Source organism: Roseibium album (assembly GCF_965233825.1).
Classification (GTDB): Bacteria; Pseudomonadota; Alphaproteobacteria; order Rhizobiales; family Stappiaceae; genus Roseibium; species Roseibium album.
In genome coordinates this window covers 4,285,225-5,207,970 of sequence record NZ_OZ247583.1, presented here as the reverse complement: position 1 = coordinate 5,207,970, position 922,746 = coordinate 4,285,225, and the positions used below count along the sequence as shown (strand labels likewise).

Sequence of the window (922,746 nt, the reverse complement as noted above, 5' to 3'; positions counted from 1 at the left end):
CCGCTTCGGCTGTGCGCGCAGTAATGTCTGCCGGTCGGCGCGCTGTTTCCTTCAGCATTCCGGCTACCCTGGACAGGCAATCTTCCACCGCGCCGGGCCCATGGTTTTCGGCAAAGGCTTCAAAGCGGTCGAGCGTGACCTTGATCAGGCTGGTGTGCGACTTTTCGCGCAGCGAGATTGCCCATTCCCGTTTCAAGTTGTCTTCAAAGGCACGACGATTGTACAGACCGGTAAGCGGATCGCTCTGCGAAGCAGCCTCGAGCAGGTTCTCCAACTCGCGCAGTCTTGCAATGCTGCGGAAATAGACAACATAGGCATAGGGTTCGCCGTGTCCGTCTTCCAAAAGGTGCACGGTGACCTCCGCCCAGACCAGTGAACCATAGGCTGACCTCAGTTGAAGATCCGCTTTCGGCAGCGAGACCGGACGGGCAGCGCTTCCGGACAAGATCAGATGCAGAGCCTCCGCGTCAGCGTTTTCCTCATCGATATAAACCAGATCGCTCATGTGATCGGCGAGGTTTGCCGAAGACCAGCCAAACAGCTTTTCGGCAGCCGGGGAAACAAAGGTTGGTTTTCCGTCCGGGGACAACACGATGACGGCGTCCGGACTCAGTTTGACAATTGCTTCGAAATCAATGCCAGGCGCGTGCAGCTGATCTGCCGCGGAAGATCTGTTCTTGTTGTGGTCCAACGCCATTACTGTCTCGCTCAGCATTCCTTGGCAACGCTACGTCCATGGCTTCGCTGTACCAAAACTGAACGGTATTTGGATTGCGAAATCAAGTGGCATCGAACGGGCCTATTTGCTCGGGAGGCGAAAAAGGCTCTTTGCTTTGGTTAATTTGCACAGAATGACAATAGCCGACGCGTCGAATTTATCGGGCTCGCTTCAAGACCATCCGCTCTCTTTGGCAGCTTTCACGTGACGAAACACCAGGGTAACCTCCGAACGAAGCAGTTCCGATGTCGAATTATTCGAAAAATCGTTCCTGAATCGCTTGAAGACGCGCAATCGTGTGCCTTAGACATGTCATAAATATTCCAGCCCGCTATTATTCAGCAAAAAGGTGTTGATTCGAGCGGGTTGACACCAGTCGGTCTATTTAAAACGTGACGAAAGATCAGTATGACGCCAGCAGTGATCGACGACACTACTTTATACGCCGTTCTGGCACCGTTCGCCGCAGCCGTGGTCGCTCCGTTTTTGACGCGCTTGCTCAAACACAATGCGGCCTGGCCACTTGCGCTGGTGCCGGCACTGATCTTCCTGCATTTCGTTGGTTTCATCGAGCCGGTGTCCCGGGGAGAGACGTTCGTGGCGGCCAAGGCGTGGGCGCCCAGCTACGGTATCAATTTTTCGGTTTACGTCGATGGCCTGTCAACACTCTTCGGCCTGCTGATCTCAGGTATCGGCACGTTCATCATTCTCTACGCGGGCGGTTATCTGAAAGGGCATCCTCAGCAGGGACGGTTCTTTTCATTCCTGTTCATGTTCATGGGAGCGATGCTCGGGCTCGTGCTCGGCAACAACCTGATCTCTCTGTTTATTTTCTGGGAGTTGACGTCGATCACGTCGTTCCTGCTGATCGGCTTCGATCACCTACGTGCTGCCTCCAGAAGAGCTGCAATCCAGGCGCTTGTTGTGACCGGCGGCGGCGGGCTTGCCCTGCTGGCAGGCTTCATTCTGATCATCTCCGCGACCGGCGAGATCGAGATGTCCGTGCTGCTGGGCTCACCGGACATCATCAAGGATTCCGGGCTCTATCTGCCGATTTTCCTGCTGGTTCTTGGTGGTGCTTTCACGAAGTCGGCTCAGTTTCCGTTCCATTTCTGGTTGCCGAACGCGATGGAAGCGCCGACCCCGGTTTCCGCCTATCTCCACTCCGCGACCATGGTCAAGGCGGGCGTCTACATGCTGATGCGCATGCATCCGCTTCTCGGAGACACGGTACTCTGGACTACCGTGCTGCCCTTGTTCGGTGGTGTGACGCTTCTGGTCGGAACGATCCTTGCGGTCCGCCAGACGGACCTGAAGCTGATGCTGGCCTATACAACCGTGGCCTCGCTCGGGCTCCTCGTGATGCTCACCGGCACCAGTCATGAAAAAGCTCTCGAAGGCGCGGTTCTTTATCTGCTGGCCCATTCGCTCTTCAAGGGGGCGCTCTTCATGGTCGCCGGCACGATCGATCATGAAGCAGGGACGCGGGATGTTACCAAGCTCGGTGGTCTCAGAAAGGCAATGCCTGTCACCTTCGTGGCAGCCTGTCTGGCGGCACTTTCCATGGCCGGACTGCCACCCTTTATCGGTTTCATAGCCAAGGAAGTGCTCTACTACGGGACCTGGGGTTGGCTGGAACTCGGATTGCCAATCACGATCACGGCCGTCGTCGGGAACTCGCTTATGCTGGTGATAGCGGCAGCGGTGGCGATCAAGCCGTTCTTCGGGCCCAAGGTCGAGACGCCCAAACATGCGCATGAGGGACCGGTGCTTCTGTTTGCCGGGCCTGTTGTGCTGGCACTTACCGGCCTTTTCCTGGCATTCATCGCCCATACGACCGGTATCCTGTTCGTCGGTCCGACCCTGTCGTCGCTGTTGGGTACCTTCACCGAGGTGGATTTGCATCTGTGGCCTACCAAGATCAACGCGCCCTTGATCCTGTCGGTCATCACTATCGGTCTCGGTATCTTTCTGTTCACTCAACTGGACAGGCTGCGCGAGATCATCGCGTCCATCCTCAAGGCGATCGGCTGGGGACCGGACCAGGGGTTCGACCAGTTCGTGAGCGGGATCGTCCGGTTCGCCACATGGCTGACCAGGCTGCTTCAGACGGGCAAGATGCAGACCTACATGCTTCTGACTTTCTTTTTCACGGCACTGGCGGTGCTGCTGCCCGGCTACCTGACGAACAGTTTCCCGGCAATGCCGAAACTTCCAGAATACCGCTTCTACGAGTGGGGTATTCTCCTGATCGCGGTGCTCGGTCTTTTCGCAATCCTGGTTGCCAGAACCCGGCTGACAGCCATCGTGTCGCTTGGTGTCCAGGGCTTCGCCGTGGCTCTGATCTTCATGATGTTCGGTGCTCCGGACCTTTCCTTCACGCAGTTCATGGTGGAAACGCTCTCGGTCGTCATTCTGGCGCTGGTTATGACACGCCTCAATCTATCGCCACGTGACCATCGCACCGTTCCGGCGAGACTGCTGGCCGGTGTTGTTGCAGTTGCCGTCGGGCTTGGCCTTGGGTTGACGCTGCTTTCCATCACGCAACAGCCGTTCGACAGTACCTTGTCCGTGTTCTTCACGGAATTCAGCCGGTCGATTGCTCACGGACGCAACATCGTCAACGTGATCCTCGTCGATTTCCGCGGATTCGATACGCTCGGTGAAATCGCGGTCGTCGTCCTGGCCGGTCTGTGTGTCCTGGCTCTCATCAGGGTGCGGACCAAACCGGATACCGTGCTGGACCCGCCGCCTGAACGCACCGGTCAATCTCAAAATGCGGAGGCTCGCTGATGCGCACGGTCATTTTCCGCACCATTGCACCCTATCTTGCTGCGCTGATGGTTCTGTTTTCCATCTTCGTGCTCCTTCGCGGGCACAATGAGCCGGGAGGCGGATTCATCGGCGGGCTGATCGCGGCCTCGGCGCTGGCGATTTTCGGGATCGCCTGCGGTGTCGCTTCGGTGAGGCGGGCCATCGTGTTTCACCCGATGGGTATTTCCGGGTTCGGGCTGTTCATCGGAGCGCTTGCCGGCGTCGTGTCCTTCTTCAGGGGACAGGCCTTCATGACAAGCCAGTGGCTGATATTCGATTTCTTTGATGTCGAGGTTGCCCTGTCGACGCCGCTTGTCTTCGATATCGGCGTCTACCTCGTGGTCGTCGGGGCAATCGGCTCCATCGCCCTTGCGCTGGAAGAAAGGGAGTCGGACTGATGGAAACCGGCGTCACAGTCCTGATCAGCCTGTTCTTTATGGTTGCTGTCTATCTCATGCTGTCCAAGCAGCTCGTGCGGATCTTGCTCGGCATTGCCATCCTCGGAAATGCGGTGAACATGCTCATATTCACCAATGGCCGGCTCACGCGGGAAATACCACCACTGATCCCGGCGCATCTCTACACGCCGGAAACGGCAACGGCCAATCCACTGCCGCAGGCTCTGGTTCTGACCGCGATCGTGATCTCGTTTTCGTTTTTTGCATTTCTCCTGGTTCTGGCGTTTCGCGCGTATCAGGAACTTGGAACCGACGAGGTCAACAAGATGCGTGTGGCCGAACCTGAAAACGACCAAACTCCGCCTCAAGGGTACTAAGCTTTATGGCAGGCTCTTCTGTTTCCGTTGACTATGCCGACGCAATGATCACGACGCCCATCGCGGCGGGGGACTGGCTCATTGTCGCGCCGTCCCTGATCACGATGCTCGGCGGGGCGCTTTGCCTGATGTTGCGCAAGCACACCGATCTTCAGCCGAAGCTTGGCATAACGCTGCTCGGCGCGCTCGTTCTGGCCAGCTTTGCATTGCTGGTCCGGGTTCTGGACCACGGCGTCATCACGATGGTGATGGGCAACTGGTTGCCGCCTTTCGGGATCGCGGTGACCGCCGACACCCTTGGAGCCACCCTGACATTCATCGGCTCGGTTGTTGCCTTTTGTGCCGGTGTGTTCGGCATGAAGACGGTCAGCAATTCCGGACGCAGATACGGGTTCTATCCGTTCCTGCTGTTGCTCATGACAGGGGTGTGCGGGTCCTTCCTGACAGCCGATATCTTCAACCTTTATGTCTGGTTCGAGGTTCTGCTGATTTCGTCCTACGGCCTGCTCATTCTCGGCAATGACCGGATCCAGCTGGATGGAGCCGTGAAATACGGGGTGCTCAACCTGGTCGGGACCAACCTGTTTCTGATCGCAACGGGCCTGCTTTACGGTATTTTCGGTACACTCAACATGGCCGATATCGCCATCAAGGTTGCCGAACTGGAAAACCCGGCCTCGGGAACACTTGCAACCGTTGCAGCGCTTTATTTTCTTGCCTTTGCCATGAAGGCGGCCGCCTTTCCCGTCAATTTCTGGCTGCCGGCCTCCTATCATACGCCGAACATCGTTGTGTCCGCCGTGTTTGCAGGACTGCTGACAAAGGTCGGTGTCTATGCCCTGATCAGGATCTTTGTACTCATCCTGCCTGCTTCACTCGGCTACATGGCCGATATATTCGGCCTGGTTGCCATCGTTACGCTGATGACCGGTGCGCTGGGCGCTCTGGCACAGACCGAGATCAGGAGGTTGCTGGGGTATCTGGTCATCGCCGGGATCGGATCGATGCTGGCGGGCGTTGCTGTTGCATCCAACAGCGAGGTCGCCACCCTGGCCATATCGGGCGCAATTTTCTATGCGGTGCATTCCATCATTGTGATGACAGCGCTCTACATGTCCGCCGGGATCATGAACATGATGGGTGGCTCCTACAATCTCAGGAAGCTGGGAGGGCTCTATCAGAAGAGCATTGCGTTTGCGGGCGTGTTTCTGATTTTGGCATTTGCCGTGTCGGGCCTGCCGCCCTTTTCCGGCTTCTGGCCGAAGATCATGCTGGTCGACGCCGCTTTCAAAGATGACCGGTTCTGGCTGGGAGCAGCCATTCTTGTCAGCGGTTTCCTGACGACACTTGCCATGGGGCGCATCTGGATTTTCGCTTTCTGGCGGGGCGGGCCGGAAGGCACGCCCGATGGAAAAAGCGTCGAGGTGTCCGGGTCATCGCAATCGGATCTTGCAAGCGGTGCGATCTGGCTGCCTCTAGGCATTCTCACCGCACTTGTCGTCTATTTCGGCATCCAACCGGAATGGATGATAGAGTTATCGACGCAGGGTGCGAGCAGTGTCGTTGATCCGCTCGGCTACATTCGCTCAGTCTTTGGAGAGCAGGGATGACGAGCCTCTTTCTCATCAACATTCTCATGGCGCTGGCCTGGGGAGCTGTTACAGGCAGTTTTTCGGAGGTCAATCTCGCTTTCGGATTTGTGCTTGGGTCAGGGGCGCTCTATCTGATCCGGGAGCAAGTGGGCACGTCGGCGTATTTTCGGCGGTTCGGAAAATCGGTCGGGCTGGCCGTAACCTTCGTACGGGAACTGGTCCTGTCGGCCTGGAGGGTCGCGTTGATCGTGCTCAGGCCAAAAATCGAGCTTGAACCGGGCATCATTGCTCTCCCGTTGACTGTCGACACGGATTTCGAAATCACAATGCTTGCAAATCTCATTACCTTGACGCCCGGCACATTGTCGGTGGATGTATCGGAGGATCGCAAGACGCTCTTCATCCACTGCATTGACGTTCCGGATCCGCAGGCAACGATCGATGACATCAAGAACGGATTTGAGCGCAAGATCATGGAGGCATTCAGATGACCCCATTTGAGTTGTTTGCGTCTCAGTTCCTGGGCATTGCAGTCAAGATTTCGCTTGGAATTCTGACTGTCGCCTTCATGGTGATCGTTTACAGGACAGTCAAAGGACCCGGGTTGCCTGACAGGGTCGTTGCGCTGGACATGCTTGTTGCCGTCGGTATCGGCTTCATTGCCGCAATCGGCGTTTCCACGGGAATCTATCTCTATATCGATATTGCCATCACGCTGGGCCTCGTCGGCTTCCTGGCAACGGTGGCGTTTGCACGTTTCATCCTCAACCGGGGAATGGCGGGTGACGAAACCATCATGGAAGAGGTCGAGGAAAGCATCAAACGCAGGGAGGCAGGCCAATGAGTGCGATCGTTGATATCGTAACCGGTCTGATGCTGATCACAGGTGCATGTTTTGCCTTTGTCGCCTCGCTCGGCCTCGTCCGGCTGAAGGACGTTTACATGCGAACACATGCCGCATCAAAGGCCGGCACACTCGGCTCGGGCCTCATGCTGCTTGCGCTGGCTGTGGAGGCCGGCGACCTTTCCGTTGTGACACGCGCTATTGCCGGTGTCGTCTTCTTCCTGCTGACAGCCCCAATTTCGGCCCATTTATTGGCAAAAGCTGCATATGCGGCAGGATATCGCCCCTGCGCTGATACCAAAATCGACGCATTGGCCGAGACCGTTCGGCCAAACGAGTGAGCTTGGGCGCACAACAGCCTTGCGAAACCGGAAGACTGGCGTAAGGGAATACTATTAGTCCATTGTCGATTTCGATATATACGAAATAGTCGGTATTTATAGAATTTGATTATTATTGCCGAGAAATGTTTTTTATTTGATTTTCGGGGTTGTATAAGAAGGAAAGCAGCGATATAAGGCTGTGACAATCACCTGCAAAGTAGAATCGCTATTGATTTCTAATTCCGCAAGTAACGTAATTTTTCAAGCGTTTTCGGAACAAATTACTTGCAGGTTTACACCGAAGCTTAATTCAAATTTGGAAGAGAACGGGTGAAATATGACTGACAATCCGGTGGATGCTAATCTGATTGATCTTACGGCGGACATCGTCTCTGCATATGTGAGCAACAATACGGTTGCTTCAACTGATCTGCCGAGCCTGATCAATGAAGTGCATGGCGCGCTGCAGAAAACGGCATCCGCTTCCAACGAGCCGGAGCCGGAGCCGCTCAAGCCCGCTGTCCCGGTCAAGAAATCGGTCATGCCCGACTACATCATCTGCCTGGAAGACGGCAAGAAGTTCAAGTCTCTCAAGCGTCACCTGCGTACTCATTACAACATGACGCCGGAAGAATACCGGGACAAGTGGGACCTTGGTGCCGACTATCCGATGGTTGCACCGAATTACGCAGCTGCCCGTTCGGAACTTGCCAAGAAAATGGGTCTCGGACAGCAGCGCAAACGCGCTAAGTAAGATCCGGTCAGGCCAAAATACTGATGAAGAGAGCTGCCCACCGGCAGCTCTTTTTTTGCGCGGATATTTCTAGCGTTTCAGCAATGCCTCAAGGCCAGCAAGCTGGTAGCGCCAGAAAAGCGCAAATGCATGCCTTATGTCGGCAGGATCCTCATATTCGGCGAGGATATCTGCAATGGTCTCGACTGTTCTGTTGAAGAGTTTGTGCGTGAGAAACTGCAACTGGGCATCCGGATAAGGTGTGTCCGATTGGTGACGAAGGAAGTCGTCCGTCAACCGTTCCATTTCGTTGACTACGAGGTTGCGGACATGTGCAAATCTGGTTGCCTTTGAACCGCGCAGGAGAATGAGCACAACGGCGCGGTTGTCGGCGCAGAAGTTCAGAAACGCGTTTGCACTTTCGGATCCCTTCGCATCGGCACCGGGCCAATGATCGATCCTGCCGAGTTCACGGATACGCGTGCGCAGAAGTTTCAGGAATGTTGCAGCCAGACGAGGACTGACAACCGCCTCAAACAGCACTTCCTTGTTTTCGAAATACTTGTAGATGTTGCTGGTAGCGGTGCCCGATCTGCCCGCGACTTCCGCCAGTTTCGCATCCTTGTAACCATGCTCGGCAAAAACATCGGCCGCGGCAAGGAGGATCCGTTCCCGAACCTCCGACTTCAGGCGTTGTGGCATAAGAGATCTTTCGTCAGTTCATCAAGACGGTGCTTCCAGGGCCGAGCCTGTTCGAGCTGATAGGCCAGAGAAAAAAGGAGCGGATCCTTACCGGATGGCGCTGTGAAATGACTGCCGACAGGCAGCCCTTTGTCAGTCCAGTGAAGGGGAACGGTCATCGCCGGCCAGCCAGTCAGGGAAGAGACAAATGTGTATCCAGCAAGTCTTGCGGTGAAAGCCTGCAGGACTTTGACATCAGTTTCCGGACCATATCGGCCAAGCGGAAAGGCTTCGAAGGGTACCGTGGGGCTCAGAACAACGTCGCATTGTTGCATCGAGCGTTCTGCGTTTGTAGCGTTTTTTGCCAACACTGTTTGTGCCATTTCGATATCTGCAGGCGCCAGATCACTAGCGCGCCGGGCAATTTCCAATGTATAGGGCTCCAGCCCATCCTCGTCATAGGCGTTGCCCATCATGTTGCGAATTTGAGCGAACACACCTGATAGCATCAATCCCATCAGGTCAAAGAATGCGTCAACAGTCGTCTCGGGATCGAAACACGGCGCCTTGATCTCGAAAACATCGCAGCCGATTGTTTCGCAAAGCAGGGCGGTTTCATGTAGTGCTGCTTCCACCTCCGGCGTGGGGGACAGACCCAGGCTGTCATTGTGATAAAATCCGATGCGGACATTTTTCGGAAAGGACGATCGCAGGTGTTCCAGTGACGGTAGTCTGGTCGAAAGATCCCGGTTTTCAGTCATTTGCAGCCATCGGGCGCTGTCTCGAACGGAGCGGCTTACGCAGTGTTCGGCCAGGAGCGCGGCTGTTGGCATCTCGGCAGGAACACCGTTTGAGACCGTTCTGTTGCGACCTGGTTTGAAGCCGAAGAGGCCGCAGAAAGAAGAGGGGCCCCGGATCGAGCCTCCGCCATCGGATGCATGTGCTATCGGAACCATGCCTGCGGCGACCGCCGCAACCGCACCGCCCGACGACCCTCCCGGAGACAACGTGATGTCCCAAGGGTTCCGTGTCGCGCCTTTGGCGAGTGTTTCGGTTGTTCCAAGAAGTCCGAATTCCGAGACGGTGCTTTTTCCCAATGCAATCAGGCCGCTTGCCTGAAGGGTGTCCGCATAGTCGGAGCTGGTGAGTGCCGGTGCTCCGTCCAGTAGGCGAGATCCGAAACCAGCCGTGTGCCCGGGATAAGGAAGCAGATCCTTGATAAGGGTGGGAACACCGGAAAAGGGCTCTTTTCCGGTAACGGATTTCGCCTGCTGCCGCGCCAGATCGAAATTCGAGCACGCGATTGCATTGACTTTCGGATTCAACACGGCGATCCGCCCGATCGCCGCCTCAACAAGTTCCAGACTGGTTGCCTCGCCACTTTGGACCAGGTTCGCCTGTTCTGTTGCATCCATGAGTGCAAAACGGTCGGCGATGGGACCGGCGCCGGACCTGTCGGAATAATCCATGAAGGGCCTCTGTCACGAAAAGAGAATTAATGATTCTCTTTTAACATGTGCCCGGTGTTTGCGAAAGAGGGGATGGTGACAGCAATGGAAATTTCAAAATTGACCGAATTGAGTTGGGTCGAAGGGCAGTTGATTTTCAACACCGGGAAGGTGACTTGAAGCGGAATGCAGGCGAAGGCCGTGCGTACACGCGCTGTCCGTCCATTGAATGCGACGACGGACATTGAACACCCGAACGCCTGAACGCGTGAATTCGCAGGAACGCTGTATGGCAGTTTGAGGCCAACCGCACAGTGAGGGAGTGTTGGAAGACCCTCGGCCCTGGACACCGCTGATCATCGGCGGAGCGAAATGGCTGCCACAAACGCTCGATTGCCAGGGATACAACTCAGCGATGGTTGCTTCGTCAGCACTTGAGCGCGCAGTTCGATCAGACCAATTCAGGCAACGGCAAGAGCGTTTTGCGCATCAGTGCGAATACGTCCGACCATGGACCTGAGCCCATTCGACCTTTGCGGGGTCAAATGATCCTGCAATCCAAGCTTGGCGAAAAGGCTTTCAACATCGGTATCGAGAATTTCCTGAGCGGTTTTACCGTTGAACAGGGTTGTGACAATCGCAACAAGACCCTGAACGATCAGCGCATCGCTGTCACCTTTGAATGTCAGGACCGATTTTCCGTCTGCTCCTGCTTTCACATTCGTGATCAGCCAGACCTGGGACACGCACCCGCGCACCTTGTTCGCATCGATCCGTTCGTCTGAGGACAGTTCGGGCAATTCCCTGCCCAGGTCGATCAGATATTTGTAACGGTCTTCCCAATCGTCCAGAAAATCGAATGTCTCAAGAATTTCGCTGATATCGGTGGTCATGACACTCATCTTTGAAGGGCTGTTCAGCCTTCATATAGCCTGCATGTCACAAAGTGCAAATCCCGGCAGCGGCAACAGGATTTGCCGGGCGAAAAAGATTGAAGGACTTTGGCAAAAGAAAAAATCGCCGCAGATGAAATGGGCAGCTTTCCATCTGCGGCGCAGCGGTACGAGCCGCTGAAGTTAAGCCGTCGTTGCTGCATATGTGCAACATCGCTCTAGCGGGGCGCAAAGAGCCGTTGTTCCAGAGGCAACGATCTGCGAACAACGACTTGTCGGCTCAGGTGTCCTGACCTGAGCGTGGTTTGGGCCGGGGAACCGGCCCGCCGGCAGTCTCCACCTGGGAGCCCGGATCTTGAATCTGATTGAAAGTCCCCTGGCCGTTTGAACCTCGGCCGGAAGCTAGGGGGCGGACCGGAGTGGTGGAGCCGGTTGTCAGCGTTTCATTCGCTGATCGATCCGCAATTTTCGTGTCGAGGAACTCATAGACGATGCGAGCGCCGTCTTGTGCCCGACTGCCAATGACGCTCAGGGCATTGCCGCCAGTTTCGCAGGCCTGCGGGTTTCGGCTGCAGAAGCCGCCGATATCTGACATGGTCGCCTGCGCGGCCAGGAAGGCCGACACCGGATCAACGTCCGCGGCCCTTTCGTTTGTGCTCTCGTCATCCGAGCCAAGCGGAATCAGAACCAGCACCAAGGTGAGCCAGAAGGCCGTCCTCAGAAGAAACAACATTTTTGCTACCCATAGTCTGTTCTATGCCGCGTGCCATTTTTGTCCCGGCACGCTTGTTATGGTTGAACCGTAGCAGACACATGAGAATGTCGAGTTGAGTGCTTGAAGCGAATTTTCATAAAATAAATCAGGTATTTAAATCGAATTTTTTGAAATATTGATTCAAATTTTATCTATATTGCGGCAAGTGCCTGAAAACAGGCCGGTTTCGCATTTTTTTCCCGGTTTGGTTTTAACCTTTATCGTTCGTTAAGCGCTGGAGCCGACAATGATCAAACAGGAGTTGTGAGCGGAAGTATCCGCGATATTCGTTTGGTAGTGTAGAGTGCGTAACCTTCTGAAAAAAATACATAATTTTTGGGAGTTCTGTGCGGCTCGTGTCGACGGAATGATTCACCCCTCGGCTGCGGTCGAGAATTTTTCGGCACCGTTGCATCGTTCGTTTCTGACAAGCTGTTTCTTGAGCGGGTCTGCGGCCCTGTTCATTCTGCCGTTGCACCTTGCCCTTGCCGGCGCACCTCATGTCGCAACGATCCTGGTTCTGGCATGGATGCTGAGCCAATGGCCCATTGCGCACTACCTGTCGCGCTCCGGTGATCTGGACAAGGCGATCGCCGCGTCGTCGGGTCTGTTTGCCTTCTTTGTCGCCACCATCTGCATGATGACCGGCGGGGACAGTTCGTTTGCGATGCTTTGGCTTCTTGTTCCTCCGATTGAGGCGGCATTCGCGTCAAGCAGAAGGGTCACAATCGGTATTGCTGCATTGTGCTGCGGCCTGTTCGGGATCGTTTCGATTTTCAGCAGCCATGTGCCGCAACTCATGGTCCTTTCTCCGGAAACACGCCTGATCGCGACCGCTGCGGCCCTGGTCTATACAGGTATGCTGGCGGTCAGAATATCGCTCGACCGCAAGCGTGCGCGCGCAGCAGTTGCGGCTTCAGAGACGCTACGACGACGTGTTTGCGACAACATTTCCGAAATTTTCTGTGAAATCGCTCAGGATGGCCGTGTGTCGGTCATCGGAGGCCCGGTTCGGAAAGTGCTGGGTTTTGTGCCGTCGAAAACCGAAGCTGATTGGCTGTTCCATCGGCTTCACGTTGCTGATCGGCCCAGCTTTCTGAGCAGGCTTGCCGACGCCAAGGAAGGTCATGAAGCTTCCCTGTTCCAGGTTCGGTTCCGTATCGGAGACAACCGGCCGGGTGACAACGGTCAAGCGGTCTATCGTGGCTTCGAACTGATGATGAAGCCTGCTGGTGAACAGGACAGCTGTGATGGTAGCGGAATGGTTGTCTTCACCCTTCGCGACGTGGAAGCGGACAAAACGCTGCCAGCCGATCCGGAGATCGGGACCGAAAAGGGGCGACGTGGCAACGTTCGCTGGAACATCATCGAGGAAGCCGGTGCATCGGTACAGGCACAAATGTCCGAAATAGTTGATCTTGCCACGATGGTGGAAACCAGGGGCAAGTCCTTGTCAGAGGGCAGTCTGCATCAGACTGCGCAGCGTATCAGGTCTGCCGGAAACCGCAGTTCGGAGTCCTTGAGTGCAATTCTTGACCTTGTACCGGGAGAGACGGCACGAGCGGCAACGGATCTCTGTAATGTCGATGTCGCCGACTGTCTCAGACACAGCAGCCACCTCATCTATCCGATTGCCGAACGGCTGAGGGTCGGGATTGAGATAAATGCAGATCCGGACCTTCCCAACGCGCTTGTCGACCGGAAGAGATTTCGCCAGGCTCTTCACCTGATACTCTCTGAAATGGTGGAGACAACGGGCGCTGGTGGAAGTGTCAAGGTTACAGTCAATCCGGTCGAGAGCGGACTGGAATTGATATTGACAGCGGTCAACCGTCAATCGAGCACCAACTGGAGTTCGGAAGGATCGCAAGGCGTGCTCGAGCAGGCGTCGGATCTGCTTGCGCAATCAGGTTCTGTTCTCGATTTCCGGTCGGCGCTTGGCCAAGGCGAGAGCGTCGTTGTGGCAATACCCGTGCGCTTCGAAAGAAACGTGCGTGGTACTACGGTCGGCGCCACAGCGACGGCTCGACAGCTGGCGCGAACGGCATAGGCGGCATGATGGCAAAATCAAAAACAAAAGCGGCTCCGCCCAAAACACAAGAAACGCTTATGGCGAAGGCCGGGCACCTGGCGTTGGACAATCCTGTTGCTGCAGGAGGCACCGTTGTCATGGGGCTGACGGCCTGTCTGATCATTGCCAATGCAATAGGCCTGCAGCCCGGCCGCCACCCGGCACCGATCTTTGCGACACGTGATCGTCCGAATGCTCTGCGGGTCCCCGAACCTGATGACCGGCGCAGCGGCTTGCAGGTTCAGGAGATCTCGACCCTTGTGCTCGACCTGCAGATTTCGCTTCGAAGGATAGGTCTTTACGAAGGACCTCTCGACGGGCTCAGCGGGCCTGCAACCGAGCGCGCCATACGTGCCTTTGAGCGGCGTGCGGGGCAAGCGGAAACAGGCAAGGCTCACGAAGGCCTGCTCGCCCTGATCCTGATGCACGGCGACGAACCAGCCGAATCGTTTGTCCCGGTCCCGCGCGCCAAGCCGGGTTTTTCCGGCACATCTGTGCAAGACATACCGGTCGCTTCGGATGTCGATGTCGACGCCGACCCGCAACTCATGAGGATCCAGAAAGCCTTGGCAGACCTTGGCTATGGGCCGCTGAAAGCTGATGGTGTCATGGGTTCCAATACGACAGCTGCCATCAAGCGTTTCGAGCTGGACCGTGGCCTGCCGTTAACCGGAGAGCCCGGTTCGAAAACAATCGAAAATCTGGAAATGATCAGTGGCCGGAGCCTGTCAGGCTAATTGCCAAGACCTCCGAAACGGCTTAAGTCCGACTGCAGTCAGGCCTGCGGTCGTGGCTAAACCTGACCAGAAACGGATACGCGATGCGGGTCACTTCGGAATTCTTTGTCAGCGCACTTGTTCGCCGAATTTTCGGGGAGGGGGGCTTTGCGGCAATTTCCAGGCGTGGTGCGGAGGAGGCCGGTGCGGTCTTTGTCTGCGTTGACCGGCTTGACGGAACCTACGACCTCTACGGGCCGGCGCCTCAGGCAATGTTCCACGAACAGCCCCTGGGACGTCTCTTCGAAAGCGTTCTCGCGCGATGCGAAAAATCTGCAATCGATATTCGATTGCAGAATGAAGCCCGCATGGATCCTGATTATTGGCTGGTCGAAATCGAAGCCCGAAACGGTGACATTGACCTTCCAATCGCGCGCGAAGAAGACGAGAAGAAAAACGTCCCCGGTTCGGATGTCTTCCGGATCTAGGACGTTTTAAAATCTGTTCAGCCTTCGCTGGATTTTGCGAAACGTACCTTTTTCCTGGTATTCGCTCCACGGTCGGCCAGAGGCGTCTTGACCGGCAGCTTGCGGCCCGAAGCATCCTGATATTGAGAAGAATGGCGGGCTGCGGTTCTCTGATTGCCCTGATCGTGCAAAAGCCATTGTCCGACCAGCGCTTCCGCAGCTCCGTTGCTAAGGGTTCGGTGCATTCTCAAGAGACCGCGCAGATCGATGAGTTGCGTGTTTTCGCCCAGCATCCTGATGAGGATTGTTGTCGTCTCGAACTCTGGCATACCAAGCGCCTTGAGGGCGATTGTGAGACCTTCTCCCTGGTCCTCGTGCATCAGAAGGTTGCAAGTTTGTCTCGACAAACCAAGGGATTGGCTCAGCAACGTGGCAAAACTGGTTCTGTTTTGATCAAGCGCGGCTTTCACCAGGGCTTCCTGGATCTGAAGACGGTTCATATCGGGTCGCTGGGACATTGTTCCACCTGGTGTCTGCGCCTGTTTGACGAGGCTGGTCATTTCGGCTGTGGCGATCGCCTGCTTTTTCAAGGGTGCCGGCAGATGCAGGAACTGACCCATCAGGCCGTCGGGATGAAGGGCATCCCTGCCGGCAAGTTCCAGACCGAGGGTCGCGACGATTTCGCTTCTTCGGCTGAGTTTTGCCTGATGGGTCTTGCTGAGCGTGATGTCATCGCGCCCAAGCAGAATTTTGATGACGCTGGCCTCGGCGTGGTCACACAGGGCATCGATCACCGATTCGCGTAGTGACGGGCGTTCGGCAATTGCCTGTCTCGATAACTCCGGGCCATTGTTGGCAAGTGCCTTGAGGAGATCCACAGAAAGCCGGGGACTGTTGCGAAGCGCGGGAGCGGCGGTCTGCGCATCGTCATCGCGCGCGAGAACCTCCTGCAGATCGTCCGGTATTTCGGCGTGACCAGACAGAAGTTTTGAAATTTCGCGACGATCTTCAATGGGAGTGTCCGGCAGGAGGTTTCGCGCCAATTCCAGAAAAATCCCTGTTTCTTCAATGGTATGCTTCCTAAGGCCGACAAAGATCTCCGTGGCAGAAAGCAAAATGTGCCGGGCAGAACGAGACGCGGACCTTCTGCGGGACGCCTTTGTTGCTGGCGGCTCTTTTGGATTGAATCGTTGGCTTTGGCGCATGACACCCGTCTACAAAATACGAAAGACCGATCGACCGTCGAAAGTTGTTTCCTTCAAATTGCAGCAAAAGCGTTAGCATGCTGTTAACCCTGACAGCTTCTTAATGAGCTTGCAGGAAGTAATGCGTCGCCCGTTTGACCGTTTCCTCCCGGTAATACGCCGGAGAGGCGACTGGAACCGAAGGAGGAGACGATGGGCACCTTGTTGGATTTTTCGTCCGCTCAACGGCCCACTGCGCGTGTGGGTCAACAATCAAAACGGCAACGATCAGAGAGCCGGGAGAGCTTTGGAGAGGTTATCCTCTTTCCAGGTGTCCGTTACGAGCATCACGACCTTGATCTTGCCGCACGAATCGCGACCATCGGTAAGGCAGCTGGACCTGCTGGTTCCGACAAGGACTGACGGTCCAAGCCTTTCCAGCCGCTTCGGGACGTAATGCCCGAACAACGAATGCGTTTGCGGTCTGGAGACACGCCCGATGGGCTATGGCAATGCGGTTCAGAAAAGCCATGCCTTTGATGAAAGGCAGAGGTTCGGAGTCGATCGGGGGTGGTTTCGAGCCATCCTGTTGACGTCCGTTCTGGCACTGGCTGCGTGCACACGCCCAACAGGCGATTTCGACAGGGCAAGACCGTCGGTCATTCACGATGATCTTATGCCGGCTGTCGGAGAAAATGCGGCACGGTTGCGGGGCGATCCCGTTTCGAAATTCAATTACACGAATGATGAAAAACTGCTCCGCGACCGGGGGTGGACGCTGATCCGTCCACCATGGACCAAGGACTGGATCGGCGGGACAATGGTAGAATTGTCACGTACGCGGGTCCTGCCGGAAACAGAAGGTCGGGTGCCGCCTGACCTCTATCTAATCTATCTGCGTTCCGACAAGTTTCGGTCATCCGATGCGCGCTACGACAAGATCGCTGCCGACGCGACCGGAGACGCATCACTGGTCATGCCTTTTTGTGAAGTTGCGCTACGCGTGCAAAAAGCCGACGACGAGCGGTTGAGAGTTCTGAGAAACCAGAAAGTCACCACCGAGGAAACCTATGACGGTGCCAAGGCACGGGTTTGGGAAAACCGGGTCATGATAAAATGGGTCGGTCAGGCACTGCGTTACAGGATCATCGCCTACAAGAAAGCCCTCAAGGGACTGGAAATCGAAACTCCGAGTCAGGACAGGGTCTGGAAGGTCAACAACGCCATCCGGGAACTGGAGGGCCAGGTTCGCCTTGCAGAAGCCAGCTGTGAGGCGAACAATCGCTATGGTCAGGACAAGCCGGCCAAGAAGTCCCGGATCTACACGGGTTGGGGTAACGAGCGGCCGCCCGTTCAGAAGTGATTTCACGCAATTCGACATTGATCCGACGGTAAAATAGACCGGGCTGTGATTGCACTTTTGCGAGCGCGGCAGTATTGCAGGGTGAGGCGACCGCGTGGAGGCAGATAGACCCTTTGCCCGCGACGTCCGTCCCTTGTTTTTTGCAGACCCAGAACGTTTCAGGAGCTTTCATGAACCCGGGTGTAACGCAGCTTGTACAGGAAGCACTTAGCCACCAGCACGCTGGACGTATTCCCATAGCCCTGAACATGTTCGAGGAGGTCCTGCGCCTCGACCCCCGTAATCCGCAGGCAAATTTTTCGCTCGGTATTGCAGCTTACCAGGAAGGCAAGATCGGCCTTGCCATCGAGCGGCTGCAGATTGCCGCGCGCAAAGCAGCGAAGCATCCGCAGGTGCATCAGCTCCTCGGTCTGGCTCTGATGAATGCGGGAGATCTTGAGGGTGCACAATCATCGCTCAAGAAGGCTGTGTCGCTAGCGCCCAAGGAAGCTGATTTTCACGCACAACTCGGCGACCTCTACAGGGCCAGGAGGCAAGCCGTTCTGTCGCGTCAAAGCTACCTGCGCGCCCTGAAGCTGGACCCGGAGAACGGGTACGGCCTGGTGGGAATGGGCCAACTGGAGGTGACGATCGGGAATATCGATGCGGCAATCGAGTGGTTTGAAAAGGCGATCGCCTGCAAGAAGGAACTGCCGACTGCGTTTCAATGCCTCAGCCTTGCAAAGACCTTCAAGGAAAAGCCCGCAGAGCTTGACCAGATCGAGGCGCTCACGAATGACGGTGTCCCCCGTCCGGGGCCCGAACAGGCCAATCTGCACTGGGCAGCAGGGAAAATCTATCACGACATCGGTGACACTTCCCGTGGCCTGGAGCATTATCAAAAGGCACGGACGCTGCACTATCCGCCATTTGATCCCGCTGCCTATGAAGATCGAATTGCGTTCATGAAGGACGTCTTCAACGAAGAGTTTTTCTCGAGCCGGGCGGATTTGGCAAATACCTCCGACAAGCCCGTCTTCATCTTTGGACTGCCGAGGTCCGGCACCACGCTGGTGGAGCAGATTGTTAGTTGCCATTCCCGCGCTTCAAGCGGTGGTGAAATCCAGTTTTTCAGGCATTTGCAGGAGGATATCGGTTTGAAAGGAAAGCCGAGCGCAGCCCTGGAAAACCGTCTGAAGAGCATGGAGCCAAAGGAATTCAAGCGCATTGCCCGCAAATATCTGGAGGTGCTGGACAGTGTCGACAGGCGAGCAGACCGAGTTACCGACAAGATGCCTCACAATTATGAAATGCTCTGGCTGATGAGTGTGCTGTTTCCCAAGGCAGCGTTCGTCCATTGCTACAGGTCTCCGGCCGATACCTGCATTTCATTGCTGTCGCATCCGCTTTCGCCGGCTCACAACTATGCCCTGACCCAGGATACGGTCGGGCGCTACTACCGCACCTATGCCTCCTTGATGGAGCATTGGGAGAACGTGGTTCCGGTCAATCTTCACACGCTGACCTACGAAACGCTTGTCGACAACCAACGCAGTGAGAGCGAAGTTCTGCTATCGCATGCCGGACTTGACTGGGAAGACGGTTGTCTTGAGTTCTACAAAAGTGAAAGCCCGGTAACGACATTTTCCAACACGCAGGTGCGCCGGCCGATCTTCAGGTCATCGCTGGGAAGATGGCAAGGCAAGGAAGCGCATTACAGGGACCTGCTTGACGCGCTTGGTCCGCTGGCACCGCAAGTTTGATCGTTCCGGATTTGCAGACGCCCCGCCCGGGTTATCCGATCGTTCCGCAGGTGGCGGACAGCAGTGCCTGATCGAGAGCGTTTGCCCTGGATGGATGAGGCACATGTGCCCGCAGGAGCGCAAAACCGCTGATATCAGCCGTTTCGATAACGATAAGATCTTCCAGGTTTTCCGGCGGATTTTCCCGCAGGATCGACAACTGAGCGGGTGTCAGGACCAGCATGGACAGTCGTTCGGCACCTGCTGTGCGGTTGTTCAGGCTGTAGACGGCTTCTCCGGCCGAATTGAACAATCCTATCGACCAGAAGGATGTTGGAATACTGGCATCGAAGAGGACTGGCCCGTCGGCGAGCTGAAACCGGCAGGTGGCATGTTTCATGGCCGGATCAAGATCGGGGAGAGCTTCCTGCTGTGGACGGACGTCGGGAAGCAGGTTGAATTCCCGGTCTGGTCCATAGGTCGCGATGTTGTCATAGGCGCTGTGCTGCACATTCAGCGGAATTCCCATCACAACCAGTATGTGGACGATCGTTGCGAGAAAGAGAACGGAAAACACAGCAAGCGTGATTGAAAAACGCGGGGACAGCGTCATGGGCACCCCAATCTTTCAATCACCGGCAGTGTAATGCCGTCCAGTGCAGCACCGGTCGTGACCGGAGCATCATACAGCCGTAACACGAAGCGCATGCCATCACTGGCATTTGCGCTGGCGGCTAGCGGCAACCAGTTTCCCGAATGCGGTTCGCTGGCCGCGTTGATTTCAAAGGACCCGTCCGGATTGCGTAACAGGTTCTGGCTGTCGAGATGGACCCTGCCGGGACGGGTCTCCACCAGGTGTCCGTCACCGTCCGTTGCCGTCATCGTCCAAAGTCTTGCCGTGGGCGTTTGGCCGGAAATCCGGTAGATACAGGTTGGATCGAGCAAATGCCCCGACCTGTCTTCGCGGGCGACCAGTGCCAGTCCTTCACCTGAAGCCAGCGGAACGACAGCGCCCCTCGTATAGATTGCAACCGAATACGGGTCGGCTTCCGCCGTTCCGGCTTTCGGATAGGCCCGCCAGGATCCGATTGTAACGGCGTTCAATGGCTGTTCGCGCTCGATCATGATGTAGGCCGAGCCGATGCCCAGAAGCGACGCAAGTACCACGATCAAAGTCAGGAATGACAGCGTCCTCAATGGATGGCTCCGATGAGGTCGAATGGCTCGGGGCAAATCCTGTTTTTGCCAGTCCGCTTCGCCGAAATGTGTTTCCTGAGAGGGCAAAGTGGTGCCGTTCATCGGGCGGCCGCGAAATCGGTTGGGGCCGGTTCGCCGCTATCAGCCCTGGCGTTTTCCTTTTCGATCAATTGCCTCAGCTCCCGACCGATGCGAAGAAGCAGTCCCTGCGTGCGCCGCTTCAAGACACGTGGTTGCGAGAAAACAGTTGTCGATTCCGCCTGTTTTGCCGCAGATGGCCGGGACAGGCGAGGGAGAGTTTCTGGATCGACGCCCGGCATCTTGGCAAGCTCGATCCCGTTGTGAGCGTAGTTCATGTAGAGCTGCCAGGTCATTGCCGGAAGGCTTCCACCTGTCACCCGTCTGGTGGAGGTAAAGTCATCGTTTCCGACCCACACGGCTGTCGAGAAATTTCCGGTGTAGCCAACAAACCATGCGTCCCGATAGGCGTTGGTCGTTCCTGTCTTTCCAGCCGCGACCACGCCGTCAATCCGTGCACGCCTGGCCGTTCCTGCCTCGACGACATTTACGAGGATGCTGTTCATCATGTGAACCTGTTCTTCCGGCAACACTCTCTTGGGCTCGAAAGCTTCATCCCGTTCCCGCCGGTAGAGCAGTTTTCCGTCGCTGTTGCGCACTTCCAGAATGGCGTAGGCCGGCGCGGCGTAACCACCGTTTGCGAATGTCGAATAGGCGGAGGCCATGTCGATCGCCGTGACTTCCGATGAACCGATCGGCAGGGAAATGGAGTTTTCCAGCTCATGGGTCAAGCCCATCGCATAGGCGGTTTCGATGATCTTGTCGCGGCCGAAATCGAGCGATAGCCGCACGGGTATCGTATTTATGGATTTTGTCAGCGCCGTCCGCAGGCTTACGGGGCCGCGATAGCTGCGCGTGTAGTTCTTCGGAGACCAGTTGCCGATCCAGACGGGACGGTCGGGGACGATGCTTTCTGGCGTGTAGCCATTGAGAAAAGCAGTCATATAGACAAACGGCTTGAAAGAGGAGCCGGGCTGGCGAAGCGCGTTGACGGCCCGGTTGAACTGGCTTTGTCCGTAAGAGCGGCCTCCGACCATGGCCACGACCGCACCGTCCGGTATCATCGAGACCAGGGCCGCTTCGCCCGCATCTCGCAACTTGCCGTTTTCGCGCAAGATTGTTTCAACCGCGAGATCTGCCTGCCGCTGAAGGGCCGGATCGAGTGTCGTGCGCACGGTCACGATCCTGTCGCGCGCCAGAGCCGGATGCCTCCTGGCGAGTTTCTTGACTTCTTCCAGTCCCCAGTCGAGGAAGTATTCAGGCAGTTGATCCTGGGAGCGGTCAACCGCGAGCGCCGGATTGCGACGTGCACCGATGACCTGACCTTCAGTCAGCAATTCCGCCTGCACCATGTTCGTGAGCACTTCGTTGGCCCGTGCGCGCGCTGCCGGCAGATTGATATGCGGTGCAAATTTTGTAGGCGCCTTGTAAAGCCCGGCCAGCATGGCGCTTTCTGCCAGTGTCAGTTCACGGACATTCTTGTTGAAATAGAATTCGGACGCCGCAGTTACACCGAAGACGCCGCCGCCCATGTAGGCCCTGTCGAGATAAAGCTTCAGGATTTCCTGTTTGGTGAGATTGGCCTCCAGCCATAGGGCAAGGTAAGCCTCCTTGATTTTGCGGCTCAGACTGCGCTCGTTGGTCAGAAAAAGGTTTTTCGCGAGCTGCTGTGTCAGGGTTGAACCGCCCTGGACGACACCGCCGGCCCTGGCGTTTTCGACCATGGCCCGGAATGTGCCGACGCCGTCGATGCCGAAATGGTTGAAGAAACGCCGATCTTCAGTTGCGAGCGTCGCCTTGATGAGTGAATCGGGAATTTCCTCAAGCGGAACGCTGTCGTTCAGCACGATGCCTCTTCGCCCGATTTCCTTGCCGAACCGGTCCTGGAACGTGACTGCAAAGTCGTCTGTCGTCTTCCAGTCGGCATAGCGGGTCGCTTCAAAGGCCGGTTGGGCAAAAGCGAGGACAATGATGAAACCACCAAGGCCGAAAGTCAGACCGTCAGATGAAAGCTCGGCGAGCCCGCGCCATATTCCTTTTGCGCGAAACCGGCGCAAAAAGGCATCGTAGCCTTCAAACAACCGGCGAAGGGCAGACCCGCTTTTCCACAGCGCGGTATCCACAAAGGCGTCCATCGACAGAAAAAAACGCCGGATCCTGTGCGTCTTGTGCGGCGCGCCATTGTTGGCGGTTTTATTTGAATGCTGTTCTTGTGCCACGCGAACAGGATCTCCGGATCAGGTGCAATACAATCAAACTAGCTCTTTTTGAACGGCGTGAAAACCGGTCTCCAGGGGCATCAACAACTGCTCCCAGATTATTGATCCCGTTGGCAGAAGCGAGGGGGCGCATCGTGGTCACATGGATCCGTGTTGCCGTGCCGGTCTTTGCGTGATAGGCGCAACAGGCCAACCCCACTCATCCAGGCAGGCCCATGACCATTGTGTCCAACAATAATGAAGAAACTGCACCGTTCTGGAAAACGAAATCGCTGGACGACATGTCGACCAGGGAGTGGGAATCTCTTTGCGACGGATGCGCACGCTGTTGCCTGAACAAGCTGGAAGACTGGGACACCGGCGAGATCGTCTGGACCAATGTCGCCTGCACCCTTCTGGACGGTGACAGCTGCCGCTGCGTCGACTACGAAAACAGGGCAGCTACCGTGCCGGATTGCATTCAGCTGACACCGGGAGAAGTGAGAACGCTGACCTGGCTGCCGCCAACCTGTGCCTATCGACTGGTCCGTGAAGGACTGGATCTATACTGGTGGCACCCCCTGGTTTCCGGTGAAAGCGACACTGTGCATCAGGCCGGCATTTCCGTGCGAGGGAAAACCGTTCCTGAGGACGGTATGGAACTTGACCAATATGAATATCATGTCGTGACGTGGCCCGGTGAACTTCCCGGTGGGGATTGATAACCCGTCCTTCAGCCTGTCAGCAGAAAAGCCTCAACATGCCGGCGCAGTCTGGCTTCAAGTTCCGAACGATCCGTCATCTGATGACTTTTCAGCAGGATTGCACCATGGATCATGAAGGCAATTAAGCCGTCCACCATTTCTTCCGGGGTCCTGTCCTTGCGCAGTGCCGGTGAAAGGGCTTTCGAGCCTTGCCATATTTCGAGGAAAGTAGCCAGTTCGGCATCGAGGGCATCCAGCGTCTCAACGAATTCAACCGCGCAATTCGGCTTGGTCACTCCGATATTGTCCAGGAACAGACGCAGGATCGTGGGACTGTCTGTGATCACCGAAATCAACGCCATCATTCGCAGGAGGAGCAAACCGACCGGATCCGATAGGTCGAGTTGCTGACTGGCCTCTGTTTCCGGCCCCGTCCGCAGGGCCTCGAGCCTGTCCCGCAGCACATATGACAACAAACCGTCCATATCGCCGAAATGGGAAAAAACGGTTCCTTTGGCGACACCTGCTTGTGTGGCAACAGCCTCGGCGGTCACCAGTTCCAGGCCATGCCTATCGCTCAATTCCCTTGCAGCCTGAAGTACTCGGGCACGGGTGGCGATGCTGCGTTGCTGGGGTTTGCGTGTCATGTGACCTCATAAAAATGACCGCGGTCAAATAATTCTTGACCTTGGAGCATAATAGTGTCAAAAAATGACCGTGGTCAATTTTTATGTCGGCAAAAGCCATTCAACAAGAGAGTGAGAAGATGACACGCATACTGGTTCTCGACGGACATCCTGCGAACGGATCCTTCTGCAGTGCTCTGGCGGAAGAATATTCGCGGGAAGCCGGAACAAAAGGACATGAGGTTCGTGTCCGGCACCTGTCAAAGCTGGACTTCAATCCCGACTATGGCACATCGGATTTCGACCAAGGCCCGCAACTGGAGCCTGACCTGCAGGCATTTTGGGAAGACATCACATGGTGCGAGCACATCGTGATCGTTCACCCCCTCTGGTGGGGCGGGCATCCCGCCAAGCTGAAGGGACTGTTTGACCGGGTGCTGCTTTCTGGAAAGGCGTTCAAGTATGTGAAAGGCAAAACCATTCCGGAAAAGCTCCTCAAGGGGCGCTCGGCCGAGGTGCTTGTCACGGCTGATACCCCCGGATGGATCTTCAAGTGGATATACGGCGCCGGTATCAGGAAACAGACCGAAAAGCAGATCCTGGCTTTTTGCGGTTTCAAGCCAAAGGGTTATCACGTGTTCTCGCCGATCCATGGATCGGACGATGCAGAGCGGACAAAAATGCTGTCCCGCGCTGGCCATCTCGGCCGCAGGGCCGCCTGACCGGCTGGACTATTTCGTTGCCGTCGCTTTCTCCGCGGCGGCACCGGCCTCCTGGTGCTTCCTTATGTTGTGGAACACGACATAATACTGATAGATATTGCCAACATACTCAATCGGCTGCCGGCCAATTTTGGCGGCAACAATCCACTCCACATTGCCAAACCATTTATCAGGGTCATAACCCTGTTTTTCTGCCTGTTTGCGCAACTTTTCAAAGCGACTGGGTCCTGCGTTGTAAGCTGCAAGCGCAAAAAAGGTCTGGTCGGCCTGGTCGCCGGCAAGGTCAGCAAAATACTGGTCTGCAATGTGACGCAGGTATTTCACGCCTGCATGGACGTTCTTGTCGGTATCTGCCGCAATCCCCCTGATGTTGATGGGATCTCCTTCTGCGGTTGAAGGCTTGATCTGCATGAGACCGACCGCACCGGCCCGGCTGTGGGCCTTGGGATCGAATCTGGATTCCTGGAAACTCTGCGCCGCGATCAACAGCCAGTCGAATTTGTATTCTTCTCCGTATCTCTCGAACAATTCGGTGAATTTCTCCAGATCGGCTTGGTAGCTCTCGTCACGCATGTTCCTGAGGTAGTCGGCTTCCTGGAGATACTTCTTGAAAATCAGATTGCCGAGCAGGGTCCCTTTCTTCACCGTCGCAGCAAATCCGTTGATTTCTGCAAGAAGCGTGGGAGCATCGCTTCGAACTGCAATTGCAATTTCACCATCCGTGCGTATCGCAGCCTTGGGGTGCAGCTTGAGACCCTCCAGAACTTCCAGCCACAGCTCCGCCTTGTGTTGGTCGACGATCGTCATCGGAACCGTTCCTGCGGCGACCATTTCCAGAATATCTTCATCTTCAAAACGGTCGTCCGCGAGCGCGATTTGCATGGTCTTTGTACCATCGCGGGCCCATTTCCGGTTCAGGGCTTCCAGACTTTGATAGTAGGAAGCCGACTTTCGGACATATATCTTGCGCCCGGAAAGATCTTTAGGTGCGGTTAGTTCCGGCTCGCTGTCGAGTGTTACCGGAACTTCATGGACGTCTTTCAGAAGCGGTGTTGAAAAACTGACCAGTTTCCGGCGCTCCTCGGTAATCGTCAGGTTGCCGACTGCCATGTCGCCTCGGCCATCGGCAAGATTTGAGAAGAGTTTTTCGCGTGGCGTCGGGATCAACACGATTTCGAAGTCTGCAACTTTCTTGCCGTGCAATTCATCTAGGTGCTTCCCGAGTTCCGTCATCAGGTCAACGGAACTGCCCCTTTGAACACCCTTGTCGATGAAAAAACCCGTTTTCGAAAACGGAATGAGGACCCGAAGGTAGCCGCGTTCGAGAATTGCTTCGAAGTCGCCGTTGAACCGTTCGGTCAATGTTGCCTCGAGCGATTCAGCCAGTTGTGTGTCGTCAGCGAAAGCGCTTGCATTCACAAGGATGGCCGGCAATATGAACAGAAGTGCAAGTATATTCTGTGCGCGTGCCGCGATAGTTCTTGTAAAAATCATTGCCTGAAAACCCCGAAAACAAAAAATGCTTTGGGATGTTATGCGGGCTACCCGCTTTCTTTCAAGTGTGAATGTAGAGGGCTTTGTTTCCGTAGAGTTATTTTTTGAAAGTCAGGTCGACAGTGCCGATCGTAAACCCTGCCTTCATGACCCTGGCGGTGTTCCGCACCGTTCTCCGGTCAATTTGTGTCAGTGTGTCGTCGAATTTCAGAAGAAGCGGACCATTTTCCGTTTCCAGTTCCGCGACATAGGAAAATCTTAGCGCGCCGTTCCCGTCGGTTCTCACATTTGACGGGGCAATCACGTCGGCGCGTTGACCGATGTAGCGTCCGTTGGCTACCTTTTGAAAGAACCAGGTCTTGGTATCTCTTTCGCCATCCTCGTAAACAAAGTCCTCGCGAAGACGAAGTGTGAAGGTGCGCGCATTCCATGTGCCCTTGAGGTAAACAGTGAAGGGACGATAGACACCAGCGATCTTGCTTTCAAAAACGCCTTTTCCAACCGTCTTGCCGCGAAAGAATTCCTCGAGCACAAGCTGCCCCGCCAGAGCGGGCGATGCTGTCGATGCAAGCACGAGAAGGGAACAAACGAGAGCATTTCGCAACGATGTCATCTAAGCAGGACCTTTGATCATTCGACCTGCGCAGAATACGTTGCTTTCCTTCGATCGGATTTATTCAGGTGTCGAATTTCTGATGCCAGGTGGGCACGGGATCGCCTTCAGCGGGGGAGGCGTTGTAGATCCCCCTGGCGATTGCACGCGCCAGACAGGATGCGGCAGCGGCACCCAGCCGGACCATGTCTTCCAATCCGCTCTCCAGCCCGCGTTGACCTGTGGAAAGCGCAAACACCAGATCACCATCCAAAGGAGTATGAGCAGGCCACAAAGCCCGGGCCAGTCCGTCATGAGCCATGACGGCAAGCCGTTTCGCTTCGCCCTTGGTCAGAACGGCATCGGTTGCGACTGCCGCTATCGTCGTGTTTGCACCCGCTTTCAGCGCATCCAGCTTGGTGCGCACCTCAACTGCGTCCTGCGGGAACGGGTTTGCAAGTCCGCGGCCGCCGAATTCTCCGCCGACTTCAAAGGGAGCGGCCCAGAAATGAGCACTGTCGCCTATTGTGGCGCGGCCGAGCGCGTTGACCGCCACGATCGCTCCGACAGTGACACCGTTGTCGAGAACCTGTGAGGCGGATCCCAAGCCGCCCTTGAGATTGGCAGTGGTTGCGCCAGTTCCCGCACCGATTGATCCGAGAGCGAAATCATATGACATCGCGTCGAGCGCGGAGCGACCCAGGTCGCGATAGGGCGCTGCCTGGCCCCAGCTCTTGTCGCCGCCATTCAGCAGGTCGAACAGGATGGCTGTCGGCACGATGGGCACACGGACCGGTCCAACGGCAAAACCGTATCCCAACTCCGCCAGTCGTCCCTGGACGCCGGCGCCTGCGTCAAGACCGAAGGCGGATCCGCCTGCCAATACGATGGCATCGATTTTCTCGACCGTCTGCTCGGGTTCGAGCAACGCGATTTCTCGCGTTCCAGGGGCTCCGCCATGAATGGCAACGGAGGCTACGGCTGGTTCCTCTGGTACGAGAACGGTCGCCCCGGACTTAAGCTCCGTGTCGGTCGCGTTGCCGACCTTCAGGCCTGGGACGTCAGTGATGAGATTGCGGGCACCTGGCATGAAGAATTGTTCCGGGAGTGAGAGGCAAGCGCAGTTTGGGCCGTCGCCGGTCAGGTGTCGAGGCTTTTGTAGCCGCGGCGAACATAAAGCAGCGATTTGCCCGGATCGGTCATGCGCAGGTCGACTACCGTACCGACAATGATCGAATGCGTTCCCATTTCGGAAACCGAGTAGATATCGCAATCGACACTGAGCCTTGCACTGTCCAGCGCCGGACAGCCGGTCGCCAGATTGGTCCATTCGCCCTTTACAAAGCGATCCGGTATCTCCAGATCGAACCGGCCGGCAAAGGTATCCGAGATTTCCTGATGATCGTGGGTCAGGGTGTTCAGGCAGAAACAGCGGTTCTTCAGAACGGCACTGTGCATCCGGGTCTGCCTGTTGAGGCAGATCAGAATGCTTGCCGGATCGTCACTTACCGAGCAGGCTGCGGAAACAGTCGCACCTTGCCGTCCGCCGGGGCCGTCCGTCGTTACCACGTGGACCGCGGCCGCGATGCGGCTCATGGCTTCCCGAAAGCTCGTTGTGTCGAGTGGCAGCCGGCTTGGTTCCGGGTCTTGCGTTGGCATAGGTTCTGCTCCCAAGGCAGGCTGCGGCTGAATCAGCTGGTTCTGAGTGTGTTGCCGGAGTTTAATCAGCCGGTCCTGCCGTGCCTAGGAAAAACCGGCGGATAGTTTTGTGTGACACGTTTCTTCCTTCACCTGACTTGTCTACCGTGGATTGAGATTTCCGACGTCCGGCGGTAGGGATGGTCATGTGGTATTCAACGTCCTGGAGATCCGGATGACATTTCGTCAATTTGCGACCGGTGCACTTTTTCTTGCCGGTAGTGTTTATTCGGGCTCGGCATACCCTGATATCCCGATTGCAATTGCCGGTCCGATGGATGGACAATTCCGCGATCTTGGTGCGCAGATGCGGGCCGGCGCCGAACAGGCGGTGGCGGACATCAATGCGGCCGGCGGTGTCAATGGAGAACAGCTCGTCCTTGAAATAGCGGATGACGGCTGCGATGCCGACAAGGCTGTCGCAGTTGCCAATCAGCTCATCGGCAGGGGTGTCGTCTTCGTTGCCGGGCATTTCTGCTTCAACGCGTCCATCCCTGCCAGCGAAGTCTATGCGGATGCGGGGATCGTCCAGATTTCGCCAGCAACCACGTTGCCGAAGTTTACAGACGAACGTCCCGGACCAGGTGTTTTCCGACTGGCGCCGAGGGACGATCAGCAAGCAGACGTTGCCGGGCGTTTTCTTGTCGACAATTTTGGTGATGCCCGGATTGCTATCCTTCATGACAAGACCGCCTATGGCAAGGGACTGAGCGATGCGGTGAAAGCCACGATCAACTATCTCGGCAAATCCGAGAGCATTTCGCTCGGTTTCGATGCCGGGGAAGATGACTACCGTTATCTCGTTTCGCAACTTGGTCTGGAAAATGTCGGTGTGGTTTATCTCGGCGGCTACCACCCGGAAGCCGGGCTGATCAAGCTGGAGATGGTTCGGCAGGCACTGGATGCTGTGCTGGTGTCCGGAGATGCGCTAATGGCGGACGAATTTATCGCGGTTGCCGGTGCCGCTGGAAACGGTACCCTGCTGACCTATCCGGTTGACCCGCGCGATTTTCCCGGGACGACTGCCGTCGTTGCAACTCTTGAAGAGGCCGGCAAACCGGCGGACCGCTATGCGCTGACGACCTATGCCGCTGTCCAGGCTTGGGCCCAGGCGGCAAACAGGGCAGGGGAAACGGGCATGGATGCGATCGCGGAAACACTTTCCAACGACGTTTTCGACACGATCCTCGGAGAGGTGCGATTTGACGAGAGAGGCGACAGCAACACACCTGGTTTCGTGATTTATGAATGGCGAGACGGCGCGCCCAGGGTACGGTGACACAAATCGGTCCTGCATTGAACACGTCGAACAAAGAGCGCGCAGCCCCGGGCTTGCGCGCTCTTTGTTCGGGAAGCGTGTGAAACTCGTCAGCCGCGGCGTCCCGTGCCTTTGATCTTCAGGTTCACCTTGTCGGCATAAATCGGCAAACCGGCTTCCATACCGTAAAAGCTGCGGAAAAAACCGCCGGAGACCTCGAAACCGACGCGGCCGTTGCCTTTGGTTCCGGTGATCGTGACCTCAAGTTTGGTGCGTTTCGTCTTGCCGCGCAGGGACAGGACACCTTCCACTTCCGCCGAGTTTTTCCCGGTAATACGGATCCGGGTGCTCTGGAAACTGGCGACCGGATACTTTGCAACATTGAACATGGCCGAACTTTTCAGGAAGCCCGTCACCTTGTCGTTGTTGGTCTGAACGCTTGACAGATCGATGGTGACATTGACACGGCTTTTTTCCGGCCTGTTCTGATCAAGGATCATCTTGCCGGACACTTTCTTGAAGGCGCCTTTCACTGAACGTCCACCAAGAACACGCACGGTAAACCCTGTGTCGATATTGGCCGGTGAGAGCGTGTAGGTTCCCGAAATCGGGCCCGCGCCGGCCGGTTGCATCGGAGCAACGAGCGCAACAACGAATGCAAGAACAGTCAAAATTCCGGGAAGACGGCCCGCAAGAATGGTGTTTGAGGAGCGAATGGACGACATTTCTTGGTTCCTTTCAAGGATCACAGGGCAATCTGGCGTTTGGAAGCTCCGACGTCGGGCTCTTCAAGTCCTTGCTTCCTCGGCCATTGACCTTGCGAATTTTGGCATTCCAGGCGCTGATGCCCAGTGACGTCCGTCACAAGCAATGCCCTGACCACCTTTCGTCTACGTTGCGTTCGAACACCTGGTTTGCGGATGTCGGGTGATTGAACGGCACGTGAACACGGAGTTCCGCGTTAACCCTTCGGTAAGAAAATAGCGGCTCCGCAGTTCTTTCAAGGGACCGAACGCGATAAATTCCCGGAAAACCTGGGAAGTGTCATGCGTCTATTCTCTTGTTGCCGGCTTGCAGTGTTGCTTGTGCTGTTGGTTTCGTTGAACGGCTTTCATCCGTCCGCGGCCGCCGCCGAACTTGTCGGATTTTCCGACAACAGGTTCAGGCCAGGTACGATCGTCATCAGAAATTCCGAAAAACGCCTCTACCTCGTGTTGCGTGGCAAGCGTGCTATTCGGTATCGGGTCGCTGTTGGCAAACCCCGCAAGGCATGGACAGGACAGGCGCTCATCACCGCGAAATACATCGAGCCGGACTGGTCGCCGTCCCCTGAAGTGCGCCGTGACTTTCCGCATCTGCCCGACGTGATCCGGGGCGGCGCACACAACAATCCGATGGGTGCTGCTGCGATGACCCTGTCAAACGGGAACTACGCCATTCATGGAACCAACAGACCCGGGTCGATAGGCCGGGCGGTTTCCTATGGCTGCATCCGCATGGCAAACAATGATATTGAGGACTTGTTTCAAAGAGTGGGCGTCAGAACACCGGTGGTCGCGCTGCCTTGAGCTTGGCCAGGCTGTCGCAGGGACAGCTTGCCGCATTTAGTTTCGAAAGTTTGAAACTATCTTGAAGCCGGGCCCTTTCCGGCCCACAGAATGACCTTGCCGGTTTCAGTGCCCCAACGCGAAACCGGTGGGGTCTTTTGCCTTGAAAACCCCTCCGTTACATCTTGCGACAAACTCACCATCGATCCGGCACATCTCTGCGACAGTTGTGCGGTAAAGTTTCGCTAAATCCCAGTTTGGGTTTTTGAACTTGCGGAGCAGGGCAGTGATTTTCAAAACCGTACTGAATTCAAGGATTTTCCTTTGGACGCTGCTGGCGATCCCGTCCATTCCGATGATCCTGGCGCTTGCCAACGGCGCAGTTTCCGAGGACGGGCGCCCGGCGACCGAATTTCTATTGCATCCAACCGGCGAGTTCGCGGCGCGATTCATGATCATTTCGATGATCATTTCTCCGTTCCGTCTGATGTTTCCAAAAAACGGTTTCTGGTTCTGGATGGTTCGCCGCAGACGCTATTTCGGCGTCGCGGCTTTTGCCTATGCGGCCTTTCATACCGTTTTATATCTCATCGACATGGGATCATTGCAGGCCGTCCTTGGCGAATTCCTCGCGTTCGGCATCTGGACCGGCTGGCTGGCCTTTTTCATTTTTGTCCCAATGGCAGTGACATCAAACGACGCTTCCGTGCGCAGGCTTGGCCGGTTCTGGAAACCGTTGCAGCGCTTTGGTTACCTGGCTGCCGTGGCGACGCTTCTTCACTGGATGTTCGTGCACAATGAATTCGGCCCGGCCCTTGTGCACTTCGTGCCGCTGGCGCTGCTGGAAACCTACCGGATCAGCCGGGTTTTCGGTTCCGGTTCAACTGCAGCCCCTGCCTGAGATGCATTTCCAATTTGAAAGGACGAAGTCATGAACCTCACGTTTCACACGGCCACTTCACTGCTGACCTGCATCTTCACATTTCCTGCGTGCGCAACCGGGATGTTCGAGTGCGAGGCGACGGAAAAGTCGGCCTGGCTCACGGAGACACAAGTCACCGAGAAACTGACGTCCGACGGCTGGCAGGTTCGCAGGATGAAAGAGGACGGCGGCTGCTGGGAGGTCTATGGAACCACTCCGGAAGGACAGCGGGTCGAGGTCTATGTGCATCCCGTGTCGGGTGAAGTCCTGCTGATCAACCAGCGCGGCACAATTCTCTATCGAAAAGAGAGCTGAAACCGGGTTAAAGCCACTTCTTCGGCTCCAATCTTGTTGAGATGTTCCGGTTGCCGGCGAGAGCCTCGGCGAGATCGGCAACCGCATCGAGGGAATGAGCTGCACGAAACTCGTCGACATGCGGCAGCATTGCCCGGATACCCTTGGCCTTGGCTTCAAAGCCCTCGAAACGAAGCAGGGGATTGAGCCAGACAAGGTGCCGGCATGACCTGTGCAGGCGGTCCATTTCCCGTTCCAGATCCTCATCCGTGTCCCGCTCGAGACCGTCGGTGATCAGCAGAACAGTAGGCTTGCCGGACAGAACCCTGCGCGACCAGTGTTTGTTGAAATCATGCAGCGCCGAAGCTATTCGGGTGCCGCCCGACCAGTCTTCCACGCCTTCAGAACATGCCTCCAGCGCTTCATCCGGGTCTTTCATGCGCAACTGCCGGGTGACATTGGTCAATCGCGTGCCAAACAGGAATGTATGTACATCGCGCCGTTCCGCCGTCATGCCATGCAAAAAGTGCAGAAGCAGGCGGGAATACTGGCTCATGGATCCGGAAATGTCGCAAAGCGCAACAAGCGGCGGGCGTTTTTCAGCCGGCTTGCGATGTTTGAGATCGATGATGGCACCACCCGCGCGCATGGAGGCTCGCAATGTTCGCCGGGGATCGATCCGTCCTTTCGGCGCAGAAGCAAGGCGCCGCAAGCGGATCTTGTCCATAGGCAAGGCCATTGAGCGCAGGGCGCGTTTTGCCGCTGCGACTTCCTCCGCCGTCATCTGGGCAAAGTCCTTGTTCTGCAACAATTCCTTGCCGGACACCGTGAATTTGGCATCGACCTCGACCTCGGGGACTGTTTCTTGCGCCACGCGATCCTTGGCAGCCTGAAAGGCCTGGGACACGCGGGTCTGGCCTGCTTTCGGTTTTTCCGGTGCGCCGCGTGGTGGTGCAACCGGAGAGAGGATGGCGAGCATCTTTTCGATCAGCCCGCGGCTTTGCCAATAAATCCGGAAAGCTTCGTCGAACAGGACGCGGTGCTCACGTTTGCGGACAAATACGGAATGCAGTGTCCAGTAAAGATCGTCACGGTTTTCAATGCCGGAGACCTCAACAGCACTGACCGCGTCCACGACCGACGCCGGACCAACCGGGACGCCGGCCTTGCGCAAGGTACGGGCGAAATAGACGATGTTGTCGGTTATGCGCGAACGCAGTTCAGCGGGAGCCTGCAAGTGAGCCTCCCCGTTGCCCCGGCCCATTGCAAGGAGCCCAAACACCCGAGCCTCTCTGATATGGAACAGGAGGGCCTGACGGATGTCTGTTAGGAATTGCCGCCCCGTTGAGAGGGAACTCGGGGGAGGAGAGGATATGGTTCACAAAGGTCACAATCTCAGATCGCCGGCATTGATTGCACTTGAGGCACATCCTTGCGGATTTCATCGATCATGAGGCGGACCTTTGAACCTCGAACCCGCTCGATGTCATCCTGATACTTCAAAAGCACGCCGAGCGTATCGGATGCCATGTCCGGATCGAGCGCGATTTCATTGAGTTCGGAAAGGGCCGTCGCCCAGTCGAGCGTTTCGGCGACCCCCGGCTGCTTGAAGAGGTCTTCGTCCGCGCGCAGTTTCTGGACGAAAGCGACAACTTCATGCGCAAGTCGCTCTGCCGCGCCCGGCACTTTTCTGCGGACGATCTCCAGTTCGCGTTCGGCGTCAGGATAATCGACCCAGTGGTAAAGGCAGCGGCGTTTGAGGGCATCATGAATTTCGCGCGTGCGGTTTGTCGTGATGATGACGATGGGCGGTTCATCGGCTTTTACCGTGCCGAGTTCGGGGATCGAGACCTGACTGTCTGCAAGAACCTCCAGCAGGAAGGCTTCAAAGGCCTCGTCTGCGCGGTCGAGTTCATCAATCAGGAACACGGGTGCTCCGTTCAAGGAGGGCTCAAGTGCCTGGAGAACGGGCCGCTTGATGAGAAAGCGTTCGTCGAAGATTGATTTGGACAATTCCTGATGCTCGGTATCGCCAGCGGCTTCCGCGACCCGGATTTCAACCATCTGTGCCGGGTAATTCCACTCGTAGACCGCAGACGCGATATCAAGGCCCTCGTAACACTGAAGGCGGATAAGGTCACGGCCGAGCGTGGTCGACAAAACCTTGGCGATTTCAGTCTTGCCGACACCGGCTTCGCCTTCGAGAAAAAGGGGGCGCTTCATCTTGAGGGCCAGGTGGAGGACAGTTGCAAGCGACCTGTCCGCGACATACCCCGCCTGATCCATGAGATGAAGCGTATCGTCGATGGATGCGGGAAGGGGAGTCTGGCTCATGGATCCTCCGGGGTGTTCTGATTTGTGGTCATTATATAGGAGCGACAACGAGAAGGTCAGCCCGGACCAAAGTAGACCAGACCCGGCACACCCGTGTTCCTCCTAATGGGCACACGCGTGCGAACCATCTATAAGGATTGAACGCGATTCAGGGGAGAGAAATCCGTGTCATACCGCAAGCTGTTTCTGGCAACCGCACTCGTCGTCGTGGTGAGCGGCGCTGCTCACGGCTCGGACGGGGCCTATCCTTCCGATCCTGTCAGCCTGGCAACGGGACTGGAACTTGCGGAAATTCACTGCGCGTCTTGTCACGCTGTCGCAATTGACGATACGAGTGCGCAAAATGGTGCCCCGGCTTTTCGTGACCTGTCAAAACGCTATCCGCTGGAAAGCCTCGAAGAACCCCTGGCGGAGGGTATCGTGACAGCTCACGACAACATGCCGGAATTCGCTTTCGCACCGGATGATATCGACGCATTCCTGGGGTACCTGACGTCAATCCAGGCCAGATAGATCCGAACAAAACGGTGGTGTAGACTTGTTAGCAGTATTGCGCGAATGCTGCTAAAATGCTGTTTGTAAACAACTATTCGCAAAAAGTTGGTTTTGGTTAACTGAGTATCCGTGACACTCTTTCTTTGCAGCAAAGAAAGGATTGGCATGAAAACCAGCTCAGACTTTGAAAAACGCATTTTGGGATACGGGCTTCTTACAGCCGAGATTCTCTACAGAATGCCGGATCATCCGAAGTTCCTGCAAAGCTTTCTCTGGCAAACAGAGGACCTGGCGCCGCAGTTTCCCGAACTGACCAGGTTTCTGGATTTCTGGGAGAGGGAGATTGATGGGCGGATACATTCTGTTCGCGTCGCGCATCAGAATTTGATTGATCCCGTCGACTTCCGGTACGCAGAAGGTGAAATTCTGGTCCACTAGAAGGCGATGGATTTAGCGCGGTGTCAGGCCGAGGCCCTGGCCGCCGCGCATGATGTTTTTCGATTGAGAAGTGAAATCCGAACCTTCACTCTCATGCAGTACAAACCCGGGCATGAGTTTCAGGGGAGCCTTGCTGGCGCGGATCGCACGGAGCACGATGCGTGTCGCCGGAGCGTCCGGACGCGGACGCAGCGGAATGACATCGATTGCGCCGAACCGGCCTTGAAGAACACTCAGAAGTTCATGAAGACCGTCCGCTCGAAAAATGACCGTGAGGCTTCCGCCTTCCCGGACGATGTCCGCGGCAGTCTTCACCCAGGGCTCAAGCCCGCGCTCGTCCAGCATGTGTGCGCCTGCGCGGCCCGATTTCGGTGACGCCCGGAACCTGTCGGCTTCGTAATAGGGAGGATTCATGATGGCGTGATCAGCCATCGATGGCAAAAGGCCGTTGGCGTGGCGAAGACTTCCCTTTGCAGTGATATCAGCATGCAGCAAATCGATGCGATCCGCGAAATGGGTGTTTTCAGGGTCCTGAAGCGCTTTTTGAGCGAGAGATAAAACGGCCTCGTCGATCTCGACAAGAGTGACACTTATGTCCGGCAGGCGCGCAGCAGCACAAAATCCGGCAGTTCCGACACCAGAACCAAGATCGACAATTCGGCCCGTGGTTTCCACGGGCAGGGCAGCGGCCAGAAAGACAGCGTCCAATCCGGCGCGATGCCGGTCTTTTCTCGGCTGATAAACATAAACTCGTCCTCCAAGAAACGCATCATGCGTGACATCCCCGGAGGCGGGGTCCTGCACCTCCGTCATGTCAGGTATCGTCTCTTGCAGGTCGCAATTCGTGTTCCAGGCCAGCGTCCCGAACAAGGTTGCGTGCCTTGTGGATCTGGTCCGCATCGACAAGAATCCGCCTTGGGATCATCGCCAGCGATCCTTCCATGATGCTCATATTGCCATCTGCGACAAAATGCTTGATGCCTGCCTCTTCGAGAATCGATTCCAGGAAGGAAATGAGGACCGGATCGTTTGTTCTGACAAGTTCTTCCATATGTTTTCCGGGCTTAGCGGCTAGAAGTGGGGCGCTTGCCATAAACGCCCTGCGGAACTGGTGTACAGCAAAAGCAGCTGTTTGTGGCATTTCAACAGTTTGTCATCGGACTGGCGTCTTGCCCCGGAAGCGTTCGCACCATATTGTCCGCACAAATATTCAGGGGAGTGCCATAAGTGGCCGTTGTCGCAACCTATTCTGACAGCCAGTCGCGCCGTCCAAACATACAATCGCTTGTGGACCTCGTGGCTCCGGGCATGGCCGATGTGAACGAGTTGATCCTCTCCAAGGCGGGCTCCAATGTTGAATTGATCCCGGAGATCGCCAAGCACCTGATCGCTTCTGGTGGCAAGCGGCTCCGCCCGATGCTGACGCTGGCCCTGGCCGATATCTTTGACTATCAGGGCAACGGCGATGTCACGCTGGCGGCGAGTGTCGAATTCATGCACACAGCGACATTGCTTCATGACGATGTCGTTGACGAGAGCGATATGCGCAGAGGCAAACTGGCGGCCCGCAAACTCTGGGGCAATCAGGCCAGCGTGCTGGTCGGCGACTATCTTCTCGGCCAGGCCTTCAAGATGATGGTCGATGTCGGCTCGCTTGAAGCGCTTCGGATCCTTTCAACTGCATCGGCGATCATTGCCGAAGGGGAAGTGCTCCAGCTCGGTGCGGCCAAGAACATTGCGACGACGGAAGCTGATTATCTGCGCGTCATTGAGGCCAAAACCGCCGCACTTTTCGCGGCGGCGGCAGAAGTCGGTCCGGTGATTGCGGGTCAGGATGACAGCATGAAACTGGCTGCACGTACCTATGGCATGGAGCTTGGATATGCTTTCCAGCTGGTGGACGACGCTCTTGATTATGGCGGATCCACGGCGGACCTTGGCAAGGATGTCGGCGATGATTTCCGTGAAGGCAAGATTACGCTTCCTGTCGTTCTGGCAGTCGCGCGCGGAACGGATGAAGACAGAGCTTTCTGGAAGCGCTGCCTGGAAGGCGACGACGTTGAAGACGGCGACCTGGAACAGGCAATCGATTTGCTGAAAAAACATGATGCCTTGAGTGACACGGTCGTCAGGGCACGCGACTATGGTGACAAGGCCTTGAAGGCACTCGAAGCATTGCCGCAGGGGCGTCACAACGAGGCACTGGCGGACGCCGTGGCGTTTTGTATCGCCCGCGTGAGCTAGAACACATCCTTATGAGTGTCGGATCGATTGACCGCGAAGATTTCGCCGACTGAAACAGCGAATGGTGATCCGCATTTCGGCTCACCGAGGGCGCCGGTCAACACAGGTAGCTGGTGAATTTTACCGGCGCCTTGGGAGCCTTGTAGCAGTTTCAGGCGACGTTCCATCCTATCTGGTGCATTGCATCGCGCTTGCGACGCGCCGAGCCGGGTCACAGCTTCCGACAACACATGGCCCCGATATTGCCGGGACGTGCACAAGATCCCAGTAAGAAATTCGGCTAGCAAAGAGGCGGCACAATAGTGCGCCCTGGCTTCTTGCTTGGCCGGGCATGCGTGACCTCACGTCAAAGCGCCGGCTGCAATCCACCAATTCCCAAACGAGGCTCGAAGTGCGCGCTCAACCTCCAGTGCTTCTTCTTGTTCACAAAGGCCGAAACAGGTTGCGCCGGAACCTGACATGCGCGCCAGTTTGATGTGATCACTGCCTTCGAGGGCTGACAAGGTGCTGTCAATCTCGGGACAGAGGCTGATTGCCGGTTCCTGCAGGTCGTTGCGGCAGGTCGCCAGATAGCTGGCCAGATGATCCGGGCTTTCAAACACTTCAGGCATCAATGGCATTGCCGGATTGTCGCGCCTTGCCAATGATCTGAAAACGTCGGGTGTTGAGACTTCAACCTTTGGATTGACCAGTACAATGCCGCATTTGGGAAGTTGAGGCCCCTGCCGAATGACATCACCGATGCCAGCCATGATTTGCGGTTCCTGGTTCAAGCAGACTGGCACATCGGCCCCAAGCGAAAGGGCAAGTTCGTGCAAAGTGTCTTCGGCGAGATATTGACCGGTAATGTCCTCCAGCAGCCGCAGCATCGTTGCGGCATTGCTTGATCCGCCCCCGATCCCCGAAGCAACAGGCAGTCGCTTGGTGAGATCAATGCGAAGTTTGGGCGCTGGAATCCCGCTGGAATTCGCAAACGCCGCGACGGCCTTCACGATCAGGTTTTCCTCCGCAGGACCGTCGAGATTTCTGGCAAACGGGCCGTTGATGATGAGCTCAAGTCTGTCGGCAGGTTCTGCGCACAGACGGTCGCCGATCTGCGGAAACGCGACTAGAGAATCGAGTAGATGATAGCCATCCGGACGTTGCCCGGTAACATGCAGCGTCAAGTTGACTTTCGCCCGCGCGAGTTCAACCCGGCGCTCCACCGATGTGTGTGTCACCTGCGTATTCCGTTCAGCCGCCGTTCTGGTCACTTTCGGCTTTTGCCGCATCCGTTCCGGGAACGTCGGTCATGCCATTGGCAATCTTGTCGAGGATCTTGGGTAGGTCCTTTTCCGCAGGACCGAGATCGCGGGCATGGTTCCATTGGAACCGGGCCTCGTTTCGACGGCCGACCATCCAGTACGCATCACCAAGATGGTCGTTGATGACAGGATCTGCCGGGCGGAGCTCGATGGCGCGCTCGAGTTCCTTGACAGCTTCCTCAAATCGGCCGAGCCGGTAGTAGACCCAACCCAGGCTATCGACGATATAGCCGTCGGTCGGGCGCATCTCCACGGCGGTCCGGATCATATCCAGCGCTTCATCCAGCTTCAGGCCCTGGTCGACAAGGGAATATCCGAGATAGTTCAGGACGAGTGGCTGGTTTTCGTTGAGTTCAAGAGCCTTGCGAAAATCTGCTTCTGCCTTGTCCCAGTCGCCGAGACGTTCGCGGCTGATGCCGCGGAAGTAGAGCAGAAGCCAATGCTGGGCTTCAAACTCCGATATCGTATCGATGCCCTGGGAGTAGATGACTTCGGCTTCGTCATAGATTTCGTGCGAACGCAGAATATTGCCAAGCGCAACGACAGCCTCCAGATCTGACGGATCAATCTCGATCAGGGCCTCCAGGTGCTTCCTGGCTTCGTCGACTTGCTCCAGTGCGTTGTAGTTCAGACCGACCTGGATTTCCGCTTCGCGTTTCAGGACGCTATCGTCTGGGACCCGCATGAAGGCATCGATCGCGCGGGCAGGCTGGTCCATACGTTCAAAAACGCTTCCCAGTGCTATTGCGGCAAACTCTGCATTCGGGTCCAGATGCAACGCGAGTTGAAGATAGGACGTCGACAGCTCTTCTCCGCCATCACGCCCGATGACCGCGCCCAACCCGTAAAGGATTTCGGCCATGCCCTGGGCCGGGTCCGATACCATGGGCGGAATAATTTCACCGCTTTCCAGCACTTTTCTGGTCTGGGCGATTTTCGGATGACCCCTGAATTGCTGGTCGTATAGATCGAGTGCGGCGATGGCCTCTTTCTGTCGGCCGTTGGCGGCCAAGATGCGCGCGTAGGCGTCCACGACGCGGATCGCTGCCTGATCAAGTGCATAGGCACCCTCGATGGTTGCCAGCGCCTCCTGATTTCTGCCGGCTGCGAACTGCAGATGGGCCTTGTGGGTCGCCTTGAAAACGCCAAACCAGTCCGGGCCTTTCAGATCATCGATGATGGCCAGGGCTTCGTCGACTTTTCCGCTGCCATATAAAGACCAGGCCCGGGAGATCCCGATGGAAAGCTGCGCGAGCGGACCATTCCTGCCTCTTTCGAGCGCCTGATCCGCTTCGATGTAACTGCCGTCTGCAACGCGCTGACCACCGAGAGCAAGCTGTGCGAGAAAGTTTTCAAGACCCGCCTTTTCAAGCTCGGCGGCATAGTGAACGGCCTCTTCGACGTCACCATTGGCCAGCTTCAGCAGAAAGGTTCGCTCCAGAAGCATCGTGTTGGTCGGGTCGGCTGCGAGCGTTTCCTCGTAGAAAGCAGCGGCATGTCCATAGTCTTTCTGGAAACCTGCGAGCCGGCCTGAAAGATAACTGCCTGAAAGCGTATACGGCAAATTGGAGGGGGTTCCGAATGACTGCGTCTTCGAGTCGGTTTCAGCACCGGCTGCGAGAGGCGTCAGGGCGATGGCGCTTGCCAGCGCGAGGACCTTAAACCTGAAAATCTTGCGGTCCTTCAGGGAAGCGGCGCCAGCCAAATTTGTCATCATTCCTCGCACTTTTCGATCGATGGGCAGATTGGATCGTTGCTTATTACTCTTGAGAATGGCGTCTTTAAGGCTCTGCGGCAAGGCGACCCCGGAAACTTTCTGAGGGTTTAAATCCATTTGATTTTGCCCATCGTGGAAATTCTTGCGAGTTAAATCGAAACAAATCGGCAATCCGCCAAAAAGGGCTTGAAGACATTTCTTTGCCGTAGCAGTTATGTGCGGTGCAAAAATTGGCGGAACCGGAGCGTCTCCGGTGCCTTGCGAGGAGAATTTCAAATGGCCAAATGGGTCTACAGTTTCGGCAATGGTGTGGCAGAGGGTGCAGCGGAGATGCGCAACCTTCTCGGTGGGAAGGGCGCCAACCTTGCTGAAATGAGCAGCCTGGGCCTGCCGGTGCCTCCCGGTTTCACAATTACGACAGAAGTCTGCACCTGGTATTACGAACACGGGAAGACCTATCCGGAAGCTCTCCGCGCGCAGGTCGTCGAAGCGCTTGAAAAGATCGGTTCGAACACAGGACGCAAATTTGGTGATCCCGAGCGCCCGCTTCTTGTTTCCGTGCGGTCGGGAGCAAGGGTCTCGATGCCGGGCATGATGGACACGGTCCTTAATCTCGGGCTGAACGACCGGACTGTCGAGGCGATAGCCAGAGAAGCCGGCGATCGCAGGTTTGCCTATGACAGCTACCGCCGTTTCATTCAGATGTATTCGGATGTGGTTCTGGGGCTCGACCATCACGAGTTTGAGGAGATCCTTGAGGATTACAAGGAACGCAACGAACTTGCGCTTGACACCGAGATCGATGCCGACGCCTGGCTTGGGATCATTGAAAAGTTCAAGGCACTGGTTGAAGAAGAACTGGAAAAGCCGTTTCCGCAGGATCCGCAGGAGCAGCTTTGGGGCGCAATCGGCGCTGTCTTCAGCTCATGGATGGTGCCGCGAGCTGTAACCTACAGGCGCCTTCACGATATTCCGGGCAACTGGGGCACTGCGGTCAACGTTCAGGCCATGGTGTTTGGCAACATGGGTGAAAGTTCGGCGACGGGCGTCGCATTCACGCGCAACCCGTCAACCGGTGAAAACGCTCTTTACGGCGAATTCCTGGTCAATGCGCAAGGGGAAGATGTGGTTGCCGGTATCCGCACACCGCAGGACATCACCGAAAAGGCGCGCATCGAGGCGGGGTCCTCCAGTCCTTCGCTCGAAGCGCTGATGCCGGCGGCCTTCGGGGAATTCAAAACCTACTGCTCAAAGCTCGAAGCACACTACAAGGACATGCAGGATCTGGAATTCACCATCGAAAAGGGAAAGCTCTGGATGCTGCAGACACGTGCGGGAAAGCGCACGGCCAAGGCAGCACTCAGGATTGCCGTGGATCTGGTGGAAGAAGGTGTTCTGGGTGAAGAAGAGGCAATAGGCCGGGTTGAACCTGGTGCACTTGACCAGCTTTTGCACCCGACGATCGATCCCGATGCCGAGCGTGACGTGATCACGACCGGACTGCCGGCGTCTCCCGGTGCGGCTTCCGGTGCGATCGTGTTTACGTCCGATGAAGCGGAAAAAGCAAAGGCGGAAGGGCGCAAGACGATCCTGGTCAGGGTCGAAACCAGTCCGGAAGACATTCACGGCATGCATGCTGCCGAAGGCATCCTGACAAGCCGCGGCGGCATGACCAGTCATGCGGCGGTGGTTGCGCGTGGAATGGGGAAACCCTGCGTGGCAGGCGCGGGGATGTTGCGGGTCGACTACCGCAATGGTGTGATTAACGCTGCCGGAAGGCAGTTGAAGGAAGGCGACGTGATTACCGTGGACGGGGCGACCGGTCAGGTCCTGTCCGGTGAAGTGAGCATGCTGCAACCGACGCTTTCTGGCGATTTCGGCACGCTGATGGGATGGGCGGACAATGTCCGGCGGATGAAAGTCAGGACCAACGCCGAGACCCCGCAGGACGCCAAGGTTGCGCGTGAATTCGGCGCCGAGGGGATCGGGCTCTGCCGCACGGAACACATGTTTTTTGAAGGCGAGCGGATAATTGCAGTCCGTGAGATGATCCTTGCCGATTCAGAGGAGGGCCGCAGGGCAGCGCTTGCGAAACTGCTGCCGATGCAGCGCCAGGATTTCACGGACCTCTTTGAAATCATGCATGGTCTGCCGGTCACCATCCGCTTGCTGGATCCACCTTTGCACGAGTTCCTGCCGAAGTCGGAAGAAGAACTCGGTGACGTCGCCAACGCGATGGGCGCCGATCCGGAACGGCTGCGTGACAGGGCGCTAGCGCTTGAGGAATTCAATCCGATGCTTGGACATCGCGGCTGCCGTCTGCTGGTTTCCTATCCGGAAATTGCGGAAATGCAGGCCCGGGCCATCTTCGAAGCCGCGGTCGAGGCCGCCAAGACAACCGGAGCGCCTGTCGTTCCGGAAATCATGGTGCCGCTGGTCGGTCTCAAGGGAGAGCTTGATCACGTCCGCAAAAGCATCGAGGCGATGGCTGAGGCGGTCGCCGAGGAAACCGGCAGGGAGCTCACCTATCAGATCGGCACAATGGTCGAATTGCCGCGTGCCGCGCTCAAAGCCGCTGAGATTGCGGAATCGGCGGAATTCTTCTCCTTTGGCACGAACGACCTGACCCAAACCACATTTGGTATCTCGCGCGATGATGCCGCCTCGTTTCTGGGTACCTATCAAACCCGGGGCATACTGGAGCAGGACCCGTTCGTGTCCCTGGACCCGGACGGGGTCGGTGAGTTGATCAAGATCGGTGTGGAACGTGGGCGCTCGACGCGCGCGGATATCAAACTCGGCATTTGCGGAGAACACGGCGGGGATCCGGCGTCGATTTCATTCTGCGAGAGTGTCGGACTGGATTACGTGTCCTGTTCACCTTTCCGGGTTCCGATCGCACGTCTCGCAGCGGCCCAGTCAGCCTTGAAACACAGGCGGGACGGCTGATCACCTTGCGCAGCACCGAAATCTCGACCAGGGGAACATGGTGAGTGAGTTTCCGACGCTGGAGGAATTGGGCACGGGAGGGAAACGCCTGTTGTCCCGGGTTCTCACACGGCTGGAAACACATGCCCAGGATGCTGAAACTGCCGAATTTCTTGACCGGGTCTGCACTGCGAAGGGCGGTTGCGTTCTCGGACTGACGGGCCCCCCTGGTGTTGGCAAATCGAGCCTGACCGATGCACTTATCAGGACCTGTCGGGCCGAGGAAAAACGGGTGGCGGTTCTTGCCGTCGATCCATCCTCGTCGGTTACCGGAGGGGCGCTCCTGGGGGATCGTACGCGTCTCAAGACAGATCCCACCGACGAGGCGGTTTTTGTCCGTTCCATGGCCGCGCGAAACCGCCTCGGGGGGCTTTCCGATCACTCCGTGGCCGCTATTGCCGTTCTCAGGGCAGTCTGTGATCAGGTGATTGTCGAAACGGTCGGCATCGGCCAATCGGAGGGCGACTTGAGGCAAGTGGCGGACACGGTTGTGTTGTGCATCCAGCCAGGATCGGGGGACAGCCTGCAATTCATGAAGGCCGGAATAATGGAACTGCCCGATGTGGTGGCCGTTACAAAGGCAGACATGGGTGCGCTTGCGCGGCGGGCAGCCTCTGACGTTTCCGGCGCCCTGTCTCTAGGGGCCGTACCCCGGTCATCCTGGAATGTTCCCGTTGTGGAGGTTTCATCGCAGACGGGCCGCGGCGTGGCGGACCTTGTGGCAAGCGTGGACGCGCATTTCAACACTCTCGTCGAAAAGGGTCTCGATGAGACCCGTCAAAAGCAGCATGTGTCCTGGTTCAAGGACATGGTGCGCACCGAATTCGGGATGGCAGGATTGGATATGGCAGAACGCAAGGGCGGAGAGGATTGGTTGTTGCTCGCCCGGCGCCGGCCGTTTTCGAGCTTCCATTCCTTTGCTTCCCTGATCCGGCAACGCCTTTTCTGAGATGCACTCAAATCAACCTTTGGCGCTTTGAGCCTGGAGTTCGAACCCGTCGGGCAACTCACCTGCGGCAATGGCTTGAAAGTTCTCCAGGAACTGGCTCAGTGCCGTGCTGGTGAGCGGCCTTGAGATGAAATAGCCCTGCATGCGATGACAGTCATGCGCTTGAAGGAAGCGGATTTGGTCGATGGTTTCGATGCCTTCCGCGACAATCGTCATGCCGAGCGCCTTGCCGAGCTGGATAATGGAAACCAGGATGGCTTCCGCTTCCGGGTTGCCGTTCATGTCAGAGACAAAGTCCCGGTCGATCTTCAGCGTATCGAACGGAAAGCGGCGCAGATAGCTCAGGCTGGAGTAACCCGAACCGAAGTCGTCCAGCGCGACTTTGACACCCAGGCCTTTCAGCCTCCTCAGGGCATTCAAAACCGTGTCATCCCGTCCGGCAAAGACGCTTTCGGTAACTTCGATTTCCAGCCTTTCGGGCGGCAGGTTGTTTGCTGCCAGAATAGCCATGACCTTTTCGACAAACCGAGGATGCTTGAACTGGTTGGGCGACACGTTGACAGAGACGACGACGCCCGGCCAGTCGTGCGCGCGTGCGCAGGCCTTGTTCAGAACCCAGATGCCGAGATCGTTTATCAGTCCGGTTTCCTCGGCCACCGGAATGAACTGGGACGGGGGCACCACCGTGCCGTCGTCCTTGGTCCATCTGGCAAGAGCTTCGACAGAGACGATTTTCTTTGCGTCGGTGTCCGACAGGGGTTGATAGGCCAGATCCAGTTCATCGTTTCGCAGAGCCAACCTGAGTTCCCGGGACATCTTGTCCTTCGACTGAACATGCTGCTCCATCGTCGGTTCGAAGAACGAACGCCTGTTACGACCGTTGGCCTTGGCGTCATAGAGCGCGATATCGGCCTTGCGCAGCAATTCGTCCGGGTTCTTGCCGTCCTTGGGGCCAATAGCTGCACCCATCGACAGGCTTGCAAACAGTTCGCGCCGGCCGATCATGACAGGGCGCGATATCTCGTCCTGTACCTGATCGAGGATGTATTCCAGCCATTCGTCATTGTCGCAGTCGCTGATCACCATCGCGAATTCGTCACCGCTGATACGGGCAACGATACCGTTGTCCGGAAGCACGTGTTTCAGACGATTGGCGACGGCAACAATGACCTTGTCCCCGGCAGAATGTCCAAGCGTGTCATTGATGTCCTTGAAGTGATCCAGATCCATGTAAACGACAGCAGTGCTGGTGCCCTTTTGCGCACTTTCTTCCAGGACCCTGGTGAGCATTGCCTGAAAACTTGATCTGTTCGGAAGGCCGGAAAGGGCATCATGCTGTGCAGAGTGAACCGCCTTGGCTTCGCTTCTTGCAAGTCGTCTGGTCATTTGCCGCGTAAAGACCGTCACGGCGATGACGACGGCCGCGATAATCATTGCGGCGACCGCCAGAAAGGGATTGATCCGCTGAAGCATCTGTGTACCCGGCTGGCTGGCCTGCCAGGCAATGACGCCAATGTTGTTCCCCCTTGGGGATTTGAGCTGATAGGCTCCAACCCCATCCCGTTCAACCTGATCCGGCGCCAGAACAAATCCCGCAAGACGCGACATGCTGGAGATATTGTTCAGTTTCTGGCCGCGCAAGGGTATCAGGCTGACGAGCACTGCCGGAGGTTTGCGTGAGGCGAAAACCGACTGGATTTGCGGGACGACAGCTGCTGCAGTAAAAAGGTGAGGCTCGCCGTAGAGCGAAACCTTGCCTGTCTCCGCTATGGACAGATGCGTTTCACCCCCCTTTGGCATGAAGCTGAACAGACCGGATGGTGTCTTCTGGAATGAGTTTATGTATTGGGCGCGAACTTTCGCGATCGCAGGCTGCAACTCGTCAACAAGTGCCGGGTTCAACCACTCGGTGTTATCATCATGTGCAAAGACGGAAGCGACTTCAAAGTCGGAACCGAAGAGAACAGATCGGTTGAAACCATGGTTCCGGGACAGCCAGTTCATCATGTTGTTGCGGATCCAGACCCGGTTGGCTTCCGGATCGTCCACAGCGCGATAAGCTTCATCCCAGATAACAACGCCGGTTTGCTGCTTTGCAATGTAGTTTCTGGTGAGTTGCAGCGCGCCAGCGACGAGCTTGTGCTGGGAGTCTTCAGCAGTTTCATCGGACAAATGCGCAGACCAGTTCAATAGTGCGAAAATACCGAGGACAGATGTCAACACGACAATCAGCATCGGAAAAATGATCGCACTGGCGATTTGACCGCCTGAGTTTTTGATCGATCTGTTCATGTAAAGGCCCAGTTCATGCGGGCGAGTATTGTCGATGCGAGTTAATGAATGCTTCCAGTATCTTAGTAAAATAATGGGAAAATTGAATCTATCTGGTTCTCCCTGGCCGTGAGCAAGGAAACGGGCCGGATTTTGTATAGGGTTTTCTGGAAAAAAATTGAGTTTTTGGTTTCAAATCAGTTGAAGACCGCGCAGACTGACGTTGCTTCTAAGGCCGATAATCACATGATCATGAACTTCTATTCCCAGCGGGGCCGCGACGTCGATGATTTTTTTGGTCATCTGAATATCCGCTCGCGAGGGTGTCGGATCGCCCGAAGGATGGTTGTGCACGAGGATCAGAGCCGTTGCTGAATGTTCAAGCGCCCTTCGTATCACTTCGCGCGGATAGACGGGTGTGTGATCCACAGTGCCGGTTTGCTGAATCTCGTCCGCGATAAGACCGTTTTTCCGGTCCAGAAACAGAATGCGAAACTGCTCCACAGTGCACAGTTCCATCGATGCCTGCAGATAATTGATGACCTTTGACCAGGAATCGAGCAGCTGCCGCTCATTCAACTCGGCACGATGGTAGCGCGCGATGGCAGCATGAACGGCCTTCAAGGCGTCGACACTGACATCCGACAGGCCGTCAATTTCCTTCAAGCGCGCGCGAGGGGCTGCCAATGCGGCCGAAAAGGAACCGAAGCGGTGGAGCAGGGCTTTTGCAATCGGTTTCGTGTCGCGGCGGGGAAGGGCGGAAAACAACAGAAATTCCAACAGTTCGTAGTCGGCCAGACCCTCCTCACCAGACTTGCGAAACCTTTCCCTAAGCCGTTGGCGATGCCCCTTGTTGTCCGCGGCGGCAGACATTTTTTCCGCAGGGGGCGAGTCCGGGTCCTTCATCTGTTAGATCGGGCTCTCGTCGCCCGATCGTCCGGGTTTGTGAAGACCGTTCGGAGAGGTGGTGAATATCTGGCACCCATCCGGCGTAATCCCGATGGAATGCTCGAACTGCGCGGAAAGAGACCTGTCTCTCGTCACCGCCGTCCACCCGTCGCCGAGTACTTTCACGTGCGGACGGCCCAGGTTCACCATCGGTTCGATCGTGAAAATCATGCCCGGTTTCAACTCCACACCTTCGCCGGGGCGTCCGTAATGGAGAATGTTCGGTGTGTCGTGGAACAGAAGGCCAAGACCATGTCCGCAAAAGTCGCGCACAACCGAGCAGCGCTGAGCTTCGACATATGTCTGGATAGCCGCGCCAATGTCACCGGTGGTGTTGCCCGGTTTCGCAGCCTCGATTCCGCGCATCAACGACTCGTAGGTGACATCAATCAGGCGTTCCGAGGCCCGCTTCAGCTGGCCGACCGGGTACATGCGGCTGGAATCGCCGTGCCAACCATCGAGAATGAAAGTCACATCGATATTGACGATGTCGCCTTCACGCAGTGCCTTGTTGTTCGGAATGCCGTGGCAAACGACGTGATTGATCGATGTGCAGCAGGACTTGGTATAGCCGCGATAATTCAGGGTCGCCGGCAGGGCGTCATGATCCAGGCCGTACTGATACACGAAATCGTCGATTTCCTGCGTTGTCGTTCCCGGCCTGACGATGCCTGCCAGTTCGTCAAGACAGGTCGCCGTCAATTGTCCTGCGCGCATCATGCCTTCAAAATCTTCCGGTCCGTACAACCGGACCTGACCGGTGTTTTTCAGCGGGGCTTCTGCGGCGTCGATATAGCTGACCATGGAAAATGTATCTCGTTGCGTGGGCGGTACCGCACATAATACGGGTTTCAAACGGGACGGAACACCCTGTTAATCTGTCTCATTGAATTGTTCACATACCTTCCGGCAGCGTCAATTTCCAGCTTCGGTTTCAGCAAAAACAAGGCCGCCGTGAAAACTTGTTGCAAGATTATCTAAAAGCGCATGGTTCGGCTTGCGAAAGTTTTTCAGGCCGGATAGGTGAAAAGAACAAGCGGGCGTGGTGGAACTGGTAGACACAAGGGACTTAAAATCCCTCGGCCCTAGGCTGTACGGGTTCGAGTCCCGTCGCCCGCACCAAAGTCTCTTCACTTAGCCGAAAAGAACCAGGTTTGCCGAGCCTCTCAAATGGTTCAGATGACTTCTGGATTTCAATGTGCAATTGGAATATTTGCAGACTTGGCAATTAATCGATAGTGCTGCGCAAATGAACATTCGTCCCGCAAATACTGATGTAATCGTGTCTCTTGAGGACGTTTCAAAAACGTTTGCGAACGGGACCGTTGCCTTGAACGGGTTGGATCTCGATGTCCAGGCCGGAGAATTTCTGTCCGTGCTGGGGGCGTCCGGATGCGGGAAATCGACCGCGCTGCGCATCATCGCCGGGCTGGCCGAACCGTCGTCGGGGTCGGTGAGATGGCCGCAGGAGCAGACGAACCAGCGGGAACACGAATTGAGCTTCGTTTTTCAGGAACCGACGCTCATGCCCTGGGCGACGGTTTTCGAGAATGTCTGGCTTCCGTTGCGCCTCGCTCGTGTTTCAAGGGCATCCGCACGCGACCGCGTCCTGGAAGCGCTGGAGATGGTCGGTCTCGGCCAGTCTGCCGACGGTTATCCGCGCGAGTTGTCCGGTGGCATGAAAATGCGGGTGTCGATAGCACGGGCACTGGTCACCAGACCAAACGTTCTCCTGATGGACGAGCCTTTTGCGGCTCTCGACGAGATAACACGTTTCAAACTGAACAATGACTTGTTGAGGATCTGGAAGGCTTTTGGTCTGACAGTCGTGTTTGTCACGCACTCCGTGTTTGAATCGGTGTTTCTTTCCGAGCGGGTTGCCGTGATGCAGTCCCGGCCCGGATGCGTTACCGACCAGATCGAAATAGACCCTTCCATTGTACGCGATGAAGTCTTCCGGACGTCTGCCCATTATGCAGGACTATGCAGGCGGGTGTCGGCGGCACTTCATGTAGCGATGGAAACGGAAACGGCAGCAGCCGATCTTGTTTGAGAGCGCCAGCGGGGCTGGTGATGCAAGACCGGTGCACCGGCAATCCGACTTCGTTTGTCAGCTGATCCAGGCGAAAATTCAGTGAGCTGGCTATGTGAAATTGCCTCTTTTCGGCCATAAACCGACTTTGCGATCTTCATTCGACACGATTGATTTCCACAAGTCTCGCCTTAACGAATGCATTGTTGTGCCGTTGCATTGGGATACGGATCGCGAGAATTTTGTTAAAATCAACGTGTTTTCCCGAAGAGTTTCAGTAATAATCTTAAGAAAATGCCACTTTGCAAATTGATTTTCGCCTGACCTAAATTTTCGGGTCCAAGTTTCCAGAACATGAAAAGGAAAATGCAGCTAATGGGCCGGATTCCCGTTTTGTGGCAAATCGAACCTCGCTGTTTTGAATTCAACCGCTTCATTTGTTCTGTCTGTTTGATAATTCAGCGGGTTTGCCATGAATTTTCGAGAAAACCATTGCGGACAGTAGCCTAATGATTGCGATTGAATACTGCCCCGCTTTCCTGCAGTTGTGCTGAAGCGGCAATCAATCAGACGGTTTCATGTAAATCGTAAAACTCCTTGAATAAAAATCGAAAATTTGAAATTCGATTCAATAATAATTCTGATGAAAATCTCCAAAATTTGAAAAATTAACAATTTTCACTGAAGAAATATCGCCTAAGAAGTGCTTTTTACAAATTTATTTCTGTTCGAGTGCGATCGCCTCTGATTGCAAACCTGCGATTTCGTTCAATTTCAAACGTACACGTTTACCTTTTCTAAAGTTAATGTACTCGTGACTTTCATGGTTGGTGAAAAAATTGTAAATGTTGTAGCGCCGATTTTATAAAAACTGACCATAAAAGTGCAGAGTGTTTGGCCATGAACGAATTTGTCCGGATAGCGCAAGCGAACATTTCCACCGGGACAGGGAACAGTGCAGCAGCGGATGGTGCATCAGAACCACTTGTCGTGGATCGTCCGGCGGCACAAAGCAGCGTGGTCGTGCTGAGAAACTCAGGTCGGCTTGTCGACTTTCGGCAGATCCTTGACGAGGACATTTCCTTTTTCCGCATCGACGGTGACCTGCAGATGATCTTTGCCGACGGCGGTATGGTCATCATCCAGGATTTCTTCGAAGGGGACAGTGGTGCCGAGGCGGTCATCGTTGGCGACAACGAATTGCTGTCAATCGACGGTTTCGTGTCACTCGCCAATCTGCAACTCGCCGAAGAGATACAGACCGCGGCCGGTGAAACCAGCAATCTTGCGACAGCACTTGGAAGTTCGCAGAGCTCGGGTCAGAATTTCGAACCAACGGAAATCGGCGATCTTGGAAACGGACTCGGATTTGGCGATCTGCTACGTGGCGAATTGCCGGGTGAAAGAGCATTTCTTGTCGACGATTTCTCGGAGTCCGCTGACAATACGGGACCGGATATCGGTACACCGGTCGACAGCACGCTTGATGAGGAAAACCTGGAAGAGGGTACTGGCCCCGACGGTCCGGTTTCGGTCACTGCAACCCTGGATGTCGACTTCGGCGAAAACCCCGGCGGTACTCCGCGACTTGAGTTCGACGGTCTGCCTGGCGGGTTGACCTCCGACGGTGTGCCTCTGGTATTGAGCGTTGTCACCAACCCCGGCGGCGGCCAGACCCTGACTGCCGTCAAGGCCGGCACGGGTGAGGCCGTATTTACTGTCACGCTTGACGTGGTGAGTTCCGGCGGAGCACCCGGCGGTCAGTATACATTCGACCTGTTCGGAAACCTGGATCACATTGGTGACGGTCAGGATACCAGCATTCCTTTGGTCTTCGGCTTCAGCGCATACGATTCAGACGGTGATGCGGACAGTGACACTTTCACGGTCAACATCATCGACGACGAGCCCGAAACCGGAGAATCGGAGCAACTTACGCTTGGGGAAGAAAACCTGGACGACGGAACCGATCCCGACGCATCTTCTTTGACTAAGGCCGGTGAACTGAACATTGCCTGGGGTGCCGACAACGCCGATGATGCCGTTGACGCCGCATTTCAGGACGCACCAGGTGGCACTGCCAACCGCTCAGTCGTATTTGCTGCCATCTCGGATCAGCCGACGATAGCAACCAGTTCTGACGGTGTTGCGCTTCAATATGAACTTTCGGAAAATGACACGGTCCTGACAGCCTACAAGGGAGACGACCGTGGAGACGCGGACAAGGTCTTCATCGTCACGCTTTTTGATGATGGAACGGGCTCCTACACGTTTGAACTCCTCGACAACATCGATCATGTCGATTCAGAGAGCGGTCTAGCGACCGAGAGCCGGAACCTCGACTTTGCCTTTGTTGCAAATGACGGTGACGGCGACGCGGTTACGGGCGGTCTTCGGGTAACAATCGAGGATGACGAACCGCAGGCCGGCGAGCCTGTGCAGCGTACATTGCAGGAACACGACCTTGCAACCGGAACTGACCCGGATTCGTCTGCGCTGGTCAAGACTGGTGATCTGGACATCACCTGGGGTGCGGACGACGCCGACGCAGCAGATGACGGAGCGGTGCAGGACACTCCGGGCGGAGCGGGCGACCGTTCCATCGTCTTTGCAGCTATCGCCGATCAGCCGACCCAGGCAACGATGTCGGATGGCCTTGCGCTGGAATATGTTCTTTCTGAAAACGGTACGGTTCTGACCGCTTACAAGGGTGATGATCGCGGAGACGAGAGCAAGGTTTTTGTCGTGTCCCTTTCCGACGACGGCTCGGGCTCCTACACGTTCGAATTGCTCGGCAACATTGATCACAATCCCCCGGGGTCGACCGGCAAGATGGTGTCATGGAACCTGGATTTCGGATTTGTTGCGCGTGACGGAGATGGTGACGCGGTGGCGAGTGAATTCCGCGTCACGATTGTCGATGACGAACCGGAAGCAGGTATTGCCGAGAACGTGACGCTGCAGGAACACGATCTGGCAAGCGGCACTGATCCGGACGCGACAGCGTTGACGCAAACCGGCAACCTGAATTTCACCTTTGGTGCCGATGACGGCGACACGGCGGATACAGGCGGACTTCAGGACACACCGGGTGGCACCGGCAACCGTTCGGTCGTGTTCGCCGCCATCGCAGACCAGCCAACCCAACTCACGACGTCGGATGGCATCGAGCTTGACTATGTCCTGAATTCAGATGGCACGGTTCTGACTGCCTACAAGGGTGATGGTCGAACCGACGCTGACAAGGTTTTCGTCGTATCCCTTTCCGACGACGGGTCGGGATCCTATACATTCGAACTGCTCGGCAATATCGATCACGATCTTCCCGGCTCAGGCGCAATGTCGGAGTCCTGGGATCTCGACTTTGCTGTCATAGCAAGTGACAGCGACGGCGACACGGTTGAAGGTGATTTCCGCGTTTCGGTCGTTGACGATGCACCGCTTTCCAGTGAGCCGGTTGCAAGCGCCGTCGAGGAAGAAGATCTTCCCGGGGGTAATGACGACCGAGATCCCTTTGATATTGACGGCTTGCCGGCTGATCTCGGTACTCCGTTGACTGAACAGGCCACTGCGTCGTTGAACATTACCTGGGGCGCGGACGATACCGACAGCGCTGACACTGAAGTCGATGGCCTGCCGGTGCAGGACACGGCCACTGCCGGTGGCCAGAGATCTGTCGTTTTTTCAGATGCTGCCGACGGCGAGATCGTTGACATTGCCAGTGTAATTGCGGTTGAAGACGGCGAGGGGGCTGCAATAGATCCTGCGACGCTCACGTCGCGCGGTGATGCGTTGAGCTATGTCCTGTCCAACGACGGTACGCTTCTGACCGCTTACGCCAACTATGGCGACACCGAAGAGCGAAGCGTTTTCCGTGTGGCGCTTTCCGACGATGCAGAAGGCTCTTACCAGTTCATTCTGGACGACACTCTTGATCATCCATTGAAGGGTACGTCTTCGGTTGAGGAAGATGTCCTGTCGTTGTCCTTTGATTTCATTGCGCGTGACAGCGACGGTGACACATCGACCGACGCGTTCACCGTCCAGGTTATTGACGACAGCCCGTCAATTGCCTCGGCCAACATCCACGACATTGGCGTCGTTGGACCGGTGACATACGATTCAGGTGTAATCAATCTCGCGATTCCCGATGACGGTAATCTCGGTGAAGTTCTTTCGTCGACAATTGAAGTTCCCGAAGGCGGAACGATCCGGGACCTGAATCTCTCCCTGGTGCTGGATCATGACTGGATGCGGGATCTCAAGATCACGCTGATCGCTCCCAATGGCACTCTGGTCCGCCTCGTGGAAGTCAGCGGTGCCGACGGAGCGGTCGACGGTACGGTCACGCTGGATGACGAAGCTGCCAACAGTCTGGCAGTTGCAACACCGCCGTTTGCCGGAAGCTGGCGCCCCACGGTTTCAGATCTGGATTTGCTGGACGGACTGAACCAGGAGGGAACTTGGACGCTTCAAATTGATGATGTCTTCGTAAAAGACACAGGTTCACTTGTGTCCTGGAGCCTCACCATCGAGACAGGCGGTGTCGCAGCCCTCGTGGACGAGGACGACTTGCCGGCCGGCAACATGGACAGCCAGCCCGGCGATGCAGCCACTGTGACGAACGACAGTCTCGATACGGATGGTGACGCGACGACCGTTTACGGCGAACTGGCGATATTCTGGGGGGCCGACAATGAGAACTCCGTTCCTGATGGTGGAACTTCAGCCGGAAACGGCGATCGTGCAGTAACCTTTGTCGAAGGCGACGGTGGCTCAGTCGACGAGCTTGTTGCGCTCGGCCTGACATCCAACGGCGAGGCACTCAGCTACACGCTGAACGCCTCTCTCGACATCTTGACGGCGACCGCCGGCGGGCGCGTCATTTTCACGGTCGAATTGTTCGACACCGAAAGTGGCTCATTCAAGTTCGATCTAGAGGGTTCTCTCGACCACCTTGAAGGTGCCGACGAAAACGACCTGATTCTCGATTTTCTCTACGTTGCAACGGACAGCGACGGCGATACGTCGACTTCGACATTTTCTGTCGGTGTTGACGACGACACGCCGGTTGTCGGCGATGGGGTTGAAAGAGCCACGCTAGACGAAGACGACATTGTCAGCTTCTTTTCGATTGGTTCGGAGCCCAGCGACGGAAACGCCGACGGATCTACAACGGGCTTTGCCGATATTGTTGGTCCGGCATTTGCCGAGGGGTCCCTTGCGGCCCTGGTCGACTTCGGTGCAGACGGTCGTGGAGATACTGGCGGATTTTCTTTCTCCCCAAACGCTGCAGCGGACATGGAAGCGCTGGGCCTTCAGTCTCGCGGAGAAGCGCTTTCCTTCGCTGTCACTGAAATCGCGGGATCCTCGTTTCTCTTCGGTTATGTGGATGAGGGCGACGGAAGTTTCGATCTGTTTGTCGACCGTCCGGTCATCAGTCTTCAGCTGGAGACGGATGGCGACTACGCAGTCCGGCTTCACGATCAGCTTGATCATGTCTCCGGGAACGGACAAAACTCGGTACTTGATACCGTTTCGGGATCGCTGAGCGAGATAGATTTCGGTGCGGTTATCGAAGTCACGGATGCTGATGGCGATGGTAGTGGCCTTACCGGCAAACTCCTTGTCGATGTAACGGACGACGTGCCGGTTCCGGAAATTGCCGTCGTCGACTACGTACGGATTGACGAAACATACGGACTTCACAGCGACAATGTCTTCGATCCATCGACAGGAGAGTTCGATCCGGAGATCGTTGATCTGTTTTCCGACGTAACGTCGACAGGTAGCGACGCAGACCTGCCGGGCCCGATCTATGCCAGCTTTGGTGTCGTCGGCTTCGACGCTGAGGGCGGCGCGGATGATGATCCGAGCGTCGAGCTTTCCCTGCGCATCGACGATCCGGCATCCGGGATCACGACGACGGACGGCAAGGCGATCACGCTTTCCATGGAAGGCGACCTCGTTGTCGGACGAATTGACGGGGATGGTGATGCAGCGTTTGCGATTCATCTCGATGAAGACGGAAACGTCAGCATCGCGCAATATCTGTCACTCAAACATCCTGACCCGACAAGTTCTGACGAGCATATCTCGCTGGCAGGAAAGATTTCCGCGGTTCTGACCGTTACCGATGCGGATGGCGATACCGTTTCGAATGACGTATCGATTGGCGCAGACGTCACGTTTGACGATGACGGTCCAACTGCTTTCAGGCGCGGATCAGGCGTTGCGAAAAATGAAGCAGACACCGAAACTTCGATTGTTTCCGGTCAACTTCAGTTCGATGGCGGTGCGGACGGAGCAACAGTAACCGGGATCACGTTCATTTCCGATGGGGATTACATCCGTACGTTTGATCCGGATGCCAGCGGTGCTGACCGGCGTGGAACGCTTTCAGCAGACGGCGTACCCGTCATCTGGTCCAGCTCGACGGATGCAGGCGGTGTGATAACCGTGACTGCTGTTCTGGAAGGAACCGCAACCAAGGCCTTTGAACTCGTCGTAAACCCGGATGGAAACTACACCTACGAGCAGTTTGTCGGTCTCGATCATCCTGATGCAGGAGAGACAGGACGTGCGGACCAGCTGATATTCCGCATTCGCTTCACCGTAACGGATGGAGACGGGGACACCGATGCTGCAAATGCAACAATCAGGATTCGCGATGGCGGTCCGGAAATCGGTACTGTTGACGATACTGTTGTAGAAGAAGACGGCACTCGTACGCTGGAGTCCGTCGATCTTGGCATCGAGTGGGGCATCGATGATGCCAATGACGATGATGGCGCACCTGGCGATCGTTCGATCGGCTTTTCCGAGGCGACTGCTGTCGACAACGTGTCCTTTGCCGATGCGGATGGGGCCTTGACCGAGATTTATTCCAACGGTGAGCTTGTCAATTTCGCGATCATCGATGGCATTCTTGTCGGATACGTTGGAGCCGCCGTGCCGGTTGAAGCGACGGAAAGCAGTGTTGTTTTGACGGTGTCGCTCTCCGACGAGGGAACAGGTAGCTACGATTTCGAACTTCTGCAGCCACTTGATCATACCACTTCGGTGGGAACGGACCGTTACCTGGACCTGACATTTTCCTTCAAAGCGACCGACGCTGATGGCGATGACAGTGAAGACGGCGCATTTACCGTGCGCGTCGACGCGGCAGGAACGCTCACTGGCACTTCTGTCGACTATTCCGGCCTGACATCCGGTGTGTTCGTTAATCTGAGCGACGCTGAAAAGACAATTCTCGGGCAAACGGTAGCAGGGGAAACTGCAACCGACAGAGATGATGCCGATCCTGCCGTTGTCGGCGCCGACAGTATGGAAGGGATCGACGAGGCAATTGGTGGCGGTGGCGATGATGTTCTGGTCGGCAATGACAACAACAACACACTGACGGGTAATGGTGGAAACGACGCGCTCAACGGAGGCGGCGGGATTAATCTGCTTGACGGAGGCGAAGGCACGGATACAGCGGACTATTCCAATAATTCGGAAGCTGTTCTGGTCAGGATGGACCTGAACTGGTCTACGGATCTGGCTAACCAGAGCCTGGGCTTTACGGTTCTGGCGGACGCAATCGCAGCCGACACGATTGATCACGACAATCTCGTCAGCATCGAGAATGTTACCGGCTCTGACTTCAACGACACCATCTTCGGCGACGGTCAGGCAAACACGATTTCAGGCGGCGAGGGCAATGACTTCATCGCGGGCTTTGGTGGCAATGACACGCTCATTGGCGGTGCCGGTAATGATGATATCTTCGGAGTGCTCGGTAACAACAAGCTCGCGGGCGGCACTGGTCAGGACAGGTTGTTCGGTGGGACTGGAGCCGACGAATTCGTTTTCGCTGCCGGCGAAGGCAGTGCCTCGATTTCCGATGCCGACCAAGTTTTCTTCTTTCAGGACGGGTCAGACAAGATCACGATCACTGGCGGATTGACATTTGCCGACCTGACGATCGGCAGCGACGCCTTCGGAAGGGCCACAATATTCGATAACGTCAACGGCCAATATGTTGCTGTTATCACAGGAGTGTCGCCGGCAGCACTTAGTGCTTCGGACTTCAATTTCTCCTCCGATCCGATCATTCTCGACCTGGATGGTGACGGTGTTGAACTGATTTCAGCTGAAAACGGTGTCGAATTCGACGTCAACGCGGACGGAATTGTCGAACAGACCGGGTGGGTTGGTTCCGATGATGGTCTGCTCGTCATGGATGTCGACGGATCAGGAGCAATCGAGAACGGTTCGGAAATCTTCTCGGAAAGCTTCAATGGAGGATCGTATGCCGATTCCCTTGAAGCCCTCGCGTCACTCGATGACAACGGTGATGGGGTCATCGACGCTGGCGACGCCGCTTTCAACGACATCAAGGTCTGGCAGGACGCCAACTCCGACGGTGTTGTACAGGAAGGCGAGTTGAAATCGCTTGTCGAACATGGTGTAGCGTCAATCGATCTGGGCGCCCGGTCGGTCTATCAGGATGTTGATGGCAATACGGTATTTGCCGAAGGCACTTTCACGAAGACCGACGGAAGCACGGGTGAATATGCCGGTGCGGCTTTTGCGGTTGCCAACGTGGACGGCCCGGATGCTGAAGAAACGACGCGGCAATCGACGGCTATTGCCGCCGGAGTTGCTCTGGTGATCTATGCAGCGTCCAGTGATGAGGTTGCAGCGGGACTGACAAGTGTATCGGTGACCCGGGCATCCGAACATGGAGAGTTAACAGTTTCGGACGACTTCACGGTCACCTTCACTTCCAGCGAAGGATATGTTGGAGATGCCTCGGTCGAAATCGCGTTGAATTTCGCTGACGGCAACGTGGTAACGCGCGCGGTTGAACTGGAAGTCCTGGCAGCTGACACGGCAGCGACCGGTTCGTCTCCGACATCCGTTAGCGGCACTGTCGTGGCAGATATCCAGGATCAACCCGAGAACGACAGTGATATCAACCCGGTTGAAAACATCGAACTGGGTGCAATCATCACCGGATCGACCATCAGAGGTGACGACGGCGACAATGTTCTCGTCGGGACCGACGGCGATGACATTCTCATCGGCGGGCTGGGTTCCGATACGCTGACCGGCGGCGCGGGCGCCGATACATTTGTCCTCAATTCCCTCGCAGAGGCCGATATCATCACCGATTACGCATTCGCGGATGGCGACCGGATCGATCTTGGCGAGTTGCTCGACGGGGCATTTGGACCGGGTGCGGATGTCGAGGAATTCGTGCAGGCGCAAAAAGAGGCCGAAGGTGCGATAACGCTCAAGATCGACCGCGACGGCGATGGAACGGCACACGACTGGCAGGACGCGGCGACGCTTCAAGATCATGCCTCGATGGGCGAGACGATCCGGGTCGTTCTGGACAGCGATGGCAGCGAGGCGCAGATCCCGGTAAACATTGGCTGAAGCTCTTAGCGTTTGAATGTCTTGAAGGCGGGCGCAAGCCCGCCTTTTTTATTTGACGATTGTCAACGCAAATGATGCCCACGCACGTTTGTGGAGAACCAGATGACGATGGTTTTTCAGGATTTTCGGAGAATTTGCCTTCGCAACAGGACCGCGCCTGAGAGTCCGAAGAACGCAATCGCAATGCCGGCTACCAGCGATAGCAAGCGGGTCGTGCCAGGAATATCAAGTACAGCCCGGGTGCCCGAATTCGCCGAGGTTGAAGACAAGATGCCTGCTGTACTTGTTGGTGAATTCGTGTCCGACGGCAGCAGCATTGACATTGCAGTTTTCGGAACGTAACCCGCGATTTTTCCGGCTGCTTTCGCCGGGTCGTTGATGTCGTACACAATTGCCGCAAGCCTGTGGCTTTCTTCGGTAGTCTCATTCGAGATCAGGCTATCCGCGCTGAGAAGTTGTCGTCCTTCTGCATCGACGATCGCAATACGGGCCAAACCTGTTTCGCTGGATGCAGCCTCAAGTACGGTCCGGAGATAGGCTCTAAGTTCTTGCGCTTCCAAACCGTCCGGCTGGCGCCTTGAAAGGTCAACAAATTCGGGAATGAGCGGCAGAGCGGCCAGTTCCTCAAGTCGCAATTTCGGACCGGCAAGTCTCGCATCCTTGAGTTCACTGATCAGGAGCGCGCGTTCTGCGTCGGATTTCCTTTGGTCCGTGCTCAGGATTGCTCTCTGGTGTTCGGCCAACAGAAATCCGGCCACGACAACACCTAAAGCGAACAGGCAACTGACCACTCCAAGAATGACGGCAGGGGATGACAGGGCGCGCATCCGTGTTCCGGCGTTTTGACCTCGTGCTTGCATGACGCGCGTATATCACGCGTTGGACCGGCTTGGGAGACACAATCGGCGTGTCGTAATGGCTCTCGTGACTGCGGAAGCTCCGGTCTGCAAGAGACCTTTTTTACCGGGTTGCGGATTTCAGTCTTGCCGCGAGACGAACCGGTGAGCCGGCCCTGGGTGCATGCGCCCACTCTCCGGCTGCGTTGACCGAGTATAGAGCCTGATAGTGCGGAAGATCGCGTTCAAACCGGACGCGTGAGAACCGATTGTCCAATATGAGCCACTGTCCCTTGTGGCGTACCGAAAGGACCGCATGATATTGGCGAGCGGCCGTATCGCGCAGAACGACAATCCGCATGTCATCGTCTTTGACACCAAGGTCACGCAGTAGGGTATATTTCAGGATGGCATAGTCCTCGCAGTCGCCGGCACGTCTGGACAATGTTTCGACAGGACTGGCCCAATATTCTCCAGACTTGTAGAGGACGCTGTCCTCGCGGTAGGCAAGGAGGCGATTGACCATGTAATTGATCTTCGGGATCTGCAGTCCGCGTCGATGGGGTCGAACCTGGTTCACGATGGCCGAATAGGCGCGAAAACTGTTCCGGTCTTTCCCCGAAACATCCGCGTCCAGTTCCAGGTTTTCCAGCGCTCTCTGCCAACGTTTGGTGACCGGAGACAGGGAGATCGGTTCTCCTGGCGTTCCGAACAGTTTGCTCGGTGCTATCGTCCCGTTGCTGCCTGCAGAAACGGTTGCAGCGAGAGCCTGACGAGATAGAGCCTTGTGGCCGGTTGTCGGCTTGGTTCTTGGTGTCCCGACCAGGTTCGCCTGAATTACCGCCTTTGCAACGCTGACAGCCGCATCTTCGTGTTTTTGCGTGAAATTCAGACTGTCAGGGTCCGGTTCCAGTCTCGCCGTATGCAATGGGGAGATGGCCAACGCGTCCGCTGAATTTGAAATCTGGGCCGGATCGCTTTCGGCAAGAACGGGGGTCACGGCCCAGTGGAGAGCGATGACGCACAATCCCGTCCGCCAGGACGCGCGCACAACTTTCCTGTTCGCCACCGGCATTGCCGGTGCGGTCGCTCCATGATCCATCTGCCGATCGCCTCGTTATTGTCGAGACGTCAGCGCTCCCGGAGTGCTTCGTCCCGAACTTTCTTGATCGGTTTCAAGATGTAGTCCAGAACGGTTTTCTCACCGGTTAAGATATCTATCGAAGCAACCATTCCTGGTATTATTGGTAAAGGTTCAGTATCAGAACCAAGATGATTTTTATCTGTTCTGATCATTACGCGGAAAAAACGATTACCTTCTTCGTCCTCGGTCGTATCCGCGCTTATTCGTTCCAGGTTTCCCTCAAGACCGCCGTAAACTGAAAAATCATAAGCGGTTATCTTGACCTGTGCCTTCTGCCCGGGATGCAGGAACGCGACGTCCTTCGGACGGATGCGGGCCTCAATGAGAAGGGTATCTTCAAGGGGCACGATTTCAACCAGATCCGCTGCCGGCTGAACCACGGCACCGATCGTCGTGATGTTCAATTTGTTGACGATCCCCTTGACGGGGGAAACCAATTCTGTGCGCCGCACCTTGTCCGCCGCGCCTTTCAGGGTTTCATTGATCACCGCCAATTCACCGCGTGTCTCGGCCAACTGCTGACTGGCCTCGGAGACGAAGGTCGCAACCGCGTTGCTGGAGCGTTCGCGTGCTTCTTCCCTTGCAGCCGCCGCACGCCGAACAGACGCCTGGGTGATGGCAAGCTCTCCTTCGCTTTCTTTTAGTTGCCGCTGCAACTGCAAAAATTCGATTTCCGGAAGAACCCTTCGTTCATAGAGACTTTGCTTGATCTCCACCTCGCGTTCCAGGATCTCAATGACGGATTCGAGTTTGGTCTGCTTTGCCAGAAGTTCCTGATATTCCTGTTCGCGTTGGGACGCCTGGTTCTGAAGAACACGTAGTTCGTTCTCGAGGCTGGCTTTCTTGTCTCGGAAGACGTTTTCCTCTTCCGCGATCAGGCCGGGCGCCTCGTTGAGCAGCGTTTCAGGAAATTCCAGTGATTTCCGGTCAGCTTCTGAATCGAGCCTCGCGAGCCTGGCCATCAGCGCCCATCGGCGCTGCCTGATCTCGCCCAGTTGCGAAGAGAAGGTCGTATCGTCGATTTCGATAAGGGGTTGGCCTTCGTCGACAATGTCGCCCTCCCGAACGAATATCTTTTCGACAATACCACGGTCGGGAGCCTGCACGACCTGGATCTGGCGGGAAGGGACGACGCGACCATCGCCGCGCGTGACTTCCTCAAGGGTTGCAAAGTAGGCCCATGCGAGAATGACCACAAACAGCACCAAACCGATCCGGATGACGTTGATCGTGTAACGCGGCGGTTTGGTCTGAATGACATCGCGGATATCGTTCGCGTAGTTCCAGTCACCAGAATTCATCATGCACCACCTTGCGAATTCTGCTGATTTGCCGCGTTGACCGCACCCAGTTCCTGAAGTTTCTTCAGGACCTCCTGCCTGGGACCGTCCAGCGCCAGTTTGCCATAATCGAGCGTGATAAGCCGGTCGGTGAGTTCCACGAGGCTCATGCGGTGCGTGCTGATGACAACCGTTGTGTCCGGGGTGTTGTATTCCATCAGTCTGGTGATCAATCTGCGTTCTGAAGCCAGGTCCAGATGGCTCGACGGCTCGTCGAGAAACAGAACTCGTGGTTTTCTCAGCAGAATTCTCGCCAGGGCGACAGCCTGCTTTTGTCCTCCCGACAGGAAGCGTCCGCCTTCTCCGACCTGAAGGTCGTAGCCGAGAGGGCTTTGAGCGACAAATTCCTCGACGCCTGCAATCCGGGCGGCTTCGACGAGGGCATCGTCATCGGCAAAAGGGTCGCCCGCGCTTATGTTCTCGCGCACTGTACCGCTGAAAAGAACATTGTCCTGCGACAGAAAGCCGACATTTGACCTGAGGTCTGCCGGATCAAACTGGCGTGTATCCGTTCCATCGATCAGCACAGTCCCGTTGCTCGGATAGTAGAGACCTGAAAAGAGCCGGCCGATGGTGCTTTTGCCTGAACCGACGCGTCCGATGAGCCCGACGGTTTCGCCCGGCGTGATCTTGAATGAAATGTTCTTGAGACTGTCGTCCTCTGCGCCGGGGTAGCGGAAATTGACGCCCTTGAATTCGACAGACCCTGACGCGATGCGCTTGTTGATGTAGGTCCGCCCCGGCTTGCGTTCCGTTTCTGTCGACATGACATCGTTCAGGGTCTTGTAGGAATGAAGCGTCTGTCGCAGTCGTGTCAGAGTGTTGGCGACATTCGCCAGGGGAGCGAGAACACGACCGGAGAGCATCATGGCCGCGATCAGGGCACCCATTGTGATATCCCCGCTCTGGATCAGGTAAACGCCCCAGACAATGATGGCTATGGACACGGATGCCTGGACCAGTCCCGTTCCCGACTGGGCAACAAGAGCCCAGAAACGACCCTTCATGATTGCGGCGCTGCTTGCAGCGACGGACCGTTCCCATTTCGTCTGCATGCGACCTTCGGCGTTCAGCGCCCGCACCGTGTCGAGATTGGCGATGCTCTCCACGAGAATTGAATGCCGGATCGCGCTTTCCTTGTGCGACTGTTCTATTGCGCCGGAAAGGGGTGCCTGAACAAACAGACTGATCGCAAGCACGATCGGTACCGCGACCAGTGGAACAATCGCAATCGGGCCAACAAGAAGGAAGAGAACTGCGACAAAGATTCCGATGAAAAACACGTCGATGATCGAAACCAGCGAGGAAGACGTTATGAATTCCCGGACATTTTCGAATTCACGGATGTGGTTGGCGAACTGGCCGGAGCTTACCGGTCGTTTTTCGAAATCGATGGCAAGGGCGTGAGCGAAGATCTTGCTGGCAAGGGCATTGTCTGCCCGCTTGCCGGCAACATTGATGATCTGCCCCCGCGCGATTTTCAGGATGAAATCGAAGATCAGGGTCAAAATGACCCCGACCGCAAGGGCCCAGAGGGTCGGGATCGCGAAGTTCGGAACCACCCGGTCATAGACATTCATTGTAAAGAGTGGTGAGGCCAGGGCCAGCAGATTGATCAGCAATGCGGCAATGGCAACGTGGACATAGTCACGCCAATAGCTGGAAATAGTACTCCAGAACCAATGGCCGTTCGAGCCGAGCGCCCGCTCGCTCTGACCGGTCTTGTCTACGGTTGGCTGAAAGAAAATTGCATAGCCACTGTAGTTGTCACGAATGTCGTCGAGTTGGTGGTGCTGCTTGTCCGTGCCGCGTGCAGGGTCGACCAGTTCGATCGTTCCCGTTTCCTTGTTCATGCTCGTGAGCACAAGCATTTCGGAGTTTTTCATCGCGACGATACAGGGCAAGGCAGCCAGCGGTATCGTCTCAAGTTCCTTCTTGTCTGGCAGAACCTTCAGACCGCAGTTTGCCGCCGCCCGGCCGAGGACGCCGACGGAGAGTTTGTCACCTGTTTGAGGCAGACCGTTCCAGATCACGGAATCGCTGACGTGGTAGCCATGGACGCGGGCGATGTATTTCAAAGCATCCGCCAACGGGTCCCTTGTCGCAGAAGTCCGCGGCGTTGCGTCCGTATTCGAATTCTCGTCGGTGCTTTTTTGCAGCATGTCTGGTGCGGACCACGGGCTCTGTCACCGCTTTGGTCATTCGCCGTGCATCCGGCCTTTGAGATCCGGCCCGCACAACACGACAGGCGATCCGGACAAGGCAAACGTTTTCCGGCAAAGCCTCGTTGCGGTGTGTAGACGTAAATTATTGGTTCACCGGTTGCCCGGCAATCCAAATATGCGTGTGAAACGTTAGAATTTACGTAACGGCTCGAGATTTATCAGGTTTCTGGGAAGGACTGTCGCGGAGTCCCGCTGTCCGTCTGCCGCCTCGGGCGGAGGTGAAACATTCAGGTAAGCGAGCAGGTCACCTGACGTCGCCCGCAGCTGATAAGTGGAAAACGCGTAGACCGCGCGCACCGAAATCAACTCTATCTCACTGTTGAAGAGCGCGTTCTCTGCATTCAAAACATCCAGCAGCGTGCGCTGGCCGATGTCGTATTCCTGACGATAGCCTTCGACAACCTGCCTGTTCGCTGCCAATTGTTCACGCAGGGCCTTGATCCGGCTGGTGGTTGTCGACACGGCAGCAAAGGACCGTTCGATCCCTTCCTTCAACTCCCTGCGAACCCGGTCGACACGAATCTGTGCTTCGGTCAGGCGCTCGCTGTATTCCTGGGTGAGGGCAGTGTCGCGACCGCCATTGTACAGATTCCAGGAAAAAACCAGTTTTCCGGAATACTCATTGTTTCGCCCTTCAATGCCACCGACGTCATCGCCGACTGTCGCTTGACCCTGAAGAGCGACTTCAGGAAGAAAATTTCCCTTGGTGGATTGGTATTCGAACTTTGCAGCATCCGCATCTGCGATCGCCGCGCGGACCGTTGGATGAACCTGTACCGCCGAATCGACCAGTTGGGTAACCGATCGTCCCGGCAGCTTGGCCGGGCTGGCAGGTGCGAGCGAAGCAGGTTTCTTTCCGACGACACGCTCATATTTGGCGATAGTGTCCAGAAGGGATTGCTGTACCTCTGAAACAATAACTTCGGCCGCCGCGACGCGTTCGCGCGCCTGTGCCAGATCGGCGGCGCCGGTTTCACCGCCTTCGAAACGCTGCCGGACATCGGAATAGATCCGGCGATGCTTGTCGACGTTCAGCCGCGCCTTGGCAAGAATTGCCGTGTTTCTCAAGACGTCGATATAGGATTCGACCGCGTCGAGTGCAGTTGCCTCGGATCTCTCCATCACCCGCAAGGCAGCACCGTCGACCCGGGCACTCTGGCGATAGACCTGGTTGACCGAGGTGAAGCCATCGAACAGCAATTGCTGCACGGTCACCGTGAATTCCTTGGAAAATCGCCATTTGTCGTTTTCGTCGGCAGAAAAGGAATTGGGTCGATCCAGTCGTTCCGGGCCAAGCTCTGCAGACAGATCGAGGGTCGGCAGAAACGCTCCTTGCGACCGGCGATATTCGTAATCGCGCGCGCGCCGGTTGGCCGCGGATTCCAGAATGTCCGGATTGGTCGAAACCGCTTCCTGAACGACTTGCCGGAGGTCCGCCGCACTAGATACTTCAACCAAGCAAGCGCTCAAAAGGAGAGCCGATAAGATACGCATAGAACGCGGTGCCACTTTTATGTTTTTTGTTCCGCCGCACATTATTATACCTTCACGCGCATGCCCATGCTTATGTTGTGCTTTGGAGCGGGGAATAGCCTCCGGTGTTGCTATCCCGCAACGAATTCAGTGTAAAGTCCGGATTTTAAGACGAATTTTAAATTTTTGTTTACTATAAGTGAAAGAATTGAAAGCAACCAAAAAGTGTTTTTGAAGTTGAAGTAGCACTTTCCGGGCAGAATCTATTGCTCGATTGCCATTGCCTGACCAATCCGCGGCCCAGATTGAAGAGCGCGATATCCCTCTGAAATGTGCCGCTGGTCAACCATGATCAAAACCCTTCACCGGCCCTGACTTCAACCGCCACATCGAGAAAGCTGCGAATAAGACGCAGTTCGCGTTTGTCGGCCGGTATGGCAATGCAGTCGCGATATTCCTCAGGCATTTCCTCGACCTGAACCGCTGCAAGCCTATCGGACGGGAAAATGCTCTTTTCCAGGAGTAAGCCGATCCCGAGGTCGTGAAGTATTGCCTCTTTCACCATCGGGAATGTGGTTGTTCGCAGGATGCGCGAGAACTGAATTCCGTGTTCCTGCATTTTCTTCCTTGCGATTTTCTGTGTCAGCGAGCCGTCCTCGGGCAGGACCAACGTCTCCGATTGCAGATCACGCAGGGAGACGGCGGACCTTGCCGCAAGCGGGTGATCCGCCTGCATGTGGGCCTTGTAACGGCTGCGCCGCAATTCATGCGTGAAGAGCGCGGGACCATCTTCCGGTTCTGTCATGATCGCAATATCCACTTGCCGCTCGGCCAGAAGCGTCATGGCAGTTGTCCAATTGTAGAGAGTGAAGTCGATCTGAACCTGCGGGTAAAGCTTGCCGTATTCCGCGATGATTGGCATCGCAGGTCTTGGAGCATTTGCAATCAGCCTGATATGACCGTCGGTTAGAGCGCTGTAGTCACTGATTTTTTCGTTGACCAACTGTTCCATGGTCGTCAACCGATCGGATATTGCGAAGAGCTCCTTGCCCGCCCGGGTAAGTTCCAGGCCGCCTCGGCGACGAATAAACAACTGCGTACCCATCAACGCCTCAAGTTTTGCGACGTGCTGTGTGATGGAAGACTGGGTTACACCGAGTGTTCCTGCGGCACGCGAAAAGCTTTTCTCGCGGGCAACATGGGTGAAAGCCTTGATCTGGTAGGGGCTGGGAGACGTGTTCATGACAGTTCCGTGTTAGCTGAGCTGCCAAACCGTAACTGCTATTAGCTGCACTAATATTACGTCACACACAGTTCAATCAACCTCAATAAGGTCTCTCCTGGCAACGGGAGTGATCGATGACCGCGATATCCTTATCGGGAATAGAAAAGAGTTTTGGTGCAACGTCGGTTCTGAACGGGATTGATCTCGACATCACAGATGGCGAATTTCTCACTCTTGTCGGTCCGTCCGGCTGCGGCAAGTCAACCTTGTTGCGCATTCTGGCCGGGTTGGAAGCCCCGACCTCCGGGACTGTTGCGATCGGCGGTATCGCAGTGAATGACATGCGTCCGGCGCGCCGTAACCTGGCGATGGTGTTCCAGTCCTACGCGCTTTATCCGCATCTGAGCGTCGCACAGAACATGATGACGCCGCTGAAACTCCGGGATCTTCCCCTTGCGGGACGTTTGCCTGTGTTGGGGCCGCTCATTGCACGCACCCGATACAGGGCGATCATCGAACAGGTTCGTGATACGGCCCAGATTCTCAAGATCGATCATCTGCTGGACCGAAAACCGGGTCAGCTCTCCGGAGGCCAGCGCCAAAGAGCGGCGCTCGGCCGGGCCATGGTTCGCAAACCCGTCGCGTTTTTGATGGATGAACCGCTTTCCAATCTGGATGCCTCTCTTCGGATCCATATGCGTTCCGAACTTGCCGAACTGCACAGGGCTTTGAAGACGACATTCATCTATGTGACGCACGACCAGGCCGAGGCGTTGACCATGTCCGACCGAATGGCTGTCATGATGGACGGCCAAATTCTTCAACTCGGCGCACCGGACGAGATCTACAATGATCCGAGGGAACTGCGTGTCGCGGAATTTGTTGGCGCACCGAAAATCAATCTTCTGCCCGGGTCAGTCGACAAGGAAGGTCACGCACGCTGTCTCGAGTTGCCTTTGTCGCGTGTCACAACCGATGCCCCTGCCGGGCCGGTAAGAATCGGATTGCGTCCCGAGCATCTGTCGCTTTGTGACAAGGACGTCTCCGAGAGCTTTTCGGGTCAGGTGGTACACAAGGAAAATCTGGGCGCCGACATTTATCTCCATGTCGCCATTATGAACGCGTCGCAGCGTCTTGTTGTCCGGGTCTCACCAGTTGAAGGGCGGACCGTATCATTTGGTCAGACAGTTCATGTCAGCCGGGAGCGCGGACAGGCGATGGTATTCGGCAATGACGGACGGCGTCTGGATCTCAGCAGGTCGCTTGCCGAAGACGTCGCCGAGGTGGCCTGATGCAAGGTACCAAAGCACATTGGTGGTTTGTCGGACCGGCTCTGTTCCTGATGGTGGTCATTCTTTTGATGCCCATCACGATTGCAGGAGCCTTGAGTTTCACAAACTACAGCCTGGGGAATCCGGGAGCAGACTTTGTCGGCCTGGACAATTACGAAAAGATCTTCACGCGATCGACGTATGAGAAGATGTTCGGCGCCACCTTCCGATACGTCTTTGTCGTGGTTCCGCTCTCCGTTGGTCTCGGGCTCGGTGCTGCGCTTCTGATCAACTCGACCAGACGCTTCGGCGATCTCTACAAGACAATCTATTTTCTGCCCGTTATGGCGGCGCTGATCGCCATGGCGATTGTCTGGGAATTCGCCTTCCACCCGACCATCGGCATTGTCAATTCGACGCTCGAGCGCGGGTGCGGTTCATTTCTGGAGACATGGCACTGGTACGCCAAAGGGTGCGAACGCGGTTTCCCGCTCTGGCTGACGGACCGGGACTATGCGATCTGGACCGTTGCCTTTATCGGCATCTGGCAGGGTTTCGGCTTCAACATGGTGCTCTATCTCGCCGGCCTGACATCCGTTCCGCGCGAACTTTACCACGCGGCGGAGATGGACGGCGCAGAGACAGCCTGGGACCGGTTCCGGCTCGTGACATGGCCGATGCTCGGACCGACAACCGTCTTTGTCGTCACGATTTCATTCATCCGATCGTTTCAGGTTTTCGACACCGTTGAAGCCTTCTATCCGCAGGGTGGAGGGCCGTCCAAATCGGTCTACGTCATGATGTTCGCGATCTACGAAAAAGCGATCCAGCAAAACCTGATGGGGATCGGGGCGGCAATCACGGTCGTGTTCCTGGCTTTCGTGATGTTCCTGACGTTGGCACAGCGATGGTTGGTGGAAAAAAGGGTGCACTACACATGAGTGAGACAACTCAAGCGGCAGTCAGTGCGGGTGCCTTGCCTGCATTCCGTTTTTCAGGTGCCGAGACCCTGAAACATATCGTGCTGATCGCGGGAAGCGTAATCGTGCTGCTGCCGTTCTACGTGATGCTCAGCTACAGCTTCAAAAGCCCGGCCGAAATCATGCAGAACACAGGCGGTTTCTTCGGGATGCAGGAGCTGTTCAGAGACGACTATTGCATCAAGCTTGGCAAGGACGCCGTGGATTGCATGGTGACGCCGGTTATTTACAACTACACCACTGCTTTCGAGAAAGCGCCACTCCTGCGGTATCTCTTCAATGGCGTGGTCGTGACAGTGTCCATCTTTCTCATTCAGGTCCTGGTTGCCCTGCCTTGTGCCTATGCCCTTTCGAAACTGCGGTTCTGGGGCAGGGAAGCCATATTCGGCCTTGTTCTCTTCTGTCTGCTCATTCCGGTTCACGCCATTGCGCTGCCGCTATACATCATGCTCGCCAAGGTCGGACTAACGAACACTTATGCCGCGCTGATCATTCCCTGGACGATTTCGGTTTTCGGAATTTTCCTGATGCGGCAGTTCTTCATGACCGTGCCGGACGACCTGATCGACGCTGCGCGCATGGATGGCATGAGCGAGTTTTCGATTATCTGGAACGTGATGCTTCCCACTGCTATTCCGGCGCTGCTGGCGTTTGCAATCTTCTCGGTGGTCGCTCACTGGAATGACTATTTCTGGCCGCGCATTGTCGTCACCGGTGACCGGTCTCTGTTCACGCCGCCACTCGGTCTGCGCGAGTTCAAGGGTGACGCGGATGGCGACAATTTCGGACCGATGATGGCGACGGCGACAATCATTGTCGCACCGCTGATCGTGGCGTTCCTGATCGCACAGCGCCGCTTCATTGAAGGCATCACACTGTCGGGGATGAAATGATCCCAACAATATGCGGGACCGCCATCCGGCGGTCCCATCACCTGAATCCCGTTTCGGGGATCACTTGGGAACGGACGAGTTTGGCGACCAGCCGTTCCCACGGCAACAGATGGAGAGTTCCATGAATAAGACCCTCACCGCAATAGCAATGCTGCTGACGGCCTCGGCTGCGCAGGCGGAAGACACGATAACAATCGAGTTTGCTTATCCGTACAGCCACTTGTTCGACGTGACGTACGAGAAAATCCTTCCCAAGTTCAAGGAGCAGCATCCGAATATCGACGTGAAGATGCGCGCCACCTACGAATCTTATGAAGACGGGACGAACACGATCCTGCGCGAGGCGGTCGCCGGTACCCTTCCTGACGTGACGATGCAGGGTTTGAACCGTCAGGCGATCCTCGTCGAAAAAGGCATCGCCAAACCGCTCGAGCCGTTCATCCTCAAAGAGGAAGACTTCACCAAGGACGGCTATCACGATGCCATGTTGGCACTCGGCACGTTCAACGACGACATCTACGGCCTGCCGTTTTCGGTCTCTCTGCCGGTCGGTTACTACAACATGGACGTGATGGCGAAAGCCGGGATCACGTCCATGGACCAACTCCCGAAAACCTGGGACGAAGTCGTCGAGGTATGCGGCAAGCTGCACGACGCCGGCGTCAGAAACCCGATGTTCTGGGGATGGAACATTACCGGGAACTGGTTCCTGCAGGCACTGATGTGGTCCCAGGACAAGGCAACCATGGAAGGCAATGCGATCCAGATTTCTTCGGCGGAAGGATTGAAGTCCTTCGAGACGATGAAGAACCTGTTTCGCGGTTGCGACATGCAGAACATTGAATGGAAAGCGGCACTTGCATCGTTCTCCGCCGGCGAAATCGGCATGATGTTCTGGTCGACATCCGCGCTTGGGGCGGTTGAGCGCGCCAAGGGTGAATTCGAACTTAAAACAAACGAATTTCCCGGGCTGGAAGCAAGCGGTCCGAAAGGTCTGCCCGCCGGTGGCAATGCGGCCATGCTGGTGTCCACAAGCGAAGATCCGAAAGTTTTGAATGCCGCCTGGAAGTGGCTGAAATTCATCACCTCCGGTGAAGGCGCCGCCGATGTGGCCCGCACCACCGGCTACATGCCGCCGAACAAGGCAGCCAACGAAGTGATCCTGGCGGATTTCTACAAGCAGAACCCGAACAAGGAAACCGCTGTTCGCCAGTTGCCGCTGCTGCGTGACTGGCAGGCCTACCCGGGCGACAACGGGCTGGCGATCACGCAGGTGATCTATGATGGTATCGAAGGTATCGTCACCGGCGAATACGAAGACATGGGCGAATTGCAGCAAGAGCTTTCGGAAGAAGTTGAGGACCTGCTTCCGTCCGGCAGCCAGGCGGATCGCTCCCGAAAAATTCACCACTGCCCGTTTCGACGGGCAGTGGCCCTGTCAGTACAATAATTGGAGGAAGAGGTGAAACTTCTTCAACTCACGGATATCCATCTGACCGCGCCCGGCGAAACGATCGGAGGGCGCGAGCCGAACGACAATTTCAGGAAGGCGCTTGGTCACGCGCTCACGCATCATCCGGATGCCGACGCGCTGGTCATAACTGGTGATCTTTCCGACTGGGGTGATCGTGCAGATTATCTTCGGCTCAAGGAAACGATTTCCGGGTTATCCGTGCCCGTTCACCTATGTATCGGCAACCACGACGAACGCGATGTGTTCGTGTCCGTTTTTCCTGATCTGGTCGACGACAACGGGTTTGTGCAATCCGTCCTGGACCTCCCCGTCGGACAGGCAATTTTCCTGGACACCTGGGGCGCCAATTCCCATGCCGGTTACTATTGCGAAACCCGCAGGAGCTGGCTGGATGAAAGACTGAACGAAACGGCCGGTCCTGTGTTCCTGTTCATGCATCACAATCCGGTGCCAACGGGAATTGCACCGATGGACAAGATCATGTTGCAGGATGCGGAGGAGTTCGGGAACGTCATTGAAAAACATCGTGCCAAGATCCGGCATATCTTCCACGGACACTGTCATCTGCCGCTTTCGGGATCCTTCCATGGTGTTCCCTTCAGTGCACCGCGCGGGACAAACCACGCCGGCTGGCCGGATTTCGCCAATGAAACGAACCTGAGCGCGTCGGATCTCAACGAATGCTATTCCGTCATTCTGGCCAGCGAGACGTCGGTCATGGTGCATCTTGTCGAATATGGCTATCAGGGTGAAGTTCGCCGCGAAGGCTCTCCGGATTATGCCGATTGGAACCGGTTGACGATGGTGCGATAGGCGACGCTTTCACAATTGCGATAAACCAAATCGGCGAACAATCTCATTGGATATTTGGTGCGTCCGGTAACAGGCGCACCGCGCTCGCGGTAACATCGCTCTGCTGTTACTTCCAGTGTCACAGTCTCTTCGAGAAACTGTCACAATGTGCGGCCAATTTGGAGGTAGAAGGTCTCCTTCCTGATATAAGCTGCAGATGCCCGGGTATTTTCCGGGGAGTTTCCACGCCGGAGTGACCCATGACGTTTGCCGACAAGACACTGCCAACCGGCAGTGAACTGACTGTTCTCAAAAATGCACGGATCGTCCTGGTGGACCAGGTCGTAACGGGTCATGTTGCGATTTCCGATGGACGTATCGTTTCCATCGATACCGGCTTGGCACCGCAGGCAGGGCAGGACCTCGACGGAGATTACCTGATCCCCGGGCTTGTCGACATTCATACCGACCATTTCGAGAAGCATGTTTATCCACGTGCCCATGTGCGTTGGGATCCGCTCAGAGCGGCGCTCGCCCATGACGCGCAGATTATCGGCAGTGGTATCACGACGGTTTTCGACAGTCTCTGTGTCGGTGCAACGGTCTCCAGACCGGAGCGTCGTGAAGTTCTCGCACCGATGGTTGATGCTCTGGAAAAAGGGCAGGCTGCCGGCATGTTCCGAGCCGAGCATATGGTCCATCTTCGCTGCGAGATCACGGATGCCGAAACGGCGCGGCTAACGGAAGAAAATATAGGTAAGTCCATTGTTCGCATGATTTCGGTGATGGAACATCTTCCGGGCCGCCGCCAGAGCAAGAATATCGAAGCCTACACGCAACGCAGAATGGCAGATACCGGAGAGTCCCGCGCCGAAGCGGAAAGAACCACGCAGAACCTGTTGAATCATTCAGACGAAATCAGCGAAAAGGTCCGCCCTGCCGTGATTTCACTTGCGCATGCGCACAAGCTGCCTTTGCTCAGTCACGATGATACGGAGCTTCATCACGTCGATGAGGCCTTGTCCGAAGGCATTACGGTTTCCGAGTTTCCTTGCACGCTGGCAGCCGCACGCAAGGCGAAAGCGCATCAGATGTGCGTGGTCGGAGGCGCGCCGAATGTGCTGCGAGGCGGGTCGCAATCCGGAAACGTTGCGGTGAGCGATCTGATGGCGGAAGGCCTGGTTGACATTCTGGCGTCCGACTACGTGCCGAGGTCATTGCTGGACGGTGCCTTCATGATCGCCGCAGACGCGAGTTTCAAGGAAGACCTGCCCGCGGCGATCCGGATGGTGAGCAGGACGCCAGCAGAAGTTTCCGGTCTTGATGACAGGGGCGAAATAGCGGTCGGCAAACGTGCGGACCTCTTGCATGTCGCTCTTCACGACGGGCATCCTTTCGTCAAGATGGCCTGGCTTATGGGGTGTCGGGTTCAGTGAGTGGAATCCGTCGCAGCGTTGAAAGGAATTTCAACTGCCGCAGCCAATCCAGGGCCTGCCCCTGGAAATCATGGAGTAATCGTCTTCAATGAAATTGCTGCCAAGGTCTTGAGCCGGGGCAATGGATCCGGACGAACGAGGTCCTGGATCATATCCGGGACGGCGGCGAGGTAACCGACCGGATTTCTTGAACCCGTTGTTGGTCAATCAGGCCGGAATGATGTGGAGGGCCGGGCCCCCTTCATGTCGGAGCTGCGTGGCCTCGAAAGCCGACGCTTGCCGGAGCCCGGATTGAACGTTTTCATACCCTGCCACTTTCTTTCGCGCCGATGACATGCTGACGTAAAAATCCGGAAAAGCCGTCGATCAGATATACCGTGACGATAATCAGAAAAATGATTGTCCAGGCTTCCGGCCAACGGTAGGCGCTTATGCGGTCTGCAAGCAGGAACCCAATACCTCCGGCACCGACAATGCCCAGGATCGTACCGGAACGGGTGTTGGACTCAAAATTGTAGAGGATGATCGACAGGATCACCGGCAGGGCCTGGGGCAGAATCGCAAAACGGATAGTCTGCAGATTTCCGGCGCCGGACGCTCTCACGCCATCAACGGGCTTTTTCGACGTGTTCTCGATGGCTTCCGAAAACAGTTTCGAGAGTGTTCCCACTTCGGACACGGCAATTGCAAGAATACCGGCGAGTGGACCAAGACCGAAAGCGCGGATGAAAATCAAGGCCAGAATAATCTGTTCAACCGCGCGGAGACTATCGAAGCCGCGTCGGACACCGAGCCGGAACCACGATACCGGCACAATGTTTTTTGCACCCAGATACGCGAGAGGAAATGCAACGATTGCCCCCAGAAATGTGCCCATGAAGGCCATTGCGACCGTTTCACCGAGCCCTTTCAGAATTTCCTGCCATTCGCCCCAGGTCTCCCAGATGTGGGGCGGAAACATGAAGGAAAGGACCCCGCCGAAACGTGTGATCCCGTTCACGATACGTGACGGGGAGAAGTCGAAAGCCCAAAGGCACCAGCATGTCAGCAGCGCGAAGGCAGTCCAGCCACCTGCGTGGATCAGCCTTTTCTTGCGCGGTGATTCAAATGCGCCAGGCACCTGGCGACGCGCCGTGTCGAGATCCCGAGTGACCTTTTCCAACGTTACACTCCCTGGCCTGTGAGGCCGATGATGCGGTGCCTGACTTTTTCGCTGATCGTGTCGATCAGGATCACGGTCACGAATATGATCAGGAAGAGCGCAGAAAGATCGGTGTATTCCTGCAAGGACATCGCGACACGGATTTCCTGTCCAAGCCCTCCTGCGCCGACAAAGCCGATGATGGATGAGGCGCGCACGTTGATTTCGAAACGTAGCAACGTGTAACTGATGATGTTGGGAACGACCTGGGGCACGATCCCGTACCGAACCTGATCAAACCAGGATCCGCCGGACGCCTTGATGCCTTCGACCTGCCGCATGTCGGCGTTTTCATTGGCTTCGGAATAAAGTTTGCCGAGTGCTCCGGTCGCGTGGAGCCCGATTGCGAGGACGCCCGCCAGGGGGCCAACACCAAAGCAGAACACGAATATCAGGGCCCAGACCAGTTCGGGAACCGTTCGCACGATTTCCAGATATCGTCTGGTCGCGTTGAGAACGAAGTCATTTGGAGTCAGGTTGCGGGACGCCGGAAAACTAAGCAAAAAGGCGCCGATTACACCCAGAAACGTTGCCATATAGGCAATCAGGATCGTTTCGATCAAGAGTTCAAGCCAGACCTTCCAGCGCCAGAACCAGTTGGCGATATCCGTTCCGAGCGTTTCCCAGTGCAGCACCGGCAGCGTTTTGTAGAGGTATTCGCCGAGGCGCGGCAAGCCGGCCCAAATCTTCCACATGGACACGCGGGTGCCGTCGGGAAGCGTCACATCGGTCATGTCGAAGAAGCCGCCGATCCAGGACGCTGCAAGGAAGCAGGCTGCGAACAGAATTATAGACAGACGGCTCGTTCGCAGCGCCGATTTTCGTGCGGCCGCGTAGTTGATCTCAAATTGTTCGATGGCCGGAGAAAGTGCCGTCATTGCTGGACCCGTTTTCAACAATGGGCAGATGGCGCCCGAGGCGCCATCTGGCAGGATCAGATCAGCCACCTCGGCGCTGTTTCTTCAGCCAGTCGCGCATATCGACGATCCACTGGTACCGGTCGTGATCTACCTCGATCCAGCCGTCCTGAGTGGAATCCTTGCCGCCGGTCATTTCGATGAAGGCGAGCGTATCGTTTTCCGGTATGTCCATGACCGTCTTGCGCATGTCCGCGATCATGTCTTCCGGCAGGTTGGCACGGGCAGCAAGCGGGCCGGAGGTTATTTCCGGGGACTTCCAGATGGTGCAAATCGAACCCTCATCGATCATGCCCTTGGTGACCATGCGTTGCGGAATGCCGTTGGTTTCATTGGTGATGTAGGTGGCCGCCGCGTCATACTGTTTGTTGTAGACCCCCAGGACACCGGTTTCGTGCGCTCCGGAAAACGGTGTTGCACCGAAATAGGTTTTCGGATCGTAGCCCTGTTTGCTCAAGTTGAAATAGGGGACAGCATAGCCGGATGTGGAATCAGGGTCTGCGAATGCGAGTGTCTTGCCCTTCAAGTCCTCCAGCGAGCTCAGGCCGCTGTCACAGCGTACGGCGATAACGGAAAAGTAGCCTGTCGAACCGTCTTTCTGCAGACGCGAGACAAGCGGAACAACACCACCGTTGGTCTCCGTGTATGCAGCCGCGTAGGACGATGAGCCAAAAAACGCGAACTCGATCTGGTCTGCAGCGATGGCCTGGATGACACCGTCATAGGATCCGGCGGTGAAGATCTCGACTTCGACGCCAAGCTGGTTTTCAAGATATTTTTCAAACGGCGTATAGCGGGCGATCCGATCCTTTTCGTTTTCACCGGACAGGATGCCGAACTTGATGGTCTTGTACTGATCCTTCCAGCCTTCGGAGAGGGCCGGGGAGGCCGCGAGAATGGTCGTCCAAACTGCTGCTGCGAAAATAGCCTTCATCATAGTACTCCATGCTTGCCGTATGGAACGGCTGGTACACGCGGCCGCAGCCGCTCGATTGACGCAAACGTGCTTCGGTTCGCTCAGGTGTCAGGTCCCGACCGCCTGCCTTCGTGGTCGGCAGGAACCTGTTTGAAGGGAGGTGGAAGTCACCGCCTCATTGATCTCGTCGCTCAGATCATCCGTTCCGTAGATTGCGCGCACCTTTTCCGTCGTCAGGGCCCGGGGCGCGCCATCGAAATGAACCCTGCCATCCTTCATGGCGACGATGCGGTCGCAGTAACTTCGTGCCGTGTCGAGTGTGTGCAGGTTGACCAGAACGGTCAGGCCATCCGTACGGTTGATAGACCTGAGTGCTTCCATCACCCGAACGGCATTTGCCGGGTCAAGAGATGCTATTGGCTCGTCTGCGAGCATGATGCTGGGGTTCTGGACCAAGGCCTTGGCAATTGCGACGCGCTGTTGTTGTCCGCCGGACAAAGTGCCCGCCCGCTGCAATGCCTGTGGAACCAGATCAAGCCGATCGAGCGCCTGGATCGCCCGAACACGATCCTGGTCTGTAAACGAGCGAAGCATGGATCTTGCGAAACCGGTATGAGCTATCCTGCCAACCATGACATTGGTCAGAACGTCCATCCGGTCGATCAGATTGAATTGTTGAAAGATCATGGCGCAGGAAGCACGCCAAAGGCGCAAGTCGTGGCCTTTGAGGGCGGTAACATCCTGTCCCTCGTTGTCGATCGATCCTCTTGTCGGATCTGTCAGACGGTTGATCATGCGGAGCAAAGTGGACTTGCCGGCTCCCGACCGGCCGATGACGCCGACCATCTGACCCTTCGGGATCGCTAGTGAAACGCCATCAACGGCGGTCAGATCACCAAAAACTTTAGATAACTGCTCGACAACCAGCATATGGACCTCCACGAAACCGGGAGGCAACTAGCAATATTTTTCCAAATTCAGATGTCTATACGATTATACTTTTGTGATTTTTTGTGACATCGATATCAAATTTATTTGCCATGAAAGAAACAAAGCAAAGTAATAAAAGGACAATATTGCGCAACAGCTGAACTAATGAGATTTCTTGCGTGTTATCGTCCCGAATAAATTCGTAAAAACTACATATTTGTTTCACATCCAGTGGCGTTGCGGTGGTTAGACTCCAACAGCTTGACCGAAATTCTGTCGGTCTGTTGGGGAGTTCCTAAAATGCGTTTCCTTAGATCCGCTGCGCTTGCGGCAGCTGCACTTGTGATTACCGTTTCATCTTCATTTGCCGACACGTTCAGGCTTGCCGTCACCGACGTGGAGGGGCTGGAGCGGCTTCAGCTTGAATGGGGTCCGTTCAAAGAGGCTCTTGATAAGGCAACTGATCACACCTTCGAGTTTTTTCCGGTCACCAGCCGTACGGCCGCCGCGGAAGCGTTGCGGGCGCAGCAGGTGGATTTTGTCGTTACCGGTCCGGCAGAATACATCGTCATCAACAAGCTGACGGATGCAGCACCGCTTATCGGTCTTGGTCGTCCGGACTATTTCTGCGCAATCGTCGTGCGTGCCGACAGCGGCATTACCCGTCCAGCAGACCTTAAGGGAAAAAAGGTTGTTTTCGGCGATATCGGTTCGACGTCGAACATGCTTTGCCCGATGCAGCTGATGGCGGATTACGGCATCGATCCGGTCAAGGATGTCGAAAGGCTCCACACGTCCCGCAACATTGCGCATGAAGCGCTGAAAAAAGGTGAAATCGCGGGCATGGGCACGAACCACAATTCCTGGATCCGCGTGCGCAACAAGGATGAAAGCATACCCAACGGCTTTTTCCGGATCATCGCGCGTTCCGGTGATCTGCCGAACGACATGCTTATGGTGGGCTCGCATGTTGATCCGGCGACCGTTGATGGCGTGCGGGAAGCAATCCTCGACAACAAGGATACCATTATCAAGGCGATCCTTCAGCATGAGGAGAACGACAAGTATTCCGGAATGGATCTCGTAGCGATCAAAGACGGTGCCTATGACATCGTCCGGTCGATGTACACCACTGCGGGTTTCCCGCAATACGACAGATTCATCGGCGAATAATGGCGCAAGCTCAGGTTCAGGTCTCCGGCGTGGAAGCGCCGGTGACGATATCCCGCACCTCCGCGGCGGAAAGTGTTCGAGAGCTTTCTGTCTCGGGTCTCGTCAAATCATTCGGCAAGGACAAGGGCATTCTTCACGGTATTTCTTTCTCGGTGCATCGTCGGGAATCCGTCGCTCTTATCGGATCCAACGGTGCTGGAAAGTCGACCGCTCTACGATGTGCACTTCGGCTGATCGAGCCTGACGACGGGTCGGTACACCTTTTTGATGATGAGATCACGTCAATGCAGCCTAGCCGTCTTCGCAAAGTGCGTGCGGATGTCGGGTTTGTCTTTCAAAAACACAACCTTGTCCCGCGTATTTCAGCGCTGTCAAACGTGCTTCACGGCAATCTCGGTCGTGTTGGCGGTATGCGGGGCTGGTCGCAGTTGTTTGCAAGCACAGCGCTGCGCGAACGGGCCATGAGTTGTCTGGACCGTGTCGGTCTGGCTGACCAGGCGATGAAACGGGCCGACCAGCTGTCGGGCGGCCAATCCCAACGCGTTGCCATCGCGCGGGCCCTGATGCAGGAGCCCCGGATGATTGTTGCCGACGAGCCGGTGGCGAGCCTTGATCCGATTGCCGGACAAGAGGTGATGGAGCTCTTTCATCAGCTGACACAGGAAAAAGGGATCACGTTGCTGTTCACGTCCCACAATGTTGAACAGGCGTTGGCTTACTCGGACCGGGTGATTGCGATCAGGCGGGGAACCATTGTTCTGGATGCGGCGAGCAACACACTCTCCCTGTCGGATTTGAGCAAGCATTATGGCTGATACCGGACGCCCCCGCGGCGAGGAACTTCCAGGACGGTTCAAGCGCCCCGGCGTCTTCCAGTTCTGTGCCTACGTGTTGCTCGTGGGTTTCGTCTTCTTGTCCTTTCAGGGAGCAGGGTGGTCATTTTCCGCGATATTGTCCGGTGGCCCTGCCATGGCCGATTTCCTGTCGCGCGCCTGGCCACCATCGATGGAGCGGCTCCCTCAACTTTCCGCGGCTTTGCTCGAAACCTTCCAGATGGCGCTTGCCGGTACGATTATCGGCGTTGTTGTCAGCCTGCCACTCGCGGTCCTGGCTGCAAAGGGCCTGTCGCGGCACACACCTATCTCCAGAATTTTCTATTCGTCTTCGCGGCTGCTGATCGCTTTCTTTCGGACGGTCCCGGACCTGGTCTGGGCGCTGGTCTTCGTGATTACGGTAGGCTTGGGACCCTTTGCCGGTACCCTGGCGATTGCGGTCGACACCGTCGGGTTCTGCGGTCGTTTTTTTGCCGAGTCCATGGAGGACGTCGAGAAGGGACCCAGCGAGGCCCTGACTGCGGCCGGGGCCAGCAAACTCGATACGATCTTTTGTGCGGTGGTACCGGCTGCCATGCCGTCCTTCATAACAACGTCTCTGTTTGCCCTGGAAAAGGCGACCCGTTCGTCGGTGGTGCTGGGACTGGTCGGTGCTGGTGGAATCGGCATTGAACTGAAGGTCGCCATGGATTTCTTTGATTACCAGCTCGCGATGACCATTATCCTGATGATCTTCGTTCTGGTTCTCTGTGTTGAACGTTTGGGTAGCATCGCCCGCAACAGGATTCTTGAAGGAACACCCCGATGAGCAATGTTTTTCCTACAGAAAAGACTGATACCGCACACCTGGCATGGGAAAAGCGCTGGCAAACCGAGGAAGGGCGTGCGGACTGGTTACGAGCGAACGAGGGCGTTTCCACGCTCATCGGCAAGTTTCAGCAAGCCGAGCGGACGAGAGCGCTGGATATTGGATGCGGCGTAGGTCGCCACGCGCTGGCCTTCGCCCGTGCCGGCTTTGAAACCCATGCAATTGATCTTTCCGAAGCGGGTTTGGCACAACTGCAGGAAAGCGCAAATGCCGGCGGTTTGAATATTGCCACGCATCTTGCTCCGATGACCGAATTGCCCTTTGAAAGTGGGACATTCGACTACGTTCTTTCCTTCAATGTGATTTATCACGGAGATCCGACGGTGGTCCAAAAGGCGATCTCGGAAATAGCACGGGTGCTGAAACCGGGTGGAATTTATCAGGGCACGATGCTCTCCAAGCGAAATTCCAATTTCGGGATCGGGAGGGAAATCGCCCCTGACACATGGGTCAAGGATGGCGAGGACGACAAGAACCACCCGCATTTTTATTGTTGTGCCGCGGAGCTGGTCGACCTCTTCGACGATTTCGAACTCAGCTATCTTGAAGACAAGGAACACCGCAAACCCGGGTCTTGGCACTGGCACATGATTGCCGAAGCGAAGCAGTAATCAGAAATGGGGTGGCAGTCAGCCGAACCGGTCCGCACGCGTCTGGATTACCGGCAAATTCACACCGATGGGCATTGGTGCCTGAGCTCCCGGACAAGCGATCTTCGGGGGAAGGTTGATCGATACCATTGGAAATCAGGCAGAAAAGCGCTACGACGGTGAGCTGGCGTCCAAGACGGGCGTCCGTTCCTTTTGGTGAAACGGTGTTCGGGACGAGTTCTGCTTGATTTCTCTCAGACCAGTTTTGAATGTTCTCGGGTTCTTGTATGTCGGTCTTGCGACCGCCATGCTCATTCCCGCCATCGTTGACGTTGCCCAGAAGAACGCCGACTGGCAGGCCTTTGTCTTTTCCGCACTCCTGACGGGAATGATAGGGATGCTGCTGTCGCTCGCGGTCGGCGGTTCGCTTCGCGAAGGACTCGACACTCGGCAGACCTTCATTCTCACCACACTTTCTTGGGCATCGCTGCCGGCCTTCGGTGCATTGCCTTTCCTGTGGCTTGGCATCGGTTATGCAGACGCGGTATTCGAGGCGGTTTCCGGCTTCACGACAACCGGATCGACGGTTCTCACCGGTCTTGACGGGTTGCCGCCAGGGCTGCTCGTCTGGCGTTCCATGCTGCAATGGATGGGCGGTGTCGGCATTATCGTCATGGCGATCGTTCTGTTGCCGTTCCTGAGGATCGGCGGAATGCAGCTGTTTCAGAGCGAGAGTTCCGACCGATCGGAAAAGATTGTCAGCCGGTCGGTTGAACTGATCCGCCTGATCGGCCTGGCCTATCTGTTCCTGACCGTTCTTTGCATAGCGGCTTACCTGGCAACCGGCATGGAGCTATTCGATGCCTTCAACCATGCCCTGACAACGATTGCGACCGGCGGATTTTCCACACATGACCAGTCATTCGGGTATTTCAAGAATCCTGCGTCAGGCTGGGTAGCCGTGCTGTTCATGATTGTCGGCGCCATGCCATTCGTTCTGCTCATTCAGGCTCTTCGCGGACGTCCTTTGCAGTTGTGGCGGGACCCGCAAGTGCGTGCGCTGCTGGGGTTTCTTGCACTCGTGTCACTGACGCTTACGGTTTATCTCGGCATCAACATGCGTTTCCCGTTCGAGGAAGCGTTGTTGCGCTCAACGTTCAATGTCGTCTCGATCGTCACGGGAACCGGTTACGCTCTGGGAGATTTCACCCAATGGGGCGCCCCGGTCGTCGGAATTGCTTTTTTGCTGATGTTTGTCGGCGGCTGCACCGGCTCAACGACCGGCGGTATCAAGATTTTCCGCTTCCTGGTGTTTTTCGGTACTGTGCGCGCGCATTTGCGGAGGATGGTACGTCCACACCGCATCATGTCCGAAGAATACGCCGGGACGCGCCTGACGCCGGAGCTCTCGTTTTCGGTTCTTGCCTTCCTCGTGGTCTATATGGGGTCGGTCGGCATCATCACCGTGGCACTTTCCTTTTTTGACCTGGATCTCGTAACCGCGATTTCGGCCGCTGCAACGTCAGTGGGCAACGTGGGGCCGGGCCTTGGCCCTGTCATCGGCCCGGCTGGACATTTCGCACCGCTGCCGGACGGTGCCAAATGGCTGCTCTCCTTTGCCATGCTTGTCGGCAGACTCGAACTCTTTACCGTCCTTGTCCTGCTGGATCCGGATTTCTGGTCGAAATAACTTCGCCGAAAAACAGCCATTATTGCTCGTGAGGATCACGAAATGAAATTTGCAGCACCGCTTGCCAGCGGACGTCTTGTCAAGCGCTACAAGCGTTTTCTGGCCGATGTCGTTCTGGACGAAAACGGTAGCGAGGTCACGGCTCACTGCGCCAATCCGGGCTCTATGCTCGGACTGAAGGAGCCGGGATCAAGGGTATGGATGTCACAGTCGGACAATCCGAAGCGCAAACTCAAATACTCCTGGGAAATCATCGAGGCAGACGGGGCGCTTGTCGGTATCAACACCGCGCATCCGAACAGGCTGGTGGAAGAGGCGATCGAGGCCGGCCGCATCAAAGCGCTTTCCGGATACGAGACCCTGCGCCGGGAAGTGAAGTACGGCAAGAACTCGCGCATTGATATTCTGCTTGAAGACGGGAACGGCAAAAAGACCTATGTCGAGGTGAAGAACGTCCACTTGATGCGTCAGGCAGGACTTGCCGAATTCCCGGACAGTGTCACGGCACGCGGTGCGAAACACCTGGCCGAGCTCGCTGATATGGTTGCTGAAGGACACGGGGCCGCGATGGTTTTCCTGGTTCAGCGACCCGATTGCGACCGGCTCAGCCTTGCCTCGGACATCGACCCAGCCTACGCGTCTGCTTTTGCGGCTGCGCAGGAGGCGGGCGTCAACACATACGCGATCGGGTGCGATGTGACGCTGGACGGTATCGAAGCCGTCCGTACAGTCAATATCGAGATATAGCTTCCGGTTTTCAGGTTTGATCCGATTTGTACAGGGATTGGCGCACTGCGATTGTTGTTTGTCCTGAATGTATCAGTGTTGCCCTGGGCCGATACAATTGAGACCTGCGCCGATGCACGGTTGAAATGTCCGGTTCCCATCTGTCGGTTGTCAGCAATCAAGCTGACGCAACAGATGGAGACTGAAATGAAACTGAACATGAATCTTCTTGGCGCCGTTGCAGCCGCGAGCCTTGCCATTACAGTTCTGCCGACGACGGCACAGGCCGGCAGCCACGTTGTTAAGTGTGCGGACGGAACGATCTACGATTTCGGCAAGGACGATGCCATCAGTGCCGAGGTCGCCTGCGCCAATCATGGCGGTGTCAAGCTGACCCCGTTCAAGGCTTCAAGGATCAAGCCAAACGGTTCGAATTCGGGTGGACTTCCGGTGAAACGGACCCGCGCGCGCTGAAGACCCTGATCGGCTGATTTGCCGATACAACTTGCGCCTTGACCTTCCTGGTCAAGGCCGCAAGGTCCGCATCCGGACCGGTACTCAACTGCAGCTTTTCCGGCTCTGGACCGCGCAAGGAAAGAACAAACGCAAAAGAACTGTTGTGCCGATCAACCGGCCGTGTCTTTTGAAAGCGGCGGCTGGAATTGCCAGCCCATGTCCCACGGGAAATAGATCCATGTGTCCTGGGATACTTCTGTGATGAAAGTGTCAACCATCGGAACACCCACAGGCTTTGCGTAGACCGTTGCGTAGTGAGCCTTGGGAAGCATTTCTCGTACGACTTTCAATGTCTTTCCGGTGTCGACCAGATCATCGATCACAAGGACACCACTGCCTTCACCATCTTCCAGATCGACGACCTTCGGGTCGACTGGCTTGATGACCTTCAGTTGCCCCTGATTTTCATAGTCGTGATATGAGGCGATGCAGACCGTTTCAATCGTCCGGATACCAAGCTCGCGGGCGACGATTCCAGCAGGAACCAGTCCACCTCGCGTGATGCAGACAATAGCCTTCCATTCACCTTCGCTCGACAACCGCCAGGCCAAAGCGCGGGAATCCCGGTGAAACATGTCCCATGAAACCGGGAAAGCCTTGTTTTGGGTGGAATTTTCCATTGTCATTCTCGCTCTTTATGATCCCAGCAACTCTGCAACGGCCTGTGCCACGTCTTGAGCCGCGGCCGTCAGGATTGCCTCGTCGCGCGACCTGATAACGATCTGGGTTGTGAACTTGCCGTCAGATGCGTTCGGGTAGGATCCGATAAGGGTTTCAGGATGTGCATCCTGAATGGCAGCCAGCCTGTCGGCGATGCGGCTTTCTGGCATGTCGGCGGCAACAGTCCTGGACAGCATCTTGCGCCCGGTTGTCAGGGTCGGTGCAATGGCGTCCAGCATGGCCTGCATGATGGACGGTACGCCGGCCATGACATGCACGTTTTCAATCCTGAATCCGGGAGCCTTGGACACCTTGTTTTCGATGAGGTCCGCTCCCTCGGGAATACGCGCCATGCGCTGACGTGCCGGCGTAAACTGGCCGGGCTCATAGTGTTTTTCCATGATCGCGACGGCGCGCGGATCGAGATTCAAAGGTACATCGAAGGCTGCCGCCACGCTTTCGGCGGTGATATCGTCATGGGTCGGACCAATGCCGCCGGACGTAAACACGTAGTTGAACTTTGTCCGCAGTGCATTGATCGCCGCGACGATCTGGTCCTGCTCGTCCGGAACAACCCGAACCTCTTTCAGATCGATTCCAAGGGAGGTCATGTAGTCAGCAACGAAGCCGATATTCTTGTCCTTGGTGCGGCCGGACAGAATCTCGTCACCGATAACCAGGAACGCGGCGGTCACAATGTCATCTGCCTTCTGACCGGTCATCATCGCACTCCCTGAAATCCGATTGGGAACCCGCTTTATCGCAGCTTTCATTTCAGCTCAAGCCAAAGACGGATTATTGCTCAGGAGTCCAGCCATAAATGTCATCGAAACGTGCCGCCAGACTTTTCGGCTTCGTGAGCCGGAGAACAGTGTCGCGCGCGAAGGCCATTGGACCCGAGTAGTGAAATGTCCGAGCGTTGCCGCGCGATATTCCCTGGATATGGCTGGCACGGGGTTTCCGGTCCCTTTCAAACGACCTGAGAGCGGATGGAATGTTCTGAACATTCTTCGGCAGATGTTTTGCCAGAATGGCTGCGTCCTCGATCGCCATTGCGGCACCTTGCGCCATGAAGGGAAGCATCGCGTGCGCGGCGTCTCCCATCAGCGCCACATGCCCGTGTGTCCAGGGGCCAGACCCATCGACGCTGCAAAGCGCCCATTTCAGCCAGCGTTCCGGCTTGCCGAGCAGGTTTCTGGTTTCAGCCGGCCAGTCCTTGAAGACCCGCAATACAGCGTCCTTGTCGGCCTTGGCCGACCAGGTTTCGTCGCTCCAGTCCTCCCGGGCAAGCGCGACAATATTGAGCTCTCTGCCGCCCCTTATCGGGTAGTGAACCAGGTGTGAATTCCTGTGTAGCCAAAGACCGCTGTCGCGCGCGAACTTGGCATCCACCTGGTCGATTGGCACCGTCGCACGGTAGGCAACCTGTCCGCTGAACCGGGCATTCACGTGGCCCGGTACATGACGCCTGGTCCTGGACCACACGCCATCGGCTCCGATCAACGCCTTGCACTTCTGGTTTGGGGTCTCTTCACCAAGGCGGTAAATGCAGACCAGATGATCATAAGGCGATGGTGTGAGGTCCTGCACCTCGCAAGACAGGCGTATCGTGATCCCCGGCGTTTTTTGAGCCCGATCAAGCAAAACCCGTTGAAGATCAGCCCTGTGAATGACCCAAAACGGATTGCCGTGCCGTTCCCTGATGAATTTTCCGAGCTCAACCCTGGCAAGTTGTTTGCCGTTTTCTCCGGACCAGATCCTGAGTCCGTCAGGCGCGTAGGCGAACGCCTCGAGATCCTTCAAGACGTCCAGTCTTTGCAGAACCGAGCAGGCGTTCGGCGAAAGCTGCAGACCCGCGCCGACTTCGGAAATCTCATTTGCCTTTTCCAGGAGCACGATATTGTGTCCCTGCTGCCGAAGCGCCAGCGCGGCGGTCAATCCGCCAATGCCGCCACCGGCGATGACGATGGGTGTCAGGGCGTCGTCGTCTGTCTCGGTCATGAACCGCTCATTTCTCAGGCGGCTTCAGGCGTCCAATTGCAGTCGTTTGGAGACGATTCCCCCGCCTTCAAAGTTGGATCGAACTTGTAGAGCGTTGAGCAGTACGGGCAGACGATTTCGTTTTCGGTTCCCATGTCCAGAAAGATATGGGGATGATCAAACGGAGGTTTTGCGCCGATGCACATGAATTCGCGTGCGCCGATCGCGACTGAATCGTGCCCGCTGGAGTTCTGAAAATGCGGGACAACCTGATCCGCCATTGTGACGTTCCTCTTTGACCTGTGGGGAGGGTTTCCCCAATACCGAATTTCGGTGACAATATCACTTGTGAAATGAAAAGGTAGTCCTCGGATACTGCGGTTCAGCGCCGCATTTCGACATTTGCACAGCGCAGCCGTTTTCTCCTTTGCCAATGGGAGTTTCTCCCCTTAAGGTAAGGGAAAATGTGTTTTCCGTTTACGTAAGGGTTACTTCGTTTCATGCCGCACGCAGAAGTCGATGGTGTCAGGATCGCCTATCTTGATGAAGGAGAGGGGGAACCGATCCTTCTCATACACGGATTTGCTTCCAACAAGCAGGTGAACTGGCAGTATCCGGGATGGGTCGACCTCTTGGTCAAGGACGGTCGCCGCGTGATTGCGCTCGACAACCGGGGTCATGGCGAGAGTGAAAAATTCCACGACCCAGAGGCCTACGGGGCACCACTCATGGCTGAAGACGCCAGAAACCTGCTCGACTATCTGGAAATCCCGCAGGCTGACGTCATGGGGTATTCCATGGGTGCCCGGATCTCCGCGTTTTTGACGCTCAATCATCCTGACAGGGTTCGCAGGGCGATTTTCAGCGGTCTGGGCTATGGCATGGTCGCCGGTGTTGGAGATCCCGAGCCCATCGCAGTTGCCCTGGAAACGGATCGCATTCAGGATATCAGGGATCGCACCGGACGTGCCTTCAGGGCATTTGCGGACCAGACAGGCTCGGACAGACAGGCACTGGCGGCCTGCATGCGCTCGTCGAGACAAAAAATCAGCGAGGACGACGTCGGACGGATCGAAAGGCCGGTCCTGGTTGCAGTCGGTACCGAGGACGAAATTGCCGGGTCGCCGCATAAACTCGCCGATCTCATCCCGCATGCCGAGGTCCTGGAAATTCCGGGCCGTGACCACATGGTTGCCGTCGGAGACAAGGTTCACAAACAGGGCGTGCTGGCATTTTTGAACAACATCGACGCGTAAGACCTTCCTTGCGAGGCTGGCGTACAACTTGCGACGAATGACAGAGGAATACATGGGGCCGAAACGGGTTGAGTTTCAGGGGGCTGAACAGAACAGGCTGATCGCTGACAGATACGGAGAAGGCGATCAACCTGTCATCTTGCTTCACGGCGGCGGGCAAACACGCCATTCCTGGGAAGCTGCGGCTGCGCGGATCGCAACCCTCGGACATCCCGTCTATTCTCTCGATCAGCGTGGTCATGGAGAGAGCGACTGGGTTGCATCCGGCACCTACAGTTTCGAAGATTTCAGCAAGGACCTTGTTGCAGTTACCCGGCAGGTCGTTGCACTGCACCGCGCCAAACCGGTCGTTGTCGGCGCCTCGCTTGGCGGATTTGCCGGCATGCTTGCCGAAGGGCAGGAAAATCCGGGCGGTCTTTCGGCGCTCGTCCTGGTGGATATCACACCTCGGATCGACATGGGTGGTGTCAGCAAGATCATCGGATTCATGGGAGACCGGGTCGAAGAAGGCTTTGTGGATGTCGAAGAGGCGGCGGATGCCATTTCACGGTATCTGCCAAACCGGACAAGGCCGAAAGATCTCTCGGGTCTCGCCAAGAACCTGCGCTTGCATGGCGATGGCCGCTATCGCTGGCATTGGGATCCGGCTTTCCTGAAATCGAGACAGCACGAAGACCCGAAGTCGTCAGACCAGATTCAGGCAAACATGCTTGTGGCTGTGGGCAATCTCACCTTGCCCGTTCTGCTGATACGCGGGCGGAATTCCGAACTGGTCTCGATGGAGCATGTACAGGAATTCCTGGCGCGGGTGCCTCATGCGAAATTCACGGACATCCAGGATGCCGGGCATATGGTTGCCGGAGACCGCAATGATGTGTTTGCGTCAGCCGTGGAGAACTTCCTGCTCGAATTGAGGGCGGATGCGGTCCCTGCCTTGAGCAGGTAATGATAATGGTCTCAGAGATTTGCGGAGGTTTCATGAGAAAACGAATCCGCCGTCGGTGAGCTATTTGCGCGTATATTGGCAGTCGCACAGGCAACCAGTGTTTCCGTTGTCATCGGCCTGAGAATACAGGCTCGCGTTTTTCCAGAAAAGCCCTGCAGCCTTCGTCGTAGTCGGCGCTGTCGATACAGTTCCGGGCGTTCAAACGATCACTTTCAAGTTTCTCTTGTGCGGCGTTGTCGGACAGATTGTTCACCGCCTGTTTTGCTGCCCTCACAGATAGCGGCGCATTTGCACAGATCGCGTTGCACAGGGCCTCGATCCGAGCATCAAGGGCGTCGGGGGGCAACACCTCGCTGATCAATCCCATTTGCAGCGCGGATTCCGCCGAAAACCGCTCGCCGGTGAACAGGATCTTCTTTGCGTCAGGTGGGGAGACAACTTCCAGAAGATCTGACAAGGCATCCGGAGGATAGGCCAACCCGAGCCTGGCTGCCGGAATTCCGAACAAGGCCGTTTGCGAGGCGATCCTCAGGTCGCAGGCAAGTGCCAGCCCCAGTCCGCCACCGAGACAGGGACCTTCGATCGCAGCGATCACAGGAACTGCAACATTCTTGAGCGCCTTGAAGGCCGCAACGTTGATCGCGTCATACCGCATCGCGGCTTCGGGGGTCGAGCGGATTGCCTTGAATTCGGAAATGTCCGCACCAGCGCAGAAACTCCTCCTGCCAACTCCTCGGATGACGCAAACACGAATTTCCGGGTTTGCCCTCAGCTCGTGAAGTCGTCCGGGAATGCGCTCCCAGGCGGACAAGGAAAGTGCGTTTTTGCGGTCCGGAGCGTTCAGAACAATTTCCGCGACCTGGCCACGAATTGCCAGAATCGGGTTGTCCGTTTTCACGGCACTGTTTCCGTCATGTGGCATTCTTGTTCCTCAAATTGTGATCGCCGGGCAGCTAGAACGCCAGAAATCTTAAACTTTCGCGTTTCATAAAAGGGTTTCATATCTGATATCAGCAAGTTTCATTTTGGAATATCCGACGACAGTCCTATTTTAGGATAACGTTTGTGACGGCTTGAAAAGGAGACAGGCCATGTCGGCATCGATATCGAAGCCCGACGTAGAACGCGTTCCGACCCATGATCCGGTCTGGCAGAAGTTACGCGACGAGGCTCAGCAGATGGTTGCCGTCGAACCGGCGCTGTCCTCCTTTGTCTATGAAACTGTTCTCAATCACGACAGTCTCGAAGAAGCGGTCTTGCACAGGTTGGGAGACAGGCTCGGAAGAGATGTCGTCTCCGCGTCACTCATCCGGCAAACCTATCTTGAAGCGCTTGCAGATGAACCGGAACTGGCCAAGATTTTCCGTGTCGACATCGTGGCCGTCTTCGATCGCGATCCGGCCTGTTTCCGCTACCTGGAACCGGTTCTCTATTTCAAGGGTTTCCATGGGCTTCAGACCCACCGACTTGCGAACTGGCTTTGGCGCAAGGGACGCAAGGACTTCGCACTCTATCTGCAGAGCCGCGCGTCGGAAGTGTTCCAGATCGACATTCACCCGGCTGTTCCGGTCGGGCGCGGCATATTCATAGATCACGGTACAGGCATCGTTGTCGGCGGGACTGCTGCTATCGGCGATGATGTTTCCATCCTGCAGGGCGTTACTCTGGGCGGTACGGGCAAGGAAGGCGGCGACCGCCATCCTAAGATCCAGAACGGTGTCCTTATTGGTGCGGGTGCAAAAGTCCTCGGTAACCTCGAGATCGGCCATTGCTCGCGTATCGCCGCCGGATCTGTCGTACTTGCGGATGTGCCCGAATGCACAACGGTGGCTGGTGTTCCGGCCAGAATCGTCGGCAAGGCGGGATGTGCGGAACCGGCACGCAGCATGAACCAGTTGCTTGGTGATGACTGAAGGTCTGTGCGGAAAAAGGAACCGGGGGATAGTTTGCGGAAAGGGTTTGGCATTTTGGGCTGGTCTTATAGGGTCCGCGCGACTAAATAGCAGACGGCATTTACAAGGAGAGCGCCGTGAAACCCGATGAAATCCGCAAGATCGAAGCGTACCTGCGTTTGAAATTCGAGCTGCAGAGCCTTCAAGTGCGGGCCCGTCCGCGCAAGGACGACTCCGCAGAGGTCTATATCGGCGAAGAATTTATCGGCGTGATCTTCCGCGACGACGAAGACGAGGATCTGAGCTGGAACTTCCAGATGGCTATTCTGGAAATCGATCTGGACGAGGTCTGAGTCTCAATCGAACCATTTGACAAGGGCGGCCTTTCTCACGAGAGGCTGCCCTTTCCTGTCTTCCAGCGTCGAGCGGCCTGAGGTCAACTCTGCCGAAATGCTCTTACCTTGCGGACAATGGCGTCGTCGATCTGCCGCCAGTTTGCCAGCAGATCTTCATCGAAGCGGTACCTGAGTTCCAGACCTGACGTCATGACAATCGCCCGGTAACACATTGCTTCGTGCCTCGACTTTGAAATCACACATCGGGCGATGAAGCCGTTCGGTCGCGCCGGATCGTAGACGATCAGATCACGTTTGGCTGCACCTCGTGATGAAAGCGTCAGTATCTTGAGGCCATCAGGTCCGTTCATTTCACCGCCTCGCGCAAGGCGTCTGTAAAACGGGTCCAGACGTGCTCTCATGCTCTCGCGGCCCGGATTATGCTCCAGGTCTACAACCAGCGTGCGCCCGGTGGCACCGAACCTGCCAGCACCCGGAGATCCTGTCACAGGGGCAAGACCCGGCCATGTCATGGACAGCTTCAACGATCTCACGTTTGTTTCGCCACCGAAGATCCGCGAACGTTGTTTGGGCCTGGCAATGTAGTCGACGGGGAGAACAAATCCGGTATTGCCGATTGTAATGGACACCGGGCCGGACGCTGAATCGGAAGATGCGTAGGCATCCCAGTTGCTGGTCCAGTAGGCAGCCCGTTCCACGATATGTGCCGCGCCAAGGACCAATATCGCGAGCATCAGCAACCTGAATCGGCGGGGGTTGGCACCGCTGGCGGTCGGGAGCGTCATCGGGATCATCGGATCTGATCCCGTCGGCCGGGTGCTCTGGTATGGGACAGGGTGTGTCGAAACGGAACAGGTGTTCCGATCGAGGATGCCTTGTCGTTTGCCCCATGTGGCCTGAAGTCCAGGTTTTTGCCCATTTACCCGTCCGGCACAGTCTTTGCATTTGACCGTTTAGAATTTGTTAATCAGTTTCCGGCCGGACCAGTTAATAAGAGGTTAATGGGCGTGTTCTTCTCTCTTCTTCTCGTTGGATATGTCGCGAGCGCAGGCTTTGTTGCAGCAGGTGTTCTCGGAAGCCTTTATCAACTTGTCACCAGACAACCGCCAAAATTTTCCTTTTCGGGCGAAAACCTGCTCGCTTTTCTAATCGAGGTTTTCCTTTGCGTCTTTGCCGGACCGTTTATCATCATGCGTAACGCCATTCGGGGGCGCAGGATCGAAAAGCGGCCGCTCGGCTGGCTTGTGGCGTCATCCACGATTGCCGGGATGTGGAGCATGTGCTCTGGTATTCTGGTCATGAATGTCGCTCTGATTGTCGCCGGTTACACCTGAGGTTCCATGCCGACTTATGCACTTGACGGCCGTGCGCCGGATTTTCCTCAAAACGGCGATTTCTGGATTGCGCCGAATGCAACCCTCATCGGTGATATCAGGCTCCGCGAGGCGGCGAGCGTCTGGTTTGGAGCCATCTTGAGAGGTGACAACGAACCGGTGATCGTCGGTCCGCGCTCGAATGTGCAAGATGGCTGCGTCTTTCACACCGACATGGGTTACCCGCTCACGATCGGCGCGGATTGCACGATCGGGCACAACGCGATCCTTCACGGATGCATCGTCAAGGACAATTCGTTGATCGGTATGGGCGCGACAGTGCTGAATGGGGCCATTATCGGCTCCAACTGCATTATCGGTGCGAATGCACTGATCGGCGAAGGCAAGGAAATCCCGGACAATTCACTGGTTGTCGGCATTCCGGGCAAGGTGGTCCGCACGCTGCCGGACGAGGCAAAGGACAATATCCGCAAGTCAGCTGAAGGCTACGTTCGAAACTGGCGGCGCTACAGGGATGGCCTCTCGGAGACCTGAGACGAAAAAAGTTCCCACCCGACCAAAAAAACGGGAACCGGCCTGCGGGGGGCGGGCCGGTTCCCTGGATCCGGTCGTGGTAGGGATGGGGAGGGTGGGGACGCGACCGGATCGTCCTGACGGCTCTGCAACAGGCCGATCCCTATCCTTGTGCTTACTGAGACACGGAACTGACGGTGGTCACGCGCGTGTCGGAGATGCCTGTCCACCTGACGGATGAACTTGGGGACTGGCGCTTGATGTAGCGGTAAGGTGTTGAATACCAGGGCAGGACAGCCTCGATCTGGTTGTCCAGGATCATGTCGCCGTGGTCGGTCCTGACGGTCAGCACCGCGTGGCCCGCATTGTCCACATCCTTGGCGACCGTGATGAGCAGAGCGCTTTTGGGCCAACCGGCTTCTATCAGGACGCGCTGCTTTTCCAGAACATATTCTTCGCAGTCACCGTAACCATTCACCGGGTAGGACCAGTGCTCGATCTTGCCGAAGAGGTCGTCGTCTGTCATCGGCTTTACACGACGGTTGACCTTTGCATTGATCGCGATCAACTGGTTCCAACGCGCTTCATTGAGCTTGACCACAACCGGTTGATAGCGTTCTTTCGGGCAGGCCCAGGCATTGTCGCGGCAGAATTGCTTGTGACCGATTGGTGCTTTGGTCACCATATTCATGTCCATGAAACGGCCAGGGTCGGCAAGTGCCGGAGATCCGGCAAAGACACCCGTCGCGACCAATGTTGTGATAAAGAGAAGCTTTCCAAGTAAATTCATCGTAACACCCTCCCCAAGGCTGATGTAACGATGACTCAATGCTTTTTACTTCGCGAAAAACTTCGAAGTAAAACCTTATTTATACTTTAATCTAATTCGATTTTTATTTTAGTAAAATGAAATTTTCTTTTTAAGAAAACTTGAATCGAATTTGTCTAAAATTTTATCGATCTCCTGGAAGCGTGTGAAATTGTTGATGATTGTTGGACGGGGCCGTGTCAGGATCGGGGTGGAGAACAAATCCAGGTCGGCGAAGCAATCCGGATTTCATCCGTCTGGCGCACGATTCGGGGCGGAAATATAATTTCCTGCAATCGGATTTTTTTCAAAAACACGGTGGCACTTCCGGCCGAGCAATGTGGGTTCGTTCGGGCAAACGAAAAAAAGAACCAGGTTTGAACGCAGATCTCAGCGCCGCCCGGATTGATCGATCGGGCGGCGCTGATTGACAGGACTGGTTTCTATCTGTCTTTGCGGTTGCCTTTGTTGGCGTCCCGGAACGAGCGATATTGTTTCCAGGGCAACCATTGAAGTCGCGAACGGTTGAATGTCAGTCCGTCGCGCACTAATAGACAATGTGCGGTGTGTAGGTTCATCAGCTTCCTCCTTTTTACTCATCTGGTGCACATGGTGCGCCTATTCAATAACCGGAAGCCACGGCGAGAGCGTAATTTTGTTAAATATCTGCAATGTTTAAATTGCAATGAAAGCATACGCTACTGCAAAAATTTTCTGATTTTTTATAAAATCTGAGCACGAAGAAATATTAATAAAGATAAATTCTCACGCGTATACATGCAGGATCTAGCTATTTTTTTGTTTTCCAATTTTACATTTACTGCAAATGGACCGGACACTGTAATTGGTGGCGGAGAATGTTTTAATGTTGTGTTCGTCTTGAGTGTTGATCGACTGCCGCGTGATCACCAGTGAATTTCAAACCGGGGTACCGTAGCGGCATTGTTCTCCCAAAAAAGGGGCGCTTGGCGACGTATCTTCGGCGTTTGTCATCACATTCCAAATGTTCACGACTTCCAATCCGGAAAGGTCAGCTGAGTTGGAAATGGATCAAGAGCATTGCGAACGGGGCGCTCAGGTGTGAACTCCAACTCGTCATGGGTCAAAGACGGCCAAGGCTCATCCGCGAAATTCTGGCAATCCACAGAAAGGTACGCTCTGCCGAGAATGTAACCCGTTCACCTGACCGGGTGACGCTTTCCCGGGTGTTTTCGAAGATCTTGGTAGAGCAGTCCTGCAAGAAGACGCAAAACTTCCACGTCGAAGATCACTCCGGGTTCTGCGCCGCTCTCCCGAGAACATCAGCACACACTTTCAGCTGCTGTAAAACAATCGGAATCCTGACGGCATCAACTGCAATACTGAACGACGATTTCTCCGGTTTGACGATCAACAGGGTTTGCTTCACGAGAAGATCGATTTCTGTCTGTGACAGTGGCCTGTCCGTCCTCAAGGCGAAATCAAGTCCGGCCTCAGCCGGAACCGTTATCTGCTCATCGCCATAGGACACTAGAAGGTTGATATTGAATTTCGTGCCCTGGACAAAGACTCCGGGCCAAAAATAGGCGTCGATCGAAACGCCTGGATTGGCCAGATCATGAACAAACCAGAAAGACATGTACGGAGCGTGGCTGGTCTCGATGACCGGCCGATTGACCGCTTTGCATTTGGCTTTTTCATTCCAGACTGTCCAGTTGCCGTCCTGATACCAGAATCTGACGTCGGACTTTACGGTTGTTGTCATCAACAACAACAAGCACAGGGCAGCAAGAGATCTGCTCATGGCCGGCTCCCTCGTTTGATATCCCAGCATAACACTTATTCTGAAAGCGTCGCAGCTGACTATTCAGGAAAGCGCTTCGCGGCCCAAAATGATCCAACGCGGTGACCACGGTTTCCATGAGGTGAAAGATGGCATGAAGACCGGGCGGAAACGACTGGAATTTCAATTGCGGCCAAGAGAGACGAAATTCCCGTCAATCCAGATAGGGGCAAACATTGCATTGGCCTGTCAACGTCAAGGTGTTTATCGCTGCGGTGCCCGCATTCGCACGAAGTACACCAGATTCTCGAAATCGATCAAAATACAACCCAAAATGGGAATCGTGTTCTGTCATTGGGAAGCGACAAACCGGTTCTGGAAATAGGAATTTCCGCTAAGATATTGTTTAAGTGATGTTTTCTTGTCTCCTGTCATTTGGCATGTTCCTTGTATTCCTGACTCTAGAACACACGAACTGGAGGCAGACAAATGAACATTCTTCTTGAAGACCTGAAAACTGCCATGAATCAAGAACGCAGGAACAAGTTAGCGCGAAATTCCTGTCCGAAGCGGGGACCGCAGGTGGCCGGCAGTTTGGAAAGCCAATACAAACCAGTGGGTATCGCAGCTCTGACGGCCGCATCGCTGTGCACGAGTGTGCGTGCAACCACGAAAAAGTAACCTGGCAAATCAGTAGGTTCAGTCTCGAGGGAGCCGTTCAAAACGCAGCTCTCTCGATCTTCTGGCTGGGGCAGGAATAGCTTCAGTCAGGCGCAGAGATATGGTGTTCCAGCAACTCGCGGCTCTGGACGGCGGCGAATTCGACGGCAATGCCGCCTTCGATGCGCCGGACGACGCGGGCCTGCATCTTGCCGAGAGTAATCGGATCACCCATTTCGGGACTGCTGTCCGTTGCGATGGCTGCCCCGGAAAGGGACACATCGATTATCCGGCAGACATGTTCCGAACCGTCCGGCAGGATCATCTTCGTCATGGGATTTTTCGGCACGAAACGGTCGTGGCGGCGATCTTCTGGAAGATTGAGTTCATCCCTGTTGGCGAGCCAGGTCAGGACGTTCGCGATCTTGTCGCGCTTGCGGGCGGTGTTGCGCAGTTCAACGGCAAAACCGCCGTCAATCACCCGCGAAATGCGTCCCTCGACGCGGCTCAAATGATCAAGATAAGCAATCACCCGTTCGCCAACACGCCCTTCGACAGGAGTGATCATGGCCATTCCGCCTGGTGACATATCGATGATCTGACAGGGGTATTCCCGGCGATCCTCCAACATGAAACGGCCAAGTATATCGACCTGAACACGTTGATGCCGCCGGCGGTCCGTGACTTGAAGCGGTTTGCTTCCTTCTGGTGCTGTTGCCAATCCGGCGTCCATGCCTGCTCTATCCAAACAGTGTGTCCCGCACCAAGTGGCCGAAACCCGAATCCCCAAACGTCTCACTCATACATTAGGCAGATGAGGTTAACGATGTGTAAGAATTGGGGCACTCAACTGCTTTTAGACGTTAAAAATTTCATTAGATTCCCAGCGGCGCAACGAAAGTGCGCAACTTCCTATAAATTGCATCGGGAAAAATTACCACTCCTGGAAAAAAGAGAGAGGTGCAGACATCAAGTTTGAGGCGAGAATTGTGACGCGGCGTTAGAAAACCCGGTTGATTCCGGGTTTTCGGATAGTGGGGCGTGTTTGATGCGTCTTTTGCGAAGCGGTCAGGACTTGCCGCCGCTATAGACGGTCAGATGACCGACCTTGCGCTCGGCACCCTGGGGCAGGGTGGGCGCCGGCATGCTCATGCCTTCTGCCGTGAAGCGTGGCAGGATAGGATTGACCGCTGCCGGTGCGTCGGCAAAGAAGGGCCGCTCGTCGGGCCAGACCAGACGCAGGCTGCTGATCGACTGGTTCAGAATCGGGTGCAGGCCGATCCAATAAGGCTTTTCCATCGGTGTACAACTTCCGAGGATGCGGATCCGGCCTTCTCCAGGCACATTGAGAGGAACGAGCAGCATTTCCATATGCAGAACCTGATCCCGCTCGGTGTGACCGCTAACGCCAATGACCGCCGCTGCCGCGTCTTCCGTAATGGCAGCAACAAGGCTTTCCAGGGCTTCACGATCCTTCGTGCTCCAGCCACGCAGGAAGTTCCTGCCTTTAAGTTCACGGCAATGGGCCGAACAAAGGCGCGTTCCGGCCAGGCGGTAACGCACGTCCTGGGGTCCTTTTGTTTCCAGAATAAAGGTATCTCCCAACAGACCGCGAATTTCACCGGGGTCGACTTCACTGCGGTTCGGGGCTGGACGGGCGCCGCGCAGGTTGTCCCAGTAAGAATAAAGAGTTTGCGTTACGCCGTGTTTCATCTTGCTTCGCCTCATCGCCATTATTCGCCCCGTGTATCGTCTCAAGACACTACTGTTTCAAAATGGGGCGCTTGTCCGATCCTGTGTTTGACTGACCTCTACTAAGCATGGGGCGTGCCAAGTGGCTGATGGATATGAAACAATGAGGTGGGGCAGGTGTTAAGGTTAATTTTCGGTGTTGCTTGTCTTCAGTCGGTGGTGCTGGCAGCTTAACGTTCTGTTCAGACTTATGGCGAGGCAAACAGCCTCGGCGTTTCAAGCCGAAAACCCGGCAATGGAGCGAAACAGGACGCAAGCGCGCAAACACAATTGAGCGCTGAAGTTCTTCGAAACTGAACAGTGACCTGACAAGAGCGCGTGGGGACGCGACCGACCTTTTGGGGGGAAGACAGGACGCCGGCGCCCGGGATCTCATCCGATCTCGGTTTGCACCGGCGTCCTTGCTTTTTTCGCGCAAATCCGCTGCGGCAATCTGAAAAGACATTCACCATTTGAAGGAAATGATCGCCTGATCATCAAGCCGCCCTTGTTTTGTCCGGGATCTTGCTTAGAAGAAATAGGGAAAGAGCGAGATTCCATGAACGTATACAAATTCGACGAAGAACGCAGCCGGCGTGAACAAGCCGAAAAGCAGCAACCGCCCAGAAGACCTGCCGGCCCGCCTGCGATCAATCTGCCTGATATCATCATCTGGCTCAGTGGAATTCTGATTGCGATTCATCTCGTGCGGGTGTTCCTGCTCCCGGTTGTCTGGGACAATCTCATCCTCGTCCTTTTTGCATTCTGGCCGGTGAAATACTCGATTTTTGCGGGGCTCTCCGCGCTGGACATGGCTTCGGCGCTTTGGGCATTTGTCACTTATTCCCTGCTGCACGGCAGTGCGACACATATCATTTTCAATCTGCTCTGGATGGCGATCTTCGGCAGCGCGGTTGCACGCAGGTTCGGCGTCAGCCGATTTCTGCTCTTTTCGGCGCTGTGTTCGGTCGGGGGAGCACTTGCACACCTGGCGACGAACTGGGGTGAGGGCGTTCCGATGATTGGCGCGTCGGCAGCGATTTCCGGTCAGATGGCAGCCGCGATTCGCTTTGTCTTCGAACTGGGCGGCCCGCTCGGTGCCATCCGTCGTACCGATCGCGAAGCCTACATGGTGCCGGCGAAGCCGCTGGCCGATTGTTTCCGCAATCAGCAGGTCCTGGTCTTCGTTGCCGTGTGGTTCGGGCTCAATCTCTTTTTCGGTCTCATGAGCGGTCCGGTTGCCGGACAGCCGGCAAGTGTCGCCTGGATGGCACATATTGGCGGCTTTGCCGCCGGCCTCGCGCTGTTCCCGTTTTTTGATCCCGTACCGAGGCGGCGTTTCTGACCTGCCGGTCGAAATGGCGCAGTGTTAATGGTTTGCGTGATCCCATTTTTTTGCCATGATACCTGCATCCGGTTTTAACACGGGCTGGTTGACGCAGAGGGAGGTATTGTTAGATGACCGTTGCCGCAATTCTGAGTGGGAAGGGCCACGACACCATTACAGCAAGCAGTGATGCACTGCTGAGCGACATTTGCGAAACCCTGGCAAAACACAAGATCGGCGCAGTGGTGGTTTGTTCCAGGGACAAGGCCATTGAGGGAATTGTTTCAGAACGCGACATTGTGCGCGTGATCGGGACACAGGGACCATCTGCGCTGAAATTGCCGGTCACGAGCGTCATGACCAAGGAGGTCGTGACATGCAACGAGGGCAACAGTGTCAATGAAGTGATGGCGCGCATGACACAAGGCAGGTTCCGTCACATGCCGGTGGTGAAAGACGGCAAACTGACCGGTGTGATCTCAATCGGCGATGTGGTGAAGCACAAGATTGCCCAGGTTGAACTCGAAGCCGAGCAGATGCGAAACTACATTTCCATGTCCTGAGACAACACGTGTTCCATGTGTAAAAAGGCTGGCACGTGCGCCAGCCTTTCGTGTTTTTTGATACCGAGCCATTCATAGCTCCGCGGCAGAGGTTTCAGACAGTCGCCCCCTTGTGCCGGATGGCACACCCGACGCTGCTTGCAAGCACACCGACCAGAACCGCTATGAAAAGGTCGATCATCTGAACTTCTGCCAGCTTGAAACCTGCAAACACCAGTGTCTCCGCAATACCGACGAAACCTCCCATGACGGCCGCAAGTATCCAGTTCCGGGTCATCATGCCGAGCGCTAGACCCAGAATCCCCGGCAGGCTCAAAACGTTTCCACCAATTGTTCCAAGTAAGTCTAGGATACCAAGCATGCTTCAGCCTTTTCCAACGAATGAGAGTGAGCAGGCGCCGGCATTCGTGTTCCGGCGCCGGGCAAGTTATTTTTCAGACAAGTCAGCGACGTAAGACCTGATCGCGGCGACATCTTCGGACGGGTCAACGGGCAGGGCGTTGCTTGCCTGCAATTCCTCAACAACTTCCCGGTAACGTTCCTGATATCCAGGTGCCAGGTCGTGCGCGATACCCTGGTGGCAATCGATACATGTCAGGTTTTCGTCGAGAGCGCGCTGGTGCTCCGCTGCGGCGCGCGTTTCCTGGATCGTAAAGTCCATGTATTTGAAGTTATGGCAGTTCCGGCACTCGCGGCTATCGGACAGTTTCATCTTGCGCCAGACAACTGCAGCCATATCCCCGCGGTGCGCCTCGTATTTTTCCGGGGTGCTGATTGTCCCGACCACTTCATGATAGACATCCTTCACTGCCATGATCTTGGCTTTCAGCTTGTGTTGCCACTCGTGAGGAACATGGCAATCCGAGCAGATCGCGCGCACGCCTGAATGGTTGCTGTAGTGAATGGTTGTACGGTATTCGGCGAGGTTGGTTTCCATGGTGTGGCAGCTGGTGCAGAACTCTTCTGTGTTGGTGAGCTCCAGTGTCCAGTGAAAACCGCCCCAGAACATGATTCCACCAAGGAACCCCGCAAGCAGCACGAACCCTGCGCTCAGTACTGCGGTCGGAGTCCAGAACCAGTTCCAGGCGCGGCGGATCGGGTTTCCCGGCTTTCCGTTTTCTGAGTTTTCAGCCATTTTTCGAAGGCTCCTTGTAACGGTTCAGCGCGTCAGCGGGTTTGGATGGGAGCGGACGGTTCAAACTGATTGTCGACCAGGGCTGGAACATCAGCTTGCGGCACATGGCATTGATTGCAGAAGTATCTTGTTCCCGCGATGTGATCGAGTTCGTTGCCTTCACGGTCGAGATAGTGGGTCATCGAGAGCGTTGGAGCACCGCGTTCACCAGCCTTGGTCCAGTCATGACATGACAGACACTGATTGGTGCGAATGTCGATCTGGTACTGCGCAATGGAATGTGGGATCAGCGGCGGTTGCTGGCGGTAATTCCTCTGCATTCGGCCTTCCTTTTCCGCCCATTTGAAATCCGGGCCGAGCCTGTTCAACTCGTCTACAGGATCAGATCGCATGGCCTTGACTTGATCCTGCTGAGCGACGGCAAACCCGCCAATGCCAACAAGAACTGCGAGGGCGGCGACACCCGCGAGTACCGACTTTTTCATTGAGAACACTCCTTGTGTATCTTGCTTGCGGCGCTCTGTTCAGGCGCGGATTGAGGGCTCGGTTCGACAATCCGCTCGTCGAACCGGTGGGTGAAGGAAAAAACGTGTTGTGCACAGACGTCGATACAGCCACCGCAATTGGTGCAGTCACCTGCAAGGATGATCGGCGAACTGCCGGGAGCGCCCTTGAGGGCAGGGGAAATGACCTGTTTTTCCGGACAAACGGCATAGCAGTCCATGCAATTGTCGCAGGCATCCCGGTTTGCGGCACTCACGCGGACGAGTGCCACTTTCCCGATCAGGCCGTAAAACGCGCCGACTGGGCAAATATGGCCGCACCATCCCCGACGTGCGACGAAGAGATCGAAAAGAAAGACCCCCGCTGCCACAATCCACGCCGAGGCAAGGCCGAAGACCAGGCCCCTGTGTATGATTGTGACCGGATTGATTGCTTCCCAGGCAATCGTTCCCGTTAGCAGCGAGACTGCCAGCACGATCCCAACAAGCCACAAACGGGTAGAACGTTTTGGTTGCCAGCCTTTCGGCAGGTCAAGGCGGCGGTGTACCCAGTGAGCTGCATCCGTCACCGGATTTACGGGACAAACCCAGGAACAATACGACCGACCGCCAAGGAGAGCATAGGCGACAAATACGATCAGGGCGCCGAGCAACGCAGTTGCCGAAGGCCAGTGGCCGGCGACAAAACTTTGTGTTGCCACAAAGGGATCGGTCAGCGGCAGGATGTCGAACGTCATGGAACCGGCGAGTGTTCCCTTGGTGATCCAAAGACCGAACAGGGGACCGGTCAGAAAGAGCGCGAGGAACAACAGCTGGCTTGCCCTGCGCAGCAGCAGGAAGCGCCTGGAGCCGATCCAGCCCTTCTCTTCCAGGGCTTCAAATCCCACGGGAAGGTGCGTCTCCACACTCATTGGCCGCCTCCGGGAAGTTTGAAGGTCGGTTCGAAACCACCGGGCGCGGCAAGATTGTCGGTGCCCGGCCCCGGCAGGCGATCGGGGAGGTCGATCAAGCCTTCGACAAGGGGAGCGCCATTTGCTTCTTTTTCTTCCCAGCCCCGGCGATAATGATCAGCGGCCTCGCCGCGCGCCAGTCGCACAGGCAACACCTTTATCGCTGCCTCTGGCAATACGCAGCTTTTCTCGCAGAGCCCGCAGCCCGTGCAATGATCCGCATGCACTGTCGGGGCAAAAATGGCGTGATGGCCCGAGCGCTCGTCGTGCGATGCCTTCAGCGAGATCGCCTCGTCAATCGACGGGCAGACACGATAACAGACATCACAACGCAGGCCGTGGAAGTTCAGGCAGTTTTCCTGATCCACCAGGACTGCTGTTCCCATGCGGGCGTCGTCAATATCCTCCAGTGCTGGATCAAGTGCGCCGGTCGGACATGCCGCGACGCACGGAATGTCATCGCACATTTCACAAGGAACCTTGCGAGCAGTAAAATAGGGGGTTCCCGTCGCCGGACCTTCTTCGCCGAGATCTGCGAGTTTCAAAGTGTCGAACGGACAATCGCGCGCGCACAGGCCACAGCGAATGCAGGCGCTCAGGAAATCCGTCTCCGGCAAGGCGCCAGGTGGCCGAAGAGCATCGGCCGGCAATGCCCGCGCATCACTTGCCACATACCCGAGCCCGAGCCCCGCGACCGCGCAGCCGCAAGCCATACGCGCGGTGTCGGTCATAAAGCGACGGCGGGAATGTGAAAGCTGTGGCATTGCCATGGCAAGGATCCGGGTCCGGGTGGACGCGCCTAGGCGCGTTCCACCTTGCAGGCACACTTCTTGAAATCGGTTTCCTTCGACAACGGGCAAGTTGCGTCAAGCGTGAGCTTGTTCGTAAGCTGACCCTCGTCAAACCACGGCATGAACACCAGTCCCTGGGGCACCTTGTTACGACCACGCGTCGCCAATTTGCTGCGCACTTCGCCGCGACGTGTTGAAACGAGGATTTCCTGACCGTTTCTCAATCCGCGTGCTTCGGCGTCGGATGGATGCATGAACACAACCGCAAGCGGGAATGCCCGGTGCAACTCCGGTACGCGACGGGTCATGGATCCGGAGTGCCAGTGTTCAAGAACACGGCCCGTGCAGAACCACAGGTCGAAAGTTTCATCCGGCATCTCCGGCGGATCTTCGTACGGCGCAAAAATGATCTTGGCCTTGCCGTCCTTGTGGCCGTAAAAGCGGACTTCCTCGCCTTCGGGCACATAAGGGTCATAGCCTTCGCGGAACCTGTAAAGTGTTTCCTTGCCGTCGACGACCGGCCAGCGCAGCCCGCGCGCCTGATGATAAGTCTCAAAGGGTGCGAGATCGTGGGCGTGACCGCGCCCGAAGTCTGCATATTCCTCGAAAAGACCCTTTTGAACATAGAAGCCGAAGTGTTCGGCATCGTCGTTCTGGAAACCTTCCGCGGTTTCGCTTAACGGGAACTTGTCGACCTGGCCGTTGGCAAACAGCACATCGAACATCGTCTTGCCCCGGTGTTCGGGCATCTTGGCGAGCAATTCTTCGCCCCAAACTTCTTCAACGGTGAAGCGTTTGGCGAATTCCATGAGTTGCCACAGGTCTGATTTGGCTTCTCCCGGCGCCGACACCTGCTGACGCCAGAATTGGGTACGGCGCTCCGCGTTGCCGTATGCGCCTTCTTTCTCGACCCACATCGCAGTCGGCAGGATCAGATCCGCGGACACTGCGGTGACCGTCGGATAGGGATCGGAGACAGTGATGAAATTTTCCGGATTGCGGTATCCGGGATAACCTTCCTCATTGATATTTGGGGCGGCCTGCATGTTGTTGTTGCACTGAACCCAGTAGGCGTTGAGAACACCATCCTTCAGTTTTCTGTGCTGCAGGACGGCGTGGAATCCCGGTTTCGGCGGGATCGTCCCCGCAGGGATCTTCCAGGCAGTCTCGCAAATCTCGCGATGCTTGTCGTTGGCCACCACCATGTCCGCGGGCAGCCGGTGGGCAAAGGTTCCGACTTCCCGGGCAGTGCCGCAAGCAGACGGCTGACCGGTAAGCGAGAAGGGGGAGTTGCCTGGCTCGGAAATCTTGCCGGTCAGAAGATGCACATTGTAGCAAAGCGAGTTGACCCAGGAACCGCGGGTATGCTGGTTGAAGCCCATGGTCCAAAGACTCATCACCTTGCGATCCGGGTCGGCGTATTGTTCTGCCAGAAGTTCAAGCTTTTCAGCAGGAACGCCAGACAGTTCGGACACCTTGTCCACCGAATACTCCGCGACTGAAGCTGCATATTCGTCGAAACTCATGCCTTCCAGTTTGCCGGAATCCGGATTTGCGGCTGCTTCCTGAAGAGGGTTTTCAGGTCGCAGGCCGTAACCGATATCGGTCGCGGTCTTGGTGATGTTCACGTGCTTGGACATGAAGTCTTCATTGACGCGACCGGTCGAGATGATGTGGTTGGCGATATAGTTCAGGATGGCAAGATCGGTTTGCGGCTTGAAGATCATGCCGTTGTCGGCAAGTTCAAAGGAACGATGCTCGAATGTGGAGAGAACGTGTACCTGGGCGCCGGGCTTGGTCAGGCGGGTATCGGTAAGGCGCGACCAGAGGATCGGGTGCATTTCCGCCATGTTGGAGCCCCAGAGCACAAATGTATCAGCGTGCTCGAAGTCATCGTAACAACCCATTGGCTCGTCGATGCCAAAGGTCCGCATGAAGCCGACAACAGCGGAGGCCATGCAGTGACGTGCATTCGGATCGATGTTGTTGGAGCGGAAGCCGGCCTTCATCAGTTTGGCTGCGGCATAGCCTTCCCAGACGGTCCATTGTCCGGAGCCGAACATACCGACCGAGGTCGGCCCTTTCTTGGCGAGTGCTTCTTTCCATTTCTGGGCCATGACATCGAAGGCTTCGTCCCAGCTGACCGGTTCAAACTCACCATTCTTGTCGTAGACGCCATTGGTCTTGCGCAACAGCGGCTGGGTCAGGCGGTCTTTGCCGTACATGATTTTCGAAAGGAAATAGCCCTTGATGCAATTCAGGCCCCGGTTTACCGGTGCATCCGGGTCCCCCTGGGTTGCAACCACCCGGTCATCCTTGGTGCCAACGAGAACAGAGCAGCCTGTGCCGCAGAAGCGGCAGGCTGCCTTGTCCCAACGTATACCGGTGGACTGGACCTGCGCCTGAGCTGCCTCGTTGCCGAGAGAAATACCGGCTGCGGAAGCCGTCGCGGCAGCCGCGGTCGCCTTCAGAAAGGTCCTGCGGGATTCAGAGGTTGTCATGGGTCTGGTCTCCGGCTTGGCTAGGTTTGGCTGGCAGAGAGGCGGCATCATCCGCCGCTAGATCTTCGAAGTGATGATAAGTGAGGGTGACAGAAACTACGCCCGGGATCTGATGCATCTCCATGATCAGCTCGGAAGCTTTTTTTTCTGGTGTGTCCTCGACAACGACAACAAGACGACCGTCATCGTCGCTCGCATGAATTTCGGCACCCTTCATTGCTTCAACCCGCTTGCGCACTTCGGGTACCGCGGGGGCAGTCGCATGAACGAGACAGCCGCAAATATTCATGTCGGGTCCTTTTGTTGCTCCGGCTGGAGCCGCTTGAATGTTATTGCAGCGACTGGACAGCCATAAGCGCACGCACCACAACCGGTGCATTGATCAATATCAACGATTGGTTCCGACGCGCCGCCAATCGCAAGCTTGAATCGAATCGCTTGCGGTTCGCACGCGTCCTCGCAGGTACGGCAGGTGATTGCCTGAAGAGATAGACATTTGTCCGAAACGTCGGCTCTCCATAGCCAGTCGAACTCACGGGAGCGGTCCAACGCACCTGAGGGGCAGGCTTCTGCGCACGCACCGCTAAAGGTGCAGGCACCACTTGAAAAATCCAGCACCGGACCGCGGTCGTTTCCTGGTTTTATGATTTTTTCAGGGCAGGATGCGACGCATTTCTTGCACTCCGTACAATGTGCCAGAATGGAGGGTTCGTCGGACCAGGGAGGTCTGATCGAATCTGATTTCGGTTGGCTGGCAAACTTCAGGAACGCTCGCCTGCTCACTGATACATCTGGCCGGCTGGACATGGCGTCAACCCGTCCCTGGCGATTGCAAGGTAACTGATATCGGAATGGAGAACCGCTGGATTGCAGCTTCGACTACCTGACGTGCGGAAGCCAAGACCACGGACTGCAGGCGATGCACGTGGCGATCATTCCAGTGACCGGTATCACTGTCTTCTGCCATAACCTCTCCCTCAGCATGGACAGACAGAGACGGCTATTGTTCGAGTCTTTTAGCCTTGAGACCGAGCTTAGGCCGCTGAACACCTCATGGGGTATAAGGGAAACTACGTATTAAATTATATCTGTAAATTCGAAAATATGATAATTTATTGATTTTTATAACTAAAAAATACAACGAAGAGATGATTATCCTGAATTAGTGTCGAAACGGAAACAAGGTCTCAGTCTTTGTTGTAAACCTCGGCCGGATCGTAAACTTTTTCGGTCTCGACAGGTTCCAGCCCGACAGGCACCCCTAAAGCACCATTGTGCGATGTTACCACTTTCCGGAAGAAGCAGGACCGGTAGCCGACGTGGCAGGTGGCGCCGTTGCCTCCAACCGAGACCTTCAACACCAACGCATCCTGGTCGCAGTCGGTGAGAATTTCGTGCACGGTCTGAACCTGACCGGAGGTTTCTCCCTTTTTCCAGAAACTTTTGCGCGAGCGACTCCAGTACCAGGCTTCGCCTGTATCGATTGTCCGCTTCAAGGCTTCTTCGTTCATGTAGCCGACCATCAGCACTTCCCCGGATGCAACATCGGTCACTACTGCGGCAATCAGACCGTCACTGTCGAATTTCGGCATGAGTAATGTGCCGTTTTCGACGGTTTCCTTGTCACCGCGATCGGATAATTGGGGATTGCACATGGGAAGTAGCCCTTGCCTAACTCAAGTGGGCAAGGGCCCTCGTTCAGAGACCCTTGCTGCGCACCATGGTCATGAACTTGGCCTGTTCGGCCGGATCATCCTGGAAAACGCCGGTGAACTGTGTGGTGATCGTTGAGACCCCCGGTTTTTGAACGCCGCGCATGGTCATGCACTGATGCTCTGCTTCGAGCATTACCGCCAAACCACGCGGCGCGAGGGTATCGTCAATGACCGATGCAATTTGCGCAGTCAAGTTTTCCTGTGTCTGCAGACGCTTGGCATAGATATCGACAACACGTGCAAGCTTGGACAGACCGACGACGCCTTCAGCCGGATAATAGGCGATATGCGCTTCGCCGATAAAGGGAAGCATGTGATGCTCGCAGTGCGAATGAAACGGTATGCCGCGCACAAGAACGATGTCCTGATAACCACCGACATCCTCGAACGTTCGCTCCAGGTGCTCGGCCGGATCCTCAAAATAGCCGCTATAGAGCTGGCTTAGTGCCTTGACGACCCGTTTCGGCGTCTCGACCAGGCCTTCACGGTCCGGGTCGTCGCCCGTCCAGGCAAGAATTGTCCGAACTGCGGCTTCAACTTCCTCGCGACTCGGCCGAAGCAATTGCTCCGGCGATTTTCTCTCAAATCTCTTTTCAACCGGCTTGAGGACAGCGTCCATCGGGATCCTCGCAAATTTACCCTTGTCACTCGTCATACGGCGCCCGTTCTTGCACAGATCATGAAGTCCTCGCTTGAAGGCCGGGGACCCTTATCATACTCCACACAAAAAGCGAACGCACAGTTTCTGAGCGGGTTGAGCCGGTTTCCAGCGCACATACGACGCCGTATACTACCAACTGCGACCACTCTGCCCCTTGCGAAATTGCCGTGGCGTCTGATCTATATATAGGAAAGCAAAGCGCCATCAATGTGTCGCGCATCACAGGCTTTCACGAAGAGGCGAGAATGCTTGACGACATCTACAACGCGAAGATCCTTGAATTCGCCGGAAACATCCCCCGAATCGGCCGTCTTGAGCAACCTGACGCAACGGCGAAGGCACATTCCAAACTTTGCGGCTCGACGGTTCTCGTTGACATATGTGTGAAGGACGGTGTGGTGAGCGATTTCGCTCATGACGTAAAGGCCTGTGCATTGGGACAGGCATCTTCCTCGATCATGGCCCAGAATGTCGTCGGAGCCAGCGTGGCCGAGTTGCGGGATGCACAAAAAACCATGCGTGCCATGCTCAAGGAAGGTGGCGATCCGCCCAAGGGCCGTTTCGAAGATCTGAAGTTTCTGGAACCGGTTCGTGAATACAAGGCACGCCACGCCTCCACGATGTTGACTTTCGACGCCGTCGTCGATGCGCTCGACCAGATTGAAGCCAAGGCCGAGAAAGACGGAGCGGCGGCATAACTCCTCTCAAACGTCCGGTCTGTTAGAACCATGTGCCAGCGGCCAGACACCGAATCCCGTTGGAACAGGCGTTTGTCTGTTCCCGGTCGTGTGGCGATTGGTCTCATCTGGATTTACCGTCATTCCCTATCCCTGTTCATGGGACGAGGGTGCCGATATGCACCGACCTGTTCGGACTATACCGAGCAGGCTATCCGGCAATACGGTTTCTGGACCGGTGGATGGATCGGATTGGCGCGCATTCTCAGATGTAATCCCTGGGGCGCATCCGGGTTTGACCCTGTTCCCGATACGCTTCCTGACAAGACACACTGGTTCACGCCATGGCGCTATGGGCGTTGGACGGGACGGCACATTCCTGAAAAATACCGGCTGGATGACCAATAATCATGAAATAGGCTTTTCGGTATAGCCTCTGTCTGCCATTGACCTAACGTCATCCGGATGCGACGTTTCCGTATCAGCCGAAAGGCCGGGGAGGGCACATGGACGCGCGCGATTTCCACTTCGTGATGATAAAGCCGACTCACTACGACGACGACGGCTATCCGATCCAGTGGCTTCGATCAGCCATTCCATCAAACACACTCGCCAGTCTGAATGGTCTGGCAGAAGCTGCCCGCGATCGCAATGCGCTCGGAGAACACGTTCGCATACACCTTCATACCTATGACGAAACCAACAAGCGGGTGCGCCCCGAAAAGATCGCGCGGGACATCAAACGGCAAGGCGGAAAGGCCCTGATCGCACTTGTTGGCGTTCAATCCAATCAGTTCCCGCGTGCAACGGACCTTGCCCGGAGGTTCCTGAAGGAAGGACTGCAGACCGCCATTGGCGGGTTTCATGTCTCCGGTTGCATTTCGATGCTCGACGACATGCCGGACGAAATGGTCGAACTGCAGGCAGAAGGCGTCAGCTACTTTGCCGGCGAGGCCGAGGACCGTCGTCTCGATCAGTTCTTCCGCGACGCCTGGAACGGTGATCTGAAACCGCTCTACAACTTCATGGCTGACCTGCCGTCGCTCGAAGGCGAGCCGACCCCGATCCTTCCGTCCAAGCACATTCAATTCACCGCGGGATCACATTCCAGTTTCGATCTGGGACGCGGCTGCCCGTTTCAGTGTTCCTTTTGCACCATCATCAACGTACAGGGCCGCAAGAGCCGGTTCCGCTCCGCCGACGACCTGGAGCAGATCATCCGTGACAACTACGAACAGGGCATCAACCGCTTTTTCATCACCGACGACAATTTTGCTCGCAACAGGGAATGGGAACCGCTTTTCGACCGTCTGATTTCCTTGCGCGAGAAAGAAAAATTCGACATCAAGTTCATCATCCAGGTGGATACGCTCTGCCACCGGATCGAGAATTTCATCGAAAAAGCCACGCGCGCAGGGGTGAACCGCGTATTCATCGGTCTGGAGAACATCAATCCCGACAATCTGCTGGCGGCAAAGAAGCGCCAGAACAAGATCACCGAATATCGGGAAATGCTGCAAAAGTGGCGGGCAAATGGTGCGACCACCTATGCCGGTTACATCATCGGTTTTCCGGGAGATACCAAGGAATCGGTTCTGCGGGACGTTGAAATCATCAAGAACGAATTGCCGCTCGATCTTCTGGAGTTTTTCTACCTGACACCGCTGCCTGGGTCGGAGGACCACAAGGTTCTGCTGTCCAAGGGAAGCTGGATGGACCCGGATCTCAACAAGTACGATCTCAATCACCGGGTTTCACACCATCCGAAAATGACTGATGCGGAGTGGGAAGAAGCTTACCAGGAAGCCTGGGAAAGCTACTATTCTGATACCCATGTCGAAACCGTGCTGCGAAGGGCAGCATCGCACAGGAAAGGCCGGCCCGGTAACAAGCTGTTCCTCATGATGTGGTTCAAGCTGATGATCCAGTGCGAAGGTGTTCATCCCCTGGAGGGCGGCTATTTCCGCCTGAAATTCCGCAAGGATCGCCGCAGCAACCTGCCGGTCGAAAGTGCCCTGTCATTCTATCCGGGCTATTTATGGGAGATTGTCGCCAAACATTGGGCCTATGTCTCGTCGACCTTGCGGGTTTACCGGATCTATCGAAAGGTCAAGTCTTCGCCGGAGCGGCATAGCTATTCGGATATTGCCATCGAGGAGATCGAGAAGGACGGCGAGGAAGCTCTTGCCATGATCCAGGAAACGCGCGGCGGTGTCGAGGCGGTTGCAAAGACGGCGCGCGATGCATCGATCGTCAAAGCAGCCAAGGAAAGGGCCGTGGCCTCATAGCGTGGAAGCAGGTTGTTTCTTTCTCCTCACAAGTTTCCAATTGAGTGTCATGCCTGCGGCCGCAAGGATGATGGCCCCAGCACCCAAAAGCTGCACGATGTGAAGTTCCTGTCCGAATGCCGCATAATCGACGACGATGGCGACCACCGGGTAGATGAATGAGAAAGCGCCCTGCAGGTGGGTCGGAAGTTTCTGAACCGCGCCGTACATCAGGATGTACATGAGGCCCGTGTGGATGGCGCCGAGCGTGACCAATGCGCCCCAGGCAACGCCTGTGTCAGGCAATTCAGACCAGCCGACAAACGGAGCGAGCATCAAAACGCCGACGCAGACCTGCACGAGCGCGATCAGTTGCGGCGGTGTACCGGTGAGTTTTTTCGTCAATAGTGCGGCAATCGCCCAGAAAAACGCAGCGCCAAGGGCAAGCGCGATGCCGAGTGCATAGTCGGTGCCGTCGGGTCGGTTGGCGCCGGACTTTGCCTGAACAATGAAAAGAACACCTGCAAAAGCGATCACCAGCCATGAAATCTTGGTTGCTGTTATGCGTTCACCGAGAAAAAGCGCACCGAAGCCGACGAGAATAAATGGTTGTGTGTTGTAGACGGCTGTCGCTATTCCGATCGAAGCTTCGCCATAGGCCGTGAAGAGCATCGCCCAGTTGATGACGATAGCGATACCGCCAAGGACAGCCAGCAGCAGTTGCCTGAGCGATATCCATCTGCGCAAGAGGCCCTGAGCCGCACAAATCGCGAACAAGGCCAATGCACCGAACGCACATCTCCAAAAGACGACATCGATTGCAGCCTGTCCCGAGATCACGACAAAAAAACCGATTGTGCCAAGGATGGTCATAGCCGCCGTCATTTCGGCAGCGCCACGCACAGTCTTGTCCATTTCTGCCTCGCAATGTGTTTCAAGGCTTCGAGGATGACAAAGGGTGTGACATGGTTCCATTCGTTAAATTAGGCGAAATATCAAACCTGCCTTATTATCGAAATGAAAACAGCGAAATTGGATTGCAATCATGACATTGGACGAAACCGATACCAAAATATTGGACGCGCTGATCCGGGATGGCCGAATGTCCCTGAAGGATCTGGCAAAGTGCGCCGGATTGTCCTCTCCGGGCGTATCGGAGCGAATACGCCGCCTGCAGGAGCGTGGCGTCATACTCGGGTTTTCGGCCGAAATCGAACCCAAGGCACTTGGCTACAGCCTGCAGGCCATCGTGCGAATAAGACCGCTGCCCGGCAAACTCCACATCGTTCAACAGTTGATCCAGGAAATTCCGGAATTCTGCGAATGCGACAAGGTAACGGGTGACGATTGCTTCATTGCACGCCTTGCGTTGCCATCGATCGAAAAACTGGACGGTATTCTGGACAGGATTGCCGACAAGGCTGAAACAAGCACGTCGATCGTCAAATCCCAGCCGATCCGCCGCCGGCCGCCGCCTCTGGTCGTGAACTAGGCGCGAGGGCGTCCGTTTCACGCCAGCTTTGCAATCCCGGTATGGCGGAACTCTGCCGGAAAGGGTTGCCGTTTGCCTTCGAATACCCTATCAGCATGCGGTCTATTTTCCATCGAACAGCTTACCTGCCTTGTCTGCAGGAGTGAGCAGGAGACACATGATGATCCAACTGACTTTTCCCGACAATTCCGTGCGCGAGTATGAGGCAGGTACCACCGGTCTTGCCATTGCCGAAGGCATTTCCAAGTCGCTTGCCAAAAAGGCGGTCGCAGTGGCGCTGGATGGCGAACTGAAAGACCTCTCCGACGCCATCTCGGCTGACCACAGCATCGAGATAGTGACACGTGACGACCCGCGCGCGCTGGAACTGATCCGGCACGATGCCGCACACGTCATGGCCGAAGCGGTACAGGAATTGTGGCCGGGAACTCAGGTCACGATCGGTCCGGTCATTGAAAACGGCTTTTACTATGATTTCAAAAGGGTGCATCCGGATTCCGGAGAGGACTGGCCTTTCCACCCCGATGACCTTGCCGTTATCGAGAAGAAGATGCGCGAGATCATCGCCCGTGGCGCGCAATTCACCAAGGAAATCTGGAGCCGCGAGGAAGCCAAAACCTATTTCGCCGCCAAGGGTGAGCATTACAAGGTTGAGCTGGTCGATGCGATTCCCGAAGATCAGGAACTCAAGATATACAAACAAGGTCAATGGCTTGACCTTTGCCGTGGACCGCACATGGTCTCGACCCGTCAGATTGGCGATGCCTTCAAGCTGATGAAAGTGGCCGGCGCCTACTGGCGCGGAGACTCGAACAACGAAATGCTGAGCCGCATCTACGCAACTGCCTGGCACAATGAGAAGGAGCTGAAAGGTTACCTTCACATGCTGGAAGAGGCCGAGAAGCGTGATCACCGCAAGCTTGGGCGCGAGATGGATCTCTTCCATTTCCAGGAGGAAGGGCCCGGCGTTGTCTTCTGGCATCCGAAGGGCTGGGACATGTTCCAGAACCTTATCGCCTACAAGCGCCGCATCTTGAAGGAAGACTACAAGGAAGTGAATGCGCCGCAGGTGTTGCATACCTCGCTCTGGGAAACTTCCGGTCACTGGACCTGGTACAAGGAGAACATGTTCTCCGTGCAATGCGCCGATCCGGATTCCGAGGACGACCGCGTCTATGCCCTGAAGCCGATGAATTGCCCCGGACATGTGCAAATCTTCAAGCATGGCCTGAAGAGCTATCGTGACCTGCCGATGCGTCTGGCCGAATTCGGCGTGGTTCACCGGTATGAGCCGTCGGGTGCTCTTCATGGTCTGATGCGTGTGCGCGGCTTTACCCAGGACGATGCACATGTCTTTTGTACTGAAGAGCAGCTGGCGGACGAGTGCCTGAAGATCAACGACCTGATCCTGTCGGTTTACAAGGATTTCGGATTCGACGAAGTCGTGGTCAAACTCTCGACCAGGCCAGAGAAACGCGTCGGCACCGACGAAATGTGGGATCACGCCGAAGCCGTCATGGCTGACGTTCTGGAACAGATCGAGGCTCAGTCCGAAGGTCGGGTGAAAACCGACGTCCTGCCGGGCGAGGGGGCGTTTTACGGTCCCAAGTTCGAATACACGCTGCGCGATGCCATCGGCCGAGAATGGCAATGCGGAACGACGCAGGTCGACTTTGCGTTGCCGGAGCGTTTCGGTGCGTTTTACGTCGACAATAACGGCGAGAAAAAAACGCCTGTGATGGTCCACCGCGCAATCTGCGGGTCAATGGAACGGTTCCTCGGCATTCTGATCGAGAACTATGCAGGACATTTTCCGCTCTGGTTCGCTCCGTTGCAGATTGTTGTTGCCACCATTACTTCGGAAGCGGACACCTACGGTCAGGAAGTCGCAGATCTTCTGAAAGCCAGCGGATTGAAGGTGGAGACCGACTTCCGCAACGAGAAGATCAACTACAAGGTCCGCGAACACTCGCTTGCCAAGGTTCCCGTGATTATCGTGTGTGGTATGCGGGAAGCGGAAGAACGAACCGTCAATGTCCGCCGCCTCGGGTCGAAAGACCAGAGGTCCATGGGTCTGGATGAGGCCCTTGCAGCATTTGTCGAGGAAGCGACACCGCCGGACTTGAAATAAACTTGAACGACCCGATCTTTGGGAAATCCGACATTATGTACACTGCCCTTCCTCTGGGGCAGTGTGCTGTCACACCAGCTTAGCAATTCTTCTGGTATCTGGTTCCAGATTTACCGGATCGAACGTTAATTCAGAGATGACGGCCGCCGTGGATTACACAGAATTCAGCTACGCCAATTCGGAACATCCACCACTGAAGAGGTGGACGATCAGGGCAATCGAGGGCTTGTCCGGCCGCGGCAAGCTCCTCGACGTGTACGAAGTGTGGAAGCACACAATGGTTGGCACTTCGGACTACATCTGGAGTGACCTGCTCGGTCTGATCAATTTGAACGTTTCTGTCGAAAACGGCGAATGGCCGCCAAGAAACCTTCCAGATGGACCGCTTGTCCTGATTGCAAATCATCCCTATGGAATTGGTGATGGACTGGCCATTCTGTCACTGGCCGAACAGCTTGACCGTCCGTTCAAGATCCTGATCAACAACGAATTGCTCAAGGTTCCGGAAGTCCGACCCTTTTCTCTGCCGGTTGATTTCGAGGAGACCAAACAGGCCCTCAAGACAAACATGCAGACCCGGAAAGAGGCGTTGCGGCTGCTTGAAGAAGGCACGACCATTATCGTATTCCCGGGCGGGGGTGTTGCAACTGCCGCGAAGCCCTTCGGGCGCGCAGAAGAATTGCCCTGGAAGACGTTCACGGCAAAGATGATACGGTCTTCCAGGGCGACCGTGTTGCCGCTCTACTTTGACGGCCAGAATTCATGGCTGTTTCACCTGGTCAGCAGATATTCGCTGACGCTTCGCCTGGCGCTGCTCGTGCGTGAATTCAGGCGCATTCTCGGATCCGTAATGACGGCGCGGGCGGGGGAAGCAATTCCGTTCGAGACACTCGGCGGATTCAAGGACCAGAAGGAAATCATGGATTTCCTGCAGACCAAGGTCATGGAAATGGCGCCGTCGCGAACCGCAAAACGCCTTCTCGGGCGCCGCCTATGAAAAAGTGCCTGAACACCCGGGCGTTCCGAAGTTTCTGTGACTGAAAATCAGTCGATTGGTCAGTTGTTTACGACTGCATCCTGGGCAGCGAGTTCGCTAACCGACGTGACGACTTCGACCTCCCGGTCTTCGCCGGGCACAACTTCGAAGGTGTGCTGGTAGGTGCGGCCGTTGTTCCTTGCCAGAGCCTCATATTCACCCGAGGCCAGAACAAAATCGGGAAATGCGCCTGTGGCTTCCACGACAACATGACCTCCAGCACTCAGAACGGACCATGTGGTGTTGGCGATTGCTTCGCCGCCACGTTCATTCACGAGCTTGAGGGTAATATCGGCTGCCTTGTGCAGAATTGTCGCTTCGGTCAGCTTGCCCGGCAGGACCTGGATGTCTGCACGGATGACCGCGTTCACGTCACCGTAGCGGCTTACGACATGATAGGTATCCGCACTCAGGCGGAGGATGGACCCGGGTTTGACATCGCCGACGATCTTGTTGCGTTCACCACGCTCATCGAACGTCATCCCGTAAACGTCGAACGTGACCTGCTGCTGATCGATGCCATTTCCGTCCTTCATGGCAGCACCGAATTTGATCCCTCCGGCATTCAGCGTCAGCATCTTCGACTGTACTTCCTTGCCGATGACAACGCGATTTGTTGACTGAGCGTAACCAAAGGCGGTGTGGACAAGATAAGCACCGGGATCGAGCCGGAATTCGGCATCGCCACCATTCGCCGTCGCCACCAGTTCAAGGCGGCCGTTGGCATTGGTGGTTTCGGAATAGATCCTCCAGACCAGACCGTCATCAAGAGGCGGGCTGTCCTGTGTCAGTTTTGCCATCAGGTAAAGAGCACCCTGATCCAGCCCGTCACTGAAGCCGGTCATCGTGGAATGGGTCGGCACGAGTGGCAACTTGGCGTCCGAAAACAGCGGTTCGGGTTCGCGGTCCAGCAGGTTGATGATCTGATCTTCTCGGGGGACAGACGGCGCATTCGGATCGGGTTTCGGGCCCGGTGGCATTGGTGCTTCGACTGTCTGAGCGGACAAGGGGGCGCTCTCAATCACGATTGCCGGGACAGCTATCAGGAGCGCACAGGTCGCGTTTTTCAAAAAACGCAATGTCGCCGCGCCGATTGAAACTGATCCTAAATCCAACATGCCCACTTCGTTATCTTATCAACTGCTAAAAGTTACAGTCTTTTGTCTTTTATACCAATTCGTGTTGCCACGGTACACCGGTTTAAACCCAATCGATTGACTGCACAATGCGACAGGTCAATTAGCCCCCTTTGGACCATTGCCGAGTGATGGCCAGTGCCCGGCAAACATGCGGGACCCTGGCAAAGCCAGCTTTTCCAGTGCTCCTAAAGGACTTGAAAATCGGGCGAATTCAAGACATCGAAACTAAAGTTGACAATTCCGGTCAATGAATTAGGTGGATTGTCACAATTGCAACTGTTCGAAGAGAAAAACGTCATGTCCACGTTCAGCCACGGTTCCCCCGAAACGCTGAAATTTCTTCGGAAGCGACGCTCTCACCCGTCCGTGACGATGTCGGAACCAGGGCCGAATGAAGATGAGCTAACCGACATGCTGACAATCGCGGCCCGAGTGCCGGATCACGGCAAACTGAACCCCTGGCGCTTCATTGTATATCGGCCGGAACAAGCGCGTGTGATCGGCGACCGGCTTGCTGAAATCTGCGAAAGAAGGAACGGCCCGCTCGACGACGAACAACGGCAGAAGGAATCGACCCGCTTCATGCGTGCACCGGTTGTTGTCGGTGTTGTCAGCACCGCTGCAGCGCACCCGAAAATTCCTGTCTGGGAACAGCAACTCTCTGCCGGGGCGGTCTGCATGAACCTCGTGACTGCGGCATCCGCGGCTGGATTCGTGTCGCAGTGGCTCACGGAGTGGTACAGCTTCGATCAGGAAGCCGCATCGTTTCTGGGAGTTGCGGGGAGCGAAAAGTTTTCCGGTTTCATCCACATAGGAACGCCCAGCCAGCCACCGGTTGAAAGACCACGCCCCGATCTTTCTGATCTTGTCCGTGAATGGAGAAACACCGACTGACATGTTTTACGAAACTTCAAGCAATGATCACGGACTGCCTCACAATCCCTTCAAGGCGATCGTCTCTCCGCGGCCGATCGGGTGGATCTCTTCACTCGATGCCGAAGGGCGCACAAATCTTGCTCCCTACAGTTTCTTTAACGCGGTAGGTGATCGTCCTCCGATCGTCATGTTTTCGTCATCCGGCTACAAGGATAGTGCGGCAAATGTTGAGGCGACCGGCGAATTCGTCTGCAACATGGCCAGTTGGGACCTGAAAGACGAAATGAATGTTTCGTCAGCGGCGGTGCCAAGCGAGACCAGTGAGTTTGAGTTGTCGGGATTGGATATGGCAGCCTCCCGGCTGGTCAGGACACCACGTGTCGCCAGGGCAGTGACGGCACTTGAATGCAAGCATCTCCAGACGATCAAATTGACAGATCTTGAGGGAGCAGAGACGGACAACTGGATCGTTTTCGGGCAGGTGGTCGGGATACATATCGACGACAGCATCATTGTGAACGGCAAGGTCGACGTCACTCGCTACAAACCGCTCTCCCGTCTTGGATACATGGAGTATGCTGCCATAACGGAAGTGTTCGAAATGTCTCGTCCGACAATTTGAGGCTTCCAATCACTGGTCAACGGGCAATGCCTTGAGAGCGCTGCCATGGGCAATCGACTCACAAGTTTGCGCATTTCTGTTTCAAAGGCATGGATGCGCGTTTCTTTCGATTCCCCAAGGTTTTGTGAGAAAAACAGGCGATTTCCACTTTTTCGGCAGAACGTATCGTGAGATCTGCCGTGTGCCGGAAGAAAAACAGCATCTAAACCCCGTAAAGGCACCGGGACAGGGTGTCGTTAAGTATTTGTTAACCATTTGGACGCGAAAGTTAACGAAGTAATAATTTGTTCCGTCGAGGAGACAGGGTCATGCATGTCGCTGACACACCCTCGGTCGCGTCTCGGATCGAGCTTGCGTTTCAATCTGCGAGTAATTCAACAGGAACGTCGTTCGACTACCTGGTGAAGACCGCTGCACGCGAGTCGTCGTTCAACCCGTCTGCGAAGGCAAAGACGTCGAGCGCAACCGGTTTGTTCCAGTTCATCGAGTCGACCTGGCTGGAGACAATGAAAGAGGCTGGTCCCAGGCACGGCCTGGAAAAATACTCCGACCAAATTCAACGTTCCAAGAATGGCAAATATTTCGTCAAGGATCCGCAGGCTCGGCTGGAGATACTCGACCTGCGCAAGGATCCGGGAATCTCGTCCATGATGGCCGGTGCCCTTACACAGAAAAACGCAAACTATCTGGAGCAGAAGATCGGCAGGGAACCAACCGATGGTGAGCTTTATATGGCCCATTTTCTTGGCGCCAACGGGGCCAGCCGATTGATTGATGCGACCAATGCCAGTCCGGATATGCGTGCAGACAAGATGTTTTCTGCGCAAGCCCGGGCCAACAAGCCAATCTTCTTTCACGGCAACGGCAAAGCCCGTTCAATGCAGGAAGTTTATGAGGTCATCGTATCGAAACATGACGCCGTGACCATGATTGCCGAAGCGAGCGGCAAGACGAACCTGCGGACGTCAGGCGCGCTGACAAACGTGGCCGCTCTTCCGACTGCAAAGCCGGTAAACGCGATGCCCGGGATTGATAATCAGAATTTTGATCATCTGGCCGGTGATCCAGCCGCAGCATTCGCGATGCGCGCGAAGCCTCCGGCACCGGGACAGGTGACTGCCGCTGCAGAACTCGCGACGGGAAATCCGGTCAATCTAGCCGAATCATCAGTTCCATTACCACAGGGCAGTGCACGCCAATCGCAAATGGCGGGCAGTGCAAACTCCGAAACACTTGTCAGTTCCGCTGAAAAACCGGCGCCACAAGATCCACGCCAGGCCTCAATCAACGGAGGCGATGAAAGCGCGCCAACCTCGCGCGTGCTGTCCGCTTTCCAGGCCGCAGAAACGGCCAATCCGTTTGAAGCCCTGTTCAGAAACGATCAGGGATCTTCCCAGGCAGGCGTGAATCCCCGCTTTGCGTCCGCATTTGCGGCTGTTGAAGAAGCGGCGATGTTCAGCGCCCTGTCCGGGGCTTCCAACCAGGTCGCAGCACAGGAACTGGCGCTCGCAGACCAGGGAGGTCCGCTGGATCTGACCAGATTTCTCCGACTGAAAGCAGAAGAGGAGCAAAAGGATTTATTGCCACCTGCCTGACCGTTCGACTTTTTCAGGTATTGGCAAAATTATGGTGAACAGATCGTTAAGTCTTTGGTGTCAGGATACAAGCTGACCCTAGAAAAGACCGATTGCCGCCATGACCAAATATGACCTTTTGCATTTGAACAAAGATGACGATCGTATTCAGGACATTCTCGCCGCGCGGGAATTCGCGGAACGATATCTTGCCGCCGAGGACGACAGTCAGGAACAGGCAGAGATGGCAACGGCACTGACAGTTCTCTTGGACGACCCGAGCCGGGGCGTTCGCAAGGCGATAGCAAGGGTTTTGGCAACCAGCCCGCTTGCCCCCGGACTTGTCGTGCGCTGCCTTGCCAGTGACATCGACGAAGTTTCGGTGATCATCCTCAAGTCATCGCCGCTGCTTTCTGATGCCGAGCTGGTCGATTTGCTGGCGGGCGGCAGTGAAGCGGTTCAATGTGCAATCGCAGAACGCCACGGCATATCGGCAGCGATCAGTGCAGCGCTTTGTGAAGTGGGCAGCGAAGACGCCTGCCAGGCTTTGTTGAACAATTCCAGCGCGCAAATACTCCAATCCTCTCTCCTGAGGCTTGCTCAGAGATTTGAGGACCGACCGGATATCTGCGACCAGTTGCTGAAAACCAGGGACCTGCCTCTTGCCAATCGCTATGAGCTGTTGATGCGCCTGGCGGCAAACCTGGACGATCATCCGATCGTGCTGGAGCGGGTGCCCGAACATCAAAGACACACTTTCCTGAGTGACGCGGAAGACAAGGTGGTCTTGCGGTTGGCGCTTGAGGCGAGTGAAGACGAGCTTCCGGATTTCGTCGAACACCTGCGTTCGCGCGGCAAGCTGAACACCCGGCTTTTGTTGCGCGCTGTGTGTTGTGGCCGTTTACGGTTCTTTGCGGCAGCGCTGGCCAATCTCGGCCAGGTGCCGCTTCCAAGGCTTTGCAAGCTTCTGGTCACGGTTCGCCGGTCGGCCCTTCAGGCGATTCTCCGCAAGGCCGGTCTTCCGATTCGGGCGCATCAGGCATTCCTGCTATCGATCGATATTGCCCGTCAGGCGCATGCCGACTTCACCTATGACCTTGCCTTGGACGAGGCTAGAATGTTGACGGAAACACTGCTGGAAGAAATGCAGGACGGTGCTCTTGGTGCAGATGAGGACGTTGCTGCCTTCCTGCGCCGCTTTGCCATTGAAGTCGCCAGGCTGGAAGCACGTCTGATGGTGAAGAATGGGTCGTTGCAGGTCACCAGAGCTGCGTGACGATATGGCGAATTTGGGACGCCAAGTCCGTTGGCATATCTTTGGGAAAATTTTTCATATCGCTGACCGTAACCTTATTTCCAAAGACATCGCATTGGTTTGGTGCTTCGACCCATCAGACCACCGGCATCTATGCACATGAAATTTCGACCACATGGATGCTTGTAGATTTTGTAACTTTTAGCACTAAGGCCAATGCTGGTGCGCCCGTATCGGGTTGGATCTGCCGGGCAGCTTGCGCTCACGTTGGCTGAATTGGTCTGACTACGACTTTCATTGAAGCCTGATGAAGAAGGACCGTTCAACGCAACGCATTTTCCATTCTTGATTTCTTGGTTGCGGCCGCAAACCAGAGGACAAACTCGTCCTTCCGATTGTTTGAGGGTCTCAAGAACCTTTGGTGAGGGGGCGAGCGAGACGAGAACAATTCCTTCCTCATCTGAATAGTTTTTTAAGGCACTTCGGCTTCGATTTCCCCAAATTCCATCAATCCTTCCAACTGAGCAACCAAGACGATTTAGTTCGGTTTGAACGGCTCTCGCCAACTCCTTTTCGTTGCTGGGGAGAGGTTCATTCGCTCCCACGCGGTCCTGATCGTCAACTACCACGGTTGAAAGACTTGCGATCTGCTGTGCCGTCTCTATTTCACCTGTTTCGTCTTGCTTGTTTGCATCTTTGCGCGTTTGTGAAGGGGCCTTTTCTTTTCTCCTGATTAGGGATGTAATTTTCAATCGAGCAAGATCTGCGTAAACACCTTGGGGATATCGGTTCAAGTAGCTCTCGAGCATTTCGATTTGCTCGGTGCCTTGAATGGATTGCCAGTAGGTGATTTCTGCTTCAGTCTCTCTTTGGGCGCGTTTTTTCTTTTCATCTTCGGAAACAGCCTCGATTTCGACAATGCGGATGCGGGCTATGTCTGCGAACTGACCATCGGGATAACGTTTCAGATAGGTTTCGAAATACGCGATGGTGCTGCCGTCCTTGATTGACTCCCAGAAAGTCAGCTCGATCTGAGGATCGACTTTCGGTTCTGCCAGTTTCAAGACTTCTTTTTGTTTCAGAACGACCGAGCCGGTGAGCGAGGAGTTGTCCCAGGGAACCTGCTTGCCATTGGTGGCCTTCAGAACGTCGCGGCGAACTAGGACCAACTCTTTTGTTATTTCCATACCCGGCGTGCCGAGATGTTTGAGCAATGCTGCTGTAAACGGGCTGTTCTGGTTTGAGCCGTCCAATGCAACATTTCCTGGTTGGGTAGCGAACGAAATAAGTGTACCCACGCCTGATCCGATTTTCGCCAAACCTCTACTGACAGCACTTGAGCGCGTTCCCAAGGAGCGGGCCAGATTTTCAGCGAGCGGGTTGTTGCGGCAAGCATCCAGAAAAATGATGTTAACCTTCGTGCTTCGCTCCATAGCGTTAAGGATCAGGTTTGTCGGGACGGTCTCGAATTCAAGGTCGAGATAAGATGCCAATTGGGTATCCGTCGGCAGTAGGTAGTTGTTTCCGTTAACCTGCATTCCATGCCCGGCATAAAAAAACAGAGCAAGATCCGCTCCTTCGAGCGTTCTGACAAATTTGTGGATCGTTCGACGCATCTCCCTTAAATCGAGGTTGACGCCTGTTGTGACTTCAAACCCGAGCTGCTCCAATTTTTTTGTCATGCCGGAGGCATCGTTTTGAGGGTTAGTCAACGGAGCGACGTTATCGTACTGGGAGTTTCCGATCACCAAGGCAACGCGCCGTTCCGCCTGAGCAGTCGTGACGAAAGCGAGCAAAGTCCAAAGAACAAGCAAAAGATGTTTCAAAATGCTCTCCCAACCAATCGCTGCAGAGTAGGGTTGCACACAAGTAGTGTCAATTTGACCAGCAAGCGATCTGGTCTTATTTCTTTCTAGGAGTTGTGCAAGTGAACGGAACCTTTCGAGGTCAAATCCGGCTTGCGGTTTTATGCAGGCGTGTTTTTGTGGACGCCCCAATTGATTGAGGCAGCCATGCCCTCCACAACGCTCGACGCACGCGCGCAGGCAACCATCGGAATTGTGCTCATGAGTGTGGGCATTGCGAGCCTCAGTGTCAGTGATGCAATTGCCAAGGCTCTGACAGCCGGATATTCGCCGATACAGATCCTGTTCATACGCAATCTCATTGCGTTGCCGTTCGCGATCGTGATTGCCCTGTCGATGGGCGGACCGGGCGCGTTGCGCTCCTACAGACCGGCGGCCCATCTGCTGCGCGGCATCTTTTGGCTGCTGGCAGCAGTGCTGTTCTTCACGGGGTTGAAACACCTTGAAATTGCGGAGGCAACTGCACTTGTCTTCGTGGCTCCAGTTTTCATAACCGCCATTTCAGCTCTGTTTTTGAAAGAAACGGTCGGCTGGCGCCGTTGGCTTGCGGTGCTTGCAGGATTTGCCGGTGTGCTGGTCATTGTCAGACCCGGCGCGGGTACGTTTCAAAATGAAACGCTTCTGCCGATCGCCACGGCTTTCTTGTATGCAGTCCTGATGATCAGCGCCAGGTGGGTCGATCCGCGTGAGAGCGTCTGGACACTGATGCTCTATCTCGTCGGTGCAGGCGCATTGTTGAGCGCACTTGCCGTGCCCTTTGCCTGGGTTGAAATTCAATCCGGGGATATCTGGATGTTCATCGGAATTGCAATTTTCGGGACAGCCGGCATCACCTTGATCACGCAGGCGTTTCGGTTCGCGTCGGCTGCCACGGTTGCGCCGTTCGAATATAGCGCGTTGATCTGGGCCACTTTGCTTGGATGGATCATCTGGGATGAAATACCGGACATGCTTACCTATGTCGGCGCCGGCATCATCATATTGAGCGGGTGCTACATTGTCTTTCGCGAACAAAAGCTGCAATCGGAAGAAACCAATTGAACGGACTACTCGTTCCCCCCGGTGTCCGGTGAAAACTGTTTCAGGAAGTCGGTGGTCACGATATCAAGCGTTTCAAGCAATTCCACGCCGGTCCTGTTGTCGTCATCTTTTGCGCCTTCCATGACCATTGCCCGGATAGCTTCGACGTAACGTTCGGTAAGCTGTAGTGGAAGTTTCTCCGGAGACGGCACGGTTTCTATCAGATGGCAAAAACTGGCAGCAACCCGGCCAACCAATGGGAATCCCAAGGTTAGCGCCTGGCCCTTGATATTGTGTGCGGCCTGGAACAACGGGGCGACAGTTTCCTCGGTCATGCCCTCGGTCTGTGCGGTTTCCCAGGCACGCAACAAGGTGACCGTCTCATTGATCATCCAGCTGCCGAAATGACCGGACAGACGGTTCAGTGCTGCTTCTGCTGCCTTTATCGGATCAAATTTCTTCGCTTCCCTTGGCGTCAGTTCACGAACCTTTCTGCGCAAGTCATCCGGTGGCGTCAAGATTTCGTAATTCTGGTCCTGGGCAGTTTCGGCCATGGCAGCTTCTGTCTCCGTCGCGGATATGAAGAGAATTCCAGTGCACAGTATCGGAGAACTCACTTAACAGGCTCTTGCCAGGATCAATTTTCGGGCGAATTCCTGTCAGTAACGGAACATTTCCGTCAAAATGCGTTCGTCCCAGCCATGATCGGAATCGAACATGATCTCCCCCTGCGCCTTGGACGATTCCCTGACAGTGACATGTGTGACATGCCGAATTTCGGTGTGGTCCGCAGACGCGCTGACCGGGCGCTTGTGTGCTTCCAGGATTTCGATGTCCACCTTCGCCCAGTTTGGCAGCAGGGCGCCGCGCCAGCGTCTGGGACGGAAGGCACTGATCGGTGTCAACGCAAGCAGTTGCGCAGTGATCGGGAGGATCGGGCCATGTGCCGACAAATTGTAGGCTGTGCTGCCGGCCGGTGTCGCGACAATGATGCCGTCGCAGACCAGTTCCTCGAGGCGAACCTTGTCGTCGACTGAAATTTTCAGACGCGCGGCTTGTGAGGTTTGTCGAAGCAGCGAGACCTCGTTGATCGCAAGTGCCGTATGTGTCTTCCCGGTCTCGTCTATGGCAGTCAGTTCCAGCGGGCGTATTGTCGTGACATCGGCATTTGCAAGCCGGTCGCGCAAATCGTGTTCATGGTATTCGTTCATGAGGAAGCCGACCGATCCCCGGTTCATGCCATAGATCGGCTTGCCCCTGCCCATATGTGCATGAAGCGTCTGAAGCATCAGACCATCTCCACCAAGCGCCACAATGACATCAGCCTCGTCGGCGTCAACATTGCCGTAGCGATTTGACAGGTCTTCGACCGCGCGTTGCGCCTCCTCGGTATCGCTGGCAACAAATGCCAGCTTTTCCGTCGAACCAGGGCGAAATACATTTGATTTCAAGGGAAGGGGAGATTGATTCATAGTCCAACGGTCTTTTGGGCGGACAGCGTCTCCGCAACCGGCTGCGCCATTTTGAAACGCACAGCCTCTTGGTTTCTGGGTGACCACCATAACGGGATTTGCAAGAAGGGGCAGTGACTTTTTTCCGCGACTTCAGTTTGTCGGCTCTTGCGTTTCTTGTGCTGCTGCCGGTGGCGCGGTCTCTTCGGCCCCGTCACAGGACGCGTTCTGGATCAGGTCCTGCCATTGCGTAAAAGGCACCACTATGGAGCGTTCATCGTTTATTTTGGCAGCCATGACCGCGGCGACCCGTGGCCCGAAAATCGTATTGACCATGAGTGGTCCACCCGATGCGCCGCTCTCGGTGTTGCAATCGGTTACCCAGACATCTTCCTGGCTACCGAGAACCGAGCAGGACGGGACAACGGTCGGCAGGTAGGGGCGGCTGCGACGATATCCGACAGACAGGAATCTGGTCGTCTTGCGCAGGCGCCTCGATTCTTGCGGCGTCAAAGGCGGCAAGGGGAAAAGTGTGCTGGGTTCCTTCAATATGATCAGGGCAAGATCCTTGCGAATTTCATCCACTTTCGGACGATTGCGGGCGACGTAGCCGTCGATTGTCAGCAGGCATTCGGCTTCCAGCCTGGCAGCATATTTGTCCCGGCGGACCCCGGCGATGAAGAGGACTTCGTCGGCAGGCAACTTTTCCTGGGTCTTGCTGGAAACAATGCAGTGCGCGGCGGTGAGAACCTTGTTGGGAGCGATCAATGTGCCCGTACAGCTCGACACCGACCGATATCCCGCGCGATTGACACGGCCGATGGAATGCCAGGGATAGTCGGTGCTGTCGATGACCGTGAGTTCCGCGTCTTCGGCAGAAGAGTTCTGGATTGCGGATGCCGCCACGAGGCATATGACTGCGAGCCGAACCAGCTTATGAAGCGCTGAAATGACCGGTTGGCTGCGGATTACAATTCGACTCATTACTTCTGGTTCCGGTCCTGTTAAACACGCCACGTTTTGGCTGCGCAGTTCAAAAAGACCAAAATCCAGCGCGAAGCCTTCTACTGGCCATAGTAGTCCCAGACCAGCGTCCTTGCGAGTGTTTCGTCATTATGCCTGAGGCGCGTGGTCAAAAGCGCCTCTATGTTGGCACAGACTATGTCCTGGCATTGATCTGAGTAATCTTCAATGTCGGTCGCGCCGGCGTCCTTCAGGAGGATGCCCGGCAGGTCTGTCACATGGACATATTGCCAGTCCGCTCCCATTCGCACCAGAAGCGCGGGCGGGGTATGGTTGGAGGTGTCAGGGAAATGGTGGGGGCACCGTTTCATCAGCTCGCGGCAATCGAACTCCCACAACGCGGCATCGCGCCAGACAGTTGGTGTCGTACCAACCAGGAATGGGGCCAGGCTTCTCCCGTCAGGAGCGTGTTCCGGGTCGATTTCCAGGACGTCAAGAAGAGTGGGAAAAACGTCTGTTGAAGATGTGAATGAGGTAACCCGATTTCCTTTGGTTGCATAAGGTGCGCGGATGACCAGCGGGATGTGATAGCTTTCCTTGTAATAGCCACCCTTGCCGAGCATCCAGTGGTCACCCATCATTTCAGCATGATCCGACGTGAAGATGATCATCGTGTTCTCGAGCGAGTCCAGGACTGAAAAAATCCGCCCCAGTTGAGCATCCACTTCGGTGATCATCCCGTAGTAGAGCGCTCTGATCCGGGCGAGATCCCGCCTGGCAAGATCCCGTACCAGACCCGAAGCCCCGGGAATGTGGCTCGCTAGCCGCTGAACGTCCTGCAAGGCGGCAATGACAGGATGTGCCGAGGCTTCCTTTTCCGCACTTTCGGCTCCGGCAAAGTCAGGGCCTTCCTCAGGATCGTACATGGTGTTGTAGGGCGCTGGAACAGCGATCGGCGGATGCGGCCGGAGAAAGGAAACGTGCGCCATCCAGGGCCTATCTTCTCCTTTCTGTTCGTCGAGCCATGTCAGGAATGTATTCGTCAGGAATGCGGTTTGAGTCTCATCGTGGGAATAGCGGGGCGGAGCCAGGGAAACACGCTCGTCTTCTTCCTGCTCGACCTGATGGATCTTGTCGAATTCAGCCGGATCATAACCACGAGTTGTCAACCAGGAGAGCCAGGGTTTGTCGTCTTCGTGCAGGCTCTGGCGGACGGCAAACCCGGGCAGAACACCTTCATAGGTTTTTAGGGCAGGATCATTCGGATCGTGTTGCCTGGGGTCAGGTGAGGTGTCGGTATAACCGAACAAAGTTGGCGTATATCCCGCTCTTCGAGCGGCTCTGGCTATGTTGTCGAACCTGTCATCCAGGGGCGCACCGTTGCGTACGACCCGGTGGTTCATCTGGTACAGACCGGTGTAGAGCGATGCTCTTGACGGAGAACAGGGGGCAGTGGCCGCATAATGCTGTTCAAACACCGTTGCATTTTCAGCGAATGCATCAAGGTTTGGAGTCCTTACGACCGGATGTCCGACTGTTCCAAGGCAGTCTCCTCGCCACTGGTCTGCCGTAATGAGAAGAATGTTCGGGCGATTGCTCATGAATGCATCCAGATGACTTGGCGGCCGTCTCGCGGCAGTTGAGATCGAACAGACACATTCCGTGATCAATTGGCAAGTCCACGATGAAGGTCTCGTGCAGAGTTTCCGTCAGATGACAGACAAGACCTGCAAGCCGGCGTTTGGACGCCGGGCATGGTGCCGCACCGTTCGGTTTAACTTCATTGAGTCGTCGTGCCGCCGACTGCGATTCGCATACGTTTCCTGCGTCGCAAAACGATACAAATGCAACTGCCCGGATCTCAGTTTTCCCGAGAGAGTTTCGATTTTGTGGGTAGATCTCTTACGCGGGGTGATTTCGCTCGTCGGTCCTCTTTTAAACCCAGGCTTGCTCGGCTAGGCTCCGTTGCAATCAGGTTCATCGTTTTGACATCGGCTCAGTGCGTTGAGCAGAAAGTAGGCTGCTTCAGACTGTTTTCGACACTGAATTAATCGCAAACGGGACACGCGGTCCCGTCTCGGGGGAGCATTTACTGAAGTGACCATACCGCGCTCGATCCTCAAAAATTCCAATCATTTCTGGATGGCGGGTCTTCTGGGCGTCTGCCTTCTCCTGCAAGGATGCGGCGTTTCGGACGCACCGATACTCTTTCCGAAGGGGCCGGTTGCGCTTGCGGAGCGAAATCTGCTGTTCACCGCTTTTGCAGTAATGATGATTGTGGCCATTCCCGCCATTGTCCTGACACTCTATTTCGTCTGGCGTTATCGCAGAGACGGCGGCAAGGGAGCGTATACGCCCGATTGGGACAGTTCCTGGAAAATCGAATCGGTTGTCTGGCTGGTTCCCGCGGCAATCATTGTTGTTCTTGGAACGTTGGTCTGGCAGTCGACGCACAGGCTTGATCCATACAAGGAACTCGTGTCCGACAAACCGGTCTTCAGGGTGCAGGCTGTCGCCCTCGACTGGAAATGGCTGTTTCTTTACCCCGAGCTCGGTGTGGCCAGCGTCAACGAACTCGCCTTTCCGGCAGATCGTCCGCTCTCGATTGAGATCACTTCCGACACTGTCATGAACTCCCTCATGATCCCGGCGCTTGGCGGGCAGATTTACGCGATGGCGGGCATGCGCTCCGAACTCAACCTTCTCGCTGACGAACCCGGTGTCTTCATGGGGCGAAACACTATGTACTCAGGCGACGGCTTTGCCGATCAACATTTCAAGGCGCACGCCTTGAGCGGAGACGGATTTTCCAGCTGGAAGGACAAGGTCGCCGAAGAAACAGCGAAGCTAGATGCAGAAACCTATCTGCAGCTTCACAAACAGAGCACTGCCAATCCCGTGACCTACTATTCCGCTTACGAGACAGATCTCTTCAATCTGATCCTGCGCAAGTATTCACCGATCGTCGGTCCATATGAAAGCAAGGCGGCTGAACTTATCTGCAGGGGGGCTGCGTGATGCTGGGACGCCTGACAATCGAAGCCATTCCGCTTTATTCCTGGGTCGCCATGGGCGGTGCTGCGGTTACTGTTTGCGGCGGGCTCGCGGTTTTTCTGCTGATTACCTATCTGCGTGCATGGAAAGTGCTCTGGACGGATTGGCTGACGAGCGTCGACCACAAGAAGATCGGCATCATGTATGTCGTGCTGGCGCTTGTGATGCTCGTCCGCGGATTTGTCGATGCCCTGATGATGCGCGCCCAGCAGGCGATTGCGCTCAACAGCGAAGGCTATCTGCCGCCCGAACATTTCGAGCAGATCTTTTCCTCGCATGGCACGATCATGATCTTTTTCGTTGCAATGCCCTTCCTGACCGGTCTGATCAATATCATCGTGCCGCAACAGATCGGTGCGCGAGACGTTGCCTTTCCCTTCCTGAACTCCGTCAGTCTCTGGCTGACGGCCGCCGGGGCGGGTCTGGTCCTTGTGTCGCTGGTCGTCGGCAAATTCTCCACGGCCGGCTGGACAGGTTATCCCCCTTACTCCGGCGTCGAGTTCAGCCCCGGTGTTGGTGTCGACTACTGGCTTTGGGCCTTGATTGTGAGCGGCGTCGGCAGTACGGCGTCCGGTATCAATTTCATTGTCACCATCGTCAAGAACCGGTGCCCGGGGATGACCTACATGCGTATGCCGCTGTTCACATGGACGGCGCTGTGCATTTCGGTCCTGATCGCGTTTGCCTTTCCGGCGTTGACCGTCGTCGCGGCGCAACTCACGCTGGACCGCACACTCGGCTTCCATTTCTTCACAAATGGCGATGGCGGCAACATGATGCTGTTTGCCAATCTGATCTGGATCTGGGGACACCCGGAGGTCTATATCCTGATCCTTCCGGCCTTCGGCATCTTTTCAGAAGTGGTGGCAACATTTTCGCGCAAACGCCTGTTCGGCTACAAGTCGCTGGTTTACGCGACAGCGTGCATAGCAATCCTTTCCTTCACCGTCTGGCTGCACCATTTCTTCACCATGGGATCATCGGCAAACGTGAATGCCGTGTTTGGCATAGCGACGATGATCATAGCCGTGCCGACCGGGGTGAAGATCTTCGACTGGATGTTCACCATGTACCGCGGGCGGATCGAGTTTCACCCGTCCATGGTCTACACCATCGGCTTCATGGTGACGTTTGTCATCGGCGGGGTCACGGGCGTACTGCTTGCCTTGCCTCCGGCCGACTACCTGATGCACAACTCAACGTTCCTGGTTGCCCATTTTCACAACATGCTGATTCCAGGAGCGCTTTTCGGCTATTTTGCCGGATTGAACTACTGGTTTCCCAAGGCTTTCGGGTTCAAGCTGGATGCCAAGTGGGGTATTCGATCGTTCTGGTTCTGGTTCATCGGTTTTTATCTCGCTTTCATGCCGCTTTATGTTCTTGGCTTCATGGGAATGAGCCGGCGCATGGAGCACTATGCGGATCCGAACTGGCAGCCTTATCTGATCGTTGCCGCGCTGGGCGCACTCTGTATCCTTTGCGGCATCGTCTGCATTGGCGTCCAGCTCTATGTTTCGGCCAAAAACTGGGGCTCCGCACGTGACGTGACCGGAGACCCATGGAACGGCCGCACACTGGACTGGGCGACGTCTTCGCCGCCGGCTCCGTATAATTTCGCAGTTCTTCCCGAGGTCCGGGATGTCGATGCCTTTCATGACATGAAAATTCACGGAACCGCATACCGTCCACCTGCGCATTACGAAGATATCGTCATGCCAAAGAAGAGCGGCCTAGGACCGGTAATCGGTGCCATGGCGTTCGTGCTCGGATTTGCCTTCGTATGGTACATTTGGTGGCTGGTGGCGCTTTCACTCGTTCTCATACTGATTTGCATCGGCATAAGGGCCTGTGACGATGATACGGATTTCGTGATGCCAGCAGCCGAAGTAGCCAGGATCGAGGCGGCGCACCTTGCCCAGATAGCTCCAGTGGACATGCACGACATGCGGGATTTCGAACCGCGCGGGGCTGCCTCCGGCACACCATTGGCGGGGAGGGCGTAATGTCAGAAACGACCATGAACGAAGACCTCCTCGAGCACGTGGAAAGAAAATCACTGGAATCGCGAGAATTCGGGTTCTGGGTCTATCTGATGACCGATGCGATTATCTTTGCGCTTCTGTTTGCTTCCTATGTCGTGCTTTCCAAGAACTCCGCCGCAGGGCCAACGTCAAAGGACGTGTTCGATCTCAGTCATACTGCCGGCGAGACCGCGTTGTTGCTGTTTTCAAGCCTGACCTTCGGCCTTGCGACGATTGCCATGTCGCTGGGACAGACTGGCCGGGTGGTGCAATGGCTCTTCGTAACGCTGGCGCTCGGTCTTGGTTTTCTGGCAATGGAGATGATCGAGTTCAGTGGCATGATCGGACAGGGCGCGGGACCGGAGACGAGCGGTTTCCTGTCGGCATTCTTCACGCTTGTCGGGACACATGGCCTTCATGTGGCGTTCGGGGTCATCGGGATCTGCGTCATGATCGGCCAGGTTCTTGTAAAAGGGCTGACGATTCCGGTCCGGTCCCGGCTCTTCAGACTGGGCCTGTTCTGGCACTTTCTCGACATAGTCTGGATCGGGATCTTCTCGGTCGTTTACCTGCCGGGCGTGATGTAGGAGCGGACCATGGATCATTCAGCCGAACGCACTCTTTCGACCTACCTTACCGGTTTCGTGCTCGCGGTCGTTTTGACCGCGATTCCATTCGCCCTGGTCTGGGGCGAACTGCTGACCGGGCCTGCGGTCTACTATGTCATCGCGGTGGCAGCCGTGCTGCAGGTCGTGGTGCATCTCGTTTTCTTTCTGCACCTTAACCTCAGGTCGACGCCTGCTGAAAATCTCTTCTTCCTCGGTTTTGCCGCTGTTCTGATTTTCATCATGGTCGGCGGCAGTCTCTGGATCATGATGGATCTGCATCATCGCATGATGTGACCATCCGCGGGAAGAAGATGCAATATTACCCGATTGCGCCTAAAAATTGCGTTGGGTCAATGACGGTGGTGGCATTTCGTGCGAAATTGGCCCTTGTCTTGAACCAGGCAAAGGGGACACTCATGTCGACAATGCAAGCCGCTGTCGTCCGCGAATTCGGAGCACCGCTCGATCTTTGCGAAGTTGAAAAGCCTGAGGTTGCAAACGGCAAGATCGTCGTCAAGATGGTCGCCTCCGGCGTCTGCCACACCGATCTACACGCCGCCGGCGGTGATTGGCCCGTGAAACCAAGTCCTCCTTTCATTCCCGGACATGAAGGCGTGGGATATGTTGCCGAAATTGGGGCGGGCGTCACATCCGTCAAGGAAGGTGATCGTGTTGGTGTTCCCTGGCTGCATTCGGCCTGCGGACACTGCAAGCATTGCACCGGCGGTTGGGAAACACTCTGCACCGATCAGCAAAATACCGGCTACAGCGTGAATGGCGGTTTTGCGGACTATGTCTTGGCAGATCCGGACTATGTCGGACACATTCCGGACGGGCTGGAGTTTGCACCGGCAGCACCCGTTCTTTGCGCTGGCGTAACCGTCTACAAGGGTTTGAAGGAAACGGACACCCGTCCGGGACAAACCGTTGTTGTTTCCGGCATCGGCGGGCTCGGACACATGGCGGTGCAATACGCAAAAGCGATGGGGCTGCATGTTATCGCGGTCGATATCGCTGAAGACAAGCTCACGCTTGCCAGGTCCCTTGGAGCCGACATGACCATAAACGCGCTGGAGACCGACCCGGTTGCGGAAGTGCAGGCCGGTGGTGGCGCAGAAGGCGTCCTGGTGACGGCGGTCGCAGGGAAGTCTTTCGAGCAAGGTGTCGGGATGCTGGCACGCGGTGGCACCATGAGCCTTGTCGGCTTGCCGCCCGAGGACTTTCCACTCTCCATTTTCGACACTGTACTGAACCGGAAAACGATCCGTGGATCGATCGTTGGCACGCGTCTTGACCTGGCTGAATCCCTGCAGTTTGCCGCGGAAGGAAAGGTCAGCGCACACTATTCGGAAGAGACGCTTTCCGACGTCAACAGCATTTTTGATCGCATGAAGGCGGGGACAATCGACGGCAGGATCGTCATGGCGATCTGACGATGTGTATCCATCGTGGCCAGCAACTTTTCTGCAAGCTGCTGGCCACGTAAGGAAAACCGGGCGTCAGGCTTTCGCTTTCAAGGCGTCACGGATTTCTGCAAGAAGTTCTTCTGCCGTTGGCCCCTTGGGTTCTTCGGGTGCGGGTTCTTCCGGCGGGGTCGCTGCATCCTTGATCCTGTTGACGGACTTGACCAGCATGAAAACCACCCAGGCGATGATCAGGAAATTGATGACCGCCATGATGAAAGCACCATAGGCGAATACCGATGCTCCGGCTTCACGGGCGGCCTCTAGCGAAGCGCCTTCGGGAACATCGCCGGCAAGGACGGCGTAGTTATTGGTAAAATCCACGCCGCCTGACACCAGTCCGATTATCGGATTGATCAGGTCTCCTACCAGCGATGTCACGATCGCTGTGAATGCTGCTCCGATAATGATACCGACGGCCATATCCATGACATTGCCCTTGGCAATGAAATCCTTGAATTCATTAATCACACTTCCCTCCCGATTTTTGCACAAGGCAGCAAGTTCCTGTCCAACTTGCGATCAATGGAGCCTACAAAAAATGTCAGCGCCTGTGGATTTTTTTTAAAGCTGGCCGGGCATCCTTCACGGGCCTGCGGTTTGTCGGCAACCAGTTCTCTGTTTCCCTCTGCCTTGATCAATAACAGGATGCAGAAAAAGTGCTCAACAGACGGTCGCACGGCCGAAGCACACAATCATATCGCAGGACTGGTTCAATTCTTTACAGCACTCCTGAGAGCCGCAGACAATGCGGTGATGGCGTCGCTCGGTCTGCCCTCACGCACTCTGGTGTGAAGAACAATCGGCAGGGAAGGCAATTCCGGCAAGTCGAGTTTTGAACCGACCTCGACAGCTCCCAGTGGCAACATGCGTCTGGCCAGGGCTGCCACACCCAGTTCGGCCATGACGGCAGCGGATACTGCGGTGACACCGCCACCGGAGAACACTTCCTTCCATGCAATACCTGCCTCATCGAGGAGTTTGCCGGCAATGATACGCACACCGCACGGTTCCGGCATGGTTGCCACCGGCAACGGCTCATTGGCGTGATGCTGCCAGCCTTGTGCGGCGTACCAACCGAACTTCTCCTCCGCAAGAAACCTGCCGTCGCTTCGCCCGTCGTTCAGCCGTACGATCACCGTATCGAGTTCGTACCGGTCATAGCATTTCAACAACTCGCCGGATGATCCGATCCGGATCTCGATGAGAAGATGACGATCCTGCGCATTCATGCGGGAGATCAACAATGGCAATTCAGGACCTGCGACGTGATCGCTTATCCCGATTGTCAGGCGTTGGCGGGACCCGGTCAGGGCAGCCAGGGCGCTGTCGTGTTTCTTCAGCAGCTCGCGGGCATGCTCCAGAAACGTTGCGCCCTGTGCCGACAGGTGCACATATCTCGGTGTCCTCTCGATCAGCTTGCAACCAAGGCGTTCCTCCAGTCGTTTCAGTTTCAGGCTGACAGTCGACTGGGTTGCACTGGTTGCTTCTGCTGCGCGCGTGAAGCTGCCGAGCTCGGCAATTCGGACAAAGGTCCTGACTGCATCAAGATCGAGTGGGCGATCATTCATTTAGTTTCTCAATTTTTGATATCGTTTTTCATTGTATATCTTAATGTAAGCGATCTCTCTAGGGTGAAACCGACAATTCGGAAAGGATCCCAGAATGCCACTCGTCCATGTTTCACTCAGAACCGGAAAATCAGAAGCATACCGGCAAGCTATTTTCGATGGCGTCTACCGTGCGATGAACGAAGAATTCAACGTGCCTGAAGACGACCAGTTCATGACAATCACCGAGCACACAGCAGCCAATTTCCGCTACGGCGCGTCCTATCTCGATATTGCCCGAAGCGATGATCTTGTGTTCATCCAGATCACTGCGAACAACACGCGAACTACCGAAGAGAAAAAAGCGCTCTTTCGGCGTATCGCCGACCTGCTCGGCAACAATCCGGAAATCCGACGTGAGGATGTTTTTGTCAGCCTGGTAGAAGTCGACAAGGAGAACTGGTCACTCGGCAACGGTATTGCCCAATATGCATGACTTCACCCGTGCCAGATCATCATGAAGATGATCGGCTGCCCGGCTTACGAGGAAAAAGCGGCAGACCCGTCGATTTTTCCGGAGCATGAACAAGAGTTTTTCACAATCACTTGTCAGCATCGCGGTTGTTCAACCCGAAGGAGAATCCTGATGCGTGTGCTCACCGGTTTCAAAGGTCTGCTGCTTATTTCTTTTGTCGTGTTGGGGCTTTCCGCCCACAGCGCCTCAGCCACCTGTGCCCAGGACATCAGCAAGGTGGAATACGCAATCGACCATGCAAAGCGTACCGGAATAGACATCACGGTTGCGGAAAAGATGCGCGCTTTGCTGGAAGATGCCAACAAGGAACGTAAATCCGGCAACGAACAGAAATGCCAGGAACTGATCGATCAGGCAAAATACATCGGCAATGTCGAATGACCTGACGCGGCGAGGTCCCGATGGCGCTGAATAAGCAAATCGAATAGCGACCTGAAGCGAAAATATCGATAAAAATATTGAAGCAAGATAAATATCGTCTATTCTGATCACGAAATCGGGAGGACACGATGTTTGACATGATAAAATCTGCAAGCCTTGCCTGTGGACTGCTTCTTTCGGCAACCTTTGCGCAGGCCGAAGAACTGCGTATCGGGACAGCGAGCCTGGGTGGAGCCTTCTATCCGATGGGCCAAAGTATCTCCAACCTGGTCAACAAATACGCGGGCGATGACATTTCGATGGTCCCCGTGGTGACCGGCGGTTCTGTTCAGAATCCCAGGCTCATTGACAGTGGTGAGGTCGAAATCGCCATCACCAACAACAATCTGGCTGTGTTGGCCTTGAACGGGAAGGGCCCTTACAAGAGCGGTGCGATTGACATGAGTGCAGTGGCCGCGCTTCACCCGAGTGTGCTGCACATGATCGTGTTGGAAGGATCCGACATCAAGACCATCGAGGACCTCAAGGGCAAACGGGTCGCGGTCGGGCCGGCTGGTGGCGGGACGCTTGGATTCATGAATTTCCTGCTGCCGCTGCACGACATGTCAATGGACGATATCGTGCCGAGTTTCCTTTCCTATTCGGACGGTTTCAGCCAACTGAGCGACGGCAATGTCGATGCGGCCTTTGCCCTGTCAGGCTATCCGGCCGGGGCGGTCATGCAGGCTGCAGCCGGCAACAAGTTGAGGTTCATCGATTTTTCGGACGGTATTCTCGACAAGGCCCTGGAGAAGAACGGAGCCTTCAAGCCCGTTGAAATACCGGCCGATGTTTATGGAACGGCGGAACCGGGGACTGTTATCGGTGTCAACAACATGCTGATCGTACCCAATTCCCTGTCTGCGGATGTCGTTGAGAAGATCGTGACGGCGGTCTTTGACAATCTGGAGGAGTTCCAGGCCGAGAATGCCAATGCCAAGCAGATCGATCCTGCGAATTCGTTGAACCTTGCCATACCGCTCCACGAAGGTGCGGCACGTTACTTCAACAAGTAACCGGAATTCAGCGTGCAAAAATCGCCACGGGCCCGCAAGAGCGGGCTCGTGAGCTATCATGAGGAAAGGAAAACCGCGTGCAGGAGCGGGAGCCCGGGACATCCCTTCTAGACAAGCAAACCGCGATTCTTGTCGCGGCGTTCTGCCTTGGTCTCTTTCATCTTGCAGCCGTCTCCGGCGTGATCTCGATTTCAACGATGCCATTGCGCCTGGTGCACGTCGCGATGGCATTCTCGCTGCTGTTCGCCCTGAAGCCGGCCTCGAAGCGTCTGGCAGGCACAAAGACAGATCTTGCTCTTACCGGGGTGTTGATCCTTGCCATTCTCGGCGCGAGCCTCTGGCTCATCTCGCGCTGGAAGTCGATTGCCTTCAGCGGCGGGTTGACGACGGATGGGGACTATTATGCCGGTCTTGTCATTCTCATCCTGGTCTTCGAAGCCGCGCGCCGAGGCATTGGGCTGATCCTCGCGATCATCACGCTGGTCTTCTTCTGCTATCCCTTCATCAGTCCCTATCTGCCGGGAATTCTGAATGGGCGCGGCTATAGCCTTGAACGAATGGTGCTCTTCCTGACCACCGATACGCAGGGGGTCTACGGCATCCCGATCGGCGTTGCCGCGACCTATATAATCGTTTTCACGATATTCGGCGCGATGTTGTCCCGGTTCGGAGCCGGTGACTTCTTCTTCGAGATTTCCATTCGCCTAACCCGGGGTTTACGCGCGGCGAGTGCAAAGTCCGCCGTATTGTTTTCAACGCTGATCGGCATGGTGTCCGGATCCGCAGCCGGCAATGTCGCGGTCACGGGCACGGTGACCATTCCCATCATGAAGCGCGAGGGCTATCAGCCTCATCAGGCGGGTGCTATCGAAGCCGTCGCGTCGACCGGCGGGCAGCTGATGCCACCGGTCATGGGTGCTGCGGCATTCATCATGGCCGAGATCGTCGGGGTTCCCTACACCACTGTCATGGCGGTTGCCATTCTGCCGGCGCTGTTGTTCTTCGGCTCTGCCTTTTTCGTTGTGCACCTGCAGGCGGTAAAGTCCGGCATTGAACCGAGGGCAGATGATCAGAGCGACGGGCGTCCGCTTTCCCGGGTGTTGATCCAGGGTGCTCCGTTCATCGGAGCGTTTGCCGTGTTGCTCGCACTGATGCTCTCAGGTTTTTCGCCTTTCAAGGCATCGCTGTGGGGCATGGCGGCGCTGATCGGACTGGACATTGTCAGGTCGCGGCGGATTGACCTGGACCTGATCAGGAAAATCGCGGGCAGCATTGCGGAAGGATCGCGCAATGTCATAACCATTTCGGCGGCCTGCGCGGCGGCAGGTGTCATTTCGGGAACGCTCGGGATTACCGGCCTCGGCTCCAAGATAGCGCTTCTGATTGACGTTGCCTCCAACGGTCAGCTCATCCTGGCACTTCTGTTCACAATGGTTGCGTCGATCATACTGGGGATGGGGCTTCCAACGACGGCGGCCTATCTGATCCTGGCAACGGTGGTCGCCCCGGCGCTGGTCAAATTCGGTGTTCCGATGCTGACGGCCCATTTCTTTGTCTTCTATTACGGCTGCATCTCGACCATTACGCCGCCGGTTGCGCTTGCGTCCTATGTTGCTGGCGGTATTGCCGGAGCCGACGTCAACAAGGTCGGCTGGACGGCAGCTTCCTATGCCACGACGAGTTTCGTCTTGCCCTTTGCCTTTGTCTTCGGACCAGGTCTCCTGATGCAGGGCGATGTTTTCGGCAATCTTCTTGCCGTGATCACCGGTTTTGCCGGTGTCGGGGCTGTTGCTGCCGGTGTGGTCGGTTGTCTCTTTTCGCCGCTTTCGGCGGCAAACCGGGCTGTCGCACTGGGCGCCGGGCTGTGTCTGCTTGCGCAGTTCTGGCCCACCGCACTTGTCGGCGCGGTATTGCTCGGCTGGCTTTTCATCCAGCAGCGGGCTGCCCGGCAAGTTTCCCTGAAATCCTGAAGCAAACGGAATGACCATGGCGAGAGAATTCAGACGCGTTGTCACCGGGCACGACGAAAACGGTGTGGCGATTGTCGAGAGCGACGGTATCGCAACGCACCGCTTGCAGCGAGAGAACAGGCCGGGTGTGACGCTGACCAATTTCTGGTTGTCGGACGGAACACCGGCCGAATATGACGCGGCTACGGAAACCTGCGACGGGCCCTTCACTTTGCATCCACCGGAAAACGGCAGCGTTTTCCGGGTGGTCGAGTTCATGCCGGAGGACCCTGAGGTGATGAAAATGCTCGACGGTAAGGCCGCCTTTGCCGAAATGGGCGCGGGCGACAATATCGTGGAAGATGCGCGTCATCCCTGGATGCACAGGACTGACAGCGTCGATTATGCGGTTGTCCTGACCGGCGAGATCTACATGCTGATGGATGAAGACGATGTTCTGCTCAAGGCGGGCGATGTCGTCATCCAGCGCGGAACAAACCATGCCTGGGCCAACAGGGGCACAGAGCCATGTTCCATTGCCTTCGTGCTCGTGGACGGGGTCACCCGTCGCGGCGCTGCAAAAGAGAATCAAAAGGGTGTTCCGCACCGCTAAAGGCTTTGACGGAAGAAGGAATTTGAAATGCGCGTACTTGGCCTAATCCCGGCATGCCTTGCGATTGCCGCCTCAAGTCCGGCGCTGGCGGAAGCCCCGGACCTCAAAACGCCTGCTCCGGTGATTTATCTCGCCGACAATCTGGACGAGGCCGACCGTCTCGGCTGGTGCATCGATACGCAAGGACGGGGCTTTGGCGAAAATCTTCACGCCCATTCCTGCAAGCCGCAGGGCGGCGATGTCCAGTTTTCCTTTGACGAGACAACGGGCCAGATCAAATCCGTTGCCTTCGCCGGCAAGTGCATGGAGCTGATCGCCCCGGGCGAGAAAATCGCATTTGGACTGAGGGATTGTTCGGATGCGAAAACTCAGGTTTTTGCCTTTGCGCCTGCGAATGGACGCATCGTCCCGGCGAACCAGCCTGACACCTGTGTCGCGGTTGGCGAATCAAGTCGCAGCGCGGGGCCGTTCATGTCACGTGACCTGGTTCTCATGGCCTGCGCTTCGGCGGACCGGGCACTGATCACCTGGCGCGAGAAGCGGTGAGGGGACGTGCCGGGAACGGTCTTTCAAGCGAGATCCAATTTGCCAGCCAAGAGCCGCAAGTGGCGTCATCACAATCGCCAGCTAACTCTCTGATTGGTGCTGAAGTTGCCCCGAAGGCTCCAACTCGGTCAGTCGACCTTCGCCGTTAGGAGCTTGTAGCCTGCGATTGAAAAAAGGCTGCCCAGAATTCCTTGAACCGGGCGGCGTGCTCTTGCATAGATCGAGACCATTTTCTGTGTCGAGAATGCAAGCGTATAGAGGACGTGAACCCCGAGAGAGAGCGATGTCGTTCCGACGATGATGGCGCTAGACACCCACACAGGTGAATTTGCATCCAGACCCAGTGAAACGATGGCAATCCAGCCAAGCGCAGCCTTTGGATTTGTCAGGTTCAACAAGTATCCCTTACGAAAGTTGCCGGCAAAAGACCGTTTGGCGCGAGACACGGCAGGATCATCCATGTCCATGCTGGACCATGAAGACCTGAACGCCTTGTATGCGAGATAGAACAGATAGCAGCCGCCGGCGATCTTGATGAAAATCAGCAGTTGGCCATAGCTCGCAATGACTGCCGAGAGACCAAGAACGCTGGCCGTGGACCAGGTGAGTGTGCCGGCGGCTACTCCGAGGCTGACTGCCAGACCCGGGCGCCGGCCGGCGGACATCGATGTTCCCATCACCGCGAGGACATTCGGTCCGGGTGTCGCGTTTTGAAGCAGGAAGACACCGTAGATCAAAAGCACGCCCGGCAGATGATTGAAGAGCTCGGTCATTGAGTGTTCGCTTTTCAAAAGAGGGTTGCATTCTGGCAGCAACATTCGGTCATCGCTGCTCGTGCTGGCAAGTGGTCGTTTGCAGAAACATGAAACTGCAACGATCATTGTATCAAATGGCAGCAGGCGGCACTGATACCGGGACGTCAGTGGTCAGCGAGCTGATCACGCAAGCCGGCCGTGCGAGGGAAACTTTGCTTTGTGGAAGGCTGTATTGATTGCATATGCCGGTCACATTAACGTTCATGCGGTGAGATTGCCAATTCACTGCTGCAGGACCATTCGATGATACCCGATTCAGTTACGGCCTACCAAATTGCCCAGGACCACTGCGCTGCCTGGACCAACCAGTCTCCCGAAATGGTTGCTGGCCGTTACGCTGAACAAACGACCATGAGCATGAATGGCGGCGATCCAATGACGAGCCGATCCCAGATTGCCGACATGGCGGCGGGATTCATGGCCGACTTTCCAGATCTCGTTCTTGCACTTGATACGGTTCTCGTTGCGGATCGCCACATGATTTATGCCTGGACCTTCGAAGGTCGCCACAAGGGAAGTGGAAACAAAGTCCGTTTCTCCGGATGGGAAGAATGGGATCTCGATGACGATCTCAAGGTGACGAAATCGCTTGGTTGGTATGATGCGGAAGACTATGATCGGCAGGTTGCGGGAACCTGACGGCTGCACGGTCCCGTTCGGTCCACACCATTTGCGTCGCGGCAGGACGGGGAAAGGTCTTCGGAGGTTTTCATCCTTGCCAGATTGGCGCACGGCGCGTTTCCTTGGCCTTTTCGAACCGCATCGTCAAAATATTCACAAGCTGGTATCGGCAGCAGGACTAGAACCGCGACTTCGAGATTGTGAATGTCATTACCTTCCAATAAAATCAATAAGTTATTCGTGGTGGTCGTCTCTAAGTGAGCAAAACTCACAGGAAATCAGACTGTATTAACCTGACTTGGTATTGTGCAGATGTGCGGTGTTTGTTTCTTGTAACAAGAGGCATATTATCCCCATCCGCCACCGCCACCGTTACCAGGAGTGTTGTCGGGATCCAGGAGTTTATGGATTTCTTCCGGGGGAAGAGTGACCTCAAAACCAAGTCCCTTGCCATATGACAAGAGTAGAAGAGTGCCTGTTCCCTTCTTTTCAAACGAAACCACTTTATCGGCGGCAATGTAAATCTGTTCGTTGCTGTCTTGTTTTGCCAGCTTCAGAATTTTCATGTCTAAACGCACTCCTTGTCGAGGAATGCGCAGTTTACTCGCCTTCAAGTTGTTATTTCAAGTGTTGTAAAACTACTGAGGCCGCACGCTCTAGGAAAATATTGCTGACAGCGATCTAGGGTCTGTTGGCCAGGCCTGCGATCCCGTTCACGAGCCAGTCACCTCCATAGAAACGCAAGGCGCAGCCAGCGACAAGGAACAGAAATTCCGTCGGCATCAGTCAGGTGCTCCGAATTCCAGGCTGTCGGGCAAATAGTTGAAGAGTTCCAGTCGCGGAAGTTTGCCATTCCCCATTCGCAATGCACTCAGGCTGGCCGGAGCGACCGGTATCACGCAGGCAGGAGCAAGGCCGAGGTAGCGTTGCAAGATCGCGCGAATGACGCCGCCATGGCAAACAACGAGCAGGTTCTGGCAGGAATTTCGCAGCTCATCCTCTATGACAGCGCAAACACGGTCTGCGAAAGGGCCCCAGTCCTCGCCTCCAGGCGGCACGAACGTGCCCGCCCGCCATCCAAGATAGGCAGCTTCGTCCTCGGCTCGAATGTCATCGATCGGGCGTCCGGTCCAGTCGCCGACGTCAATTTCCCGCAGACCTTCTGTCAACCTGGGTTTTTTCGCCCCTATTCGCTGAGCCGTCTCACTGACACGCCTGAGATCCGAGGATACCGCCCGGCAGTGGCCAATGCCTGTGATGACACTCCGCAGAGCATCGGCTTGCGATCTTCCGAGCTCGGACAACCCGATATCGGCCTGTCCCTGAAGACGCCTGGAGGCGTTCCACTCTGATTGTCCGTGTCGAACGAGCAGCAAGCGCATCAGCCAAGCCTCTCACCAGTGCGGCTAAACCAACAGTCCGGTTCAGGCGGCAGTGAAAACTGGACAGTGTCGCCAATTCGGACAGGCGGCGCACTGTCTACAATGGCCGTCAGGCGCAGACCGTCGCGCAGCCCCGTGACCATGGTGCGCCCGGCAATGGCGCTGGTTTCGACCAGTTCCATCGGCAAGGTCATGGCGCCTTCTGTTTCGCTTACGGATATCTTTTCAGCCCGGTACATGGCCAGGCAATCGTCCGAGGGCGGTGACAGCTGCATGGCCCGCCCACCGACCTTGTAGCCGCTGCCATTCTTGACGACAGGGATCATGTTGTTGGGAGGTGTGCCAACAAAGGTCGCGACAAACGCAGTTTCTGGAGCGTTGATCAAATCGGCTGGTGTTCCGAACTGTTGCACCTTGCCGTGGTTCATGACCGCCACATGAGTGGCCATCGTCATGGCCTCAATCTGATCATGGGTGACATAGACTGTTGTTGCACCGGTTGCGCGATGCAGACGCATCAGTTCCGTGCGCATTTCGACCCTAAGCTTGGCATCGAGATTTGAAAGAGGTTCGTCAAACAATAAGACAGACGGTTTGGGAGCAATTGTGCGCGCAATGGCGACCCGCTGTTGCTGACCGCCCGAAATCTCGTTTGGATACCTGTCGGCCAGTTGACTGATCTCAAGCAAGTTCAGAACTTCGTTGATCCGGGCAGCGCGCTCGATCTTCGGCATCATCATGACCTTCAGCGGCCACTCAACATTGCCGCGCACGGACATGTGCGGCCAAAGTGCATATGACTGGAAAACCAGTCCCGAGTTGCGTTTCGCCGGATCAACGGCCCAGCTCCGGTCGCCGTCCGACACGGTCTCGCCGTCGAACACAATTTGCCCCTCGGACGGCAATTCCAGTCCCGCCAACATGCGAAGCAAGGTTGTTTTGCCGCAACCGGATGGTCCCAGCAAAACAAGGAAAGCGCCATCGGGGACATTGAGAGATACATTTCCAACAGCCTCGAAAGCACCGAAGCGTTTGCACAGATTGCAAATTTCCAGCATGGGTTACCTTCAGTTTTTCAGCCAGGGCTGCGATTTGGCCTGTAGCCAGTTTGCTATCAGCGAGGCTGCGATAGAGATGAACAGGATGACGACAGTGATCGCGTTGGCAAATTGTCCGAACCCTTCAGACGCATAGCGATAGGCCAGAACGGACAACACCGGCATCGTTGGCGTGAAGAGCAGAACGACCAGCGACAGGTCACGGACAATTTTCACGAAGATCAGAATGCCACCTGCCGTCAGGCCGCGTATCGCGAGCGGTACAGTGATGGCAGACAACCTGCGGGCAAAGCTTGCGCCGGTAAGGCGAGCGCTTTCTTCCAGTTCGCCGCCAACTTGCTGGATGACGGCTCGCCCTGTCTGCACAGAAAATGGCAGCAGATACGCAGTCCCTGCGATGACGAGCAGCGCGAAAGTTCCATAGAGCGCCGGAAACGGCCCGATGGGGGCACCCAGATAGGCGATATATGCAGCACCAAATGCGATCCCGGGCACCAGCAGCGGAAGAAAGCTGACTTGTGTGATGACAGCCGACATCCAGCCTTTGCGAAACCGCGCCGTGGTGTAGGACGTCAAGAGCCCCACCAACATGCCCGCAAGTGCCACGGCCAGCCCAAGGGCCAAGGTGACGGATAGCGCACGCACGATATCTTCGTTGTGAACAATGCCGGGAATGCCCTGTGCGATTGACTGACTGCTGAGACCGACCCAGTAGTGCAGCGTCCAGTTCGAAAACAGATTTGCAGACGATGGCGCGAAGCTTGAAGCGGACAAAATGACGACCGGCAGAACGGTGGAGCTGACCAGAACCACCATTGCCAATGCGCAGAGCGGCCAACGCGCACCACGCAGGTCCAAACGTTTTGCGCGGCCTCCCTTGCCGGTAATCGTGGCGTAGGACCTGCGCCCCGACACAATCCGGTTCCCTGCCCAGAGGAAGGCTCCGGAAATGAGCACGAGCAGAATGCCGATGACATAACCACGTCCAACCTGGTCGACCTCGATCATGCCGAACAGGCGTGTCGACAGGGTTTGCATTCGAACAGGCAAACCAAGCAGCGCCGGGGTCGCGAAGTTCGAAACCGCACCGGCGAAACAAAGCGACCCGGCAGCAACCAGGGCAGGTGTCGTGACCGGCAGAATAATGCCCATCAGGATCCGGCCTCCTTTGGCACCTGCAATCTGTGCGGCTTCGACAAGGTCGGAGTTCACGGTGGCAAGTGCTGCGGCGATGATCGTGAACGCAAGGCTGAAATAGTGAAGCGTCAAAACGATCAGTGTCGGCGTTATGCCCCAGGCCAACCAGTCCGGAATATCGAGGCCCATGCCCTGGAGCCAGCCAACCTGACCTCCTACCCGGTCATTGCGGAAGAGCGCGCCCCAGGCCAGAGCCGCCGCGAAGGACGGAATCATGAAAGGCAGCGTGGCCATGACGCCGATCGTCTTGCGGAACGGCACGTTGGTCATGACGACGAGCCAGGCAAGAAAACCGCCGAGAAATACACACCCCGTTGCCACCACAACGCCGATCAGAAGCGTGTTGCCGAGTGGTTTGTAGAACAGGTTGGTCGACAGGCGTCCCGTCAGTACGTCCGACCACGCCTCGATGGTGTCAGGCTGCAACGTGAACAGGACTGTTCTGAGAAGCGGCAAAACGATCAGTGCGATCAGCAGTGCCAGCACGACCGTTTTCAGCACCGATCCGTGCTTGAAAAGCACACGTCTTCCTTGCCTGTTCATGGTGACATCCACCATCAACGTCATCCTTGTTGGTCTTTTCAGAGTAGACAGGAAACAGGCGTATGGCCACGCCTGCTCCTGGTGGGAGTTTTACTGCAGTGTCAGGATCAGGTCTCCGATCTCGGATCTGATCTTGGCGGTCTCATGCGGCGCAATCCGCCAAGCAGTGAAATCGTTCAGTGATACGGCGTCGGGGTGAGGCGGTATATCAGTGCGGGTCACATAATCGCCGGCAACATAAAACGGTGCGAGGCCTGCGCCACCGGTTTCACTTTCATCTCCCATCAGGAAGTCGATCACGAGCCGAGCTGCAGCAGGGTTGTTAGGCTCTGCGGCCAGAGCAAGCACTGCCGGAAAGATGATACCCGGTGCAGGCTTGACGCTGTTGGCCACCTGAAGGGCCCAGCTTTCTTCCTCGTTGTCCCGGCGGTCGGAATAGCTGGTAAAACCAACAGGCGGGCTTTCCTGACCCTTTGCGCCCACGGCGACATTCACATCATCGGTGGAGCCGACAAGGATCACATCATTTGCAAACAGATCCATGATGAATTTTTCACCGGCATTGGCAGCATCTCCCAGCTCGATTGCTTTTCCGAACTGGTCTTCATAGGCAGCGGCCATAGCGTCGGAACGCAAAACGATTTCTGTCATCAGATCGAGGTAGTCGCCTCTTTGCAAGGGATCGACCATGACCACACGACCGCGCCAGTCACCGGTTGTCAGTTGCCACAGGTTTGTGACCGGTGCACCGTCCGGATTGGCTTCTTCGTTGTACATCAGCACTTTGGTTGACAAACGTTGCGCCAACAACGGCGATTGATATTCCGAGGGAACACGGTCGGCTATGCGTGGCGGCACGAAGGGCGCGATGATGCCGGTCTCAAGAAGCTCCGTCAGCACGACAGGTGTATCCGAGATGTAGACAACGTCGGCGTTGGTGACACCGGCCTGCGATTCCGCCTGGAGACGTGCGATCTGTTCCGTTGACGAAATGTCGAAACCTTGCAGGTCGATATCTGGATAGGCCTCTTCAAACGCGGCCTCTACCTTACCTATCCGGCTGGTGAAGGAATAGACGGTCACCTTGCCTTCAGCCTGGGCAAGTGGAAGCAATTCCTCAGGTCCCATTTCGTTCAGATGCCCGTCAGCCAAGGCGGCCGAAGACAAAAACATTCCGATCACGCCGAGGCGTGTTGCTTCGAGAACATTCATGTGTTCCTCCCTAAGGGTTTCTTTTGTTATTCAAAACGCTCGATCAGCTGCCCCAGTCGATCGAGTTTTTTCAGCGACTCCTCTTTCGCTGTCAGTCCGGCCGCGATGACGATGGCGTTGCAGATTGTCATCGGTACGGTCAGGGTCTGGAAGGCATCCTGATCACCTGATCGTGGCGCGGCCAAAAGGCGGTCGGGGCGCGGCGTCAGCAATGCGCCCGACTTGCCGGCAATCATGACGGTTCTTGCACCCACTTCTTTTGCGGTTTCCATCAATGCAGCATACCCGCGAGGCGGGCGACGAAAGGCAAAGCTCAAAACAGCGTCGTCTGAATCGAGACCCAGCATCTGTTCGGCCAGGCCGCGCGGGTCTGTGCCAAGCTGGTGGGTATCTTTGCCGAAGCGGCGGAACCGTTTGACCATCATGAGCGCGAGCACTTCCGCATTGCCATACCCGTAGACAAAGATCCGTCTCGCTCTCATCAAAATCTGTGCCGCCTCCGAGATCTGCTCCGGCGTAATGAATTCTTCGATCCGTCCGAGCGCCTGCGTTTCTTCCCTGGCCAATTCGCCAAGGATCGTATCGGATGTGCTTTCCGCGATGGTTTTTTCAAACCGGGTAGCGGTTTCGCGCGTCGCGATGAATTCGTCGCGCAATGCGTCCCGGAAGGCGGCGTAACTTACAAACCCCAGTTTTTTGGCAAGTCGTGATGCCGTTGCTTCGTGAACGCCTGTAGCCCGAGCCAACTCACCGGCGGTGCCGAGCGCTGCGGATGTCGGGCTGTCGATCACGTTCTCAACCAGCCTGCGCTCACTGGGAGTGAGTGTGGTTGCCTGGTCTGAAATTTTCTCAAGGAGCGACATGATCATCCTTCATCGTTATGCAAGTAAATTTGCATGATTCAAATACAATTGCAATTTTTCTTGCAAATAAATTCATCTGTCCGTTACCGAAAGTCTGGACGTCCGGCATCTCTTGATTGCCGATGCACCGTGGGTTGCTCTATCTGGTCGCGATCATCGGCTGGTTCATTTGCCAGGTGTTGGCATGGCGCATCTCGAACACTCTGGAAGCCGATTTCTGCGTGGAGGTGATGAATGAAGCGCCCCAAAAAATCGGCACGCCAGACATCATGAATATGAATCAGGGGTCGCAGTTCACCTCGTTTGCATGGACGGACCGGTAGCAGAGGGTGGGCGTTCGCATCTCACCTCTCGTGCAAGCAAACTTGCACTGCCAGGTTTTAAATGGATGGCAAGGGAGGATTTTTCGACAATATCTTTGTCGAATGGCAGTGGCGTATCCTGAAATTGGAGTGCGCCTATCTGTAAACCGGTGAATCTGGCTCCCAGGCCAACGCCCGTGTTAGAAAGTGGGTGGATTTTAAACCGAAATTGCCTGCACTCAACCTTTCGCGGCAAACCGGCTGCCGTGGTCCAAGGGCAGGCAATCGACACAAACCAACCCGATCAGAAGGTGCAGATAAAAGCTTAACCTAGGCCGGAAACTGACCAATGATCGGGGAGTAAATCAGTCGTCTGCATGCCAACTTGTGCCGGCGTTCGAGTCAGTGTCTCAGTTTGGCAGCAGGAATCGATGGTTGAGTACAATTCTTTTCGACTACGTGGTCTCACCAAAGAGAATTTCTGTGTCCAACTTTTCGATGAGCTTTTCGGCCGGCGTATCCAGCGGGGTCGAGATCCATTCAGCCGCCGAGACTCCGATCTCATAGCGCGGCGTTTGAGTTGTTGTGATTTTCATTGGCAACGCCGACAGGAAACCGAGTCCGTTGAAACCGGCGATTGCAACTTGACCGGGGACATCGACACCGTGCGACAGGCAATGCATTAGTCCGCCGGCGGCAAGATCGTCGTTGGCGTAGTATATGGCGTCGGGTCGATCGGGATGTGCGAGCACCTCCATGGTCAATTGCCTGCCTGCGACCATGGAAGAGGGCTCGTTTGACATGCGTTGCGCGATCAGTTGTCCGCCCGCGTCACGTACCCGGGAAGCAAATGCCTCGAACCGCTTCGTCGCACGTAGGTCGTGTCCGCCCTGGCTGGCGATGTACCCGAAGGTTCTGTAACCGCGCTCAAGCAGGTGTGTTGCCATTTCTCGGCCAGCATCGACGTGCGAGACGCCAAAGCTTGCGGTCATGGGCTCGCCGTCGACGTCCATGATTTCTGCAACCCGGACACCTGTCTGCTCGACAATGCGCCGAACGGATTCGTTGTGTTCCAGTCCGGGTAAAATCAGTCCGCGCGGGCGCCAGGACAGGAGGTCGAACACGAGTTCTTCTTCGGCTGACTGGGAATATTCCGAAACGCCGAAGACCGGGCGCAGGCCGGCTGTGTTGAGGGTTTCGTTTATTCCAGAAAGGACTTCCGTGAACACCCGGTTCTGCAGCGTCGGCAGCACAACACCGACAAGCGGATTGTCGTAGGAGGAGATTCCTCCGGCAAGGCGATTGTGCACGTAACCGATTTCACGCGCAGCATTGTTCACCTGTTCGCGCACTGTCCGCGAAATGTAGCCGGCACCCCGCATGACCCGTGACACAGTCATCTGACTGACACCTGCAACACGGGCGACATCGTGCATCGTTGGCTGGTTCTTGTTGGCTTTGCTGTTCCGTCTGGTCGACATCGAAAGTCTTGGAATTCAACGCGGTTCATTTTTTTCTTGACGAATGTTTACATAAACATAATAGATATATCAATGTGTGTTTACGTAAACACATTGGAGTTGCAGGCAAGCAATTCGGCCTTTTGGTCATTCAGGGAGGATATGATGAAGAACTTGCTTTTGAGCGCGACCATGTTGGTGGCAAGCGCCGGTGTGGCATTTGGAGACACCTATCGGCCAGAGTGCTTTGTTCCGGCGCCCGAGACGTCCACGATCTCATATGATGCGAAGGACGGCCCTTACAAACTAGCGTTTGTGAACGGCTTTGCCGGCAACGACTGGCGCATCCAGGCAATTCAGTCCGCGAAGGCATGGGCTGCACGCCCAGAGAATGCAGACAAGGTCGATACGTTCTCCATTGTGTCGGTTGGAAACGACAGTGCAGCCCAGATTGCGGCAATCGACAATTTCATTGCCGCAGGTTATGACGCAATAACCTTCATCGCGGTCAATCCGACGGCATTCGAGCCGGTTATCCGGCGTGCAGAGCGCGCCGGTACTATTCTTGTTCCCTTCGATAATGTTCTCGACACCGACAAAGTCGTCCAGGTCAACGAAAGCCAGAAGGAACTTGGCGCGTTGAAGGCGCAGACAGTGATGGATATTTTGGGCGGCAACGCCAAAAAGGTCCTGATGGTCAACGGATTGCCTGGCAACGCGACAGATCGTGACCGCCGCCTCGGCATGATGAGCGTGCTGGAACAGGTTGACGGACTGGAAATCGTTGAAGTCGTCGGAAACTGGGACACTGGCACCAGCCAGAAAGTGGTGGGTGATGCCCTTGCCACACATGGTGAGTTCGACGCGGTTGTGTCGCAGCACGGTTCGGCGGGAACGATCAATGCCATGCAGTCGGCAGGGCATCCAATTGTGCCCATGGGTGTCGATGGTGAAAACGGTGTTCGCATTCTGATGGATGAACTCGACATACCGGGTGTCTCGGCCAGCCAGGCACCTGCAATGTCTGCGATTGCACTTGAAGCGGCCGTCGCCTTGCTTGAAGGCAATGAGTTGCCACAAACCATTTACCTGCCAATTCCGCAGGTCAAGGCTGAAGGCCTGGAGGCCGGGGTGAATTACTTCCCCGATCTTCCGAAGTCCTTCAACACGGGCACAGGCTTTGCCGAATGCTTTGCACCCTTTACGCCTGAGGAAATCACAGGCCAGGATCCAGACAACACATAATACCAACAGTCCGGCGGCGTTTTCAAAATGCCGCCGGAAAAACGTGGAAACGCCCGATGAACCAACATGATGTACCCCTGTTGCAAATGCGGGACATTTCAATGCACTTTGGCGCGACCAAAGCGCTTGAAGACGTCGACTTCGCCTGCAGATCGCACGAGATCCACGCTGTTCTAGGTGAAAATGGTGCCGGCAAGTCAACGCTCATGAAGCTGATCGCCGGCGTTCTTCAGCCGACCGGCGGGCGGATAATTCTGGACGATGCGGATGTCAAGCTTGCAACACCGCGCACCGCTCAGGATCTCGGACTGGTCTGCATGTTTCAGGAACTTTCCCTGGTGCCTGACCTGACTGTGCGTGAGAACCTGCTTCTTGGCGCACCCGGCAGCGGTCTTGGATGGCTCCGGTCGGAAGCATTGGCAAAGGCACAGGATGTACTGACTCGCATCGATGGCGGGCACATCAAGATGTCCACGCGGGTCTCCGATCTTTCGCTGCCGTCGCGCCAGCAGGTCGAGATCGCCAAGGCGCTGATGCGTGCTCCAAGACTTCTCATTCTTGACGAAGCGACATCCGCTCTCAATGCCTCGGTGGTGGCCAAGGTCTTTGACCTGATCCGTGCGGAAAGGGATCAGGGCACGAGTGTCTTGTTCATCTCGCACAGGTTTCACGAAATCGAAGCTTTGGCCGACAGGATTTCAGTCTTCCGCAATGGCAGCCGCGTCGCCACCTTTGACCAGGGCGCACATTCCTACGATGAGATTATCAACATGATGGTAGGGCAGAAGATCGGGGAGTTGTTTCCGCCCAAGCCACCGGTCTCAGCGACCGGAAAGGAAGTCCTGAAGGTTGAAAACTTTTCATGGGAGGGACGCTTTGCTGACGTTAGCCTGAGCGTACGCGAAGGCCAGATCGTGGGACTCGGTGGCCTGGACGGACAGGGGCAGGGGGCTTTTCTGATGGGTCTCTTCGGCCTGTTGCGGCGTGCTGAAGGAAGAATATCGGTCTCGGGAAAACCTGTTTCGTACTCAAGTCCGAAGGCGGCCAAGCAGCCTGACATTGCTCTGGCGTTCATTCCCGAAGATCGCAAAACCGAGGGTCTGATCCAGGAGCAGAGCATCTTGGAAAACCTGCAACTCGCCGCACTCGGACTTAAGGACCTCGATGCGTCCGATCCAGAGCTTTACACGAGCACTCTCGACCGGCTTGAACTGAAGCATGGCGGCCTGGAGCTGCCGGTGTCGTCACTGTCGGGTGGTAACCAGCAGAAGGTTGTTCTGGCGAAATGGCTTGCGATCAAGCCACGCTGCCTTTTGCTTGCAGATCCGACCCGCGGCATAGACGTGAAGACCAAGACCCAGATCTACCAGATGCTGCGTCGCCTTGCCGATGAAGGCACAGCCATTTTGCTCCTCAGCACGGACTACGAAGAACTGATCCAACTGTGCGATGAAACCCATATCTTTTATGCCGGTCGTCTGGCGGCTTCCATGAGTGGAGACAACATGACCGCGCAGAACATCATTGCCGCATCACTGAACGTCACTGAAGAACGCAAGGTGGTTCATGCTTGATTACATTCGCTCAAACAGGCGCGAAGTCATTGCCGCAATTGTCTTGCTGGTGCTTCTTTCTCTTTATCTGGGAACGCACCCGCGCGGGGCATCCACCTACGTTTTGACAATTTGGGCCAACCAATGTCTCATCCTCGGTTTGGCGGCCATCGCACAGTTCTTTGCCGTTGTTGTGCGCGGTATCGACTTGTCTGTCGGTGCCGTCATGGCCCTGACCAACACCCTGGCGTCACACTTGCTGGACGGCTCGGCTATCGGGATCGGTTTCGGCATTGTCGCCGTCCTGGCCGCCGGCGCGGCCTGCGGCCTCGTGAATGGGCTCGTTGTTGTCTACGGCCGCATTCAACCGATCGTCGTTACGCTGGCGACGGCGTCGATTTTCATTGGTGTCGCGCTGATGCTTCGGCCGACCCCGGGCGGTGCGATCAACTACGATCTTGCGGACGCGGTTACGCTGGATGTTTTCGGCGTGCCGACGGCGCTGGTTCTCTCCGGCTTGCTGATCTTCGCGTTCTGGATACCGTTCCGGCGAACAGGACTGGGGTTGGGACTTTATGCGTTGGGATCTTCCGAGCAGGCAGCTTTCCAGTCGGGCATGGACACACGGCTGATCCGCATCGCCGCATTCACGCTGGCCGGTCTTTTCGGCGGGGTGGCCGGCCTGTACTACAGCTTCGTTACCACCACCGGAGATGCCGGAATAGCGGCGAATTTCACGTTGAATTCAATCGCGGCGGTTGTTCTGGGCGGCGTTCTGCTTCGTGGCGGCGTCGGGTCGCTCGTCGGTGCAATGGCCGGGGCCTTCATTCTCAAGACCATCGCTTCGCTCATGTTCTTTTCAGGCATTCCCTCGCTTGCGCAACCCCTGTTTGAAGGCCTGATCCTGGCAGCTGCAATCGCAGTGGGTGGCGCAGACGTGCTGCGGGCACGCAACAGACTTGAGGTGTTCGGCCGATGAACCGCGCAATCACACCTGACAGTCTGATGCCGTATATCGGCACCGCCTTGCTCATAATCGCGGGAAGCTTCTTCTTCCCGCAAATCCTGACCTTCGACTATCTGACACAGCAGCTTCAGATCGCGGCATTTCTTGGTCTTCTGGCAACGGGAGCAACGATTGTCATTCTGTTGGGCCACATCGATCTCTCGGTGCCCTGGGTCCTGACCGGTGCCGCCATTCTGTCGACGGCGTTGGTCGGTTCCGGTGATCCGCTGCTGACGGCTCTGGCTGTCCCTGCCGCGCTGGCGTTCGGAGCCCTGATCGGCATCGTGAATGGAATTGGAGTCGCGGTCCTCCGTATTCCCTCAATGGTATGGACGCTTGCCATCAATTCGATCCTGTTGGGGCTCGCGGTTCTCAACACTGGTGGGTTCAACCCGAAAGGGGAAGCGAGTCCGCTCATGGTTTCCATGGCATCAGGACGTGTTCTCGGCCTGCCCATGAGCTTTCTTATCTGGATGGCTGTCTGCGCCGTTATCACGCTGTTTTTGACCAGGACGCCATTTGGACGCTATTTGCGGTCGATCGGTTACAACGAGAAGGCAACGTTTCTGTCTGGTGTCTCTACACCAAGTGTTGTCTTTGCCGCATTTGCGCTGGCGGGCATGTGTTCCGCGATGGGCGGCGTATTGCTGGCCGGTTATGCAAACCAAGCCTACCAGTCCATGGGAGATCCGTTTCTCCTGCCGACCATTGCGGCAGTCGTTATCGGGGGAACATCCATTCTGGGGGGACGGGGCGGACTGTTCGGAACTGTCGGCGGTGCCCTGTTTATCACGCTTCTGACCTCGATACTCTCTGTGATGCAGATCGGCGACGCCTGGAAAAGCATTGTTTTCGGTGTCATCATTCTTGCTATGCTTTTGTTCCAGACCATGCGGAAAGGAGCACACGCATGACGCCCCGCTACATAACGGTTGATCCGCTCTTTGAAGAATTCGTCGATACGTCGATTGCTCCCGAAGTCATCGCCAGGGATTGTATCTGGACGGAAGGCCCGGTCTGGTTGAACGGCGGGCTGTTCTTCAACGACATTCCCAACAAGCGGATGTTGCGGTGGAGCGAACGGGATGGAGTGTCGATCGCACTCATCAACAGCGAGTTCGCAAATGGCAACACGCTTGATCTGTCAGGCAGGATGGTGTCCTGCGAGCATGGCGGGCGACGGGTTGTCCGGCGGCAAGATCCGTTTGACTTGACCGCTGTGGAGACAATCGTCGACAAATTCGAAGGCAAACGATTGAATTCCCCCAACGATGTCGTGGTCCGCTCGGACGGATCGGTCTGGTTTACCGATCCACCCTACGGCATCAACTCCGACGTTGAAGGCTACCTGGCTGAGAGTGAACTTGACGGTTGCTATGTCTACAGCGTGTCGGTGGACGGGGAAATACGTGCTGTCGCAACGGATTTCGACAAGCCGAATGGCCTGGCTTTTTCGCCGGATGAGACCAAACTCTACATTGCCGATTCCGGTGCCATTCGCGGTGCAAGCTTTCCCGGCATTGACTACAACCTTCCCCACCATATCAGGGTTTTCGAAGTCGATGGCACAACGTTGAAAAACGGACGTGTTTTTGCCGTCGTTGCACCCGGCATTCCTGACGGATTTCGCGTTGACCAACAGGGCTATGTCTGGACCTCGGCTCTTGACGGTATTCACTGCCTTTCGCCGGAAGGAGCTCTTGTCGGCAAGATCTTGCTGCCTGCACAGACTTCCAATGTCTGTTTCGGTGGTGAAAGCGGAAAGACGATGTTCATTACGTCCTCCGACAAGGTCTACCGGGTTCATAGTAACTGCAGGGATGCCGCTCAAGCGCTTCGCGAAACAAAGGGGGGAGCCGAATGACCGGCCCTGTGAAAATTGCCGTCGTCGGTCTCGGGTCCATGGGATTTGGTATGGCGCAGTCATGCATTCGCAGCGGCTACGAAGTTTTCGGGGAGGACATCGTTTCCGAGCGCATGGATTGTTTCCGGAGAGAGGGCGGTGCGGACGATGCGGTCGAAACGGTAGCCGCCATGCTCGATGTGGTCGTGGCCGTTGTGCTCAACGCCGAGCAGATCGAGACCATCCTGTTTGGAGACGCTGGTCTTGTTCCTAAACTCAGGCCGGGAGCTGTGGTGGTGGCATGCGCGACCGTGCCTCCGGAATTTGCCAGGACGATGGAGGCGCGTTGCCAGTCGCATGGCGTTCATTATCTCGATGCACCTGTGTCTGGTGGATCAGTGAAGGCAGGAGAGGGTAAACTCTCAATAATGGCCGCCGGGACACCCGAAGCCTTTGCGGCTGCCAAGCCGGTTCTGGATGCCACTGCAGAAACCGTTTTCCAACTGGGAGACAGGGCTGGTGCAGGATCGGCGATGAAAGCGGTCAATCAGCTTCTTGCGGGTGTGCACATCGCGGCAATGGCAGAAGCAATGACGTTCGGCATGACGCAGGGCATCAACCCGCAGAAGTTCATCGACGTCATCAGCAGATGTGCCGGAACGAGCTGGATGCTTGAAAACCGTGCTCCACATGTTGCTGCCGGGGACTACACGCCGCACAGCCAGGTTGTCATCTGGCCGAAGGACCTTGGCATTGTTCTGGAAACAGCAAAAAAGTCCGGTCTGGAAACGCCGATTACGGAAGCGGCCCTTCGTCAGTACACCACCGCGGTTGAAATGGGGCTGGGTCACGAGGACGATGCCGCCGTCACAAAGGTATATGCCCGCAGCGCCGGTTTGCAGCTACCAGGGGGAAGCTGATGCGGCTGGGGTGCATAGGAGACGACTTTACAGGGTCAAGCGATCTGGCCAATACGCTGGCAAAACAGGGTATGCGCGTAACGCAGTATTCCGGTACGCCGGGTTTCGATGCGGCCCGAACCGTTGATGCCGGGGTCGTAGCGCTCAAAAGCCGATCGGTCGATCCCAGGGAAGCCGTTTCATTATCGCTTGAAGCACTGGATTGGTTGAAAACCCAAGGGTGCGAACAGTTTTTCTTCAAATACTGCTCGACTTTCGATTCCACGCCTATAGGGAACATCGGCCCCGTGGCAGAAGCGCTCGCAGATGCCCTTGGCGCGAAGAAAGTCATTGTCTGTCCGGCATTTCCAGGAACCGGCCGTTCTGTCTATCAGGGGCATCTGTTCGTCAAGGACTCTCTGTTGAGCGAATCCGGCATGGAGTCGCATCCGCTCACGCCGATGACCGACTCAGACATCCGGCGTTGGCTGGCACGGCAGACCAATCTTGGCGTTGGGCATGTGGCCGCGAGCTCTGTGTTTGATGGTGTGGACGCAATTCGAGAGGCCCTTGATAAGGAGCAATCCAACGGAAAGCGGCTGATTGTGATCGATGCCATCAGAGACGAGGACCTGCTTGCGATCGGGCGGGCTGCACGGGGATTGCCGCTTGTCACGGGAGGGTCCGGTGTTGCCCTTGGTTTGCCGGCAAATTTTGGTTGCACACCCTCCAGGGTCCCCTGGACTGGGCAACAAGGCAGAGCCGTTATCTTGTCCGGTTCATGCTCCAGCGCGACACGCAGGCAAGTCGCCGTTCATAGCGCCCGTTATCCAGCATTTGAGATTGAGGCCGCCGACGTTGTGGAAGGCCGCCTGGTGCCGGCTGTCGCTGCCGAGTGGCTTCTCAACACCGCGGGCCTCCCTCTGGTTTATAGTTCCGCAGATCCGGTCGAAGTTGCGAAAGTGCAGGCAAAACATGGCCGGGAGCGGACGGCAAATGCCTTGGAGAACTTTTTTGCGGAAACCGCGCGGCGTGCACACGAAGGTGGTGTGACCCGGATCATCACCGCTGGCGGCGAAACATCCGGAGCTGTCGTTGAAGGTCTTGGATTGGAAACGCTGGAAATCGGTCCGGAAATCGATCCAGGTGTTCCGGCGCTCAGAGCTGGCCCAGACCTTGTCGTCGCATTGAAATCCGGAAATTTCGGAGCCGATGATTTTTTCGAAAAAGCAGACCGGGTTCTTCAAGGATGAACGAAGCGGCCTTACGGGACCAGATCTGTCTACTTGCACGGTCGCTTTTCGAACGCGGGCTAACGCATGGGTCTACGGGCAATATCTCGGCACGCACGGAAGACGGAGGGCTTCTGGTCTCGCCGACGGGCACTAGTTTCGGCCGTCTTGACCCGGGCAGGCTCAGTAAATTCGATCACCAGGGACAACATATCGGAGGCGACAAGCCGACGAAGGAAATGCCCTTGCATACGGCGTTCTACGACACCCGTTCAACGGCGGGTGCTGTTGTTCATCTGCATTCGTGTCATTCGGTGGCTCTTTCCATGCTTCCGGACGTCGACCCCGACAGCTTTCTGCCGCCCTTGACGGCATATGGCATCATGCTGCTTGGAAAGGTGAAGCTTTTGCCGGTTTTTGTGCCGGGAGATCCGGCAATGGGAACAGCCGTCCGAGGACTGGAAGGCAAAAGAAGTGCGGTGATGCTGGCCAATCATGGCCCCGTTGTCGCCGGCAAGGATGTTGAAGCTGCCTGCAACGCAATCGAAGAACTTGAGGCAACCGCGCGTTTGGCACTATTGCTCCGTGGCTCGGATGTTCTGGAACTCAATGCAGAACAGGTTCAGGCAGTTGTCTCAAAGTTTGATGTGGAGTGGGATGATTGACCAGGTTTTCCGCCAATCTCGGTTTTTTGTGGAATGATCTGCCTCTGCCCGAAGCGATCAGGGCAGCCAAGGCTTCCGGCTTCCATGCCGTTGAGTGCCATTGGCCATATGAAACAGATGCATCAGAGATAAAGGCTGCGCTCGAGGAAACCGGTCTGACCATGCTTGGACTGAACACGTTGCGCGGTGATGTTTCTGCTGGAGAAAACGGCTTGTCGGCGCTTCCGGGCCGTGAGGCCGAAGCACGCGCAGCAATAGACCTGGCTATCGAATTCGCCGACGCTGTCGATGCGGCGGCCATCCATGTGATGGCGGGAAAGGCGACAGGCTCAAAGGCGCACACGGTCTTTCTCGAAAATCTGGCATATGCAGCGGATCGAACCCGGCGGACCATTCTGATTGAACCGCTCAACCGACATGATGCACCCGGCTACTTCCTCGAGACGACGACGCAGGCAAGCGGCATTATTGCCGAGCTCGCGATTTCTAACCTCAAACTCATGTTTGACTGCTACCATGTTGGTCGTTCAGAGGGCGATGTCATAACCCGCCTGACAGACCTTTTTTTGATTGTAGGCCACATTCAAATCGCTTCCGTTCCTTACCGGACGCAGCCAGACCATGGTGAACTGCACTACCCGTCGATTTTTTCGGCAATTTCTGAACTGGGATGGCGACGCCCGATTGGGGCAGAATACAAACCTGATGGCCCGACCGAGGGCAGTCTCGGTTGGATGCATCAATACGCAAGGTAGTTTATGTGTTGCCGGAACCATTCCGCGAATGGGGTTCACAGGTAGTGTTTTGAGGGACACCAGACCACTGGGTCAGGCGTTCAACAGATGCTACCAATTGATGCCGAAATTGGGTGAGTGCTTTGTATCCACCGGCTTTGGAAAGCCTGGCTGGCGGTTGGTTCTTCGGCAACTCTTCCAGGAAGGCCTGGACGACACTCCTCCCGGTACGTTGTTGCGTGGCAGCTGTGCACGACGATGTCGGCTGGTGATGTCACCGACACTGGAATTGGTCCTTGAAGCCTTTGGCTGCGATCAGGTAACCGTTCGGCGCAAACCCCGCCTGCAGTTCGACAATTGTGCGAGTTGCATCTCCGGTGAACTTGCTGACTGGCTCGGCGACCAAGGCACGGATCATGTTCGTGGTGCGCCCTGACATTGGCAAAAACAGGGAAAAATTGAACGCTGGCATCAAACCTTGAAGAACCTCATCTTCTTGGAAAACGAATTCCTGCCGGGGGATATTGACGCCAGCATCGAACGCTTTGTCAGCCACTACGTTCATCACCGCAATCTGCTGACCGGCAGGCGTTGCCTGCAACGCCGAGAGGCACAAAAGCCTCGGCGACCTGACACCTGCCGATGTCTGCTTCGGGCGTGGTGAAACCATCTTGCTCGAGCGTGAAACAATCAAACGAAACACTTTCAATCAACGGCATTGGCAATACCGCAATCAGGTCGCTAAAAATCAGTCAACAAGATGAGCCGATCTCTCCGGAAAACCACACGGCCATCTGTTCCGATTACCGTGATGACGGACTGTGTCAGGGTTCATGTGAGGGCGTGTTGCATCAGCCAAGCGGCAGTTTTGCATCTAGACCAGATGTGTCCTGGATGCTTTAGTCGAACCTCATGCCTGAGCCCGCCGAAAGAAAAAATTGACTGAAATTACCGATGACAATGTGCACTTCGACATTAGACAGTCCGTTCGAGGACGAAACATCGCAAGGCTCATTATTGCGCCCCTGATTTCATTTGGACTAATTGGGTTTGGGACGTGGCTGTTACCAGAGGGAACAGTCCTTGAGCTACATATTGAAGCTGTAGAGACGTGGAATGTGTGGTCCTTTTTGGGTTTCATATGCATCGGTGGCGGGATTTATTGCCTGTTGAAGGAGGCAGTGTTCGCTGCGCGCGCGTACTCCACCACCGGTGAGTGGCATTTCCGTCTCACAGATCGTGACCTCTTATGGCATGTCCCAAATCACGCCCATGGGAAAGAAGAAGGTTTTGAAGCTCCGCTGGAGGAAATCAAGCAGATAGAGTTCAGGACCATTCAAAAGCACGAAGATATTGATAAACGAGAATACTGGATCCATTTCCATTCTCGAGACTCAGTCAAGCTTCAATCATATTCAGGCATCAGTCTCTCGTGGCTCGTCGAGAAAATCAGCGCGACTGGAGTGCCCTACGAGGAAACATCTGAAAATTTCTAGGTGTCGTCTGCGGTAGGCGCCGCATACAATGCGATTGTTCCGGGGCAAAACCGGTTAACAGCCGTTCCCACAGATGTTTCCAATGTCGGAAAGCCCGCATTGCGGTTGTTGGTGCAGCGCGCTGCTTAAGCCGACTCCAGGTTCAGAGCTGACATTCATTGCGCCTCTCGAAAATGACGGGAACAGGCCCTGAGAGCTAAATATCGTGCGCGACAGAACGGAAATCAGTGCAAAAAATCGGAACAAAATCTCACACGTGTGAGGTGGAAGATACCTTGAGGCTCACATGTCCTCATCCGAGAAACGAAGATTTCAACGATTTCAGGGGGATGACTGGTGCCGGCAGCAGGATTCGAACCCGCGACCCCGAGATTACAAATCACGTGCTCTACCAACTGAGCTATACCGGCGCCGGGGATGGCTTCTACCAGATTGCACGCGCTTGTCCATGCCAGATGCGAAAAAATTGGTGATACGGACAAAAATTATGTCCAACCCTTTCTAAACGCACCTGAATTCGCCAGAGCGCTGTGGATAATGTCGCGTCCCGGGATGGGCGGAACGTCGGTCAAGCCACAAGCAAATCGCAATACCTGGCGGACGTTTTCCGCGTTGTTCGTGTCGTCATTATCGACCCGGCTGCCGTCCCGGGCATGACGGGACCCTCGATTCATTTTCGGGAAACCCCGGCTCAGGGCGAGCGACCTAGAAGGCCGAGGGCTTGGGAAATTTGCCGAAAGGTCAGGACGCCAAATGAGCGCGCAGCCTGTCGAGACAGGACGGCAGCACATGAAATGGTCCGGCTGTTGAAACCGTCCCTTGCGAGACGATAAGCCAGCAAACCATGAGGTCTTGCGAATGCTTTGTCTCCAGCGGCAGGGAAACAGTCTGGAACAGGTGATCAGAGGGCGATAATAAGAAGGGCCGCAGTTTTCCGCAGGACCGATTCTCTTCGTTCCGGTTTTCCTTTCAGATTGTCGTCATGTCGCCCTCAGCCCGTATTTGCCTGATCTTCTTTCTGCAGCCGATCGCGCTTGGCGCCTGGTTGCCCCATATTCCGGGCGTCCAAACTTCGCTCGGGTTGACCAACAGTGAGCTCGCTATTGCCCTGGTTGGTGCACCTCTCGGAACGCTCTCAACGTTGATTTTTGCGGGTAGGCTTGCCACGCGGATGGGCGCACGCCGTATTATTCAGCTGTTCTACCCGGTCTTTCTGACCGTGATGCTTTTGCCCTTTCTGGCGACGTCGCAGTGGATGCTCGTGGCGGTGCTTGCGTGCGTCGGCAGCTCCATGTCCATCCTGGAGCTCGGTCTGAATGTCCTGGCGGACGAGCATGAAAAACGGACCGGCGACAAGATCATGAGCAAGGCGCACGGGTTCTGGAGTTTCGGTCTTCTTGCGGGAACCCTGATCGGCGCGGGTGTCGCCGGTCTGGGAATTGAACCGGTGTTTGCCGGTCTCGGTATTGCCCTGGTCGTTCAATCGGCTGTTTTGCCGGTGACGGGGAAATTGCCCAAGGAGAGCAAAGACACGCAACCTTCCGCCAAGTCACAGGCGTTTCAGTTGCCGCACCCGCTGCTGATCGGAATATGCGTGTTCACGTTCGGCACGACCCTGGTCGAAGGGGCAATTGCTGATTGGGCGGCCGTTTTTCTGCGCGATACCTTTGCCGCAAACCCGGGTATGGCCGGCCTGGGGGTCGCCGTCTTCTCGCTGTGCGTCGCCACAACGCGTCTTTTCGGGGACCGGCTGCGGCAGGTCGCGGCACCCGGTCGCCTCGGGCAATTGCTGGCTCTGACGGGGTTGATCGGGGTGGCAGGTATCTGGTTTTCCCCCGGCACCGGGTCGGCGTTGCTGGCGCTAGGTGTCCTGGGGATCGGGGCGGCGCTGGCATTTCCGCTTGGTGTCACGGCAGCCGCGGCGGCTCCCGGACGCAGTGCTGCCTCCAATGTTGCGGTTCTTTCCTTTATCGCGCTCCTGGGATTTCTGGTCGGGCCGCTGGCCATCGGTGCCCTGGCGGATGCCTACGGGATCAGGACCGGCTTGATGATCCTTCTGCCGATGATCGGTGTCAGCCTGATACTGGCGCCGCTCCTGACGGTCGCACAACGGCGCGAGTGACCCGAACGTTTTCCGGTTGCAGGAATCGCGAACCGGATCGGGTCAAAGACCCATCTTCATGCGCGCAACATAAAGAGACAGCACGGCTGCGTTGGAGACGTTCAGCGAGCGGATTTCGCCGGGCATGTCGAGCCGCGCCAGCAGTCCACAGGCCTCGCGCACACCGTGGCGCACGCCTTTGCCCTCCGAGCCGAGAACAAGAACGGTCTTGTCGGTAAAGGCGGTCTCTTCAAGGCTGGCCGGACCGTCGCTGTCGAGCGCGATGCAGCCGAAGCCTTTCTCCTTCATCTCGGCAACGAACCGGGCCATGTTCTTCACCCGAACATGCTTGATCATGTCGAGTGCGCCCGAGGCGGATTTTGCCAGCACCGGGCCTTCTTCGGGAGCGTGCCGCTCGGTGGTGACGACAGCATCGGCGTCAAGGGCAACGGCAGAGCGCAGGATCGCGCCGACATTATGCGGATCGGTGACCTGATCAAGAGCGAGCACAAGCCGCGCTCCCTTCAGATGCTCGGCACCATAGGCGGGCAGGGGATCGGCCTCCAGGATCATGCCCTGGTGCACAGCGTCCTTGGTGACCATCCTGTCGAGCGCGCGCGGCATCGTCGTTTCCACCGGCACGTCGATTGTAACACCGCGCTCCACGAGCCGGTTTTGCGCATTTTCAGTGGCGAAGAGCTTCAGCCGCTTTCGGTCGGCGTTGGCAAAGGCCGCTTCGACCGTGTGCAGGCCATAAAGAAAGACGGGACCCTCCGGCGGCAGGCCGGGCCTGCGGGGCGTGGGTTTGTCGGAAAACTTCCTGTTGCCACGATTGCCGGGTTTGCCACCCGAGCGGGCTGGTTTCTTGGTGTCACTCATGGGGCAGCTCTAGCGGCAAATTTGATGAAGGGGAAGGGCATAATCTGGTTGGCGCGTTGCATTGCCGCAAAGGATGATAACCGTCCTGGCATTGAGCCGGGATCGTTTTCTGGCAATTGGGTCTTTGTCAGGTCTGACGCGCCCGCTGGATGAACAGGTGAGGTCAGATATCAAACGCGGAACAGTCACATTCACAATTCCGAAAACACCATCTCAAGACGGTTTCAGAATCATGCAGCTGACCGTGCCATGGGCAATCAGCTTGCCTTCCGCATTCCTCAAATCACCCTCGGATGTGGCCAGACGGGAACCACGGTGGACGATTCGGCCCTCACAGACAACTTCGCCGCTGCCGGGATGAAGCGGGCGGACCATGTTTACATTGAGGGACGTGGTCGTATAGAACTCGCCGGGCTTCAAGGTGGTGTGGACGGCGCAGCTGAGTGCCGTGTCTATCAGGGTCGAAATCCAGCCACCGTGAACAGTTCCGAGCGGGTTGAGAAATTCTTTCGCCGGTAGCCCGGTAAAGACCGCGCGTCCTTCTTCGAATTCCTTCATTCTTATATTGGAATGAATCATGATCGGCGGGGCGGGCAGGTCGCCGGCCATCATGCGTTCGAATATGTCGAGGCCGGTCATCGTAGCAAAGGCGGATTTCGGCAACGCGCCGATTTCATGGGTCTTGCCGTTTTCGGTGATGGTTTCCGTGTCGCTCATGAGATGTCCTTGAAAATGGCGTTCAGTCCCGGCGGGACGGTGAGGGGACTGCTGTCCGGTCGTTGTCTTCCAGAATGTGGACCGCCTTGCGCAGGGCTGACATGTGCGAGCGAACCGCGTTGGCACCCTCCGGCCCGAGCATGGCGCTCAGTTCCGCCTGGGCGGCCAGCCATCTTTGATGGATTTCGACGACCTTTTGCTCGCCGGCCGGCGTGAGGATCGGAAGGACCGTGCGTCCCCTCGTTTCCCGGCGGCGGATCAGACCGGCTGCTTCCAGGGGGCGCAGATTGCGGGCAAGGGTCGACCGGTCGATGCCGAGATAGCGGGCAATCGCCGAGGCAGAGGGTGCGGTGCCGTCGGCAATGACCGCCAGAAGCTGGGCCTGCGTCAATTCCAGCCCGAGCGCGGCCATGTGACGATTGTAGTGCCGCGTCAGAAGGTTGGCCGTGCGCCGCGCCGCGTGGCCGAGGCAGGTGCGGCCCATGTCGGCAAAGTCGATATCGTTCAGTGTGGATGTCATGTGTTGTAGGTACAACAAGTGAATTGTGCCAGCAAGCTGAATCGCATGGATTTACCGGTGCTTGTGCACCGCATACGCGAACTTCATGGAAACCGGAGGCATTCGCGCTACCTTGGACTTGTCCACAGGTCCGCGCAGAAAAAACTTGCAAAACGCGGGAAAAATGCCGGGATTCCGTGACAATCAGCGCGCATGTCGACAATCTTGTGAAACTGGTAGCCGGGGTAATCTTAAGCGCACGAAGCGGCAGTTTCGGGCGTCTCGTTGATTTTGTTCATTTCTTTGCAAAATCGGCGTTGACAGGGCAGGTTGGCATCTGCATAACACGCGCCACGGGATTGCTCGCCCCTTTTGGATGGGCTTTCCGGTAAGCCATCCTGATCGCTTCGGCGTGAAGCAGGACGAGATGGAGGAGTGCCCGAGTGGCTAAAGGGGACGGACTGTAAATCCGTTGGCTATGCCTACGTTGGTTCGAATCCAACCTCCTCCACCATCGTTCCTGATTCTCTCGTTGTGCGGGTGTAGCTCAATGGTAGAGCAGCAGCCTTCCAAGCTGACGACGAGGGTTCGATTCCCTTCACCCGCTCCATCAAGGGGCATACCGGAATATCCGGAACGGAAGGCTCTTTCGCCCGGAAATCCTGAACATAGTTCTACGGGAAGCAAAACGTCGCTCGCGGATCTGTCCAAGGCGTCGGGGTGCGTCCCGCCTCGAGCCTGTATCGACCGAACCGAGTATTGGACAGAGAGCGACGCCGATGGCGAAGGAAAAATTTGAGCGCAACAAGCCGCACGTTAACATTGGCACGATTGGCCACGTTGACCATGGCAAGACGACGCTGACTGCTGCAATCACGATGACGCTTGCCGAAACTGGCGGCGCCGAAGCAAAAGCCTATGACGAGATTGACGGCGCGCCTGAAGAAAAGGCACGCGGTATCACGATCTCCACGGCCCACGTTGAGTATGAGACGGAAAACCGTCACTACGCTCACGTTGACTGCCCGGGCCATGCCGACTACGTGAAGAACATGATCACGGGTGCCGCGCAGATGGACGGCGCGATCCTGGTCGTGTCTTCAGCAGACGGCCCGATGCCGCAGACGCGCGAGCACATCCTGCTTGCCCGTCAGGTTGGCGTTCCGGCTCTTGTTGTTTTCATGAACAAGGTCGACCAGGTCGACGATGAAGAGCTTCTTGAGCTTGTCGAGATGGAAATCCGCGAATTGCTGGCTTCCTACGAGTACCCGGGCGACGACATTCCGATCGTCAAGGGTTCAGCGCTTGCAGCTGTCGAGAACCGCGATGCGGCGATCGGCCGTGACGCGATCCGCGAGCTGATGGCGCAGGTCGACGAGTACATCCCGACGCCCGATCGTCCGAAGGATCTGCCGTTCCTGATGCCGATCGAAGACGTGTTCTCGATCTCCGGCCGCGGTACTGTTGTGACCGGTCGTGTTGAGCGCGGTATCGTCAAGGTGGGTGAAGAAGTCGAGATCGTCGGCATCAAGGACACCACCAAGACGACGGTTACCGGCGTTGAAATGTTCCGCAAGCTGCTGGACAGCGGCGAAGCCGGCGACAACATCGGTGCGCTGATCCGCGGCGTTGGCCGCGAGGAAGTTGAGCGCGGCCAGGTTCTTTGCAAGCCGGGTTCCGTTACCCCGCACACGAAGTTCAAGGCCGAGGCTTACATCCTCACCAAGGAAGAAGGTGGCCGTCATACGCCGTTCTTCACCAACTACCGCCCGCAGTTCTACTTCCGTACGACGGATGTGACGGGTGTGGTGTCCTTGCCGGAAGGCACGGAAATGGTGATGCCTGGCGACAACGTCTCCGTTGACGTTGAACTGATCGTGCCGATCGCCATGGAAGAAGGCCTGCGCTTCGCGATCCGCGAAGGTGGCCGTACCGTCGGCGCAGGCGTCGTCGCATCCATCATCGAATAAGATGAATTCGGTTGCCGGGTCTTGTACCCGGCAACCGTCCCTCTTAAGTCTTGCGATGCGTGGCTTCAGAGGGTATCAGGAGCAAGGTCGCGTCGGCGATCCTCTGAAGGGGTATAGCTCAGCTGGTAGAGCGACGGTCTCCAAAACCGTAGGTCGCGGGTTCGAACCCTGCTGCCCCTGCCAATTTGCTCTTGATTAATCTGCCTCGAGGGCTTAAACAGTTTCCTCGAGTGAGGCGCGCGAAGATTTTTCGCGCGCCCACTCGTATTTAACAGACCGGAACCGGAATGGCGAAGACCAATCCCTTTAAATTTATCCAGGAAGTACGCGCTGAAACGTCCAAGGTGACGTGGCCGACGCGCAAGGAAACAGCCGTGACCACCGCCATGGTGTTCGTCATGGTGCTGATCGCTTCGATTTTCTTTCTCCTGGCCGATCAGCTGATGAGCTGGGGGATAGGTGCTCTTCTGGGTGTCGGCGGCTGAGTAAGACCGACCGTCCGGTTTGTAGACAAGAACAAGAAACGGAACTGAGAACCATGGCCAAGCGCTGGTATATTGTGCATGCCTATTCCAATTTTGAGAAAAAGGTCGCCGATTCCATCCGCGAGAAGGCCGAGCAGAAAGGGTTGACCGATCTGTTTGAGGAAATCCTCGTTCCCATGGAAAAGGTTGTCGAAGTGCGCCGCGGCCGCAAGGTCGATGCCGAGCGCAAGTTTTTTCCCGGCTACGTCCTGGTGAAAATGGACATGACCAACGAGGCGTTCCACCTGATCAAGGATACGCCGAAGGTGACCGGGTTCCTCGGTGCGGACCAGAAGCCGATGCCGATTCCGGAAAAAGAAGCGCTTCGCATCATAAATCAGGTGCAGGAAGGCGTTGACAGGCCGAAGCCGTCGGTCAGCTTCGAGGTTGGCGAGCAAGTGCGCGTGTCCGATGGGCCGTTTGCTTCGTTCTCCGGTCTTGTCGAGGAAGTTGACGACGAGCGGGCGCGCCTCAAGGTGGCGGTTTCCATCTTCGGAAGAGCAACGCCGGTGGAACTGGAATTCGGTCAGGTCGACAAGCTCTGACCGTTTGCCGCCCCGAGGGGCGGTTTGAGTGCCCGGTATCAGGTCCCTGTGACCGGTTTCCGGGAAAAATCGGTGGAAGGTTCTGACATTCTTCGCCGGATGTCGACGAGGGGCCGGACCACCACTCCCAACCAGCTGGATCGCCGTTCAGCTGCGAATGATTGGAGAGAATGATGGCGAAAAAAGTTCAAGGCTTCCTGAAGCTTCAGGTGCCGGCAGGCTCCGCTACTCCGTCGCCGCCCATTGGTCCGGCGCTTGGTCAGCGTGGTCTGAACATCATGGAATTCTGCAAGGCGTTCAACGCGCAGACCCAGGATGTTGAAAAGGGTGCTCCGTGCCCGACCGTGATCACGTACTACTCGGACAAGTCCTTCACTTTCGAAGTGAAGACGGCTCCGGTCAGCTTCTTCCTGAAGAAGGCTGCCAAGCTGCCGAAGGGTTCCGGAACGCCGGGTCGCGGCACCGTGGGTTCCGTGACCAGGGCGCAGGTGAAAGAAATCGCCGAAGCCAAGATGAAGGACCTGAACGCCAATGACGTCGACGCAGCAATGCTGATGGTTGAAGGCTCCGCCCGCTCCATGGGCTTTGAGGTAACGGAGTAAGATCATGGCGAAGGTTGGAAAACGTATCTCGGCCGCTCGTGAAGGCCTTGACCGGAACAAGCTTTATTCTCTTGACGAGGCGATCGGCCTTGTGAAGGGGCGTTCCAAGACCAAGTTCGACGAAACCGTCGAAGTTGCGATCAATCTCGGTGTGGATCCGCGCCACGCAGACCAGATGGTCCGCGGCGTATGTGTTCTGCCGAACGGAACAGGCAAGAATGTTCGCGTTGCGGTTTTTGCTCGCGGTGACAAGGCTGACGAAGCGAAAGCAGCCGGTGCAGACGTTGTCGGTGCCGAAGAGCTGGTTCAGGAAGTGCAGGGCGGCAAGATCGATTTTGATCGCTGCATCGCAACGCCTGACATGATGCCGCTGGTTGGCCGTCTTGGCAAGGTGCTCGGCCCGCGTGGCCTGATGCCGAACCCGAAGGTCGGAACCGTGACCCCGGACGTCAAGGCTGCTGTCAATGATGCCAAGGGCGGCGCGGTGCAATTCCGTGTTGAAAAGGCCGGTATCGTTCATGCCGGTGTCGGCAAGGTGTCCTTTAGCGAAGAAGCGATCTCCCAGAACGTAAAGGCTCTGGTTGACGCGGTTCAAAAGGCCAAGCCGTCCGGTGCCAAGGGTTCCTACATGAAGCGTATTGCCGTGTCCTCCACGATGGGCCCGGGCGTGAAAGTCGATCTCGCCAGCATTTCAGGCGAATAATCCGGGAGACCGGGTTGAGTAAAGATTTCGGCCGAAAGGCCGAATAGACCCGGCGGTTCGCTGCCGGGTTGCCCTGTCCGAGACTGCAGGTGCCGGGAGACCGGCTTAAGCAAACGGCCTGCATAGATGGGTGAGAACCGAATTCTCCGCGATTGCGGAAAACCAGGTTCGAACCAGACCTTGCCGTGCGTTCTGCGTGAAGGTGAGGGGACAGGACCCTGAGCGTCGCCCTTGAGGCGGTTCCGGGTTCGGAACCGACCGAGTGCGGCAAAGGTAACCGGTGGCGGCAACGCCACCAAATGGAGAAGGCAAGTGGAAAGAGCGGAAAAGCACGAGTTCGTGACGGCTCTCAACGCCGAGCTGGCTGACACCGGCGTCGTTGTTGTCGCGCACTATGCAGGTCTTTCGGTTGCTCAGATGACTGCATTGCGGGCATCTGTGCGTGAAGCCGGCGGTTCTGTAAAAGTCGCAAAAAACCGCCTTGTGAAACTCGCCCTTGAAGGCACCGACCTTGAGCATCTCTCCGACCTGTTTCAGGGCCCTACCGTACTCGTCTATTCAGACGATCCGGTAGCAGCACCGAAAGCAGCTGTCGATTTCGCCAAAGCCAACAACAAGTTGGAAATTCTTGGCGGTGCTCTTGGAACGACCAATCTGAACCCGGAAGGCGTCAAGTCTCTGGCAACCATGCCGTCGCTCGATGAGCTGCGCGCGAAACTGGTTGGCATGATCCAGACCCCGGCTTCCCGGATTGCTCAGGTAGTCAACGCACCGGCCGGGCAGCTCGCCCGCGTCTTCGGCGCGTATGCCGACAAGGACGAAGCCGCATAAGGCGTCCAAACACACTGTCTAACGAAACCAACACTGGTTCGAATTTAAGGTACTGAGAAAAATGGCTGATCTTGAAAAGCTCGTAGAAGAACTGTCCGCACTGACCGTCATGGAAGCTGCTGAACTCAGCAAGCTTCTGGAAGAAAAGTGGGGCGTTTCTGCCGCAGCTCCGGTTGCAGTTGCTGCCGCTGCCGGTGGTGGCGGTGAAGCTGCTGCTGCCGAAGAGAAAACCGAATTTGACGTTGTTCTGACATCTGCTGGTGACAAGAAAATCAACGTCATCAAGGAAGTCCGCGCAATTACCGGTCTTGGCCTGAAGGAAGCTAAGGAACTCGTTGAGTCCGCTCCGAAGGCTGTCAAGGAAGGCGTTGCCAAGGACGAGTCTGAAGAGCTGAAGAAGAAGCTGGAAGAAGCAGGCGCTTCTGTAGAGCTTAAGTAACAAAGGCTTTTGCCTTTTGAACGGTCCCGTTTGTCGGGACCGTTTGTTGCCCCGGCGGGTCCAACCCGTTTCCGGGGCAAATGCACCACTAGGGCAAGTTGATTCGCGGCGTGCGAGTCAGGTGTTCTGGGCCCCATAACCCGGTCAACCTTTCCGCTTTGGTTGCAGCAGGTTGATCTTGGGGGACGGTTTTCCGAAGCGCCCGGGCAGGGCGGCCCGATTGGATAAGGGGCGTTTCGGGAAGCCGTTACCCGGCCGATACGAGGAGCGACAATGACCCAAACGTTCAACGGTCGCAAAAAGGTCCGTAAATATTTCGGATCGATCCGCGATGTCGCGGCAATGCCCAATCTCATCGAGGTACAAAAAGCATCCTACGACCAATTTCTTCAGGTCGATGAGATGCAGGGCGGCGGCCGCAAGATAGAAGGCCTTGAAGCGGTCTTCCAGTCCGTGTTTCCCATTTCCGATTTTGCCGGAACTTCCCTACTTGAGTTTGTATCCTACGAATTCGAAGCTCCCAAATACGACGTGGACGAGTGCCGCCAGCGTGACATGACGTTCGCCGCACCGCTGAAGGTAACCTTGCGTCTCATCGTCTTTGATGTCGATGAAGACACAGGGGCCAAGTCCGTCAAGGACATCAAGGAACAGGATGTCTACATGGGCGACATGCCGTTCATGACAGACAACGGCACCTTTATCGTCAATGGCACAGAGCGCGTGATCGTTTCCCAGATGCACCGTTCCCCGGGTGTTTTCTTCGACCACGACAAGGGCAAGACCCATTCCTCCGGCAAGCTTCTATTCGCCGCCCGCGTGATCCCCTATCGCGGGTCATGGCTGGATATCGAATTCGACGCCAAGGACATTGTCCACGCGCGTATCGACCGCCGTCGGAAGATCCCGGTCACGTCGCTGCTGATGGCTCTTGGCCTCGACGGCGAGGAAATCCTGAACACCTTCTACAAGCGTATCGACTATACGCGGCAGAAGGATGGTTCCTGGCGCATGCCGTTCGACGGTGCTCGCCTGAAGGGAACCAAGGCCTCCTATGATCTGATCGATGCAGATAGCGGTGAAGTCGTCGTTGAAGGTGGCCGCAAGATTACGGCACGCACGATCCGTCAGCTGAGTGAAAAGGGCATTACGGCCCTGAAGGTCACGGACGAAGACCTGCACGGTCAATATCTTGCTGAAGATATCGTTGACGCGCAGTCGGGCGAGATCTACGCGGAAGCGGGCGACGAGATCACCGGCAAGCTGCTGGAAGAACTTGTTGAGCGCGGTTATCACGAATTGACGATGCTCGATATCGACCACGTCAACACCGGTGCCTATATCCGAAACACGCTTGCGGTCGACAAGAACGAGTCCCGTGAGGATGCGCTCTTTGACATCTACCGTGTCATGCGTCCGGGAGAGCCGCCAACCATCGACACTGCGGAAGCGATGTTCCAGTCGCTGTTTTTTGACGACGAACGGTATGACCTGTCTGCTGTTGGCCGCGTGAAGATGAACATGCGTCTTGACCTGCAGTGTGAAGACACGGTCCGCACACTGCGCAAGGAAGACATCCTTGAAGTTATCCGTGTCCTGCTCCAGCTGCGTGACGGCAAAGGCGACATCGATGACATCGACAACCTTGGCAACCGTCGTGTGCGGTCGGTCGGCGAACTGATGGAAAACCAGTATCGCGTCGGCCTGCTTCGCATGGAACGCGCGATCAAGGAACGCATGAGTTCCGTGGAAATCGACACGGTCATGCCGCAGGATCTGATCAATGCGAAACCGGCCGCTGCTGCCGTCCGCGAATTCTTCGGGTCTTCGCAGCTGTCGCAGTTCATGGACCAGACCAACCCGTTGTCTGAAGTCACCCACAAGCGCCGCCTGTCGGCGCTCGGTCCGGGTGGTCTGACACGAGAACGTGCAGGCTTCGAGGTTCGCGACGTTCACCCGACACACTACGGCCGCATCTGCCCGATCGAGACCCCGGAAGGTCCGAATATCGGTCTGATCAATTCGCTGGCGACTTTTGCTCGCGTGAACAAGTACGGCTTCATTGAAAGCCCGTACCGCAAGGTCGATGATGGGGTCGTAACCAACGAAGTCATCTATCTTTCCGCAATGGAAGAAGCCAAGCACTATGTGGCGCAGTCCAATGCGGAATATGACGCGGAAGGCCGGTTCACAACCGAACTTATCACCTGCCGTCATGCAGGTGAGAACATGATGGTTCCGTCCGACAAGGTCGACCTGATGGACGTTTCGCCGAAACAGCTTGTTTCTGTTGCGGCAGCGCTCATTCCGTTCCTGGAAAACGATGACGCCAATCGTGCGCTCATGGGTTCGAACATGCAGCGTCAGGCGGTGCCTCTTGTGAGCGCCGAAGCGCCATTTGTCGGCACGGGTATGGAACCGGTTGTCGCGCGCGATTCAGGTGCCGCGATCGGTGCACGCCGCGCGGGTGTGGTCGATCAGGTAGACGCGACACGTATCGTTATTCGTGCGACGGAAGATCTCGATCCCGGCAAGTCCGGTGTCGATATCTACAGGCTGCAAAAGTTCCAACGCTCCAACCAGAACACCTGCATTAACCAGCGCCCGCTGGTGCGTGTCGGTGATCGGGTCCACAAGGGCGACATCATTGCTGACGGCCCGTCCACGGATCTGGGCGACCTGGCTCTCGGCCGGAACGTGCTTGTCGCGTTCATGCCGTGGAACGGTTACAACTTCGAGGATTCCATCCTTCTTTCCGAGCGGATCGTTTCCGACGACGTCTTCACTTCCATCCACCTTGAGGAATTCGAGGTGATGGCGCGTGATACCAAGCTTGGTCCGGAAGAGATCACCCGCGACATTCCCAACGTTTCAGAAGAAGCGCTGAAGAATCTCGACGAGGCCGGCATCGTCTATATCGGTGCGGAACTCAATCCGGGTGACATTCTCGTCGGCAAGATCACGCCGAAGGGCGAGAGCCCGATGACTCCGGAAGAAAAACTTCTGCGAGCCATCTTCGGCGAGAAGGCCTCCGACGTGCGCGACACGTCCCTACGCCTGCCGCCAGGGGTTTCCGGTACTGTGGTCGAAGTGCGTGTCTTCAATCGCCATGGCGTCGAAAAAGACGAACGGGCGATGGCGATCGAGCGCGAGGAAATCGAACGTCTCGCAAAGGACCGGGACGACGAGCAGGCAATCCTCGACCGCAACGTCTATGGCCGTCTCGCAGAAATGCTGATGGACAAGACTGCTGTTGCCGGTCCCAAGGGCTTTGGCAAGGACGCTGTTCTGACCGGGGATGTTCTCAACGACTTCCCGCGGTCGCAGTGGTGGCAGTTCGCTACCGACGACGAAAAGTTCATGTCCGAAATCGAAGCCTTGCGCGGTCAGTACGACGACAGCCGCAAGCGTCTCGAGCAGCGGTTCATCGACAAGGTCGAAAAACTGCAGCGCGGTGATGAACTGCCTCCTGGCGTCATGAAAATGGTCAAGGTCTTTGTTGCCGTGAAGCGCAAGCTTCAGCCGGGTGACAAGATGGCCGGCCGTCACGGCAACAAGGGCGTGGTTTCCAAGATCAACCCGTGCGAGGACATGCCGTTCCTGGAAGACGGTACGCATGTCGATATCGTGTTGAACCCGCTCGGCGTGCCGTCCCGCATGAACGTCGGCCAGATCCTGGAAACTCACCTGGGCTGGGCCTGCCGCGGCATGGGTAACCGGATTGGCGAAATGTACGAAGAGTACAAGCGCTCCGGTCAGCTTGACGAGCTTCGCGGAAAGATCGTCGAGATCTACGGCGACAACATGAAGGGCGACAACGTCCAGGAATACGATGACGAGAGCATCGTTCGCCTGGCCGACCAGCTGAAGAAGGGTGTTTCCATCGCGACGCCGGTCTTTGATGGCGCGCGTGAACCCGATGTTGTCGAAGCACTGAACATCGCCGGTTACGACTCGAGCGGTCAGTCCGTGCTGTTTGATGGACGAACCGGTGAAGAGTTCGACCGCAAGGTGACCGTGGGCTACATCTATATGCTGAAGCTCCACCACCTTGTCGACGACAAGATCCATGCCCGTTCGATCGGCCCGTACTCGCTCGTTACCCAGCAGCCGCTTGGTGGTAAGGCGCAGTTCGGTGGCCAGCGTTTCGGGGAAATGGAGGTCTGGGCGCTCGAGGCATACGGTGCAGCCTATACGCTGCAGGAAATGCTCACAGTCAAGTCGGACGACGTGGCCGGCCGTACGAAGGTCTACGAGGCCATCGTTCGCGGCGACGACACCTTCGAGGCGGGCATACCGGAAAGCTTCAACGTGCTTGTGAAGGAAATGCGGTCCCTGGGTCTCAATGTTGAACTGCAACGGACTGATGTACCCGCGATTGGCGAGGAAGAAACTGCGGATGCCGCAGAATAATCCCGTCAACGGACGCAATATGACTTGGCATGCCGGTCACGGAGAGGGGTGTTTGGACCCGCTCTCCGGCCGCGCATCGAAGGAGATGGATCATGAATCATGAGGTCATGAACCTGTTTAATCAACAGGCTCCCGCACAGACCTTCGACAATATCCGGATTTCGCTTGCGAGCCCGGAAAAGATCTTGTCCTGGTCTTTCGGCGAAATCAAAAAGCCGGAGACCATCAACTACCGTACGTTCAAGCCTGAACGCGACGGCCTGTTCTGCGCACGTATCTTCGGCCCGATCAAGGACTATGAGTGCCTTTGCGGCAAGTACAAGCGCATGAAATACAAAGGCGTTATCTGCGAGAAGTGTGGCGTTGAAGTCACCTTGTCCAGGGTTCGCCGTGAGCGTATGGGCCACATTGAACTGGCCGCTCCGGTTGCGCATATCTGGTTCCTGAAGTCCTTGCCGAGCCGCATCGGTCTGTTGCTTGACATGACACTGAAGGATCTGGAACGCGTTCTTTATTTCGAGAACTATGTGGTTCTCGAGCCGGGTCTGACCCCGCTCAAGCAGCATCAGCTTCTTTCCGAAGAAGACTATGTCGCCGCTCAGGACGACTACGGTGAAGACGCCTTCACGGCGATGATCGGTGCCGAAGCGATCCGCGAAATCCTGATGAGCATGGATCTCGAGCGCGAAAGCGAAAAGCTACGCCAGGAAATCGCCGAAGCAACCACTGAGCTGAAGCCGAAAAAACTGGCAAAGCGCTTGAAGGTCATCGAGGCATTCATGGAATCCGGCAATCGTCCGGAATGGATGATCATGACGGTTGTCCCGGTCATTCCACCGGATCTGCGTCCGCTGGTGCCGCTCGACGGCGGACGTTTCGCAACGTCCGACCTCAACGATCTCTACCGTCGCGTGATCAACCGGAACAACCGTTTGCGCCGCCTGATGGAATTGCGCGCTCCGGACATCATTATCCGGAACGAGAAGCGTATGCTTCAGGAATCTGTGGACGCGCTGTTCGACAACGGTCGCCGCGGCCGCGTCATCACCGGTGCCAACAAGCGTCCGTTGAAGTCGTTGTCCGACATGCTGAAAGGCAAGCAGGGCCGTTTCCGGCAGAACCTTCTCGGCAAACGCGTCGACTATTCCGGCCGTTCGGTGATCACGGTTGGCCCGGAGCTGAAACTTCATCAGTGCGGGCTGCCGAAGAAGATGGCGCTTGAACTGTTCAAGCCCTTCATCTATTCGCGCCTCGACGCCAAGGGTTTCTCTTCGACTGTCAAGCAGGCGAAGAAGCTTGTGGAGAAGGAACGTCCGGAAGTCTGGGATATTCTCGACGAGGTGATCCGCGAGCACCCGGTTCTTTTGAACCGTGCGCCGACGCTTCACCGTCTCGGTATCCAGGCGTTCGAACCGACCCTGATCGAAGGCAAGGCCATCCAGCTGCATCCGCTCGTCTGTTCGGCGTTCAATGCAGACTTTGACGGTGACCAGATGGCTGTTCACGTGCCGCTTTCGCTGGAAGCCCAGCTTGAAGCGCGTACGCTGATGATGTCCACCAACAACATTCTGCACCCGGCCAACGGTGGTCCGATCATTGTTCCGTCGCAGGATATTGTTCTCGGTCTTTACTACCTCTCCATCATGGCAGAGGGAGAACCGGGCGAAGGCATGGCCTTTGGTGATATCGGTGAAATCCATCACGCGCTGGCCAACAAGGTCATCACGCTGCACACCAAGATCAAGGGTCGTTACAAGTCCATTGATGCGGACGGGAACCCGACTTCCGAGATCATCGAGACGACACCTGGTCGGATGTTGATCGCCGAGTTATTGCCCAAGCACTTCGAAGTCCCGTTCGAAGCTTGCAACAGGCTGATGACCAAGAAGGAAATCTCCAAGATGATCGACACGGTCTACCGTGCCTGCGGTCAGAAGGAGACGGTTATTTTCTGCGACCGGATCATGGAACTCGGCTTCAAGAATGCCTGTAATGCCGGCATTTCGTTTGGTATGGACGACATGGTCATTCCTGATACCAAACAGAACCTGGTTGCCGAAACCTCGTCGCTCGCGACTGAATACGAGCAGCAATACAATGACGGTCTGATCACCCAGGGCGAAAAGTACAACAAGGTTGTCGATGCCTGGGCGAAATGCACCGACAAGATCGCTGATGAAATGATGGCGCGCATCAAGGCGGTTCAGATCGACGACGAGACAGGACGTCAAAAGCCGATGAACTCGGTCTACATGATGTCTCACTCCGGTGCGCGTGGTTCGCCACAGCAGATGAAGCAGCTCGCCGGCATGCGCGGCCTGATGGCCAAGCCGGACGGTTCGATCATCGAAAACCCGATTATCTCGAACTTCAAGGAAGGCCTGTCGGTTCTGGAGTACTTCAACTCCACCCACGGTGCCCGCAAGGGTCTGGCCGACACTGCCTTGAAAACGGCGAACTCGGGTTATCTCACTCGTCGTCTTGTGGACGTTGCTCAGGATTCAATTATCCTGGAGCCGGATTGTGGCTCTGAACGCGGCATCACCGTTGCACCGATCGTCGATGCCGGTAATGTCATTGCCTCTCTCGGCATGCGCGTTCTCGGCCGTACGACGGCAGAGGACGTCGTCAACCACCTGACCGGCGAAGTGATCGTGCCCAGGGGTACGCTCATCGACGAGAAGGATGTCGAGGCGATCGAAGGAGCCAAGGTCCAGCAGATCAAGATCCGTTCGGTTCTCACCTGTGAAACAGAAACCGGCGTCTGTGCAACCTGTTATGGTCGTGACCTCGCACGTGGCACGCCGGTCAACCTCGGTGAAGCTGTCGGCGTCATCGCGGCGCAGTCCATCGGTGAACCGGGCACCCAGCTGACCATGCGTACGTTCCATATCGGCGGAACGGCGCAGGTCGTCGACAGCTCCTTCATCGAGTCCAATGTTGACGGAACGGTCAAGATCCGGAACCGGTCGGTGCAACGCGACTCCGACGGCAACCTCATTGCCATGGTACGCAACATGTCCATCGTTGTTATCGACAGCGACGGAAACGAGCGTGCAGTTCACCGTGTCGCATACGGTTCCAAGCTGCATGTCGACGAAGGTGACGCGGTCAAGCGCGGTCAGCGGATTGCCGAATGGGATCCCTACACCCGTCCGATGCTTGCGGAAGTTGACGGCGTGGTTGACTTCGAAGATCTGGTTGACGGAGCTTCTGTTCAGGAAACTGCCGATGAGGCGACCGGTATCACCAAGCGTATCGTCATCGACTGGCGGTCGTCGCAGCGTGGTGCGGATCTCAAGCCTGCCATCGTCATCAAGGACGACAAGGGTACGATTTCGAAAAACTCGCGCGGATCCGATGCTCGCTTGATACTGTCCGTGGATGCGATCCTGTCCGTTCAGCCTGGCTCCACAGTCAAAGCTGGTGACGTCCTGGCGCGTATTCCCCTGGAGAGTGCCAAGACCAAGGACATCACCGGTGGTCTGCCGCGAGTTGCGGAACTGTTCGAAGCTCGCCGTCCGAAGGATCATGCTATCATCGCTGAAATCGATGGTACGATCCGTTTCGGCCGCGACTACAAGAACAAGCGTCGCATCATCATCGATCCGGCAGAGGATGGCGCGGAACCCGTCGAATATCTCATCCCGAAAGGCAAGCACTTCCACCTTCAGGAAGGCGATGCCATTGAAAAAGGTGAGTACATTCTCGACGGCAACCCGGCACCGCATGACATTCTGGCTGTCAAGGGCGTGGAGGCACTTGCTGCCTATCTCGTCAATGAGATCCAGGAAGTCTATCGTCTGCAGGGTGTGACCATCAACGACAAGCACATCGAAGTGATTGTCCGCCAGATGCTGCAGAAAGTCGAAATCACCGATCCGGGCGATACCGAGTTCTTTTCGGGCGAACAGATCGACAAGATCGACTTCGAGGAAGCGAACGAGAAGGCCATCGACAATGCCCGGGATCCCGCGAAAGGTGTTCCCGTTCTGCTGGGTATTACCAAGGCATCTCTGCAGACGCGGTCGTTCTTCTCTGCAGCGTCGTTCCAGGAAACGACCCGTGTCCTTACCGATGCAGCGGTCAACGGCAAGACCGATCCGCTTGTCGGCCTGAAGGAAAACGTCATTGTCGGCCGTTTGATTCCGGCCGGTACCGGCGGGGTCATGAAACGTATCCGCAAGATTGCCTCGCATCGCGATGACCTGATCCAGGAAGCGCAGCGCCAGCAATCTTCAGAAAGCGCGGCTGAAGGCCTGCTGGAAGATATGACGGGTGCAGCCGAGTAATCGGCACTGGCAAAACTGATCGAAAGGCCGCCTCCGGGCGGCCTTTCTGTATGGACCAGAGTTGAGAGCAATATGATGAACGACAACGAAGTCGAAATGGAACCGGTGGTCTATATCGTCATCGGCCGGGTCTGGGAAAACGAAGAAGCGCTGCCGGATGATGCCGTGACGATTCATGCACTTCTGAGAGCGCCGGACGATGATGATGCGGTTCGCAGAACCCTTGAAGCCCTGCAGGGCCAGGGTTTTGCCGAAGCCGAGCTTGACCAGATCGGGGTCATGGACGGGGAACCCGACGATCCGCTTTACGAAGGGGCCTACCAGGATGCGCTCGCGGGCAATGTGGCAATCGTGACTTTTTCCGGTGAAGGCTGACCGGGTTCGTTACGGATGACGCACTCCCGGGCTGTTGTGCGGCACGTGTTCCGCGAGGCGTCCGAAGCAGCATATTCGAGCCGGAAATGTGAGGCGCGAGACCGATCGTCGACGTTGGCCGGGACCTGTGGTGAGTCGGCATTGACCTATAGCCGGTTTCACCTGTGAATCTTACAGACATTTAACAAGGAATACCCGAACGATTCCTTGCTTTGATCGCTCGCAGAATTCGGCTACGAAATAAAATTACGCGAATCCACTTCAAATAGTGCGCAAAGTTATGTCAGGCCATTGAATTCATTGCAATAATTTGAACTGATGGATGATCGTCAATGCAATCATGGTTTTTTCGACAAAGCACTTGACGCATGGGGTGCATATGAGTAGGTTCCGCGCATCCCAAGGGCAGGCGGTAAGAGTGAACCGTCCAGCGCTGATCCAAGGCGCAGGACCCAATCCTTTTAAACGCTGCCGGGTATAGATAGGCGAATACGCGTCGATTGCATGACCGCGGGTTTACTCGTGGTCCTCTGGTTTTTCGCAGCGCCGGCCGCTCTCAGAGCGTGCGGGCGCGATTTTGCATGTTTGTTGGCTTGCAAGATCGGCGAGGGACTGCAGTTGCATACGAATTTTTGGATGGACAAGGTAAAGGGCAAAGAATGCCGACCATCAACCAGTTGATCCGCAAGCCGCGGAAAGATCCGCCGAAGCGGAACAAGGTGCCGGCCATGGAGGCCTGCCCTCAGAAGCGTGGTGTTTGCACCCGCGTTTACACGACGACGCCGAAGAAGCCGAACTCGGCTCTGCGTAAGGTGGCCAAGATCCGCCTGACCAACGGCTTCGAAGTCATCGGCTACATCCCGGGTGAAGGTCACAACCTTCAGGAACACTCGGTGGTGATGATCCGTGGCGGCCGCGTGAAGGATTTGCCGGGTGTTCGCTACCACATCATCCGTGGTGTGCTCGATACCCAGGGCGTCAAGGATCGTAAGCAGCGCCGTTCGAAATACGGCGCCAAGCGGCCGAAGTAAGGAGCACATTAGATGTCCCGTCGTCACCGCGCAGAAAAACGCGAAATCAACCCGGATCCGAAATTCGGGGATATGGTCGTCACCAAATTCATGAACTCCATCATGTATGACGGCAAGAAATCCACCGCCGAGCGCATCGTTTACGGTGCTTTCGACGTGGTCGAGAACAAGACCCGCGAGAACCCGATCGAGGTTTTCCATGCGGCTCTTGAAAATGTCATGCCGCAAGTGGAAGTCCGCTCCCGCCGTGTTGGTGGTGCGACCTACCAGGTCCCGGTCGAGGTCCGCAACGAGCGCCGTCAGGCTCTTGCGATTCGCTGGTTGATTACCGCCGCGCGCAACCGCAACGAAACCACAATGGTTGACCGCCTGTCTGGCGAGCTGCTCGATGCAGCAAACAACCGTGGTACCGCAGTTAAGAAGCGTGAAGATACGCACCGGATGGCAGACGCCAACCGCGCGTTCTCGCACTACCGCTGGTAAAAGTTACTTCGAAGGGCTGACGCTATGTCGCGCACGCATAATATCGAGGACTACCGTAACTTCGGCATCATGGCTCACATCGATGCTGGCAAGACCACTACGACCGAGCGGATCCTCTACTACACTGGCAAGAGCCACAAGATCGGCGAAGTTCATGATGGTGCCGCCACCATGGACTGGATGGAGCAGGAGCAGGAGCGTGGTATCACGATCACCTCTGCTGCAACCACCGCTTTCTGGAACGACAAGCGGCTGAACATCATCGACACCCCGGGCCACGTTGACTTCACCATTGAAGTCGAGCGTTCGCTCCGTGTTCTCGACGGCGCCGTTGCTCTTCTGGACGCTAACGCCGGTGTCGAGCCGCAGACCGAAACTGTCTGGCGTCAGGCCGACAAGTACAACGTCCCGCGGATGATCTTCGTCAACAAGATGGACAAGCTGGGCGCCGATTTCGATCGCTGTGTCACCATGATCAAGGAACGCCTTGGCGCGACTCCGCTGGTCATGCAGCTGCCGGTTGGCGCCGAGAGCGAATTTGCCGGCTGTGTCGACCTTCTTAAAATGAAGGCTCTGATCTGGCAGGCTGAAAATCTTGGTGCTGCCTGGGATGAAGTCGACATTCCTGCCGATCTTGCCGATCGTGCGCAAGAACTGCGCGACGCTATGATCGAGACTGCCGTCGAAGTTGACGAAGAGGCAATGGAAGCTTACCTGGAAGGTGAAGAGCCGACCATGGAAAAGCTGAAAGAGCTGATCCGCAAGGGTACCATCAGCGGCGAATTCGTTCCGATCTTCTGTGGTTCCGCATTCAAGAACAAAGGTGTGCAGCCACTGCTGGACGCAGTTGTCGACTTCCTGCCGAACCCGGTCGAAGTGCCGGCGATCAAGGGCATTGACCCGAAGACCGAAGCTGAAGTCGAGCGGAAGTCTTCGGACGAAGAGCCGCTTGGCCTGCTGGCATTCAAGATTGCAAACGACCCGTTCGTCGGCTCGCTGACGTTCTGCCGCATCTATTCCGGTGTTCTGAACAAGGGTACGTCCCTTCTCAACACGGTGAAAGACAAGCGTGAACGCGTTGGTCGCATGATGCAGATGCACTCCAACTCCCGCGAGGACATTGATGTTGCATATGCAGGCGACATCGTTGCTATTGCAGGTCTGAAGGACACGACGACAGGCGACACGCTGTGTGATCCGCTTAAGCCGGTGATCCTGGAGCGCATGGAATTCCCCGAGCCGGTCATCGAGATCGCGGTCGAGCCGAAAACCAAGGGTGACCAGGAAAAGATGGGCCTTGCCCTGAACCGCCTGGCAGCCGAGGATCCATCCTTCCGCGTGAAGACGGACGAGGAATCCGGTCAGACCATCATCGCCGGAATGGGTGAGTTGCACCTTGATATCATCGTCGACCGCATGAAGCGTGAATTCAAGGTCGAAGCGAATATCGGTGCACCTCAGGTTGCATATCGCGAAACAATCACCAAGGTTGCCGATGTGGACTACACCCACAAGAAGCAGTCCGGTGGTTCCGGTCAGTTTGCTCGTATCAAACTCACCATCGAGCCGGCAGAGCCGAACGAAGGTTATGTCTTCGACAGCAAGGTTGTCGGCGGTAATGTTCCGAAAGAATACATTCCGGGCGTTACCAAAGGTATCGAGAGCGTCATGTCCTCTGGACCGCTGGCTGGTTTCCCGATGCTCGACATCAAGGCAACTTTGACCGACGGTGCATACCACGATGTCGACTCTTCTGTTCTGGCCTTCGAGATTGCCGGTCGTGCCGGCTTCCGCGAAGCCATTCAGAAGGCTGGCCCGAAATTGCTCGAGCCGATCATGAAAGTCGAGGTTGTCACCCCGGAAGACTACATGGGTGACGTGATTGGTGACCTGAACTCCCGCCGCGGCCAGATCGCGGGTACGGAGAACCGGGGCATCGTGACAGTCATCACCGCAATGGTTCCGTTGGCCAACATGTTTGGTTACGTGAACAATCTGCGTTCCATGTCTCAAGGCCGCGCACAGTACTCGATGGTGTTCGATCACTACGAGCAGGTGCCGCAGGCTGTCGCCGAAGAGGTTCAGGCGAAATACGCCTGAACCTGACCTCTTAACGTCAAGAAGAAATAGAGAAACGGAGTAATCCGATGGCGAAGGAAAAATTTGAGCGCAACAAGCCGCACGTTAACATTGGCACGATTGGCCACGTTGACCATGGCAAGACGACGCTGACTGCTGCAATCACGATGACGCTTGCCGAAACTGGCGGCGCCGAAGCAAAAGCCTATGACGAGATTGACGGCGCGCCTGAAGAAAAGGCACGCGGTATCACGATCTCCACGGCCCACGTTGAGTATGAGACGGAAAACCGTCACTACGCTCACGTTGACTGCCCGGGCCATGCCGACTACGTGAAGAACATGATCACGGGTGCCGCGCAGATGGACGGCGCGATCCTGGTCGTGTCTTCAGCAGACGGCCCGATGCCGCAGACGCGCGAGCACATCCTGCTTGCCCGTCAGGTTGGCGTTCCGGCTCTTGTTGTTTTCATGAACAAGGTCGACCAGGTCGACGATGAAGAGCTTCTTGAGCTTGTCGAGATGGAAATCCGCGAATTGCTGGCTTCCTACGAGTACCCGGGCGACGACATTCCGATCGTCAAGGGTTCAGCGCTTGCAGCTGTCGAGAACCGCGATGCGGCGATCGGCCGTGACGCGATCCGCGAGCTGATGGCGCAGGTCGACGAGTACATCCCGACGCCCGATCGTCCGAAGGATCTGCCGTTCCTGATGCCGATCGAAGACGTGTTCTCGATCTCCGGCCGCGGTACTGTTGTGACCGGTCGTGTTGAGCGCGGTATCGTCAAGGTGGGTGAAGAAGTCGAGATCGTCGGCATCAAGGACACCACCAAGACGACGGTTACCGGCGTTGAAATGTTCCGCAAGCTGCTGGACAGCGGCGAAGCCGGCGACAACATCGGTGCGCTGATCCGCGGCGTTGGCCGCGAGGAAGTTGAGCGCGGCCAGGTTCTTTGCAAGCCGGGTTCCGTTACCCCGCACACGAAGTTCAAGGCCGAGGCTTACATCCTCACCAAGGAAGAAGGTGGCCGTCATACGCCGTTCTTCACCAACTACCGCCCGCAGTTCTACTTCCGTACGACGGATGTGACGGGTGTGGTGTCCTTGCCGGAAGGCACGGAAATGGTGATGCCTGGCGACAACGTCTCCGTTGACGTTGAACTGATCGTGCCGATCGCCATGGAAGAAGGCCTGCGCTTCGCGATCCGCGAAGGTGGCCGTACCGTCGGCGCAGGCGTCGTCGCATCCATCATCGAATAATCGACAGCCGGGCCTGCCGGTGTAACAAAACGTAGCGCGGGCAGGCCCGCAGTCTTATTGGGAACAATAACAATGAACGGTCAGAATATCCGGATCCGCCTGAAGGCGTTTGACCACCGTATTCTCGACGCCTCCACCAAGGAGATCGTCAATACGGCCAAGCGGACCGGTGCTCAGGTGCGGGGTCCCGTGCCGCTGCCGACGCGGATCGAGAAGTACACGGTACTTCGCGGACCGCATATCGATAAGAAAAGCCGCGATCAGTTCGAGATGCGTACGCACAAGCGTCTTCTCGACATCGTGGATCCGACGCCCCAGACGGTGGACGCGCTGATGAAGCTCGACCTGGCCGCTGGTGTTGACGTCGAGATCAAGCTCTAAGGCGGGGTCAAGGGGACACATCATGCGTTCTGGAGTGATCGCTCAGAAAGTGGGCATGACCCGCATCTACAACGATGCGGGCGAGCATGTTCCAGTCACGGTTTTGCGGCTGGAAAACTGCCAGGTGGTAGCCCACCGGACTGACGAAAAGAATGGTTACACTGCGCTGCAGCTCGGCGCGGGTACCCGTAAAGTAAAGAATACGCCCAAGGCGCTGCGCGGTCATTTTGCTGTTGCAAAGGTCGAGCCTAAGCGGACGGTTGCCGAGTTCCGCGTAACAGCGGACAACTTGATTGACGTTGGCGCGGAAATGACCGCGGATCACTACGTCGAAGGCCAGTTCGTGGATGTGACCGGGACGTCCATCGGCAAGGGATTCGCCGGTGCGATGAAACGCCACAACTTCGGTGGTGGCCGTGCATCCCACGGTAACTCAATCTCGCACCGCTCACACGGTTCCACGGGTCAGTGTCAGGACCCGGGCCGCGTGTTCAAGGGCAAGAAAATGGCCGGTCATATGGGCGATGCCCGCGTGACCACGCAGAACCTGAAGGTTGTGCGCACTGATGTTGAGCGTGGCCTGATCATGGTCGAAGGTTCGGTTCCGGGTGCCAAAGGCGGCTGGATCCTGGTTCGCGACGCGATCAAAAAGGCGCTGCCGGAAAACGTTCCGGTTCCGGGTGCATTCAAGGCATCCGAAGCGGCTGAGGTTGCCGGGAAGGAGAGTGAGTGATGGAACTCCAGGTCAAGACCCTCGAAGGTGGGGCGGCCGGTTCGATCACGGTGTCTGACGAGATCTTTGGTCTCGAGCCGCGCACCGATTTGATCCACCGAGTGGTGCGCTGGCAGTTGGCCAAGCGCCAGGCGGGTACCCACAATACGCTGCAACGCGCGGATATCTCCGGTTCGACGAAGAAGTTCGTCCGCCAGAAGGGTTCCGGCGGCGCACGTCACGGTAACAAGAAAGCCCCGCAGTTCCGCGGTGGTGGCAAGGCGTTCGGTCCGAGCGTTCGTGATCATAGCCATGATCTGCCGAAGAAGGTTCGCTCCCTCGGTCTGAAGCATGCTTTGTCCGCGAAGGCGCGAGCTGACAGCATCGTTGTGGTCGAAGACGCGAAGGCAGCCGAAGCAAAGACCAAGGCTCTGAAGTCCCAGCTCGAAAAGCTCGGCCTGACCAGCGCTCTTGTGATTGACGGTGCCGACATCGACAACAACTTCGCACTGGCGTCCCGCAACATTCCGCATGTGGATGTGCTGCCAGTGCAGGGTATCAATGTTTACGACATCCTGCGGGCCAACACCCTGGTGTTGACCAAGGCTGCGGTGTCTGCACTTGAGGAGCGCTTCAAATGAGCAAACTTCCTCACTATGACAAAATCGTTGGCCCGGTAATCACCGAAAAGTCGACGATGGCTTCCGAAGAGAACAAGGTTGTCTTCAAGGTTGCCAATGACGCAACAAAGCCGGAAATCAAGGCCGCTGTCGAAGCACTGTTCGGCGTCAAGGTCACGGCAGTGAATACCCTGGTCCGCAAGGGCAAGGTGAAGCGCTTCCGCGGACGTCTTGGCCGCCAGTCCGACTTCAAGAAGGCCGTCGTTACGCTGCAGGAAGGTCACGGCATCGACGTGACCACCGGGCTCTGAGGCGGGGACTTAGAAAATGGCACTAAAGACATTCAATCCGACGTCCCCAGGTCGCCGTCAGCTTGTTCAGGTTGACCGCTCTGGCCTGCATAAGGGCAAGCCGGTCAAAACTCTGACCGAGGGTCTGTCCAAGAAGGGCGGTCGTAACAACACCGGTCGTCTGACGTCTCCAAACCGCGGTGGCGGTCACAAGCGGTCTTACCGTCTTGTCGACTTCAAGCGGCGCAAGTGGGACGTGCCGGCAACGGTCGAGCGCCTCGAGTACGATCCGAACAGGACCGCATTCATCGCTCTCATCCGTTACGAAGACGGCGAACTGAGCTACATCCTGGCGCCTCAGCGCCTGGCTGTCGGTGACACAGTTGTCGCCGGTGAAAACGTCGACGTGAAGCCGGGCAACGCAGCGCCGCTGTCGCGCATTCCGGTTGGAACGATCGTGCACAACATTGAGCTGAAGCCGGGCAAAGGCGCCCAGATCGCTCGGTCTGCCGGTGCATTCGTTCAAATCGTAGGCCGTGACCAGGGCTACACCACGCTGCGTCTCATGTCTGGTGAGCAGCGCCGTGTGCTTGGCACATGCATGGCTTCCATTGGTGCCGTGTCCAACCCGGACCACGGCAACATAAATCTCGGCAAGGCAGGCCGTTCCCGCTGGCTTGGCATTCGTCCGCATACTCGCGGCGTTGCCATGAACCCGATCGATCACCCACATGGTGGTGGTGAGGGCAGGACCTCTGGCGGTCGTCATCCGGTTACTCCTTGGGGTAAACCGACCAAAGGTAAGCGTACGCGGCGCAATAAGCAGACTGATAAGTATATCGTCCGCAGCCGCCACGCGCGCAAGAAGTAAAGGGCAAGGATCGTGGCACGTTCGATCTGGAAAGGTCCGTTTGTCGACGGGTATCTGCTGAACAAAGCGGACAAGGTACGTGAGTCCGGCCGGAACGAGGTCATCAAGACCTGGAGCCGCCGCTCAACGATCCTGCCGCAGTTCGTCGGTTTGACCTTCGGCGTCTACAACGGTCAAAAGCACGTTCCGGTGCTGGTGTCTGAAGAAATGATCGGTCACAAGTTCGGTGAGTTTTCACCGAGCCGGACCTATTACGGTCATGGCGCCGACAAGAAGGCGAAGAGGAAGTAACGATGGGCAAGCCGAAGCGTGAGCGGACGCTCGCTGACAACGAGGCAAGGGCAATGACCCGTATGCTGCGTGTTTCTCCTCGCAAGCTGAACCTCGTTGCGGCTGCGATCCGCGGCAAAAAAGTCGGTTCCGCCATTGCGGACCTGACGTTCTCCCGCAAGCGCATCGCGCAGGATGTCAAGAAAACACTGATGTCAGCCGTTGCGAATGCGGAAAACAATCATGACCTGGATATCGACAACCTGGTGGTTGCCGAAGCTCATGTTGGCAAAGCTTTTGTCATCAAGCGGTTCCAGGCCCGTGCACGCGGCCGTGTCGGTCGGATCGAGAAGCCTTTCTCGAACCTGACCATCGTCGTGCGTGAACTTGAGGAGACCGCCTGATGGGACATAAAGTAAACCCGATCGGCATGCGCCTCGGGATTAACCGCACCTGGGATTCCCGCTGGTACGCGAACAAGAACGAATACGGCGACCTTCTTCATGAAGATTTCCGCATCCGTGAATTCCTCCTGAAGGAATTGAAGCAGGCCGCGGTTTCAAAGGTTGTGATCGAGCGCCCGCACAAGAAGTGCCGCGTGTCCATTCATTCCGGCCGTCCGGGTGTGGTCATCGGTAAAAAAGGTGCCGACATCGAGCGTCTTCGCAAGAAGATTGCCGATATCACCAATTCGGAAGTGCACCTCAACATCGTTGAAGTTCGCAAGCCGGAAATCGACGCGACACTGGTTGCCGCCTCGATCGCTCAGCAGCTGGAACGCCGCGTTGCTTTCCGCCGCGCCATGAAACGGGCTGTTCAGTCCGCCATGCGTCTTGGCGCCCAGGGCATCCGGATCAATTGCGGCGGACGCCTCGGCGGTGCGGAAATCGCGCGTATCGAATGGTACCGTGAAGGCCGTGTGCCGCTTCACACACTGCGTGCCGACATCGATTACGGTGTTGCGAGCGCCCACACGGCTTACGGTGTGTGCGGTGTGAAGGTCTGGATCTTCAAGGGTGAAATTCTGGAGCATGACCCGATGGCGTCCGAGCGTCGCGCAACGGCTGCTTCCGAAGGTAACCACGGTGATCGCGGCGGACGCCGGGATCGGGGCCGCGAGCGCGCAGCTTAAGTCAAGCTGCCAGCCGCTCGTAAGACAAGAAAGACGAGAGAAGAACGATGCTGCAACCGAAGCGCACAAAGTTCCGCAAGCAGCACAAGGGCCGCATCCACGGCTTGTCGAAGGGGGGCACCGACCTCAACTTCGGCGCATTCGGTCTGAAGGCTTTGGAGCCAGAGCGTGTGACTGCACGTCAGATCGAAGCGGCCCGTCGTGCTATGACCCGTCACATGAAGCGTGCGGGTCGTGTTTGGATCCGTATCTTCCCGGACGTTCCGGTTTCATCGAAGCCAGCCGAAGTCCGCATGGGTAAGGGTAAAGGTTCTCCGGATTACTGGGCTTGCCGTGTCAAGCCTGGCCGGATCATGTTTGAAATCGACGGTGTGCCGGAAGACATTGCGCGTGAAGCCATGCGTCTTGCCGCCGCCAAGCTGCCGATCAAGTGCCGTTTCGTTCAGCGTATCGGCGAGTAAGGCACGCGAGGAGTTAAGCCATGAAGGCGACCGATGTACGGGCCAAGACCCCCGACGAGCTCCGTGGTGAGCTTGAAGTCCTGAAGAAAGAACAGTTCAATCTGCGCTTTCAGAAGGCAACGGGTCAGCTCGAAAACACAGCGCGAGTCCGGCAGATCCGCCGGGACATCGCGCGTATCCAGACGATCATGCGCGAAAAGCGCGTGTCGACTAACGCGTAAGGAGACGGCAATGCCGAAGCGTATCCTGCAGGGCACCGTTGTCAGCAACGCGAATGACAAGACGGTGACGGTTAACGTGGAGCGCCGCTTCACCCACCCGCTGCTGAAGAAGACTGTGCGCCGGACGAAGAAGTACCGCGCACACGACGAAAGCAACCAGTACAAGGTTGGCGACTCTGTTCAGATTGAAGAGTGTGCGCCGGTCTCGAAAAACAAACGTTGGACTGTGGTCGCTCAGTGACCACGCTCCATTCAGTGAGCATCAGGCGCCCGTGACCCGAGCGCCACTAGAAGAACAAGGCAGCCAGTCATGATTCAGATGCAAACAAACCTCGACGTCGCCGACAATTCCGGCGCCCGTCGTGTCATGTGCATCAAAGTGCTCGGCGGCTCCAAGCGTAAATACGCCCAGGTCGGAGACATCATCGTTGTTTCCGTCAAAGAGGCTATTCCGCGGGGGCGCGTCAAAAAGGGCGACGTGATGAAGGCTGTCGTCGTGCGCACGGCTAAGGATATCCGCCGTCCCGATGGCAGCGTGATCCGGTTCGACCGCAATGCGGCCGTGCTGGTCAACAACAACAAGGAGCCGGTCGGCACCCGTATCTTCGGTCCGGTGCCGCGTGAACTCCGCGCAAAGAACCATATGAAGATCATATCGCTCGCGCCGGAGGTGCTCTGATGGCTGCGAAAATTAAAAAAGGCGACACGGTGGTCGTTCTGACCGGTCGTGACAAGGGTAAGTCCGGCGAGGTCATTCAGATGATCAAGTCCGACAACAAGGCCCTGGTCCGTGGTATCAACATGGTCCGCCGCCACCAGAAACAGACCCAGGCGCAGGAAGCTGGTATCGTGTCCAAAGAGGCACCGATCCACCTGTCCAATATCGCGCTGGCCGATCCTAAGGACGGCAAGCCGACGCGTGTCGGTTTCAAAGTGCAGGACGATGGCACCAAGGTACGTGTGGCCAGACGTTCGGGAGACCTGATCGATGGCTGAGACCACTAATGTGCCGCGTCTGAAGACGCATTACAATGACGTCGTGCGCGAGCAGCTTCTGGAGAAATTCCAGTACAAGAACGTCATGCAGGTTCCGCAACTGGAAAAGATCGTCCTCAACATCGGTGTTGGCGAGGCGGTTGCAGACTCCAAGAAAGCGCGTATTGCTGCTGAAGACCTGGCTGCGATTGCCGGCCAGAAGCCGGTCATCACCAAGGCCAAGAAATCCATCGCGACCTTCAAGGTTCGTGAAGGCATGCCGCTTGGTGCGAAGGTGACTTTGCGCAGTCAGCAGATGTACGAATTCATGGACCGTCTGATCACAATCGCGCTTCCGCGTGTTCGTGACTTCCGTGGCCTGAACCCTAAGAGCTTCGACGGTCGTGGCAACTACGCCATGGGTATCAAAGAGCACATCGTGTTCCCGGAGATCGAGTACGACAAGGTCGACCAGATCTGGGGTATGGATGTGATCGTTTGCACCACGGCGCCGACTGATGACGAGGCACGCGAGCTTCTGCGCGCGTTCAACTTCCCGTTCACGAAGTAACGGGCAAGGAAGGGACCGACGATGGCGAAGAAAAGCGCAATCGAGAAAAACAAGCGCCGCGAGAAGCTTGTCAAGAAATATGCTGAGAAGCGCTCTGCTCTCAAGGCGATGGCTAAAGATGAAAGCCTGTCTCTGGAAGAGCGGTACAACGCACGTCTGAAGCTGGCGAAACTGCCACGGAACTCTGCACCGAACCGCGTTCGCAACCGTTGCGAAGTGTCCGGTCGCCCGCGCGGTTTTTACCGCAAGTTGAAGATGTCACGTATCGCGCTTCGTGAACTTGGCTCCCTGGGAAAGATCCCGGGCCTGGTCAAGTCGAGCTGGTAAGGAGAAACTCCGATGGCAATTACTGATCCGTTGGGGGATATGTTGACCCGGATTCGCAACGCCCAGATGCGTCGCAAGAACAAGGTCAATTCACCAAATTCCAAATTGCGTGCACACGTACTTGATGTGCTTGCAAAAGAGGGTTACATCCGTGGCTACACCACGGTTGACTACGAGGGCGGTAAGTCCGAGTTGGAAATCGAACTGAAGTATTTCGACGGTGAACCGGTTATCCGCACGATTGAGCGGGTATCAAAGCCGGGGCGCCGCGTTTACTCGTCGGTGAGAAACATCCCGCATGTCTCCAATGGCCTGGGCGTGTCGATCATATCGACTCCGCGTGGTGTCATGAGCGACCATCAGGCGCGGGATGAAAATGTAGGTGGTGAGGTGCTTTGCCGCGTCTTCTGATGCGGTTACCTTATCTTTAAACAACGACAAGGTTGGTCACATGTCTCGTATTGGCAAAAAGCCAGTCCCCGTGCCAAGCGGGGTAACGGCATCGATCGACGGTCAGACAGTTACGGTCAAGGGCCCGAAAGGCGAAAAAGCTTTCGTGCTCAATGATCTTGTTCTGGCCGAAATGACTGATGACGGGATCAAGATTGATCCACGCAACGATACCAAGCCTGCTCGCTCCATGTGGGGCATGAGCCGGACGATGGTGTTGAACCTGATAACCGGCGTAACGGAGGGCTTCAAGAAAGACCTCGCGATCACCGGTGTCGGTTACCGCGCCCAGGTCCAGGGCCAAAATCTTCAGCTCGCGCTGGGTTTCTCGCATGACGTTGTCTATCCGATCCCGGAAGGCATCGACATCAAATGCCCGAAACCAACGGAAATCAACATCACAGGTACCGACAAACAGCGTGTCGGTCAGGTGGCTGCTGAAATCCGCGAATTCCGCCCGCCGGAACCCTACAAGGGTAAAGGCGTACGTTATGCAGACGAGTTCATCGTCCGCAAAGAAGGCAAGAAGAAGTAACGGACCTGGATCATGGCGAACAGCAAACAAGCTTTCGAACGCCGCCGCGATCGCGTGCGTCGTTCGATCAGGAAAGCCGCCGGCGAACGCCCGCGCCTTTCCATCTTCCGCTCGTCGAAGCAGATCTATGCCCAGATCATTGACGATGCGAAGGGGCATACAATTGCCTCTGCTTCTACGATCGAAAATGATCTCAAGGGCAGCCTGAAAACGGGCGCCGACGTCGCAGCAGCTGCTGCCGTTGGCAAGCTTGTCGCAGAGCGAGCAGTAGCCGCAGGCGTCAAGCAGGTCGTGTTCGACCGGGGCGGGTACATGTATCATGGGCGTATCAAAGCGCTTGCCGATGCAGCCCGCGAAGGTGGACTTGAATTCTGACCAGCGCCCGTTGGCGCTCTTAAGAACGGAAGACGTATAAAATGGCGAGACAGGATAATCGCGATCGCGATGAGCGAGACAGCGAATTCGTCGACAAGCTCGTTCACATCAACCGCGTTGCAAAAGTGGTCAAGGGTGGCCGTCGCTTCGGGTTCGCAGCGCTTGTTGTGGTTGGTGACCAGAAGGGCCGTGTCGGCTTCGGTCATGGCAAGGCACGCGAAGTGCCGGAAGCCATCCGTAAGGCAACAGAAGCTGCAAAGCGCACGATGATCCGTGTGCCGCTTCGCGAAGGTCGTACCCTCCATCACGATGTGGAAGGCCGTCATGGTGCCGGCAAGGTTCTGCTGCGTGCAGCTCCGGCAGGTACCGGTATCATCGCAGGTGGCCCGATGCGTGCAGTGTTCGAGACGCTCGGCGTCCAGGACGTTGTTGCAAAGTCCCTCGGGACATCGAACCCTTACAACATGGTTCGTGCAACGTTTGCCGCGTTGAAAAAGGAAGACAGCCCGCGTTCTGTCGCCGCCCGCCGTGGCCTGAAGGTTTCAGTGCTGCAGTCGCGGCGTCGTGACAACAACGAAGAGGCGGCTCCGGCTGCCGCCGAGGCTTGACCTTGGCGGCTCCGGACCCCAGCTGAAAGAGGGTAGGTTCCATGGCGAACACAGAAAAGACTGTTACGGTCGAACAGATCGGCAGCCCGCTGCGCCGTCCGAAGGATCAGCGCGCGACGCTCGTCGGTCTTGGCCTGAACAAGATGCACCGCCGTTCCACGCTGAAGGATACTCCTGAAGTGCGCGGCATGATCAATAAGGTCCAGCATCTCGTTCGCGTCGTCGAAGACAACGCATAAGGACGGGGTGAGGAGAAACAAAATGAAGCTCAACGAACTTCGTGACAACGAAGGTGCCGTATCAGAGCGCACTCGCGTTGGACGCGGCATCGGGTCCGGCAAGGGCAAGACCGGTGGCCGTGGCGTCAAAGGTCAGAAGTCTCGCTCCGGCGTGTCAATCAAAGGCTTTGAAGGCGGTCAGATGCCGCTTCACCGCCGTCTGCCGAAGCGTGGTTTCACGAACATTTTCGCCAAGGACTACAACACTGTGTCCGTTGGCCGTGTTCAAAAGGCTATAGACGCCGGCAAACTGAACGCTTCCGAGACGGTGACCGTCGAAGTGCTCAAGGCTGCAGGCGTAGTCAAACGGGTTCGTGACGGTGTCCGCATCGTTGCCAACGGTGAATTGACAACGGCAGTGACCTTTGAAGTTGCCGGTGCCTCCAAAGGCGCTGTTGCAGCAATTGAAAAAGCGGGCGGCAAGGTTGCCGTTCTGGGAGCTCAGGCTTAACAGCCTGGGCTTTACCCGTTTCTGGGCAAGCATACAACCGGAGTAGGGCATGGCATCGGCCGCCGAGCAACTGGCTTCAAATCTGAATTTCTCAGCTTTTGCGAAGGCTGAAGAACTCAAAAAGCGCATCTGGTTCACGCTAGGGGCGCTTTTGGTTTATCGATTGGGTACTTATATCCCGATGCCCGGAATTAATCCGGAAACGTTCGCACAGGTGTTTGGACAGGCCCAGACCGGTATTCTCGGCATGGTCAACATGTTCACCGGTGGTGCGATCGAGCGCATGGCGATCTTTGCCCTCGGCATCATGCCGTATATTTCCGCCTCCATTATCATGCAGCTGATGACGACGGTTGTTCCGACGCTTGAGCAGCTGAAAAAGGAAGGTGAGCAAGGCCGAAAGGTCATTAACCAGTACACGCGTTACGGCACAGTCGTATTGGCGACTTTCCAGGCCTACGGGATTGCTGTCGGACTGGAATCCCAGAGCGTCGTGACGGATCCGGGCTGGTTTTTCCGAGCCTCAACCGTGATTACGCTGGTCGGCGGCACCATGTTCCTGATGTGGCTTGGTGAACAGATCACGTCGCGTGGTATCGGCAACGGTATTTCTCTGATTATCTTTGCCGGTATTGTTGCCGGTCTGCCTTCCGCCGTTGTGCAGACGTTGGAACTTGGACGCCAGGGATCTCTGGCGACCTGGATTATTCTGGCGGTTATAATTCTTGCCGTTGCAGTGATCGGTTTCATTGTTTTCATGGAACGGGCGCAAAGGCGGTTGCTGATTCAGTATCCGAAACGGCAGATGGGCAACCGGATGTTCGAGGGCAATACCTCGTTCCTGCCGCTGAAGCTGAATACGGCCGGTGTGATTCCACCGATCTTCGCGTCGTCGCTGTTGCTCGTTCCAGCTACCTTCGCCGGATTCGGTCAAGGCAGCGGCAACGAATGGCTGACTTACATAACTGCGGCGCTTGGTCACGGACAACCGCTGTTCATGGTCTTCTACGCAGCCATGATCATCTTCTTCTGTTTCTTCTATACGGCGATTGTCTTCAATCCGAGCGATACAGCCGATAACCTCAAGAAACACGGCGGTTTTATCCCGGGCATCCGTCCTGGAGAGCGGACTGCGCAATACATCGACTATGTCCTGACACGCGTCACTGTCGTGGGTGCGATCTACATCACCATCGTTTGTCTATTACCCGAATTCCTCATTTCGGCTACTGGCGTTCCGTTCTATTTCGGGGGAACCTCTTTGCTGATTGTCGTAAGCGTGACAATGGACACCGTGTCGCAGATCCAGGGCCACCTGCTTGCGCATCAGTATGAGGGACTGGTGAAGAAAGCTAAACTCAGGGGGAAACGTCGATGAGGCTAATTCTGGTTGGACCGCCGGGGGCGGGTAAAGGGACACAGGCTGCACGCCTTGTCGAAAGGTACGGCATCCCACAGCTGTCCACCGGAGATATGCTTCGTGCGGCGGTTGCCGCGCAGACCCCTGTCGGCTTGAAAGCCAAGGAAGTCATGGATGCCGGTGGTCTGGTATCGGACGAAATCGTCGTCGGTATCATCCGGGACCGGATTGCTGAAGATGATGCCGAAAACGGCTTTATCCTGGATGGCTTCCCGCGCACTCTTGCACAGGCGGAGGCGTTGGACGAGATGCTTGAAGACAGCGGCCTGAAGCTCAATCGGGTTCTGGAACTGCGTGTTGATCAGACAAAGCTCGTTGACCGGATCATCAAGCGGGCAGAAGATGCCAAGGCTGCCGGTCAGGAAGTCCGCAAGGATGACGACCCTGAAGTATTCAAGCAGCGTCTTGAAGCCTATAACCGCGATACCGCAATCGTTGTGCCTTACTACGAGAAATCAGGCCATCTTTCGGTGATCGACGGCATGCAGGCCATTGATGAAGTATCGGCTTCTATCGAATCCGTTCTTCAAGGGCTTGACGAGAAGGTTTAAGAGCGTTAAGGGACGCGCTCTATCAGACAGTTTGGCCGGTTCCATGTAAGTGGGACCGGCATTCTCTGTGCCGGGAGTTCCCGGCATTTCGCACCCCGCAAGGGCCGGACTCCACCGGACGCGGGCTTTAACCACTGCGGTTTGCCGAAATGGCCGACCGCTCTAGACATGGAGACAAACGTGGCACGTATTGCTGGCGTTAACATCCCGACAAACAAGCGCGTTGTCATCGCGCTTCAGTATATTCACGGCATCGGCGCAAAGTTCGCCCAGGAAATCGTCGAAAAGAACAATATCGACACATCCCGCCGTGTGAATGAACTTTCCGATGCTGAAGTTCTGTCCATCCGTGAAACCATCGACCGCGATTATATGGTGGAAGGTGATCTTCGCCGTGACACGGCAATGAACATCAAGCGTCTTATGGACCTTGGCTGCTACCGCGGCCTGCGTCACCGCCGCGGACTTCCGGTTCGTGGACAGCGGACGCATACGAACGCACGTACCCGCAAGGGTCCGGCGAAACCGATCGCTGGCAAGAAAAAATAATCATCAGCGCCGCGATTGGTGGTGGAGCTGCCGGAATTACGGCAGTGAAGAGATCAATACAAGGATACAAGAATGGCTAAAGACACGACGCGTGTGCGTCGCCGCGAACGCAAGAACATCTCTTCCGGCGTTGCGCATGTGAATTCCACATTCAACAACACCATGATTACGATTACCGATGCACAGGGCAACGCGATTTCCTGGTCGTCTGCTGGTGCGCTCGGCTTCAAGGGCTCTCGTAAGTCGACGCCGTATGCTGCCCAGGTTGCTGCTGAAGATGCTGCAAAGAAAGCTGCTGAACACGGCATGCGCACTCTTGAGGTCGAAGTCCGTGGTCCGGGTTCAGGTCGTGAATCTGCTCTGCGCGCGTTGCAAGCTGCCGGATTCCTGATTACGTCCATTCGTGACGTAACACCGATTCCGCACAATGGCTGCCGTCCGCGTAAGCGCCGCCGCGTCTAAGGCTTTCCGGCTTTAGGTACCTGTTTCTCCAAATGGCAAAGAATGGCCCGGCCTTGAAGAGCCGGGCGGGATAGCCGAAGGGACGAAAACGTGACCATTCAGAAAAACTGGCAAGAATTGATCAAGCCGACCAAACTCGAGATCAAGCCGGGTCATGATCCGCGCTTTCTGGCAACCGTCGTTGCCGAGCCTCTTGAGCGCGGTTACGGCCTGACTTTGGGCAACGCGCTCCGCCGCATTCTGCTGTCTTCCCTGCAAGGGGCGGCTGTGACTGCAGTTCAGATCGATGGCGTTCTGCACGAGTTCTCGTCGATCCCCGGTGTTCGCGAGGACGTCACCGATATCGTGCTCAACATCAAGGAAATCGCCATCCGCATGGAAGGTGAAGGTCCAAAGCGCATGGTCGTGCGCAAGCAGGGCCCAGGTGTTGTGACCGCCGGTGACATTCAGACCGTTGGTGATGTGGAAGTGCTCAATCCGGATCTGGTGCTTTGCACACTGGATGAGGGCGCGGAAATTCGCATGGAATTCACCGTCAATACCGGTAAAGGCTATCATTCTTCCGACCGCAACCGCCCGGAAGATGCTCCGATCGGACTTATTCCTGTCGACAGCCTCTACTCTCCTGTCAAGAAGGTCTCCTACAAGGTGGAAAACACCCGTGAAGGCCAGGTTCTTGACTATGACAAGCTGACCCTGACCGTCGAATCCGATGGTTCCGTCAAGCCGGATGATGCAGTGGCATTTGCCGCACGCATTCTGCAGGATCAGCTTTCCATCTTCGTCAACTTCGAAGAGCCGCAACGCGAAGTCGCCGAGGACACTGTCCCGGAACTTGCTTTCAATCCGGCACTTTTGAAGAAAGTCGACGAACTGGAACTGTCTGTCCGGTCTGCAAACTGCCTGAAGAACGACAATATCGTATATATTGGCGATCTCATTCAGAAGACCGAAGCGGAAATGCTGCGGACACCGAATTTCGGCCGCAAGTCGCTCAACGAGATCAAGGAAGTTCTCGCCCAGATGGGTCTCCATCTCGGCATGGAAGTCGCCAACTGGCCGCCGGAGAACATCGACGATCTCGCCAAGCGTTACGAAGACCATCAGTATTAAGGGGCGTACGCGTCCCTAAGGGCTCAACCGGGCAAATGCTACAAGTGAAAGAGCAGATTGCCTGAAAGAAAAAGGAGAGGGCCATGCGCCACGGTAAATCCGGCCGCAAGCTCAACCGGACCTCTAGCCACCGCAAGGCTATGTTCGCAAACATGGCAGCTTCGCTGATCAAGCATGAACAGATCGTGACGACGCTGCCGAAGGCTAAAGAAATGAAGCCGATCATCGACAAGCTCATCACCCTGGGCAAGCGTGGTGATCTGCATGCACGCCGCCAGGCCATTTCGCAGATTCGCGACACGGCCATGGTTGCCAAGCTGTTCGACACGCTCGGCGAACGCTACAAGGACCGCAGCGGCGGCTACTCGCGCGTTCTCAAAGCGGGCTTCCGCTATGGCGACAACGCACCGATGGCGGTCATCGAACTGGTCGATCGTGACCCGGATGCTCGTGGTGCTGACGATCGTGCTCGTGCCGAGGCTGAAGAAACTGCTGAAAACGCAGCGTAAGAAGTCAGCGACGTAACAGACTTGAAAGGCGGGCAGCTTGCCCGCCTTTTTTGTTGCCGAATTGACAAGTCCAGCGCCGGTTTTATCATTGAAAAATGAAACCCCAGATTATCATTGCATTAATGAAAACTACCTAGGTTTGCCGCAACACCTCCTTGAGGTTGTGGTAGGGCTGGGAGAAATATCGTGTTTTCAAAATCATCCTCATCGGGGACGAAATCATCTTTTCGTCTTTCCTTTGTCATTCCGGCATTGATGATCGTCATTACGGTTGCAGCATGCGCAGCTGTCGGTGTCATCGGTTACATGACTGGCAAGGACGGCTTGCAGAAGGCAGCCGAGGCGGAACTCGGTATGGTCATTACCGCACGGTCTGCATTGCTTGAGAGCAAACTGAAATCAGCGGAAGGTGAAGTGGTTACCCTGGCCTCAAGTGTTGCCGATGCTTTGCACACCCTCGGTCAGGCTTCGCTCAATCTTGGGAAGGAACGGGAGGAGATCCTCGGTTATTTTCAAGCTGCTGAGACTGCCAGTGAACGGGCGTCGCTTTCAGGGAGTGAGCAAAAAACCATGTATGCATGGCGCCATTCGGAGGCGCATCCGGCAATTTACAATCTCTGGAAGAACAGTGATTACGCCGATATCTACTTGCTCGATCCCGCCGGACTTGTCCTCTATTCGGTGACCAAGGGAGATGAGTTTCTGAGGCAGTTCGGCGAAGGCAGCCCCGCCGAAGGCACCGGTCTGGAACAGGTCTTCAATGCTGCGCTGGAACTGGGTGAAGGAGAAATCGCATCAACATCCTTTGCGTCCTACGAGCCGTCAGGCAGTGAAGGATCGCTGTTTCTGGCATCCCCCGTTTTTTTGAATACGTTCGGCACCGTAAGCCTAAGTGGCGTGGTTGTCGTTCGCCTCAACACGTCCAATTTGAATGCCATTGTCGCAAGCCGGGATGATCTTGGTGAAACCGGGCAGGTCTATATTGTCGGGCAGGACGGAATTGTGCTGTCTGACCTGCCGCTTGCCGCAGAACCGACTGCACTCAAACTCACAACCGAAGCCGCCCCGATACTCGCTGCCACCGGTGGACTGGAATCTGCTGAAATCGTGACAGGAGCGGATGGAGTGGCTGATTTGGTGGTTGCTCGCCCCCTGATTTTCCAGGGGCAGAATTGGGCAATCGTTGCAGAAAAGAGCGTCGGTGAAACACTTGCCGCAGTCACAAACATGCGGAACCAGATGATTATCTGGTCCCTGATAACGATCGCGGTCGCCGCTGTCATTGCACTCTTCTTCTCCCGGTCGATTACCGGACCGCTGTCAGCACTCGTTGGTGCCCTGAACGCCATTGCCTCGGGTAACCTTGGAGCGGAGATTAGAGCGGCTGGCAGAAAGGACGAGATCGGCGATATCGGACGTGCGGTGCTGCAGATCCGCCAAAATGCGACTGAGGAAAACGAACGAAGAGCGGCGGAAGAGTCAGATGCGGCACGCATCCAGGCGGAACAGCGGCACGACATGCTGGCCAACCTGGCCGGTGAATTCGAGGCGACGGTCGGTACGGTTGTAGACAAGGTCGCCCGCTCGGCTGCGTCTCTCAGGCAATCCGCTGACAAGATGCGCGAGATGACCGATACGGCAGGAGAGACGTCGGCCAATGCAGCGACCATGTCCGAAGAGGCGCTTGCGGAAGTCGAGTCGATTGCTGCAGCATCAGATCAGCTTTCCGGCTCGATACAGGAAATTTCCAGCCTGATCGAGCGGTCTTCGAGTGTGGCCGCCGCGGCGACCAAGCGCGCCGAAACCACCAATGAAACCGTCAAATCGCTCGCCGAGGCTGCGAACCGGATTGGTGAGGTCGTCACGCTTATCAGCGACATTGCAGATCAGACCAATCTTCTGGCGCTCAACGCCACGATAGAGGCAGCGCGAGCGGGCGAAGCCGGCAAGGGGTTTGCGGTCGTGGCTTCGGAGGTCAAGGATCTCGCATCACAGACGGGCAAGGCAACCGGTGAGATCCAGCTGCAGATTGATGCGATCCGGACAGCAACGGACGATGCCGTCGGGGCTATCGGCGACATTCAGAAAACCATCGACGAGATCACCCAATCGGTGAGCGAGGTTGCGGCCGCCGTTACAGAACAAAGCTACGCGACGCAAGGCATTGCCGAAAACACACAAAGGGCTGCAGGTGGCACGTCCAAGGTGACGGAAGACATCCGCAACGTATCCAGCCTGTCGAACGACACAAACATGGCGGCCCAGAACTTCTCTGAAGAAGCCGCGGACATGGCGACAGAGGCAGAGCAACTGGACCGGGAAGTCCGGAGTTTCCTGGATCAGGTTCGCTCGGCGTAAACCGCCTCCAGTGGACAATGCAAAGTTCGAAAAAGCCGCAAACACCCCGATCAGATGGGCGTGTTCGCGGCTTTTGCACGTTTGCTGCCACGCACTGAGTTGAGGACGAGTGGTATCTGTGTGGGCAGAGTTCCCGTTTTCCAGTTTCGTTCCAAAATCCGATGCTCTGCAAAAGCAGACACAGCGTTTCAATACACCAGGTGAGAACGTGCTGTTGAGCGCATTTTCAGTTGCGGTGTGTAATATTCATGCGTAGCATTCTCATAGAAAGTATTCTGGATAAGTGTTGGAAATACCGAATTTCATCACGCCTTTGAGCTTAAGTAAAAACTGTCATGTTTTCGGAATTTTAGTTCATTTTCATTGGTTAATGTATGTGATTTAATTCGGTAATTCAGTATTTCAAAATACATCTAGTGATAAATGGAATAATAGATTTTTGATAAAAGATTTATTTGTATTGTGTTTGGACAATTTTGTGAGGGGCGAAAGTTATGGCTTGGACCGTACAGCAAAAGATTGATGCGCAGCTCAAACTGCACAAGAGCAATCTAAAAATGTTCGAAGATGACCTGAGGGATTTCAACAATGTCATGACGGCGTCTGCGATCTGCCAGGAAATTGGTGTTCAAGCAGCTTTCGCGGCCGCTACCATGGGGGCGGCTACTTGGCTGAGCGGAACGAGGGCAGCTTCCGCAGTAGGAGGCAGGCTTGTTCTACTCGGGGGCGAAGGAAGTCGCATAAGCGGGTTCATGCATGGCGTTGCCAAGGTTGCGGGATTTTCCTCCATGGGTGCCGAGGGGTGGACTGCAGGCAAGGCGATGGGCGGTTTTCTGGCTCGCCTGTCGGCTGGTTTGGGAGTGTTGTTGATACGCCGCATGTCAGGCGACCTTGGTATGAAAAAACCCATGAATTTCGAAGGAATGGGATCAGCAGTTTTTTTTACAGTCCTTTTCTCGTTCATAGGCAGTCCTGGTCCCAAAAAGCCACCTGGCGTCAATGATGCGAGCAAATGGCTAATGGAAAAGGTAGCTCATTTTGACAAATCTCCAGTACTAAAAATGCTTGCGAAAACGCCAGATCTGGCAAGTGTTGCGTCGCAAGGCGGGAAGGTATCTGCGCAAACGGGAACCCAGATATTTGGTTTATGCCAGAAGGGATACAACGAATTATCCAAGGATCCAATTGGCAAGGATATACTCGAATATTTGAGAAACAACAAAAATGAATACGATGAACGGGTTGACGACATCTTCAAAGAGCAAAGCGAAGCACTCGTAACTTGGGGTCTCGGTGCACAACATCATATCGCGAAGAACATTGAATTGAAGGCGGGTCAGATTGACTATGCTGCAAAGCTGCCGTTTTTTGCGCGACACTTCGATTTTGTCGGTAACGCTGAAGCATTGAAAATCATGTCAACCAACGCTGCCAAATCGCAAGCTTTCGTGAGTCTTTGGGAGGCCATCCGCGATACTTTAAAAGACGACGCAGCACCTTCTTTTGAAAAAGCGAAGGAAATGGTTCGCTAGTTGGTGCCATGCGAGTTGAAACAGGCGTGAAGTTTTCCTTCTATACCGTATCGAACGACTGCTTTTATTGAGTTTTGCGCAACAGATCGAATTTGTGATTGAGCTCTTTGTTGGGAAAATTTCAGACCTCTGTTGGTTTGTTCTAGCGCAATTTGCAGCAGTGTGTCCCTTTTGGGTGATTGCTGTTTGACCTCTTTTCGGTTGGTCACATTGCAGAATTCTAACGCTTTTTTGCTCACAGGTGCGACTTGCAAATCTTTACGAATACCGGCTGATGATCGGCTCGAATTTATCCGTTGGGGCAGGGGAATTGACAGCTGAAGAGGGTGCAAGTCGGAGACAATCGGAAAGACACGCATACGCTTGTGATCGCGTGGTTTCGCGTTGTCTATACTGCTGGCCGGATACGCGTTTTGGTAATCCTCAAGGTCCCACTGATGGGACTGAGTTTTTCGATTTGTTCGTCATAAGCACCCTTGCCGGATCTGCAAGAATACGGACGCCCTGTGAAGAAGACCGCAGCAGAACCGCTGGAATGACGCACAGAAACAGCATTTTATCTGGCTTTGGACTTCAAAGTTTTCGTGTGCGAATGCATTTGGCCGATTATGCCGTCATTTGATGCAGCAAGTGGTTTGAGATAGGAAATTGTGAAATCTGGCCGTCATTTTGGCGATGTGTTGCTTTTGCAATTGCCTCCATTCCACCCTATCTGCCATGTATCGCCGATACTGAAAAAGAATCGAAAGAGAGGGCTCTGGCAATGCGCCTGGCAAATTCCAACCGATTTCGCCCTTTGTGCCGCATTCTGCTGGCGACGCTGACCGGTCTCCTGGCAACTGCAACGTTCGCGCAAACGGTTGAGCCGACACCGGCGGACCTCAGGCTGATCCCGCAAAACGAGGCGCAGATCAAGCTTTCGTTCGCGCCCGTGGTGAAGCAGGTCGCGCCAGCGGTGGTGAACGTTTACGCCAGTCGCAAGGTCGTGCAGCGTCAGCGTGTTTCACCCTTCTTCGAAGATCCGTTTTTCCGCCGGTTTTTCGGGCAACCCGGTGGCTCTGGCCGTCCGCGCGAACGGGTGGAATCGTCGCTGGGGTCTGGCGTGATCATTTCTGCGGACGGAACGGTGATTACCAACCATCACGTCATCAAGGGCGCTGATGCCGTCAGGGTTGCGCTCAGCGACCGCAGGGAATTCGATGCGGACATCGTTCTGATGGATGAACGAACGGATCTGGCAGTGCTGAAGATCCGGGGAGAAGGCCCGTATGAACACGTGAGTTTTGCCAATTCAGACAGTCTGGAGGTCGGTGATATCGTCCTTGCGATCGGCAATCCGTTCGGCGTCGGGCAGACCGTCACCCAGGGAATTGTCTCTGCGCTCGCGCGCACGCAGGTCGGTGTCACGGATTTCCAGTTTTTCATCCAGACCGACGCAGCGATCAACCCGGGCAATTCCGGCGGCGCACTGGTTGACATGACCGGAAAGCTCGTCGGTATCAATACCGCGATCTTCTCACGCTCCGGCGGGTCGAACGGCATCGGCTTCGCCATTCCGGCTCATATGGCCCGTTTCGTCGCCCAGGCAGCCGATCAGGGTGGCAAGGTTCGACGGCCCTGGCTGGGTGCCACTGTTCAGATGGTCAACGCTGAAATTGCCGAGGCGCTGTCGCTTGAGCGTCCACGCGGCGTCCTGGTGACTGCTGTCTTTGACGATTCTCCTGCCCATGATGCAGGCCTCAAGGTCAGCGATCTTGTCATCGCCATCGAGGGCAAGGAGGTGATTGACCCGAATTCCTTCGGATACCGCTTTGCGACCAAGATGATTGGCGAGACGTCCGAATTCCTGGTCGTGCGGGGAGGGCAGGAAATCGCCATTCCGGTGTCCTTGCAACCTGCTCCGGAAACCGTTCCTCGGGACGCACGGGTGCTGCGTGAATATTCGCCGTTCGAAGGCGCGACCGTTATGAATCTGTCTCCGGCGGTTTCAGAGGAACTGGGTCTGGAAGGCCTGTTTGAGGGTGTCGTCATCGCATCTGTCAATCGTGGCAGTGCCGCCAATCAGGTGGGCATGCGTCCCGGCGATATCATTCGTGTCGTCAACAATCAGAAAGTGGAATCGACGCGCATGCTTGAAACGATCACCAAGACACCTCCGCGTGTATGGCGTCTGGAGGTCGAGCGTGATGGCAAGATTTCGAAACTCGAACTCAGATAGAGCGTGATGTGAGCGATCTGTTCGAAGCTTCCGGGCTTGCGAAAGCCGGGCCGCGCCCACTGGCTGACCGGTTGCGTCCCGCCGTGCTTGATGATGTCGTCGGTCAGGAACATCTGCTCGGGCCTGAAGGCACGCTGTCACGCATGTTGAAAACGAGATCGCTCGGTTCCCTGATCTTCTGGGGTCCTCCGGGCACTGGAAAGACGACGATTGCGCGCCTGCTTGCAAATGAAACGGATCTTGCGTTCGAACAGATTTCGGCGATTTTTTCCGGTGTCGCCGATCTGAAGAAAGTGTTCGAGGCTGCCAAGGCAAGACGCATGGGCGGTCGGGCCACGCTTCTGTTTGTCGATGAGATCCATCGTTTCAATCGTGCGCAGCAGGACAGCTTTCTGCCGGTCATGGAAGACGGCACGATCACGCTTGTCGGGGCAACAACGGAGAACCCGTCTTTTGAACTCAACGCGGCGCTGCTCTCCCGCTCGCATGTGATGACTTTTCACTCGCTTTCCCTGGAGGCGATCGGGCAATTGCTCAACCGTGCGGAAGACGCGGAGGAAAAGGACCTGCCGCTCGAGCCCGATGCGCGCCAGGTGCTGATGCGGATGGCAGATGGCGATGGCCGATCCGCCTTGACGCTTGCCGAAGACGTCTGGCGCGCTGCGGCAGAAGACGAAATATTCGATGCCGACCGGTTGCAGGAGATCGTGCAGCGCCGGGCTCCCATCTATGACAAGAGCGCGGACGGTCATTACAATCTGATCTCAGCGCTGCACAAATCCGTACGCGGATCCGATCCCGATGCTGCGCTCTACTGGTTCTGCCGCATGCTGGATGGCGGTGAGGACCCGATGTATCTCGCGCGCCGGCTTATCCGAATGGCCGTTGAGGACATCGGACTTGCAGATCCAAACGCCTTGGTCCAGACCAATGCGGCAAGGGACGCCTATCAGATGCTCGGATCGCCCGAAGGTGAACTGGCGCTTGCCCAGTCGGTGATCTATCTCGCGACCGCACCAAAGTCGAACGGTGCTTACGTTGCCTACAAGGCTGCGATGCGGGACGCCAAATCAAGTGGTTCGCTCTTGCCGCCGAAACACATCCTGAATGCGCCCACCAAGCTGATGAAGCAGGAAGGATACGGCGCAGGATATCAATACGATCACGACGCACCGGACGGATTTTCCGGGCAGGACTATTTTCCCGAAAAACTTGGACGGCAATCCTACTACGATCCTCCGGAGCGGGGCTTTGAAAGGGATCTTCGCAAGAGGCTGGACTACTGGAGCCGATTGCGCAAGGAACGAGGCTGACTGGTCAATTCCTTGCATCTGCAATCTAATATTGTGACAGGACCATCAGCCTGTCCGCTCTGGTGGCGCTCCAAAAAATCCGACGATTTCACGAAGACGCCCGTCGTCTGAAAGCGTGCCGAAATCGACACCGTCGATCGCCGTGTTTCCATCGGCAGTCACCAGACGCCACTTGAAATAAATACGCGCGTTGTGTTGGCTTGCGTCACTGGTGAGTTCTATGCGTGCTCCGGGCATTCGCGCCTGAAACTCGCCAATATAGTTCGCCAGTTGATCTCGACCTTGCGCGGTTCCGGCAGGATCCATGTATCGGCCGCCGTCGCTCCAGGAGGATTCAAGAAATCCGAGGCGTTTCGAAAGATCGGTTTCGTTCCAGGCCGCACCATATGATGCAAGCACTTGTTTGAGTTCCACGGCCAATGCCCTCCAAATCCAGCAAACGCGATCCTGGCATCTCATCGTTGACGGGCCAGGCAACCTACCGGATTCTGATCCTACGCGAATGATACAAAGATCGCTCCTGCTTTCTCCCTGACGTGATCAATGCAAGCTTGGTACCGGGCAAACAGCATCTGGTGCAAGCATATGTCCCGGAATGCCGCGGCAGAGTGCGTGCGACGCTGAACAAAGGGTCCGATTTTGATTGCCTTGCGACCTGTTTGAACAAATCCGCTACACTTTTTTCACGCGCAAGTGTGATCAGGTATGATGGCTGCATAGTCTCGCTTGTCTTTGTTCAATTCATTTCGTCGCCACTTAAGGATTATGGCAATCCTTTTCTGGTAGATCCTTGATAACAATCCGGTTGGCAGTTTCATGAAGGAAATCGAACTCAGACTTGCACTCGTGCTTTATGGCGGCGTTTCGCTGGCCATTTACATGCATGGTGTGAGCCGGGAGATTCTGAATCTTGTTCGCGCCTCCAGTTTCAGGTTGGACAGAAACGGCGGCAATTCCAACGATTGTGAGACACATCCACTGCAGCCGGTGCAGTGTGCCTATCAGGACCTGCTCGACCTCCTGTCCGGTGTTGCCGACATACGGGTCGTTGTCGATGCCATCGCAGGCGCCTCGGCCGGTGGTGTCAACGGCATCATGCTGGCCCGGGCGATCGCCCATGACCTGCCGCTCGAAAGCCATAGCGAGATGTGGCTTGAAAATGCGGATGTTACCCGGCTTTCACGCCCCCAGTCGGGTTTGTCCCGATACCTGAAACTCTCCATCTCACCTGTTCTCGACCAGTTGATATCAACGCGGCTGAACAAGCAGATTGAAAGTGTGGAGACCCGGGAAAAGCTGCGCCAGTTCATGCAGGCAAGGTGGTTCTCACCGCCATTTTCCGGAGAGCGTTTCATTAGCTGGATGCTTGATGCCTGCCGCAAGATGGAAAATGGCGACGACAGTGAAAGGACGCTTATTCCGCGTGGGCAGACCCTGAATCTCTTCGTCACGATTACCGATTACAACGGTGTCAAACGACGGATTTTGCTGGACGACCCTGCATATGTGGAGGAATGGGATCATCGACGGATCCTGAATTTCCGCGCTGTCCACCGCACACCGGGATATGTCGACAGCCAGTTCGACACGGACAATATACCGGAACTCGTTTTTACGGCCCGCGCCACATCGTCCTTCCCGGGGGCATTTCCGCCTGCAACCGTGGCCGAGATGGAGCGTGTCTTGTCGAGGAAAGGGGTTGCCTGGCCCTATCGCGACGACTTTCTCGGGCGTGAACTTTGCCTGACACCCGAGACGATGGCACAACACTGTTTCGTCGACGGCAGTGTCGTGATGAACAAGCCGTTTGCACCGGTTATTGAAATCATCGAGGAAAGACCGGCTGCACGCGAGGTTGCAAGACGGCTGATCTATGTCGACCCGGCACCGGTTGACGTAAGCGAAACCAGGGAAGGCCCGCTGGAGCTTCCCGGTTTTTTCCGGGTGATCCTCGCATCCCTGGCGCATATCCCTCGAAACGAGCCGATCGGAGACGACCTGAAGGAACTGGAGCAGAACAACAGGCGAAGCCGTTGGCTCTCCCAGTTGATCGACGCGACGGGGCCGGTCGTTGAAAAGGCCGTTTCAAGCCTGTTGCCGACACGGCGGGCGATCACGGCAGAAGTGTTGTCCAGATGCAGGCGGGATGCGACGACCACAGCCTTCGAACAGGCAGGGTTTGCCTTCCTGAACTACCAGTCCCTGAAACTGCATGCGCTTGCAGAGCGGCTCGCCGGCCTGACCGGACGCATAAGCAGGTCCCCTGATGTCCAGATGCGGGAGGAAGCCGCGCTTTCCCTGTTTTCAAGGCATTTCAACAAGCTTGCCGCGGACAGCGAGGACGGGCTCGGACGCACGGATCCGCACATCGTCGCGCTCCTGAGGGGCCTTGACGTAGACTATCGGATCCGCCGGCTACGGTTCGCCATCCGCAAGCTTAACGGCTTCTATCATGCGGACAAGGACAGCACGTTACCACCGCCCGATGCCAATGCGCTCGACTACCTGAAAGGTATATTATACGAGCAGATTGACCATCTTGGCTGGCGCTGGACGGACAGGTTCTTCGGCGGCAAGAGCCAGGAATTGTCGGAAGCCTTCCTGGCTGCGGCGGCCGGCAGCCAATACGGCGCTGAAGACCATGTCGAGCCGTTGCTGGACAGTCTGACCAAGATGATGGGCCTGGCCGATCTCGACCGACTGCACGACGAACTCTTCGCCGAAACGGCGAGAGACCTTCTCGACCGGGACCGGCACATGTCGTTGCTGCGATCCTATATCGGTTTCGGCTTCTATGACCTGATCACATTCCCCGTCCTGCAGCGAAACGACTTTTCAGAGGTGACCGAAATCCTGGTCGACCGGATCAGTCCGAGAGACGCCGACAGTCTTTACACCGAAGGTTTTGAACTGAAGGGCAAGTCTTTGAACGCTTTCGGCGCATTCTTCAATCGAAGCTGGAGAGAGCACGACTACCTTTGGGGACGGCTCAATGCCGCCGACAGGCTTGTCAGCATCGTCCTGTCGGCCGCCGGCGAGGGCGTTCTGCCGCAACCACAGGTCAACCAGGCACGGGCCCGGATCTTCCTTGCGATCCTTCAGGAGGAGCGCGAAAAACTGTCGACGATCCCTGAAGAAATCGACCGGGTCGACGACCTGATACGCTCGATTTATCCGGATTTCGCGCATGTGGAAGAGGAGGCGTGAGACCCGGGGCTAGGGGCTGCCATAGTTGCAACAAGCTGTCATTCTTGCGATGTCACAGACCTACTCTTTGATCAGGGTTTCGCGCTCTATTCACCTGCCTGAACCAATTCGATCGCCGTTTCCAAATTAATCGGTGTAAAACCGGTGGCGTCAACGCCAACATTGCCGCGTCGTTTTCCTGATAGAAAAACAGATTTGTGAGTGTGGCAGTGAAAGTGCATTGAGCCACGATACCAACCGTCCCACTCTTCGATCGGGTAGTGAAACAGGATGCAGCGTTGATGCTTGTGCTTCAATGTCTGGTAGTCGACACCCCAACCTTTGGGGTCATGGTTGCCTTGCAGCAGAACGGTTTTGCCGTTCAAGCGTTTTAAATACTCTTCTCCAGGGGCACTCCGAAATGCGAAATCTCCAAGGTGGTAAACGGTGTCGCGTTCACCGACGACGGCATTCCAGTTTCTGATAATCGCTTCGTCCATCTCCTGCGCGTTTTCGAAGGGCCGTCCGGCCAGTTTGATAATATTCTCGTGCCCGAAATGAGTGCAGCCCGTTAAAAAGATTGCCAAATTAAGTTCCTGTTTGCTGAATGAGGTTGGTTGCCTGTCTGATACGGCCAGAAATTCTGTAGATTGAACAGACGGATAACATACGTGGCAGTTCCAGTGGACTATTCAATCACCTTGGCCATTTCAGAGGTTGGCTGCCATCCCGCCGCCTCGTAAACAGGTCGACCGGCCGATGTGCTATGCAAGATCGCATATTTTAGTTTCCGCTGGCTGAATTCCTGATCCGCCAGATCTAAAAGCAGTTTTGCAATGCCCCGCTTTCGGTGGCTGCGCTCGACGAACATATTCAAGACATACCCCCGCCGGCCATCATCCTGATGCAGCGGATGAGGTGGCCACGACAGCTCCATCAATCCAATGCCCGCGATCGGCTTGCCGTCGTCCTCAACAATGAAACCAAAATATGTTCCGTCAACCAGACGCGGCTTCAGCCACGCCCGGAACGAGCGATCCATGGTTTCAAGCTCCGGCGCTTTTCGTCTGCCATCATCACAGAACATCGAAATGCGGTGGCGACAGACAAGGTCCAGATCATTCGAGTTTATCGGACGGGTTTCAATCATCTGAGATACAGCTCGGCAAAAGGGTCCAAATGAATTTCGCGGTGCCGAGTGTATTTGGAGCATGGCGCTGCTTTCAATGCAGTTTCGGGTTCATGCATAGTTTTGATTGTTCAAATGCCCAGTTCTTCCCTGGCGATAGTCTGGAAAATGTCATGACCGGCATGATCTCCATCACCCTGCTTGCGCCTGTCACAGCTTTTGACAATTCTTCATCAGGCCGCAGGTGCCGTGCCACGCCAAAGGCGTGGTCAAAATCAAACGATGGTTCACAAGGAACGCGGTGAAGGAAGCAAGCATGGTACTGGCTCGGGAATTTGTTTTTCCGCCATGAGTTGCGGGCACCGACGTGCTCAATCGGTATATTGGTTGCCTTGCCGTTCTCCGTCCGTTTTTTGGATGGCACATCATGGCCGTCAAGTTGAGGCACGGGCCTCGAATGCCGGTACTTTTCATCGTTGTGGGACCGGGCTTCGCTGTTTTGTGCATGCCTGCTGTCAGCCGCTAAATGGTTGAGTTCGATGCGCGCGACTCAGAGAGCGTGGACGGTCTCTGCCAGGATCTGGTTGAAAATTCTGCTTGCGAACATGGAGCGGCGATAACTGAAAATAGCGAGAGATCAACCATCACGAATTAGCCAAAGCCACGCGTTTTCAGGAAAACCAAGAATAATCTTCGTTCGGGGTGACGAATGGCACCTTAGGGCACCGGGTCAGGTCGCATTGACCCGTACGGTCAAGTTCCAAAGGCGGCGAAAACAGAGTTGGTGTGTCTCGCAATGTTGAAGAGGCTAGGGCGATCGTGCGCAATTTACAAAAGTCGGTGCCGCAATGGTGCAACGATGATTGAATTATGGTAAAGATTTATGCCTTGAAAGATTTTCCGTTCCAATATTATTACAATTTAGAGGAAGTGTCCGGTGAAAATTGCTTTTTCGATAGTTATTATTTTAGGTCTGTTGACTCTGGGGGGATGTGTAACAAGCACCACTGTGGATCGTGTGGCTTACGATCATCCAACAGCAAGTCAACAACAGCTTTTTACTGATCGCGCTGATTGTGCCGCCCAGGCAAAGGGAATTCGGCAAACGGAATATGGTAGTGAAACTGGTGTCAACGATGACATTTGGGACAATTGTATTGCTGGCAAAGGCTACAGCCGTAACGATGCGACTGGCAGGCTGGAAGTGCCGAAAGATCTTAGGGTGACAACTTACTAAAGGTCCTGCATACACATGTAACGGTCCAAAGAATGGCGCGGGGTGCACGAAATGTGCACCCGAGCACCGCATGGGCAAGAATAGGCTCACTGGAACGCAAGTGCTCAAAGAGCCGGTTAGGAAATTTCGCTGCAACTCATAAGGAGAGGGCGTCTGTCTGGCTTTCTTGAATTTTTGGGATTGTTGACAAGCCCAGAAGATCTGCCGGCATCTGTCGGCCGATTTCTTTTCGGTTTGGTAGGCGCCGCATTGGGCGCAAAGTTTGCCTCTTACATAAATATTTAACCATGGGTCGATTACGCACTCATGGTTTTTGCGGCAATTGTCTTTTATGTCGTCTTTGCAGTTATCTGGCGCAGGGTATTTGAAGCCAGGAAGAGCTGACCAGGGAGCTTTGCGATGTGGCGTTTCGAAGGAGCGTCAAACGGATTTTGAGGTTTCCCTTTGAGCACCTCAACATGTCAGGCAGTAGGAATTTCTTCATTTTCTTGCTCCCGATCATGACTTCTATGACCGTCATACTGATCGTTTTGCCTGGACCATTCAATGTTGTCTTCGGGTGCTCGTCTTTATGCCGCTCCTCGCACTCTGGTTTATCAACGAGACCCTGGAGAGGTTGCCGAAATTTGGAAGATTGTTCAAACTCGGCGGACCGATCCGATGTCCGCGGACAGGTCGATTTTGTCTACATTGCGACGATGCATGCCGAACTTCGACAGGCACGGTTTCAGATAAACAAGATTGATATGTCACTGCAGGGGGCATGGATGGATCCTGTCCTCCAATTGGCCAAAGCGATGTGTTGGGTCATCGCTGACATGAATTGTCAGCCTTCGAGTTCTTATCCGTTCCAGGGCCTAATCCCGCTCAATCGGTAAATTCGGATGTCAGAAATTGCCAGGATGCGGCCTAGTTGATCTTAAAGTCGATAATATCCCTGCCGCGAATTTTGCAAACGGCACTTCTGCTGGAATACGATGTCTTCGGATTATCAAGTTCAAAACTCACCTTCACTGTTTTTTCGTATCCGCCATTGACGTTGAAAGGTGAACTCTGGTTCCTGATTACGGGAAATGGCATCTGGCTTTTGGCGTAGTCGACGCAGATCCTGTTGGCCATTTCGTCGCTGATCGTATCGCGTTTTTCTCTCTCCTTTTGCTGTTCCTTTTCGTAGTCGGCGGCTGCTTCCCGGGCAATTTTTGCAGTTGCCAGGCACTGCGAAAATTCCAATGTTCCCGGGACGAATCCAGATTCGATACAAAGCAACTCATCCTTGCTGGGCTGTGATCCCGAAGGAGACCCGTCCGCAACGCAACCGGTCAAAACCAGGCCGGACAGCAGACCTATGGCGCTTCTCATTTTTACCTCGCAGATGTTGTCGAGAACTCGGAAAGGTCCGAGAGCTTGAACAATAATCCATGTCAAACACGTCAACCTATTGGCGAAATCAATGGAGACCCGATGGGTATTTTTGTCAATGGTGTTCCGGTGCATTCCAAAGCCAAGATTTTGAGGAAGCTTCTCGATCGGAAGTGACTGGAAGGCATTTCCTCACTTCCGCTTGCCTGCCGGTGTCCTACAAGTTACGAACTTCGTGCTGACTGCTGCGCAAATCGGAAACTGTCGTTTGAAAAAGATTGAAATCACTTGAAACATCTTCTTCTTGTCATGCTCGGCGGAGGGCTCGGAGCCGGCGCGCGCCATCTGGTTGGCCTTTTCACGCTGAGAGTTTTTGGTGCCGGCTTTCCGGTCGGGACGCTCACCGTCAATGTGGTCGGTTCGCTTGCAATGGGGCTTTTGATCGGATGGCTGGTTAAGTCCGATTTTCAGCATGTTCAGACGGTCCGGTACTTCATTGCCACCGGCATACTCGGCGGGTTCACGACATTTTCCGCCTTTTCGCTGGACACGTCGGTGCTGTGGGAGCGGGGAGATACCTATCTTGCGATGTTCTATGTACTGGCGTCCGTCCTTCTGTCGATTGGCGCGGTCTTCGCAGGATTGATGATAGCCCGCCAGGTCGTCTCCTAAGTTTCCCTTTCATTTCACCCTGATTACGCCTATACGCTCCGGAACGAATGTCCGCGCGGTGCTCGTGTCCCGTGCCCTGGTTGACAGTGGCCTTTTGCGGCCCGCAGCCTGATTTGAGAACAATATGTCCGCAGTAGAACAAAAACATGTGACCGCCGATGAAGCGGGCATGCGCCTCGACCGTTGGTTCAAGGCACATTATCCCGGTCTCGGGTTCGGACGGCTGCAGAAGCTCCTGCGCACCGGCCAGGTGCGGGTGGATGGCAAGCGCGTTGAGGCCAGCACACGGGTCGCCAAGGGCCAGATGATCCGGATTCCACCATTGGGTGTCGAGCTTCCCGCGGACGACAAGAAGAATGCCAAACCCAAGTCCACCAAACTGATTGCCGACGATCGTAAGGCCATCGAGGAGATGCTGCTGTTCGAGGACAATCAGGTCATGGTCCTTAACAAGCCTGCCGGTCTCGCTGTCCAGGGCGGGTCCGGTCTCAAGCGCCACCTGGATGGTATGCTGGAAGCCTTTACGGACAGGAAGGGCAACAAGCCGCGCCTGGTTCACCGTCTCGACCGCGAGACATCAGGCATCATCCTTGTCGCGCGCACACGTCAGGCAGCGCAGGAACTTACAAAGTCCTTCCGGCATCGCAATACCCGCAAGATCTACTGGACGATGCTCGCAGGCGTGCCCAAGCCCAAACAGGGCCGCATCTCGACGTTTCTTGCCCGCAGCGAGGCAGAAGAACGGATGCAGGTCGTGAGGCAGGGGGAAGATGATGCCCAGCATGCTGTGTCCTTGTATTCCGTATTCGAGCAGTCCGCGCAAAAACTGTCATGGGTCACCATGAAGCCCGTTACCGGCCGGACGCACCAACTGAGGGCGCATGCTGCCCATATCGGTCATCCGATCATCGGCGACGACAAGTATTTCAATATCGAGAACTGGGAATTGCCGGGCGGCATTCAAAACCGCCTGCACCTGCTTGCGCGCCGTATCGTCATTCCACACCCGTCGGGTCATGGCAAGATCGACGTGTCGGCGCCGTTGCCGCCGCACATGCAGCAGACCTGGAACCTTCTCGGCTTCAACGCGAGCGACTACGATCCTGAGGCCGACGATCCCGACGAGACGGTCATCAAACGCTGACCGGTCTCCTCCGTTTAACGTTCGGATCCATGGACAACGATGTTGAACCCCTCAACGTCTGACGGCCGCTGAAAGTGGCTCGTGATCCGGTCAAACTGGTCGTCTGATACCTGAAACTCGTGCGTTCCAGAGGCGTTGCGCGCCCGAAGCCTCTGCTTGCAAATGTCGTCCGCAACATCGATCAGGTGCAATTGATGGGAGCAACCTGCCGTTTCAAACAGACGCCGCATCCAACGCCGGTATTCAAGCGTGTTTGCAGGAAAATCGAGTACCACGGAAAGACCGGCGCGCAAGAGATCCACGATATGCGGCTCCAGCGTGTTTCTCAGCGTTTCAGAGTATCTGACATAGTCGGACAGCGTCTTGAGTTGATCGGCGTAAAGGCCTGATAACCAGACATCCTCCTGCAGCAGGATCGTGTCGGGATTTTCTGCCAGCGATCGCGCCAGCGTTGATTTTCCCGAGGCAACTTTTCCGCAAATCAGATGCAGGGTCGTCTCGTTGCGCATTGGCTGGTCTCAACTGCTACAGGTGAGAAAGGCTATTCGAACCTCATTGCGGGGTCAAAGTCCCTGGAAGAGTGCACTCACAATCACGGACAGGATTGTGACGGCAGCAACGCCGGCAACAAGCTTCCAGGCGTCAGAGCGTTTTTGAAGGCCAGGCCAGCCCAGGGGTTTGATGACCTGAATCGCGGCAATCAGGATCAGCAGAACAGCCAGTATCTTGGTCAAGGAAAGGCTCCGGACAGGACGATGGAATACCCGCTCTAAACAATCTGCCGACGGACCGCAAGCCGTCTATGCGCCGGCGCCCTTGTTGAGAGCTGCCATGTATTTCGGCAGTTTATCCATGGATGGAACGACGATCATCTTCTTGACCTTGCCGGCTTTGAAGGCCTTCAGGAACTTGTTGTAATCCTTGAAGGCAACACAGCCATGCGACCCGTTTGACCGGCGCAGCAATGGCGTGTGCGCCAGCATGCCATCGCGGCCTTTCATCGCCGCATTGTCGTGCGGCGTCATCCTGATGGCCTCAACACCGTGAAAACGCCTTTCGCGCATTCTCAGGTCATAGATATTCGGTGGAGTCGGGCCAAGATTTCGCACATGTGCATATTTCGGATTGTCCTTGCGGTGCCCGATGCCGGAATGCGCTTCCAGCTTGGTACCGTCAGGCATGTGGACGATTGCGGCGCTGATGTCATATACCGCTACGCCGCGGCCACGACCGGGAAGACCGCCCTTGAGACCGCTGAACAGCTTTCCGATACCGCCGAAAGCACCGTTGTTTTCCGTTTCCGGAGTTCCCGGTGTCGCATAGGCAAGGACGGGAGCCGGTGTTTGCCGTTTCTGACTTTCATCACCGACCGCTGCTCGAGCCGTCTCTGCAGGAGGTGCCGGTTTGCTGCCTGGAACCGGATGGGAGATCGCAGCAGTGACCTCCAGTTCGGCCTCGGCGGCATTCGATGGCTTTTCGGTTTCCGCAAGCGTCTCGCCCGTGCCGGAAACGTCATCTTTGGCAATCGCGCGGGGCGACGGGAGCGAACCCGTTACCATCGTTTCTTCTTCGGCTACTGCCGTCGTACGTTCTGCTAAGCGGGATCCGGAGACGCCGGAGGCCGTTTCAATTTCATTCGGTTCCGTTCGCCTCTCGGTCAGCGAAAGTGCAAGGTTCAGCCGTGCGAGTTTTTCAGCAAGTTTCCGTTTGGCTGCGCTCTTCGCCTCTTTTTCTCTCGTGAATTGCGGGAGTGCGGAACCCAGTTGTTCGGTGGCTGATCGGATCAGTTGTTGTTCGTTTCCTGCCTGATCGTCGACACCTTGAGAGTTGCCGACACGGGCAGCCTCGTCATTGAAAGTGACCGACGCAAAGAACTGGCTGTCGCCAGCGGCGTGTGCAGCGGCATCGCGGGAAGGTGTCCGCGGCGCGTCAAACAACGTGACTGAGGCTATGAGACCACCGAGAACGATCGCCATTCCGGCAATCAGCACATGGAAAACACGATGGACACGCTTCCGGTCCGTTCGATCAGTCTGATTTGTATTCTGCTGCATTCAGGCAAAACCACCCTGTTGCCCGCAGTTGCTCAAACTGCGTTCCGAAAGTCTTTCGATCTGGCGACAAACTGCCCCAATCGACCTTGCCCACCCGCACACGAGTATCCAGCGCTATGGTAACCGGCTGGTTTACAAACGTGGTTAATCAAACCTTACGCAGGGCTGACCCCTCGAAAACCACCATAAAGAGGCGAATTTCAGGCAGTTGTTCGAATTTCGAATTGTCCCAAAGTCAGCGGCTTTGAAACGACCGGCTGTGGATTGCCTTTTGGTCTCGTTCGTTCCGGGTGTTTGGCGGGAACGGCGCCAATCTGTCTTGTACGACCCGGTTCAATCCGACGGCTCTTGACCCCGGGCGCAAAACCCTGCACATGCGAGCCTTCTACAGCATTTGCAAAAGGCTCATCATGTACCTGATCATTTTTGACGTCGACGGCACCCTGGTCGACAGTCAGGATACAATTTTTCATGGGCTACAGGTCGGGTTCGAGGCTGTCGGATTGCCCATGCCGGATCGCAAGACCGCCCTTTCCATCGTCGGTAGGTCGCTGGAAGAAGCGTTCGCGGATCTTGTCGGAGGTGGGCATCTGGACAAGGTGCCGGCAATGGCCGACGCCTATCGTCAGTCCAAGATCTCCAGGCGTAAACAGGGGCTCGAGGTGGATCCGCTCTATCCAGGTGCGAAGGAGGCAATCGAGCGGCTCCATGCAAGAGACGACTTTTTGCTGGGTGTCGCGACCGGCAAGGCCATGCGCGGGGTCAGGCACATGCAGGAGACCCACGACCTGAATGGAAGGTTTGTAACCATCCAGACAGCCGATACGTCGCCCTCCAAACCGCACCCGGACATGATCGAACGCGCCTTGTCCGAAACCGGTGCGGATCGCTCCAGGACGGTCATGATAGGAGACACTGGCTTTGATATCGCGATGGCCAGGACTGCAGGTGTTCATGCGGTTGGCGTGACCTGGGGGTATCATGATCATTCAAGGCTCGCCGAAGAGGGAGCGGACAAGATTATTCACGCCTTCGATCAACTGGATCAAGCGTTGAATGAGATATTGAAATATGACAAGGAAACAGCCTGATGCGTGATTTTCTTGATAAGTTACATGAAGACTTGGCCAAGGATCCGGAACAACGCGCTAGAGAACTTTCAAAGCGCGAACTGCCGAAACGTTTCTATGAAGTGGCATCCTGCGCACAAACGGAGGATGGCTATTCGATACAGTTGGACGGCCGAACCGTGAAAACGCCCGGAAAGGCGACGCTGCTTTTGCCCAATCGGGTTATTGCCGAGGCGGTCGCGGCGGAATGGGCTGTCCAGCAAAAGGAAATAAATCCCGCAACGATGCCGCTGACCAGGATGGCCAATTCCGCTCAGGACGCGGTTTCCGGGCGTTTCGAAGAGGTTGCGGATGACATCGTCGGTTTTGCCGGAAACGATGCGTTGTGCTACCGGGCTGACGACCCTCAAAGTCTCGTGGACACCCAGAGACATCTTTGGGATCCGGTGGTTGACTGGGCCGGTGGACTACTGGGTGGGCGATTTGTGCTGATTGAAGGCATTATTCACGCAGCACAGCCGGATCACCTGCTGAGCTCTTTCAAGACCAGGATATCTGATGAAACGCCGCTTCGGCTTGCCGCGCTCCACACGGCGACCAGTCTGACGGGGTCCGCGCTGCTGGCTCTCGCCGTGAAGGAAAACCATCTTGGCGCTGACGACGCATGGACTGCAGCGCATGTCGAGGAAGACTTCAACATCGATCGATGGGGTGAAGATGCGGAGGCTGCGCAGATCCGAGCCTACAAACGCACCGAATTCGATGCCGCGGTCCTGATCCTGCAAAAGGCCTGAGGCCGTCAGCACGGTTTCAGGACATGTAGAACGTCGTCGCCATCAGGAAAAAGATCAGGACGCCGAGAACGTCATTGGACGAAGTGATGAAAACGCCGATCGCCATCGCGGGATCGATGCCGATCTTGTCAAGAATGATGGGAACGGTCGCGCCGACCATCGCTGCGAGCGTTGTGACGCACAGGAGCGAAAGTGACGTCGCTATCGCGAGGCGACCAGGAGCCTCCAATGGCACGATCATGGAGGCGATCAGCACAAGGGCTGCGAGTATCACACCGGCAACCGCGCCGTTGAACAAGGCCGCGAAAAATTCCTTCACAAGACGAAACAAAATGTCGCCTGACCAAAGTGCGCCGGTGGCGATGCCCTGCACGGCGACAGCGGAAGCCTGAAGTCCGGCATTTCCGGCCATCGACATGGTGACGGGAATGAATGCCGCAAGGATGGCGGCTTCGGCAAGCTGATCTTCATAAGAACCGACCACGGTTGCCGCGACACTTGCACCAACGAGACCCGCCAGCAGCCAGGGGAGGCGGCCGCGCACAATTCTGAAGACCGTGTCATCCGAACGCGCTTCGCCTGAGACACCGCTCATCAGCAGCATGTCTTCATTGGCCTCGTCCGCCGCAATCCTGGTCAGTTGCTTTGGCGTAATCCTGCCGATCAGGTGACCTTCGCCACTCACGACCGGAACTGTGCGCATGTCCCGTTTGCGGGCAAGGCGCAGCACTTCCTCCTGATCCGTGTCGGTTGAAACGGCAATCACGTCCCTGTTCATCAGCTTGCCGAGCGTCTGCTCGTCCGGTGCAAGCAGCAGCTTGCCGACTTCGACGGTGCCGGTCAGCTTGCCATCAAAGTCGGTTACGTAAACCGTGAAAACCTTGCGGATCCGATCGGCTTCCTCGCGCATCTGTTCAACGGCTTCCCCGGCCGTACAATCTTCTCGCAAGGCAACGAACTTGCGCGCCATGACCCGGCCGGCAGTATCGTCGGCATAGGAAGCCCTGGTCGCGATTTCCTCGACATCCGGCAGGCGGGCGATGAGTTCGTCGGCTACATCATCAGGAAACTCGTTGAGGATTTCAGTGGCATCTTCCGGATCCAGACCGGCTAGAATGTCGCGAAACTGGTCAAGCGTGGTGGCTTCCATGAGAATCGAGCGGAATTCGGGACGCAGTTCCGCGACGACCTTGATCGACGGATTTGCGGGCAGCCACTGGAACAGTTTGCGGGCGTGCTTCAATCTCAACCGCGTCAGCAACTGCATGACATCGATCGGATCCCATTTCTTGAGCAGTTCGACGATCTGGGTTCTCTTGCCCGCCTTGATCATTTCCCTGACGGCTTTGAGCGTATCGTCGTTTGTTTCCAGAGGTTCCTGCGACGTTTCCCTTGTCCAGGCGACGGGTTCAAGTTCGCTCGCAGTGCTGCTCATGAAGGCCTCCGGATTGATCGGTCCGCTTCTAATGCTGCTTTGTGACGGCTTGCTGACATGTGTTTCGAAGGTTCAGACGTCGAATTCGTCCAGTTCTCCAAAAGCGTCGCGCAGTTTTTCAGACCAGCCATGCGAAAGTTTCTGAAAATACGGGTCGTCCTGTTCGATACGGACCTGGCGTTCTGTTGAGAAGGTGTCCTTGTTGTAGAGCAACATGTCGATCGGCGTGCCGACGGAAAGATTTGATCTCAATGTCGAATCAAAAGACAGCAGAACGAGCTTGGCGGCTTCGCCAAGGCGCATGTCAGACCGGGTTACCCTGTCGAGGATGGGCTTGCCGTATTTATGTTCACCGATCTGCAGAAACGGCGTGTCCTCGGCCACTTCGATAAAGTTGCCCGCCGCATAGATCTGGAACATGCGCGGTTCTTCGCCCTCGATCTGTCCGCCGAGAATGAACGTCACGAAAAAACTCTCGGCACTGGTCGCCAGGGCTTCACCGTCAATTTCCTTGACCTCGCGCACCGCACTGCCGACAAGCCTGGCTACCTGGAACATGGTCTTGGCCGTCAAAAGCGTGGCACGGTCATTGTCAGCTGATGTGATGTGTTCGCTGAGAAGTGAAACGACAGCCTGCGTTATCGCCAGATTACCGGCCGAAAGAAGCGTAATCACGCGCTCGCCGGGCTCTTCCCAGACATGAAGTTTCTTGTAGGTAGCAATATTGTCGACGCCGGCATTGGTGCGGGTATCCGCTGCGAACACCAGACCCCGATCCAGTTTCAATCCGACACAATACGTCATCCCAGAGCCCCTCAGACTGTTCCAATGACCTGCAACACCAATCGAAAGAAGACATTAGATAGGTCTTTGTTTGTTTCGGCTGGTCTTAGCACAGTGGACCGGGATTAGCGTGTCGGAAAACGACATTCATTGCTGTTGTTGAAAAGCTGCCTGGGAAACGTCGACTTCAACCTGAAGATTTTCCTCCAGGCCTCCGAACCGGATGCCCCGGATGGGAGCAGCGGAACGGGAATCAAGACCGGTCGTCAGCCGAACGTACCGATCCGTCGGACAGATGGCGTTCGATACATCAAATGCAGTCCAGCCCAGCCCTTCAATCAGGACTTCCGCCCATGCATGGTGTGCTTCGGAGGCCTGTTCGTCTTCCAGAAGAAGATAACCGGATACATAACGGGCCGGAACGCCAATTGACCTGGTTGCAGCGATAAAAATGTGGGCGTGGTCCTGACAAACGCCTTCACCGGCCGCCAGTACCGATGCCGCAGGCGCGTGCGTTTCCGTAACGCCGATCTTGTAGTCCACTTTCTCCCGGATCGCGTGCATGAGCGCGTGAAACCCCGAAATCCGGTCGTGGGTTTCTGCATGGGTGGCAAGTCTTCGGATGGCCTGGTTGGATTGGGTGAGGGGGGTCACCCTGGTGTAGAGGCGCGGTGGGACCACGGCATCGGGTTCGTGACCGAGCACACCGTCAGTATTCACCGTATCTACAATACCTGTCGCCGTAATTTCCACGTCTTCGACGGGTTCGCTGCGTGACACCATATGTACACGATTGCCAAATGCGTCCTTGTAGGTGGTTGCCCTTGCAATGCCGGGTGCGTCGATTTCCCATTCGACAACCTTTTGCGAAGGCCCGTCTTCCGGAGTCAGGCGCAGCTGCTGCATGGCGTTGGCGAGCGGGACGTCATAGCGGTAGCGGGTCGTGTGTCGGACTTTCAGTTGCATGCGGCACCGGAAAACAGGGTTTGTTGGTCAGGCAAAATTGTAGTCTTTCGAAAGCTGCAGCGCGAATTGGTTGTTCTTGCCGATGAAGTCGGTCAGAAAATCGTGCAGGCCATCATGGTAGATTTCGCGCATCTGTTTCTCGGATAGACCGCTGGCGATTTCCTTGGCAAGATCCAGGCTCGGCTCCCGGGAACTATAGAACTGCGCAAGTTCTTCGGCTGTATCGGCTATCCAGTTGTAGCAATGGGCCAAGGACCGCGGCATTTCCTTTCTCAAGATCAGGAACTCGGCAATGTTAAACGCTTTGAGCCTGGCATTTGGATAGGCGAACCGGTAGCTTCTGCGGCCGGAAAGAGCCCGGAGGATGGCTGACCATTGGTATCGTTCCATGGAGCCGTCATCAACAATGTCGCTGTCAGGCAGAAGCGCCCAATACTGCGTGTTCAAGATCCGGGCGGTGTTGTCGGTCCGTTCGACGAAATTGCCCATCTGCGAGAAAAAATAACCATCATCGCGCAAAATTGTGTTCAGGAGAGCACCACGGAACAAGTGCGCACGCTGATTGACCCAGGCAAGGAAGTCCGGCAACCGTTCCTGCGTGATCGTCTGCGGATTGACCTCTATGAATTCTATCCACGTGGTGTTGATAGCTTCCCAGAGTTCAGCCGTGATGCCGGTGCGAACAGCTCGTGCATTGTTGCGGGCCAGTTCGAGACTGTTGCGCACACTTACCGGGTTCTCTTTTGAGAACATGAGGAAAACGGTCACATTCCGGATATTCAGTTCGTCGTATTTTTCACTGAAATCAGCGTCGCAGCCGGAGCAGGTGAGCGCGAAGGTCCAGTGCGTTCCGTGTTCCTGGCCCCTGTGGGACATCATTGCCCCGCGATAGGCGACTTCCAGCAACCGGGCAACGTTCTGGGCGCGCTCATGGTAGCGGGACATCCAAAACAGCGAAGAAGCGGTTCTTCCGAGCATAAACAGTCAGTCCTCGAGTACCCAGGTGTCCTTGGTGCCGCCGCCCTGGCTTGAGTTGACGACAAGTGAGCCCTTCTTGAGGGCTACGCGGGTCAGTCCACCAGGGGTGATGCGAACCTGGTCGCCAATCAGAACGAAGGGCCTTAGATCCACATGGCGCGGCGCGACACCGGATGCCACATGTGTCGGACAGGCGGAAAGTGCCAGGGTGGGCTGCGCGATGTAGTTTGAAGGCGTGGCCTCCAGAACTTTCCGGAACTCCGCAATCTCGCGTTTGGACGCCGTTGGGCCTATCAACATGCCATAACCGCCCGAGCCGTGAACTTCCTTGACGACGATCTTCTCCAGATTGTCGAGAACGTAAGCCAGATCATCCGCTCTTGAGCAATTCCAGGTCGGGACATTCTTCAGTATCGGTTTCTGTCCCGTGTAGAACTCGATGATATCAGGAACGTAGGCGTAGATTGCCTTGTCGTCAGCAATGCCGGTTCCGGGCGCGTTGCAGATCGTGACATTGCCGGCCCGATAGGCATCGAACAGCCCGGGAACGCCCAGCATGCTGTCCGGATTGAAGGTGAGGGGGTCAAGGAAGGCGTCGTCGATGCGCCGGTAGATGACATCCACCTGTTCCGGTTCGCGGGTCGTACGCATGAAGACCTTGCCGGCATCGACGAACAGATCGCGTCCCTCGACCAGTTCCACACCCATGGAGTCGGCAAGAAAGGCGTGTTCGAAATATGCGGAATTGTAGATGCCGGGGGTCAATAATACGATCGTTTGCGCCGACTTCGACGGGTCGGGCGCGACACTCTCCAATGTCCTTCGCAACAATTCGGGATATTGCTCGACCGGTGCAACGCGGTGCGTCTGAAAGAGTTCGGGAAACAGACGCATCATGGTTTCCCGGTTTTCCATCATGTAGGAAACGCCGGATGGCGTGCGGGTGTTGTCTTCCAGAACGTAGAATTCGTTTTCGGAAACACGTACGAGATCGGTTCCGATTATGTGCGCATAGACCTTGCGTGCCGGGGTGAACCCGGCCATTTCAGGCAGAAATGCTTCGTTCTGCAGGATAAGGTCTGCCGGTATTCGGCCCGCCCTGAGGATCTCCTGACGATGATAGATGTCGTGCATGAAAGCGTTCAGGGCGCGAACGCGCTGATCGATGCCGGCAGAAAGCCTGCGCCATTCCGAAGCAGAGATGATACGGGGTATGGGGTCGAACGGTATCAAACGTTCGGTTGCTTCCTGCGCGCCGTAGACTGCGAAGGTAATTCCGAGTCGGCGGAATACCATTTCCGCATCCCGGCTTTTTTTGGTCAGAAAATTTGCCGGTTTATCTTCGAGCCACGTGGCCAGCCTTGAATAGGGCGAGCGTGCGCCACCGGCATCGTCGAGCATTTCATTGAAGAAAGTCCGATCGTCCGCCATTGCCTCCCCTTAGCCTTGTTTGCTTGTTTCGCAATCATGGCAAAATTCCGGGAGGTGTCAAAGAACATTCTCGCGGCGCAGTTGCCCAGTGTTTAGGCAGTCATGTCACTCAGAAGACATCTAGTCTCTGTAACTGGCTGTGCCTTCGACCTTTGTGAATTGTCCCTTGCTGTCCACATGGACCTTCATTGTGTCGTCGGCACTCCAATAGGCGTAGTTGGTGAACTTGAAGATTTTCGGATAAATGGTCAGCTTGCCGCTTTTGGCGACTTCTTTCGTCTGTGTAACCGATAACATTCCGGTTTCGCTGCGCCCCGCAGGCTGGAGCTGGCTCAAGTTGATGCCGGGATGGCTGCCTTTGTTGCGGGACTGATACAGAACACCGCCGTATACCACACAATCAATATGCAGCTTGCTGCGGCCGATACTTGGACCACCTCGCGTCGGCGCCCATCTGATGTCCGGATCGATGGAAAGCCACTCCGACACGCCGAAACCGAGGTGAATGGTTGTTCCGTCCTTGACCGGAATGTCCTTCATTTGCATGTAGACCGCACCGCCCTTGTTCTCGACCGAATACTTAGGAGAAATGTAATTCCAGCCGATTTCGTTATCGAGCAGATGCAGCTTCTGCCATTCATAAAAGATACCGGCGCCGGCGGAAACGGAAAGAGGGGTGGGGAGCAGATTGAATTGCGGTCCGGATTTAACGACACCAAGATCGTTTGTAATGTATTGAGCCAATCGCTTGCCGGATTCCTGAACGGCCCACTCGCCGGTCTTTTTGCCCGCATGCTTCATGACTTCCTTGAAAAGCTTGGCCCCGGACTTGATGCTGGCGTCCAGATCTCCAACCAATGACGCTTCCCAATCGACACCTGACGACGTGATGCCGTCCATCTCCCTTTCGGTCTTGCACCCGGTCACCAGCAGCAAGGCAAAAGCTGATCCGATCTCAGCCATGATGCCGGCTCTTTTTCCGACCACGAGCACCTGTACGGGCAACCGCTTGCTTCCCATGTTCCAGAGATCGAATTGAAAGACACTGCCACCGGCGAGTACCGAACCGGAAAATCCACCACCCAAAAGGGCGATCCAGGTCGTGTCGGGGTTATATAAAGACATTTCAAATCCTCCTGCGGGGCTGCAAAGGCCGCCCTAATTCACATGATAAAACCTCGGAAAATGAACAATTACGCTGCGTCAGACCCGATAATCCTATCCCCTTCGGCAAAACACAACGGTGTAACGAAAACCTTTGTAAATTTCCCTCAAATTCGCCGGGTTTTGAGGATTGACGTAGTCTCCCATAAGCCCATGTGCTGACTTTGCCTTGAACCTGGAACATGTTACGGCCTCTGTGAATGAGAATTGGGAGGACCGGATGAAAGAAGTTCTGGCCGAATTGGAACAGCGGCGTGACACGGCTCGACTTGGTGGTGGTCAACGCCGGATAGATTCGCAGCACTCCAAAGGCAAGCTGACGGCGCGTGAACGGATCGAGGTCCTGCTCGACGAAGGGTCCTTCGAAGAATTCGACATGTTCAAGCAGCATCGCTGTACCGAATTCGGTATGGAAGAGCAGCACATTCCTGGCGATGGCGTTGTGACAGGCTGGGGCACGGTCAATGGACGCACCGTTTATGTGTTTTCCAAGGATTTTACCGTTTTCGGCGGATCGCTGTCGGAAACGCATGCCGAAAAGATTACCAAGCTGCAGGACATGGCACTCCGCAACAGGGCGCCGATCATCGGCTTGTTCGATGCAGGCGGCGCGCGCATTCAGGAAGGCGTCGCGGCGCTGGGCGGCTATGGTGAAGTGTTTCAGCGCAATGTGCTGGCGTCCGGAGTGATCCCTCAGATTTCCCTGATCATGGGGCCATGTGCCGGTGGCGATGTTTATTCGCCCGCCATGACCGATTTCATTTTCATGGTGCGTGACACGTCTTACATGTTCGTCACCGGGCCCGATGTCGTGAAGACCGTGACCAATGAAACCGTGACCGCTGAAGAACTCGGCGGAGCTTCTGTTCACACCGCGAAATCATCGATAGCTGACGGAGCTTTTGACAACGATGTCGAGGCACTCCTGGAGATGCGCCGGCTGATCGATTTCCTGCCGATGAACAATCAGGCAGACCTGCCGGAATTGACACATTTCGATGACCCGGATCGCATCGACACGAGCCTGGATACACTTATCCCTGACAATCCGAACAAGCCGTATGACATGCGCGAACTTGTCCTGAAGACTGTCGATGAAGGTGACTTCTTCGAGATCCAGAAGAATTTTGCCGGCAATATCATTACCGGGTTCGGGCGCATGGAAGGCCGGTCGGTCGGGATCATCGCAAACCAGCCGATGGTGCTTGCAGGTGTGCTGGATTCCGACGCCAGCCGGAAAGCCGCACGTTTCGTACGTTTTTGCGACTGTTTCAACATACCGATCGTGACTTTTGTCGACGTTCCCGGATTCCTCCCTGGAACCGCGCAGGAATATGGCGGTCTGATCAAACACGGCGCCAAGTTGTTGTTTGCTTACGCCGAGGCGACGGTGCCGAAAATTACGGTGATCACCCGAAAGGCCTACGGCGGTGCTTACGACGTGATGAGCTCAAAGCATATTCGTGGCGATCTGAACTATGCCTGGCCAAGTGCGGAAATTGCGGTGATGGGAGCCAAGGGCGCGGTTGAAATTCTCTATCGTTCCGAATTGGGTGACACAGACAGGATTGCTCAACGGACGAAGGACTACGAAGACCGTTTCGCAAATCCGTTTGTGGCAGCAGAGCGCGGCTATATCGACGATGTCATCCGACCGCATTCAACGCGGAGGCGTGTTGCCAAAGGGCTGGCCTTGCTGCGGTCAAAACAAGACGAGATGCCGTGGAAAAAGCACGACAATATTCCGCTCTGAACACAGGGCCTTGATTTCCAGGACAGTGACTAACGAATGCGGGCCGGTTCAACCGGCCCGTTTCGCATCAGTTCCAGCGATTGAAGCCGCCTCGCGGGAAAAGCGGTTCCTTGCATTCGTAGGCGACCGGACATTTGCGATGGTCGCGTGTCGGGCCATACTGAACGAAAAGTTCCTGATTGAAGTCGCAGTAACTTCTGTTCGAGACAAACATCGAATAGGTGTGTTGACCGGTTGTAAAAACCACGGCGCCATGCTGTCTCACCATATTCTGTGCCTGCTGGCAGGACATCTGGCGCAGGTCCGGCCTGGCTTCGGCGGCGGTTGCCATAAAGATGCTTCCGAGCATTAGAGCAACGGTCGCTAAACGGTACTTTTTCATCTCTGCCTCCGTTGGTGTCTGGCTTTGAAAAGACAAGCCCAACCCCATTTCGGGTTTCAGACTTCACCCTGTCATAAAACTAGTCACGCCCGTTCAGGGGCGCTCTACACTTTCAAGTGTGCTTTAGGCATTGTGTAATTAGTGTGATCGGCGCCACATAAAGTGCCATTTAACCGACTGATGCACCAGCGTAAGTTTCCTCTCGAGCCGCTTGAATGCCAATGTCGGCCACTACCTGGCTCGCGCCTGGCGCACGCGGGGTAAATCCTGAAGGTCGTCGGCATGTACGTGGCAGCGGCACTGGTTCTTTCCCGCACCTATCCCAGCCATCCGTATTACCACCTCTCGCCCTTTGGATAAGTTGCGCTGGTTTGGTGTGCGGCCTACAAACGAGAAAATGATCCAGTTGGGTGGAAATACATGTTTTCGAAAATTCTTGTTGCCAACCGGGGCGAGATCGCTTGCCGGGTCATGAAAACGGCGCGGCGCATGGGGATCAGCACTGTCGCGGTCTACTCGGACGCGGATCGGGATGCGCTTCATGTCGAATTGGCAGATGAGGCCGTCCATATTGGCCCGGCGACGGCAGCGGAGTCCTACCTGGTCGCCGAAAAAATCATCGAGGCCTGCAAGCAGACCGGTGCCGAGGCCGTGCATCCCGGTTACGGCTTCTTGTCGGAGCGGTCCAGCTTTCCCGGCGCTCTGGCGAAAGAAGGCATTGTCTGGATTGGCCCCAATACCAGGGCGATCGAGGCGATGGGCGACAAGATCGAGTCCAAGAAATTCGCCAACGCCGCAAATGTGAGCACGGTTCCCGGGCATCTTGGTGTCATCGAGACACCCGAGCAGGCCGTCGAAATCGCAAAGGACATCGGTTTTCCGGTCATGATCAAGGCATCGGCCGGCGGTGGCGGCAAGGGCATGAGAATTGCCTGGAACGCCGACGAAGTAAGGGACGGTTACGCCAGATCGAAATCGGAAGCTGCGTCTTCCTTCGGCGACGACCGGGTCTTTATCGAGAAGTTCATTGAAAACCCGCGGCACATTGAAATTCAGGTTCTGGGCGACAAGCACGGCAACGCGATTTACCTTGGTGAACGTGAGTGTTCCATTCAGCGGCGGAACCAGAAAGTGATAGAGGAAGCTCCATCACCGCTTCTGGACGAGGAAACCCGCCGAAAGATGGGCGAGCAGGCCGTGGCTCTTGCCAAGGCCGTCGACTATGACAGTGCCGGAACTGTCGAATTTGTTGCAGGACAGGACAAAAGCTTTTTCTTCCTGGAAATGAACACGCGCCTGCAGGTAGAGCATCCGGTTACCGAACTGATTACCGGTGTCGATCTCGTGGAGCAGATGATCCGTGTCGCGGCCGGTGAAAAACTCGCCCTGACCCAGGATGAGGTGCAATTGAACGGCTGGTCGGTTGAAAGCCGCATCTATGCGGAAGACCCTTACCGCAATTTCCTTCCCTCCATAGGGCGTCTTGTCCGGTACCAGCCGCCAGAAGAAGTCGCCGGCGAGGATGTGACGATCCGCAACGATACGGGTGTCGTCGAGGGGTCGGAAATTTCCATGTTCTACGATCCGATGATCGCCAAGCTGATCACGCATGCTCCGACCCGGGATGAAGCGATCGATGCGATGAGTTCCGCGCTTGATGCTTTCTATGTCGATGGCATCCAGCACAATGTCCCGTTCCTGACCGCCTTGATGAACCATCCACGCTGGCGCTCGGGAGAACTTGCAACGAGTTTCATCGCCGATGAATATCCGGACGGGTTCTTGCCGGCAGTTCCGGACGATCCCGCGTATTCGGTGCTTGCCGCGGTCGCCTTGTCTATGGGTGCCCTGGAACGAGAACGGCTCGACCATCTTCCCGGACGGCTCCGGCCGCATTCAGGGGATGTTCGAGAGGATTGGGTCGTCAAACTGGACAAGACCTACGTGCCCATCCGGCTCGCCGCCGGGTTCCCGGGCACACCGGTCGAACTGGATGTTGCCATCGGTGACGGTCCGATCATGAATGTCGAATCTGACTGGTGTCCCGGTGATGTTCTCTGGTCCGGGAAAGTCGGCTCCAGGGATGTGACAGTGCAGGTGCGGCCGGTCACCGGCGGATACCGCCTCGATTGGCAGGGTTATTCCGTTGTCGCGAGTGTGATGACGCCGCGTGTTGCAGAGCTTGACGGGTTGATGCCGGAGAAATTGCCACCGGACACATCCAGGATGCTGCTCTGTCCGATGCCAGGGCTCGTTGTATCTATCGCGGTGGAAGAAGGCCAGGAAGTCAAGGCGGGCGAACAGCTGGCGGTCGTCGAGGCAATGAAGATGGAAAACGTGCTCCGTGCTGAGCGCGACTGCGTGATTTCTGCCATCAAGGCGACGCCGGGAGACAGTCTCGCCGTTGACGCCGTCATCATGGAATTTTCCTGACGCGAAAGATTGACAGGGTCTTCTTTCCGGTTCTAATGCAGCGGCCCGCGACACTTCTGTCCGGGCCGATTCCATCGGTAGTCATCGAGGTTCCATGCCTTACAAGACCCTGTTGTTCGATCTTGATGGTACACTCACAGATCCATTTGACGGCATTACACGGTCCATCCAGTACGCACTGGAAAAGATGGACGCGCCTGTGCCCGAGGCAAAGGATCTTCACTGGTGTATTGGCCCTCCGCTCTGGGAGAGTTTCGAGGTTTTGCTGAACACGGGTGATCGCTCGGTGCAGGATAGAGCGGTTGCTTACTACCGGGAGCGGTATACGGTTTCGGGGCTTTACGAAAACACGCTTATCGACGGGATTACCAACCTGCTCGAGGCGTTGCGAAAGGCCGGTCTTGATCTCCACGTGTGTACCTCGAAGCCGCATGCCTATGCGGGAAAAATTGTCGAACATTTCGACATGATGCCGCATTTCGGCAAGGTCTACGGTTCCGAATTGAGCGGACACCGGTCCGCCAAGGCAGACCTTATCGCCCATATTCTGGAAGAAGAGAGACTATCTGCCGCGCAAACGTTGATGATCGGTGATCGAAAGCATGACCTTATCGGGGCAAATGCGAACGGCGTTGCCGGTATCGGTGTTCTCTGGGGCTATGGAAGTCGTGAGGAACTGGAAGGGGAAGGGCCGGTTCTGGTCGCGGCAAAGCCCTCCGAAATCCTGCAACACGTGCAGAAAGCGGCTTGATTCCAGACGTTCCATCCGGAAAGTGCAAGATTTTGTCTGTTGCCAATTCTCCTCATGTTGCAGGCAATTGGACATTGCAGACCATGTCCGGCTTTTCGCAACACTCTGATCATTGTAGAAGAGCAGGGACAAACAACTCGAATTTTTGAGCATTCAAGATGTAATCCGCTCGCGCACTTTGCCAAAAACAAGTCGATCCGAAAGATAGGGATTGACGATTTTGCAATACCGGACGTCAGACCAGACAAGTTGTTCAACGCCTGTTAATACAGCGAATGATGACGCTTGACCAATTGGGTTGATTTTGTCCGGACAAGATCGAGCGATATCATGGAACTTGTGAAATACCCGCGTACGCGGCACCTGGAGGGGTCGCGTCTTCAGCAGGGTGACATTGGAGAAGACAAGCCTGTCACAGAACTGGCGGGCATACCCGTTGTTGTCGAAGAAAAGATCGACGGTGCCAACTGTGCTGTTTCCTTCAGTGCAAATGGAGAACTGCGCCTTCAAAGTCGCGGCCACTACCTGACCGGCGGTCATCGCGAACGCCATTTCAACCTCCTCAAAACATGGGCATCCATTCACGCTTCGGCATTCCGCGAAGTGCTTGGAACGCGGTACATCATGTTTGGTGAGTGGCTCTATGCCAAACATACGAGCTTCTACGATCGGCTGCCGCACTACTTTCTCGAGTTTGATGTCTACGACCGGGAAGAAGCCCGTTTTCTCAGTACCACTGGTCGAAGAAACCTGCTCGGAGGGCTTCCCGTCATGCCGGTGCCAGTTGTTCATGACGGACAACTGACCTCTGCCGCGCAAGTGGAGAAACTGGTGAAGCCGTCTCTCTACAAGTCGGCGGAATGGCAGGACGCCTTGAGCCGGGCGGCGGAAGCCTCGAAAAACCGGCTTGATATGGTCGACCAGCAAACGGAAGACAGCGATCTCGCGGAAGGTCTCTACATCAAGACGGAAGATGAGAGATTTGTTCTGGACAGGTTCAAATTTGTCAGGGGAGGGTTCATCCAAACTCTCTCAGATTCCGACAGTCACTGGCAGTCGCGACCGATCCTGCCCAATCAACTTGCCGATGGCATTGATATCTTTGCGGCGGTTCTGGGTGTGAAAGGAGCGTATGATGAGCACGAGTAAGCCTGCTCGGACCTCCTATGAGACCCTCCTTGAACTTGTACCGACCGCGCCGGTATGGAAGGTGGACTGGCAGCGGATTTGGCCGCTCTGGCAACATCTCGGTGCCCTGGACAGTTGTCCCCAGGACCCGCACCATCACGGCGAAGGCGATGTCGGAACCCATACACGTATGGTCGTGGAGGCCCTGGTGTTGCTGCAGCGTTGGCGGGACCTTTCAACCATGCAACGCTCCTGCGTTTTCTGGGCTGCGGTTTTGCACGACATAGGCAAGCCGGCGACTACGAGCTTTGAGGAAAATGGTCGCATTTCGTCGCGGGGGCATTCGAGGGTCGGTGCGCGAATCGCAAGGCATCTGTTGTGGGAAGCCGAAGCCCCGTTCGATTGGCGGGAGCAAGTCTGCGGATTGATTGTCTGCCATCAGATTCCATTCTGGCTTATCGAACGGGAAGACTGCCAAAGGCAGGCCATCAAGACCTCCTGGAAATGCCAGGCTGACCTTGTTTGTCTTCATGCCGAAGCCGACGCAATGGGTCGCATTTGTGCAGATCAGCGGTCCATTCTGGACAACGTTGCCCTGGCCGAACAGCTGTTTGAGGAAAACGGCAGTCTCCGCGAGCCGTTTGCCTTCGCCAATGACGAGAGCCGTGTTGCTTTTTTTGAAAAACAGGATCGGGATCCTTTTTTCGAAGCCTACGAAAGCTTCAAATGCAATGTCACCCTCATGTCGGGACTGCCCGGTGCGGGGAAAGACACCTGGATCCGGTCAAATCGACCTGACCTGCCTGTTGTCAGCCTCGATACGATTCGAGAAAGCATGGGCGGGCGGGCGACCGGCAACCAGGGAAGGGTGATACAGGCCGCCTACGAACTGGCGCGCTCTTATCTGCGAAAGGGACAGGACTTCGTCTGGAATGCCACCAACATCTCCGAACAACTCAGGGGCAAACCCATCCGTTTGTTCAGAGAATACGGCGCTCGCGTCGAAATCGTCTACGTGGAGCCATCATTGGCCGTGCTTTACGATCAGAACCGGAACAGGTCTGCGGCCATACCGGATACCGCATTGACCAATCTTGTGCAGAAACTTGAACCACCGGGTGAGACAGAAGCGCATGAGGTAATTCGGAATGTCGAGCACTTCTACATGATGTCGTAGATCGGGAAAGCCCGGCTACCGGAGTTGAGTGGCCACAGGTTTGTCCGGGCAGACCTGTGGCACATACTCCGGCGGCAAAGTGTTGTCTGCTGCAGACATGGCGAAGATCGGTGATCGGACACATGACCCTATCGGCGCAAATGAGAACGGCGTTGCCGGTATCGGTATTTTCTCGGGCGATGGAAGTCGAACAGAATTCGAAGCCGAGAATCCGGTTCTGATTGCCAAGAACCCTACCGATATTTCAGTGATACTGAAAAAGTAGCCCGACTGGCATTGTCACTCATGCTTTTCCCGGATAGATAAGCCGTAAGAGAACAGTTCTCGGGGCGGGGTGAAAGTCCCCACCGGCGGTATCAGGGAAACCTGGAGCCCGCGAGCGCCTTGGCAGGTTCAGCGAATGCCGAGGGTCAGCAGATCCGGTGAGATGCCGGGGCCGACGGTTATAGTCCGGATGATAGAGAACTTGGTTACGGTCCGACTTTCGGATCCGCTGACACGTGTCTTTTGAGACTGTTCTGGACGAACAACTGGAACGAGATGGACAATGTCGGCACAATACAATTTTTCCTCCAGGAAACCGCTGTTCGCAGCATTGGCAATGGTCGGGGCGGGCGCGTCCTTCGCACTTGTCAACGGTGCCCTTCAGGCATCGACGATGCAACTCGGGGTGTCATCGACTTCCGCAGCTTTCTGGCAATATGCAATCGGCCTGGCCGTGGCGTTGCCCTGGGTTTTGCGTCGCGGTGTTACCGCCTTGAAAACACAACAAATCGGCTGGCATCTGTTCCGCGGTTTTCTCGCGGTGATCGGAATCCAGTTGTGGGTCGCCGGCCTTGCACGCGTTGAGATCTGGCAGGCCATCGCACTCGTCATGACATCCCCTTTCTTCGTCATCATTGGCGCGAAACTGTTCTTTCAAGAGCGCGTTGGCCCGGTTCGCTGGCTTGCGACCATCGCCGGCTTCGGCGGAGGAATGGTAATTCTCGAACCGTGGACCGAGACATTCAACTGGGGCGCGTTGCTACCGCTCGGAGCCGCAGCGTTTTGGGCCGGAACATCTCTTGTGACGAAGAAACTTACGGCAAGTGAGAATGCGGATTCGATAACGGTCTATCTGCTTCTTCTTTTGACGCCGGTAAACGCCCTCCTGGCATTGGGCGAAGGAGGCCTCGTGCCACCGGGGGCAGCGCTGTGGCTGTTGGTCGGCGCCGGTATCCTGACGGTTCTGGCAAACTACCTTTTGACACTGGCCTATCAGAGTGCGGACGCGGCGTTTGTACAGCCTTTTGATCATCTGAAGTTGCCGTTGAATATCGCTGTCGGTTTCCTTGCGTTCGGTTTTGCTCCCACGGGTACCTTTTGGCCGGGAGCGCTTGTGATCGTCGGTGCGTCGCTGCTGGTCATGCTGGACGAGAAAAAACGAACGAGCTCCGAGATTGCTGCACCTGGCAAGCCTTGACCAGTTGCTATTGAACAAGTGACATTTCCGAACAAGGCGAGCTTGATTTACGATCTCCGCTTCCATTGGAAAGGGGTGCAATGTCTGACTTGTTGACCGTTCATGTGCTGATCGAAGGCCGGGTTCAAGGTGTCGGATATCGGGCCTGGTGTGCCGATGAGGCCATTGCCCGGGATCTGTCCGGCTGGGTGCGCAACTTGAAATCGGGAGCGGTGGAGGCGGTGTTTTCCGGTAACAAGGAAACAGTCTCGGATATGCTCGATGCCGTGTGGCACGGCCCGAGATTTGCCAGGGTAAGGACTGTGAACGAACTCGACGTTGTTGAGCCTTCAAACGGCCCGTTCGAGATCAGGGATACTGCGTAAGCGCCTGTGATTCCACCAAGTTGTGTATCAATTGGGAGATTTGGCATTGAATTGTCATTGAATTATCGCAATGATCTGATTTCTCGTGTGCAACAATCAGATCGGCGCTTTTGTTCTTTGCTGCCTAACTAGGGAGACTTCTCGTGAAGATTGCGATTCTCGGTGGTGACGGTTTCGTCGGATGGCCTACATCCCTGCATCTGTCCGATCAGGGCCACGAAGTTCATGTCATCGACAATCTGAGCCGCCGCTGGATCGATGCCGAGCTGGGTGTACAGTCACTCACTCCGATGGACTCCATCCAGGAGCGCACGCGCATCTGGAAGCAGGAGACTGGAAGGACAATCCATTTCCATCTGATCGACATTGCGGACGATTATGAGGTCTTCAAGGGCTGGCTGGCCGACAATCGCCCGGACGCGATCATTCATTTTGCCGAGCAGCGTGCTGCGCCCTATTCGATGAAATCGGACCAGCACAAGAACTACACCGTCAACAACAACGTCAATGCGACGCATCATCTGCTGAATGCGATGGTCGAGCTTGAACTTGACGCGCATCTGGTTCACCTCGGAACCATGGGTGTTTACGGCTATTCGAGTGTCGGTGCTGCCATTCCGGAAGGTTATCTGGATGTGGAAGTTGAGACGCTTTCGGGCGAGAAGGCCGCTCAGGAGATCCTTTATCCGGCCAATCCCGGGTCGATCTATCACATGACCAAGTGCCTCGATCAGCTTCTCTTCCAGTTCTATGCGAAAAATGACGGTCTCAGGATTACCGATCTGCACCAGGGAATCGTCTGGGGCACGCATACCGAACAGACACGGCGCCACAAACAGCTGATCAACCGGTTCGATTATGATGGCGACTATGGCACGGTGCTCAACCGGTTCCTGATCCAGGCAGCGATCGGTTATCCCCTGACCGTACATGGTACCGGAGGCCAGACCAGGGCCTTTATTCATATTCAGGATTCAGTACGCTGTATCGAACTTGCGCTGCAGAATTCACCTCAGCGCGGTGACCGTGTGAAAGTGTTCAACCAGATGACGGAAACACACCGCGTCAGGGATCTCGCGGAGCTGATTTCCCGTCTGACGGACGCAAAGGTCGCTTACTTGCCCAATCCGCGCAAAGAGGCAGCTGAAAACGATCTTGTCGTCAAAAACGGACAGTTTCTTCAGCTGGGCCTTGATCCGATCCGGCTCGAAGACGGCCTGCTTGAGGAAGTTGTCGATGTGGCCAAGGCCTTCGCCTACCGCGTCGACCGCAGCCGGGTGCCGGCGGTTTCGGCCTGGACACGGGAAATCGCCTCCGAAATCGAGCATGATCCGGAGCATCCGCGTCTGAAATCAGTTTCCTGAAGGCAGGCAGATGGTAAACGGACCTCAGTTCGATCGCCCGGCTGGTGCTCGCAATGCCTATGTGAGCCTCGTAACAAATCGGGACTACGTGCTCGGGGCAACGGCTCTCTTGAGATCGCTCCGCAGGACGAATACCGAAGCCGACCTGGTCGTGCTCTACACGCCGGGCGTCGATGATGAAGATCTTGTCGCGCTGAAGGCCTTCAAACCACGCCTGGGACGCTGCGATCGGCTGCCGACCTCCGGCGATTTCAACGAAAGGCACGAGAAAGGCCGCCTGCACAGGGCTGCGCCTTTCACGAAAGGTGGCAAGCCGGTCTTTCATACGCCGCTCGACAACTTCGTGAAACTCCGCCTGTGGCAACTTGCGGAATATGATCGCGTGGTCTTTATCGATGCCGACGCGCTGGTCCTGCAGAATTGCGACAGGCTGTTCGACTATCCCGAATTCTGCGCAGCTCCCAATGTTTATGAAGGACTTGCCGATTTTCACCGTCTCAACAGCGGTGTTTTCACCGCGCGGCCAAGCCTGGAAACTTATGAGAACATGCTGACGGCACTGGACCGGCCGGACGCATTCTGGAGGCGGACCGACCAGACTTTTCTGGAAAATCACTTTCCCGATTGGCACGGGCTGCCGGTTTTCTACAACATGCTGCAATATGTCTGGTTCAATCTGCCCGATCTCTGGAGCTGGAAGGAGATCCATATTCTCCACTACCAGTATGAAAAGCCGTGGCAGGCAGGGCACGACAAGGCCGAACGGCTTCGGCCGCTGATCGAACTCTGGCAGTCATTTGCGACGGGAGACGGCATGCCGGCGGATACGACCCGGTTGCCCGGTCCCGCGGATTGGGCCGAGCAACAGGCGTCCTGAGATGCATGTTCTGATCACCGGTGCAAGCGGAACGGTCGGGCGTTTTGTTGCCAGCCACATGCTTGGAAAAGGACACCGTGTCACGGCCCTTGGCCGGGCTCCGATCAAGGAATTGCCGGTCGCCAATTCTCCCTATGATCTTTCAGACCCCGCACCTGTGCTGCCCGCTGCAGACGTGGTCGTCCACTGTGCCCTACAGCATGAGCCGGGCAAGTTCCGCGGCGGTGAAGGGCAGGATCCGGAACGGTTCCGGCATCTGAATGTCGAGGGAACAAAGGCACTTTTCTCGGCAGCAAGAGAGGCCGGCTGCCGAAAGGCTGTTTTTCTTTCCAGCAGGGCAGTCTACGGGGATCATCGGGCTGGCGAGGTGTTGCTGGAAACCGACGATCCGTCGCCGGACACGCTTTATGGCAAGGTCAAGCTGGCCGGCGAAAAATTGCTGGCGGATTGTTGCGACGACGGATTTTACGGAACCGTGCTCCGAGCGACCGGCATCTATGGGCTTGCTCCCGGCGCATCATCTCACAAATGGTCCGGCCTGTTCGATGACTTTCTGTCCGGCAGTCCGGTCGATCCCAGATGCGGAACAGAAGTCCATGGCGATGACCTTGCCTCGGCGGTTGCTTTGACAACTACCTGTTCCCCGGAGACAAAAAACTTTGAAGTGTTCAACGTTTCCGATCTTGTGCTTGATCGACATGCGCTGCTGAAAATGCTGCGGGCTACCTGCGGCCGGGGAGGCGAACTGCCGCCAAAGTCTGCGGCCTTGCCGGGAACCATGGACACGGAGAAACTTCACGCGCTCGGATGGAAGCCCGGCGGTATGTCCAGGTTGAGTTCGTTCCTGGAAGCCTGCTGTTGCAGGACCGAGGTCTAGTCGGTATCAACGGAAACGACCGGCCCAAAAACCTTTTCGAACTCGGCGCGCAGGATCATGTCGTTTTCTGCCATGCTCACGGGAATGCCGAGATCGACCAGGCTGGTAACACCGTGATCGGTCACTCCACAGGGCACGATGCCGGAGAAATGCTCGAGCTCGGGTTCGACATTGAAGCTGACCCCGTGAAAGGTGACCCACCTGCGAAGCCGGATCCCGATGGCCGCGATCTTGTCTTCCGTTGCTGCACCCTTGTCGGGACGCTGCACCCAGACACCGACCCTGTCTTCCCTGCGCTCGCCACGGATGTGATAGTGCCAGAGGGAGCTGATGAGCCAGCTCTCTACGGCGGCAACAAAGGCCCGGACGTCCTGCTTGCGCCGTTTCAGGTCCAGCATCAGGTAGGCTACACGTTGACCCGGCCCATGATAGGTATGCTGGCCACCGCGCTTGGTCTTGTAGACGGGAAAGCGGTCTGGCGCGACGAGATCAGTGTCTTCCGCCCTGGTTCCAGCGGTGTAAAGCGGGGGGTGTTCCAGCAGCCAGACCTGTTCGCGCGCTTTTCCGGAAATGATTCTCTCGACCCGATCATCCATTTCTGCAAGCGCGGTTTCATAGTCGACAAGCTCGTCCGAAATTTTCCACTCAACCGGGTCAGACCCGGATTTCGGCAGAAAACTGAGGGAAATCTCGTCTCTATCGGCTGGTGACATGTGGATGACACTTCTTTGTTTTTTGAGCTGGCTTGCCGGGCCGTGATATGGTGGGGCGCTGGCGGGTTCCGCCCTATTTAAGGATCTTGGTGTCTTATGACCACCTTTGACGAAATCAAAGTCGACATTTCCGTGGTGCTTGGCGAATCCGAAATGCCGGTTCATCAGCTTCTGCGCATGGGCCGTGGTGCTGTAATCGATCTGGACGTGTCGGAGGACGACGACGTCAAGATCTACGCCAACAACACGCTGGTGGCGCGTGGGCAGGTCGTGCTGCTTGGCGAGCGGATCGGCATCTCGATCACCGAGGTTTTGATGCGTCCGCCGGAAATCAGACCGATGCGGATCGACGGTCCGCTGTAACCCCGGCGTGAAGAAAATTCGTGCGCCTGTGAATTATTGCGGCATCGGCTCTTGCGCGCCCAAATTCCTTTTGCTACACGGGGCGCCTCGACGCTGACAGCTTCGGGAAACAATCGAATATGCGGTCGTGGCGGAATTGGTAGACGCGCAGCGTTGAGGTCGCTGTGGGGTAAAACCCGTGGAAGTTCGAGTCTTCTCGACCGCACCATAAATCACCTACCAAGTGATTGATTTTAAAGGCGCCTTTCGGGGCGCCTTTAAAGTTTTCGCACCTTTTCTTGAAAAGACATTACAAAGGACATAACAAAAGACATAACATGCGTCTTTTGGAGTGCTCTTTATGGCGAAAGAAGACCGGTATCTGCAGCTGTTCCGGGGCCGCTGGCGGTTCTATCGCCGGGTACCGAAATCCGTTCAGCATCTCGACACACGCGGCGTGGTTCAGGAAGCGCTTGGAACCGGCTCGATCGAGACGGCCCGCATTCGCCGGGACGCGCTGGAAGAGGCCTGCAATCTCTACTGGGCGTCACTCGTCGCCGGCGGCGGCGACCAGGCCGAAGCGCGCTATGAAGCGGCGAGGGCGCGGGCAAAGGTTCTCGGGCACGCCTACAAGCGGCTGGACGACCTGGTCCAGGACGCGCCGCTGGAAGAGATCGTCGAGCGCATCGTTGCCTTGCGCGGCAAGGACGGTCCGCAGCTCGACGTCGATACCGATGCCCTGCTCGGCGGTGTTCCGTCGCCCAGGGTAAGGCTCTCCAAGGCTCATGACATTTTCATCGAGCATTGTGCGGCGGAAGAACTGTCGGGCAAGAGCACGAACCAGATCAAGCAGTACAAGAAGGTCAAGCTGCGCGCGGTCAACAACTTCATCAAGATTGTTGGTGACAAGACGCTCGACTCGATTACCGATGAAGATGCCGTCCGGTTCCATGACTGGTGGCAGGGCCGGATCACCGGGAAGACTGGCGACAGGAAGCTTTCCGGAAATTCCGGCAACCGGGACATCGGCAACCTTCGGCGGATCTACCGGGAAGTCTATGCCCGGTTTGGCGAGCGCAAGCGGCCAAATCCGTTTGATGGCCTGTCGTTTCAGGACCCGAAACGCCTGCGGGAAACACCGCCGCCGTTTCCGGTGTCCTGGATCAGGGACAAGCTGCTTTTCGCCGACAGCTACGCCGCGGTGAAAGGCAAGCACCGGGCGCTCAACAGCCAGGCCCTTGGCATCTTCCTGACCTGTATCGAGACTGGATGCCGGCCGTCCGAGATCTGCAACATCGAGCCTGGCCGCATCCACCTGGATCATGAGATCCCGCACATCGTTGTCGACTTCGACGAAAGCCGGGAAATCAAGACAGAGTCCAGCACTAGGCGCATTCCGTTGGTCGGCATTGCGCATGAAGCCATGAAACACGCGCGGCAGGGCTTTCCTAAATACAGGGACAAGGAAAATTCGTTCTCCGCCGCCATGCTCAAGTACTTGCGCCGGCGCGAACTGTTGCCGTCTGAAAGGCACCTCGTCTATTCAATCCGGCATTCTTTCGAGGATCGGTTGAAGTCGGCGCATGTCGATCCGGAAATGCGGCGTCTGTTGATGGGGCATTCGATCGACCGTCCGGAATATGGCGAGGGCGGCGACCTGGCGTTTCGGCTGGAACTGTTGAAGCGGATTGAGTTACCCTACGATTGCGGGTTGGTTTCATTGCTGGGGGAATGAATGCCGCAAATTGACGGTGCCCGATGTTCGTTTACAGTCAGAACCGACAAGCGTTCTCTGTGGGACTTCTTTATCCAGTGCATTTGCCAAATAGGCTGGCAAAGCGCCCTCAATTTGTCGTCTGCCGTTTCAATGACTGACCTTGAAATTGGGCGTTGGTTTTGCGCGGGACAAACTACTGAAATACTGGTTAAATTCGTCGCTCTGACCTTTAGGCGCAATGATGGTGTAGGACCCAGGTGGTCTTTCGTCATCAAAGAATAAGAGGACTATTGCTAACCAAGTCACCACAAGCTCAGAAAAACGTTTCTGACTACGGCTTGTGAGATGTCCAGCGTTGGAATAGCGAGCAAGATAACGCCGGTCACACCCAGAAAAAGCGATGCAAAGCGCGCCGCTCTGAACGTGTGCATCTCACCTGTCCACCATTCCCGTACAAGGAAGCTTATGTAGTCGCCACGATCCGCAAACATTTTTGATCGAACCTCTGGCTTATATCCAGAAACCACAGCTTTTTTGGCTCGGATCTTGTCTTGCACTAGCCAAAACAATGATAGCCTCGGCTTCCAGAGTTCAGAAAAAACCTGGCTTTCGATTTTCGCAAGTTCATGGACAGTGTAACGTTCACTTACTCGGGCGGAAAATTCTATATCTCCCTTCGCAAGTTCCAATACCTGCGGGCGAAACACCCTAAAGATCAAGTTTGAAAGTAGCAGAAACAAACTACCAAGAAAGACAAATTTCATCTTGGTCAATCCACTAACAAAAAACGGTGAAACCGCTCCAGGTTCAACTCCTGCTATCATTTGAAATGATGCAATTTCTGCAATTTGGTCGTTGAACAAGATAAGATACCCAACAATTGGCACCAATATCACGACCCGAGTTAAGTCATTGTTAGCAACCCGTTCAACCGATTGCCATTGGGTATACTTCCAATCCGAACAAAACTTCATCAGAATTTGCTGTTCCCTCAAGGTGTGTGTTCGCTCAATGACGCTAGAGACGCGGTACGTTGCTCCAGTTCACATCCAGTTTTTGGGACATTATTTGATTGAAACTCAGAGGCTGTGTTTGCCGTTCGAAACTGTTTGTTCAAGTAGTTAGAACGGGGGAACATACGTGTATGTTTGGTCGCCCATTTGTGTGGCTCACATCTACTGTCGGCAGAAACTATTGCAAAGTCGGGGATGCCGACCAATCCTTTCGCCAAATCCTCGCCTCAAAAACAAACTTCGTCGCTATTGTTGACGTCCAGGTTGATCGCTTGGAAGTCGCTCGCGCCAGAACTTATCTGCTCGCTCGTAAACAATATCAGGCGCTAATTTGTTGAACTCAGCCAGCACTTTTCTTCCTACACACACATTTCCGTTGCCGTCGTAGTATGCAAGCTCCTCATCATGCAGGTGGAGCAGATGCGTTGCGGCTTCTTCCTGGTAAAGGAATTGTTTTGCTTCGAATTCAGCAAGCATCCACTCAGCGGCGAGTTTCGGCGTCATTTCTTGGGTGGCTCATACTTTTTGAGGAGGTGCTCACCAAACTCCCTGATCAGCCCCACTTGAGTGGTCCGTTTTGATTGTTATTGCAAGACTGGGCTTTGGTCCATCCGGACGATGGTTTCTGGTGCCGGTGGTCGGTAGCCCAAGGCGCTATGTGGACGCTTGGTATTGTAATGTTTCCTCCATTGTTCAATCAGGATTTGTGCTTCCTTCAAGCTGTAGAAGATTTCACCATTGAGTAGCTCATCTCGGAGGCGGGCGTTGAAGCTCTCGCAGTATCCGTTTTCCCATGGCGAACCTGGTTCGATGTATGCGGTCTTTGCACCCACAGCGTTGATCCAGTCCCTGACTGCCTGAGCAATGAACTCCGGCCCATTGTCTGATCTGATGTAGGCTGGAACACCTCGAAGGATGAAGAGATCCGTCAGCACGTCAATCACCTCGGTAGAATTCAGCTTTCGCTTCACCCGGATTGCGAGGCACTCTCGGGTAGACTCGTCCAGGATGTTCAGCGTCCGGAATGTCTTTCCATCATTGGTTCGGCAATGCACGAAGTCATAGCTCCAGACATGGTCAGGATACTCTGGTCGCAACCGGACACATGATCCGTCGTTCAGCCAGAGCCGCCCTCTCTTCGGTTGTTTCATTGGCACTTTCAGCCCCTCTCGTCGCCACAGCCGCTCGACGCGCTTGTCATTCACATGCCAACCAGCATCTCTGAGCAGAGCTGCAATGCGCCTGTAACCGTAACGGCCATACTCACGGGCGAGTGCGATCATATCCGCCACAAGACATTCTTCGTCAGCACGCCCTGCTGGACGTTTCCTCTGCGTGGACCGGTGCTGACCCAGAACACGACAGGTTCGGCGCTCTGACACGCCGAGATGCTGACGAATGTGATTGATGCAGGCGCGACGACGGGCGGGGCTCAAAAGTTTCCCTTTGCGGCCTCTGACAAGATCAACTTGTCCAGGGTCAGATCGGATACCGCCTTGCGCAGCCGCTCGTTCTCTTTCTGAAGGCGTTTGAGTTCTTTCAGTTGGTCGGTTCCCATCCCACCATACTGATTTCGCCACCGGTAATACGTCTGCTCGGTGATACGAACCTGCCGGATAGCATCAATACGCGGCATTCCTTGGCCGACAAGGACTTCAACCTGTCGCAACTTCGAGACAATTTCTTCTGGCTTGTGGCGTTTCGTAGCCATTTTGATCCTCCGTTTTCCTAAACATAACGGCGGACCACTTCAAAGGGGGAGGATCACAGGATATGCGGAGTTGGTGCGATGGGGTTGTATGGCGGGAACCAATATTCAATCGAAGCTCCACCAAATTTAATTTTTGACTGTCGGATCTTGCTTCCTGTTTTCGTTGCGATTTACTTCTACGTTACCTTGAAGAAATCCCCGCTAGAGTTTGACAAATAACTTCCCCTTTGCTTGAATAGCAACCAATAATTGTGGATGGGGCGAATTGTATGAGTTATCGAAATCCGTATGATATTTACGAAGGAATGGCCAAGCGCATTTCTTTGATCAAATACAACAAAGAATCGAGATGGGGCCTCATTCACTCGACCCATAAGTTAAGCTCGTATGTGAGTGATCCAAGTGCCTTGGCTAATCAACTTAACCTCGCGTGGCCGATGTTTGAAGATGAAATAATAATATTGCCATTACATCTTCATAATGCTGAATTTATTCAAGATGTTCTAAATGCAATTATTTATATTTATCAAGAAAATGGGTGGGATGTTTCATGACTTTCTGCTTGTATAAACTCAAAATCATTGCGCTCATGTTTACATCAGCAGTCATTTTCCCTCAAGAAGCGGTTAGTGCGAAGCTGACGAAAGAACAGTTAAACCGCTTCAATGCCGGTGATAACAAAACTGTAGATGTTAATAAGGCGGATGAATACATAAAGCATATCTTAGATAAACATCACGTTCTTGCTGAGTATGATGAAAATCTTAATGGTAAAATAGACTTGGATGAGCTTGAAAAGCTTAATAAATATTTCGAGGGTTTGACCCGAAGTCGGGAGTCTCTTGGATATGGCGCTCGCGCCCGCGCTGGTATCCCTCTAGAACTGGATGATACTCCTCCACCCGTTCGCGAGGAAGTCAAACTGCGAAAAGACTTTGTAGCTTTTCCTTTGAGGGAAAAGAAGACGGAACTTCCATTTCTGGCTGGCACTGACGAGTTCAAGGCCTCGAACGGCGCGGCATTCTCCTGGAGCAATGACATCGAAAACGGTGGCGAGCAAGTCGCTGCCATAAATGGTGCATTTGGTCTCATCTGGCACAAAAACGTTACACCAAGCAAAGGTTACAGAGCAGGTCAGTTTGCAGTAACAGGCTTCAATTTAGGACCCTATGTTGATGCTCAAGGTCAGATTAGTTCGGATGACAGTGTAGTCGAGTTCGGAGCCATGGCAGGTTTGGAGGCGATTGGTGGTCCATTCGACCTTCAGCGTCTCAATTTCACCCCCTATTACCAAACAGATTTCGAAGGGCGTGCAGAAATTTATGGAGTCGGCACCTTTTGGCAGCCTCATTTGCTACGAGTTGGCTTGGGTAGTATCAAGAATCCGTTCGATGACCTATTTGAATACACAATTCAAGCAACTGCTGGTGCAGATTACATTCAGGTGCACGATCCAGGCACAACCAACTATAAACGAGGTCAGGGTCACTATTGGCTGGGCATAGACGCGACGCTTAAGGTTTGGCCATTTCCTGCGATCTTCGACAATAGGCTGTATGCGACTCTAAACGGTCAGATTTACCACGACGTAATTCGCGGACACGAAGCAACACGTTTTACATCCGGAGTTGGTTGGAAACTAAATAAGCAGGGAAACGCCAGTTTGAATTTTGAATATACAAACGGTGAAAATTACAAAGATCAAAAATCCGAGGAGTTCATGAAGGGCACATTGCGGGTTAAGTTCTGAGTTCAAGATGTCTGTTTTTTAAAAATTTGAGTAAGTGCTTAGGGACCGTATCCCACCAAACCTAAAACGGGGGGACTGAGCGTTTAATGTCGCCAGTCTGACCCTAAATTCGAAGCCTAAACTCGGCTAAACTCCTAAACTCAGCCCTAAACACCTAAAGTCGCGCAGCACGCCGGAGCGAACCTGTGACAGCACACGCGGGTGAAAACGTCGTTGTCACCAAGGGCGAATTTGCCAAATACATCAACGTCACCCCTGGCCGGGTGTCGCAGAATATCGCCGAGGGCAAGATCTACGGCGATGCTCTGGTAGGAACGGGTCGTGGTGCGAGGATCAACAGGCCGATCGCGCAAGAGCAGTTGCGGCTCGTTCTGCATATCGGCCAGATGATCGGCAACGGGCTGGAAACGAACCTGACGGGTTCAGGGCAACCGGCAGAACTGACCTTCGACCAGGTGCCACCGCAGGGTGAAGAACCCAAGCCTGAATTGCCGGATCCGCGGGTCCCCTCGATCGAGGACAAGCTCAAGCAGGAGCGGCTGTTTCAGGAGCAAATCCGAAGCCGGAAGGCGTCAGAGGACGAAGAGGCGCGCAAGGGCCGGTTCACACCGACCGAAGAGGTCAGGGCCAGCAACACCCGGATTGCGGTCCAGATGATCCAGACATTCGAGGGTTCATTGCCGACCATGGCCGCGAAGATCGCCTCGAAATTCGAATTGCCGGTCCGCGACGTGCTCCATGAGCTGCGGTCCGAGTTTACCGAAATGCGCGGCCGGGCGGCGGAAGCATCCAGGGCGAAGGCAGAAGCCCTGCCGGCGGCTGTCGAGACGAATATCGGCGAGACGGAGGTTGGCGAAACGATGATGGAAGCAGCCGAGTGAATTGCCACGTTGCGCTAACTGCGAACCCGGAGCGGCTGGCCCATGAGGCTATGGCGGATGCCTGGATGCCGCCGCCGAAGGTCGATTACCTGAAATGGGCAGAGGACAATATCGTCCTTTCCCAACGGGAAAGCCCGTATCCGGGACCGTACAACCGGGACCTTTTCGGGTATTTTGACGAGGTCCTGCGGGCGATGTCGCCGGATGATCCGTGCCGAATCGTGACGTTGAAAAAAAGCGCACAGCTCGGTGGCACCGTCCTGGCGAACATCTTCTGCTGCGGCTCGCTCGAAATGGTGCCGGGCGATTTCCTCTACGTCCACCCGACGGAAGGCAACGCGCAGCGCTGGTCCAAGCAGAAACTGGCGCCGATGCTGAAGAACACCGCTTCGCTCAGGGAGTTGTTCTCACAAAAGAGCCGGGATGGCGGCGACTCGGTTCTTTACAAGGAACGACGCGACGGCCGGGGCGCCATCCAGATATCCGGCGCGAATTCGCCGGCATCGCTCTCGATGGTGACCATGAAGAACCAGGTTCAGGATGACCTGGCGAAATGGGAGACCAATTCGGCCGGCGATCCGGAAGCGCAGGCGGATTCGCGCAGCCAGGCACATGAGTTTGCCAAGATTGCGAAGATCTCGACGCCGATGGTTCTTCCCGGATGTCGGATCTCGCGAAACTATGAGGACGGCAGTCAGGAGCAACCGTTCGTGCCGTGTCCGCATTGCGGTCACATGCAGGTCCTTGAGTGGGACAATATGTTGGCCAACCTGGATGAAGAGCATCCGGAGCGGGCGCATTTCGTTTGCACCGCCCCTGAGTGCGGCGGGGTGATCGAAGAGCATCACCGGCCAGCGATGCTCAAGCAGCTTGAATGGCGTGCGGGCAATGAGAACGCCAAACGTCAGCACCGGTCTTTCTGGATCTGGTCGGCCTATTCGGTTCTGCAGACTTTTGAGCGGATCGCGCGGTCCTGGTTGAAGGCCAAGGGAGACCCGGCCAGCGAGCAGGCGTTCATGAACGATGTCGTCGGGCTCGCCTATGAGGCCGCCGGCGACGCGCCGCCCTGGGAGGACCTTCGCGACCGGGCCGCGGTTTCCGAGTATTCCAAGGGGCAGATTCCAGCGGGAGCGGTGTTCATCACGCTCGGGATCGACGTTCAGGGCGATCGGCTGGAATGGCAACTTGTCGGCTGGGAGCGGAACCTCCGCCGTTTCGTGATCGATTACGGGGTTGTTCCTGGCTATGTCGGCGAAAACTCGACCCGAGGCATGCTCGACGCGCTGGTTGATAACGAGTGGATGAATGCGTACGGGCATCGGCTCAGACCCGACATGACGGCAATCGACGGCAACGCCTATACGACCGATGTCTGGGGATGGGCGAGGCGCTTTCCGGCGTCGCGTGTGATCATGGTTCGCGGTGCCAGGTCGGAAACCGCCGACTTTGGCGACGAGAGGGGCTGAAAGTTCCTATGAAACAACCAAAGAGAGGGCGGCTCTGGCTGAACGACGGATCATGTGTCCGGTTGCGACCAGAGTATCCCAATCATGTCTGGAGTTATGACTTCGTGCATTGCCGAACCAATGAAGGAAAGGCATTCCGGACTCTGAACATCCTGGACGAGTATTCCCGAGAGTGCCTGGCAATCCGGGTGAAGCGAAGGCTAAACTCCACTGACGTGATTGATGTGCTGACGGATCTCTTCATCCTTCGAGGTGTTCCAGCCAACATCAGATCAGACAACGGGCCGGAGTTCGTTGCTCAAGCCGTCAGGGACTGGATCAACGCTGTGGGTGCAAAGACCGCATACATCGAACCAGGTTCGCCATGGGAAAACGGATACTGCGAGAGCTTCAACGCCCGCCTCCGAGATGAGCTACTCAATGGTGAAATCTTCTACAGCTTGAAGGAAGCACAAATCCTGATTGAACAATGGAGGAAACATTACAATACCAAGCGTCCACATAGCGCCTTGGGCTACCGACCACCGGCACCAGAAACCATCGTCCGGATGGACCAAAGCCCAGTCTTGCACTAACAATCAAAACGGACCACTCAAGTGGGGCTGATCACTTATGCGGATCACCCAACATCGGAAGCCGAAGCACTTAGATTGGCAGTTCAGATGTATGCTTCGATAGAGAAGGCAGAAGCGCGCATAGATCAGTCAGACGAGACTTCTCCTGGCAAGGTGGACTTCATCCAATTGAGTTCTCAGATACATGAGAGCATTGCAGCCTATCAAAACGCGTTGGCAAGCGACTTGCTCTTTCGTTCTGAGAAATCTTCCTCGGAACGAAGTTTCCTTGAGGGATACCACAGTTGCATAAAGCTTGCGCTGATCGTCGCACAGCACACGTTCGAATTGGGGGTCAAGGGGGAGTCGCAGGTTAAGCTTCCAGCACTGAACGATGCGCCGAGATGCCCCTGCCGGAGCAGGCTTGGACTAGCCACAAGCCGTGGTGGGTGTAGGTTCTAGTTGGTTGTTCAGCCTAGAAAACTGTGTGTGACTCATAAGGAGCCGAGACGATGGGAGACCGTGGACTGTGGCGTGCATTCAGCACGGAGAACATGATGATGCACCCGCTTCTTACCGCCTTACTGTTCGTACTGTTGCCGCTGTCAGCAGCACTTGCCGAGACGTTGAACTCTGCCGAAAAAGCTGCGTTGCAGGCCCGCATTGACGCGCATGAGATCGCCCGGGTCGAAGGCGATATTCGCGTCCTGATGTCTGAAATGCCACCCAAAGTTATCCCGGCCATCGTGCGTCAGACCGGTTCCACCGCTCCGGATGTCCGCGCGATGGTCGAAGCCGCAATCAGGCAGGCATATGCCCAGCAAGAGTTTCGGAGCAATGAACTTGATCTGTCCGCAGCGCAATTCGCCGAGACAAAAACTGGTCTCGCGTATCTATTGATCCCAACGGAAACGGTGGTGACGTTTCAGGACAAGACCTACCATCTGAGATCTTTCACGCTCGCGTTTCAGGAAAACGGCACATGGTATCTGTCGCGCGTGGCCGAAGGGCCAACTTTGCAGACACTGCGCCTGGCGTACCCGGAATTCGAATCTGTGACCTTTCCACAGGGCAACTCAACCCTTATCGAGGATTGAAGGGCCGAACGGCCAATAGGAAATCCGATAGTGACTCATAAGGAGCTGAGCCGAGTTGACAGAAGAGTTCCGTTTTCCTGACCACATCAAAAAACTGGTGGACCGAGTCCTCGAGAGGCCATCTAGATTTGAGCGGGAAGGGCCCAAGCCGAGGCCACCTTGGGTGGTTTATCCCGGAGTTGAGATGCTCAGCATGCATTGGCGCATGGGAGGCGGTGAAGACTACCGTTCTGCTTTCGTGGATTGGTTTACGGAGCTCTCGGGCGACGAGCAGCGTGATTACCAAAAGAAATACCCGCTTCCAGGTAGCTGGGCCGGCTACTACGAGCAATTGGAAGAAGAAACCGTTTGGCGAAAAAATCAGAAAAATTCAAAAGGCGATTAGAGGAGCCTGACCCGTGGGAGCTGCTATGAGATTGACTTTATTGCTTGTTTTCTTGTTTTCTTCACTGCCTGCATTCGCAAGATTGGAACCTGGACCGCCGCCTTGGCATTGTAGCCCATTTGAGGCATGTGATGAGAGCGTTTGCGTTCGGGTTTTGGCGCCGCTAGTGGGGTTCGAGCTTCGTAAGTCTGAGGTCCAAGAGAACGGGTTTGTCATCGTTGGATTCAACGGTGACGAGAGGAGTGCAACAGTCTTTCCTTCATTGGAGGCTGCTCATCAATTTGTCGAAATTGATCGTTCGAAAAATCGCGCAACATCGATACTAATTCCAAACAAACAAGTTTCTGACAGCCATGGTTTTGACCTTTACGTAGTTGGCACGAGAGGTACTGGCCAACGTTTTGTCGCTAAAGAAAGTTTGCGTATTATCTGTGGCAGAAAATTGCAAAAATGAGACTGGTGCAAAGGTCAAGTGTTTTGAAAACACGGGGCCTGATCAAAGGAGCCGACATGTCGGACAAGCCGGAAATACCTGCGCACGCACAGCGATACAAAGAGAACTTAGAATTCTCCATGGATGCTCTAAAACAAGCTCTTGAAGATGCTCGCACACCCGGCGCTACATACGGTTATGTTCGTGTGGATCCCGATAGTTGTTTTGAACGAATAGATCCTAGTCGAGTTCGAGTTGAGCCTGAAAAACCAAGAGGTGACGATGGCTGCCAGGATAGTGACTCATAAGGAGCCGGGATGGCTGATGTTGCAGCGGTGACTAAGCGTTTGGATGTCAGTTCTATCGCTGGCGGGTTTCTGCCTGGCGTAGCAGTTACCGCCGTTGCGTATGAATTTCCTGAACTTGTTCGAAAAAAATACGCGACGTTTTTGGACTGCCATGACGATGCGATTTTGGAAGATTGACCGATGCGCGGCAATAAGGACCTGGCTGGCGAGTTCTGCGCTGCCTATTCTAGAAAACACGGTTAAAAAAATACGAGCCGAGCCAATGCCGGGTAGAGTCTTATTGCAGTGCGGAACCATGATGTTTCGATGACCGCGGCCATATAGATCTAAGTTGCAACCGTACAGCTCGCTTAAGTTTAAATTTTGCTTTGCTTTGGTTGCAAATTCCCTATAGTTAAGGGCGCGGTAACTATGTGTGTTGTGGATCGGAATGCCGATCTGCCAATACGGTTGAGGAGTTTGGATTAATGATTAGAAAGTCAATCATTGCCGTAAGTGCTGTTTTGTTCACAGCAGGTGTTGCGAATGCAGCGGTTACGAATTTTACCGAAGGAACTGGTTCGAACAGACCCCTGATCGTGGGTTCGATTGACCTTGAAGATGCCGCGCCTGGAGGCGCAGGATTTGATCTTGGTACTTTGGGGGCGGGAGACACATTTGGCATCTATGGACGCATCGTAAGCTCGGTAGACCGGTTCAGTTTTGACTTCTCGTCTGCATCTGCTTTTGACGTGTCTTTTGATTTTGATGGCTATGAGACCGTTGATGGAACTGTTGCGCAAGGCTGGTCCGGGTTGATAGATCAGAGTGTTGTGAATGCTGGTACAGACCCCAGCACTACTGGAGGGGGCAAGGGCGTAAAAATCTCTCTTTTCCAGGGTTTGACCGAGGTGGTCAGCCAATCTTACACAACCAATGTCGTCTTTGGAGCGGTCAGTTCAATATTTAGCAACATTGCTGCCGGCGAATATACACTGGTTGTTGATGGTTCAGTCGGGCCAAACAAGAGCCGCCCGGCGCTTTATGATCTTCAGGTAACAGCAGTGCCGATACCAGCTGCATTGCCACTTCTCGCTGGAGGGATTGGTCTGCTTGGTGTCGCGGGTTGGCGCCGCAGAAAGAGCGCTACCGCATAATTTTATTGCGGAAAGTAGAAATTAAAGGCGATCCAATGGGTCGCCTTTTTTTGTAGAAGGAAACATTTTTGAATTCAAATTGTGACGCAAAAGGAGTGCTACCAACTGATTTTTTTGGCCAAGTCCTCATACCCCCTCCACATGGGTCTTCCAGTTCCAAAAATTTCATTGGTTCCGGCGACGACTTTCGAGATTCTCTTCAAAGGCTCGGCGTAAAAGCCAACAATCTTGTTTTTCTCGACAATACAGGCAAAGCCGTAAATCATATCACCGTAAGCAAGAGCCAACGCTTTGGAGTTCTTTTTTCCCTGAGGCCCCAGATTTTCGATCGCCTCCATTGCAATGATTATTCGGTTAGCGTCTTTGTACGCCGCGACGAATTTGTCTCCCATCTTGAATCCCGCATCGAGATCCTTGAAAATTCGTCTTAACGTTGACGTCTCTTTTGAGAGTTCCTTCAGCTGAGGGTGAAGATCTTTGTACGTGTCTATCTTGCTTACGAGAGCACTACCCCATTGCAGCACCTCTCTTACTTTCATGTCGCTCTTGCTGTGTCCTGCCTCCCAATCTCGCTTCCATGTATCGAAGTGTTTTTTCTGCAAACGTGCGCCTGCAAACGGGTCAGTGAAGGTGGTCTCAAGCGTGTTGTAAATGTCGTCAGATAATCCCATGGTTTCGCATGCTCCCCAGAAGTTTCCCGATGCGTTATGTTTATTCACTTAATGGTCAATACATATTCTGCTCTAGCAGGCGTTCAAAACTAGGAATAACGACAGGACCGAAGCTGCATTTCGATGTCGCCGTGGCCACTATTGAAGCGATGTTGGTGCGACAAAAACACCAAGGAGCCAATCGAGAAGGAGCCAGCCGAGGTCAACTTCGGACAGATTAACAGTTAGTTTTGTAGCAACACTGACAACGTGCCCTCATTTTCCGCCAAATCTCAATAACTGATACAAACAGATTGCGATGGACGCTCTTGAGGCTGCGTTGACCATTCCACACTTGAAATGAAACAGTCACTCACAAAGAGCCGAGGCAAGGCTGCGTTCGAAAAAATCCCAGGGGCGAATACCCGGGCACCCCTGGGATTTGAAAGCAATTTTTCTCCAATAGCAAAAATACAACCACACAATCTACCCTAGGTAAACACGCTATTAACGTGTATGCGTGGTAGATACCTATCATGGCGGGAGTGCGGTAACGGCAGGGCGTACTTATCGCGGCTATCCGGTATCAGAGATATTGATGTGTGACTTAAGGATTCGATGATTGGCGACACAAAAGTGGCGCTTCCCAAAGCTGGAACCGCAAAAAAAAGCACTTGTCGCTCTCTTCAATCTGAACGACGCCGCCTTCAAGATTCAGGTGCGTGAAAACGTCAAACTGATGGAAGAAAATAAGCGCCTTCGTGCTGGGATTGCCAGACTGGTTTCAGATCGTCCCTACATTCTCGGTTTCAATGATGGATGGGACGCCGCGCTTGAGCCGCAGCGCGAAAATGCAGAACAACCACTTTGATTCATGAGGAGCCCAGATTTGATCAAGAAAAACCGAAATCGCATTACGCTTGGAACATTTTTGGGACTTGCATGCCTTTCTTTATACGCATTGATCACACTGCATTTTTCTTTTCAAGAATCTTGCGCGCAAAAAGAAATTTGCTCGTCGATAACAACTCCTATTGTTGCTATGACATTTATGAGTTTACTTGGAACCTTGGCTGTTTCGTGGATCGTCCATCAAGTGTTATGGGAAATGCTTTATGTAAAGCCACTACAATATAACGATTTAATTAGAATAAGCGAAACATCCGAAGCTATAAAATAACTTTTAGCGTTGATGTTGGTAACTCAAAGATTGCTACAAAACTGCAGAAAAAATTATCCGAAAGCTATCTAGCAAACGTGGATATTTTGAACGATAGCGTTGTAACGGGAAGGGTTGACCTTCAGAACGTTGTTGTTGCAGCCGGCGCATACAAGCGAGCAATAGAGAAAGTTGTTTATTGAATAAATAGGTGTGACTCATAAGGAACCGGGCACCGATGACCGCTTTCGGCGAAACATTCGTAGAAGTTCAACCGAACGCCTAGGTCAGCACTGCGGACGAAGCAGTAGTTGACGAAAGGGTGAACTAAGTCGATGAGGTAGGCTTCCAAAAGTGCCACAAAGTCACATTTCAGATGCGCGCTGCAAACCCATGCCTAAGAAAATCAGGCCGATGCATATGCCAAGCGACGCGAGCATGAATAAACCAGTTGCCTTCAGCAACAGGGGTCGTTCTTCCTTCGGGACTGAGACGTAGTCCTTTGCGCCCTTGGGCAAAATTGCTTTGAACACAACAAAAAATACAGCCGTCGCGATCATCGACGATGCAATCGGCATATCGAGGTAGTCTGGCCAACGGACAAATCCGAAGTTTGCAGCATAGGCCGCCTGCGGCAAAGAAAAGAATGTCGAGAGGAAAAAGGCTACGTATCTGATAAAGCGGAACATCTTCAGTCCTTTAAACGGTATTGAAGCGCTACAGCATGAGATGAATTTGTTTCAAAACAGAAAATTGAGCTTATACTTTTTAGCGAAGTTTGTTGAATGGCAACATTACTTTTTTGCTTTGCTGCGGGCTGCAAAGCCGCTCGTAAGCGGCACGCACGACACAATGGGCTCGAAGCGGTTGTTCGACTTGTCTAATGCCGCCGCTGTCTGAATTTTAACCGTGACTCATAAGGAGCCGAGGTATTGGAAGACCCGATAAAATCCGTTTCGGCAGGCTTTTTTGAGGCAACTTTCGCGAAGCTAGGATTGCTAAGATTTGATTGGATACGCAAGAGACGGTTAAAGAAGAAGCTTCAGGAAAATCGAATAAAATTTCCGAAGGGCTTTCGAAGCACCTCAAGGCTCATGGCTGATATTCAAGCCGACCGCGACACAACAGTTAGGCTGCCAATGGCGATTGGGGCTCGTAAATCTGAGACCTCTGACGAATGGAAACTGTGACTCATAAGGAGCCGAGATGCCGGAAATCTCCGAAGAAGACTTCGAATTGCTGACTGCTGCAAAGCACATGCGCGAGAGCTTTGCGGAGAGCATTCGCATTAAATCTGTGTGCCAAACCTGCGGTTATCAAAGCAAGGATGTCCCGCCTGGACTGTGCTGCCCAATGAGCCGCTGCGATGGTGCGATGAGAGAATTCAAGCGTGATTCATAAGGAGTCGAGGCATGATTCCGATGCGTGGAGCAGGGCGAGATTACCAGCTTCTTGAAGAAGAACGGTCTAACGATTGGCCGCACGATAATAGCTATTGGAACTTTTGCAGTCAGTGCGGCGTTCAGTTCGCAGGCCCCAGGCGTTCCTCACGATGCAGGCGAGGTAGTATCTTGATTGAAGTCGAACCCACAGAAGAGAGCGGCGGTCACTGCGACTGCTGCGGGCACCAAACCCGCACGGTTTGGGGATATGTTCACGAAGACCAAGGCACGGTCGCTAGCTACTTCATGCAATGGACGGTCGGGGCATCACTCGAGACACATCCAGCCAACTTCGACTTGATCTATGGTCGATGGGGTGACGGCACATCAAGCTCTGATAGGTGTGCAATTTCATTGCTGCACTTCGAAAATGAACACGGCCCAGGCGTCATGGTTATCGACGCAAAAGATCGCCCTATCACAACCAGCGGCTTGGTTTCCCAAGCTCTCACACGCGAAGAGATAATAGGAACCGATCTCGCGACACATGTGTTTGCAATCTTCGATGCCGTCATCACACAAGATAAGCGATTGACCTAGACATGCCCCGCAAGGCTTTTCAGCCCTGCGATATTTGATGTCTCCGGGCTGCTAAGCCTTGCTTCCGTCGCGCCCGGTGGTGACACTTCTGCTTTGCAAACTGGGTGACAATTCTACTTGCTTGCAACAGACTCATAAGGAGCCGTGCATGCGATTGATCAATGTTTTGCCGGTGCTAGTAGTTCCCGGTTTGATAGCCTTCTGGGCATTACAACACTATGGTTTCAGCCTTATTATCTCGCTGCTCGCCGCACTGGCGAGTGCTGCTTTGGGCTATTTCGCGGATTTGAAACTTTCGGAATGGCGGAATTCATCCCGAAAATAGCCGGGGTTTTGTAAGGAGCGGTTCTGCTTACGTTGAAGATGGTGCAGTGGACATAGCAAAAGATATATTATTTTATAGAATAACGGGCTTAAGGTATTGTAAAATTACATGAAAATTTACTTCGGAGACCTTCTCGACCGCACCATTCATTTGACCGGTTCTTCCTTGTTAAGCCTTCCACGCCTTCGTCATTTAGTGCAGCCTTGCGATTGTTTGTTGACCGGTATTTCGAGTTTCCGAAAGTTTCGCAGCATGATGACCTCTTGCCACCAGTGGTCTGAAAATCAGGTCGGGGTTGTGCGTTTGCGCGGCGAGTGTTGAACTGTGCTGTGGATCTTTGTGGTTGCCGGGCTACTCAGGGCAGGCTCATGCGGGCTACTTTGGGTTTGTATAGTTTCAATTCCGAAAAATGTCCGGGTAGGCGTTGAAGAACCTTGATTTCAAACATCCCTGGCGGACCTATCAGCAAAGAGTTCTTGATGAGCTGACGTCCCATCTCGATGACGCGCAGCTTCATGTTGTTGCCGCGCCGGGGTCCGGCAAAACCGTCCTCGGACTGGAAGTCATGCGCAGGCTTGCAAAGCCTGCAATTGTCTTTGCGCCGTCACTTGCGATCCGGAACCAATGGAAAAACCGACTTGTGGACCTGTTTCTTGAGGACGGGGCGGACCAGAGCTGGATCTCATTGGATGTCAGGCGGCCGAAGTTGCTCACCATCACGACCTATCAGGGGTTTCATGCCGCGCTTGCCGGTGCGGTCGATGAAGAAACCGGCGAGGCGGTTGATACCGCGAACCTGGATCTGGTCAGTCACTTCAAGGATGCCGGCGTTGGCACCCTGATCTTCGATGAGGCGCATCACCTGCGCAAGGACTGGCAGAGATCTCTTGTCGATCTGAAGAATGCATTGTCGAGTGATGTGACAACGGTTGCCCTGACAGCCACGCCTCCCTACGACGTCAGCGCTTCGGAATGGGCAAATTATGAAGATCTGTGCGGTCCAATCGATTGCGAGATTTCGGTTCCCGAACTGGTCAGGGCCGGTGATCTTTGTCCGCATCAGGACCTCATTTGCCTGTCCTCACCGACTTCCTCCGAAACGGACTTCATCGACGCATTCTGGAACAGCCTGAATGCCTTTGCGCATGCGCTGTTGAAGGATGTGACATTTCTTTCGTGCCTTGAAAACATTCCCTGGTTTTCAGCGCCTTTCGAACACGAAGACGAGATTTTTTCGAATTCCGCCTTCTTTATTGCAGCACTGGTGTTTCTGAAGGCAGCAGGAAGACCTGTTCCCGGGGACGCGCTTGCGTTGTTTGCAACAGCCAACAAGGATCTGCCTGCACTGGATCGCCAGTTTCTGGAAACTCTGGTCACCGGCATTACGTCCGGGGACGCGTCAAAGTGGTTCGAAGACAATGGGTTAAGGCAGAAGATCCTGAAGGACCTTCGATCCTTCGGAGCGTTGCGGCGCGGAAAACCCATGCTGGCCCAGGTGGAGGAAATCGATCGGTGCCTGAGAAACAGTCTCGGCAAGATCCAGAGCATTCAATCCATTGTCGCAGCGGAAAGCTCCGGTCTCGGGCAAGCGCTGCGCATGGTGGTGCTCACGGACTACATTTACCGCGATCTGGCACCGTCGCCGGGACAACACCATTATGAACCGGTAAAGATCGGAGCGGTTCCGCTTTTCGAGATGCTTCGGGAGAAGGGCGACTATATCTACAAGGTCGGATTGCTCACCGGCTCCCTGGTGATTTTGCCTGTCGACGCCGTTCCATTGTTTGAGACCGCTGCGGCCCAGAAGGGTATTCGAAAACAGGATTTCAAACTCCGATCCTTGCCACACGATGCTGACTACGCCGAGATCGATCTGAAATCGCGTTTCCGACACGAAATCGTTCACCTTGTGACCGAGGTTTTTGAAAAGGGGGGCGTTACGATCCTCGTCGGAACACAGGCACTCTTGGGTGAGGGATGGGATGCGCCTTGCATCAACAGTCTGGTGCTTGCCACCACGGTCGGCTCGTTCATGCTGTCCAACCAGATGCGGGGACGGGCAATCCGGATTGACCCTGACAAGCCGAACAAGACCGCGAACATCTGGCATCTGGCGTGCGTGAACAGCCTAGAAAAGCAATTTTCACTGGATGGTGTGCAGAGAGACATCCGTTCCCTCAACCCGCTCAAAACGACGACACCCACTCCTGGCTACCTGAGCAGGCTGCTGGGTGATGATTGGGATGATCTGTGTCGCCGGTTCCGGGCATTCGAGGGACTGAGTGTTGCAGATCCGCCCTACATTGAAACGGGCATGGGCCGCATGGCTTTTCCCGCATCCGGCTGGACCAGCGAGACCCCGGACCAGCAGAATGCGGGGGCATTTACCAGATGCGCGAACCGGGACCTGCTTTATGAGCGATGGCACAAGGCTCTGGAGAACTTTGGAGACAAAGCCCTCCTGAAACGCATGGTAACAGTGCGCAGGGCTCCTCAGACCTGGGTCTACCGGAGCAACATCGGATCGCTTGGATTGGGGACACTTCTAGGAGCGGTATTTCTCGCGATTTTGCCACACAAGGATCAACCACCAGGTTTCACCGCATTCCTGGGTCTGGCTTTTGTCGTGGTGTTTTTCCTGGTGCTGAAAATGGGAGGCAACCCTTTGCGCACGGTTCGCCTGACCATTCAAAACAGAACCCTGCGCGGAAACCTGGCACAACTGGGTCAGGCCGTCCTGGAGACGATGATCCACACCGGCGACATCAAGACGCCTCAGGAGAAACTGAAGCTCAGCGTCAGAGCGCATCATGGTGACTATTTTTGTACGGTCGAGGGCGCTGATGCCAAGGAATGTGCCTTGTTTCTGGACGCCATGAAGCAATTGCTGGGGCCAATTGAAAATCCAAAATACATGATCGTTCGCCGTGTCGGCCTCTTCGGCCAGAAGACAGTCGACTACCACCCGGTTCCGGACAGGATCGCCAGAAAGAGGGCGTTTGCGGAGGTGTTTCTGGAACGCTGGACTGATCTTGTTTCGTCCGCCGATCTTGTTTCGGTCAGGTCGAAAGAAGGGCGCAGAATTCTCCTGCAAGCACGTGCTGATGCATATGCGTCACATTTTGTGCCTCATGCGGAGCTATTGGGTCGCTGGGAGTGATTTTCCGGTGAGCGCTCTCTCTCCGTGTTTGGAGTTTCAGTGCCCTTGGAAAAACAGAGTTGTTTCCCGACAATTGCCGTCAATCAAGCTTGAAGAATTTTGTAACAAGTCAGGCCAATGATGCCCACCAGAGTCTTCTCCTCATCAAGACGTACCGCTTCCGGCTTGCTCTTCACAATTGGTCTGGCTCATTTTGTTCTGCTTGCGCCAGTCTCGTCACAGGCCTTTGCTACCGATCCCGGCCGGTTCGGTGCGATGACCTGTCAGCAACTTTGGTATGTCGAGCAAAAGACACTGGCTGAGGGCAGGGTGTGCCTGAAGAGCACGCGCGCGAAACGGGCCTTCAGTCGGGCGGATCGCTGCATTTCGTCCAGCGAAGCCATCTTGCCGAAGAAGACGCAGGACTATCTGACACAGCTCAGGAACGCAGCGCGCAGCAAGTCTTGCGCCGGATATTGAACTATTCAGACCGCTTTGAATAACTGCTCAAAAGTCGCTCCGGCCAAAACGGAGAGCGCCTGTGGACCGGTGCCGCATTTGCTGTGGCGCTTTGTACCGGTAAAGGCTAGTTCTGGACAGCAGCAACGGGTAATTCAGATCGAGGGAGGCAATGGATGAGCGAAGCGGCCGAGCTTGACGTCACGCCTTCTCCGGAACCCGTAATCCCCGTGCGCGACGAGGACGAGCATCTCAATCCGGACTTCATCGCTGCTGTTGAGGCGGCGATCGGAGGAGATGACAGGGGTGCGCTGAAAGAGCTTGCCGGCGATCTGCACGAGGCTGACACCGGCGACCTTCTGGAAACACTCAATGCCGATGAACGCGCCGCCTTCATCCGATTGCTGGGGGACGAGTTCGACTATACGGCGCTGACTGAGACCGACGAAGCCGTTCGCCTACAGGTTCTGGAAGACCTGCCCAACGAGGTCATTGCAGAAGGTCTGGAAGACCTTGATTCCGACGATGCCGTCTACATTCTGGAAGACCTGGATGAAGACGATCAGGCGGCAATCCTGGAAGAACTGCCGTATGCCGACCGTGCGCAGCTCAAGAAAGCACTTGATTATCCCGAAGAAAGCGCCGGCCGGCGCATGCAGAGCGAATTCATCGCCGTTGCGCCGTTCTGGACCGTCGGACAGACCATCGACTACATGCGGGAAGCTCGGGACCTTCCGGACAGCTTCTACGAAATCTATGTCCTGGATCCGGCCTTCAAGTTGCTGGGGTCTGTTCACCTGGACAAGATCCTGAGGACCAAACGTGCCGAAAAGGTCACCTCGATCATGGAGGAGACGCGGCAGGCGGTGCTGGCAACGGAGGACCAGGAAGAGGTCGCCCGACGATTCGAGCGCTACAATCTGGTCTCCTCTGCTGTGGTTGACGAAAACGAACGCCTGGTCGGTGTTCTGACCGTTGACGATATCGTCGACGTGATTCAGGAAGAGGCGGAAGAGGACCTGCGTGCCCTGGCCGGGGTGGGCGATGAAGAGATTTCCGACACGGTCGTTACGATTGCGCGCTCGCGTCTTGCGTGGCTGGTGGTCAATCTGGGAACAGCGATTCTCGCATCTGTCGTGATCGCACTTTTTGAGGACACGATCGAGGCGATGGTCGCCCTCGCGGTTCTGATGCCTATCGTGGCGTCCATGGGCGGGAATGCCGGAACCCAGACAATGACGGTGGCCGTGCGCGGCATCGCGACACAGGAATTGGGCGCCCGGAACCTTTTGCGCGTCCTCAACCGTGAAATCCTGGTGAGTGCGGTGAACGGTGTCGCCCTGGCGCTGTTGATCGGCATAACCGCCTGGCTCTGGTTTGCAAGTCCTGGTCTCGGTGTGGTGATTGCCGGCTCAATCATCATCAACATGCTTTTTGCCGGGTTTTCCGGCCTGCTGATCCCGATTGCGCTTGACCGGCTGAACGTCGATCCTGCGATTGCTTCGAGCGTATTCGTCACGACGGTCACCGATGTCGTCGGTTTTTTTGCATTTCTGGGGATTGCAGCGCTCTGGTTCGGGTTACCGTTCTAGTCTCCCGAACCTGATTTCCGTCAGCTCGATCCGGCTGCTCGCAGATTGTCTCGCAGCTTCATGATCCTGCCTTGCAGATCCATGACCTCTTCCATGCTGGTCCCCGTGGACGAGAGGACGCAAGTGCCGAAATGCTCGGTTTTTTTCTGAAGTGCCCGACCCTTGCGGGTGAGTTTGAGAATGACCTGGCGCTCGTCCTTCGTGTTGCGCGTCCGCGTCACCAGACCCATAGCTTCCAGTCGCTTCAGCAATGGTGTCAGCGTATTGGTATCCAGTTGCAGTTTGGTGGTGATTTTTCCTACCGGCACGTTGTTGGTTTCCCAAAGCACGGTCATGGCAAGGAATTGGGGGTAGGTGAGCCCAATCTCCTTCAGCAATCCCTTGTAGACGCCGTGCATGGCATGGTTCGCCGAGTAAAGGGCGAAACAAAGATACCGATCCAGCGGCAATGGCGCCGTTGCATCCGGAATGCCGTCGTCAACAGCTGAAGAAACCGTTCCGTCGGCTCGTTCAGTTTTCCCCGACGCGTTCTCCTGGACCTCTTCAATGGGGTCCGGATCAGCACCGGATTTCCTGGAGGTTTTCGTGCGCACGGGTCGCTTGCGCGATGGCTGTCCTGAAGATGCTTTCGCTTTTTCAGACGTGTCATTTTTGGGTTTTTTGGTCTCTTCGGGCGCGGAAATACCGATCGCGTCCAACAGAGACATCTGATCTGTCGTCTCACTCATTCAAAACTTATAAGTCGTGCGCGATATGGTCGCAACATGTTGACGCTATCGCAGCCCCAGTATATGTGTGTAAAATATATCGTGCACGATATAAGTTGAAAATATTCTGATAAAAAATGTCTGTTTTTCAGACTGATAAGGAGAAACGAGATGACGGTGGAAGTTCTCTATGAGACCCGGGCGCGGGCCACGGGCGGGCGAGACGGAAAGGCCGAAACCCTGAGCGGATCGTTCAAGGTGGATCTGACGACTCCAAAGGAACTCGGTGGTGCCGGCGGCGCCGGCAACAATCCCGAGGAGTTGTTTGCGGCCGGTTATGCGGCCTGCTTCATCGGCGCGTTGAAATTCGTCGGCGGACAGGAAGGTGTCGCAATACCAGCCGGCACATCAATAACTTCGACGGTTGGTATCGGACCGCGATCCGAGGGCGGTTTCGGTCTGGAAGTTGCGCTTGAAATTTCACTTCCGGGTCTGGACGGTCAGGTGAAAGAGGACCTTGTTGCCAAGGCGCATCAGGTCTGTCCGTATTCGAATGCGACCCGCAACAACATCAATGTCAAACTGACAGTCGTGTAACGGCTCTCCCGAATGACGGGTATTCGACAACGTCCCGCATATCCGCGGGGCGTTGAGCCAAGTTCTCCGTTGATCCGAGGAGACCAGGCGCGACATGATAGTGTCGAAACAGCACGAAAGATCGAACGGACACCATGACCCGCAAACCGCCTGCCATTGCCGGCATTCTGGAAACCGCCGTCTATGTTGATGACATGGAAGCCGCACATACTTTTTACAGCAATGTCCTGGGCCTGGAACGTATGGTGGCCGGTGACAGGCTCTTTGCCTATAACGCAGGCCCGGCCCAGACGTTGCTCGTCTTTCATCGCGGCCATACCGGGGAAGATGTTGCGACGCCGGGTGGGGTCGTCCCCGGGCACGATACGGCCGGGCATGGTCATTTTGCGTTTCATATATCGACGGATGAGTTACAGGCCTGGCGCGAATACCTGAAGCATCATGACGTTTCGGTCATCAGCGAAGTCGTCTGGCCTACCGGTGGAACGAGCCTTTATTTCAAGGATCCCGACGGCAACATCCTTGAATTGGCTGCACCGCCGCTCTGGCCGAATTTTCTATCGTGAATTTTAAGAAATTTCCGGCAAGTTCGTGTCGCCTAGGGTGTGGGTGGCAATATGAAGTTCTTGCAGGCAATTTTTCGCACGGTGTTCTACGTTGTGGTCGGAGGCGTTATTTCGATCGCAGGAGCAGCGTTTTTTTTCATGAACTGGGAACCGGACCGGGACGAATTTCCGAAACGCGGCATCGACGTTTCACATCATCTCGGTAAAATCGACTGGAACAAGGTTTCTGCTGACGATGTCGCCTTCGTCTACATGAAGGCCAGCGAAGGTGGTGACTTCAAGGACAGTGCGTTTGTGCAGAACTGGGCTGGTGCCGGAGCGGCCGGACTGGCCAGAGGTGCCTATCATTATTTCAGCCTGTGCAAGCCGGGGCAGGAACAGGCGGAAAACTTTCTGAGCGTGCTGCCGGATGACCCACAGATGCTGGCGCCGGTCCTGGATCTTGAATTTACGGGAAACTGCACCAAGCGCCCGCCGGTAGACGAGGTTCTTCAGGAGATCTCGGATTTCGTTACCCTGGTTGAGAGGTCGGCAGGAAAACAGGTCATTTTTTATGCGCCGGAGGAGTTTTTCAGGACCTATCTCAAGGGACAGGGTCTGAACCGGCGTTTGTGGACCCGCTCGATCTGGCACTCGCCCTCCTACACCAAGGACTGGATCCTCTGGCAGTATCAGGACAGCGGAACGATTGAAGGCATTTCAGGCAATGTCGATATGAATGTGCTGAATGCTGACTTGACCATCGATGAACTGCGATCATAGAAGTTAAATTATTGAATATAATAGAAAAAAATTGATCTATTGACTTTAACGTAAAAAGACTGAAATGTGCCGGCAACAAGGAGCGGGCATGCAGCGCTATTTCACGATAACCCAGCTGACACAGGAATTCGACATCACGACGCGTACCCTGCGTTTCTACGAGGCGCAGGGCCTGGTGTTACCTCAGCGACGTGGCAGACAGCGTCTGTATACGCCAGGGGACAGGACGCGCATCAAACTCATCTTGCGTGGCAAACGGCTCGGTTTTTCCCTGAATGAAATCAAGGAAATGATCGAGATGTACGGCAGCTCACCGGGTGAAACCGGACAATTGCGACTGCTGCTTGAGAGAATCGCCGCGCGTCGAGAGGAACTGCTCGAAAAACAGCGGGACATCGAGCTCACCTTGCTCGAACTCGACGAGGTTGAAAGCGGTGCGAAGGCGCGCATGAGCGAACTGCATACCAAGATGCATGTGGAGACCGAGTGATGGATCTCAACCCCAGAGACCCTGTCTGGAACACCCGCGTCAGGAACAGTTTCGCTGCTCAGGACTTCATGACGCATCTGGGTGCGGAACTGGTGCATCTTGCACCCGGTGCCGTTGATATTGAACTGAAGATGCGCCGGGAACTGACACAACAGCACGGTTTTTTCCACGCCGGGGCAACATCTTCGATTGCCGACAGCGCTGCCGGTTATGCTGCGCTTTCCCTGTTCGCTGCGGACTTCGGTGTTCTCACCAGCGAATACAAGATCAACCTGCTGAACCCGGCGAACCAGCCAGTCCTTCTGGCCAGGGGGCGTGTTGTCAAGCCGGGCAAGACGCTGACCATTGCCAAGGCAGATGTCTACGGGCTGGACGACGGTCTGCAGGTTCATGTGGCAACCGGCCTGTTCACATTGGTGAGCGTTTCCGGCGTAAAGGATTGATCGATGTCTGACATCTTGGTTCGAAAACTGGCGCGGACAGACAAGTCGGCGTGGCAGCAACACTGGGCAAGCTACCTGGAATTCTATCAGCAGGATCTCTCGCAAGAGGTGACCGACGGCCTGTTCGAGCGGCTGCTTTCAGCCGGGTCCCATAGTGCTTTTGTCGCGGAGAAGCAGGACCGGATCGTCGGTTTTGTCCACTTCCTGTTTCATGACAGTTCCTGGTCACTGGATCAGGTCTGCTACCTTGAGGACCTCTACGTGAGCCCGGAGGTCAGAGGGGGCGGTGCCGGCCGAAAACTCATCGAGGCCGTCTACACTGCAGCGGATCTGGAGCCTGGCGCAAACGACAAGGTCTACTGGCACACAAATCAAGACAACAAACGCGCTCAGATGCTCTACGATCGAATCGGCGAGCTGAGTGACTACATTCGCTACGTACGTTCCTGAGGACAGGTGCGTCGGGAGGTAAGATTATGATTCGCAACGATTTTCCCGGTTTCAATTTCGACCTGGGCGAAACCGCCGACATGCTTCGAGACACGGTTCGTTCCTTCAGTCAGGACCGGATTGCACCGCTCGCCGAAAAGATAGACCGCGAGGACTGGTTCCCGAGGGAAATCTGGCCGGAAATGGGTGAACTCGGCCTGCACGGCATAACCGTTGAGGAAGAATGGGGTGGCTCCGGACTCGGATATCTGGAGCATTGCATCGCGATGGAGGAAGTCAGCCGTGCGTCGGCCTCGGTCGGACTGAGCTATGGCGCCCATTCCAATCTTTGCGTCAACCAGCTGCGACGCTGGGGGCGCGAAGACCAGAAAAAACGGTATCTGGAAAAGCTGATCACCGGCGAACATCTCGGTGCCCTGGCCATGTCAGAACCAGGGGCTGGATCCGATGTCGTGTCGATGAAGCTGCGCGCCGAAAGGAAAGGCGACCGCTACGTTCTCAACGGTACCAAGATGTGGATTACCAACGGTCCCACCGCAGACACGCTGATCATCTACGCCAAGACCGACCCGGATGCGGGCCCGAAGGGAATTACCGCATTTCTGGTCGAAAAGGACTTTCCCGGATTTTCCGTTGCGCAAAAGCTCGACAAGCTGGGCATGCGTGGCTCCGATACCGGTGAACTGGTTTTCCAGGACTGCGAAGTGCCGGAAGAAAACGTTCTTGGAGAAGTGGGCAAGGGTGTCAACGTCCTGATGTCGGGTCTCGACTATGAACGCGCCGTGCTCGCAGCCGGATCCGTCGGCATCATGCAGGCGGCCATGGATGTTGTTGTTCCTTACGTGCATGAACGCGAGCAATTCGGGCAGCCGATAGGAACCTTCCAACTCGTGCAGGGCAAGGTTGCGGACATGTATGTCACGATGAACGCCACCAAGTCCTATGTGTATGCGGTTGCAAAAGCTTGTGACCGAGGAGAAACAACGCGAGAGGACGCTGCGGGGGCTATTCTCTATGCTGCGGAAAATGCAACGAAGGTCGCGCTCGACGCCATCCAGCTTCTCGGCGGCAACGGCTATATCAACGAATACCCCACGGGACGTCTCTTACGCGATGCCAAGCTTTACGAGATTGGGGCAGGGACGTCGGAAATCCGCCGGATGCTGATCGGGCGGGAGATCTTCAACAAAACCACATGATGTGAAAACAAGCCGGATTTTACCGGAGCATCGGGCAGAGGAAACGATGGGAGCGAGCTGGTTTTCGCAAAAAGTGGAAAAACGGACCAGTCCACTGGATGGTACAGGACTTTTTGCAAAGGAGAAGATCAACGAAGGTGAACTGGTTGTCGTGAAGGGTGGGCACATTTTTGACCGCGTTGCCCGCGATAGGCTGGCAGAGACGCTTGGTCCTGCTGAAATTCAGATAGGTGACAATCTTTTCATCGGACCTCTGACGCCGGAAGAAAGAGTGGGCTCGATGATGCATCTCAATCACTCCTGTGATCCCAATGTCGGGATAAGGGGACAGATCTGTTTTCATGCCATGCATGTTGTTGAGCCCGGAGAAGAACTGACTTTTGACTATGCGACCGGCGACGACGATGACTGGACAATGATCTGCCGATGCGGGTCGGCGAGGTGCAGGAACGAGATTTCCGGCAAGGACTGGAAAATCGCCGAGCTTCAAAAGCGGTATGAAGGCTGGTTTTCCGGGTATCTTCAAATGAAGATTGAAAGATCGGCGGGTGTGTCGTGAAGCAGAGCAGACTGAATGAAAAATTCGACGCGAAATCACCTGCAGGTGCCGACATCCGCTTCATCATGGATGGTCCGACCGGCAACATGATCCATTCGACGGTGCCCTCGGGGCAGATCAATCGTGCGACACGGCACAAGACAGTCAGCGAATTCTGGCATGTGCTGGATGGCAAAGGACAGATCTGGCGATCTGACGGTCACAGCGAGAGCGTTGTCGATCTCTTGCCAGGTGTTTCGATCGACATTCCCGTCGGAACCGCATTTCAGTACCGAAGCGACGACAAGGAAGTCCTGAAGTTCATCTGCATTTCGATGCCACCCTGGCCGGGTGATGACGAAGCTGAATATGTCGATGGCATCTGGCAGGCAACTGTTACTGCCTAGATTGTGACTTTTTCAGATGTATTGATCTCCACGCGCGAACTGATCGTACTGACAGAAGTTGGTTTTCGGGAACAGACATGTCTTCAAGAATTGCCCTGGTCCTAGGTTCCACAGGCGGTATCGGTTCTGCGGTCATGCGATCCCTGGATCGCTCCGAGCAGTATGATGAGGTGATCGGTTTCAGCCGCTCGACGGTTCCCGGCCTTGATCTGCTCGATGAAGCATCCGTCGAGGCATGCGCCAACCGTGCCAGATCAATTTCAGGCTCAGTCGGACTGGTTTTCGATGCGACGGGTGCGCTGACGCCCGAGGGAGTGCGTCCGGAGAAAAGCATGCGCGAGATTGATCCGGCCAATTTTGCAAGGTCATTTGCGATCAACGCGATCGGTCCCGCGCTGCTCATGAAACATTTTCTCCCGATCCTCCCGAAGGAGGACAGAAGTGTTTTTGTTACTTTGTCGGCGCGAGTGGGATCGATCACCGACAACAGGGCAGGTGGCTGGTATGCCTATCGTGCTGCCAAGGCGGCGCTCAATCAGATCGTTCGAACCGCAGCGGTGGAACTGGCGCGAAAGAAGCCCAACGCCATTTGCGTTGCCTTGCATCCGGGAACTGTTCGCACATCTCTGACGGACGGCTTCTCCAAGACTGGTCTTGAAGTTCAGGAGCCGGAGGCTGCTTCGCAGAGCCTCCTGTCGGTCATCGATGGACTTTCACCGGAACAGTCGGGTCAGTTTTTCGATCATCGGGGCGCTGTCATTCCCTGGTAAGCCGGTTTTTGTTGAAGGCTTGCCATTTTCTGACAGTAATAGAGAACCGAGCCGAATGATCCCGGCGGCGCAGTCTAAAGGTGGCTTGCATGACAGATCCGTTTTTTCATCCGGTTTCCGGGTTTGAATTACCGCGCTTTGCAGGAGTACCAACCTTCATGCGATTGCCGCATGTCGGGTTGGACGATCCGAGGATTTCAAAGGTGCAGATCGGCCTGATCGGGACGCCATGGGATGGCGGGACAACGAACAGGCCAGGTCCGCGTCACGGCCCACGGCAGCTGAGGGACGCTTCGACAATGATTCGCGCCCAGAACGGAGCGACCGGGGTAAGACCGTTTGAACTCGTCAATTGCGCCGACCTGGGCGATGTCGGTCCAAACCCGGCAAGTGTCGATGACAGCCTTGATCGCATGACGGCGTTCTATGACGAAATCGTCGCAGCCGGTATAGTTCCACTGTCCGCAGGTGGAGATCATTTGTGTTCGCTGCCGATTCTCCGCTCGCTCGCAAAGACAAAGCCGCTGGGAATGATTCACTTCGACAGCCACACCGATCTGTTCAACAGTTATTTCGGCGGCATGCAATACACGCACGGCACACCATTCAGGCGGGCCGTCGAAGAAGGATTGCTCGATCCCGCCCGCGTTGTTCAGATCGGCATTCGTGGTACCGCCTATGACTTCGAAGACCGTGACTTTGCGAAGAGCGTCGGCATCAGGGTCATTCCGATCGAGGAATTTCATGAGCGCGGTGCGGAGGATGTCATGGCTGAAGCCAGGGAAATCGCGGGAGACGGCGAGACATATGTTTCCTATGACATTGATTTTGTCGATCCGGCCTTTGCGCCCGGAACCGGCACGCCCGAAGTGGGTGGACCGAATTCCTATCAGTCAATTCAGGTCGCTCGCATGCTGGATGGCGTGAATATCGTGGGAGCGGATCTGGTCGAAGTTTCACCGCCATTCGATCAAAGTGGTGGCACCGCGTTTCTTGGGGTCTCCATCATGTTCGAGATGCTCTGCAACATGGCGCTGGCTGTGACGAAACGCGAAAACTGACAGAACATCAAGGCGATAGTCCAATCATGACCGGCGAAACAGATCTGAAAATCCTGATATCTCACATGCGGCCGATGCTTGATCCGGAGCCGTATGTTTTTTGTACGTTTGCCAACAGGACATTTGAAGACCTGGCTGAATATGCACCGGTCGCCCTCTTTGCCGAGACAGAAGGAACGACCGCGATCCTGCCCGTTGAAAGGGCACACGAATTGGGACTTGCGGATGCCGAATGGTTTCGGCGGATCACGTTAACCGTGCACTCTTCACTGGAGGCGGTCGGCCTGACGGCTGCGGTTGCCGGCGCGCTTGCGCAAGAAGGGATTTCAGCCAACGTGGTCGCCGCATTTTTCCACGACCATGTTTTCGTGCCCGCGGAAAGGGCCGATGAGGCGCTTCAGGCCTTGCGAAACATTGCAGACATGGACAAATAGGTCTTTGCGCACGATCGGCCCGAGTTCCGGTTTTTCTCTTGCAATTTGTCCTCTGGCTTCCCATTCCTAAGCATGAGCAGTCAGGGGTTTTAAGCATGCAACGGGTCAAGCGACGTCTGTCGGCCATCATGTGCGCGGATGTTGCACAGTATTCCAAGTTGATGGAGCGGGACGAAGACGGGACACTGGACCGGCTGAAAGCTTACCGGGATGTCATGTCCGCGCTAACAGACAGACACAACGGCCGGATCGTCAATACCTGGGGTGATGCCGTCATCATCGAATTCGTTTCGGTGATTGAAGCGGTTCAGTGTGCGGTCGATATTCAAAATGAACTGTCGCTTCGCAACGCGGATCTTCCGGACCTCAACAGGATGGATTTTCGCATTGGAATCAATCTCGGCGACATCATGGTCGAAGGCGATGACATTTATGGTGATGGTGTGAATGTTGCCGCGCGACTTCAGGAACTCGCCCCGCGTGGCGGGATCATGCTGTCGCAATCTGTCTATGATCAGGTCAAAGCGAAGGTTGCACTCGGTTTTGATCCGCTTGGTCCGCAGAAGGTGAAAAATGTCAGCGATCCCGTTGAAACCTACTCCGTCAGGCTGGGAGGCCGAAACGCGCCGGCAGAAACTCCTGGTGAAACAGACGGTGGGGGTGAGAGCGGCGATGCTGGGCATGACGCAGCCGGCCCGGCGAGCTGGGACAATGACACCCGCGCCGTTGCGAATGGGTTTGAACAGGCGCGACGGTGGTTGCGTGCGCAGCCTCGACGCGTGAGAACGTGCGTTTTCATGATCGGATTGTTTTTCGTCCTGAACCTTCTGACGTCGGGTCTTTCGACCCTCTGGTTCGTGTGGCCGTCGCTTCCGTTTGCCGTGATGCTGGTGTGGCATTTCGTTGTCGGACGCAAGGGTGCTTCTTTTCCGGACACCCCCCGGCACGAAGAATAACCGGCGCGCATGGACCCTTGTTCCCGATTTGATAACTCTTATCGCGCTATTCAGATTTTCAAGGTTTGCGAGGAACCGCCACTTCGCTTACACATGGACCAAACAGGCATGGCGTTTGTCTTTTCGCCAGCCCTTCAATCAGCCGGCCCGGCCGGTGCAACAGCCAAGGGAGCTTAATCCTGCGCATGAAAAACTATTCGACCCCGGTGCCAGCACGCCTCGACGATGACGATGAGGACAAATCCAAGGGCCAGCCGTCAATTCAGGTCGACAAGCACCTGTTTGAAGCGCGAACTGTTCTGATTACCGGACCTGTGAGCCAGGACATGGCGCGCGATGTTTGTGCGCGCCTTCTGGCCCTTGCACAGGTCTCCAATGATCCGATCACGGTGATCGTTTCTTCTCCGGGCGGGCACGTTGAATCAGGTGACATGATCCATGACACGATCAAGTTCATCGCACCCGAAGTGCGCATTCTCGGCATGGGATGGGTGGCAAGTGCCGGTGCATTGATCTACGTGTCAGTTCCCAAGGACAAGCGGTTCTGCACACCCAATACCCGCTTCCTCCTGCATCAACCGTCCGGTGGAGCCGGCGGCATGGCAACGGATATCGAGATCCAGGCCAAGGAAATCATCAAGATGCGGGATCGACTCAACAAGATTTTCGCCGATGCGACCGGTCAACCGATTGAACGAATTGAAAAAGATACGGACCGCGACTACTGGATGAGCCCGGAAGAAGGCATCGAATACGGCCTTGTGGGCAAAGTCGTTACGAGTGTCGAAGAACTGGGCTGACAATCGTCCATTTCGAGAACAAAACGCCGGCGCTGGATCGCCGGCGTTTTTGTTACGAGATACTACCGCGCGCTGTTAGGCGCTGATGAGTTCCTGCTCAACTGAATAGACCATGATCGGGTCGACAGGCCTCGGATCCAGAACCTGGGGCTGCAAGGCGTCCATCAAACTGCGGAACTCGGCTTCATCATTTTCATTTCTGCTGCCGGCAAAAAACACGACGACCAGGTGGTCGACAAAACGCTCGTACACATCCGTGCAAGTACAGATGGGTGACAGGAGTTCACAAACCGGCTTGCCATCGTAGAACGGGGCTCCACCGGCAAGAAAGATCAGGAATTCGGTCAGGTCGTCGGAGTGCTCAAACTCCTGACGGAACATTGTGACATCGAAACAGGGGTCCTGCTCCAGCCGCGCCTGCAAGCGTGGCATTGATCTGACGACCGCTTCGCGTCCACCGAGTTTCATATAGAGTGTCATTTGGATACCCTCGACTGTGCCTTTCAACGATGAACACAGAATGCCGCAGTTCCGTTCACGCCCCTGTGACCTTGATCACGGTTATCACCTTTGTGAAAACCGACAATTATAACTCACAGCAAAAATGAGTGTTTATCCTCCGCCGGATTGACCCGATTGTGGGAAAACGGCGGTAGCATCGCCGCATATTGTTACGTTCGAATTACAGATTTGTTTCGGTAATGTGGTCGTCGAAATCTCGAATAAAAGTGAGCATATCGCGAAAAATTATGTATTATTTTTAATATTGATAAGTGTGAATTTGCACTTGGGGAAATTATTTCCTTGAAGTCTTTGTTGGAAAACTTTTTTTTGGAAGTTCTGTTTCCGTGGACAATTTGGCCATAAAATCGTCTACTTCAAGATACTCATATTTTTGCTGAAAAATGAACGCCGTGAGCTAATTTCATGTTTTTTTATCTTGCAAAAGTCGGTTACTTTTTTATCCAGCCTTCCAACTTTTTCATCGTACTTGCATTGCTCGGATTGTCAGTTGCCGCACTTGGCATCCGACGAAAAACCGGTATCCGCCTGGCGTGGTTCGGTGTTGTAGCGTTGGCTGTGTGCGGAATTTCCCCGGTGGCCAACTGGATCATCCTGCCGCTCGAAGAGCGGTTTCCACGGCCTGCGAGCGTTGAGGGATTTGATGGAATCATAGTGTTGGGTGGCGCCGTCGATACCATTGTCACCGGAGCACGCGGGGATACGGCCCTGACGACGTCCGGCGAGAGAATCACCATTACTGCGCGGTTGGCTTCCCAGATTCCGAAAGCCGTCGTGATTCATACCGGGGGGCAGGGCTTCATCGTCGCATCACAGGCGACCGAAGCAGAAGGGGCTGCCAGATTGTTCGAGGACTTTGGTATTCCGGCGGACAGAATCATATTGGAGGACGAGTCCAGAAATACCTGGGAAAACGCCGTACTAACAAAGGTGCTTGTCGATCCCCAACCTGAACAAAGCTGGCTTCTGGTAACGTCCGCCTATCATATGCCAAGAGCAATGGGTGTATTCGAAAGAGCAGGCTGGACCGGCCTGACTGCCTATCCAGTCGACTACAGAACTCGTGGAGAAGCGGACAGAATGCTTGGATTTTCAGGCGTTTCGAAAGGGTTGAGACGGTTTGATCTGGCATTCAGGGAGTGGATTGGGCTTGTTGTCTACCGGTTGACGGGGCGCAGTGCGTCACTTTTTCCAGAACCAAAATCCTAAAGATTGCCCGGACCGTTAACACTGGTTGAAAATCACCTCTTTTACTGTCCGCCGCAATGCACCATATGATGGGTGTCTCAGGGAACAAAAAGGACGTGGGCAGATGGTCCTTGAAGCGCCGATAGTCGCGGCAGACGTCGTACAGTGGCTCTATAGTGATGCGTCGTATCTCAATGATACGCTGGAAATTGTAAGTGAAATGGCTGCGCGCCTGCGCGACGGGAATGTGCCGGTCGACAGGGCGACCACCGGAATATGGGTGGTGCACCCCAACGTGAGGGCTGAGGCTTCGGTCTGGGCCAGTGACGGTACCAAGGAGCTTCGGCTCTATACTGCCGACAACAGCTCGGACGAAGACTATCAGAGCAGTCCGATCCAACGCGTTCACCAAACCAATCAGGCCGTGAGGGTCCGGATTTCGGAGCGTCCCGAGGACGCAGAAGAGTTTCCGGTCGCGATTGACCTCCGCGAGGAAGGGTACACGGACTATATCGCGTTGCCGATGCCGTTTTCGGACGGATCAGTCAAGGTCGCAAGCTTTGCGACCAAGGCGCCGGGCGGCTTCAGGTCCGGACACATAAGCGTTTTTGAATCCCTTATCCGTCCGCTTGCACTGGTGTGTGAACTGAAAACGCTCCGAAGAACCGCGGAAACGGTTCTGGATACCTATGTCGGTCCGCGTGCGGGGTCGAAGGTTCTCGACGGAACAACGCGACGCGGACAGGGAGAGTGGATCAAGGCCGTCGTAAGCTTTGCCGATATTCGCGGTTTCACGCGATTGTCCAACACGCTTCCTGCCGACATGATCGTGAATTTCCTGAACAAGTATTTTGGTGCCATGACTGCCGCTGTCGAAGCGCATGGTGGAGAAGTGCTCAAGTTCATCGGCGATGAAGTCATGGCAATCTTTCCCTACGAGACCGAAGAGGAAGCTCGTGATGCCGCCAGGCGTGCTCTGCTTGCAGCGCGCGACACGCTTGGCCGGATTGACGAGATAAACCGGTCTAACAAATGTGCCCAGACCCCAGACTTGAGCGTTGGAATTGCACTGCATGCCGGTGATGTCTTTTATGGCAATGTCGGCAGTGAAACACGGCTCGATTTCACGGTGGTCGGTCCGGTCGTCAATCTGGCAGCCCGAATTGCGGAGCTTGCCAAGGACCTTCATCGTGAAGTTCTCGTCTCCGACGCGTTGTCAGACATCATGGGCTGCCGGTCGGGCCTGTTCGGTCGCTATCAGGTCAAGGGCTTTGACGATCCGGTTTCGGTCTACTCGCCTGATTTGCTCAGGGGGGACAAGCTGGGATACTGCCCTGACAACACGGCAACCCTGGCACGGGACACGAACTGACGACGCAGCAATACCAGAAGCACGGCCAGCGTGGTGACGGCAAAGACGAACGGGCCCGCGAACCAGCCAAGAAATCCGATTGCAAAGAACAGGGCTCTTTGGCCGCGATTGAAATGACGGCCGGCCAATACATTCAGGTCTCCGGCCTGAACGGCCATTTGCCGAATTTCGTTTTCACCCGCGTTACCCTTCTCCGGAACGGCGCCCATGACAATGCTTGCATAGTTGAAGAGCCGGTAGGCCCAGCCGAATTTGAAGAAGCTGTAGGCGAATATGAGCATCAGCCCCAGGACCTTGATTTCCCACAGCGCACGGCTGCTTTCGACCGGTATCGATAAATCGCCTGTAATCTGAACGATGCGATCGGTCGCTTCCAAAAGGGCAAAACCGCCTCCAATCGCGAGGAGCGCTGTAGACGCGAAAAAGGCTGTTCCCTGCTGCAGTCCGGTCATGATGGAAGTGTCCATGATGCGAACCTCGCGCTTGCTCATGGCGATCATCCAGCTGCGGCGGTACTCGTCCATCACGGCCGACAGGGTTCTGGTGCGCAGGGGACTGATGTCGACAATCAGGCTGAAGCCGAACCAGGCGACAAGAAACCACGCGGCCGCGGCAAGGTCCAGGTACGAAAGTGCGTGCATGCAATGACTTTCTTTTGGAAACAGAGCATTTTTAAAAAAGCATAAGCGGCTGAAAAAATGAAAGGTTTTCTGATCTGCAAAATTCAGGGGGCAGCTGCTCCTTTTTTGCGCTTGCGAAATGGTAAGGGATCGTTTACCTCCTCGCCCCAATGGCGCCATATTTCAATTTGCAGGGGACTGGCGTCTGAGAACAAGTGTAGGGATTTTATGGACGAAAACGTGCAGAAGTCTTGTTGGAGCGTCACTCTTTGGACTGTCGCTGCGGTAGGTGTCGCCTTGACGATGATCCTCCTTTTCAACGATGTGGAAAGCGCGCAACAAGCCGTCGCCGTTGCCAAGTAAGGCCAGCGGGACGTTTTCAATTGAAGGCGCAGCCGATGGCTGCGCCTTTTTCATTTCAATAACGATTTGAAGCACCTGCAGCGTTTGTCGGTGAAGAGTTCGGCCGGTTCTGTGGACCGTATACCTGACGAAACTCCACTTGGCGAACCACCGTGCGATTGCCGGGATAACTGATCAGGAGCCCGGAATACCCCGAATTTCCAAATGGCATCATCACCAAACGTGCCAGTCCGAGGTCTGGCCAGGCCAGTTCCGCACCCCAGGACGGGATATCCCGCGGAGACCAGGACGGGTTCATTGCTTCAATATCGCGCCAACGCAACAGACTTGTGCCGTCAGCATCCCAGGCGAGGCCGGCAAGACCCGCCTCAAGCGGAAAGAGCTCTATTCTCGTGCCGCCGAGGGTCAGGATCAGCGATCCGTCGGCCGGAAAACCAATGTCGACCGTGCCGCCACGCAAGCCTGTGTCAATTGCCGTTCGGGTTCCATCGAGCTCCATGAAGGCAGCGGTATTGATGATCCTGAATTGGCCCACCGGCAATTCCGGCTGGGCACTTGTCGGGATTACCAGAAACAGGAAAGCCAGAATGGTCGCGATATGTCTTGCCATGCACGGCTCCAGATTGGTGTCCGGCGCACGATAGTGTGTGACATATTTAGAAAGTGTTGGCCCGAAAACCCGCCCGGCAGCACTTTAGATTGCTGCACCGCTATCTCGACAGAGAAACGACCATGTCCTCGATCGTGGAATGCTCCGGTTGCCAGCCGGTTGCCCGAGTTGTCTGGGTGACATCGATTTTTTGGGACAACGCGTAGCCGGCGCTCCAGTCCGTTTCCGGAGGAACGGCCTTGTCGGCCTGAACCGTCTCGATTTCCAGGGGCAGACCGTGCCGGGCCGAAATGTGGGCAGCCAGATGACGAACCGAAATGCCGGATATGCTGCTTGCCATCAATGTCATTCTGAAACGGGCCTGCCGGAGTGCCAGAACGTAGAGCGCTGCCAGATCGTTTGCCTCGACAAGCGGCCAAAGCGTCTCGGAGGCCGCGCGCGTCCTGAATGGTCTGCCTGCCTTCAGTGCTTCCGTCATTTCGGCGATCGGTCCTGATAACCTGCTGCAGACGAGAGCCGGGTGGATCACCACAAGGTTCAGATCCGTGCCATGAGACAGCGTCCGGATGGTTTCCGCCATGAACCGGAAGGCAGGGACGGGGGCAAACGGGGTTTTTTCCGTGATAGCCTGTGTGCCCTGTACGGAAGGAAAGAGCCAGATGCCTCCGGTATAGATAAGCTTCAGGGGTTGTTTCCTGTGCTTGGTGGCCTGCTTGAGCGCCAGCATTGAAAGTCGGTCGATCCTGCCCATATCCGCTGCAAATGTCGCACCGGCGTGTATGACTGCGTCGCAGGACGCTGCCCTGCCAACCCAACTTTCAGCGTGTTTCAGGTCACCGGGAAAAGCGCTGGCACCGAAGGCGCGCAACTTGTCGGAGGCGGCCTCCGATCGCGCCAGAGCGATGACACGAGCCCCCTTGGAAAGCAACTCTTTGACAACGGCTGCACCGATCAGGCCGGTGCCACCGGTTACGAACACGTCCATCTTAAAAGAGAACCCTGTTCGCGAGTTGCACGCAAGTTTTTGATGTGGGGAGCTGTGCACAATCCACCGACGTTTACTCATGCCAGCTTGACCTCGCGGACAGGCCTGCTAGGTCAAAAGAATGACGTTGCATCTGGTGAAACTCTGTGTCGGCGCCGACAGCGCGGAATCTCTTCAGGCCTCGATCGATTTTCGGATCGAGCAGGCCCGGTTGGCAGGGCTGGAGGAAGTAACGACACACACCACGCGCATGGTACCGACCCGCAAGGACGATTTGCTGGAAGGCGGTTCGCTCTATTGGGTGATCAAGGGCAAGATCCAGGTTCGCCAGCATCTGATCGATATTCGTCCCTTCACGGACGATGCCGGTATCAAGAGATGCGACCTCGTGCTCGAACCAAGGTTGATCCTCACGAGATACCAGCCGAGGCGCCCGTTTCAGGGATGGCGGTATCTGAAAGCGGATGACGCACCCGCGGACATGCGGCTGGCCGCGGAGACCAAAGCCATGTCGGACGCCATGCGCCAGGATCTGACGGAACTCTGTCTGTTATGATCGCATGAAGGCATCCAACTGCCTGTTCATGTTTCGTCGTTCGGCGTCAGCGCCTTACCCAAATGCTTGAAGAGCTGGTCAAAATCCGGCCACGACCGGTCCAGTTTGGGGTTTTCCTTCTTGCGGGTCATGGAAAGCTGGGAATAACCGTGGACCAGTGACCAGACCAGGACCTCTATGTCTTCTTTCGGTGTCCCGGAGGCGACAAAAGGTGCACAAGCCTCCCGGAGGATGGCGTATGCGCGTTCGGAGTGCGAGCAGAAAAACTCGTCGTTCTCATTGAACTTCTGTCCGGAAAAGATGAACAGAAACAAAGCTGGATGATCCGACGCATAGTCGATGTAACCGTGGCAAATAGCCGACAGGCGATCCCGGGGGGAAGGACCGGCCCCGTCCAGCCGTCTTGTCATGGCCTCGCAAAACAGCTGGAAGCCACGCGCAGCGATCGCAGTCGAAAGGCCCATTATGTTTTTGAAATGATAGCCGGGTGCGGCGTGTGAAACTCCCGCCATCGTAGCACATTCTCGGAGCGAAAGGCCGTCTGCCCCCCGTATTCGCAGAAGCTCGACACCAGCGTCAATCAGTGCCGTTTTCAGATCGCGATCCGTTCTTCGCCTTGTCGTTTGTTCATCCACCATGTGACCGTCTTCATCGATTGTCTTGACAGTGTCAAGTTTGATCTTATCTTGACACTGTCAAGTTGGAGGAGAGGCATGGAACAGGTTTTGAAACTAACCGGCCGTATTGCGTTCTGGGCGAGCGTCATTTCGTCCGTTCTTGTGGCGCTTGTTTCCTACAGGTTTGTTCCACTCGGCGTGGAAATCGCCATGGATTTCGTTTCACACAATTTGGCGGGAAACAGTCTGGCGCTCTTTGCGCATATCGCCGTCGCACCGGTTGCTCTCTTTCTGATGCCGTTTCAGTTCATGTCCGGATTGCGCCGCAAACACCCCTCGCTTCACCGTTGGGTTGGACGGATCTACGTTGCGGCGGTCGTGATTTCCGGTGTTGCCGGTTTTCAGCTGGCGTTTCATTCAACGGCCGGTGTTTTCGCGAGTGCCGGATTTGCTTCGTTGGCCGTTGTCTGGCTCTGGACAACACTCGGTGCGCTGTATTTTGCGCTCACACGGCAGTTTGCCAGGCATCGCGACTGGATGCTCCGTTCCGCTGCCTTAACCTTTGCGGCGGTAACATTGCGTGTTTATCTGGGGTCATCGATGGCACTGGGCGCTGAGTTTCAGGTGGCCTACCCGATCATCAGTTGGGCGTGTTGGATACCAAATGCGATATTGGTCGAGACATACCTGCTGATGCGTGGCAGGCGAAGCTATCTGTTGGCCAATCAAACCAGGTGAATCGAAATCTCATCTAGTTTGGGATGAAGACAGCTGCTGTGCTTGCCAAATCAGACCGGCAGGCCCAATTTGAATGTATCGAGCGCAGCAGGGACGAATATGAATGGCGAAAACAGATCTGGACGCGACGGGGAAACCTGTCCGGAAAAAAGGCGATTTGCCTTCGGCCGCGTCCGATATCTCTGCCTTTCTTGAGAAAGCGAAGGAAATCGAGCCAAAAGCAGGGAGCGATGGCCGACTGATTTTTGCGCTCGACGCAACCATGAGCCGACAGCCGACCTGGGACAGGGCCTGCCACATTCAGTCTGAAATGTTTCAGGAAGCAGACCATATCGGTGGTTTGAAGATCAAGCTGGTCTATTTTCGCGGCTTTGGAGAATGCAGAGCGTCGCGCTGGTTCGAGCGCAGTGATGAGCTCGCAAAGGCCATGAGCCGGATCTCCGTTCAGGGTGGACGTACTCAGATCAGCAAAGTGCTTTCCGCGGCTCTCCAGTCAGCCGCGGACGACAAGATTGCCGCTGTGGTCTATGTCGGCGATTGTATGGAAGAAGATGTGGATATTCTTTGCGACAAAGCCGGACAACTCGGGTTGATGGGCGTACCGGTGTTCTTGTTTCAGGAAGGGCGAGACGCCATTGCGGAACAGGCGTTTCGCGAGATGGCACGCTTGTCCAAAGGAGCCTATTGTCCCTTTGATGCAGGGTCTGCACAGCAGCTTGCCGAGCTCTTGAAAGCGGTTGCGGTATTTGCAAGTGGCGGACACAACGCACTTGTGGCACTTGAACGCAAAGGCGGGCAGGGAGCCCGTCTGCTTCTGCAGCAAATCAAATCTGACTGATGTTCTATTTTCTTATCGGACTGATCCTGCTCACTGCCGTCATCTTGGGTGCGCGCAGTTTTGTTCAGGCCAATCCTGGCGATCTCGCCCGCCAGCTTCGCAAGTACGGCGGAATTCTTCTTCTTGCCCTGGGTGCCGTCTTCATGCTGACCGGGCGGTTCATGTTCGCAATACCGCTGATAGGGTTTGGTCTGTCTCTTCTTGGGGTTGCCGGTCTCGGTCGCCTGACAGGAAGCTACAAGCCGAACAAGGCATCAGGTCAAAGATCCAGGGTGCGAACTGCAATGGTCGAAATGGAACTGGATCACGATACCGGTGAAATGACCGGTCTGATTCTGGCAGGAGGTTTTCAAGGCCGCAGGCTGGACGAACTAAGCGACCAGGACCTGCTTTCGTTCTGGCAGGAATGTGGCCAGGACGAACAAAGTTGCAAGCTAGTCGAAGCTTATCTCGACCGCAGGCTTGCCGGATGGCGTGAACACTTCCAGTCTGATGGAACAGAGGGGCAGGGAAGCCCGGCGAGCTCTGGCCCCATGACAGATGAGGAGGCCTACGAGATCCTGGGGCTTTCTCCCGATGCCGGGGACGCGGAAATTCGAGCCGCGCATCGCAGGCTCATGATGCGGGTTCATCCCGACAAAGGAGGATCCGGTTTCCTCGCGGCGAAAATCAACGAGGCTAAAGACACGCTTCTCAGAAGACATTGACGACATCCGTTACGCAGTTACTGATAGATGGCGAAGCAGGCGAATTTTGCCTTTTTCAGTGTACTGCAGGCCTTGCGGGCTGCGGTCTTGTTTTTGAAGCCAACAAAGCGCGCGCGGTAGAGCGTTTGTCCGTTGGCTTCAACGGGTTCTGTGTATGGTGAACGTCCACGAAGAGCCGCTCCCGTTCTGGCCTTGGCTTTCTTCAGAAGTGCAACGGCCTGGTTCTCGGTCTCCGAAGCGGCGATCTGCACCTGCCAGCCCGGTTCGATATCCGGCGTATCGCTGGTCGCAACAGTGACGGTGTCATCCTTCGACTGGCTTTCGACAACCGGCAGCGCGGTCGCCGAGGCTGCCGCCACTTTCACGTTCGATGCAGTAACTTCGGGCGCCGGGACCGTTTCAATCTTGACCGTCTCCACAGTGATTGTTTTCGCCGGGATTGGTCGGCCTTCACTGTCTGGCTGAGAAGTGGTGCGTCTGGTCACATCTGCCCTTGCAGCGTCGAGCAGTGCTTTTTTCGAGACTGAATTCGTCGTCAGATCCAGATCAGGGCTTTCACGGCGGATTGGCGGCAGCGCGGTTGCGACTGCGAATGTCTCGTCAAAACGCTGTTTGACAATTTTGGGAGGTATTGGAACCGCGTCTCCAAAACCCGGTACAGTTACAGGCTCGGTCTTGACTGAAGCTGTGGTGACGGAGGCAACGGAAGGTGTTGGCACCGGAGCAGCGATCGGTTTTTCAGCCGCATTGAAGGCCAGAACCATCGGGGCTCCTGACGCAGGCTTCTGATTGCTACCCGGCTTTACCCTTGGCAATGGCGGTTGAGCCAGGGCCGAGGCAACAAAGATCGGTGCGCCGCTGCGCTTGGCTATCATGGGAACGGTTTTCTTGCCACGGCTTGCCTTGGACAGGTAGCGGCTGATCAGCTTGGTCATCTGGGCGTTTCTGGATGCACCGGACCTGCCGCCCATCACAACGGCAACAATCTGTCGGCCGTTCCGGTTGACCGAAGTGACGAGATTGAATCCGGATGCCCTGATATAGCCGGTCTTGATGCCGTCAACACCCTTCACACGGCCAAGAAGCTTGTTGTGGTTGCCGTAAGTGCGGCCGTTGTACTTGTAGGACCGCGTTTTGAAATAGCCGTAATACTGCGGGTAGTGTTCCTGAATCGCTCGTCCAAGGGTCGCCATATCCCGAGCAGTTGTCCGTTGGCCGGAATTCGGCAAACCATGCGGGTTCCGGAAGGTCGTCTTTTTCATGCCCAGTGACCGCGCCGTGCTCGTCATGCGTTGGGCAAACTTTTTCTCGGACCCTGAAATGTTCTCGGCAACAACTGTTGCGACATCGTTTGCGGATTTGGTCACCAGCGCAAGGATTGCGTCCTTGACCTTGATGGTTTTTCCCGGCTTCAGACCCAATTTGGATGGCGGCCGACCCGCAGCATACTTGGACACCTTCAGGCGGGAATTGAGCGTAAGGCGTCCGGCCGAGAGCTCTTCGAAAACCACGTACAGGGTCATGATCTTCGTGAGCGACGCAGGATACCGGTAGGCATCGGCAGATGATGCGTACAGTGTCTTGCCGGTTTTGGCGTCAACGACAATCCCGGCATATTTGGAATTGGCCATCGCCGTGACTGGAAGCAAGATCAGCAACACGCTGAGTACCAGAATTTTTCCCACTCGGGTTATCGCTATTGCATTGCGAAGAAAACGCATACCAAACACAGTTACTTTCCCAATCCGGGTCACACGTTTCTGATTGAAGCCTGGCGGGTTGGATCATTTCCCCCTGCGATTCAAGCCGCAGCTCCGTGATGTCCAGTTCATTTGATGGAATCACGGTTACAAATGTGTAAATGGATTGCCGAAAAAGCACTTTGAAAAATAGTTTTTTGTTAGAGTTAATCAAACGTTAATTCAAGTCTATTCGCTTTTACAAGTATTGTGTTTTGATTCAATAATACAATTGTAAAAAATTGGAAGCAAAATTCTGAATTTTTTGTTAAGATACTGATATGTGCTTTCGATTTCTGAGTTCGTCGAAAAATTGTTTTCCGAATACTCCTTGTGTGTTTTTCCTGAGCGCCGATCGCAATTGAAAGTGCACTGACAGCAGGCCACCTCAACAGCAGATGTAAAATTCGCTGATTGAGATAGTGTGGATTAATTTCTCGTAATGGTTGTTTTTGCAGTGCAAAATCGCCTTGACAGTTATTGTGCAGTGCATTACGAGAATGCCCATAGGTAACGTGATGCGCGTGCCGACTGCCAACAAGGGCCTTTGATGCAGGCCTTGCGCGCCGGTTCGCTGAAAGAGGTCAGTGAAATGATGAACAATTTTGAAGAAATGCAAAAGCTGAGCAAGGACAACATGGATATCGCCATGGCATCCTTTGGTTCGATGAGCAAGGGCTTTCAGGCGATCGCAGCTGAAGTAGCAGATTACCAGAAGAAGTCCTTCGAGGAAGGCACCGCAGCCGTTGAAAAGCTTGTTGCGTCCAAGTCCCTGGACAAGGCGTTTGAAGCGCAGGCTGACTATGTCAAAACCTCGTACGAAGGTTTTGTCGGCGAAATGACCAAGATCAGTGAAATGGTTACCGACATGTCCAAAGATGCCTACAAGCCTTACGAAGGCGTGCTTGGCAAAATGGGCAAGTAAGCCTCCCTGCTTTTTCGCCACCTGGCGGATTACGTTTCAAACCCGGCTCGATCGAGCCGGGTTTTCTTTTGTTTATCGAGATATACCCACATTTTGCCGGTTAGGCCGGAACGAAATCGCGTTCACGTGGATTTGCATATCGTTCCCACCTTTTAATCGTTTTTCAGACACCTACATTCCCGATTAACGGTGACGCTTCTGTCGGAAACAGGAGGTTCACCCGAATCTTGATGAAATCGACCATTGCGCGAGCGCGGCTTGCGCGGCAGGATTACCGGTGTAGAAAAAGATATTCGCGGAGTTGAAATCTGCGGATTGAAGAAGCCGGACCGGTTTGCATGTGCGCTCCGGCCCGGGAAACGAAAACCGGTGTTTTCCGGAATGAGAGAAGCGATAGGTAAGGCAATGTCGGCGGGTTCAGATCAAGACAATGACGGTGGTGACGCCGGAACTGTTGTCGCTACCCGAACCAAAACGGTTACCAAGCGGCCCAACCTCTATCGTGTGCTGTTGTTGAATGATGACTACACTCCCATGGAGTTTGTCATCCATGTAGTGGAGAGCTTTTTCCAGAAGAACAGGGAAGAAGCGACCCGTATCATGCTTCATGTTCATCATCATGGTGTCGGCGAATGTGGGATTTTTTCCTATGAAGTCGCAGAGACCAAGGTAACCCAGGTGATGGATTTCGCACGCAAGCATCAGCACCCTCTGCAATGCGTCATGGAAAAAAAGTGAGGACCAACGCACGTGCCTTCCTTCTCGCGCAGTTTAGAAAAAGCCCTTCACCAGGCGCTGGCTTTCGCCAACGAACGGCAACAGGAATACGCTACGCTTGAGCATCTGCTGCTGGCGTTGCTCGACGATCAGGACGCAGCTGCCGTCATGCGGGCCTGTAATGTGGATCTGGATACGATCCGACGCAATCTGCTTGAATATATCGAGACCGAACTCGACAATCTGGTGACAGATAGTGATGAGGACTCAAAGCCGACGGCGGGATTCCAGCGCGTCATCCAGCGGGCGGTCATCCATGTCCAGTCTTCCGGCAGGGAAGAGGTCACCGGCGCCAACGTGCTGGTCGCAATTTTTGCCGAGCGCGAAAGCCACGCTGCCTATTTCCTGCAGGATCAGGACATGACCCGCTACGACGCGGTCAACTACATCTCTCATGGCATCGCCAAACGTCCCGGAATGTCCGACGCCCGTCCTGTCGAAGGTGCGGAGGAAGAGGACATTCTTCCAGGCTCTGAAGGGGAAAAGAAGCCCAGCCAGAAGACAGATGCGCTTGAGGCATATTGCGTCAATCTCAACGAAAAGGCCGTCAACGGAAAAATCGATCCCCTGATCGGCCGGGAGAGCGAAATTCAACGTACGATCCAGATTCTTTGCCGCCGGGCGAAGAACAATCCGCTTTTTGTCGGTGATCCGGGCGTTGGTAAAACCGCGATTGCTGAAGGGTTGGCTCACCGTATCGTCAACGAGGATGTGCCTGACGTCCTGATGGACGCGACCATCTTCTCGCTGGACATGGGGTCTCTTCTCGCCGGTACGCGCTACCGGGGCGATTTTGAAGAACGCCTGAAGCAGGTGGTCAAGGAAATCGAGGACTATCCGGGTGCGGTGATGTTCATCGACGAGATCCATACCGTGATCGGTGCCGGTGCCACGTCGGGCGGCGCAATGGACGCGTCGAACCTGCTCAAACCTGCGCTTGCTTCCGGCGCGATCCGGTGTATCGGCTCCACAACCTATAAGGAATACCGCCAGTTCTTCGAAAAAGATCGTGCACTTGTCCGCCGTTTCCAGAAGATCGATGTGAACGAGCCTTCGATCCCCGATGCAATTGACATCCTAAAGGGGCTGAAGCCCTATTTCGAGGACTTCCACAAGGTACGGTACACCAACGATGCCATCAAGACGGCGGTGGAATTGTCGGCAAAGTACATTTCAGACAGGAAGCTGCCTGACAAGGCGATCGATGTCCTGGACGAAACCGGCGCGTCGCAGATGCTCGTTCCCGAAGCCCGACGCCGGAAAACAATCGGCGTGAAGGAAATCGAGAACACCATTGCCACGATGGCCCGCATTCCGCCGAAATCCGTTTCAAAGGACGATGCAGAGGTTCTGGAAAACCTTGGAAAGGACCTCAAGAGGGTTGTCTATGGTCAGGACGCGGCGATCGAAACGCTGGCCTCGGCAATCAAACTCGCACGCGCAGGATTGCGCGAGCCGGACAAGCCGATCGGCAGTTATCTGTTCTCCGGCCCGACCGGTGTCGGCAAGACGGAAGTGGCGCGGCAACTGGCGTCGTCGCTCGGCGTGGAACTGATCCGTTTCGATATGTCTGAATATATGGAACGGCACACGGTTTCACGTTTGATCGGAGCCCCTCCCGGCTATGTCGGGTTCGATCAGGGCGGCCTGTTGACCGACGGGGTCGACCAGCATCCGCATTGTGTCCTGTTGCTCGACGAAATCGAAAAGGCCCATCCGGACCTCTTCAACATCCTGCTGCAGGTGATGGATCACGGCAAGCTGACCGATCACAACGGAAAGCAGGTCGATTTCCGCAATGTGATCCTGATCATGACCACGAATGCGGGCGCTTCAGACATGGCTAAGATGCCTGTCGGCTTCAACCGCGTAAAGCGGGAAGGAGACGACACGGAAGCGATCAACAAACTGTTCACACCGGAATTCCGCAACCGTCTCGATGCGATCATTCCGTTCGGCAACCTGCCGATGGAAGTTGTCTACAAGGTGGTCGAGAAGTTCGTCATGCAGCTTGAGGTGCAGCTTGCGGACCGCAATGTCACGTTCGAACTGACCGACGATGCGGTGAAATGGCTGGCGACCAAGGGGTACGATGACCGAATGGGGGCCCGCCCACTCGGCCGGATTATCCAGGAACACATAAAACGGCCGCTTGCCGACGAAGTTCTCTTCGGCAAATTGAAAAAGGGCGGCATGGTCAAGGTGTCGGTTTCCGAGGATGGCAAGGGCCTGCTGCTGGAAAGCATTGAAGAGCGGGCAAATCCGCCCAAACCGAAAGCCAAGACGGAAACCAAACCAAAACCGAAACGGCGCCGGAAGCCGGTTTCAAAGACATCGGCGGCCAAGCAGACAAAGTCCTCCGGCGGAAACAAGGGCGGCTCGTCGAAAAAGAGCCTCGTGCCAAAAGTGCCTTTGGCAGACTGAACAAGGCAACGCGATTGCAACGAAAGACCCCGGAGATGATCCGGGGTCTTTTGTTTTGACACAAACGGTCCTTTCACTTCTTTCACCAAATCCATTCGACAAATTTGTTGGTCGACTGTTCCAGGATTTCCTAACTTGGGACAAAGCCGAACAGGAGTTGAACATGTCCGATACGAAAGTTGCCCTGATTACAGCGGGCGGGTCCGGAATGGGCGCCGACGCAGCGCGCCGCCTTGCCGCTGATGGCATGAAAGTCGCGATCCTGTCATCGTCGGGAAAGGGCGAGGCGCTTGCCAAGGAGCTTGGCGGATTTGGATACACAGGCTCCAATCTTGAGCCGGAGAACTTGAAGTCGTTTGTTGAAAAATCCCTGGAAACTTATGGCCAAATTGATGTTCTTGTGAATTCTGCGGGTCATGGTCCCAAGGGTGATATCCTGGAAATTTCCGACGAGGACTGGCATCGGGGAATGGACTACTACCTGATGAATGTCATACGCCCGAGCCGGATCGTTGCCCCGATCATGGCGGAGCAGGGAGGCGGGACGATCCTCAACATCTCCACCTTTGCCACTTTCGAGCCCGACCCGATGTTTCCGACTTCCGGTGTGTTCCGGGCCGGACTTGCCAGCTTCACGAAACTCTTTTCCGACAAGTTCGCGGCGCAGAACGTACGGATGAACAACATCCTTCCCGGTTTCATCGACAGTCTTCCGGAAAAGGATGACCGGCGCGAGCGTATCCCGATGGGCCGTTATGGCCGATCCGATGAAGTCGCCGGTCTGATTTCCTATCTGGCAAGCGATGAGGCGGCCTACATAACGGGTCAGAATATCCGTATCGACGGCGGGTTGACGCGGTCGGTCTGACACTTGAGTACACTGGACAAGATTACCTGATAAAGGTAAGGCTTCCTTACTATCTTATTTTCGAGTCCTTTCCCAATGACCGTTCCGCATGGGACCGCGCAATCCAATTTGCCTGACGAGCCGCCAAAGACAGGCAGGAAGTGGTTCCTGCTGGGTGCCCGCGCGGCGATTTCGATACCGGCTCTGATCCTGACTGCAGCGTTTGTCGGCTATGCGGGTCTTGCTCGCGAGACCGGGCTGACTCTTCCCGAAACGCTGGCGATGACAGGGCTTATCTGGGCATTGCCTTCCATCGTCGTTCTAACCGGAGCTCTGTCTTCCGGAATGGGACTGCTCCCGGCATCGATAGCTGTCGCGCTTGCTTCTGTGCGTCTCATGCCGATGACCATGGCGCTCATGCCGATGGTGAAGGTGCCGGGAAAGACAAAAACCTGGCATCTTCTCATCGCCTCGCATTTTGTTGCGGTGACTGCCTGGGTGTTTGCCATGCGCAATCTGCCGGACCTGCCACGTGAGGCGCGCTTGCCGTATTTCACCGGCTTCGGCGCATCGGTGACGTCGTTCGTGTTCTGCATGACAGGCTTTGCCTACATGGCGGTGGAACGAATGCCGGATGTGGTGGCAGGAGCGCTGGTACTGCTCACACCTGTTTACTTCCTGTGCTCGCTGTGGGGCGCGGCGCGACTGAACGTCGACAAGATTGCGATGGTTGTCGGGCTGGCGCTCGGACCGGTCTTTTTCCTCTACCTGCCTGGCCTGGACCTGTTATGGACAGGTTTGGTAGGCGGCACGGCAACTTACCTGGGCATGAGAGTGCTGCGTGGAGGGCGTTCATGACGGAAGGTCTGATACGCGAGACCTGGTGGTGGCCCTATGTCATGATACTGGTCGCGGGCTGGCTGGCAACCGATGTCTGGCGCTGGATCGGCGTTTTCGCCAGCGGCAGACTCCGGGAAGACAGTGAACTGCTGATCTGGGTGCGCTGCGTTGCAACGGCGCTTGTTGCCGGACTCATCTCCAAGTTGATCCTGTTTCCGCAAGGCATCTTGAGCGAGACGCCGATGTGGCTGCGTATTGCAGCGACAGGTGTCGGATTCTCTGCGTTTTTAATCTCGCGCCAAAAAGTCGTTGTCGGCGTTCTGGCCGCAGAAGCCTTTTTGATCGGTGGCTGGTGGCTGCTTGATAGGATAGTCTGGTAACCAGCAGACACTCCCGAGATCAGGTGATTGCAATGGCGGATCAGGTAGAACTCTTTTACGCTCCTCAAACCCGAGCGACCGGCGTTCGTGTTCTGCTGGAAGAGCTGGGTGCTCCCTACACGCTGAACGTGTTGAACTTCAAACTTGGAGAGAACCGGCAGTCCGGCTTTCTGGCAGTCAATCCGGCCGGCAAGGTGCCGACGGTAAGGTGTGGAAAGGCCGTTATCACCGAACAGGTTGCCATCTACATTTACCTCGCTGACCTGTTTCCCGAAAAGGGCCTCACGCCGGCTCTGGATGATCCGCGCCGCGGACCATATTTGCGGTGGTTCGTCTACATGGCGTCGTGCTTCGAACCCGCGCTGGTCGATCGCGCGTTGAAACGGGAAGAGCCGCCACAGACAATGTCGCCCTATGGAAGTTTTGATACTGTCATCGAGAATATGAGAGCGCAGCTTGCAAAAGGCCCATATGTACTTGGTGACAGGCTGACGGCACTCGATGTTCTTTGGGCGATGGGTCTCAGATGGGGCATCATGTTCGGTATTGTGCCTGAATTGGATGAATTCAAGAGATATACGGCCCGGTACTTTGAAAGACCGGCGGTCGTCAAGGTTCTCCAGGAAGACCAGAATCTGGCAAGGGAACAGGAGGAAGCAGCCATAGCTGCGGGAATAGCCTGAGGCTGGAGACTGACTTCACGTATGCTGGAGCCGAAGAGGTTTGGTGGTAACCACCCATGACCTCAGAATATGAGGCAGGATCGCCTGGACTGTTTCATGGTTCTCTTGTTCCGGGTCGACTACCAACCAGGACCCGTCGTCCGATATCTCACCGGTTTCAAGGCACGAAAAATAGAGTTCGCACCAGGCACCGTAGGCTGTTCGCAAAATGAATTTCTCCGGGACCATCAGTTCGATGGTGACATATTCGGACCTGGACAATTCGTGATCCGACAAAAGGGCCTCGGCAAGAAGGTCAAGTTCCTTAGGTTCAGCTTCATATGTCCAAACCGGAGGGGTGTCCGTCTGCGTCAGCTCCATTTGTCTCAGTTGACGGACGACGAATTCATAGGCGATGCGGTGGTTTCCCCGGATCCCGGTGCCTTCCCAGGTGGGCACGTAACGCCCTTCAGAATCAAACAGATCCAGGACGCGGGACTTTTGAAACGTGAAGAGCCTTGCGCACCTTGTCCGGGATGCAACGTATGGACTACCGCGCGACGAGCGCTTTGCGAATTTTTTCCGCATGGCCTGCCAAAAGGTCGTTGTCTGCCATTTCACCTGTATGGGGCTTTAACGAGATGCCTTCAAACCTGGGAATGACGTGCACGTGGGTGTGAAACACGACCTGTCCACCAGCTGGTTCAGAAAACTGCTGGATGGTCGTACCGTCGGCTCCGAACGCCTTGATAACGGTATGCGCCATTTTCTGGACAGTCGCCATAACGGCGTTCAGATCATCCGTCTCGATGTCCAGAATGTTGCGGGAAGGTGCCTTTGGGATCACTAGAATGTGCCCGTCTCCGCGCGGCATGATGTCCATGATCACAAAGGTCTTGTCGTCTTCATAGATTTTGTGGCTCGGCAATTCACCACGCAGGATTTTGGCGAAAACGTTCTGGTCGTCATATTGAGCAGCGGACATTTATGGAAATTCCAGTTGAAATTCGACGGGCTCTGCGGTGCAGATTCCTTGCGCGGAGACTAATCGCAGAGGCCAGGACTGAGCAAGGGAAATCACCGTCCCGGTTCGCCTGACGCCCGGTCACAATTGCGAACGGCTCCGCGGTGTTGCCCGTGATACCGCAATCAATGCACTGCCAAGTTCGGCAAGGCGCACCCTGTCGGGTTTGTAGAACATCCAGTTACCGAACTTCTTGCCGGTGACCAGCCCGGCATCGGCAAGTTTTTTCATGTGTGAACTGACCGTTGGTTGGGACAAGCCGATCTTGTCGGTGATGAACCCGACGCAAACACCGTCCTCGACGAGATCGCCATCGCGTTGCTCTGGAAAGTGCGGGCGTGGATCCAGAAGCCAAAGCAGGATCTGCAGTCTGATCGGGCTTGCGAGAGCCGACATCAGGGAGGAACTTGACTTCGCATCTATATTGATATTCATCTATATAGAAACTCCTCGATATAGATGGATGAACCGGCATGCAAAGTAGCTCTCTTGAACGTCTTGCGGAAGCCTTTTCCAGCGGCGCTGAACGAGGCGAGTCTTACCTCAGGCAAATCGGGAAGCGACAGGTCAACGCGGATACATCCAGACTGTCTGACCTTGACCCCGGTTTGCCGGAAACGGGACTAGGCGAAATGGCGGTCCTCGACCTCATGGAAACGATCGGCGGTGAGGGGACGGTTGCGTCGGCTGCCGGGCGATATTTCGGTTACGTCATCGGCGGGACCCTGCCGGCGGCTTCCGGCGCGCGCGTCATGCTGTCAGCCTGGGATCAGGTGGCAGATCAACTGACGGGGCCATCGGTTCTAGAGATGGAAAATATTGCGCTTTCCTGGATCGCCGATCTCCTGCAGTTGCCGGCTGAAGCGTCCGGTGCCTTCACCACCGGAGCAACGATGGCAAATCTAACGCTTCTGGTGACGGCACGGGATACGCTCTTGAGCCGCCAGGGGCACCATCGAGGCATGGGCCTTCTGGGGGCACCTGTTCTCAGAATCGTTGCGAGCTCGGAGATCCATGCGACCGTCCTGAAATCGGTTCGGATGGCAGGCATGGCCACCGATACGATCGAGTGGGTCGATGTCGATGACCAGGGCCGCCTGAAGCTATGTGACCTGCCGGAACTTGATGACACAACGATTGTGCTCGCCCAAGCAGGGAATGTATGCACGGGTTCCGTCGATCCGCTCAAGGGCCTGGGTACAAGATGCCAGGAAGCTGGCGCCTGGCTTCACGTTGATGGTGCATTCGGTCTCTGGGCAAGGCTTCTGGAGCCTTTGCGGCATACGTATGACGGTCTCGAGCTTGCCGACAGTTGGGTTGTCGACGCACACAAAACGCTGAACACACCTTATGACGCGGGAATTGCGCTTTGCAGGCATCCACATGAGATGGAGGCCTCCATGGCAATAGGAGCAGGATATCTGCCGGCGACGCATCCGGGCCCGTCCGACCGGGCACCCGAATTCAGCAGGTCTGCGCGCGGCGCGGAAACCTGGGCCGCGCTTTTGTCCCTTGGACGCAGCGGTGTGTGTGAAATGGTGACCCGGTTTCACGATCATGCGGTCAGAATCTCTGAAGATCTTAAGACACTGGGTTTTGAGGTTCCGCACAGCGTTCATTTCAATCAGGTGTTCGCAACGCTTCCAGGAAATGAAGACGCGTGCTCCGACATTGCCTCCCACGTTCAGAATTCTGGTGAAGCCTGGTTCGGCCCTGCCGTTTGGCAGGGGAAAAAGGGCTTTCGGATAAGTGTATCGAACTGGACCACGGCCGATGAAGATGTCGACCGGCTGATCTCCGCAATCGCGAGCGCGAAGGACGCGGTTCTGGTTTCATAGGGAAGAGGGCGGACTTCAAGGCCGGTACGCAACGGAAACGACGTTACAGGGATGCATCCCGCGGTTTGCGCGGGATGCGGAGTACGGCGAGATCAGGCGGCTTGTTCGGCGGAACGTCTTTCAGATACCAGTTTGTTGACGCCTGAAAAGTCGATTTTGCCTGACCCGAGGACGGGCACATTCTGCACCACCTGGACTTCTGCCGGGATCATCAGATCCTGCGCGCCGCGTTTTTTTGCAGCTTGCAGAAAATCCGATCGCGTTGCAGTTGGGCACTCGGTGATCAGAATGAGCTTCTCCCCCTTGCGTGGGTCCTTGACTGCAGCGACCGCTGACAGATGGTCGGGCCAGACCTGCCCAGCGATTGCCTCGACGGCTGCCAGCGAAACCATCTCGCCGCCAATCTTGGCAAAGCGCTTTGCACGGCCCTTGATCGTGATGTAGTCGTCTTCATCTATTTCGACGATGTCTCCCGTATCGTGCCAGCCATCGACCAGCGGTTCAACGACGCCCGGATTGTCCGACTTCAGATATCCGACCATGATATTGGGCCCTGCGACAAATAGCCGACCACCGGTTTCCACACCCGGCACGGGTTCAAGGCGTGCGGACATACCCGGCATCAGTTTGCCGACCGTGCCCGGCTTGTTGAACATGGGGGTGTTGATCGCAATGACCGGTGCGGTTTCCGTGACTCCATAGCCTTCCAGAACGCGGAGACCGAACTTTTCCATGTAGGTCTGTCGTGTCGAGGGTTTGACAGGTTCAGCGCCGGCGAAACAATAGCGAAGCGACCGAAAATCGTAGGCATGGGCAACCCGGGCATACCCATTCAGGAATGTGTCGGTGCCAAACAGGATCGTTGCGTTGGAACTGTAGATCAGCTCCGGAATGATCCGGTAGTGCAAAGGCGATGGATAGAGAAAGGTCGGTACACCTGAAATCAGGGGCAGAATTGTTCCCGCCGTCAGGCCGAAGGAGTGAAACATCGGCAGGACATTGAAGACCTTGTCAGACGGAGAGAAATCAATCCGTGCAGCTGCCTGGTTTGCATTGGCCAGAATGTTCCTGTGTGTCAGCACGACGCCTTTCGGCGTTCCCTCCGAACCGGAGGTGAACAGGATAATGGCGGTATCGTTGCCGGTCCGGCTGACGAGGGGACGTTTGCGCATGCTCAAGCCCCTCAATTTGTCCAGAAGGCTGATTTCCTTGCGTACTTCGTCAAGCCAGATGAACCTGACATGAGGCTCCAGGCCTTCGACCAGTGCCTCAAGCTTGGCCTGGCGAATGAACGTGCGCGAGGAGAGTATAATTTCGACCTTTGCCGTTCGGCAGGCAGACAGCACGTTTTCCAGTCCGGCGGTGAAATTGATCATCGCCGGTACCTTGCCCGCGGACATCGTAGCCAGAACGGTGACCGCGGATCCATTGGCATTCGGCAACATGACCCCGAGGGTTTCCTGATTGGCTGCCAGAGCCAGGATCTTGCGACCAAGGACGGAAATGCCTGTCAACAATTTGCCATAGCTCAACTTGCCGGACAGGGGATCTTCAAGAGCGAGTTCAGAATATCCGCGTTCCTTTGCGGTTTCGAAGACCTCGTCCAGTATGGTCTTGTCGTCGGCGCGACTGGTTTCGAACATCAGGTCGGACATGATCTGGTAGAGTTCGCTTCCTGCCGCGGCGCGGCGCTTCCGGCCTTTCAGGTCTTCCGGCAACTCCAGGCGTTTCGGTTCCATGATGGTAACTCTCACTTTCGGAAACAGTCGTTTGCGGATCTGGTTCGGGTTCAGATAGGAAAAGGGTGTTTTTTCGAGGCCGTCGATGCGGATCGGAACGATCATGGCCCCGGTCTTGTCGGCTACCATGGCAGCGCCGTCATAAACCTTCATCAGCGATCCGGTGACGGTAAGCCTGCCCTCTGGAAAGATCACCATCGGTTCACCGGACTTCACCACCTTGATCAGCGACCGTGTTGCCATGGGTTTTGCCGGGTTGATCGGAAGGGCATTTGCCAGTTTCAGGAACGGACGAACCCACCAGCGCTGGGCGATTTCGTAATCGACTGCAAAGGTCGGGGTCTTGTCAGCCAATGTAAGCGCAAGGCCGGCGTCCAGGAGGGACACGTGGTTCAACGCCAGAATTGGGGCTTCACCGGCTTTTTCAAGGTTCTCAATGCCTTTGATCTCGACCCTGAATATTGCGCGGTAGAGGATCGAAACAGCGTCTCGCAGCGGATTTGTCGGCAGAACATTCATCATGATAATGGCTGCCATCGCGTTCAGAATGCCAAGACATGCCATGATTGCCGGTATGGACACGCCGAATTTTTGTGCTCCGGCGAGTGCAAGACCACCAAGGGTCATCAAGGCTGCCCCAAGGGCGTTCGTTCCTGCTATGCGGCGCGCTCGTGTCTCCGGCGTGGCCCAGGTCTGCAGGGCGGTGAAGGTCGGGACGACCAGCAGAGCGCCCGAGATTGCCAGCCCGGCCATATCGATCGTCAGGCGAAACACACCGTCGCTCTTGAGGAATGCTGACAGGTTTGCCGGAGATCCGGTTGCCGAGAGGGTCGAAAGGGTCCAGGCACTGTCGAAACAGAAGACAGCAAGCAAAACCGTTCCAAAAGCGGCCGGCAGCAGCACCACGCGCCCCGCGGACAGCCAGGCAGCCAGCGCGGAACCTATGCCGATGGAGACGGCAAAGACCGTCAGGAAAAAGGTAACGGCTGTTTCGTTCCCGCCAAGGACATCCTTGACCATCAGCGGCAGCAACGCGAGTACCGTCGCACCGATCAGCCAGAACCAGGCATTCATCAGGGCTACGCGGAACAGGCGTTTGTCCGTTGCGAGGTTGGCAAGGATGCACCAGGTCGACGTCGCGATATTCCAGTCGATCTTCAGGTCCGGAGCGGCGGCAGGGGCGGATGGAATCCTGCGGCTTGTCGCATAGCAGGCTAAGGCCAGCACAAGCATGACCGGAGCAAAGGCAGCAGCGGGAGCACCGGAGCTGAAGATCATGCCGGCCGAAATTGTTCCTCCCAGGATCGCCAGAAAGGTTCCGGTTTCAACCCAGGCATTTGCCCGTGGCAAATCCGAGTTTGCGAGGTGTTCCGGCAACAGACCGTACTTGACGGGACTGAATATCGCCGACATCGCACCGAACAGAAAAAGTGCGGCGAAAAGCAACGGGAGGGATGAAAGCAGCATTCCAGCTGCTGCCAGGAGTGCCCCGGCGATTTCAATACCCTTTGAGAGCCTGGCTATTCGAGACTTGTCGAACTTGTCTGCAAGCTCACCGCCAATTGCCGACAGGAAAAGGAATGGCGCAATAAAAATCGCACCGGTGAGAGCAATCAGCGCGCCCGTGTTACCTGTTTGAGCACCGGTCGACGTGACCTGAAACAGGACCAGAAATACCAGTGTGTTTTTCAGGAAGTTGTCGTTGAAAGCGGACAGGAACTGGGTCCAGAACAGCGGTGCGAACCGCTTTGAAGTCATCAATGGCTTGCTCAAGGTCACCTCCATCCGGGTGGTTGCTGGCAACCACCCGCGGAAAACAGTTGGAAATCAGGATTGCTCGGGACTGTTGATGTCCAAAAGCAGCTTTTCTGTCTTGGCATCTTCAATGCGGTGGTGAAGTTTCTCGGACTCGTCCCGGTCGCGCAGCGTCTTGGTGAGCGTGATCGAGGTGTGCACCAGCATGATCGCGGCCATGGTGTAAAAGCCCTTGGCCGAAAAACTGGCTTCCAGATTGTAAATCCCGAGGGCCATCATGACCGCGGCTATGCCAAAGCTGACCCAGGTGAAGATGATCCAGTTCTGGGAGTGTTTTGCGAGTGCTTCCTGCATGGGATTGTCCTTTCTCATTTGTCAGTTTCGATCAGGAGGGGGAGTTCGGCTTTCAACCGGCCAAGAACATCGTTTGCCCGGATGCGGACCGGATCGCCGCAATCGGCATCGGCGAGTTTCTCGATCACGACTTCGGGTCTTTCTGCGGGCGAGAGCTCCGCGAAAGCCCGGTCTGCCAACTGGTTGCGCTCCTGCTCTTGCAGAATGTCGTCCAGCTGGTGCTCGGCCCTGACAAGAGCGGACTGGCCTGCAACGGCGCCGAGTGACTGGGCCTTTTGGATCTGCTGTCGGACTTCTGCGGTTCGTTCGCCGCGCTTGAGCGCGCGCAGCCTGCCCTGAGCCCGGTGCAACTGGTCCGTCAGGGTCAAGAGATCCTCGTCGAATTTGAGGATGGCGGCCTCTAGGGCTGCCTTTTCATCTTCCAGTACCGCAATGGCTTCGGCAGCTTCGCGTGCAAGTGTTTCGACACCCTTGAGAAGTGCGTTCCGTGCCCGGTTTTCCAGATCCTCGATGGATACTGAAATCTGCCTGAGGCGGTTGCGATCCTGGTGCTGTTCAGCCTTGGCTCTGGCCAAGGCAGTCTGTGCAGCCCTGACGGAAGTTGCAGCGTCACGCACGTTCCAGCCAAGCGAGGTTATCGATGATTGCTGTCTGCCGGTCTGGGCACTTGTTTCAAACAATGCCTTCAGTTGAGATATGAGTGGTTCGAACATCTATCCTCCATAAAAATGAACAATGTTCACTATTTGACAAAGCCACATCAAGTGCGCTAGGTCAAGAAAAAAATGAACTGAGTTCACTTTTAAGTACGAGGATTGGTTAATGCCGGGAATTCAAAGAGCCAAAAGCGAGGAAACCCAGCGAAGGGTCCTTGAAGCTGCGATAAGGGCCGTCGAGGCGGGTGGAATGGAAGCCGTGCAAATCCGCAGGATTGCCGCCGAAGCAGGATATTCGGTCGGATCGGTATACAAGCACTACGAAGATCAGGATGCCCTGATCGCGGCTGTTGATACCGTTACGCTGGAGCGCATCAAAACCGACATGTCAAATGCGATCGAGGGTATCGAGGATCCGCTAAACCAGCTGAAAACGCTGGCGCGCACTTATCTGGAATTCGCTCGCCGACATCGAAACTTGTGGGTGACGCTGTTCACGCATCATTTGCCCGATGGCCGCCCAGTGCCTGAAAGCCACATCCAGGGGACGGTCGATCTTCTGACTTTTGTGGCTGTTCCGCTGAAGAAACTCAATCCCGACCTTACTGAAGACCTGCTGGCTGCACGCACCCGAACCTGCTTTTCAGCACTCCACGGGCTGGTGTCCATCAGTCTTGAAGAACGGTTCGTCGGCCTGCCGGGCGACGAGATGGATCGGGAAATGATGTTCCTGGTTGAGAGGCTGGCGGCGAAGTAGCAAGCCCAATTCAGGCCGGAGTGATCTTTTCTCAGGTTCCGCAAAATGTTTTGTATGGACCGAATTCAACAGGTGCCGGGCCGGAATATGCATCCATGCCAGGTTGTTCGGTGAATGGTGTGGCCAGTACGTCCATTAGTTGCCGTGCGGGTTCATAGTTTCCGGTTTCGGCTGCCTCGAGGGCTTCTTCGACCTTGTGGTTTCGGGCGATGTAGACCGGGTTGACCCTGTTCATTGCGTCGCGTGTCTTGTCTGACGTTGTCGTTTCCCTTTGCAATCGGTCCTTCCAGCGCTTCAGCCAAGCATTAATGCCTTCCTGCTCTTGAAACTGCTTGCGAAGTGCCTTCTCGTCACCGGTCGCTGCATCTGCCAGGTTTCGAAACAACTGCGTGTAATCCACTTTTTGTGCCTGCATCTGGCTCAGCAGGTCCTCGGTCAGCGGCAGGTCGTCACTTTGGACTGTCTCAAGGCCGATTTTCCTGCGCATGCCGGCAAGCCATGCCGTCTTGTACATATCCGGGAAACGTCCGAGTTCCTCGCTGACGCGCTCCACCGCCTTGTCGATATCATCCGGATCGATCAGGGCCAGAATGGCTTCAGCCAGGCGCGCCAGGTTCCATTGAGCTATTACCGGTTGCCGGCCGAAAGCATAGCGACCGCCATGATCGATTGAACTGAAGACCGCCGCAGGATCATAGGTGTCGAGGAATGCGCATGGACCGTAATCGATCGTCTCCCCGGATATCGTTGTGTTGTCAGTATTCATGACGCCATGGATGAAGCCAACCAGCACCCAGTGTGCGATCAGCCTGGCCTGCCGTTCCATCACCCGGGAGAAAAGTTTCAGGTAACGATCGTCTTCGTTTTCAAGGTCAGGGTCATGGCGCGCAATTGCGTAGTCTGCGAGCTGTCGAACCTTGTCGGTTTCGCCACGTGCAGCGAAAAACTGAAACGTGCCAACACGAAGATGACTGCTTGCAATCCGTGTCAGGACAGCGCCAGGCTTGGGACCTTCCCGGTAGATCGTTTCACCAGTCGTGACAGCGGCAAGGGCACGCGTTGTGGGTATGCCGAGGGCGTGCATGGCTTCACCCATGATGTATTCCCGCAAGACGGGCCCTATGACTGCCTTGCCGTCTCCGCCGCGGCTGAAGGGTGTCGGGCCCGATCCCTTCAACTGGATGTCGCGACGCTTCCCAGCCCTGTCGATGATTTCTCCGACGAGGAGTGCACGGCCATCGCCAAGCTGCGGCGAAAAGCCTCCGAACTGATGTCCCGCGTAAACCTGCGCCAGGGGAGATGCGCCATCCGGACACTTCAATCCCGCAAAAATCGCCGCGCCATCCGGCGTTTCAAGCGCCGCACCGTCCAGCCCGAGTTCTTCTGCAAGCTTCCTGTTGAAGAGCACCAGCTTGGGTGCTGGAACCTTTGCACCCTCCCACGCAACATAGAAACCCGGAAGGTCACGTGCGTAGGAATTATCGAACTGGAAGAGTGGTGCATTGACGGTCATGAATTCTGTCCTGGTGTTCACCTGAGGTGCTCAAGTCGTTACCTAGCAAAATATAAGGAGCTGTGTCCGAATTTCCCCCTCGGTGTGCACATCACGTCTGCATCGATCGTTCGTGTATCGCCTCGGCATATTCAGGGACAGTGACCGTGGTCCTTCTTTGTGAATCCTGGATGCAAAGGAATGACGCGACAGAGATCTTTTAATTTACTGAAAAACATGAATTTTTTGGAGTTGAGTTGTAAAAAATCTGCGTCTTGGTTGTATTCTTGCTTGCACCTAACTTTAAATGGCACTCAAAATATTGTATAATTTCAAATTCTCAACCCAGGGTATTTTTGGGTGTTGCATTTTCTGATTTTTTTATAACTCAAGATTTGGATTCCAGTCATGAAATCAGTGTTCCAGTCCCAGCTAGAAGAATTGCAGACAGTCGAGGAACTTCTCGACAACGAGAAGTACATTGTTGCGGAAACGCCATTCACGGCGAGCGAGGGGCTGGAAGGCGCCAGCCCGGAGACAACCGGCTCGGCCTCGCTCGAAGAAGCGGTCGATCGTATCAGGACGGGAAAAGCGGATCTTGGCGCCCCGACCTATACCGAAGCGATTGTCATGCGCACCGGCTTTCCGTCGTTGCTCGTGCAGAACGGCACTTTTGAAGATCCGAAACTCGATCACTGGAAAAAGGTACTTCTGCCCAGACGTGACCTGATCAACAACGCAATTGCCAATGTCGGGCGTGTCGATCTGGTGAATGATCCCAATGCTAAATGGATCGGCACCGGCTGGCGGGTGAATGAAGACACATTTGTCACCAACAGGCATGTTGCGGAATATTTTTCACGCCGAATCCGGGGAGGTTGGGACGTGGCGCCGGGCATCAAGGTCTACATGGACCTGAAGGAAGAACACCAGTCCGACGAGCAACTAGAATTGCTGGTTTCATCGATATTGCACATTGAACCGACTGGTCTTCCCGATGTCGCGATCATGCGCGTGAAAAGTTCTGCGTTGAGCGGCATGGCCGACCCGATATCCTTGCAACTGGATGGACAAAGACCCGAAACCATCGGCGTGATCGGGTATCCCGCGAAAGCGGTTCGCGACAATCCCGTGGACGCGATGGATCGCTATTTTGGCGACATTTACAATGTGAAGCGATTTGCACCCGGGCGGATCATGGATGAAGACCATTCGTCTTCGGTGTTCACCCACAACGCAACCACACTCGGCGGAAACTCCGGTTCGGTCATCATTGATGTCGAGACCGGCTGTGCTGCCGGTCTTCACTTCGCAGGCAGTGCGCTCACGCAGAACTACGCAGTGAAAATCGGTACGGTTGCCGATGTACTGCGCCGCAGATCAGTCTACTTCACGACCTGTTCCGAGATGGATGGGTCCGGCGGAAATTCCGGTTCAGGCAAAGGCGGTGGGTCCAGTTCGGAAGATGCCGGACGTTTTGGAGACCGAGAGGGATATCAGCCGGACTTTCTTGGACGCGGTTCATTGCGTGTACCGCTGCCGGAGCTGAACAGCATGCAAATGCGCAAACTTGCGCGTACAGATGCAGGTGAAAGCGAGCTGAAATACAGGCATTTTTCAGTCGTCATGAATGGAGAGCGACAACTGGCGTTCTATGCCGCTGCAAATATTGATGGAAACGAACTGCGCAGGCCGCGGCGCATCAAGTCATTCAAGCTCGATCCTCGCCTTGCAGAAGGCAAACAGGCGGGAGAAGATCTCTATTTCGACAATGACCTGGACCGCGGTCATCTCATCAGGAGGCTCGATCCCTGTTGGGGAACAAAGTCCGAAGCCGACGAGGCCAACCGGGACTCCATGTTCTTTCCCAATATCGCTCCGCAACACAAGAAACTCAACCAGAAAATCTGGCTTCGTTTGGAAGAACACATTCTTGACCGGGTGGATGAGATCGATGCGAAGATATCCGTTTTCGTCGGGTGTTTGTTTGACGATGGCGACCCTGTTCAAAAACCGAGCGGCGTCAAGGTTCCCATGGGTTTCTGGAAAGTTGTCGCATCGATAGGTCGTTCTCAAAGGGGCCGATCCAGCCGGCGCGTTCTGCAGGCCCAGGCATTTTTGTTGTTCCAGGGACATCTTGTAAAACCTGGAGACCTGGAGCTCGTCTTCGGACAGGGGTTCGAAGAACACCAGGTCACGATTGAAGAACTTGAGCGGTTAACCGGACTTGATTTCGGTTCCTTGCGAGATGCCGACACATTCGCGGTGACCCAGGAAATGCGCGTTGAGCACAAGGAACGTCTGGAAACGACGACCGGCCTCATCACCGATACCTCGGACCACATCAAACCGCTGGGTTCCGTCGAAGACGTGATCTGACAGGTTTTCCGGAGGGAAACTAACTTGAGTGCCGCAAAGTCAAGTCTCCTGTTTCGCGGAGAACGTTTGCTGACCACCAGCGCGGACGTCGGAGACGTACGAGATTACGTATACCAGCCCGCGTTGTCCGGATTGGCGCGCCAGGTCGATCCGCGCTCGGGTAACTCGCTCTGGTGGAGCAGTGGCCGCATCCGCGATCAGGGTGACGCGGGAAGCTGTACCGCACACGCACTGGCAGGCATTATCGATCACCTTCGTGTGCGCGATCGTATGCTCGACAAATCCTCGAAAACGAAGCTGGGCAAGGGAGACAGAAAACCCTGGGCTTCAGCAAACATGTTGTACAACATTGCGCGATTTCACGACAGATTTCCTGGTGAGAATTATGAAGGATCGTCGATCCGCGGGGCTTTGAAAGCATTCTATTTCAATGGCGCATGCGCGGACACGGTCGCCAAGGGACTATCGGGGCGCGAATGGCACATGACCAGGGAAATCCTGGAAAGTGCGCGCAAGGTTCAGCTTGGTGCCTACTATCGCGTCCGACCAAGACTGCCGGATGTACATGCAGCCCTTTGCGAGGCAGGACTGGTCCTTGCTTCCGCCGATATCCACGAAGGATGGTCAACCAAAACCGCTCACATCGGTCTTCCCAAAACGAAGTCCGAGAAATTGGGTCGTCATGCCTTTATCCTTGTCGGATATACGGAACGCGGATTTCTCGTGCAGAATTCGTGGGGCGCCAGTTGGGGCGAAGACGGGGTGGCACTCTGGAGTTACGAAGACTGGGCGTCCAGTGTCGTCGACATGTGGGTTCTCAGGCTCGCAGTTCCGATCGCCAGTCACTCTGCTATTGGCAGCGCTCAGGCCGCCGTATCACGCGGAGCGCAGCTGGGGCAGGGCGCATTCGACCATGCATCCATTGACCCTGTCTCACCACCCACCCGCTTCGACGTCCTCGGCCATATCGCGTCGACTTCACGCGGAAAGCTTGATCGCTTCGGTCCATACCATATCGATATGGCAACGTTGAAAGAGACAGTCAGGATCCTCGCTGAAAGCTCCAAATACAAACACATCCTGATTCATTTCATGGGGCTGCAGCGGCACGAAAACGCGACGATGTCGGCGCTCCGTGATGCAGTTCCCGTATTCAAGAAGAACGGGGTTTATCCGTTTTTTGTCACTGTCGAAAACGATTTGTGTGTTGCGGTACACGATATGGTGGAAGCAGAAGTGGGACGCGCGAACAAGCTCATCGGCCTGGGCGAGAGCCCTGAAAAAGATCGTCACATCGAGGGACAGTTGTCTGGCGCCGCGCTTCGAATTGTCGAGGAAATCCGGCGTAGCTCGATGTCTGTCGTCTATAAAAGCGAAAAAAACACGCTCGGCGAAGGCTTGCAAATCCTCAATGATCTGTTCAGCGCGCTTGAGCCCCGGTATCGCCAGGGTGAGATTTCATACCATATGTCCGCGCACGGGTTCGGTTCGTTGTTGCTGGCCGAATTGTTCAGACAGACGGATTACTGGAGCCGGCAGCCGATCTTTTCCTCTCTCAGCCTGTTTTCACCCATGCTACCTGAAGAGCTTTTCCGCAAAAGTTTCGTTGAGCGACTATATCACCCGCGTGATCTGCCGGTCAGCCGCAAGGCGCGTGGCTCAGATGTCGGGATTGAAAAGGTCGATCTCTATCTCCAGAGTGAAGATGCGATGCGAGAAGATCGGCCTTTTCCAGGATACGGTGGCAACTGGCCATTGCTTTGGGGGCGCGTGCTCGCGATGGCTGAAAGGCGCGCCAACGGGGGGTATTCGGGACTCGAGACCGGCGGGACTTACCGGCGCGAAAACCGTGAACAGGCTCGTTTGCTCGCACTTGGTGCGCCCGCAACAAATTTGTCCGGTGAGCCAGGCGTAGAACTCAAGAAGCTGTTCGGACCTCACCGGGATTTCGATCTGCGCACTGAATTGCTTGATGCGCTGTTGGACCGCATTCTGAATGGTGTCACTACACTCCCTTTCGAAACAGCCTATCCCGACAGGGAAAGCCTTTTGAAGATTTGAGGATTGGTTCCACGACATCACGAATGGCGGATACGTAGACGGTCTTGATCGCGGACAGCCCTGGACGATGCCGAATGGAGCCGGATGAGGTGCTGGAATGAGCAGATGCTGTCTGTTGACTTGCATCCATGATTACAAGGGAAATAATAAATATCGATTTTTTCCAAAAAAGTAAGATCTGACTTCGTCATTGTGGCGTAACGCTTCTGTAATCAATCGACACTTGGAGTAGATGTCATGAAAAAGAGCCTTTCGGCCCTTGTTGGAGCAGTGTGTCTTTTTGCCAGCCAAGCAAATGCGAATACGATTGTTGAAATCGCCGCGGGCGATGAGCGTTTCACCACGCTTGTTGCCGCCGTTCAGGCAGCCGGACTTCAGGACGCTCTCCAGGGGCCAGGTCCGTTTACTGTGTTTGCTCCGGTAAATGATGCCTTCGCGGCGCTTCCTGAAGGCACCGTGGAAACATTGCTGAAACCGGAGAACAAGGACCAGCTCATAAATGTGCTTCTCTATCACGTTGATGATCGCAAGTTGACGTCCAACCAAATCCCGGTTGGATCCAACTATTTCAAGCCGCTTTTGACAAGCGAACGCACGTGCATCACCCGATCAGGCAAGGCGGTTGATATTGCCGACGGAACCGGCTCGACCGCAAACGTCATCATCGCGGATATCCAGGCGGACAACGGCGTGATCCATGTGATCGACAAGGTCCTGATCCCTGGCGACCGTCCGGATTGTCACTGACATAGCTGCTGAACCGGCGGGCGACCCGGTTTGTCGGCCGGTTTCATCACAGGTTTCCTTCCAACCCGCCGGTCATTCCGGCGGGTTTTCATATTTGCCAGTTTTGCGCAATCGAACAGGCTGTCGCAAATCAGCACTTGGCAGTTTGCATGAATCGACCGACAAATCTGGAAAAACCGGGAGCAAATACATGCGAGCCATTACATATGACCGTTTCGGTGATGCCACCGAGGTATTGCAGCTGGAGGCGCTTCCGATTCCCGAGGCTGCTGATGGCGAAGTGCTTGTCCGCTTGCATGCGTCGGGGGCCAACCCGTCCGATGTTCGTGCTCGCGCAGGCGGCCGCCCGGGTGTAACCAAGCCTCCTTTCCCGAAGATCACGCCCCATAGCGATGGCTCGGGCGTGATCGAGGCCGTTGGTGTCGGCGTTCCCGAAAGCCGGATCGGGGAACGGGTCTGGATCTGGAATGGTCAATGGCAGCGGGCTTTTGGCACGGCTGCCGACTACATCGCGCTTCCGGCAGATCAGGCTGTGGCGCTGCCAGACCATGTTTCCTTCGAAGAAGGTGCCGTCCTCGGTATTCCGGGGATAACAGCCTGCCACGCGGTTCTCGGAGGCGGGACGGTTGCCGGTCGGAAGGTACTTGTGAGTGGCGGAGCAGGGACAGTCGGGCGACTTGCCATTCAGGTTGCGGTTGCTTCGGGAGCACAGGTACTTTCAACGGCGCGAGGCGAAAAGGGAATACAGGCGGCAAGAGATGCCGGTGCAGAAGCGGTTTTCGATTATTCCGCCGAGAACCTGTCTGACCAGATCCTGGAAGTCACCGAAGGTCGCCCGATTGACCGTATCGTTGAAGTTGAATTCGGCAAAAACATCGAGATGAACACAAAGATCATTGCCGAGAGAGGAACCATTGCCGCAATCGGTTCGGCGAAAGACATGACACCCGTGCTGCCCTTCTATCCGTTGATGTTCAAGGCTGTGACCATCGATCTGGTCCTTGTCTATATTTTGTCAGAGGCAGAGCGCGCGGCAGCTATCGGGAACCTTGCGGAGCTACTGGACCGCAAGGTGCTCGATTTCCAGATATCGCACGTTCTTCCGCTGGAAGACTGCGCAAGGGCGCATGAGATCATTGCATCAGGGAACAGGTCGGGTTCCGTCATTCTCAAAACCTCATGACCAGAGGTTCCGTCAGTGACCTTTTGGCGGAATTGTTTCGTTGTTCTGTTCGCGGCATGCTGCACAATGAAGAAACTCCCCGAACCGGAATGGCTCAAGTTCAATTGAACCGACCGCGACGCAAAGGATTAGACCGATGAAAGAGATTGTGATTGCAAGTGCTGCGCGTACCGCTGTCGGTAGTTTCGGTGGGGCGTTGAAGGATACGCCGCCCTGTGAACTTGCAACCACAGTTGCCAAGGCGGCCATCGAACGGGCCGGCATTCAGGCGGAGCAGGTCGATCAGGCCTTTTTCGGCAATGTGATCCATACCGAACCGCGTGACATGTATCTTTCCAGAGTAGCCTCGCGTCAGGCCGGAGTACCTGATCATGCACCAGCCCTTACGATGAATCGACTGTGCGGCAGCGGCTTGCAGGCTGTCGTTTCGGCTGTCCAGGCCATTTCGATGAAAGATGGTGAAGTGGCTTTGGTGGGAGGCGCCGAAAACATGAGCAGGGCAGGCTACCAGCTGCCAGGTGGCCGTTGGGGACAGCGTATGGGCGACGCACAGGTTGTCGACATGATGACCGGCGCCCTGCACGATCCGTTCGGGATCGGGCACATGGGGGTTACAGCGGAGAATGTGGCAGACAGATACGAGATATCCCGTCAACGGCAGGACGAATTCGCCGTTGAGAGCCATCGTCGTGCCAGCGAAGCCATTCGTGAAGGGCGCTTCAAGGATCAGATCGTGCCGCTGAGTGTCGGACGGCGGGGCAAGGAAAAGGTTTTTGATACCGATGAACATGTCCGCCATGAAGCCACGGTTGCCGATATGTCCGGATTGCGGGCGGTTTTCAAGAAAGACGGCATGGTTACAGCGGGGAATGCCTCGGGTCTCAATGACGGCGCTGCCGCCATCATTATGCTGAGTGCAGAAAAAGCGGAAGAGCTTGGTGTCAGGCCGCTCGCACGGATTAGGTCCTATGGGGTGGCAGGTGTAGATCCGGCCGTGATGGGGATTGGTCCGGTTCCGGCAATGCAGATCGCGATGAAACGCGCCGGCATCGGTGCCGACGACCTGGATGTCGTGGAGAGCAACGAAGCCTTTGCCGCGCAGGCCTGTGCGGTCAATGATCTGCTTGGCCTGTCGGATGCGAAAGTGAACCCCAATGGTGGCGCTGTTGCGCTTGGTCATCCAATCGGTGCAACGGGAGCAATCCTGATGACGAAGCTTGTGCATGAACTCGTCAGAACAGAAAAACAACTGGGTGCGGCAACCATGTGTATCGGCGGCGGGCAGGGCATCGCCGTCATTGTCGAGAATGTCGCCGGCTGAGTTGTCTCGGGCCGTTGTCACTGCCTTGTCGTCGCATCGGCCCAGAAGCAAATTGGAAACGGGAGACGTGAGCGATGAGGTTCGCACTTGCAGCCCTGTTTTTGGCGCTGACGACGGTTTCGGTCCTTGCAGTGGATCCCGAAGATGAGGGATCAACGCCTCCGGAACCGACACCGACCTCGACGAAGTGTCCCGATGGCGAAGCCTGGGATGGTGCCACTGGTCGCTGCATTGATCTCGACGCCCGGATATTCACCGACAGGGATCGCTATCTTGCTGCACGAGAACTGGCCTATGCAGGCACGCTGACTGGAGCGGGTCGCGCTTTGGACGCGATCTCGGATCAGTCGAGCTCCCGTGTTCTTACTTATCGCGGGTTCATTGCGCGCAAATCCGGAGACTGGCCCCAAGCCGAGGCTTACTATGCGTTGGCGCTTTCGGCCGATCCGGACAATGTGCTGGCGCGCGCCTATCTTGGAATGGGGCTTGCCGAAATGGGTGAGCTTGACGCGGCGGGCAAACAACTCCGGGAGATCCGCAACCGTGGCGGTCGCGAGACCTGGCCCGAGCGCGCGCTGATCATGTCTATCCGTTCGCGCGGTGTTGCATCATATTGAACTTGATGAACCGATTTGTTCGACAACGTGATCGTGCCACTGAAAACGTGAAAGAGGCGGGCGGAAAATAAATTTGAGTTCCAGTGAATAATATCGATTTCCAGGTGTCTACAGGGCATCGAGTTTAAAGCGGGAGAATGAAATGAAATTTGTTATTGCACCAATTGTCGCTGCGATGAGCATGATCGGGGCGCAGGCATACGCGGGTGAAACGCCTTCCAACCCGGAAGCCAAAGTCTATTTTGTAAATCTTGAAGACGGAGACTCAGTCAGCGGTCCGGTGAAAGTGGTTTTCGGCCTGAACGGTATGGGAGTTGCCCCGGCTGGAACCGAAAAAGACAATACCGGCCATCACCATCTACTTCTGAACCGCCCTCCGATCGGTCAGGGAGAAGACGGCGCGGATGAGTTCATCTACAATCTTCCGGCAGATGAGAACCACATCCACTATGGCGGTGGCCAGACCGAAACGATGCTCGAACTGGCTCCCGGTACCCATACACTGCAGCTGGTACTCGGGGACCTCAATCACGTTCCACATGATCCGCCCATCTACTCTGACGTGATAACAATCACGGTAGAGTAATCCCATGCAATTTCCGGCGGCGTTTCTGCCGCCGGCGTGCTGGAAGATCACATGAAACCTCGCTCCGTCAGGGACTTGCTGCCGCGTTCTTTGCCCTCCATATGGCGATTTGCGCTCAGCTTGACGGGTGATGTTGAGATGACCAACGATCTGGTGCAATCGACCTGCCTGCGCGCAGTCGAGAAAGCTGATCAATTTCGCTCGTCAGGAAGTTTTGAGGGCTGGTGCCTGCAGATTTGCCGCTCGATCTGGCTGAATGAATTGCGTAGCCGGGCAAGTCGGCAAGACAAGGCATTCGCAATCCTTGATGTCGATCAGATCCCGGATCTGGCCCCCGGGATAGAACACAACCTTTATGCCAAGGAAATCATTTCCAGGGTCATGACGTTGCCTGATGCGCAACGAAGCGTGGTTGAGCTGGTTTTCGTCCAACAATTCACATATTCGGAGGCCGCGGTCATTCTCGACATCCCTATCGGCACCGTTATGAGCCGGCTGCACGCATCGCGAAAAGCGCTCAAGGAATTTGCCGGGGTGACGAAGCGTGAAAAGAGAAAGGAGCAGTAGTGACTTATTCGGATCAGGAACTTCTGGCCTTTCTGAACGGCGACCTCGATGGCAAACGGGCTGCCGAAATCGAACAGACCATGCGTGTGGACCGGGACCTGGAAAGCCGGGTCATGGCGCTGGACCCGGTTGCATCACCGGTTCGAGAGGCGATGATCGCTCTGCCAGGCAGGCACATTCTAAAGGACCTTGAAAAATCAGCATTCGTTTCAGATGTATCAGCCGGCAAAAGCCGGCAATGGCTGAAACTGGCGGCTGCCCTGGTACTTGGAACTGTTATGGGTGGCAGCGCCATGTGGATCGGGAGGCCCGCTTCCGAAGATTGGCGAGGGCGCGTTGCGCAATATCAGTCACTTTATGTCGCCGATACAGTCCGGCTGACGACCGCCACGTCCGACGTTTTGAAACGGCAAATCGATGCAGCCAGTGTACGCCTGGGACGCCCGCTGGAAATATCGTCGCTGGAGGCCCCGGAAGCACTCAGATTGGCGAGGGTTCAGGTTCTCGGTCTTGACGATGCTCCGTTGATACAAATTGTCTACCAGGATGGGAACGGCACTCCATTTGCGCTTTGTGTCACCACTGCAAAGCAACCAGCTGAAGGCGACAAAACCAGTTCCGAAATGCTTCACGGACTGGCGACGACCGCATGGCAGGACGGGTCTTACCGGTTTATTTTTGTCGGCGGCAATGATCTTTCAATGACCGGGCAGGTCGCCGCGCAACTCAAGGCGCTTTTGTAAAGCCGAGGCGTCGTGATGTTCCTGGTTGGTTCTGGCACGCTGTGGCTCAAGGTCGGAGATGGACAATACGATCCGGTCGTCACGATGTATCATGATCAGGGGCAAGTCGCGATCAAGCTGCTCGGTTTTGATCGGGGCGTTTCCGTACTGGCCGGATTGCCTCTTCGGGTCACGACGCCGGCACACGGGACTGCATTTGATATTCCGGGGAAAGCCATCACAAATGTTCTTCCCACCAAGAATGCGTTCACCATGTGTCCGAACATGGCAAGCAACCGCGGTGCAACTGATGGTGTCGCAACGAATGTTTCGGAGCTCGAAGAGCGGACAGTGTCGTAGCGCAGGTCTGCGTTCAAGTGTTCCGCTTCAGGACTCTCACGCACCGTCGGATTGGATCTCAGCCTCCGGAGACTGGAGCAGCTGTCGCAAAAGAGGCGCTGGCTATCCCCTGCGTGTTTCGTTCTGCCTCAAGCCGGGCAATCTTGCGATCGATTTCAGTGCGATCAAGCAGGCCGTGAATGTTATTGCGGCTCGGCATCAACTCGGCGAAGTGCAGGTAGCGTTCCTGCGCGACGGCGTGCAATCGACGTAGCTCGGCCAGCGGGTCTCCATGATCGTCAGCACGTATATCAAGCCAGGGATGGTCATCATCATGAACAATCTTCAGGGCTGCTGATTGCCGCCCGCGTTTGTCTCCCCCCGCAGTCTCGGCTGCTTCCATGGCAGTCATTAATCTTTGTTCGAGCGGCAAGGCAATGTTTGCCTGATAGGTTTCCATCGCAGCCTCAACCACTTGTGGTCCGGCGAGCATGTTTCCTGCCACGGTGACACCTTCCTCGACAAGATGTCCGCACCAGCTGACACATTTTTCGCCGGTAAAGGCTGCCGTGCGGCCTTTGGAGTCAATCAGATGGATCTGGCGGGAATGAGCTCCCTGGTCGCGACCAACGACGGTATCGAAGACCTCTTGCGCCGACTTTCCAGAACGAAGCATGATCAACCCTTCCGTTCCGTAGATCGGGCTGACGAGTGCCTGTGTGGCAATTGCCCCGACACGGCCAGCAAGGTGTGGAACGACGGCCCCTGCGGCAAAAAACCGGCTGGCGACAGCGACCCCGTAATGTCCTGTCCCGTTGTCTTGGGCGACAATCGAAAATGTCATATCGCGTCCCTTTTTCTTATCGCCCGGCTGCGTAGGCCTGCATCAGGCGCGGGGTTGCGCCTGCGCGCAGGAGGCCACCAGGGTCACGTGCCGCCGCAGTCAGCCGACCGATCGTCCAGGCATCGGCAACTTCCACCGAATGACCCTGTTTCCTGAGGCTAGCAAGCGTGTCTGCGCCAAAACTCTCCTCCGCCATGATATGGCCCGGTTGTCGCTGACGCGGATGGAACGATGCCGGAAAGTGGGTGGTGTGAAACAGAGGCATGTCGAGGGCTGCCTGAAGGTTCCCTTCGTGATGCACGAGCCGCAGGAAGAGGGCCAGTTGCCACTGATCCTGCTGGTCGCCACCCGGAGTGCCGAAGGCAAGTGCGGTACCGTCCTCGTGAAACGCAATGCTTGGTGTGAGCGTCGTGCGTGGACGCTTGCCGGGGGCGAGGGATCCTGGCAATCCATCCTGAAGCCAGTACATCTGGGCGCGGGAGTTCAGTGCAAAACCGAGACCTGGAATGATCGGGGATGACTGCAACCAGCCACCGGACGGTGTTGCGGATACGATGTTACCCCAGCGGTCAATCACGTCGATATGGACGGTGTCGCCCCGCTTCTCGGACAGATGAGCCATCGTCGGTTCGTAAACACCGGATTCGGAAATCCCGGCTCCATTGATGACTTCCAGTGTGCGTTGGACCTGGGTCTCGAAGCCTGGAATCGTGCCTGGAAGCAAATCGGCAGATGCAATTTCGGAGATCAGGGATCGCCGTGCTGCGTTGTAGTCATCCGACAAAAGAACGTTTAGCGGAACATCACAGAAATCGGGATCGCCGTAGTAGACTTCCCGGTCCGCAAAGGCAAGTTTCATGGCTTCGGTCACAAGATGAACGAATTCCGGTCCGGACGGGTCGAGGGATTCAAGGTCGAAACCGCGCAAGAGGGAAAGAGACTGAAGCAGCACCGGTCCCTGGCCCCACGGCCCCGTTTTCAAAACCGTCCAGCCTTTGTAACTGGCGCTGACCGGATCTTCGTAGGTCGCTGAATATCCGGAAAGATCATCCGTTGAAAGTACGGCCTTGTGGCGGGCTCCGGAACCGTCCATGACTTCTGCAGTCTTCAGGTAGTTGCCGATCTCCTCGGCAATGAAGCCACGATAGAAGCAATCGCGAGCCGCATCGATTTGTCGTTCGCGCACGGACTGGGTTTCAGCTTCCTGCAGAAGCCTTGACCAGGTCTCCGCGAGAACGGGGTTCTTGAAAATCGAATCCGCTTTCGGCACAGCGCCACCGGGCACCCAGGTCTGATACGACGTTGGCCACTCGGTTTCGAAGAAGTCCTTCAGTCCCGTGATTGTCGCGCTGACCCTCGGTAGCAGAGGATGTCCTTGGTTTGCGTAATGAATTGCCGGTTCCAGCACAGTTCTCAATGGCAGAGTTCCATGGTCTCTCAGGAGCAGCATCCAGCCGTCAAAAGCACCAGGAATGACAGTCGCAAGCAGGCCATTGCCCGGAATAAGATCCAGGTTCTCTGACCTGTAGTGGCCAATCGTCGCCGCGGCCGGGGCAGGCCCCTGTGCGCATAGGACCTTGGTTTCATTCTGGCTTGCATTGTGCAGCAGGATGGGGAGATCGCCGCCAGGCCCATTCAGATGTGGTTCTACAACCTGAAGAACCAGGCCTGTGGCAACAGCGGCATCGAACGCATTGCCGCCGAGTTCCAGCATGCGCATTCCCACTGCGGTGGCAATCCAGTGTGTCGACGTGACGACACCGAAGGTGCCTTTGATCTCGGGTCTGGTGGTAAAAGCTGTCATATGGAAATCCGGGTTTGAGCGTTTCCTGATTGTTTTTATGTTTCTCGGGGATCGAGCGCGTCGCGCAGCCCGTCTCCCAGAAGGTTGAAGCCGAGGACCACCAGAAAGATTGCAATGCCTGGCCACATTGCCATCCAGGGAGCCTGAGTCATGAAATTCTTGGCGACATTCAGCATTGATCCCCAGCTGGGTGCTGGAGGTTGCTGGCCGAGTCCGAGAAACGACAGACTTGCTTCTGCAATAATTGCCGTTGCGATTGTCAGGGTCGCCTGAACGAGAATTGGCGCAAACACATTCGGCAGAATGTAGCGCACCAGTATGATCGGGGTCGGAAGACCGATCGCATGTGCGCCCTCGACATAGTCTTCCGTTTTGACTGCCAGAACTTCGCCGCGGGTCAGTCGAATGAAAATCGGCATTGCCGAAAGACCGATCGCAATCATCGCATTGGTCAGGCTCGGACCCAGGAACGCGGCAAGCGCGATCGCCAGGATCAGGAACGGTGTCGCCAGAAGTGCATCTGTCGCACGCGATATGATCTGGTCAATCCAGCCGCCGAAATAGCCTGAAATCAATCCGAACGGAACACCGACCGAAACGGCGATCAAAACTGAAACCACACCGGCAAGCAGTGACGCCTGTGCGCCCCAGATCATCCTGGAGAGTATGTCGCGGCCGAGTTCGTCGGTGCCAAGCCAGTGGGCTGCGGAGGGGGCATTGCGAATGGCACCCCAACTGGTCGCCGTAGGGTCGGCAATCGGCAACAGGGGAGCGAGAGCGGCAATCGAGATGAAAAACACGACGAGCAGAAAGCCGACAAAGGCACTCTTGTTGGCCTTGAGTTTGTTCCAGGCCCGGTTTCCAGACCGTGGCTGCTCTTCGGAACCGGCAGCAGGGATATCGACAGCGACGCTCACAATGCGGTCCTCATGCGTGGATTCAGGAAGAAATACAGGACGTCGGCGATAAGATTCATGAGGATGAAGCCAACGGCAGTGCACATGACGACACCCTGGACCACCGCGTAGTCCCGCGTGAAAACCGCGTCGACGATGAGTTTTCCGAAGCCGGGTATTGTGAAAATCTGCTCGGTAAGGACTGCACCCGCGAGCAGTTCGCCAAACAAAAGGGCGCTCAGGGTCACGATGGGAAGCAGCGCGTTACGGAAGGCATGTTTCAGGACAACGACGCGTTCCCGCAGTCCTTTTGCCCTGGCCGTGCGGACATAGTCTGCGCGCAGGATTCCGAGCATTGCCGAACGCGTGTGGCGCATCAGTGTTGCAGCCAGCGCAGTGCCGAGGACAAAGGCCGGCATGATCATGGTCTCAAGGGATCGGACCGGATCGACGAAAGGAGATTCATAACCGGATGCCGGAAGCCAGCCGAGATTGACCGAAACAAGCATGATCAGCATGATGCCCAGCCAGAAGTTCGGTATCGACAGGCCGGAAAGCGCAATGATGTTTGCGGCATAGTCGACCGCGGTACCTTTCCGGACTGCGGATACAATGCCCGCGGGTATGCCGATGATCATCGCGATGAACATAGCCATTACAGCCAACTGGATTGTCACCGGCAACTTGTCTGCGATGAGTTCCAGAACAGGTTGGTTGGTTCGCAGCGAAATTCCGAAGTCTCCCTGCAACATGGCGCTGATCCAATAAAAATACTGCGTCAGGATCGGCTCATTGAGATGATACTTTTCCCGGATAAACGCCAATGTCTCCGGGTCGCGCTCTTCTCCCGCCAGAACCAGTGCCGGATCTCCCGGAAGAAGTTTCTGCAGGAAAAAGACGAACACCGAGACCAGAACAATGGTCGGAATGGCTATTGCCAGTCGTCTTGCGATGAAAGACAGCATTTTTGGGTTCCGCCGGTGACCGGGACCCGGCGAAAATGCCGGGTCCCTTGAATTTCTGGTCTTACTTGAACTTCACGTTCTCCAGACGGATCATGCCATCCGGATAGGGGGTGAAGCCTTCCAGCTTGTCCGAAAGTGCCCAAATCCAGGTGACGTGGTAGAGATAGATGAGCGGCATGTCCGCATTCAGGATGTCACGCGCCGCGTCATATTTCTCCTTGCGGATTTCCAGGTCCGTGGATGTTCTGGCCGCGTCCAGAAGGTCGTCTATTTCCGGATTGCAATATTTGCTGTCATTGATACCGCCCTCGCAGGTCACGAACTGATGGATGTTGCCATCCGGGTCTACGCGTCCCGACCATCCGATCTGGCTTGCCTGGTAATCGCCCGCTGACTGGTCCGACAGAAGGCTGGCGAATTCCATCGACTTCAGTTTGACATTGAAACCGGCTTCCGCGGCCATCGCCTGAACAACCTGCATGAGCTGTGTTTGAACCGGGTTGTTTGCGACCTGCACTTCAACATCAAGGCTGTCATGACCGGCTTCTTTCAAGAGAGCCTTTGCCTTCTCGACATCTCTGGACGGAACCGGATGGTCCTTGTCGTACCAGGGACTTGTCGGGGGGAAGGGCTGGTTGCCAGGTGCGAATGCACCTTCAAAAACGACCTGGTTGATTGCGTCGCGGTCAAGAGCGAGGCTGAATGCTTCCCGAATTCTTGCGTCCTGACCGACAGGATTGTTGGCGCGGTCACCATTGCCGACATTTACCGTAATGCCCTGATAGCCGAGGCTGACTGCCTCTTCGTATTGCAGAGAATCATCACCTTTCACTGAAGTCGCATCCGTTGCCGCGAGACGCTCGAGCATATCAAGATCGCCGGAGCGCAGATTTGCGAGGCGGACGGTCGTGTCCGGAATCGGCAGGAAGGTGACCTTTTCGAAATTGATGGCGTCCGCATTCCAATAGTCGCCAAACTTCTCGAGCACGATCCTGTCTTGCGCGATCCTTTCCGCGAATTTGAATGGACCGGAGCATATGGGATTTGCACCGAAATCCACACCGGCCGCGGCGGCGGCTGTTGGCGACAGCATCATGCCGGATCGGTCGGCAAATTGTGCCAGAAGGGTCGCGTCGGGCCCTTTGAGCTTGAACTGCACCTGGTGCGGACCAGTGACTTCAACGGACTGGATGGTTTTGACTTCACTCTTGCGCCGACTTTCCGGCAGGTTCTGGGAGCGGTCGATATTGGCCTTGACTGCTTCCGCATCAAACGGCGTGCCGTCGTGAAACGTGACGTCTTCGCGCAGATCCATCGTCAGCGTCAGGCCGTCGTCTGACCATGACCAGCCGGTGGCCAGTTGAGGAACGATTTCGAGATCGGGCGTGATGTCGACCAACTTGTCGCACAAGGACGCATAAACGATACGGCCAACAAATGTCCGCGACTGATCCGGATCAAGAACGTCAGGATCTTCCTGCAGGCCGATGCGAAGGTCAGCTGCCATGGCAGGAGCGATTACCGTCGAGGCACTGAGGAGCAGTGCTGCTAGGAGAGATTTACGCATTTTTGTCTTTCCTCTGGGTGGTGGTGACAACGGGGGAGGAGGATGGGCCATTTGACATTTTTTTCCGGCTCCACTCCCGGTAAAGGGAAAATCGTTTCGCAGTGGCCACACTTCGAGGCGGCTCTTTTTTTTGTCGGGTCTGGTCTTCGGTGACCTTCCGCCAGTGATGACAAGCCACCTGTCGCGTTCCGTCGGCGGTTTCCAGCGTGGGGCGGTCAATTCCGCACCGTTCGTCAGCTTGTCTGCATCGCGTGTGGAAGCGGCATCCTGACGGAGGGTTCAGCGGCGAGGGGATATCTCCCGGAAGGTCGGCATGCATCGAACGCATGCCGGGGGCGGGCACGGGAATCGCGCGCATCAGGGCCTGGGTGTAAGGATGCCGGGGAGCACCATAGACGGTCTCCGTGTCGCCGATTTCGACGACTTCGCCGAGATACATGACCGCAACCCGATCACTCATGTGACGGATGACGGCAAGGTCGTGAGCAATCAGGATCAGCGTCAGGTTGAATTCGGACTTCAGGTCCTCAAGCAAGTTGATGACCTGTGCCTGAACGGAAACATCGAGTGCGGAGACGGGCTCGTCGGCAACGATCACACTTGGATCGCTAGCCAGAGCGCGGGCGATGCCGATGCGCTGCCGCTGACCGCCCGAAAACTCGTGCGGGTATCGGTCTGCCATGCTGGAACGAAGGCCAACCCTTTGCAGCAGGCCGGCAACCTTCTGCCGCCGTGTGGTCTTGTTGTCCTGCGTGTGGACAGTCAGCGGTTCTTCAACGATTGCACCGACCGTCATTCTCGGATTGAGCGACGAAAACGGATCCTGAAAGACAAATTGCAAATCCTTGCGCAGGCGGCGCATGTCGCGTGCTGGAAGATGCGCAATGTCATTCCCTTCGTATAGAACCTGACCTTTCGTCGGTTCAAGGAGACGGACAAGAGTTCGGGCAAGCGTGGATTTTCCGCAACCGCTTTCACCCACGATTGCAAGCGTTTCACCGCGTCTGACAGCCAGGTCTACGCCATCGACGGCTCTGACAAATGTTCTTTGCTGGAACAGGCCGCCGCCTCGCGTGAACGTGCGTCCGAGCCCACGCGCTTCCAAAATGGTGTCCTGAGCAAAGTGCTTCATAACGCTTCCGCCAAATGGTTTTCGAGCGGTGCGAGGTGACAGGCCGCCAGGTGCCTGTCCGACACTGCCGACAGTGCAGGAGCTTGCGCCTCACAGGTTACTGTCGTGAACGGGCAGCGAGGTGCGAAGCGGCAACCGGAGGGCATCCTGTCTATTGTCGGAACCATCCCGGCGATTGTTGTCAGGCGGCTTTGCCGCTCGCCAAGGGAGGGAAGGGAGCTCATCAGGCCGATGGTGTAGGGATGCTGCGGGTCATCAAAAATGGCCTGAACCGGTCCTTGCTCAACAATTTTCCCGGCATACATCACCGCCACCTGGTCGGCGATTTCGGCAACAACGCCAAGGTCATGCGTGATCATGATCAGGGCGGTTCCGGTTTCCTGCTGAAGCGTTCTCATTAGATCAAGAATCTGCGCCTGGATGGTCACGTCGAGCGCGGTTGTCGGTTCGTCGGCGATCAGCAGGTCAGGGTCATTGGCAAGTGCCATGGCGATCATCACCCGCTGCCGCATTCCGCCTGAAAGCTGATGCGGATAGTCGTCGAGCCTTTCAGATGCGGCAGGTATTTTCACCCGTTCCAGCATTTCCAGCGCTCGGCGGCGCGCATCTGCCGGACTGACCGCCCTGTGACGGAGCACGCCTTCGGCGATCTGGTCTCCGATACGAAAGGAAGGGTTCAGCGACGTCATGGGCTCCTGGAAAATCATCGCCATGCGATCACCACGCAAATCCGCACGGGTTTTTGCAGGCAAGGACAGCAAGTCCTTCTGATCGAACGAGATGCGCCCGCTTGCGATCTCCGCCGGGGGCATCGGCAAGAGACCCATCAGTGCGAGCGCGGAGATGGATTTGCCGCATCCGCTCTCTCCAACGATGCACAGTGTCTCCCCGCGGTCGACACCAAATGAAATGCCGTCAACCGTGTTTGCAGTCGCGTTCTTGAAGCGGATTGCAAGATTTTCGACCGTCAGCAGGCGCGATCCGGCGGTGACATCCGATTGCATTTCAAGGCTCTCAACCATTGTCGGCAGTTTCCGATGTCTGAAAAAGCAGCCGTTCCTGGAGAGTCAGGAGATGCTGACGCATCAGGCGTTCGGCAGAGACAGGATCGTGACGTTCGATGGCGTCCACAATGTCGGTATGCTGTGCCTTGTATTGCGTGACCGTTTCGCGGGTCCGCAAGGCTTCGCGCACATGACGCCAGCTTTCGTTCTGCCGCATGCGGTCGACAACGTCGAAGAGTGCCAGGAACAGGGCGTTGCCGGCGGCCTTTGCAATTGCCCGGTGGAGGGCACCGTCCCACAATTCTCGGCCGTCCATGTCGTGCGCTTCACCGACCTTGTCCGCGATGTGACGCATCTGGACAATGTCCTGCGAGGTTGCGCGGATAGCGGCCAGTTGCGCCAGGGCTGGTTCCAGGCGAAGGCGCACTTCCATGACTTCGAGCATATTGCTCATTTCCGGCAGTTTACTGAGTTGATGATCACCTTCGCTCGGTTTGGAGCCGATAAACGTGCCGGCACCCTGCCGTCGCCAGATGAACCCTTCGGTTTCAAGCACTTCCAGCGCCCGTCGAACGGCCCGGCGTCCGACACCAATTTGCTCGGAAAGGTCCCGCTCCGTCGGCAACTGGCGCACGCCGTCCAATGCCAGTTGATCGACGAGAATACGCAGACGTTCCAGTGCCAGGCTGGAGTTGCGCTGCGTTGGACGATCTTCTGTCATGGCGGAATCTTTTATGGAACCAATTTGAATTGGTTACATCATTTGTTCCTTTTCAGATTTTTGCAACTCCTTGGAATGCAAAAAGTGGAGAGGCGTCGGAAAATTTCCGGTTTTGTAAAATTAAGTCGCTGTAAGATAATACATTTTTAATTATCAAAAACGTTCCTGCAAGTCGGTTTGCCGCAGCTCCAAAACATGACTCTTTGCCTTCCAAGGGCTCGCATTGAGAAAATTGGTCTCTAAACCAGGCATATATTTGTCCTGAGAACGTGCATGGTCACCCAACGACCGGTCGGTTTACGAATTTACTCAGGGGGGCGGACTTTTCTTTTGAATTTTGAGGCGGTTGGTGGCCAGGGATTTGGTTGACGGGTGAAGATTGTATTTGAAATGTTATAAAATTACGTCTAGGCATTGCTGTGCCAGTTATTCATGTTTTCAAGTGTTCTGGAGACCGCCTTGCCAAACAAGAAAATCAAATCTGTCTTCACCGTTTCGTTGAGCCTTGTTGCTCTGGCGGCGATGGCGTTTGTCATTCCCGATAATCGTGCGCAAGCCGCTGATAAAACAATGCGTATTGCTGTACCATTCGGACCCAAGTCAAGTGTACCTGATCCCCGAGCAAGGCAAAATGGGTGGCTCAGCAACCGTGCCGGCGTCTCCGAAACGTTGATCAGCCTTGGTTATGACATGGCATTGCAGCCTCGGCTTGCCGAGAGCTTTTCAAATGTGTCTCCGACCGAGTGGAAGCTGACACTTCGACCTAATGTCAAATTTCACGACGGCTCGATAATGACGGCTGAGGATGTGAGGGCCTCGTTCGAAAAGCTGGATCAGGAGGGCCATCCGGCACACAATCCGCGCCTGTCGAAATTGCTTGGACTGGACGCTATCACAGTTGAGGACCCTCACACGCTGGTGTTCAAGACAAAAACTCCAAATTCCGCATTTCTATGGTCGTTGACCGAACCATCGGCCGCAGTCATGAGAGAGGGCACTGACGACCTGCCGCTTATTGGCACCGGTCCATTTGTTTTTGTCACTGCCGAAACCGACAAGACCTATCGGACACGAAAGTTTGCAGACTATTGGGGTGGGGATCCAAAGCTCGACGCGATCGTCATGGACGCACTTTCAGACTCATCCGTTGCAGCTCTCGCATTGCAAGCCGGAGACGTCGATCTGGTTACCAACTATCCCGAGCCGGATTTTGCGGAATTGAAAAACAAGGGCGAAGGACAACTGTTTTCCAATCCAACCACGAGGCTTTTCTTTTTTCAGGTCCGGACCGCCGATGGGCCGCTTGCCAATGAAACGTTGCGCACGGCGATATCCCTTGGTCTGGATCGGGATACCATTGTTGCCGCTTCCTTGAATGGGGTGGGTGGAGAAGTCGCCAACGGCATTTTCCCGACCTCAATGGAATCCTGGGTAAATTCCGGTCTGTCCCTGAAGTACGATCCCGAACAAGCCAAAGCGGTTTTGGATCAGGCCGGCATCAAGGATACCAATGGCGATGGCAATCGTGAGCTTGAAGGTGTCGAGGTTTTACTCAAGATTCGCTCATACGAAGGTCGTGCGGCCCTGCGGCCCACGCTGGAAATCACCCAGGCGATGTTGCAGCAGATCGGTATCAGGTCGGAGATTTCCATGGCCGAATATGATGCCAATAACGAGGCGTTGAAAGCTGGCGAAATCCAGATGCACCTTCAGGCTTGGGGCACGGCACCACTCGGTGACCCAAATTATTTCCCGAGCACACTTGTTGAATCGGGCGTCGGGTATAATTTTTCCGGTTACTCAAATCCTGAACTTGACGACCTTCTGGTGAAGGGCCGTGAAAGTTTCGACGATGAAGTGCGCAAGGATTACTATGATCGCATCCAGGAAATCATAAACACGGATCTGCCGCTGATTCCGGTTTTTCACAAAACTCAGGTTTCTGTCGGAAATGGCAAAGTGGACGGCTACCGGATCCATCCGGCTGAAACCTATCTTGTAACACCGGACCTGACGCTTGCGGACTGACAACAAAGCGCTGCTAAAAGTAGAAAACCTGTCGGCGCGTATCGACCGGCAGGTGGTGCTCGACAATCTGAGTTTTGAAGTCGACCAGGGTGAATGCGTCGCGGTTGTTGGTGGTTCAGGAGCGGGTAAATCAACTCTCCTGAGATGCATGATGGGTCTGACGCGCCCGGCGATCCCCTATCGCGGTTCCTTGTGGTTCGGCGGCACGGAACGTTGTTTTACATCGAAAAAGCAGCACGCCAGGCCAGAAGGTATTGCTTTTGTCCCGCAAAATCCGGACCACGGATTTGATCCCCTCAAGCGTCTGAACTGGCAATGGCGCCAGGCTGCGCGAATCGTCACCGGAAGTTCCGCGTTCAACGCTTCGCAACAGGCCCTGATGGATAGCCTTGGCCTTCGTTCCTTTGGTAGCAGCTTTCCTCACCAGTGGAGCAGAGGCATGCAACAACGGCTGTTGTTGGGAATTGCACTGCTTGGTAAACCGCGGTTGTTGATCCTTGATGAGCCCACATCCGCGCTTGACTCGTTGATTGCAGCCCAGGTCATGCGCACGGTGATGACTTACGCTCAAGAGCAAGATATTGCACTGCTGATCGTAACGCATGACCTGGCTCTTGCAGCGCGCTATGCGACGCGAACCGCGATTATGACAGCCGGGCAAATCGTGGAATTTGGCGAAACTTCAAAACTGCTGGACGAGCCGAACACGGCTTATGGGAAATTGCTTGTGAGTCATCGCAACTGGGAGGTTGCCGTGAGTCATGGAGATACCGTTTCCGCGGCTGCGGAATGACCTGATATCATGTTGCGTGTTGAAAATCTTGGTGTCCGCATTCACGGCGAGACAATATTGGACGCGATTTCCTTCTGTGTGCAACAGGGACAAACTCTTTGCATCGCCGGTGAGAGCGGTTCGGGGAAAAGCAGCTTGTTGCGTGCTCTGAACGGACTTTTGCCGGCGGAATTTGGAAGCCTGGCATTTCACCCCACAATTGGCGAGCCGACCGAACTTGAAGGACGATGGCGCGGTGTTCGCGGTTTGCCAGGTAGCCGGTGGGTCATGCAGGATCCGATTGCCGCTTTAAATCCGAAGTTGCCACTTGGAGTTTCCATCGGAGAGAGTGTCTTTTCAAAGAACCTTTCTGCGGCAGAGCTGAATGATGCGGTTTCAGACGCACTTTCCGAGGTCGAACTTCTTCCAGAGCTTGCAGTCCGTCGCCCTTCTGAAGTCTCCATGGGGCAGGCGCAACGTGCCTGTCTTGCCCGTGCGCTGGTTGCCCGGCCAGACCTCATTTTTTTCGACGAGCCGCTCAGTGCACTCGATGCAATCGTTCAAAAGCAGGTGGCGGCCACGATGCGGCGTATTCAAATGCGTTATGGAACAACATTTATCATCGTGACCCATGATCTCGGATTTGCGGCGACTTATGCCGATCATGTGCTTGTCTTGCGAAATGGCAAGATAGAGGCCAACCAAAGCGCCGGAAATTTCTTCAGGTCCCCGGAAAGCCGATATTGCGAAGAATTGATTCTGGCTGCCAGGGAGCTGGGTGGACTACCAGAGGTCGTTCCAGCAAAACAAGGACCCGGGGAAGCTCGATCATGTTGACATCGAGCCTCCGTGTTGCAACTTTCCTTTTTGCACTCTTCCGCCGACTTCTGAGCCTTTTCTGCGTCCTGTTCGGCGTTAGTCTCATTACGTTTGCAATGACTTACTTTGCACCGGGTGACAAAGCCGCAGCAATTGCCCATGCCCGCTACCCGGATGTGCAGGCTTTTCCGCCAGAAATTCTGGAAGGAATTCGGGAGGAATTCTCGTTGAACGAGCCGTTTTTCGTTCAGTTCTTCCTTTGGTTGTTCCGTTTCGTCCAGGGTGACTTCGGCAATTCCTTCGCCTCCAACACGCCGGTTTGGGACATATTTGTCGGCAATGTCACCGAGACGCTCTCGCTGACAACGACTGCGCTGCTTATTGGGCTGCTTGCCGCATTCGCACTCAGTTCAGTTGCTGTCTGGAGACCGGGCAGCCATTTCGACCGGGCCGCGGTCGCCCTGGCGTCAATTGGTGCGGCCATGCCGAATTATTGGCTCGGTCTGCTTCTGATCCTTTTGTTCGCAGCTCATTTGAACTGGCTTCCAGCCTATGGCACGGGTTCACCCCAGCATCTGGTGCTGCCTGCGATCACACTGGCGTTCTGGATCACCGCATCGCAGACCAGGCTCTTGCGTGCATTCTTTTTGGAAGCAAAGTCGGCGCCTTTTGTGGAAACATTGAGATTGCGCGGTGTGAGCGAAAGTGAAATTTTCTGGCGCCATATCCTTCGTCATGCGGCCATTCCCGCGCTCACCATGATTGGTCTGGACATTGCCAGCCTCCTTGAAGGGACCGTCATCGTCGAGTTGACTTTCGCACGTGGAGGTATCGGTTCGCTCCTGGCCGGCTCCGTGCTCTCCCGGGACTATCCCATGATCCTTTTTCTGGTGATGTTCTCTGCGCTTGTCTACGTCTTCATCAATTCCCTGATTGAGCTGTTACAGGATGCGCTGGATCCAAGGATTTCGTTTCTCAAGCCACCAAAACACGATCGATCATATGAGGCCGGGTCATGACATTTCAAATCCAGGCCGGGTTTTCCGAAGAAACCGATCTGCAAAAAACCAAACACGGCAAGGACCTGAACCGGTTCGTGTTCCGGCTTGGGGTGATGGTTCTTTGCGTGCTGGCAGTCGCGACCACCGGCTTCCTGTTATCGCCCTATGCTCCAAATTCGCCCGATTTTCTGAATCGACTTTCTCCGCCCTCGCAGGCTCATTGGCTTGGCACCGACCAGCTTGGCCGCGATATTGCGACAAGACTGCTTTACGGAGGCATTTGGTCCCTCGGGCTGGCATTTTTGATTACGTTTGTTGGCGCCGTCATGGGGACAATGATCGGCCTTGTGGCGGGCCATTTCGGACGGGCGGCCGACGTTGTGCTGATGCGTATGACGGACAGCTTTTTTGCTTTTCCGGAATTGATCGCTGCGGTGACCATCGCAGGAGTTTTGGGTCCGAGCACGGCCAATATGGTGTTAGCCCTCATTCTGGTCGGCTGGATGAAATTTGCACGGCTTGTTCGAAGCCTCAGCATTGACCTGGTGCATCGTGATTTCGTGGTGCAGGCTCGCCTGAATGGTTTGCCATCCACGCTCATCCTGTGGCGTCACATACTACCGAATATCGGACCCAGCCTGTTGGTGCTATGGACCAACACCTGGTCCAGAAGCATTCTGTCCATATCCGGCTTGAGCTTTCTGGGGTTCGGAGTGCAGCCCCCGAATGCGGAATGGGGTGCCATGCTGCTCGATGGCAAGGCCTATATGCAAACGGCTCCTTATCTCATGATTTTCCCAGGCGCGGCCATTCTTTTGTGCGTTCTTGCCATCAATCTGGCGGGCGATCGGTTGCGCGACTTTCTGGGCGGAAATTCAGTCGGGACGGGCAAATAACGATCATGGATCTCAAGGGAATCGGTCTACGGATTGGCGCAACGGCATTCTTTACGCTGATGGTCCTTTTCATCAAATGGCTGTCCGACACGGTCCCTGTTGGACAAGTAGTCTTTTTCAGAAGCGCCTTTGCTCTGATTCCGCTGGTTTTGTTCCTGGTTTGGACACGAGATTTTCCTTCCGGCCTCAAAACGAACCGGCCTGGAAGTCATGTGATCCGTTGCGTCCTGGGCTGCCTTGCCATGTTTGCAAGTTTTGCCAGCCTGAAGTACCTGCCGTTGTCTCATGCTTCCATCATCGGCTATCTGGCACCGGTTCTGGCTGTTGTTCTGGCGGCAATCCTGCTTGGCGAAACCGTCAACGGCGCCCGCTGGTTTGGTGTCCTCTTCGGATTTGCCGGCGTGCTCGTTCTGGTGCTTCCAACGATCGCCGAGGCAAATGTTGACACATCATATTTTCTTGGTGTCGGTCTGGCGTTGGCAATGGCAATTCTGACCGCAGGCGCAAAGGTTCAAATCCGAAGTCTGGCGCTGACGGAAAATGCCGGTGCCATTGCGTTTTACTTTGCACTCACGTGCACGGTTGCTGGCCTTGCCACACTGCCGTTCGGCTGGACGCTGCCCGACTGGAATCAGCTTGGCCTGTTGGTATGCACGGGAATTGCCGGCGGTATTGCGCACATCCTGATGACGCTGAGCTACCAGTATAGCGAAGTCTCCAAGTTGGCCGCCTTTGAATACCTGTCTCTCGTTTTTGCTGTGATCGCAGATGTGCTGTTTTTCGATATTCTGCCAAAGCCAGCGTTTTATGCCGCTGCGGCCTGCATCGTCCTGGCAACACTGGTTGTAGCGCTCAAGGACGGCCATCACAAAGGCCAAACGGCTTTTCGCTAAAGGTTCCGGCGGAACACGGCAGTACTGCTGGCAGCGAGGCATGCTCTCCAGCTGACCTCGTGTTGATCGCCAGGTTCGGCTGGTGGCGCATCGAACTCGATTTTCTGCAGGACAACAGGACTGGATTGTCTGCATAACAAGTGTTTGAGACACCGAAAACTTGATTTCCGAAAATTCAGAGCTGACATCTGAACGACCTGCGATCGATCGCACGCTGCGATCTCGCGCCGGTCATTCATGTGTGCGGTATTTTGCGATCAACTGTTCGTCGTTGAATTTCCATCAACAATATCGTTCAGGTCCGATCCATTGCTCTGCCGAATAACGATCCCCGTGGGCCCAGCCAACGGGCAGCACAGCCTCGATACGGTCCAGATCCGTTTTCGTGAGGTTCAGCGTTGCCCCCGCGATGCATTCGTGCAAGTGTTCTACAGACCGGGTGCCGGGAATCGGGATCACATGAGGTCCGCGCGACAGCAACCAGGCATTCGCCAGTCCCGCCGCCGAAGTTCCCATCTCTGCCGCGAGTTTTCGGAAGCCTTCTGAAATGCGCAGGTTTTCAGACAGGTTCGGCTCGGTGAAGCGCGGGTTGCCGGCGAGGAACGGCAGGTCCCTTATCCGGTCGCGCGAGATCGGGTTGTCCGTCAGCAGCGAGCGACCAACAGGCGAGAAAGCAACCATGGCGACGCCAAGTTCCGCGCAGGTTTGAACCAGTCCAAGATCGGGAAATCGCGTGGCGAGTGAATATTCCGACTGAACGGCGGCGACTGGAAAGGCGTTCATCGCCCGGCGCAAGGTCGAGGGCGCAATTTCGGACAGCCCGATCGCGCGAGCCTTGCCCTTTTCAACCAGACGACCAAGATTTGCCGCCGTTTCTTCCGGTGTAAAGCGTGGGTCACGGCGATGCGCGTAAAACAGGTCCACACAGTCCAGACCGAGCCGTTGCAACGACTTGTCCAGTTCGGACTCAAGATGCTCTGCTGAATTGTCATAAAAGCGATTGCCGTCCGGGTCGCGGGTTATGGTGGCCTTTGTTGCGATCACAAACTCTTCACGCGCACCCGGATTGGCCTTCAGATAGGTTCCGATAGCGTTTTCCGATTTTCCCATGCCATAGACATTGGCTGTATCCAGGTGCGTGACACCCTGATCACGGCAGGTATCGAGAATTGCGTGGCTCTCTGCCTCGTTCGTGGGACCATACATGTCGGAAAAGGACATTCCACCGTAACCGATCGCCCCGATTTCAGGCCCGTTTTTCCCTAATTTGCGTTTTTCCATTTTTTGCCCTCTACCCGTTGGGGAACCTGAATAATTCTGTCTTGGCATGCCATTTCAGGCGCACAAATGCCGAATTGAGGAGCACTGGTGGCGACACGTCATCGGCCAGAGCCTCTCAAGTGGCAATTCAAACTTCGTCACATCGGCTTCAAGCAGCTGCTTTCGGCGAAACTCTACAGTTCATATCTGAAAACGAAAACCCGCCCGATCGTTTCCGATGGGCGGGTCTTGTCTGGGCGCCGGGAGCCGCGCTATGGCCGGTGGTTGCCGGCCTTGGCGCACTCCCGACTGAACCGTCAGCTGCAGCCGCTTGTCGAGCCGCAGGTGTCGCACTTCAGGCAGGTACCATTGCGGACCATGGTGAAGTTGCCGCATTCGGCGCAACTTTCGCCCTCGTAGCCCTTCATGCGCGCCTGGGCGATCTGCTGGGCCGCTGAGGAGACCTGCGGAGCAGGGGTCGTGCTGATTTCAACAGCTGCGACGCCTTCAGAGCCCCGTGCAAAGGCCGTTGCAACAGCGGAGACCTGTGCGGCGGGTGTATTGGCGGTCTGGACCGAGATGGCCTCGGTGGTTTCGCCTGCAGGTTCACCCACGCTGGACACCAGCCGGAAGCGTTCGGTTTGTCCGCGGACAAGACCGTGCGAGACAATCTGGCCGCTTTGACCGCGATCGTCGCCGGAAGACGCGTTGTCTCCAGAGGTGCCGAAAATCTCCGGCGGGACATGGGCGAGGTCGTGACGCCCAAGGTAGGACACTGCAAGTTCCCGGAACACGTAGTCGAGGATCGACGTTGCGTTCTTGATCGCATCATTGCCCTGAACCATGCCAGCCGGTTCGAACTTGGTGAAGGTGAACGCATCGACATACTCTTCCAGCGGCACACCGTATTGCAGGCCGAGCGAGACGGAGATGGCGAAGTTGTTGATGAAGGCACGCAGTGCCGAGCCTTCCTTGTTCATGTCGAGGAAGATCTCGCCGAGGCGACCGTCATGGTATTCGCCCGTGCGCAGGAACACGGTATGGCCGCCGATCTTGGCCTTCTGGGTGTAGCCCTTGCGGCGCGCCGGCAGTTTTTCCTGTTCGCGGACAACACGTTCAACGATCCGTTCGACGATGCGTTCTGCCACAACTTCAGCCTTCGCCGCCAACGGCTTGGCTGCAAGTTCTTCAGCAACCTCATCCTGATCTTCGTCGTCGTCGGCCAGGAGTTGGGAATTGAGAGGCTGGGACAGTTTGGAGCCGTCACGATAAAGCGCATTTGCCTTGAGGGCCAGCTTCCAGGAAAGCATGTAGGCTTCCTTGCAGTCCTCAACCGTTGCATCGTTCGGCATGTTGATCGTCTTGGAGATCGCGCCGGAAATGAAAGGCTGAGCCGCTGCCATCATGCGAATGTGGCTTTCGACCGACAGGAAGCGCTTGCCGATACGGCCGCACGGATTGGCACAATCGAAGATCGGGTAGTGCTCTTCCTTGAGGAAGGGGGCACCTTCCAGGGTCATCGCGCCGCAAACATGCGTGTTGGCCGCTTCGATCTCGCTCTTTGAATAGCCGAGGAAGGACAGAAGATCGAATTCCTGGTCTTCCAGCTGCTCGTCGGAGACGCCAAGTGCCTTCATCTGTTCATCGCCGAGGGTCCAGCGGTTGAAAACGAACTTGATGTCGAAGGCCGACTTCATGCCGTCTTTCAATTTGCCGAGACTTTCCTCGGAAAACCCTTTGGTCGTCAGGCTCGCCGGATTGATTCCGGGGGCCTGGTCAATGGTTCCGTGACCGACCGCATAGGCTTCAATTTCGCCGATTTCGCTTTCTGAATATCCAAGTGCGCGAAGGGCCTCGGGAACAGCACGGTTGATGATCTTGAAATATCCGCCGCCGGCCAGTTTCTTGAACTTGACAAGAGCAAAGTCCGGCTCAATGCCCGTGGTGTCGCAGTCCATGACAAGCCCGATTGTGCCTGTTGGCGCAATCACGGTTGACTGGGCGTTGCGGAAGCCGTTCTTTTCGCCGAGTTCAAGAGCCCGGTCCCAGGCCTTCCTTGCCCGCTCCACCATCACCTGGTCCGGGCAGGACGCATGATCGAGAGCAACGGGATTCGTGTTGAGACCTTCGTATCCACTTTCTTCGCCATGAGCGGCGCGGCGGTGGTTGCGAATGACCCTGAGCATGTGCTTGGCGTTTTTCTTGTAGCCGGGGAAAGACCCCAGTTCGCCGGCCATCTCCGCGGACGTTTCGTAGGCAACACCGGTCATGACGGCGGTCAGTGCTCCGCAAATCGCGCGGCCTTCGGCCGAGTCGTAAGGAATACCGGAAGTCATCAGCAAGCCGCCGATATTGGCATAGCCGAGACCCAGCGTGCGGAACTTGTAGGACAGCTCCGCGATTTCCTTGGAAGGGAACTGCGCCATCAGGACCGAGATCTCGAGCACGACCGTCCACAGACGTACCGCGTGCTCGTAGCTGTCGATGTCGAAAGAGCGATCTTCCTTGCGAAACTGCATCAGGTTCAGGGAGGCAAGATTGCAGGCCGTGTCATCGAGGAACATGTATTCCGAGCACGGGTTCGACGCACGGATCTCGCCATCAGCAAGGCAGGTATGCCAGTCGTTGATGGTCGTGTGGTACTGCAGGCCAGGATCGGCTGAGGCCCAGGCCGCGTAGCCGATCTGCTCCCAGAGTTCCTTTGCCTTCACGGTTTTCAGGGTTTTACCCGTGCGGCGCGCAGTCAGGTCCCATTCGCTGTCCTGGATGACGGCAGAGAGAAAACCGTCGGTCACACGTACGGAGTTGTTGGAATTCTGTCCGGCGACCGTCAGATAGGCTTCGGAATCCCAGTCCGTGTTGTAGGTCGGGAATTCGATCTTGGTAAAGCCCTGTCTGGCGAACTGAATGACGCGCTGGATATAGTTTTCCGGCACCATCATTTTTTTCGCGGCACGGATTTCACGCTTCAGGGCCGGGTTCTTGGCCGGATCAAAGCAGTCACCGTTATCCGCCTCGCAATTCACGCAGGCGCGCATTATGGCAGACAGGTGCTTCTGGCAGATCCTGGAGCCGGTGACGAGCGCCGCCACTTTCTGCTCTTCCTTGACCTTCCAGTTGACGTATTCCTCGATATCGGGGTGATCGACATCCACGACGACCATCTTTGCCGCACGGCGGGTCGTCCCACCGGACTTGATCGCACCGGCTGCACGGTCGCCGATCTTCAGGAAGCTCATCAGACCCGAAGACTTGCCGCCACCGGAGAGCCTTTCGCCTTCGGAGCGGACATGGGAGAAGTTTGAGCCGGTGCCGGAACCGTATTTGAAGAGGCGCGCTTCGCGGACCCAAAGGTCCATGATACCGCCTTCATTTACGAGATCATCCTGCACGGATTGGATAAAGCAGGCATGCGGCTGAGGATGCTCGTAGGCGGTTTTCGACTTGGTCAGCTTGCCGGTCTGAAAGTCGACATAAAAGTGCCCCTGGCTCGGACCGTCGATGCCATATGCCCAGTGCAGACCGGTATTGAACCATTGCGGTGAATTCGGTGCCACCTTTTGAGTCGCCAGCATGTAGCGCAATTCGTCATAAAACGCCTGCGCATCTGCTTCCTGGTCGAAATAGCCGCCCTTCCAGCCCCAATAGGTCCAGGTGCCGGCGAGGCGATCAAAAACCTGACGGCCATCGATTTCAGAGCCGTAGCGTTGATCTTCCGGCAGGTCGTCCATTGCGCTGTCATCAGCTTCACGGCGCCACAGCCAGGACGGGACGGTGTTTTCTTCGACCGGTTTCAGTCTGGCAGGCACACCTGCCTTGCGGAAATATTTCTGAGCCAGAATGTCCGAGGCAACCTGGGAGAACTGGGCTGGAACCTGGATGTCCTCCAGACGGAAGACGATCGATCCGTCCGGATTGCGAATCTCGCTCGTCGCAGTCCGAAATTCAATGCCGGCGTAGGGCGATTGCCCTTCCTTGGTATAGCGCCGCTCAATCCGCATTCTCTAAGTCCCCTTGTGTCCCCGACCGGTTCGGCCCGAACCGGTGTATTCCGCTTCTCACCCGGAAAGACGATGTCGTCAGTCCCATCGCCGGGCGTCACCCTTTCGCCTACTGGCGCCGTCTGTATGTAGCGTTTCTTTCATCGTGATGCACTATATATAGTGTTCATCAACAGGTTTGTCACGATGTGCGCCTTGTATTCGGCGCGCAGAAACTCCTCTCCCGGTTTACCTGTAAAACGCGGAAGCTGTACGCTGATACTTTAGTGTTTTGGATGACCGGAGCGCCCGGAAAGGCTCCCGACTACGCACATCGCAATGATAGGAAAGGTAATGTAAATGAATTCTTAAGGTCAAGGCGTGAGTGACAACAGCTTGTGCCAACATTGTGGGCAAACGCAAAATATTGTGTGCCTGTGTGGATTGCGGGGAGTGGAGCGGGGACAGCAGGAACGCTTGATAATTTGCGCTTGCATTCCCATTGCAGAAGTGCCGGACCCATGCCCGAACTTCGCTGTGGATGACGATCATCCCGCTTTTATGAAAATTTGACGAAAATGGAGGTCGGTGGTTTCAACCCGGTTTAAGCCAGGTCTGATTAAGTGCGGAAACGAGAGGGAAAGGGATCCGCATTACATGAAGCATCACGCCGCCTTTGGCCTTGCGATGGAAGATATCGACGCGGTCGTCGTGGAAGACAGCAAGCCAATGCAGACGATCATCCGATCGATTCTTCTCAGCTTCAAGGTAGCGCGGGTGCGGGTGTTTGATTCGGTCGAAGAGGCTCTTGAAGCGAGCCTCGCTGAGCCACCGAACGTGATTCTGACCGATTGGCGGATGGAACCGACATCCGGATACCAGTTTTTGCGACTCGTCCGGCACCGTCACATGGAACCCCTTTGCTATGTGCCGATTCTCTTCATCACGGCACACGGTACACGACCCCTGGTCGACAAGGCCCTGCGTGCAGGCGCACACCATGTACTCGTCAAGCCGCTTTCGCCGTCAACCTTGTACAAGCGACTCAGATGGCTGTTGACTGACGACCGGCCGATGATCCTTGAGCATTCCGGCTTCTACAACATCAATGGCATCCAGAAATCCATGGATGAGCAGGCGGAAAAAATGCAAACGCTGGCCGGTGCACGCATTCAACACAAGAAAGCGATACAAAAACGCGCTGAGGTTGAGGAGGTTGTCGAAGAGGAATTTGACAGGCAAGAGAAAAAGGAGCCCGTGTTTGCAGGGGTGAAGAAAGGTGGTGTGAAGAAGCAGCAGTCCGCCGCTGCCAAACACATCCGTAATGCGGAATATGTAAAATCCAAAGACCTGAAGCTGCACTGACCAGCAGGGCATATCCCGGAAAATCCAATCCGGCAGCCTCGTTTGCAGATCGTCGTGCGGATTAGGTCGATTTCTCCGACCCTGCGGCAGCCCGGCACTGGACAGACGCTACTCTTGACGCCATAGTCCGCCAAAATCCGGCCGTGGGCATTGCCCGTCCGGGCTCAAGTCATATGCTATCAAGGGACCTTTCAAGGGCCATGAAAAACCTGCTGCTTGAAGTCTTTACCTGGTGGAACAGCCAGACCATGGGAACCCGCTTCTTCACCTGGCGCAAAGGTGAATTTGTCGGCGAGGATACAGCCGGCAACAAGTATTACAAGGAACGTGGCGGCAAGAAACGATGGGTGATCTACAACGGCCTCGCAGAAGCCTCGGCAATTCCTCCGGGTTGGCATGGCTGGATGCACCACAGGGTCGATACCCCTCCTTCAGACGAGACCTACCATCCGAAACACTGGCAGAAGCCGCATGAGGTCAACCACACCGGATCACCGGCGGCCTACCGCCCACACGGTTCGATTCTGACACCGGAAAAACGTCCCGAAGTGACTGGTGACTACGATGCGTGGACACCGGGCGGCTGAGTGACCGATATTGCAAGTACAGGCGAGCCCCGCTTTCGCGGGGCTTTTTTTGTGTGATCGTGTACAGCATCAAAGACTGGTCGACTTTCAAGCCGACTTGCTTCTGGCTTTGGCCTTTGCCGGTGTTTCGTGGGCACCGAACAGGGTGCTTGCCGACGAGATGATCCGGTTCAGGATCAGGATGACCAGCGAGGTGCTGTAACCCAGCACGAAGGGCATGATCAGCAGCATGGACTGATTGGTGAACGCAACTTCCGACTTTGTCGGAACGGTTGTCTTGTTGAGAGCCGCGGCGCTGAGGCTTTTTACAAACGCAAGAAACTCGTGAAAACCAAATGGAAGCGTGAAAAAAAGTGCAAACAGCGCACCAAGCACAATCCTTTGCACAATGAGACGGGAGTCGGAGATATCGAACGTGATATCACTTGTCACAGCGATTGCGTTGAATCCTATGAATGCCGCAGAGCCAATTGCCCCCAGAGACATGAGCCAGAGCAGAAAAAACAGGACCATGAGCGCGCCGTCGAGGCCTTTGCTGAGGAGCGTGACTTCCGCCATGAAAACCGACAGGATCATTGATCCGATCGAAACAACAACCAGCCAGACCGCAAGTCTGGGCAGAAAGTTAGGCATCTGGGAAGCCAGGTAACTCTTCCTGTCGGCGTCGCTCAAGTGTGCAAACAGGACCTGTGTTTTCTCCTCGAGTGCTTCCCATTCGCCTTGATCGGGCGCACGGCCCTTTTGACCGGGGCCAGCAGCCTTGAGACGGTTCAGCCGTCCGAGCTTGAAATTTTCCGGAAGGGATGTTGCTTCGCGGATCAGAAATGAATGCAAGCTGGTGAGGGTATTCAGATCCTCATTGAATTTTTCGTCCTTGATCATGTTTTGAGGATCACTGGGCGGATCGGCGTCGGCGAACATGAGCGTCGCCATGTCCTTGATCTTCCCGGTTGCTTGCTTGAAATCCGAACGAAAACCTGTCGACTCGTTTGTTGCAGACGCGTCGGTCAACTCACCGGTCTCTTGTCCGGCAATGTTTTTCTCGGTCGAAGGTTGATGCCCCTGCCTGGGTTGACCGCTCACGCGGGTGTCCAGTTTGGTTTTGTCCGCCGCCTTGCTGTCGGCGGCGTCCTTGATGTCCCCAGCCATGTTGTTTCCCTAAAACAAGGATTACGTTGGGGAATTCTATCAATAATCGTTTTTTTAGCAAATACAACCAAGTAAGCTCGCAGGAGTTGCGCGGAGACCAATCTCAAATGTCAGCAATAGCGGTTGTCTGCGGAAGGCACGAATTCAGCCTGGATGACAAACAGTTATTCGGAATGCCAGGAGTCCAGAACTGTCAATACCTCCTGGCCAGTTGCCTGGGGCGATAACGCGTAATAGTCGGTTTCGAGCTTGAGAGCCTCGGCCAGCAGACTGTTGTAGTCGGCCTGCGAGACCTCCTGTGTGCCGAACCTGGTCAGATGATCGGTCACAAACTGGGTGTCCAGCAGGGAGTAACCGCCGACGATCAGTCGGGCGACGAGATGTGCAAGACACACCTTTGACGCATCGGTCCGGAAGGTAAACATGCTTTCGCCGAAGAAGGCACCGTTCAGGCTGACACCGTAAAGTCCACCCACAAGTTCGCCGTGCTGCCAGGCTTCGACCGTGTGGCAATGCCCCATCTCGAACAGCTCTCCGTAGAGCCGTCGGATTTCCCGGTTTATCCAGGTTTTCTGACGACCCGGCATCGGTTCCGCACAACCGTCAATAATGCCCTGGAAATCAGTGCTGACCCGAATTTCGAAGACATCATTTCGTATCGTGCGTCTCAATCGCCGTGGCATATGAAAATCGGCAAGCGGCAGAATTCCGCGGTGCTCAGGCTCCAGCCAGAACAAGCCCGGATCATCTGCGGATTCAGCCATGGGGAACAGGCCGCAGGCATAGGCTTTGAGAAGCACCTGCGGTGTTATTTCCATTACAATATCGTCTTTGTAACCAGCCATGAGGCCTCGCTTTCCGGGTGGAAGGGACTGTCCCCTTCGCCAGAACCCGGTCAGTTCGACTTGTCAGCCAGGTATTTTTCCAGCCAGTGGATGTCGTACTGACCGTTCGCTATATCCTGATTGTCCACCAAATCGCGGAAAAGCGGAATAGTCGACTTGATTTCGTCAACCACAAATTCGTCAAGACATCGGCGCAAGCGCATCATGCATTCCACACGATTGCGGCCATGAACGATCAGCTTGCCGATCAGACTGTCATAATAGGGTGGAATCTTGTAGCCCTGATAGACGCCTGAATCGACCCGCACACCAAGACCTCCTGGCGGATGATAGTAGGTTATCGTTCCAGGTGATGGAGCGAAAGTCACGGGATCTTCCGCGTTGATGCGGCATTCGATAGCATGGCCGTCGAATTTAATGTCTTCCTGGGTCATGTCCAGATCACCGCCTGCGGCGATGCGGATCTGCTCGTTGACGAGATCGATGCCTGTGATCATTTCGGTGACCGGATGCTCGACCTGAAGACGGGTGTTCATTTCAATGAAATAGAATTCGCCGTTCTCGTAAAGAAACTCAACGGTACCGACGCCCCGATATTTCAGCTCGCGCATCGCATCGGCGACAATCTGACCTATCTTGTGACGCTGTTCTGCGTTGAGACTGGGCGAGGGGGCTTCTTCAAGGACCTTCTGGTGGCGGCGCTGCAAGGAGCAATCACGTTCGCCGAGATGGACGGCATTTCCCTTGCCGTCACCCAGAACCTGGATTTCGATGTGGCGGGGTTTGCCGAGGTACTTTTCCATGTAAAGAGCATCGTCGCCGAACGATGCCTTGGCTTCAGAGCGGGCGGTGGACAGCGCCGTATCCAGTTCAGCCTCGCTCTTGGCAACCTTCATGCCGCGTCCGCCGCCACCGGCCGCAGCCTTCACAAGCACCGGATAGCCGATTTGCCTGGCAATCGCATGGGCATCGTCGTCGGCAGTGACTTCGCCGTCAGATCCCGGAACCACCGGGATGCCGAGATCCCTGGCAGTCTGCTTGGCCTGGATCTTGTCTCCCATGACGCGAATATGTTCAGCGGTCGGGCCAATGAACTCGATATTGTGTGCTTCCAGTATTTCCGCAAAGCGGGCATTTTCGGACAAAAAGCCATAGCCCGGATGGACGGCATCGGCACCGGTTATCTCACACGCGGCGAGCAGTTGCGGAATGTTGAGATAACTGTCGCGGGCAGCGGGTGGTCCGATACAAACGCTTTCATCTGCCAAGCGCACATGCATGGCATCGGCGTCCGCCGTCGAATGTACGGCAACCGTTGGAATGCCGAGCTCTTTACACGCGCGCAGAATGCGCAGAGCGATTTCACCCCGATTGGCGATAAGAATTTTGGAGAACATGGCCCTGGCGGCTCCTTATTCGACGACTATGAGCGGTTCGCCGAATTCCACCGGCTGGGCATCGTCGACAAGGATCTGTTTGACAGTGCCCGTTTTGGTGGAAGGAATATTGTTCATGGTTTTCATGGCTTCAATGATCAAAATCGTCTGGCCCTCGGTGACCTGGTCACCAACCTGAATGAAAGCTGCAGTGCCAGGTTCAGGCGAAAGATAAGCAGTGCCAACCATAGGCGAAGTGACGGTCAGTCCCGACTGTGTCGGCTTTTCCGCGACGGGATCCACCGGCGTTGCCACAGGTGCGGAAGCGACAGGGGCCGCCGAAGCGATGGCTGCCGACGCGGGAACGTTGACCGGTGCATTTATCGATACCTGGCGGGCAACACGGATGCGTGTATCGCCCTGTTCCAGTTCGATCTCGGAAAGGTTCGTTTCGTCAAGCAGAACTGCGAGATCCCGGATCAGGGCCGTGTCGAACTTCTTGTTATCATTACGCATCATATCGTTTGGCTCTCGTACTCGCTCCACAAAAAGCGGGGAAATCTGATTGACTGATACCGGATGCCCCTCTTCGGCGACGTCCTTCCGGCAGTTTCCGGGTTTTACGAGGAATTCTCCAAGCAAAATCCGGTTCAATCCGCACTTTTTGTTCCGCCAAAATGTGGCGGTAACAGATCATTGGCCCGCATTCGGCCGAATGCGGGCCAAGCTTCTTATAGGGATTCAATTGTGTCAGGAAAACCCCTGATTTCCCATTGATAACGCCGGGATGCGGTTTCCAACAGCCTTGCGTGTTTGTTGCTCAGCAGGTTGCCTCGCCGCAATTCTTCAAGGCACTCAGTTTGGCGGTCAGCTGGTCATATCCCACCGCGCCCATCACGACTTCGTTTCCAACGACGTAGGATGGTGTTCCTGTCAGTCCGAGACGGTTTGCCAACGCGTAGACTTCCTCGATGGTCTGGCCCGCCTCATCGGTTGCCATGGCAGCCTGGAGATCGGCTTCGGAAACACCTGCTCCTGTCGCAGCAGCCATCGCGCTCGACAGGTTGGCCTGGCCACGGCTCAGAAGCAGAGCTTCGTGAAAATCACCGTATTTATCCGGCGCGACCGAGTTTACGGCGACCGCCACCTGTGCGGCTTCGATCGAGCCCTGACCAAGCACCGGAAATTCCTTCAGGACGACTTTGAGATCAGGATTTTCATCAATCAGCCTGACCATGTCGCCATAGGCGCGCTTGCAGTAGCCACAGTTATAGTCGAAAAATTCCACGATTGTGACAGACCCTTCCGGATTCCCGAGGACCACCTGACGGGTGGAATTGAAAAGGACGTCGGCACTATCGCTGAGCACCTGCAGACGGGCGGCTTCTTCGGCTTCCTGTTCGCGGCGCTGAAGCTCGTTGAGAGCCTCGGCTATGATCTCCGGGTTTTCGAGCAGGTAATCACGCACGATCTTTTCAACGTCGCCGCGATTGAGGTCCTGCGCCGCCACGGTTCCCGCCATCAAGGACAGGATCAGTGCCGCTGCAGAAAGTATGCGCAGAACCACTGGGGGACACAGTCGCTGCGAAAGTGTGAAAAGTTGGGCCATTGAAAACTCCTTTGGTGGTCGGAATGTCCAGTCTCCACCACCATGCGTGATTTTCGGTATCACCGGCGATTCGGCAGATCCGGTGGTTTGTACGCTACAATGTCGTCTGCTTGAACCCATGCCGGCGATCCACGCTTCAAACTTTTTTGAGCACGCGCCGCATAGCGTTTCGCTGCGTCGAAGTCGCCGCGCACCATCAAACCTTTCGCCGTTGCCAGATCTGCTTCGGCTCGCTCGCCTTGCCGGCCATGGGCTATGGCAAGCTGGCCATAGGCAACGCCGGAATTTGAATCCCGTTGAATGGCTTTTTTCAGCACGCGTTCTGCTTCCGGCAGATAGGCCGGATTGTTTGCGCCAACCAGAGCATAACCGAGCCAAACGAGGAACTGCGGTTCGTTCGGTTTGAAAGACAAGGCCTTGCGGAACGGCGCAATCGCCCGCTTCGGGTCTCCGCCTTCCAGCAGCGCCTGACCCTTCAGTTCGTAATAGTACGGGTTGTTGGGTTGCGTCCGGATCAGGGCATCGATTTCCTTTACGGCACCTTTGCCGCGGCTTTTCATTGCCGCAATTGCCCTCGCGTATTGTGCAGCAGGGCTCTTGTCACTTCGAGGGAAGGCGCGCAATGTCGCCGAAGGATGACTGGAAAAGGCAAAAAGCTTGGCGCGCACCTGATCGTGCCGGTATTGGAGTACATAGTCTTCCGGTTGATTGAAGTACTTGGATTTCTGCGCCTGGTTCAAAAGACCGTTGTACCGTTCCTGGGCCATTGGATGGCTTTGTGCATAAGGGTCTGCATATTGACGGGAAAACAACTGTTGTTCGGACATGCGCTGGAAGGTCTTCAGCATGCCCCGCGGACTTTGCCCGGTTGCATTGAGATATTTAAGAGCTGCCCGGTCAGCCGCGGCTTCTTCGCCACGCTGGTAGGAAAGCAATGATCTTTTGCCGACTGATGTTGCTCCCAAAGCAGCAGCAGCGCCGCCGGACGCGGCCTGGCCTGAACCCGAAGCAGCGCCCGCTGCGGCTGCGCCTGCACCCAACAGCATGCCGATAACCGCTATGATCTGGGCATTTGCAGCAGCGGCACGCAAGCGAACCAGATGTCGCCCGGCTATGTGACCGGTTTCGTGGGCAATGACACCGATCACTTCACTTGGCGCCTCGGCTTCCATAAGGACACCGATGTTAATGAACATGCGGCGTGAATCGGGAACGAAGGCGTTGAAGCTTTTGTTGTTGACCAGAATGATTTCCGGCTCCGAATGTGCAATGCCCGCAGCCTTGAAGATCGGTTTCGCATAGTCTTTCAACAGAGCTTCCGTCTCTGCGTCGCGAACAATGGGAATCTTGCCCCGCTGAGCATTTGCGGGAACTACGACCATCGGCAACACAATTGCCAAGGAACACACAATAGCCACTGCCTTGCGCAGGAGACGCAAAAGCGACTGCTTTGGAAAAAAGGCAGAAGCGGGCGAGGAAAGCAGCAAGTCGTAACTCCTGTCCGGTACCGGGAAGATTAAACAATTCAAGGTGAGGCGAAAGTATGGACGTGTTCGGTTCGGGTCAAGAATTCCTGCATGACATTTCGGAAAGGTTTGGTCGTCTCATGCTCATATGCCACGGCTTTGATTCCGGGATGCATTGCAAGCGTGCGGAAAATCCGCAATACGGTCAGCAGGACAGGAATAGGCCGGAAGTACAGCATCTCCATGACCAATGAAGCATTTCAACCATCTCGGCGCAGCGACGTTGCTCCCTTTATAGCCATGGATGTTCTCGCGGAAGCTGCAAAGCTTGAAGCCGGGGGACGATCGATCATCCACATGGAAGTTGGTCAACCATCCGCTCCAGCCCCCAGGCTGGCACTTGAGGCGGCACGAAAGGCACTGGAGCATGGTCGTCTCGGTTATACGGCAGCTGCGGGCATTCAGCCGCTCCGTCATGCGCTCGCCGAGCACTACAAAACAGAATATGGGGTTGAGGTGCCTTCGGACCGCATCATGGTGACGACCGGCTCCTCTGCCGGGTTCAACCTTGCTTTTCTCGCCGCATTCGACCCTGGAGACAGAATAGCGCTGACGGCACCCGGATATCCGGCCTACCGCAATATTCTGCGATCGCTGGGTCTGGTTCCAGTTGAGATAGAAGTGAGTGAGGAAACGCGGTGGTGCCTGACGCCGGAACACATTGAGCAAGCCCTCAAGGACGGGCCCGTACGAGGGATACTGGTGGCAAGTCCGGCCAATCCAACCGGGACCATGATGAGCTCCGATGCGCTGACCGAATTGATCAGGTTTGCCGAAGCGGAAAAGATCTGGTTCATTTCAGACGAGATTTATCATGGGCTTGATTATTCCGGAGACCAGAAGTCAGCCCTTGAAATTTCGGATAATGCGATAATCATTAACAGCTTTTCCAAGTACTACTGCATGACTGGCTGGCGCATAGGCTGGATGGTTTTACCAGATCAACTTGTGCGTCCGGCAGAGCGCCTTGCCCAGAACCTTTATATCTCCGCACCGGAGATGTCTCAGCTTGCGGCAACCGCAGCACTGGGCTCTGTTCAGGAACTTGAAGCAGTCAAGGCCGGGTACGTCGCCAATCGAGAGCTGTTGCTTGAAGGGCTGCCTGCAATCGGTTTCGATCAGTTACTCCCTGTTGATGGCGCCTTTTACATTTATGCGGATATCAGCCGTCTCAGTGACGACAGCCTCCGGTTTGCAAGACAAATGCTGCATGACGCAGGTGTCGCAGCAACTCCGGGCGTCGATTTCGACCCCGTGCACGGCCATAAATTCCTGCGGTTCTCATTTGCCGGCGCGCATGAAAACATGAAGGAGGCTCTTGTCCGCATGTCGGATTTCTTGTCTCGCTGAAAAATTGAATTTCGGACCAGTAGTTCAAATGGTTCTTCTCGTTCGGAACACAAAAAAGGCGGCCATCGGCCGCCTTTTTCCTATTCACCGGGCATGATCAGAAAAACGATCGGCCACGTTGCCACCAACCGACCCGCTTCGGCTTGCCTTCCTGATCTTCATCAGAAGTTTCGCTGGTGACAACCGGCTCAGCAGGCGCTGAAGGTTTGGTATCGGCCGTCTCCTCGGTCGTTTCGTTCGGGACAGGCTGTTCGGATGTCGGGGTTTCGACAACAATGTTCTCGGGCGCGGTTTCCGCTGTAGCCGATGTTTCGACTTCAGGTGCATCAGATCCATTGTTATCGCGGGATTCGGCGACAGCTGCCTGAACGTCCGGTACCTCATCAGCCTCGGCGGAAGCTTCAACTGAAGCGTCTGTTTCTTCCGAACCAGCAGATGTTTCTGTACCCGTCTCCGGTGTTACCGAGGTCTCGGGAACTGCGGCATTGGCTTCGCCTGTTTCAGTCTCAACAGGGTCGGTTGCTTCCGTCGTATCGGTTCCGCTTTCAGCATCGGCCGATTGCTGGACATCTCCGTCGGACATGTCGTCGCCCTGGAGTTCCGTACCTTCTCCATTGCGTCGACCACGCCGTCCGCCGCGACGGCCACGACGGAGCTTCGTCGCTATCTGCATCCTCCGAACTGGATGCTACCTGACGTTCATCATTGCTTTCGTCGCCATTGTCGGACCCGCCTTTCCGGCGTTTCCGGCGTCGCTTGCGGCGGCGGTCTCCACCGTCCTCGTCTTGCGCCTGTTCTTCGACATCAGGTTGCTCGGTGTCTTCGTCGATTATTTCGACCGTGTCCGGTTGCACCATCGGTGGGGGTGCCGGAATGCGGTCCCGATCAACGGGTGCACCACGTTCAAGCACATACAGCTGACCATTCACCATGTCGTCGGCATTTACTTCTATCTCAACGGCAAAACGGGTTTCCAGATCGAACAAGTTCGAGCGTTTCTGGTTGAGAATATAAAGCGCGACCTGTGTCGTTGTACGTATGATCAGGTTGTGTGTCGCACCCTTGAGAAGATTGTCTTCAATGGACCTCAAAACATGAAGTGCGACCGATTCGACGGAACGGATCATGCCGGTGCCCTGACAATGCGGGCAAGGCGTTGTCGAGCTCTCCAGAACACCTGTGCGGATACGCTGGCGCGACATTTCCAAAAGGCCAAAATGGGAAATCCGTCCAACCTGAATGCGCGCACGGTCGTTTTTCAGGCAGTCTTTCAGCTTTCGCTCAACCGAGCGGTTGTTTTTCGACTCTTCCATATCGATGAAGTCGATAACAACCAGACCTGCCAGATCCCGCAAACGAAGCTGGCGGGTAACTTCTTCAGCAGCCTCGAGGTTCGTCTGAAGCGCCGTATCCTCGATGTTATGTTCGCGCGTCGATTTGCCGGAGTTCACATCGATCGACACCAGTGCTTCCGTCTGGTTGATTACGATGTAGCCACCGGATTTCAGTGTAACCTGAGGCGAGAACATCGCATCGAGCTGTGGTTCGACGCCATTGCGGATAAACAGAGGTGAGGGATCGCGGTATGGCTGAACATTCTTGGCATGGCTCGGCATGAGCATGCGCATGAAGTCCTTGGCTTCGCGATAGCCTTCGTCACCTGAAACCAGGACTTCGTTTATGTCCTTGTTGTAAAGGTCCCTTATGGATCTTTTGACAAGGCTGCCTTCCTCGTAAACAAGACTTGGGGCACTTGATTTGAGTGTAAGCTCCCGGACATTTTCCCAAAGCCGCATCAGGTATTCGAAATCGCGTTTGATTTCTGCTTTCGTCCGGCTGGCACCTGCCGTTCGCAGGATTACACCCATGCCTTCCGGCACATCGAGTTCGGAGGCAATTTTCTTAAGGCGCTTGCGGTCTGTCGGTTGTGTGATTTTCCGCGAAATTCCGCCACCACGCGCGGTGTTCGGCATCAGCACGGAGTAACGACCCGCGAGCGACAGGTAAGTGGTTAGAGCAGCACCCTTGTTCCCGCGCTCTTCCTTGACGACCTGAACGAGAATGATCTGGCGGCGCTTGATAACTTCCTGAATCTTGTACTGCTTGCGAAGCGGAACAGTACGTTCCGGAACTTCTTCCATCGCGTCTTCGGCACCAACGGATTCAACGGCGTCATCGTCGTTTTCAATCTCGTCGTCGTCGTCTCGATTGCGCCGCCTGCGACGGCTACGTGCTCTTACAGGGGCCTCTTCGTCATCGCTCGAAGCGTCGGAGGATGCATTCTCATCGACTTCGGAATTTGAATCGTCTGCAGTAGACGCTTCCGGGTCTTCGTCACTCGGTTGATTTTCGGAGGACCTGGCTGAAATTTCTTCTACGGCTGTTTCGTCATTATCCGAGGAAGTTTCAGTTTCTGCTCCGGCTGCATTTTCATCGCCGTCGCTCGTGATGTCTTCAGCATTGGTCGGGTCTTCGGCAACACCGTCTTCAGCACCTGCCGATTGGGTGTTGTCCTGATCAGCTGCGCCATCGGCGTTGTCGGAGTCATCATCAGCAGCGGTTTCCACTTTTTCGCTGGCAACAGTTTCCGATGACTCGTTTTTCGCTGCCCGCGAGCGGCGGCGGCGCTTTGGCTTTTCTTCAGCTTCCTGATCTTCACCCTGGCGCTCTGCTGCTTCTGCAGCCAGCAGCGCTTCCCGATCGGCGACCGGGATCTGATAGTAATCGGGATGAATTTCGCTGAAAGCCAGGAAACCGTGGCGGTTTCCGCCATATTCAACGAAAGCTGCCTGTAGCGAGGGTTCGACCCGTGTTACTTTCGCCAGATAAATGTTACCGCGAAGCTGTTTCCTGTTCGCCGCTTCGAAATCGAATTCTTCAACACGATTGCCACGTACGACGACGACCCGGGTCTCTTCCGGGTGGCCCGCGTCGATCAGCATTTTGTTTGCCATTATTGAACGTCTCCACGGCAGCGTTGCTGGGCGCGTTTCGTAAACGCGCATCGCCCGAAAGGAGAAGGGCTGCCGTAATTGTTTTGCTAAGATTGGGAAGGGCGTCTGCGCCCTGCGCGGTCGTCAGACCAACAAAAGCGGCCGCTGAAGCGGAGCCTTGCCTTGTGTTGGTCACTGTGTTCATCGCGCGGGTCCTTCGGGGCAACGCAGGCCCTTAAGTTAAGTCGTTGTACCTTTGCCGGAGAGCAGGGAGGGGAATGCCGCTTCGTCTGCTATCGCCGGTTCCGGAAAGATTCGTCTTTGTTTTCCGCCAGTTATCTCGCTCTGAACCTTGCCGCAAAGGCAGGTTTCAATCTGGCGAGACATCGCGGTCTCAAAGATTTGCCGCTACCTTCTCTTCAGCAACAAGGCACCTCTCGAAACGGCAGAACGGCCTCTGTTCCGTCGCTTGAAGGCCTTGGATTGCGATGACGTTGTGGATAGATACCCCGTTGCGTCATCCGGGAAGGTATCGGTTTTGAACCGAAATCCGTAAGGTACTTTTACGATCCGCTGACTGGCTTTGCAAGCAATGTGAAATGCATATGCCATTTTCCTTCGCACACATATAGCGTATGAGGGGAGCTGCGGGGCCTCAGCGTTGGCAGATGATGAGCGACATGGCCGGAGAAATTGTGAAAAAAATCGGGACAAAACCTAAGGTGGCCGGTGTTGCAGCCACTTTCGGCAGGGCCGTCACATTGGCCATTGCCCTGATAACACTGTTTTTTTTCAACATTCCCGGATCCGGTCTCATATCGGGTGCCGAAGCGGCAATGCCCGAGGTGATCGGGGCTCGCGTCGCCGGCGATGAAAGCCGAACCCGATTCGTACTTGATATGGATACACAGGTGACCCCGTCCATATCCGGGCTCGCCAAACCCTATCGGCTCATTCTCGATCTGCCCGAAGTGAAGTTTTCCTTGCCCGATGATACGGGAATGTCCGGCAGAGGGATGGTTGAAGACTGGCGGTACGGTCTGTTCGCAGCGGGAAAATCCCGCATCGTTATGGATCTGTCAGGACCCGTTCGCGTCGACAAGACGTTCTTCCTGCCCGCTGTCGATGATCAACCGGCGCGCCTGGTTGTGGACCTTGTTCGATCGACACCGGAGCAATTTGACGCCTTCATACAGGAAACTCGCGGTGCCGGACCGGCAAAGGACAAGAACTCAGCGCCGAAAACCGACCGAATGAAAGCGAAGAAGGCGAGGGAAAAGCCTCTCATTGTGCTGGATCCGGGTCATGGTGGCATCGACAATGGCGCGACTGGTGTCGGTGGTACCCTCGAAAAGGCAATCGTGCTGGATTTTGCAAGTCTTTTGAAGAGCAAGCTCGAGGAAACAGGCCTCTATGAGGTCCGGTTGACCCGAGAGGACGATACCTTTGTTTCTCTGTCACGGCGCGTGGAAATCGGCCACGAACTTGAAGCCGACCTGTTTATTTCCATTCACGCCGATTCGGTGCGTCGCGGCAGAAAATTCGCCCGTGGTGCAACCGTCTACACGCTGTCAGACAAGGCTTCCGACCAGCTTTCGGAGGAACTTGCGGAAGTGGAAAACATGTCGGATGTCATAGCGGGTGTTGAACTGGATGACGAACCAACCGATGTGACGGACATTTTGCTTGATCTGGCGCGCAGGGAAACAAGGTCCTTTTCGAGCTACTTTGCCAAGACGCTTGTGAGCGAGCTCAAGAGCGCAGTCCGGCTCATCAACAATCCGCATCGTTCAGCGGGTTTTCGGGTTTTGAAAGCGCACGATGTGCCTTCTGTTCTGGTCGAACTCGGTTATCTGTCCAATGAGCATGACGAGAAGCTTCTGGTAACCGAGGAGTGGCGGGAACGCATGGCAAATGCCATGAACGAGGCGATTCACGGGTTTTTCCGCCCAAGACTTGCGCGGCAACAGGAATTACCGTCCCAGTGAAAAGGCTGAATTGTCACGTAAATTGAGCGTCTTGTGTGCCGATTGCCTCAGCATCGCCATATTGGTGCACGAGGTAACAATCAGGACATTGTGAAAACAGGTGCCTGAAGGTGCCGTATGAATGTTTCCGTGCTAGAACGCGATATGCAGCAATGACGGGGAAAGACGAGCCCGCACTATGAAGTTTTTGGTGAAATTTTTCGGTTACCTTTTCGGAATTGGGGCCGCGCTCGCACTGCTGGTTGCAGCAGGCGTGTGGATGTATCTGCAACATCTTGATGAAGACTTGCCGGATTACACGACCCTGAAGAATTACGAGCCGCCCGTGATGACCCGCGTACATGCGGCAGACGGCAGTCTCATGGCCGAATACGCAACCGAACGGCGCATGTTCCTGCCGATCCAGGCCATGCCAGACCTCGTGAAACAAGCCTTCATCTCTGCGGAAGACAAGAATTTTTACTCTCACATCGGGGTCGACCCTGAAGGGATCGCACGCGCGGCCGTTCGATTTGTACAAAATTACGGATCCGGCCGGCGACCGGAAGGCGCCTCGACCATAACGCAGCAGGTCGCAAAGAATTTTCTGCTTACCAATGATCTTTCCATCGTTCGCAAGATCAAGGAAGCAATACTCGCCCTGCGTATCGAGCAGGCTTACACGAAAGACGAAATTCTCGAGCTTTATCTCAACGAGAACTTTTTCGGCTTGGGGGCCTACGGAATTGCGGCAGCAGCACTGATCTACTACGATAAATCGGTGCATGAACTGGAGCTGGACGAAGTTGCCTACATGGCTGCGCTTCTCAAAGCTCCCAACAACTACCATCCTTTCCGACACACAGATCGTGCGATTTCACGTCGAAACTATGTCCTCGACCGCATGGTTGCCGACGGCTATGTGAGTTTCGAGGAAGGCGAGGAGGCGAAAAAGAAGCCGATTGTCGTAAAGCCGCGGCAAACTGGTTCACGGCTGTTCGCCGCAGAATACTTCACCGAAGAGGTTCGCAGGGAAGTTGCGGAAATCTTCGGGACCAAGCGGCTCTATGAGGGCGGCTTGTCGGTTCGGTCAACCCTCGATCCGGAACTGCAGAACATGGCGCGCAAATCGCTGATGGACGGATTGATCAATTTCGACCGCCAACGCGGCAGCTGGAATGGTCCCGTCGATCGGTTGACGATCGGTGCCGATTGGGGTGTCGATCTCGCAAAGGTCGAAGCACTTAGCGACATTCCCGAATGGACGCTGGCAGTGGTTCTCGAAAGCGGCAGCGACCAGGCAACAGTGGGCGTTCAGCCGGAAACGCTCGTCAGCGGCAAACTTTCGGACGAGCGAAAGAGCGGCCCCCTGTTTCTCGACGCCATGAAGTGGGCACGTGTCAACGGTCGTGCGCCAAGCGCTGTCTCGGATGTGCTGGCACCAGGCGATGTGGTTTATGTCCAGGAAAGTCAGGTCGCTCCGGGGACGTTTGAACTGAGACAGATCCCCAAGGTCTCCGGCGCCCTGGTCGCAATGGATCCCTACACGGGACGTGTTCTGGCCCTCGTCGGTGGATTCAGCTTTGCTCAGAGCGAATTCAACAGGGCGACGCAAGCTTACCGGCAACCGGGATCGTCCTTCAAACCATTCCTCTATGCCGCAGCACTGGACAATGGATATACACCGTCTTCGGTCATCATGGATGCGCCGCTTGAGATAAGCCAGGGACCCGGTCTGGGAACGTGGCGGCCGCAAAACTATGGCGGCAAGTTCTATGGACCGTCGACGTTGCGAACGGGCATCGAGCGGTCGAGAAACGTGATGACCGTCCGGTTGGCACAGGACATGGGCATGCCATTGGTCGCCGAGTACTCGAAGCGGTTCGGTATCTATGACAATATGCTTCCTGTCCTGTCCATGTCGCTCGGCGCGGGAGAAACAACGGTTCTTCGCTTGACGACGGCCTATGCGACCATCGCCAATGGCGGGCGGAAAGTTCGCCCTACGCTGATTGACCGCATTCAGGACAGGTACGGGCGTACAATCTACAAGCATGACAGTCGTATCTGCGACGGATGTACCGAAAACGTCTGGGAAGGGCAGCAGGAACCGACGCTGATTGATGATCGAGAACAGGTTCTCGATCCCATGACGGCGTATCAGATCACCTCGATGATGGAAGGTGTGGTCCAGCGTGGTACTGCAACTTCCGTGCGGGCGGTCGAAAGACCAGTGGCCGGCAAGACCGGGACGACGAATGACGAGAAAGACGCGTGGTTCATGGGTTTCACACCGGATATTGCGGTCGGTGTTTTTGTTGGTTATGACAATCCCAAGCCTATGGGACGCGGAGCAACCGGAGGGCAGGTTGCAGCACCGATCTTTACAGACTTTGTGAAGAAAGCGCTGGTCGACAAGCCTCCGGTCGAATTTCGCGTTCCTCGCGGTCTTCAGCTGATCCCGATCAACCGTCAGACCGGGTTGCGTACCGCAGCCGGGACACCTGGAGCAATTCTGGAATCGTTCAAACCCGGTATGGCACCGCCGGACAGTTATTCGGTAATCGGTTTTCAGGACACCATGGGTGTACCGACTGCCGTTTCACCCGCAGCGCAGCAAGCGGTGACTGTGGGTACCGGCGGCCTTTACTGATTTTCTTCGAGCCAGCGGAACATCATCTGCAGCTGACCTGCTTTCGATAGCCGGTTTACAGTGACCGGCTCCGCGGCTAATGTCCCGCTCCAATTCTCGGCCCGGTGCTCCTGACGGAAGCCGGGCCGTTTCACTAAAACAGAGAGGTATCCGATGCGCGCCGAAACGGAAGCGATCGTAGATGAAATCAAGCAGGCCATAAGCCTGCTGAGGAGGCATCTTTGACTGGGATCAGGCTCTTGTCCGTCTGGAAGAACTGAACGCTCTTTCTGAGGATCCGGAACTGTGGAATGACGCCGCCAAGGCGCAGAAGCTGATGCAGGAACGGCAAAACCTCGACGACGGCATCAATGGTGTCAAGCAGCTTGAACAGGACCTCTCCGACAATGTCGAGTTGATTGAACTTGGCGAGATGGAAGACGATTCTTCGGTGATACAAGACGCGGAGGACGCGCTTCGAGAGCTGAAGGAAAAGGTCGACAAGCTTCAGCTGAATTCATTGCTTTCCGGTGAAGCGGACAGCAACGACACCTATATTGAGATCCACTCGGGTGCTGGCGGGACTGAAAGCCAGGACTGGGCTTCCATGCTTTTGCGGATGTATCGCAGGTGGGCCGAAAAACGTGGCTACAAAGTCGAGGTCCTGGAGCACCAGGACGGAGAAGAAGCCGGTATCAAATCGGCAACGCTTCTGGTCAAGGGCGAAAACGCCTATGGCTGGCTGAAATCGGAGTCCGGTGTTCACCGTCTGGTACGAATTTCCCCCTATGACAGCAACGCGCGGCGTCATACCAGCTTTTCCAGTGCCCGGGTTTATCCGGTGATTGACGATTCCATCGAGATCGATATCAACGAAAGCGATTGCCGGATCGACACTTACCGGGCATCTGGTGCTGGTGGGCAGCATGTCAATACGACCGACTCGGCTGTTCGCATAACGCACCAGCCAACCGGGATAGTGGTCCAGTGCCAGTCTCAACGGTCGCAACACAAAAACCGCGCAACTGCCTGGGACATGTTGAAAGCGCGGCTCTATGAGGCTGAGCTAAAACGACGTGAACAGGAAGCGAACGCAGAAGCTGCGTCGATGACCGACATCGGTTGGGGGCACCAGATCAGATCTTATGTTCTGCAGCCCTATCAGCTGGTCAAGGACAACCGAACCGGTGTTGAAAGCACATCACCTGGCGACGTCCTCGATGGCGATCTTGACAAGTTCATGGAGGCGTCTCTGGCGCAACGGATCTCTGATGGAGATACGGCCGACACGGGCGGCAGCGACTGACAGGTCGTGTGGCAAATCAATCCAATGTCAACGGGGCCTTCGGGTCCCGTTTTCGTCAAAGGGCGAGTTCGGCCAGTTTCTCGCCAGCGGTGAGAAATGCTGCTGGATTATGAGGTTTGTCGTCCTTGCGGATCTCATAGTGAAGATGCGGGCCGGTGGAGCGTCCTGTCGATCCGACATTCCCAATCAAATCGCCTGCAAGGACATGATCACCTTCAGCAACGTGCAACCGGCTCAGATGGGCATAGCGCGTGACAAAACCGTTTGCGTGGCGCACCTCTACCATCTTGCCGTAACCACCGTTCCATTTGGCGCTCAAAACCGTGCCGGGTGCGGTAGTGTAGACACGAGCCCCATAGGGAGCCTTGAAATCGATCCCGGTGTGCATGGCAAGGCGCCTGAGGAACGGATCAACTCTCGGACCATAGCTGCTGGATATGCTTCCGTTTCGAACCGGCCGCTTCACAGGCAATCTCAGTGCGGTGAACTTGACGCGCCGTAGCGTTTTCAAGGCACTTTCCGCGCGCTGGAGCCGAGTGGGAAAGGTCTTTTCCGATATAGGTGCAAAAGGGCCGCCGATGGAGCTGTTTTCGCGTAGCGCGGCATTCAGAGCCGGCGCAATGTTCTTCGTCGTTAAAAGGATATCTTCAATCCGGCCTTCCGTGGCGACGGTTATGGCATCGACCGCAGCCGTGCTTTCCACATCCATCTCGGAGATATCGGCTTTCACCGCGTCGAGTGCTGCCCGTTTCTCAGTGTTTTTTTTTAACTCTTGAGGATTTTCCGCAGTGTCTTTCGCGGGTTTTTGCAGCAAGGACAGCGGATCGATGGATCTGGGAGTGCTTTCACGCAATCCCAGCGCCTTCACAGGCTCGTCAATCAGTTCGCTTTCCCCACCGATCGCCGTTTTGTCATTGGTTCCGATCGAGGCAAGGTTCCGTGAGTCGAGGGAGGGCTTTTGCGGCGGAAGCGGTTTGTCATTGCTGAGATAAATGCCGACACTTTCGGCGCGCGCAACAAGGTCGGCGACGATTGCATGGCGCTGATTGAGATCCTGCTGCCGGCGAAGAACATCCATGACCTGGATTTCGACAGTTTCCCTGTCCACCATCTGGCGGCTCGTCAGCTTCTGGATTTCCGCTCTCAGCCGGTCGATATGATCCTGATATTCCAGAACCAATTCGGTCCGCTCCGCGGTGGCTTCCGCCACCATGTCGCCGCGAACCAAATAATAGCCGGCTGTTCCGCTCACGCCGAGTGTCGCCGCGACGCAGGCGAGGGCGCCGCATATGAGGTGAATGGGCCGCACGCTATAGGTCGTGGATTTCGCACTCTTGTCCAAAGACGAATGGTGTGTCGCCATTCTTGGCTTTCGATTTGTTTGCGTCGTTGTTTGGCGCTGTCGCATGATCACTCAGTCACTGTCTGCATTCTGCAAATGAACTGAGGATGATTAGAATTTGGTAAGGTTAATAAATCGTCTGCAATCGAGGTTAATTTATCCCGAGAGTCGGGCGAGAGGCTTGTAAAATCCGGGGGTTAGGCCTGCTTCAGACCTTGCTCGATCATTAAATGGCGGTTTCAAATTGCCACGAAAATGCCGGCGAACGTATTCGTGGAAGGCCGATTCAGGTCTGATTCCCTGCCGGTCACACAAGAATCGGAACCACTTGGCACCAAATGCAACGTGATTCTTTTCATCGCGATAGATGACATCAAGACATTTTGCGGTGTCTTCATCTCCGATGTCGCGTGCCTTTTTGATCATGGGGGGTGTTATGTCGAGGCCACGCGCTTCGAGCACCAGGGGGATGATGGCGAGACGTGCAGCCAGATCATGTCCGGTATCCTGTGCCGCTTGCCAGAGGCCGTCATGTGCCGGCATGTCGCCATAGCAGGCATCGAGTTTTGCCAGCCGGTCTTCAAGCATCGAAAAATGTTTGGCCTCCTCGAGACCAACACGAACCCAATCGTCATAGTAGGAACGTGGCAGACGCACATGCGCAAAGCGGCCGACAAGGTCCCAGGTCAGGTCCACGGCGTTCAATTCGATGTGGGCGAGTGAATGGAGCAGCGCGACACGACCGGAAGTTCCGCCCAGATTACGTTTGGGCATGTCACGTGGCGCCCGGAGCTCGGGTTTGTCCGGGCGGCCTGGTCTGTCCGGCATATGACCGTCCCTTGATGGGGTTCCAAGCGAAAGATCGCGCTTGAACCAGGACTTTGATATCGCATAAGCCAAACGGACTTTTTCAGTCGTGTCAGACGCTGAAACGATGGCCCGCGCGCCTGCCACGAGCGTGGCAGGCTGACTTGGAGCAGAAGATTGCGGCATGGCACCCTTGGCAGGATTGAACTTGATGGCGGTTCTACAGAGCCTTTGCAGCCTCGAGGACTGCTTCAGCGTGACCGGGAACTTTTACCTTTCTCCAGATCTGGGCAATTTTCCCTGTCTTGTCCACGAGGAAGGTTGAACGTTCCACACCCATGTATTTTTTCCCGTACATGGATTTTTCCACCCAGACACCATAAGCCTCTGCGGTCGATGTGTCGGTATCCGCTCCGAGACGAACAGCGAGATTGTGTTTGGCGATGAAATTGTCGTGTTTCTTTGCGGAGTCGGGTGACATCCCTACGATCGTGACGCCCAGATTATTGAAGTCCTCGATCAATTCGGAAAACGCAATAGCCTCTTTTGTACACCCGGGAGTGTTGTCCTTGGGGTAAAAGTACACGACAACCGGTTTTCCCTTGAGGGCGTCCAGAGAAACGCGGGCACCACCATCACTTTCCAGATCAAAACTTGGTGCGGTGTCACCTATCGCCAGCTGCTGCATTCTGTCATCCTTCTGTCATAATTTAAGCGTCATTGCCGGAACCAGAATCCGATATGTACACAGCTGTCGATTTTGCTGCGAGATTCGAAGTATCATAGGACGTGCTGCGACTCGTTCAATGCGCGTTGAAGCAGGTATTTGAGGCTGTGCAAAGGCCGCGGGCCTGTTGGCTGTCAACGGTCAGGAGAATGGACTGAATTTGTTTCGACGATCTGGCGGCAATACCAGGCAGGAAAAGACCCGTACGCAGAGACGATTTCGCAGACGCTTCTGGTACCTGGCGGCTTTCGTTGTTATTTGCGTGGTCGCAGGCCTTGCAATTCTGTTTGCCTCCGGACCGGTGCGGATCCCTCTTCTTGGAAGTTTGCTTGCATCACAGGGTACGCGTGGTCCCGTGCAGCTTTCCGTCGAATTGGCGCGCATTGATTTCACAGCTCACGACGGTATCGAGATCATTCTGGAAGATGCATCCGTCGATATTGGAGGGCCTGCACCGGTCAACATAAGTTTGCCGAGGCTCGTCGTTCCGCTCGACCGGGATGAGCTGCTGGCCGGCAAGCTGCGGTTCTCCTCGCTGCTGCTTGACAGACCGCGCGTGCGTGTTGCGCTCAAAGGCGGTCCGGCCAAGGTTCCTGAAATCGGTCCACTCATGGAGGCCGTCGACCGGACGAGTGATGTCGTCGACGACCAATTTGCAAGACGCGGACTGAGGTTCGTCAAGATAAGAAACGGGTCCTTCGAATTGGCGGGAGCATTTCCGCGCAGCTTCGAGGGAATCGACGCTGATGTCGTGCGCCGCGAAAATCGGGTTATACGGGCCAATGCCAAGGTCACGGGAAACGTCTCGACTTGGCGTCTGGAATTAGCCAGAAGTGCTCCGGAAGACGGATCAGGCAAAAACATCGGTGTGGTGGTGAATGGTATCACACTTGCCGAATTGCTGGGTCCTGACGCTCTGGAAAGACAAGGCAAGGGCCTTGGTTTGCCAGCCTCGGCAAAGGTTGAAACGCGTCTAGACGGGGACGGCAATTTTGTTTCGGCAAATGTGGTTGGCCGTGTTCGAAACGGATGGTTTCAGCTCGGAAAAACGATCGTCGCCTTCGACGATGCTGCTCTGTCGTTGCTCTTCAAGGGCGGGCAGGAAGCCATTGAAGTCACAAAGTCCCATGTTATCCGCGGCAACACCCGGATCTTCTTTACCGGCCTGATCGAGCCTGACGCAGACGGTGGCATGGATTGGAATGTCGGCATCGACATGGACCACCCCCAGTTTGGTTCATCCGATGTGCAAGAGCCGCCGCAGATGCTTGACGGGGTCAAGATCCGTGCGAGGTTCAATCCGGTTGACAGGCTGATTTCAGTAGACCGCTTTATTGCCAAGTCGGGCAAGGCGATCGCTCAAGGGGTGGCCAATATTCAGATTGCTGCGGACGGGCCGTATCTCGCGATCGCAGCCGAAGGTGAAAATATCCCGATTGGCGTTGCCAAACAGGTTTGGCCGATCACACTTGTCCCGCCGGCGCGCAACTGGGTGATTGAAAACATCAAGCAGGGAACCGTCGACAAGTTTTCCTATACGGCTGCCATCAGGCCACCGGCCTTCAATCACCGTGACCCGGATGCAGGCTGGTCCGGTGACGACATGCGTATGACCATGTCATTTTCAGGAGGTGCCGTCACGCCGTTCGGTGACTTGCCCGAAGTGACCGGGCTTGAAGGAACCATGACGGTCGCCAATGAGGTACTGACCGTTTCCGCTTCCAATGGAGATGCGACAGCTTCGAGCGGCGGACAGGTAACAGTCCCGGGCAGTGTGTTCGAGATCTATGATCTACCGCTTCGTGACGGCAAGACCGCCAAGATTTCGGCAAATGTAAAAGGTGCTGCCAAAGATCTGGGGGCCGTGGCAAACAGTGAACCCCTCAGTGTGATTGACCGTGTCGGGTTGAAAAAAGACGGAGCCAGCGGAACCGGAAGCATCGACGTTGTCGCTTTGTTTCCCCTGAGAAAAAATATCGATGTTGAAGATATCGATTGGCGTGCCAGCGGTCAGCTGGATGGCTTTAGCGATACCAATCCCATCATGGGGCATACAATCAAAAACGCCGATGTCCAGATCGATGCGAATCCCGGTCAGGTCGCAATCAAAGGCAACGGCATCCTGGATGGATTGCAGGCTGATATTGATCTTGTCGTGCCGATTGGTGAGTCCGGCGTTGCCGGGAAGCAGGATGTCGTTGTCGCTGTTACCGCGAAGAAATTGAAAGAAAAAGGAATTGACCTGACCGCCTTCCTGGACGGTGGCCTCAGGCTGGAGGTTGCCGGTTCAAGTGAAGGGCAGGCATTTTCCGTAGATTTGAGGCAAAGCGTTATCAAGCTGGAGGCGCTTGGCTGGCGAAAGGCAAAAGGTGTTCCGGCCACGGCCACCTTCAAGCTGGTCGAGACGGAAAAGGCTCAGCAGGTTCGCGATTTCAGGCTTACGTCGGAGGGAGCAAGTGTTGTCGGATCGATGCTGCTTTCCAAATCCGGTGAACTGATAGAAGCCTCATTCGATACATTCAAATTGCGACCGGGTGACAATGCGGATGTTGCCATCCAGCGATCTACGGATGGGCGCTATGACATCATTTTTTCCGGAAGTTCATTCGATGGCAGAGGGTTGATACAAAGCCTGACAAGTCCTGGTGGCAGCCAGGGGGCAGGTGACTTTGAGGAGGGTGCTCGCATAGCCGCGTCGATCGACCGCGTGACCGGGTTCAACAACCAGACGCTTCAAGGTTTCACAGGGAAGATCGAGACAGGCCGCAAGGGACTTCGAACCGCGGACTTGAACGGAAAGATCAACGGCCAGTCCGACTTTGAGTTGAAGGTCATTGAACAAGGGGCGAGCCAGCTCGCAACCGGCCAATTTGCCGACACGGGCGCGACGTTGAAATTCCTGGATTTTTATGAACGCATGCAGGGAGGCAGGGGTGTTCTCAGCGTGGCCATGGCGGATGAAGACAGTTGGGCAGGTGACTTCAAGGTTCGGTCACTGCGAATTACCGAGGATCCCGCAATCAAGAGCATCCGTGAACGGGAACGCTCCAATCTTGATCCGGACAGTACCATTGCCACTGCGAGGGAAACGGATGGTTCTGCAAACTTCGACACAATGGATATCAATTTCACTCGCGAAGGCGACATACTGACGATTATTCGGGGTGCGCTGCAAGGGAATGTGCTTGGCGGCACAGTCAGCGGTACAGTGAACCTCACGGAACAGACATTGAGCCTGAGCGGAACATTCGTGCCGATTTATGCGTTGAACAACTTCTTCGCGAAAATTCCGATCCTGGGTTTTGCACTCGGCGGCAACTCGGGCGAAGGACTTATCGGTGTAACATATCGTTTGTCCGGGTCGGTGTCGGACCCGGTGCTGTCGGTCAATCCGATATCCGCGATTGCCCCCGGTATCTTCCGGAAAATGTTCGAATTTCAGCAGAACTGAAAAAGCCGGAGTTGTAACGGCAATTTCAATGTTCCAACGAAACTCAGACAGGTTTGAGCAAAACGTGTTTTTTCTTGCCGAGTGACAGCTTGATGATGCCATCGTCCATCACATCCTCGGGCATGAGCATACGCTTGTCGTTCTGCTCGCCCTGGTCGTTGATCTTGACGGCACCGCCCTTGATGTTTCGGCGCACTTCACCATTCGAGGCGCAAAGACCCGCAGTCACGAATGCGGACAGGACACCGAGACCGCCGTCCAGATCCGCTTTTGGAATTTCGACAGTTGGAAGACCTTCGGCGGACTGGCCTTCCTCGAAAGCCTTGCGTGCGGTTTCCGCAGCTTCTTCCGCCTTGTCACGCCCGTGGATGAGAGCAGTGGCTTCTGTTGCCAGAATTTTCTTGGCTTCGTTGACTTCTGCCCCTTCCAGTGCGGAAAGTCTTGCGATTTCTTCGATTGGCAAAACCGTGAAGAGTTTCAGGAAACGCTCGACGTCAGCATCTTCCGTGTTGCGCCAGTATTGCCAGTAATCATAGGCCGATAGCTGTTCCTCGTTGAGCCAGACGGCGCCCGCCGCAGTCTTGCCCATTTTTGCGCCGGAAGCTGTCGTGAGGAGCGGGGAAGTCAGCGCGAAGGCTTCGTGTTCCGATAGTCGGCGAACAAGGTCGGTGCCGGACAGAATATTGCCCCACTGGTCGGAACCTCCCATCTGCAGGCGGCAGCCCGTGCGCCGGAAGAGTTCCAGGTAATCGTATCCCTGAAGCAGCATGTAATTGAATTCCAGGAAGGACAGGTGCTGCTCCCGCTCAAGCCGCAGGCGAACGGAATCCCGCTGGATCATCTGGTTGACCGAAAAGTGCCGACCGATATCTCTCAGAAAATCAACATAGTTCAGCTTGAGGAGCCAGTCTGCATTGTCCAGCATGATGGCATCGCCAGGACCGTCGCCGAATGTCAGGAGTTTCTCGAAAACTTTCCGGATACCGGCCTTGTTCTCTTCGATTACATCTTCGGTGAGGATCTTGCGGCTTTCGTCCTTGCCGGACGGATCGCCGACACGCGTTGTTCCTCCGCCCATCAAGGCAATCGGGCGGTGCCCTGTTTTCTGGAACCAGTGCAGCATCATGATCGGAACGAGAGACCCTGCGTGCAGGCTCGGAGCAGTACAGTCAAATCCGATATAGGCAGTGACGGTTTCCTTGACACACAATTCATCGAGCCCTTCAGGATCCGAGATCTGGTGAATGAAGCCGCGTTCCGAGAGAACGTTCAGAAAGTCCGATTTGAACTTGCTCATATTTTCGTCCGTGCCTGTCTTTGGTTCCAGCCAACTGGCCTGTCATCAAACGTGCTCTAGCGCGAGACATCAGTGTTGTAAATTGCAGAAGGGCTGAATTCAGGCTGGTGTGCGGGTTCTGCGCCAACTTTCGGCACGGCGGACCTGCGCGCGGATCAGTGGGTCAACCCAAACCTGACGGGCACGAAAAGACTGGTGGCCAATCCGGCCACGATCAGGATTGCGAAAGAGATGGCAATCAGAATTACTTGTGTCGGCAGGGCCAATTTTTCCATTTCCATCCTGGAGCGATCGTGTTTCCGGTGTGGCTGGTCCTGCGCCACGTCCTCATGCCCCTGGTGCAGGTGGCCGGACATTGCCGGTTCCGGAGATCTGTGACCGAGAGCCGGTGTGTCTGCTCCGGGCAGGGTCATGCATCCGTGTTTGAGATGTGATTTCACGAGCCAGTAGTTGACCGGATAGGCCGTGAACAGACCGACAATCGAGGCAACGCTCATCCGGAACCAGAATTCCGGCCCGGACGGTTCTGTTGACGAGGGCCAGACGCTTGCAAGCACGATCATGGTCGGCAGCATGCCTGCCATGACGCAGTTCATGGACACGGTTTCTGCGAAAAACGTCTTGCGTACCGCTTTCCAATAGTCGCCGTCATACATGCCGCGCATCATCAGTGCCTGGAAAATGAACAGTCCGCAAATGAAGCCCGCAATGTACTCAACGACACTGTCCCATCCGTTGGTCAAATGGAAAACGGGAACAATCATGGCGGCAATGACAATGCCCGTGGCGTCTCCGGCCAGGCAATGCATTTCGCTGTTGACCGACTGTTTCCATGTCTTTTTGGTGAATTCGTCATGGCCGCCCGGAAATGGCCGGCGGCAGGTCATCAGATAAAGAAAGCAGCCGACAGGCCCGGTGTAGGCAACCACGAGGATCCAGGCGAGTTTCTGAACCCAGCTTGTCACACCGTTGAAAACTGAATCCCAGATGACGAAGACGAGACTGGCGGCCGTCAGCAGAAACCAGACGATCATGGCACCCTGGAGCATCGAAAATTTCCGGACGATTTACGACGAAGGGCAGCGTGCCGTGGCCAAAAGTGAAAGTCAACGAAACCGGCAGTCGAGCGAATAACGGTCGTTTTGGTTTGAAGCGTGGCAGACCAGTAATCCTATGTGTCGCGCTACTTGGCACAACATGTTCCCGCGTGATGCAGGGCTGTTTCGGCGAGGCTCACAAGTCCGCAGGTCGCCTTGCAGGTCAGACGTTTGATCCATACAGAACCCGATTGGTTACCCCGAAATCACTCACATGACGACCGTCTGTGTTGAAGTTCCTTTGCTTCGGACCTGTCTGCCAATTTCATTGATTCAAGTGAATGTGACGTAGCGTGATGACTATCACAACAGGACGCGCCAGTTGATCGTAAGGTCTTTTCATCAGCGAGAAAGATACTTCTAAGGATCAGTTGAGAGGACTTGTTATGTTTCGTAAATTTGCTATCGCCGCCGTTACTGTCGCCACCGTCGCGACCGCGGCAGTCGCCATGTCGCCGACCGACGCATATGCCAAGAACCGGAGAGGCGCTATTGCCGCAGGTGCAATTCTCGGGCTTGCCGCAGGAGCCATAATCGCTTCTCAGGCCCAGCCGCGTTACTATCAGCCCGTTCGCTGCCAGAATCAGCCTATCCGCCGCTGGGATCCCTATTACCGTCAGTATGTCGTCGTCGGGTACCGCCAGGTCTGCTATTGAGCCTGAGAAACCCTCGCGGCTCTGCCGCTGAAAACCGGACATAACGAAGAGCCTCCTTCTCGGGAGGCTTTTTCGTGTTGTGAGGGCGTTCAAATTCCCATTCAATGAAGAAAATCGTCTCTCGAATCCGGTGCCCAATGTCCTTAGAAACCACTTCTCCCGCGCGCGCCCATGGTCTGGTTTGCGGTGACATGTTGCCCGGGGCGGGCAACAGGATCACGGACGTTCCTGGCGTAAAGGTGGGACACCAGACCATTATTGAGGGTAATCTCAGAACCGGGTTTACGGCAGTTCTGCCCCATTCCGGTAACATCTTCTTGGAAAAGATTCCCGCGGCTGCGGATGTGATCAACGGCTTTGGGAAAAGCGCCGGTCTCATGCAGATCGAGGAACTCGGCACCTTGGAAACGCCGATCCTGCTGACCAACACATTTGGCATTGGCGCTGGCATCAACGCCTTGATCCGGCGGGAACTTGCCGAAAATCCGGAGATCGACAGATCCGGAGGAACTGTCAATCCGCTCGTCATGGAGTGCAACGACGGTTATCTAAGCGATATCAACGCAATTGCACTGACTGAAGCAGACGCGTTTTCCGCGCTTGCAGCCGCCTCAAGTGACTTTGAGCAGGGCAACGTCGGTGCCGGGACCGGCATGAGCGCATTCGGTTTCAAGGGGGGAATCGGAACGGCTTCGCGTGTTTTTGAACTCGACCGGGGACAATTCACGCTTGGAACGCTGGTACAGGCAAATTTCGGCAAGCCCGGTGATCTGACACTTCCCGATGGCCGCAAGCCGCATCCGAATAATACCGATCAAACAGAAGAACGGGGATCGGTGATCATCGTAGTCGCGACCGATGTGCCTTTGGAAAGCCGCCAGTTGAAGCGCGTTGCACGCAGAGCAGCCGCCGGTCTCGGACGACTGGGAGCCTTTTACGGCAATGGCAGCGGGGATATTTCACTGGCTTTTACCACTGCGTACAGAGTGCCGCATTTCATCGAAGGCGACTTTGTCGCGCGCGAGATATTGCAGGAAGACAGAATCGATGCCCTGTTCAAGGCGGTGGCCGAAACGACCCAGGAAGCCGTGCTGAATGCCATGATTTCGGCACCGGCAATGCGTGGGCACAAAGGGCGCAGCCGGCCCTCCTTGAGAGATTGGCTCAACGGTTCGGATTGAAAGTTCCTGGCTCAAACAAAAACCCCGGCCGAGTGGCCGGGGTTTTCCGCTGTCTGAAGAGTGGTGGTTCTTAGACCGAGTAGTACATGTCGAACTCGACCGGATGCGGCGTCATTTCGAAACGCTCGACTTCTTCCATCTTCAATTCGATGTAGGCGTCGATCTGGTCGTCGTCGAAGACACCGCCGGCTTTCAGGAAGTCGCGGTCTGCATCAAGGCTTTCCATTGCTTCGCGGAGCGAGCCGCAAACCGTCGGGATCTCGGACAGTTCTTCAGCCGGGAGATCGTAGAGATTCTTGTCCATGGCATCGCCCGGGTGAATCTTGTTCTTGATGCCGTCAAGACCGGCCATCAGCAAGGCCGAGAAGCACAGATACGGGTTCGCGGTCGGATCCGGGAAGCGGACTTCAACACGCTTTGCCTTCGGAGAGGAGCTGAACGGAATGCGGCAGGACGCAGACCTGTTGCGCGAAGAGTAAGCCAAAAGAACTGGAGCCTCATAGCCCGGGACCAAACGCTTGTAGGAGTTGGTGGACGGGTTGGTGAAGGAGTTCAGGGCCTTGGCATGCTTCAGAATACCACCGATGAAATAAAGGCAGGTTTCGGAAAGGTCCGCGTACTGGTTGCCGGCGAATGTCGGCTCACCGTTGTTCCAGATGGAAAGGTGGCAGTGCATGCCGGTGCCGTTATCGCCAAAGACCGGCTTGGGCATGAAGGTCGAGGTCTTGCCGTAGGCGTGAGCCACCTGATGAACGACGTATTTGTAGACCTGCATGTTGTCGGCGCAGCGCGTCAGATGATCGAATTTCATGCCGAGTTCGTGCTGAGCTGCAGCCACTTCGTGGTGATGCTTTTCGGTCGGAACACCCATTTCGCTCATGACGGACAGCATTTCGGAGCGAATATCCTGAGCGCTGTCGACTGGTGGAACTGGGAAGTAACCGCCCTTGGTGCGCGGACGGTGGCCAAGATTGCCGGTTTCGTATTCGGAACCCATGTTGGATGGCAATTCAGAGCTGTCCAGAATGAAGCCGGTGTTGTAGGGATCCGCATTGAAGCGAACATCGTCAAACATGAAGAATTCGGCTTCCGGGCCGACGAAGATCGTATCACCGAAACCGCCGGACTTCACATACGCTTCTGCCTTCTTGGCAGTCATGCGCGGGTCACGGTTGTAGCCTTCACCTGTGATCGGATCGACAATGTCGCAGAATATTGCCATGGTGGACTGCGCAAAAAATGGGTCCATATGTGCTGTTTCCGGATCGAGGATCAGCATCATGTCGGACTCGTTGATGGCCTTCCAGCCTGCAATCGAGGAGCCGTCGAAGGCAACGCCTTCCGCAAACATGTCTTCGTCAACAAGTGCAACATCCATGGTAACGTGCTGCATCTTGCCGCGCGGATCCGTGAAACGCAGGTCTACGAATTTCACGTCCTTTTCCTGAATTTCCTTAAGGACGTCAGCGGCAGTGGTCATTATGTCCATTCCTTGATTATCTTGTGAACGGTTGGGTTTTGGTCCGGGCCCTCAAGGAGGCGTTTCCCTGCTTGAGAAGCCGGAGTTGGGATTACCGGCGAATGCCGGAATTCTGAGGGTTAGATGGCGTCGATGCCGGACTCTCCGGTCCGGATGCGCACGGCCTCCTCGATGTTTGAAACGAAGATCTTGCCGTCGCCAATTCGGCCTGTCTGGGCGGCTGTACGGATCGCGTCAACCGCCTTTTCAACCATGTCGTCGCCCAGTACAATCTCGACTTTGACCTTGGGAAGGAAGTCAACGACATATTCAGCGCCGCGGTAAAGCTCCGTGTGGCCTTTCTGCCGGCCGAAGCCCTTGGCTTCGGTGACGGTGATACCCTGAAGGCCGACTTCCTGCAGAGCTTCTTTGACCTCATCCAGTTTGAAGGGCTTGATGATCGCTTCGATCTTTTTCATCACCTTGTTTCTCTCTCCACGTAACAGGCCGGACTTGTCGGCGGGCTCGTTTTAGTCCGGTGGGCCGGGACGAGCGTTCCCGCTCACCGGTTCGAACCGATAAGCCCCAGAAAGCACGATGCGTGCCAACCTTGCGTGGTTGATTTCGTTATTTCATGAGTCCGGGAATTCCGCCAAGAAAAGCGGCATTTTGAATCCAAAAAAGGATGCCACACGCAGGGACTTGACGAGATGCTGCTCAAAAATTATGCGAAACGACAAAAAAATAGGCAGAAAATCGATTAGCTTGTCATCAGTCGGATGAAATCCGTAAAATTCAGACCCTGACCGCCGTGTTCTTTTTTGTCTGGAGCAATAATACCAAATGACATTCGAAACCGGAAATTCCGAAGCGGCTCTCCTGACGCCAGAGGAAATGGGTCGTGCGGACAAGCTGACTATCGAGAGCGGTGTGCCGGGTATCGTCCTTATGGAAAGAGCCGGACAAGCTGTCGCGCGCGCCGTTGGAGAACGTGTTGCCACTGGCGACAAAGTGCTGTTTTTGTGCGGTCCCGGGAACAATGGCGGCGACGGGTTTATAGCGGCCAGGTGTCTTGCGGCCGCCGGATATGCCGTCAGGATCTTTGTTTTGAAGGACCCTGCCGAACTCAAGGGAGATGCGCTCGAGGCATTTGAACGACTCGGTCCGGTTGCAAGCAATCAATGTGGAAAAGCGATCGAAGGCGATGATATCGCAGACGACTTTATCTCAAGTCTCGGGTCGTCGGACCTTGTCATTGACGCGCTTTTCGGAGCCGGGCTCGACCGGCCGCTTGCCGGTACCGTTCTACAGTTGGTGGAACTCGTCAACCAGTCCGGTGTTCCGGTACTGGCCGTCGATCTGCCGTCGGGCGTGAGCGGAGCCAGCGGACTGATCCTCGGTGGCGCGATCAAGTCGTGCGCGACGGTAACGTTCTTTCGGGCAAAGCCCGGACATCTTCTTTTGCCAGGAAGGGAACTGTGTGGTGAAACCAGGGTTGCCGATATCGGCATTCTTGCACAGACGCTTGAGGAGATCTCTCCCGACACTTTCCGCAACAGTCCGGAGCTCTGGTTGGGCTCCTGGCCACGTCCGGGGACGAGCGCGCACAAGTATTCCAGAGGACACGCGGTTGTTTTCGGTGGGCCGATGTCATCCACCGGGGCAGCGCGACTGTCTGCAGGGGCCGCGCTGAGGGCAGGGGCGGGGCTCGTGACCCTTGCTTCGCCACCGGATGCGATGATGGTGAATGCCTGCCATCTGACCGCTGTCATGTTGAGGAAGGTTTCAGATACCGGTTCCATCACCGGATTCCTCACGGACGAGCGATTGAATGCATTGCTGATCGGACCCGGTTTTGGCGTCGGGGCAAAAACCCGCACGGTGGTCGAAGCGCTTTTGGCCGCAAAGCGGTCAATGGTTCTCGACGCAGACGCGTTGACGAGTTTTTCCGAAGATCCGGACGCTTTGTTCGGGATGATACGGTCGTCCCCCGGACCGGTGCTGCTGACGCCGCACGAAGGCGAATTTTCCAAACTGTTTCCTGATATCGCCGGCGATAAACTTCAACGGGCCCGGCTTGCTGCCGAAAGGTCCGGTGCCATCCTGGTGCTGAAAGGTCCGGACAGCGTCATAGCAGCCCCTGATGGCCGTGCAGCTATCAATCGGAATGCGCCCCCCTGGCTGGCTACTGCCGGGTCTGGTGATGTCCTGGCGGGAATTGCCGTTGGTCTGCTGGCCCAGGGTGTTCCGGGCTTCGAGGCCGGCTGCCAGGCTGTTTGGCTTCACGGGGAGGCGGGGCTGGAATCCGGTCCGGGCCTTACCGCCGAGGATCTCGCGCCTGCACTCAAATCAGTGATCCGTGGAGTTGTGGACAAGAGCAGCGTTGGACACAGGTGAACGCATCTTTTTCCTTTGACGGGCAAATCTGCGGTGGTATAGAACCCCCGCTTTAGACGCAGGGCCAAGCGGCCTGACGCGACGCGGATGTGGTGAAATTGGCAGACACGCCAGATTTAGGTTCTGGTGCCGCGAGGCGTGAGGGTTCTTCTATACGCTAGAAGAATTCTTACTTTTAGGATGACGTTGAGAATTGGTTTTATGCGCGTGTGGCGAAATTGGTAGACGCACCAGATTTAGGTTCTGGCGGGGAGACCTGTGGGGGTTCGAGTCCCTCCACGCGCACCACTCTCTTTTTGGTTTGGTTAATTGATCTACTCTGTGGCGAAAGTCATCCAATTCTGAAATAAGTCCGATCTTTTATATGTGTGCGATGCCAAGGCGCTTCTGTCCGACAATCTCGGATCGAGTTTCAAGTACTATCGTGTCGGCCGGGAGGCCAATTCGTCCAGGATGGGCAACGATCCTGGCTTGATCGAGCCTTGTCAATAAGACACGGTGCAAGGCAATAAAATGGCGCCAATGAAACTTGCAAATGCTGTGGCGCCAATTGGCTAACTAGTTGCAGTTATGTCTGTTTCTGCATCCTTGAACGCATGCTTCATATGTCTTTCTGCATGCTTGCACTGTGCTGTCGTTTCCACCTCGGTTGCCAGTACAAGCCTTCCATCGTGTGTCGCAGCTAACGCCACAGGCATTGAATGCTGAGAGGTTGCACGTTGCTTGAGCAAGGACGCTAGTAGATTCCGAAGTAGCGGTAATTGCAGGCTTTGTGCTGTTTACATCCTGACTCAATCCATCGAGAGTTTGGGCCTGTGGCGACGCGATATAGAAGCACTGAATCGCAATTGTAAACAGAACGGTTTTAAGTTTACTCATGAACAATCTCCTGTATTTATTATCGGATATTTTTGTAAGTTTAAATTTTTCTACATTTACCCAAATAAATTCAAAGTAGGTCGCATCATGGATTGATAAATTTTCGCGTGCATCGCCCAAATGGGGGATGACCTTTGGTTCATATTGATTTGGAACGTTGCTTAAGTTTTCTACGGACAAGCGAGAAGGGCAGCTCATGAGGCTGTGTATGGCAGTTTTCTTTCTACAGTACAGACAATCAAGATCGGTGGGACAACCTGGTAAGCCAATCGTCATGCCTCGGCGATCCTCAACGCAGGCCGCATGGGAAAACGTGTCTGGTCGCCGATGAGTTTCTCTTTAAGATCATCAATAACATCGGCGACATCTCCGGCGTTTTTGTATGCCGGGAAATTCTTCTTGAAGATTTTCGTGTGTAAACCGACGTTGCGGGAGTCTTCGACCACTCCAAGTTGTTTGCTACATCCAAAATGCTCTATATGAAATAGTGGGGACTATTTTTTCGAACTTGTGATAGTCCACTGTGGCGATCATCCCTTTGCCTACTGGCGAGGGGTCGTTGAAGGTGATGGACATACCGTTTTTGGTTGGTTCTACCCCAGTCATCACAATCATATGTCCTGTGCCACCGTCATTGCTGAAGTAGTCTGAGATGCTGTTGATGAAGCTGTGGGCCATGGGGCCTTTCATCAGTTGCGCGTGAAGTGCGGGCAGGGTCCAGCACTGTTGTATCGAGTATTTTAGGTTGTGGGCTGCAGCGAACTTCTTGGTTTCCTCAACTATGTCACTTGACCCGCTGTGGTTTTGCAGTCCCCCATTTGGATTGATCAATTCGCGAGGTGTTGTTTCTACAATCTCTGTAATGGTTTTGCCCTTTAGCATCGCGATCGCGGCTGCCCAACATGTGGCTTTTGTTGGTTGCGGAATCAAAGGAACATTATGTTGGGCAACTTGTTTGAGTTTCATAAGAAGCACCTGAAAGAAATTACGAAAGTAAGTTTTGCAACATAAACTACAACCACAGCTTGGTAAATATGGATTACACCTTGAGATGAGGGGGCTCTCATGCAAAAGAGAGTGTATCTTTGAGCCTGCAAAGGGACAGTTTTGCAGTGCCTAATCAATAGATTGACAACGCATCTACGAGGGCAGGCAGTCTTTACAATTCCGAACCAATATTCTTTGATCAGTTGTCTAGGCTGGGCGATACCTAGATACGCGTCGAGAGGATTTTCAAACGGTTGCTCACAAGTTTGATATCAAGCAAGGTTCGAGGGCAGTGCATTTGTCGACACAACGAACTCAGTGGAAAATACTTCGCGATCTATGCTGCTTGCCAGTTGGCGACAAAAGATAACGTGGCTTTTAAGGAGTCGTTGGTTCGAGATCACTCCGCGCCACAGCGTCGAAATTGATGCACAAAATGATGTACAGCTCTAAGTAAACTCTAATAACTTATTGAAAAATAAGCATTCAATTCTTCGCTCCAGTCCCTCCATCCGAACCATCAAATACTTTTGAGATTTTGCCTGTCCAATCACTTGTGCCCGGTGCCGGCACTGCCGACACTCGAAATCGGCTGCCGTTGGTTCAGTTCATATCTGGTGACTTGGGTATCTGGTGACCTAGATCGTCCGGTTGTCCGTATTTGCGTTTGCGCGCGACCAGGTGCGCCGGGACCGGGAGCGCATATCCATTGCTTCGAATTCATCGTGTTCAGCAGCGTCCCCACGCTCAACGGCACACATTGCGGCGAGGGTGCGGCAGGTCACTTGTTGCGTCTCAACGTGATGTCTATCACCATTCGGCCAGACGAATGGGCGTAAGGGTATGTGACCAGTTTCGATCGTTCAGCAGGATCGGCGCATTTTTCATGTCACTGTCTGGAGTTCATTATGAGTACTCTGCCGAAAATTCAGATTGACCGTTCTGTCGGGCATCGGGCGCAAAACAATATTGCGGACGTGCGCAAGGTGCAGATCCAGCTGAACCTGCTTCTGGATCCCGGCCGGACATCCCTGGTTGAAGACGGTTTTTATGGTCCGAATACCAAAGAAATGATCGGGGACTTCCAGAGCAAAGTTCTTGGATTTCAGTTTCCGGACCATCGCGTTGACCCCGGTGCAAAGACCATCAAGGCTTTGAATGATGAAGCTTCAAGGCAGAAGTGGAAAATCACTCCGGATACTCCAAAACCCGTCGAACCCGACAAACCGAAGCCGGTGAATCCTGTCAATCCGGAAGACTTGCCCAAAATCGTTGTCCATGGGCCGATTGACCAAAAGGGCGGTTTCGACAGCTATCCGGCACCTGTCCAGGTGCTGGGGCCAACGCAGGTGACGTCGAATGTCGACAGGGACGGTGCCTGGATCATGGTTCCAAACGGTGGCGAAAGAACAATACGCCTTGGAATTTCACCTGATGCCCCGGTAGAGTTCGTCAGCAACGGCGTCGATGAGAACGGTGTCGTGAGATCATTCAGAAAACAGGAATTGATCAAGGTAACGTCGCATGGGCAGAACCTGACCATCAAGGGATTGAATCCCTGCAAGAACTGCAAGGTCGACATCGTCAGCAACGGGCGGCATCTGAGACTCTACGTTTCGGTAAAACCACGGCGAATCGTGCCTCTTTTCGTTTTTCATGTCGAACATGGACCGGGGATGAAATCCCGCGTGTCTGCAAGTGAACTCAGAACTGTGTTGAAGATTGCCAACTCCGAGATACTGCGGCCACAATGCAATGTGGAATTTGATCTGAAGGATCAGCGCGCGCTATCACACAAGGATATCGGCAAACATCTCGGCGCGATCGTTCGCGACGATACCTTCAACAGCAAGAAAGACGAGTGGAAGTATCTCAGACCATTCGTGAACAGCAGGAAATTCCCGCAACCCAACGGCGCTGAACCCACAACAACAGTCAATTTGTTCATCGTGCGAAACATGCGCAGTGTTCAGGAAGAGGGCAAGCGTCCCATCAAGGTGTGGGGTGCGATGGACAGCAGTTCAGGAATGTGCGTCATGCAGGATCGATCCATCGGACGATTTACCGGTGTGAACGGTCTGGCGCATACGCTCTGCCACGAACTTGGTCACCTGCTCATCGGGCAGATCTATGTACACGGCAACGACATCGTTCAACCCGAATCTCACAATCCCTACTCTGACGCACTGATGTATGCCGGCGGGAAGGGGAACAAGCTTTACCGAATCGAGATCGAGGCAATGAATCCGACGCGTCATCAGCCTCCGCCACTTGTGATCGGCTGAGGATGTCGTCGCCTTTCCCGCGCGAATTGGAAACAGTATCGGGAATCTTGTCGATCCAGGCTTTTCATCCCTCCATTCGAGTCCGGTCGTCAGATAACGACGACCCGTTTTCAGGCGGGTCCTGGAATAATGTCATTTCCGCTTTTGATGGTGTTCGAAACGGCCACAATCAGGCAGGGCGGCGGCCAAATTCCCCGCTCTCCCCTTGACACTTTGGGCCTCAGCCTTTATCGCGCTCCCATCGTGCGTCCCGGAGTCCGCTTCGGGGCGAGGTGCTGCTTTTTGAACGCTTCCGGCAAAAGGGGAGCGCGAGCGGCGCGGCACACGGGATTGAAAACAAAACCTCCAGGGCGAATTGGCGCTCAGGACCGAGGACGACAAAACCCATGCAGGTAACCGAAACCCTCTCCGAGGGCCTCAAGCGAGAGCTCAAAATCGATATTCCGGCCGGTGATCTTGCCACCAAGCTCGAAGACTACATGGCCGACCTGAAATCCAAGGCCAACATCAAGGGCTTCCGCCCGGGTAAAGTGCCGGTCGGACACTTGAAAAAAATGTACGGCCGTCAGGCGATGGCGGAGATCCTGTCGAACACCATCCAGGAAACGACCCAGAATGTTGTCGAGGAACGCTCCGAGCGCCCGGCTCTGACACCAGAAATCGATCTGCCGGAAGAAGATGCCGAAAAGATCATGGCTGGCGACGCCGATCTGTCCTTCAAGATGACCTACGACGTTCTGCCGGTCTTCGAAATCGTTGATTTCGCCGGGTTTGACATCGAGCGTCCGGTCGTTGAAATCGCCGACGAGGAAGTCGAAACCCAGGTCGCGGATATCGCCAAGAACAACACCCCTTTCGACACCAAGGATGGAGTGGCTGAAGACGGTGACCGGGTCACCATGTCCTATCTCGGAAAGATCGACGGCGAAGCGTTCGACGGCGGTGCGGATGAAAACGGTCAGCTCGTTCTGGGCTCCGGACAGTTCATTCCCGGTTTCGAGGAGCAGCTGACCGGCCTGAAGGCCGGCGATGAGAAAGTCGTTGAAGTCAATTTCCCCGAAGACTATCCGGCTGCGCATCTGGCCGGAAAGGCTGCAGCCTTTGACGTCGAGGTGAAGGAAGTTGCGGCACCCGGCGAAGTCACCATCGACGACAAGTTCGCCGAAGGTCTCGGCCTTGAGTCGCTCGACAAGCTGAAGGAAATTGTCCGAGGCCAGATCGAGAGCCAGTTCGGTCAGATGACTCGTCAGCGCGTGAAGCGGCAGCTCCTGGACAAACTCGACGATCATTATTCCTTCGAGCTTCCCGAAAAGCTGCTTGAGTCGGAATTCGAAATCGTTTGGCGCCAGGTCGAAGAGGACATGAAGCGCAACGAAAAGACCTTTGAGGACGAAGACACCACGGAAGACGAGGCCAAGGCGGAATACCGCAAGATTGCCGAGCGCCGTGTCCGTCTCGGACTTGTTCTTTCGGAAATCGGCGAGAAGAACGACATCCAGGTGACCGACGAGGAACTGCAGCGCGCGCTTTATGACCGTGTCCGTCAGTTTCCGGGTCAGGAGCAGCAGGTGTTCGATTACTACAAGAACAACCAGCAGGCACTGGCGTCTCTCCGTGCACCGATCTACGAGGAAAAAGTCGTCGACTTCATGCTCGAGCTTGCCAACGTTACCGACAAGACGGTGACCAAGGAAGAGCTGGAGAAACTGGTTGCGGAAGACGAGGAAGACGCATAATCGTCTTGCCGGTAATCCCCAGGCGCGGTGATGGCCTTAACCTTGCCTTCATACCGCGTCTGCCATGAGTTTGCGTTAAGGGCGACATCCCATATATACGGGGTGTCGCTTTTTTCGAGTCAGACCCTTGATCGATGCGCTTTTAGGGTCTGTGTCCTGCCCGGTGTCCCCGGGCATCATCTCAAGCATATGGATGAGGTATGAAGGATCCTGTCGATATCTACATGAACACTCTCGTGCCAATGGTCGTCGAGCAGACGAATCGCGGCGAGAGGGCCTTCGATATCTACTCGCGCCTGTTGAAGGAGCGCATCATTTTCCTCACCGGTCCGGTTGAGGATCACGTGGCAACCCTGGTAAGTGCCCAGCTTCTCTACCTGGAAGCTGACAACCCGACCAAGGAAATCGCGATCTACATCAACTCTCCGGGTGGTCTCGTGACCTCCGGACTGGCGATCTACGATACGATGCAGTTCATCAGGCCCTCGGTCTCCACGCTCTGTATTGGCCAGGCAGCTTCGATGGGCTCCCTTCTTCTGGCGGCCGGTCAGAAGGATATGCGTTTCATTTTGCCAAATGCACGTGTCATGGTGCACCAGCCTTCCGGCGGATTCCGCGGTCAGGCAGCCGACATCATGCTTCATGCACAGGAAATTCTGGCCATGAAACGCAGGCTTAATGAAATCTACGTGAAGCACACGGGTCAGAGCCTCGATCAGGTTGAAGAGGCGCTGGAGCGTGACAACTTCATGACTGCCGAAAAGGCCAAGGAATTCGGCATTGTCGACAATGTCATAACCGATCGCACGTCGCTTGGCGGCGAAAGCGAGGCCTGATAGGAATTACCCGGTCTTAAGGAAGGTTTCAATTTCCGTCCAATAGACCGGAAATTCCCCAATTGATGCCGGGTTTTCATCTTCGCCTTAAACCTATATTGATTTTTAATGGTGAAGCATGATGACATTATATAATGAAGTAACGTTTCCGGGCGAAGCTTCATATCCGGATAAGCCATAATTTGGCCGTAACCGGAAACATAAGGGGGAAGGCCCCATAAACGCGAGGTTGAATACATGACCAAGGCCAGCGGCGGCGATTCCAAGAATACGCTCTACTGCTCCTTTTGCGGCAAGAGCCAGCACGAGGTTCGCAAGCTGATCGCCGGCCCGACTGTTTTCATTTGCGATGAATGTGTCGAGCTGTGCATGGATATCATCCGTGAGGAAAACAAATCCTCGCTGGTGAAGTCACGGGACGGTATCCCGACCCCTCAGGAAATTCGCGATGTTCTCGATGACTATGTTATCGGACAGGGCAGCGCAAAGAAGGTCCTGTCGGTCGCCGTTCACAACCACTACAAACGCCTCAACCACGCGTCCAAGAACAACGATGTGGAACTGGCTAAGTCCAACATACTTCTGGTGGGACCGACAGGGTGCGGCAAGACGCTTCTTGCGCAGACACTTGCCCGAATCCTGGACGTGCCTTTCACCATGGCTGATGCGACCACGCTGACAGAGGCCGGCTACGTTGGTGAAGATGTCGAGAACATCATCCTGAAACTGCTTCAGTCCGCCGACTACAATGTCGAGCGTGCGCAGCGAGGCATCGTCTATATTGACGAAGTGGACAAGATCAGCCGCAAGGCCGACAACCCGTCGATTACCCGTGACGTGTCGGGCGAGGGTGTTCAGCAGGCCCTGCTCAAGATCATGGAAGGAACGGTCGCTTCCGTGCCACCACAAGGAGGTCGCAAGCACCCGCAGCAGGAATTCCTGCAGGTGGACACGACCAATATCCTTTTCATCTGCGGTGGGGCGTTTGCGGGTCTGGACAAGATTATCTCGGATCGGGGAACGCAAACCTCCATTGGTTTTCAGGCGCAGATCCATGCCCCTGAAGACCGTCGGATCGGTGAACTGTTTGCTGAACTTGAGCCTGAAGACCTTCTGAAATTCGGCCTTATTCCGGAATTCGTTGGCCGTCTGCCGGTAATTGCGACGCTCGAGGATCTCGATGAAGATGCCCTGGTGACGATCCTGACAGAGCCGAAAAATGCTCTGGTCAAGCAGTACCAGCGTCTGTTCGAAATGGAACAGGTCGAACTGGCCTTCCACGACGAGGCGCTCAAGGCGATTGCCCGCAAGGCAATCGAACGCAAGACCGGGGCTCGCGGACTGCGATCGATTCTGGAAGCGATCTTGCTCGATACCATGTACGAGTTGCCGGGTCTCAAGGGTGTAAAGGAAGTGGTGATATCGCCTGAGGTCGTCAAAGGCGAAGCCAGGCCTCTTTATATTTACGAGGACCGCGAAGAAACATCTGCGACCAGTGCCTGACCTCCGGTCTTGCACTTTTCGATATAAGTGAATAAATGCCGCTCTAAACGAGCGGCATTTTGTTTTTAGTATCTGTTTGTGAAACAGCACCGGTGTTTTCCACCGGCTGTGCGAGTCGTCAACAGACTAGACCTATTTGGGACACAGCCTTGCCTTGACACCGGCAGGTGAGGTGTCCACCTAATAGACCTTAAGGACGGCTCGTGCGAACCGTCAGCGCGCCCAGTCGGGGTGCTGTGGTTCGGCCTGTCGGGAGAGTTTCCGAAAGCCGTTTTCCAGTGTTCTGGTTGCTTTTTTACAATGGGGCCGGAACACGCTGAGAAAGGATAAAAAATGAGCGACGCAGAAATCCGCGCCACCGATCCGGACAGCACCGCTGTCTATCCCGTTCTGCCCCTGCGCGACATTGTCGTCTTTCCCCATATGATCGTTCCGCTCTTCGTTGGCCGCGAGAAGTCGATCAAGGCGCTGGAAGAGGTGATGACGACCGACAAGCACATTCTTCTGGCAACGCAGATGAATGCGGCGGATGACGATCCCAATCCCGATCAAATCTACAATGTCGGCACGCTCGCTACCGTGCTTCAGCTGTTGAAGTTGCCGGACAACACCGTGAAGGTGTTGGTGGAAGGCGGCGCGCGCGCGCAGATCGGCGAGTATTCGGACAGGTCCGACTATTTCGAAGCCTCCGCAACGGTGCTGCCTGAGCGTGACGGCGAGAATATCGAAGTCGAAGCGCTGGCGCGCTCCGTCGTTTCCGAATTCGAGAACTACGTGAAACTCAACAAGAAGGTTTCGCCGGAAGTTCTCGGCGCAGTCAATCAGATTGATGACTATTCCAAGCTTGGAGACACGATCGCATCGCACCTTGCAATCAAGATCCCGGAAAAGCAGGAGATTCTTGGCGTCGTTTCCGTTGCTGAGCGGCTCGAGCGGGTTCTTGGCATGATGGAGAGTGAAATCTCCGTCCTGCAGGTTGAAAAGCGTATCCGGTCGCGCGTCAAGCGTCAGATGGAGAAGACCCAGCGCGAGTACTATCTGAACGAGCAGATGAAAGCCATTCAGAAAGAGCTCGGTGACAGCGAGGACGGGCGTGACGAAGTCGCCGAACTTGAAGAAAAGATCAAGAAAACCAAGCTGACCAAGGAAGCACGTGAGCGTGCAGCAGCCGAGATCAAGAAACTCAAACAGATGAGCCCGATGTCCGCGGAAGCGACCGTCGTTCGCAACTATCTGGATTGGTTGATCGGCATTCCGTGGAACAAGAAGTCCAAGGTCAAGCACGACCTTGCGCTTGCCGAAAAGGTTCTCGACACGGATCACTACGGTCTCGACAAGGTCAAGGAGCGCATTGTCGAGTATCTAGCCGTTCAAAGCCGCGCCAACAAATTGCGCGGACCGATTCTTTGTCTTGTCGGGCCCCCGGGCGTTGGCAAGACATCTCTCGGCAAGTCCATTGCCAATGCGACAGGACGTGAATTTGTTCGCATGTCACTTGGTGGTGTCCGTGATGAAGCCGAGATCCGCGGTCACAGGCGCACCTATATCGGTTCGATGCCCGGCAAGGTCATCCAGTCGATGAAGAAGGCGAAGAAATCCAATCCGCTGTTCCTGCTCGACGAGATTGACAAGATGGGCATGGATTTCCGTGGCGATCCGTCCTCGGCACTTCTCGAAGTGCTTGATCCTGAACAGAACTCTTCTTTCATGGATCATTATCTGGAGGTCGAATACGACCTTTCCGATGTCATGTTCGTCACAACGGCCAATACGCTGAATATCCCGGGTCCCCTGATGGACCGTATGGAGATCATCCGGATCGCCGGCTACACCGAAGAGGAAAAGGTGGAGATCTGCCGCCGTCACCTCATCCCGAAAGCGGAAAAGGATCACGGCCTGCGGGAAGGCGAATTCAAGATTGAGGACGACGCACTCCAGTTTGTCGTTCGCCGTTATACTCGCGAAGCCGGTGTGCGTAACCTTGAACGCGAAATGGCGACCCTGGCCCGGAAGTCGGTCAAGGAAATCCTGATGAGCGACAAGGAAAGCATCACGGTAACCCCGGAGGTGGTCGAGGATTATCTGGGCGTGCCACGTTATCGCTACGGTGAAGTCGAGTTGGAAGACCAGGTTGGCGTGGTGACCGGGCTTGCGTGGACAGAGGTCGGCGGCGAATTGCTGACGATTGAAGGCGTGATGATGCCGGGCAAGGGCAAAATGACGGTGACCGGCAACTTGAAAGACGTGATGAAGGAGTCGATTTCAGCTGCCGCATCCTACGTCCGCTCGCGTGCGGTCGATTATGGGATCGAGCCGCCGAAATTCGACAAGACCGACATCCACGTGCACGTACCGGAAGGCGCAACGCCAAAGGACGGTCCATCGGCCGGCATCGCAATGGCAACGGCGGTTATCTCGACCATGACCGGTATTCCCGTTCGCAGGGATGTGGCCATGACCGGTGAAATCACGCTACGGGGCCGCGTTCTGCCGATTGGCGGCCTGAAGGAAAAATTGCTGGCTGCGCTACGTGGTGGCATCAAGCTGGTGATGATTCCGGAAGACAACGCCAAGGACCTTGCCGAGATTCCTGACTCGGTCAAAAACTCGCTCGAGATCATCCCGGTTTCGGGTGTGGAAGAGGTGCTGAAAAACGCGCTTGTGCGTCAACCGGTGCCGATCGAGTGGGATGAAAATGCTGCTGAAGCTGCCGCAAAAGCAGCTGAGTCGGACAAAGACAAGACCGGTGTTTTGGCCCACTAAAGTCTAATTTGCACCGCACAAAAAGGCGAGCCCCGGAGATTCCGGGGCTTTTCTTTTGAATAATCGGTCGAAATGGCGGTTTTCTGCGAAAAAACCACTTGCGTTTCGTTTCAATTCGCCCGAATTTCGCGCAACGGCGCTGACAAGAATCGTCGGCACTCTGCCGTTTCTTAGAAAGGTATCTGCTATGAATAAGAACGATCTGATCGCAGCTGTTGCAGAAAAGACTGGCCTGACCAAGGCGCAGGCGGGCGAAGCAGTTGACGGGACTTTTGATGCAGTCACGGAAACGCTGAAAGGCGGCGACGAAGTCCGCATCATCGGCTTTGGCAACTTCACGGTTTCCGAACGTGCAGCGACTGAAGGCCGTAACCCGCGGACTGGCGAAACGATCCAGATCCCGGCTTCTAAGACGCCGAAGTTCAAGGCCGGCAAGGGCCTGAAAGACGCTGTTAACAGCTAAGCGTTCATAGACGACTCGTCTTTTTAAACCCCGCATCCGGATTGCCGGATGCGGGGTTTAATTTGTTCATCCGGAAGGGTTCTCGCAAGGCTGTAGATCCGTAACGAATGCCGAGTCCGACAATGCCGGCCTCATGTTTCACGTGAGCTTCATCCACATTCGAATACAAGCCACGCATTTTTTCGAATTTGTTCTTGCCAAGTTTCATCGGACGACCTAAAAGGCGTCTCACCTCGTTGAGGGCGATTAGCTCAGTTGGTAGAGCGCTTCGTTTACACCGAAGATGTCGGGAGTTCGAGTCTCTCATCGCCCACCATTTCCCCCGATTTTTCAATGCGATTCTATGTACGCTGATACGATCAATTCGTATCTCGTTTGCTGGGCCACCAATTGCGGTTGTCTGTTCTTGCGGCTGTGCAAACATCGGCTGATCTTGCGAATCCGTATTGAGCTCCCTTTGATCCTGCCGGGTGTGGCCAGACCCTCTCGAGGCGAGGATTTTCGTGGTGACCATGTGCAAAACTTCCTTGAAAACAGTCAATCTGCACTGAGTGCGCTTTTTTCTTGTTTTTCTCGTTTCCTCGGTCTATACATTTCACTGGCTAAGTAAAAAATCCCGAAAAATTAAAAGCTTATCAAAAATGGCCTTTCTAATTTTGCTGAAAATACTCGGCGCGGTGATGTTGCTGCTTTATGCCGTTCGCATGGTCCGGACAGGTTTTGAAAGAGCATCAGGTCCGGCGTTGCGCCGTGCAATAAGCAAGGCTGCGTCCGGTCGCGTGACCGGTGTTTTCTCCGGAATGGCGGTTGCAGTCTTGCTTCAAAGCGCAACGGCAGTCGCGGTACTGGCGGCCGGCTTTGCGACGTCCGGAATCTTGACCACGGCCGCCGGCCTTGCGGTTCTTCTGGGGGCGGATCTCGGTTCGTCGCTCGTCGTTCAGTTTCTGGTCTTTGATCTCAGTTGGCTGGTACCGCTGTTGTTGGCGGTCGGAGCCTGGTTGTTTCTCAAGATTGAGTATCGCACTGCCAAGCAAACCGGACGGATTCTTGTCGGAATCGCGCTGGTCCTGATTTCGCTGCAAATGATTGGAGACTCGACTGCGCCACTGAAAGAAGCGCGGTTCATGCCTCAAATCGCTGCGTATCTGGCATCCGACGCGCTCACCGCTCTTGCACTGGGCGCCGTGCTTGCCTTCCTGATGCATTCAAGCGTGGCGACCGTGCTCATGATTGCAGCATTCGCGCAGAAGGCCGGTCTTCCCCTTGAAGCTGCGATACCGCTGGTTCTCGGGGCAAATGCCGGTGCAGGAGCCGTTGCGATCTGGTTGACAAGAGGGATGGATCGAAAAGCAAGGCTTCTGCCGCTTGGAAATTTCATTTTCAGGTCTGCCGGGGCGGTTGCCGCGCTGTTGCTGGTGACCTCGGTTCATTTGCCGCTTGAGGAAATCAGCAGTCTGCCGGCGCAACAGCTTGTTGCAGTTCACATACTGTTCAATCTGGCGCTGGTATTGATCTGTACGCCACTGACTGCTCCGATGGCCTGGTTGGTCGAACGCATCTTGCCCGAGGACGTGTCAACAGGTGAAGGTGAGCCCAATGCGCCCAAGAGTGCCCTGGATCAAAGGGTCGTGCACGTGCCTCGCCTGGCGCTTGCAAGCGCAACGCGCGAGTTGCTTCGCATGGGTGAGCAGGTTGAAGCCATGGCACAGCCTGTGATGATGATGCTGGACAATGGCAGCGTACCGGAAATTCGCAGACTGCAGCAGATGGATCGCAGCATCAACGTGATCCATTCGGACATCAAACTCTATATTGCGGAGTTGAACCGCGGAGAACTCACCTCCGAAGAGGCCGAGCAAAGTCTTGAACTTGCAAGCTTTGCGATCAACCTGGAACGTGCAGGCGATCTCGTTTCGAAAAACCTGCTGGAAAGGGCCCTGGGGCTTCTCGAAAACAGTGTCAGCTTTTCAGAGGAAGGTCGGAGGGAGCTGGAAAAAATGCACGATCGGGTTCTGGCAAACATGCAGCTGGCGCTTAATGTACTTGTGTCGAGTGATGTGGCTTCCGCGCGCGAATTGATAGCGGAAAAAGACATGATGCGTCTGTTGGAAAAGGAATGTCATGATCGACATCTGGACCGGCTCAAGTCCCGTTTGCCTGAGAGCATTGAATCGAGCAATGCGCATATGGAAGTTGTCAGAAGCCTGAAGGAGATCAATTCTCTTTTTGCGACGGCCGCTGTCCCTATCCTGGCAAGGGAAGGGCAGCTCAGAGACAGCCGACTGGTTCCGGCCGAATAGATATCTTACTGAAAGTAAACACCAAAACGGACAGAACCTTTGTTTGTTCGTCACTGTTCGAATTGAGCCGGGTAACGAAATCAACCGGGATGCATGTCTGTAAATTCGGCTACCGGGGGCAGGTTTTCCACATTGAAAAATCGTCTTATCCGGAGTGGAAAAAGCTGGTTGTCCGCGGCTTTGTCAAAAATCGGCAATTTGGATGCGACAGGGCGCTTGACTTCCCCATCCAGCCGCCGTACATCAGCGCCACTTCAGGGCGACGTCTCGTCGCTGAACGAAGCGGGTGTAGCTCAGTTGGTTAGAGTGCCGGCCTGTCACGCCGGAGGTCGCGGGTTCGAGCCCCGTCACTCGCGCCACTTCCCAACCAAGGTCAAAGCGGCCGGATCGGGATGGCGCAAACTACCGTGAATGTGCGGGTGTAGCTCAGTTGGTTAGAGTGCCGGCCTGTCACGCCGGAGGTCGCGGGTTCGAGCCCCGTCACTCGCGCCACTCACGGTACCTGGATCTTTCCCCAATGCCTCGTTGAACGGCAGTCCCACGGTGAACGACTGGCACGTGGTTCTGGCTGTGTTTTCCCGTTTTCGTATCCCGACATTAACCGTTCAAAACGCCTGTAAACGAGTGACAGGTGCAATGTGTTCAATTTATTGTATTTTTGCTGGTTCGGGCGACTCAATCCACTTTCCTGCTTTAGAGTGGTAATCAGGGTTGGGTGCGGCATAATTGCGCTCGACTTGTGAAGAGAATTTACATTGGTGCAAACTGGCTGGAACCGGGGAGTTGAAGAGGGTGTTCTGGAATTTGGTTTGAGTGTGGCAAGAGTTTGACCGTATGGGGGTCTTGCGTTGCACCATATCGTAAGTTAAGCGTGCGCTCGCATGTTGGTTCAATTGGCCGACGGGCTCTGCACGATCTGCCTGCTGGGAGGGGTGATGCGCGGGAGCCCAGGCTCCGGATCGCCTCCCGATCCGCCTCCAAATGCAAGGACGCGAAAGACATGGAAGAATTGCTGCGGGAATATATCCCGATTGTCGTGTTCGTCGGCATTGCGCTGGTGATCGGCCTTGCGCTGCTGATTTCTCCGTTTTTGCTGGCCTACAGGAATCCGGATCCCGAAAAACTCTCTGCTTACGAATGCGGTTTCAACGCTTTCGACGATGCGCGCATGAAATTTGACGTGCGTTTTTACCTGGTGTCGATCCTGTTCATCATCTTTGATCTCGAAGTTGCTTTCCTGTTTCCCTGGTCGGCCGTGTTCGGTGAACTCGGATGGTACGGGTTCTGGTCGATGATGATTTTTCTCGGCGTCCTGACGGTCGGATTCATCTATGAGTGGAAAAAGGGAGCGCTGGAATGGGACTGACCACGACAGAACCGCTCGTTGCACAGCAACCGAAGGGCATCATTGATCCGAACACCGGCAAGCCTGTTGGAGAAGACGACGCCTTTTTCCTGGAAGTGAACAATGAGTTGGCGGACAAGGGCTTTCTCGTAACGTCGACCGACAATCTCATTCAATGGGCGCGCACGGGATCCCTGATGTGGATGACTTTCGGGCTTGCCTGCTGCGCCGTTGAAATGATGCAGATGTCGATGCCGCGCTACGACGCTGAACGCTTCGGTTTCGCCCCGCGCGCATCCCCCAGGCAATCCGACGTGATGATCGTTGCCGGCACGTTGACCAACAAGATGGCGCCGGCTCTGCGCAAGGTCTACGATCAGATGCCCGAGCCGCGTTACGTCATCTCGATGGGTTCTTGCGCGAATGGCGGCGGGTATTATCACTATTCCTATTCTGTGGTGCGTGGCTGCGACCGGGTTGTGCCCGTCGACATTTACGTGCCCGGTTGTCCTCCGACGGCTGAAGCGCTTCTTTATGGTGTTCTCCTTCTTCAAAAGAAGATCCGTCGCACGGGAACGATCGAACGGTAAGAGATCTTTCGCCAATGATTTGGTGTCGGATTTTTTGTAATAAGACAGGCGCTCCGCGTCTTTTGAAAATGGCTCCTGGGGAGTGAGGTCGAACACGATGGACGAGACGCTGAAGGAACTCGCTGAGCATATCGAGCTTGGCCTGGGTGAGTCTCTTGTGTCCTACAAGGTCGAATATGGTGAGCTGACGCTTTCCGTGAACGCGACCGACATTCTCGATGTGGTCCGTTTTCTTCGTGACAACAGTTCATGCAAGTTCGTCAATCTGACTGATATTTGCGGAGTCGACTATCCGGCACGCGAAAAGCGTTTCGATGTCGTTTATCACTTCTTGTCCCCGGTCCAGAATCAGCGGGTCCGCGTGAAGCTTGAAACCGACGAAGACACAGCTGTGGCTTCGCTCACGCCCTTGTTTCCCGGCGCGGAATGGTTTGAACGCGAAGCCTATGACATGTACGGCATTCTGTTCACCGGCCACCCGGATCTCCGCCGGATACTGACCGACTACGGCTTTGACGGTCACCCGCTACGGAAGGATTTCCCCGTTACCGGATTTGTCGAAGTCCGCTACGACGACGAAAAGAAGCGTGTTGTCTACGAGCCGGTGCGGCTGAACCAGGAAATGCGCTCATTTGATTTTCTTTCGCCATGGGAGGGCACTGACTACGTGCTGCCAGGCGACGAAAAAGCAACGACGAATTGAGGCGGGCAGGGATGAGCGAGCAGCTAACTGGCGGTTGTCTTTGCGGGGAAGTCAAGTTTACCGCTGTTCCCACCGATGGCGAAATGGGTGTCTGCCACTGCGAAATGTGCAGACGCTGGACCGGCGGCACTTACATGGCAGTTTCCTGTGGCACGAGTGTCTCGTTTCAGGATGAAGCAGCGCTCGGCGTCTACAGGTCATCGGACTATGGGGAGCGCGTGTTTTGCAAGACTTGTGGCTCCACAATCGCCTGGCGCCTGCGGGACGGCTCCCACACGTCGATGTCGGCACAGGCGTTCGACGATCCTTCGATCTTCAAATTCACATCTGAAATCTTCGTGGATGAGCAACCGGAAAATTACGCGTTTGCGAATGAAACCCGCAAAATGACCGGTCCGGAAGTCTTCGCGTACTACGTCCAAAAGCAGGATCCTCAAAATGGCTGAGGCTCAGGTCAGAAACTTCAACATCAACTTCGGACCGCAGCATCCGGCGGCACACGGGGTTCTTCGCCTGGTGCTGGAGCTGGATGGCGAGGTGGTAACCCGCGTCGACCCGCATATAGGTCTCCTGCATCGGGGAACCGAGAAACTCATCGAGCAGAAGACGTATCTGCAGGCAATTCCTTACTTCGATCGCCTCGACTACGTGGCGCCGATGAACCAGGAACATGCATTTGCGATGGCTGTCGAGCGGCTGATTGGGATCGAGGTGCCAAAGCGGGGCCAGCTGATCAGGGTTCTGTATTCTGAAATCGGTCGCATCCTGTCGCACCTCTTGAACGTGACGACACAGGCGATGGATGTCGGTGCCCTGACGCCGCCGCTTTGGGGGTTCGAGCCTCGCGAAGAACTGATGGTGTTCTACGAGCGTGCCTGTGGCGCACGCATGCATTCCGCCTATGTACGTCCAGGCGGGGTTCATCAGGACCTGCCGCGCGATCTTCTCGACGATATCTGGGATTTTTGCGACCCGTTTCTGCAGACACTGGATGATATTGAAGGACTGCTGACCGACAACAGGATCTTCAAGCAGCGCAATGTCGATATCGGTGTCGTCGATCTGGACGATGCCTGGGCATGGGGCTTTTCCGGTGTCATGGTGCGCGGGTCAGGAGCGGCCTGGGATTTGCGCAAGTCGCAACCCTATGAGTGTTATCCCGAACTCGAATTCGACATTCCGATCGGCAAGAACGGTGATTGCTACGATCGCTATCTCATTCGCATGGAAGAAATGCGCCAGTCGGTTCGGATCATGAAACAATGCCTCGAGAAACTGACTGTGGAAACAGGACCTGTTTCTTCGGTAGACGGCAAGATCGTTCCACCGAAGCGCGGTGAAATGAAGCGGTCGATGGAAGCGCTAATTCACCACTTCAAGCTCTACACCGAGGGGTATCATGTCCCAGCCGGGGAGGTGTATGCCGCCGTTGAAGCGCCAAAGGGGGAATTTGGCGTCTATCTTGTTTCGGACGGTACCAACAAGCCGTACAGGTGCAAGATCAAGGCACCCGGATACGCACATCTGCAGGCGATGGACTTCCTTTGCCGCGGCCATATGCTCGCTGACGTCTCGGCGGTGCTTGGTTCAATGGATATCGTGTTCGGTGAGGTCGACCGCTGATGCCGGCGACCAACTACTCTAATTCGACCCTGGCAGCCGCCGAGCCGGCTCCGGTCACTGTGACAGAACGGGGATAACACCATGGCGGTTCGCCGACTTGCCGCGGAACAACCAGAAAGCTTCGAGTTCACCGAGAAGAACCTCGCATGGGCAAACAAGCTGATCGATCGTTATCCGGCGGGCCGTCAGGCTTCCGCGGTCATTCCGCTGTTGTGGCGCGCACAGGAGCAGAATGATGGTTGGGTCAGCGAGCCTTCCATCCGGTACATCGCCGAACTACTCGACATGCCGAACATTCGTGTCCTGGAAGTGGCGACATTCTACACGATGTTCCAGCTGCAGCCTGTCGGCAAGAAAGCGCATATTCAGGTTTGCGGAACGACGCCGTGCCAGCTACGTGGATCAGAAGATCTGATCAAGATCTGCAAGTCCCGCATTGCGAATCACATGCACGAAATCTCCGAGGATGGCATGTTCTCCTGGGAAGAAGTCGAGTGCCTGGGAGCCTGCGTCAATGCGCCGATGGTGCAGATCTACAAGGATACATACGAAGACCTGACTCCGGAGAGCTTTGAAAGCCTGCTTGACGACATTGAAGCCGGTAACGAGGTAACACCGGGACCACAGAATGGCCGCCGGTTTGCAATGGCCGAGGGTGGCCTGACAAGCCTGACCGAACTTGACGATGACACCAAGGGTGTTCTGCCGTTGCCGCATGTCGTTGACGGCGCGGAAAAGGCGTCGCACGAGTTTGCAGGTGCCGCCATCAACACGGGTGGCAATGACTATGACGGTGTGCCGACGCCGGCTGAAGATGCCGTCGCGAAGGTGAGAGCGGAGTTCGCTGCGAAAGCGGAGAAAAAGGCTGAAACTCCGGCTCCGGCTGCAGCCGAGAAGAAAGCCGAGGCTCCTGCACCGAAGGCCGAGGCTCCTGCACCGAAGAAAGAACAACCAAAGACGTCACCTGCGAAGAAAAAGGGCACCGCTGCTGCAAAACCGAAAGAAGTTGCAGCCGAAACGCCCGCAGTTGAAGAACAAGCGCCCGAGACACTGGATGGGCCTCGTGGTGGCAAGGCGGACGATCTGAAGAAACTGAAGGGTGTCGGACCGAAACTAGAGGCGACGCTTCACGAACTCGGGTTTTATCACTTTGATCAGGTTGCCAACTGGGGGCCGGCCGAAGTCGCCTGGGTGGATAGCAGATTGAAGTTCAAGGGCCGTATCGAGCGTGATGGCTGGATCGAGCAAGCCAGAACTCTTGCTGCCGGTGAAGACACTGAATTTTCCAAGCGCGTGGAAGCCGGTGAAGTGGCCTCCTCGAAGAGCGAAGAATAGGGGGAAGAGATGCTGAAAGATCAGGATCGGATCTTCACCAATATCTACGGTCTGCACGACTGGGGACTGGACGGTGCGAAAAAGCGCGGCCAGTGGGACGATACCAAGGGGCTGATCGACAAGGGCCGTGACTGGATCATTCAGGAAATGAAGGATTCCGGTCTGCGTGGCCGTGGTGGTGCAGGCTTTCCCACGGGACTGAAATGGTCATTCATGCCCAAGGCAACCGACGGGCGTCCGGCGTATCTCGTCGTCAATGCCGACGAATCCGAACCTGGAACCTGCAAGGATCGGGAAATACTGCGTCATGACCCGCATACGCTGGTCGAGGGATGTCTGGTAGCCGGTTTCGCCATGGGGGCCATTGCCGCCTATATCTACGTGCGCGGCGAATTCATCCGCGAACGAGAGCGACTGCAGGCGGCAATCGATCAGGCATACGATGACGGACTGATCGGCAAGAACAACAAGAACGGTTACGATTTCGACATCTATGTCCATCACGGCGCAGGTGCCTACATCTGCGGCGAGGAAACAGCGCTGCTGGAAAGTCTTGAAGGCAAGAAAGGCCAACCGCGTCTGAAACCGCCTTTTCCGGCCAATGTCGGCCTCTATGGCTGTCCGACGACCGTAAACAACGTTGAGTCCATTGCCGTGGCGCCAACAATCCTGCGACGGGGAGCCGCCTGGTTCTCCGCTCTCGGGCGGCCAAACAACACAGGCACGAAACTCTTCTGTGTCTCCGGACACGTCAATCAGCCGGCGACCTTTGAAGAAGAACTCGGGGTTCCGTTTTCGGAGATGATCGACAAGCACTGCGGCGGTATTCGCGGTGGATGGGACAACCTTCTGGCGGTTATCCCGGGTGGGTCCTCGGTTCCCTGCTGCACGGCGGACGAGATCAAGGACGCGCCGATGGATTTCGACACCCTTCGCGGCATGGGGTCTGGCCTCGGAACCGCGGCCGTGATCGTGATGGATAAATCAACCGACATCATCAAGGCAATCGCGCGCCTTTCCTACTTCTACAAGCATGAAAGCTGCGGTCAGTGCACGCCATGCCGGGAAGGCACAGGCTGGATGTGGCGGGTGATGGAACGCATGGTCAAGGGCGAATCCTCCTACGAGGAAATCGACATGCTGTTCAAGGTTACAAAGCAGGTCGAAGGCCATACGATTTGTGCGCTCGGGGATGCGGCTGCATGGCCGATCCAGGGTTTGATCAAGAATTTCCGGCCGGTCATCGAGCAACGCATCGACGACTATGTTGCCAAGTCGAAGACGTCTTCGACAATGGTGGCGGCTGAGTGAGCGGAACGGGATTTGGAGAGCAACGGATGACGAAGCTCATCATCGACGGCAAGGAAGTTGAAGTCCCGGCGGACTACACGCTGCTTCAGGCCTGTGAAGAGGCGGGCGCCGAGGTTCCGCGCTTTTGTTACCACGACCGGCTGTCGATAGCCGGCAATTGCCGCATGTGCCTGGTGGAAGTGAAGGGTGGGCCGCCCAAACCGACCGCGTCATGCGCCATGGGCGTAAAAGACCTGCGCCCGGGGCCCAATGGCGAGCCTCCCGTCGTCGAAACCAAATCCGAAATGGTCAAGAGCGCGCGCGAAGGAGTGATGGAGTTCCTGCTCATCAACCACCCGCTCGATTGTCCGATCTGTGACCAGGGTGGCGAGTGCGACCTGCAGGACCAGGCCATGGCCTACGGGGTCGACGGGTCGCGCTTTCACGAAAACAAGCGTGCGGTCGAGAACAAGGAAATCGGTCCGCTGATCAAGACGATCATGACCCGCTGCATCCATTGCACCCGTTGCGTCCGCTTCACCACAGAGGTGTGTGGCGTAACCGACATGGGTCTTGTCGGTCGCGGTGAAAATGCCGAGATCACCACATATCTTGAAGCGGCCCTGTCATCGGAGATGCAGGGCAACGTGGCGGATCTGTGCCCAGTCGGTGCTCTGACGCACAAGCCTTATGAATTTCATGCGCGTCCATGGGAACTGACCAAGACCGAGAGCGTGGATGTCATGGATGCGGTCGGATCCGCGATCCGTGTCGACTCCCGTGGCAAGGAAGTCATGCGCGTCATGCCGCGCCTGAACGAGGAGGTCAACGAAGAATGGATCTCCGACAAGTCCCGGTACATCTGGGACGGTCTCAAGACGCAACGCCTTGATCGCCCCTATGCCAAGAAGGACGGCAAGCTGCAGCCTGTCTCCTGGACGGAAGCTTTCCAGATCATCGCCGAAAAGGTGAAGGCTACGTCGGCTGGCAAGATCGGTGCGCTCGCCGGGCAGTTGGCCAGTGTCGAAGACATGTTTGCGCTGAAATGCCTGATGGAAAAGCTGGGCGTTGCGAATATCGACAGCCGTTTCCCGGGGTCGCCTTTGCATCCTCGAAATGGTCGTGCAAGCTACATTTTCAACTCCACGATCCAGGGCATTGAAGACGCTGACGCGATCATGCTGATCGGCACCAACCCTCGGCAGGAAGCGCCTGTGCTGAATGCGCGTATCCGCGCACGCTGGACGAGGGGCGATGTTCATATCGGGCTTATTGGCGAAAACGCCGATCTGACGTATCCGGTGACTTACCTGGGTGCCGGGCCTGAAAGCCTTAAGCAGTTTGTCGACCACGCTCCGGCAAAGGCCGAGCGTCCCATGTTCATCATCGGGCAGGGCGCTCTCAACCGTCCGGATGGAGCTGCCGTTCTGGCCACTCTGGCGGCAGCTGCAAAATCGCTCGGAGTTATCAAGGAAGGCTGGAACGGTTTCAATGTGTTGCACACAGAAGCCTCCCAGGTCGGCGCGCTCGATATCGGGTTTGTTCCGGGTGAAGACGGCAAAGACACTGGTGCCATGCTGGAAGAAGGAGCGCTTGATTTGCTCTTCCTGCTCGGTGTCGACGAACTTGATGTTCCGGAAGGTGCCTTCGTGGTCTATCAGGGCACACACGGTGATCGCGGAGCACATCGTGCCGACGTGATCCTGCCGGGCGCTGCCTACACCGAGAAATCCGGGATCTATGTTAATACCGAAGGCCGTGTCCAGATGGCCGACCGGGCGGCGTTTCCGCCTGGCGACGCGCGAGAAGACTGGGCCATTCTGAGGGCGCTTTCCGGAAATCTCGATCAGACGCTGGAATTCGACTCGCTCGCCGAGTTGCGTGCGAAACTGTTCGAAGCCCATCCTCACATGACCGGTATCGATATGATCGAGACGGGTAATGGCGCGGATGTCGAAAAGCTCGCCGACACGTCTGCCCGCATGGACGGTGCCGGATTTGCCAATGTGATCCGAGACTTTTTTCTGACCAACCCGATCGCTCGTGCCTCGAAAACGATGGCCGAGTGTTCGGCGCTCGCAAAGTCGCGAGCGGCAGAAGCAGCTGAATAAGGGGTAGGGGACCGAAATGGTTGAGTTCTTCACGACGACCTACCTGGGTCAGTTTCTCCTGATGGCGCTTCAGAGCGTTCTGCTCATGGTCGTGCTGCTGGTGATCGTGGCCTACATTCTTTATGCCGACCGCAAGATCTGGGCCGCCGTCCAGATTCGCCGCGGTCCCAATGTCGTCGGACCATGGGGCCTTCTGCAAAGTTTTGCCGACCTTCTGAAATTTGTCCTGAAAGAGCCGGTCATCCCGGACGGATCGAACAAGATCCTGTTTTTGCTGGCTCCGCTGATTTCCGTGCTGCTTGCCCTGTCCGCATGGGCCGTGATCCCGGTTGCTGACGGCTGGGTGATTGCGAATATCAATGTTGGCGTCCTGTTTGTTTTTGCCGTGTCCTCGCTCGAAGTCTATGGCGTTATCATCGGCGGATGGGCTTCCAACTCGAAATATCCGTTCCTGTCCGCGCTTCGGTCCGCCGCACAGATGGTGTCCTACGAGGTTTCCATCGGCTTCGTGATCGTGACCGTTCTTCTGTGTGCAGGAACATTGAACCTGTCCGGAATTGTCGAGGCGCAGCAGACAGGTCTGGCGACCCTGCTCGGCGTGCCTTGGCTGTCATTTCTGAACTGGTACTGGTTACCGCTCTTTCCGATGTTCGTGGTGTTCTTCGTTTCTGCGCTCGCAGAGACAAACAGGCCCCCGTTCGACCTGGCTGAAGCTGAATCGGAACTGGTCGCCGGCTTCATGGTGGAGTACGGATCCACTCCGTACATGATGTTCATGCTTGGCGAGTATGTCGCGATCTGTCTGATGTGCGCGCTGATGACCATCTTCTTCATGGGGGGATGGCTGCCACCCTTCGACTTCGCGCCCTTCACATGGGTGCCCGGGATTGTCTGGTTCATTTTGAAATGCCTGCTCGGCTTCTTCATGTTCGCCATGGTGAAGGCGATGGTTCCGCGCTACCGCTATGATCAGCTCATGCGCCTTGGCTGGAAGGTCTTCCTGCCGCTGTCGCTTGGCATGGTGGTTGTGGTTGCAGCTGTGCTGATGGCCACGGGTTGGGCACCGGGCGCATCGTGAGCGTGTCGCTTGCCGGAGTGATCGGTGCCGCGATCGGGTTTTATGTCGGTTGGCTCGACTACAAGATCCTGAAGGGCATGCTTCAGGCAACAGAGACGAAGAACAGGCAGGCCGGCGGTGACGGTGGCCGGGCCGCAAGGTACAAAGCGCCCTTGAGCGCACTGATTTTTGGAGTTCCGGTGATCGGCTTCCCGATTGTCGGTTATTGGGCCGCCAGCCAGCTGGCTGGTTGAGGAAAGAGAGGCAAGAAGCGATGGGACTTAATCAAGCCGTCAAATCGCTGTTTCTGCAGGAATTCGTATCGGCGTTCATTCTGGCGATGCGTTATTTCTTCAAGCCGAAGCCAACGGTCAACTACCCTTTCGAGAAGGGACCGGTTAGCCCGCGTTTTCGGGGAGAACATGCTTTGCGCCGTTATCCGAACGGCGAAGAGCGCTGCATAGCCTGCAAGTTGTGCGAAGCCATCTGTCCGGCCCAGGCGATCACCATCGAGGCAGGGCCACGCCGGAATGACGGCACACGCAGGACCACCCGATATGACATCGACATGGTCAAATGCATCTATTGCGGCTTCTGCCAGGAAGCCTGCCCGGTGGATGCGATTGTCGAAGGGCCGAATTTCGAGTTCGCCACGGAAACCCGCGAAGAGCTCTACTACGACAAGGAAAAACTGCTTGCGAACGGCGACCGCTGGGAACGCGAAATCGCCCGGAACATTGAAATGGATGCTCCTTACCGCTAGGAGCTAACCCAACACTTCGACGTTAGCCCGGCAATCCGGTCGGGCTCCGCATTTCCGGCCTGAACGGGCCACACGACAGACAGGTCTTTGAAATGATCCTGAAAGCCCTCTTCTTCTACCTGTTTGCCGGTGTCACACTGGCGTCAGGGTTCATGGTTATCGCGGCCCGAAATCCGGTGACGTCGGTTCTGTTCCTGATCCTGGCCTTTGTGAATTCAGCAGGTTTGTTCGTGCTTCTCGGTGCTGAATACCTGGCGATGCTTCTTGTGGTCGTCTATGTCGGCGCAGTCGCGGTGCTTTTCCTGTTCGTTGTGATGATGCTGGACGTTGATTTCGTCGAGTTGCGGCAAGGCTTCCTGCAATATCTTCCGATCGGTGGTCTGGTTGGCCTCATTCTCATGGTCGAGCTCCTGATGGGCCTGGGAGCCTGGGTCATCGTACCTGACGTTCTTGGGCATGGCGCGGAACCGACACCGGACCTTGCCCAGACAAGCAACATCGAGGCGCTCGGGTCGGTGCTCTACACGAAATACATCTATTTCTTCCAGGTCGCAGGCCTGGTGCTGCTGGTGGCGATGATCGGGGCAATTGTCCTGACCCTGCGCCACAAGCCGAATGTCAAACGTCAAAGCATACCGGATCAGGTCGCACGCACACGCGAGTCGGCCGTCGAAGTCCGGAAGGTGGAGACGGGCAAGGGTATCTGACGCAGAACACTGCGTCATTTTAGGAAAGTCTGGTAACCGGCACGCTCCTCCGTGCGGTTTCCAGTGGGGTAAACGAGGGGAGCACGGCGAGGCGCCCATGGAAATCGGTCTGTCGCACTATTTGTCTGTCGCGGCCATCCTGTTCACGATCGGAATATTCGGGATCTTCCTGAACAGGAAAAACGTGATTGTCATCCTGATGTCCATCGAACTGCTTTTGCTGTCGGTGAACATCAACTTTGTCGCCTTTTCGTCGTTCCTCGGCGACCTGATGGGGCAGATCTTCACCATGCTGGTCCTCACCGTGGCCGCCGCGGAAGCGGCAATCGGGCTTGCGATCCTGGTAGTGTTCCACCGAAACCGCGGTTCCATTGCCGTGGAAGACGTCAACGTGATGAAAGGGTAGGAGCTGATGTATTCCGCAATCCTGTTCCTGCCGCTTATAGGCTTTCTGATTGCCGGCCTTTTCGGCCGTGCGATTGGCGACAAAGCCTGCGAATACGTCACGAGCGGGCTGGTCATACTGGCGGCCCTGTTGTCCTGGATCACGTTCTTCGGTTTCTGGCTCGGCGGCTCCGAACTGCAGATCGAGCCGTTGTTCCGCTGGATGGACGCAGGTGACCTGAAAGTCATGTGGTCCATTCGGGTCGACACCCTGACAGCGGTCATGCTGGTCGTGGTCAACACGGTTTCCGCGCTGGTGCATGTCTATTCCATCGGCTACATGCACCACGATCCGCACCGTCCCAGGTTTTTCGCCTATCTGTCGTTGTTCACCTTCGCGATGCTGTCGCTGGTAACGGCAGACAATCTTCTTCAGATGTTCTTCGGCTGGGAAGGCGTGGGTCTGGCTTCCTATCTGCTGATCGGTTTCTGGTACAAGAAGCCGTCAGCGAATGCGGCTGCGATCAAGGCCTTCGTCGTCAACCGGATTGGCGACTTCGGCTTCGCACTCGGCATCTTCGGCATTTTCTTCATCTTCCAGAGCATCGAATTCACAACGATCTTCAACGACGCGCCTTCCTTCATCGAGGGGCAGGGCGAAGTGATGACCTTCCTTGGGTATCACCTTGACCCGCAAGCGGCGATGACGGTTATCTGCCTGCTGCTCTTCATGGGAGCGATGGGCAAGTCGGCCCAGTTCCTGCTGCACACCTGGCTGCCGGACGCAATGGAAGGTCCGACACCGGTTTCAGCGCTGATCCATGCAGCAACCATGGTGACCGCGGGTGTCTTCATGGTGGCACGCCTGTCGCCCCTGATGGAACTGTCCCAGACCGCGTTGACGGTGATCATCTTCTTCGGTGCGACAACCGCTTTCTTCGCTGCAACGATCGGCCTGGTCCAGAACGATATCAAACGCGTGATTGCCTATTCGACTTGTTCGCAGCTCGGTTACATGTTCGTGGCACTCGGTGTTGGAGCCTATTCGATCGGCATATTCCACCTGTTCACGCATGCGTTCTTCAAGGCGCTTCTGTTCCTGTGCGCCGGGTCCGTGATCCACGCAGTTTCCGATGAGCAGGACATGCGCAAGATGGGCGGTCTTCGCAAGCACATCCCGGTCACCTACTGGACGATGATGATCGGCACGCTGGCACTGACCGGGGTCGGTATCCCACTCACGCATCTCGGATTTGCCGGGTTCATTTCCAAGGATGCGATCATCGAGGCCGCTTACGCCAGTGCCGGTGGTGAACATGCGAACCCGATGGCGCTATACGGTTTCTGGATGACGGTGATCGCTGCGGCGCTGACGTCGTTCTATTCCTGGCGCCTGACCTTCATGACTTTCCATGGCAAGCCACGTGCTCCGGTGGACGTGATGAAACATGTTCATGAATCGCCGCTTGTGATGACTATCCCCTTGTTCGTCCTGTCGGCCGGTGCTGCGCTTGCAGGAATGATCTTTTACAGTTCATTCTATGGTGAAGGCTATGAAGCCTTCTGGAAGGGCTCGCTCTTCACGTCGGAAGCCAATCACGTCCTTCACGAAATGCACTCTGTCCCCGCTTGGGTGAAAGTGTCACCATTTGTGATGATGGCTCTCGGTTTCCTGGTCGCCTACCAGTTCTATATCCGCTCTCCGGAAACACCGAAGAAGCTCGCGGAACGCCATCAGGGCCTATACCAGTTCCTGTTGAACAAGTGGTATTTCGACGAGATCTACGATTTCCTGATTGTCCGTCCCACGATGTGGCTTGGCCGTGTTCTCTGGAAGAAGGGCGACGGTACGGTCATCGACGGCTACGGTCCTGACGGAATTTCCGCACGTGTCCAGAACGTCACGTCCTGGGTCGTGAGGCTTCAGACTGGATATCTCTATCACTATGCATTTGCGATGCTGATCGGCGTTGCAGCGCTTATTACCTGGTCAATGTTCACCGGTGCCGGCACCGGCGGGGGTGCGCACTAATGATTGCCTGGCCAATTCTGTCACTCACGACATTTCTGCCGCTGCTTGGCGTGCTCTTCATCCTGCTCGTTTCGGGGGATGACGAAGGAAGCAAGCGTAACATCCGGATGGTCGCACTGGTGACCACAGGTGTGACGTTCCTGTTGTCGCTGTTCATCTGGGGCAATTTCGACTACGCCAATCCAGGCTTCCAGTTCGTGGAAAACCGGGACTGGCTCGGTGGTGACATCAGCTACAAGATGGGTGTCGACGGGATTTCCGTCCTGTTCGTGATCCTGACCACCTTCCTGATGCCGTTCTGCATTCTCGCGTCCTGGGAAAGTGTCCAGAAACGCGTGAAGGAGTACATGATCGCGTTTCTGGTTCTGGAAACGCTGATGATCGGTGTGTTCTGTTCGCTTGACCTTTTCGTCTTCTACATCTTCTTCGAGGCAGGCCTTATCCCGATGTTCCTGATCATCGGCGTGTGGGGCGGCAAGCGCAGGGTCTACGCGTCCTACAAGTTCTTCCTCTATACGCTGCTCGGATCGGTCCTGATGCTGATCGCGATCATGACGATGTACTGGGACGCCGGCACAACCGACATTGAAAAATTGATGGCGCATACGTTCCCGTCCGGCATGCAGACGTGGTTATGGGTGGCGTTCTTTGCCAGCTTTGCAGTGAAGATGCCGATGTGGCCGGTACACACCTGGTTGCCCGATGCCCACGTGGAAGCGCCGACCGCGGGGTCGGTCATCCTGGCCGGCATTCTCCTGAAGCTTGGTGGTTACGGTTTCCTGCGCTTCTCGTTGCCCATGTTCCCGATTGCCTCGGACATGTTCGCACCGTTCATCTTTACCCTTTCCGTTGTGGCGATCATCTACACGTCGCTGGTTGCGCTCGCCCAGGAAGACATCAAGAAGCTGATTGCATACTCATCTGTCGCCCACATGGGTTACGTGACCATGGGTATCTTCACGATGACAGAGCAGGGTGTACAGGGCGGGATCTTCCAGATGCTGTCGCACGGTATCGTGTCCGGAGCGCTCTTCCTGTGTGTCGGGGTTATCTATGACAGGATGCACACCCGCGAAATCTCCGCTTACGGAGGGCTCGTCAACCGCATGCCGAAATACGCCGTGGCCTTCCTGATTTTCACCATGGCCAATGTAGGCCTGCCGGGCACGTCCGGTTTCGTGGGTGAAATCCTTACGCTCATGGGGGCATTCCAGGTCAACACCTGGGTCGCGTTCCTGGCGACGTCCGGTGTGATCCTGTCTGCAGCCTACGCGCTTTACCTCTACCGCCGTGTTGTGTTCGGCGCGCTGGAGAAGGAAAGCCTGAAGTCGATGCTGGATCTCAATCTTCGGGAGAAGGTCATACTGTTCCCGATGATCGTCCTGACGATTTTCTTCGGATTCTATCCAATGGCAATCCTGGATGTGACACAGGGCTCCGTGGACAATCTCATCAATCACTACACTGCAGCGCTCGAGGCGGCCGGGGTCACCCAGCACGCCGCGGCAGCTGCAGCGGCGCATTAAGGTATCGAGGGCGAGACAGAGCTATGTCAGATGTGACTCAATTGCCAGATCTCATGCCGGTTCTGCCGGAGATCATCCTGGCCGTCGGCGCCATGGTGCTTCTGATGATCGGCGCCTTCGGTGGAAAAGGCGTTAGCTACGCGGTCTTCGGCTTTGCTATGGGCCTGCTTGGCACAGCGTTCCTGATCCTCTTGCTCGTTCCGACATTTGGCGAGACGTTCGGTGGATCCTTCGTCCTGGACGAGTTCGCCTATTTGCTGAAACTCATGGTGCTGGTTGGCTCGTTCTTTGCCATTGCAATGTCCTGGGCTTATGCCAAGAGCCAGTCCTTCGATCATTTCGAGTATCCGATCCTGATCATTCTTGCGACGCTCGGCATGATGCTGATGCTGTCTGCGAACGACATGATTGCGCTTTATCTCGGTCTGGAACTGCAGAGCCTGTCGCTCTACGTGGTGGCCGCAATCAACCGTGACAGTGTGAGATCAACGGAAGCCGGGCTGAAGTATTTCGTTCTCGGGGCGCTGTCCTCAGGCATGCTGCTTTACGGAATGTCGCTGGTTTACGGCTTTACCGGACAGATTTCCTTTGCGGGCATCGCGGAAGTTCTCACGGATGACGGAGCGTCCATTGGTCTTGTCATTGGCCTGACATTCATCCTGGCAGGTCTCGCCTTCAAGATATCCGCCGTGCCGTTCCACATGTGGACACCTGACGTTTATGAAGGTGCACCGACACCCGTGACAGCGTTTCTGGCTGCGGCGCCGAAAGTCGCCGCGATGGGCATGCTGGTGCGGATCGTCATCGAGGCGTTTCATCCTGTCACCAGTGACTGGCAGCAGGTTATCGTCTTTGTCTCGATTGCTTCCATGGCGCTTGGTGCCTTTGCCGCAATCGGTCAGCGCAACCTGAAACGGCTGATGGCCTATTCCTCGATCGGGCATATGGGCTATGCGCTTGTGGGGCTGTCCGCGGGAACGCAGACCGGCGTCGAAGGCGTCATTTTCTACATGATTGCCTATCTCGGCATGACGCTTGGTGTGTTTGCCTGCATCCTGTCAATGCGCCGCAAGGACGGTATGGTCGAAGAGATCGATGACCTTGCCGGATTGTCCCAGACCAATCTTCCCATGGCGATCCTGCTCGCGCTCCTGATGTTCTCGCTTGCCGGTATTCCGCCGCTCGTCGGTTTCTTCGGCAAGTGGTACGTCTTTGTGGCTGCCGTTCAGGCCGGTCTCTATCCCCTGGCCATTATCGGTGTGCTGATGTCCGTAGTCGGAGCCTACTATTATCTGCGCATCGTCAAGGTGATGTTCTTTGACGAGCCGGTAGAGGGCTTTGAAACCATGCCGATGGAATTGCGCGTGGTTCTTGGCCTGTCGAGCGTCTTCGTGGTGCTTTTCTGGCTCGCGCCGGGACAGGTCGTCAATGCGGCCAGCACCGCGGCACAATCACTGTTCTGACCAAGCGCATGGCAGATCATTATTCCGAACGTCCGGCGCCTGGTGCGCCGGATTTTCTCTTTGAAGACCATAAAATCGTCGGATCCACCAATGCCCTTTGCTTCGAACGGGCTCGAATGGGTCATGCCGGCGGACTCTGGATCCGTGCACAGGAACAGACCGAGGGGCGTGGGCGCAGGGGTCGGGAATGGTCCTCCCCGACGGGAAATCTCTTCACCAGTCTGCTTCTGGTCGACCCGAAACCCGCTGACAGGATCGGTGAATTGCCTCTTGTTGCGGCGGTTGCTCTAGCGGAAGCAGTTGACAAAGCAGCCGGAACGCTCCATCTGGTGGAATTGAAATGGCCGAACGACCTTCTGGTCAACGGGGCTAAGCTCTCGGGCATTCTGCTTGAGGCAGAAGTGCTTGCCGATGGCCGCCAGGCTGTTGTTATCGGCTTCGGGGTCAATTGTATTTCCCACCCGCCGCTTTCGCTGTATCAGGCAACCGATCTCAGGAGCCTAGGGTTCCAGGTGTCGGCTGAGCGTCTGTTCGAGGCGCTGGCGTCATCTTTCTCGGAGATGCTTGACGGTTGGCGGAAACCGGGCGGATTTGAAACGATCCAAAAGAAATGGCTCAAACGGGCGGCCCATCTGGGCAAAGAAATTACCGTCAGGACAGCCAGAGAAGAAATTTCCGGCATTTTTGCCGATCTGGATGCGCGTGGCCATCTCGTGCTCAAGCAGGATGATGGCGGAATGCGCACCATTTATGCAGGCGACGTGTTTTTGTCCGGCGAATGAGTTCCGGCAAATTGCCTGCCTACAGGTTTGAAGGAGCAATCCATGGCTTCGGCCAACAAGAATAAGAATGATATCGTATTCCTGCCTCTTGGCGGGGTCGGTGAAATAGGAATGAACCTCGGTCTTTACGGCTATGGTCCGGCGAACGACCGCACGTGGCTGATTGTTGATTGCGGGGTAAGTTTTGCGGGGCCGGATCTGCCCGGCATCGACGTAATTGTCCCCGACATCAAGTTTCTTGAAGATGAGGTCGACAATATTGCCGGGATGGTGATCACCCACGCGCATGAGGATCATTATGGCGGCATACTGCATCTATGGCCTTTTTTGAAGGTTCCGGTTTACGCGACCGCATTTACTGCGGGGCTTCTGGCTGCGAAGTCAGAGAGCGAACCGGGGGCGGAAGAGGTTCCGGTAACTGTCGTGAAACAAGGCGAACGGCACAAGATCGGTCCGTTCGATGTCGAATTCGTCGCAATGGCGCACTCGATACCGGAGCCCTGTGCACTGGCGATCCGGACACCGGCCGGACTGGTGCTGCACACCGGTGATTGGAAAATCGATCTGACGCCCGGCGTCGGCTTGCCCATTGATATGGACCGTCTGGCCGAGCTGGGCAGGGAAGGCGTCATGGCTCTTGTGTGCGACAGCACCAATGCGGTCAGGGATGGTGTCAGTCCCAGTGAGGCGGATGTGGCCGAAGAGCTGAAGAAGGTAATGGCGAAGGCCAAACAGCGTGTCGCGGTTACAACCTTTGCGTCGAACGTCGCGAGGATACGAGCTATTGCAGAAGCAGCGGTAGCCAATGAGAGGGATGTTGTTGTCGTAGGCCGGTCGATGCACCGCGTGATCGAAGTGGCAGGCGAACTTGGTTACCTGGATGGCTTGCCGCAGTTTCACGATGAAGAAGCTTTCGGTTATCTGCCGCGAAACAAGGCAGTTCTGCTATGCACCGGTTCGCAAGGCGAAAGCCGGGCTGCACTCGCGCGCATTGCCGCCGGCGACCATCGCAATGTCGCGCTTTCGAAAGGTGACACCGTGATTTTCTCCTCCCGGACCATCCCAGGGAATGAAAAGGTGGTTGCAGAGGTGCTCAACAACCTTGCCGACAAGGATGTCCGGATCGTCACGGACAAGGACGCGCTTGTGCATGTGTCCGGTCATCCGCGCAGGGGCGAGCTGGAGCAACTATACAAAGTGCTCAACCCGAAAGTCGTGCTTCCCGTACACGGCGAACCGTTGCATCTTGCCGCACATGCCGCGTTTGCGAAGGAACAGGGTGTTCCCGAAGTTGTGCGTGGCAAGAACGGGGACATCATCTGTCTGAATGCGGGCAAGGCTGCGGTCATTGACGAAGCGCCGTCGGGAATTCTCGTCAAGGATGGAGACATTCTTGACGATCCGGAAGTGACCGGAGTGAAAGAGCGGCGCAAATTGTCGTTTGCCGGCGCTGCCGTGATTGCACTGGTTGTCAACCGGGCAGGGGAACTGCTCACTGATCCGCACGTTACCCTGCTCGGGTTGCCGGACACGGATGATGACGGTGATCCGATGGAAGCCATCGTTGTCAAGGCTGTGACAGGCGCGGTAACGAGTATTCCGAAGTCCCGGCGCAAGGACAAGGATCTGGTCGCGGAAGCTGCCCGGCGGGCCGCTCGCGCAGAGATCCTCAACGTGTGGGGCAAAAAGACGCTCTGTAAGGTGATGGTGACCCAACTATAGTCCATCCGGCGGCCATAACAGCCGCCCATGCGGAGGAAGTGATATGATCGGTCGGCTAAATCATGTGGCCATTGCTGTCTCGGATATCGATGCTGCAACGGCGATTTACCGGGATACGCTTGGAGCGGACGTCTCATCGAGGGAAGAACAGCCGGATCATGGTGTGAGCACTGTGTTCATTAACTTGCCGAACACCAAGATCGAGCTGCTGGAGCCCCTGGGTGACGACTCGCCGATTGCCAAGTTTCTGGAGAAGAATCCCTCCGGTGGAATTCATCACGTCTGCTATGAAGTCGATGACATCCTGGCTGCACGGGACAAGCTCGTGGCGGATGGTGCACGGGTCCTGGGCGATGGTGAACCGAAGATCGGGGCGCATGGCAAGCCGGTCCTCTTTCTTCATCCGAAAGATTTTCTCGGCACACTTACGGAACTGGAAGAGGCCTGAATAATGTCGGTGGCGTTCGGACTGGCAATCTATTTCATGCTCTGGTGGATCATCCTGTTTGCGATCTTGCCGTTCGGGATTCACCGTACCCAGGAGGAGGCCGGAGACATTGTTCCCGGTACAGAGGCAAGCGCGCCGAACAAGCCCAGATTTCTGAGGGTAATCGTGCTGACAACGGTGGTAACCACAATCGTTTTCAGCAGCTACATCGCCTTGCGGCAATCCGGCTTCGGTCTCGACGATATACCCTTCTTGAAACCTCCAAGCAGCAGCGACAGTCTAACTGATTGATGCCATCGCAAATTCGCGGACCCTGAATTCAAACAAGAAGGCAATCGTTCGTGGAAGCGGCCCCTGAGGGCCGCTGCGTTCGTCCAGAATGATGCCGGACGTTGAAGGTCAGTGTTGACGCCGTCTTCTTCGCTGCGCCACGAAGCCAAGCAGACCCAGTCCTCCTGCAAGAAGTGGCAGCGCAGCAGGCACCGGGACAGGTGTCACCCCGTACACGATGTCTATGGATGTCGAGGCAAGAACATCGCCATTCAGCGCGGCAGACAGATTTATGGTGTAAAGGCCCTCGGCCTGTGGATCAGCAATGCCGGGGAAAAGGGTGCTGAATCCCAGGTTCCATGAGTTCTGTGCGACATTGTAGTTTCCGACGATAGCGGAATACAAAAAAAGGTCTGAAACACCAGCACCGTTCGCCGTGGAGTTGTTCCCCAGGGCATGATCTGCAAAGAGAGTGTTGATTGGGTCGAAGGATTGGAAACTTGTTCCAGAACCCGGATCCAGGTCGACCTGCAACAGGTATGTCAGGTCGGTCAAATTACGCGTTCCGATGCCCGATACATTTGAGTTTATTGACCATTCGAAGTTGAATGCAGAGCGATTTGAGGGTGCATTGCTTGATGCGGGCGAAAAGGTGTAGGTGCGATCGCCGTCGTAATTGAAGGTATTTTCCGGAAGCCCACTGTTGTTGTAGCGAAGCTTTCCTCGAAGACCCAATTCAACATTGTTGGCATTCACACCTGTGAACGCGCCATTTGCGTTGCCGGAACCGAAAATGACTTCCGGTGTGACCAAACCCGTTCCGTTGACCGGGCCAGCCTGCACAGTTGCCGGTACGATTGTTCCGGCAAACAACAATGTTACACCCATCGTGAAAGATCTAAGCATGGATCGATTCATTCCCCAAAAAGAGTCATTAGTATTATTTTCAATGAAATTTATGCGGATTCTCTTTTGTAAATCAACCTATGGTTAATCTGTTTTGCCCGCTCGCGTAACAATCCGCGGCAAAAGTGTTGCAAATGTTGTGGAAGGTTTCGGTGTGTCCGAAAAGGAACCCGATCTCAGTCGTCGTAAAGCGTTGAAAAAAAAGAAAAAGGCAGAGCCAAGCTCTGCCTTTGGTAGTTCCGCGTCTAAATTGACCCCAATCCCTTACCGGCTGTTTGACCAACCTGGTCGGGCGGCTGCAATCTGAAGATGCGCCAGAGGGCCCTTCCTCCCAAGACTCAGACCGCGATGTCCTTGAGCATCTTGGCATTTCTGCCGAGACTTCTTTTTGTTATGAGGACGGAACCTATCGGATTGTTTTATGATTGTCACCTGTTTGTCGCACTGAGTCTATTTTTTTTGCTTGCCTAATTAATTTGCAGTCCCGAGCGTTCGCCATTCGGCTGAAATTCTCGACGAGACAGGGGTAGAAAATCGACGGATTGCTCCCGATTTCAGTCTGCAAAGAAGACTATTTCGGCAAATGAATGGGTGGTTTGCGTAAAGGGCTTGTTTTTAGGCGCGTCATGCGGTTTGACTGCGCACAAATTAGGCCAAGCGCAAATCGAGAGTATATTGATGCGTCTTTCCAGATATTTTCTGCCCATCCTGAAAGAGACTCCCAAGGAAGCCGAGATTGTCTCCCACCGGCTCATGTTGCGCGCCGGAATGATCCGGCAGCAGTCGGCAGGAATTTACTCGTGGCTGCCGCTTGGTCTGAAGGTGCTGCGCAAGATCGAACGGATCGTTGAGGAGGAACAGGCGCGGGCCGGCGCCATACAGCTTCTGATGCCGACAATTCAATCCGCCGACCTTTGGCGTGAAAGCGGCCGCTATGATGCTTACGGCAAGGAAATGCTGCGCATAACGGACAGACACGAGCGTGACATGCTCTACGGTCCGACAAACGAAGAAATGATAACGGAAATCTTCCGCAGCTATGTGCGCTCCTATAAGGACCTTCCGTTGAATCTTTACCACATACAATGGAAATTTCGTGACGAGGTCCGTCCGCGTTTCGGCATCATGCGTGGCCGTGAATTTCTGATGAAGGACGCCTATTCCTTCGATCTCGATCAGGAGCGGGCCGTTGAATCCTATAACCGGATGTTTGTCGCGTATCTGCGTACATACAAGCGCATGGGCCTGACCGCGATTCCGATGCGGGCCGAGACCGGTCCGATCGGTGGAGACCTCAGTCACGAGTTTATCGTTCTGGCTGATACCGGCGAGAGCGAGGTCTATTGTCATTCCGACTATCTGACCAAGGACACTCCGGGTGAAGAGGTCGATTTCGACGATGATCTCACGCCAATCGTGCAAGACTGGACCTCGCACTATGCGGCGACAGAAGACATAGTTGACAAGGCGGAGTTCGAGGCCAGCGTCCCGGAAGACAAGCGGATTGTTGCCAGGGGTATCGAAGTCGGACAGACCTTTTATTTCGGCACGAAATATTCTGAACCGATGGGTGCGAAGGTAGCCACGACGGAGGGCACCGAGGTCCCGGTTCACATGGGATCATACGGTGTTGGCGTATCGCGCCTTCTTGGCGCCTTGATCGAGGCAAATCATGACGACAATGGAATCATATGGCCGAAATCAGTTGCACCTTTCCATGTCGGTCTGATCAACCTGAAGCCGGGAGATGAGCTGACGGATACGACGTCGGAAAGCCTTTATTCCAAGCTCGAGGCAGCCGGGATCGAGGTTCTCTATGATGATACGGATACACGCGCCGGAGCGAAATTCGCCACAATGGACCTGATCGGTTTGCCGTTTCAGGTTGTCGTCGGTCCGAGGGGACTGAGGGACGGCCTGCTTGAAGTCAAGGAACGCTCAACTGGGGAAAAGGAAATGCTGACCCCTGAAGCAACCTTGAACAAACTCACGGCGGCATTGACGGACTGATCCGGTCCGGTGATCCTCTAGGCGGGGATTCGGCCGCAACAAGTGCGGTTGCTCGGGCATTGCTGAAGTGGATTTACGATGACGGCAACAGACACTGTGGACGTTGGCCAAGGCCGGAAAGCGGCTCAGCCCACTCGGGCTTTCTCCACCTTTGAGTGGATGATTGCAGGCAGATATCTGCGTTCCCGCCGAAAAGAGACGTTCATTTCGGTGATCGCCGGATTTTCGTTTGCCGGAATCATGCTCGGGGTTGCGACGCTCATCATTGTCATGGCAGTGATGAACGGTTTCAGATCCGAACTTCTCGGCAAGATATTGGGCATCAATGGTCACATGCTGGTGCAACCCATTGACCTGCCGCTGAACGACTATGATGCAGTGTCGGCGCGCCTTGAAGGTGTTCCAGACGTCGTCGCCGCCATTCCGTTCATCGAAGGGCAGGCCCTTGTGTCAGGACCGGCAGGAAACCTCGGGGCTCTGGTGCGCGGGGTCTACGAAAGCGATCTGCGTCGGATACCGCTGATTGCCAACAATATGCGTTCCGGTACGATCGATGGCTTCGATGCGGGGGAAGGCGTTGCGATCGGGTCGCGGATGGCACAGCAACTCGGCCTGGTCGTCGGCGACAACGTAACCATCATTTCACCGCGCGGCAGCGTCACGCCGATGGGGGTGACGCCGCGGGTGAAAGCCTACCCGGTCTCAGCGATCTTCGAAATCGGCATGAGCGAATACGATTCCACATTTCTGTTCATGCCTTTGGAAGAAGCGCAGGCCTATTTCAACATGGGTGACAAGGCAACCGGTATCGAAATCTATGTGGTCGATCCGGACAATGTCGGAGTGATGACCAATGCGATCGAGGAAGGCGCGAACCGCCCGGCATTCGTGACGGACTGGCGTCAGCGGAACGTCACATTCTTTTCGGCTCTGGAGGTGGAGCGCAATGTGATGTTCATAATCCTGACCCTGATCGTTCTGGTCGCTGCGCTGAACATCATTTCCGGACTGATCATGCTGGTGAAAGACAAGGGCAGGGACATTGCCATCCTGCGCACCATGGGTGCAACGCGGGGCTCTATCATGCGGATATTCCTGATCACCGGGGCGAGTATCGGATGCGTCGGTACGCTTGCCGGGTTCTTTCTGGGACTGATCGTCTGTCTGAATATCGAGAGCATTCGTCAGTTTGTTTCATGGCTTACATCGACCCAACTCTTCGATCCGACGCTTTACTTCCTGTCCAAACTGCCTGCAGAGATCGACAGCGGTGAAACCATGACCGTGTTGCTGATGGCCCTGGCTCTCTCGCTGCTGGCAACGCTCTATCCGGCATGGCGGGCGGCGCGTCTCGATCCGGTTGAAGCTCTGAGATATGAGTAAGGAGCGGGAGATGAATATGGCAGTTGATCCGCAACCGGTTCCCGAACTTGCACCGGCCGCGCTGCAGCTTTCTGGTATTACCCGGAGCTTTGACGAAGGCGCCCGGGAGCTTCACATTCTCAAGGGGGCTGATCTGCGGATCGAGGCAGGGGAGATGGTCGCCCTGGTTGCACCGTCCGGTACAGGAAAGTCCACTCTCCTTCATATCGCCGGTCTTTTGGAGAGGCCTGATGACGGAGATGTCTTTCTCGGGCCCGTAAACTGTTCGGATCTGTCCGACGACGAACGCACCGCGATCCGCCGCAACGATATCGGATTTGTCTATCAGTTCCATCATCTGCTGCCTGAGTTCACTGCGCAGGAAAACGTCATGATGCCGCAGATGATCCGTGGCTTGCCCCGCAAGGTCGCCGCCGAACGGGCGGACGAGCTACTGGCGTATCTGCGCCTCGGTGAGCGCGGCAGCCACCGCCCGTCGGAACTGTCGGGCGGTGAACAACAGCGGGTAGCGGTTGCCCGGGCGGTTGCCAATGCACCGCGAATTCTGCTTCTCGACGAACCGACCGGCAACCTTGATCCAAACACCGCCAACTATGTGTTTGAAGCGCTTTCAGCCCTTGTGCGCGCGTCCGGTGTCGCGACACTGTTTGCCACCCATAACCTGGGGCTCGCCGGACGCATGGATCGTGCAATCACTCTGGAAGACGGCCTGGTTCAACCCCTGAGCACGACGGGGTAGATTTCCGCAGCGATTGGCTCAGGCATATCGTCCATGTACTCGGTCCGAGGAACAAAGCAAAAACGTAATGTTTAAAAAGCCTTTGATCTCCCCCAAGGCAAGGGGAACAAAAAGTGCTTGCATATAGAACAAAGATGGAACATAGTCATTCTTAAGCAAGGATTGAAAGTTGGAGGACAACATGTTCCACATCGCTCGTGATTTTGCAGCATTTGCGTCCCTGGTCTTTTTTTGCACCACACTTGCCGTTTGGGGTGATGTGTTGCTCGCTGCCAGCTGAATTGGACCGGTCGCTCGACAAGTTTGACCTTTTGCGAGTACGGCTGTTCGAATTGAAGATCCAAACCCAGGAAAGAACATCGGGTACAAGTTTGCGGACGGGTCGACAGGTCCCCGCAGACACGTTTCACTAGGAGCTGATTCCTTGAATTGAAACGAGCCCCGATATGACCGACGTCGACAATCCACCTGCTGGTTCTTTACAAGGTTCAGGTGTCAAGGAGCGGTTAGACGCCGGGGTCGGTTTCGTTCACTTGAGAGTGCATTCGGCGCTGTCACTCCTTGAAGGTGCTTTGCCCATCAAGAAGCTGATGGACCTTGCCAAGGCGGACGAGCAGCCTGCGCTTGCGATCGCCGATACCAACAATCTGTTTGGCGCGCAGGAATTTTCCGCGAAAGCCTGGGGCGCAGGTATCCAGCCGGTCACTGCATGTCAGCTATCGATCCATTTTGACGATGGCCTGGAGAGCGGCCGCCGCGGTGAACTCGCGCTTGCCGATGTCGTGCTCATCACCATGACGGAAACCGGTTACGGCAATCTCATGGAGCTGACGTCAAAAGCCTTTCTCGACACCGATACCGGTCTCAAACCCCACGTCACGATCGAGAAACTTCTTTCCAAGTCAGAAGACCTGATCGTTCTGACAGGTGGGCACCTTGGACCGATCGGCGCGGCACTTCTGGCCGGGCAAAGAGACATTGCACGGTCACGCCTGAACAGGCTTTCAACGGGATTTTCTGAGCGCTGCTATATTGAAATTCAGCGACACGGCATGGAAGGCGAACGCAAGACGGAAGACGCTTTCATCGATCTTGCCTATGAGTTCGGTTTGCCGCTTGTTGCGACGAACGAGGCTTTTTTTCCCAAGAGAGAAGACTACGAGGCCCATGACGCGCTGATCTGTATCTCCGAGGGACGGGTGTTGATCGAGGATGACAGGCGGCGCCTGACACCGGAACACTATTTCAAGAGCCGTTCGGAAATGTGCGCGCTGTTTGCGGATTTGCCGGAAGCTCTCGCCTCGACGATTGAAATTGCAAAGCGGTGCAGCTTCAGGCCACTTCGCCGGGAGCCGATCCTGCCGAGGTTTGCCAGCGCCGATGCCGACCCGGAAGAAGCGGAGCGCGCGGAATCCGAGGAATTGAAGCGTCAGGCCAGGGAAGGGCTTCAGGCCCGGCTCGATGCCCACGGACTGGCGCCAGGCCTTGAAGAAAAGGACTATTGGGAGCGTCTCGATTACGAAACCGGCATTATCGAGCGCATGAAATTTCCCGGTTACTTCCTGATTGTCGCCGATTTCATCAAATGGGCCAAGGCACAGGATATACCGGTTGGTCCGGGGCGCGGATCAGGTGCTGGTTCCCTTGTTGCCTGGTCGCTCACAATTACCGATCTGGACCCGATGCGGTTTTCGTTGCTGTTCGAACGGTTCCTCAATCCGGAACGGGTCTCGATGCCGGATTTTGATATCGATTTCTGCCAGAGCCGCCGCGAAGAAGTCATTCGATACGTACAGGAAAAATACGGGCGTCAGCAGGTTGCCCAGATCATCACTTTTGGATCGTTGCAGGCGCGTGCGGTGCTGCGAGATGTCGGGCGTGTGCTGCAGATGCCATACGGTCAGGTCGACAGGTTGTGCAAGCTGGTTCCGGCAAATCCGGCCAACCCTGTCACGCTTGCCCAGGCCATCGAGGACGAACCGCGCCTGCGTGAAGCAGCCAAGGAAGAGGAGATCGTCGAACGACTGCTGGGAATGGCGCAGAAGCTTGAAGGCCTTTACCGGCATGCGTCAACGCATGCGGCGGGTGTCGTGATCGGTGACCGGCCGTTGGAACAACTGGTGCCTCTCTATCGCGATCCCCGCTCCGACATGCCGGTTGCGCAGTTCAACATGAAGATGGTTGAGGATGCCGGCCTCGTTAAGTTTGACTTTCTCGGATTGAAGACCCTTACGGTCATCGATACTGCGGTCGGGTTGATCGAACGGCGCGGAGTGAAAGTTGATGTTGCCGGCCTGCCAATTGACGACCTCAAAACGTATGAGCTGCTTGCGCGCGGCGAAACCTTCGGCGTGTTCCAGCTGGAAAGTCAGGGGATGCGCCGAGCCATTGCAGGAATGAAGCCGGACCGGTTCGAGGACATCATTGCACTTGTGGCGCTTTACCGCCCGGGCCCGATGGAAAACATTCCGGTCTACAATGCGGTAAAACACGGCGAACAGGATCCTGACTGCCTGCATCCTCTACTTGAAACAATTCTGATGGAGACGAACGGCATTATCGTCTACCAGGAACAGGTAATGCAGATTGCGCAGGTTCTTTCCGGATACTCGCTCGGCGAAGCTGATCTGCTGCGTCGGGCGATGGGCAAAAAGATTGCCGCTGAAATGGAAATCCAGCGAGCCCGTTTCGTCGACGGTGCTGTGGAACGCGGCATCAACAAGGCCCAGGCAGGAACGATTTTCGATCTTGTTGCCAAGTTCGCCAATTACGGGTTCAACAAGTCTCACGCTGCGGCCTATGCGCTCGTTTCCTATCATACCGCCTGGCTCAAGGCGAACCATCCGGTTGAGTTCATGGCCGCCTCCATGACACTCGATCTCGGCAATACCGACAAGCTAGGAGACTTTCGGCAGGAAGCACGGCGGATGGGGATTGTCATCGAGCAGCCATCGATCAACCGCAGCCAGGTCTTTTTTGACGTCGCGGACGGCAGGATCCTTTATGCAATGGGCGCGATCAAAGGGGTCGGCGAACAGGCCGTTGAACATATTGTAGACGTCCGTGGCGATGAACCCTTCACGAGCCTTGGCGATTTCGCACGCCGAATTTCGCCGAAAGCACTCAACAAAAGAACACTTGAAAACCTTGTTGCTGCAGGCGCTTTTGACGAGCTCGAGCCGAACCGCGCACGGGTTTTTGAAGGCATTGACCGGATCATGGGATTGGCACAGCGAACGGAAGAAAACAGGACGCTGGGTCAGGATGAGCTGTTTGGGGGCAACGACAGTGAGGAACCCTTGCAGCTCGATGAGGTGCATGGCTGGACCAACGAAGAAAAACTTCAACGGGAACTTTCCGCGATCGGGTTTTATCTCTCCGCGCATCCGATTGATGAATATTCAAGTGTCCTTGAAAAAATGCGCGCGCAGCCCTGGACGCAGTTTGCCGAAGCGGTGAAGCGCGGTGCATCGCACGGGCGCCTGGCCGGTACGGTGGTTTCCATGCAGGAACGCAAAACCAAATCCGGGACCCGAATGGGGATTGCCCGGCTTTCGGACGCAACCGGCCAATACGAAGCACTTTTGTTTCGGGAAAAACTGGAACAGTACCGCGATGTGCTTCAGGCTGGCCGGTCGGTCGTTGTTCTTGTCGGTGCCGACATGAGGGACGAAGAACCTTCGCTTCGCATTGAGCAAGTTGATCCGATCGACAAGGTGGCTGCTCGTCTCCAGAAAAGCATGCGCGTGTTTGTTCGCGACGAACGTCCGATTCAAAGCCTTGCAAAACAGCTTCACGTCAGAGGCGAGGGGGACGTTACGGTGATTGTGCTTCTGGAAAACGGGGCACGCGAAGTCGAGGTGAAACTTCCCGGAAGATTTCGCCTGTCACCAGAAATCGCGGGGGCGCTGAAGGCTGTCCCTGGGGTGACGGATGTTCAGGTTGCTTGATCGGTAAATTTCCATTCAACCAGACGATTCTCCGGTGCATGCAATTGACCGGCAGGCGAGACGCGTCAGGATTGAATCGAATTTATTGGATTGAGAAAGTTTCGCAATTGAGGTTTTGGAGCAGACTTTTAGATTTCAAATGACTTTATTAATGCAATGTTAGAGTAATTGTTCTTCCAAGTTCTTAATGTTTTGAACAGTACTTGAAATTTTGGCAAATTGTTAATGGTAGAATTAGTTTCTATCGCGAAGTTGTTTATATTCGGAACCAGTTCCCTGTATTGTCAAGATGAAAACAAAAGTGTGTGCTGGGAATTTGCAAATTGTGGACGACGCTCGCTAGGATATTTGTACTGCTCGTATCCCTTGGCGCGGGATATCAAGCCTTCCAGTTTGTAAGGAACTCTGAGGAGGTCGCCATTGCGCCGCCACCTCCGGCACCGGTCGTGCACGCGCAGGTTCTGGTTGCTGCCAAGGATATTCCACAAGGTGGCAAGATCACCGACAGGGACTTTGCCTGGGTGGAATGGCCGAAAAACGCTGTGCCGAATGGCGCATTGACCAAGCAAACCCACAATATCGAAAACCCCGAAGTGCTCGGCAGTATCGCCAAGTCAGCAATTTACTCAGGTGAACCGATCCGCGGGGAACGGTTGATTCGAACAGACAAGGGATACATGGCGACGATCCTGCCAAAGGGAAAGAGGGCGATCGCTGTCAAGGTGGAGCAGGAAACCTCAGCAGGCGGCTTCATTCTTCCCGGAGACAAGGTCGATCTTATCCTGACGCAACGCGTCGATGGTGTCGGGGTGACAAGTGAAACGATCCTGGAAAACATTCGCGTTCTGGCCATCGACAGTACAACCGCCGGAGAGCAGGATACCAAGAACCTTTCGCCCAAACGAACCGCGACGCTGGAACTGACCCTGTTTCAATCCGAAGTTGTTGTTCAGGCGCAACAGGTAGGTTCGATCGCGTTGGCCCTGCGCAGTGCTGAAGATTCGGCCGAAGATGCCGAGGTCAACGACCGGCGTCGGGCGCAGGTCTTTGTGCGCGTCCAGCCAGACCACTGGTCTGCCGGCTCGCAGGGCGCGAGTGTCATCGACTGAGTGCGACTGAGATTGCCCGGGATCGTCGTTCTTCCATCCGTGCTATATGTTTGAAGCGTTTCGTAGGGCTTGCTTCTCTCTCCGCTCATCTGAGTCCGGTTTTCTGCGCTCGCCAGGATATGGGCGTGGCTGGAATTTTGTCGTAGTGACCCAATCTTCCGAAATGCGTTAAAGAAAACCGGGATTTGGGTCTTGAAATAAATTCCCGCCCCAACTATAAGGCGCCAATTCCACACGCAAGGGGCGGAACCTGAGCTTATCGGGGTCCATCCGGTGGCCGAAAGGAGTGATCCTCCGGCCCATACTCCTCTTGCGGAGGTTAAACCGGAAAACTCAGGAGATTAAGGGCCATGGCATTGCCCGATTTCACCATGCGTCAGCTGCTCGAAGCCGGCGTTCACTTTGGTCACCAGAAACACCGTTGGAACCCGCGCATGGGTCAGTACATCTTTGGTGTACGCAACGATGTTCACATAATGGATCTGTCCCAGACCGTTCCGCTTCTGCACCAGGCGCTCAAGACAGTATCCGATACTGTCGCTGGCGGTGGCCGCGTGCTGATCGTCGGGACCAAGCGTCAAGCACAGGACGCTGTCGCGTCTTCTGCACGCAACTCTGCCCAGTATTTTGTCAACGCTCGCTGGCTCGGCGGTATGCTGACCAACTGGAAGACCATTTCCCAGTCGATCCAGCGCTTGCGCAAACTTGAAGAAACCCTGTCCTCCGATGCGGCAAATGCTCTGACCAAGAAAGAGCGTCTGTTCATGGACCGCGAGCGCGAGAAGCTCGAACGGAACCTCGGTGGTATCAAGGATATGGGCGGTATTCCCGACCTGATCTTCGTGATTGACACAAACCGGGAAGCTATCGCCATTCAAGAAGCCCGCCGTCTGGGTATTCCGGTTGCTGCTATTTTGGACTCCAATTCCAATCCGGATGGCATCACCTATCCGGTACCGGGCAATGACGACGCCGGCCGTGCGATTTCGCTTTATTGCGATCTGATCGCCCGTGCAGCGATCGACGGCATTTCCCGTGCACAGGGTGCGGCCGGTATGGATATCGGAGAATCGGAGGAGACTCCGCTGGAAGAAGCACTCGTTGAATCTTCCGAGGAAGCTGCACCAGTTGCTGAAGAAGCTGCGCCGGTCGCTGAAGAAACGGCACCTGCCGCAGAAGAAGCTGCGCCTGCAGCTGAAGAAGCGGCATCGGTCGCTGAAGAAGCTGCGCCTGCAGTTGAAGAAGCTCCGGCTGAAGCCAAGCCTGTCGCGGCTGAAGCCTAGGATATTTCTGCCGCGGCTCTCGCGGCAGTTTTATGTTGAATTCGCAAGGCGGACTGCACTTTGTTGCAGTCCCGTCATATAGACGCGCGATGCAATGGGCTAAACCGCGTCTTATCTGAAACCTCCCATCCACGAGGCAATCGATGAGCATTACCGCTGCGATGGTAAAAGAGCTCCGTGAGAAATCCGGCGCTGGCATGATGGACTGTAAAACCGCTCTGAGCGAATCAGGCGGTGACATGGAGGCGGCCGTCGACTGGCTGCGCACCAAGGGCCTGGCAAAGGCTGCCAAGAAGGCAGGCCGAGTTGCTGCTGAAGGCCTGGTAGGTGTTGCTGCTGACGGTGGCAAGGCTGCCGTGATCGAGCTGAACTCCGAAACCGACTTCGTCGCGCGTAACGAAGGCTTCCAGGAACTTGTCACCAAAGTTGCCAAGGCAGCCGTCGGAACCGATGGTTCGGTTGAAGCCGTTTCTGCGACTGATCTCGATGGCAAGTCGGTATCCGATGCGATCACCGATGCAATTGCAACCATCGGCGAAAACATGACCCTTCGTCGCTCTGCCTTGCTTGCAGTCAACGAAGGCGTTGTATCGGTCTACGTTCACGGCAAGGTTGCCGAGGGTCTCGGCAAGATCGGCGTTCTCGTTGCGCTTGAGTCGGCAGGTGATCAGGCAAAGCTTGATGCGCTTGGCCGGCAGATTGCCATGCATGTTGCCGCAACCAGCCCGCTCGCTCTGAATGTTGCAGAGCTGGACCAGGCGGTTGTCGAGCGTGAAAAGTCGGTGTTCTCCGAACAGGCGCGTGAATCTGGAAAACCGGACAACATCATTGAAAAAATGGTTGAAGGACGTTTGCGCAAATTCTACGAGGAAGTTACCCTCGAGAAACAGGCTTTTGTAATCAACCCGGACCAAACGGTTGAACAGGCTGTAGAGGCGCTTGCCAAGGAACTGGGTACAGAAGTCAAACTTTCCGGCTTCGTTCGCTTCGCATTGGGTGAGGGGATCGAAAAAGAGGAACAGGACTTCGCCGCAGAGGTGGCGGCAGCCACCGGGCAGTAAGCTCAAGGAAAGCGCCGGCAAGACCGGCGCTTTTTTTTTAGGAAGACAATTCTAAATCAGGTGAACCCATGTCGAATTCTTTGCGTTGGAAACGGATCCTTCTGAAACTTTCCGGCGAGGCCCTCATGGGCTCGCAGGCTTTTGGAATTGACCCGGCCATTGTGCAAAGGATCGCCAAGGAGATTGCCGATGCCGTCGCTCTTGGAGCACAGGTCGGTGTCGTCGTCGGCGGCGGCAACATTTTCCGCGGCGTCGCGGTTGCTGCAAAGGGCGGCAACCGGGTCACAGGCGACCATATGGGCATGCTTGCAACTATCATGAACAGCCTGACGCTGGCGGATGCCCTTCGCCGTCTGAAGGTCAATGCGCGTGTTCTGTCCGCCGTCGCTGTGCCTTCGATCTGCGAAACCTTTTCCCAGCGTGTCGCCGATCGCTACATGGAAGACGGAGATGTCATTATCTTCGCCGGAGGGACAGGAAATCCCTTCTTTACGACCGATAGCGGTGCTGCCCTGCGCGCTGCCGAAATGAAGTGCGATGCCTTTTTGAAAGGTACACAGGTGGATGGGGTCTATTCCGAAGACCCCAAGGTCAATCCCGAAGCGGAACGGTACCAGACCCTCGGTTATGAAGAAGTCATCACACGCAATCTGAAAGTCATGGATACGACGGCGATCGCCCTGGCGCGTGACAATTCAATTCCGGTTATCGTGTTTTCAATCCACTCGCCTGGTGCGTTGGTGAGTGTGCTGCAGGAAACGGGCACTTATACAGTCGTTGGAGACTGAAACTTTTAGGCCCGTTCAGCCTTCAAGCTCTTGTGTTTCAGCGCGTTTGTGCCATGTTGGCGCGCGCTGAGACTCTATTTAGCCAAGCACAAATCAATAGTGAGGACAAAATGTCGGTAGAAGGTGTCGATCTGGATGATTTGAAGCGCCGTATGCAAGGGGCTCTTTCTGTACTGAAGACAGATTTTTCCGGCCTTCGTACCGGCCGCGCCTCAGCGTCCATGATGGATCCGATCTCCGTCGATGCTTACGGTCAGGCAATGCCGATCAATCAGGTCGCAACAGTGTCTGTTCCCGAACCGCGCATGGTGGCGGTGCAAGTCTGGGACAAGAGCATGGTTGCTGCCGTCGAAAGGGCTATCCGCGAATCGAATCTCGGCCTCAATCCTGTCGTCGATGGACAGCTTCTTCGTCTTCCCATTCCAGAGCTTAATGAGGAACGTCGCCATGAACTTATCAAGGTGGCGCACAAGTATGCCGAACAGGCGAAAGTCGCTATCCGCCACGTGAGGCGTGATGGAATGGATGACGCAAAAAAGGCTGAAAAGGACGGCGAGATTTCTCAGGATGACAGTCGGGTCGCCTCGGAGGAAGTCCAAAAACTCACCGATCAGATGATTGGTGAAGTGGACACCATGCTGGAGAAGAAAGAACAGGAAATTTCACAGGTCTGAGTGTTTCTTGAACCAGTGAATTGGGGGAGCCGATGAGCGTCAGCCCACATCCGCAAAGACCTGTCGAAGATAGCTCCAGCGGCAAGATGCCGAAACACGTTGCCTTCATAATGGACGGCAACGGACGTTGGGCCACCGCAAGAGGGCTGCCGAGAACGGAAGGTCACCGCCAGGGACTCGAAACCTTGCGCAGTATCATCCGTCATGCGGGCAAGGTTGGTGTGGAGATCATCACGATCTACAGCTTTTCGTCTGAAAACTGGAATCGTCCGGCGACCGAAGTTTCCTTCCTGATGGGGCTCTTGAAACGTTTCGTGCAACGCGACCTGAGTGAATTGCACGAAGCAAATGTCCGCATACGCATCATTGGGGGCAGGAGCGATCTGGACCCGGGCATCCTGTCTCTGCTTGAAGAAGCGGAGGAATTGACGCGCCGCAATTCCGGTCTGGAGCTGGTTGTTGCGTTTAACTACGGCTCCAGAGCCGAAATCCTGCGGGCCGCCCAGCATCTTGCACAACGTGTTCAGGATGGTGACATACGTTTGGAAGAGATTACCGAAGCGGCCTTCTCACAAAGCCTGGACACTGGTGGGCTGCCAGACCCGGATCTGATTATCCGAACGAGCGGTGAGTTACGCCTTTCAAATTTCCTGTTGTGGCAAGCAGCTTATTCCGAGTTCTATTTCTGTGATCTGAACTGGCCTGATTTTGATGAGGCCGCGTTTGACGAGGCGCTTTCATGCTTTGGCAATCGTCAACGGCGATATGGCGGTCTGGATGCCAAGGCCTTATGACTTGCGGCCTGCCTGATGGCTGACATTGAAAAGAAACAGAATACGTCGTCGGATCTTCGGTTGCGCCTGATTTCGGCAGTGATCCTCGGACCCCTTGTGCTGTTTGTCGTTTATCTCGGGGGAGCAGCCTACGTCCTGCTTGTACTTGTCGCTGCAGCGCTGTTTCTTTGGGAATGGATCACCATTACAGGAACTCGCGAGACGTTCGCCGTTCCGGTAGTCGGCCTTGCCACGCTTGTCTTGCTTGCCGGGCTGGAGCTTGCAGGCATGCCCGGATTTGCGCTGCTTGCGATGCTGGCAGGCGCAATCGCGACTTTTGCCGCCGCCGGTCTTGGCCGGGCTGGTCGCTGGGGTGCGGAAGGCGTGCTTTACAGCGGACTGGCGCTCTATTCGCTGCTTGTCATCAGAGATGGCACCCACGGTACACTTTTCACCTTCTTCCTGATGTTTGTCGTATGGGCGACCGACATCTTTGCCTATTTTACCGGTCGCGCGCTCGGCGGACCCAAACTGTGGCAACGAGTGTCTCCCAAGAAGACGTGGTCAGGCGCTCTCGGAGGGTTGATATGCGCAACCTTGTTCGGAACGGGCGTTGCTCTTGCTGCCGGGTCTCAAAGCCTGCTTGCCTGGGCGGCTCTGGCCGGTGTGTTGTCGATTGTATCGCAGGCGGGGGATTTGCTGGAGTCTGCCATAAAGCGGCGCTTTGACGTGAAGGATTCAAGTCGTCTGATCCCCGGTCACGGCGGGATCATGGACAGAATTGACGGTTTGGTCGCAGCAGCAATCTTTGCAGTTGCTATCGGACTGGTGTCAGGCGGCTCGCTCTCGGATCCAGTTGCCGGCCTGGGGCTTGGTTGAGTTGGAGAATAATCAATGACGGCTCAGGCCGAAAAGATGGGTGTGTCTGGACCTGTCAGGGTAACAGTGCTGGGTGCAACGGGGTCAATCGGCCAAAGTCTGGCAGACCTGATTGAACGAAATCCTCACCGTTTTGAAGTCGTTGCACTTGTTGCAAACAAGAATGCCGAAGCACTTGCCGAGATGGCAATTCGGCTCAAGGCGTCGTCTGCCGTTCTTGCAGAAGAGGGACGGTACCTGGAACTGGTTGAGAAGCTGAGCGGACGGGGTATTGCTGCGTCAGCCGGTCGAAATGCAGTGTTTGAAGCAGTGGACAGGGAAACCGACATAGTGGTCGGGGCGATTGTCGGCGCTGCGGGGCTGGAGCCGACTTTCCGCGCCATTAAGCCAGGCAGAAGAATTGCGCTTGCCAACAAGGAGTGTCTTGTATGTGCAGGCGAGCTCTTCATGTCCCGTATCCGTGAAACCGGTTCAGAACTCCTGCCGGTGGACAGTGAACACAACGCGATATTTCAGGTTTTTGAAACGGAACAGGCAGATCAGGTCGAAAAAGTCATACTGACTGCGTCGGGCGGCCCCTTCAGGACGTGGTCGCATGACGACATGACCCGGATCACGCCCGAGCAGGCACTCAACCACCCAAACTGGGACATGGGCGCACGCATCACGGTCGACAGTGCATCAATGATGAACAAAGGCCTGGAGGTGATTGAGGCTTCACATCTCTTTCCGGTATCGCATGATCAGCTGGATGTGCTTGTTCATCCTCAATCGACGGTGCATGGCCTGGTCCAATACAAAGACGGATCGCTTCTCGCTCAACTCGGCAGCCCGGACATGCGCACTCCGATTGCCCATTGCCTGGCATTTCCGCGGCGCATGGCAGTGCCGGTCAAACGCCTGGATCTTGCCAGCCTAGGAACATTATCCTTTGAACCCGCCGATCCCGAACGGTTTCCCGCGCTGCAACTTGCTTTGGATGCCATGAGGGCAGGCGGTGCAGCCCCTGCTGCGTTGAATGCGGCCGACGAAATTGCGGTTGAGGCGTTTCTTTGCAAGAAGATCGGCTTTCTTGATATCCCACAGGCAATAGAAGCTGTATTGAAACAGCTGTCGGCAAGCGGTCATCTTTCGGTTTCAAAAAGTGTTGAAGACGTGATCAAACTGGATGTTGAAGCTCGGCAAAAGACCCTAGAATGGGTGAATTCGATCCCGTCATCGCATTGATGCGGCGGGAAAATAATGTGTCCTACCATTAACGCGCCGTAATTCTCTTATTAATAGAGTGGTGCGATAATTGCCAAGTTGCGTCAGATCGGACCCCTTCATGGATCTACTAGTTTCTGCTTATTCCCTCGTTGTCGGCACGATCGTTCCCTTCCTGTTCGTTTTGACAATTGTGGTTTTTTTCCATGAGCTTGGGCATTTCGCGGTTGCACGCTGGTGCAACGTGAAGGTTGATGCATTTGCAGTGGGGTTCGGCAAGGAAATTTTCGGGTGGTATGACAAGAAGGGTACGCGCTGGAAACTATGCATGATCCCCTTGGGCGGGTACGTGAAATTTGCCGGTGACGAAAATGCGGCCAGTGTCCCCAGTCGGGAACTCATTGCAAGCATGAGTGAGGAAGAGAGAAAAACGGCTTTCATCGCGAAAGCTGTCTGGCAGCGGGCAGCAATTGTTGCTGCCGGCCCGATTGCCAATTTTCTGCTTGCCATCGTAATTTTTGCAGCTCTGTTTGCATCCGCGGGTAAACAGGGTCTTGTTCCTGTCGTCGACGAGGTCTTTCCGGACGGCGCTGCAGAGCGCGGCGGTATTCATGCCGGAGATATCGTCAAAGAAATCGACGGGCGAGAGATCCACACTTTCGGAGAACTGCGGCAGATCGTTCTGATGAACGCGAACAATCCGCTTGTTTTCGAAGTGGACCGTGGCGGAAAGCTCGTGAGCTTGACGGTAACGCCCGATGCCAAGGAAAAGGAAGTCTTCTTCGGTGAACGGCAGATGGCAGGTGACATCGGTTTGCGTGGCAATGCCGATCCCGAGAACATCATTCATATCAAGTATGGTCCGATCGGGGCTCTCGGCGAAGGCGTCAAGGAAACCTACCGGATAATGGACGGCACAGTCAGTTACATCTGGGGTGTTATCACTCAGCGTCAGTCAGCCGACCAGCTCGGAGGACCGATCCGGGTGGCGGAGATTTCGGGAAAAGTTGCGGACCACGGAATTATTCCGCTGATTTCGCTTGCAGCGGTCCTGTCGGTCAGTATCGGACTTATAAATCTGGCCCCGATACCAATTCTTGATGGCGGGCACCTGGTCTTTTTTGCCGCTGAAGCCTTGCGTGGCAAGCCGCTCAGTGAGCGCGTTCAGGATGTCGGATTCAGGATCGGATTGGGCTTGGTACTTATGCTGATGGTTTTTGTAACCTGGAGGGATATTTTGCGTCTCGTATCAAACGATTCCTAGCAGCCGTGACATTGACGCAACGTCTTCAGACTAAATCGCTTTCGGCCTCGAACGGCTGTTGCGTTATCGGCAAAAACCTATAAAACGATCGTCGGTTCCGAGAATCCGCTGGGGTGAGCGCGATTTCTTGGATGGGGTACTAAAAAAAGGCATAGCGCAATAATGCAGCGATTGCAGAAACTTACACGGGCCGTGTTTCTTGCGGCAGCCGTATTTTCAATCGGGTCGGTTCTGCCTCAGTTTGTGGGGCAACTATCTTTTGTAAATGTTGCAGAAGCAGCCGTCGCCAGAAGCATTCAGGTGCAAGGCAATACCCGTATCGAGGATGAGACAGTCATCAGTTACATGACGATTGTCCCGGGGCGCTCTTACAGTGCGTTCGACATTGATGAGTCTCTGAAAGCCCTCTACGCGACGGGTTTGTTTGCCACGGTTGATATCACCCCGCGTGGCAGCACTGTCATTGTGACGGTTTCCGAAAACCCGATTATCAACCGGGTTTCCTTTGAGGGTAACCGGAAAATCAAGGACAATGCGCTCGAAACGGCAATCCGTTCTCAGCCGAGGTCAACACTTTCACGTGCCAAGGTTCAGGCAGACGTCCAGAATATTCTAGAATCCTACCGTCGCTCCGGTCGCTTTGGTGCGTCCGTTGAGCCGCAGATCATTGATCGCGGACAGAATCGTGTCGATCTGGTGTTCGAGATCAACGAAGGGTCCAAAACCGGCGTCGAGCGTATCAGTTTCATCGGAAACAGCGCGTTCAGCGATGGTCGTCTTCGTGACGTGATCCGCACACGCGAAAGCGGCCTGTTGAGCTTCCTTCGCAGCACCGATACCTACGACCCTGATCGTCTGGCTGCCGATGAGGAGCTGCTGAGGCAGTACTACAACAAAAAAGGCTATGCCGATTTCCGTATTGTTTCCGTGAGCGCCGATCTCGATCGTGAGCAGAATATTTTCTACGTCACGTTTACAGTCGACGAGGGCGAAAAGTACAAGATCGGTGAAGTGGAACTCGTTTCGACGATTGCCGAGGTGGATCCGGAAGATCTGCGCAAACTGGTACGGACGCGTAGCGGACAGACCTTCAACTCCCTGCGTGTCGAGCAGTCCGTTGAAGACATTACGCTGCGCGTGTCGGAAGAGGGGTATGCGTTCGCAAGGGTTCGTCCTCGTGGTGCACGCAACTATGACGACAATACAATTTCGTTGATCTATTACATCGAGGAAGGGCCACGGGCCTATATCGAGCGTATCAACATCATCGGCAACGACCGGACGCGTGAATACGTCATTCGTCGCGAATTTGATATTGTCGAAGGCGACGCCTTCAATCGTGCACTGGTTGACAAGGCAGAACGCAGACTTCGCAATCTCGGATTTTTCGAAAACATCTCGATCACGACGCAGCAGGGCAGTGCGCCGGACCGCGTTGTCGTCAACGTGCGGGTGGAAGAGAAGCCGACCGGTGAAATCTCGTTCGGTGTTGGGTATTCGACCGTTGACGGTATTATCGGTGACGTGTCGCTCACCGAAAAGAACTTCCTCGGCCGGGGGCAGTTCGTGAAGCTTTCCATCGGTGGAGGCACGGACACGCAGTCCTACGAATTCCGCTTCGTTGAGCCTTTCTTCATGGGGCGCCGCGTTGCACTGGATCTTGATGTCTATAGAAGAGTCGACGATGCGAACGACTATCGATCGTTTGACCAGAAAAGAACCGGCGGTGGGTTTGGCTTTACCTTGCCGCTGCGCGAAGAAGAACTTTCGCTTCGTTTGTTCTATAGCATCTTCCAGGAAGAGAACTCCGATCCGGATAACCAGTCTACGAGCATCAACAACTGTAACACGTCAAATCTGTCTCTCGCCGTCTGTGACTCGCTTGGTACCTATCTGACGTCGCTTGTCGGCTACGATCTGCGCTACAATACGCTCGACCGCAACATCGATCCCTCCGACGGCATATTTGCCTCATTCGGTCAGGAATTTGCAGGTGTTGGTGGCGACAGCTATTACATCAAAACAGAAGCCCAGGCCCGCGCTTACAAGGAAATCCTTGCTGATTATGGGCTCGTCGGCAGCCTGCAGCTTCGCGGTGGTAACATCATGGCCATCGGCGACGAGCGTCTGCGCGTGTCGGAACAGTTCATGCTTGGTGGTAACCTGGTCCGTGGTTTTGAGAACCAGGGCATCGGGCCGCGGGATGCCTCAACAGATGATGCAATCGGCGGCAGGTTCTACTTTGCAGCAACCGCCGAGGGAACCTTCCCGTTCCCGGTCCTACCGAAGGAATTCGGTTTGAGCGGAGCCGTGTTTGCTGATGCAGGTTCTCTCTGGAACGCCGACAGCGATCTGGTGGGTCTCGTTGAAAACAACGGTGGCACGATCGACTCTGACGATTTCTCCGTCAGGGCATCCGTAGGTGCCGGTATTCGTTGGAGATCGCCATTCGGTCCAATCCGCGCGGACTTTGCATATCCGCTCGTAAAGGAAGACTCAGACAAGACGCAGTTGTTCCGATTGAGCGGCGGTACCCGCTTCTAAACTGCGGTCTTTTACGGTAGAAAACGGCCGCCGGGTCTCTACGGCGGCCTTTTTTGTTGGCTGGTAACAAGGATGACATCATGTCCGAGCCGAGGTTTTTTGAACTACCAGCTTCCGTTTCCCTGAAAACGGTCGCCGCCTGGGCGGATGCGGAGATTTATCGGGGAGATGAATCGCTCGAGATTTCGGAAGTTGCGCCGCTGGAAGATGCCGGTGCCGGGGCCTTGGTGTTCTTCGATAACACGGCCTACCTGAACCAGCTCGAAGCAACAGGTGCCGCAGCCTGTTTAGTCGGAAAGCGGCACAGGGAGAAAGTCCCGGAAGGTGTCGCCGTTTTGGTCTGCTCGGAAGCCTACCGATCCTGGGCCATGGTTCTGGCACATCTGTACCCGGCTGCCATGACGCCCAAGGATCCCTTGATATCAGGTGTTTCCGAACGTGCAGTTGTTGATCCTGCCGCAATTCTTGAAGAAAATGTCACCGTTGAACCGGGTGCTGTCATAGGTGCCGATGTTGAAATCGGGTCGGGCACCGTAATTCGGGCGAACGCTGTTATCGGGCGGGGTGTCAAGATCGGCCGCGACTGTGTCATCGGGGCGAATTGCACGGTCCAGCACACCGTTTTGGGAAACCGTGTCTGTCTCCATCCCGGTGTTTGCAGCGGTCAGGATGGCTTCGGTTACGCGATGGGACCACAGGGACACCTGAAAGTTCCTCAGGTCGGACGCGTTATCATACAAGACGATGTTGAAATCGGTGCGAATACCACGATCGACCGCGGAGCCAATCGGGACACCGTGATTGGCGAGGGAACGAAGATCGACAACCAGGTACAGATTGGTCACAACGTGGTTGTCGGGCGCCATTGCGTTCTCGTCTCTCAAGTGGGGCTGTCCGGGAGTTGCACGCTGGAAGACTTCGTCGCCATTGGCGGCAAAACCGGTGTTCGTGGGCACATAACAATCGGGATGGGTGCTCAGGTGGCCGCTGTAAGTGTTGTAAACGACGATCTGGCAGCCGGCGGCCGCTACGGCGGGACTCCCGCAAAACCGGTCAAACAGTGGTTCAGGGAAGTCGCGGCTGTTAGAAAACTTGCAGAACGCGGCGACGAGTCGTAAACGGGCCGATGAAATAGAACTTTACGGAGTCAATCCGCCAAGGGGCACTTCATGGAAGACGCAGAAAAACAGACGCTTGCCAGTGCAGACATCATGACAATCATGAAGCTTCTGCCACACCGGTATCCTTTCCTGCTTATCGACAAGATCATCGAGATGGATGGGGATAACAGTTGCATTGGAATAAAAAACGTCACAATCAACGAACCGCATTTCACCGGTCACTTTCCTGAAAGACCCGTATTTCCAGGCGTGTTGCTGATCGAGGCGATGGCACAGACGGCGGGAGCGCTTTGCGTCCATGCCAGGGGTGCCGACGCTCCTCCGCAACTGGTGTATTTTCTGACTATCGACAAAGCAAAATTTCGCAAACCTGTAGAGCCGGGTGATCAGGTTTATTTTCACGTCAAGAAAATCAAGCAACGCTCCAATATCTGGAAGTTCGACGCCGTCGCCCAGGTGAACGGAACAAAGGTTGCAGAAGCAGAAGTCAGCGCCATGCTGGTAGATGCGTGAGGACAAATGACAGATATACATCCAACGGCCATCGTTGAAGACGGGGCCGTGATCGGCGAGGGTGCTCGCATCGGTCCATATTCAATTGTCGGACCGAACGTCAAACTTGCGGATGGCGTAATTCTTGAAGCTCATGTTGCCGTTGCCGGTCACACAAGCATCGGATCGAATACCCATATTTTTCCATTCGCGAGTATTGGACACAAGCCACAGGATCTGAAGTACTCCGGTGAAGTGACGAGACTTGAAGTCGGGTCGAGCAACCAGATCCGGGAACATGTGACAATGAGCCCGGGCACTGAAGGCGGCGGTGGCGTGACAACAGTCGGCGACAATTGCCTGTTCATGATGGGCTCCCATGTCGGGCACGACTGTCAGGTCGGCAATCATGCCATTCTCGCAAACAATGCTACCTTGGCTGGGCATGTTGAACTGGACGATTTTGTCATTCTGGGCGGGCTGAGTGCGGTCCGCCAATGGTCGCGCATCGGCACGGGCGCAATTGTCGGCGGCATGACGGGGGTTGAATTCGACGTCATTCCCTATGGTTCGGTGATTGGTGACAGAGCACGGCTTGCCGGCCTCAATCTGGTGGGCCTGAAGCGCAAAGGCCTGCCCCGCGATCAGATACATGCGCTCCGCGCAGCCTATCGAGCGCTGTTTGAGAGCGATGAAGGCACGCTTCGCAGCAGAGCGGAAACACTTGCCGCCGAGAGTTCAGATCAGCCCCTTGTCAAAACGGTGACGGATTTTATCCTGGAAAAGGAAGATCGGCGGTTCTGTACACCGCGTACTGAAGACTGATGCGATGGCCAACCCGGTCGAAGAACAGATTGGACGCCTTGCCCTGATTGCGGGAAACGGCAGTTTGCCTGGACAAATCGCTGACGCTCTCGCAAGTGATGGGCGGGAATTTGAAGTTGTGGCGATAAAAGGCGAGGCGGACGCCGCGACAAGACATATGGCAGGGGTCATACTTGGCTGGGGTGAAGTCGGACGCCTTTACAACTTTCTGAAGAACAACGGGTGTGATGACGTGCTGCTGATTGGTGGCGTGACACGCAGACCCGACTTTACCTCGATATTCGGAGACTTTGGTACGTTCAGGCGCTTGCCGTCGATTTTTCGCGCACTCACTGGCGGGGACGACAGTCTGTTGACCAAGGTCATTCGTCTTTTTGAAAAGGAAGGGTTTCGTGTCGTGGGTATCAAGGACGTTGTGCCGCAGCTATTGGCATCGAGCGGGGTCCTCGGAAATGTCCAACCGAAATCGAAAGATTGGCACGACCTTGAACTTGCCCTCAAGGCGACCGAAAAACTAGGCGAACTGGATATCGGACAAGCGGCAGTTGCCGTTGGTGGACGGGTCATTGCGCTCGAAGGTGCTGAAGGCACAGATGCAATGCTTGTGCGGTGTGCGGACTTGAAGAACAGCGGCCGGGTAAGAAACAAGGGCCGTTCGGGGGTTCTCGTAAAAACAGCAAAGCCTGGTCAGGATTTGCGTGTTGATCTGCCGACTATAGGACCAAAAACGATCGAGCTTGCCGTGTCGGCAGGGCTTTGCGGAATTGCCGTCGAGGCGTATGGCGCTCTGATTTCCAACAAGGAAGAAACGTTGAAAAAAGCCGATTCCGAAGGGTTGTTCCTGATCGGGATTGACGGTTCCAGTGAAGCCGAAGAGGCAGGCAAGTGAGCGTCAGCTTACCGACAATCTGCCTGGTTGCCGGAGAGGAGTCGGGAGATCAACTCGGATCCGAGCTGATGAGGGCTTTGAACGGGAGGCTGGACGGCAGCGCACGGTATTGCGGCGTTGGCGGTGAACGCATGCTGAGGCTCGGGTTGACAAGCTTCTTCAACATGTCGGACGTGTCGGTCATGGGGATCAGCGCGGTGCTGGCACGCTTGCCCTTGATCGTCCGGCGCGTGTACCAGACGGTTGATGCAATTGTTGCCTCCAATCCCTCCGTGCTGGTGATAATCGATAGCCCGGACTTTACTCACAGTGTTGCCAGGCGGGTCAGAAAACGCGCTCCGCACATTCCCATCGTCGGATATGTTTCTCCGTCCGTCTGGGCCTGGCGGCCGGGCAGGGCAAAGAAAATGAGCGCTTATGTAGACGAGTTACTCGCTCTTTTGCCATTTGAACCCGGTGAACACAGGAAACTCGGTGGCCCTCCCACTCACTATGTCGGTCATCCTCTGAGCGAAAATATTGCTGATCTTCGACCATCAGGTGAGGAACGAACAGCGTTGAGCGCAGGCAAGAGCGTTCTGGTCGTGTTGCCGGGCAGTCGGCGCAGCGAAGTTGACCGATTGCTGGGCGTATTTGGTGAGACTGTTGCGCTTGTGAAGAGGGACGTTCCGGGGCTCGAAGTGTTGCTTCCAGCGGTCGGACATCTTGAGAGCAGGATCCGGGACGGTGTCGCCGACTGGCAATGCAAGCCTGAGATCGTGACAGGTCCGCAGGCAAAACAGGCCGCTTTCCGAAGGGCGCATGCCGGACTTGCGGCGTCCGGAACTGTCTCGCTTGAACTGGCACTGTCTGGCGTGCCGATGGTCGTGGCCTACAAGGTCGATTGGTTTTTCCGCAGGCTCAAGGAACTCAATCGTGTTTTCAAGCTGGCCAAAGTGGATAATTTCGTGCTGCCGAATATCATCCTTGGAAAGAAGGCAATTCCACAATTTCTTGACGAAGAGGTCGTGCCGGCCGTTCTTGCCGGCCATCTGAAAGAATTGCTGCAAGACGGCCCTGAGCGCAATTTGCAGCTGGCGGAACTTTCGCGCCTGGATGATCTCATGCGGCTGCCGGATGGGCACAGTCAAAGCGACACAGCTGCTGAGATCGTCATTCGCACAATGAGAACTTGAGAGCAGACACGGTTCAGTTTCCGGTTCTGCACGAGCGGCAGCGGCGCAGCAAAATTGCGCGAAAACCAATCAATGCAATGGATGCCTGCCTCCACCAACCCGGTTCCCGACCGGCAGGGCGCGTATCTCGGTTCTACCGGTCTTCGACCAGGTAGATCGCAGCGCGGTTGAATGGATCAGGGAACGGCTCTGGCTGACGTTTTCCGGATCTACGGGTTTTTCATGGCTCGACCGGCCAAACAGGCTCTCCCGTGAAACCGGAAAACGACATCTGACAATATTTTTCTTTCGGCTGGTTCATGGCTGAACGATCGCGTTTTGTGCCGAAACCGGTCTTCTCAAGCGTTTGCGACATTGTCCAGAAAATGCCCGACTTCCTGGTTCAGCACTTCAGTTTTTTGGGCCAGTTCCGAGGAAGCACTCAGCACCAGGCTCGCGGACTGACTTGTCTGAGATACGGCCTGTGAAAGATCAGACATGTTGGTTTTCACAGAGCCGGTTCCTTCGGCGGCGCGTTGAACATTCACTGAAATCTCATTGGTGGCCGCGCCCTGTTGTTCAACGGCTGCAGCAATGGTTGACGTGTATTCGTTGACTTCTTCCATGGTGTCGGTGATTTCCTGGATCGCGGAGACGGCATCATTCGTTGCTCTTTGGATCTCCGAAATCTGTGAACCGATTTCTTCCGTTGCCTTGGACGTTTGGGTCGCAAGCTCCTTGACTTCAGCTGCCACAACGGCAAATCCCTTGCCGGCTTCACCGGCACGGGCAGCTTCGATCGTTGCGTTCAACGCGAGCAGATTTGTTTGTTCTGCAATGGCCTGGATCAGACTGACGACTTCCCCGATTTTCGTTGCAGCACTGGAAAGACTCTGGACCTTTTCGTTGGTCACTTGAGTACCTTCCGTCGCGCGTCCAACGACATGTGTCGTCTGGCTGACCTGCCTGGCGATTTCGGCAATAGACGCAGCCAGTTCTTCCGCCGCGCTCGCAACCGTCTGAACGTTTTGCGTTGCTTCGTCGGTTATACCGAAAGTGCTGTCTGCGAGACTGGAGTTTTGGCTGGCGATCGAATTGAGATCCTGAGCCGTGCCATCAAGGGTGCTTGCGGTTTCACCAACAGAATTGAGGACGGTTGAAGCCTTTTCCCGAAATCCGGTGATGAGCTGCTCGATCGCTGCCTGGCGCTGTTCGCGAATTTGCTGTTCGTGCTCCGTGTCCGACTGCAGTTGGACACGCTCAACAGCGTTGTCCCGGAATACCTGCAGGGTGCGGCTCATGTCACCGATTTCGTCGCCTCGGGTCGTACCCTCGATATCAACTTCGGTATCACCGTCTGCAAGCAGGGACATGGTTTGAGTTGTCCGTCTCAGCGGCCTTGTGACAGCGAAATTGAGCGCAAATGCGAGGCCTGCTCCGGCTGCGATTGCTGCGAGGAGAGCAATGCTTATGACACTCAATGCACTTGTGCTGGAGGCTTGTGCTGCTGCGCTTTGGCCGGCCGAGATGGCTGAAATCCGGGCCTGGACCGTTTCGGACAGGTCTTTCATCGCGCTGATTTCAGAGGCGAGCGAAAACTGATTGGCCGCAAGGCCTTCAAACGTCGAACCATAGGTGGTCAGAGCGGAAAGCACATCGGGGACTTTCTCGACGATTGCCGGGAAATCCTTCGCACTTTCTTCAAGACGCGTCGTCAGGTCGTTCAAACTCGAAAGACCCGTCAACACTGCATTTTGCGTGTCTTCATCAGGTGATACCATGAAATAGAAGATCGCAGCCTTGACCGCGTTCGCATCCGCTTCGAGCTGCATCACGGTGCCGGACACGTTGTCCGCGGCATAGAAATTCTGATTGATTTCCTCTGCCTGCTTGTTGACTCTATCGATCGCAACCGCCGTATCCGTCTGGATTTTCTTTACGTTGGCAACCAATTCATCGAAACCAAGTTTTGCGCTGTCAGTGAGGTCGAAGATTGCGATGTAGTCCTTCGTCGTCGACAATTTGTCGAGAATTGCGACAACTTCTTCCGTCTTTGCAGCGAGATTTTTGAAATCCTCCCTATCGATGCCGTCGAAGCTGTTTCCCGCCATAGCCATTGCTGAAGGCGACAATGCCTGCAACCGGGCCTTTACCTCGGCGATCTGCGCGGCATTGTTTGCAGCGGCGGCAAAAAGGTTTTGCAGGGTCAAAACTTCTTCCTGAAAACTCGCTGCCGCCTGACCAACCTTGTTGGCGCCAACCATCGTTTTGCGCGCATTTGTATCGTCAGAACTGATACCAATCCGGGCAATGATCGCCTTGCCGAGAATATCCCCTGCAGCTGCTTCAAATCCGGTCACGGCTTCTTCCAGCTGTGCTCTTTTTTCAGCTTGCGACTGGGTGAGGGCAACGACGTTCTCGAAGATCTTGCGGAAGTCCGTTACTGCGGTAGCAGCTTCCGCAACCTGAATTTTTGCGGTGTCTTCACTTTTCAAACGTTCTTCAAGGACTGCCAGTTCCTGTCCAAGCGTGTCGATGTCAACAAGTGCGGCATCTGCGGCTTCAACATTTCGGGACGCGAGGAAGCTTTCGCGCTTACCGGCAAGGTTTTGCAGTTGCGCAATTGCGGATGTTGACTGTTTTGAAATTTCCATTCTCTCCGACAGGGTCATGACACTGTAGGCACCGACGCCGCCGACGATCCCCGTGAGAGCAACCACGGCAGCAAAACTTCCGCCAACTTTCACGCCGAATTTGAGATCGGTTGCAAATTTCAGAAACTTCATGTCATCCCCTCGAAGCCCCAGACGCCGAAACGTCAAATAATCTGTTCAGAGGATAAGCAATGATTCCTTATTATTTAGTGTAATTCAAAAATCTGTTTGAAAAAAAACGGTTTATTACTTATGTAAATATCAAATCACTTATTTTTACATGAAAAATGGAGTATAAAAACGAATAATACATATTCATGGTGAAGGGTGTTGGTGATTTTTTTGGCGTTGTTTTTCATTCGAAAATGAATATTCAATAGCACTCTATGGTTGCCATCATGAAAATTTCAGCTCTATTAACTTAAGGCGTTTGGAGGAATATTATTCCTTTTCCAACTATTTTTCCTTTGCGTAAATAAAAATGCTCCCGAAGTTCGGGAGCATTTGTCGATTGGCAAAATGAGGAAGATCAAGCGCCCCACACTAGCGGCGTTGGTCGATTGGAGTGTAGTCGCGCTTAGTTGCACCGGTGTAAAGCTGCCGCGGACGACCGATTCGCTGGGACGGATCTTCAACCATTTCTTTCCATTGTGCGATCCAGCCAACAGTACGCGCCAGGGCAAACAGAACAGTGAACATGGTTGTCGGGAAGCCGAGCGCTCTCAGTGTAATACCGGAATAGAAATCGATATTCGGATACAGCTTCTTTTCGATGAAATATTCATCGTTGAGCGCGATCTTTTCCAGTTCAATGGCTACGTCAAGAAGCGGATCGTCCTTGATACCCAATTCTCCGAGAACCTCATGCGTTGTTTTCTGCATGATACGGGCGCGTGGGTCATAGTTCTTGTAAACCCGGTGGCCGAAACCCATCAAACGGAAGGGATCGTCCTTGTCCTTTGCGCGTTCGACATACTCGGGAATATTGTCCACGGACCCGATTTCAGAGAGCATGTTGAGAGCAGCCTCGTTGGCGCCCCCGTGTGCCGGACCCCAGAGGCAGGCGATTCCGGCGGCGATACAGGCAAAAGGATTGGCACCAGAAGACCCTGCAAGGCGAACCGTCGACGTTGACGCGTTCTGTTCATGATCGGCATGAAGGATGAAGATACGATCCATAGCGCGTGCCAGAACCGGGTTGACCTTGTATTCCTCACATGGAACCGCAAAGCACATGTGCAGGAAGTTCGCAGCGTAGCCCAGGTCGTTGCGCGGATACACGAACGGTTGGCCAACATGATATTTGTAGGCCATTGCCGCAATGGTCGGCATTTTCGCGATCATGCGCAGCGACGCGACCATGCGCTGGTGCGGGTCGGCGATGTCGGTTGAATCGTGATAAAATGCGGACAATGCGCCTACTGTTCCGACCATGATCGCCATTGGGTGGGCGTCGCGGCGGAAGCCGGAGAAAAAGCGATTCATCTGCTCATGAATCATCGTGTGGTAAGTCACGCGACTGACAAAATCGTCTTTTTGAACTTTCGTCGGCAATTCGCCGTAAAGCAGCAAATAGCAGGATTCCAGGAAGTCCCCGTGGTCCGCCAGTTGTTCAATAGGGTAACCACGGTAGAGAAGCGTGCCTTCATCACCATCGATATAGGTGATCTTGGACTCACAGGATGCAGTTGAAGTAAATCCCGGGTCATACGTGAACATGTCGGTGTCCTTGTACAAGGACGATATGTTCACGACTGACGGTCCGATGGACCCGTCAAGAACGTCGAAGTCGTGGGCGGCGCCACGGACGTTGAGCTTGGCGTTGTTGTCGGCCATACAGAAACCCCTTTGCGTTATCCTGGTGTCCCGTCAGATTTGGACCTCGCAATTTCCACCAGCGAGTTCGTTGCCGGACGGCACTTGAGAAATTTTCGGGTCTTGCGTAGCCCATTTACTGCACTGCCGCAAGCTGACCCTTATAACGCTTTGGTCAAAGGCGGACTTGCCCGGTTGCCAGACCGGGCTCGACTTCAATCCTACGAGGAATGCTGCAACCCGCCTGAAAAGTCTCAAGCGGACTGGTCTTCTAAGCGTTTGAGAGATTCTTCTCTGCCAAGCGCAATGAGAACGTCATAAATTCCGGGTGATGTTCCCCGCCCGGTCAGCGCGGCACGCAGTGGCTGTGCAACTTTTCCAAGCTTCAGTTCTCTTTCCTCTGCATAGGACTTTACCGATGCCTCCAACGTCTCCGAGCCCCAGTTCGGCGCCGTGGAAAGAACGTTGTGCAGTTCCTTGAGAATTGTCCGGGCTTCCTCATTGAGGATCTTTTGTGCCTTCTCGTCCGTGTCCAATGGTCGCTGCCGCCAAAGGTAAGACGCGCTTTCCGTCAGTTCCACGAGTGTTTTTGCCCGCTCCTTGAGGCCGGGTAGCGCCGTCAGAGCCGTTTGCTCATTGTCACTTTGCGATAGCCAGAAGAGCGCAGCGTCGCCGCCATCTGCGTGTTGAAGATAAATCTTCCAGTGCCCGAGCAATTCTGCGTCCCCGGTGGCGCGCATGTAATGGCCGTTGAGATTTTCAAGCTTCTTGAAGTCGAAGCGGGCCGCGGATTGCCCGACTGCATCCATTCCGAACCAGGCGATCATGTCCTCAAGTGAAATGATTTCATCATCGCCATGGCTCCAGCCAAGGCGGGCCAGATAGTTCCGCATGGCTTGAGGAAGATACCCCAGCGTTCGGTAAGCTTCTGCGCCGGTTGCGCCATGACGTTTTGACAGTTTTGCGCCGTCCGGTCCGTGTATCAGCGGAATATGCGCCATTTCAGGCACGTTCCATCCGAGGGCTTTGAAAATGAGTGTCTGTCTTGCCGCGTTGGTCAGGTGGTCGACACCGCGAATGATGTGTGTGACACCCATGTCATGGTCGTCGACGACGACCGCCAGCATATAGGTTGGGGTTCCATCCGAACGCAGGAGAATCAAATCGTCGAGATCCTTGTTCGGAATGACAACGCGGCCCTGGACCATGTCGTTGATGACCGTTTCACCCTCCTGGGGCGTCTTGAGCCGGACAACAGGATTGACGCCATCTGGTGCCAGGGAAGGGTCACGATCTCTCCAGGTGCCGTCATAGCGTGGCGGTCGTCCTTCAGCGCGCGCTTTCTCACGCATCGCCTCAATCTCTTCCGGCGTGCTGTAACACTTGTAGGCGGTGCCGGAGGACAGCATTTGCTCGACGGCTTCCTGGTGTCTGCCGACACGGGAAAACTGGGAAATGGGGTCTCCCTCCCAATCGAGGCCAAGCCAGGATAGCCCGTCAATCAGTGCATCAACTGCCTCAGGAGTGGAGCGCGCGCGGTCAGTGTCTTCAATGCGCAGCAGCATTTTTCCGTTATTGTGTTTTGCAAACAGCCAGTTGAACAATGCTGTGCGGGCTCCGCCAATGTGCAGGAAACCTGTCGGGGAAGGAGCGAAGCGCGTGACGATCTCTTGTGTCATGGTGATTTTTTTGGAAGTCTCATTATGAATGGGAGCGCCTGCTGCGCCAAGTGTGTGGCGCGGTCTTAACACAGGCGCGGTCGGGGCTAAATAGTGTCTCGTTCGTTTCTTGTGTCAGCACGGGAAGAGCTGCGACTTGAGGATCGGTAACGATCGACCGCAAAAGAATGAAAATCGCCTGCCTGCGGTTACCTATGACGATTCCCAATTTGAAATAGAAACTGACCGCGGCAGCGGAAGTGATCGGCGAAGGACGCCCCGGAAGTCTGTGTGGCGTTTCTTTTCGAATTTCAACAAACAGCAGTCGGATTTGTTTACGGTCAGTCACTGGGAAAATCAGGCGCTGCTTTGGATCTGCTTTTCGTTTGCTGCCGGGATTGCAGGTTACGTTTTGCTGCCGGTGGAACCTTTCTGGCCTTTTCTTGTGCTTACGCTTCTGGTGTGCGTGCTGTTTTCGGTCTGGCGAGGATACCGCGACAGACTAAATCCGCTGATCCTTCTGGGCGTTGCCTTCTGGGCCGGGCTTACCTGCGCTACTCTTCGAACAGCCTATGTCAGCGCTCCGCGTCTTGGCGAAGAAATGAACGTTTCCCTGACCGGCCGTGTCCTTGAACGATTGGAGCGAGCCAACAGTGTCCGATTGGTTCTCGCCGTTGAAACGATCAATGATCGCCCGATTGAGGATATTGTCTTTCCGGCGAAAGTGCGTGTCAGCGTTCCTGCTGCAACGCTGGCAAATTCCGGAAACAGAGTGCGATTACGCGCACGTCTTTTCCCGCCGTCAGGTCCAGTCCTGCCTGGCGGGTATGATTTTTCCTTTCGTGCGTTCTTTTTGCAGATTGGCGCTACCGGGTTCAGTTTTGGAGCGCCGCAGTTGCTTTCAGATGGCGAAATGCCTGTCTGGCAAAAGGCCGATGTTCTGATTCAGGTCTTACGTCAACGGATTGCTGACAGGATAGCGACACATCTGCCCGCAGACCAGGAGACTGCTCTTGTTGTTGCCCTGCTTGTGGGAGACCGCAGCGGGATTGACGAGACCCAGGAGGAAAACCTGCGAGCGGCGGGCTTGGCCCATATCCTGGCGATATCTGGACTTCACATGGCGCTGTTCGCCGGTGGTGCATATGCCGCTGTTCTGTTTCTTCTTGCTCTTCTGCCGCCGTTGACCCTGCGTTGGCCAATTCACAAGTTTGCAGCCGTTGCAGCTCTTCTGGCGGCTATTTTCTATCTGGCCGTATCAGGTGCTTCTGTCGCGACACAGCGCTCGTTCCTGATGATCACGCTTGTGTTTCTGGGGATCCTCGTCGGACGCAGGGGGTTAACTCTGCGTAGCGTCGCGCTTGCCGGTTTGCTGTTGCTGCTGCTTGCCCCGGAGAGACTGTTTTCCCCCGGTTTCCAGATGTCTTTTGCCGCGGTCATTTGCCTCGTAGCTGTTTACGAAACGTGGCGCGATCGCCGCGAGCCTTTTGCCGGGAAAAACCGGCGTCAGCAAAACCTGCCAGGCCGTGTCGGGTCCACCATTTCAAACTGGATGGCCGGCCTCGTCATCACCGCGCTTGTTGCCGGCCTGGCAACAGGCATCATCGCCGCATATCATTTTGGCCGGGTAGCGCCTCTCGGCATGCTGGGCAATCTTCTCGGCATGCCGGTATTCACTTTGCTGGTGATGCCGATGGGTGTTCTCGCAATGATAATGATGCCTTTCGGCCTGGCATCCCTTCCTCTTGCGGCCATGTCCCTGGGGATCACTCTCTTGCTCAAGATCGCGGCCTTCGTTGCCGAACTTGACGGAGGCGCCGGCGCAATCGGACGCTTGACTGCATTCGAGGCGTTTGCCTTTTCGATCGCACTTTTTGCCTGTCTGCTACTGCGGGGATGGTGGCGATCATGCGCATTGGTACCGTTCACAGTCGGGTTGATTCTGGTTCTGTTTTCTCAGCCCCCTGATGTTCAAATTGCTGCCACCGGAACAAGGATATCGGCGAGGGACATCAACGGAGATCTGAATTGGCTCGGCGGAAGGCGAACGTTCCTGGTTGATGTCTGGTATCAGACCGAAGGTGTTCCAGCGCACGAAATCATGTCGCACAAGATGAAATCGCCCCAAAAGACATGCGATCCGGATGGGTGTGTCATCAAGGCATATACAGCTGTAGGCGGAGACGAGGAGCTGGAAAGTCCTCCCGCACCGCTTCTGATAGCAATGCCCAAATCGCAGAAAGCACTTGCGCTGGATTGCAGGTATGCCGATCTGATCGTAAGCGATCTAATCGTGCCAGCGACATGCGGGGCAAGGCTGGTTATCGACGGCGGCACAAGGCAGGGCAGGGGTGCAGTCTCGCTCTGGTTGAGCGCGGAGGTTCTCCCCGAGATCAATTCCTCTCCAGATACTCCAGCCACTTATGATGACACCGAGATTGCCAACGCAATCCACGTCACCAAGATTCGATATGCAATCGCTGCAGCGCCACGACCATGGCACGAGCGAGGGGGTGTGACGCGCGCCGAATTGCAATGACGACGTGCAACCCTGCACGCCACCGCACTGCGATCCAGTTTTAGAATGCCGTTTCCGGCTTCAACGAGAGCCGATGTGACCGGACAGGGGTGTCAATACTGACGAAACAGCGCAACCAGGCGACCTTGCACGCGAACTCTACCAGGTCCGAAAATACGGGTTTCGTATGCGGGATTGGCTGCTTCAAGAGCGATCGAGGCACCTTTCTTGCGCAACCGCTTCAAAGTGGCTTCTTCTTCGTCGACCAGCGCCACAACAATGTCACCACTGTCGGCACTGTCCGTTCGCCTGATGAGCACGGTGTCGCCGTCTAGAATACCCGCCTCGATCATGGAATCACCGCGCACTTCCAATGCGTAGTGTTCCCCTTTTCCAAGGAGTTCCTGAGGGACAGTAATCGTATGGCTGTGTGTCTGAATGGCCTCGATCGGAACACCGGCCGCAATTCGACCCATAACGGGAATTTCGGTCGCGGCAACTTCGGGGGCAGGCGCGGTGCGCGCCGGCTCGGATTTCCCCAGTGACCCCTCAATAACCTCCGGTGAAAAACTCCCGCGGGGTCTGGGTGTTCCAAGGCCCGGAGCAATCGAGTCCGGCAGCCGAACAACTTCCATCGCCCGCGCCCGGTTCGGTAACCGTCTGATAAAGCCACGCTCTTCAAGTGCAGTGATCAGCCGATGAATTCCGGATTTCGATCGAAGATCCAGTGCGTCCTTCATCTCATCGAAAGAGGGTGGAACACCGGTTTCCTTCAGTCTTTCATGAATGAACATGAGCAGTTCATACTGCTTGCGCGTGAGCATGTCGGCTTCCCCTGACCACAAGAACGGGCTGGTACAAATCAAGAACAATCTACCTGTTCCCATTGTGTTCTGCAAGGGTAAATGTTCTCTTACTGTTCTATTCCGGTCCGACCGTAGCCGACTTGAACTCTCCGGCAACATTTTGCGGCATCGGGTCTTTTGGCACTGGGTCCCAACTTCAGTCTCAATTGGATTCAGGTGTTTTTTGAATGTGTTGCGGACTGTTTTGGTATGCGCGGAAGGTCATTTCGCATTGCCGGGTTTCGGGTGTCGCAACAAATGGGAGAACGAATTTTCTGGTGCCAAATGTTGTCGTCAGGCGACCAAGTTGGACGTGGCGCCAGTCAACTTAACCGAACTCGATTAATTCGATTCAAGTTATTTGTTTTCGTGGATGATTGGTCCGCAGGCAATTCCCGAAAGGCGATTCCCAGCAGATGATTTTCGGGCGTGCCGATGTTTGCATCGTGGTTATTTGCGACAGTCCAATTGAAGTGTCTTCAGGACGGCCTGTTGCAATCGGTTGCAACTCTGCAGGTGTCGAAGCGCCCGTTTTCGCGGAATGTTCGGGGATGTGGACTGGAGGTTCTTGTCGTTCAAGGCAGCTGCACTAATTATCGGTTGCAATTGAATTGCACTGCGACGATTCGTTTGCAGGAATTCGAACTTAATCTGGTATTTGAACTCCCTCAATAACAGGCGAAGCCGAAATTCGAGGAACAGATCGATTGCTGACGTCGACTTCTCGATTAAATACTTGGGAATATCGGTAGCTTCGACAGGGTGGGGTATGTAATTGACCGAAGCAACTCATTCGCAACTCGAATCTGTTGTCGATTTCTATTCGTCGATAAACGAATTGCAAACCCCGTCCGAGCTTTACAGGAAATTGAAACTGATCGCTCAGGAATTTCAGTTTGATCATTACGTTGCACTGAACGTTCCTCAGGTTACCGAGAAATTTATTCGCCCCAGCTTCATTGCATCCAATTGGCCACGGAGCCTGGTTGCCCAATATGATCGTTTGGGTCTGCTGGAAAACAGTCCAATCATCGACGGATTGCGAAGGAAACATACCCCGATCGTGGTGGACCTTGAAGAAGGGGGCGTTCAGCGGCCAATGGACGAGCAAAGTGCCACCATCAGCCTGTTCCTGGAGCATAAAATGCCGCGCCATTTTTACGTTCCTTGTCACGACAAGACCGGAAGGCGAGGAGCGATAGGGTTTTCCGGGACACGTTCAATACCTTCCCCCAGCGAAGGTGCGCTGTTGCACATGATGGGCCTCTACGCGTTTTCCCGCTTGTATGCGCTGATCAGCGAACTTGGAGACAAAACTGTCCTCAGTGCCAGGGAAATGGAGTGCCTGGTGTGGTCTGCAAGGGGCAAAACCTCCGCCGAATGTGCAGTTATCCTGGGTGTTGCCGAATCAACGGTCGCAGGCTACCTCGCATCGCTCAGCAGAAAGCTGCACGCTCAAAACAAAGCTCAGATGATTGCGATTGCGTACGAGTTGGGGCTGATTTCTCATGCAAACATCAATCTGCGATAGTTTGCTGCGATGTGCGCAGGATTGCCGTGACCCCTCTCGAAATTTGCAACCCGATTTGCAGCGCCGGTATTTACTTCGCCCAAACGGAGATATTCAAACAGATGACAAATATATTTTTAGCTAAACTCCTCAGAATTACATTGTAAAAATTTTTCGATTAAACATGATTGATTTCTGATTCTATTTGATGTTTCAGAGAAATCATAAAATATTACTTTTTCGATAGTGTATTTCATTTCTGTGTTCATTTGCGGACACATAGTTTCGTGAACAGTTGGCTGCTGTCTGTGGAGTGATATGTCAGATGCTATCAATCAGGATCAGTGCGATACGTTCCCGTCGGTCGGGCGTCAGCGGATTTGTCTGACCGAGTTGAAGAAGCCAGTTATCTCCGACGATATCGTCTCGACGCTCTGTTCCATCTCCTGTGCGGCTGTCAAAAAGGTGTTGCTTGTATCGTCTGCGGAATCGATCGCCTGAAGGACACCGGAAATGTTTCCTGTAAGAACGTTCGTGCCGTCGGCAACGGTTTGTACGCTTGCTGAGATTTCGCCAGTTGCCGCACCTTGTTCTTCGACCGCGGCAGCAATTGACGCCGTCATTTCGTCGAGTTGTCTAACAACATTGGCGATAGTTCCGATCGAGGAGACCGCGTTTGTTGTGGCGCCCTGAATTTCCGCTACCTGGTGGCTGATTTCTTCGGTTGCCCTGGACGTCTGTGTCGCGAGTTCCTTTACCTCCGCAGCGACGACCGCAAACCCTTTTCCTGCGTCACCGGCTCTTGCAGCCTCAATGGTTGCATTGAGTGCCAACAGATTGGTTTGTTCTGCAATTGCCTGAATAAGCCCAATCACGTCTCCAATTTTCTGGGCAGCCCCGGAGAGACTTTCCACTTCCCCACTTGTGCTCTCGGCATTCGTGCGCGCCTGGTTTGCGATTTGCGAGGCACCGGTCACCTGCTTGGATATCTCCAGTATTGAAGCAGAAAGTTCTTCCGTCGCAGAGGCTACTGTCTGGACGTTGATACCGATTTCCTCCGATATAGCTGTTGCTGATCCGGTTTCGGATTTCGCGGATCCGCAGACCTGCAGGAGCTGCCCCGCGTCCTGAGCGACCGTACCGGCTCTGATGCCGATATTTGCCAAGGGGTCCTCGACCGACGCCTGGAATGTCTCGATGGCATCATCGAGTTCGCGTGTTCTGGTTTCCTGTGCCTCCATGAGAATCGCCTGATAGGTCGAGATGGCCATGTCCAGATCCAGCAGCACGGCTGTCGTTACATGAGACAGCGCGCGGGACAGTTTGCCGGGCGAGAAACGGAACTTCCTGACGATCAGATCCTGTAGCCTGACGAGAACGAATTTGTACCCTGCGATGTACCATCTGGGTTCCAGACCGATCCGGCTATGTACGCGGCCGATCCGGTTGATACTGGCTACATAGTCATCATCAAAGCCTTGTAAAAACAGCTTTTCCCAATGGGCTTTCTGGGCGGTTTCCAGCCTGCCTTGCTGCTCTCCGATCATTGTCGCCAATTCTGAATACTGCAGCAGATGATCGTAGAAATCGGTCAGTATGCAATCAAGGTCATTTTCGATGACCGGCCAAAGAGACTGGAGCCCCAAAATGACAGTTTCGTCCACTTGCGCAAAGCGTAGGCGACAATCAAAAACTTCAACATCCCGCGTCATACTGACAATCCCAATCTTGTGACATACGCCGACTGCAAGCCACACATTTCCAGTTTGAAGCTGGAATGATTTCGATGCTGACGATGATCAGGGAACAATCAGGTCTTTCAGTAAAGAAAAGGTCGTAAGTTTCTTCCTGTTAAAACTTACAATTGCTACGTTGTAATACTTACTCTGATTGGTTGATTCGTATGCGTATGTGCAGTAAGTGGGTAAATTTCATGTGATTGCATTACGTATATTACTTGGCGGACTGCCATTTCAATTTTGCTTGCTTTCAATCAATAGGAGTTCGCAGGTCACAAGTGTCGGAGCTTCGCCTGCCTGCAATTTCCCCTGATGAAGCCGTCCATCCAGGTCAACACAGCGTATCGGGATTGTGCACTTGTTGTCGGCTTGTACTCTGCATGTCGGTTGAAGCAATATTTCTGAAATCAAACCCTTCATGGGCGCTGCGTCCTCAAAAGCCGCTCCGGCGAGACTGCCAAGGCCGAGAACTTCTATGGATCTTGTGTTCAGGTTTTCAGCCAGTTTCAGGATACTCACAGTCAGGTCTTCGAATGGAGCCAACGTTGAAATGAGCGCGTTCGGAACGATTTCCTCTTCGCTACCCTCAACGCCCCTGACCCTGAAAAGCGTAAACTCAGTTTCAGGGTCGGGCGCTGCAACAAAGGCGGCGCCTGTGATGCCGTAGCCGCTGATTTCCGTACTTTTTTTGAGTATCAGACTGTCCGGCAAAAGATGACCGAGGTGACCAACGCCACCATCATTCCAAAAGGCGTGAATATGAGCGAACCAGTCACCTTCCTTTCGTCCGACGATTGCGACTGCTTCTTTCAGTCTCGCACCTTCAGATGATCTGGTATCGCTGTACCAGGCTGCATGTCTGCTATCGACCGCCCGGTCAGGCATCACATATCGAAATGATTCGAGTGACAGTCCGGAAAGATCCAGAACGGCTGAATGAAAGTCCCTTGTTTCAATCCAATCCGATATGGCTCTCAAGAGAGGGACGTTTTCGGGAGGTTTAAACGAAACCTTGTCCGCCCTGCCCAATCTGTAGGGTAACCTGTCCGGGCATCTGGGGCCGGGATGTTGTATGTCACTCAGTTTTTTCGGTGCAGGGCGCCTCATATCAGCCCCTGTTCGGTCAAATGCTCCCGGACGAGCTTCTTGGTAACTTTGCCGTATGCACTGGTCGGCATCGCGTCGACAAAGAGATACCTGGCCGGCATCTTGTAGCGGGCGACCTTGCCGGTCAGAAACTCGGCAAGTTCAGCCTCCAGAGTTTGCAGTTCGACATTCGCGACACAGACCGCCAACCCGACTTCGCCCCATTGTGGGTCGGGAATTCCAATTATCGCAACCTCCGAAACACCGTGATGAGTGAGCAGAACTTCCTCGATTTCCTTCGGATAAACGTTGGATCCTCCGGAAATGTACATGTCCGAAGCGCGTCCGGTCAGATAGAGATACCGCTGTTCGTCCATGTGGCCCAGGTCACCTGTACGAAACCAGCCGTCTCGAAAGGACTTTGCGTTCGCGGCCTCATCTTCCAGGTAACCGGAACACACCGCCGCGCCGATGACACAGACTTCTCCCGTTTCGCCGGGCGGAAGGATTGTTCCTTGCTCATCCTGAATACTGATTTCGATCCCTGTTCTCTCTGTTCCGCATGTTCCGCTTCGTGCATGCGGCACATCATCGGCGCAGTGGTCCTGCGCCCGCAAAACAGTGATGTTTCCGGTCACTTCGCCAAGGCCATAATACTGAACCAGAACGGCGCCGAGTTTGTTCAGTGCCTGTTTCTGGTCTTCCCGGTACATTGGTGCACCGGCATAAATGACTTGGCGCAGGCTGGAATGGTCGTAGCGGTCGACAGCCGGGTCGTCGACCAGGCGTTTCACGATTGTCGGAACCGTGAACATGTTGGAAATCCGATGCTTTTCTATCAATTCAAATGCTTTTGACGGACTGAACCCTCCACCCGGCATCAGGACATGAGCGGACCCGACAGGCAATTGCGCGATCTGTTGCAGCCCTGCGCCATGCGAAAGAGGTGCAATGACGAGTGAAGCGTCCAATTCGCTGCTACCGGGAAGCAGGTCTGCAAGATAGTTCACGGTTACGAAACCGATCTGACCGTGGGTCAGGACAACGGCCTTGGGTCTGCCGGTGGATCCGGATGTAAAGAACAGCCAGCACGGGTCGTCATAGTCGACGGAAATGTCCTTGAACCGGTTCCCGGAGAAACGATCGATGAGCTCCTCATAAGAGCTGCCAAATGTTGACGCGCCGATAGTGACAGTTCCGGAAAGAGCCGGCTGTGCGTCCTGCACAGCCTTGGCCTGGTCCTTGAATTCGGCGTCACAGACAAAGACTTTTGCGCGTGCTTTCCCGCTGGCAAATGCCGTTTCTCCGGGCGCTTGACGAAAATTGCAAGGGACCCAAACCGCACCCAATCGAAAGGCTGCGAGCATGATTTCGGTCATCTGATTGGAATTTTGCGCCTGAACGAGAATTCGATCACCTTTCGTGACCTCAAATTCTTCCTGCAGCGAATGGCAAAGTGCCGAGACCCGACGGTCCAGATCCTTCCAGGTCCATGTCCGGTCTTCCCAGATGATTGCCGGTCGATCCGGCCAGCGGGCAGCGTTTCTGGTCAGGTAGTGCGCCAGATTGGTTACGCGATTGGAACAGCGTTCCGTCATCCGAGTGTCATTCCCTTGTTCCTGATTGCCGTTCAGGGACGTTAGGCCGCTCATGCATTATTTGACAAGCCATCCCGTTGCACCGCATTTCTAAACGCCCGCACTTTATGAAACATGTTTGGAAAACCACTTCCTTGCCGAGGCTTCTTGATGACGGATAACCTGGTTACCGATTGGGACGACGCTTACGCGAATGCAGCACATATCGAGGGAGCTGAAGATTTCCTGCCCAGATGGGCTGACGGTGCTGCCGCGTTCAGAAAAAACTGGGCCTCAAAGGAATTGGATATCGGTTATGGAAGATCGAGCCGGCAGAAGTTCGACCTTTTCTTTCCCACACAAGCCTCCAAGGGGCTCGTGGTTTTCGTCCACGGTGGGTTCTGGCTGAAGTTCGACAAGAGCTACTGGTCGAAATACGCAAGCGGTGCACTGGCACATGGCTGGACAGTCTGCCTTCCCAGCTATGACCTTTCACCGGACGTGAGGATCAGTGACATCACACGACAGATCGGTTCTGCAATTTGTCTTGCGGGGGAACGTGTCAACGGCCCGATAAGGCTGACAGGCCATTCTGCCGGGGGGCATCTGGTGACCCGGATGGTCTGTGACGATACTCCGCTTTCCGATGCCGTCCTCAACCGGATTGAGTCCGTTGTCTCGATCAGTGGTCTTCACGATCTGCGTCCGCTCAGAAAGACAAAGATGAACCTCTCGTTTGGATTGTCTGAAGATGACGCGGTTGCCGAAAGTGCCGCGCTTAAAAAGCCGAAGAAGAACTGCAGCGTGACTGCGTGGGTCGGTTCGCTGGAGCGGCCGGAATTCGTTCGGCAGTCGCGCCTGTTGTCGCAGACCTGGCCGGATGTCATGTACCACGAGGAACCGGGAAAACATCATTTTGATGTTATTGACGACTTGCAAATCGCCGAGAGCGAACTGATGAGCGTATTGGTCGGGGAGTGAACGCAGTTTTCGACCCAACGCGCTAGGTATCGGCTGTTATCCTGTCGGCGATTGCCTGATTCAACATCAGCATGTTGCGCATCTTGGCACGGGCCTGTTCGGCATTCGCAGCATATATCGCATTTGCAACATTGATATGGTTTTGCCGCGAGAGTGTTTCTTCGGGAACCCCGTTGCGGCCAGCTGCATAAGACAACACCAGAACCGCATGGATCAGGTTTTGAAAATGCGCCAGCATCAGGCTGCCGCTCGCCTGCAGGATCGTGGAATGAAAGGCATAGTCGGCGCCGATCATGGCATTTGCACCATCATTGGAGTGAAGGTTCCTGGCAGCGGCGACAATTGTTTCTCTTTGCCTTTGGCTTGCATTGAGCGCCGCCAGTGCGGCTGCTTCGGGCTCGAAGATAAATCTCAGCTGGGTTGCTTCGGCATAAATCCTTGCCGTCATTGGACACTCGGGTGTGTGCCAGCGGATTACATCGGGATCCAGAAGGTTCCAGTCACTGAATTGGCAGACCCTCGAGCCATACCTGCGCGCAGTCCGCACAAGTCCCTTGCCGCAAAGTACCTTCACGGCCTCGCGAATTACGGTTCTTGAAACTCCCAGCGAACCGACAAGTTCCTCCTCCTTCGGGAGCGTGTTTCCCAAGGGATAGTAACCAAGGACTATTCGCCGCCCCAATTGTTCAACCGTGTCTTTTACAGCACCTGTCGGCAGGGAAGTCAGAATTTTGTCCGGTAATTCAAAAAAATGTCGATCTCTTTCGATCATGATACATGCTCGATAGTTCCAAGTATTGGCCTTGGAAACGGAGGGCAGACCAAATCACAGCATTTCTATTCTAAAATAAATCTGAACGAAAACCTACCGCCAAATCCTGAGGTGCTGCTGCTAAATCCTTAGTTTTCATTTTTGACTTGTTTGGATTATCTGCCGAACAGGAAGGATCCGTCTAATATTCATTCCGAAATTCGGGTTTCGTCTTGGTGGCTCACTCGAGGAAAAGTACTTTGCCGATCTCGGTGCAACACTGTTGGTATCAAGTTTTCCGTCAATAAATTTCAGAGTCGAACTGGTTCAATTTACAATTGATTTTTATGGAAAATTTAGAAAACCTGAGCAAAATGCGTATTCAGGGGTAGAGGCGAATAAATCGAACTGGCCATCTTGAGAAAAGTGTTGCGTCATGGGCTGATCAATCGTCCCGGGTGGCGTATGAAATCGATTGTCCGGAAAGGCGACGCAATTTGCTCGAACTAGATGGCGGCAGGTACGATTCGGGGCGAATTTCGGAGAGTTTCTCTCCGCTGGTCTGGAGTGAATGTCTTGAGTGTTAGCGACAGCGCGTCGTTGCCATATGCTCCAAAGGAGATGGGGCGGGTCAGTCTGTCCCGCACGTTTATTCTCTACACACTGGGCCTTTTCGCTGTTCTGGGCATAGTTTTCATTGCCATTTTGACAAAAATAACCTGGGACGCCTCCCACGCTCGGGCAATCCGCGTGACCGAAGCGTTCTTTCAGGCAACCAAACGTCCTTTTGAAAGGGCGATCTGGACAGTAAATGCGGATGCGACTTTGCAACTCATCCGGGGATTGGAAAGTCTGGAAGTCGTGGAACGGGTCTGGGTGGAGACGCCTGACACCGGAAATTTCGGAGAACCGGTTGAAGGAATTCGTCGCAGCGAGGCACTGAGCTACACCTTGAATTCGCCAAGTGCGATCTTGCACAAGGACGCAATCGGCCAGGTCTTCATCCTGATCGACCGGAGCACGATCTCTCGTGAAATCGTGTCGACCGTGGGTTACATCGTTGCGGCGATCATTGTCTATCTTTTGCTGCTGGCTGTCGTTATCCGGGCTGTGTTTCGCCGCCTGATCGGGCGACCTCTGTCGACAATCGTCGGATATCTCTCAACCCCGCGTCTGATCGAGGCGCCACCTGATGCGCAACTTATGCCGGGAAGAGCGGACGAAATCGGAATACTTGCTTCAAGCCTTCAGTCAATGGTGCAGCGCAGGCACTTCGACCTTCAGAAAATTCAGGAATACCAGACGAACCTTGAAGATCTGGTGGCACATAGAACAGAGCAACTGAAACTTGTTCAGGAAGAGCTTATCCAGGCCGACAACCTTGCAGCGCTCGGTGCGTTGGTTGCGGGTGTCTCGCACGAGCTGAATACACCACTGGGCAATGCGCTCATGGCTGCGACGACAATCAAGGATGCAACCGACTATCTCAGGACCGAACTTGATGAACAGCGCCTCAGCAAGGAAACGCTGGAAAGCGAAGTTCAAAGAATTACGGATACCGCGAACATTATTGAAAAGACTCTCGGGCGGGCAAGGGAACTCGTCGGAAACTTCAGGCAGGTGGCAGTTGACCGTCAAAGCGAGAAAATGCGGTCGTTCAATTTCGATCATATTGTTCGCGAGACGCTCGCAACACTTCAGCCAACCTTGAAAAAAACCGCCTTCAAAGTCGAGCTCGACCTGGATGCCGACGAGGTGATCGAAAGTTATCCCGGCGCCGTTAGCCAGCTTGTTTCAAATCTCGTTGAAAACGCGATGAAGCACGCATATGAAGGCCGCAGCGAGGGCGTCATCAAACTCTGTTCGAAAGTCAGGCCTTTCATTGCCAATGATGGGTGTGACTGCAACACAAAGAAGATCGTGTTTACTTGCAAAGACTACGGGGTCGGAATTCCGGAGAAAAACCTGAAGAAAGTTTTCGAGCCTTTCTTTACAACCAAATTTGGCAAAGGGGGCTCCGGACTCGGAATGGCGATATGCTACCAGCTCGTGACGGAAGCGCTAAAGGGATCAATCTCAGTGTCTTCCAAGGTCGGATCCGGAACAGAGTTCGTCATCGAGCTTCCAGTCAAAGTGCAGCTGCACAACAAATCAACGACGAGAGAGATGGTGCACTGAAATGGTGATGGATTTCCTTGCGCCTTCCGAACCCGATAACAAGAGGGATACGAAAACCCCCTGGAAAATTCTAGTTGTTGACGATGATCCCGATGTGCACGAAGTGACGAGGATTGCGGTCGCCGGATGCTCATTCGAGGACCGTTCCTTCGATCTCTTGCATGCCTTGTCCGCACAGGAGGCGCGACAGCTGCTTGTGGAGCATGACGATGTTGCCGTTGCGCTGATCGATGTCGTGATGGAGAGCGACACGGCAGGGCTTGCTCTTGTCAGCTGGATCAGATCGGAGCTCAAAAACAATTTTACGCGTCTTATCCTGAGAACCGGCCAACCGGGCTACGCTCCGCAAACAGACGTGATCATGAAATTTGATATCGATGGTTACGCGGAAAAGGCCGAACTCTCCCGAACCAAACTGATTACGGCGATCGTTACGGCGTTGCGTGGTTACAAACTCGTCATGTCGCTGGAGGACAACCGGCGGAAATTGAAGCAGTTGAATACCCAGTTTTCCGCGATTGTTGAAAAGAACGCCCTCAGCGAATTCGCGTCAACCGTGCTTGTGCATTTTTCCGATCTCGTCGGAGAGCCGATTGATGGGTTGCTTTGCGGCCTTGAAGCCATGCCCGAATACGGAACCGCTGACATTTCAATGGTGCGCGTTCTTGCTGCTGCAGGTGAATTTGAAGACAAGGTCGACCTGCCTCTTGAGGTCATCGGCGAAGATCTCGTTCGAAAATCGATCCTGGAGTGTATCGAGAGCAAGGGAACCCATTCGACAGCTCAAGGCGTGGCGTTGCCGTTGGTAACCAGGAACGGAATGGCTGGAGCGCTCTACGTCGCACTTCCCCTCGGCATACTGGATGAGCGGATCGGGTCTGAAGTCGTTCAGCTTTTCGTCTCCAATGTTGCTTTGGGTTATGAAAAAACCGGTTTGCTCGAACATATTCGGAACCTGGCCTATGTCGACCGGATGACCGGGCTGTCGACCTTCTCGGGTTTCATTGAAGCCTTCCAGCGCCATGCTGGTGATGGCCGCCCACTCCTGGTGGTCCATTCGGACATTCAACGGTTTCGTGTCATTGTCGACGGCATTGGTGATGAACAGGCCGGCGCCGTGCTTAAGCGGACCGGGCACAGGCTATCCCAGACTTTCCCCGATGCATTGACGATCGCGCGAAAGGAAAAGGATGAATTTCTCATTCTTCTCAAGGGTGGTGAAGAAAACAAGATACAGGATGTTGTCGCCAGGGTTGAAGAGGCATTCCAGGAACCGATCACGCTCCACGAAAATCAGATTACGCTAAGATTACGCTTGGGTTTTGCCGCTGCTGACGATGAAAAAAGGGGCGCTGAGGAAACTGTCAGGTATGCTTCGATCGCACTGAACGATGTCCGGCAAAAGGGATTGACGAACCACGCCGTTTTTCACCCGCTTATGCAGGAGGCCGCGTTTGAAAGATTGCGGTTGGCGTCGCTCCTGACCGGTTCTGGAAACCAGACCGAGTTTTCTCTGAACTATCAGCCGATAATGCACGCGACAGACGAGAGCATCGCTTCCTTCGAAGCTTTGATGCGCTTCAGGACAAAGTCCGGTAGTTTCCTCAATACAGCGCGAATGATCGAGGCGGCCGAGGCCAGCGGGTTGATCATCGAAATCGGCGCCTGGATGTTCAAGACCGCTTTTTCCGAATTCAGTCAGTTAAGTGGCGTTTCGGAGCATGTCAGGCTCAATGTCAATCTGTCCCCCAGACAAGTTCAGGCGAACAGGATCTACAAGGATATCGAGGATGCGGCTGCGGCTGCCAACTTCACCTTGGACCGGCTTGTGTTTGAAGTCACCGAGGGACTGTTCGTCAGCAACGACCAGGTAACGATGTCGCTTTTGACCTGGCTGCGCAACAAGGGCGCAAAGGTGGTGATCGACGACTTCGGGACCGGATATTCTTCTTTCAGTTATCTTCGCAAGTTGCCCGTCGACGGTATCAAGATCGACAGAAGCTTCATCATGAACATGGAGCAGGATGCGGATGCGCTGGCAGTGGTGAAGTCGATAATCGCGGTTGCGCAGGCGCTGGATCTGAGTATCACGGCCGAAGGTGTCGAAACATCGGATCAGCGGCAAATAATGCAGGAACTCCGCTGCGATTTTCTTCAGGGTTATTTTTATGCCAAACCTCTTCCGAGTTCTGAGCTCGGCCCCTTTATTCAAACTGCCGTAGTCCCGGGCGCTGCGGCCGGCTGAAATCGCACAAGAATACGCCTTGCTCCAAAATCTTCTTGCAACAACGGTGCGCAAACCCCGTGCGACTGCCGGTTGTCCGGTTTTCTTTCGTAACCGGGACATAAGTGATTGAAATTTGTGGCGAGGCAGGCTCTCATAGATCCAAATCGATTTTACGGACAAGCGCGACAACACGCGATTTGAGGGGGAACACTATGGATATGAACGGCTCCCACCGAATACCGGCAAAACGAGAGGCCGTCTGGGAGGCTCTCAACGATCCTGAAGTGCTGAAGGCCTGCATTCCTGGTTGCGAGAGCTTGGAAAAGACGTCCGAGACGGAAATGAATGCTGCGGTGACGACGAAGATCGGGCCGGTTAAGGCGAAGTTCAAGGGAGCGGTCACGCTTGAGGATCTCAACCCGCCCGAGAGTTATACGATCAGGGGAGAAGGCAAGGGCGGCGTTGCCGGTTTTGCCAAGGGATCGGCGCAAGTCCGGCTGTTGGAAGAAGGGGCTGAGACAGTTCTGAGCTATGAGGCGAAAGCTCAGGTCGGCGGCAAGCTTGCGCAGCTTGGCAGCCGGTTGGTCGATTCAACTGCAAAAAAGCTGGCTGACGAGTTTTTCACCAAGTTCACCGAGCGGGTCGGTGAGGGACAGGGGGCAGCAGAGGTGAGCCCGCCTGCCGACGATGAACTGGATGCCGGGGTTGCCGAGGAAGCCAAGCGCATAGCGATTGAAGAGACACCCGGTGAAGTTCTGCATGCGATCGAGGAAGCCGAGCATGCGGTCGAGGAGTCGTTGCAAAAGGCGGAAGAAAATCTGGAGGTTGCCGCGGGGCGCAACGCATATGGCGGACCGATGGTGTGGGGCCTAGCGCTGCTTGGCGTGCTGATCCTCGTGCTTGCGCTTGCAAGCTGAGATCATTTGCAGTGACCGGCCTTTGAAAAATGGCACCAAGGGATACGAAAGAGACGCGAATAACCAGATTGACCGGGCCGGAATTTCGGATCTGGTCCTGACAGTATCATTAGGGAGAGGATTTTATGTCGAAGGTATCGATGGTCTTGAACGGGAAGACGGTTTCATCGGATGTTGAGGACCGTACTTTGCTTGTTTCGTTCATACGTGATGTTCGTGGATTGACGGGCACGCATGTTGGTTGTGACACGTCTCAGTGTGGTGCATGTGTTGTTCATGTTGACGGCAAGGCGGTTAAGGCCTGCACGATGCTTGCGGTTCAGGCGTCTGGTTCGGATGTGGTGACGCTTGAGGGGATCGGGACTGCGACGTCGCTTCATCCTGTTCAGGCTGCGTTTCGTGAGCATCACGGTCTTCAGTGCGGTTTTTGCACGCCGGGGATGATCATGAGTGCGGTTGACATGATCAATCGTCATGGTGCCGGCAATCTGGATGAGGCGACGATCCGCGATGAGCTTGAGGGCAACATTTGCCGTTGCACGGGCTATCACAACATTGTCAAGGCGATCAAGGCGGCGTCGGATCAGATGGCGGGGATGTCTCAGGCTGCTGAATAGGCGGCCTGGTTTGGGAATTCGATGCGTGTCCGGGTTGGCGCGTGAGGCAGTTTAGGACCAATCAGCTCACCGAGGGCCGGGAGGACGCGGCGCGAACGGGTGGAGTACCCGGAGCTGATATTTGGGAGAGAGAAGATGGCTATTGAGGGGATCGGCGCCCGGGCGCTGCGCAAGGAAGACAAGCGCTTCATAACCGGCAAGGGTCAGTATACGGACGACATGGTTCTGCCTGGCATGGGCCATGCGGCTTTTGTTCGCTCGCCGCATGCGCATGCGAAGGTGCTCGGGATTGATGCCAGTGCGGCGCTTTCGATGCCGGGTGTTGATGCGGTTCTGACGGGGGACCAGCTTGTCGGTGACGGCATTGGCAATCTGATCTGCGGCTGGATGATCCATTCCAAGGACGGGACGCCGATGAAGATGGGCGGCTGGCGGGCTCTTGAGCCGGAAGTCGTGCGTCATGTCGGTCAGGCGATTGCGGTTGTTGTTGCCGATACGCAGGCGGAGGCCCGCGATGCGGCTGATGCGGTTGTTGTCGATTACGAGGAGCTTCCGGCTGTTGTTGATGCTGTTGCGGCGCTTGAGCCCGGAGCACCGCAGATCCATCCGGAAGCGGAAGGCAATCTGATCTACGACTGGGAGATCGGCGACGAGGCTGCTGTGAATGCGGCCTTTGCGAGTGCCGCGCATGTGACGAAGATGGAGATCCGCAACAACCGTCTGGTTCCGAACCCGATGGAGCCCCGGGCGGCGCTTGCCAGCTACAATGATGCGGAAGAGCATCACACGCTCTATACGACCTCGCAGAACCCGCATGTTGCGCGTCTTGTTCTGTCGGCGTTCTACAATGTCGCGCCTGAGCACAAGCTTCGGGTGATCGCACCGGATGTGGGTGGTGGCTTCGGGTCGAAGATCTACATCTATCCGGAAGAGATGGTGTGCTTGTGGGCGTCGAAGCGTGTCGGCCGCCCGGTGAAGTGGGTGTCGGACCGCACGGAGGCGTTCCTGACGGATGCGCATGGTCGCGATCATGTCTCTGAGGCGGAGCTTGCGCTGGATGCGGACAACCGGATCACGGGATTGCGGGTCAAGACGATCGCCAATCTTGGCGCCTACATGTCGCTGTTTTCCTCTTCGGTGCCGACATATCTTTATGCGACGCTTTTGTCTGGCCAGTACAACATTCCGGCGATCCATGCGAATGTGAAGACGGTCTATACCAACACGACGGCAGTTGATGCGTATCGGGGTGCGGGGCGTCCGGAGGCGACTTATCTTGTTGAGCGGATGATGGAGACTGCGGCCCGTGAGGTGGGTCTGTCTCCTGCGGACTTCCGGCGCAAGAACTTCGTTCGGGAGTTCCCGCATCAGACGCCGGTGATCATGTGCTATGACGCGGGCGATTATGACGCGACGCTGGATGCGGCGCTTCAGGCTGCCGATTATGCGGGCTTTGCGGCGCGCAAGGCTGAGGCTGCCTCGCGCGGCAAGCTGCGCGGCATCGGTCTTTCCTGCTATATCGAGGCGTGCGGCATTGCGCCGTCCGCCGCGGTGGGGTCTCTGGGGGCCGGTGTGGGTCTTTGGGAATCGGCCGAGGTCCGGGTGAACCCGGTGGGCACGGTCGAGGTTCTGACGGGCTCGCACAGTCACGGCCAGGGTCATGAGACGACGTTTGCGCAGCTGATCAGCGAGCGGTTCGGTCTGGACAGCGATGCGGTTTCGATCGTGCATGGCGACACGGACAAGGTCCAGTTCGGCATGGGCACCTACGGGTCCCGGTCGGGCGCAGTCGGCATGTCTGCGATCGTGAAGGCGCTGGACAAGGTTGAAGCGAAGGCGAAGAAGATCGCGGCGCACCTGATGGAGGCTGCCGAGGGCGACATCCAGATCGAGGGTGGCGAGTTGAAGGTTGCGGGCACGGACAAGAAGCTTTCGTTCACGGAAGTGGCGCTTGCGGCCTATACGGCGCACAATCTACCTGAAGGCATGGAGCCCGGTCTGAAGGAGGGGGCGTTCTATGATCCGACCAACTTCACGTTCCCGGCGGGCACATATGTTTGCGAGGTTGAAATCGATCCGGAGACGGGCCAGACGGAAATCGTGAGTTTTGTGGCGGCGGACGACTTCGGCAAGGTGATCAACCCGATGATCGTGGAAGGCCAGGTGCATGGCGGTCTTGTTCAGGGGATCGGCCAGGCGCTTCTGGAGAACGCGGCCTATGACGAGAACGGTCAGCTTCTGACGGCGTCCTACATGGACTACACGATGCCGCGCGCGGATGATGTGCCCTCGTTCAACCTGTCGACGCACGAGACGCTTTGCCCGGGCAACCCGCTTGGGATGAAGGGGTGCGGTGAGGCCGGTGCGATCGGGTCTCCGCCTGCGGTGATCAACGCGATCACGGATGCGCTCGGATCGAATGATCTGACGATGCCGGCAACGCCCGAGAAGGTTTGGCAGCTATGCCAGGGCGCGGTGAAACAGGCGGCTGAGTAAGTGCAGACGACGGACGTGGATCATCGAGCGTTAGCAATTTCGATTAATCAACGGACCTGGTTCTTGCTGGAGAAGAAGAACCGGTCTGTTGATGAAAGCGACGAGATGATCCACGCCGCGCATGCCAGCCTATGGCACTGGTTGCAAGCTGGAGGTCCAATCCAGCAGCAACGAGGGGAATGGTTGATCGGAAGGGTCTATGTCGTTCTTGGGTTGAGGGATCAAGCACTTCGGGCTGCAACCCGGGTGCTCGAACTAACAAAGATCCATTCTGCGGACCTGCAGGATTTTGACCATGCCTACGCTTATGAACTGATGGCGCGTGCGCTGGAACTCACAGGAAAGAGCACTGAAGCAGTCGAAAACTGGCAAATCGCTATGGACTTAGGAGAGCAGATCGCCGTCACAAGCGATCGAGAAAATTTCGAACGGGACCTTAGATCGATCCCGTTTCGGCCTGTCAGTCAAGTGAATTCTGATGAATGAAATTTGAACCCATGAACTGGGAGATGAAACATGTATGAAACGACTTATCACCGCGCAGGTTCTGTTGCCGAAGCATCGGATCTGATGTCGAAGGCGGATGACGGCAAGGTTCTTGGGGGCGGACAGACGCTTCTGCCGACGATGAAGCAGCGGCTTGCTGCGCCGAGCGATCTTGTTGATGTGACGAAGGTTGCCGAAATGAACGGCATCGGCGAGGGCGATGGCAGTGTGTCGATCGGGGCGGCAACGACCCATGCGGAGGTTGCCTCGTCCGATCTTGTAAAGGCGAAGCTGCCGAGCCTTGCCGGTCTTGCAGGCGGGATCGGCGATCCGGCGGTGCGGCACATGGGAACGATCGGCGGTTCGGTCGCCAACAACGACCCGGCGGCGGACTATCCGGCGGCGCTTGTGGCTCTGGGGGCAACGGTTGTGACCAGCAAGCGCTCGCTCAGTGCCGAGGACTTCTTCGTCGGCATGTTCGACACGGCGCTGGATGAAGACGAGATCGTGGTCTCGGTGAGCTTCCCGCTGATCGAGAAGGGGGCCTATGCCAAGTATCCGAACCCGGCCTCGCGCTATGCCATGGCCGGTGTGTATGTGGCCAGGCACCAGGACGGCTCGGTCCGGGTGGCGGTCACCGGAGCCGGCCACTACGGCGTCTTCCGGGTCGACGGCATGGAAGCGGCGCTTGCCGCCAACTGGTCGCCGGACGCCGTTGCAGACATCAAGGTGGACGCCGGCTCCATGCTGCATGACATCCACGGATCGGCAGCCTACCGCGCAAACCTCGTCACGGTCATGGCAAAACGCGCCGTCAAAGCCGCTGGGTAAGAGGTTTGCCCAAGTCGTCATGAAGTTGAGAGCCCGGCTTGCTACAAGCCGGGCTTTTGATGTTGATTGGTCCGTTATCCAAAACTTTTCATATCAAATCGACACAAGATTAGAGTTGTGGAGATCCGAATTATGTATGACAGAGGTCACAGTTTCAGCGTCTTCTAAATGCTAACAAGAGCACTGAAACTCGGGTAAAAAAGACTAGTGAAGCCCAAAAACGCACATATTGGACATCTAGGCACACGCCTGGATTAATTTGACCTTCAGTGTTGGTTGGCATAGTGCCCGAAGGCAATGAGCGGCGGGATAGAGGTATAGATGGCTGGAACAAATCAGCGTGCTCCCAAATCGAGCACTGGGCGGGACAATCCCGTTTCTGTTGCATTCCGACCAATTCGTTCTGCCTTTTGGGGAGTCGCGGTCGTCAGCTTCGTCATCAATATCCTGATGCTGACCGGTCCTGTTTTCATGCTGCAGGTCTACGACCGGGTTCTAGCCAGCGGTTCCGTGCCCACATTGGTCGTCATTGGCGCACTTGCGATAGTGCTCTACATCTTTTACGGAATTCTTGAAGGTGTCCGGGGACGTATCCTGTCTCGTCTCGGTCAGCGCGTTGACGCCAGATTGTCAGGCATTGTCTACAAGGTTTCAAACAGTCTGCCCGTTCGTTTGGGACGCCAGGCAGCGCGTCTTCGCCCTGTTCAGGACCTTGATACGATCCGGCAGTTCCTTTCCGGCCCCGGTCCCGCGGCAATATTCGATATTCCCTGGTTGCCACTTTACCTCGGTATCGTGTTTCTGTTTCATCCGCTTCTGGGCCTCGTCGGACTTGCCGGTGCCGTCATCATCTCGGTGCTGATCGGCCTCAATGAATTCATGTCCCGGAGGCCGACTGAAGAGGCCGCGGGTCATGCCGGCCGTCGATCTGCCGCGGTTGAAAGCGGTCAACGCAATTCGGAAGTCGTGGCTGCAATGGGCATGCAGAACACGCTCACCGCAAAGTGGGACGCGCAAAATTCCGAGTATCTTGCCACGCAGAGACGCGCGGCGGACACGACAGGGATTTTCGGCACCACCATCAAGACGATCCGGTTCATTCTGCAGTCAGCGATCCTTGCCGTCGGAGCCTGGCTTGCGATTCAGCAGGAAATCACACCCGGTGTGATGATTGCGGCATCCATCATGACATCGCGCGCCCTGGCGCCGATCGAGCAGGCAGTTGCCCAGTGGCGCGGTTTTGTTGCAAGTCGTCAGGCTCTGCGGCGCCTTCGGGAAATTCTTCAGGTTTCGGAGACGGAAGAAACCAAGATGGACCTGCCGCAACCGGAAAAAGGCATCACCGTCGAACAGGTCTATTGCGGCCCGTTCGGGGAAACCATGCCATATGTACAAAATGTGACGCTGGACCTTCAGGCAGGCGACGGCCTTGGCGTGATCGGCCCGTCCGGTTCAGGCAAATCGACATTTGCCCGAGCCCTGGTCGGTGTCACCTTGCCGCTCAAGGGAGTGATCCGCTTCGACGGTGCCGAACTCGCCCAGTGGGACAACGAAAAGCGCGGTGAATTCATCGGATACCTTCCACAGGATCTTCAGCTGTTTGATGGGACGGTTGCAGAAAACATTGCGCGATTCAGGGAAGATGCAGAACCGGAGAAAATTATCGAGGCGGCAAAACTCGCGGATGTGCATGACATGATTGTCGCGCTGCCGGAGGGATACAACACGATGATCGGTCGCAGTGGCAGGTCGCTGTCTGCCGGGCAGCGCCAACGGCTGGCCCTGGCCCGGGCACTTTATAACAATCCGTTCCTGGTGGTTCTGGATGAGCCGAATTCCAACCTTGATGCCATTGGAGAAAGCGCTCTTACAAACGCGATCAAGGCCATGCGTGAAAAGGGATCGATTGTCGTGGTCATTGCTCACAGACCGAGCGCGATTGCGACTGTCGACAAGATCCTTTGTCTGAAAGACGGGAAGATGGCGGGCTTCGGTCCCAAGGAAGAAGTTCTCAGGCAGGTGGTTCAACCCGTACAACCTGTACGCCAGGGAGTAGGAGCTGCCCAATGAGTAATGCGAACACCCAGAACGATGCGTCGCCGAGCAACCCGGCAGATGAGGCCCTGAGCAAGACGGTCCGCAGTCATCTTTATTTTGCGGTGCTGGTCACGATGTTCGTGGTCGTTGGCATCGGTGGCTGGGCGACATTCATGGAGATTTCGGGTGCGGTGGTTTCCTCCGGCACGGTGGTCGTAGAGGGAAATATCAAGGAGGTTCAGCATCGCGAGGGCGGGATCGTCAGCGAAATCAAGGTCAAGGATGGCGATGTCGTCAAATCCGGCGATCTTCTGATCAGCCTCGATGATACCGTCACGAGGGCCAACCTTGCCGTCATTACCAAACAGCTGAGGGAGCTGACGGCGCAGGAGCTTCGCCTGGAAGCGGAGCGGGATGACAAACAGGCGATTTCATGGTCCGGAGACCGCATTGAAACGCTGGGAGATATCGAGCGCGGCCAGCAATTGCTGCTGGAAGCCCGGCAAAAATCCAAGGACGGCCGGAAGAACCAGCTACAAGAGCAGATCCGGCAGTTCAACCAGCAGACACGTGGGCTTGATGCGCAGGTTTCAGCCAAGGACACCGAGATCGAGCTTATCGCAGAAGAACTTGTTGACCTTGAAGGACTGCTGAAAAAAAATCTTGTTCCAAAAAGCCGTGTTACGGCTGTTCAACGTGAAAAAGCGCGCCTGCAAGGCGAGTATGGTGACCTGATCGCGCAGATTGCGCGAACAAAGGAGGCTATCAGCGAGCGCCAGATCCAGATGCTCCAGATCGAGGAATCCTATCGGGCGGAAGTTCTGGAACAGCTGCAGGAGGCCCGCTCGCGCATCGCTCAGCTGGAAGAGCAGAAGATCGCCGCAGAAGACGAATTGACCCGGGTCGACATCGTCGCACCGCGAGGTGGTTTTGTGCATCAGCTTTCCGTACACACGATCGGCGGTGTAATCGCACCCGGTGAGACCGTGATGCACATCGTTCCACGCGAAGACCAGCTGATTATCGAAGCCCAGGTCCAACCGGTCGATATCGATCAGCTGGCACCCGGTCAGGAAGCGAGGATCCGGTTCCCGAGTTTCGACCAGAGAACAACTCCGGAACTGAGTGCAAAACTGTTGACGGTTTCGGCCGACCTGACTGAAGACGAGCGAACCGGAATGAGCTATTACACGGCAAAGCTCATCATCGCCGACAAGGAACTGGAAAAACTGGGAACGCAGACACTGGTTCCCGGAATGCCTGTCGAGACATTTCTTCAAACGGGTGATCGAACGATCCTGAGCTATCTCGTCAAGCCGGTTACGGATCAGATAGCGCACGCAATGCGGGAGCGGTGATTTGCGGGAATTTCCCGCCTGTCGATCGTTGGCGAAGCCAACCGCTTCCGTTTGCCTCTTCGATTTCTAAAGGACGAGGACCTCAGTTCCCGAGCCGGCACTTTGCGCAGGTGCGTGTGGTGGCCTGATGATCAGGGCTCCCGACTTCGCAAGCAGTGCAAGCATGGAGCTGTCCTGCTTGGTGAACGGTGTCGCAACAAGCCTGCCGTCCGGGTCTTCGTGCAGTGTTGCGCGAATGTAGTCCTGACGCCTGTCGTTTTCCGGAATGTCTTGTCCGAGAATTGCCTGTTTGGGGGCCGTTGTGTCGGCCCTGTAGCCAAGCATTTTCTGGAGGAGCGGTTTCAGGAACAACAGTCCGCAGACGAGACTTGAAACCGGGTTCCCGGGAAGCCCAAGAACCTTGGTTGTTCCAAGTTTGCCTGCCATGAGCGGCTTGCCCGGGCGCATCGCAATGCGCCAGAAGGCAAGATCCATACCCTGCTGCCCGAGCACTTCCTGAACCAGATCGTGGTCTCCGACCGACGCGCCGCCAAGTGTCACCAGGATGTCAGCCCTTGCCGTTTTGGCCCTGCGTACATGACTGGCAAGTTCAACCGGATCATCCGGAGAGATACCAAGGTCCAGGGGAATCCCGCCACAGTCTTCGACCATGGCTGCAATGCCTGCATGATTTGACGCGATGATCTGGTCCGGTCCCGGTTCATCGCCGGGGCGGACAAGTTCATCACCTGTCGCAAGGATTGCCACTTTCGGCCGTCTCACGACCGGAATCTGCGGATAGTTCATGGCCGCGGCCAGCGCCAAGTGCCGGTAAGTCAGTTTCAAAGGCGGAGCCAGAAGGACCTGGTCCTTTTGAAAATCAAGTCCGGCAGGACGCACAAATGCCCCCTTGTCCGGAATTTCGAGGACGGAAATCCGGCTCTCCTGCCGGTTGGCGTTTTCCTGGATGAGGATCGTGTCAGCTCCGTCCGGCAACGGTGCCCCGGTAAAGATACGAACCGCCTGGCCGATGCCGACGGAGCCGGTGTAGCCATGACCTGCAGGTGCTTCACCAATAACTTTCAGCTGCGCTCCGCCGCCGGCAACATCAAGGTGACGAATTGCGTACCCGTCCATCGCAGAGGCTGCAAAAGGTGGCTGTGTGCGCCTGGAAAGGAGATTTTCCGCCAGGGCACGGCCGTTTGCCTGATCAAGCCCCGCAAATTCGGTATCGAGTGCATCGACATCGGAGAGAAGTTTTTCAAGTGCCTCGGCGACCGGCATCAAGCTCATCAGGTTCCGCCTTCGCTGCCATCTTTTTCAAGCGTCCAGTGGCCAGACTTTCCACCAGCCTTTTCAACCAGCCGGATGTCGCCAATCACCATGCCGCGGTCGACCGCCTTTGCCATGTCGTAAATCGTCAGACAGGCGAGGGAACAGGCGGTAAGAGCCTCCATCTCGACGCCGGTCTGTCCGCTTACCTTCGTGGTTGCCGTAACAACAAGGCCAGGCAGGTGGTCGTCAACCTCGATATCGACCTTGACCTTCGACAGCATCAGAGGATGACAGAGCGGTATCAGTTCGTGAGTTCTTTTTGCCGCCAGAATGCCGGCAATCCTCGCCGTGCCGATCACGTCGCCCTTTTTTGCGTTGCCGGAGCGAATGAGTTCAAGCGTTTCGACCCGCATCGAGACAGTTCCGCGTGCAACCGCAGTCCGGTGTGTCGCTTCTTTCTGCGAGACATCGACCATATTGGCGGCACCTGCTTCATCCAGATGCGTGAGCTTGGGGTCTTTATCTGACATGGATGTCAAACCGCTTCGGGCAAAGATGATCGCGCGAGCAGGCTTCTGGTCGCTCCAGCAACATCGTCCTGTCTCATCAGGCTTTCGCCAATCAGGAAAGTCGTTATTCCGACCTTGTTCATTCGTTCAAGGTCCGTCGGCGTGAACAGGCCGGATTCGCCGACAATGATACGCTCTGAGGGAACCAGTGACGCCAGTTCCTCGCTGGTCTCAAGCCTGGTTTCAAAGGTCTTCAGGTTGCGATTGTTGATGCCTAAAAGCCGCGAGGTCAGTTTGAGTGCCCGCTCCAACTCCTCCTGATCGTGTACCTCCAGCAGGACATCCATTCCGAGGCCGAATGCAGTCTCTTCCAGAGCTCGTGCGGTGTCGTCGTCGACAGCTGCCAGGATAATCAGGATGCAGTCGCCACCCCATGCCCGTGCCTCAAAGACCTGATAGGGATCATAGAGGAAGTCCTTGCGGAGTGCCGGAAGAGATACGGCATTCCTTGCAGCTGTCAGAAATTCAGGCTTTCCCTGAAAGGAAGGGGCGTCTGTCAGCACCGACAGGCAAGCAGCTCCTCCTTGCTCATAGGCTTTCGCCAGAAGGGGCGGATCAAAGTCGGCACGGATCAAGCCCTTTGAAGGACTGGCCTTCTTGATCTCTGCGATGAGAGCATATTCGCCAGCACCGGTTTTTGCCTCGATGGCAGCCTGAAAACCGCGGGGAGGAGATTGGTCCGCAATCCGGCTCTTGAGATCGCCAAGCGGCACGGCAATCTTCGCTGCCGCAATTTCCTCGCGCTTGTACGCTTCGATTTTCTGGAGAATGTCAGCCATGGCCCTATCCGTTCGACGCTGCGACCAGCTTTTCCAGGGTGTCGGCCGCCGAACCGTTGTCGATGCTTGAGGCGGCCATTTCAACCCCATCGCTCAGACTACCGACCTTGCCGGCGACCAGGAGTGAAGCTGCAGAATTGAAAAGCACGATGTCGCGATAAGCGTTCTTCGTACCGGAAAGAACGTCGCGCAACGCCCTCGCGTTTTCCGCGGGCATGCCGCCTTTCAGTTCTTCGGCCTTCGCAAGAGGCAGACCTGCGTCTGCAGGTGAAATCTCAAAGGACCGGACCTGGCCATTTTTCAATTCGCTGACAAAGGTTGGACCCGTCGTCGTTATCTCGTCCATGCCGTCTGACCCGTGAACAATCCAGGCTGTTTCAGAACCGAGCTCCTTGAGAGACTGTGCCACGGGATCAACCCATTTTCTTGCGAAGACACCGACCATCTGTCGCTTGACACCTGCCGGGTTCGAGAGCGGCCCGAGCAGATTGAAAATTGTCCGTGTTCCGAGCTCCATGCGGGTCGGACCAACATGCTTCATCGCCGCGTGATGAAGTGGCGCAAACATGAAACCGATGCCTGCCTTGTCGATACAGTGCGAAATCTTTTGCGGGTCAATGTCGATATTAACGCCCAGTTCGGAAAGAGCTTCTGCAGCCCCGGACTTTGAAGACAGGGATCTGTTGCCGTGCTTGGCCACAGGTACACCGCAACCGGCAACCACGATTGCGGTGCATGTCGAGATGTTGTAACTGCCCGAGCTGTCTCCACCGGTGCCAACAATGTCGATTGCGTCTGCCGGTGCTTTGACGGTGAGCATCTTTGAACGCATCGTCGCAACGGCGCCCGTCACTTCGGCGATGCTTTCACCACGCACGCGCAACGCCATCAGGAAGCCGCCCAACTGTGACGGTGTGGCCGACCCGGAGAGGATGACTTCAAATGCCTGCCGGGCTTCATCCGGTGTCAGTGTCTGACCATCAGCGACTTTGGCTATGAGGTCCTTGAACACAGTCATGGTGTTTATTCATCCGTACCAGAATCAGTTTTGTGTCAAGCCGATCACCTGGGCAACGCCTGCCTGGTTGATCTCGACGCCAGCTTCATTTTCGCGGTCAGTGATAAATTGACCAATGAGAGAGTCACGCATCTGCTGAGACAGCTGCTCGTCGAGCGCCCCAATGGCCGGCGATGCGGCATCGAAGGCAGGTACATTGGCCGCGGACACTTTCAATACCAGACGAGTGTTCCCGTCCGACGAATTTGCCACCGCACTTGTACCGACCGGACCACCAAAGACCTGCGAAATTGCTTCCTGGCTGAAATAGCCGGACGGGGCATTGCGAGCAATGTTCTCTTCCGTTCTCACTTCCAGTCCGGTTTCCCCGGCAAGATTTTCAAAAGATGTTCCGTTGTTCAGCTTGGTCAGATAGTCGGACGCCGTTTCGTTCAGCCGCCTGGTCATCTCGTCTGATTTCCAGGTTGAAACAACTTCGTTCCTGACTTCATCGAGCGTCTGGTCGCGTTCAGGAATGACCTTGTCCACTTCGTACCAGAGAAATCCCTGCTCTCCGAATTGCAGGACATCATTTTCAATCCCGATGTCGCTTTCAAAAGTTCCGGCGACTAGTCCGTCGGCAGCAGGCAGGTCTACGTCGCCACCGGAACTGGACTTCCCGTTCTGGTCGAATGCTTCAACCGACACGACCGGCAATGAAAAGCGTTCGCCGATTTCCTCCAGCAGAGCCCCGCCGGCGCGCGCGTCTTCGACTTCGTCCAGCAGGTCGAGTATCTCGCGCTCGGCCTGCTCGGTGGCGAGCGCCTGGATGATTTCGTCCTTTACCTCGTCAAAAGGACGAGTGCTTTCCGGCAGAATTTCCTCAACGTTCAGGATGACAGTCGAAAACCGACCTTCAACCGCACCGCTCGAGGCGCCTTCTTCAAGTGTGAATGCGGCACTCCCGAGGGTTTCGTCCAGGAAGTCGTTTCTTGCCATTACGCCGAGCGCGACGTCGTTGTTCGTCAGGTTGCGCTCGCTCATCAGCTCACTGAATGTCTTGCCGCCGGCCAATTCGGAGGCGGCCTCTTCCGCGGCCTCCTTGGACGGGAACGACATTTGGAGAACTTTGCGGCGTTCAGGCTGGTAATAGTCCGATGCCCTTTGTTCATACTCGGCGCGGGCGTCTTCTTCAACAACGTCATTGGGCCGTGCAAGGGTTTCCGGGGTCAACGCCAGAAACTTGATTTCCCGGTATTCCGGTGCCCTGAAGCCAGCCTTGTTCTCCTCAAAATACGCGTTGAGAATATCTGGCGACGGATCTTCGATCTCGCCAACAGATTCGGGAGTTACAAGAAGAAAATCTACGGTTCTGGTCTCGGATTGATATGCAGACAAGGCCTCGAGATAGCTGATTGGCGCGTTCATGTTGCCGGCGAGAGCTTCAGCGAGCTGATTTCGTTCCGCTATCTTGCGGCGCTGCACGACATATTCGTCTTCCTGATAACCATTTGCCCGGAGGACCTGATCCAGTCTGCTGCGGTCATATGTGCCGCTGAGCCCGCGAAATGCCGGGTCGGCCTGAATGAGAGCGGCCAACCGCTTGTCCGAAATGCCAAGTTGCAGATCCTGAGCTGTATTGTTCAGCGCAGCTTCTGCGACCAACCTGCCCAATGCCTGCTGGGGAACGCCAAGAGCAGCCCCTTCCTCGCGCGTGAGCGGGCGGCGCAACTGCTGCGACAGCCGATTGAGGTCCTGCCTGTAGGTGCGGTCGAATTCAAGGAGCGAAACTTCCGTGTCACCTACCTTGGCCGCCGTGTTCTGACCGAAACCCTGCAGAAAATCCGTTACGCCCCAAATGGCGAAACTAAAAATCAACAGTGCGATAAACAGTTTGGCAAGCCAGGTACCGGCGCCTTTGCGCAGCGCGTCAAGCATGACGACTCCCGTGTTCTTTTCTTTTCATCAGCCGTTTCTCAACGTCAGGCCGAAGGACCTGCCGCGACCGGAGCGGGCGGATCATAATGACGTGGAAGCCTCGCCGCAAGGCGGCCCGGCATAAAGTTCAGATCAGAAACAGGTTTCCACGACCTTGAGTGATTGCAACGTACGCAAGCTTCTGCTCTATAGGCGCAAAATCAATGTTGATCAGCGGGAGATGAAGACAAATGAGCGTGAAGATCAAACCGCTTCTGGCCGGGAACTGGAAAATGAACGGTCTAAGGACCAGCCAGGCCGAATTTCATAAAATGAAAGCGGGATTGACCGATACTCTGGCCGATAGCGCAAATATTATGATCTGCCCTCCGGCCACGCTGATTCCGGCGCTGGCCGACATCGCTGCAGGGAGCGCGATTTTGGTTGGCGGCCAGGACTGCCACGGAGAAAAATCCGGCGCACATACCGGAGATATTTCTGCCGAGATGCTCAAGGATGCAGGTGCCACTGCCGTGATTGTCGGTCATTCGGAGCGCCGGACCGATTACGGTGAAGGGGATGGTGTTGTCAACGCAAAGGCGCAAGCAGCATGGCGGGCCGGGCTGGTCGCAATCGTTTGCGTTGGTGAAACAGAAGCCGAACGCAAGGCAGGGCAGGCAGTGTCAATCGTTCAAGGTCAGTTGAACAATTCCGTACCTGATGGAGCAACAGCGGAAAACACGGTCATTGCCTATGAACCCGTCTGGGCAATCGGGACAGGCCTGACGCCGACTGCCCAGGATGTTGAGGAAATGCACAAGGCGATGCGCGACAATCTGGCGAGCAGATTCTCAGATGCCGGGGCAGCGATGCGCCTTCTGTATGGCGGCTCTGTAAAGCCGGCGAATGCCGCTGAACTCATGGCGGTTTCCAATGTCAACGGGGCTCTTGTCGGTGGTGCCAGCCTGAAGGCTGAAGACTTCCTGGGCATCCTTGACGCTTATTCGTGATCACGAGGCTCTTGAAGCTTCTGTGACGAAGGCTCAATTGAAGGGTGGAAAGCTGGCGGCGTCTGGTGTAGAAGGCCGCCAAACCTGAATTCAATACAGAATGGCGCTCGATGGAAACCGTAGTCATCGTAATCCACCTTATGGTCGTCCTGGCCCTGGTGCTTGTTGTCCTCCTGCAGCGCTCCGAAGGCGGAGCGCTCGGCATTGGCGGAGGCGGAGGCGGAGGGCTAATGTCCAGTCGTGGAACGGCAAATGTTCTGACGCGGGCGACGGCAGTTCTTGCTGTGGCCTTCTTTGCCACATCGCTCACATTGAGCCTCATCGCGCAGAACGAAGACAGCCCCTCTTCGATTCTGGACGCCTCGCCGGCGGCATCCGATGGCACCCCGGTCACGGGTGAGGGCACGACCGGTGGCTCCGGTGGTATCCTTGATTCGCTGAAACAGCAGAGCGAACCTTCCGGTCCACAGGTCCCGGCCGCACAGTAAGCGGCTCCGGCGGCCTCCGGGCCTTTCAATCGATATCTGCCCTGCGGCCTGTCTCGCAGGGCATTTTTATGTGTTAAGAACGCAACTCCCGAGTGGCCAAACGGCGCTCGGCAAGGATATGGTATTGGTCCATGGCGCGATACATTTTCATTACCGGCGGCGTGGTCTCCTCGCTTGGAAAAGGTCTTGCTTCTGCTGCTTTGGGCGCATTGCTCCAGGCACGGGGCTACAAGGTTCGTTTGCGCAAGCTCGATCCTTATCTGAACGTGGACCCGGGGACGATGAGCCCCTACCAGCACGGAGAGTGCTATGTGACTGACGACGGGGCGGAAACGGACCTCGATCTCGGTCACTATGAACGCTTCACGGGACGTCCGGCAAACCAGCAGGACAATATAACCACCGGTCGCATTTATCAGGACATAATCGCCAAGGAACGGCGCGGAGATTACCTCGGCGGTACGGTTCAGGTCATTCCTCATGTCACAGACGCGATCAAGAATTTTGTGCTGACCGGCAACGAGGATTACGACTTCGTGCTCGTTGAAATTGGCGGCACGGTCGGCGATATCGAAGGACTGCCGTATTTTGAAGCGATTCGTCAGCTCGGAAACGACCTTCCGCGCGGCAGTGCAGTCTATGTGCACCTGACACTGATGCCTTACATACCCAGTGCCGGTGAAATGAAGACCAAGCCGACACAGCACTCGGTCAAGGAACTACGGTCGATCGGCATTCAACCTGATATCCTGATGATCCGTTGCGACCGGCCGATCCCGGAAACGGAAAAACGGAAGCTGTCTCTTTTCTGTAACGTGCGCGAAAGCGCCGTTATTCCGGCCTATGATGTCAAGTCCATCTACGACGTGCCGATCGCCTATCATCAGGAAGGGCTGACGACGAAGTTCTCGCCGCATTCGGATTGACCGGGTCCCCGACGCCGGTTCTGGATCGTTGGGAAGGGATTTCTGCCGCTATTGCCAATCCGGAAGGAGAGGTAAAAATAGCGATTGTCGGAAAATACACGGTCCTGAAAGATGCCTACAAGTCATTGATCGAGGCTTTGGTACACGGTGGTATTGCCAACAGGGTCAAGGTGAATCTGGAGTGGATAGAATCGGAGACTTTCGAGAAGGAAGACCCGAGCCCTTATCTGGAAGGCGTGCATGGCATCCTTGTACCTGGTGGCTTTGGTGAACGCGGCGCGGAAGGAAAGATCGCGGCCGCGCATTTTGCCCGCACCCGCAAGATACCTTATTTCGGCATCTGTTTCGGAATGCAGATGGCCGTTCTCGAAGCTGCACGCAACATGGCCGGTATCTCAGAGGCAAATTCAACCGAATTCGGTCCAGCAACTGAACCCGTGGTCGGCCTGATGACAGAGTGGACCAAAGGCAATGAAATGGAGGTCCGCGACAAAGACGGTGATCTTGGCGGCACAATGCGGCTCGGAGCCTATCCCGCCGCTTTGAAGCAAGGGTCCCGTATTGCGGATATCTACGCGGCCACAAACATATCGGAGCGTCACCGGCACCGCTACGAGGTCAATATCGGCTACCGTGAGAAACTGGAAGACTGTGGCCTGATCTTTGCCGGAACTTCGCCGGACGGTGTTCTGCCTGAAACAGTCGAAATCGAGGATCATCCCTGGTTCATCGGAGTTCAATATCATCCGGAACTGAAGTCACGTCCATTCGACCCGCATCCTTTGTTCGCGTCCTTTATCGGCGCAGCGTTGCAGCAGAGCCGTCTGGTCTGACGCTCGAACCCCGAAAGGAACACCCATGGTGCGTGGCCTTGATCATCTCGTCGTTGCGGTAAACGATCTCGAGGCAGCCGGCCGGGCCTATGAGGCCATAGGATTTACGGTCACGCCTGAGAACCAGCACCCCTGGGGCACTGCGAACAGGCTTGTTCAGCTCGACGGGTTTTTCATCGAACTGCTGACGGTCAAGGAACCGGAGGCGATTGCAGAGACCAATGGTACGGCATTTTCTTTCGGCGCTTTCAACAGGGATTTCCTGAAAAACCGGGAAGGGGCAAGCATGCTGGTGCTGGAGAGCCATGATGCTGCTCAGGACCGGGAAGATTTCAAGAAGGCGGGATTGAAACTCTTTGATCCGTTCTCCTTTGAACGTGTCGCCAACCTGCCGGATGGAAAAACTGCAAAAGTTGCGTTCGATCTTACCATTCTTCAAGATCCGCTTAGTCCGGGGATCGGCTATTTCACCTGCCACAACAAGTATCCGGAAAACTTCTGGAAGCCGGCATTTCAAAAACATGAAAACGGAGCACGGGACATCAAGACCGTTTTCCTGGTCGCCGGCGACCCCTCAGACCACCATGAATTCCTCGGCGGCTTTACCGGTCAACGCGAAATGAGAGCGACCAGCCTTGGACTTGAGGTTCAAACACCAAGAGGCGATATTTCTGTCCTCAATCCGGACGCTTTTCGGGCACTGGTTGGCGAGGATGCCGCTGACGCGCTTCAAGGGAGATTGCCGCAGATTGCTGCTATCGAGATAACTTCAGCCAAGGTAGTGGAGCCAAAGATCCTTCCGGCCAATCAATTTTTGGGCCTGACACTGATTCTTTCACCTGAAAGCAAACAGTAGACGGGCTGTTACAAAGAACATCCGCAAAAGAACCGAACCGGTCATGAGGATTGAAAACGCAGGGTAATTTTCTTGGCTGCGAACAGGCTTCAAACGAGAAAATTCGCTTGTTGAATCAATCAGTCCTTTTATAGTGAACTCCGATTAAACGCGCGACCCACAGGTCTGACAGCGGAGTTCTCGAATGCCATTTTTGCGTTTTGCCCCATTTCCACGCCGCTTCGTTCTAGCAGCAACTGCGCTGAGCTTTCTCGCAGCCTGTTCGGACGATTCAAAGCAGGCCCAGGCCCCGGCAGCGCCTCCACCCTCAGTCACAGTTGCCAAGGTAGCGTCTCAGGATGTGCGCCAAAGCGAAACATTTGTCGGGCAGATCGCGGCTGTTGACCAGGTTGACCTTGTGGCGCGCGTCAGTGGTTTTCTCGAGAACAAGGCTGTTCCTGACGGCTCCTTTGTCAAGAAGGACGATTTGCTGTTCACGATCGAGAAGGCCGAGTACGAAGCGCAGCTGACCAAGGCGAAGGCGGATCTTGCCAGTGCAAAGGCTGATGCAGCCCTCAAGGCGGCGGACGAAAAACGCGACAAGGACCTTCTGGAAAAAGGGCATGTTTCCGAGGCTGCCTATGAAGCGACACTCGCCCAGAAACAACAGGCGGAAGCATCTGTGGAAGCAGCCCAGTCAGGTTTGCAGCAGGCAGAATTGAACCTGAGCTACACCGACATTTCAGCACCTTTTCCCGGCCAGATCGGCAAAAGCACCTATAGTGTCGGTGAACTGGTCGGTCCGAGCACGAATGCACTGGCCAAGTTGATCCGCCTGGCGCCGGTCTATGTCAATTTCTCCGTGAGCGAAGCGCAGTATCTCAACGCCGTTAAGACACACGACATCAGCCCTGCGGATTTGTCTCCCGAGGAAGCGCCGTCTATCAGCCTGGTGCTGCCGAACGGTGACAACTACGGAGAAAAGGGCAAGATCGTCTATATCGACAATGAAATCGATACGGCGACCGGCACGATCTCGTTCCGGGGAGAATTTGAAAACAAGGACGTTCGTCTCCTGGCGGGGACCTATGTCACCGTGTTGCTCGAAGCTCCGAATACCGAAACTGCGCTTGTGGTGCCCCAGGCCGCGATCCAGCGAGATCAGCAGGGTGCATTTGCGCTTGCCATTACGGCGGACAAGAAGGTCGAACAGAAATACGTCGAACTCGGTCAGCAGATCGGGACGAATTTCGTTGTCACCAAGGGACTTGAAGAGGGCGTAGAGGTCATTACCGAGGGCCTTCAGAAAGTGCGGCCGGGCGTGGAAGTTGAACCGGTGCTTGCATCTCAGCCGGCGGAGCAAAGCTAAATGTTTTCTCGCTTTTTTATCTACCGGCCAAAATTCGCGCTGGTCATTTCCATTGTCATTACGATTGCCGGCATTCTGGGATACGTGTCGCTGCCGGTCGAACAGTTTCCGAATATTACCCCACCGGTCGTGAATGTTTCGGCAACCTATACCGGTGCGAATGCGGAGGTTCTCGAAGAAACGGTTGCGGCGCCCATCGAAGGCCAGGTGAATGGCGTCGACGACATGATCTACATGCAGTCGACCAGTAACGACAGCGGCAACTATTCGCTGAACGTGACATTCGCTGTCGGGACAGACCCGGATATCGCCACGGTCAATACGCAGAACCGTGTTTCGCAGGCAACCAGCCAATTGCCGAGCGAAGTGACCGCCAATGGCGTGACCGTGCAAAAAGCCAGCACAAACATGTTGCTGGTCATAACGCTCTATTCGCCAAACAGTACTTTTGACCCGGTTTTTCTGTCCAACTACGCGTCCATAAACCTGAAGGACTCCCTCGCGCGCGTTCAAGGCGTCGGACGCGCCGACGTCATGACGGATTTCGCCTACGGTATGCGCATCTGGCTTGATCCGGACAGGCTCACCAGCCTGGGCATGACACCCAGCGATTTCATCGCTGCCGTTCAAGACCAGAACATTCAGGTTGCTGCCGGTCAGATCGGCGCGCCACCGGTGCCTGACGGCCAGCAGTTCCAGTATACGATCAAGGCCAAGGGCCGCTTGTCGACACCTGAAGAATTTGAAGAAATCGTGCTTCGAACCGGTGCAGACGGAGCTGTTGTCACGATCGGCGATGTGGCCCGGGTTGAACTCGGCGCACAGTTCTACAATGCGTCGGGTGAATACAACGGCCAGCCGTCAACCGTCCTGGCAATCTATCAGGCTCCAGGTGCGAATGCCCTGCAGGTGTCGGAAAACGTTCTTGCGCGCCTTGAGAGCCTGTCAAAGGCGTTTCCGGATGACATGGAGTATGCGGTTCCTTTCAACACGACCGACTTTGTTCAGGCGTCGCTTGATGACGTGATCGCCACGTTGTTCCTCACGTTTCTGCTCGTCGTTTCGGTGGTCTTCATCTTTCTCGGCAACTGGCGAGCGACGATCATTCCAACGGTTGCAATTCCCGTATCGCTGATCGGGACGTTTGCGGTTCTGCTTGCTCTTGGGATGTCCTTGAACACGATTTCGCTGTTCGCCCTCGTTCTGGCAATCGGTATCGTGGTTGATGACGCGATCGTGGTCGTTGAGAACGTTGAACGCATCATTGCGGAGGAGGGACTTTCTCCAAAGGACGCGACAGCAAAGGCGATGGAACAGATCACCAGCCCGGTTATCGCAACCACCCTGGTTCTGCTGGCTGTGTTCGTGCCCACGATCTTCATGCCTGGTATAACCGGCAGGCTCTATTCGCAATTCGCGGTCACGATTTCCGTATCCGTGGTGATCTCTTCCATCAACGCGCTTACCCTTTCACCTGCGCTGTGCGGACTTATCCTGAAGGCCCGTTCGGGGCCGCCGCGCGGCATCATGGGATTGTTCGATCGCGGCATAACCGGTATTCGCGACGGCTACACAGCGATCATCCGGCGTCTCGTGCGGGTTGCGTTCGTTGCCATCATCATTGTCGGCGGGGCGATCGCCGTGATCGTGACGCTTGGCGGTACGCTCCCTCAGGGTTTTCTCCCGTCCGAGGACCAGGGATATCTCATGGTTGATGTCCAACTGCCGGACGGGGCCGCGCTCGAACGCACCGAGGGGGTAACGAAACGCGTTGTCGAATTGACGCAAAAGACGCCGGGCGTCGAGAATGTTGTGATCGTGAACGGGTTCTCGATCCTCAACGGCGCGACGTCCTCCAACGCCGCCCTGGTGATCGCCACCATGAGCAACTGGGAGGACAGGCAGGAACCGAATCTGAAAATCAACGCGATTCTGGCTAATTTCTGGGCCGAGTTCTCGACCATTCCCGGCGCCAACATCATCGCATTCAATCCGCCACCGATCCCGGGTCTCGGGACAACCGGTGGTGTTCAGATGATGCTTCAGCAAACAGGTGGCGGAACGCCTCAGGAACTTGCGTCAGCTGTCGGGTCAATGGTCTATTCAGCCAACCAGAGCGCGGAAATCGCGCGGGCCTATTCCACTTTCAGGGCGAATGTTCCGCAGGTCTTTGTCGACCTGGATCGGGAAAAGACCAAAACGCTCGGCGTCAACGTGGCGGATGTTTTCACAACACTCCAGGCCTATCTCGGATCCTACTACATCAACGATTTCAACATATTCGGCCGTGTGTACAAGGTCATGATCCAGGCCGAGGGCCAGTACCGCGACAAGATCGAGGACATCGGCCGGTTATATGTGCGCTCGACGGATGGAACGATGGTGCCGCTGCGCAGTGTGCTGACGACGGAAAACGTTCTCGGTCCGCAGATCCTGACGCGCTACAACATGTTCCGCGCAGCCGCCGTGATGGCGGATCCTGCGCCCGGGGCGTCGACGGGTGTTGTTATCAACGAGGTTGAAGGCGCGGCGCAGGAAGCCCTGCCGCCCGGCTATTCTTATGAATGGACCGGAACAGCACAGCAGCAGCTCGGGTCCGGCAATATCGTCATGTTTATCCTGATGTTGTCGATCCTGTTCACCTATCTGTTCCTTGTCGCCCAGTATGAAAGCTGGACGATGCCGGTTGCTATCCTGATGTCGGTGTCCTTTGCGATCATGGGGGCGCTTGTGGCCGTGTTCGTGACCGGCGGGGACGTCAATCTCTATACGCAGATCGGGATGATCATGCTCGTCGGCATGGGGGCGAAGAACGCCATCCTGATTGTTGAATTTGCGATGGAGCAGCGCGACAGCGGTAAATCCATCACCGAGGCGGCGACAGAAGCGGCACATCTACGTTTCCGTGCCGTCATGATGACAGCGCTGTCGTTCCTGCTCGGTGTCGTGCCTTTGATGACGGCCTCGAGCGCGGGCGCTGCCAGTCAGAAGGCGATCGGCTTTGCGGTCTTCGGCGGCATGTTGTTTGCGACCGTGATCGGCGTGCTGATGATCCCGATCCTCTATGTCTGCCTGCAGTATCTGCGCGAAAAGGTGAAGAGCATGTTCGGTGGGGAAGAGAAGGTAACCCAAAGCGCTCCGGCGACTTAGTCCGGATCGGACAATTTCGTGTCAATTCACCGGGCGGAACAGTGTTCCGCCCGGTGTGTTTCATCTTAAAGCACTGAATTTTTTGTAGCAGTCCCGGCTGGCTGGAAATTGCATCGCCGCAGGCCAGTGTGCGGTCCACACGGGTCAATCGACGGATTCGAAAACCGTTTCGATGGCCTGGAAAATCGTATGGTAGAGGCCGACCTCGTCTTTCGCGAAATCGCCGTGAGGCACCGCCTTCTTGGCCTCGTTGAGCAAATCCGCCTTGATGGCATCAAGATCCACGATGTTGCCGTCAGCGTGCTTTTCAAGCTCAACGTAGAGCCGCTTGGCGATGCCAGCATAAGCAACGATTGCGGTGACCATGTGCGTCGGCTCGTCCGGTATCTGGATTTTCATCCGTGCCGCTTCCCTCGTTAAAAACAGTTCCTTTTCCGATCAGATATAGTGGTTTCCTGAAAAGCAGGCATGAAATTCTGAAAGTCCTTGAGTTGGAGAACATCACAATCCTGTTTGCCGAAGGGTCCAATTGAACCACTTCCCCGATTGTCCGCAATCATGAGTTTGCTCTGTTTGCGGCCTGACAGGATCGCATCCCGGTGATGTTCGCTCTTTTGTCTCATAGTTCATTCCCGACAAGTGGAAATGAGCCAAAGCCTTGTACCTGGGCAATCAGCTTGTCTGGATACTGGGTGTTGGCGGGGAGCACGCGGGCGGAGTGAGTTTGTCCGGAAGGTGGACAGCGCTGACAAGCCTCTGCTGAAAACCTCGAGCGGTGAATTTGTTTTCTGATTTCAGTGCGATTAGGCGGATCCTTCGGAAGGGCTATGGCGCAAGGTCAGACGCGAACAGGCGAATGTAGCGGTGACCCCAGCCAACGAAGGACGGAAGATTTGCGGATCGACGCGGTGGAGGTTAGGGCGAAAGCTGTCATGACATTCAGTTCGCGCCGGCAGCGATACCCAGCCTTTGTCACCATTGAGTATATTGCTTAGTCGTCTGTCTCAAATCGCATTCGATCGGCAACCCAGGGAATGACAATGACTTCCAGTCGTTCACCAATGAATTGCCGGTGATCACCCGCGTAGATGTCCAGAAGATGGGGAATGCGTTCATCCCCAAGCCGTTGCGAGAATTCCAGTGTTCCTGTCGGGATGTGCAAAAACTGATCACCAAGACCGACGTCCAGTGCCAAACCGTGCAAGCTCCGGAGGTTCTTGCGGGCATGGCGCACCTGCCGTACTGGCAAAGCATCTAGGTATTTGTCGAATTGAACATCGTCGATGACGATCTCTCCCCGCACAACATCGAATGGAAATTTTCCATAGATGGGCGCAGCATCAACATCGGGACTGAATGCTGCCAATAGGCCCAACGCTGCAATCGGATAAAAGTCGCGACTATCAATCAGTTTTTGCAGATCTTCTGGTCCCTTGATCTTCGCGGCCCGCTGCCACGCATCGTTTCCGAAGCTCAAGTCATCAACGGCGGCAAGGCAACACGGGCTGAGCGCCCAGACCACTGAAAAAAATCCGGGCCTGTTCATGGCCAGATTGAGTGCTCCATAGCCTCCCATCGAGTGACCGACCACGGCGCGGCTTTCCTGATCCGACAGCGTGCGATAATTCTCATCGATGAAAGAGACGAGGTCATCGGCAATGTAATCTGCCCAATTGCCGCTCACCGGAGAATTGCGGTAGAATCCGCCTCCATACTTGTTGCCGCCATTCGGCATGACCACAATCAGTTCAGGTATTTTTCCATCCGCAATCAATCGGTCGAGAATTTCCGGCACATTGAAGTTTTCAACCCAAACGCCATGATCATCGAATATGCCATGGAGAAGATAGATAGTGGGGAAGCGGCGATCCCGGTCTTCGTCATAGCCGGGCGGAAGGTAGACGGCGGCCTCCTGGACAACAGAGCTGTCAAGAAGATTGCCATCGAGTGCTGGCGCCGGGACATCGATCTCAACCACATTTCCGGTTGTGGTTCCATCTGATTGGGCAGTTGCGACCGAAATGGACATTACAGCAACTGCGATCAAGGTGCCAAGAATTGACTTTCGCATCGAAATCTCCAAAAGGGTGAGCCCTTTTACATCTATGCCCGGGTTGCATAAGTACAACCGTATTCCTCTCCTCTTTCGTCTTTAAGTCTGCGTGGGAGATCAATTTCCAGGCTCACGTCTGGATAAATACAACCTGCCTTCCCAGGCCCGCTACCGTCAGTCTCTGCAAGCCACTCAAAGGGGTATTTTTGGCAGAAGGCACGATTTGCGGAGACAGGGGCTTTTTCGATTCCGGTTTAGGGACAGCATCTGGCCAAACACAAAGCGGTGGACTGAGCGTTTTGAGCCACCTGAACAGTCCCGAGTGCAGTGCCTGAAGTCGGCTGAAGTCCCGAAGTCTGCCTTGAAATCCCAAATTCGAGCGACATGCCGGAGCGAGCCGGAATATCCCACGCGGTTGACAACGCTGTGGTCATCAAGGGCGGATCCACCGAGAACATCAAGATCGGCTCTGGCCGGATGTCTGAACACTTCGCCGAGGGCAAGATATCGTGGTAAGCGCTGGTCGATATGGACGCGGTTCAAAGATCATCATGCGATCGCGCAAGAGCAGTTGCGCCGGCTCTCAGAATCCGTCCAGATGTTCGCATTGGCCTGAGGACCTGGCACTGAGCGGCTTTGCGGCCCTACTGATCTGAACCCGAAAAGTCGCATGAGCCCGGACCAGAAGCGGGGTGAATGCCAATGATAAGCCTAGAGCGAAACAAAATTTCACACGTGTGAGTAGTGAGGCCTTTTGGGCTTCACACGGCCTAATCCAGTTTTCTTGAGGCAAATGGTACTAGCTTGATTTTTATGTGGAATTTTTGGTGAGCCGACAGGGGCTCGAACCCTGGACCTACTGATTAAAAGTCAGTTGCTCTACCAGCTGAGCTATCGGCTCTCACCAAATTCCGGTGCAGTCGAGCGCTTTGTGTGTTGCGCCGCCGCGTTGGTGGCGTGTGTTTATGCCGACATAGGGGACATTGCAAGAGGCAAATTTCATTTTTTCAACAGCATGGCGGATAACTGGCAGGTTTCAGCATTCGACTTGATTTGACAACGGTAAATTTGGCTAGATAAATGTTCTCATGAGTATAAATAATGATTTATGAATACCGATTGGTAGTATAATTTACAGTCAGTTCACTCTATTCTATGAATCTTTGTTCAGTATGTTCGTTATTAAGAAAATAAAGATCATTCTCCTGCAAAAACTGTCAGGTAGCGCAATATAGTTTTGTGATGTACCTTCACCAGTAACCAGAGAGGTTACATGCACTCGACACCCATAGACACACACACGAACTCGGTCGAGTTCGATTTCGTCAAGGGCCACATAGCGGCAACGATGACGCTGATTCACGGACTGATCGATCAAGGTGCGATTGACCGCGAACAGCTTGATGCGTTCTTTGCGGCCTTTATCGGTGAACTTCCCCACAATCGCGAAACACTCGGTCTGCGGTTGATCCTGGATCAGTGGCGCCAGGGCCTTCGGGACGGGGATTCCGATGAAGAGCTGAAAGGCATGCTTTTCGAGGTTATCCGGGGAGGCAGATCAAACTGAATTTCCAAATGTGTTCGGCCATGGGTTGGGGGCCGGAGCATTTGACCAGGGTGATGAAACTGTCCGGGGCGCTCAGGCGCCTTTTTTGATTCTGTTGAAGTCCTGTCCCTGCAATGCAGCCAGTTCCCGTGAAGCCTGCTGGTCAATGTCCGGCAGCTTTGTTATGCGTAACAGCAGTCAAGCCGTCCGGTGTTGGCCTTGTGATCAGGTGTCGTACCTCATGCGTCTGTCGAAATTCACAAACAAGCTGCTCTCCGCGTTGAGTTGCGATCAGCTTTCCAGTTTGATCCGCCGCCGGTTTCTGGCAAGTGTGAGCGCAGTACTCGTATTCTTCCAGTTCGGGTTCGGCTACGCAGACGAACAACAGTTCGTAACGATTGGAACCGCCGGCGTGACCGGTGTCTATTATCCATCGGGAATTGCGGCCTGCAAGATCGTCAACGAGAGCAGAGCCGAGCACGGTGTGCGCTGCTCCGTGGAATCTTCACTCGGTTCCATTTCGAACATCAGGCAGATCAGGTCCGGTGAACTCGATTTCGGTTTTGCCCAGTCGGACTGGCAGCATCATGCCTTTCTCGGAACGTCGGTGTTCGATGACGCCGAAGCCTTTGAAGATCTCAGAACAGTCTTTTCTCTTCATGCTGAGGTCGCAACCATTGTGGTCAGGGCCGGATCCGCCTTTCGCTCCTTTGAGGACCTGAAAGGTGCCAAGATCAGTACCGGCAGCAAGGGGTCCGGGTCGGCAGCTTCCTGGAATGCCCTGGTCGGTCAACTGGCCTGGACGGAGGCGGATCGGGAAAACTTTACAAACCGCAGCAGTTCCGAACTTGCAGAAGCCCTGTGCGGCGACCAGATCGACGCCTATTTTGCGTTGATCGGCCATCCTGCCGCCCTGATCGAGGAGACGCAGGATCTGTGCGATATCCGCCTGATCGGTATTGAAAGTGACGACGTCAATGCCTTTGTCGAAGAGGAGCCTTACTACATGGCGGCGGCCATACCCGCGGGTCTTTACCGTCTCGCCGAACCTGTCGGGTCATTCGGGGTCGTTGCCACCGTGGTGACCTCGGTCGAAATGCCAGACGAGATCGTGGCGACACTCGTCGCGGCCGTCCATGACAATTTCGAAAACTTTTCAACGCTGCATCCGGCGTTGAACCGCCTGACCCGTGAAGACATGGTCGCGTTCGAGGCTGCCGCGCCGCTTCATCCTGGCGCATTGAAGTATTTTCAAAGTCAGGGTTTGTTGCCGGCTGATTGATTGCATCAGCCGGTTCACGGTCTTCATATCGATCTGCTCTCCAAAAGGTGAGCGGATTTTGTCTTTGTGATCGTGCGTGTTGGAGCTAAATCAATGCATCTGAAGCTGACCGGTCTATACCGGAATCACATTGAACCAGGCCGGAAGTACAAATGATCCAGGACGTGACGATAATTGGGGCCCTGCTTGCCGGGGTTTTGTCTTTTGTGTCTCCTTGTGTGCTTCCGCTTGTTCCGCCCTATCTCGGTTTCCTGGCCGGCGTGTCGCTCGATCAGTTGACCGGAGAAGACGACGAAGATCAAACGGCGTCGCGCAGGGTGTTTTTCAGCGCTGTTTTCTTTGTGCTCGGGTTTTCGACCGTCTTCGTCATTTTAGGAGCGACCGCGAGTTTCCTTGGTCAGTTTATCAGAGGTTATCTCGACTATTTCGGATATATCGCCGGAGCGGCGATTATCGTCATGGGGCTTCACTTCCTTGGCGTTTTCCGCATCGGTCTTCTTTACAAGGAAGCGCGTGTTCACGTCGAAAAGAAACCGGCAGGAGCTCTCGGGGCCTATGTCATCGGCCTTGCTTTCGGATTTGGCTGGACCCCGTGTGTCGGTCCGATCCTGGCAGCGATCCTGTTTGTCGCCGGTACTGAAGACACGGTCGGGCAGGGCGCTCTGTTGCTGAGTGCCTATGCGATCGGGCTTGGTATTCCCTTTCTACTGGCGGCCCTTTTCGCCGGACCGTTTCTCGGTTTCATGAAACGGTTCCGCAAGCACATGGGAGCGGTTGAAAAGGCAATGGGCGGTGTGCTGGTTCTGACAGGAATTCTGTTCCTGAGCGGGCATATGGCGAGCATGTCCTATTGGCTCCTGGAGACCTTTCCCGTGCTTCAGGCGGTCGGCTAAGGAGCGATACTTCAGGGATGAGCGTTGTTCGATTGTCTTTTTTACAGCGAGCCAAGGCGCGTGATCAAAACGCGCTATCCCTGAATTCGGCGGCGGTCACCAGCGGGTCGCCTGCATAAAGGGCAGGTCGGCACACCTCGGTCGTATCCAGCAGGCGCAAGCAGGCGACAGAAGCGTCCGCGGCGTTTGCGAACGGGCCTATCATCAGCGCGACGCCGCCTTCAGGTGCTTGCCTCTCCCTGATCAGAGGGCGAAGATCCCGCATACGATCCTCATTCTGTTCCTTGAAATCCGCCCAGGCCTTCGCCGCACCGGCGCTGGTCCTGTAGTGGCCGATGACGGCGCCAAAGTCGCTGCGCTTTATCTGGCTGTCTCCACCACCGCGGATCTGACCGGCGGGGTCCGAAGGTGTGACCACTTTGGGTGCGAGTCCTGAGCGCGTCGGGATCTCGTTGAATGTCTCAGTTTCTTGGTCAACGACCGGCGGTATGGATGCCGTCGTCAAGGGTGCGCTTTCATTTCTGGATTGTGTGATGATCCGCACCGGCTCTTCGGTGCCGAGTTCAGGAGCCGGAATGGTTTCTGGCGGAGGAAGATGTCGGGAAACGTCAGTCTGCGCCTTGGGAACGGGCTCCGCCTTTGCATGATCAGCCTTCATCGGATCGGAGTTCAGGTTTTTCTGAACCTGGCCCACCGCATTCGATGTCGGTTTTGCCGAAGGCATGGCTGGCTCGTGCTTCGCGATCACAGGTTTCCGAGGTGTTTTTGTCACGACAATTCCCGGGCGGGGGACAACTTCCTGGATGGCAGCCAATTCTTCTGCGGATGTGGTTTTGCCGGCGTAAGCGAGCTTGGTTCTGGCAACTTCCTGCTCGAGAGCTGCAATGCGCCTGGAATAGATCAGGTTTTGCTCCGACAGCGCCACCAGACGTCTGCGCAACCCGACGACTTCCCGTTGAAGAACTTCGATCTGGCTTTGCTCTATGCTTGACGCGACGCCACGCTGTTGGCTCCCGGGCAAGTTCATTACTGCGACAGGATTGTTGATTCCGATCGACGCCGTCGTCTCGACACTGCCGTTGTCGGGAAGGCGCATTCCGGCGGGAGCCACACCCGAAACCATTCCCGGTGAAAAGGATCCACCGCTGAACTGATAGGAAGCAACTCCGACTGTGCCCATCAGGATGGCAGCAAAAGCCCACGACAGCATACCGATCCGCGGAGACGTGAACGTGTCCCGGACAACTGCGCGTTTCGTTTTTGGGGCCTGTGGTTCGAACAAGGCGTCTTTTCCGGATCCTGATGGCGAATCTGAATAACGATACTGCATCTGAGGTTCATTATGGTTAACGAAACAAAAACGGAAATGCCCTACCGGTCAGATCTTTCAATGTTCTGTGGATCGGGGCATATAGAGGTCCGCCCGTTGGTCTTGCACGCGCACTGTTAAAGATGGAATTTTCATGACCGCACGCACTTGCCTGTCAATTGTACTTGCCGCAGGTCTGGGGACCCGGATGAAGTCGGACATGCCCAAGGTCCTTCACCAGATTGGTGGCCTGCCGATGGTTGGTCATGTTTTGAAAGCGCTCGAGGAAGCCGGGTCGGAACGCGTCTCCGTCATTACCGGTCCCGATATGCCGAATCTCGAATCTTTGGTGCATGAACTGATGCCGACGGCACATTGCCATGTCCAGGCAGAACGTCTTGGAACCGCGCATGCAACGCTTGCCGCCAAATCGGATTTGCAAGGCGCGGCAGATGATGTTGTGGTGATTTTCGGCGATACACCGCTCGTCACATCCGGGACCATATCAAAAGTACGCGGGCAATTGGCGGAAGGAGCAGATCTCGTCGTGCTCGGGTTCGAAACTCCCGAACCACTCGGGTATGGCCGTCTTCTCATCGATGATGGCAGGCTCGTTGCTATCCGCGAGGAAAGGGATGCTTCGGAAGAAGAACGGAAAACAACCTTCTGCAATTCCGGCATCATGGGATTCTCGGGCGCACATGCACTCGCCCTGATGGAAAGTGTCGGCAACAAGAATGCCAAAAACGAATTCTACCTGACCGACGCTGTCGAGATTGCAAATCAGCGAGGGTTGAAGGTTGTTGCCGTTGCCGGCTCCGAAGTGGAAACACAAGGTATCAACACCAGAGCCCAGCTGGCGTCGTGCGAGGAAGATTTCCAGAACCGGATGCGTCTTGCCGCCCTGGAAAACGGGTGCACGCTTCTGGCACCGCATACCGTGTTTTTCTCGCATGACACGATCCTCGAAACGGGTGTGACAGTCGAACAGAACGTCGTGTTCGCTCCCGGCGTGAAAGTTGCTTCTGGTGCCACTATTCGTGCCTTCAGCCATCTTGAAGGGGCAGACGTTGGAAGCGGAAGCGTTGTTGGTCCATATGCACGTTTGCGTCCCGGAGCCGTGCTTGGCACAAAGACCAAGGTCGGCAATTTTGTTGAAGTCAAAAACGCAACCTTCGGGGAAGGGGCCAAGGCCAATCACCTCAGCTATATAGGTGATGCCACCATTGGTTCCGGATCCAACATTGGCGCCGGAACGATCACCTGCAACTACGATGGATATCTCAAACACCGAACGGAGATCGGTGAGGGGTGTTTTGTCGGGTCCAACTCCACGCTGGTGGCACCGGTGCAATTGAATGCCGGCGCGTTTGTCTCTGCCGGCAGCGTCATCACGGATGATGTTCCAGGAGATGCGATGGCGTTCGGAAGATCGAGACAGATCGTCAAGGAAGGCAAGGCCGCGCAGCTGCGAAGCAGGTTGCAGAGCGAAAAGGATGCGAAGTCCAGGTAAGGAGTTCGCGACCCGGTTCTGTCATTTTCTGAAACACGTATTTATTTCCATTGGAAGTGTTCCCTCGTCTAAAGGAGGGCAGTTTTCGATGATTTGAGAAGGATTTTTCAATGTGTGGCATTGTTGGTGTTCTGGGAAATGTTGAAGCTGCCCCGCGCATTGTCGATTCACTGAAACGCCTGGAATATCGAGGCTATGATTCTGCCGGCGTCGCGACGCTGATCGATGGCGGCCTCGTGCGCCGAAGGGCCGAAGGCAAGTTGCGCAATCTTGAGGCCGCTTTGGAACGGTCACCACTTTCCGGAACGTCCGGCATCGGCCATACCCGTTGGGCGACCCACGGAGCTCCGAACTTGTCCAATGCGCATCCGCATCAGGCAGGATCGGTGGCACTCGTCCACAACGGTATCATCGAAAACTATCTTGAACTGCGTGACGAAGTCGTTGGCGCAGGTGCCGTGCTCAGCACCGATACCGATACGGAAGTGGTTGCACATCTGATCGACCTTGCGCGGACGAGGGGATTGTCTCCCAGGGAGGCGGTCGCGGAGACCCTTCCGCGTCTGAAGGGCGCATTTGCGCTTGCACTGCTCTTTGCAGGTGAGGACGACCTGATGATCGGTGCACGAAAGGGATCACCACTGGCTATCGGTCACGGTGAGGGAGAAATGTTCTTCGGATCGGATGCGATCGCCCTTTCTCCCTTCACCGACCGGATCACCTATCTGGATGAAGGGGACTGGGCAGTCCTGACGCGCGATGGGGTTCAGATTTTCGATCGCGACAACTCACCGGTCGAGCGTCCCGAGGCAAAATCGTCGGTCACCTCCAGCCTTATGGACAAGGGCAACTACAAGCACTTCATGGCCAAGGAAATCCATGAGCAGCCGGAAGTGCTCGGGCACACCTTGTCCCGTTATTTCGACTACACCACCAACACGGCGAACGTCGCCGGTGCAGAGAAACTCAATTTCAACAAGCTATCCCGTTTGCTAATTTCAGCTTGCGGAACGGCCTACCTTGCCGGTCTAGTCTCCAAGTACTGGTTTGAGAAATACGCCCGCCTGCCTGTCGAAATCGATATTGCCAGCGAGTTTCGCTACCGGGAGACCCCTGTGAGCGGGAATGATGCGGCGCTCTTCATTTCACAATCGGGAGAAACCGCGGATACGCTCGCTTCATTGCGGTACTGCAAGGAGAACGGTGCAGCGATCGGTGCCGTGGTGAATGTGCCGGAAAGCACGATCGCGCGGGAGGCCGATATGGTCTATCCGACCATTGCAGGTCCGGAGATCGGTGTCGCGTCGACCAAGGCCTTCACCTGTCAGCTTGCGGTGTTGGCTGCGCTTGCTCTTCATGCCGGCAGGGAGCGTGGCGTATTGTCGGCCGAACGCGAGCAGGAACTCGTTTCGGAACTTACCGAAATTCCGAGCCTGGCCTTGAAAGCACTTGCCGCAGAAAGCGAAATCGAGAAACTGTCGCAGCCATTGTCCAAAGCGGACAATGCTCTTTATCTCGGCCGCTCGACAAACTACCCGCTTGCGCTCGAAGGTGCACTCAAGCTGAAGGAGCTCTCTTACATCCACGCGGAAGGTTACGCCGCCGGTGAGCTGAAGCACGGACCGATTGCACTGATCGACGAGAATATGCCGGTTTTTGTCATCGCACCGTATGACTCGATCTACGAAAAAACCGTCTCCAACATGCAGGAAGTGGCTGCTCGCGGCGGCAGGATCGTGCTCATCACAGATCGTAAGGGCGCGGAGGAAAGCGGCGGAGCGGCTGAAAACACGGTGATTATGCCGGACATGTCCGACATCGTGGCGCCTATTATCTATGCCTTGCCTGTGCAGCTGATTGCGTATCACACGGCTGTCTTCATGGGAACGGATGTCGACCAACCGCGCAACCTGGCAAAGTCGGTGACGGTGGAATGACAGATGTCTGTTGAAAATCAAACGGCAATCGTGCCCTTCGAAGAACAATTCCGGCAAGACGTATTGGCACTTTGGGCCAAGTGCGGGCTTGTGCGCGCCTGGAACGATCCGGGCAAGGATATCGACAGGAAACTTACCGACAGGAACGGCAGGTTTCCTGTTCTTCTTGTCGGACGGCGTGTCGTGGGATCGGTGATGGTAAGCTATGACGGTCACAGGGGATCTGTCTATTACCTGGCGGTTGATCCCGAGTTTCAGGGGCGGGGATTTGGCAAGCAGCTGATGGAGTATTGCGAAACATTTCTGCTGGAAATCGGTTGCCCCAAAATCAATCTGTTCGTACGAAGCGACAATGAGGCCGTACTGCGTTTTTATGAGGATCTCGGGTTTTCACAGGACGCTGCGATGCCGCTTGGAAAACGCCTTATTCCGGACGATTGATCTTATCCCTGCTGCATCTGTTGTTTGTTGGCGTGCCAGCAGCCCGACTCTCAATGCCCCAACATTAACCTGGCGATGCACCCGGGGTCTGTGCCTTGGGTCCGGAGGGGCGGGAAAGCACATAGGCCGCGCTGCCGATCATGAAGAGAGCCACGATCACGGCGAGCCAGAGAGCAGGCGAAGCGGACCAGTAGAACATTGCATATCCGAATATCATGCCCATGATCGCAATCACCTTTGCCTTTGGCTGAATGGCACCATGCTCCCGCCATGCGATCACCGGCGGACCGAATACAGGGTGATCGAGTATCTTCGCTTCAAGGGCCGGAGAGGACTTGGCAAAGCAGGCGGCGGCCATGATGAAAAAGATTGTGCTCGGTAGGAGCGGCAGAAAAGCGCCGGCGATTCCGATGCCTACACATCCGGTTCCCAGAAGTTTGAATGTGATCCGCCGCAATCCAGCCTCCGCAATCGGCATTTTTAGGGTATATCGCTGAAAAATAAGTCAAGCCAAGGATACCGCACCGAGATAAAGATAATTATCTAGTGTGTGTTACACGGTAAGACGAGTACTCAAAAGGACCCTAGTCAGGTTGCATCCATGAGCCGCAATAAACATAAATCAGATGACACGTCGATCATAGGCCATCGGCCGGGTGCGGCAACTCGCCTGCGAAACTATTTTTTGACCGGCCTCGTGATCACCGGCCCGATCGGTATCACACTCTGGTTGACCTGGACCTTTATCAAGTGGGTTGACGGCTGGGTGAAGCCCTTCGTGCCCAAGGTCTACAATCCAGAAACCTACCTGCCGTTTCCTGTACCCGGCTTCGGACTGATCGTTGCGATCTTCGTTCTGACGATCGTCGGATTCCTCGCGGCGAATTTCCTGGGGCGGAGCATGATATCTTTCGGCGAAGGAGTGGTCGGAAGAATGCCGCTTGTTCGCAATATTTACAGTGGCTTAAAGCAAATATTTGAGACAGTGCTTGATGAACGCGGAAACAGCTTCACCAAGGCGGCACTTGTCCAATATCCGCGCAAGGGGCTCTGGGCTATCGTCTTCATTTCGACGGAAACCAAAGGAGAAGTCGCAAAGCGTCTGAAAGACACGGCAAAGACAGTCTCCGTTTTCCTGCCGACGACACCCAACCCGACATCCGGCTTCCTGCTCTTCGTGCCCAAGGAAGACATCATCGAACTCAGCATGGGTGTTGAAGACGCGGCGAAACTGGTCATTTCGGCGGGTCTTGTCAGTCCTGATCTTCCGGATATCCTGGAAGATGTCATTGCCGAACCGGAAAAACTGGAAGAGATCCGGAACAGGGAGAGTGCCTGATCAATTTTGACAATCGGCTTTGAAGGTTTCTTCATCGGGTAACTGTTTTGCGAGGATATTCATTCCGTTGAGCTCTGATGCGAGATCAATCGCGTGCGCGCGGGTTCGGCAATCGATTGTCGGTCTTGCGCCCAGAAAGCAAAGCTCAACTTTCTGTGCAGCGTCGGCCAGACCGCAGCCGATGGAGTTTCGGATCGCCTTGATTGCCGACAGCCTGTCAGCGCCTTCTGCCAAAGGCGCTTCGAACAAAACACATACAGGTAAATCTACATCAAGCCGTGCTACGAAATCTGCGTTGCTAGCATTCCAGGTATCAATGCGTTTTTGCGCGATTGCCCGCGCTTCATCTCTGGAAATCAATACCGGCTCCTGAAACACGATCTCAGACCAGTGTTTCACAAAAAATTCCCGACGATCAACCCGCTCTCAACAACCTGATCGCGGCATCTCTGCCGAACAGGTATAGCAGGCATCGAAGCGCCGCGCCGCGCTCGGACTTCAACTCCGGATCCATTTCCAGGATGAGCCTCGAGTCGTCGCGGGCGACTTCCATAAGATCGGCGTGCTCGTCCGCTCGCGCGATGCGGAAACCAGGTGTGCCTGACTGGCGGGTACCAAGGATCTCACCTCCTCCTCGCAGCTTGAGATCCTCTTCGGCAATCAAGAAGCCGTCATTGGTTTCGCGCATGATGTTGAGGCGTGCACCAGCAGTTTCGCCCAATGGGCCCTTGTAGAGCAGGACACAGGATGATGGCTTGTCACCGCGCCCGACCCGTCCGCGGAGCTGGTGAAGCTGGGCAAGGCCGAAACGCTCGGCATGCTCGATGACAATGATGGTCGCGTCCGGAACGTCGACCCCGACCTCGATCACCGTTGTGGCAACAAGTACCTTTGTTTCTCCGTTTTTGAAGGCGGACATTGCACTGTCCTTCTCGTCCGCGCCCATGCGGCCATGCACCAAAGAGATGGGTTGTCTTAGCGCGTGCTCCAGAACGCGGTGTCGGTCTTCAACGGCTGCGAGGTCGATCTTTTCCGATTCCTCGACAAGCGGGCACACCCAGTAGACTTTTTGACCCTCGGAGATAGCCGCGCCCACGCGCGCGATGATCTCGTCCAGACGGTCGAGCGACACGGAGACGGTCCTGATCGGTTTTCGTCCGGCAGGCTTTTCGGTGAGGCGGGAAACATCCATGTCGCCAAAACAGGTCAGGACGAGCGTGCGCGGAATGGGAGTTGCGGTCATCACCAGGACATCGACCCCCTGGCCCTTGCCCGAGAGGGCCAGCCGCTGGTGGACGCCAAAACGGTGCTGTTCGTCAACAACGACCATGCCAAGGTTCTTGAACGATACGGAGCCCTGAAATAGCGCATGGGTTCCGACCACGAGATCGACTTCCCCTGCATCCAGTCTTTCCTGGAGCAGGCGTCGTTGCTTCTGGCTGTCCTTGCCCGTCATCAGCGCGAGACGGATGCCGGCCTTCTCGCACAGCGGCGTCATCGAGGCGTAGTGTTGGCGCGCAAGGATTTCGGTCGGTGCCATCAGGCCGCCCTGAGCACCTGTTTCGATCACCTGGGCCAACGCTGCAAGGGCGACAACAGTCTTTCCGGAACCGACATCGCCCTGGAGGAGCCTTAGCATCCGGGTAGGTTCTGCGAGGTCCTCGTTGATTTCCCTGATGGCATTTGACTGGCTGTCCGTCAGATGAAAGGGAAGGGCATCGATGACGCTCTGCTGCAAGGCGCCGTCCGGTTTTCGGGCGATACCGCCGAGCAGGCGCATATTGGCCCTGACCATCGCTAGCGCGAGCTGACTGGCGAGCAGCTCGTCATAGGCCAGACGTTGCATGTAGATTGATTGCGGTTCCATGTCCTGGCGCTCTTTCGGCATGTGCAGCGTCTGCAAGGCATCGCGAAAGTCCGGCCAACCAGTCTGACGCAGATGCGCATCGTTGAGCCATTCAGGAAGAATCGGAACACGTTCCAGAGCGGCGCGCATGGCTTTCTGAAGCGTTTTGGATGCAACACCAGCCGTCAAGGGATAGACGGGCTCGATCGAGGGCATTTCGGCGGCCTCTTCCGGCTTGAGCGAATAATCCGGGTGTACCATTTGCGGGCGGTCGTTGAACCATTCGACCTTGCCCGACACTATACGCCGCTCACCTTCGGGGAATGTCTTTTCCAGCCAGTCCCTGCGTGGATGAAAGAATACGAAACTGATCTCGCCGGTCTCGTCATGGGCCGGGATCTTGTAGGGTGCCTTGGAGTTTCTGGGTGGTGCTTGATGCCGGCCGATCGTGACATCAAGGGTGACGATGTCACCGCTTTCTGAGTAGGCAATTCCCGGCTGGTGCCGCCGGTCAATAAGATTGTGCGGTATGTGGAACAGAAGATCCGAAACCGTCGCGTCCCTGTCCGGCTGGCCACCAACCAGGCCCGAGACCAGCTTGGCGATCTTGGGTCCGATCCCGGGCAGTGTTGAGACGGGGGCAAACAGCGGGTCGAGGATCGGCGGGCGCATCTTTTCCTAAAGGACCTATCCTTTTGCAGTGCTCACTTGTTGGAACACAGTGTCTGTTTTGCCATGAAGCGAACGATCGGTGCAACAGGTAGAACAATATGTGAACAAATAACTGCGTTCAAAGTCGAGAAAGCGCTGACAATCTTCTTTTGCAGCGTTATATAACCGTCACGATTTCACACCGGGTCGGCAATCTGTAGAGACACCCCGTCTCCAGTCCCTGCCGGCTCATTTTCAGATAGGCCACTCATGTCCAATCCGACAGGCAGCACAGAAGAGCCCATACAGCAAGACCGCGATCCCCGGTGCAAGCGGATACTGTTCCGCTGCTGGCACAGGGGCATGAAGGAAATGGACTTGCTTCTGGGGGGCTTCGCCAATGCTGAAATCGACCATCTTTCGGAAGATGAGCTCCTGGAACTGGAACATCTTCTGACCGCGCCCGATCAGGACCTTTATGCCTGGATGACCGGGCGCAAGCCTTTGCCGGCGGAATGGGACGGTCCGCTTTACCGACGTATAATTGCCTATCACGATGTGGCCGGCCCGGCCGGTTTCGCCAAATAACAACAGGACGTTTTGCTGTGTTTGACAGCCTGCTCAAAGACCAGACCAACGTCACGTTGGCCGGTGTTCCCGATGGTGCTGAAAGCTATGCGCTCGCCAGACTGCTTGCGGAAAGCAAGAATGACGGTCTTGCACTGGTGTTCGCGGCACGCGACGCGACCCGCATGGCCATGGTCAGCGAGGCGCTGGCGTTTTTCGAGCCCGACGTCGAGATCCTGCAATTGCCCGCCTGGGACTGTCTGCCATATGACCGGGTCTCGCCAAACCCGTCGATCAGCGCCAGGCGATTGCTGGCGCTCGGTATGCTGGCGCGTGGAATTCAGGGCGGCCGAAAGACGGTCCTGATGACAACGCTGAATGCTGCGGTTCAGCGGATGCCGGAACGCGGGTTCATGGCCGAACAGACATTTTCGATGGCGCCCGGCAACCAGGTCGACATGACAGCTGTTTCCGGCTGGATGGAAATGAACGGGTTCTCCCGTACGCCGACGGTCCGGGAAACGGGTGAATATGCGGTGCGCGGCGGCATCATCGACCTGTATGCGCCGGGATCCGAAGAACCGGTCCGACTCGATTTCTTTGGCGATACGCTGGAATCAATTCGCTCTTTCAATGCCGAAACACAACGTACGTCGAAGCAGCTCAAGCGGCTTGATCTTGTTCCGATGAGTGAAGTTGTACTTTCAGACGAGGCAATCTCAAGATACCGCCGGTCATATCTTGCAAGCTTTGGCGCGACCAGCCGTGATGATGTGCTCTATCAGTCGATCAGTGACGGTCGGCGATACGCGGGCATGGAACACTGGTTGCCATTGTTCCACGAACGACTTGAAACGCTTTTCGACTATATCGGCGATACGCCCATCGTTCTCGACACAAACGCAGCGGACGCTGTTCGCGAGCGTACAGAGCAGATTGCGGAGCACTACAAGGCGCGTCAGGACGCAAGGGAATTGGGGACCAGTTCCGGCACTGTGCCTTACATGCCGATCGAGCCCGAGAGACTTTACCTTTCAGAAGGCGAATGGGTGTCCGCGATTGCGGATCGGGCCAGCGCGGCGCTCGATCCATTCACGCCACCGCCGGGAACCGGCAAGATCGTTATTGAGCTGGCAGGCAGGCAGGGCCGCAGTTTCGCCGCGGAACGTGCTGCAGGAGACGTCAATATTTTCGACGCCCTGACAACGCATGTGCGAGATCTTCAGTCTGAAGGCAAACGAACGGTGATCGCCTGCTGGTCAGACGGGTCTCGCGACCGTCTGGGACAGATCCTGAGCGATCACGGCCTCGGTTCCGTGCAGGAGGTCGACACGCTGAGGGAAGCGGAACAGCTTCCAGACAAAACCTCCGCATTGTGTGTGCTGGGCATCGAACACGGTTTCGAGCTGAAGGAGATTGCCTTTGTCGGCGAACAGGACATTCTCGGCGACCGATTGGTGCGCAAGTCCCGCCGCAAGTCCAAGGGTGCAAATATCATCACGGAGGCCACAGGCCTCTCCGAAGGGGACCTTGTTGTCCATGTCGAACACGGCATAGGCAGGTTCGTCGGGCTGAAGACCATCGAAGCCGTGGGGGCGCCGCACGATTGCCTGGAACTGCAATATGCGGGTGGTGACAAGCTCTACCTTCCGGTGGAAAACATCGAACTTCTGTCGCGCTACGGCTCGGAAGATCAGGAAGCCCAGCTGGACAAGCTCGGTGGTGGCGCCTGGCAGGCGCGGAAGGCGAAGCTCAAGAAACGTATTCTCGAAATCGCCGACGGCCTCATCAAGACGGCCGCCGCGCGCGCCTTGAAGACCGCGCCCGTGGTCGAAACGCCGGACGGGGTTTATGACGAATTCGCGACGCGATTTCCCTACGAGGAAACCGACGATCAGCTTACCGCCATCGATTCGGTCTTTGACGACCTGGCCTCCGGCCGGCCGATGGACCGCCTGATCTGCGGCGACGTCGGTTTCGGCAAGACGGAGGTGGCGCTGCGTGCGGCGTTCCTCGCCGCGATGTCAGGACGCCAGGTCGCTGTTGTTGTTCCAACGACGTTGCTTGCGCGTCAGCATTACAAGACCTTCTGTGAACGTTTTCACGGCCTTCCGATCAATATCGGTCACGCGTCAAGACTTGTGCCGACGAAGCAGCTGACCCAGACCAAGAAGGGTATCGCCGACGGGTCAATCGATATCGTGGTCGGAACGCATGCGCTTTTGGGGAAGTCGATCCAGTTCCGCGATCTCGGGCTCCTGATTATCGACGAAGAGCAGCATTTCGGGGTCAAGCACAAGGAACGGCTGAAGGAACTGAAGTCCGACGTCCATGTGATGACGCTTTCAGCGACACCGATCCCGCGTACGCTGCAGCTGGCGTTGACCGGTGTCCGTGAGCTGTCGCTTATCGCAACACCGCCGGTCGACAGACTTGCGGTACGGACCTTCGTGTCGCCCTTCGATCCGCTGGTTGTGCGCGAAGCTCTGCTTCGGGAGCACTATCGCGGTGGGCAGAGCTTTTACGTTTGTCCGAGGCTCTCGGACATTGCCGACCGGCTTGCATTCCTGGAAGAGCAGGTACCGGAGCTGAAGGTTGCTGTAGCTCATGGCCAGATGCCACCGGGTGAGCTTGAAGACGTGATGAACGCCTTTTACGAGGGCAAATACAACGTTCTCCTGTCCACCACGATTGTCGAATCGGGACTGGACATTCCGACCGCGAACACGCTGATCGTTCACCGCGCGGACATGTTCGGTCTTGCACAGCTCTACCAGTTGCGCGGCCGTGTCGGCCGGTCAAAGACCAGGGCCTATGCGCTCTTTACGGTCCCGGCCAACAAAACGCTGACGGCAACAGCGGAACGGCGCCTGAAAGTCCTGCAGTCGCTCGAAACGCTTGGCGCCGGTTTTCAGCTTGCCAGCCACGATCTGGATATTCGCGGGGCAGGGAACCTGCTCGGCGAAGAGCAGTCAGGTCATATCAAGGAAGTCGGATTCGAACTTTATCAGCAGATGCTGGAAGAGGCGGTGGCTCAGCTCAAGGATGGCGGTGCCGATTTCGGCGAGGAGCAATGGTCGCCGCAGATCAACATCGGCACGCCTGTGCTCATACCGGACGACTACGTCGCCGACCTGCAATTGCGCCTGCAACTCTACCGACGGCTGGGCGATGTCACGGAGGCCGAGGAAATCGATGCTTTCGGTGCGGAACTGATCGACCGGTTCGGCCCGTTGCCCGAAGAGGTCCAGCACCTGTTGAAGATCGTCTATATCAAGGGGCTGTGCCGCAAGGCGAATGTGGAGAAGGTGGATGCGGGGCCGAAAGGCATCGTCGTTGCTTTCCGCAACAGCGAGTTTGCCAATCCAGCCGGTCTCGTCTCCTATATCGCCGAGCAGGGAGTTCTTGCCAAGATCCGTCCGGATCAGCGTGTTGTGCTGACCCGGGACTGGGAAAAGACAGATTCGCGGCTCAAGGGCACGGCCACAATCTTGACGAAGCTGTCGAAACTGGCAGCTGCGTAGGGGAAGAATTGACCACCTAGAAGCGAGATGCGAGAGGTTTGCTTTGATAAAGAACCCAAATTTGACAACATTTTGGTTTGAATTTGCGGATTCCGATCAAAATGCAATCCCAGCGAACTGCCGATATGGTGTTGGAATAACTGCGGAAAGCGACAAAGACGCATTTTTCTTGTTGCAGCATGGTCCGTTCAAAGGGAACAAGCCACCAACTCCTTCAGTATTCAAAAGAGCTGTGAAGATTGACGATCTGGACCAAAATCATGTTGTTCCTAATATGAAACCGATGGTGTTTCGTGGCGTGTGGTTTCCAATCGGATACTTTGAGGACATCGCTCCATGAAAATCGAGCTGGTTTGAGCGAAAGTTCCTAGTTTGCCCAACCCATCTCACCAGTCAGCGGCACAAAAGCGACACCGCCAAGGTTTTCCGTTTCGAACGAGGTTTCCGAAGTTCTCCTGATCCGGAGAAGGTCCTGACGGGATTGTGTGGTGCCGACTGGAATAACCAGGCGGCCGCCTGGTTTGAGTTGCTGCATTAGCGAATCCGGTGTCGTTGGGGCGCCGGCCGAGACAAGGATCGCATCATAAGGTGCTTGATCAGGAAAACCCAGGCTGCCATCGCCGCAATGGACTTCTACGTTCGGAACGTCGGCCTCGACAAGTGTAGAATTTGCCTTGTTCGCGAGTTCCGGAATGCGCTCGACGGTGACTACCTTCTCGCACAATTGGGAAAGAACAGCGGCTGCATAGCCGGACCCGGTCCCGATCTCCAACGCTGTGTCAGTTTCAGAGAGCTGTAACAGTTCGCACATCAGGGCAACGACGTACGGCTGGGAGATTGTCTGGTAATGGCCGATGGCCAGCGGCATGTCACGGTAGGCATGATCCTGCAGCCGTTGAGAAACAAACCGGTGCCGGGGAACCTTGCGCATTGCAGCCAGAATTCTCCCATCTCGAATACCACGACCTTCAAGCTGACGCAGAACCATGTTTTCCCTGTTTTCTGCAAATCGGTCCATGCCCGTGCCTCAAGCCATCGTGAATATTGCGTGCAATTGAAGGGCTGCTTCAAGACTCTATTAAGCCTAACTCCGCATAGTGGTGAAACGAAGAGGCCATGAGTTCAGCGTTAAGGTCCCATAGAGTGCCCAGAGCAGCTACCCGTCAGCGAAAACAATCCTTCATTCGCCGCCTTGTCACGCCTGCAATCGCGATTGCCGCGTTGGGGTATTTCGGCTTCCATGCCATGAGCGGTGAACTCGGTATGGTCGGGCGAGCTATGATCGAACGTCAGGTGTCCGAACTGGAATCAGAGCTTGAGCTTCTGACGGCTGAGCGACAGGAGCTCGTCGCTCGTGTTGGACTGCTGCGGCCCGAAAGCCTCGATCCGGATATGCTTGATGAACGTGCCCGGCTCAATCTCAACCTCGTGCATACCAACGAACTCGTCGTGCTTCGTCCCGGGCATCGCTACAACGTAAACTGAAAAACAGTTTATTTCTTGAGATTAACAATAATATAGTTAAACACTATTTTTGTTATTTTTTACAGATATTTAAATCGCTTCAACTCCCCATATTGAATAGATTGGATTGACAGGCGCAACAGGATAAGTTGCAGCTACCTGTCTTAGGGGAAACGTCACGCCGAGAAGAGGGTTATGGCCACAGCATCAAAGACCACTCCCGCTCGCTCCAAGAGCGCCAGCCGGACCCGCAGCTCCGCCAAGAAAGCGAAGCCTGCAATCGCCGAGTTCGACAAGGACGAAGAACTCCACGCTTACCGCGAAATGCTTCTGATCCGCAGATTTGAGGAAAAAGCCGGCCAATTGTACGGCATGGGCCTCATCGGCGGGTTCTGTCACCTTTATATCGGGCAGGAAGCTGTCGTCGTCGGTATGCAGATGGCAAAGAAAGACGGGGATCAGATGATCACCGGCTACCGTGACCATGGCCACATGCTGGCGATGGATCTGGAACCGAGTGCCGTCATGGCGGAACTCACCGGACGGCGAGGCGGCCTTTCCAAAGGCAAGGGCGGCTCGATGCACATGTTCTCCAAGGAGAAGCATTTCTACGGTGGTCACGGTATCGTCGGTGCGCAGGTTTCGCTTGGAACCGGACTTGGTTTTGCCAACAAGTATCGTGAAAACGGTAATGTCTCGATGGCTTTCTTCGGCGATGGTGCCTCCAACCAGGGGCAGGTCTATGAGAGCTTCAACATGGCTGAACTGTGGAAGCTGCCGGTTGTCTACGTGATCGAGAACAACAAATACGGCATGGGCACAAGCATCAGCCGTGCTTCTGCAACAACCGATCTCTCCCAACGCGGCGCGTCCTTCGGTATTCCGGGCGAGCAGGTTGACGGCATGGATGTGCGCGCCGTCAAGGCGGCCTCCGAAAAGGCGCTGGCCTGGTGCCGGAACGGCAAGGGTCCCTACATCCTGGAGATGATCACCTACCGCTACAGGGGACACTCCATGTCCGACCCGGCGAAGTACCGCTCCAAGGACGAGGTCCAGAAGATGCGAACCGAGCACGACCCGATCGAGCAGGTCCGCAGCCGTCTGATTGAAAAAGGCTGGGCAAGCGAGGACGACCTGAAGGCCATCGACAAGGATGTGCGTGCCCGGGTCGCTGAAGCAGCGGAATTTGCTCAGAACGATCCGGAACCGGATGCGTCTGAACTCTACACCGATATCTTGCTGTAACGCCGGGGGACAATATGCCGATTGATATTTTGATGCCGGCGCTCTCGCCGACAATGGAAGAGGGCAAGCTTGCCAAATGGCTCAAGGCCGAGGGCGATGCTGTTACTGCTGGCGATGTGATTGCCGAAATCGAAACCGACAAGGCGACGATGGAAGTCGAAGCGGTTGACGAGGGAACTCTTGGAAAGATCCTGGTTCCGGAAGGAACGGACAACGTCAAGGTAAATGAGAAGATTGCCGTTCTCATCGATGAAGACGAAGACGCGAGCGCAATCGATGCGTCAGCCTCTGCACCGGTCGCGGCTCCAGCCCCGGCGGCAGAGCCGAGTGCGCCGGCGGCGTCTGCTGTTCCAGCCGCGCCTGTCGTCTCCGAACCTGCGGAAGATCCGGAAATCCCGGCCGGAACACAGATGAAAAGCTCTACCGTGCGTGAAGCATTGCGTGATGCGATGGCTGAAGAAATGCGCCGCGATCCGGACGTTTTCGTCATGGGTGAGGAAGTCGCCGAATACCAGGGTGCCTACAAGATCACCCAGGGCCTGCTCGACGAGTTCAGCGCCAAGCGAGTGATTGACACGCCCATCACCGAGCATGGATTTACCGGCCTCGGTGTCGGGGCCGCTATGGCGGGACTGAAACCGATCGTCGAGTTCATGACGTTCAACTTCGCCATGCAGGCAATCGACCAGATCATCAATTCGGCCGCCAAGACGCTTTACATGTCCGGTGGCCAGATGGGTGCTCCGATCGTCTTCCGGGGAGCCAATGGCGCGGCCGCCCGCGTGGGTGCGCAGCATTCGCAGGACTATGCGTCCTGGTATGCAAACGTGCCCGGACTGAAGGTGATACAGCCCTATTCCGCAGCCGACGCCAAGGGTTTGCTCAAGGCAGCCATCCGTGACCCGAACCCGGTCATCTTCCTGGAAAACGAGATTCTTTACGGACACTCGTTCGAAATTCCGGATGTGGACGACTTCGTCCTGCCGATCGGCAAGGCGAAGATCGAGCGCGGTGGCACCGATGTCACGCTGGTGTCCTGGGGTATCGGCATGACCTACACGTTGCAGGCCGCGGACGAACTGGCCGGCATGGGGATCTCTGCCGAGGTCATCAACCTGCGCACTATTCGTCCGCTCGACATCGAAACGGTTCTCGCCTCTGTTCGCAAGACGGGCCGGGTCGTGACGATCGAGGAAGCCTTCCCGATGTGCTCTGTTTCTTCGGAAATCGCCTATCAGGTCCAGGAACAGGCATTCGACTATCTCGATGCGCCCATCATGCGCGTCACAGGCAAGGACGTTCCGATGCCCTATGCGGCCAATCTCGAGAAGCTCGCGTTGCCGAGCGTTTCGCAAGTCATCGAAACGGTCAAGGCCGTGACCTACACAGCCTGAGGCGAGGGAGACGGATATGCCAATTAATATCACCATGCCGGCCCTTTCTCCGACCATGGAAGAGGGCAACCTGGCCAAATGGCTGGTCAAGGAAGGCGATCAGGTTTCGTCCGGCGATGTCATCGCCGAAATCGAAACCGACAAGGCAACGATGGAAGTCGAAGCGGTTGACGAAGGCACGGTCGGAAAGATCGTCGTGCCGGAGGGCACCGAAGGCGTCAAGGTCAATGAGCTGATTGCCGTGCTTCTTGAAGACGGCGAGGATGCCGGTTCCATTGATACATCCGCTGGTAGTGCGGCTCCAGCACCAGCGGCCGCCGAGGTGCCGGCAGCAGCGGCATCTACTGCTGCTCCGGCAACACCGGCGCCGGCAGGCCCAGCGCCCGTCGCCGCCGATGGTGCCCGTATCTTTGCATCGCCCCTTGCACGGCGTCTGGCGAAGTTGAACAGTCTTGATCTCAAGGCATTGTCAGGCACCGGTCCACATGGCCGGATCGTCAAACGGGACATTGAAACCGCCATTGCCGCAGGCACCGGGAAAGCTGCCCCTGCAGCCGAAGCTCCAAAGGCTGCCGCTGCGCCTGCACCGGCAACCGGGCCGTCCGCAGATCAGGTTCTCAAGCTCTTCGACGAGGATTCCTACGAGCTCGTGCCGCATGACGGTATGCGCAAGACGATCGCCAAACGCCTGACGGAGTCCAAGCAGACAATTCCGCATTTCTATGTTTCCGTGGATGTGGAACTGGATGCGCTCCTGTCATTGCGCGCTCAGCTCAATGGTGCCGCGGCAACGGACAAGGAAGGCAAGCCCGCCTACAAGCTTTCGGTCAACGACATGACCATCAAGGCCCTTGCCCTGGCGTTGCGTGATGTTCCCAATGCGAATGTCTCCTGGACCGACGAAAACATGGTCATGCACAAGCATGCCGATGTCGGTGTCGCAGTCTCGATCCCGGGCGGCTTGATCACTCCGATCATTCGCGCGGCGGAAGAAAAACCTTTGTCCGTCATTTCCAACCAGATGAAAGATCTCGGCAAACGGGCAAAGGAACGCAAGCTGAAGCCGGAAGAGTACCAGGGCGGTACGACTGCGGTTTCAAACATGGGCATGATGGGCGTGAAAGACTTCTCGGCCGTCGTCAACCCGCCGCATGCGACGATCCTGGCGGTCGGCGCGGGTGAGAAACGACCCGTTGTCAAGAACGACGCCCTGGCGGTTGCGACCGTCATGACGGTGACGCTGTCAACCGATCATCGCTGTGTTGACGGTGCCCTGGGGGCGGAATTGCTCGCAGCGTTCAAGGGCTACATTGAAAACCCGATGAGCATGCTGGTTTGATCCATGCTCTCCGGCGCGGCGGCAACGCCGCGCCGTTTTTGAGTGATGACTTCTTCTTTCGCCGGGGAAAACACCATGGCTGATACAAACTACGATGTGATCATCATCGGCTCCGGGCCGGGTGGTTACGTGACTGCAATCCGTGCCGCACAACTCGGTCTCAAGACAGCGATCGTCGAGCGCGAGCATATGGGGGGCATCTGCCTCAACTGGGGCTGTATTCCAACCAAGGCGCTGCTGCGGTCCGCTGAAATCTACCACTACATGCAGCACGCCAAGGACTACGGCCTGTCTGCCGAAAAGATCTCCTTTGATCCCGCCGCAGTCGTCAAGCGCTCACGCGGCGTCTCCGGCCAGCTGAATGCCGGTATCGGCTTCCTGATGAAGAAGAACAAGGTCGACGTCATCTGGGGCGAAGGCAAGGTGTCGAAAGCCGGTGAGGTCACCGTTTCCAAAACGTCCAAGAAGGCAATGGAACCTCAACATCCTGTGCCGAAAGGAACGAAGGGTGAGGGCGTTTACAAAGCGAAGCACATCATTGTGGCGACCGGCGCCCGCCCGAGGGTCATTCCGGGGATCGAACCCGATGGCAAGGACATCTGGACGTATTTTGAGGCAATGGTGCCACCAGCAATGCCTAAGTCCCTGATTGTCATGGGGTCGGGTGCCATCGGTATCGAATTTGCGTCTTTCTACAAGACCATGGGCGCCGATGTGACGGTCATCGAGATGATGCCGACGATCATGCCGGTTGAAGACCCGGAAATCTCTGCTCTTGCCAAGAAGCAGATGGAAAAACAGGGCCTCAAGTTCCTGCTCGAGGCCAAGGTGTCTCAAGTCAGGAAGGTCGCGAATGGCGTAACTGCGACCGTGGAGACCAAGGACGGCAAGAAACAGGACCTGACGGCTGACAAACTGATTTCAGCTGTCGGTGTGGTCGGCAATATCGAAAACCTCGGGCTCGAGGAACTCGGCGTGAAAACCGACCGGGGCTGCGTTGTGATCGATGGATATGGACGCACCAGCGTTCCAGGAATTTACGCCATAGGTGATGTCGCCGGACCGCCGATGCTTGCGCACAAGGCTGAGCACGAAGGTGTCATCTGCGTCGAAAAGATCGCCGGCAAGGACGTTCATGCCATGGACAAGTCCATGATCCCGGGATGCACCTACTGCCATCCGCAGGTGGCTTCTGTCGGTTTGACGGAGCCAAAGGCGAAAGAAGCCGGATACGACATCAAGGTGGGCCGTTTCCCGTTCATCGGCAATGGCAAGGCGATTGCGCTTGGTGAACCGGAAGGGCTCGTGAAAACGATTTTTGACGCCAAGACAGGACAACTGCTTGGCGCACACATGGTCGGCACCGAAGTCACCGAACTCATCCAGGGTTATGTCGTTGCAATGAACCTTGAAACAACGGAAGAAGACCTGATGCACACGGTCTTCCCGCATCCGACACTGTCGGAGATGATGAAGGAGTCCGTGCTGGACGCCTATGGCCGTGCACTGAACATGTGACAAGGATGTGCGGGTTGTCCCGACTTGGCAAGTCGGGGCAACCTTGCTCCCTCACGGAGGCGTTCACGTGTTTACCTATCTCCTCGATGGACTCAAGTTCGTAACTTTTGAGGGGAGCTGGTCGCTCAAACCGCACGAAGCGATGACGCTTGAGGCGGCATTGAACTGGATGCCGGCCGATATGGCTGATCTCGCACGCAAACAACTTTCCCAACGCTTTTTCGTCGAACGTCAATCGCATGGCCGCATACCTTGCTTTCGATATTATCGGATGGAACCCGACCTGCGGTTCAACGGGCGCTTAGGGGATGGTGACCACTTCATCGATGTGAAGCTGAGGACAGGCAAACGCAAGGTGAGGGCCAAATGCGTCTTGCATGAAGGCACCGTTTTTGGGCTTGAATTTCCAAAGCCGAGCAGTTTTTTCAAGAATATGACGGTCGAAGTAGCCTCCGTGAGTTGTGAAGAGTCTTCCTTTAGCTACACTGATGTTCTCAATAGGGCCGAGCACGGTCCTGATTAGGAAGACGGAACGAGAGGGGGAAATGTCATGGACGCAAAGGCAATTCTGATCTGGGTCGCTATCGGAATAATCGCCGGGTGGCTGGCGAGTTTCCTCGTTGGCGGTGGTGGCATTATTCGCTACCTGCTCACAGGCGTTATCGGTGCGTTTGTTGGCGGGTTCATTTTCAAGTTCGCCGGCATCAACATCAACCTCGGCAATGCCTATGTGAATGAAATCGTGGTTGCCGCGATCGGAGCGGTTGTCGTTGTACTGATCGCCAGGTTTCTGGGTTAAGTTCCGCACTTGCGCTTCTTTCCCGCTTGAACCAAAATTTTGGCAACGCGTTCGCGCAAAACGCGGAACGCCTTGCCGAATTGATTGCGGATAAACCTGCCTTCATCGAGGAGACTTTGATTTGGCAGTCTTTGTTGTTGGGTCAAACAGGGCCGGGCGGCACGGAAAGGGCGCTGCGCTCTACGCAAAAAAACACTTTGGTGCGCAACAAGGAGTTGGCGAGGGGCGTACGGGAGACGCATACGCGATCCCGACGAAGGGGGAACGCCTTGAACTTCTGGAATGGCATCAGATAGAGCCCTCAATCGAGCGCTTCGTTGAATATGCGCGCACGCATCCCCATGTCACGTTTCACCTGACGCCAGTCGGGACGGGATTGGCAGGGCACTCGACCGAAAAATTCCGGGTGACGTTGAAACGCCTGGGGATACCGAACAACATTCTTCTGACTGCGTCCTGGGTCAATGATTCCTGAGAGGAAATAGGTATGGGGCTGATAATTTCAGCAATAAGCGGACGGGAGACGCATACGCGATCCCGACGAAGGGGGAACGCCTTGAACTTCTGGAATGGCATCAGATAGAGCCCTCAATCGAGCGCTTCGTTGAATATGCGCGCACGCATCCCCATGTCACGTTTCACCTGACGCCAGTCGGGACGGGATTGGCAGGGCACTCGACCGAAAAATTCCGGGTGACGTTGAAACGCCTGGGGATACCGAACAACATTCTTCTGACTGCGTCCTGGGTCAATGATTCCTGAGAGGAAATAGGTATGGGGCTGATAATTTCAGCAATAATAGGCCTGATCGCCGGAGCGGTTGCGCATCGTGTCCTGAACAGCCGCGGCGGTTTTCTGGGGAGCCTCGTGGTCGGATTGATCGGCGCCCTCATTGGTGGTGAGCTGGCTTCAATCCTCAACCTCAATCTGGCCGGAGGCATGATTGACAGGTTGATCGTCGCTATCGTCGGTTCAGTCTTGTTTCTGTTTGTCTGGAAAAAGGTATTCAAGTGACAATATCGACGAAACAAACAAACAGGTATCGGGGGCAAGACGATTGAGTTGTCCCCCTATTGTCGGAAACTGCCCGTCGACTGTTGGCGGACCTCCTCAGACCTTCGCAGATCTGCACTCAGCACATAGCAGTCTCAACGCCTTTATGGCTTGACCTTTCAACGGAATAACGACACTTAAGGCGCATGGTTACGATCGTCGACACGCTCAATCGCCCGCAGCAGGAAACGGCTGCCCGTCCGCGCCATCCGGAAAAGGCTCATCGGCCTGACAATCCAATCCAGCGCAAGCCAAAATGGATCCGCGTCAAGGCGCCGACGTCACAGGTTTATCGCGAAACGAAAGACGTTGTGCGCGACAACAACCTCGTGACTGTTTGTGAAGAAGCCGGTTGCCCCAATATCGGCGAGTGCTGGTCAAAGAAGCATGCGAGCTTCATGATCCTTGGGGATACCTGCACGCGGGCCTGCGCCTTCTGCAATGTTAAGACAGGGATGCCCGGACCGGTTGATCACAACGAGGCGCAAGGTGTTGCTGATGCCGTGGCGACCATGGGTCTGGAACATGTCGTTATCACCTCCGTCGATCGTGACGATCTGGAAGACGGCGGCGCCCGACACTTCGCCAATGTGATCGCCGCGATCCGTAAAACCGCGCCGCGGACGACAGTCGAAGTTCTGACACCGGATTTCCTGCGCAAGGATGGTGCCCTGGAAATTGTGGCGGCCGCGAAACCGGATGTCTTCAACCACAATCTCGAGACAGTCCCTTCGAAATATCTGACCGTCCGGCCAGGTGCACGGTATTTTCACTCCATTCGTCTTCTCCAGAAGGTGAAGGAGCTTGATCCGGAGATGTTTACAAAGTCCGGTATCATGGTCGGGCTTGGCGAGGTTCGAAACGAGGTTCTGCAATTGATGGATGACTTGCGTGCTGCAGACGTGGACTTCCTTACAATTGGTCAATACCTGCAACCTTCAAGGAAACATCATCCGGTCTTGTCGTTCGTAACGCCGGACGAGTTCAAGGCTTATGAGCGGATTGCGTACGCAAAGGGTTTTCTGAAAGTGTCGGCCAGCCCGTTGACGCGGTCCTCACATCATGCGGGTGAGGATTTTGCGGACCTGCGGGCTGCCCGGAAAGCCAAACTCGGTCATTGAAGACACTTACTGAACGGAACCGGTTAAAACTGCATGCCGAGTTTTTCTTCCACTCACAGGGTCAATCACAACGCCGAGGACATGTTCCGTCTTGTCGCGGATGTCGAGCAATACCCCCAGTTCGTGCCGCTCTGCCAGGGGCTGCATGTGCGGGGCCGTAAAGAGATGGAAGATGGCCGTACGGTGCTTGTCGCCGACATGACGGTTGCTTACAAGCTGTTCAAGGAAACCTTCACGAGCCGCGTAGAATTGCGTCCCGAGGACCGTTCGATTCTCGTTGAGTACCTGGATGGCCCCTTCAAGCACCTGGAAAACAAATGGACTTTTGAAGACAAGGGTGAAGGGAGCTGCGATGTCGGCTTTTTCATTACCTACGAATTCAAAAGCAGAACACTCGGATCCCTGATGGGCGTCATGTTCGACAAGGCGTTCCGGAAATTTTCCAGTGCCTTCGAGGCGCGTGCCGACGATGTTTATGGCACCTGACGCGAACTCCTGAAAGTGCTTACTTGAACTGCTTGAATGCGTCGCGGATTGTACGCAGCCGACTGGATTTCATATCGAGCGGCTCATTTGCACGCCGAATTTTCGCGACTTCTCGCCTGGAAAGGCCTAGGTCGTCAAGCGTCGCAAAGGCTGCGTTGTCCGAGCAGACGATGGTTCTGCTGGAGCCGTCGTTTTCTTCCAGAACGAGGGTTTGGCCCGCAGCGTTTTGCTCTTCGGTCCAGATCACCGTGGTGGAGGATACCCAGAAAACCCGGTCGCAGTAGCTTACCTGGTGGTAACCGGGTTCCGGCTCGGTCAGAATTTCATGAAACCCGGTGAATTTCCCATTGGAAAACTGGGAACGGATGTAAAAATCACTTTGACCGAATGCAGTGCTCGTAAAAGCGGAGCCGGTTACCAACGCAACTATCAGACATGCCACAGAGTGTTTCATGCTCGAATTCCCTCTACGAGCCCGGTTTCACCCCCAACAAGCTTGATTATGCATTTATTAACTTACTCGATCGTTACCGACTCATCGACAATTCGATTTACTCGTCATGGAACGACTGTGCAGCGTTTTCCGTTCCCTTCGGGTTGAATGCCTTTCGGATCGCCGCAAAACGCTTGACCTTGTCGACGGTCGGCCCGTCGTTCTGGATAACGACCCTCGGATCTTCAGTAATGCCAAGATCTCTCAGCGTGACCTGTTCTTCCGGATGGCTGCAAATGGGACGCCAGCCTTTGCCCCGGTTAAACTCCACGCGCACAACAAAACTTTGCTCTACTTCCAGCTGTGTCCACGCGACAGTCGCGGCACGCACCCAATAGGATCGGTTGCAATATTCGACTTCAACCAATCCGTCGGCTTGCCTTGTGTAAATCCTGTGTGACCCTCGAAAAATCCGGTTGTCGTCCCGCGAGATAATATAGATATCGCCAATTTTCGGGATTGCGCTCTGTGCGATGGCACCGGAGGCAGAAGCAACGAGAATTGCTGTCGTGAACAATAGTTTTTGAAACCACATGATTAGCTATCCCTATCGCGAAATCCGTTCGCGTCATTGCTTTGTCCAACGAGAATTTTTTTCTTGTTTGCTTGAAAATAAAATGGGTTCTTGTAGATCAGATTGAGAGTGGACAGGGCGTTTTATTAAAAGTTTAAAATACCAGGAGTTACGTCTTCCCAGGTTCGGATCTGGCATCGACCAGACTCAGTGGCTGTGGAAGCTTCCGTCAGATTTATCTGTGGTTTCTGCGCGAAAAATTGCGCCGATTGCTGCAAGGCGGTTGATCGGTGGTTCGCCTTCTTCAAGGCTCGCAAGATATTCGCGGGCGCTCAGTTTAACTCCGATGTCAGTGAGTGTGACCTGGCGCTCGGGGTTTGCGCAGATAGGACGCCAACCGCGACCGAAATTGAACTCGACGTGAACCGTATTGCCGCGTTCGACCTCGATCTGTGTCCAGGCAATCGAATTGCCGCGCACGAAGTATCGACGGGAACAGTAAGCCAAGAGATGGGTCTCGGCGGCGCGTTCCTTGAACAGTTTGTGGCTGCCGAGAAACTTGCCATCCGGATCTCTGGAGATCAGGTAATAGTCGCCCGGTTGCGGTATCGTCTCGGCAAGTGCCGATGTGGCCAGGCTCAAGACGGCAAAAAGGATCGCTATACGGGTTTTCATTTGCAGGATCTGTCCGGGAAAAGTTGTCGCCCAATCTTCGTGGACTATACTCTGTCACAGGATCAGAACCCAGCAAGAATGCGAGGGAGCGTTAATAAGTGCTTTCAGAATCAAGCGAATTTAGAACTGACGTAAGTGCAGTCTTCACTGTCTCAAGACGAATTGCCTGTCGACCGCGATCTGCAAACCAACAGTGAAGGTGCCGGGTGGACCCATCACGTGTTGCGATTGCAATGTGAACCGTACCGACCGGCTTTTCGTGTGAACCGCCTCCTGGACCCGCAATGCCCGTGACTGAAACAGCAATGTCCGCACGGGAGCGGGACAGCGCTCCTTCTGCCATTGCAACGGCAACTTCCTTGCTGACGGCACCCATGGTTGATATGAGATTTGCCGGGATGCCCAAAAGTTCCGTTTTTGCTTCGTTTGAATAGGTGACAAAGCCCCTGTCGACCACAGCCGATGACCCGGCTATTTCGGTCAGGGTCCCGGAAATAAGGCCTCCCGTGCATGATTCTGCTGTTGCAATCATTTTGTCCCTGGACTTCAGCTCGTCCAGAACCCTGACAGCAAGAGGTGCAAGGTCATCCAATCCAGTCAGTATTTTTTCAGTCATCTTGGGGTTGCTCGTTTTCGTCGAAAGGCAGACGCACCGTAACACTTGCAAGAGCGGCAATCCCCTCTCTGCGGCCCGTGAACCCCAGTTTTTCAGAGGTCGTGGCCTTTACTGAAACGCGGGACACGGGAATGTCGCAGATCCGGGCCAACGATTCACGGATCTCGCTTCTATATGGTCCAATCTTCGGTTCCTCGCAGACGATTGTCACATCCACATGCGCAAGTCTTCCGCCGAGCTTGTTCACTCTGCATAGCGCATCGCGTTGAAAAATGTCTGACGAGGCGCCTTTCCATTGCGGATCACTTGGAGGAAAGTGGCTGCCGATGTCGCCCTCACCAATGGCGCCAAGTGTTGCATCTGTTACCGCGTGCAGCACAACGTCGGCGTCGGAATGCCCCTTCAGTTTCCGTGTGTGAGGAATGCTCGTGCCAGCGAGTATGACTGCATCCCCTTTGTCGAATGCATGCACGTCATAGCCGATGCCTGTGCGTACATCCTGGAGTTCAGACAGTGGCCTGATTGAACTGGTCCTGATTGCCATTGAATATTGTCTTGCCTGCTGTTCTGCGCGTTTGAGATCACGTGCTGTTGTAATCTTGAAGTTTTGCGGGTCGCCCTCGCTGAGTAGTACGGTTTCCCCGGCCCATTCCGCGAGACTGGTATCGTCCGTGAACTCCGTCTTTTCTTCCTCGGCGGCTTTCAGGTGCGCAGTCAGAATTTTCTCCAGCGGAAAGGCCTGAGGTGTCTGGGCCGCCCATAAGCCGTTTCTGTCAATTGTTTCAAGCGGAGTGTCGGGTGCAACTGTCTTTTTGAGAGTATCGGCAATCGGTACAGCGGCAAGCACCCCGTCTGCACCGTCATCAAGCGATGACAGGATCGCGTCGACAACAACAGGTGAAACAAACGGGCGTGCGGCATCATGAATGAGAACGAAATCGCATCCGGTCTCGCCAAGGGTCTTCAGGCCTTCCAATACAGATTGCTGGCGGGTCTTCCCACCATAGGCAAAGGGCCGCAGCTTTGCGGACGTTTCAGGCGCCGACACTTCGACAGCCGCTTCATAGAGCGCTACGTCGTCCGGATGAATGACGGTCAGGACAACGGAAATTCGGGGATGACGTGCCAGGGCGTCCAATGTATGTGACAGGACCGGCCTACCGGCAATATGCCGGTATTGTTTCGGCTGGGTGTTTTCAGGATCTGCCAGGCGTGCGCCACGCCCTGCCGCAACGACAAGAGCAGCAGCTGTTTTTTCCATATGCGATCTCCTTGAACCCGGTCCGGATAAAATCACTGACCGTCTTTAACGACGAACGTTGTCAATTCGCAAATTTTGACTTGTTGCGCTGCAGAAAATGTCTACTATATAGGCATATTAAAATTTGCACAGGTAATAAGCAGATATGAGAGCCTTGTGCCGGAACCAATGAAAACTCTTACGATCGGTCAACACGTTTTGCCGAACCGTGCGGTTCTTGCGCCAATGTCGGGCGTGACGGATCTGCCATTTCGCAAGCTTGCCGCGCGGTTTGGCGCCGGCATGGTCGTCAGTGAAATGGTGGCCAGCGAATCCTTTGTGAAGGGGGATGCCGAAACCCAGATGCGCGCCGAAGCCCAGAATGGCGGACTGCACGTTGTTCAGCTCGCCGGCCGGGAAGCCCGCTGGATGGGTGAGGCAGCCAAGGTCATCGCGGACATGGGTGCCGATGTGATCGACATCAATATGGGATGCCCCGCCAAAAAGGTGACCTCCGGTTATTCCGGGTCGGCGTTGATGCGAAACCTGGATCATGCGCTGACGCTCATTGAAGCGACAGTTGAAGCTGTCGATGTTCCGGTGACCGTAAAGATGCGGCTGGGTTGGGACGACAGGTCTCTCAACGCAGCTGAGCTGGCGCGACGCGCAGAGAGCGCAGGTGTTCAGTTGATTACCGTCCACGGCCGGACACGTTGCCAATTCTACAAGGGGACGGCGGACTGGTGCGCAATCGGGGACGTTAAAAGGGCGATTTCGCTGCCATTGATTGCCAACGGCGACTGCAAGAGCATCGAGGACGCGGAAGCCATGCTCGAAGCCTCCAGCGCTGATGGTGTGATGATCGGACGGGGCGCTTATGGCCGTCCTTGGCTTCCGGGGCATGTCGGGCATTATCTCGCGACAGGAGAAAAGCTTTCTCCGCCTTCGGGGCACGAGCTCGCGGATCTCGTCTCGGAACACTACGAGTCAATTCTTGGTCACTACGGACAGTTCGCAGGTGTGCGCATCGCCCGCAAACACCTGGGCTGGTATCTCGACGAGGCGTGTTTGCTTGGAGGAGATCAGATGCCTGGAGCGGAACGGAAGGCTCTCATGACCTCGAACCAGCCATCAGAAATTTTGCGCCTTGCATCAGATTGGTTCTCTGCTTCAAAAGATCGGGTAGCTGCGTGAGTGAAATGACATCCGAGAGCGCCAGAGCGGCCTTGCTCGCAAGTGACGGACCTACCATTTTGGATGCGCTGCCGCACCCGGTCCTGCTTGTCGCCCCTGACGGTGTGATCGAATCCGCCAATATGGCAGCCGAGATATTCATGCGGTCGAGCGCGTCCTTTCTCCGGCGCCATCCCATCAGTGAATTTGTCCCCTTCGGCAGTCCCTTGCTGACGTTGATCGATCAGGTTCGTGAAAGGGCTGCTCCGGTCAACGAGTACAAGGTGGATATCGGTTCGCCTCGCATCGGCGCACCCAAGATTGTCGACATCAACGCCGCCCCGGTCGCCGATCGTCCCGGCGCGGTCGTGTTGATGTTTCAAGAACGCACAATGGCTGAAAAAATCGATCGGCAACTGACTTCGAGAGGCGCAGCGAGAACCGTAACGAGCCTTGCCGCGATGCTGGCGCACGAGATCAAGAATCCCTTGTCGGGAATAAGAGGTGCGGCCCAATTGCTCGAGCAATCTGTTGTAGATGACGACAGATCCCTGACACGGCTCATCATGGACGAAACAGACCGTATCGTAAGACTGGTCGACCGCATGGAGGTCTTTTCCGATGAGCGGCCTATCGAACGGGACCCGGTCAACATTCATGTAGTCCTGGATCGCGTAAAAAGCCTGTCCGACAAAGGGTTTGCACGCAACAAGCGAATTGTTGAAATCTATGACCCGTCTCTGCCGCCGGTCTATGCGAACAAGGACCAGCTCATCCAGGTTTTTCTGAATCTGGTCAAGAATGCCAGTGAGGCAATCGGCGATGACCCGGATGGAGAAATCCGGATTTCAACGGCCTTTCGTCCAGGCGTCAGGCTGTCTGTGCCCGGCACCGAGGCCCGCGTGAGCCTGCCGCTGGAGTTTTGCGTGCAGGACAATGGTCCCGGCGTACCGGACGATCTACTGCCGCACCTTTTCGAACCCTTCATCACGACCAAGACAAACGGCTCCGGGCTGGGCCTTGCACTGGTTGCCAAGATCATTGGGGATCACGGCGGCGTCATCGAGTGCGACAGCCAGCGCGAAAGAACCGTTTTCCGCATCCTGATGCCGGCTTTCACCGAAGGTGGAAATCCGGTTTCCGATCTGAATAGCCGAGGAATTGAATGACAATGCCGACGGGTACAATCCTTGTTGCAGATGACGACGCTGCCATTCGCACCGTTCTCAATCAAGCGCTGTCCAGGGCGGGATATACGGTTCGCCTGACCTCGAACGCCTCGACGCTCTGGCGTTGGATCTCGTCCGGTGACGGGGATCTGGTGATTACCGACGTCGTGATGCCGGATGAAAACATCTTTGATGTCCTGCCACGCATGAAAAAAATGCGGCCCGAGTTGCCTGTGCTGGTGATGAGTGCCCAGAACACCTTCATGACGGCAATCAAGGCGTCCGAAAAAGGTGCTTATGAGTATCTGCCAAAGCCCTTTGATCTGAAAGAGCTCACGAACATCGTCCAGAGGGCCATGGAGGAGCCGAAGAAACGGCCGGCGCTTGACATGGACGATGCAGGCGAGGGCATGCCGCTCGTGGGCAGATCGCCAGCGATGCAGGAGATCTATCGCGTCCTGGCGCGCCTTATGCAAACCGACCTGACAGTGATGATCAATGGGGAGTCTGGAACCGGCAAGGAACTCGTGGCACGCGCGCTCCATGACTATGGCAAGCGGCGAAACGGTCCGTTCGTGGCAATCAACATGGCCGCAATACCTCGTGACCTGATCGAGGCTGAATTGTTCGGGCACGAGAAGGGAGCGTTTACCGGCGCTCAGAACCGCAGTTCGGGCCGCTTTGAGCAGGCAGACGGTGGTACTTTGTTCCTCGATGAAATCGGCGACATGCCGATGGAGGCACAGACTAGGCTTCTGCGCGTCTTGCAACAGGGCGAGTACACGACCGTTGGCGGGCGTACACCGATCAAAACCGATGTTCGCATTGTTGCGGCGACGAACAAGGACCTCAGGCACCTGATCAATCAGGGCCTGTTTCGGGAAGACCTATATTTCAGGTTGAATGTGGTTCCAATCCGACTGCCTCCGCTGCGCGAACGGGTTGAGGACATCCCGGATCTGGCGCGCCATTTTTTCTCCCTCGTGGAAAAGGAAGGCCTGCAGGCCAAACAGATAGATCAGGGCGCGCTGAACATGCTTCGGCGCTACCGTTGGCCGGGAAACGTGCGAGAACTGGAAAACCTCGTCCGCCGTCTCGCAGCGCTCTACCCGCAGGATGTTATCAGTGAAAGCCTTCTGGAGCAGGAACTCAGCCAGCAGGAAACTGCGACGGCAACAGAGGAAGTCACCGAGACAATCAATTTGGGAGGAGCCGTCGAGAGATATCTTTCCGGATACTTTGATACCTTTGGGGAGGCACTTCCACCTCCGGGGCTTTACCACCGCATTTTACGGGAAGTCGAATATCCATTGATCAGTGCAGCACTGGCCGCAACCCGGGGTAATCAGATCAAGGCGGCAGAGCTCCTGGGTGTCAATCGAAATACCTTGCGGAAAAAGATCAGGGATCTGGACATTCAGGTTCTGCGTTCGGCTCGATAAGCGGGACTATCCACCAGGTTTCATGCACGCGGCTCTATTCCGTCTTCAGCTCGTGGGAGCGGCGGGGAGGGGTGTTCCATATCGAATCCCGAGGCAATCTCACGACATGTTGTAGTCGCACAAGGCAAATTCGGTTACGAAAGAAAGCTGAATCTGTCCGATTTTTCAGGCGTTTGACTAGAATACACCGCTCGTCCACCGCAAAATTCCGGGCGTGGGACAAGTCTGTCGTAATTTCGCAACATTGTGTGATAAGTTTGCAGCAAATATTCGTTCGAGCCGCATTCATTCAGCGGCCAGAGATGTTCTAGAGGCTGCATGATACTGGAAACAGTTCAGCAATCCGTCGTGCAATCAAGTGCTTCGGGCAAGCTTTGGCGACGAGCCGGTCTTGCGGTGATGGTGGTCGCGCTGATCTCCATTGCGGTGACATTTGTCATCCTGATGGGGCTGACCTCGGTCGATCCGACACGAAATGTCATTATGACGGCGATGGCGATCAACGGTGCTCTTGCCGTTGTGCTTCTGGGCGTGGTCTCCGTCGAAATTGTGAAGCTCTGGCAGGCGCGAAGGCGAGGGCGCGCGGCTGCGCGGCTTCATGTTCGTGTGGTTGCCCTCTTCAGCCTGGTTGCAGCGGTGCCAGCTGTGATGATGGCAATCCTGGCAGCGGTTACGCTCGACAGGGGGCTTGATCGCTGGTTTGAGGATCGTACGCGGCAAATCATCGACAATGCCCTGACAGTTGCGCAGGCCTATCTACAGGAGCACGCCAGAGTGCTTCGTGGCGATCTGATCGCAATGACGAAGGATATCGATCGCGCCAAGGCGATTTACGAATTCGAGCCGACACGCTTTGACCAGTTCTTTGCGACACAAGTATCGCTTCGCGGGATCCTTGGCGCGATGATACTGGACGGAAAGGGTGATGTCGTGACACGGGTCATACTTGATCCCAACGCCAAGATCCCTTTGCCACCGGCCGACAGTTTCTTCAAGGCAAAGTCGGGGGATCCCATCCTCATTGCGCCCGGCAAGTCCAATCTTGTCGGCGGGGTCATGAAGCTGTCCGCGTATGACGACTTTTATCTTTATGCAGTGCGCGTGATTGATCCTCGGGTGGTGGAATACCTGCGTCTTGCCGAAACGGGGGCATCGCAGTACCAGCAGATGGAGAGCAGCCGGTTCGGCGTGCAGATTGCCTTTGCCCTTGTTTATCTGGGCGTGGCCCTGATATTGCTCCTGTCGGCGATCTGGATCGGTTTCGGTTTCGCAAATCGCCTGGTCTCTCCGATCAGGGTTCTGATTTCTGCTGCCGATGAAGTTTCCAAAGGCAACCTTGCGGTAAAGGTACAGACCGACAAATCCGGTGGTGACCTGACCAATCTCGGCCAGACATTCAACAAGATGACAGGCCAATTGCTTGGGCAACGTGATGCGCTGCTTGCGGCAAACGAGCAGATTGATCGAAGGCGCAGGTTCAATGAAGCTGTCCTGTCAGGTGTTTCTACGGGTGTCATCGGTGTTGATGACGAAGCCTCGATCATGCTGATCAACAGATCAGCCCTCGAACTCTTGCAACTTGACGAAGTTCAGATCCTCAACAAACCTCTGACAGAGGTAGTTCCCGAACTTGCTGAATGCATCGGCAGTGTTCTTGAAAACAACAACGAAAAACTGCCGGAAACCCAGATCGAAATAACAAGGGGCGGGCGACTCAGAACGGTCAGCGTTCGCATCACAAGCGAACAATCCACCCGAAGGGAGCATGGGTTTGTCGTAACGCTGGACGACATCACCAATCTGGTATCGGCACAACGCAATTCGGCATGGGCGGATGTTGCGAGACGTATTGCCCACGAAATCAAAAATCCGTTGACCCCGATCCAATTGTCGGCGGAACGCATTCGCAGGCGCTACGGCAAGCGGATCGAAGAAGATCGCGAAGTCTTCGATCAGTGTATCGATACGATTGTCCGGCAAGTCGGCGACATCGGTCAGATGGTGGACGAGTTTTCGTCCTTTGCGCGAATGCGCAAGCCTAACAAGGTTTCCGGTGATCTTCGAGAAGCCGTACGCGATGCAGCGTTCATGCAATCAGTCGCCAATCCGGAGATATCGGTTACGGCAGATGTTCCAGGTGATCCGGTCAAGGCGGTTTTCGACCCGCGTCTCATCGGGCAGGCACTGACGAATGTCGTCAAGAATGCGACGGAGGCCGTCGCTGCGCGCTCTGGCGAGGATGCACCGAAAGGTGAGGTTTCCGTCCATCTGCGTGGTGAAACGGATAACAATTCCGGTCGTATTGTCATTGATGTGATCGACAATGGCGTCGGTTTACCTGAAGAAAACCGAAGCCGACTGCTAGAACCATACATGACGACCCGCGAGAAGGGCACGGGCCTCGGTCTTGCGATTGTCCGCAAAATTCTGGAAGACCACGGTGGTGGCGTCGAATTGCTCGATGCCCCCAAATCAACCCCCGATGAAACAGGCACTCTGGTGCGTTTGACGCTGGCAGCTGATGCTGCGTCCGCATCGGAAAGCGAAGAACAAGATCAAGCAGTGGCAGCACATGGCGCATGATATTCTGGTCGTAGACGACGAAACCGATATTCGTGAAATGATCGCGGGTATTCTCGATGATGACGGGTACGGCACAAGGACCGCACGCGATTCCGACAGTGCGCTTGCCGCGGTCAAGGAACGCAAGCCGTCGCTTGTCATCCTGGACATCTGGCTACAGGGAAGCCGTCTTGACGGACTTGCCCTCCTGGATGTTTTCAAGGAAACAGACCCGGATCTTCCGGTCGTGATCATTTCGGGTCACGGCAATATCGAAACCGCTGTCTCGGCGATCAAGCGTGGTGCCTACGACTACATTGAAAAACCGTTCAAGGCGGACCGTCTCGTCCACATTGTCGAACGCGCACTTGAAGCGTCCAGTCTGAAGCGGGAGATCCGGGATCTCAAGCAACGCAGCGGCGAGACCAGCGATATCATCGGCAGCTCGTCAGCGGCGCACAATCTGCGCCAGACGATCCAGAAAATAGCCGGAACGAACAGCCGCATCCTGATCGTCGGTCCTTCCGGCGCGGGAAAAGAACGCGCCGCGCGGATGATCCACGATCAGTCGCTTCGCACGAAGAGCCCGTTCGTGGTTCTGAACGCGGCAACAATTACGCCGGCACGGATGGAAGAAGAGCTGTTCGGAATCGAGGACGAAAACGGCAATCTGAGGAAAATCGGCGCGCTGGAAGAAGCGCATGGCGGAACGCTCTATCTTGATGAAGTTGCCGACATGCCTGCCGAGACACAGGGCAAGATCCTGCGCGTTCTGGTCGAGCAGAGTTTTGCGCGTGTCGGTGGGACGCAAAAGGTTCAGGTCGACATCCGGATCCTGTCGTCCACCTCAAAAAACCTTGAAGAACACATCACGTCTGGATTGTTCCGGCAGGATCTTTATCACCGCCTTAGCGTGGTTCCGCTGCGCGTGCCGGGACTTGCTGAACGCAGGGAGGATATTCCGGTTCTCGTCCACCATTTCATGGAACAGATTTCCGGAGCTTCCGGCATACCTCTGCGTCCGATCGGAGACGATGCCATGGCTGTCTTGCAGACCCATGACTGGCCGGGGAACGTGCGTCAGCTGCGCAACAACGTCGAGCGACTCATGATTTTGAGCCGAGGAGAACCTGACAGCACGATCACCGCTGATCTGCTTCCGTCGGAAATCGGTGAAACCCTGCCCAACCTGCCGACGTCAGGAACCGGCGAACACCTGATGTCCGTCCCGTTGAGAGAAGCACGAGAGATTTTCGAGCGCGAATACCTTCAGGCGCAGATCAAGAGATTTGACGGGAACATCTCGCGCACCGCGGAATTTGTCGGTATGGAACGCTCTGCGCTGCACCGCAAACTGAAAACACTCGGAATGACCTGAGAGCGGTGAAGCCTGGTCGTGGAAGTCCATAGCGGAAAAGGGGTCTCCCCATGAAAATCGTCATTTGCGGCGCCGGTCAGGTCGGTTACGGCATCGCAGAACGTCTCGCTGCGGAGCAGAACGATGTCTCCGTGATCGATTCCTCGCCGCAGCTGATCAATGCCATAGGTGATCAACTCGATGTGCGCGGCTTTGTCGGGCACGGCGCTCATCCCGATATTCTGGCGCAAGCTGGTGCGGAAGAAGCGGACATGATCGTGGCGGTCACGCTCTATGACGAAGTGAACATGGTGGCCTGTCAAGTGGCCCACTCCCTGTTCAATGTGCCGACAAAGGTCGCGCGCATTCGCGCGCAGTCCTATCTTCAGGGGCGCTGGCGCAATCTCTTTTCGCGCGATCACATGCCGATCGACGTGATCATTTCGCCAGAAATCGAGGTTGGGGAAATGGTCTTGAGGCGCCTGGCATTGCCGGGCGCTGTCGAAACCGTGCGATTTGCGGACGATCAGGTCGTTGTGGTCGGGATCATGTGTGAAGAGGATTGTCCGGTTGTTGATACCCCGCTGCGCCAGCTGACCGAACTGTTTCCGGACCTTGGTGCAGTCGTCGTCGGGCTTTACCGCAACCATCGTCTTTTTGTACCAAAAAGCAGCGATTCCATTCTGACCGGTGATCTTGCCTATGTTGTCGCCCGGCGTGATCAGGTGCGCAGAACGCTGAGCATTTTCGGTCACGAGGAGCCAGAAGCCGCAAAGGTTGTAATCGCGGGCGGAGGCAATATCGGCCTTTACGTGGCCAAGGCTCTCGAACAGCGCCAGAGTGGAACAAAAATCAAGCTGATCGAGTCGTCACGAGAACGGGCAATGTCCGTTGCCGATGAATTGAAGCGATCCGTCATTCTCCACGGCAGCGCCTTGGATCAGATCATCCTGAACGAAGCCGATGCCGGCGACGCCGATACGATGGTCGCGCTCACAAACGAGGACGAGGTCAATATTCTTTCGTCTGTCATGGCCAAGAAACTTGGTTGCCGCCGGTCGCTGTCGCTGCTCAACAGTCCCAGCTATCCGGCATTTGCCAATGCGCTCGGCATCGATGCCTTCATCAATCCGCGCGCCGTGACGATTTCCAGGATCCTGCAGCACGTCCGCAGGGGGCGGATCAGAGGGGTTCATTCTCTGCAAAATGGTGCAGCCGAGATTGTAGAGGCAGAAGCGCTCGATACTTCTCCTCTGGTCGGAAAACCGTTGCGCGTCATCGACCTGCCTTCTGGAATCAGGGTTGGTGCCGTTTTCCGGGGTGGAGAAGTGCTTACGCCCAATGGAGACCTGCAAATTCAGGCGCAGGACCGCATCGTTATCTTTGCGGTGGCGAACCGGGTCCGGCAGGTAGAACAAATGTTCCGCGTCAGTCTCGATTTCTTTTAGGCCGAATTGCCCGTTTTCTGTTCTTGCAATTACCCGACCGAACAGTCAAAACTGCGATCGGAGCCTAAAGGCCGTGTTGTTTTGTTTCGCTTGGAGGGGCCATGAGCCGGATCGCCTATGTAAATGGCCAGTATGTTCGGCATGCCGATGCTGCGGTGCACGTAGAGGATCGCGGTTATCAGTTTGCCGATGGCGTTTATGAGGTGTGTGAAGTCTGGCAGGGCAAGATCGTCGATATGCCCAGGCATCTGGACCGCCTGCACAGGTCCCTGAACGAGCTCCGGATCGACTGGCCGATGGCCAGAAGTGCCGTCGAGTTTGTTATTAGGCAGGTCATTCGTCGCAATCGGGTTGTCAACGGGCTGGTCTACATACAGGTGACGCGAGGCGTTGCGAAAAGAGATCATTTTTTCCCTGCCGAAGACGTTGCACCATCAATCGTGGTAACAGCAAAGCCGACCAGTCCTGCGGCATCACAGGTGCAAGCCGACAAGGGGATCGCTGTCGTCAGCTATCCGGAAAATCGCTGGCCGCGGGTCGATATCAAGACTATCGCGCTCCTGCCGAATGTTCTGGCGAAGCAGCACGCCAAAGAAAACGGCGGCAAGGAAGCCTGGTACATAGATGCCGATGGAAATGTGACGGAAGGCGGTTCGACAAATGCCTGGATCGTCACGAAAGAAGGTGCACTGGTTACACGTCCGGCCGAAAATGGAATCCTGCGCGGGATCACCCGTGCAGTCGTTCTTGATCTTGTCCAAAAAGAGGGGCTGACGTTTGACGAAAGGCCGTTTAGTCTGGCCGAGGCCTTTGAGGCCAAGGAAGCGTTCGTGACCGCAGCATCCACGCTTGTGATGCCTGTGACACGTATCGATGGCAAAATAATCGGAAATGGGCATCCGGGTTCGGTTGCAACCCGATTGCGTGAATTGTTCCATACTGCTACTGATTTGCAGACGGCATGATTCGATTAGCCTTGTCTGGCTGTATAAATGAGACACGAAAGAGTTGGGGCAGACGGCTCTTTCTGGTGGGCAAACTAAAAGCGGGCAGTTCGTCAAACCTTAGCGTTTGAAATTGAATAGCTTTTGAAGGTAAGCTGCCGATACGCCGGATGCTCGGCCGCATCCGGGGGTAAAACAGGATAAAAAGACTGATGGCTGAGCGCGCACAAAACCTCCAAGACACTTTTCTTAATCACGTTCGTAAACAAAAAACTCCCCTCACGATTTTCCTGATCAATGGTGTGAAATTGCAGGGAGTCGTGACCTGGTTCGATAATTTTTGCGTCCTTCTTCGGCGTGACGGACATTCTCAACTTGTCTATAAGCACGCAATTTCCACAATTATGCCAAATGGTCCTGTTCAACTGTTCGATCAGGCTGAGGAAAACGCTGAAAAGGCTGGCTGATTGAAACCGAAGTCTCGCGCAGACGATTTTTCTAAATCAAACGGTGCTGAAGAGCCGGGGCAAAAATCGCTTGGAATGAAAGATACAGGGGTGGACCGTCTGCCCCAACCCTTCCGTGCGATGATCATCGAGCCGGTTCTGCAGCTGCGTGGTGATGCCGGTCAGCAGGACCTGCGCGGCAACAGAAGCCCGGAAGCGCGCCTGGATGAGGCAATCGGCCTGAGCGCAGCGATCAACCTCCAGATATTTCACGCAGGTGTTGTCAAGATAAACAATCCCAAACCGGGAACTCTTTTCGGCGACGGGAAAGTCTCGGAACTTGCGGGTATCGTTGCCAGCGAAGACCTGGATCTGGTCGTGATCGATCATCCGCTTTCTCCTGTTCAGCAACGGAACCTGGAGCGTCGGTTGAAGACAAAGGTCATTGACCGGACAGGGCTCATCCTGGAAATCTTTGGAGACAGGGCTCGGACCAAGGAAGGCCGCCTTCAGGTGGATCTTGCGCACCTGACCTGGCAAAAAAGCCGGCTGGTCCGCTCGTGGACACACCTGGAACGTCAGCGGGGCGGCGCCGGTTTCATGGGTGGACCGGGGGAGACCCAGATCGAGGCCGACCGTCGTCAGATCCAGGACAGGATCATTGCGCTTCAAAAGCAGCTTGATGGCGTTCGTCGCACGCGGAACCTTCACAGGAGAAAACGCAAGAAAATTCCCCAGCCTGTCGTCGCGCTTGTGGGATATACGAATGCCGGCAAGTCGACGCTGTTCAACCGACTGACGGAATCGGATGTGTTTGCAAAGGATCTTCTGTTCGCAACGCTCGATCCTACCTTGCGCAAGATCACCCTGCCGCATGGCAAAGAGGTTATCCTTTCCGATACCGTCGGCTTCATCTCCGATCTTCCGACGCATCTTGTGGCTGCGTTCCGGGCAACGCTCGAAGAAGTTCTCGAAGCGGATCTCATCCTGCATGTGCGGGATATTTCCCACTCCGACACCGAAGCGCAGGCCGAAGATGTAAAGAAGACGCTCAGTGACCTGAGTGTTGATGCCCTGACAGGCGCTCCCGTTGTCGAGGTCTGGAACAAGATCGATTGTCTTGACGAAGCTTATCGGGAAAAACTGTTGTCGGAAGCAGGGCAGGAAGGGCCGGTGGCCTTGTCGGCCCTTACCGGCGCCGGTATCGAGCAACTCGCAGGGAGGATAGATGCCTTTATCGCCAGGCATGACGATATCCTGAGTGTCAAACTGCCGGTCGTGGAAGGCGCATTGCTCGCCAAACTCTATCAGATGGCCGACGTGATGGAGCGTGTTGACGGGGAAGACTTCGTGACCGCCGAGGTTCGTGTTTCAGACAAGCAGCGCGGACCGTTTCGGGAATTGTTTTCCGACTATGTTTTTTCTGATGACGGCGACGGTCAACCGAATTCATGACAAAGTCGGGTTTCGGTTGAGTTCGCCAATGCTACGGCAACAGCATAGACCTAGATCTTTCCGGAAATCGTTGAGAGTTCGTCTTGCCGGTTACGTGTCACGACAAGACTCACGACTGCGGCAACGAGACTGGCGAGTGTGATAAAAATGATTGCCCAGACAGTTTCCTGAAGATGTGCCACGGCAGCCAGAGTTGCCGAAAGGCAAATCATCATGATCCGGACAAACGATCTTGCCACCGCAATGCCGTTCACGCGCTGATCCTTGGGTGCGATATCCATGTAGTAGAGGTTTAGCACAGTGATTATTCCCCTGACGGCAACTGTCACCGTGAAGAGTGCCGCAGCGTGGATCCTGACATCATGGTCGATGTCATAGATATGCAGGATCGCGAGCGTCGCCCCTGCAACGGCCACCAACAGGGCGCTTGCGACCATGACAAGCCGGTGCGAGACATTGTTGAGTGCACCCCACAGCGGTCCTGCAACTATGTAACCCATCGCATAGGAAATTATCAAAGCCGTCAGTCCCTTGTTCGATGCGTGATGCGATTCCGCGGAGATGAGCGAGAAGAAGGGTACAGAGAGAACGACGATGGCAAAGATCAGTCTCAAGGCAATGAATTTTCTGAACCAGCCGTGCCGCATCATTGTGACTGTGTTGGAAATGTAGTTTGAAAGCGCCTCAATCGGGGACCGGGTAGCTGGTTTTCTCATTGAAACACTGGCAGAAAAATCCCTGACAGCTAGCACAGCGCATGCCGAGAGTGTGAAACATGTGACCCCAATTGCGACAACGATCGAGTGCCGGTGAAGTGGCGGCAAGTCGAGTGTCAATTCATGCGCAAGCCAGGTGAGCGTGACCGCGATGCCGCCGCCCAGCGCCATTTGTGAATATTTCAGCGTGATCCTTGAGCGTGAATTCAGGTTGTCGTTGATGAAATCCGTCTGCAGCAGTTGCTGAAATTCATCGACCATCCCCATCACGAATACACAGGCAATGAAGACAAGCATTGTCTGCAATTTGTCACCGAACAGGACGGCGACAATCGTCGCACCGAAACACACAGCCAGCGTCATGTCGGACAATGACAGGGCGCGTTTCCGATTTCTGATCCTGGCGATTGCGTCAAAGAAAAAATGTCTGTCAGCGAGCTTGCCGCCTGGCGAATGGAAACCAGGGCGCCCACGAGAAAGATGGGCATGTCCAAGGACACGGCGAGAAATGTCAGGACGATTGAAGGGCTGGCCATCATCCATGCAGCCTGAGCCAGAGTGCTCTGACCGGTCAGCAGTGGAAGGTTTCTTCGTTCCTTGGAGGCCGTTTTCTTGTTCATTGTCTAGCCTGTTCAATGCTGGAAAACCTGAGTACCAATTTCTGGCTCTAGACGAAAGTGTTCAGGCCATCTGCGGCGTCAACTGCTGGAAATGAACTTGAAATTGCCGAAGGGGCTGCAAATGGGATCTGCCGCGTTGGAGCAAATATGCAGAGACACGCGGCTGGATTCGAGGCCGTCAAAGTCAGGACACGGAAATGAAGTTACCTGGCTTCAGCGTCGGAAGGGGGAGTGTCCGACAAACAGCAAACGACCTTTGGCCCGGTGTCTTTTTCAATTAACTCATTCAGCAGGTCAAGACGTTCCTCGTAGCCCGAGGACCGGTGGATCGCGAGCGACAAAGGTTGTATTTGCAGTATTCCGGTACTTTTATCTATTCCGTTCAGCGACAACTTGTCGGCCAGATGCAGGATGACTTCCGGGTCGGTCAGGGCGGCATCGATACGGCCTGCTGCCAGGATACGGGCTAGGTCTTCCTCGTTTTCAGTACCGTCTTCAGGCTGATAGTGCTGATAGATCAGCCTCTGCAAATCCGCCGGATAAACATGGTTGCGGACAAACCCGATCCTGTATTTCGCAAAAAGGTCTTCAACGGTTGTCCAGGAAAGTGTTGATTCAACTCTTTTGACGATACCAACCCTTGAAAATGCAACGGTTTTTGTGGAAACAAAACCCTCACCAACCTCCGAAGGCCAGGCTGGAAAGTACCCGACAAAGTCTTCAGATGCGGAGATTGTTCGTGCCCTGGTCCAAGGCACGAATTCCACCTCAAGTGATATTCCAGCCCGGGCGAGGAGACTGCGAAGCCGGGAGATCGCCGTTCCCTGGCTACTTAGTGATGAGCTCGAATAAGGTGGCCACTCGAGCGAAGCTATTTTCCAGGTTTCCGCGTGAGCCATTTTCGCGCTGAAACCAGACTGAAATATCAAGACAAGGCATATCCTCAGCCAAGTCATGTAACTTGACCGAAGTTTGAACTACAACTGCCTGTTTGAATAAACACCCGTAATCGTGCTCTTTCGCTTAAAAATCTATATTAATTCAATATTTTAATATTATAACTCAACGTCAATTACAAGTTGTTATTGCGTGAATTCGAGGCGGCTGAATTCTCAATTCTTATGGGCTCAGCTCAGAAAAAAGTGCTGCAGATTTCTCGAAATCGATTTCGTGTACCTTGTGGTACTGAGTGTTGCCCGCATATCTGAACTTGAGTATTACGTGCCGTTCTTCCGCGCGATTTGTACCGATGAAAACCTAGCAGTTTTTGGCCAGTTGTCTTGTTTCCAATATGTGAGATCTGAGCAAGAACACCCTGTCGATGATGCTGAGGTCCTAGGCCATCGTTTGTTTCCCAGTGCATTGATTTCGTCGTTACCGTTTCGCGGCTTGCCAGGCACTTTCCATTTCCTCCAGTGACATGGTTTCCAAACTCACGTCGGCCTTTCGGGCGTGGGTCTCGATCGCTGCGAAACGGTGCCGGAATTTTCGGTTTGTTCGCCTCAGGGCTTCTTCAGGGTCGATGTCGAGATGCCGGGCAAGATTGGCAAGTGCAAACAATGTGTCGCCGAGTTCGTCGGTAATGCGATCCTTGTCGGGCTCGCCTCTGGAAAGTTCTTCGCCAAGTTCGTGGGTTTCTTCGCGGATCTTGTCGAGCACAAGCCGGGCGTCATTCCAGTCAAAGCCGACCTTGGAGGCGCGACGTTGCAGTTTGTCGGCTTCCTGCAGCGCGGGGAATGCGGTTGGGACGTCGTCCAGGAACCCCTTGTCCGCGTCTTCCAGTCCCAGCGCCTGTCTTTCTGCCCGTTTTTCGGACTTCTCCTCGGTCTTGATCCGTTCCCAGATCCCCTTGACCAGTTCGGGTTTGTCACCGTTTTCATCACCGAAAACGTGCGGATGACGACGGATCATCTTTTTGGTGATGCCTTCAACCACGTCACCGAAGTCGAAATGCCTGCCTTCTTCCGCCATGCGGGCGTGGTAAACCACCTGTAGGAGCAGGTCTCCCAGTTCCTCGCGAAGGTCCGGCATGTCGTTCTTGGCGATCGCATCGGCAACTTCGTAGGCTTCTTCCAGGGTGTAGGGCGAGATCGTTTCGAAAGACTGTTCCAGATCCCAGGGGCATCCGGTAACGGGTGTCCGCAAGGCGGCCATGATTTCGATAAGACGGGCGATGTCACGGCTTGGTGTCATGAGAGAACCTGTTTCAGATTGCTTGTCATTGCAGCGGTGGCGGGACCGCTTGAGCCGTGGCGCCGGCTAGTCGACTTGCGTTGACGTGGCGAGCACCGGATCCCGGATTATGCCTTTTGACATATCCGGGAAGACAAGTGGAGCGGCAATTTATCCGCGGACGGACGGATGCCAGAAAGTGACCGCCCGTTCAATGAGGGCGATTATGCCGTAGAAAAGCGAGCCAGCCAGCGCGGCGATCGCGATCTCGGCCCAGACCATGTCCACATTCATGCGGCCGACTTCCGTGGATATTCGAAAACCCATACCTACGATCGGAGTTCCGAAGAACTCGGCGACGATGGCCCCGATCAACGCGAGAGTGGAATTGATCTTCAAGGCGTTGAAGATGAAAGGCATTGCCATCGGCAGGCGCAGTTTGAACAGTGTCTGCCAATAATTCGAGGCATAGGTCCGCATCAGATCGCGTTGCATAGCATCAGATGCCGCAAGTCCGGCGACCGTGTTCACCAGCATCGGGAAGAATGTCATGATGACAACGACGGCTGCCTTGGATGGCCAGTCGAAGCCAAACCACATCACCATGATGGGAGCAACGCCAATGATCGGCAGAGCCGACACAAGGTTGCCAACCGGCAACAGGCCGCGCCTCAGGAACGGGACCCGGTCCACGAGAATGGCTGCCACGAATGCCGATCCGCATCCGATGGCATAGCCTGCCAGAACGGCCTTCATGAATGTCTGTTGAAAGTCCGCCCAAAGAATCGGAACCGATGTCGCGAGGCGGACACCGATTTCGGACGGGGCAGGGAGCAACACCTTGGGGACACCTGCACCGGTGACAATGATTTCCCAGAGCACAAGAATGGAAATGCCGAACAATGCCGGTATCGCAAGATTGATGATCCGAGTGGCGAGGGGTGACGTGGTTTTCCAGATCGCAAGGCGTTCGACGAACAGCCAGGAGGCTGCCCAGGTCGCGGCTGTCAGTGCCCAGAAGCCAAGGGCCGCGTCGCCTTGATGGTTTGAGACGGTTGTCACCAGGAGCCAGGCGGAGATTGCCGTCACCAAGCCGAGTATCAGATCACCGACCCAGTTGCGCATGAACCCAAGCTCGTAGCGGACACCGGCAATTGCCAGAATCGCAAGGCATATGGCCAGGCGTGGTATATCCATGACACCAAGGTCAGGTTGAAAAATTCGGCTGAAAAGGCCGACGACCACCATGGCGACGACGAACCAGGCGAGCACGGCTGGCATATCAATGCGCCGTTTGGAAACTGCAGTCGTTGTCATCGTGCCATCCCCATGCGTTTCAGCGCGATCTTTTCAAGAATCCCGATCAGTGCGACGAGTGAACCAGCCAGGAAGGCCGCAACGATCAACGCTGACCATATCTGGATCGTCTGACCGTAGTAGGAACCAGCGAGCAACCGTGCGCCCAGACCGGCTACGGCGCCAGTTGGCAGTTCACCGACAATGGCACCGACAAGCGATGCTGCCATGCCGATCTTCATGGAGGTAAAGAGAAACGGCACGGCATAGGGCAGACGCAGCTTCCAGAAGGCCTGGAAACGGCTTGCGGAATAAGTGTGCATCAGGTCCATGTGGATGACTTCCGGCGATCTAAGACCCTTCACCATGCCGACAGCGACCGGAAAAAACGAGAGATACGTGGAGATCATTGCCTTGGGCAGCAGTCCGGAAATTCCAACCGCGTTCAGTACCACGATGATCATGGGGGCGATTGCGAGGATCGGAATCGTCTGTGAAGAGATGATCCATGGCATCAGGGATTTGTCGAGCACTCTGGAATGCACGATGCCGACTGCGAGCAGTATTCCCAGCGAAGTGCCTATCAGGAAACCGAGCAACGTGGAAGAAAGCGTGATGCTGCTGTGGTAGATCAGTGATCGTTTCGACGTGATTTTCTTTTCAACCGTCGTGTTCCAGATTTCGACGATGACTTGATGCGGGGCGGGCAGAACGGGTCTTTCCTGAGCCCAGGTATCGGCGATGAACCGGGTGAACTGGACATGTTCCTGACCTGCGCGCTCGTACATCTCCTGCTGGAACGGCGTGTTGAGGATCGCTGCTGAGATGTACCAGATTGCCAGGATCGACAGAACGACAACCGTTACAGGCCCGACGGTCCCGGACATGAGCCCGGCGAACGGGTTGAGGTTGTTGCGAGGCGACGGGAGGGTGGTGTCGGTCATGCGGTTGCTCCGTCCGGCTTCCAGACAAACAGGATGTCAGGCAGGTTTTCTTCGTTGTCACCGTCAGTGCGCCTGACCTCTTTGAAACCATCCCGCTTGTAGAAATTTTGCGCGCCGGAGTTGGCGACGAAGGTCCAAAGGCTCAATCCTGCGGGATTTTCTTCCTTGATGCGTTCGAGCATCAACTGACCCAAGCCCTTGTTCCGCGCATTTGTGGCCAGATAAAACCCGGTCACAAAGGCATCGGTGCTTGTTGCGGCGAAGCCGTGGATCTCGTTGTCATCCGTTTCCGCTACCAGAACGTCGCTGTTTTCATAAACGAACTCGCGGTGGTATCGGACAACGTCTTCATGCGAATGGACGCGCGGCATCCAGGGGGTTTCATCGATCCAGTCATTCAGGATCTCTCCGCACCGCGCCATGTCAATGCGGTTTGCGTTGCGGATCTCGTATGTTTCCTCTGGCTCAATCCTCATAGGAATGTCCTGCCCTGAGACCATCCCTTACCCGGTGCGCGATCTTCAGGAATTCCGGGGACTCGCGAATATCCAGATTTCGCTCGCGCGGCAGGTTGCTTTCGATGACATCGTAAATGCGCCCGGGACGGGGGCAGAGGACGACGATCTTTGAGGACAGGAATACGGCTTCGGGTATGGAGTGGGTGACGAAGACCACAGTCTTGTTGGTCTTGGCCCAGAGTTGAAGAAGCTGTTCGTTCAGGTGATCGCGTACAATCTCGTCAAGCGCTCCGAAAGGCTCGTCCATGAGCAGGAGATCCGGTTCGACGGCAAGAGCGCGGGCGATCGAGGCACGTTGCTGCATGCCACCGGACAGTTGCCAGGGGTACTTTTTCTCAAACCCGGCAAGGTTCACGAGTTCCATGTTCCTCGCGATGCGCTCTTTTTGCTCCGCCCTGGAAAGCCCCATGATCTCCAGAGGCAAAGCAACATTCTTGGCAATGGTCCGCCAGGGATACAGTGCCGCTGCCTGAAAGACGTATCCATAAGCCCGATTGAGCCGAGCTTCTTGCGGAGATACCCCGTTGACGGTGATCGAACCGGCGGTCGGCTGTTCAAGGTCGGCAATAACGCGCAGCAGCGTTGTTTTTCCGCAGCCTGACGGGCCGATGAAGGAAACGAAATCGCCTTCATCGATCTTTAGATCGATGTCGGACAGCGCGTGAACCGGACCGTCATTGGTCTGGAAGGTCAGCGACAGGTTGTCTATGTCGATCACCCTGTTCGGGCTTGCGCTTATTGTTGTTTCCACCATTCCGGTGTCCTTTGCGCTGGCAAGAGCAGTCATTTGTTACCTCGCTACACGAGTCGGGGCCGTTCCACGGGAAAGGATCGCGTCTTCCCTCAATGAGAAGACGCGATCCATGTCAAACACCGCTTGCCGGAATGCCGGTGCGTTCCACCTTCCGTGGCGCGGTGACCTCCTTCCAGGTGCTGAGGGCCGTGTTGACGGCCTGGAACGGTTCTCGTGCCACGAATTCGCCATGGCCCTGCTGGTGGTTGACCGTGCCGTCTTCCACGGCGACACGACCGCGCGTGAGGGTGTAGCGCGGCAGTCCCTTGACATGCTTGCCCTCGAAGACGTTGTAGTCGATCGCCGACTGCTGGCTGTTTGCGGAGATCGTCTTCTCCTTTGCCGGATCCCAGACCACAAGGTCCGCGTCCGCGCCGACCAAAATTGCACCTTTTTTCGGATAGATATTGAGGATTTTTGCAATATTGGTTGAAGTCACAGCAACAAATTCATTCGGTGTCAGGCGACCCGTGTTGACGCCATAGGTCCACAGCATCGGCATGCGGTCCTCAAGGCCACCGGTGCCGTTGGGGATCTTGGTGAAATCGCCGACGCCTGTGCGCTTCTGGTCAGTTGTAAACGCGCAGTGGTCGGTGGCAACCACCTGAAGCGATCCTGCGGCAAGACCAGCCCAGAGCGAATCCTGATGTTTCTTGTCCCGGAAGGGAGGTGACATCACACGGCGCGCGGAGTGGTCCCAGTCGTGATGATAATACTCGCTGTCGTCCAGGGTGAGGTGCTGGATCAGCGGTTCGCCGTAGGCGCGGATACCGTTCTGACGCGCCCTGCGGATCGCCTCGTGCGCCTGTTCGGACGACGTGTGCACGATATAGACCGGCACGCCTGCCATGTCGGCAATCATGATGGCGCGGTTGGTGGCTTCACCCTCGACTTCAGGCGGGCGGGAATGAGCATGACCTTCCGGACCGTTGTGACCTTCCGCGAGCAGTTTCTGCTGCAGGGTTGCAACGACATCACCGTTTTCAGCATGGACGAGGGGCAGGGCACCGAGTTCGGCGCAGCGCTGGAAGGAGGCGAACATCTCGTCGTCGTTCACCATCAGGGCGCCCTTGTAGGCCATGAAGTGCTTGAAGGTGTTGATGCCCTTCTTCTGAACGACTTCCTGCATGTCGTTGAAGACCTGTTCACCCCACCAAGTGATCGCCATGTGGAAGGAATAGTCGCAATGGGCCATTGTCGACTTGTTGTCCCACATCTGCAGCGCTTCGAGCAGAGACTGGCCAGGCGAGGGCAGGGCAAAGTCGACAACCATGGTGGTCCCGCCGGCGAGAGCGGCGCGGGTGCCACTGTCGAAATTGTCGGAGGAGAACGTTCCCATGAAGGGCATTTCCAGATGGGTATGCGGGTCGATGCCGCCGGGCATGACGTAGCAGCCCGTTGCATCCAGTGTTTCATCGCCGGAGAGGTTGGGACCGATCTCCACGATCCTGCCGCCCTCGATCTTCACATCGGCTTCATAGGACAGGTCAGCGGTCACAACCGTGCCGCCCTTGATCACTTTGCTTGCCATCATCGTTCCCCTTTTTGTGTTGCCTCTATCTGACGAATGTCTAACTCCTGCGCGTTCAGGTCTCGGCGCAGGGCCGGGACGGCGAAGAGATTTTGGAGCGCACCGATCAAAAAGGAATCTGACCGCTGAGATCTTTCCATTGCGGATTGAACCTGGCGATCATGTCATTGATCGTTTGTTTGGGCGCGCTCTTGAGCTGTTGTTCCTGTTGAATGGCTTCATTTTCGTCCGAGAGGACCTCAAAATAGACAAGTGTTTCAAAGCGAGCTCCATCCGCACTGCCGTTGGACACTGCCGCGGCACTGTCCCGTGCGATCCCCTCGCGCAAATCGCTCGCCGATCCGACATGGACGTTTCCGTTTGGCGTGTCCGCGAGAATGTAGACGAAATAGGCCATGGTTCCTTTCTGATATTCGCTTCTGATCCGGTGCAAAAGGTCAAAACCGGGTCTTGGCTCCGCGCCGAGACGGCGATGGTTTCTTCTGGACTGCCCGGACCTGATCCTGGGCCGACTCCAACGGTACTATTCCACGATCTCCGCAGTCTCGACCACCGCGTGGAACAGGACATCGGCACCGGCCTTGGCCCATTCGCGTGAGATCTCTTCCGCCTCGTTGTGTGAAAGGCCGTCGACGCAGGGACACATGATCATGGCTGTCGGGGCGACCTTGTTGACCCAGCAGGCATCATGTCCGGCGCCGGAAATGATGTTGCGGTGGCTGTAGCCGAGGCGTTCGGCGGCGCTGCGGACAGCATCGACGCAGCCGTGATCGAATTCGACCGGATCGAACCCGCCGACTTTCTCGAATTCGACTTCGAGCCCCATGTCGTCGCAAATCTTCTTGCCGCCGGACTTCAGTCTGTCTTCCATGTCCTTGATGACGGCGAGATCCGGTGAGCGGAAGTCTACGGTGAAGACAGTCTTGCCCGGGATGACATTGCGCGAGTTGGGATAAACGTCGATATGCCCGGCGGCGCCGACGGCGTGCGGAGCATGAGACCAGGCGATTTCGTCAACCAATTCGAGGATTTTCGCCATCGCAAGACCGGCATTCTTGCGCATCGGCATGGGCGTGGAACCGGTGTGACTGTCCTTGCCGGTGACGGTGACCTGGGTCCAGGAAAGGCCCTGGCCGTGGGTGACGACACCGATATCCTTGCCTTCGGATTCCAGGATCGGGCCCTGTTCGATATGAAGTTCGAACATGGCGTGCATCTTGTCCTTTCGGGCTCCGACTTCCTCGTCACCTACCCAGTCGATGCGTTTCAATTCATCTCCAAATTTCTTGCCTTCCGCATCTTCACGATCATAGGCCCAGTCCTGGGTATGGACCCCTGCGAATACCCCGGATGCGAGCATCGCGGGTGCGTAGCGCGTGCCTTCTTCGTTGGTCCAGTTGGTAACAACGATCGGATGCCTGGTCTTGAGGCCAAGATCATTCATCGTCCGCACCAGTTCCAGTCCACCGAGCACGCCAAGTACACCATCGTATTTTCCGCCGGTCGGCTGCGTGTCGAGGTGGGAGCCGACATAGACCGGCAGGGCATCGGGATCCGTGCCCGGGCGGGTCATGAACATATTGCCCATGGTGTCGACGGCCATCGTCATGCCGGCTTCCTCGCACCATTTCTGGAAAAGCCTGCGCCCCTCGGCGTCTTCGTCTGTCAGCGTCTGACGATTGTTGCCACCTGCGACACCCGGACCGATCTTGGCCATTTCCATCAGACTGTCCCACAGACGGTCTGCGTTGATCCTCAGGTTTTCGCCCGGAGCTGCCATTGGAAATCTCCTATTTCAATTCGGTTTCAACAAAGGACATGGGTGTGTCCCCGCCATTGATTACATTGTGTTCCACGCCTTCATCGCGGCGATAGACGGTGCCGGAGGGAATGAGAACTTCGCGGCTTTCACCACCCGGTTCCTCAAGCAGCATCCGACAGTCCGTCAATGTCGTGATGACGTAGTCCATACCATGCCGGTGCCAGCCGGTTTCCGCACCCGGTTCAAAGTCGAAGCGAGTCACACGGACCCTGTCGTCGTCGATCAGTTGCGTGGCGGTCGCTGGTGGTCTTTGCATCACGCTCAGCTTTCGTCTTTCTGGCTCAGTCGATGGTGTTGAGAACTGTCCTGAGTTTGTCGAACAGTTCGTCGATCTGATCCCTGGAAATGATCAAGGGTGGGGAGAGGGCGATGATATCGCCCGTCGTGCGGATCAGGATGCCATCATCGTAGGCCTTGAGGAAGGCCGAAAAGGCGCGTTTGGTCGGCTCTCCCGCAATGGGTTCCAGTTCGACAGCACCAATCAGACCGAGGTTTCGAACGTCGATTACATTCGGACAGTCCTTCAACGCATGCAGGCCGTCTTCCCAGTGTTGTGCAAGTTCGGCTGCACGGGTAAGCAGGCCTTCCTCGTCATAGGTGTCGAGTGTTGCAAGTGCGGCCGCACAGGCTACCGGATGACCGGAATAGGTGTAGCCATGGAACAACTCGATCATGTGGTCAGGGCCGGTCATGAAGGCCTGGTAGATGTCGGAGGAACAGAAGACGGCCCCCATCGGGATGACGCCCGAGGTCAAGCCCTTCGCTGTCGTTACCAGATCTGGCGTCACACCGAAGAAATCGGTCGCGAAAGGCGACCCGAGGCGTCCGAATCCGGTGATGACCTCGTCGAAAATCAGCAAAATTCCGTTCTGCGTGCAAATCTCCCGCAGTCGTTCCAGGTAGTGCTTGGGCGGGATGAGCACACCCGTTGATCCGGCGACTGGCTCGACGATCACGGCGGCAATCGTTGAGGGGTCGTGAAGCTGGATGATACGGATCAGATCTTCCGCGTATTCGGCTCCATTTTCCGGCATGCCGCGCGAGAACGCATTGCGCTCGGGATCGTGCGTGTGGCGCATATGGTCGACACCGGTCAGCATCGTACCGAATGTTCTGCGGTTGGCGACGATGCCGCCGACCGAAATGCCGCCGAAACCGGTCCCATGATAGCCGCGTTCCCGGCCGATCAGCCGTGTCCGGGTTCCCTGACCGATGGCGCGTTGATAGGCCAGGGCGATCTTCAGGGCCGTGTCGACGCTTTCAGATCCGGAATTGGTGAAAAAGACGTGATCGAGCGGAGAGGGCATCATGGCCGCAAGTCGGGCGGCAAGCTCGAATGCCTTCGGATGTCCCATCTGGAACGCCGGCGCATAGTCGAGTTCTGCTATCTGGCTTTGAACCGCCTCGACGACCCTTGGTCGTGAGTGTCCGGCATTGCAGCACCAAAGACCCGCCGTACCATCAAGAACCTGGCGTCCATCGGCGGTGGTATAGTGCATGTCCTTTGCAGATACGAACATGCGCGGCGCCTGTTTGAACTGCCGATTGGCCGTATAGGGCATCCAGAAGGCTTCGAGGTTATTGGTTGCAGCATGGTTTGGAGCTGACATGCATCCTCCTTGCGTCTGCCTGAGCAGATCGTCTGTTGATCGTCATGTGAAGGAGAGAAAGTCACGGTTCGCCGTCCTGCAGCATCGGCAGTTCCGGCAGCACTGGTCCTCTCCCCACGCTGTTCAAAGCGCCTCGCGAGGTAATCCAACCCGAGCGAAACGCCTGTTATCCTCTGTCCGGCCTTTGGCCTCGTCCGGCTTTTGCCGGTTTTGTTTATGATGGTCAGATCCAGCCGAACCTTCAAGACTTCTCCCGTTGCGGGTCGTCTAATGATCGATTAGCCTTCTGACCACTTGGTCAATTTACCCTAGGTGTAATTTGACCAAATGGTCAAGATGCAATTCCGGTCTATGTGACCAAATTCTGGTCTAACGCTGTCGGAAGCGTCTGGTACGATCCGGTGCGGAGCGAATTCGGTTGGGGGATTCGCCCGCAAAAATGGCAATCGGAAGGGCAGCCATTTCGGCTGTGATCGGAATTTTTCATGATGAGTCTTGGCGGGCAGGCGTCTGATACACCAAAGAACGGAGGCTTGAGCCGGATCCAGGAAAGGAACCGTTCTCTTATTCTAGATGCCGCGTTGAGTGAGTTTTCCAGAAAGGGCTTTTCCGGGGCAACAGTGGAGCGGATCGCGGCAGAAGCGGGTATGTCGAAGTCGAACCTGCTTTACTATTTTTCGTCCAAGGAAGCGATCTACAAGGCAACACTTGCGCATATCCTCGAGGTCTGGCTCGCTCCGCTGAAAACTCTGGATCCCGGAGGTGAGCCGGCGCGGGAGCTTGCAGCGTATATTCGCCAAAAGATAGAAATGTCGGCGACATTTCCCGAAGCCTCCAGACTGTTTGCAAACGAGGTCATGCAAGGTGCGCCTCAGATCCTTCCGATACTGGAAGGAGATCTCAGACGCTTGGTCTCGGAAAAATCCAGGGTCATCCAGGACTGGATCGACGCCGGGAAAATGCGTCAGGTCGACCCGGTGCAATTGATATTCATGATCTGGGCGACCACGCAGCACTACGCCGATTTTTCGATCCAGATCAGGGCCTTGACAGGCAAAGACCTGAGCGACCCAGTGTTTTTCAAGGAAACGGAAACCTCTATTACAACACTGATCTTGAACGGGGTCGGCCTGACAGCACCAGGTAACGACGACTGAACATGAGCGATGATCCCTCGGACCGTTTTGCCTCCAAACGTATTCCGGTTACCGGAAGTCTTCATATCCTGAAGGATGATCTCACGGAAGATTTCGTTCGCGCCTCCGGACCGGGCGGTCAGAACGTCAACAAGGTTTCAACGGCGGTCCAGTTGCGGTTCAACCTGGCCGGCAACGAAACCTTGCCGCAGGACGTCAAGTCCCGGGCCGCAAGACTGGCCGGCAGCCGGCTGACACTGCATGGTGAAATCATCCTTCAGGCTGACCGGTTTCGAACCCGTGAACGCAATCGCGAGGATGCGCTCGAACGGCTGCTTGAACTGCTGCGCAGGGCGACCGAAAAACCAAAACCGCGCAAGGCAACAAAGCCGACGCTTGGTTCAAAAAAACGACGTTTGGATGCGAAGAAGCAGCGCGGTCAGATCAAGAAGATGCGAGGGCGGGCAGGGAAGTTGGACGACTGAGCACTAAAGGTGGGCTTTTCCGGTCGTACATTCGTTTCAGGCCGGGGCTGTTTCTGTTCTTTGAACACGTGGTGGGGGATTGCTTGTGTGCACGTCACTGATTTACAGGGACGCCAAGGGGCGTGTTTATTGCGGGCGCACGATGGAACTCGGTGCGCAACTGGCCTATGAGGTTGCCTTTGTTCCACAGGGCCAGGCCTGGACTTCTGAAACAGCAGGTAGTGACACGCCTCTACGTTTCGTCACAAACTACGGAATTATCGGGGTTTTTTACGCTCCGCCAGAGGTGCGGCCAGCGCCACGGACCTTCCAGAACCATACCATTGTGGATGGCATGAATTCTGCCGGACTTGTATTCAATGTCCTCGCGTATCCCGATTCAGGCGGACCGCAACCGGAGCGTCTTTCCAAGGCATCGGGGCTCAATGTGATCGATCTGGCCGCCTGGGCGCTCGGACAGTTTTCGACCGTCAACGAAGTTCGTGCCGCGTTGGAGGCGGTTACACTGAAGCTGGAACCACTTGACGGAATGGGCAGCCAGCCGCCATTTCACTATTCGCTCTACGACCGTGAGGGCGACGCGATTGTCATCGAGTTCCACGAGGGAAAGCTCACAATTTACGATAATCCCGTCGGTGTTATGACAAACGGACCGCAGTTCTCCTGGCACCTGATCAACATCAACAACTATGCACATCTGGACAATCGGGACCGGTCAGCCGGAAGACTAGGACAATTGGATTTACGCCAGCCGGATGCCGGTATTTCAATGGCGGGTATTCCGTCAGACACGACGTCTGTCGGCCGGTTCGTCAAGGCTGCCTATTTTGCAACGTTTGCCGAGAAGGTTTGCGACCCTGACGTAGCCGTGCGCACACTCAGTCATATCATGAACAATTTCGATCGGGTGCGCGGGTTGTCGGTTACGGATCCCGAAACAGGCGACGCGTTCGGCGAAACCCTGGGGCTTGAGAACAGCGAGAATTCGACCGAATACACCACGTGGACCCAGCTCTCCGACACGGCACGCTGCCACTATCATGTCAGGGCTTATGAGGCGCTCAATTTTACGCGCTTTGATCTGAAGGCATTTGACGGCGCAAGCAGCATACTCTCTGCGCCGCTGGCAAGTTTGCCGGACCTTGGTGGTGATGGGATCGGTCTGCTCCAGGACGTTTACTAGACTGGTCTTGAAAATCTGGATCCGCCAATCGCCGGTGTCTGGGAGCGCGCTGTCTCACCCAGACGTTGGTTTTGAAGATGCTTTCATCAGGGTGAAATCCGATCCATCCATCAGGGGAGATGGAGACCGGCATCGACAGGTGTGACCACAAGTGTATGGCCAATTCGCATAATCAATATTATGGAATATTTTTGTACAAGTGAAACGACGTGCGTTCTCAGAGGTTTAGCTGTGTCTATGCATCCGTGTCCTGATAAAGTCGCACTAAGCGCCTTCGTCTTCGTCCGTTGCATCTATGACCCGCCTGGCAATGTCGAACGCAAATCCCGCACGGCACATCGCCGCCAGATCCCTGTCGCGTCGCTCAATCCTGTCGGCGGATTTTCTGAACGGACCAAGCCGACGCCGTCGTGCATAGACATTAGCTGCTTCGGCATCTGACGCCTGGTCGTCGTTGAGTACAGATTGGATTGTGTCGCGATCGACACCCTTGGCTGACAGCTGTGCTTCAATCTTGCGCCTGGAACCGCCGCGACGTCTGAGACTGGCCGTCTTTGTTTCCGCGTAGGTTCGATCGTTCACAAGACCGGCTTTGACGCATTTTTCAACGACGGTTTCGATCATCTCCGTGAATTCGCCAGGATCACGTTCATGATGTCGACAAGCTTTCAGAACCCGACGTTCCAGGAGCTTTTTCAGGTTGCTTGCAGATGAATTGTAGCGTTCCAGATAGTGGATCGCCACTCTGGTCAATCTGTCCACGGTCGGTAGTTTTGGTCGTGACTTATCCGGCATGTGTTGGTGTGTGGATTTCTTCGGCCAGCTCGGTCAGGTCGATCTGCATATTGTCGAACGCCGGTTCGATGTTCTCCGGCAACTCGTCACGCAGAGTTTGATAGTCCAGATCACAGTGCAGATTGGTAAAAATGGTCCTTTTAGGTGCGATGCGCCCCGTCCAGTCAAGCGAGTCTTCCAGGCAGAAATGGCTCGGATGTGGTGCTCTTCGGAGGCAATCCAGGATCAATAAGTCGAGTTTTTTCAATCTGTTGAGGCTATTTGGGGAGATATCCGAGACGTCTGGTACATAAGCGGCATTGTCTATCCGGAAACCAAGCGCATCAATTTCACCGTGTGCTACCGGTATAGGCTCAATGGTCAGTGTTCCGCCGTCGCCTATGATCTCGACATGCTTGCAAGGTTCGATCAGCCGATGTTCAAGAATTGGCGGGTAATTGGAGCCGGCCGGCTTTTCAAAACAGTATTTGAAGGCCTGACGGGCGTGACGATAGGTTTCCGTGTCCATGTAGACAGGCATGCGACGACGACTGAGAAGCCAGAATGCGCGCAAGTCGTCTATTCCGTGCAGGTGATCGGCGTGTGGGTGGGTGTAAAGGACAGCGTCCACATGGAGGACATTTGCTGCAAGCATTTGTTGCCTGAGGTCAGGCCCCGTGTCGACCAGCACCGTCGTGCAGCCGTATTCACCGCGTTTTTCAATCAGCAGAGAACAACGTGAGCGCCGGTTTTTCGGCTCATCGGGATCGCACGCGCCCCAGTCGTTGCCAATTCGGGGTACTCCGGCAGAAGATCCTGAACCGAGAATGGTCAGTTCTACACTCATGACGAGACAACTCCTGTCTGCCCTGCGTTTCCGGGTACTTTCTTGAAGAGGCGGAAGAAGTTTTCAGTTGTCTGGGCCGCTATTTCTTCTGCCGAAACACCCCGAACCTCAGCAAGAACGGCAGCAGTCATCGCCGTATAGGCCGGTTCATTGCGCTTGCCGCGCCTTGGTTGCGGTGCCAGGTAGGGTGCATCGGTCTCAACCAGGAGCCGTTCCGGCGGCAGTACCCTCGCGATTTGACGCAATTCTTCGGATTTCTTGAACGTCAGGATGCCGGAAAAGGAAACATAGAGACCAAGTTCAATGCCGGTCATCGCAAGCTCGCGACCGGATGAGAAGCAGTGCAGGAGGGCCGGGAAGGCCCCCTTCCCCATTTCATCGCGCAGAATTTCGGCCATGTCTTCATCGGCATCGCGGGAGTGAATGACCAGGGGCAGACCGGTTTGCCGGGCGGCTTCAATGTGGGTTCGGAGACCTTCAGCCTGGGCGTCGCGCGGGGACTTGTCGTAGAAATTATCCAGGCCTGCTTCTCCAATCGCAACGACTTTGGGATGTGCGGCCAGGGAGACGATTTCCTCGACCGGAATTCCGCGTTCAGCGCCGGCATTATGCGGATGGGTACCGACAGAACAATAGACTTCCGGGTATTCTTCGGCGATCGCCCTGATCTTGTCGAATTTTCGGATATGGGTGCAGATCGTCACCATCAGGCCGACGCCAGCCTCATGCGCGCGCGCGATCAAGGCGTCTCGCTCGCCGTCAAAATCCGGAAAGTCTAGGTGGCAATGGCTGTCGACAAGCATGAAGTGTCCTGGAACTGTAAATGACTGCAAAGCGATTTGTTACGGCGCGCCTTGATACCCGGAATCGGATTTTTACCCAAGTACCGTGTTGCTCACGCAGCGCGCAGCGCGAAAAAAAACTCGAGAACCACTTGTTTCCGGTCCAGATTGAGCGCTTCGGCATCGCTTATCGCACGGTTGGTCTTTTCCCAAAGTTCGACATAGCGATAGGCCTGCCGCACTCCATTTTGCACGTCCTGACGCATGCGTTCGTGAAGCCAGACCCCAAGAACATGCCGGAAACTATCCCAGTTGTCCGACTGTCCTCGCGCGGAAACGAGATCGGCAAGCGTGTGTACGGCGGCAAGATCCAGTTGCGCGGAATTGTCGGCCAGACGGCGTAATCCCTTTGCAATTTCAAGCCCGTCACCCGACAGCAATGATATGGCCGAGCGCAGGCTGCCATCGGCAATGCGGGCAAGGTCGGTCAGATCGTCAGATGCAGGCGCAGCATTGCCGGCAAGAGCCTGAAGTCCCTCGCAAATCTCCGTCACAACGAGGGGGGACATGTCCAGGCGGCGGCACCTGGAACGGATCGTCGGCAGCAATCGTCCCGGCGCGTGACTGAGAACCAGAAACAGGCAGCGCTCCGGGGGTTCTTCCAGGGTCTTCAAAAGCGCATTGGCGGAACTTGTATTCATGTCGTCCGCAGCATCGACAATGCAGATACGCCATGCCTTGGCTGAGGCAGTCGTGCCGAAGAACGAGACTGTACGCCGGACCTCGTCAACCGGAAGATCCGCCTTGAAACGCTTCGCTTTTTCATCCCAGGGACGCCGAAGATGAAGAATGTTGGGATGTCCACCGGCTGTTACCTGGCGCGTAACGGGGTGGTCCTCCGGTACGCTCAGATTCTGCGCCGCAGCGGCAACACTTCCGAACCTGTCAGGGTTCGCAATGACGAATTTCGCGAACCGAAATGCCAGCGTCGCCTTGCCAATCCCCTTGGGGCCGCCCAAAATCCAGGCATGATGCAAACGTTGCGAGCGATAGGCGTTCAGCAGCGCAAGCTCTGTATCACGATGCCCGATCAGAAATTTCTGTTCATGTGGCAGCGGATATCCCGCGATTGCATCGACTTCCGGAATTTCGACTGGTTCGTTTCTGCGGGCCATCAGAGATGAACCTCTGATCTTTGCGACAACTTGCCCATGTCGACGAGATCTCCGGAAAATGCCTCCAGAACTGCCTTGCGGACTGCCTGTTCCGTGAAATCCTCGTCCCTGGAACCATCCACGATGGTGAACCGGTAAGCTTCTTCCAGAGCCAACTGAAGGAACAGTTTCCGGCGCCGTTCGTGTACTGCGACAGCCTCGTCTTCGAAACGGTCCGGCCCGCCGCTTTCATCGCTCTCGGATCTTTTGGCAACACGGCTGAGACCTATTTCAGGTGGAACATCGATCAGGATCGTCATGTCGGGATGCAAGCCGGCAATGGCAGCTGTCTCGAGCAGTTTCAGATAGTCCTGATCGACACCGGCCTCGCCCTGATAGACACGCGTTGAATCAGCGTATCTGTCGCAAAGGACCCAGTCACCGCGTTCCAGTGCCGGTTTGATGGTCACGTCGACATGATCCGCACGGGCTGCGGCAAACAGCATTGCTTCACCGCGCGGTCCCAGGTCCTTTGCCCCGCCGGACAGAAGCATTGAACGGATCTTTTCTGCTCCGGGAGAACCACCGGGCTCCCGCGTGACAATGACGGATTTCCCGAAACTCTCCAGGAAGGCCTTCAGCCGAACAATCTGAGTCGACTTGCCTGCGCCCTCTCCACCTTCAAATGTTATGAAATGTCCCGGCAAACTGTTCCTGGCTCCACTCGCAAGTTTCAATCGTTTCCGATCGGATACCCATTGACCCGCAGGCTTTTAGCAGGGATTTGCGCAAATGTTTATGGTGCGGAGAGCAGTTATCCGATCCAGCCGAAAAGAAGTTCCTGCAGACCGTCGACAGCCCTGTTCATCATCGTCCCTTCAGCCACCGCACCACCGGTGACCAGCGGCGCCCGGTAGACGATGCCTTCCTTGCCAATGACCCGTAATTCGCCGACCCGCGTTCCCTCTTCAACGGGGGCCATCAATGGTCCATCGTAGACCACACGAAGGCGGTACTCCAGGCTGCCTCCACGCGCCAGCAGAACGTCGATATCGGTTTTCGCAACAAGCGGCACGGTGCTTTCCATACCTCCGTAAACCTTGCCGTCAGCGATTTTTTCACCGGCCGGATAGATTGTCTGAACCGAGTAGAATTCCCAGGCGCCGCCGATAACCTCGTTCAGCGACTGAAGCCGATGCTTGTCGGAATTCAATCCCGCCACTGCGGCGATGATCCTTCTGCCGTTCCGGTCCACGGATGCAAGTCCCGAATAACCATCTTCGGGGACATTGCCTCCTCCCAACCCGTCCAGATTTCTTATTTCTCCGAGAAGCGGGTTCTTGTTTCTTTGATAAATCCTGTTCCAGGTGAACTCGGGCAGAGAGAACAGCGGATAAAGATCCGGATGGTTTTCGATAACATATTCAGCGAGCTTGGCCTGATCTTGAACCGTCGTGCTGTTTGGCTGCTCGGTGAAGCCTGTCGGATTGGAAAAACGGCTGTTGGTCATGCCGATGGACCGGGCAAAATCCGTCATCCGGCCAGCAAACTCTTCTTCCGATCCGTCGATGCATTCCGCCAAGACAATGGCAGCATCGTTGGCGTTGTGGACCAGCAGTCCCTTGAGCAGGTCTTCTATCGCGATTTCCGACTTGATCGCCGCAAACATCGTGGATTTGCGCGAGGGAGCGCCACCGGTGCGCCAGGCATGTTCGCTGACGGTACATAACTGATCGGGTTTCGCCTCGCCTTCCTCAAGAAGCTGGAAGACTGTGGCCGCTGTCATGACCTTGACAAGTGATCCGGGCACAAAAGGTTCATCAGGCGCCTTGGAATAAAGGACAGTGCCGGAACTCGGCTCCAGAAGATAAGCCTTCGGCGCTTTCGTCACGATTGATTCTACCGCGAACGCGGATGAAAAAATTCCGGTGAATCCAGTCACAACCAGCAGGCTGGCCATGCGTTTTGCGAAGGCCAGCATTCCGCGTCCCGAAATTCCATCTACCGGTTTACGCATGCGTTCAATCACCCTGACACGTCAGTCTCGAAGGGCAAATGATGGAATGCCGTTTTTCCGTTATTTGCCTTCTGGAATACTAGCAGCCAGTTGGCGCATGGAAAGTCCGGATGAACCGGCTGTGGACAAGAGACCATGCGCTTGTGAAATTCGCGTGTTTGCGGAATAGGAGGATATTGCGCTTCCCGTTTCAAAACCGGCCGGTTGGCCGGGAAAAGGGGTTCCAAGTGTGCCGTTCGACGGTGCGAAGCTTGACGAATACGTGCTTGGTTCCTGCTTGAAGCGATTGTTGGAAGCAACCTTGATCGTCGGGTTGCCCGCTTCGAAGGCGATCGCCGGATCGAAGGCAGCTGCGAAAGTCCTGCCGGTCTGAGTTCTGGAAGCGGAAGCGACCGTGGATGCGGCAAAATACGGCCGTGTTGCAGGTGCCGGTACCTTGCCAAACACGATTTGGGGTGGCGCGGCCTGGGCCAGCAATGTTCCAGGCTGGGTGCCGCCCGGCACAACGGATCCCGGGCCGTTATAGGAGGCCATCAGATACTCTTCATCCTCGCCGTGAAGTGGTGCCTTGCCAACGTATTCCACTTTCACCTTGCCGACACCGGCAGACTTGGTGCCCAGCATCGTGGCAACCCGTTCGGACAGGTCGATCACGCGGTTGCCGTGGAATGGCCCGCGGTCATTGACACGCACGATCATCGAGCGGCCATTCGCGGTGTTGGTCACCTTGGCGTAGGAAGGCAACGGCATGGTCGTGTGTGCGGCGGTCAGCGCGTTGCGATCGAAAATTTCACCATTGGCAGTCTTGCGGCCGTGGAACGTCGGTCCGTACCAGGACGCAAGGCCGGTTTTCTTGTAGTTCGGATCATGCTCGGGATAATACCACTTGCCGGCAATCTTGTATTTCTTGCCGATGACGTATCTCCCGCCACCCTTTGGAACGGGTTTGCCGGAGGCGACCATCCGCGGGCTGGCTTTGACGCCGTATTTTTCAGGACTGAATTTTGCCTTCTGCTTTGGTGCCGAACTGCAGGCGGCAACAACCGAAAGCGCGGCAACCGCAAGCACCACATTGCCAAGCTGTCGCCAGCTGCTGCGGTCTCTTGTTTCCCCGGTCTGCTTCCCCAAAGACGATCCTGCCCACCGGCAAGTTAGCACGCCTGTCCCTAGCATTCTGCCGTCCTACTCACTTACGCGTTGGCGGCCCCGCAGCTCACGCGATAATCCGGCACTTCTTGCAAAGTGATCCGGTTTCCAGGCTACGGTCCGGTCCTCAGGACCGGTTCCCTAACAGACACACTGCCCCCGCGGTGCGTCCCACACATAGCGCCTGTTTAGATCGCAAGTTTATTACTTCAAAGTAAATAGGCCGTCGAGGCCACGATCGATCGTTTTTCGATCGTTTGGACAAGAAACTTCACGAGCCTGATTTCGGTTTCCTGAGGATGTTAAATAAGCACTTGTTTTCAATAGAAAAATTCCTCAATTGAAATGCAATTTTACGCTGTTGCAGACAGGGCACAGTCGCGAAAAAAACATCAAAGGATCAGCTTGTGATGTGCGTCACATCCGCCATTGTCAGTTCCGCCTAGAGTGACCTCATTGCTGATGACCGCCCTGTCACAGCAACGCTGGATCCCACCTCCAGCATTGGCCGTCGGTTCAAAACCCTGCCCACGACACCGGACCGGCGGCCCCCACACTTTGGCAATGTTCCGGAGCCGCTGCGCTCGTCCTGCCCTACCCAACCCTGAAGGCGCCCGGCACCGGAACATTCCAAAGCATCTACCTTCCGCCGTGATACGGCTTCCACACCAAATTTTCTGTTTTGACACAATGTCGGAAAACCGGCTCTTGACTTTCTGCGCCAGACAAAGGAAACGGTGTGAACGAGCAGCGATGTGCGAGACATACCCGTTGCTTAGGTGAGGTGGCCGAGTGGTTTAAGGCAGCGGTCTTGAAAACCGCCGTGCGTGAGAGCGTACCGTGGGTTCGAATCCCACCCTCACCGCCATTTTCTTTTCTGATTTGTACCTGGAAACGTAGCTCACGCGCCCATTGTTCATGGGTGTTCTTGTTTCCATGAAACACAGCCAATACCGTCCAATGTTTCTTCCAACTCGTAGTGCCTTGCCGGTCTGTCAGCGATATTCGGAAACGCGTAGGACGGCCATCGATTGCGAGACAAAGTCAGACCGTGTATTTTCAAAAGATGCGGAATTCCGAACAGGTTCGCCTGGCACTGTTTTGCTGGAGTTTGAGTGCTCTCGTGGTCGTTTTTGGAGGTTACATCCTCCAGCAACACGTTGTTCTGGCGCTCCAGACCGGAATGCACTTTGGTCAGAGAAGTGGTTTCGTTGAGCAGGCAAGTGAACCATGGTCGTTCTGGACCTCGATCCTGCTCTTCGGGTCAATCGGTACTGGCATTGTAATAGCGGGCCTGGCCTATCCCGTTTCGATGCTGCTGTCCTGGTTCCGCAAAGACCGTCGCGAACACTGAAACGGATTGACTGAATATCGGCGTTGGGGCGGCGTTGAAGCCAAAGCCGACGTTCCTGTTTCGCTTTCATGCCATCGTGGACCTTTCCACAATTGTGCTGTATCGACATCTCCATGACACCTCACTTCCGGTCCGGACAAAAAACAGATGTCGTCGCATGCGTCGATATCCTGCGCGATTGGGCAGAAGAAACACCGTGGATGGCGGAACTCGACGAACGCGGATCCATGCAGGCTTTCTGGCGAGATATCTTTGAGACCGACAAGGTATGGGTTGCGCAAACGGGGAGCCGCATCGTCGGATTTTGCACCCGCGATGACGATAACATTGGTGCGCTCTACGTGATTGCCGGGGAGCGAAGCACGGGTATTGGAAAGCGTTTGCTCGACTTGGCGAAGGCAGACCGTGACTGGATAACCGTTTGGGCTTATGAAAAGAATAAAGATGCATTGAGGTTCTATCACCGCGAGGGACTCGTCGAGTTGAAACGAGAAATCGAAGTAGAATCAAATCTTATGAATATCGAGCATCGCTGGACCAATCCTGATCAAATCTGATTATTGGCCATGGGTTCAATTCGATCATTCACTCGGATCGACAGACACGTCCACAAGGGTGGCTCGCCTGCGCCCTGAAGTGCCATGGCGTTGTAGACCCATATTCTTTGGTGTGATTGTGAATTAAAGACCACCGTGCCCGAGGCCGCATCACGGTGTCGGATCCCATACGCGCCGCTATGCGCTGAAATGCCGGGATGGATACACCTTTTCCGGCAATAATCTTTCCGGTGGCGCTGCGTCTTGACATTGCTGGAACTGCGAATGGAACCGCCAAAGCGGTTACAGTGCAAGCTTGATACGTCCGCCGTTTCGGGAGCGGGAGCAGCAGGCGATCATGCGCCGGTTCCCGGCCCTTTCGGAGCGCGTCATCACTTTGTCCCGGTGATCAATGTCACCCTCCAGAACCATCACTTCGCAGCTTCCGCACAATCCCTCACGACAATCGGATGCGACATCGATGCCTTTTGCATGAAGGGCGTCGAGCAGCGTTTCATCTGCGGCGACCTTGATGGAAAGTCCGGAGTCCTGCAATTCGACATCGAAGCCTGCTTCCTTTTCCGGATCGAGACCGGTGTCCCGCGAAGAAAAATGCTCGAAATGCAGTATGCCCTCGGGCAGGTCCACGGTGAGGTCTTCCAGGGCAGAAATCATGCGTTCCGGACCGCAGACATAAATTTGCCCCTGCTGTTTCAGTGCCGAGACGAGACCGGCAAGGTCTGCTCGCCTGTTTTCATCGGCGGCATAAACCGTCAAACGGCCAGCGTGGTCCTGTTCCAGGCGAACAAGGTGGGCCATGCTCCCGCGCGAGCGTCCGCAATAATGGATCGTATAGTCTTTCCCGAGTGCCTTGAGCCGGTCTGCCATGGCAATGATCGGCGTGATCCCGATGCCCCCGGCAATCAGGAGATAGGAGTTCGCCATCTCGTCCAGCCGGAAGAGGTTGCTGGGGCCGCGCAGTTTGACCTCCATGCCCTTTCTCACGGTTTCGTGGATATGCCGCGAGCCTCCTCGCCCGCCATCCTCTCGCAAGATGGCAAGGTCGTAACCCTCTGCTCCGGGGCGGCTGCAAAGGGAATACTTGCGCTCGTAGTCTGCAACGCAGAGTTCGACGTGGGCACCCGCACTCCAGTCAGGCAACGGTCGCCCCCTGGTGTCCTGGAGCGTCAGTCCAAGGACACCTTCGGCTTCCCACCGAACATCCGCGACACGCACCTTGCGGGCGATGTCGCGACGCGAAGGCGCGCCGACCGGATAGTGGACTTCGGAACCCGCGATTTCCGGTTTTTGGCGTTCAGGGTTCTTTTCAGGATCCCATTCGACCCAGACGTGGTCTGGACCTCTGAAAGATGTTGTTGGCAGATACCTGAACTCCTGATCGGCAAGCTGCAGGTGCGGGATTCTGCGCGAGACTTCCTCCAGGAATACCCGCATTTCCATGCGGCCGATATTCTTGCCCATGCATTGATGGCTGCCATAGCCAAAGGTCAGATGATCGACAGCGTTGTCGCGATAGATGTCGAACGTGTTGCCATCCTCGAAATGCCTCTCGTCCTGGTTTCCGGATGCCTGGACGATGAGAAGCCTTGCACCTTCAGGCAGATCAACGCCTCCCAGGCGGGTCTTGGCGGTTGTCTGACGCCGCCAGGCGACGATTGAACCTGAATAGCGCAGACATTCTTCAACGGCATTCGGGATCAGGCTGGCGTCCTGGCAGATATCTTCCCACGCCTGCCGGTGGCTCAACAATGTCTTGAACATGTTCGCCGACGCGAGCGAGGTGGTTTCGTGGGCTGCGACGATAATCGCCATCATCATCGAGTGGACATAGCTGTCGGGTACGATATCGGGCATCTCGGCGTTCTTGCGGATCGTTTCATGCATCCAGCCGGTGCCTTCCGGTTCGTTCTTCATCCTTTCTATGATTTTGCCGGCATAGACCCAGAACTGACCGACGTCATGCGCAACGGCGAGCTGTTTTTCATCCGATGGCCTGCCCCAGGTATTGACCGAATGGGCGACCGAAAAATTCCGCAGGACGTTGATGTCATCTTCCGGAACACCGAGAAAATGCAGCGCTACATTCAAGGGAACTTCGTAGAGCATGGCCTCCACCAGATCGACCCGTCCCGAATCGATAAAAGCGTCAACTTTTTCCCGTGTGAGCCTGCGCACCATTTCCTGCTTGGCTTCCAGGTTTTCGGGAAAGAAGTGATCCATCAGAACTCGCCGACGCTCCATGTGCGCAGGCTCGTCCTCGTTGACCAGGGTCCGGTTCATGGCGTAGCCGTAGGTCTTGAGAACCTCGACCGCCTCGGGTGTCGCAGGCGTTATCTTTTCAAGGGCAATTCGAGGTGAGAAGATGCTGTTGTCACGAAACACGGCCTTGATGTCATCGTAACGGCTGACAACCCAATAACCGAGTTTCGGGCTGAAAAAGACCGGTTTCTGATCCCGCGACCAGCGGAGCGCCTCGGCAGGGTCGGACTGATAGCGATCGGAAAACGCGTCAAATTCCTCAGCTTCCCGGGCGAAAGGGCATTTGCCGGCCGCATCTTCGGCTTCGCTTTTATCGCCGGACCTGTTGTCCGTCTGGTTCTCGGACCGTGCCAATTGGCCTCTCCTGAAGTCATTTACTTTTATCGCACAAAATTGCGCGTTATAATCATTGTGCAAGCTTCGACTTCGCGGTCAAGTCCCGTTTCGAAACGGAAGGTTTTGATGAAAGACAATGTCAGGCCGAAAGGAAATCTGCTGCAGACCCTGCAAAGAGGGATGGAAGCATTCACTCACGTAGCAGACAGCCCTGATGGACTTTCCGTCGCGCAGTTAGCTGACAAGCTGCAGGTCGACCGCGCGATTGCTTATCGAATCGTCGCGACCCTGGAAGCGGATGCTTTTGTTTGGCGCGCGGCAAACGGCAACATTTTTCTCGGAAGCGCCGTCCTTGCGCTTGTCTCAAGCCTGGAACCCCAGTTGCGCTCGATCGTGGAGCCTGAACTGAACAAGCTTGCTGAAGAAACCCGGGCGACGGCCTTCCTGTCGGTCGCGCGCGGGATGGATGCCGTTGCCATCCTTGTCGCTGAATCAAACTCAGGTCTCATCCGCGTCGGCTACCGTGTCGGCAGCCGACACCCTTTGACACGCGGTGCCGCCGGTATCGCAATTCTCGCAGGGCGTGCGGAACGGCCCGAGGACATTGATGAGGTTCGTGCCGCAAGACGTGATGGCTACAGCATTACACGGGGCCAGCTGCAACGCGGTGCTGTCGGTATTGCTGCTCCCCTTCGTTTGTCCGGAAAACGGCTGGTTGCCCTTGAGGCTTCAATTGGTGTTGTGGCGCTTGACGATCTGGATACCGAAATGGCGGCACCACTTCTGATGAATTGCGCAGCGCAAATTTCTCAGGGCTTTGGCGGTACTCAAAACTGAACAACTCGAAAACCGTTTAGCGGGCATCCGGCGATCCGGGTGGATAAGGGAAAGTGTGCAAACAACTGCTTGCGCGCTGTTTGCACATATCCTGCCCGTATCGGTATGAATCATCAGGTGATCACGTCGGGTCCGGGACGACCAAGTTTGGCAATATCGGCAATTTCATGTGCAGCCTCGATCACAGGCGCAAGGGCCAGTTGAACGTCCCCGTTCAATTTCGAAGGCTCCGTTTCAAGGTATTCGACGTAAAGGCGGACCGTTGCTCCCTCGGTTCCCGTGCCAGACAGTCGGAACACGGCACGTGCGCCACCGGAAAACTGAATGCGCAGGCCCTGGTTGCTGCTCTTCGAGCCGTCAACAGGGTCTTCGTATGCGAAGCTGTCGGCCTTTGTAACCTTCAGTCCGGCAAAGGACTTACCGGGAAGGTCATTCAATTGCCCGGAAACACGCGCCATCAGAGCGTTTGCGTCGGCGATCGGAAGTGCTTCGAAGTCATGTCTTGAATAGTAGTTCCGTCCATACTTTTCCCAATGGGTCAAAAGAAGTTCCGACACGGAGCATTTCCTCGATGCCAGGATGTTGAGCCAGAGAAGGACCGCCCAGAGACCATCCTTTTCGCGGACGTGATCGGATCCGGTTCCGAAACTTTCCTCACCGCAGAGCGTTGCCTTGCCTGCATCGAGAAGATTGCCGAAAAACTTCCATCCTGTCGGAGTTTCGAAACACTCGATACCAAGTTCCAGCGCCACGCGGTCGACGGCGCAACTGGTCGGCATGGACCGGGCAACGCCGGCAAGCCCATTTGCGTAACCGGGCGCCAGATGTGCATTGGCAGTCAATACGGCAAGACTATCGGAGGGCGAGACATAGCAGTTCCGTCCCAGGATCATGTTCCTGTCACCGTCGCCGTCTGACGCAGCGCCAAAGTCAGGTCCGTCATCCGACATCAGTTCGTTCATCAGATCCTTGGCCCAGGCCGGATTGGGATCAGGGTGTCCACCGCCAAAATCTTCCGAAGGGATCGCGTTGATCGCCGTTCCTGAAGGTGCGCCAAGCGCGTCTTCCAGGATCGCTTTTGCGTAAGGACCGGTTATGGCGTGCATGGCATCGAAGCGGATTTCAAACCCGTTGGCGATGTGTTCCCGGATCGCTGTGAAATCAAACAGCTCTTCCATCAACTCTGCGTAATCCGCCACTGGATCAACGACGCTCACGGTCATCTTCCCGACCAGTGTTTCACCGATTGTTTCAAGATCAATGGCGGGCGTGTCCAGTGTCAGATACCGGTTGATGTTGCAGGTGGCCTCGAAGAATGCGTTCGTGACGGATTCGGGAGCCGGACCGCCATTTGGAATGTTGAACTTGAGGCCGAAGTCTTCGTCGATCCCGCCTGGATTGTGGCTTGCCGAAAGGATCAGACCACCGTCGGTGGCATTCTTTCGGATCAAATTGGAAGCCGCTGGCGTCGACAGCAGGCCCCCTCGCCCGGTGATTACATGCTTTGCCCCGTTTGCAGCGGCCATGCGCAGGATTGTCTGGATTGCCTCGGCATTGAAATATCGTCCGTCGCCACCAACAACAAAGGTCTTGCCCTGGGCTCCTCCTATCGCGTCGAAAACGGACTGAACAAAGTTTTCAAGATAATGCGCTTCCATGAAAACGCGTGTCTTCTTGCGTAGACCCGAGGTTCCCGGTTTCTGTCCGTCGATCGGCGCGGTGGGAATCGTTTTGATTTCCATATCAGTTTTCTCCTTCCGGATAAAAATAGGCACGTCCGGACGCGCGCATCAGGTCTGCGGTGTCGGGAAGCGCGGAATTTGCTTCAAGTTTCTCAATAGGGACCGAATAAATCCGGCGCCAATTCGGATGCTCGTCAATTGTCCCCGGCAAATTTTGAGCTTCCTCTTCTGCGAGGATGTCGTCCAATTGCACGGATGTCATTGCGGCCGGTGACCGGGCCAGACGGTCATGAATTGCCGTACCCGGATCTGATCCTTGCGGAACCAGAGCGGCAGCATCCGCCTTGCGTTCGTCGCGCTGGCGGATTGCTGTGTCTGCATCGATCCAGCCGAGTCGCTGCCACCAGTCAATGTCGCGGCCAGCGCAATATCCGTGCAGTGTCGGCGTGTCATGCGTTGCAAAACAGGCCAGACTATGCGCGCGCAAATGGGACGGATCCCGGAAAGACCCGTCCCATTCTCGTTCATACTGCAATACCGAGTATCCGTAGATGCCGCGCGCAGCGAGCATTTCGCGAAATCCTTCCGGCACCAGCCCGAGGTCTTCTCCAACGACGACACAATTTGCCTGATGCGCCTCGATAGCGGTAAGCGCAAGCAGCGTTTCGAACGGTTGCTGAATGTACGCCCCGGGACTGCCATCGTCTGGAATCCAGAAACTGCGATTCAGGCCGAGCACGTGATCAATGCGAATGATACCGGCCGCGCGCATGGTCTGCCTGAGCACGGAACGGAAATTGCGATAACCACTCAGCGCGCTAAGCTTTGGTGCGAATGCTGTCAGTTGCCAGTTCTGTCCCTGGGGGTTGAGATGATCCGGCGGCGCTCCAAGGGAAACGCCCTTGGCTACACAGTCTTGTCCCATCCATGCTTCCGCGCCATTCCGTCGGGATCCGACTGCAAGATCCAGATACAGACCCATCGGCATGGTGTCGCTGTCTGCTATCCGCCTCAATTGCTCAGATGCGATCCATTGCAACCAGACGTGAAACTCAGTTTCATTCGGGCTACAGGCATCATCGGGCAATGTGGCGGGATCCTGAAGCGCAATTGGCCAACTTTCCCAGTTTTCACCGTTCTTGACGGCAAGCGCCTCGAACACCGCAAAGCGACTAAGTTCGTCGTCGCATGTACGGACAAATTCCTCGAAATGCGCCTTGGCAGTTTCTGAAGCCGCTTCCCGGAATGTTTCATACAGGGATCGCAGAAGCGACTGGTGACGGGCTCGGACGACCTGATAGTCGATGAGGTCGTCGGATGTATCGAGCTGACCACGAGCTTCTTCCATCAAGGCGATCGCGGACGTGTTGCCGTCAAGCCCGGGTATGCTGTCGAGAGCAATATGCAACGTATTCAAAAAAGCACGATGGGACGGTGAATATGGGCTGGCAATGTCGGAGGTCGACCAGCCCCAGCTATGGATCGGATTGATGCCGAGAAAACTTGCGCCGCGGTCGCCTAGCATTGCGGCAAGACTTGCCAGGTCGGTGTAGTCGCCCACGCCCAGATTTCGGCTGGAACGCAACCCGTAAAGCGGGGCAGTGACACCCCAGACGCGGTCCCTTGCGGCAAGTGAGTCTACCATTGGCGCTTTTACCGGCGCTGCGGGTATCGTCGCGATTTGCGTTTCACCCTCCGCTTCCACGTTCAGATGATAAACGCCGACTTCGAGTGCAGGCAGATCTACCTGAGCTTCTGCATATCCATCTGCAAGATACTGATTTTTCTCGTCCTTCAATATCCATGCGCATGGCCGGAAAACCGGAATTGTTGAACCATATCCAGCAGTCACCACAAATTCAGGCGGTACTATGTGGCCAAGCTGCTCCGACCTGATTGCTTCGAGTGATATCCGTGTGTCGTTGTCGGTTTCCGCTGAAACACCCATCGCCTTTAGCAATGCGCGCCGGGTTTCGTCATTGGTCCAGTGTTCGTGTCCGCCGAGGTCGTGGAACATGGGCAAGACACCGTACGCTTCAGCCAGCTCATGCAATGGGTTGGAGCTCATGAGACTTCGTCCGCTGAAAGGGCCAGGACGACAACTGACTGGCCTTGAATGTTCATGTTGCCGCTGTCAATGCGCCTTGCTGGGAAGGGCATCTCGGCCGAAGTGTCAAGTTCCAGTCTCCAGGCATAACCATCTGGCGGAACGGGCAGAATTGCCGGCAGGTCGTCTGCGTCCCGGTTGAACAGAAGAAAAAGCGTGTCCTGAACCTGTCTTTCAGGCGCGCACTCTCCAGAACCTCGCAAGATCAGACCGAAGGTGGACAGACCGGGGTCACGCCAATCGAGAGAGCGGCCGTTGAAATCAAGCCATTCTACATCGGGCATTCCGTCGCTCTCGCGCACTGCGCCATGCAGGAAGCGTGACTGGCGAAGGCTAGAGTGTTCCTTTCGCAACCGTGACAGACCGCTGACAAATTCAACGAGGCTTTCATCGCGGTGCTGCCAGTTCACCCAGCCTATCGTGTTATCCTGGCAATAGGCGTTGTTGTTGCCATTTTGACTGTTTCCGATTTCGTCTCCGGCCAATAGCATCGGAGTTCCTTGCGAAAGGAACAGCGTGGCGAGCAGATTTCGTTGACGGCGGGACCGGTTGGCTTGAACAACGGGATTGTCGCTATCGCCTTCAATACCGAAATTGTCACTGTAGTTCGCGTTGTGACCGTCTCTGCCATCTTCGCCATTGTCGAGGTTGTGTCGATGCGCATAGCGCGTGACGTCGGCAAGCGTGAATCCGTCGTGCGCGGTCACTAGGTTCACCGAGGATCCGGCAGGCCTCCCGCCCCTGTCAAAATACCCGGCCGAGCCCAGAACACAGGCAGCGAGTTCCTGTGCACTGTGGTCGTCGCCGCGCCAGTACCGTCGTGTCGTGTCACGGAACCTGTCATTCCATTCGCCAAATTCCGGAGGAAATTGACCCAGCTGGTAACCGCCCGGCCCGATGTCCCACGGTTCGGCGATCAGGCGAACTGTTGCCAGGATCGGGTCCTGTCGAAGGGCATCGAAGAAACCGCCGTTTGGATCGAAACCATGATCCTCCCGACCGAGTGTCGTTGCCAGGTCAAACCTGAAACCATCCACGCCCATGACCTCAACCCAGTAGCGCAGACTGTCGAGTATCAATCTCATGACGTACGGGTGAGAAACGTTGAGCGTGTTTCCGGTTCCGGTGTCATTGACGTAATAACGCTGCTGGCCCTGAACCAGTCGATAATAGGATGCGTTGTCGATGCCACGGAAACTCAAAGTCGGGCCCAGATGGTCCCCTTCCGCGGTGTGATTGTAGACAACATCGAGAATGACCTCGATGCCGGCAGTGTGGAAGCGCTGAACCATGGCACGGAAGCCTGCGCGACCTGCGGGACCGAAGTAGCGCGGCTCTGGAACGAAAAACCCGATTGAATTGTAGCCCCAATAATTCTTCAGTCCTTTTTCGACCAGGAAACCGTCGTCGACAAAGGCATGAACGGGAAGCAGTTCGATTGTCGTGATACCCAGTTTTTGGAGATGCTCGAGCATCGGGTCCGATGCCAGGCCCTCATATGTTCCGCGAAGGCTTTCCGGGATCGCAGGATGCTCCATTGTCAGCCCCTTTGCATGAGCTTCATAAATCAGAACTTCATCGGAGCGCGGGACCGGACGCTCGCTGGACGGGGCGTGTGTCTCGGGCGCTGTCACAAGTGACTTGGGTACAAAAGGTGCACTGTCGCGTGTGTTGAAGGACAGATCTCCTTTTGGATCAGAATTAATAAACCCCAGTAAGTCACCGTAAGAACGGTACTTTCCTCTCATTTCGCGCGTGTAGGGGTCGAGGAGGAGCTTGTTGGGATTGAAGCGATGGCCCCTGTCGGGGTCATAGGGACCGTGGACACGATAGCCGTAAAGCGTTCCCGGGCGTATTCCGGGAAGATACCCATGCCAGACCGGACCGCTGCGTTCCGGCAACAGGAGCCGGGACGTTTCGGATTGTCCATCGCTTGAGAAAAAACAAAGTTCCACTTTTTGTGCGTTGGCAGAGAACAATGCGAAATTCGTTCCCTCACCGTCAAAATGCGCACCAAGCCTGCTTGGCGTGCCTGGAAGCATCGGGGTGTTCATTCAGCGTCCTTCTCGGCCCCGTCCAGAAGAGATTCAAACAGCGATTGATATGCAGTGGCGGACGCGTCCCACCCAACTTGATGTCGCATCGCGTTGCGCATCAGTAAAGTCCAGATTTTGCGATCGACAAAGAGATCGCAGGCGCGGTCAATCGCGTGAACCAGGTTTTCTGCGGTGACTGGTGCAAACTGAAAACCAGTCGCACTTCCCGCCCTGATGGCTGCATCATTTGCGTCGATAATCGTGTCGGCAAGACCGCCTGTACGAGAGACCACCGGCAACGTCCCGTAGCGAAGACCGTAGAGTTGCGTCAGACCGCAAGGCTCGAAACGTGACGGCACCAGAATAGCGTCCGAACCCGCCTGCATCAGGTGAGACAGGTTTTCATCATAGCCGATGATCGTTCCGACCGATCCGGCATGATCCGCCGCTGCTTTTCGAAAGGATTCCTCAAGTTTCTTCTCACCACTGCCAAGGAGCGCGAGACGCGCACCACGTCCCACGAGTGCCGGAATTGCGTCCAGCAGAAGATCGAGACCCTTTTGTTCCGTCAGTCGGCTGATCACACAAAAGAGCGGTGCGTCAGGGTTACCTGAAAGACCGAAGCGTTTTTCAAGCGCTCGCCGATTTGCGGCCTTTCGCTTGAGCGACCTCGCGCTGTAATTTTCTTCAATCGCCGTGTCGGATTGCGGATCCCAGGCCTTCAGGTCAATCCCGTTGAGGATACCGACCAGGTCTGATTTGCGAGACTGGAGCAACCCTTCAAAACCCATACCGAATTCGGCGGCCATCAGCTCTCTGGCATAGGTCGGACTGACCGTCGTGATCCTTTCCGAGGCAATTATTCCAGCCTTCAGAAAGCTTATCTGTCCGTAATACTCATATCCTTCCCTTGAGTATCCTGCAGGATCCAGTTTCAACAACCGTGTCAGCGCGGCCGGGAACAATCCCTGAAATGCAATGTTGTGGATCGTGATTACAGACGGCATGCGGGAACCGGCCTGCCGCAGATACCAAGGCGCCAGGCCGGCCTGCCAGTCGTGAGCATGGAGAAGGTCGGGCCGCCAGTTTTCGTACCCGGTGAGCGAAACCTGCGCTGCAGCGTTGCTCAATGCCGCGAAGCGCTGTGCGTTGTCGGTCCAGTCGTTTCCGCTTTCATCCAGGTAGATGCCACCTTTGCGTTCGAAGAGATCTGGAGCTTGAAGCAAAAGGAGTGAAAGTCCTTCTGCCTCGATCGCCAGCAGCCGCGCGGGACTGCCGAACAACGTGCCCAGGTCCATATCGGAAGTTGCCTTCCTGGCAAGCCCATTCAAAGCCGGGTAGAGAGGCAGGATGACGCGGCATTCGATGTCAGCCGCTGCCAGGGCCTTCGGCAAGGCTCCGACGACATCAGCCAGACCTCCGGTCTTGACGAACGGTGCGCACTCGGAAGCCGCAAGCAGCACCTTCATGTCAGGCCTCCAGCTTGTCGATCATCGCTTTCGTGATCAGACAGATACCGTTTTCGGTGCGGCGAAAACGCTTGGCGTCCATCTCCGGGTCTTCACCGACGACCAGGTCTTGCGGTATCTGGACGCCCCGGTCGATGACAACATTCGTCAATCGAGCGTTCCGGCCGATATCCACGTGCGGCATGGCAACAACTCCTTCAAGGCGGGAATAGGAGTTGCAGCGGACACCGGTGAACATCAGACAGCGCAACAGACTGGAACCGGATATGATGCACCCGCCGGAAACCATTGACGAAATTGCCTGACCGCGCCGGCCTTCCTCATTATGGATAAATTTCGCCGGCGGGTTCAGTTCCTGATAAGTCCAGATTGGCCATTCCGTGTCGTAGATATCCAGATCGGGTGTGAAATCCGTCAGATCGAGATTTGCCTGCCAGAACGCGTCGATTGTGCCGACATCGCGCCAGTAAGGTTCTCTTTCCAGTCCACTCAAGACGCAGGAACGACTGAAAGGGTGCGCGAACGCGGTGCCGGCTTTCACGAGCCTTGGAATGATGTCCTTGCCAAAGTCGTGGCTTGAGTTCGGATCAGCGGCGTCTTCCTTGAGAATTTCAAACAGAAACTGTGTCTCGAAGACGTAGATGCCCATGCTGCAAAGCGCCTGATCCGGATCTCCCGGCATCGACGGTGGATTTGCAGGTTTTTCAACGAATTCGGTGATCCTGTCTTCGGTGTCGACCGCCATGACACCGAAGCCTTTCGCTTCTTCCAAAGAGGCTTCTATACAGCCCACCGTTACATCGGCAGCAGTTGCTACGTGCTGTTCGAGCATCTTGGAATAATCTTGTTTGTAGATGTGGTCACCGGCGAGGACGACCATGTATTTTGGTGCATAACTCTCGACGATATCGATGTTCTGATACACGGCATCCGCGGTGCCCAGATACCAGTTTTCCTCATTTACCCGCTGAGAAGCAGGCAAGATATCCATGGATTCATTGCGTTCCGGGCGGAAAAAACTCCAGCCCCGATGCAGGTGCCTGATGAGGCTGTGTGCCTTGTATTGCGTGGCCACGCTGATACGGCGAATACCGGAGTTGATTGAATTGGAAAGCGCGAAGTCGATGATCCGCGTCTTGCCGCCGAAATACACGGCCGGTTTCGCGCGTCTGTCCGTCAGTTCCTTCAAACGGCTTCCCCTGCCGCCCGCCAGGACAAATGCCATCGATTGACGCGCCAGGCTGCCTTGATCTTGCGTGGACATCCATTTTCCTCCCGTATTGGCGGCGCCGATCAGGTGTCCGGTGCCTCAAACTCAAACATCACAGTGCTCAAAGGCGGCAATGTCAGGCAGAGCGAGAACGGTTGACCTGTGACAGCTATTTCGTCCGCAACTACTCCTCCCAGGTTCCCGAGACCGCCGCCGCAATAGCATTCTGCATCCGTGTTCAGTCGTTCTGTCCAGCGCCCCTTGAGAGGCACACCTATCCTTCGGCCTTCTCGCCCGACAGGTGTGAAGTTGCACACCACGAGCACAGGGCGTTTGCGTTCCTCGTCGAAGCGCAGCCAGGCAAATACGGACTCGTCCGCGTTGGATTCCACCAAAGCGAATCCTTCAACCTTGCAGTCAAGCTGGTAAAGTGCAGGCGTTTGCGCATAGACACGGTTTAGATCCCGAACGAGCGTCTGCACTCCCTTGTGCTGAGCATTGTCCAGCAGATGCCAGCCGATGCTTTCGTTGTGGTTCCATTCCCAGCCCTGCCCGAATTCAGATCCCATAAACAGCAGTTTCTTGCCTGGATGTCCCCACATGAAGCCGTAGTAGGCTCGCAGATTGGCGAACTTCTCTGCCCCCTCACCCGGCATTCGATCCAGGATTGACCCTTTTCCGTGGACGACTTCGTCGTGGCTGAGCGGCAGAACGAAATTCTCGGAGAACGCGTAGTGAAAGCCGAATTCGATCTTGTTGTGATGATATTTGCGATGGACCGGATTCTCCCGCATGTAGGACAGAGTGTCGTTCATCCATCCCATATTCCACTTGAAACCGAAGCCCAGACCGCCTGCGTCGACCGGAGTGCTTACTCCGGGAAATGCGGTGCTCTCCTCAGCGATTGTCATCACACCGTCCATGTCTGCATAGACGAGCGTATTGGTACGCTTCAGGAAATCGATCGCCTCGAGGTTTTCCCGACCTCCCTGATCATTGGGAACCCACTCTCCTTCGGCGCGTGAATAGTCGCGATAGAGCATTGATGCGACCGCATCGACCCTGAGGCCGTCGACATGATGTTCGCGCATCCAGTAGAGGGCATTGGCGATCAGAAAATTCTGAACTTCGGTTCGGCCATAATTATAGATGAAGGTTCGCCAGTCGGGATGCCATCCTTCCCGGGGATCAGCATGTTCGTATAAGGGTGTGCCGTCAAAACGTCCAAGTCCATGTTTGTCTTCCGGGAAGTGTCCCGGCACCCAGTCGATGATCAAGCCCAGTCCGGCACGATGACAGGCATCGACAAATGTCCTGAATTCATCCAGCGTTCCGTAGCGGATTGTTGGCGCAAACAGACCGATTGGCTGATATCCCCAGGAGCCGTCAAAGGGGTGTTCCGAAACAGGAAGCAACTCGATGTGAGTAAACCCCATGTCCTTGACATAGGAGACGAGGTCGCGGGCATTTTCCTGGTAGGACAGTGGACGGTTGTCTTCTTCCGGAATTCGGCGCCAGGAACCGAGATGCACTTCATAGACTGAAACCGGCTGGTCGATGCGCTGCCTTGCACCGCGCGATTTCATCCAGTTTTCGTCCTGCCAATCGTATTTGTGCAAATCGCGCACGACCGATGCCGTCCTGGGGGGATGTTCGGCACCAAAGCCGAACGGATCGGCTTTCTCCGGGAGCAATTGTCCCTGATCGTCCTGAAGCTCAAACTTGTAGACCGTGCCGTCGGCCAGTCCGGGCATGAAGATTTCCCAGACGCCGCTGCCACCAGTCTTGCGCATCACGTTCCTGCGCCCGTCCCAGGCGTTGAAATCGCCAATCAGTGACACGCGTTTCGCATTGGGAGCCCAGACGGCAAAATGGGTGCCGCGCACTCCTTCGTGGTCGATTATGTGGGCGCCGAGCTTTTCCCACAATCGCAGGTGCGACCCCTCGCCGATCAGGTATTCATCCAACTCGCCGAGAACGGGCCCATGCCGGTAGGCATCTCCGGCATCCCAGGTTTCGGTCCCACGTGTAAACCGCAAGCTGTATGCAAACCATTTCGTTCTATCTGTCGAAGAATGGAAAACACCGTGTGCGTCCGGTTGCGGTACCAAGGCGGCTATCGACTGTCCGGTTTCAACGTCGATTGCCTCCACGGCATCTGCGTCCGGATGAAAAACAGTAATGCACTGCATACCGTCAATCTCATGCAGCCCAAGTACGGAGAATGGATCGTCAAAGCTGCCCCTGCTGAGTTCCTGAAACGCGCCTTGACCTTTTGCACTCATAGTCAGCTTCCCGATTTGTCCAGAAGAGACGGGGTATTCCAGATGTCCTTTGCATATCCTTCTATCGTGCGGTCAGAGGAGAACCATCCCGAACGAGCCGTATTCAACGCCGCCATTTCCGACCAGCGTCTCCGATCAACAAACGCGGTGTCAACCTTGTTCTGCGTTGCGTGGTAATCGTCGAAGTCGCACGTCACCAGAAAATAGTCGTGCTCGTAGAGCAGCGTGACCAAACCATGGTATCGCCCGGGGTCTCCCGCAGAGAACAAACCGTCGGCAATCTGGTTGAGCACGCGTGCCAGATGCGGGCTGTTCGCGATGGCCGTGCGCGAAAAATCGTGCTGTGTGCGCCGGTTCACGACTTCCTCGGCCGTCAAGCCGAAAAGAAAGAAATTCTCCTCGCCGACGCGCTCGCGAATTTCAACATTTGCGCCATCAAGGGTCCCGATCGTCAATGCGCCGTTGAGCGCGAATTTCATGTTCCCAGTGCCGGACGCCTCCTTGCCTGCGGTTGAAATCTGTTCAGACAAGTCTGCCGCCGGGATCAGGACTTCGGCCATCGAGACATTGTAATTTGGCGGGTAGATCACCTTGAGCCGGTCACGCGTCACCGGATCGGTGTTAATCACCCTGGAGACGTCGTTGATCAGGTGGATGATCTCCTTGGCGACAAAATACCCAGGTGCGGCTTTGCCGCCGAAGATCTTCAGCCGGGGCGTCCAGTCACCATTCGGGTTGTCCCGAATTTCATTCCAGTGCGCGATTGTCTCCAGAATGTTCATGAACTGGCGCTTGTATTCGTGTATGCGCTTGATCTGGATATCGAACATTGCGGCCGGATCGACCGTCTGCCCGACCTGTTCGCCGAGCCAGTTCGCAAGGCGTTTCTTGTTGGCCTGTTTGGCCGCCATGAAGTCTTCCAGGAAACCAGCATCCGAAACATGCGTTTCCAGTTTCTTGAGCTGGTCCAGGTCATCGACCCAGTTCTCGCCGATCGTACGGTTGATCAGTTCCCTGAGAGGTGCGTTGCAGTTATAGAGCCACCGCCGCGGGGTGACACCGTTCGTCTGATTGATGATGCGGCCGGGATAGTCGCGATTGAGGTCGGCAAACACAGTCTTTTTCACCAGCTCGGAATGCAATGCCGAGACCCCGTTGACACAATGAGCCATGATGAAGGCCAACTCACCCATCTTGACCGAATGATCCTCGATGATGCGCACATGACTGCCGGTTCTGGACAGATGATCTGCTTCAATCGTCTCGATAATCTGAAGGTGCCGTGGAAGTGTCCGGGCAAACAGTCCGAGATCCCAGCGTTCGAGTGCTTCTGGAAGCAGCGTGTGATTGGTGTAGGCAAGACAGTCGCGCGCAATTTCGATCGCTCTGGCCATTTCGACACCATGGTCATCTGCCAAAAGCCGTATCAGTTCCGGGCCGGCAATGGCCGGATGTGTGTCATTCAACTGGATGGCAACGTGATCGGCCAGCGTGTCGATGGCATAGCCTTCCGATCCGAACCGGCGGACGATGTCCTGCAGTGAAGCGGAAGTGAAAAAATATTCCTGCTTCAGGCGCAGTTCCTTGCCGGCCTCGGTCGTGTCGTCTGGATAAAGAACGCGAGAAATCGCGCGCGCGAGCGCCTCGGGGACAACGGCTCCCACAAGGTCACCACGGTTGAAGCTTCCGAGGTCAAACAGGACAGTCGGTTTGGCCGACCAAAGGCGCAGCGTGTTGGCCCACCTTCCCTTCCAGCCAAGAATTGGAGTGTCATAGGCGTTGGCAATGACTGTTTCGGCAGGTTCCCAGTTTCCGTTGACATGTCCGCCGAAGCCAATCCGGTATGTCACTTCCGGGCGTTCGAATTCCCAGGTATGGCGCTGGGCAAGCCACCCTTCGGCAACTTCGATTTGCCGGCCGTCCTCAAAATGCTGTTCGAAAAGTCCGTGTTCGTATCGAATACCATATCCGTATGCCGGAATGCCGAGTGTCGAGAGACTGTCCAGAAAGCAGGCGGCAAGCCGGCCCAGGCCACCATTGCCCAATGCTGCGTCGGGTTCATCGCGGACTACCTTGTCGTATTCAAGTCCAAGATCCGCCAGTGCCTTTCGGGACGCGTCTTCGGCACCAAGGTTGATCGCCACATCTTCGAGCAATCTTCCGATCAAAAACTCCATTGACAGGTAGTAGACCCGTTTTCCGGCCGCTTCGTAGGTTTTCCGCGTGGATCGAAACCAGGGGTCGACAACAAGATCGCGCAAGGCGAGAGACAAGGATGTGCGCCAATCGTAGAGCGTCGCGTTTTGTGTATCCTTGCCGAGCGATTTTTCCAGATGTTGCAATATGGATTTTTGGAGGTCCTCTGGTGCGATCGTCGTATTCGTCACTTTTTCTCGCTCTCTGTTCCGATTGGCCGATACATGTTTCGTTGCATGGAAAAACCACACATGATCTCGATAACATAAACGACGCGACAGTCGCCTCGGAATCGAACAAAGCCGGGATTTGTTACCCGCAAATCGACGCATTCGAATTTCTACGACAATTTCTGATGACAGGGGTCCAGCGTTCCCGGAGCTTCAAAAATCAGATCGGCAGGAGCTCGAACGGTCTACCGGCCGGTTTGAAACCGGAATTCGATTTGGAACTTCCGAAGCGATCTGATTGCTAGACCGGCGGGGACAAAACAAAGCCGGCCGTTCAGCAGTCTGTTTTTGGCAACGGGATTGAGAATGCCTCTGTCCTGTCAAGATCAGAGGCAACCTGGAAAATTGTTCTTTCCTCAAAGTACCTGCCAACGAGCTGCAGGCCGATCGGCAATCCATCGGAGTGCATGCCACATGGCATCGTGAGGGCCGGATGACCGGTCATGTTGAAGAAACTGGTGAAGCGCGTGATTGCGTTTCCAACGGCCTCGGACACGCCGTCCCTGGTTGTTTTCACCGTTCCGACCTTAGGCGCAATCTCCGGAGTTGCCGGCGTCAGGATCAGATCCACGTCGCGAAAGATGGCGTTGGTCTGTTGCCGATAGCATTCTATGAACCGTTTTGCCTTCACATAGTGCTCGGCCAGCAGACATTGCCCCAGTGCAAGACCGGCCCGAAAATCGCGGCTGTAGAGATGGCCGTGCTCTTCCAGGTAAGCCGAGTGCGCGCTCAGTGCTTCCGGCATCTGGACTGTCAGCGATACGGTTCGGGTATGTTCCATGTCGGGCAAGGTAACTGGCAACAGCATGGCTCCGCGCGAAGACAGATGCTCTTTTACCTGCTCCAGGGCCGCAAGGATTTCGGGGTCCGCGCGTTCAAAGAAAAACCTTGTCGGGATGCCTATCCGTATGCCGGAAAAATCCGCACCGAGATTCGCAGAATAGGGTTCTTCCGGAAGGCTTACCGAGGCCGGATCTTTCGGGTCGTATCCGCTGATGATTTCCAGGATATCCGCGCTGTCGGCAACCGTTCGGGTCATGATGCCGACGTGGTCCAGTGTCCAGCAATACGGCACAACCCCGCGTGTTGACACGCGGCCGATAGTCGGTTTCAGACCGACCAGACCATTGAGCGCAGCAGGCGCACGAACAGAGCCACCCGTGTCTGTTCCAAGTGCTGCGGGTACCATCCCGAATGCGACGGCCGCAGCGGAACCACTGGATGACCCACCGGCAAGGCGCGTCGGGTCATACGCATTGACGCAGGTGCCATAGACCTCGTTTTCGCCCGTTGCGCCATATGCGAACTCATGGAGGTTGGTTTTGCCCAAGCCAATTGCATGCTTCCTGCGAAGGCAGTCAATCACAAAAGCGTCTTCTGTCGCGATCCTGTCTTGAAAAACCCGGGAGCCTGCCGTCGTGCGTATGTCCTTGACATCAAAGAGATCCTTGCTGGCATAGGGAATGCCGGCAATCGATGACTTTGAAAGATCCACCTTGTTCAAGGAACCAGCCGTGTTGGCCGCCTCCTCGGCCGTCACTGTTATGAATGCTCGCGAGATGTCATTGAAGCACTTGATGCGTTCCGAAAAGATCGAAACAAGCTCGGTGGGCGTGATCCTGCCGGTGTCGAGCAGACTTTTGAGAGACCGGACATCGCTGAAGGCAATTTCTGAGGACATCGAGCTTATGATTTCTGGACGCCGAGTGCAGGCGGCGTGGTTCCAAGATCCGTATTTCGCAAGATGTCCAGTTCCTCCAGAAGGTCCTGGAAACCTGTAATGATACCCAATTTCGGATCGACCAGTTCTTCCAGTTCCCTGTCCAACCAGGTATGGCTCGCCATTTGTTCGCAGATCGCTTCAAGAGTTGTTTTCGCAAGCGGTTTCACTTTTGTCTCCCGGTTTCCGGCACTCAGAACCAAGACGTCCCACCTTGGTTTTCCCGTTACCGGACAATTAGCGTTTCCGGCGTCTGCGTGGTGAGGACCTCTGCGCCACTTTCTGTCAAAAGAACGGTGTTGGAGATGAAATAATCTGGGACCGTGGTGTTCGTGAACCAACTGTGTGCGTGAAACACCATGCCCGGCTCCAGAATTCTTTCCGAATTAGGGAACAGCGATGTAACCATCGATCCTCCGGTCCAACTGGGCGGAAATCCTATTCCAACCATGTAACCGCAATGATGCCGTTCATAGTCCATCAGGCCCGCCGACACGGCAACTTCACGCCACGCCGCATATGCTTCCCCTGCCCTGCGACCCGGTTTCAACGCGCCACAGATTGCTTTCATGCCGTCGATCGCCAGTTGTACCGAGGCCTCTATTCCGTCGGGAGCGCTGCCGACATAGACCAGTCGCCCCATCGGTGCCTGATATTTTCGATAGGCAGCGCATGTTTCCAGAAACACCGCATCGCCGTTTTTGAACACATCTCCTCGCCAGGTCGTGTGTTCTTCTCCAAGTCGCGTTGTCGGTCGGATGAATGGACCGAAGCCGGGGTATTCGCTGCCCTCCAGGATCATCCTGTTGTGAAAGGCTGCGGAGACCTCATAGTCGCTCGCGCCGTTGCCTGCCGCCTCGATTGCCGCCAATGTTCCAAGGTCTGCAGCACGTGCTGCCTTGCGCGTATACTGCATTTCGCGCGCAGACTTGATAAGGCGCAATTCGTCGATGATGCCCGAGGCATCCACCCAATGGGCCGATCCTTTCTGGATCAGTTCGGCATGGCGTGGCGTTAGAAACAAGCTACGTTTTTCGATGCCAACACGGCCGCCCTTGAGACCCAGATCGGCTGTGGCGGCAAGCACGTAATCGGAAAGCTCTTCGTGATCTCCATGGCCGTAAAAGGTGGCGTTCCGGACCTGGTTTTCGACAGTTATTCTTTCCATGCCGCGACAAACAAGGGCCATTTCGCCGTTGCGATTGACAACCAGAACATGCGCGGCAAAGAAACCCCAATGATCGAGACCTGTCAGCCAGTAGATGCTTTCCGGTACAGAGACCAGAATGCCGTCGAGATCATTGTCAGCCAGCGCACTGCGAACGCGAGCAACCCGATGTTCCAGTTCTTTCGCCGGAAAAGGATCGGTTTCCGTCATTGAATCGCTTTTCCCCAAATTGCCCTCTGGCGTCCCCCACGAAGGCGCAGTTTCAATGTTTGCTCAGCAATATTTCTCGCGGATAGTCCGTGATGTAGTCGCATCCGTTTTCGGTGACGACGACGGAGTCTCCAATGCGGCCAGCAGTGACACCATCCACCGAAATGCCGCCATCCACGGCAAAGGTCATGCCGGCTTTGAGGACAGTATTGTCCCCTTCCTTCAATTCAGGTGCTTCCAGATAAGCAACCCCTATCGATCTGCCTGTCCGATATCCTGTCTGGTATCCCCGTTCCCGGTAGACTTCATTGGCGGCTGCCGCAATCTCCCGGGCAAGTACGCCCGGCCGGATCGCGGCGATGGCCGCCTGCTGTGCCGCGATCGCCGCTTCCTGCACGTGACGCGCCTGATCGGTCACCTCGCCGATGTGAAACATCCGGTCGAAACCCAACTTGTATTGCTTGAACTGTGCCATGTTGCAGAAGCAGAAATAGACGGGGTCGAATTTCCGGTATGTCCTGACGCCGGCCCGGCGATGCACCATTGATGTTTCGGCACCGCTTTGCAGGATCTGGAGATTGTGGATCATCGGCGACACGAAGCGATCCCAGCCCTCGTCGGTCAGAAAACCGGCTGCCTTGCGGGAACCGGCCTCGATCACAGCGAGTGCCGATTCATACTCCCTTGCGCCTTCCCGCAATGACTCGTGTGCGGCAGTCATCATCGCGCCCGCAATCTGCCCGGCTTCCTTCATGACGCCGATTTCAAATGGGGTCTTGATCATGCGCAATTTGCCGAGCAGCGGAGAAATATCCTTGAGCGCAACACCTGGATAGGTGTCGTCCAGGAAATTGCGTACACTTGCCGGAATAGTGCTGCGCTCAATCCAGATCCGGGTCGGCTTGTCACCCAGGGCGCCGGCAAGAGCGCGGCCCCAGGTGCGCTGGCCAATGTCCTCCCAGACCCTGACATCCGTGACCCAGGTCATTTCCGCGACCATTTCGGATTCCATCAGCGGCGTGATGACCACCGGTTCGTCGTCGGCATCAACGACAAGCAGCGTCGGCCGTCCGAATTCAATACCCAGGTACCCCCAGAATCCCGCCAGATAGGCAATCGAGCTTTCATCCGTAAAGACGGCCTTTTGGACACCGTTGTCCTTCATGTGCCTTTGTAGCTGAGCGGTTCTCGTTTTTGCTTGTTCGAGCATCTGTCCTCCCTCCCGTTGAACAGGTGACAACAGGGATCTCCATTCCCCCATTCGATCGCGGTATCTTCTGCGAGGCCTCCTGGACCTGGTTTCATCCGCTTTCGTCAAAAATCGATCGTGAATGCGCGGATTAATTCAAAAAATCTTTGACATGCATACAGCATAGCGTCAAATCTAAAAATATGATACCTTAATGTCCTTCAAGGGCGCAAGATGTATACAGCTATGAATTTTGTGAAGGATGACCTGTTTGACGAAGGACGCCACACCCGCGGCAAGGTTGGCTTCGTGCTTCTGTCGAGTGAACAGACGATCGAAGGCGATATGTTCCGCCTGTTTCCCGCTGATGTCGGTCTGCATTTCGCCCGTGTTTCAAGCGCCGATGACATCACGGTTGCCTGCCTTTCGTCGCTGACCCGGGAACTCACGCGGTCCGCGTCCACTCTTTTGCCTGATGCAGGTCTGGACGTCGTCAGCTATGCGTGCACCTCAGGCAGTCTGGTCCTGGGAGAAGACAAGGTTGTTGATGCGCTCAGGACAGGAGCACCGAAGGCCCGGCCAACATCGCTTATCACTTCGGTCATCAGGGCGCTAAAGGCGCTGGAGGTTTCAAAGATAGCGGTTGCAACGCCGTATCTTGATGAAGTCAACGACCGGGAGAAGAACTATCTGCAGGACAGAGGATTTGAGGTGACCCGGATCTGCGGACTGAATTTGCGGTATGACAGCGAGATGGTGAGAGTCAGGCCTGAGCGGATCGCTGATTTTGCAAAAACCGTCGATACAACAGATGCGGAGGCAGTCTTCATCAGCTGTGGCGCGTTGCGTTCCCTCGATATTGTTGACGAACTGGAGCAAACACTGAAAAAACCCGTCATCTGTTCAAACCAGGCGATGGCCTGGGATATTCTGAGGCTACTTGGAATTCGAGACAGGGTGGCTGGCTATGGCACCTTGATGAGATCGTGTTAGGAAGAACACCTTCAGGCTCATGTTCTCAACTGAGAACGAAAAAAGAAAAATCCCAAATGGACGATCCCAACCTTAGCGGAACCGGTACAACTGAAATACGCAAGCCTTCCGTGGATCTCATTCAAGAGACCATCCTTCAACGGATCTGTTTCCTGGAGTACACGCCGGGAGATCAATTGAAAGAAGCTGTGCTGGCAAAGGAATTCGGGGTTAGCCGGACACCGGTGCGTGATGCGCTAAGCCGCATCAGCCATTTGGGGCTGGTGGAAACCCGGAATGGCGTGGGAACCGTGGTCGTGGAAATGTCCGCTCAACGGATCCGGCATCTTTATGAAACCAGGTTGGAACTTGCCTCTCTGATCGGCCAGCTTTCACCGGCCGCAATTGATCAAGGACAACAAGCCGAGGCGCGCGCGCTTCATCTTCAGGCCGTTGAGCTGCAAGATCGGTTTGACCCCCAGGAATTCGTGAAACTGAATCAACGCCTGCAGATCCTGATCAGTTCGTTGATCGGCAATATTGTTCTTCGCGACCTTTGGAACCAGACATTTCTGCAGGCCGCCAGTCTTTGGCACCAGATGGCGGAGACCGCTGGCGAACAGGCAGCGCGAGCTCTTGTGAGTGAAACTTCCGATCTTGTCGTCGCGCTGGAAAAGGAAGACATCAGAGCGGTTGGCTACATACAGAGAATTCACATCGGTTACGGATATCAGCTTATCAAGGACAAATTGCTTGACCGCGCAAAGGCAAATCCTTGAACCCAATCGACATCCAGCCGCACATTACCGAACCTTGATCTCAGTCATTGCCGAATACACTCGATGGCGCTCGGTAACGTTTCTCCAGGTCAGTGATCCCCTTCAAATTTATGCACTGCATTCTTCCCGTCGCATTAAGGAAAAATCCGAAATCTGCTTGACGATCGACCTGAATCTTTCCTTACGTTAGGGAGATACGCGCATTTTCGCTCGGGCTCAAAAGACATATGACCATTAGCGTACCAATCTCGTTGGGTGACTTTTTCGATCGGGTTACTATCCTCGAAATCAAGAGTGAGCGGATTTCGGATCAGGAACAACTTGAGATCGTCAATGAAGCGCTTGCCGAATATCGAGCGATCATCTTCGTCTCCGTTCCAAGACACACAGAGATCACCGATCTTCTGGACGAACTCAAATGCACCAACAAAATGATTTGGGATGCTGAGAACAAAATCAGGAGTCTTGACCGGCAAGGCGACTACGGTGACGACTTCGTCGAGGTTGCCCGCTCCCTGTGCCAGGTCAAGGGTCGTCGGAACGATATCAAGTGTGAGATTGACAAGGCTCTTGGCTGCGAAGTCACCGAGGTCAAGAGCTATCGGTGTTCGTGAGCCACTGTTTTGCGTCCATTAGACAAACGCTATGTTTCATTTTGAATTTGCAGGTTGCTTCTCAGCGATCGTGTTGATCGACTGAACACAAGTTTGAACGATTTTCGCTCAACGCTGCCCTATTTTTGTTCAACCCTCGTATCGGCATGACCAATTCAGAGACGTGCCGACCTGCAGCTTCTTTTAACTGGCTGTTTTTATTATATAAAAAGTTCACGGAAAATTCTGGCATCTGGTTTGCTTTGATGAATGCGTGCAGCGCACCTAGGGATCCGGTCAATGAAGACAAAGGACCGAGAGGTGCAAACCGGACATCCAGCGGCCTTCCAGTCGACATAGTCCGGTGACACGGCGGGACAAAAACCCGGGAGACTACTGCACGAGGTTTCGCGCGCGCGAACCTGCTCCCGGACGTGCGCAAGAAACTCAGGACTCAAGCCCGTCAGGTTCCTCCCGGCGGGCCGAAGACAGGAGACGCGCACAGATGTTGAAATCACTCGCAAAAGTTTCGCTGCTAGCAGCCGCTCTTTCACTGCCCCTTTCTATCCCTTCAGTCCAGGCCGCAGAAAAGACGGACTTCAAGGTCTGCTGGTCCATTTACGTCGGATGGATGCCATGGGGCTATCTTCAGGATAGTGGCATCATGAAGAAGTGGGCAGACAAGTACGACATCGACGTCGAGATTGTTCAAATCAATGACTATGTTGAATCGATCAACCAGTACACAGCCGGAGAATATGACGGGTGTTCGATGACAAACATGGACGCGCTGTCCATCCCCGCTGGTGGTGGTGTGGATACAACCGCGCTAATCGTTGGCGACTATTCCAACGGGAATGACGGCATTCTCCTGAAGGACAAGACCGAACTTGCCGAGATCAAGGGCCAGACGGTCAATCTCGTCGAACTTTCCGTATCGCACTACCTTCTGGCTCGTGCGCTCGACACCGTCGGACTTTCCGAAAAGGATCTGACGGTCGTAAACACATCCGACGCGGACATGATTGCTGCCTACGCGACACCGGATGTGACTTCGGTCGTGACCTGGAACCCGCTTCTTTCCGAGATCGAGGCCCAGCCAAATGCGACCAAGGTGTTCGACAGTGCCGGGATCCCCGGCGAGATCATTGATGTCATGATGGTCAATACCGAAACGCTTGCAGACAACCCGGATTTTGGCAAGGCACTGGTAGGTGCCTGGTATGAACTTATGGCGGCCATGGCGACGGATTCAGAAGCCGGAATTGCCGCTCGTACCGCAATGGCTGAAGCATCTGGAACCGACCTTGCTGGTTACGATGCGCAGTTGGCGACGACAAAAATGTTCTACACCCCGGCTGATGCAGTCGAATTCTCCCGTGCTGAGGAACTGCCGGCAACCATGAAATTTGTCGCCGAATTCCTCTACGACAAAGGCATCCTTGGCGAAGGCGCACCGAGCCCAGAGTTTGTCGGGGTCTCCTTTGCGGATGGTTCGGTGTATGGCGACAAGGCCAATGTAAAGCTGCGCTTTGACCCGACTTACATGCAAATGGCCGCTGACGGCGCCCTCTAGGTCAACAGTCGCACTTGCCGGCCCGGCCGAACGTGGCCGGGTCCCGTTCATCGACGCCGTCAGGACAGTGAAATGCGCATTATTAACCGGAAGCCCTCAAGGGTGGCCGCACTGGCTCTTGGCTTGCTCCCCTTTGTGGCAACCATTGTTGCCTACATGGTTGCCAGCCACTACCGGCGGCTTGATAACCCGGCTGACAAGTTGCTCCCTTCGCTGGAAAGCATGGGGCAAGCGTTCTGGCGCATGGCCGCGGTTCCCGACCGGCGTTCCGGAGACCTGCTTCTCTGGGTCGACACGTTCGACAGTCTCTGGCGACTTGGAACAGGTATGGCGGTGTCCGCGTTTCTGGCACTGATGCTCGGCATTGCCATTGGTTTCATTCCGCATATCCGCAGCTCTCTGGCCCCGTATCTGGCAACTTTCTCCCTGATCCCGCCGATCACGATCCTTCCGATCCTGTTCATTACGTTCGGTCTTGGTGAAGTTGCAAAAATCGCATTGATCGTAATCGGAACGGCGCCAGTGATGATCCGGTCGACTGCACAAGCCGTCCTCGACATTCCTAGGGAAATGATCATCAAGGCGGAAACGCTCGGTGCATCCGTCTGGCAGATGATAACACGGCTTGTCTTGCCCCAGGTTCTGCCAAAACTGATCACGGCCTTGCGCCTAGGGCTGGTGCCTGCCTGGATCTTCCTGATCTCAGCTGAGGCGATCGCGTCCACAACCGGACTTGGGTACCGGATCTTCCTTGTCAGGCGTTATCTCGCGATGGATGTAATTCTTCCGTATGTGGTCTGGATTACGTTGCTTGCCTTTCTGCTCGATCGATTGCTTTTGCTGCTCTCCCGGCGCGCCTTCCGCTGGCATCATGTCGGAGGCGACGCGCTATGACCGAAAAGAACATTCAAAAACTTTCAGTTCAGGGTGTTGCCAAGTATTACGATGGCTTGCCGGTTCTGGAGCGGGTCAATCTGGACGTGGAAAAGGGTGCCTTTTGCACGATCGTAGGCGCGTCCGGCTGCGGGAAATCCACCTTCCTGAGAATGTTGCTTTCCCAGGAGCGTCCGACAAGGGGTGAGATCTTCCTGGATGGCATTGCGTTGCCGGAGGAACCGACGCCGGATCGTGGCATCGTGTTCCAGAAGTATTCCGTCTTCCCGCACCTGAGCGTTGCGGAAAACTTGATACTTGCCCGAGAACTGGAAGAAGCCCCGCTCAATGGAAAACTGTTCGGATCCTCAAGACGATCTGCGTTCTCTGACATCGGCGACTTGCTTGAGCAAATCGGTCTGAGCGGGGCTGCCAACAAATATCCTGCCCAGTTGTCCGGAGGAATGCAGCAACGACTTGCCATTGCTCAGTCCCTCGTCAAACGGCCGAGCATTTTGCTCCTCGATGAACCGTTCGGAGCTCTCGATCCCGGAATTCGGCTGGACATGCACGAGTTGCTGCTTGGGCTCTGGAGGGATCTGGACATGACCATATTCATGGTCACGCACGACATACATGAAGCCTTCAAACTGGGAACGCGGCTACTCGTGTTCGACAAGATCAGGCACGACCCTCAGGCCCCGGAAGCCTTCGGTGCGACGATAACCTACGACCTGCCGCTGAGCGCCCCTGAATTCGGCGCTGAAAACACAAGTCCCGAGGTTATCGCAGGCACCATTTCAAGGGAGAAACAGCTCCCTCTCAACTCTTCAAAATCAAACCTATCGTGAGGAACGTCCATGCACAAACTCGACCAATGCGGTCCTGCAACACGGTCCAGGGCTGCCGGTGCTTTCAATCGGCAACCGGCGAAAAAAAATCATCACCCCGATTTCGACAAGCTGCAGCTTCGCGGCTGGAAATCTGCCGAGAAGGAAGGCGCTCTGCCAACGGCTGCCTGGGAAAAGGAGAAGGCCTGGGCGCTGCGCATGGGGCTTACGGGATCCGACAGTCTTACCGACAAGTCGATCCCGACATTCGCACGTGGTGAACTCCCGCATTACGCGGGGATCAATACATTCCTGAAAGCGCCTTATATCGAGGATGTGACACAGGTCGGTGCCTATGACGCAGCTGTCATCGGCATCCCGTTCGATGGCGGCACAACCTATCGTCCCGGAACCCGTTTCGGGCCGCAGGGGGTGCGCAAGATCTCCGCGCTCTATACCCCGTACAACTACGAAATGGGCGTGGATCTGCGGGAACAGATGACGCTATGCGACGTCGGCGACATCTTTACCATCCCCGCCAATATCGAAAAGACGTTCGACCAGATCACCCGGGCGGTGTCCCACGTTGCCTCCTCAGGCGCCTTGCCGATCATGATCGGCGGCGATCATTCCATCGGCTTTCCCTGCGTTCGCGGCATCGCCGAGTGCACCTCAAAGCGCATAGGCATCGTCCATTTCGATCGCCACATCGACATCCAGGAAAAAGACCTGGACGAACGCATGCACACCACCCCGTGGTTTCACGCAACGGATCTCGTCAATGTTCCTGCCGTCAATCTGGTCCAGATCGGCATTGGCGGATGGCAGGTGCCACGCGAGGGCGTTGAGGTCGCGCGTGAGCGCAATACCAACATCTTCACGATGCGCGATGTGGAAGAACTTGGCCTGGCCGAGACTGCGGCGCGGGCCCTCGAACTGGCGTGGAAAGATGCTGACGCCGTCTATATCTCCTTCGACATTGACAGCGTGGATTGCGGTTTCGTGCCCGGAACCGGTTGGCCGGAACCCGGTGGTTTCCTGCCACGCGAGGCGCTTGAACTTGTGTCCCTGGTTGCCAAGGAAGGGATCTGCGGCCTCGAAGTCGTCGAAGTGTCGCCTCCTTACGACTGTTCCGACATCACCGCCCTCCTCGCCACACGCGTAATTGTCGATGTTCTTGGGACGCTGGTGTCCCACGGCAAGATGGGATCCCATAAGTCGATCATTGACAAACCTGTTTCGATCCCGGCTGGTCCGGAGGTGGCGTGACGACCATGAAACATCATCATCATCATCATCATCACCACGATCACCACCATGATCATGACCACCCCCATCCGCATGATCACAACCATTCAAGCCCCGATCATCTGCATTCGCACGTTCATGGAGCATCGACAGCGGAAAAAGCGGATGAATTGCAGGCGCTTGCAACGAGCTTCATCGATGGGTTCAGGGCAGCTGAAGACAAGACCAGCTATCTCAGGCTTGCCGGAGTACCGTTCCACCGGCCCGGCTCCGACACTCTGATCCAGCATCTCGTCGATGCGAAGATCGTTTCCAACTGGCAGATCGGAACAGCATCGCCCGCCTTTGCCTCCAGGGAACTCGTCTATATGCCCTTCCCTGGCGCCATGGTGTCGGAGCGTGAAACAATGACGTTCACCTATGTTTCCCTCACAGAGCGACGCGATATTGACCTGATTGACATTTTGACTGAACGCCTCAAACACGGAGAAATAGAAAAATGAAGCGTATTATCCTTGCTTGTCTGCTGACGACAGTTTCAGCACCGGTCATGGCGCACCCCGGAGACCATCACGATGTCTCTGGCTGGTCAGGAACTCTTCAACACTTTGTAGAATCGCCGTTTCACGCGGCCTTGCTGGCAGGGTCGCTTGCCGTGGGTTTTGGTCTTTTCAAGGTGGTCAGGAACCTGAAGAGACACAAGGCAAGATAAACAATTGTGCACTTCCGGGCGGTTACCCTTTGCTACCGCCCGGCCTGCCCTGATCTTTGCTCCGATTGAGATTTCGGAGCGACCAAATTCGGTACACATTCTCGCCGTCTCGTCGTGGCTGTGAATCTGGAAATCATCTGAAACTTGTGACTTTGGTTTCCGTTTTCGCAAAACCCACTGGAATTTTGCGCATTCCATTTGCCGGTGCGTGGATAGACTGTCATCGTTATCAGATAGTTATGCCGTCGATCCTGTAAATCGAACGAAAACGGGTATGGTCATGGCTCTGAAACAGTTGGTCCGCAATGGTATGTCGGCTTTCAGCCTCGTGGTCGCCGTCAGCTGTTTCGGCGCGGCGCTCACTCCGTCGCTGATGCCGCGCGATCCAAATGTTCAGGCGGCGCTCGCCGCGGTGGCCGCCAGCCTTGGTTATGAGGCAGGTCTGCTTGTACGTAGCTTGTGGCGGTATCTGGAAATTCCTGATTTCAAAGGCAAGGTGCGCAGGGTCTGGTGGGTCCTGTCGCTCGCGGCAAGTACCGGCATTCTGGTCTATTCGCTTGCCAAAGCCGCATCCTGGCAAAATGCTACGCGTGCGGCGGTGGAACTGCCTCCTCTGGATACAGCTGCGCCGATTTATTTATTTGCTGTCGGCGGTCTCATCTTTCTTGGCCTGTGGTTCTTGTTCCGCATTGCAGGCGGGCTCCGCAGACTTGTCGCCTGGCAACTGGATCGTGTCTTGCCCAGAAAAGTCGGTGTCGTTCTCTCCGTTGCGCTCGTCGGCTGGTTTTTCTGGGCACTGATCGACGGTGCACTCGTCCGGTCCTTGTTCCGGGCAGCAGATGCCTCGTTTGAAGCTGCCGATATCCTGATAGAACCAGATATCGCGCAACCGCAGGACCCGATGAAAACCGGTAGCGCCGCCTCGCTGGTCAATTGGGACGAAATGGGCCGCTGGGGTCGGCACTTCGTTGCCGCAGCGCCAACAATCAAGGAAATATCCGAATTCCAATCCGGCACCGTCATGGAGCCTGTACGCGTTTACGTCGGCAGACGCTCGTCGGAAACTGCGAAGGAACGGGCCGAACTGGCGCTTGAGGAACTGATCCGCGTTGGCGGCTTTGAAAGATCTGTCCTGATCGTGATGGTGCCCGTCGGAACAGGGTGGATGGATCCGGGAGCACACGACACCCTCGACTTCATGCTGGCAGGTGATGTGGCAACCGTTTCGGTCCAATACTCATATTTAACCAGCGTTCTTTCGCTTCTGGCACATCCGGACTATGGCGTTGCCCAATCCAGGGAGTTGTTCGAAACAATCTACGATCACTGGACCGAACTTCCAAAAAACAACAGACCGGCCTTTTATGTTCATGGCCTGAGCCAGGGTGCTTTCAATTCCCAGGCCACGCTACCCTTGTTCGACATGCTCGGCGATCCGATACAAGGAGCGATGTGGGCCGGCTCCCCTTTCTTTTCCCTGTATTGGTCTGAAGTGCGTGACAACCGAAATGCCGGCAGCCCGGCCTGGAGGCCGACTTTCGGCAACGGGTCCCTGGTTCGCGTCATGGACCAGTACGGTGGCTTGCAGGGCGACTTTACGCCCTGGGGACCCTTGCGCGCGGTCTTTCTCAACTATGGCAGCGATCCGGTCGTCAATTTCACATTTGACAGCTCCGTGCGGCCACCGGCCTGGCTCAATCAGCCAAGAGCGCCTGACGTTTCAGAAAAACTGTCCTGGTTTCCGGTCGTGACCATGCTGCAATTGGCGCTCGATTCCATGTTCGCGCTCGATGTTCCTCGGTACGGGCACTACTATGTTGCACCGGACTATATCGATGCCTGGGCTGCCGTTGTCGAACCGGACGGGTGGTCGAAAGGACGTGCCGACCAGCTCAAGGAAATCTTCTCAAGGCGCGGACCTGCGTTCTGAGTTCAATTGTTTTCCAGGAGTCTGGACAGTTCCTGCTTGAAAACCTCCTTGGCCGGATCCGCAGCTTCCAGAAGGCCCTCGATCTTGAAAAAATCCATTGTCTTGAATTTGCCGATGGGTGGTTCGATCAGCAGGTCCGGTCTTGAGCATTCCAGCTTGGCGGCAACGAGCGAGTGAAGCGTGATGGAGAATGATCCGATCCAGGTGTCCATTCCGCTCGGAAGTCCGCTCTTGCGGGAATAGTCGCTGCCGGTGACATCGATACCGACTGTCAGGAGCTTGCTGTCATCGAAAACGTCGAATGGCGTCGGATTGACGAAACCGCCGTCAATCAGCACGAGGCCGTCGATCTCGACCGGCGTCAGAAGCATCGGCAACGCCGAGGAGGCCGCTATGGCCGGCAGCAAGGGGCCTTCCGCGAGGACAACCTGGGACTGCCGGTAAAAGTCAGTCGCGATGATCTTCATTGGAATGCGAAGTCCGGAAAAATCCGCGGCCAACTCTGCTGGAAACACCGTTTCAAACAGCACGATCGGGTCGATGATCGCGGGTCGCACCACGTTGAAAAGAGATGACCATGTCCGACCATCCTTCAAAAACAGTTTCTGGAATAATTGCGTTTTCCTGGTGAACAAATCGACGGCGTATTTTCGAATTTCCTTGCCGCTCATCCCGCTTGCATAGAGCCCGCCAAGTATGGATCCCATGGAGGTTCCGGAAATTTCCGTTGGCGTAACGCCGAGCTCATCCATAGCTTCCAGGATCGGAATGTGCGCAAATGCCTTTGCTGCACCTCCTCCGAGCGCGAGTGCAAATCCGTCGGTCGGCATTCTGTCGCTTTCTTTCACCGGAGTTTCCGTCGAAGCTTGAACGGGTTTCAATGTCTCTATCGTTGTTCCGCCGGCAGCCAGAGCTCCGAGCATCAGTTCACGTCGCTGAATCATTGTCAGGTTTCCCATCGCATGAAAGCCAACATTCACATCAGGTATCGTGGCAATCAAGACAATTGAAGCGATACCAATGCCCTTCGCGGGACACCAGTTGGATTGGGTATCTGACGTATTAATCGCCTGAGACGATCAACTCTACTGACTGTTGGAGTATCCATCACACGTTCAACACAGTCTCAAGAAGTCCTCGACGCCATTCTCAAGGTTTCAATCGCGAGAATTCTGATTTAAGCGAATCAAAAAATGTCGGCGAGACATCACATCTAGTTTTCCTAACGTCAACGTGTGCCGACCGTGTGTCGAAGTGAGCAGAGCGGATCAGCGGTTCCCTTAGTGTTCAAGCCGCACCCCGATCGGGGTGTTTGAACACTGTTAATGTGGAGAGCGACATGTCAAAGATTACCTCGCTGCTTGGTGCAAGCGTGATAGGCATCTTGGTTGCGGGCTCAGCGAACGCCGCAACAATTGATATTACTTTCAATAATTCCAACGGCTTTGGTTTCCTGGTGACGCCTGTTTATACAGGTATTCACTCAGGCGGCTTTGATGCATTTGATGAAGGTGCCTCGGCAAGCGCCGGCATTGAACAAATCGCGGAAGTTCCGGTTCCGCCAAACCCACCCAACCTTATCGCGCCTGAGCGTCTTGCCGTCGAACCCAATTCACAAGGCGGGTTTGTCTTCGGTCCCGGAGGACCGATCCTGGATGGCGAATCCGGTACATTGACCATTGATGTCGTCGATCCGACAGTGAACCGCTACGCGACATTCCTGTCGATGTTTGTACCTTCAAACGACACCTTTCTCGGCAATGACGATCCGCTTGCCTACGCGATATTTGATGCAGCGGGCAACGTGATCGAACAGACGATTGAAATCACGGGAAGATCCATCTGGGATGCCGGAACAGAGGTGAACCAATTGTTCGGGGCTGCCTTTCCGGGCCAGGACATTCAACTCGGCGACACTGAAGGTGGCACCATCACGCGCCTGATAGACATCGATGATGGGTCAGGTGGGAATGGATTTAGCGCGCTTGAAGCCCTGTTTGGTGTAACCGGCGCCGGATCGATTACGGCGGATACTGTCCTCTTCACAATCGATATTGAGGCTGCACCGACAGCAGTACCGCTTCCTGCGGGTGCCGGATTATTGCTTGCCGGCCTCGGCGTACTTGGTTTTGCAGGGCGCAGCCGCGCCAGGAAAGCTTAGCCAAATCAATTCATCTGGGCGTGTTCACTCGCCCAGATGATACCCAAAGGGTTGCCGATATTGCCGAATGCACTCGCAGCACTTCGATGCCGGGCCCTGGACAAGATCTGCAACGCAATCCGAAAGATCGTCAAAACCGTTTTTTTGATGGATGGGATTGAAGTTGAAGCCTTCAGGCTTGAACCTCCATTTATTAAAAATGTACTTGTACGTCGTTTCATTTTTCGCCTTCGACCCAAACTCATTCTGACCTGACGTTTTCAAACAGCGGTGTACCGTATTCCGGGATGGAGATCCTTGCCTCGTCGGTGATCCAGTGTCTAGGCTTGGGCAACGTCATGTCACCGACGCACGTTGCAAGTTTCACCCCGGGATACAGGATGAAGACCGTGAAGATTGAAGCCGTTGAAACACTGCGACTGGGCGCCCATCCCAATCTTCTCTGGGTGCGCATTCACACAGAGGATGGCTGCACCGGTCTGGGTGAAACGTATTTTGGTGCCGGGCCGAGCGAAGCGGATGTTCACGAACGCATCGCTCCCATAATTTTGGGACAGGATGCCAGCCAGATTGAATTCCTGAACATGAAGATGCAGCCATATGTCGGCTTCACGGGAAGCGGCGCGGAAGTGCGGGCGCTCGCAGCGATTGACGTGGCGCTTTGGGACATTGCTGCAAAATCGGCTGGCAAACCGTTATGCGATCTTCTGGGGGGAAGAACCCGGACCGGAATTCAGGTCTACAACACTTGTGCTGGAGCGGACTACGTCTCCAAGACCTCGGCGGTGAGACCCGATAATTTCGGGACTGACGGCGCGAAACAGGACAGCGGTCTTTATGACGATCTCAATGGGTTTTTAAACCATCCCGAAGACCTTGCCGCGTCCCTGTTGGACATGAACATCTCCTCCATGAAGATCTGGCCGTTCGATCTGGCAGACGGCGCCGTTGATGGCGTCGATATTTCCCTGCCGGATTTGAAAAGGGGTGTCGAACCGTTTGAAAGGATCCGCAAGGCACACGGTGACAAAATCCGCTTGAAGGCGGAGTTGCACGGATTGTGGAGCCTAAATGCCGCAATAAAAATCGCGAACGTACTTGAACCACTCGACATGGACTGGATCGAAGATCCGGTCTGGATGGACCGTCCCCACGAAGTGGGCAATCTGGCGAGCGTGACATCGGCCCCGCTGGCAGGCGGCGAGACGCTCGCAAGCCTCGGACAATTCAAGTCTCTGATCGACGAAGGCAACATTTCGACACCCATCGTGGATGTCGTCTGGGCGGGAGGCGTCACGGCTGCACGAAAAATAGCTGCTCTTGCCGAAGCGAGTTCACGCCCGATCGCCTTTCATGACTGTTCCGGTCCCGTCACCCTCGCCGTTTCGACACATCTCGCACTCAGTCTTCGAAATGTCAGGGAACAGGAGATAGCGCGGGGCTTCTACTACAACTGGTATCAGGATTTTGTCGATCATCTGCCGCCAATTGAAAACGGGATGATATCAATTCCTGGCGGCCCCGGTCTGGGAATGGACTTGCAGCCGGATATCTTCAGGCGCGCCGACGCGATCCACAGGACAACCAGAGTGGAATGAAGCGGCCCTGACCAAAGGGAAAACAATGGAACGTCCAGCAATTCCCTGAATCGAGACCGATCGTCAGATCTCTTAGGTCCGGACCGGGACGTATCCCGGTCCGGTGGTATTGCAAATTACTCCGGCAGCTTGTCGTCGACACCCTGGATGTACCAGTTCATGCCGAGGATCGCGCCATCATCGAGTGTGACGCCATCTTCAGCAGCTACCGAACCGTCCTGCTTGGTGATCGGACCGGTGAAGGGTTCCCAGCCGCCCTTTATCTTGGCTTCAGTCGCCTTTGCCATCTCAACGACATCCGGCGGAAGGTTCGTGTAGGGCGCCATCACGACGTGACCTTCTGCCAGACCGTCCCAAGCGCTGCCCGCATGCCATTTGTCATCAAGAACTTCCTGCACACGCTCTATGTAATACGGGGCCCAATCATCAATAATTGCGGTGTATTGTGCATCCTTGGCGAAATTAATCATGTCGGATGCCTGACCGAACCCATGGACACCCCGTTCCTGAGCCACCTGAAGCGGCGCTGTGGAATCGGTGTGCTGCGTGATGATATCGGCGCCCTGATCGATGAGTGCCTTGGCAGCATCAGCTTCCTTGCCCGGATCGAACCAGGTGTTGACCCAAACAACCTTGACCTTGAAATCAGGATTGACCGACTGCGCGCCGAGCAGGAATGCATTGATACCAGCGACAACTTCCGGGATCGGGAATGATGCTATGTAGCCGGCAGTTCCTGTCTTGGATTGTTTGGCAGCGATCTGACCGATGATGTACCGGCCTTCGTGAAATTTCGAGTTGTAGGTGGCAACGTTGTCCGCGGTCTTGTAGCCGGTTGCGTGCTCGAACTTCACATCCGGGAACTTCTTCGCGACCTTGATCGTCGGATTCATGTAACCGAAGGAAGTGGTGAAGATGACGTTGCAGCCTTCTCGGGCGAAACGCTCGATAGCGCGCTCGGCATCCGGACCTTCCGGAACGCTTTCAAGATAGGCGGTTTCAACCTTGTCACCGAACTTTTCTTCGACTGCCAAACGGCCCTGGTCGTGCTGGTAAGTCCAGCCGAAGTCACCCACGGGACCAACGTACACAAAACAGGCTTTGACATCAGCAGCGTTTGCAGCCGAACCGGCAGCAGCGAATGCCACGGCTGCGACAGTGGCTTTCAAAAGAGATTTCATGTGTTCATTCCCCTTTTCTTTGATCTCTTTTTGCGATCTCTTCTTCAGCCCGCCCCCTGATCGCTAACGGGTTCGGACAGGACCTCATGCTGAATGGATTACCGGTCGGGTACGAACGGTTTTCCAAGACAGGCCGGGGTATTTACCAGTGTCAGTCTGCGGTTTGCGGAGATAAGGACAAGTACTCCAATAGTCGCAAGATACGGCAGGCTCGACAGAAGCTGGGACGGTATATCAAATTCGAGCGCCTGAGCGTGAAGGTTCAGGACACTGACGGCACCAAAGAGATAGGCTCCGACAACGACTCGCAGTGGCAGCCACGAGGAGAAAACCACGAGCGCCAGGGCGATCCATCCGCGGCCAGCTGTCATGTTTTCCACCCACTGCGGCGTATAGGCCAGCGAAAGATAGGCTCCGGCAAGTCCTGCGCAGGCACCACCGAACAAAATTGCCATGAAGCGGATTTTCAGCACCGAATATCCAAGAGCGTGTGCGGAACCATGGTTGTCGCCGACTGCCCGCAACACAAGTCCAAGACGGGTGCGGAACAGGCAATAGGCGACTGCAGCCACGAGGGCAAAGCTCAGGTAGACCAGTGCATCCTGCTGGAAGAACACCGGGCCGATGAAGGGAATTTCGGAAAGCACGGGAATATAAAGCTGTGGCAGGTCGAGGCCGGGGACGCCGATGAACGCTTCCCCGATCATTCCCGAAAGCCCAATTCCAAGGATAGTCAGTGCAAGTCCTGTCGCAACTTGGTTGGCGACAAGAAATAGCACCAGGAATGCAAACAGCGCAGACATTGCCATGCCGGCGACAACCGCCGCAACAACACCCAGAGATCCCGAGCCGGTCTGGTTGGCGACTGCGAATCCGATCACTGCGCCCATGATCATCATACCCTCAACGCCCAGGTTCAGGACACCGGAGCGCTCCACAACAAGTTCCCCGACGGCTGCGATGAGCAGAGGCGTTGCCGCGGTGATGACTGTCAGCAAAACAGCTTCAAACATGAGATGCCTCCCCGGTTGGAACGCGCCGGGATACCATGCGGATCCGATAGAGAATAAGCGTATCGCATGCCAGCACGAAAAACAGAAGCAGACCCTGAATGACGCTGGCGATTTCATTGGAAACGCCCATCGCCGACTGAACACCTTCACCACCAATGTAGGACAGTGCCAGGACAAACCCGGCAATGATGATGCCGATCGGATTGAGGCGCCCCAGAAACGCAACGATGATTGCCGTGAAACCGTAGCCTGGCGATATCGACGGCAACAGCTGGTTCAAGGCGCCAGAGACTTCCATGGTTCCAGCCAGTCCGGCCAGTGCACCTGCGATTGCGAAAGAGAACAGGGTCAGTCTCTTGGCGGAAAATCCTGCGAAACTGCCGGCGCGCGGGCTTTCTCCCATCACCCTGATTTCAAATCCCTTCAAGGTTTTGGCGAGAACGATTGCCAGCACGATTGCAATGACGATCGTGATCGGTGCCGACAAGCTCATGGCTCCCCCGAACACTTCGGGTAGCGTCGCTGCGTCCGAGAAAATTCTGGATTCCGGGAAGTTGTATCCGTCCGGGTCTCGCCACGGCCCTCGGACAAGGTAATCCAGAAGGAGCCCAGCCACATAGACAAGCATGAGACTCGTCAGGATCTCGTTGGTATTGAACCGGGTCTTCAACAGGGCTGGTATCAGGGCCCATAACGCGCCGCCGATCGCGCCGAAAAGCAGCATGAGAGGTAGCGTGATGACATTTTCAAAAGATGGAAACAGGATCGGCAGCGCCGAGCCGAACAAAGCACCGACAACGAACTGGCCTTCCGCGCCGATGTTCCAGTTGTTGGACAGGTAACAAACCGCCAGGCCACAACCGATCAGGATCAATGGTGTCGCCTTGTCTATGGTAGCTTCGAGCGACCATTGTTGTGTCAGCGGCTCGATAAAGAATTTATATAATCCTATCAGAGGATTATGACCAGTTATTGAGAAAAGGATTGCAGCTGAAAATGCCGTGAGAGCAACAGCTATCAATGGCGACAGCAGTGCCATCGTCCGGCTGTGTTCTTTTCTTTTGACAAGCTCGATACGCATCAGGCCACCTCTCCTTGCGTCTCGGCGCCACCCGCCATCAGCAGTCCGACGCGTTCCCGCGTCATGTCCGTTGCGGGTTCGGCCTCCGACAGGAAGCCCCGCGAGATCACGGCAATCCGATCGGCAATTTCGAAAATCTCATCGAGATCCTGACTGATGACAAGTACGGCTGAACCGGATCGAGCGAGATCGATCAGCGCCTGACGAATAAGGGCGGCCGCCCCGGCATCAACACCCCATGTCGGCTGATTGACAACGAGGATGCCCGGGTTGCGATCGAGTTCCCTGCCGACCACGAATTTTTGCAGATTGCCGCCCGATAGCGATCTTGCCTCCGGATCGTCATGGGACATGCGAACATCGAATGCCTGCTTGATCCGCTTTTCCAATACGCTCGCCTCGGCGTTGGAAACAAAACCGGCCCCAACCAGTTTGTCGCCGGTTCCATGACGTGTCAGAACGATGTTCTGGGACAGTTTCATGCCCGGAACCGCACCGTGCCCGAGCCGTTCTTCCGGGACGAAGGCAGCGTTCTGTTTGCGTCGCCAGTTGATATTCTTGTTGCCGCACGCTGTTCCGTCGAGATGGATCATGCTGGCGGCAGCGGGCATTTCACCTGAAATAGCGTCGAACAATTCACCTTGCCCATTTCCTGCTACTCCGGCGATTGCGACCACTTCGCCGGCCCTAAGCTCCAGCGAGATGTTGTTGAGTGCGGTCGCAAAAGGAGTTGCCGCCTTGGCACTCAATCCCTGAAGGGCGAGCCTGGTTTCGCCAATTTCGGGAGCCTGCTCGCCTGCGCTTACTGCTGCTACGTCTGCACCCACCATCATGCTGGCCAAAGAAGCAGGTGTTTCGAGTGTCGGATCACATTCACGCACCACCTGTCCATGGCGCAGGATCGTGGCGTGGTGACAGATCCGCTTCACCTCTTCCAGACGGTGGCTGATATAGAGCACCGCGCAGCCTTCCTTGGCGAGCCGTTGAAGGGTCAGGAAAAGCTGGTCGGCCTCCTGCGGGGTCAACACGGATGTCGGTTCATCCATGATTATCAGCCGGGGTTCCTGCAGCAAACAGCGCACAATCTCGATCCGCTGGCGTATTCCGACTGGCAGATCGGCAACGATATCCTCCGGATCGAGCGGCAGGCCATAGTCACGGGAAACAGTCTCAATGCGCTTTGCGAGATCCTGCATGTTTCCCGGATTTGGCAGTGCAAGCGCAATGTTTTCAACGACATTGAGGGCTTCGAACAGTGAGAAGTGCTGGAATACCATGCCGATGCCGAGTTCCCGGGCAGCCGCGGGGTTCCCGATGGTGACCTGTCGGTCACCCCACAATATTTCGCCATCATCGGGTTCGAGCGAGCCGTAGAACATCTTTACAAGTGTCGACTTGCCTGCACCGTTCTCGCCGAGCAGTGCATGGATTTCTCCCTTGTTGATGATCAGGTCGACACGGTCGTTTGCAAGTATGTCGCCGAACCGCTTCGTCAGCCCTCGTGCGTCCAGCAATGTGTCCTTTTCGGATCTGTCCTGCTGCACCGGGTGTTCATCTACCTCTGGAAGGGTTGTTTCTGCCACGCTATCCCCCAAGCGAATGCCGCCTTATTGACCAAGTGTTATTTTTTGTGCAAGCCCCTGACCAATGAAGGCCTGGTGTTGCAACGTTTCGTCACGTTCCAAAAGATCGACAACAATTCCGGCTGCGATAGCCGCCGGATGCTTTGACTTTATCGCCGTATTCCCAACCGGACAGACCATTTTCGACACAAGCGCTTCGTCCAGACCTCTGGCTTTCATTCGTCGCTGAAACCGTGCTCTCTTCGTTTTCGAACCGATGACACCGCAATACGCGAACCTTTGCCGTAGCAAGGCGCGTGCCATGATATCCTCGTCAAGCGCATGTGAGTGGGTCATGGCGAGGATGAAGGTATTTTCGGGCGCCGTGTCGACAAGGGTGGACGGGTTCTCAACGCACACCTTGCTCACGTTGGCAGGTACCCGCCCTGGAAATTGGCCTGCACGACTGTCGATCCAGGTTATTGCAAACGGGAGTGGCGCCATGGCAAGTACCAACGCCTTGCCGACATGACCGGCTCCGAAAAGATACAATGGACGCCTCGTCTCACCGAATCTTTCCGTGACCACGGAAGTACCGGCTTCGGAAAGATCATCAAACGCTATCGCGCTTTCAGGTGGTTGTTCCAGGACACGCCGCTGTCCAAGACGACCGTCCCGTAAATTCGCGATCGTGCCGAATGCACTTCCCGCTTCCTCGAGCGCGGCAAGGGTCTCGGCAAATGTCAGTGTTTCGGATGTCAGGACTTCGATAGTCAGCTTTGCTCGTCCGCCGCAACATTGCCCAAGATCGGGTCCCAGTGAAACCGACTGGTGTAAAAATGCGGGCTTTGCTTCTCGGGCGGCAGTTGCCGCCTTGCGGATCGCCTCGAATTCGAGAGTGCCGCCTCCGATGGTGCCGTAGAATGAAGTGTCCGGCCGCACCACCATCCTTGTTCCTTCTTCGCGGGGCGTCGAACCCTCAACACGCGCAACAGTGACAAGGGCACAGGAACCGCCGTTTTTCAAACAGTCGACGATGTGCCCCCAAACCATCATGAGGGAACCTTTCTCCGGCGCATGTCCTGCACTGCCTTCATGATCGCTTCGGGTGTCGCGGGCGCGTTCAGGTTCGGAACTTCTCCCGGGATCAGGCTGGCGACCGCATCAGTGATAGCGCAGAAGACAGAGTTCGCCAGCATGACCGGTGGTTCCCCCACAGCCTTCGACCGGTAGACCGTATCCTCGGGATTGCCGGTGCTTTCGTAGAGTTGAACGTTGAAATCGGCCGGTAGGTCTGATGCCGTCGGTATCTTGTATGTCGACGGTGCATGCGTTCGAAGCCGGCCTTCTTCGTCCCAGACGAGTTCCTCGGTCGTCAGCCAGCCCATGCCCTGGACGAAACCACCCTCGATCTGACCGATGTCGATGGCGGGATTGAGCGAGTGTCCGACGTCATGGAGTATGTCGACGCGGTCGACCGTCATTTCACCGGTCATGGTGTCGATCGTCACTTCCGAGCAGGCACCACCGAATGCAAAGTAGTAGAACGGCCGTCCGGAGACACTGTCCCTGTCCCAGGTAATGCCAGGTGTTGCGTAAAAACCGGCATGCGACATCTGGATGCGGCCTACATGGGCCTGTTTCGCTATCTCGGAGAGTGAAAAGCTCTTGTCACCAATGAGGACCTTGTTGTCGCCGAAATGAATTGCTTCCTCACCGCACTGATGTTGTTCGCACAGGAAGGCTACAAGGCGCGTCTTGATCTCCTTTGCGGCAATCTTGGCCGCCATTGCGTTGAGATCAGTTCCGGAGGATGCGGCCGTTGGTCCGGTATTTGGCACTTTGGATGTATTGGTTGCGGTGATGATGACCTTGTCCATCGTCACACCGAATTCCTCGGCGACCACCTGAGCGACTTTCTGGTATAGCCCCTGCCCCATCTCCGTGCCGCCATGGTTCAGATGGACCGAGCCATCCGTATAAAGGTGCACGAGTGCACCGGCCTGGTTCAGATGTTTCAGTGTGAACGAAATGCCGAACTTGACCGGTGTCAGCGCGATGCCTTTTTTCAGAACCGCATTGGCAGCGTTGAACGCGGTTACCTCTTCCCGGCGCACCCAGTAGTCGCTTCCGACTTCCAGTCTTGAAATGAGGTCATGCATGACTTCGTATTCTTCGACCGGCATGCCATAGGGTGTCACGTTGCGCTCGCCGTCATAGAAATTCAGTTTCCGGATTTCCAGAGGGTCCTTGCCCAGGTGAATGGCAATCGCATCGATCATCCGCTCAGCGGCGAGCATTCCCTGGGGGCCGCCAAAACCGCGGAAAGCGGTGTTGGAGCAGGTGTCTGTCCGCAATCTGCGGGACCGGATCAGCGTGTCGGGATAGAAGTAGCTGGAATCGGCATGGAACATGGTGCGGTCGTTTACACCGAGCGAGAGATCCGCGGAGTAACCGCATCGGGCCAAAAATTCCAAATCCGTAGCGCGGATTCTGCCGGAAGCGTCATGACCGACCTGCCAGTTGACTTTGAAATCGTGACGCTTGCCGGTCATGATCATGTCATCATCCCGGTCAAGGCGCATCTTGCAGGTTCGGCCGGTTTTGCGTGCTGCCAGTGCAGCGAGGGCAGCCCATTGGTTTGCCTGAGACTCCTTGCCGCCAAATCCGCCACCCATACGGCGGATCTCGGCCGTGATGGCTGCATCCGGTACGCCGAGTACCTTTGCCACCGTATGCTGGATTTCCGTCGGATGCTGGGTGGATGAATGGACAAACATCCCGCCATCTTCCTGAGGGATTGCCATGGCAACCTGACCCTCGAGATAGAAATGCTCCTGGCCGCCGATAAACATGGATCCCGACAGAACATTTTCAGATGCCTGCAACCCTGTTTCCGGCGAACCCCGGCGGAACTGATAGTCAGGCAGCACAGTGGTGTCGGCGTGGTCAGCGTCTTCCGGTGTGAGGATAGGCGTTATCGGTGCGACTTCGATTTTCGCCTTGAGGGCGGCCTTGCGTGCAATCTCCCGACTTTCGGCAACGACCGCAAAAACGACCTGTCCAAAAAAGAAGATTTCCTCCTCGGCAAGGACCGGGTCGTCGCCAAATGCGGAAGAACAATCGTTGGTGCCCGGGACATCACCGGACGTGAGCACGGCAACGACGCCCGGTGTTGCCCGAACCTCGTTCAATTCAACCGACAACAGCCTGCCCCTGACCGCGTGTCTGGCCCATCCCGGCACGACATGAAGCGTGCCGACCGGTTCGACGATATCATCGATATAGGTCGCGGTACCCGACACATGCTTGATGGCACTGTCATGCGGCAGAGGCTTGCGAATGTGTTTTAGCGGCGGGGTCACATGTTCCCTGTCAAGCGGCGCGGTCATTGTCGGCCTCCCGCCTTGCCAGGACACGTATATCTTCCGGTGCGGTCCCGCTGATTTCCATGAGCGATTTTGCAAGCAGGGCCCGCGCCGTTTCCATCCTGTAGTCGGAACTGGCGCGCATATCTGTCAATGGATCAAAATCTGACAAGAGTGCCTGCATGGCCGTGCCCCAGCTTGAGGGATCGTCCAGGGTCGCTCCCGCCAGGGATTTCTCCGCACCGGCAGCGCGCATCGGTGTTCCGGCCATGCCGCCATAGGCAATGCGCGACGCAACAATGACGCCGTCCTCGATCGTGAACCGGAACGCTCCCATGACAGAGGAGATATCCTGATCAAATCGCTTGGATATCTTGTAACAGCGGAAAGCCTGGTTGCTTGAAAGACGCGGAACGAACAGACCGGTGACAAATTCCCCTTGTTTCCTGTCCTGTCTGCCGTATTCCAGATAAAAATCTTCCAGCGGCAATGCTCGCGAGCCTTCCGAGGATTGCAATTCAAGCGTTGCTCCCAGTGCAATCAGTGCCGGCGGCGTATCTCCGATTGGTGACCCGTTGGCAATGTTTCCACCGACCGTGCCCGAAGCACGAACCTGTTTGGAACCAATTCGTTTCCAGAGTTCACCAAGATCAACTGAAATCTGGGTAACTGCATTTTCTGTCGCAGCATAGGTCGCAGTCGCACCAATCAGAACACCAGACGCGCTTTCTTCAACGCGGTCGAGGCCTTCAATCCGGCCAAGCCAGATCATTTTCGGCAGTTCACGCAGATGCTTGGTAATCCAAAGACCTACATCGGTCCCCCCGGCAATGAGCGTCGCGTCCTTGTGCTGGCCATAAAGAGCCGCCAGCCCGTCGAGCGTTGAAGGCGCGGAAAAGAAGCCCGTGTCATCACCGATGAAAATATCGCGGCTGTCCGCAAGGAACTGCAATCTTTCCTTTGTTTCATTCGCGCGCCACGAAAAAGCATCGTCGGTTGCCCGAAAACACGCCTTGAGCGCGGCATCCACGATCGGACGATACCCGGTACAGCGACAAAGATTGCCAGCAAGCCATTCCGTAACCGTCTTTCGGGATTTTTCCACGTCTGCGGCATGATAGAGCGTGAATAGCGTCATGATGAAGCCTGGCGTGCAAAATCCACATTGCGAGCCATGAAGTTCGACCATAGCGGTCTGAACAGGATGCAGTCGGTCGTCCTGGGCAAGATCTTCAACGGTCACGAGTTCTGCGCCGTCAATCATGCCGAGAAGCAGAATGCAGCTGTTGACCGGCTGATAGACGAGTTTTCCGTTGATCATTCGGCCAATGGCAACAGTGCATGCGCCACAGTCTCCCTCACCGCACCCTTCCTTCGTTCCGGTCTCGCGTCTGGTGAGCCGCAGGTAATCAAGCAACGTCTCGGTTGGCCCTACATTCTGGAGTTCGATGATTTCGCCGGCTTTCAGAAAGCGGATGGTATCGCGCATCATTCAGCTCCCGCGGTAGGTCGAATAGCCGAAAGGCGATACAAGCAGCGGCACGTGATAGTGGCCATCCGGTTCCGCTATACCGAAGCGTATTGGAATAATGTCCAGAAACAACGGGTCGGGAAGAGATTGTCCTGTGGCCTTCAGGTAGTCACCTGCATGAAAACGCAGTTCGTACTCACCGGTCTTGAAAGCCTCTCCTTCAACAATCGGACCGTCGACGCGACCGTCCGTGTTTGTGACATGTGACGAGATGCGAGCCGGGTTTTCGCCCTGCGACCATAGTTCGATTTTTAACCCGCTCGCGGGCTTGCCCAATGCAGTGTCAAGTACGTGGGTCGTCAAACGCCCCATCAGCTTTCTCCCTCGCGCAGCAAAGTGCCGCAATTCCTTCGAAAAATGTGCCTTAAAAATCAACGCAGACAAAGCGCTCATTTGAGACCTTTATGATGCCTTTTTGGCATCATTGGAAGAGTTACGGTCCTTTAAGGCGAGCACTGAGTGGTCGAAAAACATCCCTGGGGCAAGCGCGAGTGCGCGCAACGACGAGGTTATCACACATAAACGGTCTGCTTGAAGTGGCGCATCCGTGAGTGGCTTGAATACGAGGGCGCCGGAAGAAAGGTCATCCTCACACCCAATCATTGTCTGGAAACCAATGACACCGTCTTCTCTTGCAAGTGCCCGCATCAGGCGCAGCGAATTGGCTTCCACGTAGGTTCTGGAAACACCTGCTATACGATTGCGGACCATATCGAGGCGTGTACGCAACGACAGGCCCTCTGCGGGAAGTGCCACGGGAAATTTCAGGCATTCCTCAAGATCCAGGTTTTCGGCCTTCGCCAACGGATGATCCGGCCTCATCAACGCGCCGATGACCAGCTCCTGTTGAAAGGCAACAGTCAATGCGGAGTTCTCTGGTGGGTCGAACGTGAACCCGACATCGGCTTCGGCAGTCTCGACTTTTCGAGCCGCCTCCTGGGAGGAAGAAACGGAAACATTGACATGGATTCCCGGAAAGCTCTTGCGGAAACTGCTTATCACGGCAGGTAGCAGTTTTTCCGAAACGCTTTCGACCGAGGCGATCGAGACGGTTCCCCGTCGCAATCCCTTGAGCGCATCGAGCTCCGCGACAGTGCCTTCAAAATCGGAGAATGTCCTGCGGACATGTGCGAGCAACAGTTCTCCGGCCTGTGACAGCCTGATACGTCGTCCGACACGGTCGAAAAGCTGGAGGCCCAGGGCTTCTTCCAGCCAGAGGATCTGCCGGTTGACGGCAGAAGACGCGACATTGAGTTCTCGTGACGCGGCGCGGATCGACCCTGCTTCCGCGGCGGCGAGAAAGTACCGCATGGCGGGACTGTAGAGATTTCGCGAAAGTTCCTGGGCCCGTCCGGAAAGCATCGATATTCCAATTATTGGTGGATCAAGACGCCAGTTTTAAGGAATCAAGACGGTTGTGCCGGTGGTTTTCCTGCCTTCGAGATCTTCGTGAGCCTGGATGGCGTTGGCCAGACGATATTCCTGGTTGAGCTCGATCTTGACTATCCCTCTCTGGACGACGTCGAAAAGTTCGCCTGCCGTTGCCTCCAACGCGTCACGGGTCGCAATGTAGGTAAAGAGGGTCGGCCTTGTCGCGAACAATGATCCTTTCTGCGCCAGGAGACCAAGATTGAAATCTGTAATGGGGCCCGATGACTGGCCAAAGCTGACCCACGTTCCCAATGGCATGATACAATCCAGGGAGCCCGGATAGGTGTCCTGGCCGACAGAATCATAGACGACGTCGCAGCCCTTTCCCCCGGTGATCTCCTTGACGCGCTCAACAAAGTCTTCCGTGCGATAGTTGATCATGTGCTGGTAGCCATGGGCTTTCGCCAGCGCGATTTTTTCGTCTGAACCAGCTGTGCCGATAACGGTAGCACCCAGGTGGGCAGCCCATTGGCCTGCGATCAATCCGACGCCGCCTGCAGCTGCGTGAAACAGCAACGTTGTGTCTGGTCCGACGGCAAATGTCTGCCGCAGCAGGTACTGAGCGGTCATCCCTTTCAGCATCATTGCTGCGGCTATCTTGTCGTCAATGCCGTCCGGGATCACGACAAGATTGTCAGCGGGAACAATTCTCTCCTGCGCATAGGCACCAAGAGGACCGGCATAGGCAACGCGATCTCCCGGATTGAGATGCGCGACGCCGTCGCCGACCGACTGTACGATTCCCGCTCCTTCATTTCCGGGCGAAAACGGCAAACCGGCTGGAGACGGATAAAGTCCCGAGCGAAAATACGTGTCGATGAAATTCAGGCCAATCGCGGTATGAAGGATGCGGACTTCGCCGGGCCCCGGTTCGCCGACATCGACTTGTTCCCAACGCATGACATCGGGACCACCGGTTTCGTGGACGCGGATTGCCTGAACCATTCGAACCTCCAAAAGGCTTACGCCTCAAAATCTAATGTGCCTGACCGGAACATTAATGAGTTCGAGGCATGCCGGAAAGGTCAATATGGATTTCAATCGACCCTGTCGATCAGTTGCTGGATGGCTGAGATGGAAAACAGGTAGATACTCGATACGGTGAACAGCAATGAAGTGATGCCGTTGAGGGACATGTTGTCCACGATCGCCAGCGCTGCCAGCGCCATCCAGAGCAAGGTGACAGGCAGGGTCACGATCCGCCAGCGCCGAACGCGTACAGGATGGACAAAACGGATGGGCGCAAATGTAAGCGCGCAGCAAAGCAGGACGATTGCAATTGTAAATGCTTCGGATGGAGACAGGACCATCAGGCCGAAGACAACCATGTTCCAGCCGGCAGGAAAGCCCTTGAAGGATCCATCAGGTGTCTTCATGCCATTGTCAGCGAAATAAAGCGCACCGGTGAAGACAACGAGGCCGCCGCAGATCCAGTTCCATGGCTGAGACAGCATCAGGCTCCAGGACAATGCAAATGCGGGCAGGAAAACATAGGTCGCATAGTCGATTACAAAATCAAGTGATGCGCCGGACCAGCGCGGCAAGCGCTCGGCGATATTGAAACGTCGTGCAAGCGGGCCATCAATTCCGTCGACAAAAAATGCGAGGCCGAGCCAGGCGAACATTTCAGCCCAATTTCCCTGCGCGCCCGCCAAAAGGGCAACCAAAGCGATGGGAGCACCGGAAGCCGTCAGGACATGAATTAGAAATAGAGCGGGTTCGGGCGCCGATTTGCCCGGGGTGATGTCCGTCACGGGGTATCCTCACACTAAATGAACGCGGCGCAGATCGTAATCAGGTCCGGTTTCAGGCAGATTTGCCATTGCCCGGCAAGCATCGCTCTACCGCGTCCGGGGAGTAATATTGCAATCGTATGACAGTGTGAACCGAAAAAACAGCCCCAGTGGCAATTCTGCGATAAACAATTTTCGAACTCAGAAATAAATGGCAACTGTCAGAAACCCGGCCCAGACGAGCAGAAAAGCACCGATTGCAGCCGGAAAGACCCTGTTCGGAACCGCCTTTTCCAGCGCCATGACACCGCCCAAAAGAGCTATCCAGACAATATTCATCAGGCCGAAGGCAAACATGACGGTCATAACTGCCCAGCAACAACCGAGGCATGCCCAGCCCTGAACGAGCCCTTCTCGGTATCCGGACAGGATAGTGGATTTTCCGCTGTCGGCCGAAAATACCCAGCGGGGATACCAGCAGCGTTGCAGGCACGATCTTTTGGCAGGTGTGAACTGATAAACTCCTGCTGCGAAAAGGACGGATGTGGTCAAAGCCAGGCTGGCCGGCGCCATCATGTCGTTCAGTCCACCTGTCATGGAAAGTAGCCATTGGGCCACGGTCGCGATGACAGCGTAACCGAACCATACGGAAAGATATCCAAATGTGGAGCCAAAGACGGGCCAGAATGCTCGTTGATCGGGACCTTCCCGGCTGTCAATCCAGCCGGTATAGGCCTTTAACATGGGAATTGACGTTGGCAGCATCATCGCCATCGACATCATCGCCCACATCAGGAAAACCTTCGCGAGGTCGATCGCGGTCATGGCCTGGGTCGGCATGCCGAAGGTCGCACCCGCCGGCAGGCAGAGAACTGCAAGTGCAGCCCTTGTCTCGGCGGACAGACCCTTGAACAGATTGAACTGATTGAATATTTCCATGCCGGGGCCAGCCTCGGCCATGTCCATTGCCGGAACCATGTCGGCGATCATTGCAACGAGATAGGCCCAACCGCTGACACTGAGCGTTGCGACAAGCAAAAGCACAAAAGGCCAGGTGCCCGCCCCCGCTGGTCTTTTTCGCTGCTGCTCGTGCGAACCGGTAGTTGTCGTGGCTGTCGTGATACTCATTTTTCAGTTTGCTGCTGGTCTTCCCGGCAATCCACTATATCGGGGATTTTCCAAAAGGGTTTGATCTTGCGCATTCGAGACTGATTTCCTGTTCGTGTTATACAAATTCACACCGCCCTGCGTGGTTTCGTCCTGTTGAAAAATACAGTCATTGAGGCACTTTCTATGCAATCAGATCACAGATCGGGACAAACAAATGCCAGACTCCTCACCGCCGGTCACGCATGATGTAGTCGTTGTCGGGGGCGGTCCCTCTGGACGTATCGCCGCGCTGAGGCTCGCACAGCTCGGGCTTTCAACGGTGTTGGTTGCGCCTGAATTGCAACGTGTCGACGGACGGACGACTGCCCTTTGGCAAAAATCCATATCGCTTCTTGATGATATCGGCGTGTGGGCGGATCTTGCCGGTAATACCGCTCCACTCAAGAAGATGTGCATGATTGACGATACGAAGCGACTCATCAGGGCTCCTGAAGTTGTCTTCGACGCCAGTGAACTCGATCTGAGTGAGTTTGGATTCAATATTTTAAACAGCGATCTTAACAAGGCACTCGAGGAAAAATGCAATTCTCAAGGTAACCTGGACTGCATAATCGGCAGCGCGGAAACGGTCGAATACTCCGAGACGTTAGTCGACGTTCATGCGTCCTCCGGAAATCAGGCGCGGGCGCGTCTTGCTGTCGCCGCGGACGGCAGAAATTCAATGCTTCGACAAGCCGCTGGAATTGAAGTGAAAACCTGGTCCTACCCTCAGGAGGCTGTGGTTCTCAACGTCGAACACCGGTTGCCGCATCAAAGCACTTCCACGGAGTTTCATACGCGCACCGGACCATTCACACTTGTTCCTCTGCCTGGTCGTCAATCTTCGGTTGTCTGTGTGGAAACCGCGCAGGGAGCGCGTGACCTGATCTCGATGGCTTCGACAGACCTGGAGCTGGAACTGGAAAAACGTGCGCACTCGGTCCTTGGCTCGTTCAAACTGGCATCAGAGATTCAAAGCTTCCCGCTTTCTGGTCTGAATGCACACAAGCTGACCGGACAAAGGCTGGCTCTTGTCGGTGAAACGGCACATGTCTTTCCACCCATCGGAGCACAGGGCCTGAACCTGTCTCTTCGCGACATCCATGACCTGACGTCGGTTATCCAACGCGGGAGCCTGCGGCACAGCGACCCGGGAGATCCGGCAATCCTGATGTCCTACGAGCAATCACGCATGCGCGACATCAGGCTGAGAACCAACGCGGTTGATGCATTGAACAAGTCCCTCCTCACCTCGTTCCTGCCGGTACAGGTGGCACGTAGCATCGGCATGTACATGGCCGACCGGGTCGGTCCGTTCAGGCGTCTCCTGATGCGTGAAGGAATGGCACCCAGCGTGGGGTTTCGTATTCCCGGGTAGTTTCCAGCCGGATGTCAAAGCCTGCCGCGCTGACTACCGTTTCTTTACGTGGTAAGTGAGCGCCATTGAGATCATCTGGCAAATTTCATTTTCCGGAAGCGAATCTTCTGCCTTGAAATGAACGCTTCTGTTGCCGCCGAATTCGATGTGCGGATAAAGAGCACGCCAGTCGGACACGAGCGAAGTCTGGCAATTTACATACAAAGCGACATCACCCAGATCGGAAGTGTCCTTGTCTATTCGGATTGTCGTTCCCGATTTCGGTTTGACGGTCAGAAAGCTCGGCTGCCCCCATTTCAGCGTCTCCTGCACTTCACCGACATGTTCACTTTTCAGGGCAGTTTCCAGGATAAGGCGCCGGAGCTGCATCAAGCGGTTTCGAACAGGGTCGGGGTAAGTTTCAATCACATCCAGTGTGGGGGGTTTTTCAGTCATCGCGTTGAAACGCAGCCTTCCTTGCGTTGCCGGTTGGGCGCATCGTTTCAACCGATGGGCAGAACACCGGAGGTAATTGCCCAGATAAATGCCGTCACTGTCACGATTGAAAGCGCAGTGCCCACCAGTACGAAACTTGACGCGCGTTGAACATAAACACCGTACTGCTGCGCAATCACGAAAACATTCGTTGCCGGTGGCAGGCACGACATCAAAACCGCAGTTGCGATCCAGCCTGGATCAAATCCACCAAGCCACGTCAACAGCAGGAAGGCGAGTATCGGGTGTAACAGGAGTTTTACCGACAAGACCAGAGGAAGCTCTATCGGTATCCTTCCAACGGGGCGAAGAGCAATACTGACACCCATGGCAAACAGGGCGCAGGGAGCGGCGGCATTGCTGAGGTAAAGCAGAAGCGTGTTTGCCGCTTGCGGCGGGCGGAATTCAAAGGCTGCAGCGGACACACCGGCAATGGTCGCCAGGATGAAGGGATGCGTGAAAATCTTGACGAAGATCTGTTTCAGAGTCTGGGCAAACGTCTCGTTTTCTGTTCCCGCCAAAGCCATGAGCAGCGGCGCAAGAATGAACATAAGTGCGTTGTCGAAGGTCAAAATGAGCGCTGTCGGTACCGTTGCCTCTTCACCCAATACAGCAAGGGTCAATCCCGGCCCCATGTATCCAACATTCGAATAGGCGCCGGCGATGCCCAGTATCGTCGACTCGCCGATACTGCCCCGCGTTGCTACCACGCCAATACAAAAAGAAATCGCGAACACGACGTAGGTCGTGAAAGTCGTTGCCGCAATGAACGACAGGTTGGCCAATTGTTCAAAGGGTGTTGCGGATAACAGCCGAAAAAACAGCGCGGGGAGCGCCAGATAGATGACAAAGAAATTCATCCAGGCAAGCCCGGACTCAGGTATGTTTTTTGCCTTTCCTGCGCCGAAACCAAGAAGTATCAGTCCGAAGAACGGCAAGGCCAGAGTTATGACGTCCAGCATTCAGTGTCCGAGACTTGGTGTTGCGATCGGTAGGTGGAGCGTTCGGGTAAAGATACTTGCATCTGTCGTTGAGCTTGGATAAGGACGCGTCACTTGCTGGACTGTATCAATGTCCCGCATTCCAAGCAGGTCTGAAGCCCTACCGCAAGGGCTCAATTTGACAGATACGTCCTGAAGCCGCCCGACGAAAGAACCGGGTCAGGCAAAATGAAAGCATCCGGCCGGAATGTCGCGAAAAAAAAGACAGAGGAAACATCCCAAACGGTTTGCGTTGCAAAACCATATCGAAAGCATCGCTTTAAAGTCAGCCATATTCCTTTTTCGTCTCATACCGGTCGATATTGCCTCGTACCTGATGGGCAAAGGCTGGCGGGCGTTTGCACCGTTCAATGCGCGTCACAAGCGCGCGCTGAAACATTTGAAAAACGCGTTCCCTTCAATGAAGGAGAGCGAGAGAGAGGAAATTGTCCGAGGAATGTGGGAAAACCTCGGTCGCGTGGCAGTCGAGACATTCCATACCGACAGGCTTCTCAAACAGGATTTTCGATTTGAGGCCGTTGCCGATGAAACGACCGAGAGAGTTCTTGCTGGCGAACAGGCCTGTGTCCTCATGTCGTTTCACAGTGGCAACTGGGAACTTTGCGTTCAACCCGTCACAAGCCACGGGGTGGATGTAACCGGCGTTTACCAGGCTCTGCGCAATCCGGAGGCAGACAAGGCGCTGCGCTCGCTGCGGCAGGACCTCTATCGTGGCGGCTTGCTGTCGAAGGGACCGGAAACGGCGCGAAAGATACTGGGAACGCTGAAGAGCGGTGGTGTCGTTGCAATGATGGGGGACCTGAGGGAAGCCAGAGGTGTACAGGTTCCCTTTTTCGGTCAGATGGCTTACGCGAATACCGTGCCGGCCTCAATCGCACGATCCTGCAATGTACCGATCGTCCTGGGTCGTGTTGTCCGGAAAAATGGCGTGAATTTCCACATTGAAGGGCGCGCGATCACAGTGCCGAAAACAAGCGACCGGCAGGCGGATATCAAGGCGGCCACCGCCGAAATACACCAAATCTTCGAAGGCTGGATCAGCGAACATCCCGAGCAGTGGATGTGGATACACAAAAAATGGGCCCCGCCGGGGAAAAGTCTGGCTCGACGGCAGGCTGACCGGGCAGCCGTCTCCAAGGCGCAGGAGGGTTGAACCCGATCCCCTCTCCTTCACCTATCGGGGGATGGTTGCAGCGCAACATAAGCGTTATAGCTAGCTTACGAACAGGAGGAGGAACACGATTTTCATGAAAACCCCAAGCGCATTCTACAAACCGCTCGCAATTGGTGCTCCCACCCCGTATCGAGAGATGCCTATCTCGCTTGAGCGAATGATCCATTTTGTTCCGCCACATATCGAGAAGATGCGCGCCAAGGTGCCGGACCTTGTGAACAAGGTCGATGTTGTCCTGGGCAATCTCGAAGACGCCATTCCGGCGGACGCCAAGTCCGACGCACGGAACGGGTTTATCCAGCTGGCAAGGGAAAATGAATTCGGATCAACCGGACTGTGGACGCGGGTAAACTGCCTGAACAGCCCCTGGTTTCTCGATGATGTCATGGAAATCGTCCAGGCCGTCGGCGACAAGCTGGATGTCGTGATGTTGCCAAAGGTCGAAGGCGCCTGGGACATTCACTATCTCGATCAGTTGCTTGCTCAACTGGAAGCTAAGGGTGGACTGGGGAAACCGATCCTCATCCATGCCATTCTTGAAACCGCGGAGGGTGTCAAGAATGTCGAGCAAATCGCAGCAGCCAGTCCGCGCATGCATGGAATGAGCCTGGGACCAGCCGACCTTGCGGCATCCAGAGGCATGAAAACAACGCGCGTCGGTGGTGGCCATCCTGATTACGCGGTGCTTTCGGACAGTGACAATAGTGGTGTGCGGACCGCATTCCAGCAGGATCTTTGGCACTACACTGTCGGGAAAATGGTCGATGCGTGCCTGTCATATGGCCTGAAACCCTTTTATGGACCATTCGGGGACTTTTCTGACCCGCAAGCTTGTGAAAGCCAGTTCCGCAATGCCTTTTTGATGGGGTGTCTCGGTGCCTGGTCGCTTCATCCCTCGCAAATCGAAATCGCAAAGAAAGTCTTTTCGCCAGACCCTGCGGAAGTTGCCTTTGCGCGCAAGATCCTGGATGCCATGCCGGATGGCACAGGTGCCGTCATGATCGATGGCAAGATGCAGGATGATGCAACCTGGAAGCAGGCCAAGGTCATCGTCGATCTTGCACAGCTGGTTTCAAGCAAGGACAAGGAGTTGGCCGAGGTTTATGGTTTTTAGAGATTCACAAGGTCTCTTGTATAGAGTTTAATGTTACAACGCTTGCAAGCAGGTTGCCGAAACGGTATCCCGGCATTGCATGCAGTAAGCGGACGAGTAACCATGCGAACGGCGAAGTTTAGAATAGGTCAGGTCGTCCGGCACCGGATTTATCCCTTTCGGGGTGTGATTTTCGATGTCGACCCGACGTTCAGCAACACGGAAGAGTGGTGGAATGCGATCCCTGAGGACGTCCGTCCGGTCAGGGACCAACCCTTTTATCATCTTCTCGCCGAAAACGAGGAGACCGAATATGTTGCATATGTCAGCGAGCAGAACCTGGAACCCGACATGACCGGGGAGCCTGTCCGCCACCCGCAGGTCGAGGAGATTTTCGAGGAACAGACCGACGGATCATATCTTCCGCGCAGTGTCGAGATCCACTGACACGACTGAAAATTCGCGGGTTTGCCCCTCCGAACAAAAAAAGGCCGGAACTTGCGTTCCGGCCTTTCTGTTTGAATTGTTTGAAAGCTACTGGTTTTCCTGCTGAGCATCGATCAGTTTCTGCCGTGCTTCGTCAGCGCGCTTTTGCAGCTCGCTCTGCAGTTCTTCCTGTCTCTTCTGCAGTTCTGCCAGGTCCATGGGCTCTCCATCATAAACCTTGGTGAAGCCGATAAGGGTCATCTTGAAGACGATTTCCTTGGCTTGCTGGTTATACGGTGCAACCCGCATCTCACCACCCTGCTTCATTGCGTTGATGAACGTGTCGTCAATCGCAAGTTCCGCGTAACATGCGTTCGGGGCGCAGATGCTGTATTTGGCCTGAACCGGCTTGCTGTCATCAATCTGGATGCGAAGTCCGGGCTGGATCAATACACCTGTCGGTACAGCGACAAGAAGTTTCTTGCGGGCTTCGCCTTCGGTTTCCTGAATGGCAATGTTGCTCAAGAACTGACCGGTATTTGTGCGCAACTCAATCGAAATGAAGCAGATTTCCTTCTGCGTATTCGGATTGGTATTACATGCCTTCGTCCAAGGGCTTTTCTCTTCCTGGGCGATTGCAGGGGCGGCAGCAAAAGAAGACACGGCCACGAATGCAGCTGCTGCGCATCCGAAGAATCCTCTTTTCAAAACACTCGTCATTGAAACGTCCTCAATCGTGCGTATTCGAAATCTTCGCGTTGTTCTGAGGCATTCCGGAAACATCCGCAAGGCCCGTTTGAACATTAGATCTGTGAAATGCATGGTAAGGCACTGAATTTGGGCGAGAGGGTGGCCGAATTGCAACGCAATGCTCAGGTTCGATTCAAATCTGTATATCTTTGTCTTTATGACTTGTTGCTGGCGCCTTCACATTCACCATGTGCTAGTCTGAACCGCGAGAATCAAGGGAATCTCCGGTGGTGGTTATGCGTTGCTTTGAATTGGTTGTGTCTGTTTTCTGCAACAACAGCACTAGACGTAGTGCGTTCGCGGTATTTTGTCTCTTGCTGCCCTGGTTTTCCGGGCCGGCCTTGGCTGACGACGAAACGGTACCATGGTCACACGCGATCTCCATGCATGGTTCACCAGCGCTTGGCCCGGATCAACCCTTTCCCTATGCAAACGAGAATGCACCCAAAGGTGGCACGATCACATTGGGTGTTCAGGGAACTTTTGACAGTCTGAACTCGTTTATTGTCCAGGGAGGCTGGACCTCTGCACGCGGAATGCGCGAGCGCCAGTTCGGCAACAATGTTCTGGAAAGCCTGCTGGTTCGTTCCTACGACGAACCTTTTTCACTCTACGGATTGATCGCGCAGCGGGTCCGCATGCCGGACAGCAGGGAATGGATCGAGTTCGAACTCAATCCGAATGCCAGGTTTTCCGACGGAACTCCGGTAACCGTCGATGATATCGTGTTTTCCCTGGATATTATCCGAGACAAGGGCCGCCCTCCGTATCGGAACTGGTATGCGGCGATTGTCGAAAAGGAAATCACGGCTCCTAACCGGATCAAACTGAAATTCGAGAACGGTGAAAACAGGGAGTTGCCCCTGCTTATCTCGCTCGCCCCCATCTTTTCCAAAAAACACACCGATGCGGAAAAATTCGACAAATCTTCGCTTACACCTCCGGTAGGAAGTGGTCCTTATACATTCAAGACAATCCAGCCCGGACGGCTTGTTGTTTATGAAAAGAACCCGGACTACTGGGCAAATGACCTGCCGGTCAAAGCCGGATTCGACAATTTCGACGAGATCAGGATCGAGTATTTCCGTGATGAAACCACGTTGCAGGAAGCATTCAAGAAAGGCTTGATCAAGGCCTTGCAATTCCGTGACCCTGCCCGGTGGGCAACCGGATTTGATTTTCCGGCGGCAGAAAGTGGTGACGTCGTCAAGATAGAAATCCCGCGCGGCGTTCCCGCTCCCATGCAGGGTATTGCGTTCAACACCCGCAAGGAACAGTTTTCCGATGTCAGAGTACGTAAAGCCTTGCGGATGCTGTTCGACTTCCAGTGGGTAAACCGGAACCTCTACTATGATCTGTTTACCCGAACCGCCGGATATTGGGACAATTCCGAATTGTCTTCGATCGGACGTCCTGCAAGCGATCGGGAAAAAGAACTTCTGGCCCCCTTCCCTGATGCAGTTTCCCCGGAGGTGATGACAGGAAGCTGGCGTCCGGCCGATGCTGACGGATCGGGACGTGACCGGAAAGTCCTGCGTGCTGCACTGGCTGAACTCAAGAATGCCGGCTACGCGCTGAAAGACCGAAAACTCATACACGAGACAACCGGCAATCAGCTTGCCTTCGAGATTCTCGCCAAGAATGAGGATGAGGAAAAACTGGCGCTTGCCTATATCCGGACGGTTGAACTTCTGGGTATCGCAGTGAACGTGCGTAGCGTCGACCCGTCGCAATTCGAGGATCGCCGGACAAAGCGGAACTTCGATATGGTTTTCAATACCTGGTATGCTTCACTGTCGCCCGGCGCCGAACAATATGGCCGCTGGAGCACGAAGGCCGCGGACGCCGAAGGGTCTTTCAATTTTGTGGGTGCCAAGGAACCGGCGATCGATGCCTTGATCGATGCCATTGTCGGGGCTCGCAGCCGTGACGACTTCATCGATGCGGTCAGGGCGTTCGACAGAGTATTGATTTCGGGTACCTATGCTGTCCCGCTCTATCACGTATCAGATGACTGGGTTGCACACTGGAAAGATGTCGTGCCACCGGAACACCATTCCCTTTATGGTCATGAGTTTGACACCTGGTGGTCATCGACCGCGCAATAATCGGACCTATGGACGAAGGACACAATGAAAGCGACTGTTGACAGCCTCACCAAGGAGTATCACGAAAGCGGAGTTTGGTCCGATGTACCGCTGGATGAGCTCTTCAAGACAACCGCAGCACAGCATCCTGATCGGCTGGCCCTTGTCGATGCGCCGGACCGCGCGGCCTGGACCGGCGGCGAACCGCGCCGCCTGACCTATGCCGAAGCTGACCGGGAAATCGACCGGCTTGCCGCATTTTACAACACTGTCGGTCTGTCCGCAGACCATGTGATCGGCGTCCAGGCTCCCAATACTGTGGACACGGTCATTGCAGTTCTTGCGGCGCTGCGTGCGGACCTGATCGTTTCACCTCTTCCGTTGCACTGGCGGCAGAAAAATGTGCTGGAAGCCTTGAATTCCATCGGTGCAAAGGGGTTCATTGCCGCTGACAGGGTCGAAACGAGAGACGTCGGTACCGCCGCCCGGGACGTGGCTGCGGATTTGTTTTCGCTGCGTTTCGTTTTCGGTCTGGGCAAAGATGTTCCGGACGGTTTGATCGAACTGGGACCGATGCTCGCGGAAATGGGAGACGACCTTAGTTTCGTTACCCGTGAAAGACCTGATCCGGCTGACCATACCGCAACAATATGCTGGAGCCGGAGCGGAGAAGAAAACGTACCGGTCAGCCGATGTCACAACCACTGGATTTCGGCTGCGCAGATGATCGTGAACGAAGCGGAGATTTCGGAAAACAGCACCATTCTGGTGCCTTATTCGCTCAGCGGCCTGACGGGACTCGGGGCCGGACTTGTGCCGTTTCTCATGACAGGCAGCACCTTGCACCTGCACCATCCGACCTCTCTTGCCAATCTTGCAACACATGCCAATGACGTTGAAGCCGACATTGTCATGACGCCCGGGCCCCTCGCACAGACGCTCGATCGGAAGCTGGGCAGTACCAAAACGACCGTTCTTGCGGCGTGGAATATTTCAGCCCCACACCCGACAACATTTGTTGCAAGGCGTCGGCTCGTCGATGTTCACATAGCGGACGAATTTGCACTGGTTGCCAGAGCGAGAGGTCCTTCAGCGAAGATCAAGGCAACCGCCTTGGGAAAGCATAACGGGTCGATCGGGTGTGAAAACAGGCCAGCCCTTCTTGAAATAGCAGTCACCGAGGAGGGCGAGGCACAGACCCCTACCCTGCTCGTGAAAGGACCCATGGTCCCCGAGATCGGGTGGCGCACGATCAACGGCGAACGGCGGCGTGTCCGCTGGGAGGGAACCGGGTATCTCAAGACCAACATCAAGGTTGATCTTGTCGACGACGGCATTGCCGGCTTCGGAATTCCAGGTACCTATGCCCTGGGTACCGGCAATCTTGAAACAATCGATGTGATCTATTCGAGTTATCCCGGGATTCGGGAAGCCGCCGCATTCATTGTCGAGGATCCAGTTCTTGGAGCCAGAATGTACGCAGCATTGGTCCCCGAGACTTCAAATGTCCCCGACGCTGCGTCCTTCTTTGCCTTTCTGGACGCGGATGGAGTGGATCTTGCGAAAATCCCGCATCGTGTCCTGATATTGCAATCGCTGCCACGCAATGCCGACGGAACAATCTGCAGGGAGAAACTGACCATGCGGACACAACGGCTGCCCGCTGCGGTGGCCTAGACGGCAGTTTGGGTGGCGCAACTGGACAGACATCTATTGGTTGATCCAATGCGGACAGTCGGGGCATCATACCTCCGGCGGGAAATGTGCAATTTGCTCCAGGTGGGGACAGGGCATGGATTATGAAACGTCGCTTTCGTGGCGTGGACCTTACTGGTATGCCGGGCGCCGGCCAAAACGCAACAGCAACGGTGACGCGCCCGAAGACCTGGACGTTGCGCTGCTCAATATGTTCGAGCGTGACGGTACTCCGCCTACAGCTCTGCCTGCTGCGATCGTTGTCGATATCAAGAACCTCATTGACGGCGACAATGAGGCCTTCTTTGACTGGCTCCAGCGGCATATCAGGGCTTTGCCCTGCGATGTTCCGTTTTATATTCTGGCCGATGGAGACGACTTTATCCCCGACGGGCTTCAGGTGACCGCGATCATTGATCGGGTCGTCCCGGATGATGTCCTTCTGATGCTCATTTGTATCCACCAGCGCTCACTCATGCGCTCGGAGGAAGCGCAGCTCCGGCGGAAGGTATTTGGTCGCATACCCGATTTCGGGACAGCCCCTCACCACACCGGTTCCAGCAGCCTGATGGTGGTCGGCGTGAGCGGGCGCTTTCTGGAATGGCAGGATGCCAGCGATCAGAAGGTCGAGGTCGTCGGAGCATTTGACGGCAAGATGGCGATGGAATTCATGTCCATGCGTGCTTTTGATGCGGTGGTAATCGACGCGGCATTTGATGATGCAGTTGAATACATCCGCCAAATCAGAAGAGATGCCCGTTTTGCAGGACTACCTGTTCTTGCCGTTTGCGAGGGAGAAGAGGATTCCGCACTTTTGTTCCGTAACGGGGCATCCGACGTGATCGTGGGCGAGAACCGCAAGGAAACTCTGGCGCGACGGATCACTTCGGCGATCCGCTTCGGCAAGCGGCGGCGCCTCGCGGACAGAATTCTTGCTGAAAGCCAGATGTGGCTCCGCCAGCAGATCACGGAAGGCGGGCTAAGCGCCGGCGAATACACAAACTATCTTGAAACATGCAGCAATGCCCTTGCTGTGCGTGGCCTGGATTTGTGGGAAATGCGTCTTCAACCGGAAAGTTTCGGACTTGAAGTGTCTTCTGCGGATGAACTGGACGAAATTCACACAACGCTCCTGTCGATTGCGGATGCAACCAGCCGGGATGAGGACCTTGTCTGCCTGGTGAAGGACCTTGGGCCCGTCGCCGTGCTGAAAAACGAGGCCGGGACCGTGCGTCTGCAAAAGCGCATCAGCTCCATCCTGACCCATACAGTACGCTGAACGGCGGATTGGACTTGGAAACCGGACAGAAAGCTCTAACTTGTTGGTTCAAGACACAACAAACGGCCCATTCATGAACGCAACTCCTCCACTAACTGTCGACGTCGTCTCCGATGTCATGTGCCCCTGGTGTTTCATAGGTAAAAGACGGCTGGAGACTGCACTCCGGTCTGTTCCTCAGTTGAATGTTGATGTGCGCTGGCACCCATTCCAACTTGATGCAACCCTGCCAAAATCAGGCAAGGACCGTCAGCAGTATCTCGACGACAAATTCGGCGGCAAGGAAAATGCTGATGCGGTTTACAGTCGCATAAAGGAAACCGGTGCGGAGGAAGGCATCAATTTCGCCTTCGACAAAATCAAACTGTCGCCGAACACGCTGGACAGTCACCGGCTGATTCTCTGGTCGCGGTCCGACAATGTTCAAAGCGACGTCGTCGAGCGATTGTTCAAGGCATATTTTCTGGATGGTGAAGATTTGACCAAAGCGGCTACGCTTGTCCGGATTTCGGAAGAAGCCGGTATGCAATCCGATCTAGTCGAACAGTTGCTGGAAACAGAGACCGACCTGGACAAAACGGAAGCTCAGATCACAAGGGCGAGCGAGTCTGGAATATCAGGCGTGCCTTGCTTCATTATTGACGGCAGATTCGTGCTGGCCGGTGCGGAAAAACCGGAAACCATCGCGGCGGCGTTGCAGCATGCGGAGGAAACCCGGACAGATCCCGAAGCGGAACAGTCAGGCTGACGTAATTCGCGCAACGATACAAAAGACAAAGCCCCGCCAGATCGGCGGGGCTTTTCTTTGAACAAGGATTAGAAGGAAAGTCAGCCTTTCAGGATAGACTGGCCGGCATAGTGTGCCTGAGGACCCAGTTCTTCCTCGATCCGGATGAGCTGGTTGTATTTTGCCAACCTGTCTGAACGTGCCAGGGAACCCGTCTTGATCTGTCCGCAATTGGTTGCAACCGCAAGATCGGAGATGGTCGAATCTTCTGTTTCACCGGAGCGGTGCGACATGACGGCGGTGTAGGCAGCCTTGTGAGCGGTTTCCACCGCGTCCAGAGTTTCCGACAGTGTGCCGATCTGGTTGACTTTGATCAGGATCGAGTTGGCAACGCCCAGATCAATGCCCTTGCGCAGACGTTCGGAGTTGGTCACGAAGAGATCATCGCCGACGAGCTGGCATTTGTTGCCGATCAGGTCGGTGGTTGCTTTCCAGCCGTCCCAGTCGTCCTCGGCAAGACCATCCTCGATGGAGATGATCGGATATCGGGACACAAGGTCGCCAAGGTATTTAGCCATTTCCTCAGGCGCCAGTGACCTGCCTTCACCTTCAAGGACATACTTGCCGTCCTTGAAGAACTCCGTCGATGCAGCATCAAGAGCCAGGTACATGTCTTCGCCAGGTTTGTAACCGGCAGTCTCGATCGCTTTCATGACGAAACCGATTGCCGCGTCTGTCGATTCAAGATTGGGGGCAAATCCCCCCTCGTCGCCAACATTGGTATTGTGACCGGCAGAACTCAGGGCTTTTTTCAGGGTGTGAAAAACCTCTGTTCCCATGCGTACGGCTTCGGAAAGCGATTCAGCCCCCACCGGCATGATCATGAATTCCTGGAAGTCGATCGGATTGTCCGCATGGGCGCCACCGTTGATGATGTTCATCATCGGTACCGGAAGTGTCCTGGCTGACGTACCGCCGACATAGCGATAAAGCGGCAGGCCCGATGCCTGTGCCGCAGCTCTTGCAACGGCCAGCGAAACACCCAGGATGGCGTTGGCGCCGATACGGGCCTTGTTGCTTGTGCCATCCAGATCAATCATTGCCTGATCGATCTGCAGCTGGTCTTCCGCTTCCAGACCCCCGACGGTTTCGAAGATCTCACCGTTAACCGCATCGACAGCCTTCTGGACGCCCTTGCCCATGTAGCGGTCACCGCCATCGCGAAGTTCTACCGCTTCATGCGCACCGGTCGACGCACCGGAGGGAACCGCAGCGCGTCCAAAAGATCCGTCTTCCAGAAAGACATCGACTTCAACGGTCGGGTTGCCACGGCTGTCGAATATTTGACGTCCGACGATATCGATAATAGCGGTCATGGAAAGAACTCCCTTGTCGCATGGACCTTAAGTGATTGCGCACTGGCGGATTTGCCCGCGCACTCCGTGCCGATTGACCGGCGATTAACCTGGGGCGTATGCCCCATTTTGAACGCGCACGCAGCGCGGATGTATTCTAATTTGTGGCGGATGCCGGTTTTACCACGGTGTCGATTGCCTTGAGCTGCCTGAGCAATGCTTCCAGTTCGTGCAGAGGAACCATGTTCGGGCCATCTGAAGGTGCCTTGTCCGGATCCGGATGCGTTTCAATGAAAAGTCCTGCGATACCGACCGCAACTGCGGCCCTGGAAAGAACGGGAACCATGGTACGGTCGCCACCTGTGGAGGCACCCTGCCCGCCGGGTTGCTGAACCGAATGGGTCGCATCGAATATGACCGGCGCACCGGTCTCTGCCATGATAGGCAAGGCACGCATGTCGCTGACGAGCGTGTTATAGCCGAAACTGGCGCCACGCTCGGTCAGCAGAACGTTCGGGTTTCCGGATTCCGTAACCTTGGCAAGGACGTTTTTCATGTCCCATGGGGCCAGAAACTGACCCTTTTTGACGTTTACAGTCTTGCCCGTTTTTGCTGCAGCAACCAGAAGATCAGTCTGTCTGCAGAGAAATGCCGGAATTTGCAGAATATCGACAACTTCTCCAACCGGAGCGCATTGCTCAGCGTTATGAACGTCGGTGACAACCGGCATGCCGAAGGTTTCCCGGATTTCTGCAAATATTGGCAGCGCCTCACGCAACCCTACGCCGCGCCCACCAGAAAGAGACGTTCTGTTGGCCTTGTCAAAAGACGACTTGTAGACGGTCGCTATGCCGACCTTCTGTGTAATTTCCCTGATCGCTGCTGCGCATTCCAGAGCATGGTTGCGACTCTCAAGTGCGCAAGGCCCGGCGATGAGGCTTATTGGTGCATCATTCTGGAATGTTACGTTCCCGACTATAACTTCGCGGTTCGCCTCGGTCATTGATCACCTTGCTTCATCAGACAGCCGTCAGCTGCCATTGCCTGCGCTATTTTGCCCCGCAGCATTTTCGGGTGTTCCATAGCGTTCTTTTGTTCAAGCTGCAACTCTCTGGTTTCTGCTGCTCAGATATCGATTTAAATCGATTGAATTGCATATTTTTGCCAACCCGCCCCCGATTATCACAAGACTTCCATCTTTGCGTGAGACGATCGTTGCGTTACAGGACCGGAAGGCGGCAATTGGAAATTTAACCAGGATGCAAATTTTAGCGCCTATCGTCCTTTGTATACCCGGTCAGAACCCTGAGTTTATTGTTGTGTTTATTTATTCGTGACAGATGGATGTAGAAATCTCTGTAAATTGGAGTTGGAAGGCCTGAAATGAACAAGCCCATTCGCAAAGCCGTTTTGCCTGTTGCCGGTCTTGGCACCAGATTCCTGCCGGCAACCAAGGCGGTCCCCAAGGAAATGCTGACGATCGTGGATCGGCCGATTATCCAGTATGTCGTCGATGAGGCCCGAGCAGCAGGTATTGAACACATCGTCTTTGTAACGGGTCGCAACAAGCACGTAATCGAAGATCACTTCGACATGGCTTATGAGCTGGAAGATACGCTGAGAGCGCGCAACAAGGCAGCTGCGCTTGAACTGCTTGAAAAACACAGACCTCAGCCCGGATCAACCAGCTTTACCCGTCAGCAGGCTCCCCTGGGGCTCGGACACGCAATCTGGTGCTCCCGGGATATTATCGGAGATGAACCATTTGCGATTCTTCTTCCCGATGTGATCATCAAGTCCAAGATTAGCTGTCTTCGGCAAATGGTTGATCTTTATGAGAAAACCGGTGGAAACATCATTGCTGTGGAAGAAGTGCCTGACGATCAGACACATCAGTATGGCATCGTCGAGCTTGCAGAGCAGATCAACGACAAATCGAGCCGCATTTCGAACATGGTGGAAAAGCCGGCACCCGGCACCGCACCTTCCAACCTGATGATCACCGGGCGATACATCCTGCAACCTGAAATTTTCGACCTGCTCTCCAGCCAGGGGCAAGGCGCCGGTGGCGAGATTCAGCTGACCGACAGCATGATTTCGTTGATGTCGAATCAGAGTTTCTCCTCACTCAAATTCGAGGGGCGCAGCTACGATTGCGGCAACAAGCCGGGTTTCCTGAGTGCCAATATCGCCTTTGGAATGGATGATCCTGCCCTGGCCCAGGAGCTAGTTCCGTTCATGCAGGAGATGCTTCAACATCCTGTCGCCGCGGAATAGCAGTTGAAAATGGACAAGTGATCACTTTACCGCACTGATATTTGCCGGACCGGGTCTGACCAAGATCCGGTCCAATTGTTTTCATGAATTCAAACGCCTTACGAAATTTTTCGCTGTTCGTACAACGCGTAAGCGTAGACAGGGGGCAAGGTGAAGAAAAACTTTCTCATTGTCGGTGGCACTTCTGGAATCGGCCTGCAACTTGCCAAAATTTATCTCGACGAAGGACACACCGTCTGCGTGACGGGGCGCAAACGTCCCGATCTGACCAAGGCCAGTTTTCAGAAATTCGAGATAACCAGAGACACGGCCAAGCTGGCACAAGATACTGATCGGGTTCTCTCCCGACTTGGGACCGTCCATACGCTCATTTATGCTGCGGGATTTCTTCAAAGGGGACGTATCGACGCACTTGGCGACGAAGATCTCGAAAGTATGGTCAACGTTGGCGTTTTGGCACCCATGATGTTGATTCAGCGTCTCAAAAGGCGATCGCAGTGGCCGCTGAAGATAATGCTCATCACCTCAAGCTCGCAATATACGCCGAGGGAACTTGAACCGGCCTATTGCGCAACCAAATCAGCTTTGGGAATGCTTGGTGCGTCACTGGTCAGGGACAAAGCGCTCGGAAAGGTTCTGGTTGCCGCTCCTTCCGGGGTCAGAACACCGTTCTGGCAGAGAACCGACGAAGATACGGACACCATGCTCGAACCTGCCTGGGTTGCGGAACGGATTGTCGAGCTTTCAGGTGGTGCCTTCAAGTACAAGTATGCCAAGATATTGCGCGATCCGGCCAGGGTGGAGATCGTTGAATGCCTGAACAACGACATGGAACCGATACAGGCACTCCCTCAGCATCCCTGATTGCACTCCGGATCCAGCAATTCCAACGAACGACAATCCCAATTGCCTCAGGACGGTCAACGTTTCTGATTGAGCATGTAATGCAGAACCGGCCTCTGCCCGATCGCAGGCGTCCGCTCCTATCCGGGATAATATGACTTTCCACCAATCCAAAATCGCGATTTTGCCGTACACTTTCAGAGTTTTTGAGAGAGAGGCAGCGATCATGGCGAGATTTCGTTTCTGGAAAACAATGGTGAGTGCGGCGGTCCTGACAGTGTTTTCGCTGGGGCCGACGGTCGCAGAAGAAACGCTCGACAGCAACGCGTTTCAGCGCATTATCAAGAACCAGATGAACGCTTTTGCAGCCGGAAATGCCAAAACGGCATATTCCTTTGCGACAAATTCGCTGCAACAGAAGTTTCGGTCACCGGAACTCTTCATGGAAATGGTTCGGCAAGGCTATCAGCCGGTCTACAATCCAAAAAGTGTCACATTCGGACAGTCCAAAATTACCAAATTCGGACCGACGCAAGAGGTCCATGTTGTCGGGCCAAAAGGAAAGAACTGGCTCGTACTCTACAGTTTCGAACAGCAGGAAGACGGCAGTTGGCGGATCTCAGGCTGCTATCTGACCAAGTCGGACGGTCTTGCCGCCTAGGATATCCAGGTAACGTTACTCACAATGCGGCAATATCGCCTCGCGCCCAATCTTCCTTGGTGCACGCGTAGAATTCGTCGAAACGACCTTCTTCTATTGCATCCCGCATGCCCTGCATGAGTTGCTGGTAGTACGCAATATTGTTCCAGGTAAGCAACATGCCCGCCAACCCCTCACCCGCCCGCACGAGGTGGTGTAGATAGGCGCGGCTGTAGACGCTTGACGCAGGGCATTGGTTTTCCGCGTCGAGAGGACGCGCGTCGTCCTGGTGGCGAGCGTTTTTAAGGTTCACCTTGCCGAATTTCGTATATGCCAGTCCGTGCCGGCCTGCGCGTGTCGGCATAACACAGTCGAACTGGTCAATGCCGCGCTTTACGCTTTCCAGGAGATCGTCCGGCGTTCCCACGCCCATCAGGTATCTGGGCTTGTCGACAGGCATCACAGGAGTGGTTATGTCCAACATCTGGAGCATGACATTCTGCGGCTCTCCAACGGCCAGTCCCCCTACCGAAAAGCCTTCAAAGGGCAGCTTGCCGAGACTTTCTGCAGACCTGATGCGAAGATCAGGTTGGTCTCCGCCCTGGACGATGCCGTAGAGGCCCTGCCCTTTCGCGGGTCCGCCCATTGCCTCAAATTGTGTCCTGGAACGTTCGGCCCATCTCAGTGACAATTCCATCGCCCGCTGGATCTCCACCTTGGGGCTTGGAAGCTTGATGCATTCATCCAGTTGCATCTGGATATCGGAACCGAGCAATCCCTGGATTTCCACGGAACGTTCCGGGGTCAGATGATATTTCCGGCCGTCAATATGGCTCTGGAAACGGACACCTTCTTCGTCGAGTTTGCGCAGCTGCGCCAAAGACATGACCTGAAAACCGCCGCTGTCGGTCAGGATCGTGTGCGGCCAGTTCATGAACGTGTGCAGTCCACCCAGCCTGTCGACACGTTCCGCAGTGGGTCTCAACATGAGGTGATAGGTGTTGCCCAGCACAACGTCGGCACCGGTTTCACGTACCTGTCCCGGATACATGGCCTTGACGGTTGCCTGAGTACCAACCGGCATGAACGCGGGTGTGCGCACGACGCCATGTGGGGTCGTTATTTCCCCCCGTCTGGCCATGCCATCGGTTGCGATCAGTTTGAAATTGAATTTTTTTGCTGTCTCGGACATGGGATCTACTGTGTCACTTTTACCGGGAACAAAAGGGAACCGTCCCCGTAGCTGTAAAAGCGGTATTGCTCCTCAATTGCATGTGCATAGGCGCCACGCATCGTTTCAAGTCCTGAAAACGCCGACACGAGCATGAAGAGAGTCGACTTTGGCAAATGGAAATTCGTCATCAGGGCATCAATTGCCCTGAACTTATAACCTGGTGTGATGAAGATTGATGTTTCTCCGGCAAAGGGTGCGATCGAACCTCCTGCCTGGGCAGAGCTTTCCAGTATTCTCAAGGACGTGGTGCCAACGCTGACAACCTTGTTTCCTCTCGCCCTTACTGCAAGAAGAGCCTTTGCGGTGGCGGCTGAAACGTTCCCCCATTCCGCGTGCATCTTGTGGTCACGTGTATCATCGGCTTTCACCGGCAGAAATGTTCCCGCGCCAACATGCAGGGTTACAAGATGTCGCTCAATCCCCCGGTCTTCGAGAGCTTCAAGAAGTTCCTGCGTGAAATGAAGGCCGGCAGTCGGCGCTGCGACCGCACCATCCTTTTCAGCAAAGATCGTTTGATAGTCCTGGCGGTCCTGAACATCCTCGCCTCGCTTTTGCGCGATATAGGGCGGCAAGGGAACGTGACCGACTGTTGCAATGGCGACATCCAGCTCCGAACCTGACGCCTCGAAGACAAGCAGCACCTCGCCGCCATCCGATTTTTCTGCAACCCGCGCCCTCAAACTGCATACTGAATTTTCGAAGACGAGAACGTCGCCGGCAATCAGTTTCTTTGCCGGACGGGCAAAGGCTCTCCACTGATCTTGAGCTGTGCGCATATGCAAAGTGACACTGATCCCTGCGGAAACGCCACCACGAAACCGCTGTCCTTCCAGTTGGGCCGGAATGACCTTTGTATCGTTGAATACCAACGCATCGCCAGGCTCCAACAGTCCCGGCAAATCCCGTATGCCCATGTCCTTCAAGACCGGATATTCGACCGGATTTACAACAAGCATTCGCGCGGAATCTCGCGGACGTGCGGGACGCAGGGCAATCCGTTCATTCGGCAGGTCAAAATCGAATTCTTCGACGCGCATGTCGTTCAGGTCTGTCCAATGGCAATGGGTGGGTCGATGTGTGTGATCGACGTCAACTGACGGAGCCGGATGCTCAGTGTGCGGCTCTTAAAGGTGCAACGTTTGGAGGTCAACACTTGCCGTTCCGGCGCTACAAGCAAAAACAGCGCGGAAAACTTCCGCGCTGTCCGAATTTTTTGCAATTTAGCGGTCAGGACGCGTCTGCAGCAACCTTGAGCGAAACAATATTGTCGGGATCCGTTACGGGTTCGCCGCGCTTGATCTTGTCGACATTGTCCATGCCGTCAATCACTTCGCCCCAGGCGGTGTACTGACCGTCAAGCCAGGGTGCGTCGGTGAAGCAGATGAAGAACTGGCTGTCGCCGGAGTTCGGATCCATGGCGCGGGCCATGGAACATGTGCCGCGAACGTGTTTGTGGTTGCTGAATTCAGCTTTCAGCTTCTGGCCGGAACCGCCGGTACCGGTTCCCTGCGGACAACCGGTCTGCGCCATGAAACCGTCGATAACCCTGTGAAACACGATACCGTCATAAAAGCCTTCCCGTACAAGCTCCTTGATGCGTGCAACATGACCCGGGGCGAGATCCGGTTTCATTTCGATTACGATCGGTCCCTGGCTTGTTTCCATGAGAAGGGTGTTTTCGGCATCCTTGATATCAGCCATGTCTGACTCCTTGGGTCTTTGAACTGGGGCTATTTTTGGTTTATTGAGCGTCTGCTGCGATCTGCATCTTGACGATCTTGTCAGGGTTCGCAGGCGGCTCGCCAAGAGCGATATTGTCGATATATTGCATACCGTCAACAACTTCGCCGAAAACCGTGTATTGACCGTTCAGCCAGTCGCCGTCGGCAAACATGATAAAGAACTGCGAGTTGGCACTGTTCGGGTCGGCAGCACGGGCCATGCCAAGCGTTCCACGGCGGAAGGGTGTGTCCGTGAATTCGGCTGCAATATTAGGTTCGCTGGAGCCTCCGGTCCCGTTGCCTTTCGGGTCACCGGTCTGTGCCATGAAGTTGTCTATCACCCTGTGAAAAGTGAGCCCGTCATAAAAACCTTCCCTGGTCAGTTTCTTGATCCGTTCAACATGATTCGGGGCAAGGTCCGGACGGAGCTGGATGACGACACGGCCGTCCTTCAAATCAAGGAGAAGCGTATTGTCCGGGTCCGTACCCTGTGCACTGGAAATGGCGGGAACGAGAACGATCGACGCGAGAATGGCAATCATTGCGATTAGTCGTGACACTGGAGACTCCTTAACCAAGGTCAGTGGAATTGATTGTCAACTGTCCGGTCTTGCGCGGCGCCTCAAAGGTGACGCGACCGGTTCGGGTACAAATGCGGAAATCTCTCCGCCCATCTTTGCGATTTGCCGCACCAAGGTGGCGGTGATGTGGCGGACATCTGGAGACGCTGGCAGGAAAACGGTCCGGATGTCAGGCTCCAGCGTACCGTTCATTCCGGCCATCTGCATTTCATAGTCAAGATCAGTGCCATCTCTCAAACCGCGGACCAGATACGCCGCCCCCTGCTCGCGCGCGGTGTCGACAACCAGGTTCGAAAAGGAGATCACATCGATACGGTCGGCTTCCGCAGCAGCAAATTCAGCACGGGCTGCTTCATGAATCAGGTTGAGCCGTTCCTCGAACGAAAACAAAGGTGTTTTTCCCGGATGGACACCTATGGCGACCACGACCTTGTCTGCCAGCGCAAGTGCCTGATGCAATATGTCCATATGGCCGTTGGTGACCGGGTCGAAGGACCCGGGATATAGCGCAATGCGTTTCATGGCCAATTCCATACTCCGCCTTCCGGCGGGTCACAAGGGAAACACTGAGACAACCGCGATTTTTGTCCACACGAGACATTGTGTGACTGGCATCACATAAGTCTTCCCATAGTTGGTCCAAGGTGTGTTCATCGAAAACACGGCGTGAGCAGGAGCCAGGACCATGAGGAGTTACGTTACATCGGGCCCGACTTTCAATGAGAAGTCGGCACAACCATTCAGCATTCAGGCAAACGCCGCGGATTCGGCGATGCACGTCAAGATGGCCGCCATCTTCGTACTGGCATTGCTGACAATGATCGCTGCGGGCGTGATGAGCATGCACCCAAGCAATGCATCTCAGGCCGAAGACCTGACCAGCCTTGCGACACAGGGCCTTACAGCAACCAAGACGGATCGTATTGCCGTATCGAAGTCATCCGACACATGCAACTCTCAGGCGTGGGGCGCATGGAGTGAAGAGTGTGCTGCTTCCCTCACGGGAGCCAACAAGGTACGCAACGTTTCATTCGTTACGATCGAGCAAAAGGCTCCGACCGCCAACGAAACAATTCTTGCACGCTACCCCGCCGTCAACTGATACGCCTACCTCCAAGTTATTCCCCGTAACGGCAAACAGCGGCACAGGTTCCACCCTGGCCGCTGTTGTCGTATGTGCTGATGCTTTCCTCGCGTGTCATCAGAGCGAGTTGTTTCCAGCGTATTGGGTGTTCGGAGCTGATCATGGTTCTCTCGCTGATCTTCTTCAAACGAACATTGATGTTGTTTTGGGTATTGTGGTGGCTGGTTGCGTTTTTGACGGATCTGGGAGGCGCAATGTTGCAGCTGGGGTGGTTCAGCGAGAACTGGCTTCCCCACTCAATCTATCCCTACCTTGTAAAAACCATTGCCTTGTATGATCCGCGACAGTTTCTTGCCCGGCTCCTGTTTGCAGGAATCATCTGCTGGTTGTTTCTCTCGACGGCGTTTTTTGTCCGCGCCGTGTTCACTTCTACCCTTCGAAGGGACGTGTGGATTGCGCGGGTCAACAGTGCTTTCATCAATTCGCTGGCATTGTGACTGGCAATTTTCACGGCCGATCAGGCTGTCAAATAAATCGATCTTGAACAAAATCAGATGGTGCAAGCCGGTTTCAAGTTACTTACCTTTCTGGCTATTCACACACTTCCAGACGCGTAACGTTTTTCGGCAAGACAGAAACAAAAAAGACGGCAACACGCCGCCTTTGATGTCGTTTGTCTATTTCAGTGTTTTGTCAGCTGTCACCGTCCGGGGCAGCCGCTGACGGATCGCCGTCAGAACCCTGATCGCTGTTGTCACCGTCGGTGACTTCGCCTTCCTCATCGAGATCTTCGTCGTCATCGACTTCCGAGATACCTTCCACAGCGACGACTTTTTCTTCCGTGGCCGTCTTGAAGACGATCACGCCCTGCGTCGCGCGGCCAGCAATGCGGATACCGTCCACCGGACAGCGGATGAGCTGACCACCGTCCGTTACCAGCATGATCTGGTGACTGTCTTCGACCGGGAACGACGCTATCAGGCCGCCATTGCGATCATTGACAGCCATAGCGGTAATGCCCTTGCCTCCACGCCCGGTCACGCGATATTCGAAGGACGAAGTCCTCTTGCCGTATCCATTTTCGGAGACAGTCAGGATAATCTGTTCGGCAGCACTCATTTGCGCATAGCGCTCCTGAGGCAGGTCGCCCGCAACGACGCCTTCTTCATCAGCACCGCTGCCGCTCTCGTCTGCTTCCCCGCGCATGGCTCTCGACAGCTTCAGATAGGCAGCCCGCTCTTCAGCGTCGACGTCAATGTGATGAAGGATCTGCATCGAGATGACCCGATCCTCATCTGCCAACCGGATTCCACGGACACCAACTGAGTTCCGGCCCGCAAAAACGCGAACATCGGTGGTCGCAAAGCGAATGCACTGACCGGAATTGGTGGTCAGCATGACGTCGTCGTGTTCTGAGCAGGTGTCAACACCGACAATACCGTCGCCGTCTTCCAGCTTCATCGCAATCTTGCCGTTTCGGTTGATATTGACGAAGTCGGAGAGTTTGTTCCGTCGCACTGTCCCGCGCACGGTTGCGAACATCACATCGAGATTTGCCCAGCTGTCTTCGTCCTCAGGCAACGGCAGAATAGACGTTATCTGTTCGCCCTGCTCCAGCGGCAGCATGTTCACTAGCGCCTTACCTCGAGAGGTCGGCCCTCCCAGAGGCAGACGCCAGACCTTCATCTTGTAACAGATGCCACGTGAGGAGAAGAACAGCACTGGCGTGTGCGTATTGGCGACGAATAGACGTGTGACGAAATCCTCATCCTTGGTCGCCATTCCAGCGCGACCCTTGCCGCCACGGCGTTGTGCCCGGTAGGTGGCGAGAGGTACGCGCTTGATGTAACCGCTGTGTGACACGGTAACGACCATGTCTTCGCGCTGGATCAGGTCCTCGTCGTCAAAGTCGGCGCCGCCCTCGACAATCTCCGTCCTGCGCGGCGTTGCGAACTCTTCCTTGATCTCCAGCATTTCATTGCGGACTATTTCCTGGATTCGTGCCCTGGAGCGCAAGATATCCAGGAAGTCGGAGATTTCGCCACCGATCTTCTTGAGTTCGTCATCGATTTCGTCGCGGCCGAGAGCTGTCAGGCGCTGCAGGCGCAGATCCAGTATCGCCCGTGCCTGCTCTTCAGAGAGCTTGTAGGTGCCATCTTCGCGAACCTGATGACGCGGGTCATCGATCAGTCGGATCAGAGGTTCGACATCCCTTGCCGGCCAGTCGCGTTCCATCAACTGGGCTCTTGCCGTCGCCGGATCCGGAGCAGTTCTGATCAGGTGAATGACTTCATCGATGTTGGCGACTGCAATGCCCAGACCAACCAGGATATGGGCACGGTCACGGGCCTTTTTCAGCAGATAGCGCGTCCGCCTCTGGACAACTTCTTCGCGGAAAGCGACGAAGGCCGTGAGCATGTCGGACAGGTTCATCTGTTCCGGTTTGCCACCGTTCAGGGCGACCATGTTTGCGCCGAAGGAAGTCTGAAGCTGACTGAAGCGATAGAGCTGGTTCAGAACGACATCCGGCACCGCATCGCGTTTGAGCTCGATAACGACCCGCATTCCGGATCGATCGCTTTCATCGCGGATGTCCGAAACTCCCTCGACACGTTTGTCGCGGACAAGTTCGGCGATCTTTTCGATCATGGTCGACTTGTTGACCTGGTACGGTATCTCAGAAACGATCAGCGCATTCCGGTCCTTGCGCACTTCCTCGATATCGACTTTTGCCCGCATGACGATAGAGCCACGGCCGGTTTCATAGGCATTGCGTATACCTGCACGACCCAGGATCATGCCGCCGGTGGGGAAATCGGGTCCGGGCACAATTTCCATGAGCTCCATCAGCGTCATGGCCGGATTTTCCATGATGGCGATCGCCGCGTCGATAACCTCCCCCAGATTGTGGGGCGGTATGTTGGTTGCCATGCCGACGGCAATGCCACCGGCGCCATTTACGAGCAGATTGGGAAACTTGGCCGGAATAACGACCGGTTCGCTTTCCGAGTTGTCATAGTTCTCCTGAAAGTCGACTGTTTCCTTGTCGATATCATCCAGGAGCTTGTGAGCGACCTTTTCCAGCCGACACTCGGTGTAACGCATCGCCGCCGCCGGATCACCGTCGACGGAACCGAAGTTTCCCTGGCCGTCGATCAGTGGCAGTCGCAGCGAAAAGTTTTGCGCCATGCGAACCAGCGCATCGTAGATCGCGCTGTCACCATGCGGGTGGTATTTACCCATGACATCGCCGACGACACGAGCTGACTTGCGATAAGGCTTGTTCCACTCATAGCCGTTTTCGTGCATCGAATAGAGGATGCGCCGGTGAACCGGTTTTAGGCCATCTCGGACGTCGGGCAATGCACGCGACACGATCACACTCATGGCGTAATCGAGATAACTGCGTTTCATTTCGTCGACGATAGAGACCGGTTTGATATCGGACGGCAAACCGTCCGAAGGGGTGCTGTTGTCCTGGTCGGCCAAGGAAGAACTCATTTCATTGTTATTGCTGGTTCTTTTATATCCGATTCAACTGCATGGGCCAAATTTGAGGCAGTTTTCCTCTCCAGTAATAATCCTTGTAATTCAATATGTTATAAAGAGTATTCACAGGGTGCGAAAATGAATTTCGGAAAGCGGCTCGAAGTCGGCGTCAATCCCCTGTAACAAGGCCGAATCCGAGCCACCATCAATGCCGTGGAAGCCCAGAATGCTCGACTATTTCATCAACGCGTTTGCCACACTTTTCGTTACGATCGACCCGGTCGGTCTTGCGCCGATGTTTCTGGCTGTCACAGCCGGAATGAGCAGAGCGGACCGAAGGAAAGTCGCGGTTCGGGCGACGCTGACTGCAGCTGGAATTCTTCTGATCTTCTATGCTTCTGGCCAGACAGTTCTGAATGTGCTCGGCATTTCGGTATCGGCGTTTCGCGTTGCAGGTGGCATTCTGCTCTTTCTGATCGCGATCGAGATGATTTTTGGAAAGAGACAGGAGCGCAAGGCGGAAACGGCAGAAAAAGCCGTGGAGTCCCAGGGACATCACGGTACAGTCAATGAAATTGCCATCTTTCCGCTTGCTATACCGCTGATTTCGGGCCCGGCAACCATTTCCGCAATCATCCTGTTGTCGAGCCAGGCTCCCGACACGGTCGCTTATGCGGGCCTTGGCGGCGTGATCGCGATTATCCTTTTGAGCTGCATGGGTGCCTTTCTGCTGGCCGACAGACTGGAAAGACTGCTTGGTGAAACCGCGCAACTCGTCATCACGCGCCTGTTGGGGGTTCTCCTCGCTGCGCTTTCGGTTCAGTTCGTGGCAGATGGCGTGTTGACACTCGTGCGCGGTTAGCGCGGCAAGGTTATCCGCAATTCCTGGCCTGATACACCGTGAACGCTGTCCCGGGCACGGATAATCACTTCATTCAGATCGTCGGGTATGGAAACACCGGAGAGTGAACGTGTAAACGGTTGTTCTTCCACATGCGGATGATGCAGAACACGCTCTCCCAGAAGGTCACCGCCGGGAGAATAGACCTGCCACAGGTCTGCGTAGTGATCCCATCCGGTATCACCATGTTTGAGGGTCACGGAGAATGACCACGTGTCTCCTGCCTGGCGTGCCGTTGCGTCGACGATTTCGACTTCGTCGGCATAAGCCGATGTGGCTATTGCCAGTGCCGCAAATAGCAGCGCATTCGACAGCTTCATTCCCGGAACATACATTTTCAAACTCCTGCAGATTTGCACGGCATCTTCGCAAACGCTCGCAACGAGATCAAAGTCACGACTGCGTCATCACCGTATTCGTAACAGTGGAGTACGAGATTTCACTTTCTCGAAAAGGATATGAAATTCGATCTTGTCTGCAACAACATTGAGGATTGCGGAATTTCACGCGGGTTGCAGGTTTCAACGAACTTCTTCATTCTCAATACCGGAGGAAGGTCATGCCGATTGATGAAGATGCCGTTCGAAAAATGCTGACCAAGCTCAAGGCCGAACTTGAAACCTATAGCGAAATTTCCGAGGAGGCGCGGGCAACGGTAACACTTGACCAACAATCGGTCGGTCGGTTGTCACGCATGGATGCCCTGCAGGGTCAGGCGATGGCTCAAGCGTCCGAGCGGCAACGTCGAGCGGACATTCAGAAAATTGCAGCGGCTCTTAGCCGCCTTGAAGAGGGGGAATACGGATTTTGCGTCGAGTGCGGAGAGGAAATTGCCGAAATGCGCCTCAAAGTCGATCCGGCTGCAGCTTTTTGCATCAGGTGCGCGCAGTAGACCTTGCGGTTAGGTGATGTTGCAGCGACCGCAGAAAGTCGCTTACCCGCTTGTTGGTTGCAAGCATGGGAAATTCCTCGAGCGCCTTTTCTGTCCAGGCCGTTTCCGGATCGAGAATACTTCTCAGTGTTTCGAGCTCCAACAATTCCCTGTCGTGCAAGGGAAATGTCTTAGCTGAGTCGAGCAGCAAGAGCATTTCATGAATTCGGCGCAAGACGGACAGTGCACTTCCCATTTGCTCCTTAAGTGCTGGATCTTCCCGCCATCCGATACCTTTGAAGACTTCGTTCGTTACACGTTGTCCAGCACCGTGACAATCATATGAAACGCATCCTCTGAATCCCAGGTCTTCCCTCTTGTCAAAGATGCTGCATCTGTCTGTAGCATCCAGATTTGGACAAACCTCACAAGCATCCTTGTCGATACCGAAGGATTCTGACTTGTCGAACGCAAACACCACGCAGCAAAGGGCTGCACAGGATGTGCAGTCAGGTTTTAGTTTTTCCTGAGGATCCATTCGCGAAGTCGAAACTCTCCATAGCTAACCGTATGTCTACCTAACGACGAATATATTGACTACCAACGCCATAGATTTCGTTTCTTGAGCGAACGTTTGATTTTCCAGAGCTTTTTGCTCTTGCGTCTTTTCAATGATTGGGGTGGCAACAGTTCCGAGTACAATTCACTGCGCTTGTCCAACCTTCCAAGACCGGTCCACCCTCGATAAATTGTCAGATCGAGTTGTTGCATGTTGGATTCGAAAACACAGTTTATGAACTTCAGAATGCGTCGGTTCTCAAGCTCTACATAATAACTGTCCAACTCGTTGCCCTCGCAATAGGGTGCACTATCGATGTCGTCGAAAAAAATCACGCCACCTTTCTTGATGTAAGGAAAAAATCCGTAAAGCTCTTTGTAGACGTGTTCCGTCGTGTGCAACGAGTCAATGAATAGAATGTCTATCCCATCTTTAAGAATGGGCGCTTCGGTCACTATGTTCTCTACGTCTGCTGAATCTGATCTTATGAATGTCCACTTAGAAGAGGATGCAACGCCAGAGCAGTTATCAATATCAACGGACACAAGTACGCCTTTTTGGCTGTCTCCCAATGCATTCAAAAACAATTTTGTTGAATTTCCGGACTGAACACCCAGTTCAAGAATCGTCGGATTTGAGAGACTTGCGGCATGCGAATGCATTGTGAGGTAATGCTTTGCATTGAAGTGCAAGTTTTCACTGCCTTTGACGGTATTATTGTATTTTTCGATTACTTCCTCGTACATATTCAAAAAATCCAACAGCTCGATTTAAGTAAGACCTGTTCATTTTCATGTTTGGCAATTAACGAATACATCGAAAGGTACTTTGATCAAACAAATCCTGTCGTCCTCAGCGTCGATTGGCAATTCGGAAATCACTCCCACTCAATCGTGCCGGGAGGCTTTGAGGTGATGTCGTAGGTCACTCGGTTGATACCCTGCACCTCGTTGATGATCCGGGTTGCCGTTTCACCCAAAAACTCGTGCGTGAAAGGATAATAATCTGCCGTCATGCCATCGACGGACGTAACGGCTCTGAGAGCGCAGGCATAATCGTATGTGCGCCCGTCACCCATGACTCCAACGGTGCGAACGGGCAAGATGGCGACAAACGCCTGCCAGATTTCATCGTACAGGCCGTGCTTGCGAATCTGATCGATATAAACGGCATCGGCCTTGCGCAGGATTTCGAGCTTTTCTCGCGTGATTTCTCCCGGACAGCGGATCGCAAGTCCAGGACCGGGAAACGGGTGGCGGCCGATGAAACTCGCCGGCAAACCAAGCTCGCGGCCAAGCGCCCTCACCTCATCCTTGAACAGCTCGCGCAGGGGTTCCACCAGTTTCAATCCCATCTTTTCCGGCAAACCGCCGACATTGTGGTGAGACTTGATGGTGACGGAAGGCCCGCCTGAGAAACTCACGCTTTCAATGACATCCGGATAAAGAGTTCCCTGAGCGAGGAATTCGGCTCCATCGATATCGTTGGCATATTTTTGAAAGACATCGATGAACAGTTTACCGATTGTCTTTCGCTTTTGCTCCGGGTCGGAGACGCCTTCCAGCGCGTTCAGAAAGAGGTCGGCTTCATCGGCATGGATCAATGGAATATTGTAGTTGTCCCGGAACATGGACACCACTTCATCTGCTTCGTTCAAACGCAACAGCCCGTGATCGACGAAGACGCAGGTCAACTGATCGCCGATGGCTTCGTGGATCAGGACGGCGGCCACCGAACTGTCAACACCACCGGACAGACCGCAAATGACTTTCCTGTCGCCAACCTGATCACGGATCTTGGCGATCGCGTCGTCCCGGTAGGCTCCCATGGTCCAGTCGCCCTTGAAGCCTGCAAGACGCACGAAGTTTTCATAGAGCTTCTTGCCGTTCGGCGTGTGATGCACCTCGGGATGAAACTGTACGGCAAAGAAATTGCGCTCGGTGTCTGCAGTAATTGCAAATGGCGCATTCGGTGACGTTCCGTAGACATCGAAGCCTGGAGCGATCTCGCTGACGTGGTCGCCGTGGCTCATCCAGACCTGTTCCCTGTCATCAGCGAACCAGCCTTCCAGAAGCGCCAGGTCTGAGCCTTTCGGGGTGACGAAGGCGCGGCCGAATTCAGCGGTCCCGTGTCCCCTTTCAACTTTCCCCCCCAGACAGTGCATCATCACCTGCTGGCCATAGCAGATACCGAGGATCGGAATGCCCAGGTCGAAGACCGAAGCGGGAGGCATGGGTGCGCCTTCAGCGAAGACCGAGGAAGGGCCGCCAGACAAGATCACCGCTTTGGGCGCGAACTCCGTCAGAAAAGATTCGGTGACATTCTGAAATGGATGAATTTCGCAGTAAACACTCAGCTCTCGCAGGCGACGGGCAATGAGCTGGGTCACCTGGGAACCGAAATCGATAATGAGAAGGCGATCATGATGTGTCATGGCCAGCTTCTACCCGGTCTTTTTTGCAAAATGAACCCGGATTTTTAGCGTTGTGGCGTGTCGCACAGGATTTTTATGACATGATCGGGTCGATTCTGATCGCTGGAACCGTCCGGACCGCGTCCCGTTTACTGCCCACAAGCTGTGTACGGGCAAATTTCCGTTTTGACCCCTGCCGAACTGGTCCACTAAAGTCGGCCAAACGGCAACTGCACCCACCACAGGATCGGGCATTGGTCAGGTCTTTTAAAAGTCGGAACTTATATGACCGCAACTGCTCGTGAAACATTCGAAGAAGCTATTGCTCTGGAAAAGTCCGGTGAGCTGGACAAGGCGCTGGTCTCCTATCTGAGAGCACAGGAACTGGCGCCACGGGATTCCGAAATCGCCTACCGAACGGCATCCGCTCTTCTGCAGGCCGGCTATCTTGAGGAAGCGCAGTCCCAACTTCGCCGTATCGTCTTTACAGAACCGGACAATCTGGACGCCCGTGCAAGCCTCGGTAATTGCCAACTTCTCATGGGCGATACGGAAAATGCAGGTCTGAATTTCCGCGACGTACTCACGCTGGTTCCCGACAACAGAAATGCGCTCTACGGCTACGCAAGTGTGTGCATTCGGGACGATAGACCCCACGAGGCAGCAGAAACGGCAAAACGGCTGATTCATCTGTTGCCTGGCTCACCGGCCGTTCTCGCACTTTTTGCAGAAACACAAGCAAAAACTGGACAAAGCGCTGCGGCGATTGCAGCTTTCCGAAAGGCGCTCAAGGTCGATCCGGATCATTTGCCTGCATTACTCGGTCTTTCTGAGGTCCTGTTCCGCCGCAAGCGCTATGACGAGGTCATCGAGCTTACAATCCGGGCAAATTCCATTTCACCTGCAGACCCTCTTCCTCTTGAGCTCCTTTCGGACGCACTTGCCGGAAAAGGAGCCGCGGATGACGCCTATGAGGCCGCCGAGGCAGCACTCAAGCTCAGTCCCGCATCCCTGTCCTGCCTTGTCCGTCTCAGTGTCCTTAGCCGCAAACTCGGCAACTTCTCCGCTGCACTCAGGTATGCACTTGAGGCGCATGACCTCAATGAAGGCGCCCAGGAACCACTCAATGCGCTAGGAGCTGCTCTCGCCTCTCTCAAATATGCCGAAGAAGCCCGATCGGTCCTGACAGGCCTGAGTGCCGGAAGAGGCCTGGACGATCGCGTCAGAAAGGTTGCTGAAAACCTTGTCGCTTCTTCGATCGGCCATCAGCGCGAGAACGTATCTTCATCGGAACGGCGCAAGTCGGAAGGCTACGAAGAAACCTTGCCGGCAGCACCAGTTCAATCTGAAGCCGGGAGCCTGCGACCGGTGTCCGAAACGGTGAAAAGCGAACAGTCACGACCTTCTGATGTTGCCCGGCCGGACGATGGTCCGGAACCCAAAATACTTGGGCTACAACGCCGCGATCGCACGTGACATCCGGAGGGACCTCCCCGAAAGGCCATTCAGATACTGTTAAGGCGCTGCTCGCTCAAACATGGCAACGAAGAAACCGTCCGTACCGGTAGACGCAGGCGTCAACAGGATTTCACCGCTCTCAGAAACGTATTTCGGCTGCGGTCGCGACGGCAACAACTTGTTCCAGCTGTCGATAACGGACTTTGATTCAAAATCCCTGTTTTCCCCCAGGAACCATTTCACCTGTTCCTGGTTTTCCCGGGGCAACACGGAGCAGGTCACATAGACCATCCGGCCGCCGGGTTTGACGTATCTGCTCGCGTTCTGGAGAACGTGTTGCTGATCTTCGACACGGGCAGCAAGTGACTTGTCCGTCAGACGCCATTTTGAGTCCGGTCTGCGGCGCCAGACGCCGGTGCCTGTGCAAGGGGCGTCGATGAACACCAGGTCCATCTGGCCTTCCAGATCCGCAAGTGTAGTGCTCGCCGGATCCCTGACCTGGATATTCCGCGCACCCGCGCGCTGGAGGCGTTCATGAATTGGCGCGAGGCGCAGCCTGTCCGCGTCGTATGCGTAGAGTTGCCCCCTGTTCTGCATGGATGCCGCGAGAGCAAGCGTTTTGCCGCCACCGCCCGCACAATAATCCAGAACCTGTTCACCCGGACTAGCCTGAGCCAGAATTGCCGCCAATTGACTGGCCTCGTCCTGCAGCTCGAACCAGCCTTTCCGGTATCCTTCCTCTGCCTGGACGTGGGGCATGCGCCCGAGCCCGGGCTTTGCCTCGATGCGGATGCCTTCCGGCGAAATACCGGCAACAACCGCGCCCGTATGGCTAAGGCGTTTCAAGACCCTTTCCCGGTCCGCCTTCAAGGTATTGGTTCTCAGATCCACGGGCGCACGTGTGGCAAGCGCGCGCCCCTCTTCCACGGCACTGTCATTGAAGGCAGCTACGAATTCAGGCCACAACCACTCAGGAACGTCTGCCCGATCTGACGCTGACATTTCCAGGTCGAAGCTATCCTCAAGCCGGGCAATTTCCTCTTCTGTGAGTTCTTCAGGCGCGTGGCGGTCCTGCACAAGTGCATCCGACAGGGCTTCGATGCCTTTTTGCCAGGTTACCGCATAAGTCGCGAGCGTAATGGCCCGCGGCAGGTCGCTTGCCATTCGCGCAGCCAGCGATGCCCTGTTCCGCAGGGCATCAAATACGAGGTTCCCGATCGCGGTACGGTCGCCCGAACCTGCAAATCTGTGAGAATTGCCCCAGTCCTTCAAGGCGACCTGGGCCGGTCTATACCGGCTTTCTATTTCTGTCAGGACTTCAATTGCAGCCGCAAGGCGTCCGCCATCTTTCATGTCGATCCCCGGGTACGGTCCGCGATTTGAACAAGGACCAACAATTCAATTTCAAACGTTTGACGGATAATTCGGACTTTCGCGCGTGATTGTCACGTCATGTGCATGGCTTTCCCGCAATCCGGCGCCGGAAATTCGCACAAAGCGCGCCTTTTCCTGATAATCCAGAATATTCTTGCCGCCGACATATCCCATGGCAGCGCGCAGGCCACCGGCAAGCTGGTGCAAGACACTGCCAAGAGCACCCTTGTAGGGCACCTGCCCTTCAATACCTTCAGGAACAAGCTTGAGACTGTCCCTGACTTCAGCCTGGAAGTAACGATCCGCAGACCCACGCGCCATGGCACCGACTGACCCCATGCCGCGATAGGACTTGTAGGAGCGGCCCTGGTGAAGATAGACCTCGCCCGGGCTTTCCTCGGTGCCCGCCAGAAGGGATCCGACCATGACGGACGCGGCCCCGGCGGCGATTGCCTTGGCAAGATCACCGGAATACTTGATGCCGCCATCAGCGACCACCGGCACACCCTGCTTTTCCGCCTCGTTGACCGATTCCATGATCGCCGTGAGCTGGGGTACACCCACTCCCGCCACGATCCGTGTCGTACAGATGGAGCCAGGTCCGATCCCGACCTTGACCGCGTCTGCGCCTGCGTCGATCAACGCCTTTGTCCCTTCGGACGTTGCAACGTTGCCCGCCAGAACCTGCACCGAATTGGACAGTTTCTTCACGCGGCCCACCATGTCCAGAACTTTCTGGGAGTGGCCATGCGCCGTATCGACCACCACCATGTCGACACCGGCATCAACCAGACGTTCCGCCCTGGCAAAACCTTCCTCGCCGACACTGGTGGCTGCCGCAACGCGAAGCCTGCCCTGTGCGTCCTTGGAGGCATTCGGATTGAGTTTGGCCTTCTCCATATCCTTCACGGTGATAAGGCCGATGCAGTTGTAGTCTGAATCGACCACCAGCAGTTTTTCAATCCTGTTTTGATGCAGCAGGCGCTTTGCATCTTCCTGACTAACGTTGTCGCTGACGGTGACCAGGTTTTCACTGGTCATCAGTTCGTGGATTTTCTGCTGCCGGTCGGAGGCAAAACGAACGTCCCGATTGGTCAGGATGCCGACGAGCTTACCGGCAACCTGGCCTCCGGAACCGCCGTTTTCCACAACAGGAACACCGGAGATGCCGAACCGTTTCATCAGGTCATTGGCATCTTGCAATGTTGCTTCGGGCCCGATGACAAGCGGGTTTACGACCATGCCGGATTCGAATTTCTTGACCATCCGGACTTCTTCGGCCTGTCGGTCCAGTGTGAGGTTCCGGTGGATGACGCCAATGCCGCCGGCTTGCGCCATCGCAATTGCCAGGCGTCCTTCCGTCACGGTGTCCATGGCAGAAGACAGGATAGGAATATTGAGTTCCAGCTCGCGAGTAACCCTTGTTTTCAGGTCTACTTCACCTGGCATGACTTCCGAATGGCCAGGGATCAGAAGGACATCGTCGAAAGTCAGAGCCTGCTGTCCGGTCGGTGGGACAAAGAAAGACGCCATGGCCAATTCCCCTTTAAAATAGCTAGAGACGCAGTCTTGCGGGTGAAGGCTGCGTCTGACGAGTCGCTTCGGCTGTGCCGGAGAAGTTGGCGCGGGTCAATAACACGCAGGTGACAGAAAGAAAAGAGCCGTCCTTCACAACTTGGACAGGAATTCGCAGTCCTCTCGCTTGCCGGTATCAATCCGGATCGAGGTCGCTGCCTCGAAACCCCTTTGCAATCACATAAAGTTCCGGGCTTTCCTTCCTGCTCGCAGGCGGTTTCAAATGCGCAACGGTCTTGAAGTCACGCTTCAGGTCCTGAAGCAACGCATTTTCCGTGCCGCCGCGAAACACCTTTGAAAGAAAAGATCCGCCAGGAACGAGATTCCGTCTGGCAAAATCGATTGCAATCTCAAAAAGGTGGGTCGTGCGCAAATGGTCTGTCTGCTTGTGTCCCGTGGTCGGTGCCGCCATGTCCGAAAGCACAACGTCCGGCCTGTTGCCACCTAGTGCCTCCATCAAGGCCGCAGGTGCATCATCGTCGAGAAAGTCTTTTTTCAGGAACGTGGTGCCACGCACATGATCCATGTCGAGATAGTCAATTCCCACGACCTTGGGCGCCTCGACGCTTGACTGAACCCGTTCGACGGCCACCTGGCACCATCCGCCCGGTGCACAGCCGAGATCGACCACGCGATAGCCGGGTTTCAGCAGCTTGTGCTTGTCGTCGATTTCAATCAGCTTGTAGGCTGCTCGTGATCGATAGCCGTCTGCCCTTGCGCGGCGAACATAGGGATCATTCAGCTGACGCTCTAGCCAGCGGGTTGACGACTCTCGCCGGCCGGCCGACGTTTTGACCTTGACGTGAAGACCGCGATCGCCGGTTCCCTTTTTCGAACGGCTCATGTTCTGTTCCTCTGACGCCTTCTCTCCGGGCGCCTTCCGGGTTTTCTATGCGCCCAGACGCCATCGGCAGCCATCAATTCTGTCAATATGCCCTCACGCAGGCCCCTGTCGGCAACGCGAAGTCTGGAGCAGGTCCAACGTCGCCGGATCGCCTCGAGAATTGCGCATCCCGCAAGAACGAGGTCAGCCCTATCGGCACCAATACATGGGTTCTCCACGCGCGCCTCATAGGGCATGTCGCGCAGTTGATCAATCATCTTCGACACATCAATGTCATCGAGCCACGTCCCGTCGACACGTCGGCGGTCATACCGCCTCAGCCCAAGATGAACGCCGGCCAGTGTCGTTACCGTTCCGGAGGTTCCGAGCATGTGCACGCGTCCGGACGAAATCGCTTCGGCCAGATTGTCGGCCAGGCTGAAGGAAGCCAGGTGTTCCGCCGCATCTTCAACCATCGCTTCGAAGATATCAGGCGTTACATGGACGCCACCATGGCGTTCGGCGAGATTGACGACTCCGACAGGAAGTGAAATCCAGGACCGGATGAAACGGGTCAAGGCATAGCCGCGAGCACCGCACCTATTTCGAAGATCCAGCCAGACGATTTCGGAAGAACCGCCGCCGATATCAAACAGGATAACACCGTCAGCTTCATGATCGACAAGCGATGCGCAGCCGGCAACAGCGAGCCGGGCTTCGGTTTCCCGGTTGACAACTTCAAGGGCAAGCCCGGTCTCCGCCTTGACCCTTTCGATGAAATCAGCTCCATTTTCCGCGGCCCTGCAGGCTTCCGTGGCAATGAGACGGGAGCGCATGACACCCCGATCGGCGAGCTTCCTGTGACAATTGGCCAATGCATCTATCGCGCGATCCATTGCCGCTGAACTCAGAAGTTTGTTGGATCCGACCCCTTCGCCCAACCTGACGATACGCGAATAGGCATCCACGACCCTGAAGCCCCGTTCTTCAGGGCGTGCAATCAACAATCGGCAGTTGTTCGTTCCCAGATCGAGCGCCGCATATAGGGGGGCGTTGTGCTGCCCGTGTCTCGGCCGTCTGGCATGGTGTCCACGTTTCTGTTGACTGCCATCTTCAGCACCACGTACCGGCAGGCGGATGTCTGTTTCCCTCGGGCGGTGTTTCTCTTTCCCGCTCCTGACAACGGTTTCCGCGTCCGTTCCCGCCGATTTGGTCCTTGTCTCTTCGTTGCTCTTTTCAGCGGAATCAGAATGACCGTTCTTGGCATTCCTGGAGTTTTGCCAACGGCGCCTTCCGCGTCGATTCGCAGCTTTTTTGCCTTTGGGACTGGTGACCGTTTCAGAATTCGGATGCGCTTCGCCCGGCGGATGCGGTTGGTTCCGGCCTGAATTACCACTTTCTGCATGGTTGTTCGCAGTAGCGCGGCCCCGCCGTCGCTTTTTCCGACGTCTTGACGAACCGGATAAATCTCCGCTGCCCTGCGCAGGGCTTTCCTGCACACTGCTTGTGTTTTCAACGGGTCCGGTCGCGCGTTGGGTCGGAATTTCTCCCGCTCCCCCAGGCAATGCCGCAGTATTGTCCTCAGGACCTGCAACATTACCTTTCGGGCCCTGCCCTGCACGGCGCTTGCGACGCCGGCGGTTCGGTCCCTTGAACTCAGAATGAGTTCCGCTATCTCCGGACTCGTCAGCGGTACGTCGCCCGGTTCCGGGCGGTTCCTGACCTGACTCAGTCACGTTTTACCTTTCAGGCCGTACGCGCACACCTGCCGGGCGGCGCCTTTGACGGCCATATCTGTCGTTGGCAAAACTGTAACAGGTTGCCAGCCAATGGAAAAGCTCTCGCGCTCACAATCTTCGCGCTGCGGATTGGCGCTCACTCGGCTGAAATTTCACAAAAAAGTCGAAAACGGTACTTGAAATCAAGATTATGATAGATGTATATCCGGCTCACTGTTCGGCTGCGTCATGACAAACACGCTTTCGACTGTCTGGCAGCTGGATTTTCCAAGCGCTGTTGGGGAATAGGTTAACGGTAGACCCACGGACTCTGACTCCGTTAGTCCTGGTTCGAATCCAGGTTCCCCAGCCACTCACTTTTCCCAGATTTCTGCGGTTTTTGAGCAGTTTTTGCGTTTCAGACAAACGCGAAAAAGCGGAACAAACAGCGGATATGTGCGACACAAAAGTCGGCACAGTTTTCTATCTGTTCTTTTTTGCTCATTTGGACTGATCGCCTGCCAAACAGTGTCGAGTTACGACCCTCGTATTGATCAAGCGCGTTGGGACCCGCCTGCACGATATGTCGGGAAGTACAAAGGTCAGCTCGAGGTTAGAAGCCTACCTCCTGATAAAGTTGGTCCGGAATGTATAAAGCTTGGCATCCCCCCGAAGACCGATAAGCCTCGTGGGTGTTCCCGTTGGTGGACGAACCCAGATCGATGCATCGTCGTAATTATCGATCGACCTGCGTATGGAACCTATCCAGAAGCAGTGCTGACACATGAGGTCGCACATTGCGGTCCAGCGGGCTGGCCTTCATGGCATCCGGTGTAAGGCGATGCAGCACAAAGGAGTCAGGCAAAGAAAATCAGGTCGCTGGGAAGCGTATTTCAAGCGCGAGAGCCGTTTCATTCATCTTGGCAGTTACAAAACTCAGAAGGAGGCTATTCGCGCAAGACGACTTGCAGAGCATAGGAATGCGACGGCTCATCACGAACACGTTGACACTTCAAAAATCGAGCTGACAGCCGATATTATTCGCGAACTGCTCGTCTATGACCCAAACACTGGCACCCTTTGGTGGAAAGAGAGGGACTCAAAGTGGTTCAAAACCAAAAGCAGCTGGAAGAGTTGGAACACCGAATTTGCAGGCACTGAGGCTTTCACTGCGTTGCGTGACTACAACAGAATGCATGGAAGAATCTTAGAAAAAAATTATGCTAAACACCGAATTTGCTGGCTTCACTACTATGGATCTTGGCCCTTGGGCTTGATTGATCACATCGACGGCAACCCGTCGAACAATAGAATCGAAAATTTACGAGACGTGGACGCAGTAGGAAACGGTAGGAATCAGAAGCGCCGGAACACAAATAAAAGTGGCCAAATGGGCGTCTGCCCCACTAAAGACGGTGAGCAATGGAGAGCCTACATCACCGTCAAAGGCAAACAAATCTACCTCGGTCATTTTAGAAACAAAGACCGCGCCATTGCTGCCCGGAAATCCGCTGAGTTAAAGTACGGCTTCCATCCAAATCACGGCAGAGAATGAAATTATCCCAGATAAACCCCATCTCCATAGCCTGGGCACGTCAGAACTGCACCGGAATAGAAATACACTGTCTCCGGTGCTCCTGGGTGGCAAAGACTGATTGGAATCGGTTTGAGGGCAATGAGAGCCTGATTGACCTTCCAAGGCGTCACAGGTTCGTTTGTGGCCGCTGTGGGAATAGAAACCCGGAATACATCCAGGCTAGACCGGTTTACCCCTACCGATCAGAAAGGCGGGAGTATCTCGGTCTCGAAAAGAACGAGGGCGACAGCTCCAAGGCCGATGGCGATTAGGTAGTGCCAGATTGTCCAGTCGAATCTCCGCACGGCCCTCGGCTCCTTATGAGTCACGATCACTTCTCAGACAATCCGACAAAAAAGTCTTCAAAGTCCGGACAAAACTTCAAAACGCCAGACAAGGCAAGATACGCGACATCTTGATCTGCCGTGACAGCGCTGTCCCATTTGGTGGAACCATCAGAAAGAACAAAGTTGACTTGCCCCTCCGCAATAGAGGCGAACGGGACGTTGCAGCTTAAAGCTTTCATTCTCATAACAGACACCTGCTGTAATGTATTTATTACAACACCAACAGATAGCGCCAGTATTTTCATATTCTGCGAGTCATTGCGCGCGGCATTTGCGAACTGTCTAACTGTATAATTCTCTGCATATACATTTGACGTGCCAAACGACATACAAGCGCAAAGCAATGAAACATAAAATAAACGCATCACCGCTCCTTATGAGTCTTGCTCAATTTCCGTTTCTATTGCTTCTTGCGCGGGTGCAGGCGGTTCAGGACAAAGGTATTTGAGTATCAATCGGAAGCTCACATAGCCCCATAGTGGCGAAGTAAGAAGAACGGTCCAATATACGTATTCATTCAATGAATTAGTTCCTCAGCTGACGCCAAAATAATGTCCTGACCACCAAACTAGAAGCGTTGCAAAGACGACGCAACCAACAAATATTGCGATTATTGCTTTGGTTTGTGCCGCCAACTTTGGGGCGCGCCACTTTTTCTTATCCAACCATCACTCCTTAGTTTTTGCGTTCGTTTTCCAGAATTAGGTTTACGAGCCAATTGACCTGATAGTAGGTCACTGCGCCGACGAGCAAGCCCGCAAAAATTCGGGTGCCAATTTGCCATTCAGTCAACGGCCAGCTCTCAGAAAAAAGAAACAAAGCTAAGACTGTTCCCCACCATGCCACCATGAAAGCAATAAAAACGTGGCCGCTGTAATCTTCTTGCATTGTCCACTAACCTACTTACTTTTCGGTTTTCCGGCCTTCCGACCAGATCCGCCGAGCTTATATTTGTTCATCAGATGCCGCGTCCAACCCATCTTTTCGAGCGCCTCATAGGCTTCCACCGAAAGCGGTGTTCTGCGCTCCCTCCTCTACTTACCTTTCGGCTTTCCGGGCTCTCTGCCCGATCTGCCGACCTTGTATTTCTGCATCAACCACTTGGTCCAACCGTATTTCTGAAGCTCTTTGAAGGCTTCTGCGTTGGTCCGGTATTGCGTGCTGGTCCAGATCAGCCGTGCATGGTCGATCTGCTCAGGTGTCATTTCTTTCTGCGGCCTGCCGATTTTCTCAGTCGCGGACTTGTTGCCTGCAAGCCGGTCGTAAGCGTCCAGCACCATATCGAGAAGGTTGTCACCCTCCCCGCAATGCCGGTTGGTTGAGACTTCGATTACCGGGCATTTCGTCTTTCTGAGCGCATTCACACGACGCCGCAGGATCACCCTTGGAAGCGGCTCACCCTTGGCTTTCTTCCCTGCCAGGATATCGACCCGGTAGACCAAGATGATGTGACCGCGCTCAGGCTTTAGCCGCGCCACCAACTCGTCAAACTTCTTGATATCCACGATGGATTCCGGCGCGCAGCCGAACTTCTCCAGAGCCTGCCGTTGGTACTGCTCTGTCAGCTTCGGTCGGCCCTGAACAATGCCGCGAAACAGAGGATTTTTATCTGTCATGCACAGCACTATAATGTTTCCGGATTTATTTGTCTACAACTCTTGTATATTTATGAAAGTCGTGTTAACTTTTCGGTAACAAGTAGAAATAGAGGATTTTCGCTGTGCTTGAAGCGCCGACGCAAAACCGCCAGGTCACAACAAATCAGCCGATCCGGTTCGTAATTTTTGTGAGCTATGGCAACGACAGCATTGCTCTGATCCAGTGGGCTCATGAGCAAGCGCTCGAAGGCGTTGCTGTTGTCTTCACCGACACAAGATGGGCGGCGGACGGCTGGATGGAGAGAGTTGACCGCTGCGAGACTTGGGCGGGAAGCCTTGGGTTTGTGCCGTATCGCACATCATCAATCGGGTTTCGCGAGTTGGCGCGGCGTAAGAAGGGCTTCCCAACGCAGCGCTATCAGTGGTGTTCATACATCTTGAAGATTGAACCGGGTCAAAGATGGCTGGAAGAGCACGACCCTGATGCACGCGCCGTTTGCCTGATCGGCGTCCGCCAAGAAGAGAGTGCTGACCGCGCTGACTTTCCCGAATGGCTACCACGCAGCGAGAACCATGGCGGGCGCGTGATGATTGCGCCATTCGCCAACTGGACTACGGAACAGCGGAATTCTCTCATTGAACGCGCAGGGTTCGAAGTTCTCCCTCACCGGTCACGTGAGTGCAAATGCATCAATTCGAACAAGAAAGACATGCGTCATTTCACTGACAACGATTGGCAGCAAATCGCGGATGCAGAAGAAGAAATAGGGAAAACGATGTTCCGCCCTCACCGGCATTTGGGCGCGAAAGGCGCAGCGGAAATGCGCAAGTGGGCAAGCAGCAAACATGGGCAATATCGCCCGCCAAACCAAGAAGACGCTGTGCCACCTGATGATCTGCCAGACGAAGATATGACAGGCTGTAAGCCTGGGTGGTGTGAGACATGATCGAAAAAACTGAACCAACATTCTGGGCAGAGATTGCGATAGCTGGCGATTACGACGACGCCCGCCGCACATGCCGTAAGTTTTGTGAAAGCGGCCTGTGCGTGACCGTGACGAAAACCAGCTTCATTTACACAGGCGGCGAACAATCCGGTGTCCTGGTGCGGTTGATCAACTATCCGCGCTTTCCGGCAACGCCCGCTGAAATCGAGGCGAAGGCAATCGAGCTTGCGCACGATCTACGCGACCATCTTTTTCAAGATTCATTCACCGTGATCACGCCTGAGAAATCTACGTGGTTCACACGACGCGAAGCTGTGTGAGGAAAGGCCCGCCATGACTGGTTTTGACAACAACAATCGGCACAGCCTTTGGGGCTTCAATCCGCCGCTGAAATTGGTGCCGCGTCAGCCTTGGAAAAAGTGTCCTTCCACGCACTGCGAACGCCGCGAGGAATGCACCTCCCCGTCCGAGTGCATCGTCAAATCTGAAAACGAAAAATAGAGGCCCGCTCATGGAATTGACCGGCAAAGAAACCCTGACTCATGAGGCCCGTCATGCCAGGTATTGAATACCCGATCACCGTTGACAACATCACGAATGACTCGGTCGATGTCATCCGCAAGCCTCTCTTGGGAGGAGAGACCGGAGACTTCGTCTCCATTCGTCCTTGTGGTGAAGAGTACGAGGACAAGACCTTTCTCGGTGTATTGCTGGGTGACATCGCTCGCACAGCCGGTGGGCATTTTGATCCTGAGACTGGCACAATCCACATCTATCCATCGTTCCACAATCCCGCGATCTTTGTGCCAGAGCTTAGGCAAATCATCTTCGGTAGCCAGAGCTGGTGGGGGCGGATCAGCTCCCCTGATGACCTAAAGCAAATCACCGACGCGGATATCGACAACGTTTGGTACGTGCAGGCACTCCAGGCACTTTCCAAAGAGCAACCAAACTCTGACTCATGAGGCCCGTCTGGGCAGAAAGGCAACGCCATGGGTTACATGGAAGAGCAAATACAGCGCCTTTACGAAGGCACGGAAGACGAACAGAAAGCCAGGACTGAGCTGATCGGCCTGATCATTCGCGACATCTGCGAGCTACCCGACCGCACATCACCGGACGACGAGCCGGATCTCCTGCTCGTTACCATCCAAGAACTCGACATAATCCTACGTCGCCACCTGTTTGGCGAAGAGTAAATAGAGGCCCGGTAGATGCGATTTCACGGCGGCAGAATGTACGACATATGGCACGGCGACGGCTGGTATTGGTCTGTTACCGCTTGGCCGCGTCACCTGCTTCTTGGCTTCCGTCCGCATCCCAAAAACTGGCGCATCTACTTTATCAAGCCGCCCGCAAGACCGGGCTACAAGCGCATTTACGCTGGACCGTTTGAAATCGAGTGGAGCTAATGACTAAAGCGAGTTTTTACACGGAACATGAAGCCGGTGAGATCAGAGCAGATACGGCCCGCATCGCTGCAATCCAGCATCTACGCGCCGCACGTCAGTGCATTGCTGAAATCGATGAAACACTAGTGCCGGATCAGACCGGTAATTTCCACGAAGCAACCGAGTTTATTGACGCGGCAGTTGGCCGTCTCGGTGATAGCAAATAGAGGCCCGTCGCCTTCGAAAGGAAACACCGATGCTTTTCTGGATTGTCGTGGTTGTGTTGGTGTTGATCGTCGTCGGAGCTGTTGGGTACTTCTATCTCGTCAGCCAAGCAACCTAGGCATCACCACATCCGCGCCGCGATCTGCCGTTCTTCCGGACCGACGGCCTGAGCATAGATTGCAGTTGTCTTCATGTCCGCATGACCTAGCCAGCGCTGCAACATGTGCAGCGGAACATTTGAGGCGATCGCGTGGATACCGAAGGCATGCCGCAGCCCTTTTGGATTGGCCTGCGGCCCGTCGATGCCGGCAACGCCCATGACGTGCTTCAGATGCCTCCAGGCGGTCTGCCTGGACATTGGCCAAAGGCGCGCTGTGTGATTTTCGAAAAAGTCATGAAGCTCTTCGACCACCGATGGCGGCAACGGGATTTCCCGAAACACGATCTTGCCGCGCTTTTTCAGGGACCGAACCGAAACCACGCCGGTTTGTACCTGGAAGCTCTGGACCGAGAGAGAAAGCGCCTCGGAAATCCGGCAACCGGAATACGCCATTACCTCACAGAGCAGACGTGTCCGTTCCGGGGACCGTCTTGCGGTTTCCAGAAAGGAGTTTCTTTCGCTGCCATTGAGATAGAGACGCCTGCCGTCAGGCGCGTAGAGCTGAAGTCCGCCGTCCAAATCGCAACCCTATTGGTTATAGTGTTTCACGAGCACCAACGGTTGCGGAAAAATACTCCAGCGTTTCAAGTTGAACGCTACGCAACCGAGAATTAGTTGTCAATTATTGTTTGAAACAGCACGGTCCGCCGCAACACTATAACCAATTCTGTTTCATGAGCATTTGAATCTGTCAGAAAGGCCTTTTCAATGCTTATCAAACAAACAATCGGCCATGTATTATCCGACAATCCGAAGATCAAAGCTCTTGCCCTGAAGGTCAGCGCCTATCCCGATTTCCTGCGCTTTCAGGAAAGGTTCGCGGTTCCAGAGCTGATTTCCGGTGAAGCCAGAGAGAAGCGCAACAAGCTGTTTCAGGCTGTTTCAGACCAGGAAGGCTTGAGCACCATCCCGCTCCGTTACTTCGAGTTCGGTGTCCATGAAGGTACGTCCCTGAACTGGTGGTCAGAAACGAACCAAAACCCGGCCTCGCGCTTCTTTGGCTTCGACAGCTTCGAGGGCCTGCCGGAAGACTGGTCGACAACAAAACAGGCTGGTTACTTTTCAACCGGCTTGACGCTTCCGGAAACCGACGACACGCGCGTTGATTTCGTGCCCGGATGGTTTCACCGCACCCTGCCCCTGATGCTGCAAAAGCTGGAGACCGAGGACCGCGCCGTCATCCACATGGACGCGGATCTCTATCGCTCGACGATCTATCCGCTTTGCGTGATCGGCTCTCACCTTAAAGACGGTGACATCCTGATCTTTGACGAGTTTCTGGACTCCAGTCACGAGTTCCGCGCTTTCGACGATGCGCGCTCGATTTTCGGTTGGAAATTCGAGGTTCTCGCCGCGACTGAACAATATGCCCAGGTCGCGATCAAACTGAAGATTGCAGAAGCGCCGGTCTGGCGGAAGGGTTAAGCGTAATCCAAGCTATCCAAGAAGGCTTTCATATCTGTGCGTTTTTGTGTTGCATCACCAGACAGAGAATTCTCTGTGACGGCAAACTGAGCAATGGAAATAGGCGCATTGAAGGCAGACGATATATAGCCAGAAACTTTTGCATCAGTGGTTGACGAGGCGGTCACACCTCGGACTTCAACGGTATGCCAAGCATTGTCCGCAAAGTCTGTATAGATCTGTCCGCGTGTTGTTCTTTGAACTCCATCGATGTAAACGCTTCCGCCCGAAGTTGCAATTGATGTACTGGAACTCCCACTTTCACCAATTACGACAAGTGGCGCAGAATTCCCGCCATTTGTCAGTAGGATGAAATTGTGGTCCACATCGAGTTTTGCTCTGAACCAGAAGTCACATGTTGGGTAACCAGTGAAATCAACAGCAGTTGAGCCTTTCAATCCATCATCTATGCCATCTGCAAATTGGATGTAGGCAGATGATACATATGTTGGGGCTGTGCCCGCGCTATCGAGATTGTCACTTCCTGCCTGATCAGCCCAAGCCGAAACGGCATTTGATGCGTGCGTGACGCCAGTGCGACCATCGTACCAATGTCGCAACTCTGTTCCTGCTGCGAAAATGATATCAGGCTCAGAGATAGCGTTCTCATTGACCGTAATCGTGAACGTCTCGTCAAAGTACGAACCGCCGCTGTTTGTGTTGGATGCCCGGATCGTAACGCTGTGGCTGGTTGCCGTGGAATAATCGAGCGTTGCAGCTGTTTCCAGATCGGTTCCATCAATCGCAAACTTGCTGTCAGGGTCGCTGATGATCGTGTACGTAACCGTCGCATCACCGTTTGAGCCAAGCGCACCGACAACCGTTCCAATTGCTGCATCTTCGTCCACAACTTGAGAGGTCAACGTAATATCGGACGGAGCTGTGACTGATGGGAGAGTTACGGCAGCACCCGCAATCGCTCCTGTTGGCGCATTGAACCAGTGAATGTCATTGTCGAGGAAATCTTTCTCAACAAGCGCACGTGCGCCTGGAAGGGCTGTAAACCACGTCTCATCGAGAGGTAGACGGGTCGTCTGGTTTCCGCCAGCTGTGTCAGCTGGTCCAGAGGCCACAGGCGTGGGATCGTTGACGGGATCGGCCCAGACATCCGTTGCTGTGCTTTCCAGGCTGTTGCCGCCGCCATTGGTCAGGATGTAATGACCAGTTCCACCCGTGCCGACGAGGATGTTATTTTCCTCTTCCGCAAGGCTGGTTGCAGTGTAGGTCACATCAGGGTCGGGCGCTGTGTCCGTGACAGAACCGCTTTTGCGCTGGATCGAGCCATAGAGAACGTTGGCACCAAGGAAGTGCTCACAGCGCGTCGTGTTGCGATACTGAGCTGCCGTGGTGACTTCGGTCCCATCGTACCCGGTGAACGGAAGTACCGTGTTGCTGATGAGACAGAACTTGGGAACTGACGGAAAATTGGTCGTGACGGCGCTGTATCCGGAGCCGCCACGATCATACCCAGCCGGGAATGTGGAGTTGTCCTCGAAACCACGAATGGCAACGCTGCTCTGATCGCTGAGCTGGAGAACGTTACAGGTTGCGAAGATATCGCCGGAATCCTGAAACGTCATACCGATCGCAAAAACTGTGTTGATCAGGTTGCCGTGGATCCAGAGGCGTTTTGCCACCAGATAGCAACTGCCGCCGTTGCCGTGAACAGACCGGATTTCTCCAATGTGGTTGAAGGCAAAGAGCGTTGCATTCTGCGTGTAGAGAGAAACTGCGGTGATACCGACGAGCCGGACTTTGTTAAAGGCGACGACAGCATTGCTTGCCTCATTGACGACAAGCCCCCGTCCCTGCGGAATTTTCTCAATCGTGTTGTCGTAGGCGTAGAGTTCATCGAAATCGACAAGCGTCAGACCACCGCCGTTGCACGAATGGATCCAGCACTGCTCGAAATGCATGTTGGAACGTTCGGCAAGGTTCTGCTGCTTGGCATAAACACCACCAGCCCGACCATCGATCGGCTCAGCACCGCCGACACCGCGAACCGTCAGGCCGTAGAAACGCCAATGGCTTGCGTTGTCCAGATCGATACCGATCTTGCGCTTGGAAACCTCGACACCGGTCTCCAGGCTGCTGGCATTGTTCGGCCAGTACCAAATTCGCCATGTACCGCCGCCCTGGTCGCGGAAGGCCCACTGCCCCGCCCCTGAAATCGAATACGGGATGTTCCGCAAGGCCATTTCCTTGCTTTCCCAATTCGATCCGGTGTTGGTGAAAACAATGTCGCCGGACGAGGCAGTATGACTGGTGATCTCAGTCTTGAAGTTGGTATTACCTGCCTGATTGACCCAGATTTCAGAGCCATCAAGAACGCCTTGGGGGAATTCTGCTGTTTCGAACTCATTGGAGTTGATTGTGATTGCGCCGGTATTGGCTGATTTCGTCAGATCAGAAATCGATGATCCGACTGCATCCCCGTCCCACCATAGGGATTTGTGCCGAGCAATCAGCATGTCGTCGGCGTTGTTCATCCCCTCGCCAACCATGCTGACGGAGCCCATTACGCCGTCTTCAAGAAGAATGGCATCAGCAAGCGGGACATCACCTGACGGGGTAAAATCGACGTAATAGATGTTGGCGAAATTTGAGTTTCCGTCTACGTCCGATGCCTGGGTGCACTGCGTCCAGCCGGTAACAGCATCCGCGCCGGTTATGACAACCTCACCAGAGCCGATCTTGACCATCTTGATTGGATTGGCTTCGGTCGCGATTACCGATCCAAACGGACCAGGGAAAACGCTTTCACGATAAATGCCCGCAACAATACCGATCGTGTCACCAGCGCCGCGAATTGCCATGGCCTCGGCAATCGTTTTCTTGGCATTCGCCAGCGTCAAACCATCCCCTGACGACGAAACAGACGCATCCACGAAGATGAAATGACCTGTTCCAGTCGGGGCCAGCTGAAAACCGCGAGGAGACAGATAATTGGTCTCGTCTCCCACTAGTCCGGTAAGGGAAGCGGGATCGGTCGCACCGCGCGCAGGCATGGAGAATGCAGGCGGCGAGGAGGCCAAAGCCGTGCTGCCCATCAGCGACAAGCCGAGGGTTAGCCCAAATGCCATGAGCTTTATTCCTTCAGTGATTTATGGAGGTTTGCCGCTTAGGTGCGGTCAGCCTTTTTCGCGGTTCGTGTAGATGCCGTTCAGTGCCTTCGAGAGGTCCGCGATCTGCTGAACGACTTGTTTTTCATTGAGGGCAAAGGAGATGCCATCAAAGTCGATGATTGTTGTTTCGGTGTTGGGAATGCGCCCGATGCGCTGCTTCTTGACCGTTGTTTGAGTCATAGGATCTCAACCTCGCTCGAACCGCGCGCACCCTTGTCGAAATGATAGTGAAAGGCTCTCATTGAACGGCCAGAACGATACCCCTGCGCATGATGCCAAGCGTCTTGCGGAATCGGCGCTCGATGCTGGTGAACCTTCACCCCGCCATGTTCAAAGGTCATTTCGTTGTGTAGATGCCCTGTGTGGGCATGCTTCGACTTCGTTTCTGCCCATTCAGTCGATTTGATATTTGCCATGAACAGCGGGAGGTCTTTGGCCTTGCAGCCGTCTCCGTGCGTTCCCGCTATCAGATTGGTGCCGAACCGCTTCCAGTAGTAGGGAGAAGGGCTGTCATCAACTTCGATACGGCTATCATTGCGGTAGTACATGCGAAGGGCTGAACGGATACCGACAGTCGAAGCGATGTCGTGGTTCCCGGCCTTAATAGCCACCTCGACCAACTTGTGCTTCTGCCGAACCATCTCACAGCATTCAGTGATGATATCGCAGACTGCTGGCAGGCATTTGGCGTAGCGCGTGTCTACGTCCATGACATTGCCGGAATTCGGTGTCTGGTTTTTCGGTGTGTCGGCGTGAAGGAGATCTCCGAGCCCCAGAATGACCGCGTGATATGAAAGCGGCGCTTGATCAACCAGTTCCGCGAATGTCTCGACAAGCGTATTGCGTGCGATGGACAGATCCCAATCCGGTCCGTCGTTCTCCCGCCCCCAGGAGAACATTCCTATATGCCAGTCAGCCAATGGAAAGACGGTCAGCTTTTTGTCGTCATGGTTCTTGGCGCGGATGATTGCGGGGGCGAACGGCTTGAAGTCCTCGAATGCCTTCTTGACGATTTCCGAAACCCTGAGCGGGTCATCAAGGATAGTGCCCGCCTTCTCCCAGACCAGACGCGCACGCTTCTCTCCGTCCTCATCAATCTCTGAAAGCAGAGAAACGCCTTTAAGCGGCATTCCTTCCGGTAGCTGATAATGTCCTGGTGCTGGTGTGTACTTCGTTGATTGGCGCTTCAGCACTCCGTTTTGATCAACTGTTTCTGTCAGTTGCTTTATCTCAAATCCATCAGGTGCCGGTGTCGCTCGACCTGTAAATCCTCGTCTTTCTGCTTTCCTATATTGGTCTGCGAATGTTGTTCGGCTCATTCCGAGTTGGCGGGCCGCTTCAGATTTGTTTCCGTCTGCATCTTTATAGGCTTCGACAACCTTCCTAAGCCGCTCTTCCGAAAGTGGAGGAACGCCGCCCATCACGTGGCTCTCCTAGGAGGTATGGTGAATGGCTCTGTCCAAATAACTTGCTCGTGCTGGTAACCACCAGGAACAACGACAGCAGGAGCAGCCCGGAGCTTGCAGATCCAACCAACAGGAGGGAGATCCCCCACATCCCAACGCCACGGTTTCAGCCTTCGAGGCTCTGTTACGTCATCCGGCATAACCCCGGATAACCTGTCCGGTCTTGAATCGAAATTCGTATACTCCGCGCCCGGCTCTAGAGACCTGCAATAAAGCGTGTCATGAAAAACAAAATCCGACTCCCGGTAAACCCGCCGATGCGAGATAAACAACAAGGCTGTTTCACTGTCGGGGTCCCGACCCGCGAACTCTATGGTTTCATATTCAAACCAACGGTTGTGATCGTAAATGTACTTGTTGGCGATAGCATCCCACGAAAACAAAACCAGCCAAGCCAGCGCAACAATCAGGATACGGGCCGAAGTGCTAATTCGGAAACGGTCAGGGATCATTTACCCCTCCAAGCCTTGAGCCAAGCCAGAAGCTTGTCGGGGTTGACTAAAAGCCTCGCTATTTCCTCACCGGTCAGAGCCAGAAGAACCGCGACTGCCTCCCGGTAGATGTCCGGTTCCCAGCCGAAATAGTGCAAGAGCGGCTCTGTAAAGAAGATCGCAGCGATTAGAGCAGAGGCAACGGTCACAGCAGCCTTGATGAAGTTCAGGGACGTTGACAAAGCGAGCTTGATAAACGTTGCCCCCATGACCGCGATCCAGAATGCGGGGTCGAATAGATTCACTGTTCAACTCCCGCTTGGTAAAAAGACCCGCTCACAAAGCGTATTGTGACATCAGCCATGATTGCCCCTTTGCGGCTTTCGTGGTCAGGTCTGCCGGGGTGTTCGCGCATCCCAGCAGACCGGTTATTTTCGTTGCTCGTGACGCAGACATTCAGATCTCGTCCACGTGCCCGCGCCGCAAAGCCCCGCAACAGTGTCGTCAATCTTCTCTTGGTCGGCTGAGGTTTTGCCTTCAGCGCCAATCAGCGATGTTCCAACAATCTGCCGGGCGCTAAGATTCAGCTTCGGCTTTGAGGCACTTGTTGTTTGCGAAGGACCACACGCCGCCACCATCAATGCAAAGACGGCGGCGCACGCGAGCCTTGTCGGCTTCATCCGCGAGTTCATTGATTGCGTTCTCCGTTGATTGTCTTGCTTCTGCGAGTGCGCGTTCGACTGCTGCATCTGTCAGCGCCTTACCGTCCAGGCGACCCCAGACATACGCGCCGCCTGACAGCAAAAAAGCGACCACAAGGGCCGCTCCGAGCTTTTGGATAGTGTTGAAGCCGAACATCAGAGCCTGCCACCGATCCGCTTGGAAGCAGCATAAAAGCCTTCAACAGCAAGTCCCGCCAACCCAGATACTGCAAATACAATATCGGGGTCAGCTGCCAATTGTTGACCGATCACAGGCGATCCCATCATCGCGGCTCCGATGCCGTAACGAAGGGCAATTCTGATGTATGCCGGATTCATTGCAGTGTCTCCAGAGTTTAAGTTGCAACTCGCTGGCCGGTAATGACCCCGCGATAGCGAATGAAAAGAACGATCAAGCCAACGACGGCGAGAGCACCAACGCCCCACATTGCAACATTCATCAGCGTATCCACGGTCTGTGCGGCTGTTTCTGGCGCGCCTTCAACCGCACCAGCCCCACCACCAACCGTCAGTGTTCCGCCTGACGTGGCTTGAGCACCGCGCTTTGCATCCATGGCGCGAATGAGTGCAGCTCTGGATGCTGGTCCGACAATGCCGTCAACCACCAAGCCATGATCTGTCTGGAACTTTTTCACGGCCTCGATCGTTTGTTTCCCGTCCACACCGTCAGCGCCGTATTCCCCAAGATCGTAGCCAAGGGCGATAAGCTGCTTTTGATAGGCGCGAATTTCTTCTGATAGCGCTGAAACAGAAGCAGGAATCGCATTGGAGTGGCCGTATTTGCCAAACTCAATAAGCGCGGCTTCCTCTTTGCGACGGCGCACAAGACCCGCGAGTTTGCGCCCGTTAGCTGTAACAGCCGTGGTTCGAAGACGCTTTGCCGCTGCTGGCACATCGCGCGCCTTAAGGAATTTCGCCCAGGTCCAATTCAATGCGCCGGGACCACAGTTGAATGTGGTAGAACCCGCGCCGTCGTATTCGTGCTGGACCTTTGTTCCGATTTTCGCATTGACGGCTGCGCCGTACTCTTCATCAAAGACCTTCGGTAGCAGCATGTCTGCATCTTCGCGACTGATACGGTCGCCCATTCGCAAACCGCGACCGTGTTTTTTATGCCACCATGCAGAGAACACCTTGGAACCCATGGTGAAGCCGTAACCAATTGTCTTCACGCCAGCTGGGCAACGGTATGTTTTAGATACAAATCCCTCATGGGCCGCGACGAATGCCGCGCCCTCGCCGCTTAGTTTCGGCATGGATCACCTATTTGTCTGGATAAAGAAAAACCGCCTCGAGGGCGGTGCTATGCTTCGCTGAAAGAACGGGCCTCACCACCGGCGCACCGACTGGTTGTCCACGATGCAGTTATTGTTCGACCGGTTTGAGAAGCTAGCTTGTTATCATATGCGACGTTATGCATCGCGTTACCAAATGCCTGACTATGCCGTTTCGTTGCATTCGTGAAAGTGGTTGTTTCGTTTGCCGACTGCGCTTGAGATGCGATCAGAAATCCATCTGCCGGGATGTCGATAGTTTGAGCAATCGACGTGGCAATGAATGACGGTCCTGGCGGGAACCAATTTGTCGTGTCGTCATCAAACGGAAGCCCCAGAACATCAGCAGCGAGCAGAAACAGGGAAATGTAGTCTGCGGAATTGGAGGTCCAGTTGATTACGACATCGCCGCTCGTATTGACTTCATCTGAGAGATACCAAAGGCCCGCCCCAAGCGCATGATCGGGATTTGTCTGTGTGGTTCTCGCTCCTGCATCGTCACCAACAGCCGAGTTGCCTGCGATTGTGCATGTCTGCTGATCGAGAATACTCGCGCCGTTTTCAGCAGAAATTGCAATACATGCGAAGAGAACTCGACCGGTGAACGCAGGACCGAAATCAACAGATGAAAACGTGTGAGTGGTGACTAGCCCCAAAGGGCCCGCTGTTACCTGATCCACAAGCCGGATTGGCAAACGACTATAGAAATCTGAAGAACTTATCGACCCGGTTGGTTTGTTAGCCAAATGCTTGATACGTGTATCAGCAGACGAAATAGAAGTTCCTGCCGGAAGATTGAGTTCCGTAAGAATGTCCGTTGAACTGAGCGAACCCGATGCTTGGAGAGCCATTATGTGATCGTCTCCTGCGTGTGCCAGTCGCCAGCAATGTATACATTGCCATTTTCATCAAGCCGGAAGACCTTGGTCCCATCGACTTCGATGTCGAGCTTTGATGCAGCATGGAGATCAGCAGAATCAATTTTAAGAACCATGATGCCGTCAGTCGTTCCGTCTACTTCCGTATCGCCGAATGTTTGTGCCGCCGAAAAGGTATTGGCTGCATTCAACACCGGAACTGCATCACCTGATGTTCCAGTGTTTTTCTGAGCTGCGGTGCCAAGTTCGAGTGTCGCTCTCCCAGCCGCCGCGTCGGCGTCATCTATCAGTGATCGGCCAAAAGCTGTGAAGTCTGCGAGTCCCGCCGCCTCAGACCCCGTAAAATACGGCAGTTTGTTGGCAGCGCTGGTAAGGCCAGCAATCGCCGCCAGATCGGCGTCATAAGCCTGAACATGTGTCCCGATCGTGAGACCGAGAGAAGCTTGAACCGTTGCACCACTCTCGGCAACCCATGTTGAGCCATCGCCAACAATGAAATTCCCGTCTGTGGGTGTTAATCCGGAAATTGCCTGGAGAAGCGCCGGGAGGCTCGCTGTCTTTACGGTATGGAACGCAGACCCATCACAGAAAACAAAAGCAAACTCTCCATCTGAGATGATTACGGTTGTTGCGCCGTCAATTTGCTCCGAACTTGCCGGGTCAATCGTAACATCGCCGCCATTAGCTTTGACAATGCAGGACCAGCCATTTGTCAACGTGGCAGCGGCAGTCAAGCTAAAGGTTGCTGTAGCCGTGAATTCGATCAATTGATTATGATCGGATTTCAATCCGGCATAGCTAGTGGATTTGGTCTCATAGCGGCTGGTTGCCGACGCAAGGTCGGCCATAAGACGGCGAAAAGCATCATCAAAATTCAGAACTGCATCAGAGCCTTGAATTCCAATGCCTCCGATAGCCGTGTTCGACCCGGCAGTCGTGTTGTAATCCAATATGGACATGCAATGAACTCCATAGAAAAACCCCGCTCTTTCGAACGGGGCTCAAGACCTGATTTGGCTGTTTTAGGGGCTAGAACCAACCACCAAACGCATCAGCGACAGTCTTCTGCCCTGATCGTGAACGTTGTCGCTGCTCTTCTGCTAAGGCACGGCTATAGGACTTCGGATCATCACTACCACCTGCCGCCGCATAGGCCCTGGTGTAAGCTGCGTTGTCGAAGCCGCCGCCCCTTGTGGCTGCATTGACGGCTTGGCCAGTCGCTGTTCTGCCGAATCCTTCTGCGCTAACCAGCGGTCCGAGACTGAGCGGTCCCATTTGTGGCAAACCTGCCTTACCAAGCTGCCGACCAATTAACGCCCCAGGGATTGCGCCAAAAGGACCAGCGATCATGCCACCGAGAACGCCACCTGCGATCTGACCAAGCTGCTTGCTGATCTGTTTTGGCTTCTTTGGAGCAGAAGGCTTGCTCTTCGGAACACCAACACCGCTCACAACAGGAGCATCAATCTTGGGAAGATCCTGTTGCTTTGGTGCTTCGATGACAGGTGCGGAAATGGCGACATCTGGCAGCGGTTGAACGTCAGGTGTCACTTGCGGCAGACTTGACGGAGAAACGTAGGCAGCTCCTGGAACAGTTGGAAGCTGAGCAGGAGCAGCTCGACTTTGAGCAAACTGCTGATACGCATCCACCGTTGTTTGGCGTGATGGTTGAGCGGGGTTCACTGGACGTGAGGAAACTGGCTGAACCGGAGTTGGGCGCACAGCACTGACGTAAGTTGGCGCGACGGGCAACGCACCCTGCCCGCTCACACCACCGATAGACATTCCAGCGGGATTAGGAGCTGTCTCGCGAATCGCACTTGGCTCGGAATACGACGCCGGTTGCGATTGGGGCATTGTCCCCGCGATAACCGGCAAACCACTTACATCTGGTTTTGAGCGCGGCCCCAGCTCCGAATACAAGCCCGCATTTCGCGCCGAAACCCCTTCATTAAACGCATCTTTGAACTGTTCATTGACGGTTGCAGACGTTCTGTTCGGGCCCCAGGCTATGGGGGAGTTCGGACGAGCATTGTCTACGTGTACGCCCCAACCATAATGGCCTAAGCCTGTAGCACCTTGAACACCAGCTTGCCGTGCGAAATTTTCATAAAGACCAGGGTTTTCGTTGTACGAAATTCGCTCGCCATCCAGGGTGAGCGCGCCATCTGCCGCTCTTCCTCCGGCGCCTAGATCGTCATGCCTGGTCGAACCAGTCCGCCGCAAGCCACTGCCAATTTTAGGCTGACCGCCACTGTTGATGTCAAATCCGTAGCCACCTGTCGCATCAGATGCACGGCTTAAGATGCCTTCCAACTCGCTTGTAACCGGTTTGTTTCGAATTGCCGCCGCATTGCTGTAGGACAAAAACGGATTACGCGGCTCAATTCCTGATACCTGCTGAGAACGGTTCCTCAGAGGACTACCAACGTTCATTGCCGCATCAATTGCTTCCTGTCCGTTTCGTGGAGCAGGAGACGGTGGCGTTGGTCCCGTGGCGGCAAAAGATAACAAACTGTTCTGAGGAGCGCGAAAACCTGAACTCGTCCTAATCGAGCGATTTTGTGGGTCTGAATAAAAGTTGTGCCCGTCTGTAGCCGTTACAGCTTCCAGCCCGCTCGGTAGGTTTTTCGATGCAGCTGGAGTTGCATAAAACGTTGCGCTGTGAATCGGCCCCTGTGATCGAACTTGTTCAATCGCTTTTTCGGCAAGTTCTCTGTGCTGGTCATTTCCAGGCGGAATGCTCTTACCATACGCGTTGAACTCAGACTGGACTTGAACCACCTGCTCCGGAGAAACACCAAGCTGCTTCGAACGGTTCTCAATCACCGACGCAATAGCAAGCATATCCTCATAGGAGCCTGCTTTAGCTTCCCCGAGAATTACGTCAATGACTGATTTTGCGACGGTCATTTATCACCTTCCCCGTTATGATGATTCCGCCTTCGAAGAAGACTCGATAAGTCTCCATTCATCACCTAGAGTTGCTTTGTGAAAAATCTTCAACGGCAACTCTGAGGCATTCGCAATGAGCAAAGGTCCTGCATTTCTGCACAATCCGCAATCTCCAGACGTATACGCGGACGCTGCTTCTGGCTTTTTTGTATTCAATGGAAACATGCGAATTACCTTTGAATCCCTTCGAGTAAACCATTCATCGACACCTGGCCCTGTCGATCGCGTAGTGATCGGACGACTCGTGTTGCCAGTTGTTCAGGCAGAGGCCATGGCGCGTGGAATACTTGACATGATCGAACGCCATAAATCCGGCGAGGAAGTTGAGAATGCTACCCTTCAGTAGCTAACGCCATTGGCCCCTAAGCCTTGAATCTTTTCTCCGCCCCCATTACTTTTATCGGGCGGCAAGACAAGGAGAACTATGTCTAAGGAACCAACGAAAGAAGAGAAACAAGCCACTCTTTTCTGGGACGGCATTGCTGCTGTCATTGTTCTGATTGGCGTTTTTATCTATCGATATGGCGACCAAGTTAATTGGTGGTAGCCAAGGTCCCGGCAAGAATTTCAGGAGTGAGAGTGCCATTCTCAAGAGCCCGGATTATCTTTGGCGCATCAGCATCACTTAGTTTTCCTGCCCGTACCAATGCACGGACAAAATCTGCATTATTGCGGGTTGCTGTCTGAGCGCCTTTGCGAGCCGCAGTCCCTATCACGGGCACAGCCATCGCACCGACCGGACCACCTACTGCGGCCCCTGCGCCTGCTCCAATCGAACCGCCCAGCATATTTGTTGCTTGCCCCTCACCGAACCCAAACTTACCAAGCAGCTTCAGGCTGTTTTCAATCGGACCACCGCGAATGACCTTGATCATCGCGTTCTGCTCATCCTTGGTGAATTGTCCACGAAGGCGTTTGTTGTTGATTATCGACCGAAATTGCACTCGGAGACCATTTTCAAATCCTGAAGCTTGGTTTTCAGCCTTCAGAAAAGCTTCTTCAAGAATGTCGTCTTTCCGCATTCTCTTCCAGAGTTCGCGCCCTTCTTTGAGGTTGGCAACGGCAGCTTTTCGACCCGATGCATTTGTAACTACATCATAGGGCGAAATGCGCTCTGCATAGTTGTCCAAATTCTCCACGATGGAACCTAGCAGTTTTTTGTCCGTCTTCCTGTCCGGCGGAATGTTGCGCATCTGCTGCACTACAAAAGAACGGTAGTCCTGCAAATTACTAAGCGTCGGTTGGTTCTCTATAAAGCTATCAAATTCCTCAAGAACCTTCTTGACCTCTGGATTAACAGAAGCTCGGTACTTTGCTGCATTCAGATCGTCACCAATACCTTGAACCAGAACACCTCGTGATTTCTCACTGAGCCTAACCCCTGCATTCTCCGCAGCCTTAAACGCATCACCCGCCTGCGATTTTAACGTGTCGGCAGAAGGCGCAGCTTTTTTCGTCGCCACTCGCTTTGCAATAGGCTCGACGCTTTTCCGTAAACCCGAGCCAATTGCGGGAATTGCACCGCCTAATACAGCGCCCAACTGCGCGCCTTCGATGGCACTGCTGACCCGATCGGAGTTGTCGGCGTTCCCTGCTCCATATGCACCGCCATACAAGGCACCCTCGCCCATACCAGCTGCTACACGTGTTCCAAGACCCTTCCCTGCAGCCTGCCCAGCAAGGGTTACTCCCCTGCCTGCCAAGCCTGCACCAGTCGCCACTCCGCCGAGCAACTCAGCTGAAATCGCCGTAGCAGGGTTTTCTTTGCGAAATTTGTCTTGCTGACCTCGTTCAGCCGCCAGCGCATCGTCGTAACGATCGCCGAATGATTTGGAATAATCGAACCAAGCACCTTCTGGTGTTCTGCCCAGCATTCCTGCTTCCAAAGCAGTCAACTCGTCACCAAACCCAAACGAGGCCCCTTGTGTGAACGCATCTACAACACCCGGCAAACGCGAAGGAGTTACTTCGCTTGCGTTGGCTGAAGAGCTCGCAGTCTGCCCTTGGATGGCTTTTGCGATCTTTTTCGCTGCGTCTACATCACCCGCTTTGTGGGCATTGATGAGCGCACGCTTTGCCAAATCAAGGTCCATTACATATTCCCGTAATGCTGAATTAGTGCATCGGCGTCATCAGACGCGGGCATTTGCGGCGTATTCGCCGGCTGATTTGGAGCTGCGCCCAATCTGCTTTCAAGCGCCTGAAGATCGCGTTCTTTCTGCTGGATGAACGCTTTCAACAATGCCTGTTTCTCGACTGGGCTCTTGTTCGGATCACCAAGGGTCGCTCGAAGAGTTTCGCCCTCTTTCTGGGTGAACTGTGCGCCGAAGGTGTCTCTCAGAAGCGGCAGGATCTGATTGTCAACGACGGCAATGTACTCGGCACGAGCAACCGCAGATTCCCTAGGCTCCATGCCTGTTTGCCTCATACCCTCATCGAGGGCGCGTCCTGCAAGCGTGTATGTGGCATCCTCTGCCAGCTTATCCAGCCTACCTACAACTTCATACAGACCGGGCATCTTTGAGGAAATGCTGTCGTAGTTCGCTTGAGCCTCGGCCTGGGCTTTTCCGCTGGAAGTCCCCAGCGCCTTCTGTTCCGCCGCCCCGAAGTTATTTTTCGGCGTAACATTGATCACTTGGCCGTTTTTCTTATCCCTGAGAATAATTTCAGTGCCGGTGTCAATCTTCTCAAAGCCGCTCGAAACGTTGAAATCGCCAGTGTCGATCCGCTTGAAAGAACCGTCATCACCAATTGTGCCTAATACAGTGCTCCCATCCGCGTCCGTTCCATAGACAGGAGATTTGCTGTAAGTCGCAGTCCCTGGGATCTGTGCTTTCCGTTGCGCTAAATGGCTCTTCCAAGCTTCAGCAATTGGCATGCCTGATGAGACGGCTTGAGCCAGGTCGGGCGCATTCTTGTTCAAATATTCAAGCGTACGATTCCGCTCTTGTTGCTGCTTTTGCAAAGCCGCCTGATTTGCCATGCCTGGACCAGCCGCGCCAAAGGCATTCGCAAAATTCTGGCTGTTGCCCTGCCCCCCCATCAAAGCCGCTGCCATTGGCAAAGCAACCTGGGGCTCAAGGAGCGACCGGAAGGCATTTAGCTTGTTGGTCATCATTTTTTCTCCGGAAGTGGGAAGACCGGCACACTCATTGGGGAGTAAATGTTGTGAAGATCAGTCAGATAGTCCTGCGGATTGCCGCCATAGCCATAACTGAGCTGTTGAGCGATGGTTTCATCAAACCCATTCATGAACGGTTGAAGCTCAACGCGTTCGATCCCGACAAATGGGCCTGCGGTTGTCGCGGTTGAGGAGCCTGAACTACCGCCGCCGCCAGAATAGCCGCTTGACGAACCGCCTGATCTGACACTAGCGCCACCTTTGCCACCGCCACCCATTAGAAAAATCCTCCAAAAAGTGATGCCGCCCCGAGTCCCGCGCCGATTGTGTTTGAGAGGCCGTTATTCTGTTGCTGATATGGAACTTGCGCAGTCGATTGACTTGTTCCGTAACCACCAGCACCGCCCGCGACTGCCAGCAATGCTTGAAGATTTGACAGCGGTGCGTTCTGCTTCTCCTGGGAGATCCTCAACTCGTCATTCAGTTCACGCGTTGCCAGATCTTCGTAGGCCCCACCTACACCCCTGAGCATGTCAGCAGGTTGCTGCATGGCATCGAGTGCGGAAGACATATTGCCAAAGCCGGTTTGACCTGCGTTGAACTGCTGAGAGATTCCCTGCATTTGCCTGGAAAGGTTCCCGGCGTCTGTATTGGCAAGGTTCGTCAGGCCCGCAGCCTGCATCTGTCTGTTGCCCTGCTCAATTCCTGTCGCAGAGTTCGCAGCATTCAGACCAAAGCCGAGATTACTGAGACGTGAGGAATCAAGCATTTGATTGACTCGTTCCTGCGCCGCCCTCTCCTGCTGATACTGATTTGATCGAGCCTGAGTTTGAATGCCCATGATATCGCTTGCCATGGCGCCGAAATGATCGTCAGACCCATAGCGACCCATCGCACCGGCAGTGCGATCAGCAGCAAAGCGTGCTTCCTCACTGGCGCGGTTTAGCACATCCTCAAAGTAAGGATCTCCGCCGCCCAGCTTTTTCCCAGAAGCGACATCGCTTAGATTCTGTTCGCTGTAAGTAGGGCTCTGACTTTGACCATAGAGATTTTGCTGAAGACCTGAAGAAACACCCAAACCGCCCCGTGACATGGCTTCAAAGCCCGATGTGTCAACGTTCTTTTCACCAGTCGTAAAAGGGTTGAGCTGATCGACCGCCTGCTGCTGAGTGCCGGTAAATCCGCCCCGATCGACAGTTTGCTGCATCTGGTCGGCAAAACCGCCAGGAGCCAAGTTCTTATTGGCTTGGCTTTCCAGCGCATCCATGCCTTTCACTGTTTGCTCTGCATATGGAACAACCGTAGACATGGTGTTTGGCTTGATAAGATTGCCTTCGTTATAAAGCTTATGGGCGTCACCCATCGCCTGATTATAAAGAGGCTTCGCAGCAGCATATGGCTCATTCTTAGTCGTTTGAGTCTGCGTTTGCGTCTTCGTTTTAGACCCGCCGCTCATATTCCATCTTCCTCATATAAGACGCGCAATTTTCTTGCGTTCGGGAATAGCCGCCTGAAAAGCGCGTCCCACTTCTCCAGCCCCTCAGCTACGAGGCTGTCCGCACCACAATCTTCTTTGAGTTTGAGAACTGCCGCCCGGAGCGGTTTGATCCACTTCCAAAGCCCCTCGCCATAGAGAGCGAGGCAACGAAGCTTTTCGCCTGTTGTCCATGTTTCAGGACGCCAGACAGATGCACTCAGCACCCTCTGATCCGTATGAACCACAATCAGATAGGCGGTCCCGGCCCGACACTCTTTCCAAAGATCAGCGCTCGACATATCGCCGCCGCAGGCAAGACAGGCTCTTTCAAAACCCTCTCTCACTGACGGCCAAACCCGATCCACCTCGATGACGGGAACCAGGCTAATGTTCACGACACGCGACCTTGTGCGCCGAGATCAGAGACGAAAACAACTGTTGCCGTGATGACGTTGGCTGTGTCCGCTGTGACTTTAAGCTTCTGGGTCGCGCTGATTGACGAAAGCAAGATCGCGGATTCAAAGGTCACGCTGTCCTTTGTCGGAATACTCTTGATGAATAGAGTGTAGTCTGACGACCCGTCATTCCATTCAAGCGTGATTTCAACCGCACTCGTATGCTCATTGGCGAAATGAACGGCTATGATTTTTTGAGAAGCTGGACCGGCTGGCGTCGTGAAGATATCGGTCTGATTTGTCGTCGTGAGAACAGTTGATACAGGGCTTTGAACCTGACCGGAAAGAGGAAGCGTTACGCTCATATCTTGCCCGTTCTTTTACCGGTTTCCGCCAGCCCGACGACATGATTCCAGTTTTCACCAGCGGGAATATTCAAGCGGAACCGATGCAAGCGGCCTTCATGCTGAAATGGACATAGTTTGGTGTCTGTTTCCGGTGTGATTTCGTCAGACCAGCGGCGGGTTCCGCCGTGATAATCAGAAATGCCCGCCTGAAGCGTAAAGTTCGCGGCATCGGTGTACACACGGGCTCCTTGAAGCATCGTGAGCCAGCCAGGGTTCATCTCTATGTCGGCAGCTTCAAGCGTTGCGGCCTGTGCCGGTCCTGTAAAAAGTCCGAGTTTGTTGGTTTCGTCAAATGCCCCAAACCTTGGGATACCACCAGAAAACAAGGGCGAGTCAAATGGCTCGTTTACGTCATCGATCGATGAATACAAGTTGGCAAGACCATCCCAGGACACTGACGGAGTGGCCAAAGGCAACATTTCAGTCACATTGACATCAGACGGACACCAGCGGTCCAATTGCCAATTGTAGCCAACCAGTATTTTGCATTCCCCGACGCTTTCCGCCTGCGTCCAAACGATTTTGTTGAACGGATCAGCAACGCAGCTGATCGAATCCAGCTTTGTCGCGTCCGCCTGCTCCTTGAACCAGCGATCAACGCGCTCAGCGCCAATCGGACGGCCTTCAACCCCCAACATAAAACCATCGCTGGAGTAGTAGAAAAACTGCCCTGGCCCGATCTGCACAAGCGAACGTGGCGCAAACACACCGCGATCAGGATTGATGATGTTCGTTGTAAACGAGTAGTCACCGGATGTTGCGATCGATAGCTGCCGCCACATTGTCATTTGAGCAATGAGGGCGCCGTTTTCCGAGCCGATGACGCCTTGGATCTCGCCGCCGTCAGCAAAATCCTGATAACTGCACCCACGTTGACCAAGGGTCCAGAACGAGGCGTCCCCCAGGCCGGAAGTCTGTGTCCTGCGTGGGTTGCCCTGCAAATGCGCGATCAGCAGATATTCACCGGCAACCGCACCATATTTGGAACGTGGCGGAGATCCACCTAGATCCGCAAACGCTGTACCGCCATCAATATCAATGAACTGCGTGTCTGTTCCGAGATTTCCGGCAATCAGCAGGCTTCCGTAAACAACAAACCACCATGAATCGCCTGACGGAACAGCTGGTGTCGTCGGACCTGTGCGTGTGGTCCAAGTGTAGTCAGTGCTGTTCAGCTCAAATAGACCGGCTTCAGTTCCCGCGAAAATCTTGTAAGAGCCGGTACTCGTGCGAACTGCAATCGCACCACGGCAGGTGTCGCCCAAAGCCTCAGTGAAGATAGAAAGGCTTGGCAGTGGCCCCCAGCCATCACGCACCGGGATGACATTGGTTACAGACGTTGATGCAGACGGTGCGAAAATGGCCCTGTCTGGTTCAAACGGCGGAAACGCAATCGTCATCTATCGACGCCCGTATAATCGCCGGAATTGATATTGAAAGAAGATGCTGACACCAAACCAGCATCAACACGAAGCGGGGCGACGGACTTGGAGCGTGATTCAAGCCACGCAACACGATCTTTCGCCTGCATGTAAAGATTTTCGTATCTCAATGCCGCGTCATCGTCCTGGGAGAATATTGCCGTCTCTCTGAGGCATCCATAGAGATAAACGTCGGGATGATTTGTCAGAAGCCAGTTCGGGTCTGTTGTCGCAAGATCCAGCCTCTTCATTCGATAGCGAAACTTGAAGATGTGCGCCTGATCGCAGGGCTTATCCAGATCCAGATTTGCACCATTGATCATCCAGGCAGATGGAACACCTGACGTAAGCTCAAGTGAGTAATTTCCGGCAACGATCGGGGCAAGATGGTCTTCGGTTCCGAAAGTCGTCAAATCCAGTGAAATGGGTTCGAGAAAATCAGTTGGAAGCGGTATTGAGCGACTGTCAATCGTTCCCGTTAAGGTCGTATCGACTTCAGCTGTCCGAATAGGAAGCTCAACATTCGCACGCGATTCAAACAAGGCAACAAAGCCGTCAAGACGATCCGTAAATGCGGTGTCAGAACGCCCGCGATACTTCTGAATCTCTGTCTTGAGATCGCTTAGGTTGCTGAACGCCATATCAGAAGGCCCAATTCACCAAGAGGAAATGAAAAGGGGCACCGAAGTGCCCCAATTCCTTAGTTGTTCGCCCAACGGCATGCCAGCTCAGGACGAATGGCCTCATAGCCGTAAAGAACATCAATACGGCAAGGCAGCTTGTCGTTGTTGATGTCGTAGTCACGAACCAGGCGCATCGAAATGCCGTCCATGACCTCACGAGCGCAGAAATCCACACCCTTTGGCTTGATCAGATCAGCCGTTGCAAACGCAAACGCATCACGATGAAAGCCCATCGAAATGTTGTGGACTGCTGAGGCACCGCCAACCTTAGTCACTGCCTGGTTGTTCGCAGCGCCGTTTGTGACATTCTGCTTCGCACCAGTTGCGACAATCGCCGGAGAAATCGGAATTGAAGTTCCGCTCGCCCCAACATCCGCCGTAACAACGAACTGCATGAGCTGGTTCGTGTCGACCTTGGTCTCAGGATGAACACGGTTCACACCCGCGATGGTGATGATATCACCCTGCTTCAGGGTTCCCGTGCCGGTGTCAACCGTCAAAGCAGAGCCTGTTTGCGCAGTTGCGTCGTTGGTCAGGTAATCACCGGTTCCATCGTCCGAGCCAGTCGTGTGCGTCGGCAGAAGCGTATTTTCCATGAAGCCAAAACCAGCCGTGCGACCAATGTAGCCTTCACGATACTGCTTGGAGACCTCTTTCTGGTCGTTGAACAGACCTTTCAGAGCGTCGACCAGGTCAACGTTGTCTTCCGTGTTGATCAGCATGGAAAGCTTGTCCATCGGTGTCAGGCTGTCAACCAGCTTCCGGCGAACGTTGGCAACGTTCTTGAAGGTTGCCGCATTGCCGAGGTTGCTCACCTGCTGGTAAACGCTCTTGTACATGGACAAGGCGTCTGACTCGATGTTCGCGGCCAGGACAGACATCGCAGGAGCAATGATGCGCTCGCTGAAATCGTCCAGATCCATCGTCAGTTCAGCAGACGTGAAATTCATCGCGACGTGCTTCTGAGACGAAACCGACAGGGTAACACTGGATTCTTCGGTGTCCTGCGCGGACATCGTTGCACCGTCCGTTACCGTGTATTGGTTCGGCAGGCGGATTTTGAGGCTGTCACCGATTTTCGCTCCGTCGTTCGCATACGACTTGTCGTAGTTGCGATTGACGTTGCCGACGAAGTTCAGCTTCTGGTGAAGAATGCGCAGCGCCTCTCGGGTCACTGCGGTTGGGGTCAACAGTGTGTTGGCCATGATAAATATCCTTCTGGCCGGTCACCCGGCACGGGGACTGGACGTCATCTCGACGTTCAATCGGATTGGTGATCAGTAACCGCCTCTTGCGGCCACCTGCTTCTCTCGCACTTTCAGCCAATCATCGGTCGACATGTTGTCGTCCAAACCGTTCCTTGCAGAAGTGCGACCCTTCGCTTGCTTCTTGAGCGGTTTGACTTCTTCCTGCGTTTTGACCTTCTTGGCTGCTTTTCGCGCGGCTGCTTGCTGCTTTTGCAGCTTCTGTCTGAGCTGGCGTCCGTCCATCGCCTCTCTGAGGATTTGCAACATGCGGGGATCGCGGAGTGAGCCAACGTCTTGCTCCGAATAGCCGTATGTTTTTGCAAAAGTCGTCAGTTGGAGGTTCAGGTCGTCTGACCAGTCTGGAATTGCCTTGTTTCGAGCCGAGACGTATTCCTCAGTGCGCTTGGCGTCTTCACGCTGCGCAGCTTGAGAACGTTCGTGCTCCTTCTGCCGGATACCACTTCCAACTTTCTGCTGAGCTTCTTTCAGCTGTTGGAGGTTTCTCCAGTGCCGCCCTGCATCCAGGGGGTCTTGCTCTTCAAGCGCGTTCCAATCGACATTGCTGTATTGGTCGATCTGGTTTTGAAGCGCCTGGAATTGCGCATACTCACCCATCAACTCGCGATGGCCTTGGACTTGCTGTTCGAACGATTGCTGCTGTTCGTCCAGTGCCCGTTTGGTCTCAGCGTTTGCTTGAGATTTCTGCGTGTAGTCGGCATCTCGCATGAGAGCCAGTTTTAGGTCAGGGTGAATCTTGTAATTCTTGCCCTGGAACTCGACTTCTTCTAGCTCAGACTCAACGTCATCATCGCCAAGGTCGATTTCTTCGTCGTCCTCTTCTGCCTCCGCCTCATCCGTTTCCGCGTCTTCATCCACTTCAACGTCATCGACTTCGGTTTCTGACGATTGCTCGTCCTCTTCGCTTGCTGAATCCTGAATTTCTTCGGTATCCAGTGCATCTGTTTCGAGCAGTTCATCAATTTCCATTTAAATCACTCCGATAATCGGTTGGTGACAATAAAAAAGCGCCCCAAATGGAGCGCTCGCTTGATCCAGTTTTGAGGCTGGAAATTCTTAGGCCGCAGAAGCCTTTCGTTGACTTTGGTAGAGGCTGCACCAGCCAAGAGTGGACATTGCACCCTTCACCTTCTTGCAGCCGTCAGGGAATTCGAAGTTTGCGCAGATTTCACACTTCATGCGCTTTTTCGGCGTGGCTTGGTGGCCTGCCTCTGACTTGGTTTTGCGATCGTCAATCATGGCGTGCCCTATGAATGCGTGATTGCTGCAACACGCCCGCCTTTGGGCACACGCAGAACGACATAGCCGCCGTTCGCGACAGATACCGAGTTCGTCACAAGTGCGCTTGCTGTCAGCCCCTTGTTGGTCACATAGTGTGCGCTGTCCAACGAACGACAAAGAGCGTGCGTTGCGCCATCTGGTTTTGTGCCTGACTGAGCGCTGGTTCCCGACGTGGTGACGGCTTCAGAAGAAATGATGTCATTAACGACAGCGCCGGGGTCCTCGCCAGCAGCTTCATGCGTGACGATCCATGCGACGTGCAGAGTTGCCATAATTTAGTACCTGTAGCCTTGAAGTGGTGTTGGTTGTGCGTACTGCATTGCAGACTGCTCAGCTTGCATTCGGTCGGTCTGCGCCTTGTATTGATTGGTTTGGGCGTTCATCAGATCGACAATCTTCTTAATCTGCAGTTCAATGTCCCGTTGACGGACCTGCATTGCATCGAGAGACTTGTCTTCTTTCAGCTGCTTGTTCTCTTCCTCAAGCTGCTTGATCCGCTCCATACCCTCTTCAATCTGCTGTTGGATCTCAGGGGGAATGCTTTGCTCTTGAAGCTGCTGGGGCAACATCTTCTGAAGCCTGCGGGCGATCTCATCAGCCCCAGGCCAGTCCATGTTTTTCGCAATCAGGTCACCGATGACAGGCGCAATGTCTGGATAAGACCGGACCATTTCAGTCATCTGCGTTGCGGCTTCTTCCCGACGAGACGTAAACGAAGGACCGGCATTGACAATCAAGTCGTATTTTCCAGCTGTAAGGTCAAAAACGCGCATGACAGGCTGTTCTGACACTTCTCCCGTTTCAGGGTTCTCAACCTGTTCAGTTTGAGGATTTCCATCCTCGTCTTTTGCCTGGACTGGCTGGTTGATTTTGGTCGATTCCTGCGAACCATCCTCACCAAGCACCCGAACAATGCGCGGCTTATCGTAGATGTGCGGGATCAAATCGATTACAACGCGGCCTGTGTGCCGGATTGCCCTAGTCAGGTTGTCAAGGAAGTGGAATGTCGAAACATCCCCTTCTCTCTGACGCGCCATAATCGCTTTGCCTGACGTTTCATTCGAGCGAGCACCAAGCGAAGCGTCATAAAGACCGATAATCGCCTTCATGTCGTCTGAGGCGTTCAGGGCCTCTTGAAGTGCACCAGCTGCCGCACCTGAGTCCATCGGTTGACGCTGCGGGGGCATACCATTTGCCTCCCGAACAACATCATATTCAAGATACGCATGACTAACTTGGTTTGCGGTCTGCCACTTAGCGGAATCCGTTGCAAAAGCACCCTTTGGCCCGATAAACGGAACACGGGGCGCGAGTGCAACAAGCTCGGTTCCCGTTGTGCGCCAGTAATTAAACATGCGCTGAGCGTCTTTGCCGTTGTGAATCAACGAACGCAGGTAGCGCTTGCCCTCAATGTCAAAATCTTCCCCGTAAACCGGAATGATTGGAATGTATTTTCCAGGCCATGCATCAGTTGAAAGGATCTCCGCACCCGTCATCTTGTATCGAGTGACTTTGTGGCTCGGAACCTGCCGTTCTTTCACAACGCTGATGTCATTCGCAAACATCACATCGCGAAGGTCTTCAATCTGCTCCTTTCGAATGACCATCCCGTCACTCAGAAGCAGAATTGTGCGTTCAACTTCCTCACGCCGCCACCAATCGGCAACCATGACATATTCTTCGTCATGCCAGGGCGCGTTCATTTTCTGGAAATCGAATTCCCAATCAACTCGCTCAGCTTCTGGGTACTGTCGCTTGAAATCGTCTTTCTTCACCTTGTCGATGTTAAAAGCTGTGTTCCAATCAGAGGAGTCCGCAGCCGTCGACGCTGGATCGCCATAAATCGCAAACGGATTTGCTACGCGCTTGATCAGGAGATCCAAATCAAACGTGTCATCGAACGTATAATCGATATCGACCGTCCAATAGCCGAAACCACGGTCAACGGCACATTCAACGCCGGTGTCATATGCAACATCTGCATCCGAAATGTACTCGATGTTTCGGATCAGACCGTTGATGACCTCAGCTGTTTCGATATCCGCTGTATCGTCAACCGGGTGAACCTTGATAGAGGGTTTGTTCTGACGAGCATCATTGACAACCTGTCGTGTAAACGCAGGCATCTTGTTGATTGTCAGACATGGACGACCATCGGTGTCGCGCTGTTTTTTGATCGCTTCCGGCCACTGCTCACCAAGGCGCGCAAAGCGGACATCATCAAGGGCGGTCTTGCGGTTTTCGTCCTCGAATTCCTCTGCAAGCTCGAAGGCTTCAATTGCCTCCTTCAAAAGGGAATCGTCGGAAGACGCGCCTTTCTCTTGCTTGGAATCGTTGTCTTTTTGCATGCTACCCCATCCAGCCGACTACAGGCCGTTCAACTGGCTTTCTTGGTGTTTCTTGGATGACCGGCTCTGCAAACGTCAGCGCAACTGCGTCCCATTCATCAGGTGAACGAAGGCCGCGCTTTCTGATTTCTTTTTTGCTTTCGAGAATGACCCTGGTCAGGCTGTCGTATTTGTAGCCGGGAGCGCAGGCATCGGCCTGGAGAGTGTCTGTATCTGGAATATCGACACCCGCAGGCTCTTCAAGCCACTCTTTCGAATTGCCCCACATCTCAGCACGACGGTTTTGATACCCGCCCTTTGGTTTTCCGTCTTCATCAAGCGGTTGAGGCTCAAGAGGTGAAGAACCGAAGTTCACTGCAATAACAGTTTCGCCGTATCCCATTTCAACAAGGCGGTCATAAACACCAGCTCCAACACCGCCAACATCGATGAACATTTTCGCAGGCTTCTCATCATCGATTACCTGCTTTGCCCAACCTGCGCCCTGCATGGTGTCAAGCTTGAGCTTGGAATCGATCTTGGAAACTTTACGACCGCGCCGATACGCCATCGTATGACGGTCGTCACCCATCCATGCCGGATCGTAACCGATCACCAGCGGGCCGATTGCCTCACACTCATTTTTGCGGGCTTTGACTACAAGCTCTGCCGGTATGAAGCTGTCGTGACCAGTGTTCTGGAACGCCTCAGCAGCTGTTGCAGGATACTCCTGCTTGAAGAGAAGCGGATCTTTCAGCTCAGCAATCTTATTCCGGCGCCAGACCATTTGCTCAAGGTCCAAGTCGTAAAGATCGCGGTACTTCTGCTCTTCCTCGTCTAACTCAAAGTCATCAGGAATCGCCCTGCGGTATTCTTCTTGCCAGAACCATGGAATGAAAATGGCGATGTAATCACCAATTCCCGCTTCTGCCTGCTGCCAGCGCTCGTGGAATTCACCACCAACACCGTTGGCCGTGGATTCCAACAGGATCTCGGTTCCATCAAGATCCGGAACAGCCTGAACAACTCCAGCAAAGTGCTTGTCTGCATTCGGCCAGAAAGCAACTTCCGACCCATGGAATAATTGTATCGTGCGCGATCGACCTACAGCCTTGGAACCTGCGGTGCCAACCGAATAACCGCTGTCCAAGCGGTCGAAGTACAATTCCTTAGCGCTTGCTGCCCCTGTCGAGGGCTTTACCAGTGGCGGGCAATGCTCATGGTATCGGTCAACCATGCCGAACAGATTGTCCGTAGCGCTCTGCTCATGGGTCAGGATGAAAACACCAAGACCCTTGCGATGCGTTGCGCCGTGATAATACCGACCACCGATGTATGTTGAAATGCCCTGCTGCCGACCCTTCAGGATCAACGCGCGGACTTTCCCGGTTTCCGCCTTTTGCTGCTCAAGACGCTTATGCAGATACTGTTGCGCCCGATTTAGATTGAACGGCTCAATTGCGCCCGACTTGGTTCTGATCTTCAAGCAACGAGGCGCGTAGTGCTCGAAGTCCGCTTTCAGTTTCCGGCGAATTTCGCGCTCCCGATCAGATAGCCGAGCCATGCCGCACCGAAACTATTGAGCTTTTCGAGCTGTTTTGAAACTTTTGGGATGTCCGCTCGGTCGTGAGACGGCACTTTGTTGCCTTCGTGCGCAACTTTATTCCAATTCCTCAAGCGCGTCTTCGTGGGAGATGTTCACATCCATCTCTTTCTTGTCACGCCAATCTGCGGGGAAGCGGTTCTTCATGTTGAAGATAAACGCCGTGGCATTAAACCCAGGGGTCTTGCCGAACGTTGCTTTGCGGCCTTCAGACTCCCACCAGCCCTGCGAAAGCTGCACTGCCTCTGTTACGGCGTCCAAAAACTCTGGGTGCTCGTTCGCCCAGTTATCCAAGGTCATACGAGCGACACCGCATGCATGAGCCATCTCAGCCTTTGATGCGCCTTCACGGCCTAAGTTAATCACAAGCTCGCAAAACTCTGGATCATACGTTGATGGTCGTCCGCCTGCCATTCTATTCGCGGAGTGTCTTTCAACTTGCTCCGCCTCCTATCGTGCGCGATTAAATCGCCTGTTACTTCTTTCCTGATTTTCCGCTCTTGCAGCTGTCGACCTTTCCAGGGACAACGCCTGTCTGAACTTTGCCGCTGCCGGAACCGGCTTCCTTCATTTTGTCGGTCATTTCAGCACCCTTTCATCGTGTGCGATATTATCGTGTCAGTTGTGTTTGTCAGGATCGGTTTCTGCCGGGTCTAGCGGCTCACACACCACGCCAAGCTTGAAATCAAAGGCCATCAATTCGAGAAGCGCACCAAACTGCTGTTGTGTTAGCTCTGACACTTGATAAGCCCGAACAACTAGGTTGACAGCTTTCTCAGATGATTCAGTTGCCATCGTCGCTCCACCAAAACCCTATGCGTTCTGGAAGTCTCATGAACTCGTTGCCGTCTGAATCCAGAATGCCTGTTGGTGCTGCTTCGTGATCGGAGACTGTTGGATCACGGAGAAACGTCTCGTCTTCATGTACCCGCTGATCATCTGTGATGCAGGCTCTTGAGCGTTTGGTGTATCGAGGCATCTACCTCACCAGTGTTTTGAGATTGCCTTGACGCGGATGCGAGGCTTCCAGTTGCTCGGGACCGTTGCTGTTTCCGTTCGCCATACCGGATTGTTGGGACACGGACATGGTCCCGGACCGCCCCAGCCGCAGACGCAAATCTTTCTGACCGTCAGCTCCTGCAACGGATTCCACTGGTACAAGCCATTAAGGTGACTGTTGTCGATCAAACACATGGAGAATCCTCCAACTTAATTGGATATATTCCAGCTATTTTATCCAACTTTCTTACATTTTACCCTTGCAACATACAAGATACTTGTATATATTAGGTCCATCAGCAAGGGAGATAGGCAGATGATCAGCGCAGGCAAAGACAAGCAAAACGCCGGCAAGTTCGCTTACGAGATCTTCATCGACAACGAACTGGTTTTACGCAAAGGTGGTTTCGACTGCGCTCAAGAGCGTGACAGGGACGCTGAAACTGAGCACCGCCGCCGTTTATTTCCGCAGCCCAAAAGCCAATCAACGCCTGAGCTGATGGCTGAACTTGACGAATTAGCAAAACTGTTGGGGATCGAATGACCCGAGAATCCTTCACCGTATGGCTCGCTGAAATGAAATCAGCGGGCCTTGCCCGTTCAGACGCTGAAGCCGGTAGACTGCTGGGTCTGTCGGCTAATTCCATTGTTACGATAAAAAAGAACGGGACTGACCAGAGAACCGCCCTTGCCTGCCGTGCTCTTCTTCACCGTCTTGAGCCTTACGAGTGAAAACCCGCCAGCTTAATTGAATTCACGGACAGGACTCGAACCTGTAACCGCCCGCTTATCAGCTGGGACTCTGCCAATTGAGCTACCATGAAAGGAAAACCGCCTTAGAACGGGTGCAACTCATACCCAACCGTCTTGTCCGTGTGGTCGGGATGATCTGGGAATTTTACTTCCTTGGTTTCATCCGCTGCCGGTGAGCCGCCGCGATCATCGTCGCGCGCTAATGCACAGCCGATATGGAATGCCGTGTCTGCCCGGTCGAATTCACCAAGGCAAACACTGCCGCCGCTTTCGTCGTCTCCGTCCGTAACTTGCTCAAAGCGAGTGAGAACGTAACGTGTCACCGGGCGCACCCGGTATTCAATGAGAGTATGCATTTGGTTCCTTTCTGTCTCCGCAGAGACTTGGACAAAGCAAAACCCGCCAGCTCAACAAGGCGAGAACTGACGGGTTTCTGGAGGCCCCTTTTACGGGGATTGGCGACCCTTGCGAGATTCGAACTCGCGACCTTCCGCTAGACAGGCGGATACTCTTACCGCTGAGTTAAAGGGCCTTGGAGCGGACTGAGGGAGTTGAACCCATCCTTGGCGGCTTGGAAGGCCGTTAGCTCGCCACGAGCAAGCCCGCAATCTAAATTAGTTGCCCCGAGACTTTCGCCTCACCGCTTCAAACGACTGATCGGGCGGGGCTCCCCATTGGATGTTTCAGGCTGGCCAACTGTTTGCCATCGCAATGGCAGTAGGTGCCTGAATATGCTCGGTGACGAGATTTTGATAACGCTCCTGCTTGATTTGGCTCCCCCAACGGGATTTGAACCCGTGCCTTCGGATTGAAAGTCCAATATTCTGACCGCTAAACTATGGGGGCTGTTTAGCTAGTCTCTCGGTAATTGGTCTGGAAGGCAGGGTTCGAACCTGCGATCTCTGCAGTCCAAGTGCAGCGGATTACCACTTTCCCACTCCCAGATTTATGGGAGGGTCGCGGTCGGATATCGTTTTCCATCGCTGCACCTCATAATCAAAAAGGCGCTCCAATGTCAGAACGCCCACTATGTTTAAAATGACTATCCCACACGATTTACGCGCAGTCAAGCACTATGCTGCACGTTTTGTGGCGTTCACACGGAATTTGTGCACAGCATTAAGCGCATATCGCAAATCACCGATTTGATGCTTCGACATGTGACCACGCTCCAAGCTGTCCAGCGCCCCGAATAGGTTTGCTGTGTTGCCGAGCTGCTGCTGAGCCTCTGAGATCTGCTCACGCATCTCCTTCCAGCGCTGTATTGAACCGGCACAGAAACGCTCGTGTGCCTCTTCTCCGCCCCCCTGAGAAGGCTTTCGTGGTTCTTTTGGGGAATGAGGCTCGTCAATCGCACTGAGGTACTGAATACGCAGTAAGCCATAGAACAAAGCCGCCTCGTATTGGTCGCGGTTAATATCGCCTTTCGCGAACAACGTTCCCTCTACGGTTCCAACCGATCGGGCCAGATGCCTTGGGATTCCTGAGCTGACCCGCTTGGCAATGCCAACCGCCATTGCTTCTGCCTCTGTTTCTTCTCGTTGCTTGTCCTGCAATTCACGCTGATACTCTTTCTTGCGGGACACTCTGCCGTTTGGTTCGCGCGTCAAACCTTGCTTGCGCTTCTTGTGTCCGCCTCTACGTGCCATGCCGCCTTAGTCCTTGCAGTTGTAAGTCGTGGTCCTGTTTTCCCATCAGGTACCAAATCACCAGATGTGGGTGTGGGTTTTCGAGGCCGTGCTTACCCGCCTCATAGGCTTCTCTTTCTGGCATCTCGGCTCTTCATAAATCGCGCTTCTTTTCCGCAAACGTTTCAACCATCGGCGTGACTTTCGCTGCGATATCGCGGGCTATGGCGTCCAAAAGAACGCTTTCTTGATCGTAGCTGCCAGCGTCATACGCAGCCACAAGACGTTCGCGATACCGGGACAGACCTGATCGAACTTCGCCCCAGATATTTCCGCTAAAGTACCTCTCATCCATGGTCTCAGCTCCTTATGAGTCTTCTCTGGTTTTCGGTACCACCATTGCGCGCGGTGGGTAATGCGCCTCAATTTCCGCTAATTCATCTACCAATGGCTGCGCTGCTCTTCGGTATTGGTCTTGCAACTCTGCGACCATCTTCAAAAGGTATTCACGGCGCTCTTTGTCGCGCTCTGAATAGAGCGGCGGCAGATTCACAAGATCAATTTCATCACCCAATTTCATGACTCGGCTCCCTATGTGTCACGGTTAAACTTGCCCATTTCTTTGAATGCAGACGCCCTGCCCCAATGCCAAAAAGCTTTGCAAGAGGCACCCACAAAAAGCCCGAACCCAATTGAAATCAATAGATCGATCACAGCGCTCTGCTCCTTATTGGTCCCGTTTCGCCCGCTCAAAATTTGCACTCACCAAGTGCCAGATCAGGATTGAGATCGCAGCACATGCGACCACCAATGCAGCCTCTGCGCTGGCAAACGCGAGGTAGCCCAAAACGCCTAGCACCACCGTTGTTAGGAGCGCCCAAATTGCCACCTTTGTGAAGAAATCAAGCATCACCGCCTCCTAAATTCGCGTCTTCACTTCAGCGACAGCCACGAAGAGAGCAAGGCAAGACACGATCAGAACTAACGGACCGCGAAGTCCAAACTCGATGTATGCCCCGATAAGAGCCCCGCCTGTCGCCACGAGAACAGACAGCCCGGCCACTACAAGCATGAACGCCAGCATCCACTTTAAGTTCTGCTCTCGTTCTTCCATCTGCTCCTTGCGTCTTTCCATTTGCCGTCTCCATTCGGCCATTTGTTCCTCAAACCGTCTTTCTGCGGCCTTTCTTTCGTGGGGCTGCAATCCGGCCAGATATGGGGGATCGGGCGGTCTTGGCAGAGGAGGAAAGCCCATTACTCGCCTCCTTCCAGCATTGCGATGGTTGCGCCCCTGCATTCGATTCCGTCTGGCATTGAGATACGGTCACACCACGGTGTTTCTCGACGCACAGGCTCACCTCCAGAAACCGGCATGACAAAATGATGGTCGATCTCAAGGCGGGAATGGCAGCGCTCAATCTCTATGCGCGCTTCGCGATACAGCCTTGCAGCATTTGGGCTATTGCCTTCTGCTAACCGTTCAGCGATGCGAAGATCGTTTAGCAAGTCGTTGCTCATCACCTACCCCTCTGGAAACAGTTCTGAGAGCATCCGTTCAACCGCCCTCTTCCGCTCATCTGCAAATGCCTTCCCATAGGTCGGAAGACCTGTTGATTTAACTCCCCTGGTAAAGGCTTCATCTAGGAGATGTCTTAGGCCCTCTTTGAGGCCGTGGGAGTTCATGATCAAAACGGAATCTCGTCATCCATCGGCCCAGCACTGCCGCCGTATCCGCCTTGTTGGTCTTCTGACCCCTGATCTTGGTTCGTTTGGCCTTGTCGCTGTTCACGTGGTCTGGGTTCAAAAAGTGAAAGCCAAACCTTGCCGTCATCCCCGCGCTTCATTCCGGCAGGATTGAATGTGGCGTCCAGGCAAAGACGAAAACCCTTTTCAGTCTGGATGATCGCACCAACATTCTTGTTGATGTATTTGGTTTCTCCGGTGCTTCGGTCCTGATAGGTTCCGACACCTGCAACAACATCGTATTTTTTCATGATTTTTCTCCCGGCATGGGCCTATCGTTGAGGAGAGCGTATTTTTGAACACCATGCAGGACAGTTGTGTGATCCCTGCCACCGCAAAATCTTCCAATGTCTGGGTAAGATTTAAGTGTTTCTGTTTTTGCTCTATAGAAAAACTCATGTCTTGCAGGGATTATAACACGCTTTCGACTTGCTGATTTTATTTCATGCACAGAAATTTCATGTTTATCTGCAACTTCTTGCATGATTTTTTTCATCATTTGGAATTGAAATGTTTGCTCTTGAGGCTTCTCACCGGTTGAATACACAAGGTCGTAGCCATTTTCTTTCGCCATGCCCCTGATAATTGCCAAGAGGCCGTCAAGCGAAACTAATGGCTTCTTGCCCCCGCCAATCACAAACCGGGCGGCTTTAGCGATTGTCGCCTTCAACTCCACCGGCGCATGGTTCGGGGCTTTGACAGCCATGTGAACAACAGCAGGGTCAATTCCTGTAAGTGGGTGCTCGTTCATTTTCCTTACTCCTTAACTTGCCGATAGGGTTTCGTAGGAATCTCGAATGGCATCAAAACGCCGCTCGTTGCTGAGGAAGGCAAAAGTCACCCTCCCCGGCGTACCGCACACCGGTTGGCGTCGGATCTTTTTTGAGAGGACAAAGGTCAGCTTCTCGGCATAGTCCCGATAAACAACCAGCCCTGCATCTGCCTTGTTGTTGAAATGCGCTGAGCCAGAGATGTTGTAGAGTCCGGGAATCAGGTATTGGCCATCGTCGCCGCGTTGCATTTTCGTCGGGTGTGCCACAAGCCAGACAGTCACTTCGTGATGACGACCGAAGCGCTTGAGTTTCGATATCAGCTGAGAAACAAATTCCGTTTCAGTTTGTGAGCTGGCTCGGCCAGCTTCCAGTTCGTTGTACGGGTCAATAATCAGATGATTGATGCCGTATCGAACAACCGCCGCTTTTGCCCTTTCGATTACCCACTCAACAGATGGAGTGTGATCAGCACTGCCGATAAACACAAAATGGCGTTTGACCCACTCCATGGCCTCTTTCAGCTCGGATTCCACCATGCGCCGCGTTGGACCATCGAAGAAATGTCCGCCCACCCTCACCTCGCAAAGGTCGGCAATGTGCTGAGGTTCGCCTGTTTCCGGTGAAAACACCGCCCAACGATCACCATGCAAATCTGAAACCTGACATGCGATCTGATCAAGGAACCGGCTTTTACCGTGGTTCGGAATGCCGGTCACAACGATAAATTGGCCTGGAAGATATCGGAACGCTTTGTCGAACTCCTCAAAGCCCGTGGTCATCGCCCTGGGGCCGCGACCGTGATAGAGATCCATCACATCGCCTTCGTAGGCAGAAGCGTCGTAAAGCCCATCTATCGGCCAAGGCTCTGCATTCGCGACGTCAGCCTGAAGCCCTTTAGCGCCCTTCTCAACCAGACATTCATTACCGTCCTTGCCATGGCTGAAGTGAACCCGGAAGCACTTGTCTTTTCCGAGACGACGCGCCAACTCGTTCGCTAAACGCTCCCCCGGCTCGTCCAGATCTGTTGCGATCAGATGACGCCTGACCTTTTTCAGGTCATCCCAATGAAGGCCGAGAGGCTCATACCGCTTGTCGCTTTCTTCTGGCTTTGCCGGGGCTCCATTTGGCAGGCTGACAACGTGCGGATAGCCCGCCTCATACATCGACAGGACGTCGATTTCGCCCTCGACCCAGATCAGATCCTGGCCTTCATCGATGCTGTCGGCGTTGAACAGGACCGGCTCTGGATTCTTCTCCTGCCGAAAGTCCTTGTTCGCAGTCCGGTACTTCACATTGCGCAGCTCTTCCCGCCATTCATAGGGGAACGCGATACAATCCTGCTCGCTGTTGGTCTGCGGGAACCATTGTTTGGTTCGATAAATGCCGAAATGCTCCAACGTGGCTGAGGAAATGCCGCGACCGGTAAACCAATCGACAAGCTTGTCAGTGCGCTGTGGGTTCGGTTCCCGCTTCGGCTTATTGTACTCTCGACGCTGGAACTGTGGCCGGAAACCACTTTCCCGACTTCCGCCAGAAAACCCACAATGGTGGCAATTCCAGACAACGCCCTCGCCGTCGATTGTTACCGACAAACACGGGTCGCGGCGGTTCTTTCGTTGATGCGAGCATTCCGGACATTGCGTCTTGTGGCTACCTGCTGAGAGGTTGCGCAGACGGATGCCGTGCTCTTGGAGCGTGGAGCCGATGTCCATCAGATCGGCCCCCACTTTTTGAAGCCGGTCAACTTCTTCGGCTGCACTGCCTTGGAAATCCACGACACCGGATCAAAGACCCTATCAGCCTCAGCTTGGTTGATTGCGGTCAGAACCTTTGCGCAGTCGTCGTCTGCCGCTTTGAGCCATTTGCCGATTATCCCACGACAGGTTCGCTCAGGTTGTCCGGTCTGCCGCTTGAGTGAGTTCAACCCATCTCGCCAGAGCAAATCGCGGACATCAGGGATGTCTAATCCGTTAGGATTAGTATTATTACCTTCTAATAGTACTGTTGATTGACTGTTGCTCGACTGTTGCTCAGCTGTTGGTTGACTGTTGCACCCTTGATATTCTTTCCACTTAGTTATTGATACTATTGAGAATTTAGGGTGTTTTTTGACTGTTATTTCGCTGGTGCTCAGAAGCTTTGTGAACGCAGTTCGTACCTGTTGCACCGAAAGACCGCATCTTTCTGAAAGGGCACCATACCCAGTCACGACCGAGCCAGCTGGAACATCAGCACCCTGGTATTTCCCCGGTTTGAAATTTGCCCTCAGAAGAAGGTCTAAGAATACGACTTTACAAGGCGTGTCTGAGTACCATTCCCAGTCAGTGAACTTGTCGTAGAGTTTGATCCACCGGCCATTTCCAGTAGTCATTTTCCACCCCGCTTCAGTGCTAATTTCTCAATCACAGACGCGACTGCCTGACCGATCGGGACCCAGGGGTCCCGACCTTTCTCAGCTTGCTTTTCAGGAATGTTGACAGGCTTGTTCAAACCGCTTCCCTCACCTTGCGCAGCTTCTCGATCTGCCCATAAGCACGCTTGTGCTCGTCCCTGATCGTGGTCGTCAGGTAGTAGAGGGCTTTGAGATTTGGATGGTCGAAGCCTTCTTCGAACAGCTCGCTTATGACACTGCGCAGGGCACCTTGAAGGCCCTCCTGACGGTCATGGGTAAGCTCGAGGTCGATAAGGACTTCGTTTAAGCGTGTGCGAATAGGTGTAGTGGTGGTCATCGTTGCTCTCCAACCAGCATTGAAATGCCGCTTACAGAGAGCTTCTGACGACCCACTGGAAGCGGGAGGTTCAGAACCCGGTTGGACGGGCGAGCTTATTCCCCTTTCGGGTATTGTATTCGCTGCCCTCCCGCTACAGAAGCAGGATTGCGCCCGGAATCCGGGCACAAAAATATCACCATCTAACGGGGGCGATATCCGCCAACGAGGTTCTGACGCCTCATTGGCTACGATGCGCCTGTTTGCTTGGTTTGTCAAATTAGCGATCATTTGGCACCTCCTTGGGGATAAGGAAGAGGCAAACGATCCTGTTTTTTGATTGTGGTCGTGTTTTTCGGTAGCGGCGCGACCGGAACACAAATCGCACCATGACCAAGGCGCGCTACTGCAACCTCGCAAATCTCCTGCGTGGGATATCGCGTAACTTCTAAGTCATGTACATGTGACGCAGCTCGTGGTGTGTAGAGTACTGCGATTAGGAGCCATTCAACCATCAGCAGTTCTCCTGCGCTAGAGGCTGAACATGCTTCCATGTTTTCCGATTGAGGATGTTAGAGATGACTGACGGGTGAACGCCGTGCACGCCAGCAATGGACTTTGCCGTCTCAGCACGTCCAATAGCTAGAATATTTTGAACTTCTTGTTCCGTAAGCTTCGCGTTGCTGGAATTGCTCCCTACGGGTAATGGCGCAACATAAGGCTTATCCACCTCAATGTGCTTCCAGGACCTTCCGCTCCAAATATTTGAAACAACTGTTTGGCTAATATCGTAACGATGCGAAAGCTCTCTCTGGGAGAGGCCTTCTGAATTTTCGCGAATTTCTCTCACATCTTGCTCTGAGAGCTTTGAACCAGGGACATGCTCACCGCATGTTTGTGTTCCGTGCATTACCTTATCAGAGGCATTTCCGGCGACCGTGTCATATCTCAAGTTATCGAGACGAGCGTTTCCCCTGTTCCCGTCATTGTGGGCCACCTGCCACCCAAGCGGACAAGGGCCGATGAAGTGCTGAGCTACAAGCCGATGAACCGTATGTGTTTCCCTCTTATCTGAGCGGTAAAGCACCACTACCGGATAACCGTTCTTGCCCGCACCACAACTGAGAACTTTGCCTTTGTAGTATCGTGACGTGCCGTCTTTTGCGGGGACTTTTCGATTCAGCGAACGGACGCGCCCAAAGCTAGAAATTTGATAAACGCCTTCCCAGCCCGGGATGTCTTTCCATGCCTCGGCCATCATTCTATCCAATCTCAGCTATGAGTTTTTTCCGGAAGGCGCGTGCAATGTCGTCGGCATCCCGCGCCGCCTCTAAAAAACATCCAGGCCCGCCAATTACGTTTCTGAAGAAGTATTCTTGAAACTCTTCCGCATTCATCCCGTGCGGCGTCAGTCCTCCAAGAATTGGAAGGCCGTTAATAACTATTTCTGTCCAGTTGTTTTCGGCGGTAGGCTGGGTGTATTTGTCTCGAACGTCTGAAACATTGCTGGTCACGTTGTCGGGGCCGTCAGAACTTGCGTCGACCACAAGTCTTTCGCCGGACAAGTTATTTTCCAGAATGCTCTTGGCAGCAAATTCTATTGCCTTGGCAAGGCCGGTTGTTCCTATTCGATCATTCGTTGGCTTTGCCGCCTCAATGGCCCGAGCAAACGTTTCCGCGTCTTCGTCGGTGGCAATGATGTGCCAATCAACAACGACGTGCGGCTCTGTTCCGAATTCAATCAGATTGACTGCTATAGCGCCGCAATAGCCATCCATAATGGCATGAAGAACGCTAGGATCTCTGAACGCTGCGGCATATCCAGTCCGCTGCACTCCTCTCTCGCGGACATCCATCGAGGTCGATACATCAGCGACAAGGCTTATTTCGGCATCAACTTGAGAGCGCGCGCACTCTTCTGCCAGTGCAGGAGACGTCAGGAGCGTTGAAAGAAGGAATGCCCGGATCATATCATTTCCCCCTTTAGAGGAATTGGACGGGCGTAACCGGCTTCACCAGCGTCAAGATGACAAGCTTGGTTCTCGGCAGTGACCCTTAGCGCGGTGTATGTCCCCGTTTCTCGATTGAGCAGGATGACTATCCTGTGCCCGTGCTTTGACAGCCCCTCGAAAACAGGCAACTCGCCATACTTTTTAGCTATGCCCTCAAAGACCTCGAGAGCCGGGCCGCATGCCGCCTGAGCCAATGCAGGAGACGCCAACAGAGTAGCTGCGAATAGAAGAGATCTCATGGTGAAAACCCCTCAAATCATTCGCCAGCAACGGATGCCGTCGCCGTACTTCGCCACAACAAACTTTACGCCGGTGTTGGATTCATACGCCCGGCAAGCTAACTCCAAACCTCTGCGCTTCTTCAAATCCGTCTGGAAGGAGTCGCCCGGCTCCATTTTGTCAAAAGGCCATGTGCATCCGCTACCAGGATGACGACCAACATGCGGGGCAGACACTGCGGGGATAGGGATGCGTTTTTCAATGGTGACGTTGTTCATGCCGTGTCCTCTGCTGGTGTGACCTGACCGGCTTCAGAGGAAATGCGCTCGATGTCCCGAATGAGTTCTTCAACCTCTTCAGGTGTTGACGCGACTCCATACAATGCGCCCAACTTTTCGCATTCGGCTTGAAACCGTAGCTGGTCGTTGGATTGAGTTCCTTTCGGAGCCTTTAGCTCCATGAATGCAGCTCGACCGCCTTTGATGACGATGCAGAAATCAGCCACACCATTGCGCGCACCCATGTTCTTGAGCATGGCGGCGTACTTGTTTGAGCGAGGAAGCCCGTTAGGTACGTGATAGAAGACGCACTTGCCTTGAGCTTCTAGGATCTGAAGGCGCTTCTTCGCGTAGCTGTGAATGGGGGCTTCAGACATCGATCAACTCCCCCTTTAGGGCAGCTTCCGCAGCTCGTTTAAGAGCCTCTTCAATTCGGCGCTCGGCTTTGTTTTCGAATGTGACCCACACTTCATTTCCGTAGGTGGCGTCATATTCGATTTCTGTTCTGATGAGATCGTCGCCGCGCGTTTCAAAGTCGATGATCAAATCGCGCGCGATGTCCGTAAGGGAAACGGCCATAACTCACCTCTTTTCCCAGTATTTGCAGGCAGAGGCGTGCTCGGGGATCTTCATACCTTTGTCGATTTTGGTGCCAGACTTGCCCGAGAATTCTGCGGCCTTAGCGCATTTGGATTTCTTGTAATAAAAGCATCCGCCGCAATATTCGCCGGGTGTGCCGCCAGCAAAGTGCGCCATACCTCTGAAGGTCTTGGAGATCTCGCCGCCGCAGCCGATATCAACGTGAGTAAGGCCGAAGCCGGTCTGTATATGCTGTGGTCCGCTCATCACCTATTCCTCTCTGGCTTACTGCCGAGCCTCGCCGCGCACCTCTTGCAAAAGGCGCTCAACCGCTTGGACAAAATTCGGATCAAGGTCATTCGTTAGCTCTCGCGTCACTTTGAGTTCGTGTTCGAGTAGCCGCGCTTGTCTGAGACATTCGGTCTGATAGGCGTCGACAAGTGACTGCCATACGCTCAGCATCAGATCTTTCGGAGGGCGATAGCGAAGCGAATGGAGCAAACCGGACGGCAGCTTGTGCCGTTCTTCCAGTCTCTTCATTGCGTTCGGCAAATCACCGCTGCCTCTGCTTTCCCGCTCAACCATTGACCGGGCTATGTCTTGAGCAAGTGCAACGCTCATTTCGTCCCCCTGTAAAAACTTCTGACAACCGCTGTAATTCGCGGACAGGTACTTAGGAGTGGTTCGGGGCATCCCCCGACACACCCGGACAGACCGGCGCGGGCATTTCAGTGCCGCCGCCCGTGTCGGTCGTCTGGGATGGTTTTGAAGAGGATGGAGACTGATCTTGTTGGAACGCTGCGAAATGATCCGCCCACGTAACAAGGCCGCCTGTTGCCATCTCAATCTTATTGACGATCTGAGGCAACGGCATCCGTTTTCCGTTGCTGTAGCGGCTGATCGAAGCTTGAGAAACGCCGATCACCTCAGCGAAAACTGAGTGTCCGATTTTGTTCGAAGATAGAAAATCTTGTAGCCTCATGTGTTATTTTATATACCAATAAGGCAAGCATATGCAAGAAAAATATAACAATTATAATTTGGATTATACCAGCAAAATTAGTTACCAATGCGGTATGTCGCTACTAAAGAAACTCAGAATCGAAAAAGGTCTCACCCAGACGCAACTGGCTGAGCTTGTTGGAACCCATCAACCGCAAATAACAAGATGGGAAACCAATAATCGAGACCTGCCCAAAGACTGGGCTGAAAAATTGGCGCCCCATTTAGGCGCGACAGCGGCAGATCTATTGTTTACAGGCGAGCCTGATGCTTCAGAGCCGATCGAAGTCAGTGACTTGGCACGGGGTCATTCTGAAGGAAGAATAAGCAATATGGAAATCTTCCAAGAAGCATACGAAGAGGCCCAGGAAATACGTGCACATGCCAAAGAGAGCGAACTGGAGAGAAATGATCTGCCAGAATTCGCAGCCATGGTGCATAGCATTTACATTCTCAAGATGGCGAAGCTCAAAGGCGACTGAATATCACGCAAATATCACGCGCCTGCCATATCCTAACGAGTCCATAAATATTTAGATAAAATTTTGTGCACTTAGGAGCTAAGACGGTGGGGCCAGATACGTACAACCTCTTATACAACTTTTGCGTCAATTCGCCAACCCTTACCCCTGAAAACTATTACAAGCGCCTACTTGGGTTCATCGATAAGTATGACATGCCGGTCGTTGCTGAACTGGCTTGTCTACGCACGTACGGCCACAGGAATTATGAGAATCTAGTTCCTAATCCCTGCGACAGTAGATACTATGATTTCTTGGAGATCCTGGAGCCGCCGCTTACGCTGGCGCTTTGCAACTCAGATTTTGAGCAATGACAGAGAACAGGGTATTTGAGCTAGATGCGAATGACATTGAGCGTGGAGCTGCGGATCCGCTCACGCAACGCCTGTTGTCAATTTGGAAGCAGAGTGAGGGATATCTAGCAAGCGAGCTTGTAGACCTCTCACCATCGCTCTTGCTGTTTGACGGGCAACCAACTGGTAAGCTGGCACCTGACATGCTGATTGTCGGGGAAAACGCTCTAGCCACTCGCATATTGGGAGCGGATTGGGCTGACCAACCCAAAAGCGCCGTAACCGTCTTGGATGATGGTTACATTGATCTGATCGGGCGAGGATACAAGAAGTCGATCTATACCAAAAAGCCTGTTTTTGAGTACGTAGCGACACGTTTGAATTATGGTGATGGCCCACCAGTTGAACTTAAGTATCAGAGGCTAATCGTGCCTTTTCAGACAATTTATGGATGTTCGTTTCTGTTTTGTTACTCGCATGACGTAGGGACGAACCGCCCATTAAGGGGTCTTCTGCCAGACGACAAATCCCTTCAGATGCAAGACCCACAAAGCATGGGTCACGCCAGACCGGAATCGCGGGTCTTTTCTTCCAAATAATTCCGCTCGGCTTTTGAAAGCTGTAGCCCCAATTCGTGTGGTAGTTTTTGGCGATCATTCTGGGTTCCATGAACCCATAGATCAGATTTGGACGCCATCGCCAGTATGCGGACAGAATCAGAAGGCGCTGAAGCAACCCAAGTATGTTCTTGCCACGCATGTCATTTCTGCAATGCCCTTCGCCTACGTAAACAAAAGGCCCCTCAGCCAGGCCAAGGAAGGCAAATGAGCCGCGCTGCAACTCGACCCTTCCGCCCTGCTCCGCTTCAAAGCATCTTTCGAAATAATCGATTAGATGCCGGTCAAGGCTTCGCCCTTTGAATGGAAGAAATTGAGAGGCAACTGTACAAGCGCATTTGCCGTCCTCGTCATAAGCCCCGGCCCATAACACTTGGTCAGGTGGAAGTGTGTTTAAAGATCTTCGAAAATGTTCGCCCACCATATTGGGCTTCTCGACTTCAGATGTCGCAATTTCAAAGTCCGTAACCTCATTTGCTGTTTGTGCGACCAGACCCAAAGAGTTCAGTTCTCTTTGAAGCGTTGAAATTGCATCAACAACAACTAAATCGTTTGGTTGAAAAACGCTCACTTCCACCCCTTCGAAGCTTTGCATGCCATCCTGCGGTGAAATTTAGCACACCAGCGATTGAAAGAGAAAGGTTAACACACGGGCATAACAGGATTGTGCCGTGGTTTAATGGAGGCTATTTCACTTCTTTGTCGCCTTTCGGCTTGTTACCCTTGTACCGCTCAATCCCGTCCATAATTAGTTCAGTGAACGTGAGAATATCATTCACTCTGCACATGCGTGCCAATATGAACAGAAGGCAAAGCTGCAAGAACCCCAGCACAACCGACCCAGTCCAGGTGGATATTGTTGGAAACACGAAAATATCAATTACGATTATTAAAATGAAACTGGCGAGGAAAATCACCTCGCCAATTTTATTCTTCAGCTGCTCTATTTCTCTTGAGAGTCTGGCGATCTCCCTGCTTTCCAGCTTCCCGCTCTCGGGTACGGCTAGCAAGGAGTCGTCAGTAGCTCCTACGTCAGGCGGCCCGTCTTCTATACTCATTCAATATCTCGCTTTGGGGGATTTGAATCCCTTTTACACCCGGCTGATACACGGAGTGCCAAGCCCCCCGCTGATCATGAGTGATTGCAACAAGCTGGCCCGGCGTTGCATTGTGAAGTGTATTCCAAACACGTTCGACAACTCCCATCGCCTCAGGGTCGAGCGGTGTTGCGCTTCGAAGCATAATCATGGGTACATTCGCTGCACCGAAGCCCCGTAGCTGACGATATAGCGACGGGGATACCGGCCCATAATCCCATGCCTGGAACGGTTCGTCAGCAACCAGATTTTCACCATCATATGTACCCGCGTACATCATGTGCGCGAGATACACGTATTTCTGTAGCTCAAGATTTGAGAGCTGCTCATTGCTCAACCTTGCAAAAGCAGCCGCGACGTCGATTGACGAGGCCATATTACTCACCTCACTTTCGTAAGATTTTACGCGACCCCCGCCCGAATCTGTTCGGACGCCCCCTATTTGTTCTCCCAGATAGATAAGCCTTTTTCCAATTTTTCGCAAGATTCGTCTCATTAGACGCCCTATGTGCTGAAAGCCCGTGCGAAAATATAACATATATAAAAATATATAACATTCCCTGTTGACATATTATACCGTGATGGTAAAGTATATATAACAACGGAGGACGACAGCAATGCACGACGGCACATTCATAACTGCATATTTGCGCGGACGTGTTGCTGACATCTCCATGAAACACGCAACGTTTCGGGAAGCTGTTGCCAGCCTGCACGAGCCGAAGAACATGCAAGAGAAAATGACCTACTGGGTTTTGGTCTCACTGCTTGAGGACGAATACGCCCTGCCCGCCAGATTTCAGGAGGCTGCAGAATGAGTGACCTACCTCCCCTCGAAAGCGCTCTTTGTAGAGCCAAGTGCAAGGCCGCTGACATTATCGAGCATGCTGCTGCCGCCTATTGGACCAGAAGCAGTGATGCGCACAGAAGCGACTATTTGGCGAACAAGGTTCTCGAAGATTTCGAAGAGCTAAGCGGGTGGATTGACGTGATCCGCGCAGAGCTTGCCTCCAAAGACACTGAGGAGGCGGCATGACCGAGTCGCCCTTCAAGCCCTGTCCTTTCTGCGGCGACGCTGCCTTTATCCGCACGTCTTACGACGAAGACGAATGTTATTGGGCGTGGGTTGAGTGCAAAGGATGCGGGGCACGCACACGCGGCCATTGGGCATCTGACAGTTCAAACACGTGTCCGATTTTCTACGCCGAAGTTCGTGACGACTGGAACCAGCGATCCCCAACACACCTGATGAACAAGGAGTCCTTCTGATGGCTGTATGTCTTGAAGATGTCGAAGCGCTCTTTGAAGCAGTAAAATTGCTTCGGACCGAACGCCGCAAAATGGCAAAGCTGTCTGAGCGCGCCCGCAATGCGCCGCACGGCAAGAGCTTTCAAAAGGCAAACACTGACCTCAACTGGCAGGCGTTCCACGTCAACAAGCTAGAGCATCGAGTTCACGCAGCAGCCGTAAACTGCGGCGTGGCTGACCTTCGTTCAGCCGATTACTACCGGCCATATGGCGTCAAGCTTACCGGATTTCATGAATATGAAGTCGTTCCAGACAGGCCTCGTGACCTAACACAGCTTGTAGACCAACCAGTCTCAGAACAGACAGTTCACAAGGTAGGTGCGTAATGGTGGAGTACATCACCTATTCCAGCACGGTCGCCTCAATCGATAAGCGCTGGATTGCATATATCCAAACGCCCGATGTCAAAGGCTACTGGCCAATTCACTTCTCAGGATCAACACAGGGTGCGGCTTTGCTTCGCGCTCGTGAACACTACGAGTCATGCGCCGAGAAACGCGAGAAAGCCATCAAGGATCGTGAGGAAGCTCGCAAGCGGATGACAGAGCGAAAAGCTCAGAAAGCAGGTGCGTGATGAGTAAGGAAGCTTTTACGGCTGGGCCTTGGGAATATGACAACCAAGGCGGATCTCTTTGGATGGAAGACGGTATCTGTTTTTCGGCCAATCTTGGTGACATCGGCAATGATGCTCACGTTGAATGGCTGAGCATCATTGCTTCGAACGGCGGCGAAATTGCTCAAGTGTCTGGACCCGCTGACGACAGCATAATTGACGCTGACAGCGCCGATTATCTCAAGTGGCCTGTCACCGATGAACAAGCGATAGCCAACGCCAATCTCATAGCAGCAGCACCGAAACTGTATGAGGCGCTGAAAGACGTCTCCGAGGCTTTGCAGGCGCGGATTGACGGAACCGGCGGCACGAACGCGGAGCTTGTCGAAATGGCCGCTGCTCGCGAAGTCCTCGCAAAGGCAAGAGGTGAAGCATGAACACCAAGCCCATCTTCTACGGATGCCGCCCTACCGTTCGCATGTCGGATATCAAGCTCTTTGCGGTTCTGGCGAGTGCGGCGGTTAGCTTCTTGGCTCTCGGTTTCATCATCAGCCTTGGGCTTTGGATCGCAACAAGTTCGTAGGGGCCTCTCCCAGCCCCTGCAACAGCCCCCGGCAGTCGTTCTCCTCCTCCAAGACTAAGCCGGGGGCACCAACAAGGAGATGTGGCCAACTCAGCCGGTAACCCCGGCCCTTCTTCAAGCCGCTGATGGCGGTTTCGACAAGGCAAACTGAGGAAAGAACCGATGACAGCAGAACAGAAAGTTATTGATCTGCCCAAATCCCCTGCACAGGCAGGGAATATTCACACGGCGCTTTGTGCCGCCCAGGCGGAGATTGAAAATCCGCCGAAGGAAAAGACGGCAGACACCGGCAAGTACAAATATAAGTACGCTGACATTGCAGACGTGCTGGAAACTGTTCTGCCGGTTCTGACACGGCACGGAATCACCGTTTCGCAGTCCCCTCGTATTGAAGAGGGTGCAATGATCCTGAAAACGTGCCTGACACATGGCGCGTCGGAAACGTCAATTGACTGCGACTATCCGGTTTGCTCCCTGAATGGCGATCACCAGAAGATGGGCGGCGCCCTCACCTATGCTCGCCGGTATGCGCTTTGCACGATGGTTGGCGTTGCACCGGCAGAGGATCTGGACGGACAGGACGCGGCGAAGTCCGGCGACGGCGACCGCAAACAGCTGTCAGCTCAGCAGGCAAAAAAAGAGCTGAATTGGGACGCGATCATTTCAGCCATTCGACACGCAAAATCGCATGAAGTGCTTGACGAGATGAAAAACCGCGCGAACTCCAATCGCGGCTATTGGCCTTCATCATTCGTTTCGAGCGCGCTTGAGGAAATCAGCACACGACGAGAAGAACTCGACTATCAGTCGCGCGCATCTGAAGCCAAGGACGACCCGAGCGTTATCGCCGACATGCTGGAAGCCTGTCAGACAGTCGCAGGTGTTGAGCATCTGCGCGCAACCCTTCAGCAAGTCGGCGTCTCAACAGAGAACATTGAAGACGAATTCGAACTTCGGAAGGCTGAGCTTTCCTGATGACCTTCACCCTCCACATGCTGCGAAGCGCGCATACGAGGGACGAGTTAGTTCTGTGCTGGCGGTATTTCTGCCTGTGCATGCAGATGAAGCCAAACTTTAACTGGAACGAAGCCAGAGACGCATTCAAGCAGCGCGCTCGTGAACTCGGACTGGAATGGAAGCAATGACCCGTGCAGTCGTCATATTGAACAATCCGGCAGACCGGAAGAAAGCCGCAGATTGGGCAACTGTCGCACCGGCTGGAACCCGTGTTGAGTTCAAGAAGGCAAAGCGCACACTGCCTCAGAATGACAGATTTTGGGCCATGCTTACGGATATCTCCACCCAACTTGATTGGCATGGAAAGCGTTTGACACCGGACGACTGGAAACTGGTGTTTCTGGATGCCCTGCGCAGGGAGATGAAACAAGAACTGCGCATGGTGCCGAGCCTGGACGGTAGCGGCTTTGTTCCGCTTGGAAATTCATCGAGCAACCTGACGATTGCTGAGATGGGCGACCTGATGGAAATCATGTCTGCCTTCGGAACCAATCACGGTGTCAGGTTTCAAGACGATCAGGAGGCCGCATAGATGTCACGCTTCCTAAACCCACATCAGGAATCCGCCTTTAACACCGGCATCGGTCGCAAGACAAAGAACCCTGTGCGCAAGGACAAGGCGTATCTCAGTTGGATCCATGAACTACCTTGCGTTATCTCCGGTCGCGTCGGTGATGGAGTGCAATCTGCCCACATCAGGTATGGAGATATCGCTTACGCCAAGCCCCAGGCTGGCAAGGGTGAAAAATCTGACGACATTTGGGTATTGCCCCTGTTTCACACACTACACACTGAACAGCATGACGTCGGCAACGAACTGGTGTTCTGGCAATCCTACGGTCTCAACGATCCACTAGCGATCTGCACAAGGCTCTATGCCGTTTATCCATCAGTCGAACGGGCAGAGCTGATTATCAACAATCTGCCGCACAGCATGCAGAGGAGATCAGGCGGATGAAGAAGCTATATCAATTTCACTGGAACTGCGGACGGATGGGCGATCTGGACGGGATTTTCATTGCCGAAGATTCTGAGATTAACGCCCTTATCGGGAAAGAAATTTACTTCGGAGAGGTCCTTGGAAAGCACTCCGAAATTCACGGGACCTTGGAAGAGAACGAGGTCATTGTGAAGTCCGAAGATCCAGACTTCATCGAAAAATTCATATCGATCATGGGTGACGGCACTATCAGCGGCTTCAACCCCCTCGATTACTACGACCCCGAATAGGAACCCCAACCTTCCACTCCTGTCACTTAAAGGAAAGAAGTCCGTACATAAGTGCCAGGACAGTCACTTAAGGAGAGATGGCGAATGTCAGCAGTGCAATATCCGCTTATTCCGCATCGGGAAGATGTGCCGATCATGACAGGCCTTCTGTCGCGGAACTCGTCTTATGCGCTGACTGTTCAAGGTGATTTCGGGTCACGTGAAATCGGTAATTTGATCCGGATCCTTGAGCTCCAGAAGCGGTGGGCAGAGGGAGACGAGGCCAATGAACCGTCTGAACCTGAGTACAGCATTTAGGAGGCCCAATAACCATGACTGACGGTGCTGGAACTTATTCTCCGATGGATGAAAAGAATTTGCCCTCTTTGTCTGATGAGGCAATCACAGCGATCCGCGACCTCCTGGATGAGCTTGGCGTTCCGAGAGCCTCGTTCATTGATGACCACGTTATGAACGGTCTGACATGGGCGAGAATGCAGGGTCTAGAGGTAGCAGCGCGGGCCGTTGACGAAAACATCATCAACTTTGAAGCGGGCGAAGAATATCTAACTATGAAAGAACTCGCCGACCATTTCCGCGCCCTGAAGGAACAAGGGGAATAGCACATGTCAGCCCGGCGAATTGAAATCAAGAACGATGAAGAGACCATGGAGAAATTGCGGAAGATGCAGGACCTCATTTTATCCGGTCTTCCTGAGGTGCAATTCAACAAACCGGACCCGCTTCAAGTAAGCGAGCCTGAGTACGTCGAATACACCGACCGTTTTGGACGGCATAAGAAGCGCCTACCAAATCAGCTTTATTTCATAAAATGTGGTGAGTTCGTGAAAATTGGAATCACGTCAGATATCCGTAAACGTCTTGGCGAGATTAAAAACGGCAACCCACACGACTTAGAACTTCTTCACATCACGGCTGGCAAGCGAAATGAAGAACGGGCGCTTCACATACGGTTCTCCAAATTTCGCCACAGAGACGAATGGTTTCGCTTTGAGGGCGAATTGAAAGCCTTTATCGAAGATCTGACAAAGGCCTAGTCGATGCATTTGACAGCCACAGAGGTTGCAAAGCAGTATGGATTAACGTCGCGTCACTGGACGCGACAAGCAGCGCTCGGCAATATTCCTGGAGTATATCAGCCAAGCGGCACCGGTGGACGGTGGCTGTTTGATGCTGCTGTCTTCAAACGTTGGTGGGCGTCAAAACGCCGGGAAGTACCAGCATGGCAGGGATCTATAAACGAGGAAAAACCTATTGGGCGCGCGCCCAACGTAACGGTCGAGAATTCCGGGAGTCCCTTAAAACAGGAGATAGACGGGTGGCTGAAAAGCGCTATGACGCGTGGAAAGCCAAGCTCGAAGCCCTCGCATGGGGCGACCGTACACGCGTTACCTTCTCCGAAGCCGTAAGGGCGTTCATTACGGAGTATTTTATCAACCTCAAGCCGTCGTCGCAAACAAGGTATGGGGTAAGCCTGAAGGCTCTGGCAGATGTTTTTGAAGGCTGTTTCATTGACCAGATTCAGCGAGACATGCTGAACCGGTTTGAAACTAGCCGCCGTTCTCAGGGCGTCAGCCCGCCGACAGTCCGCCGCGATTTGGCGTGCCTGTCATCAATGCTTGCTTTCTGCGAGGAAAAGGAATGGCTCGATGAGGGCTTCAATCCTGTTCCTGGCTATTTAAAGCGGCGTTCGACACGAGGGCTCAAGGAAGCTCCGGGCCGTACGCGTTATTTGACAATTGAAGAAGAAGAGAGCCTGTTGGCACATGCCACACCAGCAGTACGGACGGCTCTCATGGTAGCCATCGACACCGGCTTGCGGGACCAGGAGCAATTCACACTCACTTGGGGCCAGGTTGACTTCAAGCGCAGTGTCATCCGTACCACGACAAACACCAAAAGTGGGCGCTCGAGAACTGTTCCGCTCCCTGCTCGTTCTGCTGTTGCGCTCGCACAAATCCAGGCACAACAATCGGCACAGGAAATTTCGACAATTTTCGTGTTCGCCCATGAGGATGGATCAAGGATTTTGCGACAGGTAAAAGGCATGAAAGCCGCAGCTCGCCGTGCAACTGAAGACAAGAAACGATACAAAGACATAAGCCTCGATGACATTCGATGGCACGATTTACGGCGAACTGCCGGGTGTCGATGGCTACAACGGGACAAATTGTCCATGATCGAAGTGTGCAACCTTCTCGGACATTCCAGTGTGACTGTCACAGAGAAAAGCTATGCCTTCCTTGAAGGTGAAGTCTTGGCACAAGAAGTTGCAAAGTCCCGATAACGCCGCACAAAAACCGGCACATGGGCTTGCGGATAATAAATAAAAAACCATATTTTCAGATATTTAAGGAGATAGGCAAATGCACTCTGACTCCGTTAGTCCTGGTTCGAATCCAGGTTCCCCAGCCACTCACTTTTCCATGACTTCTGCGATTGCCGAGTTTTTTTGAGCGGCGAAGAAACGCGACACAACGACGAAATCAGAAGGTCTGTGCGGCACAAATGTCGTCACTTTTTTAGCTTTGTTCCTTTCGACTGTCTGATGTCCCTAAACTTGTCTGGCTGGTGACTGATATGAATTTCTCGGGCAAATGCCTTTGTGGCGCGGTATCATACGAAGCAGATAGTGCTCCGATTGTTGTCGCGCAGTGTCACTGTGATGAGTGTCGCCGTTTGAGTGGAACTGGTCACGCCGTCGGAGCCATGTTCCATACCAAGTCAGTATCGTTGAAGGGGAACTTGCATAAATTCACGTATATTTCAGCAAAAGGATCAGAAGTAACAAAGGCGTCTTGCGCGACCTGTGGCAGTCCAATTTTCGGCACCAACTCACATACTCCGGATCACATAACCATGACGCTTGGTTCGATGGATAATGCGAATGGCCTGGAAGTTGAGGTCGTAATATTCGAACGCGACAGGCAACACTGGGATCGGCTTTCAGAAGACGTTGCCTCATTCGAGACCCAACCAGATTGGAAGCCTGATAGCTGAAGCGATCGGTAGATCGGACAATGCCCCGGGCAGCGGCAACGTCTGCTGAGCCGACCTTGGTGCTGATCAATGCCAATGTCTGCAATGGTTACGAAGAAAGCCGCGCCCGGGAGCGCGGCTCTTTCGTTCCGCGGCGGATGTTCGATCTTGGAGAGGATCAGCTCGTCAGCATCCCGCCGACAAATTCCGTTCATGATTTCTGCACTGGAGATTCCGCTAGTCCCGAACGCCAGAGCGCCGGACAAGCCCGCGGCGGGATATTGCAACCCTGTCAATTTAGTCACTAGCCATTCGTCGCATGCGTGTACTCCCTGTCGTCATTCGGGTCACTTTGAGGTCCGAAATCGTATGCCATTGTCGAAAAAGCCAATGGGTGAAAATTAAATTCCAGCTTCAATATTGACGCTGCGGAATTTTCAGCATCTGATTGTTCTACCGATAACCAAGGCATTGGTGTGTTTCACTTTTTTGAAACGCAAACAGTGTGCAGGGGAAGGAATGAGTCATGAAATTCAGGTATAATCTGCTGGCCGTAAAACTGGCTGTTTGTGCGGCCGGAGCGCTTGCGCTGGCCGAGTTTGCGCCCGCGATGGCGCAATCGGGAGACAAACCCAACATTCTTGTCATCTGGGGTGACGATGTCGGGCAATCCAACATCTCCGCCTACACATTTGGCCTCATGGGATACCAGACGCCAAACATAGACCGCGTTGCCAAGGAAGGCATGATGTTCACCGACTACTATGGTGAGCAATCATGCACGGCCGGACGTTCATCCTATATCATGGGGCAGAGCGTGTTTCGTACGGGTCTGTCGAAAGTCGGATTGCCGGGTGCCGATCTCGGCATGCAGGAAGAAGATCCGACGATAGCCGGTCTGTTGAAAGCACAAGGCTATGTTACAGGCCAGTTCGGCAAGAACCATCTTGGCGACAAAGACGAGCACCTGCCCACCAACCACGGGTTCGACGAATTCTTCGGCAACCTCTATCACCTGAATGCGGAAGAAGAGCCGGAAAACGAGGATTATCCCGGGGATGCTCTCATGCCGGACGGCCGCACCTTCCGCGAAACCTTCGGACCTCGCGGGGTGATCAAGTCTTCGGCCGACGGCACTATCGAAGACACCGGCCCCCTTACCAAGAAACGGATGGAAACCGTCGACGAGGAGTCGATTGCCGGCGCTGTCGATTTCATCAAGCGCGCGCATGAACAGGGCAAACCGTTTTACGTCTGGTGGAACGGAACACGCATGCATTTTCGCACGCATGTCAAACCGGAAATGCGGGAAGAAGCGAACAAGATCGCAGGTCGTAACGTCGATGAATACACCGCAGGCATGATCGAACATGACATGCAAGTCGGGCAACTGCTCGATCTGCTGGATGAACTCGGCATCACCGACAACACCATCGTCCACTATTCGACGGACAACGGTCCGCACTACAACACCTGGCCGGATGCTGCTTCTACGCCTTTCTTTGGTGAGAAAAACACCAACTGGGAAGGTGGCTGGCGCGTTCCGTCCATGGTGCGCTGGCCCGGCAAGATCGAAGCGGGCTCGATCTCCAACGAAATCATGCACCACATGGACTGGTTGCCGACATACCTGGCAGCAGCTGGTGTCCCGGACATCAAGGAACAGTTGAAGCAAGGTGGCGTCCAGGCAATCGGGCGTGAGTACAAGGTGCATCTTGACGGCTACAACATGTTGCCTGTCTTGCTGGGAGAAGCTGAAGAAGGGCCCCGTCGGGAAATCTTCTATTTTTCCGATGACGGAGATCTGACAGCGCTTCGGTACAACGACTGGAAAATGATCTTCATGGAGCAGAAGGAATACAAGACCTTCCGGGCATGGATAGAGCCGTTCACCGCGCTGCGTGTGCCGCTGATATTCAACCTGCGCAGAGACCCTTATGAACGTTCCTACCAGACTTCGAACACCTATTATGACTGGCTGATCGACCGGGCGTACCTGCTTGTTCCGGCACAACAATATGTCGGACAGTTCCTGGCGACATTCCAGGAATTCCCACCACGTCAGAAAGCGGCGAGTTTCTCGCTGGACCAGGTCATGGACAAGCTCAGCACGCCTGGCGGCGCGCAATAGGTTCTGTCTCACTTCGGATCCGGGCGGCGGAAGATCACGCTGCCCGGATCCTCAATACGCGTACACAGCGCGAGAGTTTACAGCGACTAACCTTCAGCCCCAAGATCGCAAACGGAGAGAACAAGCAATGATTGACGCAACATTGCGAGTGACATCGGTGGGCGCGATTGTCGCCTGCATATTCAGCCCGACAGCGTATGCCGACGACGAACATCCAAGGCTTGTTCTCCAAATCACGGTCGATCAGTTGCGTGGCGATCTTATTGACCGGAACCTGAGGCACTTTGGTGAAGGTGGTTTTCGCTATCTTCTGGACAACGGCACCTATTTTACCAACGCACATCACCGTCATGCCAACACTGAAACCATTGTCGGACACACCACTCTTGCGACCGGAACAGACCCGTCGATCCACGGAATGGTCGCCAATCTCTGGTTCGATCGCGAAACCGGCACCCCTTTCTACAATGTTCAGGACCCCGACTACCCGCTCCTCGCGCAGGCAGGCATAGACCAATCGACAGAGATTGACCCCACGCAGAGAGCCGCAACTTCGGATGGACGGTCGCCGGCCGCGATCCTGTCGTCGACATTCTCGGACGAAATCGCGATCGGCATTGGTGGCAACCCAAAAATCTTCGGGGTTTCGGTCAAGGATCGAGGTGCCATCTCAATGGCTGGTCACAGCGGTGACGCCTATTGGTTCTCCAAGAGTGAAGGTCGTTTCGTAACTTCGAAATATTACATGGAAGCCTATCCCGAGTGGGTTGGCAACTGGAATGATTCCGGGCAAGTTGCAGCATTCGCGGAGACGAACTGGAGCCTGTCGGACAAGGTCGACACATACCGGTTCGGCAACATGGACGACGCGGAATGGGAAACGGACTTTCCCGGCTTCGGACGCGTTTTCCCCCACCCCTACGGTGCTGGTAACGGGAAATACTATACCACGTTGCTGACGCTCAGTCCCGCCGGTGACGAACTGACGGCATCGTTTGCGAAAGAACTCCTGGACGCCGAGGATCTGGGCAAGGACGACGTCACCGATTACCTGTCAGTAAGTTTTTCCTCGACTGACTATGTTGGTCATATCTTCGGCCCATCGAGCCTTGAAGCAGAAGACAACCTGCGCCGTCTCGACGCTACAATTGCCGGGTTGCTGAAACACGTCGACGAGACAGTCGGTCTTGAGAATACCCTTGTTGTTCTGTCGGCTGACCATGGCGCTGCCGAAGTGCCTGGTTATCTGAATTCGCTCGGCATTCCCGCGAGCTATTTCTCGTTTGACGACGTCGACACGCATTCTGCAGCCGAAAACCTTCGACAAGAATTCGGGTTTGCAAGTGAGATGATCGAGAGTTTCTCGCAACCATACGTCTATCTGGACGAGGCTTTTCTTGACGAAAACGACCTGGACAAACGCGTCGTGGCGAGGCGTCTGGCGGACGAACTTCAAAAAATGCCCGGCATTGCTTTCGCTTTTTCAAGCGACGATCTCCGGTCCGGTCGTGTCGCTGTCACGCCCGTTTCCAGCGCGGTCTTGTCCAACTTTCACTCCGAAAGGTCTGGCGACATCTATATCGTGTTTGAACCACATTGGTTTGTCGGCGACTTCGATGGATTGCACGTGGCGTCACATCACGGGTCCCCTTGGTCCTATGACACGCACGTGCCCATAATCATTGCCGGTCAGGGCATCGACAAGAAACGAGTTGCAAGGCGAGTTGAAACAATTGACCTTGCTCCGACTTTGTCTGCGCTGCTGAAAATCAAGGAGCCGAGTGGATCATTGGGGATGGTTCTGCACGAAGTCCTTAAATGAGCTTGCCCGGATCAGACAGGAAGCCGCAGATGTCAGAAGCACACCAGCAGATCCAGCAGCTCAAGGAGCGCATGCAGAAATCGATCGTTGGACAGGAAGATGTGATTGACCGGCTGATCATCGGCCTGCTGGCCAATGGCAACCTCCTGATCGAGGGTTTGCCCGGACTTGCAAAGACACGTGCGATCAAGGCCATGGCGAAGAACATGGAGGCAGATTTCAGCCGTATTCAGTTCACACCGGACCTGCTTCCCTCCGACGTGACCGGCACCGAAGTCTATCATCAGTCAGGCGGCAGCGGCACGTTCCGTTTCGAACCCGGACCCATCTTCGCCAATATCGTGCTGGCGGACGAGATCAACCGCGCGCCGGCCAAGGTACAGGCTGCCCTTCTTGAGGCTATGGAAGAACGGCAGGTGACCGTCAGCGGCAAGACACACAAGATGGAACCGCTGTTCATGGTGATGGCAACGCAGAATCCGGTTGAACAGGAAGGCACTTATCCGCTCCCCGAGGCGCAGATGGACAGGTTTCTCATGCACGTGCTGATCACCTATCCACCGGTCGACGATGAAATCAGGATCATCCAGCTAGTCCGATCCGAAGAAACGGCAGCGCTTGTACCGGCGGCGAAAGAAGCTGAAGTCGCCGAACAGCCGGATGAACCTTTGTCACCGGTTCCACAAGACGCCATTTTCGCGGCCCGTTCGCAAATAGCCGGAATACACGTCTCCGAAGCGAGCGAGCGATACATGGCCGACCTTGTGCAGGCGACGCGAACGCCGGAAATCTACGGCGGCGAATTGAGACGCTGGATTGAAGTCGGGGCCAGTCCCCGTGCGTCGCTGGCGCTCGACAAGTGCAGCCGGACCCATGCCTGGCTGAGCGAGCGTGACTATGTCGACCCGCTGGACATCAGAGCGATTGTTCACGACGTACTCCGGCACCGGCTCACTTTGAGTTTCGAAGCCGATGGCGACGGCGTGACACCGGACAGGGTCGTGGACGAAATTGTCACCTTGGTGGCCCTGACCTGAGGAGCAGGCGATGCGTGATGTCTCCGCGCGCACCAGAAGTGGCCTAAACAGGCACGTTTCCCGGCCATCGACCCGGATCGACCCGAGGGTACAGGTCGATGTGTCACATCTGCGCGCGCTCGAGGGGAAAGCGAGGAACCTGACACTTTTGCCCGCCCAACCGGTCTCAAGTGTCTTGAACGGCCGTCATGCGTCGAGGCTAAGGGGACGCGGACTGAATTTTGAAGAACTGCGCGGTTACCTGCCAGGCGACGATCCACGAATGATCGACTGGAAAGTTACGGCCAGAACAGGTGCAGCCCATGTCAGGGTCTATAGCGAGGAACGGGACCGCCCCGCCCTTCTGGTCGTGGACCAGCGGATGTCGATGTTCTTCGGCACCCGGCTGAACATGAAATCGGTAACGGCTGCCGAAGCTGCGGCGTTTATCGCATTTCGGATTCTCGGTCAGGGTGATCGCGTCGGCGGCGTCATATTCGGCGACAATCAGGTTTCCGAACTGCGACCCAAGCGAAGCCGCGCCGCAATTAACCGGTTTCTGGTTTCCCTTGAACGTGCAAACGGACTGTTGCATGCCGAGGCGCCGAATGTCGAGCGCCCGCTGCTTTTAAACCTACCGCTTCAGTCAGTTGCGCGCATCGCTCACCGCGATCATCTTGTCGTCATCATCAGTGATTTCGATGGCCTGGATCAGCAAACCGGCAGGCTGGTCAGTTCCATTGCACGGCACAATGACGTCGTCCTGTGTCCGGTGACAGATCCGATTTCAGAAGATGTGCCCCGGAACATGAAACTTGTCGTTTCCGATGGTGAGTTGCAGGTCGAGTTGGATACCGGGCCCTCGGAAACATTCAAGAGACTGTCGGATTTTGCTTCGGGCCGAATAGCCGAAATTCTGACCTGGCAAAGGAAGTACGGCATTCCGGTGTTGCCGTTGAGCGCCGGAGAAGACACCGTTGACCAATTGCGCCGTCTGATGGGCCATCGGCCGGGGTCTCGGAGGGCTGACCGGTGAAAGAAGAATGGAAGGGCTTGAGCCTTACCGAGCTTATTGCACTGCTTGAGCCGGTACCCGAGCCTGATTCAGTTTCCATGCTGCCTCAAACCGCCGGCTGGATATGGCTCGGTCTCCTGTTACTCGGGGTGACGGTCTTTCTCGTGCACCGTATCTGGCGTCATCGACAGAAGAACGCCTATCGACGTGAAGCCTTGAGCGAACTTGCCCTTTGCAGAAACGATCCTGCCGCCATGGGCCTCCTGCTGCGACGAACTGCGCTTGCGGCCTATCCAAGAGCAACCGTCGCCTCGTTGTTTGGCAAGGAATGGTTGCGTTTCCTCGATAGCACCTATGGTGGTGAAGGGTTTTCCAATGGACCTGGCCAGGTCCTGAGTATGGGGCCTTACCAACACACGCCCGCTGACACGACGGTCGCTTCACTTGTTGAGGAATGGATCAAACAGCACCGAATTGAGGGCTTTGATGTTTGAATTCGAACTGCCCATTGTCCTCCTGATGCTGCCACTACCACTCGCCGTCTATTTTCTGCTGCCATCCTACAAGGAACGCGTTTCATCCGTAAGATTTCCGTTTTTCCGCAATCTCGCCTCGGCTGCAGGACAGGAACCTACCCCAGGGTCGGTCGTAATTGGCCGCACCATGATTCAAAACGTGGCCGCGATTCTTGTCTGGTGTCTGATCGTCTGCTCCCTGGCTCAACCCGTTCGGGTCGGTGAACCTGTTGTCCAGGAAACGGCTGCGCGAGATGTCATGCTTGCCATAGACATCTCCGGGTCCATGGACCAGACCGACTTTCAAACAACTGATGGTGAAAGGATACAGAGGCTCGACGCGGTAAAGCAGGTTGTCGGCGATTTTATCACCGAGCGCGATGGGGACCGCGTAGCCCTTATCGTCTTTGGATCGAAGGCCTATGTACAAGCGCCCTTCACCGAGGACCTTGTTTCCGTCAAAGCGTTGCTTGATCAGACCGAAGTCGGGATGGCAGGACCCCAGACGGTCATAGGTGATGCCATCGGGCTAGCGATCAGAACCTTCCAGTCCAGTCAGATTGATCAGCGATTGCTGATATTGCTAAGTGACGGATCCGACACGGGAAGTCGCATGGCGCCCAGAAATGCGGCGGGAATTGCATCGAGTGAAGGTATTGAAATTCTCACGATAGGCGTCGGAGATCCCGAAGGTTCCGGCGAACAGCGACTTGATGAGCAGAGTTTGCGCGAGATCGCCAGCGCAGCAGGCGGGAGGTACTATTTCGCCAATGACGAAACTGCGCTGAGCGCTATTTACGAGCGCATCAACGAACTTGCGCCGCGTGAAGTTGAGACAGCCAGCTACCGCCCCCGCGAGCCACTGGGGCACTATTTTCTCGGACTTGCACTCCTCATTGGACTGATGACGCTGTTGCTGCTCCAGCTGAATTCCCTCAAGAGGAGGACAGTGTGAGCACCGATCAGCTTTTCCAACAATTCGAAGCGTTCCATTTTCTACGGCCGTGGTGGCTGCTGGCACTGCCGGCAATCGGATTGCTGTTTTGGCTCGTGAGGGTTCGTCCGTCTCGCCGGTTTGAGCTTCCTTCTGTCATAGCTCCGCATCTTGCAGCCGCGCTGACTATCGGCCAGGAAGACCGGCGGCGCTTGCAGCCTGTTGATACGATCGCAATGATCTTGTGCCTGTTGGCGGTCGCAACGGCCGGTCCCTCCTGGTCTCGTGTCCCAAACCCACTCGTGTCAGATACGGCTCCGCTCGTTATTGCACTCAAGGTTTCCGACTCGATGATGCAACCCGACGTGCCACCAAACAGGTTGGAACGCGCCAAGCAGAAAATCCTGGATCTGCTGAAGGACCGAGCCGGGGCAAGGACCGCACTCATTGCCTATGCAGGATCGGCGCATCAGGTGGTTCCGCTTACCGAGGACCCCGGCGTGATCAAGCCGTTTCTGGAGGGTCTGGACCCGCAGGTGATGCCTCAGGAAGGTGATGCTGCAGGAGAAGCGCTGGTACTTGCTCAGACCATTCTGCAAACGCAGACGGAGCCGGGCTCGATCCTGTTTCTTCTCGATGGCATTTCAAATTCTGATGCGGCCATGATTGCCAAGGGGAACACGGAAACGCACACGTCCCTCCATTTCTGGGTCTTTAGCCGTGATCCAAAGCCAGTTGATACTCCGTCCGGGCTCGGGGTTGGACAAGCAGTCACCGTGACGGCTGATGCGCGGGATGTTCAACAGATCATTCGCAACATCGACACGACGTATCAGGCCGCGCTTTCTCAGGATGAGGATGCGAAATGGCGCGACCAGGGAGTGCTGGTCGCCTGGCCGGCCGCTCTTCTGCTGCTCTTCTGGTTCAGACGTGGCTGGACCATGCGATGGTCTGCGATCCTGTTCCTGGCATTTCTGTTTCAACCACCTTCCAACGCTCATGCCGAAAGTTGGCGCGACTGGTTTTTCACTCCCGATCAACAAGGCCAAATGGCATTTGACGCGAAGGAGTACGAGAAAGCGTCCGAGCTCTTTCAGGACCCCGAGCGGAAAGCCTATTCGCTTTATAAACTTGGCAGGTATGAAGAAGCGGCAGAACTATATGCCTGGCAGGAAAGTTCAGACGCTGCACTGGGTGAAGGCATGTCCCTGATCAAGTCGCGTGCTTACCGGCAGTCCATTGCCGCGTTTCAAAAGGCGGTCGACAGAGATCCCCTCAACGAGGCAGCTCAAAGGAATCTGGAGCTGGCCGAATACATTCTGGAATACATTGAAACCACGCGAGAACAATCAGATACCAGCGAAGAAAGCGGCATTGGTGCCGATGACACGGTTTACGACAATGAAGCGGGACGCGGGACGGAAACCCAGCAGCAAGCCGGCGAGGCTGTGCCGGAGACTGCAGACCAATGGATGCGTACGGTCGACACACGAACCGGCGACTTTTTGAAGAGCAGATTTGCGCTTGAAAACGCAAGGGGGTCGCAATGAGATATGCGCTGCTCCTCAATTTTTTCTTCATGCTGACTGGTGTACCGGTCGCCGCACAGGACGGTCAGGTTCCCGAGGTCAGAACGTCACTGGAAAACGACACGGCCGTTCCCGGTCAACCGCTGCTTTACCGTGTTACCGTTCTGGTCCCGACCTGGCTGCCCTCACCTCCCGAATTTCCAAGCTACGAAGCACCCAATGTTGTCGTGCGCCTGCCTTCCAGAGCTTCAGGTCCTGCCAGCGAGACAATTGGTGGGGAAACCTGGTCTGGTGTTACGCGTTCGTACAGGCTCTACCCGATGATCGCAGGCACCTTTCAAATACCTGCCGGTCGCATCAAAATCACATACTCAGATCCTGATACTCAGGAGCCTGTCGTCACGGAGGTCACGACAGACAGCTTTGAAATAACCGGTCAGATTCCACCTGGTTCAGAAAAACTCGATCCGTTCCTTGCAGCCAATTCGGTCACCATGAAGCGGTCCGTTGAAGGTAATCCGCAGGAAATGGGTGTAGGCGATGCCCTGACACTCACAACGGTCGTCAACGTAGCGGGTGTGGCGCCTATGTTCGTGCCTCCCTTCGGTCAGAACATTGAGACCGGCGGATTGGCCGTCTATCCGAAAGAACCTGTTCTTGAGGAGAGAGAAGATCGCGGACTTCTCTCTGGAACCAGAACGGAAGAAACCGTTCTGGTCGCCGAAGCGGATGGCAGCTACACGGTTCCGGAAGCAACACTATCCTGGTTCAATCTGAAAAGCGGCAAGATCGAGTCGATTGCAGCGCCTGCAATCTCCATAAACGTGACCGGGACAGACGTTCCCGAATCACAGCCAAAATCGGCTGCAATTGACTGGAGGCGCCTTTTCGGATCGGCCATGTTTGTGGTCCTGATTGGTTTTGCTGCTTTCTTCGTCTGGCGCAGATATGCGTCATCGTTGATGGCCTACGCGAGGGAACTCAAAAACCGACACCGGGCCTCGGAAGGATACTTGTTCAAAATGCTCGTGGCTGCGATCAGATCACGTGACCTGAACCTGTTGATGAGACGCAGCCTGGACTGGCAGCGTACCGTCGAGCGAAAGGTTCCGAACTGTGACTGGTCGGCATACAATCTGGCCTTCCATCAATGCTGTGCGCTCTCTTTCTCCAGACAGGTGCCGAAATCATCCGGCGAAAGCAGGAAATCCTGGGATCACTTGCTCACTGCTGCAAGATCGACCCGCGATGGTGTACTAAATTCCCGTCGAAATACTGAAGTTCAAAATCTTCCTGATTTGAATCCACGATAGTTTTTTCAATAAATCATGTATTATCCATGATGAAATATCAATTTTATACTTTGAGAATTCAATCGATTTGATAATCTTTCAAACGCGAGATTGCTATTTCTTAATTTGTATTTCCTTAGAACTCACTCATCTCTGAAACAGATGGCACTCATCGGCAACTTGAACCGAAATCCAGAGAGAAAGTGAACCAAAATGAGAGGAATGACTGGAACCCTGTCCGCCTTCGCGGTCGTATTCATCGTGTCAGCTGCGCAAGTGCAGGCTTCTGAGCTTGTGAATTCGTTGTTACCCGCCGCAAGTGTGGATTCAACGGGCATGATCAAAGACCCCCCTGCGCTTGGAACGCCGAAATTCCACGAGGAGATGTCTACCGTGCTTTGGCTGCAGGAAACCCGAACACCGCAGCAAACGAAATTCGTGGAAACAACACTCGATCTTGAAAGGTTTGCACCTATTGTCGGCGGTGCGATCTTTGAAGTCGACGGCCCTGCCCTGAAAGTGTTGATCGACAACGCAATCGACGAAGTCCGGGCAGATTATGACGCCGTCAAAGGCATTTATGATTATCCGCGTCCGTTTGAAATCAGCTCGGCTGTCGAGCCCCTTGGCGATGCGCGGCCTGTTGCGTCTTATCCGAGCGGACATTCCATTCGAGCCGTCGTATATGCGAGGCTGCTCGCAGAAATCTTTCCCGAAAAAAGCAATGAACTTATGGATCTTGCGACTCGCATCGGACATGGGCGTGTCGTTGCAGGTGTGCACTACCCGATGGACGTGTCTGAAGGTCAGAAACTCGGGCACGCTTATGCGGATGCAATTGTTGCCGGACCGGTGTTTCAGCAAACAGCTTCCCAAATCCGTGCAGCCGGCTCATCATGAGAACACCTTGCCGGCGCGTGTACCCGAGCGCGCGCCGGTTACCCGGCCTTAGCGGTCTGTCCCATCAGAACAGGTACAACCTGAGACGGCGGCCCCATCATTGCGATCTGGCCCGCATTGAAGACCACAACACGATCGGCCATTTTCATGTGACTTGGACGCTGGGTGTTGATCAGGATGGTCGCCTTGCCATGAAGCGCCTGCATCATGTCCATGAATTTACGATCACCATCGAAATCCAGATGCGTTCCCGGGTTGTCAAACAGATAGAGCGGCACGTCCTTGACAAGCGCACGGGCCAGCACAATCCGCTGCTTCATGTTGTCCGGGATCTGTTTGAGAATTTCCCCGTTCAGGCGTGTTTCGAGACCCTCGAAATTATCGTTCAGATACTGCAGCAATCCAAGCTTTTCTGCGATTTCTTTCAAACGGATGTCGCTCGCTCCAGGTTCCGAGAGCAGAAGGTTCTGCTTGACCGTTCCATAAAAGAAATCAAAATCATCGGTCGCATATCCGATTTTGGAGCGCCATTCACCGGCATCCAGCTGGCGCACATCGAGACCGTCAAACAGTATCGAGCCGACCTGCGGCTGGAAAAGACCGGTGATTGCCTGGAAAAGCGTCGACTTGCCGGAACCGCTCGGTCCGGTGATGGCGATCATTTCCCCCTGTTGCACTGTCAGGTCGACACCCTTCAAAGATGCCTCCGTTGCGCCTGGATATCTCAGAACGAGAGAAGAAATCTTCAGGTCACCTTGCACATCGCGGGTGATCTTGGACATGTGGCCCGGTTCACGCTCGAGCGGCACTTTCATCAGATTGTCGATCTGCTCCAGAACCGTTCTGCTCTGGGCTAGCTGCGTTATGCTCAGGAAGGCCTGGTTCATCGGATTGAGAACACGCCAAGACAACGCCATCGTTGCGATCAGGGCACCCAGACTCATGTTGTCGTTCATGACCTGCATTGCGCCTATTCCAAGTACAAGTACGCCGCAGACTGTCATGAGTGTCTGGGAAATCGTTTGCAGCAAATGCGTCAGGTTGCGGGCGTGAATATTGAGCCTGTTGAAACTGGCCGATAGGTTGGAAAACCTGTCCAGCCAGGTGTCTTCCACAGACAGGTTCCGCAGCGCGCGCTGGTTCCGGAAGGTCTCGATCATGAAACTGTTCAGTTTCGATTTCTGCTCTCCGACGGCAGCGACCTCGCGCTGAACCTTTGGCAGTACATAGACCGCAATCAGGGCATAGATCGTGAGAAGGGCGAGCGGTGGCAGAGCCACAGGTCCACCGATCAGGAAGATCGCAACGATGAAGATCAGCGTAAACGGAAGATCGATGACCGCGTTGAAAAGCGAACTCTGAAACATATCACGCACACTGTCGAAATAACGCAAACGCATGACCTGCGTTCCGATAGGTGCTTCCGACAGCATGGCATAGGGCAGATGCAGAATGCGTTCGAATGTCATGTTCCCGACGATGGCGTCAATTCGTCCACCGAGATAGGACTGCAGAACGTTTTTTGTTCGTCGAAGCGCTATTTCGCTAAGCAGAACAATACCGATCCCGACAGCCATCGTGATCAGAACGTCTATGGATTTTGCGCCCATGGCCTTGTCGTAGATAGCCATTATGAACAAGGGAGGCCCAAGTGCGACGATGTTAAGAACAAATCCGATTGCGAGAATGGAGACAATGCTGGCCCTGAATTGCTTCGATGCACTCGATGACCAGCTGCGATTGCCCTTGACCTGGCTGTTTTCTTCCCGTTCTTCGGAAACGACGTATACGTCCTGCCGGGCAACCTCCCTTGCCGTCAAGACAACCGCTTGGCCCGTCTCACCGGAATAGGCCCTGAACTCTCCACTTTCGGTCTTGCTGGCCAGAACCTGAATGTCGTTGTGTGTCACCCGCAAACAGGGAAGTTGGGCTTCCGTGAGTTCCGTGGCTTTACCGCGATATAACTTCGAAGAAACATTGATCCGGTTCAGAACGATCCGAAAGTCCTCAATAGTTTCAATCCGGTCGAAGTGGGGAAGCGCTTCAAACAGCAGACGATCGTTCCCCTGCCAGTTCATCTCGCGCAAAAGCGGCACAAGGCACCTTTCGGCCGGCGTGGTGCCTTCACTCAACCTGCTGAATGCCGTGTCGTTCGCCAATGAGGGATTCAGCTCATCTGACAATTCATTCCATTGCCGGTGAACCGGATTTGTCTGCGGATTCAAGTCATCCAGATCAAAAAGCGCACGGGTCACGCTGAAATTCCCACGTTTCTCGATTGAGAGGTGCCGGTATCGCCGGCAAGTTCGTGTAGTTGGCCATTCTTGAGTTCTATCTGGCGATCCGCGATCGCAAGCATCGATGGCCGGTGACTTGCGATGACAACGGTCAGGGAGCCCTTCAGGCGCTTCAGAGCCTCCACAAGTGCCTTTTCGGCGCGTTGATCCAAAAGTGCATTTGCTTCGTCGAGAATGAGTATTTTCGGTTCGCCAGCCAGCGCCCGGGCAATGCAGATCCTCTGCACGGTGGATGCAGGAACCTTTCCACCCAGATCGGCACCTATCTGGGTGTCATAACCCTTTGGCAGAAGGTGAATTTCCTTCTCAAGACCGATAAGCTTTGCCGCCATCCTTGCATGCGCAATATCCGAAACAGCACCGAACATGGTTATGTTCTCGAGAATTGTTCCGTTGAAGACGGCCGATTTACTGTCGACATAGGCGACCGATTTGCGAAGCGTCTGTTTGTATGGGCCGGAAAAATCATACCCGCCAACGAGCACCTTGCCACGCGTCGGCGACTGCTCGCCGGAAAAGAGTTTCATCAGGCTCGATTTGCCGTTTCCGTTAGTGTCCCTAAAACCAACGAACTCACCCGGATTGATTTTCAGATCCAGACCCGAGAGCAAAGGTCTGCGTCCAACCTGATTTTCCAATGAGGCATCGACCAGTTCCATCGAGCCGTCCGGATCGATGATGCCTGCCTGGTTTTGCTCCACCTCGGGCAGTTCGAACAAGTTTTCTACGTGATTGTAATCGTGTCTCAAGCGCTGCATGTCGGTGAGCTGATTGATCGCGCGCAAAAACGGTTGAACAAACTGGCCGGAAAGCAGCGTACTTGCTGCCACGCCACCTATGCTGAATTCGTTGTTTATGACCATGGCAGCGCCGAAAAGAACGACAAAGACCGTTGTCATGGTTGCAAAGAGCGTTGACGCGTCTCTCGCTTGGCCCGCCAACCGCATGTATCTCGCGCTCAGTTTGGCGGTTTCTTTCTGCAAACGTTCAAAGCGCCGCATAATCAGCGATTCCATCGCCTGCGATTTCACGGTTTTCGCACCGGACAACACTTCGAGGATAAAATCGGATTTCCTGTCGTCCTGCGTGGCTCGGTCTGCAACCAGTTTCTGCAACACTCTGTTCCGATTGACCGCAAACAGAATAAAAATGCCGAGTAGCGCAACAGGAACGATGGCAAGCGGCCCTGCAATGAAGATCAGCACAGCGAGATAGATACTGCCTGCGGGAAGATCGATCGCAAGAAGCCTGCCCTGATCTCCGTAATGGTCTGCGATCGATTGAAGCGACCTGAGCTGATGCACCTGAACGGACACGGCGGTTTTGGCAAAGCGCTCGGGTTTTGCGTCCAGCACACGCCGGAACAGTTCTTTGTGGGCCTGGTGGTTGAAGCTGGCTCCAAGACGACCAACGACCGCAGCACGCGCGACCTTGATAACGCCGTCTGCTGCAAGTACGCACACCACGCCAAGCATCAGAACAAGAAGTGTGTCGGTAGCGGCGTTCGGCAGCACCCGATCATAGACCTGCAAAATGGCGAGCGGCATCGCCAGACCAAGAATGTTTGCAAATATCGAGCCGACGATGACGTCGCGCGGCAACCGTGGTGATGAAATCCACTTGTCGCTCGGCGAATGCTTCACCCTCATGCGGGGCAGAAAGAAAGACGAAAGGATTGATTTCAACATAAGTTAGCCAGAGTGATGTCCACGCCTACACAAAGTGTGGTGCTCCGGTTTAAAAACAGTTTACCTTATAGGGTGTTTTCAGAAATATATTTCCAACAATTCGAAAGTTTCTGCTCAAACTTTTTCGCTTTGTTAAGAACGCCGTCGTTCAGTGTCATTATCGGAAAATGTGCGGACAGGCGACCGAATGGCAAACGACTCCGAAACCCGGGATCCCAAAAACAACAAGCAGCCAGATGAGGAAAACGGCGGATCCGGCTCGACCGTGAGTTCCGATGACTATCTTCATTCCGGAATGCTTGATACCGGGAACGAGCATTTGGGCAAGGCCCACGACTATCACCTGGACCAGGATATGGGCGTATCCAACGAACAGGTGAACGCCAATCTTCACCTTGGCAGCCATGAGGGTGAACCGAACCGCGGCGAAGAAACCCACAACTCCGAAAATTCTTCTGATCTCTCGAGGGATTCAACCGCCAGTTCCAATCTCCCCTCCACCCCCATTGCCGACACCCAGAATGATGCCGGGCAGATCGCAAACGGCGTGTCAGGACTTGCGATTGCGCCGGATGAAACCCTGAAGGGCAACGCACAGACTTCGGAAATCCAGCAGAACGGTTCGACCCCGCGTGTCACCGAGCCCATTCTTCAGCAAGCTTTCAGCGAACCACTACAATCGCAGCCGGAGTTTGGCACTCCGGGCGGCGTTCCGACCTCTTCGGGGCAGTCGGAGGGCAAGTCCGAAGATGTGACTAGGACACCGGAAGCGACAGCTTCGGAGCTGTCCCCCCTCACAGACGTGGACAGTACCCAGAATTCGGTAGATGAGGATGCCGCGATCGGCTCGGCAATAGGTATCACCGCAAATTCGGATGCGTCCGATGGATCAAGTGTGACTTACAGCCTGCTTGATGATGCGGGAGGATTGTTCGCGATCGATCCCGATACGGGTGTGGTGACGGTAGCCGGCGAGCTGGATGCAGAAACCGCCGGAACACACGACATCGTGGTTCTTGCAACAGCGCAGGACGGTGCGTCTCGATCGGAAACGTTTACGATCGCGATTGGCGATGTCGATGAAAGCGATGTGTCGGCCGTATCCGATATTGACGACTCGGCTAACGAAATCGCAGAAAATGTGTCCCAAGGGGCCACCGTCGGCATAACCGCACATGCGAGCGATCCTGATGCAACGGCTTCCGTTCGCTACCAGATTGATGATCCCAGATTTGAAATCGACGATGACGGCGTTGTCACGGTTGCCGGAGGCGCGACGTTCGATGCCGATACCGAAGGTGACATTTCATTCACGGTAACCGCTATCTCCAGCGATGGGTCAACCTCATCGCAGGTCTTCAACCTTGCTGTTTCGGATATCAACGAGTTTGCCGCTTCCCTGGTCGTTGATACGGATGCGACTGACAATTCCATCGCTGAAAATGCCGCTGCTGGCGATATCGTCGGTATCACAGCCTTTTCCGAGGACGCTGATGTCTCCGACACTGTGACTTACTCGGTAGATGACAACCGCTTCGTGGTTTCAGGTGATGGCGTCGTCACGATCGCGGACGGGGTCACGTTTGATGCGGAGAGTGAAGGCTCGATCGACATCACCGTGACCGCCGAATCGACCGATGGATCCAGGTCTGAAGAAACTTTTTCCATCGACGTCACCAATATAATCGACGAGACACCAACCGATATTGAAACTGCCGGCGGGGCAATCGATGAGAACAGCTCGGCGGGCGCTGTCGTCGCCACCCTTTCAACGACGGACAAAGACGCCGGAGACAGTCATACCTACTCTATCACGAACGATCCTTCCGGTTATTTCGAGATTGTCGGAGATGAAATACGGGTCAGCGATGGTGCAAAACTCGATCATGAACGTGCAGACACTCACACGATCACTGTTCAAGTTACTGATGCGGCTGGTCTGACATATTCCGAAGACGTCACGATCACCGTAAATGATGTCAACGAAGCGCCGGCTGCACTGGTCTTGAATGCAAACACCGAAGCCGATTTTTCGGCTGTGGACGGATACACATCCTCTGCCAGTATTTCCGACCGTGGACTTGAGAGCGACAGCAATGTCTTCTCGCTCTCGTTCACGACGGCAGACGATGTGACAACGCCTCAAACCCTGTTTGAAACCGGCGGAAATGTGTACGGGTTGAACGTCGTCATCGAAGATGGGCGCATCAATGTCTATGCGGGTGACGGGAATGATCTGGAACTGAGCGCGGAAATCACGCCAGGCACCGAATACAATCTGGCGCTCGAGCTCGACAAGAACTCCGATACCCTCACTCTGTTGATGTCGGACGAGTTGCCGCTCAACGAAATGGATACTTCCAACAGCCTGGCTGACATGCAAACCGGTTGGACGGACCACGACTGGGATGGCGGCAACCATATCGGCGTCGGCACAATCGGCGGCGGAAGCAGCCAGGGCAACACCGGCGGCGATTTTCTTGGCACCATCAACGGTGATGGCCTGTCTGTCTACGCGAACGCGGGACTTGAAGACTACCTGAAGCCGCTGGTCGATGAGAACAGCGCGTCCGGCACGGTTGTTGCCACGTTGTCAACGGTGGATGAAGACGAAGGAGATACTCATACCTACGAGATCACCGACGACCCATCCGGTTCCTTCGAGATTGTCGGCAACGAGATTAGGGTCAAGGACAGTGCTTCACTCGATCACGAAGCGGCCGACAGCCACACAATCACCGTTCAGACGACTGACTCAGAAGGCCTGACCCATTCGGAAAGCGTCACCATCGCGATCGGAGACGTGAACGAGGCACCGACAGCGCTTGTTCTGAATACCGACAATCATGCTGATTTCATTGCCTGGGACGGCTTCACTTCCGGAACCAGCATTTCGGACATGGGTCTTGAAAGCGACAGCAACGTGTTTTCGATGTCGTTCACGACGGCATCGGACGTGTCCTCAACGCAAACCCTCTTTGAGACCGGTGGCAATGTCTACGGTCTGAACGTTGTCATAGAAAACGGGCGCATTCACGTCTATGCTGGCGAAGGCAACAATCTCGAATTGAGTGCCGAGATTTCTCCCGATACCGAGTACAACTTTGCGCTCGAGCTGAACAAGGATGTCGATACCATTTCCTTGTTGTTGTCCAGCGTTCTCGGGCTTGGAGAGATGAATGTCTCCAACAGTCTGGTTGCGCAGCAGACTGGGTGGACAGATGGCGACTGGGATGGCGGCAACGACCTGGGTGTGGGCACCATCGCCGGGCATAGTCAGGGCCATATCGGCGGAGACTTTCTGGGCACGATCAATGGTGAGGGCCTTTCAGTCTATGCAAACGCAACGCTTTCCGATTTCATGGGAGGCACCGTTACAGAGAACTCCTCAGGTGCAACTGTAGGTGCCTTGTCTGTATCTGATCCGGATGCCGGAGACACACATACCTACACGGTTTCAGATGATCGCTTTGAGATCCTCGGCGGCTCATTGCGCCTGAAATCTGGCGAAAGCATCGATTTTGAATCGGAGCCATCCGTTGAAGTTTCAGTCACCGCGACGGATGCCGGCGGGCTTTCCGTAACTGAAACCTTCACCGTCACATTCGATGATGTTGCTGAAGATCTTCGGCTAAACGACGACGGCGTTACGTTTGTGGATACGGGAGTTTCGGAAACGACCATTTCCGGCGGATCGGGCGACGATACGATTACGGCGCATGAAGACGGTGGCAACATCAAAGGCGGAGATGGTGACGACACGCTTGTCAGCGGAGCCGGCAACGATGTGCTTGATGGTGAAAGCGGCAATGATACGGCGTCCTTCAGCGGCAATCGTGAAGACTACGACGTTGTGGAAAATCCGGACGGCAGCTTTACTGTCACCGACACGCGCGACGGTTCTCCGGATGGCGTAGACACGGTTCGGAATGTCGAAAATTTCCATTTTTCCGACGGCGATATTCCGGCGAGCGATCTTGTCGCACGCGACATTGGTGCTGTGACAGACACGAATGATGCGTCAAATTCGGTTGCAGAAAATGCGGGCACAGGCGCGGCTGTTGGGATCACTGTCAAAGCTACAGACGAAAACGAAAGTGATACAGTCACATATTCCGTCGATGACAGCCGATTTGATGTTGCCGACGATGGAACCGTGACTGTCGCTGCCGGTGCTTCCTTCGATACAGAAACCGAAGGTTCCATCGACGTTACGGTGACAGCCACATCAAGTGACGGTTCTTCATCGCAGGAGACTTTCACGATCGATGTTTCCGACGTGAACGAAACAGCTGTCTCGAACGTGACGGACACGGATGGCGGTGCCAATACCATTGCCGAGAACGCGATTGAGGGAGCGACAGTTGGCATCACGGCCTCTGCGGCCGACAACGATGCTTCTGACACGGTCTCCTACACCGTCGACGACGACCGATTTGATGTTGCAGATGACGGAACCGTTTCCGTTGCGGCCGGTGCTTCGTTCGATGCAGAAACGGAAGGTTCCATCGACGTCATGGTGACGGCGTCATCCTCTGATGGTTCCACATCGCAGGAGACATTCACGATCGGTGTTTCCGACATCAACGAGCATTCCACTTCCGAAATCGTTGATACGGACAGCACTTCCAACACAATTGCGGAAAACGCAACGGAGGGATCTGCAATTGGTGTCACAGTTGCTGCCTCCGACGACGATGTTTCCGACAGTGTTGCCTATTCAGTCGATGACGGTCGATTTGAAGTGGCAGATGACGGCACAATTACTGTTGCTGCCGGGGCCTCATTCGACGCGGAGACCGAAGGTTCAGTCGACGTTACAGTGACTGCAACATCCTCAGATGGTTCCACATCCGAAGAAACATTCACAATCGATGTTTCCGATGTGAACGAAACGGCCGTCTCCGACGTGACGGATACGGATACCGGTGCCAACACTATTGCCGAAGACGCTGGACAAGGTACTACAGTCGGTATCACCGCCTCTGCGTTCGATGCCGATGTGTCCGACACTGTTTCCTATTCCGTTGATGACGACCGATTTGAGGTTGCCGACGACGGAACAGTTTCCGTTGCAACCGGCGCGTCCTTCGACGCGGAAACGGAAGGTTCAATTGACGTCGTCGTCACCGTTGTCTCAACAGATGGTTCGACGTCCCAGGAAACATTCACGATCAGTGTCTCCGATGTCAGCGAATACACAGTTTCCGCGATTTCGGACACCAATGCAGACCTCAACACGATCGCAGAAAATGCCGTTGAAGGGAGTGAAGTCGGCATCACGGTCTCAGCCGTGGATGACGATATTACCGACACGGTCACTTACTCCATCAATGATGGCCGCTTCGAAGTTGCGGATGACGGTTCCGTCACGGTTGCCGCCGGCGCTTCCTTCGACGCGGAGACGGAAGGCTCTGTCGACGTCACCGTGACCGCAACATCCTCTGACGGGTCCACGTCGGATGAAACCTTTACCATCGCTGTTTCCGATGTGAACGAAACAGCCGTTTCCAGCGTGACGGACACGGATGCCGGTGCAAACGCGATTGCCGAAGATGCAGCCGAAGGGAGCGAAGTCGGCATCTCGGTTTCAGCCACTGATGACGATGTTACCGACACGGTGGCCTACACCATTGATGACGACCGCTTCGAAGTTGCAGATGATGGTACCCTTACGGTTGCTGCCGGTGCTTCTTTCGACGCGGAGACAGAAAGCTCTGTCGACGTCACCGTGACCGCAACATCCTCTGACGGGTCCACGTCGGATGAAACCTTTACCATCGCTGTTTCCGATGTGAACGAAACAGCCGTTTCCAGCGTGACGGACACGGATGCCGGTGCAAACGCGATTGCCGAAGATGCAGCCGAAGGAAGCGAAGTCGGCATCTCGGTTTCAGCCACTGATGACGATGTTACCGACACGGTGGCCTACACCATTGATGACGACCGCTTCGAAGTTGCAGCTGATGGTACCCTTACGGTTGCTGCCGGTGCTTCTTTCGACGCGGAGACAGAAAGCTCTGTCGACGTCACCGTGACCGCAACATCCTCTGACGGGTCCACGTCGGATGAAACCTTCACCATCGATGTTTCCGATGTAAACGAAACAGCCGTCTCCAACGTGACGGATACGGATGCCGGCGCAAACGCCATTGCAGAAGATGCCGGAGAAGGCACGACGGTTGGCATTACAGCTTCTGCATCCGACGCCGATGTGACCGACACGGTGACTTATTCCGTGGATGATGCCCGCTTCGACGTGGCAAACGATGGAACCGTGACGGTTGCCTCCGGTGCGCGTTTCGACTTTGAAAGCGAACCGACAATCTCGCTGACACTGACGGCAACTTCGTCAGACGGTTCCAGTTCGCAGCAGACGCTCGACGTCAACGTTACAGATGTCGCAGAGTCTTTCCAATTGAGTGCCGGTCAAACCGAATTCGTCGACGAAGGCGTTGCGGAACCAACGATTACCGGGACAGATGCTGCGGAAACCATCACCGCGCACGAGGACGGCGGCACCATCTATAGCGGCGGCGGCGATGATACGGTTTATGGGAAAGCTGGCGACGACGAAATCATTTTCGGCGAAGGTGCCGACACTGTTTACGGTGGCGGTGGAAACGACTTTATCGACGATCAAAGAGGTGCACAGCCCAACACGGATGCCAACCATCTGGATGGTGGCGAAGGCGATGATACCATCTATGGCGGCGGTGGCGACGATACCATCATTGGAGGCGAAGGCGCGGATCGGCTTTCAGGCGAAAACGATGATGACACAATTGATGGTGGCAGCGGAAATGATGCCCTGTTTGGCGGTTCCGGCGACGACACACTGGAAGGTGGTGCAGGCAACGACTACCTGAGCGGCAGCAGCGGCAACGACACGGCGGTTTATTCCGGAAACCATGCCGACTACTCGATCACCGATCATGGCAATGGTTCTTTCACAATTGCAGACACGCGCAGCGGCTCACCGGACGGGACGGACACTGTCTGGGATGTCGAAAACTTCGAGTTCGCCGACGGTACGCTGTCTGCCTCGGACCTGGTCAATTCAGCTCCGACCGATATCTCATTTTCGGCGAACGAAGGACTTGCACTGACGGAGACCGACGGCGGCAACGGGGTCGTAACGGGTGAAATTGTTTCTGACGGCAGCGGGAACAACTCTGTTGATCATTGGTCTATCAGCCATGATGGCGGCGATCTGACGATCGATGTGCTGGCAAGCGGATTCAATGGCGGCAGCCTGGATAGCAAGATATTCCTTTACAAGGACAATGGCGACGGCACGTTCACGTCTGTGACCAGCAATGACGACGGCGCCGCGGGAAGCGACGGCAGCACAAATTCCCTTGATAGCCTCATCAGCCGAACGGGACTTGAAGCCGGCGATTACATGGTGGTCATCGGTAGCTATCCGCTGAATGACAGCGAGGCGCTGAGTACTTCTTCCGATCACCCCGCATCAGGATCCACCACAGGTCCCTACCAGATTACCATCACAGGTGATGCATCGATCACCGGTTTGACGGAAAACCCCGCTGGTGGCGGAAGCTGGGGAGATCCGGCAAACAACGCTGTTGTTGTTTCCACCGGAGCAGATGCATCGACGATTGCATCCGGCTCGGTTGTTGCCGGAATAGCATCGGTTGCAGATGCCGATGCCGGTGATTCCTTCCATTTCAGCTTCACGGATGACGGCGATGGCGCGTTTGAGATCGACGCAACCTCCGGCGATATCTCAACCACGTCCGAACACGATGCAAAGACGTCCCTCAGCGATACCGTGACCGTGCAGGTGACGGATGCAAACAATGAGTCCTATCAGGAAACGCTCGGTATCGAACTCGGGACGAGTGGTGACGACACAATCAACGGCACTGAAAATGAGGATGTCATTTTCAATTTCGGCGGCAACGATACTGTTGATGGCGGTGCCGGCACAGACACCATGGTTCTGAGCGGAAATCAGGGTGACTACAACATCTACGACAACGGTGATGGAAGCTACACCGTAATCGACACGCGCACAGGATCGCCCGACGGTACCAATACCGTTTCCAACGTGGAAAACTACAGGTTCGCCGACGGCGACGTTCAGGTGGGCGACCTCTCGATGAGTACGGACATGATGCTGTCCGACGCCAACACGACCGGCAACACCATTCATGAAGTGGCTGATGCCGGCACTGAAGTAGGCATTTCGGTATCGGCCATGAACCCGGGTGGAGGTGCCCTCGCCTACTCGCTCAGTGACGACCGGTTCAGTATCGATGCCGACGGTGTTGTGACCATCGCCGACCATGCGTTTTTTGACAGCCAGGTGGAGTCGTCTATCGATCTGACGATCACAGCCAAGTCGACTGACGGTTCCGAGGCGTCCGAGACCTTCTCCATTTCAGTTTCCGGCGACTATGATCAGGATTTTACCGGCGGTCTCGCAAGCGGAAATTTCAACCGGTCCGGACAGTCCTACTCCGTCGACGGTGTCGGCGGTAATGACACGATCCAGACAGGTGACTTCAACGACAGGATCGAAGGCGGATCCGTTGCGGGAGCCGACCAGATCACCGGCAATGGAGGTAAAGACCTTCTCTTCGGCGAAGGCGGCCAGGATACGATCATGGGTGGTGACGGCAACGACATCATTGTCGGCGGGGCTGATGACGACAGCCTCCATGGCGGCGATGGATCCGATCTTTTCATGCACGGACTTGGGGACGGCAACGATGCCATCTACGGCGGTACCGGAAGTGCGTGGACCGACGTTATCGATCTCGGAGGTGGTCCCGGCGTCACATCAGCTGGAGAGTACGGGACAGACTGGACTGTTACGATAACCAGCGGGTCGATTGAAAATACCGACACGGACAGCGGTCGTCTGGAACTTTCAGACGACGCTGTCGGCTCGATCGACTTTACCGACGGTTCAAAGGTCGAATTTGCAGAGATTGAAGAAATACGCTGGTGAACGTTAGATCCGTTCTTCAAGATTGCAAAACAATATGATTGCGCAAGACCCCGCCAGAAGAGCGGGGTCTTTGTTCATAATTCAGCAAATCATGGTTTGGGATCTTGTCGAACTATCGTTCGCTCAACGGATCTCCGATGGCGCGCGTGACCGGTTTCAACAGGTATTGCATGACAGATTTCGAACCGGTGACAATCTTGGCATCGACAACCATGCCGGGTGAAATCGTTTCTTCTTGTGACCCCTTGCCGATCATGTTGGACGACAACGGAATCTTGGCTTTGAAATAATAGTTGCCGTATTCATCTCTGAAACTTGATGCGGACACGACAGAAACTTCGCCCTTCAACGTCCCCTGAATGTTCGGGTCAAATGTCGTGACGGCTATCTCCGCCTCGTCGCCGACTTCCACATGCCCGATGTCTCTGGGGGATACCCGGACTTCCGCTACAAGGTTACTGTCGCTTGGAACGATTTCAGCGACCACATCGCCCGGAGCAACGACACTGCCAGGACCCTTGAGGTTCAGCGTCTTGACATGACCGCTGGCAGGCGCTCGGACGTATAGCCGGTCAAACCGGTCTCTTTGTTTTTCCGCCTCGAATGCCAGTTCACTGCGTTCCTGAACCACCCGACTGCGTTCTTCCGCCAGTTCTTCTGCTTCGACCGCAATGAAACGTTCCAGGCTTGCCTTGGCTTCAGCCAGTTGCGCTTCAGCCCGGCCTTTTCGTCCGATAAGTTCACTGAGTTCACTCTGGGCGATCTGGTGCGCTGACTTTGCGTCCAGGAAACGCCGCTTGGACGTATATCCCTGATCAAAGAGTGACTCCTGAATTGCGAATTTTTCCTGCTCGATTTCTACCTGCGTCCTTTGAAACGAGATTCGCTCAAGGACACTGGCCAGTTCAGCTTCCTTTTCGTTTATCCGGGCCTTCAATGCCTGCTGCTCTTGCTCGATAGCCTTCTTTTGAGCTTCCAGAGCGGCCTGCTGCGCTTCGCTGAAATCGAAGTCGCCGGAAAACCTCGGGTCGCCGTTCTTCTCTTCCCGAGAGTAGTTCGTTAGGCGTTGTTCTTCTCGCGCAAGGAACTGGAGCCTGGTGCGGACTTTTTCCAGGTCGTTTGAGGTTGCGGATTCCTGCAGCCGGACAAGGGGTGTTCCCTTTTCGACCAGTTGCCCTTCTTCAACTAAAACTTCTGCAACGATGCCGCCTTCAAGATGGCCGACGGTCTGAATCTTGCCGGCAGGGACAATTTCGCCCGAAGCCTTGGCAACCTCACGTACCTGCCCAACGATGGACCAGCCGAGAAAGGCCGCAGCTCCAAGAGACAGCACCTGCAGGATGCGCCGGTAGGCGAAGGGCGGCGGCCCGTCTTCCAGTTCCAGGGGCATGTCCAGGGAATAATCTTGCTTGGCGGATTTTCGGGAAAACATGACGCTCTACTATCACTCGGTACCTATGGTGAGAACTGTGCGCCCTTAAAGTAAACATCCGCTGAATCAACTCGTTAGAAAGTCAGCACGATGTGCAGGACACACAAGTCTCATGGAGGAGCAACTGAGGTGTCGTCGTCGTTGGTTCTGTCAATGGTGTTGAACATGACCAGGCCGGTGTTTCATTTCTTCCTTGCCTCAAGGTGTGGGCGCCGGCATCAAGGCCTCCCTGAAACTGGGATGGGGTAGACCTTCCTGAGACCATGTCCTTTGTATGGATCCAAAACCTCATCGGAGGTGGTCATCCGGAAGGATGGGACAACCCCAGATGGAGACGTTCTTCTTTCTGCGGGTGTAAACATCGCGTGCATGTTTGAGCGCCATGGCGGCGTCCGGTGCATGAAGGGACCCGACATGCCTGTGGTTCAGACCGTACTGTCCCCGGATGAACGCTCTCCAAAGCGGCCATTCGCTTCCCATCGTCCAGACTTTCGATCGTCAGGCGGCGGAACTATCACACAACTCAGTTCTCCAGAGGCCGGACGACTTTGCGTAGTCCCAACCAAATGCCTCGTCAGATGCGCCCTGGGTGTTGAGCATCTCAAGTCTTGCCAGGGCCTCATTCAAATCCGGTTCGTGCCCGACGGACACCGGCCACATGACGAAGTGCATCTTATCCATGGCATCAAACCACTCCGCCTTGCGTGCATAAATGCGCTTGTGGATCGTCTGGAATACAAATCGCTCCAGTGAATCGATATCTCTCCATACCGACATGTTGGCAATGATGTGCGGATCATTCATCACGACCACGTCTGTCGCGGTGGCATCAAGCTCAAGACGCCAGATGAAGCCGTCACTGCGTTCAGCGGCGGCATTCACACGGTCGAGGTTGTTGACGAAATCAGCAATCCGCGGGTCGTCAATGTCGTGCTTGAGACGAGCGATATTCAACTCTGCCACGTGTTGATCTGCCATCTTGACCATTCCCACATTCCCTTCCCGACCTGACCCTGAAAGACGCTTGCGTGGATGATATGTGAACGTTATAAAGTTACGCGTTACAAAATTACATCCACCGGACACCTTCCCGAATGGCCTCTTTTATCATGATTTCAAATCCCGTTCGCAATTCAAAGCGCTTGCTTGCACAAACTGCAATCGCCGGATCCTTCGCGCTTGCGGCAACGACCATGTCTGCACATGCCGAAGCGCCTAATGTCGTGACGACCATCAAGCCGCTCCACTCGATCGCCTCGGCGGTCATGGAAGGTGTCGGCAAGCCGCACATCATCATCGATGGCGCTGCCTCGCCGCACGGCTTCGCGCTCAAGCCTTCCCAGGCGTTCCTGCTGCAGGGAGCCGACGTCGTTTTCTGGATAGGACCGTCCCTCTCTGCTTCGCTTGCAAAGCCCATCAGCGCCATGGCTGCCGATGCAACTACCGTTGAACTGATGGATGTGGCCAATATGGATCATCTTCCCTATCGCGAAGGTGCCAATTTTGACTCTCATGATCATGGAGATCATGAAGATCATGCCTCGCATGAAGATCACGATGAGCACGAAAAACACGCTGATCACGAAGAGCATGATGATCATGATGATCATGATGAACACGCGGATCATGAGGATCACGGCGACCATAGTGAGCATGCGGATCACAAGGACCATGACGAACACGAAGAGCATGACGAACATGAGCATGAAGGTGCTGAAAAGGAACATGCGCATTCCGAACACGCCCATGATAGTGAGCACGAGCACGAAAAACATGCGGATGCAGGCCATGCTGACGAACACGGTCATGATCACGAAGGCGCAATGGACCCGCATATCTGGCTGAACCCGGACAATGGCATTGCCATTGCCGCTGTCATGGCAGAAACTCTTGCCAAGACCGACCCGGACAATGCCGAAATCTACAAGAAGAATGCAGCCGCATTTGCAGAACGTATTGAAACGCTGGAAACGAAAATCGCAGAGACGCTAAAGCCTGTCGAAGGCAAGAAATTTGTCGTTTTCCATGACGCCTACCATCATTTCGAACATCACTTCGATTTCGAAGCAAGCGGCGCGATAACAATTTCGCCGGAAACCGTCGCCAGTGCCAGCAGGGTTGCCGAAATACAGGATCAGATCAAGGATCTGTCCGTGACCTGTGTTTTCCAGGAGCCACAATTCGATGCGAAACTGGTCGATGTCGTCCTGGAGGGAAGCGATGCCCGCAAGGGAACGCTCGATCCTCTCGGTACGGAACTTGACAACGGGGCGGACCTTTATCCTGAACTTCTGTCCAGCCTGTCAGCCTCACTGAATTCCTGTCTTTCAGGCCAATCATGAGTAAATGAAAACGCCGGGCGCGTTGCCCGGCGTTTTCATGTCTGGTCGTTCGATTTTTTTTCAGCTCGCGTTTCTGGCCTTTTCCCGCGCTGCCTCGGTCTTTCCGATCGCTTTCAGCAAGTGGCGGTCGCGGTCGTAGATGTCAGAGTAGTAGGCGATCCCGCTGCCTTCCTGTTCCGGCCATGCGGTGAAGTAGGAAACATAAACAGGAATATCGCCTGTTACCTGTTCCTGCTCGTTTTGCCCCTCGGCAATCCTCGACGCGACGTAGTCCTTCGACTTTCCAAGGACAGCGGCGGCCATGCCTTGAGGGTCGTGCAGCCTGATACAACCGTGGCTGAAGGCACGTACATCCTTGTTGAAGAGGTTTTTCGACGGCGTGTCGTGCATGTAAATATGATGCTCGTTCGGGAACAGAATTTTGACAGCGCCGAGAGCATTTGAACGGCCGGGATACTGACGTACATTGATGGATTGCTGTTTGGCGGCGACTGCATACCAGTCCACCGACGCCGAAGAGACCTTCCGCCCTCTTGGTGTCGTGACTTCGTATCCGGCGCGGTCGAGATAGGACGGGTCACGTGCGAGTTTCGGCAGCATTTCATTGACGATGATCGAGTATGGCACCCCCCAGTACGGGTTGTACTCAACAACCTCGATCTGGTCGTAAAAGAAGTTTGTCTGGTTTGACTTTTTACCAACGACCACCCGCATGGACAGCGGGTCCTCACCCGGGGCCGTGTAGGTCGCCGTGAATGCAGCCTGGTTGATGAACACCTTGCGCGCGCCGAGTTCCTCCGGGATCCACCGGCTGCGCTCCATCGCAAGTTCCACCTTGGCGATCTTGGCAGCGTTGGTCTCTCCGACCAGGGCATTGATCGTGTTTTTTCCGACGATCCCGTCCGGCGTCAGGTCGGCCTCCTTCTGAAAGGCCTTAACAAGTGCAATCAATTCCGGGGAATAAAGATCGCTGTCATCGTAGGCTGAAAGTGTCTCGGCATGTGCAGTCAGCAGATCCTGCGATCCGTTTTTTGCAATCGCAGCGACAATATTCTTCATTTCCGGGCTGGATTTGCCGGCTTTCAGGAATGTCCCTGGTGCGATGACAATCTGCCCGGCATCCTCATCTTCCGATTTCAGCCGTTCCAGTTCTGCAGTCAGCTTGCGGAAATGCTCGTTCTGCGGCTGATGGCCAGCCAGTTCCTCCGGGACGTCTGCTGCTTTTGCAAGATCCGAGAGGGCGCCGACCAGATCAACATCGTGTCGCGGCAGATCATGGTATTGCGAAATTCTGTTAGGGTCGACCCGGCCGCGCGTTGCGTCCAGCACATAGGTCATCGCCGCCGCACTCAGTTCCATTTCAAACCGCATCAACGCAGCTTCTTTTTCAGCCGCGCCGAGACCTGAAACAGCTGGGGGTGCAACAAAATAATCTTCCGGGACGAGTGCGAATTTGCCAGTCGCCGCCATGGCCTTGCGCATTTGCTCGGCCTTGGGTGTTGCTTGTCCGTCTTTCACCCAGACAAAATCGGGATGTTCCCTGTAATAGGCGATCAACGCTTCTCCGACTTCCGGCAAAACAGTCAGGGACAGTTCCTTGAGTGCCGGGCGTGCGCGGTCGAAGTTCGTAAGCACGACGGGTTCGACCGGAACAATGTCTCTTTCCACTGTTGCCGTGTCGGCAGGCTCGACGCTCGCGTCTGCCGGCTTGATCTCTGCGGTCTTCTTTTCAGAAAGCGGTGCGAGCGAAACAACTTTCCACTTGTCGGGTGTGTAGTTGAGATAGCGCGGTGCGGACACTTTCACCGTGGCGGCCTTTTTACGCAGCTGCTCCTGCTTCTGGCGTTCCTGCTGCCTGCGATGATTTTCAGGATTGAACAGGCGCTGAAACAGTCCCTGCGCGGCGGCGTGTTCGGTACTTGCGACACCGAACCCCGTTGCAAGCACCGACGCCATGAGACAGGCCTTGATCGAGTTTTTCATCGCGGTTCGGAAGCGGTTTCCAGTGTCCGTTTCATGGAACCCGTTCACGCGCACGTCTTGTTTCATATCGCTTGCCTGCATTGCCTAAACCCACAAGTCAAAAGTCGGCCTGATGTCAGATCCGTTGCCCATTCAGCCGGACAACACATCCTCACTGCCGTCAAGAAATCGCCCGGAAGACCGTCCTTCCGCACCTTCTTCTTGCATCGGTTTCCGGCTCAACTCCGCACATCTTTGCTGGAACTGTGACGCGAAACGCAAGAAGCAAACTGGTTAATACTATAACAGGCTTGATCAGGGGGTTAAGGGCAAGCGTCATTCACACCTTTTAAATTCAATTCAGTGTGACGATTTTGTCTCTAAGAGAATATCCCCTGTGTTCGGCAGATCAATTTTTTAAATTGTATGAATAACTTAGTGCCAACAAAAAAGCTCTCACCCGTGATGTTCATCACGGCCACGCGGCGCCTTTAAAACTAGGAACGTGAGTACAAAACCGAACATTATTATCCGGAGCGCAGCGAATGCCGTTTCAATTCAACATCGGGGATCACGTTTCGCCCCAGGCCGGATTCGTTGAATTCAGCGCGCCACAACACGACCAGCTGAAATGGTGCCGGAGCAAATTGTTCAAGATGGTCGCCGGAAACCTGAGCTGCGACGACTATTTCCGCTCACTGCCGAACAGCAGAACGCTCACCGACCTGATAAACGACAGCAGCATCTGGGTGAATTACGGGCCGGGTATCGCAACACCGTTCTACGGCAAAACGTATTCTGCCTCCGGCGAAATAGGTATTGCGGACAGCGCTTTCAGGATGGGCCGCTGGACTGTCCTTGCAACGATCATCCATGAGCTTGCCCATGTAAATGGTGCGCCCGGTCGGGGTGGAGATACGCGCGCTGAGGAGGCGGTCTATCATTGCGGGCTGGCAACTTCAGACGCGTCTTACGGTCTCGACGAGGTTCCTGGAACACCCTGCTATCCGGAATACGGAGACTGAAAACAATGTGCCGCCCGGAGCCATCTGACCGAAGGCTCCAGGCCGAAAACATGCCCTAGAACGGGATTTCGTCGTCCATCGGACCGGCACCACCGCCACCGGATCCGCCAAATCCGCCGCCGCCGGAACCGCCGCCATGGCCGCCACCGCCGAAACTTCCGCCGCCGCCGCCCTGGGATTCATTGCCGTAATCAGGAAGGCCGCCGGACTGACCGCCTTCGCCACGCCCGTCGAGCATCGTCAGATTTGAATTGAATCCCTGCAGCACGACCTCGGTTGAATAACGGTCCTGACCGGACTGGTCCTGCCACTTGCGCGTCTGGAGCTGACCTTCCAGGTAGATCTTGGAGCCCTTGCGCAGGTATTGCTCTGCGACCTTGCAAAGTCCCTCATTGAAGATGACCACACGATGCCATTCGGTTTTCTCCCGGCGCTCGCCGCTGTTTCGGTCCCGCCAGGATTCAGATGTGGCAATACGCAGGTTGGCGATAGGCCTGCCATCCTGTGTCCGGCGAATTTCCGGATCAGCACCCAAGTTGCCGACCAAAATGACTTTGTTGACGCTACCCGCCATCCTGCACTCCTGTTTGTTCTCGCAGCTATTCCGGTTCCGCGATTGTTTCCGGAACTTGTTTTAACGGAACCATTCTGCCCGCCTTGGCGCTAGAAAGCAGAACCGTAGCGGCACTCCAACCGTTTCGCCCATGTTTTCGTTCACGTGCACCCATTTTCCACAAGGCAAAGGAATTGATGCGCATGAAATCGCGGAATTTTGTGCCGATTGCGCAACCGACACCTCGTTCATCCGTTCCACGCCACCAGAAAATCGAGATACAATGCCGTCGACAACCGTCTTTTTTCCGTTATATGTACTTGTTTTGTTCTTATCACTTCTATAAAAAAGTTGCAATCGAACTGAGCAAATATGCGTGTTTCCATCCGATGACCAATTCACCCGACTGGATGTTACGCGGTTAGCTGCTATATCGGGAAAATGACAGACGGGTTCGGGATCACCAACCCTCAATGCAGATAGACCAGCGGCAGGCGTTCGGCTTGCTGCATGTTTGGCAGGAAAATCAAGAATGTCGACAAATGACGGCACTCGCCCGGACGAGTCTCGAACTACGGATCCGACAAAAGTGATCAGCATTCGCGGCGCCAGAGAGCACAATCTCAAGGGGGTGGATCTTGATTTGCCGCGCGACCGCTTGATCGTAATGACCGGTCTGTCCGGATCGGGCAAGTCGTCTCTCGCCTTTGACACAATCTACGCCGAAGGACAACGACGGTACGTGGAGAGCCTGTCGGCCTACGCAAGGCAGTTTCTGGAAATGATGCAGAAGCCGGATGTCGACCAGATCGACGGACTTTCGCCGGCAATTTCCATCGAACAGAAGACGACGTCGCGCAACCCCCGCTCGACCGTGGGGACCGTCACCGAAATCTATGACTACATGAGGCTTCTCTTTGCCCGTGTCGGCATCCCCTATTCGCCGGCCACCGGCCTGCCGATCGAAAGCCAGACGGTGAGTCAGATGGTCGACCGGGTCATGGAACTGGAGGAAGGCGCCCGCCTCTATCTGCTGGCACCCATGGTACGGGGACGCAAGGGAGAATATCGCAAAGAACTTGCCGAACTCATGAAAAAGGGGTTTCAGCGGGTCAAGATCGACGGAACGTTCCATGAAATTGCGGAAGCTCCTGCCCTCGACAAGAAGTACAAACACGATATCGATGTTGTCGTGGACCGCCTTGTCGTACGCGATGATATCTCGGGCCGGCTGGCAGACTCTCTTGAAACAGCCCTGAGACTTGCCGACGGTATCGCGATCGCCGAATTTGCAGACAAGACGGATGAAAAGGGCAATCCGGAACGTCTGATCTTTTCCGAAAAATTCGCATGTCCGGTATCCGGCTTCACAATATCCGAAATCGAACCGAGGCTGTTTTCGTTCAACAATCCGTTCGGTGCCTGCCCGACGTGCGACGGCCTGGGAACGACACTTGCCTTCGAAGAAGACCTTGTCGTCCCGGATCACTCGCTGTCATTGCGTGAAGGTGCGGTTCTGCCCTGGGCCAAGACGGGGTCCACCTCCCCATATTACGCACAGACCCTGGAAGCGCTTTGCAGCCATTTCAAGGTCACGATGTCGACACCCTGGAAAGACCTGCCCGGAGAGGTTCAGGATGCGATCCTGCACGGAACCGGCAAGACACTTGTTGAATTTGTCTATGACGACGGCGTGCGCAGTTACCGCACTGAAAAGACCTTTGAGGGCGTGATCGGCAACATCGAACGTCGCTGGCGGGAAACGGAATCTTCCTGGGTCCGCGAAGAACTGGCCAGGTACCAGTCGGACCATGCCTGCCCGGCCTGTGGCGGTTTCCGTCTGAAACCGGAGGCCCTGGCCGTCAAGATCGCGGGAAAGCATATCGGTGAAGTGACCGAACACTCGATCCGGCATGCCAGGGACTGGTTCGATACGTTGCCCGACCAACTGAATGAAAAACAGTCGGAAATTGCCGGACGGATCCTCAAGGAAATCCGTGAGCGTTTGAAATTCCTAAACGATGTCGGCCTTGAGTATCTGACACTGTCGCGTTCTTCCGGGACGCTGTCAGGAGGAGAAAGCCAGCGCATCCGCCTTGCGTCGCAGATTGGGTCCGGTCTGACGGGTGTCCTTTATGTCCTCGATGAACCTTCCATCGGCCTGCATCAACGTGACAATGCCCGGCTTCTGGAAACACTTAAACATCTACGGGATCTCGGTAATACGGTCATCGTGGTCGAACATGACGAAGATGCTGTTCTGACTGCAGACTATGTCGTCGACGTCGGTCCGGGTGCCGGCGTGCACGGCGGTGAAGTGGTTGCGAAGGGCAGTCCTGCAGAAATCATGGCCAACACAAGGTCGTTGACCGGGGAATACCTTTCCGGAGCGAGAATGATTTCGCGCCCGGACGGCAGACGCAAGATCAACAAAAAACGGAAACTCTCTGTCCGCGGCGCACGAGGCAACAACCTCAAGGATATCGATGTCGATGTGCCTCTCGGCACATTCACCTGCGTCACCGGTGTCTCAGGTGGTGGCAAGTCGACATTCCTGATCGACACGCTCTACAAGGCTGCCGCCCGCCGTCTGAATGGCGCCAGAGACAATCCTGCCCCGCATGATCGTATTGAGGGGTTGGAAGTCCTGGATAAGGTAATCGATATCGATCAGTCGCCCATCGGGCGCACACCGCGCTCCAATCCGGCAACCTATACCGGTGCCTTTACACCGATCAGAGAGTGGTTTGCCGGCATGCCGGAGGCCAAGGCTCGAGGCTATCAGCCAGGGCGTTTTTCCTTCAACGTCAAGGGTGGACGTTGCGAAGCCTGCCAGGGTGACGGTGTCATCAAGATCGAAATGCACTTCCTGCCGGACGTTTATGTGACCTGCGACGTGTGCAAGGGTAAACGCTATAACCGGGAGACCCTGGAAGTCGAATTCAAGGGAAAATCCATTGCGGGCGTTCTCGACATGACCGTCGAGGAGGCCGCAGAATTCTTCGCAGCGGTTCCTGCTGTTCGTGACAAGATGAAAACGCTCGCGCGTGTCGGGCTCGGCTATATCAAGGTCGGTCAGCAGGCGACGACACTCTCCGGTGGCGAAGCTCAGCGTGTGAAGCTTGCCAAGGAACTGTCCAAACGGTCGACCGGGCGCACGCTATACATACTCGACGAACCGACGACGGGTCTTCATTTTCATGATGTCGCCAAACTTCTCGACGTTCTTCACGAACTTGTCGATCAGGGGAATTCGGTGCTGGTCATCGAGCACAATCTCGAAGTCATCAAGACCGCAGACTGGATAATCGATCTTGGTCCGGAAGGCGGCGATGGTGGCGGTGCCGTGGTCGCGACGGGTCGTCCGGAGGACGTGGCAGAGGTTCAGGCAAGTTACACAGGACAGTTCTTGAGCGAACTTTTGCAGCGCAGGCCGCAAAGAGCATCCGATGCTGCGGAATAGCCCAATGGGTTCCGCCTCTTGAATTTCTGTGCATCGCACCTAAATCTATAAAAGCATGCGACGTAAGCGATTTCCGGAATATGCCCTAACCATATCCCATGAAAATGCTGCATTGCATCATTTGCATGTCTGACATGCAAAGATGGCACTTCTTTTAATTCACTTGGTGAATTATATGTTTGATCAACAGAGACAAAGGCGCGGCATCGCCGTGTTGATCAAGGAATAACAAGATGTTTGACAATGTGCGTAGTAAGTACAGCAGCTGGGTAAGCTATCGTCGTGCGATCGACGAATTGTCCCGCCTGTCAGCACGTGAACTGCAGGATCTCGGCATTTCCCGGAGCGACATCAAGTTTGTCGCCCGCCGCGGATTGAGCAGCTAAAGAATACCAGATCGCGTCCAAGGGCATCCTCCTCCCAGCCTAAGGACGTGTGACACGCAGGGCATCCTCCTCCCAGCCCTGCCAGTCGAAACGACGCCCGCCGGTACCTCCTCCCACTGGCGGGCGTTCGTTTGTTCAGACACACGTTTCAAAGACATTCCCGAATAAAACAAGCACACACGGCATAGTCTTCGCATATGCGATACAGCGCCAGATCCGTGGTTATGCGTCAAACAATTCCTCTACCGTTAACTTCCTGTTGTCTTGCACTTTTTGCATATCAGAGTCGCAAAAAAATCACTTCTTCGCAGTGCACAATTTTCCTATATAGCGATTGTAAGAGATGAACGGGCCAGACGCCGATCCGCGGTGCCATGGCCATGAGATAGCGAAAGGCCTAAACCATGATCGATAACGTTGTACGCAAATTCAACAACTGGAAACGCTTCCGTCAGACCTATGGCGAACTTTCCAACCTGACCAACCGCGAACTGGACGACCTGGGCATTGCCCGGTCCGATATCGCCCGTTACGCACGTCAGTCTGTAAAATAATCAAGTTTGCGGTTCAGGGGCATCCTCCTCCCAGCTCCTGAACTGCAATCCCTCTGCGAACCTATCGCAGAGCAACCAAAAACGCTTGCCGGATCCTCCTCCCCCGGCAGGCGTTTTTTTTGATTCAAGAGACTATCCGGCAGCCAATTGTCGACCACATGTCTTGTCATAAAAACTGGCGTTGTTTTCGTCCTTGAACACATGAAGACGCGAATGCTGGATCTGTGCCGCAAGATGTTGCGGCAAACATCCAATCCCTGTAATCAGGGCACAAACTTATTGTCTGGATGGTCTCACAGTTTGTCGCTGTTTGAGATGTCCGGCATCTGCCCCAAGGAATTATCATGACTGCGATCCACGTTATTGGCGGTGGCCTTGCCGGATCCGAGGCTGCCTGGCAGATCGCCGAGGCAGGGCTGGAGGTCGTACTGCATGAGATGCGGCCGGTACGAAAGACCGACGCCCACCAGACAGAAGGTCTTGCCGAACTGGTCTGTTCCAACTCGTTCCGGTCAGACGATTCACAACAGAATGCGGTTGGACTGATTCATCATGAATTGCGCCAGCTCGGATCACTGATCATGGCTTCGGCCGATGCCCATCAGGTTCCTGCAGGCAGTGCACTCGCAGTCGATCGAGACGGATTTTCAAATGCGGTTACCGAGGCGTTGAATACGCATCCACGCATTCGGATCGAACGAGAGGAAATTGCCGGACTTCCGCCGGAAGACTGGGAAAAGGTAATCATTGCAACGGGTCCTCTGACTTCCCCGGCACTTTCTCAAGCCGTTCTGGAAAAATCGGGAGAGGACGCCCTCGCCTTCTTCGATGCCATTGCCCCGATTGTCCATTTCGACTCGGTCGATCTGAACAAGGCATGGTTCCAGTCCCGGTATGACAAGGTTGGTCCCGGAGGAACGGGCAAGGATTATCTCAATTGTCCGATGGACAAGGATCAATACGAAGCCTTCATAGATGCCTTGCTGGCGGGAGACTCTGCAGATTTCAAGGAATGGGAAGCCAACACGCCCTATTTCGATGGCTGCCTTCCAATTGAGGTCATGGCCTCCAGGGGACGGGAGACCCTCCGACATGGCCCGATGAAACCGATGGGGCTGACCAACGCACACGATCCGGATGTCAAGGCATATGCGGTCGTTCAACTACGCCAGGACAACGCGCTCGGCACACTTTACAATATGGTCGGTTTTCAGACCAAACTGAAATATGGCGCGCAAGCCGACATCTTCCGCATGATTCCCGGGCTCGAAAGTGCCCAGTTTGCGCGGTTGGGCGGACTTCATCGCAATACGTTCCTGAACTCGCCAAAAGTGCTCGACAACACGTTGCGCCTGAAATCGGATCCGCGCTTGCGGTTCGCCGGTCAAATCACCGGCTGCGAAGGGTATGTGGAATCTGCCAGTGTCGGCTGTCTGGCCGGACTTTTTGCGGTCATGGACGTTAGCGACCAGGCCATCGTTGCGCCACCTGAGACGACGGCCATGGGGGCTCTTCTTGGCCATATCACCGGCGGACACATCCTGCGCGAGGACGGTGCCGGAAAACCAAAATCCTTCCAGCCAATGAACGTCAATTTCGGGTTATTCCCCCCTATCGAGGCACCGACACGGGATGAGGAAGGCAAACGGTTCAAAGGCAAGGAAAAGGCAAAGGCCAAGAAGCTTGCGATGACCAATCGCGCGAAAGCGGATTTTTCTGACTGGATGTCCGGACTTGGGCTCACGAAGTTGGCAGCTGAATAACGTAAATTCAGACAAGCCAGATATTTGTCTGCCTCAAAGACGCAGCAGGGGTTTCGTGGAGGCACGCCACAATATCCACTGTCGCCTGAGCTGAGATATCTCGGCTATTTCCTGCAAGGGGTCGAAATCCGGAGCTTCAAGTTTTTTCAGGAATGGTTCCACCAGCGCCAGTGGCAGGAAGGCGTTGCTGCACTCTTCGGGTATAGTGTCGGCAACCTGTCTCACACGTTTCAGGTGATGCCGAACGTGTTCACCCAGTTCCCTGAGAACGGATCTCAATTGCGGTGAAATTTTTCCCTGAAAAACACTTTCCGGATCAAGACCATGCCTGGAAACAATATCGTTGGGTAAAAACATCTGTCGACGCGACGCGTGCCACGGCAAGGCGCGCATCAGACCCGTCAGACCATAGGCGACACCGGCATGTCCGGCCGCGGTGGCAGTTCCCGGGTCCCTGCCATTGTTGAGAACAAGGCAGGCAAGCTGGATCAAACCGGAAACCGTTTCACCGAGATATCCTTCCAGATCATTCAGGCTCGGCATCGGATCATCATAGAGATCGAAAATCCTTGCCTCTGTCATCGCCAAAAGCCCCGGGCGCGGCAATCTGTACCTCGCGATCGTCTGTGTGAGCGTATTGGCGACCGGATTGGATGCTACGGCTCCGTGCTCCGTTCCCTCCAGCAGATCACGCCACCACTGCAGGCGCACTTCACCGGGCAATGGCTCCGACACGACTTCGCGAATGCGCGCAATTTCCGCATTGAATGCATAGAGCGCCATCAAAGCCGGTCTTTGCGCCTCCGGAGCCAGCAACGTCGCGAGATAACGGTCCCTGTCGTACTGGCGAACAATATCGGCGGCATAGTCATCATCGGTGGTCATAGGCGCCCATATGGTTTGAAAACCGGATCAGTCTACCGCCAATAAAGCCGCTGCCACTGCCCGGTCCTCGGACAGGAGAACATTGAATGTCCGAACTGCCGCCCCCGTTGACATGGGGTCTGCCAGGATTTCGACGTCGCGGAACCGGAATTTCAGGTCCGCCGGAAGCGGACGCAAATCCTTGCCGGTTCCCACGAGCAGCACCTCGATGTCTGCATGTTCTTCGAAGACACGCTGGAAAGCTTCATCGCTGAATTCGGCCGGATCACCTATGTTCCAACCATAGATCCCACTGGGGACGCATAACAGCGACCCCAGGTGGGACATGTTCGCAAATCTGAAGCCACCGTCGCCGTAGGCATCAATTGGCGCCCTGCCGGGAAAATGAGCTTTCCGGATTTCCATCTGGAAAGATCCTTAAACAGTCGCGTTCGCCTTGGCTTCCTTTTCATCATCGCCATCATTTCGGGACAAGGCGTCCGGACGAAGGTTGAGCAGGATAAGCAAAGGAGCTGCCAGGAAGATCGACGAGTAGGTTCCAATCACGATGCCGAAGATCATCGCGAGCGTGAACGACTGAATGACCTCTCCGCCGAAAACATAGAGCGCAATCAGGGCCAGGAGTGTCGTGACAGATGTCATCGTTGTCCGCGACAGGGTCTCGTTGATGGACTGATCCAGAATGTCCGCCAGCGGCCGTTTCTTGTATTTGCGCAAGTTTTCTCTGATGCGGTCGTAGACGACCACGGTGTCGTTGAGTGAATACCCGATAATCGTCAGAACAGCGGCGATGCTGGAGAGAGAAAAGTCGAGCTGAAGCAGAACGAACAGTCCCACTGTGATCACGACGTCGTTTGCCGTCGTCAGGATCGCCCCAACAGCGAACTGCCACTCAAAGCGGAACCAGATGTAGATCAGGATGGCAAAAAGCGCGGCACCCACAGCAATCGCGCCAGCCTGCGCCAATTCACCTGATACCCTGGGCCCGACAACTTCAACGCGGCGGAAGTCTACGTTGTCATCAGCAAATATGGTCCGGACACGTTGAACCACCGATTGCTGCGCGAGTTCGCCGCCTGGCTGTTCCTCCACACGGATCAAGATATCGTCTGATGCACCAAATTCCTGAACCTGAACATCACCGAGATTGAGGGAAGACAATTCGGAACGGATGGCACCGATATCGGCAGGCCCATCAGTCTTGATCTCGATGATGGTCCCGCCCTTGAAGTCGATCCCGTAGTTCATACCAACGGTGAAAAAGCCTGCAAGAGAAGCGATTACAAGGAGTATGGACAGCGGGAAGCTGAATTTCCGCAACCACATGAACTTGATGTGGGTGTTGTCCGGAACGAGTCTTAATAGCATTTCTTATTTCTCCCGGATCAGATCGGCAACGCGGATGGACGACGGCGGCGTATCCAGAGAGCCACCAGCAACCGGCTGAACGTGAATGCCGAGAAAACTGTCGTGAAAATGCCGATCGCAAGCGTGACGGCAAATCCGCGAACCGGTCCGGATCCAAGTTGGAAAAGGATCACGGCCGCTATGAGCGTGGTGATATTGGCATCAAGAATTGTACCGAGCGCACGGCTGTAGCCGGCGTCAATCGCCGAGATCACCGAGCGACCAGCCCTCGATTCCTCGCGTATTCGCTCGAAGATCAGCACGTTTGCATCCACCGCCATGCCGATCGTCAGGACGATACCGGCAATTCCCGGAAGGGTGAGTGTCGCCTGAAGGACCGTCAACGCACCGAAAATCAGGAAAATGTTGGTGGCAAGCGCCAGGTCGGCAATGACGCCGAACCGGCCATAGGCAAGGATCATGAATACGATCACAGCTGCACCGGCAATGATCGATGCGAGTTTGCCAGCTTCGATCGAGTCGGCTCCGAGGCCAGGTCCGATCGACCGTTCCTCAATCACCGTCAATTGTGCAGGCAGCGCGCCGGCACGCAACAGTATTGCGAGATCATTCGCACCCTCGACAGTAAAGTTACCGGAAATCTGACCGGACCCACCCAGGATCGGCTCTCTGATCACGGGCGCCGAGATGACTTCATCGTCCAGGAGAATTGCAAAGGGGAAATTGACGTTTTCTGTCGTGACCCGTGCAAATTCCCGAGCCCCCGACTGGTTGAAGCGGAAGGTCACAACCGGTTCGTTGGTATTCTGGCCGAAGGCAACCTGCGCGTCGACAAGGTCTTCCCCACCCAACAAGGGTTTGGTTTGCAGGAGATAGGGAATGGGAGGATCGTCAACTGACATGAACACCGATGTGCCCACCGGCGGGCGGCTCTGAAGCGCCTGTTCACCCGTCATGTTTCTGTCGACCAGATGGAATGTCAGTTTCGCGGTTTCACCGATAAGATCCTTGAGGCGTTCAGGATCCCCCTCACCCGGCGCTTCCACCAGGATCCGGTCTGTCCCCTGCCGTTGAATATTCGGCTCGGTCGTGCCGAGCTCATCAACACGTTTGCGGATGACTTCTATGGACTGCTGGACGATCGACTGAAGCCTGTTGTCCAGGCCTGCTTCTGAATAGGTAAACCGGACCAGTCCATTGTCATCGACACTCAAATCGAACTCGTCGACCGGCTGACCTCCAAACAAGCTGGAAACAAGAGGATTTACCAGTGGTGAAAGGCGCTCCCTTGCCTCATCCAGGCGTGTCAGATCCCGAATTCTGACCTGCGCGGACTCCGGTCGAGCGTCCAGGCCTGTATAGCCAATTCTCGGGTTTTCCCGCAGAACGTCCCGAATTTCGCCTTCAAGCGCCTTAAAACGATCTTCGATGTATTTTTTCTGATCCACTTCATAGAGCAGATAAGCGCCACCCTGCAGATCGAGCCCAAGAACCATCTGGTTCTTCGGCAGGAAGTCCGGCCAGCTCTCGAGTTGTTTGGCGGTAAAGAAATTCGGCAGCGTCGTGAGAATACCTGCGGCAACCACAAGCACGATCAGCACGATTTTCCAGCGAGCGAAATGAAGCATGACAGAGCCTTAAAAACAGCCAGGCCGATAACGCGCCGGCCTGGCAACAAGATCGATACGGTACCGTTGCACCTCAGGAATTGTCTTTGGCCGGCTCGGACTTGGAGCGCACTTCCTGAATCATGGATCGCACAACGCGGACCTTGATGCCTTCAGACAGTTCGACCTGCAATTCACTATCGTCTACCACCTTCGCGACTTTGCCGATAAGTCCGCCGGTGGTCACAATGGTGTCACCGCGACGCAGGTTGGCAACCATCTCCTGGTGTTGTTTCATGCGCTGTCTTTGCGGCCGTATGATCAGGAAATACATGATCGCGAAAATGGCCACGAAGGGCAGGATCTGAATCAGGAATCCCGGACCCATGGCTCCGGCGGACTGCGCATACGCTGGGGTGATCAACATTCAACTCTCCTAAGGGGCGTCTTTCAGCCGGCGTTCCGCTTGGAACGCTGACAAAACGCTCTGAATTCTGGTCGCGCGGACTATAACGGCGGCGCGCCTCATTTCAAGCGTTGCAAGCCGATTCCGGCGTACCGGTATGGGAATAACTGGCGTTTTCGCGCTACCTGCCCCATGCTACTGCTCTCGCAACACGTTTCAGGCTCTCAAATGGGCCTTTTTGACTGGGGTTGCAAGAATTATGAGTGCGCAAAACGACCTTGCCGCATTGAACGCCAAACTCGATTCCCTGATTGAACTCGTCAGCCGCGCCGTACCGGCCAGTGCGAAGGAACCTGACTGGTCTGCCGCCGAGGCCTTTGTCTGGATTCCCGAGCCGGGCGACCTGCACGCGGTGGAGAAAGTAAACCGTGTCGATATTGCACTGCTGTGTGCCGTTTCCCATGTTCGGGACCTGTTGCTCGACAACACCAGACGTTTCGCGGACGGGCTCCCGGCCAACAATGCCCTTTTGTGGGGCGCGCGCGGCATGGGTAAATCGTCATTGGTGAAGGCTGCGCATGCGGCGATCAACCGGGAAGACGATTCGAGCAGTCTGAAACTTATTGAAATACACCGGGAAGACATCGAATCGTTGCCGAAGCTTATGGCCCTGATCCGCTCCGCACCTTTCCGGTTCATCATCTTTTGCGACGATCTCAGTTTTGACAATGATGATACGTCCTACAAGTCGCTCAAGGCTGTTCTGGAAGGCGGCATCGAAGGGCGTCCGGAAAACGTCATTTTCTATGCAACATCAAACCGTCGACATTTGTTGCCCCGCGACATGATCGAGAACGAACGCTCGACCGCGATCAATCCGGCAGAAGCGGTTGAGGAAAAAGTCTCCCTGTCCGACCGTTTCGGTCTCTGGCTCGGCTTTCACAAATGCAGCCAGGATGACTATCTCGACATGGTGCGCGGGTATGCCGCTCACTACGGACTGGAAATTCCCGAAGATGACATGCGCTCGCAGGCGCTGGAATGGTCCACGACCCGCGGCAGCCGCTCAGGACGGGTCGCCTATCAGTACATACAGGATCTTGCCGGCCGTCTCGGCAAGGCTCTGACATGAAAAAACCCGGCATTGCCGGGCTTTTTCTCGTGTGTGACGCAAGACCTAGCGCTGTGGCAGATGCTTCAGCGGATCGACTGGCTTGTTGCCCCTGCGCAGTTCGAAGTGCACCTGGGGCTGGTTGACCGACCCCGTAGCACCGGCAAGACCCACCACGTCGCCGCGCCGGATCGTGTCGCCACGCTTGACTTTCAGTTCGCTGTTATGCGCGTAAGCCGAAACCCAGCCTTCGCTATGCCTGACCAGAACGAGATTGCCGTAGCCTTTGAGCTCATTGCCCGAGTAGATCACGGTTCCATCATCGGCGGCCTTGACCGGAGTGCCTTCCGGCACAGCAAGGTTCACGCCCTCGTTCTTGCCTCCGCCGGGTTTGGAGCCGAAGTCGGAGATGATCCGGCCACGCACCGGCCAACGGAATTTTTCGCTGGAAACGTCGGCATCCTGCTTGAGACTTGCGACGGACGGCGTCTTGATCGGTTCGGTCGGCCGCGGTTCTTGGGTCAAGGCAGGTTGCGGAAGCGAAACCTTTTGGACCGTTGCCGTCGGCGTAGCGGCTACCTGTTTCCTGGAGTCCGTTGAAATCGATGCAGTCGTCACCGGGCGCCCCGAAGCGGCAGGTTTGCGTTTCGGTAGCGTACTGACACGAATGACGTCAACATCCTCGACGATGGTTTCCGTGGTGCTTATCTGCGTGAATGTCGGCTGCCTGAACGGTTTGCGATCCGGTCGAGGGGCCGCTCCCGAATTTGTAGAGACCGAACCGGTGACAACAGTTTCATTCCTGCTGACCTTCGGCAATTTGACCTTGCCGCTCTCACCTTCGGTAGCGCTCGCAAGACCGTTTCGATCGGAATAGACATAAGTCGGTATGACGATGCTCTGACCAGGACGAACCTGATCGGCATTGTCTATCCCGTTGACGGAAGCAAGCGCTTGAACCGGCACGCCATAGCGCCGAGCGATCGAATTCAGGTTGTCGCCCTGGCGAACATTGACCCTGGTTCCGCCGGCCGAAGTCCAGCCTTTCCAGCTTTTTGCGTTTGTTGCGTTAACTGTTTCAGGTGCCGGAGCCGCGGCAACCGGAGCGGCCTGTACAGGCGCTGGCTGCACGACGGCAGACTGTGTCGGCGCCGGCAGCGGTGCTGACTGGATGTCCGAAGACTTTTTGGGAATTGATCCGGTCGTCACTGGCGCTGTGCTTGCCTGCGGAAGCCCTGCGGTGGTTCCGCCAGGCCCGTTGGCAATGTCCTGATAGGTCGGCTGCTTTGGCGCGCCGTTCAGGATCTCACGCTGGTTTTCCGTGTTTCCCGTATAATACGGAGGTTCTCCAAAACGCTCAACCGCACTGGAACAACCTGCAAGGGATACCGCGATCAAAGATATTGTGGCCGCTTTTCCCAGTAGATCCCCGCGGAGGGTACGCATCCGCTTTTTCATCGCCTTAACTCATAACGCTAACTGTGGCTGCTATGGTTAAGAGTAGACGCCAGTAAGGTTTATAAAGACTAAAGACACCTGGCGATTGCGGCCAAACCCGCCAATTTCTTTGACTTTTTTGATTCAACAATGTGCCCGGTGTGGGAGATTATAGTAAATCGGGCACCGAATCCTCCCCGAGATTCGCACTCCTGACTGCGAGTTCGATGATACGATCCGCGGCTAGAGTCGCTGTGCGACCCCCGGTTGAAGCATGACGGTTCTGACGGGCATCAAGGTTTCCGCCGTCATCACACTTTCCGTCTTCACAAACCTGATCAATGACTGGGGCTGCATGGATTGACCGACAGGTGCGATCAGAATACCACCCGGCTTGAGTTGCTGGACCCAGTTGTCAGGAACCGAGGGTATAGCGGCGGTCACAACGATACGATCGAAGGGGCCTTTTTGTTTCAAACCTTCGAACCCGTCGCCTTGCCGAGCTGTTACGTTATCAAGTTTCAAAGCCGCAAACCGTCGTCTTGCAAGGTCGGCAAGCGTGGCAAACCGATCGACGGTCTCCACTCTCTCCGTCAAATGCGCCAAAACTGTAGACTGGTATCCTGAGCCTGTGCCTATTTCGAGAAGGGCATGCTCAGGAGACACGTCCAAAGCCTGCGCGGTGAATGCAACAAGCGATGGAGAGGAGACGGTTTGTCCGCATTCAATCGGAAGAGTCACGTCTTCATAGGCGAGGCTGTGGTGCCGCGCAGGCAGGAAGAGGCGCCTTGGAACGCGCTCGATAGCCGAAAGAACGTCCCGGGCTCCAATACCCTGTCGGCGCAACGAAAGCACCAGCGCTGCGCGCGCCTCCGCCTCATCCGGCAAAGCGGATGACCGCATCGTCTGTTCTTCGCCAGGCGGCGTTCCCGCCATGCGCTCTTCCTCTCTGCAGACTTTAGGCCAGTGCCTCGGCAAGGTGACCGACCAGATCATGCGCCGTCAAATCTATGCGTAGCGGTGAAACGGATACATAGCCATCGACAATTGCCTGCAGATCGGAATTATCAAGAACGGATTTGCCCCGCTCGCGGAACCGAAGCCAGTAGTAAGGATAGCCACGTCCATCCTGACGTTCGTCAATGGAAAGTCCGCTTTGTTCGTGATGCCCCTGAACTGTGACTTTCAAGCCCTTGACCGCTTCCGGTGCACAGGCCGGGAAATTCACGTTCAGCAGCGTGTATGGCGGCAGTTGAAAATCAATGAGCCGGGCGAACAACTCCGGTGCGTGAGTTTCTGCGATAGAAAAGTTCGGTTCCGCTTTCACGTCCCAGTCATATGCCTGGGATACGGCAATTGAGCGTATGCCGAGAATCGCGCCTTCGATCGCACCTGCCACGGTTCCTGAATAGGTGACGTCTTCGGCCAGGTTCTGCCCGCGGTTGATGCCGGACAGGACCAGGTCGGGCCGTTCCGGCAAAATCTTGTGTACACCCATGATGACACAATCGGTCGGGGTACCCTTGATGGCGAAATGCCGATCGTCGAGCGCTCTGGAGCGAAGCGGATCGCTCAGTGTCAACGAATGCGCAACTCCGCTCTGATCCGTTTCTGGTGCAATCACCCAGACATCGTCTGAAATCGTCCGTGCAATGCGCTCAAGAGACGTCAGCCCCGGCGAGTGAATGCCATCGTCATTCGTTATCAGGATGCGCATGTGAAAGTCTCTCCATTTGCATTCAAATCAAGAAAAATCCCATCCTTCGATTTTCCGTCTGAAGATGGGACTATCCCGGGCGGCGCCCTTTGTGAATCTACCGCCAGGGTCATTATTCATTCACGCAAATGATCGATCGGATCAGGACGACCCGACCTCTCCTGTCATCCGATCTTTTCCAGGCCACCCAAATAGGGGCGCAGGACTTCCGGCACCGAAATGCTGCCATCGCCGTTCTGATAGTTTTCCAGAACCGCAATCAGCGCACGGCCGACGGCGATACCCGAGCCATTGAGCGTGTGCACGTGCACCGGATGTTTGCTGTCCGCCGGCCGGAAGCGCGTATTCATTCGACGGGCCTGGAAATCGCCACAGACCGAACAGGACGAGATCTCACGGTAGGCGTCCTGACCCGGCAACCAGACTTCAATGTCATAGGTCTTGCGTGCCCCGAACCCCATGTCGCCCGTGCAAAGGGTCATCACACGATAGTGCAATCCCAACTTCTGCAGGACCTTTTCGGCGCAGGCCAGCATGCGGTCGAGTTCTTCGAGCGATTGTTCGGGTGTTGTGACCGACACAAGCTCACATTTCTGGAACTGGTGCTGACGCAACATTCCACGTGTATCTCGGCCTGCAGAACCTGCCTCGGAACGGAAACAGTAAGTCAGTGCCGTGACACGGAGCGGTAGCGTATCCTCCGGGACAATCTGGCCAGCGACAAGATTGGTCAAAGGAACTTCGGCCGTCGGGATCAGATAATGTCCCGTCGTCGTTTTGAAGAGATCCTCTTCAAATTTAGGCAACTGGCTTGTGCCATAAAGTGGCGCGTCGTGGACCAGAAGAGGTGGCGACACTTCCGTGTAGCCGTTCTCCTGCGTGTGCAGGTCGATCATGAACTGGCCGAGTGCACGCTCCAGCCGCGCGACCTGCCCTTTCAGAACAACAAAGCGCGATCCGGACAGTTTGGCAGCCGTGGTGAAATCCATGTCACCGAGAGTTTCACCAAGTTCAAAATGCTCTTTCGGCCGTTCATTGAACGTGAATTGCGGCTTTTCGCCATGGGCCCTCAGGAGCACATTGTCATTTTCATCCTCCCCCTCCGGCACGTCGTCATGCGGCAGGTTCGGAATAACGGCCATTTCCGCTTCCAGATTCGAATTCAGCCGACGCTCTTCTTCCTCACCCGACTGGATGAACGCCTTGATCTGGGCTACCTCGTCAATGAGTTCCTGTGCCCGGGCGTCGTCTCCCGAACCCTTGGCCTTGCCGATTTCCTTGGAGGCAGAATTCCGCCGTTCCTGTGCTTCTTGAAGCTTGGTGATGTGAGAGCGACGGGAATCGTCCAGCGCTATCAGCCTGGCTGCGGAAGCTTCAAATCCCCGCTTTGCCAAGGCCTGATCAAAGGCGTCTGCATGTTCCCGAATCCACTTTATATCAAACATCTTCGCTTCCCGAACGACGGTCGTTGTCAACACATTCCGTCCGGCAAACTGAACAACGTCAGCTATACGTGGTCAGGCCGTAGCGTCTTCGGCTTCGCGTTCAGCTTCCCGCTGCGCGCGTTGGCGTTCCACCAGCCTTACGGACAGAATGGAGACTTCGTAGAGAAGCAACGTTGGGAGCGCAAGACCGATCTGCGAGATCGGATCGGGGGGTGTCAAAATTGCAGCAGCCGCGAAGGCGCCCACAATTGCGTATTTGCGCTTCTTTTTAAGGTCTTCAGACGAAACCAGACCTGCCCGCCCCATCAGTGTCAGCACCACAGGCAACTGAAACACCAGGCCGAACGCAAAGATCAGGACCATGATCAGACCGAGATATTCGCTGACCTTGGCCAAATGCTGAATGGCGACCTGCCCTGCCCCGGCCAGCTGTTCCTGTGACAGAAAGAAGCCCATCGCCATCGGCATAACCAGGAAATAAACCAGACATGCACCAATGAGAAACAAAATGGGTGTTGCAATCAGAAACGGCAGAAATGCGCCACGTTCGTTTTTGTAGAGGCCTGGCGCAACAAACATGTAGATTTGACTGGCCACAACGGGAAACGCCAGAAACAGTGCCCCGAACAAAGCAAGCTTCAATTGCGTAAAGAACCATTCCTGCGGCGCAGTAAAGATCATCTCCACTGGATGGCCTTCGCCGACGGCACGCAGATACGGGATCGTCAGGATATTGTAGATGTCCGTCGCAAAGTAGAAACAGATTACAAACATCACCAGGATTGCGGCTATCGACCACATCAGCCGCTGACGTAATTCGATCAGGTGTTCGATCAGAGGCGCCTTGGAGGCTTCGATATCATCCTGGCTCATGCCTTAACGTCTTCCGTCACCGGTTTCCTGTCCGGATTGTCCGCAGGTTCTGCTGCGGCAACCGCTTCTGGCTGCTCGGCGTCCCCTTTTGCGGGCTCAGCCGGCGCTATCTCTTCAACGGCGGTCTCTGACTGGGCGGATGGAGGCTTTGTGGTCATCGGTTTCGATGCCTTTTGGGCCGCATCTTCCTCAATCGACTTTTTGAGATCACCAAGTGGATTGAAGTTCGCTACGTCTTCGACCTGCTTTTTCATGTCGGCAATGTCGGCTTGCTGCTCAGCTTCGCGCAAAGCATCATTGAACGTCAACTGGAACTCGCGCGACATTCGCCGTGCCTTTCCGATCGTCTGTCCAAGTGTGCGCAACATGCGCGGAAGGTCTTTTGGCCCTACAACGATGATCGCCACGCAGGCAATCACCATGAGTTCGGTCCAGCCGATATCGAACATGAGATATACCGTCCCTTAAGGAGACGCGATGCAGATTGAGATCAGCTCGCCTTGGTCTGATCTTCAGCTTTCGCAGACTGTGCTGGTTCGCCGGCCTGATGATCGATGGTCTTCGGGGCGTCGGCAGTGTCGTCTTCTGCCATGCCTTTCTTGAAGCTTTTGATCCCCTTCGCAACATCACCCATCAGTTCGGAAATCTTGCCACGTCCGAACAGCAGAACCACCACAACTGCGATGATCAATATCTGCCAAATACTAATGCCCATACGCCAAACTCCTGATAATTGGCTTTAAAGCCCTACGGCCCTTGTACAAAAACGGACCTGACCCTGCAACATACACCTTAAGAACATTTTCCGCTCTTAGACAGAATGATGAAATAGGGCCGGTTTTGTGTCCTAGACTTGGGACTCCCCGCGCGAAAAAACAAGCACGTCCTTCGGATCCGTCTCCACCGAAACATTCATTCCGGCTTCCCATGAGCTACCGGCACGAACCCTTGCCTGCAACGGATGGTCGAGTCCATCGATCACGACAGACAAGAGTTCGACCTCGCCGACGAATCGTTTTGTGAGAATTCGACCGGGTACACCACACAACCCCGCCTTGTTCAAACAGATCCCCTGGGGCCGGATGCAAACGTCGACCTTTCCATTGGTCTCCGCACATTCGGATTTTACAACACCGAGCGGAGTTTCGACACCCGTCACGGTGACCTGCCCTTCTATCTGGTTCAATTCCGAGAAAAAGCGAGCCGCAAAGAGATCAACCGGGTCGTTATACAATTGTGCAGCCGTTCCGAGTTGAACCAGTCGTCCCCGGCGCATCAGGGCAATCCGGTCGCCCATGCGCATCGCTTCTTCCGGATCGTGGGTCACGATGATGCATGTTGCCCGTGTTTCCCGGATGACGGCCAGGGTCTGGTCCCGAACGCTGTCTCGCAAGCGCTTGTCCAGACCCGAGAACGGTTCATCCATAAGCAGAATTCCCGGTCGCGGGACCAGGGCGCGTGCCAGCGCAACCCGCTGCTGTTCACCGCCCGAAAGGGAGTGAGGATAATCGCCGGCATAGTCGGACAAGCCAACCCGCCCCAACGCCGCAAGCGCAGCGGCTTGCGCCTCCTTGTTCGGAAGCCCCGTCAAGCCGAACATCACATTGGCAAGAATGGTCATGTGGGGGAAAAGAGCGTAGTCCTGGAACATGAGGCCCACGCCTCGCCTTTCAGGCGGAAGAAAGAAACTGTCTCCGGAAACTTCACGTCCGTTGATGAGAACCTTGCCGTGGCTCTGTCTTTCAACACCTGCAGCAATGCGCATCAACGTGGTCTTGCCGCAGCCAGAATGTCCAAGGAGACACAGAATTTCGCCCGGTGCGATCGACAGACTCAGATCGCGTACAGACATGACACCATCATAGTCGTGCGAAATGTTCTCAAATACCAGACCGGCTGCAATGGTCGCGCCGGCGGTTCCCGGCGCGCCCCAGCTCAACTGGTGTCCGTTTCCATTGGACGGCAGCGACGTATCTTTCTGTGGCATCAAGCTCCGGCGGTCTCTTCCGCATCTTCGTCAAAGAGAGACCCGTCTTCTAATGGATCTTCGTCCTCCGTCAAAGTCACTTCGTCGTTCGGTGTGGGAACGATGAAGGATGCCGGCACGGCGCTGTCCAGCAAGCCAGCGCCCTTCAACTCTTCAAGGCCGGGAAGATCCCGGACATTCTCGAGGCCAAAATGGACCAGGAACTGCTCGGTGGTTCCATATGTCACAGGTCGCCCAGGTGTGCGCCGGCGCCCGCGCATCCGGATCCAGGTGGTTTCCAGCAACACGTCCAGCGTGCCCTTGGAGGTTGAGACGCCGCGTATTTCCTCTATTTCCGCCCGCGTCACCGGCTGGTGGTAAGCGATGATGGCAAGTGTCTCCAGAGCCGCGCGGGACAGCTTGCGTTGCTCTTCGACATTTCGGTGCATCAGATAGGCAAGATCCTCGGCGGTGCGAAAGCACCATTTGCCGGCGACCTTGACCAGATTGACGCCGCGCGGTGCATAAAGCGCCTGCAACTGGTCAAGCAACCCCAGCACATCCGTGCCTTCAGGAACCCTGAGCGTCAATTCTTCTAGCGACAGCGGCTCGGACGATGCAAACAGCAGTGCCTCGATCATCCGCATGCCGGTCAAATCGTCCGCTGATCCGCCGGCTTTTCTCCGATTTGGATCGACGAGGTCGAGACGGTCGGTGTCAGACGTCATCGCCCTCTTCCTCTTCCTTCACGATGGAGCGAATATAAACTGGTGAAAACGCTTCACCTTGCCGGATTTCCACCTGACCCTCGCGAACCATCTCCAGACTGGCGGAAAAGGTACTGGCGACAATTGTTGCCCAATCCTTGTTGTCATAGAGGTATTCGCGCAAATACGCATTCAAAGGCGCCCACTCGCTTACCCGCCCAACCAGCCTCATCAGCAGTTCTCGTGCCTCCTGCAACGACCAAACCGTTCTTCTCAGCACCCTCACAGACGTGACCGACTGCCTTTGCCTCTGTGTCGCATATGCAGACAGAAGGTCGTAGACGGACGCATCCCATATGCTTTTGTGCTGAACGGACATCGTTTCAGGAGCGCCACGATGGAATACCTCGCGGCCCTGACGGTTTCGGTTCATCAGTTTTTCGGAGACTTCCCGCATTGCCTCGAGACGACGCAACCGAAATGCCAGCGCAGCGGCAAGTTCTTCACCTGTCGGCTCGTCCTCGTCCCGCTGTTCGGGCAGAAGCAGCTTGGACTTCAGGAAGGCGAGCCACGCAGCCATCACAAGATAGTCCGCCGCCAGCTCCAGGCGCATCCTGCGGGCCTCAGCCACAAACTCAAGATACTGCTCGACCAGTTCCAGGATAGAGATGCGTGCCAGGTCGACTTTCTGCGTGCGCGCGAGGCCGAGCAACAGATCGAGCGGACCTTCGAATCCATCAACATCGACGACAAGCTGCGGATCCGTTGTGGCGCGCTGTTCAACAGAATTGACGGTGCTCAACAGGTCATAAGAGCCGTCATCTGCAATCTGCCTATGGGTTTCTAATTCCGCCATTCACGCTCCGGTCAAGCACCCTGCCACCCGGTCAATGTACAAAACTCATCCCAGGCAGCTTTTTCGTCAAAGCCGGGTGCCGGTGCCTTCAACTCGTTCAACGCTTTCGCGCACCTGCGTTCGGCCTCACCAGCAAGGTGTGGCACAGCTTCGGCAACAGCTATCATTTCGTCCATATCACCGTTGCAATGCAGAACAATATCACAGCCTGCCTCGACTATTTTCCGGGACCGTTCGACAAAGTCACCTCCGAGTGCTTTCATCGATATGTCGTCGCTCATCAGGCAGCCATCAAATCCGATTTCCTTCCGGATAATATCCTGAACTACTTTCTTGCTCTGTGTTCCTGCCGTTTCCGGATCGATCCCTTCGTATACAATATGGGCAGTCATACCCAATGACACGCTAGAAAGTGCCTTGAAGGGCCGGAAATCCACGCTTTTCAGCTCCAAAAGACCGGCTTCCACCCTGGGAAGCTCAAGATGACTGTCGACTCGTGCGCGACCGTGCCCCGGGATGTGCTTTATGACAGGAAGCACCCCTCCCGCTCTTGCCCCGTCAATCATGGCCCGGCCAAGTGTTGCAACGGTTTCCGGATTCGCAGAAAGGGACCGATCACCAATAGCATCGACAGTGTCGGGAAAACGAACATCCAGACACGGCAGACAGTCTATCGTGACACCGACTTCAAACAGATCCCCAGCAATCAGGCGCGAACCGAGCCAGGCTGCTCGCAACCCAATTTCAGGGTTCTTGTCGAACAAGTCGCCAAAGAGTTTCGGCGCAGGATACTTGGGCCAATGCGGTGGTTTCAGGCGCTGGACGCGCCCTCCTTCCTGATCAACCAGAACCGGAGCATCTGCGCGCGCAACGGCTTGCCGAAACGAGGACGTAAGTTGCTTCACCTGCCCGGGCGACTCTATGTTTCGCGCAAACAAGATGAGGCCCCAGGGATCTGCGTCCCTGAAAAAGGCGATTTCGTCTTGGGTCAGAAACGGTCCTGCGCACCCGGAAACAAAGGCTTTGGTCATGACTTCCGGCTTAACGGGCAGCTTCGAACCCGTCAAGAAAGCCTTCCTGTCCTCTTGCGCCCATCCCCTGAACTTGCAATCTAGTCACATATGCACTCAGTCAGGATTGGAGCCTCTCATGCGCGCGCGTCTCGATATTCCAGCCGGCACGCTGCACCGGATCTCGCACCGGTCAGAGATTCTTGGCCAGAACAGACTGGGTGACACGGCTACGCGCGAGATTGTTGTCTATACACCCCATGGTCACGATGGTGCCGATTTGCCTCTTCTCGTGGATATTGTCGGTTTTACGGCCGGAGGCCCCGCCCACACCAACTGGAAAAATTTTGGAGAAAATGTACCCGAACGTCTCGACCGTCTTATCCATGACGGAGACCTTCCTCCCGTGGTTGTGGCGTTTCCCGACTGCTTTACCCGCCTCGGTGGAAATCAGTACATTGACAGCCTTGTCATGGGGCCCTGGGCAACATGGCTAACCACCGAGATGCTCGAAGACATCGAGGGTCGTTTCGGATGTGGTGGTGCCGGGATGCGCGGTATATTCGGCAAATCGTCCGGTGGGTACGGTTCGATCGTTCACGCCATGAAGCACCCCGATGTATGGTCCGCAGCCGCGTGCCATTCCGGAGACATGGCATTCGAGCTGTGCTACTTGCCCGAAATGGCAAGCGCGCTGCGGGTCATCGCAAAAGCAGGATCCATTGAGGCCTTCGTCACTGACTTCGAAAAAGGGCCAAAATATCCGGGTAACTCACTCCACGACCTCATGACATTCGCAATGGCAGCGACCTATGATCCTGATCCCGATCCGGAAGTGTTTTGTGGCATCAGGTTGCCCGTTGACCTGGAAACCTGCGAGGTCATCGAAGAACGCTGGGCTGCCTGGCTGCGCTGGGATCCCGTCGAGATGGTCGACGATCATATAGCCCCCCTGAAATCAATGAAGGGTCTCTGGATCGATTGCGGTTATGTCGATCAATACAATCTTGTCTACGGGGCGAGAAGATTGCAGAGAAAGCTGGTCGCGGCCGGTGTTGACCACGTTTATCAGGAGTTCAATGACAACCACTCTTCAATCGATTATCGCCTCGATGAAAGTCTGCCGTTTCTTGCAAACAAACTGCTGGGAAAGTAAGTCAGGAAAACAGGCTCAAACGGGCTTCTGTCCCTTTCCGGCTGTTAGAGGAACCGACAGGACAACCCCGCCCAGAATAATCAGGCAGGCACCGACTGCTGCAAGCGGAGACGGGATTTCGCCCCAAAAAACGTAGGCAAGAATCGCCGCCAGAACGACGCTGCCATAGTAAATCGGCGCAAGTGTCGCGGCGCCCGCGCGCCGGTAAGCAGAGATATTGAGAGACTGGCCAATGATTGCAACAGGACCGAGCCACGCAAACACCAGCAGACTGTTCCAGGAGATGTCCTGTGCACTGATGAGCCAGAGCACCGGCGCCGTCAGGATCACGCTGGCGAATACGTTCACATAGGCCAGGATTGTCACGGTGTCTTCACGCTGCGCTATATAGCGCATGATCAACGCCTCGCATGCCATGAATACGGCCGCGAAAAGAGCGGCAATAATACCGTCCAACGCAAGCGACGTCCCGCCCTCCGCGTTGTTCGCGGCCCGCACGACCAGATACGCGCCGATGGCACAAAGGCCGCCTGCCAGCCAGTGACGACCGGTAATCATCTCCTTCAAGATTACGCCCGCAAGCGCAATGGCGATAATGCCTTTTGTCAATCCGATGGCGGTCGCATCGGCCAACGGAAGGATGCTGGCGGCATAAATCGTACATGCCAGTCCGCCAACACCGCAGAACGCACGCATCAGGTGAAGCTTCCAAAGAGGACTTAGCCGTGAGAAAACCGGGACACGTCTGACGGCACCGTAGCCGACAATCGTCACGGCCCCGCCGAGAAACCGCAACCACACCAGAACGGCAACCGGCAACAAGCCGTCCGCAATCTTTCCCGCAGCGAAAACAGGCGTGAAAGCCGTCATTCCGGCCAGTGCAAGTGCAAATGCAAGTACAGTGTTTTCCGGACGTGAGTGGATCGACGTTGGTGGCATTAGTACTTTCCTCGATACCGGTTGTCTGTCTCTAACACCGAAATCGCGCAAGGGTCAGACACAATATCGCTATACCTGCCATGCAAAAACGCATCGCATTGCAGGTTTGTCGCCGTTTATGTATATCTCTCCCATGAACTGGGATGACTTGAAACTGATCGATGCAGCTGCACGGATGAGATCCTTGTCCGGTGCTGCAAAAGCACTTGACCTCAGCCAACCTCAATTGAGCCGCCGCCTGAAGCGTTTTGAAGATCGGGTGGGTGCGCGTTTGTTCGACAGAACACCGACCGGTCTCAAACCGACCGAAGCCGGCCTGCGCCTGATACCGCTAGCGGCAGAAATGCGCAAAAATGCGGATGCGGCGAGCCGCGTTCTTCCCGATCTCTCCGGATCCGCGCTGAAGGTCGTGCGCGTTGCAGTCGACGAAGTGCGCGCACGGATTTTGACCGACAGTTTCTGCGATCTGACCGAGCTTCTCGATGGTGTCGAATTGGAGATCATTTCAAGTCACCTGCATGCCGATCATCAATCGCGCGGCATTGAACTGCAGATACGCAGCTGTCTTCCCGAGACAGATACCTTGATTGCACGCAAGGTCGGAGACCTTGCTTACGGCGTTTACGGATCCGGTGCTTATGTAAATTCCAATCCCGATGCACTGAATGACTTGCGATACAAGAATTGCGACTGGCTGGGATTTGCTCCGGACGATCTTTGGTACCCTTCTCAGGTTCGCTGGATGGAAGCAAAACAAGTCGGCCGACCGAAAATGCGCACCAATACGATGACGACATTGTTGAACATGACCGTATCTGGCAAAGGTCTCGCGGTACTGCCGGTTTTCATGGGTGACGGTCATCCTGACCTTGTCACGCTGACCGGCCCGCTGGAAGAGTTGACGAACTCCGAGCACATAATCGTTCACAGAGACGTGCGAAGGGAACCTGCCGTGCGGCGCGCAATTGAAGCCATTGCGAGTGTTTATAAGGAAATGTCGCCAAAACTGACCGGTGCCAGTCCGTCACGGTCACTGCAAGCAGCAGAATGAACGGGTCGGAAATCCGACCCTTTGTCTACGTGCGGAATTGATCTGCAAAAGCGCTACTGCTGCCGCCTTACGAAGCATTCGCCTCCAGCTGCCGTCAGGCTTTCACAAAGCCTGTTGGCGTCTTCACGCGAGTTCGTTGGAATTCTGGCACGATAGTAAACTCCCCGGTCGCCGAGGTCAGCCGACACGATGACCGCATTCCGATTGCCGAGCACACCCGGGTAGCGCCTTTGAAGGCCTGCAAATGCATCGCTCGCTGCAGAGACGGAGCGTTGCGACGTCACCTGGACAATGTAGGTGCCGGAAGGAATCGATCCACTTGTCGAGGTTCCGTCGGATGTCGTAGCGGCAGGCGCCGGGGCACTTGAAGCATTATTCAAGTTGAGCGGACCATCGGCCTGCGCCGGAGTTGAAGACGTGTTTTGTGTCGCAGGTGCGCTGGCAACCCGCACAGGCGGAACGGGTTTTTTCCTGGGAAGAACCGTGGGAACTGGTGCGGCCGGCTCCGCAACAGCCGGCTCCGTCACTGTCGGTTGTTGATTGTCGTTGACGATTGCAGGCACATCAGGAGCAGCCGGTTCGGCTGCCGCGACTGGTGCCGGTGCTTCGTCCTGCGTCTGAACCGGCAATGTTTCTGTTGGCTCGGGTGCTGATACTATTGGTTCTGCCGGGGCAGAATCCGCAATTAAAGGTGCAGCAGGAACAATCCGGGATGTATCAACGGATACCGACGGGGCCTGGTTCGCAGGAGGCTGCGGTACAGGTGTAATCGGCTGAGTTGGGGCTGCAGTCGCCGCTTCATCAGCCGAAACGATTGTGCCATCGGGACGAACGATAACGGTTCGCACCTGTTTGGGTGTTCCCGGAGCCAGTTCCGTGTTGTTGGTGGAGGCCGGTGCAGGCGGCAATTCGACAGGCTGCGGTGTTTCCTGAACGTCCAGACGATCCGGAACAGTTTCGGCTGTACTGTTGACCCGATCCAGAATTTTCGTCTGTGTCTGGCTCTGTTCCGGATAGATCTTCAAAGGCTCCTGCAAACCGCTGATGACAGGTGGAGGGCCACTCGGGACCTGAACTGCATCTCCATCGACAAGAAAGAAGCCGGCTCCCCCGAGCGCAGCAACGCCGACGATACCCAGTGTAACGTAAAGACCCCGACGCGACCTCTCCTTCGCCTGCGGGATTGCTTCCTTTTCCGCGGCTGAATGCGGAGGCAACACACCGGCTCCATTGAGGCTGGGGTCACTTTCCTGCATCGCTCTGGCGACTGCATCAAGATCATACCCTTCCGGCGGTGGAGGTGTCTCTTCTTCCGTTACCTGCGGAACAGCATTGGCCGCAGCAGGCCAGGCCATGTCGTCGATATCGTCAGCCGTTGCATCAAGGTCCTCCTCCGGAACCTCGGGTTCAACTGCGACAGGTTGCCTGTTGTCGCGCTCCGGGAAATCAAGGTCAGCGAACAGGGCGTCAATTCCGGCGGGGCTTTCCTTTTCCTCGATCGCAGGCGCGACATCGCGAGATTGCGACGCGACTGGTTCGGGATTCAATGCAGCGAAAAAGTCGCTTTCATCAATCGCCGGCCGCCTTGTTTCGGAGGCCGTGTTCAATCTCCGCTCAACAGTGCGCTCAGGCTCGGCGACTTGAATCGGATGTTCACGAGGACGTTCAACAGGAATTTGGCGCTGCTCTGCGATGTGAGTATCGTCGGAAGGCGCTGTCTGCCTGACCTGCTCCAACAACTCTGCAGGCGTTCGCACATAAGAATTGTTTCGCGGCAGCGAGTACGCGGCCGGCTGCGTGCTGGCCAATTCGTCCGGGGCTTCGAATTCGGTGATCTCGTCAAACGGGTCAGACGAAACCAAATTATCTTCGGCTTCGGCCGGTTCCGGCGCAATCTCCTCATCCACAGACTGACGCAACGCTCCGATGAGTTCGTCTTCCAGTTCCGCGGTCAAATTCTGCTCAAGGTCCAGAGCAACTTTGGGCGCCAGTACCGTGCTTTCTTGAGTAACCTGCCGCACCAGCGGGTCACTCGCAGGTGGTACAGACGCTGCTGAAGATTCTGCCGGAGTCACTTTCTGCAGGAAACTGGATTCAACTAGCGGTCCTGCAGTTTGGGGATCCGCTATTGTCGGCTCTGAAGGCTGTGGATTGTTGGGCCTCGGCCACAAGGGAGATACGTTTTCGGTCGGCTCAACAGGGGTTGGTGCGAATCTGTGGTCTTCAGCAAGCGGAAATCGCGATGCCGAATCATCGTCACGCCTTGCGAAAAACTGGTTACGGATTTCGCCAATAATAGGTGCTTGCGAAGACTCGGGATGAAACGCCGCCGGTTCCTTGACGGAGGGTTTCACCGTGTCCGCAGCAAAGGAAGGCTCAACTCGCCCATGCGCAGGCTCTACCGTCTTTTCCGCGTCCGGGGCAAAGTCGTCAAGTTCTGCAAAATAGTCTGTACTTTCGACCCGACCACTGCTCACATTTGCCCCCAATTGTTTGTTTTTCTGGACAATCCGTGCCAATTCAAGAAGCGGATCTTCCATGGCCGGTCGCACCGCACCTTCCTCGGCAGAGGACGCGGGTTCATCAGCTTGATTATTTTCGTAATCGTTTGCCATGAGCCTTACGAAAACCGGTTCAGTTTTTCCGCGCGCGCTTCACCTTCGGCACACGGGACAGCGACATTTGCCTAACGCATTTCCTCAGGTGCATTTACACCAAGAATCGAAAGTCCTGAAGAGAGCACCAAAGATATTGCACGTACCAAAGCAAGACGTGCCAGGGTTAATTTCGGGTTACCGGCGTCAATAAAACGTAAATGCGGCATTTCCTTGCCTCTATTCCAATGGCCATGGAGTGAACTCGCCAAATCATGTAGATAAAACGCGATCCTGTGCGGCTCATGTGTTTCCGCCGCTGCATTCACCACTTTGGGCCATTCAGCCATCTTGGCAATCAATTCAAGCTCACCGCTGTCACCGAGCAAAGTGAGGTCCGCATCAGCAAGGTCGCTGTCCGCAGTCTCCAGGTCTGGAAGTTCTTCCGACGCCTGTCGCAGCACAGAACAGCACCTTGCATGCCCGTATTGCACATAGAAAACCGGATTGTCTTTCGACTGCTCCGTTACCTTGTTGAAATCGAAATCCAGCGGAGCGTCGTTTTTCCGGAACAGCATCATGAAGCGAACCGGGTCCGAACCGACTTCATCGACGACTTCTCTCAAAGTAACAAAGTCGCCCGACCGTTTGGACATTTTGACCGGCTCACCGTCACGCATCAGTTTCACGAGCTGGCAAAACCTGACAATGACATCGGTTTCGCCGCCGGATACTGCCTTGCCAACAGCCTGCAACCGTTTTGCGTAACCACTATGATCGGCACCCAGGATATAGATCGTTTCCTTGAAACCCCGTTCGAACTTGTCCTGGAAGTAGGCAACGTCGGCTGCGAAATAGGTATACGACCCATCAGACTTTTTCAGTGCCCGGTCCGTATCATCACCAAAATCGCTCGCCCGAAAGAGCGTCTGTTCGCGGTCTTCCCAGTCTTCCGGCACCTGTCCTTTGGGTGGCGGCAAGGTCCCCTGATAGATAAGCCCCTTTTCCCGCAGCCCATCCAGCATATGGTCGATCTTCGAACCATTGGCACCGCTCCTGTCATGGAGCGTTTTTTCAGAAAAGAAAATCTCGTGTTCGACTCCAAGTGCCGCAAGGTCTGCTCTTATAAGATCGAGCATCGCCGCCATCGCGGCCTCCTTCACGATTGGAAGCCATTCGGCATCCGGCATTCCCAGCAGTTTTTCGCCAAACTGGTCCTTGAGCAGAGACCCTACCGGCTTGAGATAATCGCCTGGATAAAGACCAGACGGGATTTCGCCTATGTCTTCACCGAGAGCCTCGCGGTACCGAAGGTATGCGCTCCGCGCAAGAGTTTCGATCTGCGATCCCGCGTCATTAATGTAGTATTCCTTGACGACATCGTTGCCGGCAAAAGCCAGCAGATTGGCAAGAGCATCGCCAACGACGGCACCGCGAATGTGTCCGACATGCATTGGTCCGGTCGGATTCGCCGACACATATTCGACATTCACCTTCGGAGAAGGCTGCAGAGCAGTCGCTCCAAAGCTCTCACCAAGACCAAGAACACTGCCGAGAACCCGCTGCCAAACGGCAGGTGCGACCCGGAGGTTGATGAACCCAGGTCCAGCTATCGTCGTCTCGGTTATGTCCGGGTCCTGATTGAGTTTTTGGACGAGTTTTTCGGCAAGGTCGCGCGGTTTCATCTTGAGCGGTTTTGCAAGCACCATTGCTGCATTGGTTGCGAAGTCGCCGTGATCGGGATCCCTCGGGGCTTCGACCACTACGCGCGTCAAATCCGGTGAAACTCCATTTTCATCATGAAGTTCAAGCTCCTGGAGTGCATTTTTCACGCGCTGCGTGAAGTCTGCGAAGATATTCATTTTACACCGATCAAGTTTGGTCTTCCAAGCACGGGATTCCCGTGAACAACAGGGCAGCAAATTCGCCCCTGCGCCTACCCTAAATCCGGAGTGTCGTCAAACAGCCTGCGGTGCTCCTCGATGGCGTAGCGGTCGGTCATGCCGGCAATGTAATCGCATATTCGCCGGGCTGTTTCGGTATCGCCCAGGGAACCCAGACCAACATTCCATGGATGTGGCATCAATTCGGGGTCCGACTGGTATTTGCGAAACAGATCCTTCACGATGCGGGCAACGAGCTTGCGAACGGCCAAAACATCCGCATGGCGATAAACACGGGCGAACAGAAATCTCTTAACTTCCTTTTCCGCAAGTGCCATTTCATCGGAAAACCCGACAAGACCCCTTCCGGCCATTCTGATATCGTTTGCAGATTTCGGATCAAGTTCGGATATGTTGCCGACGGCTTCCCTGATGACGTCCTCAACCATTCTTGTGATCGATCTGCGGACGATCTCGTGGATTCGCCTGCTTTCCTCCAACCCGGGATACTTTCTGTCAACATCTACCAGAATGTCGGCAAGAAACGGGACTTCGCGCATGTCTTCCACAGCGAAAAGACCCGCTCTCAATCCGTCATCCAGGTCATGAGCGTCATAGGCAATGTCGTCCGCGATTGCGGCCGCCTGAGCCTCGCTGCCCGGCCAGGTGTCCAGCAAGAGATCCTGCTTGTCTGCATATTCGCTGATCGCAAACGGCAGTCGGCCGCCCTTGAATTTTCCGATCGGGTTGCCGTCTGAATCAAGAAGAGGCCCATTGTGTTTGACAAGTCCCTCCAGAGTTTCCCAGGCCAGGTTCAATCCGTCGAATTCCGCGTAGCGTTGTTCGAGATGCGTGACAACGCGCAGGGACTGGGCATTGTGATCAAAACCATCAAAGGGCGCCATGCACTCGTGCATGACATCCTCGCCTTCATGTCCAAACGGGGTGTGACCGAGATCATGCGCAAGCGCCAAGCACTCTGCGAGGTCTTCGTCAAGGCGCAGCGCTCTTGCCAGCGACCGGGCGATCTGGGAGACCTCGATCGTGTGCGTCAGACGTGTACGGAAATGATCGCCCTCGTGATATACAAAGACCTGTGTCTTGTGCTTCAATCTTCTGAAGGCCGAGGAATGAATGATCCGGTCGCGGTCCCGTTGAAAGGGTGTCCGGGTAGGACTTTCGGTTTCCGGAAACAGGCGCCCTTTGCTCAGGCGCGGATTTTCGGCGTACACCGCCCGGGTCTGAGCTCCGAAGCCAATGTCAGTTTTAGTTGTCGATCCGTCGCCATTCACAGCATCTTCACCCAGTCTAACCGCGCCGCAGATTGACGCGGGCGACTTCAAAACTTACTTATCTGAATAAATCAGGTTTCACGCTCTTTGCCAGCAGCAAGAGCCTAGCGAGTCAGCAGAACATGACCGATACACCAGAAAATCGAGTAACAGTCAGCGAACGCGCTGCCAAGCGCATTGCCAAAATATTGTCGAACGAGGCCGAAGGCAGCATGCTCAGGGTCAGTGTAGAAGGTGGCGGCTGCTCCGGGCTTCAATACAAATACGACGTCGTCGACAGTAACGAAGACGACGATTTTGTCATTGAAAATCCAGGAGCGATCGTTCTGATCGATACGGTATCGCTTCAGTATATGGAAGGATCGGAGATTGACTTCGTCGACGATCTGATCGGACAGTCTTTTCAGATAAACAACCCCAACGCGGTCGCCGGGTGTGGCTGCGGCACCAGTTTTACCATTTGACCTGAGCGCACACGTGTTTCAAGGCCGGAGTCTCCGGCCTTTTTCTTACATGAGGCAAATCGAACGATGAGAATCGCGACCTGGAACATCAACGGCGTCAAGGCACGTATCGATACGGTTCTCGAGTGGTTGAAGGAAACGTCGCCGGATGTTGCCTGTCTTCAGGAAATCAAATCGGTCGACGAGAATTTTCCGCGACAGCCCTTCGAGGATCTCGGCTACAACGTCGAAACCCACGGTCAAAAGGGTTTCAACGGGGTCGCGCTGTTATCCAAGCAACCGCTCGAGGACGTCGAACGCAGGCTTCCCGGCGACGATGGTGACGAACAGGCGCGTTTCATCGAAGGAGCCGTTTCGAGCGACAAAGGTGTCATTCGCTTTGGATGTCTCTATCTTCCGAATGGCAATCCGCTCGGAAGTGAAAAATTTCCCTACAAGCTGGCCTGGATGGATCGTTTGATCCCACATGCCGAAAGGCGGCTTCGCGAAGAAAACGCCTATTTGCTCCTTGGCGATTACAATGTAATTCCGGATCCGATTGACGCAAAAAACGCGAAAAACTGGCTGGACGACGCGCTCTTTCAACCAGAGAGCAGACAACGTTTCAGAGCGCTGACGAACCTCGGTTTCACAGAAGCCGTGAGAGCGTGTACCGAAGCAGCGGAGACATATACTTTCTGGGACTATCAGGCTGGTGCCTGGCAGAAAAACAATGGCATCCGCATCGATCACATCCTGCTGTCACCGCAAGCCACGGATCTGATATCCGGATGCGGCATAGACAAGCATGTTCGCGGGTGGGAAAAGCCGTCCGACCATGTGCCGGTCTGGGTCGAGCTGGCAGCTTGAGCCCGGAAACTGCGCACGTTTGCATCTCGTCGATTTTCATCCCCGGAAACTCGTATACAACGACGCGGACCGGCGTCCTACTTGCGGTAAACCTTCTGCATGATATTGTTTGAGACCATGGGATAACGGTAGGCCATCTCCAGTCCGCACCGGCAAATAGCGGACAAAAGCACTATCCGGCGTCGCTCGTTGAGGCCGGAGCTTCTTATTTTTGCTGTTTTGTCAGAGCCTTAGCAGCAACGGCGTTTTTAGGCGGAGTATGTCTCGCTTCTGTTGCCAGTGCCCAAAGTATCTCGTGCACCTGTCGATACCAGGGTGAGGATTACGGTCTGGGCGAATCCATTTGCCTGAAAAGCCCGAATGGTTCGAAAATGGCGACATGCGCCATGGTGCTCAACAACACGTCCTGGCAACTCAGCAACGCCCCCTGCCCGCTGTCGCAGCTAAGTCCGGCTTCCGTAGAGCAGGTCGAAAATGCGACACCCCTGCCAGCTGGCGACAAAACAAAGCCAATGCCAGTCAGCCCGGGATAGGCCCAAGCCTTCATTTGGGGTTGTCGTTCTGTCTGTTCTATTGAAAAACGAAAACTCTACTGTGTCTTGAGTTTCTGCGCGGTAAGCATGTCAGGCCGGTTCTGTTCGATCCAGCCGTCGGCAAGCGAGCGGGCTCTCTCACGTACATGCTCTGGTGACACAGCAAAATATTGCTCATGCATGGTGTGGATCCAGTCGGCTTCCGAGCCCACAGCCTGTTCCCTGGCCACCGTCAACCACATCAGTCCACGCGCTTTCTTCTTTTCCGAAGACCCTATGTTGTAAAGAGTTTCACCGAGCCGTGCTTGTGCCCCGACATGCCCCTTGAGCGCCGCCAGATTGTACCAGCGCACGGCCATACGGCTGTTGTTGTCCTGATACATCTGACCCAGTTCATATTGCGCCTCCGCATCACCGAAGTAAGACGCGGCATGTGTGAAAATCTGACGCGCACGCGCTTCGTTTTTCGGAACAGTTCCGTCGATTCCATTGAGATAATACGTGCCGAGAGCAACAAGTGCACTGGAAACAAAGGGGGCATCTGGTGCGCTCGGGCTGTCGTCGCCATGCTCGCGGACAATCTGGCTGTAGTATTCGAACGCCCTCAGGTCGTCTTCCTGGACACCGTCGCCCTTGGAGTACATTTCTCCAAGTTTCCACGCTGCCATGGGCTGTCCGTTTTCAGCAGCATATTGCAAGGAATTAAGCGCTTCGACCTTGTTGCCCGAATAATACTGGCGAGCGCCCTCACGCAATGCTTCGGTAGGAGACAGATCCTGCGGTCCAATCGAAACGTTCGGTGCTGGCTGTCCGTCAAAAGCGGCGGCCGGTTCGGCGAGACCCAGAAACAGCAGAGAAGAGAACATGACTGTCCGCATTCCCGAGCCGCCCAGTCTCGAAACCTTCTTTCGCATACCTGTCACACAATTACGCACAGTACGATATTCACCGCTGTGCCGTTGGTCGTTGACGGCATTTATTGTTGTTCGCGCCTCGCGCATTTCCTGTCTCTTCATACCGTCGGCCACGACCTGACGGTTCTTTTTTTTCACGGTCTAACGTGGCCAATCAATTCGGCCTAAGTTGGGCCATTCTTGGTCCAATTAAGACCATTTGCGGGATTCTTCCTCTCGTGGCCGCTCGGCGATCAATGCATACATCAATCGCTGGACAACCGGACTTTAGCGTAACGGTTGCTGCTCAAACATGGCTGAACATGGGCAATATCTTCATTCAGCCCTTTCAAACGGGACTCTGTCTGCGAGTGTTGCCGAATTGGCACAATTCTCACACCGCCAGGGCATCCCTCCGCAGTAAATTCAACCACATCGAAGTTGATGATCAGTTTCCGGGTTGGAAGGTTCATCTGGTCTGTTGAAAACGTTGCCTTTATGGCAAAATCCTTTGCCGTTCTGCATTTGTCCTTCAAACTTGGTTATGATTCGGTGTAGGTACCAGCGCTGAACCTCTACAACAGAGCTACGAACCCATTCAGGCGAGACGGAATGAGCGCAAAAGACGATCTATTTGCTGGAAATGCGGCGATATCGGCACCTTTGAACGAGCCGCCGACAACACCTGCACCTCAAAAAGCGCGCCCGACATCACCTGTTTCGGTTCCGGATGACTATTCGGCCGCCGACATTGAAGTCCTAGAAGGCCTGGAGCCCGTTCGGCGGCGTCCGGGAATGTACATTGGCGGCACGGACGAAAAAGCCCTTCACCATCTGTTTGCCGAAGTAATCGATAACTCCATGGATGAGGCGGTCGCAGGGCATGCTACATGGATCGATGTTTCGCTTTCAAACGACGGATTCCTGACAATCGTCGACAATGGTCGTGGCATACCGGTTGATCCGCACCCCAAGTTCAAGGACAAGTCCGCGCTCGAAGTCATCATGACCACGCTGCACGCGGGCGGCAAATTCGACAGCAAGGTATACGAGACTTCCGGCGGATTGCACGGGGTCGGCGTGTCCGTCGTCAACGCCCTGTCCGAGGAGCTGGTCGTCGAGGTTGCCCGCAGCCGAAAACTATACCGGCAGACGTTCCGCAGAGGCCAACCACAAGGCCCTCTTGAGATGGTCGGCGACACGCAGAACCGACGTGGCACGCTGGTACGTTTCAGGCCTGATGATCAGATCTTCGGCAAGGGGGCAAGGTTCCTGCCTGCCCGTTTGCACAAGATGGCGCGCTCCAAGGCCTATCTTTTTGGCGGTGTCGAAATCCGCTGGCATTGTGCACCCGACATGATATCGGAAAAGGATCCGACACCGGCCGAGGCAGTGTTTCATTTTCCAGGTGGGCTGAAGGATTTTCTTTCCGAGCGCCTGACAAATGAACGCCGCGTCGTTGACGAGATTTTTGCCGGCCGTACCGACAAGACCGGCAAGCACGGTTCCGTCGAATGGGCCGTCAACTGGTTCGCTGGTGATGGCTTCGTCAATTCCTATTGCAATACCGTGCCGACACCGGAGGGTGGCACACACGAAGCGGGTTTCAGATATGCGCTGCTGCGCGGTCTCAAGGCATATGGCGAACTGACGAGCAACAAGAAGGCCAGCATCATTACGGGAGACGACGTGATGACGTCCGCCGGTGGAATGCTTTCGGTCTTTATTCGTGAACCCGAATTTGTCGGTCAGACCAAAGACAAACTTGCCTCGAACGAAGCCACCCGTGTGGCTGAAACCGCAGTGCGAGACGCATTCGACCACTGGCTTACAGCTTCGCCGAACCAGGCGAACAAATTGCTGGAATGGGTCATCGACCGAGCCGAGGATCGCCTGCGCCGGCGCCAGGAAAAAGACGTTGCGCGCAAAACGGCCGTCCGGAAACTTCGCCTTCCAGGAAAACTCGCGGATTGTTCTGCCAACCAGTCCGACGGCACGGAACTGTTCATCGTGGAGGGCGATTCGGCGGGCGGCTCAGCGAAGCAGGCGCGCAACCGCTCAAATCAGGCAATCCTGCCGCTGCGTGGAAAAATTCTGAATGTCGCCAATGCAGGCCGGGACAAGCTCGTCGCGAACCAGCAATTGGCGGATCTCATTCAGGCCCTCGGTTGCGGTACAAGATCGCAGTACCGGGAAACGGATCTGCGATACGAAAAGATCGTCATCATGACCGACGCGGACGTTGATGGTGCCCACATCGCGTCGCTTTTGATCACATTCTTTTACCGCGAAATGCCAGAGCTCATTCGAGGAGGCCATCTTTTTCTGGCGGTCCCTCCCCTTTACAGGCTCAGCCAGGGCGGCAAAACACTTTATGCCCGCGATGACGCGCACAAGGACGAGTTGCTCGAAACAGTTTTCAAGGGAAAATCAAAAGTCGAGATCGGCCGCTTCAAAGGCCTGGGCGAGATGTTACCGGCCCAGCTGAAGGAAACGACGATGGATCCGTCGAAACGCTCCATGTTGAAGGTCGATGTGGATGAGGCTGATATTGGCACAACGAACGATGCCGTTGAAAGACTGATGGGTAACAAACCGGAAGCGCGATTCCGGTTCATTCAGGAAAATGCGGAATTCGCGGATGATCTTGACATCTAGATTCAACAAAAGCCGTGTATGACTTTGCTCAGCCGTGAAAAAAGATCTCACGCATTCAATCTTTCAGGATACCAAACTGGTAACCCGGGAAGCCGTACATTTGGAATGCCGGCATGGCAGACATCTGATTTGATGGCACCACAGCGCAGTTACGTTAGGTAAAGCATCATGCAAATCCAGCGTAAGTAACCGTCACTCTCAGATTTTCTGTCGGCACATGAGGTCACAGGTACAGAAGTCCGGCAACTCATTTGGAATGTCACTTTGGATCTTACTGAGTCATGTTGTGCCCTTCAGCATCACTCCTGGAAGTGCTTTGACGCTGCAATATTAACTGAGATCGCAATTCTAGCGCGGAATTACTCGATTTTCTTGACATTTTACCTCTTCGGCGCATTGACACTGGGGCACATGAATGTAGTGTGTGCGCACGTTGGCACCAATGGTTTCCTAAGTGTCGCCGTCTAACAATCACAACATCCGGGCAAAACGCTCTATGTCATTTGATACTCTCGGTCTTAGCGAGAAGGTCCTCGCTGCAGTTGATGCGGCAGGTTATAAGGAACCCACAGCCATTCAGGCAGGAGCGATCCCGCAGGTTCTGGAACGGCGGGATATTCTCGGCATCGCGCAAACAGGCACAGGCAAAACTGCCAGTTTCACGCTGCCCATGCTGACTCTTCTGGAAAAGGGCCGCGCCCGTGCGCGCATGCCCCGGACACTCATCCTGGAGCCGACCCGTGAACTCGCGGCGCAGGTTGAAGAAAATTTCGAAAGATACGGCACAAATCACAAGCTGAATGTCGCATTGCTCATCGGCGGTGTTTCCTTTGCGGATCAAGACCGGAAACTCGATCGCGGCACAGACGTCCTGATTGCGACGCCCGGCCGTCTTCTGGATCATTTTGAACGCGGCAAATTGCTGCTTCAGGGCGTAGAGATCCTCGTTATCGACGAAGCCGACCGTATGCTGGATATGGGTTTCATCCCGGACATCGAGCGGATCTGCAAGTTGATCCCGTTCACGCGCCAGACATTGTTCTTTTCGGCAACCATGCCGCCGGAAATCCAGCGTCTCACAGACACGTTCCTGCAGAACCCGGCACGGATCGAAGTCGCGCCGACAGCTACGACAGCCGAAAACGTCAGCCAGCACCTCAAGGCATCTCCTTCAAAGGATTACGAGAAGCGCGCAGCGTTGCGCGATCTCCTTGAAGGCGCTGAAGACCTCCAGAACGCAATTGTCTTTTGCAATCGCAAGCGCGATGTTTCGACGCTGTTCCGCTCTCTTGAACGCCACGAATACAATGTCGGCGCACTCCATGGAGATATGGATCAGCGCACACGCATGATGATGCTGGACAATTTCCGCAAGGGGAATATCAAGCTTCTTGTCGCAAGTGATGTTGCCGCACGTGGCCTGGACATCCCGGAAGTGAGCCACGTTTTCAACTTTGATGTTCCGATCAACGCCGAAGACTATGTGCACAGGATCGGTCGTACCGGCCGTGCCGGACGCAGCGGTGCTGCATACACGCTTGTTACTGGCGAAGACAAAAAATACCTGGAAGCGATCGAAACTCTCATCAAACAGTCCATTGAGTGGCTGGGTGAGCCGATCGACTTTGAAGCGGCCGCGAAAGAACGCAAGGCAAGACGCAAAGGCGGCAAAAGCGCCAAGAGCGAGTCGAGCAACGATAATGACGCGCCGCAGGCAAAAACCTCCGGACGTCGCCGTTCGCAATCCAAACAACGTGAAACCGTATCCGAACCCAGCCAGGAGCAACAGGACGCCTTGACCCCAGCATCTGTTTCTGAACTTCCGCAAAAGGCAGTCAACAAAAAGCCCAAAAGCGGGAAGCATGAACCGGCTTTCGGTGCTGGCGTTCACATCCCGGCATTCCTGCTGCGGGAACCTCGCCCAAAAAAAGCATCGTAACGTAACTTTTAATGCGGGATATGTCTTAAGCTTAACCGCTCCTTAAAACTTCCAGTCGAGTTTGGGACCTAGATCTTGCGGCCGTGTGGGGCGGATTCGCAAGGCTAAGGTGAGAGAAGTTTTATGTCGGAAGAAGACGACCATAAGAGGACCATCCAATATGGTGAGTCCGCAATCAGCTATATAAAAAAGAACACATTACCTGCTTACCCGCGTTCTTACGAACTTTGGTACACCTATTCTGCTGGATATAATCAGGGCCTGAACCGCGCCGTAAATGATACGATAAAGGACAAAGGCCGCATCAGCACTGACGAAATGCTGAACCTTTATGGACGGTTTCTGTCTCCGACACGTCTCGGCGACCGGCTTGACGAAGTAGGCTCAAGAGTTTCCAGGGAAGTCGAGGAGCTGATCGACTCGCTGAAACTCAGTGCAGATGCAACTTCGGATTACGGCAGTGCGCTTGAGCAGGCGGGAGAAAAGATCAAGGGTGTCGCCGATCCAAAGAAACTTCAGCTTTATGTAACTCACCTTGTCAAATCCACACAAAATGCAGTTGCATCCAACCGGAAACTAGAAAGCCAGTTGCTGGAGTCCAAAAAGCATATCGAGAATTTGCAGTCTTCGCTCGAAGCCATTCGTTACGAGTCCTTGACCGACGAGCTAACGACACTCAACAACCGAAAACACTTCGAAGTCTCGCTTGAAAAGATTATTGAACAGTCCAAGGAAAGCGGTCGAGGTTTTGCCTTGCTGATGACTGACATCGACCACTTCAAGAAATTCAACGACACCTACGGCCACCAGACGGGCGATCAGGTGCTTCGTCTCGTCGCGCTCGCAGTCAAGCAAAACATCAAAACACAAGACGTTGCCTGCCGATATGGTGGTGAGGAATTTTCAATCATCTTGCCGCAATCCGAACTGGAGGAAGCTGCGGAAATCGGCGAACGGATACGCTCGGCAGTCATGTCCAAGGAACTGGTCAAACGCTCAACCGGTGAGAACCTCGGTCGCGTGACGATCTCGGTTGGAATCGCAACGTTCGACACATTGGACACAGGGCACTCTATCGTATCCCGTGCCGACGAAGCACTTTATGCCGCCAAGAACGCGGGCCGTAACCTGGTCAAGACGGAAATAGATCTGCAAAGGTCCGGTGATAGCGAAGAAAATGTAGCTTAGCCTGCAAACTGAGATGGTCCGGTCAGAGCTACATTCGTGAAATGGCTCGTCCGGCTTTCCGCCACTCTCATTGCGTTGCGTTCAGTCCCATTTGCCAGAAATCACTCTCCAGACGACACGCCTTTTCAAACAGCGACAAGACGCGTGGGTACCGGGCGGTTGTCAGGACCTGTTCACCGGTTGTATCAAACCAGGCCTCAAAACCATCTGCCAGGCCCTGGTACCCCTCCCCGGCATACTCCTGGATCCACCGTTGATACGGGTTTTCAGGAACGTCGTTCCCGGCCAATTGAAGGCGTTTACCGATTTCGGCGTAGCCAAGAACGCAAGGTGCAAGCGCGGCCTGGAGATCCAGCAAGTCTCCTGACATACCGGCATCGAGAACAAAGCGCGTATAAGCCATTGTCGGTGTATCTTCCGAAGCGAGTTCAATTTCCTCCCGTCGCATCCCCCAGCGTCCGCAGATTTCGATGTGAAGCTCGAGTTCAACGTCAAGGATGGCTTTCACACCCTCCAGCGAGTGACGCATATCGGAGATTGCCGGACTTTTGTAAATGCCAAGCGCATATGCCCGGGCGAACTGGATCAGGAACAAGTAGTCCTGGACAAGGTAGTGTTTGAAACATTCGAGCGGCAATTTCCCACTGCCAAGCTGCTCGACAAAAGCGTGCTTGGTGTAATCTTGCCATTGCGGCGCGGCATCAACCTTGAGCCGTTCAAACAGGTTCATTGAGATCTCTTGGGAGGGAGTTTGTCCGCTTGCAGCTTTACCGCGCCAGCTCATTTACATCTGCTGCCTGAAGCGAAACAGACTCGCCACAGCCGCAAGCAGATACTTCGTTCGGGTTCTTGAAGACAAAGCCAGACCGGAATTTGGTGACCTCGAAATCCATTTCCGTGCCAAGAAGAAACAGCACGGCAGAGGGATCAACGAAGAGTTTTGCGCCCTTGTCCTCGATCACGTCATCGCCCGGCTTGGCATCTTCCACCAGGTTCATGGTGTATTCCATTCCGGCACAACCACCTTTTGTGATTCCGACACGCAAGCCAGCGGCGTTCTCGTCCGTGTTTTCGACAAGTTCCCTGACACGCTCTGCGGCAGCGTCAGTCATGGTCATGACCTGGAATTTTCCACCGGAAGCCATTCAGTCCTCGCTAAGCGTCAACTATCCAAAACCTGATATAGGTTGTCAGCTTATCGGATAAAAGGTTTCGAACTCAATACCAGTTAAGGGCGACTTTCGCCTCGTCCGACATGCGATCCGGTGTCCATGGCGGATCGAACACCATATCGACATTGACCGGGCCGACGCCGGCAACTGCCGAAACAGCATCCTGCACCCAACCAGGCATTTCACCGGCAACAGGGCAACCTGGTGCTGTGAGGGTCATGTCGATGTTGATCGACCGGTCATCTTCGATATCGACCTTGTAGATCAATCCCAACTCATAGATGTCACACGGGATTTCCGGATCGTATACCGATTTCAGCGCGCCGACGATATCAGTCGTCAGGCGGTCGAGTTCGTCAACAGGAATGGCGCTTTTGGCAGTGACTTCGGCCTGAAGTTCCTCGCCATCCGCACCCGTGTCTATCGTCGTCGCGTTTTCCATCTTGGGTCCGTCCTTACCCGAAAAAGCTCTGTGCCTTCAAAAGAGCATCATACAACGCGTCAACTTCTTCGCGCGTGTTATAAAGCCCGAAACTTGCCCGACATGTAGAGGTTACACCATATCTTGCCAAGAGCGGCTGTGCGCAATGCGTGCCCGCTCTGACTGCAACCCCTGCCCGGTCGATAATCGTGGCAACATCATGTGCGTGCGCACCCTCGATCTCGAATGAAACGATCGCGCCCTTGCCCGGTGCCTCACCAAAAATCCTGAGGGAGTTGATTTCCCTGAGTTTCTGGTGAGCGTGGTCTTTCAGGTCCGCTTCGTGGCGTGCGATGTTCTCACGCCCGATTTCATCCATGTAGTCCAGCGCAGCGCCCAGTCCGATCGCCTGAACGATGGGCGGTGTACCGGCTTCAAACCGGTGCGGAGGATCATTATAGGTGATTGCCTCTTCGGTAACGTCGAGGATCATCTCACCGCCGCCATTGAACGGTCTCAAAGCATTCAAGCGTTCAGGCTTGCCCCAGAGCACACCGATTCCAGACGGACCATAAACCTTGTGGCCAGTGAAGACGTAGTAGTCGCAGTCCAGATCCTGGACATCGACCGGCAAATGCACTGCAGCCTGGCTGCCGTCGACCAGAACCGGGATGCCGCGCTCATGCGCAATCCGGCAAATCTCCTTCACGGGGACCACCGTCCCAAGCACGTTCGACATGTGCGTGATGGCGACCAGCTTGGTGCGGTCGCTCAGCGTATCGACAAATGCGTCCAGATCGAAGGAACCATCTTCCCTGACATAGACCCATTTCAGCTTCGATCCGTGCCGTTCTCGATGAAAATGCCAGGGTACGATATTGGAATGATGCTCCATGATGGAGATCACAATTTCATCGCCTTCGCCAAAATAGTCCGGACCAAGGCCGTAGGACACCAGGTTGATCGCTTCCGTGGTCGACTTTGTGAAGACGATCTCGTCGACTGATTTGGCGTTCAGGAAACGACGAACCTTTTCCCGTGCCGCCTCATAATTGTCGGTGGCCGTATTGGACAGGAAGTGCAGGCCCCGGTGCACGTTGGCATACTCTTCGGAATAGGCCCTGGTTACGGCATCTATGACAGCCTTCGGTTTTTGCGCGGACGCACCGTTGTCCAGATAAACGAGTGGCTTTCCGTAAACCTCCCGCGAAAGGATCGGGAAATCACGCCGGATCGCCTCGACATCATAGCCGGACGTCTGTGTCATGTCTTGTGCAGTCGCGACCGTCATTCGGCACTGCTCCTTGTTTTCAATAGGCCGGCAAGCGACCTAGTGACTTGCAAGCCAGTCGCGTACGCGCGCTTCCAGCCCTTCCGTCACATCGTCTTCGCCATATTCCTCAATCGCTTCAGAAAGAAACGCGAGCACCAGCAGCGTTTTCGCTTCAGCCTCGGGAATGCCACGAGCACGTAGATAAAAAAGAAGGTCCTCGTCAATCTGTCCGCTGGTCGCACCATGCGCACAGATTACGTCGTCGGCAAAAATTTCCAGCTCGGGCTTGTTTGCCATTTCCGCTTCTTCGGAAAGGAGCAAGGCCTGGGTCATCATTTCACCGTCGGACTTTTGGGCATGCTGGGCAACATTGATGCGCCCCTGGTAGACACCCTTGGCCCGACCGTCGAGTACCGTCTTGAAGAACTCGCGACTGTTGCAATGCGGAACCGCGTGATCAACGATCAGCGTCTGATCGGCCAGATCATCGCGACCAACCATCGTGACACCGTAAATCTTCGCCTCGGAATTCTCTCCAACGAAATTGATGAACTGCTGGTTTCTGGCGAATTTCGGACCGGCCATGAAACCCAGTGACCTGAATTCCGCTTCCGCACCGATGGTTGCGATGGTCGTGAGCAGTCGCGCTGAATCGCAATTGCCAACGATAAGTCGTGTCGCTGCAAGATGCGCCTTGTCGGCGATGTCGTAGTCAAAGACGGAATTGACCTCGCCCTCCGCCGTATCGCCGATGAAGGTCTCCAGCAAATGCAGGCTTGCGCCGGCCCCCGCTCTCACCTTGATCCGGGTTGCCTGTGCGCCGGAAGACGCGGCGACCTGTACCAGTTCGACCGGCTTTGATACGGCTGCACCCTCGGCGACATCGACAATCACGCCACCTTGAACAAACGCGGTGTTGAGCGCAACGACGCCATCATTCTGTCCCGATTTGGGGGGCGCAAGCAGCTGTGCGCCGTGCTCACCTGAAAGAGCGTCGTTCAGATTTGTTACCGTTACACCCTCAGTTGCCAATGCATCGACGTCAGACAACGTCGGCAGATATGAACCGTTGGCAATGACGATCCTGTACCGCTCCAGTCCACCGAAAAGGTCTTGATCTTCAAGAATGGCCTGAACACGGGAAAGATCTGCTGCAGTTGCGAGCGGCGCAGCGGCTTTCATGAAGGCGCGCAGATCGGAATACTTGTATTCTTCAACCCGGCGGTGCGGCAGTCCCCGATCGCGAAGCTGGTCGACGGCCGCTTCGCGAAGTGCGGAGACAGCAACCGACCCCGCCAAGGCCTCTCTGGCGCTCTCAAAGCGTTCAAAAAGATCGCTTTCAGCCTGAGTGTGTTTAATGGGCACGCTGGCATTCATGTCGCGTTACTCCCTCAGGCCGCCGCATCGACGTAATCTGCATAACCGTTCTTTTCCAGCTCCAGCGCCAGATCCTTGTCGCCTGTCTTGACGATGCGGCCCTTGGAAAGAACATGAACGACATCCGGAACGATATGGTCAAGCAGACGCTGGTAGTGCGTGATCACCACCATGGCGCGCTCCGGCGAACGCAGCGTGTTGACACCTTCCGACACGATACGCAGCGCATCGATGTCGAGACCTGAATCCGTTTCATCGAGGACGCAGAGCTTCGGCTCCAACAGCGACATCTGCAAAATTTCAGCCCGTTTTTTTTCACCGCCCGAGAACCCGACATTGAGCGGACGCTTCAACATGTCCATTGAAACGTTGAGATGGTTGGCTGCCGCCTTGACTCTTTTCATGAAATCCGGAATCGACAATGCATCCTCGCCCCGCGCCTTGCGCTGCGCATTCATCGCCGTCTTCAGGAACTCCATGGTCGCGACACCCGGGATCTCGATCGGGTACTGGAACGCCAGGAACATGCCGGCGGCCGCACGTTCGTCGGGGTCCATGTCCAGCATGTTTTCACCGTTGAACAGTACTTCGCCTTCGGTGATCTCATAGTCGTCCTTGCCTGCAAGAACATAGGACAACGTTGACTTTCCCGATCCGTTCGGCCCCATGATGGCGTGCACTTCGCCCGGATTGACAGTCAGGTTGACGCCGCGCAGGATTTCCGTTTCGTCTTCCGCAATGCGGGCGTGAAGGTTTTTGATCTCAAGCATTATTTGCTTCCGTCTCGTTTTCCGTTTTTTCTCTTTCAATCGCCAAATGACGAAGATCTTCAGCTCTTTTTTTGCGTACTGCGACGACATTCCAGATTTTGATGGCAACAAACCCGATGGTCACGACAATCAAGGGCCAAACTGCGTAGGCAACTAAACTCTGATCGGAAATCCAGAATATTGCTGACGCAAACAGCAACATTCCAAAAAGCACTCCGAACACAAGTTCTACGAGATACAACCGCACATATCTGTGTTGCGCTTTGAGGCCGTTTTTTCCTGACATCCGGGTCTTTGCTGCAGTAATCTGGGCTTGCGCAATGCCCAATTCCTCGTACTCCGATCCACGCCCCATTTCTCGTTCAGCCTCGCCACTAACGCTACTACTTAGCCAACAGATCCTTCCAGGCTGATCGAGATCAGCTTCTGCGCCTCGACAGCAAATTCCATCGGCAGTTGCTGGATGACGTCCTTGACGAAACCGTTGACAATCAGTGCAACCGCTTCTTCTTCTGACAACCCCCGCTGCAGGCAATAGAACATCTGGTCGTCCGAAATCTTGGAAGTCGTCGCCTCGTGCTCGAATTGTGCGGATGCATTCTTGCTTTCGATATAGGGCACGGTATGAGCGCCGCAGTCCTGTCCGATAAGCAGCGAGTCGCACTGGGTAAAGTTGCGTGCGTTCGACGCCTTCCGGTGCGCAGAAACCAGTCCGCGATAGGTGTTCTGTGATCGGCCTGCAGAGATCCCTTTGGAGATAATCCGGCTGGAGGAATTCTTTCCCAGATGGATCATCTTGGTACCGCTGTCGACCTGCTGATAGCCGTTGGAAACAGCGATAGAATAGAACTCGCCGCGCGAATTTTCGCCGCGAAGAATACAGGACGGGTACTTCCAGGTGATCGCGGAACCGGTCTCGACCTGTGTCCAGGAGATCTTCGAGTTCTTGCCGCGGCAATCACCACGCTTGGTGACGAAATTGTAGATACCGCCTTTGCCGTCCTTGTCTCCAGGGAACCAGTTCTGCACCGTGGAATACTTGATTTCCGCATCATCGAGCGCAACAAGTTCGACGACAGCGGCATGCAGCTGGTTTTCGTCACGTTGCGGTGCCGTGCAGCCTTCCAGATAGGAAACGTAGGACCCTTTTTCGGCAATGATCAGCGTACGTTCGAACTGTCCGGTATTCTGTTCATTGATGCGGAAATAGGTCGACAGTTCCATCGGGCAGCGAACACCTTCCGGGATATAGACGAAGGATCCATCGGAAAAGACGGCCGAATTCAGCGTCGCGTAGAAATTGTCGGTAACCGGAACCACGGAACCGAGATACTTCTTTACAAGGTCCGGATATTCCCGCAGTGCCTCAGAGATCGAGCAGAATATCACCCCGGCCTTCTTCAGCTCTTCCTTGAAGGTAGTGACGACGGAAACCGAATCGAAAACGGCATCGACCGCGACGCGGTTTTTCGGCTCCACACCGGCCAGAATTTCCTGCTCTGCAAGCGGAATACCGAGCTTTGCATAAGTTTCCAGGAGCTCTGGGTCGACCTCATCAAGGCTCTTCGGACCCTCGACGGATTTCGGCGCCGCCCAGTAATAGAGATCGTCGAAATCGATCCTGGGATAGGAAACACGTGCCCAACTCGGCTCTTCGAGCTGCTTGAAACGGCGCAAGGCGTCGAGACGCCATTCTGTCATCCATTCCGGTTCGTTCTTCTTGGCAGACAGAAAACGGACGGTCTCTTCCGAAAGACCCTTTGCGCCTTTTTCCGACTCGATGTCGGTTACAAAGCCGTATTTATACTGGTCAACATCGATGGCTTTCACCTGATCGATGGTTTCCTGTACAGCTGGCATCCCTTGCCTCCATTTGACGGGCACCACGCCCGTTTCTTGATCATTCAGCGCGCAGGATCATTTTCTTCCTGCGCCATTACTCAGGCGGTTTCCCGCCGAACTATCCGGTCACGCCGCCTCGTGGCGCGCGTCGGGATTGAGCCTGTCGATTATCTTCGGCCAGACATCAAGAAAGCCGGCGATGTCTGCACTGGAAGTGTTCCAGCCCAGACTGATCCGTAAAGCGCATCGCGCAAGGCTCTCTTCCACACCCATTGCGGTCAGCACATGCGATACCGAAACTTTCCCGGAAGAGCAGGCAGATCCGGACGAAACAGATACGCGCTCCAGATCAAAAGCGATCAATGCAGTTTCGGCGGGAATGCCAGGCACGGCAAAACAACAGGTATTTGCGAGACGGTCGACATTTTCACCGAAAATCACCGTTGAAGGACAAATACTTCGAAGCGCTGCTTCCAGCTGGGTCTTCAGATCAAGCACACGGCGCGTTTCGGATGTCTCTTCAAGTGCTTCAATTGCCGCAGCACCAAATCCCGTGATTGCGGCAACATTTTCCGTACCACCCCTGCGCCAATTCTCCTGACCGCCTCCAATCATCAACGGAGAAGGAGCCCGCGCAGTTGAACGAACGACAGTCGCACCAATTCCCTGGGGCCCGCCGATCTTGTGAGCGGAGAGCGTCACAATATCGGACTGCCAGGCCTCCATATCTATCTTGATGCGTCCTGCCGCCTGTACAGCGTCCACATGGAAAAAATGGCCGCATTCACGCGCAGCCGCGCCGATTTCCGCGACCGGTTGAATGACACCGGTCTCGTTATTCGCAGCCATGACCGACACCAATCCCGGCTCTGCATCTTTCAAGACTTCCTTCAGTTCCTGAAGCTGCAAGACGCCGTCGCAATCCACTGGAATGACGACCTGGTCGGCGACAGCGAACCTTCCACCAGTCAAAACCGATGGATGTTCGACCGCGCTTCTGAAAAGCTTGTCGAGGTAGACTGGAGCGCCCTGGTCCTGCCAGACCGGCGAAAGCGCCGTCATGTTGGCTTCCGTGCCACCTGAAGCAAATGTGACAGCCCTGGTTTTTTCGCCGCAAAGCCGCGCAACGTGCTCTCTTGCTTCTTCTATCCGGCCGCGCGCCCGTCGCCCGTGTGCATGCACCGAAGACGCGTTCCCCGTGTCGTTCAACACCTCGATCATGGTCTCGCGCACACCGGCACGCAAAGACGTACCGGCGTTGTGATCGAGATAAATCGGGTTTGATCGACGTGACATGAGCCCTCAAAAGTCAAGATCGACGGTTTCACTGCATCGAAAATTCACTGAAATGCCAAGCACATGTTCGAAAAACTTGATATTTTCCGCTGTGATGACGATAACACCTCCCAACCGGTCGAACCGAGCTCGCCTGCCTTTTGGGGGGTGGTGCAAACTTTCGAATAATTCTAAACAGGGTTCTAGAAACTTGGAGGCTAAGAGTCAAGTTTAGACTTACGGGAAACCACGTAGACAGAACTCCAATTCCCGCGCCCGCCCAACGTGGCGCGACAAAATGACAAGGACATAGCGCTTCATGCCTGAGGTGATCTTCAACGGTCCCGCCGGCCGGCTCGAGGGCCGGTTCCATCCCGCGAAAAAACGCAACGCACCAATTGCCCTGGTTCTGCATCTGCATCCGCAATTCGGCGGTACAATGAACAACCAAATTGTCTACCAAATGTATTACATGTTCGCGCGGCGCGGATTTGCTGTCCTTCGGTTCAATTTTCGCGGCGTGGGCCGGTCTCAGGGCACATTTGATCATGGACAGGGTGAATTGTCCGACGCGGCCGCGGCACTCGATTGGGTGCAGACTGTTCATCCAGATGCTCGTGCCTGCTGGATCGGCGGATTTTCCTTTGGCGCGTGGATCGGCATGCAGTTGCTTATGCGCCGTCCCGAAGTCGAGGGCTTCATTTCAGTCGCTCCACCGGCGAACCTGCATGATTTCTCGTTTCTTGCCCCCTGCCCTTCTTCAGGTCTGATCATTCATGGTGACAACGACAAGGTTGTCCCGCAAAAGGATGTCCAGACCCTGGTCGACAAGCTGAAAACCCAAAAAGGCATTGTGATCGATCACGAGACAATCCCCGGCGCCAATCATTTCTTTGAAAACGATATGGACGACTTGCTCCAGCGCTGCGGTACCTACGTCGATGGCCGCCTGGGTCTGACACCCGAAGATCACATCAACATAGACTGATTGTTCTTTTGGAGAGCCCGCCTGTCAGGCGGGCTTTTTTGTCTATGCAACGAGAAGCAAATTCGTCAGAAAATATTGTGATCCGGCCAGCCGGACGAGATGACCTGCCAGGCATTCTTTCGCTTTATCACGACCTCAACGCGGAAGACCTTGATGCGCCTCTATCTCTCAAGGAAAGAACATTCATTCAAATGCTGGCACAGCCAGGTCTGAGCATATTGCTGGCTCTGCTTGACGGTGAACCTGTTGCGACTATCACCGTGGTCGTCGTGCCGAACCTGACGAGAGGTTGCGCCTCTTACGCACTGCTGGAAAACGTTGCCACGCTGTCTTCCTGTCGCGGCAAGGGTATCGGGGGTCGGTTGCTGGCGGAAGCGATTGACCTTTGCTGGAAGGCAGACTGCTACAAGATCATGCTGATGTCAGGGTCGCAAAATCTGCGCGCCCACCGGTTCTACCAAGACCGGGGTTTCAAAACGACCAAGGCCGGCTTCGAACTAAGGAAACCTGGCTACGCGGTACGAAAAATTCGCTGACTACAACAATTTTCACGGTCAGTTTTGAATCCCCCTGATCACCGTGAGAGATATTGGAGCCGACCAAAACGAAAAATATGCGCCGCGATCAGCCTGTTGTATGCCATTCATCAAGAGAGGCCTCGCTGGAGCGATCCAGCGAACGAAACCACATTTCCAGGTTGAGCGCAGCCCAGGCAACCTCGCGTTCGCGCCTGCTCATACTTTCCGGTTTACGCGCCTTGTCGACAAAATCGCGTCGAACGATCTGATGTTTCTCGAGATGACCATTTTCGAAAATCTCACCGTGAGCGTTGAGCAACGCATTGTACCAAGCATGTACGGGCGGTTCGAAACCGCGCTTCGGCCTGTTCAAAATCTCGTCTCCCAAGAGATCTCGAACACTTTCCTTCAACAGGTGCTTGGGAGGCAATTGATCGTCACGAGCATGTTTTCTGAGCCCGACTAATGTCTCGACCAGTTTGTAGTCGACAAATGGCAGTCGCATCTCGATCGAACTTGCCATCGAGATACGATCTCCCTGTGCAATTCCATTTTCCGCAAGATAGTATTCGACAATCAATCTGGTAATGTCGAGGTCAATCCGGTCTGAAGCCTCACCATATTCAGCAATCGGATCAGGAGTAGACCAACTCGATTGTTCAATGAACTCAGGTTTAAAGAACTGCGGGTAGTTTTGATCTATAAATTGCGTAGCCGGCGTCTCCTCAAACAGGCGAAGACGTTTATCATTTTTCAGGTTTTTTTTGAGAAACCCTTTGAGTTCAGACACAATTCGTTTTCTGGTCTCCCGGAAACCACTCCTCTTTCCCTTTTTGTACCACTTCCCCTCATTGATCAGAACAGCATCCTGTACCCAGGGATAGCCCCAGCAAAGTTCATCAAGCCCGTGCCCTTGAAACATGACCTTGACGCCATGCTCATGTGCCTTGCGCATGATCACGAGGTAACTGAATCCGGAGATATCGGAAATCGGATCATTGCGGCTGAACACAAGATCCTCGAATGCATCAACGACATAGTCGTCTGTAATTTCAATGTCGTGGAATGGTTGTGACAGGCGATCCGCGAGCTGCTTTGCTTGTGCGCGTTCGTCAACCTCGGGTGCATCGGGGTATCCGACAGAAAATATCTGAAGTGGTTTGGAACTGTATTCGGTCAACATGCAAGCGAGGATCGACGAGTCGATGCCTCCGCTTAAACTCAGTCCCATGGGAACGTCCGAGACGATACACGTCTTGATGGCCTCTTCGAGTGATTGCCTGATTTCTTCAGTCGGGTTTCCGGTAACCGGTTTTGCGTCCCAGGGGCTCCAGTATTGTTTGATTTCGTAGCTCCAGGTCGCGATATCCAATTCAAGATATGAACCGGCAGGCAGTTTCTGGACATGTTCAAACGGCGTATGGGGTTCAGGAACGTAATTGTATCGGAAATACCTTGCGATCTGCCTGTGGCTGACTGAAGTGTCGACAAGACGCGACGATGCGATCGACCTGAGTTCGGATGAAAAAACGAAGTGGTCTTGAGAAACATGAAAATAGAGCGGTTTTTCACCCATTCTGTCGCGCGCCAAAATCAGTTTTTGACGTTCGGCATCCCATAGAGAAAAGGCGAACATGCCGCGCAGCTTTTTCAGGCAATCAATTCCATGCTCAAGGTACAATGGAACGATCACCTCACAATCGGAGTTTTTCGACGTGAAACTGTAGCCGTGCTTTTGATAGTGCGCACGGATATCGCTGAAATTATATATCTCGCCATTGGCAATCAGACAGAGAGACTTGTCTTTATCGAAAAACGGCTGGTTGGCCGTATCGATGTCGATAATGCTCAGGCGATTGTGAGAGAGCGCGACGGGACCTTTGCAGTAGTGCGAGCTTGCATCCGGTCCTCGATGAGCAAGGCTTCTTTGAAGTTCCAACAGATCTTCCAAGGCCGGTTGCGTGTGTCTGGAGACAATTCCGGAAATTCCGCACATCGTGCTTTCTCGCTACTCGTTTTCAGCGCCGTTAGACCACACATTTCGGCAATTTGGTAGACATTTGCAACCCGATGGTTGTGTGACACAAGAGGTTTGAAAATTTTTTCTGAAGCAAACAAACCAACCTTGCTCACAACACCTGGAGCAACCGGTGACAGACGTGATCGGAGAGAGTTTTTCTTTTCGACCAACAGTGTGGCATCGGTTAAATCAGCGATCGCATATTCCCGCACAGCGCTGATTGGCCTGTGCATCACCCCTGAAACGGCTTTTTCCTGGGGATGCCTGGCCCGGAATCGACACCATCGTCCGGCCCAGCAAGAGGATCTTCACCCTCTGCTACGACGCCCTTGATCGGCGGGCCATCATAATCTTCTGGAGGTGGCACGGTGGATGCCAGCTTACAGTTGGTCAGCCAGATATCGTAGACGGGATGTTCAACCGCATGCAGCCCCGGACTTGCTGCATACATCCAGCCGGAGAAAATTCGCCGGACCTCGTTGTTCAGTGTAATTTCGTCGACCTGCACGAAGCCGGTAGTCAACGGAGATTCCGTTTGCGGACGCGTGTGGCACACTCTCGGCGTTACCTGCAGCGCGCCGAACTGGACCGTTTCGCCAATATAGACATCGAAGGAAATAATCCTGCCTGTGATCTTGTCGAGGCCCGAGAAAACGGCAACCGGATTTTCAATCTTTTCAGCGCTTGCGGTATTGCTCACAGCAACAACGGAAAGCACTGATATTGCCAAACGCGCAATAAGCCGATTTGCTGATATTTTTGGTTTGAACACGTCTGCCATCAGTTTTTGAGTCGTTGATGCTAGATTACTTGCTTTCCATGCTTTGGCGCTAGCATCGAATTGCGGCCCGGACAAGACGTCGTCTTGCCCGGAACCCAGCCCACGACTTAGCCTATTTCCACCAACCTGTTCAGCGCGACCTGCACTTTTGCGCGTTTTTCTCGAGAGTCGGCGATCTTTTCGCGTTCACCGTTGACAACCTCTTCAGGCGCTTTCTCGACGAATTTCGGATTGGAAAGCTTCTTCTCTATTTTTGAGATCTCGCCATCCAGCTTGCCGACTTCCTTTTCAAGCCGTGCTTTTTCCGCTCCCAGATCAATGACACCTGCCAGCGGAAGGCAGACCGTCGTCTCTCCAACGATGATCTGCGCAGACCCGGAAGGTGCTGCGTCGGCAAGCTGCACACTTTCCGCACGCGCCAAACGGAGGATGGCCGACTCGTGGGTTTTCAATCGGGATATTGTCTTGTCGTTCGCTCCGTTGATGACAATCGCAACCTTTGCCGCTGCCGGGACATTCATCTCGGCCCGGACCGACCGGATTTCAGAAATCAGTTTTACCAGCCAGTTGATCTCGTCGGCTGCCGCCGCGTCTGAAACACACTCTACCGGCCAGGCCGTCAGCATGATAAGACCGTCTGCGCTCGCCCCTTCATCACCAAGACGTTCCCACAACTCTTCCGTCAGGAACGGCATGAAGGGGTGTAGAACCTTCAAAATCTCATCAATAGCCCAGGCAGCAGTCGCCCGCGTTTCGGCTTTGGCTGCCTCGTCATCACCGTTGAAGACAGGCTTGGCGAGTTCGAGAAACCAGTCGCAAAACGTGTTCCAGGTGAACCGGTAGACGGCTCCGGCTGCGTCGTTGAAGCGATAATCTTCAAGCGCAACGGTTACTTCAGCCGTACAACGCCCCATTTCTGTTGCGATCCAACGGTTCAACGTGTGTTTGGTCGCAGCCGGATCGAATCCCTCAACACGCGCGCACCCGTTCATCTCGGCAAAACGCGCCGCGTTCCACAATTTGGTGGCAAAGCGTTGCCCCCCTTCCGCCGCCTGATCGGACATCCGCAACATCCGGCGCGCCTGAACCTCCTGGCTGGCCAGCGCGAAGCGCGTGGCGTCTGCCCCGAAACGGTCAATCAGATCGAGCGGATCGATGACGTTGCCTGTGGATTTGGACATTTTCTTGCCCTTGCCATCAACAACGATCGAATTGAAATAGACCGTGTGGAACGGCACTTCCCCCATGAAGTGGATGCCCTGCATCATCATTCGCGCGACCCAGAAGAAGATGATGTCGAGGCCCGTGACCAGTACATCCGTCTTGTAGTAGCGTTCAAGTTCAGGAGTCTTGTGCGGCCAGCCCAGTGTGGAGAACGGCCAAAGCGCGGAGGAGAACCAGGTGTCCAGGACATCTTCATCTCGCGTCAATGCCTTCCCTCCGGAGAGAGCAACAGCCTGCTCTTCCGTCTGGGCGCAGTATTCGTTGCCGTCTTCATCGTACCAGACCGGAATCTGGTGTCCCCACCACAACTGGCGCGAAATGCACCAGGGTTGAATGTCTTCCAACCAGTTGTTGTAGATCTTGTCGGCGTTTCCAGGGATCAGTTTCGTCTCACCGTTTCTGACTGCCTCCAAGGCAGGCTCCGTCAGCTTCTTTGCATCGACAAACCACTGATCCGTCAGCATCGGCTCGATAACAACCTTGGAGCGGTCGCCGAAGGGCTGCATTATCTTTTTCGACTCGACGAGAGGCAGTCGCTCCGGCCCGGTCTGGTCTTCCTCAAGCGGACGAACGATTGCGCGTCCGAGAGGATGCCAATCCGGTGCCTGCCCTTTCATCCAGGCGACCTCCGGATGTTCGGCAGGAACCGTCACCGCCAGCCCCTCTGCGGTGATCTGTTCAATGACGCGCTTGCGCGCCTCAAAGCGATCGAGGCCGCGCAGCTCCTCCGGAACGATATTGATGAGGTCAACTTCGTTGATTGTCATCTCGGCGCCATCAATGATGGCCTGCGCTTTTGACGCCTCTTCAACATAGGGTGCGCCGTCTGCGCGCATGGCACCCTTTGTATCCATAAGGCGGTACATCGGGATCTTGTTTCTCAACGCGACGCCATAGTCGTTGAAATCGTGTGCGCCCGTAATCTTAACCGCACCGGAGCCGAAATCCGGATCCGGATAATCATCCGTGATGATCGGGATCAACCGACGGTGCTCTTTCGGGCCTACCGGAATTTCGCACAACTTGCCCAGGATTGGCTTGTAACGCTCATCGCGAGGATGAACCGCAACCGCCCCATCGCCGAGCATCGTTTCCGGACGCGTCGTGGCAATGGAGATATAGTCTCGGGTTTCCCGAAGAGTGACATTCCCGTCCTCGTCCTTTTCGACATACTCGTATGTCTCGCCACCTGCCAACGGATACTTGAAGTGCCACATATGACCGTCGGTTTCGATGTTCTCGACTTCGAGATCGGAAATCGCAGTTTCAAACTTGGGATCCCAGTTGACCAGTCGCTTGGATCTGTAGATCAGGCCTTCGTTGTAAAGGTCAACGAACACCTTCAAGACCGCCGCCGAAAGGTTCGGCGACATGGTGAATTCCGTCCGGCTCCAGTCGCAGGATGCCCCGAGGCGCTTGAGCTGCCCGAGGATCGTGCCTTCCGACTTGCGCTTTTGTTCCCAGACCCGCTCGACGAAGGCCTCGCGCCCCATGTCGCGCCGACCAGGTTGTTGAGTTTCCATCAGCTCACGCTCGACAACCATTTGGGTCGCAATACCGGCGTGATCGGTGCCAGGTTGCCAGAGAACGTCAAATCCCTGCATGCGCTTCCAACGCACCAGAATATCCTGAAGCGTGTTGTTGAGTGCGTGCCCCATGTGAAGGGAACCCGTCACATTGGGTGGCGGAATTACGATGGAGAAGGCAGGTGCGCCACTCTTGGCACCCGCTCCGGCCTTAAAGGCCTCGGCCTTTTCCCAGTTTTCGTAAATCCGCGGCTCAACGCTGGCCGCGTCGTAGGTCTTATCCAGCATCAGTGTCACTCAAAGGGAGATGTATTTCGAAATTCGTGAGCCCCCGTGTAAATCGGATGCGCCCCCGCAAGTCAACCGGTTAACACTCTACCAGGATGCGATACGTCAGCCATCGCGCCGATTTTCCGTCCGATCAAACGTGGGACTTGGGCTCACTCGCATTTACTGTCATAAGCCCGGCATGACGATTTCAATCCGGCCACACCATCTTCTCTGCATGCTGACATATCTCGGCAAAGGCTATACGCCGCAATTCGTCGTCAACTACAACAAGATAGTTGAACGGATAAATTCAGGTGAAGCCATCAAGATCGTCAACGGGCCGGACGACATCTGCCAACCCATGTTGTCGGAAGCTGACTGCCACTGTCACAATGAAAACGTGCTTGGTCGCGACGCACACGCGCTTTCACAAATCGTTCCTGTGATAGGCGAGGATGTCAGGGCCGGTCACATTCTCCACCTGTCGCCGGAGCGGATTTCCAAACTGAGGTCACGCTTTCGAAAAGGGACTCTGAGGGCTGCATGTTCCGGTTGCCAATGGCAAGAATTCTGCACTTCAATCGCCGAAAACAACTTCAGGCACTGTCGCCTGACGGGTGCGGCCAGTTTGAAGAAAAACAAGTCTAGCGACGACGCGTAACCCGTTGAATTTCTTTTTGAACCATCTGTTCCACCATTCCAGGCAGGTTCTGGTCAAGCCAGGCCTTCAGCATGGGACGCAGCATCTCCTTGACCAGCTCTTCGACCGTCTGGGCTTGTGAACCGACAAACATGTTCGACAGATTATCGAAAGCGGCGTGGACGGCTTCGCCGGTGTTGTCGGACGTCAACGGAGCATCGCCGGCAACGTCCGGCAGTTCGTCCGGCACTGGTGTTGTGTCAATCGATGAGGCTGGAATCGGTTCCGGAGTTGCCTCGAATTCTGGTTCTGGCTGCTCGGCGAATGAAAGGTCACCGCCAGGGCTGTCAAATTCATCCGCCAGACCTTCGACCATGTCCATTTCACTGTCTTCGGAAACGGCAAGCTCTTCGGTCAGTTCCAGAACATCATCGTCGTTTTCTTCTTCGGCGGCATCGGCCTCCATTGCGGCTGCCATATCATCCGCATCGTCATCGGACGAGTCACCGCCGCCGCTGCTATCCATATCAAACAGCTTGTCGAGGTCGTCCTGCGACATTTCAGAGGCATCGCCCATATCTTCAACCGCTTCTTCTACCGGTGTTTCAGCTTCTTCGACCGCGTCAGCCTCACCATTTTCAGCGCCTTGGGTATCTTCGTCCGAAATTATTTTGCGGATCGATGCGAGGATCTCCTCCATCGACGGCTCTTCAGCCTTTTTAGCCTCTGACATGGCTACCCCTGTGCAAATCGATCGCGCCGCGCACCATTCAGATTTTCCCGAATGATTCGTTAATGGAAAGTATGCGGGTCAACACCTATGCCGCAAAGCAAACGCATCAGATACCATTGCCTTATCCCCTCATAAGTCAGTCATCGACTTGGTGAACGGGAGTCACATTGAATATCCAAAGCCAAACAGCGAAACCTTGAGGGCGCGTATCAGAACCAAAAACGGCTGCAACCTAAGTTACAGCCGTCCGAAAGATTCAAAAATATCTGTTCTATCAGCGGCCGTCGGGCGTCCTGAGTCCGAACCATTTGCCGCGAACCGCCTCGTAGTGCTGTGTCGGCTCATAAATCTTGACCCGGAGGCCGAGTCCGCGCGCATCCAACTTGCCTACCGCCGCAACAAGCTGGTACCCGCTGACAATCCTGTTGCTCTGAGCGCTCACCAGGTTCGATTGCTGCGTCACCAGTTCACGCTGCGCATCGAGCACATCGAGTGTCGTCCGCTGGCCAACTCTCTGCTCTTCTATGACGCCTTCCAGCGCAAGTTTCTGAGCCTCGACGGCTGCCTGTGCCGCAATAATCGAAGCTTCCGCCGCCTGGTAATTCCCCCATGCCGAAATCACGTTCGCCCTGATCTGATCCCGGGTTACGTCCAGCTGAAGGCGCGTCTGACCAAGTGCTTCCTTGGATTGACGTACAGCCGAAGATGCGCTGCCTGCCTGATAGATCGGAATGCTCACATTTCCAGTTATTGAAACCGAGTCCTGATTTTCCGCGAAAAAACTGCTCGGATTAATGCTTCTGGAAACACTGCCGCTCATTGAAACTGTCGGCAGAAATGCACCTTCTGCGGTCTTTACACTGTAGATCGCTGCGTCGACCTGATGCTGAGCCTGACGAATAAGGGGTTGTTCCTCGGCACTGACAGCAAGCGCACTGTCCAGTGACTTGGGAACGAATTTCGCAATTCCAGCGTCGGCTGAAAGGTTGCGCGCCTCGATTCCGATCACCTGCCGGTAAACCGCACGGCTCGAATTCAGATTGGCGAGCGCGGAATTGAGACTCGCCTGTGCTTCGGCTGCACGCGCCTCAGCCTGGCTGACATCCGTTCTCGTGCCTTCACCTACGTCGAACCTGTCCCGTGCAGCGCGCACCTGCTCTTGAAGAAACTCAAGATCGCTGCGCTGCAAGGACACCAGAGCAGTATCCCGAATCACTCCGACATATGCCGATGCGGCAGATAGGAGTGTATCCTGTTCGGAGGAAATCAGACTTTCACGCTGAGCAAGAACAATCGACTCGGCTTGTCGCACAGAGTTGACCGTTCTGAATCCGGCGAACAATGTCTGACTGATCGACAGTGAAATGGATGCATTGTTCTGGACGTTCGACAGGTTGCCGGAATTGGCATCTGCCCAGGTACGACCGATGCTCGCTCCGGCCGTTACAGTCGGCCGCCATCCTGATAGCGCCTGTGGAACCCCTTCATCGGTGCCGCGCAACGCAGCCCGCGCAGCATTCAATGACGGGTTATTGGTATAGGCCAGGGCAAGCGCTTCGCGGATCGTTTCGGCTCTTGCAGGAGTTACTGCAGATCCAATCAACGAAACGGCAGCAACCCCACCCATCAGCGCAAAGCCGACAGTTGCTGCCTTAATTGTCGAACGACAAATCACCCAACGCTCCTTCCGGATCACAACACTTGAGTCTGTTGAGTAAACTGAAGGGTTTTATTCTTCAACCGTTTGCGAGCGAGAAAATCGGAAATTCTGTTAGTGCGGCTTTAAGGCAACAAGTTCGAACTTCCGATAAACCGCTCTCTCAACTCCAGAAACCCGCGTCCCCACTCAGGTCTCTTTTTCAAAGTATGGCCAATTGGTTAAAAAACAAATTCTTCCGCAGCAGCAAAGCCGGGCAACAGGCCGGCCGCGGCATTGAAGCCGAATCGACTGCTCACTGCTTCTCCCGACTTCTGATAAAGGCGCGCTACGCCGGCTCCACCCTGCCCTTCAACAACCACCAGACGCCCGAGCGGCTTCAACTGGTCTGTCAGAACACTTGGCAATGTCTCCACTGCACCGTCGACGAATATCACATCATAAGGGCCTTCCGATGCATATCCCTTGACGAGCGGACCATCGACAACAACGGCATTCTCGATGCCGAGATCTACAAGAACATCGGTCGCTGATTTGACCAGATCCTCGTTTTCCTCAAGGGCGACGATCGACGCAGCCAAATTCGAGAGGACCGCGGCGCTGTAACCGGCCCCGGCGCCAACGACCAGAACAACGTGATCTTCGCGGATTTCAGCAAGTTGAACCAGCTTGCCGAAAATATGCGGTTTCATCAGGACCCGCCCGCAATCAGCCGGACCAACCGGAAGGTCTTCATCTATGTAGGCAATCGCCTTTTTCGACGCCGGTACGAACCGTTCACGGGGGATGGCCTCCATCGCATCAAGGATCCGATGATCGGTTACATCGTTGGTGCGCAACTGGTTGTCCACCATCTTGCGGCGGGACTGACTGTAGTCCGTCATTTCGGCCCTCACTTTGCCTCGCCGGACACCCGGCGCCTCTTGAGAACGTTCCTTAGCGAGACAGATGCCGCCTGACAAGTATCCGTCAAGTTCGTTCTCGGCAAAAGGCGGCCGCACAGCAAGGAAAAAGTGCATATCTCGCCAAGACCCGTCGTGTTCCTTCCCGGGTTCCGGACATGGCCAAAAGCAGACTTCCCGGAGTGATCTGCGCCCTGACACCGGGATTCTCCCGACGAGGCCCAGGGCAGTCCATCGAACCCGCGAATGCCAGCGTGAGTTTCGACCAAATCCAGCGCCTTTGCTGGTCTTGATGCGGCATCGGTGGAAATTCCAACCGGTTCGATTTCAGGGCTTGACCAAATCGCGCAACTGTTTGATAAGGCGCGGCACACCACCTCGGTGGCCCTGTGGCGGAGTGGTGACGCAGCGGATTGCAAATCCGTGTACACCGGTTCGATTCCGGTCGGGGCCTCCAAATTCTCCGGAAAATTCGATCTAACGCATGCAGCGCGTGAGCTCTGATTGCTGCACGCTACCTCTTTCCCTTGCGTCATGATAGCGTTTTACGTGTTCAAACAGACAGGGGGAATTCAAATGAAGACACCAGGTGGAACCGTACCGCACACGGCCAAGCAGGCGCGCGTGGTCACGACGTCGACAATGAAGCGGGTCGAACCGCCCCGCCCGCGCAAATCACCGCAGATCGTTTCGGAAAACAACAATACCGAAGCTCTGGTGGAAACGTTGCGCCAGCGAATCAACGATCTTGAAGCCCGGATTGGCGATCTGGAAAGCGTCATCACGTTGCAGAATCAGGACGTGATCATCAGCGCCTCCAAAAGTGTCCTGATCCAGGGCATGGATACCGTCGAGATCTCGGCCGGGAGCAAAGTCAAGGTCATTGCCGCCATGACCGAGACCAATGCACCGCTCGCCAAACATTCGGGCGTTCTGGAATGCGACACCCTGCAGGCGAACGCCGTGATCAGCGCTTCCTACACGCCAGGAGCCGGGAACATCTGGTAAATTGAACCGGTATTGATTTTGGCGTCGGCGCGTGCAGGGCATTACCGGCTCTTGACTTGAGCCTTCAAAACTGCGGATGCTTTCCCCATGAAGGAACCCAGTTTCAGTGTCGGCGTCGAAGAAGAATATCTGCTCGTCGACAAGACCAGCCGAAAATTGGCGAGTTCCCCGCCAGAGGAGCTGTTTTCGGCCTGCGAAAGCGCCCTTGAAGGACGGGTCAGTCCGGAATTCCTGCGATGCCAGATCGAGGTTGGAACTCCGGTCTGCATGACACTCGGCGAAGTGCGAGCGGAGCTTGCCTACTTCCGCAAGACAGTTGCCAAGGAATCTTCGGATCACAACCTTGCACCGATCGCCGCCTCGACACACCCTTTTGCCGAGTGGACGGACCAACCGCATACGGACAAGGAACGATACAACCAGATTGCGCGCACCATGCAGGTTGTTGCCAGACGCATGCTGATTTGCGGCATGCACGTTCACGTCGGGATCGAAGACGAAGAATTGCGGATCGATCTCTTCAATCAGCTTGCCTATTTCCTCCCGCACCTCCTGGCTCTGAGCACATCGTCCCCGTTCTGGCGAGGCCGCAACACCGGGTTGAAATCCTATCGGCTCGCGGTTTTCAACGAGATGCCGAGAACCGGATTGCCACCACGTTTCGAAAGCCATCACGAATACCGGCATATCGTCGACATCCTCAGCAATGCAGGCGCTCTGGAGGATGCAACGAAGATCTGGTGGGACCTTCGCCCGTCCGATCGGTTTCCCACGCTCGAACTGCGCATAACGGACGTTTGCCCGAAGCTCGATGACGCTGTGGCAATTGCCGCACTCTACAGGTGCCTTTGCCGCATGCTGTACCGCCTTCGCCGCGCGAACCAGAGCTGGCGGCCGTATTCAAGGTTTCTCCTTGCGGAAAACCGGTGGCAGGCGCAACGGCATGGAACTTCGGCCGGCCTGATCGACTTTGGCCGCAACGAAACAGCACCGTTCGTCGACCTGGCAGAGGAACTGATCGAACTCGTCAGGCCAGATGCAATCCATTTCGGCTGTGAAAGCGAATTGGAACATATCCGGACCATTGCGGCAGAAGGCACCTCAGCGGACAAGCAGCTGAAGCTTGCCGGGGTGATTGCCGATGACGGCCTCCTTCCCAAGGACGCGTTCAACAGGATCGTCGACCACCTGATGAGCGAGACCCTGTCCGGATTGTAAGACCTGTTTAACCGGCGCCATCCGGCTTTCTGTGGGGTGAGCCGTGGGCGGCTGCGTGAAAGTGTGTTCGCTCACCTGTCAGTACAAAGGCAAATTCGTCAATTTCCGAAATAACTGCGTCGGCGGATCTCGCAAGCCCGGACTTGGGACGCATTGCGCGCTGTGCCTCGATCAGTGACTTTCTCGCGTGCGAAAGTGCGTCCAGTACATCATCACGATCAAATTCCCTTGGACCTCGGGTCCGGCGCTCAGCAGCCATCTTCAACTCCATTTTTTGTTCTCTTTTTGTTCTTATCAGGTCCGGATTCTCCCTGTCAATTTGCGTTTCTGACAAGGTATGTGTCGTTTCACGCGCTGACCGATCATTGCAAATCGGATAATTCTATCGGCGATTGGTAACAAGACGGGGCGCTGGACAGCTTTCTGGCGATCCCAGGATTTTTCGAAGGATGATTTCGTGAAACACGGTGGTGATTTGTCGCTGGCGATCGAACGTTTCGGCGGGAGTGCAGTCGACTGGCTTGACCTTTCCACGGGCATCAATCCGCATCACTATCCTGTACCAAAGGAACTGTCTTTCGGGACATGGACATCGCTTCCGTCCCGTGTTGCAGAGGAACAGTTGATTTCAGCGGCACGCCGTGCCTATCAGGTGCCCGCACATCTTGGCCTTGCGGCCGCGCCCGGCACACAAATCCTGTTGTCGCTCTTGCCGTCCATCCTGCCAGAGGGACCGGCGGCCCTCGCCTCACCAACCTATCCGAGCCACAAGGCCGTCTGGCAACGCGATGGCCGGATGCCAATGGAACTCTCCAGCGTCTATGCCCTGCCCGCTGACGCGAAGATTGTCATTCTTGTCAATCCGAACAACCCGGATGGTCAGCTGGTTGATGTGAAAAGTCTTTTGGAAATTGCAGGAACCCTCACTGAACGCGGTGGTTATCTCGTGGTTGACGAGGCCTTTGCGGATGTAATTCCGGGCGCAAGCATCCTGCCACATCTGCGTGACGAGAACGTCGTCGTTCTCAGGTCGTTCGGCAAGTTCTTCGGGCTGGCCGGGCTAAGGCTCGGGTTCCTGGCCGGTCCGCAGTTGATCGTCGAGAAACTGTCCGGACTCCTGGAGAGCTGGAGCGTAAGCGGTCCGGCGCTCGAGATCGGCGCGAGGGCCTTGCGGGATACGGAATGGCAGGAAGCAACTGTTCGCCGGCTTGTTGACGAAATGGCCGATCTTACAATCGCGGTATCTGAACAGCAGTTGAGCGTTTTCGGTGGTACGCCGCTTTATGCCCTGGCGGGTTTACGCGACGCCAAGGGCCTTCACGAGGCGTTGGCACGGCGACATATCTGGACACGGATATTCGACTACGCGCCAACCTGGATCCGACTTGGTTTGCCGGGCGGTGCGGAAAACCTGCAGCGTCTCACAAACGCCCTGGCGGAGGCCCGCGAAGAACTTTGACTATTTGCTGGCAGCAAACGCCGAGGGAATTCCGGGTTCCCCTTTTCACGGAATTGCTGTAGCGACGCGATATGCTGATTTACGACAATGCACTTTGGCTATTGCTTGCAGCGCTCCTGCTTGACGCCCTCATCGGCGACCCTGACTGGATCTGGCGCCGTCTGCCGCATCCGGTTGTAGGAATCGGCAGGATCATCTCGATTTTAGATGACAGCCTCAATCGCCCGACCATGACGGCAGGACAACGCAAGGCGGGCGGTCTGATGACCCTGCTGCTGCTCGTGTTCGGCGGTCTCGGTCTTGGCTCGGCTCTGGAAAGCATTTCGGGTCAAATCCCGTTTGGCGACATCCTGATCGTTATCGTCACGACAGTTTTTCTTGCCCAGAACAGTCTTTACCGACATGTGGCTGCTGTTCGGGACGGGCTGGAACAATCCGGGCTTGAAGGCGGGCGCAAGGCTGTTGCCATGATTGTCGGGCGGGATCCGAACCAGCTCGACGAGGCAGGCGTTTCCCGGGCGGCAATCGAATCCTGCTCAGAGAACTTTTCCGACGGCGTGGTCGCCCCTGTATTCTGGTGCGCCCTGTTTGGCCTGCCGGGTTTACTTGCCTACAAGGCCGTCAACACCGCTGACAGCATGATCGGACACAAGAACGAGACCTATCGCGAATTCGGCTGGGCGTCGGCAAGGTTCGATGATCTGATCAACCTGCCCGCTTCGCGCCTTTCAGGCCTCTTCATCGCCCTGTCAGCTCCGTTGGCATACGGCTCTCCTCGCAAGAGCCTGACCTGCATCATCAGGGATGCCGGCAAGCACAGATCTCCCAATGCCGGTTGGCCGGAGGCTGCCATGGCCGGCGCGCTCGACATAGCCCTGGCCGGGCCACGTGTTTATCCAGGACAAACGGTAGATGATCCCTATCTCAACGAAGCGGGGCGAAAGGAAGCAACGGCAAACGACATTGATCGTGCCGGGATGGTCATGATCGGGGCGTGCGTCATACAGGGTCTGACAATCGGATTGCTCGCTGCAGTCGCAGCTTAGTTGTCCAATTTTTCTTCCCGCTCCGCATCGACAGCCGGTCTCAGTTCGCGCAACCAGGTGATGAGGCCGGAGATTCCGCTGGAAGCCGCAATCAATAAAATACCACCGACGACCTCGAACACTGAAGTCCAAAAGGATGCAATTTCGTGAGGTGACAGGACACTGCCTCCTAAATTGTATTCTGAAGTCATCCATTGAAGGAACTGGATATTCACCAGGCCCTGTAACCCGTACATTGCGAATCCCAAACCGATCAACGCAACACCTGCAGACTGAAAAATCCTGGCATTGCAGGCGTCTCCGGCGTCAGTCTCACCTTTTGGAAAGCGGAGGCCAATCAAAACAACGCGCGGAAAGAAGTACAACAAAAAACAAATCAGAAATTGCCACATGACAGACAGGGAATGCATACTAATAGACGCATCAGAAGTAACATTCAAAATCATGGCTGGAACATAATAAAGAATACTCATGAAATAATATATCGTAAACAAGCGAACTAAAACCAACGCCATCTTTATAATCATAAGTCTCTCCATTGACTACCGCAGAACAACACAAAGAAATTTTGTCGAATCTTGTTTCATGAGAATTCCAGAATGAATTTCCTTTGTTCTTCTGTGTCCGGTACCTGGACACCGCGGGCCGCCGACACCTTTGCCAAGGCATCTTCCGCAAGAGTTCCGAGACCTATCAAGACGCAACAGGCTACAAGACCAGACCTGCCGATGCCTGCCCGGCAATGAACCACGACACTCGATCCTGCGTGCAATTCAGCTATTATGGATAGCGCAAGTTCCTTTGCCGCTGCAGTCTCCGGTATGTCCCGATCAACAACCGGAACATTGGTGAAGTTGATTCCGTTGCGCTCACAAACCTCACCTTCGTTCGCAAGCGAAAGACTATCTGCCTCCTCTGGTGTCAACATCGAGACGATGTGGTCAATACCCATCAATTTCAGTTTCTTTAAGTCGTTATCGAGCCATTCACCGGAGGGCTTGGGCATGATGAAAAATCTCCCGGCGGTATCCACCGGGATTTCATAGAGCGAAGGTGTCATCGCTGCGAGTTCCCTTGAGTTTATCGAGCTTTGGCGATTTTGAGAAACGCTTCGGTGTCCAGCACAATCTCCAGGTGCGCCGCCAGATCATCCAGGATGCGGTCGATGCTCTTGTCGTAGGCAAGAGTTGAAGAGGCTCCGAGGGATCGGAGATAGGCAGACCGGAAACTATCGCTGGTAAAGAGACCATGGACATACGTGCCCGAGACAAGACCTTCTTCAGAAATTGCACCGTCGGTATGGCCATCCCTCAAACGCATCATCGGCCGTTCGCAGTCGGGACCCGATGTGCGGCCTATGTGGATTTCATACCCCGAAAAACCGGCACCGCTGCCGATGTGCTCGCCTTCCGCATATACGGTTGATTTCTCAGGCGTCAGCACAGTTTCAACGTTCAGGTAGCCAAGTCCTTCAACCAGTCCCGGAGAGCCTTCAATACCACCCGGATCGGCAATGGTCTTGCCGAGCATCTGGTAGCCACCACACACACCCAGAATATGTCCGCCTCTGCGGTGATGCGCCTTCAAGTCAATGTCCCAACCTTGCTTGCGGAAGAATTCAAGGTCCCCGATCGTCGACTTGGAACCCGGCAAGAGGACGATATCCGCATCTCCCGGCAAGGGATCTCCAGGTTGAACCAGCTCTAACGTGACACCTGGTTCAAGGCGCAGCGGGTCGAGATCGTCGAAATTGGCAATTCTGGAAATGACCGGCACGACGATCTTAAGACCTCCGCTGCCAAATCCATCCTCAAGGCCGAGGGCGTCTTCCGCCGGCAATTTTCCTGCGTCAGCGAACCAGGGAACAACCCCCAGGCCCTGCCAGTGTGTTCTGCTGGAAATTTCGCGCATACCATCTTCGAAGAGGCTTGGATCCCCCCGGAATCGATTGATGAAGTAGGCCTTGATGCGATCCCGTTCCTGTGCTTCGAGAACCGCATGGGTTCCGACGACTGAGGCGATCACACCGCCTCTGTCAATGTCCGCACACAGTACGACCGGCAAGTCTGCAGCTTCGGCGAACCCCATATTGGCGATGTCGCCGGCACGCAGATTGATCTCTGCCGGACTTCCAGCTCCTTCCACAATGACCAGATCCGATTCTAATTCTGTTTTTGAAAAACTCTCCAGAACTTTCGGTAAAAGCGTCTCTTTCTGCCTTCCGTATTCACGCGCCCTCATGGTTCCGAAGCGCTTGCCCTGAACAATAACCTGTGCGCCAGTATCCGTTTCCGGTTTCAGGAGAACGGGATTCATGTGAACGGACAAAGGTACCCGGCACCCCATCGCCTGCAGCGCCTGGGCCCGTCCGATTTCGCCGCCGTCGGCCGTCACCGCAGCATTGTTGGACATGTTTTGCGGCTTGAACGGACGCACGGCAAGGCCACGGTTCGAAAAGAGACGGCAAAGGCCGGCAACGATCAGGCTCTTGCCGACATTCGAGCCGGTGCCCTGGATCATGACGGCGGCCGTGCTGCCGCCAGAACCGGATTTGTTCATGCGCTTGTGACTTTGTTGAGTTGCGCAACACCATATGGCCGAAATTCGGCCGGTACCGGCAGAATGGCAAGGCGAGGTTCAAGCATCAACCATATGGTTGGCCGAACTGCGAACAGAATCGACCCGATAAGAAACAGCCAGGTTCCTGCATAAACAAGTACCGGGAAGAAGAAGAGGACACTTCCGACAATGAAGGTCAGTGCGGCCAGAAATTCCACGATTGTCCGGTAGAGTTCATATTTTCGAACCAGCGCGGGATGGTCAGGCGATGCAGATCGAAGAGCATGATCGAACATCGTTGTCATGGTGCGAGGTCTTTCTCAAAAACGGCCGACGCACGGTCACCCGGGTCACAAGGGTGATCAATCAGTACATAGCCGATGGAGCGATAGAACCTTTCGGCGGTGCAGGTGCTTCTCAGACGAGCCTTCGCGATGCCTTGCTCGGCAAACCGAGTTTCGATCGCGTTCATGAGTGCTTTGCTCACACCGCAAAAGCGAGCCTCTGGGAGGACATAGTTCAAAACAACCTCACCTGTCGGCATTCCCATTCCAACGCCGAGCAGTCGTCGCGGAGATTTGCAGGCCCACGCGACGAGGATATGTCCTGGACCATCAATCCAGCGGAGCACCGTTTCTTCTGTCTTGTTCCTGAGCCAGGATTCGAGGCGCAAGGCATCGTTGCCGTGATCTGCGGTGCATAGTTCAGAAATGGATCGACGCAACAATGCCGCCATTTCGCCTGCTTCAGGTCTTTCGGCAGGACGTATCTCGAACCAAGACAAGTCCATTTGCGTTCCCTTAAAATTCGATGCCTTCCTGTGGTTTCACGCCGGACCGGAACGGGTGTTTCACCTGGGTCATGTCAGTGACGAGATCGGCGATCTCGATCAGTTCGTCCTTTGCATTGCGGCCCGTGATGACAACATGGACATCGTCAGGCTTTTCGTTTTTCAGGAAGTCGACCACGTCGGCGATATCAATGTAGTCGTAGCGCAAGACGATATTGAGTTCGTCACACAAGATCAGGCGGTAATCGCCGGACAGGATCATCTCCTTGGCAGCTTCCCAGGCCTGTTCGGCGGCTTCAATATCCCGCTGCCGGTCCTGCGTTTCCCAGGTAAATCCTTCACCCATACGTTTTATGGTCACAAGGTCCGAAAACCGGTCCAGGGCCATGCGCTCACCCGTCTCGATCCGTCCCTTGACAAACTGGACAACGCCTACCTTGTGACCGTGACCGAGAGAACGGAACACCATTCCGAAGCCGGCAGTGGATTTGCCCTTTCCCTTGCCCGTATGAACGATCAGCAGCCCCTTTTCGATGGTCTTGGTCGCCATGATCTTGTCGCGCGCCGCCTTTTTCTTGCGCATCTTTTCGGCGTGACGGGCGTTCAGTTCTTCTTCGGTCAGTTCCGGCTTTTCGTTATCAGCTGTCACGGCGCAGGGTTCCCTTCGAGTGTTGATTTCAAGTCCTTCAGCGCAGAATGGGTCGAATTGCGCCTTGGCGTCCAGAGATCTCGGTCAATTGCCTCCTGAAACCGGGCGAGCATTTCGGCATATCCGGCCGGATTGACGTCATTCAGAAAATCGCGAACCTCTTCGGCTTCTATATAGGCTGCATAAAGCTGGTCGAAATGATGGTCTTTGACGGCCCGGGTCGTTGCGGAAAATGCAAAAAGATAGTCAAGCGTTGCGACCATCTCGAATGCGCCCTTGTAACCATGGCGCATGACGCCCCTAATCCATTTCGGATTGGCGGCGCGTCCGCGCACGACCCGGCCGATTTCTTCGGAGAGAGAGCGCACGACCGGACGTTCCGGGCGTGAATGATCATTGTGATAGACCTTTGGAGCATCGCCTTTCAGCGTTTCAACCGTCGCGGCAAGTCCACCCTCAAACTGGTAATAGTCGTCGCTGTCGAGAAGGTCATGTTCACGATTGTCCTGATTGTGCAGAACGGCATCGACAGAGGCCAGACGGGTTTCCAGTTCATTGCGCGCTCCTTCGCCCAATGCGCCCCCGCCATAGGCGTATCCGCCCCAGGTCAGGAAAGTATCGGCAAAGTCTTTTTTCTCCTGCCAGATCCCTTCATCGACAAGGGCCTGGAGCCCGGCTCCGTATGCACCCGGTTTTGATCCGAAGACACGGTACCCGGCGCGTATCGCTGCCTCGTCGGCGCTCAGGCCTTCCGTCTCCAATCTTCTTCTTTCAGACCGCATCCGAGCCGCAACAGGATTCGCGTCAGCGGGTTCTTCAAGAGCTCCGACAGCCCGTGCTGCGCTGTCGAACAGGTCCATCTGGTGGGGAAACGCGTCACGGAAAAACCCGGATACCCTTAAAGTGACGTCGATACGCGGTCGCCCGAGGTCCGAAAGTTTCAGGATTTCAAATCCGGTCACCCTGCCAGATCCATGTTCCCAAACCGGCTGCGCGCCGATAAGCGCCATCGCCTGGGCGATATCGTCGCCACCCGTGCGCATGTTGGCAGTGCCCCAGCAGGTCAGGACCAGTGATTGCGGCCACTCGCCTTCCTCCTGGAAAAAGCGTTCAGCTACAAGATCCGCCGATTGCCTGCCTAGCCGCCATGCGGTTTCAGTCGGGACGGCACGAACGTCGACAGAATAAAAGTTTCTGCCTGTAGGCAGGACGTCAGGGCGCCCGCGCGATGGCGCGCCGGACGGGCCGGGTTCGACAAAACCTCCGCTCAGCGCTGTCAATACGGCGTTCGTTTCAGCTGGTCCCGACGTCATCACCGAGGGTCGAAGTGACCCTTCGATATCGCCCAGGACTGCCCTTGTTTCCGGCCATGCTTCTTTCGCGATCACACTGCCTGCGATCAGGTCACGGCACAACAGCTCGATCCGTTCGACCGTGTCTCCGTTGGAGCGCCAGGGTGCGCTGGAGACATCCTTGAGAATGTCGGGTTTCGCCCCTGTCCAGGTGTCTGAAAAGTCACAATCGAGCGGGTCAAAACCGTGCAAGGACAGATCACGCGCGACAGCACGCTGCAAGCTGTCCTGATGGGCATCCTTGCCGCGTGGCACGCGGGCGAGTGCAGCAAGAAGATCGGTAAGCTGATCGCAAACGGGACTTTGGCCAAGAATGTGCAGTCCATCCCGGATCTGGAGTTCCTTCAGGTCGCAAAGATGCGCGTCGAGTCGAGCAAGGCGTGTGTCCTCATCCATCGTGTCGTCAATGCCAATGTCCAGGTCGAGACCATGACGTGTGGCCGCATCGAGAATGTCGCGGGTCAGTGCTTTCAGACGCCTCGGGTCGACGCCGCTGGCGAGATAATACTCATCCAGTAGCGTTTCCAGCTCTTCTGCCACACCGTGACTTTCGGCCCGCGTCAACGGCGGCGTAAGGTGATCGACAATGACAGCGGAGGTTCTCCGCTTTGCCTGCGCGCCCTCGCCCGGATCGTTTACGATAAAGGGATAGATATTGGGAACAGGTCCGAGCACAGCTTCCGGATAGCAATTCTCCGACAGGGCAAGTGCTTTTCCCGGCAACCATTCCAGATTGCCATGCTTGCCGAGATGAACTATCGCATCGACGCTGAAACTCTGTCGCAGCCAGATGTAAAAAGCGAAATAGTGGTGCGGTGGAACAAGATCCGGATCGTGATAGGTTTCCTTCGGGTCGATATTGTAACCGCGTGCGGGCTGGATACCGACGACCTGATTGCCGAAGCGATGAAGTGCCAATCTGAATTTCCCGTCGACGAGGTGCGGGTCCTCCTCCGGAGCTCCCCAACGACCGGTCACGGCTGTTTTCAGCTTGTCCGGCAACCTGCTGTATGAACGCTGGTAGTCGACAAGGGAAAGTTCCTCGAAACACACGCGTTCCCTTCGCCCGGGCAACGCATTGGTGACGCCGGATGCAAGAATGTCCAGCAGACCGGCAGAGCTTTCCGGAGCGTTGCCGGTGTCATATCCCGCTGCGCGCATTGCAGCCAGCAGTGACACACAGGAAGCCGGAGTATCGAGGCCGACACCATTGGCGAGACGGCCATCCTTGTTCGGATAATTCGCCAGGATCAGGGCTGTCTTTTTTTCGCTTTCCGGGATTTTTCCGAGCCTTGCCCAGTTGGCCGTCAGGTCCGATACGAATCCGATCCGGTCCGGCACCGGCGTGAAGCGAACGGGAGTTGACTGGGTGGCTTCATCAAAAACGCCTTCTTCCTTGAAGGAGACCGCGCGGGACAGAATACGGCCGTCGATTTCGGGCAGAACCACATGCATCGCCAGATCGCGGATCGACAGGCCCTGATCACTCTCCTCCCAGCCCTCCTTCGAAGACGAGGAGAACACCACCTGCAATACCGGCTTGTTGATCCTGTCCAGGGGGGTCGGCTGATGTGTTCTTCCTGCCTTGGAGACCGCAAACGCCGTGCCGTTCAGGACGACGTCCGGCTTCGCTCCGGCGAAGAGGCTTTCCAGGATCGCAACGGATTCCGCTTCCTTCAAACTGGAAACAAAGATCGGCAAGGCGTTGATGCCGGCCTGATCGAGCACCTCGATCAGCGAATCGACAGGTGCTGTCTGCGCGCCCTGGACCAGTGCCCGATAGAAGGTGATTGCTGCGACCGGTCTGGATTTTTCTGTCCAGGTGGCCTTTAACGTATCCAGGTCGGCTGCCGGTTGGCCTTTCTGATAGATCCCTGCACGGGGTAGCGGTACCGGTTGCGCAGGCTCGTCCCCCGAGCCGAGCAGAGAGGCAGCAAAACGCAGCGCGTTGGCATAGTTTCCCGCACCGCCTTCAACGCAGTATCGCCAGAAACGGTGCACTTCCTCCTTCGTCCGTGTCGACCTTGCCGTCAGCGCCTCGTCCCATTTGTCGTCGCCCGGGACAACAATGAGATCGAGGCCATACGCCCGAACTTCCTCTTCGAAGCGCTCGATCCCGTATCGCCAGTATTCAATGCCGCCCAGAATGCGCAGGATGACCAACCTGGACCCTCGCACGGTCTGTTCCGCATAAAGGTCCACCGAATAGGGATGCGACAACGCCATGAGGTTGGCCAGTCTCAGACTCGCGCAGTCGGTCCCCAGCGCAGAATGTGCGGCAGAAAAACTGCCCAATTCCGTGTCGGCTGCAGACAGGAACAGGATGTCGGCCGGTGCCTGCCCCAGATCGACAGCGTCACCGCCGTCGTCAATTCTGCGCGTCTGGCTGGCGAGAATGTGCATCAGGTCGTGTCTTCTTCTTGCTGTTTCCCGACGGGGAGTTTCCCGAGCAGGACCAATTCCCTGGAAAATTCGCCGATATCAGGCGGCAGCTCTTAGGGTGCCAAGCAATGCGCTCACAGCTTCAAGATCGAAACCCTTGAGACCGATCACGACCAATCTGCCGGAACTCTCGGCGCCAGCCGCAAACCAGGTCTCCACGCGTGGGCCAACTGCCTGAACCATGGCCGGCGCCGATTTGCCTTCTATCCGAACCGCACCCTTGATCCGAAGCACACCTTTAAGTGCCATTGCTTCAAGAACCTTCGTTTCGGCTGTTTTCAGTGCGTCGAAGGCGGGAACCTCAAGAACGTGGCTCTCGAAATCGTCATGATGGTGGTGATCATGATGGTGATGGTGGTCATCATGATCTTCGTGGTCATCATCGTGATGATGATGGTGATGCTCGTGCCGCGCCGCCATATCATCTTCAGCTGCGGACTGGCGGCCGAGCAATACCTCGATCGGCAGCGTGCCATTTTCCGAGGAGACGATGTGAACCGCCGGGCGGATCTCTGCCTGAATGCCGCTTTCGACCGACTTCAACGTGTCGGCTGCCACAAGATCCGCCTTGTTGAGAACAACAAGGTCGGCGCAACGCAGTTGGTCTTGAAACAGTTCCTCAACCGGACTTTCGTGATCCAGTGCCTCGTCCGCGGCACGCTGTGCCTCCAGGGCTTCCTCGTCGAGTGCGATCCGGCCCTCCGCCAAGGCAGCAGCGTCGAGGACCGTCACCACGCCGTCGACCGTCACCCTGGTCTTGACACTCGGCCACGAGAACGCCCGCACGAGCGGCTGGGGGAGTGCCAGACCGGACGTTTCGATGACAATATGCTCTGGTGGTGTTTCCCGGGAAAGCAGCATTTCCATGGTTGGCAGGAAGTCGTCGGCGACCGTACAGCAGATACAGCCGTTGGTGAGCTCGACAACTTCCTCGGCAGCACAATCGGGGTCGGCACAGCCATTGACCAGGGATCCGTCAAAGCCCATGTCGCCAAACTCGTTGACAATCAAGGCAATTCTCTTGCCGTTGGCGTTTTGCAGAAGATTGCGGATCAGCGTCGTTTTTCCGGCGCCCAGAAACCCGGTGACAATCGTTGCCGGAATTTTCTGACCCGGCTGCAGGTTCTGTGTCGTCATGGTGTGATTTCCAATTGCGTGTGGGGTTTCATCAGCAAGGGCAGACCGGCAGCCACAAAGACGACCTGGTTGCAAGCGTCAGCGATATCCTGATTGAGCCGTCCCTGCGCATCGCGGAACGACCTTGAAAGACTGTTCTCCGGCACGATCCCCATGCCGACTTCGTTTGATACGAAAATGCAGGCACCTCGCACCTGCCTGATTGCGGCACAGAGTTTTGCGGCGTGGGCCGGAATATCCCTGTCGGCGAACGTCAGATTGGAAAGCCAGAGCGTCAGGCAGTCCACCAGCAGCACCCGCCCGGGACGGCACTCGGACAAAAGCAGGTTTTCAATGTCGAGCTGCTCTTCAATCGTGATCCAGCCGTCGCCACGCTGTTGCCGATGCGCGGCAATCCGGTCCGCCATTTCATCATCATACGCTGCACCGGTTGCAACGTAGACCTTTTCCAGACCGGAATTTATGGCAAGGCGTTCGGCGAAACGGCTCTTGCCGGAACGGGCACCGCCGAAGACAAGCGTGGACCTTGATCCTGAACTTTCGCTCACATCTTTCTCCCCGCTGTCCACCCGACAGCGCCAAGGGTTGCACAATTGACGGCCGGTCTCCTGGCTCACGGCTGGTTGCCTCCTGCACCCCTTCCCGGTCTTCCCTGACCAGTGGTTTTCGTGCAGTCGCTCGCCGTTTACAGTTGCGGGGGCAGCTCCGGATTGGCGTCAGACGCAGACACCGGATTCCCGTTTCATCCGGATCAGGCCATTTGCCGTCACCGAAACCGTCGAAATCCTTCCTAAACACATATTCAGCCGGAGACAAGCACCGGAATCGATCTTCAGAAAAGGTCTCGGCAACGGCGGCAGGCGCCGAACCCACGCCTTCCAGGCGCAGCCACCTCGCGGAAAGACGGTTTGAAGCCAGTAAACGAGCTCAGTGGTTTGAACAGTTTTCCAAAGTCCAGATTATCATTAGCGCCCTGTTATCCTTGCTATTTTCCACTCCAGAAACAAAAAAATGATGACAGGGTGAAAAAAACACGCGCGGGGGCTTGGCAAACGGATCAAGCCTTTGATATACGCATCTCCATCGACGGGATCGGTTTCGCACCGGCCCCGACGTGGTGATCCCCAGTAGCTCAGTTGGTAGAGCAAGCGACTGTTAATCGCTGGGTCGCTGGTTCGAGTCCGGCCTGGGGAGCCATTTTTTCCAAAAAAATTTCGAGTTCGCGCGTGCCGGCAGCAACATATGATGCCGTCTGAATGAGCGTAGAGCGTCTGACAAGCGAAGTGGCAAGGTCGGGTGAACCGCCCTCACCGATTTGCTTCAGACGAACGACCAGCGTTCCATCCAGCGTTCACCGTCCATGTCCCAGTTGGAGGCCATGGCCTCGCTGACAACCACATCCTTTGCCGTTGCAAAGACATAGTTGGCGAACATCGGAACGATCGCGCCGCCATCCTCGTTCAGGATAGACTGCATTTCATAGTACATCGTCCGTCGCTTGTCGGTGTTCAACTCGGCACGAGCAGCGACCAGAAGATCGTTGAATTTCGCGTTGTCCCAGAATGTGTCGTTCCACGCTGCACCTGAGGCATAGGCGGTCGTGAACATGGCATCTTCAACCGGACGACCACCCCAATAGACCGCCGAAAACGGGTCTTTCATCCAGACATCCGACCAGTAGCCATCATTCGGCACCCTGTTGATGTCGAGAGTTATCCCCGCTGCGCCTGCCGATTGCTGGTAAAGGACCGCGGCATCCACGGCTCCGGGAAATGCGGCATCCGCCGCCGAAAGCGATACTGACAAGCCGTCAAGTCCGGCTTCCTTCAGATGGAACCTTGCCTTGTCCGGATCATAGGTTCTTTGTTCAAGTTCGCTGTTGAAGAATTGCTGACCTTGTCCGATCGGATGATCGTTTCCGACGGCGCCGTAGCCGAAGAGGATCTTGTCGACCAGTTCCTGGCGGTTGATGGCGTGTTTCAACGCAAGCCGCACATTTTTATCGGTGTAGGGATCCTTGTTTGTGGACATGGCGAAGGTGTAGTGCTGATTGCCGGCTACCGAGTGGATGGTCAGTTCCGGCCGGCGCCCCATCAGGCCAACGGTCTTCAGATCCAGCTTGTCGATTACATGAACGTCCCCGGAAATCAGGGCCGTTGTCCGCGCATTCAGGTCAACAATGGCAAGCAACTCGACACCGTCAAAGAAACCACGTTCGCTGTCCCAGTCATTGTCAAAGCGCGTCAGCGTTGCGGAAACACCCGGATCGAAATCGGTCAGCTTGTAGGGACCCGCACCATCTTGCGAGCGCCAGTCAATGGATCCATTTCCGGCCGGCAGGATGGCCAGGTGATAATCGGTAAATGTAAACGGGAAGTCGGCGCTCCCGGCAGACAGTGCAAAGACAATCGTGTGCCCGTCAATCGAGATGTCCTCAATCGAGCCAAGCAACGGTTTGGCTGCAGATGTCGAAGCTTCTCCGCGGTGAAAGTCGATCGAAGCCACGACATCTTCGGGCGTTATCGACTTTCCTGAATGGAAGGTGACACCCGGGCGTAACTTGAATCGCCAGATTTTCGCTTCGGAGTCAGCCTCCCAGCTTTCGGCAAGCTGCGGCTCCACCGAACCGTCCGCGGCAACACCCGTCAGATACCCGTTGAATCCATAGGCCAGGGCGATCATGAACCCGTTTTCCCAGGTTCCGGGATCAAGCGTGTCGGTGGTTTGTCCGTGTCCCTTGGCGACACGAATGACGCCGCCACGTTTCGGGGCGGCCACCGCCGAACGCGGGAAAACGCTGCTCGCCAAAACAGTGGCAGCGCCTGTTGTCTGTAAAAACGTGCGGCGATTCATCGATCCTGCCGCTTTCAGCCCCTCGTTCATTTGCTTCCTCCCGTCTTGAGACTTTCCGTGTTGGTACCCGCTTGTTGGTTTTTGCTTGCGTATGTCGACAAGGATCGGCCGGGATAATGAAAACCACTCGATCAAAACCACTTGGGCAATCTTTGTCTTGCACCTGGCTCGCGCCGATCATCGTCCGCAATTTCGCTGTTCGATGACTACGCTTCCACACATTTTCCCGCAGAAACAGGAGCAACTCGATTTTGTGAGAAAATTGCATTATTACTTCGAAAAAATTGAATTACATGATCGACTTTTACAGGCGCAGGGCAGCAATGCTTCAACAAACGGATATCAGGGATCTGAGTCTCAAGGGTCTGGAGTTGTTCCAGTTGTGTGCCCACAGAGGATCACTTCAGGCTGTTGCCACCGAAACCGGCCTGTCAGCCAGCACCGTCTCACATCATCTTCGCAGTCTGGAGGAAGCGCTGCGCGCTGATCTATTCGATCATTCCCGGCGCCCTCTCATCCTGACACCAACAGGCAAGATATTTCTTCGCAATATCGACAATGCGCTGCACGAGCTTCGAAAAGCGAGAGCGGAAGCTGCAGCCGGGAACATGTCGGAAGCAAGGTATCTGCGCCTCGGGACGATTGAGGACTTTGACAGCGACATTATTCCCTCGCTTGCCGTTTCCCTTTTCGGAACGATGCCGAACTGCGACTTTCTCTATCACACGGATTCCAGCCACATGATTGTGCAGATGTTGCGCAATCGCCAATTGGATATCGGCATCGCGGCATCGCCGACAGAAAGGACACGGGATTTCATTGACCGGCCTTTGATGCGCGATCCCTTTGTTCTCGTTGTTCCAAAAAACACGGGACGGACACCGAAAGAGATCGTGGGTGGCGGTGCAAATCTCCCATTCCTGAGGTTTTCAGGCAATCTGTTCATCGCCAGGCAGATCGAAGCCCAGTTGCGCAGGATGGAAATTTCACCTCCACACAGGTTCGAATGCGGAAACAACCAGACACTTCTGGCCATGGTCGCAGCAGGCACAGGCTGGACCATCACGACACCCCTGTTGTTTTCAAGAGCCCGTCGTTTTCAATCCGATGTCGAAATGCATCGTTTTCCCGGCAAGGGCTTCGCGCGAACGCTCGCAATTCTGGCGAATGCAGACTGCTCACGATCGGTCTTGGATCTTGTGGACACGGCAATAAGGACCCTGATCCAGGATGCCGTTGTCGAACCTCTTCACGGATCAAGTCCATGGCTAAAAGAAGACTTTAAAATTATTGAATAATTATTTGTTTTTGTTCGTAATATTGGTATTTTGATTGCCATTTACAAAATCTTGAACCGGGCTCGTATTTGCTCGTCTTGCTTTGGTGTCAGGTAGGTTGGATGGTGGTCTTTGAGAATATCTGCGGCGCGCTGGCGTGCGCGGTTCCACGCATCCTGTGCTCCGTTCTGGGCCCAGGTCCTCGGTTCGTCCCTGTCGGCAAGTGACGGATAAAAATAGTCCCGCTCCATAGCTTGATAGGTATTCTGCCCACCCAGAAAGTGTCCTTCTCCCAGCACGGCATCACGAATGGCCTCAAATGCCAGGGTCTCGGGTGACACCTCAATCCCGCGCAACGCCCGATAGGTCAGCGAGTGCATTTCATCATCGAGAACAAATGCCTCGAAGCTGGCGCCGAGCAATGACGCAGTCATGCCCGAACTTTCATAGATCAGATTTCCACCCGCCAGGGCCGCCGCCAGGCTGGTAATGCCCTTTTCAACACCGGCTTGCGCATCGATGGCCTTGGCATCGGTCATTGACGATGCAACGCCGGATGGCAGACCCAACCAGTTGGTCAGTTGCGCGGAAGCCGCATTGAGGACGGCCGTTTCTCCGCCGCCACCGGAAAACGCCCCGGTCCGGAGATCGATGACCAGCGGCCAGTTTGAAAAAATCATCGGAAAACCGGGCTGAATCGCGTGCACCATCACAAGACTTGCCAGGGTTTCCGCCAACGATTGAGCGAGAAACCCGGCAAGAGTAGCTGGCGCAGTTGCGCCCGCCTGAGCGGCCGTAATGCATGACATTGGAATGTTGTGCCTGATGCATTCGTAAACCACGCCAACGGCGTCCTCACCATAGCGCAACGGTGAAATCACCGGGCTGATATGCGCTTTGAGGAACGGCCGCTCGGCGAATTTTCCCGGACCACCGGCAGCGATATCCAGCATTTCAACGATTGGCGCCACGTGCTCGGGAAGCGTGAAGGACGTGGCGACCGGCTTTGTCGTATTCTTGAGAAGAGCATAAACCGTGTTGACGTCGAGGTCGTAGTTGTCGGCTACATCCGTTGCAACGCAGCACCGTGTAAACCAGCTGACATTCTGCAAAACATCCTGAACCCTCGTGAAATCATGCAGGTCTTCAAGCGTGGAAGGGCGATACACACCGCTTTGCATGTCAAGCGTCTGAACGGCGGCTCCACCGGTGCCGAAATATACTCTATTTCCGCCGACAACGATCGAACGGGTCTCATCGCGACCGTGAAACGTAAAGGTCTTGGCAGCTTGAGAGATTGCCTCTTCGACAAGTTCCTTCGGAAAACTCAGGCGACTTTCCAGACATTCCGTTGCACCGGCGGCCAGGAGATCGCCTTTGAGACGATCCGGGATTTCACCAAGCCCCAGTCTTTCAAGCAGTTCGAGTGCAGTTTCATAAATCTGCCGGAGTTCTCCTTCCTGAAGCGGTTTGTACTGCCCGCCGGTCTGGCCGGGTGGACACGGATCAACCAGGGGCTTGGCAGCGCGCATTGCCAATCGTTCCTTGCGCCCTCCCCGTTTTACCCGGCCTTTTGCCATATCCAGTCCTCCAGGTTGAGTTGACATGGATATCATTGAGATCGTTGGCGACTTGCAACCGAATTAGACTTAATTCTGTTTTTTAGGTTCAATGATTTGATTTTTTCTAATTTATCTCAAACCGTGTTGTGACAAGCAGTCATCTTGGGCTCTATGCCGGTATATTGTGGATCCGGAGTCTCACTTCATGAAATCGCGTACCAAGGTTGTCGTCATCGGAGGCGGCATCGCCGGTTGTTCAACACTCTTCCATCTGACACGCGAAGGCTGGAGCGATGTTGTTCTGGTCGAACGCAATGAGCTCACGAGCGGAACAACCTGGCATTCTGCCGCCCAGGTAACCAATTTCGGCATGAACCAGACGATGGTGGGACTGAAAACCCACTCCATCCGGCTCTACAAGGAACTCGCGGAAGATCCGGAATATCCCATCAACTATCATCACGGTGATGGTGGGATACGGCTTGCCAACACGGATGCGCAAATGCAGGGCTACCGTCATTTTGCCTCCATGGCCCGGGGGATGGATGTCGAATTTGAAGTGATTGATGCCGAGGAATGCGCACGCCGTCATCCCCTGGTATCAACCAGCAATCTGTTGGGTGGTTTGTGGGACCCGCTTGACGGTGACATTGATCCAGCTCAGTTGTGTCAGGCCCTTGCCTACCATGCCCGAAAGGCCGGCGCGCAGATCTACCGGAACACACCGGTCACGGAATTGACCCAGCATCGGGACGACACCTGGACCGTTCACACGGAACATGGAAAAATTGATTGCGACATCGTCGTCAATGCAGGTGGGTACAGGGTCAACGAAGTCGGAGCGATGATGGATGTGCACCATCCCGTCGCGTCCATGGAGCATCAGTATTTCCTGACGGAAGACATTGCGGAGATCGTTCAGGCAGGTCACCGGATGCCACTGCTCCGATGCCCGATCAGCGACTATTACTGCCGGCAGGAAAAAAATGGACTGCTGATCGGATTTTATGAACAGGGATGCAAAACGTGGGGGATGGACGGCATCGATCCGAATTTTGTCAATGCCCTGTGTCCGGATGACCTGGATCGCATAACAGACGTTCTGCAAGGCGCGTTCGACCGCATGCCGGCACTTTTGGAAACCGGTATACGCTCAGTTATAAACGGTCCGATCACATATACAATCGACGGCGCGCCGCTCGTTGGCCAGATACCGGGCAAACGAAACGCCTTTTGCATCATTGGATTGCGTGCCGGTCTTGGAGAGGGGGGCGGTCACGGCTGGCTGCTTGCGCAACAGATCGTCCACGGCGAGGCCTGCTACGACACGTGGTGCCTGGACCCGCGCAGGTTTACCGGCCACACCAATGTCGAACTTACATCGCTAAAGGCAATCGAAGACTACCAGAACGAATTTCGCTTTCACTTTCCACACGAACACAGACCGGCCGGCCGGCCCGCCAAGACAACGCCGCTTACTCCCGTTATGGCAGCTGAGGGAGCGGAATTTACCGTCGTCAATGGCTGGGAGCGCGTCGACTACATAAAACCGCGCGCCGATTTTCATCCGTCCCTGACCTTCAATTTCGATGAGGCGTTCGAAGTGGTTGGACGGGAAGTCGAAAACGTTCGGAACAATGTCGGTCTTTGCGAGGTAAACGGATTCAACCGTTTCGAAATCACCGGTGCTGACCGGCATGCATTTCTTGACCGGTTGGTTTGCGGGACCGTTTCCAAACGAGAGGGCCGCGTCGGCCTTGCCTACCTGCTCAATCACCAGGGCAGGATCAAAAGCGAGGCGACCATCGCCAATTTGCCGCAATCCGACAGAGGGCCAGCGCGTATCTGGTACGGGTCGGCAGCGGCGAGCGAATTTCATGATATGGACTGGTTGACCCAGCATCTTCGCAAAGACGAAGACGTTCAGGTCAGGAGCCTCACCAACGATCAGACGATCCTGGTTCTTGCCGGACCGAATGCCCGCAAGGTCCTGTCGGCGTGTGCAAGGGGCGACTGGTCGAACCACGCTTTTCCCTGGCTGAGCGTTCGCGAGTGTTTTATCGGCTATTCACCTGCAACCGTCATGTCCGTGAGTTTTTCTGGCGAGCTTGCGTATGAAATTCATGTTCCAAATTCATCGCTCTACGCAGCATATCTTGCGGTTCGAAAAGCCGGAGAACCTTTCGGGTTGTCGCTGTTCGGCGCGCGTGCTGTAGAGGCCATGCGCATGGAAAAGGGTTTTTTCCACTGGAAGGCGGACCTGCTGACTGAGTTCGATCCCTACGAAACCGGGTTGGACCGGTTCGTGAAAATGTCCAAGAGCGACTTTGTTGGAAAAGCCGCCTTGCAGGACCTGATCAACAGAGGTCCTGTCAGGAAAATGGTGACACTGAAACTGGACACCGCACACGCACCTGCTCACGGAGGCGCCTCACTCATGCTGGACAATACCGTGGTTGGCACCGTCACGTCCGGGGACTGGGGGCACAGGGTCGGTCTGAACCTCGCCTATGCCTTTGTCGAGCCGGAACTCTCGACGCCCGGGACGACCATGCTGCTCGATTTGTGCGGCGACCGAATAGAGGCCACTGTCATACAGCCATCGCCCTATGATCCGGACCATATGCGCATGCGAGGCTGAAACGGATCATCGTCCGCTCATTGGAACTTGATTTCTCAGCTTTGCGGATACCGCTTCAGGACGGCATTTCAAGAGCTTTGCCTGCAAGCCAGACCCGTTCAACCGAGAAGTCCTTACCCAGAAGGACAAGATCAGCCGCCTTGCCTTCCTGCAACCTGCCCAAAGGCTGACCGATGACGTCCGCTGGAATGCTCGTGGCCATCTTCAGGGCCGTCTGCGGATCAAGCCCGACTTGTTCAACCAGGAAACGAACCGATGCGGGCATGTCTATATCAGCGCCGGCGAGCGTGCCGTCGGCAAGTGTCAGTGTTCCGTTTCGTCGGAATATCTCACGCCCGCCAAGCGTGAAGGACGTGACATCCGTTCCTGTTTGCGACATTGCGTCGGTCACCAGAAACAACCGGCCTGGTCCTGTCTTGGATTTCAGTGCCACCTTGATTGCCACAGGGTCAACATGCACACCATCAGCAATCAGACCCGCGTTCAGGTCACCAAGATCGAGCGCGGCACCAACGAGTCCCGGTTCGCGATGCTGCAACGGGCTCATGGCATTGAACAGGTGCGTAACGCAGTTTGCCCCCGCTTCCGCGATCTGTCTGCAGGCTCTGTAGGAAGCGCCGCTATGGCCGAGACTCACATGAATGCCGGCTTCCGACATGTCCCTGACCTGGTTCTCCGTGACCGTTTCAGGGGCAATCGTAACCATCAGACTTGGAAGAGATCGCGCCGCAGAAATGTAAAGCTCCAAGTCCTCGGCCGTCATCGGTCTGATCAAATCAGCGTCGTGCGCGCCCTTCCGACCGGCAAAAAGATGCGGACCTTCAAGATGCAGGCCGTGAAAACCGGGAACGCGCGCGGACCATGCCTGGATCGCCAATTCGACGACCTTGCGGGTCGTTTGAGCCGTATCCGTGATCAGCGTGGGTGTCAGCGCCGTTGTTCCAAGCGGTAAATGCGCGGCACAGATCTGCTCAATATCTTCGAGCGTTTCGGCATCGCCAAGCATCAGGCCGCCGCCGCCGTTTACCTGCAGATCAACAAAACCTGCCGAGAGGATACCCTCACCTGCGTTTTCGGGTTTGTAGCCATGCGGCACTTCGGACCGCCCGCAAATTCCGGTAACTTTGCCATCTGCAACAAGAACAGCTGCGTCCTGCCGAAGGGACTCCCCATCAAAGACTTCGCGGCAGATATGTGCGGTGGCGTCCGTCATACGGTCTGGGTTACTTTTTTCAGGTGTTTGGGGACATCCGGATTGAACCCTCGCCCGCGCGCGAACCATTCTATGAAGGCATAGAATGAAACAATCTGCGTAATTGCGTCGGTCAACGGATGACCCGCTGCCTCGAACTCAAGACGGTTTGCACGTTTGACCTTGTCCGTTGTCGCAAAAACGACTCCGCCCTGGGTAGCCATGCGGTCGGCAGCCTCCGCCAATCCGTCCTCTGCGGCATCCCTGACACCGAGCACCAGAACCGGGTAGTCGTCTTCGACAATCGAAACCGGTCCATGCATGACTTCGGCAGATGAGTACGCTTCTGCGTGGATCTGACAGGTTTCCTTGAATTTGAGCGCCGCTTCATTTGCGACGGCAAGGCCCGGGCCGCGTCCGATCACATAAAGCGAGCCCCGCTTTTCGATCGGGTCCGCCAGCGCGTCCCAGTCCTTGCCGATCGCATTTTCAAAATGATCTGGCACTTCTTCAAGAGCTTTCAAAAGCTCATTGTCACCGCCGATTTCCGCCAAAAGCAGAAGGCCCGCAAGTACGGAATTGACGTATGTCTTGGTGGCGGCAACGCTCTTTTCAGGTCCCGCACAAATATCAATTGCTGATGAAGATATGCGTGCGAGCGGGCTGTCAGCCGTGTTGGTCAGCCCGACCGACACGGCGCCCTGTTTCGTGGCCGATTCCACAACAGACAATATGTCGGGACTGGCCCCGGACTGGGATATTGATATGACGAGCGCCTGAGCGAGTTGAACATTGCCGCCATAAACGGAAGAAACCGAGGGTCCGAGAGATGCCATGGCAAGACCCAGATAAATCTCCGAAGCGTATTTCAGAAAGCTGGCGGCATGGTCGGAGGATCCGCGAGCAACGCTTGCCAGAAAGACAGGTGCCCCTGCTTTCGACGCGATCTCGCGTATTTTGGGATGAGCTTCTTTCAGGAGCCGGCGAGCAGCGTCCGGTATTTCCTCGATCTCCCGGCGCATGTGCGTCCGATCGATCTGCGACGTGGTGTCTGACATGGACCTAGTTTTCCGCGATTTGAAGTTCGGCGATGAAATCGTAAGCGTCTCCGCGATAGACAGACCGCGTAAACTCAACGACTTGCCCGGAGGCGTGATAGGAGACGCGCTCAATCTTGAGCCCGGCGGACCCAATGGGAACGCCTAGGATTTCGGCATCCGAGTGTTCCAGATTTCTCGCCGAAATACGTTGTATGGCGCGAACCGGTTGCATTCCCGATGTTCGCAAAACGGCATATAGCGACGTTGAAACCAATTCCGGATGAGGCAATACCTTTTCCGACAAGGACGCACGCTCGATTGCCATCGGCGTCATGTCCGCTTTGCGCAATCGGTCGACGCGCGCAACGCGCTGACCGGACGTCAGTCCGAGCGTAAAGATTTCTTCCGGCGATGCGGGAAAGAGCCCTCGCCGCAGCCATTCGCTGCTCGCCTCCATTCCCCTTCTCGCCATATCCTCGCTGAACGACGTCAGACTGGAGAGACGCTGTTCAACCTTCTGCACTTTTGGCGCAACGAAAGAACCGCTCCCCCGTTTTTGAACGACGACCTGATCTTCGACGAGGCCTGCGACGGCCTTACGAACTGTGACGCGGGAAAGTTCGGTGATTGCTGCAATTTCACGCTCGGATGGAAGTGGCTCATTTTCTTTCAGCACACCATCGTCAATCGCCTGAAGAATGCGCCGACGCAGCAGCAGATATCTCGGCCCGCTTGACCCGGCAAGCCAATCGCCGTTTTCCAGCATTGAGATGAATTCTGTCATGGAAAGTGGCGCCTCGGCTTAAAAAATAATACCTTTCAGATACCAATTTAAACTCTATCGAAACCGAAAATCAAGTGTTAAAAGAATTTGGTCCATTCAGACATCGTCTGTAACTGAACCCTTCATTTGAACGAAACGCATGAGCTGGCCGTGTCCGGGTCGTGGCGTAAACTCCAGATTTCCCGAGTTTCCGGAACATGAAACTGCCGACAACAGAAGACCGTGACCCCCAATCGATCGGACTATCGCAAAAAACAGACGCCGAGGTTCTATCCCTTCTTCTGGAGCGGCAGGTCGAAGCACTGAAGGCCGCAGCAGATGCCATTCCGCAAATCACGCAAGCCGCGGCGGCCCTGCAACGCGCTGCGGCAGCACAAAACAAGATTGGGTATGCGGGTGCCGGAAGCGCTGGCCTGACCGCGCTTGCAGATTGCCTCGAACTCCCGGGCACGTTCGGATTTCCGCCAGATCGAATGCGAATTCTTTATGCCGGTGGCGCAAAGAATCTCTTGCACCTGGAAGGTACCCATGAAGACGATCAGCAAGCCGGTTCCAACGACTTCGAAGAAGCAGGGCTAGGCAAGGACGATATCCTGATCGGCGTGTCGGCAAGTGGGTCGACCGCCTATACGCTTGGTGTAATCAAGGCAGCGCGAGCTGCGGGAACACATACGATCGGGATTGCCAACAATCCGGACACTCCGATCCTGAATGAAGCAGACCATCCGATCCTTTTGAAAACGCCGCCCGAGATCATTGCCGGTTCGACCCGTCTGGGGGCAGCCAGTGCGCAAAAGGTCGCTCTCAACATGATCTCGACTCTTGTCGCCTTGCGGCTCGGACACGCAGTCCGCGGGCACATGGTCAATCTCGTGGCGGACAATGATAAACTGCGCCAGCGCGCACAACGGATACTGCAGGACCTTACGGATTGCAGCCCTGTACAAGCAGCAGACGCGCTGGAAAAAGCAAACGGCCGCGTGAAAGTCGCCGTCCTGATGTTGAGCGAGGGCCTCGACGTAAGTGGCGCGGAAAACGCGCTTGTTCTGAACAACGGAAACCTGCGACCTTTTCTCTGACTACACCATTTGAGTAAGAGAGTGACCAACGCTCCGTGCTGTCAGCGGTCGGCAACCTGTTCGAGGACGAGGTCGAGGACGCTTCAAGTCGTTTTTCAGTCGTCAAACAGCTGCGCCAACAGGTGACCTTGCTTAAGCACGCGCATTTTCGGGTTTACTAGCTCCGTAATTGGTTGCATATTGGTATTATAATTGGCTGAAATTGTCATGCATCAGGAGCGAAAGAACAGGCAATGATTACCTGTTTCGATATCGGCGGTTCTTTCATACGCCATGGTGAAATGCAGTTGGATGGAACTGTTGCAGAGACCGCACGGGTTGAAACACCAAGAGACAACTGGACGGATTTTATCCATGCGGTGGGCCAGAGCTCGGGAGAGGCTGGATCTCCGATTTCGATTTCTCTTGCAGGCGCCTACGATGAACGAACCGGAATCGCGGATGTCGCCAACATTCCGTGCCTTCACGGTCGATATGTGCAAAGGGAACTGTCGGACGCCTTGAACAGGCCTGTTGCCATTATCAACGATGCAAATGCTTTTGCGCTTGCCGAGGCTGTCGACGGGGTTGGAAATGGAAAGCCTGTTGTTTTCGGCGTGATCCTCGGGTCCGGTGTCGGCGGAGGCCTCGTTATCAACGGTGATCTTGTCAACGGTTTTGGCGGAATGGCCGGCGAATGGGGTCATGGGCCGATTGTTGACCCTACGGCCGGCGGCAAATTCTCTGGCATTGAGCACTATGCCTGCGGCTGCGGTCAGGTCGGATGCGTCGATGCCACCGGCTCCGCACGCGGCATGGAACGCATACATGCGTCGCTGCACGGCAAGACACTTTCCAGCAAGGAAATCACCAGTGCCTGGCACCGAAATGACCCTTCAGGGACCGAAACCGTCGAGGCCTTCACAACCCTCCTTTCGCGTGCGTTGTCTGTCCTTGTGAATACGCTGGGACCCGATGTCATTCCGGTCAGCGGCGGATTGTCGAATGACACGAAGCTGCTTGAAATGATCGACAAAAAAACCCGCGCTCTGGTGCTCGCGCACTATTCTGCCCCTCTGGTTGTCAGGGGCCAGTTTGCCGAAAACGGCGGTCTGCATGGCGCTGGAATTTTTGCGCGCAGGAACCTTGGGGACGCGCGTTCATGAGCAGGGTAAATCTGGAGGTTTGCGTCGATACTATTGAGGGCGCCGTGATTGCCGAAAAACACGGAGCTGACAGAATTGAACTGTGCGCCGCACTTTCGGAGGGCGGGTTGACGCCATCTACAGGCCTGATGGCCGCAGCCTCTGAGCTTTTGGTTCCTGTTTACGCGATGATACGGCCGCGTTCCGGGAACTTCAGCTATTCAGAAGCTGAAAAGTCATTGATGCTGCGTGATATCCAGATCGCGGAAGACACGGGCCTGGACGGGATCGTGATCGGTGCTGTCAGTCCCGAACACCGTCTGGATCTTGACTTTTTGTCAGCGGCGCTCGGCAGAACCAGACTACCCGCCACGCTGCACCGCGCCTTCGACACCCTGACCGATGTCTCCGCTGGTGTTGAAGATGCCGTTGGACTGGGCTTTGAAAGGATCCTGACTTCAGGGCGCGCCTTGCGTGCCGAGCTGGGTCTCGACATTCTTGCAGAAACCGTCAGGTGTGCCAAAGGACGCCTTTCGGTTATGGCCGGTGCCGGCATCACTCCGGAGAATGCATCGATGATCCTCTGCAGATCCAGGGTCGACGAACTTCATGCTTCCTGCTCTGTCCAGCATCCTCCCTCCCCCTCAGACAGAGTGGAAACGCGCCTGGGTTTTGTTCCGACATCTGGTTTGATGTCCACCAGCGCGAAGTCTGTTCAAGCGCTTCGGGCGGCCGTTGAAAACTCGTTCGCCACCAGCGACTAGAATTTTTTTGCCTGATTTAGACCACAAATGACGTCACGAACCGGCAACATTTCCTCATTGTTGCCCTGCATCGCCAGCTGCCTAATTAACGTTACGAAAAGTTTTTAGATTGCCCAACAATTTAATTACAGGTACGCTTATCCACGTTTTTAGAAACGAACTCTTTGCCAGTTAAAGCATCAGCATTCGTGTTGCTTAGTTAATTTTAACAGGAGGATTTAGGTCACGTCGCGGTGATTAACCTTGAATGACTGGCCGCGAACCCCAAATATTAATGAAATGTAAATGAAAACACCGAAAAATGTGATGTTCATTACACTCAAAAAGCAGAATGTGGTGCGATAATGGCAAAATCGTGACCGCGCAGCGTGGGGCGCACGCACACTAAACTGATATAAACATTGCGGAAAAGAGTCGAAACAGACCGGATCTGCAAGTGCCCCGAGCGCGGTAATAACAGTTGTATTAGCCTTGGGAGGCGAACATGCAACGGAATACCAAAGCAGGAACATTTGCGCTTGGCCTCATCCTTGCCCTGGCAGGGGGCGCAGTTGCCGAACAACTTCCTCAGGAAACAATTACGTTGCCGGAGGACCGTCTTGCGGTAACAGTCGCGTCGGCCACAGTGGACCAGACAGATCCGCTGGAAAGCGAATTGACCATATGGGTCGGTGAAATCGAACTTGACGGCAAAAATGTCGTCTGGGTCGAGCTGATCGATTCCTATGGAGAAGTGATTTACGATTCCGAGGTGAATACCAACGAAACGCATTTGCTTCCGGATGGTCGGGCTGTTGTTGTCCGAGCCATGGACCAGGAGACGGTTGTTGCCGGCAAGGACGAATCACGGCTGGTGACAGAAGGAGCTCTGATGGTTACGCGACGTGTCGTCAATGACGGCACGGAAGCAACCACTGTCGAGTTAATTGAAACCGAGAACGAACCGATCAAGCGTGGAACAATGCTTCAGGTTGCGGATTTCGGCCAATCCGTCTGGGACAAGGTCGTAGCCTTTTTTGATGCGGCAAAAATTCGTGTCGAAGTCGCCTGGAATTGGCTGGTCGATTCATTGCAGGCCTGACCCTTCAATTCAGCCAGACACATTTTTAGTGTTCAATCGGGTCCGTTCCAAGAACGGACCCTTTTTTTTGCCGGCACCCAATGCCACGCACAAGCTGTTGCATTCGCCAATCTACGGAATTTATTTAATTATTTCATCGCCCGGCGTGATCCGCCTTCTTTTCTCCGCCGTATTCGCTTGAGAAAACGGAGAAAACCTTGCTGGCCGCAAGTCCCTGCGGACTATCCAGATCAATAAAAAAAAGGATCGATCATGCGGATTGCCGTTATCGGCTCCGGAATTTCCGGAAACAGTGCAGCCTGGGCCCTGAGCAAAAACCACGATGTGGTGTTGTATGAAAAGCGGGAAAGGGCTGGCGGGCACAGCGCTACGGCTGACATCGACTATGACGGCACTCATATTTCGGTAGATACGGGTTTCATTGTCTACAATGAACGCAATTATCCCAATTTCACCGCCCTTCTCAATTATCTCGATGTCGAGACCGAAATAAGCGACATGAGTTTCGCGCTTTCGGCAGACAATGGAAAACTCGAATGGTCGGGCGACTCGCTCAACACCGTATTCGCGCAGAGATCCAATCTGTTGTCGCCGCGTTTTCTGGTCATGTTGAAAGACATTTTCCGTTTCAACAAGCAGGCGGTGAATGATCTTCATTCCGGACGGTTATCGGGAGAAACACTGGGTGGATACCTGGAGAAAAACCGATACTCGGAGGGTTTCACCAACGATTACCTCCTGGCAATGGGCGCTGCGATCTGGTCGACGCCGATTGATGAAATGCGCGCCTACCCTGCAGAGAGTTTCGTTGCCTTCTTCGAAAACCATCGCCTGCTGTCATTTGAAACAACACTTTGGCGAACGATTTCGGGTGGCAGCAGAAATTATGTGAACCGTTTGCTGGCACCGCTCGCAGGAAAATTAAGGCTGGGATGCGCCGTCACCGAAATTCTTCGCAACGACGGCAAGGTCCAGGTGAAGGATCGTTCCGGTCATACCGATGAATTCGACCAAATCATCCTTGCAAGTCACACCGATCAGAGCCTGGCAATGCTCGGTGACGCCAGTCCGGCCGAACGCGAAATTCTGGGTGCCATCAGATACCGACCCAACGAGGTTTATCTTCATCGGGACGAGAACCTGATGCCAAAAAGAAAGAAAGTCTGGTCTTCGTGGAATTACATGTCGGATCGGGAAGCGGGAAAGACGCGCGATGTAACCGTCAGTTACTGGATGAACCGGTTGCAGAACATCGCTCGCGACAAATCCGTGTTCGTGACACTCAACCCCTTTGAAGCGCCACAAGAAGACAAGACCTTTGAAAAATATGTCTATGATCATCCGCAGTTCGACGCACGTGCACTGAGCGCGAAAAGACGGCTGGATGAAATTCAGGGGGTCAACAACACCTGGTTCTGCGGCGCCTGGAATGGCCATGGTTTCCACGAAGACGGTCTCGCATCCGGGCTGGCTGTCGCCAGACAACTGGGTGCCAAACTGCCGTGGAAAACCTCCAGTGCACCGACAGAGTTTAGGGAAGCTGCCGAATGACGGCGAAGCCCTCAAATACCGTTTGCGATAACGGACCGGCGCCGGGCCGGGCAGCTTCGCTTTACCCGGGTAAGGTCATGCATCATCGGATGAAGCCCAAAACACACCGGTTCAGCTATTCGGTATTTACGCTTCTGATAGATCTGGACCAACTCGATGCGGCACGACGCTTGAGCAGATGGTTTTCGGTCAATCGCTTCAATCTGCTGTCATTTCACGAGCGTGACCACGGGCCCAGAGATGGATCAAGTCTCAGACGACACGTGGAAAACGTGCTTCAGCAAAAACTTGTTGCAAAGCCTTCAAGGATCCTTTTGCTCGCGTATCCAAGGCTCCTTGGTTACGGCTTCAATCCGCTCAGCGTCTTTTACGCGTACGATGAAAATGATCATCTCTCGGCAATCGTTTATGAGGTTCGCAACACCTTCGGCGGGTTACATACATATGCCCTTCCCGTGGAACCGGGTCAGTTCAGTGAAGCGGGTGTTCGCCAGAACCAGCGGAAGGAATTCTACGTTTCACCGTTCATCGGCATGGAACAGGAATATCACTTTAGAATGTTGCCCCCCGGCGAAACCGTCAGGGTTCGAATACTCGAAAAAGACCGGCAGGGACCGCTTCTATCCGCGACATTTTCCGGCAAGGCCGTGCCACTGTCCTCAAGCTCTATCTTAAAGGAATGCATTCGGGTTCCATTTCTTACAGCGAAGGTGATCTTGGCGATCCACTGGCAAGCCTTTAAAATCTGGCTCAAGCGTGTACCATTCCATCCTCGACCAGCTAAAAACAAACCCCAGGCCGGACTGGGAGAGCGTGAAATGACGCTCGCTTCTGACAAATGAGTTTTCAAGAGGTTTTGCGATGAGTGAGCCTGTTGTTCTGAACAGAGACAATTTGCGCAAGGAGTTAAAAGGCACTCCCCGCCTCGCCCGCATGGCAGCCGGACTTGCGCTCAAAATTCGGTATGGAACGCTCGAGATCGGATTTCCCGACGGCCGGACATTCCGCATTCACGGACGTGAGGATGGACCGAACGGCGTTCTTCACATTCACGACTGGCGCTTTTTCCGCATGGTGGTCAAGGCAGGGGATGTCGGCGTCGGGGAAGCGTTCATGGCCGGATACTGGTCCTCGCCCGACGTGACAACGTTTCTTGAAGTGTTCTGCATCAATCAGGAATCGACGCTGGAAGCGATTCAGGGAAAGCCATTGACCCGCCTTCTCCTTTCTGCCCGACATTGGCTGAATTCCAATACCCGGCGCGGGTCCAAGCGAAACATTTCGGCGCATTATGACCTTGGAAACGCGTTCTACAAGGAATGGCTCGATCCGTCGATGACCTATTCATCGGCGATTTACAGCAACGAGACCAACAACCTGGAGCAGGCACAAACGGAGAAGTATGCGTCCCTGGTAAGGCAAACCGGAATCGAACCGGAACACTCGGTCCTGGAGATCGGGTGCGGCTGGGGCGGTTTTGCAGAACATGTAGCAAAAACGGTCGGGGCGCATGTTCGCGCGCTGACGATATCGCAAGAGCAATTCGAATATGCAAGTGAACGTATCTTCAAAGCCGGCCTCAATGAAAAAGTGGACGTCGTGTTTCAGGACTATCGCGATGAACGCGGAGTTTTCGACCGGATTGCCTCAATCGAGATGTTCGAGGCAGTTGGTGAAAAATACTGGACGACCTATTTTGACCAGTTGTCCAGATGTCTGAAACCCGGTGGAAAGGCAGGACTTCAGATCATAACGATCCAGGACAAGATGTTTGAAGACTACAGGCGCGGCACGGATTTCATTCAGCGCTACATATTTCCAGGTGGCATGCTGCCGCCACCGGGAAAACTCGTCGAAATCGGCAAATCTCTTGGACTGGACCTGGCAGAGCAGAAGATTTTCGGCCAGGACTATGCCCGTACGCTCGCTGAGTGGCGGCAACGTTTCTGCCAATCCTGGCCGCAGATACGCCCTCTTGGTTTCGACGAACGGTTCAAGCGACTTTGGGAGTTCTACCTCCACTATTGCGAAGCCGGATTTCGCGCCGGGAACATTGACGTCAGACAGATGGTGTACGTCAAAGCTCCCTGAGGACGTTCCTGTTGCAGAGGAACATCCGGGCAGGCTCTTATCCGGCCCGGTGTTTCTTGTTCCAGCCGGTTGTTCTTGCAACCAGTGAAAAATAGGCACGATACGGCAACAGCCCCAACGCTTTCAGTTGTCTGACGAAAGCTTTGGGAAACGCGATTTCGAACCGTGTGGGGTGTTTCATTCCGTCCAGGATTTCCCTGGCAGCCTCGCCGGTTGTGATGAGATGCGGCATCGGGAACGGATTGGATCGCGTTGCCGGCGTATCGACAAATCCCGGATTGATCAGCTGGATGCGAATACCGGCCAGGTCGAGATCGAACTTCAGCGATTCTGCAAGATTAATTAGCGCGGCCTTGGACGCGCCATAGGCCGCAGATGTCGGCAGCCCCCTATATCCGGCCACTGAAGAGACTATGGCAATCTGCCCACGTCCCCTCTCCTTCATTGCGTCGATTGCCGGAAGGACGACATTGACGGTACCCATCAGGTTCACGTCGAAGCTCGTCCGAAATGCCTCTACATCTGCATTTAGACCGTCCTGTGGCAGATAGATCCCGGCATTTGCAACAAGCAGAGCTACGCCGCCAAGTTCCTGTTCGATAGCGTTACAGTGGTCCTTCATCAGCTGCGTGTTTCGAACATCACCTGGAAGCGCGATTATCTCTCCCGGCATTTCCTGAGCCTTGCAGCTGAGCTCCTGCAGTGCCTTTTCTGAACGTGCGGTTACAACAACCCGCCAGCCTTCATTGGCTAGATCGAGCGCAAGCGCATGACCGATACCGGAGCTTGCTCCGGTAACCCATGCAACTCCGTGCGACGGATGCGCAATAAATTTTCTCTGAGGCAATAACGATCTCCTTGGCCTTTGCAGTGTCTACGCAAAAGACATGGAGTGCGGATTTGTTCTTACCGCATAAATGGAGCAAACCACCTGCCGACAGGACCAGTCAGCTCAAGACGTCCAGCGGTGACCGCAAAACAGATGCAGTCTTCGCCTTCATCGGCGATTGGCTTGTGGTCGACATCATCATCCGCAAATGCGACGTCTCCGGCAACATAGTGACCGTCATCGTCGCGAAAACCGCCCTGCAGAACGAGCGTCAGCTCCGTCCCGTGATGGGTGTGGGACGGCATGGCACGACCTGCGCGCACCCAGAGCAGACTGGTTGCACAGCCGTCAATCTCGCCGAACTTGCATTCCTTCACACCGGGTAAAAGCGCTTTCCAGGGAAGGCCTTCCATGGAGTTTCCGACAATTGATCTCAGGGATTGTGGCAGACCGGTACTGTCATTCGCGATCGGCTCGTTGTCGTTCGAGAATGGCGTCTCATCGTCGAAAATGGCAGAAAGCGACGTGTCCCTGTCACTCAAGGCTACGGGATCAGCATCGCCCAGGCTTACGCCGCCGAGGCTTTCCAGAGACGAGACATAACCACGGTTCAGGTCGCTGAGTTCGAGGTGCGCTCCAACCAGCGCCTGTGCAGGATAAGACAGCGTTCCGGCCGCATACCCGGCCAGCAGCTCATCCATCCCGGTCACATTTTTTTCCATTTTCGCTCTCATCAAGCTCCAAACACCATCTTTGCACTAACGCCGATACGCCGTGCAAGGTTTTCTAGATCATCATTTACACTAAAAATATTGAAATTTGAATTTTCATCTAGGGGGTTTGAAGAACAACTCCATGCTCACTTTCAATCGTTTTGCGGAAAAATCATCAGAAAAACGTAGCTGTCGCTGGCATTCCTCCGACGAGCCCTTAAATTGCAATCTTGATCCCGGATGCAGCTCCCTTTAGCGTCCGGAGCCCATTGAATCTTATCTGGCCATGCCTTGTTTTCTGTCCAGATCAGCCAGGATTGAAAGAATGACTGTGTCCGCTTCCGTTGTCGATGCGATTGGCAATACGCCGCTGATCCGCCTGAAAGCCCTTTCCGAAGAAACCGGTTGTGAAATCCTGGGCAAGGCTGAATTCATGAACCCGGGTCAGTCGGTCAAGGACAGGCCTGCCAGACAGATGATTCTGGAGGCAGAAGCGCGGGGCGAACTTAAACCGGGCGGCGTCATCGTGGAAGGTACCGCCGGAAATACCGGAATTGGTCTTGCCCTGGTTGCCAGCGCCAGAGGCTATCGGACCGTGATCGTGATGCCGGATACACAGAGCCAGGAAAAGAAGGACATGCTGCGCCTGTGCGGTGCGGAGCTTGTCGAGGTTCCAGCCAAGCCTTTCAAGGATCCGAACAACTATCAGCACGTGGCGCGGCGTCTGGCCCAGGAAATGGCAAAGACCGAACCCAACGGCGTTATCTTTGCAGACCAATGGAACAATCTCGATAATCGCAAGGCACACTATCTCACCACTGGTCCGGAAATACTGGCACAGACAGGTGGGCGTGTGGATGCGTTCATTTGCGCGGTCGGTTCGGGTGGAACGCTTGCGGGTGTTTCCAAATACCTTCAGGAAAACAAACCCGGTGTTGTCATTGGTTGTGCCGATCCTCGCGGCGCTGCAATGCAGTCGCTGTTCACGACGGGCGAAGCGGTGGCTTCTCAAGGTGGCTCGATATCCGAAGGCATCGGACTTGGACGCAAAACACCGATTGTTCAGGACGTCAAGGTGGATCATGCTTACACGATCGATGACGCCGACGCCGTGCCACTGGTCTTTGACCTGGCCGAAAAGGAAGGCCTGTTGCTCGGTGGTTCCACGGCGATCAATCTAGCCGGAGCACGAAAGCTGGCAGCTGAACTTGGCCCTGGAAGAACCATCGTCACCATTTTGTGCGACCACGGCACCCGTTATCAATCCAAGCTTTACAACCCGGACTTCCTGCGGTCTAAGAACTTGCCGGTGCCGGAGTGGCTGGAGCGAAAGACTACCATTCAGGCGCCTTTTGCCTGAATGGAAGATTGCGCGGTATGAGAACACATGGGGCAAGCTGACCCGACCCTCGCCAAAGATGGAGCCGACGCCAAAGCGGTGATCCAGGATGCGGTCGTCGATGTCAGCATCCTGGATGTCATGGCCAACAATCTCGGCCTTGTTGCTGCGTTTGTTGCCGCCATGTATATCGTCGCGGGCGTCTGTGCCGTTCGTGAAATCATGAATTCCCGGACATCGCAGGGTTCGGTTGCCTGGTTGCTGTCGCTGTTCTTCCTGCCTTATCTCACCGTTCCGCTTTATTTCGTGTTCGGCTGGAAGTCATTCGCCGACTATGCCCGGATACAGACACTGCTCGGCCGGGCAGAACGGGCGAGACGTGCTGACGAACTCGGGTTGACCGATCACGAAGAAACACGCGACTGGCCGGTCCTCACAAGAGTTGCCGGCGTGCCGTTTCTGGCCGGCAATACTGCAGATCTTCTGATTGATGGCGATGCGACGTTCACTGCGATCAAGGATGCGATTGCACGCGCCGAACAAGTCATATTTTTCCAGTTTTTCGCGATTGAAGACGATGGCCTCGGGCGCGAAATGGCCGATGCACTGATCGCAAGGGCGAAAGACGGACTGAAGGTCTATCTTCTTTACGACGACGTCGGAAGCCACGCCCTTTCAAGAGACTTTCTCTCCAAGCTCAAGAATGCGGGCGTCGAAGTGTGCGGCTTCAACGAGAATCACAAGTTTCTGCGTCTCTTTGGGCCGATGCGTCTGAATTACAGGAACCATCGGAAACTGGTCGTAACCTATTTCCGTGAAGCCTTCGTCGGCGGACACAATGTTGCCGATCAATATGTGGGACGCAACAAATGGTTCGGTCACTGGCGCGACACTCACGTCAAGGTGGAGGGCCCGGCAGCCGTTGCGTGTGCGCTTTCCTTTGTCGAGGACTGGCTCTGGGCAAGCGGCGAGCGGATCGAGCTGCCGCAGGTCCGGGATATTCCCATGCCGGGAGACGAGGCCGTTCTGGTCATGCCGACCGGGCCAGCAGACAAACTGGAAGAATGTGCCCTGGCCTTTGTTGAGGCAGCCGCCAGAGCCAAGGAACGCCTTTGGATCACGACACCCTACCTCGTGCCGTCTCTGGACGTACAGACAGCACTGGCGGCGGCCGCGATGCGCGGTGTCGATGTGCGTATCTTGCTCCCGGAAAAACGGGACCACTGGACCGTCTGGCTGGCGAGCCACGCCTATGAGGACACGCTCGTACAGCGAGGGGTAAAGGTCTACCGCTACACGGATGGATTTCTGCATCAGAAAGTTACTCTGATGGACAATGATCTTGTTTCGATCGGGACAGTGAATTTTGACAACAGATCATTTCAGATCAATTTCGAACTCACGCTGTGGTTTACGCACGAACGTATGATCGGGAACGTTGAAACGATGCTCGAGACCGATTTCCAAAATTCGAAACTGACCTGGCCCGACGCTTTCCGCTCAAGAAGCTACGCTTTTCGCGTCTTTGCCCAGGGTGCGCGCCTGCTGTCACCGATCCTTTAAGGGCTTCGTGAAAACGAAAATGACACTACACCTATAAATTACACTTTTCGTTTAAATCTATTTTAACGCGATCTTTTCATGGTCCTCCCGGTCATTTTCCGAATGAGGTTTTCATGAAACTGATTTTGAGCTTTCTGTTTGTGTTGATGCTGGGACCTGGACTGTTCTTTATGGACGGTGCAATTCTCAAAGACATCAAGTTGAAGTCCGAGACACTTTCCCCCGCCAACGTCCCAACCTCCGATCGGAAGTGCCGCTCGAAACTCTATCTGTTTCAAATCTGCAGTTTTGACTATACCGACAATCAAAAGGATCTGGATCAGTCATACTTCTTCATGTCGTTCGGCCCTCCCGAAACACTTGTTTTGTTGAGAGGAACCAAATCTGGAGTCCTGACCTCCGATGTGGGGCAGGACTATCTTTGGAACAGGATCCTGACAATTCTCCTTTTTCCAGGCCTCGCTCTCTGGGCGCTGGTGAAATATCTGGGTAAAACGCGGCAGCACGCTGCACCACCACTGCAGCAAACGAGGCATATTCCTCCGCATGTTCCAACCCATTCAGGAGGTCATCCGGCAAACCGTGCCACTTTCGGTAAACGACGTTGACAGACTGAAGCGCCCGTCGTCTAAGAAAGATTGTAGGGCGAACAGATCGATCTCGTGGAACAATGTCATATTTGCCGGATGTCTCCATACTCCTCACCTTCACTGCCGCGGGCCTGATCCTGACGATCACGCCAGGTCCCGACATGACGCTGTTCTTGAGCAAAGCGCTGACACAGGGCAGAAAATCTGGACTTGCATCCGTGCTGGGGGCAACATGCGGCCTGATTGTCCACACCGTGCTCGCGGCTGTCGGTGTGTCTGCACTTCTGGCAGCATCCGACCTTGCCTTTACGGTCCTGAAAATCGTGGGGGCCGCCTATCTCATCTGGCTCGCCTTCCAGGCCATAAGGAATGGATCGTCTCTGACTGTGGACCCTGTCAGCGTTCCGCAACAATCCTTCAGTCGAGTGTGGCTTCAAGGACTGGGCGTCAACATTCTCAACCCCAAGATTGTCGTCTTCTTCGTGACGTTTCTTCCCCAGTTCGTAAGTGCTTCTGATCCAAACGCCACCGGCAAACTGTTGTTTCTGGGAACATACTTCGTTGCACTCTGCCTGCCTGTTTGTGTCTTGATGGTTCTGGGCGCAAGTGCCTTCACGAAGTTCCTGAAATCCTCCCCTTCGTTCATGCGTGCGTTTGACTGGGCGTTTGCCGGGATTTTGGGCAGTTTTGCGTTCAAGTTGCTGATGGCACAGGCGAACAACTGAATACCAAAGGGGAATTTGGATGGACACTCAGGTTGCAATTGTCGGTGCCGGGCCAGCGGGACTTGCTGCCGCATTGACGCTTTCCCGGTCGATGATCAAATCGATTGTCTTTGACAAAAATACTCCTCCGAGAAACGCGTCGTCTCCCTTCATTGCAGCGCTTCCCGGGTTCGACAGGAATACGCCTGCTGATGTCCGAGACACCATACATCGCGACATTGTCTCGTATCCCTACGCGCATTTTGAGCAAACGGGTATCACCGGCATCCGACGCGAGGCCGATGGCTTTACGCTTTCAAGGGATGACGGTTCGTTGTCGACGGCCGAATTCGTTCTGCTTTCGACTGGAATGGTTGATCTGTTCCCGGAACTTGGCGGCATTGAAGAATGCTGGGGCCGCTGTGTTATCAACTGCCCTTTTTGTCACGGAATCGAGTGGCACAACAAACGATGGGGAATTTACGCACATCGCCAAGACGTCATCGATGCTGCCGAGGTCTATCGGAACTGGAGCGATGACCTACATTATTTTATCGGCCCGGAGATATTCGTGACGCCAGAGCGAATTGAACAGGTTTCGCGGTTGAGTACAGCCATCTACCATGAATTGCCGATTAATCTGCAAGCCGAAAACGGTGCCTTGACGCACATCGAAATGCCAGGCGGAGAGACAATTGACCTGGATTGCCTGTTGATTTTCCCCTTCCAGCAGCAGACCGGTCTTGTTACATCACTCGACATTTCCATGACCGATGCGGGCTATGTCGACGTCGATGCAGGCTTTCGCACATCTGTTCGCGGTCTCTATGCTGCGGGCGATCTCGTCTATCCGGGTCATCAGAACACACCGACTGCGCTTCACATGGGCAATCTTGCCGCCGCAACCATCGTGATGGATTATTGCTGCCTGAAATGATGTAAAATCCAGAGGTCGCGTTTTGGGGCCCAGTTATCCTTCCAACCATCCTCCATTCTGCAGGAGACTTCTATGACCACACCATTGTTTCGTGACGATGCCTACCTGCGTACGTGCGAAGCGGAAGTCGTGGGTGTGAATGAACGCGGCGGTATCGTGCTTGACCGCACTGTCTTCTACGCAACAGGAGGCGGGCAACCGGGCGACAGGGGCCACCTGGAATATTCCGATGGCAGCCGGACAGAGATTTTCACAACCGTGTTCGATGACAACAAGACCACGATCGTTCACGTACCTGCAGAAAATCAACCGCTTCCGGAACCAGGCACCCGTGTTACCGCACATGTCGACTGGGCTCGCAGATATCGTTTGATGCGTGTTCATACCGCACTTCATCTTCTGTCTGTTGCGCTGCCCTATCCCGTAACAGGCGGACAGATCGGCGATTCCGAAGGCCGACTCGATTTCGATATGGGCGACGAAACAATCGACAAGGAAATCTTGCTGAAAACACTCACCGAATTGGCGGCCGGAGATCACGACGTCACCACCGAGTGGATTACGGATGGGGAACTCGACGCCAAGCCGGGTCTGGTCAAGACCATGTCGGTCAAACCACCCAGGGGATCCGGACGGGTAAGACTTGTCAGGATCGGAGCGGATGTCGACCTGCAGCCTTGCGGTGGCACGCATGTTTCCAGTACTTCGGAAATTGGTGACCTTGCCCTCGGCAAGACCGAGAAAAAAGGCAAGCAAAACAGGCGTGTCCGCATACGCCTGAACGATTGAGCAGTCTTCAGGAGAGACGAATATGCAGCTGACAGGAAGTTGCCATTGCAAGGCGGTTGAATTCCGTTTGGAAAGCAAGACCCCCTACCCTTTCATGCGCTGCTACTGTTCGATATGCCGAAAGATTGGTGGCAGCGCAGGTTTTGCGATCAATCTCATGGGAGATGCGGCAAGTCTCAAGACCAGCGGAGAGCAATCCAAACTCGTCTACAACGCGTTGATAGACGGCACTCGGAGCCCTGCCGAACGACATTTCTGCAAGGTTTGCGGCACACATTTGTGGGTTTGGGACCCCCGCTGGCCCGGGCTCCTGCACCCGCATGCCGGCGTCATCGACACCCCCTTGCCAAGGCCGCCGGAAACCGTCCATATCATGCTTGAATACAAGCCGGACTGGATCGGGGTTCCGGAAGGTCCCAACGACATCCATTTTGGGAAATATCCTGATTTGTCCATTGAAGAGTGGCACAAATCAAAAGGACTATACGAAACTTAAGGAGCTGTAATGTCCGACCATCCTCTTGTTTCAACTCAATGGCTGGCCGACCATCTGGAGTCTCCCGATCTTGCGGTCATCAACGCCTGGATGCCCCCCGTGACCCATCCGGACGCACCACCTGTCTACCCAAACGCGCATGTTCCAGGCGCCGTATTTTTCGATGTGAATGAAATCTGCGACAAGACCTCAGACCTGCCACACATGTTGCCGCAACCTCATGTGTTTTCATCAGCGATGCGCAAACTCGGTATCGGGGACGGGCAAACGATCGTCGTCTATGATGATTTTGGTTTCTATTCCGCGCCACGTGTCTGGTGGACCTTGCGTACCATGGGGGCCGAGCGCGTATTCGTGCTTGATGGCGGCTTTCCGAAGTGGCGAGCAGAAAACAGGCCGGTAACGGACGATGTTCCGCGAAAACCTCAAAGCCATTTCACCTCAAGGCTCAATCATGGCGCGGTTGCCGACCTTGCTGAAATTCGAAACACCATCCGGGCCTCTTCCAGGCAAATTCTCGACGCAAGATCCGTAGACCGCTTTTCGGGCGTGGCTCCCGAGCCGCGTGCCGGGCTCAGATCCGGGCACATGCCGAGTGCGCTCAACCTGCCCTTCACGCGGTTGATCAATGAAAGCGGCACGTTTCGCACCAAGGACGAGTTGAAGCAGATATATCAGGAAGCCGGGGTGGACCTGGAAAAGCCCGTCACAACGACATGTGGATCCGGTGTGACCGCCGCGGTCCTGACTCTTGGCCTGACGGTCCTGGGAGCACGGGATCTTGCGCTTTACGATGGCTCCTGGACCGACTGGGGTGGAAGAGAAGATACCGAAATCGTTTCCGACCCATCCTGAGTTGCCTCAAGGGCAAACCGGCAAATTCCGGAGACGAAATTCATTCACCGGCCTGGGGAACGCTCGCATTGTTCGATGCCTGCTTGCTTCTGTTGCCGAGACGAATGAGGAAATCTCCCCTTGTTCCTTCAAGGTGGTGACCAGGCCAAATCTCCAGTTCCGAGCGCAGGTCCCCTACCGGGTGCTCCCGGAGGATCTGGCGCCGGATGGACTTTTCAATTCTGCGCCGCCCCATGCCAAACACATCACACATTGCCCCCCGGGAAAGCAGATGTGCTTCTGCACCGTGCACACGGCTTGAGACATAACCGTTCAGATGCAGGCCAATTGCATCTGAAATCTTGCCGATCTTTGCCCTGTCATGCCCTTTGCTTACGAGGTGATGTTTACAGCGTTCTGCGCCATAAACGACAAAGCAGCACTCCCTGGGTTCCGAGCTTCTGCCCTTGGCCAATCCCACGTCGTGAAGAATGGCCGCTGCAAACAGCACTTCCCGGTCGACAGCAAGGTTTCGATGTCCACCGATCAGCATGGCCCAGTAGTAGGTTCGCCAACTATGGCGCATCAACTCAACATTCTGGACGTCGTCCGCGAAATCGAATGCGTCACGAACAAGAGCGGTGTCGGGTGGCTGTAACCCTTCCAGATCGGTCCCATATGCGTTTATGAGTCCCAGTTGTGCCATGGTTACATCCTTGATTTCGAATGCGGCCATTCGAGCAAGATTGACCAGTACCTTGACTTTCTCCGGACGCGTCAGCCGTCCCCTGCTGAAACGTCCGGTGCGTTTTCCCCACTGAACGGTACCCATGTACGCGTTCTTTTCAGGTCTCTCGCAAAACGCTTCCATTCCCGCCTCCATTTTTTTGTACCGTATTGCACAAAAATAGACATGTCGATCTTTTTATGCGAATTGGTAAAAAATGAAAACGGAAACGAAACGCGGGCGGCCACGCAAATTTGACGAGGACGTAACCCTCGATCAGGTCATGCAGGTATTCTGGAGGAATGGCTACGCGGCAACGAGCCTCGATCAGATCGCCGAGGCCACCGGATTGAACCGGCCAAGCCTTTATGCTGCCTTTGGCAGCAAGAAAGACATGTATCTGAACGTCATCAGTCGATTTGCAGATCGCATGCACGTTTATTTGGCCGAAGCTGGCCAGCAGACCGCGGGTGCCAATCCTCGACTCAAGGCTATTCTGATCGCCGCGATAGATCTTTATACAGGTCAGACCGATCTCACGGATGCCCCCTACGGGTGCCTGGCAATATCAACCCTTCAGACCGAGTCGCCCCGGGATTCTGAGTTTAAAGAGGCCCTGACCGTCGTCATCGCGCGCATGGACAAGGGGTTTGCCAGTCTTATTCGTCACGAAACCAAAGGCTCGATGACGGAGCAAGAAATCTGCACCGCCGCTCAGCATCTTGCATTGATCTTGCACGGGCTGTCGATACGCGCGCGTGCGGGTGAAACGCCCGATGTTTTGAAGAGACTTGCGGAAAGTGCCGTCGACAAAATCATTCCCTTTTCGAACGGAAACTGACCCGGGCATGAACGCGTGAATACCCGGCCATGATCTTGGCGCAGCCGACTTGGTCAATGCGAGGAGTGTTGCTGCCAGCTGGTCGCATAAGTCAGCAACCCACCAGCAATGTTTGCACCGATTGATGAACCGATCGGAATGATCCCGGTCCCGAGGTTACCTTGCCCGTCGTTTTGACACATTGGACAAGGCAAATTGTGAACCAGCTTGACGTTCAGGATCGACAGTAACTAGGCTTTCAGTTGATCAGATCATGCCCAGTGGGCCCTGCCTCGAACATTGCTCGTCTCACCAAGCAGCAAGGAAATTGAAATGACATTTCAATTGGTGGGCAGCGGCCCGGAAATTTATGAAAAGGTCATGGTACCACTGTGGTTCGGAAGATGGGCAGAAGCTCTTGTTGACAAGCTTTCGCTGCAAGCATCCGAGAACGTCCTAGATGTTGCCTGCGGAACCGGTGTCACCACAAGGTTGGCGAAGTCCAAGGTCGGACCAATGGGGCGGGTCGATGGCCTCGACATAAATGCTGCCATGCTCGCCAAAGCAAAAGAAATCGCAGATGGGCTAGACATCGGATGGATCGAGAGCGACGTCAGCGACATTGGATTATCCTCCGCCAGCTACGATGTGATCCTGTCGCAACACGGGTATCACTATTTTCCAGACAAGCCGGCAGCGCTCAGCGAATTTCGTCGATTGCTCTCCTCAGGTGGAAGGATGGCTGTTTCGATCTGGGATGGTCACAGCCCGTACACTCACGCGATATGTCGTGCAGTTGAGAGATATGTTTCTCCCGAAATTGCCGAAAAGCAGCGCTCTCAAAGAAAAACTCCCTCCACCGACGAATTGATCGCACAATTGACCGGCGCCGGATTTTCCAGGGTCTCAGTCCACAGGCAGGAACTGATGATTGATGTGCCGCTGGCAGAAGAATTTGTCCCCCTTCATCTTGGTTCAATGCCAATCGCAGGCGCCTTTATGGCGCTTGACGATGATGCCAAACAGGACCTTGTCAATGATGTGTCAAAGTCACTTGCCGCGTATGTCCGGGGTAACCGATTGGTCTATCCGGATGCTGTCAACGTGGCACTTGGATACAGGTAACCAGTTTGGCCAGCCCGTGACAGTTCGGAGGAGCCAATGTCTGCGTCTGGCCCAATGAAGACTTCTGCCAAAGATGAGACGAACGACAGTATTGAGGCGTCAGTTCGGCTATTCACCGCTTTTCACCATACTCCCAAGCGCAATTTTTACTGCAACAAAACCACACGGTAAATATTCAGTCGAAGCAGAGCAAAAAACTAGAGCGCACCACACTCGTGCAAAATCATATCTACCCGTTCGGAAACCGGTACCCGCGGCAACTCTCTTTTTGTATACCCCAGATCATCCAAAGCGCGATTGATACGATGATATTCTTGAACCGCCATGCTGAAATCATGCCTGCGCTCTTCATCTCTCGCAAAGAGTTCTCTCCAAGGCGGAACAACGAAGACTTTTTTCGCGTAAGGCCTCTTTCCGCCGAGTATTTCCCTCGTTGCCTGGCCGCCCGCACATTCCATGGCAACAGCAGCGTCAATGAGCCCCCTGTCAAAGAAAACAAGGCCTTCTGAGGGATCAGCAGATTTTAAGTCGGACTGCGCCATTTCGATGGCGCGCTGCGCGAATGCCCTTGTATCGACCCATGGCAAGGCCTTGCCGTCACCAGCGATTTCTTCCGAGACTATGCGGCGTCCAGGCTCTGGAACGGTTGCGAACCTTAGTTTGCTCAAAGTCCTTATCAGTGTTGACTTTCCCCCGCATGAGCAACCAGTCAAAAGGACGAAACTGTCACTCAACATGTTCGCCTTTCCGTGTTTGTAGCCATATTATCTTGGCTGTAGCTGTGACGATGCAAGATGAAGCAAGTTCTCTTTTCAGGTTATAGATGCGAGTATCCGGAGCAACTGTTTCGCGAACCGCTTTGAATATTCGATAGATCATCGACTGCTCACAAACTACTGTCATGTCTGTGACCTTAAAACCCGGTCCTCATCCGCTTCAGCGCGGAGTTCTCCGGTTGATTTTTGGCCTCATGCGGCCTGTATTTGCAGTTTCATTTTCATTGTGAATTCGTTGAGCTTGAAATTGCCCAGGAATGAGTTGGCTACCAACCGGGCGTTCGCATGAGCAACCATGCAAAACCGCAATTTCGAGAACTTGGTCTAGTCGGCATTATGCAGATCCAGGGACAGGTTCAGAGTAAAGGGCAAAGGTGTCCAGAACCCGGTTCTAATTCCCGCCTGACGTAACATGCGTGCGGTCCAGGCGTTGCAACCCAACAGTGCATTGAAACCGCCATTGGCAGGAAAAAAGATATCGTGCGCATCGTAGGCCGCGCCTGAAATCGCACTCGGTTGCTCGCCTTTGTCTGTCTGAAAACTCGACCGAATGTCGCGCAACAGTCCGCCGAATTCCGTTTCGCTCAGTTCAACCTCGCGAACACTCGGCAACGATGGTGAAATTCGCCCGGCACGGCGAACGTGCATGACGGACCTGTCCCAGGTCAAAGCATCAATCACCGGCCCCGGTTTCAGTTCGGACCATGTGGGTGTCTCAATATAGAATGACCTGCTCCCCCAGCCGACAATTATCCAGAAGACACCCGGGTGGTTGAGCTCCAGTCCCTGCGACGACACAAAAGACAAGGCTTCAAGAACGTCAGGATCCGCCGGGAGCGCTATGTCGGTATGGATCGGATTGGAAAGGACAAGAATGCTGCGTTTGCCGGCCTCTCCTTGTTCGTCCGCCGACGGCGAAAAAGACAAAGGCCTTGGAACAAGTGTTCCAAGGCCAATTGCAACAATCACCGCAATAACGACAAGGAGCAAACAGAGGAACGCGTTTCTGAATATCCTTGCCAGTCGCATACCCTCTCCAGATCAGTGATGCAGGATCTGGCTGAGGAACAGTTTGGTACGTTCGTGCTGAGGGTTGACGAAGAAGTCTTCCGGTTCGTTCTGTTCCACGATCTGGCCCGCATCCATGAAGATCACGCGGTTCGCGACCTTGCGCGCAAAGCCCATTTCGTGGGTGACGCAGAGCATGGTCATGCCTTCTTCGGCGAGACCGACCATCACGTCCAGGACTTCCTTGATCATTTCCGGGTCAAGAGCGGAAGTCGGCTCATCGAACAACATGATTTTCGGGCTCATGCAGAGCGAACGTGCAATTGCGACACGCTGCTGCTGGCCACCGGACAGCTGACCGGGGTATTTCAGTGCCTGCTCCGGGATCTTGACGCGCTCAAGATAGTGCATCGCGATTTCTTCGGCTTCCTTCTTCGGCATCTTGCGAACCCAGATCGGAGCCAGCGTGCAGTTCTCCAGAATGGTCAGGTGCGGAAACAGGTTGAAGTGCTGAAAGCACATACCGACTTCACGGCGAATTTCATCGATTTTCTTGAGATCGTTGGTCAGTTCGATCCCATCCACGACGATCTGGCCGGCCTGATGCTCCTCAAGACGGTTGATGCACCGGATCATGGTGGATTTGCCGGATCCGGATGGTCCGCAAATAACGATACGCTCGCCGCGCATGACCTTCAGGTTGATATCGCGAAGTACGTGAAAGTCACCGTACCATTTGTTCATGTTGTTGATTTCAATCGCCACATCCGTGTCGGAAATCATCATCTTCGAGCGATCGGCGGCAAGCTCTTCCGCGTTTACAGCATTTTCTGACATGCGTTTTTACTCCAGAATTTCAGTGGCCGGGGCGCAGCGGAGTTTCGCGCGCCCCGAAGATCTTTCTAGCGTTTATGCCCTGTGTGCAGCCGCCTCTCCATGAAAATGGAATAGCGGGACATGCCGAAGCAGAAAACAAAGAACACAATGGCTGCAAAGAGATAGCCCGTGTGTCCCTGCGTGGGTGTCGACCACGTCGGATCCGTGAAGGACGATTGTATCTGGCCAAGCAGGTCGAACATGCCGACAATCAGGACCAGTGTCGTATCCTTGAACAGGCCGATGAAGGTGTTGACGATACCAGGGATCACCAGTTTCAGCGCCTGAGGAAGAATGATGAGATACATCATCGGCCAGAAGCGGAGACCCAGAGCCATGGCCCCTTCATATTGCCCCTTTGGAATTGCCTGCAGACCACCGCGCACGACTTCCGCCATGTAGGCGGCGGAGAACAAGGTGACGCCGATCAGAACACGGAGCAACTTGTCGAACGTCACGCCTTCCGGCAGGAAAAGCGGTAACATCACCGAGGACATGAACAGCACGGTGATCAGCGGAACACCGCGCCAGAACTCGATGAAAATGACGGAAACCAGCCGAACGATCGGCATGGTGGACCGTCGACCAAGCGCCAGGGCGATACCGAGCGGCAGAGAAGCCACGATGCCGGTGACGGCAATCACCAGTGTCACCAGAAGACCACCCCAGACAGGCGTATCAACTGTTGATAGTCCAAGGTTGGCCGACACGAAACCCAATATGATCGCAAGTACCACAGCCGTTCCGACAAATCCGATCAGAACAGGTTTGACGCCATTGAAATCCCGCCCTCCGGCAACCATCAGGATTGCCGCGATTGCAACACCAACTACAGCGATCAACGCGACGAAGATCCACGTGTAGGAGCTGATGCTGATGTTGCCGCCAGTCAGAAGAACGAAGGCAACAATAGGGAACACGCCAAGAAAGAGAATGGAATTCAACTTCTTGAGCGGCATACTCGGCATTGCCAGCGGAACCAGCAACAAAGCAAAGAGTGCATAGACGATATTCACCCGCCAGATCTCGTCGGTCGGATACCGACCATAGATGAATTGCGGGAAATAGGCCTCAACATAGGCCCAGCAGGCGCCCATGTGTTCCCCTTCCGACCCCTCAGGGGGAAGGCATGCCTTTCTGTCATCACCTGTCCAGATCGCGTCGATGAAAGCAAACTGGATAAAGGGTGCGATAATCCAGTAGGCGATAATCACGCCAATGACTGTCAGAACGGTATTGCTGATGGATGAAAACAGGTTCTGCCTCATCCAGCCGATCAGACCGGTGGTCGAGACAGGCGCCGGCAGAAGCGGCGCCTCCTCGGTTCTAATCTGAAATGTTTCAGTTTTGGCCATTGTGAGCGCCCCCTATCTTTCCACGAGCGCCATGCGCTGGTTGTACCAGTTCATAAAGGCCGACGTGACCAGACTGAGCGTCAGATAGATCGCCATCCAGATTCCGATGATTTCGATTGCCTGTCCGGTCTGATTGAGGACCGTACCGCCAACAGAAACAAGATCAGGAAATGCGATCGCAACAGCCAGGGACGAATTTTTCGTCAGGTTCAGATACTGACTTGTCAGCGGCGGAATGATGACACGCATCGCCTGAGGGATGATCACCAACCTGAGCGTAGGGCTTTGACGCAGGCCAAGGGCATGCGCGGCTTCCGTCTGCCCGTGGCTGACCGCCTGAATGCCCGCGCGGACAATCTCTGCAATGAACGAAGCGGTGTAGATTGACAAAGCAGCCGTCAATGCGAGGAATTCAGGTATGAGGTTGAAGCCGACATTCAACTGAAACCCCTGACGGATCCGAGGTCCCGTGTCGACAAACACCGGATGTTCCAGGTGCATGGGCATACCCGTCACGAAATACGTGATCAGCGGCAAACCGATTATCAACCCCACGGCCGTCCAGAAGACAGGAAACTGTTGACCGGTCGCTTCCTGCCGTTTGCGTGCCCATTGGGCAATCACAATACATGCGACGATCGCAATGATTAAGGCGATACCGATGAAGGACGCTCCATCCTCCCAGATCGGTTTCGGTCCGCGGAATCCTGCGATGTTCAGATGGAAACTGTCGAAAAAGAACGACCATTTTTCACGTTTCCCGGGAACAGCCCTGAGAACCGCGAAATACCAGAAGAAAATCTGAAGAAGCAGCGGAACGTTGCGGATCAGTTCAACGTAGCAATATGCCAGCCGGCTGATAACCCAGTTGTCGGAAAGACGGGCAATACCAACAACAAATCCGATAATTGTCGCGACAAAGATACCAACAATCGCGACAAGAAGAGTGTTCAGGAATCCAACATACAGCGCTTGCCCGTAGCTCGACGTTTCCGAGTAGGATACCAGCGACTGGATGATACCGAATCCAGCTGTATTTTCGAGAAAGCCCCAACCAGAGGCGATGTTTTGCCGCTCAAGGTTGGCGGCCGTGTTTGATACGATGTTGTATCCCACAAAGACAAGCACGGCGATCAGGACAACCTGAAAAAATATGCCGCGGACTTTGGGATCGTTCAACAGCGAAGCACGCGCCGGCGCCCCCGCCGAGTCCTGCTCCATTACAGACATAGAACCTCGCCAAATTTCTACGGAAAGAGCCCGGCAATCCGCCTCTCCTCTTTCGCGTCTTGACTGCTTCAGCAGCACGCTGTCGCGCACTCCCCTATCGACTATCGAAGCAGTTTGTTCCCCCCACGCTTTTACCGGTTTTCCGGATTTGTGTGCGTGGCCTTGTTATTTTGAGGGTTCCGGCAGGTTACTGCCGGAACCCCTGTTTTCCTCAGAACAGGCGAGGATTAGCGAACCGGCGGAGCGTAAAGGAATCCACCATCGCTCCACAGCGCATTCACGCCGCGCGAGATGCCGAGCGGAGTGTCCGGACCGACATTGGCATTGAAGGATTCTTCGTAGTTACCGACGTTCTTGACGACGTTGTAAGCCCAGTCGTTGGACAGGCCGATGCCTTCACCATAAGCGCCCTCAACACCAAGCAAGCGCTTTACGGACGGGTTGTCGGAAGACTTCATGTCGTCAACATTGGCCGACGAGACGCCAAGTTCTTCAGCGTTGATCATCGCGTTGAGGGTCCATTTGGCGATATTGAACCATTCGTCATCACCCTGACGCACAACCGGACCAAGCGGCTCTTTGGAAATGATTTCCGACAGAACCATGTGGTCGCCCGGGTTGGTCAGCTTCAGACGCTGTGCGTACAGACCGGAAGCATCCGTTGTGTACACGTCGCAACGACCGGCATCATATGCAGCAACAACTTCGTCTGCCTTTTCGAAGGCGACGATCTCATACGGCATATTGTTGGCGCGGAAATAGTCAGCAACGTTCAGCTCGGTGGTTGTACCGGTGTTGGTGCAGACCGAAGCGCCGGACAGCTCGAGCGCCGAGGTGACGCCGAGATCCTTGCGAACCATGAAACCCTGGCCGTCATAGTAGTTGACGCCGGCAAAGTTCAGACCCAGCTGAGTGTCACGGGACATGGTCCACGTGGTGTTGCGGGACAGGACATCGACTTCGCCTGACTGCAGTGCGGTGAAACGCTCTTTTGCAGACAGCGGCGTGAATTTTACAGCCGACGCATCACCGAACACTGCAGCAGCCATTGCGCGGCAGAGATCAACGTCGAGACCGGTCCAGTTCCCCTGTGCATCTGGATTGGAGAAGCCCGGCAGACCCTGGCTCACCCCACACTGGATGAAACCTTTTGCCTTGACATCTTCCAAGGTTGTCGCACTCGCAGCCGTGGTCGCGGCGACGCCCATTGCAGCGCCGAGTACGAGTGGAAGGATTTTATTGGACATGGATATGCAGCCTTTATTTGTTACCCATTTTGTTTTTATGCTGGGCTTCGTTGTAAGAAATCCTCAACGTCCCGTTCGTAAACGAGCGTGTGCCTTTTTGACGGCTTCCTCCAGATTTCTACCTTTCCACCCAACGAGCCCATACGATTACATTTGGCTGTTCGGGTCAAGTACTTGCTGTCATTATCTCGACAAAAATCGCAGGGAAACACTCGATCTGCATCCGCCGAGTGCACAAATAGCGAACATGCCCAGTTCGAATTCATTCAATGCCTTAAACATGTTCACCGGATCTTCGAATTTCTGGCACCCCATTAACCTTAATCGTAAGTTACACGTTGAATTGAAGCGCGAAGCGTCCTCAACCACCCTTGTTGAGAGCCCTGCGAATTGTCTAAAATAGCCTTTCCCATCCGGGCGAAACTCAAACTCCCGATACCGACCCCCTTAAACAGAGCTTCCATGTCCAATTCTGCCAGCAAGTCCCCGTTGAAACCCGACACAAGGCTGGCGCATGCCGGTCGTGACCCCAATTCGTTTCACGGGTTTGTCAATCCGCCGGTTGTTCACGCGTCGACCGTTCTTTATCCAGATGTGGAGACAATGGTTCCCGGAGGTCAGAAATATTCCTATGCCCGCCGCGGCAATCCGACGACGGATTCACTTGAAGATGCCCTGCGGGAACTGGAAGGGGCAGCCGGCGTCAAACTTGCCAATTCCGGCCTGAACGCAGTCGCTCTCGCGCTCCTCTCCTGCGTGAAATCCGGTGACCACATCCTGATCACGGACACAGCTTACCAGCCGACGCGGCATTTCGCGGATACAGTCCTGCCGAAATTCGGAGTAACCGCCGAATACTACGACCCGAAGCTCGGCGCAGACATCAAGACCCTGTTCAGGGAAGAAACATCCGCGGTCTTCACCGAGGCCCCGGGATCCCTTACGTTCGAAATGCAGGATGTTCCGGCAATTGCAGTTGCGGCGCATGAAATCGACGCGACCGTTCTCATGGACAATACATGGGCCACTCCCCTGTTCTGCCAGCCACTTGCCCTCGGTGTCGATCTTTCGATTCAGGCAGGTACCAAGTACATTGTCGGTCACTCCGACGCGATGCTCGGTACCGTAGCTGCGAGCGAAAGAGCGTGGAAAGGCCTCTATGACATTCACGGTGCGATCGGCAGCCACGTTGCACCGGACGACGTCTATCTCGGCCTCCGGGGATTGCGCACACTCTCGGTCAGGCTGGAGCGGCATCAGAGGAATACGCTTGCTGTTCTCGATTGGCTGAAAGACCAGCCTCAAATCGAGGCAGTAAGTTATCCCGCGCTTGAATCAGATCCCGGCTTTGCAATCTGGCAACGCGACTTCACCGGCAGTTCAGGTTTGTGCGGATTTGATTTCAAGGCCGGAACCACAAAGGAACAGGCCGGCGTGTTCCTCAACGCCCTCACCCTGTTCGGCCTGGGATATTCTTGGGGCGGCTTCGAGAGCCTGGCTATCCCGGCAAGGCTCAAGGGCATGCGGACCGCAACGTCCTATGACGAAACACGTTGTTCGATTCGCCTTCACATCGGTCTCGAAGATCCGGAAGATCTGGTCAACGACATCGAGCAGGCCCTAGCCAGGGCATTCGGCTAATTTGTGGAGGTCGCGAACAGGCAGGGTCAGATCGTCGGGTCCTGCCGCTTTTCCTTGAAGATCAGCCACAGGTTCCGAAAATAAATAACAAGGCCAAGCCCCTGCCCTGCGATAAACACGGGATCCTGGCGCTGAATGGCGTAGATCAGCAACAGCGACCCGCCTGCGATGGAAAAGAACCAGAAGGCAACCGGCACAATTGATCGACCGACGCGTTCAGAGGCGACCCATTGAATGACGAAGCGCATCATGAACATGGCCTGAGCGAAAAAACCCAGAATTATCCAAAAATCGAATTGCTCGACAAAAACAGTATACAGCCAGTCGTAAAGAGCAGTCATTGGGCAGATCCAATCGGTTCAATCGGGCACAAGACCCGTCGTTCTTCTTGTTTCAGCTGTCCGTCACGTCAGCGGCCGGACAGTCGGAATTTTCTTACGGCGCCGCCGCAACCACCACACGCCAAACAGATCAAGCACGCCGACCAGTGCCCGGTCGAATATTCCGTATTTTGAAGTGCCATGGCGCCGTTGCCGGTCCTGAACGTCGATATGAACGACATCGAATCCTTCACGGATCACGAGCGCGGGCAGGAAACGATGCCAGCTGTCAAAGTAAGGCAGTTGCAGAAACACTTCGCGGCGCAGCGCTTTCAGACCGCAGCCGCTGTCTCTGGTCTTGTCCTTCAGGATCGCACCGCGAAGCCTGTTGGCGAACCTTGAGGCATAACGTTTGGCTAGACTTGCCTTGCGGCCAAGCCTCTGGCCGGCCGCAAGAGCGGTTGAGGCTCCCGCAGCCTGAAGCGCGTCCAGAAGCTGGGGGATATAGGCCGGATCATTCTCGCCGTCACCGTCAATTGTCGCAACGATATCGCCGCGCGCATGCTGCACGCCAGTGCGCACAGCACAGCTCTGGCCACAAGACAATTCGTGACGCACAGGCCTCAGCCAGTCATGGGTTGCGGCATAGTCCTGCAACACGATGTCCGTTCCGTCCGAAGATCCGTCGTCAATAACGATGACTTCGAACTTGCGTCCCGCCAGGGCGGCTTCGATCTCGTCCAGGAGAATGGGAAGGTTCTGTGCCTCATCCTTTGCCGGCACAACAACCGTCACGGCAAGTGTGCCCTTGTTGGCCGCCAGGCCTTCAAGATAGCTCTGTGTCATGAAATTGTCCGTTCTGTCCGCTCTGCGTCCGGACTTTCAACCGGCACCCTGTCGATACCACGCTGGCCACGAAGGGTCTGCCAGACCGCGCGTACACACGCCTTCGCAGAACGTGAATTCATATTGGGTTCAATCTTTCCGGAAGACGACAGGTGAAAGCCTATCCGCCGACGCGCCATCGCTCTTACCGTGAAGAATGTGAAAGTCATGCCCAGAAGCGTGCCAGCGATAACATCGCTCGGATAATGGGCTCCAACCATAACGCGGCTGAAGGCGAGCCAGAAGGCTGCAACGATAATCAGCCAACGGTAGGCGGGAAAGATAAACGCGAGTGCGGTTGCGAGCGCAGCCACCGTGGTGGAGTGGCCGGATGGAAAGCTTGTGTAGGTTCCATCAAAGGCAAGAAAGTCGAAACGAACCGGGCCGACATGTTCATAAAGCTTCGGCCGGGCCCGGCCCAGGGACCACTTGAAAGCAATTGCAAGCAGACCTGTCGCAGCGACCGAATAGAATATGAATGCAGCGTAAGTGAAAACCGATCCTATCGCCATGCGAATGCGGAAGGCATAGCGTCCTGCATCCAGGGCCAGAAGAAACAGACAGGTCAGTCCTGTCGAAATCAGTATCCAGTCTGCCTTGCCAAAATCTGTAAAGGCTCTGAAGCCGTTCCGGTATTCGCCCGGGAGGGACCGGAGCCAGGGATAGGTCGGTACATCGAACACGACCACCGCAACCCCCACAGTCAACAACAGGATTGCGAGTATGTCCTGTGGTCGTTGGCCAGGTGGCAACGGATCAAGGCTGTTAAGTGCTCGTGCCTTGCGGCCTGAAAACAGCATTCCCGCGCGGCGGATGTTCCCGCGCATTCGCGCCAGCACTTTCCGGACGCTGTTACTGCTGCTCGTCATTGCCGTCTTCTGCACCATTTGTCGCGGTCGCATTCTGGTAAAGCGCGATGTCGACCTCATCGCCGCCGTTAATGTTGAGGCCGTCTACCCTTATTCTGACCTCCGGCACAAGATCAATCTCCTTGGCTTCCGCCAAAAACGCTGCTTCTTCCCGGCTTTCTATGGCAGCAACCCGGCAAGTTGCCTGACTACCCGCCCCTGCCTTTGCCAGAAATTCAGCAGCCCCTGCGGGTGATATGATGCGTGTGCCTGTTCCCTCCAGAAAGATGAAACTCGGCTCATGGAAGCCCGCGGTGACGACCTGGCGCGAAGACGCATCCCTACATCCGGGAATTTCATCCAGTGCCGCGACCAGTCTCGGGCTTACCCAGACCGGTGTCAGTGCAGGACCAACGAAACCCCAGATTCCGACAGCAACACAGATGGCACTCAGGGTTACTGCTGGAAAGGCATAAAGTGCCGGACCGCGGAACAACCTGGAGGCGGCGGCAATGCCGAAGACGGCTCCAAGTGCGACAATTACCGCACCGGGTGGCGACGGCCAAATCCCGAGCACGATCGGTCCCGCGAAAGCGATTGCCGCCAATCCGACCGGTGGGAGCGCCAACAGCACGGCCGCGATGACACGAACCCATTTTCTGGAGTGTTCACCGGCTCCTTCAAGCAGAGCGGCTGCCACAGGCAGCGCAAGCGCCGGCAAAAGCGGCATCGTGTAATGCGGCAATTTTGTCGCGACGAGTTCGAATACGATCCAGCTTGGAACAAACCAGGCGATTGCAAATGTCACAAGCGGGCTCGCCCGTTCCTTCCAGATCAACGGCAGAGCAATCAGGAAAAACGCGGGAAGCGGCCAGAAGACGCCAAACATCGCCCCCAAATGTGTCAGGGGCGGTGCACCGTGCCCTTCCTGGCCCTGCCCAACTTTGCCGAGCAGGTCTCGTCCGATAGCTTCTGTGAAGAAGGTGCCGTCGGTCGCAATCCAGATTGCCACGAACCATGGCGAAACAAGCAGAAGAAACCAAACGAAACCGATCAAAGGTGACGCTGCCCTGAACCAGGAAAAACTCCTCTTCAGGACCATCAGTCCCAGCACGGTCAGACCGACAACCATCAAGCCGACCGGGCCCTTGATCAGCACACTGCCGGCCAGAGCCGTCCAGAACAGAAAACTCAACCCCCAAGCCCGTTCTGTGGTTGCTTTCAGCCAGATGCGCGCAAGCGCGCCCTGCGCAACGATGACCGTGGCAAACAGAACGGCATCAGTCTTGGCCAGTCGCGCCTCGACACCGACGATGATCGACAAGGCCACAAACCCGGCAACGATCACCGCCCCTGCCGGTCCCATGAAGGCTCGCGCCATCCAGAAAGCTGCAAAGACACAGAACACGGCGCCGATGAGTGATGGCAGCCTGTAGACCCAGAGCGGAGCTTCCGCATCATGACCTGTCAGCTTGACCGCGGCAGCCTGCAACCAGTAAATTCCGACGGGCTTCTTGTGCCGTGCCTGCTCCTGAAACCGGATATCGATATAGTCACCGGTTTCGAGCATTTGCTTCGTCGCCTGCGTATATCGAGGTTCGTCCCTGTCAAGCGGCGGCACTGTCCACTGTCCCGGCACAAAGAGCAGAAGCGACAAAATCAGGAGTAATAAAGGGGCGGTAATGTCATGGCCGAATATTTTCAGCCAGATCGGCTTGCGCATCATTGCGGACTTTGTGTCCGACGAACCGTCATCCATTTCCGGCTCCGCCCGATTTTCGTCGCGAATCCCGGTAGTTGTCTTCGATTTCCCGGCGCCTTGGTCTTCTGCCGGTTCTGACACCCGCAGCCTTGGAGCGTCGCTTTTTTCTGCCATAAGATGCCGTTTCCAAAGTCTGGTGCTGCGCAGTAGCAGCCTGCAACCTACCTCTAAAAAGCACTCTCCTACATGAGCTTTCCAAAAAGGGAAACAAGTGCTTGCCCTTATCAAACGCTGAGCTATCGTCCGATACTCAGAAAAACGCTCACAGATTCCTGGATTGCAAATGACCCTGATCGCCCAGATAACCGATTTGCATCTGCGCCCCAAAGGCTTGGCCTGCTATCGGGTATCAGATACCAACATGATGGCAGAGCGTGCTGTCCGCTCTCTCCTTTCACTGACGCCACAAGCGGACGCAATCGTCGTTACGGGCGATCTGACCGACCGCAGCGATCCAAGAGAATATGCCGTTGCCAGGGAACTTCTTTCTCGTTTTGAAGTGCCGGTATTTCTCCTGCCGGGCAATCATGACAGCAGTGAAGGCATGCGTCGTGAAATGGCCGACTATCCCGGCATAGGTGAAAACAGGGACGGCAAGATTTTCTATTCCGCGATGATTGAAGGCATTCAGCTGATTGCGCTCGATTCACATCTTTCCGGCCATCCTCAGGGATCCCTTGGAAACGAACAGCTGAGCTGGCTCGAAACAGCCCTTCGTAAGTGCGATGCACCGACAATAATTGCCCTTCACCATCCGCCAGCACTTACAGGCATTGAGCATATGGACAATATGGGTCTGAACGACGCAGCCGCACTTGAGGAAGTTCTGAGTCCCCACACACATGTCCAGAGAATTCTCTGCGGACACGTCCACCGGCCGATCGTGACCAGTTTCGCGGGCAAGATCATGACACTTGCCCCCAGCACCGGTCACCAGGTCGCCCTCGATCTACGGGAAAACAGTCCCGCAATGTTCAATTTCGAACCTGCTGCCTATTTTCTCCATTATCACTCCGAGAAAACCGGCATTGTTACCCATATGGCCTATGTCGAGAATTTTCCGGGGCCTTACCATTTCTTTGCCGACCAGGGCGTCACCTGGCCAGGAGACGAGAATTGATGCACGCAAAGGCCGCAGTCCTGTATCCGTTCAGATACAGTCTTGTTCTCCTTGCCTTCCTGGCATTGGCGTCTTGCGGCGCGTTGCCAGGTAGCGGCGAACTGGAAGACAAAACTGTCCTGACGAACCAAAACGTCGACAAGAACCAGATGCTTTCGCTGATCAATTCCTATCGAAAGCAAAACGGCCTGCCTGCTTTGAAACACGACACCACGCTTGACGATGTCTCGCAAAAAATGGCACGTCACATAGCCGAACGCGACAGCATGGATACGTGGGCCCACAGCGCATTCGGACTTTCTCAGCGTCTCAGCAAAGCCAGCTATGCCAATTATGCGGGTGCTGAAAACCTGGGAGCCGGGTATGCGGACCTGAATGCTGCCTTCCGGGGTTGGCAAGGCTCGGAAGGACACAACAAAAACCTGCTCAATCCCTATGTCACACGCGTCGGAATTGCCAGAACCAACCGGAATACAGGCAAATGGCGTAATTTCTGGGTCTTGACGCTCGCCAGGCCCAAGGCCGACGGACGCCCAGTTCTCCAATAAAAAGGGGCGGGTTGACCCCGCCCAGTTTCTTCCAGAGATCGGATGACCCAGTCGTCATCCGAACACCGCTCTCAAAAAAGTTGAGTGTCAGTGTCATGTTTTACTATCGCGACGATCTTTTCCTGTCAAACGTGATTTCAGGTTTATTTCAAAAGGGAAACGGGCGTTGTGCAAATTCGGATTCCGTGCCGGGTTCTTTTCGAAATCCACGATCAACGACGCCCTGATAGAGCCTTTCCTTGCCAAAACGCGGCTCCCAGCTGCAAAGGTCCTTGGAGATCAGCTTGACACAAGGAACTTTCAGATCGGGACGTGTCGCATCGAACTCCCAGATCTCGATGTTCCGATCAAGGCAACTCTGCAGCAGATCATCGTAAGAATAACTGACCTCACAGGACGACGCGTCTGTGGCGGCTTCTGCGCAGGTCAGCAAATCATCCGTGATGGAATTTTGTCTCGCATAGACGAGATGTCTTGGCACGTCATGCGATCGTGTGACGGTATTTGCCCGATCCGGATAAGCCCTTTCCATCAGGGTGAGAGCATTTTCAGATTGAAGGAGTTCCTCGACCGCGGCTGTGCAGGCTGATGACATGTCCCAACCGGCAGCGGAGCCAAAAGCGGCCCTCCGCCCGCCTGAGTCGTACGAAATCGCCATCACGACATGTACGTGTAGCTCGGTGTCGACAACGTAAAGTCCCCAGGACCTGGATTCAGTGTCGAGAAAGTCGCTCAAGGATTCAGCCAAAAACGATTTGACCTGGTCACGGTCCAACTTAGTTATCCCCAAGCGGTTGTACCACGCCTGCGCCACCGCGTCCCGCTCGACCAGCTCAAGCAAGGCACGCTGCCTGGCGCCTTCGAGGTTACGCCAGACAGCACACCCCACCGACGAGGCAAACCCATGATCCAGGCCTGTCGAGATTTCCAATTCACCAAACAAAATACAAATGCCTGGCACCTGTGCGCGCGCTCCCAAGCCCAATTGCGTCAAGCACAATCGACCGTCTGAAATCCCTCCCCAGTCCGGAGCATCTGCATCCAACTCGAGACCCCGGGAGACCAATTGACGAACTGCATTTCTGCTTTGAGTTTCACTTAGACCAAGAACACTTGGCAATTCTACCTGTGGTAGTTCTTTCAGCTCCTCGCCGATCCTCGAATCACTTTCACCCATCGAACAAAGACTCAATCGCTCAGTCAGTTCGCCGATACAACCAAAAGATGCATTAACTAATGTATCTGCTTGTCCGCCTGCCGGAATCGGTGTCCGCATATTTTTGTCACCCGGCACGCGACTGACCGGCAGTTTCAATATGCCGGTACAGAATTTGACCGGGCAATTCGCACGCATCATCGGGACCAATCTGACATCAAAATCCGTCAGCAAGGGCAAAAACAGCGCTAGATCGCCGTGCAACATATGCCCCACACCGGTCGCCTCGCTGCTGTCAGACCGCGCCAGGCCAATCCTGACGAGATCCGAAAAAACCTGATCCGGAATTTTTGAAACTTCGGCGTCGATTTTCACATCTCCTCATTTCTCAGGTCATCAATATTACATCGCCACAAGTATCCTTAGAATACAAAAGCTCTCCCTACAATTGTGTCTATTGTAATTTGCGCCCCCTACTATTGAGATGATGCATTTTATCGACAAATATTCTTCTCGAAAGCGGTCAAACAACAGTAAAACATACTCTCTTATAACATTTTACTAAAGTTTTACCCTTTTCGATTTGGCAAAGTGACCATCCACCCACCAGCCAAGTCAAAACTCAACTCTAACTTCAAGAGGCTCACCATGCACGTAAGAACAACTTCCGAAAAAGAACTGGAACTTGGCGCAAAACTTGGCGCGATCATTCAGGATCCAGACGCACGTAACAATCTCATCGAGAACCCGACCGAGGTGTTGGCAGGTGTTGGCGTCAAATCCGACGTGACGCTCTATGCCGATACGGTCGACCTGGTGCATCTGATCGTGCCGGCCGAGGTCGATGTGGCCCGCGTCGCAGCTGAAGATGAAACCTATTTCGAAGAACTGGGACGCGCTGCACTTGGCAACTGTGTTTACCACGACCTTCCTGAGTAAGACCAAGACCCCTAAAAACTGGCCCGAATACAATGCTATTCGGGCTCAATTCCAGGATCTTTTCACATGGCTCGATTTCCGTACTACGAAAAAAACGTTGGAGCACTTGGAAGACTGATTGCCCAGGCTGCCGTCGATAGCGATTTGCTGGCCCGTCTCAAGAAGGATCCATTATCGTACCTGACCGATATCGGATTGCCTGAACAGTCAACCCAGCTCATCAGATTTGAGGTTGTAGAAAAAAGAAACAACCCTAAAGCCGTGGCCATACCATATAGGCTAAACGCTGAAAAACTGCACCAAGCCGACACCACATACCTAAGCGGTCTGTCAAACATTTTTGCGTCAAACTGAACCAGTCCCCTCATAAAGGAAACGTTGAACGAATGCTGCGCCGCGATCAAAATTTCTTCGCGTGGTTTCGTCCTGAAAGAAGTTGATTCTTTTGCGCCAAAGCGTCAGATCTTCTGTTCCAACAGGTGAGCTCTTGAGTAGTTGTGCTCGATGCTCTGAGTACCGCTGTAGAATTTGGAGTGCTTCCTCTTCTCTGTTGATGCAAATAAGTGAGGCTACTCTTGTCGTCAAACCACTGATGCCAACGCCTGAGCAGCGTTCTATTTGGCGGATTGAATTTTCATAATCGTCGGCAGCAAAATATATGTTCGCCAAATATTCGTAAAACGCTCTCGGAACGAATGTGCAAAGTGAGAACGCGCGATCAGCGATCAAACGCGCCTCTTCAACGTCACCAGAGTAAGCCAGCCCTTCGGCGACAGACATAAGGTTTGTGGGATCCGCGGAACTCAAACGACTAGCATTCCGAAATGCGCGTCTCGCTTCGTCGGGCATATCTGAAATGATTGTCGCCCAACCGTATGCGCGCAGATTAAACGCTTGCCACGGGTCGAGCATTATCGCCCTTTCTGCCAAAGCCAACGGACCGGTCGAAACATTTGAAGCAATTTTTTTATCGTAAAGTGGAAAATGCAACTCCTGCTTCATGGCAATGGAGGCCTTGCCGGCATACGTCATGGAAAAAGCGCTGTTTGTGCGCTCCAGGTCGTTCAGAATTTGCATCGCTTTATCGTCTGACGAAGGCGTGAAATCCCACAACAGGGCTTCTGCCTGACACCAGCGCGCAAATGTGGCAGTATTTGACGGGTTTTGTAGCTTGCTTATCGAATGCGTATGTATCCGATTAACAATATGGCCAGCAGCTGGAACGATACCATCCCACATCGAGATATCGACGATTTCGTTGAAGATAATCTGGCCATTTTCTCGATCTTCAAATTGAACGACAACCTTACCTGATCGTTCGTCGTGTCTGAACCGAAGCAGATAGCTTCCAAGCTCGTGTCCTTCGATCAAGGTCGGCATTGGTGCATTTTCTTCACCAAAATACTCCGACTGATAAAGATTGTAGGATCTGAAAGATGAAAGTCCCGAGACAATTTCTTCGCGCATGTAAATTGCGTCGTTCAAACCTGATTTAGCAACAGACGAGGACAGGATTGAAATTTCCGGCAATTGGATCGAATTTCGGGAATTCGCAAGCGAAACGACAGTCGGTCCGATTTCGGCAGGTCGCCTGAAGACCGCAGATTCAGTTTCCTTGTCGACAAGAATGTCGTGAGTTTCTTCGTCCGGTTCCGCATCCAGATGAAGACGCATCTCCCGTTCACAGGCCTTGAACTGTTGCTCCGCCCGTTCTCGTTGGCCGAGTTTCATATAAAGGCGAATCAGGACGCGATGTGCCGACTCGAGCGCCGGGTCGATCTTGAGCAGGAACCGGCCGCCGGCTTCAACCTGCAATCCACCGTCAACTGTCGAGATTTGATCAAGATGCTTGAAGGCGGCCGTCACCACATCGGACCGCACCCGTTCCCGTTCGACCTGGAGCCAATCGGAAAATTCGGGATCTATATCCTCAAATCCAGCCAGAAAATCGCCGCGCCACAGGCCTTCTGCCTCGCGAAAATCATCGGCCCGCCCCCTTTCCAGTAACGTCAGAACCGTCATCAAATCGGAGGAAAAGGTCTCAGGGTCCAGCCTTACGTGCCCTGTTGACGTGCGAACAACATCAAAACCGGCTTCGTCTTCCGCGGTCTTCAACTGACGCAAAGCCTGCCTGAGCGACTGCATCGCCTTTGTCCGTTCGGCCTTGCTCCACAACAGGTCGGAAAGCATTTCCCGAGGTGAGCTCATGGAGTTCACGCGGCTCAAATAGCCCATGATGGCCAGAGCTTTACGGGTTTTGACCGCAACAGGGTCTTCATTTCTGCTCAGGAGCAACGGGCGCCCAAGACATGCAAAACAGGAGGCGACTGCCATTAATTCCCCGTATTTGAACCGCACGCTATCAGAAGTTTGCACACTCTAATGCGAATGCCTCACAACCTGATTTGCAACAGCAGTTTATCACGCTAATATCACGCTGCAACATCATGCTTCTTGCGGATGGTTACGGCAGCATCGCTGCGAACGGTAAATCGAATACTGGTGGGTAGTAGAATGTCAAAGACAGTCAGTAAATCAGATCGCCCTGCTAAAGAGCTGGAACCGGCGGTTGAAGCGATCAAACGGATGATCCGTTACACCAAGAAGGAAGCTGATAAGGATGGGCGCACCTTCTGCTCCTATTGCCTTGATATGGCACTTCAGTCGCTGGAGGATGGTTCTGAAGAACTCGATATGATTCTCAAGACCAAAATCACACCGCTGATGGTTGGCCAGTCGACTGCAGAGTCAAGGAAGTCAGATTCCAACTGACGGCCGCATCAAAACCTGAACACCAACACCGGTCCATGATTCATGGGCCGGTGCGGCTTGTTGAACTTATCAACAGAAGCTTCCCGATTTTCTTCCTCCCCCCCTTTCACCGCTCCGATGTTCGACGGAGCCCTGGCCCGATAGACAACCCAATTCGGGACCGGATCCGTTTTTCAGGGTTCCAGTCTGCAGGCCGGTCTTGTCACAGCGTTGCCGTTTCGCAGCACCTGCGCATTCGCATCCGTGCGAGTTTTGTATCGAAGAAGGTTGTTGGAGGCCTAAAAAAGAAAAAGGACGCTGGCCGTAACCAGCGCCCCCCTGCGTTAAAGGAAGATTGCTTTTGACGAATTGTGCTGATCACTCACCACACATCAAAACTCTCCGCTTTTACACTGACCTGAAGTTTCCGAAGAGACTTCCGATCCACGACCATAAGATCTCTCGACCTCACACCCGCGCCGATCATACGGATAACCCGCCGTTCACCGGACTACCGGGACGCCCTTCGCTTCACGTGAATGCGTCCGGCGCATCCCATGTGGCATCCAAAAATTCGTTTGCTCATTCCGTGTGACGGACTGCTCACAAACCCTGGCATGGGCTACTGGCTTTTCGGGCTGTTATGCGGTTGCCACCCCGCCATCAGTTCCGAACCAGCAGTAGGCTTATGTTGCTTGTTTACTTGCTTGAAGTCTAGTTGAATTCGAATCTTTCAACAGAGACTTACGTAGCTGTTGATAATATGTGCATAAAAATTACTACTAAATATACTGCAATGCACAAGTTATATGAAATCAATATTGAGAACCTCCTCTAATTTCAATGAGATCTTTACATTGCGCGCAATTTTTCAAGTGCAACAATCGTCGTGCCGGGATGTGAAATCGAGCGAGCGATGACCGGTTGGCCAGACGGTGGCTTCTGGCACACAGGTCATTGTTTCGTTGATAGGTAGCGACAAGTCGCGTTCGGAACGTAGCTCCAAAATCTGCAAGTGAAGATCAGCATACCGGATGGAAGCAGTAGGCAGATTGGTCCTCGCCTTGGTTCGCTGTTTCTTGCCAAGTCGGTGGTACCGGTGCACGCGTACATCGGCTGCACTGATAATTCCCTTGCGGTAACTTCGTGGTTCCGCGAGAATGATCGTCTCGGGGTGCTCTCGCCTTCGCGATGAACAAACCTTCGACCGGAGCCTGGAATTCCATGTCCAAGCGCTTTTCAGTCCTTTTGATCAAACCTTCACATTATGATGACGAAGGATACGTCATCCAGTGGTTGCGGGCACCGATCCCTTCAAATTCACTCGCGTCGATCTATGGTCTCATCAAGGACTGCAGCGAAAGAAAAACGCTCGGCGATGATGTTTCAATTGAAATAGATGTCATCGACGAAACGAACACAAAGGTCGAAATCGGGAGCCTGATCAAGTCCTTGAAGCAAGCGGACGGGTGCCTTGTCGGGCTGGTAGGCGTTCAAACCAACCAGTTCCCCAGGGCGGTCGATATCGCCAGGGAATTCATTGCTGCAGGTATTCCGATTGCAGCCGGTGGCTTTCACGCCGCTGGCAGCATCGCAATGCTGCCCGAACTGACACCGGAAATAATCGCCGCCCAGGAAATGGGCCTTACCATCTATGCCGGCGAAGCCGAGGGGCGAATGGATGCGCTTCTTCAGGATGCATGGTCCGGAGAGTTGAAGCCACTCTACAACTTCATGAAGGACCTGCCTCATCTTGAAGGTGCTGTGCATCCGATCCTGCCTGCCGATGCGGTGCGCAAGATGGCAGGTGCCTATACAAGTTTCGACGCCGGGCGTGGATGCCCGTTTCAATGTTCCTTCTGCACGATCATCAATGTCCAGGGACGGAAATCACGGTTCCGCACACCTGATGATATCGAGACCATCATTCGTGCCAATGCCAAGCAGAATATCCGCAGGTTCTTCATCACTGACGACGATTTTGCAAGAAACAGGAACTGGGAGGTCATTCTCGATCGGCTGATCTGGCTACGCGAAGACCAGGGCCTGAAATTCAAGCTGACACTACAGGTCGATACCCTGTGTTACCGTCTGCCCGGCTTCATCGAAAAGGCCGCACGTGCCGGATGTGCGAGAGTGTTCATTGGCCTGGAAAACATCGATCCCGATGCCCTTTCCGCCGCCAAGAAGCGCCAGAACAAGATCTGGGAATATCGCAAGATGCTTCAGGCCTGGAAGGACGCAGGTGTTATCACCTATGCCGGATACATTCTCGGCTTCCCGGATGACACACCGGAGAAAATCCGCCGCAATATCGAAATCATCAAGAAGGAAATGCCACTTGATCTGATCGAGTTTTTCTTTCTGACACCCCTTCCAGGCTCGGAAGACCACAAGATCCTCGCGTCCAGGGGTGTCTGGATGGATCCGGACTTCAACAAATACGACCTCAACCACCGCGTCACCCATCATCCACTGATGACAGACCAGGAATGGGACAAGGTCTACTTAGACAGCTGGAAACAGTTTTACACTCCAGAGCATGTCGAGACGGTTCTTCGGCGCGATGCGGCGCGCGGTGCCCGAACCAAGGCGCTTTATTCTTCGATGATCCATTTCCTTGGGGCAATCTTGATCGAAAAGGTCCACCCCCTTGAATGTGGAATTGTTAGGCGCAAACACCGAACTCAACGTCGCCACGGGATGAAACTGGAAAACCCACTCGTGTTTTATCCCAAACGGGCAATCGAAGCTGTTTCTGTTGCCATATCGTGGGCACGACTGTTTCTGAAGTTCCGCCCGGCCATGAAGCGGGTGCTGGCCGACGAGGACCGGCGCAATTATTCCGACCTCGCCCTGACCCCCACCAGCGACATCGAAGAACAGGACATGGAACTCATTCAGGTTTTCAAGGAAGCCATTCCGAAAACACATGGAGCACCTGTGGTTGCAGACAAGGTTGTGTCTGCAAAATAGTGTTTTCGAAGCATCATCGTCTTCCAATTTCACTACAGGCTGGTCACTCTGCTGCGAACATTGTGGACTTGATGTCTCAGCCGCTTTGGGAATTCTTGATATTTTTGCCTTCGTTCAGACTACCGCATCTCGTTGTGATTTGGGAGAGACACGACATGAAAACTGGTTCAATCATCGTGATCTGGTTGACGATCTTACTCGGAACGTCTCAGGCGGCAGCTCAAGATGTTGAAGTAGGCAAATCGCTTTACAAAAAGAACTGCAGAGCATGCCACGGACCGACGGCAAAGGGGCTTGCCAGTTACCCCAAACTCGTCGGACACCCTGCCGAATACCTTGTCGATCGGCTTGAGAGATACCGTGCCGGCGAGAAATTCGGCCCGAACACGCCATTGATGGCACCGCGCGCCAAAAAACTCTCCGACGAAGACATATCCAATATCGTAACGTTTATCGTCACCACCTTCGAGTGACCTTGTCAAAAACGGCGAATTGCAGCCAATTCGGCCAATACTTACGTTAGGTTAATTTATTTGATCCGATCGCCTTAAAGGCCTAACCTCTTTCGCGTCGAAAGTGTGCAGGACGGAACATTCGACCAACCGCACGCACGACATACAAAAAGGGAGGTTTCAATGAAAATTGGAAATGCTACCAGTCTTGTGACGCTCCTGTTGGGCGCTACAGTCTTCTCTGCGCCGGTATTTGCACAAAATACCACCAGCCTCAAACATACTCTTGTGCTGGAAGATCTCGAAAACCCCTGGGACATGGCGTTCCTGGACGATGGAACAATGTTTTATACCGAAAAGTGCAAGGGGCTGTCCGTCCTGATGCCTTCAGGTGAGACCAAAGCACTTCTCGGCATGGGTGGATCCGAAGGATTTGCTTCTACGGCCGACGACCTTTTCTGTGAAGGTCAAGCCGGAATGATGGGTGTCGCAATAGATCCGAATTTCGCCAACAACCGGCGAATTTACGTTTACTCGACGTCCAACATGTCTACACCCCACACCAACAGGTTGATGCGCCTGGAGGTCAGTGACGATTTCTCCAATGTGTCAGGGCGGACCGATATTGTTGACGACGTCCCGTACAAGATGAAAGCCTCAGACCATCCGTTCGGTGGCCCGGGAGCTCATAATGGCGGGAGGGTGCGTTTCAACCCGGGTGACGGTTACCTTTATCTGACGACCGGCGACACGCACAACGGTCAGGTACCGCAGAGCCCGACAATGATGGGCAGCAAAGTGCTGCGGATCGATACGGACGGAACCGCTGCACCCGAAAATACGCCGCCGGTCGGTTTCGACAAGCGGACCTACACCTATGGGCACAGAAACGTCCAGGGTATTGCATTCCATCCGGGAACAGGCACGCCGATTGCCGCTGAACACGGACCATGGCACTCGGACGAGATCACCGTTCTCAGGAATGGCGGCAACGCTGGCTGGGATCCAAGGCCGAACATGGCCGGACGTGGCGATTGTCCGGACAATTACTGCGGCTACAGCCCAAATCAAATGGTTGGTGAAAACAGGTTCGCGCGTGCATCCTGGATGCCCATGACCGATTTCGAGACCTATCCGAGCGCCATGCCGCCCATCTGGAACAACAATGGCTGGTCGCAAGGCACATCTTCTGCAGCCTTTCTTGAAGGTGACGCATGGGGTGACTGGGATGGCGCCATGGTGGTCGGTCTCATGGGGATCGGCTTCGGCGGCACACCACTGGGTCAACGTATCGACGTCCTCCAGCTTACGGACGACGGCACCGAAGTCATTGACGTGACGGAAATGACGTTGCCAATGGAAGCTGGCCGGTTCCGCTCACTCGTGGTTGGGCCGGATGGAAGCCTTTATGCGGCGATTGACGAGGGCATGATCCACAAACTGACGCCCTGACCAGAGACCCCGGTTGCGCCACCTTGTAGTGGCGCAACCGATCTGTGGACCCCATCAGTCCTCGAAAACCAGCCGAATTGGCAGCTCGAAACGCTGATCGTCGACGCGGATGGAATAAAGATCGTCTGTCAGGTTCCAGGCAAAATCGGTACCCACGCCCGACATGGTCGCACTGGCCCGCACGAATTCTCCGTGAATGAAGTAGAGTTTTCTCTGGAAGCCGTTTGGAAACGTCACGACCACCGCCGCGTCGCCGCCGTCGCTCTGTGCTGTCGCGGCCTCGCAAGATCCCAATGCCTGACCACGCTCTTGAGCGCACGCAATCTTGCTTTTCGCGTCAAAATCGCGCTTTCCTGCGCGGCGCCTGCTGTCATCAACGCCCATTGGCACGATACCGTCTGGCCCCCTCGCCGGCTGAAGGTTCTGAAATCCGACGAAACCTCCGCGACCTCCGCGGAATGAACGCACATTGCACCAGATCTGGTGGCCCGCCTCCTGACATCCATCGTTGGAAAGAACTTCTCCTTTCTCAAGGAGCCTAATCACCTCGGCAGCGCTTGACGGTTTGGACTGCAATTGCACATCCGCCCCGACAACAACCCATCGTCTCGGGCCTCCCTCTTCCGGTGCGACGGGTGGTTTTGCCTCAAAGGCAGTTTGCGCCAACGACGCCGAACCGGCTGACAAAGTCAGCGATGCCATGATGGTCAATGCCAGTGATGCTCTGAGACAAGAGAAATACATTGGTGCCCATCCACGGGTTTGCCTTCCTTATGAAGGACCATTGCAAAAAGGCTAGTGCGCCTACCGGGCCTGGTCAACAAATCGATCGAGACAGTGAGAAAGCGCGTGAATTCAGAGGTTTGAAGCGTTACGTGGATGATCAGGTCCAACGCAATGATTGGTTGCCAGCAGACGAGTGCTGGTGTTCCTTTTTCCGGTTTTCTCCGAAGATGGTTTCTGCCTACTCCCAACTCCCAACTCCCAACGCCCACAGCGTCACGTTTTCAGCCGGCAAAGTTCAAAATTCAAAGGCATTGCGAATCACATAAGTGTATGCTTATGTATTGGCATGATGGAAAACGACATATTCAAGGCCCTGGCAGATCCGACACGGCGCATGATCTTCGAAAAACTCGCCTCCGGCAGCATGAACGCAAGTTCATTGCGCGACGGAGTGGAGATCAGTCAGCCCGCAATGTCACAGCATCTTGCCATCCTGTGCAACGCAAAGCTTGTGCGGCAGGAACGGAGCGGCCGGTTCGTGAATTACGAGGTCGATCCCGACGGGCTGGCAATGATTGCGAACTGGCTGGCGAAGTATCGCGCCTACTGGCCAGCGCGTATCGACGCCTTGAAAGACCTGCTGAAGGACATGGATCAATGAGCAAAAGACAGACTGACGCCAGGGCTTCAACACCTGTCATCGATGATGAAGAAACCGTGGGCATGGTTCTGGAATACGAACTTGAAGCGCCACCGGAGAAGATATGGCGGGCACTTACCATCCAGGAATACAGAGAGAGATGGTTGCCCGGGAGCGACCTTGCGGCGGTAGAACCCATTGCTGAAGTGACGGGTGAGCAAATCTGCTTCCGAATGAGGGACAGCGATCCGCCCCATCTGGAAAGCGTCGTGACATTTCAGCTCACGCCCCAAGGGAACGGCGGGACAGTCCTCAGGGTTACGCATCGCCTCATCGATAGTCGTCTTGTTTCGCCAATGCCAGGGGCTGCGAACAGCAACGAACCTGTCTTGATGCAAGCCGCCTGACTTTCGTTCCGAAGTCCACATCTTCAAAACACAGGAGTTCGCCCATGCGCGAAGCGATGCAACTCGTCCCGATGGTCGTGGAACAATCCAACCGCGGGGAGCGCTCTTTCGATATCTATTCCCGCCTTCTTCGAGAGCGGATCATATTCCTGAACGGTGAGGTGAATGACACGGTTTCGGCGCTTGTGTGCGCACAATTGCTGTTTCTTGAGGCGGACAGTTCAACGCGCCCCATCCAGCTCTACATCAATTCGCCCGGAGGCGTGGTCACCAGCGGCTTTGCGATGTATGACACCATGCGCTACATCAAGGCACCGGTTCATACACTGTGCATGGGGACGGCCAGGTCGATGGGATCGTTCCTCCTTATGGCTGGCGAGCCGGGCGAGCGTGCGATACTGCCCAATGCCAGTATTCTCATCCACCAGCCGTCTGGGGGCTTCCAGGGCCAGGCGTCGGACATGGCGATCCATGCCGAGGAAATCCTGCGTACCAAGCAGCACATGACCCGTCTTTACGCCGAACACTGCCATCGAACATACGAGGAGTTCGAATTCGCGATGGACAGGGACCGTTTCATGACGCCGCAAGAAGCGATGGAGTGGGGATTGGTCGATCGCATTCTGAGTGAACGCGAATCCACCGAGTGATCAAATCAGGATCCGTTTCGGGCATCCGTTGCTCTTGAGTTCACAAAAATTATCACGCCCCGATGCGATTGGTCGACGATCCATTCGAGGCGGAATTGAACCAGGTGTCTCCGGCACAATCTGTAACCTTGGTCTTCAGGCTGAAAACCAATCAAATGGCGCCCCGCCCCCCTGAACGATCACTGAAAGTCATCATTGAAATACCGATAGAATTTTTGATGCCTGCCGCACACAAAAAAGATACTTCACGCTCGAGCGATACATATAGCGCCTATTGCAACATTTGAGAGCAGATGACAGCGTCCAGCAAATTTTCCGAGGCTAATCAATCGACCGGGTAGGAAGGAAACTCGGACATTGCTGCCAATTCGGATCGGGCTTCGAAGGTCCGCTTCGAACGCAGATTTATCCTGCTACAACTGCCGTCAAGTTCATTGTAAGCAGTGCATTCTCTTTTGGTACGTCTATAACAGCGACCGCCGTACGTGCTGGTTTCCGCGCGCCCATTTTGCTCTCATATGCAGCATTCATCTCGTCGAAATCTTTCATGTCCTTCATGTAGACATTGACATGGATGACATGAGAAAGATCTGATCCGACAGAAGCTAACATGACCTCAAACGCATCCAATATCTGTAGCGTTTGTGACGCAATATCTGGCCCAATCAATTTTCCTGTTGTTGGGTCCACACCTGCCGTCGCACCAATTGTTATGAATTCGCCGACTTTTGCGATGTGGCTGTATGGACCTATAGGCCGCATCGTATTCGTTGGTGTCGAGTATTCAACTTTTCTAGACATCTCAAGCTCTCGTACTGTTTCCAGAGCAGCCGTCAACTTCAGATTAACAGGGCAAACACAAGACACTTCAAGGCGGTGTCGGAATGGACAATAGCTGCATTGCCGAAAGCTGTCACTTTAGGCTAATTTCGCTGCGCTCTGTGCAATGATCCGCACTACGGACGAACCGTTAGTGCGCTGCGGCAGCGCAGATGCCCGCTACGGATCCGCATGCGGGCGTATTCATTTTAAGTAGCTCGCCCCCAACCGAAACAACTTTCTTCTCAATTCTTCGGAAAGCACGTTTCGTCGTCAGCTGCGCGAATCGTGCGAACCCTTTCCGGGTTGTAAAATTCCACTGAAACATAAACACCGACTGGGCTGAATTCCGCCACGCCCCAAATTTCCAAGTCATTGTTTGTAATTACATATTATGATTTTTTTGAAAAATGGCGACCCCGACAGGATTCGAACCTGTGACCATTCGCTTAGAAGGCGAGTGCTCTATCCAGCTGAGCTACGGGGCCTGATTGTGCGGCAGCCCTAAAAACGTTGCGACATGCCTTAGAATACTTTTTGCGTCTCTGTCGATCCGTGTTTCGAGGTTTCAACAGGCATTCCGGATCTGATTGCCAACAGCGTCACGTTCCGGGCAGTTCGGTTAAGTCAATGCGTCCAGGGCGCGACCCGGTTGAACTTGAAATTGTCTGCATAAGCAGCGCCGCGAACCTTTCGCTCCTGTGCTTTTTCGACCCGGTGCGCGATGCCGTGGCGTCTGGCATAAGCGACGGCTTCTTCCTGCGTATCGAAGTACAGCCGGACCTGCTGTTTCATATCCGAAGATGAGGTATAGCCCATCAGCGGCTCGACAGACTTTGCAACTTCCGGCTCGTAGTCCAGAACCCATCGATGGGTTTTCGCCTTGCCGGACTGCATAGCGGTTTTTGCCGGACGATAGATGCGCGCAACCATATGACAATGCCTCAAATCGGTTCGTCAGAGTCTCATCTGCTGAAAAAGCTTTTTCCCACCTTTTGCCCGGAAGTCAACACCGATCTTGCGGTTCAACGCTCCGAGAGCCTTTCTTGTGTCCACAAACCGGGTCTTGTTTTCTTTCCACTCTTTCCTGACAATGACGAGCTGTTGAGATGACACCTGCATGCATATTGTGTTAATAGCTACTTTAGCGGGAAGCCGGAGCAATGGCGTCGATCGTGATGGGACACGATCACACAAAAACTGAGCGCCTGCCGGCAAGGCTTGAAAAGACATAACAATCAAAACAAGAGCGGGACATATGCATCATACATTTCACAAGTCTTTGGGGGCGTATGTACCCGAGCACGTCACCCCGGCCACAATGTCATCGGTCAAGCTCAAGACGGCAGTCGACGCGGCCAACCTGACCGAGATGTGGGACATGATCCTCACGCTCGACTACCACGTTTCAAACGTGAACGAATTGCCTCACGAAAGACGGGACGAGTTTTTGAATGTCATGTCACTCCTCCTTCAGGCCTTCGACCGCTAGATGACATCTCAAACTCCGCATTGATTTTGGCGGCAATCAGACAAAGAGACATTGCCCCGGCTCATTGCCGAATTACATCATTCAATTGAATTTCCTGAATACTTCCGTCAGTTCCAGCGGGCCAATTGTTCTGCATATGCGCTGACATCACCAATATGCGTGCGCACCCATGCCGGGTCGTAATAGCTGTCGAGATACCGTTCGCCGCTGTCACACATCAACGTTACGAGCGAGCCGCGTTCGCCCTTTTCCATCATTTCGCCTGCCACCTGCATGACACCCCAGAGGTTCGTACCGGTCGACGCCCCTGCCTTGCGTCCGATGATCTGTTCCAGCCAGAGAATTGTTGCAACGCTGGCAGCATCCGGCACCTTGATCATGTCATCAATGACACCCGGCTGGAATGACTTCTCCACTTGCGGCCTGCCGATACCTTCGATCCGGCTCGACTTGCCTGAAACGAGCGACCCGTCGCCAGTTTTATAACTGTCGTAAAAAACCGAATTTTCCGGATCGACGACCGTCAATTCCGTTTCGTAGCTATTGTAGCGAATGTAACGCCCAAGCGTTGCCGATGTGCCCCCTGTTCCCGCACTCATGACGATCCGCCTGGGCACCGGATGCGGTTCGAAATCCATCTGCCGGAAAATGCTCTCTGCAATGTTGTTGTTGCCGCGCCAGTCTGTCGCTCTCTCCGCATAGGTGAACTGATCCATGAAATAACCATCAATCGACTGTGCCAGCTCGATCGATGCGTCATGCATTTCCGGCGCCGATCCGACAAAATGGATCTTGCCGCCGTAAAGTTCGATCAACCTGATCTTGCTGTGGGCCGTGCTTTCCGGAACGACCGCAATGAAGGGAACGCCGATCATCCTGGCAAAATAAGCTTCAGATACTGCTGTACTGCCCGACGACGCTTCGACGATCGTTGTGCCTTCCCTGATCTTGCCGTTGCAAAGCGCATAAAGAAACAGGGAGCGGGCCAGCCTGTGCTTCAGGCTTCCGGTCGGATGAGTGCTTTCGTCCTTCAGGTATATATCAATGCCTTCGAGCCGAGGGACCCGGAGATTGAAAAGGTGCGTATCGGCGGATCTGTGGGAATCCGCGTTTATCCTGCCCACGGCCTGTGCAACCCAGCTGTCCATGGGTAACGCGCCTCCCCTTGTTTACCGCTTTGCCGTTCATCACAAATCAATTTGCTCAAAAAGACAAGTTTGGTGAAAGGGTCCCGTGTCAAACTGGAAACCGGCGTTGCGTTATCGAAAATCGTACAGAAATCAGATTCGGCCAGAGGCTCCCCAGATGCTGTTGACACCGGTTTCGCGATAAAGCCTCGGCATGTACAGGACAGCATGCGTCCCAAGATCGCTGATCGGCAACCGCAGTAACCACTGCTTCTCCCGTTGTCATTGAGTGGACACTTTATCTGACCGGATGGAGCGTCGCGGTTTGAAGCGAAATATCAAACCGACTGACGAAAGAGCTTCGATCAACATCTAATTCAAAAGAACAAAATATGCAGGCAATACTCGCGGTCCTGACCAGGCGCACAAATGTTCCCGGTGTTGCTCCAGTCCAGGCACACTTGTGCACTCATTTGCGACGCGTGCAGCTTTTCCCGGCATCCTCCGAAATGCAATTTTCTTCCAGCCGCGTCACCAACAATGGCAGTTCAAAGTCCGAAGTCGCAACCGCTATTCAGCTGCCAACAAGTCACGCGCAGAAGCTCGGCGGATATCGTAGCTCATGAGCTGACTGAGATCACTCGGTCCGCCGACTTCCGTCAACAGATCCGCCCCCGACAAGACGTCACACAACGGCCTGGCAAAACTGTTCACCGCCCGGTTGGACATGTAACCGATGAAACGTGCGCCCTCATGTTCAGTCGTGATGTGCTGGCGGACTAGAGCAGATGAAAAGGTATTGGGTGAAATCAGAAGACTGGAGCCTGAATCCTGACAAACCTCGTGATCGGGAAACTTTGCCTTGAGTTCATTGACGATTTTGGGTAACTCGCAATGCTCTTCTTCCCACTTGAGGTAGGCCTTCAATTGACCGATCGTGGCCTGCGTACCCGCAAGGCAAACCCTCAGGGTCGCCGGTCCGTTTTCGATCAACGGCGCAACTTTTTCCTGATAGCCGCTGTTCTGTACAACCTTGACCAGGTGCTCGTAGAGATCGTCTGAAAAACGGTGTTCGCGCCGTTCCAGAACCTCGTCCTCACGCCACAATTCTGCTCCTGAAGAAACGAATATTCCCTTGAAAGCAAATCTGACTCTGGACGGCAGGCGAGACAGCAGGTCGTTGTAGCTGACGCTGGCAAGCAGGTAACATGGCCTGAGGCGCGCGAACTCAAGCAAATAGTCTGCGAAATCATGATCGATCTGACAAAAAGTACCCGGCACGATGGCAGTCAGATCAAATAGAAATACATCTTCACTACGAGAATTACCAATTACCCCGGAAACATGATCGGGGGTCATCAATTCGGCTTTGGACAACATCAGGTTTCTCCTCCAGGCCTTTGTTCTGGAAGTTCCCTTGCAAGTCCCCGACCAAATCATACTTAACGTAAAGTAAACGTTTTATTTGTTTTAATTCAACCGCTTGGGCGTTTTTTTTGAAAATTTCTCAAATTGAATTCCGCAAACCCAGACCCAAACAGAAGCAGGTGTGCCGTAATAAAACACTCTCTTTTTCACACATTCCCGATACGACACTGATTTTAACTAATCGTGTTCACCATTTTGCTTAACATCATTCAGTAATGACACGCGATACCTTGGTGTGACGAGCGTGTGTACCATAAAGTGGATTCGGTCCTCGTTTGCGAGCCACTTCTCGCTGATCCCGGTGAGGCACATTGGCCCCAGTTCCTTCTCTTTTTGAACAGGAGAGCGAAAGTCCGCGTAACCGGAAGGCTTTCAAGGTATTCGAACCGAATAACCATCGTAATCGCCGTCGATTTGAACTGCCTCAGTTCACCGTCTGCCTGATCCAGGCATCAGCATAGGCTTTGAGCAATGGATCCGGCACTCGTTTTCCCTCTAAGGAAGAATAATTCTTTCCGGCAACTGACTTGTCATGGCAAGCAAGCAAGGCAGCGCCGATACTCGTGCCAGTCGATGCGCCTTGCGAGACCTCGACGTCCCTCGCGGTCGCAGCCCGAAGCAGGTCCAGATAAAGCGCGTTTTGAGCAAAAGGCCCCTCGACGATGACATGGCCACTTGCTCCAATCATCCTCAGGCACTCCGTGGTCATCATTGCCAGGTAACAGGACACGGCTGCAAAACGCTCGCCATCGGTCAGCGAAGCTTCCTCGATACTCCAACGAGCCAGTCGGCCCTGATAGGGACCGGATCGTGTCTCGATTGCCGGAAAGAGCATGATTTGCTTTTGAAGAACACTCAAGACTTCAGTTTCAGACGCAACACCAGGACGTCCTTCCATGACGGTGTCGAATTCCCGCCCGCCCATGAAACGTGCAGAAGGAACAGGATCGCCGAATGCGTTTACGTTCGTCAACGTGTCGCGCTCTGGATCAAGCACGACATCCTCGCCTCCAATAGCAAGAGCAATCACCCAGGTTCCGGTCGATACGACGGAAAATGGCGCCTGGCGTTGCAGAAGATGCGGCAGGAGCGAGGCATTCGAGTCGTGAATGCCGCAACTGACAACCAGATCAGGTGGCAGACCGGCACTTTCAGCGACGTCGGGCAACAGGGTCCCCGCAATATCAACCGCCTTCCGAACGGGTGCCATCTTGCTTGTCAGGCCAAGTCGCTCAACCAATGAAGAATAGCGGCGTTGTTCTGGATTCCACAGGTCCGTGTGGCAACCAAGCGAAGTCACTTCGTTGGCAAGCTTGCCGGTCAGCCGATAGGTCCAGTACTGCGGATAAGTAGTGATCACGGCAACACGCTTTGCCAATGCAGGATCGGTCTCAAGCAGCCAATGGAGCTGAGCACCAATGTTCAATCCCACAGAAAGCCGTGGTGAGCCGGTCTCGGCAAAACTCGGTCGGACCTCGTCATATTGTTCAGCCAGGGCGTCAGGACCATCGTGCTCATAATCGAGAACAGGTGTCGCGAGATTGCCCGTTGCGTCCAGGAGAACGATGCTTGCGCCATGTGTTGTCGTCGCAATCGCGTCAAACGGATATCGACTGTACAGACTTGCAAGCGCCTCAAGAATGAAATTCCAATGGCCTTCAATGTCGTAATGCGGATAAGGGGGGGCAGCGACAATGGTATTGGCTCGTTTCAGAGCCGTAATCTCGGTCTGATTTTCCAGATCAACCACAGCGACCTTGACGTTGGTCTTGCCGATATCGATCACACCCACATGCCGGATTGAGCCCATTTGATATCAATCCAGATGAAAGACGGTTTCAAGCTCCTTGACCACCGGCTTGTTGTCCGGTCGGGAAGCCATGATGTCCGACATGTGTGCCCACCACTTCTGCATGACAGGGTGCTCCGGCAGGTCCTCCATCTTGTGCCCGTCCTCACGCCACAACACCCCAAACAGAATGTTGGTGTCCCGGTCGAGGTGGATTGAATAGTCACGAATTCCGGCAGACTTCAGCAGGGCGGCCAGTTCGGGCCAGATTTCATCGTGCCGTTTCTTGTATTCCTCTTCCATTCCAGGATTGAGGATCATCTTGAAGGCCAGTTTTTCCATGATATCACCCCCTCCTTCGAGCAAGAACCTGTCGCGCGATACGAGGCAGGGCTATGACGGCAATCAACAGCAATCCGATGAATATCGACATGACTATGCCTGGAACGTTCAACAGACCGAAACCGAACGTTACCATGCCCATAACGAAGGCCGCTATCACCACTCCGGGGATTGATCCGGCGCCGCCAAGAATACTGACGCCACCCAGCACAACCATGGTCACGACTTCCAGCTCCCAGCCAAAGGCGATTGAAGGACGTGTCGCGCCAAGGCGAGATGTCAGACAGATCGCGGCCACGCCGGACATTGCCCCGGTCAGCAGGAACAACACAAACTTGACCCGCGCTACCTGAATACCGGAAAACAAGGCACCTACCGGATTGTTGCCGATTGCATAAACGAGACGGCCGAAACTGGTGCGGTGCAGAACAATGGCAAAGAAAATCGCGAACAGGACGAACAGCACGAATTCAAACGAAACCGCCCACCAGACATATCCTTGTCCGAAGAATGCGAAGCTGGACGGGTACCCCGTGTAGGCCTTGTCACCCAGTACGATGTAGGAAATGCCACGAAACAGGCTCATGGTACCAATGGTAACCACAATGGACGGCAACCCGAGGCCGGTCACGAGCACGCCATTGAAGGCACCGCACAAAAGCCCGACACCAACGCCAACGAGGATCAGAACCGACGTATCGGCTCCCATCTGAACCGCAAACCCCATTGCTGTTGAAGCAAGTGCGATGATCGAGGCGACCGAGAGATCGATTTCACCTGAAATGATCAGAAGTGCCATCGCAAAGGCAATCATCGCTTTTTCGGTGAAGTTGTAGGTCGCGTCGGAGAGATTCCAGGCATCAAGGAAATAGGGCGACGCGAAACTGTTCAATGTGAATACCGCCACCGCGACACCAAGCAGGAGCAGTTCCCAACTCGCCAGGAAGCGTTGCGCCGGAGACTTCAGCCGGTCCGGAATCTGGCGCTCGATGCTGCCGGTCTCGTTTGCGGTGACACTCATGTTGCATGCTCCGCTTTTTTCAAAATCACGCGGCCCTTGGACCGGCTTGACGTTGCGTTGAAGGCAACGGCGATGATGATCGCGCTACCGGAAATGGCGAGTTGCCAGAAAGGTGAAATGTTGATGACTGGCAGAGCATTCTTGACGATGCCGAGAAACAGCGCGCCAAGCAATGCCCCGCCGACCGATCCGATACCACCGGCGATCGATATGCCACCGATCACACAAGCCGCAACGACTTCCAGCTCAAAACCACCGGCAATGTCGACATAGGCCACTGCGTAACGCGCCACCCAGAGATAACCGGTCAAACCCGCCAAAGCGCCGGAAATCACATAGGCCGCACATTGTGTCTGGCCGACATTGATGCCCGTATAGACGGCGGCATGCGGATTGCCGCCAACTGCGAAGAAAGCCCTGCCGAGAGCCGTTCGTCCCACCAGAACGACAAAAGCCAGAACAACGAGGATCGCGATCCAGGACAGCACGGGCAATCCGAGAATGGTCTCACGGGGAAAAGCCTTGAAGGCATCGCTCATTTCGTGCGCGTTTATCCACTCGCCTCCGGAAATCAGGAAGATGATCCCCCGATAAATTGTCATGGTACCAAGTGTAACGACGATGGGCGGAATGCTCAGCTTCCAGACAAGCAGCCCATTGATGAGCCCCATCAGGGAACCAAGACCGATCGCGATTGCAAGTATGACCGGAACCGGCAAATCGGGCATGGCGGTGTTAAGCATCGCGACCACCATTCCGGTCAACGCGAGGTTGGCGGCAACGGACAGGTCGATACAACGGGTTACGATCACCACCATCTGCCCAAGCGCAAGTATGATCAGGGGAGAAGTGTCGTTGAAGACGTTGGCAAGGTTGGACGGCGCGATGAAAGCCGGGAACCTTGATGCAATCATGCCGACGAGAAGAATGATTGCACCTGCAAGGATCACCTCCCGGGATTTCCAGCCGGACCAGGTCATGTCAGGACCTCAGCAATACCGGCGGCAGCCCGAACCAGCTGTTCCGGGGTCATCTCTTCACGATTGAATTCGGCTGCAATGCGCCCTTCCCGCATGACGATCACACGGTCAGACATTCCGAGAACTTCAGGGATTTCGGAAGACACCATGATCACCGCCAGACCTTCGGCGGCCAGTTCGGCCATAAATTCGTGAACTGCGGCCTTGGAACCAATGTCGATCCCTTTGGTCGGTTCATCGAGAATGATGACGCGCGGCTTGGTTGCCAGCCATTTTGCGATCACGACCTTTTGCTGGTTGCCGCCGGATAGCTCGCCGATATCCTGGTCAAGCGCTGCAGCTCGCAGGTCTAGGCGTTGCGTGTAATCTCTCGCGAGTTTGAATTCCTCTGCCAACCGCAGGAAACCGTTCTTTGACGTTTCCTTCAGCGACGGCAGCGAAATGTTCTGAAAAATCGGCAGTCCCTTGATGGCTCCCTGTGTCCCGCGATCCTCTGGAACGTAGACGATGCCATGACTGATCGCCGCGTTTGGATCGCGGATGACTGCAATCTTATCGTCAATCCGGATTGCCCCTTTGGAAGGTCTGGTGATACCGAACAACGCCTGCATGAATTCACTGCGACCAGCGCCGACGAGGCCATAAAACCCGAGAATTTCACCTTCTCGCAACGTGAAGCCGATGTCCTCGAATTCCGTGGGATGTGAATAACCGACAACCCTGAGGACTTCTTCACCAAGCTGTGGCGACCGGTTTGGAAAGACCGTATCGACGGAGCGGCCGACCATCAGTTTGACCAGCTCCCTTTCATTGACGTCATCGATCCTGCCGGCGCCGACCATCTGCCCATCCCTGAATACGGTGTAGCGGTCCGCGATACGGAAAATTTCGTCGAACTTGTGGCTGATGAAAAGGATAGCCTTTCCTTCCGCTCTCAACCATTCAACGAGTTCGTATGTTTCTTCGATTTCCTTGTGGGACAGCGATGCGGTCGGTTCGTCCATAATGACGATTTTTGCGTCGATCGAGAGTGCACGGGCAATTGCAACGAGGTGTTTGTTTGCAATGCCGAGGTCTCTCAACGTGACCGCGGGATCGATCTGCGCACCGACACGCTCCAGCAACGCTCGTGCCCTTGCGGCCATCGCAGCGCGGTCAATCAGTCCGAGCCGGGTTTTTGGAGCGTGGCCGATGAAAATATTCTCTGCAACCGACAGGTCGTCGAACAGAACTGTTTCCTGATGAATGGCCGTGACACCTGCCCCGCCCGCATCCTGTGCGGTTGAAAAGGTGACAGGTTGTCCATCAATCGAGATCTCGCCTTCGTCCGGCTGGTAGATACCCGTCAGGATCTTCACGATAGTCGATTTACCGGCACCGTTTTCACCAACCAGCGCGGTCACCGTCCCGGGATAGAGCTCCAGAGAAACATCTGACAGTGCCTTGACGCCAGGAAAGGACTTGGAGATCCCCGTCAGGGACAGGAGAGGCTCGATTTTTTCGCCTGACTGCGAATGCACTTCACTTATGCCCTGCATATTCGCAAGCATGACCATGTCCTGGAACCTGGTATTGTTTGTGTTGGAGAACCCGGTGCACAAGACACCGGGTTTTTGACCATTCCTTCAAGTCTGGCTCGGGGCCAAGCTTAGAAGATGTCCTTGAAATCGTTGATGTTCGAACTGTCGTATGTGAACGGATCGGCCATCGCGCCTTCGTTCTTGTCGTTCAGGGTCAACGACCCCATGCGACCCATGGGAATTTCACCGCCCGGCTTTGCCTCGGCCTTGTCGGTCGCAAGATTATAGGCAAGCATGGTGGCGGAGTATCCGAGATCAATGGGGTTCCAGATCGCAAAGGACTTGGACGCGCCGGAATCGATGTGACCGGCCATCTCGGACGGTAAGCCGAGACCGGTTACGTTGATCTGTCCGGCCTTCTCCGCGTCTGAAACAGCCTGTGCTGCAGCAACAATCCCGACCGACGTCGGTGCAATGATTGCCTTGAGATCCGGATAGGTCTGCATAAGGCCCTGTGCTTCGCGGTAGGACTTGTCAGCAAGATCGTCCCCATAGACGGTGGCGACGACATTGATGCCGGGATAGTTGTCCTTGACCTTGTTCATTTCCTCGATCCAGATGTTCTGGTTCGTGGCGGTTGCAGACGCCGAGAGCACCGCGACGTCGCCTCCATCCGGCAAATGATCGGCAGCCAGCTTGATGATCATATTGCCGATCAACTCATTTGAAGACGGGTTCAGATGAAGCTGGCGTCCCTCCGGCGCAACTCCGGAATCCCAGGAAATCACGGTGATACCCCGATCCATGGCCTTCTTCAGTGCGGGAACCAGCGCATCCTGATCGTTTGCGGAGATGGCGATTGCATCCACTTTCTGGGCGATCAGCGCGTTGATGACTTCAATCTGACCTTCCGCTGTGGTGTCCGTCGGACCGGTATAGATGATTTCAACATCACCCAATTCCTTGGCGGCTTCCTCCGCTCCCTTTGCAGCAGCTTCGAAAAAGCCGATGCCAAGGGCCTTCACGACCAGTGCGATCCTCTTGTCTTCCGCTTGCGCAGGTCCGGCAAGGCATACCGCAGCGACTGCCATCGCGGTCAACAGTGACTTGAATAGTTTCATTGCTTCCTCCCTGTATGACTGCCGGCCTTCCCAAGGTCCGGCAGAAAGTCGGCTACCCGTTAGAGGTCGCCTTGGTCTGTGCGGCACTGACGTCCGCCACAATCACCTTGATATCTGCCTGTTCGAGCATGCTGGCCGCGCTGTCGGGTATCCGGTCATCCGTGATGACGGTGGAAATGCGATCGAGCGGGCACAGGATCAGGCTCGACCTTGCACTGAATTTCGAGCTGTCCGCGAGGACAACCAGTTCGTCAGCCTGACCGATCAGTTTCTGTTCGGCCTGAATGAGCAAAGGATCCGCTTCCATGAGGCCGAGCGCACCAAGGCCCTGTGCACCCATGAACATTCGGCTCGCATAGAAATTACGCGTCACATCGTTATCAAACGGACTGAGAATGATATTCTGTTCCCGGTAGATCACTCCACCGGAAAGCATGATGGTGTTTTTTGAATTCTTCAGAAGATGCTCAGCAATCGGAAATGAATTCGTGAACACCTGCAAGCGTTTGGTCGCAAGCGGATGCACCATCTGAAATGTCGTGGTGCCGCCGTTTATGATGATCGCATCGCCGTCCTCGCACAGCTCGACTGCCTTCAGCGCAATTGCACGTTTTTGAGCAATATTGATTGTCTCATTGACGCTGAACGGTCGTCCGGCCAACCCGACAAATTGCGGCGGGTGGATCGATTCCGCGCCACCACGCACTCGGCGAAGCTTCTGCTGCATATGCAGCTGTGCAATATCCCGGCGTATGGTCGCCTCAGAAGCCCCGGTCAATGCCACGAGCTCCTGCACCGTCACGACCGGACGATCCTGAACCGCGGATAGTATGATCCTGTGGCGTTCTTTTTCGTGCATGCAGTCCTCCCAGTCATCAAACGTTTTCACCAAAATCACTCATTGTCAATCACCAAACATCATATTTGATCATTTTGCAGTGCAATATGACTGATTTTGCGCGTTTTTGATTGACATGAGGGTTGGTTCAAGCGAGGGTTTAGCGAAACACGCAAATGCCGTCAGGCATATACTGGGAGGACATGATGTTGAATTCCACGGCCGGGTCCCGACTTGAAAATCTTTGGGACAAGGGGAAAGCATCTGGCATGAATGACCCGGAACTTTTGCTTTACCGGTCCAATCTTCTCGGTTCTGACAAGCGCATCACCAACTATGGCGGCGGCAACACGTCCGCCAAGGCCATAGAGACGGATCCTCTGACCGGCCAGCCGGCGGAAGTCCTTTGGGTAAAGGGATCGGGCGGAGATGTCGGCACGATCAAAATGGATGGATTTGCGACGCTCTACATGGAAAAACTGCATGCGCTTAAAGGGTTATACCGCGGCGTTGACTTTGAAGACGAGATGGTCGGCTATCTGCCTCACTGCACGTTCAATCTCAATTCGCGCGCAGCGTCGATCGACACGCCCCTGCATGCCTATGTTCCGAAAAAACACGTTGATCACATGCACCCGGACGCCATCATAGCGATTGCAGCCGCCAGCGACAGCAAGGCGATCACACAGGAGATATTCGGTGACGACATAGGCTGGCTTCCCTGGAAGCGGCCTGGTTACGAACTCGGACTCTGGCTTGAAAAATTCTGTATTGAGAACCCAGACGCACGTGGTGTCGTTTTGGAAAGCCACGGCCTTTTCACGTGGGCCGACGATGCAAGAGACTGCTATGAGACAACGCTGGAAATCATCAACAGCGCAATCGCCTGGTTTGAAAATAAGACGGATGGCGTTGACGCGTTCGGCGGTTTGAAGCACCGGGCCCTTGCCCCGGCCGACCGTCGCGCGGTTGCCGCACGGCTGATGCCGGCCATTCGGGGAATGATATCAGGCAAGCAACACATGGTCGGTCATTTCGACGACAGCGACGCGGTGCTCGAATTCATCTGTTCCAGCGATATGGAGACCCTTGCGGCGCTCGGCACCAGTTGCCCGGACCACTTTCTGCGCACAAAGATCCGGCCGCTGGTCGTTGCATTCGATCCCGCCAAACCAGACGTGGACAGGACACTGACCGGGCTTGAAGACGCGATAGATGCATATCGCAAGGACTATTCGGCCTATTATGAGCGCTGCCGCCACGACGACAGCCCTGCCCTTCGTGATCCGAACGCGGTTGTCTACCTTGTGCCAGGTGTCGGCATGATTACCTTTGCCAAGGACAAGGCTACCGCCCGAATTTCCGGAGAATTCTACACCAACGCCATCAACGTGATGCGCGGTGCGTCGAGTGTTTCCACCTATTGCGGGTTACAGGAACAGGAAGCCTTCGACATCGAATACTGGCTCCTTGAAGAAGCAAAGCTGCAACGCATGCCGCAACCCAAGAGCCTCGCTGGCAAGATCGCGCTCGTCACCGGAGGGGCCGGCGGTATCGGCTCGGCAACGGCAGAACGGTTCTTGCGCGAAGGAGCCTGTGTCGTACTCGCCGACATCGATGAGGAGGCACTGACACGTACGGCGGACACCCTGATTGCACGGCATTCACGGGATGTCGTGCGCACCGTCGTGATGGATGTGACCAAAGAAGACGCTGTTGCGCAGGCTTTTGAGGCTGCGGCCATGGAGTTTGGCGGCATTGATCTTCTGGTGTCCAATGCCGGTATTGCCTCCTCCGCCCCGATCGAGGAAACCACCCTGGATCTGTGGAACCTGAACATGTCCATCTTGTCGACGGGTTACTTTCTGGTATCGCGCACTGCGTTTCAGATGATGAAAACACAGAACCTGGGTGGCTCCATTGTCTTCATAGGGTCGAAAAATGGCCTGGCAGCCTCACCCGGTGCGAGTGCCTATTGCACGGCAAAGGCTTCGGAAATTCATCTGGCGCGCTGCCTGGCACTGGAAGGCGCACCGGACGGCATCCGCGTCAATGTGGTCAATCCGGACGCTGTCCTGCGCGGCTCGAAAATCTGGTCTGGCGACTGGCTGAAGGAACGGGCGCAGGCCTATGGCAAGGACACTTCGGAACTGGAGGACCACTACCGGCAGAGGTCGCTTCTGAAACGGTCCGTCCTTCCGGAAGATATTGCCGAGGCGACCTATTTCTTTGCGTCTGAAGCCTCATCAAAGTCGACCGGCAATATCGTCAATGTCGACGCCGGCAACGTTCAATCCTTCACACGGTAAAAGAGACAGCAATGACCATGATCGACGCCTCTCTTGTTTCTCAGGAAAATGATGCGCGTTCGGCGGAGCTGAAGCGCGACTATGAAGCACTCGGAGAACAACTTGATCGCCGGGGAATTGCCATTGAAGAAATCAAGGACAAGGTTGCCGCGTACGGCGTCGCGATTCCTTCCTGGGGCGTTGGCACCGGAGGTACGCGGTTCGCCCGTTTTCCAGGGAAAGGTGAACCGCGTCACATCTTTGACAAGCTTGAGGACTGTGCCGTCATCCATCAGCTCACCCGGGCCACACCCCGGGTTTCATTGCATATCCCCTGGGACAAGGCAGACCCGGCAAGCCTGAAAGACAAGGCGGCTTCGCTCGGCCTCGGTTTCGACGCCATGAATTCCAATACGTTCCAGGACCAGGACAACCAATCCCATTCCTACAAGTTCGGATCGCTGACACACACGGATGCGGCGACCCGGCGCCAGGCGATTGATCATAATCTTGAATGCATCGAGATCGGCAAAGCCATCGGTTCGAAGGCATTGACAATCTGGATTGGCGACGGGGCGAACTTTCCCGGCCAGACCCATTTCATCAGGCAATTCGAGCGATACCTGGAATCGACCAAAACGATCTATTCTGCCCTGCCGGACGATTGGAAGCTGTTTACCGAGCACAAGATTTTCGAGCCGGCTTTCTATTCAACCGTGGTTCAGGACTGGGGGACGAACTACCTGATCGCGCAGGAACTCGGAGACAAGGCATATTGCCTTGTCGATCTTGGCCATCACGCGCCCAACGTGAATATCGAAATGATCGTTGCGCGCCTCATACAATTCGGAAAGCTCGGCGGATTTCACTTCAATGACAGCAAGTACGGCGACGACGATCTCGATACCGGGTCCATCGCTCCCTACCGCCTCTTTCTGGTCTTCAACGAACTCGTGGATGCGGAGACGCGCAATGTTTCCGGTTTCGATCCGGCGCATATGCTCGACCAGTCCCACAACGTGACCGATCCGATCGAAAGCCTGATGATCAGTGCCATGGAGGTCCAGCGCGCCTATGCCCAGGCATTTTTGGTCGACCGGCACGCACTTGAGGGACACCAGGAAAGCAATGATGCGCTGATGGCGACAACAACGCTGAAACGCGCCTTCCGCACGGATGTCGAACCGATCCTGGCAATGGCGCGAGCTGAAAAAAACGGTGCCATCGATCCCGTCGCCACTTATCGCACCTCCGGCTACCGGGCCGCGGTCGCAGAAACGCGGCCGGAGGTCTCTGGGGCTGGTGGCGGCATCGTCTGACGGAAGCGGACGACAGATACTCAGTAGCCGGCGGGCAGCCCACTCTCTGTTTTCCTGAACACATCGATGGCGCACTTGGACAGAGGAAAAATCCCCGACTCTTATTGAACTCGCAGCTATCCGCCTAGGCTTTGGAACCGTATCGTCGCTAAGCAAATGAGATGAAGTCCAAGTTCAAACTCTTGAACTGGCGTTTGTCGATATCTGATGGGTTCTTCTGGCTCAGCGATGAGCAGTTTTCAAAGTTACAACCGCTTCTACTTACTGATACACAAGGCAAGGTTCGCGTCGATGCTCAGCGAGAGATCAGCGGTATTATACAAGTCTTGAGTCGAGCGGTCGTTAGGTCGTTGTGCCAGGTGTCTTTGGACCGACGAAAACACTCTAGAATAGCTATGTCCGGCGGTCTGAGAAGGGTGTCTGGACAGTTATCGTCAACACGCTGTCCCAAACCGGCGACCGAACGTTTGAAGTAATGATCGACAGTACAGCAATTTGGACGCACCAGGTCGCTCATGGTGACCAAAAGGACTCTGGTCAATGCTGAGGGCTGAGTTCGTGTTGGTCCGGGAACCGAAACCCACGCGCTCAGCGACAACAAAGGAAGGCCAATCGCCTTCCACCTCGCCGGTGCCAATTTCTCAGATTTCACCGGAGCAGAGGCACTCTTACCGCATGTTCCGGCCAAAGGTGTTTTGCATAGCTACAATGATTACGGCAGCGATCGTATCCGCAGGACCGTGAAAGCGCTGGGCTCTCGTCCAAACATCCCACTCCTCAAAACACGTAAATGAAGACCTGTTTCTCACCACACCTTTACAAAGGCAGAACCTTCATCGAAAGGAAGTTCGGTAGGCTCAAGGAAATTCGAAGAATTGCAACGCGAGATGAAAGGAACGGCACCAATTTCCTGTCCGCTTTCAGCCTCTAGGCAAGCTTTTGCTCATGTATTGAGTCTGAAATCTGGGCGATTTTTCGGTAGATACAAAAATCGTTCATCTTCCAGCTTACTTCTTGGTCTCATGTCGGACGTAATTCGCGAAATCTTTCTAAAGCGCGCAAAAAGACAAGAATTCCGGGAATTTACACAATTTCAAGCAAAAATTTACGATCAACACAATTCTATTCTGACAGAATTTCCAAAAGAATTCACATAGTTGACCTCGCATTCCAACTTTCTCATTTTTCTTTTCGTAACTTTCGCGTTCTCTTCTTTCACATTTTCAAATTCAATTCTTATCCGCTCGATGCAGTGTGCAACACCACTGCAAAATTCATCTGAAGAATTTCTTCCACTCCACTTACTTAACTCCTGTTTTGTCATGTTGAATCCACCCAGACGCAACAAGTCGAAATAGTTTTGCAATATTTCATAATCACCCATGTTCCGCGACAGTTCTCTTAAGAAAGAAACAGTCTCTTCAAGCGGTGGGATTTCCGGAAAATATTTCGACGAACGAAGCAGGTGTTTTAAAAATTCTATACTGAACTCCTCATCATCAATCCAACAATTTTTCTTATTATTTGTTAAAATTTCTTCTAAAAACTCTTTATATTCATGTTTTACAATATACTCTGTTTCCGTGAGCAAAATATTCATAATAAAATGTTGTAAAATAATACTATCCCCTGCAATCCATTTCTCGCGTAGCTTTCCAATGTCATTGAAGGTCATGTATTCAGAATTTGATACAAATTTTTTGAAATCGAACAACGCTACTCCCAATTCGCTTACTTCAGCAAACTTACTAAATAGCTCGTCTTGGGAATTGGATTCTGCTTCAATACTTTTGTAGAGCGTATATTCTTGCGTGTCCTCAAACCTAACGGGCTCAACGCAAGCCAGCACGCGTGCACTGCCTTGAAAGAAAATCAATAGAAAAATTATAAGAACACTCTTTGCACTCATTGTTTACAAATGCTCCAGTGATTGATCTTCACATCGACTATGTAGAGTCAAAAAGCATTTCTTACATTTTCATGTTGAGAGCTAAAGAGCAAATTTTACAAAAATTGATCTGCTTTCAGAAATTCCCTCTATATTACAATTATCTGATCGAATCTGTTCTACTAAACTGTTATCGCCCTCTGTGTCAGAGTAAGCTGTCCGGGTCATTCGCGTACGCGCTATCCGTGGCATGCACCATCAATTGCACACCCGCTCGTTGCCTCGTTCCGTTTGATAGAACAACTGGTTATGACCTATCCCGTGGGTGCTTCTCCCGCCAGCTTGCCGAGAACCACTGCACTCAACAGGCCGTTTCCGGAAAGATAGCCCCTGTCGCCTCGCCCTGAAACACCGCATGCCGCTCCGCCGCATGCATGAAGATTGGCAAAGCCCGATCCATCGGTGTGGATGACGCGTGCTCCCTCGCCGGTTAGAAGTCCGCCCTGGGTGTGAAAAAGGGCGCCGGTTACCCGGACACCGCAATAGGGAGAGCGCAAAGCTTCGGTTCCGAATTTTCGATTGAAGTTGTCGACACCGTTCCACGGAATGGAGGCAACCGTTTCCACCAGGGATTCGGGCGGCAAACCCAGGTCACAGGCAAGCCCCTTAAGCGTATCGTTTCGCTTGACCGCTCCAAGAGATTCGGCAAGCTTGAAGTCTTCGAATTGCCTTGCAATACCGGCAATACGGCCATCGAAGATTGCGAAGGCCTCTCCGTCCGGTTGCGACAACACCACGCGTGCGGCTTCGGAATACCCCTGGGCCTCGTTCCAGAAACGCCGGCCTTTGTTGTTGACCTGCACACCACCTTCCATGATGACGGCCCAGGTGATGAGAATACCGTGGGGTTGAGCGACATTACCATGCCCCTGGTAAGATCCCAGATGCGCGAGACCGGCACCTATGGCCTGCCCCCAGAGCAATGCCTCGCCCCGATTGCCATCGTGTCCGAACCACAAGCCGTTTTCGATTTCCGGCAGGAACCGGTGCACAAGCTGGCGATTGCCTCCAAAGCCGTTGCAGGCAAGAACCAGCTTGTCGCAACTGATCGTCTCGACACCTCCGTCCGGCCGCATAACGGCGACGCCGCCTACCTGTCCGTTTTCAATAAACAAGCGACCGGCGCGCCGCTCGCAAACGATATCGATCCCGGCTGCCTCACACGTTGCACGGAGCGCATCTATCAGTTCGACACCGGATCTGGTCGGCAAGCCGTGCATGCGGCTGCGACTGTGACCCGGATAGTCAAAATTTGTTATCAGCGAAAATGGCAGATTGAACGTCTCGCTCAGCCAGTCGATCACGGGAGCTGAATTGCAGGCAAGCCGGTTGACAAGCGCCTGATCGTTCTCGTTGCCAGCCTTTGCCTGAATATCTGCCGCGAACACAATGGCATCATCCTCAACCCCGGCGCTGGCCTGTATCTTCGTTCCAGCCGCCGGTATCAGACCGGCTGACAGGGCAGTTGAGCCTTTCGGCACCGGGTCGGCTTCGATCACAAGCACTGATTGTCCCGCCCCCTGTGCGGCGAGTGCTGCAACCAGTCCACCAGCCCCTGCCCCGACAATCAGGGTTTCGCACGAAAGGTCAAAGTTGTCTGGAGCGGGCGCGACGTCAGCTTTCGTTTCGGTCATAAGCTACGCCCTTGGCCAGCATATCGGACGTTCCGATCACTCCATTGAGACCGTCAAAATCGAACATTCTGTCAGCAAAAGGCCGATTGCTGCCGTTTTTCCGCAGACTTTCATAATAATCGCCTGCCGTTCGCGCAATTGCGCGAACAATACCACCCGGGAATATGACGATCGAATAGCCTTGCGTTTCCAGGTCCTCTGCCCCTGTTATCGGTGTCGCGCCACCCTCGACCATGTTCGCCAGCAAGGGCACTCTGCCTTCGAAATTCAGGGCAATACCCGAAAGTTGTTCTCGTGACTGCGGCGCTTCAATGAAGAGCACATCGGCACCGGCCTCAAGATAGCTTTCTGCGCGATCAATCGCCGCCTGATACCCTTCAACCGCAATGGCATCTGTCCTGGCAATGATCAACGTTTCATCCGAGTTTCGCGCATCGGCCATCGCCCTCACCTTTCCGGCCATTTCACTAACCGGGATGAGTGACTTGTCCGCAAGATGACCGCACCTTTTCGGATAAGTCTGATCTTCGATCTGCATCGCCGAAGCACCTGCCCGCTCATAAAGGCGCAAGGTCCGTTGAGCGTTGAGCGCATTGCCGAAACCGGTATCGGCGTCAATTATCACAGGCAGGTCCGTGCGATCTGCAATAAGAGCCATGGTCTCTGTCATCTCGGTCACCGAGGTGAGGCCGATATCAGGACGGCCGAGGCGAGTGTAGGACACCGCTGCCCCACTCAGATAGAGCGCCTCGAACCCGGCAGATGTTGCCATCGACGCGGTCAAGCCGTCATAGACTCCCGGTGCCACCAGAATGGACTTCTGTTGAAGTCGTGTTTTCAGGCTCATGATGCTTGCTCCAGCCAATCCAGCGCTTCAACGCATGTCATCTGACCGGTGACGGTCGCCAGCGACAGAAGTGTTGCGTCATGGACTTCGCTGTCGAATGCGGCACTGCCATCGGTAAGCAGAACCGTATCGATGTTGCGCAAGTGTGCATCCCGAAGCGTCGAGGCCACTCCACCGTTGGTAACAATGCCGCCTACGATCAGTGTATCGATGCCGACTGCACGCATGATGAATTCCAGCCGGGTCTGATAGAAGGCCGAATAGGCGACCTTCTCGATCACAAAATCGGCCGGATAGAGTTCGTCAACCAACGTGTTGCCGAAGCTGCCGGGTGCAAAGTCCCCTTTTCCGAGAAACGGTCGCAGCTTCTTGAGATGGGATGCGATCAAAGGAGCGCCACTGGCATCGGGTACAAGTGTGAACTGGGCAGAAATGTAGTGACCGCCCCGCTTGCGGATCGCTGTTGCAAGTGGAGCAATCCGGCCGGGTAGATCTGCGATGCTGTCCGCCCTTTGTCCGGCGCGTCCATAAGCACCCTCGGGATGGATAAAGTCATTTTGCAGGTCGATCGTCAGGAGCGCCGTCCTTCTAAGGTCCCAAGTTCTCGGCTCGCTCATGACTGATCCCCCAAAGGTTCGATTATGGTATTGCCGAATGCATCGACCCGCGCTTGCAGATCCGGCTCGACAAGCACGGTGGTGTCAGGCTGTTCCAGAATCGCCGGTCCCTTGATCACGGTTCCAACGGGAAGCGCCAGTCGGTCGAAGATCTCCGTTTCGAGCCACGATTCTTCAAAGTGTACCTGGCGTGTGGCTTTCGGAACGGCAGGATCCGTCGTTTCGGGGGCAAGGCTCCGAAGATCGAACTTGGGACGCATACCGGTGACCGAACTGCGCAGATTTATGATCCGCCTAACACCATTCTCCAGCAGTCGCCCGAATGTCGCCTTGTAGGCAGCGTCGAACGCCTTTTCGATGTCCGCTCGTGTGGGGGGAATGACTTTGCTGCTTTCTGTCAGGACATTCATTGGCACGGAGACCGTGTGCGTCTGGCCGATATAGGCCATATCCAACTCGAAGCTCAAATCACGCGCTTCAAAGGTTGCCCTGGCCGCTTCGAGAAGAGCCAGTCCCTGGTCCACATGCGCCTGCATGAAGTCACCGAGCGCGCTTTCATCGAGCGTTGCCACAAGCGAATTGATCGTCTGCACGAAATCCTGGCGCATATCCGCAATCACGCATCCCATGGCGGATGTGACACCCGGGTAGCGCGGGACGAGCGCGCGTGCGATTCCGACATCTTTCAGCATCGCCCCAGCATGCAAGGCCCCTCCGCCGCCAAACGGCATGAAGGCGAAATGCTTGGGATCGAAGCCGCGCTCGATACTGACGAGCCGGATGGCCCCGGCCATGCGCGAATTGGCGACCCGAAGAATCGCCTCTGCAGCCTGAACTGTTCCAAGATCGAGCGGAGAACCAACATGCCGGTCGATAGCCTCGCGTGCGGCGTCAACATCGAGCCGTTTCAGTTTCCCGCCGATCGGATTGTCAGGGTCGATCCGACCCAGAACCACATTGGCGTCAGTTACCGTCGGTCGCGTGTTTCCCAGACCGTAGGCAACCGGGCCTGGATCCGATCCAGCGCTCTCCGGTCCGATGTTGAGCAACCCTCCCTTGTCAACCCAGGCGATGGAGCCACCACCGGCGCCGATCGTCGTGATCTCGATCATCGGTGTCCGTACAACCATGCCGAAGTCAATGGATGTTTGCGGAGACAACATGGAGTGTCCGCCGGCTATCAGGGAAACATCGAAGCTGGTGCCCCCCATATCGCCCGTTATCACGTTTTCGAAGCCAGCAGACGATGCGATATATCCAGCGGCGATAACACCCGCTGCCGGTCCAGAAAGAGCCGTTCGCACCGGAAGACGGCAAGCCGTTTCCACGGCCATGACCCCGCCATTGGATTGTACGATCATGAATTCACCGTCGAATCCGCGTGAATTCAGCGCTCGTTCAAGCCGGTCCAGATAACCAGACACTTCCGGCTGAAGATAGGCATTCAGTGCTGTGGTCGAAAACCGTTCGAATTCGCGAATTTCGGGCAGTATCTCCGATGAGGCCGAGACATGAGGGTTTGCCCAGATCTCGCGCACCGCCGCGACAGCCGCTTGCTCATTTGCCGGATTGGCATATGCATTGGCAAACAGGATCGCCACGGCCTTGCACCCCTGGTCGTGCAATGTTTTGGCCGCAGCGCGGACGGCCTCCAGATCAACAGGTTTGCGGATTGTTCCATCTGCCAAGGTTCGCTCCGGGACTTCGAGCCGGTTCCGCCGATCGACAACAGGCTCGAAATCACCGCGCAAGCCCCAGGTTCTGGGTCGGTCGCGGCGGCGCATTTCCAACACGTCACGCAAACCTTGCGTGCAGATGACACCGGTGACTGCACCCTTGCGCTCGAGCAGTGCGTTGGTACCGGCGGTCGTCCCGTGAACAACAACCGACAGTTTCGAAAAATCCGATCCCAGTTGCGAGATGCCCTCGAGAAACCCGCCTGACTGATCCGGACGTGTCGTCGGCACCTTGGCCACGGACGCGGTACCGTCGGCCTCGTTGAGGACAAAGACATCCGTGAATGTACCGCCAACGTCAACGCCCACCATGCGCCCGGTCATATAGAAATCTCCCGCCAGGCGGTGCCATAGAGTTGATCGGCCCTTTCGGCATCGACAAAACCTCGCGCAACATCGCTTGCAACGTTTTCCGCGGTCCTGTCTTCGGTTTTGCCATATCCGCCGCCGCCAGGTGTTTCCAGTCTCACCGCCTGACCCTGCCGCAATTTGATGCCGCGCATCTTTGAAGCCAGAGGCGGCACTTTCCAATCATCGTCCTGCTCATAGGAAAACCTGTTCATCGCACCGTCTTGTCCGTCGACAATGCCTTTGGGGGCAAAGCGTCCGCGCTCGCCAAACAAAAAGGCCTCGGCGCCATTTTCTTCAAGAACCTCAATTTCGTAGATGGCACCCAGGCCGCCACGATGCTTGCCAGCCCCCGCGCTGTCGGGCCGCAACGCCCATTGCCGGAACATGACCGGATAAGCGGCTTCAAGTATCTCCATCGGCGGGATCGTGGCCGTTGAAATAGGCGCGTTGCCATGATTGAGACCATCACCTTCGAGAGAACCGCCATGGCCGCCCCCGTAAAAACTGAACATGACCCATGGCTGCCCATTGCTGCGTTTGCCCGCGATCGACAGGGCATTGATCGTTCCATAGGCATTGGCAACAACGCGGTCCGGGGCAACTTTGGCGAAGGCGGAGAAAATCACATCGATCATCCGCAGGATCGTCTCGGTATATCCACCAGTCGGACTTGGAAATTTCGCGGAAAGGAGCGAGCCTTCGGGCACCTTGACTTCAATCGGGCGCATCACGCCCGCATTCGCAGGCAATCCCAGGAAGATATGCTTGATCGCGACATAGGCTGTCGCGACCGTCGTTGGAAGCGCGATATTGACCGGACCTGCACATTGCGGCGCGGACCCGGCAAAATCCAGGGTCATACTGTCACCATTGATCTCCAGCCCGACCCGAATTGCCAGCGGTTCATCAGTGATGCCGTCGTTGTCGAGATAATCCAGCGCTTCCCATCGGCCGTCGGGCATCGCTTCTAGCTCTGCTCGCATCAAGGCTTCCGCTCTGTGTCCGAAGGCATCCAAGGCAGCCGTAATAGTGGATGCTCCATACTCATCCAACAGTTCGTCCATGCGCCGGACACCCAGATCCAGCGCGCCGAGTTGACCGTTCAGATCGCCCATCGCCGATTGAGGCAGACGCGTGTTGCGCAGGAGAATATCGATAATGTCCCGGTTGACCTCACCGGCACGAGCCAACCTTACAGGCGGAAGGACAAACGCCTCCTGAAAGACATCTGTGGCCGCCGGGTTGTAATTGCCGGGCACTGCACCGCCAACATCATGCCAGTGTCCGACGGAAGCGAGATAACAGAAAAGCTCTCCATCCCGGAAATATGGGCGGACCAGTCGCATGTCCGACAGATGAGTGCCACCAATATGCGCATCGTTGAAGATGAAGATGTCACCGTCCTGCAAGTCACCGTCGGCAGCCACCTTTTCGATTACCGCCTTTACGGCAAAGGACATCACACCGACGAAAATCGGCAGTCCGGACTTGCCTTGAACCAGCGTGTCGCCACTGACCGCATGATAGAGGCCGTGGCTGGCGTCATGCGCCTCGGCTATGATCGGATTGAAGGCAGCCCGAAACAGGGTCGCGTCCATTTCGTCCGCGATCTGTTCCATTCGACCAGACAAGACAGACAAGGTGATGGGATCAATCTCGCTCATGCCTTCGCCCTGGCTTCCGCAATGTCGTTCCAGACATCCTGTCTCATGATTTTTTCACCCTCGATTTCAAACCGGTCGATAAATCGAATGCTGTCAAATGTCGTTCCGTCTGGCCATTCGCCAGACAGATTGCCCCGGCAGTAGACAAGGGCCTCCGGCCCGGAACTTTGCATGACATCAAATCCGTCATAGGTCTTTTTGACGAAGCGGTAACGGGGCCCTGCCCAGTCGAGCAGTTCCTTCAGGCTCGCCATGGGTTCAGCTCCCGGGAACTGCATCGAAAACCCTTCGCCAAGCATTGATCGGGCCGAGTCGAAGTCACGCGCTTCCATCGCCTTCAGATAGCGTTTCACGATATTGCCGGGATCCTTGAGGGCGGGCGCTCCAACACGATGCTTACGCCCGCGTGAATAGTTGTCGGGTTCCATCTCGTGGATCAGGACGGTAATCGCATCAGGCAGAGCGGGTACCACAAGGCGAACGGCATCTGTCAATCCCTCGTGCAGCCGGCGTTTTTCTTCAGATCCATAGCCCTGCAACAGATGCAGTTCAACGATTGGCATCCAGCTTCCCTCTCGATATTTGTATTATCTATAATACAGATTTAGATGTATTGTTAATACAGAAAAAAACAAATACAACGTACAGAAGCTTGATCTTTTCAAAACCGGCGATAACATTGAACAAGGATTAGGGAGGAATTCCGGCGTGAACAAGCCTGCAAAATCGCTGCTTCCGGAAGGAGCCAAGGCGCGCCAGGTCTATCTCTCGCTGCGCGACCAGATTGCAGACGGGCGGCTGGAAGACGGTGAAAACCTGCCTCCTGAACAGAAACTGGCTGAGTTGTTCGGAGTATCCAGGGTGACAGTCCGCCGAGCACTGGACGCTCTGGCTGCAGCAGGCCTCGTGGTGAGACGTGCCGGAAGCGGAACAACAGTCCGAACGTCAGGCCAGCCAGGAAAGCCAATGGCGATGAACCTGGCAACCCTGATGCCGCAACTTGTCGAAATGGGTCAATCCACAACGGCTCGTCTCCTCTCATTTTCTTACGGAGCAGCACCCGAATTCGCCGCAAGTGCCTTGAGGCTCGCGCCGAAGGAACAGGTACAGATTGCGACCCGCGTGCGCAGTACCGACGGAATACCTTTTTCCCACCTGACGACCTATGTTCCAGCAGCCATTGCCGCGAACTATTCTGAAAACGATCTCGCAACAACACCCCTTTTCAAGCTCCTGGAACTCAGCGGTGTTCAGATAAAGGATGCACATCAGTCGGTTTCAGCGACTCTGGCAGGACCGGATGTCGCCGAAGCCCTTGGCATTGCCGTTGGCTCTGCGTTGCTGTCCCTGCGACGCGTTGTGCGAGACGTCAATGACAATGGCGTGGAATATCTGTCGGGGCTTTACCGGCCAGATATGTTCCGGCTTGACATGCCGCTCACGCGAGTGGGCGACGGCAGTTTGCGGCACTGGGAACCCGCCATCGGCAAACCACCTGGTGAGACTGCATGACGGTGCCGCGCACACTTCTGGACAAGCTCTGGTCTGCACATGAAATCGTGGTGCGCGCAGACGGGTCGTCCCTGTTGTGGGTCGATCGCCACCTGGTGCACGAAGGGTCGCATCATGCCTTCGCCAGGATTGAATCACGCGGCCTGCCTGTTGCCGAACCCGAATTGACCTTTGCTGTGGTCGATCACTATGCGCCGACCCGACGCCTTGCACAGATTGCGGCCCCGCAGATCAGCTACATGGTCGAAAACCTGCGCAACAATGCGATGAAACACGACTTGCGTCTTTTCGATCTGGACGATCCCGGACAGGGAATTGTCCACGTTGTCGGACCTGAACAAGGGTTGACGCTTCCCGGCCTGCTGATCAATTGCGGTGACAGCCATACATCCACCCATGGTGCCTTCGGAGCCCTCGCCTTCGGCATCGGCGCTACCGAAGTCGCCCACGTACTGGCCACGCAAACGATCTGGCAGAAGAAGCCTAAAGCCATGCGTATGCACATCGACGGAAAACTTGGTCCAGGTGTCAGTGCCAAGGATATCGCGCTGAACTGGATCGCCGGACTTGGGGCGGACGGCGCGCAGGGCCACGCGATCGAATATGCCGGCAGCGCCGTCCGTGAACTTTCGATGGAAGGCCGCATGACACTTTGCAACCTTTCGATCGAAGGTGGTGCGCGCTTCGGCCTGATTGCGCCGGATGAAACAACATTTTTGTATCTCGAGGGGCGCCCGCACGCCCCCCGGAACGAGGCCTGGGATGAGGCGCGAAAAGCGTGGGAGCATTTGCACACGGATGCAGAAGCTGAATTCGACCGGGACATTCATATTGACGCAGATAAAATCGCGCCAACTGTCACTTGGGGTACGAGCCCCGAACAGGCTATTCCGGTCACGTCCACGATTCCCGATCCAAACACTTTTGCAAATGGCGAAGCGGAAGCGGTTCGTGACTCGCTGAACTACATGCATCTTTCCGCAGGCGACCCGATAGAAGGAACACCTGTTGATCAGGTGTTTCTCGGCTCCTGCACGAATGGCCGGATTGAAGACCTGCGCAGTGCTGCTGCAGTGCTCATTGATCGAAACGCCAAGGTTCCCGGTCTGGTTTCGCCAGGATCGGCGCAGGTCAAGGCCCAGGCCGAACAGGAAGGCCTCGACCGGATATTCATTGAAGCCGGACTGGAATGGGCAGCCGCAGGCTGTTCGATGTGCGTCGGCATGAACGGAGACGTCGTTGGTCCCGGGAAGCGCTGTGCATCCTCGACGAACCGTAATTTCCGCGGCCGACAGGGGCCAGGCGCGCTGACACATCTGATGTCACCGGCGATGGTTGCCGCGGCCGCTGTTACCGGAACAATTACCGACGTTCGGCCACTCCTCAAGGGAGGGAGGGTGTGATGCCGGGCTGGAGCAGACATGATGGCCACGCGATCGCATTTCCGTTGCACAACGTTGATACGGACCAGTTGATTCCGTCTCGCTTCATGTCGACACCGCGCGGTCAAGGCTACGCCCGGTTCCTGCTTCACGATCTGCGCAAAGACGCCAGCGGCGAGGATCATCCGCATTTCCCGCTGAACCGTCACAGGCACGCCAGCATTCTGATCGCCGGGCGCAATTTCGGCAGCGGCTCGTCGCGCGAGGCAGCCGTTTATGCATTGGTTGATGCAGGCATAAAGGCCGTATTCGCTCCAAGCTTCGGCGACATATTTGCAGGCAACGCAGTCAACAACGGTCTTTTGCCCGCACGCGTGTCCGATGACGACTTCAACCTCCTGATCCGGTGTTTGGGAGATGGTGCTGAACTTTCGATGATCGCGCTGGACCGTGGACAGTTCAGCATAGGCAACGTTCAGGTCCCGTTCGCGCTCGATCCGAGCTGGCGGAAGAAACTAATCAATGGCTGGGACGACATCGATCTGACGATGCAGCACCTGGTGGACATTGAAAACCACAAGACAAAACTGAAACAGACAGCGCCCTGGTCCCGGCCGGCGGCGGACGTGTGAGGCTCTTGAAACCGCAAGAGCAAACAGCATCAGGGTTACAGCCTGAGAACCAGAGGGATAAGGCAAAAGCCACCCTGTAAAGTGGAGTGAGACTATGAAGAGGATTTTACTGGCTGGCCTCATGGCCGGATCGACACTGTTCAATGTGTCCGCGCAGGCGGAAGACACGGTTACCGCGGTGCATGCTTTCCCGGAAACTCTCATCTACACCAAGAGCTTCCTTTCCTTCGTGGACAAGGTGAACGAGGCCGGTAAGGGAGTTGTGCAAATCGAGGTGCGTGGTGGGCCCGAGGCGATTGGCATGTTCCAGCAACCAGATGCGGTCCGGGACGGCATCGTCGACATGGTCTACACTCCAGGTTCCTTCTACGGCGGCGCTTTGCCGGAAAAAGACGCAATGGTCGCCTCAAACCTGACGGCCGTCGAAACCCGCGAAAATGGCGGCATTGAACTTATCGACCAGATCCACCAGGAAAAGATGGGGTTGAAGTATCTCGGCTGGTTCGACAGCGGCGTTTGCTACAATCTCTGGACCCGCAACGCGCCGACCTTCGACGAGAGCGGCAATCTCGAAGTCGAAGGCCTGAAACTGCGCGGCAACAACGTCTACAACGCATTTTTCACCAACTATCTCGGCGCACAGGTTATCGACTTGCCGACGGGTGAAGTCTATTCCGCGCTGCAACGCGGGGTCGTCGACGCGACCGGCTGGACGCAAATCGGGCTAATCGACCTGAAATGGAACGAGTTCCTGAACTACCGTATCGAGCCATGTTTCTTTTCGACCGATCTGGGCGTGATCATCAACCTTGAAAAGTGGAATTCGCTGTCCGACGAGTCCAAGAAAATTCTGCAGGATGTTGCGATCCAGCATGAAAAGGACAGCGTCGCGGCACTGAGAGCCAAGCGGGACGAGGATTTTGCCGCGCTTGACGCAGCCGGCATGACAGTAGTCTCGCTGGAAGGTGACGCAAAAGCCAACTACCTGGCGGCCGCACGTGAAAAAACCTGGGAGCGGATGAAAGGCCTGATGGCGGATCAACCAGGTGGAACGGACAATTACGACAAGCTGATTGAGTTGTTCTACGATTTGAACGCCGCAAATTGAATGCATGACTGGCCCGCCAACTTGGCGGGCCTGATCTGTCGCACCCCGAGGCTTTCGAATGACTTTTGTCTCCAGGATCTACAGCTCGCTGATTGATGCCATGGCGGTGATCGCCGGGGCCACGCTGGTCTGGCTGATGGTTTCCGTGGTGGTATCGGTTCTGATGCGGAACCTTGGCCTGCAACCTTTTGCCTGGCTGTTCACGTCATCCGAATACGGGCTGCTCTACATGACAATGCTCGGCGCACCCTGGCTCGTGAGGGAAAAGGGTCATGTTCATATAGAACTGGTCACATCAGCGTTGCCGGAAGGTTCCCGGCGCGTCGTCAGCCGGCTGGTCGCGTTTACCTGCGTTCTCGTGTGCGTCATCCTCGCGTGGAAGGGGCTGGAGTTGTTCCTGAAAAACATTGAACGGGGCGACTACGACACCCGCGCCTACTACTACCCCCGCTGGCTTCTGACGATCACGTTCCCCCTCAGTTTCGGCCTCATGGCGGTGGAATTCATGCGCTTCGTCGTCGGCTCCGACCTGATGCATACCGGTGATGCGGGGATCCACGAATAATGGAGTGGTATGAAGCGCTCGCCCTGCTTCTGGGTGTCATCGTCTTTCTCATGGCAATGGGTATGCCGGTGGCACTGGCCTTTCTCGCTGCCAATATCATCGGTGCCTGGGTGTTCATGGGCGGCGAGCGTGGCATTGGCCAGCTTCTGAACAATGGCCTGGGGTCATTGACCAAATTCGCGCTTGTTCCCATCCCGCTGTTTCTGCTGATGGGTGAAATCTTTTTTCACACAGGCCTGGGTGGCCGCATGTTCAATGCGATCGACAAGCTGCTCGGCAGGCTGTCGGGAAGATTAAGCTACGTCACTGTTCTGGGTGGAACTGCCTTTTCCACCCTGTCAGGGTCATCCATGGGTTCCACGGCCTTGCTCGGATCATTGATGGTTCCCGAGATGAGCCAGCGCGGCTACAAATCACACATGAGCATCGGTCCCATTCTTGGAACCGGCGGCCTCGCAATCATCATCCCACCCTCGGCGCTTGCGGTTCTGCTTGCCACCCTGGCGCAGATCGATGTCGGTGCCCTTCTCATCGCCGGCGTCTTGCCGGGCCTGATCCTGGCTGCATTTTACATCGGCACCATCTGGCTCCAGACCAGACTGGACGCCTCCGCGGCGCCGGCCTACGACGTAGAACCCTTGTCTTTTTTGAGCAAGATCACGTTGCTCCTGCGTGAAGTGGTCCCGATGGTAGGCGTGATGGTTGTCATCATCATCCTCATGATCACCGGTTTCGTGACGCCCTCAGAGGCGGCAGCCTTCGGTGCGCTCGGTGTCCTGGTGCTGGCAGCGGCGTTTCGCTGCCTGACGTGGGAGGCAATGCGCAAGTCCGTGACCGGTGCACTCAAGGTCACCTTGATGGCCTACCTGATCGTGTTCGGATCAGCGACTTTCAGCCAGCTGCTGGCCTTCTCGGGAGCCTCGCGCGGGCTCGTCAACTGGGCAATTTCCTTCGATCTTGCGCCACTCGCGATGTTGATGGTGATGTTTGCGGTCCTGCTGTTGCTGGGCATGTTCATGGAGCAGATTTCCATGATGCTCCTGACCGTTCCGATATTCTTTCCACTTGCCTTGAGCCTCGGCTACGACCCTGTTTGGTTCGGGCTCATCATGCTGCTTGCGTTGGAAATCAGCTTCACCACCCCGCCGTTCGGGTTGCTGCTGTTTGTCATGAAAGGTGTTGCGCCACCGGGAACAACGATGCGCACAATCTACACGTCGGCGTTCCCTTTTATCGGCTGCTCGCTCCTGCTCGTCGCTTTGCTGGTCCTGTTTCCGCAAATCGCGCTTTGGCTTCCTGGCCTCTGAAGATCACTGATTTCAGCACCTAAGGAAACGAGACGGTATGTCCCTTGTCCTTACTGCACCGCCTGGAAGTCATGAGACTGGCCGGTTACCAAACCTGATTGAATTCAGTTTGTATTGCCTTTTCCGTGCCTGGGCACATAACCAGTAACAGCGTGCAGTTGTGCCGCTGCCGTATCGCAGGAGAGACCGATTGCACCTGGTTGCAGGGGTTGCGTCAAACACCTGTCCATAACCATTGCGCACGTGGACGCAATGCCGGGAACAATTGTCACCGGAATGCCCTCAACTGCCAGTCGCCTAAACTCTTTGCCGGCATGGCTGTCGTTCACCGGGTCCCCGGTTTTCAGTCTCACCACATGCCTGCCCTGTTTTGCCAAAGAGATCATCATGTCGGCGCTACCTTCTTGGCGGCAGATTTCCCTGCCACTCCGCAATTCGACCGGAACACGTGTGGCTTCGCGGCGCGCAAGTTCCAGAACACTGTCATCGATCCGTTCGTCGAACAGGATCACGTCGGCAGACTGAAGTGCGCGCACCGCCTTCAGTGTCAGGTCTTCTGCGTCGCCATGCGCCCCTCCGACAAATGTAACCTTGCCTGAAGCGGCACTTTTGGCTTCGACCAGAAGCGGTTCCAAGCCACCAGCCTCTGCCGCTTCCAGTACCGACCGACCAGAAAATGCCAGATCCGTGAAGCTTTCCCAGAAGCTGCGCCTTTGTGAACCCGATGAAAGCGTCTCAAGGACCGTGGACCGAACACGCCAGGCAAGAGCTGCCCAGTCCTTGAGGCAGTGAGGCAGCAGGGTTTCGATTCGCCGGCGGATTGCCTGTCCGAGGATCGGAGCCGCACCGTTGGTCGAAATTCCGATGACGACCGGAGAACGGTTGACGATCGAGCCGAACTGAAACTCGCAAAATTGCGGATTGTCGATCACGTTGACCGGAACGCCTTCCGCCTTGGCGGCGCACTGGAAAGCCTTTGCCTCCCCGATGCTTGCCGCGTCGGCAACGGCAAGAGCGGCACCGGAGAAACACTGCGGGGTCCACGAATGGGGATGGTAGCTGAGTGTTCCCCCCGGACTACCCTGTTCGAGCAATGCTTCAAGACAGGTCCCGGGACGCTCCGCATAGATTTGCACATTTGCACCTGCGGCGGCCAGAAGTTCCGCCTTCCACGCGGCTGCATCCGTCCCGCCTGCAATCACGACCTTTCGACCCTTCAGCGGAAAGAACAGCGGCAGACATGCCAGCTCGCCGACGCGGGCAGGCCTCCGTTTGCCCGTTGCATCAGCCGGCTTGCGCGATGTCGGTCTCATGAACGTCCTCCTTGCCATGCGCATCGAGGATGGACTGGATTTCGGATCGGCAGGAACCACAATTGGTGCCGGCCTTCAGACGGGACCCGATCGCCTGCACCGTGACGGCGCCTTCCGCCATTGCCGTCTCGATGTCTTTGTTCCCGACCTGGAAACAGGAGCAAATGATCGCCCCCTTATCGGGCATGTCCGCCGACGGCCCGGCTGCCAGAACCTTCAGGCGATCAGCTGCGGAAAGAAATGGATCGGTCAAAAGAGAACAAGCCCATTGCCGGGAAACGGCGACAGGTTCACCCGCAATGAAAAACGCACCGGCAAGTCCGGTGTCGTTCCATCCGGCAACTCTCAACAATCCTGCACACCGATCTTCAAACCTTGCCAGTTTTGCATCACCGCCCAGATGCCTTCTTGCAAGCAGAGCCGGGTCCTGCGCGGCCGAGCCGGCCATTTCGACTCGCCAACCTCCAGAGGTCGGAGCCACCGACCAGTAATCGGCTTCAAGCTTTTCCGGCTTCTTCCTCAGGATTGCGAAACCGTACCAGTCAAAGACGAGCCTACGAAGAGCGACTGGTGTTAATTTGGAACCCGGCTGACCGGAAACCGGGTCAGTTTCTGGTGCCACAACCGCGTCGACCCTGCCCTGTGAGCTCACCTGATCGGTCCAATGCATCGGCACGAAGATCGAGCCCGGTTGAGCGCGTTCCGTGACCTGCGCGCGCAGCATGACGGTTCCAAAAGGACTTTTGACTTCAACGAGATCCGCAGCCGAGAGACCTAACTTCTTTGCGTCTACCGGGTGGAGCTCTGCATAAGGCTCTGCGATGTGTGCTGAAAGACGCGGGCTCTTGCCCGTCCGCGTCATCGTGTGCCACTGATCACGTATCCGGCCCGTATTGAGTACGAAAGGATATTGCCGCCCCTGCTTGCGCGGTTCCGTTGTCCTGACGGGAACCAGAACAGCCTTTCGGTCCTGCGTGAAGAACCCGCCGCCGGCAAAAAAACGCGTTTGCTCTTGTTGAGTCCTGTCCTGCGATTGAGGCCACTGCAGTGGATTGAGGCGGTCAAATTCTGCACATGACACGTGCTTGAGAGCGCTTATGTCGAAGGCTCGCAGCCCGTTGTTACCATAGCCGGAAAGCGCGGCATGTTCGCGAAACACGGAAGCCGGTCCGTCATAGTCGAACGCCTGCGCAAAGCCCATGCGCCGTGCCACCTCGGTTACCTGCCACCAGTCCGGCCTGACCTCCCCTGGCCGCTCCAGAAAGGCTCGCTGGCGGGATATCCTGCGTTCAGAATTGGTAACCGTCCCGTTTTTTTCGCCCCAGGCAGCTGCAGGCAACAGAACATCCGCATAGGCAGCCGTATCGGTGGCACGTGTCACATCGGAGACGACAACGAAGGGACACTTTTTCAATGCGTCTGCCACACCGTCGGCATCTGGCAGACTGTCGACCGGATTGGTGGCCATGATCCAGAGCGCCTTGATCTTGCCCGCGCGGACCGCACGGAAGAGATCAACGGCCTTCAGGCCCGACTTTTCTGCAATTGACGGGCTCTGCCAGAATTCCTGGACAAGCGCGCGATGATCCGGATTCTCGATACTCAAGTGCGCTGCCAGCGTGTTGGCAAGACCGCCAACCTCGCGCCCACCCATGGCATTCGGCTGACCTGTTACCGAAAACGGGCCCATACCGGGCCTGCCGATCCGTCCGGTTGCCAGATGCGTGTTGATAATCGCATTGACCTTGTCCGTACCCGTAACGGATTGATTGACACCCTGACTGTAGACGGTGACGGTTTTTTCGGTACGCGCGACCATCGTATAAAATGTTGCGAGATCCCTCGGTGCCAGCCCCGTTTCTCGTGAAATACGGTTGATCTCGCAAGGCCCCGATGCTGCAAGCGCCTCGTCGAAACCGCGCGTATGTGCGGCAATATAGGCGCGGTCGAGCGCATCGGTTTCTGCCAGGAACGCCAGGAGGCCATTGAAGAGTGCAACATCGGTATCAGGTTTCAATGCCAGATGCAGATCGGCAAGCGCACAGGTTGCAGTCTCCCTAGGATCGATAACAACTATCCGCATCTGTGGATTTTGCGCCTTTGCAGCCTCGATCCGCTGAAAGAGAACTGGATGACACCAGGCAAGATTGGAGCCGGTCAGCACCAGCAGATCGCATGTTTCCAGATCTTCATAGGTTCCAGGCACGGTGTCGGAACCGAACGCACGGCGGTGACCAGCGACCGAAGACGCCATGCAGAGCCTTGAATTTGTGTCGATATTGCCGGAGCCGATGAAGCCTTTCATCAGCTTGTTGGCAACGTAATAGTCTTCAGTCAGAATCTGGCCGGAAACATAAAAAGCAACACTGTCAGGACCATGTTGCCGAACGGCTTCTGAAAATTCTTGCGCCACGCGATCGAGCGCCTTGTCCCAATCTGCTCTTTCACCATCAATTTCAGGATGCAGCAGCCGGTCCTCAACGGAAAGCGTCTCTCCGAGAGCCGCCCCCTTCGAGCACAGTCTGCCGAAATTTGCCGGATGAGTCTCATCCCCGGCGATCGCAACAGTTCCGTCGGCCTGCGGCGTGGCCAGAACACCACAACCGACACCGCAATATGGGCATGTCGTCCTGACCGTCTTGTTGATTGTTCGGGCGTTCACGCCTGCCCCTCCGTTAACTTCCTCCCCAGACCCGGGCGCCTTGTTATTCAGGCGGCCGAGATCACCTGATTTGCCGGTCATCCGGTCCGCCGTGCGAGATCATCGGCGGCAAGCAGAACCTTGCCGTTTTCGATACGAGCCGCCGTCGTCCTTGCGCTCCCCTCGTCCGCGCCTTTTGCAAGACCTGTTGACAGATCAAAAACCCAGTTGTGCAGCGGGCAGGTCACGGACGTCCCGTGTACGATCCCCTGGCTTAGCGGCCCGCCCTTGTGCGGGCATCGATCGTCAAGCGCATAGACCTCGTCATCAACGGTCCGGAAAACCGCGATACAGCCTGTAGCGGTTTTGACGACCCGGGCACCCTCGCGGGGAATGTCCATCAAATCTCCAATGGCAACCCAACTTCTCGTTTCCGCGTTCATTCGGCCGCCTCCGCCTGCAGAACCGCCATCGGCCTGAATTCATGCTTGTCCTTGCCGGAAACACGCTCCGACCACGGATCGACCTGGGCGAACTTCTGACTGAAAACGAACCGGTCAAAATAGAGCTTGCGCTGGTCGGCATCCTCCATGATCCGGGTACGGATCTCGTCAGATCCGACGCGTCGGGCCCATTTGTAGATCCGCTCGAGATAGTGTCCCTGTTCCCGGTACATCTGGGTCAGCGCCACGATGTGCTCGAGCGCCTCGTCTTCCGTCTTGACGAGACCAAGGACTTCCGTGCCCTTGATGTCGAGACCGGCGGCGCCGGCGAAATGGATCTCGTAACCGCTGTCGACGCAAATAACGCCAATGTCCTTGCAGGTTGCTTCAGCACAATTCCGCGGACAGCCGGAAACCGCCAATTTCAATTTCGCCGGCGTCCAGGAGCCCCACATGAATTTTTCGATCCGGATTCCAAGCCCGGTGGAATCCTGGGTGCCGAACCGGCACCAGTCGGACCCGACACAGGTTTTCACCGTTCTCAGCCCCTTGGCATAGGCCTGACCCGAAACAAACCCTGCCTTGCCGAGATCCGCCCAGACAGCGGGAAGGTCTTCCTTGCTGATGCCGAGCATGTCGATCCGCTGTCCCCCGGTGCACTTGACCGCTGGAATATTGAATTTGTCGACAACATCGGCAATTGCGCGCAATTCGGTGGAGGATGTCATGCCTCCCCACATACGCGGCACGACCGAATAGGTGCCGTCTTTCTGGATGTTTGCGTGGACGCGCTCGTTGATGTACCGGGACTGGTAGTCGTCGGCATATTCGTCTGGCCAGTCGCTGACGAGATAGTAGTTCAGCGCCGGGCGACATTTTGCGCAACCACCTGACGATGTCCACTCAAGTTCCTGCATGACCGAGGGAATGGTCTTCAGTTCCCTGGATTTGATCAGTCGGCGGACATCGCTGTGTCCCAGATGGGTACAGCCACACATCGGAGTCACGGCAGCCGGATTGTAGGCATCTCCGAGCGTGACCTGCATCAGTTGCTCAACCAGACCGGTACAGGACCCGCAAGAAGCTGACGCCTTGGTGTGAGCCCTGACATCGTCGAGGGACGTCAGGCCCTTTTCCGAAATCGCATTGACGATCTTTCCCTTGCAAACGCCGTTGCAGCCGCAGATTTCCGCATCATCCGGCAAGGCTGCAACGGCCGCCGTAGGGTCCAGGGGGGTGCCCCCCTGATACGCCTGGCCGAAGATCAGGGTGTCCCGCATTTCGGCAACATCTGACCGTTTTTTCAGGAGATCGAAGAACCACGGTCCGTCGGAAGTTTCACCGTAAAGGACGGCACCGACAATCCGGTTGTCCTTCAGCACAAGCCGCTTGTAGACCCCGGCCGCCGCGTCACGCAGCACGATTTCCTCGCGGTCCTCCCCTTCCGAGAAATCTCCTGCGGAGTAAAGGTCGACACCCGTAACCTTGAGTTTGGTTGCCGTTACGGATCCGGTGTATTCGGAAGTCCCGTTCAACAGGTTATCTGCGATGACTTCCGCCATCTCGTAAAGCGGCGCAACAAGCCCGTAGCAGATGCCACGGTGTTCCACACACTCGCCGAGGGCGAAGATATCCGCATCGCTGGTGCGCATGTCGTCACCGACCAGAATGCCGCGTCCGACGTCAAGAGAGATCGCCTTTGCAAGCTCTGTCGAAGGGCGGATGCCGACAGCCATGACAACAACACTCGCCTCGATTTGGGTGCCGTCATCCAGGCGTATACCCTTCACCTTGCCCGTGCCGTCATCGACGATCTCGTGACTGTTGGCCTTGGTACGGACTTCAATTCCGCGCCGCTCGAATTCCTCCTGCAGGAGATATCCGGCGGCCGGGTCCAGCTGTCGCTCCATCAGTGTCGGCATCAGGTGCAGAACCGTGACTTCCATGCCCTGCATCTTGAGACCGGCCGCCGCTTCCAGACCAAGCAACCCGCCACCGATGACGATTGCCCGCCCGCCGCGTTTTGCGGCATCAAGCATCTTTCCGACGTCATCAAGATCCCGGTATGTCAGCACTCCATCCAGATCGTTGCCAGGCAGCGGAATGATGAACGGATTGGACCCTGTGGCAATGACCAGCCTGTCGTAGGATGCCATGACACCCGTCTCGGACGTCACCGTTTTTGCCGCACGATCGATTTCGGAGACTTTTGCGGACTTGTGCAGTGTCACACCATGTTCGGCATACCAGTCGTCACCGTGAGTGATGATGTCTTCATAGGTCCTTTCACCGGACAGGACAGGCGACAGCATGAGACGATTGTAATTCACCCGCGGTTCAGCGTTGAAGATTGTGATGTCGTAGGCGTGCCTGTCTTTCTCAAACAGGTATTCGAGCATCCGCCCCGGCGCCATGCCGTTGCCAACGATGACAAGTTTCTGTTTTTTCATAGTTTTCTCCACGGACTACTCGGCCGCTTCCATGGCTGCCTTCTGGCGTGCCATGCGGGTGGCGCGTTTTTCCTGGATGGATTTGAGTTGATCCTCGCTCGGATCCGCCCCGCCTTCATACGCTTCCAGGAAGTCCAGAAGTTCTTCGCGATAGGCGTAGTAGTCCGGATGGGCGAGCAGCTCCTTGCGCGAGCGTGGACGCGGCAGGTCAACGTCCATGATGTTTCCAATCCTGGCATTCGGACCGTTGGACATCATGACCACCCGGTCCGCGAGAAGGATTGCCTCATCGACGTCGTGGGTGACGCAGATCGCTGTCACCTGGGTGCGTTTCCACACATCCATCAGAACGTCCTGAAGTTCCCAACGTGTCAGACTGTCAAGCATCCCGAAAGGTTCATCGAGCAGCAGAAGTTTGGGTGAAAGAGCAAAGGCACGCGCGATCCCGACACGTTGCTTCATACCGTTGGAAAGATCGGAGGCCCTCTTCTGCATGGCATCGGCCAGACCAACTTTTGAAAGGTAGTACTCGATGACGTCCCGCTTCTCAGACTTGGACGCATCCGGATAAACCTTGTCGACACCCAGAGCGACATTCTCGTGAGCCGTCAGCCAGGGCATGAGGCTCGGGGCCTGAAAAACCACCGCCCTGTCAGGTCCGGCCTGGGTGACGTGGGTTCCGTCGAGGACGATCGCCCCCTCGGTGATAGGGTTCAATCCCGCCACCATGGAAAGGACAGTCGACTTGCCGCAGCCGGAATGGCCGATGAGCGTAATGAACTCGCCTTTCTTCATCTTAAGCTCGAAATCATCGACAACGGTCAATGGTCCCTTCGGAGTCGGGTAGACTTTCTTGAGCTGTGAAAATTCGAGGAAACGGTCGTCCTTGACGGATTCCGCGGCACGCGCGTACGCAGGTGGCAACGGGTCTTCCGGGTTGCTCCGCTGCGTGATGGGGACGATATTCGGCAAGACTATATCGCGCTCCAGATCGGTCCCGCGTTCGGCACCAACAGCCATCAGGTACTCGGTGACATCGGCTCGAAGCTTGATGAAGTCTTCGTCATGATTGAGTTCACCGCGATCGCGCGGTCGTTTGAACGGCACCTTGAATTCCGGGCCGAGCGTTGCGGTCGTTCCCGGGTTCAGGGGGATGATCCGGTCGGCCAGCAGAATGGCCTCGTCGACATCGTTCGTGATCAGGACGATGGTTTTCTTTTCCTGTTCGCAGATCGCCGCAAACTCGTCCTGAAGCTTGGACCGCGTCAAGGCATCAAGAGCGCTGAGCGGCTCGTCGAGAAGCAGCAATTCAGGCTGCATAGCGAGAGCCCGCGCAACGGCGACGCGCTGACGCATGCCACCGGAAAGTTCGGCCGGTTTGCGCTCCCTTGCATGTGCAAGGCCGACCATCTCGATATACTTGTCGCAGATGGCCTTCCGTTCCCTTGCAGGCCTCTTCTTGAAGACCGTGTCGACAGCGAGCGCCACGTTGCCGGTGACCGAGAGCCAGGGCAACAGGGAGTATGACTGAAAGACCACGCCCCGGTCCGGACTTGGACCATCGATCTCCTTGCCATTGAAGATCACCCCGCCCGCGTCGGCATCGATCAACCCTGCAAGCAGGGAGATCAGCGTCGTCTTTCCAGTGCCGGAGAAGCCGACGATGGCTATGAACTCACCCTCTTCCACTTTCAGATTGATGTCTTCAAGCACATCCGTGCGGCCGGCACCTTCGCCATAGGACTTGGAGACACCGGAGATTTCCAGAAAGGACATATCGGCCTCCTTAGCGATTGGCGCTGAATGTGAAGGCGCGTTGCAGGGCGAACATCAACCTGTCGAGCATGAAGCCGATGAGACCGATGGTCACGACCGCGACCATGATCTTGGCCAGAGACTGCGAGGAGCCGTTCTGGAACTCGTCCCAGACGAATTTTCCAAGGCCAGGGTTCTGCGCCAGCATTTCAGCCGCGATCAGAACCATCCAACCCACACCCAATGACAGGCGCAGACCGGTGAAGATCAGAGGCAACGAAGAGGGAAGCACGAGTTTCGTGATGGTTTTCCAGGTAGGCAACTGGAGCACGCGGCCAACATTCATCAGATCCTTGTCGACCGAAGCCACGCCAAGCGCGGTGTTGATCAGGGTCGGCCACATGGAGCAGAGCGTCACGGTCACGGCCGAGATCAGCAACGACTTTGACAACCAGTCATAGGGATTGGCGTATGTTGCCGACACGATCATGGTGACGATCGGCAACCACGCCAGGGGTGATACCGGTTTGAAGATCTGGATCAGGGGATTGATTGCACCGTTGAACGACCTCGACAGGCCAGAGGCGATGCCGAGCGGAACAGCAATGATAGTTGCGATCAGGAAGCCGAGACCGACGGTCAGCAGGGAGGTACCGATCTGATCGATATAGGTCGGCTTGCCGGTATAGCTGCGGAACTTGATCTTGTCGGTCTTGCCCTCTGCCTCGTATTTGGCGTTTCGGGCATCCTGACGCTCGTAGAATGCGGCTGCCTTTTCGCGTTCTCGAACATGGTCATGCCAGAGATTGACTGATTGCGACCAGACCTGTGCAGGGCCCGGAACCGCGCCGAGTGACGTCTGGACCTGTGGCGCCAGCGCTCCCCACAGAACCAGGAAGGTGACGATTCCGAGCAACGGGATCAGGAACCCGCGTTTCAGTTCGCCCAGTTGTTCTTTCGGATTGTCGCCCGCAGCTATCTTCATGAGTGGCACGAGCCAGGAAAATCCAAGCGCATCCAGCCATCCGCCGGCCTTGTTGATCAACGTGAAGAGTTTTTCTTTCCGGGCGGCCCGGGCAAGATCCGTCGATCCTGCGGTATCGGCATTGGCCATGGGAACGGTCCCTTGTAATCTAATTCTGGAATTCTGGAAGATTGGGCGGTGGCTCCTTTGGCCACCGCTCCGATAGATACGTCAGCCGCCAACCACTTCGTTGCCGTCAACAACCTGCTTGCCCTTGAGGCCGATGGGCAGGCTGTCGATATAGGCGTTGGGCTGTTTGCCGTCGTAGGGAATGCCGTCGATGATATCGGCGGCAGGTGTCGGCGCACGATAGCCGTCGGACTCCCAGGGAAAATCCTCTTCGGCGACATGCCCTTCCTCGACCAGCATGCGTGCAGCCTTCAGATAGGTCTCTGGCAGATAGACGGACTTGGCGACATCATCGTACCAGCTGTCGGGTTTCTGCTCCGGAATCTGGCCCCAGCGACGCATCTGCGTCAGATACCAGACCGCGTCGGAATAGTAGGGATACGTCGCGTAGTAGCGGTAAAAGACGTTGAAATCCGGTACGTCGCGCTTGTCGCCCTTCTCGTACTCGAACGTACCTGTCATGGAGTTGGCGATGACTTCCGCGTCCGCCCCGACATATTCGGACCTGGCGAGGATTTCGACCGCTTCCATGCGATTGGCATTGTCGTTTTCATCCAGCCACTTGGCCGCGCGGATCAGGGCCTTGGTGATGGCGAGTGTCGTATTGGGATACTCTTCCGTGAATTCCTTGGTGAGCCCGAACACTTTCTCTGGATTGTTCTTCCAGATTTCGTAATCGGTGATCACCGGAACACCGATCCCCTTGAAGACCGCCTGCTGGTTCCAGGGCTCGCCAACGCAATAGCCATAGATGGTGCCTGCTTCCAGCGTTGCCGGCATTTGAGGTGGTGGCGTCACCGAAAGAAGAGCTTCGCCCTGGATCTGACCGGAAATGTCGGTCTCGGAATAAAAGCCCGGATGGATGTCGCCGGAAGCGAGCCAGTAGCGCAGTTCATAATTGTGCGTCGAGACCGGGAACACCATGCCCATGTTGAAGGGTTTTCCTTCATCAATGAACTTGTCGACGACCGGCTTGAGGGCCTTGGCCGAAATCGGATGTTGCGGGCGTCCGTCATCCATTGTCGGGATGTTCGGCTTCATCATTTCCCAGATCTCGTTGGACACGGTTATGCCGTTCCCGTTGAGGTCCATGGAAAAAGGCGTGACGATGTGGGCCTTTGTGCCGAAACCGATCGTTGCTGCCAACGGTTGGCCCGCAAGCATGTGCGCTCCGTCCAGTTCGCCCGTGATCACACGGTCCAGCAGCACTTTCCAGTTGGCCTGAGGCTCCAGGGTCACGAAAAGTCCTTCTTCCTCGAAAAAGCCGAGCTCATAGGCGACGGCCAGTGGCGCCATGTCGGTCAGCTTGATGAATCCGAAAGTGAGTTCGTCCTTTTCGACGTCCAGCGCCTCGGCAAAGGCTGCCGATGCCGGCACCATGGCGGTTGCCGTCAACATTGCAGCGAGCGCAATCCTTCGGGTCATCCGGATTTTTTTCACGTGCGTCACGTCCTGTTCCCTCTTGTCTTCCGCGTCCTGATCGAACGCTGGCTCCAAACAAAAAGCCGCCGTCTTGACCTGCGCCCGGGAGAAGAGGATGCAGATCAGAACGGCGGCTTTGCCTGAGCGCCCGTCAATGGGCGCAATATGAATTAGGCCAGCGTCGGCCTCATCAAATGTGTAAGCAGGAAGTGTGCCAAACTGGACGAACCTTGAATTATGTATATTTCATAGTCGGTTAATGGATTCTTCGTTCCAACCATGCCAGTCGGTTTGCCCGAATTGTTGGCTGAGGTTAGAGGCAGATGACGGTTTTTTGTGCAGTGCACTACCAGAATGGATCAGGATGAATAACTCAGTGTCGCCGGTATTTTTCATGGAGTGTCGAATAAGCGGATCGAACCTTCTGCCGCCTTTTCCTCAAGACCCAATGCCGCGCTATAAAGCGAGGGTGAAAAGATGGACGACACTTCTTCGACCTGGTCATCAGAAAACTCCGCCTGTCTCCACCGAACCATCTGCTCGTAAAACCATCGTCCGTGGGCCGGCATCGGCGCGGCAGTCTCTCCGCCGGAAAACGTCAGAAAATCTGGGATCGTCTGCGCTGCTGTCAGGTCGAAGCGCATCTCGCCGCAGAGCGCCGGGCGGCAAATGCTGGGTGTGCAAGCAAGGTATTGCGGCCCGGTGAGTATTTCGGTCAGGTGGTTCGCATTGTTCGGATCGGAACACCAGTCGGCTGCAGCCGACATGGCTCGCATCAATGCCGCCAGAACTTCAGGATTGGCCAAGGCCCACTTCCGTGTCACGCCGAGAACCTTTTCCGGACTGTTCGGCCAGATCGACTGTTTGCAGGTGACGATGCGGCCGGTTCCCGCCACGACGGCTGCCGAGTTCCAAGGTTCCCCGACGCAATAGCCGTCCAGATGGCCCGCAATCAGGGCGTCGGCCATGAGCTGCGGGGCGAGCACCGTGATTTCAACATGCCTGTCCGGATCAATTCCTGCCGCAGCCAGCCAATACCTCAATTCATAGGCATGGCCGGAAAAAGGGTGCACGACGCCAAACCGAATGGAAGAACCCCTCGCCTCGCCCCGGGCACGGATCACCCTGGCCAGGGCGGATCCGGTCGATGCCGGATCGCCGTTTTGGTCAGCCCCCTGGTCAGCCATCTCCATCCACAGTGTGGATGAAACCGTGATTGCATTCCCACCAAGACCAAGCACCATGGGCGCCAGCATCGGAACCGACAGGCTGGTGAGGTTCAAACTTGCGGCAATCGGCATGGGTGCCAGCATGTGCGAAACATCAAAGTGACCGACGGCGATCCGGTCCCTTATGTTGGCCCAGGAGGACTCGCGGACCAGTTTCAGCGCAATCCCTTCCCTTTCAGCAAAGCCGATTTCCTTTGCCGCAACCAGAACCGCGCTGTCCAACAGAGGAATGAACCCTGCAATAACAGATGTCAGTCGGGTTTCCATTTTCCTCCGATCTCCAAATTGGCCGTTCCTTTTCAAATGCGCGAGCGCATTCAGGTGTCAGTCAGTCCCGTATCAGTCTGCCAGCAGTCCACTGGCGATAATCAGGCTTTGCGCCACGTCGATAATCTTGCGGCTCTGGTTCATCGCGGTGCGTCGCAGAAGTTCATAGGCCTCCTGCTCCGACAGCCCTTTCGACTTCATCAGTATTCCCTTGGCGCGATCGATCGATTTCCGATCCGCCAGTTCCGTGCGCGCATCCTCCAGTTCCTGGGCAAGCTTGGAAAAGGCGCGAAACCGGCTGACAGCCATGTCGAGAATTGGCTTCACACGTTCGCGTTTGAGGCCGTCGACGACGTAGGCAGAAACCCCGGCATCGACTGCGGCCTCAATCGAACGGCTGTCCGCCTTGTCGACAAACATGGCGATTGGCCGGTGCACGGTCCGGGACACCTGAAACATGTGTTCCAACTGATCCCGGTTGGGATTTTCCAGGTCGATCACGATGACATCCGGATTGATGTCCGCAATCTGGCGCACCAGGCCGTCCATCTGATGCACGAGGATGACCTCGTCGTGCCCGGCATCGCGCAATCCCTCTTCGATGATGGATGCACGTATCTTGTTGTCATCGATGACTAGGATCGAAATACCACTGCTCATGCCTCTATTATGCGCAGTGCTATTTTTTATGCAAAGCAAAATGTTGCAGTGCAAAATCAATCTCGTTATTTTCTGGTGACACCAGCTAATTCCAACGCCGAATGGATCCGTGATGCAATGCTGTCGCGTTGGCTCCACAGGATACCGCGAGGTGTCGCTTTTGAAAGTGGAGAGGCTATCCCTGCACAATCTCTGCATTTTGCTTTGTGAGTGTGTAGAAAAGTCAAAACCCAGGGAGAAACGATACTATGAGATACGCCCTAGCAGGCCTCCTGTTTGCGACCGCCCCATTCGGGGCGGAGGCTCAAGAGGCCACTTTCACAACCGGACTTGCCACGGAAATCAACCCTGGCCTGTTTGACTGCGGTCCGGGAACGCGCGCGAGTGCGGTTGGAGAAATAAAATCCGACGATGGTACGGTCTGGACGGTTCCTGCCGCGACGAATTACGGAACGGCACTGTTTGCCGCCGACCTCTTCAATGAATGCGGGGGCGACCGATTGGACTCCCTGGCAGAGCTTGATCTGGACAGTGTGCCTATCTTGGACGCGGGTGGCAGCGAGCAATTCACTGCATATGTTTTCGCCGACAATTACTTTGAACTATATGTAAATGGCACACTGATCGCGGTCGACCCTGTCCCGTTTACGAAGTTCAACTCGAATGTTGTCCGCTTCACAGCGGAGCGTCCGGTGACACTGGCCATCATGATGGTGGATTGGGAAGAGAACCTTGGCCTTGGCTCTGAAGACAACCGTGGCAAGGCTTTCCACCCTGGAGATGGCGGCCTGGTTGCGCATATTCAGGATGCGAATGGCGCGACTGTCGCAATAACGGATGACAGTTGGCGTGCGCAGACTTTCTACACGTCCCCTCTGAACGATCGAAGTTGCCTTCTTGTTGACGGCCATTCCCGCGACAGTTCGGCTTGTAGTCAAGAGGGCGTCGATGATGCGACAGGGTATTCAGCGGCACATTGGGCAGTTCCATCGGACTGGATGATGCCATCTTTCGATGACAGCATCTGGCCGGCCGCCGTAACGTTTAGCAACGAGACGGTCGGCGTAAAAAACAAAAAGGCCTTTACCAACTTCGAAGACATATTTGACACGCCTGGCGCGAACGCGGACTTTATCTGGTCCTCCAACCTTGTCCTCGACAATCTAGTTTTGTTGCGCAAAACATTTGATTAAGCCCTTCCATGTCACCTCAACCTTGGGTGGAGAAGGAATACTCTGTCCAGGAGCACAGTTCCGTACTGCTCCTGGACAGAGTCCGCACGGTAATCTTGGCACAGCCAGCTGACTTTCACGACGACGGCGCGAATGGCGGCTTTGTCCACACATCATCACTTTGTGCTGAAAACTACGAATGACAGCGCTCGGAAATGGGCGGTTACGCCGAGGACGGCCGACGTGAGGGTGCATAGGTGTCGTCCGGATCATGTGCGGTGAAGATCTGCCATGAGGCGGTATCCCGGATTTTCGCGATGCGGCTCATGGGTCTGGCAACCCGAGAAACCGCGTTATCCGTCTCGTCCGGGTTCGTTCGGATCGCTGGAGAAAAGTGCGATCTTGTTGCCTTGAGGGTCGCGAAGGTAGCCAACAAAGAAGTTAGGTCCGTACGAGACCCGGAAGCCCGGTTGGCCCTCGTCGGAACCGCCGGCAAGAAGCGCTGCAGCGTGAAGATCCCGAACCTGCTGTTGATTGCGCGCCTCGAATGCGACCATGGAACCGTTTCCGGCCGAGGCAGGACGACCATCAAAGGTTGGTTTGACGTAGAAGTCAGGCAGAACGGGAGACTGACCTGGTTCGACGGGCAACACGCAACTCAGGCCCTCTGGCCCCTCCTCCAGCTCGTAACCAAGGGCCGGCAGGATCGCGGAATAAAACCGTTTCGCCCGGGCGATGTCATCCGCACCAACTGTGACATAGGCAATCATGCTCCGAGTTTCTTTCAGGAAGACAGGTTATTCAAACGAAATCATTGCATTGTCGAGAGCCGACCCCGAATTAAACACAGCAACAACCCGTTGCTGATCCCAAACGCCGACATAGATGCCGTGACAGCGATATCGGGAGCCTTTATGCGAGCCTCAAGTGGATTGAAAACGCATAAAATAGCGTTCCTGTCCTGTCTGGAACGGAATCATCAGGATAGACACCTCAAGAGTGCGAGTGGATGCCAACTTGAAACATAATATCGCTTTTGCCCGATTGTCGGAAATTGAGCCAGCCGAGATTGCGGCTCACATGTCTGACCCCAGGGTCGCGGAACACATGCCGCTTTTGACATTTGCATGGGACGACGCGGCTGTGAGCAAGTTCGTTGCCCAAAAGGAAGAATGCTGGAACCGTGATGGGCTCGGTCACTGGGCGATCTTGTCCGATGGCCGGTATGTCGGGTGGGGTGGTTTTCAAAAAGAAGGCGACGAGTGGGACTTCGGACTGGTTTTGCGACCCGATGCCTTTGGTCTTGGAACACGCATTTCGAGAAAGGCGCTGGAATATGCGATTGCCGACGAGCGCATCCCCTTTGTAACATTTCTCTTGCCACCATCTCGAAAGAACCTGGGTGCACTCAAAAGGATTGGAGCGAAATTTCTCGGGGAGATCGAATACGATGGCGCCAGGTTCCTCAAGTTTCAACTTGAGACTGCATGAAAGCTTCGTCCGCACTGCTGAAACGGGTGGTCAAAGACCAATTTTTCTGCTCTCGAGAACGAAAACTTTCGCTCGCGGAGACCCTTTAACGACGTAAACAAGATATCCAAACCATAGTGATCAATCGAAAGCTTTCGTCCGAATGATCACCATGGGCAACATCATTTCAAGCGCGTCTTAAACGAAGACAAAGTCATCACTTTGCAGGCTGGAAAGCAGCACGCTTTTCAGGACTACATGACTGTCAGCATCGAGCACAATCGTTGTATCGGCACCGTCGTCCGACGCGGCAGTAAGGACTGCATTCCAGTCCGCAAAGACAGAGCTTTCAAACTGCAACACGTCAGTTGATGCGCCGCTTGTATCGAAATCGGTAACAACGGCATTTGTTTCGCCAACGCTTGTGAAGACGAACGTGTCCGAACCCGTGCCACCAGAGAGAATGTCGCTCCCCCCCGCTCCATTCAGGTTGTCGTGTCCTGCACCACCGGCCAGGATTTCGGCACCGGTGCTGCCTGAAAGCGTATCGTTTCCAGCCGTTCCGTTGACGAAATTGAAAGTCTGATCGTCTTGTTGACCGTTCAATTGGTTCGCTTCACCGAACCCGCCTTGGCCATCACCAAGACGTGTCCAGATAGAGCCGTCATCGGCGGTCAGGATAGCATCAACAACACCGTCGCCGTTCAGGTCCTCAAAGGTCGTCGTTATTGGGCCATCAGGTTCAACCAAAGCAACATCTGAATCGTAGGTCCAGTTTACATGCGTAACAGTGCCGTCAATTGACTCCAGATGGGTTTCACCCAATCGGCTTCCATGATTGTAGAAGCTCGCGTCTGCATGGAGGGCTTCGGATGTGTTCGATACAACAGTACTTGTATAGAACACGACGTCGTTCTTGAGATATCGGACTGTGCCGTCCACTTGGCGCTCGATTGTCAACAAATCGCCGACCAAATAACTTCCAAATGAACCTCTGTTTATTCCGTTCTCAAAAACATAAATCGTACCGTGAGATTGATCGATCGCGTAATCAATCGACGTGTATCCACTATCGCCAGCATCTGAAGAAAGACCCAAGAAAGTGTATTTGTTGGTCTGTTCAACCACTGTCGTCAGTTTTCCCGCACCCGAAAGACCTTCCTTGGAGTAAGCCCCCCGGTCCCAGTTCGCAGTGCTGCCTCCAATTTTCTCAATAGAATTCGTAGCAAAGTCACGTCCCTGAGCCCTGGCCTCCCCAAACCCGCCCTGACCATCGCCCAGACGTGTCCAGATCGATCCGTCCGCGGAAGTCAGAACAGCATCGACAATACCGTCACCGTTCAGATTCTGATATACCGTTGAAACCGTTCCAACTGGCCCTGCAATCACAAGACCTGGATCAGTGACCCATGTCACCAGATCTCTAGCGGCACCGCCCGACTGAATGAAGGTATCGCCAAGTCTGCTGCTATGGTGAAAGAAGCTCGCATCCGCACGAAGCGACTCGCTCAGCACGGAAACCACCGCACTGGTATAGAATACTGCCCCATTGTGCAGATACTGAACTTTGCCGTCTTCAAGACGTTCAATGCTAATCTCGTCTCCAACAGAGAAAGTGTTAAATATTCCCTTTGAGACACCGTTTTCAACTACCTGAAGACGGCTGTCCGTCCTGAAAGAGATCGCATAGTCGATTACATTAAAGTCGCTGTTTGCAGCATCGACGGAGACACCAAAGCCTGTTTGCAGACCGCGCTGTGCAACCATGGTCGTAAACACGCCTGCACCGGTCAGTTTCTCTTCAGAATAGGCACCCCGGTCCCAGAGCCCCGCGCTCCCGCCTGTCTTTTCGATCGCATTCGTCGCAAAGTCGCGTCCCTGAACCTTGGCCTCACCGAACCCGCCGTGGCCATCACCAAGACGTGTCCAGATAGACCCGTCCGTCGACGTTAGGACCGCATCAACAACACCGTCGCCGTTCAAGTCCTCAAAGGTCGTCGTTATTGGGCCATCAGGTTCAACCAAAGCAACATCTGAATCGTAGGTCCAGTTTACATGCGTAACAGTGCCGTCAATTGACTCCAGATGGGTTTCACCCAATCGGCTTCCATGATTGTAGAAGCTCGCGTCTGCATGGAGGGCTTCGGATGTGTTCGATACAACAGTACTTGTATAGAACACGACGTCGTTCTTGAGATATCGGACTGTGCCGTCCACTTGGCGCTCGATTGTCAACAAATCGCCGACCAAATAACTTCCAAATGAACCTCTGTTTATTCCGTTCTCAAAAACATAAATCGTACCGTGAGATTGATCGATCGCGTAATCAATCGACGTGTATCCACTATCGCCAGCATCTGAAGAAAGACCCAAGAAAGTGTATTTGTTGGTCTGTTCAACCACTGTCGTCAGTTTTCCCGCACCCGAAAGACCTTCCTTGGAGTAAGCCCCCCGGTCCCAGTTCGCAGTGCTGCCTCCAATTTTCTCAATAGAATTCGTAGCAAAGTCACGTCCCTGAGCCCTGGCCTCCCCAAACCCGCCCTGACCATCGCCCAGACGTGTCCAGATCGAACCGTCGTCGGAGGTTAAAACAGCATCAACGATATTGTCACCGTTCGAGTCCTGGAAAGAGGTATCAACCTCAATGTCAGGAAAGATCTCGACAATATTGGCCTGGTTATGACTCCATGTCACCAACTTGGCTGGGCCGTTGCCTTCTTTGAGACTCGTGTCTGCCAAGCGCGCACCATGATGATAAAAGCTCGCATCAGCGCGCAGAGCCACGGACGGATCCGAACTCCCGAGACTCGTGTAGAACACAACACCGTTCTTCAGATACTGTACTGTGCCGTCCGCAAGTCGCTCAATCGACAGCTCATCACCAATTGCATAGGATCCGAAAACACCCTTACTGACACCGGTTTCAAAGACCCCAAGAAGATTATCGGAGCGAGCATTGATCCCGAACTTAATTGATTGGAGGCCTTGATCGAAGGGCTGAGTTGACAACCCGACCATAAAGCCCTTGTGGGTCTGGGCTACGACCGTCGATAGGGCACCGGCTCCGGAAAAACTCTCCGCAGAATAGGCACCATAATCCCAACCAGCCGTACTGCCACCGACCTTCTCGATCGAATTGGTCCCCACATCACGCCCTTGGGAAACAGTCTTTTCAAACCCGCCTGAACCATCACCAAGACGCGTCCAAATAGACCCATCATCGGAGGTCAAAACAGCATCGACGATGTTGTCACCGTTCAGATCCTCGTAGGTGACGGAAACCGGATCAGTCGTGAAAATCGCCTCAATGCCCGGGTCAACAACCCAACTCACCGGCGTCAGCGGTCCGCCTTCGGATCGAAGAAACGTCTCACCTGTGCGGCCACCAAGATTGTAGAAACTGGCATCCACATAGAGCGTGGACGACATGTCCGAAGACACGGTGCTGGTATAGAAAACCGAACCGTTCTTCAGATATTGAACCGTCCCGTCGGAAAGCCGTTCAACTGAAAGCTGGTCACCCGCTGCGTACTTACCAAAGTAACCCTTCAGAACTCCAAGTTCATAAACGCCAAGATCGGCATTCTCACGCATAAAAATTCCATACTCGATGGAAGTGAAATGGCTTGAACCTGCCACATCGGCAGACAAACCAATAACTATCGCCTTGTTCGTCTGGTTGGCTGTCGTTGTCAGTGTACCTGCACCTGCCAGACCTTCCTGCGAATACGCCCCCCGGTCCCAGGTCGTCGCACCGCCTCCAGATTTCTGGATGACATTCGTCGCAAGATCACGACCCTGTGCCTTAGCCTCGCTGAAGCCACCGACACCATCTCCCAAACGTGTCCAGATCGATCCGTCATCGGACGACAAAACAGCATCAACATTACCGTCACCGTTCAGGTCCTTGAAGCTCGTTGAAATCGCGCTGTCGGCACCAGTTTGCGAAACTCCAGAGCCTCGTTGCCATGTCACCAACTCAGCCGCTGCCGACCCGGATTGGATGTACGTGTCACCCACGCTACTGCCATGGTGCTGGAGCCCCACATCACCATGAAGTTCTGTCGCCACGTCGGACAGTACCAGACTGGTGTAGAAAACGACGCCGTTCTTCAGATATTGAACTGTGCCGTCCGCGAGCCTTTCAATCTGAAGCTCATCACCAACATGGTATGTTCCATAGATCCCTTTGCTGACACCATTCTCCAAAACCTGCAGCTGACCATCGTTACGCTGATAGAGGGCATAATCGATCGAATCGTGCCTTGTGTCGGTATCATGAACCGACAGTCCAATCGCCTTGTTCAGGTCATCTCGTGAGACAATGGTCGTCAATGCGCCCGCGCCGACAAATCCTTCCTTCGAAAACGCGCCTTCATCAAAGGAGCCGTGAACCCCGCCCGTCTTGACGAGCCCATTTCCGGCAAGATCACGTCCCTGCGCCCTCGCTTCTCCGAAGCCACCCTTGCCATCGCCAATTCGTGTCCAGATAGACCCATCCTCGGAAGTCATGACTGCATCGGTCACATCGTCGCCATTCAGATCGAGATAATTGATTGCGACGGTATCATCTTGAACAAGTTCAGACACACCCGAACCCGGCTGCCACTTCACCAATTCGGCAGGTGCCGACCCGGACTGAATGAATGTGTTGCCTAGACTACTGCCGTGGTGAAAGAAGCTCGAGTCGGCAAAAAGTTCGGTGGTCGTATCCGACAGGACGGAGCTGGTATAAAATACCTCACTATTCTTCAGGTACCGAACGGTGCCGTCGGCAAGCCGTTCGATTTGTAGCTCGTCTCCGACATTGTATGCTCCGAATACCCCTCGACTGACCCCATTTTCGTATACGCCCAAAAGGCCATCATGACGCTGGAACAAAGCATAATCGATGGTTGCAAAACTTGCCCCAGCAAAATCAGCAGACACCCCGACAATGGTGTTCAGATCCGTTCGATCAACGATCGTCGTGAACATGCCGACACCAACAAGTCCCTCGTACGAATTGGCCCCCTGATCCCAGCTGCCATGAACGCCACCGGTTTTCACAATGCTGTTTTCAGTCAGGTGATTTCCAGTTACCTCGGCAGGCTCAAAACCTCCCTGGCCATCGCCAAGACGTGTCCAGATCGATCCGTCATTGGATGTCAGGATTGCATCAACAACACCATCGCCGTTCAGGTCCTCGCAGGTATGGATAACAGCACCGGCCTTTCCGGCAACCGAAAGGTCAGCATTGCCAATCCAGGTGACAAGATCCTTCGAGCCGCTCCCAGACTGCAGGTACGTGTCACCCAACCGGCTGCCGTGGTGGTAAAAACTCGCATCTGCATAGAGCGTCGTGGAGATGTCGGACAAAATGGCGCTGGTATAGAAAACTTCCCCATTGCGAAGATACTGGACCGTGCCATCCGCGAGACGTTCGATACTGAGCTCATCGCCAATATGATAGTTGCCGAAGTTTCCTTTGCTCACCCCAGCTTCATAGACCCAGAACACTCCTTGCCATGTCTGGACGATCCCATAGTCGACGGACGTATAATTAGTGTCTCCTGGATCCATAGAGAGGCCCAAAATCACATTCTTGTTGGTTGCATCGACCGTCGTATCCAACTTCCCAGCACCGACAAACCCCTCTTCAGAATGAGTTCCACGGTCATATTGTGTCGTATGGCCTCCAACCTTCTCAATCGCATTCGTCGCAAGGTCACGAACCGAATGAGGCTCGGAAATTAGCGCCTCCGTCGTTGTGAACCTGAACTGTTCGACCGGCACGCTCGAGCCGGTGAACCGGACCCATTTGCTGCTTGCCGCCTCGCCCCAGGAGATCTGGCTTGCTATGCCTTTCACCGGATCATTGATGGTTTCGATGACCAGTTGATCAGGAGTGATGTCGATAAATTGCAGGGTATCGTTGCCGCCGAGCGCCGTATCTGCGTCTTCGATGATCCAGAGATGGGAGGTATCGGGTCCGATCACATAGATATCGTTCCCGGCACCGCCATCCGCTGTCTGTTCCTCGCCTTCAACGCCTGCACCTGCGTCCAGGCTGTCGTTGCCGTCACCACCGATGAGCGTATCGCTGCCACCGCTGCCCGTCAGAGTATCATTTCCGGCACCACCATCAAGATAATAGTCGACGGTGTCGAGATCCCCTGTGACACGGTCGTTCAAGTCAGCGCCCTTGAAAATCTCAAAACCAAGTCCGGACATGTTGTCCGTAACAAAACCGGACCCTGTTTCAACGACAAGCGTATCGGTGCCGTCACCGCCGACATCACGCGCAACTCCGTTCAACCAGAAACGATCACCGGTCTTGTAGTGGACTTCATCATCACCACCTCCGGCATACAGAAAGTCCCGGCCGCCCGATCCAAGCAGAATTTCAGACGCGTCAGTCCCGTTGATGACAGCCCCGCCGCTTGCCTTCGAGAGTTTGATATCGTCGAAACAGACGGCTGCACCACCTCCGCTGCTGCCAAACTGGACAACAATCTGGATTGCCTGGCCGATCAGTTGCGGATAATCGTCCGCATTGAAGGAAACCCCGACCCGCGTCGATGTATTGCGCGCTCCCGGTTGGAAGATCTCGTCGGCAACAACCACGCCGCCCACCTGTATTTTCAAACGCAGCGGCGCGGGGCCATCGTCTATGCGCACGACATGATCAGCAGAAAACGTATAGGTCGCCCCTGCTTCAACGCTGTGCGGCGTGTCCTGACGGATATACCGGTTGCTGTGATTGACGAAGCCTATGTTCTCGCCGTCCGGAACGTCCGTCAATGACCCGGCGCTTGGATCGAACACACCATTGTTGCTCGATGAATTGTACCAGCCGTAGAAGTTGTTGTAGAACGCCTGGCCGTCGCTAAGATTGAGTGCTTCAAAGCTGCCGTTAACAACTGTCAGATACTCCAGATACCGCTGTGCACCTGTGATTTCGAGCCTGCCGTCTTCGCCCATGGAGAACGAACTGACGGTGCTCCCGTCTGCAAATTCATACTTTTCAATCTGACTTCCGCTATCGTTCAGCCACACCTCACCTGTCGCGCTGCCGTCATCCCAGGAAAGCACCAGAGCATCCGGCTCTGTTTCTGATGTCACGCCAAGTGGATTGTTGGTATCTGTCGAATAATCGTATGTTGAAAGACTGATGTCCTTGAAGCTGAGATCTTCAAATGAAACGGTGTCGAAGCCGTCGCCGTCATGTTCAGCAACGCTGACGCGCTCATGATCCCGCCCAATCAGGTACTGGTCATTGCCGAGAGCACCAGCAAGCAACTGCCAGCCAGACGCTGCATCTCCCGCACCGGCATCAAGAACATCGTGCCCGAGGCCGCCGCGCAGGTCGTCATTGCCTGCACCTCCGAGCAAGGTGTCGTTGCCGCCTTGCCCGTCAAGAACATCATTGCCCGCGCCGCCATTGATCAGGTCGTGACCAGTACCGCCGTTCAGAGTGTCATCACCGTCAAGACCGGCGAGCCACTCGTTGGCGCTGCCGCCGGTCAGGGTTCCCGCGCCTGACGCATCCCCGTTGAACGCCGTCAGATGGCCAATCCAGTGGCTGTCGCCATCGTCAAAAGCGATCCGCTCAATCCGTTTCGTGGAGGTCGTCCAACCTTCGATCGTGATCGATCCTGTCAGATGCGCCAGACCGGCCGCAGCGGCTGCGGCAGCTTCAGCCGTTCCTTCAGTATGGAAACTGATGATTAGATTCGCGCCCGACAGCGCAAACGAGAGGTCACTGATGCCGATTCCCCTGCCGAACACCAGTGTGTCGCCATTTGGACCGTTGCCGGTGTCGGCGATCACATCGTCGCCGTCTCCGCGTTCGTAGCTGTAGGTATCGTCACCAGTTCCGCCTTCCAGACGGTCGTCACCGGTGCCGCCGGCAAGGCTGTCGTCTCCGGTGTTGCCTTTGAGCGTATCGTTGCCGCCACCACCGATGAGCGCCGTTGCATCGACACCCCCGTTCAGCGTGTCATCGCCATCCCGGCCGTAAATCGCGTCATAGCCGGTGCCGTTCAGCGTTTCACCGGTAGCGGTGCCGATCAGGACTTTCGCATCGTTGGTTTCGATCTCGACAGGACCACCGTCGAAAGAGACCTCAAGCGGGTCCTCCTTTTCCAGGTCCATCAGGAAGACGTCGTGGTTGTTGGTTTCGGTGTGGCCGTTGCCGACCACAAGATGCTCGGCGGATTCGGCCAGCTCCGCAGCAATTTCCGCACGCGTTGCCGTAGCCCCGGAAAGCGCACCCAAATGATCCTCAAGTTCATCGAGGAACGGTTCGCGCCCGAGCGTGTTGTGATAGAGCCGCGCGACAAAGCCCGTGTCACTCAGGGACCCGTAGCGGGTCTGGTATTCGACAGAAGACAGAAGCGCCTCGGAGAGCGCGACACGGTCCAGTTGGCCGTTTGATCCATACCGCACAAGAACCTCGACCTCGGAAAGGTCCATGTCCCGGTCGAGAACCGCATCGTAGATCCGGGCTGCTTCCACCAGCAGGCGTGCCTTGGCATCCGCATCGAAGGTCTGGGTGAAGACCGTGGCCGCGCCGCCGCCCATGGTCTCGCGCATTTCCCAGGTTTCAAGACCGAGACCATCAACGCTGTGGGTGACCAGAACGTGCGGCCTGCCCGACGTGTCTGTGACGCCGTTGTCCCAGCTGTAAGACCCGTTTTCCGTCGGTGAGCGGCTGATCGTCTGCGTGATGCCGTCTCTCAGGACCGTCGTCTTCAGACCGTCAGACGAGGTCGTGGTGACAGCGCTTCTGGTGGCCGCATCGTCGTCACCGATCGCCGTCTCTGTGACCGTGACGCTGCCATCCGCGCCCGTTACCGACAAGAAGGTCTTGTCGGTGATCGTATCGCCATCGAAGTCGTATTCCCTGGAGACTGTCCTGCCATCGGTGCTGACGGTCTCCTCAAAGCTGGAGCGCATCACCCCGGTGTCGAACCAGTCGGTGCTCGCCGTCGTCGTCGAGCCATCTGCGTTCAGCGTCGTGACTGTCTGTTCGGTGTTGTCCGCCTCGCCATCGCCGTCGGAATCAACCACCGTTTCAGAGGTCAGGCCGTTGGCGGATGTCGTCGTCGTGCTGGAAAACTCCAGCTGCCCGGCTGCGTTCCGTTCCTCGAACGTGCCGATCTCGTTGCCGGCCCCATCATGGGACATGGTGGTGATACGGGTTGTGTCCGCCGTCCCGTCACCGTCGATGTCAAAGGCGTAGCTCTGAGTGGCCCCATTGGCCGACGTCGTCTTGGTGATGACGGCCTCGGTCGACCCGTCCGCCGCCTTGTCGGTGTATGTGACCGTTTCATTCCGGCTGAAATCGACGGCAGTCACCATTTCCAGGTCGTTTGCACCATCGCCATCGCGGTCGACGCTGGAAGTCACGGTCCGACCGTCAGCACTGACCGTGGTGGACGAACCGCGCAAGAGGGTCGTGCCGGTGCCGTAGAAGCTCTCCGTTTCCGTGCTGCCGCCGGATGCACCCAGCTGAAGGGAGTTAACACGGTCGGCATTGCCGTCGCCGTCAAAGTCGGTCGATTGCGTGACCTGGAGGCCATTGCCGCTGGTGGTTCGGGTCTGCGTCGCCGTCAGCGCATTCGCACTGTCGCGCGTTTCCCGGTTTTCCTGGGTTTCACCGTTTGCCGCAAAAGTGGTGGTGGAAGACGTAACGGTTTCAAAGGTGTTGTCGCCGTCAAGATCCTGGGACAAGGTGGTGGCAAGGCCGTCGTCGGAGGTCACCAGTTGCTCTTTGGCAAGCAACGCGCCCAATCCGTCCCGGTGCTCGATGGTGCTGGTGCGGCTGCCGTCCGATCCGAGCACAGTGGTGGCGGCAAGGGTCCGGTCATCCGTGCCGTCGCCGTCAAGATCAAAGCTCTGCGTCCGGCTCAGACCGTTGCCGCTTTCCGTTGTCACCATCCGGGCCAGCAATGCACCATCACCTGCGAAGTAGGACGAGGTCGTGGTGGTGACACCATCGTCGCCGACACTGGTGACCATTTCCTCATCGTTCTGGCCATCGCCGTCACGATCAACATGCATTGACGTCGTGCGACCATCACCGCTGGCGCTTTCAACCGACTTTTCGATAAGCGCGCCGTTCTGCGCGGTCACGTCTGTCGTCGTCGTGACCGTGCCGTCCTGGGCAATCACCGTCTGACGCGACGTCGTGCGATCCACCTGACCGTCAGCGTCCATGTCGTCGGCAAGGCTGCTGGAAAGCCCGTCGTCACCCGTTGTCGCAACCGAGCGGGACCAGAGCGTGCCGTCGCTGCCCTTGAGTTCACTGGTTTCGGTAACCGATCCGTCGGCATTCAGAACGCGGGTCGTTACTGCCGCCGTCTCATAGGTTCCATCGCCATGCCGGTCGGCCTCGGTCGTCGTGACAAGGCCATCGGCGCTGGTGACCGACCTGGTCTGGCTCTGCAGGCTGCCGTCCGCGGCCAGGTTTGTCTCGTGCACCGTCGTGATGCCACTCGATGCGATCTTGCGGCTTGTCTTGATGTCGTAGTTACCATCGCCGTTCAGATCGATGTCGTTGAATTCGTTCCGGCCATCGTCGGAAATGGAATGACGTTCCCTGCTGCGCAATACACCGGTATCATCCTTGACATCGGTCCGTGTCGAGACCGTTCCACTTGAATATAGCGTGGTGCTTGTCGTTTCGAGCAGGTCATAAGCGCCATCGCCATCGGCGTCGGTCCGCGTGATCGAGTAACGCCCATGCGCCAACGTTGTCGAATTGCTTTCGCTCAGCAGACTGCCATCCGCCGACCGGTATTCGATCGTCGTCACCGTGTCGCCATCAGCCTCCAGAACGCGTGTTTCTGTGACAACACGCTCCTCGGTGCCGTCGCCGTCGCGGTCGGAGCCGCGCACGGTAACCAGACCGTCGTCGCTGATGGAGAGCGAGGATGCGATTCTCAGCGAGAGATCCGCATTCCGGCTTTCCTGCGTCGTCGCCTGGCTGCCATCGGCATTGAGCACTGTCGTGCTTTTAGCCGTCACATCGGCGGCAAGATCGCCGTCAAGATCCGTCGCCGTCTCGCTCACGAGACCATTGGCGCTGGTGCTGGTAACCGAACGCCCAAGCACCGTGCCGTCATTGGCCGTCACCGTCTCGGTAAGCGTCGTTGCACCATCGGTGCCTTCGCTCCTGACGGAGAGATTGTCGGTGTTGCCGTCACCGTCCCTGTCAAACGTGATCGTACGCACCCGCCGGTCGGCGCTGTCATGCACGACTGTCCGCGCCAGTAGCGTGGTCTCGTTACCGGCATAGTTTGACGAGGTACGGGTGGTGCCGCCGTCGGTCTCCAGAACCCGCGTATCGAATGATTTTTCCTCATAAGCGCCATCGCCGTCGACATCGGTCCGGACCGTCGTCGTCAGTCCATCCGCGCTGGTGACGGTCTCGCTCAAGGTCCGCAGGGAAGCATCCTGATTGCTGGTAGTCACCGTGCGTTTCGAGCTGCTGTCGCCGTTCAGAACCGTGACATCGGAGACGCTCAGATCCGTGTCGCCGTCAGCGTCCGCATCGGTTGCAATGGTCTTCGTCAGACCGTCGGAACTTGTCGTTGAAGTTGCGACGGCATTGACGGAACCATCCGCATTGCGAGCATATCTCGTCGCAATTCTCTCTTGGGTTGCAGCACTGACCGCAACAGAAGACACAAGGTCGGTAGACTCAAATATCCCGTTCTGGTTGAGGTCCGCCCAGGTTGTGGAGCTGACCTTGTCTGCGCCGAGCGTTTCCTTGGTTTTTGCCCGCACGGATCCATCGGTATTTGTCACCGTCACAGTCGTCTCGCGGCTGTCATCGGCGTTGACCACTGTTTCTTCGACGGTCTTGACGTCAATATCGCCGTCGCCGTCCTGATCCAGCTCCGTCGTCCTGGTCAGGGCATCGTCCGACTGCACAGTCGTCGAGCTACTGCGCACCGAACCGTCGCCGTTCTTGACGGTGAGCACGGAGGTCGAAACGCCATCCGGAGCAACGGTGATGGCCAGGTCTTCGCGGGTGTCGGTGTCGCCGTCGCCATCAAGATCGCGCAGGATTGTCTTGGTGCGTCCGTCCGCGCTGACATCTTCCTGAACGTGCGCGCGCAGGGATCCGTCCCGGTTGGCGGTTGCCACGGTTTCGGTGCGGCTGTCATCGGCATGAACAGTCACCGTGTGGGTTACCGTGGTGTCAGCCAGTCCGTCGCCATCCCGATCCGTACCGTCGGTGCGCACAAGACCGTCGATCGTAACGGTTTCGGAGCGGCTGGTGATCACCGAACCGTTCTGAGCCAGATCGCTGAGGACGATCGTCCGGCTGCCGTCGGCATGTTCGGTGCGGACCTCGCGCTGGTCGTACCAGCCGCCCCCCATAAGGTCGCGTTCGATGGTCTCGACCTTGCCGTCCGCGCTCGTGGTGGTGACGATGCGGATTTCCAGCACCGCTGTTGCCGTAACGCTGCCGTTGAGGTTGGTTTCGGTTTCCGTGCGGCTGCCATCCGGATTGACCACCGTTACGATGGTCTGGATCCGGTCGGTCACCCCGTCGCCATTGTCGTCATAGCGGTTGGTGATATTAAGCCCATCCGGGCTCACCACCGAGTGGATCTCGTAAGCCTTGCTGCCGTCCGCCGCATAGGCTGTCGAGGTCAGCACCCGGTTGCCGCTGCCGTCGGTGGTTTCGACCTGCTCGACCCGGTGTCCCTGGGCCTCGGAAGCCAGCAGCATGTCGCCGACCGTGCCGGTGGTGCCGTCGGAGCGCTTGAAGGTCGTTTGTCCGGTGATGACCGAGCCATCGGAAAGCTCGATATGGGTTGCATCAGCCGTCAGGTCGAGTTCCGTAATGCCAAGCTCGGCCAGAGTTTTCGATACGATCGACCCGTCCGCATTGGTCACCATCAGCTTGAATTTGGAAAAATCCGCATCGCTGGCATTCAGGACACCATCGCCATTGCTGTCGAACACGGATGCCAGGGCTTCAAGATCGTTCGTTGCCGTCGGGTCCCACTCGGTGAAGATGAACTGGCGTTTTTCCGTGATCTCGTTGCGCCCGTCCGGATCGAAATAGAGAACCCCGTCGCCCTCGCCCGCCCAGGCGGTGCGCCGCAGGAAGCCGTCACCCGCCGTATCCATGAAGATCGTCGAGCGGTCGAGGGCGGTCACCTCGATACCATCATCATCCAGATCAAAGATGATCGGCGGCTTGCCACCGCCGCCATTGCCGCCGGACTCGCCGTCGCTGTCATATTTACCTTCAGCCTCGGCCCGGTTATGCTCGCGTGCACTAACCTCACCATCATTGTCATAATCGCCAAGACCACCACTACCAATGCCCGTCTCCCGCGAACGCGTCGTGTCGACGGTCGAGCCCTCGGAGTTGCGGCCGGAATTCTGGTTTGAGCCAGGAGCGGCTGCTTTCTCTCCTTGTTTGTCTTTGTAAATATTATGCGCTTCTCGGCGTGAGAACGCCTTGGGATCAGAGACAGCTTCCGGAAGCAGACCTTTTGCCCTTTGCTCCGGGGTTTGTCGATGCAGCGTGTGTTCGCGCCAGGTCGCATAAGAAACATCTTTAAACGAAAAACCCGCTTTTCCCATTCCGAAGGCAAGCGAATCTGCATGGGCCTCCGGTGTGTCTCGGTACGATGCCGGCATCGACAACCGGTCATACAAAACGTCCTCACCATTGAGTGGTGCTCTTGTACCGTCACTCAACTCGACAGTTGCGTTTCCATCACGAGACTGCCAATTCGCATATTCAAATCCGGCATTGTCACTCCACGAATCATTGTGCACACGCACACCGCCTGCGACATAGGTATGGAAATCCTCAACCTCGAAATTGTAGGTTTTCCAACCCTTCTTGTAGACTGGCTTCAGCGCGAGATTGCCATTCTCCGGATAAACATACCCTTCCGCCTGCTCAAACATGTCGGCGGTTGCTGCAGAATACACAATGCGCTCAGAAGTAACTTCTGCTTCGGAGCCGTTAGCAAGAACAACCGTGCCATGCCCCCCCGAAACAAGGCTCTCAATTTCATGGAACCCACCTTGGGCTGCCAGAAAATGGTGGCCTGGTGTTGTAACAAGTTCCTTTGCCTCGCCATCCTCAACCCAAGTGAGCCGAAGCCACTCATCTGTAATATTCGTGAAAGTGCGAAGGACTCTTTTAGGCACGAGGGTTGCATAGCCTTCGTCAATATTTGCATCAAAAGAAAGGACAAGATCGCCTGTTTCTATGAATTCAATACTCGAGGACTTTTCCGACGATAGCGGAATAGGCGTTCCCTGGGCGAAGCACTTAGCTACACCTTTGGTGAAGGCTTCGGTGTAAATTGCCTCCGTTAAGGCCTTATCCACACCCAACAGTGTTCTAAAAATAACATCGAACAGATTGTTATCTGCATAAACACCTACTTTTGTATTCTTCGAAACGGGTACTGTCGCCGTTACCCCAATCGTCCCCTCGGAGTTTATCGATGCACCCAGGGGGCCTTGTGCGGCATTCAATTCATGCACTTTGCCATCTGTCGCAAAGCCAAACTCACCTCTTTTCGTATCGAGGGAGATTTGATACTTGCTTCCGCGGGTCGATTCGCCGGTTATAAAAGAGGTTTTTACTTCACGTATATATCCTGCATTCAAGAATGAATAACTAAATCCATTACTTGTTTCTCTAATCATTCCAGCATCAAATACATTTGATAGATTCTCGAAATCAATGTAATCACCGGGACTCTTTTCGTTTACCCGACCAATAACCCCGTTCATTTATAATCCCGCCTAATCTTATCAATCAAATTTCGTGAATACTCTCTGATGTCTTCGGATTTCACTTCATCCACACCCCCTTCATCTACAAAGAAAGAAAGTAAATCTAGGAAACATTTAATATTAACATTGTCGTCGAACCACCTCGTGTCATTTATACCCACAACAATGTTTTGATCTGCAAAGGCAAGCGTGAAGACTAAGCACACATCGGATTGCCCCTTAAGTTCTTCTATGTCTTGGTCACTCATATCTGGAAAAAATTGTTGAACTTGATTTTTATTTATGCGGCCATTTTCAATGTAACCACGACCTGATAAAAAAATAAAATTTGGCTCACTAGTATTCTCGTTCGTTAACTCTGCATAGAATAGATATACCTGAATCATTGCTCTTACAAAGTTTTCAATCTCCTGATCTTCAACCGCCCAGGATGGGTTTATTTTCTTGTTTTCAGAAGATTTTACGATTGAAGGAAAAATTAACACTTCGATCAAGATGAAAACGAATGCGTAAAGCCAACTACGTCTGCTAAATTTTTTCACTTTACATGCACTTTCATCTAAAACTGCGTCTTTGAATGCTAATGCCTAGTGTCCCTGAGTTTACGCCTAGACTGCCTTAATGTGTCGACACATAGAATTCACTACACCCGCGTTAGTCTTTTTTGGGGTTCTTTTCGACACGTGCTTTGATCGAAGTTTAGCTATTTTGACTTATCAAGTTTGAGTCTTTGCACTTGACGTCTCTCATTTGCGCAAAAAGTTGTAAACCATAGCAATTACTGCAAAACCTCGACATAGTTCCCTCCAACAGTCCTGAGCCCGCAGCGGCGAAAAAACTGATCGCTCTCAGACGCGCTCATGCCATTGGTGACGTGCACCAAAATATGGCTGCAGCGCCGCTCCTTTGCCCATTGCCGGATCGCCTGCATCAGCCGGAGGGCAACCTTGCCTGCCAGCATCGACCCGGTAAGCGAACTGCTATAATAAAGCCCGGTTACGGAGCAGACGAGCGCGCCTTCACCCAGGAAATACTCACCGGCGTTGAGCGAGGCAAAGCCGACCGGCCTTTCTGCCTCATTGAGTGTCGCGAGCAGCAAGCCGTGCTGGTCCGGCTGCCGGACCACCTTGTCGAACAGGGCGCGCGCCTTGCGCTCGGAAAACGGAATGTCGCGGAAAATGGTTCTCTCGTGGGCGTCCCTGACGAGGTCAAAGGCGGCAGTGAAATCCGCCTCGCTATCCCGCGCGAGCCTCACCAGAATGCGGCCTGAATTGCGGATGCCGGCTGGCTGTTTAGACCCGGACCTATCGCCTCCTTGCACACCGTTTGTCGGCACAGTTTCACCCGTGTCGCCGGATGCAATTTCCTTGCGCCCGGAGAGATCAGAATCGCTTCTGTGCACCTTGCCCCATTCCCTTCGCTCAACCGCAGCCGCCCCTCGCCTCAAGGCACGGCCACCGGTCAGGACTGCCAGACGGCAACCCCTGATAAGGTTAGCCAAACCTTAGCAATAGTACGAAGTCACGTGCAACCAAAATTGTTCGATTTCCGGTTGAAATTCAAACTGACGTCGCGTTGTCAGGAAGGTGTGGCTACAGGCTGGTGCGTGAGGTGAAAACTGAGACTTTCGATTGACGAGTGCGTGTCTCAGAAACCATTGCTCGAGCAGGATTGGGATTGTCGCGGCGTTCCTGCAAGTCGGACGGTGGTAACTCTTTCCGCACAGGTCCGCTTTACCAACACGGGTTGATACCAGTGTCTCTCGCGGGAACTCCATCGACGCTTGCCGGTTAGACTGGCGCAGTTTCAGGATGATGCGCAGAATCAACCGCCTCAAGACACTGTCTCGATGGCAAAAGTCAGAAAGTCATTGGGAAAAATGGTCGGGGCAGCAAGATTCGAACTTGCGACCCTCTGGTCCCAAACCAGATGCGCTACCAGGCTGCGCTATACCCCGATCCGTTGATTTGCAAGGGTTTATCTATCTCCATGACCGCCGTCAAGCGAGAACAGACCATGAAAATCTGTCCTTTGTGGACAAAGTCTGACAAATGAGTCCTGAAACCTGTTCCCAGACTGTTCTCCAGCAAATCTAACTCGGCAAACAAACGCCTCGACAAGAAGCAATCGATGCCCGGTTACTTATGAACGTATGGCAGGCGCCTCTTCCCGGCAGGCTCTATTTCCAGGACATAGCTCACTTTTTCCGAAACAGAGGTCGATAGAAATTCATTTGCGTCAACGAGTTCCAACTCGTTCAAGTGAGCGTTTACGGCGCGGTCAGGACTTCCGACTTCGCGAATATCGTCCCAAAGCCACATCCACTCGTCGCAATAGAACAAGATCCTGTCACCGAATCCCTCTGGCTTTCGAACCAAATAGACACCATGGCTATTCCTTTCAGCAGCTCGGCTATCTTCAAAAACCAGTATTTTCATATCAGACCGACAGCCCCTCTGTTATTATGTCTTATCGAAGCAACACCGAATGGCAGAGCTTTTCGACCCCGTTGTTCAGCGCAAAAAACCTCCCTGATTGAAAGCGACCTGATGTTACCTGCCCGACATCGACGGACTGGAAACCTCATTGCCGACATCCATGCCGAGTTTTGCCGCTGTTCCAGCGTTGAGTTCCAGGACATACTTTGCCGGATCGCCCGAGGGAACGACCTTTTCGGAAAAGGGTACCGTGTTGGCTGCAATGCTGACGATCGCGCCGTTTGCGCCTATATAGATAATGTCGAGGGGCAGCGGCGTGTTCTTCATCCAGAAATAGCGCTCACCCTCGCTGTCGAAAATGAACAGCATGCCGTGGTCGGCCGCCATCTCTTCCCGAAACATCAGGCCACGGGAGCGTTCGCGGTCAGTGGCGGCAATCTCTACAAGGAACCGGTGTTCGGTGTCACCGGAACGGACGGTGAGTTCCTCCTGGCGCAGCTGTTGAGGCTCACCTTGTGCAAGAGCTTTGACCGACGGACCGATGACGAGAACAACAATCAAGAACAAACGCGCAAAAGCCTGAAGCAACGGGACACCCTTTCCAAACCCGGTAACGGGACAACATCCAAGAAGCACCCTGCCTCTTGCCGATCAACACACGTGAACGCGATCTGCCAACCACCCACCGGAAATACAACCGCGCGACAGGTTCGACAAACAAAAAGGCCGGAACAAGTCCGGCCGGGAGGTACGGAATAAATTTTCCGGTGAGATCAGTGCGATGCGGGAATGTGTGTTCCCGTTCCCATCGGCCGGATTTCAGCGGCCATGCGTCCCTTCGGACCTTCACCAAAACGCACCTGGACATTCTGGCCCGGACGCAATTCTGTGATGCCGAACCGGCGCAGGGTTTCCATGTGAATGAAGATATCTTCCGTGCCCTCGCCCTGGGTGAGAAAACCGAAGCCCTTGACCCGGTTGAACCACTTGACGGTCGCCTTTTCGAACCCGCCTTCGGGCACGACCTGAACATGGGTCCTGGAAGGCGGCAATTGCGAGGGGTGTGTCGCCGTGGTCTCGTCCATAGACAGGATGCGGAATGCCTGCAGACCGCGGGGTCTGTCCAGAACCTCACAAACGACCCGGGCGCCCTCATAAGCTGTCTGGTAACCATCGCGCCGGAGGCAAGTCACGTGTAGCAGGATATCACCGTCACCGTCGTCCGGTACGATAAAGCCGTAGCCCTTGCCCACGTCGAACCACTTTATTGTTCCGGCAATCTCGAATACGTCAACGGCAACATCATCTGCCACCGACTCGAGCGCGCGGGGTTCCCGTGCGGTTTTGACCCCCATAGCGATTTTGTCCCGTCTCTAGGTCCGCATGATTAGGCCGAAGGCAATTTGCGACTCACCTCGCACCCGATTCCTAATAAAAGGATAACATTGCGACTAATTGCGAGAAGCGAAATTGTGAAACTAACCACAGACCATTTACAGGTTTTGCTCATTTTCTTCGCCAAAATTTGCAAAAGTTTGTGCCAATGGTGTGCGAATGACAGTAGTGGCCAGTGAATCGAGCGGCGTTTCTTGCCCGTTGAGAATCACCAGGCCAGCGCCGGAGCGCACCGCAACCGCCGGCAATTGCGCAGCAGGATGAACGACCAGCGACGAGCCGAGCACCAGAAACAGGTCGCATTCCCGCGCTGCCTGGACGGCTCTTTCAAGTTTCGCCTCCGGCATCTGTTGGCCGAAACTGATGACAGCCGCCTTCAACAAGCCGCCACACGCGTCGCAGCGCGGGCTTCGCGCCGCCTCCACCTCGGCCCGCTGCGCTTCAAGTCCGGCGCGCCGTCCGCACTCCAGGCAGGTGGCAAATGTCGAGTTGCCGTGGATCTCGATCAACCTGTCCTCAGGAAATCCTGCCGCCTGGTGAAGCCCATCCACGTTCTGCGTGATCAGGCATGTCAGGCGGCCTTCTTGCGCGAGCAGCGTGAGGGCCTCGTGCGCCGCATTGGGTTCGGACTTTTCAAAAAAGTCCATCATTTCAAAGCGGCGGTCCCAGTCTTCCAGGCGGGCATCCTCCGATGAGATGAAGTCCTGGTATTGAACCGGCTGGCGTCTTGACCATATCCCTCCAGGGGACCGGAAATCCGGAATTCCCGATTCAGTTGAAATTCCGGCTCCGGTCAGCGCCACAATTCTGAGGCGGTCATCCTTGTAAATTTTTGCCAGAAAGTCTCGAGCTTCGGATAGGCTGGTGATAAGTGTCATGAGCCGGTCGGGTACCTTTCGATCAGATCCCTCGGTGGAGGAAAAGGACAAGCTATGCGTTATCTGCACACGATGGTTCGCGTAACCAACATTGAAGAATCCCTGGACTTTTATTGCAACAAGATGGGCATGACGGAAATTCGCCGTCACGAGAGCGAGAAGGGACGCTTCACTCTGGTCTTCCTCGCCGGGTCAGACGATCTGGAAGCCGGCAAGGCCAGTGCCGCGCCGCTCCTGGAACTCACCTTCAACTGGGATCCGGAAGAGTATACGGGCGGGCGCAATTTCGGGCACCTGGCCTATGAGGTCGATGACATCTATGCATTCTGCGAAAGCCTGCAGAACAAGGGCGTAACGATCAACCGCCCTCCCCGCGACGGTCGTATGGCGTTTGTCCGCTCGCCGGACAACATTTCCTTTGAATTGCTGCAGAAGGGTGAAGCCCTTGAAATCAAAGAGCCCTGGGCCTCCATGCCCAATACAGGCGAGTGGTGATTTCAGCAGGTTTTCAACAAGTGCGGGCCCGAGGGATCGGGCCTGCAAAAAATTGTAATAAAGGCTCTTGCGGGCAGGACCATTCCCGCCTATAAGCCTCCCCACGACGCAGCCGCGTCGACCGCGCGCCCATCGTCTAGCGGTCTAGGACGCCGCCCTTTCACGGCGGAAACACGGGTTCGAGTCCCGTTGGGCGTGCCAATTTCTTCCCAAGAATTGGACCATGATGATCAGGCGCCGCGCGCCTGAAGTTTCATGCGCGTGATGGTGAAACGAAACGGCCTTCGATCTCCTGGGCCGGATCATCCATTCCGAAAAACGCCCTTCCGGGAAATTCCCGTCTGTAGAAATTCGCGATATCGTTTGCAGTCGGCCCGGCATATTCGATGCGTCCGTCAGGGAAAAACACATCCAGGTCATCGTCCTCGTGATCCGTGGCGTAGGTCTCCTGTGAGCCGTGAAGGATCATGTTCACGCCGAGCCGGCTGTTGACGAAGGTTTGCACGTCCATGAATTTCGGCGAGCGGGCGTGGATCTGCCCCAGTCTCTTTTCCTTGACCCTGATGATCCGGTCCGGTGCATCCATGTCGACAATTCCGTAGAGATCGAAATCACCATGGACACATTTCCCCTCCCTGAGGATCGTGGTCGGTGAAAACTTGACGCAGCCGAAGTAAGGATCTTCCGGATTGCGCTCCACGAAATAGCGGCCGCTGTTCGGGATGATGAAAGCTATGTTCTTCTGCTGTTCATAAGTTGCCATTTCCGGTCTCAACTGGCTGGAAAAGGACCGCCAGGCCGCCAGTGCCTTGGGATATTTTCCATCCTTGTACGCCCGTTCACCGAAAAGCGTCGGATCGACGACAAGCCCGGCAATAGACCCTCTTCTGGCCTCCGGCAGCCGGCTGCCGCGAGGGACGACATCGAAATCTGCAGTTTTGGCCTTGCAATCAAGTGGCTTGGGGACGGCATAGCCCTCACCGATATGCTGTAGCGAAGCGGTATTGGTTCGCCTGACGAGAATTGCGACATGGTAAAGCCGTGCGGCGGATTGAAAGACGCCGACATGCGCCTTTTTCATATGCTTGAGAATATCGGACCGACCCGCCATAAGAACTGCCTCCACGATTTCCTGATTGCGTGACCAGCAGGCCAACACCAGAACAAAGGCATTCTACCAGACCATGCCCGGTACAAAGCGTGATCTCCGTCACGTCTGTCGCGGTGCGACTGCTGCAGTTCCGCAACAAAGAACACCGTCTCGCCAGCAAGGCAGTGCGCTCTGCCGTGTTGACACGTATTTGATACAAAAAAATTAGGGGTAACGTTAGGAAACGTGGAACTGCCGGGAAACCTTGATATAATGCCGTCGGAATTTGGACGGTGGAGCTAATTGGCCTGGCAGGGTTCCGTTTCATTTAAGACGAATTTCACCAAAACGAATAGTTGTGACACGTATTACAGAACATTTAATGCCGCTGGGGTTAGCTCTATAAACAAGAGGAAACAGGCCTCAAGATAATGATCGGATTAACCGACAGGCAACAATGATCTTACGAGAGGACAGGAAATGTTCACACGAATGATCGCCGTGCTGGCAATACTGATAGCAGGGACTGCCCCGGCACTCGCCAAGCGCGTTGCCCTGGTAATCGGCAACGGCGCATACGAACACACGATACCGCTTCCGAACCCGTCGAATGACGCGGAACTGATGGCCGCCAAATTGCGCAGCCTCGGTTTTGAAGTCGTGGCGGGTCAGGACCAGACTTATAACGACATGCGCCGGTCCGTGCTGGATTTCGCGAAGAAGGCCTACGGGGCCGAGATCGCGGTTCTGTTCTACGCCGGCCATGGCATGCAGGTAGGCGGACAGAACCTTCTGATCCCGATCGACGCCAAGATCGAGGACGAAACCTCGCTCGATTTTGAAACGATCTCGGTCGACTTCATCATGCGCCAGATGTCCAAGGACGTGAAGGTGCAGATGGTTTTCCTGGACGCCTGCCGCGACAATCCACTGGCACGCACGCTTGCGCGCCGTATGGGCCCAAGCCGTTCGGCAAACCTCGGTTCGGGACTTGCGGAAATCAAGGTTGAGGAAACCGGTGGCGAAGGTTCCGTGATTGCATTTGCAACCAGCCCCGGCGATGTAGCCCTTGACGGCGACGGCAAGAATTCTCCGTTCACCTCTGCCCTTATCCGCCATATCGATACGCCGAATGCGTCTATCCAGACAGTAATGACCCGGGTGACCGGTGACGTCTATGACGCGACGGAAAAACGCCAGCGTCCGTGGGTGAACGCTTCCCTGATCGGCGAAGTGTTCCTGAACAAGTCAACTGCTTCGGCGGAAGGCACGGAAGTGGCTTCACTGGGCACGACCACAACCACAGTTCCGGACCAGGCCGTCACCAATGCGGCTGTGTCAGCGGCGGCGACCACTTCCCAGCCCAATCTCGATTGGGAACGTGAGAAGCTGATCTGGGAAGCTGCAAAGTCCAGTGACACGGTGGCCGACTACGAATCCTACCTGGCGGCCTACCCGAAAGGTACGTTTGCGGATTTTGCTCGCAACTCGATCAAGCGTCTGAGCAACGGTGCGCAGGTTGCTGCGGTCAATCCGGCCACAACACCTGGTGCCGCCGCTGCTGCGAACCCGACAAACGGTGCTGCCGCGTCACTGCCGAACCCGCAGACTGCGATCCCGGGAACGGCCGAGACGGAAGCTGCTCTTGGCTGGAACCGGACTGCACGGCGGGAAGTGCAGACACGGCTGAACCTTGCCGGACACAATGTCGGGCGCCCCGACGGTGCTTTTGGTCCCAAGACCAGAGCCGGTGTCGTTGCCTGGCAGACGCAAAACGGAATGGTTCCGACCGGGTTCTTCACCGCGGCACAACATCTCCTGCTGAACTCGCAAACAACGGCTCAGTACACGGCCTATATTGCAGAGATCAAACGCAAGCAGCAGGCGGCCGCCACGTCCCGCAGCACAACAACACGCCGGGCGAACACCACTCCGCAACGCACGACCAACACGACGCGTCGTACCAATAACGGTGGTGGTGGTCTCAACCCCGCAGGCGCTGCCTTTATCGGCGGCGTAGTCGGTGGAATTCTTGGCGGCGCGATCGGTCGCTGACTTCAGCCACAGACACGAGTTCGGCCCGGTGATTCACCGGGCCGATTTTTTTCATGTCTTCACTTTACGCATTCAATCGAGTTTCAAACTCACACGTTTCATGTTCGTTGCCTTTGCGGCATCGAGAATATGAACCACCTGCTGGAAATCGGTTGCTTTGTGCGGGACAAGAACGGCGGTTTCAGCCCCCGCTGCAGCCAGACGGTTCAGTTCGCTTCCAAGTTCACCATGGGGTACCGGCAGACCATTCACGATCAGTTCCGGGATATCCGAACCCGCTCCCATTTTCAGGACGATGAGAACAGCCGGAGCAGTGGAAGTTCGCGAATTTTCGGCGGCGCCAACACTTTCGCCACTCCCAAGGGCAACATCGAGCGGACGCCAGATACCGAATGTTGACGAGAGCAGGAAAAACATCACGAGGATGAAAATCACGTCGATCAGCGGCGTCAACGGGATGCGCCTGCGCTTTCCTACCGGGTTGTGGATCTGAATCATCTGCGGCTTCTGGTTCTTGCAATTTCCGGCAACTCTGACCGCCACTTTCCAGCAGTTGCGCTCAAACCACAATGAAAAAAGGCAAATTGACCCAAGGCTCTCACTTGCTTAGCGTGAAATCATCAATGACTTCGAGTGACAATTCATGGCAACGGCCTTTCAATCCATTTTCCGACCGCGCGTCGCAAGGAAGAAGACCAACACGGCAACCCGGCTCTTTCTTCTGCTGTTTGCCTGCGTGCTGGTTCCTCAGGCGGCTCAGGCAGGACTCAGGGTCTGCAATGGATCCGTCGATCTCGTGAATGTGGCGATAGGCTATGACACGGAAGACGGTTTACGGACCGAAGGATGGTGGACAATCACGTCCAATGCCTGCAGCCAGGTCCTTCAGGAACCGCTGAAGGCCAGCAACTACTACCTTCATGTCTCCGACGGCTTTGGCGAGAGCAGGCTCGGCGGCGATGTGACGCTTTGTATCCGCGAAGAGAAATTTGTCCTGTTCGACGGAGATCAGTGCTGGCAACGGGGATTGATCGAAGCGGATTTTTTCAAGATTGAGACAGAAGGGGCTGAAGACTGGACAGTGTTGTTGTCATATGACTGACTTTTGTGTCAGATGTTCTTAAAGTCCAGTTGCTCAAGTGTTTGGATTGAAGTGTTCCGGGGGTTTGTAAATGCGATTTTCGACGCAACTTTTTATGCTTGGTTATCTTTGCGCTGCGATTGCAGCACCTGCGCACGCACAGGAGCCAGCCGGTAAGATCAGTCTCGAACTCAATCATGTCCAGCCAACACAGGACGGCGGTTGCCGGCTTTCGATCATTGCGACCAACGGACTTGAACGTCCGATAAATCAATTGGGTCTGGAAATTGTCGCCTTTAACACCGAGGGGCTCGTCGACCAGTTCCTGCGCCTCGATTTCTCCCGTATTTCTGCAGGCAAGACAAAAGTTCTGCAATTCGACCTGGCTGGCAAGGCATGCGATGGCCTGTCCAGATTGCACATCAATGACGTACTGAACTGCGTCCCTGCAAGTGTCACGGATGTATACTGCCCCGATCTTCTGGACCTCAAGAACCGCACTCCAATCCAGTTCGGTGACTGATCGTTTCCGCACACACAGTCTGGAGCTGTCGCTGAATGGTTGAATCGTCTTCTTCCCTGCTTGAACTGGGAGGACCTGTTGTCCTTGTTCTCCTGGGGATTTCCGTGCTCGCGCTCGCAGTCATCCTTGCCAAGGCTTTCCAGCTTTCCAATGCCCGTGTCGGTCGGCACAGTCTTGTGAGACAGGCAGTGACGATGTGGCGAACCGGAGAGCGTTCCAAGGCAACGCAGGCTCTGCTGAAGGACCGTTCGCTTTCGGCTGCCCTTGTCCGGAGCGCCATGGAAGCGATCCAGAAACTGGACGGTCAGCCATTGAGTTCGCAGGAACGGGACATTCGCGAAGAACGCCTGCGCGAAGAGATTTCCGCCAGAGCCGCCGACCGACTTTTCGGGCTCGCCAGTTGGCTGAAGGCACTCGATCTCGTCACCCAGATTGCCCCCCTGCTTGGCTTGCTCGGGACCGTGCTCGGGATGATCGAGACGTTCCAGACACTGCAGGAATCCGGATCTTCCGCCAACCCGGGCACACTTGCGGGCGGGATCTGGGTTGCTCTTCTGACAACAGCCTGCGGTCTTGCGGTTGCCATACCGGTATCTGTTGCGGTGACGTGGTTCGAGACAAGACTTGAAAAAGAGCGCGCAGCTCTTGAGGTGCTTCTGACGGGTGTCTTCACAGCCGGTGCAACGAGCAACCAGTCTCCCTCATCGTGAAACCTTGAACGCAGAGAGGGAGTAAACGCCCGGTGACGCCAGAACATTCGCAATCCGTTCTGCCGGAAGCCTGCCAAACGAGCCTGGCTGTTTTTGCTTGGGCCTGTTCCAGACGGCCAGGATCAGCGCGGTTTCGCTCTGGCCACCGGTTATCAGCGTAACCGGGATTGAAAATCGCCAGCCACCCAATGTCGCTGTACTCGTCTGAACCCGGACGAAGCTCCTGCCATCATGGATCTGACCGGCATCGTCAATAAGATAGAGCTCCGGCGGTCCCTTTCCGTCCAGTTCAAGACCTGCCTCTTCCGCCTGCGCAATACGTCCGAGTGGCAAGTCCCGCTGGATCACACCGGAAACCCTTGTACCGCTTGTCACGACGGTCCTGTCCAGCTCCACAAGACCAGGCGCTTCAACTCCGTTTGAAACACCAAGTGCATCAAGAAGGGCACATTGACGACCTGTGACCAGACGCACTTCAATATCAGCACCATATCCCTGATCAGTCGTGAAACGTTGATCAAAAAGAACGAACGGATCGATTGCAGATCCAAACGCGGTCACGCGCGCGGTGTCCGTTCCAGCCGACATCACTGAAAGATGCGCGCAGTTTCCCGCATCGTAGTTGGCAACATAAGCCGAAACATTTGCCAGTGGATCAATCGTGGCAACTTCATCTGGTGGCACGTTGGCCGTGGGATCAGACGATACAGGCGCAGCAGGTACGTTGGACGGGTTCGGATCGCTTGGATTTAGAGCAGGAAGATCCACTTCTGACGGTTGAACGGCAGCAATCTGTTCCTCAACGGGCCGGACAGGTTTCACGGTTCCGCTTTGAACCTGAACCGGGCTGGCACTTGAACTTGGAACGACAACCGCAGACACCTGGCTCGCAGAAGAATTGCTTGAAACGACAACAGGACTGGATGCAACGGGAGCGGACGACACCGGTGCAACCGTCGAGCTTGATGTGGTGACAACAGCTGAACTTGTGCTCGGCGTTACCGTTTGACTGGCTACCACGACTGATTCTGTGCTCGATTGCGCAGGGCGAGTTGTCGTCGAGGAGCTGATGTCTGCAGGCTGAACCTGAGACGGCACTACCGCCGCGACGTCAACCGGGAGCGGATTTGCCGCCTCGGAGGTCGGTGCAAGTGTTTCAACAATCTGGCTTTCGGGCGTTGCAGGATCCTGTACCTGTTGCACAACATCAAGCGCGGTTTCTTCCGGCGCCGCTTGCACTATTTCGGTCACATTCGATTGGCCTGCGACAACGACCGTCTCCGGTGGTGTCACGGCTAAGGTCTGCTGATTGGCAGCTTCAAGAGCCTCCGGCGTTTGTTCAGAAATGGTCTCAACGGCAACGGCAGCGACGGCGTCAACCGAAGGAGTGGACACCGGCTGAGCGGAATTGGAATCGAGTTGTTCAGGCGCAACAGGATCGCTGCTATCGGCTAAAAACGGTGCCAGCGTCTCAGGCAAAACAGTGGCTGTGTCAGCTGCCTTTGTTGCCTCAGGTCTGACGGTTTCACTGCCATTCGGTATTGCCTGCTCCGGCGACAAGGGAATGACGGCGTCGGCTGCCGTTTCGTTCGCCTGGATGGCTGCTGCATCGGGTATCGCTGCCTCGGACACTACAGACTTCACCGCATCGGCAGATTCAAAGACCAGATCTTCGCTCTGAATGACAATTTTCGTTTCGACCGGTTCCGGAGGATCTGCGGACTGCCAGGTGAGTTGCGGCAGGCCGTAAATCAGGAAAACCAGGTGGGCGGCAACCGACAGCCCGAGAACAGCCGTCCAGACCAAAGCGGGGATATGTGGTTCACCGGCCTGATTGTAAACAGCGGCTGTCACGGTTCATTCGCTTCAATGGCAATGAAAGACAGGTTCTTCACACCTGCAGATCGCATCTGTTGCGCAAGCTGCGCGACCGCTTCCATCTTTGCCCGGCGGTCGACCTGGACGGACATGTTGTTCTTGAATTCAGGGGATTGTGCCAGATAGTCAATCAGCCCCTGTTCGTCGAGTTCAGTCCCAGCAAACCAAAGACTACCAGATCGCGTCAGGACAAGGCTGTTCTGGATGTTGCCCTTGCCCGACTCAGAACTCGTTTCCGCCCACTCGAATTCGTCGGGAAGCGGCGGACGTAGAGTTCCGGCAACAAGCAGAAACAGAAGCAGCAGGAACACGACGTTGATCAAGGCCAGTGAACTGTCCGCTCTACGATGAGCCAACGGCTTGGGTACGTGGATCGGCTTCGTGTAGCGTTTCATTGCTGTTTCAATTCACTTCCCACCCGAACACCGCAACTCATGGCACCACTTTGACTGTCGTTGCCGTCGCCCGCAAGATCGGCAAGTCCTGCATGAGCGCGTTAAAATAGGCACCTGCCTGCTTTTCCTGGCGCCCGGACAGGTTCGCAACAAGATCTCTGCCCACCATTGAAATGATCAATCCGGTTTCTTCCGAGAGCGTTTTCAGACTCAACGGTACGACGAACCCTGCCCCGCCGTCATCCGACTGCAGATATGGAGACAGGTTGACAACCTGACCGGTGCTCGACACGAACAAAAGCCCGAGTTCACCCGTCGACGGATCGTAACCGGAAATACGACCGGCCATGTTTTCTCCGTTCGGTACCACGGTTCGCTGCATATCAAGCTGGAGTTCGGTCTTTTCATTTCCCTGTGGTGTGGCCCGCAGGAATGCGATGGCGGGACATTGTGCATCGCTGACAAGGTTCACCTGTATCTTGGCTTCAAACCCCTGCGACTGGGTAAAATCGCTGTCGAATGTGATAAAAGGTGGCGTTCTTGACGCGAACCCCTCGATCTCGGCCGAATTGCCGGCGACCTGGACGGGTTGCAAATACATGCAGTCGCCGGCCTGGTAGTTGCTGACGTAATTCCGGATACGGTCTGCCGGTTTCAAAGTCTCATCCGGCTGGGTCCCATTCTGCAAATCATTGTCCGGCAAGACGGGCGGCGATACGGCAATGTCAGTCGAGTCCTTGACAGGCGGGTTCTCGATTCGCGGATCCGGCAGAACCGGTTGGGTATCCTGGCCAGAGTTGCCGGACGAATCCACGTTGATATCGTTACCGCCCTGCGCGACGTCAGTATTGTTCTGATCCGTTGGTTGGGCGGGCCTGTCCGGCGCATTGTCACGAGGCTGTGCCACAAGAACCGGCTTCTGATTCTGCTCCGGCAGGTTTTGCCCGACGACGAAGTAAACAGCTGCTGCACCGACGCCCGCAAATCCCAGCAGGGAAAATGCAACGAGTACCCGGCGCCCCCACCGGACCGGCGAAGGTGGCTCGTCCAGAACAGACTGCTCCGGAGGAGGTTCGGACGACCTGATAATCGTTTTGTCCTCGACGGGCAGGCGCATGGGCGCCCCAAGCGTCCATTCCGCGATTTCTGACATCGACGACGGTCGGTGTGCCGGGTCCGGTTGGAGCATTGCCTCAAGCAGCGGCCGAAAACGATTGTCGACACCGTCGAGCGAGGGAACAATCCGACGCTTTTCCACCATTTCAACCTGGGTACCGCCCATGTCCGTCTGCCTGCCTGTCAGGCTTTCGGCAATCACGAGCCCCAATGAATATATATCGCTTCTCGCCGTGACCTTGCCACCAAACAGGCCAACCTGCTCGGGAGACATGTAGTTTATCTTGCCAGCGAGTCCGTCGCCGATGATTGTGGGTCCGGCCTTGTTCGCACGGGAAATTCCGAAGTCTATGATTTTTGCCTGACCGACATCACTGTTTTGAAGAATGATATTGTCCGGCGACAAATCGCGATGGATGACTTCCCGATCATGGACCGCCTGCAATGCGGAGGCCAGTCTGACGACAAGTCTGTAAACCGCCTCGGGCTCGAGCGGCCCCGCCTCCAGCCGTGTTTTCAAAGAGGGCCCGCCAACGAATTCCATCGCCAGGTAATAAACGCCGAGCGTCGGTTCCTTTGCGAAAACAAAGTACTGCGTCAATGCATCGTGTTTCAGCTTGCGCAGAATTTTGGCTTCGCGCTTGAACAGGTCGAGGATCATGGGATCCTTGGCAAAATTGGCCAGCAAGATCTTGATCGCGACCGGATCCCCGCTTTCCACGTCCCGGGCACGGTACACTGTCCCTATACCACCGTCGGCGATATGCTCTTCAATTTCATAAAGATTGTTGAGCCGAGTACCACCAGGCAACAAATGGTCGTCAGGATTCATCAGCGGGCTTCTCCTTCACCCCGAGAGATACGATCTATGTCCACGATAACGACTGTCACATTATCAGTTCCACCCTTTTCCAACGCACCGTCCAGCAATCCCCTCGCTGCCGACCTTTGAGCACCTTCCATCAGGAAAGTTTCAATCACCGCGTCCTCGAGATGTCCGGTCAGTCCGTCGGAACACAACAAGAATCGATCTCCAGCCCTGAGGTTTCCGGATACAAGCTCAAGTTCGAGATCCAGGCCCGACCCTATTGCCCTTGTGATCACGTGCCTTCTGGCGAAGTTTCTTGCTTCTTCTTCGGTCAATACGTTCTGGTCAACAAGTTCCTGAACTTCGGTATGATCAGTTGTCAGTTGCTCCATCTGGCCGCTCCTGAACCGATAGACCCGGCTGTCACCGGCCCAGAGACATGCGAAGTTGGATTCAAAAGTCAGAAGGGCCGCAATGGTCGTTCCCATGGCTGCGCCGTTGGCATTGGTCGAAGCTCTCTCAATTTGCTCCTTGGCATCGATGACGCGACCTTCGAACTGGTCCAGAAGATCCACCGCACTCAATGGCATCCTTATTGTCGTGAGCGCATCCTTGACAAGATTGGACGCAATCGCTCCTCCCTTCATGCCGCCGGCGCCATCCATAACGGCGAATATACCTTTTGATTCATCACAAAAGAATGCGTCCTGATTTTCGTCACGTACACACCCCACATGTGTAAGTCCGATTGAAAGTCCCCGCACTGCCTCATGTTCTGGCTGCATCATGTTCGATGATCCTCCGGATGGTATCGCCCATGGTCTTTCCCTACCAATTTGTTGCCGGCTTCTTCTGCACCGAATGACTCCGGCAAAAGCAACCAGCGAAATGCTGTTGCGTCCGGTAAACCGGCGCAATTGAAAGCAAACACTTGCCGGCCTGCCCGGCACCAGAACAACGAGTTAATTTTTTCCGTTGTCCCGGCATCCGCCGCCAACGACTTGCCATCTGCTAAGTCCTTGGCCCCACCGCTGCCGGAGATGTCGGCGAGCTCACTGACTGCCTTCTGAAAATCCTTCAGACTTGCGTCTTCTTCGAGCGCTCCGAGCAGCACTGCCTCGACTTCATCAAACCAGTCGTCCGACGGTCGATCATCATTTTCAGAAGGAGATGAGGCGACGGCAATCGTTAAGGGGAACTTTCGACCAACCTTGTCGACGCTTGGCATCAGGGCGCCGCCGATTGCCTGGGTAAAAGGAGCACTCCCGTCTACCGGTTCCAGCCAAAAACGCCAGACGGGCATCGTCATATAGGTTTCTTCCCATCGAGAGCCGAGGAGTTGTCTGGAACTGCCCAGTCCCTTCATCAGAAACGGCTCCCACAGGTTCAAGAATCCCATGGGACAATTACCGACGACAAAGTCGGCCCTGTCCGGCAATTTGCCGAAATATCCCTTCTTTCCGCTCATGCGGCAATCTTCAAAAGCTTGTCGGGCATTTGAAGTCTCCGACGGCCGAGAGGAAAAACGGGTTTGGTTTGGTGCGAAGTGTCACGGTGAATGCCACCTGCCTGCCACCCAGGGTTTTCCGGATCACGAACTTGTTCTGGCCAGAGCTGACCCTGTTGGACCGCACGAACCGGTAAAAGGCCCAATCACCGTGGATTTCCTGACGGGATCTGTAACCCGGCACTTCCGGCTGTATTACCAGCACAACACGCGGGGTCGCCGTATTGCTCGGCCAGTCGAAACTTGCCGGCAGCGGTTCAATATCCGCGTTGAAACCAGGCCCACGCGTCACAAGCACGAGGTTTCCATTGACTTCGAGACTGGCAGCATCAGCCTGCTGGGACAATGCGCGCGGCACGACCTGCAATCCGATCGAGGGAAACGCGTTTCCGGTCGGGAAAAACGCCTGCTTGATCAGATCGGCACGCTCGAACTGGCGAAGCGTTGCATTTGAAAGCCTGTCAGCCTGTGCCACCCCCGGTTTCCAGTTCCAGGGCCGTGACGACGTATCCACCAGCGCCTTCAGGTTCTGATCGAAGAATTGCTGCATGATGCCGTTTGGTGAAAAAAGTTTGGCGAACTCCGTCATTGGAACTTCAGAACGTCCATTGGTGAACGGATAATTCCGTGTCACGATCCGACGGCATTCTTCAACTACCTGCGTCTTGAGCTTTTCGTTCAGCTGAGTGATCGAGGTTTCCTTGAATTCCTCGTCGAACTCCTTGGCAGACTGGAGAATGAGCTTGTCAAAAGGCTGAGGGAAACGGGTCGCGTTGCTTCTCAGCAATGATGCCTGGATCTGAACGTTGGAATTCGCGGTTTCGCTCTGAACCGGGTTGTTTGCAACAACCAGAAGATTGTCCAGAATATTCTTGAAGTTGACCAACAGCGCGTCAATTTTCCGGCTGTTTTCGCCCTCGACCAGAACATGATAGGGCCGGAAGTGATCCTCGATCCCTTTGCCTGGAATGATCGCCGGGCCGCCACCACCGGCTACAGCGCCAAGTGCGTCGGAAACACCCCCTGGTGCCAGCGCCTGAACACCGGCTTCAATTCCTATTCGTTTCAGGCCACCAGCCCGATCGAGAACATACTGCTGAAAAACTTTCTGTGCTGCCGACTTGCCGGCCTGCGCTGCGTTTCCGCCATCAAGCGAAGCTGTCAGGCCCTCCTGCGACAGGTCTTGAGTGAGCAACGTCTCATTGCGTATGCTTTCCAGCAATTGAACGACCGGAGATGTCGGCGCCGAGACAGCTTGAAGCGTCGTATAGAGCGGCTTGTCGTTCCGCATGGACTTGAATTTCAGATTCCCAAGCGCTTCCTCCCAGGCCTCGATGAAATCCTTCGTGTAGAGCGCCAGGATCTCGGCCGGCAGAGACTGGTACTGATCGGCAAAAGCGTCTACTTCGCCAATTTCGCCAAATACCCATCTGTCGCGTTCAAGCTCTTCCCGGATGCCGGCCAGATTCGGCAGAACAGACAGGTGAAAGCCCGGATAGGTGTAGAATCTGTCAACCAGGACCGTGTCCAGGGTGTCGCCGTTTTCCGTTTCGAACACGGTTTCCATATCCGGACCACCGCGTTGCTCCGCGATCCAGTCTTCGCTTGCAAGCCCCTTGGACCTTGACTTCAACAGAGCATAGCCCCGTTCGGAAAGACTGACCCTTCCAAGTTCCCGCTGCACTTCCGCGACAAGAACGCCGTCGAGTTGATCGGTCAGCACATTGCCGCCGAAATCGAGATCCAGCATTGCCGTGATGTGCGAATTGAGTTCGTTTCGAAGAACCTGCCCCTGTGGTCCGGGGAAACTCTGCAGAAAGTCAGCTCGGAAAGAATTCTTGATCTGGTCCTTGTCGATTTCAGGCGCGTCACCGGCGACCATGCGATACAGCTTTATCAGATTGTAAAGCGACTCAATGTCCTGTCCTCCCGGGCCTGTCCGGTTGTCGAGAACGTCTGTCATCTGCTTTTCTATCCGAAGCAACAAGCGTGGACGCAGCAAGCGCTCCAGGCCGCTTCGATAGGACGTGATCCCGGCAGCCTGAAGACGTTCGCGCTGGCTCAACCCGAATTTTTCCATGAAAGGCGTCGGATCGTTTCGGGTATCATAGCCTACCGGAAGACTGCGCAGCAGCGAGAGAATGTAAGCAGAATCGCGCAAGCTATCATCGCGCACGACCCTTTGTTCAAGAACACCCTCACCTTCCGCGCGGACTGCAGCCACAGCCTTTGCCGTTTCATCGATCAGAGCCCGGTTGTTCAGGTAACTGATCGTCCACAAACTCCCCAGCCCCAGGGTCGCCAGGACAATCACGGTGTAGGCTGCAATTCTGGCAGCCGTCGCCATTCGGACCACTCGACGATTATGCGTGACCCAACCGGCTTCCCCTATGATGACCTGGTTGAGCAAATCGCGAAGAAAATAGCTCTTGCCCTGCCCCGAAAGCGCGGCCGCCTGGTACGAGGTACCGAACGCCTGGCTCATGGACCCGATAACCCGGTCTATCGCGGTTCCTGTCTGGGTTCCCGATGTGAAGTAGAACCCGCGCAGAACAGCATTCGGATAGTACCGGCTGGGTTCGAATATGGCATTTAGAAATCCGGTTATCCGGTCCCTGAGCGCCGCAACCTGTGTCGGGAAACCATACAGCATCAGGCGCGCCCGCGGATCGGGTTCCTCCTGAAGCCTGTCTGCAAGTTCCTCATTCAGGCGTTCGATCAAAAGATCGAATTCCGCCGGAGTCTCGGCGACCATGTTCTTGTTCTTTTCGCGCGTCTGAAAAGTTGCGCCCCAGACGAGATTCCGTCGGCTTTCCGGATAGGATCCGAAAAACTCCATGAAACCGGCAACCGTATCGGCTTTCGTGAAGATGACATAGACCGGGAAGTCGATCTTCAATGTCTTGTAAAGTTCAATCAGCCGCGCCCGGATCGCGTCTGTATGCTCCTTGAGTTCCGCGTCCGAAAGCGTCATCAGGTCTTCCAGACTGATCGAAACCATGACCCCGTTGACCGGCTGTCGTGGTCGGGCCTTGCGCAAAATGTTCAGAAAACCAAGCCACGCTTCCCGATCGTGTTCTTCGTCGGAATCCTGTGTCGTGTAGCGGCCGGCTGTATCGATCAGAACTGCGTTTTCAGCAAACCACCAATCGCAAAAGCGCGTTCCACCAAGACCTTCGAGTTTCTGCGCTTCGCCCTTTCCTCTGGAGTTGGCGAACTTCAGCCCGGAATGCATCAAAGCCGTGGTCTTGCCTGCGCCCGGAGGGCCAATCATCAGGTACCAGGGTAAATCATAGAGATATGTGCGCGTGTTGCCGCTGGCTGTCTTCAGGGTCTTCAGCGCATCTTTCATGCGCTCAGACAGGATCTGGAGATCCTCTTCACTCGCCTTTGGCTGAAGAATCTCCTGTTCCAGGGCCCTGTTGGCCGCAATACGCTTGTAAATTCTGTACCCGGTCCAGCCACCGATCGTGAGAAGGATCAAAAAGATCAGCAGCAGTCTCACCCAGAGCGGTTCAAACGGGCGCACGCCGGCAATGCCAAGAAAAGGCCCTCCGAACCAGATCAGAGCAATGAGGGCAAGAATTCCAATCACTATTGCCGTTATTCCGAGCCAGAATTTCATTGACGTCGCCTTGTTCTTCGGTTGCCCCGGAGATTAAAAATCAGTTGTCAATCACCAGTCCCTTGGATGGTGGTTTCAAAAACACTTCGACCCGCCGATTGAGTGCCTTGCCTTCACGGTTGGTGTTGGGAGCTACGGGTTCGTCCGCGCCACGTCCCTCGACCTCGACCCTGTCCGGCGTCTGCAATAGGGCCTGCATTACAGCTGCGACGGATTTCGCCCGTTCGACGGACAAATGCCAGTTAGTCGGAAAGCGCGGATTGTTTCGGATCGGATCGCTGTCGGTATGGCCAACGACGAGAATGTCGCCTTCCATCTGGTCGAGCGTTTGGCTGACCTGTTCGACGAGAAGCTGAAACTCGGGGCGCAGCGTTGCTGCGGCCACATCAAACTGCGCGCGCATCCGCAGCATGATGGCGGGTCCGGCTTGAGAAATCTCCAATCCGTCAATGCCGGCAAGCTGCTCTGCAACCGTGTCAATCGGTGCGTCATCCGGTGGTGCCGGCGGCGGTGGCGGCTTCGGTTGGTAACCTTCCCGAGCCAGTTCGAGCGGTCCGGTCGGATAAAGAGCCGACGTGCGGCCTGCCAGGACCTCGCTGCCGCTTGCAAGCAGCAACATCAACGTGACATATCCGCCGAGCAGCAACGCGCTGGCAACGGCTGCGACCGACCAGATAGGAATTGAAAATCCGGTGCGTTTCTGAAGCAGGTCCAGTCCGCGCCAATGTGGTGAAAGATCGTCACCCGGACGGGGCCGGACGCGTCTCAGGATTTCGTGCAGGTCCCGCCGCTCACGCTCCAGTCCCTGCTGACCACCCTGAATCGCGCGGTACTTTCCGTAAAACCCGAGCGACAAACAAGAATGCATGACTTCCAGAACACCATAGTTTCGTCCCGGATCCTGCTTGGCCTTCTCAAGAACCTGAAAGAACTCCACGCCGCCGGTTGCCTGTCCGAAGAACTGGGTCAGCATGGAATACTGCGTCCATTGATGTCTTCCGGCGGACGGTAGATTCTGAACGATATCGTCCGATGTGGCGCATAGTGCGTATGCGGCCGACTGTATCTGGTCGTCGGTGATGCCAACGTTGCGCAAGTCTTTTTCAAAGGCCTTGATGGCATTGTAGACATCGCGCATCAACGCGTCGAACTGCGCATCGGTCATTGTCAGATGCAGCCGTCCCAAAAGGAGAAGCAACGGCGCTGCGGCACGGGAAATCGGATTCCGATTTGCGACGCGGATCTGGTTTATGTCCGGAGTTTGGGCCAGTTGTCCGGCTGGTTGTGCTCCGGAAGCGGCAGCGGGTTGGGCTGGTTGTTGAGGCGGCGGCGCCGAAGGCTGAGCCGGTGGCGGCGTCCGGATATCGGGTGCTTTCTGCTGGCCATATTCATAACCTGCCGGGGTCGGTGCATAAGGGTCAGGACCCGACCCGCGTCCTCCCTGCCAGGGATCGGGAGCACCGGGAGGCTGTGGTGATGGCGGTGCCTGTGGCGGCTGGCCCTGTGCGGGCGGCGGCGGAGGTTGCTGCGGCTGTTGCGGCGCTCCCGGCTGAGACGTTTCGCTCCAACGCCCCCCGGGGTTAGGCCGAACAATCGTTTTACCCTTTCGCTTGGAAACACCGAAGGGATCGTCATTGTCCGACATCATCGTCCCTCCCGAATGGCATAGAATTCAAGCTGAAGGTCCGGCCAGTTGCCGGAAAATTGCAGCCCGATCGCGGAGTCCTGGCTGAATTCGCGCCAAAGCGGTGTCGTCTTGTCCAGTCGGAAATAGACCCGATCGGTAAGAGCCCGGATCTGAGCGGGCGGGACAGGCATGTGAATTAGCGGTATACCCGGCAGATTTGAATAGACGATCTGGCGCATCTGGCCGAATGGACCGACCTTGAACAGCCGCGGAAATTCGTTCTGGATCTCGGTGAGCGGACGACGTGCCGCAACTTCGATGACAAAACTCGCCTGCGAGAAAAGATTGCGGTCGACAATCGTCGACTTGAAGGCATTGGGAGCAAGCTGTTCCAGAGGGAGGCGGATTGCACGGCGGTCGTAACCGGCAGACAGAAACGCCTGTATATCGGCGAGCACCGGCTTGAAGATGTCATGCAGACGGTCATGATCGTAGACCGGATAGTTTCGGGCCCGCCGTTCTTCTGTTGCGAATGTGGCCAGTTCACCTGCCAGCTGGATAAATTCCGAATAGACCCTTTCAGGATGCACATAAGCCGATTTGCGAAGATGCATCAGTTGCGGATGGAGCCGATTGAGCATTTGCAGCGTCAGGTAATCGAAATTCTGTAATCCGCCGCCTGCCGACGTATCGGCTGCATATCGCGCGAGTTCGCTCAGTTTCCTTTCCACCCAGCCAATCACCGAGTCGATCCATCCGGTCACAACGGGATGTACGTGGCAGGCAAGAACCGGCGGCGCAAACGTGCCGTCGGTGATCACGATACGGTCCTTGATTTCGGTAATACGGGCGACCGGCAGACAGACATGTCCCGGATGGGGTGTGGCCCGTATCGAATACATCAGCCGCGGATGTGCGACATCGATTTCTTCTTCCTGCCGAATGGCCGAGGTCGAATCGATAATCGTCTCGCGACCCTGAACGTAGCGCGTCGCCGCATCTTCCCTGCCGCTGGCCACCTCGACTGCGTTGACGGTCGTCTCCGGGATTCCGAGCCAGACGATCTGGCCGGCTGAATCTTCGGGAACATCAATGGCTGGCGGCGGCGTTCCGTCGGCTGGAAAGTTGAAAACGGTGCCATCCGGAAAAATACCGCGTCCGTAACGCAGCGCAAATCGACATTGCTGCCCGACATCCTGATCGATTTCAATCTCTGAAAAGCCCCAAGGATATGAGGAGGCAAGCCTGATACGTTCATCCAGCAAATGTTCGGCGTACCGGTCGCTCTGCTGCAGATGATGCGGCCTCAAAAACAGGCCTTCGGTCCATGCAACCTTGCTATACCACGACATTCAGGCACTGCTCCCTTAATCTTGCCGGCGTCTGTTCGCCCATGAAACTTCAAGCCTACTCAATATTTGCCAGCCGTTTATTGCTCCGGCTCTTCATTTGAAAATTCTTCGTAACTTTCGGTAAAGTATTGCGTGAAAACGCCGACCAGACCATCGTCATAAGCACCTGCCAGCGAACTCCAACGCTCGTTCAGATGCTCCCAGAGCTTTACCTTCTGGTTGCTGAATGTGCTCTTGGCGACCTTTCCCTCTTCTTCAATTGCCCTTGGCGAAAGCGTTTCATCAAAACGTGCTGCGGCCTTTTGCATTGCCGCATATGTCCAGACATGGTGTTTCTGGATATCCTTGAAGGCGGCAGACATAGCTTTGGGCAACGGCAGGTAACCAGTGTCCTCGACATTGTGCGCAAGCATCGTCTGAAGCGCCATTTGAGGTGTCGGAGAGAACTTCAGTGCATTGTTTCCGCTGCGGCTTATTAGTGTGCGGTTTGCATTCCGGGTCATGGCCTTGACCTTGCTGCGCGCCTGAAGCAACCCCATCAAATCGCTTGTAATATCCTGCAGGACTGAACCGATTTCCCGGGCGAATTCTTCAGGATCCCGGCCTGCCAGAAGCGTTTCAGGAATGCCCGCACCTTCCGAAAACGCCTTTAGGAAGTCTGCGCCTGCAATCTCGACCACGTCAGCACCGACCTGTTCGGCCGATTGCCGAGCTTCTTTCACCGGTTGGGCAATTTCTGCAACAGGCGCGCGCTCCTGCGGTGCGGGTTCCTCCAAAGGAGTGGCGACCTCTTGCACATGCTGTTCGGCTTCTGCTCCTCGAGAAGAATGATCCGACGCGTCCTTTGCCGGAGTGTCGGGAAACGGAGAACCTTCCGGCTCTGCCGGAAAGACATCTGCAGGTTCTTGTTGCGGCGGTTGAGGAGCAGGCTCAGCGGGCGGCGCGTCCACTGCAGGTGGTGGGGCTACCGGCTCCTCACCGGCGGCGATGTCCGGCATCTTGAATATGGGCTCGGCTGCACCCTGCTGTGCTGCCCCCGGAGCAGCTCCCGGAAAAGGGGCGGCCTGAGAAGGTTCGCCTTGCAGAGCAGGTTGCTGCTCAACGGCCGGTGATTGCGGCTGAACGCTCGGCTGTGCCGCAAGATGGTCCAGGGGATCCGCTTGTGCAGGTCTGGCGGGTGTAGCCTCAGGCCTCTGTGACTGAGGGTCATACAGCGCAGGATCCGCGCTCCCCCATCCATGACCCTGTTGGCTCCAGACGTCATCAGCCGGGGTTCCAACACCTGGTGCATGAGATGGCGGAGCGTGCCGTCCTTCCATCCCGGCGGATGGAGCGCCACTCCAGGGCCCTCCTCCACCCGGATCGGGATAAGGAGCCTGTACCGGCGGCTGTGCGGACGGCCATTGCGGCTCGGCTGCTGCTGGTGCGGGCTGTTGTGGTGCCTGCCATTGGGCCGGTTGAGGCTGGAACCCCTGTTCAGCACCTGACGCAGGCGCACCGCCAAACCCGGCGGCAGCGCTTCCCTCGGCATCAAGCGATACCACGACGATATAGTCGCCGATCATCAACCGATCGCCGGACCGCAGCGGGTGCGCCTTGTCCATGCGATTCGGATTGCCGTTGAGAAACGTGCCGTTGGTCGAAACATCATACAGGACAAATTGCCCACCTTCGAAGCGGACTTCACAATGCTTTCCAGAGACTACACGCTGCGGGTCCGGAAGGCTCCAATCAAGATGTTCGTGCCTGCCGATATCAAATCCGCGGTCGGAGCAGGTATAGGAAACCTGCCCACCGGTTTCGAGTCGATCCACATTTTCAATCTGGAGCGTTATACGCATTCCAGCATGTCTCCCGCTCGCTCTCAGGCGATTGCCTGTTTCTTGAGGTTGATAACGGGCATTACCCCACCTTCAGCGAATAACAGGCCAGAGGAAAGGCAAGACTTCAGGCCCTCTTCGCGCTCGCCCGGGCCCAGATTGCCAATTACGATTTGCAGCGCGGCGTTCAAAGCCGTCGCAGTCAGACCCGGTGGAACATCGACACGAAAGTCCGGGTTGGGGGACAATGACCCGCCGGACCAGCTCACTGCGCGCCCGATCCACAGAGATCCACTGTCGCCACGAGCGTCTTCCGTCATTGCGACAACGGCAAGACGCGCCTCTTCATCTCCCTCGCGGACCCAATTCTCGCACAGCTTGAGAACTTCGCGGTCATGGTCGCTTTTCTCACGATCGAGACCTTCAACACACTTTATTCCCCACCAGACCGCCTCCGGTTTCGGCAAGATGTGTGCGAAATAGGTGATTGCCAAAAACGGATCCTCACCTTCCAGAATCTCAAGTGTGTAGTCCTGTGGCGAGACATCACCCTCGGGAGAGCTGACTTTCTCATGCAACTCAGGAAATGTCTCAAAAACCTGCTTCGCCATTGTAAAGCGGATACGAGATCC

General features: G+C 55.2%; 847 protein-coding genes, 21 tRNA genes, 6 pseudogenes and 2 riboswitches (2 of these 876 cut by a window edge). Of the genes and pseudogenes, 467 read left to right on the top strand and 407 right to left on the bottom strand.

Going from position 1 to position 922,746, the window contains the following annotated elements; all coding sequences use genetic code 11:
- Positions 1-697: the 5' portion of a sensor domain-containing diguanylate cyclase gene (locus tag ACO6TI_RS23895; RefSeq protein WP_422383503.1), read on the bottom strand. 281 nt of this gene lie to the left of the window's left edge; 697 of the gene's 978 nt are visible here — the first part of the coding sequence; its start codon is at positions 695-697; its stop codon lies beyond the left edge, outside the window.
- A gap of 429 nt (positions 698-1,126) precedes the next feature.
- Here ACO6TI_RS23895 and ACO6TI_RS23890 point away from each other — a divergent pair, with 429 nt between their 5' ends.
- The 8 genes from ACO6TI_RS23890 (at position 1,127) to ACO6TI_RS23855 (ending at position 7,820) form a co-directional block, all read left to right on the top strand.
- The gene (locus ACO6TI_RS23890; protein ID WP_104701997.1) at positions 1,127-3,511 is read left to right on the top strand and encodes a putative monovalent cation/H+ antiporter subunit A; all 2,385 of its coding nucleotides are present in this window, start codon (positions 1,127-1,129) and stop codon (positions 3,509-3,511) included.
- Positions 3,511-3,930, top strand: a complete 420-nt coding sequence (locus ACO6TI_RS23885) for a Na(+)/H(+) antiporter subunit B (RefSeq protein ID WP_055116191.1) — start codon at positions 3,511-3,513, stop codon at positions 3,928-3,930. The genes ACO6TI_RS23890 and ACO6TI_RS23885 overlap by 1 nt, the downstream gene beginning before the upstream one ends.
- Entirely contained in the window at positions 3,930-4,307 is a 378-nt protein-coding gene (locus ACO6TI_RS23880; protein ID WP_055116189.1) for a Na+/H+ antiporter subunit C, read from the top strand. The genes ACO6TI_RS23885 and ACO6TI_RS23880 overlap by 1 nt, the downstream gene beginning before the upstream one ends.
- A gap of 5 nt (positions 4,308-4,312) precedes the next feature.
- A complete protein-coding gene (locus ACO6TI_RS23875) occupies positions 4,313-5,917 on the top strand; it encodes a Na+/H+ antiporter subunit D (RefSeq protein WP_422383502.1) in 1,605 nt (534 codons plus the stop codon).
- On the top strand, positions 5,914-6,390 hold the full coding sequence (locus tag ACO6TI_RS23870) for a Na+/H+ antiporter subunit E (RefSeq protein ID WP_055116186.1): 477 nt from the start codon (positions 5,914-5,916) through the stop codon (positions 6,388-6,390). Before ACO6TI_RS23875 ends, ACO6TI_RS23870 begins: the two co-directional genes overlap by 4 nt.
- Positions 6,387-6,743: a cation:proton antiporter gene (locus ACO6TI_RS23865; protein ID WP_055116184.1), complete on the top strand. Its 357-nt coding sequence runs from the start codon at positions 6,387-6,389 to the stop codon at positions 6,741-6,743. Before ACO6TI_RS23870 ends, ACO6TI_RS23865 begins: the two co-directional genes overlap by 4 nt.
- Complete coding sequence (gene mnhG / locus ACO6TI_RS23860) at positions 6,740-7,084, top strand: monovalent cation/H(+) antiporter subunit G (RefSeq protein WP_055116182.1); 345 nt, start codon at positions 6,740-6,742, stop codon at positions 7,082-7,084. Before ACO6TI_RS23865 ends, mnhG begins: the two co-directional genes overlap by 4 nt.
- Before the next feature lie 319 nt (positions 7,085-7,403).
- Positions 7,404-7,820, top strand: a complete 417-nt coding sequence (locus tag ACO6TI_RS23855; protein ID WP_108873960.1) for a MucR family transcriptional regulator — start codon at positions 7,404-7,406, stop codon at positions 7,818-7,820.
- A gap of 69 nt (positions 7,821-7,889) precedes the next feature.
- On the opposite strand, the gene ACO6TI_RS23850 is transcribed toward ACO6TI_RS23855, so the two are convergent.
- From ACO6TI_RS23850 to ACO6TI_RS23835, 4 genes are all read right to left on the bottom strand, one after another.
- Entirely contained in the window at positions 7,890-8,501 is a 612-nt protein-coding gene (locus tag ACO6TI_RS23850; protein ID WP_422383501.1) for a TetR/AcrR family transcriptional regulator, read from the bottom strand.
- Positions 8,486-9,949 carry an amidase gene (locus ACO6TI_RS23845; RefSeq protein ID WP_422383500.1) on the bottom strand — a complete coding sequence of 488 codons (1,464 nt, stop codon included), beginning with the start codon at positions 9,947-9,949 and terminating at the stop codon, positions 8,486-8,488. Before ACO6TI_RS23845 ends, ACO6TI_RS23850 begins: the two co-directional genes overlap by 16 nt.
- Positions 9,950-10,389: 440 nt before the next feature.
- Entirely contained in the window at positions 10,390-10,821 is a 432-nt protein-coding gene (locus ACO6TI_RS23840) for a SufE family protein (RefSeq protein WP_055116177.1), read from the bottom strand.
- A 280-nt stretch (positions 10,822-11,101) separates the two neighbouring features.
- Positions 11,102-11,554: a DUF5330 domain-containing protein gene (locus tag ACO6TI_RS23835; protein WP_422383499.1), complete on the bottom strand. Its 453-nt coding sequence runs from the start codon at positions 11,552-11,554 to the stop codon at positions 11,102-11,104.
- Between the two features lie 460 nt (positions 11,555-12,014).
- On the opposite strand from ACO6TI_RS23835, the gene ACO6TI_RS23830 reads away from it, so the two are divergent.
- The 3 genes from ACO6TI_RS23830 (at position 12,015) to ACO6TI_RS23820 (ending at position 14,850) form a co-directional block, all read left to right on the top strand.
- Positions 12,015-13,625, top strand: a complete 1,611-nt coding sequence (locus tag ACO6TI_RS23830) for a sensor histidine kinase (RefSeq protein ID WP_422383498.1) — start codon at positions 12,015-12,017, stop codon at positions 13,623-13,625.
- Positions 13,626-13,684: 59 nt separating this feature from the next.
- Complete coding sequence (locus ACO6TI_RS23825) at positions 13,685-14,383, top strand: peptidoglycan-binding domain-containing protein (RefSeq protein ID WP_422383497.1); 699 nt, start codon at positions 13,685-13,687, stop codon at positions 14,381-14,383.
- A gap of 83 nt (positions 14,384-14,466) precedes the next feature.
- On the top strand, positions 14,467-14,850 hold the full coding sequence (locus ACO6TI_RS23820; protein WP_196900609.1) for a DUF1491 family protein: 384 nt from the start codon (positions 14,467-14,469) through the stop codon (positions 14,848-14,850).
- A gap of 17 nt (positions 14,851-14,867) precedes the next feature.
- On the opposite strand, the gene ACO6TI_RS23815 is transcribed toward ACO6TI_RS23820, so the two are convergent.
- Positions 14,868-15,872: a DUF2336 domain-containing protein gene (locus ACO6TI_RS23815; RefSeq protein WP_196876730.1), complete on the bottom strand. Its 1,005-nt coding sequence runs from the start codon at positions 15,870-15,872 to the stop codon at positions 14,868-14,870.
- A gap of 354 nt (positions 15,873-16,226) precedes the next feature.
- Between ACO6TI_RS23815 and ACO6TI_RS23810 the strand changes: the two genes are divergently transcribed.
- The 3 genes from ACO6TI_RS23810 to ACO6TI_RS23800 all read left to right on the top strand — a co-directional run bounded on the left by ACO6TI_RS23810 (position 16,227) and on the right by ACO6TI_RS23800 (position 19,118).
- A complete protein-coding gene (locus tag ACO6TI_RS23810) occupies positions 16,227-16,436 on the top strand; it encodes a hypothetical protein (protein ID WP_082442413.1) in 210 nt (69 codons plus the stop codon).
- Between the two features lie 76 nt (positions 16,437-16,512).
- Positions 16,513-17,376 (top strand): hypothetical protein, encoded by an 864-nt coding sequence (locus ACO6TI_RS23805; RefSeq protein ID WP_422383496.1) that lies wholly within the window; start codon positions 16,513-16,515, stop codon positions 17,374-17,376.
- Positions 17,377-17,546: 170 nt separating this feature from the next.
- On the top strand, positions 17,547-19,118 hold the full coding sequence (locus ACO6TI_RS23800; RefSeq protein ID WP_082442412.1) for a tetratricopeptide repeat-containing sulfotransferase family protein: 1,572 nt from the start codon (positions 17,547-17,549) through the stop codon (positions 19,116-19,118).
- Positions 19,119-19,149: 31 nt separating this feature from the next.
- Here ACO6TI_RS23800 and ACO6TI_RS23795 read toward each other — a convergent pair whose 3' ends face one another.
- The 3 genes from ACO6TI_RS23795 to ACO6TI_RS23785 all read right to left on the bottom strand — a co-directional run bounded on the left by ACO6TI_RS23795 (position 19,150) and on the right by ACO6TI_RS23785 (position 22,507).
- Entirely contained in the window at positions 19,150-19,710 is a 561-nt protein-coding gene (locus ACO6TI_RS23795) for a DUF1254 domain-containing protein (protein WP_055116164.1), read from the bottom strand.
- Complete coding sequence (locus ACO6TI_RS23790) at positions 19,707-20,294, bottom strand: DUF1214 domain-containing protein (protein WP_209003505.1); 588 nt, start codon at positions 20,292-20,294, stop codon at positions 19,707-19,709. Before ACO6TI_RS23790 ends, ACO6TI_RS23795 begins: the two co-directional genes overlap by 4 nt.
- Positions 20,295-20,392: 98 nt before the next feature.
- Positions 20,393-22,507, bottom strand: coding sequence for a PBP1A family penicillin-binding protein (locus ACO6TI_RS23785; protein WP_082442454.1), 2,115 nt, complete (start codon positions 22,505-22,507; stop codon positions 20,393-20,395).
- Between the two features lie 299 nt (positions 22,508-22,806).
- On the opposite strand from ACO6TI_RS23785, the gene ACO6TI_RS23780 reads away from it, so the two are divergent.
- Complete coding sequence (locus tag ACO6TI_RS23780) at positions 22,807-23,292, top strand: YcgN family cysteine cluster protein (protein WP_055116158.1); 486 nt, start codon at positions 22,807-22,809, stop codon at positions 23,290-23,292.
- A gap of 11 nt (positions 23,293-23,303) precedes the next feature.
- Here ACO6TI_RS23780 and ACO6TI_RS23775 read toward each other — a convergent pair whose 3' ends face one another.
- Positions 23,304-23,921: a TetR/AcrR family transcriptional regulator gene (locus tag ACO6TI_RS23775; protein ID WP_422383495.1), complete on the bottom strand. Its 618-nt coding sequence runs from the start codon at positions 23,919-23,921 to the stop codon at positions 23,304-23,306.
- 119 nt (positions 23,922-24,040) lie between these two features.
- Here ACO6TI_RS23775 and ACO6TI_RS23770 point away from each other — a divergent pair, with 119 nt between their 5' ends.
- Positions 24,041-24,622, top strand: a complete 582-nt coding sequence (locus tag ACO6TI_RS23770) for an NAD(P)H-dependent oxidoreductase (RefSeq protein ID WP_104702361.1) — start codon at positions 24,041-24,043, stop codon at positions 24,620-24,622.
- A 9-nt stretch (positions 24,623-24,631) separates the two neighbouring features.
- Here ACO6TI_RS23770 and ACO6TI_RS23765 read toward each other — a convergent pair whose 3' ends face one another.
- The 4 genes from ACO6TI_RS23765 to ACO6TI_RS23750 all read right to left on the bottom strand — a co-directional run bounded on the left by ACO6TI_RS23765 (position 24,632) and on the right by ACO6TI_RS23750 (position 28,367).
- Positions 24,632-26,116: a transglycosylase SLT domain-containing protein gene (locus ACO6TI_RS23765; RefSeq protein WP_422383494.1), complete on the bottom strand. Its 1,485-nt coding sequence runs from the start codon at positions 26,114-26,116 to the stop codon at positions 24,632-24,634.
- 97 nt (positions 26,117-26,213) lie between these two features.
- Complete coding sequence (locus ACO6TI_RS23760; RefSeq protein WP_422383493.1) at positions 26,214-26,729, bottom strand: DUF3833 family protein; 516 nt, start codon at positions 26,727-26,729, stop codon at positions 26,214-26,216.
- Positions 26,730-26,793: 64 nt separating this feature from the next.
- Positions 26,794-27,798 (bottom strand): P1 family peptidase, encoded by a 1,005-nt coding sequence (locus tag ACO6TI_RS23755; RefSeq protein ID WP_055116148.1) that lies wholly within the window; start codon positions 27,796-27,798, stop codon positions 26,794-26,796.
- Positions 27,799-27,848: 50 nt separating this feature from the next.
- The gene (locus ACO6TI_RS23750) at positions 27,849-28,367 is read right to left on the bottom strand and encodes a flavin reductase (protein WP_029061613.1); all 519 of its coding nucleotides are present in this window, start codon (positions 28,365-28,367) and stop codon (positions 27,849-27,851) included.
- Positions 28,368-28,581: 214 nt separating this feature from the next.
- On the opposite strand from ACO6TI_RS23750, the gene ACO6TI_RS23745 reads away from it, so the two are divergent.
- Positions 28,582-29,685, top strand: a complete 1,104-nt coding sequence (locus ACO6TI_RS23745) for a branched-chain amino acid ABC transporter substrate-binding protein (RefSeq protein ID WP_422383492.1) — start codon at positions 28,582-28,584, stop codon at positions 29,683-29,685.
- Positions 29,686-29,774: 89 nt separating this feature from the next.
- Here ACO6TI_RS23745 and ACO6TI_RS23740 read toward each other — a convergent pair whose 3' ends face one another.
- Positions 29,775-30,389, bottom strand: a complete 615-nt coding sequence (locus tag ACO6TI_RS23740; protein ID WP_055116882.1) for a YceI family protein — start codon at positions 30,387-30,389, stop codon at positions 29,775-29,777.
- 321 nt (positions 30,390-30,710) lie between these two features.
- Between ACO6TI_RS23740 and ACO6TI_RS23735 the strand changes: the two genes are divergently transcribed.
- From ACO6TI_RS23735 to ACO6TI_RS23725, 3 genes are all read left to right on the top strand, one after another.
- Positions 30,711-31,232 carry a L,D-transpeptidase gene (locus tag ACO6TI_RS23735; RefSeq protein WP_055116146.1) on the top strand — a complete coding sequence of 174 codons (522 nt, stop codon included), beginning with the start codon at positions 30,711-30,713 and terminating at the stop codon, positions 31,230-31,232.
- 265 nt (positions 31,233-31,497) lie between these two features.
- Complete coding sequence (locus tag ACO6TI_RS23730; protein ID WP_282046180.1) at positions 31,498-32,112, top strand: sulfite oxidase heme-binding subunit YedZ; 615 nt, start codon at positions 31,498-31,500, stop codon at positions 32,110-32,112.
- Between the two features lie 30 nt (positions 32,113-32,142).
- A complete protein-coding gene (locus ACO6TI_RS23725; RefSeq protein WP_055116144.1) occupies positions 32,143-32,448 on the top strand; it encodes a PepSY domain-containing protein in 306 nt (101 codons plus the stop codon).
- Between the two features lie 7 nt (positions 32,449-32,455).
- Here ACO6TI_RS23725 and ACO6TI_RS23720 read toward each other — a convergent pair whose 3' ends face one another.
- Both ACO6TI_RS23720 and ACO6TI_RS23715 read right to left on the bottom strand, forming a co-directional pair.
- Positions 32,456-33,664, bottom strand: coding sequence for a vWA domain-containing protein (locus ACO6TI_RS23720; protein WP_235808757.1), 1,209 nt, complete (start codon positions 33,662-33,664; stop codon positions 32,456-32,458).
- A gap of 158 nt (positions 33,665-33,822) precedes the next feature.
- Positions 33,823-34,761 carry an AAA family ATPase gene (locus ACO6TI_RS23715; protein WP_055116140.1) on the bottom strand — a complete coding sequence of 313 codons (939 nt, stop codon included), beginning with the start codon at positions 34,759-34,761 and terminating at the stop codon, positions 33,823-33,825.
- A gap of 165 nt (positions 34,762-34,926) precedes the next feature.
- On the opposite strand from ACO6TI_RS23715, the gene ACO6TI_RS23710 reads away from it, so the two are divergent.
- Together ACO6TI_RS23710 and ACO6TI_RS23705 are read left to right on the top strand one after the other, a co-directional pair.
- On the top strand, positions 34,927-35,274 hold the full coding sequence (locus tag ACO6TI_RS23710; protein WP_055116139.1) for a c-type cytochrome: 348 nt from the start codon (positions 34,927-34,929) through the stop codon (positions 35,272-35,274).
- Between the two features lie 147 nt (positions 35,275-35,421).
- On the top strand, positions 35,422-35,694 hold the full coding sequence (locus tag ACO6TI_RS23705; RefSeq protein ID WP_055116878.1) for an usg protein: 273 nt from the start codon (positions 35,422-35,424) through the stop codon (positions 35,692-35,694).
- 12 nt (positions 35,695-35,706) lie between these two features.
- On the opposite strand, the gene ACO6TI_RS23700 is transcribed toward ACO6TI_RS23705, so the two are convergent.
- Entirely contained in the window at positions 35,707-36,507 is an 801-nt protein-coding gene (locus ACO6TI_RS23700; RefSeq protein ID WP_422383491.1) for a tRNA1(Val) (adenine(37)-N6)-methyltransferase, read from the bottom strand.
- Between the two features lies 1 nt (position 36,508).
- Complete coding sequence (locus tag ACO6TI_RS23695; RefSeq protein ID WP_029061622.1) at positions 36,509-36,745, bottom strand: DUF2007 domain-containing protein; 237 nt, start codon at positions 36,743-36,745, stop codon at positions 36,509-36,511.
- Positions 36,746-36,921: 176 nt separating this feature from the next.
- On the opposite strand from ACO6TI_RS23695, the gene ACO6TI_RS23690 reads away from it, so the two are divergent.
- Positions 36,922-37,938, top strand: a complete 1,017-nt coding sequence (locus ACO6TI_RS23690; protein ID WP_055116135.1) for a polyprenyl synthetase family protein — start codon at positions 36,922-36,924, stop codon at positions 37,936-37,938.
- A 341-nt stretch (positions 37,939-38,279) separates the two neighbouring features.
- Here the strand turns inward: ACO6TI_RS23690 and ACO6TI_RS23685 are convergent, their stop codons facing one another.
- Both ACO6TI_RS23685 and ACO6TI_RS23680 read right to left on the bottom strand, forming a co-directional pair.
- Positions 38,280-39,158, bottom strand: coding sequence for a 4-(cytidine 5'-diphospho)-2-C-methyl-D-erythritol kinase (locus ACO6TI_RS23685; protein WP_422383490.1), 879 nt, complete (start codon positions 39,156-39,158; stop codon positions 38,280-38,282).
- 13 nt (positions 39,159-39,171) lie between these two features.
- Positions 39,172-40,959 carry a tetratricopeptide repeat protein gene (locus tag ACO6TI_RS23680; protein ID WP_082442410.1) on the bottom strand — a complete coding sequence of 596 codons (1,788 nt, stop codon included), beginning with the start codon at positions 40,957-40,959 and terminating at the stop codon, positions 39,172-39,174.
- 276 nt (positions 40,960-41,235) lie between these two features.
- Here ACO6TI_RS23680 and ppdK point away from each other — a divergent pair, with 276 nt between their 5' ends.
- Together ppdK and ACO6TI_RS23670 are read left to right on the top strand one after the other, a co-directional pair.
- Positions 41,236-43,908 carry a pyruvate, phosphate dikinase gene (gene ppdK, locus ACO6TI_RS23675; RefSeq protein WP_422383489.1) on the top strand — a complete coding sequence of 891 codons (2,673 nt, stop codon included), beginning with the start codon at positions 41,236-41,238 and terminating at the stop codon, positions 43,906-43,908.
- Positions 43,909-43,945: 37 nt separating this feature from the next.
- Positions 43,946-44,896: an ArgK/MeaB family GTPase gene (locus tag ACO6TI_RS23670; RefSeq protein WP_422383488.1), complete on the top strand. Its 951-nt coding sequence runs from the start codon at positions 43,946-43,948 to the stop codon at positions 44,894-44,896.
- 12 nt (positions 44,897-44,908) lie between these two features.
- On the opposite strand, the gene ACO6TI_RS23665 is transcribed toward ACO6TI_RS23670, so the two are convergent.
- The 3 genes from ACO6TI_RS23665 to map form a co-directional block, all read right to left on the bottom strand.
- The gene (locus tag ACO6TI_RS23665; protein WP_422383487.1) at positions 44,909-47,188 is read right to left on the bottom strand and encodes a bifunctional diguanylate cyclase/phosphodiesterase; all 2,280 of its coding nucleotides are present in this window, start codon (positions 47,186-47,188) and stop codon (positions 44,909-44,911) included.
- 171 nt (positions 47,189-47,359) lie between these two features.
- Entirely contained in the window at positions 47,360-48,040 is a 681-nt protein-coding gene (gene radC, locus ACO6TI_RS23660) for a RadC family protein (RefSeq protein ID WP_321207119.1), read from the bottom strand.
- 36 nt (positions 48,041-48,076) lie between these two features.
- On the bottom strand, positions 48,077-48,919 hold the full coding sequence (gene map / locus ACO6TI_RS23655; RefSeq protein WP_029061629.1) for a type I methionyl aminopeptidase: 843 nt from the start codon (positions 48,917-48,919) through the stop codon (positions 48,077-48,079).
- Positions 48,920-49,151: 232 nt separating this feature from the next.
- Here map and ACO6TI_RS23650 point away from each other — a divergent pair.
- The 3 genes from ACO6TI_RS23650 (at position 49,152) to ACO6TI_RS23640 (ending at position 59,576) form a co-directional block, all read left to right on the top strand.
- Positions 49,152-49,237 (top strand) — tRNA-Leu (locus tag ACO6TI_RS23650).
- 127 nt (positions 49,238-49,364) lie between these two features.
- Complete coding sequence (locus tag ACO6TI_RS23645) at positions 49,365-50,168, top strand: ABC transporter ATP-binding protein (protein ID WP_422383486.1); 804 nt, start codon at positions 49,365-49,367, stop codon at positions 50,166-50,168.
- An 879-nt stretch (positions 50,169-51,047) separates the two neighbouring features.
- Positions 51,048-59,576 (top strand): DUF5801 repeats-in-toxin domain-containing protein, encoded by an 8,529-nt coding sequence (locus tag ACO6TI_RS23640; RefSeq protein WP_422383485.1) that lies wholly within the window; start codon positions 51,048-51,050, stop codon positions 59,574-59,576.
- A gap of 116 nt (positions 59,577-59,692) precedes the next feature.
- Here ACO6TI_RS23640 and ACO6TI_RS23635 read toward each other — a convergent pair whose 3' ends face one another.
- The 6 genes from ACO6TI_RS23635 to ACO6TI_RS23610 form a co-directional block, all read right to left on the bottom strand.
- Entirely contained in the window at positions 59,693-60,403 is a 711-nt protein-coding gene (locus ACO6TI_RS23635; RefSeq protein WP_422383484.1) for a hypothetical protein, read from the bottom strand.
- 133 nt (positions 60,404-60,536) lie between these two features.
- The gene (locus tag ACO6TI_RS23630; RefSeq protein WP_422383483.1) at positions 60,537-61,514 is read right to left on the bottom strand and encodes a transglutaminase-like cysteine peptidase; all 978 of its coding nucleotides are present in this window, start codon (positions 61,512-61,514) and stop codon (positions 60,537-60,539) included.
- 29 nt (positions 61,515-61,543) lie between these two features.
- Positions 61,544-62,857 carry an HlyD family type I secretion periplasmic adaptor subunit gene (locus tag ACO6TI_RS23625; protein ID WP_055116872.1) on the bottom strand — a complete coding sequence of 438 codons (1,314 nt, stop codon included), beginning with the start codon at positions 62,855-62,857 and terminating at the stop codon, positions 61,544-61,546.
- Complete coding sequence (locus tag ACO6TI_RS23620) at positions 62,857-65,058, bottom strand: type I secretion system permease/ATPase (RefSeq protein WP_422383482.1); 2,202 nt, start codon at positions 65,056-65,058, stop codon at positions 62,857-62,859. Before ACO6TI_RS23620 ends, ACO6TI_RS23625 begins: the two co-directional genes overlap by 1 nt.
- A 192-nt stretch (positions 65,059-65,250) precedes the next feature.
- Positions 65,251-66,579 (bottom strand): TolC family outer membrane protein, encoded by a 1,329-nt coding sequence (locus ACO6TI_RS23615; RefSeq protein ID WP_208992698.1) that lies wholly within the window; start codon positions 66,577-66,579, stop codon positions 65,251-65,253.
- 367 nt (positions 66,580-66,946) lie between these two features.
- Positions 66,947-67,837, bottom strand: coding sequence for a LysR family transcriptional regulator (locus ACO6TI_RS23610; protein WP_104701970.1), 891 nt, complete (start codon positions 67,835-67,837; stop codon positions 66,947-66,949).
- Between the two features lie 116 nt (positions 67,838-67,953).
- Between ACO6TI_RS23610 and ACO6TI_RS23605 the strand changes: the two genes are divergently transcribed.
- From ACO6TI_RS23605 to ACO6TI_RS23580, 6 genes are all read left to right on the top strand, one after another.
- A complete protein-coding gene (locus ACO6TI_RS23605; RefSeq protein ID WP_350184888.1) occupies positions 67,954-69,111 on the top strand; it encodes an ABC transporter ATP-binding protein in 1,158 nt (385 codons plus the stop codon).
- The gene (locus tag ACO6TI_RS23600) at positions 69,111-70,031 is read left to right on the top strand and encodes a carbohydrate ABC transporter permease (protein WP_104701968.1); all 921 of its coding nucleotides are present in this window, start codon (positions 69,111-69,113) and stop codon (positions 70,029-70,031) included. Before ACO6TI_RS23605 ends, ACO6TI_RS23600 begins: the two co-directional genes overlap by 1 nt.
- The gene (locus ACO6TI_RS23595) at positions 70,028-70,963 is read left to right on the top strand and encodes an ABC transporter permease subunit (protein WP_104701967.1); all 936 of its coding nucleotides are present in this window, start codon (positions 70,028-70,030) and stop codon (positions 70,961-70,963) included. Before ACO6TI_RS23600 ends, ACO6TI_RS23595 begins: the two co-directional genes overlap by 4 nt.
- 121 nt (positions 70,964-71,084) lie before the next feature.
- On the top strand, positions 71,085-72,413 hold the full coding sequence (locus tag ACO6TI_RS23590) for an extracellular solute-binding protein (protein WP_422383481.1): 1,329 nt from the start codon (positions 71,085-71,087) through the stop codon (positions 72,411-72,413).
- A gap of 12 nt (positions 72,414-72,425) precedes the next feature.
- Positions 72,426-73,250 (top strand): phosphodiesterase, encoded by an 825-nt coding sequence (locus ACO6TI_RS23585; RefSeq protein ID WP_108874092.1) that lies wholly within the window; start codon positions 72,426-72,428, stop codon positions 73,248-73,250.
- Positions 73,251-73,489: 239 nt separating this feature from the next.
- Positions 73,490-74,665, top strand: a complete 1,176-nt coding sequence (locus ACO6TI_RS23580; protein WP_422383480.1) for an alpha-D-ribose 1-methylphosphonate 5-triphosphate diphosphatase — start codon at positions 73,490-73,492, stop codon at positions 74,663-74,665.
- A gap of 301 nt (positions 74,666-74,966) precedes the next feature.
- Here the strand turns inward: ACO6TI_RS23580 and phnE (ACO6TI_RS23575) are convergent, their stop codons facing one another.
- From phnE (ACO6TI_RS23575) to phnC (ACO6TI_RS23560), 4 genes are all read right to left on the bottom strand, one after another.
- Positions 74,967-75,827, bottom strand: coding sequence for a phosphonate ABC transporter, permease protein PhnE (gene phnE / locus ACO6TI_RS23575; RefSeq protein ID WP_422383479.1), 861 nt, complete (start codon positions 75,825-75,827; stop codon positions 74,967-74,969).
- A gap of 2 nt (positions 75,828-75,829) precedes the next feature.
- Complete coding sequence (gene phnE, locus ACO6TI_RS23570; protein WP_422383478.1) at positions 75,830-76,744, bottom strand: phosphonate ABC transporter, permease protein PhnE; 915 nt, start codon at positions 76,742-76,744, stop codon at positions 75,830-75,832.
- A 61-nt stretch (positions 76,745-76,805) separates the two neighbouring features.
- Positions 76,806-77,717 (bottom strand): phosphonate ABC transporter substrate-binding protein, encoded by a 912-nt coding sequence (gene phnD / locus ACO6TI_RS23565; RefSeq protein ID WP_029061643.1) that lies wholly within the window; start codon positions 77,715-77,717, stop codon positions 76,806-76,808.
- A gap of 90 nt (positions 77,718-77,807) precedes the next feature.
- On the bottom strand, positions 77,808-78,629 hold the full coding sequence (gene phnC / locus ACO6TI_RS23560; RefSeq protein ID WP_282046196.1) for a phosphonate ABC transporter ATP-binding protein: 822 nt from the start codon (positions 78,627-78,629) through the stop codon (positions 77,808-77,810).
- Positions 78,630-78,929: 300 nt separating this feature from the next.
- Here phnC (ACO6TI_RS23560) and ACO6TI_RS23555 point away from each other — a divergent pair, with 300 nt between their 5' ends.
- The 7 genes from ACO6TI_RS23555 to ACO6TI_RS23525 all read left to right on the top strand — a co-directional run bounded on the left by ACO6TI_RS23555 (position 78,930) and on the right by ACO6TI_RS23525 (position 84,983).
- Complete coding sequence (locus tag ACO6TI_RS23555) at positions 78,930-79,802, top strand: phosphate/phosphite/phosphonate ABC transporter substrate-binding protein (protein ID WP_104701964.1); 873 nt, start codon at positions 78,930-78,932, stop codon at positions 79,800-79,802.
- Positions 79,802-80,617: a phosphonate ABC transporter ATP-binding protein gene (gene phnC / locus ACO6TI_RS23550; RefSeq protein ID WP_409858448.1), complete on the top strand. Its 816-nt coding sequence runs from the start codon at positions 79,802-79,804 to the stop codon at positions 80,615-80,617. The genes ACO6TI_RS23555 and phnC (ACO6TI_RS23550) overlap by 1 nt, the downstream gene beginning before the upstream one ends.
- On the top strand, positions 80,610-81,443 hold the full coding sequence (gene phnE, locus ACO6TI_RS23545) for a phosphonate ABC transporter, permease protein PhnE (protein ID WP_104701962.1): 834 nt from the start codon (positions 80,610-80,612) through the stop codon (positions 81,441-81,443). The genes phnC (ACO6TI_RS23550) and phnE (ACO6TI_RS23545) overlap by 8 nt, the downstream gene beginning before the upstream one ends.
- Positions 81,440-82,114: a class I SAM-dependent methyltransferase gene (locus ACO6TI_RS23540; protein ID WP_055116098.1), complete on the top strand. Its 675-nt coding sequence runs from the start codon at positions 81,440-81,442 to the stop codon at positions 82,112-82,114. The genes phnE (ACO6TI_RS23545) and ACO6TI_RS23540 overlap by 4 nt, the downstream gene beginning before the upstream one ends.
- A 244-nt stretch (positions 82,115-82,358) precedes the next feature.
- Entirely contained in the window at positions 82,359-83,783 is a 1,425-nt protein-coding gene (locus ACO6TI_RS23535; RefSeq protein WP_035898381.1) for a TrkH family potassium uptake protein, read from the top strand.
- Positions 83,784-83,825: 42 nt separating this feature from the next.
- Complete coding sequence (sfsA, locus tag ACO6TI_RS23530; RefSeq protein WP_422383477.1) at positions 83,826-84,530, top strand: DNA/RNA nuclease SfsA; 705 nt, start codon at positions 83,826-83,828, stop codon at positions 84,528-84,530.
- A gap of 186 nt (positions 84,531-84,716) precedes the next feature.
- Positions 84,717-84,983: a hypothetical protein gene (locus tag ACO6TI_RS23525; RefSeq protein WP_422383476.1), complete on the top strand. Its 267-nt coding sequence runs from the start codon at positions 84,717-84,719 to the stop codon at positions 84,981-84,983.
- A gap of 152 nt (positions 84,984-85,135) precedes the next feature.
- On the opposite strand, the gene gpt is transcribed toward ACO6TI_RS23525, so the two are convergent.
- The 4 genes from gpt to ACO6TI_RS23505 all read right to left on the bottom strand — a co-directional run bounded on the left by gpt (position 85,136) and on the right by ACO6TI_RS23505 (position 87,946).
- Positions 85,136-85,645, bottom strand: coding sequence for a xanthine phosphoribosyltransferase (gpt, locus tag ACO6TI_RS23520; protein WP_029061652.1), 510 nt, complete (start codon positions 85,643-85,645; stop codon positions 85,136-85,138).
- Positions 85,646-85,660: 15 nt separating this feature from the next.
- Positions 85,661-86,407, bottom strand: coding sequence for a competence/damage-inducible protein A (locus ACO6TI_RS23515; RefSeq protein WP_055116857.1), 747 nt, complete (start codon positions 86,405-86,407; stop codon positions 85,661-85,663).
- A 73-nt stretch (positions 86,408-86,480) separates the two neighbouring features.
- Positions 86,481-87,686, bottom strand: a complete 1,206-nt coding sequence (locus tag ACO6TI_RS23510) for an FAD-dependent monooxygenase (protein ID WP_422383475.1) — start codon at positions 87,684-87,686, stop codon at positions 86,481-86,483.
- A gap of 14 nt (positions 87,687-87,700) precedes the next feature.
- Positions 87,701-87,946 carry a zinc-finger domain-containing protein gene (locus ACO6TI_RS23505; RefSeq protein ID WP_055116855.1) on the bottom strand — a complete coding sequence of 82 codons (246 nt, stop codon included), beginning with the start codon at positions 87,944-87,946 and terminating at the stop codon, positions 87,701-87,703.
- A 219-nt stretch (positions 87,947-88,165) separates the two neighbouring features.
- On the opposite strand from ACO6TI_RS23505, the gene ACO6TI_RS23500 reads away from it, so the two are divergent.
- Complete coding sequence (locus ACO6TI_RS23500; protein WP_422383474.1) at positions 88,166-88,921, top strand: alpha/beta fold hydrolase; 756 nt, start codon at positions 88,166-88,168, stop codon at positions 88,919-88,921.
- Positions 88,922-88,973: 52 nt separating this feature from the next.
- Positions 88,974-89,867, top strand: coding sequence for an alpha/beta fold hydrolase (locus tag ACO6TI_RS23495; protein ID WP_104702354.1), 894 nt, complete (start codon positions 88,974-88,976; stop codon positions 89,865-89,867).
- A 109-nt stretch (positions 89,868-89,976) separates the two neighbouring features.
- Here the strand turns inward: ACO6TI_RS23495 and ACO6TI_RS23490 are convergent, their stop codons facing one another.
- Positions 89,977-90,789, bottom strand: coding sequence for an enoyl-CoA hydratase (locus ACO6TI_RS23490; protein WP_422383473.1), 813 nt, complete (start codon positions 90,787-90,789; stop codon positions 89,977-89,979).
- A gap of 169 nt (positions 90,790-90,958) precedes the next feature.
- On the opposite strand from ACO6TI_RS23490, the gene cysE reads away from it, so the two are divergent.
- Positions 90,959-91,780, top strand: coding sequence for a serine O-acetyltransferase (gene cysE / locus ACO6TI_RS23485; protein WP_055116087.1), 822 nt, complete (start codon positions 90,959-90,961; stop codon positions 91,778-91,780).
- 116 nt (positions 91,781-91,896) lie between these two features.
- Positions 91,897-92,112 carry a DUF3126 family protein gene (locus ACO6TI_RS23480; RefSeq protein WP_029061660.1) on the top strand — a complete coding sequence of 72 codons (216 nt, stop codon included), beginning with the start codon at positions 91,897-91,899 and terminating at the stop codon, positions 92,110-92,112.
- Positions 92,113-92,195: 83 nt separating this feature from the next.
- Here ACO6TI_RS23480 and ACO6TI_RS23475 read toward each other — a convergent pair whose 3' ends face one another.
- Complete coding sequence (locus tag ACO6TI_RS23475) at positions 92,196-92,909, bottom strand: hypothetical protein (protein WP_196876697.1); 714 nt, start codon at positions 92,907-92,909, stop codon at positions 92,196-92,198.
- A gap of 213 nt (positions 92,910-93,122) precedes the next feature.
- Between ACO6TI_RS23475 and ACO6TI_RS23470 the strand changes: the two genes are divergently transcribed.
- Complete coding sequence (locus ACO6TI_RS23470) at positions 93,123-93,449, top strand: DUF6949 family protein (protein ID WP_208992697.1); 327 nt, start codon at positions 93,123-93,125, stop codon at positions 93,447-93,449.
- Between the two features lie 6 nt (positions 93,450-93,455).
- Positions 93,456-93,983: a gamma carbonic anhydrase family protein gene (locus ACO6TI_RS23465; RefSeq protein WP_422383472.1), complete on the top strand. Its 528-nt coding sequence runs from the start codon at positions 93,456-93,458 to the stop codon at positions 93,981-93,983.
- A 154-nt stretch (positions 93,984-94,137) separates the two neighbouring features.
- Here the strand turns inward: ACO6TI_RS23465 and ACO6TI_RS23460 are convergent, their stop codons facing one another.
- A complete protein-coding gene (locus ACO6TI_RS23460; protein WP_196876696.1) occupies positions 94,138-94,752 on the bottom strand; it encodes a transglutaminase-like cysteine peptidase in 615 nt (204 codons plus the stop codon).
- 1,285 nt (positions 94,753-96,037) lie between these two features.
- On the bottom strand, positions 96,038-96,553 hold the full coding sequence (locus tag ACO6TI_RS23455) for a hypothetical protein (protein WP_197000969.1): 516 nt from the start codon (positions 96,551-96,553) through the stop codon (positions 96,038-96,040).
- A gap of 468 nt (positions 96,554-97,021) precedes the next feature.
- On the opposite strand from ACO6TI_RS23455, the gene ACO6TI_RS23450 reads away from it, so the two are divergent.
- Positions 97,022-97,213, top strand: a complete 192-nt coding sequence (locus ACO6TI_RS23450) for a hypothetical protein (RefSeq protein ID WP_422383471.1) — start codon at positions 97,022-97,024, stop codon at positions 97,211-97,213.
- 82 nt (positions 97,214-97,295) lie between these two features.
- Here ACO6TI_RS23450 and ACO6TI_RS23445 read toward each other — a convergent pair whose 3' ends face one another.
- A complete protein-coding gene (locus ACO6TI_RS23445; protein ID WP_029061668.1) occupies positions 97,296-97,925 on the bottom strand; it encodes a PilZ domain-containing protein in 630 nt (209 codons plus the stop codon).
- A 335-nt stretch (positions 97,926-98,260) separates the two neighbouring features.
- Complete coding sequence (locus ACO6TI_RS23440) at positions 98,261-98,905, bottom strand: PAS domain-containing protein (protein ID WP_029061669.1); 645 nt, start codon at positions 98,903-98,905, stop codon at positions 98,261-98,263.
- 577 nt (positions 98,906-99,482) lie between these two features.
- On the opposite strand from ACO6TI_RS23440, the gene ACO6TI_RS23435 reads away from it, so the two are divergent.
- Positions 99,483-100,268 (top strand): rhomboid family intramembrane serine protease, encoded by a 786-nt coding sequence (locus ACO6TI_RS23435; protein ID WP_055116070.1) that lies wholly within the window; start codon positions 99,483-99,485, stop codon positions 100,266-100,268.
- Positions 100,269-100,381: 113 nt separating this feature from the next.
- The gene (locus ACO6TI_RS23430; RefSeq protein WP_055116068.1) at positions 100,382-100,813 is read left to right on the top strand and encodes a CBS domain-containing protein; all 432 of its coding nucleotides are present in this window, start codon (positions 100,382-100,384) and stop codon (positions 100,811-100,813) included.
- A 94-nt stretch (positions 100,814-100,907) separates the two neighbouring features.
- Here the strand turns inward: ACO6TI_RS23430 and ACO6TI_RS23425 are convergent, their stop codons facing one another.
- From ACO6TI_RS23425 to folE, 11 genes are all read right to left on the bottom strand, one after another.
- Complete coding sequence (locus tag ACO6TI_RS23425) at positions 100,908-101,174, bottom strand: hypothetical protein (protein WP_209003500.1); 267 nt, start codon at positions 101,172-101,174, stop codon at positions 100,908-100,910.
- Positions 101,175-101,240: 66 nt separating this feature from the next.
- Entirely contained in the window at positions 101,241-101,948 is a 708-nt protein-coding gene (locus ACO6TI_RS23420; protein WP_055116066.1) for a NapC/NirT family cytochrome c, read from the bottom strand.
- Between the two features lie 32 nt (positions 101,949-101,980).
- Positions 101,981-102,433, bottom strand: coding sequence for a nitrate reductase cytochrome c-type subunit (locus tag ACO6TI_RS23415; protein ID WP_055116064.1), 453 nt, complete (start codon positions 102,431-102,433; stop codon positions 101,981-101,983).
- On the bottom strand, positions 102,430-103,362 hold the full coding sequence (gene napH / locus ACO6TI_RS23410; protein ID WP_348315025.1) for a quinol dehydrogenase ferredoxin subunit NapH: 933 nt from the start codon (positions 103,360-103,362) through the stop codon (positions 102,430-102,432). The genes ACO6TI_RS23415 and napH overlap by 4 nt, the downstream gene beginning before the upstream one ends.
- On the bottom strand, positions 103,359-104,171 hold the full coding sequence (napG, locus tag ACO6TI_RS23405; RefSeq protein ID WP_055116062.1) for a ferredoxin-type protein NapG: 813 nt from the start codon (positions 104,169-104,171) through the stop codon (positions 103,359-103,361). The genes napH and napG overlap by 4 nt, the downstream gene beginning before the upstream one ends.
- Before the next feature lie 29 nt (positions 104,172-104,200).
- Positions 104,201-106,693, bottom strand: a complete 2,493-nt coding sequence (napA, locus tag ACO6TI_RS23400) for a nitrate reductase catalytic subunit NapA (RefSeq protein ID WP_108873997.1) — start codon at positions 106,691-106,693, stop codon at positions 104,201-104,203.
- Positions 106,680-106,982 carry a chaperone NapD gene (locus tag ACO6TI_RS23395; protein WP_104701946.1) on the bottom strand — a complete coding sequence of 101 codons (303 nt, stop codon included), beginning with the start codon at positions 106,980-106,982 and terminating at the stop codon, positions 106,680-106,682. The genes napA and ACO6TI_RS23395 overlap by 14 nt, the downstream gene beginning before the upstream one ends.
- The gene (gene napF / locus ACO6TI_RS23390) at positions 106,979-107,500 is read right to left on the bottom strand and encodes a ferredoxin-type protein NapF (protein WP_422383470.1); all 522 of its coding nucleotides are present in this window, start codon (positions 107,498-107,500) and stop codon (positions 106,979-106,981) included. Before napF ends, ACO6TI_RS23395 begins: the two co-directional genes overlap by 4 nt.
- A gap of 4 nt (positions 107,501-107,504) precedes the next feature.
- Positions 107,505-107,660 carry a hypothetical protein gene (locus ACO6TI_RS23385; protein ID WP_159100742.1) on the bottom strand — a complete coding sequence of 52 codons (156 nt, stop codon included), beginning with the start codon at positions 107,658-107,660 and terminating at the stop codon, positions 107,505-107,507.
- A 220-nt stretch (positions 107,661-107,880) separates the two neighbouring features.
- A complete protein-coding gene (gene hisI, locus ACO6TI_RS23380; RefSeq protein WP_422383469.1) occupies positions 107,881-108,348 on the bottom strand; it encodes a phosphoribosyl-AMP cyclohydrolase in 468 nt (155 codons plus the stop codon).
- Between the two features lie 43 nt (positions 108,349-108,391).
- Entirely contained in the window at positions 108,392-109,027 is a 636-nt protein-coding gene (gene folE, locus ACO6TI_RS23375) for a GTP cyclohydrolase I FolE (RefSeq protein ID WP_055116052.1), read from the bottom strand.
- A 287-nt stretch (positions 109,028-109,314) separates the two neighbouring features.
- On the opposite strand from folE, the gene ACO6TI_RS23370 reads away from it, so the two are divergent.
- The 3 genes from ACO6TI_RS23370 to ACO6TI_RS23360 all read left to right on the top strand — a co-directional run bounded on the left by ACO6TI_RS23370 (position 109,315) and on the right by ACO6TI_RS23360 (position 112,034).
- A complete protein-coding gene (locus tag ACO6TI_RS23370; RefSeq protein ID WP_108874096.1) occupies positions 109,315-109,767 on the top strand; it encodes an iron-sulfur cluster assembly scaffold protein in 453 nt (150 codons plus the stop codon).
- A 72-nt stretch (positions 109,768-109,839) separates the two neighbouring features.
- Positions 109,840-110,154 carry a membrane protein insertion efficiency factor YidD gene (gene yidD / locus ACO6TI_RS23365; RefSeq protein WP_321190478.1) on the top strand — a complete coding sequence of 105 codons (315 nt, stop codon included), beginning with the start codon at positions 109,840-109,842 and terminating at the stop codon, positions 110,152-110,154.
- Positions 110,155-110,252: 98 nt separating this feature from the next.
- On the top strand, positions 110,253-112,034 hold the full coding sequence (locus ACO6TI_RS23360; protein WP_196876687.1) for a B12-binding domain-containing radical SAM protein: 1,782 nt from the start codon (positions 110,253-110,255) through the stop codon (positions 112,032-112,034).
- Here the strand turns inward: ACO6TI_RS23360 and ACO6TI_RS23355 are convergent.
- On the bottom strand, positions 112,029-112,928 hold the full coding sequence (locus ACO6TI_RS23355) for a DMT family transporter (RefSeq protein ID WP_422383468.1): 900 nt from the start codon (positions 112,926-112,928) through the stop codon (positions 112,029-112,031). The two genes, ACO6TI_RS23360 and ACO6TI_RS23355, sit on opposite strands and share 6 nt — an antisense overlap.
- Positions 112,929-113,058: 130 nt before the next feature.
- On the opposite strand from ACO6TI_RS23355, the gene ACO6TI_RS23350 reads away from it, so the two are divergent.
- The 3 genes from ACO6TI_RS23350 (at position 113,059) to ACO6TI_RS23340 (ending at position 116,633) form a co-directional block, all read left to right on the top strand.
- Positions 113,059-113,505, top strand: coding sequence for an Lrp/AsnC family transcriptional regulator (locus ACO6TI_RS23350; protein ID WP_196876685.1), 447 nt, complete (start codon positions 113,059-113,061; stop codon positions 113,503-113,505).
- A gap of 160 nt (positions 113,506-113,665) precedes the next feature.
- Positions 113,666-115,636, top strand: a complete 1,971-nt coding sequence (gene thrS / locus ACO6TI_RS23345) for a threonine--tRNA ligase (RefSeq protein WP_196895087.1) — start codon at positions 113,666-113,668, stop codon at positions 115,634-115,636.
- Positions 115,637-115,784: 148 nt separating this feature from the next.
- The gene (locus tag ACO6TI_RS23340) at positions 115,785-116,633 is read left to right on the top strand and encodes a lysophospholipid acyltransferase family protein (protein WP_108874097.1); all 849 of its coding nucleotides are present in this window, start codon (positions 115,785-115,787) and stop codon (positions 116,631-116,633) included.
- A gap of 59 nt (positions 116,634-116,692) precedes the next feature.
- On the opposite strand, the gene ACO6TI_RS23335 is transcribed toward ACO6TI_RS23340, so the two are convergent.
- Entirely contained in the window at positions 116,693-117,790 is a 1,098-nt protein-coding gene (locus tag ACO6TI_RS23335; RefSeq protein WP_422383467.1) for a hypothetical protein, read from the bottom strand.
- 318 nt (positions 117,791-118,108) lie between these two features.
- Here ACO6TI_RS23335 and ACO6TI_RS23330 point away from each other — a divergent pair, with 318 nt between their 5' ends.
- From ACO6TI_RS23330 to ACO6TI_RS23315, 4 genes are all read left to right on the top strand, one after another.
- The gene (locus ACO6TI_RS23330) at positions 118,109-118,705 is read left to right on the top strand and encodes a nitroreductase family protein (protein WP_422383466.1); all 597 of its coding nucleotides are present in this window, start codon (positions 118,109-118,111) and stop codon (positions 118,703-118,705) included.
- A gap of 1 nt (position 118,706) precedes the next feature.
- A complete protein-coding gene (locus ACO6TI_RS23325; RefSeq protein ID WP_108874006.1) occupies positions 118,707-119,309 on the top strand; it encodes a flavin reductase family protein in 603 nt (200 codons plus the stop codon).
- A gap of 308 nt (positions 119,310-119,617) precedes the next feature.
- The gene (locus tag ACO6TI_RS23320) at positions 119,618-120,904 is read left to right on the top strand and encodes a transglycosylase SLT domain-containing protein (protein ID WP_144435992.1); all 1,287 of its coding nucleotides are present in this window, start codon (positions 119,618-119,620) and stop codon (positions 120,902-120,904) included.
- Between the two features lie 100 nt (positions 120,905-121,004).
- Positions 121,005-122,159, top strand: coding sequence for a DUF2336 domain-containing protein (locus tag ACO6TI_RS23315; protein WP_422383465.1), 1,155 nt, complete (start codon positions 121,005-121,007; stop codon positions 122,157-122,159).
- A gap of 74 nt (positions 122,160-122,233) precedes the next feature.
- Here the strand turns inward: ACO6TI_RS23315 and ACO6TI_RS23310 are convergent, their stop codons facing one another.
- On the bottom strand, positions 122,234-123,964 hold the full coding sequence (locus tag ACO6TI_RS23310; protein WP_209013798.1) for a caspase family protein: 1,731 nt from the start codon (positions 123,962-123,964) through the stop codon (positions 122,234-122,236).
- 186 nt (positions 123,965-124,150) lie between these two features.
- Here ACO6TI_RS23310 and ACO6TI_RS23305 point away from each other — a divergent pair, with 186 nt between their 5' ends.
- A complete protein-coding gene (locus tag ACO6TI_RS23305; RefSeq protein WP_197000978.1) occupies positions 124,151-125,044 on the top strand; it encodes a DMT family transporter in 894 nt (297 codons plus the stop codon).
- A 5-nt stretch (positions 125,045-125,049) separates the two neighbouring features.
- Here ACO6TI_RS23305 and ACO6TI_RS23300 read toward each other — a convergent pair whose 3' ends face one another.
- The 4 genes from ACO6TI_RS23300 to ACO6TI_RS23285 all read right to left on the bottom strand — a co-directional run bounded on the left by ACO6TI_RS23300 (position 125,050) and on the right by ACO6TI_RS23285 (position 129,038).
- Positions 125,050-125,640, bottom strand: coding sequence for an Hpt domain-containing protein (locus ACO6TI_RS23300; RefSeq protein WP_208992693.1), 591 nt, complete (start codon positions 125,638-125,640; stop codon positions 125,050-125,052).
- Positions 125,641-125,682: 42 nt separating this feature from the next.
- A complete protein-coding gene (locus tag ACO6TI_RS23295) occupies positions 125,683-126,495 on the bottom strand; it encodes an NAD kinase (RefSeq protein ID WP_055116025.1) in 813 nt (270 codons plus the stop codon).
- 132 nt (positions 126,496-126,627) lie between these two features.
- Positions 126,628-127,458, bottom strand: a complete 831-nt coding sequence (locus ACO6TI_RS23290) for a trypsin-like serine peptidase (RefSeq protein ID WP_055404271.1) — start codon at positions 127,456-127,458, stop codon at positions 126,628-126,630.
- Positions 127,459-127,538: 80 nt separating this feature from the next.
- A complete protein-coding gene (locus tag ACO6TI_RS23285) occupies positions 127,539-129,038 on the bottom strand; it encodes a sulfatase-like hydrolase/transferase (RefSeq protein ID WP_422383464.1) in 1,500 nt (499 codons plus the stop codon).
- A 496-nt stretch (positions 129,039-129,534) separates the two neighbouring features.
- Between ACO6TI_RS23285 and cyoA the strand changes: the two genes are divergently transcribed.
- The 5 genes from cyoA to adhP all read left to right on the top strand — a co-directional run bounded on the left by cyoA (position 129,535) and on the right by adhP (position 134,553).
- On the top strand, positions 129,535-130,455 hold the full coding sequence (cyoA, locus tag ACO6TI_RS23280; RefSeq protein WP_282046212.1) for a ubiquinol oxidase subunit II: 921 nt from the start codon (positions 129,535-129,537) through the stop codon (positions 130,453-130,455).
- Positions 130,455-132,494, top strand: coding sequence for a cytochrome o ubiquinol oxidase subunit I (cyoB, locus tag ACO6TI_RS23275; protein WP_422385329.1), 2,040 nt, complete (start codon positions 130,455-130,457; stop codon positions 132,492-132,494). The genes cyoA and cyoB overlap by 1 nt, the downstream gene beginning before the upstream one ends.
- On the top strand, positions 132,494-133,099 hold the full coding sequence (cyoC, locus tag ACO6TI_RS23270; RefSeq protein ID WP_422383463.1) for a cytochrome o ubiquinol oxidase subunit III: 606 nt from the start codon (positions 132,494-132,496) through the stop codon (positions 133,097-133,099). The genes cyoB and cyoC overlap by 1 nt, the downstream gene beginning before the upstream one ends.
- Positions 133,100-133,108: 9 nt before the next feature.
- Positions 133,109-133,414, top strand: coding sequence for a cytochrome o ubiquinol oxidase subunit IV (gene cyoD / locus ACO6TI_RS23265; protein ID WP_082442405.1), 306 nt, complete (start codon positions 133,109-133,111; stop codon positions 133,412-133,414).
- Between the two features lie 122 nt (positions 133,415-133,536).
- Entirely contained in the window at positions 133,537-134,553 is a 1,017-nt protein-coding gene (adhP, locus tag ACO6TI_RS23260) for an alcohol dehydrogenase AdhP (RefSeq protein WP_282046214.1), read from the top strand.
- Positions 134,554-134,619: 66 nt separating this feature from the next.
- On the opposite strand, the gene mscL is transcribed toward adhP, so the two are convergent.
- Both mscL and ACO6TI_RS23250 read right to left on the bottom strand, forming a co-directional pair.
- Entirely contained in the window at positions 134,620-135,054 is a 435-nt protein-coding gene (gene mscL, locus ACO6TI_RS23255) for a large conductance mechanosensitive channel protein MscL (protein WP_029061701.1), read from the bottom strand.
- A 242-nt stretch (positions 135,055-135,296) separates the two neighbouring features.
- A complete protein-coding gene (locus ACO6TI_RS23250; protein ID WP_055116011.1) occupies positions 135,297-136,154 on the bottom strand; it encodes a LysR family transcriptional regulator in 858 nt (285 codons plus the stop codon).
- A 94-nt stretch (positions 136,155-136,248) separates the two neighbouring features.
- Between ACO6TI_RS23250 and ACO6TI_RS23245 the strand changes: the two genes are divergently transcribed.
- From ACO6TI_RS23245 to ACO6TI_RS23220, 6 genes are all read left to right on the top strand, one after another.
- Positions 136,249-136,629: a tautomerase family protein gene (locus ACO6TI_RS23245; protein WP_422383462.1), complete on the top strand. Its 381-nt coding sequence runs from the start codon at positions 136,249-136,251 to the stop codon at positions 136,627-136,629.
- Between the two features lie 150 nt (positions 136,630-136,779).
- Positions 136,780-137,049, top strand: coding sequence for a hypothetical protein (locus ACO6TI_RS23240; protein WP_144435991.1), 270 nt, complete (start codon positions 136,780-136,782; stop codon positions 137,047-137,049).
- Between the two features lie 128 nt (positions 137,050-137,177).
- Positions 137,178-138,104, top strand: coding sequence for a TAXI family TRAP transporter solute-binding subunit (locus ACO6TI_RS23235; RefSeq protein ID WP_055116006.1), 927 nt, complete (start codon positions 137,178-137,180; stop codon positions 138,102-138,104).
- Between the two features lie 77 nt (positions 138,105-138,181).
- Entirely contained in the window at positions 138,182-140,074 is a 1,893-nt protein-coding gene (locus ACO6TI_RS23230) for a TRAP transporter fused permease subunit (protein ID WP_196900563.1), read from the top strand.
- Positions 140,075-140,084: 10 nt separating this feature from the next.
- The gene (locus ACO6TI_RS23225; RefSeq protein ID WP_063832825.1) at positions 140,085-140,666 is read left to right on the top strand and encodes a cupin domain-containing protein; all 582 of its coding nucleotides are present in this window, start codon (positions 140,085-140,087) and stop codon (positions 140,664-140,666) included.
- Between the two features lie 27 nt (positions 140,667-140,693).
- Positions 140,694-141,212 (top strand): hypothetical protein, encoded by a 519-nt coding sequence (locus tag ACO6TI_RS23220; protein ID WP_196895068.1) that lies wholly within the window; start codon positions 140,694-140,696, stop codon positions 141,210-141,212.
- A 128-nt stretch (positions 141,213-141,340) separates the two neighbouring features.
- Here ACO6TI_RS23220 and ACO6TI_RS23215 read toward each other — a convergent pair whose 3' ends face one another.
- Positions 141,341-141,985, bottom strand: a complete 645-nt coding sequence (locus ACO6TI_RS23215; protein ID WP_055116837.1) for a LysE family translocator — start codon at positions 141,983-141,985, stop codon at positions 141,341-141,343.
- A gap of 285 nt (positions 141,986-142,270) precedes the next feature.
- Here ACO6TI_RS23215 and ACO6TI_RS23210 point away from each other — a divergent pair, with 285 nt between their 5' ends.
- The gene (locus ACO6TI_RS23210; RefSeq protein ID WP_104701926.1) at positions 142,271-142,666 is read left to right on the top strand and encodes a nuclear transport factor 2 family protein; all 396 of its coding nucleotides are present in this window, start codon (positions 142,271-142,273) and stop codon (positions 142,664-142,666) included.
- A 329-nt stretch (positions 142,667-142,995) separates the two neighbouring features.
- Here the strand turns inward: ACO6TI_RS23210 and ACO6TI_RS23205 are convergent, their stop codons facing one another.
- The 6 genes from ACO6TI_RS23205 to ACO6TI_RS23180 all read right to left on the bottom strand — a co-directional run bounded on the left by ACO6TI_RS23205 (position 142,996) and on the right by ACO6TI_RS23180 (position 148,903).
- The gene (locus ACO6TI_RS23205; RefSeq protein ID WP_055115997.1) at positions 142,996-143,214 is read right to left on the bottom strand and encodes a hypothetical protein; all 219 of its coding nucleotides are present in this window, start codon (positions 143,212-143,214) and stop codon (positions 142,996-142,998) included.
- Between the two features lie 216 nt (positions 143,215-143,430).
- Positions 143,431-144,030, bottom strand: coding sequence for a histidine phosphatase family protein (locus ACO6TI_RS23200; protein WP_422383461.1), 600 nt, complete (start codon positions 144,028-144,030; stop codon positions 143,431-143,433).
- Positions 144,030-145,088 (bottom strand): ABC transporter ATP-binding protein, encoded by a 1,059-nt coding sequence (locus tag ACO6TI_RS23195; RefSeq protein ID WP_422383460.1) that lies wholly within the window; start codon positions 145,086-145,088, stop codon positions 144,030-144,032. Before ACO6TI_RS23195 ends, ACO6TI_RS23200 begins: the two co-directional genes overlap by 1 nt.
- Before the next feature lie 9 nt (positions 145,089-145,097).
- Entirely contained in the window at positions 145,098-146,843 is a 1,746-nt protein-coding gene (locus ACO6TI_RS23190; protein WP_422383459.1) for an ABC transporter permease, read from the bottom strand.
- A 75-nt stretch (positions 146,844-146,918) separates the two neighbouring features.
- Positions 146,919-148,001 carry an ABC transporter substrate-binding protein gene (locus ACO6TI_RS23185; RefSeq protein WP_422385328.1) on the bottom strand — a complete coding sequence of 361 codons (1,083 nt, stop codon included), beginning with the start codon at positions 147,999-148,001 and terminating at the stop codon, positions 146,919-146,921.
- A gap of 65 nt (positions 148,002-148,066) precedes the next feature.
- Entirely contained in the window at positions 148,067-148,903 is an 837-nt protein-coding gene (locus tag ACO6TI_RS23180; RefSeq protein ID WP_422383458.1) for a MurR/RpiR family transcriptional regulator, read from the bottom strand.
- Positions 148,904-149,037: 134 nt separating this feature from the next.
- Here ACO6TI_RS23180 and ACO6TI_RS23175 point away from each other — a divergent pair, with 134 nt between their 5' ends.
- Complete coding sequence (locus ACO6TI_RS23175) at positions 149,038-149,226, top strand: hypothetical protein (protein WP_144435990.1); 189 nt, start codon at positions 149,038-149,040, stop codon at positions 149,224-149,226.
- Positions 149,227-149,660: 434 nt separating this feature from the next.
- On the opposite strand, the gene ACO6TI_RS23170 is transcribed toward ACO6TI_RS23175, so the two are convergent.
- Positions 149,661-150,686, bottom strand: a complete 1,026-nt coding sequence (locus ACO6TI_RS23170; protein WP_055115985.1) for a LacI family DNA-binding transcriptional regulator — start codon at positions 150,684-150,686, stop codon at positions 149,661-149,663.
- 144 nt (positions 150,687-150,830) lie between these two features.
- Between ACO6TI_RS23170 and ACO6TI_RS23165 the strand changes: the two genes are divergently transcribed.
- The 11 genes and pseudogenes from ACO6TI_RS23165 to ACO6TI_RS23115 all read left to right on the top strand — a co-directional run bounded on the left by ACO6TI_RS23165 (position 150,831) and on the right by ACO6TI_RS23115 (position 161,338).
- Positions 150,831-151,910 carry a sugar ABC transporter substrate-binding protein gene (locus ACO6TI_RS23165; protein WP_350183547.1) on the top strand — a complete coding sequence of 360 codons (1,080 nt, stop codon included), beginning with the start codon at positions 150,831-150,833 and terminating at the stop codon, positions 151,908-151,910.
- A 56-nt stretch (positions 151,911-151,966) separates the two neighbouring features.
- Complete coding sequence (locus ACO6TI_RS23160; RefSeq protein ID WP_348314999.1) at positions 151,967-153,484, top strand: sugar ABC transporter ATP-binding protein; 1,518 nt, start codon at positions 151,967-151,969, stop codon at positions 153,482-153,484.
- Positions 153,477-154,442: an ABC transporter permease gene (locus ACO6TI_RS23155; RefSeq protein ID WP_055115979.1), complete on the top strand. Its 966-nt coding sequence runs from the start codon at positions 153,477-153,479 to the stop codon at positions 154,440-154,442. The genes ACO6TI_RS23160 and ACO6TI_RS23155 overlap by 8 nt, the downstream gene beginning before the upstream one ends.
- Positions 154,439-155,383, top strand: coding sequence for an ABC transporter permease (locus tag ACO6TI_RS23150; protein WP_055115977.1), 945 nt, complete (start codon positions 154,439-154,441; stop codon positions 155,381-155,383). The genes ACO6TI_RS23155 and ACO6TI_RS23150 overlap by 4 nt, the downstream gene beginning before the upstream one ends.
- Positions 155,380-156,333: an SMP-30/gluconolactonase/LRE family protein gene (locus tag ACO6TI_RS23145; RefSeq protein WP_422383457.1), complete on the top strand. Its 954-nt coding sequence runs from the start codon at positions 155,380-155,382 to the stop codon at positions 156,331-156,333. Before ACO6TI_RS23150 ends, ACO6TI_RS23145 begins: the two co-directional genes overlap by 4 nt.
- Entirely contained in the window at positions 156,330-157,232 is a 903-nt protein-coding gene (gene ltnD, locus ACO6TI_RS23140; protein ID WP_422383456.1) for an L-threonate dehydrogenase, read from the top strand. Before ACO6TI_RS23145 ends, ltnD begins: the two co-directional genes overlap by 4 nt.
- Positions 157,232-158,464, top strand: a complete 1,233-nt coding sequence (gene otnK, locus ACO6TI_RS23135; protein ID WP_422383455.1) for a 3-oxo-tetronate kinase — start codon at positions 157,232-157,234, stop codon at positions 158,462-158,464. The genes ltnD and otnK overlap by 1 nt, the downstream gene beginning before the upstream one ends.
- The gene (locus ACO6TI_RS23130; protein WP_422383454.1) at positions 158,461-159,108 is read left to right on the top strand and encodes an aldolase; all 648 of its coding nucleotides are present in this window, start codon (positions 158,461-158,463) and stop codon (positions 159,106-159,108) included. The genes otnK and ACO6TI_RS23130 overlap by 4 nt, the downstream gene beginning before the upstream one ends.
- Entirely contained in the window at positions 159,105-159,863 is a 759-nt protein-coding gene (locus ACO6TI_RS23125) for a hydroxypyruvate isomerase family protein (protein WP_422383453.1), read from the top strand. Before ACO6TI_RS23130 ends, ACO6TI_RS23125 begins: the two co-directional genes overlap by 4 nt.
- A gap of 201 nt (positions 159,864-160,064) precedes the next feature.
- Positions 160,065-160,606: pseudogene (locus ACO6TI_RS23120) on the top strand (IS3 family transposase); the annotation flags it as partial.
- Between the two features lie 174 nt (positions 160,607-160,780).
- The gene (locus tag ACO6TI_RS23115) at positions 160,781-161,338 is read left to right on the top strand and encodes a hypothetical protein (RefSeq protein ID WP_196876659.1); all 558 of its coding nucleotides are present in this window, start codon (positions 160,781-160,783) and stop codon (positions 161,336-161,338) included.
- 334 nt (positions 161,339-161,672) lie between these two features.
- On the opposite strand, the gene ACO6TI_RS23110 is transcribed toward ACO6TI_RS23115, so the two are convergent.
- Positions 161,673-161,748, bottom strand: a tRNA-Thr gene (locus ACO6TI_RS23110).
- 572 nt (positions 161,749-162,320) lie between these two features.
- On the opposite strand from ACO6TI_RS23110, the gene ACO6TI_RS23105 reads away from it, so the two are divergent.
- Positions 162,321-163,460: an MFS transporter gene (locus tag ACO6TI_RS23105; protein WP_422383452.1), complete on the top strand. Its 1,140-nt coding sequence runs from the start codon at positions 162,321-162,323 to the stop codon at positions 163,458-163,460.
- A 42-nt stretch (positions 163,461-163,502) separates the two neighbouring features.
- Here the strand turns inward: ACO6TI_RS23105 and ACO6TI_RS23100 are convergent, their stop codons facing one another.
- The 3 genes from ACO6TI_RS23100 to ACO6TI_RS23090 form a co-directional block, all read right to left on the bottom strand.
- Positions 163,503-164,318, bottom strand: a complete 816-nt coding sequence (locus ACO6TI_RS23100) for a TrmH family RNA methyltransferase (RefSeq protein WP_422383451.1) — start codon at positions 164,316-164,318, stop codon at positions 163,503-163,505.
- Positions 164,319-164,531: 213 nt separating this feature from the next.
- Positions 164,532-165,035: a PaaI family thioesterase gene (locus ACO6TI_RS23095; protein WP_104701909.1), complete on the bottom strand. Its 504-nt coding sequence runs from the start codon at positions 165,033-165,035 to the stop codon at positions 164,532-164,534.
- Positions 165,036-165,057: 22 nt separating this feature from the next.
- Positions 165,058-165,555: a MarR family winged helix-turn-helix transcriptional regulator gene (locus ACO6TI_RS23090; protein WP_422383450.1), complete on the bottom strand. Its 498-nt coding sequence runs from the start codon at positions 165,553-165,555 to the stop codon at positions 165,058-165,060.
- Between the two features lie 408 nt (positions 165,556-165,963).
- Between ACO6TI_RS23090 and ACO6TI_RS23085 the strand changes: the two genes are divergently transcribed.
- From ACO6TI_RS23085 to ACO6TI_RS22850, 48 genes are all read left to right on the top strand, one after another.
- A tRNA-Tyr gene (locus tag ACO6TI_RS23085) sits at positions 165,964-166,048 on the top strand.
- Positions 166,049-166,070: 22 nt separating this feature from the next.
- Positions 166,071-166,144 (top strand) — tRNA-Gly (locus ACO6TI_RS23080).
- Between the two features lie 169 nt (positions 166,145-166,313).
- Positions 166,314-167,504, top strand: coding sequence for an elongation factor Tu (gene tuf / locus ACO6TI_RS23075; protein WP_055115943.1), 1,191 nt, complete (start codon positions 166,314-166,316; stop codon positions 167,502-167,504).
- A gap of 107 nt (positions 167,505-167,611) precedes the next feature.
- Positions 167,612-167,687, top strand: a tRNA-Trp gene (locus ACO6TI_RS23070).
- Between the two features lie 104 nt (positions 167,688-167,791).
- Positions 167,792-167,989 carry a preprotein translocase subunit SecE gene (secE, locus tag ACO6TI_RS23065; RefSeq protein ID WP_029060810.1) on the top strand — a complete coding sequence of 66 codons (198 nt, stop codon included), beginning with the start codon at positions 167,792-167,794 and terminating at the stop codon, positions 167,987-167,989.
- A gap of 53 nt (positions 167,990-168,042) precedes the next feature.
- Positions 168,043-168,573: a transcription termination/antitermination protein NusG gene (gene nusG, locus ACO6TI_RS23060; RefSeq protein ID WP_029060809.1), complete on the top strand. Its 531-nt coding sequence runs from the start codon at positions 168,043-168,045 to the stop codon at positions 168,571-168,573.
- 173 nt (positions 168,574-168,746) lie between these two features.
- Positions 168,747-169,175 carry a 50S ribosomal protein L11 gene (rplK, locus tag ACO6TI_RS23055; protein ID WP_055116827.1) on the top strand — a complete coding sequence of 143 codons (429 nt, stop codon included), beginning with the start codon at positions 168,747-168,749 and terminating at the stop codon, positions 169,173-169,175.
- A 4-nt stretch (positions 169,176-169,179) separates the two neighbouring features.
- Positions 169,180-169,878, top strand: coding sequence for a 50S ribosomal protein L1 (gene rplA / locus ACO6TI_RS23050; protein WP_422383449.1), 699 nt, complete (start codon positions 169,180-169,182; stop codon positions 169,876-169,878).
- A gap of 312 nt (positions 169,879-170,190) precedes the next feature.
- Positions 170,191-170,709, top strand: coding sequence for a 50S ribosomal protein L10 (gene rplJ, locus ACO6TI_RS23045; RefSeq protein WP_029060806.1), 519 nt, complete (start codon positions 170,191-170,193; stop codon positions 170,707-170,709).
- Positions 170,710-170,770: 61 nt separating this feature from the next.
- The gene (rplL, locus tag ACO6TI_RS23040; protein ID WP_055115953.1) at positions 170,771-171,148 is read left to right on the top strand and encodes a 50S ribosomal protein L7/L12; all 378 of its coding nucleotides are present in this window, start codon (positions 170,771-170,773) and stop codon (positions 171,146-171,148) included.
- Between the two features lie 273 nt (positions 171,149-171,421).
- Positions 171,422-175,561 (top strand): DNA-directed RNA polymerase subunit beta, encoded by a 4,140-nt coding sequence (rpoB, locus tag ACO6TI_RS23035; RefSeq protein ID WP_055115951.1) that lies wholly within the window; start codon positions 171,422-171,424, stop codon positions 175,559-175,561.
- A gap of 92 nt (positions 175,562-175,653) precedes the next feature.
- On the top strand, positions 175,654-179,853 hold the full coding sequence (gene rpoC / locus ACO6TI_RS23030; protein WP_055115948.1) for a DNA-directed RNA polymerase subunit beta': 4,200 nt from the start codon (positions 175,654-175,656) through the stop codon (positions 179,851-179,853).
- Between the two features lie 75 nt (positions 179,854-179,928).
- Positions 179,929-180,228 carry a hypothetical protein gene (locus tag ACO6TI_RS23025; RefSeq protein WP_055115946.1) on the top strand — a complete coding sequence of 100 codons (300 nt, stop codon included), beginning with the start codon at positions 179,929-179,931 and terminating at the stop codon, positions 180,226-180,228.
- A 659-nt stretch (positions 180,229-180,887) separates the two neighbouring features.
- Entirely contained in the window at positions 180,888-181,259 is a 372-nt protein-coding gene (rpsL, locus tag ACO6TI_RS23020; RefSeq protein WP_006936459.1) for a 30S ribosomal protein S12, read from the top strand.
- Between the two features lie 12 nt (positions 181,260-181,271).
- A complete protein-coding gene (rpsG, locus tag ACO6TI_RS23015) occupies positions 181,272-181,742 on the top strand; it encodes a 30S ribosomal protein S7 (RefSeq protein WP_029060801.1) in 471 nt (156 codons plus the stop codon).
- A gap of 24 nt (positions 181,743-181,766) precedes the next feature.
- Entirely contained in the window at positions 181,767-183,842 is a 2,076-nt protein-coding gene (gene fusA / locus ACO6TI_RS23010; RefSeq protein ID WP_055115944.1) for an elongation factor G, read from the top strand.
- A gap of 47 nt (positions 183,843-183,889) precedes the next feature.
- On the top strand, positions 183,890-185,080 hold the full coding sequence (gene tuf / locus ACO6TI_RS23005) for an elongation factor Tu (RefSeq protein ID WP_055115943.1): 1,191 nt from the start codon (positions 183,890-183,892) through the stop codon (positions 185,078-185,080).
- Between the two features lie 72 nt (positions 185,081-185,152).
- Complete coding sequence (gene rpsJ / locus ACO6TI_RS23000; RefSeq protein ID WP_006936455.1) at positions 185,153-185,461, top strand: 30S ribosomal protein S10; 309 nt, start codon at positions 185,153-185,155, stop codon at positions 185,459-185,461.
- Positions 185,462-185,483: 22 nt separating this feature from the next.
- Positions 185,484-186,194, top strand: a complete 711-nt coding sequence (gene rplC, locus ACO6TI_RS22995) for a 50S ribosomal protein L3 (protein ID WP_055115940.1) — start codon at positions 185,484-185,486, stop codon at positions 186,192-186,194.
- On the top strand, positions 186,194-186,814 hold the full coding sequence (rplD, locus tag ACO6TI_RS22990; protein ID WP_055115938.1) for a 50S ribosomal protein L4: 621 nt from the start codon (positions 186,194-186,196) through the stop codon (positions 186,812-186,814). Before rplC ends, rplD begins: the two co-directional genes overlap by 1 nt.
- A complete protein-coding gene (locus ACO6TI_RS22985) occupies positions 186,811-187,104 on the top strand; it encodes a 50S ribosomal protein L23 (RefSeq protein ID WP_029061773.1) in 294 nt (97 codons plus the stop codon). The genes rplD and ACO6TI_RS22985 overlap by 4 nt, the downstream gene beginning before the upstream one ends.
- Positions 187,105-187,120: 16 nt before the next feature.
- Complete coding sequence (rplB, locus tag ACO6TI_RS22980; RefSeq protein ID WP_055115936.1) at positions 187,121-187,954, top strand: 50S ribosomal protein L2; 834 nt, start codon at positions 187,121-187,123, stop codon at positions 187,952-187,954.
- A 12-nt stretch (positions 187,955-187,966) separates the two neighbouring features.
- Positions 187,967-188,245: a 30S ribosomal protein S19 gene (rpsS, locus tag ACO6TI_RS22975; RefSeq protein ID WP_029061775.1), complete on the top strand. Its 279-nt coding sequence runs from the start codon at positions 187,967-187,969 to the stop codon at positions 188,243-188,245.
- 2 nt (positions 188,246-188,247) lie between these two features.
- Positions 188,248-188,628 (top strand): 50S ribosomal protein L22, encoded by a 381-nt coding sequence (gene rplV / locus ACO6TI_RS22970; protein WP_035898396.1) that lies wholly within the window; start codon positions 188,248-188,250, stop codon positions 188,626-188,628.
- Complete coding sequence (rpsC, locus tag ACO6TI_RS22965) at positions 188,628-189,356, top strand: 30S ribosomal protein S3 (protein WP_055115934.1); 729 nt, start codon at positions 188,628-188,630, stop codon at positions 189,354-189,356. Before rplV ends, rpsC begins: the two co-directional genes overlap by 1 nt.
- 47 nt (positions 189,357-189,403) lie before the next feature.
- Positions 189,404-189,817 (top strand): 50S ribosomal protein L16, encoded by a 414-nt coding sequence (rplP, locus tag ACO6TI_RS22960; protein ID WP_055115933.1) that lies wholly within the window; start codon positions 189,404-189,406, stop codon positions 189,815-189,817.
- 20 nt (positions 189,818-189,837) lie between these two features.
- Positions 189,838-190,038, top strand: a complete 201-nt coding sequence (rpmC, locus tag ACO6TI_RS22955) for a 50S ribosomal protein L29 (RefSeq protein WP_029061779.1) — start codon at positions 189,838-189,840, stop codon at positions 190,036-190,038.
- Between the two features lie 10 nt (positions 190,039-190,048).
- Positions 190,049-190,279, top strand: coding sequence for a 30S ribosomal protein S17 (rpsQ, locus tag ACO6TI_RS22950; RefSeq protein WP_029061780.1), 231 nt, complete (start codon positions 190,049-190,051; stop codon positions 190,277-190,279).
- A gap of 69 nt (positions 190,280-190,348) precedes the next feature.
- Positions 190,349-190,717 (top strand): 50S ribosomal protein L14, encoded by a 369-nt coding sequence (gene rplN, locus ACO6TI_RS22945; RefSeq protein WP_008191626.1) that lies wholly within the window; start codon positions 190,349-190,351, stop codon positions 190,715-190,717.
- On the top strand, positions 190,717-191,034 hold the full coding sequence (rplX, locus tag ACO6TI_RS22940; protein WP_029061781.1) for a 50S ribosomal protein L24: 318 nt from the start codon (positions 190,717-190,719) through the stop codon (positions 191,032-191,034). Before rplN ends, rplX begins: the two co-directional genes overlap by 1 nt.
- Positions 191,027-191,584 (top strand): 50S ribosomal protein L5, encoded by a 558-nt coding sequence (gene rplE, locus ACO6TI_RS22935; protein WP_055115931.1) that lies wholly within the window; start codon positions 191,027-191,029, stop codon positions 191,582-191,584. The genes rplX and rplE overlap by 8 nt, the downstream gene beginning before the upstream one ends.
- Before the next feature lie 21 nt (positions 191,585-191,605).
- Entirely contained in the window at positions 191,606-191,911 is a 306-nt protein-coding gene (rpsN, locus tag ACO6TI_RS22930) for a 30S ribosomal protein S14 (protein WP_055115929.1), read from the top strand.
- A 12-nt stretch (positions 191,912-191,923) separates the two neighbouring features.
- Positions 191,924-192,322 carry a 30S ribosomal protein S8 gene (gene rpsH, locus ACO6TI_RS22925; RefSeq protein ID WP_029061784.1) on the top strand — a complete coding sequence of 133 codons (399 nt, stop codon included), beginning with the start codon at positions 191,924-191,926 and terminating at the stop codon, positions 192,320-192,322.
- Between the two features lie 40 nt (positions 192,323-192,362).
- A complete protein-coding gene (gene rplF / locus ACO6TI_RS22920; protein WP_055115926.1) occupies positions 192,363-192,896 on the top strand; it encodes a 50S ribosomal protein L6 in 534 nt (177 codons plus the stop codon).
- A 12-nt stretch (positions 192,897-192,908) separates the two neighbouring features.
- Complete coding sequence (gene rplR / locus ACO6TI_RS22915) at positions 192,909-193,271, top strand: 50S ribosomal protein L18 (RefSeq protein ID WP_055115924.1); 363 nt, start codon at positions 192,909-192,911, stop codon at positions 193,269-193,271.
- Positions 193,272-193,312: 41 nt separating this feature from the next.
- Complete coding sequence (gene rpsE / locus ACO6TI_RS22910) at positions 193,313-193,879, top strand: 30S ribosomal protein S5 (protein WP_035898399.1); 567 nt, start codon at positions 193,313-193,315, stop codon at positions 193,877-193,879.
- Between the two features lie 41 nt (positions 193,880-193,920).
- A complete protein-coding gene (gene rpmD, locus ACO6TI_RS22905) occupies positions 193,921-194,118 on the top strand; it encodes a 50S ribosomal protein L30 (RefSeq protein ID WP_006936433.1) in 198 nt (65 codons plus the stop codon).
- A 22-nt stretch (positions 194,119-194,140) separates the two neighbouring features.
- Entirely contained in the window at positions 194,141-194,608 is a 468-nt protein-coding gene (gene rplO / locus ACO6TI_RS22900; RefSeq protein WP_055116824.1) for a 50S ribosomal protein L15, read from the top strand.
- A gap of 49 nt (positions 194,609-194,657) precedes the next feature.
- On the top strand, positions 194,658-195,986 hold the full coding sequence (secY, locus tag ACO6TI_RS22895; RefSeq protein ID WP_029061788.1) for a preprotein translocase subunit SecY: 1,329 nt from the start codon (positions 194,658-194,660) through the stop codon (positions 195,984-195,986).
- The gene (locus ACO6TI_RS22890; RefSeq protein WP_055115922.1) at positions 195,983-196,579 is read left to right on the top strand and encodes an adenylate kinase; all 597 of its coding nucleotides are present in this window, start codon (positions 195,983-195,985) and stop codon (positions 196,577-196,579) included. Before secY ends, ACO6TI_RS22890 begins: the two co-directional genes overlap by 4 nt.
- A 180-nt stretch (positions 196,580-196,759) precedes the next feature.
- On the top strand, positions 196,760-197,128 hold the full coding sequence (gene rpsM / locus ACO6TI_RS22885) for a 30S ribosomal protein S13 (RefSeq protein ID WP_055116822.1): 369 nt from the start codon (positions 196,760-196,762) through the stop codon (positions 197,126-197,128).
- Between the two features lie 72 nt (positions 197,129-197,200).
- Positions 197,201-197,590, top strand: a complete 390-nt coding sequence (rpsK, locus tag ACO6TI_RS22880; RefSeq protein ID WP_006936427.1) for a 30S ribosomal protein S11 — start codon at positions 197,201-197,203, stop codon at positions 197,588-197,590.
- Positions 197,591-197,680: 90 nt separating this feature from the next.
- On the top strand, positions 197,681-198,703 hold the full coding sequence (locus tag ACO6TI_RS22875; protein WP_055115921.1) for a DNA-directed RNA polymerase subunit alpha: 1,023 nt from the start codon (positions 197,681-197,683) through the stop codon (positions 198,701-198,703).
- A gap of 83 nt (positions 198,704-198,786) precedes the next feature.
- Positions 198,787-199,212: a 50S ribosomal protein L17 gene (gene rplQ / locus ACO6TI_RS22870; RefSeq protein WP_055115919.1), complete on the top strand. Its 426-nt coding sequence runs from the start codon at positions 198,787-198,789 to the stop codon at positions 199,210-199,212.
- Positions 199,213-199,398: 186 nt separating this feature from the next.
- On the top strand, positions 199,399-201,570 hold the full coding sequence (locus tag ACO6TI_RS22865; RefSeq protein ID WP_208992692.1) for a methyl-accepting chemotaxis protein: 2,172 nt from the start codon (positions 199,399-199,401) through the stop codon (positions 201,568-201,570).
- Positions 201,571-202,064: 494 nt separating this feature from the next.
- A complete protein-coding gene (locus ACO6TI_RS22860; protein WP_196895020.1) occupies positions 202,065-203,102 on the top strand; it encodes a hypothetical protein in 1,038 nt (345 codons plus the stop codon).
- 763 nt (positions 203,103-203,865) lie between these two features.
- Entirely contained in the window at positions 203,866-205,320 is a 1,455-nt protein-coding gene (locus tag ACO6TI_RS22855) for a DegQ family serine endoprotease (protein ID WP_055115912.1), read from the top strand.
- A gap of 8 nt (positions 205,321-205,328) precedes the next feature.
- Complete coding sequence (locus tag ACO6TI_RS22850; RefSeq protein WP_108876099.1) at positions 205,329-206,633, top strand: replication-associated recombination protein A; 1,305 nt, start codon at positions 205,329-205,331, stop codon at positions 206,631-206,633.
- A 45-nt stretch (positions 206,634-206,678) separates the two neighbouring features.
- Here ACO6TI_RS22850 and ACO6TI_RS22845 read toward each other — a convergent pair whose 3' ends face one another.
- Entirely contained in the window at positions 206,679-207,047 is a 369-nt protein-coding gene (locus ACO6TI_RS22845) for a nuclear transport factor 2 family protein (protein ID WP_055115907.1), read from the bottom strand.
- A gap of 402 nt (positions 207,048-207,449) precedes the next feature.
- Between ACO6TI_RS22845 and ACO6TI_RS22840 the strand changes: the two genes are divergently transcribed.
- Positions 207,450-209,840, top strand: coding sequence for a patatin-like protein (locus ACO6TI_RS22840; RefSeq protein WP_422383448.1), 2,391 nt, complete (start codon positions 207,450-207,452; stop codon positions 209,838-209,840).
- An 86-nt stretch (positions 209,841-209,926) separates the two neighbouring features.
- On the opposite strand, the gene ACO6TI_RS22835 is transcribed toward ACO6TI_RS22840, so the two are convergent.
- From ACO6TI_RS22835 to ACO6TI_RS22825, 3 genes are all read right to left on the bottom strand, one after another.
- Entirely contained in the window at positions 209,927-210,406 is a 480-nt protein-coding gene (locus ACO6TI_RS22835) for a metallophosphoesterase (protein WP_422383447.1), read from the bottom strand.
- 101 nt (positions 210,407-210,507) lie between these two features.
- Entirely contained in the window at positions 210,508-210,861 is a 354-nt protein-coding gene (locus tag ACO6TI_RS22830; RefSeq protein WP_196876653.1) for a GNAT family N-acetyltransferase, read from the bottom strand.
- 181 nt (positions 210,862-211,042) lie between these two features.
- Positions 211,043-211,396: a hypothetical protein gene (locus ACO6TI_RS22825; protein ID WP_197001061.1), complete on the bottom strand. Its 354-nt coding sequence runs from the start codon at positions 211,394-211,396 to the stop codon at positions 211,043-211,045.
- A gap of 489 nt (positions 211,397-211,885) precedes the next feature.
- Between ACO6TI_RS22825 and ACO6TI_RS22820 the strand changes: the two genes are divergently transcribed.
- Complete coding sequence (locus ACO6TI_RS22820; RefSeq protein WP_422383446.1) at positions 211,886-212,185, top strand: hypothetical protein; 300 nt, start codon at positions 211,886-211,888, stop codon at positions 212,183-212,185.
- Positions 212,186-213,094: 909 nt separating this feature from the next.
- Here the strand turns inward: ACO6TI_RS22820 and ACO6TI_RS22815 are convergent.
- Complete coding sequence (locus tag ACO6TI_RS22815) at positions 213,095-213,544, bottom strand: hypothetical protein (protein ID WP_197001059.1); 450 nt, start codon at positions 213,542-213,544, stop codon at positions 213,095-213,097.
- A gap of 288 nt (positions 213,545-213,832) precedes the next feature.
- Here ACO6TI_RS22815 and crcB point away from each other — a divergent pair, with 288 nt between their 5' ends.
- Positions 213,833-214,216, top strand: coding sequence for a fluoride efflux transporter CrcB (crcB, locus tag ACO6TI_RS22810; protein ID WP_196876650.1), 384 nt, complete (start codon positions 213,833-213,835; stop codon positions 214,214-214,216).
- Between the two features lie 124 nt (positions 214,217-214,340).
- Complete coding sequence (locus ACO6TI_RS22805; RefSeq protein ID WP_108876090.1) at positions 214,341-215,360, top strand: RluA family pseudouridine synthase; 1,020 nt, start codon at positions 214,341-214,343, stop codon at positions 215,358-215,360.
- Between the two features lie 14 nt (positions 215,361-215,374).
- On the opposite strand, the gene ACO6TI_RS22800 is transcribed toward ACO6TI_RS22805, so the two are convergent.
- The 3 genes from ACO6TI_RS22800 to ACO6TI_RS22790 all read right to left on the bottom strand — a co-directional run bounded on the left by ACO6TI_RS22800 (position 215,375) and on the right by ACO6TI_RS22790 (position 217,414).
- Complete coding sequence (locus tag ACO6TI_RS22800; RefSeq protein WP_409861480.1) at positions 215,375-215,869, bottom strand: AAA family ATPase; 495 nt, start codon at positions 215,867-215,869, stop codon at positions 215,375-215,377.
- 54 nt (positions 215,870-215,923) lie between these two features.
- Complete coding sequence (locus tag ACO6TI_RS22795; RefSeq protein ID WP_172670694.1) at positions 215,924-216,094, bottom strand: hypothetical protein; 171 nt, start codon at positions 216,092-216,094, stop codon at positions 215,924-215,926.
- A 66-nt stretch (positions 216,095-216,160) separates the two neighbouring features.
- Positions 216,161-217,414 carry a tlde1 domain-containing protein gene (locus tag ACO6TI_RS22790; RefSeq protein ID WP_422383445.1) on the bottom strand — a complete coding sequence of 418 codons (1,254 nt, stop codon included), beginning with the start codon at positions 217,412-217,414 and terminating at the stop codon, positions 216,161-216,163.
- Between the two features lie 410 nt (positions 217,415-217,824).
- Here ACO6TI_RS22790 and ACO6TI_RS22785 point away from each other — a divergent pair, with 410 nt between their 5' ends.
- Positions 217,825-218,505, top strand: coding sequence for an HAD-IA family hydrolase (locus tag ACO6TI_RS22785; RefSeq protein ID WP_055116818.1), 681 nt, complete (start codon positions 217,825-217,827; stop codon positions 218,503-218,505).
- Positions 218,505-219,278: an ATP12 family chaperone protein gene (locus ACO6TI_RS22780; RefSeq protein ID WP_422383444.1), complete on the top strand. Its 774-nt coding sequence runs from the start codon at positions 218,505-218,507 to the stop codon at positions 219,276-219,278. The genes ACO6TI_RS22785 and ACO6TI_RS22780 overlap by 1 nt, the downstream gene beginning before the upstream one ends.
- Positions 219,279-219,294: 16 nt before the next feature.
- On the opposite strand, the gene mgtE (ACO6TI_RS22775) is transcribed toward ACO6TI_RS22780, so the two are convergent.
- The 6 genes from mgtE (ACO6TI_RS22775) to ACO6TI_RS22750 all read right to left on the bottom strand — a co-directional run bounded on the left by mgtE (ACO6TI_RS22775) (position 219,295) and on the right by ACO6TI_RS22750 (position 225,996).
- A complete protein-coding gene (gene mgtE / locus ACO6TI_RS22775) occupies positions 219,295-220,713 on the bottom strand; it encodes a magnesium transporter (protein WP_055115887.1) in 1,419 nt (472 codons plus the stop codon).
- A gap of 72 nt (positions 220,714-220,785) precedes the next feature.
- The gene (locus tag ACO6TI_RS22770) at positions 220,786-221,517 is read right to left on the bottom strand and encodes a proteasome-type protease (RefSeq protein ID WP_055115884.1); all 732 of its coding nucleotides are present in this window, start codon (positions 221,515-221,517) and stop codon (positions 220,786-220,788) included.
- A gap of 126 nt (positions 221,518-221,643) precedes the next feature.
- Positions 221,644-222,462, bottom strand: coding sequence for a transglutaminase family protein (locus ACO6TI_RS22765; protein ID WP_196876646.1), 819 nt, complete (start codon positions 222,460-222,462; stop codon positions 221,644-221,646).
- A gap of 27 nt (positions 222,463-222,489) precedes the next feature.
- Entirely contained in the window at positions 222,490-223,440 is a 951-nt protein-coding gene (locus ACO6TI_RS22760; protein ID WP_055115880.1) for an alpha-E domain-containing protein, read from the bottom strand.
- A 6-nt stretch (positions 223,441-223,446) separates the two neighbouring features.
- Positions 223,447-224,871 carry a circularly permuted type 2 ATP-grasp protein gene (locus ACO6TI_RS22755; RefSeq protein ID WP_029061810.1) on the bottom strand — a complete coding sequence of 475 codons (1,425 nt, stop codon included), beginning with the start codon at positions 224,869-224,871 and terminating at the stop codon, positions 223,447-223,449.
- 120 nt (positions 224,872-224,991) lie between these two features.
- Positions 224,992-225,996 carry a hypothetical protein gene (locus ACO6TI_RS22750; RefSeq protein WP_055115878.1) on the bottom strand — a complete coding sequence of 335 codons (1,005 nt, stop codon included), beginning with the start codon at positions 225,994-225,996 and terminating at the stop codon, positions 224,992-224,994.
- A gap of 259 nt (positions 225,997-226,255) precedes the next feature.
- Here ACO6TI_RS22750 and ACO6TI_RS22745 point away from each other — a divergent pair, with 259 nt between their 5' ends.
- Positions 226,256-227,788 carry an acyl-CoA carboxylase subunit beta gene (locus ACO6TI_RS22745; RefSeq protein WP_029061812.1) on the top strand — a complete coding sequence of 511 codons (1,533 nt, stop codon included), beginning with the start codon at positions 226,256-226,258 and terminating at the stop codon, positions 227,786-227,788.
- 67 nt (positions 227,789-227,855) lie between these two features.
- On the opposite strand, the gene ACO6TI_RS22740 is transcribed toward ACO6TI_RS22745, so the two are convergent.
- Positions 227,856-228,170 (bottom strand): hypothetical protein, encoded by a 315-nt coding sequence (locus ACO6TI_RS22740; protein WP_029061813.1) that lies wholly within the window; start codon positions 228,168-228,170, stop codon positions 227,856-227,858.
- Positions 228,171-228,590: 420 nt separating this feature from the next.
- Between ACO6TI_RS22740 and ACO6TI_RS22735 the strand changes: the two genes are divergently transcribed.
- From ACO6TI_RS22735 to ACO6TI_RS22690, 10 genes are all read left to right on the top strand, one after another.
- Positions 228,591-230,603, top strand: a complete 2,013-nt coding sequence (locus ACO6TI_RS22735) for an acetyl-CoA carboxylase biotin carboxylase subunit (protein WP_422383443.1) — start codon at positions 228,591-228,593, stop codon at positions 230,601-230,603.
- 94 nt (positions 230,604-230,697) lie between these two features.
- A complete protein-coding gene (locus ACO6TI_RS22730) occupies positions 230,698-231,354 on the top strand; it encodes an HAD hydrolase-like protein (RefSeq protein WP_104705372.1) in 657 nt (218 codons plus the stop codon).
- A gap of 330 nt (positions 231,355-231,684) precedes the next feature.
- A complete protein-coding gene (locus ACO6TI_RS22725) occupies positions 231,685-232,503 on the top strand; it encodes an RNA ligase family protein (RefSeq protein ID WP_422383442.1) in 819 nt (272 codons plus the stop codon).
- Entirely contained in the window at positions 232,490-233,659 is a 1,170-nt protein-coding gene (locus ACO6TI_RS22720; protein WP_422383441.1) for an AAA family ATPase, read from the top strand. Before ACO6TI_RS22725 ends, ACO6TI_RS22720 begins: the two co-directional genes overlap by 14 nt.
- A 28-nt stretch (positions 233,660-233,687) precedes the next feature.
- Complete coding sequence (locus ACO6TI_RS22715; protein WP_422383440.1) at positions 233,688-233,924, top strand: hypothetical protein; 237 nt, start codon at positions 233,688-233,690, stop codon at positions 233,922-233,924.
- A gap of 51 nt (positions 233,925-233,975) precedes the next feature.
- A riboswitch (FMN riboswitch) is annotated at positions 233,976-234,129 on the top strand.
- 77 nt (positions 234,130-234,206) lie between these two features.
- A complete protein-coding gene (locus ACO6TI_RS22710; protein WP_422383439.1) occupies positions 234,207-235,121 on the top strand; it encodes a DMT family transporter in 915 nt (304 codons plus the stop codon).
- 80 nt (positions 235,122-235,201) lie between these two features.
- Positions 235,202-235,486, top strand: coding sequence for an acylphosphatase (locus tag ACO6TI_RS22705; RefSeq protein ID WP_108876080.1), 285 nt, complete (start codon positions 235,202-235,204; stop codon positions 235,484-235,486).
- Between the two features lie 143 nt (positions 235,487-235,629).
- Complete coding sequence (locus ACO6TI_RS22700; protein WP_196876638.1) at positions 235,630-236,850, top strand: NAD-dependent epimerase/dehydratase family protein; 1,221 nt, start codon at positions 235,630-235,632, stop codon at positions 236,848-236,850.
- 10 nt (positions 236,851-236,860) lie between these two features.
- The gene (locus ACO6TI_RS22695; protein WP_422383438.1) at positions 236,861-237,727 is read left to right on the top strand and encodes a glycosyltransferase; all 867 of its coding nucleotides are present in this window, start codon (positions 236,861-236,863) and stop codon (positions 237,725-237,727) included.
- 1 nt (position 237,728) lies between these two features.
- Complete coding sequence (locus ACO6TI_RS22690; protein ID WP_422383437.1) at positions 237,729-238,604, top strand: NAD-dependent epimerase/dehydratase family protein; 876 nt, start codon at positions 237,729-237,731, stop codon at positions 238,602-238,604.
- On the opposite strand, the gene lipB is transcribed toward ACO6TI_RS22690, so the two are convergent.
- Entirely contained in the window at positions 238,601-239,317 is a 717-nt protein-coding gene (gene lipB, locus ACO6TI_RS22685; RefSeq protein ID WP_422383436.1) for a lipoyl(octanoyl) transferase LipB, read from the bottom strand. The genes ACO6TI_RS22690 and lipB overlap by 4 nt on opposite strands.
- A 96-nt stretch (positions 239,318-239,413) precedes the next feature.
- Here lipB and ACO6TI_RS22680 point away from each other — a divergent pair, with 96 nt between their 5' ends.
- The 3 genes from ACO6TI_RS22680 to ACO6TI_RS22670 all read left to right on the top strand — a co-directional run bounded on the left by ACO6TI_RS22680 (position 239,414) and on the right by ACO6TI_RS22670 (position 241,394).
- Positions 239,414-239,680, top strand: a complete 267-nt coding sequence (locus ACO6TI_RS22680) for a FliM/FliN family flagellar motor switch protein (RefSeq protein ID WP_104705363.1) — start codon at positions 239,414-239,416, stop codon at positions 239,678-239,680.
- Positions 239,681-239,801: 121 nt separating this feature from the next.
- Positions 239,802-239,888 (top strand) — tRNA-Leu (locus ACO6TI_RS22675).
- A 132-nt stretch (positions 239,889-240,020) separates the two neighbouring features.
- Positions 240,021-241,394, top strand: coding sequence for a DUF6538 domain-containing protein (locus tag ACO6TI_RS22670; RefSeq protein WP_422383435.1), 1,374 nt, complete (start codon positions 240,021-240,023; stop codon positions 241,392-241,394).
- Positions 241,395-241,678: 284 nt separating this feature from the next.
- On the opposite strand, the gene ACO6TI_RS22665 is transcribed toward ACO6TI_RS22670, so the two are convergent.
- The 3 genes from ACO6TI_RS22665 to ACO6TI_RS22655 all read right to left on the bottom strand — a co-directional run bounded on the left by ACO6TI_RS22665 (position 241,679) and on the right by ACO6TI_RS22655 (position 244,100).
- Positions 241,679-242,350, bottom strand: coding sequence for a hypothetical protein (locus ACO6TI_RS22665; RefSeq protein ID WP_422383434.1), 672 nt, complete (start codon positions 242,348-242,350; stop codon positions 241,679-241,681).
- Positions 242,351-242,635: 285 nt separating this feature from the next.
- Complete coding sequence (locus tag ACO6TI_RS22660; RefSeq protein ID WP_422383433.1) at positions 242,636-242,893, bottom strand: DUF6953 family protein; 258 nt, start codon at positions 242,891-242,893, stop codon at positions 242,636-242,638.
- An 80-nt stretch (positions 242,894-242,973) separates the two neighbouring features.
- Positions 242,974-244,100, bottom strand: a protein-coding gene (locus ACO6TI_RS22655) for an IS3 family transposase (RefSeq protein WP_422383432.1) whose coding sequence is annotated in 2 segments (ribosomal slippage) — positions 242,974-243,836 and positions 243,836-244,100 — 1,128 coding nt in all. Because the reading frame shifts where the segments join, the coding sequence is not laid out codon by codon here.
- A 550-nt stretch (positions 244,101-244,650) separates the two neighbouring features.
- On the opposite strand from ACO6TI_RS22655, the gene ACO6TI_RS22650 reads away from it, so the two are divergent.
- The 9 genes and pseudogenes from ACO6TI_RS22650 to ACO6TI_RS22610 all read left to right on the top strand — a co-directional run bounded on the left by ACO6TI_RS22650 (position 244,651) and on the right by ACO6TI_RS22610 (position 252,110).
- Positions 244,651-245,850, top strand: coding sequence for a hypothetical protein (locus ACO6TI_RS22650; protein WP_422383431.1), 1,200 nt, complete (start codon positions 244,651-244,653; stop codon positions 245,848-245,850).
- A gap of 185 nt (positions 245,851-246,035) precedes the next feature.
- Positions 246,036-246,731, top strand: coding sequence for a hypothetical protein (locus ACO6TI_RS22645; protein WP_422383430.1), 696 nt, complete (start codon positions 246,036-246,038; stop codon positions 246,729-246,731).
- A gap of 50 nt (positions 246,732-246,781) precedes the next feature.
- The gene (locus tag ACO6TI_RS22640; protein ID WP_422385327.1) at positions 246,782-248,197 is read left to right on the top strand and encodes a phage terminase large subunit family protein; all 1,416 of its coding nucleotides are present in this window, start codon (positions 246,782-246,784) and stop codon (positions 248,195-248,197) included.
- A pseudogene (locus tag ACO6TI_RS22635) lies at positions 248,173-248,772 on the top strand (IS3 family transposase); the annotation flags it as partial. The gene ACO6TI_RS22640 and the pseudogene ACO6TI_RS22635, both read left to right, overlap by 25 nt.
- Positions 248,773-249,263: 491 nt before the next feature.
- Positions 249,264-249,848 carry a hypothetical protein gene (locus ACO6TI_RS22630; RefSeq protein ID WP_422383429.1) on the top strand — a complete coding sequence of 195 codons (585 nt, stop codon included), beginning with the start codon at positions 249,264-249,266 and terminating at the stop codon, positions 249,846-249,848.
- Positions 249,849-249,903: 55 nt separating this feature from the next.
- A complete protein-coding gene (locus ACO6TI_RS22625; protein WP_422383428.1) occupies positions 249,904-250,233 on the top strand; it encodes a hypothetical protein in 330 nt (109 codons plus the stop codon).
- 13 nt (positions 250,234-250,246) lie between these two features.
- Positions 250,247-250,687, top strand: a complete 441-nt coding sequence (locus ACO6TI_RS22620; protein ID WP_422383427.1) for a hypothetical protein — start codon at positions 250,247-250,249, stop codon at positions 250,685-250,687.
- Between the two features lie 296 nt (positions 250,688-250,983).
- On the top strand, positions 250,984-251,151 hold the full coding sequence (locus ACO6TI_RS22615) for a hypothetical protein (RefSeq protein ID WP_422383426.1): 168 nt from the start codon (positions 250,984-250,986) through the stop codon (positions 251,149-251,151).
- Between the two features lie 290 nt (positions 251,152-251,441).
- On the top strand, positions 251,442-252,110 hold the full coding sequence (locus ACO6TI_RS22610; protein WP_197001121.1) for a hypothetical protein: 669 nt from the start codon (positions 251,442-251,444) through the stop codon (positions 252,108-252,110).
- Between the two features lie 98 nt (positions 252,111-252,208).
- Here the strand turns inward: ACO6TI_RS22610 and ACO6TI_RS22605 are convergent, their stop codons facing one another.
- Positions 252,209-252,781 (bottom strand): hypothetical protein, encoded by a 573-nt coding sequence (locus ACO6TI_RS22605; RefSeq protein ID WP_197001122.1) that lies wholly within the window; start codon positions 252,779-252,781, stop codon positions 252,209-252,211.
- A gap of 601 nt (positions 252,782-253,382) precedes the next feature.
- Here ACO6TI_RS22605 and ACO6TI_RS22600 point away from each other — a divergent pair.
- On the top strand, positions 253,383-253,631 hold the full coding sequence (locus tag ACO6TI_RS22600; RefSeq protein WP_108876063.1) for a hypothetical protein: 249 nt from the start codon (positions 253,383-253,385) through the stop codon (positions 253,629-253,631).
- An 18-nt stretch (positions 253,632-253,649) separates the two neighbouring features.
- Entirely contained in the window at positions 253,650-253,940 is a 291-nt protein-coding gene (locus ACO6TI_RS22595; protein WP_159100925.1) for a hypothetical protein, read from the top strand.
- Positions 253,941-254,284: 344 nt separating this feature from the next.
- Here ACO6TI_RS22595 and ACO6TI_RS22590 read toward each other — a convergent pair whose 3' ends face one another.
- Positions 254,285-254,608, bottom strand: coding sequence for a hypothetical protein (locus tag ACO6TI_RS22590; RefSeq protein WP_108876062.1), 324 nt, complete (start codon positions 254,606-254,608; stop codon positions 254,285-254,287).
- Positions 254,609-255,125: 517 nt separating this feature from the next.
- Here ACO6TI_RS22590 and ACO6TI_RS22585 point away from each other — a divergent pair.
- From ACO6TI_RS22585 to mgtE (ACO6TI_RS22560), 6 genes are all read left to right on the top strand, one after another.
- Positions 255,126-255,320, top strand: coding sequence for a hypothetical protein (locus tag ACO6TI_RS22585; protein WP_197000618.1), 195 nt, complete (start codon positions 255,126-255,128; stop codon positions 255,318-255,320).
- Between the two features lie 170 nt (positions 255,321-255,490).
- Entirely contained in the window at positions 255,491-255,901 is a 411-nt protein-coding gene (locus ACO6TI_RS22580; protein WP_197000619.1) for a hypothetical protein, read from the top strand.
- 148 nt (positions 255,902-256,049) lie between these two features.
- Positions 256,050-256,226 (top strand): hypothetical protein, encoded by a 177-nt coding sequence (locus tag ACO6TI_RS22575; protein WP_158705559.1) that lies wholly within the window; start codon positions 256,050-256,052, stop codon positions 256,224-256,226.
- Between the two features lie 424 nt (positions 256,227-256,650).
- A complete protein-coding gene (locus ACO6TI_RS22570; protein ID WP_422383425.1) occupies positions 256,651-259,386 on the top strand; it encodes a DEAD/DEAH box helicase family protein in 2,736 nt (911 codons plus the stop codon).
- 117 nt (positions 259,387-259,503) lie between these two features.
- Complete coding sequence (locus ACO6TI_RS22565; RefSeq protein ID WP_108876059.1) at positions 259,504-259,845, top strand: hypothetical protein; 342 nt, start codon at positions 259,504-259,506, stop codon at positions 259,843-259,845.
- A gap of 155 nt (positions 259,846-260,000) precedes the next feature.
- Positions 260,001-261,416 (top strand): magnesium transporter, encoded by a 1,416-nt coding sequence (gene mgtE, locus ACO6TI_RS22560; RefSeq protein WP_350184241.1) that lies wholly within the window; start codon positions 260,001-260,003, stop codon positions 261,414-261,416.
- A 20-nt stretch (positions 261,417-261,436) separates the two neighbouring features.
- On the opposite strand, the gene ACO6TI_RS22555 is transcribed toward mgtE (ACO6TI_RS22560), so the two are convergent.
- A complete protein-coding gene (locus ACO6TI_RS22555) occupies positions 261,437-262,144 on the bottom strand; it encodes a MarR family winged helix-turn-helix transcriptional regulator (RefSeq protein ID WP_422383424.1) in 708 nt (235 codons plus the stop codon).
- A 150-nt stretch (positions 262,145-262,294) separates the two neighbouring features.
- Here ACO6TI_RS22555 and ACO6TI_RS22550 point away from each other — a divergent pair, with 150 nt between their 5' ends.
- From ACO6TI_RS22550 to ACO6TI_RS22485, 14 genes are all read left to right on the top strand, one after another.
- A complete protein-coding gene (locus ACO6TI_RS22550) occupies positions 262,295-262,720 on the top strand; it encodes an organic hydroperoxide resistance protein (protein WP_108876057.1) in 426 nt (141 codons plus the stop codon).
- A 134-nt stretch (positions 262,721-262,854) separates the two neighbouring features.
- Positions 262,855-263,286, top strand: a complete 432-nt coding sequence (locus ACO6TI_RS22545) for a VOC family protein (protein ID WP_422383423.1) — start codon at positions 262,855-262,857, stop codon at positions 263,284-263,286.
- 51 nt (positions 263,287-263,337) lie between these two features.
- Positions 263,338-264,048: a GH25 family lysozyme gene (locus tag ACO6TI_RS22540; protein WP_104704101.1), complete on the top strand. Its 711-nt coding sequence runs from the start codon at positions 263,338-263,340 to the stop codon at positions 264,046-264,048.
- 88 nt (positions 264,049-264,136) lie between these two features.
- Complete coding sequence (locus ACO6TI_RS22535; RefSeq protein ID WP_029061831.1) at positions 264,137-264,538, top strand: MerR family transcriptional regulator; 402 nt, start codon at positions 264,137-264,139, stop codon at positions 264,536-264,538.
- Entirely contained in the window at positions 264,538-264,981 is a 444-nt protein-coding gene (locus tag ACO6TI_RS22530) for a PaaI family thioesterase (RefSeq protein ID WP_422383422.1), read from the top strand. Before ACO6TI_RS22535 ends, ACO6TI_RS22530 begins: the two co-directional genes overlap by 1 nt.
- A gap of 3 nt (positions 264,982-264,984) precedes the next feature.
- Positions 264,985-265,431, top strand: a complete 447-nt coding sequence (locus ACO6TI_RS22525; protein ID WP_422383421.1) for a GNAT family N-acetyltransferase — start codon at positions 264,985-264,987, stop codon at positions 265,429-265,431.
- A 26-nt stretch (positions 265,432-265,457) separates the two neighbouring features.
- On the top strand, positions 265,458-266,630 hold the full coding sequence (locus ACO6TI_RS22520) for an isovaleryl-CoA dehydrogenase (protein ID WP_196918133.1): 1,173 nt from the start codon (positions 265,458-265,460) through the stop codon (positions 266,628-266,630).
- A gap of 46 nt (positions 266,631-266,676) precedes the next feature.
- A complete protein-coding gene (locus tag ACO6TI_RS22515; RefSeq protein ID WP_422383420.1) occupies positions 266,677-267,189 on the top strand; it encodes an SET domain-containing protein in 513 nt (170 codons plus the stop codon).
- Positions 267,186-267,575, top strand: a complete 390-nt coding sequence (locus tag ACO6TI_RS22510; protein ID WP_108876052.1) for a cupin domain-containing protein — start codon at positions 267,186-267,188, stop codon at positions 267,573-267,575. The genes ACO6TI_RS22515 and ACO6TI_RS22510 overlap by 4 nt, the downstream gene beginning before the upstream one ends.
- A 77-nt stretch (positions 267,576-267,652) precedes the next feature.
- The gene (locus ACO6TI_RS22505; protein ID WP_196918135.1) at positions 267,653-268,345 is read left to right on the top strand and encodes an SDR family oxidoreductase; all 693 of its coding nucleotides are present in this window, start codon (positions 267,653-267,655) and stop codon (positions 268,343-268,345) included.
- A gap of 89 nt (positions 268,346-268,434) precedes the next feature.
- Positions 268,435-269,406: an agmatinase gene (speB, locus tag ACO6TI_RS22500; protein WP_055115824.1), complete on the top strand. Its 972-nt coding sequence runs from the start codon at positions 268,435-268,437 to the stop codon at positions 269,404-269,406.
- A 26-nt stretch (positions 269,407-269,432) separates the two neighbouring features.
- A complete protein-coding gene (locus ACO6TI_RS22495) occupies positions 269,433-269,840 on the top strand; it encodes an ACT domain-containing protein (protein WP_422383419.1) in 408 nt (135 codons plus the stop codon).
- 95 nt (positions 269,841-269,935) lie between these two features.
- Positions 269,936-270,796 carry an adenylate/guanylate cyclase domain-containing protein gene (locus ACO6TI_RS22490; RefSeq protein ID WP_422383418.1) on the top strand — a complete coding sequence of 287 codons (861 nt, stop codon included), beginning with the start codon at positions 269,936-269,938 and terminating at the stop codon, positions 270,794-270,796.
- Positions 270,797-270,981: 185 nt separating this feature from the next.
- On the top strand, positions 270,982-271,596 hold the full coding sequence (locus ACO6TI_RS22485; protein ID WP_055115818.1) for an ATP-dependent Clp protease proteolytic subunit: 615 nt from the start codon (positions 270,982-270,984) through the stop codon (positions 271,594-271,596).
- 75 nt (positions 271,597-271,671) lie between these two features.
- On the opposite strand, the gene ACO6TI_RS22480 is transcribed toward ACO6TI_RS22485, so the two are convergent.
- Positions 271,672-272,076 (bottom strand): Clp protease ClpP, encoded by a 405-nt coding sequence (locus ACO6TI_RS22480; RefSeq protein WP_055115816.1) that lies wholly within the window; start codon positions 272,074-272,076, stop codon positions 271,672-271,674.
- A gap of 447 nt (positions 272,077-272,523) precedes the next feature.
- On the opposite strand from ACO6TI_RS22480, the gene ACO6TI_RS22475 reads away from it, so the two are divergent.
- Together ACO6TI_RS22475 and ACO6TI_RS22470 are read left to right on the top strand one after the other, a co-directional pair.
- Positions 272,524-273,327, top strand: coding sequence for a YdcF family protein (locus tag ACO6TI_RS22475; RefSeq protein WP_055115814.1), 804 nt, complete (start codon positions 272,524-272,526; stop codon positions 273,325-273,327).
- Between the two features lie 103 nt (positions 273,328-273,430).
- Positions 273,431-274,678, top strand: a complete 1,248-nt coding sequence (locus ACO6TI_RS22470; protein WP_422383417.1) for an adenylate/guanylate cyclase domain-containing protein — start codon at positions 273,431-273,433, stop codon at positions 274,676-274,678.
- Here ACO6TI_RS22470 and ACO6TI_RS22465 read toward each other — a convergent pair.
- The 3 genes from ACO6TI_RS22465 to ACO6TI_RS22455 form a co-directional block, all read right to left on the bottom strand.
- Positions 274,597-275,319 (bottom strand): DUF599 domain-containing protein, encoded by a 723-nt coding sequence (locus ACO6TI_RS22465; RefSeq protein WP_055115810.1) that lies wholly within the window; start codon positions 275,317-275,319, stop codon positions 274,597-274,599. The genes ACO6TI_RS22470 and ACO6TI_RS22465 overlap by 82 nt on opposite strands.
- Before the next feature lie 397 nt (positions 275,320-275,716).
- Complete coding sequence (locus tag ACO6TI_RS22460) at positions 275,717-276,271, bottom strand: hypothetical protein (protein ID WP_422383416.1); 555 nt, start codon at positions 276,269-276,271, stop codon at positions 275,717-275,719.
- Between the two features lie 100 nt (positions 276,272-276,371).
- Positions 276,372-277,256, bottom strand: a complete 885-nt coding sequence (locus ACO6TI_RS22455; protein WP_055115805.1) for an NAD-dependent epimerase/dehydratase family protein — start codon at positions 277,254-277,256, stop codon at positions 276,372-276,374.
- 121 nt (positions 277,257-277,377) lie between these two features.
- Here ACO6TI_RS22455 and ACO6TI_RS22450 point away from each other — a divergent pair, with 121 nt between their 5' ends.
- Positions 277,378-277,812 (top strand): DUF1489 family protein, encoded by a 435-nt coding sequence (locus ACO6TI_RS22450; protein ID WP_055115803.1) that lies wholly within the window; start codon positions 277,378-277,380, stop codon positions 277,810-277,812.
- A gap of 26 nt (positions 277,813-277,838) precedes the next feature.
- Here the strand turns inward: ACO6TI_RS22450 and ACO6TI_RS22445 are convergent, their stop codons facing one another.
- Positions 277,839-278,450, bottom strand: coding sequence for a WHG domain-containing protein (locus tag ACO6TI_RS22445; protein ID WP_197000634.1), 612 nt, complete (start codon positions 278,448-278,450; stop codon positions 277,839-277,841).
- Positions 278,451-278,525: 75 nt separating this feature from the next.
- Between ACO6TI_RS22445 and ACO6TI_RS22440 the strand changes: the two genes are divergently transcribed.
- The 3 genes from ACO6TI_RS22440 (at position 278,526) to ACO6TI_RS22430 (ending at position 280,712) form a co-directional block, all read left to right on the top strand.
- Positions 278,526-279,167, top strand: coding sequence for a DUF2306 domain-containing protein (locus ACO6TI_RS22440; RefSeq protein WP_422383415.1), 642 nt, complete (start codon positions 278,526-278,528; stop codon positions 279,165-279,167).
- A gap of 103 nt (positions 279,168-279,270) precedes the next feature.
- The gene (locus ACO6TI_RS22435; protein WP_104703978.1) at positions 279,271-280,005 is read left to right on the top strand and encodes a hypothetical protein; all 735 of its coding nucleotides are present in this window, start codon (positions 279,271-279,273) and stop codon (positions 280,003-280,005) included.
- Positions 280,005-280,712, top strand: coding sequence for a DnaJ domain-containing protein (locus ACO6TI_RS22430; protein WP_055115798.1), 708 nt, complete (start codon positions 280,005-280,007; stop codon positions 280,710-280,712). Before ACO6TI_RS22435 ends, ACO6TI_RS22430 begins: the two co-directional genes overlap by 1 nt.
- Positions 280,713-280,729: 17 nt before the next feature.
- Here the strand turns inward: ACO6TI_RS22430 and ACO6TI_RS22425 are convergent, their stop codons facing one another.
- Positions 280,730-282,433, bottom strand: coding sequence for an SPOR domain-containing protein (locus tag ACO6TI_RS22425; protein ID WP_422385326.1), 1,704 nt, complete (start codon positions 282,431-282,433; stop codon positions 280,730-280,732).
- 610 nt (positions 282,434-283,043) lie between these two features.
- Here ACO6TI_RS22425 and ACO6TI_RS22420 point away from each other — a divergent pair.
- The 7 genes from ACO6TI_RS22420 to ACO6TI_RS22390 all read left to right on the top strand — a co-directional run bounded on the left by ACO6TI_RS22420 (position 283,044) and on the right by ACO6TI_RS22390 (position 289,327).
- On the top strand, positions 283,044-283,376 hold the full coding sequence (locus ACO6TI_RS22420; RefSeq protein ID WP_055116807.1) for a phasin family protein: 333 nt from the start codon (positions 283,044-283,046) through the stop codon (positions 283,374-283,376).
- A 405-nt stretch (positions 283,377-283,781) separates the two neighbouring features.
- Entirely contained in the window at positions 283,782-284,114 is a 333-nt protein-coding gene (gene clpS / locus ACO6TI_RS22415) for an ATP-dependent Clp protease adapter ClpS (RefSeq protein ID WP_029061852.1), read from the top strand.
- A gap of 12 nt (positions 284,115-284,126) precedes the next feature.
- Positions 284,127-286,577 (top strand): ATP-dependent Clp protease ATP-binding subunit ClpA, encoded by a 2,451-nt coding sequence (gene clpA, locus ACO6TI_RS22410; RefSeq protein WP_055115794.1) that lies wholly within the window; start codon positions 284,127-284,129, stop codon positions 286,575-286,577.
- A gap of 163 nt (positions 286,578-286,740) precedes the next feature.
- Complete coding sequence (locus ACO6TI_RS22405) at positions 286,741-287,445, top strand: SDR family oxidoreductase (protein WP_422383414.1); 705 nt, start codon at positions 286,741-286,743, stop codon at positions 287,443-287,445.
- 75 nt (positions 287,446-287,520) lie between these two features.
- Positions 287,521-288,282, top strand: coding sequence for an AzlC family ABC transporter permease (locus ACO6TI_RS22400; protein ID WP_422383413.1), 762 nt, complete (start codon positions 287,521-287,523; stop codon positions 288,280-288,282).
- Entirely contained in the window at positions 288,279-288,644 is a 366-nt protein-coding gene (locus ACO6TI_RS22395; RefSeq protein ID WP_108876041.1) for an AzlD domain-containing protein, read from the top strand. The genes ACO6TI_RS22400 and ACO6TI_RS22395 overlap by 4 nt, the downstream gene beginning before the upstream one ends.
- Before the next feature lie 32 nt (positions 288,645-288,676).
- A complete protein-coding gene (locus ACO6TI_RS22390; RefSeq protein WP_108876040.1) occupies positions 288,677-289,327 on the top strand; it encodes a glutathione S-transferase family protein in 651 nt (216 codons plus the stop codon).
- A 15-nt stretch (positions 289,328-289,342) separates the two neighbouring features.
- Here the strand turns inward: ACO6TI_RS22390 and ACO6TI_RS22385 are convergent, their stop codons facing one another.
- The 3 genes from ACO6TI_RS22385 to ACO6TI_RS22375 all read right to left on the bottom strand — a co-directional run bounded on the left by ACO6TI_RS22385 (position 289,343) and on the right by ACO6TI_RS22375 (position 290,765).
- Positions 289,343-289,765: a hypothetical protein gene (locus tag ACO6TI_RS22385; RefSeq protein ID WP_108876039.1), complete on the bottom strand. Its 423-nt coding sequence runs from the start codon at positions 289,763-289,765 to the stop codon at positions 289,343-289,345.
- A 91-nt stretch (positions 289,766-289,856) separates the two neighbouring features.
- Positions 289,857-290,291 (bottom strand): HIT family protein, encoded by a 435-nt coding sequence (locus ACO6TI_RS22380; protein WP_108876038.1) that lies wholly within the window; start codon positions 290,289-290,291, stop codon positions 289,857-289,859.
- A 120-nt stretch (positions 290,292-290,411) separates the two neighbouring features.
- Positions 290,412-290,765, bottom strand: a complete 354-nt coding sequence (locus tag ACO6TI_RS22375; RefSeq protein ID WP_055115780.1) for an ArsR/SmtB family transcription factor — start codon at positions 290,763-290,765, stop codon at positions 290,412-290,414.
- Positions 290,766-290,803: 38 nt separating this feature from the next.
- Between ACO6TI_RS22375 and ACO6TI_RS22370 the strand changes: the two genes are divergently transcribed.
- Complete coding sequence (locus ACO6TI_RS22370) at positions 290,804-292,168, top strand: pyridoxal phosphate-dependent decarboxylase family protein (RefSeq protein ID WP_422383412.1); 1,365 nt, start codon at positions 290,804-290,806, stop codon at positions 292,166-292,168.
- Between the two features lie 92 nt (positions 292,169-292,260).
- Here the strand turns inward: ACO6TI_RS22370 and ACO6TI_RS22365 are convergent, their stop codons facing one another.
- The 3 genes from ACO6TI_RS22365 to ACO6TI_RS22355 form a co-directional block, all read right to left on the bottom strand.
- Positions 292,261-295,665, bottom strand: a complete 3,405-nt coding sequence (locus tag ACO6TI_RS22365; protein WP_422385325.1) for an acyl-[ACP]--phospholipid O-acyltransferase — start codon at positions 295,663-295,665, stop codon at positions 292,261-292,263.
- A gap of 69 nt (positions 295,666-295,734) precedes the next feature.
- Entirely contained in the window at positions 295,735-296,016 is a 282-nt protein-coding gene (locus tag ACO6TI_RS22360) for a YiaA/YiaB family inner membrane protein (protein ID WP_104704104.1), read from the bottom strand.
- Between the two features lie 14 nt (positions 296,017-296,030).
- Entirely contained in the window at positions 296,031-296,729 is a 699-nt protein-coding gene (locus tag ACO6TI_RS22355; RefSeq protein ID WP_422383411.1) for a PspA/IM30 family protein, read from the bottom strand.
- Between the two features lie 109 nt (positions 296,730-296,838).
- Between ACO6TI_RS22355 and ACO6TI_RS22350 the strand changes: the two genes are divergently transcribed.
- Positions 296,839-297,429, top strand: a complete 591-nt coding sequence (locus ACO6TI_RS22350) for a TetR/AcrR family transcriptional regulator (protein ID WP_108876035.1) — start codon at positions 296,839-296,841, stop codon at positions 297,427-297,429.
- Positions 297,430-297,460: 31 nt separating this feature from the next.
- Here the strand turns inward: ACO6TI_RS22350 and ACO6TI_RS22345 are convergent, their stop codons facing one another.
- Complete coding sequence (locus ACO6TI_RS22345; RefSeq protein WP_422383410.1) at positions 297,461-298,942, bottom strand: protein adenylyltransferase SelO; 1,482 nt, start codon at positions 298,940-298,942, stop codon at positions 297,461-297,463.
- 387 nt (positions 298,943-299,329) lie between these two features.
- Between ACO6TI_RS22345 and ACO6TI_RS22340 the strand changes: the two genes are divergently transcribed.
- From ACO6TI_RS22340 to ACO6TI_RS22295, 10 genes are all read left to right on the top strand, one after another.
- Positions 299,330-301,300 carry a DNA/RNA non-specific endonuclease gene (locus ACO6TI_RS22340; protein WP_422383409.1) on the top strand — a complete coding sequence of 657 codons (1,971 nt, stop codon included), beginning with the start codon at positions 299,330-299,332 and terminating at the stop codon, positions 301,298-301,300.
- A gap of 24 nt (positions 301,301-301,324) precedes the next feature.
- Positions 301,325-303,361: a C1 family peptidase gene (locus ACO6TI_RS22335; protein WP_422383408.1), complete on the top strand. Its 2,037-nt coding sequence runs from the start codon at positions 301,325-301,327 to the stop codon at positions 303,359-303,361.
- A 237-nt stretch (positions 303,362-303,598) separates the two neighbouring features.
- Entirely contained in the window at positions 303,599-304,108 is a 510-nt protein-coding gene (locus ACO6TI_RS22330; RefSeq protein WP_422383407.1) for a fasciclin domain-containing protein, read from the top strand.
- A 190-nt stretch (positions 304,109-304,298) separates the two neighbouring features.
- Entirely contained in the window at positions 304,299-305,291 is a 993-nt protein-coding gene (locus tag ACO6TI_RS22325) for an NADPH:quinone reductase (protein WP_422383406.1), read from the top strand.
- 136 nt (positions 305,292-305,427) lie between these two features.
- Positions 305,428-306,612, top strand: a complete 1,185-nt coding sequence (gene bktB / locus ACO6TI_RS22320; protein ID WP_422383405.1) for a beta-ketothiolase BktB — start codon at positions 305,428-305,430, stop codon at positions 306,610-306,612.
- Between the two features lie 74 nt (positions 306,613-306,686).
- A complete protein-coding gene (locus ACO6TI_RS22315; protein ID WP_422383404.1) occupies positions 306,687-307,229 on the top strand; it encodes a tetratricopeptide repeat protein in 543 nt (180 codons plus the stop codon).
- Positions 307,230-307,371: 142 nt separating this feature from the next.
- Positions 307,372-307,815 carry a DUF4399 domain-containing protein gene (locus tag ACO6TI_RS22310; protein ID WP_055115762.1) on the top strand — a complete coding sequence of 148 codons (444 nt, stop codon included), beginning with the start codon at positions 307,372-307,374 and terminating at the stop codon, positions 307,813-307,815.
- Positions 307,816-307,866: 51 nt separating this feature from the next.
- The gene (locus tag ACO6TI_RS22305) at positions 307,867-308,382 is read left to right on the top strand and encodes an RNA polymerase sigma factor (protein ID WP_422383403.1); all 516 of its coding nucleotides are present in this window, start codon (positions 307,867-307,869) and stop codon (positions 308,380-308,382) included.
- Positions 308,382-309,125, top strand: coding sequence for a hypothetical protein (locus ACO6TI_RS22300; RefSeq protein WP_197000644.1), 744 nt, complete (start codon positions 308,382-308,384; stop codon positions 309,123-309,125). The genes ACO6TI_RS22305 and ACO6TI_RS22300 overlap by 1 nt, the downstream gene beginning before the upstream one ends.
- Positions 309,126-309,140: 15 nt before the next feature.
- Positions 309,141-309,464 carry a 4-hydroxythreonine-4-phosphate dehydrogenase PdxA gene (locus ACO6TI_RS22295; protein WP_409859795.1) on the top strand — a complete coding sequence of 108 codons (324 nt, stop codon included), beginning with the start codon at positions 309,141-309,143 and terminating at the stop codon, positions 309,462-309,464.
- A gap of 58 nt (positions 309,465-309,522) precedes the next feature.
- Here the strand turns inward: ACO6TI_RS22295 and ACO6TI_RS22290 are convergent, their stop codons facing one another.
- The 8 genes from ACO6TI_RS22290 to ACO6TI_RS22255 form a co-directional block, all read right to left on the bottom strand.
- On the bottom strand, positions 309,523-310,287 hold the full coding sequence (locus tag ACO6TI_RS22290) for a DUF1028 domain-containing protein (protein ID WP_422383402.1): 765 nt from the start codon (positions 310,285-310,287) through the stop codon (positions 309,523-309,525).
- A 16-nt stretch (positions 310,288-310,303) separates the two neighbouring features.
- Entirely contained in the window at positions 310,304-312,091 is a 1,788-nt protein-coding gene (locus ACO6TI_RS22285; RefSeq protein WP_422383401.1) for a gamma-glutamyltransferase family protein, read from the bottom strand.
- Positions 312,092-312,126: 35 nt separating this feature from the next.
- Positions 312,127-313,008 (bottom strand): ABC transporter permease, encoded by an 882-nt coding sequence (locus ACO6TI_RS22280; RefSeq protein WP_282047458.1) that lies wholly within the window; start codon positions 313,006-313,008, stop codon positions 312,127-312,129.
- Entirely contained in the window at positions 313,005-313,952 is a 948-nt protein-coding gene (locus ACO6TI_RS22275; RefSeq protein WP_104703998.1) for an ABC transporter permease, read from the bottom strand. Before ACO6TI_RS22275 ends, ACO6TI_RS22280 begins: the two co-directional genes overlap by 4 nt.
- 61 nt (positions 313,953-314,013) lie before the next feature.
- Positions 314,014-315,519 carry an ABC transporter substrate-binding protein gene (locus ACO6TI_RS22270; RefSeq protein ID WP_422383400.1) on the bottom strand — a complete coding sequence of 502 codons (1,506 nt, stop codon included), beginning with the start codon at positions 315,517-315,519 and terminating at the stop codon, positions 314,014-314,016.
- Positions 315,512-316,651 (bottom strand): ABC transporter ATP-binding protein, encoded by a 1,140-nt coding sequence (locus ACO6TI_RS22265; protein ID WP_281931906.1) that lies wholly within the window; start codon positions 316,649-316,651, stop codon positions 315,512-315,514. Before ACO6TI_RS22265 ends, ACO6TI_RS22270 begins: the two co-directional genes overlap by 8 nt.
- Positions 316,648-317,673, bottom strand: coding sequence for an ABC transporter ATP-binding protein (locus ACO6TI_RS22260; protein ID WP_209004725.1), 1,026 nt, complete (start codon positions 317,671-317,673; stop codon positions 316,648-316,650). The genes ACO6TI_RS22265 and ACO6TI_RS22260 overlap by 4 nt, the downstream gene beginning before the upstream one ends.
- A complete protein-coding gene (locus ACO6TI_RS22255) occupies positions 317,666-318,376 on the bottom strand; it encodes a FadR/GntR family transcriptional regulator (protein ID WP_055115746.1) in 711 nt (236 codons plus the stop codon). Before ACO6TI_RS22255 ends, ACO6TI_RS22260 begins: the two co-directional genes overlap by 8 nt.
- A gap of 459 nt (positions 318,377-318,835) precedes the next feature.
- Between ACO6TI_RS22255 and ACO6TI_RS22250 the strand changes: the two genes are divergently transcribed.
- Genes ACO6TI_RS22250 through ACO6TI_RS22225 form a run of 6 tightly spaced genes read left to right on the top strand, consistent with a single transcriptional unit; the run spans position 318,836 to position 324,785 of the window.
- Entirely contained in the window at positions 318,836-320,404 is a 1,569-nt protein-coding gene (locus tag ACO6TI_RS22250; protein WP_422383399.1) for an ABC transporter substrate-binding protein, read from the top strand.
- A complete protein-coding gene (locus ACO6TI_RS22245; RefSeq protein WP_422383398.1) occupies positions 320,394-321,197 on the top strand; it encodes a dipeptide/oligopeptide/nickel ABC transporter ATP-binding protein in 804 nt (267 codons plus the stop codon). Before ACO6TI_RS22250 ends, ACO6TI_RS22245 begins: the two co-directional genes overlap by 11 nt.
- 9 nt (positions 321,198-321,206) lie before the next feature.
- Entirely contained in the window at positions 321,207-322,013 is an 807-nt protein-coding gene (locus tag ACO6TI_RS22240) for a dipeptide/oligopeptide/nickel ABC transporter ATP-binding protein (RefSeq protein WP_350184215.1), read from the top strand.
- Positions 322,007-323,014, top strand: a complete 1,008-nt coding sequence (locus ACO6TI_RS22235) for an ABC transporter permease (RefSeq protein WP_422383397.1) — start codon at positions 322,007-322,009, stop codon at positions 323,012-323,014. The genes ACO6TI_RS22240 and ACO6TI_RS22235 overlap by 7 nt, the downstream gene beginning before the upstream one ends.
- Positions 323,011-323,892, top strand: coding sequence for an ABC transporter permease (locus ACO6TI_RS22230; RefSeq protein WP_422383396.1), 882 nt, complete (start codon positions 323,011-323,013; stop codon positions 323,890-323,892). The genes ACO6TI_RS22235 and ACO6TI_RS22230 overlap by 4 nt, the downstream gene beginning before the upstream one ends.
- 5 nt (positions 323,893-323,897) lie before the next feature.
- Complete coding sequence (locus ACO6TI_RS22225) at positions 323,898-324,785, top strand: EamA family transporter (RefSeq protein ID WP_197000652.1); 888 nt, start codon at positions 323,898-323,900, stop codon at positions 324,783-324,785.
- A gap of 282 nt (positions 324,786-325,067) precedes the next feature.
- On the opposite strand, the gene ACO6TI_RS22220 is transcribed toward ACO6TI_RS22225, so the two are convergent.
- Complete coding sequence (locus tag ACO6TI_RS22220; RefSeq protein WP_422383395.1) at positions 325,068-326,066, bottom strand: aldo/keto reductase; 999 nt, start codon at positions 326,064-326,066, stop codon at positions 325,068-325,070.
- Positions 326,067-326,362: 296 nt separating this feature from the next.
- Entirely contained in the window at positions 326,363-330,046 is a 3,684-nt protein-coding gene (locus tag ACO6TI_RS22215) for a vitamin B12-dependent ribonucleotide reductase (RefSeq protein ID WP_422383394.1), read from the bottom strand.
- A 636-nt stretch (positions 330,047-330,682) separates the two neighbouring features.
- On the opposite strand from ACO6TI_RS22215, the gene ACO6TI_RS22210 reads away from it, so the two are divergent.
- On the top strand, positions 330,683-331,390 hold the full coding sequence (locus ACO6TI_RS22210; RefSeq protein WP_173937374.1) for a response regulator: 708 nt from the start codon (positions 330,683-330,685) through the stop codon (positions 331,388-331,390).
- Positions 331,391-331,590: 200 nt separating this feature from the next.
- The gene (locus tag ACO6TI_RS22205; RefSeq protein ID WP_196918165.1) at positions 331,591-331,977 is read left to right on the top strand and encodes an NADH:ubiquinone oxidoreductase subunit NDUFA12; all 387 of its coding nucleotides are present in this window, start codon (positions 331,591-331,593) and stop codon (positions 331,975-331,977) included.
- Positions 331,978-332,064: 87 nt separating this feature from the next.
- On the opposite strand, the gene ACO6TI_RS22200 is transcribed toward ACO6TI_RS22205, so the two are convergent.
- From ACO6TI_RS22200 to ACO6TI_RS22175, 6 genes are all read right to left on the bottom strand, one after another.
- Entirely contained in the window at positions 332,065-333,126 is a 1,062-nt protein-coding gene (locus ACO6TI_RS22200) for a hypothetical protein (protein WP_197000654.1), read from the bottom strand.
- A gap of 164 nt (positions 333,127-333,290) precedes the next feature.
- A complete protein-coding gene (gene aat / locus ACO6TI_RS22195; RefSeq protein WP_104704006.1) occupies positions 333,291-333,971 on the bottom strand; it encodes a leucyl/phenylalanyl-tRNA--protein transferase in 681 nt (226 codons plus the stop codon).
- Positions 333,972-334,021: 50 nt separating this feature from the next.
- On the bottom strand, positions 334,022-335,368 hold the full coding sequence (gene accC / locus ACO6TI_RS22190; protein ID WP_055121138.1) for an acetyl-CoA carboxylase biotin carboxylase subunit: 1,347 nt from the start codon (positions 335,366-335,368) through the stop codon (positions 334,022-334,024).
- Between the two features lie 15 nt (positions 335,369-335,383).
- On the bottom strand, positions 335,384-335,863 hold the full coding sequence (accB, locus tag ACO6TI_RS22185; protein ID WP_196895246.1) for an acetyl-CoA carboxylase biotin carboxyl carrier protein: 480 nt from the start codon (positions 335,861-335,863) through the stop codon (positions 335,384-335,386).
- Positions 335,864-336,167: 304 nt separating this feature from the next.
- A complete protein-coding gene (locus ACO6TI_RS22180; RefSeq protein ID WP_196879997.1) occupies positions 336,168-336,956 on the bottom strand; it encodes a DsbA family protein in 789 nt (262 codons plus the stop codon).
- 59 nt (positions 336,957-337,015) lie between these two features.
- On the bottom strand, positions 337,016-338,443 hold the full coding sequence (locus tag ACO6TI_RS22175; RefSeq protein ID WP_281931919.1) for a M48 family metalloprotease: 1,428 nt from the start codon (positions 338,441-338,443) through the stop codon (positions 337,016-337,018).
- 222 nt (positions 338,444-338,665) lie between these two features.
- On the opposite strand from ACO6TI_RS22175, the gene ACO6TI_RS22170 reads away from it, so the two are divergent.
- Positions 338,666-339,832 (top strand): pyridoxal phosphate-dependent aminotransferase, encoded by a 1,167-nt coding sequence (locus ACO6TI_RS22170; RefSeq protein WP_422383393.1) that lies wholly within the window; start codon positions 338,666-338,668, stop codon positions 339,830-339,832.
- Between the two features lie 97 nt (positions 339,833-339,929).
- On the opposite strand, the pseudogene ACO6TI_RS22165 reads toward ACO6TI_RS22170, so the two are convergent.
- Positions 339,930-342,786, bottom strand: a pseudogene (locus tag ACO6TI_RS22165) (Rne/Rng family ribonuclease).
- A 674-nt stretch (positions 342,787-343,460) separates the two neighbouring features.
- Here ACO6TI_RS22165 and ACO6TI_RS22160 point away from each other — a divergent pair.
- The 3 genes from ACO6TI_RS22160 to prfB all read left to right on the top strand — a co-directional run bounded on the left by ACO6TI_RS22160 (position 343,461) and on the right by prfB (position 348,670).
- Positions 343,461-344,753: an N-acetylmuramoyl-L-alanine amidase gene (locus tag ACO6TI_RS22160; RefSeq protein ID WP_321207112.1), complete on the top strand. Its 1,293-nt coding sequence runs from the start codon at positions 343,461-343,463 to the stop codon at positions 344,751-344,753.
- Between the two features lie 187 nt (positions 344,754-344,940).
- Positions 344,941-347,385 carry a penicillin-binding protein 1A gene (locus ACO6TI_RS22155; protein WP_173937382.1) on the top strand — a complete coding sequence of 815 codons (2,445 nt, stop codon included), beginning with the start codon at positions 344,941-344,943 and terminating at the stop codon, positions 347,383-347,385.
- Between the two features lie 153 nt (positions 347,386-347,538).
- Positions 347,539-348,670, top strand: a protein-coding gene (prfB, locus tag ACO6TI_RS22150; protein WP_196880000.1) for a peptide chain release factor 2 whose coding sequence is annotated in 2 segments (ribosomal slippage) — positions 347,539-347,607 and positions 347,609-348,670 — 1,131 coding nt in all. Because the reading frame shifts where the segments join, the coding sequence is not laid out codon by codon here.
- A gap of 55 nt (positions 348,671-348,725) precedes the next feature.
- Here the strand turns inward: prfB and ACO6TI_RS22145 are convergent.
- The 3 genes from ACO6TI_RS22145 to bcp form a co-directional block, all read right to left on the bottom strand.
- The gene (locus ACO6TI_RS22145) at positions 348,726-350,033 is read right to left on the bottom strand and encodes a peptidoglycan DD-metalloendopeptidase family protein (RefSeq protein ID WP_209004723.1); all 1,308 of its coding nucleotides are present in this window, start codon (positions 350,031-350,033) and stop codon (positions 348,726-348,728) included.
- Between the two features lie 135 nt (positions 350,034-350,168).
- Entirely contained in the window at positions 350,169-351,005 is an 837-nt protein-coding gene (locus tag ACO6TI_RS22140) for a ferritin-like domain-containing protein (protein ID WP_422383392.1), read from the bottom strand.
- Positions 351,006-351,039: 34 nt separating this feature from the next.
- Positions 351,040-351,507: a thioredoxin-dependent thiol peroxidase gene (bcp, locus tag ACO6TI_RS22135; protein ID WP_104704017.1), complete on the bottom strand. Its 468-nt coding sequence runs from the start codon at positions 351,505-351,507 to the stop codon at positions 351,040-351,042.
- Between the two features lie 199 nt (positions 351,508-351,706).
- Between bcp and ACO6TI_RS22130 the strand changes: the two genes are divergently transcribed.
- Positions 351,707-354,997, top strand: a complete 3,291-nt coding sequence (locus ACO6TI_RS22130; RefSeq protein WP_422383391.1) for an AsmA-like C-terminal domain-containing protein — start codon at positions 351,707-351,709, stop codon at positions 354,995-354,997.
- A 43-nt stretch (positions 354,998-355,040) separates the two neighbouring features.
- Here ACO6TI_RS22130 and tyrS read toward each other — a convergent pair whose 3' ends face one another.
- Positions 355,041-356,294, bottom strand: coding sequence for a tyrosine--tRNA ligase (gene tyrS / locus ACO6TI_RS22125; RefSeq protein ID WP_422383390.1), 1,254 nt, complete (start codon positions 356,292-356,294; stop codon positions 355,041-355,043).
- Between the two features lie 155 nt (positions 356,295-356,449).
- Complete coding sequence (locus ACO6TI_RS22120) at positions 356,450-357,343, bottom strand: DUF4396 domain-containing protein (RefSeq protein ID WP_422383389.1); 894 nt, start codon at positions 357,341-357,343, stop codon at positions 356,450-356,452.
- Between the two features lie 434 nt (positions 357,344-357,777).
- Here ACO6TI_RS22120 and ACO6TI_RS22115 point away from each other — a divergent pair, with 434 nt between their 5' ends.
- A complete protein-coding gene (locus tag ACO6TI_RS22115; protein ID WP_055121149.1) occupies positions 357,778-358,047 on the top strand; it encodes a hypothetical protein in 270 nt (89 codons plus the stop codon).
- 137 nt (positions 358,048-358,184) lie between these two features.
- A complete protein-coding gene (locus tag ACO6TI_RS22110; protein ID WP_422383388.1) occupies positions 358,185-359,228 on the top strand; it encodes a P1 family peptidase in 1,044 nt (347 codons plus the stop codon).
- Positions 359,229-359,298: 70 nt separating this feature from the next.
- Here the strand turns inward: ACO6TI_RS22110 and glnA are convergent, their stop codons facing one another.
- Together glnA and ACO6TI_RS22100 are read right to left on the bottom strand one after the other, a co-directional pair.
- Positions 359,299-360,708 carry a type I glutamate--ammonia ligase gene (glnA, locus tag ACO6TI_RS22105; protein ID WP_055121213.1) on the bottom strand — a complete coding sequence of 470 codons (1,410 nt, stop codon included), beginning with the start codon at positions 360,706-360,708 and terminating at the stop codon, positions 359,299-359,301.
- Between the two features lie 119 nt (positions 360,709-360,827).
- On the bottom strand, positions 360,828-361,166 hold the full coding sequence (locus tag ACO6TI_RS22100; protein ID WP_029061908.1) for a P-II family nitrogen regulator: 339 nt from the start codon (positions 361,164-361,166) through the stop codon (positions 360,828-360,830).
- A gap of 364 nt (positions 361,167-361,530) precedes the next feature.
- On the opposite strand from ACO6TI_RS22100, the gene ACO6TI_RS22095 reads away from it, so the two are divergent.
- Both ACO6TI_RS22095 and ACO6TI_RS22090 read left to right on the top strand, forming a co-directional pair.
- Entirely contained in the window at positions 361,531-363,084 is a 1,554-nt protein-coding gene (locus ACO6TI_RS22095; RefSeq protein ID WP_422383387.1) for an NAD(P)H-hydrate dehydratase, read from the top strand.
- 203 nt (positions 363,085-363,287) lie between these two features.
- Positions 363,288-363,372: transfer RNA gene (locus ACO6TI_RS22090), tRNA-Leu, on the top strand.
- An 863-nt stretch (positions 363,373-364,235) separates the two neighbouring features.
- Here ACO6TI_RS22090 and ACO6TI_RS22085 read toward each other — a convergent pair.
- A complete protein-coding gene (locus ACO6TI_RS22085; RefSeq protein WP_422383386.1) occupies positions 364,236-364,409 on the bottom strand; it encodes a hypothetical protein in 174 nt (57 codons plus the stop codon).
- 13 nt (positions 364,410-364,422) lie between these two features.
- Positions 364,423-364,929 (bottom strand): papain-like cysteine protease family protein, encoded by a 507-nt coding sequence (locus ACO6TI_RS22080; RefSeq protein WP_055121152.1) that lies wholly within the window; start codon positions 364,927-364,929, stop codon positions 364,423-364,425.
- Positions 364,930-365,858: 929 nt separating this feature from the next.
- On the opposite strand from ACO6TI_RS22080, the gene ACO6TI_RS22075 reads away from it, so the two are divergent.
- The 6 genes from ACO6TI_RS22075 (at position 365,859) to ACO6TI_RS22050 (ending at position 374,536) form a co-directional block, all read left to right on the top strand.
- The gene (locus tag ACO6TI_RS22075; RefSeq protein WP_422383385.1) at positions 365,859-367,235 is read left to right on the top strand and encodes a hypothetical protein; all 1,377 of its coding nucleotides are present in this window, start codon (positions 365,859-365,861) and stop codon (positions 367,233-367,235) included.
- A 386-nt stretch (positions 367,236-367,621) separates the two neighbouring features.
- On the top strand, positions 367,622-368,971 hold the full coding sequence (gene tig / locus ACO6TI_RS22070; RefSeq protein ID WP_055121154.1) for a trigger factor: 1,350 nt from the start codon (positions 367,622-367,624) through the stop codon (positions 368,969-368,971).
- 200 nt (positions 368,972-369,171) lie between these two features.
- On the top strand, positions 369,172-369,807 hold the full coding sequence (locus tag ACO6TI_RS22065; RefSeq protein WP_029063389.1) for an ATP-dependent Clp protease proteolytic subunit: 636 nt from the start codon (positions 369,172-369,174) through the stop codon (positions 369,805-369,807).
- Positions 369,808-370,044: 237 nt separating this feature from the next.
- Positions 370,045-371,310, top strand: a complete 1,266-nt coding sequence (clpX, locus tag ACO6TI_RS22060) for an ATP-dependent Clp protease ATP-binding subunit ClpX (RefSeq protein ID WP_055121155.1) — start codon at positions 370,045-370,047, stop codon at positions 371,308-371,310.
- A gap of 333 nt (positions 371,311-371,643) precedes the next feature.
- A complete protein-coding gene (lon, locus tag ACO6TI_RS22055; RefSeq protein ID WP_055121156.1) occupies positions 371,644-374,073 on the top strand; it encodes an endopeptidase La in 2,430 nt (809 codons plus the stop codon).
- Between the two features lie 187 nt (positions 374,074-374,260).
- Complete coding sequence (locus ACO6TI_RS22050) at positions 374,261-374,536, top strand: HU family DNA-binding protein (protein ID WP_029063392.1); 276 nt, start codon at positions 374,261-374,263, stop codon at positions 374,534-374,536.
- A 4-nt stretch (positions 374,537-374,540) separates the two neighbouring features.
- Here the strand turns inward: ACO6TI_RS22050 and ACO6TI_RS22045 are convergent, their stop codons facing one another.
- Positions 374,541-374,744, bottom strand: a complete 204-nt coding sequence (locus tag ACO6TI_RS22045) for a hypothetical protein (protein ID WP_055121157.1) — start codon at positions 374,742-374,744, stop codon at positions 374,541-374,543.
- Between the two features lie 32 nt (positions 374,745-374,776).
- Here ACO6TI_RS22045 and ACO6TI_RS22040 point away from each other — a divergent pair.
- The 24 genes from ACO6TI_RS22040 to ACO6TI_RS21925 all read left to right on the top strand — a co-directional run bounded on the left by ACO6TI_RS22040 (position 374,777) and on the right by ACO6TI_RS21925 (position 397,008).
- Positions 374,777-374,852 (top strand) — tRNA-Val (locus ACO6TI_RS22040).
- A gap of 325 nt (positions 374,853-375,177) precedes the next feature.
- Positions 375,178-376,836, top strand: a complete 1,659-nt coding sequence (locus tag ACO6TI_RS22035; protein ID WP_422383384.1) for a Na/Pi cotransporter family protein — start codon at positions 375,178-375,180, stop codon at positions 376,834-376,836.
- A gap of 282 nt (positions 376,837-377,118) precedes the next feature.
- A tRNA-Asp gene (locus ACO6TI_RS22030) sits at positions 377,119-377,195 on the top strand.
- A 56-nt stretch (positions 377,196-377,251) separates the two neighbouring features.
- Positions 377,252-377,328: transfer RNA gene (locus ACO6TI_RS22025), tRNA-Asp, on the top strand.
- 508 nt (positions 377,329-377,836) lie between these two features.
- The gene (locus tag ACO6TI_RS22020) at positions 377,837-378,202 is read left to right on the top strand and encodes an NADH-quinone oxidoreductase subunit A (RefSeq protein WP_055121159.1); all 366 of its coding nucleotides are present in this window, start codon (positions 377,837-377,839) and stop codon (positions 378,200-378,202) included.
- Positions 378,193-378,771: a NuoB/complex I 20 kDa subunit family protein gene (locus ACO6TI_RS22015; protein ID WP_055121160.1), complete on the top strand. Its 579-nt coding sequence runs from the start codon at positions 378,193-378,195 to the stop codon at positions 378,769-378,771. Before ACO6TI_RS22020 ends, ACO6TI_RS22015 begins: the two co-directional genes overlap by 10 nt.
- 97 nt (positions 378,772-378,868) lie before the next feature.
- Positions 378,869-379,474 carry an NADH-quinone oxidoreductase subunit C gene (locus tag ACO6TI_RS22010; protein WP_055121161.1) on the top strand — a complete coding sequence of 202 codons (606 nt, stop codon included), beginning with the start codon at positions 378,869-378,871 and terminating at the stop codon, positions 379,472-379,474.
- A gap of 11 nt (positions 379,475-379,485) precedes the next feature.
- Positions 379,486-379,920, top strand: coding sequence for a GFA family protein (locus ACO6TI_RS22005; protein ID WP_055121162.1), 435 nt, complete (start codon positions 379,486-379,488; stop codon positions 379,918-379,920).
- Complete coding sequence (locus tag ACO6TI_RS22000; RefSeq protein WP_029063399.1) at positions 379,913-381,097, top strand: NADH-quinone oxidoreductase subunit D; 1,185 nt, start codon at positions 379,913-379,915, stop codon at positions 381,095-381,097. Before ACO6TI_RS22005 ends, ACO6TI_RS22000 begins: the two co-directional genes overlap by 8 nt.
- A gap of 81 nt (positions 381,098-381,178) precedes the next feature.
- Positions 381,179-382,432 carry an NADH-quinone oxidoreductase subunit E gene (locus ACO6TI_RS21995; RefSeq protein WP_422383383.1) on the top strand — a complete coding sequence of 418 codons (1,254 nt, stop codon included), beginning with the start codon at positions 381,179-381,181 and terminating at the stop codon, positions 382,430-382,432.
- Positions 382,433-382,441: 9 nt separating this feature from the next.
- Positions 382,442-383,743 (top strand): NADH-quinone oxidoreductase subunit NuoF, encoded by a 1,302-nt coding sequence (gene nuoF, locus ACO6TI_RS21990; RefSeq protein ID WP_055121164.1) that lies wholly within the window; start codon positions 382,442-382,444, stop codon positions 383,741-383,743.
- 26 nt (positions 383,744-383,769) lie between these two features.
- Positions 383,770-385,833, top strand: coding sequence for an NADH-quinone oxidoreductase subunit NuoG (gene nuoG / locus ACO6TI_RS21985; protein ID WP_055121165.1), 2,064 nt, complete (start codon positions 383,770-383,772; stop codon positions 385,831-385,833).
- A 16-nt stretch (positions 385,834-385,849) separates the two neighbouring features.
- Entirely contained in the window at positions 385,850-386,911 is a 1,062-nt protein-coding gene (gene nuoH / locus ACO6TI_RS21980) for an NADH-quinone oxidoreductase subunit NuoH (protein WP_055121166.1), read from the top strand.
- Entirely contained in the window at positions 386,908-387,144 is a 237-nt protein-coding gene (locus ACO6TI_RS21975) for a hypothetical protein (RefSeq protein WP_029063404.1), read from the top strand. The genes nuoH and ACO6TI_RS21975 overlap by 4 nt, the downstream gene beginning before the upstream one ends.
- A 20-nt stretch (positions 387,145-387,164) precedes the next feature.
- Positions 387,165-387,653: an NADH-quinone oxidoreductase subunit NuoI gene (gene nuoI / locus ACO6TI_RS21970; RefSeq protein WP_029063405.1), complete on the top strand. Its 489-nt coding sequence runs from the start codon at positions 387,165-387,167 to the stop codon at positions 387,651-387,653.
- A 92-nt stretch (positions 387,654-387,745) separates the two neighbouring features.
- The gene (locus ACO6TI_RS21965; RefSeq protein ID WP_055121167.1) at positions 387,746-388,360 is read left to right on the top strand and encodes an NADH-quinone oxidoreductase subunit J; all 615 of its coding nucleotides are present in this window, start codon (positions 387,746-387,748) and stop codon (positions 388,358-388,360) included.
- A 97-nt stretch (positions 388,361-388,457) separates the two neighbouring features.
- A complete protein-coding gene (nuoK, locus tag ACO6TI_RS21960) occupies positions 388,458-388,766 on the top strand; it encodes an NADH-quinone oxidoreductase subunit NuoK (RefSeq protein WP_029063407.1) in 309 nt (102 codons plus the stop codon).
- Positions 388,767-388,772: 6 nt separating this feature from the next.
- Complete coding sequence (nuoL, locus tag ACO6TI_RS21955) at positions 388,773-390,776, top strand: NADH-quinone oxidoreductase subunit L (protein ID WP_422383382.1); 2,004 nt, start codon at positions 388,773-388,775, stop codon at positions 390,774-390,776.
- Positions 390,776-392,302, top strand: coding sequence for an NADH-quinone oxidoreductase subunit M (locus ACO6TI_RS21950; RefSeq protein WP_055121169.1), 1,527 nt, complete (start codon positions 390,776-390,778; stop codon positions 392,300-392,302). The genes nuoL and ACO6TI_RS21950 overlap by 1 nt, the downstream gene beginning before the upstream one ends.
- Positions 392,303-392,325: 23 nt before the next feature.
- Positions 392,326-393,765 (top strand): NADH-quinone oxidoreductase subunit NuoN, encoded by a 1,440-nt coding sequence (gene nuoN / locus ACO6TI_RS21945; protein WP_055121170.1) that lies wholly within the window; start codon positions 392,326-392,328, stop codon positions 393,763-393,765.
- An 8-nt stretch (positions 393,766-393,773) separates the two neighbouring features.
- The gene (locus ACO6TI_RS21940; RefSeq protein ID WP_350184199.1) at positions 393,774-394,547 is read left to right on the top strand and encodes a biotin--[acetyl-CoA-carboxylase] ligase; all 774 of its coding nucleotides are present in this window, start codon (positions 393,774-393,776) and stop codon (positions 394,545-394,547) included.
- Positions 394,548-394,589: 42 nt separating this feature from the next.
- The gene (locus ACO6TI_RS21935; protein ID WP_055121172.1) at positions 394,590-396,269 is read left to right on the top strand and encodes a ribonuclease J; all 1,680 of its coding nucleotides are present in this window, start codon (positions 394,590-394,592) and stop codon (positions 396,267-396,269) included.
- Positions 396,270-396,312: 43 nt separating this feature from the next.
- Positions 396,313-396,717 (top strand): methylmalonyl-CoA epimerase, encoded by a 405-nt coding sequence (gene mce, locus ACO6TI_RS21930; RefSeq protein ID WP_055121173.1) that lies wholly within the window; start codon positions 396,313-396,315, stop codon positions 396,715-396,717.
- Positions 396,718-396,720: 3 nt separating this feature from the next.
- A complete protein-coding gene (locus ACO6TI_RS21925; RefSeq protein WP_196918365.1) occupies positions 396,721-397,008 on the top strand; it encodes a DUF1467 family protein in 288 nt (95 codons plus the stop codon).
- A 108-nt stretch (positions 397,009-397,116) separates the two neighbouring features.
- Here the strand turns inward: ACO6TI_RS21925 and ACO6TI_RS21920 are convergent, their stop codons facing one another.
- Positions 397,117-397,893: a hypothetical protein gene (locus ACO6TI_RS21920; RefSeq protein WP_422383381.1), complete on the bottom strand. Its 777-nt coding sequence runs from the start codon at positions 397,891-397,893 to the stop codon at positions 397,117-397,119.
- A gap of 678 nt (positions 397,894-398,571) precedes the next feature.
- Between ACO6TI_RS21920 and proS the strand changes: the two genes are divergently transcribed.
- The 19 genes from proS to lpxB all read left to right on the top strand — a co-directional run bounded on the left by proS (position 398,572) and on the right by lpxB (position 422,058).
- Positions 398,572-399,903, top strand: coding sequence for a proline--tRNA ligase (proS, locus tag ACO6TI_RS21915; RefSeq protein ID WP_282047744.1), 1,332 nt, complete (start codon positions 398,572-398,574; stop codon positions 399,901-399,903).
- Between the two features lie 78 nt (positions 399,904-399,981).
- Entirely contained in the window at positions 399,982-401,286 is a 1,305-nt protein-coding gene (locus ACO6TI_RS21910) for a lipoprotein-releasing ABC transporter permease subunit (protein ID WP_055121177.1), read from the top strand.
- Positions 401,287-401,296: 10 nt separating this feature from the next.
- Complete coding sequence (locus ACO6TI_RS21905) at positions 401,297-402,025, top strand: ABC transporter ATP-binding protein (protein WP_108875998.1); 729 nt, start codon at positions 401,297-401,299, stop codon at positions 402,023-402,025.
- Between the two features lie 446 nt (positions 402,026-402,471).
- Complete coding sequence (gene dnaE, locus ACO6TI_RS21900; RefSeq protein ID WP_422383380.1) at positions 402,472-405,975, top strand: DNA polymerase III subunit alpha; 3,504 nt, start codon at positions 402,472-402,474, stop codon at positions 405,973-405,975.
- A 323-nt stretch (positions 405,976-406,298) separates the two neighbouring features.
- Positions 406,299-407,084, top strand: a complete 786-nt coding sequence (gene cpaB, locus ACO6TI_RS21895) for a Flp pilus assembly protein CpaB (protein ID WP_055121179.1) — start codon at positions 406,299-406,301, stop codon at positions 407,082-407,084.
- Positions 407,085-407,434: 350 nt separating this feature from the next.
- The gene (gene rpsB, locus ACO6TI_RS21890; RefSeq protein WP_209016832.1) at positions 407,435-408,367 is read left to right on the top strand and encodes a 30S ribosomal protein S2; all 933 of its coding nucleotides are present in this window, start codon (positions 407,435-407,437) and stop codon (positions 408,365-408,367) included.
- A gap of 143 nt (positions 408,368-408,510) precedes the next feature.
- Positions 408,511-409,428 (top strand): translation elongation factor Ts, encoded by a 918-nt coding sequence (tsf, locus tag ACO6TI_RS21885; RefSeq protein WP_422383379.1) that lies wholly within the window; start codon positions 408,511-408,513, stop codon positions 409,426-409,428.
- 68 nt (positions 409,429-409,496) lie between these two features.
- Entirely contained in the window at positions 409,497-410,216 is a 720-nt protein-coding gene (pyrH, locus tag ACO6TI_RS21880) for a UMP kinase (protein ID WP_029063421.1), read from the top strand.
- A 110-nt stretch (positions 410,217-410,326) separates the two neighbouring features.
- Positions 410,327-410,890: a ribosome recycling factor gene (gene frr / locus ACO6TI_RS21875; protein ID WP_029063422.1), complete on the top strand. Its 564-nt coding sequence runs from the start codon at positions 410,327-410,329 to the stop codon at positions 410,888-410,890.
- Between the two features lie 32 nt (positions 410,891-410,922).
- Positions 410,923-411,684 carry an isoprenyl transferase gene (locus tag ACO6TI_RS21870; protein WP_196894732.1) on the top strand — a complete coding sequence of 254 codons (762 nt, stop codon included), beginning with the start codon at positions 410,923-410,925 and terminating at the stop codon, positions 411,682-411,684.
- Between the two features lie 15 nt (positions 411,685-411,699).
- Positions 411,700-412,542 (top strand): phosphatidate cytidylyltransferase, encoded by an 843-nt coding sequence (locus ACO6TI_RS21865; RefSeq protein ID WP_422383378.1) that lies wholly within the window; start codon positions 411,700-411,702, stop codon positions 412,540-412,542.
- 15 nt (positions 412,543-412,557) lie between these two features.
- Complete coding sequence (gene dxr / locus ACO6TI_RS21860; RefSeq protein ID WP_422383377.1) at positions 412,558-413,769, top strand: 1-deoxy-D-xylulose-5-phosphate reductoisomerase; 1,212 nt, start codon at positions 412,558-412,560, stop codon at positions 413,767-413,769.
- Between the two features lie 100 nt (positions 413,770-413,869).
- Positions 413,870-415,012, top strand: coding sequence for an RIP metalloprotease RseP (gene rseP, locus ACO6TI_RS21855; RefSeq protein WP_055121184.1), 1,143 nt, complete (start codon positions 413,870-413,872; stop codon positions 415,010-415,012).
- Positions 415,013-415,174: 162 nt separating this feature from the next.
- Positions 415,175-417,556, top strand: a complete 2,382-nt coding sequence (bamA, locus tag ACO6TI_RS21850) for an outer membrane protein assembly factor BamA (protein WP_196880159.1) — start codon at positions 415,175-415,177, stop codon at positions 417,554-417,556.
- 80 nt (positions 417,557-417,636) lie between these two features.
- On the top strand, positions 417,637-418,674 hold the full coding sequence (lpxD, locus tag ACO6TI_RS21845) for a UDP-3-O-(3-hydroxymyristoyl)glucosamine N-acyltransferase (protein ID WP_350184194.1): 1,038 nt from the start codon (positions 417,637-417,639) through the stop codon (positions 418,672-418,674).
- A 51-nt stretch (positions 418,675-418,725) separates the two neighbouring features.
- Positions 418,726-419,190, top strand: a complete 465-nt coding sequence (gene fabZ / locus ACO6TI_RS21840) for a 3-hydroxyacyl-ACP dehydratase FabZ (protein ID WP_029063429.1) — start codon at positions 418,726-418,728, stop codon at positions 419,188-419,190.
- A 6-nt stretch (positions 419,191-419,196) separates the two neighbouring features.
- On the top strand, positions 419,197-419,994 hold the full coding sequence (gene lpxA / locus ACO6TI_RS21835; RefSeq protein WP_422383376.1) for an acyl-ACP--UDP-N-acetylglucosamine O-acyltransferase: 798 nt from the start codon (positions 419,197-419,199) through the stop codon (positions 419,992-419,994).
- 4 nt (positions 419,995-419,998) lie between these two features.
- Complete coding sequence (locus ACO6TI_RS21830; protein WP_196880158.1) at positions 419,999-420,883, top strand: UDP-2,3-diacylglucosamine diphosphatase LpxI domain-containing protein; 885 nt, start codon at positions 419,999-420,001, stop codon at positions 420,881-420,883.
- Complete coding sequence (gene lpxB / locus ACO6TI_RS21825) at positions 420,880-422,058, top strand: lipid-A-disaccharide synthase (RefSeq protein WP_422383375.1); 1,179 nt, start codon at positions 420,880-420,882, stop codon at positions 422,056-422,058. The genes ACO6TI_RS21830 and lpxB overlap by 4 nt, the downstream gene beginning before the upstream one ends.
- Before the next feature lie 338 nt (positions 422,059-422,396).
- Here lpxB and ACO6TI_RS21820 read toward each other — a convergent pair whose 3' ends face one another.
- The 3 genes from ACO6TI_RS21820 to gltX form a co-directional block, all read right to left on the bottom strand.
- A complete protein-coding gene (locus ACO6TI_RS21820) occupies positions 422,397-424,823 on the bottom strand; it encodes a methyl-accepting chemotaxis protein (protein WP_422383374.1) in 2,427 nt (808 codons plus the stop codon).
- A gap of 411 nt (positions 424,824-425,234) precedes the next feature.
- Positions 425,235-426,527 carry a citrate synthase gene (gene gltA / locus ACO6TI_RS21815; RefSeq protein ID WP_055121191.1) on the bottom strand — a complete coding sequence of 431 codons (1,293 nt, stop codon included), beginning with the start codon at positions 426,525-426,527 and terminating at the stop codon, positions 425,235-425,237.
- Positions 426,528-426,760: 233 nt separating this feature from the next.
- Positions 426,761-428,185, bottom strand: a complete 1,425-nt coding sequence (gene gltX / locus ACO6TI_RS21810) for a glutamate--tRNA ligase (RefSeq protein WP_422383373.1) — start codon at positions 428,183-428,185, stop codon at positions 426,761-426,763.
- Between the two features lie 310 nt (positions 428,186-428,495).
- Here gltX and ACO6TI_RS21805 point away from each other — a divergent pair, with 310 nt between their 5' ends.
- The gene (locus ACO6TI_RS21805) at positions 428,496-430,703 is read left to right on the top strand and encodes a ComEC/Rec2 family competence protein (protein ID WP_422383372.1); all 2,208 of its coding nucleotides are present in this window, start codon (positions 428,496-428,498) and stop codon (positions 430,701-430,703) included.
- 92 nt (positions 430,704-430,795) lie between these two features.
- Here ACO6TI_RS21805 and lexA read toward each other — a convergent pair whose 3' ends face one another.
- Positions 430,796-431,506: a transcriptional repressor LexA gene (gene lexA / locus ACO6TI_RS21800; RefSeq protein ID WP_055121194.1), complete on the bottom strand. Its 711-nt coding sequence runs from the start codon at positions 431,504-431,506 to the stop codon at positions 430,796-430,798.
- 796 nt (positions 431,507-432,302) lie between these two features.
- Between lexA and ACO6TI_RS21795 the strand changes: the two genes are divergently transcribed.
- Complete coding sequence (locus tag ACO6TI_RS21795) at positions 432,303-433,058, top strand: LuxR family transcriptional regulator (RefSeq protein WP_196880153.1); 756 nt, start codon at positions 432,303-432,305, stop codon at positions 433,056-433,058.
- Positions 433,059-433,408: 350 nt separating this feature from the next.
- On the opposite strand, the gene ACO6TI_RS21790 is transcribed toward ACO6TI_RS21795, so the two are convergent.
- From ACO6TI_RS21790 to ACO6TI_RS21780, 3 genes are all read right to left on the bottom strand, one after another.
- Entirely contained in the window at positions 433,409-434,749 is a 1,341-nt protein-coding gene (locus ACO6TI_RS21790; RefSeq protein WP_422383371.1) for a protoglobin domain-containing protein, read from the bottom strand.
- A gap of 261 nt (positions 434,750-435,010) precedes the next feature.
- Positions 435,011-435,661: a hypothetical protein gene (locus tag ACO6TI_RS21785; RefSeq protein ID WP_422383370.1), complete on the bottom strand. Its 651-nt coding sequence runs from the start codon at positions 435,659-435,661 to the stop codon at positions 435,011-435,013.
- A gap of 218 nt (positions 435,662-435,879) precedes the next feature.
- Positions 435,880-437,460 (bottom strand): acyl-CoA synthetase, encoded by a 1,581-nt coding sequence (locus ACO6TI_RS21780; protein WP_422383369.1) that lies wholly within the window; start codon positions 437,458-437,460, stop codon positions 435,880-435,882.
- Between the two features lie 150 nt (positions 437,461-437,610).
- Between ACO6TI_RS21780 and ACO6TI_RS21775 the strand changes: the two genes are divergently transcribed.
- Positions 437,611-438,420, top strand: a complete 810-nt coding sequence (locus ACO6TI_RS21775; RefSeq protein ID WP_422383368.1) for an alpha/beta hydrolase — start codon at positions 437,611-437,613, stop codon at positions 438,418-438,420.
- A gap of 22 nt (positions 438,421-438,442) precedes the next feature.
- Here ACO6TI_RS21775 and ACO6TI_RS21770 read toward each other — a convergent pair whose 3' ends face one another.
- Positions 438,443-439,192 (bottom strand): FadR/GntR family transcriptional regulator, encoded by a 750-nt coding sequence (locus tag ACO6TI_RS21770; RefSeq protein WP_055121201.1) that lies wholly within the window; start codon positions 439,190-439,192, stop codon positions 438,443-438,445.
- A gap of 555 nt (positions 439,193-439,747) precedes the next feature.
- On the opposite strand from ACO6TI_RS21770, the gene ACO6TI_RS21765 reads away from it, so the two are divergent.
- The 9 genes from ACO6TI_RS21765 to ACO6TI_RS21725 all read left to right on the top strand — a co-directional run bounded on the left by ACO6TI_RS21765 (position 439,748) and on the right by ACO6TI_RS21725 (position 452,318).
- Positions 439,748-441,349 carry a sensor histidine kinase gene (locus ACO6TI_RS21765; protein WP_209012446.1) on the top strand — a complete coding sequence of 534 codons (1,602 nt, stop codon included), beginning with the start codon at positions 439,748-439,750 and terminating at the stop codon, positions 441,347-441,349.
- A 1-nt stretch (position 441,350) separates the two neighbouring features.
- Positions 441,351-443,594, top strand: coding sequence for an EAL domain-containing protein (locus tag ACO6TI_RS21760; protein WP_422383367.1), 2,244 nt, complete (start codon positions 441,351-441,353; stop codon positions 443,592-443,594).
- A 194-nt stretch (positions 443,595-443,788) separates the two neighbouring features.
- A complete protein-coding gene (locus ACO6TI_RS21755) occupies positions 443,789-444,493 on the top strand; it encodes an SRPBCC family protein (RefSeq protein WP_409859707.1) in 705 nt (234 codons plus the stop codon).
- A gap of 125 nt (positions 444,494-444,618) precedes the next feature.
- Positions 444,619-445,110 carry a (2Fe-2S)-binding protein gene (locus ACO6TI_RS21750; RefSeq protein ID WP_055391965.1) on the top strand — a complete coding sequence of 164 codons (492 nt, stop codon included), beginning with the start codon at positions 444,619-444,621 and terminating at the stop codon, positions 445,108-445,110.
- A 135-nt stretch (positions 445,111-445,245) separates the two neighbouring features.
- Positions 445,246-447,606: a xanthine dehydrogenase family protein molybdopterin-binding subunit gene (locus ACO6TI_RS21745; RefSeq protein ID WP_104704362.1), complete on the top strand. Its 2,361-nt coding sequence runs from the start codon at positions 445,246-445,248 to the stop codon at positions 447,604-447,606.
- Positions 447,607-448,092: a hypothetical protein gene (locus ACO6TI_RS21740; RefSeq protein WP_422383366.1), complete on the top strand. Its 486-nt coding sequence runs from the start codon at positions 447,607-447,609 to the stop codon at positions 448,090-448,092.
- Positions 448,093-448,122: 30 nt separating this feature from the next.
- The gene (locus tag ACO6TI_RS21735) at positions 448,123-448,923 is read left to right on the top strand and encodes an FAD binding domain-containing protein (RefSeq protein ID WP_422383365.1); all 801 of its coding nucleotides are present in this window, start codon (positions 448,123-448,125) and stop codon (positions 448,921-448,923) included.
- A 321-nt stretch (positions 448,924-449,244) separates the two neighbouring features.
- On the top strand, positions 449,245-450,993 hold the full coding sequence (locus tag ACO6TI_RS21730; protein WP_055120466.1) for a type I secretion system permease/ATPase: 1,749 nt from the start codon (positions 449,245-449,247) through the stop codon (positions 450,991-450,993).
- Entirely contained in the window at positions 450,990-452,318 is a 1,329-nt protein-coding gene (locus ACO6TI_RS21725; RefSeq protein WP_055120468.1) for an HlyD family type I secretion periplasmic adaptor subunit, read from the top strand. Before ACO6TI_RS21730 ends, ACO6TI_RS21725 begins: the two co-directional genes overlap by 4 nt.
- 66 nt (positions 452,319-452,384) lie before the next feature.
- On the opposite strand, the gene glp is transcribed toward ACO6TI_RS21725, so the two are convergent.
- The 5 genes from glp to ACO6TI_RS21700 are packed head-to-tail and all read right to left on the bottom strand — an operon-like array spanning position 452,385 to position 457,855.
- Positions 452,385-453,590: a gephyrin-like molybdotransferase Glp gene (gene glp, locus ACO6TI_RS21720; protein ID WP_422383364.1), complete on the bottom strand. Its 1,206-nt coding sequence runs from the start codon at positions 453,588-453,590 to the stop codon at positions 452,385-452,387.
- On the bottom strand, positions 453,590-454,102 hold the full coding sequence (gene moaC, locus ACO6TI_RS21715) for a cyclic pyranopterin monophosphate synthase MoaC (protein WP_055120472.1): 513 nt from the start codon (positions 454,100-454,102) through the stop codon (positions 453,590-453,592). The genes glp and moaC overlap by 1 nt, the downstream gene beginning before the upstream one ends.
- 5 nt (positions 454,103-454,107) lie before the next feature.
- A complete protein-coding gene (trpC, locus tag ACO6TI_RS21710) occupies positions 454,108-454,920 on the bottom strand; it encodes an indole-3-glycerol phosphate synthase TrpC (RefSeq protein ID WP_422383363.1) in 813 nt (270 codons plus the stop codon).
- A 4-nt stretch (positions 454,921-454,924) separates the two neighbouring features.
- Complete coding sequence (gene trpD, locus ACO6TI_RS21705; RefSeq protein ID WP_055120476.1) at positions 454,925-455,938, bottom strand: anthranilate phosphoribosyltransferase; 1,014 nt, start codon at positions 455,936-455,938, stop codon at positions 454,925-454,927.
- Positions 455,939-455,962: 24 nt separating this feature from the next.
- Positions 455,963-457,855, bottom strand: a complete 1,893-nt coding sequence (locus tag ACO6TI_RS21700; protein ID WP_422383362.1) for a SurA N-terminal domain-containing protein — start codon at positions 457,853-457,855, stop codon at positions 455,963-455,965.
- Between the two features lie 230 nt (positions 457,856-458,085).
- Between ACO6TI_RS21700 and tpiA the strand changes: the two genes are divergently transcribed.
- The 6 genes and pseudogenes from tpiA (at position 458,086) to ACO6TI_RS21670 (ending at position 466,445) form a co-directional block, all read left to right on the top strand.
- Entirely contained in the window at positions 458,086-458,844 is a 759-nt protein-coding gene (gene tpiA / locus ACO6TI_RS21695; protein ID WP_422383361.1) for a triose-phosphate isomerase, read from the top strand.
- A 110-nt stretch (positions 458,845-458,954) separates the two neighbouring features.
- Positions 458,955-459,332, top strand: a complete 378-nt coding sequence (gene secG / locus ACO6TI_RS21690; RefSeq protein ID WP_055120483.1) for a preprotein translocase subunit SecG — start codon at positions 458,955-458,957, stop codon at positions 459,330-459,332.
- A 131-nt stretch (positions 459,333-459,463) separates the two neighbouring features.
- Positions 459,464-461,091, top strand: a pseudogene (locus ACO6TI_RS21685) (CTP synthase).
- 25 nt (positions 461,092-461,116) lie between these two features.
- On the top strand, positions 461,117-461,947 hold the full coding sequence (locus ACO6TI_RS21680; protein ID WP_422383360.1) for a VOC family protein: 831 nt from the start codon (positions 461,117-461,119) through the stop codon (positions 461,945-461,947).
- A gap of 184 nt (positions 461,948-462,131) precedes the next feature.
- Positions 462,132-463,295 carry an efflux RND transporter periplasmic adaptor subunit gene (locus ACO6TI_RS21675; RefSeq protein WP_055120488.1) on the top strand — a complete coding sequence of 388 codons (1,164 nt, stop codon included), beginning with the start codon at positions 462,132-462,134 and terminating at the stop codon, positions 463,293-463,295.
- Positions 463,296-466,445, top strand: coding sequence for a multidrug efflux RND transporter permease subunit (locus ACO6TI_RS21670; protein ID WP_350184317.1), 3,150 nt, complete (start codon positions 463,296-463,298; stop codon positions 466,443-466,445).
- 144 nt (positions 466,446-466,589) lie between these two features.
- Here ACO6TI_RS21670 and ACO6TI_RS21665 read toward each other — a convergent pair whose 3' ends face one another.
- The 3 genes from ACO6TI_RS21665 to ACO6TI_RS21655 all read right to left on the bottom strand — a co-directional run bounded on the left by ACO6TI_RS21665 (position 466,590) and on the right by ACO6TI_RS21655 (position 469,399).
- On the bottom strand, positions 466,590-466,844 hold the full coding sequence (locus ACO6TI_RS21665) for a hypothetical protein (RefSeq protein WP_035900345.1): 255 nt from the start codon (positions 466,842-466,844) through the stop codon (positions 466,590-466,592).
- A 592-nt stretch (positions 466,845-467,436) separates the two neighbouring features.
- Positions 467,437-468,516, bottom strand: coding sequence for an alpha/beta hydrolase (locus ACO6TI_RS21660; RefSeq protein ID WP_422383359.1), 1,080 nt, complete (start codon positions 468,514-468,516; stop codon positions 467,437-467,439).
- A gap of 807 nt (positions 468,517-469,323) precedes the next feature.
- Positions 469,324-469,399: transfer RNA gene (locus tag ACO6TI_RS21655), tRNA-Lys, on the bottom strand.
- A 372-nt stretch (positions 469,400-469,771) separates the two neighbouring features.
- On the opposite strand from ACO6TI_RS21655, the gene ACO6TI_RS21650 reads away from it, so the two are divergent.
- From ACO6TI_RS21650 to ACO6TI_RS21640, 3 genes are all read left to right on the top strand, one after another.
- Complete coding sequence (locus ACO6TI_RS21650; RefSeq protein ID WP_422383358.1) at positions 469,772-470,065, top strand: hypothetical protein; 294 nt, start codon at positions 469,772-469,774, stop codon at positions 470,063-470,065.
- Positions 470,066-470,285: 220 nt separating this feature from the next.
- Positions 470,286-471,326: a TAXI family TRAP transporter solute-binding subunit gene (locus tag ACO6TI_RS21645; RefSeq protein ID WP_422383357.1), complete on the top strand. Its 1,041-nt coding sequence runs from the start codon at positions 470,286-470,288 to the stop codon at positions 471,324-471,326.
- A gap of 152 nt (positions 471,327-471,478) precedes the next feature.
- The gene (locus ACO6TI_RS21640; RefSeq protein WP_055120502.1) at positions 471,479-472,219 is read left to right on the top strand and encodes a cytochrome c biogenesis CcdA family protein; all 741 of its coding nucleotides are present in this window, start codon (positions 471,479-471,481) and stop codon (positions 472,217-472,219) included.
- Positions 472,220-472,283: 64 nt separating this feature from the next.
- Here ACO6TI_RS21640 and ACO6TI_RS21635 read toward each other — a convergent pair whose 3' ends face one another.
- Positions 472,284-473,501 (bottom strand): hypothetical protein, encoded by a 1,218-nt coding sequence (locus tag ACO6TI_RS21635; RefSeq protein WP_422383356.1) that lies wholly within the window; start codon positions 473,499-473,501, stop codon positions 472,284-472,286.
- A 181-nt stretch (positions 473,502-473,682) separates the two neighbouring features.
- Here ACO6TI_RS21635 and glmU point away from each other — a divergent pair, with 181 nt between their 5' ends.
- The 3 genes from glmU (at position 473,683) to ACO6TI_RS21620 (ending at position 477,419) form a co-directional block, all read left to right on the top strand.
- The gene (gene glmU / locus ACO6TI_RS21630; RefSeq protein WP_422383355.1) at positions 473,683-475,041 is read left to right on the top strand and encodes a bifunctional UDP-N-acetylglucosamine diphosphorylase/glucosamine-1-phosphate N-acetyltransferase GlmU; all 1,359 of its coding nucleotides are present in this window, start codon (positions 473,683-473,685) and stop codon (positions 475,039-475,041) included.
- Positions 475,042-475,151: 110 nt separating this feature from the next.
- Positions 475,152-476,978, top strand: coding sequence for a glutamine--fructose-6-phosphate transaminase (isomerizing) (gene glmS / locus ACO6TI_RS21625; RefSeq protein WP_422383354.1), 1,827 nt, complete (start codon positions 475,152-475,154; stop codon positions 476,976-476,978).
- A gap of 3 nt (positions 476,979-476,981) precedes the next feature.
- Positions 476,982-477,419, top strand: a complete 438-nt coding sequence (locus ACO6TI_RS21620; protein WP_104701768.1) for a GNAT family acetyltransferase — start codon at positions 476,982-476,984, stop codon at positions 477,417-477,419.
- A gap of 64 nt (positions 477,420-477,483) precedes the next feature.
- Here ACO6TI_RS21620 and ACO6TI_RS21615 read toward each other — a convergent pair whose 3' ends face one another.
- Positions 477,484-477,876: a YbaN family protein gene (locus ACO6TI_RS21615; protein ID WP_408010250.1), complete on the bottom strand. Its 393-nt coding sequence runs from the start codon at positions 477,874-477,876 to the stop codon at positions 477,484-477,486.
- Positions 477,877-478,020: 144 nt separating this feature from the next.
- Here ACO6TI_RS21615 and ACO6TI_RS21610 point away from each other — a divergent pair, with 144 nt between their 5' ends.
- Positions 478,021-478,758, top strand: a complete 738-nt coding sequence (locus ACO6TI_RS21610; RefSeq protein ID WP_055120514.1) for a DUF502 domain-containing protein — start codon at positions 478,021-478,023, stop codon at positions 478,756-478,758.
- Here the strand turns inward: ACO6TI_RS21610 and ACO6TI_RS21605 are convergent, their stop codons facing one another.
- Both ACO6TI_RS21605 and recG read right to left on the bottom strand, forming a co-directional pair.
- Positions 478,759-479,136 carry a hypothetical protein gene (locus ACO6TI_RS21605; RefSeq protein WP_422383353.1) on the bottom strand — a complete coding sequence of 126 codons (378 nt, stop codon included), beginning with the start codon at positions 479,134-479,136 and terminating at the stop codon, positions 478,759-478,761.
- A gap of 37 nt (positions 479,137-479,173) precedes the next feature.
- Positions 479,174-481,276, bottom strand: coding sequence for an ATP-dependent DNA helicase RecG (recG, locus tag ACO6TI_RS21600; protein WP_422383352.1), 2,103 nt, complete (start codon positions 481,274-481,276; stop codon positions 479,174-479,176).
- Positions 481,277-481,525: 249 nt separating this feature from the next.
- Here recG and ACO6TI_RS21595 point away from each other — a divergent pair, with 249 nt between their 5' ends.
- The 3 genes from ACO6TI_RS21595 to ACO6TI_RS21585 are packed head-to-tail and all read left to right on the top strand — an operon-like array spanning position 481,526 to position 485,686.
- A complete protein-coding gene (locus tag ACO6TI_RS21595) occupies positions 481,526-481,843 on the top strand; it encodes a succinate dehydrogenase assembly factor 2 (RefSeq protein WP_055120520.1) in 318 nt (105 codons plus the stop codon).
- A 17-nt stretch (positions 481,844-481,860) separates the two neighbouring features.
- Positions 481,861-485,346, top strand: coding sequence for a transcription-repair coupling factor (gene mfd / locus ACO6TI_RS21590; protein ID WP_422383351.1), 3,486 nt, complete (start codon positions 481,861-481,863; stop codon positions 485,344-485,346).
- Positions 485,347-485,389: 43 nt separating this feature from the next.
- Positions 485,390-485,686, top strand: coding sequence for a hypothetical protein (locus ACO6TI_RS21585; protein ID WP_422383350.1), 297 nt, complete (start codon positions 485,390-485,392; stop codon positions 485,684-485,686).
- Between the two features lie 27 nt (positions 485,687-485,713).
- Here the strand turns inward: ACO6TI_RS21585 and ACO6TI_RS21580 are convergent, their stop codons facing one another.
- Entirely contained in the window at positions 485,714-486,364 is a 651-nt protein-coding gene (locus tag ACO6TI_RS21580) for a protein-L-isoaspartate(D-aspartate) O-methyltransferase (RefSeq protein WP_422383349.1), read from the bottom strand.
- 125 nt (positions 486,365-486,489) lie between these two features.
- On the opposite strand from ACO6TI_RS21580, the gene ACO6TI_RS21575 reads away from it, so the two are divergent.
- From ACO6TI_RS21575 to ACO6TI_RS21525, 11 genes are all read left to right on the top strand, one after another.
- Positions 486,490-486,831: an FtsB family cell division protein gene (locus ACO6TI_RS21575; protein WP_029065401.1), complete on the top strand. Its 342-nt coding sequence runs from the start codon at positions 486,490-486,492 to the stop codon at positions 486,829-486,831.
- Between the two features lie 174 nt (positions 486,832-487,005).
- Positions 487,006-488,055, top strand: a complete 1,050-nt coding sequence (pdhA, locus tag ACO6TI_RS21570) for a pyruvate dehydrogenase (acetyl-transferring) E1 component subunit alpha (protein ID WP_055120528.1) — start codon at positions 487,006-487,008, stop codon at positions 488,053-488,055.
- A gap of 14 nt (positions 488,056-488,069) precedes the next feature.
- Positions 488,070-489,449, top strand: coding sequence for a pyruvate dehydrogenase complex E1 component subunit beta (locus ACO6TI_RS21565; RefSeq protein WP_422383348.1), 1,380 nt, complete (start codon positions 488,070-488,072; stop codon positions 489,447-489,449).
- A gap of 16 nt (positions 489,450-489,465) precedes the next feature.
- Positions 489,466-490,788 (top strand): pyruvate dehydrogenase complex dihydrolipoamide acetyltransferase, encoded by a 1,323-nt coding sequence (locus ACO6TI_RS21560; RefSeq protein ID WP_196917389.1) that lies wholly within the window; start codon positions 489,466-489,468, stop codon positions 490,786-490,788.
- A 75-nt stretch (positions 490,789-490,863) separates the two neighbouring features.
- Positions 490,864-492,306: a dihydrolipoyl dehydrogenase gene (gene lpdA, locus ACO6TI_RS21555; RefSeq protein WP_196892209.1), complete on the top strand. Its 1,443-nt coding sequence runs from the start codon at positions 490,864-490,866 to the stop codon at positions 492,304-492,306.
- Positions 492,307-492,373: 67 nt separating this feature from the next.
- A complete protein-coding gene (locus ACO6TI_RS21550) occupies positions 492,374-492,829 on the top strand; it encodes a hypothetical protein (RefSeq protein WP_422383347.1) in 456 nt (151 codons plus the stop codon).
- A 27-nt stretch (positions 492,830-492,856) separates the two neighbouring features.
- On the top strand, positions 492,857-493,105 hold the full coding sequence (locus ACO6TI_RS21545; RefSeq protein ID WP_104701758.1) for a GlsB/YeaQ/YmgE family stress response membrane protein: 249 nt from the start codon (positions 492,857-492,859) through the stop codon (positions 493,103-493,105).
- A 121-nt stretch (positions 493,106-493,226) separates the two neighbouring features.
- Positions 493,227-493,580, top strand: coding sequence for a hypothetical protein (locus tag ACO6TI_RS21540; protein WP_422383346.1), 354 nt, complete (start codon positions 493,227-493,229; stop codon positions 493,578-493,580).
- Positions 493,581-493,879: 299 nt separating this feature from the next.
- Positions 493,880-494,119: a GlsB/YeaQ/YmgE family stress response membrane protein gene (locus tag ACO6TI_RS21535; RefSeq protein WP_082442916.1), complete on the top strand. Its 240-nt coding sequence runs from the start codon at positions 493,880-493,882 to the stop codon at positions 494,117-494,119.
- Positions 494,120-494,304: 185 nt separating this feature from the next.
- A complete protein-coding gene (gene lipA / locus ACO6TI_RS21530) occupies positions 494,305-495,279 on the top strand; it encodes a lipoyl synthase (RefSeq protein WP_196879141.1) in 975 nt (324 codons plus the stop codon).
- A gap of 33 nt (positions 495,280-495,312) precedes the next feature.
- A complete protein-coding gene (locus tag ACO6TI_RS21525; RefSeq protein WP_104701755.1) occupies positions 495,313-495,765 on the top strand; it encodes an SRPBCC family protein in 453 nt (150 codons plus the stop codon).
- A 19-nt stretch (positions 495,766-495,784) separates the two neighbouring features.
- Here the strand turns inward: ACO6TI_RS21525 and ACO6TI_RS21520 are convergent, their stop codons facing one another.
- From ACO6TI_RS21520 to ACO6TI_RS21500, 5 genes are all read right to left on the bottom strand, one after another.
- Positions 495,785-496,219, bottom strand: a complete 435-nt coding sequence (locus ACO6TI_RS21520; RefSeq protein ID WP_055120546.1) for a hypothetical protein — start codon at positions 496,217-496,219, stop codon at positions 495,785-495,787.
- Positions 496,220-496,316: 97 nt separating this feature from the next.
- The gene (locus ACO6TI_RS21515) at positions 496,317-496,793 is read right to left on the bottom strand and encodes a hypothetical protein (protein WP_055120548.1); all 477 of its coding nucleotides are present in this window, start codon (positions 496,791-496,793) and stop codon (positions 496,317-496,319) included.
- A gap of 186 nt (positions 496,794-496,979) precedes the next feature.
- Positions 496,980-497,447, bottom strand: a complete 468-nt coding sequence (locus ACO6TI_RS21510; RefSeq protein ID WP_104701754.1) for a hypothetical protein — start codon at positions 497,445-497,447, stop codon at positions 496,980-496,982.
- A 91-nt stretch (positions 497,448-497,538) separates the two neighbouring features.
- Complete coding sequence (locus tag ACO6TI_RS21505; protein ID WP_422383345.1) at positions 497,539-498,063, bottom strand: CinA family protein; 525 nt, start codon at positions 498,061-498,063, stop codon at positions 497,539-497,541.
- Positions 498,056-499,324, bottom strand: coding sequence for a bifunctional 2-C-methyl-D-erythritol 4-phosphate cytidylyltransferase/2-C-methyl-D-erythritol 2,4-cyclodiphosphate synthase (locus tag ACO6TI_RS21500; protein WP_422383344.1), 1,269 nt, complete (start codon positions 499,322-499,324; stop codon positions 498,056-498,058). The genes ACO6TI_RS21505 and ACO6TI_RS21500 overlap by 8 nt, the downstream gene beginning before the upstream one ends.
- 168 nt (positions 499,325-499,492) lie before the next feature.
- Between ACO6TI_RS21500 and dusB the strand changes: the two genes are divergently transcribed.
- The 9 genes from dusB (at position 499,493) to hflX (ending at position 511,299) form a co-directional block, all read left to right on the top strand.
- Positions 499,493-500,497, top strand: coding sequence for a tRNA dihydrouridine synthase DusB (gene dusB / locus ACO6TI_RS21495; protein WP_281930712.1), 1,005 nt, complete (start codon positions 499,493-499,495; stop codon positions 500,495-500,497).
- Positions 500,498-500,502: 5 nt separating this feature from the next.
- Complete coding sequence (locus ACO6TI_RS21490) at positions 500,503-501,645, top strand: two-component system sensor histidine kinase NtrB (RefSeq protein ID WP_104701903.1); 1,143 nt, start codon at positions 500,503-500,505, stop codon at positions 501,643-501,645.
- A gap of 2 nt (positions 501,646-501,647) precedes the next feature.
- On the top strand, positions 501,648-503,087 hold the full coding sequence (ntrC, locus tag ACO6TI_RS21485) for a nitrogen regulation protein NR(I) (RefSeq protein WP_055120807.1): 1,440 nt from the start codon (positions 501,648-501,650) through the stop codon (positions 503,085-503,087).
- 318 nt (positions 503,088-503,405) lie between these two features.
- A complete protein-coding gene (locus tag ACO6TI_RS21480; RefSeq protein WP_422383343.1) occupies positions 503,406-505,670 on the top strand; it encodes an ATP-binding protein in 2,265 nt (754 codons plus the stop codon).
- Positions 505,660-507,027, top strand: coding sequence for a sigma-54-dependent transcriptional regulator (locus ACO6TI_RS21475; RefSeq protein ID WP_055120809.1), 1,368 nt, complete (start codon positions 505,660-505,662; stop codon positions 507,025-507,027). The genes ACO6TI_RS21480 and ACO6TI_RS21475 overlap by 11 nt, the downstream gene beginning before the upstream one ends.
- A 50-nt stretch (positions 507,028-507,077) precedes the next feature.
- The gene (trkA, locus tag ACO6TI_RS21470) at positions 507,078-508,454 is read left to right on the top strand and encodes a Trk system potassium transporter TrkA (RefSeq protein ID WP_029065408.1); all 1,377 of its coding nucleotides are present in this window, start codon (positions 507,078-507,080) and stop codon (positions 508,452-508,454) included.
- Between the two features lie 101 nt (positions 508,455-508,555).
- Positions 508,556-509,419: a D-amino-acid transaminase gene (locus tag ACO6TI_RS21465; RefSeq protein WP_104701750.1), complete on the top strand. Its 864-nt coding sequence runs from the start codon at positions 508,556-508,558 to the stop codon at positions 509,417-509,419.
- Between the two features lie 188 nt (positions 509,420-509,607).
- Positions 509,608-509,865 (top strand): RNA chaperone Hfq, encoded by a 258-nt coding sequence (hfq, locus tag ACO6TI_RS21460; RefSeq protein WP_172670818.1) that lies wholly within the window; start codon positions 509,608-509,610, stop codon positions 509,863-509,865.
- A 75-nt stretch (positions 509,866-509,940) separates the two neighbouring features.
- Positions 509,941-511,299: a GTPase HflX gene (hflX, locus tag ACO6TI_RS21455; protein ID WP_422383342.1), complete on the top strand. Its 1,359-nt coding sequence runs from the start codon at positions 509,941-509,943 to the stop codon at positions 511,297-511,299.
- A 50-nt stretch (positions 511,300-511,349) separates the two neighbouring features.
- Here the strand turns inward: hflX and ACO6TI_RS21450 are convergent, their stop codons facing one another.
- Positions 511,350-512,378: an MFS transporter gene (locus ACO6TI_RS21450; RefSeq protein ID WP_422385324.1), complete on the bottom strand. Its 1,029-nt coding sequence runs from the start codon at positions 512,376-512,378 to the stop codon at positions 511,350-511,352.
- 60 nt (positions 512,379-512,438) lie between these two features.
- Here ACO6TI_RS21450 and ACO6TI_RS21445 point away from each other — a divergent pair, with 60 nt between their 5' ends.
- Positions 512,439-512,567, top strand: coding sequence for a hypothetical protein (locus tag ACO6TI_RS21445; protein ID WP_422383341.1), 129 nt, complete (start codon positions 512,439-512,441; stop codon positions 512,565-512,567).
- Positions 512,568-512,838: 271 nt separating this feature from the next.
- Here ACO6TI_RS21445 and ACO6TI_RS21440 read toward each other — a convergent pair whose 3' ends face one another.
- The 11 genes from ACO6TI_RS21440 to ACO6TI_RS21390 all read right to left on the bottom strand — a co-directional run bounded on the left by ACO6TI_RS21440 (position 512,839) and on the right by ACO6TI_RS21390 (position 523,321).
- Positions 512,839-513,393, bottom strand: a complete 555-nt coding sequence (locus ACO6TI_RS21440) for a hypothetical protein (protein WP_422383340.1) — start codon at positions 513,391-513,393, stop codon at positions 512,839-512,841.
- 616 nt (positions 513,394-514,009) lie between these two features.
- Complete coding sequence (gene mazG, locus ACO6TI_RS21435; protein ID WP_422383339.1) at positions 514,010-514,828, bottom strand: nucleoside triphosphate pyrophosphohydrolase; 819 nt, start codon at positions 514,826-514,828, stop codon at positions 514,010-514,012.
- A gap of 150 nt (positions 514,829-514,978) precedes the next feature.
- Positions 514,979-516,124, bottom strand: a complete 1,146-nt coding sequence (locus tag ACO6TI_RS21430) for an ABC transporter permease (protein WP_196917379.1) — start codon at positions 516,122-516,124, stop codon at positions 514,979-514,981.
- Positions 516,121-517,047, bottom strand: a complete 927-nt coding sequence (locus ACO6TI_RS21425) for an ABC transporter permease (RefSeq protein WP_196917378.1) — start codon at positions 517,045-517,047, stop codon at positions 516,121-516,123. Before ACO6TI_RS21425 ends, ACO6TI_RS21430 begins: the two co-directional genes overlap by 4 nt.
- On the bottom strand, positions 517,044-517,523 hold the full coding sequence (locus ACO6TI_RS21420; RefSeq protein ID WP_422383338.1) for a GNAT family N-acetyltransferase: 480 nt from the start codon (positions 517,521-517,523) through the stop codon (positions 517,044-517,046). The genes ACO6TI_RS21425 and ACO6TI_RS21420 overlap by 4 nt, the downstream gene beginning before the upstream one ends.
- On the bottom strand, positions 517,513-518,319 hold the full coding sequence (locus tag ACO6TI_RS21415) for an ABC transporter ATP-binding protein (RefSeq protein WP_051645299.1): 807 nt from the start codon (positions 518,317-518,319) through the stop codon (positions 517,513-517,515). Before ACO6TI_RS21415 ends, ACO6TI_RS21420 begins: the two co-directional genes overlap by 11 nt.
- 112 nt (positions 518,320-518,431) lie before the next feature.
- Positions 518,432-519,889: a dihydropyrimidinase gene (gene hydA / locus ACO6TI_RS21410; RefSeq protein ID WP_104701901.1), complete on the bottom strand. Its 1,458-nt coding sequence runs from the start codon at positions 519,887-519,889 to the stop codon at positions 518,432-518,434.
- Between the two features lie 106 nt (positions 519,890-519,995).
- Positions 519,996-520,286, bottom strand: coding sequence for a GIY-YIG nuclease family protein (locus ACO6TI_RS21405; protein WP_104701743.1), 291 nt, complete (start codon positions 520,284-520,286; stop codon positions 519,996-519,998).
- A gap of 126 nt (positions 520,287-520,412) precedes the next feature.
- Entirely contained in the window at positions 520,413-521,669 is a 1,257-nt protein-coding gene (locus ACO6TI_RS21400; RefSeq protein ID WP_104701742.1) for a Zn-dependent hydrolase, read from the bottom strand.
- Positions 521,670-521,679: 10 nt separating this feature from the next.
- On the bottom strand, positions 521,680-521,967 hold the full coding sequence (locus ACO6TI_RS21395; protein WP_104701741.1) for a cupin domain-containing protein: 288 nt from the start codon (positions 521,965-521,967) through the stop codon (positions 521,680-521,682).
- Between the two features lie 25 nt (positions 521,968-521,992).
- Positions 521,993-523,321 (bottom strand): aspartate aminotransferase family protein, encoded by a 1,329-nt coding sequence (locus tag ACO6TI_RS21390; protein WP_409861328.1) that lies wholly within the window; start codon positions 523,319-523,321, stop codon positions 521,993-521,995.
- A 485-nt stretch (positions 523,322-523,806) separates the two neighbouring features.
- Between ACO6TI_RS21390 and ACO6TI_RS21385 the strand changes: the two genes are divergently transcribed.
- The 3 genes from ACO6TI_RS21385 to ACO6TI_RS21375 all read left to right on the top strand — a co-directional run bounded on the left by ACO6TI_RS21385 (position 523,807) and on the right by ACO6TI_RS21375 (position 526,125).
- Positions 523,807-524,478 (top strand): TetR family transcriptional regulator C-terminal domain-containing protein, encoded by a 672-nt coding sequence (locus ACO6TI_RS21385; protein WP_055120576.1) that lies wholly within the window; start codon positions 523,807-523,809, stop codon positions 524,476-524,478.
- A gap of 2 nt (positions 524,479-524,480) precedes the next feature.
- On the top strand, positions 524,481-524,942 hold the full coding sequence (gene arfB / locus ACO6TI_RS21380; RefSeq protein WP_422383337.1) for an alternative ribosome rescue aminoacyl-tRNA hydrolase ArfB: 462 nt from the start codon (positions 524,481-524,483) through the stop codon (positions 524,940-524,942).
- An 85-nt stretch (positions 524,943-525,027) separates the two neighbouring features.
- The gene (locus tag ACO6TI_RS21375) at positions 525,028-526,125 is read left to right on the top strand and encodes a linear amide C-N hydrolase (protein WP_422383336.1); all 1,098 of its coding nucleotides are present in this window, start codon (positions 525,028-525,030) and stop codon (positions 526,123-526,125) included.
- Between the two features lie 264 nt (positions 526,126-526,389).
- Here the strand turns inward: ACO6TI_RS21375 and ACO6TI_RS21370 are convergent, their stop codons facing one another.
- The 7 genes from ACO6TI_RS21370 to ACO6TI_RS21340 form a co-directional block, all read right to left on the bottom strand.
- Positions 526,390-526,869 carry a regulatory protein RecX gene (locus tag ACO6TI_RS21370; RefSeq protein ID WP_282046755.1) on the bottom strand — a complete coding sequence of 160 codons (480 nt, stop codon included), beginning with the start codon at positions 526,867-526,869 and terminating at the stop codon, positions 526,390-526,392.
- A 40-nt stretch (positions 526,870-526,909) separates the two neighbouring features.
- Positions 526,910-527,746 (bottom strand): MBL fold metallo-hydrolase, encoded by an 837-nt coding sequence (locus ACO6TI_RS21365; protein ID WP_422383335.1) that lies wholly within the window; start codon positions 527,744-527,746, stop codon positions 526,910-526,912.
- A complete protein-coding gene (locus ACO6TI_RS21360; protein WP_422383334.1) occupies positions 527,743-528,549 on the bottom strand; it encodes a TatD family hydrolase in 807 nt (268 codons plus the stop codon). Before ACO6TI_RS21360 ends, ACO6TI_RS21365 begins: the two co-directional genes overlap by 4 nt.
- A 92-nt stretch (positions 528,550-528,641) precedes the next feature.
- Positions 528,642-529,703 (bottom strand): DNA polymerase III subunit delta', encoded by a 1,062-nt coding sequence (locus tag ACO6TI_RS21355; protein WP_422383333.1) that lies wholly within the window; start codon positions 529,701-529,703, stop codon positions 528,642-528,644.
- Positions 529,703-530,389: a dTMP kinase gene (gene tmk / locus ACO6TI_RS21350; RefSeq protein ID WP_055120588.1), complete on the bottom strand. Its 687-nt coding sequence runs from the start codon at positions 530,387-530,389 to the stop codon at positions 529,703-529,705. Before tmk ends, ACO6TI_RS21355 begins: the two co-directional genes overlap by 1 nt.
- 107 nt (positions 530,390-530,496) lie before the next feature.
- A complete protein-coding gene (locus ACO6TI_RS21345) occupies positions 530,497-531,699 on the bottom strand; it encodes a D-alanyl-D-alanine carboxypeptidase family protein (protein ID WP_422383332.1) in 1,203 nt (400 codons plus the stop codon).
- Between the two features lie 60 nt (positions 531,700-531,759).
- The gene (locus ACO6TI_RS21340; RefSeq protein WP_321188931.1) at positions 531,760-532,827 is read right to left on the bottom strand and encodes a septal ring lytic transglycosylase RlpA family protein; all 1,068 of its coding nucleotides are present in this window, start codon (positions 532,825-532,827) and stop codon (positions 531,760-531,762) included.
- Positions 532,828-533,623: 796 nt separating this feature from the next.
- Here ACO6TI_RS21340 and ACO6TI_RS21335 point away from each other — a divergent pair.
- The 3 genes from ACO6TI_RS21335 to ACO6TI_RS21325 all read left to right on the top strand — a co-directional run bounded on the left by ACO6TI_RS21335 (position 533,624) and on the right by ACO6TI_RS21325 (position 534,756).
- Positions 533,624-533,713: transfer RNA gene (locus ACO6TI_RS21335), tRNA-Ser, on the top strand.
- Between the two features lie 183 nt (positions 533,714-533,896).
- On the top strand, positions 533,897-534,199 hold the full coding sequence (locus tag ACO6TI_RS21330) for a hypothetical protein (protein ID WP_144436172.1): 303 nt from the start codon (positions 533,897-533,899) through the stop codon (positions 534,197-534,199).
- Between the two features lie 68 nt (positions 534,200-534,267).
- On the top strand, positions 534,268-534,756 hold the full coding sequence (locus ACO6TI_RS21325; protein WP_422383331.1) for a GNAT family N-acetyltransferase: 489 nt from the start codon (positions 534,268-534,270) through the stop codon (positions 534,754-534,756).
- A 282-nt stretch (positions 534,757-535,038) separates the two neighbouring features.
- On the opposite strand, the gene ACO6TI_RS21320 is transcribed toward ACO6TI_RS21325, so the two are convergent.
- On the bottom strand, positions 535,039-537,369 hold the full coding sequence (locus tag ACO6TI_RS21320; RefSeq protein ID WP_422383330.1) for a cytochrome P450/oxidoreductase: 2,331 nt from the start codon (positions 537,367-537,369) through the stop codon (positions 535,039-535,041).
- Positions 537,370-537,477: 108 nt separating this feature from the next.
- On the opposite strand from ACO6TI_RS21320, the gene ACO6TI_RS21315 reads away from it, so the two are divergent.
- A complete protein-coding gene (locus tag ACO6TI_RS21315) occupies positions 537,478-538,188 on the top strand; it encodes an IclR family transcriptional regulator (protein ID WP_422383329.1) in 711 nt (236 codons plus the stop codon).
- 113 nt (positions 538,189-538,301) lie between these two features.
- On the opposite strand, the gene ACO6TI_RS21310 is transcribed toward ACO6TI_RS21315, so the two are convergent.
- The 11 genes from ACO6TI_RS21310 to ACO6TI_RS21260 all read right to left on the bottom strand — a co-directional run bounded on the left by ACO6TI_RS21310 (position 538,302) and on the right by ACO6TI_RS21260 (position 555,711).
- A complete protein-coding gene (locus tag ACO6TI_RS21310) occupies positions 538,302-539,930 on the bottom strand; it encodes an alpha-D-glucose phosphate-specific phosphoglucomutase (protein ID WP_422383328.1) in 1,629 nt (542 codons plus the stop codon).
- Position 539,931: 1 nt separating this feature from the next.
- Complete coding sequence (gene malQ, locus ACO6TI_RS21305) at positions 539,932-541,938, bottom strand: 4-alpha-glucanotransferase (protein WP_422383327.1); 2,007 nt, start codon at positions 541,936-541,938, stop codon at positions 539,932-539,934.
- Entirely contained in the window at positions 541,935-544,031 is a 2,097-nt protein-coding gene (gene glgX / locus ACO6TI_RS21300; RefSeq protein WP_422383326.1) for a glycogen debranching protein GlgX, read from the bottom strand. The genes malQ and glgX overlap by 4 nt, the downstream gene beginning before the upstream one ends.
- Positions 544,028-545,482, bottom strand: coding sequence for a glycogen synthase GlgA (glgA, locus tag ACO6TI_RS21295; RefSeq protein WP_422383325.1), 1,455 nt, complete (start codon positions 545,480-545,482; stop codon positions 544,028-544,030). Before glgA ends, glgX begins: the two co-directional genes overlap by 4 nt.
- A gap of 1 nt (position 545,483) precedes the next feature.
- Positions 545,484-546,746 (bottom strand): glucose-1-phosphate adenylyltransferase, encoded by a 1,263-nt coding sequence (glgC, locus tag ACO6TI_RS21290; protein ID WP_196999874.1) that lies wholly within the window; start codon positions 546,744-546,746, stop codon positions 545,484-545,486.
- Positions 546,747-546,775: 29 nt separating this feature from the next.
- Positions 546,776-548,977, bottom strand: coding sequence for a 1,4-alpha-glucan branching protein GlgB (gene glgB, locus ACO6TI_RS21285; RefSeq protein ID WP_196999873.1), 2,202 nt, complete (start codon positions 548,975-548,977; stop codon positions 546,776-546,778).
- A gap of 2 nt (positions 548,978-548,979) precedes the next feature.
- Positions 548,980-551,364: a glycogen/starch/alpha-glucan phosphorylase gene (locus ACO6TI_RS21280; RefSeq protein WP_321190600.1), complete on the bottom strand. Its 2,385-nt coding sequence runs from the start codon at positions 551,362-551,364 to the stop codon at positions 548,980-548,982.
- Positions 551,365-551,677: 313 nt separating this feature from the next.
- On the bottom strand, positions 551,678-553,084 hold the full coding sequence (locus tag ACO6TI_RS21275) for an amidase (RefSeq protein ID WP_104701723.1): 1,407 nt from the start codon (positions 553,082-553,084) through the stop codon (positions 551,678-551,680).
- A 5-nt stretch (positions 553,085-553,089) separates the two neighbouring features.
- On the bottom strand, positions 553,090-553,293 hold the full coding sequence (locus ACO6TI_RS21270; RefSeq protein ID WP_196879176.1) for a hypothetical protein: 204 nt from the start codon (positions 553,291-553,293) through the stop codon (positions 553,090-553,092).
- Between the two features lie 56 nt (positions 553,294-553,349).
- Positions 553,350-554,501, bottom strand: a complete 1,152-nt coding sequence (locus ACO6TI_RS21265; protein WP_196899606.1) for a M24 family metallopeptidase — start codon at positions 554,499-554,501, stop codon at positions 553,350-553,352.
- A 52-nt stretch (positions 554,502-554,553) separates the two neighbouring features.
- The gene (locus tag ACO6TI_RS21260) at positions 554,554-555,711 is read right to left on the bottom strand and encodes a M24 family metallopeptidase (RefSeq protein WP_422383324.1); all 1,158 of its coding nucleotides are present in this window, start codon (positions 555,709-555,711) and stop codon (positions 554,554-554,556) included.
- Between the two features lie 225 nt (positions 555,712-555,936).
- Here ACO6TI_RS21260 and ACO6TI_RS21255 point away from each other — a divergent pair, with 225 nt between their 5' ends.
- From ACO6TI_RS21255 to ACO6TI_RS21210, 10 genes are all read left to right on the top strand, one after another.
- A complete protein-coding gene (locus tag ACO6TI_RS21255) occupies positions 555,937-556,683 on the top strand; it encodes a maleate cis-trans isomerase family protein (protein WP_235808886.1) in 747 nt (248 codons plus the stop codon).
- A gap of 56 nt (positions 556,684-556,739) precedes the next feature.
- On the top strand, positions 556,740-557,441 hold the full coding sequence (locus ACO6TI_RS21250; RefSeq protein WP_108875227.1) for a GntR family transcriptional regulator: 702 nt from the start codon (positions 556,740-556,742) through the stop codon (positions 557,439-557,441).
- A gap of 227 nt (positions 557,442-557,668) precedes the next feature.
- Entirely contained in the window at positions 557,669-558,055 is a 387-nt protein-coding gene (locus ACO6TI_RS21245) for a DUF6165 family protein (RefSeq protein WP_055404454.1), read from the top strand.
- 484 nt (positions 558,056-558,539) lie between these two features.
- Positions 558,540-559,610, top strand: coding sequence for a putative urea ABC transporter substrate-binding protein (locus ACO6TI_RS21240; RefSeq protein ID WP_422383323.1), 1,071 nt, complete (start codon positions 558,540-558,542; stop codon positions 559,608-559,610).
- 72 nt (positions 559,611-559,682) lie between these two features.
- A complete protein-coding gene (locus tag ACO6TI_RS21235) occupies positions 559,683-560,504 on the top strand; it encodes an ABC transporter permease (protein ID WP_029065452.1) in 822 nt (273 codons plus the stop codon).
- The gene (locus tag ACO6TI_RS21230) at positions 560,501-561,334 is read left to right on the top strand and encodes an ATP-binding cassette domain-containing protein (protein WP_422383322.1); all 834 of its coding nucleotides are present in this window, start codon (positions 560,501-560,503) and stop codon (positions 561,332-561,334) included. Before ACO6TI_RS21235 ends, ACO6TI_RS21230 begins: the two co-directional genes overlap by 4 nt.
- Before the next feature lie 9 nt (positions 561,335-561,343).
- A complete protein-coding gene (locus ACO6TI_RS21225) occupies positions 561,344-562,582 on the top strand; it encodes an agmatinase family protein (RefSeq protein ID WP_104701717.1) in 1,239 nt (412 codons plus the stop codon).
- Positions 562,579-563,064 (top strand): hypothetical protein, encoded by a 486-nt coding sequence (locus tag ACO6TI_RS21220; RefSeq protein ID WP_422383321.1) that lies wholly within the window; start codon positions 562,579-562,581, stop codon positions 563,062-563,064. Before ACO6TI_RS21225 ends, ACO6TI_RS21220 begins: the two co-directional genes overlap by 4 nt.
- Positions 563,061-563,273: a hypothetical protein gene (locus tag ACO6TI_RS21215; RefSeq protein ID WP_281930784.1), complete on the top strand. Its 213-nt coding sequence runs from the start codon at positions 563,061-563,063 to the stop codon at positions 563,271-563,273. The genes ACO6TI_RS21220 and ACO6TI_RS21215 overlap by 4 nt, the downstream gene beginning before the upstream one ends.
- 280 nt (positions 563,274-563,553) lie before the next feature.
- The gene (locus ACO6TI_RS21210; protein WP_422383320.1) at positions 563,554-565,203 is read left to right on the top strand and encodes an alpha/beta hydrolase; all 1,650 of its coding nucleotides are present in this window, start codon (positions 563,554-563,556) and stop codon (positions 565,201-565,203) included.
- Positions 565,204-565,205: 2 nt separating this feature from the next.
- Here the strand turns inward: ACO6TI_RS21210 and ACO6TI_RS21205 are convergent, their stop codons facing one another.
- Positions 565,206-566,147 carry a patatin-like phospholipase family protein gene (locus tag ACO6TI_RS21205; protein ID WP_422383319.1) on the bottom strand — a complete coding sequence of 314 codons (942 nt, stop codon included), beginning with the start codon at positions 566,145-566,147 and terminating at the stop codon, positions 565,206-565,208.
- 395 nt (positions 566,148-566,542) lie between these two features.
- Between ACO6TI_RS21205 and ACO6TI_RS21200 the strand changes: the two genes are divergently transcribed.
- The gene (locus tag ACO6TI_RS21200) at positions 566,543-567,364 is read left to right on the top strand and encodes a spondin domain-containing protein (RefSeq protein ID WP_055120628.1); all 822 of its coding nucleotides are present in this window, start codon (positions 566,543-566,545) and stop codon (positions 567,362-567,364) included.
- A gap of 338 nt (positions 567,365-567,702) precedes the next feature.
- Positions 567,703-568,962 (top strand): mandelate racemase/muconate lactonizing enzyme family protein, encoded by a 1,260-nt coding sequence (locus ACO6TI_RS21195; protein WP_422383318.1) that lies wholly within the window; start codon positions 567,703-567,705, stop codon positions 568,960-568,962.
- Positions 568,963-569,078: 116 nt separating this feature from the next.
- Here the strand turns inward: ACO6TI_RS21195 and ACO6TI_RS21190 are convergent, their stop codons facing one another.
- From ACO6TI_RS21190 to ACO6TI_RS21135, 12 genes are all read right to left on the bottom strand, one after another.
- Positions 569,079-570,143 carry a BMP family ABC transporter substrate-binding protein gene (locus ACO6TI_RS21190; protein ID WP_055120629.1) on the bottom strand — a complete coding sequence of 355 codons (1,065 nt, stop codon included), beginning with the start codon at positions 570,141-570,143 and terminating at the stop codon, positions 569,079-569,081.
- A gap of 98 nt (positions 570,144-570,241) precedes the next feature.
- Entirely contained in the window at positions 570,242-571,156 is a 915-nt protein-coding gene (locus ACO6TI_RS21185; protein WP_055120630.1) for an ABC transporter permease, read from the bottom strand.
- Complete coding sequence (locus ACO6TI_RS21180) at positions 571,149-572,237, bottom strand: ABC transporter permease (protein WP_422383317.1); 1,089 nt, start codon at positions 572,235-572,237, stop codon at positions 571,149-571,151. The genes ACO6TI_RS21185 and ACO6TI_RS21180 overlap by 8 nt, the downstream gene beginning before the upstream one ends.
- The gene (locus tag ACO6TI_RS21175) at positions 572,237-573,781 is read right to left on the bottom strand and encodes an ABC transporter ATP-binding protein (RefSeq protein ID WP_409857478.1); all 1,545 of its coding nucleotides are present in this window, start codon (positions 573,779-573,781) and stop codon (positions 572,237-572,239) included. Before ACO6TI_RS21175 ends, ACO6TI_RS21180 begins: the two co-directional genes overlap by 1 nt.
- Positions 573,782-573,844: 63 nt before the next feature.
- Positions 573,845-574,855 (bottom strand): xanthine dehydrogenase accessory protein XdhC, encoded by a 1,011-nt coding sequence (gene xdhC, locus ACO6TI_RS21170; protein WP_422383316.1) that lies wholly within the window; start codon positions 574,853-574,855, stop codon positions 573,845-573,847.
- A complete protein-coding gene (gene xdhB / locus ACO6TI_RS21165; RefSeq protein WP_422383315.1) occupies positions 574,852-577,191 on the bottom strand; it encodes a xanthine dehydrogenase molybdopterin binding subunit in 2,340 nt (779 codons plus the stop codon). Before xdhB ends, xdhC begins: the two co-directional genes overlap by 4 nt.
- Complete coding sequence (xdhA, locus tag ACO6TI_RS21160) at positions 577,175-578,656, bottom strand: xanthine dehydrogenase small subunit (protein ID WP_422385323.1); 1,482 nt, start codon at positions 578,654-578,656, stop codon at positions 577,175-577,177. The genes xdhB and xdhA overlap by 17 nt, the downstream gene beginning before the upstream one ends.
- 3 nt (positions 578,657-578,659) lie before the next feature.
- The gene (uraH, locus tag ACO6TI_RS21155; protein ID WP_422383314.1) at positions 578,660-579,010 is read right to left on the bottom strand and encodes a hydroxyisourate hydrolase; all 351 of its coding nucleotides are present in this window, start codon (positions 579,008-579,010) and stop codon (positions 578,660-578,662) included.
- A gap of 90 nt (positions 579,011-579,100) precedes the next feature.
- A complete protein-coding gene (locus ACO6TI_RS21150; RefSeq protein WP_055120828.1) occupies positions 579,101-580,060 on the bottom strand; it encodes a LysR family transcriptional regulator in 960 nt (319 codons plus the stop codon).
- Between the two features lie 36 nt (positions 580,061-580,096).
- Positions 580,097-581,074, bottom strand: a complete 978-nt coding sequence (locus ACO6TI_RS21145) for a quinone oxidoreductase family protein (RefSeq protein ID WP_422383313.1) — start codon at positions 581,072-581,074, stop codon at positions 580,097-580,099.
- A gap of 92 nt (positions 581,075-581,166) precedes the next feature.
- Positions 581,167-581,883, bottom strand: a complete 717-nt coding sequence (locus ACO6TI_RS21140; RefSeq protein WP_108875216.1) for a CDP-alcohol phosphatidyltransferase family protein — start codon at positions 581,881-581,883, stop codon at positions 581,167-581,169.
- Positions 581,884-582,063: 180 nt separating this feature from the next.
- Positions 582,064-582,990: a DUF2182 domain-containing protein gene (locus ACO6TI_RS21135; RefSeq protein WP_422383312.1), complete on the bottom strand. Its 927-nt coding sequence runs from the start codon at positions 582,988-582,990 to the stop codon at positions 582,064-582,066.
- Between the two features lie 196 nt (positions 582,991-583,186).
- Here ACO6TI_RS21135 and ACO6TI_RS21130 point away from each other — a divergent pair, with 196 nt between their 5' ends.
- The gene (locus tag ACO6TI_RS21130) at positions 583,187-584,389 is read left to right on the top strand and encodes a UbiH/UbiF family hydroxylase (protein ID WP_422383311.1); all 1,203 of its coding nucleotides are present in this window, start codon (positions 583,187-583,189) and stop codon (positions 584,387-584,389) included.
- 33 nt (positions 584,390-584,422) lie between these two features.
- Here the strand turns inward: ACO6TI_RS21130 and ACO6TI_RS21125 are convergent, their stop codons facing one another.
- The gene (locus ACO6TI_RS21125) at positions 584,423-584,824 is read right to left on the bottom strand and encodes a DUF1801 domain-containing protein (RefSeq protein ID WP_422383310.1); all 402 of its coding nucleotides are present in this window, start codon (positions 584,822-584,824) and stop codon (positions 584,423-584,425) included.
- A gap of 47 nt (positions 584,825-584,871) precedes the next feature.
- On the bottom strand, positions 584,872-585,825 hold the full coding sequence (locus tag ACO6TI_RS21120) for an AEC family transporter (protein WP_422383309.1): 954 nt from the start codon (positions 585,823-585,825) through the stop codon (positions 584,872-584,874).
- 226 nt (positions 585,826-586,051) lie between these two features.
- Between ACO6TI_RS21120 and ACO6TI_RS21115 the strand changes: the two genes are divergently transcribed.
- From ACO6TI_RS21115 to hspQ, 3 genes are all read left to right on the top strand, one after another.
- A complete protein-coding gene (locus ACO6TI_RS21115) occupies positions 586,052-587,017 on the top strand; it encodes a lysophospholipid acyltransferase family protein (protein ID WP_108875214.1) in 966 nt (321 codons plus the stop codon).
- A 94-nt stretch (positions 587,018-587,111) separates the two neighbouring features.
- Complete coding sequence (locus ACO6TI_RS21110) at positions 587,112-588,152, top strand: HpcH/HpaI aldolase/citrate lyase family protein (RefSeq protein WP_108875213.1); 1,041 nt, start codon at positions 587,112-587,114, stop codon at positions 588,150-588,152.
- Positions 588,153-588,254: 102 nt separating this feature from the next.
- A complete protein-coding gene (gene hspQ, locus ACO6TI_RS21105; protein WP_029065428.1) occupies positions 588,255-588,578 on the top strand; it encodes a heat shock protein HspQ in 324 nt (107 codons plus the stop codon).
- A gap of 87 nt (positions 588,579-588,665) precedes the next feature.
- Here hspQ and ACO6TI_RS21100 read toward each other — a convergent pair whose 3' ends face one another.
- Positions 588,666-589,277, bottom strand: coding sequence for an invasion associated locus B family protein (locus ACO6TI_RS21100; RefSeq protein ID WP_029065427.1), 612 nt, complete (start codon positions 589,275-589,277; stop codon positions 588,666-588,668).
- A 413-nt stretch (positions 589,278-589,690) separates the two neighbouring features.
- On the opposite strand from ACO6TI_RS21100, the gene ACO6TI_RS21095 reads away from it, so the two are divergent.
- From ACO6TI_RS21095 to ACO6TI_RS21080, 4 genes are all read left to right on the top strand, one after another.
- Positions 589,691-591,415: an extracellular solute-binding protein gene (locus tag ACO6TI_RS21095; protein WP_422383308.1), complete on the top strand. Its 1,725-nt coding sequence runs from the start codon at positions 589,691-589,693 to the stop codon at positions 591,413-591,415.
- Positions 591,416-591,439: 24 nt separating this feature from the next.
- A complete protein-coding gene (locus tag ACO6TI_RS21090; RefSeq protein WP_196999856.1) occupies positions 591,440-593,071 on the top strand; it encodes a class I adenylate-forming enzyme family protein in 1,632 nt (543 codons plus the stop codon).
- A gap of 115 nt (positions 593,072-593,186) precedes the next feature.
- A complete protein-coding gene (locus ACO6TI_RS21085) occupies positions 593,187-594,368 on the top strand; it encodes a hypothetical protein (RefSeq protein ID WP_209004645.1) in 1,182 nt (393 codons plus the stop codon).
- A gap of 73 nt (positions 594,369-594,441) precedes the next feature.
- Entirely contained in the window at positions 594,442-595,116 is a 675-nt protein-coding gene (locus ACO6TI_RS21080) for a DsbA family oxidoreductase (protein ID WP_055120833.1), read from the top strand.
- A gap of 80 nt (positions 595,117-595,196) precedes the next feature.
- On the opposite strand, the gene eno is transcribed toward ACO6TI_RS21080, so the two are convergent.
- Together eno and kdsA are read right to left on the bottom strand one after the other, a co-directional pair.
- Positions 595,197-596,471 carry a phosphopyruvate hydratase gene (eno, locus tag ACO6TI_RS21075; RefSeq protein WP_104701699.1) on the bottom strand — a complete coding sequence of 425 codons (1,275 nt, stop codon included), beginning with the start codon at positions 596,469-596,471 and terminating at the stop codon, positions 595,197-595,199.
- 136 nt (positions 596,472-596,607) lie between these two features.
- A complete protein-coding gene (gene kdsA, locus ACO6TI_RS21070) occupies positions 596,608-597,453 on the bottom strand; it encodes a 3-deoxy-8-phosphooctulonate synthase (RefSeq protein ID WP_196899580.1) in 846 nt (281 codons plus the stop codon).
- A 380-nt stretch (positions 597,454-597,833) separates the two neighbouring features.
- Here kdsA and galU point away from each other — a divergent pair, with 380 nt between their 5' ends.
- From galU to ACO6TI_RS21055, 3 genes are all read left to right on the top strand, one after another.
- Positions 597,834-598,727: a UTP--glucose-1-phosphate uridylyltransferase GalU gene (gene galU / locus ACO6TI_RS21065; RefSeq protein WP_104701697.1), complete on the top strand. Its 894-nt coding sequence runs from the start codon at positions 597,834-597,836 to the stop codon at positions 598,725-598,727.
- Positions 598,728-598,877: 150 nt separating this feature from the next.
- Positions 598,878-599,591 (top strand): SDR family NAD(P)-dependent oxidoreductase, encoded by a 714-nt coding sequence (locus ACO6TI_RS21060; RefSeq protein ID WP_422383307.1) that lies wholly within the window; start codon positions 598,878-598,880, stop codon positions 599,589-599,591.
- 205 nt (positions 599,592-599,796) lie between these two features.
- Positions 599,797-600,231: a DUF4864 domain-containing protein gene (locus ACO6TI_RS21055; protein WP_196899576.1), complete on the top strand. Its 435-nt coding sequence runs from the start codon at positions 599,797-599,799 to the stop codon at positions 600,229-600,231.
- A gap of 19 nt (positions 600,232-600,250) precedes the next feature.
- Here the strand turns inward: ACO6TI_RS21055 and tgt are convergent, their stop codons facing one another.
- The 5 genes from tgt to coaD form a co-directional block, all read right to left on the bottom strand.
- Positions 600,251-601,402: a tRNA guanosine(34) transglycosylase Tgt gene (gene tgt / locus ACO6TI_RS21050; RefSeq protein WP_196899575.1), complete on the bottom strand. Its 1,152-nt coding sequence runs from the start codon at positions 601,400-601,402 to the stop codon at positions 600,251-600,253.
- Between the two features lie 5 nt (positions 601,403-601,407).
- Positions 601,408-602,481, bottom strand: coding sequence for a tRNA preQ1(34) S-adenosylmethionine ribosyltransferase-isomerase QueA (queA, locus tag ACO6TI_RS21045; protein ID WP_196899573.1), 1,074 nt, complete (start codon positions 602,479-602,481; stop codon positions 601,408-601,410).
- Positions 602,482-602,671: 190 nt separating this feature from the next.
- Positions 602,672-603,145 carry a peptidylprolyl isomerase gene (locus ACO6TI_RS21040; RefSeq protein ID WP_055120674.1) on the bottom strand — a complete coding sequence of 158 codons (474 nt, stop codon included), beginning with the start codon at positions 603,143-603,145 and terminating at the stop codon, positions 602,672-602,674.
- Positions 603,146-603,185: 40 nt separating this feature from the next.
- Positions 603,186-603,707: a peptidylprolyl isomerase gene (locus tag ACO6TI_RS21035; protein WP_104701692.1), complete on the bottom strand. Its 522-nt coding sequence runs from the start codon at positions 603,705-603,707 to the stop codon at positions 603,186-603,188.
- Positions 603,708-603,761: 54 nt separating this feature from the next.
- Positions 603,762-604,268: a pantetheine-phosphate adenylyltransferase gene (gene coaD, locus ACO6TI_RS21030; protein ID WP_055120834.1), complete on the bottom strand. Its 507-nt coding sequence runs from the start codon at positions 604,266-604,268 to the stop codon at positions 603,762-603,764.
- 163 nt (positions 604,269-604,431) lie between these two features.
- Here coaD and ACO6TI_RS21025 point away from each other — a divergent pair, with 163 nt between their 5' ends.
- Positions 604,432-604,848, top strand: coding sequence for a phosphopantetheine adenylyltransferase (locus tag ACO6TI_RS21025; protein ID WP_196892296.1), 417 nt, complete (start codon positions 604,432-604,434; stop codon positions 604,846-604,848).
- A gap of 143 nt (positions 604,849-604,991) precedes the next feature.
- Complete coding sequence (locus tag ACO6TI_RS21020) at positions 604,992-605,327, top strand: hypothetical protein (protein WP_350184383.1); 336 nt, start codon at positions 604,992-604,994, stop codon at positions 605,325-605,327.
- A 196-nt stretch (positions 605,328-605,523) separates the two neighbouring features.
- Here ACO6TI_RS21020 and gyrA read toward each other — a convergent pair whose 3' ends face one another.
- A complete protein-coding gene (gene gyrA, locus ACO6TI_RS21015) occupies positions 605,524-608,331 on the bottom strand; it encodes a DNA gyrase subunit A (protein ID WP_422383306.1) in 2,808 nt (935 codons plus the stop codon).
- A gap of 214 nt (positions 608,332-608,545) precedes the next feature.
- On the opposite strand from gyrA, the gene ACO6TI_RS21010 reads away from it, so the two are divergent.
- Complete coding sequence (locus ACO6TI_RS21010) at positions 608,546-609,181, top strand: MarC family protein (protein ID WP_104701688.1); 636 nt, start codon at positions 608,546-608,548, stop codon at positions 609,179-609,181.
- On the opposite strand, the gene ACO6TI_RS21005 is transcribed toward ACO6TI_RS21010, so the two are convergent.
- The gene (locus ACO6TI_RS21005; RefSeq protein ID WP_235808888.1) at positions 609,178-609,555 is read right to left on the bottom strand and encodes a hypothetical protein; all 378 of its coding nucleotides are present in this window, start codon (positions 609,553-609,555) and stop codon (positions 609,178-609,180) included. The two genes, ACO6TI_RS21010 and ACO6TI_RS21005, sit on opposite strands and share 4 nt — an antisense overlap.
- 224 nt (positions 609,556-609,779) lie before the next feature.
- On the opposite strand from ACO6TI_RS21005, the gene ACO6TI_RS21000 reads away from it, so the two are divergent.
- On the top strand, positions 609,780-610,112 hold the full coding sequence (locus tag ACO6TI_RS21000) for a TraR/DksA family transcriptional regulator (protein ID WP_348315428.1): 333 nt from the start codon (positions 609,780-609,782) through the stop codon (positions 610,110-610,112).
- Here ACO6TI_RS21000 and ACO6TI_RS20995 read toward each other — a convergent pair.
- The 3 genes from ACO6TI_RS20995 to guaA form a co-directional block, all read right to left on the bottom strand.
- Positions 610,096-610,629 (bottom strand): hypothetical protein, encoded by a 534-nt coding sequence (locus ACO6TI_RS20995; RefSeq protein WP_348315429.1) that lies wholly within the window; start codon positions 610,627-610,629, stop codon positions 610,096-610,098. The genes ACO6TI_RS21000 and ACO6TI_RS20995 overlap by 17 nt on opposite strands.
- A 59-nt stretch (positions 610,630-610,688) precedes the next feature.
- Positions 610,689-611,396, bottom strand: coding sequence for a class I SAM-dependent methyltransferase (locus tag ACO6TI_RS20990; protein ID WP_196892304.1), 708 nt, complete (start codon positions 611,394-611,396; stop codon positions 610,689-610,691).
- 131 nt (positions 611,397-611,527) lie between these two features.
- On the bottom strand, positions 611,528-613,084 hold the full coding sequence (guaA, locus tag ACO6TI_RS20985; protein WP_055120687.1) for a glutamine-hydrolyzing GMP synthase: 1,557 nt from the start codon (positions 613,082-613,084) through the stop codon (positions 611,528-611,530).
- Between the two features lie 264 nt (positions 613,085-613,348).
- Here guaA and ACO6TI_RS20980 point away from each other — a divergent pair, with 264 nt between their 5' ends.
- On the top strand, positions 613,349-614,539 hold the full coding sequence (locus ACO6TI_RS20980; protein WP_196999853.1) for a tetratricopeptide repeat protein: 1,191 nt from the start codon (positions 613,349-613,351) through the stop codon (positions 614,537-614,539).
- A gap of 39 nt (positions 614,540-614,578) precedes the next feature.
- Here the strand turns inward: ACO6TI_RS20980 and ACO6TI_RS20975 are convergent, their stop codons facing one another.
- The 4 genes from ACO6TI_RS20975 to ACO6TI_RS20960 form a co-directional block, all read right to left on the bottom strand.
- On the bottom strand, positions 614,579-615,874 hold the full coding sequence (locus ACO6TI_RS20975) for an RsmB/NOP family class I SAM-dependent RNA methyltransferase (protein WP_422383305.1): 1,296 nt from the start codon (positions 615,872-615,874) through the stop codon (positions 614,579-614,581).
- Between the two features lie 51 nt (positions 615,875-615,925).
- Entirely contained in the window at positions 615,926-617,428 is a 1,503-nt protein-coding gene (guaB, locus tag ACO6TI_RS20970) for an IMP dehydrogenase (protein WP_196999851.1), read from the bottom strand.
- Between the two features lie 178 nt (positions 617,429-617,606).
- Entirely contained in the window at positions 617,607-618,314 is a 708-nt protein-coding gene (locus ACO6TI_RS20965) for an RlmE family RNA methyltransferase (protein WP_055120692.1), read from the bottom strand.
- Positions 618,311-619,792: a Ppx/GppA phosphatase family protein gene (locus ACO6TI_RS20960; protein WP_422385322.1), complete on the bottom strand. Its 1,482-nt coding sequence runs from the start codon at positions 619,790-619,792 to the stop codon at positions 618,311-618,313. The genes ACO6TI_RS20965 and ACO6TI_RS20960 overlap by 4 nt, the downstream gene beginning before the upstream one ends.
- Positions 619,793-620,310: 518 nt before the next feature.
- On the opposite strand from ACO6TI_RS20960, the gene ACO6TI_RS20955 reads away from it, so the two are divergent.
- Together ACO6TI_RS20955 and ACO6TI_RS20950 are read left to right on the top strand one after the other, a co-directional pair.
- Positions 620,311-620,384, top strand: a tRNA-Gln gene (locus ACO6TI_RS20955).
- A gap of 468 nt (positions 620,385-620,852) precedes the next feature.
- Positions 620,853-621,566 (top strand): HNH endonuclease, encoded by a 714-nt coding sequence (locus tag ACO6TI_RS20950; RefSeq protein WP_422383304.1) that lies wholly within the window; start codon positions 620,853-620,855, stop codon positions 621,564-621,566.
- 352 nt (positions 621,567-621,918) lie between these two features.
- Here the strand turns inward: ACO6TI_RS20950 and ACO6TI_RS20945 are convergent, their stop codons facing one another.
- From ACO6TI_RS20945 to ACO6TI_RS20935, 3 genes are all read right to left on the bottom strand, one after another.
- Positions 621,919-622,299, bottom strand: coding sequence for a hypothetical protein (locus ACO6TI_RS20945; RefSeq protein ID WP_422383303.1), 381 nt, complete (start codon positions 622,297-622,299; stop codon positions 621,919-621,921).
- 310 nt (positions 622,300-622,609) lie between these two features.
- On the bottom strand, positions 622,610-622,822 hold the full coding sequence (locus ACO6TI_RS20940) for a hypothetical protein (protein ID WP_422383302.1): 213 nt from the start codon (positions 622,820-622,822) through the stop codon (positions 622,610-622,612).
- 146 nt (positions 622,823-622,968) lie between these two features.
- The gene (locus tag ACO6TI_RS20935) at positions 622,969-623,550 is read right to left on the bottom strand and encodes a hypothetical protein (RefSeq protein ID WP_422383301.1); all 582 of its coding nucleotides are present in this window, start codon (positions 623,548-623,550) and stop codon (positions 622,969-622,971) included.
- 104 nt (positions 623,551-623,654) lie between these two features.
- Between ACO6TI_RS20935 and ACO6TI_RS20930 the strand changes: the two genes are divergently transcribed.
- The 5 genes from ACO6TI_RS20930 to ACO6TI_RS20910 all read left to right on the top strand — a co-directional run bounded on the left by ACO6TI_RS20930 (position 623,655) and on the right by ACO6TI_RS20910 (position 626,097).
- Positions 623,655-624,479, top strand: a complete 825-nt coding sequence (locus ACO6TI_RS20930) for a phosphoadenosine phosphosulfate reductase family protein (RefSeq protein WP_422383300.1) — start codon at positions 623,655-623,657, stop codon at positions 624,477-624,479.
- Positions 624,476-624,799 carry a hypothetical protein gene (locus ACO6TI_RS20925; protein WP_422383299.1) on the top strand — a complete coding sequence of 108 codons (324 nt, stop codon included), beginning with the start codon at positions 624,476-624,478 and terminating at the stop codon, positions 624,797-624,799. The genes ACO6TI_RS20930 and ACO6TI_RS20925 overlap by 4 nt, the downstream gene beginning before the upstream one ends.
- 234 nt (positions 624,800-625,033) lie before the next feature.
- Complete coding sequence (locus ACO6TI_RS20920; RefSeq protein WP_422383298.1) at positions 625,034-625,444, top strand: hypothetical protein; 411 nt, start codon at positions 625,034-625,036, stop codon at positions 625,442-625,444.
- A gap of 27 nt (positions 625,445-625,471) precedes the next feature.
- The gene (locus ACO6TI_RS20915) at positions 625,472-625,678 is read left to right on the top strand and encodes a hypothetical protein (protein WP_422383297.1); all 207 of its coding nucleotides are present in this window, start codon (positions 625,472-625,474) and stop codon (positions 625,676-625,678) included.
- Positions 625,679-625,890: 212 nt separating this feature from the next.
- Positions 625,891-626,097 (top strand): hypothetical protein, encoded by a 207-nt coding sequence (locus tag ACO6TI_RS20910; protein ID WP_422383296.1) that lies wholly within the window; start codon positions 625,891-625,893, stop codon positions 626,095-626,097.
- 119 nt (positions 626,098-626,216) lie between these two features.
- Here ACO6TI_RS20910 and ACO6TI_RS20905 read toward each other — a convergent pair whose 3' ends face one another.
- The gene (locus tag ACO6TI_RS20905; RefSeq protein WP_422383295.1) at positions 626,217-626,774 is read right to left on the bottom strand and encodes a tyrosine-type recombinase/integrase; all 558 of its coding nucleotides are present in this window, start codon (positions 626,772-626,774) and stop codon (positions 626,217-626,219) included.
- Between the two features lie 189 nt (positions 626,775-626,963).
- Here ACO6TI_RS20905 and ACO6TI_RS20900 point away from each other — a divergent pair, with 189 nt between their 5' ends.
- A complete protein-coding gene (locus ACO6TI_RS20900; RefSeq protein WP_422383294.1) occupies positions 626,964-627,680 on the top strand; it encodes a TylF/MycF/NovP-related O-methyltransferase in 717 nt (238 codons plus the stop codon).
- On the opposite strand, the gene ACO6TI_RS20895 is transcribed toward ACO6TI_RS20900, so the two are convergent.
- The 28 genes and pseudogenes from ACO6TI_RS20895 to ACO6TI_RS20760 form a co-directional block, all read right to left on the bottom strand.
- Positions 627,677-630,802, bottom strand: a complete 3,126-nt coding sequence (locus ACO6TI_RS20895) for a cadherin repeat domain-containing protein (RefSeq protein WP_422383293.1) — start codon at positions 630,800-630,802, stop codon at positions 627,677-627,679. The genes ACO6TI_RS20900 and ACO6TI_RS20895 overlap by 4 nt on opposite strands.
- Before the next feature lie 48 nt (positions 630,803-630,850).
- Entirely contained in the window at positions 630,851-631,024 is a 174-nt protein-coding gene (locus tag ACO6TI_RS20890) for a hypothetical protein (protein WP_422383292.1), read from the bottom strand.
- Positions 631,021-631,974, bottom strand: coding sequence for a hypothetical protein (locus tag ACO6TI_RS20885; protein ID WP_422385357.1), 954 nt, complete (start codon positions 631,972-631,974; stop codon positions 631,021-631,023). Before ACO6TI_RS20885 ends, ACO6TI_RS20890 begins: the two co-directional genes overlap by 4 nt.
- Positions 631,975-632,148: 174 nt before the next feature.
- Positions 632,149-632,265 (bottom strand): annotated as a pseudogene (locus tag ACO6TI_RS20880) (helix-turn-helix domain-containing protein); the annotation flags it as partial.
- The gene (locus tag ACO6TI_RS20875; RefSeq protein WP_422383291.1) at positions 632,265-632,762 is read right to left on the bottom strand and encodes a hypothetical protein; all 498 of its coding nucleotides are present in this window, start codon (positions 632,760-632,762) and stop codon (positions 632,265-632,267) included. The gene ACO6TI_RS20875 and the pseudogene ACO6TI_RS20880, both read right to left, overlap by 1 nt.
- The gene (locus tag ACO6TI_RS20870) at positions 632,759-633,046 is read right to left on the bottom strand and encodes a hypothetical protein (RefSeq protein WP_422383290.1); all 288 of its coding nucleotides are present in this window, start codon (positions 633,044-633,046) and stop codon (positions 632,759-632,761) included. The genes ACO6TI_RS20875 and ACO6TI_RS20870 overlap by 4 nt, the downstream gene beginning before the upstream one ends.
- A 271-nt stretch (positions 633,047-633,317) precedes the next feature.
- The gene (locus ACO6TI_RS20865) at positions 633,318-633,599 is read right to left on the bottom strand and encodes a molecular chaperone (protein ID WP_422383289.1); all 282 of its coding nucleotides are present in this window, start codon (positions 633,597-633,599) and stop codon (positions 633,318-633,320) included.
- Positions 633,599-633,781, bottom strand: a complete 183-nt coding sequence (locus ACO6TI_RS20860) for a hypothetical protein (protein WP_422383288.1) — start codon at positions 633,779-633,781, stop codon at positions 633,599-633,601. Before ACO6TI_RS20860 ends, ACO6TI_RS20865 begins: the two co-directional genes overlap by 1 nt.
- A 17-nt stretch (positions 633,782-633,798) precedes the next feature.
- Positions 633,799-634,719, bottom strand: a complete 921-nt coding sequence (locus ACO6TI_RS20855; RefSeq protein WP_422383287.1) for a glycoside hydrolase family protein — start codon at positions 634,717-634,719, stop codon at positions 633,799-633,801.
- Positions 634,720-634,766: 47 nt separating this feature from the next.
- Positions 634,767-635,588 carry a hypothetical protein gene (locus ACO6TI_RS20850; RefSeq protein ID WP_422383286.1) on the bottom strand — a complete coding sequence of 274 codons (822 nt, stop codon included), beginning with the start codon at positions 635,586-635,588 and terminating at the stop codon, positions 634,767-634,769.
- Entirely contained in the window at positions 635,588-636,574 is a 987-nt protein-coding gene (locus ACO6TI_RS20845) for a hypothetical protein (RefSeq protein ID WP_422383285.1), read from the bottom strand. Before ACO6TI_RS20845 ends, ACO6TI_RS20850 begins: the two co-directional genes overlap by 1 nt.
- 70 nt (positions 636,575-636,644) lie before the next feature.
- A complete protein-coding gene (locus tag ACO6TI_RS20840) occupies positions 636,645-638,528 on the bottom strand; it encodes a cell wall hydrolase (protein ID WP_422383284.1) in 1,884 nt (627 codons plus the stop codon).
- A gap of 575 nt (positions 638,529-639,103) precedes the next feature.
- Entirely contained in the window at positions 639,104-640,663 is a 1,560-nt protein-coding gene (locus tag ACO6TI_RS20835) for a hypothetical protein (RefSeq protein ID WP_422383283.1), read from the bottom strand.
- Positions 640,663-641,688 carry a hypothetical protein gene (locus ACO6TI_RS20830; RefSeq protein ID WP_422383282.1) on the bottom strand — a complete coding sequence of 342 codons (1,026 nt, stop codon included), beginning with the start codon at positions 641,686-641,688 and terminating at the stop codon, positions 640,663-640,665. The genes ACO6TI_RS20835 and ACO6TI_RS20830 overlap by 1 nt, the downstream gene beginning before the upstream one ends.
- The gene (locus ACO6TI_RS20825) at positions 641,685-641,969 is read right to left on the bottom strand and encodes a hypothetical protein (RefSeq protein ID WP_422383281.1); all 285 of its coding nucleotides are present in this window, start codon (positions 641,967-641,969) and stop codon (positions 641,685-641,687) included. Before ACO6TI_RS20825 ends, ACO6TI_RS20830 begins: the two co-directional genes overlap by 4 nt.
- Positions 641,969-643,147, bottom strand: a complete 1,179-nt coding sequence (locus ACO6TI_RS20820) for a hypothetical protein (protein WP_422383280.1) — start codon at positions 643,145-643,147, stop codon at positions 641,969-641,971. The genes ACO6TI_RS20825 and ACO6TI_RS20820 overlap by 1 nt, the downstream gene beginning before the upstream one ends.
- Complete coding sequence (locus ACO6TI_RS20815; protein ID WP_422383279.1) at positions 643,144-643,563, bottom strand: hypothetical protein; 420 nt, start codon at positions 643,561-643,563, stop codon at positions 643,144-643,146. Before ACO6TI_RS20815 ends, ACO6TI_RS20820 begins: the two co-directional genes overlap by 4 nt.
- Entirely contained in the window at positions 643,560-643,928 is a 369-nt protein-coding gene (locus ACO6TI_RS20810) for a hypothetical protein (protein ID WP_422383278.1), read from the bottom strand. Before ACO6TI_RS20810 ends, ACO6TI_RS20815 begins: the two co-directional genes overlap by 4 nt.
- Positions 643,925-645,370: a hypothetical protein gene (locus ACO6TI_RS20805; RefSeq protein ID WP_422383277.1), complete on the bottom strand. Its 1,446-nt coding sequence runs from the start codon at positions 645,368-645,370 to the stop codon at positions 643,925-643,927. The genes ACO6TI_RS20810 and ACO6TI_RS20805 overlap by 4 nt, the downstream gene beginning before the upstream one ends.
- Positions 645,367-646,032: a phage adaptor protein gene (locus ACO6TI_RS20800; RefSeq protein ID WP_422383276.1), complete on the bottom strand. Its 666-nt coding sequence runs from the start codon at positions 646,030-646,032 to the stop codon at positions 645,367-645,369. Before ACO6TI_RS20800 ends, ACO6TI_RS20805 begins: the two co-directional genes overlap by 4 nt.
- Before the next feature lie 59 nt (positions 646,033-646,091).
- Entirely contained in the window at positions 646,092-647,279 is a 1,188-nt protein-coding gene (locus ACO6TI_RS20795; protein WP_422383275.1) for a P22 phage major capsid protein family protein, read from the bottom strand.
- A 72-nt stretch (positions 647,280-647,351) separates the two neighbouring features.
- Positions 647,352-648,308, bottom strand: a complete 957-nt coding sequence (locus ACO6TI_RS20790; RefSeq protein WP_422383274.1) for a hypothetical protein — start codon at positions 648,306-648,308, stop codon at positions 647,352-647,354.
- Positions 648,309-648,586: 278 nt separating this feature from the next.
- Positions 648,587-648,892, bottom strand: a complete 306-nt coding sequence (locus ACO6TI_RS20785) for a hypothetical protein (protein ID WP_422383273.1) — start codon at positions 648,890-648,892, stop codon at positions 648,587-648,589.
- A 3-nt stretch (positions 648,893-648,895) separates the two neighbouring features.
- Positions 648,896-650,968, bottom strand: coding sequence for a portal protein (locus tag ACO6TI_RS20780; protein ID WP_422383272.1), 2,073 nt, complete (start codon positions 650,966-650,968; stop codon positions 648,896-648,898).
- Position 650,969: 1 nt separating this feature from the next.
- Positions 650,970-652,511, bottom strand: a complete 1,542-nt coding sequence (locus ACO6TI_RS20775; protein WP_422383271.1) for a hypothetical protein — start codon at positions 652,509-652,511, stop codon at positions 650,970-650,972.
- Between the two features lie 96 nt (positions 652,512-652,607).
- Positions 652,608-652,964 carry a hypothetical protein gene (locus tag ACO6TI_RS20770; protein WP_422383270.1) on the bottom strand — a complete coding sequence of 119 codons (357 nt, stop codon included), beginning with the start codon at positions 652,962-652,964 and terminating at the stop codon, positions 652,608-652,610.
- Positions 652,965-653,168: 204 nt separating this feature from the next.
- Complete coding sequence (locus ACO6TI_RS20765) at positions 653,169-653,345, bottom strand: hypothetical protein (protein WP_422383269.1); 177 nt, start codon at positions 653,343-653,345, stop codon at positions 653,169-653,171.
- On the bottom strand, positions 653,335-653,529 hold the full coding sequence (locus ACO6TI_RS20760) for a hypothetical protein (RefSeq protein WP_422383268.1): 195 nt from the start codon (positions 653,527-653,529) through the stop codon (positions 653,335-653,337). Before ACO6TI_RS20760 ends, ACO6TI_RS20765 begins: the two co-directional genes overlap by 11 nt.
- Before the next feature lie 336 nt (positions 653,530-653,865).
- On the opposite strand from ACO6TI_RS20760, the gene ACO6TI_RS20755 reads away from it, so the two are divergent.
- Positions 653,866-654,093 carry a hypothetical protein gene (locus ACO6TI_RS20755; RefSeq protein ID WP_422383267.1) on the top strand — a complete coding sequence of 76 codons (228 nt, stop codon included), beginning with the start codon at positions 653,866-653,868 and terminating at the stop codon, positions 654,091-654,093.
- A gap of 208 nt (positions 654,094-654,301) precedes the next feature.
- Here ACO6TI_RS20755 and ACO6TI_RS20750 read toward each other — a convergent pair.
- The 22 genes from ACO6TI_RS20750 to ACO6TI_RS20645 form a co-directional block, all read right to left on the bottom strand.
- Positions 654,302-654,373 (bottom strand) — tRNA-OTHER (locus ACO6TI_RS20750).
- Between the two features lie 12 nt (positions 654,374-654,385).
- Entirely contained in the window at positions 654,386-654,658 is a 273-nt protein-coding gene (locus ACO6TI_RS20745; RefSeq protein WP_422383266.1) for a hypothetical protein, read from the bottom strand.
- 100 nt (positions 654,659-654,758) lie between these two features.
- Positions 654,759-654,834: transfer RNA gene (locus ACO6TI_RS20740), tRNA-Asp, on the bottom strand.
- A gap of 337 nt (positions 654,835-655,171) precedes the next feature.
- Positions 655,172-655,246, bottom strand: a tRNA-Pro gene (locus ACO6TI_RS20735).
- 129 nt (positions 655,247-655,375) lie between these two features.
- Positions 655,376-655,951 carry a hypothetical protein gene (locus tag ACO6TI_RS20730; protein ID WP_422383265.1) on the bottom strand — a complete coding sequence of 192 codons (576 nt, stop codon included), beginning with the start codon at positions 655,949-655,951 and terminating at the stop codon, positions 655,376-655,378.
- A 133-nt stretch (positions 655,952-656,084) separates the two neighbouring features.
- Positions 656,085-656,285 carry a hypothetical protein gene (locus tag ACO6TI_RS20725; RefSeq protein ID WP_422383264.1) on the bottom strand — a complete coding sequence of 67 codons (201 nt, stop codon included), beginning with the start codon at positions 656,283-656,285 and terminating at the stop codon, positions 656,085-656,087.
- A 12-nt stretch (positions 656,286-656,297) separates the two neighbouring features.
- Entirely contained in the window at positions 656,298-656,510 is a 213-nt protein-coding gene (locus ACO6TI_RS20720) for a hypothetical protein (RefSeq protein WP_422383263.1), read from the bottom strand.
- Between the two features lie 339 nt (positions 656,511-656,849).
- The gene (locus ACO6TI_RS20715) at positions 656,850-657,065 is read right to left on the bottom strand and encodes a hypothetical protein (protein WP_422383262.1); all 216 of its coding nucleotides are present in this window, start codon (positions 657,063-657,065) and stop codon (positions 656,850-656,852) included.
- Between the two features lie 119 nt (positions 657,066-657,184).
- A complete protein-coding gene (locus ACO6TI_RS20710) occupies positions 657,185-657,448 on the bottom strand; it encodes a hypothetical protein (RefSeq protein ID WP_422383261.1) in 264 nt (87 codons plus the stop codon).
- Between the two features lie 167 nt (positions 657,449-657,615).
- Complete coding sequence (locus tag ACO6TI_RS20705) at positions 657,616-657,924, bottom strand: hypothetical protein (protein ID WP_422383260.1); 309 nt, start codon at positions 657,922-657,924, stop codon at positions 657,616-657,618.
- The gene (locus ACO6TI_RS20700) at positions 657,921-658,424 is read right to left on the bottom strand and encodes a helix-turn-helix domain-containing protein (protein WP_422383259.1); all 504 of its coding nucleotides are present in this window, start codon (positions 658,422-658,424) and stop codon (positions 657,921-657,923) included. Before ACO6TI_RS20700 ends, ACO6TI_RS20705 begins: the two co-directional genes overlap by 4 nt.
- A gap of 12 nt (positions 658,425-658,436) precedes the next feature.
- Positions 658,437-660,221 (bottom strand): DnaB-like helicase C-terminal domain-containing protein, encoded by a 1,785-nt coding sequence (locus ACO6TI_RS20695; protein ID WP_422383258.1) that lies wholly within the window; start codon positions 660,219-660,221, stop codon positions 658,437-658,439.
- A complete protein-coding gene (locus ACO6TI_RS20690; protein WP_422383257.1) occupies positions 660,158-660,817 on the bottom strand; it encodes a hypothetical protein in 660 nt (219 codons plus the stop codon). Before ACO6TI_RS20690 ends, ACO6TI_RS20695 begins: the two co-directional genes overlap by 64 nt.
- A 115-nt stretch (positions 660,818-660,932) precedes the next feature.
- Positions 660,933-661,175: a hypothetical protein gene (locus tag ACO6TI_RS20685; protein ID WP_422383256.1), complete on the bottom strand. Its 243-nt coding sequence runs from the start codon at positions 661,173-661,175 to the stop codon at positions 660,933-660,935.
- Between the two features lie 493 nt (positions 661,176-661,668).
- Positions 661,669-662,415 (bottom strand): NUMOD4 domain-containing protein, encoded by a 747-nt coding sequence (locus ACO6TI_RS20680; RefSeq protein WP_422383255.1) that lies wholly within the window; start codon positions 662,413-662,415, stop codon positions 661,669-661,671.
- A gap of 1 nt (position 662,416) precedes the next feature.
- A complete protein-coding gene (locus ACO6TI_RS20675) occupies positions 662,417-663,124 on the bottom strand; it encodes a DUF1194 domain-containing protein (RefSeq protein WP_422383254.1) in 708 nt (235 codons plus the stop codon).
- A 293-nt stretch (positions 663,125-663,417) separates the two neighbouring features.
- Positions 663,418-663,663, bottom strand: coding sequence for a hypothetical protein (locus ACO6TI_RS20670; RefSeq protein ID WP_422383253.1), 246 nt, complete (start codon positions 663,661-663,663; stop codon positions 663,418-663,420).
- Complete coding sequence (locus tag ACO6TI_RS20665; protein WP_422383252.1) at positions 663,660-664,040, bottom strand: VRR-NUC domain-containing protein; 381 nt, start codon at positions 664,038-664,040, stop codon at positions 663,660-663,662. The genes ACO6TI_RS20670 and ACO6TI_RS20665 overlap by 4 nt, the downstream gene beginning before the upstream one ends.
- Entirely contained in the window at positions 664,033-664,242 is a 210-nt protein-coding gene (locus tag ACO6TI_RS20660) for a hypothetical protein (protein WP_422383251.1), read from the bottom strand. Before ACO6TI_RS20660 ends, ACO6TI_RS20665 begins: the two co-directional genes overlap by 8 nt.
- Before the next feature lie 3 nt (positions 664,243-664,245).
- A complete protein-coding gene (locus ACO6TI_RS20655) occupies positions 664,246-664,509 on the bottom strand; it encodes a hypothetical protein (protein ID WP_422383250.1) in 264 nt (87 codons plus the stop codon).
- Positions 664,510-664,527: 18 nt separating this feature from the next.
- On the bottom strand, positions 664,528-664,863 hold the full coding sequence (locus ACO6TI_RS20650; protein WP_422383249.1) for a hypothetical protein: 336 nt from the start codon (positions 664,861-664,863) through the stop codon (positions 664,528-664,530).
- A 52-nt stretch (positions 664,864-664,915) separates the two neighbouring features.
- Entirely contained in the window at positions 664,916-665,224 is a 309-nt protein-coding gene (locus tag ACO6TI_RS20645) for a helix-turn-helix domain-containing protein (protein WP_422383248.1), read from the bottom strand.
- A gap of 31 nt (positions 665,225-665,255) precedes the next feature.
- Here ACO6TI_RS20645 and ACO6TI_RS20640 point away from each other — a divergent pair, with 31 nt between their 5' ends.
- On the top strand, positions 665,256-665,726 hold the full coding sequence (locus ACO6TI_RS20640) for a helix-turn-helix domain-containing protein (protein ID WP_422383247.1): 471 nt from the start codon (positions 665,256-665,258) through the stop codon (positions 665,724-665,726).
- 740 nt (positions 665,727-666,466) lie between these two features.
- Here the strand turns inward: ACO6TI_RS20640 and ACO6TI_RS20635 are convergent.
- The 3 genes from ACO6TI_RS20635 to ACO6TI_RS20625 form a co-directional block, all read right to left on the bottom strand.
- Positions 666,467-667,270: a hypothetical protein gene (locus tag ACO6TI_RS20635; protein ID WP_422383246.1), complete on the bottom strand. Its 804-nt coding sequence runs from the start codon at positions 667,268-667,270 to the stop codon at positions 666,467-666,469.
- 91 nt (positions 667,271-667,361) lie between these two features.
- Positions 667,362-667,733 carry a hypothetical protein gene (locus ACO6TI_RS20630; RefSeq protein ID WP_422383245.1) on the bottom strand — a complete coding sequence of 124 codons (372 nt, stop codon included), beginning with the start codon at positions 667,731-667,733 and terminating at the stop codon, positions 667,362-667,364.
- Positions 667,708-668,148, bottom strand: coding sequence for a Panacea domain-containing protein (locus tag ACO6TI_RS20625; protein WP_422383244.1), 441 nt, complete (start codon positions 668,146-668,148; stop codon positions 667,708-667,710). The genes ACO6TI_RS20630 and ACO6TI_RS20625 overlap by 26 nt, the downstream gene beginning before the upstream one ends.
- 241 nt (positions 668,149-668,389) lie before the next feature.
- Between ACO6TI_RS20625 and ACO6TI_RS20620 the strand changes: the two genes are divergently transcribed.
- The 25 genes from ACO6TI_RS20620 to ACO6TI_RS20500 all read left to right on the top strand — a co-directional run bounded on the left by ACO6TI_RS20620 (position 668,390) and on the right by ACO6TI_RS20500 (position 686,596).
- Entirely contained in the window at positions 668,390-668,590 is a 201-nt protein-coding gene (locus ACO6TI_RS20620) for a hypothetical protein (RefSeq protein ID WP_422383243.1), read from the top strand.
- A complete protein-coding gene (locus tag ACO6TI_RS20615) occupies positions 668,587-668,808 on the top strand; it encodes a hypothetical protein (RefSeq protein ID WP_422383242.1) in 222 nt (73 codons plus the stop codon). The genes ACO6TI_RS20620 and ACO6TI_RS20615 overlap by 4 nt, the downstream gene beginning before the upstream one ends.
- Positions 668,805-669,041: a hypothetical protein gene (locus ACO6TI_RS20610; RefSeq protein WP_422383241.1), complete on the top strand. Its 237-nt coding sequence runs from the start codon at positions 668,805-668,807 to the stop codon at positions 669,039-669,041. Before ACO6TI_RS20615 ends, ACO6TI_RS20610 begins: the two co-directional genes overlap by 4 nt.
- Positions 669,041-669,406, top strand: coding sequence for a hypothetical protein (locus ACO6TI_RS20605; RefSeq protein WP_422383240.1), 366 nt, complete (start codon positions 669,041-669,043; stop codon positions 669,404-669,406). The genes ACO6TI_RS20610 and ACO6TI_RS20605 overlap by 1 nt, the downstream gene beginning before the upstream one ends.
- Positions 669,406-669,654 carry a hypothetical protein gene (locus ACO6TI_RS20600; RefSeq protein WP_422383239.1) on the top strand — a complete coding sequence of 83 codons (249 nt, stop codon included), beginning with the start codon at positions 669,406-669,408 and terminating at the stop codon, positions 669,652-669,654. Before ACO6TI_RS20605 ends, ACO6TI_RS20600 begins: the two co-directional genes overlap by 1 nt.
- Positions 669,654-670,070: a hypothetical protein gene (locus tag ACO6TI_RS20595; protein WP_422383238.1), complete on the top strand. Its 417-nt coding sequence runs from the start codon at positions 669,654-669,656 to the stop codon at positions 670,068-670,070. The genes ACO6TI_RS20600 and ACO6TI_RS20595 overlap by 1 nt, the downstream gene beginning before the upstream one ends.
- Complete coding sequence (locus tag ACO6TI_RS20590; protein WP_422383237.1) at positions 670,067-670,216, top strand: hypothetical protein; 150 nt, start codon at positions 670,067-670,069, stop codon at positions 670,214-670,216. Before ACO6TI_RS20595 ends, ACO6TI_RS20590 begins: the two co-directional genes overlap by 4 nt.
- A gap of 162 nt (positions 670,217-670,378) precedes the next feature.
- Positions 670,379-671,191, top strand: a complete 813-nt coding sequence (locus ACO6TI_RS20585) for an ERF family protein (RefSeq protein ID WP_422383236.1) — start codon at positions 670,379-670,381, stop codon at positions 671,189-671,191.
- A gap of 166 nt (positions 671,192-671,357) precedes the next feature.
- Positions 671,358-671,765, top strand: coding sequence for a recombination protein NinB (locus ACO6TI_RS20580; RefSeq protein WP_422383235.1), 408 nt, complete (start codon positions 671,358-671,360; stop codon positions 671,763-671,765).
- Positions 671,766-672,191, top strand: coding sequence for a hypothetical protein (locus tag ACO6TI_RS20575; RefSeq protein WP_422383234.1), 426 nt, complete (start codon positions 671,766-671,768; stop codon positions 672,189-672,191). It abuts the gene before it with no gap.
- Positions 672,188-672,463, top strand: a complete 276-nt coding sequence (locus tag ACO6TI_RS20570) for a hypothetical protein (protein WP_422383233.1) — start codon at positions 672,188-672,190, stop codon at positions 672,461-672,463. The genes ACO6TI_RS20575 and ACO6TI_RS20570 overlap by 4 nt, the downstream gene beginning before the upstream one ends.
- Before the next feature lie 84 nt (positions 672,464-672,547).
- Entirely contained in the window at positions 672,548-672,760 is a 213-nt protein-coding gene (locus ACO6TI_RS20565) for a hypothetical protein (RefSeq protein ID WP_422383232.1), read from the top strand.
- 14 nt (positions 672,761-672,774) lie between these two features.
- On the top strand, positions 672,775-673,065 hold the full coding sequence (locus ACO6TI_RS20560; protein WP_422383231.1) for a hypothetical protein: 291 nt from the start codon (positions 672,775-672,777) through the stop codon (positions 673,063-673,065).
- Positions 673,066-673,068: 3 nt separating this feature from the next.
- Positions 673,069-673,500, top strand: coding sequence for a GIY-YIG nuclease family protein (locus tag ACO6TI_RS20555; protein WP_422383230.1), 432 nt, complete (start codon positions 673,069-673,071; stop codon positions 673,498-673,500).
- 185 nt (positions 673,501-673,685) lie between these two features.
- A complete protein-coding gene (locus ACO6TI_RS20550; RefSeq protein ID WP_422383229.1) occupies positions 673,686-674,750 on the top strand; it encodes a tyrosine-type recombinase/integrase in 1,065 nt (354 codons plus the stop codon).
- A gap of 293 nt (positions 674,751-675,043) precedes the next feature.
- Positions 675,044-675,463 (top strand): GFA family protein, encoded by a 420-nt coding sequence (locus tag ACO6TI_RS20545; protein WP_196899559.1) that lies wholly within the window; start codon positions 675,044-675,046, stop codon positions 675,461-675,463.
- Between the two features lie 505 nt (positions 675,464-675,968).
- Complete coding sequence (locus ACO6TI_RS20540) at positions 675,969-677,573, top strand: arylsulfatase (RefSeq protein ID WP_196899557.1); 1,605 nt, start codon at positions 675,969-675,971, stop codon at positions 677,571-677,573.
- A 127-nt stretch (positions 677,574-677,700) separates the two neighbouring features.
- Complete coding sequence (locus ACO6TI_RS20535; RefSeq protein ID WP_196899554.1) at positions 677,701-679,395, top strand: alkaline phosphatase family protein; 1,695 nt, start codon at positions 677,701-677,703, stop codon at positions 679,393-679,395.
- A gap of 29 nt (positions 679,396-679,424) precedes the next feature.
- Positions 679,425-680,432, top strand: a complete 1,008-nt coding sequence (locus ACO6TI_RS20530) for an AAA family ATPase (protein ID WP_422383228.1) — start codon at positions 679,425-679,427, stop codon at positions 680,430-680,432.
- 10 nt (positions 680,433-680,442) lie between these two features.
- Positions 680,443-681,447 carry a DUF58 domain-containing protein gene (locus ACO6TI_RS20525; protein ID WP_108875198.1) on the top strand — a complete coding sequence of 335 codons (1,005 nt, stop codon included), beginning with the start codon at positions 680,443-680,445 and terminating at the stop codon, positions 681,445-681,447.
- Positions 681,444-681,920 carry a DUF4381 domain-containing protein gene (locus tag ACO6TI_RS20520; protein ID WP_196879206.1) on the top strand — a complete coding sequence of 159 codons (477 nt, stop codon included), beginning with the start codon at positions 681,444-681,446 and terminating at the stop codon, positions 681,918-681,920. Before ACO6TI_RS20525 ends, ACO6TI_RS20520 begins: the two co-directional genes overlap by 4 nt.
- On the top strand, positions 681,913-682,896 hold the full coding sequence (locus tag ACO6TI_RS20515) for a VWA domain-containing protein (RefSeq protein WP_196892321.1): 984 nt from the start codon (positions 681,913-681,915) through the stop codon (positions 682,894-682,896). Before ACO6TI_RS20520 ends, ACO6TI_RS20515 begins: the two co-directional genes overlap by 8 nt.
- Positions 682,893-684,425, top strand: coding sequence for a VWA domain-containing protein (locus tag ACO6TI_RS20510; protein WP_422383227.1), 1,533 nt, complete (start codon positions 682,893-682,895; stop codon positions 684,423-684,425). The genes ACO6TI_RS20515 and ACO6TI_RS20510 overlap by 4 nt, the downstream gene beginning before the upstream one ends.
- Positions 684,422-685,717 (top strand): BatD family protein, encoded by a 1,296-nt coding sequence (locus ACO6TI_RS20505; protein ID WP_422383226.1) that lies wholly within the window; start codon positions 684,422-684,424, stop codon positions 685,715-685,717. The genes ACO6TI_RS20510 and ACO6TI_RS20505 overlap by 4 nt, the downstream gene beginning before the upstream one ends.
- A gap of 315 nt (positions 685,718-686,032) precedes the next feature.
- The gene (locus ACO6TI_RS20500; protein WP_196892327.1) at positions 686,033-686,596 is read left to right on the top strand and encodes a phosphatase PAP2 family protein; all 564 of its coding nucleotides are present in this window, start codon (positions 686,033-686,035) and stop codon (positions 686,594-686,596) included.
- Between the two features lie 38 nt (positions 686,597-686,634).
- Here the strand turns inward: ACO6TI_RS20500 and ACO6TI_RS20495 are convergent, their stop codons facing one another.
- Both ACO6TI_RS20495 and ACO6TI_RS20490 read right to left on the bottom strand, forming a co-directional pair.
- Positions 686,635-688,851 carry an ATP-binding cassette domain-containing protein gene (locus ACO6TI_RS20495; protein ID WP_196999841.1) on the bottom strand — a complete coding sequence of 739 codons (2,217 nt, stop codon included), beginning with the start codon at positions 688,849-688,851 and terminating at the stop codon, positions 686,635-686,637.
- Positions 688,848-690,581: a peptidase domain-containing ABC transporter gene (locus ACO6TI_RS20490; protein WP_422383225.1), complete on the bottom strand. Its 1,734-nt coding sequence runs from the start codon at positions 690,579-690,581 to the stop codon at positions 688,848-688,850. Before ACO6TI_RS20490 ends, ACO6TI_RS20495 begins: the two co-directional genes overlap by 4 nt.
- A 187-nt stretch (positions 690,582-690,768) precedes the next feature.
- Between ACO6TI_RS20490 and ACO6TI_RS20485 the strand changes: the two genes are divergently transcribed.
- Entirely contained in the window at positions 690,769-699,561 is an 8,793-nt protein-coding gene (locus ACO6TI_RS20485) for a cadherin domain-containing protein (protein WP_422383224.1), read from the top strand.
- A 112-nt stretch (positions 699,562-699,673) separates the two neighbouring features.
- Here ACO6TI_RS20485 and ACO6TI_RS20480 read toward each other — a convergent pair whose 3' ends face one another.
- From ACO6TI_RS20480 to ACO6TI_RS20470, 3 genes and pseudogenes are all read right to left on the bottom strand, one after another.
- Positions 699,674-700,993 (bottom strand): HlyD family type I secretion periplasmic adaptor subunit, encoded by a 1,320-nt coding sequence (locus ACO6TI_RS20480; RefSeq protein ID WP_422383223.1) that lies wholly within the window; start codon positions 700,991-700,993, stop codon positions 699,674-699,676.
- Positions 700,994-701,317: 324 nt separating this feature from the next.
- A pseudogene (paaB, locus tag ACO6TI_RS20475) lies at positions 701,318-701,473 on the bottom strand (1,2-phenylacetyl-CoA epoxidase subunit B); the annotation flags it as partial.
- An 18-nt stretch (positions 701,474-701,491) separates the two neighbouring features.
- Entirely contained in the window at positions 701,492-701,971 is a 480-nt protein-coding gene (locus ACO6TI_RS20470; RefSeq protein ID WP_422383222.1) for a DUF3291 domain-containing protein, read from the bottom strand.
- Positions 701,972-702,087: 116 nt separating this feature from the next.
- Between ACO6TI_RS20470 and ACO6TI_RS20465 the strand changes: the two genes are divergently transcribed.
- Positions 702,088-703,335: a zinc ABC transporter substrate-binding protein gene (locus tag ACO6TI_RS20465; RefSeq protein WP_282046700.1), complete on the top strand. Its 1,248-nt coding sequence runs from the start codon at positions 702,088-702,090 to the stop codon at positions 703,333-703,335.
- Positions 703,336-703,395: 60 nt separating this feature from the next.
- Here ACO6TI_RS20465 and ACO6TI_RS20460 read toward each other — a convergent pair whose 3' ends face one another.
- Complete coding sequence (locus ACO6TI_RS20460) at positions 703,396-705,384, bottom strand: L,D-transpeptidase family protein (protein ID WP_104701886.1); 1,989 nt, start codon at positions 705,382-705,384, stop codon at positions 703,396-703,398.
- Between the two features lie 458 nt (positions 705,385-705,842).
- Between ACO6TI_RS20460 and ACO6TI_RS20455 the strand changes: the two genes are divergently transcribed.
- Positions 705,843-706,322: a hypothetical protein gene (locus ACO6TI_RS20455; protein WP_196892345.1), complete on the top strand. Its 480-nt coding sequence runs from the start codon at positions 705,843-705,845 to the stop codon at positions 706,320-706,322.
- A 55-nt stretch (positions 706,323-706,377) separates the two neighbouring features.
- Here ACO6TI_RS20455 and ACO6TI_RS20450 read toward each other — a convergent pair whose 3' ends face one another.
- The gene (locus ACO6TI_RS20450) at positions 706,378-706,896 is read right to left on the bottom strand and encodes a single-stranded DNA-binding protein (protein ID WP_108875188.1); all 519 of its coding nucleotides are present in this window, start codon (positions 706,894-706,896) and stop codon (positions 706,378-706,380) included.
- A 511-nt stretch (positions 706,897-707,407) separates the two neighbouring features.
- Between ACO6TI_RS20450 and uvrA the strand changes: the two genes are divergently transcribed.
- From uvrA to trmFO, 4 genes are all read left to right on the top strand, one after another.
- Complete coding sequence (gene uvrA, locus ACO6TI_RS20445; protein ID WP_104701667.1) at positions 707,408-710,338, top strand: excinuclease ABC subunit UvrA; 2,931 nt, start codon at positions 707,408-707,410, stop codon at positions 710,336-710,338.
- Positions 710,339-710,571: 233 nt separating this feature from the next.
- Entirely contained in the window at positions 710,572-710,724 is a 153-nt protein-coding gene (locus tag ACO6TI_RS20440; RefSeq protein WP_104701666.1) for a DUF1127 domain-containing protein, read from the top strand.
- 404 nt (positions 710,725-711,128) lie between these two features.
- Positions 711,129-711,278 carry a DUF1127 domain-containing protein gene (locus ACO6TI_RS20435; RefSeq protein ID WP_082442930.1) on the top strand — a complete coding sequence of 50 codons (150 nt, stop codon included), beginning with the start codon at positions 711,129-711,131 and terminating at the stop codon, positions 711,276-711,278.
- A 344-nt stretch (positions 711,279-711,622) separates the two neighbouring features.
- Complete coding sequence (gene trmFO / locus ACO6TI_RS20430) at positions 711,623-713,041, top strand: methylenetetrahydrofolate--tRNA-(uracil(54)-C(5))-methyltransferase (FADH(2)-oxidizing) TrmFO (protein WP_422383221.1); 1,419 nt, start codon at positions 711,623-711,625, stop codon at positions 713,039-713,041.
- Positions 713,042-713,074: 33 nt separating this feature from the next.
- Here the strand turns inward: trmFO and ACO6TI_RS20425 are convergent, their stop codons facing one another.
- The 5 genes from ACO6TI_RS20425 to yajC all read right to left on the bottom strand — a co-directional run bounded on the left by ACO6TI_RS20425 (position 713,075) and on the right by yajC (position 717,328).
- Complete coding sequence (locus tag ACO6TI_RS20425; RefSeq protein ID WP_422383220.1) at positions 713,075-713,926, bottom strand: phytoene/squalene synthase family protein; 852 nt, start codon at positions 713,924-713,926, stop codon at positions 713,075-713,077.
- Positions 713,927-713,953: 27 nt separating this feature from the next.
- Complete coding sequence (locus ACO6TI_RS20420; RefSeq protein ID WP_108875183.1) at positions 713,954-714,331, bottom strand: MTH938/NDUFAF3 family protein; 378 nt, start codon at positions 714,329-714,331, stop codon at positions 713,954-713,956.
- A gap of 12 nt (positions 714,332-714,343) precedes the next feature.
- A complete protein-coding gene (gene secF, locus ACO6TI_RS20415; protein ID WP_422383219.1) occupies positions 714,344-715,294 on the bottom strand; it encodes a protein translocase subunit SecF in 951 nt (316 codons plus the stop codon).
- 17 nt (positions 715,295-715,311) lie between these two features.
- A complete protein-coding gene (gene secD / locus ACO6TI_RS20410) occupies positions 715,312-716,922 on the bottom strand; it encodes a protein translocase subunit SecD (RefSeq protein WP_055120737.1) in 1,611 nt (536 codons plus the stop codon).
- A gap of 73 nt (positions 716,923-716,995) precedes the next feature.
- A complete protein-coding gene (yajC, locus tag ACO6TI_RS20405) occupies positions 716,996-717,328 on the bottom strand; it encodes a preprotein translocase subunit YajC (protein WP_055120739.1) in 333 nt (110 codons plus the stop codon).
- Between the two features lie 238 nt (positions 717,329-717,566).
- Here yajC and ACO6TI_RS20400 point away from each other — a divergent pair, with 238 nt between their 5' ends.
- Positions 717,567-718,439: an ATP-binding protein gene (locus tag ACO6TI_RS20400; protein ID WP_055120741.1), complete on the top strand. Its 873-nt coding sequence runs from the start codon at positions 717,567-717,569 to the stop codon at positions 718,437-718,439.
- A gap of 45 nt (positions 718,440-718,484) precedes the next feature.
- Here the strand turns inward: ACO6TI_RS20400 and ACO6TI_RS20395 are convergent, their stop codons facing one another.
- The 11 genes from ACO6TI_RS20395 to nagZ all read right to left on the bottom strand — a co-directional run bounded on the left by ACO6TI_RS20395 (position 718,485) and on the right by nagZ (position 728,450).
- Positions 718,485-719,864, bottom strand: a complete 1,380-nt coding sequence (locus ACO6TI_RS20395) for a peptidoglycan DD-metalloendopeptidase family protein (RefSeq protein WP_422383218.1) — start codon at positions 719,862-719,864, stop codon at positions 718,485-718,487.
- Between the two features lie 234 nt (positions 719,865-720,098).
- Positions 720,099-720,791: a protein-L-isoaspartate(D-aspartate) O-methyltransferase gene (locus tag ACO6TI_RS20390; protein ID WP_422383217.1), complete on the bottom strand. Its 693-nt coding sequence runs from the start codon at positions 720,789-720,791 to the stop codon at positions 720,099-720,101.
- A gap of 22 nt (positions 720,792-720,813) precedes the next feature.
- The gene (surE, locus tag ACO6TI_RS20385) at positions 720,814-721,572 is read right to left on the bottom strand and encodes a 5'/3'-nucleotidase SurE (RefSeq protein WP_055120745.1); all 759 of its coding nucleotides are present in this window, start codon (positions 721,570-721,572) and stop codon (positions 720,814-720,816) included.
- A 164-nt stretch (positions 721,573-721,736) separates the two neighbouring features.
- Positions 721,737-723,017, bottom strand: coding sequence for a serine--tRNA ligase (gene serS / locus ACO6TI_RS20380; RefSeq protein WP_055120853.1), 1,281 nt, complete (start codon positions 723,015-723,017; stop codon positions 721,737-721,739).
- Between the two features lie 72 nt (positions 723,018-723,089).
- A complete protein-coding gene (tatC, locus tag ACO6TI_RS20375; RefSeq protein WP_055120747.1) occupies positions 723,090-723,890 on the bottom strand; it encodes a twin-arginine translocase subunit TatC in 801 nt (266 codons plus the stop codon).
- Positions 723,887-724,339: a Sec-independent protein translocase protein TatB gene (gene tatB, locus ACO6TI_RS20370; RefSeq protein ID WP_422383216.1), complete on the bottom strand. Its 453-nt coding sequence runs from the start codon at positions 724,337-724,339 to the stop codon at positions 723,887-723,889. Before tatB ends, tatC begins: the two co-directional genes overlap by 4 nt.
- 41 nt (positions 724,340-724,380) lie before the next feature.
- A complete protein-coding gene (locus ACO6TI_RS20365) occupies positions 724,381-724,605 on the bottom strand; it encodes a twin-arginine translocase TatA/TatE family subunit (RefSeq protein WP_029065540.1) in 225 nt (74 codons plus the stop codon).
- 132 nt (positions 724,606-724,737) lie between these two features.
- Positions 724,738-725,877: an ABC transporter ATP-binding protein gene (locus ACO6TI_RS20360; RefSeq protein WP_104701657.1), complete on the bottom strand. Its 1,140-nt coding sequence runs from the start codon at positions 725,875-725,877 to the stop codon at positions 724,738-724,740.
- Positions 725,877-726,584: an SMC-Scp complex subunit ScpB gene (gene scpB, locus ACO6TI_RS20355; protein WP_422383215.1), complete on the bottom strand. Its 708-nt coding sequence runs from the start codon at positions 726,582-726,584 to the stop codon at positions 725,877-725,879. The genes ACO6TI_RS20360 and scpB overlap by 1 nt, the downstream gene beginning before the upstream one ends.
- Complete coding sequence (locus tag ACO6TI_RS20350; RefSeq protein WP_422383214.1) at positions 726,574-727,419, bottom strand: segregation and condensation protein A; 846 nt, start codon at positions 727,417-727,419, stop codon at positions 726,574-726,576. Before ACO6TI_RS20350 ends, scpB begins: the two co-directional genes overlap by 11 nt.
- Positions 727,420-727,430: 11 nt before the next feature.
- Complete coding sequence (gene nagZ, locus ACO6TI_RS20345) at positions 727,431-728,450, bottom strand: beta-N-acetylhexosaminidase (RefSeq protein WP_422385321.1); 1,020 nt, start codon at positions 728,448-728,450, stop codon at positions 727,431-727,433.
- A 118-nt stretch (positions 728,451-728,568) separates the two neighbouring features.
- Between nagZ and ACO6TI_RS20340 the strand changes: the two genes are divergently transcribed.
- Complete coding sequence (locus ACO6TI_RS20340) at positions 728,569-729,585, top strand: alpha/beta hydrolase (protein ID WP_196999832.1); 1,017 nt, start codon at positions 728,569-728,571, stop codon at positions 729,583-729,585.
- Between the two features lie 15 nt (positions 729,586-729,600).
- On the opposite strand, the gene ACO6TI_RS20335 is transcribed toward ACO6TI_RS20340, so the two are convergent.
- The gene (locus ACO6TI_RS20335) at positions 729,601-730,524 is read right to left on the bottom strand and encodes a DMT family transporter (RefSeq protein ID WP_422383213.1); all 924 of its coding nucleotides are present in this window, start codon (positions 730,522-730,524) and stop codon (positions 729,601-729,603) included.
- A gap of 118 nt (positions 730,525-730,642) precedes the next feature.
- Between ACO6TI_RS20335 and ACO6TI_RS20330 the strand changes: the two genes are divergently transcribed.
- The gene (locus ACO6TI_RS20330; protein WP_422383212.1) at positions 730,643-731,575 is read left to right on the top strand and encodes a LysR family transcriptional regulator; all 933 of its coding nucleotides are present in this window, start codon (positions 730,643-730,645) and stop codon (positions 731,573-731,575) included.
- A 53-nt stretch (positions 731,576-731,628) separates the two neighbouring features.
- Here ACO6TI_RS20330 and ACO6TI_RS20325 read toward each other — a convergent pair whose 3' ends face one another.
- The 3 genes from ACO6TI_RS20325 to ACO6TI_RS20315 form a co-directional block, all read right to left on the bottom strand.
- On the bottom strand, positions 731,629-734,190 hold the full coding sequence (locus ACO6TI_RS20325) for an SPOR domain-containing protein (RefSeq protein ID WP_422383211.1): 2,562 nt from the start codon (positions 734,188-734,190) through the stop codon (positions 731,629-731,631).
- A 71-nt stretch (positions 734,191-734,261) separates the two neighbouring features.
- Positions 734,262-736,031 (bottom strand): arginine--tRNA ligase, encoded by a 1,770-nt coding sequence (argS, locus tag ACO6TI_RS20320; RefSeq protein WP_055120765.1) that lies wholly within the window; start codon positions 736,029-736,031, stop codon positions 734,262-734,264.
- 74 nt (positions 736,032-736,105) lie between these two features.
- On the bottom strand, positions 736,106-737,311 hold the full coding sequence (locus ACO6TI_RS20315) for a deoxyguanosinetriphosphate triphosphohydrolase (protein WP_208992886.1): 1,206 nt from the start codon (positions 737,309-737,311) through the stop codon (positions 736,106-736,108).
- 155 nt (positions 737,312-737,466) lie between these two features.
- On the opposite strand from ACO6TI_RS20315, the gene erpA reads away from it, so the two are divergent.
- Complete coding sequence (erpA, locus tag ACO6TI_RS20310) at positions 737,467-737,808, top strand: iron-sulfur cluster insertion protein ErpA (RefSeq protein ID WP_029065530.1); 342 nt, start codon at positions 737,467-737,469, stop codon at positions 737,806-737,808.
- 66 nt (positions 737,809-737,874) lie between these two features.
- Entirely contained in the window at positions 737,875-738,657 is a 783-nt protein-coding gene (xth, locus tag ACO6TI_RS20305; RefSeq protein ID WP_029065529.1) for an exodeoxyribonuclease III, read from the top strand.
- A gap of 589 nt (positions 738,658-739,246) precedes the next feature.
- On the opposite strand, the gene ACO6TI_RS20300 is transcribed toward xth, so the two are convergent.
- Positions 739,247-740,104 carry a tetratricopeptide repeat protein gene (locus ACO6TI_RS20300; RefSeq protein WP_082442940.1) on the bottom strand — a complete coding sequence of 286 codons (858 nt, stop codon included), beginning with the start codon at positions 740,102-740,104 and terminating at the stop codon, positions 739,247-739,249.
- A 591-nt stretch (positions 740,105-740,695) separates the two neighbouring features.
- Here ACO6TI_RS20300 and parE point away from each other — a divergent pair.
- The 3 genes from parE to ACO6TI_RS20285 all read left to right on the top strand — a co-directional run bounded on the left by parE (position 740,696) and on the right by ACO6TI_RS20285 (position 745,868).
- On the top strand, positions 740,696-742,741 hold the full coding sequence (gene parE / locus ACO6TI_RS20295; RefSeq protein WP_055120768.1) for a DNA topoisomerase IV subunit B: 2,046 nt from the start codon (positions 740,696-740,698) through the stop codon (positions 742,739-742,741).
- Between the two features lie 496 nt (positions 742,742-743,237).
- Positions 743,238-744,680: a DEAD/DEAH box helicase gene (locus ACO6TI_RS20290; protein WP_055120769.1), complete on the top strand. Its 1,443-nt coding sequence runs from the start codon at positions 743,238-743,240 to the stop codon at positions 744,678-744,680.
- Between the two features lie 318 nt (positions 744,681-744,998).
- On the top strand, positions 744,999-745,868 hold the full coding sequence (locus ACO6TI_RS20285; RefSeq protein WP_208992879.1) for a GGDEF domain-containing protein: 870 nt from the start codon (positions 744,999-745,001) through the stop codon (positions 745,866-745,868).
- Between the two features lie 67 nt (positions 745,869-745,935).
- On the opposite strand, the gene tenA is transcribed toward ACO6TI_RS20285, so the two are convergent.
- From tenA to ACO6TI_RS20240, 9 genes are all read right to left on the bottom strand, one after another.
- On the bottom strand, positions 745,936-746,598 hold the full coding sequence (gene tenA, locus ACO6TI_RS20280; protein ID WP_422383210.1) for a thiaminase II: 663 nt from the start codon (positions 746,596-746,598) through the stop codon (positions 745,936-745,938).
- Positions 746,599-746,635: 37 nt separating this feature from the next.
- Entirely contained in the window at positions 746,636-747,013 is a 378-nt protein-coding gene (gene sufA / locus ACO6TI_RS20275; RefSeq protein WP_055120775.1) for a Fe-S cluster assembly scaffold SufA, read from the bottom strand.
- Between the two features lie 73 nt (positions 747,014-747,086).
- Positions 747,087-747,482, bottom strand: coding sequence for an SUF system Fe-S cluster assembly protein (locus ACO6TI_RS20270; RefSeq protein ID WP_055120778.1), 396 nt, complete (start codon positions 747,480-747,482; stop codon positions 747,087-747,089).
- Between the two features lie 13 nt (positions 747,483-747,495).
- Positions 747,496-748,752 (bottom strand): cysteine desulfurase, encoded by a 1,257-nt coding sequence (locus tag ACO6TI_RS20265; protein WP_422383209.1) that lies wholly within the window; start codon positions 748,750-748,752, stop codon positions 747,496-747,498.
- Between the two features lie 39 nt (positions 748,753-748,791).
- Positions 748,792-750,099, bottom strand: a complete 1,308-nt coding sequence (sufD, locus tag ACO6TI_RS20260) for a Fe-S cluster assembly protein SufD (protein WP_422383208.1) — start codon at positions 750,097-750,099, stop codon at positions 748,792-748,794.
- Between the two features lie 26 nt (positions 750,100-750,125).
- Entirely contained in the window at positions 750,126-750,881 is a 756-nt protein-coding gene (sufC, locus tag ACO6TI_RS20255) for a Fe-S cluster assembly ATPase SufC (protein WP_104701644.1), read from the bottom strand.
- Entirely contained in the window at positions 750,874-751,209 is a 336-nt protein-coding gene (locus ACO6TI_RS20250) for a hypothetical protein (protein ID WP_196999825.1), read from the bottom strand. Before ACO6TI_RS20250 ends, sufC begins: the two co-directional genes overlap by 8 nt.
- 59 nt (positions 751,210-751,268) lie before the next feature.
- Complete coding sequence (sufB, locus tag ACO6TI_RS20245) at positions 751,269-752,741, bottom strand: Fe-S cluster assembly protein SufB (protein WP_104701642.1); 1,473 nt, start codon at positions 752,739-752,741, stop codon at positions 751,269-751,271.
- A gap of 108 nt (positions 752,742-752,849) precedes the next feature.
- A complete protein-coding gene (locus ACO6TI_RS20240) occupies positions 752,850-754,019 on the bottom strand; it encodes a cysteine desulfurase family protein (RefSeq protein ID WP_196999824.1) in 1,170 nt (389 codons plus the stop codon).
- 298 nt (positions 754,020-754,317) lie between these two features.
- Here ACO6TI_RS20240 and ACO6TI_RS20235 point away from each other — a divergent pair, with 298 nt between their 5' ends.
- Positions 754,318-754,986 carry an alpha/beta hydrolase gene (locus ACO6TI_RS20235; protein ID WP_055120792.1) on the top strand — a complete coding sequence of 223 codons (669 nt, stop codon included), beginning with the start codon at positions 754,318-754,320 and terminating at the stop codon, positions 754,984-754,986.
- A 77-nt stretch (positions 754,987-755,063) separates the two neighbouring features.
- On the top strand, positions 755,064-755,522 hold the full coding sequence (locus tag ACO6TI_RS20230) for a GNAT family N-acetyltransferase (protein ID WP_196879240.1): 459 nt from the start codon (positions 755,064-755,066) through the stop codon (positions 755,520-755,522).
- Positions 755,523-755,610: 88 nt separating this feature from the next.
- Here the strand turns inward: ACO6TI_RS20230 and asnB are convergent, their stop codons facing one another.
- The 3 genes from asnB to ACO6TI_RS20215 form a co-directional block, all read right to left on the bottom strand.
- Positions 755,611-757,500: an asparagine synthase (glutamine-hydrolyzing) gene (asnB, locus tag ACO6TI_RS20225; RefSeq protein ID WP_422383207.1), complete on the bottom strand. Its 1,890-nt coding sequence runs from the start codon at positions 757,498-757,500 to the stop codon at positions 755,611-755,613.
- A gap of 256 nt (positions 757,501-757,756) precedes the next feature.
- Positions 757,757-758,380 carry a DUF2155 domain-containing protein gene (locus ACO6TI_RS20220; protein WP_235808906.1) on the bottom strand — a complete coding sequence of 208 codons (624 nt, stop codon included), beginning with the start codon at positions 758,378-758,380 and terminating at the stop codon, positions 757,757-757,759.
- A 32-nt stretch (positions 758,381-758,412) separates the two neighbouring features.
- A complete protein-coding gene (locus ACO6TI_RS20215) occupies positions 758,413-761,343 on the bottom strand; it encodes a valine--tRNA ligase (RefSeq protein WP_422383206.1) in 2,931 nt (976 codons plus the stop codon).
- 181 nt (positions 761,344-761,524) lie between these two features.
- Here ACO6TI_RS20215 and ACO6TI_RS20210 point away from each other — a divergent pair, with 181 nt between their 5' ends.
- Positions 761,525-761,986: a DUF1284 domain-containing protein gene (locus tag ACO6TI_RS20210; RefSeq protein ID WP_209012299.1), complete on the top strand. Its 462-nt coding sequence runs from the start codon at positions 761,525-761,527 to the stop codon at positions 761,984-761,986.
- Here ACO6TI_RS20210 and ACO6TI_RS20205 read toward each other — a convergent pair.
- The 3 genes from ACO6TI_RS20205 to ACO6TI_RS20195 all read right to left on the bottom strand — a co-directional run bounded on the left by ACO6TI_RS20205 (position 761,970) and on the right by ACO6TI_RS20195 (position 765,239).
- Positions 761,970-762,698 carry a PopZ family protein gene (locus ACO6TI_RS20205; protein ID WP_104701636.1) on the bottom strand — a complete coding sequence of 243 codons (729 nt, stop codon included), beginning with the start codon at positions 762,696-762,698 and terminating at the stop codon, positions 761,970-761,972. The two genes, ACO6TI_RS20210 and ACO6TI_RS20205, sit on opposite strands and share 17 nt — an antisense overlap.
- Before the next feature lie 274 nt (positions 762,699-762,972).
- On the bottom strand, positions 762,973-764,373 hold the full coding sequence (locus ACO6TI_RS20200) for a TolC family outer membrane protein (RefSeq protein WP_306362376.1): 1,401 nt from the start codon (positions 764,371-764,373) through the stop codon (positions 762,973-762,975).
- 203 nt (positions 764,374-764,576) lie between these two features.
- Positions 764,577-765,239, bottom strand: a complete 663-nt coding sequence (locus ACO6TI_RS20195; protein ID WP_029065575.1) for a protein-L-isoaspartate O-methyltransferase family protein — start codon at positions 765,237-765,239, stop codon at positions 764,577-764,579.
- 401 nt (positions 765,240-765,640) lie between these two features.
- Here ACO6TI_RS20195 and ACO6TI_RS20190 point away from each other — a divergent pair.
- From ACO6TI_RS20190 to ACO6TI_RS20180, 3 genes are all read left to right on the top strand, one after another.
- Positions 765,641-765,714 (top strand) — tRNA-Cys (locus tag ACO6TI_RS20190).
- Between the two features lie 119 nt (positions 765,715-765,833).
- Positions 765,834-766,265 carry a hypothetical protein gene (locus tag ACO6TI_RS20185; RefSeq protein ID WP_422383205.1) on the top strand — a complete coding sequence of 144 codons (432 nt, stop codon included), beginning with the start codon at positions 765,834-765,836 and terminating at the stop codon, positions 766,263-766,265.
- A gap of 87 nt (positions 766,266-766,352) precedes the next feature.
- A complete protein-coding gene (locus ACO6TI_RS20180) occupies positions 766,353-767,483 on the top strand; it encodes a carboxylate-amine ligase (RefSeq protein ID WP_055391461.1) in 1,131 nt (376 codons plus the stop codon).
- Positions 767,484-767,490: 7 nt separating this feature from the next.
- Here the strand turns inward: ACO6TI_RS20180 and ACO6TI_RS20175 are convergent, their stop codons facing one another.
- The gene (locus ACO6TI_RS20175) at positions 767,491-767,742 is read right to left on the bottom strand and encodes a hypothetical protein (RefSeq protein WP_055391484.1); all 252 of its coding nucleotides are present in this window, start codon (positions 767,740-767,742) and stop codon (positions 767,491-767,493) included.
- A gap of 198 nt (positions 767,743-767,940) precedes the next feature.
- Here ACO6TI_RS20175 and cobD point away from each other — a divergent pair, with 198 nt between their 5' ends.
- Together cobD and cbiB are read left to right on the top strand one after the other, a co-directional pair.
- Positions 767,941-768,942 (top strand): threonine-phosphate decarboxylase CobD, encoded by a 1,002-nt coding sequence (gene cobD / locus ACO6TI_RS20170; protein WP_422383204.1) that lies wholly within the window; start codon positions 767,941-767,943, stop codon positions 768,940-768,942.
- Positions 768,943-769,013: 71 nt separating this feature from the next.
- Complete coding sequence (gene cbiB, locus ACO6TI_RS20165; protein ID WP_422383203.1) at positions 769,014-769,988, top strand: adenosylcobinamide-phosphate synthase CbiB; 975 nt, start codon at positions 769,014-769,016, stop codon at positions 769,986-769,988.
- On the opposite strand, the gene ACO6TI_RS20160 is transcribed toward cbiB, so the two are convergent.
- From ACO6TI_RS20160 to cobU, 9 genes are all read right to left on the bottom strand, one after another.
- The gene (locus ACO6TI_RS20160) at positions 769,985-770,515 is read right to left on the bottom strand and encodes a hypothetical protein (protein WP_422383202.1); all 531 of its coding nucleotides are present in this window, start codon (positions 770,513-770,515) and stop codon (positions 769,985-769,987) included. The two genes, cbiB and ACO6TI_RS20160, sit on opposite strands and share 4 nt — an antisense overlap.
- Before the next feature lie 56 nt (positions 770,516-770,571).
- On the bottom strand, positions 770,572-770,994 hold the full coding sequence (locus ACO6TI_RS20155) for a protein-tyrosine phosphatase family protein (protein WP_422383201.1): 423 nt from the start codon (positions 770,992-770,994) through the stop codon (positions 770,572-770,574).
- 74 nt (positions 770,995-771,068) lie between these two features.
- A complete protein-coding gene (locus tag ACO6TI_RS20150; protein ID WP_422383200.1) occupies positions 771,069-772,547 on the bottom strand; it encodes a cobyric acid synthase in 1,479 nt (492 codons plus the stop codon).
- Positions 772,544-772,852: a YrhK family protein gene (locus tag ACO6TI_RS20145; protein ID WP_422383199.1), complete on the bottom strand. Its 309-nt coding sequence runs from the start codon at positions 772,850-772,852 to the stop codon at positions 772,544-772,546. The genes ACO6TI_RS20150 and ACO6TI_RS20145 overlap by 4 nt, the downstream gene beginning before the upstream one ends.
- Entirely contained in the window at positions 772,849-773,337 is a 489-nt protein-coding gene (locus ACO6TI_RS20140; protein ID WP_422383198.1) for a GNAT family N-acetyltransferase, read from the bottom strand. The genes ACO6TI_RS20145 and ACO6TI_RS20140 overlap by 4 nt, the downstream gene beginning before the upstream one ends.
- A 10-nt stretch (positions 773,338-773,347) precedes the next feature.
- Entirely contained in the window at positions 773,348-773,986 is a 639-nt protein-coding gene (gene cobO / locus ACO6TI_RS20135) for a cob(I)yrinic acid a,c-diamide adenosyltransferase (protein ID WP_104701630.1), read from the bottom strand.
- Complete coding sequence (gene cobN / locus ACO6TI_RS20130; protein ID WP_422383197.1) at positions 773,983-777,741, bottom strand: cobaltochelatase subunit CobN; 3,759 nt, start codon at positions 777,739-777,741, stop codon at positions 773,983-773,985. Before cobN ends, cobO begins: the two co-directional genes overlap by 4 nt.
- A 78-nt stretch (positions 777,742-777,819) precedes the next feature.
- The gene (gene cobW, locus ACO6TI_RS20125; protein WP_104701628.1) at positions 777,820-778,917 is read right to left on the bottom strand and encodes a cobalamin biosynthesis protein CobW; all 1,098 of its coding nucleotides are present in this window, start codon (positions 778,915-778,917) and stop codon (positions 777,820-777,822) included.
- A complete protein-coding gene (cobU, locus tag ACO6TI_RS20120; protein WP_104701877.1) occupies positions 778,914-779,465 on the bottom strand; it encodes a bifunctional adenosylcobinamide kinase/adenosylcobinamide-phosphate guanylyltransferase in 552 nt (183 codons plus the stop codon). Before cobU ends, cobW begins: the two co-directional genes overlap by 4 nt.
- 33 nt (positions 779,466-779,498) lie before the next feature.
- A riboswitch (cobalamin riboswitch) is annotated at positions 779,499-779,712 on the bottom strand.
- Positions 779,713-780,038: 326 nt separating this feature from the next.
- Here cobU and ACO6TI_RS20115 point away from each other — a divergent pair.
- Positions 780,039-780,114: transfer RNA gene (locus tag ACO6TI_RS20115), tRNA-Asn, on the top strand.
- A 123-nt stretch (positions 780,115-780,237) separates the two neighbouring features.
- On the opposite strand, the gene ACO6TI_RS20110 is transcribed toward ACO6TI_RS20115, so the two are convergent.
- The gene (locus ACO6TI_RS20110) at positions 780,238-781,800 is read right to left on the bottom strand and encodes an ABC transporter substrate-binding protein (protein WP_422383196.1); all 1,563 of its coding nucleotides are present in this window, start codon (positions 781,798-781,800) and stop codon (positions 780,238-780,240) included.
- 293 nt (positions 781,801-782,093) lie between these two features.
- Here ACO6TI_RS20110 and ACO6TI_RS20105 point away from each other — a divergent pair, with 293 nt between their 5' ends.
- Positions 782,094-783,068, top strand: coding sequence for a LysR family transcriptional regulator (locus tag ACO6TI_RS20105; RefSeq protein WP_108875403.1), 975 nt, complete (start codon positions 782,094-782,096; stop codon positions 783,066-783,068).
- A 41-nt stretch (positions 783,069-783,109) separates the two neighbouring features.
- Here ACO6TI_RS20105 and ACO6TI_RS20100 read toward each other — a convergent pair whose 3' ends face one another.
- Positions 783,110-784,627, bottom strand: coding sequence for a trimethylamine methyltransferase family protein (locus ACO6TI_RS20100; RefSeq protein WP_422383195.1), 1,518 nt, complete (start codon positions 784,625-784,627; stop codon positions 783,110-783,112).
- A gap of 187 nt (positions 784,628-784,814) precedes the next feature.
- Here ACO6TI_RS20100 and ACO6TI_RS20095 point away from each other — a divergent pair, with 187 nt between their 5' ends.
- Positions 784,815-787,250, top strand: coding sequence for a GcvT family protein (locus ACO6TI_RS20095; protein WP_422383194.1), 2,436 nt, complete (start codon positions 784,815-784,817; stop codon positions 787,248-787,250).
- A 55-nt stretch (positions 787,251-787,305) separates the two neighbouring features.
- Here ACO6TI_RS20095 and nagA read toward each other — a convergent pair whose 3' ends face one another.
- From nagA to ACO6TI_RS20080, 3 genes are read right to left on the bottom strand one after another with little or no spacing between them, the layout of a single operon-like run.
- The gene (nagA, locus tag ACO6TI_RS20090; RefSeq protein ID WP_422383193.1) at positions 787,306-788,463 is read right to left on the bottom strand and encodes an N-acetylglucosamine-6-phosphate deacetylase; all 1,158 of its coding nucleotides are present in this window, start codon (positions 788,461-788,463) and stop codon (positions 787,306-787,308) included.
- On the bottom strand, positions 788,460-789,500 hold the full coding sequence (locus ACO6TI_RS20085; protein ID WP_108875145.1) for an SIS domain-containing protein: 1,041 nt from the start codon (positions 789,498-789,500) through the stop codon (positions 788,460-788,462). The genes nagA and ACO6TI_RS20085 overlap by 4 nt, the downstream gene beginning before the upstream one ends.
- 4 nt (positions 789,501-789,504) lie before the next feature.
- Entirely contained in the window at positions 789,505-790,266 is a 762-nt protein-coding gene (locus ACO6TI_RS20080; RefSeq protein WP_082442993.1) for a GntR family transcriptional regulator, read from the bottom strand.
- 197 nt (positions 790,267-790,463) lie between these two features.
- Between ACO6TI_RS20080 and ACO6TI_RS20075 the strand changes: the two genes are divergently transcribed.
- From ACO6TI_RS20075 to ACO6TI_RS20045, 7 genes are all read left to right on the top strand, one after another.
- Positions 790,464-791,345, top strand: coding sequence for an N-acetylmuramic acid 6-phosphate etherase (locus ACO6TI_RS20075; RefSeq protein ID WP_196879364.1), 882 nt, complete (start codon positions 790,464-790,466; stop codon positions 791,343-791,345).
- 233 nt (positions 791,346-791,578) lie between these two features.
- Positions 791,579-792,490 (top strand): ROK family protein, encoded by a 912-nt coding sequence (locus ACO6TI_RS20070; protein ID WP_422383192.1) that lies wholly within the window; start codon positions 791,579-791,581, stop codon positions 792,488-792,490.
- Positions 792,487-793,233, top strand: a complete 747-nt coding sequence (locus ACO6TI_RS20065) for a copper homeostasis protein CutC (protein WP_422383191.1) — start codon at positions 792,487-792,489, stop codon at positions 793,231-793,233. The genes ACO6TI_RS20070 and ACO6TI_RS20065 overlap by 4 nt, the downstream gene beginning before the upstream one ends.
- A 484-nt stretch (positions 793,234-793,717) precedes the next feature.
- Positions 793,718-794,314, top strand: a complete 597-nt coding sequence (locus ACO6TI_RS20060) for a hypothetical protein (RefSeq protein ID WP_055121284.1) — start codon at positions 793,718-793,720, stop codon at positions 794,312-794,314.
- A gap of 252 nt (positions 794,315-794,566) precedes the next feature.
- Complete coding sequence (locus ACO6TI_RS20055) at positions 794,567-795,865, top strand: NAD(P)/FAD-dependent oxidoreductase (protein WP_422383190.1); 1,299 nt, start codon at positions 794,567-794,569, stop codon at positions 795,863-795,865.
- A complete protein-coding gene (locus tag ACO6TI_RS20050; RefSeq protein ID WP_104701619.1) occupies positions 795,862-796,707 on the top strand; it encodes a DUF1365 domain-containing protein in 846 nt (281 codons plus the stop codon). Before ACO6TI_RS20055 ends, ACO6TI_RS20050 begins: the two co-directional genes overlap by 4 nt.
- Before the next feature lie 19 nt (positions 796,708-796,726).
- A complete protein-coding gene (locus ACO6TI_RS20045) occupies positions 796,727-797,956 on the top strand; it encodes an SAM-dependent methyltransferase (RefSeq protein WP_104701618.1) in 1,230 nt (409 codons plus the stop codon).
- Positions 797,957-797,993: 37 nt separating this feature from the next.
- Here ACO6TI_RS20045 and ACO6TI_RS20040 read toward each other — a convergent pair whose 3' ends face one another.
- Together ACO6TI_RS20040 and ACO6TI_RS20035 are read right to left on the bottom strand one after the other, a co-directional pair.
- Positions 797,994-798,803 carry an SDR family NAD(P)-dependent oxidoreductase gene (locus ACO6TI_RS20040; RefSeq protein ID WP_108875138.1) on the bottom strand — a complete coding sequence of 270 codons (810 nt, stop codon included), beginning with the start codon at positions 798,801-798,803 and terminating at the stop codon, positions 797,994-797,996.
- 59 nt (positions 798,804-798,862) lie between these two features.
- Positions 798,863-799,507 (bottom strand): ChrR family anti-sigma-E factor, encoded by a 645-nt coding sequence (locus tag ACO6TI_RS20035; protein ID WP_055121279.1) that lies wholly within the window; start codon positions 799,505-799,507, stop codon positions 798,863-798,865.
- 316 nt (positions 799,508-799,823) lie between these two features.
- On the opposite strand from ACO6TI_RS20035, the gene ACO6TI_RS20030 reads away from it, so the two are divergent.
- The 8 genes from ACO6TI_RS20030 to sseA all read left to right on the top strand — a co-directional run bounded on the left by ACO6TI_RS20030 (position 799,824) and on the right by sseA (position 806,771).
- Entirely contained in the window at positions 799,824-800,858 is a 1,035-nt protein-coding gene (locus tag ACO6TI_RS20030) for a cysteine synthase A (RefSeq protein ID WP_422383189.1), read from the top strand.
- 27 nt (positions 800,859-800,885) lie between these two features.
- Positions 800,886-802,400 carry a cardiolipin synthase gene (gene cls / locus ACO6TI_RS20025; RefSeq protein WP_422383188.1) on the top strand — a complete coding sequence of 505 codons (1,515 nt, stop codon included), beginning with the start codon at positions 800,886-800,888 and terminating at the stop codon, positions 802,398-802,400.
- Positions 802,401-802,513: 113 nt separating this feature from the next.
- Positions 802,514-803,008 carry a hypothetical protein gene (locus ACO6TI_RS20020; RefSeq protein WP_422383187.1) on the top strand — a complete coding sequence of 165 codons (495 nt, stop codon included), beginning with the start codon at positions 802,514-802,516 and terminating at the stop codon, positions 803,006-803,008.
- A 62-nt stretch (positions 803,009-803,070) separates the two neighbouring features.
- Positions 803,071-803,715, top strand: a complete 645-nt coding sequence (locus ACO6TI_RS20015; RefSeq protein WP_108875135.1) for a LysE family transporter — start codon at positions 803,071-803,073, stop codon at positions 803,713-803,715.
- 19 nt (positions 803,716-803,734) lie between these two features.
- The gene (locus ACO6TI_RS20010; RefSeq protein WP_422383186.1) at positions 803,735-804,631 is read left to right on the top strand and encodes an NAD(P)/FAD-dependent oxidoreductase; all 897 of its coding nucleotides are present in this window, start codon (positions 803,735-803,737) and stop codon (positions 804,629-804,631) included.
- A gap of 72 nt (positions 804,632-804,703) precedes the next feature.
- A complete protein-coding gene (locus tag ACO6TI_RS20005; RefSeq protein ID WP_422383185.1) occupies positions 804,704-805,420 on the top strand; it encodes an alanyl-tRNA editing protein in 717 nt (238 codons plus the stop codon).
- Positions 805,421-805,442: 22 nt separating this feature from the next.
- Positions 805,443-805,916, top strand: a complete 474-nt coding sequence (locus ACO6TI_RS20000) for a GFA family protein (RefSeq protein WP_422383184.1) — start codon at positions 805,443-805,445, stop codon at positions 805,914-805,916.
- 9 nt (positions 805,917-805,925) lie between these two features.
- A complete protein-coding gene (gene sseA / locus ACO6TI_RS19995) occupies positions 805,926-806,771 on the top strand; it encodes a 3-mercaptopyruvate sulfurtransferase (RefSeq protein ID WP_422383183.1) in 846 nt (281 codons plus the stop codon).
- A 40-nt stretch (positions 806,772-806,811) separates the two neighbouring features.
- On the opposite strand, the gene ACO6TI_RS19990 is transcribed toward sseA, so the two are convergent.
- Complete coding sequence (locus ACO6TI_RS19990) at positions 806,812-807,621, bottom strand: HD domain-containing protein (RefSeq protein ID WP_422383182.1); 810 nt, start codon at positions 807,619-807,621, stop codon at positions 806,812-806,814.
- A gap of 73 nt (positions 807,622-807,694) precedes the next feature.
- On the opposite strand from ACO6TI_RS19990, the gene ACO6TI_RS19985 reads away from it, so the two are divergent.
- Positions 807,695-808,318 (top strand): TetR/AcrR family transcriptional regulator, encoded by a 624-nt coding sequence (locus ACO6TI_RS19985; protein WP_104701608.1) that lies wholly within the window; start codon positions 807,695-807,697, stop codon positions 808,316-808,318.
- Positions 808,319-808,630: 312 nt separating this feature from the next.
- Positions 808,631-809,422 carry a class I SAM-dependent methyltransferase gene (locus ACO6TI_RS19980; protein WP_422383181.1) on the top strand — a complete coding sequence of 264 codons (792 nt, stop codon included), beginning with the start codon at positions 808,631-808,633 and terminating at the stop codon, positions 809,420-809,422.
- Positions 809,423-809,619: 197 nt separating this feature from the next.
- Here the strand turns inward: ACO6TI_RS19980 and ACO6TI_RS19975 are convergent, their stop codons facing one another.
- The 6 genes from ACO6TI_RS19975 to ACO6TI_RS19950 form a co-directional block, all read right to left on the bottom strand.
- Positions 809,620-810,159, bottom strand: a complete 540-nt coding sequence (locus tag ACO6TI_RS19975; protein WP_422383180.1) for an AAA family ATPase — start codon at positions 810,157-810,159, stop codon at positions 809,620-809,622.
- 363 nt (positions 810,160-810,522) lie between these two features.
- The gene (locus ACO6TI_RS19970; RefSeq protein ID WP_422383179.1) at positions 810,523-811,227 is read right to left on the bottom strand and encodes a TIGR02117 family protein; all 705 of its coding nucleotides are present in this window, start codon (positions 811,225-811,227) and stop codon (positions 810,523-810,525) included.
- Between the two features lie 12 nt (positions 811,228-811,239).
- On the bottom strand, positions 811,240-812,043 hold the full coding sequence (locus tag ACO6TI_RS19965) for an amino acid ABC transporter ATP-binding protein (protein WP_282046617.1): 804 nt from the start codon (positions 812,041-812,043) through the stop codon (positions 811,240-811,242).
- 65 nt (positions 812,044-812,108) lie between these two features.
- Positions 812,109-813,437, bottom strand: coding sequence for an ABC transporter permease subunit (locus ACO6TI_RS19960; RefSeq protein ID WP_422383178.1), 1,329 nt, complete (start codon positions 813,435-813,437; stop codon positions 812,109-812,111).
- A gap of 12 nt (positions 813,438-813,449) precedes the next feature.
- Positions 813,450-814,658, bottom strand: coding sequence for an amino acid ABC transporter permease (locus tag ACO6TI_RS19955; RefSeq protein ID WP_104701604.1), 1,209 nt, complete (start codon positions 814,656-814,658; stop codon positions 813,450-813,452).
- Between the two features lie 236 nt (positions 814,659-814,894).
- Positions 814,895-815,914, bottom strand: a complete 1,020-nt coding sequence (locus ACO6TI_RS19950) for a transporter substrate-binding domain-containing protein (RefSeq protein WP_209016733.1) — start codon at positions 815,912-815,914, stop codon at positions 814,895-814,897.
- A 462-nt stretch (positions 815,915-816,376) separates the two neighbouring features.
- Here ACO6TI_RS19950 and metC point away from each other — a divergent pair, with 462 nt between their 5' ends.
- Positions 816,377-817,555: a cystathionine beta-lyase gene (gene metC / locus ACO6TI_RS19945; protein ID WP_422383177.1), complete on the top strand. Its 1,179-nt coding sequence runs from the start codon at positions 816,377-816,379 to the stop codon at positions 817,553-817,555.
- A gap of 26 nt (positions 817,556-817,581) precedes the next feature.
- On the opposite strand, the gene ACO6TI_RS19940 is transcribed toward metC, so the two are convergent.
- The 4 genes from ACO6TI_RS19940 to ACO6TI_RS19925 form a co-directional block, all read right to left on the bottom strand.
- Complete coding sequence (locus tag ACO6TI_RS19940) at positions 817,582-817,896, bottom strand: lipid-A-disaccharide synthase N-terminal domain-containing protein (protein WP_029065703.1); 315 nt, start codon at positions 817,894-817,896, stop codon at positions 817,582-817,584.
- 63 nt (positions 817,897-817,959) lie between these two features.
- Positions 817,960-818,721 carry a glycosyltransferase family 2 protein gene (locus ACO6TI_RS19935; protein ID WP_055121263.1) on the bottom strand — a complete coding sequence of 254 codons (762 nt, stop codon included), beginning with the start codon at positions 818,719-818,721 and terminating at the stop codon, positions 817,960-817,962.
- Entirely contained in the window at positions 818,718-819,629 is a 912-nt protein-coding gene (locus ACO6TI_RS19930; RefSeq protein WP_055121262.1) for a phosphatase PAP2 family protein, read from the bottom strand. The genes ACO6TI_RS19935 and ACO6TI_RS19930 overlap by 4 nt, the downstream gene beginning before the upstream one ends.
- Entirely contained in the window at positions 819,613-821,367 is a 1,755-nt protein-coding gene (locus ACO6TI_RS19925; RefSeq protein WP_422383176.1) for an ArnT family glycosyltransferase, read from the bottom strand. The genes ACO6TI_RS19930 and ACO6TI_RS19925 overlap by 17 nt, the downstream gene beginning before the upstream one ends.
- Before the next feature lie 286 nt (positions 821,368-821,653).
- Here ACO6TI_RS19925 and ACO6TI_RS19920 point away from each other — a divergent pair, with 286 nt between their 5' ends.
- Complete coding sequence (locus ACO6TI_RS19920) at positions 821,654-822,490, top strand: phosphodiesterase (RefSeq protein ID WP_422383175.1); 837 nt, start codon at positions 821,654-821,656, stop codon at positions 822,488-822,490.
- A complete protein-coding gene (locus tag ACO6TI_RS19915; protein WP_422385320.1) occupies positions 822,490-823,038 on the top strand; it encodes a CAP domain-containing protein in 549 nt (182 codons plus the stop codon). Before ACO6TI_RS19920 ends, ACO6TI_RS19915 begins: the two co-directional genes overlap by 1 nt.
- A gap of 148 nt (positions 823,039-823,186) precedes the next feature.
- On the opposite strand, the gene ACO6TI_RS19910 is transcribed toward ACO6TI_RS19915, so the two are convergent.
- Positions 823,187-824,569: a YcaO-like family protein gene (locus tag ACO6TI_RS19910; RefSeq protein WP_422383174.1), complete on the bottom strand. Its 1,383-nt coding sequence runs from the start codon at positions 824,567-824,569 to the stop codon at positions 823,187-823,189.
- Between the two features lie 273 nt (positions 824,570-824,842).
- Between ACO6TI_RS19910 and ACO6TI_RS19905 the strand changes: the two genes are divergently transcribed.
- Together ACO6TI_RS19905 and ACO6TI_RS19900 are read left to right on the top strand one after the other, a co-directional pair.
- Positions 824,843-825,133, top strand: coding sequence for a hypothetical protein (locus ACO6TI_RS19905; RefSeq protein ID WP_422383173.1), 291 nt, complete (start codon positions 824,843-824,845; stop codon positions 825,131-825,133).
- A gap of 66 nt (positions 825,134-825,199) precedes the next feature.
- Positions 825,200-825,487, top strand: a complete 288-nt coding sequence (locus ACO6TI_RS19900) for a hypothetical protein (RefSeq protein WP_422383172.1) — start codon at positions 825,200-825,202, stop codon at positions 825,485-825,487.
- Here the strand turns inward: ACO6TI_RS19900 and ACO6TI_RS19895 are convergent.
- Complete coding sequence (locus ACO6TI_RS19895; RefSeq protein WP_422383171.1) at positions 825,479-827,509, bottom strand: BTAD domain-containing putative transcriptional regulator; 2,031 nt, start codon at positions 827,507-827,509, stop codon at positions 825,479-825,481. The genes ACO6TI_RS19900 and ACO6TI_RS19895 overlap by 9 nt on opposite strands.
- A gap of 138 nt (positions 827,510-827,647) precedes the next feature.
- On the opposite strand from ACO6TI_RS19895, the gene ACO6TI_RS19890 reads away from it, so the two are divergent.
- The 4 genes from ACO6TI_RS19890 (at position 827,648) to ACO6TI_RS19875 (ending at position 832,764) form a co-directional block, all read left to right on the top strand.
- Positions 827,648-827,905: a hypothetical protein gene (locus ACO6TI_RS19890; RefSeq protein ID WP_055121256.1), complete on the top strand. Its 258-nt coding sequence runs from the start codon at positions 827,648-827,650 to the stop codon at positions 827,903-827,905.
- Between the two features lie 1,203 nt (positions 827,906-829,108).
- Positions 829,109-830,860, top strand: a complete 1,752-nt coding sequence (locus ACO6TI_RS19885) for a radical SAM protein (protein WP_209013641.1) — start codon at positions 829,109-829,111, stop codon at positions 830,858-830,860.
- Between the two features lie 155 nt (positions 830,861-831,015).
- A complete protein-coding gene (locus ACO6TI_RS19880) occupies positions 831,016-831,333 on the top strand; it encodes a c-type cytochrome (protein WP_055391475.1) in 318 nt (105 codons plus the stop codon).
- A 162-nt stretch (positions 831,334-831,495) separates the two neighbouring features.
- Positions 831,496-832,764, top strand: coding sequence for a PQQ-dependent sugar dehydrogenase (locus ACO6TI_RS19875; RefSeq protein WP_108875122.1), 1,269 nt, complete (start codon positions 831,496-831,498; stop codon positions 832,762-832,764).
- A 54-nt stretch (positions 832,765-832,818) separates the two neighbouring features.
- Here ACO6TI_RS19875 and ACO6TI_RS19870 read toward each other — a convergent pair whose 3' ends face one another.
- Positions 832,819-833,508, bottom strand: a complete 690-nt coding sequence (locus ACO6TI_RS19870; RefSeq protein WP_144436202.1) for a hypothetical protein — start codon at positions 833,506-833,508, stop codon at positions 832,819-832,821.
- Between the two features lie 328 nt (positions 833,509-833,836).
- Here ACO6TI_RS19870 and ACO6TI_RS19865 point away from each other — a divergent pair, with 328 nt between their 5' ends.
- From ACO6TI_RS19865 to ACO6TI_RS19855, 3 genes are read left to right on the top strand one after another with little or no spacing between them, the layout of a single operon-like run.
- Positions 833,837-834,151 (top strand): ArsR/SmtB family transcription factor, encoded by a 315-nt coding sequence (locus ACO6TI_RS19865; RefSeq protein WP_055121252.1) that lies wholly within the window; start codon positions 833,837-833,839, stop codon positions 834,149-834,151.
- The gene (locus ACO6TI_RS19860; protein WP_422383170.1) at positions 834,148-834,537 is read left to right on the top strand and encodes an SRPBCC family protein; all 390 of its coding nucleotides are present in this window, start codon (positions 834,148-834,150) and stop codon (positions 834,535-834,537) included. Before ACO6TI_RS19865 ends, ACO6TI_RS19860 begins: the two co-directional genes overlap by 4 nt.
- Before the next feature lie 44 nt (positions 834,538-834,581).
- The gene (locus ACO6TI_RS19855) at positions 834,582-835,187 is read left to right on the top strand and encodes an ATP-dependent Clp protease proteolytic subunit (RefSeq protein ID WP_196918597.1); all 606 of its coding nucleotides are present in this window, start codon (positions 834,582-834,584) and stop codon (positions 835,185-835,187) included.
- A 405-nt stretch (positions 835,188-835,592) separates the two neighbouring features.
- Here the strand turns inward: ACO6TI_RS19855 and ACO6TI_RS19850 are convergent, their stop codons facing one another.
- The 3 genes from ACO6TI_RS19850 to ACO6TI_RS19840 all read right to left on the bottom strand — a co-directional run bounded on the left by ACO6TI_RS19850 (position 835,593) and on the right by ACO6TI_RS19840 (position 836,939).
- The gene (locus tag ACO6TI_RS19850; RefSeq protein ID WP_055391473.1) at positions 835,593-835,988 is read right to left on the bottom strand and encodes a RidA family protein; all 396 of its coding nucleotides are present in this window, start codon (positions 835,986-835,988) and stop codon (positions 835,593-835,595) included.
- A 429-nt stretch (positions 835,989-836,417) separates the two neighbouring features.
- Positions 836,418-836,494, bottom strand: a tRNA-Arg gene (locus tag ACO6TI_RS19845).
- Positions 836,495-836,633: 139 nt separating this feature from the next.
- Positions 836,634-836,939: an ETC complex I subunit gene (locus ACO6TI_RS19840; protein ID WP_055121249.1), complete on the bottom strand. Its 306-nt coding sequence runs from the start codon at positions 836,937-836,939 to the stop codon at positions 836,634-836,636.
- Between the two features lie 325 nt (positions 836,940-837,264).
- Between ACO6TI_RS19840 and ACO6TI_RS19835 the strand changes: the two genes are divergently transcribed.
- Complete coding sequence (locus tag ACO6TI_RS19835; protein WP_055404486.1) at positions 837,265-837,498, top strand: hypothetical protein; 234 nt, start codon at positions 837,265-837,267, stop codon at positions 837,496-837,498.
- Positions 837,499-837,605: 107 nt separating this feature from the next.
- Here ACO6TI_RS19835 and ACO6TI_RS19830 read toward each other — a convergent pair whose 3' ends face one another.
- From ACO6TI_RS19830 to ACO6TI_RS19790, 9 genes are all read right to left on the bottom strand, one after another.
- Positions 837,606-838,646: a PLP-dependent cysteine synthase family protein gene (locus ACO6TI_RS19830; protein WP_055121247.1), complete on the bottom strand. Its 1,041-nt coding sequence runs from the start codon at positions 838,644-838,646 to the stop codon at positions 837,606-837,608.
- 549 nt (positions 838,647-839,195) lie between these two features.
- Positions 839,196-840,005 carry a hypothetical protein gene (locus ACO6TI_RS19825; protein ID WP_422383169.1) on the bottom strand — a complete coding sequence of 270 codons (810 nt, stop codon included), beginning with the start codon at positions 840,003-840,005 and terminating at the stop codon, positions 839,196-839,198.
- Positions 840,006-840,477: 472 nt separating this feature from the next.
- Positions 840,478-841,863 carry an FGGY-family carbohydrate kinase gene (locus tag ACO6TI_RS19820; RefSeq protein WP_422383168.1) on the bottom strand — a complete coding sequence of 462 codons (1,386 nt, stop codon included), beginning with the start codon at positions 841,861-841,863 and terminating at the stop codon, positions 840,478-840,480.
- Between the two features lie 6 nt (positions 841,864-841,869).
- The gene (gene rhaM / locus ACO6TI_RS19815) at positions 841,870-842,184 is read right to left on the bottom strand and encodes an L-rhamnose mutarotase (RefSeq protein ID WP_422383167.1); all 315 of its coding nucleotides are present in this window, start codon (positions 842,182-842,184) and stop codon (positions 841,870-841,872) included.
- 4 nt (positions 842,185-842,188) lie between these two features.
- Positions 842,189-843,205: an ABC transporter permease gene (locus ACO6TI_RS19810; RefSeq protein WP_055121243.1), complete on the bottom strand. Its 1,017-nt coding sequence runs from the start codon at positions 843,203-843,205 to the stop codon at positions 842,189-842,191.
- Positions 843,202-844,185 (bottom strand): ABC transporter permease subunit, encoded by a 984-nt coding sequence (locus ACO6TI_RS19805; RefSeq protein WP_104701589.1) that lies wholly within the window; start codon positions 844,183-844,185, stop codon positions 843,202-843,204. The genes ACO6TI_RS19810 and ACO6TI_RS19805 overlap by 4 nt, the downstream gene beginning before the upstream one ends.
- The gene (locus ACO6TI_RS19800; protein ID WP_422385319.1) at positions 844,182-845,723 is read right to left on the bottom strand and encodes a sugar ABC transporter ATP-binding protein; all 1,542 of its coding nucleotides are present in this window, start codon (positions 845,721-845,723) and stop codon (positions 844,182-844,184) included. Before ACO6TI_RS19800 ends, ACO6TI_RS19805 begins: the two co-directional genes overlap by 4 nt.
- A 110-nt stretch (positions 845,724-845,833) precedes the next feature.
- Positions 845,834-846,826, bottom strand: coding sequence for a rhamnose ABC transporter substrate-binding protein (gene rhaS / locus ACO6TI_RS19795; RefSeq protein WP_422383166.1), 993 nt, complete (start codon positions 846,824-846,826; stop codon positions 845,834-845,836).
- A 52-nt stretch (positions 846,827-846,878) separates the two neighbouring features.
- Complete coding sequence (locus ACO6TI_RS19790) at positions 846,879-847,685, bottom strand: DeoR/GlpR family DNA-binding transcription regulator (RefSeq protein WP_035900425.1); 807 nt, start codon at positions 847,683-847,685, stop codon at positions 846,879-846,881.
- A gap of 185 nt (positions 847,686-847,870) precedes the next feature.
- Here ACO6TI_RS19790 and ACO6TI_RS19785 point away from each other — a divergent pair, with 185 nt between their 5' ends.
- Positions 847,871-849,973 carry a bifunctional rhamnulose-1-phosphate aldolase/short-chain dehydrogenase gene (locus ACO6TI_RS19785; protein ID WP_422383165.1) on the top strand — a complete coding sequence of 701 codons (2,103 nt, stop codon included), beginning with the start codon at positions 847,871-847,873 and terminating at the stop codon, positions 849,971-849,973.
- Positions 849,974-849,984: 11 nt separating this feature from the next.
- A complete protein-coding gene (gene rhaI / locus ACO6TI_RS19780) occupies positions 849,985-851,271 on the top strand; it encodes an L-rhamnose catabolism isomerase (RefSeq protein WP_422383164.1) in 1,287 nt (428 codons plus the stop codon).
- Between the two features lie 1,111 nt (positions 851,272-852,382).
- On the opposite strand, the gene ACO6TI_RS19775 is transcribed toward rhaI, so the two are convergent.
- The 7 genes from ACO6TI_RS19775 to ACO6TI_RS19745 all read right to left on the bottom strand — a co-directional run bounded on the left by ACO6TI_RS19775 (position 852,383) and on the right by ACO6TI_RS19745 (position 860,631).
- Positions 852,383-853,180 carry a hypothetical protein gene (locus ACO6TI_RS19775; RefSeq protein ID WP_422383163.1) on the bottom strand — a complete coding sequence of 266 codons (798 nt, stop codon included), beginning with the start codon at positions 853,178-853,180 and terminating at the stop codon, positions 852,383-852,385.
- A gap of 293 nt (positions 853,181-853,473) precedes the next feature.
- Positions 853,474-854,853 carry an FAD-dependent oxidoreductase gene (locus tag ACO6TI_RS19770; protein WP_422383162.1) on the bottom strand — a complete coding sequence of 460 codons (1,380 nt, stop codon included), beginning with the start codon at positions 854,851-854,853 and terminating at the stop codon, positions 853,474-853,476.
- Positions 854,834-855,700, bottom strand: coding sequence for an isocitrate lyase/PEP mutase family protein (locus tag ACO6TI_RS19765; protein WP_422383161.1), 867 nt, complete (start codon positions 855,698-855,700; stop codon positions 854,834-854,836). Before ACO6TI_RS19765 ends, ACO6TI_RS19770 begins: the two co-directional genes overlap by 20 nt.
- Complete coding sequence (locus ACO6TI_RS19760; protein ID WP_422383160.1) at positions 855,697-856,317, bottom strand: cysteine hydrolase family protein; 621 nt, start codon at positions 856,315-856,317, stop codon at positions 855,697-855,699. Before ACO6TI_RS19760 ends, ACO6TI_RS19765 begins: the two co-directional genes overlap by 4 nt.
- A complete protein-coding gene (locus ACO6TI_RS19755; protein WP_422383159.1) occupies positions 856,314-858,377 on the bottom strand; it encodes a hydantoinase/oxoprolinase family protein in 2,064 nt (687 codons plus the stop codon). Before ACO6TI_RS19755 ends, ACO6TI_RS19760 begins: the two co-directional genes overlap by 4 nt.
- A complete protein-coding gene (locus ACO6TI_RS19750) occupies positions 858,374-860,068 on the bottom strand; it encodes a hydantoinase B/oxoprolinase family protein (RefSeq protein WP_422383158.1) in 1,695 nt (564 codons plus the stop codon). The genes ACO6TI_RS19755 and ACO6TI_RS19750 overlap by 4 nt, the downstream gene beginning before the upstream one ends.
- Positions 860,065-860,631 carry a tautomerase family protein gene (locus ACO6TI_RS19745; protein ID WP_196892475.1) on the bottom strand — a complete coding sequence of 189 codons (567 nt, stop codon included), beginning with the start codon at positions 860,629-860,631 and terminating at the stop codon, positions 860,065-860,067. The genes ACO6TI_RS19750 and ACO6TI_RS19745 overlap by 4 nt, the downstream gene beginning before the upstream one ends.
- A 145-nt stretch (positions 860,632-860,776) precedes the next feature.
- Between ACO6TI_RS19745 and ACO6TI_RS19740 the strand changes: the two genes are divergently transcribed.
- The 6 genes from ACO6TI_RS19740 (at position 860,777) to ACO6TI_RS19715 (ending at position 866,574) form a co-directional block, all read left to right on the top strand.
- The gene (locus ACO6TI_RS19740; RefSeq protein WP_422383157.1) at positions 860,777-861,580 is read left to right on the top strand and encodes a GntR family transcriptional regulator; all 804 of its coding nucleotides are present in this window, start codon (positions 860,777-860,779) and stop codon (positions 861,578-861,580) included.
- The gene (gene leuC, locus ACO6TI_RS19735; protein ID WP_422383156.1) at positions 861,577-862,983 is read left to right on the top strand and encodes a 3-isopropylmalate dehydratase large subunit; all 1,407 of its coding nucleotides are present in this window, start codon (positions 861,577-861,579) and stop codon (positions 862,981-862,983) included. The genes ACO6TI_RS19740 and leuC overlap by 4 nt, the downstream gene beginning before the upstream one ends.
- On the top strand, positions 862,983-863,594 hold the full coding sequence (gene leuD / locus ACO6TI_RS19730) for a 3-isopropylmalate dehydratase small subunit (protein ID WP_055121230.1): 612 nt from the start codon (positions 862,983-862,985) through the stop codon (positions 863,592-863,594). The genes leuC and leuD overlap by 1 nt, the downstream gene beginning before the upstream one ends.
- 94 nt (positions 863,595-863,688) lie before the next feature.
- Positions 863,689-864,702: a TRAP transporter substrate-binding protein DctP gene (dctP, locus tag ACO6TI_RS19725; protein ID WP_196892477.1), complete on the top strand. Its 1,014-nt coding sequence runs from the start codon at positions 863,689-863,691 to the stop codon at positions 864,700-864,702.
- 58 nt (positions 864,703-864,760) lie between these two features.
- A complete protein-coding gene (locus tag ACO6TI_RS19720; protein ID WP_104701579.1) occupies positions 864,761-865,267 on the top strand; it encodes a TRAP transporter small permease subunit in 507 nt (168 codons plus the stop codon).
- Positions 865,267-866,574, top strand: coding sequence for a TRAP transporter large permease (locus ACO6TI_RS19715; protein ID WP_422383155.1), 1,308 nt, complete (start codon positions 865,267-865,269; stop codon positions 866,572-866,574). The genes ACO6TI_RS19720 and ACO6TI_RS19715 overlap by 1 nt, the downstream gene beginning before the upstream one ends.
- Positions 866,575-866,678: 104 nt before the next feature.
- Here the strand turns inward: ACO6TI_RS19715 and ACO6TI_RS19710 are convergent, their stop codons facing one another.
- The 9 genes from ACO6TI_RS19710 to ACO6TI_RS19670 all read right to left on the bottom strand — a co-directional run bounded on the left by ACO6TI_RS19710 (position 866,679) and on the right by ACO6TI_RS19670 (position 879,907).
- On the bottom strand, positions 866,679-867,887 hold the full coding sequence (locus ACO6TI_RS19710; RefSeq protein ID WP_422383154.1) for a siroheme synthase: 1,209 nt from the start codon (positions 867,885-867,887) through the stop codon (positions 866,679-866,681).
- Complete coding sequence (locus ACO6TI_RS19705; RefSeq protein ID WP_422383153.1) at positions 867,859-870,549, bottom strand: molybdopterin-dependent oxidoreductase; 2,691 nt, start codon at positions 870,547-870,549, stop codon at positions 867,859-867,861. The genes ACO6TI_RS19710 and ACO6TI_RS19705 overlap by 29 nt, the downstream gene beginning before the upstream one ends.
- A gap of 77 nt (positions 870,550-870,626) precedes the next feature.
- Positions 870,627-870,971, bottom strand: a complete 345-nt coding sequence (gene nirD / locus ACO6TI_RS19700; protein WP_422383152.1) for a nitrite reductase small subunit NirD — start codon at positions 870,969-870,971, stop codon at positions 870,627-870,629.
- Positions 870,968-873,421 carry a nitrite reductase large subunit NirB gene (gene nirB / locus ACO6TI_RS19695; RefSeq protein ID WP_422383151.1) on the bottom strand — a complete coding sequence of 818 codons (2,454 nt, stop codon included), beginning with the start codon at positions 873,419-873,421 and terminating at the stop codon, positions 870,968-870,970. The genes nirD and nirB overlap by 4 nt, the downstream gene beginning before the upstream one ends.
- 15 nt (positions 873,422-873,436) lie before the next feature.
- A complete protein-coding gene (locus ACO6TI_RS19690; protein WP_422383150.1) occupies positions 873,437-875,197 on the bottom strand; it encodes an ABC transporter ATP-binding protein in 1,761 nt (586 codons plus the stop codon).
- A gap of 10 nt (positions 875,198-875,207) precedes the next feature.
- Positions 875,208-876,290 carry an ABC transporter permease gene (locus tag ACO6TI_RS19685; protein WP_055121223.1) on the bottom strand — a complete coding sequence of 361 codons (1,083 nt, stop codon included), beginning with the start codon at positions 876,288-876,290 and terminating at the stop codon, positions 875,208-875,210.
- An 81-nt stretch (positions 876,291-876,371) separates the two neighbouring features.
- Positions 876,372-877,754, bottom strand: a complete 1,383-nt coding sequence (locus tag ACO6TI_RS19680; RefSeq protein WP_055391468.1) for a CmpA/NrtA family ABC transporter substrate-binding protein — start codon at positions 877,752-877,754, stop codon at positions 876,372-876,374.
- 389 nt (positions 877,755-878,143) lie between these two features.
- Positions 878,144-879,247, bottom strand: coding sequence for a CmpA/NrtA family ABC transporter substrate-binding protein (locus ACO6TI_RS19675; protein ID WP_422383149.1), 1,104 nt, complete (start codon positions 879,245-879,247; stop codon positions 878,144-878,146).
- Between the two features lie 72 nt (positions 879,248-879,319).
- Entirely contained in the window at positions 879,320-879,907 is a 588-nt protein-coding gene (locus ACO6TI_RS19670; RefSeq protein ID WP_108875103.1) for an ANTAR domain-containing response regulator, read from the bottom strand.
- Between the two features lie 248 nt (positions 879,908-880,155).
- Here ACO6TI_RS19670 and ACO6TI_RS19665 point away from each other — a divergent pair, with 248 nt between their 5' ends.
- Positions 880,156-881,100, top strand: coding sequence for a hypothetical protein (locus ACO6TI_RS19665; RefSeq protein ID WP_422383148.1), 945 nt, complete (start codon positions 880,156-880,158; stop codon positions 881,098-881,100).
- A gap of 332 nt (positions 881,101-881,432) precedes the next feature.
- On the opposite strand, the gene ACO6TI_RS19660 is transcribed toward ACO6TI_RS19665, so the two are convergent.
- Positions 881,433-881,849 (bottom strand): VOC family protein, encoded by a 417-nt coding sequence (locus tag ACO6TI_RS19660; RefSeq protein WP_055121219.1) that lies wholly within the window; start codon positions 881,847-881,849, stop codon positions 881,433-881,435.
- A 247-nt stretch (positions 881,850-882,096) separates the two neighbouring features.
- Between ACO6TI_RS19660 and ACO6TI_RS19655 the strand changes: the two genes are divergently transcribed.
- The gene (locus ACO6TI_RS19655) at positions 882,097-882,570 is read left to right on the top strand and encodes a GNAT family N-acetyltransferase (protein ID WP_422383147.1); all 474 of its coding nucleotides are present in this window, start codon (positions 882,097-882,099) and stop codon (positions 882,568-882,570) included.
- Positions 882,571-882,747: 177 nt separating this feature from the next.
- On the opposite strand, the gene ACO6TI_RS19650 is transcribed toward ACO6TI_RS19655, so the two are convergent.
- The 7 genes from ACO6TI_RS19650 to ACO6TI_RS19620 all read right to left on the bottom strand — a co-directional run bounded on the left by ACO6TI_RS19650 (position 882,748) and on the right by ACO6TI_RS19620 (position 902,032).
- Positions 882,748-896,502: a DUF4214 domain-containing protein gene (locus ACO6TI_RS19650; protein WP_422383146.1), complete on the bottom strand. Its 13,755-nt coding sequence runs from the start codon at positions 896,500-896,502 to the stop codon at positions 882,748-882,750.
- A gap of 812 nt (positions 896,503-897,314) precedes the next feature.
- Entirely contained in the window at positions 897,315-897,863 is a 549-nt protein-coding gene (locus ACO6TI_RS19645) for a hypothetical protein (RefSeq protein ID WP_422383145.1), read from the bottom strand.
- A gap of 236 nt (positions 897,864-898,099) precedes the next feature.
- Complete coding sequence (locus tag ACO6TI_RS19640; protein WP_422383144.1) at positions 898,100-898,723, bottom strand: GNAT family N-acetyltransferase; 624 nt, start codon at positions 898,721-898,723, stop codon at positions 898,100-898,102.
- Between the two features lie 478 nt (positions 898,724-899,201).
- Positions 899,202-899,278 (bottom strand) — tRNA-Pro (locus tag ACO6TI_RS19635).
- A gap of 595 nt (positions 899,279-899,873) precedes the next feature.
- Positions 899,874-900,347, bottom strand: coding sequence for a DUF192 domain-containing protein (locus ACO6TI_RS19630; RefSeq protein ID WP_422383143.1), 474 nt, complete (start codon positions 900,345-900,347; stop codon positions 899,874-899,876).
- A gap of 185 nt (positions 900,348-900,532) precedes the next feature.
- Complete coding sequence (locus ACO6TI_RS19625) at positions 900,533-901,114, bottom strand: cold-shock protein (protein WP_422383142.1); 582 nt, start codon at positions 901,112-901,114, stop codon at positions 900,533-900,535.
- A gap of 138 nt (positions 901,115-901,252) precedes the next feature.
- Complete coding sequence (locus tag ACO6TI_RS19620; protein WP_108872512.1) at positions 901,253-902,032, bottom strand: SIR2 family NAD-dependent protein deacylase; 780 nt, start codon at positions 902,030-902,032, stop codon at positions 901,253-901,255.
- Positions 902,033-902,086: 54 nt separating this feature from the next.
- On the opposite strand from ACO6TI_RS19620, the gene ACO6TI_RS19615 reads away from it, so the two are divergent.
- Both ACO6TI_RS19615 and ACO6TI_RS19610 read left to right on the top strand, forming a co-directional pair.
- Positions 902,087-902,527 (top strand): VOC family protein, encoded by a 441-nt coding sequence (locus ACO6TI_RS19615; protein ID WP_029066009.1) that lies wholly within the window; start codon positions 902,087-902,089, stop codon positions 902,525-902,527.
- Positions 902,528-902,652: 125 nt separating this feature from the next.
- A tRNA-Glu gene (locus ACO6TI_RS19610) sits at positions 902,653-902,728 on the top strand.
- A gap of 52 nt (positions 902,729-902,780) precedes the next feature.
- On the opposite strand, the gene ACO6TI_RS19605 is transcribed toward ACO6TI_RS19610, so the two are convergent.
- Positions 902,781-903,638: a hypothetical protein gene (locus ACO6TI_RS19605; protein ID WP_422383141.1), complete on the bottom strand. Its 858-nt coding sequence runs from the start codon at positions 903,636-903,638 to the stop codon at positions 902,781-902,783.
- A 459-nt stretch (positions 903,639-904,097) separates the two neighbouring features.
- Here ACO6TI_RS19605 and ACO6TI_RS19600 point away from each other — a divergent pair, with 459 nt between their 5' ends.
- Complete coding sequence (locus tag ACO6TI_RS19600) at positions 904,098-905,672, top strand: caspase family protein (protein ID WP_196914551.1); 1,575 nt, start codon at positions 904,098-904,100, stop codon at positions 905,670-905,672.
- Positions 905,673-905,744: 72 nt separating this feature from the next.
- Here ACO6TI_RS19600 and ACO6TI_RS19595 read toward each other — a convergent pair whose 3' ends face one another.
- A complete protein-coding gene (locus ACO6TI_RS19595) occupies positions 905,745-906,170 on the bottom strand; it encodes an ExbD/TolR family protein (RefSeq protein ID WP_422383140.1) in 426 nt (141 codons plus the stop codon).
- Positions 906,171-906,315: 145 nt separating this feature from the next.
- Between ACO6TI_RS19595 and ACO6TI_RS19590 the strand changes: the two genes are divergently transcribed.
- The 3 genes from ACO6TI_RS19590 (at position 906,316) to ACO6TI_RS19580 (ending at position 907,986) form a co-directional block, all read left to right on the top strand.
- Positions 906,316-906,774: a DUF1036 domain-containing protein gene (locus tag ACO6TI_RS19590; RefSeq protein WP_196998737.1), complete on the top strand. Its 459-nt coding sequence runs from the start codon at positions 906,316-906,318 to the stop codon at positions 906,772-906,774.
- 94 nt (positions 906,775-906,868) lie between these two features.
- The gene (locus ACO6TI_RS19585) at positions 906,869-907,276 is read left to right on the top strand and encodes a hypothetical protein (RefSeq protein WP_186009662.1); all 408 of its coding nucleotides are present in this window, start codon (positions 906,869-906,871) and stop codon (positions 907,274-907,276) included.
- A gap of 35 nt (positions 907,277-907,311) precedes the next feature.
- Positions 907,312-907,986, top strand: a complete 675-nt coding sequence (locus tag ACO6TI_RS19580) for a MotA/TolQ/ExbB proton channel family protein (protein ID WP_104705424.1) — start codon at positions 907,312-907,314, stop codon at positions 907,984-907,986.
- Here ACO6TI_RS19580 and ACO6TI_RS19575 read toward each other — a convergent pair.
- The 10 genes from ACO6TI_RS19575 to ACO6TI_RS19530 form a co-directional block, all read right to left on the bottom strand.
- A complete protein-coding gene (locus ACO6TI_RS19575) occupies positions 907,978-909,840 on the bottom strand; it encodes a hypothetical protein (protein WP_422383139.1) in 1,863 nt (620 codons plus the stop codon). The two genes, ACO6TI_RS19580 and ACO6TI_RS19575, sit on opposite strands and share 9 nt — an antisense overlap.
- On the bottom strand, positions 909,837-910,259 hold the full coding sequence (locus ACO6TI_RS19570; RefSeq protein ID WP_196914554.1) for a biopolymer transporter ExbD: 423 nt from the start codon (positions 910,257-910,259) through the stop codon (positions 909,837-909,839). Before ACO6TI_RS19570 ends, ACO6TI_RS19575 begins: the two co-directional genes overlap by 4 nt.
- Positions 910,260-910,296: 37 nt before the next feature.
- On the bottom strand, positions 910,297-912,207 hold the full coding sequence (locus tag ACO6TI_RS19565) for a serine/threonine protein kinase (RefSeq protein WP_104705426.1): 1,911 nt from the start codon (positions 912,205-912,207) through the stop codon (positions 910,297-910,299).
- Entirely contained in the window at positions 912,207-912,971 is a 765-nt protein-coding gene (locus tag ACO6TI_RS19560; RefSeq protein ID WP_196879329.1) for a PP2C family protein-serine/threonine phosphatase, read from the bottom strand. The genes ACO6TI_RS19565 and ACO6TI_RS19560 overlap by 1 nt, the downstream gene beginning before the upstream one ends.
- The gene (gene tagF, locus ACO6TI_RS19555) at positions 912,968-913,651 is read right to left on the bottom strand and encodes a type VI secretion system-associated protein TagF (RefSeq protein WP_104705428.1); all 684 of its coding nucleotides are present in this window, start codon (positions 913,649-913,651) and stop codon (positions 912,968-912,970) included. The genes ACO6TI_RS19560 and tagF overlap by 4 nt, the downstream gene beginning before the upstream one ends.
- A gap of 10 nt (positions 913,652-913,661) precedes the next feature.
- A complete protein-coding gene (tssM, locus tag ACO6TI_RS19550) occupies positions 913,662-917,315 on the bottom strand; it encodes a type VI secretion system membrane subunit TssM (protein WP_104705429.1) in 3,654 nt (1,217 codons plus the stop codon).
- 40 nt (positions 917,316-917,355) lie between these two features.
- Positions 917,356-918,963, bottom strand: coding sequence for a type IVB secretion system protein IcmH/DotU (gene icmH, locus ACO6TI_RS19545; protein ID WP_422383138.1), 1,608 nt, complete (start codon positions 918,961-918,963; stop codon positions 917,356-917,358).
- Positions 918,960-920,294, bottom strand: a complete 1,335-nt coding sequence (gene tssK / locus ACO6TI_RS19540; protein WP_029066017.1) for a type VI secretion system baseplate subunit TssK — start codon at positions 920,292-920,294, stop codon at positions 918,960-918,962. The genes icmH and tssK overlap by 4 nt, the downstream gene beginning before the upstream one ends.
- Before the next feature lie 77 nt (positions 920,295-920,371).
- Positions 920,372-922,135, bottom strand: coding sequence for a type VI secretion system-associated FHA domain protein TagH (gene tagH, locus ACO6TI_RS19535; protein WP_422383137.1), 1,764 nt, complete (start codon positions 922,133-922,135; stop codon positions 920,372-920,374).
- A gap of 23 nt (positions 922,136-922,158) precedes the next feature.
- Positions 922,159-922,746, bottom strand: the 3' portion of a protein-coding gene (locus tag ACO6TI_RS19530) for a DUF6931 family protein (protein ID WP_422383136.1). Its footprint extends 3 nt past the window's final position; the window shows 588 of its 591 coding nt (coding positions 4-591); its start codon lies beyond the right edge, outside the window; its stop codon occupies positions 922,159-922,161.

Coding starts and splice junctions, on each gene's coding strand:
- ACO6TI_RS22545 (WP_422383423.1), top strand. CDS start 262,855: ATGACCCGCAAACCGCCTGCCATTGCCGGCATTCTGGAAACCGCCGTC.
- ACO6TI_RS21025 (WP_196892296.1), top strand. CDS start 604,432: ATGAGGAGTTACGTTACATCGGGCCCGACTTTCAATGAGAAGTCGGCA.
- ACO6TI_RS22680 (WP_104705363.1), top strand. CDS start 239,414: ATGACCACCTTTGACGAAATCAAAGTCGACATTTCCGTGGTGCTTGGC.
- ACO6TI_RS20785 (WP_422383273.1), bottom strand. CDS start 648,892: ATGGCAACTCTGCACGTCGCATGGATCGTCACGCATGAAGCTGCTGGC.
- ACO6TI_RS23805 (WP_422383496.1), top strand. CDS start 16,513: ATGGGCTATGGCAATGCGGTTCAGAAAAGCCATGCCTTTGATGAAAGG.
- accB (WP_196895246.1), bottom strand. CDS start 335,863: ATGCGTAATGATAACAAGAAGTTCGACACGGCCCTGATCCGGGATCTC.
- ACO6TI_RS21510 (WP_104701754.1), bottom strand. CDS start 497,447: ATGAAAACCCGTATAGCGATCCTTTTTGCCGTCTTGAGCCTGGCCACA.
- ACO6TI_RS20745 (WP_422383266.1), bottom strand. CDS start 654,658: ATGCATACTCTCATTGAATACCGGGTGCGCCCGGTGACACGTTACGTT.
- ACO6TI_RS19745 (WP_196892475.1), bottom strand. CDS start 860,631: ATGCCAATCGTTGAACTGCATCTGTTGCAGGGCTATGGATCTGAAGAA.
- ACO6TI_RS23770 (WP_104702361.1), top strand. CDS start 24,041: ATGACACGCATACTGGTTCTCGACGGACATCCTGCGAACGGATCCTTC.
- ACO6TI_RS23250 (WP_055116011.1), bottom strand. CDS start 136,154: ATGAATGATCGCCCACTCGATCTTGATGCAGTCAGGACCTTTGTCCGA.
- ACO6TI_RS20075 (WP_196879364.1), top strand. CDS start 790,464: ATGAAACTGCCGACAACAGAAGACCGTGACCCCCAATCGATCGGACTA.
- nagZ (WP_422385321.1), bottom strand. CDS start 728,450: ATGACCAAAGCCTTTGTTTCCGGGTGCGCAGGACCGTTTCTGACCCAA.
- ACO6TI_RS19965 (WP_282046617.1), bottom strand. CDS start 812,043: ATGTCAGAAAATGCTGTAAACGCGGAAGAGCTTGCCGCCGATCGCTCG.
- ACO6TI_RS21775 (WP_422383368.1), top strand. CDS start 437,611: ATGACGGATAACCTGGTTACCGATTGGGACGACGCTTACGCGAATGCA.
- ACO6TI_RS21205 (WP_422383319.1), bottom strand. CDS start 566,147: ATGATTCAGCGACGTGAACTGATGCTCGGAGCTCTGGCTGCCGGCGGA.
- ACO6TI_RS23855 (WP_108873960.1), top strand. CDS start 7,404: ATGACTGACAATCCGGTGGATGCTAATCTGATTGATCTTACGGCGGAC.
- ACO6TI_RS21180 (WP_422383317.1), bottom strand. CDS start 572,237: ATGCGTATCGAGCTTGTCAAAAGAAAAGAACACAGCCGGACGATGGCA.
- ACO6TI_RS21035 (WP_104701692.1), bottom strand. CDS start 603,707: ATGATTGCCATTCTCGCGTCGATCGTTCTCGTTCCCGCCATTTCCAGT.
- ACO6TI_RS21200 (WP_055120628.1), top strand. CDS start 566,543: ATGTCAAAGATTACCTCGCTGCTTGGTGCAAGCGTGATAGGCATCTTG.
- ACO6TI_RS22075 (WP_422383385.1), top strand. CDS start 365,859: ATGAGTACTCTGCCGAAAATTCAGATTGACCGTTCTGTCGGGCATCGG.
- ACO6TI_RS22565 (WP_108876059.1), top strand. CDS start 259,504: ATGATGCCCACCAGAGTCTTCTCCTCATCAAGACGTACCGCTTCCGGC.
- ACO6TI_RS21700 (WP_422383362.1), bottom strand. CDS start 457,855: ATGCTTGACGCGCTGCGCAAAGGCGCCGGTACCTGGCTTGCCAAACTG.
- otnK (WP_422383455.1), top strand. CDS start 157,232: ATGCGGCTGGGGTGCATAGGAGACGACTTTACAGGGTCAAGCGATCTG.
- uvrA (WP_104701667.1), top strand. CDS start 707,408: ATGTCGACAAATGACGGCACTCGCCCGGACGAGTCTCGAACTACGGAT.
- rplR (WP_055115924.1), top strand. CDS start 192,909: ATGGCGAACAGCAAACAAGCTTTCGAACGCCGCCGCGATCGCGTGCGT.
- ACO6TI_RS21535 (WP_082442916.1), top strand. CDS start 493,880: ATGGGGCTGATAATTTCAGCAATAATAGGCCTGATCGCCGGAGCGGTT.
- ACO6TI_RS19670 (WP_108875103.1), bottom strand. CDS start 879,907: ATGAGCAGTGGTATTTCGATCCTAGTCATCGATGACAACAAGATACGT.
- ACO6TI_RS21260 (WP_422383324.1), bottom strand. CDS start 555,711: ATGCTCGAACAAGCAAAAACGAGAACCGCTCAGCTACAAAGGCACATG.
- tssM (WP_104705429.1), bottom strand. CDS start 917,315: ATGAAATTCTGGCTCGGAATAACGGCAATAGTGATTGGAATTCTTGCC.
- ACO6TI_RS23610 (WP_104701970.1), bottom strand. CDS start 67,837: ATGAACACGTCTCCCAGCCCCTACCAGATCAAGGCTTTCACCCATGTT.
- tgt (WP_196899575.1), bottom strand. CDS start 601,402: ATGTCCGAGACAGCAAAAAAATTCAATTTCAAACTGATCGCAACCGAT.
- ACO6TI_RS22310 (WP_055115762.1), top strand. CDS start 307,372: ATGAAATTTGTTATTGCACCAATTGTCGCTGCGATGAGCATGATCGGG.
- ACO6TI_RS21395 (WP_104701741.1), bottom strand. CDS start 521,967: ATGCAAAGACCACCAGCGACCGCCACGCAACTGATCGACGACGACAGG.
- ACO6TI_RS21920 (WP_422383381.1), bottom strand. CDS start 397,893: ATGCTTAGATCTTTCACGATGGGTGTAACATTGTTGTTTGCCGGAACA.
- ACO6TI_RS20205 (WP_104701636.1), bottom strand. CDS start 762,698: ATGTCAGAGGCTAAAAAGGCTGAAGAGCCGTCGATGGAGGAGATCCTC.
- ACO6TI_RS22740 (WP_029061813.1), bottom strand. CDS start 228,170: ATGAAAAAGTACCGTTTAGCGACCGTTGCTCTAATGCTCGGAAGCATC.
- ACO6TI_RS22255 (WP_055115746.1), bottom strand. CDS start 318,376: ATGACAGAAGATCGTCCAACGCAGCGCAACTCCAGCCTGGCACTGGAA.
- ACO6TI_RS22605 (WP_197001122.1), bottom strand. CDS start 252,781: ATGGGATTATCTGACGACATTTACAACACGCTTGAGACCACCTTCACT.
- ACO6TI_RS20100 (WP_422383195.1), bottom strand. CDS start 784,627: ATGGCAAAAGGCCGGGTAAAACGGGGAGGGCGCAAGGAACGATTGGCA.
- ACO6TI_RS21230 (WP_422383322.1), top strand. CDS start 560,501: ATGACCGAAAAGAACATTCAAAAACTTTCAGTTCAGGGTGTTGCCAAG.
- ACO6TI_RS20020 (WP_422383187.1), top strand. CDS start 802,514: ATGAAACTGATTTTGAGCTTTCTGTTTGTGTTGATGCTGGGACCTGGA.
- ACO6TI_RS21940 (WP_350184199.1), top strand. CDS start 393,774: ATGGCAGATCATTATTCCGAACGTCCGGCGCCTGGTGCGCCGGATTTT.
- ACO6TI_RS19710 (WP_422383154.1), bottom strand. CDS start 867,887: ATGAGACCGACATCGCGCAAGCCGGCTGATGCAACGGGCAAACGGAGG.
- ACO6TI_RS20980 (WP_196999853.1), top strand. CDS start 613,349: ATGACCGCAACTGCTCGTGAAACATTCGAAGAAGCTATTGCTCTGGAA.
- sufC (WP_104701644.1), bottom strand. CDS start 750,881: ATGCTTGAGATCAAAAACCTTCACGCCCGCATTGCGGAAGACGAAACG.
- tatC (WP_055120747.1), bottom strand. CDS start 723,890: ATGAGCCAGGATGATATCGAAGCCTCCAAGGCGCCTCTGATCGAACAC.
- ACO6TI_RS20180 (WP_055391461.1), top strand. CDS start 766,353: ATGAAGGAACCCAGTTTCAGTGTCGGCGTCGAAGAAGAATATCTGCTC.
- ACO6TI_RS21865 (WP_422383378.1), top strand. CDS start 411,700: ATGGCTGACATTGAAAAGAAACAGAATACGTCGTCGGATCTTCGGTTG.
- ACO6TI_RS23370 (WP_108874096.1), top strand. CDS start 109,315: ATGCTTGACGACATCTACAACGCGAAGATCCTTGAATTCGCCGGAAAC.
- ACO6TI_RS21785 (WP_422383370.1), bottom strand. CDS start 435,661: ATGCCTGACCGGGCGGTCGATAGCAGACATGCAGCCTGGTACAGCGAT.
- ACO6TI_RS23555 (WP_104701964.1), top strand. CDS start 78,930: ATGCGTTTCCTTAGATCCGCTGCGCTTGCGGCAGCTGCACTTGTGATT.
- ACO6TI_RS23315 (WP_422383465.1), top strand. CDS start 121,005: ATGACCAAATATGACCTTTTGCATTTGAACAAAGATGACGATCGTATT.
- ACO6TI_RS23145 (WP_422383457.1), top strand. CDS start 155,380: ATGACGCCCCGCTACATAACGGTTGATCCGCTCTTTGAAGAATTCGTC.
- ACO6TI_RS19680 (WP_055391468.1), bottom strand. CDS start 877,754: ATGACCCGAAGGATTGCGCTCGCTGCAATGTTGACGGCAACCGCCATG.
- ACO6TI_RS20270 (WP_055120778.1), bottom strand. CDS start 747,482: ATGGAAAACGCGACGACGATAGACACGGGTGCGGATGGCGAGGAACTT.
- ACO6TI_RS22400 (WP_422383413.1), top strand. CDS start 287,521: ATGACCGTTCCGCATGGGACCGCGCAATCCAATTTGCCTGACGAGCCG.
- ACO6TI_RS22350 (WP_108876035.1), top strand. CDS start 296,839: ATGCCGGGAATTCAAAGAGCCAAAAGCGAGGAAACCCAGCGAAGGGTC.
- ACO6TI_RS20995 (WP_348315429.1), bottom strand. CDS start 610,629: ATGGATCCTCAGGAAAAACTAAAACCTGACTGCACATCCTGTGCAGCC.
- ACO6TI_RS20670 (WP_422383253.1), bottom strand. CDS start 663,663: ATGAACAACGTCACCATTGAAAAACGCATCCCTATCCCCGCAGTGTCT.
- ACO6TI_RS21475 (WP_055120809.1), top strand. CDS start 505,660: ATGGCGCATGATATTCTGGTCGTAGACGACGAAACCGATATTCGTGAA.
- ACO6TI_RS21620 (WP_104701768.1), top strand. CDS start 476,982: ATGTCTGTTGAAAATCAAACGGCAATCGTGCCCTTCGAAGAACAATTC.
- ACO6TI_RS23645 (WP_422383486.1), top strand. CDS start 49,365: ATGAACATTCGTCCCGCAAATACTGATGTAATCGTGTCTCTTGAGGAC.
- ACO6TI_RS23475 (WP_196876697.1), bottom strand. CDS start 92,909: ATGATCCCGATGACGCTCCCGACCGCCAGCGGTGCCAACCCCCGCCGA.
- ACO6TI_RS20575 (WP_422383234.1), top strand. CDS start 671,766: ATGTCACGCTTCCTAAACCCACATCAGGAATCCGCCTTTAACACCGGC.
- ACO6TI_RS20950 (WP_422383304.1), top strand. CDS start 620,853: ATGCAGCACAAAGGAGTCAGGCAAAGAAAATCAGGTCGCTGGGAAGCG.
- ACO6TI_RS20070 (WP_422383192.1), top strand. CDS start 791,579: ATGATTACCTGTTTCGATATCGGCGGTTCTTTCATACGCCATGGTGAA.
- ACO6TI_RS22505 (WP_196918135.1), top strand. CDS start 267,653: ATGTCTTCAAGAATTGCCCTGGTCCTAGGTTCCACAGGCGGTATCGGT.
- fabZ (WP_029063429.1), top strand. CDS start 418,726: ATGGAAGACGCAGAAAAACAGACGCTTGCCAGTGCAGACATCATGACA.
- ACO6TI_RS20530 (WP_422383228.1), top strand. CDS start 679,425: ATGTCAGAAGCACACCAGCAGATCCAGCAGCTCAAGGAGCGCATGCAG.
- ACO6TI_RS21415 (WP_051645299.1), bottom strand. CDS start 518,319: ATGGTGGAAACAACAATAAGCGCAAGCCCGAACAGGGTGATCGACATA.
- rpsE (WP_035898399.1), top strand. CDS start 193,313: ATGGCGAGACAGGATAATCGCGATCGCGATGAGCGAGACAGCGAATTC.
- ACO6TI_RS23150 (WP_055115977.1), top strand. CDS start 154,439: ATGAACCGCGCAATCACACCTGACAGTCTGATGCCGTATATCGGCACC.
- queA (WP_196899573.1), bottom strand. CDS start 602,481: ATGCGCGTCGAAGAATTCGATTTTGACCTGCCGAATGAACGGATTGCC.
- ACO6TI_RS21430 (WP_196917379.1), bottom strand. CDS start 516,124: ATGACAACGACTGCAGTTTCCAAACGGCGCATTGATATGCCAGCCGTG.
- ACO6TI_RS23515 (WP_055116857.1), bottom strand. CDS start 86,407: ATGACCGGTCAGAAGGCAGATGACATTGTGACCGCCGCGTTCCTGGTT.
- lipB (WP_422383436.1), bottom strand. CDS start 239,317: ATGTCACCAGCCGATAGAGACGAGATTTCCCTCAGTTTTCTGCCGAAA.
- ACO6TI_RS19850 (WP_055391473.1), bottom strand. CDS start 835,988: ATGTCTAGAAAAGTTGAATACTCGACACCAACGAATACGATGCGGCCT.
- coaD (WP_055120834.1), bottom strand. CDS start 604,268: ATGAAACGCATTGCGCTATATCCCGGGTCCTTCGACCCGGTCACCAAC.
- serS (WP_055120853.1), bottom strand. CDS start 723,017: ATGTTTGATATAAAGTGGATTCGGGAACATGCAGACGCCTTTGATCAG.
- ACO6TI_RS22020 (WP_055121159.1), top strand. CDS start 377,837: ATGGAAGAATTGCTGCGGGAATATATCCCGATTGTCGTGTTCGTCGGC.
- ACO6TI_RS22985 (WP_029061773.1), top strand. CDS start 186,811: ATGAGCAAACTTCCTCACTATGACAAAATCGTTGGCCCGGTAATCACC.
- ACO6TI_RS21870 (WP_196894732.1), top strand. CDS start 410,923: ATGAGCGTCAGCCCACATCCGCAAAGACCTGTCGAAGATAGCTCCAGC.
- pyrH (WP_029063421.1), top strand. CDS start 409,497: ATGTCGAATTCTTTGCGTTGGAAACGGATCCTTCTGAAACTTTCCGGC.
- ACO6TI_RS20945 (WP_422383303.1), bottom strand. CDS start 622,299: ATGCGTTTATTTTATGTTTCATTGCTTTGCGCTTGTATGTCGTTTGGC.
- ACO6TI_RS22530 (WP_422383422.1), top strand. CDS start 264,538: ATGGATCTCAACCCCAGAGACCCTGTCTGGAACACCCGCGTCAGGAAC.
- ACO6TI_RS19855 (WP_196918597.1), top strand. CDS start 834,582: ATGCGCGAAGCGATGCAACTCGTCCCGATGGTCGTGGAACAATCCAAC.
- ACO6TI_RS23165 (WP_350183547.1), top strand. CDS start 150,831: ATGAAGAACTTGCTTTTGAGCGCGACCATGTTGGTGGCAAGCGCCGGT.
- ACO6TI_RS23430 (WP_055116068.1), top strand. CDS start 100,382: ATGACCGTTGCCGCAATTCTGAGTGGGAAGGGCCACGACACCATTACA.
- trpD (WP_055120476.1), bottom strand. CDS start 455,938: ATGACTGTGTTCAAGGACCTCATAGCCAAAGTCGCTGATGGTCAGACA.
- rpsN (WP_055115929.1), top strand. CDS start 191,606: ATGGCGAAGAAAAGCGCAATCGAGAAAAACAAGCGCCGCGAGAAGCTT.
- ACO6TI_RS22755 (WP_029061810.1), bottom strand. CDS start 224,871: ATGGCGGACGATCGGACTTTCTTCAATGAAATGCTCGACGATGCCGGT.
- ACO6TI_RS23455 (WP_197000969.1), bottom strand. CDS start 96,553: ATGAGCAGATCTCTTGCTGCCCTGTGCTTGTTGTTGTTGATGACAACA.
- ACO6TI_RS22710 (WP_422383439.1), top strand. CDS start 234,207: ATGTCGGCACAATACAATTTTTCCTCCAGGAAACCGCTGTTCGCAGCA.
- ACO6TI_RS22285 (WP_422383401.1), bottom strand. CDS start 312,091: ATGACAGCTTTTACCACCAGACCCGAGATCAAAGGCACCTTCGGTGTC.
- ACO6TI_RS22475 (WP_055115814.1), top strand. CDS start 272,524: ATGTTTTTTTATCTTGCAAAAGTCGGTTACTTTTTTATCCAGCCTTCC.
- ACO6TI_RS22435 (WP_104703978.1), top strand. CDS start 279,271: ATGGCGAAAACAGATCTGGACGCGACGGGGAAACCTGTCCGGAAAAAA.
- ACO6TI_RS19870 (WP_144436202.1), bottom strand. CDS start 833,508: ATGTATTTCTCTTGTCTCAGAGCATCACTGGCATTGACCATCATGGCA.
- ACO6TI_RS21425 (WP_196917378.1), bottom strand. CDS start 517,047: ATGACCGACACCACCCTCCCGTCGCCTCGCAACAACCTCAACCCGTTC.
- ACO6TI_RS21730 (WP_055120466.1), top strand. CDS start 449,245: ATGGCTGGAACAAATCAGCGTGCTCCCAAATCGAGCACTGGGCGGGAC.
- ACO6TI_RS22100 (WP_029061908.1), bottom strand. CDS start 361,166: ATGAAAAAGATCGAAGCGATCATCAAGCCCTTCAAACTGGATGAGGTC.
- ACO6TI_RS22095 (WP_422383387.1), top strand. CDS start 361,531: ATGACATTCGAAACCGGAAATTCCGAAGCGGCTCTCCTGACGCCAGAG.
- ACO6TI_RS20895 (WP_422383293.1), bottom strand. CDS start 630,802: ATGGCATTTGGGCTAACCCTCGGCTTGTCGCTGATGGGCAGCACGGCT.
- ACO6TI_RS20665 (WP_422383252.1), bottom strand. CDS start 664,040: ATGTCTGAAGCCCCCATTCACAGCTACGCGAAGAAGCGCCTTCAGATC.
- ACO6TI_RS22330 (WP_422383407.1), top strand. CDS start 303,599: ATGAAAAAGAGCCTTTCGGCCCTTGTTGGAGCAGTGTGTCTTTTTGCC.
- ACO6TI_RS22840 (WP_422383448.1), top strand. CDS start 207,450: ATGAAGGAAATCGAACTCAGACTTGCACTCGTGCTTTATGGCGGCGTT.
- ACO6TI_RS23825 (WP_422383497.1), top strand. CDS start 13,685: ATGGCGAAGGCCGGGCACCTGGCGTTGGACAATCCTGTTGCTGCAGGA.
- ACO6TI_RS22355 (WP_422383411.1), bottom strand. CDS start 296,729: ATGTTCGAACCACTCATATCTCAACTGAAGGCATTGTTTGAAACAAGT.
- ACO6TI_RS20975 (WP_422383305.1), bottom strand. CDS start 615,874: ATGAAAGATGGCGGACGCCTTGCGGCTGCAATTGAAGTCCTGACAGAA.
- ACO6TI_RS21965 (WP_055121167.1), top strand. CDS start 387,746: ATGATCCTGAAAGCCCTCTTCTTCTACCTGTTTGCCGGTGTCACACTG.
- lipA (WP_196879141.1), top strand. CDS start 494,305: ATGGTTACGATCGTCGACACGCTCAATCGCCCGCAGCAGGAAACGGCT.
- ACO6TI_RS22455 (WP_055115805.1), bottom strand. CDS start 277,256: ATGGACGTGTTCGTAACCGGTGGCACCGGCCTGATCGGTGCAGCCGTT.
- ACO6TI_RS23795 (WP_055116164.1), bottom strand. CDS start 19,710: ATGACGCTGTCCCCGCGTTTTTCAATCACGCTTGCTGTGTTTTCCGTT.
- speB (WP_055115824.1), top strand. CDS start 268,435: ATGACAGATCCGTTTTTTCATCCGGTTTCCGGGTTTGAATTACCGCGC.
- lpxA (WP_422383376.1), top strand. CDS start 419,197: ATGACAGATATACATCCAACGGCCATCGTTGAAGACGGGGCCGTGATC.
- ACO6TI_RS21580 (WP_422383349.1), bottom strand. CDS start 486,364: ATGGACCGATTTGCAGAAAACAGGGAAAACATGGTTCTGCGTCAGCTT.
- ACO6TI_RS22725 (WP_422383442.1), top strand. CDS start 231,685: ATGGAACTTGTGAAATACCCGCGTACGCGGCACCTGGAGGGGTCGCGT.
- accC (WP_055121138.1), bottom strand. CDS start 335,368: ATGTTCTCCAAAATTCTTATCGCCAATCGGGGTGAAATCGCTCTGCGC.
- hisI (WP_422383469.1), bottom strand. CDS start 108,348: ATGTGCAATCCCCAATTATCCGATCGCGGTGACAAGGAAACCGTCGAA.
- phnE (WP_422383478.1), bottom strand. CDS start 76,744: ATGACGGCACTTTCTCCGGCCATCGAACAATTTGAGATCAACTACGCG.
- ACO6TI_RS21750 (WP_055391965.1), top strand. CDS start 444,619: ATGTCGAAGGTATCGATGGTCTTGAACGGGAAGACGGTTTCATCGGAT.
- ACO6TI_RS22575 (WP_158705559.1), top strand. CDS start 256,050: ATGCGATTGATCAATGTTTTGCCGGTGCTAGTAGTTCCCGGTTTGATA.
- ACO6TI_RS20030 (WP_422383189.1), top strand. CDS start 799,824: ATGACTGTGTCCGCTTCCGTTGTCGATGCGATTGGCAATACGCCGCTG.
- ACO6TI_RS22440 (WP_422383415.1), top strand. CDS start 278,526: ATGGAACAGGTTTTGAAACTAACCGGCCGTATTGCGTTCTGGGCGAGC.
- parE (WP_055120768.1), top strand. CDS start 740,696: ATGAGCGCAAAAGACGATCTATTTGCTGGAAATGCGGCGATATCGGCA.
- ACO6TI_RS21020 (WP_350184383.1), top strand. CDS start 604,992: ATGGTTCTCTCGCTGATCTTCTTCAAACGAACATTGATGTTGTTTTGG.
- ACO6TI_RS20240 (WP_196999824.1), bottom strand. CDS start 754,019: ATGTCACGTCGATCAAACCCGATTTATCTCGATCACAACGCCGGTACG.
- ACO6TI_RS20660 (WP_422383251.1), bottom strand. CDS start 664,242: ATGGCCGTTTCCCTTACGGACATCGCGCGCGATTTGATCATCGACTTT.
- rpsC (WP_055115934.1), top strand. CDS start 188,628: ATGGGACATAAAGTAAACCCGATCGGCATGCGCCTCGGGATTAACCGC.
- ACO6TI_RS22035 (WP_422383384.1), top strand. CDS start 375,178: ATGGCCTTTCTAATTTTGCTGAAAATACTCGGCGCGGTGATGTTGCTG.
- ACO6TI_RS23335 (WP_422383467.1), bottom strand. CDS start 117,790: ATGTTGGATTTAGGATCAGTTTCAATCGGCGCGGCGACATTGCGTTTT.
- ACO6TI_RS20505 (WP_422383226.1), top strand. CDS start 684,422: ATGAGATATGCGCTGCTCCTCAATTTTTTCTTCATGCTGACTGGTGTA.
- ACO6TI_RS20650 (WP_422383249.1), bottom strand. CDS start 664,863: ATGAGCGTTGCACTTGCTCAAGACATAGCCCGGTCAATGGTTGAGCGG.
- ACO6TI_RS21005 (WP_235808888.1), bottom strand. CDS start 609,555: ATGTATGTTCCGGGAATGAAGCTGTCGAATGCGCTGCTATTTGCGGCA.
- cyoC (WP_422383463.1), top strand. CDS start 132,494: ATGTCAGAAACGACCATGAACGAAGACCTCCTCGAGCACGTGGAAAGA.
- ACO6TI_RS21225 (WP_104701717.1), top strand. CDS start 561,344: ATGCACAAACTCGACCAATGCGGTCCTGCAACACGGTCCAGGGCTGCC.
- ACO6TI_RS19560 (WP_196879329.1), bottom strand. CDS start 912,971: ATGATGCAGCCAGAACATGAGGCAGTGCGGGGACTTTCAATCGGACTT.
- dusB (WP_281930712.1), top strand. CDS start 499,493: ATGAAAACTCTTACGATCGGTCAACACGTTTTGCCGAACCGTGCGGTT.
- ACO6TI_RS22760 (WP_055115880.1), bottom strand. CDS start 223,440: ATGCTCGGAAGAACCGCTTCTTCGCTGTTTTGGATGTCCCGCTACCAT.
- ACO6TI_RS20770 (WP_422383270.1), bottom strand. CDS start 652,964: ATGGCAGGCGGACGACCATCAACGTATGATCCAGAGTTTTGCGAGCTT.
- ACO6TI_RS23745 (WP_422383492.1), top strand. CDS start 28,582: ATGACATTTCGTCAATTTGCGACCGGTGCACTTTTTCTTGCCGGTAGT.
- ACO6TI_RS19875 (WP_108875122.1), top strand. CDS start 831,496: ATGAAAATTGGAAATGCTACCAGTCTTGTGACGCTCCTGTTGGGCGCT.
- napF (WP_422383470.1), bottom strand. CDS start 107,500: ATGTCCAGCCGGCCAGATGTATCAGTGAGCAGGCGAGCGTTCCTGAAG.
- ACO6TI_RS22855 (WP_055115912.1), top strand. CDS start 203,866: ATGCGCCTGGCAAATTCCAACCGATTTCGCCCTTTGTGCCGCATTCTG.
- ACO6TI_RS23700 (WP_422383491.1), bottom strand. CDS start 36,507: ATGACGGAGGTGCAGGACCCCGCCTCCGGGGATGTCACGCATGATGCG.
- ACO6TI_RS22220 (WP_422383395.1), bottom strand. CDS start 326,066: ATGGAAAAACGCAAATTAGGGAAAAACGGGCCTGAAATCGGGGCGATC.
- ACO6TI_RS21595 (WP_055120520.1), top strand. CDS start 481,526: ATGTCCAATCCGACAGGCAGCACAGAAGAGCCCATACAGCAAGACCGC.
- tuf (WP_055115943.1), top strand. CDS start 183,890: ATGGCGAAGGAAAAATTTGAGCGCAACAAGCCGCACGTTAACATTGGC.
- ACO6TI_RS23820 (WP_196900609.1), top strand. CDS start 14,467: ATGCGGGTCACTTCGGAATTCTTTGTCAGCGCACTTGTTCGCCGAATT.
- ACO6TI_RS22120 (WP_422383389.1), bottom strand. CDS start 357,343: ATGCTCCAGGGTGCCATGATCGTCTGGTTTCTGCTGACGGCCGCCAGT.
- ACO6TI_RS23160 (WP_348314999.1), top strand. CDS start 151,967: ATGAACCAACATGATGTACCCCTGTTGCAAATGCGGGACATTTCAATG.
- ACO6TI_RS22145 (WP_209004723.1), bottom strand. CDS start 350,033: ATGGCGACACACCATTCGTCTTTGGACAAGAGTGCGAAATCCACGACC.
- ACO6TI_RS23525 (WP_422383476.1), top strand. CDS start 84,717: ATGAAACTGAACATGAATCTTCTTGGCGCCGTTGCAGCCGCGAGCCTT.
- tagF (WP_104705428.1), bottom strand. CDS start 913,651: ATGAGCGGAAAGAAGGGATATTTCGGCAAATTGCCGGACAGGGCCGAC.
- rplE (WP_055115931.1), top strand. CDS start 191,027: ATGGCTGAGACCACTAATGTGCCGCGTCTGAAGACGCATTACAATGAC.
- ACO6TI_RS23210 (WP_104701926.1), top strand. CDS start 142,271: ATGATACCCGATTCAGTTACGGCCTACCAAATTGCCCAGGACCACTGC.
- ACO6TI_RS21245 (WP_055404454.1), top strand. CDS start 557,669: ATGACCATTAGCGTACCAATCTCGTTGGGTGACTTTTTCGATCGGGTT.
- ACO6TI_RS19840 (WP_055121249.1), bottom strand. CDS start 836,939: ATGGTTGCGCGCATCTATCGTCCGGCAAAAACCGCTATGCAGTCCGGC.
- ACO6TI_RS20610 (WP_422383241.1), top strand. CDS start 668,805: ATGACCGAGTCGCCCTTCAAGCCCTGTCCTTTCTGCGGCGACGCTGCC.
- ACO6TI_RS23090 (WP_422383450.1), bottom strand. CDS start 165,555: ATGACATCCACACTGAACGATATCGACTTTGCCGACATGGGCCGCACC.
- glgX (WP_422383326.1), bottom strand. CDS start 544,031: ATGAACACCCCGATGCTTCCAGGCACGCCAAGCAGGCTTGGTGCGCAT.
- ACO6TI_RS19605 (WP_422383141.1), bottom strand. CDS start 903,638: ATGGCGGGTCGGTCCGATATTCTCAAGCATATGAAAAAGGCGCATGTC.
- ACO6TI_RS23870 (WP_055116186.1), top strand. CDS start 5,914: ATGACGAGCCTCTTTCTCATCAACATTCTCATGGCGCTGGCCTGGGGA.
- ACO6TI_RS21995 (WP_422383383.1), top strand. CDS start 381,179: ATGGCGGTTCGCCGACTTGCCGCGGAACAACCAGAAAGCTTCGAGTTC.
- ACO6TI_RS23330 (WP_422383466.1), top strand. CDS start 118,109: ATGTCCACGTTCAGCCACGGTTCCCCCGAAACGCTGAAATTTCTTCGG.
- ACO6TI_RS22375 (WP_055115780.1), bottom strand. CDS start 290,765: ATGAATATCAATATAGATGCGAAGTCAAGTTCCTCCCTGATGTCGGCT.
- ACO6TI_RS21185 (WP_055120630.1), bottom strand. CDS start 571,156: ATGTTTGAAGCTGTTTTGCTGACAGTCATCACCGCGGCAACGCCTCTG.
- ACO6TI_RS20600 (WP_422383239.1), top strand. CDS start 669,406: ATGGTGGAGTACATCACCTATTCCAGCACGGTCGCCTCAATCGATAAG.
- ACO6TI_RS19715 (WP_422383155.1), top strand. CDS start 865,267: ATGGAGTGGTATGAAGCGCTCGCCCTGCTTCTGGGTGTCATCGTCTTT.
- ACO6TI_RS20395 (WP_422383218.1), bottom strand. CDS start 719,864: ATGCGTACCCTCCGCGGGGATCTACTGGGAAAAGCGGCCACAATATCT.
- dctP (WP_196892477.1), top strand. CDS start 863,689: ATGAAGAGGATTTTACTGGCTGGCCTCATGGCCGGATCGACACTGTTC.
- gltX (WP_422383373.1), bottom strand. CDS start 428,185: ATGACACAAGAGATCGTCACGCGCTTCGCTCCTTCCCCGACAGGTTTC.
- ACO6TI_RS19775 (WP_422383163.1), bottom strand. CDS start 853,180: ATGAGTGCAAAGAGTGTTCTTATAATTTTTCTATTGATTTTCTTTCAA.
- icmH (WP_422383138.1), bottom strand. CDS start 918,963: ATGATGTCGGACAATGACGATCCCTTCGGTGTTTCCAAGCGAAAGGGT.
- ACO6TI_RS23490 (WP_422383473.1), bottom strand. CDS start 90,789: ATGCCACATGACGGAAACAGTGCCGTGAAAACGGACAACCCGATTCTG.
- ACO6TI_RS23100 (WP_422383451.1), bottom strand. CDS start 164,318: ATGAGTGACACCAAGAAACCAGCCCGCTCGGGTGGCAAACCCGGCAAT.
- ACO6TI_RS19800 (WP_422385319.1), bottom strand. CDS start 845,723: ATGCAGGGCATAAGTGAAGTGCATTCGCAGTCAGGCGAAAAAATCGAG.
- ACO6TI_RS23195 (WP_422383460.1), bottom strand. CDS start 145,088: ATGCTGGAAATTTGCAATCTGTGCAAACGCTTCGGTGCTTTCGAGGCT.
- cobW (WP_104701628.1), bottom strand. CDS start 778,917: ATGACGACACAGAACCTGCAGCCGGGTCAGAAAATTCCGGCAACGATT.
- ACO6TI_RS22520 (WP_196918133.1), top strand. CDS start 265,458: ATGATTCGCAACGATTTTCCCGGTTTCAATTTCGACCTGGGCGAAACC.
- ACO6TI_RS19755 (WP_422383159.1), bottom strand. CDS start 858,377: ATGACCGGGCGCATGGTGGGCGTTGACGTTGGCGGTACATTCACGGAT.
- ACO6TI_RS21520 (WP_055120546.1), bottom strand. CDS start 496,219: ATGAAACACTCTGTGGCATGTCTGATAGTTGCGTTGGTAACCGGCTCC.
- ACO6TI_RS21490 (WP_104701903.1), top strand. CDS start 500,503: ATGACATCCGAGAGCGCCAGAGCGGCCTTGCTCGCAAGTGACGGACCT.
- rpsJ (WP_006936455.1), top strand. CDS start 185,153: ATGAACGGTCAGAATATCCGGATCCGCCTGAAGGCGTTTGACCACCGT.
- ACO6TI_RS23105 (WP_422383452.1), top strand. CDS start 162,321: ATGTCGCCCTCAGCCCGTATTTGCCTGATCTTCTTTCTGCAGCCGATC.
- ACO6TI_RS20845 (WP_422383285.1), bottom strand. CDS start 636,574: ATGTCCATATTGGATTACAACACGACTGCCGGGTCGAACACGGCTATC.
- ACO6TI_RS21325 (WP_422383331.1), top strand. CDS start 534,268: ATGCCATCGTGGACCTTTCCACAATTGTGCTGTATCGACATCTCCATG.
- ACO6TI_RS19620 (WP_108872512.1), bottom strand. CDS start 902,032: ATGACACTTATCACCAGCCTATCCGAAGCTCGAGACTTTCTGGCAAAA.
- ACO6TI_RS23285 (WP_422383464.1), bottom strand. CDS start 129,038: ATGAGCAATCGCCCGAACATTCTTCTCATTACGGCAGACCAGTGGCGA.
- ACO6TI_RS20080 (WP_082442993.1), bottom strand. CDS start 790,266: ATGACAGAATTCATCTCAATGCTGGAAAACGGCGATTGGCTTGCCGGG.
- ACO6TI_RS20940 (WP_422383302.1), bottom strand. CDS start 622,822: ATGCAAGAAGATTACAGCGGCCACGTTTTTATTGCTTTCATGGTGGCA.
- ACO6TI_RS23500 (WP_422383474.1), top strand. CDS start 88,166: ATGCCGCACGCAGAAGTCGATGGTGTCAGGATCGCCTATCTTGATGAA.
- rpsB (WP_209016832.1), top strand. CDS start 407,435: ATGGCATTGCCCGATTTCACCATGCGTCAGCTGCTCGAAGCCGGCGTT.
- ACO6TI_RS19625 (WP_422383142.1), bottom strand. CDS start 901,114: ATGGGGGTCAAAACCGCACGGGAACCCCGCGCGCTCGAGTCGGTGGCA.
- rplX (WP_029061781.1), top strand. CDS start 190,717: ATGGCTGCGAAAATTAAAAAAGGCGACACGGTGGTCGTTCTGACCGGT.
- fusA (WP_055115944.1), top strand. CDS start 181,767: ATGTCGCGCACGCATAATATCGAGGACTACCGTAACTTCGGCATCATG.
- ACO6TI_RS22230 (WP_422383396.1), top strand. CDS start 323,011: ATGACATTTCAAATCCAGGCCGGGTTTTCCGAAGAAACCGATCTGCAA.
- ACO6TI_RS23540 (WP_055116098.1), top strand. CDS start 81,440: ATGAGCAATGTTTTTCCTACAGAAAAGACTGATACCGCACACCTGGCA.
- hflX (WP_422383342.1), top strand. CDS start 509,941: ATGAAAGATACAGGGGTGGACCGTCTGCCCCAACCCTTCCGTGCGATG.
- ACO6TI_RS22585 (WP_197000618.1), top strand. CDS start 255,126: ATGCCGGAAATCTCCGAAGAAGACTTCGAATTGCTGACTGCTGCAAAG.
- ACO6TI_RS21780 (WP_422383369.1), bottom strand. CDS start 437,460: ATGACGGAACGCTGTTCCAATCGCGTAACCAATCTGGCGCACTACCTG.
- aat (WP_104704006.1), bottom strand. CDS start 333,971: ATGGCTGGTTACAAAGACGATATTGTAATGGAAATAACACCGCAGGTG.
- ACO6TI_RS22805 (WP_108876090.1), top strand. CDS start 214,341: ATGTCCGCAGTAGAACAAAAACATGTGACCGCCGATGAAGCGGGCATG.
- ACO6TI_RS22265 (WP_281931906.1), bottom strand. CDS start 316,651: ATGAAGCACTTTGCTCAGGACACCATTTTGGAAGCGCGTGGGCTCGGA.
- ACO6TI_RS19760 (WP_422383160.1), bottom strand. CDS start 856,317: ATGAGCGAGCCGAGAACTTGGGACCTTAGAAGGACGGCGCTCCTGACG.
- ACO6TI_RS19865 (WP_055121252.1), top strand. CDS start 833,837: ATGATGGAAAACGACATATTCAAGGCCCTGGCAGATCCGACACGGCGC.
- ACO6TI_RS21790 (WP_422383371.1), bottom strand. CDS start 434,749: ATGACGCGGGATGTTGAAGTTTTTGATTGTCGCCTACGCTTTGCGCAA.
- ACO6TI_RS21725 (WP_055120468.1), top strand. CDS start 450,990: ATGAGTAATGCGAACACCCAGAACGATGCGTCGCCGAGCAACCCGGCA.
- ACO6TI_RS20625 (WP_422383244.1), bottom strand. CDS start 668,148: ATGGCCTCGTCAATCGACGTCGCGGCTGCTTTTGCAAGGTTGAGCAAT.
- rpmC (WP_029061779.1), top strand. CDS start 189,838: ATGAAGGCGACCGATGTACGGGCCAAGACCCCCGACGAGCTCCGTGGT.
- ACO6TI_RS20720 (WP_422383263.1), bottom strand. CDS start 656,510: ATGAAATTGGGTGATGAAATTGATCTTGTGAATCTGCCGCCGCTCTAT.
- tig (WP_055121154.1), top strand. CDS start 367,622: ATGCAGGTAACCGAAACCCTCTCCGAGGGCCTCAAGCGAGAGCTCAAA.
- ACO6TI_RS23845 (WP_422383500.1), bottom strand. CDS start 9,949: ATGGATTATTCCGACAGGTCCGGCGCCGGTCCCATCGCCGACCGTTTT.
- ACO6TI_RS20350 (WP_422383214.1), bottom strand. CDS start 727,419: ATGGCGGAATTAGAAACCCATAGGCAGATTGCAGATGACGGCTCTTAT.
- ACO6TI_RS23185 (WP_422385328.1), bottom strand. CDS start 148,001: ATGTTTTTGTCTTCGGCCGCCTTGGCTGACGGGCATCTGAACGAAATG.
- ACO6TI_RS19990 (WP_422383182.1), bottom strand. CDS start 807,621: ATGGAAGCGTTTTGCGAGAGACCTGAAAAGAACGCGTACATGGGTACC.
- tyrS (WP_422383390.1), bottom strand. CDS start 356,294: ATGAGCAAGTTCAAATCGGACTTTCTGAACGTTCTCTCGGAACGCGGC.
- ACO6TI_RS21755 (WP_409859707.1), top strand. CDS start 443,789: ATGGATATGAACGGCTCCCACCGAATACCGGCAAAACGAGAGGCCGTC.
- ACO6TI_RS19820 (WP_422383168.1), bottom strand. CDS start 841,863: ATGGGCTCAATCCGGCATGTGGGTGTGATCGATATCGGCAAGACCAAC.
- ACO6TI_RS21145 (WP_422383313.1), bottom strand. CDS start 581,074: ATGGTTCAGGCAATCCGCGTCCACGAAACCGGTGGTCCCGATGTCATG.
- ACO6TI_RS20965 (WP_055120692.1), bottom strand. CDS start 618,314: ATGAGCCGTTCGAAAAAGGGAACCGGCGATCGCGGTCTTCACGTCAAG.
- ACO6TI_RS23320 (WP_144435992.1), top strand. CDS start 119,618: ATGCATGTCGCTGACACACCCTCGGTCGCGTCTCGGATCGAGCTTGCG.
- ACO6TI_RS22525 (WP_422383421.1), top strand. CDS start 264,985: ATGTCTGACATCTTGGTTCGAAAACTGGCGCGGACAGACAAGTCGGCG.
- ACO6TI_RS20595 (WP_422383238.1), top strand. CDS start 669,654: ATGAGTAAGGAAGCTTTTACGGCTGGGCCTTGGGAATATGACAACCAA.
- glgB (WP_196999873.1), bottom strand. CDS start 548,977: ATGAGTGCAAAAGGTCAAGGCGCGTTTCAGGAACTCAGCAGGGGCAGC.
- ACO6TI_RS20540 (WP_196899557.1), top strand. CDS start 675,969: ATGAAATTCAGGTATAATCTGCTGGCCGTAAAACTGGCTGTTTGTGCG.
- ACO6TI_RS23785 (WP_082442454.1), bottom strand. CDS start 22,507: ATGGACGCCTTTGTGGATACCGCGCTGTGGAAAAGCGGGTCTGCCCTT.
- ACO6TI_RS20235 (WP_055120792.1), top strand. CDS start 754,318: ATGCCTGAGGTGATCTTCAACGGTCCCGCCGGCCGGCTCGAGGGCCGG.
- rplB (WP_055115936.1), top strand. CDS start 187,121: ATGGCACTAAAGACATTCAATCCGACGTCCCCAGGTCGCCGTCAGCTT.
- ACO6TI_RS19920 (WP_422383175.1), top strand. CDS start 821,654: ATGACCCTGATCGCCCAGATAACCGATTTGCATCTGCGCCCCAAAGGC.
- ACO6TI_RS19785 (WP_422383165.1), top strand. CDS start 847,871: ATGTTGAATTCCACGGCCGGGTCCCGACTTGAAAATCTTTGGGACAAG.
- hspQ (WP_029065428.1), top strand. CDS start 588,255: ATGCGAACGGCGAAGTTTAGAATAGGTCAGGTCGTCCGGCACCGGATT.
- ACO6TI_RS23495 (WP_104702354.1), top strand. CDS start 88,974: ATGGGGCCGAAACGGGTTGAGTTTCAGGGGGCTGAACAGAACAGGCTG.
- nuoI (WP_029063405.1), top strand. CDS start 387,165: ATGGGACTTAATCAAGCCGTCAAATCGCTGTTTCTGCAGGAATTCGTA.
- mnhG (WP_055116182.1), top strand. CDS start 6,740: ATGAGTGCGATCGTTGATATCGTAACCGGTCTGATGCTGATCACAGGT.
- ACO6TI_RS20645 (WP_422383248.1), bottom strand. CDS start 665,224: ATGAGGCTACAAGATTTTCTATCTTCGAACAAAATCGGACACTCAGTT.
- arfB (WP_422383337.1), top strand. CDS start 524,481: ATGAGCGATGATCCCTCGGACCGTTTTGCCTCCAAACGTATTCCGGTT.
- ACO6TI_RS20565 (WP_422383232.1), top strand. CDS start 672,548: ATGTCAGCAGTGCAATATCCGCTTATTCCGCATCGGGAAGATGTGCCG.
- ACO6TI_RS22540 (WP_104704101.1), top strand. CDS start 263,338: ATGAAGTTCTTGCAGGCAATTTTTCGCACGGTGTTCTACGTTGTGGTC.
- pdhA (WP_055120528.1), top strand. CDS start 487,006: ATGGCCACAGCATCAAAGACCACTCCCGCTCGCTCCAAGAGCGCCAGC.
- ACO6TI_RS21240 (WP_422383323.1), top strand. CDS start 558,540: ATGTTGAAATCACTCGCAAAAGTTTCGCTGCTAGCAGCCGCTCTTTCA.
- gyrA (WP_422383306.1), bottom strand. CDS start 608,331: ATGAGTTCTTCCTTGGCCGACCAGGACAACAGCACCCCTTCGGACGGT.
- ACO6TI_RS22815 (WP_197001059.1), bottom strand. CDS start 213,544: ATGAGAAGCGCCATAGGTCTGCTGTCCGGCCTGGTTTTGACCGGTTGC.
- ACO6TI_RS20500 (WP_196892327.1), top strand. CDS start 686,033: ATGATCAAAGACCCCCCTGCGCTTGGAACGCCGAAATTCCACGAGGAG.
- ACO6TI_RS21390 (WP_409861328.1), bottom strand. CDS start 523,321: ATGTCAGCTCCAAACCATGCTGCAACCAATAACCTCGAAGCCTTCTGG.
- ACO6TI_RS23850 (WP_422383501.1), bottom strand. CDS start 8,501: ATGCCACAACGCCTGAAGTCGGAGGTTCGGGAACGGATCCTCCTTGCC.
- ACO6TI_RS21515 (WP_055120548.1), bottom strand. CDS start 496,793: ATGTGGTTTCAAAAACTATTGTTCACGACAGCAATTCTCGTTGCTTCT.
- tsf (WP_422383379.1), top strand. CDS start 408,511: ATGAGCATTACCGCTGCGATGGTAAAAGAGCTCCGTGAGAAATCCGGC.
- ACO6TI_RS20265 (WP_422383209.1), bottom strand. CDS start 748,752: ATGACGGTCGCGACTGCACAAGACATGACACAGACGTCCGGCTATGAT.
- ACO6TI_RS19565 (WP_104705426.1), bottom strand. CDS start 912,207: ATGAATCCTGACGACCATTTGTTGCCTGGTGGTACTCGGCTCAACAAT.
- xth (WP_029065529.1), top strand. CDS start 737,875: ATGAGAATCGCGACCTGGAACATCAACGGCGTCAAGGCACGTATCGAT.
- ACO6TI_RS21275 (WP_104701723.1), bottom strand. CDS start 553,084: ATGTCCTCAGAAATTGCCTTCAGCGATGTCCGGTCTCTCAAAAGTCTG.
- ACO6TI_RS19975 (WP_422383180.1), bottom strand. CDS start 810,159: ATGTTGAGTGACAGTTTCGTCCTTTTGACTGGTTGCTCATGCGGGGGA.
- ACO6TI_RS20300 (WP_082442940.1), bottom strand. CDS start 740,104: ATGCGAAAGAAGGTTTCGAGACTGGGCGGCTCGGGAATGCGGACAGTC.
- rplV (WP_035898396.1), top strand. CDS start 188,248: ATGGGCAAGCCGAAGCGTGAGCGGACGCTCGCTGACAACGAGGCAAGG.
- ACO6TI_RS22325 (WP_422383406.1), top strand. CDS start 304,299: ATGCGAGCCATTACATATGACCGTTTCGGTGATGCCACCGAGGTATTG.
- ACO6TI_RS22215 (WP_422383394.1), bottom strand. CDS start 330,046: ATGCGGATTGAGCGGCGCTATACCAAGGAAGGGCAATCGCCCTACGCC.
- dnaE (WP_422383380.1), top strand. CDS start 402,472: ATGACCGACGTCGACAATCCACCTGCTGGTTCTTTACAAGGTTCAGGT.
- ACO6TI_RS23465 (WP_422383472.1), top strand. CDS start 93,456: ATGCCGACTTATGCACTTGACGGCCGTGCGCCGGATTTTCCTCAAAAC.
- ACO6TI_RS22555 (WP_422383424.1), bottom strand. CDS start 262,144: ATGAGTGAGACGACAGATCAGATGTCTCTGTTGGACGCGATCGGTATT.
- ACO6TI_RS22225 (WP_197000652.1), top strand. CDS start 323,898: ATGGATCTCAAGGGAATCGGTCTACGGATTGGCGCAACGGCATTCTTT.
- ACO6TI_RS19675 (WP_422383149.1), bottom strand. CDS start 879,247: ATGGAAACCCGACTGACATCTGTTATTGCAGGGTTCATTCCTCTGTTG.
- ACO6TI_RS22785 (WP_055116818.1), top strand. CDS start 217,825: ATGTACCTGATCATTTTTGACGTCGACGGCACCCTGGTCGACAGTCAG.
- nuoG (WP_055121165.1), top strand. CDS start 383,770: ATGACGAAGCTCATCATCGACGGCAAGGAAGTTGAAGTCCCGGCGGAC.
- ACO6TI_RS20525 (WP_108875198.1), top strand. CDS start 680,443: ATGCGTGATGTCTCCGCGCGCACCAGAAGTGGCCTAAACAGGCACGTT.
- ACO6TI_RS21760 (WP_422383367.1), top strand. CDS start 441,351: ATGGTGATGGATTTCCTTGCGCCTTCCGAACCCGATAACAAGAGGGAT.
- ACO6TI_RS19830 (WP_055121247.1), bottom strand. CDS start 838,646: ATGGACAGCTGGGTTGCACAGGCCGTGGGCAGGATAAACGCGGATTCC.
- ACO6TI_RS23840 (WP_055116177.1), bottom strand. CDS start 10,821: ATGACCACCGATATCAGCGAAATTCTTGAGACATTCGATTTTCTGGAC.
- ACO6TI_RS20035 (WP_055121279.1), bottom strand. CDS start 799,507: ATGGAAAAAAATGTGACCGGGATGGATGAGCTGCTGGCCGGGTATGCG.
- ACO6TI_RS20045 (WP_104701618.1), top strand. CDS start 796,727: ATGAGTGAGCCTGTTGTTCTGAACAGAGACAATTTGCGCAAGGAGTTA.
- ACO6TI_RS19940 (WP_029065703.1), bottom strand. CDS start 817,896: ATGACTGCTCTTTACGACTGGCTGTATACTGTTTTTGTCGAGCAATTC.
- ACO6TI_RS21820 (WP_422383374.1), bottom strand. CDS start 424,823: ATGAAGTTTCTGAAATTTGCAACCGATCTCAAATTCGGCGTGAAAGTT.
- ACO6TI_RS22340 (WP_422383409.1), top strand. CDS start 299,330: ATGAAATCAGTGTTCCAGTCCCAGCTAGAAGAATTGCAGACAGTCGAG.
- ACO6TI_RS22235 (WP_422383397.1), top strand. CDS start 322,007: ATGTTGACATCGAGCCTCCGTGTTGCAACTTTCCTTTTTGCACTCTTC.
- ACO6TI_RS23435 (WP_055116070.1), top strand. CDS start 99,483: ATGAACGTATACAAATTCGACGAAGAACGCAGCCGGCGTGAACAAGCC.
- ACO6TI_RS20570 (WP_422383233.1), top strand. CDS start 672,188: ATGAAGAAGCTATATCAATTTCACTGGAACTGCGGACGGATGGGCGAT.
- rplL (WP_055115953.1), top strand. CDS start 170,771: ATGGCTGATCTTGAAAAGCTCGTAGAAGAACTGTCCGCACTGACCGTC.
- ACO6TI_RS21385 (WP_055120576.1), top strand. CDS start 523,807: ATGATGAGTCTTGGCGGGCAGGCGTCTGATACACCAAAGAACGGAGGC.
- ppdK (WP_422383489.1), top strand. CDS start 41,236: ATGGCCAAATGGGTCTACAGTTTCGGCAATGGTGTGGCAGAGGGTGCA.
- ACO6TI_RS21115 (WP_108875214.1), top strand. CDS start 586,052: ATGTCGCGAAAAAAAAGACAGAGGAAACATCCCAAACGGTTTGCGTTG.
- clpS (WP_029061852.1), top strand. CDS start 283,782: ATGTCGGCGGGTTCAGATCAAGACAATGACGGTGGTGACGCCGGAACT.
- glgA (WP_422383325.1), bottom strand. CDS start 545,482: ATGAAGGTGCTGCTTGCGGCTTCCGAGTGCGCACCGTTCGTCAAGACC.
- ACO6TI_RS22270 (WP_422383400.1), bottom strand. CDS start 315,519: ATGCGTAAATCTCTCCTAGCAGCACTGCTCCTCAGTGCCTCGACGGTA.
- ACO6TI_RS20690 (WP_422383257.1), bottom strand. CDS start 660,817: ATGACTACTGGAAATGGCCGGTGGATCAAACTCTACGACAAGTTCACT.
- folE (WP_055116052.1), bottom strand. CDS start 109,027: ATGGACGCTGTCCTCAAGCCGGTTGAAAAGAGATTTGAGAGAAAATCG.
- ACO6TI_RS22720 (WP_422383441.1), top strand. CDS start 232,490: ATGAGCACGAGTAAGCCTGCTCGGACCTCCTATGAGACCCTCCTTGAA.
- rhaS (WP_422383166.1), bottom strand. CDS start 846,826: ATGAAACTATTCAAGTCACTGTTGACCGCGATGGCAGTCGCTGCGGTA.
- rpsH (WP_029061784.1), top strand. CDS start 191,924: ATGGCAATTACTGATCCGTTGGGGGATATGTTGACCCGGATTCGCAAC.
- ACO6TI_RS20455 (WP_196892345.1), top strand. CDS start 705,843: ATGCCGTTTCAATTCAACATCGGGGATCACGTTTCGCCCCAGGCCGGA.
- uraH (WP_422383314.1), bottom strand. CDS start 579,010: ATGGGGCGTTTGACGACCCACGTACTTGACACTGCATTGGGCAAGCCC.
- ACO6TI_RS20535 (WP_196899554.1), top strand. CDS start 677,701: ATGATTGACGCAACATTGCGAGTGACATCGGTGGGCGCGATTGTCGCC.
- rplC (WP_055115940.1), top strand. CDS start 185,484: ATGCGTTCTGGAGTGATCGCTCAGAAAGTGGGCATGACCCGCATCTAC.
- ACO6TI_RS20840 (WP_422383284.1), bottom strand. CDS start 638,528: ATGACCGTCGCAAAATCAGTCATTGACGTAATTCTCGGGGAAGCTAAA.
- ACO6TI_RS23865 (WP_055116184.1), top strand. CDS start 6,387: ATGACCCCATTTGAGTTGTTTGCGTCTCAGTTCCTGGGCATTGCAGTC.
- ACO6TI_RS20055 (WP_422383190.1), top strand. CDS start 794,567: ATGCGGATTGCCGTTATCGGCTCCGGAATTTCCGGAAACAGTGCAGCC.
- kdsA (WP_196899580.1), bottom strand. CDS start 597,453: ATGACCGAGGCGAACCGCGAAGTTATAGTCGGGAACGTAACATTCCAG.
- ACO6TI_RS22705 (WP_108876080.1), top strand. CDS start 235,202: ATGTCTGACTTGTTGACCGTTCATGTGCTGATCGAAGGCCGGGTTCAA.
- lpxD (WP_350184194.1), top strand. CDS start 417,637: ATGTCCGAGCCGAGGTTTTTTGAACTACCAGCTTCCGTTTCCCTGAAA.
- ACO6TI_RS22650 (WP_422383431.1), top strand. CDS start 244,651: ATGACTTTCTGCTTGTATAAACTCAAAATCATTGCGCTCATGTTTACA.
- ACO6TI_RS23450 (WP_422383471.1), top strand. CDS start 97,022: ATGAACATTCTTCTTGAAGACCTGAAAACTGCCATGAATCAAGAACGC.
- ACO6TI_RS20000 (WP_422383184.1), top strand. CDS start 805,443: ATGCAGCTGACAGGAAGTTGCCATTGCAAGGCGGTTGAATTCCGTTTG.
- ACO6TI_RS20325 (WP_422383211.1), bottom strand. CDS start 734,190: ATGGCAAACGATTACGAAAATAATCAAGCTGATGAACCCGCGTCCTCT.
- rpoB (WP_055115951.1), top strand. CDS start 171,422: ATGACCCAAACGTTCAACGGTCGCAAAAAGGTCCGTAAATATTTCGGA.
- ACO6TI_RS21010 (WP_104701688.1), top strand. CDS start 608,546: ATGCTCGACTATTTCATCAACGCGTTTGCCACACTTTTCGTTACGATC.
- ACO6TI_RS22000 (WP_029063399.1), top strand. CDS start 379,913: ATGGCTGAGGCTCAGGTCAGAAACTTCAACATCAACTTCGGACCGCAG.
- ACO6TI_RS22690 (WP_422383437.1), top strand. CDS start 237,729: ATGCATGTTCTGATCACCGGTGCAAGCGGAACGGTCGGGCGTTTTGTT.
- ACO6TI_RS22345 (WP_422383410.1), bottom strand. CDS start 298,942: ATGACCGTCAATGCACCACTCTTCCAGTTCGATAATTCCTACGCACGT.
- ACO6TI_RS23325 (WP_108874006.1), top strand. CDS start 118,707: ATGTTTTACGAAACTTCAAGCAATGATCACGGACTGCCTCACAATCCC.
- ACO6TI_RS23225 (WP_063832825.1), top strand. CDS start 140,085: ATGACCATGGCGAGAGAATTCAGACGCGTTGTCACCGGGCACGACGAA.
- ACO6TI_RS23025 (WP_055115946.1), top strand. CDS start 179,929: ATGAACGACAACGAAGTCGAAATGGAACCGGTGGTCTATATCGTCATC.
- ACO6TI_RS22490 (WP_422383418.1), top strand. CDS start 269,936: ATGCAACGGGTCAAGCGACGTCTGTCGGCCATCATGTGCGCGGATGTT.
- ACO6TI_RS21935 (WP_055121172.1), top strand. CDS start 394,590: ATGGCTTCGGCCAACAAGAATAAGAATGATATCGTATTCCTGCCTCTT.
- glmU (WP_422383355.1), top strand. CDS start 473,683: ATGACCGCACGCACTTGCCTGTCAATTGTACTTGCCGCAGGTCTGGGG.
- ACO6TI_RS23420 (WP_055116066.1), bottom strand. CDS start 101,948: ATGGCTGAAAACTCAGAAAACGGAAAGCCGGGAAACCCGATCCGCCGC.
- ACO6TI_RS20015 (WP_108875135.1), top strand. CDS start 803,071: ATGTCATATTTGCCGGATGTCTCCATACTCCTCACCTTCACTGCCGCG.
- ACO6TI_RS20140 (WP_422383198.1), bottom strand. CDS start 773,337: ATGGACTTGTCTTGGTTCGAGATACGTCCTGCCGAAAGACCTGAAGCA.
- ACO6TI_RS23505 (WP_055116855.1), bottom strand. CDS start 87,946: ATGGCGGATCAGGTTGTCCCGCATTTTCAGAACTCCAGCGGGCACGAT.
- ACO6TI_RS23885 (WP_055116191.1), top strand. CDS start 3,511: ATGCGCACGGTCATTTTCCGCACCATTGCACCCTATCTTGCTGCGCTG.
- leuD (WP_055121230.1), top strand. CDS start 862,983: ATGCCGGGCTGGAGCAGACATGATGGCCACGCGATCGCATTTCCGTTG.
- ACO6TI_RS20145 (WP_422383199.1), bottom strand. CDS start 772,852: ATGACAACGATGTTCGATCATGCTCTTCGATCTGCATCGCCTGACCAT.
- ACO6TI_RS19590 (WP_196998737.1), top strand. CDS start 906,316: ATGGCAACGGCCTTTCAATCCATTTTCCGACCGCGCGTCGCAAGGAAG.
- ACO6TI_RS21830 (WP_196880158.1), top strand. CDS start 419,999: ATGGCCAACCCGGTCGAAGAACAGATTGGACGCCTTGCCCTGATTGCG.
- ACO6TI_RS21660 (WP_422383359.1), bottom strand. CDS start 468,516: ATGCGAAAGTCAATTCTTGGCACCTTGATCGCAGTTGCTGTAATGTCC.
- ACO6TI_RS20850 (WP_422383286.1), bottom strand. CDS start 635,588: ATGGCTCTCCAAGCATCGGGTTCGCTCAGTTCAACGGACATTCTTACG.
- ACO6TI_RS20555 (WP_422383230.1), top strand. CDS start 673,069: ATGTCAGCCCGGCGAATTGAAATCAAGAACGATGAAGAGACCATGGAG.
- ACO6TI_RS23290 (WP_055404271.1), bottom strand. CDS start 127,458: ATGAGTCGAATTGTAATCCGCAGCCAACCGGTCATTTCAGCGCTTCAT.
- ACO6TI_RS20775 (WP_422383271.1), bottom strand. CDS start 652,511: ATGGCTCGGCTATCTGATCGGGAGCGCGAAATTCGCCGGAAACTGAAA.
- ACO6TI_RS23590 (WP_422383481.1), top strand. CDS start 71,085: ATGAATAAGACCCTCACCGCAATAGCAATGCTGCTGACGGCCTCGGCT.
- secE (WP_029060810.1), top strand. CDS start 167,792: ATGGCGAAGACCAATCCCTTTAAATTTATCCAGGAAGTACGCGCTGAA.
- secG (WP_055120483.1), top strand. CDS start 458,955: ATGGAAACCGTAGTCATCGTAATCCACCTTATGGTCGTCCTGGCCCTG.
- ACO6TI_RS20400 (WP_055120741.1), top strand. CDS start 717,567: ATGAGTGCGCAAAACGACCTTGCCGCATTGAACGCCAAACTCGATTCC.
- ACO6TI_RS23630 (WP_422383483.1), bottom strand. CDS start 61,514: ATGGATCATGGAGCGACCGCACCGGCAATGCCGGTGGCGAACAGGAAA.
- ACO6TI_RS22005 (WP_055121162.1), top strand. CDS start 379,486: ATGAGCGAGCAGCTAACTGGCGGTTGTCTTTGCGGGGAAGTCAAGTTT.
- nuoF (WP_055121164.1), top strand. CDS start 382,442: ATGCTGAAAGATCAGGATCGGATCTTCACCAATATCTACGGTCTGCAC.
- nuoH (WP_055121166.1), top strand. CDS start 385,850: ATGGTTGAGTTCTTCACGACGACCTACCTGGGTCAGTTTCTCCTGATG.
- nirD (WP_422383152.1), bottom strand. CDS start 870,971: ATGAACGCGGAAACGAGAAGTTGGGTTGCCATTGGAGATTTGATGGAC.
- ACO6TI_RS22315 (WP_422383404.1), top strand. CDS start 306,687: ATGAGGTTCGCACTTGCAGCCCTGTTTTTGGCGCTGACGACGGTTTCG.
- lon (WP_055121156.1), top strand. CDS start 371,644: ATGAGCGACGCAGAAATCCGCGCCACCGATCCGGACAGCACCGCTGTC.
- ACO6TI_RS20810 (WP_422383278.1), bottom strand. CDS start 643,928: ATGAGCGTAACGCTTCCTCTTTCCGGTCAGGTTCAAAGCCCTGTATCA.
- ACO6TI_RS22170 (WP_422383393.1), top strand. CDS start 338,666: ATGACCAATGAAGCATTTCAACCATCTCGGCGCAGCGACGTTGCTCCC.
- ACO6TI_RS21090 (WP_196999856.1), top strand. CDS start 591,440: ATGAAAGCGACTGTTGACAGCCTCACCAAGGAGTATCACGAAAGCGGA.
- mazG (WP_422383339.1), bottom strand. CDS start 514,828: ATGACACCAAGCCGTGACATCGCCCGTCTTATCGAAATCATGGCCGCC.
- ACO6TI_RS21670 (WP_350184317.1), top strand. CDS start 463,296: ATGTTTTCTCGCTTTTTTATCTACCGGCCAAAATTCGCGCTGGTCATT.
- ACO6TI_RS20215 (WP_422383206.1), bottom strand. CDS start 761,343: ATGCTGGATAAGACCTACGACGCGGCCAGCGTTGAGCCGCGGATTTAC.
- nuoL (WP_422383382.1), top strand. CDS start 388,773: ATGTATTCCGCAATCCTGTTCCTGCCGCTTATAGGCTTTCTGATTGCC.
- ACO6TI_RS23695 (WP_029061622.1), bottom strand. CDS start 36,745: ATGGAAGAACTTGTCAGAACAAACGATCCGGTCCTCATTTCCTTCCTG.
- mgtE (WP_055115887.1), bottom strand. CDS start 220,713: ATGAGCAGCACTGCGAGCGAACTTGAACCCGTCGCCTGGACAAGGGAA.
- ACO6TI_RS22460 (WP_422383416.1), bottom strand. CDS start 276,271: ATGGCAAGACATATCGCGACCATTCTGGCTTTCCTGTTTCTGGTAATC.
- ACO6TI_RS23810 (WP_082442413.1), top strand. CDS start 16,227: ATGGGCACCTTGTTGGATTTTTCGTCCGCTCAACGGCCCACTGCGCGT.
- ACO6TI_RS23170 (WP_055115985.1), bottom strand. CDS start 150,686: ATGTCGACCAGACGGAACAGCAAAGCCAACAAGAACCAGCCAACGATG.
- ACO6TI_RS20290 (WP_055120769.1), top strand. CDS start 743,238: ATGTCATTTGATACTCTCGGTCTTAGCGAGAAGGTCCTCGCTGCAGTT.
- trmFO (WP_422383221.1), top strand. CDS start 711,623: ATGACTGCGATCCACGTTATTGGCGGTGGCCTTGCCGGATCCGAGGCT.
- ACO6TI_RS20885 (WP_422385357.1), bottom strand. CDS start 631,974: ATGCCGCTTAAAGGCGTTTCTCTGCTTTCAGAGATTGATGAGGACGGA.
- ACO6TI_RS22790 (WP_422383445.1), bottom strand. CDS start 217,414: ATGCAGCAGAATACAAATCAGACTGATCGAACGGACCGGAAGCGTGTC.
- ACO6TI_RS19885 (WP_209013641.1), top strand. CDS start 829,109: ATGTCCAAGCGCTTTTCAGTCCTTTTGATCAAACCTTCACATTATGAT.
- ACO6TI_RS21450 (WP_422385324.1), bottom strand. CDS start 512,378: ATGACGCTGGCTGTGTGTTTCGGTGCGACGATTGTCGCCGTCCTGTTC.
- surE (WP_055120745.1), bottom strand. CDS start 721,572: ATGCGCATCCTGATAACGAATGACGATGGCATTCACTCGCCGGGGCTG.
- ACO6TI_RS22290 (WP_422383402.1), bottom strand. CDS start 310,287: ATGACATTTTCGATTGTCGCCCAAGACAACGGGACAGGACATTACGGG.
- tagH (WP_422383137.1), bottom strand. CDS start 922,135: ATGCGTATAACGCTCCAGATTGAAAATGTGGATCGACTCGAAACCGGT.
- ACO6TI_RS23760 (WP_422383493.1), bottom strand. CDS start 26,729: ATGACATCGTTGCGAAATGCTCTCGTTTGTTCCCTTCTCGTGCTTGCA.
- adhP (WP_282046214.1), top strand. CDS start 133,537: ATGTCGACAATGCAAGCCGCTGTCGTCCGCGAATTCGGAGCACCGCTC.
- sseA (WP_422383183.1), top strand. CDS start 805,926: ATGTCCGACCATCCTCTTGTTTCAACTCAATGGCTGGCCGACCATCTG.
- ACO6TI_RS21345 (WP_422383332.1), bottom strand. CDS start 531,699: ATGCGTAAACCGGTAGATGGAATTTCGGGACGCGGAATGCTGGCCTTC.
- ACO6TI_RS22730 (WP_104705372.1), top strand. CDS start 230,698: ATGCCTTACAAGACCCTGTTGTTCGATCTTGATGGTACACTCACAGAT.
- ACO6TI_RS20765 (WP_422383269.1), bottom strand. CDS start 653,345: ATGGCAACTGAATCATCTGAGAAAGCTGTCAACCTAGTTGTTCGGGCT.
- glmS (WP_422383354.1), top strand. CDS start 475,152: ATGTGTGGCATTGTTGGTGTTCTGGGAAATGTTGAAGCTGCCCCGCGC.
- ACO6TI_RS20910 (WP_422383296.1), top strand. CDS start 625,891: ATGACTAAAGCGAGTTTTTACACGGAACATGAAGCCGGTGAGATCAGA.
- ACO6TI_RS23715 (WP_055116140.1), bottom strand. CDS start 34,761: ATGAGCCAGACTCCCCTTCCCGCATCCATCGACGATACGCTTCATCTC.
- trkA (WP_029065408.1), top strand. CDS start 507,078: ATGAAAATCGTCATTTGCGGCGCCGGTCAGGTCGGTTACGGCATCGCA.
- ACO6TI_RS21610 (WP_055120514.1), top strand. CDS start 478,021: ATGAGCCGCAATAAACATAAATCAGATGACACGTCGATCATAGGCCAT.
- ACO6TI_RS21905 (WP_108875998.1), top strand. CDS start 401,297: ATGAATATGGCAGTTGATCCGCAACCGGTTCCCGAACTTGCACCGGCC.
- ACO6TI_RS20365 (WP_029065540.1), bottom strand. CDS start 724,605: ATGGGCATTAGTATTTGGCAGATATTGATCATCGCAGTTGTGGTGGTT.
- ACO6TI_RS23705 (WP_055116878.1), top strand. CDS start 35,422: ATGAAAACCAGCTCAGACTTTGAAAAACGCATTTTGGGATACGGGCTT.
- ACO6TI_RS23240 (WP_144435991.1), top strand. CDS start 136,780: ATGCGTGTGCTCACCGGTTTCAAAGGTCTGCTGCTTATTTCTTTTGTC.
- ACO6TI_RS19950 (WP_209016733.1), bottom strand. CDS start 815,914: ATGTCCAATAAAATCCTTCCACTCGTACTCGGCGCTGCAATGGGCGTC.
- ACO6TI_RS22380 (WP_108876038.1), bottom strand. CDS start 290,291: ATGTCCGCTGCTCAATATGACGACCAGAACGTTTTCGCCAAAATCCTG.
- argS (WP_055120765.1), bottom strand. CDS start 736,031: ATGAATATCTTCGCAGACTTCACGCAGCGCGTGAAAAATGCACTCCAG.
- ACO6TI_RS21675 (WP_055120488.1), top strand. CDS start 462,132: ATGCCATTTTTGCGTTTTGCCCCATTTCCACGCCGCTTCGTTCTAGCA.
- ACO6TI_RS21505 (WP_422383345.1), bottom strand. CDS start 498,063: ATGACTGAAAAAATACTGACTGGATTGGATGACCTTGCACCTCTTGCT.
- ACO6TI_RS20185 (WP_422383205.1), top strand. CDS start 765,834: ATGAAGACACCAGGTGGAACCGTACCGCACACGGCCAAGCAGGCGCGC.
- ACO6TI_RS20800 (WP_422383276.1), bottom strand. CDS start 646,032: ATGGCGTTCAGCAACCTAAGCGATCTCAAGACAGAGATTCAGAAGTAT.
- ACO6TI_RS20340 (WP_196999832.1), top strand. CDS start 728,569: ATGCGCGCGCGTCTCGATATTCCAGCCGGCACGCTGCACCGGATCTCG.
- rseP (WP_055121184.1), top strand. CDS start 413,870: ATGGATCTACTAGTTTCTGCTTATTCCCTCGTTGTCGGCACGATCGTT.
- ACO6TI_RS23350 (WP_196876685.1), top strand. CDS start 113,059: ATGACATTGGACGAAACCGATACCAAAATATTGGACGCGCTGATCCGG.
- ACO6TI_RS19720 (WP_104701579.1), top strand. CDS start 864,761: ATGACTTTTGTCTCCAGGATCTACAGCTCGCTGATTGATGCCATGGCG.
- ACO6TI_RS19930 (WP_055121262.1), bottom strand. CDS start 819,629: ATGACGAGCAGCAGTAACAGCGTCCGGAAAGTGCTGGCGCGAATGCGC.
- ACO6TI_RS19925 (WP_422383176.1), bottom strand. CDS start 821,367: ATGGATGACGGTTCGTCGGACACAAAGTCCGCAATGATGCGCAAGCCG.
- ACO6TI_RS22670 (WP_422383435.1), top strand. CDS start 240,021: ATGGCGAAAGAAGACCGGTATCTGCAGCTGTTCCGGGGCCGCTGGCGG.
- tatB (WP_422383216.1), bottom strand. CDS start 724,339: ATGTTCGATATCGGCTGGACCGAACTCATGGTGATTGCCTGCGTGGCG.
- rpsK (WP_006936427.1), top strand. CDS start 197,201: ATGGCTAAAGACACGACGCGTGTGCGTCGCCGCGAACGCAAGAACATC.
- ACO6TI_RS21235 (WP_029065452.1), top strand. CDS start 559,683: ATGCGCATTATTAACCGGAAGCCCTCAAGGGTGGCCGCACTGGCTCTT.
- ACO6TI_RS23460 (WP_196876696.1), bottom strand. CDS start 94,752: ATGAATTTACTTGGAAAGCTTCTCTTTATCACAACATTGGTCGCGACG.
- ACO6TI_RS22800 (WP_409861480.1), bottom strand. CDS start 215,869: ATGCGCAACGAGACGACCCTGCATCTGATTTGCGGAAAAGTTGCCTCG.
- phnD (WP_029061643.1), bottom strand. CDS start 77,717: ATGAAGGCTATTTTCGCAGCAGCAGTTTGGACGACCATTCTCGCGGCC.
- ACO6TI_RS20335 (WP_422383213.1), bottom strand. CDS start 730,524: ATGCCACCAACGTCGATCCACTCACGTCCGGAAAACACTGTACTTGCA.
- ACO6TI_RS23305 (WP_197000978.1), top strand. CDS start 124,151: ATGCCCTCCACAACGCTCGACGCACGCGCGCAGGCAACCATCGGAATT.
- ACO6TI_RS23665 (WP_422383487.1), bottom strand. CDS start 47,188: ATGAACAGATCGATCAAAAACTCAGGCGGTCAAATCGCCAGTGCGATC.
- ACO6TI_RS21110 (WP_108875213.1), top strand. CDS start 587,112: ATGAAAACCCCAAGCGCATTCTACAAACCGCTCGCAATTGGTGCTCCC.
- ACO6TI_RS20330 (WP_422383212.1), top strand. CDS start 730,643: ATGTATATCTCTCCCATGAACTGGGATGACTTGAAACTGATCGATGCA.
- ACO6TI_RS19860 (WP_422383170.1), top strand. CDS start 834,148: ATGAGCAAAAGACAGACTGACGCCAGGGCTTCAACACCTGTCATCGAT.
- ACO6TI_RS20460 (WP_104701886.1), bottom strand. CDS start 705,384: ATGAAACAAGACGTGCGCGTGAACGGGTTCCATGAAACGGACACTGGA.
- ACO6TI_RS20195 (WP_029065575.1), bottom strand. CDS start 765,239: ATGACGGACTACAGTCAGTCCCGCCGCAAGATGGTGGACAACCAGTTG.
- rplK (WP_055116827.1), top strand. CDS start 168,747: ATGGCGAAAAAAGTTCAAGGCTTCCTGAAGCTTCAGGTGCCGGCAGGC.
- ntrC (WP_055120807.1), top strand. CDS start 501,648: ATGCCGACGGGTACAATCCTTGTTGCAGATGACGACGCTGCCATTCGC.
- ACO6TI_RS20175 (WP_055391484.1), bottom strand. CDS start 767,742: ATGGCTGCTGAGCGCCGGACCCGAGGTCCAAGGGAATTTGATCGTGAT.
- ACO6TI_RS20005 (WP_422383185.1), top strand. CDS start 804,704: ATGACCACACCATTGTTTCGTGACGATGCCTACCTGCGTACGTGCGAA.
- lexA (WP_055121194.1), bottom strand. CDS start 431,506: ATGCTCACGCGCAAGCAGTATGAACTGCTCATGTTCATTCATGAAAGA.
- ACO6TI_RS20560 (WP_422383231.1), top strand. CDS start 672,775: ATGACTGACGGTGCTGGAACTTATTCTCCGATGGATGAAAAGAATTTG.
- ACO6TI_RS20105 (WP_108875403.1), top strand. CDS start 782,094: ATGCTTCAACAAACGGATATCAGGGATCTGAGTCTCAAGGGTCTGGAG.
- asnB (WP_422383207.1), bottom strand. CDS start 757,500: ATGTGCGGAATTTCCGGAATTGTCTCCAGACACACGCAACCGGCCTTG.
- ACO6TI_RS21310 (WP_422383328.1), bottom strand. CDS start 539,930: ATGGAAATCAAAACGATTCCCACCGCGCCGATCGACGGACAGAAACCG.
- ACO6TI_RS20990 (WP_196892304.1), bottom strand. CDS start 611,396: ATGTACGAGGAAGTAATCGAAAAATACAATAATACCGTCAAAGGCAGT.
- tpiA (WP_422383361.1), top strand. CDS start 458,086: ATGAGCGTGAAGATCAAACCGCTTCTGGCCGGGAACTGGAAAATGAAC.
- ACO6TI_RS22305 (WP_422383403.1), top strand. CDS start 307,867: ATGAAACCTCGCTCCGTCAGGGACTTGCTGCCGCGTTCTTTGCCCTCC.
- cls (WP_422383188.1), top strand. CDS start 800,886: ATGGGGCAAGCTGACCCGACCCTCGCCAAAGATGGAGCCGACGCCAAA.
- ACO6TI_RS21120 (WP_422383309.1), bottom strand. CDS start 585,825: ATGCTGGACGTCATAACTCTGGCCTTGCCGTTCTTCGGACTGATACTT.
- ACO6TI_RS23765 (WP_422383494.1), bottom strand. CDS start 26,116: ATGATTTTTACAAGAACTATCGCGGCACGCGCACAGAATATACTTGCA.
- ACO6TI_RS23155 (WP_055115979.1), top strand. CDS start 153,477: ATGCTTGATTACATTCGCTCAAACAGGCGCGAAGTCATTGCCGCAATT.
- ACO6TI_RS20655 (WP_422383250.1), bottom strand. CDS start 664,509: ATGAGCGGACCACAGCATATACAGACCGGCTTCGGCCTTACTCACGTT.
- ACO6TI_RS20515 (WP_196892321.1), top strand. CDS start 681,913: ATGTTTGAATTCGAACTGCCCATTGTCCTCCTGATGCTGCCACTACCA.
- ACO6TI_RS20050 (WP_104701619.1), top strand. CDS start 795,862: ATGACGGCGAAGCCCTCAAATACCGTTTGCGATAACGGACCGGCGCCG.
- ACO6TI_RS19915 (WP_422385320.1), top strand. CDS start 822,490: ATGCACGCAAAGGCCGCAGTCCTGTATCCGTTCAGATACAGTCTTGTT.
- ACO6TI_RS22405 (WP_422383414.1), top strand. CDS start 286,741: ATGTCCGATACGAAAGTTGCCCTGATTACAGCGGGCGGGTCCGGAATG.
- ACO6TI_RS22295 (WP_409859795.1), top strand. CDS start 309,141: ATGTTCCTGGTTGGTTCTGGCACGCTGTGGCTCAAGGTCGGAGATGGA.
- ACO6TI_RS20545 (WP_196899559.1), top strand. CDS start 675,044: ATGAATTTCTCGGGCAAATGCCTTTGTGGCGCGGTATCATACGAAGCA.
- ACO6TI_RS19970 (WP_422383179.1), bottom strand. CDS start 811,227: ATGCGACTGGCAAGGATATTCAGAAACGCGTTCCTCTGTTTGCTCCTT.
- ACO6TI_RS19770 (WP_422383162.1), bottom strand. CDS start 854,853: ATGACCGAAACGAAAGCTGACGTCGCGCCCGCTCCAGACAACTTTGAC.
- ACO6TI_RS20865 (WP_422383289.1), bottom strand. CDS start 633,599: ATGTTCGGCTTCAACACTATCCAAAAGCTCGGAGCGGCCCTTGTGGTC.
- ACO6TI_RS20685 (WP_422383256.1), bottom strand. CDS start 661,175: ATGACCACCACTACACCTATTCGCACACGCTTAAACGAAGTCCTTATC.
- ACO6TI_RS20855 (WP_422383287.1), bottom strand. CDS start 634,719: ATGCCGAAACTAAGCGGCGAGGGCGCGGCATTCGTCGCGGCCCATGAG.
- glp (WP_422383364.1), bottom strand. CDS start 453,590: ATGAGCTTGATGCCGGTCGCCGAGGCACTTGAAAAACTTCTCTCCGAT.
- xdhC (WP_422383316.1), bottom strand. CDS start 574,855: ATGATGGTTTGGGGGCACATCGTCGACTGTTTGAAAAACGGCGGTTCC.
- ACO6TI_RS22065 (WP_029063389.1), top strand. CDS start 369,172: ATGAAGGATCCTGTCGATATCTACATGAACACTCTCGTGCCAATGGTC.
- ACO6TI_RS23755 (WP_055116148.1), bottom strand. CDS start 27,798: ATGCCAGGTGCCCGCAATCTCATCACTGACGTCCCAGGCCTGAAGGTC.
- nuoK (WP_029063407.1), top strand. CDS start 388,458: ATGGAAATCGGTCTGTCGCACTATTTGTCTGTCGCGGCCATCCTGTTC.
- ACO6TI_RS21210 (WP_422383320.1), top strand. CDS start 563,554: ATGGCTCTGAAACAGTTGGTCCGCAATGGTATGTCGGCTTTCAGCCTC.
- ACO6TI_RS20580 (WP_422383235.1), top strand. CDS start 671,358: ATGACCCGTGCAGTCGTCATATTGAACAATCCGGCAGACCGGAAGAAA.
- ACO6TI_RS21215 (WP_281930784.1), top strand. CDS start 563,061: ATGAAGCGTATTATCCTTGCTTGTCTGCTGACGACAGTTTCAGCACCG.
- ACO6TI_RS21735 (WP_422383365.1), top strand. CDS start 448,123: ATGTATGAAACGACTTATCACCGCGCAGGTTCTGTTGCCGAAGCATCG.
- napH (WP_348315025.1), bottom strand. CDS start 103,362: ATGAGTGTGGAGACGCACCTTCCCGTGGGATTTGAAGCCCTGGAAGAG.
- ACO6TI_RS20490 (WP_422383225.1), bottom strand. CDS start 690,581: ATGTTGAAATCAATCCTTTCGTCTTTCTTTCTGCCCCGCATGAGGGTG.
- ACO6TI_RS20890 (WP_422383292.1), bottom strand. CDS start 631,024: ATGACTCAAACAACGGTCAAGAAGCAGCGCATCGGGCGCATTCCCAAC.
- lpdA (WP_196892209.1), top strand. CDS start 490,864: ATGGCTGATACAAACTACGATGTGATCATCATCGGCTCCGGGCCGGGT.
- ACO6TI_RS20485 (WP_422383224.1), top strand. CDS start 690,769: ATGGCAAACGACTCCGAAACCCGGGATCCCAAAAACAACAAGCAGCCA.
- sufB (WP_104701642.1), bottom strand. CDS start 752,741: ATGCCAGCTGTACAGGAAACCATCGATCAGGTGAAAGCCATCGATGTT.
- rpoC (WP_055115948.1), top strand. CDS start 175,654: ATGAATCATGAGGTCATGAACCTGTTTAATCAACAGGCTCCCGCACAG.
- ACO6TI_RS22395 (WP_108876041.1), top strand. CDS start 288,279: ATGACGGAAGGTCTGATACGCGAGACCTGGTGGTGGCCCTATGTCATG.
- ACO6TI_RS23445 (WP_029061668.1), bottom strand. CDS start 97,925: ATGGACGCCGGATTGGCAACAGCACCAGAAGGAAGCAAACCGCTTCAA.
- ACO6TI_RS20440 (WP_104701666.1), top strand. CDS start 710,572: ATGTTTGACAATGTGCGTAGTAAGTACAGCAGCTGGGTAAGCTATCGT.
- ACO6TI_RS20920 (WP_422383298.1), top strand. CDS start 625,034: ATGCCAGGTATTGAATACCCGATCACCGTTGACAACATCACGAATGAC.
- ACO6TI_RS20900 (WP_422383294.1), top strand. CDS start 626,964: ATGCTTATCAAACAAACAATCGGCCATGTATTATCCGACAATCCGAAG.
- ACO6TI_RS20700 (WP_422383259.1), bottom strand. CDS start 658,424: ATGAACGAGCACCCACTTACAGGAATTGACCCTGCTGTTGTTCACATG.
- ACO6TI_RS20830 (WP_422383282.1), bottom strand. CDS start 641,688: ATGATGACCAACAAGCTAAATGCCTTCCGGTCGCTCCTTGAGCCCCAG.
- ACO6TI_RS21400 (WP_104701742.1), bottom strand. CDS start 521,669: ATGGCAGCTCCGGGCGAAAACCTGAGGATCAACGCAGACCGTCTGTGG.
- ACO6TI_RS19690 (WP_422383150.1), bottom strand. CDS start 875,197: ATGTCCTTTCTGGAAATCTCCGGTGTCTCCAAGTCCTATGGCGAAGGT.
- ACO6TI_RS21480 (WP_422383343.1), top strand. CDS start 503,406: ATGATACTGGAAACAGTTCAGCAATCCGTCGTGCAATCAAGTGCTTCG.
- tuf (WP_055115943.1), top strand. CDS start 166,314: ATGGCGAAGGAAAAATTTGAGCGCAACAAGCCGCACGTTAACATTGGC.
- frr (WP_029063422.1), top strand. CDS start 410,327: ATGTCGGTAGAAGGTGTCGATCTGGATGATTTGAAGCGCCGTATGCAA.
- ACO6TI_RS22470 (WP_422383417.1), top strand. CDS start 273,431: ATGGTCCTTGAAGCGCCGATAGTCGCGGCAGACGTCGTACAGTGGCTC.
- ACO6TI_RS22390 (WP_108876040.1), top strand. CDS start 288,677: ATGGCGGATCAGGTAGAACTCTTTTACGCTCCTCAAACCCGAGCGACC.
- ACO6TI_RS20805 (WP_422383277.1), bottom strand. CDS start 645,370: ATGACGATTGCGTTTCCGCCGTTTGAACCAGACAGGGCCATTTTCGCA.
- gltA (WP_055121191.1), bottom strand. CDS start 426,527: ATGGCCGACAACAACGCCAAGCTCAACGTCCGTGGCGCCGCCCACGAC.
- ACO6TI_RS23800 (WP_082442412.1), top strand. CDS start 17,547: ATGAACCCGGGTGTAACGCAGCTTGTACAGGAAGCACTTAGCCACCAG.
- secD (WP_055120737.1), bottom strand. CDS start 716,922: ATGCTTCATTTCGCTCGCTGGAAAATCGTGCTGATCGTGCTTGTGGTT.
- ltnD (WP_422383456.1), top strand. CDS start 156,330: ATGACCGGCCCTGTGAAAATTGCCGTCGTCGGTCTCGGGTCCATGGGA.
- scpB (WP_422383215.1), bottom strand. CDS start 726,584: ATGACGTCTGACACCGACCGTCTCGACCTCGTCGATCCAAATCGGAGA.
- ACO6TI_RS20820 (WP_422383280.1), bottom strand. CDS start 643,147: ATGAGCGGCGGGTCTAAAACGAAGACGCAAACGCAGACTCAAACGACT.
- ACO6TI_RS20630 (WP_422383245.1), bottom strand. CDS start 667,733: ATGAGTATAGAAGACGGGCCGCCTGACGTAGGAGCTACTGACGACTCC.
- ACO6TI_RS23215 (WP_055116837.1), bottom strand. CDS start 141,985: ATGACCGAGCTCTTCAATCATCTGCCGGGCGTGCTTTTGATCTACGGT.
- rpsQ (WP_029061780.1), top strand. CDS start 190,049: ATGCCGAAGCGTATCCTGCAGGGCACCGTTGTCAGCAACGCGAATGAC.
- mce (WP_055121173.1), top strand. CDS start 396,313: ATGATCGGTCGGCTAAATCATGTGGCCATTGCTGTCTCGGATATCGAT.
- ACO6TI_RS19580 (WP_104705424.1), top strand. CDS start 907,312: ATGGTTGAATCGTCTTCTTCCCTGCTTGAACTGGGAGGACCTGTTGTC.
- ACO6TI_RS23875 (WP_422383502.1), top strand. CDS start 4,313: ATGGCAGGCTCTTCTGTTTCCGTTGACTATGCCGACGCAATGATCACG.
- ACO6TI_RS19665 (WP_422383148.1), top strand. CDS start 880,156: ATGAGATACGCCCTAGCAGGCCTCCTGTTTGCGACCGCCCCATTCGGG.
- ACO6TI_RS20605 (WP_422383240.1), top strand. CDS start 669,041: ATGGCTGTATGTCTTGAAGATGTCGAAGCGCTCTTTGAAGCAGTAAAA.
- cysE (WP_055116087.1), top strand. CDS start 90,959: ATGTCGGCATCGATATCGAAGCCCGACGTAGAACGCGTTCCGACCCAT.
- ACO6TI_RS21360 (WP_422383334.1), bottom strand. CDS start 528,549: ATGCTTGTCGACAGCCATTGCCACCTAGACTTTCCGGATTTTGACGGC.
- ACO6TI_RS22495 (WP_422383419.1), top strand. CDS start 269,433: ATGACCGGCGAAACAGATCTGAAAATCCTGATATCTCACATGCGGCCG.
- ACO6TI_RS20095 (WP_422383194.1), top strand. CDS start 784,815: ATGAAATCGCGTACCAAGGTTGTCGTCATCGGAGGCGGCATCGCCGGT.
- ACO6TI_RS23670 (WP_422383488.1), top strand. CDS start 43,946: ATGGTGAGTGAGTTTCCGACGCTGGAGGAATTGGGCACGGGAGGGAAA.
- rplD (WP_055115938.1), top strand. CDS start 186,194: ATGGAACTCCAGGTCAAGACCCTCGAAGGTGGGGCGGCCGGTTCGATC.
- rhaM (WP_422383167.1), bottom strand. CDS start 842,184: ATGGAAAAACTGGCCTTCAAGATGATCCTCAATCCTGGAATGGAAGAG.
- ACO6TI_RS21255 (WP_235808886.1), top strand. CDS start 555,937: ATGAATTTTGTGAAGGATGACCTGTTTGACGAAGGACGCCACACCCGC.
- ACO6TI_RS23640 (WP_422383485.1), top strand. CDS start 51,048: ATGAACGAATTTGTCCGGATAGCGCAAGCGAACATTTCCACCGGGACA.
- dxr (WP_422383377.1), top strand. CDS start 412,558: ATGACGGCTCAGGCCGAAAAGATGGGTGTGTCTGGACCTGTCAGGGTA.
- ACO6TI_RS23395 (WP_104701946.1), bottom strand. CDS start 106,982: ATGAATATTTGCGGCTGTCTCGTTCATGCGACTGCCCCCGCGGTACCC.
- ACO6TI_RS20210 (WP_209012299.1), top strand. CDS start 761,525: ATGACGATTTCAATCCGGCCACACCATCTTCTCTGCATGCTGACATAT.
- ACO6TI_RS22365 (WP_422385325.1), bottom strand. CDS start 295,665: ATGACTTCAAAGCGGTTCGCACCGCTGTTCTGGACCCAGTTCCTGTCC.
- ACO6TI_RS21665 (WP_035900345.1), bottom strand. CDS start 466,844: ATGAAAATCCAGATACCGGACGAGCCGACGCACATGGTCACCGCAATC.
- bamA (WP_196880159.1), top strand. CDS start 415,175: ATGCAGCGATTGCAGAAACTTACACGGGCCGTGTTTCTTGCGGCAGCC.
- ACO6TI_RS23625 (WP_055116872.1), bottom strand. CDS start 62,857: ATGAATTCTGGTGACTGGAACTACGCGAACGATATCCGCGATGTCATT.
- ACO6TI_RS21250 (WP_108875227.1), top strand. CDS start 556,740: ATGGACGATCCCAACCTTAGCGGAACCGGTACAACTGAAATACGCAAG.
- ACO6TI_RS22610 (WP_197001121.1), top strand. CDS start 251,442: ATGATTAGAAAGTCAATCATTGCCGTAAGTGCTGTTTTGTTCACAGCA.
- ACO6TI_RS22450 (WP_055115803.1), top strand. CDS start 277,378: ATGACGTTGCATCTGGTGAAACTCTGTGTCGGCGCCGACAGCGCGGAA.
- guaA (WP_055120687.1), bottom strand. CDS start 613,084: ATGACACATCATGATCGCCTTCTCATTATCGATTTCGGTTCCCAGGTG.
- ACO6TI_RS23725 (WP_055116144.1), top strand. CDS start 32,143: ATGAACCTCACGTTTCACACGGCCACTTCACTGCTGACCTGCATCTTC.
- ACO6TI_RS19805 (WP_104701589.1), bottom strand. CDS start 844,185: ATGACCTGGTCCGGCTGGAAATCCCGGGAGGTGATCCTTGCAGGTGCA.
- ACO6TI_RS23605 (WP_350184888.1), top strand. CDS start 67,954: ATGACCGCGATATCCTTATCGGGAATAGAAAAGAGTTTTGGTGCAACG.
- cbiB (WP_422383203.1), top strand. CDS start 769,014: ATGCTGATTTACGACAATGCACTTTGGCTATTGCTTGCAGCGCTCCTG.
- ACO6TI_RS20755 (WP_422383267.1), top strand. CDS start 653,866: ATGATCAGCGCAGGCAAAGACAAGCAAAACGCCGGCAAGTTCGCTTAC.
- ACO6TI_RS22430 (WP_055115798.1), top strand. CDS start 280,005: ATGTTCTATTTTCTTATCGGACTGATCCTGCTCACTGCCGTCATCTTG.
- ACO6TI_RS23415 (WP_055116064.1), bottom strand. CDS start 102,433: ATGAAAAAGTCGGTACTCGCGGGTGTCGCCGCCCTCGCAGTTCTTGTT.
- ACO6TI_RS22550 (WP_108876057.1), top strand. CDS start 262,295: ATGACGGTGGAAGTTCTCTATGAGACCCGGGCGCGGGCCACGGGCGGG.
- napA (WP_108873997.1), bottom strand. CDS start 106,693: ATGACAACCTCTGAATCCCGCAGGACCTTTCTGAAGGCGACCGCGGCT.
- ACO6TI_RS21000 (WP_348315428.1), top strand. CDS start 609,780: ATGCCGATTGATGAAGATGCCGTTCGAAAAATGCTGACCAAGCTCAAG.
- ACO6TI_RS19890 (WP_055121256.1), top strand. CDS start 827,648: ATGTCAAAGACAGTCAGTAAATCAGATCGCCCTGCTAAAGAGCTGGAA.
- leuC (WP_422383156.1), top strand. CDS start 861,577: ATGACGGTGCCGCGCACACTTCTGGACAAGCTCTGGTCTGCACATGAA.
- ACO6TI_RS22890 (WP_055115922.1), top strand. CDS start 195,983: ATGAGGCTAATTCTGGTTGGACCGCCGGGGGCGGGTAAAGGGACACAG.
- rplF (WP_055115926.1), top strand. CDS start 192,363: ATGTCTCGTATTGGCAAAAAGCCAGTCCCCGTGCCAAGCGGGGTAACG.
- ACO6TI_RS20680 (WP_422383255.1), bottom strand. CDS start 662,415: ATGATGGCCGAGGCATGGAAAGACATCCCGGGCTGGGAAGGCGTTTAT.
- glnA (WP_055121213.1), bottom strand. CDS start 360,708: ATGACCACTGCCGCTGACGTCCTTAAGGAAATTCAGGAAAAGGACGTG.
- napG (WP_055116062.1), bottom strand. CDS start 104,171: ATGGCAATGCCACAGCTTTCACATTCCCGCCGTCGCTTTATGACCGAC.
- ACO6TI_RS23425 (WP_209003500.1), bottom strand. CDS start 101,174: ATGCTTGGTATCCTAGACTTACTTGGAACAATTGGTGGAAACGTTTTG.
- ACO6TI_RS22140 (WP_422383392.1), bottom strand. CDS start 351,005: ATGCCGCAATCTTCTGCTCCAAGTCAGCCTGCCACGCTCGTGGCAGGC.
- hydA (WP_104701901.1), bottom strand. CDS start 519,889: ATGGCAAGCAAAGTGATCAAGGGCGGCACGGTTGTGACCGCTGACCTG.
- ACO6TI_RS20860 (WP_422383288.1), bottom strand. CDS start 633,781: ATGAATCCGGCATACATCAGAATTGCCCTTCGTTACGGCATCGGAGCC.
- ACO6TI_RS19980 (WP_422383181.1), top strand. CDS start 808,631: ATGACATTTCAATTGGTGGGCAGCGGCCCGGAAATTTATGAAAAGGTC.
- ACO6TI_RS21640 (WP_055120502.1), top strand. CDS start 471,479: ATGATCCAGGACGTGACGATAATTGGGGCCCTGCTTGCCGGGGTTTTG.
- ACO6TI_RS23680 (WP_082442410.1), bottom strand. CDS start 40,959: ATGATGACAAATTTGGCTGGCGCCGCTTCCCTGAAGGACCGCAAGATT.
- ACO6TI_RS22010 (WP_055121161.1), top strand. CDS start 378,869: ATGGACGAGACGCTGAAGGAACTCGCTGAGCATATCGAGCTTGGCCTG.
- ACO6TI_RS21500 (WP_422383344.1), bottom strand. CDS start 499,324: ATGGAAAAAACAGCTGCTGCTCTTGTCGTTGCGGCAGGGCGTGGCGCA.
- ACO6TI_RS22515 (WP_422383420.1), top strand. CDS start 266,677: ATGGGAGCGAGCTGGTTTTCGCAAAAAGTGGAAAAACGGACCAGTCCA.
- ACO6TI_RS22750 (WP_055115878.1), bottom strand. CDS start 225,996: ATGTCTTTATATAACCCCGACACGACCTGGATCGCCCTTTTGGGTGGT.
- proS (WP_282047744.1), top strand. CDS start 398,572: ATGCGTCTTTCCAGATATTTTCTGCCCATCCTGAAAGAGACTCCCAAG.
- ACO6TI_RS19900 (WP_422383172.1), top strand. CDS start 825,200: ATGGCTCGATTTCCGTACTACGAAAAAAACGTTGGAGCACTTGGAAGA.
- ACO6TI_RS23740 (WP_055116882.1), bottom strand. CDS start 30,389: ATGTCGTCCATTCGCTCCTCAAACACCATTCTTGCGGGCCGTCTTCCC.
- ACO6TI_RS23620 (WP_422383482.1), bottom strand. CDS start 65,058: ATGCTGCAAAAAAGCACCGACGAGAATTCGAATACGGACGCAACGCCG.
- ACO6TI_RS20060 (WP_055121284.1), top strand. CDS start 793,718: ATGCAACGGAATACCAAAGCAGGAACATTTGCGCTTGGCCTCATCCTT.
- ACO6TI_RS20150 (WP_422383200.1), bottom strand. CDS start 772,547: ATGAACAAATCCGGTTCTGGCGGCAGCACGGCCGCCGTCATGATCCAG.
- ACO6TI_RS22115 (WP_055121149.1), top strand. CDS start 357,778: ATGTTTCGTAAATTTGCTATCGCCGCCGTTACTGTCGCCACCGTCGCG.
- ACO6TI_RS21770 (WP_055121201.1), bottom strand. CDS start 439,192: ATGATCGAAAGAGATCGACATTTTTTTGAATTACCGGACAAAATTCTG.
- ACO6TI_RS21095 (WP_422383308.1), top strand. CDS start 589,691: ATGCATGGTTCACCAGCGCTTGGCCCGGATCAACCCTTTCCCTATGCA.
- ACO6TI_RS23200 (WP_422383461.1), bottom strand. CDS start 144,030: ATGCGCTTGCTGCTCGTTCGACACGGACAATCAGAGTGGAACGCCTCC.
- ACO6TI_RS22770 (WP_055115884.1), bottom strand. CDS start 221,517: ATGACGTATTGTGTCGGATTGAAACTGGATCGGGGTCTGGTGTTCGCA.
- ACO6TI_RS20620 (WP_422383243.1), top strand. CDS start 668,390: ATGCACGACGGCACATTCATAACTGCATATTTGCGCGGACGTGTTGCT.
- galU (WP_104701697.1), top strand. CDS start 597,834: ATGAACAAGCCCATTCGCAAAGCCGTTTTGCCTGTTGCCGGTCTTGGC.
- ACO6TI_RS20550 (WP_422383229.1), top strand. CDS start 673,686: ATGGCAGGGATCTATAAACGAGGAAAAACCTATTGGGCGCGCGCCCAA.
- rplA (WP_422383449.1), top strand. CDS start 169,180: ATGGCGAAGGTTGGAAAACGTATCTCGGCCGCTCGTGAAGGCCTTGAC.
- ACO6TI_RS23360 (WP_196876687.1), top strand. CDS start 110,253: ATGGACGCGCGCGATTTCCACTTCGTGATGATAAAGCCGACTCACTAC.
- ACO6TI_RS23635 (WP_422383484.1), bottom strand. CDS start 60,403: ATGCGCGCCCTGTCATCCCCTGCCGTCATTCTTGGAGTGGTCAGTTGC.
- rplQ (WP_055115919.1), top strand. CDS start 198,787: ATGCGCCACGGTAAATCCGGCCGCAAGCTCAACCGGACCTCTAGCCAC.
- map (WP_029061629.1), bottom strand. CDS start 48,919: ATGGTCAGCTATATCGACGCCGCAGAAGCCCCGCTGAAAAACACCGGT.
- ACO6TI_RS23180 (WP_422383458.1), bottom strand. CDS start 148,903: ATGTCGCTCCTTGAGAAAATTTCAGACCAGGCAACCACACTCACTCCC.
- bcp (WP_104704017.1), bottom strand. CDS start 351,507: ATGCAGCAGCTGGCGATAGGTGACACCGCACCAAGTTTTGATCTGGAA.
- ACO6TI_RS21445 (WP_422383341.1), top strand. CDS start 512,439: ATGTCTGTCAGCGAGCTTGCCGCCTGGCGAATGGAAACCAGGGCGCCC.
- ACO6TI_RS23095 (WP_104701909.1), bottom strand. CDS start 165,035: ATGAGCGACACGGAAACCATCACCGAAAACGGCAAGACCCATGAAATC.
- ACO6TI_RS20825 (WP_422383281.1), bottom strand. CDS start 641,969: ATGGGTGGCGGTGGCAAAGGTGGCGCTAGTGTCAGATCAGGCGGTTCG.
- ACO6TI_RS19835 (WP_055404486.1), top strand. CDS start 837,265: ATGCATCATACATTTCACAAGTCTTTGGGGGCGTATGTACCCGAGCAC.
- ACO6TI_RS21055 (WP_196899576.1), top strand. CDS start 599,797: ATGGCGAGATTTCGTTTCTGGAAAACAATGGTGAGTGCGGCGGTCCTG.
- radC (WP_321207119.1), bottom strand. CDS start 48,040: ATGTCTGCCGCCGCGGACAACAAGGGGCATCGCCAACGGCTTAGGGAA.
- ACO6TI_RS22590 (WP_108876062.1), bottom strand. CDS start 254,608: ATGTTCCGCTTTATCAGATACGTAGCCTTTTTCCTCTCGACATTCTTT.
- tssK (WP_029066017.1), bottom strand. CDS start 920,294: ATGTCGTGGTATAGCAAGGTTGCATGGACCGAAGGCCTGTTTTTGAGG.
- ACO6TI_RS19685 (WP_055121223.1), bottom strand. CDS start 876,290: ATGGCCAATGCCGATACCGCAGGATCGACGGATCTTGCCCGGGCCGCC.
- ACO6TI_RS23580 (WP_422383480.1), top strand. CDS start 73,490: ATGACGTTTGCCGACAAGACACTGCCAACCGGCAGTGAACTGACTGTT.
- ACO6TI_RS19935 (WP_055121263.1), bottom strand. CDS start 818,721: ATGACACAGAGCTATCTTGAAGGCCTGGCGGCCAACAAGGGCACACTT.
- ACO6TI_RS20780 (WP_422383272.1), bottom strand. CDS start 650,968: ATGCAAAAAGACAACGATTCCAAGCAAGAGAAAGGCGCGTCTTCCGAC.
- ACO6TI_RS21465 (WP_104701750.1), top strand. CDS start 508,556: ATGAGCCGGATCGCCTATGTAAATGGCCAGTATGTTCGGCATGCCGAT.
- ACO6TI_RS20585 (WP_422383236.1), top strand. CDS start 670,379: ATGACAGCAGAACAGAAAGTTATTGATCTGCCCAAATCCCCTGCACAG.
- ACO6TI_RS20085 (WP_108875145.1), bottom strand. CDS start 789,500: ATGTCAGACACCACGTCGCAGATCGATCGGACGCACATGCGCCGGGAG.
- ACO6TI_RS22665 (WP_422383434.1), bottom strand. CDS start 242,350: ATGAAGTTTTGTTCGGATTGGAAGTATACCCAATGGCAATCGGTTGAA.
- ACO6TI_RS20795 (WP_422383275.1), bottom strand. CDS start 647,279: ATGGCCAACACACTGTTGACCCCAACCGCAGTGACCCGAGAGGCGCTG.
- ACO6TI_RS23510 (WP_422383475.1), bottom strand. CDS start 87,686: ATGACCGAGACAGACGACGACGCCCTGACACCCATCGTCATCGCCGGT.
- ACO6TI_RS22200 (WP_197000654.1), bottom strand. CDS start 333,126: ATGGCTGGGGACATCAAGGACGCCGCCGACAGCAAGGCGGCGGACAAA.
- ACO6TI_RS21315 (WP_422383329.1), top strand. CDS start 537,478: ATGAAAGACAATGTCAGGCCGAAAGGAAATCTGCTGCAGACCCTGCAA.
- ACO6TI_RS21100 (WP_029065427.1), bottom strand. CDS start 589,277: ATGACGAGTGTTTTGAAAAGAGGATTCTTCGGATGCGCAGCAGCTGCA.
- ACO6TI_RS22485 (WP_055115818.1), top strand. CDS start 270,982: ATGAAAAACTATTCGACCCCGGTGCCAGCACGCCTCGACGATGACGAT.
- ACO6TI_RS22465 (WP_055115810.1), bottom strand. CDS start 275,319: ATGCACGCACTTTCGTACCTGGACCTTGCCGCGGCCGCGTGGTTTCTT.
- ACO6TI_RS20470 (WP_422383222.1), bottom strand. CDS start 701,971: ATGGCAGATCAACACGTGGCAGAGTTGAATATCGCTCGTCTCAAGCAC.
- ACO6TI_RS23880 (WP_055116189.1), top strand. CDS start 3,930: ATGGAAACCGGCGTCACAGTCCTGATCAGCCTGTTCTTTATGGTTGCT.
- ACO6TI_RS23735 (WP_055116146.1), top strand. CDS start 30,711: ATGCGTCTATTCTCTTGTTGCCGGCTTGCAGTGTTGCTTGTGCTGTTG.
- ACO6TI_RS19585 (WP_186009662.1), top strand. CDS start 906,869: ATGCTTGGTTATCTTTGCGCTGCGATTGCAGCACCTGCGCACGCACAG.
- ACO6TI_RS22050 (WP_029063392.1), top strand. CDS start 374,261: ATGAATAAGAACGATCTGATCGCAGCTGTTGCAGAAAAGACTGGCCTG.
- rhaI (WP_422383164.1), top strand. CDS start 849,985: ATGACCATGATCGACGCCTCTCTTGTTTCTCAGGAAAATGATGCGCGT.
- rpsG (WP_029060801.1), top strand. CDS start 181,272: ATGTCCCGTCGTCACCGCGCAGAAAAACGCGAAATCAACCCGGATCCG.
- ACO6TI_RS22660 (WP_422383433.1), bottom strand. CDS start 242,893: ATGACGCCGAAACTCGCCGCTGAGTGGATGCTTGCTGAATTCGAAGCA.
- ACO6TI_RS22735 (WP_422383443.1), top strand. CDS start 228,591: ATGTTTTCGAAAATTCTTGTTGCCAACCGGGGCGAGATCGCTTGCCGG.
- ACO6TI_RS21195 (WP_422383318.1), top strand. CDS start 567,703: ATGTCACCGACGCACGTTGCAAGTTTCACCCCGGGATACAGGATGAAG.
- ACO6TI_RS21085 (WP_209004645.1), top strand. CDS start 593,187: ATGGATTATGAAACGTCGCTTTCGTGGCGTGGACCTTACTGGTATGCC.
- phnC (WP_409858448.1), top strand. CDS start 79,802: ATGGCGCAAGCTCAGGTTCAGGTCTCCGGCGTGGAAGCGCCGGTGACG.
- ACO6TI_RS20915 (WP_422383297.1), top strand. CDS start 625,472: ATGGGTTACATGGAAGAGCAAATACAGCGCCTTTACGAAGGCACGGAA.
- ACO6TI_RS22640 (WP_422385327.1), top strand. CDS start 246,782: ATGGCGGATGCCTGGATGCCGCCGCCGAAGGTCGATTACCTGAAATGG.
- ACO6TI_RS22205 (WP_196918165.1), top strand. CDS start 331,591: ATGAAAAACCTGCTGCTTGAAGTCTTTACCTGGTGGAACAGCCAGACC.
- trpC (WP_422383363.1), bottom strand. CDS start 454,920: ATGGCTGACATTCTCCAGAAAATCGAAGCGTACAAGCGCGAGGAAATT.
- ACO6TI_RS22275 (WP_104703998.1), bottom strand. CDS start 313,952: ATGCTGTCTTTCATCGCAAGACGACTGGCAATAGCCATTCCGACCATT.
- ACO6TI_RS19570 (WP_196914554.1), bottom strand. CDS start 910,259: ATGAAACGCTACACGAAGCCGATCCACGTACCCAAGCCGTTGGCTCAT.
- ACO6TI_RS20730 (WP_422383265.1), bottom strand. CDS start 655,951: ATGGCACGTAGAGGCGGACACAAGAAGCGCAAGCAAGGTTTGACGCGC.
- ACO6TI_RS23890 (WP_104701997.1), top strand. CDS start 1,127: ATGACGCCAGCAGTGATCGACGACACTACTTTATACGCCGTTCTGGCA.
- ACO6TI_RS22830 (WP_196876653.1), bottom strand. CDS start 210,861: ATGGATCGCTCGTTCCGGGCGTGGCTGAAGCCGCGTCTGGTTGACGGA.
- clpX (WP_055121155.1), top strand. CDS start 370,045: ATGACCAAGGCCAGCGGCGGCGATTCCAAGAATACGCTCTACTGCTCC.
- ACO6TI_RS21130 (WP_422383311.1), top strand. CDS start 583,187: ATGCCAGACTCCTCACCGCCGGTCACGCATGATGTAGTCGTTGTCGGG.
- ACO6TI_RS20790 (WP_422383274.1), bottom strand. CDS start 648,308: ATGGAAATTGATGAACTGCTCGAAACAGATGCACTGGATACCGAAGAA.
- ACO6TI_RS22420 (WP_055116807.1), top strand. CDS start 283,044: ATGATGAACAATTTTGAAGAAATGCAAAAGCTGAGCAAGGACAACATG.
- rplP (WP_055115933.1), top strand. CDS start 189,404: ATGCTGCAACCGAAGCGCACAAAGTTCCGCAAGCAGCACAAGGGCCGC.
- phnE (WP_104701962.1), top strand. CDS start 80,610: ATGGCTGATACCGGACGCCCCCGCGGCGAGGAACTTCCAGGACGGTTC.
- ACO6TI_RS21565 (WP_422383348.1), top strand. CDS start 488,070: ATGCCGATTGATATTTTGATGCCGGCGCTCTCGCCGACAATGGAAGAG.
- ACO6TI_RS22260 (WP_209004725.1), bottom strand. CDS start 317,673: ATGGTTGAGAGCCTTGAAATGCAATCGGATGTCACCGCCGGATCGCGC.
- ACO6TI_RS19905 (WP_422383173.1), top strand. CDS start 824,843: ATGCACGTAAGAACAACTTCCGAAAAAGAACTGGAACTTGGCGCAAAA.
- ACO6TI_RS20875 (WP_422383291.1), bottom strand. CDS start 632,762: ATGATCCCTGACCGTTTCCGAATTAGCACTTCGGCCCGTATCCTGATT.
- ACO6TI_RS21405 (WP_104701743.1), bottom strand. CDS start 520,286: ATGGCCTATTTCGTCTACATTCTCGCGGACACGCCAAACGGAAACGTC.
- ACO6TI_RS20640 (WP_422383247.1), top strand. CDS start 665,256: ATGCAAGAAAAATATAACAATTATAATTTGGATTATACCAGCAAAATT.
- secF (WP_422383219.1), bottom strand. CDS start 715,294: ATGCTATTAAGACTCGTTCCGGACAACACCCACATCAAGTTCATGTGG.
- ACO6TI_RS22110 (WP_422383388.1), top strand. CDS start 358,185: ATGTCCTTAGAAACCACTTCTCCCGCGCGCGCCCATGGTCTGGTTTGC.
- ACO6TI_RS19985 (WP_104701608.1), top strand. CDS start 807,695: ATGAAAACGGAAACGAAACGCGGGCGGCCACGCAAATTTGACGAGGAC.
- ACO6TI_RS23440 (WP_029061669.1), bottom strand. CDS start 98,905: ATGAAACACGGCGTAACGCAAACTCTTTATTCTTACTGGGACAACCTG.
- ACO6TI_RS23780 (WP_055116158.1), top strand. CDS start 22,807: ATGACCATTGTGTCCAACAATAATGAAGAAACTGCACCGTTCTGGAAA.
- ACO6TI_RS22180 (WP_196879997.1), bottom strand. CDS start 336,956: ATGGCCCAACTTTTCACACTTTCGCAGCGACTGTGTCCCCCAGTGGTT.
- ACO6TI_RS20155 (WP_422383201.1), bottom strand. CDS start 770,994: ATGCCCAAGCCCTCCGGTGAATGGCTCGATAACGACTTAAAGAAACTG.
- ACO6TI_RS22695 (WP_422383438.1), top strand. CDS start 236,861: ATGGTAAACGGACCTCAGTTCGATCGCCCGGCTGGTGCTCGCAATGCC.
- ACO6TI_RS21265 (WP_196899606.1), bottom strand. CDS start 554,501: ATGACGGAAACCGATCCTTTTCCGGCGAAAGAACTGGAACATCGGGTT.
- ACO6TI_RS23220 (WP_196895068.1), top strand. CDS start 140,694: ATGCGCGTACTTGGCCTAATCCCGGCATGCCTTGCGATTGCCGCCTCA.
- ACO6TI_RS22630 (WP_422383429.1), top strand. CDS start 249,264: ATGGGAGACCGTGGACTGTGGCGTGCATTCAGCACGGAGAACATGATG.
- ACO6TI_RS23835 (WP_422383499.1), bottom strand. CDS start 11,554: ATGTTGTTTCTTCTGAGGACGGCCTTCTGGCTCACCTTGGTGCTGGTT.
- ACO6TI_RS22045 (WP_055121157.1), bottom strand. CDS start 374,744: ATGAAACTTGGCAAGAACAAATTCGAAAAAATGCGTGGCTTGTATTCG.
- ACO6TI_RS20480 (WP_422383223.1), bottom strand. CDS start 700,993: ATGTTTTCCCGAAAATCCGCCAAGCAAGATTATTCCCTGGACATGCCC.
- ACO6TI_RS21545 (WP_104701758.1), top strand. CDS start 492,857: ATGGACGCAAAGGCAATTCTGATCTGGGTCGCTATCGGAATAATCGCC.
- ACO6TI_RS20705 (WP_422383260.1), bottom strand. CDS start 657,924: ATGAAAAAATACGATGTTGTTGCAGGTGTCGGAACCTATCAGGACCGA.
- ACO6TI_RS20425 (WP_422383220.1), bottom strand. CDS start 713,926: ATGACCACCGATGATGACTATGCCGCCGATATTGTTCGCCAGTACGAC.
- erpA (WP_029065530.1), top strand. CDS start 737,467: ATGACCGATACACCAGAAAATCGAGTAACAGTCAGCGAACGCGCTGCC.
- ACO6TI_RS20010 (WP_422383186.1), top strand. CDS start 803,735: ATGGACACTCAGGTTGCAATTGTCGGTGCCGGGCCAGCGGGACTTGCT.
- ACO6TI_RS20715 (WP_422383262.1), bottom strand. CDS start 657,065: ATGGAAAGACGCAAGGAGCAGATGGAAGAACGAGAGCAGAACTTAAAG.
- sfsA (WP_422383477.1), top strand. CDS start 83,826: ATGAAATTTGCAGCACCGCTTGCCAGCGGACGTCTTGTCAAGCGCTAC.
- ACO6TI_RS21525 (WP_104701755.1), top strand. CDS start 495,313: ATGCCGAGTTTTTCTTCCACTCACAGGGTCAATCACAACGCCGAGGAC.
- ACO6TI_RS21910 (WP_055121177.1), top strand. CDS start 399,982: ATGACGGCAACAGACACTGTGGACGTTGGCCAAGGCCGGAAAGCGGCT.
- ACO6TI_RS19750 (WP_422383158.1), bottom strand. CDS start 860,068: ATGAGCGAGATTGATCCCATCACCTTGTCTGTCTTGTCTGGTCGAATG.
- ACO6TI_RS20710 (WP_422383261.1), bottom strand. CDS start 657,448: ATGAGCAACGACTTGCTAAACGATCTTCGCATCGCTGAACGGTTAGCA.
- ACO6TI_RS21745 (WP_104704362.1), top strand. CDS start 445,246: ATGGCTATTGAGGGGATCGGCGCCCGGGCGCTGCGCAAGGAAGACAAG.
- nagA (WP_422383193.1), bottom strand. CDS start 788,463: ATGACGGACGCCACCGCACATATCTGCCGCGAAGTCTTTGATGGGGAG.
- ACO6TI_RS20065 (WP_422383191.1), top strand. CDS start 792,487: ATGAGCAGGGTAAATCTGGAGGTTTGCGTCGATACTATTGAGGGCGCC.
- ACO6TI_RS23245 (WP_422383462.1), top strand. CDS start 136,249: ATGCCACTCGTCCATGTTTCACTCAGAACCGGAAAATCAGAAGCATAC.
- guaB (WP_196999851.1), bottom strand. CDS start 617,428: ATGGCGTCTTTCTTTGTCCCACCGACCGGACAGCAGGCTCTGACTTTC.
- ACO6TI_RS19660 (WP_055121219.1), bottom strand. CDS start 881,849: ATGATTGCCTATGTCACAGTTGGTGCGGATGACATCGCCCGGGCGAAA.
- ACO6TI_RS19810 (WP_055121243.1), bottom strand. CDS start 843,205: ATGAGTGTCACCGCAAACGAGACCGGCAGCATCGAGCGCCAGATTCCG.
- ACO6TI_RS20285 (WP_208992879.1), top strand. CDS start 744,999: ATGCTGAACCTTTATGGACGGTTTCTGTCTCCGACACGTCTCGGCGAC.
- ACO6TI_RS22210 (WP_173937374.1), top strand. CDS start 330,683: ATGAAGCATCACGCCGCCTTTGGCCTTGCGATGGAAGATATCGACGCG.
- ACO6TI_RS21560 (WP_196917389.1), top strand. CDS start 489,466: ATGCCAATTAATATCACCATGCCGGCCCTTTCTCCGACCATGGAAGAG.
- ACO6TI_RS19790 (WP_035900425.1), bottom strand. CDS start 847,685: ATGCACGAAAAAGAACGCCACAGGATCATACTATCCGCGGTTCAGGAT.
- rpmD (WP_006936433.1), top strand. CDS start 193,921: ATGGCGAACACAGAAAAGACTGTTACGGTCGAACAGATCGGCAGCCCG.
- ACO6TI_RS21950 (WP_055121169.1), top strand. CDS start 390,776: ATGATTGCCTGGCCAATTCTGTCACTCACGACATTTCTGCCGCTGCTT.
- ACO6TI_RS23600 (WP_104701968.1), top strand. CDS start 69,111: ATGCAAGGTACCAAAGCACATTGGTGGTTTGTCGGACCGGCTCTGTTC.
- ACO6TI_RS21420 (WP_422383338.1), bottom strand. CDS start 517,523: ATGAGGATTGAGCCAGAGGAAACATACGAGATCCGCAACGCAAACCGC.
- ACO6TI_RS23130 (WP_422383454.1), top strand. CDS start 158,461: ATGAACGAAGCGGCCTTACGGGACCAGATCTGTCTACTTGCACGGTCG.
- ACO6TI_RS20935 (WP_422383301.1), bottom strand. CDS start 623,550: ATGACAGATAAAAATCCTCTGTTTCGCGGCATTGTTCAGGGCCGACCG.
- malQ (WP_422383327.1), bottom strand. CDS start 541,938: ATGAGCTCCAACCCATTGCATGAGCTGGCTGAAGCGTACGGTGTCTTG.
- ACO6TI_RS21190 (WP_055120629.1), bottom strand. CDS start 570,143: ATGAAATCTCTTTTGAAAGCCACTGTCGCAGCCGTGGCATTCGCTGCT.
- ACO6TI_RS19955 (WP_104701604.1), bottom strand. CDS start 814,658: ATGGAGCAGGACTCGGCGGGGGCGCCGGCGCGTGCTTCGCTGTTGAAC.
- ACO6TI_RS21650 (WP_422383358.1), top strand. CDS start 469,772: ATGCACTCGACACCCATAGACACACACACGAACTCGGTCGAGTTCGAT.
- ACO6TI_RS23235 (WP_055116006.1), top strand. CDS start 137,178: ATGTTTGACATGATAAAATCTGCAAGCCTTGCCTGTGGACTGCTTCTT.
- ACO6TI_RS23295 (WP_055116025.1), bottom strand. CDS start 126,495: ATGAATCAATCTCCCCTTCCCTTGAAATCAAATGTATTTCGCCCTGGT.
- tenA (WP_422383210.1), bottom strand. CDS start 746,598: ATGAACCTGTTTGAACGGCTCAAGGTTGATGCCGCGCCGCAATGGCAA.
- ACO6TI_RS23205 (WP_055115997.1), bottom strand. CDS start 143,214: ATGAAAATTCTGAAGCTGGCAAAACAAGACAGCAACGAACAGATTTAC.
- ACO6TI_RS22445 (WP_197000634.1), bottom strand. CDS start 278,450: ATGGTGGATGAACAAACGACAAGGCGAAGAACGGATCGCGATCTGAAA.
- ACO6TI_RS22535 (WP_029061831.1), top strand. CDS start 264,137: ATGCAGCGCTATTTCACGATAACCCAGCTGACACAGGAATTCGACATC.
- rplO (WP_055116824.1), top strand. CDS start 194,141: ATGAAGCTCAACGAACTTCGTGACAACGAAGGTGCCGTATCAGAGCGC.
- ACO6TI_RS20360 (WP_104701657.1), bottom strand. CDS start 725,877: ATGCCACAGAAAGATACGTCGCTGCCGTCCAATGGAAACGGACACCAG.
- mgtE (WP_350184241.1), top strand. CDS start 260,001: ATGAGCGAAGCGGCCGAGCTTGACGTCACGCCTTCTCCGGAACCCGTA.
- ACO6TI_RS21150 (WP_055120828.1), bottom strand. CDS start 580,060: ATGCTTTCCGGACGGGCCCAGGAACTTTCGCGAAATCTCTACAGTCCC.
- ACO6TI_RS19615 (WP_029066009.1), top strand. CDS start 902,087: ATGCGTTATCTGCACACGATGGTTCGCGTAACCAACATTGAAGAATCC.
- ACO6TI_RS22370 (WP_422383412.1), top strand. CDS start 290,804: ATGCAAAGTAGCTCTCTTGAACGTCTTGCGGAAGCCTTTTCCAGCGGC.
- ACO6TI_RS23385 (WP_159100742.1), bottom strand. CDS start 107,660: ATGGCAGAAGACAGTGATACCGGTCACTGGAATGATCGCCACGTGCAT.
- ACO6TI_RS19600 (WP_196914551.1), top strand. CDS start 904,098: ATGTTCACACGAATGATCGCCGTGCTGGCAATACTGATAGCAGGGACT.
- ACO6TI_RS21365 (WP_422383335.1), bottom strand. CDS start 527,746: ATGAGTGTAGAACTGACCATTCTCGGTTCAGGATCTTCTGCCGGAGTA.
- ACO6TI_RS23355 (WP_422383468.1), bottom strand. CDS start 112,928: ATGGACAAGACTGTGCGTGGCGCTGCCGAAATGACGGCGGCTATGACC.
- ACO6TI_RS20925 (WP_422383299.1), top strand. CDS start 624,476: ATGATCGAAAAAACTGAACCAACATTCTGGGCAGAGATTGCGATAGCT.
- eno (WP_104701699.1), bottom strand. CDS start 596,471: ATGACCGCTATTATCGATATCGTCGGACGTCAAATATTCGACAGCCGT.
- ACO6TI_RS21125 (WP_422383310.1), bottom strand. CDS start 584,824: ATGACTGAAAAACCCCCCACACTGGATGTGATTGAAACTTACCCCGAC.
- ACO6TI_RS22480 (WP_055115816.1), bottom strand. CDS start 272,076: ATGACACTCTATATGAAACTCGGTGGACGCGAAGCGGTCGTCAGATCA.
- ACO6TI_RS20725 (WP_422383264.1), bottom strand. CDS start 656,285: ATGGATGAGAGGTACTTTAGCGGAAATATCTGGGGCGAAGTTCGATCA.
- phnC (WP_282046196.1), bottom strand. CDS start 78,629: ATGCTGGTTGTCGAGCAGTTATCTAAAGTTTTTGGTGATCTGACCGCC.
- ACO6TI_RS20420 (WP_108875183.1), bottom strand. CDS start 714,331: ATGGAAATCCGGAAAGCTCATTTTCCCGGCAGGGCGCCAATTGATGCC.
- cyoB (WP_422385329.1), top strand. CDS start 130,455: ATGCTGGGACGCCTGACAATCGAAGCCATTCCGCTTTATTCCTGGGTC.
- ACO6TI_RS22080 (WP_055121152.1), bottom strand. CDS start 364,929: ATGAAACTCAAACAAGTTGCCCAACATAATGTTCCTTTGATTCCGCAA.
- nusG (WP_029060809.1), top strand. CDS start 168,043: ATGGCCAAGCGCTGGTATATTGTGCATGCCTATTCCAATTTTGAGAAA.
- ACO6TI_RS22615 (WP_422383426.1), top strand. CDS start 250,984: ATGGCTGATGTTGCAGCGGTGACTAAGCGTTTGGATGTCAGTTCTATC.
- ACO6TI_RS23595 (WP_104701967.1), top strand. CDS start 70,028: ATGAGTGAGACAACTCAAGCGGCAGTCAGTGCGGGTGCCTTGCCTGCA.
- ACO6TI_RS19960 (WP_422383178.1), bottom strand. CDS start 813,437: ATGGCCAAAACTGAAACATTTCAGATTAGAACCGAGGAGGCGCCGCTT.
- ACO6TI_RS21355 (WP_422383333.1), bottom strand. CDS start 529,703: ATGGCCCGCAGAAACGAACCAGTCGAAATTCCGGAAGTCGATGCAATC.
- ACO6TI_RS19880 (WP_055391475.1), top strand. CDS start 831,016: ATGAAAACTGGTTCAATCATCGTGATCTGGTTGACGATCTTACTCGGA.
- glgC (WP_196999874.1), bottom strand. CDS start 546,746: ATGTCCACGCAAGATCAAGGCAGCCTGGCGCGTCAATCGATGGCATTT.
- ACO6TI_RS22360 (WP_104704104.1), bottom strand. CDS start 296,016: ATGCAGGAAGCACTCGCAAAACACTCCCAGAACTGGATCATCTTCACC.
- xdhB (WP_422383315.1), bottom strand. CDS start 577,191: ATGACCGCGCCGCTTGACAGGGAACATGTGACCCCGCCGCTAAAACAC.
- ACO6TI_RS21645 (WP_422383357.1), top strand. CDS start 470,286: ATGCGTCTGTCGAAATTCACAAACAAGCTGCTCTCCGCGTTGAGTTGC.
- ACO6TI_RS21135 (WP_422383312.1), bottom strand. CDS start 582,990: ATGAGTATCACGACAGCCACGACAACTACCGGTTCGCACGAGCAGCAG.
- recG (WP_422383352.1), bottom strand. CDS start 481,276: ATGCGCCCGCCGATCCTCGACCCGCTGTTTGCCCCCGTCTCAACACTG.
- ACO6TI_RS23190 (WP_422383459.1), bottom strand. CDS start 146,843: ATGGTGGATGTCACCATGAACAGGCAAGGAAGACGTGTGCTTTTCAAG.
- ACO6TI_RS20590 (WP_422383237.1), top strand. CDS start 670,067: ATGAACACCAAGCCCATCTTCTACGGATGCCGCCCTACCGTTCGCATG.
- thrS (WP_196895087.1), top strand. CDS start 113,666: ATGATCCAACTGACTTTTCCCGACAATTCCGTGCGCGAGTATGAGGCA.
- cobN (WP_422383197.1), bottom strand. CDS start 777,741: ATGCACATTCTCGCCAGCCAGACGCGCAGAATTGACGACGGCGGTGAC.
- ACO6TI_RS20760 (WP_422383268.1), bottom strand. CDS start 653,529: ATGCCTCGATACACCAAACGCTCAAGAGCCTGCATCACAGATGATCAG.
- ACO6TI_RS21040 (WP_055120674.1), bottom strand. CDS start 603,145: ATGGCTGATATCAAGGATGCCGAAAACACCCTTCTCATGGAAACAAGC.
- nuoN (WP_055121170.1), top strand. CDS start 392,326: ATGTCAGATGTGACTCAATTGCCAGATCTCATGCCGGTTCTGCCGGAG.
- rplN (WP_008191626.1), top strand. CDS start 190,349: ATGATTCAGATGCAAACAAACCTCGACGTCGCCGACAATTCCGGCGCC.
- ACO6TI_RS20615 (WP_422383242.1), top strand. CDS start 668,587: ATGAGTGACCTACCTCCCCTCGAAAGCGCTCTTTGTAGAGCCAAGTGC.
- ACO6TI_RS22425 (WP_422385326.1), bottom strand. CDS start 282,433: ATGCGTTTTCTTCGCAATGCAATAGCGATAACCCGAGTGGGAAAAATT.
- ACO6TI_RS22860 (WP_196895020.1), top strand. CDS start 202,065: ATGGCTTGGACCGTACAGCAAAAGATTGATGCGCAGCTCAAACTGCAC.
- xdhA (WP_422385323.1), bottom strand. CDS start 578,656: ATGCGCGATACCATCCGCTTTCTGAAAGCCGGCGAAATCATCGAACTC.
- ACO6TI_RS22780 (WP_422383444.1), top strand. CDS start 218,505: ATGCGTGATTTTCTTGATAAGTTACATGAAGACTTGGCCAAGGATCCG.
- ACO6TI_RS21925 (WP_196918365.1), top strand. CDS start 396,721: ATGTCGGTGGCGTTCGGACTGGCAATCTATTTCATGCTCTGGTGGATC.
- sufA (WP_055120775.1), bottom strand. CDS start 747,013: ATGGCTTCCGGTGGAAAATTCCAGGTCATGACCATGACTGACGCTGCC.
- ACO6TI_RS23775 (WP_422383495.1), bottom strand. CDS start 23,921: ATGACACGCAAACCCCAGCAACGCAGCATCGCCACCCGTGCCCGAGTA.
- rpsL (WP_006936459.1), top strand. CDS start 180,888: ATGCCGACCATCAACCAGTTGATCCGCAAGCCGCGGAAAGATCCGCCG.
- ACO6TI_RS22745 (WP_029061812.1), top strand. CDS start 226,256: ATGAAAGAAGTTCTGGCCGAATTGGAACAGCGGCGTGACACGGCTCGA.
- metC (WP_422383177.1), top strand. CDS start 816,377: ATGTCCAATTCTGCCAGCAAGTCCCCGTTGAAACCCGACACAAGGCTG.
- bktB (WP_422383405.1), top strand. CDS start 305,428: ATGAAAGAGATTGTGATTGCAAGTGCTGCGCGTACCGCTGTCGGTAGT.
- ACO6TI_RS20635 (WP_422383246.1), bottom strand. CDS start 667,270: ATGCAAAGCTTCGAAGGGGTGGAAGTGAGCGTTTTTCAACCAAACGAT.
- secY (WP_029061788.1), top strand. CDS start 194,658: ATGGCATCGGCCGCCGAGCAACTGGCTTCAAATCTGAATTTCTCAGCT.
- ACO6TI_RS22015 (WP_055121160.1), top strand. CDS start 378,193: ATGGGACTGACCACGACAGAACCGCTCGTTGCACAGCAACCGAAGGGC.
- ACO6TI_RS20110 (WP_422383196.1), bottom strand. CDS start 781,800: ATGAACGAGGGGCTGAAAGCGGCAGGATCGATGAATCGCCGCACGTTT.
- gpt (WP_029061652.1), bottom strand. CDS start 85,645: ATGGAAAATTCCACCCAAAACAAGGCTTTCCCGGTTTCATGGGACATG.
- ACO6TI_RS20160 (WP_422383202.1), bottom strand. CDS start 770,515: ATGATTATAAAGATGGCGTTGGTTTTAGTTCGCTTGTTTACGATATAT.
- moaC (WP_055120472.1), bottom strand. CDS start 454,102: ATGTCAGATAAAGACCCCAAGCTCACGCATCTGGATGAAGCAGGTGCC.
- nirB (WP_422383151.1), bottom strand. CDS start 873,421: ATGAAAAAACAGAAACTTGTCATCGTTGGCAACGGCATGGCGCCGGGG.
- ACO6TI_RS20835 (WP_422383283.1), bottom strand. CDS start 640,663: ATGGACCTTGATTTGGCAAAGCGTGCGCTCATCAATGCCCACAAAGCG.
- ACO6TI_RS21680 (WP_422383360.1), top strand. CDS start 461,117: ATGGTGCGTGGCCTTGATCATCTCGTCGTTGCGGTAAACGATCTCGAG.
- ACO6TI_RS20675 (WP_422383254.1), bottom strand. CDS start 663,124: ATGATCCGGGCATTCCTTCTTTCAACGCTCCTGACGTCTCCTGCACTG.
- ACO6TI_RS20465 (WP_282046700.1), top strand. CDS start 702,088: ATGGCCTCTTTTATCATGATTTCAAATCCCGTTCGCAATTCAAAGCGC.
- ACO6TI_RS20450 (WP_108875188.1), bottom strand. CDS start 706,896: ATGGCGGGTAGCGTCAACAAAGTCATTTTGGTCGGCAACTTGGGTGCT.
- ACO6TI_RS22765 (WP_196876646.1), bottom strand. CDS start 222,462: ATGCAACTGAAAGTCCGACACACGACCCGCTACCGCTATGACGTCCCG.
- ACO6TI_RS20390 (WP_422383217.1), bottom strand. CDS start 720,791: ATGGCGGGAACGCCGCCTGGCGAAGAACAGACGATGCGGTCATCCGCT.
- ACO6TI_RS22240 (WP_350184215.1), top strand. CDS start 321,207: ATGTTGCGTGTTGAAAATCTTGGTGTCCGCATTCACGGCGAGACAATA.
- ACO6TI_RS19825 (WP_422383169.1), bottom strand. CDS start 840,005: ATGTTGTCCAAAGCCGAATTGATGACCCCCGATCATGTTTCCGGGGTA.
- ACO6TI_RS20435 (WP_082442930.1), top strand. CDS start 711,129: ATGATCGATAACGTTGTACGCAAATTCAACAACTGGAAACGCTTCCGT.
- ACO6TI_RS23750 (WP_029061613.1), bottom strand. CDS start 28,367: ATGCCAACGCAAGACCCGGAACCAAGCCGGCTGCCACTCGACACAACG.
- cyoD (WP_082442405.1), top strand. CDS start 133,109: ATGGATCATTCAGCCGAACGCACTCTTTCGACCTACCTTACCGGTTTC.
- ACO6TI_RS19595 (WP_422383140.1), bottom strand. CDS start 906,170: ATGATTCAGATCCACAACCCGGTAGGAAAGCGCAGGCGCATCCCGTTG.
- ACO6TI_RS21080 (WP_055120833.1), top strand. CDS start 594,442: ATGAACGCAACTCCTCCACTAACTGTCGACGTCGTCTCCGATGTCATG.
- yajC (WP_055120739.1), bottom strand. CDS start 717,328: ATGTTGATCACCCCAGCGTATGCGCAGTCCGCCGGAGCCATGGGTCCG.
- ACO6TI_RS19765 (WP_422383161.1), bottom strand. CDS start 855,700: ATGAGCCTGAAAACACGACTTCAACAGAAGTCCATTCTGGTGGCACCG.